687 protein-coding genes, 7 tRNA genes and 4 pseudogenes are annotated in these 806,376 nt (G+C 66.1%); 361 read left to right on the top strand and 337 right to left on the bottom strand.

Annotated features, from left to right (window positions below; translation table 11 throughout):
* Together KA712_15000 and KA712_15005 are read left to right on the top strand one after the other, a co-directional pair.
* Positions 1–228: hypothetical protein (locus KA712_15000; GenBank protein MCG5054270.1), on the top strand; the 228-nt coding region annotated here is incomplete at its 5' end.
* A gap of 66 nt (positions 229–294) precedes the next feature.
* Positions 295–2,100, top strand: a complete 1,806-nt coding sequence (locus KA712_15005; protein MCG5054271.1) for a DUF1592 domain-containing protein — start codon at positions 295–297, stop codon at positions 2,098–2,100.
* 143 nt (positions 2,101–2,243) lie between these two features.
* Here KA712_15005 and KA712_15010 read toward each other — a convergent pair whose 3' ends face one another.
* The 4 genes from KA712_15010 to KA712_15025 form a co-directional block, all read right to left on the bottom strand.
* Positions 2,244–2,810 (bottom strand): hypothetical protein, encoded by a 567-nt coding sequence (locus KA712_15010; GenBank protein MCG5054272.1) that lies wholly within the window; start codon positions 2,808–2,810, stop codon positions 2,244–2,246.
* Positions 2,807–3,280, bottom strand: coding sequence for a macro domain-containing protein (locus tag KA712_15015; protein MCG5054273.1), 474 nt, complete (start codon positions 3,278–3,280; stop codon positions 2,807–2,809). The genes KA712_15010 and KA712_15015 overlap by 4 nt, the downstream gene beginning before the upstream one ends.
* 16 nt (positions 3,281–3,296) lie before the next feature.
* Complete coding sequence (locus KA712_15020; protein ID MCG5054274.1) at positions 3,297–3,938, bottom strand: DUF4433 domain-containing protein; 642 nt, start codon at positions 3,936–3,938, stop codon at positions 3,297–3,299.
* Between the two features lie 464 nt (positions 3,939–4,402).
* Positions 4,403–4,475 (bottom strand) — tRNA-Ala (locus KA712_15025).
* 206 nt (positions 4,476–4,681) lie between these two features.
* Here KA712_15025 and larB point away from each other — a divergent pair.
* Genes larB through KA712_15045 form a run of 4 tightly spaced genes read left to right on the top strand, consistent with a single transcriptional unit; the run spans position 4,682 to position 9,048 of the window.
* Positions 4,682–5,431 (top strand): nickel pincer cofactor biosynthesis protein LarB, encoded by a 750-nt coding sequence (larB, locus tag KA712_15030; protein MCG5054275.1) that lies wholly within the window; start codon positions 4,682–4,684, stop codon positions 5,429–5,431.
* Positions 5,432–5,480: 49 nt separating this feature from the next.
* Positions 5,481–6,890 (top strand): nickel pincer cofactor biosynthesis protein LarC, encoded by a 1,410-nt coding sequence (gene larC / locus KA712_15035; GenBank protein MCG5054276.1) that lies wholly within the window; start codon positions 5,481–5,483, stop codon positions 6,888–6,890.
* The gene (locus KA712_15040; GenBank protein MCG5054277.1) at positions 6,887–8,743 is read left to right on the top strand and encodes a PAS domain S-box protein; all 1,857 of its coding nucleotides are present in this window, start codon (positions 6,887–6,889) and stop codon (positions 8,741–8,743) included. Before larC ends, KA712_15040 begins: the two co-directional genes overlap by 4 nt.
* Positions 8,740–9,048 (top strand): hypothetical protein, encoded by a 309-nt coding sequence (locus KA712_15045; GenBank protein ID MCG5054278.1) that lies wholly within the window; start codon positions 8,740–8,742, stop codon positions 9,046–9,048. The genes KA712_15040 and KA712_15045 overlap by 4 nt, the downstream gene beginning before the upstream one ends.
* Before the next feature lie 49 nt (positions 9,049–9,097).
* Here KA712_15045 and KA712_15050 read toward each other — a convergent pair whose 3' ends face one another.
* Complete coding sequence (locus KA712_15050; GenBank protein ID MCG5054279.1) at positions 9,098–9,487, bottom strand: hypothetical protein; 390 nt, start codon at positions 9,485–9,487, stop codon at positions 9,098–9,100.
* Positions 9,488–9,713: 226 nt separating this feature from the next.
* Between KA712_15050 and KA712_15055 the strand changes: the two genes are divergently transcribed.
* The 4 genes from KA712_15055 to KA712_15070 are packed head-to-tail and all read left to right on the top strand — an operon-like array spanning position 9,714 to position 15,552.
* Positions 9,714–10,469, top strand: coding sequence for an EI24 domain-containing protein (locus tag KA712_15055; protein ID MCG5054280.1), 756 nt, complete (start codon positions 9,714–9,716; stop codon positions 10,467–10,469).
* Positions 10,470–10,528: 59 nt separating this feature from the next.
* Positions 10,529–13,252, top strand: a complete 2,724-nt coding sequence (locus KA712_15060; GenBank protein ID MCG5054281.1) for a protein kinase — start codon at positions 10,529–10,531, stop codon at positions 13,250–13,252.
* A gap of 48 nt (positions 13,253–13,300) precedes the next feature.
* Entirely contained in the window at positions 13,301–14,800 is a 1,500-nt protein-coding gene (locus KA712_15065) for a glycosyltransferase (protein ID MCG5054282.1), read from the top strand.
* Positions 14,797–15,552, top strand: coding sequence for a class I SAM-dependent methyltransferase (locus KA712_15070; protein MCG5054283.1), 756 nt, complete (start codon positions 14,797–14,799; stop codon positions 15,550–15,552). The genes KA712_15065 and KA712_15070 overlap by 4 nt, the downstream gene beginning before the upstream one ends.
* 4 nt (positions 15,553–15,556) lie before the next feature.
* Here KA712_15070 and KA712_15075 read toward each other — a convergent pair whose 3' ends face one another.
* The 6 genes from KA712_15075 to KA712_15100 all read right to left on the bottom strand — a co-directional run bounded on the left by KA712_15075 (position 15,557) and on the right by KA712_15100 (position 21,475).
* Entirely contained in the window at positions 15,557–16,216 is a 660-nt protein-coding gene (locus tag KA712_15075) for a class I SAM-dependent methyltransferase (GenBank protein ID MCG5054284.1), read from the bottom strand.
* A 6-nt stretch (positions 16,217–16,222) separates the two neighbouring features.
* Positions 16,223–17,266: an alpha/beta hydrolase gene (locus KA712_15080; GenBank protein ID MCG5054285.1), complete on the bottom strand. Its 1,044-nt coding sequence runs from the start codon at positions 17,264–17,266 to the stop codon at positions 16,223–16,225.
* A gap of 77 nt (positions 17,267–17,343) precedes the next feature.
* Positions 17,344–18,318, bottom strand: coding sequence for a hypothetical protein (locus tag KA712_15085; protein MCG5054286.1), 975 nt, complete (start codon positions 18,316–18,318; stop codon positions 17,344–17,346).
* Between the two features lie 28 nt (positions 18,319–18,346).
* Entirely contained in the window at positions 18,347–19,726 is a 1,380-nt protein-coding gene (locus KA712_15090) for a sigma-54 dependent transcriptional regulator (GenBank protein MCG5054287.1), read from the bottom strand.
* Between the two features lie 123 nt (positions 19,727–19,849).
* The gene (locus KA712_15095) at positions 19,850–20,572 is read right to left on the bottom strand and encodes a class I SAM-dependent methyltransferase (protein MCG5054288.1); all 723 of its coding nucleotides are present in this window, start codon (positions 20,570–20,572) and stop codon (positions 19,850–19,852) included.
* Between the two features lie 48 nt (positions 20,573–20,620).
* Positions 20,621–21,475: a ChbG/HpnK family deacetylase gene (locus KA712_15100; protein MCG5054289.1), complete on the bottom strand. Its 855-nt coding sequence runs from the start codon at positions 21,473–21,475 to the stop codon at positions 20,621–20,623.
* A 250-nt stretch (positions 21,476–21,725) separates the two neighbouring features.
* Here KA712_15100 and KA712_15105 point away from each other — a divergent pair, with 250 nt between their 5' ends.
* A complete protein-coding gene (locus KA712_15105) occupies positions 21,726–23,117 on the top strand; it encodes an insulinase family protein (GenBank protein ID MCG5054290.1) in 1,392 nt (463 codons plus the stop codon).
* Positions 23,118–23,132: 15 nt separating this feature from the next.
* On the opposite strand, the gene KA712_15110 is transcribed toward KA712_15105, so the two are convergent.
* From KA712_15110 to KA712_15120, 3 genes are all read right to left on the bottom strand, one after another.
* Positions 23,133–25,226 carry a glycosyltransferase family 39 protein gene (locus KA712_15110; protein MCG5054291.1) on the bottom strand — a complete coding sequence of 698 codons (2,094 nt, stop codon included), beginning with the start codon at positions 25,224–25,226 and terminating at the stop codon, positions 23,133–23,135.
* 133 nt (positions 25,227–25,359) lie between these two features.
* Positions 25,360–25,620, bottom strand: coding sequence for a hypothetical protein (locus tag KA712_15115; GenBank protein MCG5054292.1), 261 nt, complete (start codon positions 25,618–25,620; stop codon positions 25,360–25,362).
* A 69-nt stretch (positions 25,621–25,689) separates the two neighbouring features.
* Positions 25,690–26,499 (bottom strand): succinylglutamate desuccinylase/aspartoacylase family protein, encoded by an 810-nt coding sequence (locus KA712_15120; protein ID MCG5054293.1) that lies wholly within the window; start codon positions 26,497–26,499, stop codon positions 25,690–25,692.
* Positions 26,500–26,707: 208 nt separating this feature from the next.
* Here KA712_15120 and uxaC point away from each other — a divergent pair, with 208 nt between their 5' ends.
* The 8 genes from uxaC to KA712_15160 all read left to right on the top strand — a co-directional run bounded on the left by uxaC (position 26,708) and on the right by KA712_15160 (position 32,543).
* The gene (uxaC, locus tag KA712_15125; GenBank protein ID MCG5054294.1) at positions 26,708–28,153 is read left to right on the top strand and encodes a glucuronate isomerase; all 1,446 of its coding nucleotides are present in this window, start codon (positions 26,708–26,710) and stop codon (positions 28,151–28,153) included.
* 61 nt (positions 28,154–28,214) lie between these two features.
* On the top strand, positions 28,215–28,652 hold the full coding sequence (moaC, locus tag KA712_15130) for a cyclic pyranopterin monophosphate synthase MoaC (protein ID MCG5054295.1): 438 nt from the start codon (positions 28,215–28,217) through the stop codon (positions 28,650–28,652).
* A gap of 36 nt (positions 28,653–28,688) precedes the next feature.
* A complete protein-coding gene (gene trxB, locus KA712_15135; protein ID MCG5054296.1) occupies positions 28,689–29,645 on the top strand; it encodes a thioredoxin-disulfide reductase in 957 nt (318 codons plus the stop codon).
* 341 nt (positions 29,646–29,986) lie between these two features.
* Positions 29,987–30,415, top strand: coding sequence for a cyclic nucleotide-binding domain-containing protein (locus KA712_15140; GenBank protein ID MCG5054297.1), 429 nt, complete (start codon positions 29,987–29,989; stop codon positions 30,413–30,415).
* A gap of 156 nt (positions 30,416–30,571) precedes the next feature.
* The gene (locus KA712_15145) at positions 30,572–30,883 is read left to right on the top strand and encodes an AtpZ/AtpI family protein (protein MCG5054298.1); all 312 of its coding nucleotides are present in this window, start codon (positions 30,572–30,574) and stop codon (positions 30,881–30,883) included.
* A 6-nt stretch (positions 30,884–30,889) separates the two neighbouring features.
* Positions 30,890–31,297, top strand: a complete 408-nt coding sequence (locus tag KA712_15150) for an ATP synthase subunit I (protein ID MCG5054299.1) — start codon at positions 30,890–30,892, stop codon at positions 31,295–31,297.
* A complete protein-coding gene (gene atpB, locus KA712_15155) occupies positions 31,290–32,060 on the top strand; it encodes a F0F1 ATP synthase subunit A (GenBank protein MCG5054300.1) in 771 nt (256 codons plus the stop codon). The genes KA712_15150 and atpB overlap by 8 nt, the downstream gene beginning before the upstream one ends.
* Positions 32,061–32,219: 159 nt before the next feature.
* The gene (locus KA712_15160; GenBank protein MCG5054301.1) at positions 32,220–32,543 is read left to right on the top strand and encodes an ATP synthase F0 subunit C; all 324 of its coding nucleotides are present in this window, start codon (positions 32,220–32,222) and stop codon (positions 32,541–32,543) included.
* Between the two features lie 106 nt (positions 32,544–32,649).
* Here KA712_15160 and KA712_15165 read toward each other — a convergent pair whose 3' ends face one another.
* Entirely contained in the window at positions 32,650–33,690 is a 1,041-nt protein-coding gene (locus tag KA712_15165; protein MCG5054302.1) for a polysaccharide deacetylase family protein, read from the bottom strand.
* Here KA712_15165 and KA712_15170 point away from each other — a divergent pair.
* The 5 genes from KA712_15170 (at position 33,689) to KA712_15190 (ending at position 40,367) form a co-directional block, all read left to right on the top strand.
* Positions 33,689–35,476 carry a PDZ domain-containing protein gene (locus KA712_15170; protein ID MCG5054303.1) on the top strand — a complete coding sequence of 596 codons (1,788 nt, stop codon included), beginning with the start codon at positions 33,689–33,691 and terminating at the stop codon, positions 35,474–35,476. The genes KA712_15165 and KA712_15170 overlap by 2 nt on opposite strands.
* Before the next feature lie 43 nt (positions 35,477–35,519).
* On the top strand, positions 35,520–36,707 hold the full coding sequence (locus KA712_15175; protein ID MCG5054304.1) for a phosphopentomutase: 1,188 nt from the start codon (positions 35,520–35,522) through the stop codon (positions 36,705–36,707).
* Positions 36,708–36,739: 32 nt separating this feature from the next.
* The gene (locus tag KA712_15180; GenBank protein MCG5054305.1) at positions 36,740–38,026 is read left to right on the top strand and encodes a thymidine phosphorylase; all 1,287 of its coding nucleotides are present in this window, start codon (positions 36,740–36,742) and stop codon (positions 38,024–38,026) included.
* Entirely contained in the window at positions 38,023–38,859 is an 837-nt protein-coding gene (locus tag KA712_15185) for a purine-nucleoside phosphorylase (protein MCG5054306.1), read from the top strand. The genes KA712_15180 and KA712_15185 overlap by 4 nt, the downstream gene beginning before the upstream one ends.
* A gap of 191 nt (positions 38,860–39,050) precedes the next feature.
* A complete protein-coding gene (locus KA712_15190; protein MCG5054307.1) occupies positions 39,051–40,367 on the top strand; it encodes an ammonium transporter in 1,317 nt (438 codons plus the stop codon).
* Positions 40,368–40,426: 59 nt separating this feature from the next.
* Here the strand turns inward: KA712_15190 and KA712_15195 are convergent, their stop codons facing one another.
* A complete protein-coding gene (locus tag KA712_15195) occupies positions 40,427–41,242 on the bottom strand; it encodes a cytochrome c (GenBank protein ID MCG5054308.1) in 816 nt (271 codons plus the stop codon).
* A gap of 200 nt (positions 41,243–41,442) precedes the next feature.
* Between KA712_15195 and KA712_15200 the strand changes: the two genes are divergently transcribed.
* The gene (locus tag KA712_15200; protein ID MCG5054309.1) at positions 41,443–41,811 is read left to right on the top strand and encodes a DUF202 domain-containing protein; all 369 of its coding nucleotides are present in this window, start codon (positions 41,443–41,445) and stop codon (positions 41,809–41,811) included.
* 19 nt (positions 41,812–41,830) lie between these two features.
* Here the strand turns inward: KA712_15200 and KA712_15205 are convergent, their stop codons facing one another.
* From KA712_15205 to mfd, 3 genes are read right to left on the bottom strand one after another with little or no spacing between them, the layout of a single operon-like run.
* Positions 41,831–42,484: a TrkA family potassium uptake protein gene (locus KA712_15205; GenBank protein ID MCG5054310.1), complete on the bottom strand. Its 654-nt coding sequence runs from the start codon at positions 42,482–42,484 to the stop codon at positions 41,831–41,833.
* Between the two features lie 34 nt (positions 42,485–42,518).
* Complete coding sequence (locus KA712_15210) at positions 42,519–43,928, bottom strand: potassium transporter Trk (GenBank protein ID MCG5054311.1); 1,410 nt, start codon at positions 43,926–43,928, stop codon at positions 42,519–42,521.
* Positions 43,929–43,944: 16 nt separating this feature from the next.
* Positions 43,945–47,574, bottom strand: coding sequence for a transcription-repair coupling factor (mfd, locus tag KA712_15215; protein MCG5054312.1), 3,630 nt, complete (start codon positions 47,572–47,574; stop codon positions 43,945–43,947).
* Between the two features lie 161 nt (positions 47,575–47,735).
* On the opposite strand from mfd, the gene KA712_15220 reads away from it, so the two are divergent.
* Positions 47,736–48,140 (top strand): IPT/TIG domain-containing protein, encoded by a 405-nt coding sequence (locus KA712_15220; GenBank protein MCG5054313.1) that lies wholly within the window; start codon positions 47,736–47,738, stop codon positions 48,138–48,140.
* 67 nt (positions 48,141–48,207) lie between these two features.
* Here KA712_15220 and KA712_15225 read toward each other — a convergent pair whose 3' ends face one another.
* The 3 genes from KA712_15225 to KA712_15235 all read right to left on the bottom strand — a co-directional run bounded on the left by KA712_15225 (position 48,208) and on the right by KA712_15235 (position 50,979).
* Positions 48,208–49,500, bottom strand: coding sequence for an FHA domain-containing protein (locus KA712_15225; protein MCG5054314.1), 1,293 nt, complete (start codon positions 49,498–49,500; stop codon positions 48,208–48,210).
* 65 nt (positions 49,501–49,565) lie between these two features.
* A complete protein-coding gene (locus tag KA712_15230) occupies positions 49,566–50,546 on the bottom strand; it encodes an FHA domain-containing protein (GenBank protein MCG5054315.1) in 981 nt (326 codons plus the stop codon).
* A 175-nt stretch (positions 50,547–50,721) separates the two neighbouring features.
* Positions 50,722–50,979 carry a zf-HC2 domain-containing protein gene (locus KA712_15235; protein MCG5054316.1) on the bottom strand — a complete coding sequence of 86 codons (258 nt, stop codon included), beginning with the start codon at positions 50,977–50,979 and terminating at the stop codon, positions 50,722–50,724.
* A 215-nt stretch (positions 50,980–51,194) separates the two neighbouring features.
* Here KA712_15235 and KA712_15240 point away from each other — a divergent pair, with 215 nt between their 5' ends.
* Positions 51,195–52,358 carry a FliM/FliN family flagellar motor switch protein gene (locus tag KA712_15240; protein MCG5054317.1) on the top strand — a complete coding sequence of 388 codons (1,164 nt, stop codon included), beginning with the start codon at positions 51,195–51,197 and terminating at the stop codon, positions 52,356–52,358.
* 46 nt (positions 52,359–52,404) lie between these two features.
* Here KA712_15240 and KA712_15245 read toward each other — a convergent pair whose 3' ends face one another.
* Both KA712_15245 and KA712_15250 read right to left on the bottom strand, forming a co-directional pair.
* Positions 52,405–53,760, bottom strand: coding sequence for a hypothetical protein (locus KA712_15245; GenBank protein ID MCG5054318.1), 1,356 nt, complete (start codon positions 53,758–53,760; stop codon positions 52,405–52,407).
* A 102-nt stretch (positions 53,761–53,862) separates the two neighbouring features.
* Positions 53,863–54,066, bottom strand: coding sequence for a TIGR04563 family protein (locus KA712_15250; protein ID MCG5054319.1), 204 nt, complete (start codon positions 54,064–54,066; stop codon positions 53,863–53,865).
* 249 nt (positions 54,067–54,315) lie between these two features.
* Between KA712_15250 and KA712_15255 the strand changes: the two genes are divergently transcribed.
* The 12 genes from KA712_15255 (at position 54,316) to KA712_15310 (ending at position 66,439) form a co-directional block, all read left to right on the top strand.
* On the top strand, positions 54,316–54,693 hold the full coding sequence (locus KA712_15255) for a TraR/DksA family transcriptional regulator (GenBank protein MCG5054320.1): 378 nt from the start codon (positions 54,316–54,318) through the stop codon (positions 54,691–54,693).
* Between the two features lie 94 nt (positions 54,694–54,787).
* Entirely contained in the window at positions 54,788–55,627 is an 840-nt protein-coding gene (locus KA712_15260) for a penicillin-insensitive murein endopeptidase (protein ID MCG5054321.1), read from the top strand.
* Positions 55,628–55,953: 326 nt separating this feature from the next.
* Positions 55,954–56,553, top strand: a complete 600-nt coding sequence (locus KA712_15265; protein ID MCG5054322.1) for a MerR family transcriptional regulator — start codon at positions 55,954–55,956, stop codon at positions 56,551–56,553.
* 38 nt (positions 56,554–56,591) lie between these two features.
* A complete protein-coding gene (locus tag KA712_15270; protein MCG5054323.1) occupies positions 56,592–57,128 on the top strand; it encodes a DNA-binding protein in 537 nt (178 codons plus the stop codon).
* A 139-nt stretch (positions 57,129–57,267) separates the two neighbouring features.
* Positions 57,268–58,686, top strand: coding sequence for a metalloprotease TldD (gene tldD / locus KA712_15275; GenBank protein MCG5054324.1), 1,419 nt, complete (start codon positions 57,268–57,270; stop codon positions 58,684–58,686).
* Entirely contained in the window at positions 58,683–60,077 is a 1,395-nt protein-coding gene (locus tag KA712_15280) for a TldD/PmbA family protein (protein MCG5054325.1), read from the top strand. The genes tldD and KA712_15280 overlap by 4 nt, the downstream gene beginning before the upstream one ends.
* Before the next feature lie 7 nt (positions 60,078–60,084).
* Entirely contained in the window at positions 60,085–60,441 is a 357-nt protein-coding gene (locus KA712_15285) for a hypothetical protein (GenBank protein ID MCG5054326.1), read from the top strand.
* A 59-nt stretch (positions 60,442–60,500) separates the two neighbouring features.
* Positions 60,501–60,992: a MarR family transcriptional regulator gene (locus tag KA712_15290; GenBank protein MCG5054327.1), complete on the top strand. Its 492-nt coding sequence runs from the start codon at positions 60,501–60,503 to the stop codon at positions 60,990–60,992.
* A complete protein-coding gene (gene leuC / locus KA712_15295) occupies positions 60,961–62,376 on the top strand; it encodes a 3-isopropylmalate dehydratase large subunit (GenBank protein ID MCG5054328.1) in 1,416 nt (471 codons plus the stop codon). Before KA712_15290 ends, leuC begins: the two co-directional genes overlap by 32 nt.
* A 16-nt stretch (positions 62,377–62,392) precedes the next feature.
* Positions 62,393–63,007 (top strand): 3-isopropylmalate dehydratase small subunit, encoded by a 615-nt coding sequence (locus KA712_15300; protein ID MCG5054329.1) that lies wholly within the window; start codon positions 62,393–62,395, stop codon positions 63,005–63,007.
* Positions 63,008–63,234: 227 nt separating this feature from the next.
* Positions 63,235–65,517 (top strand): hypothetical protein, encoded by a 2,283-nt coding sequence (locus tag KA712_15305; protein ID MCG5054330.1) that lies wholly within the window; start codon positions 63,235–63,237, stop codon positions 65,515–65,517.
* 19 nt (positions 65,518–65,536) lie between these two features.
* On the top strand, positions 65,537–66,439 hold the full coding sequence (locus tag KA712_15310; GenBank protein MCG5054331.1) for a response regulator: 903 nt from the start codon (positions 65,537–65,539) through the stop codon (positions 66,437–66,439).
* A 24-nt stretch (positions 66,440–66,463) separates the two neighbouring features.
* On the opposite strand, the gene KA712_15315 is transcribed toward KA712_15310, so the two are convergent.
* Together KA712_15315 and KA712_15320 are read right to left on the bottom strand one after the other, a co-directional pair.
* Positions 66,464–67,288: a 3'(2'),5'-bisphosphate nucleotidase CysQ gene (locus KA712_15315; protein MCG5054332.1), complete on the bottom strand. Its 825-nt coding sequence runs from the start codon at positions 67,286–67,288 to the stop codon at positions 66,464–66,466.
* A 36-nt stretch (positions 67,289–67,324) separates the two neighbouring features.
* The gene (locus KA712_15320) at positions 67,325–68,572 is read right to left on the bottom strand and encodes an MFS transporter (protein ID MCG5054333.1); all 1,248 of its coding nucleotides are present in this window, start codon (positions 68,570–68,572) and stop codon (positions 67,325–67,327) included.
* A 46-nt stretch (positions 68,573–68,618) separates the two neighbouring features.
* On the opposite strand from KA712_15320, the gene KA712_15325 reads away from it, so the two are divergent.
* Positions 68,619–69,062: a hypothetical protein gene (locus KA712_15325; GenBank protein MCG5054334.1), complete on the top strand. Its 444-nt coding sequence runs from the start codon at positions 68,619–68,621 to the stop codon at positions 69,060–69,062.
* 57 nt (positions 69,063–69,119) lie between these two features.
* Here the strand turns inward: KA712_15325 and cimA are convergent, their stop codons facing one another.
* Complete coding sequence (gene cimA / locus KA712_15330; GenBank protein MCG5054335.1) at positions 69,120–70,760, bottom strand: citramalate synthase; 1,641 nt, start codon at positions 70,758–70,760, stop codon at positions 69,120–69,122.
* 199 nt (positions 70,761–70,959) lie between these two features.
* Positions 70,960–71,649, bottom strand: a complete 690-nt coding sequence (locus tag KA712_15335; GenBank protein ID MCG5054336.1) for a DsbA family oxidoreductase — start codon at positions 71,647–71,649, stop codon at positions 70,960–70,962.
* 467 nt (positions 71,650–72,116) lie between these two features.
* Between KA712_15335 and KA712_15340 the strand changes: the two genes are divergently transcribed.
* A complete protein-coding gene (locus tag KA712_15340) occupies positions 72,117–72,650 on the top strand; it encodes a CBS domain-containing protein (GenBank protein ID MCG5054337.1) in 534 nt (177 codons plus the stop codon).
* Positions 72,651–72,659: 9 nt separating this feature from the next.
* Here the strand turns inward: KA712_15340 and KA712_15345 are convergent, their stop codons facing one another.
* From KA712_15345 to KA712_15355, 3 genes are read right to left on the bottom strand one after another with little or no spacing between them, the layout of a single operon-like run.
* The gene (locus KA712_15345) at positions 72,660–73,520 is read right to left on the bottom strand and encodes a protein-glutamate O-methyltransferase CheR (GenBank protein ID MCG5054338.1); all 861 of its coding nucleotides are present in this window, start codon (positions 73,518–73,520) and stop codon (positions 72,660–72,662) included.
* Positions 73,505–79,270, bottom strand: coding sequence for a HAMP domain-containing protein (locus KA712_15350; protein MCG5054339.1), 5,766 nt, complete (start codon positions 79,268–79,270; stop codon positions 73,505–73,507). The genes KA712_15345 and KA712_15350 overlap by 16 nt, the downstream gene beginning before the upstream one ends.
* The gene (locus KA712_15355) at positions 79,267–81,093 is read right to left on the bottom strand and encodes a response regulator (GenBank protein MCG5054340.1); all 1,827 of its coding nucleotides are present in this window, start codon (positions 81,091–81,093) and stop codon (positions 79,267–79,269) included. Before KA712_15355 ends, KA712_15350 begins: the two co-directional genes overlap by 4 nt.
* Positions 81,094–81,207: 114 nt before the next feature.
* Here KA712_15355 and KA712_15360 point away from each other — a divergent pair, with 114 nt between their 5' ends.
* Complete coding sequence (locus KA712_15360) at positions 81,208–81,756, top strand: hypothetical protein (protein ID MCG5054341.1); 549 nt, start codon at positions 81,208–81,210, stop codon at positions 81,754–81,756.
* Between the two features lie 6 nt (positions 81,757–81,762).
* Here the strand turns inward: KA712_15360 and KA712_15365 are convergent, their stop codons facing one another.
* Positions 81,763–83,283: a hypothetical protein gene (locus tag KA712_15365; GenBank protein MCG5054342.1), complete on the bottom strand. Its 1,521-nt coding sequence runs from the start codon at positions 83,281–83,283 to the stop codon at positions 81,763–81,765.
* A 181-nt stretch (positions 83,284–83,464) separates the two neighbouring features.
* Between KA712_15365 and accD the strand changes: the two genes are divergently transcribed.
* From accD to KA712_15410, 9 genes are all read left to right on the top strand, one after another.
* Positions 83,465–84,346: an acetyl-CoA carboxylase, carboxyltransferase subunit beta gene (gene accD / locus KA712_15370; protein ID MCG5054343.1), complete on the top strand. Its 882-nt coding sequence runs from the start codon at positions 83,465–83,467 to the stop codon at positions 84,344–84,346.
* 2 nt (positions 84,347–84,348) lie between these two features.
* On the top strand, positions 84,349–85,599 hold the full coding sequence (locus KA712_15375; GenBank protein MCG5054344.1) for a bifunctional folylpolyglutamate synthase/dihydrofolate synthase: 1,251 nt from the start codon (positions 84,349–84,351) through the stop codon (positions 85,597–85,599).
* Positions 85,600–85,728: 129 nt separating this feature from the next.
* The gene (locus tag KA712_15380; GenBank protein ID MCG5054345.1) at positions 85,729–86,628 is read left to right on the top strand and encodes an acyl-CoA desaturase; all 900 of its coding nucleotides are present in this window, start codon (positions 85,729–85,731) and stop codon (positions 86,626–86,628) included.
* A 114-nt stretch (positions 86,629–86,742) separates the two neighbouring features.
* The gene (locus tag KA712_15385; protein ID MCG5054346.1) at positions 86,743–87,666 is read left to right on the top strand and encodes a HAMP domain-containing histidine kinase; all 924 of its coding nucleotides are present in this window, start codon (positions 86,743–86,745) and stop codon (positions 87,664–87,666) included.
* A 23-nt stretch (positions 87,667–87,689) separates the two neighbouring features.
* A complete protein-coding gene (locus tag KA712_15390) occupies positions 87,690–88,412 on the top strand; it encodes a response regulator transcription factor (protein MCG5054347.1) in 723 nt (240 codons plus the stop codon).
* 137 nt (positions 88,413–88,549) lie between these two features.
* On the top strand, positions 88,550–90,532 hold the full coding sequence (locus KA712_15395; protein MCG5054348.1) for a DEAD/DEAH box helicase: 1,983 nt from the start codon (positions 88,550–88,552) through the stop codon (positions 90,530–90,532).
* 89 nt (positions 90,533–90,621) lie between these two features.
* Entirely contained in the window at positions 90,622–91,197 is a 576-nt protein-coding gene (locus KA712_15400) for a hypothetical protein (GenBank protein MCG5054349.1), read from the top strand.
* Between the two features lie 292 nt (positions 91,198–91,489).
* On the top strand, positions 91,490–100,045 hold the full coding sequence (locus KA712_15405) for a carbohydrate-binding protein (protein ID MCG5054350.1): 8,556 nt from the start codon (positions 91,490–91,492) through the stop codon (positions 100,043–100,045).
* 194 nt (positions 100,046–100,239) lie between these two features.
* On the top strand, positions 100,240–101,523 hold the full coding sequence (locus KA712_15410; protein ID MCG5054351.1) for an IS4 family transposase: 1,284 nt from the start codon (positions 100,240–100,242) through the stop codon (positions 101,521–101,523).
* A gap of 72 nt (positions 101,524–101,595) precedes the next feature.
* Here the strand turns inward: KA712_15410 and KA712_15415 are convergent, their stop codons facing one another.
* Both KA712_15415 and KA712_15420 read right to left on the bottom strand, forming a co-directional pair.
* A complete protein-coding gene (locus KA712_15415; protein MCG5054352.1) occupies positions 101,596–101,973 on the bottom strand; it encodes a nuclear transport factor 2 family protein in 378 nt (125 codons plus the stop codon).
* Between the two features lie 57 nt (positions 101,974–102,030).
* Complete coding sequence (locus tag KA712_15420; GenBank protein MCG5054353.1) at positions 102,031–102,861, bottom strand: DUF4437 domain-containing protein; 831 nt, start codon at positions 102,859–102,861, stop codon at positions 102,031–102,033.
* 128 nt (positions 102,862–102,989) lie between these two features.
* On the opposite strand from KA712_15420, the gene KA712_15425 reads away from it, so the two are divergent.
* Positions 102,990–103,862, top strand: coding sequence for a LysR family transcriptional regulator (locus KA712_15425; GenBank protein MCG5054354.1), 873 nt, complete (start codon positions 102,990–102,992; stop codon positions 103,860–103,862).
* Between the two features lie 13 nt (positions 103,863–103,875).
* On the opposite strand, the gene KA712_15430 is transcribed toward KA712_15425, so the two are convergent.
* From KA712_15430 to KA712_15470, 9 genes are all read right to left on the bottom strand, one after another.
* Complete coding sequence (locus KA712_15430) at positions 103,876–107,775, bottom strand: hypothetical protein (protein ID MCG5054355.1); 3,900 nt, start codon at positions 107,773–107,775, stop codon at positions 103,876–103,878.
* Positions 107,776–107,796: 21 nt separating this feature from the next.
* Entirely contained in the window at positions 107,797–108,366 is a 570-nt protein-coding gene (locus tag KA712_15435) for a DUF4878 domain-containing protein (protein ID MCG5054356.1), read from the bottom strand.
* A 187-nt stretch (positions 108,367–108,553) separates the two neighbouring features.
* Entirely contained in the window at positions 108,554–109,630 is a 1,077-nt protein-coding gene (locus KA712_15440; protein ID MCG5054357.1) for a c-type cytochrome, read from the bottom strand.
* An 11-nt stretch (positions 109,631–109,641) separates the two neighbouring features.
* Positions 109,642–110,283 carry a cytochrome c oxidase subunit 3 gene (locus tag KA712_15445; GenBank protein ID MCG5054358.1) on the bottom strand — a complete coding sequence of 214 codons (642 nt, stop codon included), beginning with the start codon at positions 110,281–110,283 and terminating at the stop codon, positions 109,642–109,644.
* Complete coding sequence (locus KA712_15450) at positions 110,280–112,061, bottom strand: cbb3-type cytochrome c oxidase subunit I (GenBank protein MCG5054359.1); 1,782 nt, start codon at positions 112,059–112,061, stop codon at positions 110,280–110,282. The genes KA712_15445 and KA712_15450 overlap by 4 nt, the downstream gene beginning before the upstream one ends.
* A gap of 45 nt (positions 112,062–112,106) precedes the next feature.
* Positions 112,107–112,979: a cytochrome C oxidase subunit II gene (locus KA712_15455; GenBank protein ID MCG5054360.1), complete on the bottom strand. Its 873-nt coding sequence runs from the start codon at positions 112,977–112,979 to the stop codon at positions 112,107–112,109.
* Complete coding sequence (locus KA712_15460) at positions 112,976–113,212, bottom strand: hypothetical protein (protein ID MCG5054361.1); 237 nt, start codon at positions 113,210–113,212, stop codon at positions 112,976–112,978. Before KA712_15460 ends, KA712_15455 begins: the two co-directional genes overlap by 4 nt.
* Positions 113,209–113,508 carry a cytochrome C oxidase subunit IV family protein gene (locus tag KA712_15465; GenBank protein MCG5054362.1) on the bottom strand — a complete coding sequence of 100 codons (300 nt, stop codon included), beginning with the start codon at positions 113,506–113,508 and terminating at the stop codon, positions 113,209–113,211. The genes KA712_15460 and KA712_15465 overlap by 4 nt, the downstream gene beginning before the upstream one ends.
* The gene (locus KA712_15470; protein MCG5054363.1) at positions 113,505–114,185 is read right to left on the bottom strand and encodes a cytochrome c oxidase subunit 3; all 681 of its coding nucleotides are present in this window, start codon (positions 114,183–114,185) and stop codon (positions 113,505–113,507) included. Before KA712_15470 ends, KA712_15465 begins: the two co-directional genes overlap by 4 nt.
* A gap of 220 nt (positions 114,186–114,405) precedes the next feature.
* Here KA712_15470 and KA712_15475 point away from each other — a divergent pair, with 220 nt between their 5' ends.
* From KA712_15475 to KA712_15485, 3 genes are all read left to right on the top strand, one after another.
* A complete protein-coding gene (locus tag KA712_15475; GenBank protein MCG5054364.1) occupies positions 114,406–115,077 on the top strand; it encodes an SCO family protein in 672 nt (223 codons plus the stop codon).
* Between the two features lie 53 nt (positions 115,078–115,130).
* The gene (locus KA712_15480) at positions 115,131–116,630 is read left to right on the top strand and encodes a serine/threonine protein kinase (GenBank protein MCG5054365.1); all 1,500 of its coding nucleotides are present in this window, start codon (positions 115,131–115,133) and stop codon (positions 116,628–116,630) included.
* 229 nt (positions 116,631–116,859) lie between these two features.
* On the top strand, positions 116,860–118,641 hold the full coding sequence (locus KA712_15485; GenBank protein ID MCG5054366.1) for a zinc-ribbon domain-containing protein: 1,782 nt from the start codon (positions 116,860–116,862) through the stop codon (positions 118,639–118,641).
* A gap of 76 nt (positions 118,642–118,717) precedes the next feature.
* Here KA712_15485 and KA712_15490 read toward each other — a convergent pair whose 3' ends face one another.
* Positions 118,718–119,698 (bottom strand): porin family protein, encoded by a 981-nt coding sequence (locus KA712_15490; protein MCG5054367.1) that lies wholly within the window; start codon positions 119,696–119,698, stop codon positions 118,718–118,720.
* A gap of 260 nt (positions 119,699–119,958) precedes the next feature.
* On the opposite strand from KA712_15490, the gene KA712_15495 reads away from it, so the two are divergent.
* The 4 genes from KA712_15495 to KA712_15510 all read left to right on the top strand — a co-directional run bounded on the left by KA712_15495 (position 119,959) and on the right by KA712_15510 (position 126,253).
* Positions 119,959–122,811 carry a TIGR03960 family B12-binding radical SAM protein gene (locus KA712_15495; GenBank protein MCG5054368.1) on the top strand — a complete coding sequence of 951 codons (2,853 nt, stop codon included), beginning with the start codon at positions 119,959–119,961 and terminating at the stop codon, positions 122,809–122,811.
* The gene (locus KA712_15500) at positions 122,808–123,533 is read left to right on the top strand and encodes an ABC transporter ATP-binding protein (GenBank protein ID MCG5054369.1); all 726 of its coding nucleotides are present in this window, start codon (positions 122,808–122,810) and stop codon (positions 123,531–123,533) included. Before KA712_15495 ends, KA712_15500 begins: the two co-directional genes overlap by 4 nt.
* A gap of 14 nt (positions 123,534–123,547) precedes the next feature.
* The gene (locus tag KA712_15505) at positions 123,548–125,653 is read left to right on the top strand and encodes a hypothetical protein (GenBank protein MCG5054370.1); all 2,106 of its coding nucleotides are present in this window, start codon (positions 123,548–123,550) and stop codon (positions 125,651–125,653) included.
* Between the two features lie 111 nt (positions 125,654–125,764).
* Positions 125,765–126,253 carry a hypothetical protein gene (locus KA712_15510; protein ID MCG5054371.1) on the top strand — a complete coding sequence of 163 codons (489 nt, stop codon included), beginning with the start codon at positions 125,765–125,767 and terminating at the stop codon, positions 126,251–126,253.
* 96 nt (positions 126,254–126,349) lie between these two features.
* Here the strand turns inward: KA712_15510 and KA712_15515 are convergent, their stop codons facing one another.
* Together KA712_15515 and KA712_15520 are read right to left on the bottom strand one after the other, a co-directional pair.
* The gene (locus KA712_15515) at positions 126,350–128,065 is read right to left on the bottom strand and encodes an LruC domain-containing protein (protein MCG5054372.1); all 1,716 of its coding nucleotides are present in this window, start codon (positions 128,063–128,065) and stop codon (positions 126,350–126,352) included.
* Positions 128,065–128,544, bottom strand: a complete 480-nt coding sequence (locus KA712_15520) for a hypothetical protein (protein ID MCG5054373.1) — start codon at positions 128,542–128,544, stop codon at positions 128,065–128,067. The genes KA712_15515 and KA712_15520 overlap by 1 nt, the downstream gene beginning before the upstream one ends.
* Before the next feature lie 233 nt (positions 128,545–128,777).
* Between KA712_15520 and KA712_15525 the strand changes: the two genes are divergently transcribed.
* Complete coding sequence (locus tag KA712_15525) at positions 128,778–129,479, top strand: hypothetical protein (GenBank protein MCG5054374.1); 702 nt, start codon at positions 128,778–128,780, stop codon at positions 129,477–129,479.
* Between the two features lie 27 nt (positions 129,480–129,506).
* On the opposite strand, the gene KA712_15530 is transcribed toward KA712_15525, so the two are convergent.
* Entirely contained in the window at positions 129,507–131,936 is a 2,430-nt protein-coding gene (locus KA712_15530) for a response regulator (GenBank protein ID MCG5054375.1), read from the bottom strand.
* A gap of 151 nt (positions 131,937–132,087) precedes the next feature.
* Between KA712_15530 and KA712_15535 the strand changes: the two genes are divergently transcribed.
* From KA712_15535 to KA712_15575, 9 genes are all read left to right on the top strand, one after another.
* The gene (locus KA712_15535) at positions 132,088–132,420 is read left to right on the top strand and encodes an STAS domain-containing protein (protein MCG5054376.1); all 333 of its coding nucleotides are present in this window, start codon (positions 132,088–132,090) and stop codon (positions 132,418–132,420) included.
* Between the two features lie 151 nt (positions 132,421–132,571).
* Positions 132,572–134,266 (top strand): hypothetical protein, encoded by a 1,695-nt coding sequence (locus tag KA712_15540; GenBank protein ID MCG5054377.1) that lies wholly within the window; start codon positions 132,572–132,574, stop codon positions 134,264–134,266.
* Between the two features lie 28 nt (positions 134,267–134,294).
* A complete protein-coding gene (locus KA712_15545) occupies positions 134,295–135,032 on the top strand; it encodes a sugar transferase (GenBank protein ID MCG5054378.1) in 738 nt (245 codons plus the stop codon).
* 34 nt (positions 135,033–135,066) lie between these two features.
* A complete protein-coding gene (locus tag KA712_15550) occupies positions 135,067–135,978 on the top strand; it encodes a hypothetical protein (GenBank protein MCG5054379.1) in 912 nt (303 codons plus the stop codon).
* A gap of 21 nt (positions 135,979–135,999) precedes the next feature.
* The gene (locus KA712_15555) at positions 136,000–136,542 is read left to right on the top strand and encodes a hypothetical protein (protein MCG5054380.1); all 543 of its coding nucleotides are present in this window, start codon (positions 136,000–136,002) and stop codon (positions 136,540–136,542) included.
* The gene (locus KA712_15560) at positions 136,539–137,687 is read left to right on the top strand and encodes a glycosyltransferase family 4 protein (GenBank protein MCG5054381.1); all 1,149 of its coding nucleotides are present in this window, start codon (positions 136,539–136,541) and stop codon (positions 137,685–137,687) included. The genes KA712_15555 and KA712_15560 overlap by 4 nt, the downstream gene beginning before the upstream one ends.
* Positions 137,684–138,691 (top strand): WecB/TagA/CpsF family glycosyltransferase, encoded by a 1,008-nt coding sequence (locus KA712_15565; GenBank protein ID MCG5054382.1) that lies wholly within the window; start codon positions 137,684–137,686, stop codon positions 138,689–138,691. Before KA712_15560 ends, KA712_15565 begins: the two co-directional genes overlap by 4 nt.
* An 83-nt stretch (positions 138,692–138,774) precedes the next feature.
* Complete coding sequence (locus KA712_15570; protein ID MCG5054383.1) at positions 138,775–139,872, top strand: fructose-1,6-bisphosphatase; 1,098 nt, start codon at positions 138,775–138,777, stop codon at positions 139,870–139,872.
* Between the two features lie 1,220 nt (positions 139,873–141,092).
* The gene (locus KA712_15575; protein MCG5054384.1) at positions 141,093–141,227 is read left to right on the top strand and encodes a hypothetical protein; all 135 of its coding nucleotides are present in this window, start codon (positions 141,093–141,095) and stop codon (positions 141,225–141,227) included.
* Between the two features lie 24 nt (positions 141,228–141,251).
* On the opposite strand, the gene KA712_15580 is transcribed toward KA712_15575, so the two are convergent.
* The 3 genes from KA712_15580 to orn (KA712_15590) form a co-directional block, all read right to left on the bottom strand.
* Positions 141,252–142,043: a PIG-L family deacetylase gene (locus tag KA712_15580; protein ID MCG5054385.1), complete on the bottom strand. Its 792-nt coding sequence runs from the start codon at positions 142,041–142,043 to the stop codon at positions 141,252–141,254.
* A gap of 82 nt (positions 142,044–142,125) precedes the next feature.
* Complete coding sequence (locus KA712_15585; protein ID MCG5054386.1) at positions 142,126–143,322, bottom strand: PKD domain-containing protein; 1,197 nt, start codon at positions 143,320–143,322, stop codon at positions 142,126–142,128.
* 68 nt (positions 143,323–143,390) lie between these two features.
* A complete protein-coding gene (gene orn, locus KA712_15590) occupies positions 143,391–143,954 on the bottom strand; it encodes an oligoribonuclease (GenBank protein MCG5054387.1) in 564 nt (187 codons plus the stop codon).
* 203 nt (positions 143,955–144,157) lie between these two features.
* Between orn (KA712_15590) and KA712_15595 the strand changes: the two genes are divergently transcribed.
* From KA712_15595 to KA712_15645, 11 genes and pseudogenes are all read left to right on the top strand, one after another.
* Positions 144,158–145,405 carry a sigma-54 dependent transcriptional regulator gene (locus KA712_15595; protein ID MCG5054388.1) on the top strand — a complete coding sequence of 416 codons (1,248 nt, stop codon included), beginning with the start codon at positions 144,158–144,160 and terminating at the stop codon, positions 145,403–145,405.
* A 151-nt stretch (positions 145,406–145,556) separates the two neighbouring features.
* The gene (locus KA712_15600; GenBank protein ID MCG5054389.1) at positions 145,557–147,029 is read left to right on the top strand and encodes a hypothetical protein; all 1,473 of its coding nucleotides are present in this window, start codon (positions 145,557–145,559) and stop codon (positions 147,027–147,029) included.
* The gene (locus KA712_15605; protein MCG5054390.1) at positions 147,026–148,114 is read left to right on the top strand and encodes a sigma-54 dependent transcriptional regulator; all 1,089 of its coding nucleotides are present in this window, start codon (positions 147,026–147,028) and stop codon (positions 148,112–148,114) included. The genes KA712_15600 and KA712_15605 overlap by 4 nt, the downstream gene beginning before the upstream one ends.
* Before the next feature lie 7 nt (positions 148,115–148,121).
* The gene (gene flgB, locus KA712_15610) at positions 148,122–148,532 is read left to right on the top strand and encodes a flagellar basal body rod protein FlgB (protein ID MCG5054391.1); all 411 of its coding nucleotides are present in this window, start codon (positions 148,122–148,124) and stop codon (positions 148,530–148,532) included.
* A 27-nt stretch (positions 148,533–148,559) separates the two neighbouring features.
* Positions 148,560–148,979: a flagellar basal body rod protein FlgC gene (flgC, locus tag KA712_15615; GenBank protein MCG5054392.1), complete on the top strand. Its 420-nt coding sequence runs from the start codon at positions 148,560–148,562 to the stop codon at positions 148,977–148,979.
* An 8-nt stretch (positions 148,980–148,987) separates the two neighbouring features.
* The gene (gene fliE, locus KA712_15620) at positions 148,988–149,299 is read left to right on the top strand and encodes a flagellar hook-basal body complex protein FliE (protein MCG5054393.1); all 312 of its coding nucleotides are present in this window, start codon (positions 148,988–148,990) and stop codon (positions 149,297–149,299) included.
* Positions 149,300–149,302: 3 nt separating this feature from the next.
* Positions 149,303–150,919 (top strand): flagellar M-ring protein FliF, encoded by a 1,617-nt coding sequence (fliF, locus tag KA712_15625; protein MCG5054394.1) that lies wholly within the window; start codon positions 149,303–149,305, stop codon positions 150,917–150,919.
* Positions 150,906–151,937, top strand: a complete 1,032-nt coding sequence (locus KA712_15630) for a flagellar motor switch protein FliG (protein MCG5054395.1) — start codon at positions 150,906–150,908, stop codon at positions 151,935–151,937. The genes fliF and KA712_15630 overlap by 14 nt, the downstream gene beginning before the upstream one ends.
* 84 nt (positions 151,938–152,021) lie before the next feature.
* Complete coding sequence (locus tag KA712_15635; GenBank protein MCG5054396.1) at positions 152,022–152,867, top strand: flagellar assembly protein FliH; 846 nt, start codon at positions 152,022–152,024, stop codon at positions 152,865–152,867.
* A gap of 8 nt (positions 152,868–152,875) precedes the next feature.
* Positions 152,876–154,202, top strand: a pseudogene (locus KA712_15640) (FliI/YscN family ATPase).
* Positions 154,195–155,139 carry a hypothetical protein gene (locus KA712_15645; protein ID MCG5054397.1) on the top strand — a complete coding sequence of 315 codons (945 nt, stop codon included), beginning with the start codon at positions 154,195–154,197 and terminating at the stop codon, positions 155,137–155,139. The pseudogene KA712_15640 and the gene KA712_15645 overlap by 8 nt, the downstream one beginning before the upstream one ends.
* Before the next feature lie 1,472 nt (positions 155,140–156,611).
* Here the strand turns inward: KA712_15645 and KA712_15650 are convergent.
* On the bottom strand, positions 156,612–157,136 hold the full coding sequence (locus tag KA712_15650; protein MCG5054398.1) for a hypothetical protein: 525 nt from the start codon (positions 157,134–157,136) through the stop codon (positions 156,612–156,614).
* A gap of 27 nt (positions 157,137–157,163) precedes the next feature.
* Here KA712_15650 and KA712_15655 point away from each other — a divergent pair, with 27 nt between their 5' ends.
* The 8 genes from KA712_15655 (at position 157,164) to KA712_15690 (ending at position 165,351) form a co-directional block, all read left to right on the top strand.
* Complete coding sequence (locus KA712_15655) at positions 157,164–158,117, top strand: hypothetical protein (GenBank protein MCG5054399.1); 954 nt, start codon at positions 157,164–157,166, stop codon at positions 158,115–158,117.
* Between the two features lie 76 nt (positions 158,118–158,193).
* Positions 158,194–158,796 carry a hypothetical protein gene (locus tag KA712_15660; protein MCG5054400.1) on the top strand — a complete coding sequence of 201 codons (603 nt, stop codon included), beginning with the start codon at positions 158,194–158,196 and terminating at the stop codon, positions 158,794–158,796.
* Positions 158,797–158,800: 4 nt separating this feature from the next.
* On the top strand, positions 158,801–159,478 hold the full coding sequence (locus KA712_15665) for a flagellar hook assembly protein FlgD (protein MCG5054401.1): 678 nt from the start codon (positions 158,801–158,803) through the stop codon (positions 159,476–159,478).
* Positions 159,475–160,767 carry a flagellar hook protein FlgE gene (locus tag KA712_15670; GenBank protein MCG5054402.1) on the top strand — a complete coding sequence of 431 codons (1,293 nt, stop codon included), beginning with the start codon at positions 159,475–159,477 and terminating at the stop codon, positions 160,765–160,767. Before KA712_15665 ends, KA712_15670 begins: the two co-directional genes overlap by 4 nt.
* Positions 160,768–160,892: 125 nt before the next feature.
* Positions 160,893–161,246: a flagellar FlbD family protein gene (locus tag KA712_15675; GenBank protein ID MCG5054403.1), complete on the top strand. Its 354-nt coding sequence runs from the start codon at positions 160,893–160,895 to the stop codon at positions 161,244–161,246.
* Between the two features lie 9 nt (positions 161,247–161,255).
* Positions 161,256–162,023, top strand: a complete 768-nt coding sequence (locus KA712_15680) for a flagellar motor protein (protein ID MCG5054404.1) — start codon at positions 161,256–161,258, stop codon at positions 162,021–162,023.
* Positions 162,024–162,041: 18 nt separating this feature from the next.
* Complete coding sequence (locus KA712_15685) at positions 162,042–162,824, top strand: OmpA family protein (GenBank protein MCG5054405.1); 783 nt, start codon at positions 162,042–162,044, stop codon at positions 162,822–162,824.
* 280 nt (positions 162,825–163,104) lie between these two features.
* Positions 163,105–165,351: a protein kinase gene (locus KA712_15690; protein MCG5054406.1), complete on the top strand. Its 2,247-nt coding sequence runs from the start codon at positions 163,105–163,107 to the stop codon at positions 165,349–165,351.
* Positions 165,352–165,357: 6 nt separating this feature from the next.
* Here KA712_15690 and KA712_15695 read toward each other — a convergent pair whose 3' ends face one another.
* Positions 165,358–166,362, bottom strand: coding sequence for a PEGA domain-containing protein (locus tag KA712_15695; GenBank protein MCG5054407.1), 1,005 nt, complete (start codon positions 166,360–166,362; stop codon positions 165,358–165,360).
* A gap of 201 nt (positions 166,363–166,563) precedes the next feature.
* Here KA712_15695 and KA712_15700 point away from each other — a divergent pair, with 201 nt between their 5' ends.
* Positions 166,564–168,480 carry a sodium/solute symporter gene (locus KA712_15700; protein MCG5054408.1) on the top strand — a complete coding sequence of 639 codons (1,917 nt, stop codon included), beginning with the start codon at positions 166,564–166,566 and terminating at the stop codon, positions 168,478–168,480.
* 69 nt (positions 168,481–168,549) lie between these two features.
* Here KA712_15700 and KA712_15705 read toward each other — a convergent pair.
* Positions 168,550–168,626 (bottom strand) — tRNA-His (locus KA712_15705).
* A 246-nt stretch (positions 168,627–168,872) separates the two neighbouring features.
* On the opposite strand from KA712_15705, the gene KA712_15710 reads away from it, so the two are divergent.
* Together KA712_15710 and KA712_15715 are read left to right on the top strand one after the other, a co-directional pair.
* Complete coding sequence (locus KA712_15710) at positions 168,873–169,340, top strand: hypothetical protein (GenBank protein ID MCG5054409.1); 468 nt, start codon at positions 168,873–168,875, stop codon at positions 169,338–169,340.
* A 20-nt stretch (positions 169,341–169,360) separates the two neighbouring features.
* Entirely contained in the window at positions 169,361–170,590 is a 1,230-nt protein-coding gene (locus KA712_15715; GenBank protein MCG5054410.1) for an OmpA family protein, read from the top strand.
* A gap of 41 nt (positions 170,591–170,631) precedes the next feature.
* Here KA712_15715 and KA712_15720 read toward each other — a convergent pair whose 3' ends face one another.
* Entirely contained in the window at positions 170,632–171,192 is a 561-nt protein-coding gene (locus KA712_15720; protein MCG5054411.1) for an NUDIX hydrolase, read from the bottom strand.
* A 175-nt stretch (positions 171,193–171,367) separates the two neighbouring features.
* On the opposite strand from KA712_15720, the gene KA712_15725 reads away from it, so the two are divergent.
* Both KA712_15725 and KA712_15730 read left to right on the top strand, forming a co-directional pair.
* Positions 171,368–171,553 (top strand): hypothetical protein, encoded by a 186-nt coding sequence (locus KA712_15725; GenBank protein MCG5054412.1) that lies wholly within the window; start codon positions 171,368–171,370, stop codon positions 171,551–171,553.
* 109 nt (positions 171,554–171,662) lie between these two features.
* Positions 171,663–172,898, top strand: a complete 1,236-nt coding sequence (locus KA712_15730) for a hypothetical protein (protein MCG5054413.1) — start codon at positions 171,663–171,665, stop codon at positions 172,896–172,898.
* 4 nt (positions 172,899–172,902) lie between these two features.
* Here KA712_15730 and KA712_15735 read toward each other — a convergent pair whose 3' ends face one another.
* From KA712_15735 to KA712_15745, 3 genes are all read right to left on the bottom strand, one after another.
* A complete protein-coding gene (locus KA712_15735) occupies positions 172,903–175,179 on the bottom strand; it encodes a hypothetical protein (protein ID MCG5054414.1) in 2,277 nt (758 codons plus the stop codon).
* 67 nt (positions 175,180–175,246) lie between these two features.
* Complete coding sequence (locus KA712_15740; GenBank protein ID MCG5054415.1) at positions 175,247–175,813, bottom strand: TlpA family protein disulfide reductase; 567 nt, start codon at positions 175,811–175,813, stop codon at positions 175,247–175,249.
* Between the two features lies 1 nt (position 175,814).
* Positions 175,815–176,795 (bottom strand): thioredoxin domain-containing protein, encoded by a 981-nt coding sequence (locus tag KA712_15745; protein ID MCG5054416.1) that lies wholly within the window; start codon positions 176,793–176,795, stop codon positions 175,815–175,817.
* Positions 176,796–177,061: 266 nt separating this feature from the next.
* On the opposite strand from KA712_15745, the gene KA712_15750 reads away from it, so the two are divergent.
* The 9 genes from KA712_15750 (at position 177,062) to KA712_15790 (ending at position 186,564) form a co-directional block, all read left to right on the top strand.
* Positions 177,062–177,553 carry a chemotaxis protein CheW gene (locus KA712_15750; GenBank protein MCG5054417.1) on the top strand — a complete coding sequence of 164 codons (492 nt, stop codon included), beginning with the start codon at positions 177,062–177,064 and terminating at the stop codon, positions 177,551–177,553.
* Between the two features lie 35 nt (positions 177,554–177,588).
* The gene (locus KA712_15755; protein ID MCG5054418.1) at positions 177,589–181,155 is read left to right on the top strand and encodes a PAS domain S-box protein; all 3,567 of its coding nucleotides are present in this window, start codon (positions 177,589–177,591) and stop codon (positions 181,153–181,155) included.
* A gap of 19 nt (positions 181,156–181,174) precedes the next feature.
* Positions 181,175–182,215, top strand: a complete 1,041-nt coding sequence (locus KA712_15760) for a chemotaxis response regulator protein-glutamate methylesterase (protein MCG5054419.1) — start codon at positions 181,175–181,177, stop codon at positions 182,213–182,215.
* Positions 182,216–182,286: 71 nt separating this feature from the next.
* Positions 182,287–182,715 (top strand): NADH-quinone oxidoreductase subunit A, encoded by a 429-nt coding sequence (locus KA712_15765; protein ID MCG5054420.1) that lies wholly within the window; start codon positions 182,287–182,289, stop codon positions 182,713–182,715.
* A gap of 1 nt (position 182,716) precedes the next feature.
* The gene (gene nuoB / locus KA712_15770) at positions 182,717–183,250 is read left to right on the top strand and encodes an NADH-quinone oxidoreductase subunit NuoB (GenBank protein MCG5054421.1); all 534 of its coding nucleotides are present in this window, start codon (positions 182,717–182,719) and stop codon (positions 183,248–183,250) included.
* 35 nt (positions 183,251–183,285) lie between these two features.
* Entirely contained in the window at positions 183,286–183,777 is a 492-nt protein-coding gene (locus tag KA712_15775) for an NADH-quinone oxidoreductase subunit C (GenBank protein MCG5054422.1), read from the top strand.
* Complete coding sequence (locus KA712_15780) at positions 183,753–185,006, top strand: NADH-quinone oxidoreductase subunit D (protein ID MCG5054423.1); 1,254 nt, start codon at positions 183,753–183,755, stop codon at positions 185,004–185,006. Before KA712_15775 ends, KA712_15780 begins: the two co-directional genes overlap by 25 nt.
* Positions 185,003–186,112, top strand: coding sequence for an NADH-quinone oxidoreductase subunit H (locus KA712_15785; protein MCG5054424.1), 1,110 nt, complete (start codon positions 185,003–185,005; stop codon positions 186,110–186,112). Before KA712_15780 ends, KA712_15785 begins: the two co-directional genes overlap by 4 nt.
* A complete protein-coding gene (locus KA712_15790; protein MCG5054425.1) occupies positions 186,109–186,564 on the top strand; it encodes a 4Fe-4S dicluster domain-containing protein in 456 nt (151 codons plus the stop codon). Before KA712_15785 ends, KA712_15790 begins: the two co-directional genes overlap by 4 nt.
* 246 nt (positions 186,565–186,810) lie before the next feature.
* On the opposite strand, the gene rodA is transcribed toward KA712_15790, so the two are convergent.
* The 5 genes from rodA to KA712_15815 form a co-directional block, all read right to left on the bottom strand.
* On the bottom strand, positions 186,811–187,911 hold the full coding sequence (gene rodA, locus KA712_15795) for a rod shape-determining protein RodA (protein ID MCG5054426.1): 1,101 nt from the start codon (positions 187,909–187,911) through the stop codon (positions 186,811–186,813).
* Positions 187,912–187,915: 4 nt separating this feature from the next.
* A complete protein-coding gene (gene mrdA / locus KA712_15800; GenBank protein MCG5054427.1) occupies positions 187,916–189,865 on the bottom strand; it encodes a penicillin-binding protein 2 in 1,950 nt (649 codons plus the stop codon).
* Between the two features lie 6 nt (positions 189,866–189,871).
* The gene (mreD, locus tag KA712_15805) at positions 189,872–190,423 is read right to left on the bottom strand and encodes a rod shape-determining protein MreD (GenBank protein MCG5054428.1); all 552 of its coding nucleotides are present in this window, start codon (positions 190,421–190,423) and stop codon (positions 189,872–189,874) included.
* Positions 190,424–190,509: 86 nt separating this feature from the next.
* Positions 190,510–191,406, bottom strand: a complete 897-nt coding sequence (locus KA712_15810) for a rod shape-determining protein MreC (protein MCG5054429.1) — start codon at positions 191,404–191,406, stop codon at positions 190,510–190,512.
* An 86-nt stretch (positions 191,407–191,492) separates the two neighbouring features.
* Entirely contained in the window at positions 191,493–192,527 is a 1,035-nt protein-coding gene (locus KA712_15815) for a rod shape-determining protein (GenBank protein MCG5054430.1), read from the bottom strand.
* A 322-nt stretch (positions 192,528–192,849) separates the two neighbouring features.
* Between KA712_15815 and KA712_15820 the strand changes: the two genes are divergently transcribed.
* The 5 genes from KA712_15820 to KA712_15840 all read left to right on the top strand — a co-directional run bounded on the left by KA712_15820 (position 192,850) and on the right by KA712_15840 (position 204,400).
* Positions 192,850–194,508 (top strand): SurA N-terminal domain-containing protein, encoded by a 1,659-nt coding sequence (locus KA712_15820; protein MCG5054431.1) that lies wholly within the window; start codon positions 192,850–192,852, stop codon positions 194,506–194,508.
* A gap of 3 nt (positions 194,509–194,511) precedes the next feature.
* Positions 194,512–195,141, top strand: a complete 630-nt coding sequence (locus tag KA712_15825; protein MCG5054432.1) for a hypothetical protein — start codon at positions 194,512–194,514, stop codon at positions 195,139–195,141.
* On the top strand, positions 195,138–200,546 hold the full coding sequence (locus tag KA712_15830; GenBank protein MCG5054433.1) for a hypothetical protein: 5,409 nt from the start codon (positions 195,138–195,140) through the stop codon (positions 200,544–200,546). Before KA712_15825 ends, KA712_15830 begins: the two co-directional genes overlap by 4 nt.
* A gap of 147 nt (positions 200,547–200,693) precedes the next feature.
* Positions 200,694–203,753 carry a hypothetical protein gene (locus KA712_15835; GenBank protein ID MCG5054434.1) on the top strand — a complete coding sequence of 1,020 codons (3,060 nt, stop codon included), beginning with the start codon at positions 200,694–200,696 and terminating at the stop codon, positions 203,751–203,753.
* Positions 203,726–204,400 (top strand): response regulator transcription factor, encoded by a 675-nt coding sequence (locus KA712_15840; GenBank protein MCG5054435.1) that lies wholly within the window; start codon positions 203,726–203,728, stop codon positions 204,398–204,400. The genes KA712_15835 and KA712_15840 overlap by 28 nt, the downstream gene beginning before the upstream one ends.
* A gap of 29 nt (positions 204,401–204,429) precedes the next feature.
* Here the strand turns inward: KA712_15840 and KA712_15845 are convergent, their stop codons facing one another.
* Positions 204,430–205,512: a class I fructose-bisphosphate aldolase gene (locus tag KA712_15845; protein MCG5054436.1), complete on the bottom strand. Its 1,083-nt coding sequence runs from the start codon at positions 205,510–205,512 to the stop codon at positions 204,430–204,432.
* Between the two features lie 90 nt (positions 205,513–205,602).
* On the opposite strand from KA712_15845, the gene KA712_15850 reads away from it, so the two are divergent.
* Positions 205,603–206,040 (top strand): hypothetical protein, encoded by a 438-nt coding sequence (locus tag KA712_15850; protein ID MCG5054437.1) that lies wholly within the window; start codon positions 205,603–205,605, stop codon positions 206,038–206,040.
* A 129-nt stretch (positions 206,041–206,169) separates the two neighbouring features.
* Positions 206,170–207,138, top strand: a complete 969-nt coding sequence (locus KA712_15855) for a hypothetical protein (GenBank protein MCG5054438.1) — start codon at positions 206,170–206,172, stop codon at positions 207,136–207,138.
* Between the two features lie 52 nt (positions 207,139–207,190).
* Here the strand turns inward: KA712_15855 and KA712_15860 are convergent, their stop codons facing one another.
* The 4 genes from KA712_15860 to glgC all read right to left on the bottom strand — a co-directional run bounded on the left by KA712_15860 (position 207,191) and on the right by glgC (position 213,869).
* Positions 207,191–207,925, bottom strand: a complete 735-nt coding sequence (locus KA712_15860; GenBank protein MCG5054439.1) for a hypothetical protein — start codon at positions 207,923–207,925, stop codon at positions 207,191–207,193.
* A 111-nt stretch (positions 207,926–208,036) separates the two neighbouring features.
* Positions 208,037–209,614: a DUF1957 domain-containing protein gene (locus KA712_15865; GenBank protein MCG5054440.1), complete on the bottom strand. Its 1,578-nt coding sequence runs from the start codon at positions 209,612–209,614 to the stop codon at positions 208,037–208,039.
* The gene (locus KA712_15870) at positions 209,611–212,538 is read right to left on the bottom strand and encodes a glycogen/starch synthase (protein MCG5054441.1); all 2,928 of its coding nucleotides are present in this window, start codon (positions 212,536–212,538) and stop codon (positions 209,611–209,613) included. Before KA712_15870 ends, KA712_15865 begins: the two co-directional genes overlap by 4 nt.
* 71 nt (positions 212,539–212,609) lie before the next feature.
* Positions 212,610–213,869, bottom strand: coding sequence for a glucose-1-phosphate adenylyltransferase (gene glgC / locus KA712_15875; protein MCG5054442.1), 1,260 nt, complete (start codon positions 213,867–213,869; stop codon positions 212,610–212,612).
* 123 nt (positions 213,870–213,992) lie between these two features.
* Here glgC and glgP point away from each other — a divergent pair, with 123 nt between their 5' ends.
* Positions 213,993–216,146: an alpha-glucan family phosphorylase gene (glgP, locus tag KA712_15880; GenBank protein MCG5054443.1), complete on the top strand. Its 2,154-nt coding sequence runs from the start codon at positions 213,993–213,995 to the stop codon at positions 216,144–216,146.
* 23 nt (positions 216,147–216,169) lie between these two features.
* Here glgP and KA712_15885 read toward each other — a convergent pair whose 3' ends face one another.
* From KA712_15885 to typA, 5 genes are all read right to left on the bottom strand, one after another.
* Positions 216,170–216,706, bottom strand: a complete 537-nt coding sequence (locus KA712_15885; protein MCG5054444.1) for a hypothetical protein — start codon at positions 216,704–216,706, stop codon at positions 216,170–216,172.
* Positions 216,707–216,719: 13 nt separating this feature from the next.
* The gene (gene phoU, locus KA712_15890) at positions 216,720–217,400 is read right to left on the bottom strand and encodes a phosphate signaling complex protein PhoU (protein ID MCG5054445.1); all 681 of its coding nucleotides are present in this window, start codon (positions 217,398–217,400) and stop codon (positions 216,720–216,722) included.
* 83 nt (positions 217,401–217,483) lie between these two features.
* Positions 217,484–219,298: a PAS domain-containing sensor histidine kinase gene (locus tag KA712_15895; protein MCG5054446.1), complete on the bottom strand. Its 1,815-nt coding sequence runs from the start codon at positions 219,296–219,298 to the stop codon at positions 217,484–217,486.
* Between the two features lie 114 nt (positions 219,299–219,412).
* The gene (locus KA712_15900) at positions 219,413–220,405 is read right to left on the bottom strand and encodes a flippase-like domain-containing protein (GenBank protein MCG5054447.1); all 993 of its coding nucleotides are present in this window, start codon (positions 220,403–220,405) and stop codon (positions 219,413–219,415) included.
* Between the two features lie 17 nt (positions 220,406–220,422).
* Positions 220,423–222,258 carry a translational GTPase TypA gene (typA, locus tag KA712_15905; GenBank protein MCG5054448.1) on the bottom strand — a complete coding sequence of 612 codons (1,836 nt, stop codon included), beginning with the start codon at positions 222,256–222,258 and terminating at the stop codon, positions 220,423–220,425.
* A gap of 165 nt (positions 222,259–222,423) precedes the next feature.
* On the opposite strand from typA, the gene KA712_15910 reads away from it, so the two are divergent.
* The 3 genes from KA712_15910 to KA712_15920 are packed head-to-tail and all read left to right on the top strand — an operon-like array spanning position 222,424 to position 225,288.
* The gene (locus KA712_15910) at positions 222,424–223,302 is read left to right on the top strand and encodes a hypothetical protein (GenBank protein MCG5054449.1); all 879 of its coding nucleotides are present in this window, start codon (positions 222,424–222,426) and stop codon (positions 223,300–223,302) included.
* The gene (locus KA712_15915) at positions 223,295–223,957 is read left to right on the top strand and encodes a hypothetical protein (protein ID MCG5054450.1); all 663 of its coding nucleotides are present in this window, start codon (positions 223,295–223,297) and stop codon (positions 223,955–223,957) included. Before KA712_15910 ends, KA712_15915 begins: the two co-directional genes overlap by 8 nt.
* 17 nt (positions 223,958–223,974) lie before the next feature.
* Positions 223,975–225,288, top strand: coding sequence for a FliI/YscN family ATPase (locus tag KA712_15920; protein MCG5054451.1), 1,314 nt, complete (start codon positions 223,975–223,977; stop codon positions 225,286–225,288).
* A gap of 19 nt (positions 225,289–225,307) precedes the next feature.
* Here the strand turns inward: KA712_15920 and KA712_15925 are convergent, their stop codons facing one another.
* From KA712_15925 to KA712_15940, 4 genes are all read right to left on the bottom strand, one after another.
* The gene (locus KA712_15925) at positions 225,308–226,324 is read right to left on the bottom strand and encodes a peptidylprolyl isomerase (protein MCG5054452.1); all 1,017 of its coding nucleotides are present in this window, start codon (positions 226,322–226,324) and stop codon (positions 225,308–225,310) included.
* Positions 226,321–227,322, bottom strand: a complete 1,002-nt coding sequence (locus KA712_15930) for a peptidyl-prolyl cis-trans isomerase (protein MCG5054453.1) — start codon at positions 227,320–227,322, stop codon at positions 226,321–226,323. Before KA712_15930 ends, KA712_15925 begins: the two co-directional genes overlap by 4 nt.
* Positions 227,323–227,482: 160 nt before the next feature.
* Complete coding sequence (locus KA712_15935) at positions 227,483–229,672, bottom strand: bifunctional rhamnulose-1-phosphate aldolase/short-chain dehydrogenase (GenBank protein MCG5054454.1); 2,190 nt, start codon at positions 229,670–229,672, stop codon at positions 227,483–227,485.
* A 49-nt stretch (positions 229,673–229,721) separates the two neighbouring features.
* Complete coding sequence (locus KA712_15940; protein MCG5054455.1) at positions 229,722–230,498, bottom strand: DeoR/GlpR family DNA-binding transcription regulator; 777 nt, start codon at positions 230,496–230,498, stop codon at positions 229,722–229,724.
* A 141-nt stretch (positions 230,499–230,639) separates the two neighbouring features.
* On the opposite strand from KA712_15940, the gene KA712_15945 reads away from it, so the two are divergent.
* The 3 genes from KA712_15945 (at position 230,640) to KA712_15955 (ending at position 234,561) form a co-directional block, all read left to right on the top strand.
* A complete protein-coding gene (locus KA712_15945; protein ID MCG5054456.1) occupies positions 230,640–231,686 on the top strand; it encodes a deoxyguanosinetriphosphate triphosphohydrolase in 1,047 nt (348 codons plus the stop codon).
* 63 nt (positions 231,687–231,749) lie between these two features.
* Complete coding sequence (rhaI, locus tag KA712_15950) at positions 231,750–233,048, top strand: L-rhamnose catabolism isomerase (protein MCG5054457.1); 1,299 nt, start codon at positions 231,750–231,752, stop codon at positions 233,046–233,048.
* Between the two features lie 16 nt (positions 233,049–233,064).
* Positions 233,065–234,561, top strand: a complete 1,497-nt coding sequence (locus tag KA712_15955; protein MCG5054458.1) for a rhamnulokinase — start codon at positions 233,065–233,067, stop codon at positions 234,559–234,561.
* Positions 234,562–234,571: 10 nt separating this feature from the next.
* Here the strand turns inward: KA712_15955 and KA712_15960 are convergent, their stop codons facing one another.
* The 4 genes from KA712_15960 to KA712_15975 all read right to left on the bottom strand — a co-directional run bounded on the left by KA712_15960 (position 234,572) and on the right by KA712_15975 (position 240,249).
* The gene (locus KA712_15960; protein ID MCG5054459.1) at positions 234,572–235,534 is read right to left on the bottom strand and encodes a D-2-hydroxyacid dehydrogenase; all 963 of its coding nucleotides are present in this window, start codon (positions 235,532–235,534) and stop codon (positions 234,572–234,574) included.
* A gap of 49 nt (positions 235,535–235,583) precedes the next feature.
* Positions 235,584–237,500 carry a 4-alpha-glucanotransferase gene (locus tag KA712_15965; protein ID MCG5054460.1) on the bottom strand — a complete coding sequence of 639 codons (1,917 nt, stop codon included), beginning with the start codon at positions 237,498–237,500 and terminating at the stop codon, positions 235,584–235,586.
* Positions 237,501–237,573: 73 nt separating this feature from the next.
* Positions 237,574–239,775, bottom strand: coding sequence for a response regulator (locus tag KA712_15970; GenBank protein MCG5054461.1), 2,202 nt, complete (start codon positions 239,773–239,775; stop codon positions 237,574–237,576).
* Positions 239,776–239,874: 99 nt separating this feature from the next.
* Positions 239,875–240,249, bottom strand: coding sequence for a TraR/DksA family transcriptional regulator (locus tag KA712_15975; protein ID MCG5054462.1), 375 nt, complete (start codon positions 240,247–240,249; stop codon positions 239,875–239,877).
* A gap of 208 nt (positions 240,250–240,457) precedes the next feature.
* Here KA712_15975 and KA712_15980 point away from each other — a divergent pair, with 208 nt between their 5' ends.
* The 4 genes from KA712_15980 (at position 240,458) to KA712_15995 (ending at position 248,378) form a co-directional block, all read left to right on the top strand.
* Positions 240,458–240,919: a hypothetical protein gene (locus KA712_15980; protein ID MCG5054463.1), complete on the top strand. Its 462-nt coding sequence runs from the start codon at positions 240,458–240,460 to the stop codon at positions 240,917–240,919.
* A 96-nt stretch (positions 240,920–241,015) separates the two neighbouring features.
* On the top strand, positions 241,016–245,050 hold the full coding sequence (locus KA712_15985) for an AAA family ATPase (GenBank protein MCG5054464.1): 4,035 nt from the start codon (positions 241,016–241,018) through the stop codon (positions 245,048–245,050).
* Between the two features lie 57 nt (positions 245,051–245,107).
* Positions 245,108–246,634 (top strand): sigma 54-interacting transcriptional regulator, encoded by a 1,527-nt coding sequence (locus tag KA712_15990; protein ID MCG5054465.1) that lies wholly within the window; start codon positions 245,108–245,110, stop codon positions 246,632–246,634.
* Positions 246,635–246,701: 67 nt separating this feature from the next.
* Positions 246,702–248,378: an AMP-binding protein gene (locus tag KA712_15995; protein ID MCG5054466.1), complete on the top strand. Its 1,677-nt coding sequence runs from the start codon at positions 246,702–246,704 to the stop codon at positions 248,376–248,378.
* Here the strand turns inward: KA712_15995 and KA712_16000 are convergent, their stop codons facing one another.
* Positions 248,379–249,410: a tetratricopeptide repeat protein gene (locus KA712_16000; GenBank protein MCG5054467.1), complete on the bottom strand. Its 1,032-nt coding sequence runs from the start codon at positions 249,408–249,410 to the stop codon at positions 248,379–248,381.
* 256 nt (positions 249,411–249,666) lie between these two features.
* Here KA712_16000 and KA712_16005 point away from each other — a divergent pair, with 256 nt between their 5' ends.
* Genes KA712_16005 through KA712_16015 form a run of 3 tightly spaced genes read left to right on the top strand, consistent with a single transcriptional unit; the run spans position 249,667 to position 255,721 of the window.
* A complete protein-coding gene (locus KA712_16005; protein ID MCG5054468.1) occupies positions 249,667–250,866 on the top strand; it encodes an HlyD family secretion protein in 1,200 nt (399 codons plus the stop codon).
* Positions 250,863–253,604, top strand: coding sequence for an ATP-binding cassette domain-containing protein (locus KA712_16010; protein MCG5054469.1), 2,742 nt, complete (start codon positions 250,863–250,865; stop codon positions 253,602–253,604). Before KA712_16005 ends, KA712_16010 begins: the two co-directional genes overlap by 4 nt.
* Entirely contained in the window at positions 253,601–255,721 is a 2,121-nt protein-coding gene (locus tag KA712_16015) for an ABC transporter ATP-binding protein/permease (GenBank protein ID MCG5054470.1), read from the top strand. The genes KA712_16010 and KA712_16015 overlap by 4 nt, the downstream gene beginning before the upstream one ends.
* Before the next feature lie 5 nt (positions 255,722–255,726).
* Here KA712_16015 and KA712_16020 read toward each other — a convergent pair whose 3' ends face one another.
* The 8 genes from KA712_16020 to KA712_16055 form a co-directional block, all read right to left on the bottom strand.
* Positions 255,727–257,682 (bottom strand): ferrous iron transporter B, encoded by a 1,956-nt coding sequence (locus tag KA712_16020; protein MCG5054471.1) that lies wholly within the window; start codon positions 257,680–257,682, stop codon positions 255,727–255,729.
* Complete coding sequence (locus tag KA712_16025) at positions 257,679–257,999, bottom strand: ferrous iron transport protein A (GenBank protein ID MCG5054472.1); 321 nt, start codon at positions 257,997–257,999, stop codon at positions 257,679–257,681. The genes KA712_16020 and KA712_16025 overlap by 4 nt, the downstream gene beginning before the upstream one ends.
* Positions 258,000–258,090: 91 nt before the next feature.
* On the bottom strand, positions 258,091–258,810 hold the full coding sequence (locus KA712_16030; GenBank protein ID MCG5054473.1) for a hypothetical protein: 720 nt from the start codon (positions 258,808–258,810) through the stop codon (positions 258,091–258,093).
* Complete coding sequence (locus tag KA712_16035; GenBank protein MCG5054474.1) at positions 258,807–259,940, bottom strand: glycosyltransferase; 1,134 nt, start codon at positions 259,938–259,940, stop codon at positions 258,807–258,809. Before KA712_16035 ends, KA712_16030 begins: the two co-directional genes overlap by 4 nt.
* Positions 259,941–260,016: 76 nt before the next feature.
* Positions 260,017–260,808 (bottom strand): hypothetical protein, encoded by a 792-nt coding sequence (locus KA712_16040; protein MCG5054475.1) that lies wholly within the window; start codon positions 260,806–260,808, stop codon positions 260,017–260,019.
* Positions 260,809–260,895: 87 nt separating this feature from the next.
* Positions 260,896–261,291, bottom strand: coding sequence for a VOC family protein (locus KA712_16045; protein ID MCG5054476.1), 396 nt, complete (start codon positions 261,289–261,291; stop codon positions 260,896–260,898).
* The gene (locus KA712_16050) at positions 261,288–261,770 is read right to left on the bottom strand and encodes an SRPBCC domain-containing protein (GenBank protein ID MCG5054477.1); all 483 of its coding nucleotides are present in this window, start codon (positions 261,768–261,770) and stop codon (positions 261,288–261,290) included. The genes KA712_16045 and KA712_16050 overlap by 4 nt, the downstream gene beginning before the upstream one ends.
* Positions 261,767–262,108, bottom strand: a complete 342-nt coding sequence (locus KA712_16055) for a metalloregulator ArsR/SmtB family transcription factor (GenBank protein ID MCG5054478.1) — start codon at positions 262,106–262,108, stop codon at positions 261,767–261,769. Before KA712_16055 ends, KA712_16050 begins: the two co-directional genes overlap by 4 nt.
* Before the next feature lie 164 nt (positions 262,109–262,272).
* Here KA712_16055 and KA712_16060 point away from each other — a divergent pair, with 164 nt between their 5' ends.
* Complete coding sequence (locus tag KA712_16060; protein MCG5054479.1) at positions 262,273–262,671, top strand: cytochrome c-type biogenesis protein CcmH; 399 nt, start codon at positions 262,273–262,275, stop codon at positions 262,669–262,671.
* Positions 262,672–262,732: 61 nt separating this feature from the next.
* Here the strand turns inward: KA712_16060 and KA712_16065 are convergent, their stop codons facing one another.
* Positions 262,733–263,029: a BrnA antitoxin family protein gene (locus KA712_16065; protein MCG5054480.1), complete on the bottom strand. Its 297-nt coding sequence runs from the start codon at positions 263,027–263,029 to the stop codon at positions 262,733–262,735.
* Positions 263,030–263,695: 666 nt separating this feature from the next.
* Between KA712_16065 and KA712_16070 the strand changes: the two genes are divergently transcribed.
* The 3 genes from KA712_16070 (at position 263,696) to KA712_16080 (ending at position 265,292) form a co-directional block, all read left to right on the top strand.
* The gene (locus tag KA712_16070; protein MCG5054481.1) at positions 263,696–264,181 is read left to right on the top strand and encodes a nucleotidyltransferase; all 486 of its coding nucleotides are present in this window, start codon (positions 263,696–263,698) and stop codon (positions 264,179–264,181) included.
* Positions 264,182–264,675: 494 nt separating this feature from the next.
* Positions 264,676–264,876: a type II toxin-antitoxin system VapB family antitoxin gene (locus tag KA712_16075; protein ID MCG5054482.1), complete on the top strand. Its 201-nt coding sequence runs from the start codon at positions 264,676–264,678 to the stop codon at positions 264,874–264,876.
* Positions 264,873–265,292 carry a PIN domain-containing protein gene (locus tag KA712_16080; GenBank protein MCG5054483.1) on the top strand — a complete coding sequence of 140 codons (420 nt, stop codon included), beginning with the start codon at positions 264,873–264,875 and terminating at the stop codon, positions 265,290–265,292. The genes KA712_16075 and KA712_16080 overlap by 4 nt, the downstream gene beginning before the upstream one ends.
* 400 nt (positions 265,293–265,692) lie before the next feature.
* Here KA712_16080 and KA712_16085 read toward each other — a convergent pair whose 3' ends face one another.
* Complete coding sequence (locus KA712_16085; GenBank protein MCG5054484.1) at positions 265,693–266,133, bottom strand: NUDIX hydrolase; 441 nt, start codon at positions 266,131–266,133, stop codon at positions 265,693–265,695.
* A gap of 1,576 nt (positions 266,134–267,709) precedes the next feature.
* Here KA712_16085 and KA712_16090 point away from each other — a divergent pair.
* Positions 267,710–269,296 carry a hypothetical protein gene (locus KA712_16090; protein ID MCG5054485.1) on the top strand — a complete coding sequence of 529 codons (1,587 nt, stop codon included), beginning with the start codon at positions 267,710–267,712 and terminating at the stop codon, positions 269,294–269,296.
* A 438-nt stretch (positions 269,297–269,734) separates the two neighbouring features.
* Here the strand turns inward: KA712_16090 and KA712_16095 are convergent, their stop codons facing one another.
* The 19 genes from KA712_16095 to KA712_16185 form a co-directional block, all read right to left on the bottom strand.
* On the bottom strand, positions 269,735–270,376 hold the full coding sequence (locus KA712_16095) for a DJ-1/PfpI family protein (protein MCG5054486.1): 642 nt from the start codon (positions 270,374–270,376) through the stop codon (positions 269,735–269,737).
* Positions 270,377–270,396: 20 nt separating this feature from the next.
* Positions 270,397–270,726, bottom strand: coding sequence for an antibiotic biosynthesis monooxygenase (locus KA712_16100; GenBank protein MCG5054487.1), 330 nt, complete (start codon positions 270,724–270,726; stop codon positions 270,397–270,399).
* A gap of 186 nt (positions 270,727–270,912) precedes the next feature.
* Positions 270,913–271,218, bottom strand: a complete 306-nt coding sequence (locus KA712_16105) for a hypothetical protein (protein MCG5054488.1) — start codon at positions 271,216–271,218, stop codon at positions 270,913–270,915.
* A 2-nt stretch (positions 271,219–271,220) separates the two neighbouring features.
* Positions 271,221–272,021: an AAA family ATPase gene (locus KA712_16110; protein MCG5054489.1), complete on the bottom strand. Its 801-nt coding sequence runs from the start codon at positions 272,019–272,021 to the stop codon at positions 271,221–271,223.
* Positions 272,018–273,379 (bottom strand): DDE-type integrase/transposase/recombinase, encoded by a 1,362-nt coding sequence (locus tag KA712_16115; GenBank protein ID MCG5054490.1) that lies wholly within the window; start codon positions 273,377–273,379, stop codon positions 272,018–272,020. Before KA712_16115 ends, KA712_16110 begins: the two co-directional genes overlap by 4 nt.
* 61 nt (positions 273,380–273,440) lie before the next feature.
* Entirely contained in the window at positions 273,441–273,896 is a 456-nt protein-coding gene (locus KA712_16120; GenBank protein ID MCG5054491.1) for a hypothetical protein, read from the bottom strand.
* Between the two features lie 483 nt (positions 273,897–274,379).
* A complete protein-coding gene (locus KA712_16125; GenBank protein MCG5054492.1) occupies positions 274,380–276,173 on the bottom strand; it encodes a DUF4209 domain-containing protein in 1,794 nt (597 codons plus the stop codon).
* 160 nt (positions 276,174–276,333) lie between these two features.
* The gene (locus tag KA712_16130; protein MCG5054493.1) at positions 276,334–277,179 is read right to left on the bottom strand and encodes a restriction endonuclease; all 846 of its coding nucleotides are present in this window, start codon (positions 277,177–277,179) and stop codon (positions 276,334–276,336) included.
* Positions 277,180–277,685: 506 nt separating this feature from the next.
* Positions 277,686–278,621 carry a hypothetical protein gene (locus KA712_16135; GenBank protein MCG5054494.1) on the bottom strand — a complete coding sequence of 312 codons (936 nt, stop codon included), beginning with the start codon at positions 278,619–278,621 and terminating at the stop codon, positions 277,686–277,688.
* Positions 278,622–278,771: 150 nt separating this feature from the next.
* Positions 278,772–280,055 carry an IS4 family transposase gene (locus tag KA712_16140; GenBank protein MCG5054495.1) on the bottom strand — a complete coding sequence of 428 codons (1,284 nt, stop codon included), beginning with the start codon at positions 280,053–280,055 and terminating at the stop codon, positions 278,772–278,774.
* Positions 280,056–280,323: 268 nt separating this feature from the next.
* A complete protein-coding gene (locus KA712_16145) occupies positions 280,324–281,139 on the bottom strand; it encodes an FRG domain-containing protein (GenBank protein MCG5054496.1) in 816 nt (271 codons plus the stop codon).
* A gap of 164 nt (positions 281,140–281,303) precedes the next feature.
* Entirely contained in the window at positions 281,304–281,588 is a 285-nt protein-coding gene (locus KA712_16150) for a helix-turn-helix domain-containing protein (protein MCG5054497.1), read from the bottom strand.
* A 4-nt stretch (positions 281,589–281,592) separates the two neighbouring features.
* Positions 281,593–281,880 (bottom strand): BrnT family toxin, encoded by a 288-nt coding sequence (locus KA712_16155; protein MCG5054498.1) that lies wholly within the window; start codon positions 281,878–281,880, stop codon positions 281,593–281,595.
* 207 nt (positions 281,881–282,087) lie between these two features.
* Positions 282,088–282,942, bottom strand: coding sequence for an HNH endonuclease (locus KA712_16160; GenBank protein MCG5054499.1), 855 nt, complete (start codon positions 282,940–282,942; stop codon positions 282,088–282,090).
* Between the two features lie 161 nt (positions 282,943–283,103).
* Positions 283,104–283,826 (bottom strand): hypothetical protein, encoded by a 723-nt coding sequence (locus KA712_16165; protein MCG5054500.1) that lies wholly within the window; start codon positions 283,824–283,826, stop codon positions 283,104–283,106.
* Between the two features lie 166 nt (positions 283,827–283,992).
* Complete coding sequence (locus KA712_16170; GenBank protein MCG5054501.1) at positions 283,993–284,268, bottom strand: BrnA antitoxin family protein; 276 nt, start codon at positions 284,266–284,268, stop codon at positions 283,993–283,995.
* The gene (locus KA712_16175; protein MCG5054502.1) at positions 284,265–284,534 is read right to left on the bottom strand and encodes a BrnT family toxin; all 270 of its coding nucleotides are present in this window, start codon (positions 284,532–284,534) and stop codon (positions 284,265–284,267) included. The genes KA712_16170 and KA712_16175 overlap by 4 nt, the downstream gene beginning before the upstream one ends.
* Before the next feature lie 216 nt (positions 284,535–284,750).
* Positions 284,751–285,035 (bottom strand): helix-turn-helix domain-containing protein, encoded by a 285-nt coding sequence (locus KA712_16180; protein MCG5054503.1) that lies wholly within the window; start codon positions 285,033–285,035, stop codon positions 284,751–284,753.
* 4 nt (positions 285,036–285,039) lie between these two features.
* Positions 285,040–285,327 carry a BrnT family toxin gene (locus KA712_16185; GenBank protein ID MCG5054504.1) on the bottom strand — a complete coding sequence of 96 codons (288 nt, stop codon included), beginning with the start codon at positions 285,325–285,327 and terminating at the stop codon, positions 285,040–285,042.
* 756 nt (positions 285,328–286,083) lie between these two features.
* Here KA712_16185 and rsgA point away from each other — a divergent pair.
* Together rsgA and KA712_16195 are read left to right on the top strand one after the other, a co-directional pair.
* Positions 286,084–287,187: a ribosome small subunit-dependent GTPase A gene (rsgA, locus tag KA712_16190; protein ID MCG5054505.1), complete on the top strand. Its 1,104-nt coding sequence runs from the start codon at positions 286,084–286,086 to the stop codon at positions 287,185–287,187.
* A gap of 133 nt (positions 287,188–287,320) precedes the next feature.
* Positions 287,321–287,800, top strand: coding sequence for a GNAT family N-acetyltransferase (locus KA712_16195; protein MCG5054506.1), 480 nt, complete (start codon positions 287,321–287,323; stop codon positions 287,798–287,800).
* Between the two features lie 253 nt (positions 287,801–288,053).
* Here KA712_16195 and KA712_16200 read toward each other — a convergent pair whose 3' ends face one another.
* Positions 288,054–288,509 carry a DUF4440 domain-containing protein gene (locus KA712_16200; GenBank protein MCG5054507.1) on the bottom strand — a complete coding sequence of 152 codons (456 nt, stop codon included), beginning with the start codon at positions 288,507–288,509 and terminating at the stop codon, positions 288,054–288,056.
* 534 nt (positions 288,510–289,043) lie between these two features.
* Here KA712_16200 and KA712_16205 point away from each other — a divergent pair.
* From KA712_16205 to KA712_16230, 6 genes are all read left to right on the top strand, one after another.
* Complete coding sequence (locus tag KA712_16205; protein ID MCG5054508.1) at positions 289,044–291,086, top strand: VIT and VWA domain-containing protein; 2,043 nt, start codon at positions 289,044–289,046, stop codon at positions 291,084–291,086.
* Entirely contained in the window at positions 291,083–291,871 is a 789-nt protein-coding gene (xrtK, locus tag KA712_16210; GenBank protein MCG5054509.1) for an exosortase K, read from the top strand. The genes KA712_16205 and xrtK overlap by 4 nt, the downstream gene beginning before the upstream one ends.
* A gap of 6 nt (positions 291,872–291,877) precedes the next feature.
* The gene (gene creB, locus KA712_16215; GenBank protein MCG5054510.1) at positions 291,878–292,570 is read left to right on the top strand and encodes a two-component system response regulator CreB; all 693 of its coding nucleotides are present in this window, start codon (positions 291,878–291,880) and stop codon (positions 292,568–292,570) included.
* Complete coding sequence (creC, locus tag KA712_16220) at positions 292,567–294,033, top strand: two-component system sensor histidine kinase CreC (protein ID MCG5054511.1); 1,467 nt, start codon at positions 292,567–292,569, stop codon at positions 294,031–294,033. The genes creB and creC overlap by 4 nt, the downstream gene beginning before the upstream one ends.
* Before the next feature lie 60 nt (positions 294,034–294,093).
* Complete coding sequence (locus tag KA712_16225; GenBank protein MCG5054512.1) at positions 294,094–294,675, top strand: methylglyoxal synthase; 582 nt, start codon at positions 294,094–294,096, stop codon at positions 294,673–294,675.
* Positions 294,676–294,760: 85 nt separating this feature from the next.
* Positions 294,761–295,267: a hypothetical protein gene (locus tag KA712_16230; GenBank protein ID MCG5054513.1), complete on the top strand. Its 507-nt coding sequence runs from the start codon at positions 294,761–294,763 to the stop codon at positions 295,265–295,267.
* 62 nt (positions 295,268–295,329) lie between these two features.
* Here KA712_16230 and KA712_16235 read toward each other — a convergent pair whose 3' ends face one another.
* From KA712_16235 to KA712_16245, 3 genes are all read right to left on the bottom strand, one after another.
* Complete coding sequence (locus KA712_16235; GenBank protein MCG5054514.1) at positions 295,330–297,798, bottom strand: tetratricopeptide repeat protein; 2,469 nt, start codon at positions 297,796–297,798, stop codon at positions 295,330–295,332.
* Between the two features lie 10 nt (positions 297,799–297,808).
* A tRNA-Leu gene (locus tag KA712_16240) sits at positions 297,809–297,889 on the bottom strand.
* A 53-nt stretch (positions 297,890–297,942) separates the two neighbouring features.
* The gene (locus KA712_16245; GenBank protein MCG5054515.1) at positions 297,943–299,181 is read right to left on the bottom strand and encodes a hypothetical protein; all 1,239 of its coding nucleotides are present in this window, start codon (positions 299,179–299,181) and stop codon (positions 297,943–297,945) included.
* A gap of 112 nt (positions 299,182–299,293) precedes the next feature.
* Between KA712_16245 and KA712_16250 the strand changes: the two genes are divergently transcribed.
* On the top strand, positions 299,294–300,148 hold the full coding sequence (locus tag KA712_16250; GenBank protein ID MCG5054516.1) for a hypothetical protein: 855 nt from the start codon (positions 299,294–299,296) through the stop codon (positions 300,146–300,148).
* A gap of 3 nt (positions 300,149–300,151) precedes the next feature.
* Here the strand turns inward: KA712_16250 and KA712_16255 are convergent, their stop codons facing one another.
* Positions 300,152–301,195, bottom strand: a complete 1,044-nt coding sequence (locus KA712_16255; protein MCG5054517.1) for a response regulator — start codon at positions 301,193–301,195, stop codon at positions 300,152–300,154.
* Positions 301,196–301,324: 129 nt separating this feature from the next.
* Between KA712_16255 and KA712_16260 the strand changes: the two genes are divergently transcribed.
* From KA712_16260 to KA712_16280, 5 genes are all read left to right on the top strand, one after another.
* Positions 301,325–301,636 (top strand): Hpt domain-containing protein, encoded by a 312-nt coding sequence (locus KA712_16260; GenBank protein ID MCG5054518.1) that lies wholly within the window; start codon positions 301,325–301,327, stop codon positions 301,634–301,636.
* Between the two features lie 174 nt (positions 301,637–301,810).
* Positions 301,811–302,968 carry a hypothetical protein gene (locus KA712_16265; protein MCG5054519.1) on the top strand — a complete coding sequence of 386 codons (1,158 nt, stop codon included), beginning with the start codon at positions 301,811–301,813 and terminating at the stop codon, positions 302,966–302,968.
* Between the two features lie 50 nt (positions 302,969–303,018).
* The gene (locus tag KA712_16270) at positions 303,019–303,474 is read left to right on the top strand and encodes a chemotaxis protein CheX (GenBank protein MCG5054520.1); all 456 of its coding nucleotides are present in this window, start codon (positions 303,019–303,021) and stop codon (positions 303,472–303,474) included.
* Positions 303,475–303,485: 11 nt separating this feature from the next.
* Complete coding sequence (locus tag KA712_16275) at positions 303,486–304,673, top strand: response regulator (protein MCG5054521.1); 1,188 nt, start codon at positions 303,486–303,488, stop codon at positions 304,671–304,673.
* Between the two features lie 8 nt (positions 304,674–304,681).
* Positions 304,682–305,569 carry an HDOD domain-containing protein gene (locus KA712_16280; GenBank protein ID MCG5054522.1) on the top strand — a complete coding sequence of 296 codons (888 nt, stop codon included), beginning with the start codon at positions 304,682–304,684 and terminating at the stop codon, positions 305,567–305,569.
* On the opposite strand, the gene KA712_16285 is transcribed toward KA712_16280, so the two are convergent.
* From KA712_16285 to KA712_16330, 10 genes are read right to left on the bottom strand one after another with little or no spacing between them, the layout of a single operon-like run.
* Positions 305,556–306,008, bottom strand: coding sequence for a chemotaxis protein CheX (locus tag KA712_16285; GenBank protein MCG5054523.1), 453 nt, complete (start codon positions 306,006–306,008; stop codon positions 305,556–305,558). The genes KA712_16280 and KA712_16285 overlap by 14 nt on opposite strands.
* Positions 306,009–306,015: 7 nt before the next feature.
* Positions 306,016–306,846, bottom strand: a complete 831-nt coding sequence (locus KA712_16290) for a protein-glutamate O-methyltransferase CheR (GenBank protein MCG5054524.1) — start codon at positions 306,844–306,846, stop codon at positions 306,016–306,018.
* Entirely contained in the window at positions 306,843–307,964 is a 1,122-nt protein-coding gene (locus KA712_16295; GenBank protein MCG5054525.1) for a chemotaxis response regulator protein-glutamate methylesterase, read from the bottom strand. Before KA712_16295 ends, KA712_16290 begins: the two co-directional genes overlap by 4 nt.
* The gene (locus KA712_16300; GenBank protein ID MCG5054526.1) at positions 307,961–308,341 is read right to left on the bottom strand and encodes a response regulator; all 381 of its coding nucleotides are present in this window, start codon (positions 308,339–308,341) and stop codon (positions 307,961–307,963) included. Before KA712_16300 ends, KA712_16295 begins: the two co-directional genes overlap by 4 nt.
* 15 nt (positions 308,342–308,356) lie before the next feature.
* The gene (locus KA712_16305; protein MCG5054527.1) at positions 308,357–309,514 is read right to left on the bottom strand and encodes a hypothetical protein; all 1,158 of its coding nucleotides are present in this window, start codon (positions 309,512–309,514) and stop codon (positions 308,357–308,359) included.
* A gap of 15 nt (positions 309,515–309,529) precedes the next feature.
* The gene (locus tag KA712_16310; protein ID MCG5054528.1) at positions 309,530–309,955 is read right to left on the bottom strand and encodes a chemotaxis protein CheW; all 426 of its coding nucleotides are present in this window, start codon (positions 309,953–309,955) and stop codon (positions 309,530–309,532) included.
* Between the two features lies 1 nt (position 309,956).
* The gene (locus tag KA712_16315; protein ID MCG5054529.1) at positions 309,957–312,185 is read right to left on the bottom strand and encodes a chemotaxis protein CheA; all 2,229 of its coding nucleotides are present in this window, start codon (positions 312,183–312,185) and stop codon (positions 309,957–309,959) included.
* A gap of 48 nt (positions 312,186–312,233) precedes the next feature.
* Entirely contained in the window at positions 312,234–314,021 is a 1,788-nt protein-coding gene (locus KA712_16320) for a SpoIIE family protein phosphatase (protein ID MCG5054530.1), read from the bottom strand.
* A complete protein-coding gene (locus tag KA712_16325; GenBank protein MCG5054531.1) occupies positions 314,018–314,320 on the bottom strand; it encodes an STAS domain-containing protein in 303 nt (100 codons plus the stop codon). The genes KA712_16320 and KA712_16325 overlap by 4 nt, the downstream gene beginning before the upstream one ends.
* An 11-nt stretch (positions 314,321–314,331) precedes the next feature.
* Entirely contained in the window at positions 314,332–315,264 is a 933-nt protein-coding gene (locus tag KA712_16330; protein ID MCG5054532.1) for a methyl-accepting chemotaxis protein, read from the bottom strand.
* A gap of 189 nt (positions 315,265–315,453) precedes the next feature.
* On the opposite strand from KA712_16330, the gene KA712_16335 reads away from it, so the two are divergent.
* Together KA712_16335 and KA712_16340 are read left to right on the top strand one after the other, a co-directional pair.
* On the top strand, positions 315,454–315,729 hold the full coding sequence (locus KA712_16335) for an STAS domain-containing protein (GenBank protein MCG5054533.1): 276 nt from the start codon (positions 315,454–315,456) through the stop codon (positions 315,727–315,729).
* Between the two features lie 19 nt (positions 315,730–315,748).
* Positions 315,749–316,099, top strand: a complete 351-nt coding sequence (locus tag KA712_16340; GenBank protein ID MCG5054534.1) for a response regulator — start codon at positions 315,749–315,751, stop codon at positions 316,097–316,099.
* An 80-nt stretch (positions 316,100–316,179) separates the two neighbouring features.
* Here KA712_16340 and KA712_16345 read toward each other — a convergent pair whose 3' ends face one another.
* Together KA712_16345 and KA712_16350 are read right to left on the bottom strand one after the other, a co-directional pair.
* Positions 316,180–317,103, bottom strand: a complete 924-nt coding sequence (locus tag KA712_16345; protein MCG5054535.1) for a hypothetical protein — start codon at positions 317,101–317,103, stop codon at positions 316,180–316,182.
* Between the two features lie 10 nt (positions 317,104–317,113).
* On the bottom strand, positions 317,114–317,482 hold the full coding sequence (locus KA712_16350; protein ID MCG5054536.1) for a response regulator: 369 nt from the start codon (positions 317,480–317,482) through the stop codon (positions 317,114–317,116).
* A 207-nt stretch (positions 317,483–317,689) separates the two neighbouring features.
* Between KA712_16350 and KA712_16355 the strand changes: the two genes are divergently transcribed.
* The 3 genes from KA712_16355 to KA712_16365 are packed head-to-tail and all read left to right on the top strand — an operon-like array spanning position 317,690 to position 320,811.
* Entirely contained in the window at positions 317,690–318,208 is a 519-nt protein-coding gene (locus tag KA712_16355) for a chemotaxis protein CheX (protein MCG5054537.1), read from the top strand.
* A gap of 59 nt (positions 318,209–318,267) precedes the next feature.
* Positions 318,268–320,301, top strand: a complete 2,034-nt coding sequence (locus tag KA712_16360) for a chemotaxis protein CheA (GenBank protein MCG5054538.1) — start codon at positions 318,268–318,270, stop codon at positions 320,299–320,301.
* A 12-nt stretch (positions 320,302–320,313) separates the two neighbouring features.
* Complete coding sequence (locus KA712_16365) at positions 320,314–320,811, top strand: chemotaxis protein CheW (GenBank protein ID MCG5054539.1); 498 nt, start codon at positions 320,314–320,316, stop codon at positions 320,809–320,811.
* A 36-nt stretch (positions 320,812–320,847) separates the two neighbouring features.
* Here the strand turns inward: KA712_16365 and KA712_16370 are convergent, their stop codons facing one another.
* Entirely contained in the window at positions 320,848–324,399 is a 3,552-nt protein-coding gene (locus tag KA712_16370; protein ID MCG5054540.1) for a hypothetical protein, read from the bottom strand.
* A gap of 218 nt (positions 324,400–324,617) precedes the next feature.
* On the opposite strand from KA712_16370, the gene KA712_16375 reads away from it, so the two are divergent.
* Positions 324,618–325,064: a thiol reductase thioredoxin gene (locus KA712_16375; GenBank protein ID MCG5054541.1), complete on the top strand. Its 447-nt coding sequence runs from the start codon at positions 324,618–324,620 to the stop codon at positions 325,062–325,064.
* A 24-nt stretch (positions 325,065–325,088) separates the two neighbouring features.
* Here KA712_16375 and purN read toward each other — a convergent pair whose 3' ends face one another.
* The 3 genes from purN to KA712_16390 form a co-directional block, all read right to left on the bottom strand.
* Entirely contained in the window at positions 325,089–325,733 is a 645-nt protein-coding gene (gene purN / locus KA712_16380) for a phosphoribosylglycinamide formyltransferase (protein MCG5054542.1), read from the bottom strand.
* Positions 325,730–326,812 (bottom strand): phosphoribosylformylglycinamidine cyclo-ligase, encoded by a 1,083-nt coding sequence (gene purM, locus KA712_16385; GenBank protein MCG5054543.1) that lies wholly within the window; start codon positions 326,810–326,812, stop codon positions 325,730–325,732. Before purM ends, purN begins: the two co-directional genes overlap by 4 nt.
* A gap of 102 nt (positions 326,813–326,914) precedes the next feature.
* Positions 326,915–327,343 (bottom strand): secondary thiamine-phosphate synthase enzyme YjbQ, encoded by a 429-nt coding sequence (locus tag KA712_16390; GenBank protein MCG5054544.1) that lies wholly within the window; start codon positions 327,341–327,343, stop codon positions 326,915–326,917.
* Between the two features lie 150 nt (positions 327,344–327,493).
* Here KA712_16390 and KA712_16395 point away from each other — a divergent pair, with 150 nt between their 5' ends.
* Positions 327,494–329,020 carry a trypsin-like peptidase domain-containing protein gene (locus KA712_16395; GenBank protein MCG5054545.1) on the top strand — a complete coding sequence of 509 codons (1,527 nt, stop codon included), beginning with the start codon at positions 327,494–327,496 and terminating at the stop codon, positions 329,018–329,020.
* 54 nt (positions 329,021–329,074) lie between these two features.
* Here KA712_16395 and nusB read toward each other — a convergent pair whose 3' ends face one another.
* Genes nusB through nrdR form a run of 6 tightly spaced genes read right to left on the bottom strand, consistent with a single transcriptional unit; the run spans position 329,075 to position 333,643 of the window.
* Positions 329,075–329,530 carry a transcription antitermination factor NusB gene (gene nusB, locus KA712_16400; GenBank protein MCG5054546.1) on the bottom strand — a complete coding sequence of 152 codons (456 nt, stop codon included), beginning with the start codon at positions 329,528–329,530 and terminating at the stop codon, positions 329,075–329,077.
* A gap of 38 nt (positions 329,531–329,568) precedes the next feature.
* Positions 329,569–330,054 carry a 6,7-dimethyl-8-ribityllumazine synthase gene (ribH, locus tag KA712_16405; GenBank protein MCG5054547.1) on the bottom strand — a complete coding sequence of 162 codons (486 nt, stop codon included), beginning with the start codon at positions 330,052–330,054 and terminating at the stop codon, positions 329,569–329,571.
* A 28-nt stretch (positions 330,055–330,082) separates the two neighbouring features.
* Positions 330,083–331,192, bottom strand: coding sequence for a 3,4-dihydroxy-2-butanone-4-phosphate synthase (gene ribB / locus KA712_16410; protein ID MCG5054548.1), 1,110 nt, complete (start codon positions 331,190–331,192; stop codon positions 330,083–330,085).
* 52 nt (positions 331,193–331,244) lie between these two features.
* Positions 331,245–331,895 carry a riboflavin synthase gene (locus KA712_16415; GenBank protein MCG5054549.1) on the bottom strand — a complete coding sequence of 217 codons (651 nt, stop codon included), beginning with the start codon at positions 331,893–331,895 and terminating at the stop codon, positions 331,245–331,247.
* A gap of 54 nt (positions 331,896–331,949) precedes the next feature.
* A complete protein-coding gene (gene ribD, locus KA712_16420) occupies positions 331,950–333,083 on the bottom strand; it encodes a bifunctional diaminohydroxyphosphoribosylaminopyrimidine deaminase/5-amino-6-(5-phosphoribosylamino)uracil reductase RibD (protein MCG5054550.1) in 1,134 nt (377 codons plus the stop codon).
* 44 nt (positions 333,084–333,127) lie between these two features.
* A complete protein-coding gene (gene nrdR, locus KA712_16425) occupies positions 333,128–333,643 on the bottom strand; it encodes a transcriptional regulator NrdR (protein ID MCG5054551.1) in 516 nt (171 codons plus the stop codon).
* 51 nt (positions 333,644–333,694) lie between these two features.
* Here nrdR and thiS point away from each other — a divergent pair.
* From thiS to KA712_16460, 7 genes and pseudogenes are all read left to right on the top strand, one after another.
* Positions 333,695–333,901: pseudogene (gene thiS / locus KA712_16430) on the top strand (sulfur carrier protein ThiS).
* A complete protein-coding gene (locus KA712_16435; protein MCG5054552.1) occupies positions 333,890–334,687 on the top strand; it encodes a thiazole synthase in 798 nt (265 codons plus the stop codon). The pseudogene thiS and the gene KA712_16435 overlap by 12 nt, the downstream one beginning before the upstream one ends.
* Before the next feature lie 7 nt (positions 334,688–334,694).
* Positions 334,695–335,351, top strand: a complete 657-nt coding sequence (gene thiE / locus KA712_16440; GenBank protein MCG5054553.1) for a thiamine phosphate synthase — start codon at positions 334,695–334,697, stop codon at positions 335,349–335,351.
* A gap of 81 nt (positions 335,352–335,432) precedes the next feature.
* On the top strand, positions 335,433–335,885 hold the full coding sequence (locus KA712_16445) for a hypothetical protein (GenBank protein MCG5054554.1): 453 nt from the start codon (positions 335,433–335,435) through the stop codon (positions 335,883–335,885).
* Positions 335,876–336,379: a hypothetical protein gene (locus KA712_16450; protein ID MCG5054555.1), complete on the top strand. Its 504-nt coding sequence runs from the start codon at positions 335,876–335,878 to the stop codon at positions 336,377–336,379. Before KA712_16445 ends, KA712_16450 begins: the two co-directional genes overlap by 10 nt.
* A gap of 82 nt (positions 336,380–336,461) precedes the next feature.
* Entirely contained in the window at positions 336,462–337,079 is a 618-nt protein-coding gene (locus KA712_16455; GenBank protein MCG5054556.1) for an RNA polymerase sigma factor, read from the top strand.
* Entirely contained in the window at positions 337,076–338,122 is a 1,047-nt protein-coding gene (locus tag KA712_16460; GenBank protein ID MCG5054557.1) for a hypothetical protein, read from the top strand. The genes KA712_16455 and KA712_16460 overlap by 4 nt, the downstream gene beginning before the upstream one ends.
* Positions 338,123–338,160: 38 nt before the next feature.
* On the opposite strand, the gene KA712_16465 is transcribed toward KA712_16460, so the two are convergent.
* The 3 genes from KA712_16465 to KA712_16475 are packed head-to-tail and all read right to left on the bottom strand — an operon-like array spanning position 338,161 to position 340,543.
* Positions 338,161–339,249 carry a hypothetical protein gene (locus KA712_16465; protein MCG5054558.1) on the bottom strand — a complete coding sequence of 363 codons (1,089 nt, stop codon included), beginning with the start codon at positions 339,247–339,249 and terminating at the stop codon, positions 338,161–338,163.
* The gene (locus tag KA712_16470; GenBank protein MCG5054559.1) at positions 339,246–340,052 is read right to left on the bottom strand and encodes a tetratricopeptide repeat protein; all 807 of its coding nucleotides are present in this window, start codon (positions 340,050–340,052) and stop codon (positions 339,246–339,248) included. Before KA712_16470 ends, KA712_16465 begins: the two co-directional genes overlap by 4 nt.
* Positions 340,053–340,054: 2 nt before the next feature.
* Positions 340,055–340,543: a sigma-70 family RNA polymerase sigma factor gene (locus KA712_16475; GenBank protein ID MCG5054560.1), complete on the bottom strand. Its 489-nt coding sequence runs from the start codon at positions 340,541–340,543 to the stop codon at positions 340,055–340,057.
* Between KA712_16475 and KA712_16480 the strand changes: the two genes are divergently transcribed.
* Positions 340,542–340,715, top strand: a complete 174-nt coding sequence (locus KA712_16480; protein MCG5054561.1) for a hypothetical protein — start codon at positions 340,542–340,544, stop codon at positions 340,713–340,715. The genes KA712_16475 and KA712_16480 overlap by 2 nt on opposite strands.
* A 190-nt stretch (positions 340,716–340,905) precedes the next feature.
* Here the strand turns inward: KA712_16480 and KA712_16485 are convergent, their stop codons facing one another.
* The 8 genes from KA712_16485 to KA712_16520 form a co-directional block, all read right to left on the bottom strand.
* Entirely contained in the window at positions 340,906–341,916 is a 1,011-nt protein-coding gene (locus tag KA712_16485) for an amidohydrolase family protein (GenBank protein ID MCG5054562.1), read from the bottom strand.
* A gap of 39 nt (positions 341,917–341,955) precedes the next feature.
* On the bottom strand, positions 341,956–342,684 hold the full coding sequence (locus tag KA712_16490; protein ID MCG5054563.1) for a pilus assembly PilX N-terminal domain-containing protein: 729 nt from the start codon (positions 342,682–342,684) through the stop codon (positions 341,956–341,958).
* Positions 342,681–343,394: a hypothetical protein gene (locus KA712_16495; GenBank protein MCG5054564.1), complete on the bottom strand. Its 714-nt coding sequence runs from the start codon at positions 343,392–343,394 to the stop codon at positions 342,681–342,683. Before KA712_16495 ends, KA712_16490 begins: the two co-directional genes overlap by 4 nt.
* A gap of 7 nt (positions 343,395–343,401) precedes the next feature.
* Positions 343,402–344,604 carry a prepilin-type N-terminal cleavage/methylation domain-containing protein gene (locus KA712_16500; GenBank protein ID MCG5054565.1) on the bottom strand — a complete coding sequence of 401 codons (1,203 nt, stop codon included), beginning with the start codon at positions 344,602–344,604 and terminating at the stop codon, positions 343,402–343,404.
* Positions 344,601–345,068 (bottom strand): prepilin-type N-terminal cleavage/methylation domain-containing protein, encoded by a 468-nt coding sequence (locus tag KA712_16505; GenBank protein ID MCG5054566.1) that lies wholly within the window; start codon positions 345,066–345,068, stop codon positions 344,601–344,603. Before KA712_16505 ends, KA712_16500 begins: the two co-directional genes overlap by 4 nt.
* The gene (locus tag KA712_16510) at positions 345,065–345,661 is read right to left on the bottom strand and encodes a prepilin-type N-terminal cleavage/methylation domain-containing protein (GenBank protein MCG5054567.1); all 597 of its coding nucleotides are present in this window, start codon (positions 345,659–345,661) and stop codon (positions 345,065–345,067) included. The genes KA712_16505 and KA712_16510 overlap by 4 nt, the downstream gene beginning before the upstream one ends.
* A gap of 227 nt (positions 345,662–345,888) precedes the next feature.
* Positions 345,889–346,629 (bottom strand): 6-phosphogluconolactonase, encoded by a 741-nt coding sequence (gene pgl, locus KA712_16515; protein MCG5054568.1) that lies wholly within the window; start codon positions 346,627–346,629, stop codon positions 345,889–345,891.
* A 105-nt stretch (positions 346,630–346,734) separates the two neighbouring features.
* On the bottom strand, positions 346,735–347,760 hold the full coding sequence (locus tag KA712_16520) for a threonylcarbamoyl-AMP synthase (protein MCG5054569.1): 1,026 nt from the start codon (positions 347,758–347,760) through the stop codon (positions 346,735–346,737).
* Positions 347,761–347,862: 102 nt separating this feature from the next.
* Between KA712_16520 and KA712_16525 the strand changes: the two genes are divergently transcribed.
* Positions 347,863–349,101, top strand: a complete 1,239-nt coding sequence (locus KA712_16525; GenBank protein ID MCG5054570.1) for an LL-diaminopimelate aminotransferase — start codon at positions 347,863–347,865, stop codon at positions 349,099–349,101.
* Between the two features lie 77 nt (positions 349,102–349,178).
* On the opposite strand, the gene KA712_16530 is transcribed toward KA712_16525, so the two are convergent.
* The 4 genes from KA712_16530 to KA712_16545 form a co-directional block, all read right to left on the bottom strand.
* Positions 349,179–349,376 carry a hypothetical protein gene (locus tag KA712_16530; protein MCG5054571.1) on the bottom strand — a complete coding sequence of 66 codons (198 nt, stop codon included), beginning with the start codon at positions 349,374–349,376 and terminating at the stop codon, positions 349,179–349,181.
* A 153-nt stretch (positions 349,377–349,529) separates the two neighbouring features.
* Positions 349,530–350,888 (bottom strand): DUF1015 domain-containing protein, encoded by a 1,359-nt coding sequence (locus tag KA712_16535; GenBank protein ID MCG5054572.1) that lies wholly within the window; start codon positions 350,886–350,888, stop codon positions 349,530–349,532.
* A gap of 67 nt (positions 350,889–350,955) precedes the next feature.
* Positions 350,956–351,037 (bottom strand) — tRNA-Leu (locus KA712_16540).
* Positions 351,038–351,056: 19 nt separating this feature from the next.
* Positions 351,057–351,305, bottom strand: a complete 249-nt coding sequence (locus KA712_16545; protein ID MCG5054573.1) for a hypothetical protein — start codon at positions 351,303–351,305, stop codon at positions 351,057–351,059.
* On the opposite strand from KA712_16545, the gene KA712_16550 reads away from it, so the two are divergent.
* The gene (locus KA712_16550; GenBank protein MCG5054574.1) at positions 351,304–352,209 is read left to right on the top strand and encodes a hypothetical protein; all 906 of its coding nucleotides are present in this window, start codon (positions 351,304–351,306) and stop codon (positions 352,207–352,209) included. The two genes, KA712_16545 and KA712_16550, sit on opposite strands and share 2 nt — an antisense overlap.
* A gap of 25 nt (positions 352,210–352,234) precedes the next feature.
* Here KA712_16550 and KA712_16555 read toward each other — a convergent pair whose 3' ends face one another.
* Positions 352,235–353,626: an FAD-binding oxidoreductase gene (locus KA712_16555; GenBank protein ID MCG5054575.1), complete on the bottom strand. Its 1,392-nt coding sequence runs from the start codon at positions 353,624–353,626 to the stop codon at positions 352,235–352,237.
* Between the two features lie 58 nt (positions 353,627–353,684).
* On the bottom strand, positions 353,685–354,341 hold the full coding sequence (locus KA712_16560) for a hypothetical protein (protein ID MCG5054576.1): 657 nt from the start codon (positions 354,339–354,341) through the stop codon (positions 353,685–353,687).
* Between the two features lie 264 nt (positions 354,342–354,605).
* On the opposite strand from KA712_16560, the gene KA712_16565 reads away from it, so the two are divergent.
* Together KA712_16565 and KA712_16570 are read left to right on the top strand one after the other, a co-directional pair.
* Complete coding sequence (locus KA712_16565; protein ID MCG5054577.1) at positions 354,606–355,685, top strand: hypothetical protein; 1,080 nt, start codon at positions 354,606–354,608, stop codon at positions 355,683–355,685.
* Positions 355,686–355,795: 110 nt separating this feature from the next.
* Complete coding sequence (locus KA712_16570; GenBank protein ID MCG5054578.1) at positions 355,796–356,986, top strand: hypothetical protein; 1,191 nt, start codon at positions 355,796–355,798, stop codon at positions 356,984–356,986.
* A gap of 7 nt (positions 356,987–356,993) precedes the next feature.
* Here KA712_16570 and KA712_16575 read toward each other — a convergent pair whose 3' ends face one another.
* Positions 356,994–358,403 (bottom strand): hypothetical protein, encoded by a 1,410-nt coding sequence (locus tag KA712_16575; GenBank protein ID MCG5054579.1) that lies wholly within the window; start codon positions 358,401–358,403, stop codon positions 356,994–356,996.
* Positions 358,404–358,713: 310 nt separating this feature from the next.
* Between KA712_16575 and KA712_16580 the strand changes: the two genes are divergently transcribed.
* From KA712_16580 to KA712_16690, 23 genes are all read left to right on the top strand, one after another.
* Positions 358,714–360,420: a CTP synthase gene (locus KA712_16580; protein ID MCG5054580.1), complete on the top strand. Its 1,707-nt coding sequence runs from the start codon at positions 358,714–358,716 to the stop codon at positions 360,418–360,420.
* Positions 360,421–360,688: 268 nt separating this feature from the next.
* Positions 360,689–362,203 (top strand): RNA polymerase factor sigma-54, encoded by a 1,515-nt coding sequence (gene rpoN, locus KA712_16585; protein ID MCG5054581.1) that lies wholly within the window; start codon positions 360,689–360,691, stop codon positions 362,201–362,203.
* 272 nt (positions 362,204–362,475) lie between these two features.
* Positions 362,476–363,153 carry a ribosome-associated translation inhibitor RaiA gene (gene raiA / locus KA712_16590; GenBank protein ID MCG5054582.1) on the top strand — a complete coding sequence of 226 codons (678 nt, stop codon included), beginning with the start codon at positions 362,476–362,478 and terminating at the stop codon, positions 363,151–363,153.
* Positions 363,154–363,229: 76 nt separating this feature from the next.
* On the top strand, positions 363,230–363,691 hold the full coding sequence (locus KA712_16595; GenBank protein ID MCG5054583.1) for a PTS sugar transporter subunit IIA: 462 nt from the start codon (positions 363,230–363,232) through the stop codon (positions 363,689–363,691).
* Positions 363,692–363,920: 229 nt separating this feature from the next.
* Entirely contained in the window at positions 363,921–364,835 is a 915-nt protein-coding gene (gene hprK, locus KA712_16600; protein MCG5054584.1) for an HPr(Ser) kinase/phosphatase, read from the top strand.
* 5 nt (positions 364,836–364,840) lie between these two features.
* Entirely contained in the window at positions 364,841–365,704 is an 864-nt protein-coding gene (gene rapZ, locus KA712_16605; protein ID MCG5054585.1) for an RNase adapter RapZ, read from the top strand.
* 72 nt (positions 365,705–365,776) lie between these two features.
* Complete coding sequence (locus KA712_16610; GenBank protein MCG5054586.1) at positions 365,777–366,229, top strand: PTS sugar transporter subunit IIA; 453 nt, start codon at positions 365,777–365,779, stop codon at positions 366,227–366,229.
* Positions 366,226–366,534, top strand: coding sequence for an HPr family phosphocarrier protein (locus tag KA712_16615; GenBank protein ID MCG5054587.1), 309 nt, complete (start codon positions 366,226–366,228; stop codon positions 366,532–366,534). The genes KA712_16610 and KA712_16615 overlap by 4 nt, the downstream gene beginning before the upstream one ends.
* Before the next feature lies 1 nt (position 366,535).
* Positions 366,536–368,302, top strand: coding sequence for a phosphoenolpyruvate--protein phosphotransferase (gene ptsP / locus KA712_16620; GenBank protein ID MCG5054588.1), 1,767 nt, complete (start codon positions 366,536–366,538; stop codon positions 368,300–368,302).
* A gap of 4 nt (positions 368,303–368,306) precedes the next feature.
* Positions 368,307–369,893, top strand: a complete 1,587-nt coding sequence (locus KA712_16625; GenBank protein ID MCG5054589.1) for a hypothetical protein — start codon at positions 368,307–368,309, stop codon at positions 369,891–369,893.
* On the top strand, positions 369,890–372,232 hold the full coding sequence (locus KA712_16630; protein MCG5054590.1) for a TonB-dependent receptor: 2,343 nt from the start codon (positions 369,890–369,892) through the stop codon (positions 372,230–372,232). The genes KA712_16625 and KA712_16630 overlap by 4 nt, the downstream gene beginning before the upstream one ends.
* 120 nt (positions 372,233–372,352) lie before the next feature.
* Positions 372,353–373,006, top strand: coding sequence for a cytochrome c family protein (locus tag KA712_16635; protein ID MCG5054591.1), 654 nt, complete (start codon positions 372,353–372,355; stop codon positions 373,004–373,006).
* Entirely contained in the window at positions 373,003–376,128 is a 3,126-nt protein-coding gene (locus KA712_16640; protein MCG5054592.1) for a TAT-variant-translocated molybdopterin oxidoreductase, read from the top strand. The genes KA712_16635 and KA712_16640 overlap by 4 nt, the downstream gene beginning before the upstream one ends.
* Positions 376,125–377,531 (top strand): polysulfide reductase NrfD, encoded by a 1,407-nt coding sequence (gene nrfD / locus KA712_16645; protein MCG5054593.1) that lies wholly within the window; start codon positions 376,125–376,127, stop codon positions 377,529–377,531. The genes KA712_16640 and nrfD overlap by 4 nt, the downstream gene beginning before the upstream one ends.
* On the top strand, positions 377,531–378,085 hold the full coding sequence (locus KA712_16650; GenBank protein MCG5054594.1) for a DUF3341 domain-containing protein: 555 nt from the start codon (positions 377,531–377,533) through the stop codon (positions 378,083–378,085). Before nrfD ends, KA712_16650 begins: the two co-directional genes overlap by 1 nt.
* The gene (locus KA712_16655) at positions 378,082–378,696 is read left to right on the top strand and encodes a cytochrome c (protein ID MCG5054595.1); all 615 of its coding nucleotides are present in this window, start codon (positions 378,082–378,084) and stop codon (positions 378,694–378,696) included. Before KA712_16650 ends, KA712_16655 begins: the two co-directional genes overlap by 4 nt.
* A 77-nt stretch (positions 378,697–378,773) precedes the next feature.
* Positions 378,774–379,922, top strand: coding sequence for a hypothetical protein (locus tag KA712_16660; GenBank protein ID MCG5054596.1), 1,149 nt, complete (start codon positions 378,774–378,776; stop codon positions 379,920–379,922).
* Positions 379,919–380,503 (top strand): hypothetical protein, encoded by a 585-nt coding sequence (locus tag KA712_16665; GenBank protein MCG5054597.1) that lies wholly within the window; start codon positions 379,919–379,921, stop codon positions 380,501–380,503. Before KA712_16660 ends, KA712_16665 begins: the two co-directional genes overlap by 4 nt.
* Entirely contained in the window at positions 380,500–381,423 is a 924-nt protein-coding gene (locus tag KA712_16670; GenBank protein MCG5054598.1) for an SCO family protein, read from the top strand. Before KA712_16665 ends, KA712_16670 begins: the two co-directional genes overlap by 4 nt.
* Positions 381,420–382,481, top strand: a complete 1,062-nt coding sequence (gene coxB / locus KA712_16675) for a cytochrome c oxidase subunit II (protein MCG5054599.1) — start codon at positions 381,420–381,422, stop codon at positions 382,479–382,481. Before KA712_16670 ends, coxB begins: the two co-directional genes overlap by 4 nt.
* Positions 382,462–384,129 carry a cytochrome c oxidase subunit I gene (gene ctaD, locus KA712_16680; GenBank protein MCG5054600.1) on the top strand — a complete coding sequence of 556 codons (1,668 nt, stop codon included), beginning with the start codon at positions 382,462–382,464 and terminating at the stop codon, positions 384,127–384,129. The genes coxB and ctaD overlap by 20 nt, the downstream gene beginning before the upstream one ends.
* Positions 384,116–384,766 carry a cytochrome c oxidase subunit 3 family protein gene (locus KA712_16685; protein ID MCG5054601.1) on the top strand — a complete coding sequence of 217 codons (651 nt, stop codon included), beginning with the start codon at positions 384,116–384,118 and terminating at the stop codon, positions 384,764–384,766. The genes ctaD and KA712_16685 overlap by 14 nt, the downstream gene beginning before the upstream one ends.
* Positions 384,767–384,783: 17 nt before the next feature.
* A complete protein-coding gene (locus KA712_16690) occupies positions 384,784–385,176 on the top strand; it encodes a cytochrome C oxidase subunit IV family protein (protein ID MCG5054602.1) in 393 nt (130 codons plus the stop codon).
* Positions 385,177–385,576: 400 nt separating this feature from the next.
* Here the strand turns inward: KA712_16690 and KA712_16695 are convergent, their stop codons facing one another.
* Both KA712_16695 and mce read right to left on the bottom strand, forming a co-directional pair.
* A complete protein-coding gene (locus tag KA712_16695) occupies positions 385,577–387,451 on the bottom strand; it encodes a TIGR04551 family protein (protein ID MCG5054603.1) in 1,875 nt (624 codons plus the stop codon).
* A 74-nt stretch (positions 387,452–387,525) separates the two neighbouring features.
* The gene (gene mce, locus KA712_16700) at positions 387,526–387,951 is read right to left on the bottom strand and encodes a methylmalonyl-CoA epimerase (GenBank protein ID MCG5054604.1); all 426 of its coding nucleotides are present in this window, start codon (positions 387,949–387,951) and stop codon (positions 387,526–387,528) included.
* Between the two features lie 77 nt (positions 387,952–388,028).
* Between mce and nagZ the strand changes: the two genes are divergently transcribed.
* A complete protein-coding gene (gene nagZ, locus KA712_16705; GenBank protein MCG5054605.1) occupies positions 388,029–389,120 on the top strand; it encodes a beta-N-acetylhexosaminidase in 1,092 nt (363 codons plus the stop codon).
* 22 nt (positions 389,121–389,142) lie between these two features.
* Here nagZ and KA712_16710 read toward each other — a convergent pair whose 3' ends face one another.
* From KA712_16710 to KA712_16745, 8 genes are all read right to left on the bottom strand, one after another.
* Positions 389,143–390,177 carry a 2-oxoacid:ferredoxin oxidoreductase subunit beta gene (locus KA712_16710; protein MCG5054606.1) on the bottom strand — a complete coding sequence of 345 codons (1,035 nt, stop codon included), beginning with the start codon at positions 390,175–390,177 and terminating at the stop codon, positions 389,143–389,145.
* A complete protein-coding gene (locus KA712_16715; protein MCG5054607.1) occupies positions 390,177–392,024 on the bottom strand; it encodes a 2-oxoacid:acceptor oxidoreductase subunit alpha in 1,848 nt (615 codons plus the stop codon). Before KA712_16715 ends, KA712_16710 begins: the two co-directional genes overlap by 1 nt.
* Before the next feature lie 79 nt (positions 392,025–392,103).
* A complete protein-coding gene (locus tag KA712_16720; GenBank protein ID MCG5054608.1) occupies positions 392,104–394,260 on the bottom strand; it encodes a BatA domain-containing protein in 2,157 nt (718 codons plus the stop codon).
* A gap of 77 nt (positions 394,261–394,337) precedes the next feature.
* Positions 394,338–395,264: a DUF58 domain-containing protein gene (locus tag KA712_16725; GenBank protein ID MCG5054609.1), complete on the bottom strand. Its 927-nt coding sequence runs from the start codon at positions 395,262–395,264 to the stop codon at positions 394,338–394,340.
* A gap of 39 nt (positions 395,265–395,303) precedes the next feature.
* The gene (locus KA712_16730) at positions 395,304–396,329 is read right to left on the bottom strand and encodes a MoxR family ATPase (GenBank protein MCG5054610.1); all 1,026 of its coding nucleotides are present in this window, start codon (positions 396,327–396,329) and stop codon (positions 395,304–395,306) included.
* Between the two features lie 287 nt (positions 396,330–396,616).
* Positions 396,617–398,260: a hypothetical protein gene (locus KA712_16735; GenBank protein ID MCG5054611.1), complete on the bottom strand. Its 1,644-nt coding sequence runs from the start codon at positions 398,258–398,260 to the stop codon at positions 396,617–396,619.
* The gene (locus KA712_16740) at positions 398,257–399,600 is read right to left on the bottom strand and encodes a hypothetical protein (protein MCG5054612.1); all 1,344 of its coding nucleotides are present in this window, start codon (positions 399,598–399,600) and stop codon (positions 398,257–398,259) included. Before KA712_16740 ends, KA712_16735 begins: the two co-directional genes overlap by 4 nt.
* A gap of 127 nt (positions 399,601–399,727) precedes the next feature.
* Entirely contained in the window at positions 399,728–401,257 is a 1,530-nt protein-coding gene (locus KA712_16745) for a DUF4175 domain-containing protein (GenBank protein MCG5054613.1), read from the bottom strand.
* 211 nt (positions 401,258–401,468) lie between these two features.
* On the opposite strand from KA712_16745, the gene KA712_16750 reads away from it, so the two are divergent.
* The 3 genes from KA712_16750 (at position 401,469) to KA712_16760 (ending at position 406,872) form a co-directional block, all read left to right on the top strand.
* On the top strand, positions 401,469–402,023 hold the full coding sequence (locus KA712_16750; GenBank protein MCG5054614.1) for a sigma-70 family RNA polymerase sigma factor: 555 nt from the start codon (positions 401,469–401,471) through the stop codon (positions 402,021–402,023).
* Between the two features lie 74 nt (positions 402,024–402,097).
* Positions 402,098–404,371, top strand: coding sequence for a transglycosylase domain-containing protein (locus KA712_16755; GenBank protein MCG5054615.1), 2,274 nt, complete (start codon positions 402,098–402,100; stop codon positions 404,369–404,371).
* A gap of 209 nt (positions 404,372–404,580) precedes the next feature.
* On the top strand, positions 404,581–406,872 hold the full coding sequence (locus KA712_16760) for a PBP1A family penicillin-binding protein (GenBank protein ID MCG5054616.1): 2,292 nt from the start codon (positions 404,581–404,583) through the stop codon (positions 406,870–406,872).
* Here KA712_16760 and KA712_16765 read toward each other — a convergent pair.
* The 3 genes from KA712_16765 to KA712_16775 all read right to left on the bottom strand — a co-directional run bounded on the left by KA712_16765 (position 406,862) and on the right by KA712_16775 (position 413,279).
* Positions 406,862–410,500, bottom strand: coding sequence for a hypothetical protein (locus KA712_16765; GenBank protein MCG5054617.1), 3,639 nt, complete (start codon positions 410,498–410,500; stop codon positions 406,862–406,864). The two genes, KA712_16760 and KA712_16765, sit on opposite strands and share 11 nt — an antisense overlap.
* Positions 410,501–410,701: 201 nt before the next feature.
* The gene (locus KA712_16770) at positions 410,702–412,600 is read right to left on the bottom strand and encodes a hypothetical protein (GenBank protein MCG5054618.1); all 1,899 of its coding nucleotides are present in this window, start codon (positions 412,598–412,600) and stop codon (positions 410,702–410,704) included.
* A gap of 4 nt (positions 412,601–412,604) precedes the next feature.
* Positions 412,605–413,279, bottom strand: a complete 675-nt coding sequence (locus tag KA712_16775) for a hypothetical protein (GenBank protein MCG5054619.1) — start codon at positions 413,277–413,279, stop codon at positions 412,605–412,607.
* Positions 413,280–413,542: 263 nt separating this feature from the next.
* Between KA712_16775 and queF the strand changes: the two genes are divergently transcribed.
* The gene (gene queF, locus KA712_16780; GenBank protein MCG5054620.1) at positions 413,543–413,938 is read left to right on the top strand and encodes a preQ(1) synthase; all 396 of its coding nucleotides are present in this window, start codon (positions 413,543–413,545) and stop codon (positions 413,936–413,938) included.
* Positions 413,939–413,983: 45 nt separating this feature from the next.
* Here queF and KA712_16785 read toward each other — a convergent pair whose 3' ends face one another.
* From KA712_16785 to KA712_16805, 5 genes are all read right to left on the bottom strand, one after another.
* Complete coding sequence (locus KA712_16785) at positions 413,984–415,567, bottom strand: HEAT repeat domain-containing protein (protein ID MCG5054621.1); 1,584 nt, start codon at positions 415,565–415,567, stop codon at positions 413,984–413,986.
* A 149-nt stretch (positions 415,568–415,716) separates the two neighbouring features.
* Positions 415,717–416,280, bottom strand: coding sequence for a biopolymer transporter ExbD (locus tag KA712_16790; GenBank protein MCG5054622.1), 564 nt, complete (start codon positions 416,278–416,280; stop codon positions 415,717–415,719).
* A 33-nt stretch (positions 416,281–416,313) separates the two neighbouring features.
* Positions 416,314–416,790: a biopolymer transporter ExbD gene (locus KA712_16795; GenBank protein MCG5054623.1), complete on the bottom strand. Its 477-nt coding sequence runs from the start codon at positions 416,788–416,790 to the stop codon at positions 416,314–416,316.
* A gap of 65 nt (positions 416,791–416,855) precedes the next feature.
* Complete coding sequence (locus tag KA712_16800; protein MCG5054624.1) at positions 416,856–417,503, bottom strand: MotA/TolQ/ExbB proton channel family protein; 648 nt, start codon at positions 417,501–417,503, stop codon at positions 416,856–416,858.
* Between the two features lie 57 nt (positions 417,504–417,560).
* On the bottom strand, positions 417,561–418,202 hold the full coding sequence (locus KA712_16805) for a MotA/TolQ/ExbB proton channel family protein (protein ID MCG5054625.1): 642 nt from the start codon (positions 418,200–418,202) through the stop codon (positions 417,561–417,563).
* 527 nt (positions 418,203–418,729) lie between these two features.
* Here KA712_16805 and KA712_16810 point away from each other — a divergent pair.
* From KA712_16810 to KA712_16820, 3 genes are all read left to right on the top strand, one after another.
* Entirely contained in the window at positions 418,730–419,260 is a 531-nt protein-coding gene (locus KA712_16810; protein MCG5054626.1) for a hypothetical protein, read from the top strand.
* Between the two features lie 177 nt (positions 419,261–419,437).
* A tRNA-Arg gene (locus tag KA712_16815) sits at positions 419,438–419,514 on the top strand.
* 37 nt (positions 419,515–419,551) lie between these two features.
* A tRNA-Lys gene (locus KA712_16820) sits at positions 419,552–419,624 on the top strand.
* Positions 419,625–419,633: 9 nt separating this feature from the next.
* On the opposite strand, the gene KA712_16825 is transcribed toward KA712_16820, so the two are convergent.
* The 8 genes from KA712_16825 to KA712_16860 form a co-directional block, all read right to left on the bottom strand.
* The gene (locus KA712_16825) at positions 419,634–420,908 is read right to left on the bottom strand and encodes a site-specific integrase (GenBank protein MCG5054627.1); all 1,275 of its coding nucleotides are present in this window, start codon (positions 420,906–420,908) and stop codon (positions 419,634–419,636) included.
* Positions 420,909–421,078: 170 nt separating this feature from the next.
* Positions 421,079–421,306, bottom strand: coding sequence for a hypothetical protein (locus KA712_16830; protein ID MCG5054628.1), 228 nt, complete (start codon positions 421,304–421,306; stop codon positions 421,079–421,081).
* The gene (locus KA712_16835) at positions 421,303–421,614 is read right to left on the bottom strand and encodes a hypothetical protein (GenBank protein ID MCG5054629.1); all 312 of its coding nucleotides are present in this window, start codon (positions 421,612–421,614) and stop codon (positions 421,303–421,305) included. The genes KA712_16830 and KA712_16835 overlap by 4 nt, the downstream gene beginning before the upstream one ends.
* 141 nt (positions 421,615–421,755) lie before the next feature.
* Positions 421,756–422,079 (bottom strand): hypothetical protein, encoded by a 324-nt coding sequence (locus KA712_16840; GenBank protein ID MCG5054630.1) that lies wholly within the window; start codon positions 422,077–422,079, stop codon positions 421,756–421,758.
* A 6-nt stretch (positions 422,080–422,085) separates the two neighbouring features.
* Positions 422,086–422,700 carry a hypothetical protein gene (locus KA712_16845; protein ID MCG5054631.1) on the bottom strand — a complete coding sequence of 205 codons (615 nt, stop codon included), beginning with the start codon at positions 422,698–422,700 and terminating at the stop codon, positions 422,086–422,088.
* Positions 422,700–423,005: a hypothetical protein gene (locus KA712_16850; GenBank protein MCG5054632.1), complete on the bottom strand. Its 306-nt coding sequence runs from the start codon at positions 423,003–423,005 to the stop codon at positions 422,700–422,702. Before KA712_16850 ends, KA712_16845 begins: the two co-directional genes overlap by 1 nt.
* Before the next feature lie 159 nt (positions 423,006–423,164).
* On the bottom strand, positions 423,165–423,419 hold the full coding sequence (locus KA712_16855; protein MCG5054633.1) for a hypothetical protein: 255 nt from the start codon (positions 423,417–423,419) through the stop codon (positions 423,165–423,167).
* 524 nt (positions 423,420–423,943) lie between these two features.
* A complete protein-coding gene (locus KA712_16860) occupies positions 423,944–424,159 on the bottom strand; it encodes a helix-turn-helix domain-containing protein (protein ID MCG5054634.1) in 216 nt (71 codons plus the stop codon).
* A gap of 11 nt (positions 424,160–424,170) precedes the next feature.
* Here KA712_16860 and KA712_16865 point away from each other — a divergent pair, with 11 nt between their 5' ends.
* Complete coding sequence (locus KA712_16865; GenBank protein ID MCG5054635.1) at positions 424,171–424,407, top strand: hypothetical protein; 237 nt, start codon at positions 424,171–424,173, stop codon at positions 424,405–424,407.
* Positions 424,408–424,493: 86 nt separating this feature from the next.
* Here the strand turns inward: KA712_16865 and KA712_16870 are convergent, their stop codons facing one another.
* Positions 424,494–425,153 carry a hypothetical protein gene (locus KA712_16870; GenBank protein MCG5054636.1) on the bottom strand — a complete coding sequence of 220 codons (660 nt, stop codon included), beginning with the start codon at positions 425,151–425,153 and terminating at the stop codon, positions 424,494–424,496.
* A 558-nt stretch (positions 425,154–425,711) separates the two neighbouring features.
* Here KA712_16870 and KA712_16875 point away from each other — a divergent pair.
* Positions 425,712–426,974, top strand: a complete 1,263-nt coding sequence (locus KA712_16875; GenBank protein ID MCG5054637.1) for a Gfo/Idh/MocA family oxidoreductase — start codon at positions 425,712–425,714, stop codon at positions 426,972–426,974.
* An 18-nt stretch (positions 426,975–426,992) separates the two neighbouring features.
* A complete protein-coding gene (locus tag KA712_16880) occupies positions 426,993–428,210 on the top strand; it encodes an outer membrane protein assembly factor (GenBank protein MCG5054638.1) in 1,218 nt (405 codons plus the stop codon).
* 10 nt (positions 428,211–428,220) lie between these two features.
* Here KA712_16880 and ubiA read toward each other — a convergent pair whose 3' ends face one another.
* The 8 genes from ubiA to KA712_16920 are packed head-to-tail and all read right to left on the bottom strand — an operon-like array spanning position 428,221 to position 436,606.
* On the bottom strand, positions 428,221–429,138 hold the full coding sequence (gene ubiA, locus KA712_16885) for a putative 4-hydroxybenzoate polyprenyltransferase (protein MCG5054639.1): 918 nt from the start codon (positions 429,136–429,138) through the stop codon (positions 428,221–428,223).
* Positions 429,135–430,376 (bottom strand): amidohydrolase family protein, encoded by a 1,242-nt coding sequence (locus KA712_16890; protein ID MCG5054640.1) that lies wholly within the window; start codon positions 430,374–430,376, stop codon positions 429,135–429,137. Before KA712_16890 ends, ubiA begins: the two co-directional genes overlap by 4 nt.
* Before the next feature lie 12 nt (positions 430,377–430,388).
* Positions 430,389–432,359: a dehypoxanthine futalosine cyclase gene (gene mqnC, locus KA712_16895; GenBank protein ID MCG5054641.1), complete on the bottom strand. Its 1,971-nt coding sequence runs from the start codon at positions 432,357–432,359 to the stop codon at positions 430,389–430,391.
* Positions 432,356–433,507, bottom strand: a complete 1,152-nt coding sequence (gene mqnE / locus KA712_16900; GenBank protein ID MCG5054642.1) for an aminofutalosine synthase MqnE — start codon at positions 433,505–433,507, stop codon at positions 432,356–432,358. The genes mqnC and mqnE overlap by 4 nt, the downstream gene beginning before the upstream one ends.
* Entirely contained in the window at positions 433,504–434,250 is a 747-nt protein-coding gene (locus KA712_16905; protein MCG5054643.1) for a hypothetical protein, read from the bottom strand. The genes mqnE and KA712_16905 overlap by 4 nt, the downstream gene beginning before the upstream one ends.
* The gene (locus KA712_16910) at positions 434,250–434,843 is read right to left on the bottom strand and encodes a UbiX family flavin prenyltransferase (GenBank protein MCG5054644.1); all 594 of its coding nucleotides are present in this window, start codon (positions 434,841–434,843) and stop codon (positions 434,250–434,252) included. Before KA712_16910 ends, KA712_16905 begins: the two co-directional genes overlap by 1 nt.
* Positions 434,843–435,565 carry a ubiquinone/menaquinone biosynthesis methyltransferase gene (locus KA712_16915; GenBank protein ID MCG5054645.1) on the bottom strand — a complete coding sequence of 241 codons (723 nt, stop codon included), beginning with the start codon at positions 435,563–435,565 and terminating at the stop codon, positions 434,843–434,845. Before KA712_16915 ends, KA712_16910 begins: the two co-directional genes overlap by 1 nt.
* Positions 435,566–436,606 carry a polyprenyl synthetase family protein gene (locus KA712_16920; GenBank protein ID MCG5054646.1) on the bottom strand — a complete coding sequence of 347 codons (1,041 nt, stop codon included), beginning with the start codon at positions 436,604–436,606 and terminating at the stop codon, positions 435,566–435,568.
* Positions 436,607–436,905: 299 nt separating this feature from the next.
* Between KA712_16920 and KA712_16925 the strand changes: the two genes are divergently transcribed.
* The 3 genes from KA712_16925 (at position 436,906) to KA712_16935 (ending at position 439,715) form a co-directional block, all read left to right on the top strand.
* On the top strand, positions 436,906–437,214 hold the full coding sequence (locus tag KA712_16925) for a YfhL family 4Fe-4S dicluster ferredoxin (protein ID MCG5054647.1): 309 nt from the start codon (positions 436,906–436,908) through the stop codon (positions 437,212–437,214).
* Positions 437,215–437,269: 55 nt separating this feature from the next.
* Positions 437,270–437,869, top strand: coding sequence for an Rrf2 family transcriptional regulator (locus KA712_16930; GenBank protein ID MCG5054648.1), 600 nt, complete (start codon positions 437,270–437,272; stop codon positions 437,867–437,869).
* A gap of 265 nt (positions 437,870–438,134) precedes the next feature.
* Positions 438,135–439,715 carry a sigma-70 family RNA polymerase sigma factor gene (locus tag KA712_16935; protein MCG5054649.1) on the top strand — a complete coding sequence of 527 codons (1,581 nt, stop codon included), beginning with the start codon at positions 438,135–438,137 and terminating at the stop codon, positions 439,713–439,715.
* 43 nt (positions 439,716–439,758) lie between these two features.
* On the opposite strand, the gene KA712_16940 is transcribed toward KA712_16935, so the two are convergent.
* The 8 genes from KA712_16940 to mdh form a co-directional block, all read right to left on the bottom strand.
* On the bottom strand, positions 439,759–440,376 hold the full coding sequence (locus tag KA712_16940) for a hypothetical protein (GenBank protein MCG5054650.1): 618 nt from the start codon (positions 440,374–440,376) through the stop codon (positions 439,759–439,761).
* An 11-nt stretch (positions 440,377–440,387) separates the two neighbouring features.
* Entirely contained in the window at positions 440,388–441,512 is a 1,125-nt protein-coding gene (rlmN, locus tag KA712_16945) for a 23S rRNA (adenine(2503)-C(2))-methyltransferase RlmN (GenBank protein MCG5054651.1), read from the bottom strand.
* A 70-nt stretch (positions 441,513–441,582) separates the two neighbouring features.
* Positions 441,583–444,243: a hypothetical protein gene (locus KA712_16950; GenBank protein MCG5054652.1), complete on the bottom strand. Its 2,661-nt coding sequence runs from the start codon at positions 444,241–444,243 to the stop codon at positions 441,583–441,585.
* A gap of 26 nt (positions 444,244–444,269) precedes the next feature.
* The gene (locus KA712_16955; protein ID MCG5054653.1) at positions 444,270–446,132 is read right to left on the bottom strand and encodes a formylglycine-generating enzyme family protein; all 1,863 of its coding nucleotides are present in this window, start codon (positions 446,130–446,132) and stop codon (positions 444,270–444,272) included.
* 297 nt (positions 446,133–446,429) lie between these two features.
* Positions 446,430–446,858 carry a nucleoside-diphosphate kinase gene (gene ndk / locus KA712_16960; protein MCG5054654.1) on the bottom strand — a complete coding sequence of 143 codons (429 nt, stop codon included), beginning with the start codon at positions 446,856–446,858 and terminating at the stop codon, positions 446,430–446,432.
* An 18-nt stretch (positions 446,859–446,876) separates the two neighbouring features.
* The gene (gene sucD, locus KA712_16965) at positions 446,877–447,746 is read right to left on the bottom strand and encodes a succinate--CoA ligase subunit alpha (GenBank protein ID MCG5054655.1); all 870 of its coding nucleotides are present in this window, start codon (positions 447,744–447,746) and stop codon (positions 446,877–446,879) included.
* Positions 447,747–447,751: 5 nt separating this feature from the next.
* A complete protein-coding gene (sucC, locus tag KA712_16970; protein ID MCG5054656.1) occupies positions 447,752–448,930 on the bottom strand; it encodes an ADP-forming succinate--CoA ligase subunit beta in 1,179 nt (392 codons plus the stop codon).
* Positions 448,927–449,865, bottom strand: a complete 939-nt coding sequence (gene mdh, locus KA712_16975) for a malate dehydrogenase (protein MCG5054657.1) — start codon at positions 449,863–449,865, stop codon at positions 448,927–448,929. Before mdh ends, sucC begins: the two co-directional genes overlap by 4 nt.
* A gap of 184 nt (positions 449,866–450,049) precedes the next feature.
* On the opposite strand from mdh, the gene KA712_16980 reads away from it, so the two are divergent.
* Positions 450,050–450,691: an exonuclease gene (locus KA712_16980; protein ID MCG5054658.1), complete on the top strand. Its 642-nt coding sequence runs from the start codon at positions 450,050–450,052 to the stop codon at positions 450,689–450,691.
* Positions 450,678–451,718: a nucleotidyltransferase domain-containing protein gene (locus KA712_16985; GenBank protein MCG5054659.1), complete on the top strand. Its 1,041-nt coding sequence runs from the start codon at positions 450,678–450,680 to the stop codon at positions 451,716–451,718. Before KA712_16980 ends, KA712_16985 begins: the two co-directional genes overlap by 14 nt.
* Positions 451,719–452,040: 322 nt before the next feature.
* On the opposite strand, the gene KA712_16990 is transcribed toward KA712_16985, so the two are convergent.
* Together KA712_16990 and KA712_16995 are read right to left on the bottom strand one after the other, a co-directional pair.
* Positions 452,041–452,343, bottom strand: coding sequence for a hypothetical protein (locus KA712_16990; GenBank protein MCG5054660.1), 303 nt, complete (start codon positions 452,341–452,343; stop codon positions 452,041–452,043).
* A 6-nt stretch (positions 452,344–452,349) separates the two neighbouring features.
* Positions 452,350–453,339: an IS630 family transposase gene (locus KA712_16995; protein MCG5054661.1), complete on the bottom strand. Its 990-nt coding sequence runs from the start codon at positions 453,337–453,339 to the stop codon at positions 452,350–452,352.
* Positions 453,340–453,705: 366 nt separating this feature from the next.
* Between KA712_16995 and KA712_17000 the strand changes: the two genes are divergently transcribed.
* From KA712_17000 to KA712_17010, 3 genes are all read left to right on the top strand, one after another.
* Positions 453,706–454,071 (top strand): hypothetical protein, encoded by a 366-nt coding sequence (locus KA712_17000; protein MCG5054662.1) that lies wholly within the window; start codon positions 453,706–453,708, stop codon positions 454,069–454,071.
* 209 nt (positions 454,072–454,280) lie between these two features.
* Positions 454,281–456,365, top strand: coding sequence for a DUF2075 domain-containing protein (locus KA712_17005; GenBank protein MCG5054663.1), 2,085 nt, complete (start codon positions 454,281–454,283; stop codon positions 456,363–456,365).
* 454 nt (positions 456,366–456,819) lie between these two features.
* Complete coding sequence (locus KA712_17010; protein MCG5054664.1) at positions 456,820–457,446, top strand: hypothetical protein; 627 nt, start codon at positions 456,820–456,822, stop codon at positions 457,444–457,446.
* A gap of 327 nt (positions 457,447–457,773) precedes the next feature.
* Here KA712_17010 and KA712_17015 read toward each other — a convergent pair whose 3' ends face one another.
* Entirely contained in the window at positions 457,774–457,977 is a 204-nt protein-coding gene (locus tag KA712_17015; protein MCG5054665.1) for a hypothetical protein, read from the bottom strand.
* A gap of 539 nt (positions 457,978–458,516) precedes the next feature.
* Between KA712_17015 and KA712_17020 the strand changes: the two genes are divergently transcribed.
* Positions 458,517–458,714 carry a DUF4411 family protein gene (locus KA712_17020; GenBank protein MCG5054666.1) on the top strand — a complete coding sequence of 66 codons (198 nt, stop codon included), beginning with the start codon at positions 458,517–458,519 and terminating at the stop codon, positions 458,712–458,714.
* 245 nt (positions 458,715–458,959) lie between these two features.
* Here KA712_17020 and KA712_17025 read toward each other — a convergent pair whose 3' ends face one another.
* The 8 genes and pseudogenes from KA712_17025 to KA712_17060 all read right to left on the bottom strand — a co-directional run bounded on the left by KA712_17025 (position 458,960) and on the right by KA712_17060 (position 466,340).
* On the bottom strand, positions 458,960–459,274 hold the full coding sequence (locus KA712_17025) for a nucleotidyl transferase AbiEii/AbiGii toxin family protein (protein ID MCG5054667.1): 315 nt from the start codon (positions 459,272–459,274) through the stop codon (positions 458,960–458,962).
* Positions 459,271–459,879: an AbiEi antitoxin N-terminal domain-containing protein gene (locus KA712_17030; GenBank protein ID MCG5054668.1), complete on the bottom strand. Its 609-nt coding sequence runs from the start codon at positions 459,877–459,879 to the stop codon at positions 459,271–459,273. The genes KA712_17025 and KA712_17030 overlap by 4 nt, the downstream gene beginning before the upstream one ends.
* 353 nt (positions 459,880–460,232) lie before the next feature.
* Entirely contained in the window at positions 460,233–461,831 is a 1,599-nt protein-coding gene (locus KA712_17035; protein ID MCG5054669.1) for an IS66 family transposase, read from the bottom strand.
* A 154-nt stretch (positions 461,832–461,985) separates the two neighbouring features.
* Positions 461,986–462,351: an IS66 family insertion sequence element accessory protein TnpB gene (tnpB, locus tag KA712_17040; protein ID MCG5054670.1), complete on the bottom strand. Its 366-nt coding sequence runs from the start codon at positions 462,349–462,351 to the stop codon at positions 461,986–461,988.
* A 239-nt stretch (positions 462,352–462,590) separates the two neighbouring features.
* A pseudogene (locus KA712_17045) lies at positions 462,591–463,718 on the bottom strand (IS3 family transposase).
* Positions 463,664–464,116 carry a hypothetical protein gene (locus KA712_17050; protein ID MCG5054671.1) on the bottom strand — a complete coding sequence of 151 codons (453 nt, stop codon included), beginning with the start codon at positions 464,114–464,116 and terminating at the stop codon, positions 463,664–463,666. Before KA712_17050 ends, KA712_17045 begins: the two are co-directional and overlap by 55 nt.
* A 1,070-nt stretch (positions 464,117–465,186) precedes the next feature.
* Positions 465,187–465,462 carry a type II secretion system protein GspG gene (locus KA712_17055; protein MCG5054672.1) on the bottom strand — a complete coding sequence of 92 codons (276 nt, stop codon included), beginning with the start codon at positions 465,460–465,462 and terminating at the stop codon, positions 465,187–465,189.
* Between the two features lie 104 nt (positions 465,463–465,566).
* A complete protein-coding gene (locus KA712_17060; GenBank protein MCG5054673.1) occupies positions 465,567–466,340 on the bottom strand; it encodes a hypothetical protein in 774 nt (257 codons plus the stop codon).
* A gap of 223 nt (positions 466,341–466,563) precedes the next feature.
* Between KA712_17060 and KA712_17065 the strand changes: the two genes are divergently transcribed.
* From KA712_17065 to KA712_17075, 3 genes are all read left to right on the top strand, one after another.
* On the top strand, positions 466,564–466,905 hold the full coding sequence (locus KA712_17065; protein MCG5054674.1) for a DUF2075 domain-containing protein: 342 nt from the start codon (positions 466,564–466,566) through the stop codon (positions 466,903–466,905).
* A gap of 41 nt (positions 466,906–466,946) precedes the next feature.
* Positions 466,947–467,120 carry a hypothetical protein gene (locus KA712_17070; protein ID MCG5054675.1) on the top strand — a complete coding sequence of 58 codons (174 nt, stop codon included), beginning with the start codon at positions 466,947–466,949 and terminating at the stop codon, positions 467,118–467,120.
* Between the two features lie 81 nt (positions 467,121–467,201).
* On the top strand, positions 467,202–467,471 hold the full coding sequence (locus KA712_17075; GenBank protein ID MCG5054676.1) for a DUF2075 domain-containing protein: 270 nt from the start codon (positions 467,202–467,204) through the stop codon (positions 467,469–467,471).
* Positions 467,472–467,713: 242 nt separating this feature from the next.
* On the opposite strand, the gene KA712_17080 is transcribed toward KA712_17075, so the two are convergent.
* The gene (locus tag KA712_17080) at positions 467,714–468,262 is read right to left on the bottom strand and encodes a type IV toxin-antitoxin system AbiEi family antitoxin domain-containing protein (protein MCG5054677.1); all 549 of its coding nucleotides are present in this window, start codon (positions 468,260–468,262) and stop codon (positions 467,714–467,716) included.
* A 591-nt stretch (positions 468,263–468,853) separates the two neighbouring features.
* On the opposite strand from KA712_17080, the gene KA712_17085 reads away from it, so the two are divergent.
* The 6 genes from KA712_17085 to KA712_17110 all read left to right on the top strand — a co-directional run bounded on the left by KA712_17085 (position 468,854) and on the right by KA712_17110 (position 475,114).
* Positions 468,854–469,165: a hypothetical protein gene (locus KA712_17085; GenBank protein MCG5054678.1), complete on the top strand. Its 312-nt coding sequence runs from the start codon at positions 468,854–468,856 to the stop codon at positions 469,163–469,165.
* A 35-nt stretch (positions 469,166–469,200) separates the two neighbouring features.
* Positions 469,201–470,163, top strand: coding sequence for a peptidoglycan-binding protein (locus tag KA712_17090; GenBank protein ID MCG5054679.1), 963 nt, complete (start codon positions 469,201–469,203; stop codon positions 470,161–470,163).
* Between the two features lie 50 nt (positions 470,164–470,213).
* The gene (locus tag KA712_17095) at positions 470,214–470,612 is read left to right on the top strand and encodes a hypothetical protein (protein ID MCG5054680.1); all 399 of its coding nucleotides are present in this window, start codon (positions 470,214–470,216) and stop codon (positions 470,610–470,612) included.
* A gap of 530 nt (positions 470,613–471,142) precedes the next feature.
* The gene (locus tag KA712_17100; GenBank protein ID MCG5054681.1) at positions 471,143–471,709 is read left to right on the top strand and encodes a hypothetical protein; all 567 of its coding nucleotides are present in this window, start codon (positions 471,143–471,145) and stop codon (positions 471,707–471,709) included.
* 129 nt (positions 471,710–471,838) lie between these two features.
* Positions 471,839–472,420: a hypothetical protein gene (locus KA712_17105; protein MCG5054682.1), complete on the top strand. Its 582-nt coding sequence runs from the start codon at positions 471,839–471,841 to the stop codon at positions 472,418–472,420.
* Between the two features lie 246 nt (positions 472,421–472,666).
* Positions 472,667–475,114 (top strand): hypothetical protein, encoded by a 2,448-nt coding sequence (locus KA712_17110; protein ID MCG5054683.1) that lies wholly within the window; start codon positions 472,667–472,669, stop codon positions 475,112–475,114.
* A 217-nt stretch (positions 475,115–475,331) separates the two neighbouring features.
* On the opposite strand, the gene KA712_17115 is transcribed toward KA712_17110, so the two are convergent.
* Together KA712_17115 and KA712_17120 are read right to left on the bottom strand one after the other, a co-directional pair.
* Positions 475,332–475,586 carry a hypothetical protein gene (locus tag KA712_17115; GenBank protein MCG5054684.1) on the bottom strand — a complete coding sequence of 85 codons (255 nt, stop codon included), beginning with the start codon at positions 475,584–475,586 and terminating at the stop codon, positions 475,332–475,334.
* On the bottom strand, positions 475,565–476,965 hold the full coding sequence (locus tag KA712_17120) for a S8/S53 family peptidase (GenBank protein ID MCG5054685.1): 1,401 nt from the start codon (positions 476,963–476,965) through the stop codon (positions 475,565–475,567). The genes KA712_17115 and KA712_17120 overlap by 22 nt, the downstream gene beginning before the upstream one ends.
* A 74-nt stretch (positions 476,966–477,039) precedes the next feature.
* Between KA712_17120 and KA712_17125 the strand changes: the two genes are divergently transcribed.
* From KA712_17125 to KA712_17140, 4 genes are all read left to right on the top strand, one after another.
* A complete protein-coding gene (locus tag KA712_17125) occupies positions 477,040–478,152 on the top strand; it encodes a hypothetical protein (GenBank protein ID MCG5054686.1) in 1,113 nt (370 codons plus the stop codon).
* Between the two features lie 22 nt (positions 478,153–478,174).
* Entirely contained in the window at positions 478,175–478,327 is a 153-nt protein-coding gene (locus KA712_17130; protein ID MCG5054687.1) for a hypothetical protein, read from the top strand.
* 309 nt (positions 478,328–478,636) lie between these two features.
* Positions 478,637–479,869: a radical SAM protein gene (locus KA712_17135; protein MCG5054688.1), complete on the top strand. Its 1,233-nt coding sequence runs from the start codon at positions 478,637–478,639 to the stop codon at positions 479,867–479,869.
* A gap of 122 nt (positions 479,870–479,991) precedes the next feature.
* Positions 479,992–480,363 (top strand): hypothetical protein, encoded by a 372-nt coding sequence (locus KA712_17140; GenBank protein ID MCG5054689.1) that lies wholly within the window; start codon positions 479,992–479,994, stop codon positions 480,361–480,363.
* A 136-nt stretch (positions 480,364–480,499) separates the two neighbouring features.
* On the opposite strand, the gene KA712_17145 is transcribed toward KA712_17140, so the two are convergent.
* The 5 genes from KA712_17145 to KA712_17165 form a co-directional block, all read right to left on the bottom strand.
* Positions 480,500–480,652 (bottom strand): hypothetical protein, encoded by a 153-nt coding sequence (locus KA712_17145; protein MCG5054690.1) that lies wholly within the window; start codon positions 480,650–480,652, stop codon positions 480,500–480,502.
* A gap of 157 nt (positions 480,653–480,809) precedes the next feature.
* Positions 480,810–482,135, bottom strand: a complete 1,326-nt coding sequence (locus KA712_17150) for a dihydroorotase (protein MCG5054691.1) — start codon at positions 482,133–482,135, stop codon at positions 480,810–480,812.
* Positions 482,132–483,304 (bottom strand): lysine N(6)-hydroxylase/L-ornithine N(5)-oxygenase family protein, encoded by a 1,173-nt coding sequence (locus tag KA712_17155; protein MCG5054692.1) that lies wholly within the window; start codon positions 483,302–483,304, stop codon positions 482,132–482,134. Before KA712_17155 ends, KA712_17150 begins: the two co-directional genes overlap by 4 nt.
* A 59-nt stretch (positions 483,305–483,363) precedes the next feature.
* Positions 483,364–484,836, bottom strand: coding sequence for a hypothetical protein (locus KA712_17160; protein MCG5054693.1), 1,473 nt, complete (start codon positions 484,834–484,836; stop codon positions 483,364–483,366).
* Positions 484,837–484,910: 74 nt separating this feature from the next.
* Positions 484,911–486,974, bottom strand: a complete 2,064-nt coding sequence (locus tag KA712_17165; protein ID MCG5054694.1) for a TonB-dependent receptor — start codon at positions 486,972–486,974, stop codon at positions 484,911–484,913.
* 586 nt (positions 486,975–487,560) lie between these two features.
* Here KA712_17165 and KA712_17170 point away from each other — a divergent pair.
* The 6 genes from KA712_17170 (at position 487,561) to KA712_17195 (ending at position 494,889) form a co-directional block, all read left to right on the top strand.
* Complete coding sequence (locus tag KA712_17170) at positions 487,561–488,007, top strand: energy transducer TonB (GenBank protein MCG5054695.1); 447 nt, start codon at positions 487,561–487,563, stop codon at positions 488,005–488,007.
* A gap of 56 nt (positions 488,008–488,063) precedes the next feature.
* Positions 488,064–489,347, top strand: coding sequence for a zinc metallochaperone GTPase ZigA (gene zigA, locus KA712_17175; GenBank protein MCG5054696.1), 1,284 nt, complete (start codon positions 488,064–488,066; stop codon positions 489,345–489,347).
* Positions 489,322–489,993: a DUF1826 domain-containing protein gene (locus tag KA712_17180; GenBank protein ID MCG5054697.1), complete on the top strand. Its 672-nt coding sequence runs from the start codon at positions 489,322–489,324 to the stop codon at positions 489,991–489,993. Before zigA ends, KA712_17180 begins: the two co-directional genes overlap by 26 nt.
* Before the next feature lie 288 nt (positions 489,994–490,281).
* Positions 490,282–491,544: a hypothetical protein gene (locus KA712_17185; protein ID MCG5054698.1), complete on the top strand. Its 1,263-nt coding sequence runs from the start codon at positions 490,282–490,284 to the stop codon at positions 491,542–491,544.
* Between the two features lie 307 nt (positions 491,545–491,851).
* Positions 491,852–492,499 carry a class I SAM-dependent methyltransferase gene (locus KA712_17190; GenBank protein ID MCG5054699.1) on the top strand — a complete coding sequence of 216 codons (648 nt, stop codon included), beginning with the start codon at positions 491,852–491,854 and terminating at the stop codon, positions 492,497–492,499.
* A 152-nt stretch (positions 492,500–492,651) separates the two neighbouring features.
* Positions 492,652–494,889, top strand: a complete 2,238-nt coding sequence (locus KA712_17195) for a DUF3160 domain-containing protein (protein MCG5054700.1) — start codon at positions 492,652–492,654, stop codon at positions 494,887–494,889.
* 56 nt (positions 494,890–494,945) lie between these two features.
* Here the strand turns inward: KA712_17195 and KA712_17200 are convergent, their stop codons facing one another.
* The 3 genes from KA712_17200 to KA712_17210 all read right to left on the bottom strand — a co-directional run bounded on the left by KA712_17200 (position 494,946) and on the right by KA712_17210 (position 496,833).
* Positions 494,946–495,896, bottom strand: coding sequence for an SRPBCC domain-containing protein (locus tag KA712_17200; GenBank protein ID MCG5054701.1), 951 nt, complete (start codon positions 495,894–495,896; stop codon positions 494,946–494,948).
* Positions 495,880–496,296: a metalloregulator ArsR/SmtB family transcription factor gene (locus tag KA712_17205; GenBank protein MCG5054702.1), complete on the bottom strand. Its 417-nt coding sequence runs from the start codon at positions 496,294–496,296 to the stop codon at positions 495,880–495,882. The genes KA712_17200 and KA712_17205 overlap by 17 nt, the downstream gene beginning before the upstream one ends.
* An 84-nt stretch (positions 496,297–496,380) precedes the next feature.
* Positions 496,381–496,833 carry a hypothetical protein gene (locus KA712_17210; GenBank protein MCG5054703.1) on the bottom strand — a complete coding sequence of 151 codons (453 nt, stop codon included), beginning with the start codon at positions 496,831–496,833 and terminating at the stop codon, positions 496,381–496,383.
* A gap of 96 nt (positions 496,834–496,929) precedes the next feature.
* Between KA712_17210 and KA712_17215 the strand changes: the two genes are divergently transcribed.
* From KA712_17215 to KA712_17235, 5 genes are read left to right on the top strand one after another with little or no spacing between them, the layout of a single operon-like run.
* The gene (locus tag KA712_17215; GenBank protein ID MCG5054704.1) at positions 496,930–497,763 is read left to right on the top strand and encodes a sigma-70 family RNA polymerase sigma factor; all 834 of its coding nucleotides are present in this window, start codon (positions 496,930–496,932) and stop codon (positions 497,761–497,763) included.
* A gap of 43 nt (positions 497,764–497,806) precedes the next feature.
* The gene (locus KA712_17220) at positions 497,807–498,205 is read left to right on the top strand and encodes a thioredoxin fold domain-containing protein (GenBank protein MCG5054705.1); all 399 of its coding nucleotides are present in this window, start codon (positions 497,807–497,809) and stop codon (positions 498,203–498,205) included.
* A gap of 44 nt (positions 498,206–498,249) precedes the next feature.
* Positions 498,250–499,434 carry an efflux RND transporter periplasmic adaptor subunit gene (locus tag KA712_17225; GenBank protein ID MCG5054706.1) on the top strand — a complete coding sequence of 395 codons (1,185 nt, stop codon included), beginning with the start codon at positions 498,250–498,252 and terminating at the stop codon, positions 499,432–499,434.
* Entirely contained in the window at positions 499,431–501,842 is a 2,412-nt protein-coding gene (locus tag KA712_17230; GenBank protein MCG5054707.1) for an efflux RND transporter permease subunit, read from the top strand. Before KA712_17225 ends, KA712_17230 begins: the two co-directional genes overlap by 4 nt.
* Positions 501,811–502,650, top strand: a complete 840-nt coding sequence (locus KA712_17235; GenBank protein MCG5054708.1) for an efflux RND transporter permease subunit — start codon at positions 501,811–501,813, stop codon at positions 502,648–502,650. The genes KA712_17230 and KA712_17235 overlap by 32 nt, the downstream gene beginning before the upstream one ends.
* Positions 502,651–502,652: 2 nt before the next feature.
* Here the strand turns inward: KA712_17235 and KA712_17240 are convergent, their stop codons facing one another.
* The 7 genes from KA712_17240 to KA712_17270 all read right to left on the bottom strand — a co-directional run bounded on the left by KA712_17240 (position 502,653) and on the right by KA712_17270 (position 509,826).
* Positions 502,653–503,234 carry a DUF4256 domain-containing protein gene (locus KA712_17240; GenBank protein ID MCG5054709.1) on the bottom strand — a complete coding sequence of 194 codons (582 nt, stop codon included), beginning with the start codon at positions 503,232–503,234 and terminating at the stop codon, positions 502,653–502,655.
* Between the two features lie 13 nt (positions 503,235–503,247).
* A complete protein-coding gene (locus KA712_17245; protein ID MCG5054710.1) occupies positions 503,248–504,501 on the bottom strand; it encodes a mandelate racemase/muconate lactonizing enzyme family protein in 1,254 nt (417 codons plus the stop codon).
* Between the two features lie 54 nt (positions 504,502–504,555).
* Entirely contained in the window at positions 504,556–505,128 is a 573-nt protein-coding gene (locus KA712_17250) for a 2OG-Fe(II) oxygenase family protein (GenBank protein MCG5054711.1), read from the bottom strand.
* 89 nt (positions 505,129–505,217) lie between these two features.
* Positions 505,218–506,861 carry a hypothetical protein gene (locus tag KA712_17255; GenBank protein ID MCG5054712.1) on the bottom strand — a complete coding sequence of 548 codons (1,644 nt, stop codon included), beginning with the start codon at positions 506,859–506,861 and terminating at the stop codon, positions 505,218–505,220.
* A 12-nt stretch (positions 506,862–506,873) separates the two neighbouring features.
* Entirely contained in the window at positions 506,874–508,541 is a 1,668-nt protein-coding gene (locus KA712_17260) for a caspase family protein (GenBank protein ID MCG5054713.1), read from the bottom strand.
* On the bottom strand, positions 508,541–509,317 hold the full coding sequence (locus KA712_17265; GenBank protein MCG5054714.1) for a hypothetical protein: 777 nt from the start codon (positions 509,315–509,317) through the stop codon (positions 508,541–508,543). Before KA712_17265 ends, KA712_17260 begins: the two co-directional genes overlap by 1 nt.
* The gene (locus KA712_17270) at positions 509,314–509,826 is read right to left on the bottom strand and encodes a sigma-70 family RNA polymerase sigma factor (protein MCG5054715.1); all 513 of its coding nucleotides are present in this window, start codon (positions 509,824–509,826) and stop codon (positions 509,314–509,316) included. The genes KA712_17265 and KA712_17270 overlap by 4 nt, the downstream gene beginning before the upstream one ends.
* 194 nt (positions 509,827–510,020) lie before the next feature.
* Here KA712_17270 and KA712_17275 point away from each other — a divergent pair, with 194 nt between their 5' ends.
* Entirely contained in the window at positions 510,021–510,344 is a 324-nt protein-coding gene (locus KA712_17275; protein MCG5054716.1) for an FKBP-type peptidyl-prolyl cis-trans isomerase, read from the top strand.
* Between the two features lie 17 nt (positions 510,345–510,361).
* On the opposite strand, the gene KA712_17280 is transcribed toward KA712_17275, so the two are convergent.
* Genes KA712_17280 through KA712_17290 form a run of 3 tightly spaced genes read right to left on the bottom strand, consistent with a single transcriptional unit; the run spans position 510,362 to position 513,124 of the window.
* Positions 510,362–511,255: a hypothetical protein gene (locus KA712_17280; protein MCG5054717.1), complete on the bottom strand. Its 894-nt coding sequence runs from the start codon at positions 511,253–511,255 to the stop codon at positions 510,362–510,364.
* Positions 511,252–512,109 carry a ferritin-like domain-containing protein gene (locus tag KA712_17285; GenBank protein MCG5054718.1) on the bottom strand — a complete coding sequence of 286 codons (858 nt, stop codon included), beginning with the start codon at positions 512,107–512,109 and terminating at the stop codon, positions 511,252–511,254. Before KA712_17285 ends, KA712_17280 begins: the two co-directional genes overlap by 4 nt.
* Positions 512,093–513,124, bottom strand: coding sequence for a hypothetical protein (locus KA712_17290; GenBank protein MCG5054719.1), 1,032 nt, complete (start codon positions 513,122–513,124; stop codon positions 512,093–512,095). The genes KA712_17285 and KA712_17290 overlap by 17 nt, the downstream gene beginning before the upstream one ends.
* A 71-nt stretch (positions 513,125–513,195) precedes the next feature.
* Between KA712_17290 and KA712_17295 the strand changes: the two genes are divergently transcribed.
* Positions 513,196–513,903 (top strand): hypothetical protein, encoded by a 708-nt coding sequence (locus KA712_17295; GenBank protein MCG5054720.1) that lies wholly within the window; start codon positions 513,196–513,198, stop codon positions 513,901–513,903.
* Positions 513,904–513,981: 78 nt separating this feature from the next.
* A complete protein-coding gene (locus tag KA712_17300) occupies positions 513,982–514,248 on the top strand; it encodes a DUF1905 domain-containing protein (GenBank protein ID MCG5054721.1) in 267 nt (88 codons plus the stop codon).
* A gap of 24 nt (positions 514,249–514,272) precedes the next feature.
* Here KA712_17300 and KA712_17305 read toward each other — a convergent pair whose 3' ends face one another.
* The 3 genes from KA712_17305 to KA712_17315 form a co-directional block, all read right to left on the bottom strand.
* Positions 514,273–516,324: a YgiQ family radical SAM protein gene (locus KA712_17305; protein ID MCG5054722.1), complete on the bottom strand. Its 2,052-nt coding sequence runs from the start codon at positions 516,322–516,324 to the stop codon at positions 514,273–514,275.
* Between the two features lie 204 nt (positions 516,325–516,528).
* Positions 516,529–517,557, bottom strand: coding sequence for a GGDEF domain-containing protein (locus KA712_17310; protein ID MCG5054723.1), 1,029 nt, complete (start codon positions 517,555–517,557; stop codon positions 516,529–516,531).
* Positions 517,558–517,676: 119 nt separating this feature from the next.
* A complete protein-coding gene (locus tag KA712_17315) occupies positions 517,677–518,144 on the bottom strand; it encodes a hypothetical protein (GenBank protein MCG5054724.1) in 468 nt (155 codons plus the stop codon).
* 127 nt (positions 518,145–518,271) lie between these two features.
* Here KA712_17315 and KA712_17320 point away from each other — a divergent pair, with 127 nt between their 5' ends.
* Genes KA712_17320 through pgeF form a run of 3 tightly spaced genes read left to right on the top strand, consistent with a single transcriptional unit; the run spans position 518,272 to position 520,364 of the window.
* Positions 518,272–518,538, top strand: coding sequence for a hypothetical protein (locus KA712_17320; protein MCG5054725.1), 267 nt, complete (start codon positions 518,272–518,274; stop codon positions 518,536–518,538).
* A gap of 25 nt (positions 518,539–518,563) precedes the next feature.
* Positions 518,564–519,559, top strand: coding sequence for an RluA family pseudouridine synthase (locus KA712_17325; protein ID MCG5054726.1), 996 nt, complete (start codon positions 518,564–518,566; stop codon positions 519,557–519,559).
* Between the two features lie 43 nt (positions 519,560–519,602).
* Entirely contained in the window at positions 519,603–520,364 is a 762-nt protein-coding gene (pgeF, locus tag KA712_17330) for a peptidoglycan editing factor PgeF (GenBank protein ID MCG5054727.1), read from the top strand.
* Here pgeF and KA712_17335 read toward each other — a convergent pair whose 3' ends face one another.
* Entirely contained in the window at positions 520,365–520,826 is a 462-nt protein-coding gene (locus KA712_17335) for a septal ring lytic transglycosylase RlpA family protein (protein ID MCG5054728.1), read from the bottom strand.
* Here KA712_17335 and KA712_17340 point away from each other — a divergent pair.
* On the top strand, positions 520,825–521,538 hold the full coding sequence (locus tag KA712_17340) for a DNA mismatch repair protein MutH (GenBank protein MCG5054729.1): 714 nt from the start codon (positions 520,825–520,827) through the stop codon (positions 521,536–521,538). The two genes, KA712_17335 and KA712_17340, sit on opposite strands and share 2 nt — an antisense overlap.
* A gap of 13 nt (positions 521,539–521,551) precedes the next feature.
* Positions 521,552–523,123 carry a TolC family protein gene (locus KA712_17345; protein ID MCG5054730.1) on the top strand — a complete coding sequence of 524 codons (1,572 nt, stop codon included), beginning with the start codon at positions 521,552–521,554 and terminating at the stop codon, positions 523,121–523,123.
* On the opposite strand, the gene KA712_17350 is transcribed toward KA712_17345, so the two are convergent.
* Together KA712_17350 and KA712_17355 are read right to left on the bottom strand one after the other, a co-directional pair.
* On the bottom strand, positions 523,120–524,445 hold the full coding sequence (locus tag KA712_17350) for a PQQ-dependent sugar dehydrogenase (GenBank protein ID MCG5054731.1): 1,326 nt from the start codon (positions 524,443–524,445) through the stop codon (positions 523,120–523,122). The genes KA712_17345 and KA712_17350 overlap by 4 nt on opposite strands.
* A gap of 60 nt (positions 524,446–524,505) precedes the next feature.
* Complete coding sequence (locus tag KA712_17355; GenBank protein MCG5054732.1) at positions 524,506–526,356, bottom strand: hypothetical protein; 1,851 nt, start codon at positions 526,354–526,356, stop codon at positions 524,506–524,508.
* Between the two features lie 110 nt (positions 526,357–526,466).
* Between KA712_17355 and dnaE the strand changes: the two genes are divergently transcribed.
* From dnaE to KA712_17375, 4 genes are all read left to right on the top strand, one after another.
* Positions 526,467–530,051 (top strand): DNA polymerase III subunit alpha, encoded by a 3,585-nt coding sequence (gene dnaE, locus KA712_17360; GenBank protein MCG5054733.1) that lies wholly within the window; start codon positions 526,467–526,469, stop codon positions 530,049–530,051.
* A gap of 8 nt (positions 530,052–530,059) precedes the next feature.
* The gene (locus tag KA712_17365) at positions 530,060–531,109 is read left to right on the top strand and encodes a PEGA domain-containing protein (protein ID MCG5054734.1); all 1,050 of its coding nucleotides are present in this window, start codon (positions 530,060–530,062) and stop codon (positions 531,107–531,109) included.
* A gap of 15 nt (positions 531,110–531,124) precedes the next feature.
* Positions 531,125–531,865 carry a hypothetical protein gene (locus tag KA712_17370; protein ID MCG5054735.1) on the top strand — a complete coding sequence of 247 codons (741 nt, stop codon included), beginning with the start codon at positions 531,125–531,127 and terminating at the stop codon, positions 531,863–531,865.
* Positions 531,866–531,954: 89 nt separating this feature from the next.
* Complete coding sequence (locus tag KA712_17375) at positions 531,955–532,668, top strand: phosphatase PAP2 family protein (protein MCG5054736.1); 714 nt, start codon at positions 531,955–531,957, stop codon at positions 532,666–532,668.
* Here the strand turns inward: KA712_17375 and KA712_17380 are convergent.
* Genes KA712_17380 through KA712_17395 form a run of 4 tightly spaced genes read right to left on the bottom strand, consistent with a single transcriptional unit; the run spans position 532,626 to position 536,709 of the window.
* On the bottom strand, positions 532,626–533,402 hold the full coding sequence (locus KA712_17380; GenBank protein MCG5054737.1) for a DUF882 domain-containing protein: 777 nt from the start codon (positions 533,400–533,402) through the stop codon (positions 532,626–532,628). The two genes, KA712_17375 and KA712_17380, sit on opposite strands and share 43 nt — an antisense overlap.
* Positions 533,403–533,460: 58 nt before the next feature.
* Entirely contained in the window at positions 533,461–534,309 is an 849-nt protein-coding gene (gene larE / locus KA712_17385) for an ATP-dependent sacrificial sulfur transferase LarE (protein ID MCG5054738.1), read from the bottom strand.
* Positions 534,310–534,364: 55 nt separating this feature from the next.
* Positions 534,365–535,549 carry a tRNA 4-thiouridine(8) synthase ThiI gene (gene thiI / locus KA712_17390; GenBank protein ID MCG5054739.1) on the bottom strand — a complete coding sequence of 395 codons (1,185 nt, stop codon included), beginning with the start codon at positions 535,547–535,549 and terminating at the stop codon, positions 534,365–534,367.
* Positions 535,546–536,709, bottom strand: a complete 1,164-nt coding sequence (locus KA712_17395; GenBank protein MCG5054740.1) for a cysteine desulfurase — start codon at positions 536,707–536,709, stop codon at positions 535,546–535,548. Before KA712_17395 ends, thiI begins: the two co-directional genes overlap by 4 nt.
* A 118-nt stretch (positions 536,710–536,827) precedes the next feature.
* Between KA712_17395 and hemW the strand changes: the two genes are divergently transcribed.
* The 7 genes from hemW (at position 536,828) to KA712_17430 (ending at position 544,437) form a co-directional block, all read left to right on the top strand.
* Positions 536,828–538,072: a radical SAM family heme chaperone HemW gene (gene hemW, locus KA712_17400; GenBank protein ID MCG5054741.1), complete on the top strand. Its 1,245-nt coding sequence runs from the start codon at positions 536,828–536,830 to the stop codon at positions 538,070–538,072.
* A gap of 79 nt (positions 538,073–538,151) precedes the next feature.
* Positions 538,152–539,165 (top strand): heat-inducible transcriptional repressor HrcA, encoded by a 1,014-nt coding sequence (gene hrcA, locus KA712_17405; GenBank protein MCG5054742.1) that lies wholly within the window; start codon positions 538,152–538,154, stop codon positions 539,163–539,165.
* A 161-nt stretch (positions 539,166–539,326) separates the two neighbouring features.
* Complete coding sequence (gene grpE / locus KA712_17410) at positions 539,327–539,932, top strand: nucleotide exchange factor GrpE (GenBank protein ID MCG5054743.1); 606 nt, start codon at positions 539,327–539,329, stop codon at positions 539,930–539,932.
* 2 nt (positions 539,933–539,934) lie between these two features.
* Entirely contained in the window at positions 539,935–541,734 is a 1,800-nt protein-coding gene (gene dnaK, locus KA712_17415; protein MCG5054744.1) for a molecular chaperone DnaK, read from the top strand.
* Between the two features lie 11 nt (positions 541,735–541,745).
* Positions 541,746–542,849 carry a molecular chaperone DnaJ gene (dnaJ, locus tag KA712_17420; GenBank protein ID MCG5054745.1) on the top strand — a complete coding sequence of 368 codons (1,104 nt, stop codon included), beginning with the start codon at positions 541,746–541,748 and terminating at the stop codon, positions 542,847–542,849.
* Entirely contained in the window at positions 542,846–543,910 is a 1,065-nt protein-coding gene (locus tag KA712_17425; protein MCG5054746.1) for a site-2 protease family protein, read from the top strand. Before dnaJ ends, KA712_17425 begins: the two co-directional genes overlap by 4 nt.
* 29 nt (positions 543,911–543,939) lie before the next feature.
* Positions 543,940–544,437 (top strand): hypothetical protein, encoded by a 498-nt coding sequence (locus KA712_17430; GenBank protein MCG5054747.1) that lies wholly within the window; start codon positions 543,940–543,942, stop codon positions 544,435–544,437.
* A gap of 31 nt (positions 544,438–544,468) precedes the next feature.
* On the opposite strand, the gene KA712_17435 is transcribed toward KA712_17430, so the two are convergent.
* On the bottom strand, positions 544,469–544,957 hold the full coding sequence (locus KA712_17435) for a hypothetical protein (protein MCG5054748.1): 489 nt from the start codon (positions 544,955–544,957) through the stop codon (positions 544,469–544,471).
* A gap of 85 nt (positions 544,958–545,042) precedes the next feature.
* Here KA712_17435 and KA712_17440 point away from each other — a divergent pair, with 85 nt between their 5' ends.
* Positions 545,043–545,579 carry a TrmH family RNA methyltransferase gene (locus KA712_17440; GenBank protein MCG5054749.1) on the top strand — a complete coding sequence of 179 codons (537 nt, stop codon included), beginning with the start codon at positions 545,043–545,045 and terminating at the stop codon, positions 545,577–545,579.
* Here the strand turns inward: KA712_17440 and rlmD are convergent.
* Together rlmD and KA712_17450 are read right to left on the bottom strand one after the other, a co-directional pair.
* Positions 545,576–546,937 carry a 23S rRNA (uracil(1939)-C(5))-methyltransferase RlmD gene (rlmD, locus tag KA712_17445; GenBank protein ID MCG5054750.1) on the bottom strand — a complete coding sequence of 454 codons (1,362 nt, stop codon included), beginning with the start codon at positions 546,935–546,937 and terminating at the stop codon, positions 545,576–545,578. The genes KA712_17440 and rlmD overlap by 4 nt on opposite strands.
* A complete protein-coding gene (locus KA712_17450; protein ID MCG5054751.1) occupies positions 546,938–548,242 on the bottom strand; it encodes an MFS transporter in 1,305 nt (434 codons plus the stop codon). It lies immediately after the preceding gene.
* 38 nt (positions 548,243–548,280) lie between these two features.
* On the opposite strand from KA712_17450, the gene KA712_17455 reads away from it, so the two are divergent.
* Positions 548,281–549,684, top strand: a complete 1,404-nt coding sequence (locus KA712_17455) for an insulinase family protein (GenBank protein ID MCG5054752.1) — start codon at positions 548,281–548,283, stop codon at positions 549,682–549,684.
* Positions 549,681–552,002 carry an insulinase family protein gene (locus KA712_17460; protein MCG5054753.1) on the top strand — a complete coding sequence of 774 codons (2,322 nt, stop codon included), beginning with the start codon at positions 549,681–549,683 and terminating at the stop codon, positions 552,000–552,002. Before KA712_17455 ends, KA712_17460 begins: the two co-directional genes overlap by 4 nt.
* 79 nt (positions 552,003–552,081) lie before the next feature.
* On the opposite strand, the gene KA712_17465 is transcribed toward KA712_17460, so the two are convergent.
* Together KA712_17465 and KA712_17470 are read right to left on the bottom strand one after the other, a co-directional pair.
* Positions 552,082–552,570 (bottom strand): hypothetical protein, encoded by a 489-nt coding sequence (locus tag KA712_17465; protein ID MCG5054754.1) that lies wholly within the window; start codon positions 552,568–552,570, stop codon positions 552,082–552,084.
* A 28-nt stretch (positions 552,571–552,598) separates the two neighbouring features.
* The gene (locus KA712_17470; protein MCG5054755.1) at positions 552,599–554,314 is read right to left on the bottom strand and encodes a methylmalonyl-CoA mutase; all 1,716 of its coding nucleotides are present in this window, start codon (positions 554,312–554,314) and stop codon (positions 552,599–552,601) included.
* Between the two features lie 35 nt (positions 554,315–554,349).
* Between KA712_17470 and KA712_17475 the strand changes: the two genes are divergently transcribed.
* Positions 554,350–555,003 (top strand): HAD-IA family hydrolase, encoded by a 654-nt coding sequence (locus tag KA712_17475; GenBank protein ID MCG5054756.1) that lies wholly within the window; start codon positions 554,350–554,352, stop codon positions 555,001–555,003.
* 72 nt (positions 555,004–555,075) lie between these two features.
* Here the strand turns inward: KA712_17475 and lon are convergent, their stop codons facing one another.
* The 3 genes from lon to clpB all read right to left on the bottom strand — a co-directional run bounded on the left by lon (position 555,076) and on the right by clpB (position 561,351).
* The gene (gene lon, locus KA712_17480) at positions 555,076–557,442 is read right to left on the bottom strand and encodes an endopeptidase La (GenBank protein MCG5054757.1); all 2,367 of its coding nucleotides are present in this window, start codon (positions 557,440–557,442) and stop codon (positions 555,076–555,078) included.
* Positions 557,443–557,765: 323 nt separating this feature from the next.
* The gene (locus KA712_17485; protein MCG5054758.1) at positions 557,766–558,707 is read right to left on the bottom strand and encodes a J domain-containing protein; all 942 of its coding nucleotides are present in this window, start codon (positions 558,705–558,707) and stop codon (positions 557,766–557,768) included.
* A 55-nt stretch (positions 558,708–558,762) separates the two neighbouring features.
* The gene (gene clpB, locus KA712_17490; protein MCG5054759.1) at positions 558,763–561,351 is read right to left on the bottom strand and encodes an ATP-dependent chaperone ClpB; all 2,589 of its coding nucleotides are present in this window, start codon (positions 561,349–561,351) and stop codon (positions 558,763–558,765) included.
* A 211-nt stretch (positions 561,352–561,562) separates the two neighbouring features.
* Between clpB and dnaX the strand changes: the two genes are divergently transcribed.
* From dnaX to KA712_17515, 5 genes are all read left to right on the top strand, one after another.
* Complete coding sequence (gene dnaX, locus KA712_17495) at positions 561,563–563,356, top strand: DNA polymerase III subunit gamma/tau (protein MCG5054760.1); 1,794 nt, start codon at positions 561,563–561,565, stop codon at positions 563,354–563,356.
* Between the two features lie 64 nt (positions 563,357–563,420).
* Positions 563,421–563,759, top strand: a complete 339-nt coding sequence (locus KA712_17500) for a YbaB/EbfC family nucleoid-associated protein (protein MCG5054761.1) — start codon at positions 563,421–563,423, stop codon at positions 563,757–563,759.
* 1 nt (position 563,760) lies between these two features.
* Positions 563,761–564,357: a recombination mediator RecR gene (gene recR / locus KA712_17505; protein ID MCG5054762.1), complete on the top strand. Its 597-nt coding sequence runs from the start codon at positions 563,761–563,763 to the stop codon at positions 564,355–564,357.
* Between the two features lie 219 nt (positions 564,358–564,576).
* Positions 564,577–565,056 (top strand): roadblock/LC7 domain-containing protein, encoded by a 480-nt coding sequence (locus KA712_17510; protein ID MCG5054763.1) that lies wholly within the window; start codon positions 564,577–564,579, stop codon positions 565,054–565,056.
* 74 nt (positions 565,057–565,130) lie between these two features.
* On the top strand, positions 565,131–565,718 hold the full coding sequence (locus tag KA712_17515; protein ID MCG5054764.1) for a GTPase domain-containing protein: 588 nt from the start codon (positions 565,131–565,133) through the stop codon (positions 565,716–565,718).
* Between the two features lie 44 nt (positions 565,719–565,762).
* Here the strand turns inward: KA712_17515 and KA712_17520 are convergent, their stop codons facing one another.
* A complete protein-coding gene (locus KA712_17520; protein MCG5054765.1) occupies positions 565,763–567,697 on the bottom strand; it encodes a S8 family serine peptidase in 1,935 nt (644 codons plus the stop codon).
* Positions 567,698–568,016: 319 nt separating this feature from the next.
* On the opposite strand from KA712_17520, the gene KA712_17525 reads away from it, so the two are divergent.
* Positions 568,017–569,441, top strand: coding sequence for a tetratricopeptide repeat protein (locus tag KA712_17525; GenBank protein ID MCG5054766.1), 1,425 nt, complete (start codon positions 568,017–568,019; stop codon positions 569,439–569,441).
* 7 nt (positions 569,442–569,448) lie between these two features.
* Here KA712_17525 and KA712_17530 read toward each other — a convergent pair whose 3' ends face one another.
* Positions 569,449–570,033 carry a cob(I)yrinic acid a,c-diamide adenosyltransferase gene (locus KA712_17530; protein MCG5054767.1) on the bottom strand — a complete coding sequence of 195 codons (585 nt, stop codon included), beginning with the start codon at positions 570,031–570,033 and terminating at the stop codon, positions 569,449–569,451.
* 48 nt (positions 570,034–570,081) lie between these two features.
* Between KA712_17530 and KA712_17535 the strand changes: the two genes are divergently transcribed.
* From KA712_17535 to KA712_17545, 3 genes are all read left to right on the top strand, one after another.
* Complete coding sequence (locus KA712_17535; GenBank protein ID MCG5054768.1) at positions 570,082–570,798, top strand: HAD-IA family hydrolase; 717 nt, start codon at positions 570,082–570,084, stop codon at positions 570,796–570,798.
* 168 nt (positions 570,799–570,966) lie between these two features.
* A complete protein-coding gene (gene fusA, locus KA712_17540; protein ID MCG5054769.1) occupies positions 570,967–573,066 on the top strand; it encodes an elongation factor G in 2,100 nt (699 codons plus the stop codon).
* Between the two features lie 177 nt (positions 573,067–573,243).
* Positions 573,244–574,848 carry an energy transducer TonB gene (locus KA712_17545; protein ID MCG5054770.1) on the top strand — a complete coding sequence of 535 codons (1,605 nt, stop codon included), beginning with the start codon at positions 573,244–573,246 and terminating at the stop codon, positions 574,846–574,848.
* A gap of 40 nt (positions 574,849–574,888) precedes the next feature.
* Here the strand turns inward: KA712_17545 and KA712_17550 are convergent, their stop codons facing one another.
* Positions 574,889–575,668 (bottom strand): TatD family hydrolase, encoded by a 780-nt coding sequence (locus KA712_17550; GenBank protein MCG5054771.1) that lies wholly within the window; start codon positions 575,666–575,668, stop codon positions 574,889–574,891.
* A gap of 167 nt (positions 575,669–575,835) precedes the next feature.
* Here KA712_17550 and KA712_17555 point away from each other — a divergent pair, with 167 nt between their 5' ends.
* The 4 genes from KA712_17555 to KA712_17570 all read left to right on the top strand — a co-directional run bounded on the left by KA712_17555 (position 575,836) and on the right by KA712_17570 (position 583,772).
* A complete protein-coding gene (locus tag KA712_17555) occupies positions 575,836–576,498 on the top strand; it encodes an HAD-IB family hydrolase (GenBank protein ID MCG5054772.1) in 663 nt (220 codons plus the stop codon).
* A 63-nt stretch (positions 576,499–576,561) separates the two neighbouring features.
* Positions 576,562–578,181, top strand: a complete 1,620-nt coding sequence (locus KA712_17560; protein MCG5054773.1) for a nickel-dependent lactate racemase — start codon at positions 576,562–576,564, stop codon at positions 578,179–578,181.
* A gap of 6 nt (positions 578,182–578,187) precedes the next feature.
* Positions 578,188–582,765: an AMP-binding protein gene (locus KA712_17565; protein ID MCG5054774.1), complete on the top strand. Its 4,578-nt coding sequence runs from the start codon at positions 578,188–578,190 to the stop codon at positions 582,763–582,765.
* Positions 582,762–583,772: an NAD-dependent epimerase/dehydratase family protein gene (locus KA712_17570; GenBank protein ID MCG5054775.1), complete on the top strand. Its 1,011-nt coding sequence runs from the start codon at positions 582,762–582,764 to the stop codon at positions 583,770–583,772. Before KA712_17565 ends, KA712_17570 begins: the two co-directional genes overlap by 4 nt.
* 76 nt (positions 583,773–583,848) lie before the next feature.
* Here KA712_17570 and KA712_17575 read toward each other — a convergent pair whose 3' ends face one another.
* Positions 583,849–584,835 (bottom strand): diacylglycerol kinase family lipid kinase, encoded by a 987-nt coding sequence (locus tag KA712_17575; GenBank protein ID MCG5054776.1) that lies wholly within the window; start codon positions 584,833–584,835, stop codon positions 583,849–583,851.
* A 172-nt stretch (positions 584,836–585,007) separates the two neighbouring features.
* On the opposite strand from KA712_17575, the gene KA712_17580 reads away from it, so the two are divergent.
* The 5 genes from KA712_17580 (at position 585,008) to KA712_17600 (ending at position 590,649) form a co-directional block, all read left to right on the top strand.
* Complete coding sequence (locus KA712_17580) at positions 585,008–585,496, top strand: hypothetical protein (GenBank protein MCG5054777.1); 489 nt, start codon at positions 585,008–585,010, stop codon at positions 585,494–585,496.
* 62 nt (positions 585,497–585,558) lie between these two features.
* The gene (locus KA712_17585) at positions 585,559–586,404 is read left to right on the top strand and encodes a DMT family transporter (GenBank protein MCG5054778.1); all 846 of its coding nucleotides are present in this window, start codon (positions 585,559–585,561) and stop codon (positions 586,402–586,404) included.
* Positions 586,405–586,421: 17 nt separating this feature from the next.
* On the top strand, positions 586,422–588,101 hold the full coding sequence (ettA, locus tag KA712_17590) for an energy-dependent translational throttle protein EttA (protein MCG5054779.1): 1,680 nt from the start codon (positions 586,422–586,424) through the stop codon (positions 588,099–588,101).
* Between the two features lie 92 nt (positions 588,102–588,193).
* On the top strand, positions 588,194–588,526 hold the full coding sequence (locus tag KA712_17595) for a hypothetical protein (GenBank protein ID MCG5054780.1): 333 nt from the start codon (positions 588,194–588,196) through the stop codon (positions 588,524–588,526).
* Between the two features lie 122 nt (positions 588,527–588,648).
* Positions 588,649–590,649, top strand: a complete 2,001-nt coding sequence (locus tag KA712_17600; GenBank protein MCG5054781.1) for a protein kinase — start codon at positions 588,649–588,651, stop codon at positions 590,647–590,649.
* Between the two features lie 60 nt (positions 590,650–590,709).
* Here the strand turns inward: KA712_17600 and tkt are convergent, their stop codons facing one another.
* From tkt to KA712_17615, 3 genes are read right to left on the bottom strand one after another with little or no spacing between them, the layout of a single operon-like run.
* Positions 590,710–592,704: a transketolase gene (gene tkt, locus KA712_17605; protein MCG5054782.1), complete on the bottom strand. Its 1,995-nt coding sequence runs from the start codon at positions 592,702–592,704 to the stop codon at positions 590,710–590,712.
* 46 nt (positions 592,705–592,750) lie between these two features.
* Positions 592,751–592,912: a hypothetical protein gene (locus tag KA712_17610; GenBank protein MCG5054783.1), complete on the bottom strand. Its 162-nt coding sequence runs from the start codon at positions 592,910–592,912 to the stop codon at positions 592,751–592,753.
* Positions 592,913–592,923: 11 nt separating this feature from the next.
* Positions 592,924–594,024 (bottom strand): FAD:protein FMN transferase, encoded by a 1,101-nt coding sequence (locus KA712_17615; protein MCG5054784.1) that lies wholly within the window; start codon positions 594,022–594,024, stop codon positions 592,924–592,926.
* A gap of 130 nt (positions 594,025–594,154) precedes the next feature.
* Here KA712_17615 and thiO point away from each other — a divergent pair, with 130 nt between their 5' ends.
* Entirely contained in the window at positions 594,155–595,297 is a 1,143-nt protein-coding gene (gene thiO / locus KA712_17620) for a glycine oxidase ThiO (GenBank protein MCG5054785.1), read from the top strand.
* A gap of 4 nt (positions 595,298–595,301) precedes the next feature.
* Here thiO and xylB read toward each other — a convergent pair whose 3' ends face one another.
* Entirely contained in the window at positions 595,302–596,801 is a 1,500-nt protein-coding gene (xylB, locus tag KA712_17625; protein ID MCG5054786.1) for a xylulokinase, read from the bottom strand.
* Positions 596,802–597,056: 255 nt separating this feature from the next.
* On the opposite strand from xylB, the gene KA712_17630 reads away from it, so the two are divergent.
* Entirely contained in the window at positions 597,057–597,827 is a 771-nt protein-coding gene (locus KA712_17630; GenBank protein MCG5054787.1) for a DeoR/GlpR family DNA-binding transcription regulator, read from the top strand.
* On the opposite strand, the gene KA712_17635 is transcribed toward KA712_17630, so the two are convergent.
* Together KA712_17635 and KA712_17640 are read right to left on the bottom strand one after the other, a co-directional pair.
* Positions 597,815–598,855, bottom strand: coding sequence for a UDP-glucose--hexose-1-phosphate uridylyltransferase (locus tag KA712_17635; GenBank protein MCG5054788.1), 1,041 nt, complete (start codon positions 598,853–598,855; stop codon positions 597,815–597,817). The genes KA712_17630 and KA712_17635 overlap by 13 nt on opposite strands.
* Positions 598,852–600,528, bottom strand: coding sequence for a hypothetical protein (locus KA712_17640; protein ID MCG5054789.1), 1,677 nt, complete (start codon positions 600,526–600,528; stop codon positions 598,852–598,854). Before KA712_17640 ends, KA712_17635 begins: the two co-directional genes overlap by 4 nt.
* Positions 600,529–600,711: 183 nt before the next feature.
* Between KA712_17640 and KA712_17645 the strand changes: the two genes are divergently transcribed.
* Entirely contained in the window at positions 600,712–601,449 is a 738-nt protein-coding gene (locus KA712_17645; GenBank protein MCG5054790.1) for a hypothetical protein, read from the top strand.
* 33 nt (positions 601,450–601,482) lie between these two features.
* Here KA712_17645 and KA712_17650 read toward each other — a convergent pair whose 3' ends face one another.
* Positions 601,483–602,415 (bottom strand): hypothetical protein, encoded by a 933-nt coding sequence (locus tag KA712_17650; GenBank protein MCG5054791.1) that lies wholly within the window; start codon positions 602,413–602,415, stop codon positions 601,483–601,485.
* 90 nt (positions 602,416–602,505) lie between these two features.
* On the opposite strand from KA712_17650, the gene KA712_17655 reads away from it, so the two are divergent.
* A complete protein-coding gene (locus KA712_17655) occupies positions 602,506–603,423 on the top strand; it encodes a hypothetical protein (protein ID MCG5054792.1) in 918 nt (305 codons plus the stop codon).
* A 42-nt stretch (positions 603,424–603,465) separates the two neighbouring features.
* A complete protein-coding gene (locus KA712_17660; protein ID MCG5054793.1) occupies positions 603,466–604,368 on the top strand; it encodes a serine O-acetyltransferase in 903 nt (300 codons plus the stop codon).
* A 12-nt stretch (positions 604,369–604,380) separates the two neighbouring features.
* Here the strand turns inward: KA712_17660 and lipA are convergent, their stop codons facing one another.
* Complete coding sequence (lipA, locus tag KA712_17665) at positions 604,381–605,343, bottom strand: lipoyl synthase (GenBank protein ID MCG5054794.1); 963 nt, start codon at positions 605,341–605,343, stop codon at positions 604,381–604,383.
* Positions 605,344–605,464: 121 nt separating this feature from the next.
* Between lipA and KA712_17670 the strand changes: the two genes are divergently transcribed.
* The 3 genes from KA712_17670 to KA712_17680 all read left to right on the top strand — a co-directional run bounded on the left by KA712_17670 (position 605,465) and on the right by KA712_17680 (position 610,824).
* Positions 605,465–607,702: a hypothetical protein gene (locus KA712_17670; GenBank protein ID MCG5054795.1), complete on the top strand. Its 2,238-nt coding sequence runs from the start codon at positions 605,465–605,467 to the stop codon at positions 607,700–607,702.
* 116 nt (positions 607,703–607,818) lie between these two features.
* The gene (locus KA712_17675) at positions 607,819–609,453 is read left to right on the top strand and encodes a peptide chain release factor 3 (GenBank protein MCG5054796.1); all 1,635 of its coding nucleotides are present in this window, start codon (positions 607,819–607,821) and stop codon (positions 609,451–609,453) included.
* An 87-nt stretch (positions 609,454–609,540) separates the two neighbouring features.
* A complete protein-coding gene (locus tag KA712_17680) occupies positions 609,541–610,824 on the top strand; it encodes a lactate racemase domain-containing protein (protein ID MCG5054797.1) in 1,284 nt (427 codons plus the stop codon).
* A 39-nt stretch (positions 610,825–610,863) separates the two neighbouring features.
* On the opposite strand, the gene lexA is transcribed toward KA712_17680, so the two are convergent.
* On the bottom strand, positions 610,864–611,544 hold the full coding sequence (lexA, locus tag KA712_17685; protein ID MCG5054798.1) for a transcriptional repressor LexA: 681 nt from the start codon (positions 611,542–611,544) through the stop codon (positions 610,864–610,866).
* A 221-nt stretch (positions 611,545–611,765) separates the two neighbouring features.
* Here lexA and KA712_17690 point away from each other — a divergent pair, with 221 nt between their 5' ends.
* From KA712_17690 to gspN, 14 genes are all read left to right on the top strand, one after another.
* Positions 611,766–613,649 carry a glycosyltransferase gene (locus KA712_17690; GenBank protein ID MCG5054799.1) on the top strand — a complete coding sequence of 628 codons (1,884 nt, stop codon included), beginning with the start codon at positions 611,766–611,768 and terminating at the stop codon, positions 613,647–613,649.
* 170 nt (positions 613,650–613,819) lie between these two features.
* Entirely contained in the window at positions 613,820–615,277 is a 1,458-nt protein-coding gene (locus tag KA712_17695) for a sigma-54 dependent transcriptional regulator (protein ID MCG5054800.1), read from the top strand.
* A gap of 159 nt (positions 615,278–615,436) precedes the next feature.
* A complete protein-coding gene (locus tag KA712_17700; protein ID MCG5054801.1) occupies positions 615,437–616,375 on the top strand; it encodes a hypothetical protein in 939 nt (312 codons plus the stop codon).
* A gap of 26 nt (positions 616,376–616,401) precedes the next feature.
* Entirely contained in the window at positions 616,402–619,140 is a 2,739-nt protein-coding gene (gene gspD, locus KA712_17705) for a type II secretion system secretin GspD (GenBank protein MCG5054802.1), read from the top strand.
* The gene (gspE, locus tag KA712_17710; GenBank protein MCG5054803.1) at positions 619,067–620,914 is read left to right on the top strand and encodes a type II secretion system ATPase GspE; all 1,848 of its coding nucleotides are present in this window, start codon (positions 619,067–619,069) and stop codon (positions 620,912–620,914) included. The genes gspD and gspE overlap by 74 nt, the downstream gene beginning before the upstream one ends.
* Positions 620,915–620,941: 27 nt before the next feature.
* The gene (gene gspF / locus KA712_17715; GenBank protein MCG5054804.1) at positions 620,942–622,204 is read left to right on the top strand and encodes a type II secretion system inner membrane protein GspF; all 1,263 of its coding nucleotides are present in this window, start codon (positions 620,942–620,944) and stop codon (positions 622,202–622,204) included.
* A gap of 27 nt (positions 622,205–622,231) precedes the next feature.
* Positions 622,232–622,699: a type II secretion system protein GspG gene (locus tag KA712_17720; GenBank protein MCG5054805.1), complete on the top strand. Its 468-nt coding sequence runs from the start codon at positions 622,232–622,234 to the stop codon at positions 622,697–622,699.
* Between the two features lie 31 nt (positions 622,700–622,730).
* The gene (locus KA712_17725; GenBank protein MCG5054806.1) at positions 622,731–623,519 is read left to right on the top strand and encodes a prepilin-type N-terminal cleavage/methylation domain-containing protein; all 789 of its coding nucleotides are present in this window, start codon (positions 622,731–622,733) and stop codon (positions 623,517–623,519) included.
* Positions 623,516–624,250 carry a prepilin-type N-terminal cleavage/methylation domain-containing protein gene (locus tag KA712_17730; GenBank protein MCG5054807.1) on the top strand — a complete coding sequence of 245 codons (735 nt, stop codon included), beginning with the start codon at positions 623,516–623,518 and terminating at the stop codon, positions 624,248–624,250. The genes KA712_17725 and KA712_17730 overlap by 4 nt, the downstream gene beginning before the upstream one ends.
* The gene (locus KA712_17735) at positions 624,247–624,945 is read left to right on the top strand and encodes a prepilin-type N-terminal cleavage/methylation domain-containing protein (protein ID MCG5054808.1); all 699 of its coding nucleotides are present in this window, start codon (positions 624,247–624,249) and stop codon (positions 624,943–624,945) included. The genes KA712_17730 and KA712_17735 overlap by 4 nt, the downstream gene beginning before the upstream one ends.
* A gap of 5 nt (positions 624,946–624,950) precedes the next feature.
* A complete protein-coding gene (locus KA712_17740) occupies positions 624,951–626,312 on the top strand; it encodes a general secretion pathway protein GspK (protein ID MCG5054809.1) in 1,362 nt (453 codons plus the stop codon).
* Positions 626,313–626,340: 28 nt separating this feature from the next.
* Positions 626,341–628,029, top strand: a complete 1,689-nt coding sequence (pilM, locus tag KA712_17745; GenBank protein ID MCG5054810.1) for a pilus assembly protein PilM — start codon at positions 626,341–626,343, stop codon at positions 628,027–628,029.
* Between the two features lie 35 nt (positions 628,030–628,064).
* A complete protein-coding gene (locus KA712_17750; GenBank protein MCG5054811.1) occupies positions 628,065–628,691 on the top strand; it encodes a type II secretion system protein M in 627 nt (208 codons plus the stop codon).
* Positions 628,684–629,688 (top strand): type II secretion system protein GspN, encoded by a 1,005-nt coding sequence (gene gspN, locus KA712_17755; protein MCG5054812.1) that lies wholly within the window; start codon positions 628,684–628,686, stop codon positions 629,686–629,688. Before KA712_17750 ends, gspN begins: the two co-directional genes overlap by 8 nt.
* Before the next feature lie 12 nt (positions 629,689–629,700).
* Here gspN and KA712_17760 read toward each other — a convergent pair whose 3' ends face one another.
* From KA712_17760 to KA712_17775, 4 genes are all read right to left on the bottom strand, one after another.
* Positions 629,701–630,756, bottom strand: coding sequence for a sigma-54 dependent transcriptional regulator (locus KA712_17760; protein MCG5054813.1), 1,056 nt, complete (start codon positions 630,754–630,756; stop codon positions 629,701–629,703).
* 78 nt (positions 630,757–630,834) lie between these two features.
* Positions 630,835–634,182, bottom strand: coding sequence for an SUMF1/EgtB/PvdO family nonheme iron enzyme (locus KA712_17765; protein ID MCG5054814.1), 3,348 nt, complete (start codon positions 634,180–634,182; stop codon positions 630,835–630,837).
* Complete coding sequence (locus tag KA712_17770) at positions 634,182–638,378, bottom strand: hypothetical protein (protein MCG5054815.1); 4,197 nt, start codon at positions 638,376–638,378, stop codon at positions 634,182–634,184. The genes KA712_17765 and KA712_17770 overlap by 1 nt, the downstream gene beginning before the upstream one ends.
* Positions 638,379–638,642: 264 nt before the next feature.
* Positions 638,643–639,290, bottom strand: a complete 648-nt coding sequence (locus KA712_17775; protein ID MCG5054816.1) for a GGDEF domain-containing protein — start codon at positions 639,288–639,290, stop codon at positions 638,643–638,645.
* Between the two features lie 236 nt (positions 639,291–639,526).
* On the opposite strand from KA712_17775, the gene KA712_17780 reads away from it, so the two are divergent.
* Entirely contained in the window at positions 639,527–640,021 is a 495-nt protein-coding gene (locus KA712_17780; protein ID MCG5054817.1) for an FKBP-type peptidyl-prolyl cis-trans isomerase, read from the top strand.
* A 7-nt stretch (positions 640,022–640,028) separates the two neighbouring features.
* On the opposite strand, the gene KA712_17785 is transcribed toward KA712_17780, so the two are convergent.
* Positions 640,029–641,690 carry a glycosyltransferase gene (locus KA712_17785; GenBank protein MCG5054818.1) on the bottom strand — a complete coding sequence of 554 codons (1,662 nt, stop codon included), beginning with the start codon at positions 641,688–641,690 and terminating at the stop codon, positions 640,029–640,031.
* Positions 641,691–641,816: 126 nt separating this feature from the next.
* Between KA712_17785 and KA712_17790 the strand changes: the two genes are divergently transcribed.
* The 5 genes from KA712_17790 to KA712_17810 are packed head-to-tail and all read left to right on the top strand — an operon-like array spanning position 641,817 to position 647,127.
* Positions 641,817–642,482 carry an HAD family phosphatase gene (locus KA712_17790; protein MCG5054819.1) on the top strand — a complete coding sequence of 222 codons (666 nt, stop codon included), beginning with the start codon at positions 641,817–641,819 and terminating at the stop codon, positions 642,480–642,482.
* 16 nt (positions 642,483–642,498) lie between these two features.
* On the top strand, positions 642,499–643,437 hold the full coding sequence (locus KA712_17795; GenBank protein ID MCG5054820.1) for a hydroxymethylglutaryl-CoA lyase: 939 nt from the start codon (positions 642,499–642,501) through the stop codon (positions 643,435–643,437).
* 26 nt (positions 643,438–643,463) lie between these two features.
* Positions 643,464–644,267 carry an enoyl-CoA hydratase/isomerase family protein gene (locus tag KA712_17800; protein ID MCG5054821.1) on the top strand — a complete coding sequence of 268 codons (804 nt, stop codon included), beginning with the start codon at positions 643,464–643,466 and terminating at the stop codon, positions 644,265–644,267.
* 53 nt (positions 644,268–644,320) lie between these two features.
* Positions 644,321–645,847 (top strand): acyl-CoA carboxylase subunit beta, encoded by a 1,527-nt coding sequence (locus KA712_17805; GenBank protein ID MCG5054822.1) that lies wholly within the window; start codon positions 644,321–644,323, stop codon positions 645,845–645,847.
* Between the two features lie 14 nt (positions 645,848–645,861).
* Positions 645,862–647,127 (top strand): molybdopterin molybdotransferase MoeA, encoded by a 1,266-nt coding sequence (locus KA712_17810; protein ID MCG5054823.1) that lies wholly within the window; start codon positions 645,862–645,864, stop codon positions 647,125–647,127.
* A 24-nt stretch (positions 647,128–647,151) separates the two neighbouring features.
* On the opposite strand, the gene KA712_17815 is transcribed toward KA712_17810, so the two are convergent.
* The 4 genes from KA712_17815 to aroC form a co-directional block, all read right to left on the bottom strand.
* Positions 647,152–649,338, bottom strand: coding sequence for a PEGA domain-containing protein (locus tag KA712_17815; protein ID MCG5054824.1), 2,187 nt, complete (start codon positions 649,336–649,338; stop codon positions 647,152–647,154).
* 159 nt (positions 649,339–649,497) lie between these two features.
* Positions 649,498–651,348 (bottom strand): OmpA family protein, encoded by a 1,851-nt coding sequence (locus KA712_17820; protein MCG5054825.1) that lies wholly within the window; start codon positions 651,346–651,348, stop codon positions 649,498–649,500.
* Between the two features lie 36 nt (positions 651,349–651,384).
* Positions 651,385–655,038, bottom strand: a complete 3,654-nt coding sequence (locus tag KA712_17825) for a hypothetical protein (protein ID MCG5054826.1) — start codon at positions 655,036–655,038, stop codon at positions 651,385–651,387.
* Positions 655,039–655,287: 249 nt separating this feature from the next.
* Positions 655,288–656,388: a chorismate synthase gene (aroC, locus tag KA712_17830; GenBank protein ID MCG5054827.1), complete on the bottom strand. Its 1,101-nt coding sequence runs from the start codon at positions 656,386–656,388 to the stop codon at positions 655,288–655,290.
* 117 nt (positions 656,389–656,505) lie between these two features.
* Here aroC and speA point away from each other — a divergent pair, with 117 nt between their 5' ends.
* The 4 genes from speA to KA712_17850 all read left to right on the top strand — a co-directional run bounded on the left by speA (position 656,506) and on the right by KA712_17850 (position 660,963).
* Positions 656,506–658,425: a biosynthetic arginine decarboxylase gene (gene speA / locus KA712_17835; GenBank protein MCG5054828.1), complete on the top strand. Its 1,920-nt coding sequence runs from the start codon at positions 656,506–656,508 to the stop codon at positions 658,423–658,425.
* A gap of 209 nt (positions 658,426–658,634) precedes the next feature.
* Positions 658,635–659,102, top strand: coding sequence for a hypothetical protein (locus tag KA712_17840; GenBank protein ID MCG5054829.1), 468 nt, complete (start codon positions 658,635–658,637; stop codon positions 659,100–659,102).
* A 23-nt stretch (positions 659,103–659,125) separates the two neighbouring features.
* The gene (locus KA712_17845) at positions 659,126–660,265 is read left to right on the top strand and encodes a hypothetical protein (GenBank protein MCG5054830.1); all 1,140 of its coding nucleotides are present in this window, start codon (positions 659,126–659,128) and stop codon (positions 660,263–660,265) included.
* A gap of 305 nt (positions 660,266–660,570) precedes the next feature.
* Positions 660,571–660,963 carry a hypothetical protein gene (locus KA712_17850; GenBank protein MCG5054831.1) on the top strand — a complete coding sequence of 131 codons (393 nt, stop codon included), beginning with the start codon at positions 660,571–660,573 and terminating at the stop codon, positions 660,961–660,963.
* Positions 660,964–661,052: 89 nt separating this feature from the next.
* Here KA712_17850 and KA712_17855 read toward each other — a convergent pair whose 3' ends face one another.
* The 5 genes from KA712_17855 to rpsN form a co-directional block, all read right to left on the bottom strand.
* Positions 661,053–661,235 (bottom strand): hypothetical protein, encoded by a 183-nt coding sequence (locus KA712_17855; GenBank protein ID MCG5054832.1) that lies wholly within the window; start codon positions 661,233–661,235, stop codon positions 661,053–661,055.
* Between the two features lie 86 nt (positions 661,236–661,321).
* Entirely contained in the window at positions 661,322–661,717 is a 396-nt protein-coding gene (locus KA712_17860; protein MCG5054833.1) for a hypothetical protein, read from the bottom strand.
* Positions 661,718–661,796: 79 nt separating this feature from the next.
* Entirely contained in the window at positions 661,797–662,030 is a 234-nt protein-coding gene (gene rpmB, locus KA712_17865; GenBank protein MCG5054834.1) for a 50S ribosomal protein L28, read from the bottom strand.
* Between the two features lie 125 nt (positions 662,031–662,155).
* Positions 662,156–662,734, bottom strand: coding sequence for an oligoribonuclease (gene orn, locus KA712_17870; protein MCG5054835.1), 579 nt, complete (start codon positions 662,732–662,734; stop codon positions 662,156–662,158).
* Positions 662,735–662,897: 163 nt separating this feature from the next.
* Positions 662,898–663,203, bottom strand: coding sequence for a 30S ribosomal protein S14 (rpsN, locus tag KA712_17875; GenBank protein ID MCG5054836.1), 306 nt, complete (start codon positions 663,201–663,203; stop codon positions 662,898–662,900).
* A 213-nt stretch (positions 663,204–663,416) separates the two neighbouring features.
* On the opposite strand from rpsN, the gene KA712_17880 reads away from it, so the two are divergent.
* A complete protein-coding gene (locus KA712_17880; protein MCG5054837.1) occupies positions 663,417–663,929 on the top strand; it encodes a hypothetical protein in 513 nt (170 codons plus the stop codon).
* 3 nt (positions 663,930–663,932) lie between these two features.
* Here the strand turns inward: KA712_17880 and KA712_17885 are convergent, their stop codons facing one another.
* The 5 genes from KA712_17885 to KA712_17905 all read right to left on the bottom strand — a co-directional run bounded on the left by KA712_17885 (position 663,933) and on the right by KA712_17905 (position 672,477).
* Entirely contained in the window at positions 663,933–665,531 is a 1,599-nt protein-coding gene (locus KA712_17885; protein ID MCG5054838.1) for a B12-binding domain-containing radical SAM protein, read from the bottom strand.
* 72 nt (positions 665,532–665,603) lie between these two features.
* Entirely contained in the window at positions 665,604–667,223 is a 1,620-nt protein-coding gene (locus KA712_17890; protein MCG5054839.1) for an insulinase family protein, read from the bottom strand.
* Positions 667,224–667,235: 12 nt separating this feature from the next.
* Positions 667,236–668,675 (bottom strand): insulinase family protein, encoded by a 1,440-nt coding sequence (locus tag KA712_17895; protein MCG5054840.1) that lies wholly within the window; start codon positions 668,673–668,675, stop codon positions 667,236–667,238.
* Positions 668,676–668,680: 5 nt separating this feature from the next.
* Positions 668,681–670,564: an ABC transporter ATP-binding protein/permease gene (locus tag KA712_17900; protein ID MCG5054841.1), complete on the bottom strand. Its 1,884-nt coding sequence runs from the start codon at positions 670,562–670,564 to the stop codon at positions 668,681–668,683.
* Entirely contained in the window at positions 670,561–672,477 is a 1,917-nt protein-coding gene (locus KA712_17905) for an ABC transporter ATP-binding protein/permease (GenBank protein ID MCG5054842.1), read from the bottom strand. The genes KA712_17900 and KA712_17905 overlap by 4 nt, the downstream gene beginning before the upstream one ends.
* A gap of 154 nt (positions 672,478–672,631) precedes the next feature.
* Between KA712_17905 and KA712_17910 the strand changes: the two genes are divergently transcribed.
* On the top strand, positions 672,632–673,501 hold the full coding sequence (locus KA712_17910; GenBank protein MCG5054843.1) for a tetratricopeptide repeat protein: 870 nt from the start codon (positions 672,632–672,634) through the stop codon (positions 673,499–673,501).
* A 1,004-nt stretch (positions 673,502–674,505) separates the two neighbouring features.
* On the opposite strand, the gene KA712_17915 is transcribed toward KA712_17910, so the two are convergent.
* On the bottom strand, positions 674,506–675,378 hold the full coding sequence (locus KA712_17915; protein ID MCG5054844.1) for a decaprenyl-phosphate phosphoribosyltransferase: 873 nt from the start codon (positions 675,376–675,378) through the stop codon (positions 674,506–674,508).
* A 174-nt stretch (positions 675,379–675,552) separates the two neighbouring features.
* Here KA712_17915 and KA712_17920 point away from each other — a divergent pair, with 174 nt between their 5' ends.
* From KA712_17920 to KA712_17935, 4 genes are all read left to right on the top strand, one after another.
* Positions 675,553–676,182, top strand: coding sequence for a sigma-70 family RNA polymerase sigma factor (locus KA712_17920; GenBank protein ID MCG5054845.1), 630 nt, complete (start codon positions 675,553–675,555; stop codon positions 676,180–676,182).
* Between the two features lie 263 nt (positions 676,183–676,445).
* Positions 676,446–680,123 (top strand): DUF3857 domain-containing protein, encoded by a 3,678-nt coding sequence (locus KA712_17925; protein ID MCG5054846.1) that lies wholly within the window; start codon positions 676,446–676,448, stop codon positions 680,121–680,123.
* On the top strand, positions 680,120–683,938 hold the full coding sequence (locus KA712_17930) for a hypothetical protein (GenBank protein MCG5054847.1): 3,819 nt from the start codon (positions 680,120–680,122) through the stop codon (positions 683,936–683,938). Before KA712_17925 ends, KA712_17930 begins: the two co-directional genes overlap by 4 nt.
* 10 nt (positions 683,939–683,948) lie before the next feature.
* Positions 683,949–685,001 (top strand): NAD(P)-dependent glycerol-3-phosphate dehydrogenase, encoded by a 1,053-nt coding sequence (locus KA712_17935; protein ID MCG5054848.1) that lies wholly within the window; start codon positions 683,949–683,951, stop codon positions 684,999–685,001.
* Positions 685,002–685,013: 12 nt separating this feature from the next.
* Here the strand turns inward: KA712_17935 and KA712_17940 are convergent, their stop codons facing one another.
* Positions 685,014–685,877 (bottom strand): tetratricopeptide repeat protein, encoded by an 864-nt coding sequence (locus KA712_17940; protein MCG5054849.1) that lies wholly within the window; start codon positions 685,875–685,877, stop codon positions 685,014–685,016.
* A 55-nt stretch (positions 685,878–685,932) separates the two neighbouring features.
* Between KA712_17940 and aat the strand changes: the two genes are divergently transcribed.
* Positions 685,933–686,637, top strand: a complete 705-nt coding sequence (gene aat, locus KA712_17945; GenBank protein MCG5054850.1) for a leucyl/phenylalanyl-tRNA--protein transferase — start codon at positions 685,933–685,935, stop codon at positions 686,635–686,637.
* A 7-nt stretch (positions 686,638–686,644) separates the two neighbouring features.
* On the opposite strand, the gene KA712_17950 is transcribed toward aat, so the two are convergent.
* From KA712_17950 to KA712_17960, 3 genes are all read right to left on the bottom strand, one after another.
* Positions 686,645–688,489: a DNA mismatch repair protein MutS gene (locus tag KA712_17950; GenBank protein MCG5054851.1), complete on the bottom strand. Its 1,845-nt coding sequence runs from the start codon at positions 688,487–688,489 to the stop codon at positions 686,645–686,647.
* Between the two features lie 22 nt (positions 688,490–688,511).
* On the bottom strand, positions 688,512–689,603 hold the full coding sequence (cyoE, locus tag KA712_17955; GenBank protein MCG5054852.1) for a heme o synthase: 1,092 nt from the start codon (positions 689,601–689,603) through the stop codon (positions 688,512–688,514).
* Between the two features lie 709 nt (positions 689,604–690,312).
* Entirely contained in the window at positions 690,313–691,029 is a 717-nt protein-coding gene (locus KA712_17960) for a carboxypeptidase regulatory-like domain-containing protein (GenBank protein ID MCG5054853.1), read from the bottom strand.
* Between the two features lie 267 nt (positions 691,030–691,296).
* Here KA712_17960 and trpE point away from each other — a divergent pair, with 267 nt between their 5' ends.
* From trpE to KA712_17985, 5 genes are read left to right on the top strand one after another with little or no spacing between them, the layout of a single operon-like run.
* Positions 691,297–692,820 carry an anthranilate synthase component I gene (trpE, locus tag KA712_17965; GenBank protein MCG5054854.1) on the top strand — a complete coding sequence of 508 codons (1,524 nt, stop codon included), beginning with the start codon at positions 691,297–691,299 and terminating at the stop codon, positions 692,818–692,820.
* Between the two features lie 2 nt (positions 692,821–692,822).
* Complete coding sequence (locus KA712_17970; GenBank protein MCG5054855.1) at positions 692,823–693,407, top strand: aminodeoxychorismate/anthranilate synthase component II; 585 nt, start codon at positions 692,823–692,825, stop codon at positions 693,405–693,407.
* An 8-nt stretch (positions 693,408–693,415) separates the two neighbouring features.
* Positions 693,416–694,447 (top strand): anthranilate phosphoribosyltransferase, encoded by a 1,032-nt coding sequence (gene trpD / locus KA712_17975; protein MCG5054856.1) that lies wholly within the window; start codon positions 693,416–693,418, stop codon positions 694,445–694,447.
* A 3-nt stretch (positions 694,448–694,450) separates the two neighbouring features.
* On the top strand, positions 694,451–695,248 hold the full coding sequence (gene trpC / locus KA712_17980) for an indole-3-glycerol phosphate synthase TrpC (protein ID MCG5054857.1): 798 nt from the start codon (positions 694,451–694,453) through the stop codon (positions 695,246–695,248).
* Positions 695,245–695,877, top strand: a complete 633-nt coding sequence (locus KA712_17985; protein ID MCG5054858.1) for a phosphoribosylanthranilate isomerase — start codon at positions 695,245–695,247, stop codon at positions 695,875–695,877. Before trpC ends, KA712_17985 begins: the two co-directional genes overlap by 4 nt.
* A gap of 10 nt (positions 695,878–695,887) precedes the next feature.
* Here KA712_17985 and KA712_17990 read toward each other — a convergent pair whose 3' ends face one another.
* Positions 695,888–696,523, bottom strand: a complete 636-nt coding sequence (locus tag KA712_17990) for a threonylcarbamoyl-AMP synthase (GenBank protein MCG5054859.1) — start codon at positions 696,521–696,523, stop codon at positions 695,888–695,890.
* A gap of 149 nt (positions 696,524–696,672) precedes the next feature.
* On the opposite strand from KA712_17990, the gene KA712_17995 reads away from it, so the two are divergent.
* The 7 genes from KA712_17995 to thyX all read left to right on the top strand — a co-directional run bounded on the left by KA712_17995 (position 696,673) and on the right by thyX (position 705,331).
* Positions 696,673–698,754 (top strand): hypothetical protein, encoded by a 2,082-nt coding sequence (locus KA712_17995; GenBank protein ID MCG5054860.1) that lies wholly within the window; start codon positions 696,673–696,675, stop codon positions 698,752–698,754.
* A 112-nt stretch (positions 698,755–698,866) separates the two neighbouring features.
* Entirely contained in the window at positions 698,867–699,634 is a 768-nt protein-coding gene (gene rplC / locus KA712_18000) for a 50S ribosomal protein L3 (GenBank protein ID MCG5054861.1), read from the top strand.
* A 106-nt stretch (positions 699,635–699,740) separates the two neighbouring features.
* Positions 699,741–700,349 carry an RlmE family RNA methyltransferase gene (locus tag KA712_18005; GenBank protein MCG5054862.1) on the top strand — a complete coding sequence of 203 codons (609 nt, stop codon included), beginning with the start codon at positions 699,741–699,743 and terminating at the stop codon, positions 700,347–700,349.
* 52 nt (positions 700,350–700,401) lie between these two features.
* Positions 700,402–702,282, top strand: a complete 1,881-nt coding sequence (mutL, locus tag KA712_18010; GenBank protein MCG5054863.1) for a DNA mismatch repair endonuclease MutL — start codon at positions 700,402–700,404, stop codon at positions 702,280–702,282.
* Positions 702,279–703,241 carry a tRNA (adenosine(37)-N6)-dimethylallyltransferase MiaA gene (miaA, locus tag KA712_18015; protein ID MCG5054864.1) on the top strand — a complete coding sequence of 321 codons (963 nt, stop codon included), beginning with the start codon at positions 702,279–702,281 and terminating at the stop codon, positions 703,239–703,241. The genes mutL and miaA overlap by 4 nt, the downstream gene beginning before the upstream one ends.
* Before the next feature lie 108 nt (positions 703,242–703,349).
* Positions 703,350–704,342: an acetyl-CoA carboxylase carboxyltransferase subunit alpha gene (locus KA712_18020; protein ID MCG5054865.1), complete on the top strand. Its 993-nt coding sequence runs from the start codon at positions 703,350–703,352 to the stop codon at positions 704,340–704,342.
* Complete coding sequence (thyX, locus tag KA712_18025) at positions 704,342–705,331, top strand: FAD-dependent thymidylate synthase (protein MCG5054866.1); 990 nt, start codon at positions 704,342–704,344, stop codon at positions 705,329–705,331. Before KA712_18020 ends, thyX begins: the two co-directional genes overlap by 1 nt.
* A 56-nt stretch (positions 705,332–705,387) precedes the next feature.
* Here thyX and KA712_18030 read toward each other — a convergent pair whose 3' ends face one another.
* From KA712_18030 to KA712_18055, 6 genes are all read right to left on the bottom strand, one after another.
* A complete protein-coding gene (locus KA712_18030) occupies positions 705,388–705,657 on the bottom strand; it encodes a hypothetical protein (protein MCG5054867.1) in 270 nt (89 codons plus the stop codon).
* Positions 705,658–705,826: 169 nt separating this feature from the next.
* Positions 705,827–706,609, bottom strand: coding sequence for a TatD family hydrolase (locus KA712_18035; GenBank protein ID MCG5054868.1), 783 nt, complete (start codon positions 706,607–706,609; stop codon positions 705,827–705,829).
* A gap of 76 nt (positions 706,610–706,685) precedes the next feature.
* Positions 706,686–707,882, bottom strand: a complete 1,197-nt coding sequence (locus tag KA712_18040; protein ID MCG5054869.1) for a hypothetical protein — start codon at positions 707,880–707,882, stop codon at positions 706,686–706,688.
* A gap of 114 nt (positions 707,883–707,996) precedes the next feature.
* Complete coding sequence (locus tag KA712_18045; GenBank protein MCG5054870.1) at positions 707,997–708,992, bottom strand: glucokinase; 996 nt, start codon at positions 708,990–708,992, stop codon at positions 707,997–707,999.
* 100 nt (positions 708,993–709,092) lie between these two features.
* Positions 709,093–709,563 (bottom strand): ribose 5-phosphate isomerase B, encoded by a 471-nt coding sequence (gene rpiB, locus KA712_18050; GenBank protein MCG5054871.1) that lies wholly within the window; start codon positions 709,561–709,563, stop codon positions 709,093–709,095.
* 148 nt (positions 709,564–709,711) lie between these two features.
* Positions 709,712–710,914 (bottom strand): hypothetical protein, encoded by a 1,203-nt coding sequence (locus KA712_18055; protein ID MCG5054872.1) that lies wholly within the window; start codon positions 710,912–710,914, stop codon positions 709,712–709,714.
* A 143-nt stretch (positions 710,915–711,057) separates the two neighbouring features.
* On the opposite strand from KA712_18055, the gene xth reads away from it, so the two are divergent.
* The 3 genes from xth to KA712_18070 all read left to right on the top strand — a co-directional run bounded on the left by xth (position 711,058) and on the right by KA712_18070 (position 713,699).
* Entirely contained in the window at positions 711,058–711,822 is a 765-nt protein-coding gene (gene xth / locus KA712_18060) for an exodeoxyribonuclease III (protein ID MCG5054873.1), read from the top strand.
* 101 nt (positions 711,823–711,923) lie between these two features.
* On the top strand, positions 711,924–712,139 hold the full coding sequence (infA, locus tag KA712_18065) for a translation initiation factor IF-1 (GenBank protein ID MCG5054874.1): 216 nt from the start codon (positions 711,924–711,926) through the stop codon (positions 712,137–712,139).
* A gap of 84 nt (positions 712,140–712,223) precedes the next feature.
* A complete protein-coding gene (locus tag KA712_18070) occupies positions 712,224–713,699 on the top strand; it encodes a trypsin-like peptidase domain-containing protein (GenBank protein MCG5054875.1) in 1,476 nt (491 codons plus the stop codon).
* Here KA712_18070 and KA712_18075 read toward each other — a convergent pair.
* From KA712_18075 to KA712_18095, 5 genes are read right to left on the bottom strand one after another with little or no spacing between them, the layout of a single operon-like run.
* The gene (locus KA712_18075) at positions 713,696–714,328 is read right to left on the bottom strand and encodes a 3-oxoacid CoA-transferase subunit B (GenBank protein ID MCG5054876.1); all 633 of its coding nucleotides are present in this window, start codon (positions 714,326–714,328) and stop codon (positions 713,696–713,698) included. The genes KA712_18070 and KA712_18075 overlap by 4 nt on opposite strands.
* A 4-nt stretch (positions 714,329–714,332) precedes the next feature.
* Positions 714,333–715,079, bottom strand: a complete 747-nt coding sequence (locus KA712_18080) for a CoA transferase subunit A (protein MCG5054877.1) — start codon at positions 715,077–715,079, stop codon at positions 714,333–714,335.
* 33 nt (positions 715,080–715,112) lie between these two features.
* A complete protein-coding gene (locus KA712_18085; GenBank protein MCG5054878.1) occupies positions 715,113–716,390 on the bottom strand; it encodes an aminotransferase class III-fold pyridoxal phosphate-dependent enzyme in 1,278 nt (425 codons plus the stop codon).
* Positions 716,387–717,682 (bottom strand): aminotransferase class III-fold pyridoxal phosphate-dependent enzyme, encoded by a 1,296-nt coding sequence (locus KA712_18090; protein MCG5054879.1) that lies wholly within the window; start codon positions 717,680–717,682, stop codon positions 716,387–716,389. Before KA712_18090 ends, KA712_18085 begins: the two co-directional genes overlap by 4 nt.
* 26 nt (positions 717,683–717,708) lie before the next feature.
* Positions 717,709–719,277, bottom strand: coding sequence for an aldehyde dehydrogenase family protein (locus tag KA712_18095; GenBank protein MCG5054880.1), 1,569 nt, complete (start codon positions 719,275–719,277; stop codon positions 717,709–717,711).
* Between the two features lie 376 nt (positions 719,278–719,653).
* On the opposite strand from KA712_18095, the gene KA712_18100 reads away from it, so the two are divergent.
* The 5 genes from KA712_18100 (at position 719,654) to asd (ending at position 723,734) form a co-directional block, all read left to right on the top strand.
* A complete protein-coding gene (locus KA712_18100) occupies positions 719,654–719,989 on the top strand; it encodes an HU family DNA-binding protein (protein MCG5054881.1) in 336 nt (111 codons plus the stop codon).
* Positions 719,990–720,079: 90 nt separating this feature from the next.
* Entirely contained in the window at positions 720,080–720,970 is an 891-nt protein-coding gene (locus tag KA712_18105) for a PhnD/SsuA/transferrin family substrate-binding protein (GenBank protein ID MCG5054882.1), read from the top strand.
* Between the two features lie 59 nt (positions 720,971–721,029).
* A complete protein-coding gene (locus KA712_18110; protein MCG5054883.1) occupies positions 721,030–721,359 on the top strand; it encodes an antibiotic biosynthesis monooxygenase in 330 nt (109 codons plus the stop codon).
* A 14-nt stretch (positions 721,360–721,373) separates the two neighbouring features.
* Positions 721,374–722,540 carry an iron-containing alcohol dehydrogenase gene (locus tag KA712_18115; protein ID MCG5054884.1) on the top strand — a complete coding sequence of 389 codons (1,167 nt, stop codon included), beginning with the start codon at positions 721,374–721,376 and terminating at the stop codon, positions 722,538–722,540.
* 81 nt (positions 722,541–722,621) lie between these two features.
* Positions 722,622–723,734: an aspartate-semialdehyde dehydrogenase gene (gene asd / locus KA712_18120; protein ID MCG5054885.1), complete on the top strand. Its 1,113-nt coding sequence runs from the start codon at positions 722,622–722,624 to the stop codon at positions 723,732–723,734.
* An 11-nt stretch (positions 723,735–723,745) separates the two neighbouring features.
* On the opposite strand, the gene KA712_18125 is transcribed toward asd, so the two are convergent.
* From KA712_18125 to KA712_18170, 10 genes are all read right to left on the bottom strand, one after another.
* On the bottom strand, positions 723,746–725,344 hold the full coding sequence (locus tag KA712_18125; GenBank protein ID MCG5054886.1) for a DNA polymerase Y family protein: 1,599 nt from the start codon (positions 725,342–725,344) through the stop codon (positions 723,746–723,748).
* A gap of 63 nt (positions 725,345–725,407) precedes the next feature.
* Complete coding sequence (locus KA712_18130) at positions 725,408–726,115, bottom strand: DNA recombination/repair protein RecA (protein ID MCG5054887.1); 708 nt, start codon at positions 726,113–726,115, stop codon at positions 725,408–725,410.
* Positions 726,116–726,260: 145 nt separating this feature from the next.
* Positions 726,261–726,725, bottom strand: coding sequence for a hypothetical protein (locus KA712_18135; protein MCG5054888.1), 465 nt, complete (start codon positions 726,723–726,725; stop codon positions 726,261–726,263).
* Positions 726,722–727,354 (bottom strand): OmpA family protein, encoded by a 633-nt coding sequence (locus KA712_18140; protein ID MCG5054889.1) that lies wholly within the window; start codon positions 727,352–727,354, stop codon positions 726,722–726,724. Before KA712_18140 ends, KA712_18135 begins: the two co-directional genes overlap by 4 nt.
* Entirely contained in the window at positions 727,351–729,375 is a 2,025-nt protein-coding gene (locus KA712_18145) for a hypothetical protein (GenBank protein MCG5054890.1), read from the bottom strand. The genes KA712_18140 and KA712_18145 overlap by 4 nt, the downstream gene beginning before the upstream one ends.
* Entirely contained in the window at positions 729,372–729,974 is a 603-nt protein-coding gene (locus KA712_18150) for a hypothetical protein (GenBank protein MCG5054891.1), read from the bottom strand. Before KA712_18150 ends, KA712_18145 begins: the two co-directional genes overlap by 4 nt.
* A gap of 103 nt (positions 729,975–730,077) precedes the next feature.
* Complete coding sequence (locus tag KA712_18155; GenBank protein MCG5054892.1) at positions 730,078–731,190, bottom strand: hypothetical protein; 1,113 nt, start codon at positions 731,188–731,190, stop codon at positions 730,078–730,080.
* Entirely contained in the window at positions 731,174–731,560 is a 387-nt protein-coding gene (locus KA712_18160) for a hypothetical protein (protein MCG5054893.1), read from the bottom strand. The genes KA712_18155 and KA712_18160 overlap by 17 nt, the downstream gene beginning before the upstream one ends.
* Before the next feature lie 37 nt (positions 731,561–731,597).
* Positions 731,598–732,029, bottom strand: a complete 432-nt coding sequence (locus KA712_18165) for a hypothetical protein (protein MCG5054894.1) — start codon at positions 732,027–732,029, stop codon at positions 731,598–731,600.
* A gap of 91 nt (positions 732,030–732,120) precedes the next feature.
* The gene (locus KA712_18170) at positions 732,121–733,449 is read right to left on the bottom strand and encodes an inositol-3-phosphate synthase (GenBank protein MCG5054895.1); all 1,329 of its coding nucleotides are present in this window, start codon (positions 733,447–733,449) and stop codon (positions 732,121–732,123) included.
* Positions 733,450–733,896: 447 nt separating this feature from the next.
* On the opposite strand from KA712_18170, the gene rpsB reads away from it, so the two are divergent.
* The 4 genes from rpsB (at position 733,897) to frr (ending at position 737,107) form a co-directional block, all read left to right on the top strand.
* Complete coding sequence (gene rpsB / locus KA712_18175) at positions 733,897–734,769, top strand: 30S ribosomal protein S2 (protein ID MCG5054896.1); 873 nt, start codon at positions 733,897–733,899, stop codon at positions 734,767–734,769.
* Between the two features lie 157 nt (positions 734,770–734,926).
* Positions 734,927–735,586, top strand: coding sequence for a translation elongation factor Ts (gene tsf / locus KA712_18180; GenBank protein ID MCG5054897.1), 660 nt, complete (start codon positions 734,927–734,929; stop codon positions 735,584–735,586).
* A 239-nt stretch (positions 735,587–735,825) separates the two neighbouring features.
* On the top strand, positions 735,826–736,560 hold the full coding sequence (gene pyrH / locus KA712_18185; GenBank protein ID MCG5054898.1) for a UMP kinase: 735 nt from the start codon (positions 735,826–735,828) through the stop codon (positions 736,558–736,560).
* Positions 736,550–737,107, top strand: a complete 558-nt coding sequence (gene frr / locus KA712_18190; GenBank protein ID MCG5054899.1) for a ribosome recycling factor — start codon at positions 736,550–736,552, stop codon at positions 737,105–737,107. Before pyrH ends, frr begins: the two co-directional genes overlap by 11 nt.
* Positions 737,108–737,236: 129 nt before the next feature.
* Here the strand turns inward: frr and KA712_18195 are convergent, their stop codons facing one another.
* Entirely contained in the window at positions 737,237–737,665 is a 429-nt protein-coding gene (locus tag KA712_18195) for a lamin tail domain-containing protein (GenBank protein ID MCG5054900.1), read from the bottom strand.
* A gap of 53 nt (positions 737,666–737,718) precedes the next feature.
* On the opposite strand from KA712_18195, the gene KA712_18200 reads away from it, so the two are divergent.
* A complete protein-coding gene (locus tag KA712_18200; protein ID MCG5054901.1) occupies positions 737,719–738,120 on the top strand; it encodes an acyl-CoA thioesterase in 402 nt (133 codons plus the stop codon).
* 44 nt (positions 738,121–738,164) lie between these two features.
* Positions 738,165–738,452, top strand: a complete 288-nt coding sequence (locus KA712_18205; protein ID MCG5054902.1) for a polyhydroxyalkanoic acid system family protein — start codon at positions 738,165–738,167, stop codon at positions 738,450–738,452.
* Positions 738,453–738,489: 37 nt separating this feature from the next.
* Here KA712_18205 and KA712_18210 read toward each other — a convergent pair whose 3' ends face one another.
* Complete coding sequence (locus KA712_18210; GenBank protein ID MCG5054903.1) at positions 738,490–739,458, bottom strand: hypothetical protein; 969 nt, start codon at positions 739,456–739,458, stop codon at positions 738,490–738,492.
* A gap of 216 nt (positions 739,459–739,674) precedes the next feature.
* Between KA712_18210 and KA712_18215 the strand changes: the two genes are divergently transcribed.
* From KA712_18215 to KA712_18230, 4 genes are all read left to right on the top strand, one after another.
* On the top strand, positions 739,675–741,711 hold the full coding sequence (locus tag KA712_18215; GenBank protein ID MCG5054904.1) for an OmpA family protein: 2,037 nt from the start codon (positions 739,675–739,677) through the stop codon (positions 741,709–741,711).
* 263 nt (positions 741,712–741,974) lie between these two features.
* Entirely contained in the window at positions 741,975–743,822 is a 1,848-nt protein-coding gene (dnaG, locus tag KA712_18220) for a DNA primase (GenBank protein ID MCG5054905.1), read from the top strand.
* 1 nt (position 743,823) lies between these two features.
* On the top strand, positions 743,824–745,710 hold the full coding sequence (gene rpoD, locus KA712_18225) for an RNA polymerase sigma factor RpoD (GenBank protein MCG5054906.1): 1,887 nt from the start codon (positions 743,824–743,826) through the stop codon (positions 745,708–745,710).
* Between the two features lie 417 nt (positions 745,711–746,127).
* A complete protein-coding gene (locus KA712_18230; protein ID MCG5054907.1) occupies positions 746,128–746,319 on the top strand; it encodes a biotin/lipoyl-binding protein in 192 nt (63 codons plus the stop codon).
* 18 nt (positions 746,320–746,337) lie between these two features.
* On the opposite strand, the gene KA712_18235 is transcribed toward KA712_18230, so the two are convergent.
* From KA712_18235 to KA712_18245, 3 genes are read right to left on the bottom strand one after another with little or no spacing between them, the layout of a single operon-like run.
* Complete coding sequence (locus KA712_18235; GenBank protein ID MCG5054908.1) at positions 746,338–747,048, bottom strand: TIGR02266 family protein; 711 nt, start codon at positions 747,046–747,048, stop codon at positions 746,338–746,340.
* Positions 747,045–747,968, bottom strand: coding sequence for a ParB/RepB/Spo0J family partition protein (locus KA712_18240; protein MCG5054909.1), 924 nt, complete (start codon positions 747,966–747,968; stop codon positions 747,045–747,047). Before KA712_18240 ends, KA712_18235 begins: the two co-directional genes overlap by 4 nt.
* The gene (locus KA712_18245) at positions 747,965–748,771 is read right to left on the bottom strand and encodes an AAA family ATPase (protein MCG5054910.1); all 807 of its coding nucleotides are present in this window, start codon (positions 748,769–748,771) and stop codon (positions 747,965–747,967) included. Before KA712_18245 ends, KA712_18240 begins: the two co-directional genes overlap by 4 nt.
* Before the next feature lie 229 nt (positions 748,772–749,000).
* On the opposite strand from KA712_18245, the gene KA712_18250 reads away from it, so the two are divergent.
* Complete coding sequence (locus KA712_18250) at positions 749,001–749,165, top strand: hypothetical protein (GenBank protein MCG5054911.1); 165 nt, start codon at positions 749,001–749,003, stop codon at positions 749,163–749,165.
* A gap of 10 nt (positions 749,166–749,175) precedes the next feature.
* Here the strand turns inward: KA712_18250 and KA712_18255 are convergent, their stop codons facing one another.
* Positions 749,176–750,201: a hypothetical protein gene (locus tag KA712_18255; GenBank protein MCG5054912.1), complete on the bottom strand. Its 1,026-nt coding sequence runs from the start codon at positions 750,199–750,201 to the stop codon at positions 749,176–749,178.
* Between the two features lie 32 nt (positions 750,202–750,233).
* Positions 750,234–750,890: a hypothetical protein gene (locus KA712_18260; GenBank protein ID MCG5054913.1), complete on the bottom strand. Its 657-nt coding sequence runs from the start codon at positions 750,888–750,890 to the stop codon at positions 750,234–750,236.
* A gap of 26 nt (positions 750,891–750,916) precedes the next feature.
* Here KA712_18260 and KA712_18265 point away from each other — a divergent pair, with 26 nt between their 5' ends.
* From KA712_18265 to KA712_18290, 6 genes are all read left to right on the top strand, one after another.
* Positions 750,917–751,744, top strand: coding sequence for an SDR family oxidoreductase (locus tag KA712_18265; GenBank protein ID MCG5054914.1), 828 nt, complete (start codon positions 750,917–750,919; stop codon positions 751,742–751,744).
* Positions 751,745–751,857: 113 nt separating this feature from the next.
* On the top strand, positions 751,858–752,934 hold the full coding sequence (gene serC, locus KA712_18270) for a 3-phosphoserine/phosphohydroxythreonine transaminase (protein ID MCG5054915.1): 1,077 nt from the start codon (positions 751,858–751,860) through the stop codon (positions 752,932–752,934).
* A 111-nt stretch (positions 752,935–753,045) separates the two neighbouring features.
* Complete coding sequence (locus KA712_18275; GenBank protein ID MCG5054916.1) at positions 753,046–754,002, top strand: hydroxyacid dehydrogenase; 957 nt, start codon at positions 753,046–753,048, stop codon at positions 754,000–754,002.
* A gap of 22 nt (positions 754,003–754,024) precedes the next feature.
* Complete coding sequence (gene hisZ / locus KA712_18280) at positions 754,025–755,248, top strand: ATP phosphoribosyltransferase regulatory subunit (GenBank protein MCG5054917.1); 1,224 nt, start codon at positions 754,025–754,027, stop codon at positions 755,246–755,248.
* A gap of 19 nt (positions 755,249–755,267) precedes the next feature.
* Entirely contained in the window at positions 755,268–756,548 is a 1,281-nt protein-coding gene (locus KA712_18285; GenBank protein MCG5054918.1) for an adenylosuccinate synthase, read from the top strand.
* 181 nt (positions 756,549–756,729) lie between these two features.
* Positions 756,730–758,580, top strand: a complete 1,851-nt coding sequence (locus tag KA712_18290; GenBank protein MCG5054919.1) for a zinc-ribbon domain-containing protein — start codon at positions 756,730–756,732, stop codon at positions 758,578–758,580.
* A 40-nt stretch (positions 758,581–758,620) separates the two neighbouring features.
* Here the strand turns inward: KA712_18290 and KA712_18295 are convergent, their stop codons facing one another.
* On the bottom strand, positions 758,621–759,235 hold the full coding sequence (locus tag KA712_18295; GenBank protein MCG5054920.1) for a hypothetical protein: 615 nt from the start codon (positions 759,233–759,235) through the stop codon (positions 758,621–758,623).
* A gap of 171 nt (positions 759,236–759,406) precedes the next feature.
* On the opposite strand from KA712_18295, the gene KA712_18300 reads away from it, so the two are divergent.
* The gene (locus tag KA712_18300; GenBank protein MCG5054921.1) at positions 759,407–759,622 is read left to right on the top strand and encodes an acetyl-CoA carboxylase biotin carboxyl carrier protein subunit; all 216 of its coding nucleotides are present in this window, start codon (positions 759,407–759,409) and stop codon (positions 759,620–759,622) included.
* 68 nt (positions 759,623–759,690) lie between these two features.
* On the opposite strand, the gene KA712_18305 is transcribed toward KA712_18300, so the two are convergent.
* Genes KA712_18305 through KA712_18315 form a run of 3 tightly spaced genes read right to left on the bottom strand, consistent with a single transcriptional unit; the run spans position 759,691 to position 762,168 of the window.
* Entirely contained in the window at positions 759,691–760,281 is a 591-nt protein-coding gene (locus tag KA712_18305; protein MCG5054922.1) for a hypothetical protein, read from the bottom strand.
* 51 nt (positions 760,282–760,332) lie between these two features.
* The gene (locus tag KA712_18310; GenBank protein MCG5054923.1) at positions 760,333–761,388 is read right to left on the bottom strand and encodes a flippase-like domain-containing protein; all 1,056 of its coding nucleotides are present in this window, start codon (positions 761,386–761,388) and stop codon (positions 760,333–760,335) included.
* Positions 761,389–761,448: 60 nt separating this feature from the next.
* A complete protein-coding gene (locus tag KA712_18315; protein ID MCG5054924.1) occupies positions 761,449–762,168 on the bottom strand; it encodes a hypothetical protein in 720 nt (239 codons plus the stop codon).
* A gap of 221 nt (positions 762,169–762,389) precedes the next feature.
* Here KA712_18315 and KA712_18320 point away from each other — a divergent pair, with 221 nt between their 5' ends.
* The 4 genes from KA712_18320 to KA712_18335 all read left to right on the top strand — a co-directional run bounded on the left by KA712_18320 (position 762,390) and on the right by KA712_18335 (position 765,230).
* Entirely contained in the window at positions 762,390–762,890 is a 501-nt protein-coding gene (locus tag KA712_18320; protein ID MCG5054925.1) for a hypothetical protein, read from the top strand.
* A gap of 314 nt (positions 762,891–763,204) precedes the next feature.
* A complete protein-coding gene (locus tag KA712_18325; protein MCG5054926.1) occupies positions 763,205–763,891 on the top strand; it encodes a hypothetical protein in 687 nt (228 codons plus the stop codon).
* An 89-nt stretch (positions 763,892–763,980) separates the two neighbouring features.
* Positions 763,981–764,547 (top strand): orotate phosphoribosyltransferase, encoded by a 567-nt coding sequence (gene pyrE, locus KA712_18330; GenBank protein MCG5054927.1) that lies wholly within the window; start codon positions 763,981–763,983, stop codon positions 764,545–764,547.
* A complete protein-coding gene (locus KA712_18335) occupies positions 764,544–765,230 on the top strand; it encodes a hypothetical protein (protein MCG5054928.1) in 687 nt (228 codons plus the stop codon). Before pyrE ends, KA712_18335 begins: the two co-directional genes overlap by 4 nt.
* 64 nt (positions 765,231–765,294) lie before the next feature.
* On the opposite strand, the gene KA712_18340 is transcribed toward KA712_18335, so the two are convergent.
* Positions 765,295–767,049, bottom strand: a complete 1,755-nt coding sequence (locus KA712_18340) for a hypothetical protein (GenBank protein MCG5054929.1) — start codon at positions 767,047–767,049, stop codon at positions 765,295–765,297.
* A 229-nt stretch (positions 767,050–767,278) separates the two neighbouring features.
* Between KA712_18340 and KA712_18345 the strand changes: the two genes are divergently transcribed.
* Positions 767,279–768,661 carry a glutamate--cysteine ligase gene (locus KA712_18345; protein ID MCG5054930.1) on the top strand — a complete coding sequence of 461 codons (1,383 nt, stop codon included), beginning with the start codon at positions 767,279–767,281 and terminating at the stop codon, positions 768,659–768,661.
* An 86-nt stretch (positions 768,662–768,747) separates the two neighbouring features.
* Here the strand turns inward: KA712_18345 and KA712_18350 are convergent.
* Both KA712_18350 and KA712_18355 read right to left on the bottom strand, forming a co-directional pair.
* Positions 768,748–768,819, bottom strand: a tRNA-Cys gene (locus tag KA712_18350).
* Positions 768,820–768,901: 82 nt separating this feature from the next.
* Positions 768,902–771,331, bottom strand: a complete 2,430-nt coding sequence (locus tag KA712_18355) for a hypothetical protein (protein MCG5054931.1) — start codon at positions 771,329–771,331, stop codon at positions 768,902–768,904.
* A gap of 85 nt (positions 771,332–771,416) precedes the next feature.
* Here KA712_18355 and KA712_18360 point away from each other — a divergent pair, with 85 nt between their 5' ends.
* The gene (locus KA712_18360) at positions 771,417–772,142 is read left to right on the top strand and encodes a glycerophosphodiester phosphodiesterase (GenBank protein MCG5054932.1); all 726 of its coding nucleotides are present in this window, start codon (positions 771,417–771,419) and stop codon (positions 772,140–772,142) included.
* 22 nt (positions 772,143–772,164) lie between these two features.
* Here the strand turns inward: KA712_18360 and KA712_18365 are convergent, their stop codons facing one another.
* Genes KA712_18365 through KA712_18375 form a run of 3 tightly spaced genes read right to left on the bottom strand, consistent with a single transcriptional unit; the run spans position 772,165 to position 776,630 of the window.
* Complete coding sequence (locus tag KA712_18365; protein ID MCG5054933.1) at positions 772,165–773,586, bottom strand: insulinase family protein; 1,422 nt, start codon at positions 773,584–773,586, stop codon at positions 772,165–772,167.
* A complete protein-coding gene (locus KA712_18370) occupies positions 773,583–775,031 on the bottom strand; it encodes an insulinase family protein (protein MCG5054934.1) in 1,449 nt (482 codons plus the stop codon). Before KA712_18370 ends, KA712_18365 begins: the two co-directional genes overlap by 4 nt.
* A 54-nt stretch (positions 775,032–775,085) precedes the next feature.
* The gene (locus KA712_18375; GenBank protein ID MCG5054935.1) at positions 775,086–776,630 is read right to left on the bottom strand and encodes an outer membrane protein transport protein; all 1,545 of its coding nucleotides are present in this window, start codon (positions 776,628–776,630) and stop codon (positions 775,086–775,088) included.
* 118 nt (positions 776,631–776,748) lie between these two features.
* On the opposite strand from KA712_18375, the gene KA712_18380 reads away from it, so the two are divergent.
* The 3 genes from KA712_18380 to KA712_18390 are packed head-to-tail and all read left to right on the top strand — an operon-like array spanning position 776,749 to position 781,510.
* Positions 776,749–778,122: a hypothetical protein gene (locus KA712_18380; protein ID MCG5054936.1), complete on the top strand. Its 1,374-nt coding sequence runs from the start codon at positions 776,749–776,751 to the stop codon at positions 778,120–778,122.
* A gap of 60 nt (positions 778,123–778,182) precedes the next feature.
* Positions 778,183–778,788: an FHA domain-containing protein gene (locus KA712_18385; protein MCG5054937.1), complete on the top strand. Its 606-nt coding sequence runs from the start codon at positions 778,183–778,185 to the stop codon at positions 778,786–778,788.
* A 7-nt stretch (positions 778,789–778,795) separates the two neighbouring features.
* A complete protein-coding gene (locus KA712_18390) occupies positions 778,796–781,510 on the top strand; it encodes a sulfatase-like hydrolase/transferase (protein MCG5054938.1) in 2,715 nt (904 codons plus the stop codon).
* Here KA712_18390 and KA712_18395 read toward each other — a convergent pair.
* Positions 781,500–781,853, bottom strand: coding sequence for a divalent-cation tolerance protein CutA (locus tag KA712_18395; GenBank protein MCG5054939.1), 354 nt, complete (start codon positions 781,851–781,853; stop codon positions 781,500–781,502). The two genes, KA712_18390 and KA712_18395, sit on opposite strands and share 11 nt — an antisense overlap.
* Before the next feature lie 92 nt (positions 781,854–781,945).
* Here KA712_18395 and KA712_18400 point away from each other — a divergent pair, with 92 nt between their 5' ends.
* Complete coding sequence (locus KA712_18400; GenBank protein ID MCG5054940.1) at positions 781,946–783,169, top strand: aspartate kinase; 1,224 nt, start codon at positions 781,946–781,948, stop codon at positions 783,167–783,169.
* Between the two features lie 48 nt (positions 783,170–783,217).
* On the opposite strand, the gene KA712_18405 is transcribed toward KA712_18400, so the two are convergent.
* From KA712_18405 to KA712_18425, 5 genes and pseudogenes are all read right to left on the bottom strand, one after another.
* Positions 783,218–785,938, bottom strand: coding sequence for a phosphoenolpyruvate carboxylase (locus KA712_18405; protein ID MCG5054941.1), 2,721 nt, complete (start codon positions 785,936–785,938; stop codon positions 783,218–783,220).
* Between the two features lie 153 nt (positions 785,939–786,091).
* Positions 786,092–787,189, bottom strand: coding sequence for a DUF4340 domain-containing protein (locus KA712_18410; GenBank protein MCG5054942.1), 1,098 nt, complete (start codon positions 787,187–787,189; stop codon positions 786,092–786,094).
* A complete protein-coding gene (locus KA712_18415; protein MCG5054943.1) occupies positions 787,186–789,147 on the bottom strand; it encodes a GldG family protein in 1,962 nt (653 codons plus the stop codon). The genes KA712_18410 and KA712_18415 overlap by 4 nt, the downstream gene beginning before the upstream one ends.
* A complete protein-coding gene (locus tag KA712_18420; protein MCG5054944.1) occupies positions 789,138–789,863 on the bottom strand; it encodes an ABC transporter permease in 726 nt (241 codons plus the stop codon). Before KA712_18420 ends, KA712_18415 begins: the two co-directional genes overlap by 10 nt.
* Positions 789,860–790,830, bottom strand: a pseudogene (locus KA712_18425) (ABC transporter ATP-binding protein). The gene KA712_18420 and the pseudogene KA712_18425 overlap by 4 nt, the downstream one beginning before the upstream one ends.
* Before the next feature lie 58 nt (positions 790,831–790,888).
* On the opposite strand from KA712_18425, the gene KA712_18430 reads away from it, so the two are divergent.
* On the top strand, positions 790,889–792,076 hold the full coding sequence (locus tag KA712_18430; protein ID MCG5054945.1) for a hypothetical protein: 1,188 nt from the start codon (positions 790,889–790,891) through the stop codon (positions 792,074–792,076).
* A gap of 46 nt (positions 792,077–792,122) precedes the next feature.
* Here KA712_18430 and KA712_18435 read toward each other — a convergent pair whose 3' ends face one another.
* A complete protein-coding gene (locus tag KA712_18435; protein MCG5054946.1) occupies positions 792,123–793,193 on the bottom strand; it encodes a branched-chain amino acid aminotransferase in 1,071 nt (356 codons plus the stop codon).
* Between the two features lie 201 nt (positions 793,194–793,394).
* Here KA712_18435 and KA712_18440 point away from each other — a divergent pair, with 201 nt between their 5' ends.
* Both KA712_18440 and KA712_18445 read left to right on the top strand, forming a co-directional pair.
* The gene (locus KA712_18440) at positions 793,395–794,588 is read left to right on the top strand and encodes a PAS domain-containing protein (protein ID MCG5054947.1); all 1,194 of its coding nucleotides are present in this window, start codon (positions 793,395–793,397) and stop codon (positions 794,586–794,588) included.
* A gap of 75 nt (positions 794,589–794,663) precedes the next feature.
* A complete protein-coding gene (locus tag KA712_18445) occupies positions 794,664–795,746 on the top strand; it encodes a UDP-N-acetylmuramate dehydrogenase (protein ID MCG5054948.1) in 1,083 nt (360 codons plus the stop codon).
* Here KA712_18445 and KA712_18450 read toward each other — a convergent pair.
* From KA712_18450 to KA712_18460, 3 genes are read right to left on the bottom strand one after another with little or no spacing between them, the layout of a single operon-like run.
* On the bottom strand, positions 795,743–797,395 hold the full coding sequence (locus KA712_18450; protein ID MCG5054949.1) for a protein kinase: 1,653 nt from the start codon (positions 797,393–797,395) through the stop codon (positions 795,743–795,745). The two genes, KA712_18445 and KA712_18450, sit on opposite strands and share 4 nt — an antisense overlap.
* Positions 797,392–798,888, bottom strand: a complete 1,497-nt coding sequence (locus KA712_18455) for a FecR family protein (GenBank protein ID MCG5054950.1) — start codon at positions 798,886–798,888, stop codon at positions 797,392–797,394. Before KA712_18455 ends, KA712_18450 begins: the two co-directional genes overlap by 4 nt.
* A gap of 44 nt (positions 798,889–798,932) precedes the next feature.
* The gene (locus KA712_18460) at positions 798,933–800,147 is read right to left on the bottom strand and encodes a carboxypeptidase regulatory-like domain-containing protein (protein MCG5054951.1); all 1,215 of its coding nucleotides are present in this window, start codon (positions 800,145–800,147) and stop codon (positions 798,933–798,935) included.
* 439 nt (positions 800,148–800,586) lie between these two features.
* Here KA712_18460 and KA712_18465 point away from each other — a divergent pair, with 439 nt between their 5' ends.
* Positions 800,587–801,072 carry a MerC domain-containing protein gene (locus KA712_18465; protein ID MCG5054952.1) on the top strand — a complete coding sequence of 162 codons (486 nt, stop codon included), beginning with the start codon at positions 800,587–800,589 and terminating at the stop codon, positions 801,070–801,072.
* A gap of 22 nt (positions 801,073–801,094) precedes the next feature.
* On the opposite strand, the gene KA712_18470 is transcribed toward KA712_18465, so the two are convergent.
* Positions 801,095–802,387 carry an alpha/beta hydrolase gene (locus KA712_18470; GenBank protein MCG5054953.1) on the bottom strand — a complete coding sequence of 431 codons (1,293 nt, stop codon included), beginning with the start codon at positions 802,385–802,387 and terminating at the stop codon, positions 801,095–801,097.
* 147 nt (positions 802,388–802,534) lie between these two features.
* Between KA712_18470 and KA712_18475 the strand changes: the two genes are divergently transcribed.
* Entirely contained in the window at positions 802,535–803,419 is an 885-nt protein-coding gene (locus tag KA712_18475; GenBank protein MCG5054954.1) for an aspartoacylase, read from the top strand.
* Between the two features lie 47 nt (positions 803,420–803,466).
* On the opposite strand, the gene treZ is transcribed toward KA712_18475, so the two are convergent.
* Together treZ and KA712_18485 are read right to left on the bottom strand one after the other, a co-directional pair.
* Positions 803,467–805,359: a malto-oligosyltrehalose trehalohydrolase gene (gene treZ, locus KA712_18480; protein ID MCG5054955.1), complete on the bottom strand. Its 1,893-nt coding sequence runs from the start codon at positions 805,357–805,359 to the stop codon at positions 803,467–803,469.
* Positions 805,356–806,376, bottom strand: a 1,021-nt coding sequence (locus KA712_18485; GenBank protein ID MCG5054956.1) for a malto-oligosyltrehalose synthase, incomplete at its 5' end; no start/stop codon positions are given. The genes treZ and KA712_18485, both read right to left, overlap by 4 nt.

Consider the following 806,376-nt stretch of genomic DNA (forward strand, 5'->3'; position numbering starts at 1 on the left):
ACAGGGCGATTGGTCCAGCTTCCGAGCAGCAAGATCACGAGCGGCGATCCCCGCATGACCCTGGTGACCCCCGGTGATTCCGGCTTCAAGCCGAAGGTGAACCATGACGTGCCGGTGCATTCCGTGGCCGACTTTTTCGTGTCGGTGGCCCGAGCGGTCGGGGCGGACATCACCTCGTTCGGTGACCCCCGCATCAACAAGGGTCCCCTGAACCAGATCTACGGTTGAACGCGTGCGGGGCGGTTCACCCAGGGCTCCCAGGGAAACTCCAAAGAAGGATCCACGATGTACAGGATGGGAATCACAATCGCGGCTTTGTCGGGCCTGGCCGTTTCAGCGTGCACGGGCGCGGTGACGGGCTCTTCGTCGGCAGATCCCGACAGCCCCAGTTCGGACAGCCCCGGGACGGACGATCCGACGAACCCGTCCGCAGGTGGCGGCGGTGCACCGGGGGCCGGGGGGGCAGGGGCGGGGGGCAGTCCCTCCGCAGGCCTTGGCTGTGGGCCGCTGCCGCAGCGGCTGGTACGGCTAAATCCGGTGCAGCTGGAAAACACGCTCGTGGCGCTCAGCTCCAAGGTGAACGGTGTCGCGAGCGCCTTGGCCCCGTTCGCCCCGGCCACCCGCTCGGCGTCAGGCCTGGATCTCACGGTGCCCCACGTGAATGCCCTCTTGACCTCCCTCGGCGGGGTCTCGGCGCAGTTGGTCGCCAACAAGCGCGATGTCTCGGACTGTCTGGATGCGACGTCACCCAATGAAGATTGCGTGCGGGGCGCCATCGAGCGCCTCGTGCGCAAGGCCTTCCGAAGACCGGCTCGCCCCGCCGAGACAGAGGCCTACCTCGGCTTCTATCGGGCCGAAAAGGGGCTCGACGGGCATGCGGTGGCGCTGGAGCAAGTCGCCAATGCCATCCTGCTCTCCCACAACACGCTTTTTCGTTCCGAGTTCGGAGGGGCCCCGCAGGCGAAGGTCGTAGAACTTACACCTTTCGAGAAGGCAGATTTTCTCGCCTTCTCGCTCTCCAACGCGCCCCCGGATGCCGAGCTGCAAGCCGCGGCTGAAAAGGGCGACTTGGACGCGCCCGAGGGCATCTTGCGCGAAAGCCGTCGGTTGATGGCAGGCGTTGCGTCTTCGCGCGCACTGACGCAGTACTTCGATGACCTCGTGGGTGTCGATAGGGTCCTTTCAGCCCCGAAAAACGAGATGTTTTTCCCCCAGTTCAAGACCGAGATCCGCGCGCTCATGCTCGCGGAGTACCGCGCGTTCGTCGAGCACGTGATCTGGAAGGGCGACGGACGGCTCGAGACCTTGCTGACGGCACCCTACACCTTCTTGAACAAGACCCTGGGCGGCTTTTATGGGCTCGGCGGGAGCGATGACGACAACACCTGGAAGCAGGTGAGCGCTGCGGAGCAGGGGCGGGCAGGTTTGCTGACCACCGGCGCCTTTCTGGCCACCTACGGCTTGGATGCGGACACCGACATCATTCGTCGCGGGCTCTTCGTCCGCGAGAAGCTGCTGTGCGATCACCTGCCCTCCGCCCCGGGCGACGTGAACGTCTTCCCGCTGCCTCCGGACGGGGCCAACACCCACCGGGAGCGGCTCGTCGCCCATGCCGCCGAGGAGAAATGCGCGCTCTGTCACCGCATGATGGATCCCATCGGCTTTGCGCTCGAGAACTTCGACTCGACGGGCGTTTACCGCACGATGGATGCGCGGGCAGGAAAGCCCATCGATGCGAGCGGCTACTTGTGGGAGCCGGGAGGGAACGTGGCGTTCACGGGCGCCCGGGAGATGGCAAACGCCGTCGTGAGGCAACCCCGCGCCCACGACTGCTTTGCCCAGCGGGTCGAGGCGTTCGTCTTGGGTCAGGGCTTGGACGAGGCCGGAAGTTGCCAGAGTCGACGAGATCCTTCGTCGAGGCGCTCTCGCAGGAAGGCCTGCGGGAGGGCCTGGCGAAGCGCTTCGCCAACGGCGCCTTCTGGAAGCGCGCCGTCGCGATGTAATCGCAGAGCGGGCGCCGTGCAGGTGCCCGCTGCCTCTACTCGCGCAGACTTGCTTCCTGCGGACGCATATTGTCCGCACGTTGGATTGTGGAGCTAAGCGGGGGGGAACCGCTGACCTCCTGAATGCCATCACCGCGGTGGCGGTGTGAAATCAATAGCTTAGACGATCGTTCCGCGGAGAGGCGAAACGCCAGTATTTTCGTGGGGTTGGGTAGGAACGATTGATTTCGAGCGTGTGTGTCAAGAAAGCCAACCCTGGCCTTGCAGTCGCTCCTGCGCGACCTCGATCTGCGCACGGGTGAACTGCTGCTTTCGCGAGTTCCAGCGTTGGACTGCTCCGACAATGTCGTCGGCGCCCTCAGCGCCCTCAGCCCGGACGACCCAATGGACCGTGGCCAGTAGTTCCATCCCGAATGGCGTCTCGAACCCGTCCAGCAGTGCCGCCACGCGCTCGAAGCGGGCTCTCGTGTCCTGCTGTGCCTCGAGGAGCTTCATTGCGTCGGCGACGGCGCCCGGGACGAGCTCCAACTGCTTGTAGGGATCGTCCCCGCCGTCCCCATATCCGGTCACGTAGTGACCTTCGATGCGGTTTAAAACCTGCCGGAGGTTCTCGGCGTATGGCCCGTAGGGACCCTTCTCGAACTTGAGCCGAAGTTGTTCGCCCGCCTCTTGAGCGAAGTACATCAACTTGTGTAGTTCGAGGAGCGTGACGAATGGGTCCATCAGTCCGCTGAGGTAGCGATTCATGAGCCCAAGGAGGACGGCACGGCCGGGGGTCATGTTCGGAACCTCTTTGCTCTTGCTCATCGAGCTGACGGGGGGGGGCCTGAAGGCTCGTAGATCACCACCTCGACATCCGGGAGTGATTCGAATGCAGCTTCTATTCGTGGTCGAACATCTGACCATCGCAGCCCGCCCAACCCGCAGCCAAGCGGTGGAACCGCGATTGAGCGAATGTTCTTGGCACGGACTTCTTCAACGAGCGCGTTAAGACCGGCGTTAATGTCTTCCATGCGGCTCTTGCCTCGCCAGTGGCGTTTCGTAGGGAAGTTGACGATGTATCTGGGGTTCGTCAGCTGCCCAGTTTCTACCGTGAGCATGGCCCCAGGGCGGACGTCCCCTTGCTTGCACGCCTTGGCGTAGACCTTGAAGTTATCCGGGTAACTCCTCTTGAACTGGGCCGCGATGCCCCTGCCCATGAACCCGACGCAGTTGACCGTGTTCACGAGGGCTTCCACGTCCGCCCTGAGGATGTCTCCTTTGACCGTTCGTCTCATCTGGAGGCTCCTTGCACTAGAAATACCAATCTCGGCGGACAACGACCGGTGGTTGGTGGCCGATGGCTGCTTCGGCCGCGGCCTTTGTCGAAGCGTTGTACACACCGACCTGTGACACGAGTTCCCAGGGGCAGAGTTCCTCCAGTAGAAACTCCGCTTGTTTGGCTTCCTTCACTTCGGGATCGCGAAAATCCTGAGCAGCGATCGCATCCCAGTTCAGAAGACTCAGTTGAGACAGATCGGAGAAGAAGTCGAAGTTGTAAACCGTTGCAGCATTCCGCGGTGTCACAGCCCAGCGTCGGGGCGCTGATTGTGCCCACGCCACCGCTGTCCGCATGTCGATCTCGAGATGAACGATCGGGTCCTGCCCTCCGCGATAGTCGAGCTGGACGTGATTGCCACGATACAGGACGAACAGCATGATCGAACGCGGACACAGATAGAACGGGACACAATCGCCCACCGTAAGGCCGGGATGACAGCGCACCGGCAGAGCACGGCGGCGCGACTTGATGTCGGCGATACCGATGCCAGAGTTGGGGCCTCCCGCCGCGGCCACCGTGGAATCGCAGCGAAGGGCTCCGGCGGCCACAATTCCCTTGAGATTGCTCGCGTGGGTTATGTCATACGCCTTGGGTTGGCTGGGAGGTTCGGTCATGTCGCGGCCCGTCGATCACGCATACCGGCGAGATGATATCTGTAACCTACATACACCGAGGGCGGGCCCCGACCGGTCCCATCTTGAATCGCTTCTGCGCGCCTTCCACCTGAACACGTGTATAGTTTCCTGGGCGGTGTCTCGTCAAGCTCGAAGCTCCGCAAGCTTCCCAGGGATTTTCGAACCGTCAGACGCGGGAGACTCACTTTGCGGTCTGCAGTCTCAACTTCCAGAGTTGGAGGCGCGGCTTGTGTTCGGCATCGGGCAGCGTAATGTGAGCTGATAGGCACCAAGCCAGAGCTACGCCAAAAGGGACGCGGTTGCGGCAGCAAGGCAGAGCCGCACCCTCACAGTGCTCGAAGGAGGCAAACCGCACCGGATCCGCACCGGCACCTGATTCCCCTCCCGGGCCTCACCCGCGGAGGTCAGCCGAAAACGTCACTGATTCCGCGGTGTTGAGTTTGTGGAGCTAAGCGGGATCGAACCGCTGACCTCCTGAATGCCATTCAGGCGCTCTCCCAGCTGAGCTATAGCCCCGTAGATACGGTGAGATTCAGTTTTCAGGCCCGGCGGCCTTTCGGCGACGGGAGCGTTTGTCTACCAGCGCTTTTTTCCGGGGTCAACGGGCAAGCGACGTAAATGTTCTCGAATCCCGAATCGCCTCTCGAAAGCCTCTCCTGCGCGGTGTGGGCCCCTCCGTTTCCGGGGTGTCACCGCGCCGCGGTTTGGTAGTCTCGCGCCCCATGGACCCTCGCCAACTCCGAGACCTTCTCGAACGTGTTCAGGCCGGACAAGTTCCCGTCGACCAAGCCGAGCGCGAGCTTCGTGATCTGCCGTTTCGCTCGCTGGGCTTTGCCCACGCAGACACCCACCGCCACCTCCGTACCGGATTCCCAGAGGTCATTTACGGCCCGGGCAAAACGGCCGAACAGATCGCGCGGCTTTTGCGCGAGTTGGGCGCACGCACCACGGTCATGGCTACGCGCGTTTCGGCAGAGGTGGCCGCTGCCGTATCTCGGGAGGTCCCCGAAGCCCGGTACCTGCCCGTGCCTCGACTGCTGGTTTATGGCGCCGAACCTCCTCGCGACAAGGGGCGTGGCACCGTGGCCGTGCTGACGGCGGGTACGTCGGACATTCCCGTGGCGGAAGAAGCGGCAACGACCTGCGAGCTGGATGGCAACGAAGTGGTGCGCATCTTCGATGTGGGCGTGGCCGGGCTTCACCGCTTGCTTGCCCACCGCGAGACGATCGAGACCTGCGAAGTGGCCGTGGTGGTGGCCGGCATGGATGGCGTTTTGCCCACCGTGACCGCAGGGCTCTTCAACCGTCCCGTGATCGCGGTCCCCACCAGTGTGGGCTACGGCGCGAGCTTCAACGGTGTGGCGGGCCTGCTCACGATGCTGAACGCGTGCGCCGCCGGCGTGGCTGTCGTAAACATCGACAACGGCTTCGGGGGAGGTCGTATGGCGTCTCTTCTGAACCGCAAGCGCTGAGCGCAAGCTTCACCCTCCCTGCGGCTTTTCCGAGAGGCGTCTGCCGGTCATGGCCCGAAATCCCGTCACAGATCTGCGCGGCGCGCACCTTCACTTCGACCCGCATGCCGGCATCGCGGGTGACATGACCGTGGCCGCTCTCGTCGACCTCGGTGTCCCGCGGGACGTGATCACCGGCGCCGTCGAGGCACTGGGCCTCGAGGGGCTCGAAACCCGCTTCGAGGCGCGGAAACGGGGGGCCTTTGTGGCCACCGGTTTCGTGGTGACCTGTCCGTCCGGGGTGAGCCCAGCCAAGGGCAAGCGGAGGGCGCACGCTCACGGTCACGCTCACCCCACGCACCACGCTCACGACGAAGCCCACTCGCACCACGATCACGAAGCGCACGGGCACGACCATGAAGCTCACGCCCACCGCGACTACGCCGAGATTCGCGAACGTCTCCGCAAGGCGCGTCTCGCGCCCGCCACGAGGGACCTGGCGCTCGCGATCTTCGAGCGCATCGCCATCGTGGAAGGGGCCCGGCACGGCGTGCCCGTCGACGAGGTGACGTTTCACGAGGTGGGGGCCTGGGATTCGCTCGCAGACATCGTGGGTGCGGCCGCCGCGCTTTCGTACATCGCACCGGCTTCGGTGAGCAGCGGGCCCGTCGTGCTCGGCACGGGCCAGGTCAAGACGGCACATGGCCTTTTGCCTGTGCCCGCCCCGGCCACGGCGGCCCTGCTGCAGGGCCTACCCGTGCTCAGCGAGGGCAAAGGTGAGCTGACCACACCCACGGGGGCCGCGATTCTGGCGGCGATCGTGGAGCGGTTCGGGCCTGCGCCCCCCATGCAGTTGTTGGCCACGGGCTATGGCGCGGGAACGAAGGAGTTACCCGACCGACCGAACGTGCTGCGTGTCATGGCGGGCAAACCCTTGGGGCAAGGTCTGCCCGACGCCAGCGCTCAGGTTTGGCTGCTGCAAACGAACGTCGACGACATGTCGGGCCAGCTCGTCGCACCGCTCGTCGAAGCCCTCTTCGACGCGGGAGCCGTGGACGCATGGTGTACGCCCATCTTCATGAAAAAGGGCCGCCCCGCCGTGGAGGTCTCGGCCCTGGCGCCGCCCGCCGTGAAGGCCGCGGTCGAGAACGCCTTCTTCGTTCACTCGAGCACGCTCGGCGTGAGGAGCACGCCTTACCACCGGACCGTGCTCGGTCGTGCACACGCCACGGTCGAGACGCGTCTTGGCACCGTGAAGGTCAAGCTGGCGTCACGCGATGGCGAGATTATCGGCGTGAGCCCCGAGTTCGAGGACTGTCGCGCGTTGGCGCGCCGTATCGGCAAGCCGGTGCGTGAGGTGTACGAAGAGGCGGCCGCGTCGGCCCGGGCGCTGCGTACGAACCCGGGCCCTGCGCCCGGCCCTCGAAAGACCGCCGCCGCTCCCCCCGCCAAAAAGGGCCGTCGGAGCCCGCGCCGATGACGAAAAGGCCGGGCAGGGGGCAAGGGTATAAGGGTGAGGGGGCAGGAGACGACGCGCGCGAGTTCGAGTCCGAGGCCACCACACGCACGCGCCGCCAAACCCTGGCCCGGTTTCCGCTGCTGCCTCCCGCCGATGTGCTCAAGAACGTGCTCGAGTTTTCGCGGGCGGTGACGGTGGATCTGGGCGACGGCGATCTTTACCGCATTCTGTTCGACGGGCTGAGGGCGCTGCTTCCGGGGCGTCTCGTGGCCGTTCGTGTCTTGGACCCGAAGACGCACGCTGCGACCCAGGTGCTCGCGGATGCGCCGCTGGTCGACGACGTGCTCGAGATGCTCGCCACCGTGCAGCGGGGCGCGCTCGACCACCAGAACGTGCGCGACAACCTTCCCCGTGACCCGCAGGGGCGCGGCGAGCTGGCCCTCCCTGACTTCATTCGCCTCGTCGACGAACATCCGCTCATCTTCAGGGACGCCGTGGCAGGGTTCACCGTGCCCTTGCTCGCGGGGGGCCAGATGATGGGCGAGGTTCACGTGAACTACCCGGAGATCGTGGAAGGGTCGGGCGCCCAAGGCTGGTTTCCGGTCAAGCCGGATCAAGGCCTGGTGATCCCGATCGCGAACCACATCGCGGTGGTGGGACACACGAGGAGGCTGCTGCGGGAGACCTCGTACCTTCAAGAATACCTCGAGCAGCTCGTCGACCAAGCCAACGCGCTCATCGTCGCCACGGACCTCGAGGGCAAGGTTACGGTGTGGAACCGTGCCTTGCATCGGCTCACGGGGTTTTCGCGATGGGAGGCGATTGGAAAAGATTTGGGCTCCTGGTGGAAGGAGCTGGGAACGCCCCAGCTGCCGCTCGTCATGAGGCAGGCGGCCGCTTCCGGGGACACCGTCACCCGCGAGATGCAGCTTCCCTCGGCGGGCGGCGCCGTCATTCGTGCGGCCTTCAACGTGGTAACGGTGAAAACGGGCGAAATGCCAGCTGCCATCTTGGCGGTGGGCCAAGACGTCACGGCGTTCCGTGCGCTTCAGGGCCAGGTCATACACGCCGAAAAGCTTGCGACGCTCGGTCAGATCGCCGCGGGCGTCGCGCACGAGATCAACAACCCGCTGACGTCGATTCAAGTGTGCGCGGATGCGGTGGGACGCAAGGCGAAGCTGGCGCTCGAGGGTCGGGTGCCGAACGCCTTCGAACCCGCCGACATCGATCGCCTGAAGAAGATCACGGAGGGCGCCGAGCGCATTCGGCGCTTCGCCAAAGATCTCGTCACCTACGCTAGACCGAGCGGCACCGAAAACGAGCCGTTCGACCTGAACGATCTCGTGGCGCATGGACTTTCGTTCTGCGAGCACGTGCTCGACGAGGCAAACGCCACCGTCGAGCGGGATCTTCACCCTGATCTACCCCCGCTCACCGCCATCCGCGATCAGATCCTGCAGGTGGTAATCAACCTCATCACGAACGCGGCCCAGGCTTTGCCCACGGAAGGGGGACAAGTGCGCGTTCGTACCTGGCGTCGGGGAAACGCCGCGGTCGGCGTGGCGATTTCGGACACCGGCAGAGGCATCCGCGAGGCCGACAGACCCCATGTGTTCGAGCCGTTCTTCACCACCAAGCCTGCGGGCCGTGGCACGGGGCTCGGGCTCTCGATCGTACGCAACATCGTGTTTTCACACGGGGGACAAATCACCTTCCAAAGCCGTCAGGGTGGAGGTACAACCTTCGTGGTCACCTTGCCGCTGGCGCGGGAAGTGCCGACCCCTCCCGACGCCGACGCGTCGGATGCCGTGGAGCCGCAAAAGAACGTTCGAGGGCCTCGGCCCTCAAGACATCGAGAGTCGAAACCAGAATGAAACCCGATCAGTTGGTGGCAGCCCTCGAGAGCGCCGCCCTACAGCTAGGCGTGAAGGTGCGCTACGACAGCCTGGGACCCCAGGGGGTGCAAAGTGGGGGGGGCCTGTGCCGGCTGCGGGGCCAGTGGACCGTCATCGTCGACAAAAAAGCCTCGCCGGCAGACAAGGCCAGCGTGCTGGTCGATGCCCTGGCCACCTTCGATGTCGATCCGCTCCAGATTCCTGGCAAGGCCAAGCAGCTGCTGATGGTGCGCCGCCAGAGCATCCTCGGCGGTGCGCCCGGTGCATCGGTCCCCGCCGCCTGAGCGGCCGGGCTGCGGCAGCGCGCAGAGCCGGCGAGGGAGGGTAACCGGCTCACCCGTGCCGGCGGGTGAGCAGGGCCAGCTGCGCGCCGACGAAGGGATCGTTTTCCAAGGCGTTTCGCAGCGCGGTCTCCAATTGCGCGCGCACGGCCTCGGTGGCTCCGGGACCCACGCGGTGCTCCACGACGCGATCGACGAGAGACTCCAGGGCTTGCCGGGTGGTCAGGCGGCCCGTCTTCAAGTCGTTACCCAGTCCCGCCACCAGGTGGGACACGTCCTTGGCCGGGAGGGACGCGTGAGCGGTCTGGTTCGGAAGGGGCGCCCGAGCCTCCTCGTTCTTGACGCTGGGGGAGACACCCGCGGCGTCGTTGGCGCCTTGCGACGCCGGCGCCGATTCGACATTGGTGGGGGGCAGCCCCGTCCCTGGTCCGTTCACCTTCATGTGGTCACCTGCAATCTAGCACAGGGGCTCGCCCGCCCGGCCCGCCGCAGCGGGCGTCTCGTGGGAAGCGAGCGGCTTCGGCGTCATCGGTTCATGAGATTCGCGTGCAATCATTTGGCTCTCTCTTTGGTTTTCGGAGCCTGGCTCGCCGGTGTTGCTCGTTTTTTCCGTCGCGAGGCGATTTTCTCGTCGAGTGCCCCCCCACGGGTGGGGTAATTTGTCCCCGGTGGGACTCGTTCGCGGCCTGTGGGCACCCTTTCGAGGTGCCGCTTTCATCGCGCGGCACGGTTTGTGGGGCTACCTTGCCCTTCCCGTGCTCGCGAACGTCCTCGTGGCGGCTCTGGCGGGCTACCTGGCGTTTTGGGCCACCGACCGTTGGTTTCCCTCGGAGCCCGAAGGCTGGGCCCATGTGGGCAAGCTTGCCTTCGCGGCCTTCCTGACCGTTCCCGCTTTTTTGGCGCTTTACCCTCTGGTTTCCGCCCCGTTCGTGGATCTTCTCTCGGAAAAGACGGAAGTGATCGTCAAGGGGGGGCACCCCTCCGCGGGGTTCTGGGCGGGCGCGGTCCAGGCGGTCATGCATGGCGCGGTGAAGTCCGCGCTCTACCTGTTTGCGATTGGCTTGGCCAACCTTCTCGTTTGGGTAACGGGGGTAGGGGCGGTACTGGCCCTGGCCCTCGGCGGGCTGTTTTTGGCCTTCGACGGCTTCGATTATCCGTTGGCCCGCAGGAAGGTGTCATTCCTAGGCAAATGGCGATACCTTTTTGCGCACCCGGCCATGACTGCGGGATATGCCGTATCCACTTCTTTCGTGTTTTTCGTCCCGTTCGCCTTCGTCATCGCGCCGCCGCTCGCAGCGGTGGGGGCCACGCTGGCGTTCCTCGACGACGCGGCCGATCCGGTGCGGGCGCCCCGACAGGCCAATCCGGTGCCGCATGGCCAGGGGAAGGGCCAACACCTTGACACAATTGAGCAATTTCGTTAAGAGCAGATGTCTATGTCCAGAGCCGGGTTCGCTGGCTCTGCCACCCGCAGGGTATGCCGTTGAATAAGCCCATCCCGTTCGGAAAGTACTACCTCCTCGAGCGGATCAATGTCGGGGGGATGGCAGAGGTCTTCAAGGCCAAGGCATTCGGCGTGGAGGGCTTTGAACGGCTGATCGCGGTCAAGCGCATTCTTCCCAACATCGCGGAGGACGAAGAGTTCATCACGATGTTCATCGATGAAGCGAAGATCGCTGGCCAGCTGCAGCACGCCAACGTGGCGCAGATCTTCGATCTCGGTAAGGTCGACGACAGTTACTTCATCGCCATGGAGTACGTGCACGGCAAAGACCTGCGCGCGATCTTCGACCAGCTTCGCAAGCTGGACATGACCATGCCCATCCCGCAGCTGTGCTACACGCTGATGCAGGTCTGCGAGGGGCTCGATTTCGCCCACAACAAAAAGGACACGAGTGGCCGCGCGTTGAATCTCGTGCACCGCGATGTCTCGCCGCAGAACATTCTGATCGGTTACGAGGGTGAGGTGAAGCTGGTCGACTTCGGCATCGCCAAGGCGGCTGGCAAGGCGTCCAAGACTCAGGCGGGAATCCTCAAGGGCAAGTTCGGGTACATGTCGCCCGAGCAGGTGCGCGGGTTGCCCGTGGACCGACGCAGCGACATTTTCTCGGTGGGGATTTGCCTCTACGAGATGCTCACGGGTGAACGCCTCTTCGTGGGCGAAAGCGACTTTTCCACACTGGAGAAGGTGCGAAACGTGGAAATCGTTCCGCCCACGCGCTTCAACAAGAAGATTCCAGCCGAGCTGGAACGCATCGTCCTCAAGGCGCTCGCCAAGGAGCCGGAGGACCGCTACCAAAACGCCATCGACCTTCACGACGATCTGCAGGCGTTCCTGTATTCGGTGGGCGAACTTTGCTCGCGCAAGGATCTGGCCGGGTGGATGAAGCGCTCGTTCGCCACCGAAATCGAAGAAGACCACGCCAAACTGGAGCAGTACCGGCAACTGTCGCAACCCATGACACAACCCACGTCCGACCTCGGATCACGCGGTTCCCGCTCTCAGGCCAGCGCATCGAAATCTGGGGGCGCGCTCGAATGGGACGACGAAGAGCTGGAAACCGCCATCTTCGATAAGCCCATGCCCGACCACTTCGCGCAGGAAGCCGAGCCTGACCCCGACGACGAAGAGCTCAGTTCGTCTGACATCTTCCTGGCGGAGCCCTCGCGCATCGAGCCGGTCCCGAGCGCGGCGCACAAACCGCGTGCGGCCGGGGTGCCGAAGCCGGAACCGGGGTTCTTCGAGGCCGACGAGAAGACCGTGGCCCAGTCTCCCTCGGAACTGCTGCTCGGCGAGATGGACGAGTCCGAGGAGGTGCGCACGGAGGTGCAGCCTGCCTACCAGCAAGCCGCGCTCATCAGCCAGATGCCGTCGTTGCAGAGGCCTCGCTCGCCGCTGCCGCCGTCGCACGCGGCGCCTTTGCAGCCGGGGAATTCGTTCCTGCCGCCTCCGACAGGGGCGGGCCCCGGGCGCTCGGGGCCGCTCGGCGGGCAGACCCTCATGGGAACCGGCTTTGCCCCTTCGGGGCCGGGTACGTCCGCACCCGCAGGTCTTGGCACCGACCTCTTCGGCCCGGTGGTGCCTTTTCCGCAAACGGGCGCAGAGCCGCTGGCCCAAAATGGATGGGCGCCCGCGGCCCCACTGCCCCCCACTCCCGGACCCGGTCCCGGATACCCTCACCCTTCAGCGGGACTCGCCCAGTACGCGCAACGGCAGGGCGGCCGGAACACCTTGCCGCTCGGCTGGATCGCGGCCACCTTGGTGGTGCTGGCGGTGGGTGCTCTGGCGCTGACTCAGATCAACCGCTCGGGCACTCTCGAGTTGAAAATCATCCCAGAGGATGCCGAGGTCCTCATCGACGACCAAGCCGTCAAGGGGCGTTTCCCCTTGGCCGTGGATCGTGCCCCGGGTGACTACATCGTCTCGGTGAGCGCCCCTGGCTACGACAAGGCGGTGAAGAACATCGAGGTCAAGGCAGGAGAGAAGGCCGTGTTCGAGGTTCAGCTGCGGGCCTCGGCCGATACGGGATTCGAGCTGGTGAGCGAGCCTCCCGATCAGCCCGTGTGGTTGGACGGGCGTCCCCTGACCGCCGGCGAAGATGGGAGCGGCCCCCAGATCCGCACCAACTTCAAGGCTGACCGCGTAGCGCCTGGTCGCCACGTGCTCGAGATCAAGGACGTCGAGGCCTACAAAGATTGGAGCTACGAGTTCGTTCAAGAGCCTGGCCTTGTGCTGAAGATCGCCGCGCGCCTCGAGCCAAAGGACGCCGCACCCGTCAAGCCGGCCGCCGCGGCCGAACCCCCACCCCGGCCACGCCCCGCGGCAGCCGCCCCGCCGGCGAGAGCAGAATCTCCCCCTGCGGCTCAGGTCCCGGCCCTCACCGAGCCTGCCGCGGAGCCTCCGGCCCAGGCGGCCGTGAAGCCGCGTCCGGCACCGCGTGCCGCCGCTGCGGCCGCCGTTGCGGCCCCGGCCGCGGCGGGTGCCACGTGCAAGATTACGGTGGGCGCGAAGCCCTGGGCACGGGTTTTCGTGAATGGGGAGGACACCGGCAAGATCACCCCCCTCGTGGGCTTCGATGTGCCCTGTGGCCGACACAAGCTCAAGTTCGTGAACCCCGATCTCAACATCGAAAAGACCGAGGTCATCACGGTCCGGCCGGATCAGCCCTTCAAGAAGGTGTTCTCGCTGGTCGATGGTGAGCCCTGAGGGGCACGGTCGGCGATCGCTGACGATGGGTGCGCCTCGCGCGACCTCATGAGTCCTCCTGACGAACACACGAGCGGGGCCTCGGCGGCCTCTCTGGCCCCCGAGCGTAAGCCCAAGAGCCGCAGCGACGAGCTCGCGTCCGCCTGGCGTGAGTACTTCCGGAAGCTGGCGCTCGCATCTCCCCGGCATCCCGCGGCGCGGGACCACATGAACCTGGATCTGCGGGAGGCCCTGCGACGCCTCATCCCGCCGGATGCCCGCGTGCTCGAGGTGGGGTGTGGGCGCGGAGACCTGTTGGCCGCCCTTCCGCAAGCCGACCGCACGGGGCTCGATTGCCTAGCCGAGATCCTCGAAGAGGCCCGGGCGCGCCATCCGGAGGTCTGCTTCCAGGAGGGCGACATTCTTTCGGCGCCTGTCGAGCGCCGCTACGATGCGGTGGTCTGCGATCGGCTGTGTCACAGCGTGCTCGACATTCGGTTGCTGCTGCGTCGGATGCACGATTGCCTGAACGAGGATGGGCGGATTTATCTCACTACGTTCAACGTGTTTTGGGAGATCCCGTCGCGCCTGGCCGAGAAGGCCGGGTGGAAGGTGCCTTCGCCTACGGCCAATTGGCTATCCGAGAGCGACTTTCAGACGCTCTTCGATCTCTGCGATCTCGAGGTGGTACGCTTCGAGGACCGCATGATGTCGCCGCTCTTGTTGGGTGGCCTGGGGGCGCTGGCAAACAAGTACCTGGTGAAGGCTCCGGCCTTGTCCCGCACCGCGCTTTACCGCATCTACGTCTTGCGGCCCCGTCAATCCTCGCGCCGAGAGGGACGAGACGCACCTTCGGTATCAGTCGTGGTGCCCGCCCGAAACGAGGCGGGCAACATCGAGGCTGCGGTCGCGCGGACCCCCGTCATGGGCTCGTCGACTGAGCTCATCTTCGTTGAGGGAAACTCGAAAGACGACACCTGGGACACCATCCAAAGGGTGATCGGCCGCTACCAGGGGCCGCTGTCGCTTTCTGCATACAAGCAGACGGGAAAGGGGAAAGGGGACGCCGTTCGGCTGGGCTTTCAAAAGGCCAAGGGTGACATCCTGATGATCCTGGATGCCGATCTGACGGTGCCGCCCGAGGACTTGCCCGTGTTCTACCAAGCAGTCTCCGAGCGCCGTGCCGACTTCGTACAGGGCACGCGCCTCGTGTACCCCATGGACCCAGGTGCGATGCGCTTTTTCAACAAGCTGGGAAACATCGGCTTTTCGGTGCTGTTTTCGTACCTGCTCCAGCAGCCCATCAAGGACACCCTCTGCGGCACGAAAGTGCTCTGGCGCCGCGATTACGAACGGATCGCAGCCAATCGCGCCTACTTCGGTGATTTCGATCCCTTCGGCGATTTCGATCTCATCTTTGGAGCTGCCCGGCTGAACCTGAAGATTGGCGAGATCCCCGTGCGGTACCGAGATCGGGTCTACGGCGAAACCAACATCGAGCGCTGGAAACATGGATGGCTGTTGCTGAAGATGTCGGCGGTGGCCGCCCGCAAAATCAAGTTCGTGTGACCGCGACGGGGCACGTGCAGGCCCGGCGCCGCTTCGACGAACACCGGGCCGCGTTCGCGCGCAACCCGGCGCTGCGCGCCCTTTACGCCGGCTGGTACGCGCGCATCGGAGCGTATCTGCCGGAGCTTGGCGTGGGACCTCGGCTCGAGTTGGGTTCGGGGCCGGGCCTCGCCGCTGCCTACCTGCCGGAGATGTTGCGAAGTGACGTCGTGCGCGCCCCCTGGCACCACATGGTGGCTGCCGCCGAGGCGCTGCCCTTCCGGGAGGGCACGCTGGGCGCCCTCGTTCTCTTCGACGTTCTCCACCATCTTCCTTCGCCGGCGCACTTTTTCGAGGAGGCCACGCGGGTCCTGGCACCGGGGGGGCGCGTGATCGTTTGCGATCCCTACGTGAGTCCGCTGTCGTATCCCGTCTATGCGTGGTTGCACGAGGAGGGGCTCGACTTTGCTCCTGATGCGCTCGAGCCTCGATGGGCAGACGGCAAAGACCCGTTCGCCGGCAATCAGGCCGTGGCCACCAAGCTGTTCTTTCGCGAGTGGCCGCGGTTCGCGGCGCGCTTTCCCTCGTTTTCTCTGGTGGCGCGCCGACGCCTGGCGGGTTTGTCCTACCCGGCCGCAGGCGGATTCGGCCGGGCGCCGCTCCTCCCCCTGGCCTTGTGGAAGGGTCTCCTTCGGCTCGAGGCCCGCTGCCCCGAAGCTGCGTTTCGATGGATGGGGTTTCGGACCCTCGTGGCGCTCGAGCGTCGTCCCTAGGGCCTCACGTCCGCGGCGCCTCGGGGCGGGTCCAGGCGGTGCACTGGTAGAGCGCCGCCTGAACGGGGAGCCGCGGGGGGAAGGCCACGCGGCCCGCGGGCCGAAGCACGCGTGAGAGGGCACGAGCGATCTGCACCGGCGCTGCCACGTGATCCTCGTCGATTCCCGGGTAGCCGATGGCCTCGAAGGCACGGGTCATGAGCCGACTCACCATGGGATAGCCGGTGATCAGGGTGCCCCCAGGGGCCAAGCTCTGAGCCAGCGCGCGGGCGGCCGCATCGCTGTCGCGGATGTGCTCGAGCACGGAAAAACAAACGATCGCGTCGAAGGTGTCCTTGGGGAGTGCTCCCTCTTGCAGCAGATCCGCGGTCCGGAAGCTGGCTTGGCAGCCGGGGGCGACCAGGGCCTCGAGACCCGCGGGCAGGGCGAGATCGGTACCCACGTAGCGGGGGTAGTGTCGGGTGAGCGTGGGCACCAACACCCCGCTGCCTACGCCGACCTCGAGCACGCTGGCGCCGCCCCGGGGAAGCAGATCGAGCCCCATTTGAAGGCGGTGGCGGTAGAGCCAGCCGGTGCTGGCCTTGTAGTAGTAGGGGAGAGGATCTTTCTGGTTGTTGGCCGTCATGCGCGCGCGGGGCGGCAGCTCGAAGCGAACATGGGACATACGCGCTTACCTTAACAGGGTTTTTGGCTGCGCCGGGACACGCGGTGCCCGCCAGGCCTGTGGCACTGGCAGGGGCGTCTGCGACAGCGGCGCCCGCCCGAGCCGCCGATCCAGGAACCCGTCCACGGCGGCCATGACGTCGGGGCGCAGCCAGGCCCCATCACCGTGCCGGGCCCCCGGGATGATCTCGAGCTGCACGTCGTTGCCAGCCGCTCTCAGCGCTTCGGCCAGGCGTTGTGACTGCGCCGCGGGGACGGTGCAATCGTCGCGTCCATGCTGGAGCAAAAAGGGAGGGGCGTGCGGCTTCACGTACGTCAAGGGGCTCGCACGGCGGGCACGCGGGGCACAGCGCCTGACCTCGCAGCCCAAAAGCCGCGACTCGGCCGAGCCCTCACAGGTGTGGCATTTGTGCTGCGGGCAGCGCAGGCCAAAGTCAGCGTCGAATTCGCTAAACGAGCTCGGCCCCCACCAATCGATGACACCGCGGACAGCCGTCGAGACTTTGCGATGTCGATCGTCGGGTCTGTCGAACGCCTTTTCGCCCTCCGTGAGCGCCAGCAGCGCTGCCAAGTGTCCGCCGGCGGAGGCGCCCCAAACCACCACCTTGTCGGGGTCCAGGTCGTAATCATCCGCGTGAGCCCGGAGGTGCCGGAGCGCTGCACGCAGGTCGGCGAGGGGGGCGGGAAAGCGAGCCTCGAAGCTGAGACGGTAGTCGATCGTGGCCACGGCGAAACCGCGGCAGGTCTGCCGGAGGGCGAAGAGCTCCACCGATTGTTTGTTTCCGCCTGCCCAGCCACCACCGTGAACCCACAGCACCCAGGGCACGGGCTGATCGCGGGGGACCAGAGGCAGGTGAACGTCGAGCCGTGTACGAGCGTCGCCCGCGTAGGGAACGTCGCGATGGGAGCGGGATACACAAGCCTCCTGGGCACGCTCGCTGGGAGACGCGGTCAGCGGACGCTCTGGGGCGGGGGGCTCCTGGCAGCCCGAAGCAATGAACAGAGCCACATACGTCGAGGCCAAGGCAAGCAGGCGGGGCTTTGGGGGCATGGATACCGCAGTCGCGTGGAGTGTGTCCGCCTTCTTCACCCTACGCAACGTGAACGTCCTTCGTCCCGCGCACCGGCTCACCATCGGGAGGAACGGGTGGCAGAGTGCGTGGAGGCATCGCGCCCCGTCGAGGCTGCGTCCGCCGGCTCGAACAGCACCTGGGAAAGCGGGCCGTAAGGCTCGAAGCGGCGGCCGACCAGGAGCGAGAAGGCCTCCGGGGCGTAGGGATAGCGGGTGTGCACGAGTCGCTCCAACCGTTGGGCTTGACGTTCGAAGCTGCGGGTATGGTGTTCCCCCATCAGGCGCTGCAGCTTGAGCAAGATGTGCGCCCGGGCCTCGTCGTCGGAGGTGGCGGCGTAAACGCGCTCCAAATGCTTGATCGCCAGCTCGCGCTCTCCGTCTTTGGTGAGCATGCCGGCCACGAGCCCCGGCAGCCAGGAAGGCACTTCGTCGAAGAGCGTCGCCTTGCGCAGGGCCTCGATGCCCTCCTTCTTCCAGCTTCCGATCCGGGGATCGCCAGCCTTGGCCAGGCCGGGGAGCTCGTAGTACAGATTGAACCCCAGCTGGAAGTGTTGCTCCCAATCGTCGGGGAAGGTCTTGAGCCCTCGGCGGAGAAGGTCATTGGCGGCAAGTACGTTCACGAGCTTCGGTTGGCCCGCGCCGTAGCTCAGCATGGCGGCTCCCCGCAGGTACACCGGCTGAAAGTGCGGATCCAGGTCCACGACCGCGTTCAGGTAGCTCGTGAGCCATCGCTGGGCACCTTTGTGTTCGAGCTGGTCACCGAAGTAGATGTTCGTCCGCGCGGCGATGAGGTCAGCGGCAAGTTCGTGGTGTCCCAGGCTGCCGAGCCGCAGGAGCCTCGAAGGGGGAAGATAGTTGACGTCGGCTTCAGGCGGCCAGGCGTCACGCGCCCGCTGCGCCTGGTCGCGTGCGTGGTCGGTCAGCAGCGCCAGCGCCACGAGGCCTGTCCCCGTGGCCAGCGCCCAGATCGCGCGCGCCCCCGCCGGTCGGTGCGGGCGTTGCGGAGACGAGGAAGGACTCGAGGTCGTCATGGGCTCGCGGGCGCCACGGCGGCACCCGTCAAGATGATTCGGCGGATCCGGGCTCGTCTGCAGCCGCTTCCGAACCCGAAATGCCCAGTTTCGAGAGTCGATAACGCAGGGAGCGAAACGTGACGCCCAAGAGGCGTGCGGCTTCGGTGCGGTTGCCCTCGGTTCGCTCCAGCGCCTTGAGAATGAGGCTGCGCTCGAGGTCGGCCACCGTGCGTTCGAGGTCGATGCCTTCGGCGGGCAGCTCGAACCCTGTCCCTTCCGGGGCTGGCGAGGGGGCGCTCGACAGCGGGGGCAGGGTGTCTTTGGTGAGGCGATCGCCTGAAGACAGGGTGACCGCCCGCTCGATCAGGTTCTCCAACTCGCGGACGTTGCCTGGAAAGTTATGTGCCAGGAGGGCCGACAGCGCCTCGGGCTCGATACCCGTGATCGTACGGCCGTGCTCGGCAGCGAACTTGCGGATGAAGTGTTCGGCCAGCAAGGCAACGTCCTCGCGGCGCTCGCGCAGGGGCGGCACGCGGATCTGAATGACGTTCAAGCGGTAGTAGAGATCTTGTCGGAAGGTGCCGTTTTCGATCTCCGCTTCCAAGTCGCGGTTGGTGGCAGCCACGACGCGCACGTCGACCTCGCTTTCGGTGAGGCCACCTACCCGCTTGACGCGCCTTTCCTGCAGGGCGCGCAGGAGCTTCACCTGCATGGCCAAGGGCAGCTCCCCCACCTCGTCGAGCAACAGCGTGCCTCCGGAAGCTGCCTCGAACAGCCCCGGCTTGTCGCTGGTGGCGCCCGTGAACGCACCCTTGACGTGCCCGAAGAGCTCGCTTTCCAGCAGCGTCTCGGGGATCGCGCCGCAGTTGACCGCCACGAAGGGCTTGTCGTTGCGGGCAGACAGCTCGTGCAGCGCGCGCGCGAGCAACTCCTTGCCCGTGCCCGATTCCCCGATCAACAACACGCTCGTGCGTGCGGGGGCGATCTTCTGAATCATGTCGAAAAGCCGCTGCATCGGGGGCGACTTTCCGATCAACCTGTCGAGCTTGTAACGTCCCTTGATCTCGTCGCGAAGGGCGGTGTTCTGGCGGTGGAGCAGGCGCCGCTCGAGGGCCCGTTCGACCACCAGGCCCACTTCCTCCACCTTGAACGGTTTCGTGAGGTAGTCGTAGGCGCCCGCCTTCATTGCGGCGATGGCCGTCTCGGCCGTGGCGAACGCCGTCACCACGATGACTTGGGTGTCAGGGCGCAGTGCCTTCGAGGCGGCCAGCACGTCGAGGCCACTGCGCGCCTCGCCCATGCGCAGGTCGGTGATGACCACGTCGTATTCCTTCGCAGCCAGCGCGGCCTTGGCTTCCTCGCCGCCCGGCGCGGCTTCGACCCGGTGGCCCGCCCGGCGCAGGTAGATGGCCAGGAACTCGCGCATCGAGCGCTCGTCGTCGACGATCAGAATTTCGCCAGTCAGGGATGAATCCACGGGCGGGCCTTTCAGTGTCGGGACGTGGCTTCACGAGAGCCGGAGGGGGTCATGGATTCAACTGCCGCAGGCTCAACCCCGCTTGCGGGCGATGACGATCATGAAGCCGCCCAAGTTGCGGAACAGCGGGACGTCGCAGGCCTTGTGCTCGGCCCATGCGAACAGGCGGCCAAGGGCGTTCACCTTGAACACCGAAGACGTGGGCGTGAAGATCCGGACGCCCCGGGTACCCACGAATTCCAGGTCCGGAGGCAAGTAGCTCTTGGCCTGCTCGAGGGTATCGTAGCGCGTGAAGACGTCGTGATCGGTCGTGTCGCCGTCGATGCGTGCCGGCCCACCCAGCCGTTTGGCCAGGTAGCGCAACGAGTACGGGTTGTAGAACTCGAGCAGCAGGTGGCCGCCCGGGCGCACCAGGCGTGACAGCTCGGCGAGGGCCTCGCGAATGGGAGGCACGTGCGCGAGCACCTTCATGCTGTACACCAGGTCGAACGACGCGTCGGGGAGCGGGACCGCGGTGACTGAGCCTTGCACCACCTTGAGCCCCCGCTGCAGCGCCGTCGCCAACATGCCACGCGACAGGTCCAACCCCACCGCCTTGCGGGCCACGCGGCTCGCGTCACGCAACAACAAACCCGTTCCGCAGCCCGCCTCGAAGACGTCGCGGTTGCGCCCATACCGCTCGATGAGCTCGCCTTCGAGTTCGTCGATCAGGCGGTGGTACCCATGGTGCCGCTCACGTTCGTAGCTGGCCGAAAAACGATCGTAGTAGGCTTGGGTCGAGGCTGGCGAAGTCATGGCGAAGACTCCCCGATTATGCCCGTGCTTTCGCCAATTTGCGAGCGCTCAGAACACGTCGCCGAAGCGGCACAGAGTGATGCCTCGGCGGGCCACGGCCTGCCGGATCTTCGGGTCACACAGGGCTTCGAGCTCGAGGCGTCGTTCGAGAACGCGGTGGCCCGCCAGCGTCAGGCCGTCCTGTGGTGTGGTGCCGGGGTGGCAAATGAGCTCGTGCACCCCGGGGCCCAGACGCCCGAGGATCTCCATGATCCGCATGCGGCCGAGGTTGCCGCTTTCGGCAAAACCCCAGCTCTCGGCCCCGTGGCGGAGCGCGCCCAGTTTCTTGCGGGCCAGGTATCCGAACGCCCCCAAGGCCGCGAGCGGCAGCCCGCGTTGCAGGTCCGCAAACCAGGTCAGGTTCGGGACCTCCATGGAGGAGCGGATGGCGCGAATCCGCAGCTGCGCGGCCATGCGCTCCACGGCTCGCGCAACGGGGGGTAAAAAACCGAGGTGCAGATACGTGTCGAGGTGATCGAGCTGCATCCCGGCAGCCCTTAGCCGCTCGGCCTGGGCCAATAGCTCGGTCTCGAGCTCCGCCTCGGGGAGTTTGCCGCGCAGCCAGCGCAGGGCGAGCTGGGCGGGGGAGTCCGGCAGCTGGCCGGTGCCTTCGATGAGGTGCGGAATGTCGCGAGGGGCGCTCACGGGTGTGCCGCCCACCAGGACCAAGTGGGCGCCGAGCCCCAGCGCGGGCGCGCCTGCGAGTTCGCGGGCGAGCGCTGCGGGGTTGGCAAGGTTGCCCATGATCGATGCGCTCGTCACGATGCCCTCGTGATGCGCCTTCAGAATGCCCTCCGTGACCTCGGGGGTGAGCCCAAGCTCGTCGGCGTTCACGATGAGACGAATGGCTGTGGCGTCGGTCATGCGCCCTCTCCTTATCCCACATCTCGAGGCGAAGCTCACCGGCAGCATGTGCGGGTGCCTGCAATCGGTGTGGTGCCGGGGCTTGCGAAAGCTCTGCCCGCCGGCCAACCTATTTCTTCCGTCAGTCCGATGCCTTCCGCCGTCTATCCCCGCTCCGTGCCCGCGTCGTCTGCCTGCCACGCGCACTGTGCCGACGTGCGGGGAGCTTCTTGGGAACAGCGAACGCGGGGGTAAACGGAGCCGCGCACGCATGCCCAAAAAAAACGCGAAATCCGTCAGCCCCGCTCGTCCCTCGCAGGCCGCGCGTCCCTCTCGCCGCGCGCCCTCCGCTCCGGCCGTGCGCAACGGGGCCGTCGCCGCCGAGCCCTACGAGGTCCGGCGCACGCGGTTACGCAACGGGTTGCGCCTGTGCACCGTCGAGGTGCCCTACCTGCACACGGCCACGGTGGCGCTCTACGTCCGGACGGGCTCGCGGTACGAAACGCCCGAGAAAAACGGCCTCTCGCACTTCCTCGAGCACATGCTCTTCCGCGGCTCGCATCGCTATCCGAGCTCTTTGGCTCTGAACACGGTCATCGAAGAGCTGGGGGGAACGCTGTACGCGGAGACCGGGCGGGACTACGCGGTGTATTCCATTTCGCTCGGCCCCGCGGGGGTGCTCGACGCGCTCGCGATCTTGGGAGACCTCTTCAGCGGTCCCGTGTTCAAGGACATCGAGCTCGAGCGCCAGATGGTCCTCGAGGAGATCCTGGAAGACATGGATCACCGGGGGCGGATGGTGAACGTGCATGATCTGTCGCGCCAGCTCGCCTGGGACAAGCACCCACTTGGCTATTCGATTTTGGGAACGCCCAAAAACGTGCGCCGCTTTTCGACCCGCGACGTGCGCACGCACTTTCGCCGCCATTACGGGGCGAGCAACATGGTGCTCTGCGTGGCAGGGCAAGTCGAGCACGCCCGTGTGGAGCCAGCGGCCAGAAAGGCGTTTACCCGCATCGACCGAGGTACCGCCATCAAGGGAAAACCCGCGCGCCCCGCGCTGGCTGGGCCGCGCTGGCAAACCGTCGCGACCGATGCGGCCCAGTCCCAGATCCAGATGCTCTTCTTCGGCCTGCCGATGGACGATCCGGATCACGCCGCGCAGGCCGCCCTGATGCGGCTCATCGACGACGGGATGGCCACGCCGCTGCACTACCGGATCTGTGATCAGAACGGGCTGGCCTACAGCGTGGGGGCCGAGGTTGATCACTACTACGATACCTCACTCATCGAGTTCGATGCCGCGTGTGCGCCCGGGAAGCTGAGCGCGCTCGTGCAGGAGCTGGTGAACATCATCGACGAGTTCAAGACCAAGCCGGTGGAGCCCGGTGCCCTGGCGCGGGTCAAGCGGCGCTACCGGGAGGACCTCGAAGCCAGCTACGACGACGTGGGCAGCTTGTGCAACTGGTACGGCGGTGCGGAGCTCTTTGCGCGCCCCCGCACGCACGCCGACCGGCTGCGCCAAATGGAGAAGGTCACGGCCGAGCAGGTGCGCCGGGTGGCCCAGCGGGTCTTTCAGGCCGAGCGGCTCACCACCGTGGTCGCCGGTCGGTGGAACGCCACGCAAACACGGAAGACCCGCCAGCTGCTGCGCGGGCTGTGAGCTTCGCGCGCTGGCTCAGAGCTGCGCGGTGGCCAGCAGGAACTTGTTGTTGCGGTCGTGCCGGACCTGCACCGTGGCACGCGCGCCCTCGGGTAGCAGCGCTTTGATGCGGTCGAAGCGCGCGCGTTCGACCACGAAGAACACGCGCTTGCCCCGGTTGCGCCCCAGGTAAGCCTGGAGGTCTTCAGCGTTCCGGTTGCCCAGGAACACCGTGCGCTGCTCGGCAGGGCCTTCGTAGATCTCGTTTTGGGTATAGAAGGTTTCCCCGCGCCAGTACATTTGCCAGGCAATGAGCGGTTCGTCGGGCCCTCTGCGCTCGCGGTAGTACGTGGCCATCAGCTCCTTCTGCGACCAGATCGGGGAGACCTCGACCATGTACACGTCCAGCAGGAAATACGTGAAGATCACCGCAACCGAACACAACGCCACGGCACCGTATCGGCGCACCCGCGGCCAGGCCAACGCCAGCGTGGCGGCACCGATGAGCATCCCAAAGGCCAAGAGCGGTGCGCGGTAGTCGAGCGCGGGCGGCCAGGGCCGACCTCCCGGATCATTGACGTAGTCGTAGGAGAAGAGCCACACGAAGCGCTGCGCGGCGTTCTGGGAGCGTGTCAGATCCCAGGTGACCAGCGCCAGCAACGGAAGCCCCACCATCGGGACCAGCTTGGCGCCCACCAGCCGGCCCCGGTCCCAGATGTCGTCGAGGAAACAAGCGATGGCCAGGGCCAAGCCGGGGAGGGCCGGCAGGATGTAGTGGTGAAACTTCGTCATCGAAGCCGAAACCACCGCATACGCCGACACGAACCAGATCGCGCCGAACCAGAAGATCTGCTGGCGGTAGTTGGGCCGCGCGGTCTCACCCGTGGCGGCTGCGGTCGTCGGGGAGGGGCGCAAGATGACCCAGGCGAGGGCCGAGGGCGCGACCGCCAGCCACGGCAGCACGGCGAAGCCGAGCTCGCGCAGGAAGTACTCGAAGGTGCCCCGGTCACCGTGGCGCCCGAGCACCAAACGCCGCCAGTGGTTGTCCCCGTAAAGCTCGTTCCAGAACCCCTTACCGTAACGAGCGATCATCGCGTGGTGCCAGGGCATTGCCACCACCAGGCACGCCAAGAGCGCGATCCCAAGCCCGTAGAACATCTGCGGGCGAGACAGCCGGCGCCAGTTCCACGTGAACGCAAGGTATGCAAACAACACGATGACGGGAAGGCCCAAGCCCGCAAGCCCCTTGGCCAAGGTGGCGATCGCGGCTAGCACGCCGGCGCTCAGAAGATAGAGGGGCGCGCGGTAACGGATGCGAGCGGCGTAAAAGAGACAGGCCAAGGTGCCGGCCAGGTAGGGAAGCATCAGGACCACGCCTGGCAGCTTGAACGGGCGGCCTCCCATCCGGAAGCGCCAGGTGACGGCAAGGGCGTCGATGACCAGCTGGGGCAGGGCGGTGACGAGGAACAGCGCCACGCCCACGTAGAACGCGGTGTGGTGGGGCCACGACAACCCTCTCCAGCTGCGGCGGGGCAGTTCCTCCGTGGCGTCGTCGAACAGGGCCACCGCGCACAAGGCCAGCGCCAGCGTCATGGGACCCACGAACGGCATGTCGGTCATGGCCTGCCGTGCGATCAGCGAAAACATGGGCATGGTGGCGAGGCTCACTGCCGCCAGCACGCCGGCGCGCCGGCTCACGAAGCGCGACGCCACGAGGTACACGCCGTAAAGCGCGGTCAGGGCCATGAGGCAGAACGGCACCCGCATCGCCCATTCGGTGGCGGACGACAGCGCCAGCTGCCCTGAAGGGGCATGGGCGCCCCCCAAACCTGCCACGGAGAAGGAAAGGCTCATCAGCCAAAACGTAAAGACTGGCTTCGACCAGAAAAACTCGCGGTCGAGCGGGGAGCCAGGCCAGAACAGGCCCACGTAGTCGCCCCGTGCGGTCATCTGGCGGGCCACTTCGCCGTAGTGAGTCTCCCAGGGATCCCAAAGGCCGTAGCTGCCCGCAAAGGGAAGATAAAGGGCGAGGCCGAACAACACGAGGAGAAGCACGGTCTGACGCTCACTCAGCCGGTCGAGCCAGCGGGGAGCGCGCGAGGGGGAAGCGTTCACAGGGGAAGAACTCACGACGGGTCCGGATGAGGGTGAAGCCATGGAATACGAACGGGGGTAAGACCCGCCAAACGGGGGCGGACTCTACCAGCGAAAGTGAAGGGCGGCGGCGAAACAGGCCCCGGCCGGCACGACCCGCCCCGGCCGCTCACGTGCTGCGTCTCCGGAGCCACACTGCCGCAGCCGCCAGCAGGGCCGCACCGGCAAGGCCAGGCAGCCATATCTGGGTGGCCTGTGGGAGAAGATAGACCTCGGGGGCAATGCCGGGCCGGTGACGCCGCCACAGGTCGACCTGCGCGGCGGCGTAGGTCGCCACCACCACGGCCCCCGCGCAGCTGGCGCACAGCCGCGCGAGGCGGGGCGCCCGTGCGGGGGTCCGTGCAGAGTCAGAAGCTTCGCTGTCGTCCATGGCCAAGCGGGCTGCCGCTTCTATAGCGCCGTTCTCGCGCCCCGGCCAAGCCAGGCCGCACGCTTGCCCCTAGAGCCTGCGGGCGGCCAGATCGATGAAGCCTTCGAGCCAGATCATGTTCACGCGGGAACAGGCCGGTGCGGGGGACACGGTGGTGGTCTCCAGGGTTGCGACCCAGGGCGTACCCCGGCGCCAAAAGAGGTCCGTGATCGAACCGTCATGCAGCTCGATGAGCGCCTCGGCGTCGCTGAAGAGGTCATCATCCACCTCGGCGTCGCGCGCCAGGGGCAGCACATCGTCAGACCGGGTCAGCAGCGTGCGGAACGGGTCTCGATCTCCGAAAACGTAGGCGTAGCAACCGGTCTTGGCGAGCCAAGGGTCCTGGTGCAGGTCCAGCATGGCCCGCGGCGTGGGCAGCGCGGCGAGTTGGCGCGCCATCGCTTGCGTCTCGGCCGGCCCCTCGAGGAACGGCCGCCAGCCGAGGCAAGCCGATTGGCCGTGAGGCAGCTGGTCCACCCAGGCCTTCGTTTGCCCCTGCACGACCTCGTACCGCAGGAAGTCGTTGTTCGGGGCTTCCTGGGCCTCGTTGTAGCGGGTGCGGACCTCGAAGCCCGACGGGTTGACGCAGGGGAAGATCGTGAGTCCTACCCGGCAGCGTCGCGCGCGCGCGACCAGGTCGGGCAGGTGGGCGAGCAAAGTAAGGGGGCCGGCTGTCTCGTCGCCGTGGAACCCGGCCGTCACGAGCAGGTCGTGCGCGCCGTCCGTTTGGGCGCGCATCAAGGGGTACGTACGCCCCGCGACCTTCATTTCGTCGACCGTTTCCACCTGAGCGACCGCGCCCCATCGGCGAAACGCTGCGTCGTACTCGGCCCATTTCATTCTTCAACAATGCGCCCTCCCCGGCGTGATGTCCGGTCTCGGGCGCGAAAAAATCCTTCTCCGCGCGGCCGCACGGACCTGCGGTCGCCGTTCGGCAAAGGAGCGCGTCGCTGGACTCTCCGGCGGGCTTTCGGGGCCTGCCCGGTGGGCTCGGGGCGCAGGGTAGGCCACCCTGGCCATTCCGCGGAGCGTTGGTTAGTATCCGCCCGTGACCGCCTCTCACCGCCCCTTTCTCGACGAAGACTTTCTGCTCGAATCCCGCACGGCGCGTTGGCTGTATCACGACGTTGCGAAGCCCCAGCCCATCATCGACTACCACTGTCACTTGCCGCCCGCCGAAGTGGCCAGCAACCACCGGTTTCGAAACCTCTTCGAGATCTGGCTGGCGGGCGACCACTACAAATGGCGAGCCATGCGCTCATGCGGTGTGCCCGAGCGCCTGTGTACGGGGGACGCCAGTGACTGGGACAAGTTCGAGGCGTGGTCGGCCACGGTGCCCCAGACGCTGCGCAACCCGCTTTACCATTGGACCCACCTCGAGCTGCGCGACCCTTTCGGAATTGAAGGCAAGCTGCTTTCGCCCCACACGGCGCGCGAGATCTGGGACGCCTGCAACGCGAAGCTCGAGACCGACGCCTTCCGCACCCAGGGACTGCTGGCGCACTTCAACGTGGTGGCGGTGTGCACCACGGACGATCCCACCGACGATCTGTCGGCGCACAGGCGCCACGGACAGCTGCCGTCGCCCGCGACTCGTCTTTACCCCACGTGGCGGCCCGATCGCGTGCTGGCGGTGGACAAGCCCGCCCTGTGGAACGCGTGGGTCGACAAGCTGGGCGACGTTGCCGGCGTTGCGATTTCATCCTTGGACGATCTGCGCCAGGCCCTCCGTCGCCGGCACGACTATTTCCACACACAGGGCTGTCGCCTCTCGGACCACGGCCTCGAGACCGCTTACGCCGCAGCCTACACCGAAGCAGACCTCGTTCGCGCGTTCGAGGGCGCGCGCGCGGGACGTGCGCCGTCCCCCGAGGACCTCGAGCGCTTCCGCTCGGCCTTGCTCCACGAAATGGCGCTGTGGGACCACGAGCGCGGCTGGGTGCAGCAGTTCCACTTCGGAGCTTTGCGGAACAACAACACGCGCGCCTTCCGCTCGTTGGGCCCCGATACGGGCTTTGATTCGATGGGCGACTGGCCCATTGCCTCTTCGCTGTCACGCTTCCTCGATCGCCTGGACGAAACCAACCAGCTGGCCAAGACCATCCTCTACAACCACAACCCGCGCGACAACGATCTGTTCGCAACGATGATTGGCAACTTTCAGGACGGCTCCGTCCCGGGGAAGATGCAGTTCGGCGCAGCTTGGTGGTTTTTGGACCAGAAGCAGGGCATGGAGGCGCAGCTCGATTCGCTTTCGGCCATGGGCATCCTCTCCCGCTTCGTGGGTATGCTGACGGACTCGCGCAGCTTCCTCTCGTATTCGCGGCACGAGTACTTCCGCCGCATCCTGTGCAACAAGCTGGGGGACGAGGTCGAGCGGGGGTTGTTGCCGTCGGATCGAGGCTTGCTCTCGGCGCTGGTCAAGTCCGTTTGTTTCGACAACGCACGCGACTACTTCGGTTTGCCGCTCGGGCAGGGGCGTGGGCCGTCGTAAGGCTTCGGCTCCGCCCGTCGCGCCCGGCCTGACCCACGTGGACGGGACCGGGCACGCCCATATGGTCAACGTTGGTGACAAACCGGAAACGTTGCGCCGGGCGGTGGCTTCGGCAGCGGTGAAGATGAGCCCCGCGGCGTACGCGGAGGTGGCGGACAACACCAACAAAAAAGGCGACGTCTTGGCGGTGGCGCGTGTGGCGGGCCTTTCCGGGCTCAAACGCACAGCCGAGCTCGTGCCCCTGTGCCACCCCGTGCGTGTGGTGGGATCGAAGGTGGAGCTCTCGCTGGATGCCGCGCTTCCGGGCGTTCGCGTGAGCGCCACCGTGGAGGCTTTCGACCGCACAGGGGTGGAGATGGAGGCCATGATGGCCGCCAGCCTCGCCGCCCTCACGGTCTACGACATGGTCAAGGGCCGCGACCGCGGCGTCGAAGTGCAAGCCTTGCGGCTCGAGGAAAAATCTGGAGGCCGCAGCGGCCTCTGGCGGCGTTCCCCGTAATGGGGAATATTAGTCAACGCAACCAGCTTCAACTCCATGGAAAAAGCCAAAATCGTCATCATCGGGTCCGGGCCGGCAGGGTTTACCGCTGCCATCTACGCGGCGCGCGCCAACCTCGCGCCCATCATGTACGAAGGGGGGGGCGGTTACGTCGAGCCCCTCACCGTGCCCGGTGGCCAGCTGATGATCACGACCGAGGTGGAGAACTACCCTGGTTTTCCCGAGGGTATCGAAGGTCCACACCTCATGGACCTTCTGCGCAAGCAGGCCCTGCGCTTCGGCACGGACGTCCGCACTGCCGACGTGACCGAGGTCGACTTGTCCAAGCGGCCCTTCATCGTCAGCTCCGGCGACGAAAAGATCGAGGCCGAGGCCGTCATCATCGCCACGGGCGCATCGGCCAAATGGCTGGGGATTCCCTCGGAACAGAAGTTTCAGAACCACGGCGTCAGCGCCTGCGCTACCTGTGATGGGGCTTTCTTCAAGGAAAAAGAGCTCATCGTGGTGGGCGGCGGCGATACGGCGATGGAGGAAGCCACCTTCCTCACCCGCTACGCAAGCAAGGTCATGCTGGTGCACCGCCGAGCAGACTTCCGTGCCTCGAAGATCATGGTGGAGCGCGCCCGCAAAAACCCGAAGATCGAATTCCTTACACCCTACGTGGTGGAAGAGATCTTGGGCGAGTTGCCCCGGCCGGGCGTCAAGGCCGTTGTGCTCAAGAACGTGGAAGACGGCTCGACCCGCGAAGTTGCTTGTGGGGGCGTCTTCGTGGCCATCGGGCACCGTCCGAACTCCGACCTTTTCGGCCGCTGGCTCGACACTGACGAAGCGGGCTACCTGAAGGTGAACCCGGGCAGCACGCGCACCAAGATCGAAGGGGTCTTCGCCTGTGGTGATGTGGCCGACAAGGTCTACCGTCAGGCCATTACCGCCGCGGGCACAGGCTGCATGGCCGCCATCGACGCCGAACGCTTTCTCGCTGAGCACGAGTGACGACGCGCCTTCCGCCGGGCGGGAACGGCGGGCATAATCGCCGCGTGAGCAGGCGAATCGACCCACACGCGCACGATCCCTCGGCTCCCGAGGCGGGGGCCGGAGGCCCCTCGCACGACACGAACGACTCCGGCGCGGCAAGCGCGCCGCCCCGCGAGGACGATTTTTCGGAGTTGGACGATGGGATCACCGGCGACGCCGCCGCCTCGGCGCCTGCAGGGGCCGTGCGGAGGGAGCCGCTGCACCTTCCGGCAGCGCCGGCAGGCATCTTCCCTGGGCCCGCCCCCAGCCAGGCCTTCGCGGAGCCCGACGCGCGGGTGCCGCACTTGGCGAAGGTGAACATGTTCTCGGGGCTTACCGCGACCTATCTCAAGCGCATCGCGTCGTTGTGTACCGAGGAGCACCATCCCGAGGGCGCTTTCCTGTTCCGCGAGGGAGAGCCTGGGGACAAGCTGTACATCATCGTCGAGGGGGCTGTGCGCATCGTGCGCCAGGTTTCCGGTATGGGGGAAGAGGCCTTGGCGGTGTTACGGGCCGGTGACTACTTCGGAGAAATGGCTCTCATCGACACCTTTCCGCGCTCTGCCGATGCCTGCGCGCACGAGGCCTGTCGTGTCCTGGTGATGGACAAGCAGAAGCTCGAGGATCTGCTCTTCGTCGACCGGGATCTCGCCTACGATCTGCTCTGGAACTTCGTGCGGACCCTGTCGGGGCGCTTGCGTCAAACGAACGACAAAATGACCTTTCTCGCGGTGACCAACCGATTCTGAGTACCGGCTCGTTCGTCGCCGCGCGCTCGCCCCGCGCCGCGGTGCTCAACGCGTGAACGGTCGAGACGCGGGTTTCCGCACCTTTTCCCCGGTGCACCGTTTTCGGGGCTCCCCCGCAGAATTTGGGGGTCCACGAGCCCTGGGCGTTCACAACCCTTGCGCGACCCCTTGATCTGGGCAGCGGGGCGTGTTACCTCGCAGCCGCCCATCGACCCTGAAGCAAAAAAACTATGGCGACAGGCCGGCAACACCGGTGCTGTCGGAATCGAGATAGCCATCGCCATCGTGATCGGCTACTTCGGGGGCCAATACCTTGACGGACAATTTGGAACCACACCCTGGATCTCCTGGATCGGCTTCGCGGCTGGCGTCGGCGCCGGCATCAAGGCATTGGTTCGGGTCACCCGGCAGTACAACCGCGAGCAGCGCGACGACGCCCCTCCGCCGCCACCCCCTTCTCGTTCGTGACCTTCCATGACCCCGCGCCCGCCAAGCTTCGTGTCGCGCATCGACCGCACCAACCTGGTGCTGGGCGCCGCCGTGACCGCCGTCTGTGGCCTTCTGTGGGGCCTTTCCGGAACGCTGGCGGCGGGCCTTGGGACCGTGCTCGGCGCGTTGAATTTTTGGGCGTTGCACCGGCTTGGCCGGGGCATCGTGAAGCACGCTTTGGCCGGGGAGGTCACGGGCCGGGTCGCCGGGTTGGTGCTGCTCCTCTTCCTCAAAATGGGACTGCTCTTCGGTTGCGTGTGGCTGGCGGTGGTCCGCGGGGGGCTTCCCGTTCTGCCCTTCACCCTGGGAATCTCCGTGTTCGTCGTTTCCGTCCTGGGCGCCAGCTTGGTCCGCGCCCCTCTCGCTCCGGCCGAGGAGGCCTATCATGGGTAATCACAGCACCTGGTTCGACCTGCTTCCAGGGTACGAGACTCTGAAGCACAACCTGCAGATCTACCTCGGACGAGAGTGGACCTGGCAGGTCTTCCAGAGCACCCACTTCGAGATCACCCACGTCATGGGGGGCATCTTGGTGGTGCTCTTGGTGGCGTTTTTCGGCTTGCGTTTCCTCGCTGCGGTCAAGGGCGCCCCTGATGGGGGCCTGCTTCCGCCGAAGCGCTTCGGCCTACGCGCGCTGATGGAGATGCTGGGCGACACCATCTACGGCCTGATGGAGAGCGCCATGGGCCCCAAGGACGCGCCGAAGTACCTGCCCCTCGTGGGCACGCTCTTCGTGTTCATCCTGTTTTCGAATCTGCTCGGCCTCATCCCCGGCCTGCTGCCGCCCACGGACACCATCAAGACCAACCTTGCTCTCGCCGGCTTGGTCTTCGTCATGACACACCTGTACGGCCTCAAGGCCCATGGACTTGCCTACCTCAAGCACTTCCTCGGCCCCGTGTGGTGGCTGTCTTGGCTGATGCTTCCGATCGAGCTCGTCAGCCACGTGGCACGGCCCGTGTCCCTCTCGATGCGTCTCATGGGCAACATCGCCGCGGACCACAAGGTGGGCGTCGTGTTTTTCGGTCTCGTGCCCCTGCTGGTGCCCGTGCCATTTCTCGTGATGGGCGTCTTCGTGTCGTTCGTCCAGGCCGTTGTCTTCTCCTTGCTCTCCACCATCTACATCGCGACGGCGGTGGCCCACGAGGAGCATTGAGGGTCACGACGAGGCCATGCCGCGGCCCCGCGAATCACGCGGTCCCGTCGATGCCTGTTGCGTTTTAAGTCATCTCCGAATAAACAGCCCCCCGCAAGAACCAAGCGTCGCCCGCTACTGTCTGCACACCCCGGAAAATCCCCAAAGAGGAGTCTGCCAATGTCCCGCATGAACAAGCTTTTCATCCCCTTCGCCGCCTTCGTCGTGGCGCTGCTCTCGAGCACCTCTGCGTTCGCCCAGGACGGGGCGGCAGATGGATCCCGCGGCTGGCTCGGCATTGCAGCAGCTTTGGCCATCGGCCTGTCGGCTTTCGGTGGCGCTTTGGCCCAGGGTCGTGCGGCCGCGTCGGCGCTCGACGGCATCGCGCGCAACCCACAGGCTTCCGGCAAGATCTTCGTTCCGATGATCGTGGGCCTGGCACTCATCGAGTCGCTGGTCATCTACGGCCTCATCATCGCGTTCCAGCTCGCCGGCAAGATCTGAACTCAGCCTCCGTCTGCTGTTCGGGCGCCCTCTTTCCACTCTGGGGGCGCCTTTTCGTATTTCAAGGTTTGCGAACGGCTGAACGTGGGGCTCGACGCATCCGTCGTCAGAGGCGGCCGCTCACCTCGGCGGCCACCTCGCGAAGCGGCACGAAGCGTGCCCGGGCGGTTTGGCAGGCTTCCAGGGTGGCGTCGAGGGCATCCAGTTTCCGAACGAGGCTGACCCGCAGATCGGGTTGTTTGTTCACGAGGGCGGAAGCAAGCCCATCGCCGGTGGCGTCGCACAGGTCGATGCCGTGAAGCTCGAAGTTGAAGAAGTCCCGAGACAAGGCGCTTGCCACCAGGGCCCGTCTGAGCACTGCGGGGGCTGTGACAAGGGCGGTGCCGATCACCGGCAGCCTCAAGACGGGCGTGACCGAGACCGGCAACTCGACGAGGTCGAGTTGGCCCCGGGCATAGGGATTCTCCGCCGCCGGGCGATAGGGACGCGTGGGCGCACGTAGCACGCGCGGGCTGCCCAAAATGCTGCCCGACTGCCTCCCGAGCACGCGCATGCCCCCCATGACGAGCGCTTTTGCGGCGTAGTAGGGCACGGAGGGAAACACCGACGAGTCGTAGCGGTACCCGCGTTCGGCCAACAACGTCAACACCGTGCGGGTCACCTCGTAGCCGGGGGCCCGAAAGCCCACGGGGGCCTGCCCGGCGGTCTGCGCGATGACCGCATGGGCCCGGTCGAGCTCGGCAGCGATCTGCGCAGCGGACAAGCGCACGAGGTCGTAGGGATGGGTGTGGCTGTGGCTGGCAAGCTCGTGCCCTTCGGCCGCAAGGCCACGGAGCAGGCTCCGGCCCTCCTCGTCCTCCTCGAGATCCTGACCGACCACGAAGAACGTAGCCTTCACCCCATGCTTGCGGAACAGCGCGCCGAAGCGAGGCAGGCACCGGCGTAACACGGCAAAGCGGGCCCCCTCGGGCACGGGCTCCGCAAGCGCGTGGATCCGGTGGTAGCAGGCGAGGGCGTCGAGATCGACTGAAACGGAAACCGTGACACTCACGCGGGCATGGTAGCAAATCACCAGGGACGGTAAGGTGGTGGCGATGCCTCGAAACGCCGTGACCTCTCGCCGAGCCGATCGCGCCCTCTCTGCCATGTCCTACCAGGTGGCCCTCTCGGCTCCCGCCCGGCATGAGTTGTCCGTGACGATGGAGGTCCCCGCGCTCGACCAGGACACCTGCGTCCTCGCCTTTCCGGTCTGGACGCCAGGAAGCTACATGGTGCGCGATTTCTCCCGCAACGTCTTCGAGTTGGAGGTCACGGATCGGCAGGGCAAGCCCTTGCCGGTCGAGCGTCTCGAGAAGCACCGTTGGCAGGTCAAGACGGGGGGCCGGCCCTTCCGCGTTTGCCACACCGTGTTTGCCTACGATCCCAGTGTCCGGGCGGCCTATCTCGACACCGACCGCGCGGTCCTCAATGGCACGAGCTTGTTCTTCTTCGTCGAGGGCCACGTCGAGCGTCCCTGCACGCTGTCCATCGACGCGCCTGCGGGCTGGACGACCTCCGTGGCGTTGCCTCGCAAAGGAGGCAAGTACCTCGCCGTCTCCTACGACGAGCTCGTGGATTCCCCCTGTGCGGTGGGAAAGCACGAACGGTACGCGTTTCGGGTCAAGGGTGTTCCCTTCGAGATTGCGTGGATGGGAGGCTCGAACGCCGACATGGATCGGGTCGTGGCGGGGGTGAAGAAGATCGTACAAGCCACCGGCACCCTCTTCGGGGGCTTTCCTTTCGAGCGGTATGTCTTTCTCGTGCAGACGCAGCCTCGACGTGGGGGAGGTCTCGAGCACGCCGCCTCGTGCACACTCAACGTGGACGCCATGGGGTTCGGCAGCGAGGCCGGTTACCAGAGCTTCTTCGAGTTGGTGGCCCACGAGTTCTTTCACGCCTGGAACGTCAAGCGCATCCGTGATGTGGTGCTGGGTCCCTTCGACTATGGCAAGGAAAACTACACGCGGCTTCTGTGGTTTCACGAGGGGTTCACCGATTACATGGAAACGCAGCTCGTCCTGCGGGCCGGGCTGCTCTCCCTCGATAAGTTCCTGGACGACACAGCAAAGCAGTGGCGCAGCTACGTCAACAAGCCCGGGAGGAACCGAACGCCGCTCTCTGAGCTTTCGTTCGAGGCCTGGATCAAGCAGTACAAGCCGAGCGAAGTGTTCACGAACCGCGCGATCAGTTACTACGAAAAGGGGCGTTGGGTCGCCTTCGTTTTGGACCTCATGATGCGAGAGCGCACGCGTGGGCGGCAAGGGGTTCCCGAGCTGTTCGTGTGGCTGTGGAACAACATCGCAAAGGCCGGTCGCTCCCTCACGGCCAGCGACATCCTGCACGCCGCGAACGAGGTCGGCGGGGCCGATTACACCAGCGTCTTTGCACGCTACGTGGACGGCACCGATGAGCTGCCGTTCCCGCGGCTCTGCGCGCACGCGGGCTTGTCCGTCGAGGCGAGGGATGCGGCTCGCGAGGAAAAAGATGCCCTGGCCCAGCGGCGCAAGCGGGCCTGGGCCGGGTTCACAATCAGAGGCGGGGCCTCGGGCGATGCGGCCATCGTGCAGAACGTTTTGCCCGACTCGCCGGCGGAGCGTTCGGGGCTGTCCTTTGGCGACCACGTCGTGGCCGTCGCGGGCCACAAGGTCGATGCCACCAACGTCTTCGAGCGCATTGCCGACCACGACGAGGGCGCCCGCGTGAAGCTCACCTTTTTCCGTGACGAATGGCTGCGCGAGGTGGAAGTGAAGCTGGGGCGGAACCCTGACCAGACCTTCAAGCTGTCGATCGATCCGAAGGCGGGTGCGACCGCGCGGGCGGTTCTGCAGGGCTGGCTGGGCCTCGACGCCCAGGCGATGGAGGTGGCCCGGGGCAAACCCGCTCGCCGATCGTGAGCGGTGGCGCCATCGCGCCAGGGAGCGATGCTAGACTTGGATCATGGCCCTCCGTCACCGCCCCAAGCTCGAGCGTGCGATCATCCTCGTGGCCGATGGCGTTGGATGTGGTCAGGCCCGCGACGCGGCCGCCTACGGCGATGCGGGTGCCAATACGCTCGCCAACGTCGCGCGCGCCGTGGGCGGGTTGCAACTGCCCCACTTGCAGACCCTGGGGCTCGGGCACGTGACGAAGGTGCTGGGGGTGCCGCCCGTAGCCGACGCGCAAGGGGCGTACGGCAGCTGTGAGGAGACCTCGGCCGGAAAGGATACGATTACCGGCCACTGGGAGCTGGCCGGTCTCGTCACGGCCGAGCCCCTACCCACCTTCCCCCAGGGCTTCCCGCCAGACCTGCTTGATTCTTTGAAGGCGGCCTCCGGTCGCGGGGTCTTGGGCAACAAAGCCGCCTCGGGCACTGAGATCATCGAGGAGCTCGGCGTGGCCCATCTCGCGTCCGGTGACCTCATCGTTTACACGTCGGCCGATTCGGTTTTGCAGATCGCTGCTCACGAAGCCGTCGTGCCGGTGGAAGAGCTCTACCGGATCTGTGAAGCGGCGCGGGGGCTCGCCGACGCACGAGGCATCGGTCGCGTGATCGCCCGTCCCTTCGTGGGACGTCCGGGGGCGTTTCGGCGCACCTACAGCCGCCGGGATTGGCCCTTGCTGCCTCCCGCCGCCTCGTTGCTCGACCGCGTCTGTGCGGCCGGTCTGCCCGTCGTGGGGGTGGGCAAAATTCACGACATCTTTGCCGGACGGGGCTTGACCGCATCGATTCACACCGAAGGAAACCCCGACGGTATGAATCACACGCTTGCGGCCCTCTCCACGACAGACCGGGGGCTTGTTTTCGTGAACCTCGTCGACTTCGACATGCTCTACGGTCATCGCAACGACGTATCTGGTTTCCGCAACGCGCTCGAGGATTTCGATCGCTGGATGCCTCGTTTCCTGGCGGCGCTTCGTCCCGGAGATCTCGCCTTCATCACGGCCGACCATGGCAACGATCCAACCCGACCGGGAACCGACCACACCCGGGAGCGCGTGCCTCTGTTGGCTTTCGGGCCGGGGTGGCGTACGGGCCCGCTTGGTGTGCGCGAGAGCTTCGCCGACGTGGGGCAGACGATTGCCGAGGGGTTCGGGCTGGATCCGCTTGCGAACGGCCGATCCTTCCTGGATATGATGGTCGGGTGAAATCCTCGTCGCCCCGGCCTGTCCCGCGCTGGATCGCCACCAAGCGCGACGGTCTTGCCCTCGCCCCCGACGTCATCGACGCCTTCGTCGAAGGCGCGGCTGACGGTTCCATACCCGACTATCAGCTGTCGGCCATGCTGATGGCCGTACTATTCCGAGGGCTGACGGAGCCCGAACTCGTACGCTGGACCCAGGCCATGATCGCGTCGGGTGACACTCTGTCCCTCGAGGGCATCGAGGGCTTCAAGATAGACAAACACTCGACGGGCGGCGTCGGTGACAAGCTCTCGTTGTGCCTGGCGCCGGCCGTGGCGGCTTGTGGCGTGCGCGTGCCGATGTTGGCGGGTCGTGCGCTCGGGCATACCGGCGGCACCCTCGACAAGCTCGAAGCGATCGCCGGCTTCCAGGTGGCTCTGTCACCTGCGGCGTTTCGCAAGGCGCTCCGCCAGGCGGGCTGGGTGATCGCAGGGCAGACGCCGAAGCTCGTGCCCGCGGATCGGGTGTTCTACGCACTTCGCGACGCCACCGGCACCGTCGAAAGCGTGCCGCTCATCGCTTCGTCGATTCTCTCGAAAAAGATCGCGGGTGGCGCGGACGCGTTGCTGATGGATGTGAAGGTGGGCAAGGGCGCGTTCATGCCCTCGATGGCGAAGGCCCGTGAGCTTGCGGCGACCATCGTGAAGCTGGGCAACGCCGCGGGTCTCGAGACGCGCGCGGTGCTCACCGACATGGACGATCCCCTCGGGCGCGAGGTGGGCAACGCCAATGAGGTCGCGGAGGCCATCGAAGTGTTGAAGGGCGAAGGGCCCGCTGACACCCGCGCGCTCACGGTGGCCCTGGGAGCGCAGATGCTGCTGCTCGCGCGCACGGTCGCATCCGTTTCGGAGGGCAAACAGGCTGTGGCCAAGGCTCTCGATGACGGAACGGCGTGGGAGCTCTTTCGCAAAGGCGTGGCTGCGCAAGGAGGCGATCTGCGCCAGGTCGACGAGCCTTCCCGCCTTCCCCGGGCGCGCCGAAGCTGGGTGTTCGAGGCTCCCCGTGGGGGGGTGGTGGGTGGCATCGATGCGCGCCGCGTGGGGCTCGCCGCCACCGTGCTCGGTGCCGGGCGCTCGCGCAAGGAAGACGCGGTGGACCCGGGCGTGGGCATCACGTTCCACGTGCGTCGTGGGGCACGGGTCGGGCGCAAAGAACCCCTGTGCACGGTCTGGTACAACGACGCGCGACGCCTGGAGGCGGCACGGGTCGAGCTGGACGCGGCGTTTTCGCTCGACGCCCACGCCCCCGCACCTCGTAGGCTGCTCCGAGGAACCTTGTCATGAAACCGACCTCGACCTATTACGACCGCGTGCGCGGGGCGGCAGAGGCCGTCTCGGAACGCCTCGATGCCGCCCAGGCCGACGTGGCCGTGGTGCTGGGCTCGGGCCTGGCCGGTGCGGCTGCGGTTCTGGAGAACGCGCGCTCCGTCCCTTACGCGTCCTTGCCCGGCTTTCCGGAGACCACCGTGGCGGGGCACCCAGGCCGCCTGGCGTGCGGGCTCGTGGCAGGCCGTAAGGTCCTCTTCTTCTGCGGGCGGGTTCACAGCTACGAAGGTTACCCTTCCTCCGAGGTGGGGTTCGGCGTCCGGCTCTGTGCCACCTTGGGGGTGGGCACCCTCATCGTGACGAACGTGTCGGGCGGCGTCGATCCGGCCTTGAAGGTGGGCGAGATCGTCTCGATTTCCGATCACATCAACCTCACCGGCACCTCTCCTCTCACAGGCCCCAATGACGAGCGCTTCGGACCGCGCTTCGTCGACATGACCGACACCTATACCCCCGAGTTGCGCAAGATCGCGGCCGAGGCGGCTCACGAACTCGGGCTGGGTGTGCTGCGCGAGGCGGTCTACGCCGGCATGGCGGGCCCACAGTACGAGACACCCGCCGAGGTCAGGATGCTACGTTTGCTCGGCGCAGGCCTCGTGGGCATGTCCACCGTGCCGGAGGTGATCGTTGCGCGTCACGCGGGCTTGCGGATCCTGGGACTCTCGCTGGTGGCCAACCCCGCTGCGGGGGTGGAGGCGGCGCCGCTGCGGCACGAGGACGTCACAGACGCTGCCGCAGCGGGCACCAAGAGAATGGGCGCGCTTTTGGCCGGCATCGTACGCCGATTGTGACGCTCCAAGGCGCCCCGCGGATGCAGGGGCCCCGACGGGTCGCCGCGGGGCCGTGATTAACGCGACGCTCGTTTCCTATTTGTTTCGGAAAGTTGCCTGTACGTAAACAAGCCGTTTCTCTTCCGATAAATCAAATAGGTGCCAGACGTAAGGGTTTGTAACTCGATTCCGAGTCTTGTTTCCTTGGCGGCATGGAAACAGCTCTGAAGATCGACACGGGTGACACGGCCTGGATCTTGGTTTCGACGGCGCTGGTGCTTCTCATGACACCTGGCCTCGCGTTCTTCTACGGCGGCATGGTGCGGACGAAGAACGTGCTTTCGACCATCATGCACAGCCTGTTCGCGATGGGCCTCGTGACTCTCGTCTGGGTGACGGTGGGCTACACGTTGGCCTTCGGCTCCGACAAGGGCGGGGTGATCGGCGGGTGGGAGCACCTCTTTTTGGCAGGCGTGGGGCTCGACCCGAAGGAGGGCATGACTATCCCCCATGCGCTCTTCATGGCCTTTCAGATGATGTTTGCCATCATCACGCCCGCGCTCATTTCGGGAGCTTACGCAGAGCGGTTGAAGTTCCGGGCCTACGTGCTGTTTTCCACCCTGTGGCTGCTGCTCGTCTACGCCCCGTCGGCTCACTGGGTGTGGGGCGGTGGGTTCCTCGCCGGCATGGGCGCGCTCGACTTTGCGGGCGGCACGGTGGTTCACATCAACGCCGGGATCTCGGCGCTCGTTTTCGCGATGGTGCTGGGGCCGCGTAAGGGCTTTCCGCGCGACAAGCACATCCCCCACAACTTGACGATGACCGTGCTGGGCACGGGGCTTTTGTGGTTCGGCTGGTTCGGCTTCAATGCGGGCAGCGCACTTGCGGCCAATGGGCTGGCCGCCATCGCTCTCGTCAACACGCACGTTGCGGCCGGAACGGGGGCCGTAGCTTGGACCGTGGTCGAGGCTCTTCGCTTCGGCAAGGCCAACGCGTTCGGGTTTGCCTCGGGTCTCGTGGCCGGGCTCGTCGCGATTACCCCCGCGGCGGGCTACGTGAGCCCCATGGCCTCGGTGATGATTGGCCTTTGTGCAGGTGTGGTTTGCTACGGCGCGGTCATCCTGAAAGAGAAGCTGGGGTACGACGACAGCCTCGACGCCTTCGGCGTGCACGGGGTCGGCGGCATCCTCGGCGCTCTTTTGACGGGCGTCTTTGCGGAGAAGGTCTGGAACGCAGCCGGAAACGACGGACTGCTCGCTGGCAACCCTGGGCTGCTATGGACACAGGCCGTGGCCACCTTCGTTTCCATGGCGTACTCGGCCGTGGCCACGTTCCTCATCGTCAAGCTGGTCGAAAAAACGGTGGGTCTGCGCGTCTCCGAGGAGGTCGAGTACGATGGTCTCGATGTCAACCTGCATGGCGAGCAGGGCTACGCGATGGGGCCCACGGCGCAGGCCCACTCGATTCTCGCTCCGGGCGGAACAGCCTTGGCAGCGGAGGAAGCTGCCGCAGTCCGCGCCGGGTCGTAGACCCCCTTCTCGCGCGCACACGGCGGCGGGCCGGGTTCTCGAGAGCACCGGCCCGCGTCTCATTGGGTTCCGCTGCGGTGGATGGCGTGCAACCAGTTCCACAGCTTGGTGACGTCGGCGTCCTTGATGTGGTTGAGCACGGGCATGGTCCCGTCAACGTATCCGGTGACCTTTTCGTGGAGGCTCGGGATCTCGCCCTCGTTCGTTTGTGCCAGGGGAGGGATGCGCCGGTAGGCGTCCATGTGGCTCAGGAAGTCAGGTCCGCGGGTCGCGCCTTGTCCGCCGATGCCGTGGCAGGCCTGGCAATGCTGCAGATAAAGCTTCCATCCCGCTTTGTTCGGCACACGGCGGGTGGGCTGCGCCAGCTGTGCCTCGAATGCGCGCCAGGTCACGAGACGAATCGAGGCAAGTTGCGTGGGTGAATGCCACAGGATGTAGCGGCCGGCCTTGCGGCCATAGACCACCTTGGGGCAAGTCAGCTCGAACTTCTTGTCAACGGGGTAGGTGCTGCTGAACCGTTCGAGCACGTCTCCGTGGAAAAACGCCACGAAGAGCGCATCGACCTCGGGCCGATCGCTCAACTTGACCGGGATCTGCATGCCATCCGTGTACGCGAAGACCACTGTGTCGACCCGCTTCGGCGTCGCGAGCTGGCCGAGCAGTTTGCGCAGGGGTAGGCCGCGCACGCTGTGCTCCCGGCCGTCTTGCACGTCGAAGACCTTCGTTTGCTCCAGCACGTCCGCGTTGAGGATGACCTCGCGACGGGCGTTCGGGGCACCGACGATCGGGCCCTCCTCGACCACCAAGGGCGCCGCCGCGTCTGCCCAAGCGGGGGGCGCGGCCAGCAGGAACACGCACACAAGGAACTTCTTCATGAGATGTCAGTCAGCAAAGCGTATGCCTCGCGGTAGGCGACTTTTGGCGGGCAGATTCGGTGGAAGCTGCACCCGCCCACGATATTCCCAGCACGATTTGCGCGTACGGTGCCAGCCCGCCAGGCGGGTATGGTATTCGTACGAGGTATGGAGATCGTGGGGCGACCTACCGACGTGATGACCGGGCAAGAGGTGGCTGCATGAGCCAGTCGCCCGATCTTCGCCTGCTGCAGGCCAATGAACGCACGTTCCTTGCCTGGATTCGGACGGGTCTGGCCCTGGTCACGTTCGGGTTCGTCATCTCGCGCCTGGGCTCGTGGCTCGTACCCGGCGTGGCGGCGCCGCCCGAGCCTCGCTATCGCCTGCTGACGGGCGCCGCATTGGGCGGAGCCTTCGTCGTGGTGGGTGTCGCGGTCAACGGCTTGGCCCTGGCCCGGTACGTGTCCGCCCGGCGCGCCCTTTTCCGTGGCGAGGACGGCGACACGCACGCCTGGATGCCGCTCGCGTTCGGCGCGCTCGTGACTCTGCTTGGTCTCTTGATCGGGCTCTTCGTGGTCTGGGGCTTCTGAAGCCGGCGGTGGCCCGGCCCTAGCCCAGCTTGGCGAGCCGCTTGAGGTCCTCGGGCCGGCCCGCGACGAGCAAGGCATCGGAAGGCGTCAGCGGTTTTTGCGGGTCCGGAAGGCCGATGCGGTCTGTGAGCATGTCGTGAACGGCCACCACCTGGATGTGCCTCTGCTGGGTCAGGCGAAGATCGATGAGACTCTTTCCCTCCCAGGAGGCGGGGACCGCCATCTCCTGGATGGCGAATTGGTCGGTGTAGGTGACGTACTGGAGCAGGCTTCCCGTGGTGACCTTGGAGGCCAGGTTCCGTGCCGCCTCTTTCTCGGGGAAAATCGTGTCGCTCGCACCGAGCGCGGTCACGATGCGGGCCTGCTCTTCGGACCTGACCTTGACGTAGATCTCACTGATTCCGAGATCGTGTAGCCCCAAGAGGGCCAAGATGCTGGCGCCGAGATCACCACCTGTCGAGATGATCCCCGCATCTGCATCCGAAGCGCCTGCCGCCTCGAGCACGCCCTTTTTCGTAGCGTCTCCCACGAGCGCCCGCGTGACGAACGGGCCGATGGCGTCCACGGCCTCGGCTTGCTTGTCGAGCACGACCACGTCATGTCCGCTCTCGTAAAGGCGGCGGGCCACCGAGGAGCCGAAGTTTCCAAGACCAATGACTACGAATCGTTTCATCTTCGTTCTTTTCGAGGCGATCGAGTACGGCACTTCAGCCGATCATGATGTCCTCTTGGGCCAGCCGAACGATCGCCCGTGTCCGGCGGGTGCGCAGAATCATGGCTGCGAAGAAGGAAAGCAAGCCCACGCGGCCAATGAACATCAGAAGGATCACGACGACGAGCCCCCAGCTTCGCAAGGCCAGCGTCTCTCCCATCGAAAGGCCCACCGTGGAGAGGGCGCTGACGGACTCGAAGGCGATGGGCAGAAACTGTGCGTGGGTTTCGCGGGCCGAAAGACCACTCGACTGGATCGCGTTAAGGGCAAAGAACGCGGCCGTCAACACGGCGACGTAGAGCAAGCCCACCGAAGCGGCGCGTTCCACCGTGGCGTCGGGAATGCCGCGGGCGTGCATCGCCACTTTCCTTTTTCCCACCAGCCGAGACACCCCCATCGCTACCAAGAGCGCCAGGGTCGTCGTCTTGACGCCTCCTGCCATCGAACCCGGCGAGCCGCCTACCACCATCAGCATGATGGTGAGCGAGGCAGAGTCGATACGCAGCTGGCCGTAGTCCACTGCATTGAAGCCCGCCGTGCGGGGGGTCACGGCCAAAAACCACGCGTTGGCCAGCTTGGAGGGCAGGTCGAAGCGGGCCAACACGCCGTTCCACTCGAAGAACGCAAAGAGGAGGGTGGGGCCCAGCAAGAGCAGGCCCGTGGTCACCAATACGGCCCAGGTGTGGCTCGAAAGCCTCCGCGCTCCCCGGAGCCTGCCTTGTTTCCACCAGGCCAGGAGTTCGGAGAAGGTGAGGTACCCAGTGCTTCCGGCCACGATGATGAGGGACACCACGACGAGCACCCCGGGGTGGTCGTTCATCGGAACCAGTGAGTCAGTGAACGTGGAGAAGCCCGCGTTGCAAAAGGCACTCACCGAATGAAACACGGCGTGCCACAGTGCCTCGTACCAGGGAAAATGTGGCCAAAACAGCGCAAACAGGATGAGAGCCCCGGCCGCCTCGAAGAGAAGAATGAACCGCGTGAGTGCGCCGAGCACCTCGACCACGTCGGAGTTTCCGCTGTGGTGACCGGGATGGGAAAACGCCAACGTCTCCGAACGCAACGACAAGCGCCGCCCGAGCACGCCCACGATGAGCGTGGTGAGCGTGATGAAGCCCAGACCGCCAAGCTGGATGAACAGCAGAATCCACAGCTGCCCCCAAAACGTGAAGTGGGTTGCGGTGTCCACCAGGATGAGCCCCGTCACGCAAACGGCGCTCGTCATCGTGAAGAGGGCGCGTAGCAGGCTGAGCGGCTCCCCGACGTAGAAGGCTTGCACCTGCCACAAGCCCAGCGTGCCCACCCCGATGAGAACGACGAAACTGAACAGGAAGAGGGCCGGTGGCGACAGCCTTCGCCATAGCAAGAGCGGATTGAGCGAGCGGGTTCCAGGAGGCCTGGGCATGTGCGCTGATCCTCGCTCAGCGCCCGGAGGCGTCCTGGCAAGCTTCCACTTCCAGGAGCCGGCTTCGAACGGCCATCAAACGGTCTCGCTTTTCGTCGTCTGCGAAGGCATAGGTCAGCCTCATATCTGGCGTGAGCTTATAGCGGCTACCCTTCGCCTGAACCAGACGCAATACCTTGGCGGGCGATAGTCGGGCGTCGGGCCCCAGGTGGAGGACGAAGCGGGCGGGTCCGAGCTCGAACGACAACGCGCCGATGCGGCGCACCACGAGCTTGTCCGTCATCACCGTTGCCAAAAGCTTCGCCTCGTCAGGCGGTGGACCATAGCGGTCTTCGAGTTCTTCCAACAGGGCCGCGATCTCCGACTCGTCGTTGGCCATCGCGAAGCGCCGGTACAGGTCGAGCCGCTGCCCGGTTTCGGGCACGTAGTCGTCGGGCAAAAACGCCGGCACGTCCACAGACATGTCCGGATCGAGCGGTGGCTTGAGCGGTTCGCCCTTGAGCTCGGCTACGGCTTCTTCCAAAATGCGGGCCCACGTCTCGAAGCCCACGGCTGCCACGGCTCCTGACTGCTTTTCGCCGAGCAGTTCCCCGGCACCCCGGATCTCGAGGTCGAAGGTGGACACCTGGAAGCCTGCGCCGAGCTCGGTGAATCGCTGCAGCACGGCCAGTCGTTGCTTCGCCTCGGCGCTCAGACCCTCGCCGGGAGGGATCACGAGGTAGCAGTACGCCCGCTCGCGGGAGCGGCCGATGCGCCCCCGGAGCTGATAGAGCTGGGCCAGGCCGAAAGCGTCGGCCCGGTTCACGATCATCGTGTTGGCACGCGGGATGTCGAGCCCGGATTCGATGATCGTGGTCGAGCAGAGAATGTCATAGCGGCCGTCGACGAAGTCGATCATTACCCGCTCGAGCTCGGACTCGGGCATCTGGCCGTGCCCCATCGCCACCCGTGCGCCCGGCGCCAAACGGCGAATTTCCGTCACCCATTTTTCGAGGTCCTGCACGCGGTTGTGCACGAAAAACACCTGACCACCTCGCCCCAGCTCCCTTGTGATCGCTTCTGCCAGCAACGCCGGGTCGAAATGACAGACGAAGGTGCGAATGGCCAAGCGATCGGCTGGTGGGGTGGCGATGATGGAGATCTCGCGCAGACCGCCCATGGCCATTTGCAGTGTTCGTGGGATCGGTGTGGCCGTCAGCGTGAGGACGTCGACTTGGGTGCGTAGCTTCCGCAGCCGCTCCTTGTGAGCCACGCCGAAGCGTTGTTCTTCGTCGATGACGATGAGCCCCAGGTTTTTGAAGTGAACGTCTTGGGAGAGCAACCTGTGCGTGCCGATCGCCACATCCAAGCTGCCCGCCGCCAACGTCTGGAGCGTCTTCGTTTGTTCCGCCCGCGTGCGAAAGCGCGACAGCGAGCCCACGGTGACGGGGAAATCTTTGAAGCGCTCGGAAAAGGTGAGGAAATGCTGCTCGGCCAGCACCGTGGTCGGAGCCAAAACGGCTACCTGCTTGCCGGCCAACACGGCGAGCAACGTGGCCCGCAGCGCGACCTCCGTTTTGCCGTACCCCACGTCCCCGCACACCAGGCGATCCATCGGCGAGGGGGTCTGCATATCTTGCAGAACGGCGTCGATCGCCTTGGCCTGGTCAGGTGTCTCCTCGAACGCAAACGACTCCTCGAACTCGCGGAACACGGCATCGGGCGGCGGAAACGCCTCGCCGGGCAGCGCCTTGCGCTGCGCATAGAGCTGCAACAACTCCTCGGCGACTTTGCGAGCCTCGAGCGACACGCGCCGGCGCTTGTCCTGCCAGGTCTTTCCACCCAGCTTGTCCAGCTTCACCGTGGCGTTCGTGGGTCCTCCAGACCCCACGTACCGGCGCAGCGCCGACAGGCGGTAGACGGGCAGGTACACCGTGCCGCCGTCGTACTCGAGGTGCAGGAAGTCTTGTTTGATCCCCCGAAGGTCCAGGGTCTTGAGCCCAAGATAGCGGCCCACCCCATGTTCGTCGTGAACGATGGCATCGCCGAGCGTCAGCGTCCCGAGATCACCCAAGTTCGCCGTGCGACGGGTCTCTGGACGCCGGTGCGCTTTGGGCCCAAAAACGTCTTCTTCGGTGACGACCACCACGCCATCGGCCGGGAGGCGGAAGCCGTGGGAAATGTTGCCCCAGCTGAGATGAACCGGTTTTCCTGGCGCAAGCGCCAGCCACTGCCCCAGGGTGCGGGCCGGTGCCTCACCGCGCTTGGGAAGGTGAACTTCGAGGTCCAGGGCCTGTAAAACGGCGGCCAGGCGCTCGGCATGCCCCCGGCCGGGCGCCACGAGCACCACCCTTTGTCCTGCGCGTTGCCACGATTCCACCCGTCCCTTGAGCGCCGTGCCCAGCTCGGCGTCACCGTGCTCCGTCCGGGCTTGCTGAAGCTCCGCGCGCAAGGTGGTGTTGGGCTCCGAGGCCAGGACGAGCGCCGGCACGCTGCCCTCTTCTTCGCCACGGCTCGTCATCGCAAGGGGCAAGAGGTCGAGGCGGCGGTGCCGCGCCATGGCCGCGTGCGCTTCGGACAGCTCCAAGAAGAACGCCGACGGGTCGAGGGCGATGCGATGCTCCGCCCTGCGGGTTTCGGCGCTGGTGGCGAGGCGAATCAGGTTCCGATGGGCCTCTTCGGAGACGGCCTGAGGGTCCTCCATGACCAACAGGGTGTCGGCGGGCAGGTATTCGAAGAACGAGGCCAAGCGCGCATGGAAGGCTGGCATCAGCGCCTCGATGCCGAAGAAGTCGAGCCCTTGTTCGATCTGCTCGATGAGGACCCGCGTCTTCGACGAGGGCTGATCGACGGCGTCTGCCGCGGCCATGATCGCTTCGCGGGGATTCGCCCCCGGGGAGACCAACGTCTCCTTGACGGGATGCAGGTGAAGCCGCTCGAGCGGTCGCAGGGTACGCTGGGTGACGGGATCGTAGCTACGCAGGGATTCGAGGTCGTCGCCGAAGAACTCGAGCCGGATGGGATGCCGGTAAAGAGGAGGAAAGACGTCGACCACCGCCCCGCGCACGGCAAAGGTCCCGGGATCCTCGACCAGGGGCGCGCGGCCGTAGCCGGCGTGGAGGAGGTCATCAACCAGCGCGTCCCGATCGCAGGCGGTGCCCACGTCCAGCACGCGGCTGCGCAGAGCCAGCACCTCCGGAGGTAGCACCCGACGAAACAGCGCCCCGGCAGACGCGACGAGGGCCGCCGGCGTGAGCCCCGCCATCAGGCGGTAGCTCAACGCCAGCCGGCGCATGATCGTGCGCCGATCCGGTTGCATCTCGGCGTAGGGCGACGCCTCGAGCGCGGGCAGGGTCGCCACCTGGGCGGTCCAGAGGTCCTCCGGCGCGTGGCTGTCGTCGGATTCGGGACCCAGAAAGAACCCGAGCTCGGCGGCCCGCGCCTCGGCGGCGTCTTCGTTCGCGGTCACGTAGAGCAAGGGTGCAGCTCCGCCCGACCACCGCGAGCGCGCCTCGGCGGCCAAGGCTGCGCCCAGGCCTCCTACGGCGCCGACCACCTGCACGTGCCGGCCTGCCGTCGTGGCGGCCTGCGCGAAGGCGGCCAAAAGGTCGCGAACGCGCGCCCCCGGGTTCGGGGCGAGGTCATCGCCGCGTGGATCGAAGCCCATGTGTGGCCCGAGTGCCTGCCAGCGCCTCGCTGTGCTGTCAAGCCGCCCGGGGAAGGTGGAGCCGTGCCGCGAGGGACGTTGACCAAACACCGCAAAGGGGTCTATCGTTTCCAGTCTGTTGGTGCGGAACTCGCCGCGCCCCGCCTTTTTCGGAGGAGATCATGATGCGTGCCCCCCGTCGTTTGTCACTGGCTGTCCTCTCTCTTGCGATGGCGCTGGGTGGCGCCAGCTGCGCGAAGAAGGGCGGTCCCGTCTCGGTGACGCGGGTCGACCCGGAAACCGGCACCACGGGCGGAGGCGATCAGGTCACCATCAAGGGCGCGGGCTTCGAGCCCGGAACCACCACAGCAGATGTGCGCTTCGGTCGAAAGCGCGCCGAAGGGGTGGTCATCGCGTCGACCACCGACATCAACGTGACCACGCCGAGCAGCGAACGTGGTCCTGTCGACGTCACGGTGATTCTCAACGACGGCACGGCGTTCACCATCCCCAACGGCTTCCGTTACGTCGAGCCGCAAGACTCCGCAAAGGTGCGCGAGGCCTACCTCAAGACCGAAGGCAAGTGAGGCCAAGTTCGACCCGCGCAGGGCCGGCTCGACCGGTCCGCGCGGCCTGCGCAGGCCCGCGTGCGCTTTAGCTGCGAAACGAGACCCGGAAGAGCTGCTGGCCCATGAGCAGCAGGCTCCCGGAGGGAATGACGCGCTCACCTTCGATGCGGATGAACGTGCCGTTCGACGAGCCGAGGTCCTGCAGGTACACCATGCCGTCGCGCACGGAGATGCGCGCGTGCGTGGCTGACACGTAACCGTCTTCTGGAAAGAGGATGTCTCCGCGCTCACGGCCAAGCACGATCGACTCCTCGAAGATGGGGAACGCAGGGCCGTCCACGTCGCGTCCCACAATCACGGAGATCCGTCCCCAGTACCCGGGATTCGGGGTGCCGATGACCTCAGTGCCATCCTCGAGCGGCTCAGGTGGAGCGATGACGTCGAAGCGCAGCAGCTCTTGGCCGATCCGGAAGATGCTGCCTGAATCGAGCGCTTCTTCCTCGGCGAGCTTCACGAAGACACCGTTGAGGCTCTTCAGGTCGCGTACCACCAACCCACTCGTCTGAAGCGAGAACTCCGCGTGCCGCGGCGAAAGGTAGGGGTCTGCATCGAAAAGGGAGCCCTGGCCCCGCCCGATGAGATTGTCACCCTCGGAGATCGTATGCTGACCACCTTCCGAACCGTCGGGGCGGATCAGGGTCAAATGCCCTTGCGGCACGCTCTTCGGGGGTGTTGCGATATAGAGGGTCCGCGCGACCGCAGCGGCGGCCGCAGGCTTCGCCTCGGGGCTTGGCCCCGGGTTCGAGGGGGCCCTTAGCCGAAAGCCGCAGCGGCCACAGAACGCGTTCGAGCTTTGGATGGGGGCGCTGCACTTCGGGCAGGCGTGACCCGCTGCGGTCTGGGCATCGTTGCTCGGGGTGACCGCCACCGCCTGGGCCCCCGAAAGCGCCGCAGGCGCCGGCGCAAAAACAGGCTCGGGCCGTGGCGCAGGCGTTTTGGGTTCGGCGGCCGGCAGCGGCGCTACCGCAGGGCTCGGCGTTTGTGCGGCTGGCGAAAACGGCGAGGCGGCTGGCGAGGTGACACCCAGGGGGGAGGCCGAAAGGCTGGTCCCCTTGCCCGTGGGGATCGGCGGCCCCCCTGCCGGCGCGGGAGCCAGGGGGGGCGGCGTGTAGCCGCGGGCGATGGGCGCGCTCAGCGAGGGGCGTCCCCCGCTGACCAAACTGCCTGCCGCGGTTCTCGTGGGTGCCAGCGGGGCAGGGGCGGCCGCCGGCGCTACGGCGGAGGCGCCGGTGCTCCTCGGTGGCAACTTGGCACCGCATCCCAAGCAGAACTTGTAGTGGTCCTGGTTTTCTTTGCTGCAGCTTGGGCAGACGATCACGACATGCTCCCGGGAGCGAACGTTGAGTGAGACCTTATCACATCAAGGGCGAATGAACCTGCCACCTACGATATCTCCACGCGCAGCAGCTGCTGACCGATGAAGACATAGTCACCATGGTGCAGGAGCATCTCGTCGGCAATGCGCGTGAACGTGCCGTTCTTCGAGCCCATGTCGCGCAGAGTGAAGCCCCCTTCCGCGTCGATCGAGAGCTCCGTGTGAATGCCGGAGATGAACGGGTCATCGGGGAAGTTCACGTCGCAATTTTCGCGGCCAATCGTCAACTTGTCTTCGCGCGCTCGATAGATGAGGCCAATGTCACCGCCTCGTAGGCGCTGAATGAGCTTCATTTTCGAGGCGCGGCGGGGGCTTGCGTAGAAGTACGTTCCCTCGGCGTCGGGCTGCGGGCCCATGTCGGGGGCCACCGCTTCTATCTCCAAGAGCTGCTCGCCTACCAGGAACACCGAGCCGGAATCGAGGTGGGTCGGCTGCTTGATCCGCATGAACACCCCATTCACCGATTCTTCGTCCCGCACGAAGAGCTTGTCGTCCTTGTAATAGAAGTTCGCGTGCCGAGGAGACAGCAAGGGATCGTCCGGGAAAAGAATGTCTCCTTCCTCGCGCCCCGCGACGTGTTCCGTGCCGCTCAGCTGGTACGAAACTCCATCGGGGATCTCACCGCGCACCAAGATCAACTTGGCGCGGCCGGGGACCTGCACACCCGAAAAGAACATCGTTTTGCCCCCGGAAGCCATCTGGGGTGCGGGCCCGGCAAGGGCAACGTCGTCCATCCGGTTGCCGCATTGACCGCAAAAACGATCGGCGCCCGGCACTTGGTGAGAGCAGTTGGGACAGATCTTCACTGACATGGGTGACACTCCCCCGTTTCCGCTGGGCTTTGCCGCAGACGAGCTGTTTCCTACGCTTAGACCCTGACGCTCGGCCACGCCGGCCAGGAGCTCCAGAGCCTCTCCGCAGTGGTTGCACGTGGTGACGCCCAGGTCCAACAGGGCATCACACGCGGGGCAAACCAAGCCGATCAACATTCTTTCCCTCGGATTTTCCACCGGAATCGCGGGGTGTCAATAGTGGACGCCGCGGCGCGTTCCGGGCGTAGGGGTCCCCGGCGGGGCGTTTGGCTGTCCTGCCAGCACCCTCCGGGCCTCACGGGCAACCTCGTCGCGAGGGGACGCGACGAAGGCGCGTACAAAGGCGTTGCGCCTACTTGTCGCAGCGAGACCGGAGGAAATTCAACACCGCCGACTTTACGCCGTCGGGCATTTTCACGGCGAAACACTCCCGGGAGACCTCGGAGGTGCGCCGGTACGTCTCGAAGAACGTCACGCATTCAGGGCAAGCCTCCAAGTGGTTTCTGAAATGCGCACTCTCTTCGTCGGGCAAAGCCCCATCCAGGTAATCGAGGGCGTAATCGACGACCTGTCTACAGCCGAGCGACGAGGCAGACTTACAGTGAGACACTTTGAAAAAATATAACCGATTGGCTGCCCGGGAACATAGCCTTGCCGCGCATCGCGTTCCCGCTGCTTTGCGAGGCACCTTCTAGGATTCCAGTACGCCCCGACGGTTTCATCGTCGTCACGGGAAAATCCCCCGGCGGCGAAGGCACAGCGCGGGCCCGTTCGCTTGACTTTTCGGCAGGTCGGGCGGCAAATGCCGGCTAGGCTTTCGTCCAGGTGCAGCAGAGAACGGACCAACACGAGCTGACCCCGGCTGATTTCGAGTCGGAGACCCCGGCGCGGGCGTGGGCTAGCCGGCCCCTGGCGCGTGCGCGGGCGTGCTGGCCGGGAGCGCTGCGTGCGACCTTCCCTGAGTTCGGGGCCCTGTCCGTGAGCCCATGCGGCTTGGCGCTGCTCGAGCGACAGAGCACGGCGGGCATTGGTTCGTGCGAATCTTTCTCGCTGTGGCGGCAAGGGCGCTGCGGCCGCCTCGACATCGACGCTCGCTTCGCCGTGGCCGCGAGCGCGCTTTTGCTGGGCCTTTCCCCCGGCTTTTCGCTGGCCCGGAGGCTGTCGCCGGGTGAGCGGGGCGTGTTCTGTGGACTCATTGCCGCCACCTTGGACCAGGTAGGGGCTCCGCTCGAGGTCGAGGCGGAGGTGCCTGACGCCGTTCCCCTGCGGCTCGACGTTCAGGTCGAGTTCGATCTTCGGCTCACGCCCTCCGCTGGCGCCCCGATCGTGGGCTGGGGACGCGCCTTTTTCCCCTCGAGCTGGACCGAGGGGGCCTCAGTCTGGTGGCCTTCCTTGGCCCGCGTGCCCTTCCCCGTGGCCATCGAGGCGGCGCGATGTCAGGTTGACCGTGAGGCCTGGGCAAGCCTTGCACCTGGTGATGCCCTCGTCTTCGATGGGTATCCCGCGCCGACCTCTACGGCGCCCCAGGAGGTGCGGCTGAGCCTGGGGCCCTTCGAGGCGGCTGCCACGCTCCTCGGTGAGGACTTATCGCTCGCGGGCGGATTTTCGCCTGCGGCGCTTTCCGTGGCGTTCTCGGCGGCAGGATTCATGGGGCCGATTGCCAGTTCCGACCCGACGTGGAAAGGTAGCGCGAGCATGAGCCGCACCGTCGAGATGGGTCCCGCTTCGTCGACTTTGGCAACGCCCGAAACGGCCTCGCCTGCGCTGGCGCAAGCTCTGGCCAGCACACCGGTCGAGGTGGTCGCCGAGCTTGGCCGTTTTGCTCTCACGGGCGCCGAACTGGCTGGTCTCGAAGGCGGTCAGGTGCTGACCCTCGGCGGCGCCTCACGGGGCGAAGTGACGCTGGCGGTGGCGGGTCGGCCCGTGGCCAAAGGAGTGTTGGTGAACGTCGACGGAGCGTTCGGTGTACGTGTGACCGAGCGGCTCTGAGCACGCGCTCCTCACGTCGCCGCGTCTCGAGGTGGCTGCCTTCCTGTCAGGGGAGGGCCACGCTCTGCAGATCGGCTTCTTCCGCCGCTGCGGACCGTAGGCCATCGATGAGCATCGCCGCGCGCTTCCATCCCGGTGCGGTTGCCAACAAGCGGGACTGAAGGGCATTCCACCGAGCTGCGTCCGACTTCATGCTGCTCACGCGGGCCACGGTGGCTTCCAGTGCGGCAGAGGACAGGTCGCGAAAGAAAAAGGCGTTGCCGGTGCGGGAGAGTGCATCCCACTCGACCAGCGTATCGGCGGCGGACGAGCGCTCGGAAAGCAACGGCAGCGCGCCATATCTGAGGGCACGACCCGCCTCACGCCCGGTGACGTCCTGCTCGTCGAGCAACCACCACGCATCGCAAGCCGCCAGCATGAGCCGGTAGTCTTCTTCGGTCGGCTCTTGAAGCAAGGCAATCTTGGTAGGGTGCTCGATGGCAAACACGGCCGCCCTCTCGACGAGCGCCCGGTCTCCCGCGGCAGGCAGGACGACCACCACGTCCCGGCGGCCGATGCCCTCGAGAGCGCCGATCAGCGCCGCGCCCCCGGTCCCTTCGAGACGGGGCCCCGTACCCAACAAAGGAACGCGAGGATCTGCCGTTAGGGACAGCCGCTTGAGCAGCGCCTTGCGGGATTCCAATCGGCCGGCCGGATTGGCTGCATCGAAGGGCGCCGGCAGCGCCGGATCATTCGCCGGATCGAAGGGAGGCTCGTCGGCGCCGAAAGGAACGGCCACGATGGGTTCGTCAGAGGGGCGAACCGACAGATCAGCGGAAGCTTCCAGGTGCTTGGCCGCGCTCCGGGTGGGCGCGATGACCGCCTGAGCCGCCGCGGCTCCGAATGCCGCCAAAGCGGCGTTGTCGCCGGGCGCCAGTCCCACCTGCTTTGCCTGGAGGGCGTCGAAGCGCAGGGAGGACTCACCCTGAGGCAGAACGAAAAGCTTTGCAGCGGCCCCACACCGGGCGAGCGCAACCACCGACGCTTCGTCCCAGCCTACCACCACCTCGGGCTTGAGGAGACCGTCCTGGGTCAGGGAGGCCACGGCCCCCCCGAGATACACGGCCGCTTCGGCGGTGTTGGCCGGCGCAGCCTCGAGGACGAGCAGTTGGGGATCTGAGGCCGAAAATTGACCCTCGAAGAGACCGAATTCCTGGGGCCCTTCAGAGGTTTCCACCCGGGCCTTGCGCAGCCGGCGTGCCAAGCCGGGGATCCGGCCTGCGTCCTCGCTCGTGGCGAGGGTCAAAATCGTCACGCGATGCTTGAGCTCGATGAGCCCCCGCGCGAGACCACGGACACTTTTTGCGGCTTCGCCGCGCCCGAGGGGCGCAACGGAATCAGAGACGAACAGGTATTCGGACATCGGTTATGGTTCGGATAGGAGGGAGCTGCATCATTCCCAGACCGAGCCGACAAAAGCAACGGGGGGTTCGCGATTCCCCGGCGAACCCCCCTGGAGTTGACGTCACTCGTTGGCGCCGCGCTCGTCTTCCTCCCCCGGGAACTCGTTCACCGAGGGGTACTTCATGATCTCTTTTCGCGAGATCTTCCAAGCCTTTTGCACGATCCAGGACAGCGAACGATCTTGTCGCGCTGCTTCCTCCTGGATCTCCTTCAACATCTCTTCAGGGAAGTAGAGACTTTGTTTCCTCTTGTCGGACCCGGCCATAGAGCTCCCCTCAGTATTGATCAACGTATCGTACGCTCGCACACATTTAGTCACCGAATTGACGGGATGTCAAGCCGCTGGCGCGATTGCACATGTTTAGGGTACCCCGCCCCCGAAGGTGCGCGCTAAGATACGTCACCCCAAAATCCAGCTGCACCCTGCCAGGGCCTAGCGACTGGACCGACGAGACACGACCAAGACATCTGCAACTTCGCCCTGGAAGACGGGCGGCGAACGCAAGGGGAGACCATGGAAGGGACGCAGCTCAAGAAGAAAGATCTCAAGAAGTTCCGCGAGATTCTCGAAACGCGGCGCAAAGAGATCCTGAAAACGGCGCAGCGCACGCTCAACGAGGACATGGCCCTCGATGCGGACGACTTGGCGGACGAGATGGATCTGGCGTCCTCGGAGTACCTCCACGCCTTCAACTTTCGACTCCGGGGGCGCGAAAAGCACTACCTGAGCAAAATCGACAAGGCCATCGAGCGCATCGACAACGGAACGTTCGGCATCTGCGAGGAGTGCGGCGAGGCCATTTCGCCCAAACGGCTCGAGGCCCGGTTGGAAACCACCCTTTGCATCCGGTGCAAGGAAGACCAAGAGCGGCAGGAGAAGGCCTACGGCTGATCCGCAGGGTGCCTCCCTCAGGGGAGCCGCCACCGGCCACGCGCGCGCCGCCCCCGGGGCATTCCGCCTTCTAAGGGCCGGGCTCGGTTCGTTCGTGCTGCTGGCGGTCCTTTCGGGGTGGGGGGCTGGGTGTTCGGGGGTGTTCGCCCGACCGGGAACCGTGTCTCTCTCGTTCGGAGGTCACGCCCAAGGAAGCCTTTTGTCGGGTTTCGAGCTGCCGGTCGAAGGCCCCGGTTACGCCGTGCCCGAGGCGTGGCGCCGCCGGAGGGCGCTTTACGCCACCGAGCAGCTGGGCGGGGCGCTGCTTCGGGCGCTTGCCTTGGTCGAACGGCTGCATCCGGGTGCGGTCGCCCCCCTCGGGGACCTGTCTCGCCGAGGGGGAGGCAAAGCGCCTGGCCATGCTTCGCACCGCAGTGGTCGCGACGTGGACATCTTTTTCTACACGGTGGACGGGCAGGGGCGTCCTCTGCCGCCAGGCCGGGCGATGTTGAAATTCGGCCGCACCGGCCGGGCAATCGCCTGGTCACCGGCGCTGGGCGAACGTCGCCCCTCGGGGCCCGTGCCCGAGGCCTACTTCGATGGCGTGCGCACGTGGGCTCTGTTGCGCGCTTTGTTCACAGACCCAGCGATCCAGGTTCAGTGGGTTTTCATGCAAAGGGACCTTGCGCGCGCCGTGCTCGCGCAGGCGAGCCGGGAGGGCGACGCACCCGACCTGCTGGCCCGCGCCGAGGCGCTCCTGCGCCAGCCCGGCGATTCGGCGCCCCACGACGATCACATGCACGTGCGGGTCTACTGTGACCCGGCCGAGCGAACTTTTGGGTGCGCCGACCAGGGGCCGGTGCGCTGGCTGAAGAAACACTGGAAGTATTTGCCCGCCGGAACGGGGCCCCTCGTACCGGAGGTCCCCTTGGCCTCCGCGGCTCCGTTGCGCTGAATCGGCCCGCGCGCCCGGGCCATCGCTCGCGACGCCGAGCCGCCCCGCAGACCTTCGGCCCTCGCCCTGCGCAGGCCCCTTTTCACCGCGGGCGTGGTGGGGAGCCACATGTCCTCGGCGGCGCGGGCGACGGCTGCCTGCTGGCCGCGGGCGCCGCTGCGTCGGTGAGAGGGCCGCGGGCGCCGCTGCGGTGAGAGGGCCGCGGGAGTGGGCCCGGCCGTGTGGGCGGTCGGGCGCATGATCCCACAGGGCGTCACCTGAACAAATATCGCGCTATTTTTCCGTTGAGTCGATTCTATTCAGTGGAGTACATTCAATCTCACCCAATGAAACGATCTCTGCAGATCGAGCTCCAGGAAACGCTGCCGAAACCCGCCGTCGCGCGGGTTTCGCCCGTTCTCGACGAGCCCGAATTGCAGGAGATCGAGCGGACGTGGCCGAACGGGCTTTCGTCCCGGCAGCTGGTGGACGTTTTCGAGTCCCGCGGCGTCCGGTTCTCGGAGGCCACGCTGCGCAAGTACGTTCAGCTTGGTTTGTTGCCGCGGTCCACGCGCATCGGGCGCAAGGGCAAACACAAGGGTTCTTTGGGCATCTATCCGCCGAACGTCGTTCGCCGCGTGAACGTGGTGAAGAAGATGATGGCGGACAACCACACGATCGAAGAGATCCAGCGGGCGTTCGTCCGCTTCAAGGACGAGATCGACGCCGTAGAGATGGGCCTGCGTGCGCTCATCGCCGGCATGGAGCGGGAAGCCCGCGACGCGAACCTGTCGGCCTCCCGCCGGCAGGCGCTCGAAAAAGAGATTCACGAGGCACGGAAAGCGGCGGCCGACCTGGTCCGCCGGATCGCGGACCTCGAGCAGAGATTGTCAATGCCGGAGGAGGACTCTGGCCCTGCTGTCGGGGGCGGGACTGATTTGTTTTGAGCGGTGCCTGACTACCGCTCGAAAAGGTGAACAGCGATATGGGAGAGGTCACGGTGAACGCCAAAACGGGGGATTCCAGAGTGCAGCTCAAGGTTTATACGGAGCCGGACGATGCCACTCCGCAACCGGAGGTGGCACGCTTGCGAAGGAAAGTTCGGCCAGACGACGACGGACGGGTTCGTTCACGAACCATCGCCCGCCGCTACCTGACCAAAGAAGAAAAGATTCTGTCGGAGACTCTCCCCTATCCCGACGAGGTGGAGCGGCCGGCCACGCGGCAAGAGTGCTTGACGATGCCGCGGCCCTGCCCGTTCGTGAGCTGCGCGCACCACCTCTATTTGGATGTCAATCCGGAGAGCGGCGCCATCAAGCTCAACTTCCCCCACCTCGAGGTTTGGGAGATGCCGGAGACCTGCGCGCTCGACGTGGCCGACCGTGGAGGCACCACGTTGGAGGAGGTGGGGGCCATCATGAACCTCACGCGGGAGCGCATTCGTCAGGTGGAGGTGCGCGGGCTCCAGAAGCTGCGTCATCACAAGGACGTCGAGCTGGATCTGCCGCCCGAGCGGCCCTGACCTTCGCACGTGACCGTCCCGTAACGCCGCTATCCGCAGCTTGGGCATGGCCCTGCGCGGAGGCGGCGTCGTTCGTTTCGCGCACCTGGGCGCGCCGGCCGCCTCGAACCTGGCTGGCAGATTAGGCATCATACCCCTCATGGCGATTTCTCCTTTGGACCAGATCGACGCGCAGCTTGCGCAGCGGCTACTCGCGGCCGCGCTGGAAGGCGGCGCCGCGTACGCTGACCTTTACTTCGAGTACGCAGCGGGCGCGCACTTCGGCTTCGAAGACGAGCAGGTCAAGAGCGTGGGCAAGGGGGTCACGCTGGGCCTCGGGGTGCGTGCCCTCAAGGGTGACGCCACCGGGTATGCCTACACGGAAGAGCTCGCTGAAGACCGCATGCTCGAGGCGGCGCGGACGGCCGGGCGCATCGCGGCTTCTGGGGGCGCACCCACCCCCGCGGCCCTCGAAACGCTCTCGACCAGCAACCTCTACAGTGTGGCGGAGGCGCCCTGGGAGCGCAGTGGCGCCGAAAAGGTCGAGTTGCTTCGTCGGGCCGACCGCGCCGCGCGCGCCTACGACCCTCGCATCGTGCGGGTCGAAGTGGGCCTCGGCGAGAGCCTCAAGGATGTTTTGGTGGTCACTTCGGATGGCCGCATGGCCCGCGACTTTCAGCCCATGGTGCGATTTACGGTGGGGGCCGTGGCCGAGGCGGACGGCAAGCGGCAAACGGGGCGCTCAGCCGGGGCCAGCCGCCGCGGAATGGAGCAGTTCTCGCTGGCCGGTGAGAGTCCTGAAGAGCACGGTCGTGAGGCTGCCCGGCTCGCAATCGCCATGCTGAACGCCGAAGAGGCTCCGGCGGGACCCATGGAGGTGGTGCTGGGCCCCGGCGAATCTGGCATTTTGCTGCACGAAGCGGTGGGGCATGGCCTCGAGGCGGACTTCAACCGCAAAAAGACCTCGAACTACACGGACCACGTGGGAAAGCAGGTGGCTTCCTCCTTGTGCACGGTGGTGGACGACGGCACCCTGCAAAACGCACGGGGCTCGATCAACGTGGACGACGAGGGAAACCCTGGACGCCGAAACGTCTTGATAGAGAACGGTATCCTCGTGGGGTACATGCAGGACCGCATCTCGGCGCGCCACTTCGGGACGCAAGCCTCGGGCAATGGGCGGCGGGAGAGCTTTCGCCACGAGCCGCTGCCGCGCATGACGAACACCCTGATGTTGGCGGGGCAGGAGTCTCCCGAGGACATCGTGAAGTCGGTCAAGCGGGGCGTGTACGCGAAGAACTTTTCGGGCGGCCAGGTCAACATCTCGAACGGAGACTTTGTGTTTTCGCTCACCGAAAGCTACCTCATCGAGGACGGCAAACTTACAGCCCCTCTCAAGGGCGTGAACTTGATCGGAAACGGCCCTGAGGTGCTCCGCAAGGTGGTGATGGTCGGAAACGATTTTCAACTTTCGGGCGGCACGTGGACCTGCGGCAAAGATGGGCAAAGCGTCCCCGTGGGCATTGGCAACCCCACGATCAAGATCTCGGAGATCACGGTGGGAGGGACCAAGGCATGAGCTTGCGGGCAGCGAATGACGAGGGCGCCCGGCGGCTTCCCGACCCGCAGGCTTGCCAGCGAGCGGCCGAGCAGATGCTTGGCTATGCGCTCAAAGCGGGGGCGGAGGGGGCGGAGGTGCTGGTGCGGGACGGTGCAGAGCTCGAGGTGCGGTTACGCCTGGGTGAACCCGAACTCATCAAGGAGGCGGGCAGCCGTGCCTTGGGGCTGCGGGTGCTCAAGGACGGCCGCCCGGCGGTGACCTACACCTCGGACTTTTCGGACGCGGGGCTCGAGCGGCTGGCCCGCGAAACGGTCGAACTGGCGGCGCTTGCCGAGCCGGATGTGTTTGCAGCCCTCCCTGCGCCCGAGCTGATGGCCCGCCAGGTGCCGGACCTCGCACTGTGGGACGACGAGGTGCCCCGGTTGACGGTCGAAGACGCGATTGCGTGGACGACACGGGGGGAGGCGGCGGCCCGGGCCTTCGATCCGCGGATCACGAACTCGGATGGCGCTTCGTTGTCTCGGGTCGTGGGGGCCACCGCGTTTGCCTCGTCCGCGGGATTTTCGGGGGGATATCGGGGCAGCTACGTGTCCCTTGTCGTGCAGCCCATCGCAGACGATGAAGGGGGCAAAAAGCGCAACGGCAGTTGGTGGACCGGGGGGCGTTTCGTGGCGAGTCTCGAATCGCCCGAATCGGTGGGCGAAACCGCGGCGCGACGGACCCTGGCGCAGCTCGGGGCGCAGAAGGTGGCAACTTGTCAGGTGCCCGTGATTTTCCCCCCGGAAGCGGGCCGGTCGCTCCTCGGCAAGCTCGCCGGGGTGACCTCGGGGGGGGCGGTCTGGCGGCGCAGCTCGTATTTGGCCGATCGCGAAGGCACCGAGGTGGCGTCCTCGCTGGTCAACATCGCTGACGATCCGCTGATTCCCGGTGCGCCAGGCTCGCGTCCCTTCGATGGCGAGGGCCTTGCTAGCCGCGTGAACGTGCTCGTCGACGGCGGGATCCTGCGCACCTTTCTCTGCGATACGTATGCGGCTCGTAAGCTGAACCGCGTGTCGACGGGCTCGGCGGGGCGGGGCGTGGGTGGCGGGCCGCACGTCTCGACGTCGAACCTCATCATGCGACCAGGCGGCACACCCCGGGAGACGATCGAGCGGGTGCCCGAGGGCTTTTATGTCACGCACCTCATGGGGTTCGGGTTCAGTGGCGTCACGGGCGACTTTTCCCAGGGGGCCTCGGGCTTCTGGGTCAAGAACGGCGAGCGGACGATGCCGGTGAGCGAGGTCACGATCTCGGCGAACTTCGACGACCTGTGGAAGAACGTGGATGCGGTGGCGGACGACCTCGACACACGCTCTTCGACTCAGGTACCCACCTTCCGTGTTTCGCACATGACGGTGGCGGGGCGGTAGAGCGCTCGTGCTCGAGCTGGGCATCGTGAGCGGGGTGCTCCTCATCGGAGCCCTCATCGCGTTGGTTCCTGCGGACCCGCTGCTCTTCTTGGGAGCGAGTGGCATCGTGCTGGGGCTCGTGGGCGGGCTGCCCGCGGCGGCGCTCTATCACGGCAAGCTTTACCTGGCCTTGAAGGCCACGGGGAGCGTGCCCCGCTGGTGGTGGGTATCGCCGGTCAAGTACCACGATCAGATCGACGAGCAGGCCGAGGAGGGCTTTCGGTGGTCCTTCAGAGTAGGTGCGGCAGGCTTCGGGCTGATCGTGCTGGGGTGCGTGATGGCCGCGGCGGCCCTGTGGAAGCTGCAGATCGCTGGCGAGGGCTAGCGCCAGGGCCCTTCCGTTTTCGCTTGCGCATTTGATTAACCCTGGTTAACTATCAACCCGTGGCAAGTAACGGGGACGAGATTCATGCAGCCATCGCGGGGCTGCAGCGCCTGGCGGAGGCGTTCGGGGTGCGGCGGGCGCAGCTGGCGGCTGAGGTGGGGTTGACGGATCACCAGTGGGGGGTTCTCGAGGAGATCGCCACCGAGCATTTCATGCCCAGCATGTTTGCGCGGAGGCGCCACAGTTCGGCCGCTGCGGTGTCGAAGACGTTGAGGCAGTTGCACGAAAAGGGGTTGATCGCGGCGCAGGTCGCAAAGGGGGATGCCCGGCAACGGGCGTACGGGTTGACACCCACGGGGGTGCAGGTCATGAGCCGGCTTCGCAAGAGCCGGCAAAAAGCCATTGCCGACATTTGGGCCGACCTCGACGGCCACGAGCTGAAAACCTTTTCGCGATTCTCCCAACAGTTGGCGGATCGCCTGGAACGTTATGCGGAGCGAATTGGGAACGAGGAACAAAATGGGAAAGACGCTGTACGAAAAAGTGTTTGAACGGCACACGGTGGCCCGGTTGCCTTCGGGGCAATACCAGCTGCTCATGGGGTTGCACCTCATCCACGAGGTCACCTCGCCCCAGGCATTCAGCATGATTGAGGAGCGGGGCCTGAAGGTGCTTTATCCGAATCGCACCTTCGCCACGGTCGACCACATCGTGCCCACCACCAGCCAGCTGCGGCCGTTTTCCGACTCCCTCGCCGAGCAGATGATGGTGCATCTCGAGCGTAACGTGACGAAGCACGGCATCCGGTTCTTTGCGCCCGAGCGTCACGAGCAGGGCATCGTGCACGTGGTGGGACCCGAGCAAGGGCTCACTCAGCCGGGCATGACCATCTGCTGCGGCGATTCTCACACGTCCACGCACGGCGCCTTCGGCGCGATTGCGTTTGGCATCGGCACCTCACAGGTGCGCGACGTGCTGGCCACGCAGACCCTGGCCATGGGCAAGCTGAAGGTGCGCCGGATCGAAGTGAACGGCAAGTTGCGTCCGGGTGTGTATGCCAAGGATGTGGTGCTGTTTCTCATCAACAAGCTGGGCGTCAAAGGGGGCGTAGGCTACGCCTACGAATACGCCGGCGACGTGTTCGACAGCTTCACCATGGACGAGCGGATGACGGTCTGCAACATGGCGATCGAGGGCGGGGCGCGCTGCGGGTATGTGAATCCCGACGAAACCACCTACGCGTATTTGAAGGGGCGGCCGTTCGCTCCCAAGGGCGAAGCCTGGGACAAAGCGGTGGCCGATTGGAGCTCGCTGCGCAGCGATCCCGATGCGGTGTACGACGACGTCGTGACGTTCGATGCCGCCGAGATCGAACCGATGGTGACCTGGGGTATCACTCCGGCGCAGTCGGTGGGAGTCAAGGAAGCCGTGCCGGCGCCCGAGGCCTTTGCGTCCGACGAGCTCGAGACGGTCAGGGAGGCGTACCAATACATGTCGCTCGAGGCGGGGCAGGCGATCGCCGGCACCAAGGTGAACGTGGCGTTCATTGGCTCGTGCACGAACGGTCGCCTCAGCGACTTCGAGGAGGTCGTTCGCCTGCTGCAAAAGGGAAACTTCAAGGTGGCACCGGGGGTGCGGGCGCTCGTCGTCCCGGGCTCACAGAGCGTGCAGGCGGAAATGGTGAAGCGAGGCTACGACAAGCTCTTTACCGAGGCGGGGTTCGAGTTTCGCGAGGCAGGATGCTCGATGTGTCTCGCCATGAACCCGGACAAGTTGAAGGGGCGGGAGGTCTGCGCCTCGTCGTCGAACCGTAACTTCAAGGGACGGCAGGGCTCGCCGACGGGACGAACCTTGCTCATGAGCCCGGCCATGGTGGCGGCGGCCGCCATCAAGGGCGAAGTCACCGACGCCCGGGATTTGTTCGCCATCGCATGACGGGGAGAGATCGAAAATGAACGACGTAAAGCGAGAAAAAGTGAACGGGCGCGGCATTCCCTTGCGCGGCAACGACATCGACACCGATCGCATCATCCCAGCGCGCTTTTTGCGCACGGTGACCTTCGAGGGACTCGGGGACCACGCCTTCGAGGACGACCGCGCCCAGCTGGCAGCTGCGGGAAAGTCGCATGCGTTCGACGAGCCGCGCTTTGCCGAAGGGCAGGTGTTGCTCGTGAACAAAAACTTCGGCTGTGGCTCGTCGCGCGAGCACGCTCCGCAGGCGATCATGCGCTGGGGTCAGGGGATCAAGGTGGTCATCGGCGAGAGCTTCGCGGAGATCTTCTACGGCAACTGCATCGCCCTCGGCGTGCCGTGCCCCACCGTGAGTGAGGAAACGATCGAGACATTGATGGCTGCCGTGGAGGCAGACCCCTCGGTGGTTTTGTCGGTGAACCTGCTCGACAAGACCATCACCTGCGGGACCCGGACCTTCCCGTTCGAGATGCCCGAGGGACCGCGACAGCAGTTCATCGAGGGGCGCTGGGACTCGTCGGCGGAGTTGCTGGCCAACGGCAAGGCGATCGAGGCTACGGCCGCGAAGCTCCCGTACTTCAGCGATTTTGCGTAGCCGGAAGGCGCTAGAAGCCGGACGGGCCGTCGCAGGGGGCGGCCCGTCGTTCTGCGTGCTGGCTCCCTCATGATAGGTGGGGGCTTGTAGGTCTGGGGTTGACGTCCGTGGCTGGCGAAAGATTTCGCCTGGCTCTGCCGAACGTCTAGCTGGCCCTCGAGGGGCCGACCCGCAGATCGCGAACGACTCATGTGCCCTGACGTCCTCGCCCCGAAGGCTCCCGCGAGATGAAGCGCCCAGCCGATCTCCCGGCTCCGGCGGCGGCTATCTGCGAGAGCCGGGCCTACCATCTGGTCGAAGAAGTTCAGTCGCACGGGGTGTTGTTGGCTCTTGAAGAGGGCTCACTCGCGATCTGCCGTGCTCCTGCGAATCTCGAGACCCACTTGGGCGTTCCCGTGCAGGACGTGCTGGGGCGCCCACTCGGTGACTTCGTCAGTCCTGAGAGCCTGACCCGGGTGAAGGACGCCACCCAAGGACGCCACCTGCAACGGCCCTTGATGGGCCTGTTCCGTGTGGAGTGGCGTGCGCCGGGGAGATCTCCCCTGGGGCTCGACGCCATCCTTTACCGCAGCGGCGCGTGGTGGTGCCTCGAGCTCGAATCGCCGTCGATCGGCGCGCAGGATCTTTCGAGCCTTTGGGCGGACCTGGTCAGAGAGCTCGACGAGCTGGCTCATTTCGAGGGTCCCACGGAGACCTTCTCGACGCACGTCTGTGACCGGCTTCGCGCTTTGACAGGCTTCGACCGTGTCTACTTCTGCGAGTTCGACGAAGACGGACATGGCTTCGTCTCGGCGGAGTCACGTAACGGCGAGCTTCCCTCGCTGCTTGCGCACCACTTTCCGAAAACGGATCTACCGCAGCGGGTGCGGGCGCTCTACCTCGAAAATCAAGCACGTTTTCTACCCGATGTGAACGCGCCCGCCGTGCCCCTTTTGACCTGGGAGGGCGCTGCGAGAGGGCCCATGGACCTGCGCCTGTCCATGTGCCGGAAGGTCGCAGACACCCATCTGCAGTACGTGAGAAACATGGGCGTGACTGCCACGGCGTCGTTCTCAGTGGCTCACGACGGGGAGCTCGAGGCCCTGTTCGGTGGGCACGCATCGCACCCCCATTACCTGAGTTACCGGCAGCTCGTGATTTGTAAGCAGCTCGTTGCGGCTTATCGAAGCCGCATCGACTACCTGCGTGTGCGGGATATTCACGACGTCATGACCCGCAACGACGAGCTGATCAAGAGCCTTTCCCGCAGGCTCCTCAACAGCGGAGACCACATCGGTCAGTTCGTGGCGAAGTCACGTGCCGATCTGCTCAGTCTATTTCAGGCAGACGACCTCGTCATCCGGTTGTCCGGCGAGCTCTTCGTTGCGGAGACCTTGACACCCGAGGTCTCCGGCATGCTCGTGGATCGTTTGGTCGCTCTTTGTGACGAGAAGCGCTCGTTTGCCACACGTAGTCTTTCCTTGCTGGATCCGAGCTTCCTCGAGCTACGGGAGGCCGCCAGTGGTGCCCTGGCAATCAGCCTCGACGAAATGGGTAGGAACGCGATCGTGCTGCTCCGGCGGCAGAAGGTTTATCAACAAAGGTGGAGCGGTTCGCCTGACGAGGCGATCGTGTCCGACGACAAGGGCGAGGTGGGCCCCCGTCGTTCGTTTCTGACCTATGTGAAGGACGTGGAAGGCACGTCGCCTTCCTGGACGAACAGGGAGCTCGAGACCGCGGCTCGTCTCAATCATGCATTCAATCAGGTGCTAGCCGTCAACTACCTCATGCGTCTGCGTGAGGCGGCGGAGAAGGCTAACCTGATGAAGAGCGAGTTCATCGCGAACGTCAGTCATGAGCTGCGCTCCCCCATGCACGCGATGCTGGGGCTGGCAGAGCTCCTGCGCGATCGTGGGGAGGGATTTTCGGCGGCAAGGCGGCGGGAGTTCGCGGAGCTCATCCAGGCAAGCGGCAACCGTCTGCTTCGTCTCATCGACGACCTTCTCGACATCGCCAAGTTGGAGACAGGCGCGGCCGAGTTCTGCTTTCGAGCGGGCAACCTCCTCGAGGTTCTGCGCCAAGCGACGACGGAGGTTGCACCTCTGGCTTCGCCGAAAGCCGTCCTGATCGTGGAACGATGCGAGGGCGAGCTGCCGGCGGTGGAGTTCGACGCCGATCGCCTGACGCAGGTTTTCGTCAACCTGCTGGCCAATGCGATCCGGTTTAGCCCGCAGGGCCAGCAGATCGAAGTTCATGTAGCCCCGACGGCGCAAGGGGGGGTGTTGACGGAGGTTCGCGATCGGGGCTTGGGCGTACCCGAAGACGAACTCGAGGAGATCTTCGAGAAGTTCGTCCAAAGCAGCCGAACGAAGAACGGCGCTGGGGGAACCGGCCTAGGCCTCTCGATATGTCGTCAAATCGTCCAGGAAGGACATGGGGGAAAGATCTGGGCTCGTAATAACCAATTCGGGGGTGCCAGCTTCTTCGTGGAGCTTCCCCGCGTACCGCCATTCCAGGCGAAACAACCGTGAACCACAGGAAGAGACAACCGTGAAGCAAACCATCCTTGCGGTGGATGACGAACCCACCAACCTCGTCATCATCGAAGAGTTTCTCTCGGACGAGCCCTACGAGGTCGTCACCGCAAAGTCGGGGAACGAGGCGCTGGACTACCTTCTAGAGGGCAAGCCGGCCGACGTGATCCTCCTGGATCGCATGATGCCGGGCTTGAACGGACTCGAGGTGTTCGAGCGGCTCAAGGCCCACCCACGGATGCGGCACATCCCCGTGGTGATGCAGACGGCCGCGGCCACGCCCTCACAGATCGCTGAAGGCATCGAGGCGGGCGTTTTCTACTATCTGACAAAGCCCTTTGCCCGCAGCGTCTTGGTGCCTTTGGTAAGGCGGGCCCTCCGTGATGCCCAGCACTTGATGGCCATTGCCGAGCGTGCGGAGGGGCTCGAGGAGGCTCTCAAGCAAATCGACTCGTGCACGTTGCGTTTTCAAAGCTTGGCCGAGCTGCAGAGCGTCTCGAAGTTGTTGGCGCAGCTCTTTCCCGATCCGAGCGGTGCGCTGCTGGGCATTCGAGAGATGCTGATGAACGCGCTCGAACATGGCAACCTCGGCATCACTTACGACGAGAAGACCCGGTTCAACGATGAGGGTGTTTGGGAGGCGGAAGTGTTACGCCGGACCCAGGCTCCCGAAAACGCGAAGAAATTCGTGGTGGTCAGCGTGACGAAGACGGCGGAAGAGGTCCAGCTCATCGTGACCGACGAGGGGCCTGGTTTCGCGTGGGAAAGGTACCTCGTGATGGAGCCTTCGCGGGCCACCGACAACCACGGACGCGGGATTGCCATGTCGCGGGCGCTGAGTTTCGACGCGATTGCCTATCAGGCTCCCGGCAATTCGGTGATCTGCCGCAAACGCCTGCGTGCCCGGGCGGGCTCTTGAAGCGCGGAGGGTGCTCGAGGGCTGTCAATCGATGGTCATGTCGGCGATGACCGTGGCGAGCGCTTCGATGACGAGGGGGTGCAGGGGCCCGTTCGAGGCCACGAGGCCCTTGCGGTTCCAGAGTTCCGCCGTCGTGTAGGTAAGGGGATTCCCGAACAGATCCGTGAGCGTACCCCCGGCTGCGCGCAAGATGGCCTGGGGTCCGCACGTGTCCCATAGCTTTGTCCGGGCGCCCGGATAGATGTAAAGGTCGCGCGCATTCTCGGCGATGAGCCCGAGCTTGAGCCCAACGCCCCCGATGTTGAACTCGTCCGCGATCCCGAGGCGGGCGCGAATGGCGTCGATCGCAGGCGTCCTGTGGCTCTTCGAGGCAACGAGGCGCACGTCGCGGAGCGCGTCGAGTTTCGATGTGGCCAGCGGCTGGCGTCGTCCTTGCGTCTCCAGCCAACTCTCGCCTCCGACGACGGCGGCGTAGACCTTGCCCGTGGCCGGCTGGGCCACCACACCCACGGTGGGCACCCCGTCGACGGCGAGGCCGATCATGACGGCGTATCCGTCGTCGCCTCGGATGAAGTCTTTGGTCCCGTCTATGGGGTCGACCATCCACACGCGGCTTCTGCGCAAGCGGCTCCCGTCGTCGGGGACCTCTTCGGATAAAACCGCGTCGTCGGGAAAGGCTTGCCGCAGCTTCGAGACGATGAGATCGCTGGCGCGCCGATCGGCCTCGGTGACGGGCTCGTCGCCGTCTTTGTGGTCGACCTGAAGTGTGCGGCCGGCGTAGGCGCTGACCAGAGTGGCCGCGTCTTTGGCAATGGCCGTGGCGGTTTCGAGCTCTCGTTGGAAGTTCATGGACGCCCACACCCTAGCAGCCTCCGCGGTGCTCGTTCAAATCGGCCGCCGGTGGGCGGCCAGGCTCGCCAGGTCCCGGCCTAGGGCGCCGCGGCCCCAGAGCAGGACCACTCCGGACAGAGACAGGAGCAGGGCGGTGACCAGAACGGGTCCGCGCAGTCCGATCCGATCGGAGGCGATGCCGATGAGCACGGGTGAAAGCACATCGCCCAACGCGTGGATGCAGAAGGTGTTCACGCCGAAGGCCTTCTCGCGGAGGTGAGTTGGTAGGGCGTTGACCATGGCGGCGTTGAGGGGGCCTGTGTTGAGGAAGAGCAAGAACAAGGTTCCAAACAGGCATGGCCAATACACCCAGGGGGCATTGGCCATGACGGCTCCTACGGAGAAGGGCAGTGAGGCCACCAGGGCTAAGCCCGAAAACGCGAAGTGCCCGTCGGGGTGTCGGCGAGACCAGGCATCACCCCAGCGACCTCCAAGGAGCGTGCCCAGGAAGCCCGCGGCCACCACACAGACCCCAAAACCCATCGTGGCTTGGGTCAAGGTCAGGCCGTGCTGCCGCTGGTAGAAGGTGGGCATCCAAACGGCCAGGCCGCCCATGGAGAACGTGTAGATCGTTTGCGCTGCGGTGTTGAACACGAAGCTGCGAAACCTGACGAAGGTCAGAAGGGTCTCGCGCACGGAAGCGGCGGGGGGCGCGACGGTGCCTGCATCCATACGCCCGCGTGGGGGATCGCGGAAAAGCAAAAAGGCGACGGCGAGGACGAGGCCGGGCACCGCTGCGAGGAAAAATGCCGTTCGGTAGCCGTAGCGGGCACCCACGGCGCCGCCGACCTGGTACCCGAGCGCGGTGCCCACCGGAATGGCGACGTAGAAGAAGGACAACGCCCGGCCTCGACGCTCGGGCGGGTAGGAGTCGGAGATCAGGGTGGGAGTGACCACGGCGTAGGTGGCCTCGCCGAATCCCACGAGGGCCCGCGCCACCACCAGCGCGCCGTAGCTTGCCGCCAGGCCGGAGCCCGCGGTGGCGAGGCTGAAGACCAAAGCGCCCAAGCCCGCGAGACGAAAGCGACTATGGCTGGTGGCCAGCCAGCCCGCCAAGGGGCAGACCACCGTGTACACCACCATCAGGCTGCTCTGGAGCGCGCCCCCCTGGGTGTCCGAAAGCGACAGCTCCGCGAGAATGAGGGGCAGCACCGCGGCCGCCAGGAAGCGGTCGAAGTAGTTGAGGACGTTGAGCGCGAAGAGCGCGCGCAGGGTGCCCCGAGGAGACAGGGAAAAGCGCACGGCCCATGGCTACCACGACCCTCGCCGGCAAGGTAGAGTCCCCGGTATGTCATCACTGAACGAGATTTTGACCCGTCCGGGCGTTCGTCCCCTGGTCATCAAGGACTGCGAACGCCTCATCGAAGAAGAAGTTGATTCGAAGGGCCTCGCGGGCCTGCCCATCAAGGCGGCCTACAAGGTGGTGCGGGCCGTGAAGCCAGGCTTCATCCCCGAAGTGATCGAACACCTCTTGGGCGATTTTGCGTCAGCCTTGGATCCCCTTTTCCAGGAGGCCAAGACTGCGAACGCTCCGATCGAGGCGTACCTGAGCGCCCGGGCCGGGCAGGCGGCCGAAGCGCTGCTGGCCATTACGGACGGACGGGCGGGGAAGGCCAAAAACCAGATGGTCAAGACCACCTACGAGAAGCTGCGGCCCTCGGCAAAAAAGCACGTGGAGGCAGCGATCCCGCGCGTGAGCCGCATGGTGGGCAAGCACGCCGCCGAGGGCTGAGCTCGCCACGATCGGGTCCGGGGACCGCGTGGGTCCCCGGAAAACCAAACGACTCTCTTACGAGCGCGCGGCCGGAGGCATCGCCACGGGGGTCACCCCGGCTTCGATGAGGTGGTACTCGAAGGCGTCGATGAGGGCCTCCCACGACGCGTCCACGATGTTCTCGCTCACCCCGACGGTGGAGAACGTGCGCTTCGTATGTCCGCGACCATCGAGTACCACGAAGTCGGTCACCACCCGTACTTTGGCGGCCGTCTCCTGGACCCCACTGACCACACGGACCTTGTAGTCGCGCAAGTGCAGTTCGTCCACCTCGGGGTAGTGGACGCGGAGCGACTTGCGGAGTGCCGAGTCGAGCGCGTGGATGGGGCCATCTCCCTCGGCCACGTTTTCGTCGAGCACGTCGCCAATGCGGATCTTCACGGTCGCCTCGGTCGACGGGGCTTCGCCTGCTTTTTTGTGAACGACGCAGCGGTACGAGCGATGATCCCAGTAGGGCTGGCGTTGACCGAGCTCGCTGCGTACGAGCAGCTCCAAGCAGGCCTCGGCGGACTCGAAGACGTAGCCGACGTTCTCGAGATCTTGCACCCGCCCGAGAACACGCTTCAAGAGGGCCTTGTCGTCCGCAAGCCCGAACTTTTTGCCCACCAGGGCGGCGATGTTGGACTGGCCGGAGAGCTCGCTCACGAGCACCTTGCGCCCATTGCCCACGGACTGCGGATCGATGTGCTCGTAACTACGGGCCAGCCGCGCGATCGCATGCACGTGCATGCCCCCCTTGTGCGCGAAGGCCGAGGCGCCCACGAACGGTTGGTTGGCGATGGGTGACAGGTTGGCCACCTCGTAGACGAAACGGGACACGTCCGTCATGCGGGCCAGGCTTTCGCGGCCGCCCAGGCAGTCGACCCCCATCTTGAGCTGCAGGTTGGCCGCTACCGCGAGCAGGTCCACGTTTCCGCAGCGCTCACCGATGCCATTGATCGTGCCCTGGACCTGAAACGCCCCGTGCCGCACGGCCGCCAGAGTGTTCGCCACGGCCAAGCCGCCGTCGTTGTGACAATGAATCCCCAAAGGAACATCGTTTCCGAGGGCCGCCTTGACCGCCCAGATCGCCTCCGCGATCTGCTCGGGGAGGGCACCACCGTTGGTGTCACAGAGCACAAAACGGGTCGCACCGCCCTGCTTGGCCGCCATCAAGGTTGAAAGCGCGTAGTCGGGATTCGCCCGAAAGCCGTCGAAGAAGTGCTCGGCATCGTAGAACACCTCGGGACCCGCCCCTGCGCAGAAGGTCAGGGACTCCGCGATCATGTCGACGTTTTCTTGCCGCGACACCCGCAGCACTTCGTCGACGTGCAGATCCCAGGTCTTCCCCACGATGGTGACGATGGGCGTTTGCGCGGCGACCAGGGCCTTCATGCCTTCGTCGTCTTCCGCCTTGACGCCTCGCCTGCGGGTCATGCCAAAGGCCGCCACCCGGGCCTTGCCCAGCGACATCGTGCGAAGGGCCTCGAAATAGGCTTCGTCTTTGGGGTTCGAGAGCGGGTATCCCCCCTCGATGACGTCGATGCCGAGCTCGTCCAGGGCCTGCGTGATCTTGATCTTGTCCGCAAGGGAGAAGCTGACGCCCTCGCTTTGGGCGCCATCTCGCAGCGTGGTGTCGTACATCTCGACACGGGGGACGGAACTGGATTGGCTCATCGAACGTGGTCCTCGTGTGAACGATTGAAAAGGAAGAAGACGGAAGACAGGGAACGGAAGGCAAAACGAAAAAGCCCCACCGGGACCGGCGGGGCTTTCGCAGACTCTTGGGACATGCGTGTAACCCTACCGGCAGGCCTCCCGGCCGATAATGATGATTCCGATGCGAATGAGTGGGCTGCACATGACGAAGCTCGACTTATACCCCGGGCGCGCCAGAGACGCAATCGCCGTGCGGGCGCTCGGGCGCGCTCGCGCTTCCGCGTTCGAGCCACTGACGCAAGCGCTCTGCGGGCTGGGCCCCCTCCACGATCAGGGGCTTGCCCTGGGTGTGCAGGAGAAAAAGCGGAACGGCGCAGACGCCGAGCGCGGCGCCCCGCGCCAAATCGGCCTCGACGTCTGCGGCGCCGGCGCCGCTTGCCAGGTCTTCCTGCAGCTGCCGCATGTCGAGGGGGACACCGTGGCGTTCGAGCGCGGCCAACACGTGATCGAGCCGGCCCACGTCGGCGCCCTCCTCGAAGTGGGCGCGGAAGAGCGCCTCGAGAGCTTGGCTTCCCGCTCCGAGCCGCTCGCACACCTTGAGGGCCCGGTGGGCAAGACGCGTATTGGGAGCGCGCTTCATGGCAGCAAAATCGAAGGTGATCCCCTGGGGGCGGCCCATGGCGGCGACGCGCTCGAAGGCGGCCTGCATGGCCCGCTCGCCACCGAATTTAGCCCGGTAGAACGGCAGCGCGTCGACTCCTTCCGCCGGCAGGCCGGGCTGCAGTAGATACGCCCTCCATCGGACGTCCACGATCGCCTGGGAAAAACCTTCCAGCGCCACCGTGAGCCGGCGCTTGCCGATGAAGCAAAAGGGACAGGCGACGTCGGAGAAAACCTCGAGCTGCATTGGCGTATGATGACATGAATCGGTCAGAGTCTCAGAAAACTGAGAGCGGCGCATGCATTCCACGAAAACTCGTGAGCGCTTGGGCGGGAACCTCGCCGGATCGGCAGTGAATCCGTTGGTTTGCGCCCGGAGCATGCCGGCCCGCCGCTTGCTGCAGGCGTTGGGGCCGGCGGACCCTCGCTGACCTTTTGTGCATTGCGGGACGATGTCAGGTTCGCCGCATCGGCGCGGGAACTTCCGCAACGTCAAATACGAATGCTGCTCCTGACGGCGCGTGGGCGCTCTGGTCGCGACCGCACCGGTAGGGTTTCCGTCCGGGTGCGGTCGTTTCGAGCGGTGTTCCGCTCGAGGAACGGGAACGGCCCGGCCGGGTCCGAGGGCGCTGTGCTCCGGCGCCCTCTCGGCCTGTGCGCGGGAGGCTGCCGCTGGCACGCGCCTTGATACCCCTGTGCAAAGAAAGCTGGCACATGGACAAACCCGGAAGCGTCTACATGAGTGAAACGGCCGACACCTTTCCGGTGCCGAACCCCCACCTGGCCGCCGCGGAAGACCTGGATTGGAAGGTATCCGACGTGATGACCTCGCGCGTGCAGGCCGTCGAAGGCGATGCGGATCCAAAGGGGGTGGCGGGCCTCATGCGGGAGGAGAACGTGGGGCTCATTCCGGTGGTCGATGGGGAGCGTCGGGTGATTGGGTGCATCACCGATCGTGATCTCGTGGTGCGAGCGATGGCACCCGAAAGCCGGGGTGATGCCGGAGCGACCGCGATCCGGGACCTCATGACCACGGACGTCGCTTGTGTGACCATGGACCAGCCGCTCGACGACGTGCTGGACATCATGGGCCAACGCCAGATCCGGCGGGTGCCGGTCATCGATGGGGCCCGAAGGCTAGTGGGAATCGTCTCCCTGAGCGACATCGCGCTGCGGGCAGAGCGGGACGAGCGGCTTCAAGACGCCCTCTCTCGCATCTCGCAGGCGGCGGCTTCCTCTTCGGGCTGACGGGGGCCTTCACGGGGTTTCTTTGCGGAACACACGGAGACCCGCCCCAAGCTCCTCGTACGCGCGTGCGCGCGGGTTGCCACGGAGGCTCTCTCTTCGGCCGAGCACCAGGACACCGAAACGGGCAAGGCTCTCGTGAATCAGGTCGAAGACACGGCCCTGCAGGGTGTCGTCGAAATAGATGTTCACGTTTCTGCAGAGAACCAAATGAAACTCGTTGAAGACCTGGTCGGTCGCCAAATTGTGCTGAGAGAAGACGACATTGCGGCGAAGATGCGAGCGCAAGATGGCGTGCGCGTGGTCTGTCAGGTAGTACGTCGAGAAGTCTTCCCGCCCGCCGGCAAGCTGGTAGGCCGCGGTGTAGTCGCGCATCTGAGAGAGGGGGAAGATCCCGCGTCGGGCCTTCTCGAGAACACCGTCGCTGATGTCGGTCGCATAGATGCGACAGCGCTCGTAGAGACCCTCCTCCTCGAGGAGAATCGCGATCGAGTAGAGCTCCTCGCCGCTCGAACAGCCTGCGACCCAGATCCTCAGGAAAGGGTAGGTGCGCAGGTGTGACACCACGCGGTTGCGAAGGGTCAGGTACACTTCGGGGTCACGAAACATGGACGTGGTGTGCACCGCCACGGTCTCGACGAACCTCGCCATCGCGGTGGGATCGTGCAACACCCTGTCGAGCAGCGCGGAGACGCGACCGAGTCCCTCCTGATCCAACGCACGTTTGATGCGCCGTTGGAGGGACGCGCGGGCGTAGTTCCTGAAGTCGTAGCCGTAGCGCCGGTAGATGCCCTCGAGAAGCAGCTCGATCTCGAGCTCACGCTTCGGTGATCCCCCCACCAGGTGCTCCGGGCTGCTCAGCGATAGAGCCATACCCTCAGCAAAGACACGAGCTGGTCGGCGTCGACCGGTTTCGTGACGTAGTCGGAGGCGCCGGCTTGTAAGCACTTTTCGCGATCGCCCCTCATCGCCTTGGCCGTGAGGGCGATGATGGGGAGCTGCCCGTGACGCTCGGACTTTCGGATTTCGGCGGTGGCCTCGTAGCCGTTCATCTCGGGCATCATGATGTCCATGAGAACCAGGTCTATGCCCGGGGTCTCCTCGAGCTTCTGCAGCGCCTCCCTGCCGTTCTCCGCGAAAGAGACCTTCATGTCGTGCTGCTCGAGCAGTGTTGTGATCGCGAACAGGTTGCGGGCGTCATCGTCAACCACCAGCACATGCTTGCCGGCCAGCGCCGGATCCGTCTCGGCCAGCCGGCGCAGGATCTCCCGCTTCGGGGCGGGCAGGCACGCCTCCACACGGTGCAAAAAGAGCGCTGTTTCGTCGAGCAGGCGCTCCGGGGACTTCGCATCTTTGATGATGATGGTGTCTGCCACCCGGCGTAGCTCGAGCTCCTCCGTGCGGCTGAGCTCCTTGCCGGTGTACACCACCACCGGGATGCGGCGTAGACTGGGCGTGTCGCGAATGGCTTTGACCAGCTCGTAGCCCGTCATGTCGGGCAGCTTCAGGTCGATCACCACGCAGTCGAAGGGGTGGGTGCCAAGCATGTCCAGGGCCTCCCCTGCGGTGCCCACCGCCGTGGTCTTCACGTCGCCATTCCCGATCAGCTCGACGAGGCTTTGGCGCTGCTCGGGATCGTCTTCGACGATGAGCAGCTGCTTGACCTGCTTCTCGAGGAACGCCTCCATGTGGGAGAAGACCTCGCCCAGTTCCTCGCTGGAGACGGGCTTCTGTAGCACGGCCAGGGCGCCTTGTTCGAGTCCGCGTCTCTGCGCCTCGGCGCCGCTGATGACGTGAACGGGGATGTGGCGCGTTTGGGGGGTGTGCTTGAGCTGGTCCAGGAGCACCCAGCCGTCGACGTCCGGCAGGCCCAGATCGAGGCTGATCGCGTGGGGTTTCAGCTCGCGGGCCATTTCGAACGCCTGTGCACCCGTGCGCGCCAGGATGGCCTTGAAGCCGTGCTCTCGCGCCTTGTGCATGACGAGGCTAGCAAAGGGCTCGTCGTCTTCGACCACGAGGACGACGCGGTCGCCGGGCTCGATATGCCGCCGGTCGTCGTTGGGTTCGGGGCGGAAGCGCGCATCCGTGGGTTCGGCGGACGGCGCTGTGGGAGCGAGGGGCGGAAGGCGCCCCGGTAAGGCGGGGTCTTCCGGCGCTGGACGCGACGTGCGGGACACGGGGGGGGACAACGGCAGCGTCAGCGTGAAGGTGCTGCCCTTTCCCACCTCGCTTTCGAGGCGGATGGCGCCGCCGATGAGGGCGGCAATTTCACGGCTGATGGCCAGGCCAAGCCCGGTGCCGCCGAAGCGCCGGCTGGTGCTACCGTCGGCTTGTTGGAAAGCCTCGAATACAATCTTGTGCTTGTCCTTGGGGATGCCGATCCCGGTGTCGATGATGCGGAAAGAGAGCCCTGGCCCGCCCGTACCCGCGGGGACGGCCTGAACCTCGAGCTTGACGTGGCCGCTCTCGGTGAACTTGATTGCGTTGGATAGCAAGTTGCGCAGGATCTGCTTGAGGCGCATGTCGTCCGTGTCGAGACCTTCGGGCAAGTTCGGCTCCAGGACGACCTCGAAGCCGAGCTGCTTCTCGGCGGCCATGGGCTCGAAGGTTCGCAGCACATAGTCGCGCAGATCATCGATCGAGACCGGGGTCACCTCGAGCTCGAGGGTTCCAGACTCGACTTTGGCCAGATCGAGGATCTCGTTGATGAGAGAGAGCAGATCGCTGCCTGCTTGGTGAATCGTGCGCGCGAACTCGATCTGCTTGCCGGTCAGGTTCGCGTCACGGTTCTCGGTGAGCTGCCGTGACAGGATGAGTAGGCTGTTGAGCGGGGTGCGCAGTTCATGGGACATGTTGGCAAGGAACTCGGATTTGTAGCGTGATGTGAGGGTCAGCTGCTCGGCTTTCTCCTCCAGCTCTTGGCGGGCAAGCTCGACCTCGCGGTTCTTTCGCTCGACCTCTGACTTTTGCTCGGTGAGCTGACTGGCCTTTTCCTCGAGCTCCTCGTTCGTCTGCTGTAGCTCTTCCTGCTGGGTCTGCAGCTCTTCGGCCATGCTCTGCGATTGACGGAGAAGATCGTCCGTGCGCATGGTGGCCTCGACGGCCGCAACCACGATCCCCAAGCTCTCGACCAGCTGGTCCAGCAGGGCCAACTGGACCGGAGTGAAGGTGTGAAACGACGCGAACTCGAGGGCTCCCTTGATGACACCCTCGAAGACGATTGGCACAACGACCAAACAACGAGGGCTCGCGTCACCCAGGGCGGACGTGATCTTTATGTAGTCGTCCGGTATCTCGGAGACCATGATGCGCCGAAGCTCTCGGGCCGCTTGTCCCACCAGTCCCTCGCCGAGGGCAAAGACGTTCGAAAGTCCTTTGCGCTCCCGGTAGGCGTAGGCAGCGAACAGTCTGAGGCGCAGCGTTTGGTCCTCGCGCTGGGCCAGAAAGAAGGCCCCGTGCTGGGCCTCCACCGCCGGCGCCAGCTCGGAGAGAACCTGATTGGCCAGGGCGGAGAGGTCGCGTTGACCTTGCAGCATCCGGGTAAAGCGCGCCAGGTTCGTCTTCAGCCAATCCTGCTCTTGGTTGGCGTTGGTGGTCTCGGCCAGCGTTCGAATCATCTGGTTGATGTTGTCTTTGAGCTGGGCCACCTCGCCGCGCGCGTCGACCGTGATCGACTGCGTGAGGTCGCCCTTGGTCACTGCGGTTGCAACGTCGCCGATGGCGCGTACCTGTCGGGTGAGATTCCCGGCCAGCTCGTTGACGTTGTTGGTCAAGTCACGCCACACGCCGGCGGCACCCGGCACGTCGGCCTGCCCCCCGAGCTTGCCTTCCACACCCACGTCTCGTGCCACACCGGTGACCTGTTGTGCGAAGACCGACAAGGTATCGATCATTCCATTGATGGTGTCGACGAGCAGAGCGATCTCGCCCTGGGCCTCGAGCACGAGTTTTTGCGTGAGGTCGCCATGCGCCACGGCGGTGACCACGCGGGCGATGCCGCCCACCTGGGCCGTCAGGTTGCGCGCCATCACGTTGACGTTGTCGGTGAGCTCCTTCCAAATTCCTGAGATGCCAGGTACGTTTGCCTGGCCCCCGAGCACGCCGTCTGTCCCCACCTCGCGTGCCACGCGGGAGACCTCGGCTCCGAAGGCGTTGAGCTGGTCGACCATGGTGTTGATCGTGCCCTTGAGCTCGGCCAGCTCGCCCCGCACCTCCACCGTGATCTTGCGTGTGAGATCGCCATTGGCGACGGCGGTCGTGACCTCGGCGATGTCGCGCACCTGGTTCGTGAGGTTACTGGCCATCAGGTTTACGTTGTCGGTGAGCTCTCGCCACACGCCGGACACTCCCCGCACGGCCGCCTGCCCTCCAAGCACGCCCTCCACCCCGACGTCGCTCGCGACCCGCGTGACCTCGTCCGCGAAGCTGCTCAGCTGGTCCACCATCGTGTTGATCGTGTTCTTGAGCTCGAGGATTTCCCCACGGACCTCCACGGTCACTTTGCGGCTCAGGTCACCTTGCGCGATGGCGGTGGCGACCTGGGAGATGTCGCGCACCTGGTTGGTGAGGTTGCTGGCGAGCAGGTTTACGTTGTCGGTGAGTTCTTTCCAGATGCCGCGAACGCCTGCCACCGAGGCTTGCCCGCCCAATCGACCGTCGACGCCCACCTCGCTAGCGACACGGCTGACCTCTGAGGCGAACGAGCCCAGCTGATCGATCATCGAGTTGAAGGTCTTTTTGACCTCGAGGACCTCGCCCCGGGCCTCCACTTCGATCTTTTGGGTGAGGTCGCCCTGGGCAATGGCCGTGGCGGCCTGGGAGATGTTACGCACCTGCTGCGTGAGGTTGTTGGCCATCGAGTTCACGGCATCGGTGAGATGGCGCCAGGTACCCGCGGCGCCGCGGACATCGGCCTGCCCGCCGAGCTTGCCCTCGGTCCCCACCTCCGTGGCGAGGCGGGTGACTTGATCTGCGAACGAGCCCAGCTGGTCGACCATCGTGTTGATCGTGTTCTTGAGCGCGAGCAACTCGCCACGCACCTCGACGGTGATCTTCTTGGTCAGATCGCCGTTGGCCACGGCGGTGGTCACGGCCGCGATGTCGCGCACCTGGTTCGTCAGGTTGCGACCCATCTGGTTCACGTTGTCCGTGATCTCCCGCCACACACCCGAAATCTCGGAGACCTCTGCCTGCACGCCCAGGGTTCCTTCGGTCCCCACGAGCCGTGCCACGCGGGACACCTGAGCGGCGAACCGGTTGAGCTTGTCCACGGTGGTGTTGATGGTATTTTTGAGGGTTTGGATCTCCCCCCGGGCTTCGACGGTGATCTTGTGGCGCAGGTCGCCTCCGGCGATTGCGGTGACGACCTCGGCGATGTTGCGCACCTGCATGGTGAGGTTGTTGGCCATGCCGTTGACGCTTTCAGTGAGCTCCCTCCATACCCCCGAGACGCCGCTCACCGCGGCCTGGCCGCCGAGGACGCCATCGGTTCCGACTTCTCGAGCCACACGGGTGACCTCGGCCGCGAAGGAGCCCAGCCGATCCATCGTGGTGTTGATCGTGTTTTTGAGGTCGAGCAGCTCTCCTTGCACCTCGACCGTGATCTTTTTTGACAGGTCGCCGCGCGCGATCGCGCTCGAGACGTCGGAGATGTTGCGGACCTGGGCCGTCAGGTTGTGGGCCATGGAGTTGACGTTGTCGGTGAGCTCCTGCCAAACGCCGGAGGCGCCGCGCACCCGTGCCTGTCCGCCCAGAATCCCCTCGGTCCCCACCTCGCGGGCCACGCGGGAGACCTCGCTGGCAAAGGCCTCGAGCTGCGCGACCATCGTGTTGATGGTTTTCTTGAGCGCGAGCATTTCGCCCTTGGCTTCGATGCTCACCGTCTTCGACAGATCCCCTTGCAGCACGAGCGTGGTGACTTCGGCGATCTCGCGTACCTGGTCCGAAAGCGTGCTGGCCACGCGGTTGAAGCCGTCGGTGAGTTCCTTCCACGAGCCCGCCGCGCCCTTGACCTGGATCCGTGTGCCAAGACGCCCTTCCGTGGCGATGGCGGTGGCGGCCCTGGCTACCTCGTCCGTGAGCGTCACCATCTGGGCGGAGAGGCCGTTGATCACCTTGGCGTGGCGGAGGAAGTCACCGCAGAGTGGCCCGTCCCGGCCCTCGAGGTCGACCGCCTGAGTGAAGTCTCCACGTCCGAGGGCCGAGACCGAGAGCATCACGTCCTTGAGGTGCATCGTGAGGGCATCGAGCACTTGATTCGTCTCGCTCGCGATCTGGGTCCATCCACCTCGGGCCGAGGGCCGTGGGAGCCTCTTGTGGGTGCGGCCTTCCACCGTGATCTCGCGGCTCAGGGTCTGCAGTTCCTGTCCGTGTGTCTCGAGCTGGGCGGCCAAGTCGTTGACCAGGGCCGCCACCTGGCCCTCCTCACCAGGCTCCCCCTCGGCAAGCCGGGCGGAGAAGTCTCCGCGGTGCAGGGCGCGCAGCGTGGCGATGAGCGCACGGTGGAACGAAGGCGCCGCGCCCAGCGTGGGCGTGCGACCGGCGGTTCGGGCGGCCTTCCCGTGCGATCTTCCGTTCGTGGTTTTGGGGGGCGTACCGTCGGTGGGAGGCGCTTGCGAGCTCATGGAAGCGTGACTTCGTCTTCGGAGGGGAGGAAGGTGGCGATGTCGTCGAGGTCGATGGGCTTGACCAGATACCCGTCGAAACCCGCCGCGTGGGCGGCCTCTCGATCGCTCTGGCGTCCGAAGCCGGTCATCGCGACGAGGCGGGGGAAAGGGCCAAGCGTGCGGCGAATGGTGCGGGCCACTTCGTAGCCATCGACGCGCGGCATGCCGACGTCCACGAACGCGATCTCGGGCTGAAACGTGGCGATGACGTCGATGCCTTCGTCCCCGTCGGAGGCCGCGCGGACGTCGTAGCCCCAGCTGGTGAGCAGGTCGACCAGGGTCTCGCGGATGTCCTCGTTGTCGTCCACCACGACCACCCTGCGGGGCCCGCCGTGGCCTCGGGGCCGCGACGGTGGCGGGGGCACGGGTGCGGCGGGGGCAGGGGCGTGGCAGCCCTCCTCGCTGACCCGCGGCAGGGTGATCGTGAAGGTGCTGCCCTTGCCTGCGCCGTCGCTCGCGGCCGTGACCTGCCCCCCGTGAAGCTCGACCAAACGGCGCACCAGAGTGAGGCCGAGTCCCAGCCCGCCGTGCACGCTCGTGCGCTTTTGCACGAAAATGTCGAACACCGAGGGAAGGAGGTCCGCGTCGATGCCGGAGCCGTTGTCTTCCACCACGACCGTGACCTGGTTGTCCTCGGCGCGCGCCGTGACCCGGATCTGTCCGGCGGGCCGCGTGTACTTGGCGGCATTGTGAAGGAGGTTGGCCACCACCTGTGTGAGGCGAACCGCATCGGCCCGGACGTAGACAGGCCTTGCGGGCACCTCCAGGATCAACGCCTGTTGACGTTCGGTGATCGCCGGGCGGACCGTGGCGATCGCTTGGTCAAGCACGCTCGCCACCTCGAGTGTCTCGGGTTCAAGTTCGATCTTGCCGCAGTTGATGCGCGAGACGTCCAACAGGTCGTCGACCAGCCGGCGCAGATGCCGGACCTGCCGGTTCATTGTCTCGAAGGCACGGGCTTCGGCGGAGCGGCTCTCCACCGTGCCGAGCAAGGTGGGGCGGATGAGCTCGAGCCCCGTCACGATCGGCGCGAGGGGGTTGCGCAATTCGTGCCCCAACATCGCGAGAAATTCGTCCTTGCGCTGGTCGGCCTGCGCCAGCTCCTCGCGCCGCTTGCGCATTGCCGCTTCGGCCCAGAGACGCTTTTCTTCTCCGAGGAGGCGTTCGTGCTCGCGCCGCTGGTGCTCACGGAGCTGTTCGGCCTGCACGCGGATCTCGTCGGCCCGCCGGCGCAGCTCGATGAACACGGACACCTTGGCCCGCAAGACGTCTGGCGTGATCGGCTTGAAGAGGAAGTCGACCGCGCCCATGTTGTAGGCTTCGAGCACCTGGCGATCATCGCGAGAGTAAGCGGTGACGAAAATGATCGGCACGTGGTGCGTGCGCGAACGTGCGCGGATGAGCCGTGCCGTTTCGAAGCCATCGAGGTCGGGCATCAACACGTCCAGCACCACGACGGCGAAATCACGATCCAGGAGGGAGCGAAGCGCTTGTTGCCCGGACGTGGCGCGGACGAAATCAGCCGCCAGCCCGTCGAGCGACGCCTCGAACGCCGCAAGGTTGTTTGGATTGTCGTCGACGAGCAGGATCGCCGAACGGGTCACGTCGAGGAGAGGGGATTCGGGCGCGTACATCCTGAGGGTGCCCGAGCCCGATGCAAACGAAAGGCCATCTGCAAGCCTCGCCTGTGGCCCGGTGACCCCGCGGGGCCGTCGCGGCGGCGTAACGAGCGTCACGAATGGGAAACGGAACGTCCCGTTCATGGGGGCCCGCGCGGCCACGGTGGCATCTTACCTGCACAGGTGTGGGACCCAGGAAAAGGACTCGCGGGTGACGGTTTCGGCGTCCTGAGGTGTTTCGTCTCAGGGAGCTGTCGAACGAACCAGGAGACGAACATGAGGACGTTCCAAAAAAAGTTGAGAACGACGGGGGCCTTGGGTGCCTGTGCTTTGGGGCTAGGGCTGCCTGCGCCCCCGCCCGTGTGCGCCGACTTCGCCGGTGTCTACGTTCAGGGCCAAGGCGCGATGGTGACCCGCGAGAGTGAAACGAACGCCGACCTGGGTTGGCGCGCAGGGGCCCACCTCCTGTTCCTGGAGGCCTACGCCAACCAGCTCTTCGGGGGTCCCGCTGGAACGATCACGCAGGGGGTGATTGGACCGCGCTTCGATCTCGACCTGGGTGGCTGGAACCTGACCCTTCGCGCGGGGGGCGGTCTCATGCGGCAGGGGGGCGGTGACGCGGCGGTGCAGGGCACAGGCCTCGTGGCGCGCGCGGGTGCCACGCTCGAAAGGGAACTCGGTAGGCTCTTTCTGGCCGGGGCCAGCCTGGAGACCGAGGCGTATTCCCTTTCTGAAGGCACCGAATACAGCACCAGCGGGGCCCACTTCGAGGGCAGCGCGGTGCTCCTTTCCCTTCACCTCAAGTTCGAGCTTGGCCTGAGATGAGCCGCGCTAGGCGTCGCCGAGCAACACGGCCCGGCGAACGACGCCCATGCGTTTTCGGACGGCGCCGTTGATGAGGCGGGCCACACCCCAGGCAGAGATGAAGTCGCCTTCGACGCCGAGCCCGGGCAGGTTTTCGGCGTTCGCCACGTGCAGGTTTTTGAAGGGCGTGCGGTGAGGGATGGCCCCGAGGTCGAGCGAGCGGGGCAGGTCCGAGTTCAGCACCGCGGGCATGGGGCGGGCGGGCAGGGGTCCGTAGGTACCCGTCGCCAGGTCGGCGCCTCGAAGCACCTCGGGGGCCAAGCCGTCGTGCGCGCTCGCCACGGCCAACAGGTTCTGTTCCAGGTCGGGCAGCAAACGGCCCACGTGTTCGCGCAAGCGGCTGCGGACCACCGAGAGGTACGCGGGCTCTCGTTGCACGACGGCGGCGGGCACCAAACACTCCACCCACAGGGGCACGTGGCCGTCGTTGCGCAAGGGGGCACCCACCGTCACGGCGATGGCGTTGTCCTCCATCAGGGGCCGCTTCGGGTCAGCGACCGATACGATGCGAGGACCGTCTTTCGGACCGAGGGCCGCCGCCTTGACGAGCAGCACGACACAGTAGCGGTAGCATGCGGGGCGCACGCCCACGGCGTCCTCACGGACACGCCTCGTCGTTTTTTCGTCGAGCAGCGGCAACAGCGTCGAGAGGGGGGCGGCCCACACGAGCTGTTCGAGCCCGACCACCTCGTCGCGGGGCCGGAGCCTCACGGCCGTCACCCGGCCGCGCTTCGAGATGAGTTCGACGGGCGCGGCCTGCTCGCGCACCTCTCCAGAGACGGTGGCGAGCTTTTCGAGGAACGTGCCGCGCAGATCCGCGATGCCACCGGGCATTTGGTGACAGCCCTGGCGCCCGCGCTGGATCGCACGGGCCATGGGCGCCTGCCCAAGATCGCTGGGAGCGAAGCGGCAGCCGAGCGCGGCGGCCGCGGTGAGCGCTGCCCGCAGGGGGTGCTGCTGAGGCAGGGGCGCCAGCAGATCCGTGTCGTTGCGGGGAAGCTGGCCCTGGAAGCGGGCGACCTCACGGCGTTCCCAAAAGCCTGCCGGGGGCAAGGTCAGGTCGGAGCCCAAGATGGGATCGAGCCGGGTGTTGACCAGCGCGAGGTTCGAAAGCGCGGCCTCGAAGGCAGACAGGGCTTCGGGGAAAAGGGCTTCGACCTGCGACAGCACGGGCCCGTCCTTCGGGCCAAGGTCGATCCGCGCCGTGCCCGTGGCCAACTGCAGGCCGGGAAGCTGCGCGGGCGCGCGCCGCCGCACGATGGGCAGCTCGTTCAACTCTCGGAAGACCCGTTCGATGGGCTCGCTGTCTGGAGGTGGCAACAAACCGGGGGTGGCCGGCAAGACATAGGGACCTGCCGTGATGCGTAGGGGGACCTTGTCGTGCCCGAGCAGCAATACTCTCAGGCCCCGCCTTCCCAGGATGGCGGCGGTGATGAGGCCGGCCAGATCCTCGCCGCAGACGACGGCGTCGTAATGATTGGTGGCCATGGCTTCTGCGTCCGCGTCTCGGAAAAGGGGGGACACCAGCGTATCGGGCCGCGGCCGGAATTACCAGGCCCGGGTGCAGGGTCTTCCAGGGGAGTTTGCGTTGCGTTACGGGCGCGTGCCGGGGTGCAGGCAAGGGAAGGCCGTTGACAGAGCAGTCCCGGCAGGGAAAATGCCCGCCACCATGGACGATGACAGCAAAGAGCTGGGCGCCGAAGACGAGGCCGACGCGCTTCCCCCGAAGCGCAGCGTGCCCGCCGGCGTGTTCACGATGTGCAGCGAATGCCGCGAGACCCTGCTCACCGACGATCTTCGCCGCAATCTGAACGTGTGCCCGTCCTGTCAGCATCACATGGCTCTGCCGGTGGCCGACCGCATCGCCTCGCTCTTCGATGCCGGTACCTGGGTGGAACACGACGCGGGCGTGGAGAGCGTGGACCCCCTGGGGTTCAAGGACTCGAAGCGCTACCCCGAGCGGGTGCGGGCGGCCAAGCGCAAGGCGCAGGTGAACGACGCGTTGGTCGCGGGTTCGGGGCTCATCGAAGGGCTTGCCGCAGAGGCGGGCGTGTTCGTTTTCGAGTTCATGGGGGGCTCGATGGGGTCGGTGGTGGGGGAGAAGATCACGCGCGTTTACGAACGGGCACTCGCGCGGCGGGTTCCTGCGTTCATCTTTTCCGCTTCGGGCGGCGCCCGCATGCAGGAAGGCGTGTTGTCGCTCATGCAGATGGCCAAGACGTCGGCGGCGATTGCCAGGTTGCGGGAAGCGGCCGTGCCGGTGTTTTCAGTTTTGCTCAACCCGACCACGGGCGGCGTGGCAGCCAGCTTCGCCATGCTGGGGGATTTCATCGTGGCCGAGCCGAAGGCGCTCATCGGCTTTGCCGGGGCGCGCGTCATTCAGAACACGATTCGCCAGAGCTTGCCTCCGGGCTTCCAGCGTTCGGAGTTCCTCTTGTCCCACGGTTTCGTGGATCTCATCGTCCACCGCCACCAGATGAAATCGACGCTCGCGCGGCTCATGCGCTTCTTGATGCCGCAGCTCGCGGGGCCCGTGGCCGCGGCAAGTTGAAGATGGACGCGCCCGCGCTGGCGTCCGGCTCCTACCTGGCCTTTCTGCACAAGATGGACCGGCTAAGGGGGGCCGGGGTCTTGCTGGGGCTCGATCGCGTGCGCGCGGCGTTGGGGCGGCTCGGCCACCCCGAGCGCGCGCTGACCTTCGTTCAGGTCGCCGGCACCAATGGCAAAGGTTCGACGGCGGCCATGACCGAAGCTGTGCTGCGTGCGGCCGGGGTGCACACGGGCCTGTTCACTTCGCCCCATCTCGTGCGCTTCACCGAACGCATCCAGGTGGGGGGCGTCGAGGTCGACCCTGCGTGCCTCGAGCCGGCCCTGGACCGGGTGTTGGCGACCGGCGTGCCGCTCACCTACTTCGAGGCGGCCACGCTCGTGGCGGTGCTGGTGATGCACGAGGCGGGGGTCGAGGTGGGGGTCATGGAGACGGGGCTCGGCGGGCGGCTCGACGCCGTGACGGCCCTGCCGGCCGTAGCGGCCGCGGTCACCAGCGTGGGCCCCGACCACCTGGAGGTGCTGGGGCCGACGTTGGCGGACGTGGCGCGCGAAAAGGCTGCCGTCGCTCGTTCAGGGCGGCCGCTTTTCGTCCCGACGGCCGTGGCGGCCTCGTTCAAGGAACTCCGGACGGTGGCTGAGGCGGCGGGGGCAAGGTTCGTCACCGTGGAGCCGTCGCCCGAGCAGCCCGCTCTCGCGGGTGGGCACCAACGCCGCAACGCCGCGATCGCCGTGGCGCTGGCCGAAGCCGGTCTTTGGGCCCTGGGGCGTACGCTGCCCGCAAAGGCGGTATCCCAAGGCCTGGCGACCGTGAGCTGGCCGGGCAGGCTGGAGCGTCGGGGGCAGGTGCTGTTCGACTGCGCCCACAACCCGGAAGGCGCGGCCGCCCTATCGCTCGTCCTGGCCGGCTGCCCCGAGCGGCCCCGGGTGTTGGTGGTTTCGATGGTGGCGGGCAAAGACGTGGCCGGGGTGGCTGCGCAGCTCAAAGATCGCTTCGAAGCGGTCGTGTTCACACAATGCAGCAGCGAGCGGGCTCTGGCCGTGGACGCGCTGCGAGCTGCCTTTGGCCCCGTGCCTTGCAGCACGGACGTGGCGGAGCCCGAGGCGGCACTCAATCACGCGCTGCACCTCGCGGGACCCACGGGGTTGGTGGTGGTCGCTGGTTCCACCTTTCTCGTGGGGCCGCTCCGCGCCCACCTGCGGGGCGAGCCGGTGGACCCTTTACCCAGTGCGGATCCCCCGGTCCGATCACCCTGAGCGGAAGCCCACATAGGGCCTGTCGGGGGCAGAAAGCCGGGCACGGGCCCCGATGTAAGTTCCCGGACTGACGAATTTATTACCGACTCCTGACCGACCGCTGACTGTCGCCGGCCTACCCTTATCGACATGGAGCAAGTTCGACCCTCGCGCCCTCGCAGCCGCGTCCCTCTCAGCAGCTTCCCTTTCTTCGCGGTTCATCTTGCCGCGATCGTAGGGGTGTTTTGGCTCGGCTTTTCCTGGTCGGGGCTGGCGCTCGCCGGCGCGCTCTACTTTCCGCGGATGTTCTTCGTCACGGGCGTCTACCACCGGTACTTTTCGCACAAGTCCTACAAGACCTCGCGATGGTTTCAGGCCGTTCTTTCCTTCCTGGGAGGCTTTTCGGCCCAGAAGGGCGCCCTGTGGTGGGCGGCTCGGCATCGCCATCACCACAAGCACTCCGACACTCCCGAGGATTTGCACTCGCCTCGTCAGCAAGGCTTCTACCACGCTCACATGGGGTGGATTTTGGGAGACGAGCTCACCCTGCAGGACCTGCGCAAGGTGCCCGACCTGTCGAAGTACCCTGAGCTCGTGTGGCTGGATCGCACGTACTTCATTCAACCCGTGCTGATGGGCGTGGGGCTTTACCTCTTGGGGGGCCTCCATGCTTTCATCTGGGGCTTCTGTGTCTCGACCGTGCTCTTGTGGCACGGCACGTTCACGATCAACTCCCTGGCCCACGTCATCGGCAAGCGGCGCTTCGAGACCACGGACGACTCGAAGAACCACTGGCTTTTGGCCCTCATCACGATGGGTGAGGGCTGGCACAACAACCACCACCACTACCAAAGCTCCGAGCGTCAGGGCTTTTACTGGTGGGAGATCGACATGTCTCACTACGTCCTCAAGGCGTTGAGCTGGGTGGGTCTGGTGTGGGATCTACGTGAGCCTCCCAAGGCCGTGCTCGACGCGGGTCGGCGCAAGGTGTCCGTGAGTGCACCCGCCGAGGCCCCCGTGCTCGCGCGGGCGTCGCTCGACGCTCGCTGAGCCCAACCGTTCCGAACGAAGCGGAGTCCTCGGGGGCTCCGCTTCGCTTTTCGAAGACCCACGAAATGCGAGCCCGGCGTGGCGTTTCGAGGCAGGCCTGCGTAGCCTGGGCGCGTGAGGTTTCGCAGCCCCGCCAACATTCTTCTGCGTCGCGCCCAGATCATCATGATCCTGGCGGCCCTGGTGCCCACCATCCTGATGACCGCCACGGGCATCATCTTGTTGGTCATGGGGCAGGGCTCGGTGGCGGTGGTGGCGGGCTCCTTGGTGTTGGCGTTCTGCACCTCGTCGCTCACCGGGTTCATCCTGGGGTACGTGTTCGTCGCCCGCGGGGCCTCTTTGGCGCGGGTGCAGACCGACTTTCTCTCGTCGGTGTCTCACGAGCTGCGCACCCCAATCACGTCCATTCGCATGTTCATCGAGACGCTGCGCGATGGCCGGGTGACCGATCCCGGCGAGCGGCAGAAGTGCTTGAACATCGTCGGTCGCGAACTCGAGCGCCTCGATGGCCTCGTCTCCAAGCTGCTCGAGCTTTCGCGGCTCGAGTCGGGGCGCCAGGCCTTCGAGCGGGCCCCCGTCACGGTAGACACCCTCATCCAGGAGGCCTTGGCCGGATTCGAGGCCGTGAAGCTGGGTACGGAGGTGAACCTGCAGGTCAGCGTCGAGCAGGGTCTGGTGGTTCTGGGCGATCGCAGCTCGCTCGGGCAGGTGCTCGTAAACCTGCTCGTGAACGCCTGGAAGTACACGCCGGCCGATAACAAACGCATTTCCATTCGCGCGTTCGCGCAAAAAAAGTGGGTCGTGCTCGAGGTGGAGGACAACGGGGTGGGCATTCCCCCCGACGAGCGGAAGCTCATCTTCGAGACCTTCGAGCGGGGCCGGGCCGCCGTGGTGCAGGGCGCCCAAGGCAGCGGCCTGGGCCTGGCGATCGTGAGGGCGGTGACCCGGGCTCACGGCGGGGACGTGCACCTGGTCAGTGGCACCAGCGGTGCATGTTTTCGCGTGCGATTGCCTCGACAGGCGGGCAAAGAAGCCTAACACTCTCGCACGTTTGAATCGCCATGACGCAAGGTGAACGACAGGGCCAACAGGTCCTCATCGTGGAAGACGACGAGGCCATCGCTACCGGATTGGCCTTGAATTTGACGATCGAGGGCTACCGCCCCGCTACCGTACAGGACGGCGCGGCAGCCCTGGCGCACATCAAATCCGAAAAGCCCGCCCTGGTCGTGCTCGACATCTCGCTGCCTGTGAAGAATGGGCTCGAGGTGCTCCGCGAGCTGCGGACGTCCGGTGACCAGACGGCCGTGGTGGTGCTTTCGGCCCGACAGGACGAGTTCGACAAGGTCGCCGCCTTGCGTTTGGGGGCGGATGACTACGTCACCAAGCCGTTTGCCTTGGCGGAGCTCCTGGCACGCATCGGGGCGGTCCTGCGGCGCGCTCTTCCCCCGGGCGAACGCGACGGCGGCGCGCCTGCCCCGGGCCATGGCTTTGCGTTCGGGGCCGTGGCGGTGGACCTGGACACCCGCGTCGTGACACGAAAAGGCCAGGTGTTGGCGTTCACGCACCTCGAGTTCGAGCTCTTGGCGTACTTTCTGGCGCACCCGGCTCAGGTTGTCTCCCGCGAGCACTTGCTGAGGGACGTATGGGGCCAAAGCCACGCGGGCTCTCCCCGGACGGTGGACAATTTCGTCAAGCAGCTACGGGACAAACTCGAGGACGATCCCGAGGCGCCCCGTCACTTCGTCACCGTAAGGGGCAGCGGTTACCGCTTCGATCCGTGAGCGTTTTTCCGGGAACCGGGCCACAGCGCTTTCGGGCGCCTGCGTAGCAAACACGTAAAGCAGATCCGCAGGGAAAGCGCACCCGGGCGGTTTCTTTCCGTGAATTCGCGCCCAGTGTGCGCTAATACAGGCGACCTTTGAACGATACTACATTCGAGTCGCTTTCGTTGCATCCGCTGCTGGCGACCACGCTCGCACGTCGCGGGTACGTCAATGCCATGCCCGTGCAGGCCGCGGTGTCCGACGCCGCGCATGCGGGCCGGGACCTCCTGGTCTCTTCACAGACGGGCTCGGGCAAGACGCTTGCCTTCGGCTTGGCCATGGCCTCCGAGTTGCTGGCGGGCGCCTCCGCCCTGGCCGAGCGCGGGGGCGTGATCCCGCGCGCTCTGGTGGTGGCACCCACCCGCGAGCTGGCCGTCCAGGTGGCCAACGAGCTCGGGTGGCTGTTTGCCGAAGCCCCGCTGCGGCTGGCTGCGTTCACGGGCGGCACACCCATGGGTGGCGATCTGCGCCGCCTGAGGATGGGGGTCGACCTGGTGGTGGGAACGCCGGGGCGGCTGGTGGATCTGCAGCGCCGCGGCGCCCTCGATCTGTCCCGGATCGCCACGCTGGTGCTCGACGAGGCGGACGAGATGCTCGACATGGGCTTCAAGGAAGACCTCGAGGCCTTGCTCTCTGCGGCGCCCGCCGAGCGGCGGACCTTGCTGTTTTCGGCCACGCTTCCGCGTCCCATCCAGCAGCTGGCCTCCACGTACCAGCGCAACGCCGTTCGCATCGACGTGCGAAGCCCTGGCGCCTCCAAAGCGCACGCGGACATCGACTTCCGGGCCCACCTGGTCAGGGGGCGGGACCGCTTCGCCGCCGTGGTGAACATGCTGCTCGCCAACCCGGACGCCAAGAGCATCGTGTTTTGCCGCACCCGCGAGGGTGTGGGCGACCTCCAGCACAAGTTGGTCGAGCACGGCTTCGCCGCCGTGGCAATGGCGGGCGACCGGGCACAGGGTGAACGAGATCGCGCCTTGGCGGCCTTGCGCTCGGGCAGCGCGCGCATTCTGGTGGCGACCAACGTGGCGGCCCGGGGCATCGACGTGCCCGACGTCGAGCTGGTCATTCACGGAGATCTGCCCGATGGGGCGGAGTCGCTCACCCACCGCAGCGGTCGAACGGGCCGCGCGGGCCGCAAAGGCACGAGCGTTCTGCTGGTGGATCCTGTGCAGCGCCGGCGTGCCGAGCGCTTGCTGGGCGAGCTCGGGGTGAAAGTGACCTGGGCCAAGGTCACCACGGAGACCGAGGCGCGGGCCGCGGCCGAGAAGCGGCTGGGTGACGCGCTCCTGGCGTCGCTCCGCCCCGAAACTGAAGGCACCGAGGGCGAGCCTTTGGACGAGAGCTTCGCCCGCACACCTGCCTTCGACCTTACACCGATGCTGAACCGCCTGACGGCGGAGGTGTCCGCGCAGGATCTGCTCGCGCTTTTGCTGCGCCGGGAGTTGGCGCGGCTCCCGCAAGCGCTGCCGCTCGAAGCCATCGAGGGGGAAGCGCCCCGCGGCCGGGCGCTACGGCCCCCCATGGAGGCGGGCGAGGGGCGAGGCCCTCGGCCCGAGGCGCCCACCCGGCGCCGGGAGCCCCCGCGTGAGCCGCTGCCGCGTGACAAGAGGCCGGACCCCGGCCCCTCCCCCTCCGTGCGGCCCTCATGGCAAGAAGAGCGCGTTCCGGTGGCGCCGCGCGCGGCGGGGCGGGCCGTGATTTTTCGCGTGAACCTTGGTGCCGATACCCAGGCGGCGCCCCGCACGCTCTTGCCGCTCATCTGTCGGCGGGGCGATGTGGACCGCACGCTCGTGGGCAGCATCCGGGTGGGTCCCCAATCGTCCACTTTCGAGATCGCGGCGGAAGCCGCAGTGTCGTTCGCCCGCTCGGCCATGCAGCCGGATCCGCGAGAGCCTCACGTTCGCTTCGAGGCCGCTAGGCCACCAGGCGAGGCGGCTCCCGTACGCCCGCGCCGTTCGCAGTCCGACGAGGCGCCCCGCGGTGGGCCGAGCGCCGCGCCTTCTCCGCGTCGCCCAAGCCGCGAGCAAGGGGGGCAGCGTCCCCTGCGCCGAGCGGCCCGTCCTTACGCGTCCTGAACCGTTGCAGGCGACCCAACCCCGGGCTTGCCAGGTCCGGGCCTCAATCTTCGCGGGCAGCCTGCCGATGTCCGGGGGAGGGGGGCGACATGACGATACGTTCAGAATCCCGGCCGCGGCGCATGTCACGACGTCTGTGGCTCGGCGCCGGAGCGCTCTGCCTGGGTGCGGGCCTCGCGCCCTGGGCGGCGGCGGCCGAGCCCGGCGAGGAGACGGACGACCCGCAAGGCGACGAGGCGGCCCCAGCGAACGAGCCCGGTGGGTACATTGGCGTGGCGCCCGGGTCGACCAACAGAAACCCACTGCCAAAGCCCGACGCCAACCCTCCCAAGCTCGTGTGGACCGGGTTTCAACCGGGTGCGGCGGGGGCCAAGGTGTTTTTGCAGACCACGTCGGCCGTGACCTACGAGCTCAAGGCCAACGGGACGGCGCTGTCGCTCCTGCTGCGCAACTGCCGCATCTTTCTCAAGAACAACGAGCGCGATCTGAACACGCGCTTTTTCGACTCTCCCGTGGCCGGCATCAAGGCGCGGCAGAGGCGGAAGGACATCGAGGTCACGATCGCGCTCAAGGCGCCGGCCACCACGTCTCCCCGTGTAGAAGAGGGGCCCGACGGCACGCAGTTCGTCGTGCTGGAATTTCCGGCGGTCGTTGCCACGAAGTGAGGCCTGGGCCGGGGTCCGAAAGGGGCTCGCGGCCTGAGCTCGTGTGGGCGCCAAGGGCGGAGCGCCTCCGGACTTTGCCGCGGCAGGGCGGGCGGTGAGGGGCGAGGGGTGTTAGAGCTGTCTTGCAGGCCGCCGTGGTCGGCAGAGACACGCGCACTGCATGAGAGAGATCCGCACGACGTTCAGCCTTTCGGCCGCCTGGCACAATGTGAGGGGGCTTTGGAGACATCCCCCGCCCCGAAACGCCCTCTTTGGTGGCCCCCTGCGCGGGCAACCACTCGGTGCAGAGCATTTGGCGGAACGGGCGCGTGCGCTGGCGCGGGAGCAGCGGCTCGCGCCGCCCGGCCCGAGACATCACGCGGTCACGCTCACCGCGCGGCTCGAGGAGACGATTCGCATCCTTCACGCCGCCAAGGCGCGGCTCGAGGCGAACCCCGGCACGGACGTGGGGCCTGCGGGCGAGTGGTTGCTCGACAACTTCCACGTGATCGACGAACAAGCCCGGCACGTGCGCGAGAGCCTCCCCAAGGGCTACTACCGAGAGTTGCCTGTCCTCTCGTCGGGGGCGCTCGTTGGCCACCCCCGGGTCTTCGAGCTTTGCAGCACCCTGATTTCGCATACCGAAGGTCGATTGGACCTGCCCGTTGTCACCCTCTTTTTGAGCGAGTTTCAGAAAGACGAGCTGCTGACACTCGGCGAGTTGTGGGCGATGCCCTCGATGTTGCGCCTGGGTTTGTTCGAGAACGTGCGGCGCATGGCTCTGCGAACGATGAAGCGACTCGATGCCTTGCGAGACGCCGACCTGTGGGTGAGGCGCGTGGAAGCCGCGGGGCGCGAAGGGGCGGCCGCGCTCAATCTTTGCTTGCAGAGCTTTCTCGACCAAAGCCACGCGATGACGCCGGCGTTCGTGTCGCGGTTCCTGCTGCAGCTTCGGCATGCGACCGGGTCCACGGCGTTGATCGCGCGGCTCGAGCAGTGGATGGCCGAGGAGTCGCTGAGCCCCGAAGAGGCCGATGCCCACGCGAATCAACAGCTGGCGCTGACCCAGATGGTGATCGCCAACAGCATCGCGAGTCTTCGCACGGTGTCTGGGATCGATTGGCCTGCGTTCGTCGAGCAGCACAGCGCCTTGGAGGCTGCGTTGCGCGAAGATCCGGCGGGGGCCTATGCGCGCAGTACCTTCGAGACCCGAGACCGCTACCGTCACGTCGTGGAGCGCATCGCCAAGGCCACCTTTCTTGGCGAAGTGCACGTTGCAGACGCTGCGGTGGGCGCGAGCCTGGCCGCTGAAGCTGGCAGCGCCGCGGCCCACGTTGGCTACCACCTCGTGGATGACGGGCTCTCCGCCTTCGAGGCCAAGCTGGGGTACGTTCCGCCTGTACATACGAGGCTCCGCAGGGCCGTCGTGCGCCACCCGAGCCTCGTGCTGGGCTCGGCTGTGGGCCTCGGAACGGCCCTGCTCGTGACCTTGGTGTGCGGGCTTGCAGCGCCTGACGCGCGCGCCATGTGGCTGCTCATCGCTGCTGCGACCTTGGTGCCTTTCAGCGATGTGGCCCTGGCGGTGGCGCATCAGGTGGTTACCGTGTTGCTACCGCCGCATCTTTTGCCGAAGCTGGATCTGCAGAAATACGGCGGCATTCCCGAAGAGCTGCGCACCTTGGTCGTCATCCCCACCTTGTTCGGATCCCTCGAGGCGGTGCGAGAGGCGCTGGAGACGCTCGAAGTTCAGTATCTCGCGAACCGCGAGCAGAACCTGGGTTTCGCGCTTTTGGGAGACTTCACCGACGCAGAAGACGCACACCGCCCCGGCGATGACGCCATCGTCGCGGCCGCGTGCGAGGGTGTGAGAGCCTTGAACGCGCGCTATCGCGAGGGCGGGCGTCCCTTCTACCTGTTTCATCGCCCGCGCTCGTGGAGCCCTGGCGAAGGCTGCTTCATGGGGTGGGAGCGAAAGCGAGGAAAGCTGGCCGATCTGAATGCCCTGCTCGGCACGGGGGACGAGCAGGCGTTCAGCGCCATCGAGGGCGACCGGCCCTGGCTGCGCAAAGTCCGCTACGTGATCACGCTCGACGCGGATACGGTGCTGCCCCCCGAGGCGGCCGCGCGGTTGATTGGCACCATCGCCCATCCCTTGAACCGGGCCGTGTTTGATCCGGAGAGGGGCCGCGTGGTGCGCGGTTATGGCATCCTGCAGCCACGGGTGGTGGTGAACCTGCCCAGCGCCCACGCTTCGCGCTTTTCCCACGTTTACTCCGGGCATCCCGGCGTCGATCCCTACACGACTGCGGTATCCGACCTTTATCAGGACCTCTTCGGAGAAGGGAGCTACACCGGCAAGGGCATCTACGATGTCGATGTCTTCGCGCGGGCGACGCGGGGGCGATTCCCCGAAGGACGCTTGCTGTCTCACGACCTCATCGAGGGCAGCTTTGCCCGGTCGGGTCTCGTCACGGACGTCAACGTGTACGACGATTACCCAAGCCGCTACCTGAGCTTTACACGCAGAAAACACCGCTGGATCCGGGGGGATTGGCAGCTGCTGCGTTGGCTTGGCCCCCGTGTCCCGTCCGCCGAGACGACGGAGCCGAATCCCTTGTCCCTGGTGTCGCGCTGGAAGATCTTCGACAATCTCCGCCGCAGCCTGGTCGACATGGCGTCGTTGGCGTTGATCGCGGCGGGATGGACGGTGCTGCCTGGCGCTCCTTGGACGTGGACGGCGATCGCTCTGACGGCCATCGCAGGCCCCTGGATCATCTCGCTCACGCTGGCCGCTTTGCGACCTCCTTTGGATCGCTCCTGGCGCACCTACTACACGGCGCTGTCGCGTGATGCGGTCAATAGTCTCGTGCAAGTGGGCTGCACGATCGCATTTCTGCCTCATCAGGCCGCCGTGGCGAGCGATGCCATCTTCCGGACGTTGTACCGGGTGGGGCTCTCCAAGCGTCGCTTGTTGCAGTGGGAGACCTCGCAGCAGGTGGAGCGCGCGGGGGCCCGTCCCCTGTGGCGCACGATGTGGTCTGCCCCCGCGTGGGCGCTGGCCCTGGGATGTGCAGGCCTTTCCTTCGCCTTTCTTCGCGGCGGCCCGGCTCACGTCGGCGCCGTGGCGTGGGTGGAGCTGCCGCTTTTGGGGCTTTGGCTCGCGTCGCCAGCGCTTGCGCGGTTCTTGAGCGCTCCCGTCCCCCGTGTGTCGCGGGCGCTTCCCCCCAACGCGAGAGCCGCGTGGGAGCGCTACGCGCTGGTCCACTGGCGGTTCTTCGAAACCTTCGTCACCGAGGACACGCATGGTCTCGCGCCCGACAATTTTCAGGAGACGCCTACGCCCGTCGTGGCGATGCGCACGTCTCCCACGAACATCGGGCTCCAGCTTCTGGCCACCGTGGGTGCGCACGACCTGGGCTTCCTGTCGCTGTCCGGCATGCTCGACAAGCTCGAGCGGGCTTTTGCCAGCATCGGGGCCATGCAGAAGTACAAGGGGCACCTCTACAACTGGTACGACCTGCGCGACCTTCGTGTGCTCGATCCCCCCTATGTCTCGACCGTCGACAGCGGCAACCTGGCAGGCCACCTGATCACGTTGCGGCAGGCATGCCTGGAATTGGTGAAGACCGCGGCGGCGTCGGGCAGCGTCTGGAAGGCGATGGCGACAGCTCTGCGGTTGGCAGCGGAGCCGCCCCTTTCCGCAAGCGCCAAACGTACGGGGTCGCCCGAGCCCCTGAACGAGGCTGACGAGCGGATGTCGCGGGCCCTCGAGCGGGTACACGAAGAACTCGAGGCCGTTCGGGCCTCGCCGCGGCCCGCGTTGGAGAGGTTGAGGGACGCACTACGTGACGCCCTCGTACCGGCTGCTCCTGGGACCGCCGCGCCCATCGGCCACGATCCCGCTTGGATTCGCTGGGCGGTCGACAGGCTCGAGGCCGACCTGCAGGAGCCCAGCAGAGGCGCACAAACGCATCGGCTGCTGTCATTGGCAGAGCGCGCCTACGGCTGGGCGCTGGAGATGGACTTCCGCTTTCTCTACGATGCCCAGAGGAAGCTGTTTGCCATCGGCTTTCACGAAAGGGGGCAGACGCTGGACGCGTCGTTTTACGACCTCCTCGCGTCCGAGTCTCGGCTTGCCAGCTTCGTCGCCGTGGCGAAGGGTGATGCACCTCTTGAACACTGGTTTCGCTTGGGGCGCTCGCTGACTCACGTCCGGGGGGCGACGGCGCTCGTGTCTTGGAGCGGCAGCATGTTCGAGTACCTGATGCCGCCCCTCATCATGGACTCGCTCGAAGGGACGCTGCTTGCAGAGACACAGGCGGCGGCCGTCAAGCGGCAGAGGGCCTACGGGAAGGCCCACGGTGTCCCTTGGGGTGTGAGCGAAAGCGCGTACAACGTGCGTGATCGCCACTTCACGTATCAGTACCGCGCGTTCGGCGTTCCCGACCTTGGACTGAAGCGCGGCTTGGAGCGCGACTTGGTGGTGGCGCCCTATGCCACCGCGATGGCCGCGATGTTCGACCCCGGCAAAGCCCTGGCCAACCTTGAAGACTTGGAGGCGAGGGGCGCGCTGGGACCTTACGGCCTGCGCGATGCCCTGGACTTCACCAGGCCACGCCCCGGCCAGGCCTTTGCGCTGGTTCAAACCTATATGGCTCACCATATCGGCATGGCGTTCGTTGCCCTGGTGAACGTCCTTACGGATCGCAGCTTTCCGCGCCGGTTCCACGCTGATTCCCTGGTGAAGGCCAGCGAGCTCATGCTGCATGAGCGTCTTCCGCGTCGGCTCGTGTTGAGGGACGTGCAGGTTCCCCGTGCGCAAGAGCCGCTCGATGAGCTGGACGACGAGCCGGAGGAGCGCCTCATCGAGGACCTCGACAGCCCCCAACCCCACATCGCGCTTTTGGGGCGCTCACCCTATACCCTCATGATCAGCCATTGCGGCTCCGGCTATAGCCGGTACGAAGACCTCGCGGTCACCCGGTGGCGCGCCGACGGGACCTGCGACGATACCGGGCAATTCATCTACGTCGCGAACGTGACCGAGAACCGGCTGTGGTCCGTGGCGCATCAACCCGTGTGTGCCCCCCCCGACCAGTATCGGGCCGTGTTGGCGAGCGACAGAGTGACCTTTCATCGGGTCGATGGCGACATCGAGACTTCGACCGAGATCGCCACGAGCTCTGAAGATGCTGCAGAGGTTCGGCGGGTGACCCTGAAGAACACGGGGGCCGAGGTTCAGGAGATCGAGCTGACCAGTTACGGAGAGATCGTGTTGGCGAAGCCAGACGCGGACAGGGCTCATCCGGCGTTCTCGAACCTGTTCGTGCAAACGGAGTGGCATGGGTGGTGTTCAGCCATAACGGCCACCCGACGGCCTCGCACGCCCACGGACAAACCGTTGTGGTGCGTGCACGTCGTGGATGCGGCCCCCGAGCAGGTCGGAGCCCTGAGTTGCGAAACCGACCGGTCCCGCTTCTTGGGACGCGGCCGCACGACCCGTGCGCCCGTCGCGCTCGCAACGCCAGGTCCCTTGTCGGGCACCACGGGCGCGGTGCTGGATCCCATCTTCGCCTTGCGTGTGCGGGTGCGCGTTGCCCCGGGACGGACGGTGTCGGTGGCGTTCACCACCTTGGTGGCAACGTCACGCGAACGCGCCTTCGAACTTGCGGATCGTCACCGTGATCCTTATGGAGCGCAGCGGGCGCTGGACCTGGCCTGGACGGCCACCCAGGCCGAGTTGCGCGATCTGGGCGTCACGGCGAAAGAGGCCGGTGTATTCCAGGACTTGGCGGCCCATCTGTTTTATGCCACCCCCGACCTGCGGGCTCCCGAAGCGGAGCTGCGGCGCAATCGTGGCTCGCAGGCCGCCTTGTGGTCCCAGGGCATCTCGGGCGATTGGCCGATTCTGCTTGCCCTCATCGACGCTGTCACGGGGCTGCCCACCCTGGCCGAACTGCTCGCGGCGCACAGCTACTGGCGCCGCCACGGCATGACCGTGGATCTGGTGGTCCTCAACACCCAGACCTCGGGGTACCTTCAAGAGCTCGGCGACAGGATCTCGGCGATCCTCTTCAGTGCGGGCGACTCCGAGCTCCTCGACCGCGCAGGAGGTGTTTTCGTGCGCCGCCGCGCCCTGCTGGACGAAGCCGATCTGCTCATGTTGCGTGCAACCGCGCGCGTGCACGTGCACTGTGATGGGCGCGCGTTGAGGCACGTCACCGCACAGGCGGCGGCCGTGGCGGAAGGCCCGCTGAAGGCGACGGTCGAGCCAGACGCCCCGGGCCGTCTGGCCGAGCGCAGTGTTCCAGGGGGCTTGGTCACGCGCCCCGGCAGCCGGGGGCAAAAGCCCACGCCACGAGCCGGACGGAACCAAGCCCGCGCCAAAACGCCCTTGCCACCCGCACCGCAGGACGCGACCGAGGGCGCGCCCGAAAGGGAGGACCGACAAACGTCACTCTTCGACAACGGCATCGGCGCCTTGGAAGACGATGGTCGCTACCGCATCGAGCTTTTGGGGGGGAAGGTGCCGCCGGCGCCGTGGTCCAACGTGGTGGCTGGGCCCCGAGGCGGTTTCGTGGTCAGCGAGAGCGGAGGTGGCTTTTGTTGGGCGGAGAACAGCTACTTCTTCAGGCTCACGCCCTGGCACAACGATCCGGTGGCAGATGTGCCTGGAGAGGTGATCTATGTGCGCGATGATGAGACAGGGCAGCTGTGGAGCGCCACGCCGGCGCCGCTGCAAGGCGAGGCTGCGTTCGTGGTTCACCATGGGGCCGGATTCTCCACCTTCGCGCGGAGCGGAAGCGACGTATCCACGAAGCTGACCCTGGGTTTGGCGGAGGAGGGTGCCGTCAAGGTGTCTCTTTTGGAGGTCCAAAACCATGGCTCGCGGTCACGTCGGCTCACCCTGACATCGTACGTGGAGTGGACGTTGGGCGTGCTTCGCGAGCACACACAACACCAGGTTCAGACCTGGTTCGATGCGGGCTTGGGGGCCGTGCTGGCGACCAACCCCTTCGACCCGCAGTTCGCGGGCTGGGTTGCATTTTCTGCTTCGAGCGAGGTGCCGACGAGCCACAGCGGTGACCGCCGGAGCTTCCTGGGCAGGAATGGGAGCTTGGGTGCCCCGGCCGCCCTCGAGGTGCGGGGGCTCGACGATGTCACAGGCGCTGCACGCGATCCCTGTGCGGCCCTGCAGATGAGCCTGGAGATCCCGGCGGGTCAGACGAAGGAGGTGGTGTTCTTGCTGGGTGCGACGGCCAGCCGATCCACGGCGCGGCAGACCGTGGGCCGCCTTCGTGACCCACAGCAGGCGAGGGCCGCTGTCGAAGAAACGGCGGCGGCTTGGAGGGCCCGACTGTCCGTGATCGAGGTCGAGACCCCCGAGCCCTCCTTCGACGCGATGATGAACCACTGGTTGCTATACCAGGCGCTCTCCTGCCGCATGTGGGCTCGCTCGGCGGTATACCAATCGAGCGGCGCGTTCGGATTTCGTGACCAGCTGCAAGACGCGATGGCGTTGTTGTACGCCGAGCCCGCCTTGGCGCGGGCGCACATTCTTTTGGCCGCGTCTCGACAGTTCGTGGAGGGCGATGTTCAACACTGGTGGCATCCTCAGAGCGGTCGGGGCGTGCGCACACGATTTTCCGACGACATGGCGTGGTTGCCCTACGTTCTCGCGCAGTACATCCGTGTGACCGGCGATGGCGGCATCCTCGACGAGCAAGTGCCGTTTTTGACGATGCGTCTGCTGTCCGAGCACGAACACGAGCTGTATGACTTGCCGACGGTCACGGCCGAGACGGCCACCGTGCACGAGCACGCGTTGCGCGCCTTGCGCCGGGCGTGTACGCGCGGAGACCTCGGCTTGCCGCTCATGGGCATCGGCGATTGGAACGATGGCATGAACCGGGTGGGCGCCGAGGGCCGTGGCCAAAGCGTATGGTTGGCGTGGTTCCTCGCAACGACAGCCCGGGGCTTTGCGCGACACTGCTCGACGAGCGTCGCGGCCGAGCTGCGCGCACAGGCAGATGCCTACGTGGCGGCAGCGGAGTCGAACGCCTGGGATGGTGAGTGGTACAGGCGGGCCTACTTCGATGACGGCACCGCGCTTGGCGCGGCTTCAGGTGAAGAGTGTCGGATCGATTCAATTGCGCAGAGCTGGAGTGTGATCTCGGGCGGCGGGTCGCCGGACCGACAGGCGCGCGCCATGGCCTCCTTGGAACGACATTTGGTCGATGAATCCGCTGGGATCGTTTCGCTCCTGGATCCGCCGTTCGACAAGAGCTTGCACGACCCCGGCTACATCAAGGGGTATCTTCCCGGCGTGCGCGAGAACGGCGCGCAGTACACCCACGCGGCCTTGTGGGCGGTGTTGGCCACGGCCTTGCGGGGCAACGGTGAGCGGGCCTTCGCGCTTTTCCAGATGCTGAACCCTCTGTTACATGCTGAGACGCCAGGCGGTGTAGCCACTTACAAGGTCGAGCCCTACGTGGTGGCGGCTGACGTCTACACGGCGCAAGGCCATCGAGGCCGGGGCGGATGGACCTGGTACACGGGGTCTGCGAGCTGGATGTACCGTATCGGCATCGAGACGCTTTTGGGGTTAATCAAGCGGGGAGATACGCTTTCGTTCTGCCCCCGTGTGCCGCGGGCGTGGCCGGGGTTTCGGCTTCGGTATCGCTTTGGGAAGACCCCCTACGACATCGAGATTCGCTTGTTCCAAGACGGGGTCAGGGCGGCGAAGATGCCGAGCGTGCACCTTGACGGACAGCCGCTTACGGGAATGACCTTGCACCTGGTGGACGATGGGGTTCCTCACAAGGTCGAGGTCGACGTGCCCTCGGGTGCGGAGGCCATGCCTGCCTAGCATCACCGCCCATCCCGATCTCCTCAGGGCTCGGCGGGGGCAGGTCTACCCCTGCACGCCAAAAGCCCCTGAGGCGTTCGTGCGTCAGGGGCTTCGGCTAGGCGCAATGCTGTTCACTTAAGAAACCTCGTAACCATCTGAAAATATTGTGCAATTCGTCTTGACAAGGCCCGAGGCTGCGAGCGCCGGCCTTCATGAGCCTGCTTCGTGGACCTGGCGATCACTTTCGAGCGTTCTTCAAACTGACCAGTGGCTGTGCGGACAAGTTCGACCGGACACGGACATGGAGCGCCCGCAGCGTCTTGATGTGGCTGATGGTCCTGACGATGCCGGACCGAAAGATGAGCTATCGACGGAGCTTGCGGATCGTGGCGTACTACGGGCGCAAGGTGTTCGATTGGGCGAAGGTACCGACGTTGTCGTCCATCAGTGAAGCAAGAAAGAAGGTCTCGATCGAGACATGCCGTGGGTTGCTGCACCAGCTGGTCGAGCGGTGCGAGTCCATCATGCCGACTCCGAAAACCCCGTGGGGGAAACGTCGATTCATCGCGTTCGATGGAACGCGGGTTGTGTTGCCGCGCAGCGCGGATACAGCGAGGAAGATGGCGCGGCCGAAGCGGCCGAATGGGACGTCGGTGCACAATCCACAAGGGTTGGTGGTGATGGCTGCGGATGTGTTTCGCCGTCTTCCGTTGGATTGGTCCCTGACCGGAAAAGGCATCGGCGAGAGGACGTCCATGCAGAAGCTGGTTCACCGATTGCCGTTCAAGGCAGGCGACGTGGCCGTCATGGACAGAGGGTTTCCGAGTCGCCACCTGTTCTCAGCCTTGATTGAACATGGCGTTGACATCATTGCGAGAATGAGCGCATCGAAGGCGACGGCGTGGAAAGAGCTCAAGCCATTCTTGTCTTCAAACAAGAAGACCGCCCAAGTGACACTGACGCTTCCGGGGGCAAAAGGGAACATTGAGCTTCAGGTGCGCGTCGTCGAGCGCGACGCAAAGCCAGGCCGCCCGAGGAAAGGCACGAAGAACGAAAGGATGGTCATCGTGTCCACCTTGAGCGGAAAGGACGGATTCGATCGCAAAGACATCATCAAGCTCTACGCCTCTCGATGGGGAATCGAATCTCTCTTCAAGGAAATGAAGAGCTTCATGCAGACCGAGGACTTCCACAGCAAGAGCGTCCAAGGATGTGAACAGGAACTCATTTCCGCGATGATCTGGATAGCCCTGGCATCGTTCCTTCAAGCAGAAGCGGAGCGTACCCTTGATGGCCGACGCGTCGTTCGCGCAGACTGCCTACGAGCGGCCGGTGATCTGCTCTTTGCGATGCTTTCAGGAAAATCCATCCATGAACAGATGGACGATGACATCGCCGCCCTTCGAATGTTCGCGTACGCCCCACAACAAGACAGGCACTATCCGAGGGAGTGCAAACGTCCCTTCGGTCGCACCATCCAAAGGGGTGGTGCTTAAGTGAACAGCATTGCGGCTAGGCGCGCGTCCGGTGGCGAGCGCCTTTCGTGAACGACGGTGGTATGGGACCCTTCACGAGGGACGCGCCGTCTTCGTGTAGACCTTCGCGACGATGCGCCACCGGCCTCGGACGCGCAGCAGGGTGAGGTGGTCCGTGAAGGCGTGCGCCGCGAAGCGGAACATGACCTTCGCACGCGCCATGTCGTTGACCACCTCGAGGTCTTCCATCGTGGCTTCGTGGGGGGGAATGAGCCCGGCCTCTGCATGTTCGATGAACCTCTCGAGAGGGACGAGCTCGAGCTTCTGGTCAGCGTCGAGCGACTGCAGGTTGCAGCTCGAGTAAAACGCGCGAGCAAGGGCTCCGGGCTCGCCGCGCGCGCCTGCGAAGTAAAGGCGCAGGACCTGCTCGACTTCTTGATGGTCTTTCGATGTGTTCTCGTCGTTGGACATGTGCATTTTCCTTCTCGAGTCGTTCGGGTCTCAGCGTGCGTCGCCCGTGCCTCCGTCTCAGGGGACCGGTACGAAGTCGAAGGCCTGCTCTTGATAGAAGAAGGTCAGACAATCCGACGGGGAGGCGTCGGCACAACGGGTGACGTGTTCGGCGCCTGCGGGCACGAAGTAGTAGGACCCCACGGGCAGCGTCGTCGGCTTAGCCTCGCCCGAAGGAGTTGGGTTTTCGAGGAGGCCGGCCAGAACCACTGCATGATAGGCGGCGGTGTGCAGATGCGGGGGCGTGGCGCCCCCCTTCGTGAGCTTCACGAACGTCCCGTGCCGTCCCGTGGCGCGATCGCCGTAGACCGTTCCGAACTCGGCCACCCCGGGAAGGATGGTCTCGAACTGAACAGACGCTGCGGGGCGGAAGGGCGCCGTGGTGCCGGCCGCAGGGTCGGCGGCGCTGAGGGAGGGGTCAAAGTCGAAAGCCGAGGCTTGATAGAAGAAGGTGAGACAATCCGACGCCGAGTTCGGGGCGCATCGCGTGATGTGCTCGGCGTTGGCGGGCACGTGGTAGTAGGATCCTGGGCCGAGCGGCACCACGCTCGCGCCGTTGCCGGGAATCGGGTTTTCCACGAGGCCCGCCAGCACGACCCCGTCGTAGGCTGCACCGTGCGTGTGGGCGGGGGTGCCTTGCCCCTTTTTCAGCCGGACGAAGGTGCCGTGGGCCCCCGCGCTGCGGTCGCCGTGAACGGTGCCGAACTCCGCGATCTCCGGCAGAATTTCCTGAAAAGCCACGTCCTTGGACTGGACGAAGACCGCCGCCGGATTTTTCTGGACGGCCGATTCGTCAGACGCACAGGCTCCGACGAGCAGGGACAAGATGATTCCAAGTTTCTTCGACATGTTCGTTCCTTTGTTTCGCTGCAAGAGAGCCAACCAGTCTCGAAAAAGAGACTAAGGGCGGTTGGTCGTGAGCGGGATTGGCGAAAAATCGGTGCGCTCTGTGCAAAAATCGCCAGACCTTCGCGATCATGGATTGGGACGATTTCCGCTACTTCCTCGCCGTGGCTCGCCATGGCTCCATCAGCGCGGCCGCCAAAGCCCTGGCGGTGCAGCACTCCACGATGGCCCGCCGGATCAAGGGACTGGAAGAGGCGCTCGGCTGTCGCCTGTTTGACCGCCTGGAGGGCCGCCATGTGGTCACGGCGGCGGGGCGGGACGTGGAGGAATCAGCCGAGCGCATCGAGCGCGAGGTTCTTCTGATGGATAGAAGGGTCCTGGGGCGCGACGCTCAGCTCGGTGGGCCCCTGCGTATCTCTACGGCCGACGCGATGGCCGTGACCTTCCTGATGCCCATTTTCAAGCGCTTCGTGGCGGCGTACCCGCAGCTCGAGGTGACGGTGTCGGCCTCGAACAGCTACGTCGATCTTGCAAAACGCGACGCCGACGTGGTGATCCGGGCCAGCAACGCGCCGGGGCCCGACCTGCATGGGCGCAAAGAGGCCACGCTGGCCTTCGCCGTTTACGGCAGCCGCAGCTATCTCGAGGGGCTAGGCGCGGCGCAACCCTCGTGGGTAATGCCTGCGGGGGGACTGCCTCATCAGGACTGGGTCAGAGCCCACAGGGGCGGCGCGCCCGTTGCGCTCACCGTGGATGAAGCGACGCTGACCCATGCGGCTGTAGCCCAAGGGATCGGTGTGGGGCTCCTACCCTGTTTCATGGGGGATGCCGACTTTTCCCTGCGGCGCTTCATGGACCCCGCGCCCGATACGAACATCGATCTGTGGCTGCTGCTGCATGGCGATCTGAAATCCACCGCCAAGGTACGGGCCTTCGTGAATTTCGTACGGGAGGCCGTGCGAGAGGGGCTGGACCTGCTCGAAGGGCGCAAGCCTGCCCCCTGAGCCACGGGCTGCGCTACCAGATGTGCCCGCCGAAGCCGCGCGCAGGTTCCAGGCGCGCCTTGCGGGGCGCGCGGCCATACCACGCGGCCGTCTGCGTTCGCGGAACGGGTGAGATCTCGAAGGGGATGAACAACACCTTTACGAAGCGGTTGCGCCCGCTGCGCTCGTAGCCAGCCAGACCCAGGAGGACTTCCCACATGGTGTCGCCCGGGCGCTTGACCTCTGACTCCCAGAAGGGAAACACGATGAGGCGCGACGTGCCCTCGTTCGGTCCTTTGCCCGTGCGGTACCAAATGTTGGGGAACACATAGGTGCCCTTCCAGCCCGCGCGCTCGAAGCGCGCGAAGAGCGGGAAGAGCATCTGGCTGCGGCGGCCCTCGCTCTTGTAATCCCAGTAGAGGGGGAAGAGCACCGTCGTGGCCTGTTCGGGTGTGCTGCGGCGGTAAAAGAGCGGGCCCAGAGTGTAGGTGGTCTGCGTGTCCTCCCGGTGATGACGAAGGAACAGCGGCAAAAGGCCCGTGGTACGACTTTGGTGATAGGCGTGGTGGTCGAAGAAGAGAGGGAACAACACGCTGGTGGCCGAGGCGATTCCACGATGCCGCCAGAACAGGCCCAGCCACCCCGAGAGGGAGCGCTCGGGCCTGCTGCGCTGGTAGTGCAGCAGGGGCAAAAAGAAGCGCGTGTTGGTCTCGGTGACCTTGTTCGTGTGGCTGAACCACAGCGGGGCCAATATCGCGAACGAGCTCGTGGGCGTCTGCCGGCGGAAGAAGGGAGGGACGTACCACCAGGTGCTCGTCGCAGACCGGCCTCGTCCAAAAACGGGCGTCACGATGGCCGCGTTCGTGGGTTGCGTGCGGACGTAGAAGAGCGGTAGCAGCGCGGCCGAGAACCACTGCGTGTCCGGATTGCGGCTGTACCACGCGAGCGGGACCACGCCACGGGTGTTCGTGCTGCCGGTGCGGCGGGAGAAGAAGGGCCCCAGCACCGTGGTGGTGCGACGTTGCTGGCTGTCGTCGAAGCGCCAAAACAGGGGGAACAAGACCTGGTGCGCGCGCGCATCGCTACGCCCCGACCACCACAGGGGAAAGCCCACCGTGGTGTGGCCCTGAGCCCAGGTGTTCCGGTAGAAGAAGAGGCCCATCCAGGTGGTGGAGGTTTGCTTCTCGAAGTTGCGCCATCGGTAGCCCACGGGTGTGACGAGCAGGCTGCGCTTTGCGTTCCGCCCGTAAAAGTAGAGCGGTACGAGCCCTTGTGCGTAAGTGCTTTGTCCGCGCGATGCGAACCAGGGTCCGAGCTGGATGGTTCCTCCTTTGGGGCCGGCAGAGCGCCAAAACAGGGGAAAGAGCGTGTCCAGGGCGTAGCCGTCGCTGTCGCGCTGGCGGAAGTACGTGGGGAAGACGTAGGTGCCGGTCTCCTGGACCGGGCCCGAGGCTTCCCTTTTCAGCGTGGCGTAGCGGCCGAAAAACGGAAAGATGAAGCGGGCGTGCGTGGAGGCATCATCGATGGCCACCCAGGGACCCACGACCCGCGTGCGCTGCTGAAGCTGCTTGTTGGTGAAGTCGAACCACAGGGGAAAGGCCCCCGAGGCAGCCACGGTGCGTGACTCGTACCAGAAGTACGGGCCCACGAAGCCGGCCTTGCGCTCGGGCGTGGCTTTGCCCATCGCCACGGGCGTGATGAAGGTTCGGGCGAACGGCGTGCGCTTGTAGTGCACGAGCGGGAAGAGCGTGAAGCTCGTCTCGTTGGCCTTGCCGGGCTGGGCGCCCCGGCGGAAGTAGAGCAGGGGAAACAGGGCATCGGTGCGCTCTTCACCCACGCGGGCGTGATAGTAGGGGCCCACCAGCGTGTGGCTGCTTTTGGCCTCGTGGTCGCGGAAATGCCAGAAGAGCGGCGCCACCACCGTGTGTGCTCCCTTCGGCGAACGGCCCGCGAAGAGAAGCGGAAAGAGCCCCGCCGACCAAGCTTGCGGCCTGCGGCTGTAGAAGGCCGGCCCCAGCACCGTGGTCTTCCGCTGCGTTTTCACATCGTGGAGGTGCCAGAAAAAGGGCAGCGCGACGGCGTAGGAACTCCGGGCCGTCTCGCCCTGCGCGTAGAGCAAGGGGAAGATCACCGTGGTTTTTGCCTCCCCATTGCGAAAGTGGCCGAAGAGGGGGAGCGCCAGGGTGAAGTTTCGGCGAGGCGAGTTGAAGTGCCAGAGCAGGGGAAAGACGATCGCGTGCCGCCTATCGTCTTCCCGTCCGAAGAAGGCCAAGGGAAAGAGCCCCCCCGAGCCGCCACGCGTGCCTTTGTCGCCGTAGTAGGCCAGTACACCTGCACCCACGGCGGTCAGGCTCTCGGTGGGCGACTTGCGGCGGAAAAAGAAGGGAAGTACCGCCGTGGCGGTTGCGTCGTGCACACGATCGCGAAAGTGCCAGATCAGGGGAAAGAGCGTGCTGGTAGAGCCCGTTTCATCCTGGCTCCGATAAAACAGCAGCGTCCACAGGGCGCGGCTGCCCGTCACGCGGTCGACCCGCCTGTAGTAGAACGGGAAGACGAGGTCGAGGTCGCGCTCGGGGGACCGGCGGCTGACGATGGGGGGGACGAGCAGCGTGAACCCGCTCGTGCCTTTGGCCCGGTCCCGGGCGTAGCCGCCGAGCGGGGTGAGGGCGAAGGCGCGTGCGCCTCCGTCGCGTGAGCGCCAAAAGGCGAACGGGAAAAGCAGGCTCCACCGTGCTCTGTCTTCGGCGTCGTACGCCGTGTAGTAGAGCGGCAGGACGGTCGTGAAGCGGCTCTTCGGTCGTTTGAAGTCGAGGAAGGGACCCACCACGGTGCTGTGCCGGTCGGGCCCCGAAAAGTGCCAGGCCAGCGGGAAGAAAACCGTCCCGCTCTTCGTCTCGCTGCGAAAGCTCCAGAGCAAGGGAAAGAGCACGTCGTACTCGTTTTTGCTTTGGTTGCGCCCGAACCAGTAGACCCACAGAAGCGAGCCGCGTTGGTTGGGCCCCGCCCACGAGCTGTAGCCAAGCGGGCCGAGCGTGAGCTTGCGACGGCCCTCGGCGTGTTGGAAGCCAAGGGGCAGCAGCAGCACGTTCGACGATTCGCCTCGGCGCCACGCCCACAGGAGGGGGAATCCCACGGTGGTTGCCCGTGCCTTGCTGCGGAAGCTCCAGACCAGGGGAAAAAAGACATCGGACGCCTCTTGCTGGTAGAGGTCGCGGCGCCAGTAGTAGAGGAAAGCGAAGAGGCCCAGAGACTTCCCTGTCTCGGGGTTCTTGATGGTGAACGAACCCAAAAGCGGCGCGGCCCACCCGAACTTCGTGGAGCCATAGGCCACGGGCCAAACGCCCCACGACGAGGCGTCGGGTTGGCGCGACCAGGTGATGAGCGGTCCGACCCACAAGGCCGTGCTGACCCGTCTGGCCTCGTAGTTCTCGAACCGCCAGTAAAAGGGCGCCAGGATGCGGGTCTTTTCACTGCGGCTGAAGAAGTGCCAGTAGAACGGCGCCACCACGCGGTAGCCGGGGATGCCGGACCGGGCGAAGTAGAGGGGCCAGAAGGCCGTTCGCGGCCCTTCCTTGCGAAAGAGGAGGGCGCGCACGGGGCGCTCGAGCGTTTGGCAGCGGCCGTCCGTGCAGATCGTGCCGTCGGGGCACTCTTCGTCCGTGGCACAGGCGTTCGGCTCCGGGGCGGTGGCGCCTGGGGCGGGCACTGGCGACGGCGACGAGGTCTGCGCCCGCACGTCCGCGTGCGTGGGCGTCTGGAAGGGATTGAAGCGGGGGGCGACCGCACGGTTGAGCGCCCCTTTCAGTCCCGCTGGTCTAGCGTTCGACGCCCACACGGGAGCCGCGATGGCTCCCGAGAGGCGCAAGACGGCGAGAGCGAACGCGAGCGCCAGCGTGGCCGCGGCGGACGAAGAAAACAGACGAAGGCGCGGCATCAGGTGCTTCGGGGCGAGGCTTTATTGCATGGGCATCGGCAACATCTTCCATTCGCCGTTCTCACGGACGAAGCCGATGTCAGCCGTGTGGGAGGCGTCGTCTTTTTTCATCTCCACCTTCAAGGTGGCCGTCTCGCCCTTTTGCGTGGCCCCCTTGACGTTGAAGTTGGCCCCCTTGAGCTCGTCCTTCATCTTCTTGACGTCGTCGCCGGAGCCGCCCATCTGCGAGGCGAGCATGCCCTGGTACATCAACGCGTAGGAGTCGATCACCGTTTCGAGGTCGCCGCTTTCGAGCGCCTTTTGCCAGCGTTGGAACGTCTTTTGAGGTGAGCTCAGCTCGGCCCGCGGGGCAGGCAGCTTGTACTGAATCGATTTCACCTTGTCGCGCGGAAGCTTGAGCGTGTTGCCGCCCGACTTCACGGTGAACACCCCATCGAAGTAGTGAACGATTTCGCCCGAGACCTTCGTCTTGTCGAGCATTTCGATGATCTCGTCGGCGTGGGCCAAGGCCGGAAGACCGGCGAGGCCGAGGGCTAAAACCAGCAGGCAGGGGGCGAGCCGGAGCGGCCGCGAGGCATTTTCATTCGACATCAGATCTCCTTGGCGGGACGGTGCAACACCGAGCACGGCCGGCAACGCCCCCGGGGCAAGCTAATCGGCCTGCGTCGCCGAGTCAACGCGAGCAAAACCGCTTTCTTTTCGCAGGGCCGGGCTTTGAGGTGCACGCGCCACGCGGGGTCCTGGCCCGGGCTTGCCGGAGGCTCCGCACCTGCGGTGGTCAGGGCCTCGAAACGCGGGGACCCGGGTGCTTGGCCCGGGGCTTGGCTTCCTGCCGGGACGCTTCGGAGGTGTTCTCGTCATGGGGCGGGAGGGGGGCCTGGGCCATCAGTTCCTCGCGAAGCGCGATCGCTGCGGGGGTGCCGCGCAGCTCTGTAAGGCTCTTGACGTAGTGGGTCAGCGCCCACAGGCCCTCCTCGCTGACGATCCCCTGCCAACTGGGCATGGCCGCGCCCGCGATGCCGGCGGCGATGGTGCGGTAGAGCCCCTCGAGCTCCGTGCCGTTTTTGACCGGTTGAAACAGAAAGTCGATCGGGAGAATCTGCACCGTGTAGGCGCCTGCGTTGTACTCACTGGCCTTGAGCGACGGGCGGTACATGTCCTCGAGGTCCGCCATCGCAGCGGGAGGCGCGCCGAGATAGCGCTGCGAAAGGGCTACCCTCTCGGCGCGGGTGATGTAGCTCGGGTGGCAGTTCGAGCAGCCAGCCAGCACGTACTTCATGTTGCCTTCGGGGTCGTTCTCGACGCCGGCCAGGTGGTAGATGCGCTTGCCCACCTCGATCGCTTCGGCGCTGCGGCCCCGCCACGGATCGTCTGGCACGTCGATGGGGGATCCGGGCTCCTCCTCGCGCCAGCGCTCTGCAAAGGTCTTGATGTACTGAAGCACGGCGTGGCGCTGCTGCGGGGGAAGGTCCCAGGCCAGCATCGGGGTGCCCGCGAGGCCGTGAACCAGGATGTGGTCGAGCGCTTCGTCGCGCGGCAGCTCACCTACCGGGACCCCTCCGAACTTGAACTGGGCCGGACGGAAGTCGCGGGGAGGAGGGCGCATGCCAGCTGAGGTGGGTCCACGTCCGTCACCCGCTTCGCCATGGCAGGTCTGACAATAAAGCGTGTACACGTCGTGGCCGAGGTTGAGCGTGGCCGCCGAGACCTCTTGGCCGCCGAGCCGCTGGCCTTCGTGAAACTTCGGCGTGTCGAAGAGCTTCGTCTGGCATCCGCTGGCCGTAGCGAACAGGAACAGCATGGCGATGGCCGCGCCGCGCGGGCCGCCGGGAAGACGAAGGGGGACAAAGCGCATCACGATCGGCCTCACAGCACGTAGACCAACAGGTACATGAGGCCCCAGACCACACCCACCATGTGCCAGTAGAGGGTCCAAAGCCGCAAGGGAATGTGCGCAAGAGGCGTGTAGCGCCGTCTCGCCGCTCGCACCGTGAGCCAGCCGAGGGCCAGGACTCCCAGCGCCACATGCAGGGCATGAAACACGGTGAGTCCATAGAACACCGAAGCGTAGGGGCCGGCGTCCGGTGTGAGGCCCAGGTGCCACAGGGACCCCCAGACCCGGGCCTGCAAAAGGAGGAAGATCGCGCCGAGCGCGGCGGCGGCCCCCACGAGGCGCGCCACACCCTTACCTGTGGCGCGGGCCCGCGCGAGCGCTTCGTGCAGCCCGTAGCTCGAAAGCGCAAGCGCCAGGGTGGCCGTGGCGGGCAGGCCGAGCGGGAGATCCGGCATGTCGGTGGGGGGCCAGGGATGTGCCCCGGCACGCACCACCCCGTAGGCGAAGAAGAGCCCGGCGAACAGCATGGCCCACGAGGCCATGAAGATGACCATGCCCAGGAACGCCGTGCCGGCCTGGTGCTGCTGCACGCCGCGCTCGTCCGGCGCCGGCGTGGCGTCGCGCCCCCCGGAAGGCAGGGCCCATGCGCCCGGCGTGTGCTCCCCTGCGTTCACGCCACCCCTCGCGAAGACGCAGCGGCCGCCCCGGCCTCGGGGACAGTTGGCGGGCGGGGAAGAGGTTCGTTCTGAGCCACCCAGTCGCGCCCGAGCAGGGCTCTCACCTCGGGGTTGGCGAACTCGTGAGGCCCTCGCAGCACCTCGGGGACCAGGTCGAAGTTGTGGTGAGGGGGAGGTGACGAGATCGTCCACTCGAGCGTGCCGACGTTCCAGGGATTGGCCTCGGCGTTGGCGGGGGCGAAGACGTTGCGGAAGAAATTGAAGACGAAGAGCAGTTGCGAGACGCCCAGGGCGAACCCGAAGTAGCTGGTCCAGCGGTTGAGGGGGGCCAAGTGCTGGAGGAACGTGTACTGATGAGGGTCCCAGAGCCGGCGCGGTTGGCCCGCGTACCCCACCGCCAGCTGACCCACGAAGAGCAAGGTCATGAACACCGCCGACGTCCAGAAGTGGGCTTTGCCCAGCGGCTCGCTGAGCTTGCGGCCGAACATCTTTGGGAACCAGTGGTGGATCGCCGCGAAGCTCGCCAGAAAGGACGCCGCGCCCATCGTGAGGTGAAAGTGACCCACCACGAACATGGTGTCGTGCAGATAAAGATCGGTGGAAATGGTGGCCAGGTAGATACCCGTCAGTCCGCCGAGCGCGAAAACGAAGATCACGCCGAGCGTAAAGAGCATGGCGGCCGTCAGGCGCACGGAGCCTTTCCAGATCGTGTGGAGCCAATTGAGAAAGAGCAGCTCGGCCGGCGCGCTGATGATCAAGGTCAAGGTCATGAAGGCTTTGCCGAGCAGCGGGTTCATGCCGGTGGTGAACATGTGGTGCCCGTAGACCACGGCGGAGAGCACGGTGATGGCCGTCATGGCGATCACCGAACCCTTGTACCAGTAGGCTGGCTTGCGGGCGTAGAAGGACACCAGATCCGCCACCACGCCCCAGGCGGGCAGGATGAGGATGTAGACCTCGGGATGTCCGAAGATCCAAAAGAGGTGCTGGAACAAAATGGGATCACCCCCGCCCCGCACGGCGGCCGCCCCGGCGATGAAGAACTGTGTGCCGAAAACGCGATCGAGGAAGAGCAACAAGGCCGCGGCGCCGAGCACCGGCACGAAGAGCACGTTGAGGATCGAGGTGAGCCACAGACCCCACACCGTGAGGGGCATGCGCATGTAGCTCATGCCCGGGGCGCGAAAGCGAATCACGGTGGTGACGTAGTTGACGGCACCCATGATGGTGGCCGCACCCGTGACGAAGATCGCCGCCACCACCAACGTCTGCCCGAGGCCGGGCGAGCCGATACGCGTCGAAAGCGGGGGGTAGGTGGTCCAGCCCGCCGAAGCGGATCCCAGCTGCACGAAGAACGACAGCGCGATGAGCGCCATCGAGAGCACGAAGGTCCAAAAAGACGCCATGTTGAGGCGGGGAAAGGCCATGTCCCGCGCGCCGATCATGAGCGGAATCGTGAAGTTCCCCAGAGCACCGATGAGAATCGGCGTGATCGCGAAGAAGATCATGATGAGCCCGTGCATCGTGAACACGGTGTTGTAGGTGGCCGGGGTGACGACGCCGCTCGCGTCGGGGAAGAGGGTGTGCCCGACCCCCGGCACTGCACGGCCCGGGTACGCCCACTGCCAGCGGATGAGCATGGCCAAGAGGCCGCCGAAGAGCAGGAACAACAACCCCGACCACAGGAACTGCTTCGCGATCACCTTGTGATCGGTTGAAAACAGGTACCGGCGAACGAAGGATCGGGGGGCGAGGTGAATGGGCTGAAGATCCATGAAGGTTGACCTGTCTCGACCAGCTGCGGTGGTCGGGTGCGGGCGTCAGTGGTTGCGACGGTCCCAATCCCATCCCCAGTGTGCGCCCTCGTCCAGGGGGTCGTAGGCGCGGGCCGCCAGCTTGGAGGCCTCGTGTAGCCAAGCCTCGTAGGCGTCGGGGGTGAGCACCTTGAGCACGCCACGCATTTTGTAGTGGTTTACGCCGCAGTGCTGGGCGCAGGAGATCTCGAAGTCGCCCGTGTCCTTGGCCTGAAACCAAAGGCGGGTGATCGAGCCGGGCACAGCGTCTTGCTTGGTGCGGAAGTGGGGCAACGAAAAGCTGTGGATGACGTCAGTGGCAGCGAGCTGCACGATCACGGGAGCCCCCGTGGGCACGTGGAGCTCGTTGAAGGTGACGATGTCGTCGGGCGTGTTGAACTGGCCGTCGGCACCGGGGTGGCGTATGTCCCAGGCCCACTGGTGGGCGTTGACCTGGACGCGCACGGCGTTGGGGGCCGCGTTGGCTTTGTCGAAGGCCCAAAACGCGTCGTCGAGATCGGCCATGCCGGACACGAAGAGGTTGCCGTCGACCACGCCGAAGATGAGCACGGACAGCGCAAGCGCCTTGATGACTTGCTGGCGGGCGCTGCCGAGATCGTAAACGGCGCGGTGCTTGGGGCCGTGGAAGAGCGCCGACCAGAGCAGCCAAACGACGGTCACGGCAAACAAGAGCCCCACGAAGACGGTGGTGACTTCGATGAGCCAATCGGTGCGCGCCCCGTGAAGCGAGACGTTGCGGGGCAAGCCCCACCCCGCCTCGGGCTGCGGCGCCGCGGAAGCCCCGGAGCCCAGCAAGGAAAGCCCCAAGCCAAGCCCAAAGTGGGAAAGCCGATGCGGGCGGGTCGTTCCGTGGCGGGACAGGGCGGGCGACCGCTTCATCGGAGCTGCTCCGGGGAGGAAGGGTTCGCCGGCGCAGGGGAGGTGCGCTCCACCTTGCGAATCACCCGAAAGGCCACGACGGCCACGGCATAGGGCAGCGCGATCATCGCGGCGACCAAGGCGAACACCATCGGGGTGTCGGTTTGCCGGCCCGCGCACGCTGGACAGGCCCAACTCAGCTGTGGCAGCCCCAGCGCCACGAAACCGGCGGAAAAGCAGGCAAGCGCTCTCATCGCAGGAACCTCCACGAGGCTTCGGCCATCAGCACGAAGGCGTAGAGGGCCGGGAACACGAAGGGCACCAGCACGGTCAGCCTGAGCGCGCGGGCCTCATGGCCAAGATGCATGTAGGTCATCAAGACGAGGCCTGCCTTCGCCAGCGCCAACAAGACCAGGGCGGAAATCAGCAAAGCGCGGCTCACTGCGGGAACGTAGACCACGCCCACCTCCGCCACCGTCAACAGGGTCAGGAGGAGGAAAACGAGGACGTAGGCTTTGCGGGGGCCCACGCTCGTGAGTCTCGCCGTCAAGGTGCTGCCTCGATCGGTGCAGGGATGAGGTAGACGAAGGTGAAGACCAGAATCCAGACGAGGTCCACGAAGTGCCAGAAGAGCCCCGTGGTCTCGAGCGCGTCGGCGTTCGTGAGGGCGTTGCGCGTCCGCGCGGTCCGAACGAAGGACATTCCCAGGAGCAGCAGGCCCGTGGCCACGTGCAGGCCATGAAACCCCGTAATGACATAAAAGGTGGTGGCTCTGTGGGACTGACTGAAGCGCAGACCGTGAGCCAGCAACCCAGGCCCCCCGATCCCGAAATACTCGTGGTACTGACCGCACAGGAAGAGCCCGCCGCCCAACATGGTGAGGCCGAGATGGAGCAAGGTCTTGCCCCGCTTGCCCTCGCGACATGCGGCAAGCGCCATCACCATCGTGAGGCTGGAACAGATGAGGAGGAAGGTGAGGCCGGCGGTGAAGGTGAGGCCGAAGTCGGGCTCGCCGGCAGGCTGCCAGGTCACGGACGCGGCGCGGAGGATGCCGTACGTCAACAGCAAACCAGCGAAGGAAAAGCCATCTGAAAGCAGGAAAACCCACATGCCCACTTTGAGCGCGCTGGCGCGACCCACGTAAGGATCATCGGGCCACCGGCGGGGACCGTGTGAGAGGGAGCCCTGCCCATCGGGTGCGGGAGATAGCGCCTCGGCGGCTGGCATCGCGACTCGCTGAATTATCAGGTCTGCCTGCGGCTGGCAACCGAGGGGCACGCCGCGCCCGCACTTCCCGGCAACTAGGGCGGGGTGCTTTCGACCCCGGTCACTGCGCGGGGTTTGCCCGCGACCCTCTTGGGACGGCCGGGGCCCCTGCCGCGGCGCTCCTCCGGGGCGCGGTGGTGACGGCGTGTCAGGGCCCTCGGGCTGTGGTAATCAACGAGCGATGGGAGCTTCGGCCATGGCTGGTCAGTTCGGTGCGCGCCTGCAGACGAGGGTGTCGCGGCTGGTGAGCCGGCCCTCGTTCTGGCTCGTGGCGATTCTCTTCGGGCTGTCGTTGCCGGTCTTGAACCAGGTGCTGCGCCCCCCGGCGCCGCCCCTACCCGTGCTGGGGCAGCTGGGCGCCTTCTCGTTCCTGGACCAGGACGGGCGAGCCTACGGTAGCCAGGATCTGCAGGGGCAGGTTTGGGTGGGCAGCTTCATCTTCACCCGATGTCCCACGATCTGCCCGGCCATCACGAAGCAGCTCGGGCACGTTCAAAAGCGCGCCCGCAACCTGAGCCAAGCCTTTCGGATCGTGTCGTTCAGCGTGGATCCCACCCACGACAGCCCCGAGGTGCTCGCAGCCTATGCACACAAACACGGCGTGAACCCTCGCATGTGGCGGTTGCTGACCGGGCCGCTCGACGCCATCCGTTCCACCGTGGAGGGCGGGCTCAAGGTGGCGATGGGCGAGCTTCCCGAAGGCGAGCAGGACTTCGCGAGCTTGTTCCACGGGACGCAGCTCGTGCTGGTCGACGCGGAGCTGCGCATTCGGGGCTACTATGATCCTGCCGAGCCAGAGATCGTGGACCGGTTGCTCCACGACGCCACGATGTTGATCAACCGCGGCCACTGAGCGGCTTCGCACGGGACGAAGCCGCGACACGACGGGAAGAAGGGAACGGGTACGTGCAGCAAGCCACGCCAAAGCAGGACGCGGAGCCAGGGGCTTTGCATGAGGGGGGCTGGGCCTCGTTTCGGGGCAAAACGCTCGGACGTTACACCGTGGTCGAGCATCTCGACTCGGGGGGCATGGCGGAAATCTTTTTGGCTGTCAACGAGGGTGCATCGGAAGGCGCATCACCGGTTCGCAGCGGGGGTGCAGGGTTTCGGAAAGCGCTCGTGCTCAAGCTCCTTCAGTCCCGCTACCACGACAACGCCCAGGTGGTGGAGATGTTCAAGGACGAAGCGCGCATCGGCGCGCGGCTTCACCATCCGAGCATCGTGGACATCTACGATTTCGCCACGGCCGAGGGGCAGCACTTCATCGCGATGGAGCATATCGAGGGGCGGATCCTCACGCAGCTCATCCGCCGGGGGCTCGAGGTGGGGCAGCCTTTGCCGTTGGGCTTGGCCGCGTACATCTGTGCGCAGGTCGCCGAGGGTTTGGCCTACATGTACGAAGGGCGAGACCGCAGTGGCCAACCGCTGTCGGTGGTGCACCGGGACATCTCGCCGACCAATATCATCATCAGTGACCGGGGGCACACCAAGATCATCGACTTCGGGATCGCCACGGATCACGGAGACCGCAAGGAAGACCACGAGGGGACGGCCCGGCAAGTACTCGTACATGTCACCCGAGCAGGTGCAGGGACAGCGGCTCGACGGTCGTTCCGACATCTTCTCTTTGGGCATCATCCTTTACGAGATCACGCTCGGCCGGCGGCTCTACCGGGGCAAGCCCCAGGTCATCATGAAGCGCATCGTGGAGGAGCAGATCCGGCCTCCCACCTTCCTGGACCGAGACTATCCCCCGGCGCTCGAAAAGATCGTCATGAAAGCCCTCGCGAAGCGTCCCCAGGACCGCTACGCCTCGGCCGAGGCGATGGGACGCGACCTCGATGCCTTTTTGGGGTCGCTGCCCGAGCGGATCGGAGAGCGACAGGTGGCCACCTACTTGCGGGCGATCGAGGCGCCCAGCGCCGCCATCTCGGACCGAGGCCGGCGTCGCGCCGCCGCGTTCGTGGGCGAGGACGACGATTACGAAGACGAAGAGCTCGACTTCGACCGGGGCAGCGAAGGCGCGTGGCGGGTGGCAGCCGACGAGACGGCCCGGCCGGCACCTTCACCCCCACCCCCGCGGCCCGTGCCCAAGGCCGCACCGGCCGCGTCCGAAGCGGGCGGGGCCGTGCGGTCCGAGCCTCTGGCCGAGCCCGCCTCGATGGTTCCCGCGGCGGCGCGGCCGGTGGTCCGGGTTGGGGCGGCGGCTCCCAGGCCAGAACCTGTCCCTGCGGCGGGGGCACAAAAGGCAGCGACATCCTCCCGCTTCCCCGTGGTGCCAACGCTGCTCGCCCTGGCGCTGGCGGCGGCAGGTGCCGCCTGGATGTTCGCGAGGTGAGGGGATGTCGGAGGAAAAATGAGCCCTTTTCAGGCTCGACAAGCCTGGGCAGAGGCCGTAGGTCATAAGGGCGATTTGAGGAGGCGAACGTCTCACGTTCGTCCCCAAGGCGCCGATGTTTATTCGCCCGTGACTTATGGGGAGGGGTTGTGAGGGTAGGCAAAGGGACTGGCGACGGTGGGTTCGATGGGACCTTGGCCGACGACGTGCTTTCCATTCGGCCTCACTGCGTCTATAGTATCCGCCTCCGCCCTGACGAAAGCTTTGAAACCCTAGGGAAATTCCCGAGAAGGCTGGATGAAGTTTCTTTGCGAGCGCTGCGGGACCCGTTACTCGATCGCTGACGAGAAGGTCCGGCAGAAGATTTTGAAGATCCGTTGCAAGTCGTGTGACAACGTGATCACGCTGCGCGACACTGCCGTCGAAGCGGGCGAGTCCGCCCCTGCGGCCACGGCTTCCATCTCGCAGGTGGTGACGAGACCGCCCGTGGCGCCCCCGGCCCCCGTACGAACGGGTGTGCCCGCGCTACCCGCCGCACGGCTGGTTGCCGAACCGGTCGAATGGCATCTTGCGGTGGATGGGCAGCAGACGGGACCTTTTTCCCGCTCGCAGCTGGCGTCCAAAGTGGTCACCCAGAGAGCGGACGCCGAGGTGTACATCTGGAAGGACGGCCTCGATGGGTGGAAGGACCCGGAGCAGGTGCCCGAGATTGCGCGCGCCGTGCAGGCCGTGCGGTCCGGGCGCTCCCTGCCACCTCCGCCCCGACCTCCGGCGGCGCCACCTCCGCCCCGTCCCCTTTCGTCATTGGCGAAAGGCGCGGGCCCCTTGCGAAGCGTGTCAGGACGGGGGGGATCGGGCGGTCCCGCCGTGGGCGCGGCCGTCGCGAGTCTCTCCGACCACGTGGCTGGCTTCGACGAGGGTGAAGCTACGCAGGTCCAGCCCCTGTCGGCGGCGCTGGCTGCCGACCTGGCGAGAGGCGACAAGCTGCCTGAGGCCGATGCGGGGAGCGCCGACCTCGAGGATGACAGTGACAAAACCCCGGTGGCGCATCTCTCCTCCGTGTCCTCGGCGGCGGGGCTCGAAAGGGCCAACGGTCTCAATGGGCACGGTGGGCTTCACGGTGCCATGAACGGGCATCACGAGGCCGGCCGTGCCCCGGCCGAGGCTGCGGCTCACGGTCATGCCTCGCCCTTTTTCCCACCGCCGGTCGCCGCCGATGACGCCGACGATGGGGGCCCTGCGGCGCGTGCGCCCGCCCCGGACCAGTCGATGGGTGCCGAGTCGGGCCTGTCGCAGGTCATGGGGCTTGGTGGCCGCGTTTCGCGCAACCCGGCTTTGAAGTACGTCGCCTTGGCGGCCGGTGTTCTCATTCTGGGCGCGGCGGTCGCCCTTGCGTTTTCGGGTGCGGGTGGCGGCGGCGCGGCTGTCACCAAACGGTCGGGTCCCGCCCCGTCCGAGAGTGCGACGAAGCGCTCACCGGAGGAGGCAGAAAAGGCCGCCGCCGAGGAAGCCCAGAAGTGGTTCGCCGAGGGGGAAGGCCAAGGGCAGGAAGCCACCGAGGCGCACAAGGTGGCCCACATCGGCGGGGGGCCCGACCCACGCGCGGTCAAGCGTCCGGCCCCTGGCAGCAAGGCCACGGGTGGGAGCGATCCCACGGCGCCGCCTCCGTTGGCGCCTCCGCCTGCTGGCGCTCAAGAGGGAGCGCCGAACGCACCCGAAGAGCGCAAGGTCGACCTGGGCTTGAGCGAGCGTCGCGCGTTGGTGGCGAAGCGAGCTGCCGCCGCACCTCCCATCGATCAGTCGGCCATCCGCAACGTGGTCACCCGCAAGGAGAACCAGGATGCGGTCAAGCTTTGCTACAACCGCGTCCTGCGCCGCACGGGCAGCCGTACCGGTGGCCGCATCGAGGTCACCGTGACCATCGGGATCTCGGGTCGGGTCAAGGCCGTGGATCTGAAATCGCCCGCGACTCTCGACGCCGTTCACGACTGCTTGAAGACCTCCATCAACCGTTGGCGCTTCCCCGCGGGTGGCGAAGACTACGAGACCGGCTTCACGTTGGTCTTGTCGGGCAGCTGACGCTGCGGGGCCGACCGGGGCCACCGCGGCACCAGCGGCAGCCTCGCGCGGTAAACCCCCGAGGCTGCCCTCCAGCCTACTGGATGACCTGCACCCGGGTGAGGCCCCGGCCCCAGCCAATGCCGAGGGACAACGCCACGGTGGGGGCCCAGGCCGTATCCCGTTCGACAGAGTCGAAGGCGAAGCGGTCGACCAAATAAAAGGGCAAAGAGACATCGAGCTGCGTGAACATGCGGATGGAGCTGGCGCGGAGAAATTCGTAGCCGGCGGTGAGTTCACCCTGGAGGCCGCTGCCCGTGTAGTCGTCGCCCAGATCGCTCACGAGCACCGTGGCGCCCCAGCCCACGCCCGCACCGACGTAGCTCGAGCCGTTGGCGAGGGGGTTGAGGAAGTAGTGACCCATCAGCTTGATCCACGAGCCGGATACGCCGCCGTCCCCATCGCCGTTGCCCTGATCCAGGACGAAGTTCAGGAAAGAAAAATCCACCGCGATTTGGTCGAGCTCGTAGCGGTAGCCGAAGCCGAAGGCCGGCCCTGACGTGGAGCCGGTGCCGAGGCTGGCCCCGTAGCCCAGGCGCGCGTACCAGACCGAGTCGGCCTCGATACGCCGGGGCGCGACCTGGGCGGCCGTGACGTTGTGCCGGGTAACGGCCGGGCTGAGCGGCGAGACGGGGGCCCCCGTGGTCAGGCTGCGCACGAGCTGGTCATAGACGGCGGGCAGCTCTTCCAGGCGGCTTGCCTGTCCTTGGCGGTTCCCGAGCGGTCCCTGTAAAAAGACGTTCACCGACTGGCCAAGGCCTACGTGATACACGCTGTAGCTCTCGGTGCAGTTGGGGCCGAGCGGGGCGCCCAGGTTGCGAAAGGTTTGCTCGAGCATGAGCTCGGCACCCCGACGGTCAGCTTCGGCGAGCGTGTCCTTGCTGGCGTCGATCTGGACGCAGACGTCGGCCTGCACGAGGCCTGGCGCGGAGGTGAGGACCGCAGTGAGAGCGAAGAGGAGTGGGCGGCGGGGGGCGGGGCGTGGGCCACGAACGGAAGCGGGCGTGAGGGACTGCATGGCGGTCGCTATAGCAAGCCGAGGGCCAGAGACAGGCAGGCCCGGACGGCCTCCCGCCATCGTCGGGGCTCGGGCGCGGCCCGGCTCCGTTTCCGCATGATTCAGCGGGAAATGCGCAGGTCGGATGCACAGGGGTTCGGGGTGACCCGCGACCTTCGGCGGGGCGTGGGTGTTCACATCCTGACATTCACGTCAGGGTTCGGACGCCGGGCACGGTCCCTCACCGAGCGGAACGGCCGGCCTTGCTACACTCGAGCCCCATGCCCAGCACCCGCCACCCCTACGCCGACTTCCTGGCCGACGTGGCCAAGCCCACGCGCTACATCGGAGGCGAGTACCACGCGGTGGTGAAGGACCCGGGTACGGTCAAGGCCCGCGTCTGCCTGGCCTTTCCCGACGTCTACGACATCGGCATGTCTCACCTGGGCACGAAGATCCTGTACAGCGTGCTCAACAAACACCCCGACATCGCCTGCGAGCGGGTGTTCGCGCCCTGGGTCGATCTCGAAGCCGAGCTGCGCACGCGCGGGCTGCCGCTCGTCACGTTGGAGTCCACGGAGCCCCTCGCGCGCTTCGACGTCATCGGGTTTTCCCTGCAGTACGAGCTGACCTATACCAACGTGCTCAACATCCTGGATCTTTCGGGGTTGCCGTTGCGGTCGTCCGACCGGGGGGACGAGGCCCCCCTGGTGATCGCGGGCGGCCCCACGGCCACGCACCCTGAACCGCTGGCCCCCTTCATCGATGCGTTTTTCATCGGTGAGGCCGAGGAGAAGCTGCCCGGGCTCTGTTTGGCGTTCGCCGAGCTGCGCGCGGCGGGCGTGCCGCGCCGGGAGCGGTTGGTGCGCTTGGCGGCCGCGTACCCGCTCTATGTGCCCGAGCTTTACACGACGGTGGTCGAACCCGAGGTGGGCTTCGTGGTGGTGGGGCCGCCCGTGGAGGACCGGGTGCCTGCGCGCCCGCGCCGCGTGTGGGTGGACGACATCAACCGCTTTCCTTTTCCCGACGACAGCCCGCTGCCTTACGCCGAGGCCATCTTCGATCGCATGGCCGTGGAGATCGCGCGGGGGTGCACCGAAGGCTGTCGCTTTTGCCAGGCGGGCATGATCTATCGACCCGTGCGCGAGCGCGATCCCGTGCAGGTGCTCGACGCGCTCGTCGAGGGCGTGCGCAAAGGGGGCTATGACGAGACGTCGCTCACGTGCCTGTCGACGGCTGACTATTCGTGTGTGACGCCGCTCGTGAAGGCGGCCATGGCGAAGCTGCGCGACGAGAAGGTGACGCTGTCGGTGTCGTCGCTGCGGGCCTATGGCCTCAACGACGATCTCTTGGGTGAAATGGCCACGATGAAGGCGCAGGGGCTCACGTTTGCGCCCGAGGCCGGTACTCAGCGCATGCGCGACGTGATCACGAAGAACGTGACCGAAGACGACATTACGACCTCTGCCCACCGCGTGTTCGCGCGCGGGTATCAGCGCATGAAGCTTTACTTCATGATCGGCCTGCCCACCGAGCAGGACGAGGACGTGCAGGGCATCATCGAAACCGCGGCGCGGGTGCGGGAGGTGGGCCGCCAGTATCTGCGCGCGGCGCAGGTGACGGCTTCGGTCAGCACGCACGTGCCGAAGCCTCACACCCCGTTTCAGTGGGTGGCCATGGACACCGAGATCGAAACGGCGCGCAAGCAGGCCCTGCTTGCCGAGACGGCCAAGCGCTTGAAGGTGGACCTCAAGGTGCACGAGAATCACCAGTCTCACCTCGAGGGCATCTTCTCGCGCGGCGATCGCCGCGTGGCCGAGGTCCTCGAGGCCGCCTTTCGGTTGGGCTGTCGCTTCGATGGGTGGGAAGACCAGCTACGGCTCGAGCTATGGGACCAGGCGATCGAGGCCTGTATGCAGCGGGATCCGTCGTTGGACGTGGGGCGCTATCTCGGCACCATTCCGGTCACGGCGCGCCTGCCCTGGGATCACATCGACATCGCGTTGGCCCCGGACTTTCTGCTCAAAGAGTACCGAAAAGCCCTCAAGGATCGCCTCTCGCCCCCCTGTGGCAAGCCGTTCGCGCAGCTGCTTCACCACACGAACGTGGCCGCGGCCGAGGGTGGACTCACGAAGGACAAGCTGGTCTGTTACCACTGTGGCGTGGCCTGTGATTTGGGCCAGATGAAGGAGGAGAGACTCTATTTCCTGAGGCGGATGAACGCCTGGACGCCGCCCGCGCTGGCCTCGGCATCGGCGCCTGTGCAAGAGCCGTCGTCTCTCGAGAGCCTGACCCCCGTGAAGAAGGCGTCGCAGCCACCGACCCGTTTTGCGCAGTCACTCACGCAGCACCGCTACCGGGTGCGCTACACGAAGACCGGGAGACTCGTGTATCTGTCGCACCTCGACCTGGTCAGGCACCTGCCTCGCACGTTCCGCAGAGCGGGGCTCGATCTGTTTTACACGGCGGGCTTTCGTCCGCGTCCCGAGATCTCCTTCGGCCCGGCGTTGGGCCTGGGTGTGCCGTCGCTCGGTGAGGTGCTCGACGTGAGCCTCACCGAGCCGGTGCCGCCCCAGGTGGTGAAGCAGCGCTTGGGGCAGGTGAGTCTCGAAGGGGTGACCGTGACGGACGTGGTGGCGCTTTCGGCCTCCGATCGCGGTCTTGGCAAGGTGATCCGGAGGGCGTCTTACGCGTGCGTGGTGCCCACGGCGGCGTGGGTGGACGAGGTCGTGGCGCGCTTTGCGCAGGAGGGCGAGCTTGCCTGTGTGCGCGAAGGCAAACACGGGGTGGGCCGCCGGGTCGACGTGCGGCAGACCTTGCGCGGGGTGAGAGCCGCCGAGGCGGGGACGCGGCAGACGCTGGCCCAGATCCTGGACGGTGACGTGCCCGCGGCGTTCACCTTCGTGGTGGAGACGCGGGCCGAGGGGCACGCGCGGCCGAGCGAGGTGGCCGCGGCCTTGCTGGGCGCCGAGCGCGCGGCGGGGCTCACGCTCGTGCGTTTGGCGCTCATGGGGGAAGGCGCCGCGGGGCAGGACGTGGACGTGCTCGACCTCGCGGCGTTGACCGCGGCGGGGGGCACCGAGCCCGAAGCCGCGGCCCCGGCAGAGGCCGTGATAGAACCCCCCTTGGCGTGATCGAAACCCTCTGCCTGACCAAACGCTACGGCGACAAGATCGCGCTCGACGAGCTCTCGTTGGAGGTCCGCGCGGGGGAGGTCATGGGGTTTTTGGGCCCGAATGGCTCGGGCAAGACCACCACGATCCGCTTGCTCATGGGCCTTCTGCGGCCCACGAGCGGTCAGGCGCGGATCTTGGGCCAGGATTGTCACGCCGATGCGGTGGCGCTCAAGCGGCACGTGGGTTATTTGCCGGATGAGCCGTTCCTTTACCCTTACCTCACCGGGCTCGAGTTTCTCGAGATGGTGGCAGGGCTGCACGGATTTTCGGGCCTCCGCGCGCGCCAAGCGGCGCGTGACTTTGGGGAACGCTTCGTGGGCGCCGAGGTGGGACAGTTGTGTTTGACGTTCTCGCACGGCACGAAAAAACGCGTGGCCTTGGCTGCCGCGCTGATGCACGACCCACGCGTGCTGATCCTCGACGAGCCCACCAATGGTCTCGACCCGGTGGCCGCACGCCAGATGAAGGATCTCGTGGCGTCGTTGGCCCGTGACGGCAAAACGATTTTTTTGTCCACGCACCTCTTGGAGACCGCCGAACGTCTCTGTCACCGCGTGGCGATCATCCGGGCGGGGCGGCTCGTGGTGGTGGACGAGCCGGCCGCGCTCCGGCGGCTGCATGGCGCCGCAGGTGAGACGTCGCTCGAGGACGTGTTCTTGGCGCTGACCGCGCGGACATGAGGAGGGCGGAGGCGGTGTCCCCTTGGCGTGTGGCGGCGCTGCTGGTGCGCTTTCGGTTCCGCCATGGTCTGCACGCGTTTCGCCGGGGCGGGGCCTCGGGCAGCCGCTGGGTGAGCGTGCTCGCGCTCGGACTGCCCCTCGCCTACGTGGGACTTTTCGTCTCGGCCTTCCAGGTCGTGGCGGCACGGGCACCGTTTGCCGTGCAGGCTGCCACGCTGGCGCTCATGGCAGGCGGCCTGGTGCTCGCTAGCTTCGCCGCGAAGGTCACCGGGGGGGACGCAATCCTGGCGGGCACACCGGAAAACGAGTTCTTCTTGTCCCGGCCCGTCGGCTTGCCGACCCTGGTCGTGGCGCGCGCGCTCGCCTCGGCCGTGCTCGACGTCTTTGGGTCCTTGTTCCTGGTGCCCTGGCTTGCGGCGGTGGCCCTGGTCTGGCGTTTGGGCGCGCCAGGGATCCTCGTCGCGGTGGCGCTGTCGTGGGCGATGCAGGTCACGCTCGGGGCCCTGGGGCAGGCCCTGGCGCTCTACGTGGTGGGGGCTTTGCCCCGGGGCAAAAGGCGGCTCGTGCAGACCGCGCTCGGCTTGTTCTCGGCAAGTGCGGTGGCGGCGCTCTGGCTCGTGGCCTCGTTCGTTCTGCGCCAGCCCGAACGCTTCGTCAGCCTCGTCACGCCGTGGGCAGGGTTCGTCAATGCAGGTCCGCTGGGGTGGCTGGTCCTCCCGCTCACCTCCCTGGGGCAAGGCCAGGGCGTGCGTGCGTGCGTGGGGCTCGCGGGCCTTGTGGTTTTCGCCGCCGCCGCAGTGGCCGCCGCGGCTGGCCTTGCGGGCCGGGCCAGCCGCCGGGGGTGGGAGGATGCGGGCCTGCCTGTCTCGCATCCCCTGGCGCGCGACGTGTCCCGGCGCGGTCGCCCGCTGGGCGTGGCCGGCAAGGAGTTGCGTTCGCTCGTTCGCGATCGGACCCGGCTCGTGGCGCTCTTGGCCATGCCCGTGCTGTTCGTGGGGGTTCAGGTGTTCGGTGCGGCGGGAGCCGAGGTCTTTGCCGGCGACCCGAACCGGGTGGCGCTCCTTTCGTACTCGCTGGCTGCGTATCTGGCCACGCTGGGGCCGCTGGCGCACATGCAGGGCGAGCGCCGGGCGTTTTGGATCCTGCGCAGCGTACCGGTTCCCTTGTGGCGCCTCATGGCCGCCAAAGGGGTCGCCTGGAGCCTGTGGGTGGTGGGCGTGGGGGCCCTTTCTTTTTGGGCGACCTGGGCCTTGGCGCCGGTGGCCTCGATCTCGGTGGGTGGGCTCTGCTGGCTCTTTTTGCGTGTGGTCGTGGGCTGCGTGTTGGTGACGATGTTGGCCGTGGGCGTGGGGTGCAACGTCGCGGATCTGTCGCTGGAGGGCAAAAGCGCGCTTTCCCCGGGCGCTGTGTACGTCTTCTTCTTCGTGGCGGGGCTCTTCAACCTGGCCCTGCTGCGCGAAGGTGAAGTGGCGTGGCGTACCCTGGGCCTTTACGTTGCGGCGGTGGCACTCGTGTTCTCGACGGGACTCTCGCGCGCGGCTTTGGCGATGGATCCCGAGCGCACGCGGGTGATCACGCCTGGAGACGGCGCTCTCGCGGCGATTTTGCTCTTCGCCGGAACGCAGCTCGTGACCTTTGCCCCCGTGGGCACCACCCGTGAGCTGCAGCTGGTTCAGGCCGGGTGGGCGGCGCTGCTGGCGCTCGGCATGGGCGCTCATGCCTTCGGGATCTGGAGACAGCGCGGGGCTGTCCGGGGGGAGGCGCCCGGCCTTGTCTCCCGGCTTTTGCGTGGGGCAGGCGCTTTCCTTGTGGGCACGGGGCTGCTTGCCGTTGCCCGGCGCGGTCTTGCCCCGGCTGCGCCCTCGGCTTTGGTCTTCGTGCTGGCCGAAGAGCTTGCCTTCCGGGCGCTGCTGCAGCGGGGTGTGCAAGAGGCCTTCGGGGCGCGCCCAGGGCGCGTCTTTGGTGCGGTCTTCGTGTCGGGCGTCGTGGGCAGCCTCGCGGCCGCCGCGCCTCTTTCGCCCTTCGGGATGGCTGTGCACTTCGTGGCGGCGGGCGTGTACGCCGCCTCGGGAAGTGTCTGGCCCGCGGTGCTCGTGCGGATGACGCTCGTCTTTCAGTGACCCGTGCGTTCGGGGCCAGACCCAGGAGCGGCGTGGTGACCGCCGGAGCCGGACTGTATCCGCCGACCGAAGAGGTGTAAGGTACGGGCCCGCGGGCGTTTTTTACGCCCCATGTTCTTGAAAGGAGCCTTGGAGATGAACATCCCCTTCGTGTCGATTTGCCCTGTACGTCAGATGTCCTTCCGTGTGGTGTCGCGCTTTGCGCTGGGATGGGTGCTGCTGGGGGGCGCGGGGCTCGCGGTTGGTTGCGGTGGGCCTTCGAAGTACTTCGTCACGGGAGCGGGCTCTGCCGCCAGCGCGGACGCGAACATCGAGGTGGAGCGGCTCGAAGGCGGCAACAAAATGGTGCGCCTCGACATCCAGAACTTGCCGCCGCCCGAGCGCGTGGCAGAGGACGCTTCGGTTTATGTCGTGTGGTTCACGGCTGAGGATCAGGCTCCGCTCAAGGCGGGCACACTCTCGTTCGATAGCGACGAACGCACGGGCCGTCTGCAGGCCACGAGCGCTTTTGACGAGTTCGTCGTGCTGGTGACGGCCGAGGAATCCACGGGCGCAGGAAGCCCCTCGAGCCACGTGGTGATTCGCCAGTCGGTGGAGTAACGCGCCGGCGTGGGGCGGTGGCCTGTGAGGCTACCGTGGGCCGCACCCGGGTGACGGGTGCGGCTTTCCTCGAAACATTCATCGAGACGAAGGGCTTCAAGGGCTCGATAGTCCAATGGACCAGGGGCGGCTTCGTACCTGCACGGACACCGGTCCCGAGACGGCGGGCGATGAACCTGTGGCGGGCGTGGCGTACCAAGTCTTGGCTTTCGTACCCTGGCTGGCCCTCCACGTGGAAAATTCAGGAAAGGCCCTCGAGATGGGCACCGCTTCAAGCGGAAAGCGGAAGTCCCAGGGAACGATCATCGCGAAGGGGTGCCCCGCGTCGTCCATGAACGCGGAGACACCCGTCTCGGTGGGGAGCCCGGAAGGCCGGACGTGGAACGCGTTGCGGCCTGCCAAGTGAACGTCGTAGGTCTCGGTACCGTGCTTGATGAGAATGAAGGGGTCGTAAGGCGGAAGGCCCAGGACGGAGCGTGCCACGGGTGACGAGAAGGTCACCTTCACCCGTGCCGAGGCCGGCGCCACCTCGAAGGTGGGGGTCTCCGTGTTCGTATAGGGCGAATCAGGCGCTGCGAGGTCCGTTTTCGTGCTGGCAAATACCTGAGGCAATGTGAGCCAGGTACCTGAAGGTTCGCTGGTGATGAGGGACGACAGCTGCGCCACGTCGACGGCTGGGTGGCTGCCGTCAGATCGGAAACGTTCTACCGTCACCGTGCCCTGAAGTGCGGGATTTTCAAGTGGTACACGAAACCCGAAGCTGTGGTCGAGGCCCGCTCCCCGAGCGATGAGGTGAAACGTTGCCACCACGTCGCGGATCGTACCCTCAGCCGATAGGGCCTCCTCGAAGGAGTACTGAACGACGACGTCGTTGTAGTCCATGTCACCCACGAGAGGGTAGTTGTCCTCAAACACCAGTGTCTGAACGCCTGTCGTGGGCGTGACTTGCACGAAGGCCCGCAGCGGGTCATTGGGGAAGTGATCCTGGAGCCCTTCAACGCCGTCTCCGTCAGGATCGTTGACGTTGGCTACGTAGTTTATCACCTGGGTCTCCGCGATCGCCTCGAGAGGATTGGCGTCCACGATGAAAACGAGATCGTTGAAGTCGTTGTCGGCGCCGCTGGTTCTCCGAAGGTCCTCGAAGCCGACGAGGTAGACGGGTGCATCTCCCACGCCCGTCAGCTTGAGCATGGCGACGTGCCGGGCCAAGTCGGGGCGTCCGGCGGCGACCTCGGGGTTGATGCCATCGACGGTCGTATATGTGCCCTGCCCAGCGGCATTCGTCGCAGGCAACTCGCTGGGGGTGGGAGGGGTGGCTGACCAGCCCCGCACGCTGGACCCGTTCCACCCGTTGGCAACGAGAAAAAATCCGACGTTGTCACCGGGGGCGAAGACCTTGATCTGGCCGTTGCTCGTGCGAAGTGTCATCGCGTCTCCGGTGACCAGGTCCCCACCTCCCCAGCCGAGGTTGGGGTCGGCAAAGGAGGCATTCGGGAAGATGAGTCCGCGTTCACGGATGCGGATGGCGGAGCCCGTTTCGTCATACGTGAACCATCCCAAGGAATTGCGGTAACCAGCCCCCTCGTGAACGAAGGTGACCCTGATGGTTGCGGGCGCCGTCACCTTTGCGTTCGGGCTGTAGGCCGTAGAGAGGAAAGACTGCCCCACGGCGCTGCTTTCGGGAAGTATGCGACCTATCGCACTCGTCACGTTTGCGGGGACCGCCTGGTACTCTCCGCTCGGACTGACGGCGGCTGCAGACCACGACGCCAGCGCGAGCGGAATGATCAAGGCCAAAGATCGACGAGTCATCAGCGGACCTCCGTGGACGTGAACTCCGCCACCAGCGCTTCGAGAGCGGCGCCCTCGACCGAGACCCAGCTGGAAGGTGCGAAGGGGCCGTACGCTGCGCGGCGGCGCTCCTCGTCGTAGGGGCCGAGAAAGCCAGCGCGATGGAGAACTACCTCATACGTGCGAGGCGCGTCCGCGCTCGTCGCAAAGCGTCCCCTCGCGTCCCCAACGTCATTGGTTACGCCTTGCCACAGCAGCGCTCCGGGCTGATTGGGTTCCGAGCGCTGCTCCCTGACGAAGACGGAAACGCCCTTCAGCTTGACGCCCTGGGAGACGACGCTCACGTTGACCTCCTGGTCTTCGACCAGCTGCCAACTGGCGCTCGATGGGCCGGCGTCACCGGCGTCGGTGCCCGCATCCACGAGCCCGTCTGGCTCACCCTCTACTTCTGGCCTCGCGCAGGCCGCGTAGGCGAGCATCATGATCACCCCGATCGACATGTGCCTGTTCATGCCGAACCACTTGAGCAAAGGCTGGGCCAGGGACCTGTGTGCTTGGGAGCGGCGCAAGGCCTTCGTTCCTCTCGGCTTGAGACCTTGGTGTCGCATTTCGAGACGCCTGGTTGCGCGCGCGCTCGAGGCCAGCGTGATCTTCCAGCCTCGAGCGACGGCACACCCGTTGCAGCGTCGGTAGTTCGCATGAACGAACGCGTAGGATTCCAAAGAGGTGAGTCATGAGCGTGGGAATGGCTGCCGGCGCCTGCGCACAGACGCTTTGTCGCGCCACGGGTGATGTGGCGATTTGGATCGATGTGGCCATCGACATCATCGAGTTGGTTGGCCGTGGCGAAAGACCGGACGAGGTCATGCGCTGGGCCCGATTTCAGGCGCGCTCACGGGCGGACACGGCCACCATGCTTCTGCTCTCCCGGGGCATGAGAGTGAAGGACATGGAAGCCGCATGGTGGGTGGTGGAGCGCAGCGGTCTTTTGCCCCTCGTGGCCAGCGCCCGGACGACGCGCCTCACCGAAGGTCATGGCAGCCGGACGGACCTTTCGGAGGTGCTCGTGCTGAAGGCTGCCTTCGCCGTGCGCGTGGCCTTTCGGTGGTGTGCTCTGACCGACGAGGGGGTGGGGCCCACGATCGCGCATGCCGTCCTGGAGGGCGAGACCCCCGTCCAGGGTCAGTGGGCCGTGCAGCGGCTGAGAGACCTCCTTGGCCTCGAGTTTCCCGAGCCATCCATTCGGGAGCGGCTGCTCACCGAGGTCGAGGTGGGCGCCTTGCTGGCCGACGACGTCAGGCGCACCGATGGACTTCTTCTCATCGCCAAGGGCAGCGAGCTCACGGAAGATCGGTTGCAAGCTTTGCGGACCTTGGGAGGGCAACGGGTCCGGCAACCCCTCCGCGTGGTGGTGGAGTCCGCCGAGCAAGTCTGACCCCGGGTGGGGAATGAGTCCGTGGCGTCAACCGGCCGTCGCGGTCTTGCTGCGTCTCGTGCGGAGCTCCGCGTGAAGCTCGGCTAAACAGCCCTCGAGAGCCACGAGCCGCTCGTCGATGCCTTCGAGGCTGCCTTTCCGCGCTGAATCCTCCACGACTTGGCAAATCGCCATCAGCTTCGCGGCATTGAGGTTCGACGAGCATCCCCGCAATGCGTGGGCAAGGCGGGAGACGGACACCGCATCCCGGCCCATCGATGCCTGTTTGAGACGCTGTACGTAGAGTGGAGATTCGCTGAAAAAGATGTCCAGGATGTCGTCGAGAAGTTCGTAGGACTCGAGCTGCCGAAGACAGTCCTCGTCGACGATCGCGAGGCCGTTCCACGAGCTATCGACCTGCTTCACGATAGTTCGCGCGCCCCGCGGGCTGCCAATCCCCTCTGACCACCGGTCCACGACCTCAATCAACCGAAAGGGGTCCAGAGGCTTCGTGAGAAAGTCGCTCATGCCCGCGGCTCTGCACATCTCCTCGTCTTCCTGGCGTGCGTATGCGGTGAGGGCGATGATCGGGATGTCTTGCCGCCCATTGCGCAGGGCGCGAATCCTGCGGGATGCCTCGAGCCCATCCATGCCGGGCATTTGGCAGTCCATGAGGACCAGGTCGAACCCCCGGCCCTCGAGCGCGGCCACGGCGGCGGCCCCGTCCGAGACCACGTGGACCTCAGCGTTCGCGCGACGAAGATAGGCCAGGGCGACCTTCTGGTTTGCCACGTTGTCTTCCGCGAGGAGCACGCGAGGCCCCACGCCAGAGCCACGAGCCCGGGAGCCATCGTCCACCGAGAATGTGCGGTCCCGACCGTTGAGCCAGTGCCTGAGCGAGCGCCGCCGAAAGGGGCGTGGCAGGGTGGCCACGGTCCTTGGGAGGGACTCGGTCGCGGTGGCGGGGACGGAGGCTGCCACGGCCACGCGGCGGATCAAGCCTTGTGCGACACAGAAGGCATCGAACGCCTCGACGTCCTCTATGGCGGCGCGCTCGACGATCACCATCTCGCTCCCCTCGGAGGTCAAGGCAAGCAGATTCGCTTCACTCAGGAGTGCGGGGGGACTGAAAAGGGTGGCGTCGAGTCCGTGGTCTCGCAACTCCGCTACGAAGCTTTTCAGCTCGTCTCGCGCGGCGGCGACGAAGCAGACCTTTCGCGCGACATGCGGGGCCCAGGGGTCAGGGTGCGCCGCCTCCGTGGGCAAGACAACCGCTATAGAGAACGTTGTGCCTTGCCCCGGTTCGCTGGTGAACGAGACCTTGCCCTCCATCAAGTCGAGAAGACGTTTGCAGATGACCAAACCCAGGCCTGTGCCTCCGAACCGCTTGTTGGTGGCGTTGTCTCCTTGAGAGAACGGCTGGAACAGAAGCGACTGAACGCTGGGAGGGATGCCGATTCCCGTGTCTTCGACCCGTATCGAGAGCGAAAAGTCGCTATCGTTCGCGGGCTCTCCCGAAACGATACAGCTCACCCGCCCCTGTGGGGTGAACTTCACGGCGTTGCCCACGAGGTTCAAGAGGATCTGGCGAATCCTTGCGGCGTCTCCTACGAGCAAGCGGGGTACCGCCGGATCGAGACGAACGACGAGATCGAGACCGCGCTCGGCGGTCATCATGCTGACCTGCTCGACGACGTCGTCCAGCACCGATTCCATCGCGAAGGGGCGAGGAGAGAGTTCGAGCTTTTCGGCCTCGATGCGCGAGAAATCGAGCAGGTCGGAGATGAGAGCCAAGAGCATCTCGCCCGAACGCTTGACAGTCTCGGCAAACTCCCGCTGGGTCTCGGAGAGCCGGGAGTCGAGGAGCAGCGACGTCATGCCCAACACGGCATTGAGGGGCGTGCGGATTTCGTGCGACATGTTGGCAAGAAAAGCGCTCTTGGCCCTTGTCGCTGCCTCGGCGATCTCTTTCGCCTCCAGCAGCTGCGCGCGTTTCCGCTCGAGGCGCTCTGAGAGAGTGCGTGCCTCGGCGAGAGCCACATTTTGTGCCTGCACGACCAGGAGCAGGTCGACTGCCGGGTCGTGCGTGGCGAAGTCATTCACGGTGAGCCCCAGGCGAGCCAATTCACCGACGGCTGTGAGCCAGGGGCTTGCGAGAAAAACGAGTCGCGAGGTTTCCTCGATCCAAATCGCTTGCCCCCGAAAACGCACGTAGGGCTGCTCGGGTTGAGGCATGACGTCGAGCACGAACAGCCGATGAAGATGCTGTTTCAGCGTCTCGAGGGTGAGTTTCGCCGAGATGGGCCGAGCAACACTGAAGACCTCGCCCAGCGAAAGTCCTTGTCCAGCACTCGGGACGAGCTTGAGTAAGCCCTCGCCCACCTGAATGATGCGAAGCGCGCTGTCACAGACGAAGTGGAAGGGAAAAGCCTGCCCGAACTGGGATGCCGGTAGACCTTGAAGGGTGCACGGGTTCATGGGCCAGCAGGTGCCCCGTTTACCGCAAGAGCTGTTCCCACGCCCCCGAGCCACTGCCAGGTCGAAGCGCCCCCTCCCGCGAGCCCGAGTGACGCATCCGCCGCACTTCGACACGATGTGGGCGGTCCACTTTCTGCAGAGAGGTCGAAGCATGGAAAATGTCTCTCCTGCCCGAACCCAGATCGTCAAAGTCGAAGACCGCGAGCTGAATGCGGCTGTGGCCCTCAAGCTGCTCTCGCGCTGCGAGCCCTTGGTTACGGCCCCAAACACCGTGGTCATCGTCGACCTCGGCAACGTTCGGTTCATAGACAGTTTGGCGGTGAGCTGTCTCGTTCGCCTTGCAAAGAAGCTCACGGACTCGTCTCGCTTGTTTCTGGTCGGTCTGTCGCGCTATGCGCGCACCGTGGCAAACGTCACGCATCTCGACGAGGTGGTTGAGATTTGCGAGACCACCGAGCAAGCCGTCTCACGGGCCGCCGCCTGACCGCTCTCCGAGGACGCTTCCCTTGTTCGAGCTCGACAGCGGTGGCCCCACGAGACCGGCTCCTGCCCCGCCGCAGCTGCGGCGTAGGTGGGGGTGGCCGGTCTCACCCCGCCGTGCTCTTCGCACTCTTTGGAAGGCGAGGTGGTTCTGGGTGTTCTGCTTCCTCGCATGTGTGGCGGTTTCCTTGGCGGCCGCCCGATTCCTACCTCGGACGTTTCGCTCGGAGGTGGTCCTGCTTTGGGAGCCGGCTGATGCTGCGGATGTACTGGGGTCTGGTCGGGACCTGCAGACGATCTTGGGTACGCTCAAGCTTCCGGAGAATCTCGGCGCCATCCGCGAAGCATTGGCAATCGAAAGTACGCTTGACGCCCTTGCCCACAAGATCGAGGTGCGACCCGACAAAAGTTCGAATGTCGTGGTGTTGTGGGCGCATGAGGAGTCAGCCGAAGCAGCCCGGATCTTGGCCACGCAAACCGTCAAGGTCTTTTTGGAGAGCCGACGCGAGATGGAGGTGAAGCGCTCCGAAGAAGCGGTTGCATCGCAAAAGGAGGCCCTTTCGAAGGCCGGTCGTGATCTGATGGAGGCTCAGGCGGCCTACGACGGTTTTCGACTGTCGCACGGCGTCTGGGATCTCGAAGCTGAGCGGGACGCAGCCGTCAAAGAGGTCTCCGCCTTCAGAAGCGATGCCTACCGGAGCCTGGTGACGGCGGAGGCACATCAGACGAAGCAGGGCCTCATGGGAGCGGCTCTCAAAACGGAGCCATCCCAAGTGATCGTGAGTGAGACCGAGTCGCGAGAAACGCTACGAAGGCTTGCTGCGCTCCGGACGGACCTCGCCGCCAAAACAGCGGCACTCACCCCTGACCATCCGATTGTCAGGGGATTGGAGGCGGCCGTTCGAGAACTTGAGTCCAAAGGTGAGGGAGAGGTGATTCGGCCCGAGCGTGTACTCGGAATGAACCAGCAGCGCGAGGCGCTTCGCTCGGGGCTGACGCTGGCCGAGGTCGAACGAAGGGTGTCTGAGCGCCAGGCCGCCGCGTTTGAGGTTCTCGAGAAACGTGCGACCGAGCGACTCGAGCGTTTGGCGACACTCGAAGGTCGCGCGGCGCAACTCCAGTCCCAGCTCGCGGCCGCCAAACAGCGGGTGATCGAGCTCGAGGGAACCTTGGCCGTTGCGAAAGCCGAGAGCCTACAGCCGCAGGTCGGGTTTCGTATCGTCTCTGCGCCGAGCTTGCCAATCTACCCGAACCGCTCTTATCGCAGGCCCGCTGCACTCGTTCTACCGTTCGCGCTGCTGGGCTTTGTATTTGCGATGGCTGTCGTCCGGTTCTTTCTTCGTCTTTGGCCCGCGACGCCTGAGGAGGTGGCTTTTTGGGGGGGAGCACCCGTCGTGGCAGCGGCGGGCTGGCCCCGTGAACCGGGCGATCTCGAGGACTTGAGCGCGCAGCTTTTGGGCGGGCTCAGCGAAGGCGGCGGGTCGACTGCTGTGGTGGCTGCGTGTGAAGAGGATCAATCTACGGTTCGCACCCTGGTGTCTCACTTGGAGACCCGCCTCGTCTCAGCGCGAGACGGTCAAAGCGAACGCGTACGACTGGCCGTCGTCGATGGCGAGCCGCAGGCGAAGAAGGTACGTCGTCTCACCCGGGCGGCCGCCCGGGTTCTTGTGGTACTGCGTGGCGGGGCGCTCTCGCCATGGGATCTCTTTCGCCTCCGAAGCCAACTCGGAAACCCGGGGCGGATGGCGTTCGTGGTCATCGATCTTGGTCCAGAGTTTGCTGATGAACCTGAGCAGGTCGGTGAGGCGGGGCCCTATTGGGCCGCCTACAGCCCAGGCCTATCGCAGTGAACCGGTCGTGTCGCCGAAGGAGTCATCCATGAACGCACATCGCGCAGAAAACCGCTCTCGCAAGCTGGACAGAATGCCACCCGCGTTGCGAGGAGGTCTTCCTCGGTGGTTGGCGCGCGCGCGCCGATGGCGGCGCCTCGTGTCCCTCCGCTTCGTGGGTCTTGGGCCGTTCGTTCGACGAACCTGCGATATCGTGGTGACTGGAGTGGCGCTGCTGATGCTTGCGCCCCTGTTTGCGGCCACGGTGGTGGCGGTGCGGTTCTCGAGTCGTGGGCCCGCGTTCTTTTCGCAAGAGCGCCTGGGGCGCGGTGGCAGACCCTTCAAGCTCTGGAAGTTTCGCACGATGATCTGTGGTGCCGACAAGTTGAAGTCGGCTTTGGCCGTGGCTCAACAAGGCGTGACTGACGGGGTGCGATTCAAGATTCGGCGAGACCCCCGTGTGACGCCTGTGGGACGCATTTTGCGACGATTCAGCATCGACGAGCTGCCTCAGCTTTGGAACGTGTTCAGGGGAGACATGACCCTGCTGGGCCCGCGTCCGCCCGTCTGGCGCGAGGTGGCTCTCTACTCTCCTCGAGCGTTGCGGCGACTCGAAGCCAAGCCCGGACTGACGTGCCTTTGGCAGGTGGGTGGGCGCAGCGACCTCAGTTTCGAGCAGCAGGTCGAACTCGATCTTCAATACATCGACAGGACGACGGTCACAGAGGAGCTGACGATCCTGGGTAAGACGGTACCGGCCGTTCTCACCGGTCGTGGCGCCTACTGAGCTCCGTGTTTCCCCGAGGTGAAAGGGTCGCATCATGCTGTGCCTCATTCGACGGAACCCGAAGTCGCAGGGCTGTGGGGCATTCCCTGTCGCAGGTCGTTCGTTGCTACGACGGCAGCTTCAGTCTCTGCGGGCCCATGGCATCGAGCAGATCGCGGTCGAGCTGCACGAGGATGGCTCCGGGGAGCACGCGCGACGCATGCTTGCTGACGAGCCCGCCCTGGCCCGGGATGCGCGGGTTGTGACGGGGGCTGACGAGATGTCGTCTCGGGACATGGTAGAGGCGGCCGGGATAGCGCTGCCACACCATTTTCTGGTGATCCGGGAAGCGACCCTCATGGGGTTCGACCCCGCCTGGCTCTTCCGGATGGCGATTCCAGGTGAATCGGTTGAGGGCGAGGTGTCTTCGCTGTCTTGGTGGTTTGACCCCCTTGCGTTGACGAGGGTTTGGTTGCTCAGCCGCGAGGACACGGAGCCGGTGCGCTCGATGGTTCCCGGATGGGCGCTCGAGATCACGTCCGCGGGGGCCGCGTTGCGGGCGGGTGGGGCGGCGCTCGACGGGCGCTTGCTTGCGGAGGCGGTGGGGGCGTCATCCGCCGTGGTCGTGCACGGGGCGCACTGGGGCGCAGGCGTGTGGGTCGCCAAGGGGGCGAAAATTGACCCGCGCGCGCACGTCGTGGGTCCCGTTTTCGTAGGCCCGCAAGCGGTGGTTTTGGAGGGGGCCTCCGTGGGACCTTTCGTCGATCTGGGCGCGGGCTGTCTCGTCGAGCCCGGGGCGAAGGTGCGCGACGCCATCGTGGAGCCCAACACGATCATCGGCGAAGGCTTGTCCGTCACGGGGTGTGTGGCTTCGCCGCGAGGAATGCGCGGACTTTCTGGGGAGGGGCCGTTCATTGACCTGCGCGACCCATTGCTGCTGGGAGAGCGTAGGGTCGTGCTGCCCTAGGAAGCTTCGTAGGTGAACCCGATGAGAGATCTCGTATCGAAGTGGGAGCGCTTCGTCGATCATGCAGCACGCTTTGGGGAAGACGTGCGTAGGGTCAGGGCGGGCGCGAAGCGCCGCGGCACTGGCTTGGCCCTGGTGTCGGACCCTTCCCTCTGGGCTCTCGGGCTCTTGCGTGGGGCGAGTATGCTCAAGGCGGTGTCTGGGCGAGCCTGGGGCCTCCCGGTGCTGCTGAAGGTTGCATTTCACATCGACGTCTGGAGCGATGACATCGGCCCGGGGCTGCGATTGCCGCATCCGTTCGGTATCGTGATCGGCGACGGAGTCAAGTTGGGAGCCAATTGTACCGTCATGCACGGCGTAACCCTGCAAAGGGGGGCCACGCAGATCGATGACGGCGTGGTGTTGGCCAACAACGCCACGGTGTTGGCGGGCGCCCATGTTGGCCAGGGCTCTCTCGTAGGTGCGGCCAGCGTGGTGCGCGGTCAGGTGCCGCCGCGTTCGGTTGTGGCCGGCGCTCCGGCGCGGGTGATCCGGCCGACGCGCCCAGGGGAGGCCGGGGCTTGAGGCTCGCCATCCCGCTTTCGGGAACCGATAGGGGTCGCTCGGGGCTTGGCGCCTGGGTCCACGCCGTGCTTCCCCGCCTGATTGCCGCCCTCGGTGGACCCTCGGACGACCTGCAGGTGATCGGCACGCAAGACGAACTCGATGCCTACGCTCCCTATGCCGCCGGTGCCACACGTATCGTTCTGCCCTCGTGGGCAGGCAAGCCCGCGGTGTCGGCGGCGCTGCATTTGCTCGCGGTAGACAGACTGGCTCGCGCCCGGGGTGCCGAGGTGTTGCTGATGCCGTCAGGGAACCGCAGGTTTGCCTATCGCCCCTGCCTTCCGACCGTCACGGTGGTGCACGACCTTGCGTTCCTCCAGGTGGCTCGAAAGTTCGGATGGCTGCGGGACGTTTGGGTGTCCCGCGTGCTTCCGGCGGCTCTCGAGGCGCAGACTCAGCTCGTGGCAATAAGTCAAAGCACCCGTCGTGATCTGAGCAAGGTGCTCCGGACGCCTCGGGATGTTTTGGTGGTCCCGAACGGCGTGGAGGCCGAGCGCTTTGCGGATGGTGTCGAGCTTTCCGCGCGCGTCGTCGAGGTCCGGCGGCGTTATGGGCTGGTGCGACCTTTTTTGATTTACGGCGCCCGCTTGGAGTTGCCGGGGAAGAATCATCTGCGTTTGCTCGACGCTTTCGCGTCGGTGAGCCAACGCCATGGCGTTGATCTCGTGCTCGCGGGCGCCGACTGGGGGGCGGAAGCCGCGGTGCGGGCGGCGGTCACGCGCCTCGGGCTCGAGGGGCGCGTCAAGCTCCTGGGTTTCGTGCCCCGCTCCGATCTCGAGGCCCTCGTCAAGGGGGCCACCGCCTTGGCTTGCGTTGGCCTCTACGAGGGCTTCGGCCTGCCGGCGCTCGAGGCGCTGGCGGCCGGTGTTCCGCCTGTGGTGTCGACGACGGGGGCCCTTCCCGAGGTGGTGGGCCCCTTGGGTGTGTTGTGCGATCCCCACGACGTGTCGTCGATGACCGATGCCTTGGACCGCGTACTTACGGACGAGGGGGTGCAAAGCCGCGCGCGCTTGGACGGCCCGCTCCACGCGGCCACGTTCTCGTGGGACGCGACGGCCGCGGCCCTCGTGCGGGCTTGTCGTGAGGCCATGGGGGCATCATCGTGAACAGGTTACGAGGTCCAGCGGCTCTCAGGGACGTCGTGCGTGGTCGGGCGCCGCTGGTGGGGCCACGGCTCGATCCGGGGGCGCCCGCGGGCTTCGTCTCCCCGATCGAGGCCCGGTGCAACCTGGGGCTCGACTACCAGGATTTGTCGGGTGAGGAGAAGCTGGCCCTCGCGCACCGCAGTGTCACCCGGGACGCCGCTGTCGTACTCAAAGCGCTCGTGTCGCGTGTGGCGGCGAGCCCCGAGCGGGGATCGGTGCGGCGAACGAAGGTGCTCGTGTCGCCCGTCGACAATCTCGACGTGGAGGAGGCCCTCGAGCTGCTGTTCGCTGAGCCGCAGGGGAGGGCGCGTCTGTTTCACTTCGTCCATCCTCATGCCGTCAACGTGGCGTGTCGGGATGCGGCTCTAAGGGATTGCCTGGCGCGGGCGGATGGCGTCTTCGCGGACGGCATTGGTATGCGTTTGGCCGCCAAGCTCCTTCGCACGCCGCTCAAGAACAATCTCAACGGGACGGACATGCTACCGCTCGTCTGTGACCTTGCGGCCTCGAAGAGGGTTCCGCTTTCGCTGGTGGGTGGAGCGCCGGGTGTGGCCGAGGCGTGTGCTGCGCGTCTCGAAGCAAATCACCCTGGCCTCGAGGTCCCGTTGGTTCGTCACGGGTTCATGACGGAGGATGAGACTCGCGCTCTCGTCGATTCGATGAAAGATCTTGGTCGGGTGTTGGTGCTGGTAGGCATGGGGTCGCCGCTCCAGGAGCGCTGGTCGCACGCGAACCTGGCCAGCCTTCCGTCTGTGACGGCGCTCACCGTGGGGGGGCTGTTCGACTTTTTTTCGGGCCGCATGCCACGTGCACCCCAGCTCGTCAGGGATCTCGGTCTAGAGTGGGCGTTCCGGCTTCGGCAGGAGCCCCGTCGGATGGCGAAGCGGTACATCCTGGGTAACCCCTTGTTTCTCGCGCGCGTGATGCGTCAGCGGCTGAGGGACTCCGGTCCGCTCCACGCTTGAGTCGCAGGCGTCTCGTTCCGAGACACCTTCGTCTCGTGTTCGCCACCGGCACCCTGCGGTGCTGCGACGGGGCCCGCCCACTCGTGGCGCGGCGGACATTCACCGGCGTCGTAAGGTTCGGCAGGCTTTTTGCTTTGCTTCCGTGCATGAGCACCTCTGTCGCCCGCCGCGTCGCTGATGCCGTCCCGCAGCCGGAATCGCTCCAGAGCTATCTCGAGCGGTGTCTCCCCGACAACGATCCCCTTGCGAAAGTCATCGGGTCGTTTGCGATGTCGGGAAAGATCATCGAAGCGCGGTTGCGTGGGTTGCCGAGCTCGGACGCCGGCGGATACACGGATCACAGAAACGTGCACGGGGAGGTGGTGCATGCGTTGGATCAACAGGCCGATGAACAGATCTACGCTGGCCTGTTCCATGACAAGCTGGTCTCCGCTTACGCTTCGGAGGAGCGCGAGGGATTGACCGTGGCGACGGGTCCCGTTCGGGGTTCTTTTTTGTTTCTGTGCGATCCGCTCGACGGCTCGTCGAACCTCGACTGTGGGTTGCCCGTAGGCTCCATCTTCTCTGTTTTTCGTTCTGCGGAGGCGCCGCGCGCGGGCCAGCCTTTCGCGTCCGGTAGGGAGCAAGTTGCTGCGGGGTACTTGCTTTACGGGGTTAGCACGTGGCTGGTGTTTTCGGTGGGGCAGGGCGTGCAAGTGTTCGTGCTGGACCCTCGTGGTCGCACTTTCTTTCAAGTGCATGAAGGGCTGCGCATGCCGGACGAAGCGCCCTCGCTCAGCTACAACGCGGGCCATGCGGATGCGTACCCCGCGTCCGTCCAAGCGTTTGTGAATCATGAAAAAACGCGATCTCCGTTCTCCCTCCGCTACATTGGCGCCCTCGTAGCCGATTTTCACCGTGTTCTGTGCAAAGGAGGTTTGTTCCTCTACCCAGGCACCGCCGCGCATCCTCGTGGGAAACTGCGACTCATGTACGAGGCCAACCCCATTGCCTTCCTTGCTGAGCAGGCGGGGGGTGCCGCTAGCGACAATGCTGTTCACTTAAGCACCACCCCTTTGGATGGTGCGACCGAAGGGACGTTTGCACTCCCTCGGATAGTGCCTGTCTTGTTGTGGGGCGTACGCGAACATTCGAAGGGCGGCGATGTCATCGTCCATCTGTTCATGGATGGATTTTCCTGAAAGCATCGCAGAGAGCAGATCACCGGCCGCTCGTAGGCAGTCTGCGCGAACGACGCGTCGGCCATCAAGGGTACGCTCCGCTTCTGCTTGAAGGAACGATGCCAGGGCTATCCAGATCATCGCGGAAATGAGTTCCTGTTCACATCCTTGGACGCTCTTGCTGTGGAAGTCCTCGGTCTGCATGAAGCTCTTCATTTCCTTGAAGAGAGATTCGATTCCCCATCGAGAGGCGTAGAGCTTGATGATGTCTTTGCGATCGAATCCGTCCTTTCCGCTCAAGGTGGACACGATGACCATCCTTTCGTTCTTCGTGCCTTTCCTCGGGCGGCCTGGCTTTGCGTCGCGCTCGACGACGCGCACCTGAAGCTCAATGTTCCCTCTCGCCCCCGGAAGCGTCAGTGTCACTTTCGCGGTCTTCTTGTTTGAAGACAAGAATGGCTTGAGCTCTTTCCACGCCGTCGCCTTCGATGCGCTCATTCTCGCAATGATGTCAACGCCATGTTCAATCAAGGCTGAGAACAGGTGGCGACTCGGAAACCCTCTGTCCATGACGGCCACGTCGCCTGCCTTGAACGGCAATCGGTGAACCAGCTTCTGCATGGACGTCCTCTCGCCGATGCCTTTTCCGGTCAGGGACCAATCCAACGGAAGACGGCGAAACACATCCGCAGCCATCACCACCAACCCTTGTGGATTGTGCACCGACGTCCCATTCGGCCGCTTCGGCCGCGCCATCTTCCTCGCTGTATCCGCGCTGCGCGGCAACACAACCCGCGTTCCATCGAACGCGATGAATCGACGTTTCCCCCACGGGGTTTTCGGAGTCGGCATGATGGACTCGCACCGCTCGACCAGCTGGTGCAGCAACCCACGGCATGTCTCGATCGAGACCTTCTTTCTTGCTTCACTGATGGACGACAACGTCGGTACCTTCGCCCAATCGAACACCTTGCGCCCGTAGTACGCCACGATCCGCAAGCTCCGTCGATAGCTCATCTTTCGGTCCGGCATCGTCAGGACCATCAGCCACATCAAGACGCTGCGGGCGCTCCATGTCCGTGTCCGGTCGAACTTGTCCGCACAGCCACTGGTCAGTTTGAAGAACGCTCGAAAGTGATCGCCAGGTCCACGAAGCAGGCTCATGAAGGCCGGCGCTCGCAGCCTCGGGCCTTGTCAAGATGAATTGCACAATATTTTCAGATGGTTACGAGGTTTCTTAAGTGAACAGCATTGCCGCTAGCGACGGCCGAACGCCGATCCTCGACGTGTTGCCGTCTGGACTGCACGAACGGACCCCGCTGTTCGTTGGTAGCAAGAGGAACGTCGCCGAACTCGTTTCGTTTACGAACCGCTGATGTCGACGCCGCGGCCGACGCGGGTCACCAGGCCGAGCGGCGGAAGAACTCCGTGCCCGTAAAGAAACGCGCGAGGAAGGTTCCGTCGCACACCGTGCGAAGTCCGGCGGCTGCGCCGGACGGGTCGGCGACTTGGGACGCGTGCGCCGCAAGGGCTCGCCTCTTGGCGTCGAGCTGTGAACGCACGTCAACCTTCGCGTTGAGCACGGACAAGGCTTGCGCCCCGAAGCCACGGGCAAGCGAGGTCCGCAGCAAAGCACGCCGCTGTCCGGGGGGCGGCGAGACCCAGGGGGCGTGTCGCCAGAACCACACCGGGTACTCGAACACGTCGAGTCCGGTGCCAGTGCCCCGAAGCGCCGAACGGGCGATCCAGTAAGCAGCGATGTGGTCCGGATGCTCGCCTACGGGCAAGGGTACAAAAAGAGTCTCGGGACGTAGCTCGTCCACGGCCGCGCGAAGGCGCCGCACGGCCAAAGCTTCGTGTTGCCGAAGCGCTCCGTCGGGAAAGTTCCAGGCCTGAACGTCTTCGCTCCTCAGACCTAAACAATGCGCTGCGTTCAAGAGCTCGTTTGCTCGTTGGCGTACGAGTTCGTCGGGGTCTGCATGATTGGGGTGAGAGCCGCGCCCATCCGTGAAGGCAATCACGGAGACCGGATGTCCCTGCGCACGCAGCCGCGCCACCGTGCCCCCGCAGCCCAAAGTCTCGTCGTCGGGGTGGGGGGCCAAGACCAGCGCGCGGCCCGCCGGCTCGATGGGGGCGCAGGTTCTTTCGAGGACGTCGTCGAGGACGCGGACCGCGAGGCTACGAAGGGACATGGGAAATCCGGCCCTGCAAAGGTCAAGCCGCTTCCGCGCCTGCAGCGGAGGGCCGGGCTGCGCCATGATGGCCTGCCCCCCCTCAGGGGAGGACGGGGCTGACGGGCTCGTCGCGGCGACAACGCCCCGAGGCGGCGTCTCCGGTCACGCAGGGGGCACCCCCGCAGTCGCTGGGGATCTTGCAGCTCTTGGGGACGCAGTAGCGATCGTTCGATGTGGCGCCCTCCACCTCGTACGCCAGGGGTCCTTGTCCACCCACGGCTTCGCAGCCGAGCAGGGCGTCTTCGTCGCATCCCTTTCGGTTGGTGCAGGAGGGCACGCAGAGCGCCTCACCGTTGGCAAAACGGGCGCAGGCGAGCCCGGGCGGGCAGGCTTCGTCGTGGCAGTCCAACGAACAGAGCCCTACGCTTCCCAAGTTGGCGCACAGGCCCGTGACACAGCTTGCAGAGTCGAGCGCACCCTGCACGTTGCGGCAGGGGACTCCAGGAGCCAGGGGGTAGCGGGGGAAGCAGCCCCTGACCCACTGGCCTGTGGGGAAGCGGCCCGGCAGGGTGCGGCAGGCGAGCCCCGTCGCGCAGCTGGTGTCGTCGACACACTCCGCGAGGCACAGGGGGCGGCGCCAGGGGGCTTCCGGCGTGGCGGCTCCGCCCAGGGAGAGGTCGCCGCACACGGTGGCTGCGGGGCAGGGGGCGTCGCGGCATCCCTGGCTGCAGAGGCCTCGGAAAAACGGCGCGGGGCACTGAGCGGCGGCGCCGCACACGCAACTGGCTTGGGGCCCGCACTGCACGTCGACGTCGCATGTCGCCCCAAGGGGGTTGGGGCTGACCTCGATGCAGGCTGGTTTCGTGCGCGCCAGGGTGCCCGTGGGACCTCCTGCCACCAGCGTCACGTCGTAGCGGTTCGGGAGGGCGTAGGTGTGCGTGGGCGTGAGCTGTGTCGACGAGGTCTCATCGCCGAACTGCCAAAGGAAGCGCGTCACCGGACCGGCGGTGAGGGGCACGAAGGTCAGGGTGAGCGGCGCCGGACCGCGGCAACAGCCCGCTGCGCCTGCGTCCGCGCTCGCATCCCCCGGCACGCCGGGACAATCGCTCACGGTGAAGTCCACCGAGAAAGCCCCGGAGCCTCCGTCGACGTTGGCGCCACCCTCGCTCCCCAACGCATCCCAGGGCCCGGCGTCCGAGCGCGGGGATCGTTCTTCGCAGGCCCCGAGCAAACCCGCGAGGGCCGAGAGCCCCAGGAGGACGAACGGGACGTGACGGTGCGGGCGGGGGAGGGGCATGTTGCCAGTTGCGGCCGATCTTTGCCGGGTTCGTCTGCCCTGTCTCGGGCTTTCACCCCCGGGGAGCCTCAGCCGACCTTGCGAAACAGGGTACGACGGTAGTGTTGCAGCTCGGCGATGGAATTGCGGATGTCCACCAAGGCGTCGTGCTCGCCTTGTTTGGGCTTGGCATACACCGCGGATTCGCCGTACCAGCGGTTTGCCAAGGCCTTGAGTGAGCTCACGTCGATCAAGCGGTAATGGAGGTAGCGCGCAAGCCCCGGCATGTACTTGTCCAGGAATTTCCGATCCTGCCACACCGTATTGCCGCACAAGGTGGCGGGGTAAGGACACCAGCCGGCCACCCGCTCGAGCAGCCGCTTCTCGGCGTCGCCCGTGTCGAGCTTGCTGGTCTTCAGGCGCTCGAGCAGCCCGTTGCTCTCGTGCATGTTCCGGACGAAGGGGGACATCTTGGCCAGCTGGTCTTCGGGCTGCCAGACGTCGCAGCAGAACTCTTCGAGGGGGTTGAGCTCACCGTCGGTGATGATCACCGCGGCTTGGACGATCACGTGCTGGTCCACGTCGAGCCCCGTCATTTCGAGGTCGATCCAAACCAGGTTGTCCGGGGAGGGGGAGCGCTTGATTCGTTCCATCGTCGTCGTTTCGAGAAGCTTCGGAGCCCCGCAGACTACAGCGCTCGCGCGGGGGCGCCAAGTTCGGAGTGAGTCTGCCCGGCGGCCTCGCTGGCCAGCCGGGCGGGTTTCTGACGCGCCCCCGTCCGCTTTCTGACGGCCGCCCGCCCACGACACGTTTTTGTCTCAAGGCCGAAGGGAGCCCGCCGATGATTTTCCCATCAATGGGAGTTCACGCGGTTTCCGTCGAAGGTACACAAGTCGCCAAGGCCGGTCAGGGTCTGGTGCACGGCCCCGGGTCTCCGCTGGCCGAGGCCCGGCGCTCCTGTGCGCGCATCGCCGTGAGCGACGCGACGGTACTCCTCACCGGCGAGACAGGGACGGGCAAAGAGGTGTTTGCCCGCTTCATTCATGCCAGCAGCCCACGGGCCCCGCGCCCTTTCGTGCCCGTCAACTGCGGCGCCATCCCCGAAAACCTTCTGGAGAGCGAGCTCTTTGGCTACGTCAAAGGGGCCTTCACGGGGGCGGCCACCCCGCGCAAGGGGCGCGTGGCCATGGCTGAAGGAGGCACGCTCTTTCTCGACGAGATCGGTGAGTTGCCGCTGGCGCTGCAGGTGAAGCTGCTGCGGCTGCTGCAAGAGCGCTCGTATGAGCCCGTGGGAAGCTCTGAGTCGGTGAGCGCAAACTTTCGGCTGATCGCCGCCACCAACCGGGACCTTGCCGGCGAGGTCAAGGCGGGGCGCTTCCGCAGTGACCTCTACTACCGCTTGTTCGTGTGCCCGATCCGCCTGCCCGCGCTCCGTGAGAGGGTCGGTGACGTCAAGGTGCTGTTCAGCCACTTCTGGCGGCAGCGGGGTGAGTCGCGCCCGGTCGAGCCCGAGGTGATTCGGCGCCTCGAGACCTATCCCTGGCCGGGCAACGTGCGTGAGCTCGAGAACCTGGTCGAGCGGCTCTCGGTCTGCACCGAAGGGGCCGTGGTGCGCACCACCGATCTTCCTCCCGAGTTCGGTGGAGACGTGGGCGGCCAGGCCTGTTTCCCTCAGAGCCCCTTCGACGATCTCCCTTCGCACGAGATCTTCGTGCCCACCTTGGCCGGGTACGGGTCTACACCGGCTGCGCTTACGCCCCCGCCCGTCGAGGTCACGCCGCCCGTGGCTTTCCGGGCGCCGGTGGCGGTACCCTCTGCCGCAACGCCGGAGCCGCTCGACGACGAGCTTACCCCACCGCCGCTCACCTCGCCGGGAGAGACGCTCGAGGTGGGTGTCTTCGAGCGGCCCAGCTTTCCGCTCGTCAAGCTCACGCTGCCCATCGACCTGCCGACCATGCTGCGTGATCTCGAGAACGCCTATCTCGACGCGGCTCTCGAACAGACGGGGGGCAACAAAAAGGAGGCGGCTCGCCTCTTGGGCATGGGGCGGACGACGTTGGTGGAAAAGCTGCGACGCCGCAGCGCCGAGACGTCACGGTCCTGACGAGCCTTAGCGCTTTGCACGCATAACCCCGGCGCCCGAAAGGTGGCCGGGGTTTTTGCGTGTGCGCCCCCGGACGCCCTGTTCGGGGCGCTCGGCACCTTTTGCCCTGCGCTGGGTCGAATCGGCATGGCAGCTGCATCGAGAGGCGTCCGTGTTGTGGCTCGTCACGTTCCTGGCGCTCTCGCCGCCGCCGGACTCCACGTCTCCGGCGCCTGCCTGGCGTGTGGCCACGGCGGCCACTTCGGAGCGCATCGATATTTCGTTCGTGACGGGGCCCGTGCGGGTCGAGGTGTTGCCGCTCGATCGCCTGATCATCTTGCACACACGGAACAACCCTTCGCGGCTGGCGGCGCGGGTTGCCGCCGCGGCCGGGCAGATTTGCCCCGAGGTGCGCGCCGAAAAGGACAGGGTCGAGCTGCGCTGCCGAACGCCTCAGCTCGATGCCACGTTGAACAGATTCGGCGAGAGACTGGTCCTCGACATCAATGAGCTTCGCGGCTTGCCGTGGCGCTTGGGGCCCGACGGGCCCCCGATCTCGTTCTTCAATCCCGAAGAGCTGGGCCTGGGCGCGGGCTGTCCCGGAGACAACGCGGCGGCACGCGGTGAGTGCGCCCTGAAAGAGGGGCGCTTTCTCGAAGCCGCCAAAGCCTTTCGGGATGCGCTCCTCACGCCGCACCTTTTGTTTGCGCAGGTGAGGCTGGGCGATTTGGCTCTCATCGCCGGCGACCCTCAGACGGCCGTGGGCTGGTACAACCTGGGCAACCGCGTCGGCGTGTACGGGCGGCTGTCGTCGGGCAGGCTGTGCGAGTTCGACCCGGAATGCATCACGTTCGTTCCGTCGCTCGATCCCGATCCCTATTCGATGCCGCCGCTCCTGCGGGACGACCTCGTCTTGCGTTGGGCCCGGGCGCAGGCCTTCTCGGGAGATCTGCCGCAGGCCGTGAGTATCTTGCGCCGCCGCTTCCAGGCGGTGGACGACGATCGCTTTTGCCAGTTGCCCGCGGGCGTTCTATGCCGCCGCATCTTGCTGACGGCGTTCAAGCAAGTTGCCCTGGAGCAGGGACGCCATGTCCTCGAGACCTATCTTCTGCTTCCTGAGAGCGGGGAGGGGCCCGTGGCGGTGGATCTGTCGCGTGAGGCCGCGGAGATGTCGGCCCGGCTGGGCGCGCCGTCGTTCGGGGCGAATCTGCTCTCGCGCGTGACGGGCATCGTGCCCGAGCCGCGTCTGGCCGAGCATCTTCTACGCGCGGCCGAGCTTTACCTGATGGGCCACGATCCGGTGCGTGCGCGGGTGATCTTGGAGTTCGCCGAGTCACGCGCCCTCGGCAAGGCACTTCAAGAACGTCGCTGGAAGCACGTGCGCAAGTTGGCGATGCGAGGGGAGCCCGCGGCGTCGCCGCCCAAAGACGACAAGCCCGTTGTGCCCATCGAGAGCGCCGCCGAGACTTTGGCGGCCGCGCTGGGACTTTCGGCACGCATCGAAGCGTTTTTGACAGGCAAGGAAGAGGCACCGGCAGCTGCACCGGCACCGGCCGGCGATGGCCCGTCCCCGCCCCCCGCGGCGGCCGGCAGTCCCGAAGACCGGGCCCAACCCAACCCGCAAGAGACAAAGGAAAAGCAATGATGTTTGGCACCTCGAGGGTAGACAGCGCCCCCCGCGCCCCCGTCATGGTCAGCGAAGCGATGCGAACGGTGACCGCGAGCGCCCGCGACGTGGCCGACACCGACACCACGGTGCTGCTCTTGGGAGAGAGCGGAACCGGCAAAGAGGTGGTGGCGCGCTTCATTCACGAGCATTCACCACGCGCGGCGGGGCCCTGGGTGAGCCTGAGCTGCGCGGCCATGCCTCTCGACTTGCTCGAACGGGAGCTCTTCGGGGCCGAGACCTCCGGGCCCGCCGAAGGCGTCTCCGTGGTGCGCGGCTGCTTCGAGCGTGCCCGGGGCGGAACCTTGCTGCTCGACGAAATCTCCGAGCTTCCGCCCCTGCTCCAGAGCAAGCTGCTACGGGCCCTGGAAACGAAGTCCGTGCTGCGCGTCGGCGGGCTCTCGGCGGTCCACGTGGACGTGCGCCTCGTCTCCACCTGTAGCCGTGACCTGCGCTCGGCCGTGGCGGCAGGTGCCTTTCGCGCCGATTTGTACTACCGGCTGTGCGTCTTCCCGATCGTGATTCCCCCGCTGCGCGAACGGCGAGAGGACATCGAGCCCCTGGCCCATCACTTCGTCAACCGTGTGGCGGGCGAACTAGGCCGCCCTGCGCCGGTACTCTCGGCGGCAGCTCTCGCCACTTTGGATGCGCATCACTTCGAGGGGAACGTCAGGGAGCTGCGCAACCTCATCGAGCGGGCGCTCATCCGCTGCCGCCAGACGGTGGTCGAGGCGACCGATCTGTTCTTCGACCCGCGTATGGAGCCGTTCACTCCCGGGCCCGCGGGGGCCAACGAAGCCAACTGGGAATTGCCCGTGGATCTCGCGGAGCTCGAGCGCTTGGCCATCAAGGAAGCGCTTCGCCGTGTGGGGGGCAACAGGACGCACGCCGCGCGCCTTTTGGGCATCAGCTTGCGTACATTGCGGAACAAGCTGCGCGCCTGGCGCGAAAGCGGCGTGCCGGCTTACGCCATGCTCGCCGAAGACAGCGGCGCGCTCTGCCAGGATCGTGACGCGCCCGTGGCACGTTCTTCGCAGAGCAAGGCAGGAGAACGCGCAGCGTGAGGTGCTCATGAGGCTTTTCGACACGACTTTGACCCAGGTAGAGCGCTCGCTCGACGTGCGGCTTTCACGTCAGGGCGTGCTGGCCGGGAACGTGGCGAACGCAGACACACCCGGCTTCAAGCCGAAGGACGTCGATTTCCTTGCGGCCATGAGCCAGGTGATGCGCGAGAGCCAAAGCTTGACGCGCACGAACCCCTTGCACGTGGATGCCTCGGGTCAGCTGGGCGCGGACGCGGCACCGGTCGATAGCTACGTCAAGGAAGTGTCTGGGGGCACGCCTTCGTTCGACGGCAACGAGGTGGATCTCGACACCACGATGTCCAGCATGGCCGAGAACGCCATTCAGTACGGCGCCAACGCGCGCGCCGCCACCGCCAAACTGGCCATTTTGAAGTACGTCGTCAGCGAAGGTTCGTGAGTTTCGTGACGCCCAAGGAGTGATGCCATGGATTTTTTCACCGCGCTTCGGATCAGTGGGTCTGGACTCTCCGTGGAACGCGCCCGCGTGAACTTGGCGTCGTCGAACCTGGCGAACGCCGAGGTCACGCGCACGGCGGCGGGGGGGCCCTATCGGCGGCTGGATCCCGTCATCGAGTCGGTGCCCTTCGACGATTACCTCTCGGGCGGGGCAGGCCCTTCCGCCGTGCGGGTGGCGCAGGTGGTGACGGACCAAACACCGGGCCGCCAGGTCTACAGCCCCGGACACCCGGACGCCGACGCGCAGGGGTTCGTGACGTTTCCCAACGTGAACCCCATCCACGAGGTGGTCAACCTCATGTCGGCCTCGCGTGGCTACGAGGCGAACGCCACGGCGGTGGACACGGTCAAGGGCATGGCCCAGCGGGCGCTGGACATCGTGCGCTGAGGGCCGCCATGAACATCGAGAACCGCATTCAATCGCTGACCGTCGAGGGGCCCGAGGCGGCGCGTCCCGAGGGCCTGTCCCGCCCCGGGGCGGCGGGCAAAGGCGAGAGCTTCGGCAACGTGCTCACCAAGGCCGTGGGCGAGCTGGATCGGTTACAGCTCGAGGCCGATCACGAGGTGAAGAAGGTGGCCCTGGGCGAGGGAAACCTTCACGAGATGGCCTTGGCGCTCGAAAAAGCGAACATCTCGATGCGCCTCGCGCTCAAGGTGAAGTCGAAGGTGTTGGACGCGTACCAGCAAGTCATGCGGATGGGTGTTTAGTCCGTGGAACCCCTGCTGAACCAGCTGCGCGAGCTGCCCAAGAGGTTCCTTGCCCTCTCGAACGGGGTGAAGATCGCGCTGCTCGGGGTGGTGGGCCTCCTGGTCACCTCCGTGGTGGTGGCCTCGATTCTGGCCAACGGTGGCACGTACCAGTACGTATTCACCAACCTGACGCCCGAGGACGCGGCCGAGGCGGCGTCGCAGCTCAAGGTTGCAGGGCTGCCGTTCCGGATGGAGGCTGGGGGTACCGCGCTGGCCGTGCCCTCGGCGAAGGTCTACGACGCGCGGCTCCTGTTGGCCGGCTCGGGCCTGCCCCGGGGCGGCGGCGTGGGCTTCGAGATCTTCGACAAGGGCGATCTGGGTGTCTCCGAGTTCACGCAGAAGGTGAACCTGCGCCGCGCGACCGAAGGGGAGCTGGCCCGCACGCTGGGGCGGCTGTCCGCCGTGCGCAGCGCGCGGGTTCACATCACGTTCGCGCAGCACGGCCTTTACCGCGACGAGGACAAAGAGGCTTCGGCCGCTGTGGTGGTGAATCTGCAGCCGGGGCGCACGCTCGGCGAGCGGGAGCTGCAGGGGATGCGGCACCTCGTGAGCTCGGCAGTGCCCGGGCTGCGGGCCGAGGCCGTTACGGTGGTGGATGGTCAGGGCGCCGTGCTGGCGGGCGATGAAGCCCCAGGCGGCAAGGCTTCGGACCAGCAGCGCCAGATGGAGCGTGCGCTCGAGCGGCGCGTGGTGGAGCTGCTCTCGCGCGCGGTGGGCCCGGAGGCCGTGGAAGCGAAGGTCTCCGTGACCCTGGACAGCTCCCAGGTCGAGAGCACGGCCGACAAATACGATCCCGAAGGCAGCGCCGTGCGCAGCGAGCGGGTCACGGCCGAACAGACGGCGCAAGGGGGCCCGAAAGCGGGCGGCGTGGCGGGCGCCGCCGCGAACCAGCCGCTCACGAACGTGGGCGGTGGCGTGGCGGGATCCCAATCGGGCAGCAGCAACCGGGAAGACGAAGTTCGCAACTTCGAAATCTCGAAGGTGACCACCCACACGGTCACGCAGGCACCGCGGGTGCAGCGCCTGTCGGTGGCCGTGTTGCTCGACGGAGTCGACGGCAAGCCCCGTTCGGCCGAGGACGTCGCGCGGCTCGGTGAGCTGGCGAAGAGCGCCGTGGGGTTCGACGCCGCGCGCGGAGATCAGTTCCAGATCAGTAGCACCGTGTTCGCGCAGCCAGGAGGCACCAACGCGGCGGCGGCACCCCACTTCTTTGCCACCCCGGCGGCCCGCTACGGAGGCATGGCCGCGGCGGCCTTGCTGGTGGGTCTCATCGTCGTGGCCTTCGTGCTGCGTCGGAAGAAGGCGCGCGCCGAGGTCGAAAAGGAAGTGGCTTTGCTCAAGCCGGGATCTTCAGTGGCCGAGCTCGAACGCGCCATCGCGGACGCCCAACCTACCGAGGCGCTCGAGGGCATGCCCGAACGCCCGGCCCTTGCGGATCCGAACGTCGTCACCCGCGATCGGGCGCGCGAGCTGGCCATGCAGGATCCCGAGCGCGCCGCGCGCTTGCTGAAGGCCTGGATCCAGACCGACATCGAAGAAAAGGCCAAGGAAGAGGAGGCCAAACGTGCTGCCACCTGACGAAGAAGAGGAGCTCCCGCGAGAGAGGGCGGGACCGCGCACGCGCAAAGCCGCCGCCGTGCTGGTGGGCCTGGGCCCCGAGTTTGCGGCCGAGGTCTTCCGCCACCTGGACGAGGCGACCGTGCGCAAGATCGCGCTTGGCGCGAAGGAACTGCGCCACGACAAGAACGCCGTGCCCGAATCCCTGCGCGAGTTCGTCGACGCGCTCGAGGCCGTGGGGGGCGACGCGGCCGCGGGTGACAACATGCTGCGTGCGGTGGCCACCCAGGTGCTGGGCGCCGAGCGCGCCAGCCGAGCCTTCGATGGGGTGGCAGCGCCGCCCGCCGTGGATGAGGCCTTGGGGCCGATCGCGAACGCCGATCCCGAGGCTTTGGCGATGGTGCTTTCGCGAGAGCAGCCGCAAACCGTGGCGCTCGTCTTGGGCGCGATGGAACGCGAGCGCGCAGGTCAGGTGATGCGGCGGATGCCCGAGGCCAACCGGGGTCCGATCCTCGCCCGCCTGGCCACGCTCGAGTCGGTCTCACCCGAGATCCTCTACGAGGTGGCTCAGGCGCTTGCTCTGGAGCTCCGCGCCTCCGCCGCGGGCGGCATGCGCCAGTTCGATGGCCGGGGAGCTGCCGTGGATCTTCTGCGTCGGGCGCCCGTGGCGCAACAGACCGAGGTCGTTCAGGCGATCGAGGAAAACGATCCCGAACTGGCCGCCGAGCTGCGGTCTCGCCTGTTCACCTTCGAGGATCTCGTCAACTTGTCGGACCGAGACGTTCAGACCTTCTTGCGCGAGGTGGATACCGGGCGCCTGGCCATTGCGCTCAAGGGCTCGGCGGACGCCGTGCGGGAAAAGATCCTCAAGAACATGTCTACCCGTGGCGCCGAGATGCTGCGCGACGAGATCGGGGCCATGGGACCCATGAAGCTTTCGGCGGTGGACGAATCGCAGGGCGAGCTCGTGAAGATCGCCTTCACTCTGGCGGAACAGGGCCGCATCACGATGGTGGGCCCGGCGGACCGCATGGTGTAGCGAGGCTCTGCCGTGGCGGACGAGTCCGATATGCCCCCCGATTCTTCTTCTCCTCATGCGGATCCTGGTCGGCTTCCCGCTTTCATGAAGGCAGCGGGAACGACGAAAGCGGCTCCCACGCTCGCGGTGTTCGCGGAGCTGCCGGCATCCGAGGTGGTGGTGGTGCGCGCCCCGGTGTCGCGCTCGCTGGTGCGGCGCGCGCCGGCCCCGCCCGACGCCGCGCCCTTGGGTCTGGCCGCGCGCGTGGACGAGGCTCCCCCCGCGCCCCTGAACGCCCCAGCGGCCGACCCGCCGGCGGTGTCGGCGCGATCCGTGCCCGTTCTGCCAGACCCCGAGCCTGCTGCGCCTGCCAGCAGTCCCCCGGTGTCGGTGGCCGAGCCGCCGCCGCCGCTCCCTGTCGTTCCGGTGTCGCAGCCCCCCGTGGCGCCCCTTGCCACGTACCCGCCTTTGCATCCACCACCTCCTCCCGCGCCGCCCCCAGTGCCTCAGCCTGCCATCGACTTCGCCGAGCGTCTGGCGGCGGCCATCGCGGCGCTTCGTCTCACGTCGGAGCGTCTGGCTGAACAGGCCCGCTCCGACGCGCTCGAGCTGGCGTTGCTCGTGGCGCGTCGGATGTTGGAAGCCGAGGTCAGCACGAACGTGGAGCGGTTCTTCGGCGTGGTGCGCTCGGTGACCCGCCGTGCAGGTGAGAGCCAGCGTATCGTCGTTCGCCTTCATCCCGACGACGCGCAGAGGGTCGACGCCGCGGGAGGGGCGCGTTCCTTGGCCACCATGGCCGTGGCACAGATCGAGATCGCTCCAGATCCCGAGCTCGAGCCCGGCGATTGCGTGGTGGATGCGGATTTCGGCATGGTCGATGGGCGCCTCACCACACGCTTCGAGGAGATGCGTCGCTTGTTGCAAGAGGCGATGGTGGGGGGCGACGCGTGAGCCGTCAGCTGCTCGATCTCAAGCGCCTGCGGGGAATCGTAAGCGAGGCTGAAACCTTGGTGCGGGCAGGGAGGGTGGTGCACGCCTCGGGCATCACCATCGAGGCCACCTTGCCCCATGTGGCGCTGGGAACGGCTTGCGAAATTCGGGCCCGTGGCGACAAGAGCATCGTGGCCGAGGGTGGTGGGGTTTTCGGGCTCGAAGGCGCTGCTCATGCCCTTCGGGGACATCAGCGGTGTGGGTGAGGGCTGCCCGGTGATTCCGCGGCGCCGTGCGGGTGAGATTCCCGTCGGCGCGGCTTTGCTGGGGCGGGTGGTGAACGCAGCGATGGAGCCCATGGATGGAGGACCGGCGTTGGTGCTTCCTCATCGCGGGTCGCTGCATGCGGCGCCGCCGTCGCCCATGGCCCGTGCGCGGATCGCGAAGCCACTCGTGACGGGTGTGCGGGCGATGGACGGGATCTTGACCTGTGGTGAAGGGCAGCGCGTCGGCATCATGGCGGGGCCCGGGGTGGGCAAGAGCAGCCTGCTCGGCATGTTGGCCCGCAGCGCGAGCGCCGACGTCATCGTAGTGGGGCTCGTGGGGGAACGCGGTCGCGAAGTGCGCGAGTTCGTCGAGCGAGATCTGGGCCCGGGCCTCTCGCGTTCTGTGGTGGTGGTGGCCACCGCGGATGAGCCGCCGCTCGTGCGTGTGCGCGCGGCCATGGCGGCCACCTCGGCTGCCGAACACTTTCGGGCGCAAGGAAAACGCGTTTTGTTGATGCTCGACTCGCTCACCCGCGTGGCCATGGCTCAGCGGGAGATCGGTCTGGCGGCGGGAGAGCCGCCCACGTCACGGGGCTATCCGCCCTCGGTGTTTGCGTTGTTGCCGCGCCTGGTGGAGCGGGCCGGCAACGGGGAAGGGGAGGGCAGCATCACGGCGATGTACACGGTGCTGGTGGAGGGCGACGATCTTTCCGAGCCCGTGGCCGACGCGGCCCGCGCCGCTCTCGATGGGCACGTGGTGCTGTCGCGAAAGTTGGCCAACGGCGGTCATTACCCTGCGATCGATCTGCTCGCCAGCGTGAGCCGCGTGATGAACGACGTGGTGGCGCCCGAACATCGGCAGCTGGCGATGCGCGTGCGCGAGGCTCTGTCCGTGTTCGCCGAATCGCAGGATCTGGTCGAGGTCGGGGCTTACGTGGCGGGCAGCAACCCCAGGCTGGATCGCGCCCTCAAGGTGGTGCCGCGGCTCCAGGCGCTGTTTCGGCAGAGCATGGGTGAGCGTTACAACCTGGTCGACACGCTGTCGCAAATGCGGAGGGCCCTCGATGCGCCGGAGGACGCCCGTGCTTAGGGCCTGGATGATCGCGCTTGGCCTTGGCTTTTGGGCGTCGTTCGCCCAAGCGGCGGAGCCGGGCGCTGCGGCGCACGGGCCCACGCCGCCGAAGGTCGATGCGCCGAAGCCTCCCGCAGCGCCGCACGTGCCGGGTGCACCCGAAAGCGGCAAGGCGCCTGCTACGACCCGAGACGAGGCCCGCAAAGCAGCGGCCCCGGAGGCGCCCGCCAAGGCTGAAAACCCTCCAGGCGCTGCTCACCCCGAGGGTAGCGACGCTCATGCAAAGCCCGAGGGCGAAGGGAAGGTTCCGGCGCCCGCGCCACACGAGGGGGGGCCGGAGACTCCTGGCGATGGCGCGATCAAGGCACGCGCGGACCACGCGTCCTCGCCGCCTCGCAGCCGCAAGCGCCTCCCAAGGCGGAGCCAGCGGGAGCCCACACCGCGCTCGTTGACACTCGACGCGCTCAAGGAGGAGATCGCCAACTCACCGGCCGAAATCGAGAAGAACAATCTGCTCAAAGAGCGCGAGCACATCGGTGAGCTGGCCGGGGCGCTCGATCAGGCTCAGAAGACATTGCGGGAAGACGCCGAGCGTTTGGCCTCGTTTCTCGAAGAGGTCAAGAAGCAGACCCAGGACATCAAGACCTCCCAAGAGCAAGCCCAGAAGGCGGCGGAGGAGGCCGCGGCGCAGGAGAAGGCGGCAGCCGAAGCGGCCCAGGGCAACCCTGGGCCCACGCCGCTCGAGGTTCTCGCCAAGGCGATGCGGGGCATGAAGGCTGCGCAGGCTGCGGCGATCGCCGAGCGGCTGCCCGTCGCCCTGGCGGCCGACGTGTTCGAGCGTATGCCGGCGCGCGATGCCGGCAAAGTGATGGGCCTCATGAATCCCGATGCCGCTGCCGTGTTGGCTGGCGAGATCGCGGCGCGCGACGAGAGTCGCAAAAAAACCAAGAAGTAGGGGCGAGACATGAAGCTGCAGCAAAGCTGGATGTTCGGGCTTGGGAAGGCGCGTGCAGCAGACGGGCAAGAGCCTACTCCTCCGGCTCTGCCTCCCGCGGGCACGCCCTCCTTCGGGGCGCGGCTGGCAAGCGCCCTCGAGGCGCAACGGCCCGGGCGCGCAGGGCCGATTGCACGCGGGGGGGACGACAAGCGATCCCCGCCGTCGACGAAGAGTCTGCCAAAGGTCGATGCCAGCCGGTTGACGCTGGTGCCCGTGGATGCCGCCCACGCCAAAGCGCGTCCGGTCCTGGTGGCGACTTTGGCGCTGCTGCCCTTAACGCCAGAGCGCATGCATGAGCCCCTGGCGATGCGCCCCACGGGCGCGTGGCCTCCACACGCCAAGGCGCCTGCCAGCCCCCCCCTCCCGGACGTGCACGTAGGCCCGGAAACCGTGGGGCTCGCGCTCGAGGCCCGCCCCGAAACGCTTCGCGACGCGACCCTGCCTTTCAGGACGCCGATAGCGGAATCTCTCGCAGGACTCGAGGTCATTGCCTCTGCGCTGGTGCCCGCGGTTCCGTCGCCCGAGGGACCGCCTCCTCCCCGCGAAGCCGAATCGCCCCCCGCAGCGGGAGGGAAAGACCAACCGCCGGCAATGAAGTCCCCGCCGGCACCGCCCGAAGCGGCTTCGGTTGAGCCTTTGGCTGGTTTGCCACATTCGCCTTCTCCTTCGCTGGGAAGTACGCCTTCGTTTTCGTTCACGCCTGCGCCTTCGTCGTCGTTCACGCCTGCACCGCGGCCTGCGACGCCCGAAGCGTTGCCGCCCGCATCCACGCCCCAGGGCATCCCGAACCCGACCTTCATCGGCACCGGCCGATCCCAGAGGGATACGATGCACGTCGAACGTCCGCACGCGCGGGCCGTCCCACTTGCCAGCCCGCAGGCAGCGACGCTGCTCGAACCTGTGGCCACGCCCTCCTTGGCGATCGCCCCTCTCCTTACGAACTCGATTCAATCGGACGCGGGGGCACGTGGGGCCGCACCGGCACTCACCATGAATGGGGCGGCGCCTTCCCTCGTGCCTCCCATGCAGGAAGATACGGATCCTTCTGCCAACGTACTGCTCTCGGCAGAGCCGAAGAGCGTCCCGTTAGTTGAGTGGCCTCAACTTCCGTCTTCGGCGCCGCTATGGCCCCCACCAGTTTTCTCGACGCCTGCAATGCTGCCGCTCGCAGCGCCGCTGGTCGCAGGGACACCACCCTCGGGCCCCGTTTTCCCAACCCGAGCGTCCGGGGCAGCGCCCGTGTTCCCTACGGCCCCAACGCCCGTGGGAGCCTCGGGGCTCACGGTGCTTGCGCCCTCATCGTTCCAGCAAGCGACAGCGCCCGCTGCCGCTGCGCCCTCGTCGTCTGCGCAAGTTGTGCTTTTGGGACCTTCGGTGGTACCTGCGGCCCCACCTGCTGTCGCAGAGGCGCCGCGGGGCGTATCGTATCGTCAAGCAGAGGCGCTGGCTGCGCCGTCTCTCCCGTCGGCATCGAACCCGCCGAACTCGCCCCCAACGGTGGCGGCGCCCGCAGCGTTGCGTGCTGCCCCTCCGGTCGCGGCGCCTGGGCTCGCCGTTTCGCCATCGCTTCCGGAAACGCCGCCCACGGCATCCGTCGCTCCCGATTCCCCGCTGAAGGCGCTTCCGGCAGGTTTGCCTCCCGTTGCACGCGCGTCTGCGACGCCTGGGGGCATACGCTCCCGCGAGGGGGCGTCATCCGGGACGACGGGGTCGGCCCCGCCCCTGGGCGCCCGAGCGGCGTGGTCCGAGTCCACCCCTTCGCTGCCTTGGGCAACGCCACCCGTAGCGATCGCCGAAGCTCTTCCCGAGCGACCGGCGGCGCGTTCGCCCCAAGGGTCCGTGTCGTCGGCTCCGCAGGCGGTGAGTCCCCCGCGCGTCGCTGTGGCAGCGCCGTTGCCCCCTGTGGCGGGGCCGCCGGTCTTGCTGCCAGGGAGCGACGCATCGGTTCCACCCACCGTCGCGCCGGGCCCAGCGGTAGTCGCGTGGCCAACGCCCGCGAACACGTCTGCACCACCCACGCCCGCAATGACGCCGCTATCGCCGTCGCCTGCGCCGCCGCCGCCGCTCGCGACAACGCCGCCGCCCCGGCTCGTGACAACGCCACCAGCGACAACGCCACTACCGACGCCGTTCGTGACGACGCCGCTCGCGACAACGCCGCCGCTCGCGACAACGCCACTACCGACGCCGCTCGCGACAACGCCGCCGCTCGCGACAACGCCACTACCGACGCCGTTCGTGACGACGCCGCTCGCGACAACACCGCCGACGCCGCTCGCGACAACACCGACGACGCCGCCGCCGCTCGCGACACCGCTACCAGCTACAACGCCGCATCCGACGCCGCCACCTACGCCGGCCACAACGCCGCATGCGACGACGACGCCGCCGCCGCTACCTACGCCGGCTGGACCGCCGCATGCGACAATGCCGACCCCGCCGCTTGCGACCACGCCGCTCCCGACAACGCCGGCTCCGCCGCTCGCGACCACGCCACCAACGCCGCTTGCGACAACGCCGCTCCCGACAACGCCGGCCCCGCCGCTCCCGACAACGCCGGCTCCGCCGCTCGCGACCACGCCACCAACGCCGCTTACGACAACGCCGCTCCCGACACCGCCGCTTGCGACAACGCCACCCGCGACACCGCCGCTTGCGACAACGCCACCCGCGACGCCGCCGCATGCGACAACGCCACCCGCGACGCCGCCGCTTGCGACAACGCCGCTCGCGACAACGTCGCCGCCGCCCGTGGCGCCGCAAGCGCCTGCCCGTCCGGAGGCCCCGTCACTGCGGCGCGAAAGGCTCGAGGGCTCCGTCGCCGCGCTATCCAATGCATCCCTCCTACCGGCGCCCGCCTTGGTGTCGTCCGGGCTCGCGGCTCCCGGCCGCGGAGGTCCTCCGGCGTCGCCCCGTCACCCCGGCCCCAAGGCTGAGGTCGAGCCCCAAGCGGGTCCGCTGGCAGCGGGGACCGCGTCTCGGCCGTCGGCCCCCAAAGAAGAAGCCCATCCGGTGGTCGAGTCTGTCCGCACGGCGAACGACCCGACCGGGCAGCGCCGCCCCGGAGATCCCGAACCCGTCAAGGAGGGGCCTGACCTTCGGGGATCCCGCGTCGATGGGCTCCCCCCGGCCGCTCCCGGACCGCAACCCGGCCCTCCGCCCCGAGCCAGCGCCGAGGCACCGAGTCCCGCGGCAGCTCGGCTCGTACCCCCGCCTCCCGAGGGAGCTGCCGCCCCCCAGATCGACATACGACATGACGAAGCGCGGGTCCTCGTCAAGACGGACCACGGAGAGCTTGCGCTTCATCTGCGCGTGAAGGACGGGGTGGCCGACGTCTCCGCCGATGGACAAGCCGCCGCACGTTTGTTCGGGCACGGGCGCGATCTCGAAGCCCAGTTGGCGCGAGAGGGGCTGTCACTCGGACGCTTTCAGGTCGACGTGCATCGTCAGGCCGCCGCGTTCGCAAGCGCTGACGACGATCGGCGGCGCTCGCGTCAGGAGGCTGACGAAGACGACGGCACGCCTCGTGCAGAACCCGGGAGCGAGCGTCCGATTTCTGGCGAGCCCTCTCGTTCGCGCGGAAGCCGCGGTGGGCGCGTTCACATCAAGGCGTAGCACCATGAACGTACAGAACCTCGTCAATGAAACCGCCAGCGCGAACACGCCGTCGACGGCCGATCGCGTGGGTTCCAAGGAGCTTGGAAAAGACCAATTCCTCAAGCTCATGCTGGCCCAGCTGCAGAATCAAGATCCCACGCAGCCGCAAGACAGCCAGGCCTTCGTGGCCCAGCTGGCGCAGTTCTCGTCGGTCGAGCAGCTCGAAAACGCCAACACCCGTCTCGACGACATTTTGATGGCACAGGCCTCGAACTCGCAGATCGCGGCGACGAGCTTCGTCGGCAAACAAGCCTCCTTCGTCTCGGAGTCTCTCACGTTGAATGCCGGACAGCCGGCGCGCACCACCGCACAACTGCAGGGCGAGGCCACCGAGGTCACGGCCAGCATTTACGAGGACGGAAAAGTGGTGCGTACCTTGAAGCTGGGGCCCCAAACCGCCGGGCCGGTGAACGTCACCTGGGATGGCCGCCGGGAGGATGGTTCGCTCGCAGGCGTGGGCACGTACAAGGTGGAGCTCGACGCCAAGAACAAAACGGGCGACCCCGTTGGCGTGAGCATGCGCCAGAGCGGCTCGGTGGACGGGGTTTCGTTCGAGAACGGCGCCCCCGAGCTGCTGATCGACGGTCAACGAGTTTCCATGTCACAGGTGATCGAAATCAACCAAAGGAGTAACCCATGAGCATCCTGTCAGCCCTCAATACAGGTGCCGGCGGCCTGGAGGCGAACGGCCTCGAATTGTCCGTGGTCGGCGATAACATCGCCAACGCGAGCACCGTCGGATTCAAGGCCAGTCGTGCCGTGTTCCAAGACACCTTGGCGCGCACCGTGATCGGCGCTGGTCCTACGCAGGTGGGCCTTGGCACCCGCCTGCAAACCGTGCAGCGCCTTGTCTCACAAGGCACGCTTGCAAACACCAGCCAGCCTACCGATCTGGCCCTACAAGGCGCGGGCTACTTCGTCGTCAAGGGCGAGTACAACGGCATGGACGCGCAGTACTACACCCGCGCGGGGCAGTTCACCGTGGACAAAGACGGGTACATGGTGAACCTGTCGGCTCTGCGCGTGCAGGGCTACACGGCTGATGCCGCCGGTGTCGTGGGCACGTCCCTCGGCGACCTCAAGATCGGCAACGCCACCAGCCCTCCGCTCGCCACGACGACGCTCTCGATGCGCGCCAATCTCGAGGCCAACCCTGCGGCCGTTGCCGCCTTCAGCATCACCGATCCCACGAACACGGCTCACTTCAACACGAGCATGGTCGTTTACGACAGCCTCGGGCAAGAGCACCAGCTCGACGTGTACTTTCGCCACGACGACGCCAACCCGGGCAACTGGGAGTGGTTCGCGCTCACGGACGGCGGCGGGCAAACCGGCGGTACGGCAGGCACGCCCGTGCAGGTCGCCAACGGCACGCTCTCGTTCGGCACCGACGGCGAGCTGGCCACGTTCGCCACCACCGCCCAGAACTTTCAGCCGCTCAACGCCTCGGCGCAGACGCTGACCTTCAACTTCGGCACGCCCACCGCGGCGGCCGGCACCGGGCTCGACGGCATCACCCAGTTCGCCAGCCCGTCGGTGGCCACGTTCCTCAGCCAAGACGGCTACGCCTCGGGTGAACTCTCGAGCCTGACCGTCGACGGCAAGGGGCAGCTGGTGGGCGCCTTCAGCAACGGCCGCTCTCGCGTGATCGGCCAGGTGGCCGTCGCAAACTTCACCTCGGAGGGCAACCTCAACCGGCTGGGAGGCAACCTCTTCCAGCAGACCGAGACCTCGGGCGTCCCCGTGGTGGGAACACCTGGATCCGGCGGGCACGCGTCGATCTCGGCAGGTGTGCTCGAACAGTCGAACGTGGACATGGGCCAGGAGTTCATTCGCCTGATTGCGGCCCAACGTGGTTTTCAGGCCAACGCCAAGACCATCACCACGGCCGATCAGCTCCTCAGCGAGCTCATGACCCTCAAGCGATAACCTGATGGCTAACGGGGCTCCAGGGCTTATCGGCGGGTGAGGGCTGCTCCGATATCCCTGGAGCGTCCGTGGTGCCTTCGTGCGCACCACGGGAACCCGGGAGCACCAACGTGGTGGACCGTCGCATGATCTTCCTGACTCGTCTCGATGGCCGCGAGGTCGTGGTGAACAGCGACCTCATCGTGACCGTCGAATCCACTCCCGACACCATGGTCACCTTGACCACGGGAGATCGCCTGCTGGTGCGCGAATCCGTCGACGGCGTCGTGGAGCGCGCCGTGGCGTTTCGCTACCGCACCCTCCAGGGACCTGGCACGTCGCGCCAGGCAGACGGCGCACGCACCGAGAGGACGCGGCTGCCTACGGCCCCACCGGTGCCGGGCGGACAAGTTTCTGACGGATCTTCCGATGCCAAGCCCTCGAGCCCTCCTTCCGCGCATGGCGTGAGCGGTGCCGGAGGCAACCAAGCGAACTCCTAGGAACAGTGCATGGACATTCTCTCGATAGGCGGCATCGTTCTGGCGCTCGCGTGCATCTTGGGTGGCCAAGCGCTCGAAGGCGGCCACGCCGGGTCGTTGATGCAGCTGACGGCGGCCATCATCGTCATCGGAGGGACCATCGGCGCGGTTGCCGTGGCCTTTCCCATGAAAGACTTCATGCACGGCATAAAGCTGGCCGGCCGCGTGTTCGGTACCCGCAAAGACGACACCGAAGAGATCATCAAGCAGGTGGTCGAGCTCGCGACGATCGCGCGGCGTGACGGTGTGTTGGCGCTCGAACAACAGATCGCAAACCTTCAAGACCCTTTCCTCAAACGCGCGGTGAGCTTCTTGGTCGATGGCGTTGACGCGGCCGTCGCGCGGGAATCCCTCGAAGCGCAGATTTACCACGAGCTCGAGGAAGAGAACTTCGCCGCCAAGGTATGGGAGTCGGCCGGTGGTTTCGCTCCCACGGTGGGCATCTTGGGCGCCGTGCTCGGTCTCATCCACGTCATGGAGAACCTGTCCGATCCGACCAAGCTGGGTCCTGGTATCGCCGTTGCGTTCGTCGCCACGGTGTACGGGGTCGCCTTGGCGAACCTCCTGTTTTTGCCCATGGCCAACAAGGCCAAACGCAAGATCGCTTTGGAGAAGGACCGAAAGGTCTTGATCGCGGAGGGGGTTCTGGCGATTCAGGCCGGCTTGAACCCGCGGGTCCTCGAGGACAAGCTCAATGCCTTCGCGGGTGGCCACGCGAAGTCAGAAACCAAAGAGTAACCGGGTAAAGGGGCACGCTTGGCCAAACGGCAGCATCACGAAGAGCACGAGAACCACGAGCGCTGGCTGGTCTCGTACGCTGACTTCATTACGCTGCTGTTCGCGTTCTTCGTCGTGATGTACGCAACGAGCCGCGTGGATCGCAAAAAGACGATCGACGTGGAAAAATCCATCAAGTTCGCGATGCACTTCAAGGGTACGGGCGGCATCAAGGAGCTTCCCATCTTTCACGGTCCGCCCACGGACAGCACAGTGTTGCATTCTCCCCTGCGCGGCCAGGACAAACCCAAGTTCATCGACGACACGCGGCTTGCCGAGAATCTTCGCAAGCGCTTGCAGCGCAAGCTCGCAAACATCTTGCAAGAGCGCCCGGAGGCGATGAAGTCGGTGATCATTGAAACCGAAGGTCGCCGCATCGTCGTCAAGCTCGGGGCTGCGAGTTTCTTCGATCCGAACCGTGCCGCCATTCGGCCGCAGATGCTGCCCGTGCTGGACGCGATCGCCACGGAGCTCACCGGCCTCAAGCGTCCCATTCGGGTGGGTGGCCATACCGACGATACGGCGGTCACGGCGCGACCCTATAGAGACAACTGGGATTTATCGTCTGCACGGGCGGCTTCGGTCACGAGCTACATCCAGCGGGCCTTCAAATACGACGGGACCCTGCTCTCGGCCGCGGGATACGCAGAGACGCGCCCGGTGGCCAGCAACAAAACCGCCGCGGGCCGCGAGGCGAACCGCAGGGTGGAGATGGTCGTCGAGTTCTCACCGGGGGAGACTCTGCATACCCTCAGCCACTGACCCCGAAGTCCCCACGTGCGAGGAGAGCGTCGCCGCCCCTGCTTCACGCGCGTGCCGCCGACGGCGGAGACGCTCGAACCAGGGCCGCGACCAAGGTGGCTTTTGCGCCTACACGTACGTCGAGAAAACAAGACCCTCTTCGTTCTTCGTCACAGGCAACGCGCACCCCCTCCGGGTATACTCTAGGTCCGTAGCCACACGATCGTGGGGCGCGGTACGTGGGCCCGCGTGCCCGGTTCGGACCGCCGTCGTTGGTTTTTTGAAGGCTTTCCACAGGCGCATGCCCGCTCCCCCCCTCACAAATCCCCCTCGCAACATCACGAGCATCAGGCCGGACACGGACCTGCCGCTCGGCGAGGTGATCCCAGGTTCCCGCTATCGCGTGATCGCCGGTATCGGCAAGGGGGGTATGGGCGCGGTGTACGAGGCCGAACACGTCGACCTGCAAAAGCGCGTGGCGCTGAAGGTGCTCTTGTCGAGCGCCGCGCGCGATCCGAAGCGGGTCGCGGGTTTCCTTCACGAGGCGCGCACGGCGTCTCGGATCGGCAGCCCTCACATCGCCGACGTTACCGACTTCGGTGAGTTGCCGGACGGCCGGGTGTACTTCGTCATGGAGTACCTCGAAGGGCACTCTCTCGGGGACCTGCTGCGACGGGGTGAGGTGTTCGATGCGGCTCGCGCCATCCCCATCCTTCGCCAGGTGGCCAAAGCGCTCGGGGCCACGCACGAAAAGGGTGTGATTCACCTGGACGTCAAACCCGACAACGTGATGCTCGTGCGGGGGAGCCGTCGGGCCGACCTGGTGAAGGTGGTGGACTTCGGCATCGCGGGCTTTCTCGACGACGTGCGCCCGGGTGCCAAGACGATCTGCGGGACGCCCGAATATGTCTCCCCGGAACGCATCACGGCCAAAGGCTACGATCACCGGGCGGACGTCTACGGGCTTGGCGTGCTGGCGTACGAGGTGTTGACCGGATCGGCGCCGTTCCGCGGCGCCGACGCGCTCGAGACGCTTCGCCAGCACGTCGAGCGGGCCGTCGAGCCCATGGCGTCGTGTACGGCCGGCCGGAAGATCCCGGCGGCGCTCGAGGCCGTGGTGTTCCGGATGCTGGCCAAGGCCCCCGACGCGCGGCCCTCGTCGATGGCGGAAGTGGAAGGCCTGCTCTGTGAGGCTCAGATCGCTTCGGGCCTCAAAACGGCCTGGGACGATCTCGAGCTGCCCGCGGTCGATCCGGCGTGGCGGGTAAGGCTTGCCGAGCGGATGCCGTCGCCGGCGTCGCGGAGGCGTCGCCTCATCTTCGGAAGCACGGCCGCGGTGGCGGTGGCGGCCGGGGCGCTGTCGCTTTACCTCGGTGTGATCCGCCAACCCCAGGTGGTCTACGAGCCCGTGCGGGTCGAGGTGACGGGCACGGATGAAGCGCCCGCCGTGGCGGCTCATATCGTGAAGGCCAACCAGGCCGTCAAGCGGCTCCAGTATGTGACGCCTCTTGGGGCTTCGGCGCTGGACTTCATCGAGGGGGCCGAAAGCGAAGCCGCTGCGCTGGGGCGGCGCTCGCCCGGGGCGCGGCTGCTTCGTGAGAACTATGCGGCCGCCTTGCAGGCCATGGGACAGGAACTCGAGCAGGTGGATCTGCCGCACTTGGCGCTGATCAAGTACCGGGACGCCCTGCGCTTTCTTCCCGACGACCCCACCTTGCAGAGCAAGGCGGAGCTTTCCGCCGAGGATCTTGCGGCCTTCGGCAACCGGGTGCTGTGGCAGCAGCACCAAAGCGACTCCGAGGCGCAGCGGCGGATCGCAGCGGACCTCTTCGTGGCGGCGCGCCGCGGGCGGGTTTCGGAGGCGCGCCTCGCGATGAAGGCCCTGGCCAAAGTGGACACCGCAGGCGAAGAAGCCGCGCAGCTGGCCGATGGCCTGAGGCGCCTGGCCGATGCGTCGTGGAAGGAGGGGGCGAAAGAGTCCGCGCGTCCCTTGTATCAAGTGATCGCCGGCCTGGACCCCGCCGACCGGGCGGCCGTGCAGCGCTCGGAGGGGGCGGCGCCCGTGGCCCCCGCGCCGGCCGCAAAGCCCCCTGAACGTACAGGGGCAGCCCCGCGGGGGGCGGCGCCGGCGCCCACGCCGCCAGGCGAACGCGCGGTCAGTTTGACCGAAGCGCCTCGCGATCCCGAGGCAGCCATCGCGTCGACCCGCGCGGGGTATGCGTTCCTGGCAAGCATGCGGCTCGACGCCGCCGAGCAAGCGTTCAGCCAGGCCGTTGCGCTCGACCACACGAACGCGCGGGCGGTCACCGGGCTGGCCGAGGTCTCGTTCGAGAGGGCCCGCTACGAAGACGCCCTTCAGTACGCCCGCCGGGCGGCGCGCCTGGCCCCGAACTCACCCGACGCGCGTCGGGTGATGGGTGACGCCTACTTCAAGCTCCTGCGCTACCGGGACGCGCTCGGCGAATACAGAGCGGCCGCCCAGCTGGCCCCGCACGACGAGGGGATTGCGGGCCGGGTTCGTCAGGCCGAGACCAAGGCCCTCGAGTAGGCCGGCTCAAAAGCGCCCGCGCCAGCCCACACCCGCAGGTGACGCGCTGGCGCTCATCGGCTCCTTGTGGCCGAGGTAGAGCCACAAGCCGCCGACGGTCGTCAACGCGGCTCCGCCGACGGCGAAGCCCAGGGCGTGCCAGGCGGCCTCGTACACCTTCGGGCAGTTTCCGGCGCCGTCTCGGTCCGCGGCGTCGCACGCGACGTCTTGACCATGGAAAGCCGTCATCGCCACCACGCTCGCCGCGAGCGACGCGAGGCCGAGCCCGATTGCCGAATAGCCCGCCGCCTTGAAGGGAAACGCCGAGGGAATGGCCACCATCTGGAGGTCGAGCTCCTGGTCCACGGCGGGGACCACCTCGATCTCGCGCGCCACGGAGCGGTACCCGGGCTTTTCGAGCTCGAGCTTGTGGCGACCTGCCCCCAGGCTCACCTCCTGGGGGGCCGGGCCCTTCACGACCCCGTCGACGACCACGGTGGCAGAGCCCGGGTGCACCCGCACCACCACCCGCCCCGGCTCGTGCAGCAGGCTCTTGAGCTTTTCGGTGAGCGTGGACGCGGCGAGGGACATGCGTTCGCCCGCCTCTGAAAGACCACAGATCTGGCAGCGCTGCTTGTGGGTGCCGCTGCTTCGGCCGGTGGGGCCCGTGACAAGCTCGAGCTCGATGTCATAGGTCTTTCCCTTCTCCTCCACCCGGCCCGCTACCAGGTACGCCACGCCCAGCTTGCTGGCCAATTGCCGGTAGCAGGTGGGGTTCGCGCAGCCCTCCTCACGCGCGGGCCGGGGGCCTCCCACCACCTGTACGTCGGCCCGGGCAAGCCCCTCGGCCAGGCGCTCCCGCAGCAGCTTGCGCGCCTCGGGGGGCAGGTTGCCCTCGAACACCACGTGGGAAATGGCCAGGCGGCTCGCCTCCTCCGCGGCGCTGCCGGTGCGGCTGGCCGCCAGGGCGAGGACGAAGGCGGCAAGCGCCACCGCTTTCGAGACGAGCGCGTTCACAGGCTGCGAGGGCATGCGGGCTACCGCCGAATCCTAAGCTTTGGCATGGCAAACTGCCAACCCGATCGCGCCGGCCCTGGGTGCGCGGTCCATCTCGACCCTTGTCATCCGGACGGGACTACGGTTTCATGCGCCCTCCGCTGCTAGCGGAACACCAGTGCGGCGCGTTGCCAGGAACCGTCGCCGAAGCCACAACTCCGAAGAGAGACCTTAGGAATGCAACTCATCGACCTGTTGATATTCGTCGCGTTCGTCGTGTCGGTGGTGGGGATCGGGCTTTACATGAGCCGGGGCGAGGAGACGCAGAGCGAGCACGGCGCCTCCGACTACTTCCTGGCCGGCCGCGGGCTCACCTGGTGGTTGGTAGGCTTTTCGCTGATCGCGGCGAACATCTCGACCGAGCAGTTCGTCGGCATGAGCGGCAAGGCGGCGGACTGGCTGGGCATGGCCATCGCCTCCTATGAATGGATGGCGGCCGTCACCCTTGTCGTGGTGGCCTTCGTCTTCCTGCCCGCTTTTCTCAAGAGCGGCATCTTCACCATCCCCGAGTTCCTGGAGTACCGCTACAACCCCTTCGCCCGGACCATCATGGCCATCAGCACCATGGTGATCCTGGTCGGCGTGCCCACGGCATCGGTGATCTTCTCCGGCGCCAAGGTGATTAGCGTGTTCTTCCAGGGGCAAGTGGTACTGGGCTTTGACCTCGGCAACATCACGGTGGCTTGTTGGATCATCGGCGTTTTGGCGGCTCTTTACGTGTTCGCAGGGGGGCTCAAGGCCTGCGCCTGGGCCGACCTCATCCAGGGTGCCGCCCTCATCGTGGGTGGGTTCGTGATCTTGTACCTTGCGCTCGACGCGCTCGGCGCCGCCGACCCGCAGGCTTTGCTCACCACCGCCGCGAACCCCGACGCCAAGCTCGAGACCCTCACCCAAAGTGGACCCCTCGGGCGCTTTTGGGAACTCAACCGGGGCGCCTTGCCCGAAGGCAAGCTTCACATGGTTCGTCCCGGCAACGATCCGGAGATCCCCTGGTCGGCGTTGGTGATGGGCCTTTGGATTCCGAACTTCTTTTACTGGGGGCTCAACCAGTACATCACCCAGCGTACGCTGGGCTCGAAGTCCCTGGCCGAAGGGCAGAAGGGCATCATCTTCGCAGCGTTTCTCAAGCTGGTGGTTCCGTTCGTGGTGGTGGTCCCCGGCATGCTGGCCTTCAACCTCTTCGGCAGTGACCTCAAGCAGCAGGCCGACGTCAAAAACGCCCCTGCGCTTGCCTCCTTTCGCAACGGAGACGGGAAGGTCTTCGAGTTCACCGACAGGTTCGCGCAGCTGCAGCCCGCGGTGGCGAGCGAGATGGCCCGCCACAACGCCCGGCTGCTCGGCGCCGTGCCGCCCACGCGCACCGAGCCGGCTGCCCTTGCCCTGGCCAACGAGGCCTTCGTGGGCGCGGCCCGAGACAAGGGCCTGCCGATCTCGGATCGCCTGGTGGGCTATGACTACGACGCCGCCTTTCCCACGTTGCTGCGAAACCTCCTGCGCCCAGGCAGTGGCCTCCTGGGGTTCGTGTTGGCCGCGATCTTCGGCGCCGTGGTCAGCTCGCTCGCCTCGATGCTGAATTCCGCCTCGACGATCTTCGCGATGGACATCTATGGCAAGGTCAAAAAGGACGCGCGACCGGCCGAGCTCGTGAGGGTGGGGAGGATCGGAGTGGTGGTGTTCGTTCTCATCGCCATCGTCATTGCACCTGGCCTCGGCAACCCCCGCTTCGGAGGGATCTTCAGCTTCATTCAGGAGTTCCAGGGCTTCATCTCGCCGGGCATTTTGGCCATCTTCATCTTCGGCTTGTTGGTGCCGAAGGCGCCTCGGATGGTGGGCACGGTCGGCCTGGTGCTCAACCCGGTGCTCTACGGCACCTTGAAGTGGGCCTTGCCCCAGGTCGCCTTCCTCAACCGCATGGCCATCTGCTTCGGCGTGGTCCTGGCGGTGCTGACGGTGATCACCGTCGTGCGCCCGTTGCCAAAGCCGGTCGAGCTCCCCGTGAACCTCGAGATGAACATGACGTCCACGAAGGGCGCGAAGCTCTTTGGCGGGCTCGTGGTGGCGTTGACCGCCGTGCTCTACATGGTGTTCTGGTAAGCCGCGCTGCAGAAACGAACAAGGGCTCCGGCGAACGCGGGAGCCCTCACACCACGCGGGAATCAGAATTGGGGGTGAACGACGGGGATCGAACCCGCAACCCTCGGAATCACAATCCGATGCTCTACCATTGAGCTACGCTCACCACATCTCGACGCTCCGCGTCCATTCCCCGTCTCCACCCGGTCGAGGGGCACTTGTATGCACCGGGTGAATCCGCCCGTCAAGCCGGAACTTGGGCTTTCCTCGCTCAGGATTCTGCGCAGTTACGAAGGGCGGGCCGGGAAGGCCCTTCTTACACTCGGTGCAGCATCTTGGCGCTTGCAGTCGGGCCTTGAAGCTTTTAGGTTCCCCAGCAAGACCCTCCCCTCGGGAGAACCCGGAACCTGCAGATGAAGCGAACCACACTCGCCTGGCTCGGCGCCGCGACCCTCGGGTCGTTGGTGTCCCCGTTTGGCTCCCTCACGCGGACCTGGTGCGGCCCGACCCCCGCGGCGCGGGCCGGAGAGGCTGACGACCTCCAGGTGATGATCGACAGGTCGCGTCGCAACGTGAGCGACCTGCAGCGCATCGACGAGCAGCGCGTGGCCTCCGAGGAACTCGCCGTCTTTTCGACCTGGCTCGACGAGGCGTGGCGCCTCCGGGCGGAAAAGCAGTACGACCGCGTGCGCGAGGTGCTGGACCGGGGCGACGCTCAGGCCGACATGATCCGCGAGGTCATCACCGCCGGGCAGCTTGCGGAGCAGGCGCGCCAAGAGGAATCGGCGTTGGCTTCCACGCGGGCCCGCATCGTCGAGCTGACGCAGACGATCGAGACGCTGAAAAAACGCAAGGCCGCCTTGGAGGCGACCACCCGATGACGCGGGTATCTACTTCGACCTTGCGGGCGCCGTACGGCGTCCTGCCTTCCTGGCAGCGCGCTCTGCCCGCTGTTGCGTCCCTGCTCATCGCCTGGGGCGCTGCGGCCTGCTCCACTCCGCAGAAACCGCCCGAGCTCGTTGCGTTCGAACGCCTGCGGGCCGAGCCCTCGGCGAAGCAGGCCGAGGTGGTGGCCCCGAACGTGATGAAGCGGGCCGACAAGCTGCTCGCAGAGGCGCGCGACCACTGGGAAGACAACGACCTCGACGATGCCCGACACGATTCGCTCTATGGGCAAGCCAAGATCAAGCAAGCGCTTGCGCTGCTCGAACAGGCCCGCGCCCAGGACCGCATCAAAAAGGCGCGGCGCGCTCGCAAGAAGGCCGACGAGGAAGCGGCGGCCCTCGACAAAGAGCTGAGGGACCTCAAAGAGCAGGTGTCCCTACTCGAGCAGCTCAAGAAGCAGTCTTTGGAGCGCGAGGAGCTGATGGCCGAGCTGCAGAAGCAGCGGGAGACCGCGTCGGCGGAAAAGCAGACGCTGTCGCAGCGGCTCCAACAGGAAAAAGAGCGGGCCGAAGCCTCAGACAAGATCATGGCAGCCGAGCTGGCCGTGAAGGAGGCGGAGACCGTCGACGCCAAACGGCTCGCCTCCGGCGCCTACCAGGCGGCCATGGATATGCTGGGCCGGGCTCGCAAAGAGCTCGAGGCGAACCAGCTCGACGCCGCGCGGGTCAGCGCCGACATGGCCCGGCAGCGGGCCGCCGCCGCGGTCGAGGCGGCGCGACCGACCTACGAACACGAGGTGCAGGCAAACGAGCGGCGCGCGCAGGCCGACGCGCTGGCGGGGGACGCCGCGCTCATTCAATCGGTGGAGGTCCGCCGCGAAGCGCGGGGCCAGCTACAACGCCTCGTGGTGCACATCCCCTCGGCGATATTGTTCAAGGGGCGGGGGCACGCCATCGTTCCGGGCAGCGAGGCGGTGCTCGACCGGCTCGCGGACCTGGTGAAAAAGTACGCTGCGTTCCCGGTGCAACTGGTCGGGCATACCGACCGTCAGGGCCGTGAGGATGCCTTGTTGGCAAGGTCGCATGTACGGGCGCAGGCCCTGTACAACGCCCTCGTGGCGCGCGGTGTGTCCGCGAGCCGCCTGGTGGCGAGCGGCCAGGGAGCCGCCGAGCCCGTGGGCGATAACCGCAGCAAGGCGGGGCGGGGGCGCAACAACCGGGTCGAGGTGGTCTTCCTCTATCAGTGAGCCCACCGCCAAGCCTCCTTGGTGGGCGGCCTTGCCGCCATTCAGGTCTTTGGCGTCAGGGCCCTTGCCATGAAGGCGAGGTGAAGGCCCGCGAGCGCCTTCGCTGCAACGAGCCGTCCCTGGCGAGCGGCGTCTTCCAGGAATTTCGGCGCGGTTGCAAGCGGTACGACATGCACGGTGATGTCTTCGCCCGCCACGCCACCGCCTGGGCCCGTGCGGCGCAGACCGGTGGCCAGAAAAAACGAGGCCACCTCGTCCGTCATGCCCGGAGACGTGGGGCAGCCCATGAGGAACTCGATCCGCGCCGCTTCGTACCCTGTCTCTTCGAGCAACTCGCGGGCGGCCGTTTGGGCCAGCGCCTCGGTTTCGTGACCAGGCTCGTCACCTGCAAGCCCTGCAGGCAGTTCGATGGTCGCAGCGTTCACGGGTTTTCGATGCTGCTCCACGAACAGGATCTCGTCGTCATCCGTCAGCGCCACGATGGACACCACGCCCGTGGCGTTTGGGCGTTGGACGAAGCTCCATCCGTCGCGATCGATCAGGCGTAAAAAGCGCGTCTCGGCCACGATCACGTCCCCAGACTTGGCAGTGCGGTTCGGCATGAGCTTTCCCTTATCAGGTTTTGGGGCGCGATGCGCCTTGCGGAATGCCACGGAAATTTCACCTGGCAAAGGGTGAAAACTCAGGTAAGGCACCCAATGTGGACTCCCTTCGCTTTCATTGCCCTTGCCTTGTCCTGGTCCTGCCCCCCGTGCTTCGCCTCGCCGAGGTGACCCGGTGACCTGTCGTTTCGGCATCGTGCCCGATGGCAGCGACGAGCCTTCGGCGGTGTTTCAAGAGCTCGAAGACGCCCTGTCGTGGGCGCTCGCGAAGTTTGGACCCGATCGCTTTTCGATCCGGCGCTGCAGCTTGGCCGAGGTGGCGCAGGACGACGCCTCCGCGCGGCTCTCGTCCGTGAACTAGAGGCCGTGGCGGAATCGAGCCGCCAGCGCCCTTCGGGTACATAATGAGCGGTGTGCACCTTCGTTGCGTGCCGTCGTGCGCTCTCTTCCTGTCGTTAGGGGTCCTTGTCGTGGTGCCTCTGGTTCCCTGTGGAGGCTGTGCTGGGCAGGGGGTCGTGCCCGAGGAGAGTGACCCGGGCGGCGCTGACCCTCACGGGCAGGACGCGGCTCTCGATCAGCTACAGGCCCCCGGGGCTTGTGTGCCGCGACCCGCCTTGCGAGGCTTCGTCCGCCGGCAGGGGGCCGAGTTGACGCTGGATGGCCTTCCGTTTCGGGTCGGGGGCACCAACCTCTACTACTTGCAGCAGCTCTTCGCCTACGCCGAACGCGGCGAGCGAGACGCCGAGGCCACCGCACTCGAGGCGCTCGAGGGTGTGGTGTGCATGGGCCTGCCCATGGTGCGCATCTGGGCCTTCAACGAGGCGCAAGACCGCTCGGCGATCCGAACCGGCCCCGACCGTTTTTCGGAGGTGGGACTGCGTGGGCTCGACCGCGCCGTGGCCGAGGCGAAGGCGCGGGGCATTCGCCTCATCTTGACGCTCACGAACAACTGGCCCGAGTACGGGGGCCTTCCGGCCATGGCGGCCTGGATTGGCCGAAGCAAGGACGACTTTTTCTTCGACCGAAGATTTCAGGCGCTGTGGACGGAGTATGTGGATCTCCTTGCGGAACGCGTGAACGTGTATACGGGCCTTCGCTACCGCGACGAGCCGGCCATCGTGGCCTGGGAACTGGGAAACGAGTTTCGTTGTCCCCGCTGCGCGGGCAGTACGGCGCTGGTCGACACGCTCAACTTCCTGGCTGCGTACGCAAAGGCCGCGTTTCCGAACCATCTCGTGGCTGACGGGGGCGAGGGCTTCGACGACGAGCCGTCTCTGTACCCGGCGCTCACCAACAGCTATCCCGTGTCGGGCAGCCTGGGAGCAAGCTTTCATCGGCTGGCCTCCCTCGAGGCGCTGGACCTCGTGAGTTATCACTTTTACCCGCGCGCCTGGGGCCTCGACCCCAGCTTCGACGCCACGGTGTGGATCGAGCGTCACGAGACGCTCGCGGGGGCGGCTGACAAGGTGGCGTACCTCGGTGAGTACGGCCTCTCGGCGGGGGGAGATTCACCGACGGACGACGTGCGGGCCGCGCTCTATGATCGATGGCTCGAGAGGCTGTTTGCGTCCACGGGAGGCCTCATGGGCTTCTTCTGGCAGCTCCTGCCCCCGGGGCGGAGCAACGGCGATGGACACGGGGTCACGTACCAATCCGATGGCCACACGATTGGGGTCGTGCAGAAGTGGGTGCGCACCACACGGTAGGTGCCTAGAACTCGTAGCCGAGGTAGGTGCTGAACGCGAAGGTCCAGTTGGCGTGATAACGCTGGTCTTGCTCGACGGTCAGCGTTTGCAAGTCGATGTTGGTGACTCTTTGAAGGAAGAAGTAGCGCCTCGTCTCGGCCTGGAAGAACAGGAAGGGAAGCAGCATCAACCGGGCGCCGCCGAACAGCACTTCGTTGTCTCCATCCAACTGCAGGGCGCCCAGTCCCGGCTCGTCACCCGAAGAGAAAACCTCGTAGCTCGCAAACGCCTGCAGGAACTTGCGAAAGGGAAGCTCGGCGCGCACACGAAGCGAGGAGTAGGACAGCTCGTCGATGCGTACGGTCTCGTCCCCGCAGGCGAGGTCACCTTCGCCCTCGGCCTCGCACCCCTGGCCATAGTCGGGGAAACGCAGCCCATCGAAGCCCGGGCGTGAGGGCGAGCCCACGGGCCGCCACATGCGTCCAGCCAGGCTGAGCGTGAGCTTGTCGAGGAAGGCATGGGCAACCTCCACGTAGGCTCCCATCTTGGGGCGCCCGCCGCGGGCGGCTTCGAGGTACTGCCACTTCGTGGGGCTGTAGAGCAAGCCATTCGAGGCCCGATACGTGGCGGGCAGATACTGGTACTGGAAGATGTCGTGGTAGGTGTCGAAGTAGCTCGGCAGGTAGTCCGCGGAAAACACGTTCAGCTCGGCGCGGGCCCTCAACGCCTGGGTGGCCGGCTCGCCATGGGAGTAACGGAACAACGCCCCCAGGGTCACGCCCTCGCCAAAGTCTTTCATTTTCTGGAAGTCGGCGTAGACCTTGAGGTCGTTCTCCTTGCCCCGCACGATCTTGGCTTCCAGGTCCACCCCCAAGATGTCCATCGGGGCGTACGCGGCGCCCAGCATCGTGAGCTGTTCATCTACCTTGACGATGGGCTGATCGAAGGCTGGTGCGAACAGACCCGGCTCGAAGAGCAAGCGCCTTGGTTGGTTCACACCATGGACGAAGGACAAGCCGAGGGAAAGGCTGCGCAGGAATACGCTGTCGGAATAGGGCCGGAAGGGCCGAATGAACAGCATCATCCCGAGCACGTCGGGGCGCACCAGGTCGTTGGCGATGCCCTGAATGCCGATCGCCGCTTTGTTGAAATCGATGGTCGCGCCGAGGCGCGAGGTGTTGAAGTTGATGTTTGCGTTGTAGTCGCGCACCGCCGTGCCGTGCGAGAGCGATTGGTCGAACTGGCGGCTCACGTTCAGATAAAACTCGTGCTCGGCTTCGCCCACGATGAAGTAACGAATGACCTTGGCGAAGTCGGAGGGCTGGTCCCAGTCTTCCTTGCGGAGGGTGCCGATGCCCTCGGTCAGGTTGTCCTTTTGCTCGAGCAGACAGGCGCCCGTGACCGCGGCCACCGTGTCTTGGTCGCCGCCCGTGAGCCGTGCCGTACGACCCTGCTCGATGCAGCCTTCGAAGGGGCCGCGGGTGTCGAGCAGCTTCAGGTTCAAGGGCGCGCCGAGGCCAAGCTTCCAGTGGTAGACCTCGTTGATGATGTCGATCTGGGGTTCGACGGTCACGAAGAAGGTGTTGAGGAGGGTGTTGGCGTCGTTCGGGATCGAGGCCACGCCACCGCCCACACCGATGAAGTTACGCCGGGTGATTGGCCGCAGCACGAAGGATTCGAGCTCGCCCTCGATGAAGAAGGGGCGGGCTGCGGCGCCTACCGGCTCGGGCGTGGGCTCGAGGCTGCGGGCGATGGTGGCCCCGCGGGGGGCGCGCGCAGCGAGGGGCTCGGCGGCGGGTGGCCCCTCAGGCGGCTGCTGAACCGGAGGCGCCGGGCTTTCGGCTTCCTGTCTGCCTCCGAGCCGCAGCAGCCCTTCGGTCACGACGGGGCTCAGCGGGCCGCGCAGGCGAACGCGCGCGAAGGGGTTGCCGGGTGTCGCCGACGGCAGCTGGAGTGGGGGGCTCGCCAGGGGCCTGGCAGCCGGGGACAGCGGCCCGGAGCGCCCAGGCTCTGGCGCGGGGGACGTCACGAGCGGCGGGGCTGATACAGGCGACGGGAGCACGCTCTTTGGAGGCGCCTGTCGTGCGGCGGGAGCCGGAGCCGATGACGCTGGCAGAGCGGGCTCCACCTCGAGGCGCCCGCTCGGTGACACCCGCACCTTCACGGGCCGCATCGACGACGCCGCGGGGGCGACCTCGGCCTGCGCCGCGCGTCCGGGCACCGCCAGCAGCAAGACCGCCGCAAGAGCGGACCAGGACCGACGACGCGAAGAAAGTCTGGTGTTGCGGAGGGCGCGGGCCACGTCGACCCGAGCAGATCGGAAGGTTCAGGCGTTCCCTGAACCGCGTCGAAGACGCCCTGGCCTTCCGTCAGGTCCCGGCGAGCGCGGCCAAGGCGCGCTCGAGGCGGGGGGCGTCCGCGCGTTCAAATCCGGTATTCACTTCGCGCACCAGGCCCTGGCGATCCAGCAGGTAGGAGGTGGGCATCTTGGGCGGCGCCAGGCGTTCAGCCACGACCCCCGCAGGGTCGTGGAAAAATCGCACAGTCCAGGTTTTTCGGGTGCGCAGGAACCGGTGCACGTTGGCCTCGTCCTGGTCGATGGACACGGCCGCAATCACGACCCCCCGGGAGCCCAACCGCTTTGCGATGTCGTCGAGCAGGGGCAGCTCGACCTTGCAGGGCTCGCACCACGAGGCCCACACGTCGAGCAGCACCACGTGCCCGCGAAGCTGGCTCACACGGGTCGTCGAGGTGGTGGTGCCGAGGGCCACGAAGTGTACGTCGGGCAGGGGGCTTCCCACGACCACGCCGCCCACGACCTGCCCTGCCGTGGGCTGAGGGCGCGCGCCTGTCCCAGCGCAGGCCCCCAGCGCCACCGCGACGCTGGCGCTGGTCAGCTGGCGGCGCGTGAACCTCTTGGGGCGAGGGGGCAACATGTCAACGGCCAAGCTCTTCCGTGACCCAATCTCGGAGGCTTTCGATATCTCTTGAATCGGTGAACAACTTGCCGTTGACGTAAAGGGTGGGCGTCGAGCGGAGCCCGTAACCCGCACCCTGCGCTTTATCCGCCTCCACCTTCTTCATGGTTTCCGCGGACTCGAAGTCCTTGCGCCAACGAGCGACATCGAGCCCCACGTCCTTGGCCAGGGTCTCGAGCAGCGCGGGGGTGAGGAAATCCGAGTTTTCCCAGACCTTCTCGCTGTAGGGCCAAAACTTGCCCTGCAGATGCGCGGCCACCGAAGCGGAAGCTGCCAGGCGCGCGTTGGTGTGCTGACCAAGAGGGTAGTGTTTCATCACCACGCGCACGTCGGCAGGAAACTCGTCGACGATCTGTCGCAGCACCGGCTGGATGCGCTTGCAGTGGGGGCACTCGAAGTCCACGAACTCGACGATCGTGACCCGGGCGTTGGTGGCGCCCTTCGCGGGCGCCCCGGTGGTGTCGACCTTCACGACCTCGGGCTTCCGGTACCGTTTTTCGAGCGCCTGCGTAATCTCCGAGTCGGTGAACCCCGCCTCGACCAGGCGGGCCACGTAGCGGGTGGCGTAGAACGACTTGCGACAGCCCGGATCCGTGCGCACGGATTCGATGAGGCTGTGCCCCTTGCCGCAGGCGGAGGGCTCTTTGCCTACGATGCGGAAGAACACCTTGCGCTCAAAGTCGTCCAGCGAAGCCAGGTCGACACCGGGCGGAGGCGCTTCGGCGGCGCCGGCGCTCTTTTCGGCAGGCGTACTTTTTTCCGTGGCAGCGTGGGCCCGGGCGATGCCCTCGTCCGCCGCCTGCGCGGGGCGCACGTCTGGCGCCTGTTTGGTGCAGGCGAACGCCCACGTCGCCCACACCCCGTATACAAGCCCCCGCGCCAACCAACGCAGAGTCAGGCCACTTCCGGCGGTCAGGGAGCCTCGATTCTTCACGTGCATGGAGCGAAGGTATAAAAACGGGCAGCCCCGGCGTCAAACGGAGGCGGCGGAAACCCGCTCTCAGCCCGAAGTTGGGTCTGACTCGTTGCGCTGTTGTGACCATGTGCCGCGACGAAGGTTTTGCACCCGTTTTTCCCGAGAAGCGTCGGGGGGTGCAAGCTCTGCGGCGAGGCATGTGGGGGCGGCGTCGTGGCGAGACCTTCCACCCAAGCGCGGGGGGTGAGCCGCTCAAGCCGCCATGCGGGGCAACCGAACTTGGATTGGCCATGAGCGATCAAGCCACACGAGGCCCCGAAAGCGAGGAGCTCGAACAGCTTCTCACCTTCATCGTCGATGGCGAGGAGTATGGTGTGGACATCCTGGGGGTTCAGGAGATCCGCAGCTGGTCTCACCCCATGCCCATTCCGGGCGCTCCCGCGTTCATCAAGGGCGTGATCAACATCCGGGGCCACATCGTGCCCATCGCCGACCTCAGGGAAAGGCTGGGAATGCCCTCGCTGCCCTACGGCTCGACCACCGTCGTGGTGGTGGTGCGCGTGGCGAGCGGCAACCGCGAGCGCGTGATGGGGCTCATCGTGGACGCCATGAGCGACGTCATGAGCATCCCGCGGAGCGCGCTCAAGCCGCCTCCCGTGTTCGTGGAAGGTGAGCTGACTTTGGCCCGCGGCATCGCGACCATGGGCGACAAGATGATCACGATTCTCGACGTGACACGCATTTTCAGTCTGTCGGACGAAGTGGCCCCGGCCGCAGCGTGACCTCAATGAAACGGCATATCCCAAGGAGCGAAGAGATGAGCGAGAGCAACAGCAAGGGCGGCGTCATGGAACCGGGCGCTCCCGCAAAATCGGATCGGGCGGCCAAGGGCCGCAACAAGGGCGCGGTGAGCGCGGATGCCAACGCCTACACCGAGGCCGTGGTAAGGGCCATCGACAAAGTCCAGGCGATGATCGAGTTCGAGCTCGACGGTACGGTCGTCAAGGCCAACGACAACTTTCTCAAGGCCCTGGGCTACACGCTGGAAGAGATTAAGGGCAAGCACCACCGCATCTTCTGCGATCCCAGGTACGTGGCGAGCCCCGAATACGAAGCGTTCTGGACGCGCCTGCGCCGAGGTGAGCTCGCCGAGGGCGTGTACCGGCGCATCTGCAAGGGTGGCAAGGACATCTGGATCCAGGCAAGCTACAACCCCGTCATCGACACGAGTGGCAAGGTGCTCCGCGTGGTCAAGTTCGCCACCGACGTGACCGAGCGTGAGCGCAACCTCGTGCGCCTTCAAGCGCTCGATTCGGTAACCACGCCCATCATGATGGTCGACCGGGATCTCAGGATCAACTACGTCAACGAGGCCACGCGAAAGCTGCTCGCCCGTCGCGAATCGGACATTCGCAAGGCGTTTCCGCGCTTCGACGCGAAGTCCATCGTGGGCACCTGCATCGACGTGTTTCACAAGCACCCCGAGCACCAGCGGCGCATGCTGGCCGATCCCGCGAACTTGCCGCACACGGCGGACATCAAGGTGGGCGACTGCATCTTCACCATCAAGGTCTCGGCCATCAACGACGCCGCAGGCAGCTACGTGGGCAACACGCTCGAGTGGGAAGACGTCACCGATGTGAGAGACGCCCAAAGGCAGATCGAGGGGCTCATCGAGTCCGCCACGCTGGGACGCCTGGAGCAGCGGATCGACGCCTCGCGCTACGAGGGCTTCATGCAGAAGCTCTCCATGGGCGTCAACAAATTGATGGACACCGTGGTCGTGCCCGTGCGCGAGACGATCCGCGTGGTGCAGAAGCTGGCCACCGGGGATCTCACCGACGTGGTGAGTGGAGAGTTCCAAGGCGAGTTCGCGGAGCTGCGAGATCGCTTGAATACCTCCTTGGCCACGCTGAAGGACATGGTGATCCAGATCAACCAGGCCGCCCACACGATCAACGGCGGCGCGGCCGACGTGGCCGAGGGCAGCGCCAACCTGAACCGGCGCACCCAGGAGCAGTCGTCGGCGCTCGAGGAGACCGCCTCGAGCCTCGAGGAGATGACGGCCACCGTCAAGCAGAACGCCAGCAACGCCACCCAGGCCAACCAGCTGGCCTCGGGCGCGCGGGACGCGGCCGAAAAGGGCGGCCAGGTCGTGGGCGCCGCCGTGGCTGCCATGGGGGCCATCACCGATTCATCCAAGAAGGTTGCGGACATCATCGGCGTCATCGAGCAGATCGCCTTCCAGACCAACATGTTGGCGCTCAACGCGGCGGTTGAGGCCGCGCGGGCAGGGGATCAAGGGCGCGGCTTCGCCGTGGTGGCCGCGGAGGTGCGGAACTTGGCGCAGCGAAGCGCGGCGGCGGCGAAGGAGATCCGCGGCTTGATCCAGGACAGCCAGGAGAAGGTGGAGCAGGGCTCCAAGCTGGTCAACCGGTCGGGTGAGACCCTGCAAGAGATCGTCGCCTCGGTCAAAAAGGTCAGCGACATCATCGGCGAGATCAACGCGGCCAGCGACGAGCAGGCTTCAGGCATCGATCAGATCAACTCGGCGGTGGCCCAGATGGACAAGGGCACGCAGCAAAACGCGGCCATGGTCGAGCAAGCCACGGCAGCCGCCGAGTCGATGCGTGAGCAGGCACGCGGCATGACGGAGCTCATGCAGTTCTTCAAGGTTGAAGAGCGCGCTGCGGGTATGGGCGTGCTGAGCGCCCGGGGGGCGGCCACTCAGGCTGCAAGGGCCTCGGTAGCTCCTCACGGCCGGCCGACAGGGGCGTCCGAGTCTCCTCCACGCAACGGAGCCCCGGCTCCTGGCAAGTCGGCGCCTCCTCACAAGCGGACAAGGGGCGCACGGCCGATGCCGAGTGGAAAGAATTCTGAGCCCAGCGACCAGCCGGGCGCGCATGCTGCCGTGGGGCCGACCGAGTTCCGGTTCACGGACGCAGCCTTCGCGCGGGTGCGCGCCTGGATGAAGGCCGAAGCCGGCATCGACATCGGCGCCGAGAAACGCATGCTGGTCTACGGGCGCCTGGCGCGTCGGCTGCGGACCCTCGGCCTCGATGACTTCGATGCCTACCTCGCGCGCGTCGAGGCGAACGTGGAGGGCGAGTCCGAGGTCTTCTTGAACTCGCTCACCACGAACGTCACGGAGTTTTTCCGGGAGCCGCATCACTTCGAGATGCTCCGAAAGACCTTGTTGCCGTCATTGTGGCAAAAACACGCCCGGGACAGGCGGGTGCGGATCTGGTCGGCGGGCTGCTCCACCGGCGAAGAGCCCTACTCGCTGGCGATGGTGGTGGACGAGTCGTGTCCCGCACGGGAGGGCTGGGACGTGAAGATTCTGGCAACGGACATCGACTCGAACGTTCTGGCGCACGCCAAAGAAGGCGTCTACCCGCTTTCGAAGGTCGAAAAGCTTCCGCCCGAGCGCATCAAGCGGCATTTCCTCCGCGGAGGCGGGGACCTTGCCAAGTTCGTGAAGGTCAAGCCCGACGGTGGCCAGCCTCGTCACCTTCATGCGTCTCAACCTCATGCACAACTGGCCCATGTCGGGCCCCTTCGATGTGGTGATGTGCCGGAACGTGGTGATCTATTTCGACACGGCCACACGCAACCGCCTGATTCGCAGGTACCAAGAGCTGCTCGCGGAAGGGGGGCACCTGTTCCTGGGCCACTCCGAGACCCTCGTGGGCGGGGGCCACGATTTCGAATCGGCGGGACCCACGGTCTACCGCCGCCGCGTGCGGCGGCCGGAGGCTGCGTGACCCAGCTGGCTTCCCCGTCGTCACCGAAACCGCTCCATGGATTCGAGAGGATTCATAGACACTTCGACAAGCTTGCGGACTCGTGGGTGGTGCAGATCCTGCCGGGCGAATACTACGTGACCCCTCACGATGAGATCATCTCCACGGTGCTCGGCTCGTGCATCGCCACCTGCATCCGTGACACCCGCTCGGGCCTGGGAGGCATGAACCACTTCATGCTCCCTCAGGAGCCAGGGCGTGACAAAAAGGGCGAGGCCATGCGCTACGGCTGTTTCGCGATCGAGCGGCTCGTCAACGAATTGCTGAAGAACGGCGCCAAGCGCGGCTACCTCGAGGTCAAGATCTTCGGTGGTGGTCACGTCTTGCCGGGCGCGGCGGGAGACATCGGCCGCGCCAACATCGAGTTCGTGCGGACCTACTGCCGCGACGAGGGCTTGGCCGTGCGGGCCGAAGACGTGGGTGACCGCTGCGCACGTCGCCTTCGTTACCAGCCTGCGACCGGACGGGCCATGGTCAAGCACCTACCCATGTCCGAGGCGCGCTCGGTGGCCGCTCAGGAGGCCGAGCACGCCCGCGGGCTACGCAAGGCCCCGGTGGCTGGGGAAGTGGAACTGTTCTGATACGCCCTCTGGAGGACGCATGATCAAAGTCCTGGTCGTCGATGATTCCGCGTTGGTGCGCAAGCTGCTTACCGCGATCCTCGGCAACGATCCCGAACTCGAAGTGGTCGGCACGGCCGGTGACCCCTACCAGGCCCGTGAGCTCATCAAGCAGCTCCACCCCGACGTCATGACGCTCGACGTGGAGATGCCGCGGATGGACGGGGTCACCTTCTTGCGCAACCTGATGCGCCTGCGGCCCATGCCCGTGTTGATGGTGTCCTCGCTGACGGACGAGGGCGCAGACATCACCTTGGAGGCTCTGGCGTTGGGCGCCGTCGATTTCGTTTCAAAGCCAAAACTGGGCCTCTCCGACGGGCTCGAGGCCATGGCAGACGAGATCGTCGCAAAGGTCAAGATGGCGGCGCGCGCACGCCTGCGCAGCCGGCCCGATGCGCCGGCCATGACGGCGCCCATCATCGACAAAGTGCGGTCCGTGGCGCTGCGGACCACCGAGCGTGTCGTGGCCATCGGGGCCTCGACGGGTGGCACCGAGGCCATAGCCGAGGTGCTGGCCGCGTTTCCTCCGGACGCTCCGGCCACGGTCATCGCTCAGCACATCCCCGAGGGGTTCAGCCGCCGTTTCGCCGAGCGGCTCGACAAGCTTTGCGCCATCGTCGTGCGCGAAGCCAAGGACGGGGATCCCTTGCTCTTGGGGCACGCCTACGTAGCCCCGGGAAACCATCACCTGCGCGTCGTGCGCAGCGGAGCGCGTTACCTTTGCCGGGTCGATCAAGAAGAGCCTGTCAACAGGCATCGCCCCTCGGTTGACGTCCTCTTTCGCTCCGTGGCCCAGCACGTGGGGCCCAACGCGGTGGCGGCTTTGCTGACGGGCATGGGCGCCGATGGTGCCGAGGGACTTGGCGTCATCCGCGCGGCGGGAAGCCCCACGATGGCCCAAGACCGCGAGAGCAGTGTGGTGTGGGGCATGCCTGGTGAAGCGGTCAAGCGGGGGCACGTGGACGAGGTCTTGCCGCTCGAACGCGTTGCGGATCGCTTGCTCGCGCTCGCGCGCCGCTGAGACGCACGGCGTCCGTTGGTGGTTTGACCCGGGCGGCCCTTCGCCCGTATAACGGAAGGGATGGAGGGACCATGTCGAACCCCGCGGACCTCGTCGACGTGACGGCTCTCATCGTGGCCGCGGGTGTGGTGGCCCTCATCAGCGTGGCGCTGGGGGCCGTCCCCTCGCTGCTGGCGGGGCGCTTCGCGGCGGCGGTCGGGCGTCCTGCACCGGCTGCGCAAGGAGAGGCTTTCGAGGGGGGCTCGGAGCCAGCCGGCGAAGCCCATGCGCCGCTCGCCCTGCATCTGCACCCTTTGATGCTGACCTTCCTGGTCTTCGACCTTGCCATCGTGGCTCTGTACCCTTTTGCGTTGTTGCTGGGTCAAGGTCACACGCCGGAGGCCGCCGCCGAAGCGGGGGCTCCGCAAGGCCTTGTGGGGGCGGGCGCCGTTTTTGGGTGTGTGATGCTGGTGGCCTGGCTTCACGTGCGTCGAAGCCGCGCAGCGACGTGGGGCGCATGACATGGAGCCGGTCGTCCACACCAGCCGGCTTGCGTCCGTGGTCGCCTGGGCCCGTCAGCACTCTCTCGACCAGTACCCCTTTCTCAGCGCGTGCTGCGGGATCGAGTTCATGGCCTCGGTGGGCCACGGCTCGGACGCGGCCCGCTTCGGTGTGGCGCTGCCGAAGGCCTCACCGCGACAAGCCGACCTGCTCGTGGTCGTGGGCACGGTGACGGAGCGCCAAGCTCCCGTGGTGCAACGGATCTACGAGCAGATGCCTGCGCCAAAGTGGGTGATCGCCTTCGGCGCCTGCGCGTCGAGCGGGGGACCGTATCAGAACTACGCCGTGGTGCCCGGGGTCGATCAGGTGGTCCCCGTCGATGTCTACGTGCCCGGGTGTCCACCGGGTCCGGAGCAGTTCGGGTGGGCCCTCGCGCAGCTTCGCGCGCAGATCGCGGGCAGTCCCGTCGCGCAGGCGCCCGTGTGTCCCACGCGCCCCTTCGACGTGGACGCCCGCCGTGTGGTGCCCCGGGGGCCAGCGAGGGAGCCCCGGTGACGGCTCACCCCACGTATCCCCCTGACTGGCACGACTTGTCTTCCGCCCTCGCGGACGGCCCCACCGGCCTCAGTTCGGGCGGGACCGATCCTCCCTGGGCGCGTGTGCCCCGGGCCGCGTGGCTCTCGGCGGCGTCGTGGGGATGGGAACGCGGCTGGCGATCGTTCGTCGATCTCACGGTCATCGATCGTCTGAGCCCCGATGGACGGGCTCGGGATGAAGTCCGCTTCGAGCTATGCCTGCTCGTGGGGGCGGCGGGCGTTTCGCAGCGGATATGCCTGCGCACATTCGTGCCGCTGCTCGGCCCCACGGTGTCCAGCGTGGCCTCTTTGTGGCCCGGCGCCGCCTGGTTCGAGCGCGAGGCCTTCGACCTTTACGGAATTCGATTCCTCGCGCACCCCGATCTGCGCCGGATCCTGCTTTATCCGGAGTTCGTGGGTCATCCTCTACGCAAAGACTACCCCAAGGACCGCCGCCAGCCGCTGGTGCGGATCGGGCCGTCGTGTTTTCCACGGGGGCCCGCGTGAACCGCAGCGTTCGCGAGACGGGGAGGCGGACACTGGTTTTGGGCTTACCGCAGGCCTCGGCTGATTCCATGGGCCTCTTCCTCGGGCCCGTGCATCCGGTGCTGCGGGGCTCCACTCGTGTGGTGCTCGAAGTCGAAGGCGAATCGATTCGGGCGGTGGACGTGCAGGTCGGCTTCCTTCATCGAGGCTTCGAGAAGGAGGCCGAGACCGTACCGGTGGACCAGATCTTTTCCCTGGTCGAGAGGATGAGCCCCCTGTCTCCGTTGCTGGCGGCCTTTGGATACGCGCTGGCGCTCGAGCGGTTGTTCGACGTTACGCACCTCGTGCCGGTGCGCGCGCGGTTGCTGCGGGTGATCGTGGCCGAGCTGTCCCGTATGGCCGATCATCTCACGTGCGTGGGCACCACCGCGTTGGCCCTCGGCGCCTCGAACGCTTTCTTCCTGCTGATGGACGCGCGGGCACGCCTGTGGAACCTGCTCGAAGCGATGGCAGGGCCGCGGCTCGGCCCGTCTTATCTGTGCGTGGGCGGCGTGACCCGGGCTCCGACGTCGTCGTGGGTTGCAGACCTGCGTGCGCGCTTGCCCCCGCTGCGGCGCCTCGTGGGACGCGCCGAGCGCATGCTGGGAGGAAACCCCGTGTTTCGCGAGCGTATGGCGGGGGTTGCCGTGATCGACCGTGCGCAGGTGGCGCCCTTCGGACTCTCAGGTCCCGTGGCGCGCGCCAGTGGGGTGGCCGTGGACGTCCGCAAGGACGCGCCCTACGGCGACTACGAGTCGTTCGCGTTCGACGTTCCAGTGGGCAGTGCGGGCGACAATTGGGATCGCTACGCCGTTCGCATGGAGGAGGTGCGGCAGTCGCTGCGCATCGTCGAGCAGGCGGCACGAGAGCTGGGTGCGGGTCCGCTTCGTCACGAAGATGCGCGCTGGAGCCTGCCCCCGAAAGCGGAATGCCCAACGCCCCATGAGCTTAGCCCTGCTCACGAGAGCCTGGTCTTCGACGGCCCGCGGGTGCCGGCGGGGGAGGTCTACCAGCCCCTCGAAGCCGCCAACGGCGAGCTCGGCTTCGGCTTGGTGTCCGACGGCAGCGCGCGGCTCGTCAAGTGCCGCGTGCGCTCGCCGAGCTTCGCCCACGCGGCCATGCTTGCAGAGGTGCTGCCGGGTCACTTCGTCGCCGACGTGGTGCCTGCCTTTGCGTCGTTGAACATCGTGGGAGCCGAATGCGATCGATGAGTCCGCCCTGGCTCTGGCTGGTCGTGGGCCATGCGCTCACCTGCATTCTCATGCTCATCACCGGGGTGGGGCTTGCGTTCGTGCTGGCAGGCCTCGAACGCCGAGAGTCTCCCTTGCTGGTCGGGCAGGGGGCGCTGCTCGGGCACAAGGGAGCCTTGCGGCTGCGCGGTTTGTCGCTGGTCTTCGTGGACGCGCTCAAGCTCTTGTTCAAAGAGGATCTGATTCCGCCTCGCGCGCACCGAGGGCTCTTCGTGCTGGCGCCCGTCTGGTGCCTTGCGGGTGCCGTGCTCATGGGCTCCGTGATCCCGCTAGGGCCTCCGCTGTGCCCGGCCGCGGTCACCGAGGTGCTGGCCGAAGGCACGTGCGCGGCCGCATGGCCTCTTCAGGCGCTTCCGGTACCCGACGGCCTCCTGGTGTTCGCGGCCCTTTCGGTGGCGAGCGCGTTCGGTCTGGCCATGGCGGGCTGGGCCTCGCGCAGCAAGTGGGCCCTGCTCTCGAGCCTGCGGGCCTCGTTTCAAGCCGCGTCCTTCGCGGTGCCGATGGGATTGGGGGTGCTGAGCGTGGCGGTGCTTTTTGGTTCCTTCGATCTGGCGGCGCTCGTCGAGCGGCAGGGCGCCTGGCCGTGGCAGTGGGGGGTGTGGGGCGTTCCGCACGTGATGGCCTTCGTGGTCGTTTGGACCGCGCTCATCCTGGGCACGCCGCGTACTCCCTTGCGTCTCGACGACGGACGCAGCGACGCGATCGGCTGTCTCGTCGAGTATTCGGGCGTGCGGGCTGGTTTGTTCAGGCTCGCCGAGTTGATGCGGGCTGTGTTCGCAAGCGCGCTCGTCGTCACCCTGTTTTTCGGCGGCTGGCGCTTTCCGGGCTTCGAGGGCCTGTCGGCGCGCTGGCCTTCCGGGCTGGTGGTGTTCGTGGGCTTCGCAGTGTTCTGTGTGAAGGTCACCCTGGCCTGCGCCGTGCAACTGCTGGCCCGGGGAAGCGTGGTGAGGCCACGCCCCGACCAGGTGCTGGATCTCGTCTGGCGGCGTCTCGTGCCCTTTGGGGCGTTGACCCTGCTCGTCTCCGGGCTCTGGCGGCTCTTGGGGTGTGCGGAGGGCGGGGCGTGAATCTTCGTCTACCCAGTGTCAAGCGCCCGCCTCCGGGCGGCCTGTTTCGTGACCTCCTGGGGCTGGCGCGGGGCCTGGGGGCCACGGTGGCGCATCTGCTCAAAAAATCTCCAGCCTCGTTATTGCCGGTAGCACCTGCAGGAACCCTCCGCCTCGTCGCGGCGGGACCGGGCCCTCACGCGTGTATCGGGTGCGGATGGTGCGTGGCAGCCTGCCCACCGAAGTGCCTCACCCTGGTGCTGCCGCCCGGGACACCCGAGCCAACGCTCGACCCCTCAGCGCGGCTCGAGCTCGATCAACTCCAGTGCACGAGCTGCGCACGATGTGTCGAGGTTTGTCCCGTGGATGCGTTGGATTTGAAAGGTGAGCTCGCGCGACCCACGAGCTCGCGCGACGCTGCGATTCTCGTGCTTCCCTTGGTTTCGCATCCGGGTTCGTCACGCGACCCTTGACCACCACTCAAACCGCCTCCATCCTAGTTCTAGAACCTTCTGCGCGGTTCGATACCCGGACGAGATTCTTTTCCCTACAAATCGATTGCAGGGGGCCGCCTCTGACCGATGGATGTGCACGCCCGCGACGTCGGGAAGCCCGATGCGGTCAACCTCGTGGTCCCCACCCTACTTGATGTAGGGGCACGGAACTCTCCGAACGGCCGATGCGGAAGGTTTACCTTTTCGAAGCCGTTTGTGTCTACGTCAGTACGCGTAACGGCGCACGGACACGTTCATGACCAGCCCCAAGGAGACCAAGACCGTAAGGATGCTCGACCCTCCGTAACTGACGAGCGGCAAGGTGACGCCGACCACCGGCAAAACGCCCGTGACCATGCCGATGTTCACGGTCACCTGCCAAAACATGATCGCCGCGGCCCCCACGCACACGGCGGCTCCGAAGCGGTCGCGGGCTTCAGAGGCCACGCGCAGCGCGCGCATGATGAGGAACGTGTAGGCTCCGAGCATCACGAGGCATCCCAGAAAGCCCCACTCTTCGGCCCACACGGCAAAGGGGAAATCCGTCCACAGGGCCGGCAGGTTGCGAAGCCGGATCTGGTTGCCCTCGAGGAAGCCCTTTCCGATGAACCGGCCCGAACCCACCGCGTTCATCGCCTGCCGAGGCTGCCAGGCCGTTGCGGGGTCGAGGGCAGGATTGATGAAGGCGAGCACGCGGCTGCGCTGGTAGTCGTGAAGCACGTACTCCCAGATCGGCGCGGCGGCCAGCAAGGCCAGCGCAGCCAAGCCCAGCATCGTCTTGACGCGCAGCCGCGCGGTAATCATGACCGACAGAAAGATGAGTGCGACCATCATGGCCGTCCCCAGGTCGGGTTGCGCCGCGATGAGGAGGAAGGGGACACCCACGATCACCACGGGCATCGCCAGGTGGCGCAGGGTCCGGCCCTCCAGCACGGGCGTATCGTTCAAATACTTGCCGAGGGCGAGGATCACGACCACCTTCATGATCTCCGACGGCTGGAAGTGCGAGGGTCCAAGGTCGAACCAGCGGCGTGCCCCGGCGACCATCTTTCCCGCGAGCAATACGGCCACCAACAGCAGCGCTCCGCCGCCGTAAAGCACGTACGCGTAGCGTGCGATGATCCGGTAGTCGATCGATGCGATCACGAAGAAGAGCACCAAGCCAAGCCCCACCCACGACAGCTGCCGCGCAAACAGCAAGTACTGCTGGTCCTTGACCGAGCCCCACAGGTTCACGAGACCAAGGAAGACCACGACCAAGGTGCCGAGCACCAAGGTCCAGTCGAAACGGAACACCAGCTTGCGCCATGAAAAGACTTTCAACATGAAGTCACGGCACCTTCGCTGAAGGGCCCGCTCGGCCCACGAGTGAGGGCTTGGGGTCGCTCGCCGCCGTTTCGGCGTGCTCACGCTCGGCAACCAGATCCATGTAGCGCTCGGCAATCTGCGAAGCCACGGGCGCCGCCACGTCTCCGCCGTGGCCACCGTGCTCCACGAGGACCGCAAAGGCGATCTTGGGAGCATCGGCAGGGGCGAAGCCTGCGAACCAGGCGTGGTCGAGGCGGGCGTAAAGCGGGGGCAGTTCGCCGGCGCGCCCGCGGCTGGTACCGACCTGTGCGGTTCCTGTCTTTCCCGCCACCAGCACGCGGGGGGAACGGGCACGGTACGCGGTTCCCTTCGGATCGTTCACGACGCCCACCAGCGCCTTGCGAAGCAACGCGAGGGTTTCGGGACGCACAGTGAGTTGGCGACGCACCCGCGGCGGAAACTCTTCGAGCACCTTGCCGTCGGCCGACTCGATGCGCTCGATGATCTGCGGCAGCCACAGGGTGCCATCCTTGGCGATCGCCGCATAGACCAGGGCCATCTGTGTGGGGGTGACGCGGGTGGCTCCCTCGCCGATGGCGGTGTTGAGGGCGTGTCCAATCATGAAGCCTTGTGGCCCCACCGCCTGCGCATTCAATGCGGCCTCACGCTCCCGGTGCCATTGTTCACTCGGCACGAAGCCGGCCTGCTCTCCATTGATGCCAAGCCCAGAAGGCACGCCCAGCCCGAATTCGGTCGCGTGGCGCGCCAACCTATCCATGATGCCCGGGTGCATGCCCAGCTCGTAGAAGTAGACATTGCAGCTTTGAAGCACCGCCTGCATGAGGTTGACCACGCTGTGAGCCTTCGTGCAGTGAAACCGGCGGCGGCCCACCTGGACGAAGCGGTTGCATTTGGTGCGGTCTTCGGTGGTCAGAATGCCGTCTTCGAGCGCCGTCAGCGCTGAAATGACCTTGAACGTCGAGCCCGGATTGAACGTATCGCTCAGCGTGCGATCTCGCAGCGGCCTGAAGGGATCGTTGAACAGCCGTCCGGCCGCCTCGGCGCTGAGGCGTCCCGACATCACGTTCGGATCGAAGCCCGGCCGTGACACCATGGCCAAGATCCGGCCGGTATCGACCTCCACCACCACGGCCGCCGCCGCACGCTGGGCGGCCAGCGCACGCTCGACCAGCTTCTGCACGTCGAGATCGATGGTCAGCACCAGATGTTCACCGGGGACCGAATCCACCTGGGTGGGCCCCTCGACCAAATCTTCGATGCGGATGTCGGCGGGGTCGACCCCGCGCCGGGGCACGACGTATTTGCGAAAGCCCTTGCGGCCTCGCAGGTAGGGCTCCCACTGCTTTTCGATCCCGGTGCGCCCCACGAGATCGCCAGGCCGGTAGCCCTCTTCCTTGAGTGTGCGCACTTCTTCGGCCGAAACCTCGTTGAGGTAACCCAACGTGTGCGCGGCCAGGGGGCCGTGGGGATAGTGACGGCGCGCCTCCGTCATCACGCTCACGCCCCGGCTCTCGAGGGAGGTCTCCAGTTGAGACATCGTCTCGCGGGACACGTCGGTTGCCAGCACGAAGGGGCGATCCAGGCGTTCTGCGACGCGCTCGCGGAAGGTCTCCCAGTCCGGCAGCTCCTCGTCGTGGTCGGCCAGGTAGCCGAGCAGCTGCCGGTACGTGACCTCCTCGAGCCGCGACGGCACCACCTGTACGTTGTACGAGGGGCGGGTGGTGGCAAGCACGCGCCCGCGTCGATCCCGCAGCTCGCCGCGCACGGCCGGAAGGACCTCCGTGCGAATCACGCTGTCCGCGGTGACCCGGTAGAAGGCATCACCTTCGAGCACTTGGAGATAAAACAAGCGCGCGGCCAAGCCTCCGAAGACCAACAAGACGAGCAGCGCAAAGAGGCGTGTGCGCCTGCGAATCTCGGGCAGCTCGGCGTTCTGTCCAGCGATCTCCATTCGCCGTTACCGAGGGGTGGCGGCGTGGCTCAGCGAACGGCGTCGGCGCCGCGCCAGCCCCACGCGCAAGCGGGCGGGATCGAGGCGCCCTTCGAGCTGCCTCAGCATCCACAGCACGGGCGGCGCAAAGAGCCCTGTGAGCAGCGCTTCGAGCGGCGTTTCGCTGATGCCTTCGTAGCCCCCTTCGGGGTTGATCTGGGCCCGCACCACGATCACCAGCGCGCCCGTGAGCAACGAAGCCAGGAAGGCAATGCCGGCGGCGAGCACCACACCCCGCATCACCACACGGGTCGACAACACCCTCCCGAGTTGGCTCATCACCAGGTAAACGAACGCGTGAACGCCGAGCGGCGCGCCGGACACGAGATCGAAGAGATAACCCAGGCCGAAGGAAAGCATGGCGGTGGACGAGAGCGACCAGCGTTCGGAGAACGCTGCGTGCAAAACCACGAGCAGTCCGCAGGCGGGGGTGACGATGTGAACGGGCGCCAGCTCGAGCACGGTCGACTGCAGCAACACGAGCACGAGGGCAACGATGACGATGGCGGCCGGTCTCATGGCATATCCCTCACTGTGGCCTCACGAACGGGGCTTCCGGTCCGGCCTCGAGAACTGGCCTCATCGGTCTGCCTCATAGGTCTGCCTCATCGGTAAAGCGTGATCCCCCGCGCGGGCGGAGCGCTGCGGCGGGCCCCGGCGTCGGGATCGGGAGCCGGGGCGGGGGCCACCACCACGAGCACCTCGGACAAACGGACGAAGTCCACCTCGGGGGTGACCTCGACCTCTTGGTGCAGACCACTGCCCCGCAGCACCTTACTGATGTGGCCCACCGGGAGATCGCGAGGGAAGTTTCCGCCAAGACCACTCGTCAACACGAGATCGCCTTCGCGGACCTCTTCGCCGCGCGCGAGATACTCCACCACGCTGCGGTACCCGTTTTCACCGGAGCGGCCCCGCAAAATGCCGCGGCTCCGCGTGCGCGGAAGGAAGACGTCCAGCGCGAAGCGGGGATCCACCGCCAGCTGAATGTCGGCCGTGTCGCCTGCCACGCGATCGATGCGTCCCACGACGCCCTCGGGTGTAATCACCGGCATCCCACGGGCCAGCGCGCCCTCACCGCGATCCAGAGTGACCCGGGCGACGCGAAAGTAGGGCGACGTGTCGATCGCCACCACGCGCGCGGCCACGGTCTCCGAGGCCACGGCGTTGCGAAGGTCCAGAAGCTTTTGCAGGCGCAGGCTCTCGAGGGCCCCGCGCTTGGCCTCGAGCAGCTCTGCCCGTAGACGGCTGTTGTCACGGCGCAACGTCTCGTTTTCGGCCCGCACGTGCACCAGGTCGACGTAGCGCCCCGCCAGGTTGCCGATGCTACGCCCCACCGACGACAGGGCGCTTTGAATCGGCGACAGCAGATGCAAGATTCCCCGATCCAGCGTGGAGAGCTCGCCAGGATTTTTGGCGCTTTGCCGTAAAAGCACGAGCGCTACGATGAGCGTGGTGGCCACCACGGCCACCTCACGCAGTTTTTGTCGGGTGCCGGTCATCTCGAAAGGGGGGCGTAAGGGGAGCTGCGAAGCGTGCCGCGATGCCGCGGCGAGCTCAGGTCGACGTCAGAACCTCCGCGGGCCCGCTATTGAAGCGAAACTTCCCGCAGCAGATCCAGCTCGTCAAGCGCCTTTCCGGTGCCGAGCACCACGGCGCACTCGGGCGCGTCCGAAACCATCACAGGCAAGCCCGTGGCTTCTCGCAGCAGTTGGTCGAGGTTGCGAAGCTGCGAACCGCCACCCGTCAGCACGATGCCGCGATCCACGATGTCGGCCGCGAGCTCGGGCGGCGTGCGTTCCAGCACTGAACGCACGGCCTCGACGATCGCCGTCACGGGCTCGAACAGGGCCTCGCGGATCTCTTCGCTGGTCACCACCAGGGTCTTGGGGACCCCGGCCACGAGATCGCGGCCTTTGATGTCCATGGACTCCACTTCGGGAAGGGAAGCCGCATTGCCGATCTTCTTTTTGACCAGCTCCGCGGTGCGTTCGCCCACCAGCATGTTGTACTTGCGCTTGATGAAGGCCACGATGGCGTCGTCCATCTTGTCGCCGCCCACGCGAATCGAGCGCGAAGTGACGATGCCGGCCAGCGAGATGACGGCGACCTCCGTGGTGCCGCCACCGATGTCGACGATCATGTTGCCCGAGGGCTCCGTCACGGGCAGTCCGGCGCCGATCGCAGCGGCCATGGGCTCCTCGATCAGATGGACCTCGCGGGCCCCCGCTGCCAGCGCCGAATCGCGCACCGCGCGCTTTTCCACCTCGGTGATCCCGGACGGCACGCCCACCGCGATGCGCGGCTTCACCAGGGTCTGGCGGTTGTGCACGCGGGTAATGAAGTAGCGGAGCATGGCCTCCGTGACCTCGAAGTCCGCGATGACGCCGTCCTTCATGGGCCGAACCGCGGTGATGTTTCCGGGGGTGCGCCCCAGCATCTCCTTGGCGCTGCGGCCAACGGCCAAGACCTTCTTCGTACCGTTGCCGTTTCTCTGGACGGCCACCACCGAAGGCTCGTTCGAAACGATGCCCTTGCCGCGCACGAAGGTGAGCGTGTTGGCGGTGCCCAGATCGATGGCAAGGTCATTCGAGAAGAGCCCGTAGACCCAGTCAAGCAGCATGCGTTTGGTATCCGGCGGAAAGTCTTGCCACCCACCGGTGGGCCACAGGTCCCCCCCTCAGGCAGCGCCCTCCTCTTATCACAGGCACTGGGGGGCGCCAAGGTAAGCCGACGGCAAGCCGAGCGATCGTCGCGTGCCCACGTGCTTTTTCTTTGTAGCCGTCTGCGTCGTCCTTGCCGAAGCCGCCCAAATCGCGGTGCGGGCGGTGTTTCCGGGCGCCCGTCGGCGACCGCCTTCGCATTCCCAAGGGCCCGAGGTGACGAAGGGGGGGAAGGCTGGTAGATTCGCGACCCCCAACCCTTATTCGGAGGCCAAGAACCACATGCTCGAGCAGATGCGGGACCATTCACGGAGCCTGCTCATTTACTTGCTGTTCGGCATCATCATTGCCGTTTTCGTCGTGAGCTTCGGACCGCAGTCGGTCGGCGGGTTCGACTCGTCGGGTGCCTCGGTCGGAGAAGCCGCCGCGATTCGCGGTCACGAGGTGTCGGCCCAAGAGTTCCGTCAGGCGTTCCTGCTGGCGCAAGGTGACCGCTTCGACCCTGAGCAGGCGAAGCTGGCGCGCGTGCGCGAGACGCTCCTCGATCGACTCATCGTGCGGGAGCTGTTTGCGCAAGAAGCGGCCAAGCTGGGTCTGGTGGTAGGCCGCGAGGAGGCCGAGGACTTCATCGCGCAAGGGCAGTTCATGCAGTTCGGCCAGGTGAGGTCCTTCGCAGGTGACAAGGGCTTCGATTACGACGAGTTCACGCGCTTCGTGCGCTACTACGGATTCACGCCCGCAACGTTCATCGAGCTGCAGCAACGGGAACTGCAGGCAGAACGTTTCCGCAAGGTGCTCAAAGAGGGCGTTACGGTGTCGCCTGCCGAGGTGAAGGCAGAGTGGGAGTTCCGCAACACGCAGATCAACCTCGAGTACCTGCGTTTCCCGATTGGCAAGTATCAAGCGCAGGTGGCGCCGTCGGCTGACGAGATCACGGCCTATGCGGCCGCGCACGAAAAAGCCCTCGAGGAAGCGTACGAAAAGGACAAAGCTTTCCGCTTCACCAAGGTCCCGAAGGAGCGCCGGCTCGAGATCGTGCGCGTGGCGCTGCCGGCCGAGGCTAGCGACGCCGACAAGCAGGCGGCCGTCGCGAAGCTCGAACCGGTGGCCAAAGCCGCCGCGCAGGGGCTGGCGGTTGCGGCGAAGAAGCTGGTGGCCGACCCCAAATCGGGCGTGACCTACGAAGCGCCTGCCTGGCGGCGAGAAGGGGCCGCGGGCCTCGGCAGCGAGGTCTCGGCTCAGGTTGCGGCCGCCGCGGAGGGGGCCGTCGTGGGTCCCGTACAGGCGGAGGGCGCCGTGGTGGTGGTCAAGGTGGGCGCGGCCCGTGAGGGGGACCTGGCCTTTGCGGACGTACGAAACGAGCTGGCCGAAGAGGCGATGCGTCGGGATGTGGCGGAGGCCAAGGCAAAGGCTGCCGCGGAGGCCGCGTTGGTCAAGGCGAAGCAAGCCCTGGCGGCCGCGCCCGACAAAACGCTGAAGGACGTGTTCCCGGGCCCGTCGGAGCAACCGGCGCCCGAGCAGGCAGGGGATGCGCCCCGGGCCGAAGAGACGGGGTCCTTCGTGCGCGAAGGCAACAACGTCGAGGGCATCGGGCGCTCGGCCGAACTGGCAAAAGCCGTGTGGGCGCTCACGAAGGAAGCCCCCTTCCAGGGTCCCGCCAAGGTGGCCGGCGCCTACGTCGTGGTGCGACTCAAGGAGCGCCAGGAGCCCGATGCAACCGTCTTCGAGAGCAGCAAGGAAAGCGAGCTCCAGATGGCGGAAGACGTCAAGGCCTACCAGGTGGTCTTCGACTGGTCGTCACGCGCCTGCAAGGCCGCCAAGGACGCCAAGCAGATCAAGGTCAACCCCGAGATCCTGGTGTACCCGGACGGCAAGCCGTCCGCGGTGAAATACGAACCCTGCAGCCCGTCCCCCTTTGGTCTCGGGGGCGTCGGGTTGTAGGCCATGCTGGCCGCGCGCCCCCGGGCGCCGCAAACGAGACCCACCTGGCTGGTTTTGGTTGCGGCCGTCATGTTGATGTCGGCCATCCGCCTCGGGCTCTCGGGACTTTATACCCTTCGGGGAGAAGACGTCTCGGCGCCTGAGGTGCCGGCCTTGGTCGTTTCCGTCGAAGACGCCGCCGCCAAGACGGTGGCGTTGGCCATGGCCAGGGTTTGGCAAGGGTATGGGGGGCTCGTGCGGGGCCACGCGGTGCTGCAGCTTCTGGTGGCGCTCTTCATCTTCTACGTCGTGGCAGCGGTGTTTTCCCTGGACCCGCGGGGCCGGCGTCTGGCTTTGTCGGCGGGATGGACGGGTGTCCTTTATCACCTGGGCAACGCCGTATTCGGGCTCCTGGTGCTGAGGCCCGAGATCATGGCCGTAGCGCCGGGTGTGGTGGCGCAGGTGACTGCGGGCGAAGGCGGCGGCCTCGACGTTTTATTGCCCACGCTCGCAGCCCTCTCTTGGGCATTGCCGGTGGTGACGGCCGCGTTTGGCATTTTGTTTTCGGGGCTGGTCCTGGCGTTCTTCGGGGGCCGGCGGGGGCGGGTGCTTTACGGCCTCGAGCCGGGCGCGCCCGAGGGCAGTTCGGCGTGAACCTCGTGTCTGCGGCCGAAGCGGGCGTGGCGCGCCCCCTGCCGCTCGAGATCCACATCGAAGGGGGGCAGGGCAGCCTGCGTCTCGCGGGCTTCCCCCTGGCCCGGTTCGGGCGACTCGACGAATTGACCATGCAGGTGCCCAACCTGCGCTTCCCGTTCGACCTCACCGGCGGTGCCGGCCGGTTCCGAAACCGGCGCTGTCAGCTCACCGGCGCCACACTTTCGTTCGGCGCCTCCGACCTCGTGTCGTTGATCGCGCACGCTCCCCTGGCGCAGGCCGGAATCGACCGGCCGGTGGTGGAACTCTCCCCCGAGGGGTTCACGTTGCAGGCGCGCGTGACGATGGGCGGGCGGGCGGCCGAGTTGACGGCCGCTGGTTTTTTCCGCGTGCTCGCGCCCCGGCGTTTGCGGGTTGCCTGTGACGACGTGCGCGTGCACGGTTTCCTGCCGCTGCCCGCGCCGCTCGTCGTCACGGCCTTGCTGAAGGCGGTGTGCGACGCGGGCGCCTCCGGATCCGTGGTGGCCCAGGGGCGGGGGCAGATGCAGGGGCCCGTCGAGATCGTCTTCGACCCCCTTGCCCTGGCGTTGTTCCCGGTGTTCGCCCCCCGGGGCTGGCGCTTGCCGGGCGCGCGGGCGGTAGGACTTTTGCCCGTGGGACATGCCCGGGACCGGCTCCTTCTGCGCTTCTCCAGCGCTGCGGGGCCCGGCGGGGGTGAAGACGCCGATGAGTTTACCCTTGGGGGCGCTTCGCCCCGGGTGGGCAGCCGGGCGGCCCACGAAGAGGGGCGCAGTTTGTGTGCGGAGGCGGAAGCGGTGCTGGCCGCGGGTGATGTGCCGGCGGCCCTGGCGCTTTACCGCAGAGCCGCCACGTTGCATGCGAGCAGCTTGTTCGTGTCCACCCGGCTCTTGCAGCTGTCGCTGGCCTCCTCGGCCACGCTGGATGAGGCCGACGAACTGGCGAGCGCGTTGCTCGCCCGCCGCCCCGGTTTTGGGCCTGCCCTGCTGGCGCAGGCCGTCGTTGCAGCCGAACGAGATCGGCCACTCGCCGCCGCAGAGCTTTACGAGCGGCTGGCTGGCACGGGCGAGCCGCTTCCGGGACTCGAAGCCGCCACGGCGCTCACCGCCGCCGCCGAGATGTACCTGCGCGCAGGGCAGCGCGAACGGGCCTTGGGCCTGCTCGAGACCGTGAGGGCCGCGCGACCGGCGCACGCTCACGCGCTCGAGCTGCTCCGTGATCTTTACGCCACCCAACAGCGCTGGAGCGAATGGCTTGGTGTCTTGCGCCGGCGCAGCCTGGACGAGCCCGACGCCCACGCCCGGGCGAAGCTGTCGCTCGAGGCGGGTGAGGTGCTCTCGAGCGCCCTCGGCGACCCCGAGCGTGCCGCGGCCCGCTTTGCCGAGGCCGTGGCGCTCGACGAAGAGCTGGCCGAGGCGTGGGTAGGGCTGGGCCGCAGCCGTCACCAGTTGCGGGCCCACGAGGCCGCCCGCGAGGCCCTCGAGCGGGCTGTCGCCCAGTTTGCCGCGCGGGGGGCGTCCGATGCCGAGGCCCAGGCTCTGGCCGATCTGGCCCTGTGCGAAGAAGATGCGGGTGTGGACGCCGCGGCCGAGGCCCACTGGCGGCGTGCGCTCGGGCTTCGGCCTCGGGAGGTGCCGTGGTTGCGCCGGTGGGCGCGGGTGCTCGCACGGCTCGGCCGCGGGGACGAGGCTGCCGCCTTGCTCGGCGAAGCGAGTGAGGGCGCTGAAGGCAACGAGAGGTTCGACCTCGAGGTGGAGCGCGCGGGCCTGCTCGGGCGGGTGCTGGGCGATACGGCCCGGGGGCGCGTCGTGCTTCAAGAGGTCCTGCGGGAGGCCCCGGCCCATCTGGGCGCGCTCGACGAGCTTGCCGCGCAGGGAGGACCCACAGACCACGCCGACGTGCTGGTGTTCTTCGAGCGGGCTTTACAGCACATCGACGAGCCAGGGTTGTTCGCGGCCGTACTCGCCCGCGCACGCCAGCTCGCCACCGCGGGGGGCGACCCGGGTTTCGTGGGGCGGGCGCTCGCGGCCAGCGTGGGCACCGGCACGGCCGCGGGGGCCCGCGCCGCCGTGGCGTGGACGGCCGAAATTCTGGCTTCGGACGAGGCGGCCTTGGGGGCCGCGACCGACGGGGAAAAGAGGGTGCCGCCGGTCCTCTGGGAGGCGCTCGAGAGCTACCTTGAAAAGGCTTCCCCGGCCCTTGGGCCTCTCGGAGGGGAGTTGGCGCTCGCCCGGGCCCGCCTTGCGGAACGACGAGGGGACACGGCGGCGGCTCGGGCTGCCTACGAGAGCGGACTCGATGGCCCCGCGCCCTTCGAGGTTCATCTGCAGCTTGGCCGGGGCCTTGCGGGTCTGCACGACAGGGCGGGCGCGCCCGCCGCTGCCGGCGCGACTTTGTCCCGTGCCGTGGCGCGTGCAGCCGCCGCGCAGGCGGCGGGGGATGAGGGGCTGCAGCTTGCCGGAATGCTGGTGGCCGCGGCCCGCGCCTTCGCGAGGGCAGGCGACGCTCCGAAGGCCCTGGAGGCTTACGCCGAAGCGGTGTCACGAGATCCCCAGCGCAGCGAGGCCTGGGAGGCGCTCGAGGCGCACCACCGCAGCGTGGGTGATGCCGAGGCGCTGGTGGCGACCCTGCAGGCGCGGGCGCGGGCGGCGCGCTTGATGGAGCGGCGCGACGCGTTCGGGCGTCTCGCCGAGGTGCTCGCGGCGCGCGCCGACCGTCACGAGGAGGCCGACGAGGCGTTCGCCCGGGCGCGCGAGGTCGACCCCGAGTTCGTGCCCGCGTTACGATGGGCGGCGTTCCGCGCGTGGGAGGCGGGCCGTCTCGACGAGGCGGGCGTCTTTTCGGAGCGGCTGCTCGAGGTCGCGCGGCGCCCCGAGGGCCTGGCCGCGGTGGGCGCTCCCACGGCGGCGGACGCGCACCTGCGCCTCGCCCGCTTGCACAGGCTGACGGGCAGCTTGGCGGACGCCGAGGCGCACCTCGCGGCGGCTTTGGCCCTCGAACCCCTGGGCGCCTCGCTGTCCCTGCTCGTGGAGGTCCTCGAGTCGGTCGGCCAGCGTGAGGCGCTCGTGGCGGCGCTCTCGGTGCGTCTTTCGGTCACAGAAGGCGAGGGCGAGGCGCGTCGTTGGCTGGAGGCGGAGCTGGCCCAAGCCCTCGAGCGCTCGGGACGCTCCGAAGAGGCGCTGGCGCTCTACCGGCAGCAGCTGGCGCGCGCCGCGGACGACGTGGACACGCTTCGGCGTGTGGTCGAGCTGTGCCGGCGGGAGTCCCGCTTCGAGGATCTCCTGGCGACCCTCGCGTCCCTTCAGCGCCTGGCGCGCAACGACGTGTGGGCCCGACGCCACCGCCTCGACCCCGAGGTGCTCGAGCTGGAGATTGCCCGGGCTCTGTGGCGTTCAGGGCGCGATCCCGCGCAGGCGGAGCTCAGATTGCGTGCGCTCATCGAGCGGTGTCCCCAGATGAAGGAGGCTGCCGAGACCCTGGGACGCTTGCTGCTCGCACGGGGCGCCTGGGCGCAGGCCGATGTCGTGCTGGAGGAGGCGGGCCTGCTCGACGAGGGCGCGGCGGAGGCGGCCGTGAGCGACGGGCAGGGGGTGGCCACGGGTGATCCGGAGGCGCCTGCCCTGGTCGTCGCGCGGGCCCAGGCCCGCATGGATGGCGAGGCCGGAGACGTGGCCGCCTATGCCATTTTGCAAGGCACACCGCTTGTCGGCCTGCCGCCTGCCGGGTTGGCGCTGAGGGCCGAGCTTGCGCGCGGGATGGGCAACGCCGACGACGTGAGCGCCGTCGTGAGCGAGGCCGCCGCCCGGCTCACCGCCGAGGGTGGGGACGCCCCGCTCACGGCCGCCGACCGGGACGCGTATCTTCGCCTGGCGCGCCTCGACGGGGCCCCGGACGCAGCGTCTTCAGCTGCCGGCGGGCCGCTGTCCCTGCTCGAGCGCCTGGCTGCGCGCGGGCCGCTCGACGAAGGGGCGGCGTTGATGCTTGCCTCGGCCTACGATGGGCTCGCCGAGCTGGGCCTCCACCAGGACAACGTGACGGCTTTGCTCGACGGGGCGCCAGCTCTGCCTGGCCCCTTGCGGGCGCGGCTTTGGGCCCAGCTGGCGGCGCTCGCCGTCCGAGCGTCGGAGCCTCTGGTGGCCGAGGAGCGCTTTGCCCGGGCCCTTGCCGAAGCGGCGCCCCCAAGCGCCCGCGCTGACGTGCTCGTCGCCCGGGCCCGCTTTTTTCTGGACCAAACCGCCATGGAGGCAGCCCTGGCCGACCTCGATCAGGCCCTGGCCGCGGATCCGCACCACGTGGGCGCCCTGGCCACGCTCGGGGACCTTGCGTACCGCATGCAAGACTGGGCGGAGGCGCGCCGGGCCTACGAAGCGCTGGCGGCGAAGCCGGGGCACGACGCGGTGATCGCGCCCGCTGTGCTGGCGTTTCGGCGTGCCGCGCTGGCCGAGACGTTCGGCGAGGAGGCAGAGGCGGAGCGGTGTTATCGACAAGTTCTCTCCCTCGAACCCAGCCACGTGGGGGCGCGAGAGTCCCTGGCGCAGGCGGCGTACCTGCGCGAGGATCCTGCCGAGGTGGTGGCTCTCCTGGGCCCCTGGGTCGAGAGCCTGCCCGCCGAAGACGTGGCGCGGAAGGCCTCCTGGGCGGAACGGCTCGGAGAAAGCCTGCTTGCCCTCGGGGACGCGGCGGCGGCTCGCCCGCCTCTGCTGGAAGCGGTACGCCTCGAGCCCACGCGGCTCTCGGCCCTGCGCAGGCTCACGGAAGCCACGGCGCAGGCCGGAGACGCCGCAGGCGCCGCGGCGTTGTGGAACCGGCTGGCACGGGGGCTGTCCGAGCCTCGCGAACGGGCCCAGGCCCTCTACGAGGAGGGCGAGTTGCGTCGCACGCGTCTTGCGGACGAACAGGGCGCCCTCGATGCCTATCTGCGGGCCGCGGACATGGAGCCTGGGTTCGCACCGGCGCTGGTGCGGCTCGTGCCCTACTACTGGCAGCGCGGGGAGGTGCTGGAGGTGGCGGGCGTCGCTGCGGACCTTCATGCGAGCGCCGAAGGCCAAGCCGCAGCCGCGGAGGCGGGGTTGAGGGCGCGGTTGGCGCTGGCGGCCGCCGCTGCGGGAGATCAGGGGTTGGCCGCCGCGGTGGCCCCCCCGGTATGGCCCTCCGAGGCAGAAGTCTTCGAGGCCCTGAGCGAGCTGGCCGCGTGTGCGCCCGACGAACGTGCCGGCATCTTGCGACTGCAGGCAGCGTGGCGCTTTGTGAGCTGGGTTGCTCCCGAGGTGTTGGGGGAAGCGGTGCGCGCCGAAGCCCGCAAGGCGCTCGCGGACGGGGCCCCTGTCGGCCTCGCCGCTCGCTGGCTGGCCGAGGTGTCGCCCGCCGCGGGCGCGGACGCAACGTGAAGCAGGGCGTCGCGTTGAGGGTCGTCAACTGGACCAGGGCAGCAACATTACGCACCCTGTTCTCTCGAGGGCCCGTGGGCCTCGAGCGGTGCGCTGCAGGCGTGGCCGCAGCCATCCCCTGCCAAAACGGATTATTCTCGACCCCCCATGCGAGGCCTTGACGCCATCGACCCGAAGCCTCCCAGGGGCCGTCGCGGCGCAAGCCGTCGTCCGGCACGACACGGCGGCGCCCTCGCGGCGCTGGCCGCGGGGCTGATGCTGGCGTCACCGGCCACCGTCTTCGCCGACGTGGGGGCCGCGCACGGTCTTGGGCGGCGCGATCTTCAGGGGCAGTGGGAAAACTGGGGGCAGATCCGGGACGTGGCGGTCGGCGGCACGGGGGTGCTCTGGATGGCGACCGATCGGGCCCTCGTGCGCTTCGACGGCGAGCGCTTTCGGCGCTACACGGCGGATGACCACGAAGCCTTCGGTGCAGCGCAACCCACGGCGCTGCTGGCGGGGCGGGACGGCGGCATGTGGGTGGGGCTGTCCTCAGGGCGGCTTCTCAGGACCTCGGTGGCCGAGCGTTTCCGCTTCACGGATGTTCTCCCGGCGCGGGGCGCACCGATCTCGGCTCTCGCGGAGGACGGCCACGGGGGACTGTGGATGGGAACCCCGCGGGGGCTGCGTCGTGTGGGGCCGGCAGGCGCCTCGCTCCCGGCTCCGGCCTTTGCGCATCCCGTGCTCCGCCTGGTGGTGGATCACGAAGACAGGCTCTGGCTGGGGTCGCGCCACGGCCTGTGGACCTACGATGGCCAAACGCTCCGCTCTGTGCGTTCCGAACCCGTTTTGTCGCTGGCCGTGGGGAGCGACGGGGCGGTGTGGGTGGGGCTGCAAAGGGCTTTGTTCAAGGTTCTGCCCGGCGGCGAGGGGGACCATGCGCTCACCTTCGTGCGCGGCTACGTCAGCCAGGCGTTGGCAGCCGAGGGGGACACGGTCTGGGTGGGACGGCACATGGCGGGTCTGCACCGGCTTGGCCCCGACGAACTGGTGCTGGGCGCCAAATCGGGCCTGCCCGACCTCGGAATCTCCGCGCTCACGGCGGACGGCTTGGGGGGCGTTTGGGGGGCTACCAGCTCGGGCACACTCTTTGTCGTCAGGCCGCAAGAGGTGGCCAATCTGGGCGATCCCGAAGGGCTTGGCCGGGGCCCCTCGTTTGCCGTCGCCGAAACGGCCGCAGGGGACCTCTGGTACACGAACCTTGGCGGCGTTCACCGGCTACGTGGCAAGCAGATCGACCACTTCGACCGCGAGAGCCAGGCCAGCCCCTCGCAATGCCCCCGCGGGCTGGCGGCTGCCGATGGCACGGTCTATTTGGCCACCTGCGACCAGGGGGTGCTTGCGTGGGATGGGCACCGCTTCACCCCGCTGCCAGGCAGCCCCCCCAAGATGTACAACGTATGGGCCCGCCAGGGCGGGGGCGTCTTCGCCTCTGATCCCGAAGGCGCCGTGTATGCCCTCGAGGAAGGGCGTTTCGCCCCGGCGCTCGAAGGCTGGACGCCCTGCGGGCAGCGTGTGCGCGCACGCGCGTGTTCCCGTCAGGTGATCTCGTTGCTCGAGCGCAAGGACGGCACCGTGCTCATGGGCACCCGGGGCGAGGGGGTGCTGGTGGTCCGTGCGGGCAAGGTCGAGCGGCAGCTGGCGGCGGCCGAGGGCATGCCTTCTGCCCCCGCACAGGCCCTGCTCGAAGACCCTCATGGCGCCGTTTGGATTGCCACGGCCGGCGCGGGGCTCGCGCGGCTGCTCCACCAGAGCGTCACGCCGGTTTCCCGCGAGGCGACCGGCCTGCCGGCGGAGCTCTACGGCCTGATCGAAGACCGGCGGGGCCGCTTTTGGATGAGCTCCGACCAGGGGGTCTTTCGTGTCGCCCGGAGCGACCTCGAGGACCTGCTGGCGCACAAGCGCAGCCGGGTTTTGCCCCGCCACTTCGGCCAACGGGAAGGTATGTCATCGATTCGCGGGGCGCGGGACTTTTCTCACGCCCTCCTCCTCACCCAGGACGGCGAGGTGGTGGTGCCCACGGTGGGGGGCCTTTCCCTTTTCGACGCCCGCCACCGGCCACCCGACACCAACCTGCCGCGGCCCATCCTGGAACAGGTCTGGGTGGATGGCACGCGCGTGGGTCTCGACGATCCCGGCTCGATCTCGGTTCGGCGCGGTCACGGCAACGTGTCCTTCTCCATCGTCGTTCCCGGGTTGGGTTTCCCGGGCGGCTTCAAGGTGGCCGCCCGTTTCGCCGGACTTACGGATTGGCAGCAACCAGGTCACGATGGTGTGTTCCAGTTCCCCGGTGTGCCCACGGGGCGACACGCCTTGGAGGTGCGGGTGGATCGCGTCTCGACGGGCGAGACGACCACGGACAACCTGCTCTCGCTGCGGCTCTTGGCGATGCACCAGCTTGGGTGGTTTCGGGGGCTCATGGCCGGCGCGCTGGCCTTGGCGCTCATGCTGGGGCTGTGGTTGCGGCAGCGTCAGGCCAGTTCACGCTCCCGTGCGATTTTGGAAGAACGCCGCCGCCTGGCGCAGGATCTCCACGACGCGCTGGCCGTCAGCTTTACCGGCATCGGGTATCAGCTCGACACCCTGGATCAGGTACTGGGGGCCGATGCGCCTGCGTCTGTTCGCAAGTTGCTGAGCGATGCCCGCGCCATGGTGGGCCACTCCCGCCAAGAAGCCCGCCGTTCCGTATGGGACATCCGCTCTCAGGCCCTCGAGCAGCGCTCGTTTGCGGCCGCCTTGCGGGCCATCGCCGACGAGGCCAGCAAGGTGGGCAAGGCCCGTGTGGTCATCGATGTCAACGACCTGACCGTGGAGCCGCCCGAAGCGGTGTCGGCATCGCTGGTGCGCATCGCCCAAGAGGCCATCGTGAACGCCATGGTGCACGGAAAGGCCGAGAACGTGTTCCTGACCGTGCGAAGCCAACCACAGCTCGTGCGTCTGGAGGTCGCCGACGATGGGCAGGGGCTCGACGAAGACCAGGTCGAGGCTGGCATGCACTTTGGCCTTTTAGGCATGCGCGAGCGTGCAGAGACGCAGGGCGGGCAGTTCGCCATCGAGAACCGCCCGGAAGGCGGGGCTCACCTCAGCGTCACTTTGCCGTTGCGAGGCCGATCGGCAAGGTGGAGAAAGTGGTTCTTCCCATGGGCCCATTCAAGGAGAGCGCCGTGACGGAAATGAAGAAGATGAAGGTCATGATCGTCGAGGATCATCTCGTGGCGCGGATGGGGCTTCGTACCCTCATCGACCATCAATCGGACATGCAGGTGGTGGAGGAGGCGCGCAGCGGGTCCGAAGCGGTGGAACGGTACGGCCGCACCAAACCCGACGTGGTCCTGATGGATCTGCGCTTACCCGTGCTCGATGGGATCGCCGCCACGGAGCTCATCGTCAAGGCCGATGCCAGCGCGCGTGTGCTCGTGTTTTCGTCGTTCGATGCCGAGACCGATCTCGTGAGGGCGCACGCGGCCGGGGCCCGCGGCTACGTGCTCAAGAGCGCGGACGCGCAAGACCTGCTGGCCGCGATCCGCGACGTGTTCGAGGGGCGAAAGCATTTCCCTCAAGCGCTCAACGACAGGCTGGATCAAGGCACAGGCCCCGAGCTCAACACACGCGAGCGAGAGCTGTTGCTCTATCTGGTGAAGGGGCTGAACAACCGCGAGATCGCCGAAGTGTCGGATCTGACCCGCGGCACGGTGCGGATCTACCTCACGAGGCTCTTCGCGAAGCTCCAGGTGAGCAACCGCACCGAAGCCGTGACGGCGGCGTTCGAGCGAGGCCTGGTCAAGCCCGAGTGGGCCCAAGCCGGGCGCCGCTGAACGCCCCGCAGGCGCCCTGGGGGCGGTGCTCAGGCCACGGTCACGTCGGGGTTCAGGTACACGTCCTGGATTGCATGTAGCAACGCGGCGCCCTCCTTCATGGGCCGCTGAAAGGCCTTGCGCCCCGAGATGAGTCCCATGCCCCCGGCGCGCTTGTTGATGACGGCGGTGCGGACGGCCTCGGCCAGGTCGCCTGCGCCCTTCGACTCGCCCCCCGAGTTGATGAGGCCCGCGCGTCCCATGTAGCCGTTGACCACCTGGTACCGCGTGAGGTCGATGGGGTGCGGCGTCGTGAGGTCGCTATAGACCTTCGCGTGGGTCTTTCCGAACCCCTTGAGTGAAGGGGCGTTGTAGCCGCCGTTGTTGGTGGGGGCCTTTTGCTTGATGATGTCGGCCTGCAGGGTCACGCCCAGGTGGTCGGCTTGACCCGTGAAGTCGGCGGCCGTGTGGTAGTCGGCGTCTTCGGTCTTGAAGGCCTTGTTACGGGTGTAGCACCACAGCACGGTCACCATACCCAGCTCGTGCGCTTGCGCGAACGCTTCTGCCACCTCCTGCAGCTGGCGGCGTGATTCCGCCGAGCCCCAGTACACCGTGGCGCCCACCGAGATGGCGCCCATGTCCCAGGCGGTCTTCACACGGCCGAACATGGTTTGATCGTAGGTGTTGGGATACGAGAAGAACTCATTGTGGTTCAGCTTCACCATGAAGGGGATCTTGTGGGCGTACTTGCGTGCCACCATGCCGAGCACACCGAAGGTGCTGGCCACGCAGTTACAGCCGCCCTCGATGGCGAGCTTGACGATGTTCTCGGGATCGAACATTTCGGGGTTCGGGGCGAAAGACGCCCCGCCCGAGTGCTCGATGCCTTGGTCCACGGGCAAAATGGACACATAGCCCGTGCCGCCAAGGCGGCCCGTGTTCAGGATGCGCTGAAAGTTGCCGAGCACGGCGGGGCGCCGGTCGGAGTGCGTGAGCACCCGGTCGACGAAGTCACCTCCGGGCAGGTGCAACGTGGTTTTCGGAATCTTGGCTTCGTGGTCGAGCAGCGATCGGGCGTCTTGCCCCAGCAGCTCGACGAGCTCGTTCGTGTCGATGGTCTGGGTCGTCGTCATGGCTCCGAATTTATCACGCAGGCCTTGACGCGGGAGGCTGGGGGGCCTCGACTCAAGCGCCCCCGTGCTCGTGTCGATGTCCCCACCGTCATGCGCGTTCGACCTCGTCTTGCGAAGCAGGTCCTCACGGGGGGGTGCCTGCTCGTTGTGCTCGCCGCTTGCCGGGAACGCGCGGAGTGCCCCGAGGGCATGAGCAAAGTGGTCGCCGCTTCCAAGCCCGCCAAGGAGCTTTGGTGCCGAAGCCCCGACGGGGCGCGGGCGCAGTGGACGGAGTTCCATGCGGATGGAAAAGCGCGCCGTCAGCTCTGCAGCTTCGACGCGGGCGCGGCTCAAGGCTCGTACTTCGCCTGGTACCCCACCGGAAAGGTGTGGATCGAAGGCGTCTACCGCGGGGGCGAGAAGGCGGGCAAGTGGGCGCAATACAGCGAAGAGGGCGCCGTGGTGGCCAAGGGAGAGTACCGCTTCGGCCGTTTCGTCGCGGGGGCTCCCGTGGGGCGCATGGCCCGCTGTGAAGAGCTCGCGCCGTAGCGGCGCCCGCCCTTGAAACCCATCGCATCCCTGAACGGCGTCTGCTCGGCACGTCGCTTGCTCAGTTCCAGCTTTCGATCGTGAAGGCCGTGGGGGCCTTCCGTTGGTGCTTGGGAAGGGGAGAACGACATGGAACGAAGTAACGAAGAAACCGTCACGGCGGCCACACGGGCGGCGGAAGAAGAAGGGGGAACGAGTCACCTCAACTGGCGTTCGATTTTCGGAGGCACCTTTGCCGCGCTGGGTGTCTGGCTGCTGCTCGGGGCCCTGGGCGTGGCGATTGGGCTTTCGGCCGTGAGCCCAGAGGATCCCAGCCTGAAGGGGGTGGCGCTTTGGCTGGGGGTTTGGTCTTTGGTGGTGCCGATCATCGCGATGTTCCTGGGCACCGTGGTGGCTACGCGGGCGTCGGGGGCCGTCGAACGCACGACGGGGCTGCTTTACGGCGTGGTCGTCTGGGGAGTGACCACCTTCATTGCCGCGGTGTTCTCGTACGGCATGGTGAGCTCTGTGGTGAGCCGCACCGTGAACACGGCCACCAGCCTCGTGCAAGGCGTGGGCAGTGCCGCCGCCAGCGCGGTCCAGGGCGCCGGCGCGGGGGGCGAGGGGGTCATGAGTGCTGTCAGCAACTTCCTCAACCTCGATCGCGGCGATCTGGTGGCCGGGCTCAACCAGCGGCTCCAACAGGCCGGCCTGCCTCCGGTTCAGCCGCAGCAAGTGCAGCAAGCGCTGCAGCAGAGCGTAAACACGGCCGTGCGGGAGGGGCGCTTCGACGCCAACCTCTTCGTCAATGCACTGGTCCAAGAAACCGCCCTCAGCCGCCAGGACGTCCAGCAGATCGCCCAGCAGGTCCAACGAGAATGGGATCAGACCGTCGGGTCCGCCTTGAACCAGCTCGAACAGGCCGCCGGCTCTGCTGCGAACGTGGCGCTGGGAGCCGTCGACACCATTGGGAAAACCTTCTGGTGGATCTTCGGTTCCTTGGCACTGGGTTTGGCGGCAGCGCTTGGCGCCGGGGTCTGGGTCTCTGCCAAGCACGGTCACACTGTCGAGCGGCGGCAGCGCGCGCGTCCGCTCCGCGAAGCGCACGCCTCGACCTGACACCGGGGTAGGAAGAACGTGGGGCCCGGGCCGCGCCGGGCCCCACGGGTCGTCAGAACAGATAGCCGAGCTGGGCGCCTACCGTGAGCGCGTCGAAAGGGGTGTTGCCTTCGCCATCGCCCCGCAGCAGGTTCTGTTCCCCCGTGAACCTGTACGTCACGCGGGCGTCGAACGCGAAGTGCTCGTACCCGAAGGTCAGCCCCGCCCCGACCGGGTACGTGGTCAACGTATCGCTGCTGCGAAACATCTCGTCGTCGTACGTGGAGTTCTGAAGCGTGTAATGCGAGAACCCCATCCCGCCGAAAATGAATGGTGCCAGCACGGTGCGCCCAGTCGCCACGGGCAGGTTGAGGCGTATGTTTCCCTCCCCCCCGTGGCTCACCAAGTACGCCGCATCTCCGATGCCCTCTCCAGTCAGGCTGTGGGCGCTACCTACGTAGGCAAGCTCGATGGCCAACACCGAACGTAGCCCGATGGCCGATCGCACGTCCCAGTAGCCCCCAAGCCCGGTCCGATCCCTGAGCCCGCCGTTTGCAAACGAGATCACGCCGCCTCCCAACTGCAGGGTGGCTCCGGGGTTCTGGCTGTACGTGGGATCGACCAGGTCACCCTCCCAGTCGATCAGACCAGGCTCGTAGACCGTCGTACCGTTGGATGCTCTTTCGGGCTCCCGCGCCCCAGCATCGTCACCCAGCGCCCAGGACAGTGCCAGGGCCGCTGCCAGGCCCGTTCCTCCCCACACCCTAGGCGGCTTCCGCGCAAGCGATTTCAATCTCACCCATTCCATGTCCCGCCCTCCTTTTCGAGTTCCGTCGCCAGCTTCGTGGCTAGGGGGCAGAGGGTGCAGACCACGTGCCACGGAGGGGCGTGCGCGCCCGCGAACTCGCTCGGCTCCGGGTTAGAGCCAGGCCGAAACGTCGAGATCGGGAAATAGGGGCGTGCGGGACTCGCGGCCGCTCAACTCGGCCTCGCGAACCTCGTCGGCTTCGATGGCGGTGGCCAGCGCGTTGAACGCGTCCAGGTGTTCGCGGAGGCGGGCGGCACCGTACGCGGGCGCCGTTCCCAGGGTGATGAGGAAGGTCCAGTCCGAGCTTTGCGCCAACAACAGCTCGCGACCGGCTTGCCTCACGGCGCGTCCGCGTAGCCCGTCGGCCTTGAGCCGGGCGAGCCTCTGCATGCGCGCCTCGGCCTGGTGCAAGGCGGGATACACCCAGGTGGTTTCCGGATTCAACCAGACCTTGTGGCTGCTCTCGGCTCCCCACGTGCTGGGCGCGAGGCTCATGGGGGGCATGGTGAGCTCCCCGTCGCGGGCCCGATCCACGACCGTCGTCACGCACGCGGTCTGCACAAAGGTGTCGGACGCCAGGAGGCGCAAGACCTCCTCGAGAAACGCGGGTCCCTCGTACCACCAGTGCCCGAACAGCTCGGCGTCGTAGCAGGCGGTGATCACCGGCGCTTGCCCCCCTGCGTGCGACTGGACCTGCGCGCGCCGCGCGGCCACGAAGGCCCGCGCATCGGCCATCGCCGCAAGGCGCGCGGCTTCGGGGTCGTACAGCGCCTTTTCTCCCAGCGGCACGTCTCGTCCCGTCACCCGGTGCAGCTTGAGGCCCAGGGCCCGGCGGCGCCCATCGGACGGCAGAAAAGGCAGGAGCTCTTCGATCGGGGCTTCGTGGCCGAAGTCGCGGTGGAACTCACGGTAGGCTCCATTTCCGGGGTAGCCCTCGTGAGCGCTCCACACCTGGCGCCCCGTCTCGTGATCGCGAGCAAAGGCGGCCACCCCCGCGGCGGTCTTCACGGGCGCGTAAAGGCCGAAGGGCGAGGGCGGGCGTCCCCTCTCCACAGCGGCGGCGTCCACGAAGAACAGCTCGACCTCGTCTTCGGCCAACCGCTCGTCGAGCCCCAACTCGTACCCGCACTCGGCCAGCCACAGGCCCCGGGGTTTGCGCCCGAAGTTCCGCGCGTGAGCTTGCACGCCCGTGCGCAGCTGGGCCCGTTTGCTGCCCGTTGTGCTCATGAGGGGAAGCAGGCCGTGGGTGGCGTTGCACGCCACGATCTCCACCGCCCCCTCGGCCTGAAGCCTTCGCAAAGGCGCGAGCAGATCGTCCTTGTAGCGGGCGAGAAAGGCCTCGGTCTCCAGACACTGCGCCACCGTTTGGCGGGCGGTCTGCCCTGGCAGAGCGTCACCGTGCCGCTTCGCCTGAGATTCTGCCAGCCGTCGCAGCCGGTCGAGGTAGCGGTGCAGCCGCTTGCGCAGCAGGCTGTCGTCGAGCATCGCAGCCAGCGTGGGCGACAGGGTCAAGGTGATGCCGAAGCGAACGCCCTCTTCGTGTAGCGCCGTGAGGCGGCTCCACACCGGGACGTACGCTTCCGTGATCGCCTCGAAGAGCCAGTCCTCTTCCAGAAAATCTTCGTGCTCGGGGTGCCGGACGTACGGCAGGTGCGCGTGGAGCACCAGACAGAGGGTGCCGCGGCTCACGCGGGCCTCCCCGAAGGATGCACCAGGGTGTCGCTGGAGGCGCGCCGGGCCTGCGTGTCCGAACCGGCCGGGCTGGGCGGGCCGAAGCGCACATCGCGCAAGTCGAGGGGCCGCGGGCCGGGACGCACCGCGGGCGGCGGTGGCAGCACCAGCGCGGCGGAATGCGCGCTCGCCGTGGCGAAGGCCACCTCGGGGAGCGGCCGTTCCGCGAGGACAGGCGCCGTGCGGGGCAGATGCAGCACCTCGGAGGCCCCCGCTTCACCGAAGAGCGTCAGGTTTGGAAGCACCCTCCGCGCGGGGGACACCACGGCCGCGGAGGGCGCGGGCCAAGCGGGCGTACTGCCCGGGGGTGGAGGCGGTACCAACGTCGCCGGGGGACCGGTGGGTGCGGGGCAATCGGGCTCTTCGTTGCGGGGGGCCTGCGCCACCGGGCCGCTTTCGGGGGGAGCAGGCCAGGAGGGTTCCAAGCTGCCTTCGGGCGTCTTTTCCCACTGGGGCGCCTCGGGGAACACGCCTGCCCAGCGCCGGCCTGCCGGATCCGACTCGAACACGCCGACCTCCACGGCCGTCTCCAGCCACGCGGGTGCCTGCGTCTCGGGGGGAGGCGGCGCCTCCATGGGGGTGATCACCGCGTTCGAGAGGGCCAAGATGCGTCCGTCGGCCGCCCGCAAAAAGGCGCGGTAGGCCTGATCGGGCAAGGCGCCCAACCATCGTTCACCCCGGGCATCGAGTTCCGCCGCAGCGGTGAACAGGGCGCCCGAGGGGCGCTCCTCGAGGACCAGCTCCAGGGGGCCGCGGCTTTGAACGTCCCAGTACGCAAAGAGCGCCCGCGCGCCTTGCACCATGAGCCGAAACACGGGCTCTTCGCGGGGTGGGGGCGCCGGGGGCGGTGGCGCGGCGGGTGCCGGAGGGGGCGGCAGGGGGACGTGAGCCCGGCGCGCAGGCGACGCCAGGACCTCGCGGTAAAGCGCATCGTAGGGCCGCGCGGCGTGGCGCCACGACCAGTCCTGGCGTAGGCCCGTTTGCTGAAGATGTTTCCACGCCTTGGCGTCCGCCCACAAGGCCACCGCCCGCTGGACGGCGTCGGCCAGGGCCTGAGACGAAGGCTCGTGAAACACGAACCCGTTGTCCCCGTCGCGCACGGTGTCGCGCAGCCCGCCCACCCCGTGAACGATCGGGATGGCCCCGTAGTGAAGCGCGTAGAGCTGAACCAGGCCGCAGGGCTCGTGGCGCGAAGGCACCATGAGCATGTCGAGCCCGCCGTACAAGCGGCGCGACAGCGCCAGGTCGAACTTGACGAGCGCCCGGAACCCCTCGTCGTGGAACTCGGCCCCCAGGGCGCGGAGCCGCTCTTCGAGCGCGCGCTCCCCCGAGCCCAGCACCACCACCTGCGCGTCCATCGCCAAAAGCTGCGGAAGCGCGTCCAGGATGAGGTCCACACCTTTGTCGTTCACCAGGCGGCCGATGAAACCGATGAGCGGGCGATCGGGCCGGTCCGGCAGGCCGAGCTCGGCGCGCATGGCCTTCGTGCAAGCCGCCCGGCCCTCGAGCTCGGCCGGGGAGAAGTTGGCGGGCAGGTGCTTGTCCGTGGCCGGGTTCCACGACACGTCATCGATGCCGTTGAGAAGGCCGCGCATGTCGCCCCCGCGCGCGCGAATGAGCCCGTCGAGCCCCATGCCCCGGGCGGGGGTACGAAGCTCCTCGGCGTAGGTGGGGCTGACGGTGGTCACCCGGTCGGCGGCGAGAATGGCTGCCTTCAAAGGGATGAAGCGGCCGAAGTGTTCGGCCCACTCGGGGTGCCAGAGCCCGCGCGGCAGGTTGAGTGCGTCCATGAGGCCCGGATCGCTGTCGCCCTGGTACTGCAGATTGTGAATGGTGAAGATCGTGCGCGTGTCCTTGAGCGCTTCACCGTGCGCCCCCGCCATGCGGACCAGGGCCGGCAGCAGCGCCGCGTGCCAGTCGTGGCTGTGGATGATCGCCGGGCGCGGCGTAAGCCGCGTGCCGAGCTCATGCACTGCCAGCTGAAACACGCCGTAGCGAAACGGGTTGTCGGCGAACGCGCCTCGCTCGTCCACGTAAAGCCCCCCGCGATCGAAGAGCGCGGGGCAATCGACGAGGTAGGTGGGCACCCCGCCCGGCGGCTCCAGCAGCTCGCGAATCGACACTTCCACCGTTTCGGCCAGAGGCAGCTCGAAGGTGAAGAGAGGCTCGGAGACCGCCAGCTTGATCTGGCGTTTGTAGTAGGGCAGGCAGACGCGCACGTCCCAGCCCAAGTCTCGCAACACGGAGGGGACCGCGCCCACGACGTCGCCCAGGCCTCCGGTGGAGGCGAGCGGAACGGCCTCCGAGGCCACCCACAACACCGGCCCGGCGTGCTCGGGGGTGATCTCGCGGGGGGCAATCGGGACGGCGGACGTGGGCATGCGGGACCTCGCGGCGGGCGTGGACGCCGGCGGCGAGGCGGCCGGCAGGGTAGGGGCAGCAGCCACCGCGGACATCGCGGAGGCCTTCGAGGAGGAAGCGCTCTTGGCGCGCGGTTTTGCCACAGCGCCGGCTGTCCGGGGCGCCTGCGGGGACGGGGCCGGCTTGGCCTTGGCGCTGGCCTTGGGGGCTTTCGTAACGGCCTTGGCCCTGGAGACTGGCGTGGGTGCTTTCGTGGCGATCTCGACCTTCGAGGCGGCCTTGGCCTTGGGGGCCGGCTTGGGCGCTTTCGTGGCGGGCTTGGTCTTCGCGGTGGCCTTGGCTTTGGCAGCCGGCTTGGGGGTCTGCGCGGTCGTTGCAGGCTTCGTCGCTTGCGTAGGGGCGCCGGCCCTGGACGTGCGACCAGCCGTTCGAGGGCTGCCGACGCTTTCGCCTGGGCGGGGAGGCTGGGCAGCCGCTCCCGAGCTATCGACTTTTCCTTTGGCGTTCGCCCCCTTCTCCATATCAGCCCTATGCGAAACCTGCGGCGTCTATCCCCGTTGCACCCGTCGACCGATGGCTCTCGTTCGAGGGCTCAGCCGTAGTCGCGTAGGCGTGTGGTCAAGGTGTCGCGCGCCTTCGCCACCACGGTCACGCCGCCTTCGCTCACCACGTGGCGCAAGGCATCTCTCGCGAGGTCGTGGCCGATCATGTCCTTCTCGGCGACACGAACGTTTTTGTCCACGATGGCTTTTTGGATGCGGGCACCCTTGCCGATGTACACGTTGTCGAAGATGACCGAGTCTCGCACCTCGGCGCCTTCATCCACGAAGACGTTCCGGCCGAGGACCGAGTCTTTTACGAACCCGCCGGCGATGATGCAGCCACCCGCCACGGTCGATTGCAGCACCTGACCCCGGCGTCCGGTTTCGTCGAACACCATCTTCAGCGGCGGATCCGAATAGCTGGCCGTCATGATGGGCCACTCGAAGCCGTAGAGGTTGAGGGCAGGAACGACGTTCTTCAGATCCACCGAGGCTTCGTAGTAGGCATCGATGGTGCCTACGTCGCGCCAGTAGATGTTTTCGTCGATCGTCTTGGCACCCGGAATCTTGTTCTCGTAAAAATTGTAAGCGTAGGCACGTCCTGTTTCCAGGAACGCCGGAATGACGTCGTGACCGAAGTCGTGGCGCGACTCCCGGCGCGCGTCGGCCAAGAGAGCCTCGGCAAGGATGTCGGGCTGGAAAATGTAGTTACCCATCGAGGCCAGGCACTTCGTCGGATCGCCCGGAATGGTCTTGGGGTTCTCTTTGGGCTTTTCCTCGAAGCCCACGATCCGGCCCTGGGAATCGACCTGCATGATACCGAAGCTCGAGGCCTCTTCCTTCGGCACGGGGATACAAGCCACGGTGGCCAGCGCGTCCCTCTCACGGTGGAAGTCCACCATCTGCCGCACGTTCATCTTGTAGATGTGGTCGGCGCCGAAGACGAGCAGGAGGTCGGGCTTGTAGTCCTCGACCATGTGAAAGTTCTGAAAGACCGAGTCTGCCGTGCCCCGGTACCAGGATTCACCCATGCGCATCTGCGCCGGCACCACGGTCACGAAGTCGGAGTGGCTGTTCCGGGAGCCCCATGCCCGTTGCACGTGCTCGACCAGTGACTGCGCTTTGTACTGGGTCAGCACGTAGAGCGAGCGGACGCCCGAATTCACCATGTTCGATAGTACGAAATCGATGATCCGGTACCGGCCGCCGAAGGGCACTGCCGGTTTCGCGCGATCGCGGGTCAAGGGAAACAGCCGGGAGCCTTTGCCACCGGCCATGATCAAGGCCAGGAGTCTCGGTTGGTGAATCATGAACGAGTAGGATTATAGAGCACCTGCGAAAAAAGGCTGCGAAAGTCCCGGCAGAAAAGACGCTTTCGCCCGGCAAAATTTTCTTATTTCGGATTCTCAGGCTCGTGGTTAACTGCCAGGGTCATGTCCACCGTGAAACCCCTCGAAAATCTAGGCGAACAGATCCGCGAACTAGCCTCCAATTTGTGGTGGTCCTGGAACCCCGAAGCGATCCGTCTCTTCCGAGACCTGGCGCCCGAGGTCTTCCACGACTCGAACCACAGCGCCCTGGCCGTGTACCGGGCGGTGGTCCCCGAGAAGCTGGAGGCGCTGGCCGAAGACGCGGTTCTGCGGGCCCGGATCGACAAGGTTCACCGTGAGTTTCGCGGCTATGTTTCGCCCGACGCCGGCACGTGGGCAGGCACGCAGGCGGCCCCCCTCAAGGTGCGCCCTGTCGCCTACTTTTCGGCAGAGTTCGGCATTCACGAGTCGCTTCCGATTTATAGCGGGGGCCTCGGCATCCTGTCGGGTGACCATATCAAGACGGCGTCCGACCTCGGGCTGTCGCTGGTGGGTGTGGGTCTGTTTTACCGCGAGTCGTATTTCCGGCAGCTCATCGACGAAAACGGTCAGCAACACGCCGAATACGACCGGGCGTCCCTCGAGCGCTTGCCCGCGCGTCCGCTGCACGACCGGAACGGCCAGCCGCTTTGCATCGAGGTGCCCATGGACCACTCCGTCCTGCATGCGCAGGTGTGGCAGGTCGAGGTGGGCCGCAACCGCTTGTTGCTGCTCGACACGGACGTCGAACAAAACACCCCCGAGAACCGTTCGTTGGCGGCCCGTCTTTACTACGGCGACCAGCGCGTCCGCATCCGCCAGGAGCTTCTGCTCGGCGTGGGCGGTGTGCGGGCGCTGCGTGCCGCGGGTGTGCACTTCAGCATCATGCACCTCAACGAAGGGCACAGCGCCTTCGCCACGCTCGAATATACCCGGGTGTTGATGGAGGACACGGGGGCGAGCTTCGCCGACGCCGCTCAAGAGGTGGCTCAATCGACGGTGTTCACCACACATACCCCCGTGGCAGCGGGCCACGATCGCTTCCCCCCAGATCTCGCCGATGCCCACCTCGAGCCGCTGCGCCGTTCGCTCAGCCTCGGGCGCAACGAGTTTTTGGGTCTGGGCCGCATCGACCCGCGTGACGAAGCCGAGCACTTCTGCATGACGGTCTTGGCGTTCAAGATGTCGCGCTGGGCCAATGGTGTGTCAGCCCTTCACGGCCGGGTGACCCGGAAGGCCTGGCAGGTCCTGTGGCCCCATCACCGTGAGGACGAGGTCCCGGTGGGGCACATCACGAACGGCGTTCATCTGCGTACCTGGGTCGCGCCGGCCATGCAGTCGCTGTTTGGACGTTATCTGGGGCGCGATTGGCTCGATCGCATCACCGATCCGACGTGCTGGGCGCGGATCGACGAGGTCGACGACGCCGAGCTCTGGGAGGTTCATCGCATCTTGCGTGCCTCGCTCGTGCGCTTCGTGCGGCGGGAGGTGGGCGATCACCGCAGCCGGGTGGGCCTGGCGAGCGAGCTCACGAAGGCGGCCGAGACCGCCTTCAACCCCGACGCCCTGACGATCGGCTTTGCGCGACGCTTTGCTACCTACAAGCGCGGCAACCTCATCTTCAGCGACCTCGAGCGCATCCTGCGCATTTTGAACGATGCCCAGCGGCCCGTGCAGCTCGTGTTCGCCGGAAAGGCTCACCCGGCCGACAAGCCTGGACAATCCGTGCTGCGCGAGGTGTACCAGGCGTCCTTGCGCCCCGAGCTCCTCGGCAAAGTGGTCTTCGTGGAGGACTACGACGTGAACGTGGCGCGGCACCTCGTCCAGGGCGTGGACGTGTGGCTCAACAACCCCCGCAGGCCCCTCGAAGCCTCGGGAACGAGCGGCCAAAAGGTGCTGCTCAACGGGGGCCTCAATCTGTCCATTCTCGACGGCTGGTGGGCCGAGGCTTGGGACGGAGAAAACGGCTTTGCGATCGGCAATGGCCGCACCCACGTGTCGCAGGAGGAGCAAGACCGGCGGGACGCCTTGTCGCTGTACGAGGTGCTCGAGAACGAGGTGGTGCCTCTGTTCTACGAGCGCGACGCCGCGGGCGTGCCCCGGGGCTGGGTTCGCCGCATGAAGCGGGCCTTCAAGACGATGGGCTGGCGCTTCAACACCGATCGCATGGTGATGGACTACACCCGCCAGTGTTACTTGCCCGCCGCAGCCACCGACACCTGCGTGATGCCGAAGTAGTCTCGAACGGCCCGCGCGAGCCCTCATCCCCCACGTGGGGGCGGGGGCCCCGCGGCACGGCGAGGGGGAAAGAGTGTGGTGGCGAGTTCGTCCGCCGGGACGCCCAGGCGCTGCGCCACCACCTCGATTACGAGCGGGACCAACCTGCCGCGAGGCGGCCTCCGGACCGCGTCCCGGAACTCCGCTGTGAGGGGAATCTCCTGGGGGAGCGGGCGGCCCTGCTTGAGGGCCAGAGCGGCGCCGAGCCAGGTGTGAAACTCCCACATCCACAGCATCCAGGGCAGAGCCGCCCCGCCAGCAAGCGCCTGTCGCACCTCTGTGTGCCTGCGCTCGAGTTCGGAAAGGCGAAGGCGGTCGAGCTCGCGAAGACACCCGGGAAAAGCCGCCGCCAGCGCCTTGAGCGTCGGCTTCACCCCCGCCAGGTCGAAGGGCCTCGTCTCGTCACGGGTGGCCCGCAGGCGCACCAGGCTTAGGTACTTCGTCTCGAGCGCCTCGAGCGCCGCGCGGGGTGGTGAGCTGGCGTCCGTGGCTCCGCCGTCTTGCCCCGTCGGCAGCGTCACGGCGCCCCCGGGCTCACGCGGGCCGGCTGCCCTTGTGGCGAGGGTCTTTGCCCTTGACCGCGAAGATGACCATCTCGGCCAGGTTCGTGGCGTGGTCGCCGATGCGTTCGATGTATTTTGCAATCGACTGAAGCCGCGTGGCGCGGGAGATGTTCTTTGCGTCTTCCATCATGTAAGTGAGCAGCTCGCGGAAGATCTGGTGGTAATAGGCATCCACCGTTTCGTCGCGGTTGATGATGTCTTCGGCCTGCGAATCGTCGCCCGCCACGAAGGCGTCGAGCGCGTCGTGAACCATGCTCATGGCCACTTCGGCCATCTTGGGCAAATCGACGTAGGGCTTGAGCGGCGGCTCCTCGTTCAGCTCGATCACGCGTTCACAGATGTTCACGCCCAAATCCCCGATGCGTTCGAGGTCGGTGACCAGCTTCATCGTGATGGTGATCTGGCGAAGGTCGGAGGCCACCGGCTGACGGCGTGCCAGAATCTGCAGGCAGAGCTGGTCGATCGCGAGCTCGAGGCGGTTCACCTCGCGATCAGCCGCGATCATGCGCTTGGCGAGCTCGCTGTCCCGCGTGAGGAGGGCGTCTATGGCGCTCTTGATGAGCTGTTCCACCTTCGCGCCCATGAGCAAAATGCGCTCACGCAGCCTCTGCAACTCGTCTTCGTACTCGCGGCTCGTATGCCTTCGGTTCACAACCCCTAACTTTAGCCGATGGCAGCAGGGGCCCGGGAAAAATTCGCGTTTCGAGAGCCGCAGCGGGGGTGGGGCGGGAGCCGTCAGCCGAGCGAGTCTTCGGGGTTGGTCGGCGAAGGCATGGCGTCGGTGCGGGCCCGCGGCAAGCGCAGCGTAAACGTCGTGCCTTTGCCCACGACACTCGCCACCGTGGTGGTACCGCCCATGGCCTCCGTGAGGTGCTTGACGATCGAGAGCCCGAGGCCCGTGCCCCCCTTCGAGCGGGAGCGGCCCGGATCGATCCGGTAAAACCGCTCGAAGATGCGGGGCAGGTGCTGCGCCTCGATGCCTTGCCCCGAGTCCTCGACCTCCAGTCGCAAACGGTCCGCCTCCAGCGCCGCGCGAACCGCCACGCGCGAGCCGTCGGGGCAGTATTTGACGGCGTTGTCGATCAGGTTCGATAGCACCGTCTCCAGCGCCCGGCGATCCGTGTGCAAAGGTGGCAGGTTTGCGGGGATGTCGCTCACCAGCGTGATCTTGCGGCGCTCGGCGCGGTCACGGAACAGACCAAAGATCTGGTTCACGATGCGAGTGACCGACAGAGGCTCGATCTGCAGGCGGTACTCACGGGACTCGATACGCGACAGGTCCAGCAGATCTTCCACCAGGGACTGAAGCCGGTCGGCGTTGCGTTCGATGATGTCCACGAAGCGCAAGCCCGCGTGAGAGTCTTGAGCCTCGATGGTCATGGGCAAGGTCTCGGCAGCCGAACGAATCGCCGCCACCGGCGTGCGCAGCTCGTGCGAGACGTTGGCGACGAAGTCGCGGCGCAAAGACTCGAGACGACGGATCTCGGTGACATCGACGAACACCGCCAGATAGCCACCCTCCGTGAAGCGCGTGGCGGTGACCATGAGCCTGCGGGGGCGCAAGCCCTGCACCTCGATCTCTCCCCGTACACGCTCGCCCTCGGACGAGCGGTCGAGCAGGGCGGAAAGCTCGGCGTGCCGGAACACCTCGAGCACGGTGCGCCCGCGCACGTCGAGCGCCGAGGTGTGGCTGTCGGCGGTGGCCAGCCCCGGACGGGGCATGAGGACGTCGCGCAGAGCCGGGTTGATGAGCGTCACGCGCCTTTCGGTGTCCAACACCAAAACGCCTTCCTCCATCCTCTCCAGAATGCGTCCCACCAGGTCGCGCTCGGCCTTGAGGTCGTCGAGTGAGCTCGAGAGGTTGCCGGCCAACAGATCGAGCGCTTGGGCGAGCGGGAGCAGAGGCTCCCCGATGTTCATCGGGCTTCGCACGCGAAGGTCTCCCTTGGCCATGCGGGCCGCGGTGTTCAGGAGTCCCGATACGCCATCGGCGAAGATGCGTGGTCCTGCCCACGCGCCGACGCCCGCGACCCCCAGCAAGATCACGATCGCGATGCCCAGCGATCGCCGTGCCTCGGTCAGCGCTCGTTCTGCGGGAGCGTTGTCGATGGCGGCGCGGACCGCACCCACCACCTGCCCGCTGCGCAGCACCGGCGTGGTGGCCACCACGTACGCTTCTTGACCCGGTACCACGCGGACGCGGGCGAAGGATTCTTCTCCCGCCAGGGCTCGATCCACCTCGGCCGAGTGATGCCGGTCGTCTTCGGGGGGCTGCAGCTCGACGCCCGCCAAACGCCGGCCCGCGGGGCCGAACAGCGTCAGGGCCACTTCGCCCTTCACGCCCGCCAGGGGTTTTTGCCAGGTGAGCTCGCTCCAAGCCGACGTGGGGGTGTCGGCCGCCAGCAGCGCCACAGCCCGCACCGACAGGCGCAGCGCGCGCTCGACGTTGGCCTCGGCCGTGGCACGAATGGTCTTGTCCAGGAAGCGGTTGGCCACCGCCCCTGAGATCAGGATCATGCCCGCGAAGACGAGAAACAGTTTTGTGCGCACGCGCGGTTTCCGGACGAAACAGCCCGGCCGCGACCGGGGATTTTCACCCTTGCCGCGGCAGCGTGACGGAAAGCGCCGCCCAAATCAAGCGACGGTGACGTCACGAATCGCGGTCTAACGCCGAGGCGCGCGCTCGCGGCGGGCAAACGCTGCCAGGGCCCAGAGTCCCACCACCACGGCGAACCAGAGCGTGACGATGCGGGTGAGCACGGTGGCGGCCGCGCCGGTGCCGCGATCGATGCCCGTGCCGAAGCGGACGAGAAGCGCCAGCATTCCTGCCTCGGTGACCCCCAGGCCCCCCGGGAGAAACGATAGTGCGCCCGCAATCGTCATGGCTGCGTAAATGAAGGTGCCCGCCTGCAAACCCAGGTCGGTTCCCGAAAAGCCGTTCACGATCAGCCAAAAGGCGGCGCACTCGAGGGCCCAGGCGCAGGCTGAAAGCAAGGTGGCCCAGAGCAGGGGCGCGGGGCGCAGCAACAGCGCGGCGCTCTCGTAAGCCTCGGTGAGCGAACCCGCCATGCGGCGCAGGCCCGGCACCTTGCCCAGGTAGGCAATGAGCGGCCGCGCCAACGCTTCCACGGACGCGAAGAGCAGCCCCACACCCAAAAGCGCAGCTCCCGCTACCAGGAAACGCCGATCCACCGGAAAGGAAAACGCCCCCACGGCCGCCAAGGCCAACAGGCCCGCCAGGTCGGTCAGACGTTCGACGAGCACGATGGGCGCGGTGCGGGCCACGGGGATCCCGCGCCGCTGGCGCAACAGCACGGACTTGAGCGCCTCTCCCAGCTTGCCTGGCGTGACGGTCAAGGCGAACCCCGAGAGGAACACGAGGGCGCTTTCGCCGCGGGGCACGTGCAGGCCGAGGCGCTTGAGGTAGCCCTCCCACCGCCAGAAGCGCAGGGCGTAGTTGCCGGCCGCCAGCAAGAGCCCGACGCCCGTGGTCCAAAACGCGTAGCGCTCGAGGGCGGCCCCCACTTGCCGGGCATCGGCCCACAGCGCGAAGCCCACGTAGAGGGCCATGCCCACCACCACGCCCGCCACGACCCGGCGAAACAGCGTGCTTCGTGCCGGGGGCGTTGCGAGCGAGGCGTCTGGGACGCTGTCCACCGTGGACGTCCTCGCGGTCAGTCGGCGACGGCGGTCTCGATGCCGCGGCCTTTTTCGACCCGCTTGCGCTCGTTGTGGTCGAGGATGCGCTTGCGCAAACGAATGGCCTTCGGCGTCACCTCGACGAGCTCGTCGTCGTTGATGAACTCGAGCGACTCCTCCAAGGAGAACCTTCGGGGAGGGGCCAGAATCAGCTTCTCATCGGCCGCCGTGGTCCGGATGTTGGTGAGCTTCTTCGCCTTCGAAGGATTCACGATGAGATCGTTGTCCCGGCTGTGAAGGCCCACGATCATGCCGCCGTACACCTTGGTGCCTGCGGAGAAGAAGAGGGTCCCGCGCTCTTGCAACGAGAACAGCGCGTACGCATTCGTCTCTCCCGGATCCTGGGCGATGAGCACGCCGTTCGGACGCGACTTGAGCGAACCGGCGTGCACGCCGTAGTGGCTGAAGTTGGCGTGCAAGAGGCCCGTGCCGCGGGTGAGCGTGAGGAACTGCGAGCGGAAGCCGATGAGCCCGCGAGCAGGAATCACGTACTCGAGGCGCGTGCGCCCCTCACCGGCGGGGTTCATCTCTTTCATGCGTCCGCCCCGGCGGCCCATCTCTTCGATGACCGAGCCCGCGTACGCCTCTTCGAGGTCGATGAGCACGTCCTCGTAGGGCTCGAGCCGCTGGCCGTCTTCCTCTTTGAAGATGACCTGGGGCTGAGAGACCATGAACTCGAAGCCCTCGCGGCGCATCGTCTCGATGAGCACGGAGAGGTGCAGCTCGCCGCGGCCCATGACGTCGAAGGTGTCGGGGGTGGCCGTGTCGGCCACGCGCAAGCCCACGTTCGATTTAAGCTCTTTTTGTAGCCGATCGCGCAGGTTGCGCGAGGTGACGAACTTGCCCTCCGTGCCTGCGAAAGGCCCGTTGTTCACGATGAACTGCATCTTCACCGTGGGCTCTTCGATTTCCAGCAGCGGCAGGACCACCGGGGTCAAGGGATCGGTCAGCGTCTCGCCGACGGTCAGATCCTCCATGCCCGTGATGGCGCAGATGTCGCCCGCGGCCGCTTCGCCCAGCTCGAAGCGCTTGAGCGCCTGATAGCCGAGAAGCTTCGCCACGCGGAACTCTTCCTTCTGGCCGTTGCGGTGGGCACACAGCACCCGATCCCCAGGCTTCACGCGCCCGGCGAGGATGCGTCCGATGCCGACGTAGCCGAGGTAGTCGTCGTAGTCGAGCGTGGTGACCTGCATGCACAAGGGGGCGTTGACGTCCGCCTTGGGAGGTGGGACCTTGTCGACGATGAGGTCGAGCAGGGGCCCGAGGTCCTTGCGCTCGTCGTCGAGGTTCATCACCGCGTAACCCTCGCGTCCTGAGGCGAACACCACGGGGAAGTCGAGCTGCGCGTCGGTGGCGCCCAGGTTGCAAAAAAGATCGAAGGTGGCATCGACGGCCGCATCCGGCCGCGCCCCTGGGCGATCGATCTTGTTCACCACCAGGATGGGCCGCAGACCGAGCGAGAGCGCCTTGCGGGTCACGAAGCGGGTCTGGGGCATGGGGCCGTCGAAAGCGTCCACCAGCAGAAGCACCGAATCGACCATCTTGAGCACACGCTCCACCTCACCGCCGAAGTCGGCGTGCCCGGGGGTGTCCACGATGTTGATACGTGTGCCCTTCCAGGTGATGGCCGTGAACTTCGACAGGATCGTGATGCCACGCTCCCGTTCGAGATCGTTTGAGTCCATCGCGCAGTCGGCGACCACTTCACCCGAGCGGAAGCTGCCGGCCTGGTGAAGGAACCCGTCGACCATCGTCGTTTTGCCGTGGTCGACGTGGGCAATGATGGCGATGTTGCGCACGTCCGAGCGCACGGCGTCGGCGTTGGCGGTGAGAATGTCGGTGGCGTTGTCGGACATGAAGGCGCGCTTAGATACCACACGGGGGATCGAAGCGCTCATGTCGCCTTGGTTTCATCTGCAAACTCTGAGCGTCAGACTTCTGGCGCCGGGAGGCAGGCCGGGCTAGCTTGGGGCTGGATGTCGTCTCGCGTCGAAAGCCCGTCCTCGGCCTTCGAGCAGGGGGTGGTGGAGGCCCTGCGCCGCCTGGGAGGCCCCCTCCCGGCGCGCCTGCGCCTGGACCCTGGCCGTGCGGCGCGCCTCCGGGAGCGGTTGCGGACGGCCCCCGGCCTCGCCCCGGGGGGCGACCTGCGCGGGCCCCAAGTTCCCGCGGGGCTGGCGCACGTTCATCCCTCTTGGCTACGCGACATCCTGGGGCGAGAGCCCTTGCCGTTGGCTGCGGCGCTCCACCGGAGGCTGGGAGCGGCGGGGCTCGTGGGCCTTGGGGGGCCCTGGGAGCAGACCCCGCCGGCGTCTCTGGCTGCCGGGCGCCTCGACGAACTGGCGGCGCTTCTCCTGGGGCCGCTCGCCGACGCCCCACCGCCGCCTTCTGGGGCCCCGCCCGAGCGCGCTACAGAGAGCGGGGATACGCCCCTTACCCGCAACGTGTTGTGGGCGCGTCTGCCAGCCCCCTCGTTGTGGCGAGCGCTGTGCGAGCGCGGCGCCGTGGAGGTGGGGCGCTCGCTCCACAATGCCGAAGCGGTGATGCGGGCCCGGGCCATGGCCACGGTGGGGGCCCCTTGGGCCGAGATCGTCTCTCGCTTTAGCGTGCTGCCGCTCGACGCCGCAGCCCGCGATCGGGCGCGCCTCGCCGTGGCACGGGCCTCGGGCCTGGCGGCCCGCGGCGAGCGTGCGGTGGAGGAGGCCGACCGACCCGCGGCCGAGGTGCGCCTGGCCTTCGTGGGGATCGCGGCGGCGCGCGCGGAGATTGCCACGGCGGGTCCGGCGGTGCTGCGGACCCTGGCCCTTCGCCTGCCCGTCACGGTGGGGCGCTGTCTGCTCGAGGGCGGACTTGCGTGAGGCCGCCGTCCTGGCATTGTGGTCGGTGGTGGCGCACACGGGACGGATCATCAAGAGCACGGGTCAGGTTCTGGGCAGCCGGATGGTGGCCGCTCACCTCGACGCCGAAGCGGTCCGCGCGGCGGCCGCGGACGAGGCCGAGCGCGTCCGCGCCCAAGCTGAGGCTGAACGGGCCGAAGCGCGCCGGGCCGGCTACGACGCGGGCTTCGGGGCGGGCCGTCAAGAAGGCCTGGCTTCGGTGATGGAGATCCTCGCCCGCGCACGGGCCGATGCCGACGCCACACGCACGGCCGCCCAGGACAGCGCCGTGGCGCTCGCCCGCCGGATGGCCGAAAAAATCGTCGGCCAGGCGGTCACGCTGGCCCCGTCCTTCATGGCCGACATGGTGGGGCGGGCCCTGGCGGAGACGCGGGCCCGCGCCGGCACCCTGATCGTTCGGCTGCATCCCCAGGACCTCGATGGCGTGGTGCGGGAGCGTGCGCGGCTTGCGGCCCGCGTGGCGAATGGGGTGGAGGTCAAGCTCTCGGCCGATCCCGGCGTCGATCGCAACGGGTGCATCGTGGATACGCCTCTTGGGCGTCTGGACGCGCGCCTGTCCACCCAGCTCGACGCCCTGGAACGGGCCCTGGTCACCCGTCGGGGAGGCCTCGGGTGAGCGACGACGAATCCGCGCTGCCCGCGGTCGTCGATCTGGCCGAAGCATTTGCCGCGCTCGACGAGGTGAATCCCCTGCGTCTGGCGGGGCGGGTGACCGAGGTGACCGGGCTCGTGGTGCGGGCCACCATCCCCGGCGTGCGGGTGGGCGAGTTGGTCTGCATCGACGACGGCCTGCAGCGGCTGCGCGCCGAGGCGGTCGGTTTTCGAGGCGAGGAGGTCGTGCTGATGCCGCTCGGTCCCGTGGCGGGCATCGGCCCCGAGGCGCTGGTGAGCCCCATGGGCCGGTCCCTGGGACTGCAGGTGGGGGAGGGCTTGCTGGGGCGTGTTCTGGATGGACTGGGGCAGCCCTGCGATGGGCTGGGCCCGGTGGGAGGCCCCCTCGAGACCTGGCCTGTGGACCGGCCGTCGCCGCCGCCACTCTTTCGTCAGCGCATCACGCGCCCGCTGAGCCTGGGGGTGCGTGCGCTCGACGGGCTGCTGACCGTGGGGCAGGGCCAGCGCCTGGGTTTGTTCGCGGGCTCGGGCGTGGGCAAGTCGACCCTGCTCGGGCAGATCGCCCGCCATACGGATGCCGACGTGGCGGTGATCGCGCTCGTCGGAGAGCGGGGGCGGGAGGTACGCGAGTTCCTCGAGGACACCTTGGGGCCCGATGGCCGCGCCCGGGCCGTGGTGGTGTGCGCCACCAGCGACGAGCCTGCGATCGTCCGGCTCAAATGCGCCTTCGTCGCGACCGCCATCGCCGAGTGGTTTCGCGACCGGGGCCAGCGGGTGCTGCTCATGATGGATTCCCTCACGCGCTTCGCACGCGCCCAGCGCGAAGTGGGTCTGGCGGCGGGTGAGCCCCCGGCGCGGCAGGGCTATCCGCCGAGCGTGTTTGCGCTCTTGCCGCGTTTGCTCGAGCGGGCAGGTAACGGCGAGCGCGGATCGATCACCGGCATCTATTCGGTGCTGGTCGCGGGCGGCGATCTCGACGAGCCCATTGCCGACGAGGCGCGGGGTGTGCTCGACGGGCACATCGTGCTGTCGCGGGCCCTGGCCGAGCGTGGCCACTTTCCCGCCATCGATCTGCTGCCTTCCCTCTCCCGCATCATGCCGGCGGTGGCCGACGCGGATCATCTGCGTGCCGCCACCCGCTTGCGAGAGCTCTTGGCGGCGTACGAAGACAAGCGTGACCTCATCGCCCTCGGGGCGTACAAGCGCGGGGCCGATCCGCGGGTCGACGAGGCCCTGACGAAGCTCGAGCGCATCAATCGGTATCTATGCCAGGGCGTCGGCGAGGCCAGTACGCTCGACGAGGCCCGCCGGGGCTTGTTGGCGCTGACGACCTGAGCGCTTGCCTCCCGAGCGCTCAGAGCCGCACGTCGACGAGGGCCTTGCGGCGCAGCTCGGCGAGGAAGCTCTTGGCTTGCTTTTCGTATTCCTTCTGCCGCAGCTGCATGCGGATCTCGTCCTTCATGTCCTCGAAGGGCTTGACGTCCTTGCTGCGTTTGTCGACGAGCTTCATGACGTGGAAGCCGCGTTCGGCCCGGACGGGGCCCTTGATTTCACCGACCTCCATCGTGAACACCGCTTCTTCGATGGCCTTCGGCAAGAGGTCGCGTCCAAAAAAGCCGAGGTCGCCGCCCTCGCTGCGTGTCGCGGGATCTTCCGAGTGCTCCCGGGCGAGCTTGGCGAAGTCCTCACCGGCCTTGGCCCGCTGCACGAGGGATTCGGCCTGCTGGCGCTTTGCGATCGCCATGCCCGTATCGGCGCCTTCGGGGATGGCGATGAAGATGTGGCTGGCGCGGACCTCCGAGGCAGCGCCCCCCTTTTTCACGTTCCGGTCGTAGTAGGCCTGAAGGTCGTGCTCGGAGATCGTGATCTTCGAGCCCACGGCCATATTGAGCACCCGGTAGCGAAGCACCTGCTTCTTGACGTCCTGCCGGTAGGCCGCCATCGACATGCCCTGCGCCAGCAAGGCCTGCTTGAGCTGTTCGTCGCTGAGGCTGTGGTCGTGTTTGATGCCTTCGATCGACTTGTCGACCTCTTCACTCGTCACGTTCAGCTTCAGCTCCCGGGCCTTGGCGTAGATCAGCTGATCGTCGATCAGGCGATCGAGCACTTCGCGGCGCACCGCTTCGGCACGGGCCTGGCGCTGGGCCTTGTCGCTAATGCCTGCGACTTGGGCCAAAAAGGGCGCGGCGCGCTCCTCCACCTCGCTGGCGAGGATGACGTCCTCGTCGACCACGGCGGCGATCCGCTCCACCACGCGGGCCTCGGCCGGTCGCGCGTCCGCCATCACCGCTCCGGCGAGTGCGCCGGCGTAAAGGAAGGCGAGTGAAAGGTTCCTGGTTCGTTCGATGATGCGTAGCATGGTGCGGCTCACGGGTTGGCCCGAGGGGCAAGCTTGGGGGGGCTATTCGATACGGGGACTTGGTCGGCGTGCGCGGGCCGCGCGGGCAATGACGGGGCACCCACGTGCACCGCCGCCAGCTGGTCCTCGAAGATCTCGATCTTGGCCTCGGCTTTGAGCCGCGCCACCCATTCGTCCATGCCCTGGCTTCGCCGCGTGGCGTTCAGCCGTTCGCGGATGAGGGGCGCCACCTCCTCGAAGGGGGGCACGTACGATGCGGAACGCTTCGTGAGGCGGACGATGTAGTGGCCTCGCTCGGTCGGAAGGGGACCGGCCACGTCGCCAGGCGCCTCGAGAGCGAAGAGGGCCTCGATGAAGGGCTGCGGGAAGCGGGAGTCGTCTTTCGTGAGGCGGCCCGTGGCGCCACCCTGACGTTGTGACGCCGTGTCTTCCGAGTAGCTCGATACGAGGTCCGCAAAGCCCGCGACGTCGTCCTTGGCAAGCTTGTGGGCAAGGCCGGCCACCCGCTTGGCCAGGGCGGGGGTTTTGACGAGAATCAGGAGCCCCTCGGCTTCTTCGGGACGGCGTACCTCGTCCGGGAAGGCCTCGTAGTAAGCACGAACCTCTTCGTCAGGCAGGCTCGCTTCGTCGTACTGGGGATCAAACTCTTTTTGTACGAGGCGCGCCACGAGCCACTGTTTGTACATGCGGATGAGGTCGGGGTCTCTGTGATACCCCTTCTTTTCGGCCTCGGCCGCCAAAAGCTCGAAGCGAACCATCTGGTCGAGAAACTCTCGCTTCTTCTCGGGGGCGCTGTAGCGGGCGCGCACGAAGGACTCGCGCCGCTCGAGGTTGTCCTCGACATCGCTCACCGTGATCGAGGTGCGGCCGATGCGCGCGACCACGGGGCTGTCGAGGGATGTGTTTTCCTCTCGTTGGCTTTCCGCTTTCGTCCCGGCGCCCTCGGTTTGGCACGCGGCCACGCACGAGCCAAGCAGCAGGGCGAGGCCTGCGGGCGGGGCGAAGAACATGCTTCGACGCATCGAGCCCAAGATGACACGCGTCCAAAGCCCCGGCAAGGAAAAGCCCTTTGCCGCAGCGGGCTTACGAGGCAGCAGGCGAGGGACGCCGCACAAACGAAAGCCCCGCGCCGGTGACCCGGGGCGGGGCTGGGCTGAACGCGGCGATGGGCTAACGCAAGAAGGCGTCGGTGAGGCCGCCGTCGACGTTGATGACCTGGCCGGTCGTTCGTGGCAGCCGGTTCGACACCAGCAGGAACACGGCTTCGGCTTGATCCTCGGGCGTGATCGGCTGCTTGAGCAGCGTGCGGTCGGCGTAGAACTGGGCCAGCTTGTCGCGCAGGGACTCGGTGGACTCGCTCTCCGCGAAGCTGATGTTGTACTTCGTGAGGGACGAGATCACCCGGTCACGCGGGAACATGGTGCTGCCCTTCACCACGGTGGCGGGGGCCACCGCGTTGACGCGCACCAGAGGCGCCAGCTCGACCGCCAGCTCGCGAATCAGGTGATTCGCAGCCGCCTTCGAGGTGTCGTAGGCCACGGAACCCTTCTTGGCGACCGCCGCGTTCACGGAGGTGGTGGCCACGAAGTTGGCCGGGGTGCCTTGCGCCTTCCAGATGGTGGCGGCTTCGTCGGCGACCACCGCGGGGCCGATGACGTTGATGTCATAGGTGAGGCCCCACTTGTCGTCGGCGATGCGTCCCGCGCGATCCGGCGGCACGAAGATGCCGGCGGTGACCACGACCGTGTCGAGGCCGCCGTACGCCAGCAGCACCTGGTGCAAGGCTGCACGCACGCTCTCGCGGTTGGTGATGTCGGCGGACAGTCCCAGCACGGGCCCCGCCCCCGACACGCCCGTGCCGGCCACGCCGATGCCCACACCATAGACGGCCTCGAGCTCCTTGGCTGTCTCGCGCGCCGCTTCGAGATCCCGGTCCACGCAGGCCACCGTGGCCCCTTCCTTCATGAGGCGAATCGCCACCTGCTTGCCGATGCCGTTGCCGGCGCCGATGACCGCGATCACCTGGCGGGACAGCTCCTGCTCGGGCGGCATACGCCGCAGCTTGGCCTCTTCGAGCGCCCAGTACTCGATGTCGAAGGCCTCCTGCTCGGGCAGGGCGACGTACTCGCTGATCGCTTCGGCACCGCGCATGACCTCGACCGCGCAGTTGTAGAACTCGGCCGTCACGCGGCTTTCGGATTTGGTCTTTCCCCAGCCGATCATGCCCACGCCGGGGATGAGCACCACGGAGGGGTTCGGGTTGCGCATGGCGGGGGAGTCGGGGCGTTTGCAACGCTCGTAGTAGGCCTTGTAGTCCTCGCGGTAGGCCTCGATGCCGGCGCTGAGCTTGGCCTCGAGCGCGGCGACATCTTCTTTGGCCGGATCCCAGGCCACGTAGAGCGGCTTGATCTTCGTGCGCAGGAAGTGGTCCGGGCAGCTGGTGCCGAGCGCCGCCAGACGGGGGGCGTCCACCGAGTTCACGAAGCGCAACATGGTCTCGTCGTCCTGGACGGTGCCGATGAGCCGCTCGCCCTTGTACGTGATCTGGCCGCGGATGGCGGGCAGCACCTTGGCCAGCACCGCCTGGCGCTGGGCCTCGGGCAGGCTCTGGTACTTCTGGCCCCCGAAGGTCTTGTCGCCTTTGTCGCACTTGGCGATGTAAGCGTCCGCCTTCTCGATGAGCAAGATGGTCAGGTCGTAGCAGGCCTTGTCGTCATCGGCCCAGTTGATCACGCCGTGCTGGCCCATGATGGCGCCCTTGGCGTTGGGGTGCTTTTTGCAGATCTCCTGCAGCTCGAGGCCGAGCTCGAAGCCAGGGCGCAGCCAGTTCATGTACGCCAGCTCGCCGCCAAACACCTCCTGCGTGAGCTTTTCGCGATCCTTGCACGCCGCCACCGCGATCACGGAGTTCGGGTGCATGTGATCGACGTGCTTGCGCGGAACGAACGCGTGCAGCGGGGTGTCGATCGAGGCCGCGCGGGGGTTCAGGTTGAAGGTCGAGTGCTTGTACATGTCGACCATCTTGTCCTCGGCCTCGGTCTTCGCGCCGCGGGTGGGAAAGCGGGCGTACAGGTCCTGAAGACCCATGACCTTCTTCTGGTAGAGCGAGGCGAAGCCGTCCTTTTTGGCCGTGCGCAGGTCGCCGCCCGAGCCCTTCACCCAGAGCACCTCGACGTCTTCGTTCGTGATGGGATCTTTCTGGATCAGCTTCGCCGAGGTGTTGCCGCCGCCCGTGTTGGTGATTCGCTGATCCGAGCCGAGCAGGTTCGATCGGTAGACCAGCTTGCCCACGGCGTCCAGTTTGTCGGCCAGGGCCACATCCCATTGCGGGTACGGTTTCGTGTTCTTCGTGTCGCTCACTTGGGGTCTCCTTGTTGGTTCTCGAATCAGCGCCGGGCGGAGCCGTGTTTCATGCGGCCAGCACGGACTTTCGCGGTAGTTTCACGCCCGCCGCAGCCAGGGCGTTGGGCGTGGCGTCGGTAAGAAGGTGCGCAATGGCGGCGAGCGGTAGCAGGAACTCGGGGGCCCGCTGGCCCAGCTTCTCGGCGCCCACGCAGAAGATGGTCTCGGCGGCGGCGTCGGCCACGGCTCTTTGCAGGGCCACCACGTCGCCCACGGAGTTCCACAGGCCTTCGGCGGTGAGGCCTTCGGCGCCGAGAAAGGCCAGGTCGAAGCGCCACGCCTGCGCCGCGCGCAGGGCGTGGCCACCCGCCAAGATGGAGCTGCGGCGGAAGTACTGGCCTCCCAGCAGGTGCACCGCCACGTGGTCGTGATCGGCCAGCAGCTCGGCCGCGGGCAGGTTGTTCGTGACGATCGTGAGCTCACCCGGGGGCTCGGCCGCGAGCGCTTGCGCCAGGGCGTAGCAGGTGGTGCCGCCATCGAGCCACACCACCTGGCCAGGCTCGACCCGCTTGCGTGCGGCCGCCGCCAGTCGCATTTTGGCCTCCGTCCCGTGCTCGAGCCGCTCGCGGAACGAGGGGAAGCGCCGGTTGTACTCGGAGATCGCGCCCCCACGGGTGCGGGTGATGGCCTGCTCCTCGGCCAACGCGGCCAGATCACGCCGCGCCGTCGCCTCGCTGACCTGCAGCCGGGCGCACACCTCTGCCAGCGGCAAGTACTGGTGCTCTCGCAGCATCAGCGCCAGACGCTCGCGGCGGGCTTTGACGACGTGTAGCGGGACCTTCACGGGTTATGAGCGATAGCTTTCATAAATTTATGACGGAAGTCAATCATAAAATGCGCAGACGCTGAGAAAGGCTGCTCCCGCCGAGGGGCGTTCCGTCGAGAAAGTTCCCGCGGGCCCCGCATCTGGTAGCCTCGGCGCCGCATGAACATCCGTGAGGCGTTGGAGGCGGCGGAGGCGCAGGTGCTCTCGCCGTTTGCCGCACTTAGTCGCGACAGCGTGGGGCGGGCGCGCCCGGAAGCTCCGGACGACATGAGGCCGGTGTACCAGCGCGACCGGGACCGCATTCTGCACTGCAAGGCCTTTCGGCGGCTCGGCGGCAAAACGCAGGTGTTCCTGGCTCCCGAGGGGGACCATTACCGCACGCGGCTTACGCACACGCTGGAGGTGGCGCAGATCGCGCGCACGATCACCCGCGCGCTCCGGCTCAACGAAACGCTCACCGAGGCCATCGTGATGGGCCACGATTTGGGCCACACGCCCTTTGGCCATGCGGGTGAGAAGGTCTTGGCCAAGCTGGTGCCGAACGGATTTCACCACGTCAAGCAGTCGCTGCGCGTGGTGGAGGTGCTCGAGCGCGAAGGCCAGGGGCTCAACCTCAGCGCCGAGGTGCGCGATGGCATCCTCAAGCACTCGAAGGGCAAGGGCCACATCTTCTCCGACAACCCGAACCTGCTGGCCATGACCCTCGAAGGCCAGATCGTGCGGGTGAGCGACATCATCGCCTACGTGAACCACGACCTCGACGACGCGGTCCGCGGGCGGGTGCTCGACGTCAAGGACGTGCCCCCGCACATCCTGCAGGTGCTGGGCGGCACCCACAGCCAACGGATCCGATGTCTCGTGCTGGATGTGGTCCAGTCCTCGGACCTCGAGCGCAAACGGCAGATCCGGATGAGCGACCACGTGCTCGATGCTCTCATCGCGCTGCGTGACTTTCTTTACGAGCACGTCTACGAGCGGCCGGAGATTCGTCTGGAGTTCGATCGGGCGCAACGGATCCTGAGCGAGCTGTGGGCGTATTTTCACGCTCACCTCGACGAGTTCCGTGCCAAACACTGGCCGAAGGGCCTCCCCGAAAGCGAAGACCCGTCGCGGGCCATCGCCGACTTCATTACGGGCATGACCGATAGGTACGCGCTGCGGGTCTTCGAGGACGCGTTTTTGCCCCGCCGCTGGGTGGTCATCTGAGCGTGGGGTCGGCTATACTGCGCGGCTTCCGCTCCCCTTAAGGCCACGCACGAGGACACGAACATGGTAGCCCCCTTCGAGATCAGCGACGACTTCATCGCCGAACAGAACAAAAAGCAGCAGAACGAACTCGACCAAGATCTGGGGTTTTTGGGAACCCAGCTGCAGCGGCGCAAGATCGAGATCGAGAAGGTGATTGGCGAGGCGCAGCGCTTTGGCGTGGCGTTGCCGTCCTGGGGCGTGGGCACGGGCGGCACACGCTTCGCCCGCTTCCCCGGCGTGGGCGAGCCCCGCAACATCGACGAGAAGCTCGCCGATTGCGCCACGGTTCAGAAGCTCGGGCGGAGCACTCCCACCGTGTCGCTGCACATTCCCTGGGACAAGCCCAAGGACGCCCAGGCGCTCAAGGCGCAGGCCGCCGCGCTCGGGCTCGGGTTCGACGCCATGAACTCGAACACGTTCCAGGACCAGGCCGACCAAAAGCTGTCGTACAAGTACGGCAGCCTCACGCATCCCGACGCGGCCGTGCGGGCACAGGCGGTGGCCCACAACATCGAGTGCATCGAGCTCGGTGCACAAATCGGCAGCAAGGCCCTGACGGTGTGGATCGGTGACGGTGGCAACTTTCCGGGTCAACAGCACTTCCGTCGCACGCTCGATCGGTACATGGAGAGCCTTGGCCAGATCTACGCTGCACTTCCGGCGGACTGGCGTGTGTTTCTCGAGCACAAGCTGTTCGAGCCGTCGTTCTACAGCACGGTCATCAACGACTGGGGCACGAGCTACATGTGCGCGGAGAAGCTCGGCCCGAAGGCCTTCTGCCTGGTCGACCTTGGCCACCACGCCCCGAACGTGAACATCGAGATGATCGTGGCGCGGCTCATCAGCCTCGGGAAGCTCGCAGGGTTTCACTTCAACGACAGCAAGTACGGCGACGACGATCTCGACTCGGGCTCGATCAAGCCGTTCCAGCTCTTCCTCGTGTTCAACGAGCTGGTCTCGGCCGCGCACGAGAAGGTGCCCGGGTTCAAGCCGGCCTACATGATCGACCAGTCCCACAACGTGACCGATCCCATCGAGTCGCTCATCAGCAGCTCCACGGAGATCGTCCGGGCCTACACGCAGGCTTTGTTGGTCGATCGCGCCGCCCTGTCCGAGGCGCAAGACAAGTGCGACGCCCTCGCAGCGCTCGCCACCTTGAAGAAGGCTTACAACACCGACGTGTCGCCGATCCTGGCCGAGGTTCGTCGTCGCGGGGGGGGCGCCATCGACCCGATGGCCACCTACCGGGCAAGCGGCTATCGCCAACGCAAGGCCGAAGAGCGGCCCGCGTCCGGGCGCAGTGGTTCAGGGATCGTCTGAGCCGGGGCACGACGACGTGAGCCGAACCGACGCGCTTTACATCGCGGTGGATCTGGGCGCCGGCAGCGGGCGCGTGATGCTGGGGGGGCTTCGGCCCTCCGAGCTGCGCCTCGATGAGGTGCGGCGCTTCACGTACCCGATGTCGATGCGTGAGGGGCACCTTCGCTGGCCGTTTGGCCACATCCTCTCGGAGATCCGCAGCGGCCTGGCGGACGCGGCGCGGGCGGCGAAGGCCCTCGGCCGTCCCGTCCAGAGCGTGGGTGTGGACACGTGGGGCGTCGACTACGGCTTACTCGACGGCAGCGGTCGCCTCATCGAGGATCCGATCGCTTACCGCGACGACCGCACGGCCCGAGCGATGGAGGCCGTGCATGGCCGCCTCCCGAAGGCGGAGGTGTTCGCGCGTACAGGCATTCAGTTCCTGGTGTTCAACACGCTTTATCAACTCCACGCGCATCGGGCCCAGGGTTTGCCGGCCGAGGCCCGCACCCTGTTGATGATGGCTGACCTCATCCACCACGACCTTTGTGGCCGCGCGGCGATCGAATTCACGAACGCCAGCACGACCCAGCTCGTGAACGTGCAGACAGGCACGTGGGACCCTGACCTCCTGAGCCTGCTCGGGTTGCCCCCGGGCCTTTTGCCCCCGATCGTCCCCGCGGGCACGGACCTCGGGCCTCTGTTGCCCGACGTGGCGGCCACGACGGGGCTCGAGGGCGTGCGGGTGGTGGCTCCTGCCACGCACGACACGGGCAGCGCCGTGGTGGGTGCGCCGCTCACGCCCGGCTGGGCCTACGTGTCCTCGGGCACCTGGTCGCTGGTGGGCGTCGAGCGGCTCTCTCCGCTCGTGAACCGCGACGTCGAGCGCGAGAACTTCACGAACGAGGGGGGCGCCTTCCAGACGGTGCGCTTCCTCAAAAACGTCATGGGCCTGTGGCTGCTCGAGTCCTGTCGCAAGGAATGGCAAAGCGCCGGGCGCGACGTCGCGTACGGGACGTTGCTCGACGAGGTGGCGAAGCTGCCCACCGGCGCTGACGAGGTGATTTTCCCGGATGACCAGCGCCTCTTCAACCCGACGAGCATGTTGGCCGCCCTTGGCCAGCAGCTCCAGGAGGCGGGCGCACGCTTGCCCGAGAGCCCCGCGCAGGTGACGAAGCTCATCCTCGACTCCCTGGCCCTGCGCTACGCCCAGGTCATCGAGACCATCGAACGCCTCCAGGGCGAGCCGGTGCTGGGCATTCAGATCGTGGGGGGCGGCTCGCAAAACGCCTACCTCAACCAGGCCACGGCCGACGCCTCGGGAAAGCCCGTGCTGGCGGGGCCGGTCGAGGCCACGGCGGGGGGCAACGTGATGGTGCAGGCGATCGCCGCTGGACGCTTCGCCAACCTGGCCGAGGCGCGCGCGCACGTGCGGGGCGCCCTGCCGTTTGCCCGCTTCGAGCCCCATCCCGGCCGTTATGCGGCCGAGGTGCGCGCCCGGTTCCGCGCCCGGCAGGCGCAGGTACCGGGCTGAGCGCGGCCCCTCAGTCCACGCGGTTGCGCCGCTCGCCGCGCAGATAGGCGCGGAGGTTCTCGACCACCTCCTGCCGCAGGCGCGCGCGGGCTTCTTCGGTGCCCCACGCCAGGTGCGGCGTGACCAGCACCCGCGGGGCCCAGGGCGCGTGGCTGTCGAGCAAGGGGTGGTTGGGGGGCGGTGGCTCTTCGGAGAGCACGTCGAGCCCCACACCCCCCAGGCGGCCTTCATCCAGAGCATTCTGCAGCGCCAGCTCGTCCACCAGGCCGCCGCGGCTCGTGTTGATGAGCAGCGCCCCTGGCTTCATGGCGTCGAGGAAGGTCTTGTCCACGAGCCGAAGCGTCGCTGGCGTCAGAGGGCAGTGCAAGCTGACCACATCGGCCTCGGGCAGGGCCTCGAAGAGCGGCACCCGGTCGGAGCGCGCGGGCGCGCCGGGCACGGCCGCTGCCAAAACGCGCATGCCCAGAGCTTCGGCGACGTGGGCGACGGCTTGACCGATGGCCCCTTTGCCCAGCAGCACGAGGGTTTTGCCCGCCCATTCCGGCAGAGGCCGCAGGAAGAAACAAAAATCGGGGCAGCTCGCCCAGGCGCCTCCCTTGACCGCCTGTGCGTGCCCCGCCACGTCCAGGGACAACGACAACATCAAGGCGATCGTCAGCTGCGCCACCGAGGGGGCCGAGTAGCCCGGCACGTTCGTGACGGCAATCCCCAGCCGGCGGGCGGCGGCGAGGTCCACGATGTTGGTGCCCGTGGCGCTGATCCCCACGTAACGCAGGGTCGGGCTGAGCCTTTCCAGGAGCGCGCCGTCGATCACGGCCTTGTTGGTGATCACGACCTCGGCGCCCTGGCAGCGCAGCTCGAGGGCTCGGCCTCCCGTACGCGGGTGGTTGTCGACGGTGCCCAGGGTCGAAAGGCCGGGCCACGCGGAACGCCCCTGGTCCGCCGTGAAGGCATCGAGCAATACGATCTTCATGCCGCGTTCATCGCACACCCGCAAAGCGGCCGCCAGGCCCACCCTCCGCTCACGGGGGAGGCAAGGGGCCTGCGCGTTGCTCGAGCTTCGTCGCCAAAGCCAGGCCCTCGGCCGTGGGCTGTTTGGCCCGCAGGGCGAGCGCCAGCGCGCGGCGCAGATCCAGGGCCTCGCCTCGGGCCGTCCGGGCCTCGTAGACCCCGGCAAAGTCCGGCGGCACCCGCAAGGTCCAGTTGAGAGCGTCCTTCACCCCGGGGCGGTTGTACGTTTCCGTTTGGCCGAGCAGATCGGCGAAGAACACCGAGACGTTGCGGGCAGGGCTTGCAAAGAGTTCGGCGAAGAGGGCGTTGCACAGGGCCCGCGGGTCGCCAAGCAGCTCTTCGGCGAAGGCCGGGCGGGCCCTGTCGTCGGGCACGAGGCGGCGGGCCAGGTGGAGCGCCCGCAGTTCGAGCTTGCGGGTGCCCTGCCAGGCCGGCGCGAGCGCCCACAAAGGGGGCGTGTCGTGGGTGCCCACCATGATCCAGTCGTTCGGCTCGAGCCGCGCGCTGTCGTAGACATCGTGGCTCGTTTCCGGGTTGGCCTTCTGGGTGACACAGAAGCGCCCGAGGGCTCTTTCTCGCATCACGGTCTCGAGGGGAAAGGGCCAGGTGCTCAGAACCTCGCACAGGATGTCGTGGCGGCGCCGCCCCCGCGCCTGTGCCCGCGCAAGTAGGGCGTCGAGCACGACGGCGTAGCGCTTCGTCTGCGCGGGCTCGAGCGCGATCACCCAATCGTCCGCATGGCGGGGGGTGTGGGGATCCGGGTTGAGCTGCTCGGGGCGCACCAGCGAAAAGGGCCCGAGTGCCGGATGATCGGGCACTGCGGGCGACGAGAAGAGGCGGGCCCCTCGTTGAACGGCTTGCGCGGGATCTGCGGTGCCTGCCATGTACACCCAGGGGCAGACGAGGCCGTGAGGGTGGTCGATGCGAAGGCCGTCGAAGTCGGTCAGCAGCTTGTCCACCCGCTCCGTCACGAGGGCGAGCGCCGGTCCGGGGACCGCGGGGTCTCCGTAAAGCCGGGGATCCAGTACGGGATAGCCCCAGGGCTGGCCGTCGGGGTTCGTGCGGCTGGGAGGCGCCCCCATCTCGTAGCCGGGAAGAAAGACCGACCCGTGGGCCCACACATCGCTGTGCGCGTACCCCACCTGGAGGTCTCCAAACAGCCTGAGCCCCGCCAGGTCTCGTCGCAGCTCATCGTGCTGGCGCTGCAGCAGAAACTGCCCGAGGGCGTAGCGCTCGATCGCCGGGGCCTGCGTGGCCAACAAGGCTTGGCGGCGCTGTCGTTTGTCTGCAGACGAGAATGCGTCTTCGCGGTACAGGCTGCGATCCGGCTCGGGCCACCGGCGCCAATCGTCGCTGGCGTGGAGCGCGGACAAAACGGTGAACAGAGCGTCTTTTTCCAGCCAGCCGTCCGTGGCCAGGCGCTCGGTCCGATAGCTTTCGAAGGCGCGGCAGAGCTCGGCGTCCTCCCCGCGACGGTACGTTTCGTACGCCACGTCGAGCAGGCTCTGTGCGCCCTGCCAGGCGCTGGCATAGGCGACGCGGTCGCGGGCCTGGCCTGCGTGATTGACCTGGGCCTCTGCCACCCAGCGGGCCAGGCGTTCGGGCGGCACCAGGGGCCGGGACCCCGAGGTCAGGGGAGACGGCGCCAGGGACATGAGGTTGCGCGAGAACACGGTGCCGTCGTAAGGCGAGGGGTTGACGGCCGAGGTTTGGCCCTGAGGCCCGAAGAGCACCCCGTCGAAGCCGAGCTGCTGTACGAAGCTCAAAAATGCGCGGCCGCCTTCGGAGTAGGGCGAGCCGCGGCCGAGTTCTTCGTGCGGCAAGCTTGGAAAGCTGGCGTCGTGAATTGCCAAAACCAGCCGGTCGATTCCGAGCTGCGCGAGCGCTTCGCGGACGAGGGACCGATCGTAGCTTCGCGGCGGAGACATGCAGCTTTCCCCACCTTACGGCATCGCGCCGCGGGGGCAACTGGCGGCGGCGCGGCGGTTGGGGACCTCGGGCTCAGGCCGTGGGGGCGGCGCCAGCCTCTCCGCCCTGCGGCGGATCCAGCGCTTCGCGAATGCGCCGAAGCAGGGTGTCTGAATCGTAGGGCTTCTCGATCAGGCGGCCCTGGTGCTCCCGCAGAAACTCCTCGGGGAACACCCCGCTCGTGTACCCGCTGGCGAACAACACGGGCAGGGTGGGGCACAGGGTGTGGAGGTGCTGGAACACCGCCCGGCCCGACATCACGGGCATCACGGCATCGAGCAGCGCCAAGTGAATTTCGTTGCCTCTTTGCTCGAAGAGCTGCACGGCTTCCCCGCCGTCTTTGGCCGCGATCACCTGGTAGCCCGCACGCTCGAGCAGGGCGCAGACCACCTGGCGCACCATGTCGTTGTCCTCTGCCACCAAGATCGTCTCGTTCCCGCCCCGCACCAGGCGCTCCACGTGGCCCCCCACGGACAGGGCGGCCCGCTCGACGATGGGCAGGTAGATCTTGAACCGAGAGCCCATGCCGGGCTCGCTGTAGACGTGAATCATCCCGTCGTGCTGTTTGATGATCCCGTAGGCCGTCGAAAGGCCAAGTCCCGAGCCCCGCTCGGGGCCCTTCGTGGTGAAGAAGGGCTCGAAGGCCCGCTCCCGAACCTCCTCCGACATGCCGCTGCCCGTATCGGAAACCGACAGCAGGACGTAACGTCCCGCGCGCGCCCAGGGGTGTGTTTTGACGTAGTTGCCGTTCAGCACGACGTTTTCGGTTTCGATGGTCACGCGCCCGATGTCGTCGATGGCATCGTTGGCGTTGACCACGAGGTTGAGCATCACCTGCTCGATCTGCCCCGGGTCACCGAGCACGGTTCCCAGGGCGTGCCCGGGCACGAAGTCGAGGTCGACCGATTCGTGGATCACCCGTCGCAGCAGCTTCATCAAGTTGCGGATGACATCGTTGAGGTTGATCGGCTGCTTGTGCATCGGCTGCTGCCGGGAAAACGCCAGCAGCTGACGGGTCAGGCCCGCGGCGCGTTCGCCGGCCTTCACGATCGCGCGCAGGTCCTCGGCGGCCGCGGTGGGGTTGGTGTGCAGGGTACGCAGCGCGAGCTCGGCATAGTTGAGGACGGCCACGAGCATGTTGTTGAAGTCGTGCGCCACACCGCCCGCCAGCAGCCCGATGGACTCGAGCCTTTGCGCTTGGCGGAGCTGATTCTCCAGCGTTTGTCGGTGGCGATCGTCCTGGCGCTGTTGGGTGACGTCCTTGAAGATACCCCACAGGCGCACGAGGCTGCCGCGATCCACGACGCCGAAGAGATCCGCCACCAGCTGCCGGGGGCGGCGCTCGGGGCCCGTGGCGAGACTCAGCTCGAGGTCACGCGCGCGGTACCCCCGTTCGACGAGCAAGGGGAACACGCCTTCGAGCCAGCCGAGCAGGCCGGAGTGACTGTCTTGTACGGTTCGTCCCTCGAGTTCCCTGGCGGTGGCGGCCCCCATGAGGCCGACGAACTCGGCGTTGCACTTCGCCACCAACGCACGCTTCGAGAAGCTGGCTGTCTGCGCTTCGGCTTCGAGGTCCACGGGCATGCCCCCGGGGATCTCGAAGCAGCCGATTGCGTCGGCACTGCCCGCGATGAAGGAGCTCAGGCGCTCTTCGGCCTGCCGGGCCTGCGCGAGCAGGCGCTCTCGGTCGAGCAACGCCCCCATCGCCTGGGCGAGCTGTGAAAGGTGGGCGAGTTCGACCCGCGACCAGGTCCCCTCCGACGTGAGCCAATCGAGTCCAAGCGCGCCGAGCGGGGCCCCGCTACCCGGCAAGGGTAGAGTGACGAAGCTTTGGATACACGAGGCCTGCATCGCGGTGCGTTCGGCGGTGGCCTCGATGGGAAGCGCCGCTTCGTTCGGCACCTCGACGACGGCAAGCTCCTTCAAGCGTCCCATGCTCCAGGGGAACGAGCCCAACGGAACGCCCTGCATGCTCGTGCGGATCGAATCGACGCCCGGCACACAGTGGTCGAGCAGGCAGGAGAAGCGCTGGCCGTCCTCCGAAAATACGAGCACGTACCCTCGCTGGGCTCCGGTGCTGGCGATCGCCCACGCCAGCGAGGGTTGCAACGCGGCGTCGAGGGTCTTGGTGTCGGCCGCGAGCAGCCGCGTGACGTGCGCGTGGAGTTCGTCAGTCGTCAGGCGACAAGACGCATCGTGACCTGCTTGGCAGAACGGCCGGGTGGTTTGGGTCATGCGGCGCGACGCCGGATATTAACCCTTTCTGTGGCTCTCCTGTCCACAGATTGGTGAGGCGCCGTGACCAATCTGTGTCTCACGCCGGGCGGTGAGCGTTCAGCGGAAATCGGTGAGGCTGCGCCGTGAGCCTCGCTTCGGAGAGCCATCGCGCTCGTGTTGGCACTCCACGCAGAGATCCACGTAGGGCAGGGCCTCGAGCCGTTTGCCGATGGGGTCTCCGCAATCGACGCACTGGCCGAAATCGTCCGGAGCGTCCCGCAGGCGCACGAGGGCAGCATCGATGCGCTTGAGGATCGTGGCGCGCTCGCGGTTGCGCCGCGACGCGATCACCTGGTTCATCTCTGCCAGGGGGGCTTCGTCGTCGTCCGTTTTGTCGGTGGCAGGCTCGATCGCCAAGTCCCCTTCGGCCACGAGCGCGGCGCGAAGCGCTTCGAGTTTTTCTTTGTGTTGCTGCAAATCGTGAGACGGCATGGTCGGAAGCCCTCGATCCCGGGCAAGGAGCCTCACAGTTTCGCCACAAATCTCTGCGCTGGCAACCCGCGGGGCTCCGCGCATGGTCGTGGTGCACGGGTCACCGCCCCGCCGTTCTCGTCGATGAGACGTTACGTTGAGGGAACGTGCGTTGCGGGTGCGGGCCCGCATCGGGGGCCGTTCGGCCAGGTCCGGGTTGGTACGTGACGTGAAGAGACCCTCGGACGAGATGGCAGAACGCAGCGATGTGCGCCCCGAGGTGTCGACGATGGTGGCGGTGGGCACGGTCACCTTCGCCTCGGTGCGGCTGTGGGCGCGTCTCGAGCGGCCCTCTGACTTGGCGCTGCGTCTCGAGGGGCCCGAGGGCAAACGAGCCGTCTCGCTTCGGCCGTCGTGGGGTGAACAAAACACCTGCGCTTTCACCTACCCGAATGACTTCCCCGGCGAAGCCCCTTTGTGCGCGGGGACGCGTTACCGTTTGCGCGGAGGCACACCCCTTGATCGAGCGCACGGCCGCCGAGGTCCGCGCCGCGTACCATCGCAGGTACCCTTCACGCGTCGCACATGCCCAGCTGGCAGCGCTTGCACGCCTGCGCTGAGTTGCCACCAGCCTTTCGGAACGCCGACGCCCCCGTCCAGCGCGCAGGAGCGTGTAGGTGTCTATCGTTAACCTCACAAGGCTTGTCGACAAAATTGGTACACGGCCTTACTCTTGGTTCATTCGCTTTGGCCCTGGAACGAGGGTCGTGTTAACCCGAACAGCGTCATGGGGCAGTCTGGCCCACCCGATCGCGTCTCCTCCGACGTCCCCGAGGCCGCCACCGTTGCGGGCCCGGTGATGGGCCGTGGCGTGGCGGGCGCCGCCGAGCTGCCCACGGTCGGTGTACGGCTGGGGGGCCGCTACGAAACGCTCGGTCTCGTGGGCGCGGGCGGAGGCGGTGTGGTCTTTCGGGCCCGCGACGCCGCCGATGGCAGCCTGGTCGCCCTCAAGGTCTCCACGCGCCTCGACGGCGGCGCCGCCGACGCCTTCGAGCGGGAGGCGCGGGTGCTGGCGCAGCTCCAACACCCGGCCATCGTCAAGTACCTCGACCACGGCACCACGCCGGAGGGGGCCTACCTGGCCATGGAGCTCTTGGCCGGGGAGACTCTGCGCGAGCGTCTGGCCCATGGCCCCTTGGCACCCGAAGCGGCCTGTCGTCTCGGCGCGCGCATGTTGGATGCGCTCGGGTTCGCCCATGCGCGCGGGGTCGTGCACCGCGACTTCAAGCCCTCGAACGTGTTTTTGCCCGCGGGTCAGCTCGAGCAGGCCAAGCTGCTCGATTTCGGCATCGCCCGGGAGCTGTACGGATGGGCCCGCACGCTCACGGGCCAGGTGATGGGCACACCGCTTTACATGGCGCCCGAACAGGCCACGGGGCGGCGGGACGTGGACGGGCGCGCCGACCTCTTCGCCGTGGGGTGCGTGCTCGTGGAATGCATCACGGGGCGCCCCCTCTTCGCCGGGGTCGGCACGGCGGGCCTCGCGAAGCTGGCCTTGGCCGACGACGTTCTGGCCGATTCCGACTTTCCCCACCTGCCCCCGGCGCTGGGCGACGTGCTCCGCCCCTTGCTGGCCCGCGACCCAGCGCACCGGCCGAGCGATGCGCGCGCGGTGGCCCGACAGCTCGAGAGTCTGGCAGGGGCGCTGCAAACGGTTTCGGCACCTGCGGAGGCCACCGCCCTCGGCAGCCGCGAGGCGCGGTCCATGGTGGTGCTCATGGTGGGCGCCCCCCAGGAAGGGGCTTCATCTTCGACGGCCGAGTCCCTGGTGGCCGACCTCGCCCGCCGCCATCAAGGCCACGTGCAAACCCTGCTCTCGGGGGCGCTGCTCGTCAGCTTCGGCCCGGGGGGCTCGCGTGAGTTGGCCACGCTCGCGGCCCGCGCGGCGCTGGCGCTGCGGCCCCTCGTGATTGGCCGCGCCCTGGCCCTGGCCCTGGGGCGGGCCACGGTGGAGGGGCGCACGGTGGTGAGCGCGGCGATTGACGAGACCACGCGTCTTTTGGCGCCCACCCCGGACGCTGCGGCCGCCTTCGGCAGATCGGGCGTGGTCTACGTGGACAGCCACGCGGCGGCGCTCTTGGCGGACGGCTTCGAGGTCGAGTCGTGCGAGACCGCATTTGGCACCGCCCACGTGCTCCGGGGCGAGCAGGCAGTGCGGGAAGGCCAGCGGTTGCTCCTCGGGCGTGAGGTGCCCTTCGTGGGGCGTGAGCGCGAGCTGGCTTCGCTCGAGGCCCTGGTGCTCGAGTGCTTCGACGACGAACGGGCGCACTCGAGCTTGGTGGTGGCCCCTGCCGGCGGGGGCAAGTCCCGCCTCAAGCGTGCCCTTCGTCAGAGCGTGAGCCGCGCCAACCCGCAGGCCTGGGTTCTGGTGGGGCAGGCCGATCCCCTGGCCGCCGGGGCGCCCTACGGGGTGTTGGCGGCGGCCTTGCGTCGCGCCGCCCAGATCGCGGAGCCTGGCGCCTCGACCGAAAACCAAGGTCGTCTGCGGGCCCTCCTGGCGGAGGTGCTCGCCACGTCCCTGCCCGATGATCGCGAGCGCATCCTGGCCTTCATCGGCGAGATCATGGGCGTGTGGGGCGAAGGCAACGTCCCGTTGCGCCTGCGCTCCGCGCGGCAAGATCCCCGGAGCCTGTCTGACCAAGTCCGCCTGGCTTGGCTGGATCTCCTGGCGGGGGCGCTGGCCCGGGGGCCCGTGTTCTTGGTCCTCGAGGACCTCCACTGGGCCGACGGTCCGTCGTTACAGCTCGCCGAACTTGCCCTGAGGACGCATCGGGATCGTCCCCTGTTCGTGCTTGGCTTCGCGCGCCCCGAGGTCAACGACCGCTTTCCCAACCTGTGGCGGGACGTATCCGACCGTCAAACCTTGCCGCCGTTGCGCCCCCGCGCCTGCCGGGAGCTGGTGCGTGCCGTCCTGCCCGATCTGGCCCCCGAGCGCCTCGAGCTGCTCGTGGCGCGGGCCGATGGCAATCCGTTCTTTCTCGAGGAACTCCTGCGGGTGGAATCCCAGACGGGGGCGGCGGATGAGAGGCTCGTGCCCCCCACGATCCTGGCCGCGCTCCAGACCCGCCTCGACACGGTCGGGGAGGGTGGCAAGCAGGTCTTGCGTGCTGCCAGCGTGTTCGGTGAGCGCTTCTCCCGAGAGGGGGTCGAGGCGTTGCTGCCTCAGGAGGTGCAGCAGGACGTGGAAGCCTGGCTCGACGTGCTGGCCAGCGCGGAGCTGGTGGCGCGGCCTCTGCCCCCCGGCGCGGGGCACGGCGCTGCCTGGCAGTTCCGGCACGCGCTCGTGCGGGATGCGGCTTACGACACCCTGCTCGAGTCTGACAAGCGCGTGGGTCACCGCCTGGCCGCCCGGCACCTGGCGGCAACGGGCGAACGCGAAGGCGCCCTCTTGGCCGCACACTACGAGTTGGCCGGCGATCGCAAGCTGGCCCGCCATCACTACCGCGTGGCTGCAGAGCAGGCCCTGGAAGCGGGCGACGCCGAAGGCGTCAAGGCGCGCTGTGCGCAAGCCCAGAACCTGGGCGCTGCGGGCGAGGAGCTGGGATGGCTGCGCCTCGTGGCGTGCAGGGCCGTGATGTGGCAGGGCGCATGGCCCGTGGGCGAAGAGCTCGCGCGCGAGGCGTACGCGCTTCTGCCGGGCCTCGTGCGCATCGAAGCCCTGACGGAACTCATCATCGCGCTTGGCCAGCAACAAAAAACGGATGAGATGCGGGCACGTTTTCGGGAGCTCATGTCCCTCGAGCCCCAAGGGGCCGATCGGGCAGCCTGGGCCTACGCGGCCCTTCGCAGCGGGGGCCTTTTCGTCGTGCTGCTCGGCGAGCGCACCGAGGTGGTCGAGCTGGTGGCGCGCACGCGGCAGGTGGCGGCGCTCGGGGATCTGCGGCTTTCGGCCATGTGGCACAACGTGCGGTCCCAGGAGGCCTTGATGTCGGGGGCCATGGCGCAGTGTCAGCACGAAGCCGAGGCGGCCTTGGCGGCCTTCGAGACGGCGGGTGACATCCGTGAGGCTTGTGGTGTGCTGAACAATCTGGTGTGCGTTCTCACCGATCTCGGCAAGCTCGAGCGGGCCGAGCGGCGCGCCCTGCGGCTTTTGGCCCTGTCCGAGCGGTTGGGGCTGTATACGGCGTCGGTCGCGCGGGTCAACCTGGCGTGCATCTACCTTGCCCGGGGGGAGGCCGGCCGGGTGGCTGAAACCGTGCGGCAGGCCATGGCCAGCGAGCAGGTGAGCGTGGACCCTCGGGTCCAGGGGTTCTGCCACCTGTTGCTGGCGCAAGCCGCCCTCGCGCAAAACCGCCCCGAGCTCGCCGTGAGCGCCGCCTCCGAAGCGGTGTCGCGGCTGGCGAAGGCGCCGGCGATCTTGTTTACGGCCGAGGCGGCTTTGTCCCGCGCGCTCTTGCAGGTCGGCCAGCGCGCCGAAGCGCGCATCTACGCACAATCTGCGGTCGCGAGCCTCGAGCGCGGTGGGGTGGCCGAACACGCCGAGTTCATGGTGTGGCTGGCGGGCATCGAGGTCGCCCGCGCCGATGGCGACACGCTTTGGGCCCGCACCTTGACGGAAAAGGCTGCAGGCGCGCTCGACCGCAGGCTCATGAATCTGACGGCAGACGAAGATCGAGAGCGCGCGTTGTCAGCCTTACCCGACGTGGCCCTCATCGAGCGCCATGCGCGTGCTTTGGGGGTTGCGTTTCCCCGCGTTCCCCACGTATGGATACCGAGCTTCGACGACCCTTCCGGCGTCTCCACCCTCTTGGGCGACGCGTGACCGTCTCCGCCCGGGGCATTGCCTCGGCGCACGTGCAGAACCCCTGAAGAAGATTCGATGGACCCCCGCTTCCCCCCGCGTCCGCCTGGTGCCCCCGGCGAGGACAACACCGAGGTGCAGTCCCCCACCACGTCGGCCACCCGTATGCCCGTGCTCCTCGTGGTGGGCGACGCAGCTTTGGGCGGGGCGCCCGGCCCGGGGCCGCGTGTTTTGGCCCTCGGGGCTGCGGGGCTGGTTGCCGGTCGAAACATCGAGCCCTCGGGCCAAGAAACGCTCTGGCGCCTCACCCACAGGCGGGCGTCGGGGCGGCATGCCCGGGTTCGTCGCCTCTCGGACGTGTGTCTGCTCGAAGATCTCGGCAGCACCAATGGAACTCTTCGCAACGGGCTTGCCCTCTCGGCGCCCGTGGCGTTGCAGGATGGTGACATCGTGTTCATGGGCGGCCACGCGGCCGTGTTTCGCTGGCTGTCGCTGGAAGAGGAGAGGGCGCTCGCCGAGGCCCGCCGGTCGCCGATGGGGCCCATTGCCACGAGCTCGCCGCTCACGGCCTTGGCCGAGATGAAGCTCAAGCGGATCGCCGCCTCCGAGCACGAGATCCTGCTGGTGGGCGAAACGGGCGTCGGCAAGGAGGTGTACGCCGAGGCCATCCACAAGGCGAGCGGACGCGCGGGACCCCTCGTCCCCGTCAACTGCGCGGCGCTGCCGGGTGAACTCGTCGAAAGCGAGCTCTTCGGCTACGTCCGTGGGGCCCACTCACAAGCCAACCAAACCAAGCGCGGACTCATCGAGGAGGCCGAGGGTGGCACCCTCTTCCTGGACGAGATCGGCGACATGCCCCAGACCGCTCAGGCGAAGCTGCTGCGCTTCCTGCAAAGCCGCGAGATCGTGCCTCTGGGGTCCACGAGGCCGCGCCGGGTGGACGTGCGCGTGCTGGCCGCCACGTCGCGTCCGGGAGGCGGCAATGGCTCACCGGGCCTCCGTGAAGATCTCATTGGCCGCATGGGAGCCGCCGCGTTCACGCTGCCCCCCTTGCGCACGCGGCGCGAGGACCTGGGGGTTCTCATGCACCACTTCACGCGCCAGGCGGCAGGTGGCGTGGCCCCGGCGCTCGACGCGGGCACCTTCCTGGCCTTGTGTCTTTATCCCTGGCCCCGCAACGTCCGGGAGCTGAAGAAGGTCGTGGAGACGGCGGTGCTGTTGGCCGCGGGCGCACCGGAGGTGGGGCTTTTGCATTTGCCCGAAGAGCTCGCGCAGCTCGTCTCGGGCGATGGCATCACGAATCCCACCGACCCCGTCTCCGGGGAGTTCTCGGAGGGCTCGTCGGGCGGGTCGGAGGTCCGTTTTCCCCCTGCCGACAGCGCCCCGACCACGGACGCCACCGGGGCGCAAGCGTTGCCGCCAGACCGGCGGCGTTCGCCCCGGCCGCTGCCCCGGCGTGACGAGCTCGTCGCTTTGCTCACAGCGCACCAGGGGAACGTGTCCGAGGTCGCCCGCGCCCTGGACCGCCACTGGAAGGTCATCAAGCGCGCGCTCGACCGCTATGGGCTCGACGCCGATCGGTTCCGGACCGAAGGGGGGCCTTGAGGCCAAGCGGCGGGATTCACGCCGAATTCAGATGCACGGGTGCCGCATCCCGGTGAATATTGAAGTCATGGACCCTCGCATCTGGCACAAGAGCTACCCGAAGGGCGTTCCGACCGAGATCAACCCGGACAGGTTTCCGTCGATCTGCGCGGCGGTCAGCGAGACCTTCAAGCGCTTCGCGGATCGCCCCTGCTTTTCCAACATGGGTGTCACGATGTCGTTCCGGGACATCGAGCGCGCGAGTGGCCACTTCGCGGCCTTCTTGCGCAAGGATCTCGGCCTCGTGAAGGGCGATCGCATCGGTCTGCAGATGCCCAACGTTTTGCAGTACCCCGTAGCCCTCTTCGGCGCCCTGCGGGCCGGGCTGGTGGTGGTGAACACCAACCCGCTCTACACGCCGCAAGAGATGGAGCACCAGTACCGCGACGCCGGCGTCAAGGCGATCGTGATCCTGGCCAACTTCGCGAGCAAGCTCGAGGGTGTGTTGCCTCGTCTCGCGTCCGGGGGCGCCGCGCCCCGGGTGATCGTCACGGAGCTCGCCGATCTGTTCCCTGCGGTCAAGCGCACGCTCGTCAACGCCGTGGTCAAGCACGTCAAAAAGATGGTGCCGCCCTTCGCGATCCCCGGTGTGCTCTCGTTCCGCGACGCCCTGGCACGGGGTGCATCCCACGGGACTTTGCCCGACGCTGATGTGGGGCCCGACGACCTGGCTTTCCTGCAGTACACGGGCGGCACCACGGGCGTGGCCAAAGGGGCCATGCTCACCCATCGCAACATCTTGGCCAACCTGGAACAGGCCACGGCCTGGATGGCCCCCCGCTTCGTCGAGGGTGAGGAGGTGGTGGTCACGCCGCTGCCGCTTTACCACGTGTTCTCTTTGACGGTGAATTGCCTCCTGTTCATGCGCTACGGCAGCAAGAACATACTGGTGACGAACCCACGCGACTTCCCGGGCTTCGTCAAGCTGCTCCAGACCGAGCGGTTCACGGTGTTGACGGCGGTGAGCACCTTGCTGAACGCGCTCATGAACCAGCCGGGCTTCGAAAAGATCGACTTTTCGGGGGTGAAAGTCACGGTGGCGGGGGCCATGGCCCTTCAGCGGGCCGTGGCGGAGCGCTGGAAGCAAACCACGAAGTCCGCGGTGATCGAGGGCTTTGGCCTCACGGAGGCCTCGCCCGTGGTGTGCTGCAATCCGGTGGATGGCTCCGATCGCATCGGCACGATCGGCCTGCCCTTTCCCAGCACGGACATCAAGCTCGTGAATGACGATGGCGTCGAGGTGGCCGAGGGCCAGCCCGGCGAGCTCGTGATCGCGGGGCCCCAGGTCATGAAGGGTTACTGGAAGCGGGACGACGAGACCCAACGGGTGCTGCGCGAAGGGTGGCTCTACACGGGCGACGTGGCCCAGATGGACGGCGATGGCTTCTTCCGCATCGTCGACCGCAAAAAAGACATGATCCTGGTCTCTGGGTTCAACGTCTACCCGAACGAAGTGGAGGACGTGGTGGCCCGTCACCCCGGCGTGGCCGAGGTGGGGGCGATAGGCGTGCCCGACGAAAAATCGGGGGAGGTGGTGAAGATCGTGGTGGTGAAAAAGAACCCGAGCCTGACCAGCGAGGAGCTCATCGCGTTTTGCCGCGAGCACCTCGCAGGCTACAAGATCCCCAAGGTGGTCGAGTTCCGCAGCGAGCTGCCGAAGACCCCCGTGGGCAAGGTCTTGCGGCGCGCGCTGCGGGATTCCTGATTAGGCCGCCGCGAGGCTCTCGAGGCGCGCCTTGACGGCCTGGGTGTTTGCGTGCCGCGGCCCGAGGGTCTCGGCGAAGATCGCGTGGGCGCGTGTGAGCAACTTGTGGGCCTCTTTCGGGTGGCCGAGGTCGTTCTTCACCACGCCGAGGTTGTGCAGCCCGAACGCCAGCTCGGGGTGTTTGCGGCCGAGGTGCTCTTCCTGGATCGCGATCGCCTGGGTCAGGAGGGTTTCCGCCTCTTGCAGCTTGCCTGTGCGGTAAAGCAGGCCGCCCAGGGTCTCGAGCGTGGCGCCCACCTCGAAACTACGCGGCCCAAGCTGCTTGGTGAACGCGCCGAGAGACGCCTTCAGGAGCTTGGCCGCCTCTTCGTGTTTGCCCCGGGCGTCGAGGATCGCCGCCAGGGCCGTGCGATCGGCCGCCGTGCCCAGGCTCTTCGGGCCGTCGCAGGCCAAGCGCAGCGCCAGCCCGGCAGCCGCATGTTTTTCCGCCCGGGCGAGATCGCCTGCCGCATGGGCCACGCCCCCCATGTTGTGAAGAAGCGTGGCCATGAAGGCGCTACGGGCGCCGTGATGCTTTGCCACCAGCGGGCGCGCTTGTTCATACTGTGCCCGAGACTCGTCGTAGCGGCCCTGATACTTGCGGAGGATGCCGCGCTCGTTCAGCACGTCGGCGTAAATGCCGTCTTTGGGACCAAAGTGCGCGAGCACCGCGGCCTCGGCCTCGTCCAGCCACTTGTCGGCCTTGGGGTAGCGCCCGAGTGCCCGCGCGCCCCCAGCCGCGGTGGTCTTCGCCCAGATCCACGTGCGCAGAGCTTCCGGATCGGGCGCTGCCCCCCGCACGTGTTTGTCGAGTGCGCGGGCCGCCTTGTGGCAGAGCGTCTCCGTGCGCGCGAAGTCTTCGGCCGAGTAGGCGGCCTGGCCCGCCGCCAGGTCGCGGCAAGCGGCTTCGAGCTGGGCCACGGCGCGTGCCGGGGGCAACGCCGCTCGCGCGACACGCTTGGGCGCGGCTTCGCGCGAGGCCTTGCGGCTCACTCGTGTCAGGCCTTTCCGCGGCGCTCGAGGCGGGCTCGTTTTTCGCGCGGTTTTTCGGGTCTTTTTGTTGGCGCCCGTCTTTCGTGCGCCTTTCTTTTTGGCGCCTCGGCTGGATTTCGTCGGGCGCGGGGCGCTTCGCTTCGATGGGCTACGGGAGGTTGTCATGCGTGTCGCCAGGGTGTGCCGGAAGCGGTGGCAATTGCAATCCAGAATTCGACGGCAGCAACTTGGTTCTGCGCTACTCTAGCCGCGCCCGATGCCCCGACGATTCGCCTCCGCCATGGGACCGATCCGGAACGCGCCCTTGTGGTCGGCCACGGCCGGGGCCTTGCTGTTGGCCGCTTGGTTCGCCTGGTTCGTGTTCGCGCGCGTCTCCGTGTACGCCGTGTCGCACAGCGCGCGCCTCGAGGTGCAAAGCGCCCCGCATCCCGTGGACGCGCCCGTGGGGGGGCGTGTGGTGGCCAGCCGGCTCGTGCTCGGCACCGCCGTCCACGAGGGTGAGGTGCTCGTGCAGCTCGACGCCGAGGCTTTTTCCCTCGAGCTCGAGCGTGAGGCCGGACGCGTGGCGCACCTCGAGCCCCAGATTGCGGCCTTACGCAGAGAGATGGCTGAGGACCTCGAAGCCGCACGCGGCGAAGGGCTGGCCGCGGTGGCGGCTCACGAGGAGGCCGAGGCGTTTCGGCGTGCCTCGGAAGCGCTGGCCGCCCTCAAGCGCGAAGAAACGACCCAGCTGGAAGTGTTGCGGCAGCAGCGCATCGTGGCCGAGCTCGAGTCGGCGCGCATGCGATCCGAATCGGAACAGCGCCAGGCCGAGGCCGAGGCCGCACGCACCGGCGTGCGCCGCTTGGGCGGAGAGGTGCTCGTGAGGCGCAGCGACAGGCGGGCGCGCATCGCCCGCGTCGAGCTCGAGATCGCGCAGCTCGAAGCCCTGCGTGTCGAGGCGGAGGGGCGCGTGCGCACCTTGGCCCGCGAGGTCGAGCTGCGCACGATCCGCGCGCCCGTGTCGGGCCGGCTCGGCGACGTCAGCCCCTTGCAGGCCGGGGCCGTGGTGGAGGCGGGCGTACGCCTCGCCGTGGTGGTGCCTGCAGGCGGTCTGCGCGCGGTGGCCTATTTCGAGCCGCGCGCGGCGGTGGGGCGCGTGGCGGCGGGGCAAGAAGGGCGCCTGCGTTTGCTGGGCTTTCCCTGGACGAAATACGGCGCGCTCCAGGCCCGGGTCTCGACCGTGGGCACGGAACCTGCCGGGGGCTTCGTGCGCGTCGAGCTGGCCGTCACCCGGCTGCCCGGCACGATCACCCCCTTCGAGCACGGCTTGCCGGGCTTCGTCGAGGTACGTGTCGAGCGCGCCTCGCCGTGGTCCCTGGTCCTCGATGCAGCGGGACGCTTCGTCACGGGCGTGGACGCGCAAACCCTTCCCGAAGCCGAGGGCCTCGCGCGCCGCGGAGGCGGGGCGCCGTGAGCGGCGCGTCCGCCGCAGAGACCTCGGCGCGCACGCGCCGGGCGAAGCGCCGCTTTTTCGTTCCCGAAGCCATCCAGACCTCGGCGATGGACTGCGGCCCTGCCTGCCTCAAGAGCGTGCTCGAAGGCTACGGGATCGCCGTGAGCTACGGGCGTCTGCGCGAGGCCTGCCACACCACCCTCGACGGCACGGCGGTGTCCGCGCTCGAAGCGGTGCTGGGCGATCTTGGCCTCGAGGCCTACGAGTCGGTGGTGCCGGCCGAGCACCTGTTCATGAGGCGTGCGGATCTGCTGCCCGCGATCGTGGTCACGGCGCTGCCCTCCGGGATCTTGCACTTCATCGTCGCCTGGCGCTGCGTGGGGCCGTACGTGCAGGTGATGGACCCCGCACGCGGTCGGCACTGGATCCACCACAAGGAGCTGATGCGACAGCTGGCCCTCGTCGAGGTGCCTGTGCCCAAAGAGGCCTTCGAGGCCTTCATTCACGACGAGGGTTTGCGTAAGGTCGTGGTCGCCCGTCTCGAGGCCGTGGGATGTGCGCAGGCGGGGCCCCTGTTCGAGGGCGCGCTGGCCGCGGGGTGGGATAGCTTTGCGCGCTTCGAGGGGGCGCTGCGGTTGTGTGAGCGGCTTCGGGATCAGGCGGGCTTTTCCCAAGCGAAGACGGCGAAGGTTCTCGAGGGGCTGCTGCGACACGCGGTGAGCCGCCCCGACGTGATCCCGGAGACCCTGCGCTCGGCCAAACCCGCGCCCGACCAGCCAGGCGCCGCCGACGAGGCGGGTGAGCCTGGCCCGCCCGTGCCCATGGTGAAGATGCGCGGCGCGGTGGCCCTGGCCATCGAAGGCCGCAAGCCCCCGCAGGCCCCGGCGCCGGAGGCGGTTCCGTCCGCGGCCGCGCGGGTGCTCGCAAAGCCCGAAGACAGGGCGGGCTCCGTGCTGTGGCGTCTCCTGCGCGGCGCGGGCGGCCGTGCGCCGGCGTTCTTGATGCTGGCCCTCCTGGTGAGCGCGCTCGGGGGCCTCGTCGAGGCCTTGCTCTTTCGCGCGTTTTTCGATCTCGGCCGGCGCTTGCCGCTCTTCTCTCACCGGGTGGTGGCGGTGGGCCTCGTGGCCTCGTTTGCGCTCGCGCTCCTGCTCATCGAATGGCCCACGGCGCGCGGTTTGGCCGCGCTCGGGCGCCGGCTCGAAGGAGGCCTGCGGCGGGCCTTCCTCGACAAGCTGCCCCGGCTGGAGGACGCGTACTTCCAAAGCCGCCCCGTCTCCGACATGGCCACCCGCGCGCATCAGATTCACCAGCTTCGGGCGCTGCCGTTTTATGCCGGGCAGATCTTCCGCGTGGGCTGCGAGATGGTGGTGACCACGGCGGGCGTCATCTGGCTTCATCCCCGCGGCGCACCGCTGGCCGTGGTGCTGCTCTTTGCGCTCTTGGTGGTGCCGTTGGCCCTGCAAGGCGGCCACGAAGAGCGCGACATGCGCGTGCGCGCCCATACGGGGGCGCTTTCGGTGTTCTACCTGGACGCTCTGCTCGGCTTATCGGCCGTGCGGGCGCATGCAGGTGAGGTCTCGCTGGAGCGCGAACACAGAATCCGTCTCGAGGAGTGGGCCCGGGCCGCGTGGCAGGCCGCACGTTACGGGGTGCGCAGCGAGGCGCTGGTCACGCTCGTGGGGTACGGGCTGGCGCTGTGGCTGCTCTTCGATCACCTCGCGCACACGCAAGGCTCGGGCTGGGCGCTGTTGCTCGTCTACTGGAGCCTCTCGCTGCCCGCCCTCGGTCAAGAGTTCGCGTTTTTGCTGCAGCAGATCCCCAGGCAAAAGAACCTGACGCTGCGGCTTTTGGAGCCGCTCGGCGCCGCGGAGGTGGTGAGGCCCCCCGTACCCCCGGCGCCGCGCGTGGGGCCGGTGGCACTTTCGTTTCGCGATGTCGTCGTCGAAGCGGGCGGACATCAGGTGCTTGCGATCGACGCGCTCGACATCGCGGCCGGCAGCCAGGTGGCGTTGGTCGGCGCCTCGGGCAGCGGCAAGAGCAGCCTGCTTGGCTTGGTGATGGGCTGGCATGAACCCGCGGAGGGGCAGGTGCTGGTGGACGGGCAGCCCACGACCTCGGCGGAGCGCGAGGCCCTGCGCGCCCGCACGGTGTGGGTGGATCCGTCCGTCCAGCTGTGGAACCAATCGCTGCTCGAGAACCTTCGCTACGGCTCGCCGCGGCCCGATGCGCCCGTGGGCGCGGCGATTGAAGACGCCGAGCTCGACGAGGTCTTGGCCCGCTTGCCCACCGGCTTGGAATCGCCCCTGGGTGAAGGCGGCGGCTTGCTCTCGGGGGGTGAAGGGCAGCGGGTGCGGCTCGGGCGCAGCCTGTCACGTCCCGAGGCCCGCCTGGTGCTGCTCGACGAGGCGTTCCGGGGCCTCGAGCGGCCCCGCCGTCAGCGCCTGCTGGCCCGCACCCGCGCCCGGAATCCGCACGCCACGTTTCTCTGCGCCACCCACGACGTGGCCGATGCGCTCGACTTCGACCGCGTGTTGGTGGTGGCGGACGGCCGCATCGCCGAGGAGGGCGCCCCCCGGGCGCTCGCCGCCGATCCCCGCTCGCTGTTCGCGAACTTCTTGTCGGTGGAAGCCAAGCTACAAGACAAGTTCTCGGATCCCACCTGGCGCCGCTGGCAGCTCGTGGACGGACGCGTGGTCGAAGAGGCGCCTGCGGCCCCACCCGCGCCCGATACGAACACCGCCGCGGGGGACGCCGCATGAGGGCCCTGACCCCCGATTCGGCGTGGCCGCGCGCGCGCCTCGGCGAAGCGCTGTCCCGTGTGGACGTGGCGTTGCGGGGAGCGGAAGACAGCCGCGCCCTCGCCAACCCCGCCCCCGATCTGCACGCGGGGCCCTCGCTCGCGCGCTGGCTTTCGGCGGGGGCCCGGCGCCTGGGGCTGGACGTGGACGCGCCCGATCACGCCGCCCGTGGCTTGCCCGATCTGCTTCCCGAACACACCGTGCTGCTGGCGCGCTGGCCCACGCAGGAGGACGAGGATCCGAACGCGTCTCCCTACGTCGTGGTCCTGGGGCCAGTGCACACGGCCGACGTCACGGCCCGCGTGGTGGCGCCCGCCGGTGTGCACGACGTGTCCGTGGCGGCGCTCGAAGAGGCCTTGTTCCAAGGTGACACGCGCGCGCTCGTCGCTGAGCTTGGGCTGCGGCCTGCGGACACCCTCGCCGCCGCGCGGGCGATTCGCGGCACGGTGGGCGGTGGGCTGCGAGCCGAGGGCTTTTTGCTCGAACCCGCGGCCCTTCAGTTTTGGGAGCGTGCCCAGCGCGTGGGGGTGCCCCGGCTCCTCGTGGGTGGGTTCGTGGGCTTTGCGCTGCAAGTGGCGCTCTTCGGGGGCGCGTGGGCCCTCGTGGGCGAAGGGGCTCTCGAGGGGCGGCTCGAGCCCGGCAACCTCATGGCCTTTGGGCTTCTGCTCGCCACCATGGTGGTGGTGCGGGCCCGCGCCAGCGCTGCGCTTGGCCGCGCGGTGATCTTGCTTTCGGGGTTGGCGCGGGAGCGCTTGCTCGAAGGTATCCTCCGCCTCGATGCGGGCTTGATGCGGACCCGGGGAGTGGGCCAGCTGCTGGGTACCGTGCTCGAGGTCGATTCCCTGGAGCTTCTGGCCCGGGCGGGGGGCCCTGCGGTGATCTGGGTGGTGCTGGATCTCGCGCTCGGCGCCACGCTCTGTGCTCTCGGCGCCGGGGGCGCGTTGTCGCTGGCGCTCCTCGGCGTGTGGATGGTCTTCCTTCTTCTCGGGCTACGCCGCCTGCTCAAGCGGCTGCTCGTGTTCACGGACACGCGCTTGAATGTCACCCACGAGCTGGTCGAGGCCATGGTGGGGCACAGGACGCTGGTGGCGCAGGACGCGCAGGCCCGCCACGCAGATCACCTTCGCGCCGGCCTCGAGACCTATCAAGATCGGGCTGCGCGGCTCGACGAAACCACCGCCCGCCTGGTGTCGGTGGTGCCCCGTGGCTTCCTGGTGCTGGGCCTCGTGGCGCTCGTGCCGGCGTTCATGGACCGGGGCTCCGAAGCGGGGGGCCTGGCCCTGGCCATAGGCGGTCTCCTGGTGGTGTGGGGCGCTTTGCGCCGGCTTTCGGAGACGAGCCCCGCGGTGATGGCCGCCTACGTGGCCTGGCGCAATCTCGCGTTCCTCTTCGAGGCGGCCCAACGCGCGCAAGGCAGCTCGGCCGATGTCTTGGCCGCCGCGCCCGACGAAGCCGCCGTGGGGCGGCGGGGTCTGCTGGTGGGCCGCGATCTCGTGTTCCGCTACCCGGGCCGCCCCGAACCCGTGCTCAAGGGCTGTAGCTTCTCCGTCAAGCGAGACGAACGTGTGCTGCTCGAGGGCGGCTCGGGCGGCGGCAAATCCACCTTGGGCAGCATCCTCGCGGGGCTCCGCGTGCCGGACGCCGGGGTGCTGCTGCTGGGCGGCTTCGATCACCACGCGGTGGGCCCCGAGCGCTGGCGGCAGCGTGCCGGCGGCGTGCCTCAGTTTCACGACAACCACGTCTTCGCGGGCTCGTTGCTGTTCAACCTCCTCATGGGCCGGCGCTGGCCCCCGCGGCGGGAGGACATGGAGGCCGCCGAGGCCGTGTGCCGCGAGCTTGGGCTTGGGCCTTTGCTGGATCGCATGCCTGCGGGTCTGGCCCAGACCGTGGGAGATTCGGGGTGGCAGCTCTCACACGGTGAGCGCAGCCGGGTGTTCGTGGCGCGTTCTCTTCTCCAGCGGGTGGACGTGCGGGTGTTCGACGAGTCCCTCGCGGCGCTCGATCCCGAGACCAGCCTGCGGGTGCTGGCGGCGCTTCTCAACCGGCCCGAGGCGTTGATCCTGATCGCGCACCGCTAGGCGGCTCAGCTGAGGCCCAGGGCGCGTGCGCCCTGGAATACGGCGAGGGCCGCAAGGTACGCCACGGCGTAGGTATAGCCCAACACGAAGAGCGGCCACCGCCACGAGCGGGTCTCGCGCCTGAGCGCTGCCACGGTGCTGAGGCACTGGCAGGCGAACACGAAGAACACCATCAAGGAAAGCCCCGTGGCCATGCCATAGGACGGTGTGCCGTCGGGCCCGCGGGCCGCGCGCAGGGCGGCAGGCAGCTCGCCGAGATCCTCGTCGGCGCCTTCGATCCCGAAGATGATCCCCATGGTGCTCACCATCAGCTCGCGCGCGCCGAAGGAGCCGATGAGCCCCACGTTGATGCGCCAGTCGAAGCCGAGCGGCTGCGTGAGGGGCTCGAGCGCTTTGCCGATGCCGGCGGCCAGGCTGCGCGCCATGGTGTCGCGGGCCTGCACCTCGGTGGACGCGGAGGCGCGGGCCCCGTTTGGCTCCGGCGCGAACACGGGCACCGAGAGCAACACCCAGAGCACCGCGGATGCCAGCACGATCACCGTGCCCACTTCGCGCAGGAAGCGCAGGGCGCCTTGCCAGGCCACGCGCACCACCGTGCGCAGCTCGGGCGCGCGGTAAGGCGGCATCTCGATGAGCAGAGGCAAGCCGCGCCGGTGGCGCATCAACGCCTTTCCGATCACGGCAGACGCCACCGCACTGCCCACCAGGCCCATGAGGTAGAGGGAAAGAAAAATGAGGGCCCGCCCGAGCGCGCTTTGCCCCGCAAAAAAGGCCGCGATCAAGAGCGCGTACGCCGGGATGCGGGCCGAGCACGTGGTCAGCGGCAACACCAGCATCGTGCGCAGGCGTTGCCCGGGATCCCGGATGGCCCGCGTGGCGGCGAGCGCCGGCACCGCGCAGGCGTGCCCCATCAAGAGGGGCACGAACGAGCGCCCGCCCAGCCCGAAGAGCTGCAGCAGGCGATCCAGCAGGAAGGCCCCCCGGGACAAGTAGCCCGAGGCTTCGAGGAGCTCGAGCGCGACCGTCAACAGCACGATCTGGGGCAAAAACTGCACGACCGTGCCTGCGCCCGCCAGGATGCCGTCGCGGACGAAGGCGCTCACGAGGTTCTCGCCGAAGAGCGTCAGCACCCCGCGCCCGAGCCACGCCAGCAGATCCCCCACTGCGGCGCTGGCCGGTTCGGCGATGAAGAAGACGCTGGTGAAGAGCGAAGCCATGAGCGCCAAAAACGCGAGCGGGCCGCCGAGGGGGTGCAGCAGCACCCGGTCGAAGGCTTCCGTGCGCCGGTGCAAGGCCAGGCGGTTCAGCGGAGGGAGGTCCGTGGGGGACGCCGAAGGCGCCAGCGCCTGGCGGGCCACGGCGCGGGGGTCGAAGGCGTGCGTCGCCGCGGGGGCGGCCGCGGTGCCAAGCTTCACGAGGGCTTCCGCCACGGTGGCACGTGTTTTGTCGTCGCGGGCGCTGATCCACAAGGCGGGGGCGTTGACCGCCCGGGCGATCGCGTCGACATCCACCGTGCGGCCTTCGCGCTCGAGCACGTCGCGCTGGGTGACGAGCAAAAGCAAGGGCACACCCAGCTGCGAAAGCTCCTGCGTGAACAGAAGGTTCGTGGCCAGGTTGGTGGAATCGAGCACCTGCGCCACGACGTAGGGGGCACCGCTTGCGCGCACGCGCTCGATGTGGGCGCGGGCGATCCCCTCGTCGGAGTCGGGGTCGACGTCGGCCACCAGCGAATAGGTGCCGGGCAGGTCCACGAGGCGCGCGCTTTGGCCCTGGGGCAAGGGCAGATCGGCTTCGAGCACGTCGACGGTGACGCCGGGGTAGTTGCCCACGTGCGCGTGGCCGTGGGTGAGCGTGTTGTAAAGAGAGCTCTTGCCCGCGTTGGGGCGGCCCACCAGGAGCACCGTCAACGGCGCCCCTGCGGCCGGGGGGGCGGCCGGGGGCACATGGCAGGCCGCGGTCACGGCGCGCGGCCTTCGGGTCCCCGCGGGGCCCCCTCGACCCGGATCCCGGCGGCCTGCGCCTCGGCGATGGCGAACTCGGCGCCCACGCCCGTGCGGACGTGCAGGGGGCCTCCGAACACGCCCTTGCGCAACACCATGAGGTCCTCGCCCTGGCACAAGCCCAGGCTTTCGATCCACCGGCGTTCCGTTTCGGGCAGCGTGAAGCCACAGATGCGCACCCACTGGCCAAAAGGCGCGTCGGGCAGGGCGCGCGTGGCCGCTCGAGGGGTCACCGGGGCGTCCGCGGGACTCAGGGGCGATGGCGCGGCGGAGAGCATGGGATTGCGTACAGCGGGACTCGAGTGAAATTGATTATCACTTCGCGCGGGCAATTTCACCGGCCGAGGTGCACTTTCCACGCTGAAGGCCCTACGGCGCGTCGCCCCACTTGGCCTTGTAGAGCCGGGCGGCGTGCTTCCAGTCCTCCGCGCCGAAGCTGCCGCCGCTCGCGTGGGTGACGGCGATGGGCCACGTGCCCACGCGCAGGCCGGCCGCCGTGGCCGCGCGGCAGAAATCGAGGTCGTAGCCGTGAAAGCGAAACCGGGGATCGAAGCGCACGGACGCGGCGCGGAGCGCGTCCACGTTCACCGCCAGGAAGAGGCCGTCGAGCAGGGGGCAGGCCGCGGGGCAGGGGCCGTACAAGGTCACCGAAGGCCTTGCGGGGTCCCCGTGTCCCACGGCCCCCGACAGCTGGCTTGGGTCCTGCCAGCCAAGGGGCGCTTCGTCGCCGTCGAAGCGCAGCGCCCACGACGGCTGCCGAAGGTCCGGGGCCCGGTTGCCCGCCAGGCCCACGACGTCGAAGCGGGTGAAGGCTTCCTCGAGCCGCTGCACGAAGAACCAGTCGTGGAGGTACACATCGTCGTGCACGAAGAGCAAAAACGCTCCGGCGGGTGCTTGGTCCAGGAACTGGTTGTACGCCTCGGACAGCCCCGTGGTGGGGTGGGGAGGGCCGTTGTCGACCAGCAAGCTGATCCGGGGTAGCCAGGCCTGCGGCATCACGGCCAAGCTGCGCGCCAGCAGCGACGAGCTCACGAAGGCTTCGCGGGACAGCCGGCTCACGGCGCAGAGGGTGAGGGCAAAGGGCCTCATGCGGGCCTCGGGGCGCCCGCGCCGCGGGTGGCGGCCGCAAGACGCGAAAACAGGTGCAGGTAAAGCGGAAGGCCTGCATCGTAGCTGCGGTGGCGCGCGACGAACGCCCGCTGCGCGGCCAGGTGCTGGGCGCGTAGCTCTGCATCGTCGAGGAGGGGGACAAGGGCGGCCGCCCACGCTTCGGGGCCTCCCGATACCAGCAGGTTGCATTCTCCCTGGTAGGGGGCGAGATCACTCGCCACGCACAGGGTCCCTGCGGCGGCGTACTGATAGAACTTCACGGCGGAGCGGCAGCGCGAAAAGCGCGTGTCGTGCAGTGGACACACGCCGATGTCCAGGTTCAATGCGGCCAGTGTTTCGGGAAACGCGGCGTAGGGGGTGCTGGGATGATGTTCGTAGCGCACACCCTCGAGGGCATCGGCCAGGTGACCAAAGGCGTCCAGCTGGGGGTTCTCTGCGCGGAGCGCGGGGGCCAGGGCCCGTGCCCGCGCGGCGGTGGCAGCGATGTTGCGATCAAAAAGCCCGTAGAGCACACAATCGACGTCGTGGCGCTGCTGCAAGAGGCGCATTGCGGGAAGAAAGAGCGTCAGATCGTGCATGTGGGTGGGGCCGCCCGAAAACCCCACGCGCACCCGCGTGCCGCCGCCCGCTCTTTGGGGCCAGGCGTTGGGGTCGACGAGGTTCGGCACCACCACGACGTTGCGGGCGTGCGCCTGCATTTCGCGCTTGAGGGTGTCCGTGGTGACCGTGAGCACGTGGGCAAGCGCGCAGAGCTTCCGCATGTGGGGCAGATGCGGCGCGATGGTCTGCTCGAAGTCACCCGCATCGGCGGGGATGAAGTACGGATCGTCGGTGTCACAAACGAGCGCCGTGCCCCGGGACAGCACGTGGCTGAGCAAGGGTTCGAGTGTGGGGGCGGTCTGCGTGTTCATGTCCACGAGGTGTAGAAACACGAGATCGAGCGCCGGCAGCCGGGAAGGGTCGAAGGGCGCTCCGGGCGGCAGCAGCTCTTCGAGCGCGACGGGGGTCACCGCCCCCAGGGCGGCAAGCCGGCGCAAGGGTTCGATCACCCGCAGAGCTTTCGAGGGGTTGTCGGCGATCTGCTGCGAGTAGAGGATCGTGAGGCTCATGCGCGCCGCATCCCGTTTTACCCCGGCTCTTGGGCCGGCGAAAGCGCGACCTGGAAGGCGCCGGCCGCGCGGGCCCTCAGCGCCGGGGATCGGTTTTCAGGCCCACGGGGCGCCTGGGGGCGGGGCGCAGCGCGGCCGGGTCATAAACGACTTGAGCAAAGGGAAACGAGAAGGTCTGTGTGCCCACGGGGACCTTCACCTCCAACGTGCGCACGGCCGGCTCGGGGCGGGCCAGCAAGAGCCCTGAGGCCCCCGCACCCGAAACAAGAGTGGTGCGACGGAAGGCCGCCGCTTGCCAGAACTCGAGCGCGCTTCCGAAGCGCACCTGGCGGTTTTGGTGTTTGAGGGTCTCGAGGTCCCTGTCTGCGGAGATCGCGGCGGTATTGGACGTGCCATAAGACCTTCCGTTCCCGATGTCTCCGACCAGGGAGAAAAAGAGCAGCCCCGTGTTCCAGCTTTGCTCGTTTTCGTGATGTGCCTGTATTTCCGATTGCGCCAACTCGAGCGCCAAGAGGTGCTCTTCGGGGTTCATGAACGCAAGGGGCAGGCCGCAGACGAGGTCGGTCTGTCTGCGCACACAGCGCGTGGCGGTGACCCCTGCTGGGTCAACCAGCAGGGGCTCGCTGCCACGGTTGACCACCTCCAGGCGAAACGCGAGCAGGCCGTCTCGGTTTCCGTCGTAAGCCAGGGCCACCTCCACGTCGTGCGATGCGGCCTTCATCACCGCGCGCCCCTGGGCCCAGTGATCGACGGCAGCAAGCGGCTCCAGGCGATACACGGGGGAGGGGGTGGCGCAGCCGGCGCCCAGAAGGACCAAGGTCAGGGTGGCGGCGTGCGCGCTCTCACACGTTCGTCTTCGTGGCTTCATGGTGATGCCCAGGGAAGACGGCGGAAGTCCTCCGTGCATTCACGTCGTCAGGCGCCGGCTGCAAGAGAGGCTGGAGGCGAGCGACCCCTACGAGGCCGGCTCACCGATCACACAGAACCCGTTGCCGAAGGGGTCGCTGCAGAAGGCGACGGGCCTTGGGCCCTGGGTTCGGAACTCGTTTTCGATGGCGCCGCCTCCGGCCCTGACCTGTGTGAGCACGTCGTCCAAATCGGGGACGTGAAAATCCAGATGCACGGGCGTCCAGTGCCGCTCGTAGCGACGGGTGTCGGCCCCCGCCGAGGAGCTGCGGCTGCCCGCGGCCTTTTCGTGCATGCACACGGTGACGTTGTTGGCGTCCAGGATGGCCATCGTGGGGAAGGGGCGGGCGGTCTCCTCGAAGCCGAAGATCGTTCCGTAAAACGCAAGCCCTTCGGCCAGGCTCGGAACATCGATGCTGACGTGAACCGAGGCTCTGCGGGTCATTGCGCACTTCCCCAGTTCAACGCGGTCTCGAGGCGTGCATAAGACGCTTCCATGCCGTACTCCATGCCGGTGGACAGCATGGCCTTTCGGGTCTCTTCATCGGGAAGGGTCATGCGCATCGTCATGAGGGTGCCCGTACCTTCGGCCGTGAACGTGGTGACGATGTGATTGTCGGGCGTGGGATCGGGCAGGAACATGCGCTCGACGTGCACGATCCGATGTGGGGGCGAAAGCTCCAGGATCTCGCCTGTGAGGTGAAAGCCACCGCCTTGCCCATCCGACCATTCGTAGCGGAGCTTGCCGCCAGGTTTTGCTTCGTTGATACACACGGGCATGGTCCATCCCTCCGGGCCCAGCATCCATTGCTGGATGAGTTCTGGCTCCATGTGTGCCCGATAGACCGCCTCGGGAGGCGCCGCGAACCGCCTCGTGACGACGACCACGCTGTCCCCCTCCGTGACCAATTTCAACATGCTCATGATTCGTTCTTCCTTCCGTGTGGCTTCGCCAAGAGGCGATCGAGTCGTTGGTAGTTCTGCTCGAGGGCACGCCCGAGCATTTTCAGATAGGCATCGAGCTCGCGGAGCCCCCCTTGCGCCAGGCGGCAGGGGCGCTTCGTCCCCTCGACGCGGCGGACGATGAGGCCGGCCTCGGTCAGCACTTTGAGGTGGCGCGAGATCGCAGGCTGCGAGATGGCAAACGGCGCCACCAGCTCGTTGACGGTGGCTTCGCCCTCAGCAAGCCGGGCCAATATCGCGCGTCGGGTGGGATCCGCGAGCGCGGCCAATGTGGCGTCGAGAGAGGCCTGTGCCTGCATGGAGACTACATACTCTGTGAGTTATATAACTGCAAGGTTATATAGATGCCACCGTACGATGCGGGAAGCCCTCCTCGGCTTCTGACGGGTACAGGTTCGCCAAGGCCTGCGACAATCTGTCGCTCGACGTTGTGGGGTGGGGCGGCTATCACCGAGAAAGCCGCATGGAATCGGGTGACGAGAGGCAAGTCGAAAAGGAGCTGCAGCAGAGCCTCATCGCGCCTTGCTGCTTCCGGCAGACGCTGGACGCGCACATTTCGCCGATGGCGGAAGAGCTACGCCAGGAGATTCACCAGAGGTTGAGCGCCGGGCAATCGGCGGATGCCATCCGCCAGGACCTGACGGCCCGCTTCGGCCCGGAGGTGCTGGCCCGACCTCCATCGGGTTCGTTCGGTGGCGGGCTGATGGCGTTCGGCGCCCTGTTGGCGGTTGCACCCGTGGCCTTCATCATCAGGCGGCGGCAACAAAGACGCGCACCTACGGAGGCCCCGCTGGACCGGCGCGAGCCCGAAGACACCCGACTTGCCGATCGCTTGGAGGAGGAGTTGGACGCATTGCCGTGAGGGGGTAGAGAGCCGCGGCGGCGCTCCTAATTGCGGTCCGCCTCAGGGCGTGGGTTATGCGTCATGAAGCCTTCTTGCTCCGCTCACGTGAAATCTGCTGAGACAGGTAGACCTTCATGAGCGACTGGTATGGTACGTCGCGTTTGTTGGCCAACGCCTTGAGCTCCTCGAGCATGGAAACCGGTAGGCGCAAGGATATCGACGCAGTGGTTGGTTTCAGTTCCGGCATCGAAACCTGAACAGCGTTCTCCCAGTCAAAGAATTCGGTCGTGTCATTCTTTGACCAAAACTGCCTTTCGTCGTCTTCGTTCGCGAAGGCGGCCACCTGCTTTTTACTTTTTGCTGCTCGCTTGGTCATAGACCCTCCTTTCTTGCCGGCCTCCCGCCGCCTTGAACGGTGCGCCCCGGAGCCTTGCTGCCGGGCGGCAGTCCCTAACGTAAGCCGGCTCGCATCCTCGGCCTCGCTGCCGGGCGACACCTCATGACGCGCGGGCAAACCGGACGGCCCATCAGAGCAACCGCGTCTGCAAAGGGACAAGATAGGGGCTGGTTGCGAGAAAATGCCAGCCCCGCCATACCCTTACCGTGGGGAATGCGTTGCGTAGCCCCAGTCGCCTTTGTCTATTGGCCGGGCGCGCCAAAGTTGTCAAAGAAGTCACAGCGAATCCTGGCACGGATTGCCGATCCCGAGAATGGTAAAAGCCAAACGATTTTTGATGGTTGTATCGTAACTGGAACGGAAGCGGCCGATCCAGTTTGCCGATCTAATTGGTCGCTGCACATCCCACGATGGCGCGCGCTATGATTGACGGGTTCATGGTCGACCCCAACGACACCTACGCGAGCGCCGCAGTCCTTCGGAAGCATGGGCTGGAGCCCGATCCCGTCATTGAAGCTTATAAGGCACACGTGGATCGGACGCTATTGCGTGAGAACCTGAAGCGCACGCCCGAGGAACGGTGGCGCCGCTTTACGCAAGCTTTGCAGTTAGCTGAAGAGGTACGGCGGGCGGGAGCCAAAGCGCGTGGTCGCTGATTTCGCCGGATTGCTCGGCGCCTTGGCTGCTGAGAGCGTCGAGGCCATCTTAATCGGTGGTCTTGCAGCGCAGGCTCATGGCGCCGCTAGGCTCACTCAGGATGTCGACATGCTCTACCGACGAACGTCGCAGAACATCGATCGACTTGTAGCGGCTCTATCCGACAAGCATCCCTACTTACGCGGCGCCCCGCCTGGGCTTCCTTTTCGTTTTGATGCTGCAACAGTTCATAGAGGTCTCAATTTCACTCTCACCACAGATTTGGGAGACCTGGATCTTCTCGGTGAAATGGCAGGAGGCGGAACCTATGAGCAGGTGCTTGAGCAATCCATGCTCATCTCCGTGTTCGGGTACGACGTACGGGTTCTTTCGTTGTCCGCACTCATTCGTGCGAAGCGCGCCGCTGGGCGTCCCAAAGATTTTGAGGCCATCGCTGAACTTGAAGCTTTGCTGGATGAGATTGAAGATCCGTAACTTGTTAGCGCCGCCGTCACTGCGCCGAGTCTCTTTGGCATCCAACCGGCGGGCGGCAAGTTCGTCAACGAGCTGGCCGTCAGTACCCATGAACATCTCATCGGGGGTCTGGCCACCAAAATGATCACGGGCTTTCTCCCAGGCAGTCATGCCCATTCGGACGGTCTGCCTCGAGACGCAACCGTATTCGCGGTGGATGGTCAACCAGTCGATGGACTCGATTTTCGTTCGGTGCTTTACCTCTTGCGCGGGGAGGCCGGAAAGCGTGTCGTCATTGGGCTCGAGATGCCAGACGGAACGATGACGAGCTTCGATGTCGTAAGGACGAGATTGGGAGCAGGTTGAAAATGCCCCGACGGGCACCAGCCTCCGGTCCGGGGGGCACCGAGGTACCTGGTCGTTGGTGAATGCCCCAGCAGGGGCCCTTGCGGCCCGTCTCAGGGCGCGGTGTTGTCCGCCTTGCTTTCGCTAAGCGCGTGTGTAGAATTCTACACATGGCTACCAACCTTGCCATAGACGACAAACTTCTCGACGAAGCGCTCCGCGTTGGAGGCCAGCGGACGAAGAAGGACACAGTCAATCAGGCGCTGAAGGAATACGTCGAGCGGCGAAAGCAAGCCAGGGTTTTGGAGCTTTTCGGCAAGGTCGAATTTGATCCAAAGTACGACTACAAGCGGCAGCGGCGCCGCTCATGAACGTCGTCGTCGATACGTCGGTATGGTCTCTCGCTCTCCGACGACGAAGAGCATCGAAGACCATCGAAGTCATCGAGCTCTCAGCCCTGGTTCGAGAGGGTCGCGTGGCTGTTCTGGGCTGTGTGAGGCAGGAACTTCTTTCGGGCGTCGCCGACGCGGACCAGTTCGAGACGCTGCGGAGTTACCTCCGTGCCTTCCCCGATGTTGCTCTCGAGTCGGAGGACTACGAGGAAGCCGCTTCGTTTTTCACCCGATGTCGCACCAAGGGCATCCAAGGCTCCAACACCGATTTCCTGATCTGCGCCGTAGCGGCGCGGCGGCAACTCGGCATCCTGACGACCGACGTTGATTTCACTCACTTCGCGAGGGTCCTACCGATTCATCTCCATATCGCCCGGGCGTCGCAGTCTGGCTAGTCAGAATTAAACGACCGACTCACCCTGCCGACTCTGCACGAAACCGATGACTTTTATCGCCCTTCGCAGCGCGGGCACACGAGCAAGTAGATGGCGAACCCCCGGCGTCTCGGCAGCAAAGCTGAGGATGCGAGACGGCTTACGTTAGCCCTGAAGGGACGTCGGACTGAGAGTTGGCAACACTGGAAGTGCACACGTTTTCGAGATCTTTTCGGGGTGACGTCAAAGATGTCGATGACTTCAGCGCGGGCATTGGCGCCGTGGTCATGCAACGCAATGGCAGGGAGCTCGGCCAGGTTCAGCTTGGGGTCCAGGTCGTGCAGCCTAGAGGAGGCGACCATCGACAGGAGGTTTCCCGTGGTCGTCGCTCCCGACAAACAGCCAGGTCTTCTGCTGGCCGCTATTGGTGAGTCATTTCTCCTTCAGCAATTGCTTCCCCGTCGACCTTGGCTACCATCGAGGTTGCCTTGCGAAATATCGTCGAAGTGAGTCCGAGCATTCCAAAATTGTATGTTTCAGCTTCTTCATTAGTGAGCATTTTCACTTCCGCAAGTTCAGAACCGAAGCTCACACTCCCTACGCCATGAGCGAGAAAGGCCACAATCAGTTGATTCGCTTCGGGGAAGACGAAATGCCCTATGAACTCTGCGCCCGCCAGATCCAAGCCTAATTCCTCCTTCAGTTCACGACGAAGGGTCGCCATCGGGTTTTCGTTGCGCTCCACAAAACCTGTAATCATCGAGAACATTCCTGGTGGCCACTTTGCGTTTCGAGCAATTACAAACTGGCTGTTCCACCTGACAACGGCGGCGACTACCGGGATCGGGTTGTCCCAGTGCACAAACCCACATCCAACAGACGAACATGCACGTCGGAACCTCTTATCGATCTCGATTTCAGCGAGCTCAGTTCCACACTTTGGACAGTACTTCATGTGTTGGTACGAAAAAGGTGCCAAGGTCAGCGGCGGTGCCCACCGAGGCACCATGGGCGCATTGTCGTTCGCATTCCGCTGCAATGTCTAGGATCAAAGTGACGCGCGCGGCGCTAGCCTCGGCAACGACCGGAACGATCAGTTAGCCGCCGGCCCGCCAGCAACTGCCGGAGCGGTGTAAGGGGAAGCGCAACTTGGCTTCGAGATGATGGTTTATCAGCAGTCGATCTGAAAGGGGATCGCCGTGAGAGCCGCGATTCCTATCCACCGGCTACGTGATCTCCGGCTGGAAGGACGTGCTTCGTTCGCTCTACAGAGGGTGCAAGAAACACTGGTGGTTCCTGTGCCAACGCCGTCGGTCGCACCGCTCGCGACATCATGGGGGGATTGTTGTCACTGGCCACGTCGTTCCCTTTGAACTTTCAGCGCGAGGACGAGACTGATGAAGTCATGCGTATGGGGTGCGCCGCATGCACCGCGAACGCGTGGAGGCGGGCGTGCGGGTGAGCCGCAAGGTGGTGGTACGTCGCCTCATGCGGGAGAACGGCATTCAGTCCGTGCACACTCCGTCTTTCACAAAGACCACTGACTCTGCCCACGACTTTGGCTTTGCGCCGAACCTGCTCGAGCAGGACTTCCAGGCTTGGGCTCCTGACCGCTTCTGGGTTGGCGACATCACGCACATCTGGCAGCCCTTGACCCGGCCTCATCCACCATACAGACCGAGGGCGGCAAGACGCTGCCGCCGAGTACGGCAAAGTGCTTGCCCCGTGGCAGGTGTCCCAGAGCATGAGCGATGCCGGCAAATTGCTATGAGTCGCCGAATCCTTCGCCAGCCTGAAGAAGGAGCGCCTGCATCACACCGCCTTCGCCACCCGCACCGAGGCCTACGGTGCCGTCCAACCTATGGTGCTTAGACTTCCTGTGGGCACGGACGTCGGCCGTCTCGCATCCTCAGCCTTGCTGCCGGGCCTCCCTGGCCTTCCGCCGCCTTGAACGGTGCGCCCCGGCCGCGCATGACGACCTTCCCGCCCTGGCGGAGCCCACCGGTGATGGGCGTTGCGGGCAGGGGTCACAGTCTCTGCTGCGCAGCCCGAATGGTGAGGTTGCAGGGGACGATTCTGACCGGTCGCGCGTAGCGCCTATCGAGGTTGCCAGAGCTGCATCGGAGCAGCACGACCACCATCCTACGACGATTTCTGGCCGGATCGGCAGGCGTGGTCCGTCCTGGGGATATGGTAACCCCGAGATTCAAGCGTACATGAAGTCTAATCACCACATCATTTCGCGTTAGTAGCGACAGGTAAATATGTGGTCTAGATAGACGACGCAAGGCGTCTGGTCCCATTTTGCGGCAGCGGCCTTCAGAACCACCAGTCGGAGTCTGCAAGCCCAAAGGCGTGCAGCGCGACGAAGCGGCCGCGATGACCGGGATCACGCATTGCCCGAGTGATGGTTTTCAGTTCAACAGGAGTCAACGAAGATGAAACGTTACGGGTATCTGCAAATCGGTTTGGCCGTCTCCGCGATGGCCTTCGCATGCGCCAGCGCAAGCGGTTGCGGCTCTGGAGAGTCGGACGACGATCCCGGGGGCGGTGGGGCAGGAGGCAATGCGGGAGGAGGCGGCCAGGGCGGAGGAGACGACCCGCCCGTCACTGGCGGCAAAGGCGGTTCGACCGATGGCGGCTCTGGCGGTTCGAGCAAAGGCGGCGCAGGCGGCTCGAGCGTAGGCGGTGCGGGCGGTTGGGGTGGCAAAGGCGGCGCGGGTGGCGCAGGTGGCGCAGGCGGCTCTGGTGGTGCGGGTGGTTGGGGTGGCGCGGGTGGCGCAGGCGGCTCGGGTGGTGCGGGCGGCTGGGGTGGCGCAGGCGGCGCAGGCGGCTCGGGTGGTGCGGGCGGCTGGGGTGGCGCAGGCGGCTCGGGTGGTGCGGGCGGTTGGGGTGGCAAAGGCGGCGCAGGCGGCTCGGGTGGTGTGGGCGGCTCGGGTGGTGTGGGCGGCTCGGGCGGTTGGACACAACCTCTTCCGACGATATCGATCACACTGCCCACCCCCGGCAGCGGGCTTCCGGCCGCGACGCCGGTTCAGGTGAAGGTCAACACGGCCGTGGCGTCACCAGGAACAATCTCGCGCGTCGAGGTCCTGGAGGGCACCACCGTGCGAGGCACATCGACCATGGCGCCTTTCACTGTGAACGTCACGGGACTACCCGCGGGCTCGCACACAGTTGTGGCAAAGGCGACGACCAACGCAAACCGTACGGCAAACTCCTCGCCGGTCACGTTCACCCTGTTGGCCGCACCTACCGCAACGCTCACCCGGCCCTTGCCCAACACCAGCATCATTCCAGGCTCGGCGATCACGCTGGAAGCCACAGCGTCTTCACCCGGAGGTACGTTACGAAAGGTCGAGTTCTTTGCTGGCACTCAACTGCTGGGTAGCGACAACACGGCGCCCTACGCGCTGGCGAACGTCGTCCTGACAGCAGGTCCAAAGGTGCTGACCGCGGTGGCAGAGGATGAGATTGGACAAAGAACCACCTCGGCTCCTGTCTCTGTGACGGTTAGCTGGACCCAAGGCGCCTACCTCGAACAAGGAGGTTCGGTCGTCTTCGAGGCGGAGGGATTCGCCAACCAGAATGCCAACGGCGATATCCCCTGGGTCCTCGAGAACACGCCTCCCGTCGGCGAGGGCACGGGCTACATGGTGGCGCGATCGAGCAGCTTCGGCGTGAAGGAAGCCAACGAGCCTTCAGCAGAGCTCAACTACCCCCTGCAGTTCGTTACGCCCGGGACGTACAAGCTCTACGGCCGCAAGCTCTTCCCTGACAACGGTGCGAACTCGGCATTCTACCGGATCGACAACGGCACCCCCGTTCTCATCGAAAGCGCAGCGGGAGGTGACACGGCCTTCAACTGGGTGCTCTTGAGCTCGACGATCAACGTCACCTCCGCAGGGGTCAAGACCTTCACCCTCAAGCGGCGGGAGCCCAATGCGAAGTTCGATCGCTTCGTGATCTCACAAGGCGCTCTGCCCACGGGATCTGGTCCCCCGGTCAGCCCCAAGCAGCCCTGACCTGGTAGGGTGAGCCGCCTGGCTCCCCCCGCCCCGGCTGGCGCCGCCTTGCTCAGGCAAGCAGGTGTCAGACCGGGGCGGTGGCGTTTTCGGCAAGCCACTCCGACCATCCGCACGCGGGCTTCGCCGGTCTGCAGAAACGAGGGTAGATGGCTCGCGGAGGTTCCTTTCTGGGCCTGCCGCGCGCAACGGCGGCGGCGAGGCCATCAAGGCACCACGAGACCGCCAAAGCTCAGAACCATTTCTCTGAGCCGTACGTTCTCCATATGGTGACATCGTTCCCCGAGCGGAATTCTGGGCGCATTCTTTAGGAGAGCCTCCGCGACCGAGTAGAAGGCCTCGCCGCGATCGATGGCCGGTCCTCTCGAAATCTGCCGTGATCGCTCATCGGGTGCGCTTCAATCGTCCTACGTTTGTAGTCCGGCCAACGTGCAAAGTTTAGCTGCGGGGCGAAGCTCCGTCAGGTGTAACGCCCGGTTCGGCGGCCGCGCCGCCATCTCGCCAGTCGTAGTCCATCTGCCGAGCCGTCGCGGCCGCCAAATGCGCGTCGGCAAGGCGGCGGACCACGTGCAGGCTCATGTCGACACCTGCAGAAATTCCGGCGGACGTGACTACGTCGCCCTCCTCAATCCAGCGAGGCCCAGCGGTAACTTTCACCCGCGGGTAGGATTGTCTGAGTTCGTCGATGTCCTCCCAATGCGTCGTGGCTCGCTTCCCGTCCAGGATACCCGCTGCTGCCAGCAAGAACGCACCTGTGCAGACGGAGGCTGTCAGGCGCGCTGCGGTTGCGGTCGCAGCGATCCAGCGGATGACGCTGTCATCGCGTAGCTCCGCTGCCACGTCGCCGCCCGGCACGATCACTACGTCCAGGTGAGGATGTTCACCGAACCAGTGGTGAGGTTGGATCTGGAGCCCACCCCGGGAACGCACAGGCCTCGGCGACTTGGCGATCGTGACGGTCCGAAACGGAACTGCCCCCGCTTTTGCGCGGACCCGCGATGCCGTCGAGAAGACCTCGAAAGGCCCTGCGAAGTCGAGGACCTCGACCTCGTCGAACACAAAGATGCCCACGGTCAACATGACAGCCTTCGGCCAGATCGCTATTTCCCGTACGCCCGCTCCACCTTGGCCACTCGCACCACAAAGTTCTTGTACCATCGCTCCCGGCCAAGTCGCTGCACAAGTTGGTGTTCGCCGTTCGCTTTCCAGTGCTTGATCGCTTCCTCGCTAGCCCAGTACGAAACCGTGATTCCGAGTCCGTCGCTACCGCGGACGCTTTCGATCCCAAGAAAGCCGGGCTGCTGGGATGCCAAAGAGAGCATGGCCTCCGCCATCTCCGCGTATCCATTGTCTCCGTCCGTACGCGCGCTACTGAAGATAACTGCAAAGTACGGGGGTTCAGGTGTCTTAGCTAAAGCGGGTTCCTGCATCGAGCTTCCTCGGTGTTGTCTCTCACGCTATCTCACCTCGAGTTTCTCAGCGAAGATCACCCTGACAGGGGGTTGATTTCTCAGATTGGAGGGTGGGTGCGTGCCGGGTTGGATAAGGGCACAAATGGAGAAGCCCCGGCGCGGTTGAGGCGAAGCCGGGGCTGATTTGGGGATTCTTCTCGGGGTTCAGAAGGGCAGGTCGAGCTGGTCGCAGGCGTTGTCGATGGCCACGTGCCTGTATTCCCTGATCGCGGTGCGCAAGTCGACACAGCGAAAGACAAGGAGGTACGCCGAGCGCGCTTGCGGTGAGAGCGGCTCACCAAAGGCCAGCCCGCCCAGGGTTAGGTCTGGATGCGCTGCGTGTAGCTGTTGGGCAGCAGCTGCGAGCGTGGCGTCCAGGGCGGCAAGGACGCCGATCGCGGGCGCGACACAAAGCTCGTCGAGCCCGGGCTGGATGATGGGACCAGCCTCCAATGGAATCGTAGTGCCCATGGTCACCCGACCTCCGGCAAAGCTGCCTGGACGTGCTCGACAGTCACGGATTTGGCCCGTGCGAGAGCTGCGGCCATGAGGGCGTGGTGAGCAAGGAGGTTCACTTTTCGTGGCAGACCTCCTGTGGCCTGGAAGGTTGCCTCGAGGGCTGCGGGATCAAAGAGCGGCAGCTCGGTCCCCGCGAGGCGAAGCCGGTGAGCAAAGTATCCGGACAGCTCCTCACGGGAAAGACCTGCGAAGTGATAGCGCATGACGATGCGCTGGCTGAGCGCCTCGTAGACAGCCATGCCCAGTCGACGACGCAGCTCAGATTGTCCCACCAGCAGCAGGCAAAGCCGATTCTCTGCGTCCATTTGGTAGTTGGTCAGGAGCCTGAGGTCTTCGAGCACGTCAGGCCTGAGATGATGGGCCTCATCGACGATGAGGATGGGGCGACACCGTGCCTCGGTGGTCAGGCGTGTGACCTCGGTTCGGATCTGCCGATACACGGCGGCACGGTTGCGCTCGGTGGGCAGGCCCATTTCCCAGGCGATGGCTTTGTAGACGTCCATGACGTTGCCGGTCGAGTGGGCGACGTAGACCACCTTGTGTAGCCCCGTGTGCAGTCCCGAGACTACCTTGCGACAGGCAGTGGTCTTCCCGCTGCCGCTGTCGCCCGTGACGAGGCCGATGCCCCTCATCTCGATGAGGTGATTGAGGCGGACCGACAGCTCCTGACTTGCAGATGAGACAAAGAGGTCATCAGGCTCGACCTCCTTGCCGAAGGGATGGCGGTTCAGGCCGAAGTGCTTGCGGTACATCATCGCTCTCCTTGGTCGTGGTGCTCGACGACGTCGAAGTCGCGCAGGCGAAGTCCTTCTGGCGGATTCGGTGCAACGCGGTCGGCACGCAGGACGGAGCGCACCTCGTTGTCGCGTTTGACGAAGCAGTTGGCATACGCATCGACGGGTTTGGCCAGGCCGACTTTGCGCCCCTTGACCCAGAGCTCGACGGGCTTGCCGACCCGGCTCGGGTCGAAGCGCAAAGAGACGGTTTCGCCGACGAGCGAAGCGTCCACCTCATAGACGACGCCCCGCAAGCTGACGGTCCTGTCTTTGTGTACCTTGCGCTTTTCCTCGAAGAGAAAGAGCGCACTGAAGTCTGCGCCGATGTCCGGCAGCCGCACCTCGTCGCAAGCGCGAGCCCAGCGCTCGAGCGGGGTCTCGCCATCAAGGCCTCTGTGAGGGGCCTGGTGGTACTCCCCCTCGACCCAGGTCCAGAGCTTGCGGTTGAGGGCTTCGAGGCTCGCAGTGTCTCCTTCGGCGAGGGTGCCAAGGCATTGCCGGCGCACCTCGCGGTGCCAGCGCTCCTGCTTGCCCTTGCCCTGAGGCTGGTAGGGGCGTGCGTGGATGAGAGTCACGCCCAGCCTGGCACAGACGAGGGACAGATGATGCGACCGATATGCTGCCCCGTTGTCGACGTAAAGCCGCAGGGGAAGTCCACGCCGTCGCAGCGCTTGCTCGAAGACGGGCATGAAACAAGAGACGTTTTCGCCGAGCGCGAAGGCAGCGTACGGGACGACTCGGGTGGCGTCGTCCATGAATGAGATGAGATACGTCTTTTGGCGGCGCTTGCCTCCGATCAGCACGGACGGTCCGTGCATCACGTCGCTCATCCACATCTCCCCCGCCTTCGCGAAGGCGAAGCGACGGCGGTCGTTGCTCGTTGGCGTCTCGGGCTTGCGAGCCATCAAGCCTGCACGAGAGAGCACCCGATGCACCGTGGCTGGCGCCAGCTCCAGGTCCTGTGGTACCTCGCCCGAGGCTCGCACGGCATCGATGACCATGCGCACAGACAGTGCGGGCCTGTCTTCCTTGACCATGCACAGAAGGTCCACGATGGACTGTGGGATCTTGCGTGCCTGCCCCTCGTCACTGCGCGCCTTGGGCATCAGGGCATCGAAGCTGCCGTGGCGATAGGCCTTGAGCCAGTCTCTGATGGTTTCGGCAGCGATACGGCTCCTGCGTGAGCCGGGGATGTCGTAGGTGCGGTCCGCCTTCTTTGCGATTTGCTCGCCCAGGCCTCGCTTGCCTTTGGGCCAGTGCAATAGGTCGGCAATCACACCATAGCGAAAGAGCGCGACGGCTTTGCGTCGCTCGTTGTCGTCGGCTTGGGTGTCCATGTTTTCTCCTCGGCGCCCGTGGTTTTGGCGGTGAGCGCCTATGCCTCGACCACTACAGGCGTTAGGGCGGCGGGTCTGGCCCCGTTTCGTGTTCGCGAGGTGTCCACAGTCTGCTGGCGGCTCGACTGCGGGGGCCGAATCCGACTGGCGCGGGCAAGGCGCCAAGCTGCTTCTCGGATTCGGCTCGTACGTGCCGCAGTACCGGAGTGCCCAGACGCTGGCGGACCTCAGCGAGCGTGGGCTCGCAGTTGCCGAGCAGCGCGGGCGTCGAGGTCACCAGCACCAGCAGGGCCGCCCGGGTGGCGCTGTAGCGGCGGCGCACCCATCGCACCGCCCCGGGCAGTTCGATGTCTGGCCGCAGCCGATCGGCGGCTGCCTCTATCGACGGCGCGGCCTCCACCGCGGTCACCACGGCCTCGACCTCCTCCAGGGAGCCACTGAGCCGAGACGCCAAGCAGTCGGGCAACAGGCTGAAGGTCCGATGTGCCGTCGGGCAGTAGTACCGGGCCACCCGCATCCCAGCTGGCTCCACCCGGGCGTAGGTCCCGAGGCTGCGAAAGCCACATTTGCTACCAGATCCGTGCGCCGGACACCGCTCGAGCCTTGCCTGTTGCCAGCCTTCCTGCTTAACGTATTGCTCGCTGGTCAGTACTGTCGCTTGGCGCAACTGCACGACCGGCCAAGGGCTCGCACGGTTGCCTCCGTGGCGGGCCCAACCTTTTTCTGGGGTCCCAAGGGCGGGCGTTATGCCTGCCGGCCGGTAGCCTCACCCAGATCCCCGTTTCCCGCAAAAAGCCACCTCACCCTTCTTCCGCTTTCCGCCCCCTCATCACCAAAACCACCAGGGACCCAGTGCGGGAATTCCTTCCTGGGGGTTTACGGATTTACGTGAGACCTAACACCCCTCGAGCCCCCTCCGTACTTCTCCCTCTCCCCGTGCCGGTCCGCCGAACGTGATGGAATTAAGCTGCGGGCGCAGCCCGTCAGCTTCAATTCTGGGTTAGGCGCCTTCTTCTCCTGGGGAAGCATCTTTGTTGTCGACGGTGCGGAGCGTTCCAAGCAGTAGGAGTGCATGCAAGATGCGATCGGCGGCAGGCTGGCCGAGCGATGCCGGCCTCAGAAGACCGTGGCAGATGTTGTTTCGGAGATTCCATCCCCGCGCATCCGTAAAGACGATCCGTAAACAGAATGTCACCCGCTCTGTGAGAGTAGCGATAACAGCTTCGTCGCGCAGGATTTCGTCCATGTTGCGGAGGTTGGTGCCCCCAGTCCGTGATCGCTTATAGACGTTGCCACCGACGAGGTGCAGAATCCGCCGCAACCCGGCCTCAATCTCTGGCACGAGGACACACGCAGCGACGTAAGAATCTGATAAAAACAGCGCTTGTAATCCTCTCCAAATGATGGGGAGTCGCTCAGGCAGAAACGCGGGTGACTTGGCAAGGTAGTCGCGCACGGAGTCCGCCGTCAAGGTGTGCTTCTCGGCAACCTTTTCGAGGGTGTAGCGCAGCACTGGAGCTCCGACCTGTAGGTTCTGGCTCATCTGGAAGGCAACCCGACCATCGAGATCATCTTCTACTGAACCGACGGACGCGACAGCCCGACCCTCGTTATCCCGTATTGAAATCTTAAACAGGCTTAGAAGGACAGCCTTCTTTGCTATGTCGAGCACCTGCTGCTCCACCGCCGTCCGATCCATAATGAAGGTGGCAGCTACATTGGTGTAAACTTGTTCTCTGTCCGCATCCAGCAACACAGCAACTTGTGCATCCAGCTCGGCTATGGGAATTGCGATGCGAGTAGAGTACTCCTTCACATCGGTGGTGCTGCGCAGTTCCACCTCCCTCATCAAGAGAGCAACGCGGGCGGCGTCCTCCTTGAGCCCCCTATTACTAAGCAGTTCATGCACCCGATCTAGCCAACCGGAACCCACGAGAGGACTTACGATCTTTGCATATGCCTCCACAACCGCAACGTACTTACGCAGAACGCGCACCTCTTCCTCAACTTGATTCTGGCGGCTGTAGAGCCTCGTCAACCGCTCCATGGCTGCTTCGAGAGCACTTGGATCAGGTGGCGACACGGCAGATAGCCGCTCGAACCTCGTCTCAAGGTCTGCGATCACCTTGCTCTTAAGCCTGTCGTCGATATCACGTCCGCTGGTGTCTACCAGCGCATCAAAGGCGAATCCCCACAGCCCCGGCTGATGGTCAACCCCGATGCGATCCTCCAGCGCAACTAGCTCAACGGCCGCCACCTCTGTGCGGATCTTGTCCTTGATGGAGATGCTGAGATCGAGCGCACGCTTTATGCGAATGATGGTGCACAATCCCTCTTTGAACTTGTTGCCCCGGACGCACTCCAAACTCGCGTCTATTGCAGCGTGGGCCAATCGGATGTTTGGACGCCGTCCTGTCGCCGGCCTCGACAGGTCCCATACAAGATCTGCATAGCGAGCACGCAACACATCGTTTCGCGTCGTCTGTGCGCGATCTGTCCAATACGCGACCACGCCTTCTGTGACAGCCGTGAGTGGTGGAAATTCGCCTGCACTTCCCTCGTTGGTCGTATACGAGAACTGCGGGCCAAAATGGGTGGACCGATCGGCCGGTTCGATTAGCTGCTCCGTGAATGAGAAGGCGATGTATTCTGAGCGAATCTTCTCCTTGTCTGGGTGGTCGTGGTCGCCGATCTCGCGCAGAGCTCCCTCGAATACTGCCGCCACGTCGTGATAGTCGGCCTCGACGTCCTGGCCCTCCACGTCATGCAGCAGTGCTGAAAGCTCGACAGTCATCCGCGTTCTCCAATCGTGCACTGAGTGCGCCTAACGTGTTTGGCGTTAAGCGGCAAAGCCCACTAACGCGCAAGACCCCATTGTCGTCCGCACATCGCTTTCCTGTCTAGGTTCAAGTTAACGGCCAAGGCTTTGTACGTCTTCAACGCCCGGTTATCCGTCAAACGCCCGCAAACCAGGCTTCGTCGACTTTCACTACCTCGACAACTTCCTTGGTTATTCCAAGGCCCAGTTCTTTTAGTTTTTCGCTTAGGTCGTTCCCATCAATCAAATCGATTGGAGGCGCCCCATCGCGAGTTGCTTCACGCACCGCTGCCGGACTGAATGTTCCGGTCGTAATGAAAAGCCCCTTGTCGGCACGGCCAACCATCGCGCCACGAAAGTCGCGGACCTCTCCTGATGACACTGATCCTTTGTATCGCTTGCACTGGAACAAGACATGGAAGCTCATTAGGCCGTTGATCCTCGCGATGCCTCGGCCGTCAATACCGCCGTCACCGGTCTTGCCCGTGACTTCGACCTGAACGAAGCCGGATTCACGAAGGATCCTTTGCACAAGTCGTTCAAAGGCTGCCGGTGCGAGCGATTGGGTAAGTACCTTGAACAGTCGCTGCTTCCATGTCTCTTCCGCCGCTACTTCAGGCGGCGCGGTTTGGGAGACCGGCGATCCTTCATCATCAGTCGCAATCGTGCGAGGAGCATACTTCTTGTCCTGAGAGCGAACCTTCCTAAGAACCTCTTGTGGATCAACTTCCTCGACGGCTCGCCCCTGCGCCGTCAGCGACCAAACACCACGAGCGGAGTTATCGAGATGACCATACTTTTTGAGGTAGGTTCGGGCCCACGCGAGCCGATACCCGACCTCTGTTTGGTTGCTGCCCTCTGGATCGTGCATCTGCGACAGGACTGCTTCTGAAATCTTCTCAATCTCGATGACCCTCTCGTAGATCTCGTCAATCGAGCCAGACCCCCCAAGCGCCCTTAAAGCGCGAAGGAGGGGGTTCATGAGGCGATCAAATGTCGGAAGCTTCGATGTCATTGAGCCTGCTGTACGGATAACGTGCCGGCGTTAACTTGCAAAGCCCACTTCGCGAACGCCAGCAACCCCATAGCGCCTGCACCACGTTGGTGTGTCTATGTTCTCGAAAGCGACGGCGGGCTTTGTCAAGTTCAATGCTAAGTTATACGGTGCCGTGACACGCTGCCCGAAATGCTGTCAAGTACGACTCAGCGTCCGCCGCGTCGTCCGGCTCGAATAATCTCACCAGTTTCATCTAGGATCTCGACACCGAATATACTACCTCTCCCTCCTTCCGAGAATATCCAGACCGTCGCCCCTTCGATCTGCCGACAGTCGACAAAGTCAAGCCACTGTACTCCGTGCTTCGCAGCCTCAGCTGTTGCAATGCCAGTTGCTTCATCCATAGATAGCCGCGTCGCTTTAGGATGGCTTTGTTTTCCCTGGAGTGCTTCCCAAATCAGCCTGAGGATTCGCATGTACATGCGGCGTTCCTAAGGCGAAGGACAGACGCTGGGCGTTCCGTTTTCAAAACGGAGCTCGTAAGCAATTTCCGAAATAACGCCCGTATGAACCAGCGAGCCTAGTTCACGGAGCACACCGTGACCTTTGAACGCAGCATCGAATCCCCCACCCGCCTTTAGGTACACATACCCATTCGCGACCGGAAAACGCAGCCCCGTGAAAAAGTTCCGGAAGCCGATCGCCCCCACTTGGGCAATCGTTTCGGCCAACGCTTCTTCGATATACCTCCATAGGGAGGATTGCAGGTAGGTGGAACTGGTGTCGTTGACGCGATAGTTACGAAAAAGAAGAAGCTTGGGTGTTAGAAACTGGTGAACCTTCTCATGCGGTAAAACAAGGGCCTTTTCAGTCCCCGTACCGCGGGTTGATACAACAATGTCACCCCATTTGGTAGTCCACCCGTTTCCAGCGGGAAGAGATGGATCCTTGGTTATCGTCGGCTTGTACCGGATTCCTTGCGAACGAGGGCCGGTGCTGGCACCACGAAGCGAGCCTCTGTTGACTTTCGGAGCCCGGGCGCCGCGGAACAGGACTGCCAATACAGCCTGGACCCCCAAGATGCTTACCGCCCTTGCCAAATGATCGCCAGCTTTTACCAGGTCGTGTTGCGACACCGCACGGTAAGAGAGCGAAGCGAACTCGTATAAATGCTCGATACCGGAGAAGATGGCCCACCCGACGGACAAGACGCCGACAACAAGCAGGATGATATCGATGATCTCGCCGATACCGAACGCGTGCGAAACTATCCATGCTACCAGTACCCCCGCAACAATCGCGATGGCTTCCGGAGTAAGCAAGCCTCGAAGCTGCTCGGCGGCTTTAGGTCCAACTTTTGGCAGCGCCTGACGGATAGACTCGCTCAAGCGTTGTTCGTAGGACCAACTGGGAATGTGGTGGCTCATGGCAAAAGAGGGCGGTTGAGGTTAAACGTAGGAGCTAGTGCAGACGCGTTGGGGAGCGGGGCAAATAGAATTGGGTGTGTATCCGGATAACGTGTTGGGCTTCAGCTGCGAAGCCCTCCGAAAGGCTCTCATAACCCCAATGCTGTTCACTTAAGCACCACCCCTTTGGATGGTGCGACCGAAGGGACGTTTGCACTCCCTCGGATAGTGCCTGTCTTGTTGTGGGGCGTACGCGAACATTCGAAGGGCGGCGATGTCATCGTCCATCTGTTCATGGATGGATTTTCCTGAAAGCATCGCAGAGAGCAGATCACCGGCCGCTCGTAGGCAGTCTGCGCGAACGACGCGTCGGCCATCAAGGGTACGCTCCGCTTCTGCTTGAAGGAACGATGCCAGGGCTATCCAGATCATCGCGGAAATGAGTTCCTGTTCACATCCTTGGACGCTCTTGCTGTGGAAGTCCTCGGTCTGCATGAAGCTCTTCATTTCCTTGAAGAGAGATTCGATTCCCCATCGAGAGGCGTAGAGCTTGATGATGTCTTTGCGATCGAATCCGTCCTTTCCGCTCAAGGTGGACACGATGACCATCCTTTCGTTCTTCGTGCCTTTCCTCGGGCGGCCTGGCTTTGCGTCGCGCTCGACGACGCGCACCTGAAGCTCAATGTTCCCTCTCGCCCCCGGAAGCGTCAGTGTCACTTTCGCGGTCTTCTTGTTTGAAGACAAGAATGGCTTGAGCTCTTTCCACGCCGTCGCCTTCGATGCGCTCATTCTCGCAATGATGTCAACGCCATGTTCAATCAAGGCTGAGAACAGGTGGCGACTCGGAAACCCTCTGTCCATGACGGCCACGTCGCCTGCCTTGAACGGCAATCGGTGAACCAGCTTCTGCATGGACGTCCTCTCGCCGATGCCTTTTCCGGTCAGGGACCAATCCAACGGAAGACGGCGAAACACATCCGCAGCCATCACCACCAACCCTTGTGGATTGTGCACCGACGTCCCATTCGGCCGCTTCGGCCGCGCCATCTTCCTCGCTGTATCCGCGCTGCGCGGCAACACAACCCGCGTTCCATCGAACGCGATGAATCGACGTTTCCCCCACGGGGTTTTCGGAGTCGGCATGATGGACTCGCACCGCTCGACCAGCTGGTGCAGCAACCCACGGCATGTCTCGATCGAGACCTTCTTTCTTGCTTCACTGATGGACGACAACGTCGGTACCTTCGCCCAATCGAACACCTTGCGCCCGTAGTACGCCACGATCCGCAAGCTCCGTCGATAGCTCATCTTTCGGTCCGGCATCGTCAGGACCATCAGCCACATCAAGACGCTGCGGGCGCTCCATGTCCGTGTCCGGTCGAACTTGTCCGCACAGCCACTGGTCAGTTTGAAGAACGCTCGAAAGTGATCGCCAGGTCCACGAAGCAGGCTCATGAAGGCCGGCGCTCGCAGCCTCGGGCCTTGTCAAGACGAATTGCACAATATTTTCAGATGGTTACGAGGTTTCTTAAGTGAACAGCATTGCTCATAACCCCTCAGGCGTTTCAAGCGCCACAGGTCCATCCTGGTTCTCCACCTGCGCCACTGGGCTTCGTCACCTGCAAGCCCTGGTTGGACGGCTGGCTACGCGATCCGAGTGCGTACGAGGGAAGGGCGAAGCACGCCATTGCGATCAAGCCAAAGGTCGCGCCGTCACCGACCCTCAGCCGCATTGCACGTTCGACGTGTGTCGGGCCGTGATCGTCTCTGCCAGTGATTTTCCATCGACGTAGATGGAGAATGGGCTTACCCCCAGGGCGCGAAGATCTCTGTGCACGAACGGGGCGCAGCCATTCTCAATTTCAATGTAACCCAGCCTCGCCGTCTCTGAACTGTCAAGCACAGCAAGCTGCTCATCGAGGGAAGCTCTGTTCTTCCCGTGGAGAGTGAACATCCCCATTTGCGCGACCAGACGGTCGTTCGTCTGTGCAGGGTAAATGGCCACTGGCCTCTCGTTGTTCACGCTCGCCTCCTGAGAATTGCCTTTTCCATCCATGTCGGCAGGTAGCCAAAGGGCCATATCCTTATCTAGTGGCGAATCGTGCGGCATCCAGATCGCTTCGTCATCGTGAAGAAGCTTATTCATCCAACATGGGTCCAGGACCCAGACGCGATGGTCCTCATCGTTGCCGCCACCCTCCGTGGCAAAGAATAGCGCCACGATGGGGCTGAGGCTCCAGTCGAGAAGACGGTTCGGCAGTCCATGATGTCTTGCAGCGAAGTACCAGTCCCAATCAGCGTTTGAGTCGAGCTGGTCGAATTGCCTCAAGGCTCGACCTCTCGCCCAAAACTCGTTGAAGGCCCGAGCCTCGTGATACTCGCCTTCTTTGAGCCTGTATGCAGAAGGGAGTAGGCGGTGAGTTAGCGCCTTGCTGTGCCCCCTAAACCAGACTTGCTTAGGGCCCCATCGCTTGCTCACCTCCAAAGCGGCTTCGACATAAGTCACAAGTGATGAGACGCGTGCCAATCGTCGTGCCATTCGATTCCTCGCCGTCCGTCCAACGTGTTGGCGTTAACTTGCAAAGCCCACTTCGCGAACGCCCACAGCATCATGGCGCTTGCACCGCGCTGGCGTGTCTAGGTTCTCGAAAGCGCCTGCGGGCTTTGACAAGTTCAACGCTGGGTTGGGCGGCTGCATCGGAATCATGCGGCTGTCTTCACGTTCTCGCGAATGATCCGTGGATGACGAGCCGCGATCCGGAGCAGACCGATTGCAGGGCCCTCCGGATGTCGGCGCCCCTGTTCCCAGTTGCGCAATGTGTGAACGCTGATTCCCATAGCCTCGGCAAACTGCTGTTGAGTCAACCCAACGAAATGCCTTAGAGCGGACACATCCTCGCCAGACTCAATCTTCCCGTCCATCAGCCGCTTACGCAGGCGCGCTGATATTGCCCGTGACAACTGCTCGTCCGTTAGCTCATCAATCATGTTTTCAGCCTCCTTCCTTGTAACTTCGGTACCGGCTCGCTTCGCGCTTGGTTGCCCAGCGTGCGCTGATGATTCGAATCGTGTCGCCATCTCTCTCAGTATAGACGACGACGATAACCCCTCGGATAACTGTGCCTATCGCGATGAATCTGTCCTCGTCCAAAGAGTTCGCGTCATCGAAGATCTCAAGATAATCCTCCCCGCTGGTGAAAAGCGAACTTGCCTCTTCGAACGACACGCCGTGCTTGGAGCGGTTTGACGCGTCCTTCGCTTCATCCCAGGCAAATCGCACTCATGAAGTATAAGCCCACGGCTTACTAAGTCAATGGCATAGCGCGATGTGGTCCGCCCAACGTGAAAAGTTCAGCTGCGGTGCCCAGAGAGGCGCCAAGACCGCATTGTCGCTCGCATCACGTTGCGATGTCTAGGATCAAAGTGACGCCCGCGGCACTGTCAGCTGCAACGATCGGTTGGGCGGCGCTGCTAACGTCGATGCAAATCAGTCGATGGCGAAGGCCTGAGAAATCCAGGTCTCGCGAATCATCTTGTCATGCCTGTACCGGGGAACCTGCGGCAAGGACAGCACCGTCGATATGGGCTGTGAGTGGGGGCCAATCAGGATCCCAGCAGGACAGTTGCGAATGTGGTTCCCGGTGTAGGTTGCGCCATTGTTCGACACCACAATCGAATCCGGACGGATCAAGAGCTCGACACCGTTTCGCAACAGCCTTCCTCTACTTATCACGATGCGATGTGGAGGCTCGAAAACAATGTCAACGAGGATCTTTCTGTGCGCTTCTCGAACGACGAGGTTTTGACCCACCATCTGAATGTCCCAAGGTGAAGTGCTCTGGACCAACTGGTTGTCGTGAATCTGCAAAATCAGTTCGTTGTTTTCGTCGAAGAGATTGAGAAAAAGGCCAATCCGACCCTGGCTGAAACTGAACGCAAGCAAGGGGGTATCATCGATCGAAATAGGCAACAAAATTGACGGATCAGCTGAGAAGGTTGCACCAAAGGAGTTGCCGCCGATCAGCACCTGGCATTCTTTTCCGGAAAAGTGAAAATCGTAGGTTTTTGAGACGCCGGTGCGAAGGTTGTAGGGAGAGCGGTTCGCCTCTTCAACCTGCTCAGCAGGAAGCAGGCCGGTACCCTTCTCGTGGTGATGAAGGCGGCATAGCAATGTAATTTCGTCCGGAGCGTGCCTCTTGACATTTGCCCAGCCGAGAAGATGGTCGTACTCGTAGAGGGGCATACCGCAAACTACACAACCAAATCCGCATCGCTGGCGGACTTCTCTTTGCATGCGCTGAGGAATATTTCGTGAGGAGGGAGATTCTTCGACTTCAGCCATGTTTCCCATCTATTCGTCCGCCCAACGTGCAAAGTTCAGCTGCGAGGCCCACCGATGCCCCAAGACCGCATTGTCGCTCGCGCATCAATGCCATGTCTAGGATCAAAATGACGCTTGCGGCATCGGCAGCTGCAACGATCGGTTAGCCGGCGAATTCTCGATCAAGCCAGGATTCTCACAAACTGCTCCAGGGCGGGAACGCTCAGTGGTGGGATCGGCTTAGAACAGATTGACGGATCTGCGAGCCATCCAACCCTGACCTCGCCCTGCGTCTGGAACTTAGTGCGCTTCGTGTACCATCTGTCATGGAGCCCCATTGCGTGGTCTAAGATCTTGTAGAGCGGGCGCCCCGGAGGTAAGTGGTCAGGACCGTCGATGCTGGGATCGTAGATCACCCTTTTAAACACGGGTCCATCGACGTCCGGCACGCGCGCAAGAAGCGCTTGGTGGATTGAAGCAATCGCAGGTTCTGCCTCGATTTGAACCCACGTATCGTATTCGGGCGGCAATCCTTCGGGAGGAATGCCTGCTGAGATCGAGGCACAGAATACCAACCGCCGGTCATCTACCGTGCGCAGTCGCGACCCAACCGCCGGCGGGTTGCCCCGAGAAATCATCGCTAGCATCGGTGACCCTGTCACCAAATCTTCGGTCACCTCACACACCTCCAAGCCTTCGTGTGGATCAACGATCATTCCGGAATCATCCTTGATCGTTCGATAGTAGAAGAGGCTGCCAATCTTCACGGATCCTTGAACAAACTCAAGGGCCCAGCGCCTTTCCATTTTCTTATAGATGAACTGAGGGATTGGATCCGAAACCAAGCTCGGGTGTTCGGTAGCGCCGGTTGGGACATTGAGGTAGTTGGCTCTGTGCACGCTCATTTGTCCTTGCATCTCCCCCGAGTCGCTATTGCTCAGTCCGGCTAACGTGGTTGGCGTTAAGCTGCAGTGCCCGCCAACGCCTCAGGACCGCATTGTCGCTTGCGTCCCGCCAGCGTGTTTAGGTTCAAGAAGAATGCCCGTGGCACTGTCAGCCTTCAACGCCCGGTTATGCCGCCTTCACCGGTCGCTTCTTGGCTCGCTGGAGCTCCTCCCGCACAACCCGTCTCAGTACCTTCTCGACTGACCCGCTCGCACCAGCCATATGCGAACGTAGGGCTTCATTGATCATCGACTGATAATTGCCACCACCCGCGACGTCTGCTTGCTCTCGAAACCAGTCAAGAATGTCGTCATCAATGCGGATAGTTATCCTGGTTTTTCCCGGAGACTGTGCGACGACAGGCCCACGCTTCGCTTGGCTAAAATCGTAGTTCTTTTTCATTTGTCCACCTCGTATTGTGTTCGCTCGCTTTGGGTGGCCTTTCGAGCTGAGATTAGGCGAAACCGTCCGCCACGTGGCGTCCACGACACCACCAGGATGCGCCCGAGTGAGTCCATCCCCAACGTTACGAATCTCTCTTCTCTGGGGTGGGGGTCGTCCCGAGTTAGGGCGAGCGGATCCTCAAGGACTGCCACCGCATCGGCGAAGTCAACCTTGTGCTTTACAAGGTTGTCGCGGCGTTTCTTGGGGTCCCATTCGAAGGTCACTGCTGTAAGTGTATGCACAGTTGTGCATACGTGCAAGTCCCGTTTGGAGAGTTACTCGCTTGGCGGTCGGCATAACGTGTTGGCGTTAACTTGCAAAGCCCACTTCGCGAACGCCCACAGCATCATGGCGCTTGCACCGCGCTGGCGTGTCTAGGTTCTCGAAAGCGCCTGCGGGCTTTGACAAGTTCAACGCTGGGTTGGGCGGCTGCATCGGAATCATGCGGCTGTCTTCACGTTCTCGCGAATGATCCGTGGATGACGAGCCGCGATCCGGAGCAGACCGATTGCAGGGCCCTCCGGATGTCGGCGCCCCTGTTCCCAGTTGCGCAATGTGTGAACGCTGATTCCCATAGCCTCGGCAAACTGCTGTTGAGTCAACCCAACGAAATGCCTTAGAGCGGACACATCCTCGCCAGACTCAATCTTCCCGTCCATCAGCCGCTTACGCAGGCGCGCTGATATTGCCCGTGACAACTGCTCGTCCGTTAGCTCATCAATCATGTTTTCAGCCTCCTTCCTTGTAACTTCGGTACCGGCTCGCTTCGCGCTTGGTTGCCCAGCGTGCGCTGATGATTCGAATCGTGTCGCCATCTCTCTCAGTATAGACGACGACGATAACCCCTCGGATAACTGGGCCTATCGCGATGAATCTGTCCTCGTCCAAAGAGTTCGCGTCATCGAAGATCTCAAGATAATCCTCCCCGCTGGTGAAAAGCGAACTTGCCTCTTCGAACGACACGCCGTGCTTGGAGCGGTTTGACGCGTCCTTCGCTTCATCCCAGGCAAATCGCACTCATGAAGTATAAGCCCACGGCTTACTAAGTCAATGGCATAGCGCGATGTGGTCCGCCCAACGTGAATTGTACTGGCTCGGTATGATATCTCCCTGCGAGCCAGTCTGGAATAAAGCAAAGCGCCCGCCTCCAAAACTCTGAATCCGTTGAACGTTTCCGTAGGCCACCTGGAATACTCCAGAACCGCAATAAGGTGCAGGCCCCCGGCGGCAGCAGCGGAGCGAACCAGGGCGGCATCGCCCGGTGGGTAGGGGCGTGTGGGACCTTTCCACGCCCCAGTGTTCAGCAGGGCGCGCTCTGCGCGCAGGGGCGCCCCGGCTCGTCCACAACGACGCCGAACCTCGTGCAGGGCGTGTCCGGGGCGGAGGGATCGTAGCCAGCCCCTGCACGTCGGCCTCATGTGGCTCTCCCTGCCGACTGGAAGAGCCGTGCCGCGGCCTTCGCGTTTCCTCTTGCCGTGCCAGGGCCTCCGCGGTATTCGTTTTGTGATGTCACGCCTTCCAGCCCGCTCAGCAGCAGCCGCCGCCCGTTTGGGCCGGGTAGCCTGCGTGCGCGGAAGGTAATCGCGCCTTCGCCGCTCGGCACCCGGCGCTGTCAGGTGGGCCTGTGTCTGGGGCACCGACCTTGGTCGTGTGGCCAGGCCTTGGTCTCGTAATCCGGGCCCTTGCGGCCTCGGCTGCGGAGTGACTCCGCTCGCCACCAGGCTGCCCTCGCGGCGGCCAAACGAGAACGTTTTTCACGAGTACGTGCCCGCGGTGTCGGCGCACGTGACCTTCCAGGGCTTTCCAGTGAATCACTATGGACATCTCGAACCGTTCGGGTTCGACAACTTCTTCTCTGCTCAGTTCGCATCGATCTCCGCTCCTTCGCTTTGCCCGGCCCGGGTTGCCTCGGATGGCAAGGAGACCTTTGAACTGTTGGGTGTGCCCGTGCACACGAGCACGCTTTCGGGGCGGCTCCGCTTCCAGGCGGCGGACGGCGAACGGCCCGTCGTGGGGGATTGGGTTGCGGTCGCGGTAGCGGGCGATCACGCGTTGATTCATCACGTGTTGCCTCGGCGCACCGAGATCGTTCGGCGCGCGGCGGGCAGCCAAGGGCGGCGGCACATCGTGGCCGCCAACGTCGATCACCTCTTCTTCGTGACCTCGGCCACGGGCGACTTCAACGTGCGGCGGATCGAGCGGTATCTCATGTTGGCGTTTGCAAGCCGGGCGCGGCCGGTGTTGGTGCTCAACAAGGCAGACTTGGTAACCGATCCGCAGCCGCTCGTGACGAGCTTGCAGGCCGTGGCTCCGGGGGTCGACGTGCACGCCGTCAGCGCACACGCGGGGCGGGGATTGGGGGCACTTCAGGCCTACCTTGGTTGCGGGCAAACTGTGGCGATGCTGGGCTCTTCGGGGGTGGGCAAGTCGTCTCTCATCAACAGCTTGCTCGGCGAAAGGTGGATGCCCGAGGCGCAGGTGCGTGAGGGCGACGGTAAGGGCCGGCATACCACCACCCACCGGCAGCTCGTGCTCCGGCAGCAGGGCGGCTTGCTGCTCGACAATCCCGGACTGCGTGAGGTGGGGTTGGTGAGGGGGCAGGGCGTTCTGGACGACGTCTTCGTCGATGTGGCCCGGGAGGCCCTCCGCTGCCGCTTTCGTGATTGCCGGCATAGGGGCGAGCCCGGATGTGCCGTGGAGCAGGCGGTCGAAGAGGGGCGGTTGGACCCGGGCCGCTTCGAGAGTCATCGCCGGCTCGAAGACGAGATCGCCAGCGCGACACGTCGGCAAACGGGGGCGCCGGCGAAGCGGCGCTGGAAGTCCGCGCACAAGGCCATGCGGGCGTTCTCGAAGCTGAATCCCAAGCGCGAGAGCTGAAACGGGAAGAGGCGGCGCCCGACTCTGAGCCGAGGCCTCAGGGCCGCGCGCCGCCCATTTTTCCGCCAGGTCTCTGCGATCGCGGATCGAGACGGAAGGAAGGTACCGCCGTCGTGGTAGCCTGCGCTACGGCATGGAGATCATCGAAGCAAACCTCGATCACCCTGAACACGCGGCGGCCATCGTGGCGATGACGGATGTTTACGCCCGGGATGGCATGGGCAGCGGTGCGCCTCTTGCGGCCGACGTGCGCGCGCGGCTCGTACCGGGGCTGCGCGCGCACCCCACAACGCTGGTGTTCCTTGCCTACGATAATGGTCAGCCCATCGGTATCGCCACCTGCTTTCGGGGCTTCTCCACCTTTGCGGCACGCACGCTCATCAACATCCACGACCTGGCGGTGGTCCCCGGGTACAGGGGGCATGGGGTGGGTAAAGCGCTTCTTGCGGCCGTCGCGACGAAGGCCCGCGCCCTCGGCTGCGTCAAGCTGACCCTCGAGGTGCAAGAGAACAACCGCCGGGCGCGCAGGGTCTACGAGGGCGCAGGCTTCGCGCAGGCGGTCTGCGGCGACGAAAACGGCGGCTCGCTGTTCTATACGAAACCGCTGGATTGATCTGCAGGTCCGCCGGAAGGGCCGGGGCGAGAGGGCTTGCAGGGGCGTGAAGGGGCTCCCCTGAGTGGGGAGCCCGTCCGCTCAGGGCACCGTCGAGCAGTTGATCTCGCAGGCGTAGAGCCCGTAGCAAGCATACGTCGTGGGATTGGTCTTCGTGCAGCCTGTTGCCCACGAAGAGCCGTCGTTGGACAACAAGCAAACAGCGGGTCGTAAGGCTCGATCTGCTGTTACCCTTACACGCCCGACAGTCCTGCTAGGGCCTGTCGATGGCGATGAGCCATTGACCCTGCGGGTTTCGCCGTAGCACCACGGAGCTTCGCCCCGACTTATTCACTGGCGTTCCATCAGGCGCCGTTCCCGACAGGGTCCAATCATTCGCGGCAAGGGCTAGGTCACCCGATTCTTGGACCTGGGTGCTCACGAGTTCGAAAATTGGCTTTATCGCAAAAAGCTCTCCAAAGGCAGCACGAAGGCCCTGGTGCCCTTTCACCGTAACAACCGGCTCTGGGCTGAAAACGGCATCGGGCTCGTACAGAGCCACGAGGTTATCAAGGTCACAAGCGCGTACATATTGAGTGAACTTGCGAAGCGTGCTTTCAGGCGTTTCCAAACTTCTCGAAATACCGGTTGTGTCTGCGTCAATCATTGCATTCCCTTCGAAAGTACATTCGTTCTTCTGGTTGAACGGAAAGCCTGAGTGTCTTTCCACTTCTCGATCATGAGCGATCCTTCCTCACGATGTCTCCATTGGTGTGGTTTTCATTCTTCAATCACGCCTCGCGCTCTTTATAGAGCTGAGTCGTATCTCCCTTTGCAGAGGTTTTCGCCGAGTCTGCAGTCGAGGCGGTACCCTAGGGACAACTGCTTTGGAAGAAAGTTCCCAGGAAGCAGCCGTCAAGGCCGATAAAGGCGAGAAAAAGGAGCTGCGGTTACACGAGGATCGACATGCAGGAAAAGCCAGCGGCCAGAACAATCAACATCTATACCGGACAGCTTTGACGCGAATTGACGTGGCGCCTAAGTTTCCTGTGCGCCACGAGGCTGCGCTTGCAACATGCCACGACCGTCACCGATGAGGCCGACCGTGGTGCGATAGCCGGGCCAACTGCGCCCGGCAAAGGCAGGCCCGCGGAGCGGCCGCATGGAAATTTCATGAACTTCACATGCGGCCTTCGCATGGGCTTCATCTGCCGGGCCTACGGTGGGGGTGTTCCCGCAGGTTGGGAACGAAAAGGAGCCTTCCATGCCTTACGTGCCCCGAGACTTTCCAACGCCGTCTCCGCGAATATCCCCGCACTTCCTTGCATCGGCCGCATGTGCCGCATGTGTCCTCCTGGCGCTGCTGAGCGTGCCGGGCCTCGCCCAGGCGGCGCGCGCCGGGGGAGACCAAGCCTCCCGAACGCTGTCACCTTATGTTTTCCTCGAGGGAGCCCTGCCCGAGGATGTCGAAAACTTTCCGCTCGAGGCCACCCGCGTGCAGGCCAACATCTCCGGCGTCATTGCCGAGGTGACGGTCAGCCAGGTGTACCAAAACCGGGGCGCGCACCCGCTCCACGCGCGGTACGTTTTCCCGGGGTCCACCCGGGCCGCGGTCTCCGGTATGCGCTTTCAGATCGGCGATCGCATGGTCACGGCGCGCATCAAAGAGCGCAGTCAGGCGGCAACCGAGTTCGCGGAAGCCAAGGCCGCGGGCAAAAGTGCTTCGCTGCTCGATCAAGAGCGGCCGAATGTGTTCACGATGTCGCTGGCCAACATCATGCCGGGCGATCGGGTCGAGGTCGAGCTGCGCTACAGCGAGCTGTTGGTACCCGAAGAGGGCACCTACCAGTTCGTGTACCCCACCGTGGTGGGGCCGCGCTATGCCGGCAGCCAGGCGTCCCAGGCTGACAGCAGCTGGGTGAAAAGTCCCTATCTTCCCGCCGGGGCGCCGTCGGCCGCGTTGGTCGACATTCAGGTCAACGTGTCCACCGGCATGCCGCTGGCCGCGCTTCGCTCGCCTTCCCATCAACCCGAGATCGCGTGGGATGATCCGTCGCTTGCGCGGGTGTCCTTGCGGGGCGACGCGGGCAACCGCGATTTCATCCTGGACTACCGGCTGGCGGCGGGTGCGGTGGAGGGGGGCTTGCTGCTCTACCAGGGGCAAACGGAGAACTTCTTTCTGTTGACCGTACAGCCTCCGGCCCGCGTGCTGGCGTCAGACATCCCTCCGCGCGAGTACATCTTCGTGCTGGATGTTTCGGGATCCATGGCGGGGTTTCCCCTCGATACGGCGAAGACCCTGATGAAGCGCCTTCTCGCGGGGCTCGGGCCCAAGGATTCCTTCAATGTGATTTTGTTCGCGGGGGGATCCCACGTGCTTGCTCCGCAATCCTTGCCGGCCACGTCGCAGAACGTCTCCAGCGCCCTGGCAACGTTGGACCGCGAGCAGGGTGGGGGGGGCACCGAGCTCGAGGCGGCTTTGCGCACGGCTTTGAAGCTGCCCCGCGGGGCAGAGGTCTCGCGCTCGGTCGTGGTCGTGACGGATGGATACATCGAGGCGGAGCGCAGCGCTTTTGCCCTGATCGCAGAGAATCTGCACGAGACGAATGTGTTCACCTTTGGCATTGGGTCGAGCGTGAACCGCTATTTGATCGAGGGGCTGGCGCGCGCCGGACAGGGTGAGGCGTTCGTGGTCACTGGCCCTGGCGAGGCGGCTGCGGCAGCGGACAGGTTGCGCCGCTACATTGCCACGCCCGTTTTGACGGGGATTCAGATTCGCTACGAGGGCTTCGAGGTCTACGATGTCGAGCCGCAGGTGCAGCCCGATCTCTTCGCCGAGCGTCCGCTCGTGGTCTTCGGGAAATGGCGGGGCGACCGCAAGGGGCGGATCCAGGTGGTGGGGCGCACGGGAAGCGCGACCTTCGACAAGTCGTTCCCCGTCGAGGCGAGTCCGCCGCGTCCGGAACACGGGGCTCTGCCTTTGCTCTGGGCGCGCACGCGCATCGCACGGCTTTCGGACCTCAATTTTCAGGGCGAAGGGGAAAGCAGCGTTCAAGAGGTGACGCGGCTTGGATTGGCCTATTCTCTCTTGACGCCTTACACGTCGTTCATCGCCGTCCTGGAAGCGATACGCAACCCGGGGCTTCCCGCTCGCTCCGTCGACCAGCCTTTGCCGATGCCGGCGGGCGTGTCGGATCTCGCCGTGGGGGGCGGCTACGGTTCGGGGGCAGAGCCGGGCTTGGGGCTGCTGTTGCTCGGCGCCGGTGTGTTGGCCTTTGTCACCCTTCGCCGGCGGAGCGTGGCGTGACGATCGCCGCGGCCGAGGGGGGCTCCCTGTCCGCGGTCCCCTTTCGTGGGGGGGGCGGGGACAGGGTCGGGGCGGCCTGGGCGCGCCATGGGGCGCAGCTGCTCGCGCTGGTCATCGCGTACGCGCTCAAGGCCTTCTACAGCCGCGCCGGTGCCGACGAGCTTCTGTTCGTTTTGGCACCGTCGAGCTGGCTGGCCCGCACGCTCGGCGGGGTCGAACTGGTTCATGAAAGCGGTGCGGGCTTCATTAGCCACGCCGATCGCCTGGTGGTGGGGCCCGCCTGTGCGGGGTTGAACTTTTTCATCATCTGCTTCGTCGTTTTGTCGCTGTCGTTTTCGGCGGCGTTTGCAAGACGCGCAGACGATCGGCGCGCGTGGGGGCGACGCGCGCTGCTCTGGGTGGGGATCAGCTTGGGGATCTCCTTCGCGGCCACGGTGTTCACCAATGGCGTCCGGATCAGCCTCGCCGCGCGCCTTTACCAGGCCGAGATCTACGGTGATCTTTTGACCCGCGAACGGGCGCACCGCTTGCTGGGAACGGTGATCTACTATGCCTCCCTCCTTTGCGTCCTGACGCTGGTGGCGCATCGGCTTTCGGCCCGGGTGCCGCGGCTCATGCCCCTGGCCGGGTATGTAGGCATCCTCGTGCTCGCACCGCTCTTGTGCCGGGCGCATCGTAGCCCTGGGTTCTGGGAACACGGCGTGTGGGTGGCGTCGACGGCGGTGGTCTTGACCACCCTTGGCTGGGCGCTTTCGCGTTTGCGGTGGGGCCGTGGCCGCAGGTAAAGTGGCATGGTGAAGCCGCGCGTTTTGGTGGTGGAGGATGAACCCGCGATCAGCGACACCATCCAGTTTGCTCTGGAAAGTGAAGGTTTTTCCGCCACCCGTGTGGCCACGGCCATGGCGGCGTTGCCGATCCTCGAGGCGGGTCCTGTGGATCTGGTGGTGCTGGACATCGGCTTGCCGGACGTCAACGGCCTCGAGTTGTTGAAGATCATCCGCCGCACGCACACCACGCCCATCATCTTGCTGACGGCGCGTACCTCCGAGCTGGATCGGGTGCTGGGCCTGGAGATGGGCGCGGACGACTACGTGGCGAAGCCCTTCAGCCCGCGCGAACTGACGGCGCGGATCAAGGCCGTGTTGCGCCGCACCCGGCAGCCCGCGGCGGTCGCGAAGGCCCAGCCGGCCCCTGCGCCCTTCACGTTGAATGCTTCGAAGCGCCAGATCACGTTTCAGGGCGTTGCGCTCGAGCTGTCCCGTTACGAATTCGAGATCCTGGCACGCTTCATCGAACGGCCGGGGCACGTGTTTTCGCGCGAGCAGTTGATGAGCCTGGTGTGGGAGCAACCCGAGTCCAGCTTGGATCGCACGGTGGATGTGCACATCAAGAACATCCGCGCCAAGCTGCGGGCCGTGCGGCCCGAGGTCGAGGCGATCGTCACCCACCGAGGCACCGGCTACTCCTTGCGGGACGATCTATGAAACTCGGCACGGTCCTGTTTTTTGCCTTCCTGGGCATCTTTGCGCTTTGTTTTTCGTATCCCATCGCGCAGGTGGCGGGACGCGTGCGAACGGCTTACGTCGAAAGCGCGGAGGAGCCTCTGGTGGATACGGCCAACGTGCTGGCCGCGATCGTGGGGCAAAGCCTGGAGCGTCAGGCGCTGCAGCCCGAAGATCTTCAACGGGTGTTCGATGACGTGCGGGAGCGCAGGGTGGCGGCGCAGATTTATCAGATGCGCAAGGAGACGGTGGACCTCAGCATGTACATCACGGACGCCAGGGGCGTGGTGACCTTCCATGCGGACGATCCCGCGGCCGTGGGCCAGGACTACTCCGACTGGCGGGATGTCTACCGCACGTTACAGGGTGGCTATGGGGCGCGCATTCGGCGCGATCCCAATCATCCGACGGCCCCGGCGGCGCTCATGGTGGCAGCGCCGATCCGGGTGCGCGGCCAGCTTGCGGGCGTACTGACGGTGATCAAGCCCACCGACAACATCGCCAGCTTCGTGCGCGCGACACGCCCTCGCATCATCAAGATTGGCCTTTTGGCCTTGCTGGTCGCTGTGGTGTTGGGGCTGGCCGTGTCCTTGTGGGTGACGCAGCAGGTGCGTCGGTTGACCCGCTACGCAAACGACGTGCGGGCGGGCCTTCGTGTGCCGTTTCCGAAGCTCGCGCGGACCGAGCTTTTGACGATGGGGCGCGCCTTCGAGAAGATGCGCGAGGCGCTCGCAGGCCAGGCTTATGTGGAAAACTACATCACGGCGCTGACCCACGAGATCAAGAGCCCGCTTTCGGCCATCCGGGGTGCGGCCGAGATCCTCGAAGGGGAAGACCTGCCACGGCAAACGCGTGCCCGCTTCCTCGACAATATCCAAACCGAAACGCGGCGGATCCAGGAGCTGGTAGACCGCATGTTGCGGTTGACGGAATTGGAGGCGCGCCGGGCGCTCACGACGCGCGAACGCGTGGACCTGGGAGCGCTCGCGCGCACGACGAGCGAGGTGGTGGTGGGGCAGCTCGAGGCCAAGGGGCTCACGCTCGACCTCGAGATCCCTCGAGATGTCTGCGTCCGCGGAGATCCGATGTTGCTTCACCTGGCGCTCTGCAATCTGTTACAGAACGCGGTCGACTTTAGCCCTCGGGGAGGGCGCATCACGCTGTCCCTGTCCTTGTCCCCGTCTGAAGAACAGCGAGAGGGCGCCGTGTTCGTCACCGTGACCGATCAGGGATCTGGCATTCCCAGTTTTGCCCGCGACCGCGTGTTCGAAAAGTTCTTCTCGCTCGAGCGGCCCGACACAGGAAAAAAGAGCACGGGCCTCGGCTTGAACTTCGTGAAGGAGGTGGCGGAACTGCACGGAGGTGACGTGCAGCTCGACAACATCGAGCCCGCCGGCTTGCGCGCTTGCTTGCGCCTGGCCCCCGACCCGGGTGGGTTTGGGTGATGAAATGTCATGAAACTGACCCACGGTTGGGGGATCGGGCTGTTATCGTCCGTGCAAACGATGATTTCATCCCGACCTCTCCTATTTTCGCCCGACGGTCCAGACACGGTGATCCGGGAGCTCCCCGCGCAAAAGAACATCGCGCTGGTGGCCCACGATCACTGCAAAGAGGCGCTGGTCGAATGGGTCAAGAACCATCGCGGCAAGCTGTCGCGCCATCATCTCGTGGCAACCGGCACTACGGGGCGCCTTTTGGCCCATGCCACAGGCCTTCCCGTGGCCACGCTACAAAGCGGGCCTCTCGGCGGCGATCAACAGATCGGCGCCGCCATCACGGAAGAGCGCGTGCATGCGCTGATCTTCTTCTGGGATCCCCTCGCGGCCCAGCCCCACGATCCTGACGTGAAGGCTCTGTTGAGGTTGGCTGTGGTCTACAACATCCCGGTGGCTTCGAACCGTGCCTCGGCAGACTGTCTCGTGACGTCACCGCTCTTCGGCCAGGCCAGCCGAGAGGAATTGCCCAACTACGCACGCACGCGCCGCGCTCTGCTCGGTCACAACGAGCTACCCGCAACCTCCACCGAGCCGAGCGCCCCCAGTGTTCACCACGACGGCCTCGTCCGGTCCACCCCGGTGGCATGATCGAGCCGCCACGGCGGGCGGGCTGCCTTCCTCCTGTTGCACACTTGTCGCTGCCGGCTTCATGCAGGCGGCCTGTAATGGTTCCATGAGCCGACGAAAATACGCCGCGGGATCGTTGAGCAGGGGCGGAGCCGCTTTGCTGCTGATGTTGGCTGCGGCTCCCGCGCAGGGGCAGGGGCCTGTCAACGATTGCGCGGCGGGCGACTTTCTCGATCGTACGGTGGCGAACGCCGAGCGCTCGCTGACCTGGGGGTTCTCCATTCAAACCAACCCCGAGCGCTGCATGAGGGTGATGGTGGGGCAGCAGGTGCGCTGGGTGGGTAGCTTCGGCGCCCACCCTTTGGACGCCGAAGGAGGCGACCTGCCGAACCCGATCGCGCAGCACGATGAGGGGGTCGTCACGTTCTCGACGCCCGGCACGTTCGGGTACGTCTGCGGCTTTCATCCCGTGATGAGAGGCGCGATCCGGGTCGTGGCACCCGTGCCCGCACCGGTTCCTGCCCTCGGACGCTTTGGCGCGGCGGGTTTGGCGCTTGCGGTATGTGGTGTGGTGGCCTGGCAGGCTCGCAAGCGACGTATGCCAGAGACATGAACGCACCGAATGCCCATGGGCAGGGCCTCGGAGAACCTCCGGGCGTTTGCCTTCGAGATCGCTCAGGGCACGCCGGGCAAGAGGCGCACCCGTACGCGAGGCGCCAGCTGGTATCCCTCGCCGTCGCGGCAAATGACGTCTTCCAGGTCGCGCTTGCGCAGTTCGGTCAGCGCCACGTACAGCCGGTTCGAAGCGGCCTCGGGCCGAATCCTCTCACCCGGCCAGCCGGCCTCGACGAGCGCCAGGCGATCGAGACTCCCCGCCCCCACGGCAAGCCGAAAGTTCACGAGGGTCAGGAGCAAGCGGCCGAGCAAGGGGCGTCGCCTGAGGTCGTGCCATACGCCATCGCCCACGCGGTACGCTTCGGCGCCCGGCTGCAGCACGAGAACGGAAGGCGCGAGGTAGCCCTCTGCGATCCGCAAGGCCAAGCGAAGCTCGTCCTGACTCGCAAGGCGGGGCTCGCTGCGCAGGCGTGCGACGGCCTCGCTGAGAACGCGGGGGAAGCCGGCGGGGTCATGCGCTGCCGGGAGCAGGGCGCGGTACACCCACGCGGCGGGTTCGTAGGGACTTCCTTCCAGCACATCCGTGCGCGCCCGTGGGGGCGCAGGAGAGCCGGACAGGGCCGCGCAGGCCTCTTCGGCCATGCGCACGAGCGCAGCCAGGACCTGGTGACCGGCACGCTCCAAGCGGGGAATGGCCTCGGCATAAAGGGGCAGCGCGGCCTTCAGGTGGCCTTGCTCGAAGGCAAGCCCTGCCAGGTCGCCAAGCGCGATGCCCTCGAAGCGCTGGTGACCCGAGGCTTTGTGCAGGGCGAGGGCGTCTTTCAGGCTTCGCCCCGCCTCGATGAAGCGGCCCTCGGCTTGATCGAGAAGGGCCAGATTGGTTCGGGCTTGCCCCTCGCCGATGACGTCCCCCTGTCTCTGCATCGATCCGATGGCGTCCTCGAACAGCCGTCGCGCGTCTTCGTGCAAACCCACTTCCATGAAGAACGATGCGATCTCCGCCTTGACCGTTCCCGAAAGGGCAAAAGACGCGTGCGCGGGTCCGCACCGCCGTGCGCGCTCGTACGCCTGCCGTGCGGCCACGAGATCGCCGCGGCGGCGGGCGATGAGCGCTTCGACCATCGCCGCTTCGGGGAGCTCGGCGGCCGCAGGGCTCGATGCCAGGGCGTCTAGATACGCGTTTTGCCCTTCGTCGAGTCGATCGAAGACCATGAGGTGGCGCGCGCGCAGGATCGCCAAGCGTACGAGCGCGGGCTCTTCTGGGGCTTGGCCGGCAAATGCTTCGAGCACGCGCGCCACGATCTCGTCAGCGGCATCGATGGACCTGCGGAGCACGAAGAGGCGCGCCAAGGCCTGCGCGAACGCGCACGCCGCCTGGCACTGTCCTTTCTCGAGTGCCCAGGCGAGCACCACGTCGAGGTGCGGTTCGACCCGGGGGATCGACTCCAGGGCCTCTGCGTCGTGTTGGTGGTCCCAGTCTGCGCACCACGAGAGCGCCAAACGAGCAAGCGACTCCCTCACGGCAGGCACGAGGGTCGGATCCGCGTGCAGCTTCGCGTAGGAGCGCACGGGATAGAGCATGGAAAACAGACGCTCGCGAGGCGTTGATACAAGGTGAAGCAGCGACGTGTCGAGCGCCTTCGTCAAGAGCTCGGCCACGTCCTTGATCCTTGGCAACGCAGCCTGGAGGGGTGTGAGCACGGCTTCGGCGTGCGCGAGCGAGAACGGACCTTCGAAGACGCTCAACAGGCACAAAGCCGTGCGTTCGTCCTCGTCGAGGCCCGCGAGCGCGGGACCCACGGCCGAGAAGAGGCTTTCGTGGCGCGGGTCGACGTCCCGGGCCACGGAGCGCAGGTCGTGCGGGTGGCTCAATCGTTCCCGAAGCTCGGCCGGGGTTAGCACGCGTGTGCCTTCGGCGGCGATGACGAGCGCCAAGGGCACTCCGTCCAGCAGGCAGGCGAGGGCCTGGAGGTCTTCGGCGTGGCGCGGGTCCAAAGCGTCGGCGTTGACGAGGGTGGCACGCGCGCGCAAGAGCTGAGCGGCCTCACTGAGTTCGGAGGCGCTGCCCTGCGTGTCCAGGGGCGGCATGTCGATGATCGCTTCGGCTTTGAGGTGCAGCCGAACGCGTGAAGCGACGAGCACGCACACGTTTTGGTTGAGGCAGGGCCTCAGGAGCTCGTGGGCCTCGGTTGCGAAGTCGTCGAAGTGATCCAGCAGCAGGACATTGTTCGGTGGCTGTTCACAAGAGGGCAGGGCCGCCGGGAAGCTGGCCAGAGCTTCACGAACGGCGCGCCGGAGTGCTGCAGAGGTGGGGCTGAGGGCGGCATCGAGGCAGACCACACGACGGCCCGCCATGAGGCCTTGCCAGTGGCCGAGGAATTCGCGCAAAAACCGGCTTTTGCCCATGCCCGGGCCGCCGAGAACCGTCACCAGCGCGGCGTCCGTCAGCAGCGCCGCGAGTCTTTCCCACTCGCGCCGGCGCCCGACGAAGGGGCCGTCACAGGGAGCGGCGATGGGGTCTTCCGTCATGGGCGGCCAGTGCCGGGGGCGGGACTCGAACCCGCAAGCCTTTCGACAAGGGATTTTAAGTCCCCCGCGTATACCATTTCGCCACCCCGGCCAGGCGGCGGATTCTACGGGTTCCGAGCCTGGTTGTCTCGGATTGAAACGCCTTCAGGCGCTCAGGCGAACCAGCACCTTCTCACGGATCCGGCGGCTCTTCGCCAGCTCGCCGATGCGGCTCACATCGCTCTCGGAAAGCCGCGTCCCCTCGGCCATGATCGTGGCCCCGTCGGTGCCCAGGAGGGGCTCTTCCAAGACCATGCCCACCTTCAGCTGCCCGCAATTGACGGCCGCATCGCCTACCCCCTCGGGAGGCGGAGGCGTTTCGATCTCGTCCACGGCCCCCAACATCCGGGGGTCATAGCGGCCCTCGTCCTTCCGGAGGTCTTCCATGATCTCCGCGTGGGTCATCCCGCGCCCCTGCAAGGCCTCGTAGTCCACGGCCAGCTTCAACGCGCGGGCCCCCGCCGCAATGCGCTCGGCGGTGTGTTTGGCCCCGGGAGCGCCCCTGCCGTCGAAGCGCAGCGGGAACTGTTCCAGGATCGCCATCACCTCTTCCCCCCCTGGGAGCCGCTTGACGATTTCATGGGTCGTCGCAGGCGCGGCTTCCACCGCAAGCTTTTCATGGGGCCCGAGCACCTGGTTGCGGTCTAGTTTTTCTCTGACCCCGGGCCCGAGCGAAGCGCGTCCCAGCTCGCGCGAGAGCGCCGCCACCTCGCCGGGCCAGGTGGGGAACGACTGCACCGCTTTGAGGATCTCCTGTACGTGGCGCGCTTGCTTCATGCACCGCCGCGCCATGATGGGATCCATGTGCAACATCAGCCGCACCAGCGCCCAGGCCGCGCCGAAAGCGGCTTCGGGAAGAGGCACCATGCGGCTGTCACGCGGGGGCGGTGGGGGCGGTGGGATGTCCTCGACGGCCGCCGTGGTTTGTGTACGCGCCACTTTGGGCGGGGCTTTGGCGGGCAAGGTGGGGGGGCCCGATTCGGCCGCCACCAGCACGGTGGTCACCAAGTCGCTTGCTGACGTGCTGGCATCCAGGCATGCGAACACGCCCGATGCCGTCTCGAGCGAGGCGTCGCTTACGCCCAACAGGAGGATGGGCACCGCAGCCGCAGCGCCGTGCAGCTTTGCCACGAAGTCAGGTGTGGCCACCGAGCCCATGGCCAAACAGACCGCCAGCCCGCCGCGTGCCATGCGCGCAAGGCCGTCGTCCGGGGTGGCGGCCACCTCGACAGCGGTGGCCGCCCGGAGTTGTTGGGCTGCCTGCACCAAAAGGCGGGTCTCCGCACACACGCACAGGACGACCGGTTTGCCACTTTCGTCCTTCATGACAAAAGAGTTCGTCATGGTTCCCCAAGGCCTTTAGCCCACCGCCCCCCCGCTTCGGTCAGGCCGAGATCTTGGTCGATGACGCAGTGTGGATAATGTCCGTCCCGGTGTTCCGCCGATGATGTGTGTCATGGAAGCAAGGGCGCGGAGCGAGGCCGGCAAGGTACCCGTTTATCTCGGCGACTACCTGATTGAACTCGGCTTCATCACCGCTTCCCAGCTCCGCGAGGCCCTTGCCCTTCAACAGGCGGAGAACCTTCGCCTGGGCGAGTGCGCGGTGTCGCTTGGATTCATGGCGCCGCAGGCCGTTCAACAAGTGACCCTCGCCCAGCGCTCCCAGGATAGCCCGTTTGGTGAAGTGGCCGTGAAGTTGGGGCACCTGACGGCCAAGCAAGTCGCGCGCGCTCTCGATCACCAACGAACGACCCACGTCCGGCTTGGCGAGGCGCTGGTGCGGGTCGGCGCGATCACGCCAAACCTCCTCGCAAGCGTCGTGGCCGATTTCGAAAGTTCCTCCATGCCAAACAGCGCTCCCCCCGTCGTTGGTAGTCTCGCCGTGGCCACAGAAGAGCTCGTCACGTGTGTACAGCGCATGCTCATGCGCGTCGGCCAGATTCGAACGAAGCTGGTGCCCTGGGAGCCGTTGGATCCGGGGCCTTGCCCGCCCTACATCACCACGGGGATCGAATTTACGGGACAGGAGCGCTTGGGATTGTGGTTGTCGCTACCGCCCAGCCTGAGCATTCAGCTGGCGAATGCGTTGCTCCCCGACTTCGGTCCTCCGGAACTCATCGCCCACGACGCGCTCGACGAGCTCGTGAACATGGTGTGCGCGTATGCCGTCAATGCGCTCAAGTCGCGCGGTATCGATGTGCGCAACAGCCCTCCGCGGCGGGCGGTTCCTCTGTTCTCTGGGGCGGCGGGCTTCCTGGTGGTACTGCCGGTTCCCAACGAGCCTCCCGTTGAGGTGCGGGTGATGCGCTAGGGTCTAAACGGCGCTGGCATGCTTTGGCGTCTTGCCAAGCTGCCGCGACAAGCTCTCGACGCGCGCCGAGATGCGGGGCGCGAGGCCGTCAACGGGAATCTCCTCGTGTGGGAGCGACAGATCGACCACGGTTTGGGGCATGTGGGGGGCGACGCAGGTCGACCGCGCCTGGATCAAGACTGAGCCGCCGGCATCGCGAATGGCCACTGTGCCGAGCCCCCCGTCGCGTCCCAGGCCCGTAAGAACCACGGCCAAGGTGAAGCGACCACTACAGGCCGCGAGACTTCTGAAGAGAGGATCTGCCGCCGGCCGCACGTAGTTCTCCGGGGCTGTGCTCAGGAGGCGGATACCCAGGGGGGTGCGGTCCAACACCATGTGGTGGTCGCCGGGGGCCACGATGATCTGGTTTCCGGAAGGTACGAGGCCCGTGCGCCCCAACGACACGGGGACAGAGCATTGGTCACTGAGCCGCTTGACGAGGTCTTCCAGCATCCAGGCGGGCCCGTGTTGGACCACGAAGGCACACACGTTATCGCCCAGGGACAATCGAGGAAGAAGCAAGCCCAGAACCGCGGGACCTCCCGTGCTGCCTGCGATTCCGAGCGAAACGAACGGCACGTGCCGAACGACCGTTGGCGCCGGCGCGTGCGTTGATGTGGGAGTTGGTTGGAGCCGCCGCGCGATGGCGCCACGAACGGCCTCTACCACGGCTTTGGGTGCGGCGGGTTTGCCCAGAAAGTCGTCTGCCCCCGAACCCAGCGCGTGGGAGCGGGCTTCGGGACTGGCCAGCGCCGTGAGCATGATGAGGGCCGGGTGTTCCGGAACCTCTGCACGGACTCTCCGGCAAAGCTCGATGCCGTCCATCTTCGGCATCATCCAGTCGGTCACGAGCACGTCGAAGGACCGGCGGGCCAGAGTGGCCAGGGCCGCCTCTCCGTCTTCAACCCGGACGACCTCCATCCCGGCATTGAGCAGGATGATTTCGAGCAACTTGGCGGAAGCCGGATCGTCTTCCGCAAGCAGGACGGAGGCGGATGCAGCAGGCACATCGCTGGTATCGACATGCCTCCCGCCGTGCTTGAGGGCTCTCGTCAAGGCCCGGGTGGGACCTGTCGATGCAGAGACGGGACGGTGTGCGCGATGCAACCTGCGAAGCCTGACGTAAGCTTGGCGTTCTTGACGAGAACCCTGGACGGCGACGAAGACGGCGCCCGTGAAGTCCTCACGTGCTTTCTTGGAAGTGTGCCCACCTACTGGGCCGCCATAGAAGGTGCTTCCGACGTGCAATCGCTTCGTCGCGCGCTGCACACCCTCAAGGGTAGCCTGCTCGCGCTGGGGGCGTTCGAATTAGCGTCCTACGTTGCCTCTTGCGAAGAGGAGGTCCAAAAAGCGCAGGTCCTCCGACAGGAAACACGTGCGGACCTGCGCGCGCGACTGGACCACGCGGTCTGCGAGGCCGCGTCGTCCGTGCAGACGGCCTCCGGCTAGGCCCCGCGGACGCGCGCGGCACCTTTTGTCCCTCGTTGATGTCAAGGCGCCAGGCCCCTCATGCTCACGGACGGGCGCCCTTCGAGGTCTCGAGGACCCTTTCCGCTTGTAAAGTCGCGCGGCCGCCGTTCCGACACTCGTCATATCGCCTCAAGGCGGTGACAGGCCGATCCGATGAACACAAACGTGAGCATCTCGCGAAAACTTGTAGCGGCGGCGGTGGGGGGAGGGGGTGTACCCACGCTGGCGGGGGGCATCGCTTGTGTGCTTGTGGCCAAGGGCCAAGCCAGTGGGACGGCGCAAGCCGGTGCTGCGGCCCTCGTCATTCTGGGAGGGCTCATCGGGGCGGTCGTCCTGGTCTTCGGCGTGGCCTACACGCTTCGCCAAGTGCAGGGGCTTAAAGACGCGGTCCAAGACCTGTCGTCGGCTCCCAAGAACCTGAAGAGGCGCGTCTCCTCCGAGTTCTCGGACGAGGTAGGCACGGCGGTCGAGAGCCTCAACGATTTCATGGGCCAAGTACAGTCGGTGGTGGGCGCGATCGGTACCGGACTTTCCTCCCTCGACGACATCTCGGAACGCATCCGTACTGCCAGTGAAGTCCTGGCCCGGAACGCAGGCTCCGTGTCTGATTCCGCTCAAACGGCGTCGGCCTCGGCCTCCCAGATGCGCGGCAACGTTCAAACAGCCGCCGAGGGCACCTCGCAGCTCGAGGCCAGCATTCGTGAAGTCGCTCGTAGTGCGGCCCGGGCCTCCACCATCGTTCACCACGCCACGGCCGTGACGAAAGAGGCCGCCGCCACGATCTCGAAGCTGGGCAAAAGCGGACAGGAGATCGGTGTCATCATGGCCGCGATCAACGAGATCACGGAACAAACAAACCTTTTGGCTCTCAACGCCACCATCGAGGCGGCGCGTGCGGGTGAGGCGGGCAAAGGCTTCGCCGTGGTGGCATCGGAAGTCAAGGAACTCGCGCGGCAGACCGCCGAATCGACCGAAGACATTGCCCGTCGGGTCGCGTCCATGCAGGACAGCGTGAACGCCGCCGTGTCGGCCATCGAACGCATCGAGCGGGTCATCGGCGAGGTGAGCGACGCCTCGACGTCGATCGCGGCTGCTGTCGAACAGCAGTCTGCAGCCACCGCCGACATCGGTCGCAACGTGTCGCAACTGGCCGATGCCGCCAGCTTGATAGCCAACGAAATCGAAGGATTCGCGTCCGTGGCCGTACAGGTTGCAGACGGTAGCCAGTCGGCCAATGCAGCCGCCCAGTCGCTGGCGTCGATCTCCTCGGACCTCAAAACGGCGGTTTCGACCTTCCAGAAGGCAGCCTGAATGCGCAGCGGAAGTAGCCCCAAGTCGTTCGCGCCGTTCGAGGAAATCCCATGAGCCCACCGCTCAGCGTCTCGTCTCTCGACGAGAGAAAACTCGTGTCGCTGGTCTCAGAGGTCACAAGCTCGATTTGTGGCGTGGCCTTCTCCCTGGCAAGTCACGTCGACCCAGCGCCGTGGCTGATCGCCACGCTGCCGATCTCGGGCGGACGGCCCATCACGGTGGGGCTCGTCAGCGACGAGGCGGGCTGTCGCGCCCTGGCCTCCGGGATGCTGCAGTGCCCACCGGCCACTCTCGACAGGGCCCTCATCGAAGATACCATTCGAGAGATCCTGAACATGGTCGCTGGCCAGGTGAAGACCGCTATGAGTCTCGACCAGGCCCTAGGATTACCGCGCATCATCTCGGCAGACAAGCTCGACGACCGATTGCGTGTGCCCGACAAGCGCGTGGGGATGGCTTCCGGTGCGCTTGCTTTGACTCTCATGATCGCCAGTGGAACGTACTGAAGGAAGAACTCATGCCGTGTATCCTGACCGTTGATGACAGCCGCGCCATCCGCATGATCGTCTCGAGGGTGGTCGCGGAGATGGGCTTCGAGGTCGATGAAGCCGAAGACGGACTGCAGGGGCTAAATCGCCTCGAAGAGATGGAATACGCCATGGTCGTACTGGACGTGACCATGCCGAACCTTGATGGTCCCGGGATGTTGGCAAAAATGCGCGAGCAGGGGAACACGACGCCCGTTCTCATGCTGACCTCGGAATCGAAGAGATCCATCATCGCCGAGGTGATGAAGCTCAAAATCGAGGACTACATCCTCAAGCCGTTCAAGAACGACGAGCTCAAGACCAAAATCATCCGTGTGCTCAAGCAAAAAGATCCTGGGATCTTGTCGCAGCTGACGAGTGCCCAGTCGTCTGCAAGTCACGGCGTGTCGGCTTCGGAGCAGGAGGCGATGGGTGTCTCTTCGACACCCCCCGAGGCAGGGGCGCGGCAGTTCGGTGACATCCTGGTCATCGATGACATGGAGAACGTGCCCAAAAAGCTGAGGACTCTGATTCCTCCCCACTACTCCGTGTCTTCGGCACTCAACGGGCAAGCAGGCCTCAAACTCTGTCGCGAAAAGACGTTTCGCCTCATTCTCGTTGATCGAGAGCTGCCCGACGTCCAAGGTTCAGCCCTGCTCAAGCAGGTGAGGGTGCTCCAGCCTGGTACGGCCTGCTTTGCCATGGCCCTCAAAAGCTCGAACAACCTGGCCCAAGAGGTCAAGGACGAGGGCTTCGACGACCTTTTGCCGAAACCCTTCACGGCCGAGGCCGTTGAAGAAATGCTGGGGAGGTTCTTCGATGGGCAGGATCTGGTCGCGCGTGAAGAAAACGTGCTGACGGTCGCTGGCTTTGCCGGTAAGGAAGACAGGATTGACCGCTACTTCCTGCGGGTGCGGCGCCTGGTCAAGGACTCCATACCCGAAATCGCCGAGGCTTGCTTCGAAACTGTAATTCTGGACACGAACAAGATGCCACAGGACGTAACCCGAGGCATGCAGGTGATTGGAGAACTGATAGAACAATCGAAAAAGGTCGGCCTTTCCGTTTGCATCGTCTGCTCCGCCGAGCTCGCAAAAAGTTTGCGTGCCTTCGAGGAGACAGCGGGGGTCCCCATCTTTCAGACGCTCGCGGAAGCGCGAGCTAGCACGGAGGCCTGACGGTCGCCATGTCGCAAGCACAGCCTGCTGAATCAGGGACGGCTGCCCGCGTAGCCGCTCAACTCGAACAGATCGCTCTTGCCCGCATCGAGCAAGACCGGCTTGCGCTTCCGGCGCTTCCTGCCGTTGCGACGAAGTGTCTCGAGCTTCTGAGAAAGAACGACTTTAGCTCAAAAAAGGTGACGGATCTCATCGAAACGGACCCCATCTTGGCCGTGAGGATCCTACGCACAGCCAATAGCGCAGCGTTCGGCGCCCGGCAACCGATCACCAACATACACCACGCGGTCACCCATCTGGGTGCGAACAAGCTCAAGACTGTGATGATGGAGGCCGCCGCCCGCCCCATCCTCGAATCGCGTGATAGCCGTATCGCGGATGCCACGCGAGGTCTGTGGGAGCACTCAGTGGCCGTTGCGCTGCTGTCTCGCGATCTGGCCGTCGTGGTGGGTGTTGCGGAGCCCGAGGACGCGTACCTTGCAGGACTTCTGCATGACGTTGGCAAGCCCGTGCTGGCCATGCTGCTCCTCGAGGCGGAAAACATGATGGCCAGCCGATCGAGCAAGGAGTGGATCGATTCAACCGTGTGGGTCGAGACCTTGCAGCGCAGCCACCGCAATGTCGGTGTGGCCGTTGCGAAAAAGTGGGCCGTACCCGAGGCGGCCGTCAAAGCCATTGCGGACTGTGGCGACTACGACTCTGGCGAACGAAACTCTGTCGCCAACCTGGTTCGATTCGCCAATGCCGTGGCAAAAAAGATGGGTCTATACGTGGGAAAGACCGACACGGACGATACGGAGACACTCATCATGATTGGGCGGTCGCTCCTCAACATCGAGGATGACCAGCTGGCGCGTTTGGCGACCGGGCTTGCCGATCGGGTCAGAAGTCGCTGAGTTGGCGACGAAGGACGGCGGCCGTGATGCTGCCGTCCTCGATGGGGATGGTGACGAGCGCAAGCGGTCCCATCGCAGCGTAGATCCCAGACTCCCCGGGATTTGGGACATCCGGGATCGATAGGTTGAGGGTCTCGCCCAGCGCAGATTTGAGGTTTCCAGCGATCATGTTGGCGAGCTCGTTGGTAGCGTCTTGAGCATCGGCATCACTGACCTCATCCGCGACGGAGCCGAACATGGAACTCGCCACGCGACGTGCCAGGAGAGGCGAGCACCGGATAGCCACATCTCCCGAGAAGGTTCCGTCCAGATGGACCCGGCTCCGCAGGCAGGCACCCGAAGGCACTGCCGCCGACGGCTCTCCGGCCGTGAGGCCGAACGAGCTGCAAATGAGGGCCACAACGTCGATGAGATGGGTCTCGATAGCGTTTGGATTCATGGCAGGATCACTTCTCGCTCTGATGGTGTCGGAAAACTGTGCTTCGGCCGACTTGCACCCCTGTGAGTGAGTCTGTGACGCCGATGAGGGATTCGGAGGAACCCAGGAACACGCTGCCGTCTCTTCGGAGTTGTCGCGCGAGCCTATCTACGATTGACTTTCGGGTTTCAGGGCTGAAGTAGATGAGGACGTTGCGAATGAAGATGACGTCGAACATTGGGAATGAAGGCCACGCCTCGACGAGGTTGAGGTGCCGCCAGTCGATGGCCGAGCGAAAGTTACTCTTGATGCGCCACTGGGCACCTTCCCGTTGGAAGTGCTTCACGAGCAGGACCGCAGGCAGACCGCGCCCTGCTTCGAGCTGATTGAAGAGGCCCTCGCGCGCCCGTTCAAGTACAGGGGTTGAGATGTCTGTCGCCGTGATCTGAAAGCGCCAATCCGATAGCCCACCGAAATGCTCGTGCAACATCATGGCGATGCTGTAGGGTTCCTGGCCGGTCGAGCAGGCGGCGCACCAGATGTTGATGCGCTTTTCGCTGCGACGCTTCTCCATGAGCTCGGGAAGGATCTGCGTGCGAAGCGTCTCGAAGGGATGAAGGTCGCGGAAAAAGCTCGTCTCGTTCGTGGTCATGGCTTCCACGAGGGAGCGCGCCTCGTTGCCTTCGGGCGAAAGGCGAGACCGTCTGACCAGCTCTGCCATGTCTTCGATGCCCAACTGGCGGGCGATGGGGCCCAACCGGGAGTCCGCGAGGTAGCTTTGGCGTTCGTCGAGCACGATCCCGGTTCTCTTGCGAACGAGCTCGCGGACGAAGTCGAAGTCCGTGCGCAGGAGGCTCATGGCCGTGGCTCCCCGGTGGCCGCTTGCGTGCGGGCCGGCGCGCTGTTCACCGCACGGATCAGCTCGGGTGCGATGTGCTCGAGGGGCAGGATGCGCGAGGCAAGGCCTGCGCGCACGACGGAGCCCGGCATGCCCCACACGGCCGAACTCTTCTCGTCCTGGACCCACACGGAGCCGCCCGTGGCCACCAGGGCGTCCGCGCCCCTGGTTCCGTCCGAACCGAGTCCCGTCATGATGACCGCCAGCACGCCGGCGCCGAGGCTGCGGGCCGCCGTGCGGAGCAGGGGATCCACCGAGGGTCGACATCCGTTTTCAGGTGGGCTCTGATCGAGATGCAGCCTGTGACCCACGTGGGGGTCAGACGACAGGGTGACGTGATGGTCGCCGGGTGCCAGGTAAACCTGACCGTTTTTCAGTGTCTCGGCGTGTTGGGCTTCTCGAACGGGCATGTTGCTTCGCGCCTCGAGCCGCGCGGCCAACATGCGGGTGAACGCTGCAGGCATGTGCTGCACGATCACGACGGGGACCGGATACCCCGCTGGCAGCGCCGGGATCACCTGAGAAAGAGCGGTGGGGCCGCCCGTGGAGACGCCTATCACCACGAGCTGCACCTGCGTGGGAACGTACCGACGCAGGATGGGAAGACCGGCCGGCGTGAAGGGCCGGGGCGACTCGCCCGTGGGACCGTCGCCAAGAGCTGCGGCCCGCGACGACAGGGCGATGATCTTGGGCATGAGAACATCTTTGATGATCGCCTGCACGCCCGACTTGGGCGAGGACGGCGTCAACGCCGTGGGCTTGCATACATAGTCAGTGGCACCCAGCGTGAGGGCGTCGAGTGTGGCGCGGGCGCCGCGCTCGCTCAGCGTCGAAAAGACGATGACTGGCGTCCGGACTCCGCGTCGCCTCAGCTCGCGAAGGAAACCGAAGCCATCCATCACGGGCATTTCGAGATCGAGGATTATGATGTTGGCAGGAAAAGACGTAAGACGCTGTAGGGCTTGTGCGCCGTCTACGGCAGTCGCCACCTCCAAGATGGCAGGCTCGGTGTTCAGTTCGTCGGTGAGGACCCGCCTTACCACCGCAGAGTCGTCGACGACCAAGATGCGGAGGCTCATGAAGCGGCGTCCACGATGCCCATGAGAGCGAGCTTCTCGCGAAAAGCCTCGCGGCAGAAGGGCTTGATGAGGTACTCGTCTGCTCCCGCGTCGAGAGCGGCGAGAATGTTTGCGGCCTCTCCCTCGGTGGTGACCATCATCATTCGTACACGGCGGTGAGCGGGGTTCTCTCGCACCTGCTTGAGAAACTCGTACCCGTTCATCTCGGGCATGTTCCAATCGACCAGGGCGAGATCGAGTGGCAAAGAATCCTGGAAAACAGTCAAGGCTTCCTTGCCATTGCCTGCCTCGGCTACCACCAGGATGCCAAGCTTTTCGAGGAAATCTCGAAGCATCTTTCGCATGGCGCGGGAGTCGTCAATGACCATGGCACGCATCACAGACTCCTTTCTTCAGTACGCGAACTGGGACAGGACGTTTTTAAGTGAGTCGGCGAGCCGTGTAAGCTCGTCGGCCGCCCGGCGGGTATCTGCAGCACCGGAAGAGGTGCTCCGCGCTGCCGCTGCGACACCAGCGATGTTGCTGGTGATTTCACGGGTGCCGCGGGCGCCTTCGCCCAGGGTGCGGGCGATCTCGGAGGCGATGCTGCGCTGCTCTTCGAGCGCCGCGCTGATGAGGCTTTGCATCTCGTTGACACCGCCAATCACTTCCTTGATGTCCCCGATGGCTTGCACCGCAGATTGGGTGTCGCCGCGAATGGCTTCGATCTTCTTGGCGATGTCGGCCGTAGCCCGCGCTGTTTCGTTGGCGAGCTCTTTGACTTCGTTGGCGACGACGGCGAAGCCGCGGCCGGCCTCGCCTGCGCGTGCGGCCTCGATGGTGGCGTTGAGGGCAAGCAGGTTTGTCTGCTCTGCGATGCTGTTGATGATGCGAACGATTTTTCCAATGTCCGCGCTCGAGTCGCCGAGGCGCTGGATGGCCCCGCTGGCGCTCTCGACCGCACGCACCGCCTGCTGAGACGCACCGGAGGCGCGCGAGCTGTTGTCTGAGACCTCCTGGACGGCCGCCTTCATCTGGTCGGTGGCTGCCGCGACGGCAGAGACATTTTGAAACACCTGCTCCGAGGCGGCGCTCACCACGTTGGCCTGCGCCGCCGTCTCCTCTGCGTTGGCGCTCATGTGCTCGCTCACGAGGCGAAGCGTGTCGGCAGCTTCGATCAAGGTGTCACTTTGGCCCCTCACGCTCAGGAGGGTCGAGCGCAGGGTTTCGACGGTCTGGTTGATGGAGTGGGAGAGATCAAGAAGGTCTGTTTCGTCTTTGGGTGTAAGGCGCGCGGTCAGATCGTGTTCGGCAACCGCGTCGAGGACTCTTTGGGCTTCCTGCAGCGGCAGCGAGAATGTGCGGACGACGTCACCCGAGACGAGGCGCAAGACGAGGAGGAAGATAGTCCCCGCTGCGGCGACCACAGCCAAGCTTGCCAGGCTGCTGCTCGAGCCAAAGGCTCGGTACGCAGCGTGCGCAACGAGGGCTTGAACCACGATGCCTATCGTCGCGAGCAACATGATGCGACGGACGCCCCTGCGAACCCCGCCAGTATTTCTGAATTCCATGCGCGTTGACTCCAGTCAGTACGAGGCGACGTCCATCGCCCGATCAGCGTCGAGGACCAACAGGAGACGTTTGTCCAGCTTGTAAGCGCCCTTGAGCAAGCGGCGCCCTTCTCCCTGCAGGGTTTCGGGGATGGGTTCGAATTCCTCTGCCGGAACCTCAATCACATCGGCCACTCGGTCCACCGAAAAGCTGACGAGGCCATCCGGCTGTCGCAGGAGGACGTTGAAGGCTTTCCTCCCGGCAGGCATGGGGGAAAACCCGAACCGCGAACGCAAATCGAGGACGGGTACGATCTGTCCCCGCAGGTTCATGAGCCCTCGCACGGTCGGCGGCGCCAGCGGGACCTCGGTCAGGGGGTGATGCCTCAAGACCTCCTGGACGCGCAAGGCGTCGACCGCGAGGAAGTAGTTCTCGAGATAGAAGGTGCAAAGTGGTTCCATCTTATCCTGTGGGCCTCAGAGCTTGCGGGACGGGGCCAAGGACCGTCTCCAGGAGGTACTCGATGTCGATGACTTCGGCGATCCGCTGCTGAATCACCAGCGTTCCCGCCACGCCGGGTCGAACCCCTGTGGCTTGAAGGCATGAAGGCCCCTCGACGATGTCCAGGATGTCGGCAACCTCGACGCCGACGTAGGCCTCACTGCGCTCGAAGACGATGACGTTGGCTTCGTCCGACGAGGCGGCCGCAGGCAGATCCGTGTTGCGGGGACGGGTGCGCCGTTCGACCACGATCTGCTCGAGCGGAACGACTGGCATGATGGCGTCTCGGTACTGGATCGCTTCGTGCGCTCCTGAACTCTCGAAGGTCTGCTTGGGGATGATCTCGAGACGTGTGACTTTTTCGAGCGGAACCGCCATGCGGCCGTCGTCGGGGCCCCGAAAGAGAAGATAGGTCGTCCGCGCCTGCGCGGCGTTCATGAGATCGGAAAGCCGTGGCAGGGCCGTGCGCTCGCGGAGCTCAGAGACCACGTGTGATTTTTGTGCGAGTCCCAGGGTGTCCAGGATCAGGGCGACCCGTCCGTCGCCCAGGATCGTAGCTCCCGCGAAGAGTCCCACCTCCTTGACCTGGCGGGGCAGAGGCTTGACGACGATCTCTTGTTGGCCCGTGACGTTCTGGACGACCAGACCGAACTGCCGTCCGCTGGCTTGCAGGACGACGATGTAGAATGATTGACCGGTCTCGGCGGGGCGGCCGAGCTGTTCGTCAAAGATGACGAGGGGCAGCAGTTTTCCCCTTAGCCGGTAAACGGGTGCACCGTGAATGTATTCGATGAGCTGTTCGTTGCGTCCTTCCTCGACCCGAACGAGCTCGAGGAGGTTCACCTGAGGGATGGCGAAGCGGTCGGCGCTGGAGGTGACGATGAGGGCCGGCACGATGGCCAGCGTGAGGGGTATCCGCAGACGGAAGGTCGTGCCCTGGCCAGGGCGCGTTTCAACCTCGACGGTTCCGCCGATGTTCTCGACGTTGGTCTTCACCACGTCCATGCCCACACCGCGCCCAGAGACGTTCGTGACTTCCGAGGCGGTTGAGAATCCAGGCAAAAAGATGAGCCCGGTGAGGTCAGACTCTGAAAAATTTGCCACCTGCTCCGGCGTTACGAGCCCTCGCGTAAGAGCCTTTTCCTTGACGCGGTCGAGGGGAATGCCGCTGCCGTCATCGGTGATCTCGATGTTGACCTGGCCGCCCTGGTGAAAGGCCCGGACCAGGATCTTCCCTTCGGGGTGTTTGCCACGAGCTTGGCGTACGTCAGGGGCCTCGATCCCGTGGTCGACGGCGTTGCGCAGAAGGTGGGTCAGAGGGTCCTTGATCGCCTCGATGAGGGTCTTGTCGAGCTCTGTATGTTTTCCGTCCAGCTCCACCCGTACCAGCTTGCGGCAGGCGCGCGAGAGGTCTCGCACCATCCGCGGGAACTTGCTGAAGACGTGATCGACCGGTTGCATGCGCATGCGCATGATGCCCTCCTGGAGGGCCATGGTGATGAGGTTCAACCGTTGGGCCGCGGCAGCCAAGGTGGGGTCCGAGTGTGTCGGGGGCAGCTGCAGAATTTGGTTTCGTGTGAGCACCAGCTCGCCGGCGAAGTCCATCAAGTGGTCGATGAGCGCCACATCCACGCGGACGGTTTCGTTGCCATGGTGGCTCTCGTGATGGGCGGGTGCTGGCTCTGCCGCCGCTGGAGGCTCGGCCGCGCTGACGGGCGTTTCGGGAGGCGGCGGCGGCGGGGGCGCAGGCGCGGGCGCGCTGGCGGCGGGTTTGGGCGAGGGCGCAGGGGCTGGTCGAGGCGCGGGAGCCGCTCCGCCCGTGGAGAGCACCTTGAGGCGCTCGGTGAGCTCGGTGTAGTCACCGTCTCCGTCGGTTCCGCCCACCTCGATCTCACCCAACATGTTGCGGATCGCATCCACCATCGCAAGCAGGGCGCTGATCTTGTCGTCGTCGATGGCGAGCTCGCCATCGCGAACACGTGAAAGCAAGCTTTCGCCGCCGTGGGTGAGCGCTTCGAGTTTCGAGAATCCCAGGAACCCAGACGTGCCCTTGATGGTGTGGGCTGAGCGAAAGATCCGCGCGACCAGCTCACGGTCATTGGGAGTCTCTTCGAGGGTCACCAAGTCGCGATCGAGGCGATCGAGGCCCTCCCGGCTCTCGACCAAGAACTCTGCTAAGACCTCTTCCATTCCTTCGATCATGTGAGCCCAGAAGCTGTTGCTAGAGAATCGGCTGCGTCAGCGGAGGTCTTGAGGTGAGACCACCGGCCAGGTTCCCGAGTGGTAGGGCTGGGCCTTGCGGTGGGGCGGGGGAAGCACCGTCAGCTCGAGAAACGTAAGGTCGTCGGAGCGACGCTGCGAGCCCCGAAACGCGGCCAGCTCGTCTTGAAGCCGGGCCAGGATGTGGTCCCCGGGCCCCGACCGAGCGAGGGAAGCCTCCAGTCTCTCTTGGCCGAACAGCTCACCGCGCGCGTCGCTTTGCTCGGTGATGCCATCGGAATAAAGAAAGACGCGATCGCCCTCCCGCACCGCCAAGGTGCCCACCTCGAACCCGAGCTTCGACGACGAAACCACACCGAAGGGCAAGCAGGGGCGGCTCCAGCGCCGAAGCCCACCCCGGGCAGCGTCGAGGACAAGGATCGGGGGCGTGCCCGCGGTAAAGAGGCGAAGGTTTTGCCAGGTGCCGTCGAGTTCCACGACGGCGGCGGCACAGAAAAAGGCCGTGGGCATGAGGTCGTGAAGGCGGTCGTTCATCGTCGCCAGGGACTCGGGGAGTCCCACGCCTTTGCGGGCGGTCGCAAAAAAGGTTGATGCCAGCGGAATGGTGCCCATCGCGGCGGCAAGGCCATGCCCGGCGAAGTCGGCGACGAGGGCGCGCAGGCCGCCGTCAGGGAGTTGGTGCACGAGAATGACGTCGCCGCAAAACGTTTCGAGGGGTGCTAGCAAGTAGTGCACCGCAGGGTGCTCCAGATGCCCCTGCTCGAGGATGCGGCTAACCACCCTCAACGCCACTTCCTGTTCTTGCTTGGCTGCCAGGCTGAGCATGAGCAGGTCATCCCGCTGCCGGGTGAGCGCGGCGTTGGTCGTGATGACGCCGGGAGGGGCAGGTGAAGAGGCCCGGGGCACGTCCTGGGTCGCCCCCGCCCCCCCGTGACGAACCCGCGCCACAGCGATGTTTCCCAGGCCCTCGAAGTGCAATTCGTCGAAGGCAAGCGCGCGCGCCAACGCCAAGCCTCTGCCGTTCGGAGCCAAATGATCGATTCCTGGCGCATTCCAGAAGCTTTGGTGGTCGAAGCCCCGGCCCTCGTCGACGATGGTGATCACCGTCTCGGCCGGTCCAACGCTCCAAAAGAGTTGGACGCGTTTGTCACGATGTTCTGGCTGCGCGAGTCGCCGTTCGATCTCCTCCCACCACGCCACGCCTTGAAGGAGCATCTCGCACTTTTGCCGCCCGTCGATCCCCAGCGTTCCGTGTTCGATGGCGTTCAGCAGGAGTTCTTCGAGCCCAAGCTGTTGACGCTCGGGTCTGGGGCAGTGCGCGGCCAAGTTCCGCGCAAGCGCGTGCGCCTCACGGGGCGTTCGAATCGCGAACCGCGCTTCGCGCAGGGCGCCGGAAGACAGCGACAGGTCTTCAACGCGGCCGCGCACCCGGGCCCGTGCGGCGCCAGCAACCAGGACGGCAAGATCCTCCGGCGTCAGGGGTTCTCGAATCCACGAGGTCATGCCCAGCCGGCGCAGGAGGGGCTCGAGGCAAGGGGCCTCCGCATCGAGGATGGCCACGACGGCCAGCGCGTGACCGCCCACCGCGCGGGCTTCCAGGAGGCGACGAACCAGAGCGATCGGGGCGCCGCCACGCAGGACCACGCAGGCGGCGGCCGGCGGCGGCGCAACGGGCTCCGCTTCGTCTTGTACGACGAGCGCCACATCCGCCTCCGCGAGGGCCGCGTGCCAGGCGGGCTCGGGCGGTCTTCCGCTCCACGCCACCTGGTGAGGGCCGCCTTGATGACCCACGGCGTGCAAGCTCACGTCAAGCGCAGCAGCTGGCCAAAGTTGGCGATCTGCAGGACGTCGCGAGGTTGGCCCCGGCTGTTGGCCACCTCGACGCGTGCCGGATCGCCTTCTGCTTTGTCGCGGAGCAGGAGCAGCATGCCCAGCGCAGCGCTGTCCATGTACGAAGCCTGGCCAAGATCCACACGGTACTTGGCGCCTGCGAATCCCAGGGCGAACGCCCGGCGGAAGTCGTTGTGGCAGGTAAAGTCGAAGCGCCCCGTCACCACGACGGTCACTTCGTTCTTTTGCTCGTCAAAGCTGACCTCGACAGGCATGAATTTCCCTTTCAGAAGAGTTCGACGTCGCCGCGCTTCATGCTGGTCTGGGCGACCGCCCCGGGCTTCGCGATACAGTCGAGCTCCCGGGCGATGTCCTGAAGGTGCTTGAAGGTCTCACCGGATTCGTCCGCGGCGGCTGCCAGCGCACGGTGGGTGAGGGACCCCAGGGTATTCACCTTCTCCGTGATGCTATCGATGAGCTGAGTCAACATATCCTCGAACTGCAGGGAGCGGGTGGCGTCCGAGATGAGGTTCGACACCCTGCTGAGCGTGCTCTCGAGGACCTCGTTGACTTCATCGAGCCGCCTGACGATGTCGAACAGGCCCGTGCGAGACTCGATGGCGGTGTTCATGTCGTGGGACGCCAGGTCGGTGGCGCTCTTGCGGATACGGCCCAAGCAGCCGAGTGATTCGGTGACCTCGTGCCGAATGTGCGCGCTCAAGGTGGCAGAAGCGGTAGCGAGCCGTTTGATTTCGTCGGCAACGACCTTGAAGGTCGCCCCCGCCTCCCCAGCCCTCTGTGTTTCGATGCGCGCGTTGAAGGCGATGAACCGCGACTCCCGCGCGAGCTGGTCGATGCCGGAGGTGTCGCGGGCAATGCCGTCGACGTGCTCGGAGAGCACCATGACGTGCTCGATGATTTGCATGCTGATGCCGCTCACGCGAACCACTTGGTCCACGAACTCCGTCAGCAGCTTGGTCGTGGTTCCCGCGAGCCCCACGCCGTTTTTGAGCGCGTTGTCCTTGAGAGCACTCGAGACCGACTCGAGCAACGAGCGCTGGGTCGCCACCACGCTCTCGAGCCCTTTGAAGCTCACGAGGAGGTGCCCGACCGCGTCGCGAACGACGGCTCTGGCTCGTCCCAGGTCCCCTTTGAGCCCGTCCAGGACGAGATCCAAGCTGTGCCTCAGACCTGTGACCGCTATTGTCTTGCTCTCCACTCTCGAGCCTCGGCGTGGGCCATCGGCAGCCCTCCTCGCCGGGTTTAGGTCACGGGCTGAATAAGCGCACTTTGCACCCGCCGAGCGAGCAGGTAGAGCGCTTTGGTGCATCGAAGGCGGTTACCGTTCAAGGCGCGCGACGAATCAACCGATTCGCCTGGCATGGCTACGCTAGAAGGTCTTGCCGCTGTGAGGTTACGCCTCCCTGCCGAGCTCACCATTTCGTGCGCTAACGACACCCTTGCGCGCCTGCAGGACGTGAGCGACGAGGCGCGTGCTCTCGTGCTCGACGCAGCGGATGTGGTTCGCGTGGACACGGCGGGACTTCAGCTTCTCGTGGCCTCGCGCCGCGCGAGTCTGGAGGCAAGGTGCGAGTGGACCCTGGCGAATCCCGCCGGGATCTTGGTGGACAATGCAAGGCGTCTGGGTCTAGGGAACGCCTTGGGATTCGGTCGCGAGGAATAGGGAACAAATGGCAAGGATCATGACGATCGACGACTCCGTGTCGATGCGCAAGTTGGTAAGCGCCACCCTCGTGGCCGCGGGTCACGAGGTGGTCGAAGCGAGCAATGGGACGGAGGCGCTGAACCTGGCCAAAAACGGCCTCATTCAGCTCTTCATCAGCGATGTCAACATGCCCATCATGGACGGCCTGACCTTCGTTCGGAACGTCAGGGCCATCGGCGCCTACAAGTTCACGCCGGTGCTGATGTTGACGACAGAGATGGACCCCGAGAAAAAGCGCTCTGCCAAGGAGGCGGGGGCCACGGGGTGGCTGGTGAAACCCTTCGACCCCGAACAGCTCCTGGCCACGGTCCGCAAAGTCCTCGACTGAAAGGCCCCGGCTCCGCCCTCGGGGCTGCTCCTTGGGCAGCGGCTCCGAAGGCGGTCCTTCCGTCCCCTCCTGCGCCTGTCTCAGAACAGGAAGACTTCGCCGGCGTTCGAGTTTTCGACGGGCTTGTCTCCGCCGATCTCGACGTGCATGGCGGGCGATATGTGGGTCTCGACGTCGAGCCCCATCAGGCGACAGAGGGCAATCACCCCTTCGCGGGCGCGGTTGTCGAGCCGCATCAGGCCCTGAGCCACGGCATCCTGGAACTGCAGATGCGACAGCGCCTCATGTGATGCGTGCATGATGTCGTTCATGGCGGTGTCGCTGGTCGCGAGCGCCACGGCCACGTCCTCTTGCTGGCCGCGCGAAGCCGCCTCGAGGTCCGCCATGCCATCTTGTAAACCTTTCGAGAATTCTTCGGAGCTTCGGCTCATGCTCTCGACGCCTGCGACCATCTTGGGCAAGAGCGTCTGGACGGTGTGGGCCAGACCCTGGATGGTTCCGTTCAACTGGGCGATGGCCTGACTCAGGTTCTTCATGTCCGTGGCGATGACCGAGAAGCCTTGCGCGCTCTCTGCCAGCCGCGCCGCTTCGATACGGGCGTTGAGGGCCAAGATGTTGGCCCTGCGGGTGAGGCCCTGAACGCTGGCCGCGGCGTCGGCAATGCCCGCGGCGCTCTGGGCGGTTTGTGTGGCAATTTCTCGTTGCTCGGCGATGCGTGACGCCATGTCGCTCGCAAACCCCGCCGCGCGACGCAGCTGGGTTGCGATGGCGCGGCCCATGGGCGAGGCGCTGTCGTTCGCGCCCTGCCGCAGCACGTTTCGCAGCGCCTCGAGCTGGCGGGAGGCGATCTTGACGATGCGGTTGACGCTCTCGCCGGCGGCCATGACCTCCCGCTCGGTCATGCCCACCACCTCTCCGATGCGCTCGGTGAGGGAAGATCGCAGCGCCAGGCCGATGGCTACGGCCTGCTCTCCGATCGTTTTGGCCTCGGAATCGACGACCATTGGCGGAGAATCAAGCGGCGAGGAGTTTCTTCACGGCGGCCACCAGGAGATCGGCCTTGAAGGGTTTCACGATCCAGCCCTTGGCACCGGCCTTCTTCGCGCGCTCGATGAGGGCAGGTTGCCCCTCGCTCGTCAGCACGATGATGGGAAGTGCAGAGTTGGCGGGTTCCTTCTTTACGACCTCGATCATCTCGAGGCCGTTCATCCTCGGCATGTTGACGTCACAGATCACGAGCCCGATGGCTTTGTCGGCGCTGATCTTGCTGACGCCCTCTGTGCCGTCTCCGGCTTCCACGACGTCATAACCGGCCTGGCTCAACGCCATGCCCACTTGCTGCCGTACGCTGGGTGAATCATCTACGACCAAGACGCGTTTCATGTCGACTTTTCCTCCTCGGGTGCAGTCTGGGAATCGAACTGTGTGCGGAGATCATCGGTGTGTCGTTGGTGGGCTTGAATCCGGCGCGTCGTTTCGTTGTGACTCAAGGGATTGTCACCATCCCCCGATTCCTCGAAATCGCGAGGCGTCTCGAGTCAGGCTGCGGTGGGAGCCGCATGCCATTGGTGGGCAATTGAAGGAGAAGCAATGGACGTAGAGCAGCGTGTTCGGGAACTGATGAGTTCGTTGACGACTGATGCGTGCGTGAAGTTGTTCCAGGACTATCACGTGACGGTGTCTCCGGACGGTTTAGGAGGCTCACAGGCCGATGGCATGTTGTACTGCGGCATCGTTGGCTTCACGGGCAACGGGATTCGGGGGAGCTTGGTGCTCTCGGCGTCCCAGGGCCCGCTCGAGGGGTCAAACCCAGTCAGGGCGGCTTCCCAGCGTGACTGGACGGCAGAGTTGTCGAACCAGCTCGCAGGCCGTGTGAAAAACCAGTTGCTTCCCTACCAGGTGGACATAGCCATCAGCACGCCGGTCGTGCTACGCGGCGAGCACATCTTTTTGGAGGCCCGTTCCGGCTTGCAACCGCTCGTCTTCGACGCCCCGGGGGGCAGCATCACGGTGTGGATCGATGTCGAGCTGATTGAAGGCTTCGAGATCTGCTTCGAGCGTGACGAGAGCCAAGCGGCCGTCAGTGAGGGGGAGGCGCTTCTCTTTTGAGCCTACGGGAGCCGTGAAAGGCGAGTGTCCGTAAGGGGGCGAGAGAGACGAGGTCGAGTATGAGTCCCACGATTTCTGATTTGCAGAGGCAGCTTCTGGGAACCTTCCTCGAAGAGAGCCACGAGGGCCTGGCGCGGCTCGAGGAGGGCCTACTGGGCCTCGACGCCTCGGGACCGGACGCGGTGATGGTGAACGACATCTTCCGCGCGGCGCACTCCCTCAAGGGAGCGGCGGGCACCTTCGGGTTCCCGTCGATCACGGCCCTCGCGCACGAGATGGAGACGGTGCTCGACGGTGTGCGGAGCGGGCGCCGGGCGGTGACGCCGCCTCTGACGGCGCTGCTCTTGCGCGGCGTCGATGCGCTCAGACACTTGTTTGAGGACATCGGCCGAGGGGGAACGGCCGATGGTGAGCCCTTCAAGCCCGTGTTGGAGGCCCTGAAGACGGCAGCCCGCGAGGTGACGCCACAAAGCTCCGCCCCGACGCTCGCGCCGCCGCCTCCGGCGCCGCAGGCCGTGCCCTCGGCGGCCGCTTTTCGGATCCACTTTCGTCCCCACGCAGGCTTGCTCTCCGGGGGCAACGAGCCTCTGCGGCTGTTCAGGGAGTTGGCGGAGTTGGGGAGCCTCGCGGTCACTGCCGATACGTCCGGCGTTCCGGATCTCGCGTCCCTCGAGCCGGAGATTTGCCATCTGGCGTGGACGCTCGAACTCAGAGGCTCTGTGAGCCAGGCGCAGATCCTCGAGGTTTTCTCCTGGGTCGAGGATGAGTGCGAGCTTGGCGTCGAGCCGATCGAGGCCGAGCCCCCGCGCCCGCCGGAAAGCGCGGCCGCACCCCCACCGGTTGCGGCGGGACACCCGGGACCTGAACGGGGAAGCCCGACGAGCGACGATCAACTCAACTCGATTCGCGTCTCGATCAACAAGGTTGACCAGCTCATGAACATGGTGGGCGAGCTGGTGATCACGCAGTCGATGCTGGGAGAGCTGGATGACGAGGGGCCCATCGATCCGGGGCGTATGGCGCGCATCCGCGAGGGGCTTTCGCAGCTGGCGCGCAACACCCGCGCCCTGCAGGACAGCGTGATGCGGCTGCGAAGCCTTCCGGTGAGCATCTTGTTCGCACGCTTCCCGCGCCTCGTTCACGATACGTCGCGCGCGCTCGAGAAGAAGGTCGAGCTGAAGCTGTCGGGTCAGAGCACCGAGGTGGACAAGACCGTCCTCGAAAAGCTCTCCGACCCGCTGGTGCATCTGGTCCGCAACGCTTTGGACCATGGGCTCGAAGGCGCGGCCGAGCGCATGGCGGCCGGCAAGCCTGCTGCGGGGGTCATCGAACTCAAGGCGTACCACCGTGGGGGCGACATCATCATCGAGGTGCAGGACGACGGGCGGGGGCTCTCGCGTGATCGGATCCTCGCCAAGGCGAGGAAGCTTGGCATGATGGGCGATGACGTCGAGCCCGATGACAACGCCGTATTCGAGTTGATCTTCGCGCCCGGGTTCTCCACGGCTTCGACCATCACCGATCTTTCGGGGCGAGGCGTCGGCATGGACGTCGTGCGCAGAAACATTCGTGCCCTCGGTGGCGATGTATCGGTATCGTCTCGGCCGGGCGAGGGCACCCGCGTGGCTCTCCGGGTGCCGCTTACGCTTGCCATCATCGACGGGCAGCTCGTGCGGATGGGAGAGTACTCCTACGTCGTGCCGCTCCTCTCGATCGTCGAGTCGATTCAGCTCGATCCCAAGACGTTCAGCAAAGTCGAAGGGCGGCTGCCCGTCTACCGTCTTCGGGACCAGATCGTGCCGGTGGTCGATCTGGCCCGGCTGCTGCGGGTGCCCACGACAGTCAATGACCCCCTCGAGAAATTGATGGTCGTGGTCGAGTCGGACGGTGAGTTGGTGGGGCTCTTGGTGGAAGAGCTGCTCGCCCAGCAGCAGGTGGTGGTGAAGAGCCTGGAAACGAACTTCGAGCGGGTCGAGGGGCTCTCCGGGGCAACGGTGTTGGGGGATGGACGCATCGCCTTCATCCTCGACGTGGTGGGCCTGGGCCGCATGGCGCGCGCAAAGGCCGCGCGTTACGAAAAGATCGCAGCATGAGGAGGCTGGTACATGTCTGGTTCCGTTGAAGCGTACCGAAGCGTGAGTGGGCATGGCCCCGTGAGCGACGAGACGCAGATTCTGACGTTCATCGTGAACGGTGAGGAGTTTGGGGTCGACATCCTGCGGGTCCAGGAGATCCGGGGCTGGTCCGTGCCCATGCCTTTCCCGCAGGCACCCGCGTTCGTCAAGGGCCTCATCAACATCCGGGGCGACGTGGTGCCCATCGCAGACCTGCGCGAGCGGCTGGGCTTGCCCTCACAACCGCATGGCCAGACCACCGTCATCGTGATCCTGCGGGTGAAGCAAGCGGGTGAGGAGCGCATGCTGGGCGTGATCGTCGACGCCATGTCCGATGTGACCAACATCCCCGCCACGTCCATTCGCGCCGTGCCCACGCTGCAATCCGGTGAGCAGGCCCTGGCGCGCGGCATTGCCGTGCTGGACGAAAAAATGATCACACTGCTCGACGTGGACGCCATCCTGGGCGGCGCCAAGCTGGCCGCCTGAGCCGCCGCCTTCTTCTGGCAAACGATCTGAGGGCGCTCACGCCCCGGCGGCGAGCCGCTCCGTCTCGCCGAGCTGTTCCTGCCTGTCTTCGTGGATGGGATCGGCGCCGATCGTGCCTTGCAGATCCTCCAAATACTGAGGAGACGAAACCCGGGTCAGCTCGCGTTCCGCCCGCACCAGGCGCGCCCGAATGCCGAGACGGTCGGCCTCGTCGCGATGCCCGGGCTTTGCCAGGAAGGCGCGCAGGTTCACCACGTGACGAGACCAGAGGCTGGCGTCGCGCTGCTGTTTGATCTGCAGGCGCCTCTGATACCAATCACTTGCCAGCAAGGCCTCGCGGGTAAAGAGCGCCCGCAGCTCGGGGTGCGCGGCGTCCTTGCCTTCGTAGTGTCCGTGCGCCATCAAGTGCAAAACGGCGGCAAGGGGAGGGCAGGCGTCGTCGATGCTGCCGTCCTCGAAGTAAGCCAAGGCTGCCCGCCGTTGTGCCTCTGTAATGTTGTTGACGCCATCGGCGAACACGGCTGGGTCTTGCAGCTCTGGCCGCAAGATTTCATCGGTGAAAACCGCGCGCGGGTTATCAAAAACGCGGCCCAAATAGGTGCGGACGAAGCGGCTGGTGATGCGGTATCCCAGGCGGCTCGCGAGCACCTTTTGCCCGCCGTGGTCGAAGTCCTCGAGCTTCTCCAGATGTCCCTCGGCGATGAGGAACGCCGGGTTGCGTTCGGCGGGCGTCAACCGGCACCACAGCTCGGGGATGAGCAGGCTGATGTCGTGGTCGAAGCGAAAGTCGGGCCCGACCCAGCCCGCGGCGGTGGAGAAGCCCGCGTAGCCCGTGAGCAACATCGACACCAGGGAGTTATTGAGATCGGCGGTAGCGCAGATCGCATTGAATGGCCCCTTGGTCAAAGCGCCCTCCGAGCCGGCACCGGTGGTGCTTGGTGACTTGCCCGTGACCGAGCACACGTAGTCCATGAAGAGCTCGGGCAGCTCCTGATAGTGGATGGGGTTGAACACGCACAGGGGGCGAATGCCCTTTTCGGGCGGGTTGTTGCGCCGTCCCGAAAGCACGCTCGTCACGGGGAAGGACACGGCACGGTCAGGGGGGACGCGACGCACCAGGCGCGTGCTCACCTCGGCCAGGTAGCGATCCCGGGGCCGCGACACGTCGGGACGCACCTGCAAGTACCGCGGGTTCTTGCTGGGTTTGCCGTCCACGATGCGCGGCCGCGCCGAACACAAGGTGTAGTCTTGCCCTGCGTCCAAGGAGCTTTGCAGGTGGTCCTGCATGGGCTTCGTAAAGGCATCGAACAGGGCCACATCCTCCACGATCTCCTGCACCTCGGCGCGATCGAGCGGCTGGAAATTCGAGGCGAAAACACCCGCCTCGGACATGTCAATCTCCGTCTGCTTGTCGAAACCGGGGTGAATCGCCTCGTCGGGACGCTGAAACAGGCGGAATTCGCAGTTTTGGGCCAGCTTCAAGCTGGGGTGATCTTTGTAGAAGGCCGGCAGGTCCAAAAGCACCTCGGTGGGCACCACCACGGACGCGGTGATGTCGTCCTCCATCTGCACCTTGTCCGCGGGCATGAAGTCCTGCCGAAGCTTGAACGTACGCCAGGCGCCATCAGGCGAGAGGCCCACCCGGAGGTAACTGCCCACCAGCCTACGGCCGTCGTACTTGAGCTCGTGCCCCCACGACCCGTTGACGATGTCGACGGTGAAGCGCTTGCGCCAGTCATCTCCCCAGCTGGCGTTGTAAAACCGCTTGATCACGTACACCAGCGCCCGGACGTGGTTCGGGATGCTCCTCAACCACGTGTTGTACTCGGGCGTGTAATCGAACTCGTTGGGCGTGAGGAGCTTGATGACGGAACCCAGCGAACGGGCGGGCGACAACACGGGGCGGCTGCTGCCATCTGCCGACACCCTCTTCGGGTCGCGCCCCGGCAGCCAGCGCTCGGCATAAGAGTGCTTGAAGATCTCGTCGACCAGCTCCAGGTCTTTTTCGACGTCGCTGACGTAGATGGGCCCGTAGAGCACCGAATCCAGGATGCTCTTGCTGATCTCCGATTTGCCGCCGCCCGAGACGGTGCATGGCTTGTGGCAGAACACACCCTCGGCCACGGCGCCCACCAGGCGCCAGCTGGGCGCGGCGGGGTGCTTTTCCAGCCGGACCTTGTAGCCGCTTGGGTGCACGTAGACGTGGCCCGGCATCAGGCGAAGCGTTTGCTCTTCGCCTCCCTTCGTCCAGCGCGCCGCCTGCGTGGTCACGTCCATTTGAACGTCTTCGGGCACGTAGTGAATCGTGGGGTAGGCCTTGTCGGTGGCGTAGCCCGTGTCATGCACTGTGATGGCGTCTCCCAGCAGAGCTTGAACCTCTGCGAACGTATGCCCGCCGTCGTAGTAGCGCGGATCGGGCGTGAACTTGTCGCCCAGGTTGTACGACGAAAACGCGAGGGCCCCCCCGGCGTGCTCTTCCTCGGCCAGGCCGAAAAGGTTAGCGGCGAAGCCGATCTGGGTCTTCACCTCCTTTTTGCAGTAACCGAAGTAGTTGTCGGCGAGGATCGTGACCATCACCCCGCTTGGGTCGCGCGCCGTGACCTTGAACGGCTTTCCACCGTTATAGAGTTCGTCTGCGCCGGTTTCGCCGTCGCGCCAGAACATGCCCTCGCGCTTTTGGCGGGGGCTGGCGTCGCGCTCGTGGGGAAGTCCGAGCTCACGCTTTTTTAGCTGCGTGAGGTGCGGGGCCAGGATCACGCAGCCTGTGTGACCCGTCCAGTGGTCCACGTCGAGGGCTGCGTCGTTCTCCGGAAGGAACGGATCGCCGGCGTTACCGAAGATGCTTTCGACGAAGTCGAGGTTCGACACCAGACCGCCGGGCACGAAGAAGCGGATCTCCATGCGCTTTTCCGGGGTACGTCCGGGAACTTCGGGGCACACCAGCGGGCGGAGCAACAAAGACACCATGGTCTCCACGGGCTCGTCCCAGGCTGCCGAAAAGGGCACCCGCTTGAGGCTTGCAGGCGCGTCGAACGCCGCCCGGAGCATGCGCGCGTAGGCGAGCAGGGGCACGGCGATCTTGTCGGCGGGCACGGGCAGCCCCACATCGGCCACGTGAAACACGCCCTTCGTGGTGCGGCGATCGTTGACGGGGTTGTGAATCACGCCGTTGGCGGTGCGGTAGCTTGTGACGTAGTCGTTTTCCCACAGCGTTTTGCCCATCGGAAAAGCGAGCTCTCGAGCCAGACCCCAGCGATCGAGAATGAAAGAACCCGGCGCGAGGTGAACGTGTTCCGGGCGTCCGAGGGGGGCCAAGAGCCGGTCAAGGAAGTCTTGGATGCGCCGATCGGCAGGGTTGAGATGCTCACTCAGCAGCCGGCTTTGCTCCCGGTAGCGGGCAAAAAGGTCGCGCCCGAGCTCCATCACGTGCTCGTCGTCGCCGTTGGGGGGCAGCCGGTGTCCGAGCGCCGCCAGCTTGAGCAGAATCAGCTGCCGCAGGCGCTTGTGGCCCTCCGCCGCTGAGCTGCCCGCAGGCTGTCCGGCAAATGTCCCCTCTTTGGTGAGTCCAATGCGTCGTTCCGTATCCATGCGCGCCTACAGAGTAACGCAAACCCCAGCGGGGGCGGAACCCTTCGGGTGTTCCGCGATAAAAGAAATCATCACCTTGAAACGCGGACGAAACCGTGGCGTCACCGGAGCGTTTTGGCGGGGCAAACGAAGCACGCCAGACGCAAAATACGCGCGAACGGCGCATCGTTTTGCCCTCCGTAACATCCTAGTTTCGACGGAATGCAATGGAGGCCGTGATGAGTTATGCGCTCACCCGAACCTGTTCCTCTTGTGGGCAGCGAAACCGTGTACCCGCCGCGCGTTTGGCAGACGAGGGCCGTTGTGGTGCTTGCAAGGCCCCGCTTCCGCCGCTCGCCGAGCCCGTCGACCTGCAAAGTGTGACCGCCTTCGATGACCTCGTCCGCGAGGCCCGGGTGCCCGTCTTGGTGGATTTTTGGGCGGCCTGGTGTGGTCCTTGCCGGGCGGCGGCGCCCGAGCTCGTTGCGCTGGCCCAGCAGAGGGCCGGACGGGCCGTGATCGCGAAGGTGAACACGGAAGAGCTGCCCGCATTGGCAGCTCGCTACGGGGTCCAGGCCATCCCGAACTTCGTGGTGTTCTCGCGGGGGCGGCTCGTCCGCCAGCAGGCCGGCTTTCCGGGTCGTCGCGGGTTAGAAAGCTTGTTGGACCAGGCCGAAGCTGCCTGAGAGTTGCCTGAGGCGAGGAGGCGCCTACAGGCTGCTCAGGGCCGCATCCGAGGCGGCGCGGGGTGCATCGTCGATCTGCACGCGCCGGCCCTCACGGCGCACCCTGCCTTCGGCATGCGCCCGCACCACAGCGGGAAGCAGCGCGTGTTCTTGTCGCAAGATGCGTTGCTGCAGGGTCTCGGCCGTGTCGTCGGGTAGCACGGGCACCACCGCCTGCGCCACGATGGGGCCGCTGTCTACGCCGGCGTCGACGAAGTGCACGGTGCAACCGGCGAACTTCACGCCTGCCTCGAAGGCTTGCTTTTGCGCGTGCAGCCCCGGGAAGGCGGGAAGCAGCGCGGGATGCACGTTCAACACGCCGTCAGGAAAAGCGTCCAGGAAGGCGGGGGTCAAAAGTCTCATGAAGCCGGCCAGCACCACGCACGAGACATCGAAGTCCCGCAGCTTTTCCAACAGCGCCGTGTCGAATGCGCCGCGATCGGGAAACGCGCCGTGAGGCAGCACGAAGGTGGGAACCCCCGCGGCCTCTGCCCGCGCCAAAGCGCCGCAGCCTGCCACGTTCACCCCCACCACGGTAACCCGGGCAGGAGCAAGCCGGCCTTGGGCCTGGGCGTCGAGCAGCGCTTGCAGGTTCGTGCCGCCTCCCGAGGCGAGCACCGCCACGTTCATTCCAGGAACTCCACCTCGGCACCCGGCGACGCGGCCGAGGCCACGCGGCCCACGCGGAAAACCGTTTCGCCCTGCGCGCGCAGCAGGGTGGCCGCTTCGTCGGCCCGGGCTTCCGGCACGGCCACGATCATGCCCAGCCCCATGTTGAAGGTGCGCCGCATCTCCTCCTCGCTCACGTTGCCCAAGCGGGCCGCGTGCTGCATCAAGGGTGGCACGACCCAGCTGCCGCGCTGGAGCTCGAGCTTGAGGGCTGCGCCCTCGGGCAGCATGCGGCCGGGATTTTCCACCAAGCCGCCGCCGGTGATGTGCGCGGCGCCCTTGAGCCACCCCGTCGCGTAAAGCGCGCGCATCGACTTGACGTAAATCCGCGTCGGGGCGAGCAAGGCCTCACCAAGCGGCACCGCCACGCCCTCGAGCTGCGCGTCCAGGGGCAGCTGGGCGTGCTCCAGAAAAATGCGGCGCACGAGCGAGTAGCCGTTCGAGTGAAAGCCCGAGGAGGCCAAGCCCAAGAGCACGTCCCCCGGGACGAGGTGCTGACCGTCCACCCGTCCGTCGCGTTCCACCACGCCCACACAGAAGCCCGCCAGGTCGTATTCGCCCTTTTGGTAAAAACCGGGCAGCTCGGCCGTCTCACCGCCCACGAGCGCGCAGCCGGCCTGCAAACAGCCTTCGGCGATGCCGGCCACCACCCGCTCGGCCACATGCACCTCGAGCTTGCCCACGGCGAAGTAGTCGAGGAAAAACAGCGGCTCGGCGCCCGTGACCACCAGATCGTTGACGTTCATGGCCACGAGGTCGATCCCCACCGTGTCGTGTATCCCCAGGGTGAACGCGAGCTTGAGCTTCGTGCCCACGCCGTCGGTGCACGACACCAGCACAGGGTCGCGGTAGCCGGCCGGCAAGGCGCACAAGCCCGCGAAGCCCCCAAGCCCCGTCAGCACCTCGGGGCGCCGCGTGCGGGCCACGTGGGCCTTGATCTGGTCGACGACCGCATTGCCGGCGTCGATGTCGACACCGGCGTCGCGGTAGGTGAGGCCCGCGGGGGCGGAGGGCTTGCCAGAGGACGGGGGGCTAGACATGGAGGGCTCTGATTATTACTCCCGGCCCCGCTTGGCAACCGCTGCGTGCCAGCGGGGTTCAGATTCCCGGCGCGGGGGGGAAAAGACGCATTGCGTACGTGGTCAGGCTGCCGTGCCCCAGGCGCTGGCCATCACGGTGCGTCCCGTCGCGTGGTCGCGGTGCTCACCGAGGTAAATGCCCTGCCAGGTCCCCAGGGCCAGCTGGCCGTTGCGCACGGGGAGCAGCAGCGAGGGGCCGAAGAGCGCGGCCTTGATGTGAGCCGGCATGTCGTCAGAGCCCTCGAGGGTGTGCTCGTAGTAGGGCGCGTTCTCAGGGGCGACCACGTTGGCCCAGCGTTCGAGATCACCGCGCACGTCCGGGTCGGCGTTCTCGTTGACCAGGAGCGACGCCGACGTGTGTTGGATGAAGAGGTGCAAAACCCCCGCGGCAAGCCCCTCGAGGCTTGGGCCCTGGCTCAAGATCTCGCGGGTCACGAGGTGGAAGCCCCGGGCGCGGGGCTGAAGGCGTACGATGCCTTGAACGAAGACCATGGACGCTTGGTTTGACCCGCAGAGGGGGCCGTGTAAAGGGGCGTGCAGGGGCGCTCCGTAAATCGGGTCGGCTGGGAAGAAACGCAGCGCCGGAGAGGTTCATCTGAGGAACGACGAGGCGCCCGCCATCGAGGGCAACGGAAGGACACCATGACGAATTTCGCTCCGCACTTTTCGGCAAACCGGGGCCGTAGGACTCTGATGACGGCCGTGCTTTTGGCCGCCTTGACCGCAGGGGGGCGCACCTCGGGGCTCGTGCAGGTGCCCGAGGCGCATGCACAAACGGACAGCGCCGTGACCCCCAAGATGCAGGCCCCGCCGGAGGCGCGCGCGTTGTCGCGGGCGTTTGCCGGCACCGCCAAGGCGCTTGGCCCCAGCGTCGTGCGGATCGACGTCGAGGCAAAATCCCCGAAGCAGCGGCCCCAGGCGCGGCGAGACCTGCCCGACGATGTGCCCGACATCTTTCGCCACTTTTTCGAGTTTGGGGGCGGCGGGGGCGGCATGCCCTCTCCGGGGCCTGTTCACGGGACGGGCTCGGGCGTGGTCATCGACACGAAGGGACACATCCTCACGAACAGTCACGTGGTCAAGGGCGCGGACGACGTGAAGGTCACCTTCGCCGACGGGCGTGACTTCGAGGGCGAGGTGGTGGGACGCGACGAAGAAACCGATGTGGCCGTGGTGCGCCTCCAAAAAACGCCGACGGCGCTCGTGGCGGCGCGCCTGGGTGACTCCGACAAACTGGAGGTGGGCGAGTTCGTGCTGGCCGTGGGCAGCCCGCTCGGCATGGACCAAACGGTCACGGCCGGCATCGTCAGCAGCAAGGGCAAAACGAACGGCCGGATGCGCATGTCAGGCAACCGCGTGCGCCAGTACATCCAAACGGACGCCATGATCAACCCGGGTAACTCGGGAGGCCCGCTGTCGAACCTCGACGGCGAGGTCATCGGCATCAACACGCTCATCAACACCGGCCCTGGCGGTGCCTACGGGTTCGCGATTCCCATCAACCAAGCCAAACGCGTGGCGCAGGCGCTGATCAAGGACGGCAAAATGCGGTACGCCTTTTTGGGCGTGTCGATCGTGGATCTCGAGCGGCTGCCGAATGAGGCGCGCGCCAAGCTGGGCAAAAACTTGCCCGAACGCGCCGCCGTCGTGGAAAAGGTCACGCCGAATGGTCCCGCCGAAAAAGCGGGGGTGCGGCCCCAGGATGTGGTCACGAAGATCGACGACCAGGCCATCGAGAGCGCTTCCGATGTGGTGGCCTACATCTCGGATCAGCCCATCGGTAGCCAGGTAAAGCTGACGTACGTGCGAGAGGGGCGCCCAAACACGGTCAAGGTCACGTTGGCAGAGCTCAGCCAAGACGAGCAAACCGTGGCCTCGGTGGGCGATGGCCGCATCGGCCTGGCCCTGCAGTCCCTCACGCCTGAGATCGCCCAGGGGCTCGGGCTTCCCGCCGAGACCAAGGGTGCGGTCATCACGGAGGTGGCGCCGGGCAGCCGCGCTGAGCGCGCCGGGCTCGCGCCCGAAGACGTCATCCTGAAAATCAACCGCAAGCCGGTCAGCGACTCCGAAGCCGCCGTTCAGGTGCTCAAAGAAAACCCCAAGGGCCGACAGCTTCTGCAGGTGCGTCGGGGCAATGCCACACGCTTCGTGACGATTCCGCCAGCCTGACGGGCTGGCCCGCGTGAGGGACGCCTGCGGGGGTGTATCCCTCGCGCGGGACCCTCAGCGGGTCGTGCGGGGAAACTGGCGCAGCGCCGAGTCGAGGATGCCGTTGACGAACGCGGCCGCTTCGCCGCTTCCGAAGCGCTTGGCCAGCTCGATAGCCTCGTTCAGCACGACCTGGGGGGGCACGTCGGGCTCGAAACGCAGCTCGTAGAAGGCCAGGCGAAGCACACAGCGGTCGACGCGGGTCATGCGCTCCACCCGCCAATTGCGGGAGACGCGCTGAAGGCCTTCGTCGAGCACAGCCCGTTGCTGGCTGACCCCGGACACGACGCGTGCGACGAAAGAGCGATCCAGCGATTCACCGGGACGGCTCGGCCCGTCCTCTTCGCCGGCGCTGGCGAGCTCGGAGAAATAAAGCGCAAGCGCGTCATCGGCCGCCAACTCGGGGTTGGCGTCCAGCTTGAACAAGATCTGAAGTGCGATCTCGCGTGCGCGTCGGCGAATGCCTGCCATGGAGTGAGCTCGGGCCGAGGTACGAAAAGGCGGGTTTTCTACTGGGAGAATGCCGTTGCGTAAAGCTGTGCCATCTCGGCCGCGACCAGCGCGGCGTCGTAACCGCGGTTGCCTGCTTTGCTGCCAGCCCGTTCGATGGCTTGTTCCATCGTCTCGCAGGCCACGATGCCGTTGCCCACGGCCACCTTGCCCTCGGCGGCGATGGCTGCCACCGCCGCCGTGGCTTGGCCTACCACCAAGTCGAAGTGGGGCGTGGCACCGCGAATCACCACGCCCAGGCAGACGATGGCATCAAAGCGACCGCTGTCGGCGGCCCGGCGGGCCAGGCCTGCGATTTCGAACGCGCCTGGGCACCGGTAAAGTTCGATGTCGGCCTCGCGGGCGCCCGTGCGCAGAAGGCCATCGATGGCCCCCTCGACGAGCTTGTCGACCATGAAGTCGTTGAAGCGGGAGGCGATGAGGGCGAAGCGCTTGCCCGCCGCGGAGATCTGGCCAGCGTGTGTCTTGACGTTATGGTGGGGCATGAAAGGGCAGGGGAGTGAGGTTCGGGATTCAGGCGCCGTGGTCGCGCAACGAAACGACGGAGGCGGGGCCCCGGCTGGGCACACACGCGAGAACTTGCATACCAAACCCATCGAGCCCTGCGATGCGGCGGGGGTTGTTCGTGAGCAAGCGGATCTTCGTGATGCCGAGGTGCGCGAGCACCTGCGCACCCAACCCGAAATCCCGCAGCGGCGCCTCGGGCATGGCCTCGTCGCGGGGCAGGGGCGAGGGGGGAAGCGTCAGGGGCACGTCGCGCAACAGCGCGGCGGGCGAACCGCCAATCACGTACAGAAAAACGCCTGCCCCTTCTTCTTCGATCATGCGAAGCCAGGTGCTGGGGGCGTGCTCCGTGGCGTTGGGAACCGTGCCGAAAACATCGCGCAGCACCGACGCCACCTGCACCCGCACGAGCGTGGGCTGATCGGCAGCGGGGGCTCCCAGAACGAGGGCCAGGTATTCGGTGTCGTCCACGTCGGTGCGGTAGCGCACAGCGCGCCAGGCGCCGCTGCGACGGCCCTCGCCCGGAGGCAAAACCGCTTCACCCACGGGCCTCACCAGCAGCTCCTGGGCCAGCCGGTACTGGATGAGATCGGCGATGCGCACGATCCCCAGGTGGTGTTTTTCGGCGAAGGCTTCGAGGTCTGGCACACGGGCCATCTCTCCGTCCTCGCGCATGATCTCGCAAATCACGCCCGACTCGCCGCGCCCCGCGAGCCGCGCCAGATCGATCGCCGCCTCCGTATGTCCCGACCGCACCAACACGCCGCCCCGGCGGGCGCGCAGCGGAAACACGTGGCCCGGGGCCACGAGGTCCTCGCCTTTGGTCTTGGGATCCACGGCCACCCGAATGGTGTGAGCACGTTCTGGAGCCGAAATGCCGGTGGTCACACCGTCTTTGGCGTCGATGCTGACCGTGAACGCCGTGCTTCGCTGTGAGCGGTTGTTTTGGGTCATCATGGGCAGCCCCAGCTGGTCCACCCTGTCCTCGGTCATGGCCAGGCAGATGAGCCCCCGCCCGTGTGTGGCCATGAAATTGATGGCCTCGGAGGTGACGAGGTCCGCGGCCATGGTGAGGTCGCCTTCGTTCTCTCGATCTTCGTCGTCCACCACGATGACCATGCGGCCCGCGCGGATCTGCTCGAGCGCTTCGGGAATGCTGAGAATCTGTTCGCTAGCCACGCTTCGGTCTCCGTCTCCGCACGGCGGCGTGGTGTTCGAGTACGCGCAGCACGTGCTTGGCCATGAGGTCCGTCTCGATATTGACACGGTCGCCGGCGTGGCGCTCGCCAAGTGTGGTCACGGACAAAGTGTGGGGGATCAGCACCACCTGAAAGCGGTTTTCATCGACCCAATTGACTGTCAGGCTCACGCCGTCCACGGTCACCGAACCTTTGGGTGCGAGGGCCGGGGCTTGGGCGGCGGGCACCTCGATCACCAGCTCGCGCGCGTCGCCGAGCGTCTGCGCCCGGACGACGTGGCCCACGTCGTCGACGTGTCCCGAGACCAAATGCCCCCCCAGCGAGTCACCCATCCTCAAGGCGCGTTCCAGGTGCACGCGGCTGCCTACGGTGAGGCCACCCAGGGTGGTCCGCGCCAGGGTCTCGGGGCCGAGGTCCGCCTCGAAGCAGGTGCCTGCGCGTTCGTTCCGTTCGGCCTCGGCCTTGGCCGTGAGGGTCAGGCACACCCCGTTGACGGCCACGCTGGCGCCGAGCGCGAGTGCGCCGAGATCCAAGGTGGTGAACACCTCCAGATGCGCGACGTCGGCGTGGGGCTGCGACAGCGCCACGACTTCGCCCAGGCTTTCGACGATGCCGGTGAACACGGGGCCCTGAATGTAGGCGCCCGGTCGGCAGGGCGCAAACGGCAAACGTGCCCCTCATCGCGAAGTTTCAGCGGTGCGGCCGGGGTGGGCCACGCGTCCGGTCACGAGCAGATCGGGCCCCAGGCGGCGCACAGCCAGGAAGCCGAGCGGCAAGGTGGCCGCGAGGCCGCGCCCGCGACCCGTCGTCACCGTCACGCCACCCCCGGCAAGACGTGGCGCCACGAACGCAGCCACGTCGTCCACGTAGCTTTGGCTGATGAAAGCGGAGAGCACGTGCTGGCCGCCTTCGACCAGCAAGGATTGAACCCCTCGCGCGGCAAGCAGCGCCAGCACCGGCGCCAGCGTGCGCAGGCCCCGGCGTCGCGGCAAGAGCACCACCTCGGCGCCTGCCCGCTCGAGGGCGCGGCGCCGGCGCAGAAGCCCCGCTTCGTCCGCGTTCGTGGGCGCAAGCCCCAGCACCAGCGGCGGCGGCGCGTCGGGTGTGGGCGCGAACAGGCGCGCCCGGGGGGACACCCGCAGCTGGCTGTCCAGCACCACCCTCAGCAGGCTGCGGCTGCCGCCACGAGGCAGCCGGCGCGTGCGCACGGTCAGCTGGGGATCGTCCGCCTGCACCGTGCCTCGCCCCACGAGGATGGCGTGGTGAAGCGCCCGCATCTGGTGAACGAAGGTCTGGGCCTTCGGCCCCGTTACGGCGCGGCTCGACGGGTTGGGCGCAAGATCGCCGATGATCCCGTCGAGCGTGCTCGCGTACTTGAGCGTGATGAGGGGTCTGCCCTCGCTCACCCAGCAAAAGAACGCGCGGTTGAGCTCCTGGCATTCCTCCTCTCGACACCCAACATCCACGGTCACGCCGGCGGCGCGCAGCTGACGGGTGCCCTTGCCATCGACCTTGGGGTTCGCGTCGGGGCAGCCCACCACCACCCGGCGCACACCCGCCGCCAGGATGGCCTCGGTACAGGGGCCCGTGCGGCCGGTGTGGCAGCAGGGCTCGAGCGTCACGTAGAGCGTGGCGCCGCGTGCTGCGGCGCCCGCTTTGGTCAGGGCTTCGGCCTCCGCGTGGGGTTGTCCGGCGCGGTGGTGGAAGCCCGTGGCGACCACCTTGCCCGCCCGTACCACCACGGCGCCCACCGCGGGGTTCGGGCGCGTGCGCCCCAGCGCCCGGCGCGCTTCCCTGAGGGCCAGCTGCATGAACGCATCGTCGGCGGCGGCGCTTGCGGCCACGGGTGGGGCTCTCAGCGCGCGCCCGCCGCTTCAGGCGGTGGCGGTGGGGGCAGATCGGCGGAATGCTCGGCTTTGCGGGCCTGCATGAGGCGCTGCACCTCGTTCATCAGCTCTCCCAGGTCTTTGAAGGAGAGATAAACCGAGGCGAAACGCAGGTAGGCCACTTCGTCGAGGCGGCGCAGGGCCGACAGCACGGCGTCACCGATCTTCGAGGCCACCACTTCTTTTTCGCCCAGGTCTTGAAGCGCGCGTTCGATTTCGTCGATCGCCTTGTCTTGCGCTTCGATCGAGACGGGACGTTTTTCACAGGCCTTTCTCACGCCCGCCAGAACCTTCGCCCGGTCGTAAGGCTCGCGGCGGCCGTCCTTCTTGACGATGAGCGGCATCTCCTGCTCGATGCGTTCGTAGGTCGTGAAGCGGCGGTTGCACGTGCCACATTCGCGGCGCCGACGGATCACCTGGTCGCCATCACTGGGTCGGGTGTCCACCACGCGGTCTTCGAGCGCGGAGCAAAACGGGCAACGCATCGGGGGATCCCCCGCAAGGTACTCGGTTCGTGCGCTATGTTCTAGCCCCCAATGAGCGAACTACGCATCACCGTGAATGGAGCCCCCCAGTCTGCCCCCACGGGAACCACCGTGGCCGACCTGCTCACCACGCTGGGCATCGATCCTGTGCGGGTGGCGGTCGAGCGCAACGAAGACGTGGTCCCCCGAAGCAGCTGGGCGCAAGCGGCGCTCGCCGAAGGTGACCGGGTCGAGATCGTGGCCTTCGTGGGCGGTGGCAGCGGCGCCGACGCCGATGAGGATCCTCTCGTGATCGGGGGCCGCACGTTCCGTTCGCGGCTGCTCGTGGGCACGGGCAAATACGCTTCTCTCGAGGAGACGCGGCAGGCCCTCGTGCTCTCGGGTGCCGAGATCGTCACGGTGGCGCTTCGGCGCGTGGACCTGACCCCGGGCAAACCCAACGTGCTCGACGCCATCGATCGCACGCGCATGACGATCCTGCCCAATACGGCAGGTTGCTACACGGCGGAAGATGCAATTCGCGTCTGCCGGTTGGCCAAGGAGCTGGGCGTGGGCGACATGGTCAAGCTCGAGGTCATCGGAGATCCCGATACGCTCTTTCCCGATGGGGACGCCACGCTGCAGGCCGCGAAGGTGCTGGTGAAGGAGGGGTTCATCGTTTTGCCTTACTGCATGGATGACCCCATCTTGGCGCGCAAGCTCGAGGACGCGGGCTGCGCGGCCGTGATGCCGCTTGCCGCCCCGATTGGCTCGGGGCTGGGGATCCGAAACCCCTACAATCTACGGATCATTCAGGAGCGGGCCCGGGTGCCCGTCATCGTGGACGCAGGCGTGGGTACGGCGTCGGATGCGGCGGTGGCGATGGAGCTTGGCTGCGACGGTGTCCTCATGAACACGGCCATCGCGGGGGCGCAAAAGCCGCTGCTCATGGCCGAGGCCATGCGCGATGCCGTGATCGCGGGCCGCAAGGCGTATCGGGCGGGGCGCATCCCGCGCAAGCTCTACGCTTCGGCGTCCTCGCCGCTCGACGGCGTGATCGCCTGATCTCTTCGTGCGCGCGCCTCACCTTTACCTCATCACCGATCGCCACGCGGCCGCCGGCCGACCGCTTCCCTCCGTGGTGGAAGCGGCGTTGGCCGGGGCGTTGCGGGTTCCCCCGCCCCCGGGGGGCTGGCACCTGGCCGTGCAGCTGCGGGACAAGGACCTCGGGGGGGCGGCGCTTTACGCCCTCGCCTCGGACTTGCGTCGGGTCACGGCTGCGGCGGGGGCGGCGCTCTTCGTCAACGGCCGGCTGGACGTGGCGTTGGCGGTGGGCGCCGACGGCGTGCATCTCGGGGCCGGGGCGCTCGACGCCAAAACCGTGCGTCGTCTGGCGCCGGACCTGCGCGTGGGGATGTCCACCCACGCACCAGACGAGGTCCGGGCGGCCGCCGCCGCAGGGGCAGACTTCGTGGTGTTCGGCCCCGTTTTCGAGACGCCGAGCAAGCAGGGGATCCTGCTGCCGCGGGGAGCCGAAGCCCTGGCCGCAGCGGCCGCGGGCGGCGTGCCCGTGCTGGCGCTGGGCGGGCTCGACGTGACGAACGCGGGCGCATGCCTCGCCGCGGGTGCCGAGGGACTGGCAGTGATCCGCGCGGTCCTGGGCGCGCCCGATCCCGCGCAGGCCACCGCGGCTCTCCTTGCGGTGCTGTGGGATCGTCGCCGCCCCTGACGAAGGGCTCGCGCGAGGGGATCGGCCGATTCCTGAGATCCTTTGTCGCGCCCGTGCGTTCGACCCCCCAGGAGGTCGAAGATGAACAGCGAACGTCGTGTGGCAATCCGGTTGGCCCTGATGGTTTTGGGGGGCGTGGCCGCCTGTGCGGCGCCGCAGAGCAGGGTCGCGGCGGCCGCGCTGCGCGCTCAGGCGGGGCCTTACGAACTGGAGGTGCTCGTGGACGGCCAGCCGGCCTCCACGTATTCCCACCGGGCAGAGACGTACCTTCTGGGGCTCGAGGGGCAGCGCTACGTGCTGCGGGTGCACAACCGCTCGGCCCGCCGGGTGGAGGCCGTGGTGTCGGTGGACGGACCGATGTCATCGATGGGCAAACCGGCCACCCGCGCAAACGGGGCTATCTGGTGCCGGCCTGGGGCTGGGTGGACATCGACGGCTGGCGTCTCAGCGCGCAGCACGTGGCCGCCTTCCGCTTCGCCCCCGTGGGAGCCTCTTACGCAGGCCTCACGGGGAGGGCTCGCAACGTGGGGGTGATTGGCGTGGCCGTGTTTCCCGAGCGAGCGCCGCTGCCTCGGCCCGAGCTCCCTGCCGTGCCGTTTCGCCGTTTCCGCCCCTGGGAGGAATCACCCCGAGGGGGCCTGGGCAGCCGCGAAGCCGAAGCGCCTTCGCCCGCGAGTCCCCACGACGCGTCTGCCATGGATGCGGCCAAGGCCGAGGCGTCCGCCGACGAGGGCGGCTCCTTGCGCAAACGGGGCTCGGCAGCCGAGCGGCCCGGCCTTGGCACCGCGTTTGGTGAGCACGTGAACTCGGACGTGCACGAGGTGACGTTCGTGAGGGCGCATCCCAGCCGCCCCGCCGTGCTGCTGGGCGCGCGCTACGACGATCGCGAGGGCCTCTTGGCTCTCGGCATCGACGTCGACGGCCGGGCAGCGTGGTCCGACGCCGAGCTGCGCCGGACCGCCGAGCCCTTTCCCTCCGGCGCGGCTCGTGGGTTTGCGCGCCCCCCCCGCGGATGGAACGGGGACTGAGCGTCCTTCGGTGGGCGACGAGGGCGGCCTTTGCGGGTCGCCCTTTCGCTGCAGAAGCAATTGCGCGACCATAGCGACGGGGATGACGGACGAGGCCCTCATGATGGCGTTCAGAAGTGGTGACGCGCGCGCGTTCGCCACGCTCGTCGAGCGGCACGAAACACGCCTTTGGAACTACCTGCGCCGCTTCGTGGGCGACGCCGCCACTGCCGAGGATCTTCTTCAAGACGTGTTCATGAGGGTGCTGGACCACGCCGCAGACTGGACACCCGCCGCCAAGGTGACCACCTGGATGTTCACGATTGCCCGCAACCTGTGCACCGATCACGCCCGCCGGGCCGTGCACCGCAAGGCCTCCTCCCTCGACGCACCGGCGGCGCGGGCTTCGGAAGACGACTCGGGCCCCCTGTTGGTCGAACGCGTGGCCGGGCGTGACCTCGGCGGAGAACACCAGGCCCAGATGGCCGAAATGCTCGTTGAGCTCGACGCCGCGCTGGCTGCGTTGCCCGACGAGCAGCGGGAGGTGTTTCTCATGCGCGAAGTGATGGACCTTTCGTTTGCCGAGATCGCGCAGGCGGTGGGGGCCTCAGAGCCCACCGTCAAAAGCCGCATGCGCTACGCCCTCGAGCGGCTGCGGGGCGCGCTGGCGGCCTTCCGCGATTCGTCCACCCACGCCGCGGTGGGGGAGGCCAAGGCATGAGCCCCCGCGACGAAGAAACCTTCCAGGCCGAGGTCGTTGACTACCTCGACGGTGCGCTCGACGGGCAGGCCCGCACCGCGTTCGAGGCGTCCTTGCGCGCCCACCCGGCGTGGGCGGCCGAGGTCGAGGCCCTGGGCCGCACCTGGCTAAGGAGCCGGGACATCTTGCGGGCCGCGACCGTGTCCCCTCCGGCGCGGGTGCGGGCGCACGTGCTCGCCGCAGCGGAAAAGCAGGCGGCTGCGTGGCGTGAAGCCGGCCCGGCGGCACAGCGGACGTCCGGGGGCGCCTGGGCGCTCGGGCTTCGGCTGCGGCGTTGGTTCGGGGGGCGTTCGTTGTGGGCCCCGGCCTTGGTGGCTGCCACGGCGATCGGCGTTTACGCCTTCACCCAGCCGAGCCTCGAGCGCACGAGCGTCCGAGCGGTGCTCGAAGACGAAGCCCCCCGGCAGGAAGAGGAGGCCTCGGCGCGCCACGAGGCGCCCCCGCTTCCGGCGGCCCCGGTGCCCTCGGAGAAGGGGCACGATGCGCCGGCCGCCGCACCCGCTCAGCTGCCCATTGCGGGGAGCCGCGGTGCTCCGGCTGCACCCGCCCCGGCACCGGCGGTCCGGAAGAAGGCCTCCCCTGCACCGCGGGCCTCTGCCCGCGGCATCCTTGGCTTCGCCCCCTCCGCCAAAAGCCTGGAGGAGAGCGCCGCGCCTGTGGCCGCGCCCTCGGGCTACGCGGCCGCTCCTGCCCGCGCCGACGAAGCCCAAGCCGTGCAGCCGCGTGTGCGCCCAGGCTACGCGGCGGCGCCTGCCCGCGCCGACGAAACCCAAGCCGAGGAGGCTGAAGGCCAGGAGACACGGGCTGCCGTTGCCAGGCACGATCCGCTCGCCTCCCTCGGCCGCGCTCAACTTCTGGAGCGGGCGCGAACCGCCGAGGAGGAAGGCCGCTTCGTCCGCGCCGCCGAAAGCTACCGCGCGCTCTTGCGCCGCTTCCCCGAGGACGCCGAGGCCCCCGTTTGGCGGCGCGCCCTGGCCGATGCCGAGGCCCGGGCGGCGCGCTGAGGGCCCACTCGTTGGGGCCTATTCGCGCGCGGGCCTCTTCAGGGCCAGCCGATGGCCAGCCCCACCCAGCCGCCGGGCTGGCCCGCGCGCACCCGAAACGCCGAAGGACGTCCATCCGACGAGGAGTAAAACAGCAACGTCTCCGGCATGACATCCAGGGACAGGCCCAAGGTGCCGGACAGCCACGGCGAGATCGCCACCTCGGCTCGGGCCTCCCCCCGCAGGGCCGGGCGCAGGGTGAACCCTGACGCGGCACCTGCAGGGGCCACGGACGGTTCGCGGGGCTGGCCTCGCATCCAGGCCGCGCCTCCGGCCGCGGTGAACAGCAGATTGAGCGCGCCGTACCGCCACACCGAAAGGCCCAAACCCGCCCGCACGTCCCACAGCTCCACGTCCCAGGTCTGCGTTCCGCCTTCCTCCGGGCCGGAAAATGCCAGTGGATGAAAGAGCGAGGCCCACAGCGTGACGTCACCGGGGCGGCTGCCTCCGGGCGAGGCCAGGCGCAGCTCGGGCCCATGAGCGGCGCCGCCGGCGCTGGCCGCGGCCCGGAACGCGTAGTCGATCTCCACGCCCAACCGCGCGGGTCTGGTGCGGGGCGCGGGTTGGGAGCCCCGCCGGGGAAGCAGCGCCCCGGCGGTCACCGCAGCGGGCGCGGGCGGCTCGGGGGCGGCGGGCGTGAGCGCACGCGTGACCTCGGCCACGTCGAGGGCCGGCTGCTCGAGATCGGCAAGGGCCTCGAAGGTGGGCGCGAGGATCTGGGCCACGTGCTCCGCAGTGATCGCCGTTCTTTCGTGCCTCGGCACCCGGCGCACGTGGAACCGCACGGCCGAGGCGTCACGAAAATAGAGGATCACGGCACTGGCGGACCTCAAGTCCATCCACACTTTCGGACGCGCGGGTTCGTCCGGAGCGGCCGCAGAGGACTTGCGAAAATCCGTTGCGTCCAACGTGGGCTGGCTCTGCCAGTGAACGGCGAGCGGCTCGTGCGTGAGCGCCGCAGTCAGCTCGCCTCGCAGGTCGTCAAGGGGGGCGGGCGACACCACCACGATGTCCACGTCGGGTGTCGCGGCGGCCGGGCGGGGACACGCCACGACCACCATCGTGAACACGAGGGTGCGCCAGCTCATGGGGTGCCCGTCGTTCTTGGTAAGTAGGGGGAGCGAGGGTAAGCGCGTGCCAGGTCGTCGAAGGCGCGTCGGGCCTCCTCGCTGCGCTGGAGGGCGTTGAGCACCTCGGCCCGGCCCGCCAGGGCCTCTTCGTGCAAGGGGCCCGAGGGCGCGTTGGCAAGATAGCCCTCGAACGCGGCGAGGGCGCGCGGGTAGTCCCCCAGCTTCTGATGAAGGCGTGCGGCCGCGATGCGCGACACGGCGGCCTCAGGGCTCTCGGGGTGCTGCTCGAAAACGGCCTCGAAGCGCGCGGCGGCCAGGGCGTCCCACCCCATAGCGCGGGCCCGCCGGGCCTCGTCGAAGAGGCGCACGGCCTCGGGTGTTGCGGGTTCCCCCACCGGCGCAGTGGTCGCCGTGGGGGAACTCGGGCGGGTCTGCGGCCCCGTCGGGGCGCTCGGTGCCGCGGCGGGGCGCTGGGGGGCCTCGGGCACGGCCGCCGGAGGCACGGGTTGGCTGGCCTGCTGCGCCGCGGAAGATGCGGCGGAAGGGCGCGTGGCGGCCCACCACCGCTTCAGCGTGGGCACGGACAGGGCCGCCCCGGCGGCGCCCACGAAGAGGCCCACGCCGGCAAGGGCTGTGGCGGTTCGCCACCAAGGCACCCGGCGTCGTTCGGAGGGGCGCGTCCGGGCAAGCGCGGCGCGCGCCGCCTTCGCCACAAGAATCTCGTCGTGGGGCTGCTCGGGGTGGCCGGGATGAGCCTCCGCGACGAGACGGAGCAACGCTTCGTCGGGAGCTTCGGAGCCCATCGGGGGTGAGCGGCGCATCGTCATGCTCCTGCCACCCACTCGTCGATGGGCGTCGACGAAAAAACCAACGTTCGCCGCAAGCGCCCCAGGGCCAGCCGCAGCCGAGAGCGGGCCGTTTCGAGGGGAATGTTCAACGTCGCGGCCACTTCGGGCAAGGTCATGTCGGCCACGGCATGCATGATGAGCACCTCAGCCTGGGCCCGGGGCAAGCGGTCCATCGCGGTCCGCACCACGGCGTGTCGCTGTTTCGCGAGGAGGCTATCGGCGGGCGAGGGGCCCGCATCCGCCAACGCCTCGACCTCCATCGCAGGCTCGCGCCGGCTGAACCAGGAGCGCTGGCGGCGCCGGTGAGCCATGCACGTGAGCACGGCCACACGGCAGGCGAAGTGTCGGGTCCCTGCATCGTGACGGAAGCGCGGCAGCGCCTTGATGAAGGCCATCATTGCGTCTTGCAAGAGATCCTCGGCCTCTGTCGGGTCCGAGATCATTTTTCGAATGACCCTCAGCATGGAAGGACCGGTTTCGGCCAGCAGCTGGTGGGCGCTCTCGTCGTCGCCCGCCCGCACCGCCTGCACCAATGGCCATAGCGGGTCTGACCCGCTTTCACTTGCGGGTACGCCTTCCGGAGCCGAAGACCCTGCGCTGGTCGCCATCTATCGTGAAAAGGCCCTAAATCCGTGACGCTCTGGTCGCCACATGTGCGTCCTGGTCGACGCCACACACTTCGACGAGCGTCGTGTCGTCGAGTGTGGTTCATACACGGCAGACCCTGCAATCCAAACAGCATTTTCTCGTGAACGGTGGCGATGACCTCTCTCTGGTGTCTCTTCGGCGGCCAATGGGTCAATCACGGGGGGACAAACCGGTTCGGTCAGCTCGAGCCATGTGGGGGCACGTCGGATTCGTCGCTCACCCCCAGAACCTGGAGTTGCGATGGGGCGGGGTCCCAGGAGGCCTCGACGGTGCCCCGGGGCGCTTCGCCCAGGAGCCTCGCGGGATGCCAGGACGCCGAGGCCACGGCGTCGCCCAGCTCCACGCCGGCGAAGCGCGTGAGCAAGCTCACGGCACGATCCATCGTGAGCGCCGAGCCGGCCAGGCGGCCCGTGGCCTGGTCGAGGGCTCGCCCGTCTTCGGTCAGGCGCACCGCGATCTCTCCCAAAGTGAAGGCCCCCGGACTCTGGCCGGCGGCTGCCATGGCATCGGTCACCAGCACCGTGCGGGCGGGCGTCTTCGCGCGCACGATCACCTTGACCGTGTCGGGATCCAGGTGATGGCCATCCACGATCAAGCTGGCGAGCAGCTCGTCCCGCGCCAGCTGCTGCCAGATGACGTTGTCCCACCGGGGGACGTGCCGGGGGGTGGCGTTTCCCAGGTGGGTGGTGAGCCGCGCGCCGGCGGCGACCGCCGCCCGGAGGATCGCCCCGTCCGCCGCCGAATGTCCGATCGCCACGGCCACGTTCCGGTTCACCAGGTGTTCGATGAGCGCGAGCGCGCCCGGCATTTCGGGGGCCAGGGTCACGAGGCGGATCCGTCCCCCGGCCGCGTCTTGCCGGCGCTCGAAGTCGTCCACGCTCGGCGGCACCACGAAGGCGGCAGGATGGGCGCCACGGGGGCCGTCTTCTGGGTTGATGTAGGGCCCCTCGAGGTGAAGCCCCGCCACCGCGGCCTGCCGGGTGTCGCGCCAGGGGGCGGCGCAGGCCGCGAAATGCGCGGGGGCGCTCGTGATGAGCGTGGGCAAAAAACGCGTGACGCCCGTTGCGCGCAGGGCCGACGACACGTGCGCGATCGCGGCCTCCGAAACCCCGGGCGCGTTGAAGTCCACACCGGCGAAGCCGTTGACCTGCAGATCGAAAAAACCGGGAAAACGCAGCGTGTGAGCCACGCGCAAGCGTATCGCCCGCGCGCCAACCGCGGCAAGCCCTCAGTTCACCACGATCCCGCTCAGCGTCGAGTTGTTCTCGTCGCAAGCATTCTTTCCCGAGTTGCAGAGTTCCGGAGGCGTGATGCTGTTGGCGGTGCCCGCCGGCCACTCGGCCGGGGTGGGTCCCAGCACCACTTCGACCACCACGTTCGTTCGCCCGTCGGCCGCCGTGCCCTGCGCCCGCACCACCACCGTGTTGTTCGTATCCAGCCCGAAGTTGCCCTGGCGCAGGTCTGCGTCGTCATTGCGAATCCACACCGTGTACGTGCCCATGGTGGCCGCCGTGGGGGCTGCAATGGTCCCGGCCCCGCGCCCAAAGGTGGGGGGCGGGTAGGCCACGTTGATGAGCGGCACCCCGGCGGCGTCCACCAAAACGGCGCCTACGCCGTTCGGCCGGCCCGTGGTGTTGTCCACCGCCGTGGGCACATCGTCGTTGCCGGCGTTGGTACCGCTCAGGAGCAGGGGCAGGTCGGGCGCCACGGGATCGTTGAGCAGCGCCCGTGCCCGCTCGATGCCTGCCTCGGCCACGTAAAGCGCGTTGCTCCGCAAGCTCACATTCGCGCTCATCTGCAAGTTGCCCCCCGTGAGCCACAGCGCGGTCATGCCCATTCCCATGAGCGTGATCAGCACCAGCATCACCACGATCAGCACGGCTCCCCCGTCGCGTCCACGCCGCGGCCGGGGCGGCGCGCCCCGCCAGGCCTGCGGGAACGAAGGCGCGCGGTTCATTGCACCACGATTCCGTACTGGGTCGAGTTGTTGTCATCGCAGGCATTTTTTCCCGCGTTGCACAGCACGGGGGGCGGCGGGCCTCCTGCGCCCGGCACGTTGGCGGCGGCCGGGGACGGGCCCAAACTCACCTCCAACACCACCGACGTACGTCCATCTTGCGCCACCCCGCGCGAGCGCACCACCACCGCGCTATTGCCATCGATGGTGAACTGACCTTGCCGCAGCTCGGCCGCGTCGTTGCGGATCCATACGGTGTAAGTGCCCATCAATGTAGCCGTGGGGGCGTCCATCGTGCCCGGCGTGCGTGCGAAGCTGGCGGGCGGGTAGGGCACGTTTACCAGCGGCGCTCCTGGAACCAGCGCGGGGTCGGGCCGATCGATCAAGACCGCCCCGATGCCGTTGGCGGTGCCCGTGACAAGGTCGATGGCTGTGGGCACGCTGTCCGCGGGGTGGGCCGAGCCCGCCAGCAGCACGGGAAGGTTCGGCGGTGTGGTCCCGTTGAGCAGCTCCCGCGCCCGCTCGATGCCCGCTTCGGCCACGTAGAGCGCGTTGGCGCGCAGGTTCACGTTCGAGCCCACCTGGAGGTTGCCGCTCGTCAGCCACAACGCCGTCATGCCGAGGCCCATGAGCCCGAGCAGGATCAGCATCACCACCATCAGAACGGCGCCTGATTCGCGGTGGCGGTGGGGGCGTGCAGGCAAGCGCATCGTGCGTTCAGTTCCTCGGGTACACGGTGGTGCTGATCGTGCGGTGGCGAAACAGATCGGGTGGCCCCGCAACGCCATCTTCGACCGCAGGCTTGCGGTTCGTTCCCGCCAAGAAGTGCTCGCGCATCGTCTGATCTTCCGCGTCGGAGCGCGCGATGAGTGTCACGCGCAGGGCCTGGGGGCGGTTGCAACCGGTCACGGGGGGCACGTCGCCGGCCACGTTGAACACCCACTCGTCTGCGGCGCTCGGGCCCTCGGACAGCACGCCGTCCGCTGCGCTGCCGGGCCCGCCCGCACCCATGAGATCACAGGCATAGGCCACCTGGAGATCCTCGATGCCCTCGGCCAGCACCTGGGGGCCGAGGTTCGTATCCAGGCGGGTCATCTGCAGCACGGGCTGCGGCCCCGTGGTGTCGATGGAAAACCGCACCCAGTTGAGCTGGCCGAAGTTGCGGATGCCACTGTTGGCGGCGTCGTAGGCGAAGGGCACCAGGGGCGCCACGTTGGTGCTGGGGTTCCACGAGGACGCCGTGCCGTCGGTGTCGAGCAGGTTCGTCGCCGCATTGATGGCCTCGATCTGCAGCAGCGTGCAGCCGCGATCGAAGTTGCCCGAAGCCGGGATGGCCGTGTTGTCGATGAGGACGATGAACTCGTTCGGTCGAAACACGCTGGTCAGCCCCGGGGCCGTCTGGACCGGTGTGGTCGGGCTGCCCACCGGTATCGTGGCGCCGAGGCGCGCGTCCGTGAAGTTGCCGGAGGTTCCCACGCCGTAGGCCACCACGATCGCGTCGGGCGCCCCATTCGCGCCGTTTTGGATCCACAGCGGGGCAATCCGCGCCGCGCCGGCTCCGTAGAGGGTGTTGGCGGCGGTCAGGGTGTTCGTGAGGAAGGCCCGCAGCCCCGTGGCGGGAGGCGTGTTGCCGGGACCCGTCACGGGCGGCGGATCGCCATTGTCGACGCCGGCACCGTCAGGGTCGGGGCGTACGCAGCCCACCATGCCCGTGCCGGCCCCTCGCAGGTTGCGCGTGACGGTCTCCATCGCGGCCCACAGGTTCTGCTGAACGTTCAGCAGTTTCGTCTGTGTCTCGTACACCTGCTTTTGCCCGGCGAAGAACATGAACGTCGAGCTCGCCACGAGCCCCGCGATGACCATGGTGATCATCAGCTCGACCAGGGTCACCCCGCGGTCCCCCGGACGCCTCCCCCTCACCATTCTTTCCTCCGCTCGACGTCGAGCCGCACCTGCTTCGGTGTGCCGCTGTCCAGGTTGTAAGAGATGGTCACCGAGATGTTGTAGGGCGCGGCGGGGCCCGTGTTGGCCACGCGCCACTGGCGAGCCCAGCGGTTCGTGGGCGATTGAGGCGCCACGTCGCCGTTGACATCGAGATACTCGATCGCGCTCCAGTTGCCCGTGGCGATCGGCCCCAGCATGTCGATGACAGGGGGACCCCGCCGTGTGATGCGCGCGCTGAACTCCTCGATCGTCTGCGAGGCGAGACGCATCGCCACCTGCCCATCGTTGGCGTTTTGGGTGGCCGACAGCACCGTCTGCTGGATGGCCAACGTGCCCATGAGTCCAATCATCGCCACGAGCATCGCAACCATCACCTCGAGCAGGGTGAATCCGCCTGTGGCGGGTGTGAGCCGCCCCTTGAAAGCTCGAGCTTGGCTCACCATCGCTCCCTCAAGCGAACGAAGCCGGTGAGGGCCGTCACCTCCACCCGGGCGTTGCGGTAGGGATGTTGCCCCGGCAGATCGTTGTCGCGGATCCAGACGAAGGCGGGCGCCCACTGCGCGGCCCCGATCACCTGCACGCCCCCCAGGGTGGTGAACTGGAGCTCCACGGGCACTGCGGTGTTCAACACGGGCCCGCCCGGTGGTGTATTGACCGTCGTCACGTTCCACACACGAATACCCCCCTTCGTGTTCGACACCCGCAGCGCCGGGTCGGCCGCGAGAGGGAGGATGGGGGGATCGCCCACCGCCAGCCCCGGCCGGGCCACGCGGTACTCGACCCGATCGTTATAGACGTATGCGTGCACCGGCAGCCGCTCCACCACCGCTTGATTTCGCGCGCGCTGAAAGTCGCGCGCCAGCGAGGCCGAAAAGGCACGCATTTCGCCCTCTTCGCGGTCTCCTGTCATGAGCGGCATGGCCACGCTGGCCAGGATCCCGATGATCACCACCGTGACCATGAGCTCGGTCAGCGTAAAGCCGCTGTCGTGAGCGCGTCGCCTGCGAAGGCGCGTCGTTTGGACGAAAACCATGCCCGGACCCCACCATTGCAAGTCGGCAGCCACACAGGCGACTTAAGGTTTATCGTGACTTGGGCTGCGAGGGCCTGCCGGCGCAGCCCTCCCTCTGACGTTTTTGGGCACTCGCCCGTGCGTGGGTACGCAAAACGGTTCAGGGCGAATCCCTGCGACGTGTAGGCGCACGCAGTCCTATCAAGCACGAGCACCCGCGGCCGCGACCACGGCCCGGGGGGCGCAGATCAGAGCTTCCGCGAGATCGCGGCCCCGGCGTCGTGGTCCAGGTACCAGGTCATGCTGCCCACGCGGGGGCTGATGCGGGCTGCGGGGTAGCGCTCGCGCCCCGGCACCCGCCCGATGATCGTGGCCAGCATGTCGGCCTTGTTGGCCCCGGTCACCACGAAGGCCACGTGGGAGGCGGCGTTCAGCAGGTCGTACGTGAACGACACGCGGCGCTGTCCGGTTTTCGGGTGGAACGCCACGCCGCAAAGTTCGTTTTCGTCGTCCAGCTCTTGGTCGGGAAAGAGCGAGGCCGTATGGCCATCGTCGCCCATGCCGAGCAGGATCCAATCGAAGCGGGGCAAGCCGTCGCGGGGCGTGGGAACCACCGCGCGTATCTCCTCAGCGTACCGGGTGGCCTCGGCGCCGGGGGTGTTCTCTCCCCGGATGCGGTGGACCTGAGCCCCGTCGACCGGCACGTGGTCGAGCATGGCCTCGCGCACCATGCGGTAGTTGCTGTCGGTGGCGTCCGGCGGCACACAGCGTTCGTCACCCCAGAAAAAATCCAGGCTGGCCCAGGGCACTTCGCTTGTGAGGTCCGGGCTCGCCAGGTGCTGGTAGAGCAGCCGGGGGGTGGTGCCCCCCGAAAGTGCCACAGCAAAACGTCGCTTCGCTGCTGCGGCCAAACGCGCCGCCTCGGTCAAGTCGTGGGCGACCCGCTTTGCCACGGTGCCTGCGTCCTTCGAGATGACGATGTTCTCCATGGAAAAAGTGGCGGTAGTCTCCCACGACGCCAATCTTTTTGCACGTTTCCTTCACCCCTCCTGTGGACGTGCCCCGTCTGGCGGCTCAGCGGCGTGCGCGACGGCTCAGGGGTGGGATTTACCGTCCGGGCTGCGGGGGCCAGCCGCTTTGCGCAGACGGTCGGCCACCGCCAACCCCAAACCCCGTTCGGCGGGCAGCGCCCCCAGCACCACGTGACAGCCCTGGCGATCCACCTCGCGAAGGGCCTCGTAGAGCCGACGCGCTGCCGCTTCGGGCTCGCGCGGAAAGGCAATGGGCACGACGCCGGGAGGCCAGTCGGCTTCCGGGCTCCCGGTCAGCACGGCCACGGACAGCCCGGCGGCGGCCAGCGTGGCCGCCTCGGCGGGCAGCTCGGCCTCGGGCACGAGACGCACCTGCGCGTCGGGGGCGTAGTGCGAGGGTAGCTGGCCCGGCGCGCGCACCTCGGTGTGGCGCGCCTCTCCCCGCACGGCCACCCTTTGGCCCAGCGCTTCGGACAGCGCCTCGACCGCCACGCCTCCCGGGCGAAGCACCGCCGCCACGCCAGACCCTGAGTCGTACTGTGAGACGTCGACGATGGTCGACTCCACGCCCACATGGCAGGGGCCCCCATCGAGGATGAGGTCGACCGCGTCGCCGAGACCCTCCGCGACATGGGCCGCGGTGGTGGGGCTGACCGCACCAAACCGGTTGGCCGAGGGCGCTGCGACCCCGCCGCCGAAGGCCTGCAGCACCGCCAACGCCACGGGATGCGCAGGCACCCGCAATGCCACCGTGGGCAATCCCCCTGTGACCGCAAGGGAGACGTCCCGGCCGCGGGCGACGATCAAGGTGAGGGGTCCAGGCCAAAAGTGCGCCGCCAACGTCTCGGCAGCGGGCGACCAGGCGCCCGCCCAGGCCAGCGCCGCCTCTGCGTCCGCCACATGCACGATGAGGGGGTGGTCTTGAGGCCGGCCCTTGGCCGCGAAGATGCGTGCCACCGCTTCGTCGTCGCGTGCGTTCGCCGCGAGACCGTAGACGGTTTCGGTGGGCAGGGCCACGAGACCCCCGGCCCGAAGGCACGCGGCGGCGCGTGCGAGGTTCGCGGGCGTGGGCGGCAGAATACGGCTCATGGCAGGGGCCTACTGTGACGTTCAACGGGGCGGAAGTCGAGCGTGCCGCTCAGCGTTCGGAGGCTCCCGAAGCGACAAGGGGATCTGCTATGGTGCGCCGCCATGGCACGGATCAACGAGAACTACCGCAAGCTCTCCGCAGGTTACCTCTTCCCCGAAATTGGTCGGCGCGTGAAGGCCTTTTCGCAAGCCCACCCCGACGCCCGCATCATCCGGTTGGGCATCGGCGACGTCACCGAGCCCTTGGCTCCTGCTGTCATCGAGGCGATGACCCGCGCCGTGGCCGAGATGGGGGAGCGCAGCACGTTCAAGGGTTACGGCCCCGAACAAGGTTATGACTTTCTCATCGACGCCATTCGCCAACAGGACTACGCGTCACGGGGCGTCGAGATCGCCGCCGACGAGGTCTTCGTCTCGGACGGCAGCAAGTGCGACAGCGCCAACATCCAGGAGATCTTCGATCTGAACTCCCGCATTGCGGTCACCGATCCAGTCTACCCGGTCTACGTCGACTCGAACGTCATGGCGGGGCGCACCGGCGCGAACGACGGCAAGGGCCGCTACGAGGGCCTCGTGTATCTGCCCGCAACCGAGGCCAACGGCTTCGTTCCGGCGCCGCCCGAAGGGGACCAGAAGATCGATCTCGTCTATCTGTGCTCGCCCAACAACCCCACCGGCGCGGTGGCCACCCGCGCGGATCTTTCCCGCTGGGTCGCGTGGGCCAATGCCACGGGCGCGGTCATCGTCTTCGACGCAGCTTACGAGGCGTTCATCCGCGACCCGGCCCTGCCGCGCTCCATCTACGAGATCCCGGGCGCCAAGACCTGCGCGCTCGAAATGCGCAGCTTCTCGAAGCGTGCAGGGTTTACCGGTGTGCGATGTGCGTTCACGATCGTGCCGAAGGAGCTCATGGGCACCACCGCTGCCGGCGAGAAGGTCTCGTTCAACGCTCTGTGGTCACGCCGACACACCACCAAGTTCAATGGGGCGTCGTACATCGTCCAGCGGGGCGCTGCGGCCGCCTACGGCGGCGAAGGCCTCACGCAAACCCAAGCGCAAGTCGACTTCTACATGGACAACGCCCGGCTGTTGCGGGACGGCCTCACCCAGGCGGGCTTCACCGTCTTCGGCGGAGAGCATGCACCGTACATCTGGATGCGCACACGGAACCAGATGCCCTCCTGGGACTTCTTCAACACGCTGCTCGAAAAGGCCCACGTGGTGGGAACTCCCGGCTCGGGCTTTGGCGCGGCGGGAGAGGGTTACTTCCGCCTTTCGGCCTTCAACACCCGAGACAACGTGCTCGAGGCGCTCGCGCGGATCCAACGCGCCTTTGCTTGACCTCTGGCGGCGGCGCATCCTTCACCCGTCTCGCATCCTCATCCGAGGCGGGCGAGACGGGCGCCTACCGACGCCGCTCAGGCTTCTTGAAGCCCGAGACGCAGGCGCCAGCGCTGCACTTCCGGCATCACCGCCGCGTGCTCTTTTGGATCCCGTGCCGCCAACGCACCCAGGCGTGTCAGCAGGGCACTCGCTTCGTCCAAATCACCCCCAAACGCGAAACGCCGCAACTCGTGCCGGATGCGGACAAGCTCCCGAAGTTCACGATAATCCATACAACCTCCTGTTGATCGAACCGACATCTTTAGGATGCCAGCGTCTGATTTCCGCTGCGTTTCCTGACGGAAAATTCCTGCCCTCTCGAAGCCGCGCCTGGCACGTGCGGTGATCAGGGAACGCCGTCGTACGCTGCGAGGGTTCCACTGCACTCAGGGTCTGATTTTCCGCGCTTCCATGTAGAAGCGCTTCTCCTCCGCGTCTCCCATGCTGAAAGCCTTGCGAGGCAAGGCCCCCTCGCACATGACGGTTCTGAAGAGATCCTGCTTCACGAGGGGAGGCAAGAAGAACCCCGCGTGACCTGGGGATGCGCCGAGCGTTCGCACCACGGCTTCACCGTGCACGTAGTCGATGCTCACGCCGCTGCGTTCCTCCAGGTACGCGTCGAGGAAGGCCTGCAAGGTGCCCACGGCCAGGGTGTGCGGCGGCGTCCGGAAGGCGAGCAGCGCGTATCCTTGTGCCGTCACGCAGGTGATGAGCGTTTCCCCGCTTCGAGCCTGGCGCGTCCGCTTCACCAGCTCGGGGCCGCCGGTGGTCCGGCTGTAGCCGGGATCCTTGTTCCGAAAGTACGCGTCCATGGTCGCGAGGAAGGTGTTCGGATCAATCCCGAAGAGCACCCGGTGAATGGGCTCGAAGACAAGGCCCGCGTCGTGCACGTTCACGAGCTCCACCAGGGCATGGCGGGCGGGGTGGGCGCCCACGGAAGCGGCATCGCGTCCCGCCTTCACGTCCTCCCAGATGGCTTTGGCCGTGGCCAGCGAGTGGTTGCCATCACCCACGGCATAGAGGAACACCCCCTGCTCGCGGGTGCCGTACTTCGCCTGCATCTGCTCCAGCGTACCCAGGCGGGCGAGCCGCGCGGCGAGTCCGTCGAGCGCCTCGGGCAATGAGAGGTGATGGCCCCTGAGGTGCCCCCCGCCCTCCATGAGCTCAAAATCGTAGCGTGGGGGCAGTCCCTGCTGGGCCACCTCCGCGAAGAGAGGCTCGATCACCGTGCGCTGGGGGTCGTCGATCAGCACCATGATGTGCGGCAGCTCGAGGAGGGCATGCCGACGGATCTGCATGCGCGGCGGCAAACGTTCCAAGATGGTGCCCTCGGTCGCACGGATCAGGCTGGCAGCGCCGGGACGAAAGTCGTAGCGCTCGAGGTCCATCGCCACCACGAGGCCCCGTCGCACGCGCGCGCCGTGGGTTGTCCGTTCAACCAGCATGACCCCGGGCGCCTCCTCCACCAGGACACCGTCGGCGAGGTAGGCGGCCATGGTGGCGTTGATTCGTCCGATGCGGTCGCCGACGTCGGGCGCGGCCAAGTCCACCTCCGGCAGGATCAGGCCGAGGGTCGAGGGTTTACCGGCACAGGCCTCGGCCACGCGCTGCCAATACTCGGGCTGCGAGGTGTACTGGTCACAGGCCACCACGGCCCAGGTGCCAAGCGGCACGTCTTCCCGGGGCAGCAGCAGCGAGGGAACCTGAAGGGCTACGGCCGCGAGCGCACCGGTGTCGAAGGGCATGACCTTCAGTGCTATCACCAGGCCCGGTCCGAAGGAACCCCCGCGGGGCAGGCCCAGACGACGTTCGTGCGAGGAGAGGGACTCGAACCCTCACGTCTTTCGACACTGGAACCTAAATCCAGCGCGTATACCAATTTCGCCATCCTCGCGGCGTTTGATTCCAGAGGGTTACGACAGTTTGGGCCGTTTGTCTATCCGGGGCGGCGGTGTTTGCGGACCCAGGCCGCCAAAGGCGAGGAGCAGGCTGAGGTGCCCTGGCAGGGAGGCGAACACGCTGTCCCAGAGCAGGCTCGTACCCCGGGCCCTGGGAGGGGGCGCGTGACGCGACGCTGGCAGTCGTGGTATGGCCGAGGCCATGAGCCAGGGAACGAGACGAAGCTTGTGGGTGGTGATGAGCCTGATGGGGAGCGTGAGCATGTCGTTTCTGGCGTGCGATGACGAAACTGAGCGTCAGGTGTCGACCGTTGTCGACGCTGCCTCGGGCGGGTTCGACGCGCTCACACCTGACGCGCCTGCAGATGCCGCCGCTGACGCCTTTTGCGTTGCTCGCGGAGATCTCTCGGACGGCGGCGGGACCCTGCAAAGCCGGGTGCTCTACACCAACGACTTCGAGACGCCCAACGTACCCCTCGTGGTGAATTGCCCTCATGCCCTCGATGCGCGGGGCATCAACTTCCTTTACGGGACGCCCGCGTTTCAGTTCAACCAGGTGAACACCGTGGAGGGTGTGTTGCTCGATGACCCGTCGAAGCTCTACAAGAATCCCACGGGCAAGGGCGGCCGCTTCGCGCTCGGCATGCTGTCGTCCGTTCAAGACGACAAGCTTTCACTGACGTTCGAGGTCACGGGCAAGCCGTTTCTCAACGTCGGTCTCGACCTTTCGTCGATCGACGTTCAAGGGTGCGGGGGCCCGTTTGGCGTCACTCGCCCCGTGATGAAAGTTTCACTTCACGAGACGATCGGCACGATTCACAGCTTTTCGGCGCCAGGCAAGCTCTTGGCCGAAGGCACCATCGAGGGCGATTCTTCAGCCGATCCTTGGACCTTTGCGTGGACGTACGGCGTGGTTAGTTTGGATGCAAGCCAGGCGACCACCGCCCGCGTTTCGGTTGTCTTCGACCTTACGCAAAGCGGATATGCCGCTTTCGACAACCTGTCCATCGTCGCCTCGTCACAAGCGGGCATCGTCGACCGCAACAATGACGGCGTTGCGGATGACATTCCCTTGTGCGCCACGACGACACAGGTCTGTGAGTGGAACCCAACCACGATGGCCTTCGACATGAACTGTCGGTTCGTGGATGCCGGCGCCGGCGAGTGAAGGCGGGCCCCAAACCGCGCCTCTCTCAAAGCACCTTTCCCGGGTTCATCAGCCCCAGAGGATCGAGCGCTCCTTTCACGCGGCGCATGACGTCCACCACGGCCGCGCTTTTGTAGCGTGCAAGCTCTGCACGCTTGAGGGCGCCCACGCCGTGTTCGGCGCTGAAGCTGCCGCCGTGAGCCACCACGAGATCGTGCACCAGCGTGAACAGATCCGCGTCGCTGACAGTTGCGCTGCCCTTGAGCACGTTCACGTGCAAGCTGCCATCGCCCAGGTGGCCGAAGAGCACCACACGCGTGCCCGGGAAGCGTGCAGGCACCGCCTCTGCGGCCGCCGCGACGAACGCCGGCATGCGCCCGAGCGTGACGCTCACGTCGTGCTTGACGCTCGGCCCCTCGCGTCGCTCGCACTCGGTGATCTCCTCACGCAACCGCCAAAACTGCCGCGCCTGCCCTTCGTTTTGAGCCACCGCCGCATCCATCACCCGCCCCGCTTCGGCCGCTTCACCCAGCGAGCCGGTGAGCGCCGCTTCCGCGCGGGCGCCCTTACCCCCCAAAGACAGCTCCACCAGCGCGTAGAGCGGCGCCCGGGTGGCGAAGGGGCGGCGCACCTCGGGAAGGTGCTTGCTCACGAGCGCCAGCGCTTCCTCGCTCGCGATCTCGAAGCTGGTCACCACGTCGCCCCAGTCGTCCTGAAGCTGTCGCAACAGGGCGATCGCCGCTGGCAGGTCAGGGAGTGCCACCCAGGCGGTGCCCACGTCGCGCGGGCGGGGAAACAGCTTCACCGTCGCGGCCGTCACCACCCCCAGCGTGCCCTCGGCACCGATGAAGAGCTGCTTGAGGTCGTAGCCCGTGTTGTTCTTGCGCAGCCCCGAAAGCTCCGAAAGCACCGTGCCGTCAGCCAGCACCACCTCGAGCCCCAGCACCAGGTCACGGGTGTTGCCGTAACGAAGCACGGCCGTGCCCCCCGCGTTCGTGGATACAAGCCCGCCCACCTGGCTCGAACCTTCGGCCGCCAGGCTCAGCGGGAACAGGCGGTCCTGGGCCCGGGCGGTTTCTCGCAGAGCGGAAAGCACGCACCCGGCTTCCACGGTGGCCGTGTTGTTCTGTCCGTCCAGCTCGCGGATGCGGTTGAGCCGTTCGAGGCTGAGGACCATCTGTCGCCCGGTTGCGTCCGGCGTGGCGCCCCCACACAGGCCCGTGTTGCCCCCCTGAGGCACCACGGCCACCCTGTGGACCGTGCACAAGCGCAGCACGCCCGCCACGTGGTCCACCGAGGCTGGCCGGGCGACGCACAGGGCCTGACCCCGCAGCTTCCCGCGCCAGTCGCTCTCGTATCGAGCCCCGTCGTCTCCCTGCAGCACACCCGTCTCACCGAGCAACGCACGCAGGGCCTCCCCAAAGGTGTCCTTGGCCACGGCAGGCAGTCAAGCAGATGCGCTGCCTGGCCCGCAAGCCTGGGCGCGAAGCTCAGCGTCAGCGTTGAGCCAAGCCAGGCGCGGCCCCCGTGCCTGAAAGGGGGTCGTCTCCCGGGCGGGTGAAGCCTCGGAGGATGGCTTTGGTCTCGTGCAGGCCCACCATGTCCATGGCCGAAAACTCGATCCGCACGGGACCCACCGCCGGGGCATAGGCTGTTCGCGTGCGCCGATCGGGATTCTCGCGCAGCTCCTCAACCACGACGCATCCCGCAAAGGGGCCGGCAGGCGTATCGACGGTCTGGTCCCAGCCTACGACCTTGGCGTGCCCGCCGGCGACGGGCCACGCGGCTTCGGGACCCAGGGGCGCGCGCAACAGGTAATCGCCGCCGCCCTGGCCGTCAGGCCGAATGATGCCGTCGGGACGCAGCTCGTAGGGCACCACCTGTTGACCGCCCGTGACGGTGGCTCGATCGCCTTCGCGAGATGTGACCGCATAAATGGCCAAGATTGCTTCGCCGTCTTGCTCGACGTCGTAGGCCCACTTCCACCCCGGCTCGAGCGGGAAGTAGGCGCGGGCATCGCTCGGGGGGCCTTCGCGTTTAGCGGGCGACGAGGCCGCAGGGGACGCGCAGTCCGCCAAGGCCAACGCCAACGCACAAACCATCAGGCCCGAAGTGAGACACGGGGCGAGAAGGGGTGTGCGAGTCGAGGACATGAGCATGCGAACACCTGGTGTGGGGGCAGAACCGGGGTGGCCCATCGGTTCCGCCACACCTGACCGCCGTCTATCGAGCCCGGAAAGAGTGACTCACCCCGGCGCGCGCCGCCACACACGACGAAAATCTTTGGGCTCCAGGCATCCAACCCTCGAAATTCTGAGTGTCGGGACCTGGTCGAGGGGCCGCAAACGGGGCAGGACAAGGTGCGTCGGTGCTGGTCCGCCGTTTGCTTAAGATTTGATAGAGTAGAGACTCGCCCCGTGTTCATCGCCACCACATGCGCCTCGCCTTTGCCGTTGCCGACGCCGGCCGGGCCGTGGGCGTCCTGGAAGCGAAAAGCGGCCCGGTGGGGGGCTTCGTGCCTCGTCCTCGGGCTTCTGCTCGTTTCGGGCCGACCCGCGCGGGCAGGGACCCCGGAAGGGGTGTTGTGGTTGGCCCAAAGCGGAGCTTTGCCTGCACCGCGTGACGATCGCGACGGGGCCGCGCTCCGGCAGAGATTGGAGCAAGTGAACGGCGAGGTACGGGCGCTCAAGCAGGGGCCACGGTCGGTGGCCAACGATTTTCGCCTGCGCCAGCGGATGGCGGATGCCGAAGCGCTGGGACGCCGGCTCACCGAAGCCGAGGCCGCGCAGCGCCTGCGCGCGGGGGGCGCTTCGGTGGCAAGCCCGTCTCCGGCGCCCTCGCCGCAGGCCTTGCCGACCGATGGCCCCGCCGAACTCCAGGCGAAGGCAGATATTTTGCTCGACCAGGCGCAGAAGCTGACGGCCGAAGCCGATCGTCTCGACAGGCAGGTCGTGCGCGACAAAACGCGGGCCACGCTGCGGGCCCGCGCGCGGCACCTCGAGCAAGATCCCTTCATCGGCTTCGAGGCCTCGCGGCGCTCGATCGTGTTTTCGCGGTCTCAGTCGACACGTGACGAGGCCAGCCGAGGCGCGCCCGAGCCGGGAGAGGGGCAGCCGGGGGTCTCCGACGACGACGGGAACACTTCTGCCGAGGCGGCTCCTCCGCCGGCACTCGAGACCTCCTCGGAGGGGGCGGGGGCGCCCGTGGCCTCTCCGCCTCCGAGCGCTTCATCTCCGCCCGCCGGGGCTCCCCCCGCGTCGTCGCCCCCGTCAGGCGCTCCCCCTGCGTCCACCCCTCCGGATGTCGCGAGCGGTGGTGGCGTGACGCTTTCGAGCCGGGCCTTCCTGGATGCGGGCACCTTGGCCGAGGTCGAGCGGCTTCGTGCGTCCGGGGATCCGAAAGCGCGAGACAAGGCCGCCGCCGCTCTTTCCGAAGCGCTGCGGAAGCAAGCCCAGGCGCTGCGCGCGCGCGCCGAAGCGCTGCGTGCGGGTCCCTGAGCCCCGCACGGCGATAGGCCCTGAGGGGGCCGTTTCGCAGGGGCAAGTGACGTGGCGCTTGATGTTAGTATCGCGGCGGTTTGCGCTTCTTCTTGGCTCGATTCCGCCTGATGAATCCTTGCTCGCCTGCGCGCAGGGCCCCGCCGCCGCGGGTGAGGGCCTGGTGCGCGGTCTCGGTTCTGGCCCTGGGCGTGGGGGGCCCTTCGGTCGCGGCAGCCGCGAACCTCAACGTGCGGGGCGAGCTGGGGGGTGAATACGATTCGAACCCGGGGCGTGTGGATGAGGTGCCCGGCAACGACAACCCTTCGCCGACCCCCTCACCCGGGGCAAGGGGACAGCTGGGGCTCGAGGGCGCGAGCGCCCTGGGAAGCGCCGGCGTCCTCGCCGGGGCGGTTCGCGTGGCGGGTCGGGCCTATGCCGAGCCCGACGCCCAGCGGGAGAGGGTGGCCGTGCTGCAGGGCAACTTGTCGCTGTCCCAGCGACTGAGCCGGCGCAACCGCCTCCAGGCGAGCATGGGGTACTACGACGCCTTTCAGGCCGAGGGACGGGCTGCGCGGGACTTTCGTTCGTTTGCGCCCACGTTGCTCGTGGCGCGAGACACCTCCTGGGGGCGCTTGGGCCTCGGGGGCGGGTACCGCCATTTCGTCTACAAGCCTTCCAACCTGCTGACTTTCGGTGGGCCAACCGCCAGCGCCAGCTACCGATATGGGTGGGGGCCAAGCCAGGCGAACCTCCTGGCCGAGGGCGAAAGAGACGAAGACGCCCCCGACTGGGATGTGGCGCTGTTTGCCCAGTACGAGCAGCGCCGCTTCGAGGGCCCCCGCTGCGTGGCCGGTCAAATCTGTCCTCCCCCGGGGAATGCGCCCGGCCGGGTGGACGAGTTCACGTCGATGGGGGTTGCTCTCACCCGCACCAGCAGCTTCCTTTTGGGGGCGGGAGCTTCGGTGCAGATCAACGCCAGCAACAGCTACGGCGATGGGCTCGTGCGGGGGCTCGGCCACCTGGAAGGCACGTTTCTGCTTCCCTGGGACCTTTCGCTTTCAGGGCGGGCCGAGCTGGTGTGGACCCGGTTCACGGACGCCGTGTCCTTGCGACGCGATCCCATTTCGGGCCTGCCCGTGGCAAGCATCGAAGACGAGAGCCGGAGCACGCTGCGGGTCGAGGTGCTGCGCCCGTTGAGCGCGCTCGTCGACGTGTCAGCGCGTTGGATCGGCTACACGAACGAATTTGGCGGCGGCACCGCGCGGTACCGCCGCCAAACGTTCTTGATCCAACTTGGCGTTTCGCTCGACGCCCTGTGAGCCCGGCTCAGTCGAGCCGGTAGCCCACGCTCACCACGCCGCCCATGTAGCGGTCGGTGGCGCCGCCAGCGCGGTTCGTGTCACCGGCATCGGAGTTCATCGTGATGCCAAAGGAGCGGGCCACGAACGCTGCGCGCACGTCGAGGCCGTCCAGCAAGAAGCGGAGCGGGACGAGGAGGCCCAAGCTGCCTTCGGTGGCGCCGGCCGTCGCGTTGGGAAAGGCATCCTTGAAGGTGCCCACGTCCAAAACGAGGTCGTAGCCGTAGGTGCCGAAGAGGGACACGGCGCCCAGGTCGTAGGCCACGCCGAGCACCGCGCGCACCATGCTGTAGTCCGCGTCTGGGACGTTCGACGCGACGTCGTTGACCTCTCGTTCCAGCTTGAAGGTCTGTTTCGCATAGGCCGCGAGCAGGTTTACTTCCAGGCTGCCGAAGGTTAGCTTGCCCTTGGGACCCCCAAAAAAGGTCATCGCCGTGGTGGCAAAGGTCGTGTTGCCCTTGGCCGAAGACAGGCCGATCGTGTAGTCACCGCCGACCGCCAGGCCGAGGTAGGGCAGGAAAAAGTACTCGACGTTGAGCGCCACAGCAGGCGCGACGGGGTTGGTCTTGTACTCCTCTTGGTCGCCCGCCACCTTTTCGTTGTACGTGAACTGCCGCTGGTAGAAGTACACGCCTGCCGAGGCGTCGAGCCCCTTGCGGCCTCCTAGGAACCCCGTGGTCGAGGAGGCCGAGGGTTCGTCGGACGCTTGGGCCGAGGTTTCTTCTTCCTCTGCTTCTGGCTCGCCTGCGTCGGCCGCCTCGTCTTCGCCCTCGTCGTCCTCCTCCTCGTCTTGGCCCTCCGCGTCGCTCTCACTGTCAGCCGGCTCGGCCGCCTTGCGGGAGGGTTTGCTCGACTCCTTGCGCGTCTCCCGGGAGGGTTTCGCTTCGGCCACCACCGCGGCGCCCTTGCCCGACGAGCCGAGGAGTTCGGCGAGTGCCCCTCCCAGCTGCCGGTCGAGCGTGGCCGCGAGCTGCCGCGGGTTTTTGCCGCGGAACACCTTCTGTCCGACCTTCTTCCCTTCGCTGTCCTTCACCACCAAGGTGGCCACGGGACGCCGGCCCTTGACGGAGCCACTGATGAAGTTCGTGGCCCCGAGCTGTTTGGCCACGGCGCCGTAGGCATCCGCCGCTTGCATCAGGCCAAGGTCGGCCTCGGTGGAGGCCAGCTTCTTGTCCGAGACCACGTCGGCCCCGAGTCCCTTGGCCGCCTTCCTGACCTGCTCCCGAAACTTCGTGGCTCCGGGGCCCTGAAACTGCTCGAGCACGACTTTGGCGTCGCCCGCGCGCGCGGGAGGGGAGGCGAGCAAGCCCATCACCAACGAGGCTAGAAACGAACCGATAACGACGGAGCCCTCGAGGGCTCGGGAAGCGCGGTGCATGGTCGAGAACTCCTTGCGCAGAATCGTCCGACGAGGTGTCGTCAGCATCGGATGAGCTGCCGGTTAGGTAAAGCGGCGGGCAAACTCGACATTTTTATCGGAGCTCGGGTGTCGAGTCAAGGCGCGTCGAAGGCGCCTGCCACGTGACCGCGCGCCCTTCGCGGTCGCGCGCGGGGCCCCCTTTGCCTTTCGCAGCGGTTGACTTATAGAGTGTCCGGCCGACAGAATGAGGTCCCGAGTCGATGAGCCACAGTTACGAAACTCGGGCCTTGCGAATCTGCGCCCTGGGAGTTAAGGGAGGCGGGTACACATGACGCCCCCGAACTCCACGCGACGCGGTCCCGCGCGAAAGACCAAATTCATCTTCGTGACCGGGGGCGTGGTGTCGTCGCTGGGTAAGGGGTTGGCCGCCGCTTCGGTCGGCTCGTTGCTCGAGACCCGCGGCCTCAAGCTCACCATCCAGAAACTGGATCCCTACCTGAACGTGGATCCGGGCACGATGAACCCGATGCAGCACGGCGAGGTCTTCGTCACGGATGATGGCGCCGAGACCGATCTCGATTTGGGGCACTACGAGCGCTTCATCAACCAGCGCATGTCGCGGCTCAACAGCGTCACGTCGGGCCAGATCTACCAAACGGTGATTCACAAGGAGCGCAACGGGGAGTATCTCGGCGGCACCGTGCAGGTGATCCCCCACGTGACGGACGAGATCAAGCAGCGCATCCTGGCCTGCGCCGAGGGCAATGATGTACTCATCGTCGAGGTTGGGGGAACCGTGGGCGACATCGAATCACTGCCCTTCCTCGAGGCCATCCGGCAGCTCAAGTTCGAGCTGGGGCCGCAAAATGCGATCTCCGTGCACGTCACCTTGGTTCCGTACATCAGCGCAGCCGGTGAGCTCAAGACGAAGCCCACCCAGCACTCGGTCATGAAGATGCGCGAGATCGGGATTCAGCCCGATATTCTGCTTTGCCGGTCGGAGCAAATGATCGACGCGGGCATGAAGCGAAAGATCGCGCTGTTCACGAACGTTGCACCTGATGCCGTGTTCTCGGCCAACGATGTCTCGAACATCTACGAGGTGCCCATCCGGCTCCACGAAGAAGGCGTGGACGACAAGATTGCCGAGATGCTCAACATCTGGTCACGCGCGCCTCAGCTCACGGGCTGGGAGCAGGTGGTGACCCGGATGCGCAACGAGCGTGACGAGGTGGTGATCGCCTTCGTGGGCAAGTACATCGAGCTCGTCGAATCGTACAAGAGCCTCAACGAAGCCTTCACCCACGCGGGCATCGACAACGGCTGCAAGGTGACGCTGCGTTACGTGGACGCCGAAGAGATCGAGGCCGAAGGCCCGGAGCCCCACCTTGGCACGGCCCACGGCATCTTGGTGGCCCCTGGGTTCGGCACCCGGGGCACGGAGGGCAAGATTCGGGCGGCCCAGTACGCCCGGGAAAACGGCGTTCCCTACTTCGGAATCTGCCTGGGCCTTCAAATCGCCGTCATCGAGTTTGCGCGTAACGTGGCGGGTTTGGGAGGAGCGAATTCTACCGAGTTCGACGGCAAAACGAAGTTCCCGGTCATCGACCTGCTGCCCGAGCAAAAGGTGGTCACCGCCAAGGGCGCCACCATGCGCCTCGGCGCCTATCCTTGTGTGCTCAAGCCGGGTACCCGGGCCGCAAAGGCCTATGAAAGTACCGAGATCTCGGAACGCCACCGCCACCGGTACGAAGTCAACAACACTTTCCGAGAGCCGCTCGAGGCCAAGGGCTTGGTGGTTTCGGGGACCTCGCCGGACGGGCGCCTCGTAGAAATGATCGAACTGGTTGATCACCCCTACTTCGTGGCCTGCCAATTTCACCCTGAGTTCAAGTCGCGGCCCCAGTCCCCCCATCCGCTCTTCAGGTCTTTCGTGGCGGCCATCCTCGGTCGCGAGCGCAACCGGATCCGCGCCGGTAAATCCCCGGGCGGCAGCGGCGACGCTGAACGCGCCCCGGCACAGCCCTCCGCCTGAGGTGGGCAGGGGGCAGGGGCCCTGGGAGCCCAAAATCCCGATCGTTCGCCGCGCGAGCGTTCGGCGGAGCACCTGTGCGCTTAGACTTCTTTGGCGCTTGGGGCCCGAAAACACTCCGCCTTTCCCGCTTGCGCTGCGCTGTGCCTTGATTCCTAGAGGCCTAGCAATACATGTACCAGAGGGATATTCAAGCCTTTCCGTAGTCGAAACGGGATGTTAGCTTTAGGTTTCCCCTGGCGATTCAGGGCGTAGTTGGAGTGCAACGGCGATGTCGATGGAGATCAAGCAACAGCTCAAGCTGTCCCAGCAGCTTGTCATGACCCCCCAGCTGCAGCAGGCCATCAAGCTGCTGCAGTTGTCACGCGCCGAACTGGTGGACATGGTTCGCGAGGAACTGCTCGAGAATCCCGTGCTCGAAGACCAGGTCGATACCTCCGCCGAGCAGGCGAAGTCGAATGCCCCCGAAGAGGCGATGAGCAGCGAGCAGGCCTCGGAAATGGCTGTCGAGCGCGTGGGCGAGACGGAGCTGCCCATGCAAACCCCGCTCGAGCGGCAAGACGCCACGTCGGAGGTACAGCCGGATGGCACCTCGAAGGAAGCGGTCGACGACTTCGATTGGGAAGGCTATCTGGCGAGCGAAGCCGCGAGCGCTCCGATGCCGGGCAACCGCCCCGTCAACTCCGAGGACATGCCGTCCCTGGAGGCGAACCTCACGCGTGGCACGAGCCTCTTCGATCACCTCGAGTGGCAGCTCAAGCTCTCGAAGAAATTCGATGCCGACGAGGAGGCCCTGGCGCTGCTCATCATCGGCAACCTGACGGCGGACGGCTACCTGGACGCGCCTCTCGACGAGATCGCCGAAGAAGCCGAGGTTCCGCTCGAAACGGCCGAGGCCGTCTTGGCGAAGGTTCAGGAGTTCGACCCTCCGGGTGTGGCGGCGCGCGACCTCAAGGAGTGCCTCCTCATCCAGGCCCGTCATCTGGGCGCCGACGACGACGTGGTGGTTGCGATCATCACGAAACATCTAGGAAACCTGGAGAAGCAGAACTACGCGGCGATCGCGAAGGACCTCAACGAAACGGTGGAGGAGATCTACGAGGCCGCCAAGGTGGTCAAGGGGCTCGACCCGAAGCCCGGCCGCGGTTACAGCGCGGAAGAGCCCACGTACATCACCCCCGACGTCTACGTGCACAAGGTGGGCGACCAGTACTTCGTCGTTGCCAACGATGACGGTCTGCCCAAGCTGAAAATTTCCGAGTACTACCGGTCGGCCCTGCAGGACGGCAACAAGGCCAAGGAATACATCCAGGAGCGCCTGCGCAGCGCCCAGTGGTTGATCCGGTCCATTCAGCAACGCCAACGGACCATCGTGCGTGTGGCGGAGTCGATCCTGAAGTTTCAGCGTGAGTTCTTCGAGAAGGGGGCGGCCTTTCTGCGCCCGCTCATCTTGCGGGACGTGGCCGAGGACATCGGCATGCACGAGTCCACGGTGTCCCGGGTGACCACCAACAAGTACATCCACACGCCTCAAGGCATCTTCGAGCTGAAGTACTTCTTCAATTCGGGCATCGCCCGCTCCGACGGGGACGACTTGGCCTCTGAAGCGGTCAAGCTGAAGATCAAGCAGATCGTGGGCTCCGAAGATCCCAAGTCCCCTTACTCCGACCAGAAGATCGTCGAGATCTTGGCCCAGCAGGGGATCGAGATCGCGCGGCGGACGGTGGCGAAGTACCGCGAACAGCTGCGCATCTTCCCCAGCAGCCGGCGCAAAGTCCTGTTCTAGTCATCCCTGTCGAGTCAGGGTCATGCAAACCCAAAGGGATCTGCCGGCGCCGCCGCGGAAGGCTCCTAATCCACAGGGCCAGAATCTGGCGTTACCCCTCACAATTCTTCTGGAAAAAAAACAGCCACGGGAGTAAACACCGACCCGCCCGCACCTCGTGAGGGGGCCGGGTTTCCGTCGTTCACACTCGTCCTCCGTCCTCGTCGTTCGTCCTCGATCAGCTGGCTCGCCCAGCGGGGGCGAACCCGCCGCGGGCGCCCTAGGGAGCGTTCATGCAGGTCACCACCACCTTCCGTCACATGGAATCGTCGCAACCGGTGAAGGCGTATGCGCTCGAACGGCTGGCGAAGGTGAAAAAGTACTTCACGCGGGAGCTTCTTTCGGCGCACGCCGTCTTCCAGGTGGAGAACAACCACCAGTACACGGCCGAACTCCAAATCACCCTGCCCAACGGGCTGGTGGTCCAGGCGCGCGAGACCACCGAGGACATGTACTCGTCGATCGATCTGGCTGGTGCCCGCCTCGAACGGCAGATCCGGCGGTGGAAGGATCGCATCCGTGACCACAAGCCCCATGGGGGCCCGAGCTTTGCGATCAAGAACCGTATTTTCTCGCCCGAGAGCGTGCTGTCGCCGCGGCCGGCGTCCGTGAAAGCGGCCAAGGGCAAAGCCGTCAAGCCAGCCAAGGCGGTCAAGGGCCGGGCCAAGAGCGCCGCGCCTGTGGCGCCCGCGGCTCCGCCCATTAACGTGGTGCGTGAGGAGACGTTTACGGTGCGGGCCCTCCGCGTGGACGACGCCGTCATGCAGCTGAGTCTTCTCGAGACCGACTTCCTGGTCTTCTCCGATGTCGACTCGGGTTTGATTTCGGTGGTCTACCGTCGTAAAGACGGCAACTACGGCTTAATCGACACAGGGGCGAAAGTTTCAGCGGAGTCTGCCGAAAACCCGTGAGGGAACTTCGGGGGTCGCCATGCGTGAAGTCCAGGCCGTCAATACCTCTTCACCAACCCAGCACAAGAAGATCTGCATGAAGGTCACCGACTTTCTTCGACCCGAGCTCGTGATCGCCCACCTTGGGGCGACGTCGAAGCATCAGGTTCTCGACGAGATGTCAGAGCACGTGGCGAAGTCCCAAGGTGGGATCGACGCCGAGAAGCTGCGGAAGGTCCTCGAAGAGCGTGAGCTCTTGGCCTCTACGGCGATTGGCGACGGCATCGCCATTCCCCACGGCAAACTCGACGCCGTGCCGCAGCTCCTGGGCCTGCTCGGACGTTCGCAATCCGGCCTCGAGTTCGATTCGATCGACGGGAAGCCCACGCACCTGGTCTTCATGCTCGTAGCCCCCACGAACTCGGCGGGTACGCATCTCAAGGCCCTTGCCCGTCTTTCGCGTCTGTTCCGCGACGCCATGTTTCGGCAGCGCCTGATCGAGGCCCCGGATGCGGCCGCGATGTACGACGTGATCTGCGAGGAAGACGCCAAGTACTAGGGCCCGCAGCGGGGCGCGGGGGGCGGGGCCCTGACAGGGGGGCGTCTCCTGCCACGAGGGGGCTGGAGCGACGAGAGCGGCATGTTAGAGTCGCGAGGGTCGAGGTGACCCTTGGGGCGACGCTCCGGGGGGCCCCATCCACCGCTTGGGAGCTCGCGTGAAGATACCGCCTGGCCGTAACCCTCTGCTGACCGTTCGAGCCTTGTTGAGCGAGGCCGCTAGCCTACGCATGGTGCTGCTGGCAGGCGAGGGGGGCCTCAACCGACCCATTACCGTCAGCCGTATCCAGAAGCCGGGCTTGGCCCTCTCGGGCTTCGTGCGGCAGGTTCACCCCGAACGGGTTCAGGTGCTGGGCGGCACCGAGATCTCGTACCTCGCGAGTCTGCCGGAGCAGGAAGCCCGCCACGGCATCGAAACGCTCATGGCGCTCGAGCCTGCCTGCTGCGTGGTCACGAAGGGCCTGGACGTGCCGCCGGATCTGCTCCGTGCGGCCGAGCATCGCAACATCGCGGTGCTGCGCACGCCGCTCGTGTCGTCGGTGGCGATCGAGACCCTGCAGACCTTCCTCGAGGCGCAGCTCGCGCCCTCGGTCAGCCTGCACGGGGTGCTGCTGGATGTGCTCGGCGTCGGTGTGTTGCTTCTGGGCAAGAGCTCCGTGGGCAAGAGCGAAACCGCGCTCGAGCTCATCATGAAGGGCCACCGCTTGGTGGCGGATGACCTCGTCGAGATACGCCGCACGGGACAGGACCAGCTGATCGGCTGGCCCTCGGAGCTCATCAAGCACCACATGGAGATCCGAGGCCTTGGCATCATCAACATCAAGGACCTCTTCGGCGTGGCGGCGGTGCGGGACGAGAAGAAGCTCGAGCTGGTGATCGAGCTGCTCGACTGGAAAGAGGCGGACACCCATGACCGGCTGGGACTCGAGGAAATGGTGTTCCCCATCCTCGATGTTCCCGTACCGCTCTTGCGCCTGCCCGTGAGCCCTGGCCGAAACGTGAGTGCGCTCGTCGAGGTGGCGGCCCGCAATCGCCTGCTCCAGGTGCAGGGGCATCACTCGGCGCGCGAGTTTCAAGAGAAGCTGGACCGGGCCATGGCGGTGGCCGTGGCCGGTAAACATCACTTTCGTGACCCCGTCGAGTGAATCACATGAAAGTCGTTCTGGTCACAGGTGTCTCGGGGGCGGGAAAGACCACGGCAGTCCACGCGCTCGAGGATCTGGACTTTTACTGTGTCGACAACCTTCCGATGCCGCTCGTGCAGCGGTTCGTCGAGCTGCTCTCGGGACGGGCCGACGTCAAGCGCGCGGCCCTGGTGACCGACGCACGCAGTGGTGAGTTCCTCGCGGGCGCCTCGGGGGTGCTGTCGCAGTTGCGCCATGCGGGTCACGACGTGGAGGTGCTCTTTCTCGACGCTCCGGACGTCGTGTTGCTGAGGCGTTTTTCGGAGACCCGGCGCCGGCACCCCTTGTCGGGCACTGACATCCGGGCGGGCTTGCAGGAAGAGCGCCGCCGGCTCGAAGAGCTGCGCCAGGAGGCCACGTCGGTCATCGATACCGGCACGCTCACGGTTCACATGTTGCGGGCGCTGGTGCTCGAGCACTACAGCGAGAGCGATGGGCGCCTGGCGCTCTCCTTTCTCTCCTTCGGGTTCAAACACGGTCTACCGGTCGAGGCCGACATCGTGCTGGACGTGCGATTCCTTCCGAACCCCTTTTTCGTCGAGGCGCTGTCGGCCTTGAGTGGCCAGGACGAAGACGTCCGGCGCTTCGTCTTGGAACGCGACGAGGCGAAGATCTTCCTGGATCGCACCAAGGCGCTCCTGGCTGTCTGCTTGCGGGGATTCATCCGCGAAGGAAAGTCGTACGCCACCGTGGCCATCGGGTGCACCGGCGGGCGCCACAGATCGGTGGCCATGGTGGAGGAACTCTGCCGGCATTTTTCGCGGGAGGGGGGCGAGGTGGAAGGGCTGGGGGCGGTCACGGTTCGCCACCGCGACATGAGCAAGAGCTGAGCCCCGGCAAGGGGCGGCACGGTGTGCGCGTCCGGGTCCTTTCGGCAGGGGCAATGGTGTACAATTGGCCCGATGGCGAACGCCGCAAACAAACCGAGGGTGGGGGTGGTGGTGGTGACGCATGAAGGGGCCGCCGACGCGCTCGTGTCGGCCGCGCGGGCGCTGCTTGGGAATTTACCCGGCGTCGCGGCGGTTCCCTGCGCCATGGGTGACGAGTTTCCAACCCTGGTCGAAAAGATCGCGCGGGGCTGCCAGCTGGTCGAGGAGGGGGCAGGGGTGGTGATCTTGGTGGACCTCCACGGCTCTTCGCCGTTTCACGCGGCCATGTCCCTCCTGGACGGTACGCGAGACGCCGAAGTGCTCTGTGGCGTGAACCTGCCCATGTTGATCAAGGTAGGCACCTTCGACCGCATCCGGCACTCCCCGGGCGGCATCGCCGAAGCGCTCCGCGACTGTGGCCGGCGCTCGATCCGCTTGGGCACCGAGCTGACGGGTCGGATCTCCTTGAGCGAGCGCTTGCCATGAACGACCAGGGGACGACAGCGGGACCCGGCGCCCTGCGCCGCAAGGCAAAGATTCGCAACAAACTGGGCATGCACGCCCGCGCAGCCGTCAAGTTCGTCCAGCTTGCTGCCCGCTTCGAGAGCGAGATCTTCGTCGAGAAAGAGGGCGAGCAAGTCAATGGCAAAAGCATCATGGGTCTTCTGACTCTGGTGGCTGCCCACGGCATGGAGATCGAGATCTTGGCCGAAGGCGCGGATGCGTCCGAGGCCGTGGACCAACTCTTTGCGCTGGTGGATTCGGGCTTCGGGGAAGGGGTGGCCGACTAAGATGCAGCGCCTTTCCGGAGTGGCGGCCGCACCGGGCGTGGCCATGGGACCTGCGCACCTGTTCGGGTGGCGCATCGACGTTCACGAGCGCCACATCCACGAGAGTGACATACCCGCCGAGTTGGATCGGCTCGCGCAGGCTCTCGAGACGTCGGACGCCCAGCTTGCTCGTATTCAGGCTCAGATCGCAGCGCAGGAGGGCGACGACCACCAAGACTACCAGATCCTCGAGGCGCATCGCCTCATGTTGAAGGACGCCCACCTGGTGGGAGAGGCGCGCCGTTCGATAGAACACGACGCAAGCGGAGCCGAGTGGGCCGTGCGCATGGCCCTCGACAGGATTCGGGCGGTGTTCGATCGCATCGAAGACCCATACTTCCGCGAACGACGCAGCGACATCGACGCCGTGGGTGAGCGCCTGCTGCGCAACCTGCTCGAGCTGCTCGATCCCGGGCAGAAGGAGTATCCGGCGGGGGCCATCGTTTACGGACACGACCTCTCGCCCGCGGACGTCACCCAGCTCGGGCGCAAGAGCGTGGGGGGCTTTTTCACCGAAGCGGGTGGCAAGACCTCGCATTCGGCGGTCGTGGCACGGGCGCTCGGGTTGCCTCTTGTGGTTGGCGTGCACGACATCGGGGTGAATGTTCGTGCGGGCATGAGGGTGGTTGTGGACGGCACCCGCGGCGAGGTGATCGTTGACCCCGACCTAGCCACGTTGCAGCTTTACGAGGCACGGGCGGCCCGCGAACACGCCCGCACCGCCTACCTGCAGACCCTGCGCGCGGAGCCGTCCGTCACGGCTTGCGGCGTGCGCGTGCACCTGGCGGCCAACGTCGAGCTCCTGGAAGAGGTTCCCGCCTCGGTCGAGCGGGGCGCGGAGTCCATCGGTCTTTTTCGGACCGAGTTCCTCTACATCGAACGTCCTGACATTCCCAGCGAACAAGAACAGTTCGAGCACGCGGTGGCGGCGATCAAGATGCTGGGGGGACGGCAGACCACCTTCCGTACCTTGGATCTGGGGGGCGACAAGATGAGCGCTTCGGTGCGTATCCCGGCGGGCGCCAACCCTGCCCTGGGGCTACGATCGGTGCGCTTTTCCCTCTGGCAGCGCGGCCTCTTCAAGGACCAGTTGCGGGCCATGTACCGTGCGGGTGCCGTGGGGCCGGTGCGCATCTTGTTTCCCCTCATCTCCGGAGTGTCTGAACTCCGCGAGGTCAAGGCCGTTTGTGAAGAGGTTCGCCACGATCTCGAGCGCGAGGGTATCGCGTACAACCCCAACATCCCCCTCGGCGTGATGGTCGAGACGCCTAGCGCTGCGTGGACCGCCGACCTTCTGGCGCGCGAGTGCGACTTCCTGACCATAGGCACGAACGACCTCATCCAGTATTCGCTGGCGGCCGACCGCCAAGATGAGCATGTCGCCTATCTTTACCAGCCCCTTCACCCGGCGATCCTGCGCGCCATTCGGCAGGTCGTGGATGGCGCCCGCGCCGCGGGGAAGCCCGTGGCGATGTGCGGGGACATGGCGGGTGATCCGTCTCTCACCTGGGTGCTGCTGGGCATGGGGCTTCGGGACTTGTCGATGGCTCCCCAGCAGATCCCTCTGCTCAAGTCGATTGTGCGCAGCACGCGTCTGTCCGAGGCGGAGGCGTTGGTGCGGAGCCTGGAAAAGCTGCCCACGGCGCGCGAGGTGGAGCAGGTGGTTCACGCGCTCATGCAGGACAGGTTCCCCGATCTGGCCGAGGCTGAGGGCGCACCGCTGACGTGACCTGATGCTCTCTCCTCCGTCGATGCTGGGCCGCCGGTCGCTTCGGTTGTGGGCGCTGGGCCTCTGGGCAGCCGCCTTGGGGGCCTGCCTGCCCGAGCCGTTGCCGATTGCAGGCAAGCAGCTCTTCGCAGGCCGCGGCATCGAAGGCCCCTCCTTCATCGAGGTCGAGGGGAAAACACACGTGCTCTTCGAGACCCGACGAGCGTCATCAACCCCATCGCGGGCGGGACTCCTGGACCTGTGGACCGTGCCGCTCGATGGATCGTCGCCCGCGTTTCGGTTTTTTGCGGGCCGCATGGACAACACGCGTCGCATTGGGCTCAACACGGATCCACCGGAGTTCTGGGTGGCCGCGAACGAGCGGAAGACCGTGGTGGGCAATCGCTCCCTCGCGATCGCCGATTGGTTCCGCGTGGACGTGAAGGGCCGCGTTCGGGATGCGGTGAAGGGCGCGATCGACCTCGATCCCATCGGAGATCGCCTTCGGTTTTCGCGTCCGCTTCCCGATGGCAGCGGGGTGGGCACGCATTTGCGGGCCGCCGACGGGACGGAACGCGTGTTGGACGATGTGTCCGGCGGTCTTTGGTTCGCGGGGTCGGGTTTTTACTACGTAGGGGGCCCCGCGCTCACCTTGTTTTGGGTACCGAGCTTCACGTCCCCGCCCGAGCCCTTGCGCAGTGGCGTGACCCGCGTGGAATTTGCGGGAGGCAGCCGGGCCCTGTTGCTGGTGCCCGAAAACGGTAAGCCCGTGACGGTGCTCTTCGACCTCGCCCGTCGCACGGAGCGTCGTCTGCCCGGCGACGGGGGCCCCGTATGGTTGGGCTTTTCCGGAAGCGTCTGGCGCTACCTGGACAGCCGCAAGGGAGAGGTGCCGGCGCGGTTTCACGAATACGATCTCGACACGAACACCCATCAAGTGCGCGACCTGCCCCTCGAGATGGTCGACATCACCCGCTTCATCCCCCGCCCGAACAGCACGCAGACGCTGCTGTTCGATAGCGCCGGCACGCTCGCGCTCGAGGATCCGAATGCCACGCCTCGCTACCGGGTGCTGTCCCTTCGCGCGCCTGCGCCTCGCTACTCGGGAGACGGCCGTTTTCTCATCTTCGTCAACCCCGAAACCCAGGTGCCCCAGCCCGAGGGTCCGCTCTTCGTGCAGGACGCCGATTTTGCCTTGGAGCCCCGGCAGGTCTCGCCCCCCGGCACATCGCTCACGCTGAACAGCTTTTTTACGCTCGAGCGGCCCGAGCCGGCCACGCTGGTGTTCTGGGCGCGGTTTGGCAGCGCCGCCAGCGACCTTTACTTTGCGCCGCTCGATGGGCCCGGGGTCGAACGGGTGGCCGAAGCGATCCGGGACGTGGACGTGAGCCGAAGCCGTGTGATCGGCATCGTGAGAACCTCGCTGCAAGATCTGGTGGGGGATCTGGTTCTCAAGCGGCTCGAGGACGGCAGTGAGCTCGTGCTCGGAAGCAGCGTGGATAGCTATATCACGACGACCACAGCGGGTGTGCTCAAGCTCGTGTACGTGCTGCGCACCCGCAAAACGACCGACGTCGAAGGGCTTTGGGTGACGGAGACGGCCGCCCCGTGAAGCGTCCGGCGGGATTGTGCGTCGCCCTGGTCACACTGGGCGGCCTTGCGTTACCGGCTCGCGCGGCTCTCGCCCAGGCCGATGCCGGGGTGGACACGGGCTTCTTCGAACCGTCGGTGCCGCAGGCCGGGGCAGGGGACGCGGGGGCAGGGGACGCGGGGGCCGTCGCGGCCGCCGCTCCGGTTGCGCCAAGCGAGACGGCACCGCCGCTCGTCCCGCAAGGGCAACTGGCAGTGGAGCCTCTCGTGGAGATTCGGGGGCGGGTGCTGGCCAAGGGTACACGAGAGCCTCTCGTGGCCGCCGCCGTGACCTGGGGCCTGGAGGTGGTCGCCGAGACCGATGAGGCCGGACGTTTTTCGGTGAAGTTGCCGCCCGGACGGCATCGGCTGCAGGTTCAGCAGCCCGGGTACGAGCCGCTCGACGTGAGGGTGGCTGCCGTTGCCGGACGCCCCATGGCGGAGAAGGACGAGGCCGTGGTGCGGCTGATGCCGCGCATGACGGGACAGCGGTACCAGACCGTGGTGGTACCGCCCGCGGTGGAAGGGGCCCGAACGAGCTTGCGCGAGGAGGAACTCACCCGAACCCCAGGGACACTAGGGGATCCCCTTCGGGTGATCGAGGCGTTGCCCGGGGTGTCGCAGGTGGTGTGGCCGGCGGCGCTCTACAACGTGCGCGGCGCGAACCCGGGCAACACGGGCTTCTTCCTGGATGGGGTGCGCCTTCCAGGATTCTATCACTTCGCGCTTGGACCTTCGGTCATACATCCCTACTTCATCGAGCAGGTCGATTTTTACCCCGGTGGCTATCCCGCCAAGTACGGCCGTTACGTCTCGGGCATGGTGCACGCGAAGACGAAGTCACCGAAGGTCGACCGCCCCTCGGGCTCCGTGGACGTTCGCTTGCTCGACGCGGGCGGCATCGTGGTGACGCCCTTCAACGGCAAGCGCGGCACCGTTGCGGTTGCGGGGCGCGTCTCGTACACGGGCCTCTTACTCTCGGCGCTGTCTCCCGACTACACGTTCAACTACTGGGACTACCAAGCGCGGGTGGAACACCCCCTCGGACCGGGGCGTTTCACGCTGTTTGCGTTTGGTTCGGGTGACCACCTGGGACGCAAAGACCGGACGCAAGAAGACCTCTTCGCCGACATCAACACGCACCGGCTGAACCTGCGGTGGGTGGGGACCCTGGGTGAGGGGCGCCTGGAGGTGTCCACGCTCGTGGGGCGGGACAGTTCGTCCACCTTCATTCCCGAACTCAACAACCTGCCCGTGGCGGTCACCTCCCTGTTGAGCGCGAGCCGCCTCGGCTACGAACGCCGGCTGGGCGGGGGGCTCAGCTTCGAGGCGGGTGGTGACGTCGAGGTCCAATCGTTTGCACCCGAGCGGGTGGCGACGGCGCTGCCCGAACAGGATCTGCTGGCCGATCGCACGGCGGTGCTTGCGGGGAGCTATCTGACCTTCGTTTATCGGCCTACCGACGGACTGGTGCTCTCGCCCGGGCTGCGCTACGACCTCTTGGCCCAAGAGCGGATCACCCGCTGGGAGCCCGGGCCGCGTCTCACGGCGCGCCTACGCGTGGCAAAGGACACCTGGCTCAAGGCCACGGGGGGACGCTTCGTGCAGCTGCCCAGCCTCCCGGTGAGTGTGCCCGGCTTCGAAAACTTCGGCCTGTCCTCGATTGGAACTCAGACCTCGCTGCAGGGCTCGCTGGGCGTCGAGACGCGCCTGCCTGCCGGGTTCAACCTGGACCTGACTGGCTTCTATCAGCGCCTTCGCGTCAGCGACTTGGCGAGCATTTTTACCTACGAGGTGCAAACCCGGATTCTCGAACTGCGCGACGGCCGCAGCTACGGGGCCGAGGTCATGCTTCGTCGGGACCTGAGTGAGCCTCTTCATGGTTGGCTGTCTTACACTTTGTCCAAGAGTGAACGTGTCTTCCCACCCCTGAACGTGGTGGCCCCGTCCGACTGGGACCAGCGACACATCCTCAACCTCGTGGTCTCGTACCGGCTGGGGAAGGGCTACCAGGTAGGAGGGCGCTTTCACTACAACACCGGACGCCCGTATCCCATCTTCGACCAGAGCACGCTGGTATCCTCCACCAGCCGGGGCCGGCCCCCAATCGTTTACGGGAAGCTGCCCGATTTTTACCAGCTGGACTTTCGCTTCGACAAGCGCTGGGTGTTCGACACATACACGCTCGATTTTTACCTCGAGCTCATCAACACCACGCTCACCCGCCAGGTCTTCGACCTCAAGCTGCGCTCCGATGGATCGCTCGACGAGCGAGGCTTCCGCATCGCTTTACCCTCACTTGGCCTTCACGCCGAGTGGTGAGACGAGGCGGATCCGGAATTCCCGCCGAGTTCCGGTGATGTACGGAGAACTGCGCAGAATTTTCATCACCGATAATCCTTGACCAAGGATCCTGGAAGGGACTATATCCCGGCCTGCGAAATGGCACTTTTATTTCGCCCGAAACACAATCACCTGGCGCGACTTAGCCTGATCCTTACGGCATCGGCAGTGGTGGGCGGCATTGGCGGCATACTCGTTTATGTCCGCACCCCCATTGCTCGAGGCATGCAAGACCCGGTCGAGCAGCCAATCCAATTCGACCACCGGCACCACGTGCGCGATGTGGGCATCGATTGCCGCTACTGTCATCAAACGGTAGAGAAGTCGGCCCATGCAGGCATCCCGCCCACGGAGCTGTGTTTGAACTGCCACTCGCAGGTCTGGAACGGCAGCCCCATGCTGCTCAAAGTCCGCGAGAGCTTCATGAAGGACGAACCCATCGCGTGGACCAAGGTGAACGACGTCCCTGACTTCGTTTACTTCAACCACTCGATCCACGTCGCCAAGGGCGTGGGCTGCGTGACTTGTCACGGACGGGTAGACCTCATGCCGGCCGTTCAAAAAGACAAGCCGCTCACCATGGGCTGGTGTCTCGAGTGCCACCGTAATCCGGGTCCGAACCTCCGTCCGGTGGAAGAGATCACCAACATGGAGTGGACGCGGCCGGAGGGCGACGCCGAGCTCACGCCTGAGGCTCTGGTCAAGCGTAACGACGTTCACACCCGCGATAGCTGCACCACGTGTCACCGATGAGCGCCAAAACTCGCATACCCCACGTACACGGCGACGAAGCTTCTGCCGCGGCGGTCTCCGCCAAACCGGCATCCAAGCTAGCGCTTCCCATCCTTGGACGGTCCGCGGGCGCCGGAAGCGGAGCGAAGTTGTGGCGCGGCCACGACGAGCTCAGCAACCCCGGCGCTGCGGCTCAACAGGCCCGCCAGGAGTTCCCCGACGGCACCGATACGCTCACAGACGACGTGTCACGTCGGGGCTTCGTGCAGCTTTTGGGAACCGGCTTGGCCCTGACCACGACGGCCTGCTACCGCCCCCGGCAAAAGATCGTTCCGTACGTGCACCGCCCGCCGGAGGTGACGCCCGGAAACCCGCTGCACTTTGCGAGCACCATCGACCACGACGGCTACGGCTTCGGTGTCCTGGTGGAGAGCCACGAAGGGCGGCCGACCAAGCTCGAAGGAAACCCCGAGCACCCGGACAGCCTCGGTGCTGCCACCGCCATCGATCAAGCCCGATTGGTGGGTCTCTATGATACCGACCGCGCGAAGACGGGGCGCTTGAAGGGAGCTCACGCGACCTGGAAAGACGTCTCTGCTTTCATCAAGACCCGGGTGGACTCAGCGGCTAGCACCCAGGGTGCGGGCGTCCGGTTCCTCGTGGGACCGAGCACGTCTCCGCTGATCGGCGACCTCCGGACGCGGATTCTGGAAAAACTGCCCCAGGCCAAGTTTGTCTCCTACTCCTCGCTCGCGGACGACGGCCCCGTGGAGGGCGCGCGCCTGGCATTCGGCCGCCACTTGGAGCCCCGGCATGACCTCACCAACGCCAAGGTGATCGCCGCACTCGACTCCGACTTCCTCGAGGATGGTCCTGAACGCGTACGGCTGAACCGCCAGTTCGCCAAAAACCGCGAACCCGGAGAGGCGATGAACCGTCTCTACGTGGCAGAGCCTACATTCACCGTGACGGGGATGATGGCCGACCACCGCCTCCGCTTGCGCGGTGCCGACGTCGTGGCTTTGGCCCAGGCTCTGGCCGCGGAACTGTCCAAGACGCTCGGACGGGACGTCCTGGACGGTCTTGCCGACCTTCCCTTGGCCCGGGCGGGCGTCACGGTCGACGCCAAATGGGTCTCTGTGCTCGCCAAGGATCTGGCGCGGAACCGGGGTCGGTCGCTGGTCGTGGTGGGGCGCCGTCAGCCTGCGTTAGTCCATGCGCTGGCTCACGCCATGAACTACGCGCTTGGCAACGTAGGGACCACCGTCACATTCGTCGAGCCCCTGCGGCACGACGCCCTTTCGGGGCTCGAGCCTCTTCGGGGCCTGGCCGAAGACATCGCCGCCGGCAAAGTCGAAACGCTGTTCATCAGCGCTTGGAATCCCGTCTACGGCGCTCCCAGTGACTTCAAGCTCGACCGGCTGCTGCAGCGGGTGCCAAACACCATCTACCTCGGCCTCTCCGATGACGAGACGGCCAAAGTATGTGGGTCCCTCGTACCGGCGGCTCACTTCCTCGAGAGCTGGGGTGACCTGAGGGCCATGGACGGCACCGTATCCCTGGTTCAGCCTCTCATCGAGCCGCTCTTCAACGGCGTCACGGAAGCAGATTTCCTGGCGGCCGCCTTGGAAGAGGGCGAAGTGGGCACGCACGATCTTCTCAAGAGCCTCTGGCAGAGGAAGGCGGCCGAGGGCTCGTTGTTGGGTACTCTCGGCTTCGAGCTGCAGTGGGAACACTGGTTGGGCCAGGGCATGATTGCCGGAACTTCGAACCTGCAAATGGCCACAGTCTCGCTCGACACCGCGGGCCTCGCGGATGCCCTTCGGGCGCTCGTGCCCGGGATGGCGAAGGAAGCGGGTCTCGAGCTCGCTTTCCAGTTGGACCCCACCATCGAAGATGGCCGCTATGCGAACAATCCCTGGCTCCAGGAGTTGCCGCACCCGGTCACCAAGATAACCTGGGACAACGCCGTGATGCTCTCCCACGCCACCGCTCAACGATTGGGGCTCAAGACGAGCGACATCGTAGAGCTCAAGCTGGGGGATAAAAGCGTCACCGGAGCCGTGTACGTACAGCCCGGGCAGGCAGACGAATCAATCACCGTACAGCTTGGCTATGGTCGCAAGGCGGCGGGCTCGGTTGGAAACGGTGTAGGTTTCGACGCGGGCCTCCTCCGGGAAAGCGCCAACCCCTGGTTTGCGACGGGCGCCCAGCTCGTTAAGGCAGGGAAGGGCTACGAGTTCGGCATCACCCAGGAGCACTGGCGGATGGAGAACCGGGATCCGGCCATCGCCACCACGCTGGCCGAGGTCGAATCTCATCACTCGGCCTTCCACGAGAAGATCCATCACCTCCGAGGCGAGTTGCCGCAGATCCACAAAAAGTGGGACTACGGTAACCAGACTTACAAGTGGGGTATGACCATCGACCTGTCGAAGTGCACGGGTTGTGGCGCCTGCATCACGGCTTGTCAGGCGGAGAACAACATCCCCGTGGTTGGCAGGGAGAACGTACATATCGGTCGCGAGATGCACTGGATCCGCATCGACCGCTACTACGAAACCAACGCCGGCTACACGGACGACATCTACAAGGACATGGCCGAACCCAAGGTCATCACGCAGCCAGTGGCTTGCCAGCACTGTGAAACGGCACCTTGTGAGTACGTTTGCCCCGTCAACGCCACCGTCCACAGCGACGAGGGCTTGAACGAGATGGTGTACAACCGCTGCATCGGGACGCGCTACTGCTCGAACAACTGCCCGTACAAGGCGCGTCGTTTCAACTTCCTGGACTGGCACGGCGAGCCGCCGGAGGTAAAAAAGATGGGGCGCAACCCGGACGTAACGGTTCGCAGCCGAGGCGTCATGGAGAAGTGCACCTACTGCGTTCAGCGCATAGAGCGCGCTCGCATCGACTCCCGGGTCGAAGGCAGAACGATTGCCGACGGCGAGGTGAAGACTGCCTGCCAGCAGACCTGCCCCGCTGGTGCCATCGTGTTCGGGTCCCTCAATGACCCCAACTCGGCCGTGTCGAAGGCACAGGCTGACGATCGTCGCTACGACCTGCTTCACGAGTTGAACACAAGACCGCGAACCGTTTATCTGGCTCGTGTGCGCAACCCCAATCCGGAGCTCGCGTGACCGTGTTGTCCGGCTACAAGGACCCGATCGACCCGCGCCCCTTCATCGAAGGGGAGCAAACCGACCGCTCACTCAATGACAGCCTCCTGCACCACGTGTTGCGGGGCGCTGGCAAAGGGTGGTGGACACTCTTCTCAATCGCGCTGGCACTGCTCAGCGTCCTGGGCGTTTCGCTCGGTTGGACGCTGTACAAGGGCATTGGCGCCTGGGGCAACAACCAGCCGGTAGGCTGGGGCTTCGGCATCATCAACTTCGTGTGGTGGATCGGTATCGGCCACGCGGGGACCTTGATTTCGGCCATTCTGTTGCTGTTCCAGCAGCGCTGGCGGACGTCGATCAACCGGTTCGCCGAGGCGATGACGCTGTTCGCGGTCATGTGTGCCTTGATCTTCCCGCTGTTTCACACGGGTCGTCCTTGGTACGCAGGCTACTTCTTGCTGCCGTACCCAAGCATCAATGCGATCTGGCCGCAGTTCAAGAGCCCCCTGATGTGGGACGTGTTCGCCGTCTCGACATACTTCACGATCTCCCTCCTGTTCTGGTTCCTGGGCCTGGTGCCCGACCTCGCGTCACTGCGTGACTCGGCCAAGAACAAAACCAAACGCTTCATCTACGGGTTGTTCGCCCTGGGCTGGCGAGGGTCAGGTCGACACTGGGCCGAATACAAGTGGGCCTACCTCCTGCTCGCGGGTCTATCGACCCCACTCGTGCTCTCGGTTCACTCGATCGTGTCGTTCGACTTCGCGGTCTCCGTGATTCCGGGCTGGCACACGACCATCTTCCCCCCTTACTTCGTTGCTGGCGCCATCTTCTCGGGCTTTGCAATGGTGGTTACCTGGCTCGTGCCAGCGCGCCACTATCTCGGGCTGAAGCACGTCGTCACGATGAGGCACCTCGAGAACATGAACAAAGTCATCTTGGCCACGGGCCTCATGGTGACTTACGGCTACGCGATGGAGCACTTCGTGGCTTGGTACTCGGGCAGCGAGTACGAGTTTGCGATGTTCTACAACACCCGCGAACGTGGGCCATTCTCAGGCGTCTACTGGCTGATGGTGTTCTGTAACTGCGTGGCACCCCAGTTTTACTGGTTCAAGAGCCTCCGCACGAACCTCAAAGTCATGTGGGTGATCTCGATCTTCGTGAACATCGGCATGTGGTGTGAGCGCTTCATCATCGTGGTGACCTCTCTTCACCAGGACTTCCTGCCGGGCTCCTGGGGCGACTTCGCCCCGACCATCACCGACTTGGGCATCTACATAGGAACGATTGGGCTTTTCTCCACTCTGTTCCTCCTGTTCATGAAGTTCATCCCGGCGGTTGCGCTGACAGAGGTCAAAGAGCTTCGGCACGAACTCGAGCACGAAGCGCACCTCGACGCATCCGGTAAGGGGGCACACTGATGAGCCACAGCGATTTTATTCCCCGCCGTTTCGTGCTGGCCGAGTTTGCCAGTGCGGAGGCCCTGCTCGAGGGCACGAAGTCGATGCGTGAGAAAGGTTTCAAGCGCCTCGACACCCACACGCCCTATCCCGTCCACGGCATAGAAGAGGCCCTGGGCCTTGGCAGACCGAAAATCCCCACGATCGTTCTGTGTGGCGCGATCTTCGGTATGTGTTTGGCCTATTCGATGATGTTCTATATGAACCACGTGGATTGGCCTATCAACGTGGCCGGCCGGCCCACCCACGCTCCCCCGGCCTTCGTGCCCATCACCTTTGAGCTCGCTGTTTTGCTCGGCGGATGCTCTTCGTTCTTTGGTGTCATGGCTCTCATGCGCTTGCCCAAGCCCTATCACCCGGTGTTCCAGTCAGAGCGCTTCTGTGAGCGGGCCAGCATCGACGGTTTCTTCATGTCCCTCGAGCTCGATGCAAGTGGCGATGCTCAAGCTGCGCAGGACGCGGCAAGGAGCCTCGGCGCCAACCATGTCGAGTTCATCGAGGAGGTGGAGCGATGAACCGGTCCCCCTTTATCGGGGCCCTCGGTGCCGTGGCTCTCGGAAGCAGCCTGTCTGGTTGCCTCAACGAGGACCTCTTCAATCCGATGGCTGACAAGCAGCCCAAGTTTTCGCCTTACAAGCAGACCGACCTTTACAAGGACGGACTCACGATGCGTACGCCACCGGCAGGTACCGTGCCTCGCCAAAGGCTCACGCTGCAGCCCGCGGTGACCACGGGCCGCGTGACGACGCCCGAAGGCGAAAAATACGTGACCAGCATTCCAGTTCAGGTCGACGAGAAGCTGATGCTTGAAGGCCGAAAGCGCTACGACATCACCTGCGGGACCTGCCATGGGCCGCTCGGAGACGGAGATAGCCCGGTGGCCCATCAGATGGCTCTCAAGCCTCCGCCTTCCTTGCACGACTTTGCCGATCGGCCCCCGGGCTACATCTTCGAGGTAGCCAGCGAGGGGCACGGTTTGATGGCGGCCTACAAGGCCGAGTTGACGGTGCGTGAGCGCTGGGCCGTGGTGGCGTACGTGAGGGCTTTGCAGCTGGCGCACGTTGGCACCCTCGACGAAGTACCAACCGAGAGACGCGCGTCTCTCGTCAAGGAGGCAGGGCAGTGAGCTCGCACGATACTGCGGCCCTTTCGGCCGAAAAAGTTTCCGCTTCTCTGAGCAAGTTTCAGGGCGGTGCGGGGTGGATGAAGGCCGGAGCCTCCGTGGGTGTCGCCTGCACGGTTGCGACCGTCGCGGCCATGTTTTCGGGATCCAAGGCTGCGCAGTTCGGGTACCTGCTGGGGTTCTCTTACTGGGCTGGCATTGGGCTGACGTCGCTCCTGTTGCTGATGATCTTCCACGCGTTCCGCGCAAAGTGGATGACCGTCCTGCGTCGGCCCCTCGAGACCATGGCGACCACCGTCGTCATCTTCTTGGTGCTCTTCCTCCCGCTGGCCTTCGTGCTCAAGGGCGTTTTTCCGTGGGTCGAGCCCACTGTGGAGAAGTTCGGCGAACACGGACTCCACCTGGTCCACAACAAACACGGCTACCTGAACACCAGCTTCTTCGTGGTGCGGGGCATCCTCTACTTCGTCATTGCCGGCGTGATTTCCCAGCTCTTGTTTGGCTGGTCCACCCGCCAGGACGCCACGGGTGACGTCGCGCTGACGGGGAAGGCCCGCAAGCTTGGTACGGGCGCCATTCCGCTCATGGCCTTCGTGCTGACGTTTGCCGCCTTCGACTGGTTGATGAGCCTCGACCCGCTCTGGTTCTCGACCATCTTCGGCGTGTACTACTTCGCGGGCAGCATGCTCTGCACCTTCGCCATCCTGATCCTCCTCAGCGCCAAGGCGCGAGGTAAGGACCAGTTTGGAGCCTACGTGACCCCCGAGCACCTCCATAACCTGGGCAAGCTGCTCTTCGCCTTCACTGCCTTTTGGGGGTATATCGCCTTCTCCCAGATGATGCTCATCTGGATGGCCGGGCTCCCGGAGGAAACGCCGTTCTACATCCTACGCATGAAGGCGCCGTGGATCGGAATAGGCTTGTTCCTGGTGCTGGGGCACTTTCTCTTGCCCTTCTTCATCCTACTGTCTCGCTCGCGCAAGCGAAGTCCAAGTCGTCTCGCGCCGATGGCAGCTTGGGCTCTCATCGTCCACTTCGTGGATCTCTACTGGCTGATCTTCCCCAACCTGAGTGAAGAGCAGGCCACGATTCACTGGTCCCTGTTCACGGCCTTCTTCGGTGTGGGTGGCCTCGCTGTGGCGTTCGCCATTTGGCGCATTCGCGGCCACTACACCGTGCCCGTCAAGGATCCGTTCCTGAACGTTTCGTTGAGGTACCGGCAACCATGAGTGACTCTCGAAATCCTACCGTGCATCACGAGCCCACCGTGGAAGACGCCTCTGCGGGCGTCAACACGAAGCTCATTCTCTCGGTTGGCATCACATCGCTGGTCGTATTCGGGCTTTCAGCCGTGGTGGCTTATCTCATCTTGTCGCACGACGAGAAGCAGATGGCTGCCGAAGGAATGCCGAATCCAACTCCCCTGCTCGGCCAGAAGGAAATTGGCATCGTCGACTTCGTCGAATACGACGGAGACGATCGTTTGCCGACCTGGAAGGCGCAGGTTGCCAAACGGCTGTCGGGATACAGCTGGGCAGACCGCGCGCAGGGACGCGTACAGCTGCCCATCGACGTAGGGATGCGGAAAGCGATCGCAGAAGCGAATGCAGGTGTCGCCGTAGGCCAGGCCAACGCCGCCGTGCCTCATGAACCGTCTGTGCCACGCCTCACGATCCAGCAGGTGATGGCGAACCCCGAACTGATACCGCCGCCCGCCAAGGCCACTCCGGAAGCTCCGGGCGGTGCTGCGCCTGTCGTGACTCCCTCAGCCAAGCCGACGCCCGCGCCTCAGGGAGGACTCACTCAGTGACGGCCCTGGCGACACATAGACGCCTCCGGGCGTTCGCTCGCCCTCTGCTCTCTGCCCTCCTGGCTGTGGTTGGGATCTCGTTCCCGGTTGCCGTGTTTGCCAGCGGCTACAACGGCCACTACCGCTCGGTGCCCGTGATCGGGGGGGGAGAGGGTAACGTCAAGTCGCAGGACATCGAGCCCATCGAAAACCTGGGGCAGACCGTGCCGCCCGACCTTTCCTTCTTGGACGGGAACGGCAAACCGGTTCGGATTGGGGACCTCCTGGGTCACGGAAAACCGATTCTGGTTACGCTCGGCTACTTCCGATGTCCGATGCTCTGCAACCTTGTTCACGAGGGATTGGGCAAGGGTCTGAAGAAGGCGGGCCTATCGCTGGGGCGGGACTTTTTGGGACTCGCTGTGAGCATCGACCCGAGCGACGACCCCAAGTCTGCGAACACCAACCAGGGCCGCCTTTTGCGTCACCTGGGAGAATCTCGAACCTCTGATTGGCCCTTCGTCCTCACGCCCAAGGGTGAGACAGCGCCGGACGGCAGCTCTGGGCCGGCTCGGAAGTTGGCCGATAGCGTCGGCTTCCGTTACATCTACGATGAGGAGTCGAAGCAATTTGCGCATGCGGCGGTGGCGTTCGTGCTCACGCCGGAAGGGAAGATCTCCCGCTATCTCTACGGCGTCGACTTCGAGCCACGCGACCTCAGGTTCGCGCTGGTGGAGGCGAGCGGGGGCCGGGTGGGGACGACGCTCGATCGCGTGCTGCTGTCCTGCTTCAAATACGACCCAATGACCCATAAATATACCCCCTTTGCCTTCGGATTCGTCCGGATCGGCGCCTTCCTGAGCTTCGCCGCGTTGGCGAGCTTGCTGGCCGTTCTGTGGCGGAGAGAGCTTCAGCTGCGCCGCCAGCGGAGGACCGCATGATCGAGTTTTTCAATGAGCTGATGCGGCGCCTGCTGTGGCTGCCGGAACAGGCATCCACGTTCGCGACCCGCGTCGATACCCTGCACTACGTGGTCATCTTGATCACCTTCATCGCCTCGTTCGGCGTGGGGGCGGTTGCGGTGTACTTCTTCTTCAGGTTCAGAGAGAAGAAGGCCATGGCTTCGACCCCCGTGGTCGAGCCAAGCGGGAAGTTCGAGGCAGTGGTGATATCGATACCGCTGCTCATTTTCCTGGCATGGGCCTTCGTGGGCTATCGAGACTTCGTCTGGCTGCAGACGGCGCCTCCGAACACAATGGACGTATACGTCGTGGGTAAAAAGTGGATGTGGCACTTTGCGCATCCCGACGGCCCGAACGAGAACGCCGTGCTGCACGTTCCGGCGAACCGGCCCGTGCGTCTGCTCATGACGAGCCGAGACGTCATCCACTCGTTCTTCGTGCCCGAGTTCCGCGTTAAACAGGACGTGGTTCCGGGGCGATACAGTGAGACCTGGTTCGAGGCGAAGAAGCCGGGCCGATACAACATCTTCTGTACGGAGTACTGCGGAACCTGGCACTCGCAGATGATCGGCGAGGTGGTCGTTCTCGAACCTTCGGCTTACGACGCCTGGCTCGACCGGCAGCGCGTGGGGCTCGAGGATCGGCAGGACGCCAGCAGCTCGGAGGGCTCGAGCACGGAGTTCCGCGGCGACCTCATCTCGTACGGACATCGCGTTGCGGCGGCTCAAGGCTGCTTCAAGTGTCACACGATCGACGGCACTCAACACATCGGACCGACCTGGGTCGACCTCTACAAGAGGAAAACGGAACTCGCCAACGGGGAAACCCTGGTGGCTGACGAGGGGTACCTCACGGAATCGATGATGGATCCCTACCGGAAGATGGTGAAGGGGTACGCGGAGGTCATGCCCTCATACCGCGGCAAGCTCTCGGCTCCCGAGACTGCGGCCCTGGTTGAATACATCAAGTCTCTTCGGTCTGATCGGCTGGAGAACCTGAAGGCTAAGGAGCCTGCTTATGGCCCACTCGAACGCTAATCACGCTGTCGCCGAGGAAGCTCCCGGCGAGGAACTCAAACTGCCCGCGGTCTCCTTCTGGAACGCGGACCTCGGAATCAAGTCCTGGCTCTTGAGCCTGGACCACAAACGCATCGGCATCATGTACATGGTGCTGACCCTGGTGGGCTTCCTGCTGGGTGGCATTTTGGCCATGGCCCTGCGCATCGAGCACCTGACGCCCGATGAGACCATCATGGGCCCGAACACCTACAACCGGGTGTTCACCTTGCACGGCGTGGTCATGATCTTCCTTTTCATGATTCCCGCCATACCCGCCATCTTCGGCAACTTCTTCCTGCCGCTGATGTTGGGCGCAAAGGACGTGGCGTTCCCGCGCCTGAACCTGATGTCCATCTATGTCTACGGCGCTGGCGCTTTGCTCATGGTCTGGAGCATGGTGGCAGGTGGCGTGGACTCGGGGTGGACCTTTTACGCTCCGTACAGCCTCAGTACGCCGGCCTCGCTGGCCCCGGCACTGTTCGGCGTCTTCATCATCGGGTTCTCCTCGATCCTGACGGGACTCAACTTCATCGTCACCATCCACACCATGCGCCCTAAGGGGATGACTTGGATGCGGATGCCGCTCTTCGTGTGGGGAACGTACGCGACCAGCATCATCCAGGTGCTGGCGACCCCCGTGGTGGGCCTGACCGCAGTGCTCACGGCGATCGAGCGCCTCTTCGGCTTCGGTTTCTTCGACCCGAGCAAGGGCGGCGACCCGGTTCTATTCCAGCACCTGTTCTGGTTCTACAGCCACCCCGCGGTCTACATCATGGTGCTGCCCGGCATGGGTGTCATCAGTGAGGTCGTCTCGGTCTTCTCGCGCAAGAACGTGTTCGGCTACAAGATGGTCGCTTACTCGTCCCTGGGAATCGCCTTCGTGGGCTTCTTCGCCTGGGGTCACCACATGTTCGTGACGGGGCAGTCGAAGTTTGACGCCGGTGCGTTCGCCATCATCTCGATGCTGGTGGGTGTGTTTACCGCGATCAAGGTATTCAACTGGGTGGGTACGATGTACCGCGGCTCGATCGCTGTGCGGGCGCCCTTCGTCTACGTGTGTGGCTTCCTGTTCTTCGTCGTCTTCGGTGGCATGACGGGGGTCGCAATCTCGTCGGTGTCTCTCGACGTGCACTGGCACGATACCTACTTCGTGGTCGCGCACTTCCACTTCATCATGGTGGGCGCGACGCTGATGGGCTTCTTGGCCGCGCTGCACTACTGGTTCCCGAAGATGTTCGGCCGCATGTATCACGAAGGCTGGGCGATGCTCTCCGCGGGCCTCATCATCCTCGGCTTCAACGCCTCCTTCATCCCGCAGTTTCTGTTGGGAAACATGGGGCAGCCACGTCGCTACTACATGTACTCGCCCGAGGCACAGGGGCTGAACGTGGCTTCCACGGCAGGGTCGAGCCTTCTGGCGTTCGGCTTCCTGCTGATCCTGATCTACCTGGTCTACGCCATCAAGTACGGCAAGGTGGCCGGCGATAACCCTTGGGGTGCTTCTGGCCTCGAGTGGAAGACGCCTTCTCCGCCACCCAAGCACAACTTCGACTCGACCCCTGTCGTGGACGAGGATCCTTACACGTACCGCCAGAAAGGCGAGGAGGTGGAGCATGTCGTCGTCTGAGGCACACTCCCACAATCCGTATCTCGCGCATCACTTCGAGACCATCGAACAACAGAGCTACGCTGCCCGGCTGGGCATGTGGCTCTTCCTGGCCACGGAAGTCCTGCTCTTCGGCGGGCTTTTCCTGGGCTACACGGTATACCGCTGGCTTTACCCGGAGACCTACCAGGCTTGCGCTGATCTTCTCAGCATCCCGATGGGCGCCACCAACACCGTGGTGCTCATCACGAGCAGCTTCACGGCGGCGCTGGGTTACCACGCGATCAAGGTGGACCAGGTCAAGAAGGGCGTGGCTCTTCTGTGGGTGACGATCGTGCTGGCGGGGGCGTTCCTCGTCATCAAGTACTTCGAGTACGCCCACAAGTTCCACGAGGGGACGCTGCCCGGCAAATGGTACACGTTCGAGGGGCTTCAGGCTCCGGGAGCGAACATCTTCTTCGCTGTGTACTTCCTGGCGACGGGCCTCCACGGCTTCCACGTCGTGGTGGGCATGACGATTCTCGCAATCCTGGCCGTGCGTGCGCAGCAGGGGCGTTACCATGCGAAGAATTACGTCGGCGTGGAGTTGGGTGTTCTCTACTGGCACCTCGTCGACCTGGTGTGGATTTTCCTTTTCCCGCTGCTTTACCTCATCTGAAGGCGGAGTGACGTAACGTGTCCAACGCGAATCAAACGGCTCAACACGCAGGTCATGACGACCACGGCATTGGCGGCTACGTCAAGGTGTTCGTGGCGCTGTTGGTCTTGACGGGGGTGACGGTGTGGACGGCCAAGATGGATTTCGGGGCCTTCAACATCGTGGTGGCGATGGTGGTGGCCACGATCAAGGCCACCCTGGTGGTGCTCTTCTTCATGCACCTGTGGGACGAAGGCCCGGTGAACCGGCTCATCTTCGTCGTGTCGATTCTCTTTGTGGGGGTCATGATGGCATTTACTTTCGGGGACCTCATGTTCCGAAACACGGGAATGCTTCCTAACGGCGGACCGCAGAAGCCGGGAACGGTCATCATCAAGAGCGCAGCAGGCGAGGGTTCAGCTCACCACTGAACGGTCGCACTGACTACGGCGTGGTTACGGGCTTCCCCTGACCGGCGCTCAAAAAGGCCCCAAGGCGCTGCCAAGGGGCCTTTTCTGCGTTCGATGGTCTGCCGTAAGGGCCAACAAACGAACGCGGGTCGCTGGAACCTCTCCGGATACCACGAAGGAATGAGAGGCACGAGAACGAGGCACAGTCGGTGAAGGGACACTGGGGAGCCCGAGAGAAGGGGAAAGGGGCTGTCCGCGACCGAGCGGACGGGTATGTGAGCTGCCTTCTGATGAGTCGCTCAGGGAAGGCACCCATCCGTTGGCAGCTCCAGGGTCCCAGCCACCCTTGGCCGCGGTGTCCCCGGGCAAGGCCCAAAGGCTTGTGAATAGGGGCGCGTTCATCCGCGCCCCTACGTCGCGATTAGAATTGAATGCCGAGGAACCCGCGTATCACTTGTGCACTGGAGGCATCCTCCAGGGTGCCGCGGGGCCAGGGTTGGTCATTCTCATTGGACGGTCGGTTCAAAGCCGCAAACGGCCAGAGCACGGCCCACGTAAGCCCTGCGAAAAAACGATCGGCGGGGTTCCGGTAGGTCAGGCCCACGTTCATCTCCAGGCCCAGGTTCCGTGCGTCGCCCGGTGTTCCCAAACGAACGGCCGCCGCGCTGTAGATGACCGAGGCAGTGAGTCCGAGTTGCCTTTGTTCGGCGATCGTGAGCCAGTAGGCAATCTGGGGCTTGACGTAGATGGCGTTCGTCACGGTCCCGAAAATGCGGCGGAACAGGATCTGGTCGACGTGGTAGTCGGGGGAGAAATGGAAGTTGGTGAGGTTGTTGTCCCCCGCCTGTTGCTGGACCTGACGCCATCGGTAGTTAAGATAAGTATTGTTGCCGTTCCCCAGCTGGGGTTCAGCGCGGTCGCCGCTGGCGCCACCCGTTTCGAGGCCCAGGTAGAGGGCGTTTTTGAAGAGCGCCAGGTCGCTGGCGAACACCCATCCCAGTTGTTGGATGGAGAGCGAGCGATTGTCGACGTTCAGGTCCCCGGGGTTTCCGATCTTGCCCAGCATGGCGTCAGCCTCGAACTCTACGGTCAACGCGCGCCAGCCCAGCTTGAACCAGACGCTGGGGATGAAGACGTACGCGTTTACGTTTTGTACGTAGACCTCCGGCCGCGACAGTTCGCCGGGGCTAAAGGCCTGCCCATCGGTGGGCGTCTCGGGGTTGGCTGCCGTGTCGGTTTCGAGCGGGCGGCTGGCGCCGCTGTTGTTGCGGTACACGAGCTGGGCCGCGTAGTTGAGCGCCAGCTCGCCGCGGGCGGCTTTGAAGCGGAAGCGTTCGGGGTCGTCGCGGCGGGAAAGAGCCGCCATGAGCTGAAACACGTCGTCTTTTTGGGAGAGGTCGAAGGGCGTACCGAAGGGATCTTGCACGCCGAGGGTGCTCATGTTGGACGTGTGGCCCTGAGCGCCGTAGTCCCAGGCCACGGCCACTTCGTGTCCCCACAGCATCGACAGCGCCATGACGCGATCGACGGTGGTACCGATGTCACAGTCGAGACAGTTTCCGTTGTTGAACATCAACCCCCGCCCAAAGTGCCAGGGCATACGGCCGAAACGGATGCTGCCGAATTCGCTGTCAATCTCTCCCCAGGCCCGCTTGGCCTGCACGCTCGAACCCCAGCCGTTGCGGCCCACGTCGGGCGGGTATTGCGTGTTGTACAGAACGGGGAGGGGTGCGGCGCCCGTGCCCTGAGCCAGCCGATTCGTCTGCACCAGAGAATCGGGGGTGGAGCCGGCGATGGTGTTGTCGAGCACGTCGATCTGCGCCATCACGCGGACCTGATCGCTTACGTTGACCGTGGGTTCGAGACGAAGCCGCAGGTTCGCGGAACCCAAGGTCTTCGTGCCGCACTTGCCGGCCACGAGGCCGCACTCGAGCGGCGTCGGGAAGGGCGGGGTACCATCGGGCTCTGCTTGCCCGTCAGGCACGACATATCCCTGGCCGAGGTGCAGCTGATGCAACCAATCCGTGCGGAAGCGGAAGTAGCCATCCAACTCGACGAGCTGGGTGCGGCGGCGTTCCGCTTCGAGCATCGGCGCCAGGGGCGCGAGCTCGTCGTCGTCGCGGTCCGCATCAGGGGCAGCCTCGGCCGGACCTTCGGGGCGCCCGTCGTCGCCCCCACCCCCGGTACCGGGGCGATGGCCCTGTGGCATGCCCGGCATCATGCCCGGGCCACCGTACTGGGCCAGCGCCTCCCCGGCGGAAAGGGCGGCCACGGCAAACCCGAGCGCGAACCTCACGGGCAAAGCACCGAAAGCGCGGCCCGCAAAAGGCATCCGGCGAGGGCGGGCCGGTGTGGGGGAATCCGAAAACGTCACGATGAGGTGTCTCCTGAGTCGCATTGGCAAAGCTCGAACAAAACCCCGCCTGTCGCGCGGGGGTGAAGAAAGGCCACGAGGTGACCGTGGGCGCCCACACGGGGGCGTTCGTCGATGAGGGCCACGCCGGCGGCCTTGAGGTGAACCAGGGTGTCAGCCAGGTTTTCCACCTCGAGGGAGACGTGGTGAAGTCCGGGGCCGCGGCGATCGAGAAAGCGGCCGAGCGAGGCGTTTCCGGCAGGGGCGATGAGTTCGATCGCGGTCTCGCCCTCCTCGCTGTGCAGGAAGCACGTGTCAGTCTCCTGCTCGGCCACGTGCTCGTCGGAGCTTGCCCGCAGGCCGAGAAGCGCAAGCGCGGTGCGGCCTTCGGCGAGCTGCGGAACGGCGATGGAGACGTGGTTGATCCGCTTGACTTTGATCATGGCGGCGAGGGCCGGAAGGTGTGCGGACCTTAGCACGCAGACCCGCAGGCGGCGCAGGATGACATATGATGGAGCCCGTGACTACGCACGGCGTTCGCGGCCTCTGCGGCCAGTTGTTTTCCGTGGGCTTCGAGGGCACGACACCCCCGGCGTCGCTCATGGCGCGCGTGGCGGCTCGAGAGGTGGGCGCGGTGATGCTCTTCCGCCCGAACGTGGTCTCGCCCGAGCAGGTGGCGGCCCTGGTGGGGCGCTTGCGGCGTGGGGTCAAGGAAGGGCCCCCGTTGGTGGTATCGGTGGACCAGGAGGGGGGGCGGGTGCAACGCCTCCGCGCGCCGCTCACCGAATGGCCCCCGATGCAGGTGGTCGGGGCCGAGCCCGATCGGGCGCGCATCGAGACGCTCGGACGGTTCGTGGGGGAAGAGCTCGCGGCGCTGGGCATCGGCTGGAACCTGGCCCCTGTGCTCGACGTGCATACGAATCCCCAAAACCCCGTCATCGGCGACCGCGCCTTCGCGACGACGCCCGAGGGTGTGATCGAGGCCGCGCTGGCGTTCTGGCGGGGCCTGCGCAAAGCGGGGGTGGCCGGGTGTGGCAAGCACTTCCCGGGTCACGGGGACACGGATGTCGATTCACACCTGGATCTGCCCGTGGTCACGCACGACGAGGCGCGCCTGCGTGCCGTCGAGCTTTTCCCCTTCGCCGCCGCGATAGCCGCCGGGTGCGAAGCGCTGATGACGGCACACGTGGTGTACCCAGCCTTCGATGCCGAGCGTCCGGCCACCTTGTCGAAGCGCATTGCCACCGACCTGTTACGGCGCGAACTCGGGTTTACGGGGCTTCTGGTCTCCGATGATCTGCAGATGAAGGCCGTGGCCGATCGTTTCGGTACGGAGGAGTTGATCGTGGAGTCCTTGAACGCCGGCGTGGACCACTTTCTCATGCGCGGCCCCGAGTCCCGGCAGGTGGAGGCCTACGAGGCTCTGGTGCGTGCGGCTGAGGCTTCGAGCCAGGTGCGCGCGCGTGTGGAGGAGGCGGCGGGGCGCGTGCAGGTGTTCAAACGAACTGTATCTGTCGATCTGCCCCTGCCGGGCGCGTTGCTGCCGTCCGTCGTGGGTACGCCCGCCCACAAGGCCCTGGCCGGCGCCTTCGCCAAACGGGCCGAGGGCTGAGCCCCCGGGCCGTGCGAAGCGTCTAGGCCACGGTCCAGGAGCCCGCGTCGATGAGCTGCTGGAGGGACTTTTTGTTGCCCTGCGAAGCGGCTTCGACCTGCTCGTTCATCATCACGTCGTAGCTCGGGCGGTCCACGGCGCGGAACACGCCGACGGGAACCGGGAAGGCGGGGTGCTTGAGGCGGCTCACCACGAGCGAGACCATTTCGTTGGTTTCGTCGTGCCGAAGCAGTTTGTCTTCGCCTTCCGTGGTGACGTCCACGATGCGCGGGGTGAGGCTGCCGTCGAGCGCGATGCCCCGGCCCCCGTTTGGACCGAAGCGCAAAGGTTTGCCGTGCTCGAGCACGAGTTCGTTGTCTTCCTTCTGAGACTTGTCCGTGAGGAAATCGAAGGCGGCGTCGTTGAAGATCGGGCAGTTCTGGTAGATCTCGACGAAGGCCGAGCCTTTGTGCGCAGCGGCCCGCTTTAGCGTGGCCTCGATGTGCTTGACGTTCGTGTCCACGGTGCGGGCCACGAACGTAGCGCCAGCGCCCAGGGCCACACTGACCGGATCGAGCGGATAGTCCACCGAGCCGAGCGGGGTCGATTTTGCCTTCTTGCCAAGCGGCGACGTGGGGCTGTATTGGCCCTTGGTCAAGCCGTAGATCTGGTTGTTGAACAAAAGAATCTTCACGTCGACGTTGCGTCGCAGGACGTGGAGCAGGTGATTGCCGCCGATGGAAAGTCCATCGCCGTCGCCTGTGACCAGCCACACGCTCAGGTCCGGGCGCACGGCCTTGATCCCGGTGGCCACGGCGGGCGCACGCCCGTGGATGCTGTGGATGCCGTACGTGTTCATGTAGTACGGGAACCGGCTCGAGCAGCCGATGCCGCTCACGAAGACGAAATTCTCTTTCGGGATGCCCAGGGTGGGCATGAGCTTCTGCACCTGGGCCAAGATCGAGTAATCACCGCACCCCGGGCACCAACGCACGTCCTGGTCGGACGTGAAGTCCTGCTTGGTCTGGCCCGCGGGATCGGTATGCTCGACGACGGGGTAGGCGCTTTGCGTGGGCATTAGTTCGTTTCCAGGAGCTGGATGATGGCCTTGGCGATGTCGTTCTCGCGGAACGGCAGGCCCTGGATCTTCGTGTGACTATGGATCGTGGTCTCGGGGAAGCGCGCGCGCAAGATCATCGCGAGCTGCCCGAGGTTGAGCTCGGGAACCATGACGCGCCTGAAGCGCTTCATGATGTGCTCGAGGTCCTTCGGCAGCGGATTGATGTGCTGCAGCTGCACGTGCCCGATCTTCAAGTTACGGGCGGCGACCTTGTGAATGCCGCCGGAGATCGAACCGTAGGTCGAGCCCCAGCCGAGCACCAGAAGGTCGCCTTCCTGGGCGCCTTCGACCACGGTGGGCGGCAGGCTGTCTGCCACCCGGGCGACCTTTTCGGCACGCAGGCGGCACATGGCCTCGTGGTTGGCGCCATCGTAGCTGATGTTCCCGGTGCCGTTGTCCTTCTCGAGGCCACCCACACGGTGCTCGAGGCCGGGGGTCCCTGGGATCGCCCAGGGGCGGGCGAGGCTGGCGTCCCGCAGGTAGGGTTTGAAGCCTTCGGTGTCCGTCCGGAAGGAGACGGGAAAGCGCGGCATCGCGTCGATGTTGGGTACGGGCCAGGGTTCGGCGCCGTTGGCGAGATAGCCGTCGGTGAGCAGGACCACGGGCGTCATGTACGTGACAGCGATGCGGGCCGCTTCGATGGCGGCGTGGAAGCAGTCGCCCGGTGTGCGGGCGGCGAGCACGGGCAAGGGGGATTCACCGTTGCGCCCGAACATGGCCTGCATGAGGTCGGCTTGCTCCGTTTTCGTGGGCATGCCCGTGGAGGGCCCTGCCCGTTGCACGTTGATCACCACCATGGGCAGCTCGGTCATGACGGCGAGGCCCATGGCCTCGGCCTTGAGCGCCATGCCAGGGCCGCTGGTGGTGGTGGCTGCCAGCGCGCCCGCGTAGGCCGCGCCCAGACAGGCACAGACCGCGGCGATCTCGTCTTCGGCCTGGAACGTGCGCACGCCGAGGGCCTTCATGTTCGAGAGCATGTGGAGCACGTCGCTCGCGGGCGTGATGGGGTACGACCCCAGAAAGAGGTTCAACCCCGAAAGTTCGGAGCCGGCCATGAGGCCGAGCGCGAGCGCTTCGTTGCCCGAGATGTTGCGGTATTTGCCCGGGGTGATCGCCGCTTTGCGCACCTCGTAGGCGTGATCGAACATCTCGGTGGTCTCGCCGTAGTTGTAGCCGGCCCGTAGTGCTGCGAGGTTGGCTTGACCCAGGACTTTGTCGCCAAACTTGCGCTCGATCCATTGCACGGTGGCGTCCATGCTGCGGCTGTACAGCCAGTAGATCAGGCCGAGCGCGAAGAAGTTTTTGCACCGGGTGGCTGCGCGGTGGTCGAGCTTGAACGCGCGCACGGAGGCCAAGGTAAGCGCCGTGACGTCGACCTTGAACAGGCGGTAGGCCGAGACCACGGCCGTGTCGAGGGGGTTCTCTCTATATCCCGCACGTTCCAGATTCTTGGCGTTGAACGCCTCGCTGTTGGCGATGAGAATGCCCCCCTCTTTCAGATCCTTCAAATTGCGCGCGAGGGCGGCGGGGTTCATCGCCACGAGCACGTCGAGCAGGTCACCGGCGGTGAACACTGGGTTGCTCGAGAAGTTGATCTGAAATCCGGATACGCCCGCGAGGCTTCCGGCGGGTGCGCGGATCTCGGCCGGAAAATCTGGCAGCGTGGCCAGGTCGTTGCCGGCGAGGGCCGTGGTGGACGTAAATTGCGTTCCCACGAGCTGCATGCCGTCGCCCGAATCGCCAGCGAAGCGAATGGCGACGGACTCGACCTGCTCGGGGGCTTTGCCGGGGGAGGATGTGCCCATGGGGGGTAGGAAAGCGCGTTCTTAGCGCAAGCGTGTTTACGCCGCAACAACGCTGGCGAAACGTCGGCTCGCGAGGACTTCAGGGGCTCGGGGGCGAAAGGTGTGCCGGGCCGCGGCGGCGAAACGTCACGAGTGACTCGGCCGCAAGCAGCAAGATGATCGCCATGGCCAATGCATGCCACAGCGGCACCTTGTGCAGAGGCCGCGCGCCCTCGCTCTCCGCCGCCCCGCCCGTGAGCGGTTTGGGGTCTCGCCGGGTGGGATTCGATTCAGCCGTGTCGAGGTTCACCACGAAGATACGGTTGGGGTCTTCGAGCCGGGCCTCGTCGGCCCCGGTCCCCACACGCACGTGGTAGACGCCCGGCTGCAGGGTTTCGGTGAAGCGCACGCTCCGTCCGCTTGGCTGGTTGCGTCGGTGAGCGACCCACGTGCTGCCGTTCGGCTTTCTCACCTCGAGTGACTCTTCGGCGCCCTGATAGCTGAGCGTCTGGGCTTGCCCCACCAGCAGATCGGCGCCGTTCACCCCTTCGGGTGCGCCGGCCAGACGGCGTGTGGCCTCGATCATGAGGGGCAAAAACCCAGGCCGAATGGCGAGGTCGGCCCACTCCCGGTCGATCGTGGTGGCCAGCAGCATGACCCGTCCGGGAGGACCGCGGCGGCTGCCTGCGGGCACCACGCGCTCGACGAGAGCTGGGGCGCCGCTTTCGAAACGGAGGACCACGTGGCGGTTGTCGTCGGGCACGGGTTCGAGCAGCGTGTATTTGTAGAACCGCGCGGACGCGAGGCCGTCCTCGCCTGTCGTGAATTGCGCCAACAGGGGGTGCCGGCGGTCGAGGGGCGCAAGGCGTTCGGCGGGGCGGTTGTCGACGAGCTCCCCCGCGGGGGCCTGGTCCTGAGTGGCCGCGGTGCGGATGAGGCCCACGGGCTGCGGTAGAAGCCCCCCGAGGCGGCTGTTCCACACGTCGGCGTTGACGTGGGCTCCCGTCGAAAAGAACACACCGCCGCCCTTGCTGACGAAGCTTGCCAAACGTTGCGCCAGGGCCTCCGAAGGCTCGCCCACGTTGGCCACGAAGACCACGCCAAAGTTCGCCAGATCCAGCTCGGCGGCTTCGTCTGGCAGCACACTGGTGACCGAGACGCCCGCGCCCGCGCTTTGCAGCGCGCTTTCCAGGAAAAAGCCCTCGTCCTCGTTGCGCACGGTGCGGGCGTCGCCGTTGATGAACAAAACCCGCAGCGCTTGCAGCATGGCCAAGGAGGCGTAGCGGCGATCGTCGAGCGGGAAGTCGTCTTCCTCGACGCTCACCTCCACCTCGTGCAGTCCCGAAGCCGCTTCCCCGAGCGTGTGCACGAAGCGCTTGCGGACCTGGCCGCCGGCAGGCAATTCGGCCGTGCCCTTGGCCACCACGGTTCCGTCCAGCTTCAGGGTGAGGTTGATGGTCTCTGCGGTTTCGTGCCCCCAGTCGGCCACGGTTGCGGTGATCGCGACGGCGGTGGGGCCCCCTTCGGCCAGGGGTTCGGCCTCGAGGTCCACCACAGCCCGGTTCTTCCAAGATGCGCCCTTGGTCACGTCCAAAACGGCAAGCTCGGGCGCCCCTTCGCCACCGTGCAACGCGCCTTCGCCCCAACCTGCTGCCTGAGCGTCCGTGAGCACGTAAATGCGGCGTTCTTCATGCGAGGCGCTGGTCAGGATGGTGGCCGCGCGCCGGACGGCGCCCGAGAAGTCCGCCACGCGGGCCGTGGGTTTCGCCTGCTCGAGGGCCTCGCTCACGCGCGACTTCTCCATCGTGAGCTCGGCGATGGGGGCGTGATTGCCTTCCGAGGCCAGCACCACGGCCAAAGCGGAGCCCGTGGTCATCTGGCGGGTGATGGCCAGGGCGCGATCCCGAGCCAGCGCGAAGGGCGTGCTGCGGCCCACCCGCCGCTGCATCGACGCCGAGTCGTCGAGGACCAAGACCGCGCTTTGAGGCGCCAGCGCGAGCGCGGGGGCGTCGGTGGCTCGTTCAACGAAGGGACGCGCGAACACGAGCGGCAAGGCGGCGGCGACCCCCGTGCGTAGGATGAGGAGCAAGAGCTCACGCAACCGGTGGCGGGCGCGCACGCGCCGCTCGGCCGCCATCAAGAGCTCCATGGCGGCAAACGGCTGAGGACGCGGCGGTCGACGGCCGAGGCGGTGGATGAGGTAAGGCACCACGGCGGCGACGAGGCCCAGAAGCAAGGAAGGCGCGAGCAGTCCCATGACGTCTTCTTCGCCTCACCGCAACAGGGTGGCCGGGGTGCGCATGCGCTTCATCGCAGGCTCCAGGTGTGCCATTGTCAACCTTTGCGGCGCCGCCCACCGATGAAGGTTCGCAGCACCTGGGCGGGCGCCTCCTGCGTGGTGACCAGGCGGTACTCGATGCCTGCTTGAAGACAAGTTTGTCGCCAGCGTGCACGAAACGCTTCCGACTCGCGGCGAAAGGAGGCGCCGAGCTCGTTGGCGTCCACTACCACGTTGCGCGTGTCGCCGGGCTCCATCGCCAAAAACTGCGTGAGGTCATCGAAAGGCAGATCGATTTCGTCGGGGTCGAGCACGTGGAACAAGACCACGTCATGTCCGCGCAACGCCAGCTGGGCGAGTGCTTCGGCCGCCGGGCCCACGGCTGACTCGCGGGTGCGGGGGGCCGTCTCGCGGGCCTCGGCGTCGAGCAGATCGGAGAACACCACCACCAAGCTACGCCTTTGCGCGAGATCGGCGACACGCTCGAGCGCACTGGCGAGCTGGGTCTCGCCTGCGGGCGTAACGTCCTCGAGCACGCCCAAAAGTTCTCGCACGTGGCCGCCCCGGCTGCTGGGCGGCAGGTAGCGGCGCAGGTGCCCGTCGTACACCATGAGCCCGGCGGGGTCGCCCTGGCGCGCGGTGAGGTAGGCGAGGGCGGCCGCCAGGTACCCTGCGTACGTGAGCTTCGACACGGGGCCCCGGCCGTAGCCCATCGAAGCCGAGGCGTCGAGCACCAGCAGGGTGCGCATCTCCGTCTCGTCTTCGTACTGCTTGACGTAGTAGCGATCCTGGCGCGCGACGACCTTCCAGTCGATGCGGCGGATCTCGTCTCCGGGGCTGTACTCCTTGTGCTCGGCGAACTCGATCGCCGCGCCCAGATTCGGATTGTGGTGAAGCCCTGCGAAGGCGCCCTCCACGATCACCCGGGCCCGCAGCGTCATCGACGACAGCCGCGCCAGTTCACCGGGATCAAGAGCGTTCACGCCCGCCATGGGAACGGGTTCGCTTCGGCCGTGCGTGCCTCATGCAGGCCGCACGACCTCCAGGAGCTGCCTGACCAGCTCGCCCGCCGTCATGCCATCGGCTTGGGCGTGGAAGTTGGGCACGAGCCGGTGAACCAGCACGGGCGTGGCCATCGCCCTCACGTCGTCGACCGAAGCCGCGTAGCGACCGTGAAGCACTGCCCGGGCCTTGGCTGCAAGGACCAAGTTCTGCGACGCCCGAGGCCCCGCGCCCCAAGACACGTAGCGAGACACGAAGGGAGGCGTGCCCTGCGAGCCGGGACGTGTGGCGCGGCTGAGCGCCACCGCGTGGCGCAGGACGTGGTCGGCGACAGGCACCCGCAACACCAGCTCTTGCAGCTCGATGATGTGCGCGGGAGACAGCAGTTTGGGCAGCGGCAACCGGCGCACGCCCGAAAGCTGCCCGGCGATGAGCACCTCCTCCTCTTCGGAGGGGTAACTCACGTCCACCTGGAACATGAACCGGTCGAGCTGGGCTTCGGGAAGGCTGTAGGTGCCCTCCTGCTCGATGGGGTTTTGCGTGGCGAAGACCAAAAACGGATCGGGCAGGTCGTACGTGGTGCCACCGGCCGACACGCGCCGCTCCTGCATCGCTTGCAACAGGGCGGCCTGGGTCTTGGGAGGGGTGCGGTTGATCTCGTCGGCCAAGATCACGTTCGCGAAGACAGGGCCCTTGAGGAAGCGGAACACGCGGCGCCCTGTGGTGCGGTCTTCCTCGAGCACATCGGAACCCGTGATGTCCGAAGGCATCAGATCGGGGGTGAACTGGATGCGGCCGAACGACAGGTCGAGCACCTCGGCCAGGGTCTGGATGAGGAGGGTCTTTGCGAGCCCCGGCACACCCACGAACAGGCAGTGACCCCGTGCGAACAAGGCGATGAGGAGATGATCGATCACGTCCTCTTGGCCCACGATGCGCTTGCCGATCTCCTGGAACAGGCGGCGTCGGCTTTCGGCGAGGTGGCGGGCCGCTTCCACGTCCGTAACGGCCCCGGGGCCGCCCGACGTGGGTGTGGCACGGCGCAGGGGGGGGACGGGCGTCCGTGGGGCGATGGCGGGCACGCCCCCCGGCACGACCGGACGGGCGAGCACGCCCCCTGTGGGGGGCCCTACGGGAGCGGCACCCGGCCCCGGCGGGCTCGTTCCAGGAGAAACTGCCACCGGCGAAGGGCCAATGGCTTTGTCAGCGTCCGACACGGGGTCGAGGATGCCACGCCGGGCTAGGCCCCGCAAAGCCGCGGGGCGCCCTCGCGCGCTTTCTTGCCGAATCCGTCACGACCTTTTGGTCGGTTCGGCTCTGCCGTCGGCTAGGGTCAGGGCGCCGGGCGCTTGGCGCCCATGTCGTTGCAGGCGCTTCCGGCGCGGTCGCGGCGCGCGGTCCACAGCTCGTCGCCGGTGGCCAGCTTGCCGTAGGCCGCAGCGAGGGCACAGTGCAGCTCGGGGTCGAACGGGTTGTTGGCGAGCGAGGCTTCGAGCGCCAGGCGCGCGGCCTCTGCGTCACCCTTTTTCAGCAGGGCCTGTCCAGCGATGAGATGAGGCCAGGGCAGTTCAGGGTAGAGCTTGCGGAGCTCTCCCAGCGCCTCGAGGGCCTTGTCCGGTTCGTTCAACGCGAGGTAGGTGCGGCCAAGCTTCACGGGAAAGAGCCAATGGCCGGGGCCTGCCAGCTTCGCGCCGCGGTCGTATTCCAGGGCCGCCGCGCGCGGCCGGTCGCGCAGCAAAAGCATGTTGCCAAGGCGCAGGTAGCGTTCCGCGCGATCCTTGCCGAGCTCGCCGAGGTCACCGAGCGCTTCGTCCTCGGACGGGGCCCGCTTGGCGGCAAGCGCGGCCTTCGTCCGAAAACTTCGGGTGACCGGGTCGAGATGGGGATAGGTCTTGAAGTTGCGGCTCTTCATGTAGGCCCGCCACCTCTTGTCGAATTTCGCCCAAGGCAACCCCAAGGCGTTGGCCACGGCGTCACGGGCGTCGGTGCCCCGGCCCACCGCCTCCACCGCGTTGCGGACGGCGGGCATGCCGCCTTCGTCGAACAGAAAGGCCACGGCTGTCGCGACCTCCGCAAAGGCCAGCGCGGCGTCTTCCGCGCGTGGCAACTTGGCCATCGACGGATGCATCGCCTCGAAGGTGATGAGTTTGTTGCTGGCCAGGGCCTTCGCCAAGAGGTGCTCGCTGCTGGGAGCCAGCGCCTCGCCGGGTGCGCGGCGCCAGCGGCTTTCGAGGAACTTGGCCAGTCCCTCTTGCAGCCACACGGGCGCCTGGTCGCGGGTGAGCGATGACACCGCGTAGTGCACGAGCTCGTGCGAGAGCGTGTCCATCCAGGGGTACCCGAAGCGCAGGGCGCGCGGGCTCGTCACCATGAGGCGTGCCCACTTGCAAAGTGCGATCGTGCCGGTGCGCTCCACCTCGGCTTCGGAAAGCGGTGACACCGCCGCGAGATCTGCCGCACCCCTGTAGATGTCGACCGTCACCGGATGGACGGGGACGAAACCCAGATCGGTCTCGAGCTGGGCGGCGGCGCTTTCGAGCGTCTCGAGCGCGTAGGCAGCGATCAGCTCGTCCTCGGGGGGAAAGCGCAGGCGGAAGTGCTTCGAGCGCTTCTCCAGGTGCCCGTCCACAGCGTCCCGCGCGGCTTTCGCCAGGGCGTACAGGCCCTCCAGGTTACGGTTTTCGGGGTGTGCCGTTCGGGCAGAGTGTAGCTTGCTCGTGGCGGCGTCGTAGTCGCCTTTGAGGAAGCTTTGATAGCCTTGCAGGTACGACACCTCGGCGGCCCCGGGCAAGGTGGTGGCCAGGGCGGCGAGGGCCTGATCGGCCTCGGCGAACTGCCAGGCATCGTAGAGCGCCTCGATGTGCGCGCCCGCGGCCGAGAGCAGAGGCGGCGCTGGGGGCCCGGGCAGGGTGGATTGCAAGGGCGCGGGCGCCGACGCCCCCCACAGGGCCGCCAAGGTGAGCGCTACCAAGATCATTTCACCAGCTCCTCGTAGTAGCGACGAACGGCGTCACGGAAGGGCTCCGGCCCCTTTTCCTTCATCGCTTCCATCAGCTCTTGGCGCCACGCTTTCGGGGCCTTCGAATCGTCGGCGCCCGGGATGCGGACCGGCTCTTGGCTGCGCGAGCCGCGGGCCATCTTTTCGCCTTTGAGCCCGTCTCGAAGCTGGGCCAACCGGTCCGCCGCGGCTTTTTCGTTCGCTTCCGCCTCCGCGGCGTTGCCCCTTTGCAGATCGCCGAGGGCCTTCTGCATCTGGCCAGCCACGTCCTCGAGTCCCTTCGCGGCGTCAGAGAGACCCGGGGTGCCGCCCCCCTCTTGTGCCTCGGCGGCCAAGGCGCGCGTTCGTTCGGCGATGGCCCTCTGGCGCTCTCCCATTTGTTCGGCGCGTTGTCGCTGTGCGGGCGAGGCCACCTGACCGCCGGCTGGCGTGAGCTGTGCGAGCTCGTTCGTGATCTCTTGCGCTAGCTGCTGGGCCCCGGTCATGCGCTCGGCAAAGCGGGCGATGGTGCCCCCGGGCTGCTCCTTCGCGGCCCGGGCCTGGGCCTGACGGGCCAACGGATTCAGCGCCTGGCTCAGATCGTCCATCTCCTTGTGGGCCTGCACCACGTCCTCCTGCGAGAGCAGTTGTTTGGCGCTCGTGGCTCTCGCCTGGGCCTGGGCCTGGTTCTCGGCGGCTTGCTCGCCGAGCCGCCGGGGCACGGGCTGGCGAAGCTCGCTTCGCAGCCGTTCGAGTTTGTCGTTCAGGGCTTGCATGCGCGCGGCAACTTCCTTGCGCTGCCGATCCTGCATCGCCTGTTGCAGCTCCTTGGCCAACTCGCCCGTATCTGCCGCGAGCTGCCGCTCGTCGCCCTCGAGCTCGGCCATCTTCTTCGTGAGCTCGGCCTGCGCACGGCTTTCCTTCGGGAAGCGATCCCCGGTGAAGTCGTCGGCGTTCTGTGAAAGCATCTGCTTGAGCGACTGGAGCGTATCTCCAAGCTCTGCGAGCGCCTGCGACAGCGACGCGGAGTCGCCCTTGTCGAGCAAGTCCTGCATGGTCTGCGCCTTGCTCATCGCCTCGCTCATGTCCGGCATGTTTTGCCACTCCGTGCCCACCTCGTTGCGGGCCTTGACGGCCTCGATCTTCTGGGCCATCTCCGCCATGCGGCGCTGGAGCGCCTGAATCTCTCGTTGTAGCTGCTCGCTTAGCGCCTCGTCTTTGGTGTTCTGGTAGCGTTCCAGTAGGTCTGCCAGACGCTCGTAGGCCTGCGTGAGCTGCTCGCCGAGCCCCGCCAGGTCTTCGAGCCGCTGGCGTCCGATGAGGTCGTCGAGCACCAACACCACGTCCTCCAGCGTGGCGACGTGGTCGGGGGCGAGCCGCCGCAGGGGACCCAGATCCAGGGACTCTCCGCGGCCTTGGTCGACCTGGGGGCGGAGCTTCTGGAGCGCGGCGCTTTCGTGACGGAGTTCACGGTTGAGCCGGTCGGCGATCTTCGAGAGCGCTTCGAGCAGGCCTTCGCTGGCCCCCCCCCTCGCGGCGCTGCTCGTCGACGAGCCCTGCGAGCAGCGCCACCTGGGCGGTTTCGTCTTCGTGCGCGGTTTGGAAGGCTTGCCATTCTTGCAAAGGACTGCGCGACTTGACCTCTGAGCGGCTGCCGTCCGTCGCCTCCAGCCGATCGGCCAGGACGCCGATGAGGCGCTCGAGCACATAGCGTTGAGATTCGAGGCTCTCGTCGGAGCTCTCGCGGGGGTGTTCGAGCACGAGGAAGAGCGTGCGTGACGAGCCCACCTTCGGGCCCGACACGGTGTCGGTGTCGTGGGCGTCGATCCGGTAGGCGATTTGCACCCCGGGTACCAGAGCCTCGGAGGAGGGGTCCCAGGTGGTCGTGCCCTGGGCCTGCCGGCTGCCGGCGCCGTCTTGGAGCGTGATGCGCTTTTCGGGTCCTCCTCCCACCCGGTAAACGAGTTCCACGAGCCCAAGGCCGTAATCGTCCGTCGCGGCGAAGCCCACTTCGATGGGGCGAGGTGCAGGCAGTTCGAGCCGATCGGCGGGAGCCTTGATGTCCACGGTGGGCGGTTGATCGGCCGCGGCCTCGACCCGGTGGCCGAGCCGCTCGCGCACGGGCCGACCGAGCAGAGGCGCCAGCCAGACACGGTAGCGGTCGGCTTCGGCCACCACGAACGACGCCCGGAGATGTCCATCCACGATCGCGACCTCGAGAGGCCCGCGTTCGCCGTTTTCCCCGAAGAACAACAAGGCCCGACGCGCGTCGCGCAGGGGGCGCATGTCGAGATCGATGCGGGTGCCACGCAACCCCTGGACGTCGCCCGTGGCGCCTTCGACCGTGCGTGGCGGCAGGCCCGTATACGCGGGGTAGTGGTAGGTGAGCACGAGGTCGCCGACCAGGGGCTCGTCCGACACCGCAGCCCCCTCGTAGAGGGTAGGGGTACGGGTGAGCAGACCCAGGCCGTGGAGGAGCCCCTCGGGCGAAAGCCAAATCCCCACCGCCAGAACGAGGGCTGCCCCCGCCGCGAGCCCCATGGCGCGTTGCGCCGGACGAAACGAGACGACCTGCCGGAGGTCGAGGTGCGCCACCGCCCCGGCGACCTGGTCTCGAAAGGCCTTCACGAGCGCTTGGGACGCGGGGGCCTCCCCGGGAGACACCAGCCCCTCGAGCTGCACCGCCGAGAGCAGATCGCTCGCCAAAGGTGGGTGTCGAACCCCCACGAGCCGCGCGATCGCGGTGTCAGATTTCAACCGCCTCCAGGGCCGGAAGACCCCGAAAAACGCCGCCCCCAGTGTGACTGCCAGCAACACCCCTGTGGTGACGGTGGGCCAGTACGCCGCCGGGCCGATGCGGTGAGCGGCCCAGGCCAGGCCCAAGAGCACGAAGACGAGGAGCGCCGCCGCGAGGGCGAAAACGCGCAGCGCTGCAGCAGCGCGGGCGCGCACGCGGGCGCGGGCAAGAAATTCTCCAGTTCCGTCGCGGGTCGGCATGAGCGGCCCGGGAAATATACGCGCCTTTTCGTGACCCGGCCGCCGGGGCTCCCGTCACGGGTCTTACATGGTGCCCCCGTAGGTGCGGGGGACGACCCAAACCTCGGCATGCCGCCTGCAAATCCCCTTCGCCATGATGTCGAATCACACAACTTCGCATAGTGTTTCTAACTGTTCGATTCCTGACAGCAGCCCCGCCGACACGCTGATCGTGCGCGCCCAGAAGGGCGACAACAAGGCGCTCGAACGGCTGCTCTGTGAGGCCCGGCCCCGCGCGCTCGCCGTGGCGATGAAGGTGCTGCGCAACCCGAGCGACGCCGAGGATGCGGTTCAGGACGCCATGACGAAGGTCTGGCGGTATCTGCCGCGCTTCGAGGGGCGTGCTTCGTTTTTTACCTGGATCCACCGCATCGTCATGAACAGCAGCCTGGATCTCTTGCGCCGGGAGAAGGTGCGCAGCGAGGTGCGCGAAGAAAACGAGGACGGGGAACCGATTGCCTCCTACGAACCTTCTCACGAGGAGACGCCGGAAGTACTGCTCGCGACGAAGCAAACGAACCACAAAGTGCGGACGGCGATGAAAGTGCTCTCGCCGGTGCATGCCCAAGCCCTGTCGCTGCGCGAGTTCGAGGAGTACAGCTACGATGAGATCGCCGAGAAAGCCGGCTGTCCCATCGGCACGGTGATGAGCCGCTTGCACCATGCGCGCCGTCGGCTGGCCGAAGAGCTCTGCGGGGACGCGCTGCCTTTGGCCCAGGCCGCCTGAAACACCCTTCGTCATCTTTCGTCGTCGAGGTGCATTGCCTGCCGGGCCGCGCTCGCGCATACAATCACCAGACCGTGAGCGCTTCGCACCGCGCAGAGACCCCGAAGCCGAAGGCGACCCTCCCGTCGCTGGCGAAACAGCACTGGAAGCCCGGCGCCTTGGCGCTGCTCGTGCTTGCCGCCCTGGCCGCCTACCCTGCCGTGGGCGGGATCATCGCGACGCGTGTGCTGGCCGCCAAAGTGAAGGCGCGCCTGGATCTGCCCCTGTCGGTGGCGCGTGCCCGCGCGGGCGTGACCGCCCTGACGTTCCAGGGACTGACCCTGGGCACGGCGCCTGGTCCCACGATCACCGTCGCCAAGGTGGTCGTGCCGCTCGGCGCTCTGTGGGGTCAAGGCACGATCGAGATCGAAGCGCCCGAGCTGAAGGCGCGGTCGCTTGCCGAGCTGCGCGCCTTGAGCCGCAAGCGAAGCGCACCCGTCGAAGCGTTGGGCCCCACCGCTTCCAGGGACACGAAGCTGACCGCGCTCACCGTCCATCGGGGGAGGATCCACATCGGGCGCGACGACTGGACCCGGTTCGCCGCCGAGCGCATCGAAGCCGAGATCATCGCCGGCGCCCAGGCCCGGGTAGAGCTGGCCAACGTGGCGGGGGACCTGTCGGGCCTCGTGCCCGGACTCGGGCGGGGGGCAGGGGGCTTCGGGGCCGAGGCTCTCGAGCTCCGGGTGGCCCTTGCAGGCCTACGCCCCAAGGGCATGCCCTCGGTTTCGATTGAAGACGGCTACCTGCAGGCGCTGCCCACGCTCGGCTTGAGCGGCATCTCGGGTGAGGTGAAGCCCGTGCGCTCCGGGGCGCGCGAGGTCTCGCTGGCTTTTCACGGGAGCTACGGAGGCTCGCGGGAGCGCCTGTGGAACGCGGTTGGCCACGTGGTGGTGGGCCCGTCCCTCGAAAGCTCGTCGGGTCAGCTGGCTTTGCGCGCGGAGCGCTTCACCCTCGACAAGATCGAGGACATTTTGCCGCCGTCGGTGCGCGCCCCGGCCCGCACGAGCGTGGATGGGGCGCTCAAGCTTGCGCTCGATCAGGGGGCGGTTGCCGTGGAAGGCCGCCTCGACATCGCCCACCTCGACATCTTCCACCCGGCGCTGGCGCCGGATCCCGTGGAGGATCTCTCGCTCGCCCTCAAGTTGGAAACGAGGCTCGATACGAAGACCCGAACGCTCGACCTGCAGTTGGTCGAAGGGCAGCTTGCGGACCTCGTGGGACGCCTTGCGGGGCGTATCGAATTGGCTCCCGGTCAGGTCAGTTTTCCCGATGGACACTCGTGGCCCTGGGTGCCCAAGCTGTCCTTCACGCTCGACGTGCCCAAGATCCCCTGTGGGAAATTGCTCGGCAGCTTTCCGAAAGCGCTGGTGCCTCGGCTTCAAGGGTTTTCTCTGCAGGGTTCGTTCGAGGCGCATCTGTCCACTCACGTCGACTATGCAGACCTCGAGACGGTTGCGCTTGATGGCAGCGTGGGCATCGGGGGCTGCCGCGTGGCGGAGGTGCCGCCCGAGGTGGCCGATCTGACCGACCCCGACATGCCCATCACTCAGGTGGTCACCGTGCCGCCCGCGTGGGATGAAAAGGGCGATGAGCCCCAGGAGCTCATGTTCGTGGTGGGGGCGGACAGTGGTGATTTCGTTCCTTACCAGGAGGTGTCTCCGCATCTCGTCAGCGCGTTTCTCACCACCGAAGATGCCTCGTTTTTCAAGCACCAGGGCTTCGCGACCCGCGAGTTTCGGACGGCGCTGAAGCGCAATCTTGCGAATGGGCGCTTTCGGCAGGGCGCCTCCTCCATCACCATGCAGATGGTGAAAAACCTGTTGCTGAGCCAGGAAAAGACGCTGTCGCGGAAGCTCCAGGAGCTCTTTCTGGTCTGGCACCTCGAGCAGGTTCTCAGCAAAGAGCGCATCCTCGAGCTTTATCTGAACGCGATCGAATTTGGGCCCAGGCTCTTCGGCATCGGGCCAGCGGCCCGACACTATTTCGGGAAATCGGCAGCCGAGCTCACCCCCCTCGAGGCGGCTTACTTCTCGTCGATCTTGCCAAGCCCGAAGCGCCGGTATGTGCACTACTGTCGGGGCGCACTGTCGGCATCTGCAGACCGCCACGTCCGCCGCATTTTGCACCGGATGCACGAGCGGGGGAGAATCAGCAACGAAGAGCTCGAGGCGTTCGCCGTGGCGCCGCTCGTCTTCGACACGAGCGCGAGGGCCATGACCGAGCGACAGTGTCTCGATTGGGTCACGCGCATCACGGCCGACCCGAAGCGGGGCGCCGAGGCCCTGGACGACCTCGACGCCGCCGAGTAGCCCCGGCGCCGCGCCGTGGGGCCCGTCGAGATTTTCGGCCTCCGTTGCAGGGCTGCTAGACTGCGCGAAAAATGGCAAAAGACGAGTTCTTGAGCGTGGATACCTCGGATCGAGACCCACGCCGAAAGGGGGGCGGCAAGGGGGCCCGCCCTTCGCCCCGCAAGGCGAGCAAAGGGCGGAAGCGCCGCAGCCGGGGGGGGCTTCGCTGGATGAAGCGCCTCGTCCTCATGGGGCTTGCCATGTGTCTCGTGGCAGGCGCCGCGGGCGTGGGCTTGTTCGTCTACTACACGCGGGACCTGCCTTCGTTGTCGGCGGTGCGAGATTTTCAGCCCAAGCAGATGCTGCGCGTTATGGATCGTCACGGCAAGGTGATCGGCGAGATCGGCGACGAGCGGCGCACGGTGGTGCCCTTTGGCCAGATCCCGAAGCACCTCGTGCAGGCCGTGGTGGCCGCCGAGGACGCCAGCTTTTTCGAGAACCCGGGTCTCGACCTCAAAGGCATCGCCCGGGCCTTTTACGAGAACATCGTTCGTGGCCGTGCGGCGCAAGGCGGCTCGACGATCACGCAGCAGGTGGTCAAGCGCCTGTTGCTGACGCCCGAACGCACCATCGCCCGCAAGGTCAAGGAGCTGGTGCTGGCGTACCGGCTGACGAACCGGCTCAGCAAAAACGAGATCATGGAGATCTACCTGAACCAGATCTATTACGGTCACGGGCGTTACGGCTGCGAGGAAGCGGCGCGGTTCTTCTTCGGCAAACCGGTGCACGCGATCGGCGAGGCCGAGTCGGCTCTGTTGGCGGGGCTGCCCCAAAGCCCCGAACGCTTGAGTCCGCTCAAGCACCCCGAGGCTGCCAAGACCCGCCAACGCTACGTGCTGGGCCGCATGGCGGAGCTTGGGTTTTTGCCGCAGGCTCAGGCCGAGGCGATCGCCAAGGCGCCCATCAAGGTCGTGAAAAGCCGCACGACGGCCGTGGAAGCCCCCGAAGCGATGAGCGTGGTTCACAGGGTCGCTGCGGAGCGGATGGGCGAGGCCTTCGCCACGCAAGGAGGCCAGGTGGAGACCACGCTCGACCTCGAGATGCAGCTGTGGACGCGCCAGGCGCTCGAGCGCGGTCTGCAGGCGCTCGATGCGCGTCAGGGTTACGACAAACCTTTACGCCGCCTGCAAGGAAGAGCGGTGGCGAAGTTCGTCGCGCAAACGGCGGCAGATTTGGGCAAGACGGACGAGGCCAGGCGGCGGACGTTGGAGACGGGCCGCATCGTCGAGGCGGTGGTGGCCTCCGTGCACAAGGGGGCCTCCAACGTGTCTCCACATCTGCTTGTCGATGCGGGCGGCGTGAGCCTGCGCGTGCCGCTGACCGGGGACGATCGCTACGCACCGGGTAAACCCGCTCTGATCGAACGCTTCGCGGTGGGCGACGTGGTGCGGGTGGCCGTGGATGGGCCCGCGGAGGCCCCCGACGGCCCCTTGTCCGCGCACCTCGAGCTAGGGCCCCAGGCCGCGATGGTCGTTTTGGACGTTGCCACGGGGGAGATTCGCGCGCTCGTCGGTGGTTATGGGTTTCGCTCCGGAGCGTTCGACCGAAGCCAGCAAGCGCGCCGGCAGCCCGGCTCGGCCTTCAAACCGTTCGTGTACGCCACGGCCATCGCTTCGCGCCGGTTCACCGCAGCTTCGGTGGTGAACGACGCCCCCGAGGTTTACGATCTCTGGAAGCCGAAGAACTACGAGCGCGAGTCTTTCCGTGGACCCGTGCGGCTGCGCGTGGCCCTCACGCATTCGATCAACACGGTGGCCATTCGTTTGCTGTCCGAGGTGGGGGTTCCGGCGCTGCGAGAGCTTGCGACTCAGGTGGGCATCACGTCACCCCTCACCGAGGACATGGGGCTTTCGTTGGCGCTGGGCTCGTTGACGGTGTCGCCCCTCGAATTGGCCCAGGCCTACCTGCCCTTCTTCAACGGCGGCCAGCGTGTGACGAGCCGGCTCGTGACGAAGGTGGCCGACGTCGAAGAGTCCCTGGCTCCGCCTTCTCCCGCCCTCGGCCCCGATGTGGCCTTCGTGGTGCTGTCGATGATGAAGAGCGTGGTGCAAGACGGGACGGCCCGCGGTGCCTTGAGCCTGGGCCGCCCGGCAGCGGGCAAGACGGGCACCTCGAACGATCAGCGGGACGCGTGGTTCGTGGGCGGGACCGCCGACCTCCTGGCCGCCGTATGGGTAGGGTTCGACGACATGAAGCGCCTGGGACGCGGTGAGACGGGGGGGGGGGCGGCCCTCCCGATCTGGGTCGACTTCATGACGAAAGCGAGTGCGGGCCAGCCCGTGCGCGACTTCGCGCAGCCCCCCTCCGTCGAGGTGCAGACCATCGATCCTCAGACGGGGCTGCTTGCCGCGCCAGGGGCCGAAGGCCTCGAAGAGGTTTTTCTGTCGGGCACGGCCCCGCTCGAGACGGCGCCGGCCGAGGGTGAAGATCGCTCGGCCGACGAGTTGTTGCTCAACCCTTGAGGCCGTTCGCGCCGCCGGAGGGCAAGGCCAGGTGAGCGTAGGCGTCGCTCGTGGCCCACACGACCAAGTCGCGCAAGGATTCGAGGGACGAGGCGCCGGTCGCCATCTGCGGCTCGCGCGCCGCCACGCCAAGCGCCGTGGGCAGGTCGCCGCAGATGAGGAACCCCACGCGGTTCAATGTGAGCGCGACCCCGCGCCACCACGGCGCCACGTCGGTGTCGGGGGGCAGGGCTGCGGCCGCGGCCCGGAGCCCCTCGCGTGCGGTCGGCTCGAGATTGCGGGTGAAGTGCTGCGCGTACTCGTCTACGGCGGGCTCCTGGTCACTCGGCAACTTCACCGGTACGCCCGCGAAGCGTGCCGCCGCGAACAAGATCGCGCGCAGCTCGTTGGGGCTCGATACGACGTTTGGCCAGGTGAGGCGGAACTCGGGCCTTAGCCGTGCGAGCAAGCGGGTGGCCATGAACGCGAAGGCCCGATCGCTGCGCGGCTCGAAGAAGGGGCGGCCAAGGATCAAGGTCCATGAAGGGCTGCGGCCCGCGCGGATGACGATGAGATCGGCGAGGCCGTCGAAGGTCTCGTGAATCGCCACCGGAGGAAGCGCAACTCCGAGAACAGCGGCCAGGTGCTGCAGGCGCAGCAGGTAAGGGTGGGAGGCAAGCACCTCCTCAGCACCCCGGGGCCATCGCGCGGGAAGGCCCCACGCCTTGGCGGGCTGTGCGTGAGCCAGGGCCACGACCTCCGCGGCATGCGCGAACAGAGACGACAGCGGCAAGGAGACGTCGGGGTGGAGTAAAGGCTCGGCCCAGGCGCTCGCGCGCAGGATGGCCCCGGGGGGCGCGAACGGGCGGGCGCTCGCCTGGGCGGCCTGAAGCTCCTCCTGGGGCGCGGCCTGACCGAGCGCCACCAGCGCGCCCACGGCGTTGGCGTGGCGCTCGCTTGCACCCGTTTGCTGGAACAAGCGGGCGAGGGCCCGCAAGGGACGTTGCATCTCCGGGGCCGAACGCGCCTCCGCCAAGAGCTCCCTGTGCACGCCGATCGCCCGGAGCAGGCCTTCGGGCCCCGCGCGTTCATGCGCCTCGGCCAAGGCCTCCCGGGTGCTCACCTCACCGTCGAGCTTGGCCAACACCTCGAGCGCCACGACGGCCGATTTCGGGTTGCCGAGCGGCCCCTCGTAAAGGCGCGCCAGAGCCCGCCACGCGGCGCTTTCGCGGGTCTGGTCGCCACCGGCCCGGCTGATGCGCGCAAGCCGCCTGCGCAGGTGGCGTTCGAGCCCTCGAGCGTCCCGCTGGGCGGTCAGCAGCTTCTCGATGCGCCGCTCGGTCGCGAGGTCGTCAGGCCACGCATCGAGAGTGGCCTCGAAGGCGGCGAGGGCCGCTGCCAGATCTTTGCGTTCGTGCTGCTCGATCTTGCCTACGGCCAAAAGATACTTGGCCTTCGTCACGCCTGTCGCTTCCTGGGCCAACTCCTGCAGCGCCGCGAGCGCTCCGTCCCAGTTCCGCCGAGAGGTGTGATGGTCGAGCAGGGCGTGTAGCAGCGCGTGGGCATGGGGAAGGTGTGCCCGGGCGTGCTCGAGCACGGTCAAGGCACCTTCGGGATCGTGGGCTTCGTCACGCAGCCAGCGCATGATGCCGAGCGCGTGGTCCACCTTGTCACCCTCGTCGGAGGTGTGGTCGAAGGCCAGCCAGCGCCACGCGACGGCGTCGGCGAGCTGGCCGGTTGCATGGTAGGCCTGCGAGACCCCCGCGAGCGCCGGCAGATGGTGCGGCGCCAGCCCCAGCGCCGCCTGGAAAGCGCCGAGCGCGGCCTCGGGGTGTCCGGTGGCCAGGTAGGCCTGCCCGAGCGCCACCTGGGTCTCGAGCCGTTCGGATGGTGACAACTTCGTCTCGGCTGCCATGTGCCGCGCCAAAGCTGCAGCCTGCGCGGCGCGACCGGCTTCCAAGAGCGCCCGGATCCAACACAGGCGCCAGCCGACCCCCGACGCCGCGACCGCGTCCACCTGGTCGAAGCCCGCAAGGGCCGCGCCGAGCTCGCCCAGGTGGAAATTCGCCTCGGCCACCCCGGCCAGCAGGCGCCCGCGGCTGGGCTTCGCGCCGAGCGCTTCCTCTCCGATGAACTTCACCTCGGCCCACGCCCCGCGAGCCGCCGCCTCGTCCATGTGAAGCGCTGCGACCACTTCGTTCCCCGGGTCGAGTTGCCACAGCCGGGCCTCGACCTGCTGCGCCCGAGAGGCATCGTGCAAGTGCTCGCGCAGCAGGCCGGCCGCTTCGGTGAAGCAAGTGAGCTTTTCGTCGAGATCGTCCGTCAGCTCCGCCAGTTCCCACAGCGATGTGGCGAGCGCCTCGAGGTCGCCGCGGCTGCGCTGCACGCCCATGAGCCCCCGCCGCGCGTTCAAGTGCCCCGGCTCGTGGGTGAGCGCTTCCACGTAGGCCGCCCGGGCCGCGTCGATCTGCCCCAGGCGGTTTTGCAGAACGCGTCCGGTCTCGAAGGCCAGGCGTCCGCGCAGGTGGCTGTCTTGCGTGATCCCGGCGTGTCGCCGGCAATTGTCCACGAACTGGCTCCAGCAACCGCGCGCACCGTAGACTTGGCCAAGTTCTTCGTAAAGCGCTTCGCACCCAGGGTCTCGGGTCCGGGCCTGCTCGAGCACCGCCGTGGCCTCGTCGAGCCGACCAAGCGCGTGCCATTTTGTCGCCAGGCGGAGCGCCAGCTGCGTGTGCTCACTCACCGACTGGGCTGCTTGCAGCCGCCTTCCGAGCACCCGGGTCGCCAGGACCTCGCGCCCGCTCTCGCCGGCGAGCCTTTCGAGGCGGGCCCACACCGACGTGCGTCCGGGGTCGAGGGCCAGGGCCTTCTCGCAGGCGGCCACGGCTTGCTCACCGTCGTGCAGGCGCTCCTCGTAAAGGGCGGCCAGCTCGGCCCAGACGCTCGCCGCCGCTGCGCGCTGCCCGACATCGCCCTGGGGTTCGAGGGCCTCGTCCTGCTGCCAAAGGGCCAACCGGCGGTTGAGGGTGCGCGCGAGATCCCCCCAGCGGCTGAGGTGGCGCTCGGCCTCTTCCAGCTCACCCAGCGCGAACTCGTCGCGGGGCGCACACGCGAGCGCGCTTTGGGCCGCTTTCGCGCTGGTTTCCCATGCGCCCCGGGCTCGGTGCCAACGCGCCAGCGCCGTCCACGCGGCCGCGGCGGCCTGGCTACTCGGGGCGGCGGCCGCGGCCGCGCGAAACGTCTCGGGCAGCTCGTCCCCGCGCCCAAGCTCGAAGGCGAGCCGCTCGAGCTCGCCCAGCTTCTCGTGGGACGCCGCCGCCTTGACCGCCGCCTGTTGGGTCAGGTACGCGCCTTCGAGGTCCCTGAGCTCGCGCTCGAAGACTTGCGAGGCGCGTTCGAGTCGGGCCGCCCGCGTGACGGGATCGCTGGTGGCATCTGCCTGTCCCAGCAACCAATCGACGAGCTCCGGCCAACTCCGCTGACGCTCGTAGAGCCCTTCCAGGTCCACGTCGTCGGCCGCCACCTCCTGAGTGGCCGGCTTTTGACTCCGCGGACCTTCGTCGGACTCGGGCTGAGCGTCGAGCTCCGCGGTCAGATCGACCACATCATCGAGCAGAGCGTCTTGGGGCTTGAATGGACTTTCGGGCATGGGCGGTTGCGCGGGGGCCTCGTCGAGGCGAAGGGATGCCTCGGGGTCGCATCGACTTCCCTTCGAGGGCGAAATCTATCGCCAGCCCTAGCGCACATGCCACAAATAAGTGGGGCCTGTGGATGGACTTTCGGGCGGGGGGCCGCCCGTGTAAACGAGGTCCTCAGGCGCTGTTTCGGACCTGCAACGATTGCGTATTCGTCACGTTTTCACGGGCGTTGCGCGAATGGCAGCTTTGCCGTCTTTCACGTAGACGGCGAAGCGCGCGCCCGTGCAATCGTACTTGGACATGATCGTGGCTCGGTTTTCCCGGAGCCGCTCCGTAAACTTTTCGAGCGTCAAGCCGCGGGTGGATTCCCCCGTTTGGCTACGCAGTGCCACGTACTCGGCGAAGACCTCCCGGAAGTGGGCGGCGTCGGTGTCGCCCTCGGCGCCGCTGGTGCCGTTCATTTCGGAGGTGGGTTGATCGTCCGTTTTGTTCTGGGGAAAAGCGCCCGCCGACAGGCCTCCTGTGACGGGCATCGGCGCCGTGGGCGTGGGCGTGGCCTCGTCCGTGGGGCTGGACGAGGGGGCGTAAGGCGGCACCATGGGAACTGATGGGGACGACGTGGAGGCCAGCGGCGCCATGGGGGCACCTGGTGGCCGGGGCGGACCCGGCAACGGCGGCGAGCTCGGGCGGCCCGCGGGCAACGCGCCCGGGAGGGGACCCGTGGGCATGGCCATCGCCGGGGTGATGGTCGGCCCGAAGCTGACGGGCGTGGTCGAAAGGCCCGGGAAGCCCACCGGGGTGGGCGCGGGCCCCTGAAAGCTGACGGGCGTCGGCGCAGGTCCAAAGCCTCCGGGTGTCGTCTGAGGCCCGAAGCCACCCGGGGTGCTGCCGAGTGGGGGCAAGGGCGGCAGATCTACCGAGCGGTTGGCCCTATCGTTGAGAAGCGTCGACAGGTCTTTTCGTCCATCGGGCCTGCCTTCGGCGCTCGGGTCACCGTGGACGAACCGCTCGAGGGCGGCGTTGACATCACGTGCGATGGCTCCGAAGCGTCCGGGGTGCCGGCTGTCGTCCAGTTTTTGCAGTTCGCCCCGCGCCAGCCTTTGCATGTCCCCGCGGAGCACGTGCAGAGGCCTTTCCATCTCTCGCCGCTGCAGGAAGAGCCCCAAGCCAATGAGCAGCACCACCCCCGCTCCGAGCCGCAGCCAGGGGAAGACCGCCCAGCCCAGATCTTCTTTGGTCGTGCTGGCCAGAAGCTCGAGCGGGCCACTCGTTTGGGCCTGCTTCACCATCAGCACGTAATACGCATCGAGCGCTGCGGCCTGTCCTGTGAAGGGCGCCGCCACGGCCAGCAACTCGTCGCGCCCGTGGGGCAGAGTGAACGCCTTCGTCCGGTGGGCGCTCTTGATGTCGCTGCGGTGCTCGGCCACCCGCCCCGCGAGAGACCCCAGGGCACCCTCGGGCACCGTCGAGCTCAGCACCTGTCCGTTCAGCAACACTGCCACGTCGACGCCCAAATTCTTCTTCCACAACTCCACCATGCGATCGCCGGTGTCGAGCCCTACGTAAATCGCTCCCACGATCTTGTCGCGCGTCTTCGACAGCACGGGAGCCGCCGCCACCCGGGTCAACTTGCCTTCAGCGCCCCAGACGTCGTCGGACATGTAGCCGCGGAGGGCATCGGCCATGACCTCGAGCCCGCCCATCGGTTGCGCCCCCTTGTCGTTTTCGCCTTCGCCGATGCGCCCGACGAGCCGCCCGTTGCCGTCCACGGCGCCCAGGACGCGGATGCCTCGCCCGTCGATGTCGGGCACGAGCGAGCCCAAGCGCCCCTTGACCGTCTCGTTCAAGGCGTCTGTCTCTCCGACGTTCCGGGTGGCGTTCTCCAGTGTCTCCGTCAGCACGGCATCCCTACCGAGCTTCGCGATCTGCGTGATCCACCGGATGGCGTCGTTTTTGAGCTGCTGCTCGGCTGCGTACTGTGCGCGGTCCAAGCTTTGTGCTTCGGCGCTCGCCAGTTGTCGCGAGGCCGAACGCGGCGCCACCAGGGCCACCGTAATCGCCACGCTGGCCACCAGCGCCACGAGAATGAACCAGATCTTGCTCAAAAACATGGGGCTACTCGGGGTCGGCGGGGGTGGCGGAAGCAACGTCGATCTGCAGCGCCTTCATGCTGGCTTGCACGTCGACGGGCTGTTCGTACACGAGCTGACCACGGGCCCACACCTTGAGCGTGGCGCGGCCTGCGGGAACGTCGGAGATCTTGAAGTTGCCCTTCGGGTCGCAGGGCAGGGCGAAGGGGTTGTCGACCACGAACACCCAGATGCCCACGTGAGGGTACTGCGCACTTCGGATCTCGTAGGCACCCGCCACGGGGAACTTCTGGCGTCTCAGCGTCCCCGGGGCCAGCCGCTCGAGGGGCATCAACGCCTCTTGCCCAGGGACCGACAGATCGTGCGGCACTTTGTCGTTGTTCCGGATCTCGACCACCGAGCCCACACCCACGATCAACGTGTGCTTGTTCGGTGCGAAGCCTTCGATGTCCACGCTGAAGGTCTTCGCCGCCGGCGCCTCGCCTTTGAGACCGGTGAGCAACACCACCGGCGGCTCTGCGTTCGGGACCGCGGTCACGGGCACCGAGCCGTTCTCCACGCGCCAGTAGCCGGGGAAGCGCCGCGCGTTCTCGAACGTGTCCGAGAGCGTGACGCGCCCCCGGACCGTTTCGGCGTTCGCGAAGCGGGAACAAAAGCAGGACCACGCCAACACCGGGGCGGCCACAACCAACGCGGACAAGAACCGATTGCGCATCGAGGGTGCCGGGCGAAAAACGTCAGAGAGCTTCGGACGTTAGCCCGCCTCGTTTTTACCTGTGTTCGGCTTTCGTAGCAACAGCGTGTCCACGGTCCGGTTACGTTCCCGCGCCAAAGCCGGTGGCCAGGGGCTCCGGAAGGCGGGCATTCTCGAGGAGGCAGCGCTATTCTCGGCGCGTGTCCAAGCCAAAAAAGCCCAAGTCTCATCCCGAGCCGGAGCCGGCACCCTTGCCGGAACCGAAGTCCATGCGTTCCCCCTCACGTGAGCTCGAAACGTTTCCGAATCCAAATCCAGACCGGGACTACACCATCTCGTTCGAGACCGACGAATTCACCTGCCTGTGTCCCAAGACCGGGCAGCCGGACTTCGCCACCATCCGGGTGGAGTACGTTCCCGACCGCCAGTGTGTCGAACTGAAATCCTGGAAGCTTTACCTGTGGTGGTATCGCGACCAGGGTGGCTTTCACGAGGCCGTGACCAACAAGATCCTGGACGACCTGGTCGCGGCCACCCGCCCGCGCTGGGCCCGCATCGAAGGCGACTTCAACGTTCGAGGGGGGATCCACACGGTGGTGGTGGCTTCCTACGACGCGGAAGACGACGCGCCCCGGGACGACAAGCGCAAGCCGAAGCACCGCTAGCGGGCGCGTGGCGGGCCCCAGGCGTTTTGCCGGGGCCCGTCGCCGTCACTTCCTGTTTTCGATGAGAGCCAGGGTCACCTGGCTTTCGCCCAACTGCTGAACCGCCCCGGGCAAACGAACGGCGCTGCGATCGGCTTCGATCTGTTCCTCGAGCTTGGTCGTGCACTCCTTGCAGGGTGCTTGTGCAAGCCGGGCCAACGCCAGCAGCATCGCGTGATGGGCCACGAAGTGGTCCTGTTGCAGGGTCTTGACCGGCTTGAGGGCCGCAAGCAGGAGGGGAATGCCTTTGGAAGCGTCGCCCGACAACCCGATGGCGATCGCCGCCTTCTCCGCACGCGCCGGCGAAGGATCGGACAGCGCTTTGCCGTAACACGCAAGGTCGGCGTCGCACTCTCGTGCCACTTGCATGCGATCGAGCGCCTCGCCGAAGACGCCTTGCGCTTCGGTTTCCTTCTCGAACAGCTCCTTGAAGGCGTCGTATTGATCTTTGCCCGCAAGCCGCGCGAAATCGACGGCAGCCGAGGCCCGTAGATTCGACGCTTTCTCTCCGTCGATGGTGACGTAGCCGCTCTTCGCCACCTCGAAGAGCGCCGGTACGGCCCGGGTGGCGCCCGCCATGAAGAGCCCACTCGAGGCGGCTGCGCGCAACTGCCAGTCCCGTTTGCCGTCCCTCAGCACGTCCAGGAGGGCGTCGACCGCCTTCGGTGTGCCGATCTTGCCGAGGCTAAGGAGGGCCTCGGCGTGTTCGGGGCCGGCCTTGGGCCGCTCGAGGATGGCGAGCAGGGCCGAGACGGACTGCTCGGCGCGAAGATCTCCCAGCACCCACGCGGCCTTCCAGGGCACGACGCCCGGCGAGTACTCGTCGAACTTGAGCGCCTTGGCCATCTTGTTGACGTCTTCGTTCTTCCCCGTCAGCAGCGCCACGAGGGGCGCCACGGACGGCGCGCCGATGCGCACCAACGCCAGGCGGCACTCTTGAAAAACGTTGCTACCCCGGCCCGTCATGAAGAGTCCCTGCAAGAGGGCGGGTATCGCGGCGGGGTCCTTGATCTCGGCCAGTGCCAGGGCCGCAGTCTTGTTGAGGAGGAAGTCCTGCTCGTCGGCGGACGTGGTGAGCACCTTGGTGAGCGAGGGCGTCGCCGCGGGATCGCCGATGTGGGCCAGCGCCTTGATGGCCGCAAGCCGCACCTGATTCGCGCGAGACTTGATCGGCAGCGTCTTGTCCACGGCCTTGGCGAGTGCCGCAGTGGCGCTCTTGGCCTTCATGTCGCCCAGAAAGCCCGCTGCCACGAGAGCGTTCTCGAAGTCGTCCGAATCGTACGCGAGCTGGGCCACGAACAGGTCCTCGGTCGAGGAATCCTGAAGGCGCGCGATGGCGCGGAGGTGGTTCGGGTCCTTCGTCTCCTCGAACAGGGCGCGCAGCTGGGGCAGGGCGACACGCGCCTTTTCCGGCTCCATGCGGGCCAGATTGTCCAGGGCCTCCTTGCGGGTGCGCAGGCTGTCGAGCTTCTTCGCCCAGGTTTTCGGGTCGTTCGGATCGTCACAACCCGTCGTGCCGAGGTTGCCCAACAGCAGGACCAGGAACAGGGCCGGCCGGCCCCAGCGATGCACCTTCGTGATCATGCCCATGGAAACGCGCTCCTCCGCTCGAATGCGAACACCCTCACCTCGCACGCGGCGAGACGAGGGTGCTCTCGTGGTTCAACCGGTCAATCGAGAGTCCGACTTGGCTAGGTGGCCCGGCATCACCGAGAGCGCCAAGGACGGAGCTGCCGTACTTACTCCGGAAGGGCCGCTGCGGCCTGGCTCTTGGGATTCACGGCGAAGTTGAGGTTCTGATAACCCGCGACCGCTGCCGTGTAGAGGATCTTTTTGAGGGCCTTGAATTCCACGGCCTTGTCGGCCTGGAGGATCACGATCCCGGGAAAGTCCTCGTTGGGGTGGGTCAACTTGTAGTTGTTCTTCAGCGTGACCAAACGGTCGTGCAGCTCGGTAATCTTGGCATCGCCCGTGGCCGAGTCGCGCAGCAGCTCTTCGCCCGTGGCAACCTGCTGGCCGTCGAGCATGACCACGTCCTGGGTGACGCCCACCACCGGCGCGCGTTCCAGGTCGCGCCAGTTTTGGGCATCGGGCAGAACGAGGTTCTTCTGCACGAACATGATCTCCCCCGTGGCCGAGAAGGACATGAGCAAGAAAATGACCAGCATGGTCATCATGTCGATGTAGGCCACCAGGTTCAGGGCTTCCGAGACCGACTTGCGTCCGCCGTGCGAAAGTTTGGTGCTGACGGTCTCGAGCTTGATCGACCGATACAGTTGGGAATGTGGAGCATGAATGGGCATGTGACGTTCCTTCTCGCGTTGCCGCTTATGCCCTCACAGGCCGCCGCCCGAACTGCTGTCGATCAGCGAGATGTCCGGGTAGCGTGCCGACAAGGCCGCATCCATGGTCTTCACCAGGATGTCGAACTTGATGGAGTCTTCAGAGGCGACCTGGATGTCGTTCTTGTCGGGGTGCGCTTCTTTGAGCCGCTTGAGCTCGGTCAGAAGGTCCTCGTAGGCGTAGTCGTCACCCTTTTTCTGGATGCGCTTCGAGTTCTCGTCCTCCACCACGTTGTAGCCCTCTTGGTCGACCATGACCATGATTTTGGTCTTGATCTCGCTTGGGTCTACCTGGCCAGCTGCACTCTGCGACTTCTGCTGAACTTCCAGCCGCGCCAGCTGCGTCCACACCGCCGTGATGAGGAGGAACGAGACCATACATGTGAGCAGGTCGATGTAGGGCACCAGGTTGAGGTCGGCCGAAACCGACTTCTTCCCGCTTTTACCCCCCGTATCTACAGAAACGCTCATGGTCTAACTCCGCGTTGGAGGGGGAAGGTCGTGGCCCGCCCCCTACGTTGCTGCTCGGGAGGGATTTAGCCCTGGGCCTGGTGGTGGGCGGCGGCGTCGCGGCCAGCCACAGCGAGGTTGAGCGCTTCCACGCTGCCTTGGTTGATGCCGTCGAGAATGACCTGCGTTTTTCCGTTGAGCCAGGCGAAGGTGGCCAGGCCCAGGATACCGGTGAAGAGACCGAAGGCCGTGCAGTTCATGGCCTCCGAGATACCGCGGGAGAGCATCGTCGCCTTCAGGCTGGGGTCCACACCTGCCACGGATGCGAACGATTTGATGAGACCCGAAATCGTTCCCAGGAGGCCGGCCAGCGTGGCAAGGTTGCCCAGCATCGCCAGGTAGCCGGTGCGCTTCTCCACCGCGGGCAACTGGCGAAGGGCTTCTTCGTCCATGGCCTGCTGGATGTCGTGTTCGGTCCCTCCGGCGCGGCGCAGGCCCGCGGCGATGATTTTCGTGAGGGGCGTGCGCTGCTGCTCGCAGGTGCTGACGGCGCCGCGCACGTTGCCCTGGACGATTTGGGCCTTGATGGTGCCCATGAGCTTGTTCACGTCCACCTTGGAGCGGGAAAGCACCATCACGCGGTCCACGCAAATGGCCACGATCATGATGAGCATGATCAAGATCGGGTACATGCCCCAGCCGCCCTCTTCGAACATATCAAGGATGAATCGCATCGCTTCTGTCTCCTTACGAACGAACTTGCTGAAAATGCCTGTGCGGACCCGACGTGCTCAACCGCGTGCAGCGGCTTTGGCGCTCGCCAGCATGTTGGCCACGTTCTTCCTGACCTCGGCGATGTCGTCGAGGATGTTTTGGGTCTTGCCGTTGAGCCATGCGTAGGTAGCGAGACCCACGATGCCCGTGAACAACCCGAAAGCGGTGCAGTTCATCGCCTCCGAAATGCCCTTCGAGAGCAAGGTGGCCTTTTGTGACGGGTCCACACCGGCCACGCCTGCGAACGACTTGATGAGGCCCGAAATGGTTCCCAACAAACCTGCCAAGGTGGCGAGGTTGCCCAGCATCGCCAGGTACCCCGTACGCTTCTCGATGAGGGGAAGCTCGCGCAGCCCGGCTTCGTCCATGGCAGACGCGATCTCTTCGTCGGACCGATTGGCGCGCATCAGACCCGCCTGAACGATGCGGGTCATGGGCGTGGCGTTGCCCGAGCAGACCTTGATGGCACCCTGGATGTTCGACTGGGAGATCTGCTGGCGCAGGAGGGAGACCAGCTTCTCCTTGTCGATGACGGCCTTGCGCAGGTATACGGCGCGTTCGACCACGATCGAGACCGTGAGCGTCAGCATTGCGAGGATTGGCCACATACCCCATCCACCCTCGTGGAAGGCATCGGCCAATAGCTTGAGAAAGGTCATCGGCTCCTCCTGTCGGAAATTCGGCTTCTAGAAGAACGGCTCAAAAAAACTCGAGGCCCACGCCGTCCGGTCACTGCCCTTCGGCTTCGGGGGTGCCGGCAAGCGGCAACCAAACGAAGGCGGGGGCACCGGGGGGGGCTCGGCGAACGGCAATCGAAATACGGCAATCGACGGGTCCAGCGCGCGTGGGTCTACGGAGTTGTGGGCTCGAAGGGCCTACGCGAACGGTGCGAAGGAAAAGCTAATCGCTAGGTAAGGACCGTAGAAGCACTTTGAATGCCATAGATTTTGCCGTCGTGTAAAGGCAAGAAACACGTGTCGACGTGGCGAAATGCCACACCCCGTGGCAAACGGTCTCGACCCGGGGGATGTAGTCCCCGGCTTGAGGGGGCGAGTCCTCAGCTCCAACAGCGCAGCAAGGCCTACATCGGTGCCTTGGTGCGCCACCTGCGCGGCCCGAGAGAGGGGCGGTGTGCGTGGCCTGCGGGTTGTGAAGAGGGCGCGCGGGCGGTACGTTCAGTGCGTTCATGCGTTCCACTCGCCTCGTCGACATCGTCGTGTTCGTGGTGGTGGCGGTCGCCATCCTGTTGCCGAGACCCGATGTCACCGTCAAGCGCGGCCTGGATCTCACCGAGGCCCAGCGCACGGAGCTTGCCCTGCTGCAGGCGGAGCTGTCTCGCGCTCCGGGATCGGTCGAGCCCACCTTGCGCCTCTCCAGCTTGCTGCTGGCCGGGGGGCAACCGGAATGGGCCTTGGCGGCGCTGACCCCGGCGCAGGAGAAGGCACCTTCCGATCACAGGCTTTACGTCCGCGAGAGCCTCGCGTGGGCGGAGCGATTCGAAGGGCAAGCCGCCCATCGTGCGGCGCAGCGTGCCTTGGCCCTGTGCGAGAGTGGCTCGAGCGAGCCCTGCACCGAGCCCGATCGCGTGCGCCTGCAGATGATCGCCTCGACTCTCGAACGGGTGAAGGACCTCGATATGCGAGACAACCCGAATGCGGCGAAAGAGCGCATTTTGGAGGCCCTCCGCCCGGGGCACGTGCCTCGCCACACACCCTGAAAAAGCGAATCGCTCGGGATCGAAAAAATCTCGCGAAACCCGCTTGACAGGGGGCCTCAGGATCCGCCACATTCCCCGCCTACCGACGGGGCGGGCGGCGGAAAAACTCAATCTTATTCGTGGCGAACCCCTCACCCTCCTGGGGGACTCGCAACGTACCGGACTCGGCAACTTTATGCGCCTGTAGCTCAATTGGATAGAGCATCGGCCTTCGAAGCCGAGGGCTGGGGGTTCGATTCCCTCCGGGCGCACCACACGGACGAAGCTTAACGATCGCAAAACTGAAGATTCGGGCGCGTAGCTCAACTGGTAGAGCAGCGGACTCTTAATCCGTTGGTTCGGGGTTCGATTCCCTGCGCGCCCACTCTCGCAACTACCCGGAATTCTTGGACAATTCACCCTGACGCAGCGTTTTCGCGGGGTCCGATTCACTCGAAGGTGTGTCGCTTCTGTGTCGCTTGTGCACGGTGCCGGCATCTTCGACGGACGCCAAGTGAGCGCGCTCGAGCCCCAGGGTCATCCGTCGATTCGCCTCGGTCACCAGGTGCTCTGTGGCCAGGTGGGCGTAGACCGAAGCGGTTAGGTTGGCGCTGGAGTGGCCCAAGGTCTTCTGAAGGTCCAGGAGGCTTCCGCCAGCCATCACCCACAACGACGCGAACCCATGCCGAAGGTCGTGGACCGTCATCCGCTGAAGCCCCAGGGCTTCGCAGGCTCGTTCCAGGAGCGTGTTCAGGTGCCAGGCGTCGCGTGGCAAGGGCTTGCCGGTGTCCGGGTGAGGGAACACCAGATCGCCGGGCTTGGTCTTGCGGCTGGTGGCCAGGTGCTCTTCGAGGATGGTCGCCAGCTCGGACGTCATCGGGACAACGCGGCCCTTGCCAGACTTGGGCAGCGCGTCGAACGAGCGACGGATCGTCACCACCCTGCGGGATGGGTCGACGTCGCCCCACTGAAGCCCAGCGGCTTCGCCTCTGCGGGCCCCAGTGAGCATCAAGAACCCCGCGATGGGGTACCACCCGGGCGCCGTTTGCCTGAGGTAGGCCAGGAGCTTGGCCGCTTCGTGGGGGGTCTCAAGCGGCGGGCGCAGCTTGGCCGGGCGCTCGGCGAGCATGTACGAGCCGCGTCGGAAGCGAGCGATGGGGCTCGTTTGGAGATACCCAGCGGACACCGCGAAGTTCAGGACGCTTCGCAAGAGCGCCAACACCCTGTTGACCGTCGGGGCGGCGCGACCCTTCGAGAGCCACTCGCGGAAGTCCACGATGCGCCCGTGGGTGAGCTCGTTCACGGCCAGGCGCTCGCCGAAGTGCTGGACCACCAGCCCCCAGCGCTGAACGTTGTCCTCGTGAGAGCGCAGCTTGGGCTTCGAGTGTGTGCGTAACCACTCGCGGCCGACATCGGCCAGGGTCGTTTCGCCGGCCCGGTGGGCATCGAGCAGGCCAGACTCAGCCGCAACGCGGACCTTGGCCAAGAACGCCTGGGCTTCGGTCTTCGTCCTGAACCCGCGCCGCCCGCGGCGGCGTCCGCCCTCGACCCAGCGAACCGTAAAGCTGGGCGCAGTGGGCGTGCCGGTCGAAACGACCGAGCCAAAGTCTCGTTTCGAAGCCCTGCGCTTTCGCGGCGCGCGGCGTGGCGTGGTATTGTCGTCGGGCATTGGTCGTTCGGTGGGTCGCCGCCCCGGCACGCGTAAAGCTTCGATCCCTCCGCGCGTGCCGGGGCATCTCTTTCGCCCATCGTGAACGAAGCCCGAACCGCTGTCACGTTCGAGGCGCTTTGACGCGGTCAGTAATATTCGGACATCATGTCCGGAAATTACCGGGTGCGTCAATTGAGGCGAGCTTGGCCGGCCAACGCTTCGACCAAATCGTGGTAAGCCGCGGTGAAGCGTGCTTCGTGGCAATCGACGCCAGTCACCAGGGCGTGGCCCCCGAGCTCAAGCCATGCGTTCAGCGTGTCGTCCGAAAGGCCAGCGAAGAAGCGCGCGGTGCCCTCGTGCCGGTGCTCGGCGAAGAGCCCCAGGAACAACACAGCCCGGCCGTGGTCGAAGCTCACGGCTCCCCCTCGGTGCCGCCGGGCAGCGCTGGCACTTCGGCAACGTCGATGGCTTCGTCGGGCTCGCCCCGTCGCTGGCGGGCAAGGGCCAGGAGCTCGGTCAGGCGTGAAGTGAGGCGTTCGGTGGTCTTGTTTTGCAAGGAATCGAGCAACCTGTTTGCTTGCGTCGTGTCCAGCTCGGCATCGAGGGCCAACGGCTGAATCGGCTTCCCGACGGCGTAGAACAGGATCAGTTCCAGGGCCTTCAGTTGCTCACGTGGCGAGGGCGGGGCGCCATGGCCAGCCGGTAAGCCGTTTGCGAACCTCACGAGCGCGTCGATAGCATCGGGCGCCGCCCCTCGAAGCGAGTTTGCAAGTTCATCGCGCCAACGCGGCCGGCCGGCCGGGTTTGGGCTCGGCATGCCCTTCGTCCAGCGGTTGGTCGGCTTCGGAGCGTCAGGCATGGCCGCTCACATGAAAAGGCTTGCTTGCTTCGGCGGCTCGGGAGGTGCCACGAGCTTCGGGGTCCGTCGTTCGCGGCGCTTGGCCGGCGGGGCCACGAACGGCACAGCGGTGGCCCATGTCTGCCGGTCGTGTCCAAGGCGTTTTTGAAGCTCCAAGACTCGAAGCAACGTCCGCACCTCGCTGGGAAACCCCTGCAAAATGCCGCGAACGGTGGCCGGGCTCGTTCGCAGACGAAGCGCGGTCTTCGCGAGGCCGCACACCGCCACGTGCTCGGCGAGAAACGCCCGAAGCTTGCTCGTCGGCGCAACCCCCCTTGAACGTAACTGCATGGCAAATCACGATGCCACCTCGCAGGCCGAGGCGAGCTTTTGAACCCCATCAGCGAGCGCATCGAGCGCCACTTGCGGCGTGAGGCGGCCAGCCAAGGCATCGCGAATCGTGACTTGCGAAACGCCGCTTGCGGTCGCCAGCTGGGCAGGCGTCCACTTTCGAGCGGCTTCGATAAGCTCGGGCGGCGCAAACCCGGATGCGCGTGCAACGCTCTGGCTTGGCCCAGGAAGCGCGTCCTCGGTCGCTGGCTGCCCAGGGTCGTCCAAAGGTGCTTTCGAAGCGCGTGGCGCAGCGGCGGCCCGTTTGGCGAGGTGTTTGGTTCGTGCCGCTCGCCACTTGCGGCGTTGGGCTTCGAGCTCGGTGGGCGTCAGCTCATGGGCCAACTTGCGACGTCGCTTAGGCGGCTTCGGCTCGGGCTCGGCCGACGATGCGAGCGGCTCGATGGGGTGCGACTTGATAATTACAAACGCTTTCCGGCGAGGCCTTCGAGGCTTCGTTGGTGCGGGCGCTTCGGCCACCGGCGGGGCCACGACGGGCACCGAAGCGCTCGCAGAGGCCACTGAGGCTTCGAGCCTCTCAAGCAAATCGGCGAGGGCGCGAAGTTCATTGGGTCGAAGCATCACAACCCCCGAAAGAGCCTGTCGAAGTTCGCGGAAAGTGTCTCGGCGGCGGCATCGACGCGCCGCTGATGCTCGGCACGCTGGCGGTTGGCTTCGCGCAATTCGGCTTCGCGCTGGGCAGCCTCATCGGCAAGACGTTCAGCCCGGGGCCGTGGGCGCCGTGGCGACGCGGGCGCTTCACCGGGCGGCGGCCCACCGGCGAAAGCATGCGAAACGCAGGCCTCGAAGTGCCGTCGGCGCGCCAGCTCGTAGCGTTCCAAAGCGCGGGCGTATTCGACTTCGACGTGGTCAGTTTCGTTCGGCATCGGTCGGTCCTTTCGTGGTGGCCAAAGTTCACAAGTAACAAGCGACAAGCGAACTGTTTCGGGCGTGCTCTGAATCCAGTTTCAACGCGCGCCGAAGCAACGCCCAAAGGCGGCGAAGCCTGGAACCGCGGCGGCGTCTCACGAACGTGGCGACGGCGTTCATCGCCCACCTCGCGAAAACCCGTCTGCCGCCGCCTGACGCTTGCGGTCGAACTCGGGCTGGAACGACGCTGCGTTGGCGGCGATGCGCCGGGCAAGCTCGCGGGTCGCCCGTTCCTCGGCATCGTCCGGGGCTGCCGGTGCCGGTGTCGTCGGGGGCTGTGCCTTGGCCCGCGCCGCGAACCACTCGGCCTCGACCCGCTCGTCGAACGCCGCGGCGCGAGCGGCCTCGTCGTCCTGCGGCGCCGGCGTCACTGCGGCGTGTATGCCGGTGTCGGTGTCCCGGTGCGTCGGGGTAGTACTATGACCAGTAGCGTTACTCTGAATAGTACCGTATTCGATGATATCTGAGGCGGACCCATATCGGTCCCCATGTGGGGGGCCAGATGGGTACCCACTTGGGGACCCAGATGGGTACCCATCGCCTATGTCCTTGTTTTCATTGGACTTGGGCGTCCAACGGCGCGCTGCGCCCGACCGTCCGCCGTCACGCTGTGCTCGATACTTCGCCTCAACCGCCGTATCGTAGCCGAGCACGGCGAGATCATCGCCCGACCAGGCCGCGAGGCCCGAGGAGACGAGGCGATCGGCTTGCGAGCGGTTGATTCCCGGCCCCCGTAGCCAGGCCCGTGGCGCCCACCGGCGAGCCCCGGACAGTACCCCGCCGGTTTCCTGTTCGCCGCAGTGCACAGCGAGCCGAAGCCACGTGGCGACGTCTGCGTCGCTGGCGGCAGCCATGGCAGGCGAGCGATACCAGCTGTGATCGATTGGGGTGAATCTCATCGGGCGCCCCCGGTCTCGGGCTGGGCGCCGGCAGTGCTGCGAGACTCGACCCATCGGCTCAGCACGGTCTCGGCAACCAACACGCGCCTTCCGATGCGCACGGCATCGATTTCGCCCCGTCGAACGGCCTGATACCACCAGGACCTCGACACGTTCGTGAGGCGCGCCACTTCGTCGAGCGGCAGCAACCGGGGCAGTGTGGCGGGTGTCATCGCGGACCTCCATGCGGCGCCAACTCGTCGAGGCGCTGCCCGGCTACCGCGACGATGTTTCGGACGCAGCCGAGACCCGCCATGAGGCGCGCGATTGTCGACCGCGACACGCTCAGGAGCTCGGCGGCGCGTGGTTCACCCTCGCGCTGGACCAGGCCGCGCAACACCTCGCGGTGCCTCGGCGAGAGCGGGACCCCCTTGGCGGCGAATGGCCCGCCGGCTCGGGAGATTCGTTCGTTTGGGTTTGACATGCCCAAACGATGCCGTGGCCCGCGCGCCCCGTGGCCGAGTTCGGACAATTCGGATTTGTCCGAACTTTTGGTACCAATGCGGTTTACCTCTTGACTTGTTTCGCTTCGCCGTCAAACAGCCCCTTCGCCCGTCGCTGGCTCATGCCCATCGCCGCCAAGGCACGGCGAACGTATTCCTCGCCGTCGTAGGCGCTGGCGTCCCGGTCCCGCCACAAGAGCCGCTCGAAGGCGGACGCCACGGCCAACGTGAACGCATGCCGCTCGGCGGGCTCATCGAGCACGGACACCTTGGTCCCATCGGCGGCAAGCTGGGCTCGCAGGCATGGGCAGCGGTCGAGCACTTCGCCCACGAAGGACGCAGCAAGCTCGTGCTCTGTGGCTGGCGAGCGCAACCGGGCCTCGAGGGCGTTCACCAGCGCGGCAAGCTCCACGGGCCGCTCGCTCGCTCTGCCAGCGCTTGGCGCCACCCGGGCCGCAACTTCGAGGCGCTTGAGCGTGGCGGCGTCGCCGTCGCGAAGTGCTTGCACGAGGCCCGCGAGCACCGATGCCACTTGCCGGCTTTCGTGGCCCTCTGGGCGAAACTGCGCTTCGTGGTCGAAGCTCACCCACGCTTCGGCAAGCAGCCCCTTGGCGTCTTCGAGGGCTTCATCGCCGCCCCACAACGCAAGCGGCTTGCCGTCATCCTCGACTTCGCCAAGCTCGACCAACCCGGCCTTGAGCTCGGCTCGTGGGTCGTAGCCCATCGGTGTGCACTCTCTTGCACCCCGGGAAAAGAATCACCGGGTGGCCCGCCGGAGTGCAGACGGCAGGCCCCGTGCGGCTCATGACTTCCGCGCGGTCCCGGTGCCGCTCAAGCTATTCGCCTTCGTTGCGATCAACAAGCTGCCCTGTGGGATTCACGAGCTTCAGTAATAAACGGACATCATGTCCGGAAATTACCGACCGCGTCAAAGTGGGCTCACCGGGAGGTGCTCGGTGGGCCTTCGGGAGGCCCGTGTGTCGCTTGGGGTGTGTCGCTTGTGTGTCGCTTCGGAGTGATAATCGGTGCGATTGATGCGATGTATGCACGAAAAAGTGCAATGAAAACGCACCCATGCAATTGGTGATAACCGGGGGAAAAGACTCTTAATCCGTTGGTTCGGGGTTCGATTCCCTGCGCGCCCACTTTCTGTCGGACCGGTTCCCGGTTACTCCCTTCGACGAAGCGGGGCCTACACGAAACGGCCGCCCCGCACGCGGAGGGGCTAAGGGCCTGTCGTCGGGCGAAGCCGAGCGGCACGCGTCTTGAAGACGCTTTCACTATGAAGCCGCGGCTGGAGGATGAGGGGGAGGGCCAAGTCAGAGGGGCCGCTCGCGTGACACAGGTGAAGGGGCGCCCGAGGCCGGCACAGCGGGCAGGCCGGGCCGCCCCGGGGCGCGCGCCTGATCCCCCGCGGCAGTCGGCGGCGCGGCGCTACATGCAGCGGCCGCTGCGCTGGGCCGTGGTGGGTATGGGGCACTTCGCCCAGACCCACGTTCTGCCCGCGTTTCGCGCCCGGGGTGCCGGTGAGTTGCGCTTCATCGTGACCGAAGATCCCACGAAGGCGCGCGCCCTCAGCCGGGCGTACGACACCGAGGCGATCGACTACGACCATCTCGAAAGCATGCTCAGGTCCGACGAGGTCGACGTGGTCTACGTGACCGTGCCGAACCACCGCCACCGTGAGCTCACGGTGCGAGCGCTGCGGGCGGGCAAACACGTGCTGTGCGAAAAGCCCATGGCCGTGTCCGTGAGGGAGTGTCGGGAGATGGCGCAGGCCGCGGAGGAAGCCGGTGTGAAGTTGATGATCGGCTACCGCCTGCACTTCGAGAAGGCCAATCTGGCCGCCGTCGACCTGATACGAGCCGGTCGCCTGGGTGAGCCGCGCTTTTTCAGCTCGGCGTTCTCGTTTCAGGTGGAGCCTGACAACGTGCGGACCCTGCCCACACACGAGGGAGGTGGTGTGCTCTACGATGTGGGCGTCTACTGCATCAACGCGGCTCGCTCGCTCTTTGGCGAGGAGCCTGTGTGCGCGACCGCGGTGTCCGCCAGCCGCCCGGGGGACGGCCGCTTCGAGGACAATCCCGAGCAAGTCTCGGCCGTGCTCGAGTTTCCCGAGGGCAAGCTCGCGAGCTTCGTCGTGTCTTTCGGCGCCGCCAGCGTGAACTTCTATACGGTGGCAGGCACCGAGGGGTCTCTGTCTCTCGAGCCCGCGTATAGCCTGGCCTCGCCCATGCACCTGGTGATGACCACGCGCAAGGGACGCAACGTCAACCGCCGCATCGACAAACACGATCAGGTCGCGGCCGAGCTCGTGTACTTCAACGAGTGCATTCGTGATGACGTGGAGCCCGAGCCCTCGGCAGAGGAGGGCATCGCGGACGTGGCCATCGTGGAAGCGATCTTGCGTTCGGCTCGCGAGGGGCGCCCGATCCCCCTCGGCCTGTCGCCTCGCAAGCACCCCACGGGGGCGCAGGCGCGGCAAAGGCGTGCCCCTGCCAAAACCCCGAAGGTGGTGAGCGCCTCCGGGCCAGGTTCATCGTAGGTCGCGACGGGCGGGGCGGTGTCTCGGTGTCACGTGGCGGTGGGCGTCCTTGCCAGGGCCACTCTGGCGGGGCTGATCTGCCTTGCGGGCGTTCCGGCCGCGGCGAAGACGACCGAATTTGGGGCGGTGCCGCTCGTGGGCGGTGACAGCGACAATGGGTTCGGCTTTGGGGGCATCGCCAGTGTGGCGGCGCCCGACCCGCAGCGCCCGCCTTATCGCTGGAGCCTGGAGGCGGGCGGATTCATCACCTTCGACACACGGGATGACCGCCCGGCGAGCCCCTACCAGGATCTCTACCTGCGCTGGGTGGCGCCCCGGCTCGGGGGCGGCAGGCTGTGGGCCGAGGCCCGGGGCTCGTGGACCCGCGAAAACGCGCTCGACTACTACGGCATCGGCAACGCCAGCGTGCGGCCCGCCGACAGCGATTCCGATCGAGATGCCTATGCGCGCCGCCATCCGGAGGTGTATCTGAGGGTGCGGCTGCGGCTTTGGGGCCCGTGGGCGCTGGCACTTGGCCAAACCTTCGCCCACAACGGGCTGGCCATTCCTTCGCGCAGCTTCGTCGCCCGGGACCTGAGGGCACCGCCCGAAGGTTTTGCGGCCGCCTTCCGCACGGTGGGGGACCACGGGGTGGCGCGCAGCGAAGGCGGCGTGGTCTTCGACACGCGCGACACCGAACTTTCGCCCACGAAGGGCCAGTTTCACGTGCTCAGGGCACGGGTCAGCCCCCGCCTGGGAGAGGCGCTGCCTTACGGCTACCAGCAACTCAATCTGACCCTGCGCGGGTACCGTGCGCTGGGCGCGCCCACGCGGGTGTTGGCCGGCCGCCTGGTGGGCGATGTGTTGTTCGGGGATGCGCCGTTTTACGAGCTGACCCGCTTCGACGATACCAACGCCGTGGGAGGGCCCAAGGGCGTGCGCGGGGTGCCCGCGCAGCGGTTCTACGGCAAGGTGAAGCTGTTCTCGAACCTCGAGCTGCGTGCGCTGCTGCTGCGTTTTCGCCTCGCGGGCAAGGCGTTTTCGCTCGGCAGTGTGACGTTCTTCGATGTGGGGCGGGTGTGGTCGGATCTTTCGCCCAGCCGCGCGCTGGACGGCACGGGGCTGGGGCTTCACTACGGTCTCGGCGCGGGTCTGCGCCTCACGCAGGGAAGCACCTTTGTCGTGCGGGCCGATCTCGCCTGGTCGCCCGACGCGCGCCCGCTGGGGGCCTACGTGAGTGCAGGGCAGGTGTTTTGAGGCGGACGGGTCAAAGCCACAGGTCCGTCAGCGTGGCCACCAAAAAGGCGACCGACACGTACCCGTTCAGGTTGAAAAACGCCATGTCGAGCCGGGACAGATCCGAGGGGCGCAGGATGCTGTGCTCCCACACGAGGATGCCCGCGATCACGGCGAGGCCTGCGAAGTAGATGGCCTGCAGGCCGCCCGAAAGCCCCGTGAACACGAGCGCAACGAGCGTCACCCCGTGCAGCCCGCCCGAGATCCACAGCGCGCCTTTCACGCCGAAGCGCACCGGGATCGAGCGCAGCTGGGCGCTTTCATCGAAGCCCCGATCGGCCAGGGCGTAAAGGATGTCGAAGCCTCCGATCCAGGTGGTGACCGCCAGCATCAGCCACAGGGCGGGCGCGGCCAGGCCCCCCGTGACGGCGATCCAGGCGCCTGCGGGTCCGGCCGCGATCGCAAAGCCCAGCACGAGGTGGCAAAGCCAGGTGAAGCGCTTGGTGTAGGAGTAGCCCAGCACCAAGCCCAGGGCCACCGGGCTTAGCGCCAGGCACAGGGGTCCCAGGTAGGCCGACACGGCGATGAAGATCGCGCTCGAGAGCAGCACGAGGGCCACGGCCGTACGGAGAGGAACGAGGCCGCGGGGGATCTCACGGTTCGCCGTACGTGGGTTGCGGGCGTCGAAGTGCCGATCGACGATGCGGTTCCAGCCCATAGCGGCGGTGCGGGCGGCGGCCATCGCCACCACGATCGCACCCAATCGAGGCCAGGTGAGCGCGTGGGTGCGCGAGGCCATCGCCGCCGCGGCCAAGGCAAAGGGCAGGGCGAAGACGGTGTGGCTGAACTTGATCATGCGCCCGAAGGTCCTCACCTGGGCGAGGACGCCGCGAGGCGGGGTGACAGGATCGGGCAGGGAGAGGCTAGGGGGGGCGGAGGTCGGCTTCATGTCATCCATTCCACAGAGGTCGGCGCGCCCTGGACGAGGGTGCGGAGCAAAGCTTCGGCGTGGGGCGCTTCGACGGGCACCGCGAGCACCCCCGGGCGTTGGCCAGGCGTAAGCGAGCCCAACCAGGGCCTTTCGAGGGCGATGGCGCCCCCGTGGGTGGCGGCTTCGAGCCACAGGTGGGGCGGCAGCGCGGGAAAGGCACCGGCCAGGGCCTTCATTTCGTCCCAGAGGGAGAGCGAGGCCACCGACGCCAGGCTGTCGGTGCCGAGCGCCAGGGTCAGCCCGGCATCGACCATCGCGGGCACGGGTGGTGCGCGGCCGCTGATGTGTTGGTTCGAGCGCAGGCAGAGCACCACGGGCGCGGCGGCGGCGCGCGCCCTGACGATCTCCGGCTCGCCCGCCAGACACATGTGCACGAGCAAGGGCGCCGGGGGGCCCGCGAAGGCGCCGAGCCGCTCGAGGTAGGGGCCCGGGCCCATGCCGGGGGTGCGGCTGCCGGGCGGCACACCCAGGCGCGCGAGCACGGGCGCCCAGGCCCCGACGCCCGTCTCGAGCAGCGCGAGCTCGTCGGTGTCCTCGGCGAGGTGGATCGTGGTGCGTTGCCCGGCCGCCTGCGCGGCCGCGAACAGCCGCGCCAGCAGCGCGGGGCCACCCGAGTAGGGCGCGTGGGGGGCCTGCACGTAGCGGAACCGCAGCGGCCAGTGGCCCGCCCGCACGAGCGCTTCTTGCTCGGCCCGCAAGGCCTCGAGGCCCGCGCCGCTTCCGTCGTCGCGGGAGCCCAGGATCTCGTGAAAAAAACTGCCTTCCAGGGGGACCTGCCCGAGCGCCTCGACGCATCCAAGACCGTTGCCCACGTCCCCAAGCGCGATCGTTCCCGCCCGATGCGCAGACGCAGCGGCCCTGTGAGCCGCGGCCAGGCGCGCGGCGTCGGCCACGTCGCCGGCCGCCCGCTGCAGGCGCCCCACCCAGGGCACGAGGCCCTCGCCCCCGGGCACGCCGCCTGCGAGCGCCGAAAGTTCGAGGTGGGTGTGCGCGTTCACCAGGGCGGGCAAGAGGGTGCCGTGCACGTGCCGCTGCCGCGCGGGCCCTGCCTGTTTTGCGAGGACCTCGGCGGGCCCCACGGCCACGATGCTTCCCTCGGCGTCCAGCCACACGGCGCCCTCACGCAAGGGCGGAGCCGTGATGGGCACCACCCAGGAGGCGCTCACCAGTTGGCCCGTGCGGCCCTCGTGCGCCATCTTTTCCGCTCCTCAGCGCTGCGACGAGGGCAAAAGCTCGTAGCGCATGTTTCGGCGGCGCGGGAGAAAGCCCGCCTCGCGCACGTAGCGTTCGATGTCCTGCGCCGAGAGCTTGAACACCGCGCCGGCTTGCGACACCACGTTTTCCTCGATCATCGCGCTGCCGAAGTCGTTGCCGCCGAAGCGCAGCGCCACCTGGCCCACCTCGGGACCCATCGTGGGCCACGAGACCTGCAAACTGGGAAAGTTGTCGAGGTAAAGCCGCGACAGCGCGAACACCCGCAAGTAACGCATGGCCGTGGTGTCGTCCTTGAGCTTGAGGCGGGTGCCTTCGGCCTGGAAGGGCCAGCAGATGTACGCGGTAAAACCGCCCGTTTCGTCCTGCAGCGCCCGCAGATGTTCGAGGTGGTTGAAGATGTGCTGCGGGGTCTCGCCAAAGCCGAACACCAACGTGCCCGTGGTGCGCAGCCCGAGCGCGTGCGCCTGGCGCATGACCTCGAGCCAGGTCTCCGTCGAGCACTTGAGCGGCGAGATGCGCTCGCGGATCTCGTCGTCGAGGATCTCGGCGCCGCCGCCCGGAATGGAATCGAGGCCGGCGTCCACGAGCCGTTCGATCACGGCCCGCAGCGACAGGTTTTCGAGCTCGGCGATGTAACGGATCTCCTCGGGCGACAGCCCATGGATCGCCAGAGGAAAGTTGGCCTTCATCCAGCGGAAGAGATCCTCGTAGTACGCAAGCGGTAGATCGGGGTTCAAGCCCCCCTGCAGCAGGATCTGAACACCGCCGAGATCGACCGTTTCCTTGAGCTTCTGCGCCAGCACGTCCTTGGGCAAGGTGTAGCCGTCGGCGCGGCCCGGTGGGCGGTAGAAGTTGCAGAACTTGCACCGGGTCACGCACACGTTCGTGTAGTTGACGTTCCGATCGATGATGTACGTCACCACGCCATCGCCGTGCAGGGACTTGCGGCGCAGGTCGGCGGCCGCGCCGAGATCCAGCGTGGGGGCTTCGGCATAGAGCCGAAGCGCGTCCTCGTACCCCAAGCGCTGGCCCGCGGCGGCGTCCGTGAGAAGGGCATCAATCGATTTGTTCGGGTGGTCCACGCCCGTGCGGGGCACGGGCAAAGGCGCAGCCGTGCGGACCGTGGTGATGGGGCGCTCGGGGCGGCCATCGTCGAAGAAACGCAACGGTGGTTTGCGGGGCAAAAGGCCTGCCGCGTGAGCCCGCGTGAAAAACGCCGTGGCGCCCGAAAGTTCTTCGGCCCCGAGCTGGTAGCGGATGTTGCGGGTGAGATAGGCCTCGCAGGCCTCGGGAGAAAGATGCGAGTTTTCGGCCCAGCCGCGGGCGATCTCGGCCCGGTGTTCGAGCCCCTGACGAAGGCTCTCCTTGAGCAGCGCCACCGCTTCACCCTCCACCGCGCCCGGCCGCCCGGCCCACACGGCGTAGACGAAGGGCAGGCCCACCCAGCGCGTCCATTCGGTGCCGAGATCGTAGACGTAGGGGAAGCGCTCGGCGGCTGCGAACGCGGGGTCACCGATCATCAGTGCGCCCCGGCGGCCCTGCACGCTGTCCACCAAGGTCTCGTGTGCGGTGAGCGCGAAGCCCGGGGAGAGCCCGCGCTCGTGGGACAGCAGCTTGACCAGCGTCGCCGACGTCCGCGACGCGCTGTCGGTGCCGATGAACTCCATCTCTTCCCATGGCACTTCGCCGACCAACAACACCGTGCGCACGGGGCCCTTGCCCGCCACCGCCACGCCCGGCACCACGCGCAGCTCACCCTCGATGGTCGCGAGCGAGGCGGTGGGCAGCAGCGCCAGATCCACCTCGCCGTGCGCGAGCCTGTCGGCGCAGCGCGAGGGCAGATCGTAGGTGAGCTCGAAGCGTTCGCCCATCCGGCCCAGGCCCCGCTCGAGCGCGTACGTGATGGGCCGCGCGTTCAGAAACGAAACGGCGGCCAGGCGCAGCTTGCGGTCAGGCGCGCTCATGGCACCACCTCCAGCGCGCGGCGGCTCACGTTGCGGCGGAAGGGCTTTTGCGGGACCAGGGCGTCGCCTTCGGCGATCACGTTGTAGAGCGTGTCGCGCTCGACAGGGGTGCGCCCGGCGTTGACGATGAGGCGCACGATCTCGTCGGGGGCCAGGGTCTGCGGCGTCTCCGCACCGGCCATGTGATAGATCTTTTCCTCTTGCACGGTGCCATCGAGATCATCGGCACCGAACCAAAGCGCCGTTTGCGCCGTCTTCACCCCCAGCATCACCCAGTACGCCTTGAGGTGCGGGATGTTGTCCAGAAGCAACCGGGCCACCGCGTACGTGCGCAGGTCTTCGATGCCCGTGGGCGCAGGCAGCTTCATGAGGGCGTTGTTGTCGGGGTGGAAGGCCAGGGGGATGAAGGTCTGAAAGCCGCCTGTTTCGTCTTGCAGGGCGCGCAGCGCGAGCATGTGGTCCACACGTTCTTCCAGGGTCTCGATGTGCCCGTAGAGCATCGTGCAGTTCGATCGCATGCCCATCTGGTGGGCCGTGCGGTGTACGGCCAGCCATTCTTCGGCGTTGCACTTGTCGTCGCACACCTTCTTGCGCACCCGCGGGGCAAAGATCTCGGCGCCGCCGCCCGGCAGGGAATCGAGACCGGCGGCCCGCAGCTGCTCCAGCACCTCCTTTACGGAGAGTCCGTAGCGCTGGTGGTAGTAGTGCACTTCCACCGCCGTAAAGGCCTTGAGATGGATGTCCGGCTTGATGCGCTTGAGACCCGCGAGGAGGTCCGTGTAGTAGGAAAACGGCAGGCCCGGGTGAAGGCCATTGACGATATGGATCTCCGTCACGGGCTCGCCCACGTCCACGCGCCTTTGCAGACGGCCGAGGGCTTCTTCGAGCGAAAGGGTCTGCGCCTGGGGGCTGCCCTCCTCGAGCCGCGCGAACGAGCAGAACCGGCAGCTGGCCACACAGACGTTCGTGGCGTTGATGTGGAAGTTCCGGTTGAAGTACGTGCGCGCGCCGTGCATCCGCTCCCGGACCTCATTGGCCAGGGCGCCGAGCTCCATCAGGTTGGCGTGATCGAAGAGCGCGACACCGTCCTCGAAGGACAGAGGCTCGCCGTCTTTGACTTTGTCGCGAATGCGGGAAAACGTGCTCATGGGGTCACCTCTTCGAGCCGGCCGCCTGCCAGGCGTTCCACCGGCTGGAGCTGCGCGCCTGCAATGAAAACCACGACCTCCTTGCGGGTCATGGCGGGGTTGTTGGCGTTGGCGCCCAGGCGCAGGGCGCGTTCCGAAACGATGGGGCCATAAAGCCCGTTGGCCCCGAAGCCGAGCGCCATCTGCGCCAGCCGGTGGCCGAGGCGCGCGAAGTCGGCCACCACGGCCGTGCCCGCGAAGCGAACGCCGCAGGCGGCGAAGTGGGCCAGGGTATCGAGGCCCATGGGCTCGCCCGTGGGCGTGGGGATCACCGCTTCCACGGGGGTACCACGCTCACGGCAGGCGTGGAGGAACGCTTCCACGGCGTTCAGGCGCTCCTCGCGCGTGGCGGGGGCTTCACCGGCTTCGTAGGGCACCCGCAGCTGACCCCGCATCCCCAGCGCGAGCGCCGCGCTCATGGTGGGCAGGGACGCGCCCACGAACACCTGCGCGCCCGCGGCCCAGGCCGCATCGAGCCCGCCCAGCGCCGGCAGGTCGCTTTCTTCGACCACGCTGTCGGCGGCATCCTTCGGGCCCTGCCACGTGCCCGTACCAAGCAGACGGCGGCTGCGGGCGAAGACGCATCGATTGCCGCCCAGGCGCTGGCGAAGCTCGTTGGCCGTGCGGGCCTGTGCGAACAGATCCGCGGGTGGCATGTCGGCGCACGGGACGGTTGGGGGCGAGACGCTGTCGTGGGTGTGCATCAGACCAGGGTTCCTTCCGGGCCCTCGCCCCACCGGGGCATCAGGCGGTTGTCGAGGCCCAGGTGATCCAGCACCCGGGCGTTCACGGTGTCGACCAGGGCCTCGACCCCGCGGGGCTGGCTGTAGAACGAAGGGCTCGCGGGCAACACCACGGCGCCCGCGCGCGTGACGGCCGCCATGTTCTCGATGTGCAGCAGCGACAAGGGGGTCTCGCGGAACACGAGCACCAGCTTGCGTCGCTCCTTGAGCATCACGTCCGCCGCCCGGCCCACGAGGTCGTCCGAGATGCCGTGAGCGATGCGCGCGAGGCCACCCGCTGAACACGGCACCACCACCATGGCGTGCCAGCCCGCCGAGCCCGAGGCGAACGGGGCCGAAAAGTCCGAACGTTCGTAGCGACGAAACGGCAGGTCCGGGGGGCCACCCAGCTCGTGCTTCCACACCTGCTCACCGGCGCGCGAGAAGCAGACACCCACCTCCAGGGGCTCGCCCGCGTCCCGAAGCGCAGCCAGGCTGAGCAGCAGGCGTTGTGCGTAGATCGCGCCCGAGGCGCCGCCCACGGCCACCACGATTTTGCGGGGGCCCGGGCGCATCATTGCGCCACCACCAGCGACGCCACGCCGGCCGGAAACAGCTCCCGCCCCGTCACGGAGGCAAAGCCCGCGGCCTCGAGCTCGCCTTGTACCTCGCGGCGGCTGGCGAAGGCCGCGATGGAGTCCGGCAGGTACCGATAAGCGTCGCGGTCACCCGTCACCGCCCACCCGACCAGGGGCAGGATGTGCTTGTTGTACAAACGGTCGAAGAAAAAGCGCGGGCGCTCGGGGCGGAAGAACTCCAGCACCACGAGGCGGGCACCGGGCTTGAGCACGCGCCGCAGCTCCGCAAAGGCCTGCGGGCGGTTCACGAGGTTCCGTACGCAAAACGCGCTGAACGCCCCATCGAAGACCTGCGCCCGGTAGGGCAGGTGGTGCCCGTCCGCCCCGTGTGGGGCCACGCAGGCTGGGGCTGGCACCTTGCCCACGCCCACCCGCAGCATCTGCTGGGCAAAGTCGGCGGCCGCCACCCGCGCACCGGGCGCGCGGCGTGCGATCTCGATCGAGCCGTCCAGCGTGCCCGCGCCGAGGTCCAGCAGGCAGGGCGCGGCGCCCGCGGTCTCGAGAAGCGGCAGGAGCGCTTGCTTGCGCCAGCGCTTGTCCACCCCGGCGGACATCACCCGGTTGGCGGCATCGTAACGGCCCGCGATCCGATCGAACATACCGCGCACGTCGGTGCGCGCGGCCAACGAGGGTGGGGGAGGGGCGCTCGCGGCGGGCATTCAGACCACCCGCTCCACGGAGAGCCAGGCCAACGCCGAGAGGGCCTGCCGATAGGGGCTGTCGGGCAAAGCGCCGAGAGCCGCCTGTGCTTGCTCCACCAGCCGGTGGGCGTGGCGCCGCGCGGCTTCGACGCCTCCGCAGCGCTGCACCAGCCTCAGCACCTCGGCCGTGGCGGGCGCGGCCATACCCGTGTCCGTCATGTGCCGGGCCAGCGCCTGCTGTACGGCGGGGTCGAGCTCGGCGGCCAACAAGACCGGCAAGGTCAGTTTGCCCTCGGCCAGGTCGTGGCCCACCGACTTGCCGGCCGTGGCTTCGTCCACCGCGCAGTCGAGGATGTCGTCGGCGATTTGGAAGGCGCGGCCCACCATGCGCCCGTAGGTCGTCATGGCTTCGAGGGGCCCTGGGTCCAGTGCGTCACCAACGCGTGCGCACCATGAGATGAGCGAGCCCGTCTTGCGGTCGATGACGTCCATGTATCCCGAAACCGTAACGTCCACCCGTCCCGCACGTTCCAACTGCGAAACCTCACCCTCCGCCATCTCCGTGACTGTCGCGGCCAGGGACTGGACGACCGGCAGGTGACCGGTGGCGCTGACCAACGCCAGAGCCCGGGCCAGGCAGAAGTCGCCCACCAGAACGACGACGCCGTTGCCGAACACCATGCGGGCGGCCGGGCGTCCGCGGCGGACACGCCCGTCGTCCACGACGTCGTCGTGAAAGAGCGTGGCGCTGTGAATCAACTCGGCGGCTACGCCCACTGCGATGCCCAACTCGACCGGGGCATGAGCGGCGCGGGCAGCGAGCACCGCCAGCAAGGGTCGGAGCCGCTTTCCGCCCGCCGCCAGCAGATGCTCCCCCACCTTTGGGATCGGCCCTACCTGGCTTTCCATCGCCGCGGACAGACGCTCGTCCACGTGTTTCATTTCTTCGGCCACCAGGGCCAAACCTCGCTCGAGGGCAGCGGACGTGCTCATACCCGCGGCCATCGGGGGCGCCGAAGGGGAGGCGGGTTGAACGTTGACGCGGGCGGTTTCGCTCATGAATCACCGGGTTGCAAAGCGTTTCGATGCTGCTCCGTCAGCGCCTTGCGGGGGAAATATTCAAAAAAAAATGAACGCCGGCAACCGCAAAGGGTGCGCCTTTCGGCCACACGGAGGGCCGATACCGGCCCGACCAGGAGCAAACCCCTCTGTGGTAGCGTGTGGGGTCGATTCACCTTGACACTTTGGCGGGGACGATACAGTACTTTTGCGTCCGTGTTTGACGGCTCACGGCAAGGCAGGTGCCTACACCTCCGCGCTGGGGTCGTCTCGGCGGCAAGGGTCTCGGGAGAGGTTCCATGGCCACGTACATCACAGAGGAATGCATCAACTGCGGCGCCTGCGAGCCCGAATGCCCGAACGAGGCAATCAGCGAAGGCGACTCGATTTACGTGATCGACCCGAACCTGTGCACCGAATGCGTGGGCTTTCACGACCACGAGGCCTGCCAGGCCGTATGCCCGGTCGAATGCTGTCTGCCCGATCCCAATCACGCCGAAGCCGAAGCGGAGTTGCTGGCGCGCGCTCGTGCGCTGCACCCCGGACAAGCCTTTCCCGATCTCGACGTGCTGCCCGCCAGCCTGTCGCGGTTCAGAAAGCTCGGCTAGCGATGCCTCCTGGCGACCTGGGCGCCGCCCCCGGCATCTACGGGAGGCGAAGCCCATGAAGCTCACCTCTCAGGAAGAGTACGGCCTGCGCTGCTTGCTGCAGATCGCTTCGGCCCCTGCGTGTTTCCTCACGATCCCCGAGGTGGCGCGCCGGGAGGCTTTGTCCACAGCGTACGTGGCGAAACTCATGCGCATCTTGCGCAGGGCGGGCTTCGTGCGGAGCGTGCGTGGGCAAAAGGGTGGCTTCGAGTTGGCGGTGGCCCCGATGCAGATCAACGTGGGCGCGGTTCTCGACGCTCTCGGGGGCCGGCTGTATTCGCCGGCGTTCTGCGAAGCCCATGCCGGCGAGCGCTGCGTCTGCGTGCACAGCGTGGACTGTTCCTTACGATCGCTTTGGACCAACGTGGACGCGGCGATTCAGGGCGTGCTCAACCGCACACAGCTCGGTCATCTGATTCGGGTGGGAGGCGCGGGGGCAAGTGGTCCGGGCTGCGGACTCTTGGACGCTCGGCGGGATCGGGGTGGGCCTGAGGAGAAGAAGCTGGTCAGTGGATTGCAAGCGGGTTCGGCGGGTCACGTCGCGGAGGCTCTTTGTCTTCGCGTCCACGGCCAAGACGACGCGAACAATCAGACGCAGCAAGAAAGCGAGGCTTGAGGGAATGGAACGCAGTCAAGGCGGGTTGCGGGGGAGGTTCCCAAAGCTGGGTTCGGCAAAAAGGTTGCATAGCGGGGCGCGGAGAAGGTTGCAAACGCGCCGCGCTTCGGATAATCCGGTCGCGCTCGAAAGGCGTCGTCCGAACAACGTAGGGCCGGATGGCGGCCAGGTGGGGTCAGGGCGGGGGGGCACCGGAGGGCGCTGAAGCGCCTCGAGGGGTTCCGGGCGGTCAACATCGAGACATCAAAGTGGACTTGGGCAAGACATGAGACTGGTTAGAGTCAAAAAGAAGGTGAAGGCTCCGGTGCCAACGGCACCCGTGGCTCCGGCCGCGGACGTGCAGGAAGACGAGGCATCGGATTTCGACAATGACAGCGACGAAGCCACAGAAGACTTCGACGCCAGCGCCGATGCCGAGGTGGAGGAGCGCGTCGCCGCGCCCGCGAAGGCCACCAAGAAGGCGAAGGCCTCGAAGTCGACCAGCAGCGACGGCGATCGCGATCAAAGCCTGTTCCGTCGCTACCTGCGCGACGTGAACGGCCTCGACGTGATGGCGCCGGAGCAAGAGTTCGCGATGGCGCGTCGGATCGAGTCGCTCAAGCTCGAGCTGTGGAACGTGATCCTCGGACACGGCCCTGCGGGAGCTCTCATCGTCGAATCGATCGAGCGCCTGATGGAGAACAAGTTCGAGGACTGGGAAGGCTACCGCAAGCTCCTGGTCAAAGAGCTCGCCACGGCTGCCAAGGCCAAGCCGGCTTCGCGGGCCAAGGATCCAGGCCCGCTCGCCAAGGTGGCCAAAGCCGCCAAGGCCGCAGCCAAGGCCTCGGGCGCCAAGAGCCCCAGGGCCTCGAGCCACGACGAGGGCCCCGTGCGCTCACCCGCGCTCGAGAAGCGTCTCGACTTCTACGTGGACGCTGCCGGCACCGCCGATCCGGAAGGAACGGCCGTGGAGGCGATCGTCGACTATCTGTCCTCGTTGCCCCCGTCTCGCACCACCGGGATCCAGGGCTTCGACGCCTACATGTCGAGCCTGCGCCGGGCGCGCTCCTCCCTGCGGACCGCCAAGAACGACTTCGTCAGTGCCAACCTCAGGTTGGTGGTGGCCGTGGCCGCCCGCTACAGCCGCGAGCTCCTCACGTTCGAGGATCTGGTGCAGGAGGGCAACATCGGCCTGATGAAGGCGGTGGACCGTTTCGACTACCGGAAGGGTTTCCGTTTCTCCACGTACGCCTCGTGGTGGATCCGCCATGCCATCGGGCGCGCACTTGCCGACAAGGCGCGGCTCGTGCGGTTGCCGGTGCACGTGCTGGATGCGCAACAGAAGGTGGAGAAGACCCGCCGGGCCCTCACCGCGCAGCTGGGTCGCAAGCCCACGCCGGCCGAGATCGCCAAGGAGACGGGCCTCGATCAAGAAGAGGTGGAGCGCATCAACGCCCTGCCATCTTCGAGCCCACTGTCTCTCGACGAGCCGTTCTCGGACGAAGACGACGACCGTTCGCGCATGGACACCCTTGCCGATCCCGAACCCGGGCCCGAGCCGGTGGATCGTCTCGCGCAGACGGAGACGGAAAAGGCGATGATCAGCCTGATGGCTCAGCTCAAGCCCGTCGAGGTGGATATCCTGCGCAAGCGCTTCGGCCTTCACGATGGCCGCGAGCGGACGCTGCAGGAGATCGGCGACGAGCACCGGCTCTCGCGCGAGCGCATCCGTCAGGTGCAAGATCGTGCGCTCAACAAGCTGCGAGGCGCCTTGAACCAGTACCTCGCCACGGGCAACGCCGCGAGCACACCCGCTGCCGCCCCGGCACGCGGTCAGGCTTCGGCCCAGGCCCGCGGCCAACTCTGAGCCGCCCTGGCGTCACGAAAGACCGTCGCAACGCGCGTGGATGTCACGCGCGGGGCGGCGGTCGCTTCGTTGCGGGGCTCTCGTCGCGCGGCTCGGCCGCCGGCTGAGGCTGACGGGAGCGGAACACCTCGCGAAACCTGCCGATGTCCAGTGACAGCTCGCCCAGCAACATGTCGAGCAGTGTCTCACCCACCTGGCACACGGCCTGAAGCTGGGTGAGCCGCTCGAGGGCGAAGGCGGCCTCTTTGCGTTCGGCGCCGCTGGCTTGTCTCCGCGCCGCCCGGGCGTGGCGACAGGCGCGATCGACGTAGCCCACCGCCGCGTGGATCTCCTTGCGCTCGCGCTCGTTGAGCACGCTCGAGATCATGTGCCAGAAGTCGGTTTCGGCCTCGTAGTGATCCTGGCGCGAGCCCGGGGGGCGCAGCTTCTTTACCACCCCCCAGCGCACGAGCGCCGCCAGGGTCATCGAAGCGTTCCCGGCCGAGATGTGCAGGCGCTTCTGCACGTCCAGCCGGGAAAGGGGCTCGGGGGCCAGGTAAAGCAGGCCAAACGCACGACCCATCGTGCGGGTGAAGCCCCAAAAGGCGGCAATGCGCCCACAGGTTTCGATCCCCAGGCTGCGGGCCTGTGCGAGATCGCTTTCGTCCACCGGCCCCGCCATGACGTTGGAACTTAAGGGGTGGCCCGTGTGCGCAGCGCCTGGGCCAGCGACACGTCCACGTCTTTGCGGGGCGCGGGGGCCCGGGCTGCCAGCTGGCCGCAGGCTGCGTCGATGTCGTCGCCCCGGGGCATGCGAATGTACACCTGAATGCCCCGGGCGCGGAGGCGCCCCTGGAACGACAACACGCGTTCGGTGCTGGGGCGCTGGAACTGCGGACCGTTGAAAGGGTTCCAGGGGATGAGATTCACCATGCTGGGCAGGCCGCTCACCAGGCGCACCAGACGGTCGGCGTCCGCGTCGGCGTCGTTGACGCCCGCCAGCAGCACGTACTCGAAGGTGATCTTGCGCCCGTGACCCAGGGGAAAGCGCTTCACCGCGGCCATCAGCGTGGCGATCGGCCACTTGCGGTTGATCGGCATGATCTGGTCCCGCACCTCGTCCGACGAGGCATTGAGGGAGATGGCCAGGTTGGGCACGTGTTCGAGCGCGGCCAATTTCTCGATGCCGGTGACCAGGCCCGACGTGCTGATGGTGATCCGACGGGGCGAAAACGCCGCACCCCAGGGGTGGCAGAGCAGCTCGAAGGCGCGCTTGACGTTGTCGAAGTTGTGCAGCGGTTCACCCATGCCCATGAACACGATGTTCGTGGGGCGGCGGCCCGCCAGCTCCGTGGCCCAGTAGACCTGCGAGACGATCTCGCCGGCGCTGAGGTTGCGGCCAAAGCCCAGTGTGGCCGTGGCGCAGAACTTACAGTCGATGGCGCACCCCACTTGCGAGGAAATGCAGAGGGTGAGTCGGTCCCGCTCCTGGTTGTCGTCAGGGATCAGCACGGCCTCGATGGAACGGCCGTCGTGGGTCGAGAAGGCAAACTTACGGGTGCCATCGCGCGCGCTCTGCTCGACGGCCAGCCCCAAAGCGGACGGGGCGGCCTCGGCCGCCAAGATCTCGCGCAGGGCGGCGGGCACGTTGCAGGGGGCGTTGAGGTCCCGCACGGCGCCCACGCCACCAGCCCCCGGGCCGTGCAGCCACCGAAACACCTGTTCGGCCCTGTAGGGCGGGTGTCCGGCGGCCACGACCCGGGGCTTGAGCTCGGCGGGGGTGAGGTCTCTGAGATCCACGGCGCCCAGTTGTAGCATGCGCCTTCCTTCGGTTCCGCTTCACCCGCACGCGGGCGGGCGCGCCGGGGCGGCCCCAAGGGCGCACAGCCTAGCGGCGCCGTCGCCGCAGCCGGAAAGCGCCCCCCAGCGCCAGCAGCACGAGAGCTCCGGCGCCCGTGGGGGCGTCGCCGCCGTGGCCAAGCGCGCAGGAACAGCCGCCCCCCTCCGTGCGCACCGTGCGGGTCACGCGGGTGTCGGGGCAGTCGCTGCGGGGGAGGCACTGCGGGATGCCATCGGCCGTGAGCGTGCACGCAAAACAGCCGTTGCTGGGGCAGGTGACCGTCTTGCAGGGATCGTCCTTGCATTGGCCTGTGAGGGGCACGCAGGCCTGCCCCGGGCATACCCTGAGAAGACAGGCGTTCGCCTGGCACTGGCCGGTGGCCGGATCGCAGACCTGACCGCTGGCGCAGGCGATGCCACTGCAGGCGTCCGCTTCACAGGAGCCCTTCACGCACCGCTGGCCTCCCGGGCAGGCCGTGGCGCAGTTGTCGATGCACTGGCCCTCCTGGCAGTACTGGTTAGCCGCGCAGGCCACGCCCGCGCAGGGATCCGCCGCGCACGCGCCGGCGAGACAGAGCTGACCCGGCTGGCAGAGGCTGGGCACCGTGCGGCAGTCGTTGCACACGCCGTTGACGCAGCGGGCGGGGGCCTGGCAGACCACACCCTGGCAAGGATCTTCGCAGGCGCCCGAGCCCGGGTTGCAGCGGAAGCCGGGCATGCAGGTGACGTCGCGGCACTTGGTGGAAAGGCACACCTCGACCGCGGCATCGTCCACCGAGCGCCGCCCCTCGTTGCACGCGAAGCCCGGTGGGCACGGGAACTCGCCGCTGCTGCACGGCAACTCGCACTTGGCGGGCACGAGATCGACCACGGGATCCTTCTTCACGCAGATGCGTCCGTTCGGGCAGATTATCTCACCGTCATCGGTGAGGCCATCGCAGTCGTTGTCTTTGCCGTCGCAGGTCTCGTCCCGCGGGGGCACGCAGCCCTGGCACGAAAGCCCCAAGGCGCCCGCACACACCTGCTTGCCCTTGCGGCACTCGCCCGTGCTGAGCTGCTCGAGGGTGAAGGGTTCACAGGCGCAGTCGGCGCCGCCCAGGCCTTCATCGGTCTGGCCGTTGCAGTCGTTGTCCTTGCCGTCGCAAAGCTCGGGCATGGGGGTGTTGACCTGCACGCACACCAGCGCGCCCCCGCGGCAGGCAAACGCGCCCGCCTTGCATTCACCCACGGCCACACCGCAGGGCTCGCCTTCCCCGGGCAGCGTCGTTTGCCCCTCGGGCGGTTCGTCAACCATGCCGTCGCAGTCGTCGTCCACGTTGTTGCAAAGCTCGGGGGTGCCGGCCACCGGAGGGGCGTCGCACACCGTGCCCAGGCCGTTCGGCGCGCACACCTTGGTGCCGGCACGGAAGCAGGCGCCCCGGCCGCCGTTGTTGCAGGCGGCGCCAAGGTCGAAGCCCTCGTCGATCTGGCCGTTGCAGTTGTTGTCTTTCCCGTCGCAGATCTCGCTTGCCGGACCCTGGCAGCCGTTGCAGGCGAGGGCGCCCGCCGTACATGCGGTGACACCCAGCCGGCACATGCCCTTGCCGTCCTGCTCGGGGGTGACGAGCCCGTTGCAGGTGCAGCTTTCGCCCGCCCCGGGCAGGGGGGCTTCGTCGACGAGGCCATCGCAGTCGTCGTCGACGCCGTTGCAGATCTCCGCGGGGGGCACGGTCTGCGCGATGATGCCCACGAGCTCGCGCTTGATCTCGTCGCTGTTGGTGAAGTCGACGCCGATGGCCTTCGTGGTGCCGCCACTGGCGGCGATGGCATCCAGGGGGTTGCTGGCGCCCCCCAGCAGGCTTCTGTCCGTGAGGACGTAAACGGGCACCTGTGAGTTTTGGAAGAGTGTGCTGGCCTGGGTGCGCGGGTTGAAGGGGGAAAGCTCCGCTTCGTCGCACTTCTCGATGCCGTCGGTCACCAGGATCACCAGGTTCTTGCGGCACTGGCCCTTCGGGTCCACGAAGGCCGCGCCGTTTTTCCGGCGCACATAGTTGTCGTAGTAGAGTCGGGCGTAAAAGAGTGAACGGCCAAGCGGCGTGGCGAAACCCAGCTCGGGGTTGTTGCCCTTGCCCGTACCGCCGGCCCGGATCTCCGGATCCGTGATCACCCCACCCGAAGCCGCTTCGGTCAGGTTGATCCATCGCAGGAGCTCGGCCACGTTGCCGTCGGCCGGATCGTAATCGCCAGGGGCCGGTTTGCCCGTGTTGGCTTTGTTGGTCACGGGAACCACGATGGCCTCGCGGTAGGCGCTATCGAACCAGGCGCCGTATTCGGTCTGGTTGCTGTTGTGGGTAGTGAGCTGGCAGCCGACGCGGGTGCTGTTGTCGTTGAAGTAGCGGCCGCGGGGACATACGGGGCTGCTGTTCGGCGCTTCCTTTTGCGGGTAGCGCATGAGCCCGAAGTTCGCCTCATCGGTGCCCACCTGCGCAAGCGTCTCGCGGAGGGCCTGTTTGAGCAGAAAAATGCGCCTGTTGGTGCCCTGGCCCCCGCAGAGCGGAGAGCCATCGAGGCGGTTGAGGGTGTTCCACTCGTCGTTGTCCGCCATCGACCCCGACGTGTCGAAGACGATGAGGATGTTGGGCTTGAGCGCCTGTGCGTGCGCAGGGCTGGCGGTGGCCAGCGCCGCAGCGCCTGCTGCCAGGACGACCCACGAGCGTTTCACGAAAGCCATGGCGGGTTCCTCGAGGTTGCGAAGGGTCACAGCACACCGTCCTTGCAGCAGCGAAAGCCCACCGAGGGCAGCCGCACGGCGATGTCGGGGCAGGGAGCTTGTGGGCTGCACGCCTGGCCGTTCGGGCAGCTGCCGTTTTTGCATTCGGCGGGCCCGGGGGCGGGGGTGTTGCCATCGCAACGAAGCCCCGGGGCCACCCGCCGCATGGCGGTGCAGGGCTCGGACGTGCACGAGGGATCCGGCTGCAAGTAGCTGGTGTTGTTGTAGGCGCCCCCCCGCAGCTCGAACCCCAGCGGGGTGGCCGTGGGCAAGGTGGTGAGCACCCACTCCTTGAGGTTGCCGCTCATGTCGAAGAGATCGTCGGTGACGGCCGGGTCACCCTGGTCCGACAGGCACATGACCGCGTTGCCCACGGGCAGGGGGGCCGGCGTGGCCTGGAAGTCCGCCCCGTTGCACTTGGCGCCGTCGTAGAGGTTTCCGTAGGGGAAGGCGCTGTTGCCGCCGCCGTTGCAGGCGTCCAGCCATTCCTCTTTCGTGCACAACCGCCAGCCCGCGCCGATCGTCTGGCAGGCCGCTTGCGCTTCTTCCTTGGTGACGTTGCCCCAGGGCTGTCGGCCCTTGACGCTGCAGGGACGCCTGTTCGAGACCATACCCGGTGTGGTGGTGTTGGCGTCGTGCCGCGAGGCCTCGTAGGCGAACATGGTGACGGTCCGGCCCGCAGGGCTGAGCACCACCAGCCTGTCGTCGCTGGTTTTGTCCATGGCCGAGAGCAGCTCGTCGGTTTTGCCATCGCAATCGTTGTCGAAGCCGTCGCAGGTCTCGGCCCCGGGGGCGCCTGGTGGGGTGTCGCATTCGGTGCCGGTTTTGTCCGCCTTGCAGCGCAGCCGGCCTTGCCGCACGCACTCGCCGAACACCTTTTGCCCCTGGGCATCCGTGTCGGCCACACAGGCGGCCCCCACGCGGAAGCCTTCATCGACGAGCCCATCGCAGTCGTTGTCCAGGCCATCACAGCCCTTGGCCATGTCTTCGCCGCTTTCCTGGTAAAGCGAAGCCGGGTAGGGGCACGACCAGGTGGTCACCACCACGTTGGCCATGGCTGCGTCCTTTCCGATGATTACGGGGCCACACACCGGCGTCACGCCGGCGCAGACGCCCATGCCCCGGCAGGTGATGGTGGGCGTGACCCCATCATCGATCAGGCCGTTGCAATCGTTGTCGACGCCGTCGCAGAGTTCAACGCCGCCGTTGGTCTTCTGGCATTCGCAGCCGGCTTTGGTGGGGTCGCTGTCGCTGAAGCCGGGCTGGCAATCGGTTTGTTTGCACACGCCCTGATCGCACCGTGCGAGGGCGAACGGGAAGCTGCACAGGCGGTTGCAGGCGCCGCAGTGCTTGAGGTCGGCGTCGAGGTCGAAGCCTTCGTCGGTTTTGCCGTCGCAGTCGTTGTCGAGGCCATCGCAGGCGGCTTCGGGTTTGTCGCCGGCCGTGTCGCGCTCCGCACCGACCAGGATGCACTCGCAGCCGTTGGTGGCCCCGTTGTCGATGTCGATGGCGCCGGTCACGCAGGAATAGCCACAGGTGCCGGCCTGGCAGGTGGTGAGCGCGTTCGGGCGGTCCTGGCACACGTTGTTGCACGAGCCACACGATTCGGTGCGGGTCAGCACCTCGGCCGCGACGTCATCGATGGTGCCGTTGCAGTCGTCGTCGATGCCGTTGCACAGCTCGGTCGTGGGCGTGCACGCGTCCATGCGGGGGGGCGCGGTGTCCAGCTTGGGTGCCGCATCGAGCTTCGGGGCGTTGGCATCGGCGGGCGTGGGCCCGGCGTCTTGCTCACCCGGCGGCGATCCGATGGTGATCGGCAGCTCACGCTCTGCGCAACCAGGGAGGCACATGAGTGTGGGGGCCATCAGGAAAACGAGAAGAGCTCTCTTTAAGTTCGGCATCGGCGAAAGGGTTCCTCATTCACACGGAGCGAAGGGGCCGCGCGCACCCGAACGGCTTGGGGCGTCTCAGCAAGGGCATCATAGGGAAACGGCCCGGAAAACCACAGAGGTTTGTGGGCAGCTCCTGCCGAGGTCCGGGGGCAGCGCGGCGACGTTCGAAAGCAAAAACGGCGCCGACCGTGGGGTCAGGCGCCGCCTGTGCGAGCCAAGTCTCAATGGCTCTATCTTGGTGGGCCGAAGGCTGGCTCAGCCCTGCAGGCCCAGGTCCGATCCACGGAAGAACCAGCCGAGCTCGAACTGGGCGGTATCGGGCCCGTCGCTGCCGTGAACGGCGTTGCGTTCGATGTTCGTGCCGAACTTGTGACGAATGGTTCCTTCCGGTGCCTTGGCGGCGTCGGTGGGGCCCATCAGCTGCCGGTAGCGGGCGATGGCGTCCTCACCCTCGAGGGCCATCAGCACACAGGGGCCGGAGGTCATGAAGCCGATGAGGTCCTTGAAGAAGGGCCGCGCCTTGTGCACTGCGTAGAAGCCTTCGGCTTCGTGCACTGACATCCGGGTCATGCGCAGGCTCAGAAGTTTGAAGCCTGCGCCTTCGACCATGGACAGGATGCCGCCCGTGGAGCCGCTTGCGACGGCGTCGGGTTTGATGATTCCAAAAGTGCGTTCGATTGCCATGAACGAGGGACTCCGATTCTAGAACAGCGACGCGACGGTTGTGCCGAGCTCGGCGGGGGTGGCGGCCACCTTGATGCCGGCTTCCTGCATGGCGGCGATCTTGTCGCCCGCGCCGCCCTTGCCGCCACTGATGATGGCGCCGGCGTGGCCCATGCGGCGTCCGGGAGGGGCGGTGACACCGGCGATGAAGCCGGCGACGGGCTTGGACATGTGATCCTTGACGAAGCGGGCGGCCTGCTCCTCGGAGGAGCCCCCGATCTCGCCAATCATCAGCACGGCCTTGGTGTCGGGATCGGCCTCGAAGAGCTGGAGGGCTTCGATGAAGTCCATGCCCTTGACGGGGTCACCGCCGATGCCGATGCAGGTGGTTTGCCCGAGGCCGAGCTGCGTGAGCTGGTGGGCGGCTTCGTAGGTCAGCGTGCCCGAGCGGCTGACCACACCCACCTTGCCGGGGGTGTGGATGTAGCCGGGCATGATGCCGATCTTGCACTGGCCGGGCGTGATCACGCCGGGGCAGTTCGGGCCCACGAGGCGCGTTTTGGGGAAGGCGTCGAGCGCGCGCTTGGTCTTCACCATGTCGAGCGTGGGGATGCCTTCGGTGATGCACACCACCAGCTCGATGCCGGCAAACGCGGCTTCCACGATGGCGTCGGCGGCGCCGGGCGGGGGCACATAGATGACGGACGCGTTGGCGCCCGTTTTGGCCACGGCTTCGGCCACGGTGTCGAAGACGGGGAAGCCTTCGTGGACGAGGCCGCCTTTGCCCGGGGTCACACCGCCCACGACCTGGGTGCCGTATTCACGCATTTGCTTGGCGTGAAAGGTGCCGGCCGACCCGGTGAGGCCCTGAACGATGAGCTTGGTGTTCTTGCTGACGAGAACGGACATGACGTTTAAGCCTTTCCTGCGAGGGCAACGATCTTCTTGGCCCCGTCGGCCATGTCGTCGGCGGCGGTGAGGGCCAGGCCGGACTCGGACAGGATCTTCTTGCCGAGCGCGACGTTGGTGCCTTCGAGGCGCACGACCAGGGGCACTTTCAGGCCCACGTCCTTCACGGCGGCGATGACGCCTTCCGCGATGGTGTCGCACTTCATGATGCCACCGAAGATGTTGACGAAGATGCCTTTGACGGCGGGGTCGGCGGTGATGATCTTGAAGGCCGCGGTGACCTTTTCCTTCGTGGCGCCGCCGCCCACATCGAGGAAGTTGGCGGGCTCGCCGCCGTAGTGCTTGATGGTGTCCATGGTGGCCATGGCCAGGCCGGCGCCGTTGACCATGCAGCCGATGGTGCCATCGAGCTTGATGTACGAAAGATCGTACTTCTTGGCCTCGATCTCCTGGGGCTCTTCCTCGTCGAGGTCGCGCAGGGTCTCGAGATCCTTGTGGCGGTAAAGGGCGTTGTCGTCGAAGTTGATCTTGCAGTCGAGGGCAACGACCTTGTCGTCCTTGGTGAGAACGAGGGGGTTGATCTCGAAGAGGCTGGCGTCTTCGGCGATGAAGGCCTGGTACACCTTCAAGAGGAACGCGGTGGCGTTCTTGGCGGCGTCGCCCTTGAGCTCGAGGCCGTAGGCCAGGTTGCGGGCCTGAAAGCCGGTGAGGCCGAGGGTGGGGTCGACGTACTCTTTCAGGATCTTCTCGGGGGTGTTGGCGGCGACCTCCTCGATGTCCATGCCGCCTTCGGAGGAGGCCATCACCACGACCTTGCCGGACTCGCGGTCGACCAGCAGGCCGACGTAAAGCTCGCGGGCGATGGCGGCGCCCTGCTCGACGAGCAGGCGGTTCACCTTTTGGCCGGCGGGGCTGGTTTGGTGGGTGATGAGGTTCATGCCGAGGATCTTGCCGGCGGCGTCAGTGGCGGCGTCGGCGCCTTTGACGACCTTGACGCCTCCGCCTTTGCCGCGTCCGCCAGCGTGGATCTGGGCCTTGACGACCACGACCTCGTTGCCGGTGTCAGCGATGATCTTCTGGGCGGCCGCGGTGGCTTCGGCCACGGAGAAGGCGGGGATGCCCTGGGGCACGGGCACGCCGTACTTCCGCAGGATGTCTTTGGCTTGGTACTCGTGGATTTTCATAGCTTGCTCGAGGCGGTGATGAGTTCGCGGACGGCGTCGGCGCTCTTGGCGAGCATGGCCTTTTCTTCGTCGTTGAGTTCGATGGTGACGACCTTTTCGATGCCCTGGCCACCGATGATGACGGGCACGCCCATGTAGAGGTCGCTGTAGCCGTATTCGCCGGTGAGGTAGGCGGCGGCGGGCAGCAGGCGCTTTTCGTCGCGCAGGAAGGCTTCGGCCATCTGGATGGCGGCGGAGGCGGGGGCGTAGAAGGCGCTGGTGCCCATGAGGCCGACGATCTCGCCGCCGCCTTTGCGGGTGCGGTCGACGATGGCGTCCAGCTTGTCCTTGGCGATGAACTGGGATACGGGCACGCCGTAGATGGTGCAGTTGCTGGTGACGGGCACCATGGTGTCGCCGTGGCCGCCGAGGACCATGGCGCGCACGTCCTTGACGGACACGCCGGCTTCGCGGGCGAGGAAGAGCTGGAAGCGGCCGGAGTCGAGCACGCCGGCCATGCCGATCACGCGCTCGCGGGGAAGGCCGGAGACCTTCTTCAGCTCGTAGACCATCGCGTCAAGCGGGTTCGAGATGCAGATCACGAAGGCTTCGGGGCAGTTTTCCTTGATCCCCTGGGCAACGCTGCGGATGATCTTGAGGTTGATGCCGAGCAGGTCGTCGCGGCTCATGCCGGGCTTGCGGGGCACGCCGGCGGTGATGATGACGACGTCGGATCCTTTGAGATCGGCCCAGTTGGAGGTGCCCCGGATCGCCGCGTCATAGCCGAGGATGGCGCCGTTCTGCTCGAGGTCGAGGGCTTTGCCCTTGGCCACCCCTTCTTTATCGGGGATGTCGAACAGCCAGACGTCGCCGAGTTCCTTACGGGCCGCGAGGGCCGCGAGTTCTCCGCCGATGTTGCCGGCACCAATGAGAGCGATTTTCTTGCGAGCGGGCACTGAGACCTCCTGGATTTGCGCGTCCTTGTCTAGCGTCCAGGGGGAAAAATGCCAATAGCAAAGTGCGGCGGAGGGGGGGAGGGGGGCTGCCTACATCGGGCAGGCGGGCCCGGGACCCCTCCGCAGGGGCGAACAAGTTGAACGGCGGCTTGCTGGTCGTTACCATCCGTGCCAAGCCATCATGATGACCGCACGCGCTCACGGCCGGGCAGAAGCGAAGGTGAAGAGCGCTGGTCTGCAACCAGTACCCGACGTTTACATATCGACGGACATCGAGACGGACGGGCCCATCCCCGGGCCGTTTTCGATGTTGTCGTTTGCCTTCGTCGAGATTGGAACCTTCGATGGGGCGCGCCTCTGCCGACCGCAGACGCCGCGCACCTTCTATCGGGAGCTGCGGCCCATTTCTGATCGCTTCGAGAACGAGGCGTTGGCGGTAAACGGGCTGGACCGTGGCAGGCTGCTCCGTGAGGGAACGGATCCTTCCACCGCGATGGAGGAGGCGCGCCACTTCGTCTCCGAACTGGCCGGGGGAGGAACTCCTGTTTTGGTGGCGTATCCGCTCTCGTTCGATTGGAGCTTCCTCTACTGGTACTTCGTGAGTTTTGGGGGCAGGTCGCCGTTCAACCATTCCCGGTGCTTCGACTTGAAGACGGCCGTGGCTGTAAAGGGGCGGCGCACGATCCTACGCGCGGGGCGGGATCAGCTGCCGGCTTCGCTGCAGAGTCGGATGAGTCACACGCACCACGCGTTGGACGATGCGATGGAGCAGGCCGATATTTTCGCACGCGTTTTCGATTGGGACGGTGCAGATGACGACGAATGACGAGTTCTTCACCGAACGAGCGAAGAATACGGCCGCGAGGGTGGCGGAGTGGTCGGCGGCATTCGAGGAGGAGCTTGGGGTCGACGGCAGGTCGGCGTTGTCCGACGGATGTGTGTACGCGGTGGGGTCTGCCGGAAGGGGCGAGCTTGGTGGGTCAAGTGACCTCGATGTCTTCATTGTGACGAACGGCGAACCATCCCGAGTGAATGAAGCGCTCGTGCAGGCCCCGCTCATAAGGATGATGCGGCGTTTCAAGTTGCCGCCCCCCTCTAACGACGCCACTTTCTTGAGACTGCATGGCGCCTCAGAGTTGGAGCACCGCCTCGGCGCCGTGAATGACGACTCGCCTCAGAACACGTTCACGGCAAGAATGCTCTTGCTTCTCGAGAGCAGGCCCTTTTACGGCCAGGAGGCCTATAAAGCCTTGCTCCGACGGGTTGTTCAAGCGTATTGGCGAAACGAACAAGCTCACGCGGATCATTACCTCCCCATGGTGCTGGTCAATGACATCGTTCGTTACTGGCGGGTCGTCCTGCTCAATTACGAAGCCAAGTTCGCCAGCAAAGAGCGTGAAGCCAAGACGTCAGGGGAGCTGGAGCAGGTGCGGCTGGCCAAGTGGCTGGCGAGCTACAAGCTCAGATTCGCCCGCTGCATGACGTGTTACTCGATGATCATCGTGCTGCTTTGGCAAACGAGAGAACAAGAGGGCAAGCTCCCTCACGTAAGTCAAGACATGATGCTCGAGCTGATCGGCCTGACACCCGTGCAGCGACTACAAGCCGTTCTGGCGGAAGCGACGGGCGCTGGTGCGGGTGGTGTTGTCACTCTCGTGGATGAATTGCTCGCGCTGTATGCCGGCTATCTCGCGTCGCGCACGATGCGGGATGACGAGTTGAAGGGCAAATTGCGCGACCGCTCGAACGGACCGTCTTTGTTCGAACGCGCAGACACGTTCGGCGACAAGATGGCGCAATTGGTGCAGGAGCTGGGAAGGTCATCGCGATTGATCCGATATGTGGTGGTCTGACGCAATGACTGAGAGCTTCTGGCGCCACATGAAGCTCCGCGTTGTCGGCGCACTTTTCACGCTTCTGCTCGTGGCGAATGGCGGCTGCATAAAGGCGGCGCCATCGGCTCCTGTCGATGTGGCCCCGCCAGCGCTTCCACCTACCGCCGCTGTTGTGCCTGCGGATGGTTTCCAAGATACTGCACCTCCGTCGGACTCTGTCCCGGCACACCCCATCTTCAACTCATGCGTGCTTCATGCGGGGGACGCGTCTGTTCGTCGCCGACAGCCATTGTTGCCAGACGGCAGCCTTGGCCCAGAGACCACGCTAGTTCAACGGATCCTAAATTCGTTCCGGGTTTGAGATCGTCCAGGGGAACTGGGAGACGACAATTTCGAGAAGGGCGTCGAGTTGTCCTCTGAAGAGCGTGGACTCCCAGCGCCCACGGTGGTCAGCAAAGTCGAGTCGCCACAGATGAACTGTATCGCGGCGAACCCTGAAGTGATTGAGGGGCTCGGAGTGCGGACCAGACTCCACGATGACGGCCGTTCCCCGCTTTCTTGCGCGCAGGCCATCGAATCCCCGCTTTGCGAGAAAGTCGAGGATCTGGTCGGGATGGTGGTCTTGGGCTTGAGGCGCAGGCATGTCGCGTCAGGCAGCACGGGCCTGACGCTTGGGATTCTGCCGGCTATCGCACCGCCATGTCCACCGGAAGGGATGCTTCTCGTGCCCATTCCAGTGCCGGATGAACTTGAGGACTTGCGCCCGCTGATCCTTCAAGGAGGCAAAGCTGCCGTATCGCAGAATGCGGCGGTGCAGTATCGAGAACCAGATCTCTACTTGGTTCATCCAGGAGGCGTGCTTGGGCGTGTAGATGAACCGGAAGCGGCCCCCGTGCTGACGGTTGAATCGGGTCCACCGCTTGTCGCGGCCGTCGTAGTGGATATTGAGATTGTCCCAGACGACGTAGATTCGGCCCCGGGGGTGTTCCCGCGCGACCTGCTTGAGGAAGTCCAACAGTGCGTCGGCGCTTCGATGTGGGACGACCGATGCGACGACATTGCCGTCACTGATATCGAAGGCAGCGAGAAGCGACTGGGTTCCGTGACGTTTGTACTCGAACTCAAACCGCACCGAAGCGTCTGTCGGGCTCAAGTGGGTAGGATGAAGTCTTTGCAACGCCTGCAAAGGCTTCTCGTCGATGCAGAGCACGACGCCGTCGTTGGGCGGGTTCAGATACAACTGGCAGATCTTCTTTGCCTTCGCAGAGAAGGCAGGATCTGGGCTGTGCAGCCACTGCTTTACGTTGTGAGGGCGCAGCTCGGCGAACCGCAGAATGCGACCGACTTCGCTGATGCTGATCTGCACGCCCGTGCGCCTCTTCAGTTCGTCGGCCAAAGCGCCATAGGACCAAACATCGCGAAACTTCGTCCTTTTCTCGTCGATACGCTCGCAGGCTATGCGCACGAGCTCGCAACGGACGTGGAGCGCAATGCGGGCGGGGCGCCCAGCGCGCGGCCGGTCATCGAGACAGCCAAGTGTCTGCTCGGCAGCGAACCGCGCTTTCCATTTCCGAACGCACCGATCCGAGCACCCGAGCCGCCGTCCAATTTCGGGAGCGCTGACGCCACGCCGGGCCATCAAGAGCATTCGACACCGCTGTGCGACGGCGTTCGGGACCCTTGGTCTCTTGACCATCACTCGCAACTGACGGTGGACAGCTCGAGAAATCTTGAACTCTTCGGGCGCAGGGCCGCGGGCCATACTCTGAAGATCAACCCCGGCCCGCTTTTATTCCCAAACCCGGAACGAATTTCCGGCACGTTGAACTAGCGTCGTGTTCTTTCAGCGCTGAATGCATCCAGGTGAAGCGGAGAGTCACGCCGTGCGACGGCTTCGTCAGCATGAACTGCCACCATGAAAGCTGCGTTTGTTCTTTCGATCCGATGGCCCCGAAGGATGCGGCTACTTCCTTCTCGTTTCAAGCTGACGAAGCCTGTGCGTCCGGTGAGGTTGCTGAGCGCCTGTTTCGTCGTTGGTGTCTATCAGGAAGCGAAAAAGGAAGGTGGCCTTCACGTCAGGGGGCGGCTTCGTGGAAACTCCGAGGAGGAAGCGCTTCGGCCACATCACACGGCCATCGTGGAGGCCGCGCTTGGCGACGGCCGGCTAAGAACCCTTGAGCAGCATGTGAAGCCGCTCGGCAAGAAGGTGCAGAGCCCCATCATCTATTGGCGTTCGGCGAAGATCCCACCTTGGACGTTTCCCGAGACGATTCGTGACAACGCCGACCGCCGCACGCCCGCCATGGTCACCGAGGAAGTGGAGGTGCTCGTGACGGGAAGCATTTGGGCATACCGGCCGCGGGCGAAGTAGGGGGCGTGGTCCTCCTCGCGATGAGACCGCTAGACTTGACCTAATCCTTAAAGCCAATCTGCCGGTAGATCAAATCCGGACCGGCCTTTGCGAGGTAAGAACCGTGGGCGGTACAACGGTGTCATTGGAATGGCATCCACGCCGCAGCGGCCCCGAGTAGAGTCGAAGAGGTTCGCTTTGCCGAGTTCCCATCTCTTCCTATGGTCACCATGCCCCCATCCCCCGCTTGGTTCTCCAGCACCCGCGCCACCTTCGTCGGCGCCGCCACTGAATCCGTGGTCGCCCAGCTCGCCTCGGGCGCCACGCGCGAAGGCTGGCTCGTAGAGCCCGAGCAGCACGACGAGTGGACCTCCAGCGTTGAAGCCCTCAAGCACGAGCTTGCGGCCGACGCCTGGCCCGCCGAGGGCCAGCAGGGTGGGGCGGCAAAGGCCGAGACCGTCGACACGCTGAGGGCGGCGTTGGCCCAAGCCGGCCTCGAGAGCTTTCGCCATGTGATTCTCGAGTACAACATGCGGCGCCGCGGTCTGCGTGTGGATTGCGTGCTGCTGGGGGAGGGCATCATCGCCGTGATCGAGTTCAAGCGCAGCCGCCCCAGCGCCGCCGATCGCGACCAGGTGATGAACTACGCTGTGAACCTGTGCGAGTTCCACGCCGAGACCCAGCGCGCGCTGGACCAAGGCGCCATCCTGGTGCCCATCGTCGTGGCCACCCAGCAAGACACGCCGCTGCGCCTCGGCCAAGCGTTTCACGCCGCCCCGTGGAGCCGGGTGCTACAAGCGCCCCTCGAGGGCAGCGCCCGTGACCTTGCCCAAGCCTTGCGCCACGCCCTCGCGCTGCGGCCCAGTTCGGCCACCCCCGTGACCATCGACCGCGACACCTGGCTCGCTGCAAAGTTCTCGCCCTCATCAACCATCCTCGACGCCGCCATCTCGCTCTACGGCGCCCACGATGTTTCCGCCATCTCCGAACACGCCGCCCCCATCGAGGTGCTGGAGGCCTGTGCTACCGAAGCCATGGCCCAGATCGAAGACGCCCTGCAAACCGGCCAGCGGCGCATCGTGTTCGTCTCGGGCGCGCCCGGCGCAGGCAAGACCCTTGTGGGGCTCAAGCTGGCCTTCAGCGCCCAGCTTCGCGAGCAGTCTGTGTTCGTCACCGGCAACGCCCCCCTCGTCGATGTGCTTTGCCACGCCCTGCAGGGCTCGTACAAGCGGGCCTCGCGTCGCGCTGGCATCAGCGGCTATGCCAAGGAGCAGGCCCGGCACGTGCTGGGCAACGCCACCTTCAAGATCGTCAAAGCCCACAACTACCTGGGCGACCGCGGCCGTCACCTCGACACCGCCCAAGAGCGCGTGGTCATCTTCGACGAAGCCCAGCGCACCTACGAGAAGGGCCGCACCGTGCTTCGTCAGCGCCTGGCCAACCACGAAGCCGACCTGATCCTCGAAAGCCTGGAACAATCGTTTCCTGGCGGCACCGTCGTGGTCGCCTTGCTGGGACACAACCAAGCCATCAACAGCGGCGAACGTGGCGCCGTGGCCTGGTTGGAAGCCGCCGCCCGTCGCCACTGGCAGTTCGCCATAGGCGAAGAAACTCTGGCCCTCACCGAACTGGCCTCCCACAGCCACCACGGAACCCATGCCCTTCGGCGCTCCTTGCAGCGCGGGCACCTGGCCCATTCTCTGCGCTACTACCGCAACGCCAGCGTCGAGAGGTGGGCCCACGCCGTGCTCGAAAACCAACCCACCACCGCCCGCAAGATTGCCGCCGAGCTCGATGCCCATGGCCACACCGTGTATCTGACCCGCTCGCTGGCCCACGCCAAACGATGGGCCCAAGAACGGCGTGTGGGCGCCGAACGCGCCGGCGTCATCGCCTCGGCCCAGGGCCGGCGCCTATCCGCCGTGGGCATCCACGTGCAGTACAAGCCCGACATCTCCGACTGGATGCTCACACCCAGTGGCGACGTGCGGTCCTCGAACATGCTCGAGACCGCCCAGAACCAGTACCAGATCCAGGGGTTGGAACTGGACCACACCATCGTTTGCTGGGACCTGGACCTCCGCCGCAGCCCCCAGGGCTGGCAAGCGTTCAAGATGCAAGGCACCACCTGGAAATGCGACAAAGCCCAAGACATCGCCCGCAACGGCTACCTGGTGCTGCTGACCCGCGCCCGCAAGGGCATGATCCTGGTTGTACCCGAAGGCGACGAGGGCGATCCCACGAGACCGCCCGGGGCGTACGGCGAGCTGGCGGCCTACCTGCGGGCTTGCGGGGCGGAGGAGGGCGGGCCATAGGCCCGTGCCGACGTCATCCCCAGTTGCCGCCGTCGATCGAGGACGGCGCGGCGTGATGGTTCTGGGCGGGAGACCTTCGGGTGCGATCACCAGCAACTTCCAGGCGACCCCAGCCGATATACTGGGTAAAGAAGGACCATGGCTGACGCCCTCGAGACATTCAACGCGCCCCCCGCCGGTGCCAAAGTTCCGACGGCGCGAGAGCTACGGGCTGCTGCAGCTCGAATGTACATGGAGCCGAGGAGCCATCGTGTACAGCTGATGAACCACATAGGTGAGCCCCTCGGAATTCCAGCGGGGGGCTGGATTAGTGGGGATTAGTGGTCAATCCCGCTTGATGCAGAACGGGGATGTGCGTGTGGTTTGGTTGCTGCGCCAGCTGTCCCGGTCTTCGACGGCGGAGGCAGCGTCCAGAAACCTCGCGCGGGCTGTGCAATTCGTAAACGCTGAGGTTATGTTAACCCTGATCACAGCCTCACGTGAATCGAGTTCGTCGATAGCCGCGACGTCTGACGAGCCAGTCAATACTTTCGCTCAAGGTGGCCTCGACTTTCTTGGGGGGGAGTATCACAGCCTAGGCCTTCCGCGCTCCGTCACAGCTTCCTGGGAATCACGGGCGCGCATACGAAATGCCGAGTCCGGGAACTTCATACAGCCCGCGAATATTCCGGCGAAGGATCAGGTGCTCGCGTACGCGGCGCAGATGAACGCCTCGTTCGACAGGAACTTTCTCAAATTCTTGAGAGCGATCTTGGGCGCTGCCGCGGGCGACGCTGTGACCAAGACGTCACGCGCTGCCCTTCTGGTTTGGAAAGCTTTCGCGTTTCTTTCCCCTGCCGGAAAAGCATATGACCCCAAAAAAGGTCTCGACTCGCAGCTTAACATGCGGTTCGGAATCAGGACCTGCCTGGAGTACCTTCATGCGAAGGTGGATCAAGCTCTGCCTCTAGACCTCCTCCTTTCGCATCAGCCCTTGAACCGCAGCGAAAGGATCCAGATCGCGAAGGCAAGAGTCGCGGAAGCTCTCTTCTTGGAGCGCGCACTTTCCACGACGCGCGACCTTCTGGAGCCATCCGTTTGAGGGCGTAGCATGATCGCTCGAATCGTGTGTGTGGCAACCCTCTTGGCGATCTCAGCCGCCCCGCGCAAGCCAGACGGGAACTGGGAAAGACTATTCGAGTTGCCAGAAGGCCAAGCTTGGCTCGAAACCGTTTGGGCGGACGGAAAATATGGCTGGGTGGCGGGAGGACGGGACGTCATCATTTTCAACCGCGCAAAAGAAACGGACGAGGTGAGCGTTTCTGCTATCCCAGGGCTTGCCGTCACCGCTCTCGGCGCCACATCGAGAGGCGTTTATGGAGTGGGATCTCACGGTGCTATCTGGAGGATTGACCGCGACCGGGCGCACCTAGAGCATCAGGAGCGGCCCACCGAAAAGAGGAGGTTGCGAGACCCTGACCAGCTCCTTCAGGTGGGTGACGCGGTCGTCGCAGGTAAGGCGGGCGTGCTTGCCGTGGGTACGCGTGCTCTCTTCAGCTCGAGGCTTGGCGAGTGGGCGGCTGTCGCTGGCCCCACAGGCGGGCAGCTGGTAGAGGATCGGCTGTTCGGCCATTGGTTCTCCCGCCCCAAGGGGTGCGACTCCATCACGTGGCTCGTGTCCGCACGTTCTCACCGCGAGGGCGTGCTGGTTTGTGGGGACCGGCGGGTCTTTGGGGTAAGGGATCAGGATGTGAAGCCGCTTCCACCTCTTCCAAAGGGATGCGCAGAGGTCTGGCATGCCGCAGGCGGCGCCACATGGGGTACGACCATTCTGTGTGGCGGTAAAGGCTTGGTCTGGAAGCAAGATGGTCCTGCGGCTTGGTCGCAGGTGCCCGCGCCTGCGAACCTCGACAATATCGCGGCCACCGAAAGCTGCATCTTCGCGGTGTCCAGAAGAAGCTTGTGGCGGCGCTGTGAGGTAAAGGTGTCGGCGGCGCCAGAGTCTGGGCCTGAAAGTCCCGTCGTTCAGCCTCCCAAGCTGGCGGCGCCAGAGCCACGTCCCACCCGCGATGCGCGCGGATGTTCCACTCGCCTCTAGCAACGATGGGTCCTTGACCCGATGCCCCTTCAGCCAGATGCCGTGTCGGCGGTGCCCTTGCGAGTGCCGCTGCCATGAAGAAGGCCCCCGTCTACGCCTTGGTCTTAGATGTCTTCATCGATGCTAAGAACGCCTACTACGCGTTCTATATCTGTCCCGACTTCTGGGGCTGGACTGTGGAGGCCCAACAGCACGACCGACTGCGCAGCATCGATCGCAGCGAGGCCGAGCTTCACGCAGGCAGCCCAAGAATGACCTCGTCGTGTGGGTAAAGCAGGCAGTCCCTGCTGGCTTCTTTTGCGGTACCCAGGCAAAGCACATGCTCGAGGCGTACGCAGAGATTTCCCTCTCGGGCCAACGCAGCACGCAGTATCTCGATTGCGCGAAGGCGAGGTTCGCCACCGAGGCCGACGGGTGGTTCGTCGCGTATTCCTTTAACACGCTTCGGAGCTTGCCGCGAAGCTCGACCTTCGCTCGAAGGGGGCTCTGTCGCACCGCCGTCTATTCAAGCGGCGGGTTATCGGAGGAGGCAACCCTCCGGAAAACAGCTTCGGCGAATACCGGCGTGAGTGCGACCGGGATGGTTGTCGCCAGCGAAGGCGAGGTCCAGGTCGCGGGTCGCTCGATGTGGCTTGCCCGTCCAGAGCGTGAACAGTGCCGCGCCCTTCAGCACGAACCGCTGCGCGTGCCGCGACGATGCGAGGCGGAACAGCAGGCGCTCGTTCGCGTAGCGCGTGAGCACGAGCTGAAAGTCCTTGCCCCGCTCCCGGGACAAGCGCGCGAGGCGTGCGCGCACCGACGCGCCGATGTCCTTGGGTGGGCTCTTCGTCACGCGAGCGCCTCGAGGTACGGCCGCATGAACGAATAGATGCGATCGGCGCGGGCGGCTTCGACGAGCGCATCGATGCTGCCCTTGTGCTTTCGCAGGTAGTCCTTGAGCGCCGCGAGCGCGACCTCGAGCCCGACGTGACGGCGGAAGCGAAAGCAGTCGGCGACGGTTTTCGCGGGGGTCGTGAGCTGCACCTTTACACCGTCGATGACGCGCGTCTCGACACCATGCTCCAGGGCCTTCTCGCTCGCGCGGACGACCTCGAGCGCCGGTGCGGTGACCTTGGGCATGCGTGCGTGCCGGTCGATGAGCACCCAGACAGCGTGTGGGACCTCAGTCGTCATGCCGTGGGCCTGCAGCGCACTGAGCAGGCAGATGACCGCGTGCGGGACGCGCTTGCTCACCTCGGCAAGCGAGCTCTGCTCGGTCACCGGCGCGTCGGCGAGCCGGTAGAGCCCGCGGTCGATCTGCTCGAGCAGGCCGCGGTCGCAGAGCCGCTTGAGGTAGGCCCGCGGGATGGCGGCGGCGTCGAGGTCCCGAGCGCGCACCGGCCCCTTTCGAGCGAGCCGGAGGAGGGTCGTGGTCTTGTTCGCGGCGCCGGGTGGCATGATACGGAACGTCGTTCTCGAATATCGCGGGCAGACGATTCGTATCACACCATGCCGCCGCCTTCAAGCTTTTGCCCCCGCGCCTGCCCGTAAGGCTGGAATGGGCGGTGCGGCAAGAACCGCTGGAGATCCTTCGTGACCTGAGGCTGGATAGGCGAGGATGGCGAACGATGAGAATTGGGCGGCGATATTTGTTGGGTGCTCTGTAAGCCCGTTACGCCCAGCCTGATGGTGAGCGAGGGACCGGACGGGTAGCCTCCATGGGGACGATCTGGGCGCGGGTCGCGTAGGGTCAGGGGCGACAACTCGGCCCCGAAACGGAGCCGCGAGGCTCGACAGAGGCCCAGGCCGGCTCAGCTGGCAGTGCGGGACTGTGCCGCCCAGGCGTCCGGGGTCAGCTCGCTGAGTCGGCGTACCGGCCAGCCGTTGCGGATCTTTCCGAGTACGTCGATGAGGTACGCGCGAGTGTCGATGCCCAGGTTCCGGCAGGACAAGATCAGCGTGTACACCGCCGCGAGTCGCTCGCCGCCTTTGACCGATCCAGTGAACAGATAGTTGCGGCGACCAACCGCGGGCCGCCGGATCTCGCGCTCGGTCTTGCCGTTGTCGATCTCGAAGTGACCATCAGAGAAGCATCGTTCGACGAAGACCTTCTGAGCAATGGCGTAGCGAACCGCCTTGGCAAACTTCGACGTCTTGCCAACGGCATCGCCGTAGCTCTCGATCTCCTTGTAAAGCTGCTCGAGAATGGGCAAGGACTTTTCGCGTCGGAGACAGAGGCGTTGGTCTGGCGACATGTCCTGCGCTTTTGCAGAGGCTTCGACCTCGTAGAGCGCCTTGATCAACGCCACTGGCCGCGCAGCACGTTTGTCGTTCATCTCGAACGCCTCGTAAAAGCGGCGTCTCACGTGCATCATGCAGCCCAAGCGCCTGTCGTGTGGGATCAGAGGTCCTTCTCCACGTTCGGGATGCTCTATGATGGCGCTGTAGCCTTTGTAGTCGTCCACCTGGATGAAGCCCGTCGCCGCGCCGATCCACGGCGCGATCTCCTCGTGGCTCCATGTCTCAGTGAACCGGAAACCAGTCAGTGGACCTGTGTTCGTGATGCACCAAAGATGCCCGCGCGACTTTTGGTCACCCTTCTTGTTGCCGAGGACCATGAGCCCGGTGTCGTCCATCGCGACCACGTGGTCGTCGAGAATCTTTCCGACGGTTGCGTCGGCGATCGCGAGCAGAAGATCCGCAGCGAAGGCCCAGTAACGCAGGAGGGTATCGTAGGAAACCGGCCAGCCAAGGCGTTTGAAGCGATCGGCCTGCCGATTGATGGGCAGCGCATCTTCACCCTTGCCGTCGAGGAGCGCGGCGAGGAAGGAATTGCCGACTCGGACATCAGTGTTCATGTTTTCACGAGCAGCGGTAGCGATGTCACCCTGACAAGCTCGGCAGGCAAGTTTTTCCCGGCGCTCGACGTGAACCACGAGCTTCTCCGGCACGTGCTCCACCGTCTCGTGCTCCACAGGCGCGATCGGCGTCATGGGCTTGCCACAGCACTTGCACTGCCGCTCCTCCTCCGCAACGGGAATCTCCTTCACGATGCGCTCGAGACTGGGCGGCAGTGGCGTTCGTCCCTTGTGCGTTGGCCTTTTTCGCTTACCCTTTGAAGTTCCCTCGGCTCCCTGGATTTCATCGCAAGCGGGATCTTCGACAGCAGGAAGCTCTGGGTCATTCTTCGCATCTTCGGCGGGTACGCCGAGCGCGAGGCTCAACTGCTCCAAGTCGTCAGGCGTAAGCTTTTCGCTACGCCGTCCGTACAACAGGCGCACAAGATGTTTGATGTGCACCGCCTTCGTCCGCGCGTCTTCCTCGGCAGCATCACATCGGTTTGCCATCTCAGCGTTCTGCTTCGCCATGTCGGCGTTCTGCTTCGCCATATCCATGGCCAAGTCCGCCAACCCAGCAACGTCCTTCGCCTCCGCGAGCGACTTGATGAATGCGACGAAGTCTCTGTTGGATGCCGTGGACATGAAAGAGGCGGTGGACTGCAAAGCCAGCAGTACCACCGCCGATCGACGTTGCAAGCATTTTCAGCTTGCCTGTGCGCATTCTTCAGTCTGTTGTCTTCTTCTCTCTCCGATAGCGCCTCCGCCGCTTGATCTTGTCGGCGTCGACGCCCTCAAGAAGCATCGCCATCTCGGCGTTGTCGAGCTCGAGGTGACCTCCGGGATCCTCATCGAACACGTCCCGGAATGTTCCCGCTTCGAGGCGCTTCATCACCAGCCAGTACCCACTGCCGTCCCAAAACAGCATCCTGACCTGCGTGCGTCGCTTGTTGAAAAACGCAAACAGATCGCCGGACATCGATCCCCCCGGATCAAAGCCCTCCACCATCGCGGCGAGGCCGTCGAAGCTTCGACGCAGGTCCGCAGGCTTCGTGGCGATGAACATCCGCCGCGGCATCTTCGTCAACCACATCGCGACAAAGCTCGCAACGCAAGAACGAGGGTGGTTTCGTCGGTTCCCCCATCGACGACCACAGTGAGACCACTGGGGCGGAACGTGTCAACGATTTAGAGACAGAAGGTTTTGGAAATATGTGTAGCGCCGCTGCAGCACGGCTCTGGCAATCTGCCCACAACCGCACAGCGTCGCTGGTCATGTGAGGACCTACGACCGCTGTGCACATGTGGACAGAGCCAGAGCCGCACCTCCGCTCATGGCTGGCTCGGAGCCTCGGCGCCGGGTAGCACGATGACAGGCGGTCCTGATGGAGGTGGCGGTGTCCAGAAGACAGCGGCCTGCTCGTCATCCAGGCGAAGCACGGTGTCAGCTGTTTGAGGAGCAGCATCAATGGGGTTGAGTTCGACGCGCACAGGGGGACGCAAAGCGATGGGGCGCCCCTTCACAAAGCGTTCTGGGTTGCGGGCAAATGCATCGTCCAGCGCTTGCTGACGACGCATGAGGATGTCCTCGACCTGGCCCTTGAACACCTGCTCCGGCGTGTAGAGGGCCAAGCCATCGTGATGGTGCTTTTCGTTGTACCAACCAAAGAATGCGCCTGCCCAACGGCGCGCGTGGTGGACGTCCTTGAAGCGTCCCGGGTAGTCGGGCTGATACTTGACCGTGTGGAAAAGTGATTCAGAGAAGGCGTTGTCATTCGACACCCTCGGGCGCGAGTACGTTCGCTCGACGCCCAACGTACCCAACAGCTCGGCGAACCCATGGCTGGTCATCGGAGCGCCCCGGTCTTGATGCACCGTAAGCGTCTTGGGCTCTATACCGTAGCGTCCGATCGCCTCGCGGAATAGCTGCTGCGCCAGTGCGCTGTTCTCCCGCTCCGAAATCATCCATGCCACCACGTAGCGGCTGTACATGTCGAGAATCACGTACAAGTTCAAGAATGTTCCCCTCACGAAAGTCGCGAGTTTCGAGACATCCCAGCTCCACACTTGGTTCGGTGCGGTTGCCGTCAAGCGCGGCACTGCATGGCGCTGAGGAGTCCGGTGATTCCGCCGGTCCTTGATGGGGGCTCGCTCTGCAAGCACGCGATACATCGTCCGTAGTGAGCAAAGATAAATCCCAGCTGAAAGCAGCTTCCCATAGACCTCGCGTGGTGGCTGATCCACGTTCTCGTCCGAATCCAACACGCTCAGGATGTTCTGCCGCTCTTCATCGGGAATCCGTCTGTGCGCCTTCCGCGGCCCGCGCTTCCTCTGCGGACCTGCTTTGGGATACAAGTGTCGGTAAGCTGTCGCGCGGCTCAGCCCTACTGCGTCGCATGCCGCAGTCATCGAGACCTCCGGCGGGCGCTGTTGGACGAGCTCAAGGAGCTGTCCTGTGCTTCTTCGATCCTCGGCAGCGCTATCCCGAGAATCTCGTGCGCTTTTCCCGAAAGCTCCAACAGCGCCTCCGAGATGCGAAGCTTGTCTTCCAGCTTTGCATTGCGCTTCTCCAGCTCGGAGATCCGCCGATCCTTTGCGTCCCTGATCGGCTTACGCCCGACCTTCTTTCCTTTCAGACCCTTGGCCCCCTCCGCCTCGAGGCGCAGCCGCCAGCTCGCAAGCTGCGACGCGTAGATGCCTTCCTTCCGCAGTAGCTTCCCCACGTCACCGCGCTCGGTGCATGCGTCGGCTTCTCTCAAGATCCGGAGCTTCTCCCCCGCGCTGAACTTTCGCCGCTGCGGCCCGTCGTTCTCCGGCAGCGCGATCACTTCGTTGTCGATGCTTACTGGTTTTGGCACTTCTTCTTGACCACTCTCGCCCCACAATGTACTTCAGTTCTTGTCAATCTGGCGTCTCGGGTATTGTTGCCACGGGGGGGGCCCGGACCAAGACCTCGCCGTTCTTAATCGTGGTCGTCGTCGTGGTCGCCAGCCGAACCGGGCGGAAGTCATCACCCTTCCTCGCGGGTGGCTTCTCCGCACCCAGGGTCCGCTGCCACACGAACAGCGAGGCCCGTCCAATGCCCTTGCTGGCTGCAAACTGCGCCGCCGGCAGCCCGGATGCTCTCCATTCCCGCAGGAGCATCGCCTTTGTTTCCGGGCTGCGCCGGCCAGCCTGATTCTTCTTACGCCGAGACTTTGAGTGGGTCATCCGCGGCCGTTACCGCCCCACAGATCAGACCGAAACCCTGCTCGGCGTAACGGGCTTACGGTGCTCTGGCGATCGGTGCCGTGGCCTTCGGAGGCTATGCCCTTGTCGTCCTTCGTACCTACAGTGAAGCTCACGACGTCGCCCGGGGATCGTACGAGTATCGCCTTTGTTGTTTTTGACGGCGAGTTCATCACGGAACTTTCCACGCCTGGCGCCGTTGACGAACCACTCTTCTCCTGGCGCGACGCCGATGGCCTGAAACCAACAGTGCAGCGGCTACGGTTCCAAAGTCTCGGAGCTCCATCTGACGTGCAAGAGGCGCTTCAGGAGTTCTTCGAGAGTCGCGGTTTCAGGTTTGCCTCGAACGAGCAGGGCTGCGACTGGTGGACAAACGACGACGGGGAAATCTGCGTGACCGGCACCACGATGGCTGGTGACAGCACATCAACCATCGACGTCACGCATGTCATCCTCGAGTATCAGCACTCCGAACCGGCGGTTCCAGCGTCGTGTCTCAGATTGCGCGGCATGTGGCGACGCACGCGCGGGCAGGGTGCAATCCCACAGGTTCTTGATCGTCGAACTCGAACGCCTCACGAGGGCCGAAAAAACAACCTGCGTACCCGCCGGACGCGCGTGCCGGTTTCGGACCTCCGGTGTACCGGGAGACAACCTGCGGATCCCTCTTCTCCTCTTCTCCGCCAAGGCCTCGTGACGGTTAGCGTCGGTGCGGATCTTGTGTGGGGTATACGTCGTCTTCTGTTCCAACCACGCCATCCGGCCCTCGTGAGAAGGCAATGATTTGCCCGTCTCCATCGGGACAGAGGATGAGATAGTGATTCCGCCACGGGTCTAGGTGGGTCGGGAGAAGGTACTTTTTGGAGATCAAGATCGCCACGTCCTGCGGGCAGACCTTCTCGTCGAGGCGATACCAGCCAGCGGCGCTTTCAACGATTGAAGCACCCAGACGGGCCTTGTTGATCTTTGAAGTCAAGCTGTCATCAAAGCGACCAAGACCCCGGGCGAGCAAGAATGCGCACGTTGCCAGAATCCCGAGAAGAACGAAAAGGGCCCATGTCTTCCGCCCCATCCTGCCACCTAGAGGATACAATTGAACCCTGCAAGATCCTTACATAGGGCACGATACGGATCGGTGAAACGCTTCACTCGTGTGAACTGATCGGGAATCGAATTTTCCAGAATGACGCGATCACAGAATTCCTTAAGCTTACCAGCGATGGGTGTTTTTGTTTCCACCTGCCGTTGTCCAAATAGACCCTTGTTCTGGTATCCGAATACGCGCTTACCCATTTCCCGGTCGTAGGTCTTTGGTATAGCCCGAAGCATATCCCAGAACACGAGCCCGGGCGGCTTTCCGTCCTTCGGCTTTCGCATAGAAGCTATAGCGAGATCCTCTGTAGTAGACCAGAAGACAGACGCGCGATGCCCAACATATTCCCCAAGCGCCTCGTGGACGATCCTTTCGGCGTCGTTGGCAGTTGTGTTGTCCGCGAGCCTTGCTGTTCGATAATGGTTTTCGCCAATGCGCAAGATCGCTTTGACTGCGGGAGCCGACTTCTTCAGGGAGATGTAGGCGTGAGTTGCCTCATGGTAGATGGTTTGGATGCCGATGCCCTCCCCCTTTGGAAGGTTCGGAGACATGTCCTTTATGGATTCCAGAGTCTCGTCACTTAGACTCAACCTTCCTCGAAACGGCGGGAAGAGCGGTTGGAACATGTCACTGCCGTCTTTTCCACTCGCGGATAGAACTGTGTGCGCCTGAACTGCTTCCAGGAACAACGTTGGCAGCCCGTAGTTCTTTGCGGTACGGATAAACTTGCTCAACGAAAAGTCGCTTCTGAACAAGGCCATGGTGGTGCTCCAGAGTCGGTCCGAGCTTCTTCCCGACAGGGTTGAGGTAGACTAACGCACGCTTTCTTACAATGCCTGCCCGAAGAGTGTCTATCGCGGCGGTTTGCACCCCCTCGTCTACCATCCTCGACGCCGCCATCTCGCTCTACGGCGCCCACGATGTTTCCGCCATCTCCGAACACGCCTCCCCATCGAGGTGCTGGAGGCCTGTGCTACTGAAGCCATGGCCCAGATCGAAGACGCCCTGCAAACCGGCCAGCGGCGCATCGTGTTCGTTTCGGGCGCGCCCGGCGCAGGCAAAACCCTGGTGGGGCTCAAGCTGGCCTTCAGCGCCCAGCTTCGCGAGCAGGCCGTGTTCGTCACCGGCAACGCTCCCCTTGTCGATGTGCTTTGCCACGCTCTGCAGGGCTCGTACAAACGGGCCTCTCGTCGCGCTGGTATCAGCGGCTATGCCAAGGAGCAGGCCCGGCACGTGCGGGCAACTCCACTTTCACGATCGTCAGAGCGCACAACTACCTGGGCGACCGCGGCTGCCATCTCGACACCGCCCAAGAGCGCGGCGTAGTCTTCGATGAGGCCGAGCGCACGTATGAGAAGGGCCGCACCGTGCTTCGTCAGCGCCTGGCCAACCACGAAGCCGACCTGATCCTCGAAAGCCTGGAACAATCGTTTCCTGGCGGCACCGTCGTGGTTGCCTTGCTGGGCCACAACCAAGCCATCAACAGCGGCGAACGTGGCGCCGTGGCCTGTTTGGAAGCCGCCGCCCGTCGCCACTGGTAGTTCGCCATAGGCGAAGAAACCCTTGCCCTCCCCGAGCTGGCTTCCCACAGCCACCACGGAACCCATGCCCTTCGGCGCTCCTTGCAGCGCGGACACCTGGCCCACTCCCTGCGCTACTACCGCAACGCCAGCATTGAGAGGAGGGCGCACGCCGTTCTCGAGGACCAGCCCGACACCGCCCGCCAGATCGCAGCCGAGCTCGATGCCCACGGCAACACCGTTTACCTGACCCGCTCGCTGGCCCACGCCAAACAGTGGGCCCAACAACGACGCCTGGTCGCCGAACGCGCCGGCATGATCGCCTCGGCCCAGGGCCGGCGCCTACCCGCCGTCGGCATTCATGTCCAATAGACCGCCCGGGGCGTACGACGAAGTGGCGGCGTACCTACGGGCTTGCGGGCGGAGGAGGGCGGGCCATTGGCCCGTGCCGACGTCATCCCCGGTTGACGACCTCGCAAATCATCACGGAGTCGTCTCCCGCCTGACCGCCCCCGTGGCGTCCGCACCACCCGCGGGAGGCGAACTCCGGTCCTCGCGAGCAGGCGCGCGAGGCGTGCGCACCGGTGCGCCGATGTCCTTGGGTGGGCTCTTCGTCACGCGAGCGCCTCGAGGTACGGCCGCATGAACGAATAGATGCGATCGGCGCGGGCGGCTTCGACGAGCGCATCGATGCTGCCCTTGTGCTTTCGTAGGTAGTCCTTGAGCGCGGCGAGCGCGACCTCGAGCCCGACGTGACGGCGGAATCGAAAGCAGTCGGCGACGGTTTTCGCGGGCGTCGTGAGCAGCACCTTCACACCGTCGATGACGCGCGTCTCGACACCATGCTCCAGGGCCTTCTCGCTCGCGCGGACGACCTCGAGCGCCGGTGCGGTGACCTTGGGCATGCGTGCGTGCCGGTCGATGAGCACCCAGACAGCGTGTGGGACCTCAGTCGTCATGCCGTGGGCCTGCAGCGCACTGAGCAGGCAGATGACCGCGTGCGGGACGCGCTTGCTCACCTCGGCAAGCGAGCTCTGCTCGGTCACCGGCGCGTCGGCGAGCCGGTAGAGCCCGCGGTCGATCTGCTCGAGCAGGCCGCGGTCGCAGAGCCGCTTGAGGTAGGCCCGCGGGATGGCGGCGGCGTCGAGGTCCCGAGCGCGCACCGGCCCCTTTCGAGCGAGGCGGAGGAGGGTCGTGGTCTTGTTCGCGGCGCCAGGTGGCATGATACGGAACGTCGTGCTCGAATATCGCGGACAGACGATTCGTATCACACTTTGCCGCCGCCTTCAAGCTTTCGCCCCCCGCGTCTGCCCGTTAGGCTGGAATGGGCGGTGCGACAAGGCCCAGGCAGCTGGCTATTGGGTCTTCGTCACTCCTGCCAGCGGAATCCAAATCGCACGCGACCAGGTCCGGGGTCAGCTTCATCTGCCACCTGCCCTTCGCCGGTTCCGTTGTCCGCTGCCGCGGTGCACTGTTCGGGGCGTCCACGGTGCACTTCTCGCCCTGCACAAGGAGGCTGAGCCCCCGCTCGAGCGTCATGGGCGGTCATCGCCAGAGCGGTACATGGCGATGGATTTCTCGTCGCCCGCCTCGAGAGTGATGGCTTCGCTGAACGTGGGCTCGACTCGGTTGCCGGTCGTATACGCGGCGCAGCATGAAGAATCGCCGCCTTCCCAGCCAACGCTCGGGGCCGCTTCGGCAATAGGAAGCGGTTAACCATGATCGACTTGGCAGAACGACCCCGAACTGAAGGCTTGGCGCGCAATCTCCCCTGGACACGCCAGGTCGCGGAGGCGCTGGTTCGGAACACCCTCGAGGCTGACGATCTCGCGCAGGATGCGCTCATCGTGGCGGCACGTATGGCGCCTCCCGAGGAGGGCACGCTGCGACCGTGGCTTCGCGGGGTTCTGCGGAACCTGGCTCGCATGCGGCATCGCAGCGCTCGACGGCGGTCCATCATCGAAGCACAGGCGGGGGTGGGGACCGGCTGCATCGCACGTCTCGCTTATTTGGCTTGTCGCGCGACGCCGACATGGCTAGTCTCGCTGACGTGGAACTGCGCATGAGGGTGCTCCGGCGAGGTGCGAGAGGAGAAGACGTCTTGCTGTGGCAATTCTTCCTCACACGCTTGAGGGCACGGCCGGATGCGAAGTTTTCGACGGCTGCCCTCGTGCTTGACGGCATCTTCGGCAAGGAGACCCGTCGGGCGACAGTCGCATTCCAGCTCCGTTTCAATCTGAGACCGGATGGCGTCGTGGGTCCGAAGACGTACGGGGCTGCCCGGGAGCTTGGGTTTGGTAAGGACCGGGTCGAGGGCCACCTCGCTCCGTTCTTGGGACCATTCGCAAACCCGATCGGTTCTTCGCCTCCGCCTATGCTCGCAAGCCCGGAGGGGGCTGCTGCGCCGGCTCCGGCTCCGGGAAGTAAGAACACGCGGGGCGTGTCATGGAGGCGATTGCGGGCGGAGTCTTGGACGACTCTGCCAGGGGTCATGAAGGGCCTCACCGGTTCTAATTCGGTGTTTCAGCTCCTGCGAGATGGTGCGGGCGACTACATTTATGACGAGTACTCGGTGGTGGTTGAAGTCATGCCGGCGGACAAGACGGCAGAGCAGTTCCTGGCGGATATGGCGATGGACCTTAATGGAACGATCAACAATCCAGACTTCGACACGATCAACGTGTTCAGGCGACGTAGGAAGGGCTCTCCGGAAGTGGGAGAAATCATCGACATCGACATCCTGGGCCCCGAGAACGGGTCCGTCATGCTGGTGGAGAGGGCACCCGACCATTTCGTTTTCCAAACCGTCGACTGCGAGCCGTACGGATCGCATCCTGAAAACGGCTCTCGGGAGTTTGGATTTGAGCGGCTGGGTGGTGGTCGCTTCCGCTTCTATACTCGCGGGGTGAGCCGGCCTGGAAATTTCATCACTCGACTGGCTGGCGCCATTCCTCAACGGAAGGGCTGGACGAATTTGATGCTCGGGATCGCCGCAGGAATCAACAGGCTTGGCGGACGTTCCCCCGGTCAGGTGCGGATTGCGAAGGAGAACCGGCCCGAATGACGCCAACTGGGGACGCCGGTGTTGATGTCCGGTCCCGTTGGGGGGGGGCGATGCTCGGCGTTCTCGTCGGAGCTGGGATCGCGGCCAACGGGTTCCTTCATGCGTACGACACGAGTTCTTGGGCGCCGGCCTCCCTGCTGTCCCTGGTCTCGGCCAGCGCAGCGTTCCTGCTGTTCCGCAAGGGCCTGGTGCGCTTCGGTAGCGACCGCGATGGTGCCTCGGTCACCGCTGCGTGGGCCACAATTTCTTGGCATGCGGTTCCATTGTCGCAGGTCCCTTACCTTGGGTTCTTCTTGATTCCGCCAGAAATACTGGCCGCCACGGTCATCGCACGGAAGAAGCAGCGGAAGCTGGGTTTTGGGATGCTTCTGATTCTATCCGCTATTGTCCGCATGGGATCCATTGCGTGTGGGTACGCCCTGCGCGCGCTCTGGCGTCTCGCTCCTTAGGAGCCAGGCCTACTTGGGGCCTCTCACCTCCGCTCCGGAGAGACGGTCTCGGCGCTGTGTGAGGAGTACAGGATTCAGCCGAGCGTGTTCTACCAACGGCAGAAGGCTGCCTTGGAGAACCTGGGAGCCGCGATCGAACCGTCGGGTGATGAGACCGCGTCTCGGCCATCTACGCATGCGGCAGGGAATCGCTGGTGCCAGCGGCCTCCGTCGAGGCCCTGCAGCGCGCGTGGGGGGCTGGGTTCGCGGCCCAGGACGAACTGGGACGGCTGATGCTGATCACCGTGCACGGTGGGGGCCGCCCAAACGGACCGTGGGTCCGAGCAAAGCTCCGAGCAAAGCTCGACGCCCGGAATCGAAAACGCGGGCTGGGCGCCCCGGGAGCGCATCGAGTCAGCCATCCTGGAGTTGCCGCGGCACGTGGCGCACCTTGCCGGAGATCGCCAAGGCCGACCAGGGCCTACCGAAAAAAACACCATCCCTTGTCACGCAACCCGCGCCTGCCTCGTCATGAGGGGGAGGTGGCAGACATGTGGAAGCGATTCGCGTTGCGCAAAATCGAGGCGTTCGAGCGGCAGTTTGGGTACGATGCCCGGTACATGAAGGAGCTCTTGAAGACGAGCCCCTCGGCGTTTCTGAAGCTCTCCCGCCTCCAGGCGATTTCGGCCTTCCGGCGGGGCGTGCCCCTCGAAGCCTGGTACGCCGCCAAACTCGTGGGCGCCCTTGCCGAGGATTGCGGCCCCTGCGCTCAACTCGTGGTCGACATGGCGCGGACGCATGGGGTGCCCCTCGAGGGACTGAAGGCCGTGGCTGAGGGCAGGGAATCCGACATGGCAGACGAAGTCAGGCTGGCGTTTCGCTACGCCCGCGCGGCCGTGTCCCGTGAACCCACCGATGAGTTGCGCTTCGAGGTCGTGCAGCGGTGGGGGCCCGAAGGGCATGTGTCCCTGGCGCTCGCTTTGTTCTCGGGTCGGGTGTATCCCATTTTGAAGTACGCTCTCGGTCATGGGCAAAGCTGCTCGCGCCTTCGCTTCGACGACGCAAGCCGCACGGTGGTGGTTCACGCTCATGCAGAGCCGCGGGCGCGCATGTCATGATCACGAAAGCCCTCGACGAAGCCCTGGCATCCGCGTTCGAGCATCATCGCCCGTCGCTGATGGGACTGGCCTATCGCCTATTGGGATCGACATGACGTCTCCTACGCCCTGCTCCTGACCCTGGACCGGTTGACACCCACCGAACGAGCCGCGTTTCTGCTTCACGACGTGTTCGATCTATCATTTTCGGAAGTGGCGGAGGCCATCTCGCAGGAAGAGGCGACCTGTCGCCAACTCGCCGCGCGTGCACGCCAGCGTCTGCTGGCACTCGGGCCCCGCTTCACTCCGCCACCCGGGGACGCGAAACGCCTGGTCGAGAGCTTTTTGTACGCCGTCGCCACAGGCGATCTGGGCAGCGTCAAGAGTCTGCTGTCGGAGGATGCCGTGATGTACTCGGACGGCGGCGGCAAGGTGCAAGCCGCTTTGAAGCCCGTCGAGGGGGCCGATCGCATCAGCCGCTTCTTCGTTGGCATTCGTGCCAAGTACCCATCGGTTAGGGTTGCCTTCCGTGCCGTGTGGGTCAACGGCCTGCCAGGCATCGTGCTTTACCGTGAAGGCGAGCTGGACCAAGTCCTGGCGTTCCAGTTCGATCCCACCGGGGCGATCGAGGCGATCTACGTCACCCGGAATCCCGAAAAGCTCGCGCACACCTCGCTTCGCCCTGGCGGAGCCCCGATCGACGCTCGCGGTCCCGCACCGCTGTCGAAGTAGGGCGCGAAACTACAGGCACCCATAGGCCTGCTCCACACGCTCCCCTCGGCTGAGCCTCGTCGTTCCTCCTGGCCCTGCGCTCTGCCCTGAAGATTCTCATGCGACTTTCCGCGAAACGGTCGTCTCAGTGAGCAGAGAGACTGCGTGCCCATGACGAATGCAAGGGAAGTGAGCGAGTTGGCGACGAGGAGACAGCCCCATGGCAAAGTGATACGGACTGCGGCGAAACCCGCGGCGTACCTACTGATGGCAGCCGCGATGGCCGCCACGGCCGCTTGCAACGGAGCGACGGGGGGCGTTCTCGATGATCCCCATACCCACGGCGCGATCGACAACATCAACGCCACTCAGCAAGGCCGGCGCTCCGGGGGCCTTGAGCTCCACACGGGCGCGCTGACCAGCCTGGGTGATGGCGCCTTTTTTGTGGCTCCCATCCCGGGCGTCGTGAGGCCGCTCGGCCAAGATACGTTCCGCATCGAAGCCTCCGGCGGGCCCTCCGTGATCGGTTTCGAGCTCCGGTCCCAGGACTTCGCGCTCTCGGGCGTGGGCGACGGCCGATTCGTGGACGACGGCACGGGGGCCGATCGCGTTGCGGGAGATCGTGTCTTCACGCTGGGACCGCTCGCGTACGGGGGAGCAATGAACCAAGCCTCCTTGTACGGGAACCCGCACAGCCCGATGGGGATGAATTTTGCCGAAGTCGGTCCGCTGACGGTTCGCTATGCGGATGGCTCTACGAGTGAATCGCTCTTGGATGTTCAAGTTGGACTTCTCGGGAGCGACGTCGAGTTGGTACGCCCGGTGCAGCTTGGCACGCAGCTGCAGACCTCGCCCCACTTCATCAACGTAAAGACGGCGGCCGGAAGCGAGATTCAATCCTCCTTGCGGCAATTCGGCGGGCAGGTGGAGCTCGTCACCGAGGCCATCTACGAGCACTTCCCCGACGTCTTCGACTATTTTCAACTCGTTTCGACGTACAGGGTAGAGCTCTTGCCACAGCTCTCGGGCTCGAACTTCACCGCCGGCCTTTTCATACGGGTCGGCGTCGACTTTGATGGCACCGGCCTTTGGCGGTTCAACTCTGCCGCGGCGTATGGCAGCGCCGGACGGCTCAAGGGACTCAGTCACCTGGACGCCTGGAGCCGCGGGGTCACTGCGCAAAACTCCCTGCACGAAATCTTGCATCAGTGGGCCGCATACGTGTCCGGTCCACTGATAGAGTCAGGAGGCCACTATGTGCCTCGCAGCAGCGTGGGTTCTCTCGTGGGCGGCTTCCGCTGGCTCGACAACGGCGATGGGACGTTTACCCGCGACTCCACGGTGGGACGCAACGGCGCCTACGAGGCTTCGCCTTTGGACAAGTACCTGGCCGGCTGGATTGGTCCAGAATCGGTGCCGCCGATGAGGGTGTCAAGCAGCGCGCTCCCGGTGAGCGAAGCGCTGATTCGGCAAGAGGACATCGCCGCGACCGTGACGATCGATGACATCATCGCCGCGCATGGGCCGCGCATACCGGGTCCCGCCCAGGCGCAACGCCACTTCGGTGTCGGGTTCGTGGCCGAGACCGCCGACCGCTTCATGACAGACGTGGAAATGACCTTTTACGACCGGCTCGCCATGCACTGGGGAATGGCGCCGACATCGTCTTCCCCCCCTCTGGCGGAGCAGCGCGCATGGGTGCCTGCGGCCGGGTTCTTTGGCGAAGGCACGACGTGGACGACACAACTTCCCCCTCCGATCGCACGGGGAGACGTGTTCCAAGAAACGAACGGTCTCGTGGTTTTCGAGGCAGAATCGGAAGCCGCCACGGCGACGAAGGGTACAAACGGAGCTGCCTGGAAGCTTGACACCACCCTCGCAGGATTTTCGGGCCCGGGCTACATGACGACAGATCCTGCCGTCACAGGGCTTGGCACTGCGTCGGCGGAGTCTCTGACCTACAAAGTCGCGATATCGAGCCCGGGTGACTACTTCCTGTGGGCCCGTCGCCAAAGTCAGGGCGGCGGCTCCAACTCGATGTGGGTCGAAATCGATGGGGTGCGCGCGGGCAACGAATTCGACAACGGCTACCGCAGCCCGACCTTCACCTGGCACAAGCATCCGGTTGCCGTGCCGCTCACGGCTGGTGAGCACTACGTAACGATTCGCCGACGTGAATCCGGCTACGCCGTCGACCGCCTGCTGCTTTCGAACGCTCCCTCGTACGCGCCGACCGGAACAGGCCCGGCCTCGAGCCCCACCGTCGAATCGAAACCACTCGAGGTATCCATGGTGAGGGTCGTGACGGGCAAGAGCTATCAAGCGATAGCTGGCGGGGTCGCGCCCAATCAAGCCATGTACATCGATCGGGCGTTTGGACTCGGCATCAGCGCGGATGATCCGCTGGTGGGTGCGACGCTCCTGAGGACTGCCAACAGCGACAAGCTCTCGACCAGCAACGCCCACCTGTCGTTCGTCGTCAACAAGCGGGCTTCGGTCATCATCGCGATGGACGCGCGCCTCTCGCCGCCAATCTGGCTCGACACCTTCGAGGCCATGGGGCGTGCCATCAGTGGCGGGAGTGCAGGAACCCTCAACCTCTACCGCCGCACGTATCCAGCGGGTCAGGTCGTGCTGGGCGGCAATGCCGGCGTGAGTGCCGGTAGCATGTACTTCGTCATGCTCGAGGAAGCACCCGTTCCCGACAGCCCCTAGAAGGCCCAAAGACACATCTGACGGTCGCCCCAAGGTGCGTGAGCGTGCTCGTGCGCTTCACCTGAATGTTCACGATGTCGCAAACGCTTCGGCACGACACCGTGATTCAAGTGGTCATGGCTACGTTGACGAAGGCTCTCGTCTGAGTCAGTTTTCGACCATGTTGCGTGGGCTGCTCGAGAGGTGGTTCGGTCGGCAGACCGTCTCGACAAGGCTGTCAATTCTTGAAGCCATAGCCATCGCACGGGCGGCTGTCCCAGAGGCCGAGCGTGATCTTCTTGAGACAGCCACTCCCTGCGTGGTGGACCAAAGAACGGTCTGGGTGGTCTCCCAGGCGGCGATAGGACACGTCCTGGTCGTCCAGATCGATGACGAGACCGGAAACGTCTCGAGCGCGAGGCGCGTAGGCGTTCGCTGACGCCGTTCCGCGGTCCGAGCCCCCCAGCGCCGTCACCGCCGTTGCCGCGCCCAACGAAGAGGTCGCACGATCCGATGCAGCTGCTCTTGAGATACGGCGGGTGCGCGAGCAGGCGGGTCAGCGCTCGTTTTGAGGGCAAGCGGCGACGGCCGCCCCGGCAAGTAGAGCAACTCTTCGGGGAACTCGGGTCTTGGGATGCTGTTGTTGGGCCGGCGAAGGGCGTGTAAACGGCGAAGCGCTTCGGCGCCATCGAACGGTTCGTGCGGCATGATCTTCGAGAGCAAACGCACGACCAGCGGGGCCGCGAAGCTGGTTCCGAATTGTGGCATCCACCAATCTCCGGGAACCGGAGCGGCAACCGCCTCCCCGGGGGCGAAAACATCCACGCAGGGTCCAAAGTTGGTGAAGTCGCTTTTTTGGCCCGTGGGCCCGTAGCTTCCCACCAGCGAGAACAGAGGACGGGCACCGCGACAGTCGAAGCCATCGCCGGAGTCCATGAGGTAGGCACCCTCGTTGCCGGCCGCCCGGATCACCAGCGCCCGGGGCGTTGGCAGGTAGGCGTCCGCATCAGCGGTCAGGTCGCTCAGGGCCGCAAAATACGGGCGAAGCTCGAGCGCTTTTTTGCAACCCACCGCGGTCAGGAGCTGCTCGAACCCATAACGCGACAGAGGACCAAAACTTTGGTTCACGAGATCGACCCGGTGGTCGATCATGGCCTGTACCAAAGCGCGCTCGCTCTGGCCCCGGGGTTGGATGGTGGCGGCACGACGAATCTCGGGATCGGTGAGGAGCGCCGTCGCCAGGTCAATCTCTGATTGCTCCGGGCACCCCAGCGAAGAGGCAATTTCGCCGATGTCGGCGAACCGACGATTCACGAGCACCAACCTCACCGATGCATTGTCGTGCGCGATGATGCCTGCCGTGCTGGTGCCGTGAAAAGCGCCATCGGCCAGCCGCTCGTCGGCGATCGCGAGGAGGGGATCCTCCGTGATGTCCACGTCGGTCCGCACCTTCCTGTTCCATGCGCTCCGTTGCGCTTCCTGGTCCGCCAGGGGCGACCCGATCGCGTCGAGTCCCGGGGACAAACGGCAGCTCTCGTCCGGTACCATGAGGGCCTTCAGGATGGCCGCCTTGAGATCCTCGCGTCCTTCACCCCCGCCACCATCGACGGAAGCGCCGCCATCGCTGGCGCCGGCGTCTGGACTCGAGGCGGACGCATCTGGGTTGGCCTGACCGGCAAAGGGATCTGGGAAGCCGGAGGCCTCTGCCTGCTCGACGCAGGAGAGGGTGTAGCCGGCAACCGTCTTCCCTTGAAACGCCGGCAGTTGCGGGTCGATGCCCTGGTCCACCACCAGCACCGTGAGGGCGCCGGGGCTGCCGGCCACGTTTTCATCGTCGCCACATCCCGCCCAAAGAGCGAGCCATGGGAGCATCCGCATCAGCGTTCGGGCGTTGCGCATCCTTGCTTCGCAAGATAGCGCTTCTGTGCTAAGGCGGTAGTGTCGTTATGCAAAAGTATCTCTGCGCCCTGCTGCTGGCTCTGGCCTCCGTCACGTGTGGCGGTGGGTCCGATGATGGCCCCTACGGCAAGAAGGTCGCCGTCGAGCCCGCGGTGTGCGCGGGCGGGTGGCAGTCCGTCCAGGTCTTGCCCCAAAGTGGGGTCGCTTCGATCTACGAGATGGCATGGCTCTCCGATCATCTCCATTACTTCCGGCCGAACACCGTCTTTCCCTTTGGAACCACGCTCGTGACGATCGCCAGCGATCGTACGATCACGTCCGTTCCTGCGATCGACGGTTACCCTTTCACGAACGATGGCCAAAAGCTGGCGACCTTCCGTGGGCTCGATGATGGCACCCGCCAGCTTTGGACGAAATCGGTCGACGCGCAGGACTGGACACTGGAAACGACGTTTGCGTTCGCGGGTGTGACGGCATCGGCATATCCCTTTCAGACTCTCCTGACGGCAGAGGCAATCTATGCCGGCGTCCCTACGGAAGACGCTTACCTGATCTCCCGATTCGATCGCGCCACCGGCGCTGAACAGCGATTGGCGGCCGTGCGGTTCCCGGGCTTCGGGCCGGACGGCGTCTCCACCGACTACTTCGGACGAGTGGCATTGTGGACCGATTGGCTTTTCTTCGACGGGGCTTCCGGGTCAGGTACCACGTTCTCTCTTCCCCTCACGGGCGGCGAGCCCGTGTTCATGTTGCGTGCCTCCGGCAACTCGTTCGGTCCCTTGGCGATGTCGTCTTCGGGCCAGGTGCTCTTCCAGGTGCGGGACTCGGAAAGGACCAGTTTCCTCGCTGTTGCACCCGTGGGCACGCCCGGACCACCGGTGCGATGGGGCACCGACTTGCCCAGAGAACTTTTCACCACCGCGGCCTTCGACGACGGAAAGGGCGGGTGGGTGTTGACCGGAATCGAGCGTCTGGCGGACGGCGCCGAGCATACCACCGTATTCACGGTCGACGCGGCGGGGCGTTCACGCCGCATCGCCTGCGACCCGGAGGTGGGCCGAAGCGCATCGAAAGGTGTGCTTTCGCCGCAGGGCCTTTACCTGGCGCCTCTCCAGCTCGACCCCATCCACAACGAGACCGTCTTTGTGCCGCTGCCCTGAGTCTGAAGACATACCTTCCACGTTGCCGTTGGCTTTTGACCTCGACGGTGACGGCGACCACGACGTCGTGCTGGGGCACGCGCGCTCCCTCTCGGGCGTGCCGCGTGCGTTTCGCCCCACCTGGGCCGCAAAGCTCGAGGAGAGCCCCACCGTCCTGTGGCTCGAGAACCATTGAACGGTTGGTTGCCGTTGCGCTGCCGCAGGGTCCCGCAGGGGCGGACTGGACGTCGTCACGTGCGAGACGCCAGGTCCGCCAACATGGCGTCGCAACGGATTCGACGCCTGGAAGCAGACCACACGAAACGGCCGTGTCGTAAATCTGAGGCCGGAGTCTCGGTTTTCTGAGGAGTTTAGGGGCTGAGAACGCAGGACACCCTCGTCACATCGAGGGGTTAGCGCCACCGCTCGGTGCGGCGCGAAAGTTGCTACCGTGTGCGCCTGCGCTCCCCGACACCCCGGTGATCCGCAAGCCCCAGTGTTCACCATGATGACGCCCCCGCGCCGTTTGCCCATCGCGCCCCACGCTTCACCCGGAGCCCGGCATTTGCCGTTGCTGGCCGAAGCGCGGGCGCTCGATCGCGAGACGAGGCCCATCTACGCGGTCTGGGAGATCACGCTTCGCTGTGATCTGGCCTGCCGGCATTGCGGGTCGCGCGCGGGCCACGAGCGCCCCGATGAGCTCGACACCCAGGGCTGCCTGGACCTCGTGGCGCAGATGGCGGCGCTGGGCGTGATGGAGGTGACGCTCATTGGCGGTGAAGCGTACCTCCGGCCCGACTGGCTCGAGATCGTGAGCGCCGTCAGGGCCGCGGGCATGACGTGTGGCATGACCACCGGCGGCCGTAGCTTCGACGAAGCGCGCGCGCAAGCGGCCGCCAAGGCCGGGCTGCAATCGGTGAGTGTGTCGATTGATGGCCTGGAAGCCACCCATGATCGCTTGCGGGGCGTGAGCGGTTCTCACCGTGCGGCGATCGCCGCGCTTGCCCGGGTGCGCGAGGCGGGCATGGCGGCGTCCGTGAACACCCAAATCAACCGCTTGTCCCTGCCCGAGCTTCCCCAGATCCTGGAAAGCGTGATCGCCGCAGGTGCAAAGGCCTGGCAACTTCAGCTCACGGTGGCGATGGGGCGAGGCGCTGACGATCCGGACCTCCTCCTTCAACCCTACGAGCTGCTCGCGCTGTTTCCCGTGCTCGCCGCCTGCAAGCGGCGCTGCGACGAAGCCGGTGTTCGCCTTTTCCCCGGCAACAACATCGGATACTTCGGACCTTACGAGACGGTGCTCCGCGGGGCCTACCCCAAGGGGCACGCCGCTTCTTGTGGGGCGGGCTGTGGCACCTTGGGCATCGAAGCCAATGGCGCCATCAAGGGCTGCCCGTCGCTGCATTCCGAGCCCTGGACCGGGGGCAACATTCGCGACCACAGCCTGCGCGACATCTGGGAACGCTCGGCGCGCTTGCGCTACATCCGGGATCGGACCGTGGACGACCTCTGGGGCTTTTGCCGGACCTGCTATTACGCCGACGATTGCCGTGCAGGTTGCACCTGGACCAGCACGAGCCTCCTCGGACGTCCCGGGAACAACCCCCTGTGCCATCACCGCGCGCTCGAGCACCAGAAGTTGGGCCAGCGAGAGCGCCTCGTTCAGATAGAGTCTGCCCCCGGTCAGCCCTTCGACCACGGCCGCTTCGAAATCATTGTGGAGACCCTTGACCCATGAACCACGTCCTCATCGCTTGCTCTTCCTGCCAACGTCACATGCGCAACACCGAAGCGCACTGTCCTTTTTGCGGCCAGATAGCGACGGTCGGCGCCCCTCGCAGCCCCGCGCCCACGAGGCGCATGAGCCGTGCCGCCCTGGTGGCGCTGGGGGCCACGCTGGCGATGGGCTCGGCCAGCTGCGACGATGATGAGGAGTCTTCACAAGACGGCGGCAGCGACGTTGTCGACGCCGGGAACACAGGTGGTATGGCGGGTGCCACGGGGGGTGCGGGGGGAAGCCGCAGCGGCGGGCAGGGGGGAGGCACCGGGGGCGCTGGAGGCCAGGCGACGGGCGGTGCCGGTGGCAGTGTGGGTGGCGCCGGTGGCGGTGTGGGAACCACGGGGGGCAGTACCGGGGGCACGGGGGGCAGTGCGGGCGGCACGGGGGGGAACCCGGGGACGGGCGGAAACGTGCTCCTGCCTCTTTACGGGGCACCCCCGAACGCTCCGTAGTGCGCACGGCGTGGCCGCGCCGATTCGCGACGCGGCCCTGGGATGTGCGCTGCGCACGTCCAGAAAAACTGCACCTGCGCACGAAAGCGGCCGAGGGCGCGTCAGCAAAGACGCGCGCTTTGTCGCCAGGGTCGCCTCAGGCCGTGAGAAGGCCTTCCACGGTGGAAGCGAAATGCGCGGCGCTCGCCGCGTCCACGAAGATCTCGTTGCGCGCGTGGGGATGACGTTCGTAGAAGCGCTCGAGGGCGCGTAGATGGCGCTCGGTGGGGCCACCCCAGCTCACCTGCATGGGGATTGACGACTATGGTCGACAATGCCGTGATTGTCTATCATGGGCGACGGTGTGACGTATCATCTCGAAATTACGAAAGTATTTTTGGCGAAGAGGCGACGGAGCCGCCCGGGGTCACGGAGGGTCACCTCTCATCGGGCGGTGAGCCGGACCTTCAGCGAAACGACACGATCCGTCCAGAAGGGGCGCCAAGAAGCTCACCGTCTTGCATCACCAGGCGGCCCGATACGATCGTCGCCACCGGCCAGCCCGTGACTGTCATGCCGTCAAAAGGTGTGAAGCCGCAGCGAGACGCCATCTGTGCGTTTTCGATGCGCCTGCGGGCGCCCAGATCGACGAGGGTGAGATCCGCATCGTGACCAGGCGCCAGGACCCCCTTCGTCGTGGCCCCGTAAAGACGGGCGGGACCCGCGCACACGAGCTCCACCAGGCGTTCGAGCGAGAGCCGTCCCGCCGCCACGTGGTCGAGCATGAGAGCAAGCAGGGTCTGAACCCCCGGCATGCCCGAAGGGCTGTCGGGGTAGGGACGTTGTTTCTCTTGCCAGGTGTGTGGGGCGTGATCGGAGCCAATGGCGTCGACCAGGCCAGACGTCACTGCGTGCCAGAGCGCCTGCCGATGGCGATCCTCGCGAAGGGGAGGGTTCATTTGCGCCAAGGTGCCAAGTCGCTCGTAGCATTCCGGTGCGCTCAGCGTCAGGTGTTGGGGCGTGACCTCGACGGTCGCGAGGTCGCGGTGCGCTTGCAGGAGCGAAATCTCTTCGGCCGTGGTCACGTGAAGGATGTGCAGAGGCCGCGCGGCCCTGCGGGCCACGGTCAAGGCCCGCTGGGTGGCCCGCAGAGCCGATTCTTCATCGCGCCACAGCGGGTGCATGGACACGTGAGCGTTGCTTTGCCGCACCAGGTGCGCCCGCTCGCGCAATCTGGGTTCATCCTCTGCGTGTACGGCCACGCGGCGTCGGCCCGATCGCAGCACGTCCTGCAGTGTTTGGTCATCGGGCACCAAAAGGCTTCCCGTCGAGCTTCCCATGAACACCTTGACCCCCACACACCCTGGCAGCGTCTCGAGGGCACCCAGGGTGTGAGCGTTCTCGGAGGCCGCACCGATGAAGAAGCCGATGTTGACATGAACCCGCCCGCAGCTGCGCGCGACCTTGTCCGTGAAGGCGTGGGCGTCGAGTGTGGCGGGCTGGGTGTTCGGCATCTCGAACACCGTCGTCACACCGCCGAGAGCCGCCGCCGCGGTGCCGGTGGTGAGATCTTCCTTGTGTGAAAGTCCCGGTTCTCGAAAGTGCACCTGCGAGTCGATGACCCCGGGAAGCACGTAAAGGTTGCGAGCGTCGACGACCTGCCGGGCTTTCACGGAACCCAGCGCGCCCACGGCACTGATGCGGCCCGCTTGAGCGGCGACGTCGGCTTTGCTGCGACCGGAAGGGGAGACACAAGTCCCCCCGCGGATGAGAAGGTCCACGGCTTCGCTCATGCCGCCTCTGCACGCACGATGCGTTCTCCCGCGGCACGGGCGCCCACGAGGTTGCGGGCGGTGGGTCCAAGCTCCAGTTCCGCGAGCGCGCCCGTGACGTGAAGCCGGCTGTGCCAGCGCAGCTGTGGGTCGACCACGGGATACCCGCAGGGCGCACAAGGAAGGTTCGCCGTTTTCACGAGCTGCTCGACGAGGGCGCTGCCGGGGCGTTCGGGGCGAAACCCCGTGGCCAGGATGACGTGGTCGGTGGTGTGACTGAATGTGTCGGCCTTGAGCACGAGGCCCGTGGGTCCCTCGAGGTGCGCCGCTTGCACCTCTCCACGTCGCCACAGGATTCGGCCCTCCTTCATTCCAGTGCGTAGGGCCTTGAGAACGTCGGTGGGCATCGAGCCCCTGTGCCGCGCCTCCCTGATCAATCGACGCCGCTCGGCGAGATCAGGCTCTTTGCTGAAGCGAGACATGAACTTGGGGCCGATCCAGCCCGGGTCGCTGTCGAACTGATGCTCACGGAGGTCGTGGCGCGAGATGAGCGTAACGGGTGTGTGGCCCTCTCGTGCGAGGCGCATCGCGGTTTGTGCGGCCGTGATACCCCCGCCCACCACCGTGACCCGAAGCGCAGCCCCGGGGCCGGGTAGGGGATACGGGTCGCCGAAGACGTGAACGACCCGGCTAGGAGCCTGCTTCGCGAGCTGTAGCGCCCATGCGGGCCAGGCGGGCTGCTCGCAGGCAGAGAGGGCCAACACGGCCTTGCGCGCCCGCAGGGAACCAACGGTGGTGTGCACTTCCACCTCGTCGGCGCGAAGGTCGATGGCCTGCGCCCGGGCCACGACGTGGCAACTGGCCAGGTGCGCTCCGGCGATCACGGCCTCGCAGTGGCGGTTGAAGAGCTGCAAGGTGGGGCGTTCGTAGGGACCCAACAAGAGCTCTGCGCGGCGGCGACGGCCCACGTGGTTGCGCAGCGAGAAAGGCGAGATGTCGAGGTGATGTACGGCGGGCGAACGCAGGTGACGCATGCCCGTCCTCTCCGTGTTCGTCGTCCACCTTCGAAGCAGACGGGGTTCCGGGTCCACGATGCGCAGCTGAGAGGCCGGGATCCCCAGCTGAGAACGCAGGCGCGTGGCAATGTGAACGCCGTGGGGGCCGCCGCCGACGACGATCCAGTCGATCATGGGTACATATATATTGCCGGATGCATATGCAATCAAGATGCGACTTTAGAGATCCGCATTCACGATTCGCATCGTGCACGACCGGCCCGTGGCGCCCGCCGTCGCGCGCGGCGGAAGCCCCGGTGTCCGCGCCGCACCGCGAGCCATGTCCCCGTGGCAGCCAGCGCACCCCCTCCCACGCAGGCACCCACGATGACCGCCTGCCACAGCGCACGACGGGTGTAGAGCGCAGGAAGGTCGAAGCTGTGGAGCCCGTTGTAGAGCCAGCGCTCGAGACGCTTGCGCCGGCCCCAGCTGCTGACGTGCTGTCCCGTCCGTAAATCAAAGTATGACCAAGTGTCGGCAGGATCGGTGAACGTCACCCGCGCGACAGGCAAGGCGAGGTGCGGCTCGTCGTGGCGAGTGCGATGATAGGCGTCGGGCGCTGCGAGCAGGCTCACCCGTCCGGCGCGGAGGACTCGGCTCTGCAGCACCTCGTCGATCGCGAAATGACGTCGCGCAGTGCGTGTGTCGCCCTCCACGGCAGAGACGACGAGGCTGTCGCCCGAGCTTGACTCACATAGAAAGTAGGGTTGGCCTCCCACTCCCACGAGCCTCAGGCCCGCTACGGTCAGCTCTCGTCGACACGCCGTCAAAGCGCGCTCGGGCGGAAGGGTGGCTCGCGCCCAGGGGATGTGCTCGGCCTCCTCAAGAAGGCGAACGAGGGCCTCCGGGCGCGGCTCTTGACTCCACGAAAACGGATGCAACGAGAGCAAGCCGCTGGTCACGAACGTGAAGGAGAGCATTCCGAATGCCAGGCCCAGAAGATGGTGCCAACGAAAGAGGGTCTTGCGATAGGGAAGGGATGAGGCGCGTCCACCGCGACCCAGATACGGGTTCCACGGGCGCCAGAGCCAAATGCCCTGCAACAACCCCGAGACACAAACGATCATGCCCGCACCCGCCAACCACATCACGACGTGCCGCCAGAGTCCGCGGAGGCGAACCAGACACGCAGGGTAGATCCAGTGGGGAATGGCGCCAGCCCACGCCCAGGTGCGTGAGGGCCACGTCGTGCGCTGAACCACCTCCCCCGAACGTGTGGACACGTAGACGTGGGTGCGCAAGCCGTCGTTGAAGGTGAGACGGACCAGGGGGAAATGTGGGCGTAAGCGGGGGGCAAGCGTCCACTGATCGGGTGTTTCGAGAACGCTTTGGGCTTCGAGGCGGGCTGGTTCCTCGCGCCAAGCGTTCGCCTGCTCGGCAGCCCAGGGAGCCAGGGGATCGAGTGGGTCCATGCGCAGACCTGAACGCGCGTCGTGCAAGCGAGACCCATGCGCTCCCTCGACCACCCAGGCGAAGCGCCCTTCGATGCCTACCAGGCGCGCCGGTCCCCTCGCCGAGGCGGTCCCTAAAGGCAAGTCGGCCAAGGGCGGAAGGTCCCTCGAAAGCGAGAGGAGCGAACTGCGGGCGAGCTGCTCGGCCCTGCTGACCTCGGGATAACCGCGGAAGGTCATCACGATGCCGGATGCAAACCAGAGCAGGAACAGCACGCAGAAGGCGCTGCCCGTTGTGCGGTGTGCGCGCCTCAGACTGCGTGCGCCGAAGCGACCGAGACTGGACGTCATTAGAAGTGGAGCTGGAGCTGCAGGGACACGACGCGAGGGGGCCCGGGGGTAATCTGCCGATCGTAGATGGTGGCCACGAAGTACCGACCGCTGCTCGTGAGGATGTTCTGATCAAAGAGGTTGCGTACATTGAGTTGAACCCGCGCGGGGCCGCGTTCGTAGAACAACGTTGCGTCTGCGATGAAGAAACGGGGCATACGCACGTCGTTGTCGCGGCTCGTGTAGGCGTCGCCGCCCAGCCGGCCGCCCAGGCCCGCCCCGAATCCGAGACGGGTTCGGTACGTGCCCCAGAAGGTGGCCGTATGCTTCGGAACGTCGGGCAAGCGTTTATCCGCGTAGTTCGTCCCCTCGGATTCATAGCGGACGAAGCGCGCGTCTGTGTACGCATACCCGCCCAATACCTTGAACCTGCCCATGTGGAAAGCGAGATCCAGCTCGGCCCCGCGCGAGCGCGCATGACCGGCTTGATCGAATGTGGGCTCGCCCGTCGCGACAGTGGGCGGACGCACCACCACGAGGTTGCTCTTGCTGATCTGGAAAACGGCCAGATTCAAGCTGAGAAGACCTCGCCAGGGCTCGACACGCAGCCCCAGCTCTGCCTGACGACCCACTTCGGGCTTTACGTTGCCCGGGGTTGTGGGCAACGTGGACGGCAAGGCAGCCTTGACGCTCGTGTTGAACGAGCCGTAGGCTGAGAGCCACTCCGAAGGCAGATACACCAGCCCCACCCTGTACGAAGGTGCAAAAAGGTCGTCCTCCCGCGGCTCGCCCCGCAGCATGCGTTCGCCCGTCGCGGGGTCCAGTGTGTCCCTCCGTGCGTATCGCGAAAAGGCATCCAGCCGGGCTCCCAGGGCCAGCCGCCAGTGATCGTGCAGGCGGGCCTGGTCCGAAAGGAACACTCCGTGCATCACCCGCCGATCCAAACCCTCGCGCAGGTAGGCGAAATCGGGTGCCCCCTGGGTCTCCCTCGCTGTCAGCAAGTCCACTGGGGTCAGCTGGCCGAACCCCGAAGCGGATCGATTGCGAAAGAAGTTGAAGTCGTAGCCTCCCACCAGGGTGTGCTCGACCAAGGCCTGGCCTTGCCACCGCAGCTCGAGCTGATTGCCCATCATGGGGCGCATGTGATGGTTGAACCCGAAGGTCTCGCGCACGACTTGCCCTGGGTTCTCGGCGGCCACGGAAAGCGTCTCCGTGCTGAAGTAGGGCTCGCGCACTGATGAGATCGAGAAGCGCTCATGAAAGCTGAACGTGGGGCTGACCCGATACGAATAGGAAAGTTGGGCACGCAGATCCTCGTAGTTCAGGGCGTCGAAGGGGCTGTTGTAGCGATTGCTTACGTTCACCCCGCGGGAGAGCCCTCCCCCGGACACGGGAACGCCGGCGTCGGTGTTGAAGAAGCTCTTGAGAAACACGAGGCGCGCCGTGAAGCGGTGTGCATCTGCAGGCTGAAAATCAAGAGCAGCCGTGGCGCCTGCGTGCCGTTGCTCGAGCCCGCGGAAGTCTTCGCTGGAGCTGGTTTGCAGATCCAGCCGGTACAGTAGTTTCGACCCCAGCTGCGTAGCAACGGGTCCCGTGGCGCCGAGCCAGGCCAGCCGCTGATCGTAGTTTCCCATGCCGATGCCGGCCTGATAGCTCGCCAAAGCAGAGGGCTGCTTGCGGATGATGTTGATGACCCCGCCAAGCGCACTGACGCCGTAGAGAACGGATGCGGGGCCCTTGAGAACCTCGATACGGTCCAACCCTGCCATGGCCCCGATGGGTGCTTCCCCTCCCACCACAGGATGGCGCTCGTCCCGGAAGCCATCCTGCAGAATGAGAAAATCTGTACCACCGAAGCCCCGGATCGTGAGGTGATCGAATCCCCCGTAACGCAACGAGGGATTCACCCCCGCCACGTTCGACAATGCGTCCACAAATGTGGTCTGCCCCCGCTCCTGCACCGTTTGAGCGCTGACGTCGTTGATCGTTGCAGCAACCTCGCGCTTGGGAATGGGCATTCGGGTGGCCGTGGTCGGCGGCACCTCTTCCTCGATGATCATCGTCTCGGATTCGTCGAGAGGCATGCTTTGCGCCCATACATGGGTAGACGAAACGAGGAGTATGGTGGACAGAGACAACGTTGTTTTTCGCATGGCGCCCCGATCTGCATCGAAGTGGCCCCTGTCGTCAATATAAATTGCAATAGCGATGCAAAAACACAGTGAGTGCATGCTTTAATTGATTGCGCTTTTGGGGGCTGTCGACTAGGGTTCACGAGCGCCGGGCGGGAGGGGTGGGTCAGCCGAGGCTCGTGAAAAGTCCGCGGCGGGGTGCAAGGGCCCGAACCCGGTGCGTTTTTCTTCTTTCGCACCCATGGCACCTCTTGCGCGTGCGCCCGTCTTTGCCAACGTCCTCCGGGCTCGGTCTGAAGCCTGGACGCCGCGGTGGCGGCGGCTTCTCATCTGGTGGGTGGTGATGGCTCTGCATGGCGGTGGGTTGTGGCTCGTGACGCTTCCCCGCGGCCCACGCGACGGTGATGAGAAGCCCCGCGTGAGGGTTTCTCTCTTCCTTCCTCGTCCACATGCGATTGCACAGGGGCAGTCCCCTCCGGTGCGCCAGGGCCGCCGCATCCCGAGAACCCGTTCACGTCCCACCGTGCTTCCCCGGGCCATGGAAACGCTGGTTCCGACCGATGCGGTGGCCTCCGCATCCGAAACAGAGCCCTCCTCGCCTCCGGGGGAGCCCCAGGGGGTAGGCAGCGAGGAGGCACCAGGTGGCCTCGAGTGTGGGGGGGGAGCGGAGCCGTCCGGGCCGCCGCTCGCGCCACCTCCCGACGTGGTTCCCGCATCCGTACTTGCAAAGCAGTGCGTGCGATGCACGCCCCCCAGCCTTCCTGCACACCACCGCCGTCCTGGTGTGGCGGTGTCGCTGGTGGTGCGGATGTGCTTGGACGAGACAGGGCGCCCGGTTCACGTGAGTCTCGTCGAGGGGCTTGCGCGTGATGCCAACGAGGCCGTGCTGTCGACCGTTCGCACGTGGCTCTACCGCCCCTACATGAGCCCACGCGGGCCGGCCCCCGTGTGCACCCGTTTGCGTTTTGTCTTCGTGGGTCGGTAGGGTGCTTATGCATAGTAGTTGCAAATGATATGGGGCGCGTGTAAAGAATGGCGCTGATGTCGCGCAAGCTCCCCGTCACGGTGCTCAGTGGGTTCCTGGGCGCAGGAAAAACCACCCTGTTGAATCGTGTCTTGTCGAACCGCCAGGGACGAAAGGTGGCGGTGATCGTCAACGACATGAGCGAGGTCAACATCGACGCGGATTTGGTGGCCCTGGGCAGTGCGAAGCTCGATCGCACGCAGGAGAAGCTGGTCGAGCTTTCGAACGGATGTATCTGTTGCACCCTGCGGGAAGATCTGTTGGCGGAAGTGACCCAGCTGGCACGGGAGGGGCGCTTCGATTACCTGCTCATCGAATCAACGGGTATCTCCGAGCCGATGCCCGTGGCTGCGACGTTTTCTTTTCGAGACGAAGAGGGATTCAGCCTGTCGGACGTTGCCCGGCTCGACACGATGGTGACCGTGGTCGATGGTGTCAACTTCCTGCGCGAGTATGCGTCGGGTGATGACCTGCGGGCTCGCGGATTGGCCGCGGGACCGGACGATGGCCGCGTTTTGGTCAACCTGCTCGTCGAACAGGTGGAGTTTGCGAACGTGATCGTCATCTCGAAGACAGATCTCGTGCCCCCTCGAGACCGGGAGCGCCTTGCGGGGATCCTTGCCCACCTCAATCCCGAGGCACGGATCGTGAGCGCCCTTCACGGCAATGTGCCGCTCGAGAGTCTCCTCGATACGGCCCTTTTCGATGAGACGAAGGCGGCGGGAGCAGCGGGGTGGGCGAAAGAACTGGCGGGGATCCATACCCCCGAGTCGATGGCCTATGGCATCAGCAGCTTCGTCTACCGCGCCCGAAGGCCCTTCCACCCGGAGCGGCTTCACGCTCACTTCGGTGACGAATGGCCTGGCGTGCTGCGTTCGAAGGGATTCTTTTGGCTCGCCACCCGCATGGGGGAGGTGGGATCCTGGTCACAGGCTGGGGCCGCCTGCCAAACCGGTCGCGCCGGATTTTGGTGGGCCTCCATGCCTCGCAGCACCTGGCCCGAGGATGCGGCAACACTGCGGCGTATTCGCGAAAGCTGGAGCGTGCCTTTTGGCGATCGGAGGCAGGAACTCGTGCTCATCGGCATGGGCATGGACGAAGTCGAACTGCGGCAGCGCTTCGACGCCTGCTTGCTCACGGACTCCGAGTTGACTGCGGGGCCCGAGGCCTGGGGCCAGCTCTCCGATCCATTTATCCCCTGGGGTGAGTCGCCCTCGGATGGCGATGGGCCCCCCATGAGCCCCGCACGGGAAACCCGCACTCAAGGAGACCTCCGTGAACCTGTCCTCCCACGCGTTTAGCCCCGAGACAACGAAACAGGAAACCGCCGACGTCGTGACAGTCGACGAGACGGCGGCGTTGGTGAAGATCTTCGACGAAGGCTGTCGCATTGTCGTGCTGCGACGGCCCCTGCTTGCTTCACTGCAGGCTGATGCTGCGAAGCTCGCGGCAGAGCCCCGCTTGAAAATTGTGGCTACGACGAACGCGGATGGCTCGGGTCTCAAGGGACTCCATCCCCTCTTGGACGAAACGCGAGCGCTTCGCGAAGACATTCAGTTCTGGGTAGAGGTGCTGAGTGAACTCACGGGGGCGCGCGAGATGGGGGTGCGCTTGGCACGGCTCGATCAGGCGATGTGCCCGCGTTTTCACACGGATAGGGTGACCGTGCGTTTGGTCTGCACCTACGCGGGACCCGCAACCGAGTACCTGACCGAGCGGGACGTGGAAAGGACGCGGTTGGCCTGTCACGTGCGGAGCCCTGACGCTGAAGGCGCAGGCGTGGTGCGCGAGGGAGGCGCGGTGCGTGCGGCGACGTGCGGCGACATCGTGTTGCTCAAGGGGGAGCTGTGGCCCGATCGGCCGGCCCTTGGCGCCGTCCATCGTTCGCCTCGTGTCGAGCCAGGACAAGGCCGCCTGGTCATGACCCTGGATCCGCTGGCCCCGTAGCGGGGCGCCCCCCCCTGCTCGAAGCCAAACCTGCGAGCCAGTCGTGGCTCTCGATGAGCATGTCCCCATGACGGTGCTTTGGGCGTTTGTCGCATCGATTTCGCGAGAAGTCTTCGAGTCGCAACGTCGTCGCGTGAGTGTGGCGCTGCACCCCTTGACGGCCACTGTCGATCGTTCAACCTTGCGGCTCCCTTACGGAGTTAACGGGACGTTGCCGCAAGCAAAGCGGTTCTCGAGCAGTCTGCGGCGGCGGGGTTCATCGACAACGAACACGGAGAGGACGAGAACATGTTCAAGGTTTCGAGCACGGCATATGCAGTCTTGGGGGCAGCCCTCACACTGACGGCAGCAGCGGGCACCGCAGCCGCCGACACGGTGTGGAAGGAAGTGGAGAGCCCCGCATACAACCCGGGGGGAGACCTCGGCACGTTCCAGCCGCGGAGCGATGCGACCGCATCGGGCAATCAGTTCATCGAAGCGCAGACGAACGCGATCGCGGCGCCATTGCCGTTTTCGGCGGCTTACGAGTTCACGGTCAACGCGGCGGGCAGCTACAAGGTGTGGGGCCGCGTGCAGGCGCCGACCAACGCCGCGAACTCGCTCTGGGTGCGCATGGACGGGGTCGCGTGGGTGCGCTGGATGGACATCAGCCTCGGGGCCGAATGGCACTGGGATTTCGTGCACGACAACATCAACGGCCAAAAGCCCGCCGTCGCGTTTGCGCTGAGCCAGGGAACGCACGTGTTCGAGGTTTCGTCGCGTGAGGCCAACACGAAGCTCGACCTGTTGGTGTTCACCGACGACGCCGCCTTCTCGCCCACGGCGGCCGTCTCCCCGGCCGAAGGCCCGCAGGCGCTGGGCGTGATCGACGGCCGGTGGGATGCAAACCAGCTCTTCTGGACCCTCGCGCGCGGAGCCACTTCGTATCGCGTGGAACGCCGCGCGGGCTCGGGTGGTCCCTTCTCGGTGGTAGGAACGGCGACGGACTTCACGTTCGTTGACTTTGCCCCGGCGTACCAGGTGTATTGCTATCGCGTGGTTTCGTTGCGCAACGGCGTGGCCGGCGGCACCTCGAACGAGACGTGTTGGCAAGCGGGAGAGCCCGCGTATCAAGTCATCAATGTGGACAACGGCGAGATCTCTGCCCCTCTCTACTTCGACGACAGCACGGAGACCCTGCTCGTAGAACCCGGCAACAACAGCATCGACGCGCCGCCGGCCACGGGACGGGCCCGCTACGACTTCACCGTGTCGACGGCGGCAACCTACAAATTCTGGGCCATCGTGGTGGCGCCTTCCGCCGCCGATGATTCGTTCTGGGTGCGCATCGACGATGGAACCTGGTTCAAGTGGAACAACATCCGTCCGCAGGAACCCTACAACTGGGACGACATCAACAACTCGGACACGGGGGGGCAGCCCGTGCTGCTGCCCTTGACGGCGGGTAGCCACAGCATCGAGTTCGCGTACCGCGAGGACGGCGCCGGCCTGCGCCGCCTGCTCGTCACATCCAACATCGCGAGCGCCGCCCCTCAAGGCGTCTTCGACTGAGCCGCGCGGTGCCACACGTCGTGCTCCGGAGCCGCTCGGCGACGGAGCACGCGGCGTGGCTTGCGTGACGGGAGCTTACGCGCAGAGGGCCAAGGCGGGTAGAGCCGCCCGCGGCTGCTACGCTCGTCAGGGCATGAACGCGGCTCGTTGGTCTCGGACCCTTTGTTTGTTTTGTGGGCTCGCCGCAGGGGCATGTCGAACCCCGCTGGCGCCTGCGCCCGAACGGCCAGCCGGCGACGCGCCCCCCGCCGAGTCGGTGTCACCGCCGGATGCGGAGCCCGCACCCGGACCGGCAGCGCCCGCGCCAATGCCGGGAGCCGCGGATCCCAAGGTCAACGAAAAGTTCCTCGACCCCGGCTTGAACGCAGAGGAGTGGGTGAAGCGCTTCGAGGGCGAGTCCCGAGAGGTCTTCGCGCAACGGGCGTCGATCGTGAAGGCCAGTGGCGTGGGACCCGGGCAGGTCGTGGCAGACGTGGGCGCCGGTACGGGGCTGTTCACGTTTTTGTTCGCCGATGCGGTGGGCCCGAAGGGCCGGGTTTATGCCGTGGACGTGTCCCCGGTTTTCGTGCGGCGCTTGCGCCAGCACGCCAAGAGCCGGAGCCCGCGCAACGTGGTGGTGATCCAGGGCGCGTCCCGCTCGCCGGAGCTGCCCGAGGGCTCCGTGGATCGCGTGTTCATCTGCGACACCTATCACCACTTCGAGCATCCCGGGGAGATGTTGGCAGGCATCGCGCGGGCGTTGCGCCCGGGCGGTGAGGTGGTCGTGGTGGACTTTCGCAGAGAGCCCGGCAAGAGCTCGGCCTGGACGCTCGAGCACGTGCGGGCGGGAGAAGAGGTGGTCAAGGCCGAGTTCGAGGCCGCAGGCCTTTCGTTCGCGCGCTCCGCCGACTTTCTGCAGGAGAACTACCTTCTGGTGTTCAAGAAGGCAACGGACCGAAAAGCACCAGTGCCCTGACCCAGGTGCCCCACGGCCGGCGGGGACGGACCAGGAGAATTCACGTCGCCAGGGTCGCATGATCTCAGAATTTTGAGAGCTGAGAGCCTGCCAACTCTTGGTTTGCCATGCCCCGCAGGACGGCGCGTCCTTTGCAACGGCTGACGCGCATGATGCGTATCGCGTACACATGGCTTGGTACGACGGCGGTGGCCACCGCTCTTTCTCTCTCGGGTTGCGGGGGCTCCTCCAGCCCACCCCCCGGGGGAACCACCCCGCTCGGGCCAGGGTCTCCCGTCGCACCTGCTTCGTCGGCGGCGGAGACGGCCGAGCGACAAGCCGTGAACCAGGCGCTCTCGGAGGTCAAGTCCCTGACCCCCGCCGCCTTCGCGGCCCGCTATCCCGTGCCGGCCTGGGCGCCGCTTTCGTACGACCCCGCGGCAGCCACGAACTTCGACCTCATCCAGGCCTCGGCCCTGAAGCTCAACGCGGCTGAAACGCAGGCCCTGAAGACCAAGGGCTTCGTCATCACGGACCGCTACCACTTTCCAAGCTTCGCCTACGGCTACGCCGCGATCTATGGAGAAGATCTGCCAGTGTTCGTCAGCGCCGATTCGATCATGTACGCGGTCCACCGCTCGTACGACGATTTGCTCAAGGCCATCGAAACGGACGCCCTCGTTCCCGATATGCAAGCGCTGCTCGCGGGGATGCGCAGTCAGCTGGGCTCGGGGGCTCTCGCGGACCTGGGCGGAGCCGCCGCGGCCGACGCGGATCTCTATTTGGCTTTGGCGGCAAGCCTGCTCGAGGAGACCGGCACCGCGGCCCCCGTGGCGGGTGCAAAGGCTGCGGAGATCGCCAAGCTGGTCGGAAAAGCCCGCGCGGCGGCCGGCGCGGAGAGCCTTGCGCTCTTCGGGGCCCAGCGTCTCATCGACTTCTCTCAGTTCAAGCCCCGCGGGCACTACACCGACACCCCTTCACTGACCCGCTACTTCCAGGCCATGATGTGGCTTGGCCGCATCGACTTTCGCATCATCGAGACCCAGGCCGATGGCTCGCAGGTGTTCCGACGTCCCCAGTTCATGGCTGCGTACGGCCTGCTGGCCCTGCTGACGCCGGAAGCCCGGACCCGCTTTTCGCGCATCGATCGGACCATCGGCGCGTTCGTGGGTGAATCGGACAACATGACCGTTTCCCAGTTCGACGCCTTGTTGACGGCGTTAGGTACGACCACACCAGGGGCCGTCAGCGCTCTAACGGATCAGGCCATCGTGAGCGCGGTGGTCACGGGCGACTTTGGGCGGCAACGCATCTCGAGCCACTACATGGTGAACGGCCTCGGCCAAGGCACGCTGCCGCTGTCGCGCACCTTCCTGTTGTTGGGCCAAAGGTACGTTCTCGACTCGCACGTGTTCAGCAACGTGGTGTACGACCGCGTTCAGCAGGGCAAGGTTACGCGCATGATGCCCGACCCTCTGGACGCCGCCTTTGCGGCCCTGGGGAACAACCAGGCGGCAGCCTTGCTGAAGCCCACCCTGGAAAGCTACGGGTACGCGCCGGACCTGGCGGCCATGCGTGAGCTGGCAGACGCGCACGGCAGCGGGTACTGGAACGAAAACCTCTACAACGCCTGGCTTTTTGCCCTGCGGGCGCTGTCACCGGACGCAACCACCTTCGACAAGCTGCCCTCGGTGGCCAAAACAGAGGCGTGGGGCCGGCGCCTGCTGAACACGCAGCTCGCGTCGTGGGCCGAACTGCGCCACGACACGATCCTCTACGCGAAGCAGTCGTACACGGGGGGCATCGCTTGTGAGTTTCCCGATGCCTTCGTGGACCCTTACCCGGCCTTCTACGCGGCCGTGGCGAGCTACGCGGCGAAGGGGCAAGCGGTGGTGGCGGCGCTCGACACGACGGGGGCGCCCACGCTTGCGGCCGCCGGGACCTACTTTGCCCGCCTCCAGCAAATCATGGGCATGCTGCAGGAGATGGCTGAGTTTCAGCGAGACGGCGTGCCCTTCACTGACACGCACATGCAGTTCATCAACGAAGCGGTTCAGATTCAGAATGTCTGTGGGGGCGGCTTCGTGGAGAAGGGGTGGTACAAGGAGCTTTTCTTCGGCGATCCGCTCGAGTACAAGCCCACCATCGCCGATGTGCATACGCAGCCCACGGACGAGGGGGGCAATGAAGTGGGGCGTATTCTGCACGTGGGCACAGGCATGGCGCGCCTCATGGTGACCTCGGTCGAGACCTGCCAGGGGCCCCGCGCGTACGCAGGCCTCGTGTCGAGCTACTTCGAGCGGATCACAGAGCAATGGGTGCGCCTTGACGACGAAGCGTGGAAACAGGAGCTCGCCAAGACGCCCCCGCCCGCCGAGGTCCCCTGGATGGACGACCTGGTGGCAAAGTAGGGCAAAGGCGCGCCGCCCCCGCGGAGGAGGACCGGCGCGCCCACCGTCACGGGCTCTCAGGCCGGTCGTGTCGTTGCCAACCGCCGTTCGAGCTCGTCGAACGAGCCGGTCCATCCCTGGGTCATGCCCGCCTTGCCCTGATGGAAGGAGGTGCGTTCCACCTCGGTGGCAGCGCCCTTGACCTCCGTGAAGAGCGTGACGCGCGTTTGGTGTGGGGCCTCCTCCGTCAGGGTGACGGTGATCGACAAGCTGGCCGGCCAGGTTTCGGCGAACGGGGGGCGGCAAGGCTGCTCGTGCTCGTCGCAGAAGGTCTGTGAATAGACGATGCGATGGGGCCTCACGAGCTCCTGGTGATGGGACTGGACGTGCAAGCTCATGCCGCCGGGGCCGTCCATGCGAAAGAACGACGTGCCGCCAGGCGAGATGTTGGCCCGTAGGTAAGTCATGGTGAATCCGGTGGGCGGTAGCCAGTGAACGATGTGCGCCGGGTTCGTCCACATCTCGAAAATGGTCTCGGGGGCTGCGTCGAAGCTGCGGTTGATGACGAAGCGATCGGTGGGCGCAAGGTACTCGGCCAGCCGATCCCAGGTGGCCTCGCCTCCGGCTTTTTTGATGAACACCTTCGCTTCCTCCGCGGCTTGCGCCGAGGGCAGCGTCATCGTCATGTCCATCGTGGTTTTGCCTTCGGACTCGGAGAAGGTCACCGTGACCCGGAAGAGCGGGGGCTTGTCTTCGTACCCACCGTGGTCGTAGACCAAGCGGGCGTATTCCACGACCTCCAGGAACTTCGTGTGGTTCGGGTAGTCGACCCCGTCGGGGCCATGCATCGTGTAGAGCCACGAGCCGCCCGTGCGCACGTCCTTGTGCCGGGTCGTGAGCGTGAAGCCCCGCGGCCCCCACCACTGCGCCACCTGGGCGGGATCCGTCCAGGCCTCCCAGACCCTTTTGACGGGAGCGTCGTAGACGCGTTCGATGTGCAGCTCGTTCGGTTTACGGCTTTTTGCCATGTGTCTTTCCTTTTTTGCCCTTGTTGCCGTTCTTGCCCTTCTTGGTGGGCTTGGCTGCCGCGGGGGACTCCCCGGCACTTACGTTCGTTTGACGTTTCAAGTACGCCTCGAGCCGATCGAAGCGCTGTTCCCAGATTTGCCTGTACGCATCGACCCAGCTGGCCACCTCGGCCAGCGGCTTCGGCTCGAGCCGACAGGGACGAAATTGGGCGTCCCGGGTGCGGGTGATGAGGCCCGCCGTCTCGAGCACCTTCAGGTGTTTGGTGATGGCAGGCGCCGAGATGGAAAACGGCTTCGCAAGGTCCTTCACGGTGGCCTCGCCCTGTGCAAGGTGGGCAAGAATCGCCCGCCGTGTGGGATCGGCAAGCGCGGAGAAGGTGAGCGTGAGCGTGTCCTCCATGGGGAGGGACTATGCCGATCGGTTAATTAACCGTCAAGTAAAATACGGGAGCAACAGGCCTGTACCCGGCAGGGCGGCCTGACGTCACAGAGGCAGCATGCCGCCGAGCACGAGGGCCGCGCGTGCCGTCCACGCCAGCGTGCGCAGCCAGTTGCTGCGCACGAGCGTGCGGATCTGCGGGGCATCGAAGCCTCGTGCGAGACGCCGGTGCAGGGGCACCTGCCAGGCCGCGGTCGAGAGCCACACGAGGGCGAGCAAGCCCAAGGCCACCCTCGCCGTGAGGGGCGAAACGCCGGCCGGTGGCACGATCACCAGCAGCACCGCGGTGGCCAGCTCGGCGAGCATGAGGGGCGCCACGATCCAGGTGGTGCGCGTTTGGTGGTGGGCTTCGTAGCGAGCGAACGCGTCTTCGCCCACGAACGCGAAGAGCGGATAATGCACGAGCTGCACGAACCAGATGAGACCCGTCATCGCCAAGGTGGCGGCGGCGTGCACGAGCATGACGAAGTCCATGAGGGTGAGGATGCCAACGGGCACGGGCGCTGTCAGGCACACGGGAGATCGCTTGCGCAGGCCCGCTCTTTGGGGGCGCGAGGCTTGAAATCAGGGGCGTCTTTGGGTATTGGGTCGACCATGCCCGATGTGACCGAGCCCGCCAGCGACGAAGCCTTGCTCGATGCGGCGCGCGCGGGGGACAGCGAGGCTCTCGAACGGCTGCTCGAGCGGCATCAGGCGCAGGTTTATCGCTTTGGCATGACCATGTGCCGAAGTCCCGAAGACGCCAAGGATGTCTTGCAGGACACGCTCATCGCCGTGGCCCGGGGCGTGCGCGACTTCCGTGGGAGCTCGTCGCTGTCCACCTGGCTCTACACCATCGCACGCAGCTTTTGCATCAAGAAGCGCCGCCGCAGCAAGTTTGCGCCCGAGCTCGAGCGCACGGCCGACGTCTCGGACTTGGGCGCGTTCGCCACGGATCCGGGCGCGGGGCCCGACGAGCTCCTGGTGAGCAAGCAGGTGCGCTTGGCGCTGGAAGAGGCCATCGGGGCCCTGGCGCCCGCGTACCGCGAGGTGCTGCTCTTGCGGGACGCCGAGGGGCTGACGGCGCCCGAGGTGGCAGAGGTGCTGGGGCTCAGCGTGGCGGCGGTCAAGACCCGCCTTCACCGGGCCCGCGCCGAGGTGAGGGCGCAGGTGGGACCGAAGCTGGGGATCACCTCCCTGCCGCCGGGACCGGCGTGCCCGGACGTGGTGGCGCTGTTCTCGCGCTTTTTGGAGGACGAGATCAGCCCATCGACCTGTACCGACATGCAGCGGCACCTCCAAGGCTGCGCACGCTGCAGCGCGCTTTGTGATTCGCTCAAACAAACACTGGCCCTGTGCCGCACGTCCCCCGCCGAGGCCCAGGTGCCCGCCGAGGTGCAGGCTTCTGTGAAGACCGCTTTGCGCGACTACTTGCGCGTCGGGCGCTGAATCCTTTGCGGCCGGCGTGGCTCCCACCTGCAGGAGGCCGAACATGGCGACACTGCAAGTGACCGAGTCGAATTTCGCGGAAACCGTCAAGGAAGGGATTGTGCTTTTGGACTTCTGGGCCAGTTGGTGTGGCCCGTGCCGCGCGTTTGCGCCCGTGTTCGAGGCGGCCTCCCAGCGCCACGCCGACGTGGTGTTCGGAAAGGTGGACACCGAGGCCGAGCCGGGCCTGGCCGCGGGCTTCCAGGTCCAGGCGATCCCCACCATCGCCGTGCTGCGAGAGGGCATCCTCTTGGCATCCGTGCCCGGCATGCTGCCCGCGCCGCGGCTCGACGAGCTCATCGGCAAGGTCCGGGCGGTCGACATGGACGACGTGCGCGCCAAGCTCGCCGCTGCGGAGAACGCCGCACAGGCGGACACGCAGCCTGCGGCCGTCGCGCCATGAACCCTTTTTGCGTCGTTTGGCTCTTGGCCGGCAGGAGATTCATCGTGCCACGTTCTTCGTTTGCCCCGTCTATCCTTGTGCTTGCGTCTGTCGGTTTCGCCGCAGGCCTCTTCGGCCTGCCCGGCTGTGCCGAGCGGGCGCGTTCCCACCCGGCCGAGCCTGCGGCCCCGGCGATGCCCGTGGCCGTATCGGCAGCGGCCCGTGCGCCGGTGGAGCGAGGCTACGAGGCCAGTGGCACCGTCCGGGGGCGCAACACGGCCGTTCTCACCAGCCGGATCATGGCGAACCTGCGCGAGGTGAAGGTGAAGGGGGGCGATCCGGTGAAGGCGGGCCAGATTCTGGCCGTGCTCGACGACACCGAAGCCCGTGCAGCCGTGCGGCGGGCGGAGGCCGAGCTGGCGGCGGCCCAGGAGGCCCGTGCGGAGGCCGAACAGGCCGTGCGGGCGAGCGAGGCGACCATGCGCGTGGCCCGCACCAACCACGAGCGCATGCAGCAGCTGCTGTCGGCGGGCGCCGCCACCCAGCAAACCTATGACGACGCCGAGGCGCGGGACCAGACCACCAGCGCGAGCCACGCGCTGGCCCTGGCGCGGGTGCGAGGCGCCACCGCCCGGATCGACGAAGTGCGGGCCGCGCTCGAAGGGGCGCAGGCGAGCTTGGGCTATACCCGCATCGTGGCCCCCTTCTCGGGGCGCGTGATCGATCGTCGGGTGGATCCCGGCACCCAGGCCGCGCCCGGCATCCCTTTGCTGGTCATCGAACAAGAGGGGGCGCTGCGCGTGGAAGCCGCCGTGGACGAGTCGCAGGCGGGACACCTCGAGGTGGGGCAAACGGCCCACGTAAGCCTGGAGGCGCTCGGGCACGACGTGCAAGGGCGCATCACCGAGGTGGTGCCCGCCGTGGATCCGGCCTCACGCGCGTTCGTCATCAAGGTCGAGTTGCCGCCCGCGCTCGAAGCCAAGCTTCGCCCTGGCATGTTCGCCCGCGTACGCTTTCCGGTGGGGGCCGATGAGCGGCTCATGGTGCCGGCCGGCGCGGTCACGCTGTCGGGCGATCTCGAGCGCCTCTTCGTGGTGCAGGGTGAGCGCGCCGACTTGCGGCTCGTGACCTTGGGGCAAAGGCAAGGGGGAGCGGTCGAAGTGCTCTCGGGGCTGGATCCGGGAGAGCTCGTCATCACCAACCCACCTGCCGATCTGCGCGACGGCGCCCGCGTGGCGGTGCAGCGATGAACGGCGCACCGGAAGATCTGGGCATGGCCGGGCGGCTGGCGCAGGCATTCATTCACTCGAAGCTGACGCCGCTCCTGTTGATCGCCTCCGTGGGCGTGGGTGCCCTGGCCCTGGTCGAGCTGCCCCGCGAGGAAGAGCCTCAGATCGTGGTGCCCATGGTCGACGTGTTCGTCGGCATGCCGGGCGCGTCGGCCAAAGAGGTGGAAGAGCGGGTGACGGCCCCCATGGAGCGTCTGCTCTGGGAGATCCCCGGTGTGGAGTACGTCTATTCCACCTCGGGCCCGGGACAGAGCCTGGCCATCGTGCGCTTCTTGGTAGGCGAGGATGAAGAGCGCAGCTTGGTGCGCCTTCAGGACAAGCTGTCTGCCCATGGCGACATCATCCCGCCGGGCGCCTCGCGGCCCCTCATCAAGCCCCGCTCGATCGACGACGTGCCTGTCTTGGGCGTGACACTGTGGAGCCGCACGCACGACGGACACGAGCTGCGCCGGCTGGCCGCCGAGGTCCAGGCCTCGATCAAGCAAGTGCGCGACGTGAGCGAAGTGACCCTGATCGGAGGCGAGCGCCGTCAGGTGCGGGTCACACTGGATCCCGTGCGTTTGTCTGCGCGCGGGGTGGACCCCCTGCGCGTGGCCGCCGCGCTGCAGGCAGCGAATTCCCGGCTGCCCGCGGGCACCTTGTCGCGCGACAACCGGGAGATCTTGCTCGAGAGCGGCGGTGTGTTGCGGACCGTGGACGACGTGGAGCGCGTGGTGGTGGGTGCCTGGGAAGGGCGCCCCGTTTTCCTGGCCGATGTGGCCCACGTGCGGCTCGGGCCCGAGGAAGCGGGCAGCTACGTGAGCTTTGCGGCAGGCGCCGCCGCCGAGGGACAGACGGCCGCCGCCGGCGATGGGGCGTGGCCGGCGGTGACGATCTCGGTGGCCAAGCGCAAGGGCGTCAACGCGGTCGGTTTGGTTGCGGCGGTGATGCAGAAGATTCGCGCGCTCGAGGGCACCGTGATCCCCAAAGACGTGACGGTCACCGTGACGCGGGACTATGGCGAGACGGCCGAAGAGAAGAGCAACGAGCTGCTCCTTCACATGGGCATCGCCGTCCTGAGCGTGGCCTTGCTCATTGGGTTGACCCTGGGGCGGCGCGAGGCGGGCATCGTGATGCTGGCGATCCCCGCCACGCTGGCTCTGACGCTGGCCGTGTTCTACCTCTATGGCTACACGCTCAACCGCATCACGCTCTTTGCGCTCATCTTCTCGATCGGGATTTTGGTCGATGACGCCATCGTGGTGGTGGAGAACATCGCGCGCCACCGGCAACTGCCCGAAAACCGCGGGGCCAGCCTGGCCCAGGTGGCCGTGCGTGCCGTGGCCGAGGTGGGCAACCCCACGATCCTGGCCACCATGACCGTGGTGGGCGCGATTTTGCCCATGGCGTTCGTAGGGGGGCTGATGGGCCCCTACATGCGTCCCATCCCCGTGGGCGCCACGGCGGCCATGGTGTTTTCTCTGATCGTGGCCTTTGTGGTAACCCCCTGGGCCACCGTGCGTTTGCTCAGCAAGCCGGGAGCAGGGGCCCACCACGAAGAGGGGCACGTGCGGGCCTCCGAGCGGCTCTACCGCCGCTTGATGGCGGGTCTATTGGGCCACGCCCGCTGGCGCTATCTCTTCCTCGGCAGCGTGGTGGTGCTGCTTTTGGGTTCGATGGCGCTGGTGGGTGTGGGGTGGGTGAAGGTGAAGATGTTGCCCTTCGACAACAAAAGCGAGCTTCAGGTGATGATCGACCTGCCCGAGGGCAGCACGCTCGAACAGACCGCGCGCGTGGCCCGGGCGCTGTCGACGGAAATCGGCCGGCAGCCCGAGGTGCGCGACATCGAAAGCTACGTGGGCACGTCGGGGCCCTTCAACTTCAACGGGCTCGTGCGGCACTATTACCTGCGTCAGGGCGCGAACGTGGCTGACCTGCAGGTGAACCTGGTGGGCAAGGGCGAGCGGGACGCCCAGAGTCACGCCGTGGCCAAGCGTTTGCGCGAGGTCATGACGCCCATCGCACAGCGTTTTGGCGCCCGCATCAAGGTGGCCGAGGTGCCCCCGGGGCCCCCCGTGCTGCAGACCCTGGTGGCCGAAGTGTACGGCCCCGACCCCGCGCGGCGGGTGGAGATCGCCGGGCAGATCCGCGCGCTCTTCGAGAGCACCCCGGGCGTGGTGGATGTGGACTGGTATGTCGAGGATGACAGGCCCAAGCTGCGCCTGGCGGTCGATGAAGAAAAGGCCGCGCTGGCCGGTGTGCGCGTGGACGAACTGGTCCGGGTGGTCAGCATGGCCACCGCGGGCGAGACCGTGGGCCTTTTGCACCGGGAGAGCGCGCGGGGAGGACATCCCCATCGTGCTGCGCGCGGATCGGGCCACGCGTTCTGACCTCGCGCGGCTGCAGAGCCTGCGCGTGGCGGGCGCGGGGGGACGGCTGGTGTCGGTGGGCGAGCTGGTCAGAGTTGAGGACGTGCCCGCTGAAAAGAACATCTATCACAAGAACCTGATGCCCGTGGTGTACGTCACGGCCGATGTGGCCGGCAGCATCGAAAGCCCCGTCTACGCCATCTTGAAGCTCGGACCGAAGCTGGACGCCCTCGCGTTGCCCGAGGGGTACCAGCTGGTGCAGCACACGGCCGAGCAACCCTTCTCGACCGAGCGCTACGCCATGAAGTGGGACGGCGAGTGGCACATCACGTACGAGGTGTTCCGTGATCTGGGGCTTGCCTTCGCAGCGGTGCTGGTGCTGATCTACGTGCTGGTCGTGGCGTGGTTTCAATCCTTCGGCACGCCGCTCATCATCATGTCGGTCATCCCGATTTCGCTCGTGGGCATCCTGCCCGCGCACGGTCTCATGGGCGCCTTTTTCACGGCCACATCGATGATCGGGTTCATCGCGGGCGCGGGCATCGTGGTGCGCAACTCGATCATTTTGGTCGACTTCATCGAGCTGCGACGGCGCGAGGGCATGCCGCTCGAGGAGGCGGTGATCGATGCGGGTGCGGTGCGTTTTCGCCCGATGGTGCTCACGGCGGCGGCGGTGGTGGTGGGGGCCGCCGTGATCCTGTTCGACCCCATCTTTCAGGGGCTGGCGATCTCGCTCATGGCGGGCGAGCTTGCCTCGTTGTTCCTGTCGCGCATGACCGTTCCCATCGTTTACTTCATCGCGCATGCGCGACGGTCACGCACGTCGTAGGCTCACACCCGCAGGACGCCGCGGAACCCCCGGGCGGCGTAGTACGATTCTGCCCCATTGTGGTAGATGAACACCTGGCCATAGCGATAGTCACCGAAAATCGCGCCGCCGCGCTTTCGGATCTCGGGGGGCGTGGCCAACCAGCTCGAAGTCTTCTCATCGAAAGGACCGCTCCTTTGTAGATCACGGTAATCGGCCTCGGTGAGCAGCTCGATGCCCAGATCGGCCGCCAGGCCGAGAGCGCTGTGCTTGGGTTTGTGTTCCTTGCGTGACGCGAGCGCCTCGGGGTCGTAGCACACACTGCGACGCCCCTTGGGGCTCTCGGCGGCGCAATCCATGAAGAGGTAAGGGGCAGAGCCCTTGGGGCAGCCGACCACGTCGGGTTCGCCGCCCGTGCTCTCCATCGCATGCAAGGCCGCGAGGGCCTTGGGCTTGGCCTCGAGCCGGCGCTGCACGTCGTCCCACACGAGGCCTTCGTGCCGCGCCATGTGCTTCGAGAAGCGGGCTTTCAGCGTGGCGAGCAGCTCGGCGCTTTCCTTGTCGGTGAGGGGCTTGGGCGACGGGGATGACGGGGTTTTGGGCATCGTGGGCAGGAATCTACAACGGGATCGCCCGGGCGAGCCGCTCGGGGGGAAGCTGCCAGCCGAAGCCGGGGGCGGTGGGGATGTCCAGGTGGCCCTGGGTGACGCGGAGCTCGGGTGCGTACCACGGCGCCCGTTCCACGAGAGACAAGTGAAATTCCTGAAAGGGTCCGAGGTTGGGTGTGAACGCCGCGAAATGAAGCGTGTACATGAGCGTGCTTGCCTGGGGGCAATGCGGGCTGACCGGCAGCTTGGCCTCGCGAGCCAACTGGGCCACCCTCTGTGTGCGCAGCAGGCCGCCGTTGTAGCTGAGGTCTGGCTGAAGCATGTCGAGCACGCGTTCGCGCACGATATCGGTGAATCGGTAGTAGCTGTGGTCCTGTTCCCCGCCCGCCACGGTGATCTTCCTCAGCTTCCGGGTCACCTGTTTCGTGGCAGCATAGTCCTCGAAAGGGCAGGGCTCTTCGTAGATGGCCACGCCGTGGGACTCCAGCCTTCGGCCCACTTCCACGGCCTTGGTGACATCGAAGGAGCCATTGGCGTCTGCGTAATAGGTCAGGCTGTCCCCGAGCCGTTGCGGCATGAGCGCGATGAGGCGCTCCGTGCGCGCCGGAGCGGCGTCGATGTTTCCGCTCATGCGGCCGCCCACCTTGTATTTGAGGGCTTGGGCTCCTGTGGCGTCGAGGGCCTGCGCGAAGAGGTCCACCTCTTGCTCGGGCGTCGTCTCGCGTGACGTGCTGGAAAGGTACATGGGCACGCGGGTCCTGAGGGGCACATCAGCGAACAGCGACCAGACCGGTTTGTCGGCCAAGCGGCCAAGTAGGTCGAGCAGGGCAAACTCCGCCCAGCTCACGCAGCACGAAAGGGGCACCCCCACCAGCTTGTAGTTGCGTTCGTGAAGAAAGACGCCTTCGACGAGCGCCGCGAGCGCGCGGGCGTCTTTCCCGATGAAGAAAGGCGCCACCCGCTGCTTGAACATCTCGTGCAGGTAGCTTGCGTGCTGGTTGGTGACGGCAAAGCCCGTCTCTTTACCCTTGGCCGTCGCGCGCACGAGGTGGTCGTCCCCCACTCGCATCATGTCCAGCGCCTCGATGATGACGGGGTGACTGACGCAGGTTTCGAGCCGCGGGGGTGGGTTGAAGGGGCAGGCCTGCACGTCGGCCGGGCGGCCGCCCCACACGGGCAGGGAGAACAGGCCCGCGCTGCCGCGCAGGAAGGCGCGCCGGTTGCCGTGGGCGACCTGTTTGGCGAAGGAGGGAGAAGGTCTCATGGCGGCGGGCGACGTTCGCAGAGAAAAAAGATTACGCGGGGAACGGCGGGGGGCTCACTCCTCGGGCGGCGTCAGCCGCGCGTTGAACGAGATGACCACCCGATCTTCCTGGCCCCTGTAGGGAAGGGCGCTGTGGCGGACGTAGCCGGGAAACAAGAGCAGCTGCCCCTCGCGGGGTTCGATGTCCGCCACGTCGTTCGGGGCGAAGGGATGGGTGCTGTAGAAGCGATTGATCCCGTTCGGCGGCTCGACCGTGCACTCGCGGCACTGCAGGTAGTAGATGCCGCACACCCCATGCCGGGCAAAGTCGATGTGGCAGTGGGTGTCGTGATACCCCCCGTCATTCGTGATGTGACACCAGCTTTCGGGGAAGGCCACATCTTGCTGGAAGATGTTGCAGATGACGGTGCCGCAGAACTGCATGAGCCCCTGCGCTTCGGGATGCGCAAACAGGTCGGGCGCGCTTTCGTAGAGGCCCTGTTTGGCTCGAGCGGCAATCTGCCACGAGCGCCCCTCGGCTTTGAGACGGTAACAGAGGTCCACCAAGGCCGCCTTGTCTGCCTGGGCTTCGGGGTAGTCGACCAGATGGAAGCGTGTGGGCCACAGGGCGCTTTCTCTCACCTGCATGCGCCCATTCTGCCTCAAATTGGCGCGTTACTGCACCTCCATCCAGCCCAACATCCGGAAGATCCCGGCGCCGATGTTGGATGGGTTCGTCACTCGGGGGAAGGTGAAGCCGGGGTGCAGCCCTTGTTGGCGACCAGGAGAAAGTCTGGCGGGCCGTCGGCGCTTTCGGGCGCTGGCATGTCTTGCAGGGGGGCAAGGTCCTTGGGGCGTCCGTAAATGAGCTGAAGCTCGCTCGTGGTGCCGAGCTCCGTGCCCTTGAAGGCGTTTACGAACAGGGCACTTCCTTCGTACGCGCGGATGACCAGCGCGTCGTAGGCCTGTCGGGTCCAAGGGCAGCCGGTGCCCGCCATGTTTTGCCCGAAGCTCGCGAGGTCAAGCGTGACGAACAGGTCTTCGTCGAGGGGCTCAGGCAACCTCACGTCCGCCGAGAGCCACGGAATGCCTTCGTTGACGATGTAGGCCGAGTCGTACAAAAAAGCTTCGGCCTTTCCATGAACCGTCAGGCGTCGGCCGTTGCCGAAGTCGACGAAGAAGAAGCTGAACCCGTGGTCGGGGCGCAGCAGCGGATCGCCGTCGACGAAGCCATCAGGCCCGAGCCCGAACACCTGGGCCCGCACCAAGCGCGCCCCGGGGGATAACCGGTGCACGGTGCGGCGGGCTTGCACGAAGGCTTGTTGCAGGGTGAGGCCCGTACGTGGAACGACCAGGGTCTCCTCGGGAACCCGGGGCCAACTCACGTCGTAGAGCGACGAACCCTTGCAGAGGTTGTTCCAATCGAGCCGCCCGTAACGGACCGAGAACGTCACGGCGGTGGTGGCCTCGTCCACCAGCTCGAAGCCCAGTACGGCGCTGTCGTCGGGTGCGCACACCACCCGGGCCAGATGGTGCCTCCGGCCGTCGAGGCGCTCGGGGTTGAGGATGCCGGCGCTGCAGGCGGCGGGGCCGAAACCCGAGGCTGCGAACGCCTCATGCCCCGAGAGCACCACGAAGCGGTCCGAGGAGGCCAAGAGGTTCGTGGGAAAACCGAAGCGGGAGAGCAGATCGTTGGGCTGTGCCTCGCCCCGCAGCAGCAAGGTGGCCACGTCGAAACACGCGGGCCAGGGGGTCCGCGACAGCCAATGCAACCGACGCAGGGCCGAGGGGGTACGTGCACAGCTGGCGAGGCTCTGGAGAGAGGCCTCGTCCGTGGGTAGCGGGACGGACGCGGCCACCACGGGCAACTCGGCCCAGCGCGTGGCGAGCTGGGCCAAGGGCGCTTGCACCAAGGGTCCGGACACGAGGCTGACGAACGCCAGCTCGCGCTCGAGAGGCCACACGGCCGGAGGCGGCACCTCGTCGTTTTCGTCGAAGGCCAGGCGAAACGCAGGGGCCTCCGCGTCGAGGCGCGCGGCCAGGGCTGCGGGGCAGGGCGGGGGCACGGGCGCGGGGGTCCGATCGTGCAGCAGAAAGTCGAGTCGCGAGGGAAAGCCGGCCGCGGCCACTTGCGCCACTTCGTGCAGGGCTTCGTTGCCCGTCGTGAGCAAGCCTCCGGCAGGCGCGAGGGGCTGCGCGCTCTTGAGCCACAGGAGGTTCACCGATACGGTCTCGTTCGGCAATACGGTCCGGGACATCGAGGAGACGCTCGACTTGACCACCAGCGCGGGCTCGCCGCGGTAATCGCCCGCAACGAAGGCATCGCCGCAGCCGGAGCCCAGCAGCATACCCAGCATCGCAAGAGGCCAAGACCACGTCATCAGGAACCTTGCTCAGAAGTGTGTACCAAGACCGAGCGCGAGGGCAGGGCGAATGGCCACCTGTCGGTCACGCGCCTGGGCGACCGACGCCTGGTCGAACGAGGCAACCATCAATTCGAGCTCGGCCGCGGCAAACCAACGTCCTGCGATGCGGAGCTGCGCAAGTGCGGTGGGACCAAAGACGGGGGAGATCCTTTGTCGCGAAGGCGCAAGGCCGAGCGGGTCGTCGGAGAAGGTTTGCACCCCGATCACGGCGCCGGCGCGGAACCCCAGGGCCAGCGCGACCTCGCCGACGTCCCACGATTTTCTCCCGCCCGCTCGGATGACGTATTCATCGAGCTGCTGACCCACGGGCGCCGCCGTGCCGTTGCTCGCCGGGGCCGCGGGGATGAACTCGCTACGGTGCACGCCGAGCGCGAGGTCCACGCTCATGTCGCGGAGATCGGCGGCGAGCGTGAACTGCGCACCGCCGCCGCCGCCGAGCGAGAGCACGGGCGCCATGTAGCGCCCAAAGAGCGCGGCGCTGAACGCCACGGATGCGGGACCGCCTTTTCGCACGAGCTCTGCGAATTGCACCCGTCGCAGCGCCGAAGCCGTAAGCGCCGTTTCCTGAGCGGTCGTCAACGACACGGTGCCCTCGAAGAGGGCCGAGGCGGTGCGCAGCTTCACGAGGTAGCGGCCTGGCGGCATGCGCACCCGCGCGTTCTCGCGGGCCGGGTGAAATTCCATGCGAACCGTTCCGGAACCGTCGGGCGCCAAAAACAAATAACGTCCCCGCGTTTCGAGGCGCGCCGAGGCCGCCTGCGTCCACGATGCCGGTCGGGTGACGAGCAGGTCCACCCGTCCCTTGAGCGCATATTCGTAGGTGGGATGTTGAACGCCGCTGCGGGAGGCCATCGTGTCGGACACGGTGCGTTCGGCGGTGTAGCGATAGGCCTCGCTCAGGCTCACGAAGCCGTCGTCGTTGTTGTCCGCGGCGCCTTGCAGAGCAGCCAACAAGTGATGTGTGAAGAAGGACGCCTTGAGGTCGTCTGACTCCTGGGCGTCTTCGCTCTCCGTGGCCGACGAAAGCACCGCGAAGCCTTCGGGCGACGGCTCTCCGTCGAAGGGAAGGGACGCAAGACCCAGGGGCCTCACCCCTTTGACCCGCGTGGCCCGTCCCGAGCGGCACGCGTCGAGCACCATCACGCGAAGGTCGGCGGACGAGCTCAAGATGGTCTCGCGCAGCTCGTCCCACGTCACCTGGTCCGACCCCAGCTGGATGCCGTTGGGGTCTGCATGGCCTGAAAAGAAGAACAACAGCACGGAGCTGTCGCGACGGTCTCGTTCGGCGCGGATGCGGCCGTTCAGGTGGCGAAGCGCGTCTCGCAGGCGCTGGGGGTCAGGCTGCTGGAGCACCACGGTGTTTTCTTCCCAGAACCCTCCCGAGGTGACCAGCACGTCTGCCAGGCGCCGGGCGTCGCGGTGGGCGTGTCGCAGGGGCTCCTGGCTCCGGTGTCCTTGGTTGGCTCCGATGACGAGCGCGTAGCGCATCTGGGCGCCCGGTGGGGCGGGAGGAAGGTTGGGTACGTCTGCGGTGACGGGTGCAGCGCTCACCCAGCACCCGAGCGCGAGCAGGAGGGCCCACCCCTGACGGAGGGCCCTTGCCGGGGATGCGCGCAGGTGGCGTGACAGCTGCATCAGGGGCGCAGGGGAATGCTGACGTCCTGGGTGCGACAGGAGGCAGGCTTCGCTGCCGCGTCACATACGGTGAGGCGAAGCTCGACCGGCGTGCCGGGGGTCACCTCGAGGTCCAAGGGCAACCAGGTGGCGCCTTGCACGAGGCCCGAAAAGAGCGTGTCCCAGCGTCCGGTCTCGCGGGCAGCCACGTCGACCTGCCAGCCTCGGCGCGGGTCCGCCGCCACGACGAACTTGAGCACGTCGCCGGCCGCCACGTGGCTGAGGGTCTCGGGGGGCGATGGCGCCTCTTGCCGACGGGAACCCGCGGGTTTGACGGCCACCCAGATCGCGGGTGGGGCCTGCGTGGGGGCCTGGTCGTTTCCGGTCCCCTTGATGCGCGCCTGGTCCGCGGGGCCCGTGGGGGTGTCCCGGGTGCGCAGCACCAGGAGCAGCGACGCGGTAGCGGCCACGGGCAAAAACCAGGAGAAGGCCCGGAGCGCGAGGCGCGTTTTCGCTGCCGCCGGTGGCCTGTGCCGCGGGGCCGTCGCCGCCTCCGCCGCCACGCGGGCGACCAGTTCGCGAACCAGGGGCAGATGGCGGTCGTCCTCGGCGACCCGTCGCTGCTCGTCGAGCTGGTGCCGCACCATGGGCGAGGCGTCCGCCCTGGCCTCGAGGGCCTTGCGCTCGTCTTCGCTACTGGCACCGAGGGCCCACTTGAAGGTGGCCCACTCGGAGGCCGCGGGGACATCGGCGGAAGGGGGCCTGAAGGGATCAGGCGGAGGCACCGGCTTTGTCATCGTCCCGTCTCCAGAATCTTTTGAGCTGATTGGCGGAACGACTCGAGCCGCCGGGTGATTGAGCGTTTGGACGTCCCATAGAGCTCGGCAATCTCTTCGAGCGACATGCCGTCCACGTAGTGGTGCAGCGCCACCTCGGCCTGCGTTGGGTCCACACCGGCCAGCACGAGGCGGATGTCGATGCGCTCGGCTCCTTGATGGGATTGAGGCTCGGCGTTGCGGCCTTCGTGCCAGCGCTTGAGCAGCTCACTTTGACGTTTCCGATCCCTCAGATGATTGATGGCCAGGTTGGTCACGGTCTTGAAGAGGAAAGCGGCTGTGTCCCGTTCGGTTTCTTCGCCCGAGAGACGCCGTTTTAGCCACCTCATGAATGCCTCCTGCGCCACGTCGAGCGCCGCCGCCTCGTCTCGAAGGATGCGAGACGCCCGCCTGTGAACCACGTTGAAGTGGGCCAAATACGCTTCGTCGATCCGCCGGTCTTGCCGCGCCGCTGAGCCATCGTCCGTCATCGTGAAGACACCTCGGGGCCCCTGTCCGGGGCGCTTTTTCGTACGAGGGCGCCGAAAGCGCAACCTTATCTTTCTTTTCGACGGGGTGTCCTCTGCGGCGCGAAGGCCCCGACGAGAAACACCGACATCCTCACCCGCCGGTTCATGCCGAGGTGCGCTTGGCGCTGCAGTCGCTTTCTGGCATGGTGCTCGGCATGTCGCTGCAAACAGAAGACCTGGTCGTGGGCACGGGAACCGAGGCTGCTGCGGGCCACAATGTGGCCGTGCACTACACCGGATGGTTGACCGATGGCACGAAGTTCGACAGCTCCGTGGACCGTGGCCAGCCGTTTTCGTTCACGCTCGGCGCGGGGCGGGTCATCAAGGGCTGGGACCAGGGCGTTGCGGGAATGAAGGTGGGCGGCAAGCGCAAGCTCACGATTCCCCCCGAGCTGGGTTACGGCGAGCGGGGCGCGGCGGGCGTGATTCCTCCGGGCGCCACCTTGGTGTTCGAGGTCGAACTGCTCGGGGTGCGCTGAGCCTGCGCGACGCGGGCTCAAAGGGGCGGTGGTCGTTCCGGAAAGCCCGTGGCGAAGCTCATCGTGTAGCGCGCGTTCACCTCGGACAGCGCGCAAAAGCCCTCGCCGTGTGCGGCGGCGTACCGGTAGGCATCCACCCCGAAGGGGCCGAAGTAGCCGGCCTCCGCGAGGGCCGCCCCCACGGCGTTTGCGGCCTCGGCCAGCGCGTCCGCTTCGCTCGGGCTCAGGTCGGAAGCCTCCGCGGGCCGCACGCTCACGAAGGCCCCTCGCGCGCTCACCTCCTGCACGCAGGGACGACCCAGGCGAAGGTCGCCCGCGGCCGTCAGGAACCCGTGGCGGCTGAACTCCACGAGCGGCCGTACGAGAGGCTCCGCCAGCAACAGGTCGTCGCGCAACGAGGCGACGAGCCAGCGGCGGGCCATTTCGTCCACGGTCCCAAGCAGCCGACACTGGCCCCGGCCCGCGAAGGACAGGGGCCGCTTGAGCAGGTACGCCCCCCCGTCCGCCACCAGGTCGTGAGCCTCTGGCAAGCTGCGAATCAGGCGCTGTCCGTGAAGACCGCGGCCAAGCCCATGAGCAAAGGCCCGATGATTGACCGCGCGAAGAACCTCGACCGGGGGATGCGGTTCGGGGCTCACCCCGGCGGCCCGCAAGGCGCGCAAGGCGCGTGGGGTGGGGCAAAACGCGCGCCCCACGAGACCCGTCGAAGCGGCGCGGCCCGGATCGCTGGGTACGAGCGGCATGCCCGTCTCCGAAAACAGAACGTCATCGGGCCCAAGAAGGCCCATCGCCAGGGCACGGTGGTGCGCAAGCTGAGCGGCGAGGCGCGCGGTGGGCCGTTGGTGCGGCCGCGCCAGCTCGAGCTCGGCGTCCAAATTCAGGACCCAGCCGAAGCGCACCGCCGCGCTCATGGCCTTGGCAAGGAGGGAGCCTCGGGCAGCGGGCGTCCGTGCGGCTCCGCCACGTAGGCGATGAGGGCTTCGATGAAGGCCGGCGGCATGCCCGCCGCCAGGCGCTCGTCGCGGGCCACGCTGCGGCCGCGCATCAGGGCGGGTGACAGCGGAGCCGGCAGCAGCTTCGACCAGGTCTCGAAGTCACAGCCACCCGTCCATGTCGAAAACCAGTGCACCGCAAAGCGCACGTGCGCCCTTTCCTCGGCGCCCACCTGCTCTTGAATCCGTGCGCCCTCCTCGTCACCCACCGCGCGAAAGCGCTCGGCGTAGGTGGGGACCAGATCCAGGTTTCCCCCCTCGAGGCCCATGCCCATCAACGCCACGAAGGCCCGGGCGTCCTGGCAGCTGGGGACGCGTCGCCAAAACCAGTCTCGCACGGGAAAATCACCCAGCCGGTGCCCCAACGCTTCGATGTGGGCGCGGTACATGTTCATGTGCCGGATTTCGTCGTGGCAGATGCGCAGCAGGCCCCGGCGAAACGCAAGAGGGGTGTCTGGAAACGCCAACACGGCCCAGCACATCAGCTCGGCCGCTTGCAGCTCGTGGTGGAAAAAGGCGTGCATGAGCTGCGCGCGCAGGCGTTTGTCGTGCAGGGCTTCGGGCTTGGGCGCTCGGGAGCGGCGGGTCGCGGGGCGCAACACGGCGGGCCGGCCGGGGGCGGCCAACCGCTCGGCCACGGGTGACTCCTGATGGTGAGGGGGCAAAGGCGAGGGCGCCAGCTTGTAGGCGAGGTCGGTGCTTTGCACGTAGGCACGGGCCCAGGACTCGACATCGCGAAAAGGTGTCAGGGACGCCTCAGGGTTCGCGTTCATGCAAAGCTCCCGGTCGCGTCGAGCAAGGGTCATGCGCCCAGGCAGGCTGAAGATCGAGCCCCTCGAGCATGAAGGGCAGCACGGTGGCGCATTTCGTGTGACAGGCGGGGTAGTAGTGCCCGTGGTGACGGTCGCCCGAACGGGGGCTTGGCCCCCACCAAAATTCGGCCATCGCCAGCGGCGTAAGGCCCTGTTCGTACGCAAAAAGCAGGAGCTTCGGCCCTGCGCAGTCTCCGGCCCCGCCCGCAAGCTCCCGGCTGCTGAACAGCTCGCGCAGGCGCTTGCGCACCCCGAGGGCGTTCTGCAGCATGTACGTGTCCTGGACTGCGTGGAGCGCTTCGTTACAACGCGCGCGGCGCTCGGCTTCGAGGCTCCTTCGTTCGGACACGATCGCGGCGAGCTCAGCACGCAGGCGGGCGTCCTCTTGGGCCAAAGTCCGGCGGCGTTCGCGTTGCGTGCGGTCGTCGGCCCGGCTCTCGCGGGCGAGGGCGTCGAGTTCACCCCGGGCACCGGCGCCGTCGCCCAGGGCGGCGCGGGCATGCCCTCGGGCCTGCTTGCGGGCCACGTGGTTGGCCACGAGGGCGTCGAGGGCGCGGCGCCGTTTCGCCGTGAAGGCGTCGAGCGCCCGCCGTGCCTCTGCCTCCTCGCCCTGCTTCACGCGGTCGATCTGGGCAGAGAGCGCCTTGAGCACGCGCACCCGCGGTTCCCACACACGGCGCTTCTCTTCGACGTCCCAGGTCCCGGGCACGAAGGCCGTCACGTCCCACGGGTCAGTGATGAAGCCGGAGTAGGCCTGCAGGTAGCCGATCTGGCCCTGAGCGTCGCGCGCCACCAGCACGCCGAACATCTTGCCGGGCTCTTCGGGCAGGGCCCACGTGCCCTGGGTCAACCGTTCACGCAGGCCCGCCGCCGCGCGCTCGGCCAGGGGATGCGGAGGCAGCCCGAAGGGATCTGGAAACCGAGACGGAAGCTCGTCCAGGCCGGGCTGGGGGCGAAAGGGGGAAAAAAGCGACAACTGGCCGAGCGTAGCAGCCCTCTGGCGCCTTCGGGATGAGGGACCTCTCGCGGGCTGGTGGACAGGGTCCCGTGCGCCCCTCACACTCGCGCGCCATGGTGCGTGCGGCGATCCGGCGGGGCCTGCAAGCCGCCAAAGACAACCTGAGGCCGGGTCTTGCCCTGTGGCTCGTCGCGGTCACCGTCGTCACGCTCTACTACGCGTCACCGCGCGCGCGTACCGCGCTCGATGCGCTCGCGGCCTTCAAGCAGCGTTGGGGCTATGGCTTCGCCGTGATCTCCACGGCGTGCTGGGGGGGGCTCGTGCCTCCTTTGTTGCTGCGCATTTCCATCCGTTCTCCCGAACGCCGCCCTGTGCTCGGGGGGTCGACCGTGGCGTTTCTCACCTTGTTTTGGGGGTACAAGGGCGCCGAAGTGAACCTGCTTTACGAGGCCCTCGCCGAAACGGTGGGCACGGGCACCGACATCACGACGGTGCTGACGAAGGTGGCCATCGATCAGCTGCTCTACGGCCCCCTGTGGGCCGTGCCTTCGTTGGCCGTGGCCTTTCTCTGGAAAGAGCAAGGGTATGCGCTGGGCCGGACGCTTGCGGCGTTGGACCGCCGCTTCTTCGAGACGGTCGCGCTGCCCATGCTGCTTGCGAACTGGGGCGTCTGGATCCCCACCGTGGCGGCGATCTATGCGCTGCCTCTGGGTCTACAGCTCCCGATGCAGAACCTGGCCCTCTGTTTGTGGTCGCTCATGCTCGCGGCCATGACGAGCCGGACGAAGACGACCTGAGCGTCACAGTCGAGTGTGCCCGGCGGCAAGACCCCTGGTCCTGTCGGAGGCCAAGGCCCGCGGGCTATCATGCCGCTCGTGCAGAACGCGTTTCGTACCAAGCTCTTTCGCTACCCGGGGCCGGGGGGGTGGACGTTCGCAGCCGTTCCCAAAAAGCACGCCCCGCCGGTGACCCACGGCTGGGGCCGCACGCCCGTGCGGGCCACGGTGGACGGACAGACCTGGGACACCAGCGTCTGGTGGGACACGAAGACGGGCAAGACTCTGCTGGCCGTTCCCAAGAAGGTGCGGGGGCAAAAAGGCCACGGCGATTCGGTCTGGGTCTCGTTGGCGCCCCGGGAGTGACGCCTCTGCCCTGGGGCGAAGGCGTCAACGTGGCTTGGCCGGGGCCTTGCGTGGCTTGGCGGGGCGTACGTGTTGCGTCTTGAAACGGGTACCCGGGGGGCGCGGCTTCGTCCCCTGGGCCGCCCGGGCCTTCCAACCGTGCAGGGGGGGCTCCGGCGGCACCAAGTGCTGGGGCCCGTCGCCGATGAGATCACTTCGTTTCATCGCGCGCAGGGCCTCGCGGAGCAACGGCCAGTTCTCTTCGGCGTGGTAGCGCAGGAACGCCTTGTGAAGGCGCCGCACCTTCAGCCCGCGGGGCACGGGGACCTCTTCACTCGTGCGGGTCACCTTGCGCAGCGGGTTCTTGCCCGAGTGGTACATGGCCGTGGCGGTGGCCATGGGCGAGGGTAGATAGGCCTGCACCTGGTCGGCCTTGAAGCCGTTGCGCTTGAGCCAAAGCGCCAGATTCAGCATGTCTTCGTCGGTGGTGCCCGGGTGGGCTGCGATGAAGTAGGGAATGAGGTATTGCTTTTTGCCAGCGGCGCGGCTGGCTTCGTCGAAGAGCTGCTTGAATTTTTCGTAGGTGGAGATGCCCGGCTTGAGCATCTTCGACAAGGGGCCGTCCTCCGTGTGCTCCGGGGCGATTTTCAGGTAGCCCCCCACGTGGTGCGTGGCCAGCTCTTTGACATAGGCCGGTGATTCCGCGGCCAGGTCATATCGCACACCCGAGGCCACGAAGATCTTCTTGACGCCCTTGACGGCCCGGGCTTTGCGGTAAAGGCCGATGAGCGCGCTGTGGTCGGTGTTCAGGTTGGGGCAGATCCCGGGCGCGACGCAGGAGGGTCTGCGGCAGGCGGCTTCGATGCGCGGATCCTTGCAAGCCAGGCGGTACATGTTGGCCGTGGGGCCGCCGAGATCGGAGATCACCCCGGTAAATCCGGGGGTCTGGTCGCGTACGCGCTCGATCTCGCGCAACACCGACGCCTCCGAGCGGTTTTGGATGATGCGGCCTTCGTGCTCGGTGATGGAGCAGAAGGTGCAGCCCCCAAAGCAGCCGCGCAGGATGGTGATCGAGTTTTTGATCATGTCGTACGCAGGAAGAGGAGCGTCGCCGTACGACGGATGGGGACGTCGGGCGTAGGGCAGCTCGTACACCGCGTCCATCTCGGGGGTCGTCAACGGTACGGCCGGCGGATTCAGCCACACGTCGCGGTCACCATGCCTCTGCACGAGCGCGCGCGCGTTCCCCGGGTTGGTTTCGAGGTGCAGGATGCGGCTCGCGTGCGCGTAAAGCACGGGATCTGCCACCACGTCCTCGAAGGCGGGCAAACGCACCACGGTGCGGGCCCTGTCTGCCCGCGGGCGAGGGGCGGGCTTGCGCAGGGCAATGAGCCCCGGTGCTGATGCCTGTTGGCGGGTTTCGCTTTCGTCGGCGTAGGGGTTACGTGGAGCTTCGACGGGGCCCGGCGTGTCCACCTGCGTGGAGTCGAGCTCCTCGAACCCCGCGCGGAGGAACCCCTGCGCTTTTGCGAAGGCCGTGCCTCGTACGTCGATCAGCTGCGCTGCGGACTCTCCCGCAGCCAGCCGGTGTGCGATCTCGACGATCTGCCGTTCTCCATTGCCGAACACCAGCAGGTCGGCCTTTGCGTCGAGCAGCACCGAACGGCGTACTTTCTCCGACCAGTAATCGAAGTGGGCGATGCGCCGCAAACTGGCTTCGATGCCTCCCACCACCACGGGTACCCCTTTTTCCGCCTCTTTGCAGCGCTGGGCGTACACGAGCAGCGCGCGGTCCGGACGCTTGCCGCCTTCGCCCTTGGGCGAGTAGGCGTCGTCGTGGCGCAGCCGCTTGTCCGAGGTGTAGCGGTTGACCATCGAGTCCATGTTGCCCGCCGTGACCCCGAACATCACCCGCGGCCGGCCCAACGCCCGAAACGGTGCGGCACTGTGCCAGTCGGGCTGCGCGATGATGCCCACCCGGAATCCATGAGCCTCCAGCAGACGCCCCACGAGCGCCATGCCGAAGGAGGGATGATCCACGTAGGCGTCCCCGGTGACCAGGACCACGTCGCACGCGTCCCATCCGAGCGTCCGCATCTCGTCGGCCGTCGTGGGCAGAAACGGCGCGGGGCGTAGGTCGCGCCGAAACCGCGGCCAGCCGAAAAGGTTCGGGGCGGGGGCGGCGGCTTCGGCACCGCGAAATGGGGCAACGGGAGGCACGGGCTGGGAATAGCACGAGCCTCCTCGTTCGGCCGCGCTCGAACGCGGCGCTTCGGCGATTGCCGCGGGGGCGCGGGCGGTTCAGGGGGCGTTGAGAACCCGGTTCTTTCCGGCCCGTTTGGCTTCGTAGAGCGCGCGGTCCGCGCGGGCGAAGAACTCGGCATCGTCCTGGCCCACGCGCCACTCGGCCACCCCGGCGCTCACGGTCACCTTGAGGGTCTCGAATCCCGGCAGCTTGAGGCGCATGCGGGCCACCAGCTCGCGCCGCCGCTCGGCCGCCTTCACCGCGCCTTCGAGGGGTGTTTCGCGCAGCAAGAAGCAGAACTCTTCCCCTCCGTACCGGAAGACACTGTCCTCCTTGCGCGTGTTGGCGCCCAGCACCCGGGCCACCTCGCGCAGGACATGGTCTCCCGTCCCGTGGCCGTGGGTGTCGTTGAGGCGCTTGAAGTCGTCCACGTCGAAGATGACCAGGGAGAGGGGGCGCCCGTGACGGCGGGCGGCCGCGCATTCAGCCGCGAAGCGCTCGTCGAAGTGCCGCCGGTTGTAGAGGCCCGTCAGCACGTCGCGGAGCGCCGACTGCAGCAGCCGCCGCTGGTACTCCTCCTCGATGGGATCCATGAGCGCGAACTTGATCACCGTCTGCGCGCCCACCCGGATGATCTCGTCAGGCGACAACACATGGCGCTTGATGGGCTTGTTGCCCACGAACGTGCCGTTGCGACTGTCCAGGTCTTCCAGCACGGCGCCTTCGTCGGTGAGGCTGACCTGGGCGTGCCGCCGCGAAACCCCCTCATCGTCGAGCGGGAGGTCACAGCTTTCGAGCCGGCCCATCACGAACGGGGCCTCGGGCCCGAGCGGCAACACGTCGCATTCCAGGGCGCCTGCCAGGACCACCAGCCGGGGCGCCCGCTCGAAGGCGGGCCCGTCGAGGGGCCCCCCGAGCGACGTGGTCTTCTCCACCACGGGCACCGGCGGCAGCAGCGCGTCGAGTCCGCTGTCGTCGAGGGCGGGCAGGGCGCTGTGGGTGTCCGTGAGCGCCGCGCGCGTCGCGCCGAGGTCCGGGGGAGGCTCGTCTGCCGAGACGGTTTCGTGTCGTTGCCGGGCGTTCATTTCGGTTCTCCAGAACCCATGGACCCTGAGCGGAAACATCGGTCGGGGACGTCGCGGGCTTGAGCGCCCCGCGGGGAAGGGTGGAGCCACCTCGGCGCGGCGGGCCCATCCCGCCTGGCTCAGTCCCGTTTGCCCGCCTTGGACTTGGCCTTCGCCTTGCCATCCCCGGGCGCCTCCGAGGCCAGGGCTTCGAGGGCGAGCACCACGGTCTCCTTGACGGGTTTGCAGGCCGTCTCCTGGCACATCACGAACCGGGCCTCGGCTTCGATGCGCTTCGGTCCTACGTCGTGCGGCGTGGCCGTCACGTCGAAGCGCGCACGTTGTTGCGTCGATTCGGCCAGATCGCCGCGCCCCAACTTATCCTTGGGCACAGTGACCCCCGCGGACGGTGAGAGCTTCATGGTGATCGGGGCCTCGGCGTTGAGGTGCCAGCCGTTTTTCCCTTCGATGGTGACCGCCAAGGTGGCGGGTGTTCCCACCTTCGTTTTCCCGGGTGCGGCGGATACGGTGTGGGTGTCTTCCGCATGGGCCGTGGCGGTCAAGAGGCAACCGAACACGAGGGACGAGACGAGACCGGCGTGTTTCATGACGTTGAGGTTTAGCACTTGGACGGGGGGGCGATGGCCGCGATTCAAAGCCGAAACCAAGGGTTCGCCCTGCCGGTCCCCCACAGATGTTGTCGTTCAGGGGCCTCATCAGCTACGCTGCGGGCTCATGGCGCAGATCATCGACGCACCCGACCGGGCCCGCCGCCTGGCACGGGCCATCGCTTCCGACATCACCTTGTACAACGAAGCCAAGATCGCCCAGGGCATCCAGAACGACACACTCTTCGACCTGATTGCGGCCGAAATCGAGGAAGGTCGGGCCCTCTTCAAGTCGCGCGTCACGCCCGAGATGCACGCCATGGGTTTTTACGATCGCGCCATCGTCGACGTGCTCTTGCGCTCGAAGGGCCACATCAAATCCTCCATCTGGTGAGCGCTAAGGTTCGCCTCCCGGCGCGATGGGCCCGTTCGTGAACCCGACCCCGCGCCCTCCGGCGCCCGCGGAAGCAGGGCCCCGACGCTTTCGGGTGGAGTCCCCGCAGCACGGACTCCGGCTCGACGTGGCCCTCGCAGACCTCGTCGGCGGCGACGTTTCGCGGTCGCAGCTCACGCGCCAGATCACCGAAGGCGCGGTCGAAGTGGATGGCGTGCGGTGTCCCACGCCGTCCCGCAAGCTGAAGGCCGGGCAGGTGATCACCTGGGCCCCGCCGGCTCCCCGAGAGGCGGAGCTGGCGCCCGAGGCCATCGCCTTGCGCGTGCTCTTCGAGGACAGCTACCTCGTGGTCCTGGACAAGCCGGCCGGCATGGTGGTGCACCCGGCGCCCGGGCACGAGGGCGGCACGTTGGTGAACGCGCTCCTGGCGCACTGCAAAGATTTGCGCGGGATCGGCGGCGAACTCCGGCCGGGCATCGTGCACCGGCTCGACAAAGACACCTCGGGCGTGATGGTGGTGGCCAAGGACGAGCTGACTCTCACGCGGCTCGGCGCTGCGTTCAAGGCTCACGACATCGAGCGCGTTTACCACGCCATCGGTGTGGGTAAGCCCCCGTCGAACGCGGGCCGGGTGGAGACCCTCCACGGTCGAGATCCACACGACCGGAAGAAGTTTTCGATCAAAGTGAAGCGGGGGCGGGTCGCGGTGACGAACTGGCGCTGGCTCGAGCCGCTCGGGGGGGCGTCGCTGCTCGAGGCCCAGCTCGAGACGGGCCGAACCCATCAAGTGCGGCTCCATTTCGCGGCGCTCGGCTGCCCCTTGCTGGGCGATCCCCTTTACGCTCGGCCCCCCCGCGAGCCCGAGGTTCGCGCGCTGGCGCGCACCCTGGGTCGCCAGGCGCTGCACGCCCGGGTGCTGGGGTTCACGCACCCGCGCACCCAAGCACCGCTTCGCTTCGAGACCGAGCCTCCCGCAGACTTCCAGGCTGCCCTCGCGGGCCTGCGGCAGCTTGCCGGCTGAGCACGCCCGCGGCAAGGCCGCTAAACTGGTCCCCAGGATGTCGCTGCCGCTCTTGGGGTCCCAGGTGATTCCTGCCAATTTTTTTCACGGCTTCACCACCCGCGCCGGCGGGGTGAGCGCGGGGCCCTACGCAAGCCTCAACCTTGGCTACAAATGGGGCGACGACCCCGGCTGCGTGGATGAAAACCGGCAGCGCCTGCGGGCGGCCAGTCGGGCGCGGGCCCTTCACCTCGCCCGTCAGGTGCATGGGGCGGCCGTGGCGACCGTCGAGCCCGGCACCCCGGAAGGTGCGCTTGCGGCGGTTGAGGCCGACGCCGTGGTCGCGCGCGGGGCAGGGCAGGGGGCGGCCGTCATCGTCGCCGATTGCGTTCCCGTGCTGCTCGCCGACCCTGTGACGGGGGCGGTGGGCGCGGTGCACGCAGGCTGGCGCGGCACTGCGGCCAACGTGGTGGGCGCTGCGGTCGGGGCGCTGGCCGCTGCCGGAAGCCGACCCGAAGACCTCCGCGCCGCGATGGGCCCCTCCATCGGCCCCTGCTGCTTCGAGGTGGGCGACGACGTGGTGCAGGCCCTGCGCCGGCTCCCGTGTTTTCATCCGGACCTGATTCGAAGCGGCGTCCGGGGCCGGCCCCATGCCGACCTCTGGCAGACCAACCAACGCTTGCTCGTGGCGGCGGGTCTTCGTCCCCAACACGTCGAGCGCCTCGACGCGTGCACCCACTGCGATCCGCAGCGCTTTTTCTCCTACCGACGCGAGGGGAGCACGACGGGCCAGATGATGGCTTTCATCGTGGCTGCGGCCCCCTGATCAGCGCGGCCCCGGCGCGCTCACCACTTCCACCTCGACCTTCGCCACGCCCACCCGCAGCATGCCCAGGGCCCGCGCCGCTGCGAGTGACAGATCCAGGATGCGGCGTTTGCCGAAGGGGCCACGGTCGTTCACTCGCACTGTGACCGAGGGACCGCGCAGGCGTTCGTCGTCGCCCACGCGCGTGACCTTGACCCAGGTGCCGAGGGGCAAAAAGCGATGGGCCGCCGTCAGCCCCTCGGGACGATAAGGCTGGCCCGAGGCGGTGGGCCGCCCCGCCAAGCGGTTGCTGTAGTAGCTGGCCAGCCCGCGCTGGCGGAGGCCGGGGTTGGCATGAAACCGGCGATCCTCCGGCTCCCGGGTGGGTGTAGCGCCGTGCCCGCACGCGGTGCCCCACAACCCGGCGAGCAGCGCCACGACCGCGGCGAAGCGGCGCCGCGCGGGGTAAGGTGCGGGGCCCATGACCTTGCGTTCCCCACCCCTCACCGAACGGCTGCCCGCTCTCGACGATCCGAGGGTGGTGGCGCTCGTCGCGCACGCACGGTCCCTCGTGGGCGCACGCCTCGCCGACATCGCAGATGGTTTGGGTTTGCCGGTTCCTGTGGGCAACGTGCGCACCAAGGGCTGGTCGGGCCAGATCATAGAGCGGGAATTGGGAGGGACGGAAGAAACGTCCCATGGGCCGGATTTCGAGGCCTTCGGCGTGGAGCTCAAGACCGTCCCCGTGGACGGGGCGGGCAAACCTCTCGAGTCGACGGCCGTGTGTGTGATCGATCCCATCGCGATCGCCGGGGAGTCCTGGGACACGAGCCACGTGCGGCGGAAGCTCTGCCGCGTGTTGTTCGTGGCGTTACGGGTGCCGGGGAGGGGGACCTCGGTGGGCGACCGCGAGGTGGCGGACGTTCGCCTCTGGCAGCCCTCTGCGACGGAGGAGGCCCTTCTACGGGCCGACTTCGAGCTCTTTTCCAGAGACTACTTTCGCGTCGGGCGCGCTGCCGCCCTCACGGGGCACCTGGGGCAGGTCCTGCAGGTTCGCCCCAAAGCGAAGAACGCGCGTGATCAGCGTCGCGCGTACGATGACGAAGGTCGGCCCGTTCGCATCGGAAAATGCGGTTTTTACCTGCGTCCCGCCTTCGTTGGGGCCATCCTGCGCGCACCCCTCGAAACCCCATAGACCCCAAAAGCCCATGTTCGCTCGTCTCCTCCGTTTTTCTCCTTTCCGTACGGGCCCGTTGGCCCCGCTCCTTTTGGCTCTCCTCGTCCTGGCCCCCCCGGGGCTCACCCCGGCTTCGCGGGGCCCGGTATGGGCGGCTCCCGTGGCGCCAGCGCCTTCGGTCCGCACGGTGCCCGTGTCTGTGCGGATGGTCCTCGACGAAGCGGTCAAGGGAAACCTTGATCTGCGGCGCGAAGGCATCAGTCTGCGCTCGGCGCGTGCGCAGGTCGTGGGGGCCCTGGGCCAGTTCGATGTGCTCCTCGACAGCAACCTCACCTACGCAGAAACCATCACCCCCAGCCTCAACGTAAGCGATCTGTCAGGAGGTGTTTCCGACAGCGTTTCGATGGACATCGGGGTTTCGCGCCTGCTCGAGAGCGGCGGCTCCGTGCGCCTCGCGCTCAATGGCAACGTCACCGACTCGACCTCGCAGTTTCTCTGCGGCGTCGGCAACTTCGAGTGTCGCGTCTACGGCACCCGCCTTGGCCTCACGCTCAGCCACCCCATCCTGCGCGGCTACGGCTCTCAGATCGCGCAGGCCACGATCGAGCGCCGCAAGATTCAGGTCAATTTGGCGTTGCTCAACCGGCAGGCCCGCGCCGCCCTGGTGACGCGGGACGTACTCACAGGGTATTGGGAACTGTCCTTCGCCAGCCGTGAGCTCGAGATCCGGCAGTCCGCCGTGGAGCTGGCAAGGCAGCAGCTCGAGGCCACGCGCGCCCAGATCGCGGTGGGCCGCTTGGCCCCCATCGATGCGGCCGCCGTGGAGCGGGCCATCGCTGACCGGACGCGGGAGGTGGTGGGCGCCGAGCAAGCCGTGCTGTTTCGCAGCCTGGATCTCACGCGCCTTTTGGGGCGCGCCGCCGAGCCCACCTTCGATCACCTCGTGGCGGCTGACGCGCCCGACATCACGCCCCACCCGGTCGACGTCCCCGACGAACTGGCGCGCGCCCTGGCCAACAACCCCCAGCTACAGTCGTTGCGGAAAGGTGTGGCGCTCACCGAACTCGATATCAAAGTGGCACAAAACACCTTGCGGCCCCAACTCGACGTCGTGGGGCAGCTCGGCAGTACGGGACGTCGTGCAGGGTTTTTCGACGACGCGCTCTCTCAGACGTTGAACTTCGAGAACGTAGTGTGGTCGGTGGGGCTCAACTTCCAGCTTCCCGTACAGAACCGCGCCGCCAAGGGGCAGGGTGCGCTCGCGCGGCTCGGCAACGAACGCGCCTGGCTCGACGCCGAGGCCCTCGAGGTGGACCTGCGCGACTCGGTCGTGCGGCTCTCCTCGAACGTCGAGGTGGCGGCCCGACGCATCCAGCTCGGGGAACAGGTGGTGGCGTTCGCCAAGCAGAACCTGGAGGCCGAGTTGGCGAGGTTTTCCGTGGGCCGCGCCACGAACAACGACGTCTTGCTGAGACAGCAAGAGCTGAAGGTGGCCGAAAGCCAGCTCCTGCGGTCCCGCGTCGATCTGCTGCTCTTCGAGATCGCGCTCGAGACCGTCACGGGGGACGTGCTCGAGCGCTACGGCCTGGTCTTGCGAAACTAAAGTGCGCCTTGGGGCTCCGCGGGCCGGGGCACCAGCTTGTAGATGGGCCCGTCGTGAGAGACGAGGTACAGCTCGCCCGCTTGGTCTTCTCCGAACGAGGCCAGCCGCGCCAGGCGGGACTCGGGATCCACGACCGCTTTCCAGTCGTGCGAAGCCGTCAGCGCTTGCCCGTTCCACAAGAGGCTCCGCACGAGCCCCGTACAGTAATCGGCGTAGAAGTAGTGCCCGCCGAGCGCGGGCAACGCTTGCCCTCGGTAGACGTAGCCGCCGGTGATCGAACACCCGTCGCTGTGGGGGTACTCGATGATGGGGCTTTGGTACTGACTTGGGTCGCAGGGCTTGCCCTTGAAACAATGGAACCCCTCCATGACGTTCCACCCAAGATTGTAGGGCGCACCAGGGGCCACGAGCTGGGCCGCCGAGAGCAGGTGCACGTACTCGTAAGCGTTTTGGCCCACGTCGCCGATGTACAGGTCGCCGGTGACCCGATCGAAGCTGATGCGCCAGGGGTTGCGCAGGCCGATGGCCACCGTTTGTGGTTCGGGCTTGGCCTGGTCCACATCGATCCGCACCAGCGAGCCAAGCCGCGTGTTTGCGTTTTGGCCATGCCCGTGGGGATCGTCTGCGGCCCCCCCGTCCCCAAAGCCCACGTAGAGCAAGCCGTCCGGCCCGAAGGTGAGATCGCCGGCGTTGTGGTTGCCGTAGGGTTGATCCACCACCAAAAGTGTCCGGGCGTGGTGCGGGTCAGCCTTGTTCGGGTCGCGCTTCGAGACCCGCCGCTCTTCCACGTGGGTGTCACCGCCCTTGGCCGTGTAGTTGATGAAAAACCGGCCATTTTTCGCGAACGCGGGGTGAAACGCGATGCCCAGCAGCCCCTGCTCGCCGTTGTCACGGCCGTTCACGGCCACCTGTTTGCGCAGATCGAGAAAGGGGGCCTCGACCAACGTGCGGCCGCGCAAAAGGCGAATGAGCCCGGGCTTTTGAAGGACGAAGAGGCGCCCCGGCGGCTCGGGTGCAGCCACCAGAGCCGTGGCCTCGTGGGCTTCCTCGGTGACGAGCTCGAGGACAACGCTCTCAGCCACTTCGGGCGGCGGGGGGGTAAGAGAAACCGCCGTCTTTGCGAGCTCGGCGGCACTGGCCGTCTCGGCGGGGCCTTCGATCGGTGTCGCGACGGCCGTGAACGCGTGGGCGCGCGCCTCACCCTGACGCGCCTGCGGAGGCGGGGGCGTGGCGCAGCTGGCCAGCGCCAGCACGGGCGCGACGACCCAGGGCCAACGCGCGGCGCTTGGGAGGGTGAAGGTCTCGAGGAAAGCACGAATCATGATGGCGTGGTGCAGATGCATACACGAGGCCAGCCGTCAGGGCTCGCGCCCTGCCCACATTCACGAGCCCGGAGCCCTGACGCCAATCCAAAGACCCGTGAGGTTGCTCGTGCCCTCGGCACCTCGCGATTCACCGGTCCACAGTCCAGGCCCCCCGCGCTCGAGCTTCAAACTGCCAAGCGCGCGGACGGTGCCGTCGGGGCTGCGGTCGAGCAGCGTGGCCGCGCCCTCCATGAAGAGATCCAGATCGTCCCCGTCGAGCGCCTCGAACCCAGCGGTCAGCCGCGCCGTCAGTCCGCTCAGGCCCTGCATGCAGGCTGCCAGGAGACACCCTTCCGGCTGGCCGAGCTCGGGGCACAGCCGCGCATCGAGGGCCGAGCACCCCTTGCGTTCACCATCGTCGGCGAGGCTTGCCAGGGCGTCGACGAAGGCGCGCTCCTCCTCGGGCCACTCGCCAGCGATCAACGCCCGGAGGGCGAAGGCCCGGCGCGCGGCCGAACCCAGCCGCAGGCCGAAGCCGTGGCGGGACAGCTCGAGCCGTGTCCCCGCTTCGGTGACGGTGGCCCTCCGGAACCGGCTGAAGCGGCCGGGGCGGTCGAAGGCAGCCAGGGGGTAAAATCCGTCTCCCACGGGGAACCCCATGCTGCGCACGATATGGTCGAAGGCCAGCTCCCCGTCCCGCCCGGTGCGATAGAAGACGAGGGACGAGGACAGGCGAATCCGGTCGAAGAGGCCTGCCGCCTTGCGCCCGAGCTCGGCCAAAGCCGCCACGCGCGGCGCGAGCGGCGAGGGGGGCACGGGGAAGAGCGCGCGCACCATCGCCTCGGCGCTCGGCAGGCCGCCTTCGTCCTCGAGGCCGCGACACGCGGGCTTGTCTGGCAGGGCCAGACCGCGCCGTGCCGCCAGTTGAGCCCCGAGGGGGCCTTCGTCAGGGCTGACCTGACAATCGAGCGGGTCATCTCTCGTTGCCGGACCCCCGAGCGCGTCGAGCGTGCAGTCGAGCCAAAGCTGCGCTGGGTCTTGTGGACATCGCGAGAGCCCCGCCCATGCCTCCGCCACGGCGACGGCGCCAGCAGGGGGCGCAGGCGCAAAGGCTAACTCAGAGGCCAGCTCGTAGCGCCCGGTCAGGACCGGCGCGGCCAGGCCCATGGGCACGGGGATGTTCACGAGCGCCGACTGAAGCAACGAAGCGCCGTCGAAGGTCACGCACCCGAACGCGAACAGCGCCCCGGATTGGTCCAGGCCGCGGGCCAGCACGGCGTACTGCCCGCGTCGTGTGAGGGGGGGGAGCCTCCATGTACCGGCGGCGGGAATTCGGGCCACGTACAGGGGGTCTTCCGGTGGCGGGGCATCGGGCCCGAGCTGGTCACAATCGCCCCCCTCGTAGAGGCGCAGCTCGAGAGACGCCGGCGTTTGACCCGGCTGGCTCACGACGAAAGCCTGCGCGTTTGCCGTCGTGACCGGGGCCACGGTCACGGACACGGTGGCTTCGAGGTCGCTTCCGTGCCGAGCACGCAGAAGGAAACGGGCGGCCGCGCCGGCGCGAAGGCGCGCCGAAAAGGTGCCCTGAGTGTCGGTGAGACCCACCGGGGTTTCCAGCAAGGCTCCCCCCGCTCCCGAAGACTCCTCCTCGACGAGCGCGAAGGTCAGGGTGCGGTTGGGGCGTGCCCGCCCCTGCAGGTCGCTCAGTCGAAAGTCCACCTGCGCTGGGGCCCCCGGAGGCAGAGCCAGTGTCTCGGAGGCCGCCACCAGAACGAGGCCGCCTGTCTCCCCGCCGCCGTCGCCCTGGCCACAGGCGGCCGCCCCCAAAAGGAGCGCCATCAGGCCCGCGCACAGCACCCGGTGAGCCGCCCGGGTGACAGAGCCGGAAGGTCCGCGAACGTCGGAAGACCTTTGTCCACAGCGGGTCATGGAAAAAACTTCAAAAATATAGCTCATCTCCGGGGCTTGCGGGGATCGGACTGCCGGGGCAAACGTTCGTTGACCCCCAGCGCCACCGGTGCTACCCAAACGTTCAGCGGATGCCCGAATTCACGCACCTTCACTTGCACACCCAGTACAGCTTGCTCGACGGGGCGATCCGCGTGGACGAGCTGTTCCCGCGGGTGCTCGAGCGGGGCATGAAGTCCGTCGCCATGACGGATCACGGCAACCTCTTCGGGGCCATTCACTTCTACGAAACCGCCAAGGCTCACGGGGTCAAGCCGATCTTCGGCTGCGAGACCTACGTGGCGCCCGATCGCCTCGACAAGACCGAGCGCAAGAGCAACCACCTCATCCTGCTCGCGAAAAACGAGGTGGGTTGGAAGAACCTCTCGTACCTCAACTCGATGGGCTTCCTCGAGGGCTTCTACTTCAACCCGCGCATCGACAAAAAGCTCCTGCGCGAGCACCACGAGGGGCTGATCGGTCTTTCGGCGTGTCTGGGCGGTGAGGTGGCGCAAACCCTCACGCGCAAGGGCCCCGAAGCCGCCGAGACCGTCGCCCGCGAATACGATGACATCTTCGGTCGGGGAAACTTCTTCCTCGAGATGATGCCGAATGGCCTGGAAGAGCAAGAGCAGGTCAATGGCCACCTGGTGGAGATGTCGAAGAAGACCGACATTCCGCTCATCGCCACGAACGATTGTCACTACGTGGACCGCCGGGACGCCCGGCCGCACGAGATCCTGCTCTGCGTTCAACAAAAGCGCACGATCAACGACGAAAAGCGGCTCAAGCACACCTCGGATGCCTACTGGGTGAAGAGCCCCGCCGAGATGGAGTCTTACTTCAAGCACATCCCCGAGGCGCTCGAGAATGCGGCGCGCATCGGGGAGATGTGCAAGGTCGAGTTCGACCTGAAACAAAACCACCTGCCGCGCTACAAGGTGCCCGAGGGCTACGACGCCAACAGCTACGTACGCAAGATCTCCGAGGATGGCCTGAGACAACGCCTCGACGCCGCCGTCAAGTTGGGTCTCAAGATCGACGGCGACCAGTACCTGCAAAGGCTCGAGCTCGAGCTGGGTGTCATCGAGAAGATGGGGTTCTCCGGGTACTTCCTCATCGTGTGGGATTTCATCAACTACGCCAAACAGCATGGAATTCCCGTGGGCCCGGGGCGTGGCTCGGGGGCCGGATCGCTCGTGGCCTACTGCATGCGTATCACCGACATCGATCCGCTGCAGCACAAGCTGCTCTTCGAGCGCTTCTTGAACCCCGAGCGCATCTCGATGCCCGACTTCGACGTCGACTTCTGCATGAACCGGCGAGACGAGGTGATCGGCTACGTCGCCGACAAGTACGGCAAAAACAACGTCGGCCAGATCGTGACCATGCACCAACTCAAGGCGCGCAGCTGCATCCGCGACGTGGCGCGCGCCATGGGCCTGCCGCCCTCGGAGGGAAACAAGGTGGCCGCGTTGGTCCCCGAGCCCATCCAGGGGAAGAGCCCCCCCATCGCCAAGGCCATCGAACAAGAGCCGCGTCTCAAAGAGCTCTACGATGGTGACTTCCGCGAGCTTTTGGAGACGGCGAAAGTGCTCGAGGGCCTCAATCGCCACGCGGGCAAGCACGCGGCCGGCGTGGTGATCGGTGAGCTGCCCTTGTGGCAATACGTGCCCTGCTTCAAGCCGGCGGGCGAAGAGGGCATCGTCACCCAGTTCAACATGACCGACGTGGAGAAAGTCGGTCTCATCAAGTTCGACTTTCTCGGCCTCAAGACGCTCACGGTGATCCAAACGGCCGTGGACTTGGCCAACAGGCACCGCGGGACCGTGGGCGAGGCGCCTCTCGACATGGCGGCCTTGCCCCTCGACGACGTCGAGGTTTACAAGATGATCTCGGCGGCCGACGTCACGGGCGTGTTCCAGCTCGAAAGTTCGGGCTTCCGCGAGCTGCTCAAAAAGCTCAAGCCCGACTGCTTCGAGGACATCGTGGCCGCGGGCGCGCTTTACCGTCCGGGCCCTCTCGAGGGCGGCATGGTCGATGACTTCATCGAGCGCAAGCATGGGCGCAAGGTCGTCGAGTACATGCACCCCTGCCTCGAGCCCATCCTCAAGGACACCTACGGGGTCATCGTCTATCAAGAACAGGTGATGCAGATCGCCTCGGCCATGGCCGGCTACAGCCTGGGGGGCGCCGATCTGCTTCGGCGTGCCATGGGCAAAAAGAAGGCCGAGGTCATGGAGAAGGAAAAGGCCAAGTTCCTTCAGGGCGCCGAGACGAAAGAGGTCGATCACAAGATCGCGGAGGCAGTGTTCGACCTCATGGCCAAGTTCGCGGGCTACGGCTTCAACCGCAGCCACTCGGCGGCGTACGGCCTGCTCACGTACCAGACGGCTTACCTCAAGCGCTACTACCCGGTCGAGTTCTTTGCGGCGCTCATGTCGTGCGACAAAGACTCGACCGAGTCCGTCGTGAAGTTCATCGCCGAGGCCCGGGAACAGGGGATCGCCGTCGAGCGGCCCGATGTCAACGAGTCAGAGGCCGACTTCACGGTGGTGCCTGCGGGCCCCGCTGCGGCCGAGGTTCCCAGCGATCGAGCCAACGGCCAGGGCAAGGCGCCCCCACGCAAGCGCGGGGTGGGCGTTGATGGATCGCGGGCCATTCGCTTCGGGCTTGGCGCCGTCAAGGGGGTGGGGTCTGGCGCGGTCGAGTCCGTCCTGGCCGCGCGCAAACAAGGTGGAGCGTTTCTCTCGGTCTTCGACTTTTGCAATCGAGCCGACATGCGCAAGGTCAACCGGAAGGTGCTCGAGCAGCTGCTCAAGTCTGGCGCTTTCGACGGCGTGGCCGAAAAAAACGGGGTCAGCCGCGGCCGCCTCTTCCATGCGCTCGGCCCGGCGATCGATCGCGCGTCCTCGGCGCAAAAAGAACGCGAGAGCGGCCAAACCAACCTCCTGGCGTTACTCGGCGGGGGCGGGAAGGGGGCGGCAGAGCCCGTCGACGACACCTACGTCGACGGTGACGAGTGGGCGCCCGCCGAGGTGCTGGCCCACGAAAAGGAAAGTTTGGGTTTTTACATCAGCGGCCATCCGCTCGATCGCTTCGCGGGCGAGGTGCGCCGCTTCGCCAACGCCACCACGGCCAACTGCATGAGCCGCGGCCCGCGCGCCGAGGTGACCCTGGCGGGGGTCGTGAACGACTATCAGGAGCGCCAGGCCAAGAGCGGCAACGGAAAATACGCCTTCTTCAAGCTCGAGGACCCCTTCGGTCAGGTCGAGTTCTCGGTGAGCGCGATGAAGATCAACGATTTTCGCGACGTGCTCGCGGCGGGCGAGCCGGTGTTGGTCCGGGGGACGGTCGAGGCGTCGTTCGGTGACGAAACCGTTCGCGAGCGGCTCCGGTTTCTCGACGCCAAGCTCTTGTCGATGGTGCGGTCCGAAAATAGCCGGCTCATGGAGATCCGGGTCAACGTCGACACCGTGCGCGAGGAAGACTTGAGCACGCTCGAGCGCCTGCTGCGCCAGCACGAGGGGCCCTGCAAGACCAGGCTTCTGCTCGAGATCCCCCAACGCAGCCAAACCGTCATCGAATTGCCCGACGAGTACCGGGTGGCTGTCGAAGAAGATTTGCTGAACCGCATCGAACAGCTTTTCGGACCCCACACCGCTGTTCTAAGATGAGGGGTAAGATGTTTCGCGTACTGTGTTCCACGGCCCTACGGGTGGCGGTCTGGTTGGGGTTCGTCTGGGGCGGCCTGGTCGCCAGCAATGACGCATGGGCTCAAGGCACGCCTCACCGGCGCACGGTGGTGCTGCGTTTCGACTTCGAGGGCTCGGTCAACGAGGTCAGCCGGGACCAACTGGTCCGCCGGTTGTTCGAGGGTCTGGCTTCCGCCTCCTTCGAGGTGTTTTCGGCTGACGAAACCGTCGCGAGGCTTTACGAGAGCTCGCCGCAGCTCAAGGCCTGTGAGGACGCAGCCTGCTTCAGGCAGATCGCAGCCACCCTTGGGGCCCACTTCCTCGTCATCGGCAAGGTCGAGGCCAAACGGCGCGACTACGCTATCAACTTGCGGCTCGTCTACGGCCGCACGGGCGAGGTGCTGGCGAGTGCCTCCGAGCGTTGCGACGTCTGCGGTATCCAGGAAGCCGGGGACACCGTGAACGTGGCCGCCGCGGCTTTGCGTGCAGGGCTCGATAAGGTCGAGGCCCCCGCCCAGGTCACTTTCGAGACGTCTCCCTCCGGGGCGCTCGTCGAAGTCGACGGCAAGCCGCTCGGGTTCACGCCGCTTTCCCACGAGATCAGCGCAGGGGTACACGAGATCGTGATCACGAAACCCGGCTACGTGCCCGCGACCCGCACGATCGAGATTCAGCCCGGCTCCACTCAAATCGTTACGCTCGGCCTCACGGCACAGCCAGGTCCGTTCAGCTCGGGCGCCTGGCGGGCGGCCGGGTGGATCTCCCTCGGCGCCGGGATCCTCGCCATCGCAGGGGGCGCCTACTTGTCGTCGCTCCAGGGCGACCCGACGGATTGCGACGCCATGGGAATGAACTGCCTTGAAAAGTTCGAGAACCGCCTGGTCTCAGGTCTGCTGATTGGCGGCGGAGCTGCCATGGTCTCGGTCGGAGGCTTCGTGCTCTTCGTGGCTCCCTCCGTCGCGCGCAGCAGCGTGTCCGCAAGCGGCGCAGCCCACCAACGATCAAGCTCCTGGCAGCTTGTCCTCCGGGGCCAGTTCTGAGCTAGTCTTGACGACATGAGTGCCTCGATGTCATCCGCGCCTGCCGCTCCCCCCCAGGCAGCCTCGCAGGTCGCGCGCGGGGCGCCGCTTCCCCTGGCCACGCTGATTGCCGTCGCGCTCGGCGCGGCCGGGCTCGGCTTTGCCATGTTCGTCTACGCCGTCCCGCACCGAAAAGCCGTTCGCGAGTTGAAGGTGGCCCGGGGCGTTTTGATGCAGGCCCGGGCGGACGCCGCAGGGCGGGAGCGTGAGATCGTGCAGCTGCGCCACGACCTTGGCGTGGCCCAGCAGGCCGCGGGCGACGCGCTTTCCCGTGTCCGTTCGGAGACCACCGTGCTGCGTTCCCAGCTGCAGGAGCAAATGAGCTCGGCACCCGCCGGGGCCGTCAACGTCGAAGTCGAGGCCCGGGGCGTGTCCGTTCAACTTGCTGATGACTTCCTCTTCGTGGCAGGCGGCGACAAACTTTCCGCTGAAGGCCTCTCCAGCTTGCGCGTCATGGGGCACGCGATAGGGCGGGGCGCGGCGCGGGTGCTCGTGACGGCGCCCATGGGCCGGGCTGGTGTACCGGATGAGCTCTCCGATACCTACACGCGGGTGGAGGAGCTGGCTGCCGCACGGGTAAAAGCCGTTGTGAAAGCCCTCGAACAGGCGGGTGTTCCCGAAGGTGTCGTCTGGGGTGTCAGCGTGGGCGGACCCCAGCGCGCCTCGAACGGAACGAAGGACGCTCTCGTGAATATCGAGATTTCACCGGGCGTCTGATACCGTTCGCCTTCTCCTCGTCGGCTTCGTTCCCGGCCCACGCGCCCCGCGCGGCGCCCGGAGCGTTGCGTCCTCCCGCCAGGCTTTCCATGAAACTCGATCTCCCCGCGATCGGGGCTGCGCCTCCGCGCTCGTCCTCTCGCACTGGTACGCTCTCCCCCTCGGTGGGGCTCATGCTGGCCTCAGCCCTTGCGCTCGCCACAGCGATTTTGGGTGGATTCGGAGCCGTCGGCGTTTGGAACGCGCGCCGGGCCGCATCCGGGTTTCCTTTCCGCTCCCTGGCCACCTCCTGGGATCACGCGATTCCTACGGTTTCCGGGTGGGTCTGGGTGTACGTCACGTACTTCCCGTCCTTGTTGCTCCCCTTCGCGTTTCGGCGCTTCCGTCGCGAGCAGAGCGTGTTTCTGCGCGTGTGTGCGGGATACGTGCTCCAGCTCGTCGTCTGCTTGCCGCTCTTCGCGCTGCCGTACCGCATCTGGCACAGGCCCACGGCGGCCGTTGGACTTTCGGACTGGATGTTGGCCACCATCCATCGCATCGATCCTGGATTCAACGTCTTCCCCAGCATGCACGTGAGCTTCGTCAGCTACCTGGCCTGCGTGGGCACCCACCTCTGCGGCGCGCGCGTGGGGGCCGCCTTGTGGGGCTTCTGTGCCCTCATCATGGCGAGCACCCTCTTCACGAAGCAGCACTATCTCGTCGACCTGCCCACCGGGCTCTTGGTCGGTGTGGCGATCTTCGCTCTGGTCTTCTGGAGCGGCTACTCACCCTTCCAGAAGCGAACGGGACCGGTATCGCAGTGAACGAAGCGGGAGTGAGGGTAATATCCCACCCCGCCGAGGCGAAGCCCGCGCACGAAGCGCCACAGGTCGCGCGTGCTCACGCCGCGCAGGCGAAAGTCCACGGCGCGGCCCTCGCAGTGCTGGCTGCTCCGGGCCACCTCGCGGCCCTTTTTGCGTAGTGACAGGTTGTACTTTGCAGACCTGTATCCCGAGATCACCTCCACGCGCGGCGCCCGAAAGGCGATTGCCGCCCGGGTCACCGCCGAGAGCAGCGCAGCGTCCACGTCGGTCTGCTGGTTCGTGTAGTGGTCTCTCAGCAGCTCTGCGAAGGCTTCGTACATGGGGCGCCCGGGCAGCACGGCCACGGCCTCTTTCAGGCGCACGCTGAAGAGGGTGGTGAGCGGCACCACGCGGGTACCGGCGGGCGGTAAGGGCGCTGCGAAGGGATCTGCGCGCCGGGACGGTGAGGGAGCGGCGCGCGGGTGTGTGCGGGCGGCTGCGAGCTCGGCGTCGGTGAGCCGGACGTTGGGCCGTGCGGCCTTCTCCGCGAGCCAGGCGGCCTTTTTCGACAGCAGGCGGGAGTCGGGCCTTCGGGGCAGGAACGCATGCAGCAGGGGGACAGTTGAAAGCGCCGAAGCGTCCCCCAGGCCCCCGCCCTGCGCAGGCTCCACCTGGCAGGTCGTGCCAAACTCGGGCGCGCCATCGCGGGGCAGGCCAACCATGAGCCATGCCGCCAGCACCGCCGTCAGAGTCATGCCCCTAGCTTACCAAGACGGCCCGGCGGCGGAAGTTCCGCGCGGTGGCCGCCCGCCTTTACGCGTCCTGGGCCGGGGGGGAAGGCCGGCGGCGCAGGCCCACGAGCTGATTCAGAGAGCCCGAGGCGAACCCCGCCAGATCCAGTGCCACAAAGGTGAAGCCTTGTCGCTTGCCCAGTGCCACGATCGCCTCCCGGGTGCCCGCCGCCAGGGCGCGGGGCATGTCGCCGGGCTCGAGCTCGACCCGGGCCACCTCGCCGTGGTAGCGCACGCGCAGCTGACGAAACCCCAACGCCCGCAGCCCGTCCTCGAAGCCGTCCACCTGCCGAAGGCGATCTTCGGTGATGGAGGTGCCGTAGGGGAAGCGGGACGACAAACATGCCAGCTGCGGCTTGTCCCAGGTGCGAAGTCCCAAGGCTTGAGAGAGCGCGCGCACCTCGGGCTTTGTGAGGCCCGCCTCCACCATGGGGTGAAACGCCCCCCGTTCGTTGGCCGCCGACAACCCGGGCCGGTGGTCCCCGAGATCGTCCACGTTCGTGCCCAGCAAGACGGCCCGAAAACCGCGCGCGTCGGCCAGGGGCCGCGCGAGATCCATGAGCTCGGCCTTGCAGTGATAGCATCGGTCTACCGGATTTTCGGCGAAGCCAGGCCGCTCGAGCTCGTTCGACGCCATGACCACGTGGGCCGCGCCCATCTCTTGGGCCAGGGCGACTGCGTCCGCCTTTTCACTTTCGGCCATGGTCACCGAAACGGCGGTCAAGGCCACGCAGTGTTCGCCAAGGACGTCGTGCGCCACCTTCAACAGCAGGGCCGAATCGACGCCCCCCGAAAAACAAACCACCGCAGATTCGCAGCGGGCAATGGCCTGCCGAAGGGCTTCGTATTTCGAGGACAGTGCGGGCGTCATGCAGAACTCCAGATCAGGCGATGGTTTTAGCAGGCCCCGCGGGGTCGGGGAGCGGTCACAGCGTCATGCGTGTGGCGGCGTCCGCGGCCTCGTCGGCCAGCGCGTCCAGGTCCAGTTTGGCTTCGCTCTTCTCGGCGTCCTTGACCCGCGCGCCCGTCGCCGGGTTCGGCGGCACGAACAGGGCGCAACAATCGTCGTAGGGCAGGGTGCTAAGGTCGAAGGTGCCGATCCGCTTCGCAAGAGCGATGGTCTCCACCTTGTCGTACGTCAGCAAGGGCCGCAGCACCACGCGACGCGCGGCCGCTTCGATGGTGGTCAGGTTGGTGATCGTTTGGCTCGCCACCTGAGACAGGGTCTCGCCCGTCACGAGCCCGTCGGCATGGATGCGGTCGGCCACACGATCGGCGATGCGCATCATCATGCGCCGGTAGAGCACCACCGCCATGTCGGCGCGGCCCGCCTCCCGGAGCTTCTTCTGCACGTCGGTGAAGGGCACCACCCACACGGCCGACATCGCGTCCCAGCCCCTGAGGACCCGCGCGAGGGACATCACCTTGTCCAGGGTCTTTTCGCCCACGAACGGTGGCGAATGGAAGTAGATCCCTTCGAGGGCCAGACCGCGCTTGGCCGCAAGATAGGCCGCCACGGGAGAGTCGATTCCCCCCGAAAGCAGCAAAAGTGCCTTGCCCGCCGTGGCCACGGGCAGTCCCCCTGGGCACGCACGGCTCTCGGCGAACACGAACACGCCCCCGGGGCTGATCTCTACCCCCACCGTGAAGGCGGGGGCCTTGACGTCCACGGGGATCCCCGTCGCCGCGGCGATGCGGTTACCTACCGCGCAGCTCACATCGTAGGAGCGGTGGGGGAAGCGCTTGTTCGACCTTCGGGTCTGGACCTTGAAGCTTCGTCGGAGCGCGGGCTCGGCCGTCACCACGGCGTTGGCCACCTGAAGGCCTGTCTCCGCGATCGCCTCGAGGTCCGCAGGGGGGCACGCCACGGGCGAGATCGATACCAGGCCGAACACCTTGCGCAGCCGGGCCTCCACGTCAGCGAAGAAGGCGGGGCTGGTGCGCACCACGAGGCGTCCGTGGGGGCTTTGCACCGTGGCCTCCGTTCCGGCGAGTGCGCGCCGGATGTTCCGCTCGAGTTGCCGCTCGAAGCGCGAGCGGTTGCCGGCCTTGAGAAAGAGCTCGCCATAACGAGCCAGCAACGTGGTGTATTCGACCTGGGAATCCGTCAACGCGATCTCCTGCGGGGGGCCATGAGGCGCATGAAGCGAAGGTCGTCAAGCGCCCCGACGAGAGCGCCGATGGCCTCGTGCACGTCGCTCTCCTTCGAAAGACGCGAAAAAGAAAAGCGCAGCACGGCGTCGCGCTCGGGAATGCCCAGCAACGCCAGCGTGGGGCTTTGCCCCCGGCGCTTCGAGGCACAGGCGGAGCCGGCCGATGCGTAGACCCCGCGGCCCTCGAGCGCGTGGAGCAAGGGCTCGGCCGGCAGGTCAGCGATCCGAAGGCTGCTGACGTGGGGAGCCCGGGGTGAGTCGGGCGGAACCGTCGGGCGGGCGCGCGGCACGTCGCGCGCCACCTCCCGCTCGAAGGTGTCGCGCAGATGGGCCACGCGCTCTCGGGTCTCGGCGAGGTCCTGTGTCAACAGGCGCACGGCGGTCGCAAAGCCCGCACAGCCAGGCAGGTTCTCCGTGCCGGAACGCAGCCCGGTCTCTTGCCCGCCCCCCTCCCACAGTGGCGCCAGGCGGTGCTCCGGATGCACCCACAGGGCGCCCACCCCCTTCGGCGCGTGCAGCTTGTGCCCCGAGACGGCCACCGTGCTTGCGCCGAGCGCGCCCACGTCGAGGCGCAGAAACGGAGCTCCTTGCACGGCATCCACGTGCAGGGCCACCGGGTGCGGCAGCGCCCGCAGACCTCGCGCCACGGCCTCCACGGGCTGGCGCGTGCCGAGCTCGTTGTTGACCCACATCATGGCCACCAAGGCCGTCTCGGAGGTGACCGCTTCCAGGACTCGTTCGGCGGGCACCACGCCGTCGCTCGAGGGGGACACCCGCACCACCTCGAAGCCCTCCGCCTCGAGGCGCTCCAGGTTGCGCAGCACGGAGGGGTGTTCGATGCCGGTACACACGATGTGCCGCTTACGCTGCGCGCGGGCGCTTCCCAGAAGGCCGAGGGCGTTGGCTTCGGTCCCCCCACTCGTGAACACCAGGTCCCGCGCCCGCGCCCGCAACCAGGCCGCAACCGCCTCCCGTGAAGCCTCGAGGGCGCGGGCCGCGGCCGCGCCCAGACCGTGGGCGGCGCTGGGGTTCGCGGGGTGCGCGCCCGCCGCATCGGACAGCGCGCGCAACGCGTCCGGATGCACCGGCGTGGAGGCAGCGTTGTCCAGGTAGACCATGGGGCCGCTTATGTACCACCAGGCCCCTGAAAATGCCCGGAAAACGGGCTGGCCGCACCGCCGCGCCGGGGGCGGCTTGGTACACTGCCGCGTTTTGAGCGACCGCCCCGAAGACCTCATGCCTTGGCCCCCGAAGCCCTCTGCGGGGCCCGACCCTTCGGAGGGAGCGCTTGCACCGGGGCGCCCCCTGGGGGTCTACGTGCACGTCCCGTTCTGCAGTGCCCGCTGCCCGTACTGTGATTTCGCCATCGACGTGCGGCGGCAGATCCCTCACGAGAGGTACGCCGAGGCCGTCATCCGCGAACTCGAGGCCAAAGCTTCCTGGTTTCAGGCCGCAGACGCGGGCCCCCTGGTGTCGCTCTACTTCGGCGGGGGCACACCGGCGTTGTGGGCGCCCGAGGCCATCGCGCGTGTCGTGAAGGCCGTGGCGCGGGCGTTCGGGCTCTCCGACCAGGCAGTCCAGGCCCTGGAAGTCACCATCGAGGCCAACCCGGGCGAGATCGACGCTTCGGGCCTGGCCGCTTTGCGTCGTGCGGGGGCGAACCGCGTGTCTTTCGGGATCCAGGCCTTCGATGGCGAACTCCTGAATGCACTCGGACGGACCCACTCCGTGGCCCAAGCCCGAGAGGTGGTGGGCTTGGCGCGGCGTGCGGGCTTTGCCCGGGTGGCGTGCGATTTGATGTTCGGGGTGCCTCACCAAACTCCTGCGCTGTGGGCCGAGAGCCTGACCCAGATGGTGGCGCTCGGGCCCGATCACGTCTCCTGCTACGCCTTGACGGTCGAGCCTTTCACCCCGTTCGGGCACCGAGAAAAACGAGGAGAGCTGCGCCGTCCGGATGACGATCAGGTGGCCGACCTCTTCGAGCAAGCCCAGGAGGCGCTCGCGGGGGCCGGTTACCGCCACTACGAGGTCTCGAGCTACGCCCGCCCGGGGGCCGAAGCCGTGCACAACACGCTTTACTGGACCCAGGGCGCCTATCTCGGCCTCGGCTGTGCGGCGGCGTCGTTCCGGCCTCTCGCGGCCGGAGGGGGATTCCGCTTCATCAACCCGCGGGCCACGGAGACCTATCTGCGGGCCGCGGCGTCGATGAACGGCAGGGTGGCCCCTGCCAAGGGGGAGTGGCGACCGCCTGAAGCCCTGGAAGAAGAGGCCGTGTGGCTCGCCCTACGGACCGCCCAGGGGCTCGATCGGAGGCTGCACGCTCTGCGCTTCGGGAGTGATCCCCTGGAATCGCCCGCTCGGGCCCAGGTGGCGGCGGGCCTGGTCTCCGCCGGCTGGCTGACGGTGACCGACCTCGTGGTGGCGCCCACCGCCCGCGGGTTGATGTTCGCCGACGAACTGGCCACCCGTCTTTGGGGGTAAGCCCGCCCAGGGCGGACCGCCGCGCACGAGCCCTTGGCCATGACCTTGGTTTTGCAGTAAACCATGAGATGTGAACGACTTGGGAAACCGTGCGAAGAAAGTGCTGCACGCGGTCGTCACCGAGTATCTTGGCTCGGGCGAGGCGGTCGGGTCCAAGACGATCACCCGCCGCTACAATTTCGACGTATCGCCAGCCACGGTCCGCAGCGTCATGGGCGAACTCGAAGAGCTGGGCCTGCTTCGCCACCCTCACGCCTCGGCGGGCCGCGTGCCAACCGAACGAGGGCTTCGGTACTACGTGGACTCGCTCTTGAGGGTCCGTGGCCTCTCGGGCGCCGAAAAAGAAGGCATCCAGAATCACTTCGTGGGCGCCTCGGACGTGGGCGACGTGGTCGAGCGCGCCCGCGACGTGCTGAGGGAGATGTCTCATCTGACGGTCGTGGTGCAGGCGCCGCGCATCGACAGCGACACCATCAGCCACCTCGAGTTCGTCAAGCTCAGGGAGGACCAGCTTCTTGCGGTCATCGCCACGAGCGCGGGGAACGTGCAGAACAAGGCCGTGCAGATTGATTTTTCGCTTGAATCGGGCGAGCTCGAGCGCATCAACAACTACCTGCGCGAGCTCGTCGCGGGCCGAACGCTGGCCGAGATCCGCGCCCGCGTGGCCGCCGAGCTGGAAGACGAGCGTACCCGCCACGACCAGGTCAAGGCGCGGGCGCTCGGTCTGGCGTCGGTGGCAGTGCCCGAGCATCACCGCGCGAGCCTCATCGTCGATGGGCAATCGAACATTCTCTCGGTGGCCGAGAGCGTCGACGGCGCGCGGACGCTGCTACGAGCCCTCGAGGAAAAAGAGTTCATCCTCAAGCTCCTGGACCGCACCTTACAGGCGCCTGGCATCTGCGTGTTCATCGGGGCCGAGGCCAACCTTGCCGATCTCACGGATGTCTCCGTGGTCACGGCTCCTTATGGCGAAGAGAACCGGCCCGTGGGCACCATCGGCGTGATCGGCCCGAGCCGCATCAACTACGCGAAAGTGATTTCGCTGGTTGACTTCACCGCAGATGTGATTACGAAGGCCCTGCCGAAACTGTAGGCCCACTCCTGGGCGGACGGGCTCTGCTTGCTCGGGCACCCTGTGGCCGTGGGCAGGGGAGCTGTTCATAATCCAGGGCTTGGGTAAGATAGCCACTCGCGGGTGTCGCGGCCGGTGCCGTGCCCCCCAGAGCGCCACATGCGTGGCCACAAGGAACTTGGATGACCGACAACGACACGATGCCCTCTTCTGAAGCCGAAACGTCCCCCGAACCCGAGTCCGCGCAGGGGGGTGAACCTCGAGAGGCGGCCGAGACGGCCCCGGCCTCACTCGAAGCCAGGTTGGCTCAGGCTGAACGCGAGCGGGACGATAACCGTGAGCGCATGCTGCGCATTGCGGCCGAATTCGAGAACTGGAAGAGGCGCGCCCGTCGCGACCAGGACGACGCCCAGTTCAAAGCCAAAGAGCAGGTGCTCAAGGACATTCTCGAAGTGGCAGACAACCTCGAGCGCGCCTTGTCTTCCATGGGAGAGTCCACTGACGCCAAAGCGGTGCGGGACGGTGTCAGTTTGGTGCTGCGGCTTTTTCAACAAAAGTTGGAACGGCACGAGGTCAGGCCGATCGAGGCCAAGGGCAAGCCCTTCGATCCCCGTGTGCACGAGGCCGTGGCCAGCGTGCCCTCGGCCGACGTGCCCGTGGGCGCCGTACTGGAAGAGTTGGTGAAAGGCTACAACCTGGGTGAGCGGCTGCTGCGTCCCGCCTCCGTGGTGGTGGCTCTGGCGCCGCCGGCTGCCACGCCGGCGAGCGGCTCCCAAGGGGACGCCTGAGCTTGTCGCGGATCATCGGGATCGACCTCGGCACCACGAACTCGTGTGTCGCGGTGATGGACGGGCTCGAGCCGCTCGTCATTCCCAACGCCGAGGGGGCACGCACAACCCCCTCCGTGGTGGGGTTCGTCGACGATCCAGAGCCCCTCGTTGGACAAATTGCCAAGCGGCAGGCGGTGACGAACCCCGAGCGTACCGTCTATGCCGTCAAGCGGCTCATGGGGCGCAAGCTCGACGATCCGAGCGTAGAGCGGCATGCATCGACCTGTGTATACCGGGTGACCGCATCCGACAACGGTGACGCCTGGGTGGAGGTGAACGCAAGGAAACATTCGCCCCCCGAGATCTCGGCGCTCGTACTGTCAAAGATGCGAAGGGTGGCCGAAGACTACCTGGGCGAGGAGGTCACCGACGCCGTGATCACCGTGCCCGCGTACTTCGACGACAACCAGCGGCAAGCCACGAAGGATGCGGGCCGGATCGCGGGCCTTCAGGTCCTGCGGATCCTCAACGAGCCCACGGCGGCCGCGCTTGCCTACGGTCGCACGTCGCTCGAGCCCAACAAGAAGATCGCCGTGTACGACCTGGGAGGTGGCACCTTCGACATCTCCTTGCTTCATCTGCACGAAGGGCTCTACCAGGTCAAGGCGACGAATGGTGACGGGTTCCTGGGTGGAGAGGACTTCGACACGCGCATCGTCGAGCACCTGCTCAAGCTCTTTGGCGACGAACACGGCATCGACCTCTCCCGAGACAGGATGGCGTTGCAGCGCTTGCGCGAAGCCGCCGAGCGCGCCAAACAAGAGCTATCGTCGGCCCTCGAAACAGAGATCAATTTGCCCTTCATCGCGGCCGGCCACGACGGGCCCAAACACCTGATCACCACACTCACGCAGGGAAAGCTGGAGTCGCTCACCGAAGCCCTGATCGAGCGCACGTTCCCTCCGTGTCAGGCGGCGCTCAAGGACGCAGGTTGGAGCCTGTCGGATGTCGACGAAGTGATCTTGGTGGGTGGGCAAACCCGCATGCCGCGGGTGCAGGCGCGCGTGGCAGAGTTCTTCGGCCGAAAACCGTCCCGGGGTGTGAACCCCGATGAGGTGGTCGCCGTGGGGGCCGCGCTTCAGGGCGCCGTGCTCTCGGGTGACAAAGACGACGTCATCCTGCTCGACGTCACGCCCCTTTCCCTCGGCGTCGAAACCGCAGGGGGCGTGTTCACTCCGCTCATCCCGCGCAACACCACGATTCCCCACCGCCGCGCTCAGATCTTCACCACGGCGGTCGACAACCAATCCTACGTCAACGTGCACGTCCTCCAAGGCGAACGCCACATGGCCAGCGATAACCGCAGTCTGGCCCACTTCCAGTTGGCCGGCATCCCTCCGGCACCTCGAGGGGCGCCCCAGATCGAGGTCTCTTTCGAGATCGACTCGAACGGCATCGTCGGCGTTTCGGCCAAAAACGTGGGCACGGGCAAGGAACAAAAGGTCATCGTACGGCCCACGAGCGGCCTGTCCGACGAGGACATCCAGCGCATCGTGGCCGAGGCCGAGCAGAACCGCGACGCCGATCGCCGCAACAAGGACCTTGCCGACGTCCGCAACGCCGCCGAGACCCTGATTTACGGAACGGAAGCGGCGCTCCGTGAGTTCGGCGCCCAAATGGACGCGGCCGTGCGCGGGGACGTCGAGGCCAAGATCCGCGCTTGCCGCACCACGGTCGAGGCGAACGACCTCGGCGCTGCACGCGAGGCCCTGTCCGCGCTCGAACAGGCGGCCCAGCGGCTGTTCGAGGCGCTACAATAGCGCCTGCACGCATGCCGGCCCCCGCCAGACGCGACTACTACGAGATTTTGCAGATCGAGCGCCACGCGTCCGACGTGGACGTCAAGGCCGCCTACCGCCGTTTGGCGCTTCGCTATCACCCTGACCGCAACCCGGGCGACGCACGCGCCGAGGAGGCGTTCAAGGAGATCTCGGAGGCGTACGCCGTGCTTTCGGACGCGGATCGCCGCGCCCGCTTCGATCGCTTTGGCCAGGCGGCACCCGATCTGCCGTTCGGACCCGGCGCCGATCTGTCGGCGGCCACGGACTTCTTCGAGGCGATCTTCGGAGATTTGTTCGGCCTCGATCGCAAAAAGAAGGCGGGCCAGGACCTGCGCTACACGCTCGAGCTTTCCTTCGAGGAGGCCGCGCTGGGGTGCACGAAGACCATTCGCTTCGAGGCTCCCGAGGATTGTCCGAGCTGTGCCGGCAGCGGGGCCGAAGGGGGCGCTGCTAACCTGGTGCGCTGTGGTGCGTGCGAAGGCCAGGGCGTGGTGCGACAGAAGGGTGTGCTGTTTTCCACGAAGCGTCCGTGCACGACCTGCGGGGGCGAGGGTGAGGTGCCGCGCACCAAGTGTCGTGCTTGTCTCGGGGCGGGCCTCATCGAGCGTCCCCGGGCTTTCGAGGTGCGGGTGCCCCCGGGCACCAGCGACGGCAGCGCGCAGCGGTTGCCGGGGCAGGGCGCCCCGGGTCGCCGTGGGGGCGCATCTGGGGATTTGAACGTCCTCGTTCGGATCAAACCCCATCCGTTTCTTCGGGAAGAAGACGGAGTGGTGATTTGCGACGTGCCCGTCAGCCTGGCAGACGCGGCCCTCGGCGCCGAGATCGATGTGCCCGTGCTCGATGGGGCCGTCCGTATGAAGGTCCCCCCGGCCACGCAGTCGGGCGCGGTGTTCCGCCTTCGGGGCCGTGGCATCGCCCGCGGGGGCGGGCCCGCAGGCGATCTCCACGTACGCCTGCAGGTGGAGACGCCCGTCAGCCTGACCGACGAGCAGCGCGAGGCGCTCGAGACGCTGCGCCGCACCTCGAGCCCGGCGCACGAGCCGCGCCGCCAGGCGTTCACCGAGGCCTTCCGCCAGCGTGAGGCCGGCCGTTGAGCGCGTCCGTCCCCGTTTCCGCGAGGCCCACCGGGCTCGTCAATGGATTTTTGTTCCTGGCGACGGTGCTCACCACCACAGCCACCGGAGCTCTGCACGTCCACGCGGACGGACGGATCGCGCCCATCGCCGACGGCCTGCCGTTTTCGGTGCCTCTCCTCGCGATCCTGCTCTGTCACGAGTTTGGCCATTACTTCGCGGCCCGCCGTCACGGTGTGCCCGCCTCTCTGCCGTACTTCGTACCGTTGCCGCCTTGGTTCGGGTTTCTCGGCACCATGGGAGCCGTCATTCGCATGCCTGAATCTCCCGCGGATCGTCGCAAGCTCTTCGACATCGCGGTGGCAGGGCCCCTCGCGGGACTCGTGGTGGCGATTCCGGTGCTGATCTATGGCCTTTCGAAGTCGCCCGTGTTGCCCATGAGCCCCTTGGCGCTCCAGGAAGGCAACTCGTTGCTGTACCTCGGCCTCAAATACCTGCAGACGGGGCGGTGGCTTCCCGACGGTGTCTACGACGTCCAATTGCATCCCACGGCCTTTGCGGGCTGGGCGGGTCTCTTGCTCACCATGCTGAACCTTTTGCCCTTCGGACAACTGGACGGGGGACATGCGATGGTGGCGCGCTTCGGAAACACGTACCCGGGCTTGTCAGTGCGACTCCACAAGCTGATGCTGGTGTTTGCCGTGGGCGCGTTTGCGTTCACCTACGTCGTGACGTCTCGGGCGATTGCGGCAGGCGGGATGCCCACGGACGGTCAGGGCACGCCGCTTCTCTCGCCAGGCGAACTGGCCTTGTCGGCAGGGATGTTCTGGGTGCTCTGGTTCGCCGTGGTGCGCCTGCTGCGGCGCTTGGGCGGAGGGGTCGAACACCCACCCGTGGAATCCGTGCCGCTCGGCCGTGTGCGCAAGGCGGTGTTCGTCCTGGTGAGCTTGCTGTTCGTGAGCATCTTCATGCCCATCCCCGTGCGGGTGTCCGTCGGCCCTCCGGTCGTCGGCCCGGGGCCTGCTTCGGCGAAGGTGCTCGGCTCGCAGGCGTCGCCACCGCCCACGTCCCCCAAGCCCTGAGTGCCCTTGCGCCTCTCAAGACATGCGCGGTGTCTGTCGATGACGCCGACAGAGCCATGGCAGAGGAAGCGCGCGCGTTGGCGCCCGACGAACGCTGCCCCAAGTGCAGCCACCGCAAGGCCAGCGCGTCCCAGGAAGCCTGCGCGCGCTGCGGCCTCGCTTTCGCCTTGTGGGACCCCGCCAGCACACCCCGGCTCGTTCCGCTCGACGACCGGGCCGAAGCTCTGTGGAAGGACGCTGTTTCGGCGTGGGACAACCCGACTGCCCACGACGCCTTTCTCAAACACTGCTCGATGGCGGGCCTGCTTCCGGCCGCCGGGCGGCGCTACCGCGAGAAGCTCGACGCCCACCCGCACGACCTGGTCGCCGCCCAGATGCAAAAGCGGGTGTTGGCCATGGCCACGGCGCTCTTGGGGGCGCCCACGCAAAAGCCCTCTGCGCCGTTCACCCGCAGTGCGGGATTCTGGCTGATCCTGCTCTCCGCGCTCTTTTTGGGCATCATCGGCGCCTTGATGTTCAAGCGGTAGCTGGCGCGAGACCGCACGCCCTCGCGGTCCGCTAGGCCGCCGCAAGGGCAGGCGTGCGCAACCACCCGCGTGCCCGCACCTCCGTCTCGTCTTGCCGGGCGTTCGCGTTCGCCGAGAAGGCATCCCAGAGCCCCTCCCAGTCCGGAGGCAACGAGAACGAGAGCACGGCGAAGGGAGTATGCGCAGGCGCAACCTCGAGCATGAATTCGGCAGGAGCCTGCCGCGCTCCGGACGTCAGCACCCCGCGCAGGCGGTGGCCGAGAGTGCCGCTGCGCTTGACGTCGGTGGACTCGAACTGGAAGAGCAGGCCGTTGGTGTTGACGGCGGTCGAGGTTGCTGCTTTGGGGCTGGTCACGTCCACCAGCAGCTGAACCGCCCGGTCGTCCCTCAAGCCCTCCATGACGAGCGGAACCCACTGCTCGAAGGTACCGGAGAGCATGACGCTGCCTCCTGCGACGGAGAGCCGGATGGCCTGACGCGGGGCTTGGGCGAGGGGCGCCGTGCGGTTGGATTTTTGCACGTTCATGACGACTAACGGAACCACGTGCCCGACGCCGTCAAGTCACCTTCCTGGCGGCGCCAGGTGGTCTGCTATAACCGGCCGCGTGAAAATGGCCCCTTTCGAGCTGCCGCTCGACGAGATCCGCCAGAGCTTGAACACGCTCCGGCGCCCCCTGCGCGTGGCCGTGTTGCGCTCGAAGAACCCCTTTAACGTGGGCTCGATCATCCGTGTGGCGCATTCGTTTCTCGCCCAGGAGATCCTGCTCGTGGGGGACGAGCCCTTCTACAAGAAGGCGGCGATGGGCATGGACCGTTACGAGAACCTCGTCTACCTGCCCGATGAAGACGCCCTCGTGACATGGGCCCGCGAACGGCGTCTGCCGCTCGTGGGCTTCGAGCGCGAGGCGGCGACGGCGGACCTGTGGACCTCGCCCCTTCCCGAGTCGTGCGTTTTGCTTTTCGGGAGCGAAAGTGACGGCCTGTCCGAGGGGTTGCTGGCCGCCTGTGATCACGTGGTGGCGATTCCCATGGCCGGCATCAACAACTCGTTTCCCATCACTGTGGCCGCGGGCATCGGCATGGCCGAGTGGACGCGCCGACACTACGGGCCTCGCAGTGGCGAGGGCGCTGCGTCTGACTAAACGCGCTCGAGGCAGACCAGCGTCTCGACGTGAGGCGTGTGGGGCAGCATGTCGAACGGCGTGGCGCGCGTGATGCGGTACCCCTGCTGCGAAAGCCACGCGAGGTCCCGGGCGAGCGTCTCGGGCAGGCAGCTGAGGTAGGCGATGCCGCGGGGCTCGGCAGCGGTCACGGCCTCCATCACCTCGGGCGCGCAGCCCGCCCGGGGGGGATTGAGCACCACGAGATCGGGCTGCCCCACGCGGGCACGCAGACCGTCACCCGCGTCGGCGGCCAGGAAGGTGAGCCGCGCGCGGCCGGTGTGTTCGCTTCGCCGCGCGTCCTCGACGGCGCTGCTGCGAATTTCGACACAGAAGGCGTCTTCGAGACAGGGCAGCTGCGCCGCCAGCACACGCGCGATCGTCCCCACGCCCGCGTAGACATCCCACACGCGTCGGACGTCACCAACCTTCCGCGCGAACGCCGCGATGGCGAGATACGCGGCCGCGGCCACGTGTCGGTTCACCTGAAAGAACGCGCGCGAGGACAGGTGGACCCGCGCGCCTGCGATCTCGTCCGCCACGAACGCTTCACCCTCCAGGGTGAACTCCTCCGCGCCGAAGATGACATCTCCGTCGGTACCGTTCACGTTGGCGACCACACCTGCGATCTCGGGCTGCGCCATCCGGAGCGCGGCAGCCAGCCCGCGCGCAGCGGCGCTCTCGGCGCGGGCGCGGGTGCGAAACACCAACGTGACGAGTACCTGTCCTACCCCGCTGGCGCGAAGGACGACGTGACGCAGTTCCGCGTGCAGGGAAGGTTGTGACGTGATCGACGCGGCGATTTGGTTCACAGTCTTCGCGAGGGGAGGCTCTACCAGGGTGCAGGCCGTCAGGTCCACCACGTCGTGGCTGCGAGGGGCGTAGCCCCCGAGCACGACCCCTCGTGAACTGGCCTGGACCACGTACTTCGCCTGGTTGCGGTACGCCACCGCGGCCGGGGACGCCTCGCAGGCGGCAAGAAGGTTCGTGGGCAGGCCGCGCGCCGCGAACGCCTCCGCCACCAACGTGTGCTTCCAGGCGCGCTGCTCCGCGAGCGCCAGGTGTTGCCAGACGCATCCTCCGCAGGTGCCGAACGCGGGGCAGCTGGGCGGCACCTCGTGAGGGCTCGGCAGCAGTGTCTCGAGAACGCGCCCCCAGGCCCTGGTGCGGCCGTTCGCGCGGTGGGGTGAGATGTGTTCGATGCGCGCGCGTAGCCTCTGTCCGGGCAAGGTACCCAAGACGAGAACCTCGTAGTCCCCGTAGGGAGCCAGGCCCGCGCCGCCCGCCTCGAGCCGAACGCAAGCAAGCTCCACCTCTTGCCCCTTCCGCAGATCGATCATTCAGCGCGCTCGTCTCAAGGTCGGCAACAAGAGCCCCAAAAAGCCCGGCAGCGCCCCCAAAAGGCCCAGCCAGAGAAAGAGCGTGCGCGGCTCGTACCACTCCGTCAAAAAGCCCACCACGGGATTCGAGATGGCGGTCATGCCGAACACCGTGACATTGATGAGGGCGAAGGCCCGGCCGTGCAGGCGGGACGGCACGACTCTCTGCACGAGCACCGTGCGCGGAATGATGATGAGCGGAATCACGAGGCCGTGAACGAACTGGGCGGCTTGAACGTGCCCCAGCGTCTTGCAGAACGCAAAGGGAACGAACGTGAGCCCGTCGAGCAGGATGCCGATCGAGAGGGTGAGCCCTTTGGGCATTCTGCGTCCCAAGGACCACAGGAGCATGCTGGCCGTGGCCATACCGAGGAAGAAAAACTTCAAGGTGCTCCCGTAAGCCGCCAAGTCGAGGCCAAGCGATTCGTAGACCAACACGGGCACGCCCACGTGCGCGAGGCCCATGATCACGAGGTTGTTCAGCGTGCCGATGAAGACGAGGGCGCCGATGGGTGGCAGGCGCATCACGTCCCGGGCGCCAGAGAAGGCCCCACGCACCACCCGGTGCAGAGGCGGAAGTGCGGGTTCGGCGCCGATGGTGGGCCCCGCGCAATCGGCTCCCTTGCGTGTCCCGGCAGCGCGGGGGAGGGCCGCGATGCAGGCGGCAGAGAACAAGAACGTCGCGGCATCCACGGTGAGCAGGTGAACGTTGCCGAGGCGAGGGGCGATGAGCGACGCGATATACGGTCCAAGTACGAAGGCCGTGTACTCGGCCAGCTGGAACGCCGAGATGGCCCGCGTGAGATGGCGGGTAGGCGTGAACTCGGGTAACAGGGCCTTGATGGCAGGATTAAAGAGCGTGGTGCCCGCCGCCAAAGCAAACACCGCCAGACCGAGCGAAGCGCCGCCCAAGCGTCCCGTGGCGTGCAAAAGAGGGATGCATCCCACGGCCACCGCGCGGAGCAGATCGGCCCACAGCATCACGCGGCGGCGATCGTAGCGGTCGACGAGCGCGCCTGCGAAGAGGCCGAACAGAATCGCCGGGGCATACTTGAGGCCCGATAGGAGCCCCGCTGCGCTCTTCGACCCGGTGACGTCGATGGCGATGAAGACGATCGCCGTCAAGAACAGCGCATCACCCAGGTGCGAGACCCCTTGGCCGAGCCAGAGCAAGCCGAAGGCGCGGCGCCACGATGGCCGGCTCACTGAATCGGCGTACGCCTCGGTCGAGGCCGAGCCGGGCTGAGGGGCGCTGGGTTCACTCACCTTTCTCGTCGCGCCTCGTATGTCATAGTTGGCCGCGCATGTCCCCCTCGTTTTGCCGTGCACGGCGCGCATACGGTCTGCACTTTGCCTTCATCGCGCTGCTGCCGGGCGTTCTGGTGGCGTCCGCCGCCGCGGCGCCCGATGGTCCCACGGAGAGCGCCCCTCGTGGCGCGCGCCCCCTGGGGCTCGACACATGGACGCTCGACAATGGGCTGAAGGTGGTGTTCGTGGCGCGGCAAGGGGCCCCCTTGACGAGTGTGCACATTGTCTACCATGTCGGATCGCGAGACGAAAAAGCAGGCACGCGGGGCATCACACGCGTGGTACGCGAGCTGATGTTGCAAGGCTCACCGCGGGTGCGGCCCGGAGGCCATTCCTACCTCATCGCGCGGGTCGGAGGGCGGCTGTCATCGCACGGAGACGAAAACGTCACGAGCTTCACCAACACCGTGCCCACGCCCTACGTCGAGCTGGCGCTCGCACTCGAAGCCGAGCGGATGCGAGGCCTGTTCTTCACGGACGAGACGGTCGCAGAGCTGCGTCAGGCGGCGCTGCGGGCGCGACAGCGGCAGGTAGAGACCAGCCCTCTCGGCAAGGCGCTGGAGTTGTTGCGGGGGAGCTTGTTCGGTGAGCACCCCTACGCGCAAAGTGGCACCGGGCACATCGCCGATCTGCGCCGGCTGTCGCGGGCTGACTGCGAGGCGTTTTTGTCGCGCCACTTCGTGCCTGCGAACGCGACCCTCGTTCTTGCGGGCGCGGGCGATGCCGAGGAGTGGAGGCGCCTCGTCGACCGGCACTTCGGGGGCTTGCGTGCCGGAACGCTGCCCAAGCACCCGCCCGCGCCAGCCGCCCACGTGGGGCAGGGCCCCCGCCGGGTAAATCTTCCCCTCGAGCTTCCCATGGTGGCCGTGGGGGCGCCGCTGCCCGCCCTCGGCTCGCGCGACCGGGCGGCGCTCATTGTGGCCGCCGAGGTCCTGGGGGGAGGCTCTGCAGGTCGCCTGCAGACGCGTCTCGTGGGGCCACAGGCGCCTGCGGTGGCGGCGGGCGGCGCCTCGTCGCTCTACGAGGATGCGGGCATGCTCGTACTCTTCGCGGTCCACGAGCGTACGCGTCCGCAGGAGGAAGTGCGCCGCGCGCTCCTCGACGAGGTGGCTTCGCTGCGAGACAGGCCCGTTCCGGCCCCCGAGCTGGCGGAAGCCCGGCTGCGGGCCGCCACGGCTGTGGCCGCCCGGCTCTCCACCGCGAGTGGTCTGGCCGCGCAGGTGGGGCGGGCTGCGGTGGTCGAGGGCGACCCGGAGTTGGCGCTGTCGGAGCCCGAGGCGCTTTTGAACGTTTCGGCCACGGACGTAGGGCGTGTGGCGAACGCTTTCTTGAAGGAAGATCGGCTGTCGGTGCTCCTGATGATGCCCGAGGCGCTCGGCCCGCAGGAGCGTGTCCCATGAGCCGGCGTTTTCTCCACGGCACGGGAGCTCCTTGGCAGCTGCCCGGCGGTGTCATCCTCGGGGTCTGCGGGCTCGTCTCGTGCGCTGTCTCTCCCGTGGCGCCCCCGCCGGCCACCCGTGGTGCTTCCCCAACGACCGGCGACGCGACAGCCCCGCGCGCCAGCCGGCCCATCGAGCCTCTGGCGCCGCTCGGGCCCATCAGCCCGGTGGCCCCGGTCGAAGCCCGGCCTGATCCGTGGTCTGCGCGCAAGGATCTCATCTCGGTTCCCTCGGATCCCAGCCCCGCCCAGTGGTCGTGGCCGGAGCAGACACGTTTTGCGCTGGCCAACGGGCTTTCGGGGCAGGTTCTTCGCAAACGTGATGTGAGCGTGGTGGCCGTCGCCCTCCGCGTGCCCGCGGGAGAGGCGAACGCCCCTGTGGCCGCCAAGGGCGCTGCGGCGCTTCTCGCCGGATGGCTCCGGGCCGGGAGCGGCGCGGGCCAGCGGCCTTTGGAGCTCCGGGTCGAGGAACTTGGGGCGACCGTATCGATGGAGGCCGATCGCTCCGGCCTGACGCTCTCCTGCCAAGCGATGGTGTCGGTCTGGCCGGGCTGCCTGTCCCTTCTTTCCGACCTTGCCCGCGCTCCGGCTTTGGCTCCTGAAGCGCTTCGCCTCGTGCGCGCCCAACGGGTGGCCGCCTTGCGGGCGGAGCTGGCGTCTCCAGCGGGCCGCGCACGCAGCTTGCTCGACAACCTCCTGTGGGGTGACGAGCATCCCGTGGGCACACCCGTCACACCGGAGGACGTCGAGCGGACGCCGGAGGCCGCGATCCGGACCTTCTGGTCGACCTGGTTCGTGCCAAATCTTGCCGAGCTCGTGGTGAGCGGCAACGTAGACCCTGTCGACGTGCAGCGCGCTGCAGACAGGGCCTTCGGGGCGTGGCGCCGGGGGCGGGGGCCAACCCGCAAACGGGCCGGGCCCTTGCCCGAAAAACGTCTGCGCATCGTGCTCGTCGATCTGCCCTCGGCCCCAACGTCCACCATCGTTTTTGGTCAGGCGCTGGGGAGGGCTACACCCCGGCAAATGGCTGCGCTCTCGGCGTTGGCCTTCGTCTACGGCGGTAGCGGCATGGGCTCACGCCTGGCCCTCGACGTGTCCACCCGCGGGCTCATCACGGCCGGAGGGGCCACGGTCGACGAGGAGTTGCAGTCCGCGTTGTTGCGGGGGCAAGTGGAAGCGCCCGTCGACCGCACCTGGGACGCCCTCCTGGCATCGGCTGAGCAGCTCGCCAGCCTTCGGGCGCAAGGGCTGACGCCGCTCGAGCTCACGGAAGCCAAGGCGCGCTCATCCGCCATCGATCCCTTCCGGCTCGAGTCCGCTGCAGGCCTTGCGGAGGCTGCCGCGAGGTCGAGCCTTGGTGCGGGGGGCGGACTTTCTGACTTTGAGGTCTTGGCAAACGCCACGGCGTCGCTCACGCATGCCGAGGTGGTCAAGGAGGCGCAGCGCTTCGACCCCGAGCGGCTTGCCGTCGTCATCGTGGGGCCCGCCACGCGCATCGCGCCCCAGCTCCAAACGGCCAAAGTGCGCTTCGAACTCGTGGGGCCGAACGATCCCCTGAGCGCAGGCGAGCGCGCCCGCCGGCGCGCGCTGATGGCGGCTCCCGCCGATGACGCTCGCACTGCGACTGCGCGGGCGCTCGTGATCCGGGCTTTGGCCGCTCAGGGTGGGGCCCCCGCATGGCGCGCGATCGAGACGTTGAAGGTCGTCAAACAAGGTGAGCGTCTTGGTGCCGGGTCCGCGGCGTCACTGACGAGCATCACCTCCTATCGCCGACCTGGCCACGTACGTGTGGAACAGAGCGCGCGCAGCGGCGACCAGGTCGCACGTGGGGGATTCGTCATGACACCCGACCGTGTGTTGGCGCTCGACGACCAGGGGAAACCGGCACCGCTGCCCGAAGACAACGCTGCCCGTTTGCGCGCGGCTGTCTTCGAGGACGTGACCTTCCTTCTGCTCAATCTCCTGGACACAAAGCCCGCGCTCCCGATGCAGCCGACGGAGCCGCTGAGAGACGGAGGACTCGAGCTGCCTGGCCTGTTGGTGCGGGTGCCCTCGGGCCAGTGGCTACGGCTCTACTTCGATCCCAAGACGAACCTGCTTGCCCGCATTCGCACGGCCGAAGGGGACGTGAACGAACAACGCCTCGGCGACTGGCGTGCCGTCAACGGGGGCCCGCTGAAGCTTCCGTTCCTGCAGAGCTCCGCGGGCGGCGGTGCTTCAGTGGCCAAGGTGATCGACGTGCAAGTCAACCCGACCTTCGCTCCCGATCTGTTCCCCTGACACCTGCGAACCCCAAGCCGCCGCAAGGTCTTGGGGTTCGGTCCCTGCGAGCCGCCCTGTGGCTGCAGGCTTCCCGGCCCTAGGTCTCGTCGGGCGGACGGTCCGACAGGGGAACGTTCGCTACGGGCTTGTGGCGAGACAAGTTTGGAATCTCTTTGGCCACGGCCAACACCCGTGGCCCCGACGGGAACACCACGTCGATCTTGCCCGACGACGCGTTTGCCACGATGCCCTCGCCGAAATTGGGATGCACGATCCGTTCGCCGGGGATGTACAAGTCACGGGCCGAGTAGGGACGGGGAGGGCGCGTGGGATCGAAAGGAGGGGGCACCGGAATCGTTGGCACTGCGCTTCGCACCGTCTTGCGGCGCAGTGAGCCCCGCGCGCCATCGGCTTCGCGGGCTGCGGCGGCCGCCTGGGCACCTTTGCGGTAGTTGTGCTGGCTTCCGCACAGCTTGCACACCACCTTCGCGATGCGGTCTCCCACCTTCGCCATGACGACGTGCCAGGTGTCTCCGCAACGGGTACAGGTGTCTTCGATGTCTTGGCCGGTGGCCGGGTTTCCCATGAGCGTCTCCCTGCTTTAGCGGCTCGAGTTACAGGTGTCCAGGATCTTTGTACGTGCCGAAGCCGTTGCGAAACACATCGCAGACCTCGCCGAGGGTCGCGCCGGATCGCGTGGCCGCGAGCACCGCATCCATGATGTTGTGCGCGCCTTCGCAAGCGCGGCGCACGTCGTCAAGTCCACGTGTCACCGCGGCCTGCGAGCGGCGGGCGCGGAACGCGTGGAGCCGCTCGAGCTGGGACTGCTCGGGTCCCTCGTCGATCTTCAGCGTTGGGGGGCTGATCTCGGGGCCCCGGTGTTGGTATTTGTTCACGCCCACCACGATCTGCTCTCCGCACTCGACTTTCCGTTGATGGTCGTAAGCCGCGTTCGCTATTTCTCTTTGGGGGTAGCCCGCTTCGATCGCGTTGGCCATTCCCCCCATCCCATCGATGCGATCCAGGTACGTCTGAGCTGCGGCTTCGATCTCGTCGGTGAGGCTCTCCACAAAGTAACTGCCGCCCAGGGGATCCACCACGTTCGAGACACCGGACTCGTCGGCGATGATCTGCTGGGTGCGCAGTGCCAGGGTGGCCGCGTCTTCCGTGGGCAAGGCGTACGTCTCGTCGTAGCTGTTGGTATGCAGGCTCTGGGTGCCCCCGAGCACGGCGGCCAGAGCCTGCAAGGTCACGCGCACGGTGTTGTTGAGGGGCTGCTGCGCGGTGAGGCTGGCCCCGGCCGTTTGGCTATGTGCCCGCAGCCGCAGCGAACGGGGATCGCGGGCGCCGAAGCGTTCGCGCATGATTCGCGCCCACATGCGCCGGGCAGCCCGCAACTTCGCGATCTCCTCGAAAAAGTCGTTGTGAATGTCCCAAAAGAAGGATAGCCGCGGCGCAAAGTCATCAACCTCGAGTCCGGCCGCACGGCCGATCTCGACGTAGCCAATTCCATTGGCCAGGGTGAATGCCAGCTCCTGAACGGCCGTCGCGCCCGCTTCGCGGATGTGGTAACCGCTGATGCTGATGCTGTTCCACTTGGGCATGTGGCGCGTGCAGTACACCAGCATGTCACCCACGATGCGAAGATGGGGCCGCAAAGGACAAATCCACTCCTTCTGCGCGATGAACTCCTTGAACATGTCGTTCTGGATCGTGCCCTGCAGCTGCGAGGGCGAGAGGCCCCGCGCTTCGGCCACCGCGACGTAGAACGCCAGAGCCACGACGGCCGAGGCGTTGATCGTCATCGACGTGCTCACTTTGTCGAGCGGAATGTCGGCGAAGAGACGGTCCATGTCCTCGAGGGTGGCCACGGCAACGCCTTCACGGCCCACCTCGCCCCGGCTCAGCGGATGGTCGGGGTCGAAGCCCATCAGGGTGGGCATGTCGAACGCGGTCGAAAGACCCGTCTGACCCTGCGAGAGCAGGTACCTGAACCGCTGGTTCGTGTCCTCGGGTGTTCCGAAGCCCGAGAACATGCGCATTGTCCAGGGCTTGCCCCGAAACATGGTTTCGTGCGGCCCCCTCGTGAAGGGATAGGCTCCAGGCTGTCCCAGGCGGGCAGCTTCCTCTGCGGGCGCCGGACGATCGGCCGGCCCGTAAACCGTCTTGCAGGGCAGCCCCGACAGGGTGTGCCGTTCCTGAACGATCGTGGCGGGCCCCTGCTCCGCGGGTGCTGGCCCTGTCGCCTCGGGGGGAGCCTGGGCCTTGTCCTCCATGCGAAACTCCAGATTACGCCCACTGCGCGCGGGGAACAAGCCAGGCCTTTGCATTGACGTGGCCCCCTGGGCTGCGGTATCTCGGCCCCATGTCGCTCGATCTCGTCGTTTTCGACCTTGACGGCACTTTGGTGGATTCCCTTCCCGACATTGCATCGGCGCTCAACGGAGCCCTGGAGGATCAAGGGCTCGCCCGGCTCACCCAGGACGTGGTCGGCACGCTGGTGGGAGACGGCATTCTGGCCCTGGCCACCCGCGCCCTGGCTCAACAAAACGCGCCCTCTCCCGTCACGGCCGAAGAGCTCGCGCGCGCCGTATGGAACCGCTACGTCCAGCACCCCTGCGTGGACACCCGTCCCTACGACGAGATCCTCGATACGCTGGCCAGCCTTCGTGCCGAAAACGTTCCCCTGGCGGTGCTCACGAACAAGCCCGGCGACATCGCCAGGCTCCTGCTCGGCTCCCTGGGGATGGACGCCCTCTTCTTGGAGATTGTGGGTGATGGCGATGGTTTTCCGAGAAAGCCCGATCCTGGCGCGCTCGTGCACCTCATGGCACGGGTCGGGGCGAAACCCGAACGAACGCTCATGGTGGGAGACGGCCTTCCCGACATGGCTGTTGCGCGGGCCGCGGGGTGTATCGCCGTTGCTGCCCTGTGGGGTTACACGCCCCGCGCCCTGTTGCTGGAACGACAGCCCGACAACGCCTTGCTTTCACCCTCGCAGCTCTTGAACCTTCCCTGAGAGGTCGCAAACGCGAACGGAGCCGCCAGCAACGCTGAGCGGCTCCGTATCGTTGTGCAGGAGGGGGAAACCTCAGGCGCGCGCGGTCGATTCAGTTGGGACCGGGTTTTCCGCGGGAACCACCACGGGAACGGGCTCGAGAGCGGCGTCGAGGACCTCGGCGATCTTCGACACGAACGTGAGCTCGACATCCCGCTTCACCGTGTCGGGGATGTCCATCATGTCCTTCTTGTTCCGCTCGGGCAGAAGCACCCGCTTGATGCCGGCACGGTGAGCGGCCAACACCTTCTCTTTGACACCCCCAATCGGCAGCACGTTGCCTCGGAGTGTGATCTCTCCCGTCATCGCCACGTCGCCGCGTACCCGCCGCCCCGTGAACAAAGACACCATCGCGGTGATCATCGCCACGCCTGCCGACGGCCCATCCTTCGAGACGCCTCCTGCCGGTACGTGCACGTGCAGGTCGGTTTTGTCGAAGTCCACGTTGATCTGGAAGTCGTCGAGGTGCGACCGCACGTAGGACAGCGCCGCGCGCACCGATTCCTTCATCACGTCACCCAGCTGACCGGTGAGGATCAGGTTGCCCTTGCCGGGCATCTGCGAGGCTTCGATGAAGAGAATGTCCCCACCCGTGGGCATCCACGCCAGGCCGGTGCAAACGCCCGGCACCTCGGTGCGTTCCGCGACCTCGGAGTAATACTTTTGCGGGCCCAGGATCTCCGCCACCCGCGCGGGGGTGATCACCGGGTCGTAGGCCTCGCTCTCGGCCACCTTCACGGCGATGCCGCGGATGACGTTTGCGATCTCGCGCTCGAGGTTACGTACACCGGCTTCGCGCGTGTACTGCTCGATCACGGTTTGTACGCCGTCGTCAGTGAAGTTCACCTGCTCAGTCGTAAGCCCATGCTCCTCGAGCTGTTTTTGCACCAGATGGCGCCGCGAGATCTGCATCTTCTCCTCGGCCGTATACCCGGGGATCTCCAGCACCTCCATGCGGTCGAGCAGGGCAGGGGGAATCGTCTCGAGCATGTTCGCCGTGGCGATGAAGATGACGTTCGACAGGTCGAAGGTGACCTCGAGGTAGTGGTCGGAGAAGCTGTTGTTCTGTTCCGGATCCAAAACCTCGAGCAAGGCGGCGGAAGGATCACCCCGGAAGTCCGAGCCCAGCTTGTCAATCTCGTCGAGCACGAACACGGGGTTCTTGGTCCCAACTTTGCGCATGCCCTGGATCACGCGACCTGGCAGGGCGCCGATGTACGTACGGCGGTGCCCGCGAATCTCGGCCTCGTCCCGAACGCCACCCAAAGACACGCGAATGAACTCGCGGCCGAGGGACTTCGCGATCGAGCGGCCGAGCGAGGTCTTACCCACGCCAGGAGGACCGGCCAGGCACAGAATGGGGCCCTTTTTGCCGGGCGCCAGCTTACGAACGGCCAGATACTCGAGAATGCGCTTTTTGACCTTCTGGAGGTCGTAGTGGTCCGAGTCCAGGATCTGGCGCGCCTGCTCGAGGTCGAGGGTATCCGAGGTCTGCTTGGCCCACGGCAGCTCCACCAGCCACTCGAGGTACGTGCGCTGCACCGTGTACTCTGCCGATGATTGGGCCATTTGGCGCAGGCGATCCAGCTGCTTGCGGGCCACCTTGACCACGTCCTCCGGCATCTCGGCCGCCTTGATCTTCTCCTCGAAGAGGTCGAGGTCGGAGGCGTCGTCGCCCTCGCCAAGCTCGTCCTGGATGGCCTTGAGCTTCTGCCGCAGCACAGCCTCGCGCTGGTGCTTCGAGAACTCTTCGCGCACCTGGCTGTCGATCTTTTGCTTGACCTTGATGAGCTCCACCTTGCGCTGGAGCAACACCAACAGATGCCGCAGCCGTTCGGCCACGTTCGTCTCTACGAGGAGCGAGGCTCGCTCCTCGGCGGTGAGATCCACCGTGGCGGCCGTGATGTCGCCGAGCCGTGCGGGGTCTTTGCTCTGATCGAGGATCTGGGCTGCCTCATCTGGGATGTCGGGCGAGATGGAAATGAGCTGCTTGGCGACGTCGTAGACAGCCATGCCGAGCCCGTCGATCTCGATGGCGTTCTCGCGCTGCTCGGGCGCCGGCTCGTAAGTGGCCGTCAGGTAGGGCTTGTCCTGCGAGAAGCTCGTGATGCGCCGTCGGTCGATGCCACGAAGCACGGCCGTGATGCGGCTTTCGGCGGCCTTGACCACCCGAACGATTTCGCCCTCGACGCAGATGGGAAACAAATCCTCTCCGGCCGGCTCTTCCACGTCGGCATCCTTCTGAGTGCCTACGAGCAAGCGCGCCCCTTTGCCAGGCAGGCTTTCGATGAGCTTGAGTGAGCTCGAGCGCCCGATCTCGACAGGCATCACGGCGCCCGGGAAGAGAACGAGATTCCTCAGAGAGAGCAGCGGCAGCGTCTTGGTCTCGGACGTCGTCATGTAAAGGTGCCTCGAAAGTTGGCCGAATCAGGCCGGTTTCAGAGTTATTGTGAACTTAGGAAACCCTCCTGGAAACCGCAAGGATTACTTCCTATTGTAAGCGCCTTGCCCAGGGGTTCGCCATGTCCGTGTTTCGCTTCGCGCGCGGAGCCGTCATGGGCCCACAGCTTCAGTTCGGCGCTTTGGGACGCTTCGTTTAGAAGCCGGCGGGGCCTGCGAGGTTTCCCTTTGCTCGGCAGGGTGCCCTGAGGGGCCGCGGGTTCCCCACCCGTGACGCCTGCGTCCCCAGGTTCCGCGCTTCCGAGCGCCGTCGGAGGACCCCTTCAGAACGGCCGAACCTTATCGGCCTGCGTTCGTTTGGCGAGTTCCTGGACCAGCCGCACGGATTCCTCGTCGTCGGGGGCAAGTCTCGGGACCACGATCTCGATCCGACACAGCTGGTCGCCGCGAGACCCGTCGGGACGTGCCATACCCTTCCCACGAAGGCGCAGCTTTCGGCCGCTCGAGGTACCAGGGGGGATGCTCAACCACACGTGACCATCGATCGTGGGGACCTGAACCTTGGCACCCAGGATCGCCTCACTGAGGCTAACGGGCAGGTCGAGTTCGAGGTCCGTATCGCTGCGGCGCAGGTGGGGGTGGGGCTCTATCTCGATCTCGAGGTAGAGGTCACCCGCGGGGCTGCGCTCGCCAGGACCCACGCCCCCCTGGCCGGTCACCCGCAAACGGCCACCGCTTTCCACCCCGGCAGGAACCTGCACCTCCACGGTCTTCCCGCTCCCGGTTTTGACTTTCCTGCGCGTGCCGTTCGCCGCCTCCTCGAGGGAGATACGCAACGTGCCCTGCATGTCGGGGCCGCGGCTGGGGCCTCGTCCGCCACCCGAAAAGCCCCCACGTCCCCCGAACAGGTTTGCAAAGATGTCCCCGAGATCGCCACCCACGTCCTGCGAGACCCGGAATCCGCCGCCCCCGCCCCCGCGCCCGCCCATCCCCCCGAAGATTTGGGCGAACAGGTCTGGGTCGAACCCCTGCGGCATACCATCGGTGCCCATCGGCGCCCGCCGAAGGCGGTCGTATTCGGCGCGCTTTTTGGTGTCACCCAGCACCTCGTAAGCCTGGGAGACGTCCTTGAACCGCTCGGTCTTGCTTTTGTCGCCGCCGGTCGCGTCGGGGTGGAACTCCTTGGCCAGCTTGCGGTAAGCCTTTTTGATGTCGGCCTCGCTTGCCGTCTCGGACACCCCGAGTGCTTTGTAAAGATCCTTCATGGCGGTGGGAAAAGTCAGTAGTGGGGGAAGATCAGAAAAGTCGAAGAAGAATAGGTCAGTTTGGGGATGAGCGCCGGAAGGTGAGCCCGTCGCCCTCCACCTCCACCAGAATCGTGTCACCCGGGTGGAAGTCGCCCGCAATGATCCGTTTGGCGAGCGGGTCTTGAATGTACCGCATGATGACACGCTTGAGAGGCCGAGCGCCGTAAGTTGGGTCGTAGCCCTTGTCGGCGAGCAGGGTGCGTGCCTCTTCGCTCAGCTCCAGCCCGAGCTCGCGCTCCTTGAGAAGCACGCGGAACCTGTCCACCTGGATGTTTACGATGTGGTCCAGGTCTTGGCGTTCGAGCTGCCCGAAGGTGACGATGTCGTCGATACGGTTCAAAAACTCGGGCCGGAACGTGCGCCGGAGCTCACCCAAAACGCGCTCGTGAATCTCGTCGGGCTCGCCCCCTGCGGCGATGAGGTGACTGCCCACGTTCGAGGTCATGATGACGACGGTATTGCGAAAGTCTACCGTTCGCCCCTGGCCATCCGTCAGCCGACCGTCGTCCAGGACCTGGAGCAGGATGTTGAAGACATCCGGGTGCGCCTTCTCGATCTCGTCGAAGAGCACGACGGAGTAGGGGCGCCGCCGGACGGCTTCGGTGAGCTGCCCACCCTCGTCGTACCCCACGTAGCCGGGAGGGGCGCCCACGAGTCGCGAAACCGCGTGTTTTTCCATGTACTCGGACATGTCAATCCGGATCATGTGAGTTTCGTCGTCGAAGAGAAACGCCGCCAAGCTGCGGGCGAGCTCGGTCTTGCCGACCCCGGTCGGGCCCAAAAAGATGAACGAGCCGATGGGGCGGTTTGGATCTTGAAGCCCCGCGCGCGAGCGCCGAACGGCGTTGGCGATGACCTCCACCGCGCGGTGTTGTCCAATGACCCTGCGGTGCAGGCGTTCCTCCATGTGCACGAGCCGCTGCTGCTCGCCTTCGAGCATCTTGTCCACCGGAACGCCCGTCCACTTCGACACCACGGCGGCAACGTCTTCCTCGGTCACCTCTTCTCGCAGGTAGCCGCCGTCCTTTTGTGCCGCTTTCAAGTCCTCGGTGAGCGTGACGAGCCGCCGCTCGAGCTCCGGAATGCGCCCGAAGCGCAGCTCGGCAGCTCGGTTGAGATCGCCCTGCCGTTGCGCGACCTCGGACTGGCTGCGAGACGACTCGAGCTCCTCCTGCGCTTTACGAAGCTGAACGATCAAGTCCTTTTCTCGCTGCCAGCGTGCCTTCATGGCCGCTGCGCGCTCGCGCAGGTCGGCAATCTCTACTTCCACGGCGTCGAGCCGCTTGCGGGACGCGTCGTCCTTCTCTTTGGTCAACGCGGACTGCTCGATGGCCAACGAGGTGAGGCGGCGCTCGACTTGGTCGATGGGCTCGGGAAGCGAGTCGATCTGGATCTTGAGCCGGCTCGCCGCCTCGTCGATGAGGTCGATCGCCTTGTCGGGCAACTGCCGCCCCGTGATGTAGCGGGTGGAAAGCTTGACCGCCGCCACCAAGGCCGCATCGCGGATGCGAATGCCATGGTGCACCTCGTATCGTTCCTTGAGCCCGCGCATGATGGCTACCGCGTCTTCTTCGGAGGGCTCGCCCACGAACACGGGCTGAAAACGCCGCTCCAGGGCTTTGTCCTTTTCGATGTGCTTGCGGTACTCGTCGAGGGTGGTTGCCCCCACGCAGCGAAGCTCGCCCCGGGCCAGCGCTGGTTTGAGCATGTTGGCCGCGTCCACGGCCCCTTCCGCGCCGCCCGCACCTACCAAGGTGTGGAGCTCGTCGATGAACAAAATGACCTGGCCCTCGGCGGCCGCGATCTCCTTGAGAACGGCTTTGAGCCGGTCCTCGAACTCGCCCCGGTACTTCGTGCCGGCGATGAGAGCACCGAGGTCCAATGCCAAAATGCGCTTGTCCTTGAGCGACTCGGGCACGTCGCCCCCCGCGATCCGCTGGGCGATGCCCTCCACGATGGCCGTTTTGCCCACGCCGGGTTCGCCGATGAGGACCGGGTTGTTTTTGGTTCGGCGCGACAGCACCTGCATCGAGCGGCGTACCTCCTCGTCGCGGCCAATCACGGGGTCGAGTTTGTTGCCGCGGGCGAGCTCCGTGAGATCCCGTGTGTACTTCGCCAGTGACTGGTAACGCCCTTCCGCCTCCGGGTCCGTGACCCGCTGAGAGCCTCGAACCTCGGCCAGGGCCTTGAGTAGCGTTTCGTGCGTTACGCCCGCGGCTTTGAGCACCCTCGAGGCGGCGCCGAGATCCTTGGCAACCAACGCCAAGAGCAGGTGTTCACTCGAAACGTACTCGTCCTTGAAGGCCTTCGACTGTTGGGTCGCTTCATCGACCAGGTCCTTGAAGCGCCGGCCGAAGTAGATGTCGCTCGTCGCACCCTGAACCTGGGGCAGATCGTCGAGAGCGCTCTTCAGGCTCGTCTCCACGCGGTCGGGATCGGCGCCGAGCTTCCCGAGCAAGGCCCGGGCGACACCCTCCTCCTGCGTGAGCAGCGCCGACAGGACGTGCTCCGGAGTCAGTTCCTGGTGGGAACGCTGCTCAGCCAAGTCGTGAGCAGCTTTCAGGGCCTCTTGCGCTTTGATGGTGAGTTTATCGAGCCTCATGACAGATGTGATGTAAACACCGTGTGCTCTGCGTAAAGGTCGCGCCCCAAAAGGGTGCAGAAGAGAGCGGAAGCAGGCGATGCGCGTCACCTGCGGATGACGCGTTGTGATTTGCGGCTGGGCGCAACGCCGGGCTGCACGCGCGACGCGGGGAGCGTGGCGTGCGACGGGATGGACGCGCACACACCGTTGCGGTTAGATTCCGGCTCCCATGTCCTATCTGGTTCTTGCGCGAAAGTACCGCCCGCGGCGGTTCTCCGATCTCGTCGGCCAGGAGCACGTGGCACAGACCCTCACCAACGCCATCGCGCTCGAGCGTGTGCACCACGCCTTTTTGTTCACGGGCGCCCGCGGCGTGGGGAAAACCAGCTCGGCCCGCATCTTGGCCATGGCGCTGTCCTGTGAAAAGGGGCCCACGCCCGACCCCTGCGGCGCCTGTGACATGTGCCGTGAGATCGCCGCGGGCCAATCGGTCGACGTGCTGGAAATCGATGGCGCGTCGAACACCGGTGTGGACGACGTCCGCACCTTGCGCGAGGGCGTGAAGTACGCCCCCGCCCGGGCGCGCAAAAAGGTGTACATCATCGACGAGGTTCACATGCTGTCCACGAGCGCGTTCAACGCGCTCCTCAAGACGCTCGAAGAGCCGCCTTCCCACGTGGTGTTCATCCTGGCCACGACGGAGGTCCATAAAATCCCCGCCACGATCATGTCCCGGGTGCAGCGCTACGACTTCAAGCTGGTCCCCACGGGCCGTCTGGTGGAGCACCTCACGGGCATTCTCGAGGCGGAGGGCGTGGCCCACGACGCGGACGGGTTGCGGGTGGTGGCTCGCCAGGCCGGAGGGTCCGTGCGAGACGCGCTGTCGCTGCTGGACCAGGTCATTGCGTTCGTGGGAGACGAGGCGATCACCGCGGTGCGGGCGGCGTCCGTTTTGGGACTTGCCGACAACCGGCTGCTCTTCACCCTGGGTGCGGCGGTGCTGTCCCGGGACGTGGCGGCGGCGTTGCGAGCGCTGGGCGCCTCCCTCGATCGCGGGGTCGATCTCACCCAGCTCGCGCGTAGCTTTTTGACCTTCATCCACGACCTCGAAATGGTTGCGCTGCTCCCGGCGCCGTCGGACGTGGTGGATCTCACCCTCGAGGAGATCACGGAGGCGAAGGGCTTGGCCGAGCAGGCAGGGCCCGGGCTGCTGCAGGTCCTCTTCGATCGCTGGGCGCGCGCGGTCGAGGAAGCCGGACGCTCGCCGGCTCCCCGGCTCGTCTGTGAAATGGCGCTGGTCGATCTCTGCTTGGCCGAGCCGCTTTTGCCGCTGGGAGATCTGCTGGGCCGGCTCGAGGCGCTCGAGGGGCGTCTTTCCTCGGGAGGACCCGGGGGAGCAGGCCCCTCCTCCGGGGGGAGGCCAACGCCCTCCGAGGGCCCCCGCTCGGTCCCGGCATCCCGTGCCCCAGCGTCCCGCCCCGTTGCGGGAGCCCCGACGCTCGCCGCGCCTCCTGCCAGTGTCACCTGGGCGTCCCCCCAGAACGATGTTCCTGCGACCCCGGAGGAGCTTGCCGCAACGCCCCCCCAGGCCGCTTCGCCCGCACGCGCGGCTGCGGCGCAGGTCCGGGGCGGCATCGTGAACCTCGGCGCCTTTTGGCGCGAGGTGAAAGAGACGGTCCAACGCCAGAGCCCCCTGCTCGCCGCGGCACTAGAACACGCCGGGTTGGGCGCGTGTTCCGATGCCCACATCACGGCCCTCCTTCCGGACAAGTTTCAGTGTGACCAGCTCGAGCGGCATCGCGCGAAGGTGGAGTTGGTCATGCAAGAGATCGCAGGGTTTCCGGTGCGCCTCGAGGTCAAGCAAGGGGGAGAGCGGGCCGCCGTGCTGCCCTCGACGATTCAGGCCGAAGCGAGTGCGCTCGATGTCGATCGCCGTCGTCGTGAGGACGAGGCGCGCAAACACCCCATGATTCAGAAGGCGCAGGATGTATTTGGCGCCAAAGTGACGGGCATCAAGACGTGACGAACGCCGGTTGCGGCGCGCCTTCGACGTGCCGGGGCGGTATACCAATCCCAAGAGCACACCCATGAGCGGATTCGACCTAAAAAATTTGTTTGAGACGGCCCAAAAGGTTCAGTCGGAGATTGCCCGTGTCAAAGACGAGCTCGGCGCAAAAACCGTGGAGGGCGAGGCGGGCGGCGGCTTGGTTCGGTGCGTGGCGAACGGCAAGGGCGAGGTGGTGTCGGTGCACATCGATCCCTCCGTCATCAACGCGCTGGAGCCTCGCCTGCTCGAAGACCTGGTGGCTGGCGCGGTCAACCTTGCCCTCGACAAGGTCAAGGAGCTTGCCCAGTCCGAAATGGCACGCGCCGCGGGCGGCTTGCCGTTGCCGCCGGGTTTTTTCGGAGGCGGGGGCGGAGCCTGAGATGGCCGCTGCGGGCCCCATTGCCAAGCTGGTTCAGCACCTCGCGAAGCTTCCGGGCATCGGGGAAAAAACCGCCACGAGGTTGGCTTTCCACATCCTGCGTTCCGAGGCGGAGGACGCGAAGGCCCTGTCCGAGGCCATCGCTGACGTAAAGCTTCGCGTTCGGCAGTGCTCTCAGTGCTGGGATTTCACGGAGGCTGACCCTTGCGCCCTCTGCAGCGACAAGCGGCGTGATCCGTCCCTGGTTTGTACCGTGGCGCAACCACAGGACGTGGTCGCCATCGAACGCGCCGGCGGGTACCGGGGCCTCTATCACGTTCTCCACGGGGTCCTGGCCCCCTTGGATGGGATTGGTCCCGACGACCTGCGGATCGCGGAGCTCATTCACCGCTGCTCTGACGACAAGATAAAAGAAGTAATCGTCGCTACGAATCCGAGTGTGGAGGGCGAGACCACGGCCGTTTACCTCGCCAAGCTGCTCAAGCCCCTCGGCATTCGCACCACGCGCATCGCCACGGGCGTGCCCATGGGCGGCGAGCTCGAGTACGCCGATCGCTTTACGTTGGCCCGGGCGCTCGATGGACGCCGCGAAATCTGAACGCCTGGCGGCGGGGCCATCCGGCCCAGGGCCCCTTCGGGACCTCAACTTGGGGCTCCGTTCCGCCGATCCGAACAGCGCGGCTTGGGACCCGAACGGCCGTTCCTCAAAGTTGTCGAATGGTTCTGCAACCTTGATGCTGGGCGCCGCCGGTGATATCAGTGGACACAGGCCGGTTCCGGCCGCCTGTTCTCAACCCAGCCAAAGCGACGGAGATTCATGAGCTCGCCCAACGTAATGTTCCCCGAGGAGCAACAGGCGATTAACAACGTCTGTGCCAGGCTCCACAGGGACGCCAACGCGAAAGCCGTTCTGCTCATCGGGCGGGATGGGCAGCCGGTGGCCGAGGCCGGCGACGTGGCCGAACTGGACGTCACGTCCCTGTCATCTCTCACCGCGGGCAACGTGGCTGCCACGGGTGGAATCTCCCAGATCCTTCGCGAGAAGGACTTCACGAGCCAGTTTCACGAGGGCGAACGCACGCACGTGCACATCACCCTCGTGAGCAACCGGGCGATCTTGGTGGTGCTCTTCGACGAGCGCTCGTCCCTCGGGCTCGTACGCCTGCGGGTGCGTAAAGCGTCCGAGGAGATGGGGCGCCTGTTCGAGCAAGCCTCCGCGCGGGCTCAGAACGCTGGGGCCCCGTCGATCCTCAGCGAGATCACGGACAGCGACATCGACAACCTTTTCAACGACTAGGCTGGGACTGGGGTGCCACCATTGCGAGCTGCAATCGGAGCTTCGGACCGCCGAATGGAAGCTGAAGGACGTCGATGAGTTTCATCAACTATTCCTCCCGTGAGATCAACTGCAAGCTGGTCTACTACGGACCGGGTCTCTGCGGGAAAACCACGAACCTCCAGTACATCTACGCCAAGACGGCGCCTGATGCGAAGGGCAAGATGATCTCGCTCGCCACCGAGACCGAGCGAACCCTATTTTTCGACTTCTTGCCGCTGTCGCTGGGTGAGATTCGCGGGTTCAAGACCCGGTTCCACCTTTACACCGTTCCCGGTCAGGTGTTTTACGACGCCAGCCGCAAGCTGATTCTCAAGGGCGTGGATGGCGTCGTGTTCGTCGCTGACTCCCAGATCGAGCGGATGGAGGCCAACATCGAGTCGATGGAGAACCTGCGCACGAACCTCACGGAGCAGGGCTACAACCTCGACAAGATCCCGTACGTCGTCCAGTACAACAAGCGTGACCTGCCGAATGCGGCGCCGCTCGAGGAGCTTCGGGAGCTGCTGAACCCTCAACGGATGCCCGAGTTCGAGGCAGCCGCGGTGTCGGGGCAGGGGGTCTTCGATACACTCAAGGCGGTTGCCAAGGCCGTGCTCACGGAGCTCAAGCGCGGCGGTTGAGCCGCGCTTGTCCCGCGCCACCTCGTGCTCGGAGTCCGCTCCGCTCAGTCCTCGAGCAGCGTGAGCAACGCCATCACGGAGGCGATGGCCGCGTTCACGAGCAGGAAGATCTGGTCGAAGCTGTCGGGAACCCAGGTGACGTCAACCAGGCCGCTCACGGCCAGGGTGAAGAGCAGCCCCGCCGTGCCGAGGGCAAAGCCCGCAAGGGCAGGGCGCCACATTTTAATCCCATAGCCGAGCGCAATGGCCAGCACGGGCAATGCGGCGCTCATCAGCAGGGGGTTGCCATGTCCTGAGCGGCCCAGAACCGCACCGAGCCATGTCGAAAGCCCGAGGGGCAGGCCCGAGGTAAGGGGGGCAAGAACGGCCGGCGTTGCCAACCCCAGGAAGCCCAGCACCCCGGGCAGCACGAAGAGTCCGGAGGATCCCAGGACCAGGCCGGCGACCAGCTTCAAGCGTCCCCCGCGGGCGAGCCGGTGACGACGCCTCAGAGAGCCGGTCACCGCCAGCGCCAAAGTGGCGCCCAGGGCAAGCGCCCCGCCTTCCCGTCCCGCGCGGGCGCGGGCAAGCGCTGCGTCAGCGTCCACGATGCCTGCACCGTAGTGGTCGTCGATGCGTTGGCCCTGGGTGGCCTTGCCGGCTTGGGACTTCGGCACCCGCGCCGTCGTCAGCAGCAACGTTTCCACCGCGTCGGGTTGGGTGATGCCGGCGCCCACCAGCAAGGCAGCCACCCCGGCCACGTGCGGTGAGGCCATCGACGTGCCCATGAACCAAAGGTAATCCTGCTTGTGGGTCTGGCCTGGCACTACCGTGTTCTGCAATACACCGTCAGGTTGGCCGTCGCCGTTCTGATCCACGCGCACGTTTCCCCCCGGCGCCGCGAGATCGATGGTTTTGCCCCAGTTCGAGTAGAACGTGGCGTTCTCGTCGAACTGCGTCGCGGCGACAGCCACCACGTCGGCGTAGCGCCCGGGGTAGCTGACGCGGCCGCGGCCATCGTTGCCCGCCGCCGCCACCACGATCACGCCTTTGCTGCGCGCGTACTTCACGGCGTTATGGATCGCGTTGACGGGAAAGGGCCCGCCAAGGCTCATGTTGACGACGTTGGCGCCGTGGTCAGCCGCCCACCGGATGGCTTGCGCGATGGCCGCCATCGAGCCGGAGCCCCGTGCGGAGAGCACCTTGAGCGGCATGAGGCTTGCCTTGAACGCGACACCCGCCACGCCGATCCCGTTGTGGGTGGATTGAGCGATCGTGCCCGCGACATGGGTGCCGTGTCCGTGGTCATCCTGGGCGTCGGGTTTGTCGTCGACGAAGTTGTAGCCGGGAACGAAGGTGGTGTTCGCCAGATCGCCCACGCGGCTGATGCCCGTGTCTATGACGGCCACCACGACGCCTTGCCCCTGTCCCTGTTTCCAGGCCTTTTGCGCGCCGATCTGCGCGAGGTGCCACTGGTAACGAAAGCAGGGATCGTCAGGGAAGCCCGGGCGCGCGGCCTTGCCCGCGGGCTCTCCGCAGGCCTGAAGGCCGGGAGGCGCCAAGTGATGGAGCCCTCTGTCCCCGTCCTGACCCAGGGCAGCCTGATAACCAGGCAGGGTGGCCGACACGTCGAAATCGACGGATTCCACGGTGGGATCGGCCTCGAGCACATCCAGGGCGGCAAGGAGCGCGGGCGTGCTGCCGAATCGGACGCGAAAGAGCTTGTCATCCTGCGACAAGCGACTGACGGGCTCCTCCACGTAGGCGTTCGTTGCCAGCTGTTCGTCCGTCACGTCGTCACGAAAGTCCACGACCAGCGTGCGAGGACTTTCCGAGAGCCCCTCGAGCCAGGCCGCCCTGGCTTCGTTGCGGTCGATGCGCTGGGCCTCCTGCTGTGAAGGCACTTCGTTGCGCCAGGTCCAGGCCACGAGGGCCAAAGTGGCGCCAAACAGCCACCACGAGCTTGGGCGCAGGTGTTTCCTTACGTGTGACATCCCCATGGGCCTCGACCCTCCTCTTCGTCAGTATAGGGCAACCACTCGCCTCCGGCTGCCTGGGCGACCCGATTCCCCAGGGTCGCGGAGTTGACCGTCTCGTTGTGCTCGGCGTAAGTTTCTGGGTTCAAAGGCTGCGCCCTTGGACCGCTCGCCGGCGGGTCGCGGTTTGCGCCGTTTTCCTTACATCGTACATTTCGCCACACGGAGTTCCTGTTTGATGAAGTCAAAGTCGCCCCGCCGCCTCGCCGGCCGCCTTCGGAGTGTCGCTTGTCTGTGCGCGGTGGCCCTTGGAAGTCCGGTATGGCTGAATGCGCACCGGGCGATGGCACAGAGTGAAGAGGCCATCTCGAAGGTCAAGGATCTGAACCAAAAGGCGCTCGCCGCCTACGAAAACCTGGATTTGGACGAGGCCCGCAAGCTTTTGACCGACGCTCTGGAGATCTGCGCGCGGGAAGGCATGAACGAGCACCCCTGGAAGGCGCGCAGCCACGTTCACCTCGGGGCCATCTTGGTGGGCGGCTTTCAGCAGAACGATCTGGCCGCAAAACAGTTTCAGCGGGCTTTCGAGATTCAGCCGGGCATCACTTTGACGCCCGCCCTGCGCAACCCCGAGACCGTTGCCGTCTTCGAGCAAGCGAAAGCCAGCATGGACAAGGACGCAGCCGCTGCTTCCCAGGGCCGGCCTTCCGAGGCCCCTTCCCCCGGACCGACGGGTGACGTGAGCGGCATTTTTCACGAACCCGTCGCCTCGGCGCCCGTGGGCGCCGAGGTCGAGGTGCGGGCGCGTGTGGGCCCCGGCATCTCGTTCAAGCGTCTCGTGTTGGCGTACCGCCCGGAAGGCGTTTCGACGTTCCTGGCACGTGACATGGTGCTCGGGGCAGATGCGTGGTTCGCGGCGCGCATTCCGGAGCCCGCCACGCAAGGGGGGCTCGTTCAGTACTACATCGAGGCCCGCGACGAGGCAGGTCAGGCCGTCGCCAACAACGGGTCCGAAGCCGAGCCCCACGTGGTGGCGCTGGGAGACGCAGCCCTCGGGGCGCTCGGGGCGGCCGAGGACGACGAGTTGCCGACGGAGACGGAGACACCAAGCGGGGACGATCGCACGGGCTTCGTGTTCGGGGCCAGCGTGGGCACGGGCTTCGGGTACGTGTCGGGCACGCCCGAGGTGAACACCCGGACCACCGACGACGAAGCGATCTCGTTTTCGGGGGTTGCGCCCGCGAAGGTGGGACACCTCAACCTGGAAGCGGGTTATGCGCTGCGACCGGGGTTCATCCTGTCGGCCATGGTCCGCCTCCAAAAGGTGAGCGGCCCCACGGTGGCGTACGGAGTGGGTCAGGGGACGGACGGAAAGCCGAAAGCTCTGGAGTACGCGCCAGCCACCGGCGCCTTTGCCGCGTTTGGCAAGGCTACGTGGCTCTTGGGCAGCCCGGGCACCCTGCGACCTTACGTGTCCGTGTTGGGAGGCGCGGGCGAACTGAGGCACGTCGTGGACATTGGTTCACAGCGGAGCGACTGCGGTCCTCTGCCGCGCGGCTACGACCCCGATAACCCCGAATCTCCCAGGCCCGATGACGCTTGTATCGACACTGTCAAATCGGGTCCGGTGTTCGCCGGCGGCAGTGCGGGGGTGATCGTGAAGGTGGCAGATGCTTTGGGCCTGACCGCGGGCATCAACGCGCTTGTGGGGCTTCCCAATGTAGCGTTGCACGCCGACCTGAACCTCGGCCTTCTCCTGCTGATGTGAGGCGGCTTCAGGTGTGCTCGGGCTCCCACAGGGGCTCGGGCTCACCATAAAGACGGCTCGCATGACGGCTCATGACGAAGAGGGCATCGGACAGACGGTTGAGGTAGGGCACCGTTTGCTCGCCAACGGGTTGCTCCTCGGCCAATCGTACGGCGAGGCGCTCGGCGCGGCGGCATACGGTGCGGGCCAAATGAAGGTAGGACGCCACCCAGCCTCCGCCGGGAAGAATGAAGCTACGTAGCTCGGGAAGCGTCTCGTTCCATGCGTCGAGATCCGCTTCGAGGCGAGTCACGTGACGGGCTTCGATCACGGGCTGCTTGGGGTGCCGGTCTGCGGGCAGGGTGGCGAGGTCGCTGCCGAGATTGAAAAGCTCGTTCTGAATGCGTTTGATCACTTCGGCAAGCGCGGGGGCGCCGTCGGGAGCCCCCGCTGATTGCAGCGCCGTGCGAGCCAGCCCGAGCACGGCCGAAAGCTCGTCGACCGTGCCGTAGCACTCGATGCGAATCGAGTCTTTCCGAACCTTTTGTCCTCCCACGAGGCGCGTGTGGCCTTTGTCTCCGGCCTTGGTATAGATGCGGTTGAGGCGAACCATTTGCAGCAAGCTAGCACGGCGGACCGCCCGGCCGATGGCCCGCCCAACGTGACCCTTCCTCGCCGCGTGGACGCCGTGTTGATCGACGTCGGGTTCACGCTCTCGGTGTACGACCCTGAGCGGATCGCCGCGGTGGTGCATGCCTTGGGCGTCGAGGTGGATCCCCAACGCATCGAGGCCACCCAACCGGCCTTGCGTCATGCGCTCAGCCACTCGTCCTGGGCGTTTTCCCCCCGAGGCGAGGGGGCCTCCCGTGGACAGGCCTTCTTCGCCCATCTTCTCACGCTCGCCGGGGCCGCTGCGGAGGCCGGAGCTCTGGACGCCGCGGCGGAACGGCTCTGGCAGACGCACCTGGCCGATAACCTTTGGAGCCGACCTTTGCCCGGGGCTCATGAAGCGCTCGCGCTGCTGCGGGACGCGGGCCTTCGGCTGGCCGTGATCTCGAACGCCGAGGGAACCATCGATGCACTTTTGCATCGAATGGACATGCGGCGGCACTTCGAGGCGGTGTTCGACTCCACGGTCGTCGGAGTGGCGAAGCCCGACGCCCGCATTTTTCAGATGGCGCTTTCGGCTTTGCAGGTCGCAGGTGAAAGCGCCGTGATGGTGGGTGACTCGCTCAAGGCCGACGTGGAGGGGGCGCAGGGGGCGGGTGTGGCGGCGGCCCTGCTGGATCCCCACGACCACCACCCCGGGGCGCAGGTCCCCCGCTTCGCCGACCTCCTGGCGTTTGCACGCGCTCTGGTTCAGGGCGCGATGCAGTAGAAACGAACCTTTACCTTGCGGCGGGGGCCCGAACCTGCTTTAAACTACCGCGCCTTTTTGGCGGGGTGCAGGAGGGGGCGTCGGCGGTCCCGAGAACGGGGTTCGCGCCGGCCACTTGAGGTCTGAAGCCCGCAGACAACGTCCATTCATCGAGGAAGCTACCAGGTCATGCCGTCCATCGAAAACGTCCGAAACATCGGTATTTCTGCCCACATCGACTCGGGCAAAACCACGCTGTCAGAGCGAATTTTGTTCTACACGGGCAAGATCCACAAGATCAGCGAAGTCCGTGGAAAGGACGGCGTCGGCGCCAAGATGGACTCGATGGATCTCGAGCGCGAAAAGGGCATCACGATCCAGTCGGCCGCCACCTACTGCGAGTGGAAGGGCCTGAACATCAACCTCATCGATACCCCCGGGCACGTGGACTTCACGGTCGAGGTCGAGCGCGCCCTGCGCGTGCTCGATGGCGCTGTCCTGGTGCTTTGCGGCGTGGCCGGTGTGCAGTCGCAGTCCTACACGGTGGACCGCCAGATGCGTCGCTACAACGTGCCGCGGCTCGCGTTCGTGAACAAGCTCGACCGCGCCGGCGCGAGCGGCGCCCGCGTTGCCGCCCAGCTCAAAGAGAAGCTGGGGCACCATACGGTGGTCATGCAGATGCAGATCGGCTTCGAGGACCGCCTCGAGGGTGTGGTGGACCTCGTCAAGATGAAGGCCGTCTACTTCCACGGCGACAACGGGGAAGACATCGAGGAAGTGGACATTCCGGCCGACCTGCTCGACGAGGCGAAGGAGTGGCGCAACAAGATGATCGAGACGATCGCCGAGGTGGACGACACCATCGCCGAGAAGTTCTTGGTCGAAGAAGAGCCCACCCTCGACGAGCTGAAGGCGGCCGTCCGACGCGTGACGATCGGGCTCAAGGCGACGCCTGTGTTCATGGGCTCGGCCTACAAGAACAAGGGCGTTCAGCTTTTGCTCGACGGCGTGCTCGACTATCTTCCCAATCCGTCGCAGGTCAATAACTTCGGCCTCGACCAAAATGCCGGCGAGGAGAAGATCAAGCTCGAGTCGACCCCTGACAAGGCCCTCGTGGGCCTTGCATTCAAGCTCGAGGACGGTCGCTACGGTCAGCTGACCTACATGCGCATTTACCAGGGCAAGCTCTCGAAGGGCGAGTTCATCTACAACTGCTCATCGGGCAACAAGAAGATCAAGGTGCCGCGTCTCGTCCGGATGCACTCCAACGAGATGAACGACATCGAGTCGGCGAGTGCCGGTGACATCGTGGCGCTCTTTGGTGTCGAGTGTGCCTCGGGCGACACCTTCACCGATGGTGCGGTCAACGTGACCATGACCTCCATGCACGTGCCCGACGCGGTCATCTCGCTCGCGGTCACGCCGAAGGACAAGGGCACGGTTGCGAACTTCTCGAAGGCGCTCAACCGCTTCACGAAGGAAGACCCCACGTTCCGCGTCCACCGTGACGAGGAATCGGGCGAGACCATCATCAGCGGGATGGGCGAGCTCCACCTCGAGATCTACATCGAGCGCATGAAGCGCGAGTACGCCTGCGAGGTCATCTCGGGCAAGCCCCAGGTGGCTTACCGCGAGACGATCAAGCGCCGGGCCGATTACAACTACACCCACAAGAAGCAGACGGGTGGTTCGGGCCAGTACGGTCGTGTGGCAGGCTACATCGAGCCGCTCGTCTCGGAGAGCGGCGAAACTTATGAATTCGCCGACGAAATCGTGGGCGGTGTCATTCCTCGCGAATTCATCCCTGCGGTGGACAAGGGCTTCAAGGAGGCCGTCTCCAAGGGCCCCCTCATCGGCTTCCCGATCGTGGACGTGCGCTGCATCCTGAACGACGGTCAGTACCACCCCGTCGACTCGTCGGAAATTGCGTTCCGGACGGCGGCCATCATGGGCTTCCGCGAGGCGTACATGAAGGCAGAGCCCACCATCCTCGAGCCCATCATGCTGGTCGAGGTCACCTTCCCGGAGGAGTTCCAGGGCAACGTGCTCGGTCAGATCAACCAGCGCCGTGGACAAATCGTTTCCACCGACAAAGAAGAGGGCTTCGTGCGGGCCCAGGCCGAGGTGCCCTTGAACGACATGTTCGGCTACTCCACGGATCTGCGATCCGGCACCCAGGGCAAGGGCGAGTTCTCGATGGAGTTCAAGAAGTACTCCGAGGTGCCCAAGCAGGCCCGTGACGCGATGATCGCGGCCTTCAAGGCCAAGCGCGAGAAGGAAAACAAGTAAGCGCTACGAAGGCTTACCGGTCTGGCATCTTGCCGGACGACACGGCTCGGGCCCGAAGGGGTGCCGGGCCGTCATTGTTTTGACGATGCTCTTGCCTGGGACCCGGGCGGCCGACCTGAGCGTCCGCACAGGTGTTCGCCTAAGGTTCGTTGCCCGGGCTGCCGAATTTGCCTGGTGATGCACTCTCGACCGCTATGGAAGGACTTCATCACGGGCGTGCTGTTGGGGGGAAGCCTCCTCAGCTTCGGCGCTGCCCGCGCCGCGGACGAACCAAAGCCTCTCGACCCTCGAGACGTTCTGCGTAGCTCCTTGGTCGAACGGTGTGAGAAGCGCTGGACGAACAACTTCGTGCCCATGGCGAAGGCGCAGCTGCCTGCCGACGATCCCGTCAACGACGAGAGCCGCGCCGTGGTCTTGGACGTGAGCGTCGACCGCAAGGGCAAGCTGGTGCGTGTGGACGTTTTGCGGCCCTCCGGTGCGACAGGGCTCGATGAGGCCGCGCGAGACATCGTCGGGGACATGGGGGTTTTCCCCCGTCCCGACGAATCGCTTCTGTCCGATGACGGCCACCTTCACGTGTCATGGTCGTTCGCCCGCAAGGACGGGCGCTGTGACGACGTGCAGGTCGAGGACGTTCACCTGCCGCCCGAGCAGGCGGTGGCGAGCCTGCTTGCGCAGGGCCGCGATCAGCGCGCGCTCGAGCGCCTGGCCGAGGCGGTCGCGGTTGGTCACGACAAGGCTGTGACCCTGTTTGCGCGCCAATGGCTCAAGCGCGCTCGGAGCGATCGCAAGCTTGGCTTCGAAGCCACGGGGGCCTTGGCCTCCTCCGGCGATCGAGAGGCGACTCTTGCCTTGGTGTCCCTGGCCGCAGCGGGCAAGTTGCCGCCGGCGTTCTTGCCGGCCCTGGCGCGTGCGGGGCAGGCGGTGTGCCCGATGGCCCAGAAGGCGCTGGCCGACAAGAACCCGGAGGCCCGCAAAGCCGCCCTCTCGGCGCTGGGACTGCACTTCGACAAGGCATGTCTTGGGTCCGTCGTGGCGCTGGCCGTCAGCACGTCCACGCCCGTGGACGAGCGGACGGCGGCCCTGCGGGCCTTGGCTGCCGCTGACGCCGAGGACGCGCGGGCGGCGGCCAAGAAGGCCATGGACGATCCGCAACCCAAAATTCGCGCGGCCGCAATTCGCTCCTGGGCTCAAGCCGACATGGGCCGGCGGGCCCTGTTTGGCCTTACGCCCCTTCTCAAGGATCCCCAGATGGCCATCCGGGCGGCTGCGGCAGCCGGGATCGTGCGGTCATCAGGCGACAAGGGCATCGAGCAGCTCTATTTGCTCTACAAGGAAAAGGACCCGCAGATCTTCGAGGCGGTCGCGGAGGAGCTGGGGCAGCTCGCCACGGAGGCTTCGGCCGACATGCTCAAGAAGCTGCTGCGCAAGGATGACCCGCGCATCCGCCGGGCGGCGGCCGCCGCGCTGGCCCGTCGCGGGGATCGGCACGCCCTCGCGGCACAAACCGTTCTGGCGTCCGAGAGCGACGTCAGCCTGAGGGTGCTCGGGGGGCAGGCGCTGAACGGCGCTGAGGCTCAAGGTGCCGCGGCGGCGCTCACCGAGGTCGCGAGCGCGCGCTGGGCCTATGGGCTTTTGGTGGAGGCTGGCCAGCGCAGCACCGCAGGTCACATTCTGATCGGGCACTTCGCCGCCGTGTCGGACGCGGCCCGGATCGATTGGCTGGGCACCTGGCTACGCGCGGGGGAGCCCCCGTCCAACGTGGCTTCGTCGCGGCCCTGAGCGCCTCGCATGAGCGCGGGCCTTGGCGGTCGGGCAGCGGTCAGGGCAAACGAAGAATACGGCGGGTGTTGAGGCTGGTTTGCGCCGCAACCTGTTCACGGGTTTCGCCTCGGGCAGCCGCCAAGGCCGCGACCACTTCCGGAAGGCGAGCTGGTTCGTTGCGCTGGCCCCGGGCGCTTTGCGGCGCTTGGTCCGGCGCATCGGTCTCGACCAACAGCGCGTCCCGCGGCACGCGGGCCGCGGCGGCCAGGGGCTTGCGGGCGCCTGTCCAGGTGACGGGGCCCGCGAACGATAGCGCGAAGCCGAGATCGAGGTAGCGGCAAACGAGTTCTGCCGACCCGCTGAAGCTGTGGGCGATGCCTCCGACCTCGGCGGCCCTTTCATCTGCGAGAATCCGGAGCGCCGCCTCGTGGGCCCGAAACACATGCAGCACCAGGGGCAAGGCGAGCTCACGTGCGGCGCGGATCTGGGCCCGGAACACGGTCTCTTGTTCCTCACGTTGACCCGTGGGGCCGTCGAGTCCGCATTCGCCGATGGCCACCGGCCGGGAGCCGGCTCGTCCCAGGACCGAGGCGAGCCGTGGAACGAGTGCACGTTCATCGGCCGTCAGCTCGGGCACCACCTGAGGATGGATACCCAGGGAGACGTGCACGCGTACCGCAGAGGCAATCTCTGCCGTCGCCCAAAGGCGGGAGAAGCGGGAGGGGCGCACGCCGGCCAGGAGGAGATCAGTGACTCCGGCGCGCGCGGCCCGCGTGAGGACCGCGTCCCGGTCGGGGTCGAAGCGTTCGTCATCGAGGTGGCAGTGACTGTCGAACATGTCCAGCGCAGGGGAGGATCGTTCCCGAGAGCCTGACAAAGGGGCCGCCCGCATGCGAGTTTCGACCTCAGCAAGACGCAATGCGTTTCCGTGAGGCGCGGGGGGCCTGCAGGAATACAGGAAGGTGCACACGTTTCGCGCACTTGTGATATACGCAGCCTTCCACAATGGCCGCGGCCGCGTTTTACGATCTGGACGGCACCTTGGTGCGCACCAACTTGGTGCATGCATTCGCGCACACGGCGCGGAACCAACAGGGACTCGTGCGTAGTTTGACGCGCAGCGCCTCGTTGGCCGTTTCCGTGCCGTTCTTCATGGCCGCCGACTTTTACAGCCGGCGCTTCTTCAACGATCTCTTCTTTCGCCGCTACAAGGGCGAATCGGAAGACCGCTTGCGGTACCTTTCGGAGGAACTGTTCGAGAACGTCCTTCGCAAGTCGATCTTTCCCGGGGCTTACGAGCTCATCGAGAAGTCGAAGAGCCTGGGTTTGCGCCAGGTGCTGGTGACCGGGGCGCTCGACTTCACGGTGACCCCCCTCATCCGCCACTTGGGCTTTGATGACTGCGTGTGTAACCACCTCGAGTTCGTCGACGGCTTGGCAACGGGCCGCCTCAAGCCCCCCGTGATCGCGGCGGCCACGAAGGCCAGCTGGATGCGCACCTATGCCGAACGCGAGGGGCTCAATCTTTCTGACTGCTACGCCTACACCGACAGCATGAGCGATCTGCCCATGCTCTCGGTCGTGGGCCACCCTGCGGCCGTCAACCCCGACTTTCGGCTGCGCAACACCGCTTTGCAACACGATTGGCCGGTGCTGGACCTGCGCTGACGCGCGGCACCTCTTCGCCAGACCCAAACCCTCCCGTACGCCCGCCTTCAGGACAAGTCGCTCATGAGCAAGCTCAAACCCGTCCGGGGTCCCATTCCCCGCCAGAAAGAGGACGACCAGGTCGTTTACATCGACAGCAACTCTGCCCCGCGCATCGTGTTTTCGGGGGAGGATCTGCTGCTGGAAGATTTGCCCATCGGCACCCGGGTCATCTACCCCAAGCCTCCCATCGAGGGCCTCGCCAACCCGGGGGCGGCGATCCGTTACGCGCTCAATCACCCCCTGGGCCAAGATCCCCTGTACGCGCAGCTGGCGCCGGGGATGAAGGTGACCATCGCGGTGGACGACATCAGTTTGCCCTTGCCGCCCATGGTTACGCCGGACATCCGCCAGACCATCATCGAGATCCTGCTCGAGCAGCTCGACGCCAACGGCGTCGACGACGTGCACATCGTGGTCGCCAACTCACTTCACCGGCGCATGACGGCCGCCGAGATGAAGCGGATGGTGGGCAAGAGGATCTTCGACGCCTTTTACCCCGACCGCTACTACAACCACGATGCGGAAGACCCCGAGGGCATGGTTCACCTCGGCAAGACCGACCACGACGAAGTGGTGAACCTCAACCGTCGGGCCGTGGAGAGCGATCTGCTCATCTACGTGAACATCAACCTGGTGCCCATGGATGGTGGCCACAAGTCGGTCACCGTGGGCCTGTGCGATTACGAGAGCCTGCGGGCGCACCACGAGCCGCACACCATTCGCCAGTCGGACAGCTACATGGACCCGAAAAAGTCCATGCTGTCGCGCAAAGTGGATCGCATGGGCGCGATCGTGGACGCCACGATGAAGGTGTTCCACATCGAAACGGCGCTGAACAACCGTATGTTCGGCAGCCCGATGTCCTTCCTATCCAAGAACGAGGACGAGTTTTCGGAAGTGGACCGGATGAAGTTCGAGGCCACGCGTTGGGCCCTGTCCAAGATGCCTCGCGCGGCCAAACGTAAGCTGTTTCACAACGTTCCGGCGCAGTACCAGCTCATCGCCTGCTACGCGGGTGAGACGCAGGCGGTTCACCAGAAAATCCTGGAGAAAAACTGGGAGCAGTACAGCGTGAACGTGCGGGGGCAAAGCGACATCGTCATTTGTGGCGTGCCCTTCATCTCTCCTTACAACGTGAATTCGATCCTGAATCCCCTGTTGGTTCAGGTGATGGGGCTTGGCTATTTCCACAACTTCTACCGTGGAAAGCCTCTGCTGCGTCCGGGCGGCGCCCTGATCCTCTGCCACCCTTGCTACGACGAGTTCGATCACGTTCAGCACCCGAGCTACATCGAGTTCTTCAACCGGCTGCTCCCGGAGACGCGGGATGCCGAGAAGCTTCGGCACAAATACGAAGAGGAATTCGCACGCAACCCGAGCTACATCGAGATGTACCGGCGGGGCAATGCGTACCACGGTGCGCATCCCTTCTTCATGTGGTACTGGGGCGAGAACGGGAGGCGGCACGTGGGTAAGGTCATCGTGGCGGGCGCCGAGAATGCCCACGTCCCGGCCATGTTGGGTTGGGATCGGGCGGAGTCTCTCACGGAGGCGATCTCGGTGGCCCGAGGCTTCGTGGGTCCGGGTGCCTCCATCAGCATGATGCACCATCCGCCCATCGTGATGACGGACGTGGAGTAAACGCCCATGAGCACCAGCGGAACCAAACACGGCAAGCGGCTCCCGGCCGCGGGGCCCCACCAGCACGGCCTGCCCCCCACGACGGTTGCCCTCAAGGGCGAGCGGCTCTCCATGCGTGAGATCTACCGCGGGCGGAACATGTTCATCATGGGGTCCACGGGCTTCGTGGGGAAGGTGGCGTTGGGCTTGCTCCTCGACCGCTGCCCCGACATCGGGCGGGTTTACGTGATGGTTCGGCGGGGCACGGGCACGGACAGTGAGACACGCTTCTGGAACAGCGTGGTGCCTTCTCCGGTATTCAACCCGCTTCGCGAGAAGTACGGGGGCCCGGAGGGCCTGGCCGCGTTTCTCAAGGAGAAGGTCCGGGTGGTCGATGGCGACATCACCGAACCCAATTTGGGCATGACGGAGGAGCAGGCGGCGGCTGTCGCCGGCGACATCGATGTGGTGCTGAACTCGTCCGGTCGGGTCACCTTCAACCCGCCGGTGGAGTCCGCCCTGCGAACGAACGTTCAGGGCACCAAGAACGTGATCGCCTTCGTCAAGCGCATGAAGCGCCCGGCGCTGGTTCACGTCTCGACTTGTTTCGTGGCAGGCAATCGCTCCGGCGAGGTGTGGGAGAGCGAGGAGCTCGACGGATACTTTCCAAACCGGAAGGAGATGTCGGGAACGAAGTTCTCCGTCGAGCAGGAGATTGCCGACAACGAGCGCATCGCCGAGGAAGTGCGCGCTCAGGCGAACGACGCCCAGGTGCTGGCGCGGCTACGCAAACAGGCGCGGGAACGCTTGCTCGAGCAGGGGCGTGATCCGGACGACGAGGGCACGCTGCGCCTGGCCGTGGCCCGAGAACGCAAGGATTGGATCCGCAACGAGCTGACCCGCAGGGGGATGGAGCGCGCTGCGGAGTGGGGTTGGCCCAACATTTACACCTACACGAAGAGCATGGGTGACCAGCTCGTGGCTCGAGAGACAGGCATTTTTCGTTCGATCGTGAGGCCCGCGATCGTCGAGAGCGCGGTCTCGTACCCGTTTCCAGGATGGAACGAGGGGTTCACGACCTCGGCACCACTCGTGTATCTTGCGCTCAAGGGCAATCATCTGGTGCCCACGTCGAAGAAGCTGATTCTCGACATGGTCCCGGTGGATCACATCGCCGCAGGCATGCTGATGGTCGCGGCGCAGGCCTGCGTCGAGCAGCCCGCCATCGTTCATCAGCTGGCCGCAGGGGACATGAACCCCTCGTACATCGACCGGGTGGCCACGCTGACGGGGCTCTACAAGCGCAAGCGCTTGCAAGACAAAGACGTTGGCAACAAGTTCATGAACCAGCTCCTGGCACGCATGGAGATGCGGGGCGTGGCGTACGAGGAGTACAGAAAGTGGTCGTTCCCCCAGGCCCGCAAGTTGGTGGGCAAGGTGGCCGACACGCTCGACAAGGTCCGGCCAGCCTGGGGTGGTCAACGCTTCGGGCAGCTCGTCGACCGTATAAAGAAGGGTGTGGACGAGGTCATGCGGGTCACCGGCGAAGCCGAGACCAACATCGATCTCTTTTTGCCGTTTACGCGGGATAATCAGTACGTCTTTCGCTGCGACAACATCCGCGCCATCCGTGACCGGATGCCCGAGGAGGACCGCAAGCTCCTGCCCTGGGAGCCCGAGAGCCTCGACTGGTACGACTACTTCATGAACATTCACTTCCCCGGCCTGGCGAAGTGGGTTTTGCCAGAACTCGACGAGACCTTCGCGCCTCCGCGAAAGCAGGTCTATGCGTACTCGAACTTGCTCGAGCTCTTCGACACCTCGACCAAGCTGAACGGCACGCGCGTGGCCATGCGCATGGACCGGGGCGAGCGAGAAGAGGTTTACACCTACGAAAACCTTCAGGAGTTGGCGGGGCGCGCGGGGGCCTTCCTGGTAGGCCAGGACGTCAAAGCGGGCGATCGTGTCATCTTGTTCGCCAAGAACGCGCCCGCCTGGAGCATGTCGTATTTCGGCATTCTCAAGGCGGGAGGGACAGCGGTGCCGGTGGCCCCCGAATCGAGCGTGGAGGAGCTGGTGAACATCGCGCGCGCCTCCGGGGCCGTGGGGCTCGTGGGGGGAGACGATCTGCTCGACAAGCGCGCGAAGTTGCCTGCGGCGCTGTCGTCTGCGGGCCTACCCACCAAGGTGTGGAGCGCGAGCGAGGTGTTCGCCTTGACGTCGCTCGAGCTCGAGGAGCAGCGCAAAGCGGCGTTCCCGAAGCTGTCGAACGCGGACGCCGTGGCGTCGTTGATCTTCACCTCGGGTACGACGGGCAAGCCGAAGGGGGTCATGCTGACCCATCGAAACCTCACCTTCATGGTTTCTGAGCTGCTCAAGGTGTTCGAGTTCGGCGTGCACGACGGCATGCTGTCTGTGCTTCCGCTTCATCACACCTTCGAGTTCGCGACGGGGCTCCTGGTGCCCCTGTCTCGCGGCGCGCAGGTGAGTTACCTGGCGGAGCTCACGGGCGAATCCATCTCGCGCGTGATGAAGCGCGGCCACGTTACCGCCATCGTGGGTGTGCCGGCTTTGTGGGACTTGCTCCGGCGGCGGGTGCTCTCGCGCTTTTCGGACAAGTCTCCGCTCTTGGGCAAGGCCGTGGAGGCGCTCGTCAAGACCAACTTCGAGTTGCGTGCGCGTCTCGGGATCAACCTGGGCGTACTCATGTTTGCGCCGGTTCACGAGGGCTTCGGCGGCCGCATCCGCTACCTCATCAGCGGGGGCTCGGCGCTGCCGGCCGAGGTGCTCAAGGGATTTTACGGCCTGGGTTTTGATTTTTTCGAGGGCTATGGGCTCACGGAGACGTCGCCTGTGCTGACGGTGACCACACCCAAGGGCAAGCCCTTGCCGGGCTCTGTGGGCAAGCCGCTGGCGGGCGTCGAGGTGAAGATCGCCGAGCCCGACGCGTCGGGTGTGGGTGAGGTGCTCGCCCGCGGCCGCAATGTGATGGCGGGGTACTGGAACGACGCGGAGGCCACGGGCGCGGTGCTGCGCGACGGCTGGTTCCACACCGGGGACCTCGGCCGCTTCGACGAAAGCGGAAACCTTTACCTGGTGGGACGGTCGAAAGACATCATCGTCGACGCCAACGGCAAGAACGTTTACCCCGACGAACTCGAGGAGCTTTACTGCGAGTTCCCGCTCATCAAGGAGCTATCGGTGGTGGGGGTTCCTGACGGCGCCGGCGAGCACGTGGCCTGCGCGGTCGTGCCCGACTTCGACAAGGAGCCGGGGCTCACTCCCTCAGAGGTGCGGTCGCAGATCCAGGAGCACTTCCGGGCCGTGTCGCAGACGCTGCCGTTTTGGAAGCGGATCAAGACGCTCGAGTTCTGGGAGGGCGATTTGCCCCGGACCGCCAAGCGCAGCATCAAGCGCCGCGAGGTTGCGGCCGAGCTGCGCAAGCGTTTCGAGTCCCAGCACGCGGGGACCGAAGGCCCATCGAAGGGAAAGAGCGAAGCCTCTGGCACCCAGTGGTTCCTGGACGTGGTGGCGCGGGTCACAGGCAAGCCGCGCGACGACGTGCACATGGGCACGCGTGTGGACCACCTGGGGTTCGACAGCCTCATGTATTCCGAGCTGGCTTCGGCTCTTGAAGGCGAGGGGGTCGTGCTTCCTCCTGACACCGACTTTACTGGCGCGCCCGACGTCTCGGGCCTGTTCCGCATCGTGAACGACAGCCGGGTGGCGGGCAGCCTGCAGAAGGTGGGGGGCCGCAACAAGGAGAGGCCCGTGCACAAGGATGGGGAGATCCCCGTACCTGCACCCCTCGCCACGTGGGGAAAGAAGGGGCTGGGGCTTGGCCAAAAGTTGTTCTACGAACGGGTTTTGGATCCCACGATCACGGGGACGGCCCACATCCCGCACAACGAGCCGTTCATCGTGGCGGCGAACCATCAATCACATCTGGACATGGGCCTCATCAAAGTGGCCCTGGGCGAAGCGGGCGAGAAGCTGGCGTCGCTGGCCGCGGCCGATTACTTCTTTTCCGACAAGTGGCGCCGCGCCTACTTCGAGAACTTCACCAACCTCGTGCCCATGGAGCGCTCAGGCTCCGTGCGCCAGTCGCTCGAGCGCGCCGAACAGGTGCTGCGGCGAGGGCGAAGTATGGTGATCTTCCCCGAGGGCACCCGCTCGACGACCGGTCAGATGCGCGACTTTCTCCCAAGCGTGGGGTATCTCGCCGAAAGGGCGAACGTGGGGATCTTGCCTGCCTACGTGAGCGGGACGTTCGATGCTTTGCCCAAGGGCACATCGGTGCCTCGCAAGCGCAAGGTGGGCGTGGCCTTCGGGCCCTTCCTCTCGCGCGACTTCCTGGGTGAGCTCTGCGAGGGATTGGCACCGCAAGACGGATGGAAGCTGGCGGCCGCGCTCGTACAGCGGATCGTGGAAGGCTTGCGCGACGGACGACCGGTGCGCTTTTCCGCCGCGTCCGCAAGGGCCGCGTGGGACGGAGAGCGCTTGGGTGACCTTGGCAAGAGTCTGCCGGTCCAGACCTCACCCGTCACGCCCCCGGCTGCGGCCCCCACACGACACAAGAAACACACGTCGACGGTCGAATCATGAAGACGCTGGTCACTGGTGCCACGGGATTCCTCGGATCCCACCTGATGGAACGCCTTGCCGCCGAGGGCGCGGCGGCTGAGTTGCGTGTGCTCGTGCGCAAGCCCACGGCACGCCTGACCGCCTTGGGCGTCGAGTGTGTGCAGGGTTCGGTCACGGATGCCGAGGACGTGGCACGGGCGCTCGAAGGCGTCAAAAACGTCTATCACCTGGCGGGATTCGTCTCGCGCAAGGCCGAAGATGCGCACGAGATGTACAAGGTCCACGTGGAAGGCACGCGCCTTTTGTGTCGGGCAGCCGCTGAACGAGGTGTGGCCCGGGTGGTGATGGCCTCGACGAGTGGCACGGTTGCCGTGTCGCGCAGCGAGGGGGAGATGCCCGACGAGGCCTGCTCGGCACCCATCGACATCATGGGGCGCTGGGCCTACTACGCCAGCAAGCTCTACCAAGAAGAGGCCGCCAAACGGGCGTGCCGTGACAAGGTGGAGCTCGTCACGGTGAACCCGAGTTTGCTGCTGGGCCCCGGTGACGAACGGCTGTCGTCCACCCGGGATGTATTGTCCTTTCTGGCGCAGGAGATACCGGTGGCGCCCGGAGGGGGGCTCAACTTCGTCGACGTGCGCGATGTCGCTGCCGTGTTGCCCGTGGCCATGCAGAAGGGTGAGCCGGGTGAGCGCTATTTGTTGGGGGGCTACAACTGGACCTTCCGCGAGTTCTTTGGACGCCTCGAGCGCCTGACCAAGGTGCGCGGGCCCCTCGTGCAGGGCCGCGGCCGCTGGCCTTACTTCGCCTCTCAGCTGCAGTCCGCCGTGTACAAGGCGCTCGGGCGCACGCCGCCTGTCGAGCCTTCGAGCGTCGAGATGGGAGAGTACTTCTGGTACTTCGATTCGGCGAAGGCCCGCCGTGCGTTCGATTTTGAGCCCCGCGAGGCGCAGGCGACGCTCTTCGATACGGTCACATATCTGCGCGAGCACTTCCTGGGCGGTCACGGGGCCCTGCGCGCATCCTGAGCGCAACGGGCGCTCCTCAGGGGGACCCGGTTTCCGTCCCCCTGACCCCCTACGAGGGCCCTCCTCGAGCGGGCTCCTAGAGAACCAGGTTCAGCGCGCCCGGCAGGATCTCCCAGGTGGCGGGGAGGAAGCCGGGGGTTTCTCCATCCACCTCCAGGCGTATCTGTCCGTCCGGAGCGAGGGGGGTCACGTGGATCCGGCGCGCCGTGGCGTGTTCGATTTGGTCAATCGACAGGTGCGTTCCGGCGTACAGGCGGTGGATGCGGGTGGCGATGGTGCCGACACCCAGATCTCCCACCAGTACCACCTGGAAGTGTCCGCTGTCGAGCTGGGCCTCGGGGCAGATCTTCATGCCGCCGCCGAAGTAGCGGCCGTTGCCCACGGCACCCAGCAAGCACGTGCGACGCCGCGGCTCCCCTTCGTCGAGTGTCACCTCGACCTCCACGTTGTCGTGCCCGAGCAGGGTGCGTACCGTCGCGCCCAAGAACGCGGCACGCGGGCCCAAGCGTTTGCTCGAGCGGTTGGCTCGGTTGGCCACGGCTGCCGAGAAGCCGAAGGATGACACGTTCAGGAAGTGACACGTATGGTCGAGGCCATCGTCGCCCTTGTACCGTACGCGGCCCACATCGATTCTGCGGCGTGTTCCCTCCCGAATGCGTCGGGCGGCTTCACAGAGGTCCTCCGCGCCGTCGATCGTTCGGCGAAAGTCGCCTCCTGTGCCGCGGGGAATGAGCGCGAACGCAGTTTCCTCGGGTGCACCCGCGTCCATGAGGCCGTTGACCACTTCGTTGAGCGTACCGTCGCCTCCCACCGCGATGACGAGCCGTCTGCCTGCCCGCGCAGCGTCGGAGGCGAGGGTGCGCGCGTGGTGCGCGCGCTCGGTCATGCGGGCCTCGAAGGGGCCAAGGCCCTCGGCGATGGCGCGGGCCGCCCGTGCCCAGGCCGCCTCGCTGAGGCCGCCTCCGGAGCGCGGGTTCACGATGAGCAGCGGGGCCGCGGGGTCCGACGCCGGGCGTGCGGGCGACGGAGGGGCGAGGAGCGTTCCTGGGGAGTGAGCCGACATGAAGGAGCTTGCTGGAAGAGAGGCGGGTGCCGGTCGTACAGGTCCGGACCGGAGACGCGCCGCGGACCTTATCACTTTTTCGCGTGCCGCCCACGCCCCCGTCGGAGCGCATCATGGCATCGCGGCGCGGCGGCTCAAGCGATCCTGTGAATCGAACGATGGATCGTCCCGCATGACCAACGTGGAGGCGTTGCTCACCGTCGAGTCCGGCAAGGTCCCAGATGGTGTCCAGGTGTTTAGCGAGAACAACCCAGATGCGGGGCGCATGAGAGCCTGGTTGTTCCTCAGCGCCTTTTTGGCCCTCGTGGCCACCGTGATGGGTGTGGAAGGGGGCGAGCCGCTTGGCGTGATGGCGATCGTGGTCTTCGCCGCCATGGCGGCCGTGGCGGCCATTCCAGTGACGCTCGACGAGCCTCGCAAGCCCCGTGTGTTGCTCCTGTGCGACAAAGGGCTCATCGTTCGCGAGCACTGGGGTTTGCGCAATTGGCGCTACGACGAACTGTTGCGGGCCTCGGTGCTCTTCGTCGACGGCGAACAGCAACTCTGTCTGGAGGACCGCCAGGGCGAATTGCACCTTGTCGACCATTTGAACTTCGCCGGCGGAGCACGACTGCGGATCTTGCTGGAGGCGCGTATACGCGCCGCGAGCGCACGCCCCTGAAATCCTCTCCGAAGCGAATCTGATACAACCCCTGCGTGCTACCTGGGATCGCTTTTGCGCTGTTGACCAGCCTCAGCTGGGCTGTGGCGAATGTTTTCATTCAAAGGAGCGGTCAGCGCATGGGAGCGCCCCGCGCCCTTTTTTGGGCGCTCCTGGTGGGCATGGTGGCTTCCCTCGGAGCGTCTGTCTGTCTCGACACCCGCACCCAGCCGTTTTCGGCAGGCACTCTCTGGCTGCTGGTGGCAGCGGGGGCGATGGGGCTCCTCGGCTATGCAGGGATGTTCGTGGCGTTCGAGAAGGCCGATCTGACGGTTTCGGTGCCCGTGGTCTCGAGCTGGTCGCTACTGGCGGGGGCGTTCTCGATCTTGGTGCTCGGGGAGCGTCCGGGGCCGAACCTTTATGTCGGCGCCGCCCTCGTTTGTGCGGGCGTGATCGTCGTCGCCATCGCCTCGACGCGTGCTCAAGCCTCTCAGGACAGCGCCGGGCGCAGGCGGGGGCTCTTCGCCGTGGCGGCTGCGGCGGCAGGTTCTTTGGGCTTCGGGGTCATGATTCCCCTTTTTGGGTTCGTCTCGCCCGCGCTCGGGCCCTTCGCGGCGTCGGCGGCGGTGTATGGGCTGTGCCTGGTTCTGGGAGCCCCGGTGGCGCGGGCCCTCCGGGTGTCGTTGGCGCCGCCTCCGCGAGGGACCTGGCACATGGTGGTGGTCACGGGCCTGGCCGAAACCGTGGGCTTCGTCTCCGTGGCCCTCGGGCGCCGCTTCGCGCCTCTCACCGTGGTCGCACCCGTGGCGTCCTTGGCGGCCACCTTCACCGTGGTCTACGCGTGGGTGGTTCTACGCCAGCGTCAGAATATGTGGGCGGCCGTGGGCGCTGCCCTCGTGTGCGCGGGGGTTGTGGTGCTCGCCCTATAGGCTAACATCCGCGACGCATGGGACCTCAGTACATCTACACGATGCAGAAGCTGGGCCGGGTTCACCCGCCCAACAAACAAGTCCTCAAGGACATCTATCTGTCGTTCTTTCCGGGCGCAAAGATCGGTGTGCTCGGGTCCAACGGCGCGGGCAAATCGACCTTGCTGCGGATCATGGCAGGCGAGGACAAGGGCTTCATCGGTGAGGCCCGGCCCGCGGACGGGATCAAGATCGGCTACCTGCCTCAAGAGCCAAGGCTGGACCCGAATAAATCGGTGCTGGGCAACGTGGAAGACGGCGTTGCGCCCGTAAAGAACTTGCTCAAGCGCTTCGACGAGGTAAACGCGAAGTTCGCTGAGGAGATGACGCCCGAGCAGATGGACAAGCTGCTGGAAGAGCAGGGCAAGCTTCAAGATGCGATTGATGCGGCCAACGCGTGGGAGCTGGATCGCACGCTCGAGATCGCCATGGACGCCCTGCGCTTGCCCCCGGCGGACGCGGACGTGACGAAGCTGTCGGGCGGCGAGCGACGCCGTGTGGCCCTCTGCAAGATCTTGCTCGAGCGGCCCGACATGTTGTTGCTGGACGAGCCCACGAACCATCTCGACGCGGAAAGCGTGGCCTGGCTCGAGCACCACCTGCACGAGTTTCCCGGCACGATCGTCGCCGTGACCCACGATCGTTACTTCCTCGACAACGTCGCGGGCTGGATTCTCGAGCTGGATCGCGGCGAAGGCATCCCGTGGCAGGGGAACTACTCGTCATGGCTCGATCAGAAGCGCAAGCGCCTGGAGCAGGAGGAAAAGCAAGAATCCGCCCGCCAGCGCACGCTCGCACGTGAGCTCGAGTGGGTGCAGGCCTCGCCTCGGGCTCGTCAGGCCAAGAGCAAGGCCCGGCTCGGGGCTTACGAGAAGCTCCTGGCGCAAGAAAGTGACAAGCGTGACGAGGCCATCGAGATCAACATCCCTCCCGGGCCCCGCCTGGGTGAGGTGGTGGTAAAAGCCGAGGCACTGCGCAAAGGCTACGGCGACCGGCTGCTCATAGAAAACCTCACCTTCAACTTGCCCCGGGGTGGCATCGTGGGCGTCATTGGTCCCAACGGCGCGGGCAAGACCACGCTGTTCCGCATGTTGACGGGCGAAGAGAAGCCCGACGGGGGGAGCCTGATCGTTGGTGAGACGGTCAAGCTGGCTTACGTCGATCAATCCCGAGACTCGCTCAAAGGTGACGCCACGGTGTTCGACGAGATCGCGCAGGGGGCCGACTACCTCGAAATCGGTAAACGGCAGGTGCAAACGCGCGCGTATGTGGCCGGCTTCGGCTTCAAGGGCGGCGATCAGCAAAAGCGGGTCAAAGACCTTTCGGGCGGTGAGCGCAACCGTGTGAACCTGGCCAAGTTGCTCCGCAGCGGGGGCAACGTGCTGCTGCTCGACGAACCCACGAACGACCTCGACGTGGACACGCTGCGCGCTCTCGAAGACGCGCTGCTCGAGTTCGCAGGTTGCGTCGTGGTGATCAGCCACGACCGTTGGTTCCTGGATCGCATCGCCACCCACATGTTGGCGTTCGAGGGGGATAGCCAGGCGGTCTGGTTCGAGGGGAATTATCAGGACTACGAGGCCGATCGCAGGCGGCGACTGGGTGCCGAGGCGGCTCAGCCGCACCGAATCAAATACAAAAAGCTCACCCACGGGTGAGTGCGTCGGCGCCTCCCGCCCGCCGGGCCCGTCCCCCCTGCGGGCCCGCGTGGCGGCTTTCCTTGCGCCCCCGGGCCTTGTAGGATGGCGTCATGATCTCGCAGGAAGAGCTCGAATTCGCGATCCACCGCTTCAAGCTGAGGAGTTCCGGTGGGGACGATTTTGCCCGTGCGGAGTCGACCGCGGAGGGGGTGGCCGTGGTTCCGCCCGCCAGTCCCGCTCTCGCCGTACCCTACCAGCCGGACGAGCGCACGACGGTCGCGCCCGAGGGCTACTACGAAGCGGCCTTGGCCGATTCCGAGGTCGAGGCGGAGGTCGAAGCGGAGGTCGAGGCAGAGGGTGTTCCTCAGTACGTGGCGTCGATGAGTGACTCCTCCCTGATCGAGCTCGACGAAGAAGCCCTGACCGGCCACGAGCCCGGCTAAAGCGCCTCTGGCTCCTTTGGGCTACGGTGAAGGGGGGCCTCGAGTCCGGCGAGTACATTCGTACGGATCGGCCTCTCGGCTTTAAAGATCACGTTTCCCGAAGCCGATAGACCCCTTGGGGAATGAGCGGCAGTACCGGTGGATCCGAAGCCATCAGCGCAGAGATGAAGCCGGATACGGTGACCATCGGGTCACGCGTGGGCCATTACCGCATTTTGGCCCCGCTGGGTGAAGGTGGTATGGGAGAGGTGTTCTTGGCGGAGCACGAGGTCATTGGGCGCAAGGCAGCCATCAAGGTGCTTCAGCCGATGGTGGCCAAGGACGAAGAGGCCGTCTCGCGTTTCTTCATGGAAGCCCGCGCAGTGAATCAGATTCGGCACCCCAACATCGTCGAGGTGACCGACTTTGGAACCGAGGCGGGAGTGCCCTTCATCGTGATGGAGTACCTCGAGGGCGAGACGTTGTCGTCGCGCCTCAACCGGCAGGGGCGGTTCGAGCAGCTGGCTGCGGTGCACGTCATTCGCCAGGTGGCATCGGCGCTCGGCGCGGCCCACGAAAGGGGCTTGGTGCATCGGGACCTGAAGCCCGGAAACATCATGCTGCTGAACCATCCGGACTACCCCGACTTTGTGAAGGTCCTGGACTTTGGCATTGCCAAGTTGACGTCGGGGGCAGACGTGAACGTGGGCCATCATACCCGGGTGGGTGTGCCCATCGGGACCCCCGCGTACATGTCGCCCGAGCAGTGTTTGGGTGAGCCCGACGTAGATCAGCGCAGCGACGTGTACTCCATGGGTGTGGTGCTCTACGGCATGCTCACGGGAAAACTGCCGTTTCGAGATGGGCCGCTGGGCCAGGTGATTTTGGCGCACGTCCAGGAGCGCCCCCGGCCCCCCGTGGAACTGAACCCGGCGATCTGGCCCACACTCAGCCAGCTGGTCATGCGGACGCTCGAAAAACGGCGCGACGAGCGGTTCCAAACGATGAAAGAGTTTCGCGACGCCGTCGACGAGCTCTTGGGCCCTCGGCGAACCAGCACCTCCCCGGGCGGGGTGCCCATCTTGACCTTCCCTGCCGAGCCCGAAGCGGGGCCACCCCCCTTTTCCCCGGGCCCGCCCACGCCTCCCCGGCAGGAGCCCGATCCGTTGACGCCGCCTGGCCTTGGGGCCAATGCCTTTCCCGACGAGGCCACGCGGCCGATTTCCGACCCCAGTCCGACCGCTGTACGGGCCACCTCGCCCTCGAAAGAGGACACGCTCTTCGAGCGGCTGCGCGACATCGTCTACGAGCGGCTCGAAGCGGACAAGTTCTCGCTGCCTCGCCTGACCCCGGTGACCGAACAATGTCTCGAGAACCTTCGCCTGCCGGGGTTCGCGTTTGGCAATGCGGCGGGTTTGGTCTCTGGTGATTCCCTTCTGGCTCGCAAGATTGTGCGCCTCGCCAACAGCGTCGCCTTCTCGTCGGTGGCGCCCGCCATCACGCTCGAGCAGTCGATTGGCCGGCTGGGCGCCGAGGGCCTCCACAAAGCCCTCGTGGAGTTTTCGGCAAAGCCCGTCTACATGTCGAGGTACGAGAGGGTCCGCGACGCGTTTCGACGCCCCTGGTACCATGCGCTCGCCGTGGCGATGATCGCGGAGCGGCTCGCCGAGGCCATCGACGTGCGCGGCATGGCCACCCAGCTTTACCTCGCCAGCATCCTTCACGATCTCGGCAAGCCCGTGGTGGGGGGCTTTCTCATCTCCGTGGAAGACCAAACGGCGGGGCTGCGCGGGCGACGGTGGATGACCGAGGAGCTCTGGCTGCGGGTCATCGCGGCCACGTGCCGGCGGGTGACCGTGGCGGTGGCGCGCTCGTGGCGGCTTCCCGAGGGGGTCGCCAGCTTGCTCGAGACCCTCGGCAACAAGCCCATGCAGGACGAACGCGCCGCCGGGGTGATCCTCCGGCTGTCGTTGGCGTTCGCCGGCCGTGAGGGCTTTTATCTCCGGCAGGCTGACCTGTTTAACAACGCCCAGGAGATCGAAGAGGGCAAGGCGCTGCTGAACCTGGACGATCGTATGGAGCAAAAGGTGCTGCACCAAGTTCGGGAGCGGGTGGCGCTCTTGGCCAAGGTGCGCGGGGGCTGAGTCCCCTGCGAGGCGCCGGTCCGTATCGAACGCGGCGCCTCGAGAGCACTCAACGGGCGATCAGAGCAGGGACTTGACGCGCGCAGCTACCGTGTCCGACGTGAGCCCGAGCTCCTTGTAGACGATGGGAGCCGGCGCCGAGGCGCCGAAGCGGTCCACGCCCACGACGGCTTCCCGACGGCCCACCCAACGCTCCCAGCCGAACGTGGCGCCTGCTTCGACAGCCACGCGGACAGTCACGGAGGGAGGCAAGACATCGTTGCGGTAGGCCGCATCCTGCCGGTCGAAGGCTTCCCAGCAGGGCAGAGAAACGACCCGCGCAGCGATGCCTTCGGCGGCGAGTTTGTCCTGAGCCTCGAGCGCCAGGCCGAGCTCGGTGCCGGTCCCGATGATGATGGCCTGAGGCTTTCCGCCTTTCGCCTCCGAGACCACGTAGCCGCCTCGAAGAACACCTTCGGCCGAACCGTACTTCGCCGGGTCGAGCGTGACCATCGCCTGGCGAGACAGCACGAGCGCCGTGGGGCCCTCGGTGCGCTGGAGCGCCAAGCGCCAGGCCTGGGCCGCTTCGTTGGCGTCACCGGGGCGCACCACGAACATGTTCGGCATACACCGCAGCGAGGCCAGCTGCTCGACGGGCTGGTGGGTGGGGCCGTCCTCGCCCAAACCGATGGAGTCGTGGGTGAACACGAACACCACGGGCAGGTGGCTGAGGGCCGCCAGGCGCAGGGCGGGGCGCTCGTAGTCGGCGAAGGAGAAGAACGTGGCCGTGAAGGTGCGCAAGCCACCGTGGTAGGCGATGCCGTTGGCGATCGCGCCCATGGCGTGTTCGCGCACGCCGTAGTGAATGTTGCGGCCCTGTCCGGTCTGTCCCTCGAAGCTGCCCCCATCTTTCAGGGTCGTGTTCGTCGAGCCGGAAAGGTCGGCATCGCCGCCCACGAGGAAGGGAATGCGCGCCGCAACGCCGCTGAGCGCCTTGCCCGCGGACTGTCGCGTGGCGAGCTTTTCGCCGGGCGCAAAGGTGGGAAGTCCCGCTTCCCAGCCGTCAGGCAGTTTTCCGGCCTGTGCGTCGGCCCACTCGGCGGCCAGCTCCGGATGTGCCGTCGCCCAGGCGTTGAAGGCCTTGAGCCACGCCGCTTCGGAGGCGGCGCCTCGATCCACGGCGCTGCGCAGGTGGGTGATGGCCTCGGGCGGCTCGTGAAAATCGAGGTTTGGATCGAAGCCCAGGGTTTGCTTCGTGGCCTTGACGCCGTCGGGCCCAAGCGGGGAGCCATGCGCGCCCGATGTGCCAGCCTTCGGCGAGCCGAACCCGATGGTGGTGTTGATGACGATGATCGAGGGGCGCGTGGTGTCCGCCTTGGCCTCGGTGATCGCACGATCCAGAGCGTCGAGATCGCGATCGCCATCGGCGACGTGCAGCACCTGCCAGCCGTAAGACTCGTAGCGGCGCGCGACGTCCTCGGTGAAGGTCATCGACGTGGGACCATCGAGCGAGATCTTGTTGTCGTCGTAAAGGTAGATGAGCTTGCCCAGCTTCAAGTGGCCAGCGAGCGAGGCCGCCTCGGCGCTGATCCCTTCCATGAGATCGCCGTCGGAGACGAGCGCGTAGGTGTAGTGGTCGACGATGGTGTGGCCAGGCTTGTTGTAGCGCCCCGCCAAAAAGCGTTCGGCCATGGCCATACCAACGGCGTTGGCGCTTCCCTGCCCGAGGGGGCCCGTCGTGGCTTCGACGCCGGGACACATGAAGGTCTCCGGGTGGCCGGGGGTCTTCGAGTTCCACTGACGGAAGGCCTTGAGGTCGTCGAGGGAGACGTCATAGCCGGTCACGTGAAGCAGCGAGTAGAGCAGCATCGATCCGTGCCCTGCCGAAAGGACGAAGCGATCGCGATCGGGCCACTTCGGATTGCGGGGGTTGTGCTTCAGGTGCTTTTGCCAGAGCACGTACGCCATCGGGGCCGCGCCCAGCGGAAGTCCGGGGTGGCCGGAGTTCGCCTTTTGTACGGCATCGATGGAAAGGGTGCGAATGGTATTGATAGCGAGCTGCGCGATCGGGTCCATGGGGGAGTCGCTATCATGGGGGCGCCCGAAATGCCAGGGGGCCGGTTCACGGGCGGGGGGGCGGGGCGGCCTGTAAGGGGGGCGGGGGCGAAGGCTTCGGGCGGCTGCCCTCCCGCGCGGCGAAGATGAAGGTCGCGACGAACGCCACGAAGAAGAGGGCGAAAATGACGAGGAGGCGCTTGAGGGACGGATCGAGTTTGCGTGGCATGGGGTCCCCCCTCAGGGGCCATCTGTCGGGTCTTTGATTTTCGTGAGCTTGCCTCGAAGCCCGGTGGAAACGTGAACCTGGTTGTGGGCGTCCACGATGACGCCTTCCACCTGGGGCGTCTCCTCGATGATACGCAGGGCCTTGTCGGGGCCGAGGATGAGGAGAGCCGTGTCGAGTAGGTCCGCCATGAACGCGCTGGCCGCGAGGATTGTCACCGACCGAATGTCCGTCGAAGGAAACCCCGTGCGGGCGTCGAGGATGTGGTGGTAGCGCTTGCCGTCCTGAAGAACGAAGCGCTCGTAGTCGCCCGAAGTGTTGAAGGCCTGATTTTCGAGGTCGATCCGGAAAATGATCTGCCCGTGAGGGCCGCGGGGGTCCTGAATGCCCACGCGCCAGGGCCGGCTGCCACGCCGGCCTCCTGCGTAGAGGTCACCGCCGGCCTGCACGATGAAGTTTTCGATGCCGGCCTTGCGGAGCGCGGCCACGGCGCCCTCGACGGCGTAGCCCTTGGCCACGCCCCCGAGGGTGATGCGCATACCGGGGCGTCGCAACATGACGGTGCGCGCCGCTTCGTCGAGCACGACGTCCTGGTAGCCGACGAGAGCGAGGCGCGCTTCGACCTCGGCCGGTGGGGGCAGGCTTCCGTCGTTGTCCTCGTCGAATTTCCAAAGGCCCTTGAAGGCGCCGACGGTGATGTCGAAGGCGCCTTCGGTGAGGCGCGAGACCCAGAGGCTCTGCTTGATCACCTCGAAGGTCTCGGAAGAGACCGGTACGGCGGCGAGGCCTGCGTTGGCGTTGATCCGCGAGACCTCGGAGCTGTCCCGCCACGTGGTCATCAGGCCTTCGAGCCGCACCAGCTCGTCCAGCGCGGCGTCGATGGCTTGGCGGGCGCGCGCTTCGTCGTGAAAGTAGACCTTCACGTCGCAGAGGGTGCCCATGCACGTCCGCTGGCCCTCGATCACCTGCGACACAGGGGGAGACGCCTCCGGCTTCGTCGCGCGCTTGCGCTCACAGGAGGAGGCAACGAGGGTCATTGCCCCCAACGCAACGAGCACGAGGCTGCGGGCCCCGCGAAGGCGCGAACGAGAGCTGAGGGCAAGCGGGCAGGGCATGTCGAGCACAGGCAGGGGCGATCGCAGCGGGACACAGGGTGACCGCCGAGGCGCCTGCGGGTTTTAGTACCTGGCGCGGAGGCTGTCACGGACGGGGGCCATCGGGCGGCGGCTCGCTATACTGCGCCGGATGTCGTTTCGACCTCCGAGTGATATCGCGATCGTGGGCGGCGGGGTCATGGGTTGCGTGGTGGCCTTGCGCCTGGCGGGGCGCGGGTTCCGCGTGACCGTGGTGGAGCGGGGGGTGCCCGGCGCCGAGGCGTCGAGTGCGGCCGCCGGCATCCTCGGGCCTCAGTGGGAGGCCGAAGGGCCCGGGCCGCTCCTGGACCTCGGCCTCGTGAGCCGGGCGATGTACCCGGAGTTTTCCCGAGAGCTGCAAGAGCTCACCGGCATGGACATCGGCTACAAACGCTGCGGGGTCATCGAGCTCGCCCTGGATCCCGAGGGCGAAGAGGCGTTGGCGGATCGTCAGCGTTGGCAAAGCCGGCAAGGGCTTCGTGCCGAGTTCCTCGGGGGGGCCGGCGTCAGAGCGCTCGAACCGGAGCTTGGCCCGGCGGTCCGGGCGGGGCTCTACATGCCCGACGAGGCGGCGGTCAACCCCCGGACGCTTGCGCGGGCTTTGTCGCAGGCGGCAGCCGCAGCGGGCGTGAGGTTCGTGCAAGGCCACTACGTGCGCCGGGTCGACATTGCGGCGGGCCGCGTGCAGGGGCTTTCGCTCGACGGCGAGGCCATCGTCGCGGACGCGGTGGTGGTGGCGGCGGGGAGCTGGTCGTCCCTCGTCGAAGGTGGTCAGGTGCCGGCGCCCGTGGTGCGGCCCGCGCGGGGACAGGCGTTGAGCGTGCAGATGCGGCCGCCCCTGTTTCGGCACGTGTTGGCGCCCTACCGCCGTGGTTATCTCGTGCCCCGCGACGACGGCATGGCCGTCGTGGGAAGCACGCTCGAGATGGTGGGTTACCGGAAGGAGGTGACGGTCGAGGGGCTGTCCTTCATCCTGCAGACCGCCGAGAGTGTTCTGCCAGGCCTTGGCCCCCTGCCCATCACCGAAACCTGGTCCAACTTCCGGCCCTTCACCGCCGACCACCTGCCGGTGTTGGGGGCCACCGAGGTGGAGGGCTTGTTCCTCGCCACGGGGCACCACCGGTACGGCATCCTGCTCACGCCCGTCACCGGCCAGCTGCTCGCCGCGCAGATCGCAGGCGACGCACCTGCCGTGGACCCTACGCCCTTTTCCGTGTCGCGCTTCGGCCCCGTCGAGACCGTGCGCTCCGCTTGAGCGCTCAGACGTGGTCCTTCAGGGCCGGGTACAGCGCCCGGAAGCGCGCGTAGGGGGCGTCGTAAGACCGATGCGCCTTGCGGTTGGGCTTTTCGGGGGGCAAGCGGGTGAGGGTCTTGCGACAGGCGGTGCCGAGGTTCGGGTAGAGGCCGGCGCACACGGCTGCCAGAAGCGCCGCACCGAAGGCGGGCCCCTCGTCCCGGTTCACTTGCACGACCGGCAGGCCAAACACGTCGGCCTGAAGCTGCCTGAGGAAGGGGCTCTTGGCTCCCCCTCCCGTCAGGAGCAGGCGGGCGATCGGCAGCTCCAGGTCCTGCAGGAGGGAGACGGAATCGCGCAGGCCGAAGGCGATGCCTTCGAGCACGGCCCGCGCCAGGTGGGCCCGGTCGTGCGCGAGGGAAAGCCCCACGAAGGCGCCGCGGGCGGCCGCATCGCGGTGCGGGGTGCGCTCGCCCTGCAAATAGGGAAGGAACGTGAGCCCGGCCGCGCCGATGGGCACACCGGCCGCTTCTTCGTTGAGCTGAAGCTCGGGGCTCTTTCCGGTGGTCTTGCGATGAAGGTCGCGCGCCATCTGGTCTCGGAACCACGCGAAGGCGCCGCCAGCGGTCAACATGACGCCCATGACGTACCAGGTGTCGGGCACCGCGTGACAAAAGGTGTGGACTCGCAGCGCGGGGTCGACCAGCGGCAGCGGGGTGGGTGCCAAAACGGTCCCCGATGTGCCCCAGCTTGCAACGGCAACGCCCGGCTCGATCGCACCCACGCCCAGGGCGCCGCAGGCGTTGTCGGCCCCGCCGCCCGCCACCACGAGGCCCTCGGGGAGGCCCGTTTGCCGGGCTGCCTCGCGCGTCACGGTGCCGCTCGGTTCGGTGGAGCCCACCACATCGACGGTGAGTGCGCGCGACAGGCCCACGGCGTCCAGCACCTCCCGGCTCCAGGTGCGCTTGACCGTGTCGAACATCAACGTGGCCGAAGCATCCGAAGGATCCGTGGCCAGGGTTCCCGTGAGGCGAAAGCGGATGTAGTCCTTGGCAAGTACCACTTTGGCCAGGCGGCGAAACGCGGCGGGCTCGTGCCGGCGCAACCACAAAATCTTGGGCAAGGTGAATCCCTCGAGCGCCGGGTTGCAGGCGGTCTTGCGGAGGCGCTGTGCGCCGACTGCCGTGGTGATGTCCGCGCATTCGGCGCTCGTGCGACCATCACACCACAGCAAAGCGGGGCGAATCACGAGGCCTTGGGCGTCCAAAAAGACTGCCGAGTGCATCTGGCCCGAAAGTCCCACCGCGCCGAGCTGAGACCGAGAAACCTGTGCCGTCCCGAGAGCCCTGCGAACGGCCTTTCGCGTTGCAGTCCACCAGTCCTCGGGGTTCTGCTCGGCCCAACCGGGCTGCGGGGTCGAGAGCCGAAGGGGCTGGGTTGCCTCTCCCCGCACCCGGCCGGTCTCGTCGACCACGATGACCTTTACCCCGCTCGTGCCGACATCGATTCCTACGACGTGCTGCATGACAGGCTCTGTGTAACGCGTTCCCGACTGCAAGGGAAGTTACTGCCGAAAATCAGGTAATTCGAGCGGCCGTGCCAGGTGGGGTGTGACGCAGCCCCCACGAGCTTGGTCCCGAAGAGAGCTCTGTGTTAAGGCAGCGCTCGACTGACGAGCCGTTCTTCCGAACAAACGCGGCCCGCCACGTGCCTGCGACCCCCAAAGACCCGAGACACACCTTTGCGAACTCCCGACCCGCTTCCGGAGGACCCCCCGAAAATGCTCATCGAAGAGAGGCGCCGTCGGTTGCTGGACGCCGTGAACGCCCGTGGCTCCTTGAGCGTGGCCGAAGCCGAGCGAACCCTTCAGGTGAGCCGCATGACGGTGCATCGGGACCTGGACGTGCTCGCGGCCCAGGGCCTGGTGCGGAAGGTGCACGGCGGCGTGGTGGCGCTTTCGCAGCGGGGGACCGATCTCTTCGACGCGCGGGCTCAACCCTTCGAGGACCGCCTGGCGATCGGGCGTGAGGCCAAGCGCACCATCGCGGCGCACGTTGCACGGCTCATCGAGAAGGCCAACACCCTGCTGCTCGACTCGAGCACCACGGTGTTCCAGCTGCACGAGCACCTGGGGGCGGAGCGGGGGCACGAAACGTATATCGTGACAGGCAGTTTGCCCCTGTTCTCGGAGCTCGCGCGCAAACCGGGCGGGCTTCGCGTGGCGTTGCATGGGGGCGAGCCCCACGTGCGGACCGGCTCCCTGGTGGGGCCGCTGGCCATCAACAGCCTGGCCGAGGCGCGCTTCGATTTCGTGGTGCTTTCCTGCCTGGGCGTCGTGCCCGAAGAGGGGAGTGTCTTCGTATCGAGCTCGGACGAGGTGCAGCTCAAGCTGGCCTACACGAAGCACGCCCGCCGCAGTGTTTTGGCGGTGGACACGTCGAAGTTCGGCCAATCGGGCGCCCACAAGCTGGGGGAGCTCTCGCGTTTCGATTTCATCGTCACCGAACGAGGCGCGTTCACGCAGGCCGAATTCGCGGCTCAGAAGAGGTAGTGCACTTCCGACATGTCCCGGATGCGGGCGGCGGCTTGCTCGGCGGTGAGATCGCGCTGCGGATCGGCGGTCATTTCGTAGCCCACCTGGAACTTCTTGACGGACGCCGAGCGCACGAGGGGCGGGTAGTACTCGGCGTGAAGCCGCCAGGACCCGTGATCCTCACCGTCGGTGGGCGCGCCATAAAAGCCCATGCTGTACGGAAACGAGCAGGAAAACAGGTTGTCGTACCGCACACACACCCGTCGCATGAGATCCGCCAGCCCGTCGCGTTCCTCGTTGGTGAGGGAAGGCAGGTCGGGGACGCGCCTCCGCGCGATCAAGGTCACCTCGAAGGGCCACACGGCCCAAAACGGCACGAGCGCGGTGAAATGCTCGTTTTCGCAAATGATGCGCTCGCCGAGGGCGCGTTCGCGCTCCAGGTAATCGCCGAGCAGGTCGTTGCCGAACTTGGCGAGATAGGCCCTTTGCGTGTCCCGCTTCTTGCGGGGCTTTTCGGGGATGTGTTCGGAGGCCCAGACCTGGCAGTGCGGGTGCGGGTTGCTGCAGCCCATGATCGCGCCCTTGTTCTCGAACACCTGCACGTAGCGAATGAAGTCCTTTGCGCCAAGGTCCTGCACCTCGTGGGCCCAGGTGTCGATCACCGCCCTCACGGCCGATGTCTCCATGCGCGGAATCGTCAGGTCGTGGCGGGGCGAAAAGCAGATCACGCGGCACACGCCGCGCTGGCTTTCTACCTGGAAAAGAGCGTCGTTCGCGAAGGCGATGGATTCGCCTTCGGGCATGAGCGCTGCGAAGTCGTTCGTGAACGCGAAGGTCTCTGCAAACGGGGGGTTCACCTCGCCGTTGGCGCGGGTGTTGCCGGGGCAGAGGTAACAGGTGGGGTCGTAGGCGGGCCGATCGTCTTTTTGGGGCTCGTCCACTTGCCCCTGCCAGGGACGCTTCAAGCGGTGCGGCGAACACAAGACCCACTCTGCGAGCAGGGGGTTATAGCGGCGATGGGGACCTTCGGGAAGTTTCGTGCTCATCGAGAAGCCGCGTTTATATCGTTTTCGGCTGCCCTCGGCCACGTCTCACGGCTTCGTTTGTACCCTGGCTCGCCCCGTGGGCGGCGCCGCCACAGCGTGTATCTGCTGGCGGTGCGCGTACTGAAAACCTGCAGAGGCTGGTAATGTTGCTGGGCGTAGGCTCGCAGCGCGGGGAGGCTGCCCAATCCCCCGCTGTCCCCGATCAGGAGCAGCGTATGGGGCTCTGCTTCGAGAAGCGCGAAGACTTCGTCGAGCCTGAGGTTGCCGGCGCGGAACCGCTGCACGTTCGTGTCGACGACGTCGCCGGGGATCCGAACACCGGCGGCAAAGGCCACGGCGGGCGCCACGGTGGAATCGCCGAGGAGCAGGGTCCTGGGGTTGCGGGCGGCTTCGGCTTTCACCGCGCTCACCAGCTGCGGTTGCACGTCGAGCCACCGGCTGCGCTGCCACAGGTACTGCGTGAGGGCGTGGGCCTCGCGACCGGGGACACGGACGCCGCTCTGCCAGAACGCGGCGCGAACGAGCGCGTTCAACGGGCCAAGGCCTGGGGCATCCTGCCAGCCGTAGGTTTGCGCGTAGGTGGCCAGCTGCTCCGACCTTCGCGGCGAGACCCAGGTGCGCAGGGGCTCTCGCAGGGGACCCAGCAGGGCGAGCGCCGCGAGAAGCGGCCCGAGCGCCTGCCGCAGCGGCCATCGCGCCCCGGGGCGCCGCCGCAGAGGCCACCAGGACAGAAGCGACTCCGCCACCCGTGCGGAGCCCCAACCGGCTAGAAGCGCCAACGGTAGGAATGCCGGCTGAAAATAAAACGGGAACACCCGGGGCCGGGTGGCCATGGCGGCGAAGGTCACCCCTGCCGAAAGCCCCGCGAGAGCGGCCAGGGCACGAGAGCCTCCGGAGCGGGCCAGCTCGGCCGCGGCCCCTGCGACGGCCAGCGCGAAGAGCGTCCAGTTGTCGAAGAGCACGAAGCCGAGTTGCCGCGCGCCCTCGCCAGGCGTTCCCACCTTGTCGAGATGAAACCCGTAGACCTGCTGCCAGAAGGCCGAGCCCACGAGGCCCCAGGCCAGAAGATGCACCGCCGTGTAGAGGCCCCCGGCCGCCGTGGCAGTCCGCAGGAGGGACTGGCGCCCCCGCAGGCCCGCCGCCAGGACCAACGTCGCCGCCGCCGGCGCCGCCTGGAGCAGGGTCAAGGGGGCACACGCAACGGCAAGGCCCGCCGCCATGGGGCGACCGCAGGTGAGCAGCCAGGCTCCGAGCGCCAGCCAGCCGGTGGCCTGGCAAATCCCGGTGTCGGTGGCCGAAGCCTTCAGGAAGCTCTCGGAAAAGAGCAGGCTCGTGGTCGCCCACACGGCGGCCCCGGCGCGCACGCAGGCCCGAACGTCGGGCAGGGTTCGCCACGTGATGCCGAAGGCGGCCATGCCCGAGGCCGCGGCGCCAAGACACGTGGGCAGCCGCGCCAGCAGCTCTGAGGGCCCGAAGAGCCAAAACACGAGCGTCGTGGGAAGCAGGTGGAAGGGCGGGTGCGCGTGGAAAAAGTCTCGGTAAGGCCACGTTCCTTGGGACAAGCGCCAGGCGCCATAGAAGTAGATGCCTTCGTCCGCCGGATGCGGCAAGAGCGCGAAGGCCTGCATGACGAAGAAGGCCGCAAGCGCGAGCCCCAAGAGCCCGAGGCCCACGAAGCGCGCGCGCCCCTGAGGCGCGCCTGCGTCAGCCGCTGGTCCGGGCGCGTCTCTTGGGAGCCTCTCAGCGTGGGCGCGTGTTGCTATTTGAGCCATCATCTTCGCCAGCTGGCGCGTTGACGTGGGGTCTTCATGGCCAAGGTCTCGCGATTCGGTCACGATCTATCGAGAAGGTCAACGATGCCGGACCGGCGAAGCGTCAAAGTACAGTCCTTCCCCGGAGGCTTCCGCCGTCTGTGGCCTGGTCCTCCCTTTCGTTTGCCTGCCGGACGCGACACCAGCCTGGTACGAGAGGTGCTGTCCCACGGCGGAACGCGCTTGCGGCGCGCCGCGGAGGTCTTCGCCTCCTTTGAGCACCTCATGGCCCTGGCGGAGTCCGGCTGGCTCGGTCCACCCCGCGCTTCGGCCCGCGTCTCCATGGCAGAGTCTCGCGAACGGCTCTGCGCGATCGCCGCGCGGTCCCGCGGTCCCGCCTCCCTTGCCGAGTTTCGTCCTGGTGAGCCCGTGCTGGTCACCGGGCGGGTGCAGAGTCTCGACGCTGCGGCGCCGTCCCGAACGCTGTTCTGGCATTGGGAGCCCTGGGCCTACAACGCCGAGGAGTTCTTCGCCGAAGAAGATCCGTGGCCGTTGCCGAAGGAACCGCGCTACGTCGAGACAGCCTACGACTTTTTGCTCATCGACGAAAACGCCCGCTCCGCCGTTCGGGTGTGCGTGGCCGGCGCGCACTTGGTGGCTGCGGCGCGGCTCCTGGCGGGCACCCGCATCGGCGTGCTCGGTTTCCTCGACGAGGAGGTGAGCCCGGAGGGCGAGCGGGCCAGCGTTCGCGAGGTCCCGATGCGCCACGTTCTCCGATCGGGAGGCAGCCTGCCCTTGCTCGTGCTGGGTAAGCGAGAACCCCTCCCGGCGCCTTTGGCCTGAAGCGGGCCCCAAGCCGGGGCCCGGGGCGTGCGGTCATCGCGCCTCGCAATGCACGCTGACGGTGAACCCTTCGTAAAGGTAGGCGCGGCGGAGGGTGCCGCGCTCGCCACAGACCCGCGTGTCACCTTCGGGGAGCAGGCAGAGCTCGCGCGTGCCCGCGCGAGTGCGTACCGATACCCGCCGCTGGGGCGGGATCTCGCCGAGCGGATAGCCATCGATCGAGAGCTTCGTCGCCCGGGGGCAGCGGGCATTGTCGATGGTGATCCAGATCGCCGGGGCTGCCCCGGTGGTTGTCGGCGGTGCCCCCGGTTTCGCGCGCAACTTGTTCGACGCAGACGCAGACGAAGCGGAGGGCAGGGGCGCGTCGAGCTCGAAGGCTTCCGGGTCGGCCGCGTCTCCTTCGGGGCTCGCCGAGGGACCCATCAGGGTTTTGGTCGCGCAGCCCGCGTACCTAAGCTCCGTGGCGAGCTGGTCGTGAAACGCCACGCGCATCTCGCGGTAGTCGCGCACGAGATCGCCGTAGCGCGAGGCGGCCTGTTTTGCCTTGAGCCGGTAGTCGGGGGTGAGCGCAATTCCGTCTCCGAGAGACTCGGCGCGCGCGATGTCTCGGTAAAGCTCGCGCAGCTTCTGGCCCAGCCTCAGGTACTGGTTACCCGCGAGGTAGGAGCGTCGAAAAAGCTCTGCCACGTGGGGCGGACAGGACGGCGCAGGGCCTTGCCGCTCCGGGAGCTTGCCGAGGGTCTCGTGGATGGAGGTGGCAAAGGCGTCGCGCACGCGTTCCATTTCAGCACGCAGCCCAAGGAATTCGTCGATCGAGCGCCGGAGGGCCAGGGCGTCCGGGAAGACGGGGTCGACCCGCGGGGGCGTGGCGGTCTCGAACGTCTCGACCCGAGCCGCAGGCGCGGCATCGGCCGCGGTCAGGCTCGCCGACGCGGCCAGGAGCTGAAGACACCCAAAAACGTTCATCGACTGCTTTCGGGAAAAAGTATGGCCCTGCGCCGGCAGCATGCCAAAAAGCGGGATACGCTCTGTCTTTCGTCTTTGCCGAGCCTTCTCATGTCCCGACCCGCATCTGCTCCGATCGTCCTGCCGCACACGGTGTTTTTGACCCCTCGCTCGCTGCCGCGGCCGGACATGTTGCCCGGGCGGGTGGCGGTGCTCGACGTCGCGTTCGCTGCGGAAGGGGCAGGTTCGTCTTTTGAAGGGGTGACGCTGCCCTTCATTCGCGGGCTGGGCAAGCGCCTCGCGGCCTGGGTCGACCACCACGACCACGAACGTCACGTGGAGTTCGCCGCCGATCCGCGCTTCGTTCTGTCCACGAAGGCCGAACATGGGGCGTGTCCCGAAATGGTCACGCCCGAGGTGGTCGAAGCGGCCGGCAAAGTGGATACGCTGGCGATGCATCTCGACCTCGATGGCATCTACTCGGGCGCGAAGTGGGTGCTGCGCGGTGAAGAGCCCTACCCGGGCGCCGATGCGGACGCGCGGGCGGTGGACACCCGGCGCGGCGAGCCCAGCCATCGCGCCAACCGTATCGATCGCGCCTTGCGAGCGCGCTTTCGCGACACCGAACTCAAGGTCACGGTCCTGCGCTACTTGTCTTCACGTGCGGATGACGCCAACGCTTGGGCCCAGATCGAGGCGGCCGCCCGCCAGATCGATCCGCTTCTCGACGAAGCACGCCGCATCGCCGAAGGCTTTCGGGTCGAAGACGGGATTGCGTACGTGCGCTTCGACATGCAGCGCCCTTTCGACAAGACCGAGCTTCTGTTGCTCGGCCAGCAGCGGGCGCCCATCTCCGTCGTCCATACCTCGGGCACGATCAGCGTCGCCGCCGACTTCGAGTCCGGCTTCGACTTCGTTCAGATGTTCGACATGGGCGGCGGCATGCCCACCAGGGTCTCCGTGTCCGAAGCGCGCCTGCCCGAGGTGATGCGCAAACTTGCGGCCGCCGTGGCGACGCGCAAATCATAGGTTTGGTCGCGCGCTGCGCGCCGGAAAGACCGGGACGTCGACATGGCCATACAAAGGAGAACTGCGCCGAAACAGCCTTACCTGAGGCTGGCCGATCGCATCTTGAAGGCGCAGGACAAATCGGACCAATCGAACAGAGACGGGCAACGGTTCGGCACGCTCCCCTCGCCAGCGGACATCGGTGACCTCATCGACGACCTGCTCGCGGTCCTGTTTCCGGGCTGGGGACGCACGGGGATCGCGTTCGGGACCGAGGACGACCGTCTGCGTGAACATATCGCCGCCGTGCTCGTCAGCCTCGAACGGCGGGCGGAGGACGCCGTGTTTCTGGGGTTACGACGGCGCTGCGCGATCCGGGAGAGTGAAGAGACCTGCCGTGCCCGCGCCCACGAGGTCACCCAGCGCTTCCTGGCTTCCCTGCCCGAGGTCCGCCGCCTTCTGGTGGGCGACATCGACGCCGCCTACCGCGCCGATCCGGCGGCCACGGGCACGGACGAGATCGTTTCGTGCTACCCGGGGCTCTACGCCATCGCGGTTTACCGTGCGGCGCACAGTCTCTTGGGCCAGGGGGCCCCCATCGTGCCCCGGATGATGACCGAACACGCCCACGCCCGCACCGGCATCGACATTCATCCCGGGGCGCGCATCGGACCTGCGTTCTTCATCGATCACGGCACGGGGATCGTGGTGGGGGAGACCTCGCTCATTGGTGCCAACGTGAGGATCTACCAGGGGGTGACGCTGGGGGCGTTGTCGGTGAAGGACCGGCAGGTGGAGGCCCCTGGCCGCAAACGCCACCCCACGATCGAGGACGACGTGGTCATCTACGCAAACGCCACCATCCTGGGCGGCACGACCGTCATTGGGCGCGGCGCCGTCGTCGGGGGCAACGCCTGGATCACGTATTCGGTGCCCCCCGGTGTGCGGGTGGGCGTGGGCATGTAACGCGGAGCCTGTTCAGGCCTGTTGTTGCCGCAACGCGAGCACGATGTCGCGTTGGCCATCGGCATGGTAGCTGCTGCGCACGAGCGGGCCTGCCTCCACGTGGGGGAATCCCATGTCCAGGGCGTCCTGGCGGAGCTCGCCGAATTCCTCGGGTGTGACGTAGCGGGCGAGCGGCAGGTGCTGCTTGGAGGGCCGGAGGTACTGACCCAGAGTGAGGATGTCCACACCGATGTCCCTGACTTCGCGCAGGACCTGGCGGACCTCGTCGAGCTCTTCGCCCAGGCCCAGCATGAGGCCCGTCTTCGTGACGGCGCCGCGACGCTTGGCGTGTCCCAGGATCGCGTAGGAGCGCGCGTAGCTCGCCTGTACGCGCACCAGGCGCGACAGACGGGGAACCGTCTCGAGGTTGTGCGCGAAGACGTCGGGCCCGGCCGCGAGCACCACGTCGACGGCCCCCGTGTCGCCCTTGAAGTCGCCCGTGAGAACCTCGAGGACCATCTCGGGCGAGGCCCGCTTGACCGCCGTGATGGTGGCCGCCCAGTGCGCCGCGCCCCCATCCTTGAGGTCATCGCGATCCACACAGGTAATCACCGTGTGGCGGAGGCCCAGCTCGGCCAGCATGGTGGCCACGTTGTCCGGCTCGGCGGGGTCGGGTGGTGCGGGGCGGCCCGACGGCACATCACAGAATTGACAGGAGCGCGTGCAGATGCCGCCCAGGATCATGATCGTGAGGCTCTTGCGGTTCCAGCACTCACCGATGTTGGGACACGAAGCGCTTTGGCACACCGTGTGAAGCCCCAGCTCTTTGACGCGATCGCGTAGGTCGAAGTAGTTGTCGCCCTTCGGCATCTTCATACGGATCCACGCCGGGTGGCGCGGGCCTCGGGCCTCAGGTTCGGCGGGCAGGTCGAAGCCGTCGAGCACGCGCAGGCGGCGGGGATGCACTTTCGGCTGAACTTTGGCGATGTCGGACATGGGCAGAGGTAACTCTAGCAGCCACGGCGGCGCTCGGGTCGCTCTGTCGCGGGCGGGGTGGGGCCGGGCGCCGGCGCCGAACTTGTTGCCAGGCGCAAGGAAAAGCGCTTTGAATGCGCCCATGTCAACGACCCGTCTGCCCGCGCTCGCCTTCAGCGTGGGCCCCGCTTCCTCCGCCACGGCCGAGCCCGCGCGCCTCGTGGCCGCCGAGGTGCCGGGCGCCGTTCAGCTCGATTGGGCCCGGGCCGAGGGGTGGCCCGCATATTGGAAAGCCGACAACGCACGGGCGTATGCCTTCATGGAAGACCTTTTTTGGGTCTACCGAGCGCGCTTGCCCGAAGGGACGCCCGGCCCGGGCCGGGTCCGCGTTCTGGTGCTCGAGGGCGTCGACTATCGCTGTGAGGTGCGGATCGGCGGGCAGACGAGGGCCGCCCAGGAGGGCATGTTCACGCGCATCGAGGTCGACGTCACGCGCGACGCGGGGGCCTGGCTCGAGGTGCGGGTCTGGCCGGCGCCCAAGGCCCCCGGCGCCCATCGTCCCCGGGCCGAAGCGGCGCGCTCCTGCAAGCCCGCCGTCAGCTACGGCTGGGACTGGCACCCCCGCCTGATTCCCCTGGGGATCTGGGATGAAGCGTATGTAGAAGAGCGTTGCCGCGTTCATCTCGAGCGGGTGCAGCTGACGTACGTGCTGCACGAGGCGCTCACGGCGGCCGAGCTGCGCCTGGCCACGACGCTGGCCGAGGCCCCTTCACCGGGCACCCGCCTCTGCTGGGAGCTACGGGATCCCGAGGGGCGCATCGTCTTGGCGGAGGAAACCGAGGCGTCCTCTGCGTTTTCGTTGACAGGGACCGTCGAGGCGCCCCGCCTGTGGTGGCCGAACGGGCAGGGTGAGGCCGTGCTCTACACGAGCGAAGTGACCCTGCGGGACGCCGAGGGCACAACGCTCGATCGCCGCAGCCGCCGCATGGGCTTTCGGCGCGTGCGGCTCGTGATGAACGACGGCAGCTGGGAGGAGCCCCGCGCCTTCCCGAAATCCCGGAGCGCGCCTCCCATCACCCTCGAGGTGAACGGCCGCAGGATCTTCGCCAAGGGCAGCAACTGGGTGAACCCGGAGATCTTTCCCGGGCTCATCACGGACGCGATCTACCGGCCGCTCATCGATCTGGCGAAACGGTCTCACTTCAACATCCTGCGGGTCTGGGGGGGCGGTATCGTCAACAAGCCGGCCTTCTTCGAGCAGTGCGACGAGGCGGGCCTGATGGTGTGGCAAGAGTTCCCCTTGGCCTGCAACGACTACATCGACGATCCCCACTACCTGGCGATCTTGGACCAGGAGTCCCGCTCGATCATCGAGCGGTTGCGCGAGCACCCCTCCTTGTGCCTGTGGTGCGGGGGCAACGAGCTATTCAACGTGTGGTCGGGGATGACGGATCAACACAAAGCGCTGCGCTTACTGAACCGCAACTGCTTCGACCTGGATCCGGAGATCCCTTTTCTGCCCACGTCGCCGGTGATGGGGATGGGGCACGGCGACTATCGCTTTCGCGATGAAAATGGACGCGAAGTGTTCCAGATGTTCACTGAAGCGCGCCACACGGCCTACACCGAGTTTGGGTGCCCGGGGCCTTCCGATGCCGACTACATCGCCAGCTTCGTGCCACCGGAGGAGCTGTTTCCGCCGCGGCCGGGCACGAGTTGGGAGCACCATCACGCCTTCGGCGCGTGGAGCGTGGCGGCCGAGTCGTGGCTGTTTCCCTCGTTGATCCAGGAATACTTCGGCACCTGCGACACCCTGGAGGCGCTCGTGGCCTGGGGTCAGCTGATGCAGGCAGAGGGGTACAAGACGCTCTTCGAGGAAGCGCGCCGGCAAAAGCCCCACGCGTCGATGGCGCTCAACTGGTGCTTCAACGAGCCTTGGCCCTCGGCCGCGAACAACAGCCTCGTCAACTGGCCCGCGCGACCAAAGCCCGCCTTGCAGGCCGTGGCGGCGTCCTGCCGCCCCGCACTGGCCAGCGCCCGTATCCCGCAGTTTTCGTGGATCGCCGACGATCTTTTCAAGGCCGAGCTGTGGCTCCTGAACGACAGCCCGACGCCCCTGCCGCCAGGGCTCATGCGTTGCTTTCTGCGGCACGAGGGATCCTTGGTGCCCCTTTTGTCATGGGAGTTTCCCGAGGTGCCGGCAAACCAGAACCTCGCGGGGCCCGTGGCGCGCGCGCTGTTGCCACCGCTTGCGGTCCAGACCTTCGAGTTGGTGCTGCAGGTGCAAGGGCGGCCCGCGCTGGACTCGGTCTACAGCCTGTGTTTCCGCCCCCACGTCAAACGGGATCGCGTGCGTGTGGGCTTCGTGAACAACGCCTGAGTGGCCCCTGCGCGGTCGGCCGCCCACAGGGGGGGCAGGTTTGATGGCTTGACGCCCGCGCTTCGAGTAGGGTATGCGCGCCCGGCGCCGGTAGTCACCGGGCCCCGGATACCCCCATGGACAGCCGTTTTGATTCAGAGGTGAAGCGTCGCCGGACCTTCGCCATCATTTCGCACCCGGACGCCGGGAAGACCACGCTCACGGAAAAGCTTCTGCTCTACGGCGGGGTGATTCAGCTGGCCGGGGCCGTGAAAGCCAAGCGGGGCCGCAGCGCCGCGGTGAGCGACTGGATGGAGATGGAGCGGGAGCGCGGCATCTCCATCACCACGAGCGTGCTGCAGTTTCCCTACCGGGGGCTCAAGGTCAACCTGCTGGACACGCCGGGCCACGCTGACTTCAGCGAGGACACGTACCGCACGCTGCACGCGGTGGACGGCGCCGTGATGTTGCTCGACTGCGCCAAGGGCGTCGAGGCGCAGACCCGCAAGCTCTTCCGGGTCTGTCGTCAGCGCAGCATCCCCATTTTTACCTTCGTCAACAAGATGGACCGGCCCGGGCGAGATCCCTTCGATCTCGTGGGTGAGGTGGAGAACGTGCTTGGCATCGGCGTGTATCCCATCACCTGGCCGGTGTTCTCACACGGCGTGTTTCGGGGTGTCTACCACCGCCTTGCCAAGAAGGTCTTTGTCTTCGACCAGGAGCTTGCGCGGTCGAGCGCAACCCTCGGGGCGGCGATCGCCGAGGTGGACGTGGCAGGGATCGACGATCCCATGCTCACGGAGGCGCTGGGGGACGAGGGCCATGCGCGCCTGCGTGAGGAGACGGAGCTGCTCGAGGCGGCCGGAGATGCCTTCGATCAGGAGCGCTTCTTCGCGGGTGAGGTGTCACCCATGTTCTTCGGCAGCGCCATCAACAACTTCGGCCTCGAGGCCTTCCTCGACAGCTTCTGCGAAATGATGCCGCCGCCGGGGCCTCGCAAGGCGCTCGAAGGCGTTGTCGACGCGAGCGACAACCGCTTCTCCGCCTTCGTCTTCAAGGTGCAGGCCAACATGGATCGGGCCCACCGCGATCGCGTGGCCTTCATCCGGATCTGCTCCGGGAAGTTCGAGCGGGGCATGAAGGTCAAGCGGGACAAGTCCGCCCGCGACGTGCGCCTGGCGACGCCCATGAACTTTTTGGCGCAAGACCGCTCGATCGTGGAAGAAGCGTTCGCAGGAGATGTGATCGGCATTCACGAGTCCGGGTCTTTCGAAATTGGCGACACGATCTCCGAGGGCGGCGACATTCACTACGAAGACATTCCGAGCTTCGCTCCGGAACACTTCGCGCGCCTGTTATTGGTGGATCCGATGCGTCGCAAGCCCTTCGCCAAGGGCATCGAACAGTTGGCGCAAGAGGGAACCATCCAGCTTTACCGGGCACCCGGGGGACGGGCGGGGGACGTGGTGGTGGGCGCCGTGGGCCAGCTGCAGCTCGAGGTGGTTCGCTACCGTTTGAAGGTCGAGTACGAGGTCGACGTGCGGATCGACACGGTGCCCTACACCTGTTGCCGGTGGGTGGTGCGGGCCGATGGAGCCCCGGTGGACCTGGACGCCCTCGACCGCGCCCGGATCGGCCTCGTGGTCGAGGACGTCAAAGGGCGCGCCGTGGTGCTCTTCGCCAGCGAATGGCAGATGAACGCCGCCACCCGCGAACACCCTGTGTACGTCTTCACCGAGACCGCCCGCGGGGGCGCGGTCAAACGCGACTGAGAGGCGCGGGAGGTGCCGGGTCGTGCGCGCGGAAATGGCTCTGCGCGGGCGTGACGGCTTCGTCGTTTTTGAGCTAACATCCGGCGCGTGTCGCCCCCCTCCGTTTCCTCTCTCGAGGCTGCGGCGCAAGAAGACCTTGCGCCGGCTGCCGTCCTGGAACTTCTGAGCCGCACCTTCTCCCCTGCCGACTACCGCGGCCGCCGGGTTCTGGTGATTGTGCCTGATGCCACCCGCAGCGGTCCCATCGACCGGGTGTTCAAGGCGCTGCACACGGTGATCGCCCCCGCCACGCAGGCCTTCGACGTGTTGGTAGCTCTGGGCACGCATCAAGCCATGCCGGAGGAGGCCATTTGCCAGCGGCTGGGGATCTCGCCCGCCGAGCGCGCGGGCGCCTTCGCGAAGGTCGGCTTATACAACCACGCGTGGGACGATCCGGAGGCGTTGCGCCAGGTGGGGACCCTGACTTCCGCGGAGGTCGAGGCCCTGTCCGAGGGACGCTTCGCCATGGACGTGCCCGTGGAGGTGAACAAGCGGCTCTTCGATTACGACGAGACGATCATCATCGGGCCCGTGTTCCCTCATGAAGTGGTGGGGTTTTCGGGCGGCAACAAGTACCTGTTTCCCGGCGTGGGGGGCGCACGCATTCTGAACTTCTTCCACTGGCTGGGCGCCGTGGTGACCAACCCGAAGATCATCGGGGTCGCCCATACGCCGGTGCGCCAGGTGGTAGACCGCGCCGGCGCCATGGTCACCGTGGCCAAGCGCTGCCTGGCGCTGGTGGTCGAAGGGCCGCGTCTGGCAGGCCTTTACGTGGGAAGCCCGGAAGATGCCTGGCGGGCCGCCACCCGCCTCTCGGAGCGCCTGCACATCACGTACAAGGACAAGCCCTTCCACACGATCTTGTCGTGTGTTCCTGCCATGTACGACGACTTGTGGACGGGCGGCAAGGGCATGTACAAGCTCGAGCCCGTGCTGGCCGATGGTGGAGAACTCATCATCTACGGTCCCCACATCTCCGAGGTCTCCGTGACCCACGGCAAAACGATGCTGGACATCGGCTACCACTGTCGCGACTACTTCCTCGCGCAGTGGGACAAGTTCAAACATCACCCCTGGGGCGTGCTGGCCCACTCGACGCACGTGCGGGGCGGGGGTGTGTTCGAGGGCGGCGTGGAGCGCTGTCGAGCCAAGGTAACCCTGGCCACGTCGATCCCGCCTGAGGTGTGCGCGCGGATCAACATGGGCTACCGAGATCCAGCCACGATCGACAAGGCCTCCTTCGCGAACCGCGAACACGAGGGCGTCTTGCTGGTGCCGAAGGCGGGCGAGACCCTCTTCAAGTTGCGGCAGCCTCCACCCTGGGCTGCTTGAGGCACGCCCCGGGAGGGCCCTGCGTCAGTTCATCTCGTTTCAGTTCATTTTTCGATAAACGCCGACGACCACGCCGATGATGTTGACGCTGCGGAAGTCTTTGCGGCGGACATAGATGGGCTTCATGCCCGAGTTCGCGGGCTGGAAGCGAATCTGGTCGCCCTCGGGGTAGTACCGCTTGACCGTGGCTTCGTCTCCGATCATCGCCACGACGATCTCGCCCGGCTCTGCGCGCAGCTGCTTGCGGACGAAGACGAAGTCTCCGTCGAGGATGCCGTCCTCGATCATGGACTCACCCGTGACCCTCAAGGCAAACACCTCGCGGTTTTCGCCGATGAAAAAACGGTCGACCTTGACGCTGCCCTCGGTGTTCTCGACAGCCAGCAGGGGCTGACCTGCCGCTACGCGACCGATGATCGGAACCTCGACCAGATGCGAAGGCTCGGGGCGGGGAGGCAGAGCAGCCGACGCCGCGGCCACGGGCCTGAGCGCGCGCGACTTCAGATCCTCGCGCTGAAGGTAGCCCTTCTTTTCGAGCGCGCGCAGGTGGTCGTTGACGCCGTTCGTGGAACGTATCCCGAAATGGCTGCCGATCTCGCGCAGCGTGGGGGGATAGCCCCGGCTGTCAATCGATTCTTGGATGAACGCCAAGATCTCGCGCTGCCTATCTGTCAGCGCGTCGCGCTCGTCTTCGTCACGAACCAATCTGAGCTCACCCATGTTCTGGTCTCCTTCGCGGCCACCCAACTCGGTCCGCTGCATCCCAGCGTCGAATGACCTGGCGCGGACGGGATCCCCTGCCTTAAACCAATGCGAACTGAACAAACGTATGGTACGGAACGGATGTCTGGTGTCAAGTTTTTCGATGCAGGTCGTCGGCGTAAAGGCCGGTTCGGGGGACAGGCTTTGGCGCTCGCACCGTTTCCCTTTAGTCTGGGCGGGTGTCGGTCGCGACCGGGCGCACGCAGGGCGAGGGTGACGGCGTCGAGCCGCTGCTGGTGGTGTACGTCGAATCCCCGAACCGAGGCGGGCAGGGCGATTCAGTCTACCGGGTCGTCCAACCTAGCCGCGCGCTGGCCGAGGTTCCCGGCGTCCGCGTGGTCACGGGGTCGTGGCTCAGCCCCGCGCTGCACGCGCTCTTGCCGCTCGCCGACGTGGTGGTGTTGGCCGATGTGGTCGAGGCCGATCTCTTGCCCCTCGTGCGCCAGCGCCAGGCGGCCGGGCTGGCGACAATCTACGAGATCAACGACGACTTTCAGGCCCCGCAGCCCTGGAACCCCACAGCGTATTTGGCTCAAAACCCGCTCACGCGCAGCCTGTCTTCGCTGCTTGCGGCCCGTTCTGACGGGGTGCAGTTTTCGACGCCTCATCTGCGAGACCGTTTCGGCTTTCTCAACCCGCGGGGCGCGGTGTTCGTGAACCAGCTCTGGGACGTGCCGGCGCGCGCACCGAAGCCCCCGGGCCTGCGCCTCGGTTGGGGAGGCTCTCTCGGGCACATGGAAGATTTTCGGTCGGTGGTGCCGGCGGTGAAGGCCTGCCTCGAGGCGCACCCCGCGCTTTCGTTCCACGTCATGGGCGCCGAGGTGTTCCGCGAGCTCTGCGGGGCTTTGCCGGCCGGCCGCTGGACGTACCAGCCGGGCGGCTCCCTCGCCGCGTACCTGGCCTTCGTGGACAGTCTGCACATCGGGCTCTGTCCCCTCGAGGACACGGACTTCAACCGCGGACGCTCGGACGTGAAGTTCCTCGAGTACGCGTCGCGCGGCGTGGTGACGCTGGCCGCCGATCGGGAGCCCTACCGGCACAGCCTGGTGCCCGAGCGGACAGGCTTCGTTTACCGCGACGTGCATGAACTGCCGTGCCTCGTGGCGCGTCTGGTGGCCGCGCCAGATCGACGTCAGGAGGTGGCCGTCGCTGCCTACGCCTACGTCACGGCTTCGCGCCGGGAGCGCCCTGCGGCCGCGGGCCGGTTGGCCTTCTGGCGCAGCTGCCTGGCGGGCACCCAGGACCGCGCTGCGGGGACACGAAAGGCGCGGCATCGGCGGGCCGAAGCCGCGCTCGCAACGCTGGCGCAGCCCTTCGGTGACGTCCCCGTCTTTTTACCCCCGGCGGGCGCTTTGGAAACCGCGCTTCTCGAGGGCCTGGCGCTGCTGCGCGACGGGCGAACGAAGCCGGCGCAGGCAGGGTTCGCGGCCGCGACGCGGCTTGCGCCCTCGTTCTACGTGCCCTGGCTTTATCTCGGGCGCGCGGAGTCCGACGAAACACGGGCGCGGGCAGCGCTTGCGCAGGCGCGGACGCTCGCGCCCTTCTCGGTGGCGGCCTGGATGGTCGAGGCGGATCGCGAGGCGGCCGCGGCCGAAGGGCAGGGGGACCGGCTCGTTCACGCGCTTCGGGAGGCCGATCGCCTCGCGCCCGAGCTGGGGGTGCCCGCGGCCCGCCTGGCGGAGCTGGCCGGGGCGGCGGGGGCGCTCGACGAGGCTTTGGCCCTCGAGAGACGGGCGCTCGCAGCCAACCCCTACTATGCGCCGCCCCACGCGCGGCGCGCGCTGCGCGCCCTCGACGGGCACAACGTACCCGCGGAGGTGGAGGCGGCCCTCGAGCGCTGCGCCCGGGCGGACGAACGCTTCTGGATGACCCGGTTCGCCCAGGGGCGGCTCGCTCTGGCCCGTGGCGACGTGAGCGGCGCGCGCGTGCATCTCGAAGCCGCTTTGAGGCAGGCGCCGGATCGGCGGCCCGTCTGGGCGCAGCTGGCGCGCGTGGCGGCGATCGAGGGGCGGCTCGACGACGCCAGGGACTGGCTCGCGAAAGCCAAAGCCCAGGGTTCCTGAGGGGGTGGGTCTGGCTTTCGAAGCGGCTGCCAAATTGTCAGCGCTGCAGATTCGGCATTCGTTCCGTGCCAAAATGACATTCGCCCCGGCGCTCGCATGCCCCAGCACAGAAAAATCAGGCACTTCAGAGGGCCTCGCCGGTTGGCCTCTGCCTTGAACAGGAACTGCTCATGACTGACTCGTCGTCTTCTCCCCCCGACGCCACGCGCCCCGCCATCTTGGTGGTGGACGACGAACCCGGGATTGTCGACTCGCTCCGCAAGGTGTTCGAGCGGGAGTCCCTGCGTGTGGTCACGGCCCGAAACGGAGCGGAGGCGTTGGAAGTGCTGCGCCGCGAGGCCGTGGCCGTCATGCTGACCGACCTCATGATGCCCGGCATGTCAGGGCTCGATCTCTTGCGGGCCTGCCGCCAGCTGTCGCCGGAGACTGAGACGGTGCTGATGACGGCTTATGGGACCGTCGAAAACGCCGTCGAAGCCATGAAGGATGGGGCCTACGACTTCGTCACGAAGCCCATCAAGCGCGCACACATCACGCGGGCCGTGGCCAAGGCGCTCGAAAAGCAGTCGCTCGTGCGAGAAAATCGCTCCTTGCGGGAGCAGCTCGCGGCTCACAAGCGCTTCGAGGCGGTGGGCCAGTCGCTGACCTGGCGACGAACCCTCGAGACGGTCGCGCAGGCCGCGCCCTCGGTGGCAACGGTGTTGTTGTTGGGCGAATCGGGAACGGGCAAGGAGCTCCTGGCCCGGGCCATTCATCAAGGCTCGGCGCGGGCGGCCGGCCCCTTCGTCCCGGTCAACTGCGCGGCGCTGCCCGAATCGATTCTGGAGGCCGAGCTCTTCGGCTACGAGCGGGGGGCCTTCACGGGGGCCGTCCAGCGTCAGGAGGGCCGCTTCGCCCAGGCCCATGGGGGCACATTGTTCCTGGACGAGATCGGAGAGATTCCCGTTCACGTTCAGGTCAAACTGCTGCGCGTGTTGCAGGAAGGGGAGGTCGAGCGGTTGGGCGGCAAGTCCATCAAAGTGGACCTCCGGCTGGTGGCAGCCACCAACCAGGACCTGCGCCAGGCGGTCAAGGAGGGCCGGTTCCGCGAGGATCTCTACTACCGGTTGAACGTGATCCAGATCCGGCTGCCGCCGCTGCGCGATCGGCGGGATGATGTGCCCTTGTTGGCCGAGCACTTTTTGCGGCTGTTCTGCGCGCGCAACGGGCGTCATCTGTCGGGGTTTACGCCGGAGGCCTTGCAGGCCCTCGAGCGCTACGACTGGCCCGGCAACGTGCGCGAGCTGGAGAACGCCATGGAGCGGGCGGTGGTGTTGTGTCGGGGGCAGCAGGTGGGGGTGGACGACCTGCCCCCCGAGGTGCGAACCGGCACGGGGGTTGTGTCGGATGGCAGAACGCTGTCCTTCGCGGTGGGCACGCCGCTCGGCGAGATCGAACGGCGGGTGATTCACGCAACGTTGGCGCACTGTGGCGGCGACAAACGCCTGTGCGCCCAGCTTCTGGGCATCGCCACGCGCACCATCTACCGGCGCCTGGAAGAGGAGCGGGATGACCGTTCGGATCGAGACAGCGCGGCCGAGGACACCTATGCCGCAGCCGCCGTCGCGATCCACGACCGGATCGCCTGAGGCCCCGACGCCGGGGCCCTGTGGCGATTTGGCGAGACGGCCGGGCGTGCGTGCCAATTTGGCAGGCGGGGTCTGCGGGTAACCAGGTAACCAGCTGAAATTACGAAGAGTTTCGGAGCCGTAGCGGTGGCCTCGGTCTTGCTGCGTAAGTGAGACGAAGTGGAATCGCTTCTCCGAAAATACCTGTGGGTTCTGGACCTGGCGACCGCCGGCGTGTGTGCCTTGTTCCTGGCGCGGGCAACGGCCAGCCTCGCCGAGTCGCAAATGATCGGGAACATGCCTTCCCGCACCGCGGGGGGGGCTTCGTTTTCGAGCAAGCCCGCCGTGGCCTACGACAAGGACCAAAAGGACATCCTCGACCGGAACGTTTTCTGCTCGGACTGCCCGCCCTTCAATCCCCCCGCGCCCGTGGAGGCTGCCGAGCCCGGGGCCGAAGCGGGCGAGGCCGAGCCCGAGCGCACCACGCTGCCCTTGGCGGTGATGGCGATCATGTACGCGCCGCCGCCCATGGGCATCAAGTACTCGGTGGCGGTCTTGAAGGACACCGAACACCTGACCGTGGGCGCCTACGCCACCGGCGAGCTCATCCGAGAAGCCAAGATCATCGGCATCGATGAAACTCGCATTCACCTCGACAACCGGGGTAAGCGCGAGTTTTTGGACTTGCTGGCGGCTCCGGAGGAACCCGCACCCGTGGCGGCGGCTCCCGTCGCGCCGCGCGCAGCACCCGGAGACGAGCTCTCCAAAGAGCTCGCCCAAGGGCTCAAGAAGACCGGCGAGAACTCGTTCGAGCTGCAGCGAAGCACGCTCGATTCGGTGCTGGGCAACATGAGCCTGCTGTCGCGGTCCGCGCGCATCGTTCCCGAGATCCGGGACGGCAAGCCCGGAGGATTCCGCCTGTACGCCGTGCGTCCCGAGGGGCCCTTTGCGCTCATCGGCATGCAAAACGGCGACGTGCTTTACGCCATCAACGGACTCGAGATGACCAGTCCCGAAAAGGCGCTGGAGGTCTATTCCAAGCTCAAGTCCGCGCGCCACCTGTCCGTGAGCCTCGAACGCAACGGTCAGAAGATCACGAAGGAATACACGATCCGATGAAGCCCCCGAGCCTAACCCGAGTTTGCATGGTGAGCTATTTGACGGTCGCCACCGTCTTTTCGCCGACGCTGGCATTCGCGCAGACAGAGCCCACCGCAGAGGCCAACGACGCCGCGGCCCCGCGGGTCGAGCGTGGCAAAAAGGGCGCTCGTGCTCCCCTGGCGCAGGTGGTGCGCAAGCTGCGCCGGGCCCCGCCGACCAAGGCGCCGCCCGCTGCGGAGGCCGCACCGGCTCCGGTCGTGGCAGGGGCTCCTCCTGCGCCCGCTCCCGCTCCCGCACCGACGCCGGCCGTGCCCGCGGGGGCCGAGACGCTTGGCGGCGCGGACGTCGTTCAGCTGCCGGGCGAAAAAGAGTTCAACTCATGCAAGAAGCTGCCTAACCGCCGCATCGTCAGGCTCAACCTCAAGCCCGACACCGAGCTGGGCGAGCTGGTGTCCTGGATCTCGACGATCACGTGCACGCAGTTCTTGATCCCCGGCACCACCAACATCGCGGGCAAGAAGGTCACGATTCTCGCGCCCCAGCTCATCACGCCCAGCGAGGCCTACCGGCTGTTCCTGGCGGCGCTCGAGTCGGTGGGGCTCACCGTGGAGCCCACGGATCGGTTCTTGCGCATCGTCGAGACGAACCGGGCGCGGTTCACGGACCTGCCGCTCTACGAGCCGGGGCAACCCGTCCCGGATGACCGTCGCTACGTGACGAGCATGGTGCGTCTCAAACACCTCGACGCCGCCGACGTCACGCAAAACGTGCTCCAGCGGATCAAGGGTGAGCAGGGCGACATCGTCGCGTACCAGGGCGACACCCTCATCATCACGGACCAGGGGGTGCTCATCAAAAAGATGATGAAGGTGCTCGAAGCGCTCGACAAGCCGCATGGCACCGATGAGCGCATCTGGATGGTGCGCATACGCAACACGTCGGCCGTGGAGATGGCGTCTCGCCTTTCCGAGATCTTCAACATCGACTTCGTGGGCCAGGGCACCTTCAACCGCGCGGGCCCGAAGGCGGCGCCCGCACCGAAGCCGCCGGCCCCTGCGGCCAAGCCCAAGGGCCCCACTGCGGGGGTTCTGCCCGATTTGCAGGACCAAATGACCATTACCCGCCTGATTCCGGTGGATCGCACGAATCAGCTCATCGTGGTGGCGCGGCCGCTGGCCTACGAGTGGCTCAAGGTCATGATCGACCGGCTGGATGTGCCCATCGAACGCGAGGGTGATGGGCGGGTGCACATGTACTACTGCAAATACGCGAACTGCGACGAACTTGCGGTCACGTTGGGAGCCCTCACGGGCGTTCCCGTCTCGATCCAGGCCGCGGGGCGCACCACCGGCGGCCAGCGCGCCACGCCGCCGCCCGCAGCCCCGCGTACCACCAATCAGCAGGGTCAGTCACAAGAGCTTCAGCTCTTCGACGGCGAGGTGCGCATCAACTTCGACCGTCCCACCAACGCCTTGGTGATCCTCTCGACGCTCAAGGATTTTCAGGTGCTGCGCAAGATGATCGAAAAGCTCGATTCTCCGCGCAAGCAGGTCTTCATCGAGGCCCTCATCATGGAGGTGCTGCTCGACAAGACCCGTCAGCTGGGGGCGGCGTTCCACGGAGGCGTTCCCACGAACGTGGGAGGGGGTGAGGATAGCTTGCTGATCGGCGGTTTCCGCGCGGCTTCCACGTTGCAGCCCCTCGGGCTGCTGGCCTCGGGCCTCGGGGGCCTTGGGGCGGGCTTGTTCGGGCCCCCCTTGGACCCTCAGCAGGTACGGATCTTCGGCGGCAGTGCCGACATTCCCTCGTTCGGTGTGTTTCTGCAGGCTCTGCAGAGCAACAACGACGTGAACGTGCTGTCGAACCCTTACATCATCATCACGAACAACGACGAGGGTGAGCTGTCGGTTGGTCAGCAGTTGCCCTTCCCGGGCAGCACGTTCGGCGCGGGCTTGCCCGCCGGCGGCGGCGCTGCGGGCGGCCTGCTCGGCGGGTTTGGTCTTGGCGTGCCCGTGAACCGCACCAAGGTGGCGCTGTCCTTGAAGCTGGTGCCGTCGGTGAACGAGCACAACATGATCCGCATGGAGGTTGAACAGAAGATCGAGGACATCCTGTCGGAGAACTTCAACAACCTGGGCCCGGCCACGTCCTTGCGTGAGGCCAAGACCACCGTGGTGACCCGAGACCAGCAAACGGTGCTCATTGGCGGCTTGATGTCGGACCGCACCAGCGAGGCGGTGACGAAGGTTCCGATCCTGGGCGACATCCCCATCCTGGGTTTCTTCTTCCGCAACACCACCAAGCGCAAACAGAAGAGCAACATCATCATCGCGCTCACGCCCTACGTGATCTCCGAGCCGAACGACCTGCGTCGCATCGCCGAAAAGAAGATGCGCGAGCGGCGCGAGTTCATCGAGCGCTACACGGCCTTTCAGGATACGGCCGCGCTCGAATCGGACATCGACTACAGCAAAAAGCGCGGCATGCTCGAGGAGATCAACCGCGGCGTGCGCGAGATCGAGTCCGAGGAGGCCGAGATGCGGGAGATTCGCCGGCGCGACGACCAGGACCGCGAGACGCCGATCGAGCCGCCCATGGCGGTCAGGTGGGCTACGCCGGATGATCCGCGTAGCGCCCGGCGCGCAGGAGCAGACGGTGTGCCGGCTCCCGTGAGCCCGGGGGTGCAAGAGCAGATGCAGGAGGGGGGGGATGCGCCTTCCGCGCCGGAAGGTCCCCCGCCCGAGGCTGAGCCTCCGCCCCCGGCGGGCGACGGCGCGGAATGACCGAGACCCGGACGAGGATCACGACGTGCGACAACGACTGATAGGCGAGATTCTGGTGGCAGCGGGCAAGGCCAAGCCCGTCCAGATCACCCAGGCACTCGAGACCCAGGAGACCGAAGGGGGGCGCCTGGGTGAGCTGCTCGTGCGTCAAAAATCCGTGGAGGAGGCTGACGTTCTGAGGGCGCTCGGCGAGCAGCTGAGTTTGCCTCACTGGGACAAAATACCCGTCGAGCAGATCGACGTGTCGCTGGCCACCAAGCTCCCGATCGGCTTTCTCCGGCAACACAAGCTGCTTCCGGTAAAGGTGGAGGGCGGCGTGGTGCAAGTGGTGATGGGGGATCCGCTCGACGTGTGGGCGCTCGACGACGTGCGCAGCCTGCTAGGCCAAGACGTGGCTCCCGTGGTGGTGGCGCCGATGCGCGTCGTGGACGCGATCAACCACGTCTACGGTCAAAACCAGGAGACGGGCAACCTGGGCGACGGCGAGGACGACATGGAAGGGGAGGGCGAGGAGCTCGTCGACATCCTCGACATCAACGACGAAGCGCCGATCATTCGCTGGGTCAACTCTTTGCTGTTCAGCGCGGTCAAGCAGCGGGCCAGCGACATTCACATCGAGCCAGGCGAAAAAGAGGTGGTGGTGCGCTACCGCATCGACGGCGTCCTCCACGAGGTGCGCCGGGCGGCCAAGCAGTTCATTCCCTCGATCATCTCCCGTGTGAAGATCATGGCCGGGCTGAACATTGCCGAAAAGCGGCTGCCGCAGGACGGCCGCATCAGGCGCCGCATCGCCGGCAAAGACATCGACATGCGTGTGGCCACGGCGCCCACCGTGCGCGGCGGGGAGCGCATCACGATCCGTCTGCTCGATCGAGAGAACGTGCTGCACGACCTGGCCGACATTGGCTTCGGCCACGACCACCTGCACACGATCAACGAGCTCATCAACCGGCCTCACGGCATCATCCTGGTCACGGGACCCACGGGCTCGGGTAAGACCACCACGCTCTACGCGTGTTTGGCGAAGATCAATTCACCCGACTTGAACATCCTGACGGTGGAAGATCCGGTCGAGTACCAGCTCGATGGCATCAGCCAAGTGGCGGTGAACGAAAAGATCGACCTGACCTTCTCCGCCGGTTTGCGCTCGTTTCTTCGTCACGATCCCGACGTGATCATGGTCGGCGAAATCCGCGACCTGGCGACCGCAGAAATCGCCATCCAGGCGTCCCTGACGGGTCACTTGGTGCTCTCGACCATCCACACCAACGACGCGGCAGGCGGTATCACGCGTCTCGTTGACTTGGGTGTGCAGCCCTTCCTCGTGGCGTCGTCGTTGGTTGCCTTGCTGGCGCAGCGGCTCGTGCGGCGTCTCTGCATGGACTGCCGCGAGCCCTACGTGCCGGCCGCGGAAGATCTGCAGAGTGTGGGCATCGACCCGGTAGAGTTCTCGGCGGGGCGCGCGAAGACCATTCGCTTCAAAGGCGAGCCGGCCGCCCCCCCTGTCGGCCACCTCTTTCGCGCCCGTGAGGGCGGATGCACCACCTGTCTCGGCGCTGGCTACCGGGGCCGGACGGCCATCTACGAGCTGCTGCTTCTCGACGAGTCGGTGCGGCAGATGACAATCAAGAACACCGACGCCCAAAACATCAAGAAATACGCCCAGAAGAGCCTGGCAATGCGCAGCCTACGCGATGACGGGGGGCAAAAGGTCCTGGCGGGCATGACTTCGGTCGCGGAGGTGTTGATGATTACCGCGGAGGACGCGCAGTAGGCCGCTTGCTGCGTCGAGAAGCGCACGATGCCACTTTTCGCCTACAAAGGGATTGCCGCTGGAGGCAAGAACGTCTCGGGAACGCGGGAAGCCGACGGACCCAAGAGCCTGCGCCAGCTGCTCAAGCGCGAGTCGGTGTTCATCACCGAGATGCGCGAGGTGCGCTCGGGAGACAAGAGCAACCGCAAGGCGGCTGGTGGCTCGGCGAAGGACAGCGCCCTCAATAAAGAGGTCGACTTCAAGGCGATGTTCGAGCGCATCCGTCCTCAGGATGTGTCGATCTTCACCCGCCAGTTGTCGACGCTGTTGCGCGCGGGCATTCCTCTCGCCGAAGGTCTCGCGGCGTTGGCGGAGCAATCCGATAACAAGAAGTTTCAAATGGTTTTGGCGGGGCTGCGCCAAAAGGTGAACGAGGGCGAGGCCTTGGCCAAGGCGCTCGAGGCCCACCCTCGCGTGTTCCCGGACCTTTACGTGAACATGGTTCGCTCCGGCGAAGCGGCCGGCAACCTCGATGTGGTTCTGCTGCGCCTCTCCGACTTCATGGACACTCAGACCGCTTTGCGCGGGAAGGTCTCCGGGGCCATGACTTACCCGATCATCATGATGATCATCGGGGCCCTCGTCATGGGCGTCCTGATGATCTTCGTGGTGCCGCAGATCACCGAGATCTTCGAAGATTCACAGCAGGCTTTGCCTCTCAACACTCAGATCCTCATCTTCGTTTCGCGCCTTGCGGGCAACTGGTGGTTCATCCTGACACCGCTTGCAGGCGTGGTGGTGTGGTTGCTGCGCCGCTGGGCTGCCGGGCCGGCGGGACGCCAAAAGGTCGACCGCTGGAAGCTGAAGCTCCCCGTTGTGGGACCGCTCGTGCGTTACCTCGCGGTGGCGCGCTTCGCACGCACCTTGGCCACGATGTTGGCCTCGGGTGTTCCCGTGCTGACAGCCCTGGAAATCGTGCGTCGCGTGCTCAACAATGTGGTGCTGGAGAAGGTGGTCGAGGAGGCCCGAGACGCGATTCGTGAGGGTGAATCGGTGGCCGCGCCGCTCAAGCGCTCCGGCCAGTTTCCTTCGATGATGTGCCACATGGTGGCGGTGGGTGAACGTTCGGGTGAGCTCGAGACCATGCTCGAGCACGTGGCGGATGCTTACGAACGCGACGTGGAAGCCAAGGTGGCCCGGCTGACGGCCCTGTTGTCTCCGCTGATGATCGTCGTCATGGCCGTGGGCGTGGGGTTCGTGGTGTTTTCGATTATCCAGCCCATCCTTCAGATTCAACAGTTCGTCCAATAAACGAGACTTGCCCAAAGGAGTGCGAGAATGTCCCAGCCAGAACAGCGATCCGACATCCCAAACGAAGGTGCGAGCGGCTTTGCGCCCGGCGTCGTACGCGCCCTCGGGACGCGCGTGCGCCGTGGCGACGCCGGCATGACCCTGCTCGAGGTGCTGATCGTGTTGGCGCTCATCAGCTTGATCGCCGGCACCATCGGCGTGGCCGTGTTCAACAACTTCAAAAAGGGCCAGATCAAAGCCGCCAAGCTGAACGTGAAGGAGGTCTCCGGCGCCGTTCAGCAGTACATGATTGACAACAACTCCGAGTGCCCGCCCACCATCGACGATCTGGTCAGTCAGAAGTACTTGAAGAAGAACAACATCAAGGATCCCTGGGGAAAGCCGTTCACGATCAAGTGCCCCGGTGATCAGGATCCTGACGGCATCGATGTGATGTCTTCGGGTCCCGACAAGCAGGAAGGCTCCGAGGACGACATCGTCTCTTGGAAGCTCTGAGCCCGGCGTGCGCGACGGATAGAGTTGCTCGATGACCGCACGGCGCCGGGCCCCGAACGCGGGGTTCACCCTGCTCGAGGTCTTGGTGGTGATGGCACTGCTGGGGCTCTTGGTGGGCACCACCGTGCGGGGAATCCGCTCGCTGGCCCGGAGCGATATCAAGAGCGCGGCGTCACGGCTCTCGGGAGCCATGCGCTACCTCTTCGATCGCGCCTCCACCACGGGCAAGGTGCATCGGCTCGTGCTGGACTTCGCGGAGCACAAGTACTGGGCGGAAGTGTCGGACGACCGCTACTTTCTGCCGCGAGAGAGGGAGACGCCCGAAAGTCGCATCGTGGCGTGGAAGGAAGAGCAGGAGGAGGCCGAACGACGCGCCGAAGGGCGCGCGCGGGGAGGGCGCGCCGATGAGGAATCCGGGGGTCAGGGTACGGGCCTGGGCGTCGGGTTTGGTAGTGGCTTCGGCAGCGCCAACAGCTACGACGTGGAAAAGTACCTGCCCAAGCCTTTCAAGCGCAAGCAGGCGCGGTTTCAGTCGTTCAAGGAGACGGCGATCAAGCCCGTTACTCTCAAGAACGCCAAGCTCTTCAGTGTCTACACCCCGCGCCTTTCGGAACCTATCCAGGAAGGTAAGGGGTACGTCTATTTTTTTCCCCTGGGCTACGCCGAGGCGGCCATGGTCTACCTGACGGACGAAGACCAAGAGGTCACCTATTCTCTGGTGGTCCACCCGCTCACCGGCCGCGTGAAGATCTACAACCAGTACGTGGAGCCACCGCTCGAGACCCAGGTGGACGATGCGGGTGAGGTGGTCGACCCATGAGGCCGCGGCGGACCCGTCGGCAATGCCGCCGTCACCGGTGCCCGGCTTCGGGTGGCTTTTCCTTGCTCGAGGTCATGGTGGCCTTGGCCATCTTGGCAGGGGCGCTGATCATCCTTCTGCGGATCGTCACCGGCAACGTTCAGAACACGAACAAGGCCAAGCTGATGACGGTGGCTACCTTCCTCGCCCGGGCGAAGATCGTGGAGATCGAGGACCGCGTGCTCATCGAGGGCTTCATCGACTTCGACGACGAGCGCAAGGGCGACTTCGCGAACGAGGGCTACCCGGAGATCGCCTGGGACTCGATTGTGGAACGGGTGCGTCTGCCGCTCGACCTGGCCCAGCAGACGCAGCAGGCCGCGGCGGATACCAGCCAGAGTGCCACCGACCTCAACAATCAAAACCCGCTGCAATTCATGGCGGGTTTCATGGGTGGCTTCATGAGCACTCTCATCGAGCCCATTCGGCTGGGCCTCGAGGAGTCGGTGCGCAGGGTCACGGTGAGGGTGTACTGGCAGGAGCTAGGCAAGCCGCAGCAGAGCTTCGAGGTGGTGACGTTCCTGACCGATCCCTCGAAGCTGGATCAAGCGCTGACGGGTGGGGCCATGTCGGCAGCGGGCGCGCCGGGGGCGCCGGGGGCTGCGGGCGCCACGAACCCCGGCCAGCCGCCGGGCCAACAGACGCCGCTGCCCAACTTGCCGGTCCCCGGCGCTCTCGGAGGCAAAAAGTGAGCGGGTCTCGCGCTCGCCGCAGCCAAGCAGGCTTCACGCTCCTCGAGGTGATGCTGGCCATGACCATCTTGATGTTCATCTCGGTGACCATCTGGGGCATGTTCAGCCGCACCTACGACACCAAGCGCCGCTTGGAGGTGGCACAGGAGCGCATTCACGTCGCCCGCGTGGCGCTCATGCGCATCACACGGGAGCTGGAGATGGCGTACCTCTCGAACCACGAGAATTCTCTCATCCAGGACCGCCGTACGTTGTTCGTTGCCACCTCGAAGGGGGACGTCGACGAGCTGCGGTTTTCATGGTTCGGAAAGCAGCGGTTGCGTGCCGACCTGGCCGAGGGCGACACGGCCCTGGTGATGTACTTCGCCGAGCGCGATCCCGAAGACCCAAGCGTCACCAACCTGATGCGCCGGGAGACGCGACGCCTGCAGGCCGCCGACGCCCGCACGGTGAAGGCCGACACATACATCCTGTGCCCCCACGTAAGCCGGCTGAAGTTCAGCTTCTACGACGCACGCCTACGGGAGTGGCGAGACGCCTGGAGCACGATCGGGGGCGAACAGCTCGACTATTTGCCCACCCACGTGCGGGTGGCGCTGACGGTGCTCGACGAGCGGAACCGCGAGGTGACGTACCTCAGCGCTGCGCGGCTACAAATGACGGAAAAAGTGCAGCACATTCCCCTCCTGCGGTGACCTCGATGAAGCGAACGTGCAACAGGATCAGGACCGCGCTCGTCGAACGGCACCGCGCGCGCCACCGGCGTGATCGCGAAAGCGGCGTGGCGTTGCTCATGACGATCGCCTCATTGACCTTGCTCATCGCCTTGGTCACCGAGTTCACCTACGACACCACCATCCAGCTGGCCCAGGCGGCGAACGCCCGCGACGAGGTGCGGGCTCACTACATGGCGCGTTCGGCCGTGAACCTCTCCCGCATGCTCATCAAGGTTCAGACGCGGTTCATCGATCCCATCATGGGCAACGCCCAGAAGATGCTAGGCAACAGCCTGGGTCCTGGGATGGGGCTGTCCCTCCGCATCACCGACTACGCCGGTCCCATCATGAGCTTTTTCGGCGGCTCGAAGGAGGAAGCGGCGGGGCTTGGTGGACTCATCGGGATTGACGTCACCCAGGCCAAGGGGCTGGGATCGGCGCACGGCACACTCGACGCCGAGATTTCGACAGAGGACGGCAAGATCGATCTCAATTGCGGTAGCGGCATGTCCTGGAACGCGCAGAGCCAGGCGATCCTCTACCAGCAGCTTTTGGGGCTGATGTACTCGCCCCGCTACAACCCGCTCTTCGAGTTTCCGAACGCCCAGGGTCAGATCGTCGAACGCACCGAGGTGGCCACGGCCCTCATCGACTGGGCCGACGGGGACGAGCAGCGGTTTTCGCCGCTTGGGAGCTCCGGTTCGGAGGACTATCGCTACAACGCTGGCCGAGATCCTTACCGCTCCCACGACAACAGCTACGACACGGTCGAGGAGGCCGCGCAGGTGTACGGCATGAGCGCCGATTTGGTTGAGGCCTTCATGCCGTATCTCACGGTGTACGCGAACAGCGATGGTAGTCGGCAGTGCAAGGTCAATCTGCGTTCGATCAAGGGCGACTGCACGCCACTCCTGGTTGGGCTCATTCGGGCGGCCATGTTGAGCGACCCCACGAAGCCGCCCTCTGACCCGTCCGTGCTGGACGACCGCATGATTTACCCTTTGGCCAGCATCCTGTGTGAACGGGGCAGTGTTCTCGGCTTCGACAGCCTCGAGACCATCGTGTCCGTGCTCAGCAACCCGGCCGGGTCGATCTCGCGGGAGGATCCGCGCTACCAGATGATGCAGCAGCTGCGTGGCATCAACGTTTCTAAGGAAGATCTGGCCAAGGTGGCCTACGTGGGCACGCCCCGTGTGTATCGGATCGTGGCGAAGGGCGAAGTGGGCAAGGTCAAAAAGAAGATCACGGCCATCCTCGATACCAGCCGAGATCTGTTCAATCCCGTAACCCAGAACGTCATGGCGGAACGAGCCGCCGGCGTGTTTCAGTATTGGCGCGAAGAATGAAAGCCGAAGTTAAGCACCAGGAGTCGTCATGGCGCATCTGATCACAGGCATCGATCTGGGCAGTCACGCCGTCAAGTTCGTCTGCATCGAGGCGGGATTCCGCAAGGCCAGGGTTCGCGCGGCCTTCGAACAACTCGTCGAGCCGGGCGAGTCCGCGTTGGCCGAGCGTCAGGCCGCCGCGCTAACGAAAGGCCTTGCCAAGGTACCGGGCGAGCTGATGGCATACGCCGCGCTCGACGGTGACCGGCTGGCGGTGCGGCGTCTTCAGTTTCCCATTGCTGACGTCCGCAAGGTCGAATCGGCCATCCCGTTCGAGCTCGAGGGTGAGATCGCTCAGCCGCTCGAGAGCGTGGTGTTCGATTTCGAGCTTTTGCCCCCCGGAAGCTCGCCGGAAGAGGCGACACGGGTCCTGGCCGTGGCGGCGGGGCAGGAGGACGTGGGGGCGGCCCTCGAGCGCTTCAAGGCCGCTGGGGTGGAGCCCCGAAGCTTGTACGCGGCCCCGCTGATTTATCGCTTCCTCGAACCGGCCCCCTCCGTGGTGGCGGCAGAGGATATGGCGGCCGCTGCGGCCGCGCGCGAAGACACGCTGGTTGCTCAGCTGCCCACGCCCGACGTGGTGGCCGCCGCCGAAGCGGAAGCGGACACAATTTCGTCTGGCGGGCCCCCTCTGCGCCTGCTGCTGGACATGGGCGCCGCCCGCACGAACCTCGTGGTTCTCGAAGCCGGGCGCCCGGTGTTCTCGCGCACCGTGCTGCGCGGAGGAAACCACCTGACCTTGGCGTTGGCTGAGGCTTTCGGGGCCTCTTTCGAGCAGGCCGAAGCAGCCAAGTGCACCCGGGGTGCCGTGGCCCATGCGGGTTTCGTGGCCGCCGACGCCGTGGAGGCACGCATGGCGGAGGTGCTGCGCGCGTCCTTGGCCCCGCTGCTGCGCGACGTGCGGCAGACGCTGGCCAGCTATCACGGGCTTTACCACCGGAGGGTGGAGCGGCTCTCCGTCGTGGGGGGCTGTTCGGCGCTGAGGGGGCTTGCCGCCGGGCTTGCCGAGGCTCTCGACATGAAGCTCGTCGGCCTTGAAACGGATCGCTCGGGGTTCCCGGCCGAGGCCGACGAGTTGCCCCTGGCGCCCCCCTTCGCTCTTGCCGAGGCCATTGCGTGGGCGGGGGTGCGCGGCGCGCGCGTCACCGACCTGCGCAAGGGCCCCTTCGTGTACCGCGCAAGCTTCTCCGTGGTCCGCCAGAAGGCCTGGCACCTGGCTGCGCTCGCGGCAGCCGTGGTGATGGCGGTCGTGGTGGACGGCGCGATGGCCTACACCCGGCTTCATCAGGAAAACGAAAAGCTCGAATCGGAGCTTGCGCAGGCAACCCGCGAACTGTTTGGGGCGCCCGATGGCGATGCGGCGAGCGTGGCGCGCTTGCTCAAGCGCGGGTTCCGCGAAGAGATGCCTCCCATACCCGCGTTGACGGCCTACGACATCTTGAATGAGGTCTCGCGGCGCCTGCCTTCGAAGGAGAAGATCAAGCTGGACCTGCTGCAGCTGGATATTCGCCCGAAGAAGATCTTCTTGAAGGGAACCATCGATTCGGTCGCCTCGGTCGACGAGATGGTGGGAGCGCTCAAGGAGATCGACTGCTTCGAGGAGATCACCAAGGGTGCGATCACCGAGGTGTCCGGGGGCGAAAAGCAGTTCACTCTTAACGTGAAGTCCACGTGTCCGTGAGCGCCGCAGGACGCGTAAATCGAAGGAAATGAAGTATGGCAAAGCTGGGTGACATCAAGACCAAACTCGCGCGTCCCCTCGCGGCGGTAGCCGGTGAGTGGGATCGCATGGCGCCGCGAGAGCGACGGCTCGTTGCGGCCCTGGGTGCTGCGGTGGTTCTCATGGTCATGTTCGTGGGCGGGTTCATGTTCTTTTCGAGCCTCGGCGACGTCGAGACGCGGAACGAAGAGATCCGTGACGCCCTCAAGGCCATCGCCCGCAACCGCAACGAGTATCTGGAAGCCAAGGGTCAGATGCGGGCGTTGGAGGTGCGCATCGGCAGCATTCCGCCCCAGCTCGCAACCGATCTCGAGGCTGCTGCCCGCGAGGTGGGCATTCAGATCCCCGAGACCAACGAGCGACCTGCCGCTGCCGTGGGAAAGCGCTACATGGAGCACAACGTGGACGTCACGCTCCGCCAGGTGGACCTGCAACAGCTCGCGCGCTTTCTGCACAAGCTCGAGACGGGGCAACACATGATTTATGTGACCCGCCTCGACGTGCGCCGGCGGTTTGCCGAAAAAGACAAGCTCGATGTGAAGCTCACGGCGTCAGGGATCGAGCGCGTACAAGCCCAGCCCAACAAACGGAAGCTGGCGGGAGGACGTCCGGAAGATGTTTGACCTCAAGCGTTTCAATCTCGCACGGCTCATCAGCCGTAGCGGCACGGTGGGCCTGATGGTGGCGTTCGGGGCCGTGGTCTACGCCGTCGCGCTGGTCGTGGTGTTTCCCTACGAGCGGGTGGGCGAGTTCGCGGAGGCAACCGCCAGCACGTTGGGCTACGACGTGGAGATCGGGGAAACGGGCCCTACTTTCGGGGTGGGCGTCAAGCTCGACGAGATTCGTGTGCGCACACGGCCTCGCGCCGGTAGCAAACCCGTGAGCTTTCTCATCGAGACCGCCCGCGTGACCACCTCGCCGCTCAAGAACCTGACCGGCGGTCTCGCCTACGATTTCGAGGCCGAGGTCTTTGGTGGGCAGCTGGCGGTCTCTGTCGAGGCGGACAGCAAGCAAGGGGAGGGCAAGGTCAACGTGCAGGGACTCGACTTGGCCCAGTTGCCGGGCATCAAGGAGTCGTTCGGGATTCCTTTGGCGGGCAAGGTCAGTGCCGACGTGGCGCTGGTGCTGCCGAAGCTGAAGGCAGCCGAGGCGGACGGCACCGTGCAGATCCAGTGCGCTGGCTGTTCGGCGGGGGACGGCAAGGCCAAGCTGAGGGTGGATAGCAATCCGCTCCTGGCGGAGGGGCTCACCATCCCGCGCTTGAGGCTTGGCGATCTCGAGGGACGGATTGTGTTCGAGAAGGGGACCGGCCGCATCGAAGGCATGCACGCCAAGAGCCCCGACGCCGAGATCGACGTGGAAGGCACGGTACGCCTGGCCGATCCCGCAGATCTGTCCCAGCTCGATCTCTACGTGACGTTCAAGCTCAGCGACAAGCTGGTCAAGAGTGACGACAAGTTCCAACTGCTCCTCCAGCTCGCCGAAATGCAAGGCAAGCGCCCCGATGGCTTTTACGGTTTTCGGATCCAGGGCTCTCCTCGCCATCTGCGTGACCCGCAGTGGTCGAAGACCTCTCCTTTTCCCCCGCGCAGCCGTACCCCCAAGCCCAACGCGGGCTGAACAGGGCGGGCGTCAATCACCGAGGGCTGCGCCCTCGCGCTTCATGGTGCGCAGGCGCTCGTGCAGACTGCTCCGCGAGATCCCGAGCGCCCGCGCGGCCTTCACACGGTTCCCGTGGCACTGCCGTAGCTGGTAGACGATCAAAGCCCGCTCGACCTCGGCCACCGTCTTTCCCTTCACGTCGAGCCAGTGTTCAGGCAGGCGCGGGGCGGGTGCAGGTTCATCGGCGGCGTAGCCGGCCGGGGCGGGGAAAAGCTGCGTGTCACAGCCAGCGAGCTCATCGGCGACGGCGTCCCAGGCCAGCCGTGGCCCTCGGAGGGCCGCGACGCGCGCCGCGAAATGCTTCAGCTCCCGGACGTTGCCTGGCCACGGGTGGCGGCACATCAGGTGCCAGACCTCGGGGGGAGGCTCACCAGCAGGGGCCTCTGCTCCCCAGAAGGAGGTCAGCAAGGGCCCGAAATCCTCCGGGCGTTCCCGCAGGGGCGGAAGCGTCAACGTGGCGCCTGCCAGGCGGTGATAGAGATCCAATCGAAAACGCCCTTCATGGGCCTCCCGACGCAGATCCCGGTTCGATGCCGCCACCAGCCGGACGTCCACGGGTAAAGGCCGCCTCCCGCCCACGCGCACGACCACGGACTCTTCGAGCGCGCGGAGCAGCTTGGGCTGCAGATCGAGGGGCAATTCGCCAACCTCGTCGAGGAAGAGGGTGCCGCCGTGGGCGGCCTGGAACCACCCCGCCTGGGCATCTCGGGCCCCCGTGAACGCCCCACGCTCATGCCCGAAGAGCTCGCTCTCGATGAGCTCGCGAGGCAGCGCCGCGCAGTTGACCACCACCCAGGGCCCATGGACGCGGGGGCTGGCCTCGTGAACGAAGCGCGCCAGACTCTCTTTGCCCGTTCCACTTTCGCCGCTGACCAACACCGGCAGGGGGCTCTGCGCGAGCTTGCGCGCCCGGCTCACGAGCGCCGTGAGCGAGGGCGCATTCACCAGCAGGTCTGCCGCCGTGCACGCGCGTGGGTGGGTGGGTGGAAGAGGTGGGGGGACTTCCGCAACGCCAAGCGAGGTCATGTCCCTCTATCGGGTCACCTGCGCCAAAGTTGTCGAAAAAAGGGAGTCCTGAGCCCACCCCTTGGTTTTCCGTCGTCCCTACTGGCAGCGCCCGTTGCTGCAACTCGTTCCCCCGCCGCAGGCGTTGCCACACTGGCCGCAGTGGCTTCCATGGGTAGCCAGGTTCACGCAGGCGCCTCCGCACTCGGCCTGCCCGGGGGGGCACAGGGAGCAGCAGCGGAACCCCGTGGCGGGGTGCTTGTAGTTTTCGGGGACCGCGACCGCGCTGAAGTTGCAGCGAAGCGCCGAGAGGCCGCTGTAGTGGTCGCTGGTGGAGTCTCCCCCGCGCAAGGTGTAGATGCGTCGGCCGTCGCCCAGCGTACCCGCGCAGTCCTCGGTCCACTCCGATACGTTGCCGCTCATGTCGAAGGCGCCTTGCTCGCCGGGGGCGGTATCGAGGTCGGCGGTCTTGCAGGCCCCTTTGGCTCCTGTGGGCAGCGTCTGGGCGTCCGCGGGCGAGGCCCATGACTCGAGCCCGTTGCAGGCCGCAGGCTGGTAAACGTTGCCGTAGGGGTAAAGCTCGGCGCCCGTGCGATCGTAAGCGCAGGCAAAGCCCCACTCATCCGTGGCGACGCTGGCGGTGGCGCAGCTGGTGCGGTTGGTACGGCAAAGGCGCATGCCGGCTGTGGCACAGGCGGCTTGCGCCTCGACGAAGGTCACCGAAGTCCAGGACAAGACTCCCGGCTTCGAGCACGCGCGCGCAGAGGCCGCACCGGGGTCGGCTGCGAGAGCGTCGGGGCGGCTCGCTTCGTGCTGGTACATGAAATACGGTGTCGTCGCCGCGGCCACGTACACGACGTCATCGCGGACCCCTCGACAGGGAAGGCCGCCGCACGTGATGAGTCCGGGGGGATTGTCCCAGGCCTCGTCGGTGAGGCCGTCGCAGTCGTTGTCCTCGTCGTCGCAGCGCTCGTCGCTGGGCAGGGGAGCCGGAGCGCCGAAGCGGCACGAGGCCGGTTGCGTCTTGTCGGCGGGATCGCAGGCGCGCGTGCCGGTCCGTCGGCAAGATCCCACGCCGTCATCGCTGCACGTGGCGCCCAGGGTGGGCTCGAACTCGTCGGTGGCGCCGTCGCAGTCGTTGTCCTTGCCATCGCACCACGTCTCTTGGTCAAGAACCTCGCTAGCCGCCGTGAGTTGAACATCGGGGCCGTAGCTGCAGAGCCAGTCCGGGGCTTGTCCGGCGCCCGGGCTGCGACACTCGGGCTTGGCGCCCCCCGGTACACTGCCACACGCCCCAAGGCTCAAACAGAAGTTGCCGGGGCGAAGCAGGTCGGGATCGGCCTCGTCGGTTTTCCTGTCACAGTCGTTGTCCTTGCCGTCGCAGACCTCCGGGCCGGTGGGGGTGCAGCTATACTCGCAGCCGTTGCTGGGGTCCCCATCCTGATTCACCCAGCCGTTTTGGCAGGGCCCCAACGTGCAGCTGCTCGCCTGGCACAGCGCCACTGCGTTGGTGAATGTGCAGCGCGTGCCACAGGCGCCGCACGTCCGCGGGTCGTTCGCCTTGTCGAACCCATTGTCGATGGTCCCGTCGCAGTCGTTGTCGATGTCGTCACACAGCTCGGCTCGCGGTGTTTGGTGGTTTTGGCAGACCCGTTGGCCCCCGAGGCAACTGTAGGTGCCTAGCTTGCAAAGCCCGCGGCAGGTCCCCGCGACGGGGTCGCATCCCACCGTGGCGTCGGGGTAGCACGCCTTCGCCAGCTGAGGGTCGCTTTCGTCGATGCTTCCGTCGCAGTCGTTGTCCTTGCCGTCACAAACTTCCACACCGCCGTTGCTGGGGCTGCACGCGTACTCGCAGCCGTCGGCCTCGCTTCCGTTCACGTTTGCGTAGCCGGCCAGGCACGAGCCCATGGCGCACGAGCTGCTGGCGCACGTGGACCCTGCGTTCGCAAACTGGCAGCGGCGGCCACACTGCCCGCAGTTGTTTGCGTCGGAGGTCTTGTCGATGCCCTCGTCCGTCAGGCCGTCGCAGTCGTTGTCTACGCCGTCACACACCTCGGCGCCGCTGGCGACACAGAAGTACTCGCACCCGGTGCCTGGCAGGCCGTCGAGGTTGTAGAAGTTGGCGTTGCAGCTCCCCAGCGCGCAGGCACCCGCCTGACACAGGGGGACCGCATTGGCGAAGGCACAGACCTGTCCGCACTGGCCGCAGTTGCGCGGATCGGAGGTCTTGTCGATCCCTTCGTCTGTCAGGCCATCGCAGTCGTCGTCGGCGCCGTTACACACGTCTTGGCCGCGGAACGTGCACGCGTACTCACAGCCGTCTGCTGGCGAGACGTTCAGATTCACGAACCCGGGCGAGCAGACCTCGATCTGGCACACGCCTGCCGAACACCTTGGCACGGCGTTTTCGAAGCCACAGCGCGTGCAGTTGCCGCAGTAGCGGATATCGCTTTGTTTATCGAACCCTTCGTCGGTCAGCCCATCGCAGTTGTTGTCGCGTCCGTCACACACCTCGATGCCGGGCTCCTGCGCTCCCAAGCAGACGAGCCGGCCCGAGGTGCAGGTGATCACGCCCCTTGTACAAATGCCCACGCTCTGGACCTCGGGGCCACAGGCGGCGCCTGCGTCGACGGGATCGTTGTCGATGCCGCCGTCGCAATCGTTGTCGACGCCATCGCAGACCTCGACGCCGCCGTTCGAGGGAACACAATCGTACTCGCAGCCATCCTCGGTCCGCTGGTTACGATCGATCCGCCCCGGTTCGCAGGCGCCCATGCTGCAAATCCCGCCCGCACACGAGGCTGCCGCGTTCGGAAAGTCACACACCTTCCCGCAGCCTCCACAGTTGGCGAGATCGGTGGCAAAGGCGAAGCCCTCGTCGACCTGGCCATCGCAGTCGTTGTCGGCGCCATCACACAGTTCGGCGCCATCATTGCTCTTGAGACACTCGCAGCCGTTTTCGGCCGTCCCATCCGAGTCGAACCAGCCGGGCAGGCATTCGCTCACGCCGCAGGTCCCTTGGGTGCACGCGGGTAGGGCGCGGCTCACCACGCAAACCCGCCCGCACGCCCCACAGTTGCCCGGGTCATTGGCGAGGTCGAAGCCATTGTCCACGACGCCATCGCAGTCGTCGTCGATCCCGTTGCAGGTCTCGGGGGCGATCTCGCACACGCGGCCATCGGGCTGCAAGACGGCCCCGTCGGGCAGCGCTGGCAGGCCGTCGGGGCGCCCGCCGTTGTTCGCACCCCCACCACTTGCGTCGGTGAAGAAGACGTTGCCGAAGCCGTCCGGGTTGTCGAAGCCCGGACGCGCCGCTGCGTCGGAGTTGAGCTCGAAGCTGCGCAGTTCGCAGCCTGCCAGGTTTCCGACAAGCAGTGCCAGAACGACGAGGCCAGTCACGGGGGCGGCGGGAGCCCGGGCCGGGCAGAGTTTCGTTGCGGTCGACATCAGAGACGCTCCTTGCGTGTAAAGGCCTCGCGCCGCGTACGGCGCCGCATGCCGAGCACGCTCGCGGCGCCCACGAGCCACAGCAACGCCGCACCCGAGCCTCCCTCGGCTTCGTTCACACCTCCGACCCGGCAGGTGCAGGTGGCAAGGCCGCCTCCCGATGTTGCGATCTTTTCGTTTTGGGGACGCGCCAGATTGGGGGGAGCGTTTGGAGGCAAAACACACTGGGGGAACCCGTCAGGCGTGAGATCGCATTGTGTGCCGCCCGGGCAACGCAGGTCCAGGCAGGGATCCGGCTGGCAGGCGTTCAGGATCTTCACACAACGTAGGCCCGGCATGCACTGGAGGAGCAGGCAGCCGTTGGCTTGGCACGCCCCGGTCGTGGGGTTGCAGAACTCCCCATTGGCGCAGACCACGCCCGCGCACGCGTCCGGTACGCAGGTGCCTTCGCGGCAGCTCTTTCCCGCCGGGCAGACGACACCGAAACAATCGCGCACGCAGCGGCCTGCACGGCAGTAAGCGTCGTCTCCGCACGCCACGCCATCGCACTTGTCGACCTCGCAGCTGTGCACACGGCAGACTTGGCCCGTCGGGCAGCCCGTGGTTTGGCAGTCGAAACACAGGCCGTTGAAGCAGCGGAACTCGGGCGCGCAGGAGACACCCAGACACCGGTCCACGCAGTTGCCCGTGGCATCACAAACGCTACCCGGCGGACACCGTACGTTGGCGCAGCGGTTGTTCACGCAGAATCCCTCCTTGCAGATGCGGTCGGCCGTGCACGAGAACTCGTCGTCGCTGCATGGAGGTGCACATTCACCCTCGATGCACTGGAAGGGGACGGGGCACTCGGCCATGTCATCGGCCATGCCGTCGCAGTCGTTGTCTTTGCCGTCGCAGATCTCGGGGGTGGGGCCCGTACCTTCGCGGCACTGCCACCCCCACAGGCCGTTTTGCCCCTTGGCGCAGGCGTATTTGCCGGCGCGGCACTCGCCTTTGATGGCAGAGCCTGCGGCCAGTCCGGGCGGCACGCACTCGGGGCCCGGGGGCGTCAGGTCTTCGTCGACGCTGCCGTCGCAGTCGTTGTCGAGACCGTCACATATCTCCGGGGTGGGGTCTTTGCCGGTGCACGCGATCCTGCCTTCGGTACACGTCGTGATGCCCGCCACGCACTCACCCACATCGCTGCCGCAAGGCAGACCCACGCCGGGAAGGGGTTTGTCCGTGTCTTCCGTATCGACCTTGTCGTCGCAGTCGTTGTCGCGGCCATCACAGATCTCGTCGGCGATATCTGGCGCTTGCACCGAGCAGGTGGTGCCGTCACCCCGGCCGTTGCAGATCTTCGTTCCGACGGCGAAGCACTTGCCGGGAGCCGCGTTGTCGCACACGGTGCCCACGTCGAAGATCTCGTCGGTGCGGCCGTTGCAGTCGTTGTCCCGGCCGTCGCAGATCTCGGTCACGGGGGTCACGGGATTGACGCAACCGAGGGTGGCGCCGTTGCCCTGCGCTTGGCAGATGCGGGCTCCAAAGCGACACTCGCCCTCACAGGCGTTCAGGCTCACGTCGCAGCCGCTCGCACCAGCCGGAAAACAGCGGGTGCCGAGCTCTGGATCGGCTTCATCCGTGAAACCATCGCAGTTGTTGTCTTTGCCGTCGCACAGCTCGGGCCGAGGGGCGGTGGCACCCACGCAGCGGATCATCCCCGTCACGCAGAACAAGGCGCCCGGGCGGCACTCCCCCACGTCGAACCCGCACGCTTGGCCCGAACCCGGAACGGTACAGGCTTTGCCCAGGTTTCCGAGACAACCCTCGTCGCAGTCGATGCAGCCATCGCAGTCGTCGTCGAGGGCGTTACACACCTCGAGCGTGGGCAGAACTCCGCCTTCGCAAAAGGGCTGACCGGCCACGCACTTCCACACGCCTGCGCGACAGATGCCCACATTCGCACTGCAAGGCGTGGGAGTCTTGAAGATATCCTCGCTGAGGCCGTCGTCGATGAGGCCGTTGCAGTCGTTGTCGCGGTTGTCGCAGATCTCGGGTGTGGGGCCCTTGCCCTGGACGCAGACGAGCGTGCTGCCCTGGCACTGGTACTGGCCGGGCTCACAATCCCCCCGCGCTTCGCCGCAGGGGCCCAGAGGCCCGTCGATGACACCGTCGCAGTCGTTGTCCTTGCCATCGCAGATCTCCTCGGTCGGGCCAAGTCCCCCCGCACAGACCACGCGGCCCGCTTCACAGGCGAAGACGCCCGGGCGGCATGCGCCCACACCCGAGGTGCCTGGGCCGCACGCCTGGCCGAGCCCGAAGCCTTCATCCACCTGACCATCGCAGTCGTTGTCGAGTCCGTCGCACGGCAGCTCGGGCGAGGGCAGCGTGGCGCCGGTGCAGGCCCCGAAGGTTCCCGCCGTGCACGTCCGGACGCCGGGCTGGCACACCCCCAGGCAGGTCCACTGGCCGGTGCCGGCGCTGAACGCGCATCCCACGGGCGCCGTCGGGAAACAGCTTTCCCCGAACCCATCGGTGATGCCGTCGCAATCGTTGTCCTGGTTGTCGCACACTTCGGCGCTGGGACCCGTGGCCCCGACGCATCCGGTGGCCCCGTTGTCGCATCTGGTGAGCCCCGCCTTGCACGCCCCGATGTCGAGACCGCAGGCCACCTGGGAAATTCCCTCGTCGATCTGTCCGTTGCAGTTGTCGTCCTTGCCGTTGCAGATCTCCGGCTTGAGCGCACAGGCGCAGTTGAGGCCCTCGTCTATCTGGCCGTCGCAGTCGTCGTCCGCGCAGTCTTCTGTGGCGAGGCCTGCCGGGCAGCCCGGCGCGGCCCCGCAGACCTCCGTGACCGGCGCGCCTGGGGTGAGGGCGCTGCCTGAACACACGAGCCCCGCAGGATCGGTGCAGCGAACCCCGGTACCGTCGGGGCTGCACGCGAGGGCACCCGTGCGTTTGCAGCGACCGACCCCCACGGTGCAAGGCCGCCCCTTTTGCGTGAACACGCTGTCTTCGTCGTCGCAGGTACCATCGCAATCACAGGTGGGGGTGGGGATCGACGCCGTAACGATGTCTCCCAACCGTGCGGTCAGCTGGGCGCGATCGTTGGCGAGCAAGGCGGCGGAGGTCCCTCCCGCCGCTGCGATCGTGTTGAGGGTGCTGTCGTTGACGGCAAACCCGATGACGTAGGTCTTCACGCCCGCCGCGAGAAGCGCGGCCGCTGCTGCCGAGGCCCCTGCGGCGCGATCTTCCGTGTTGGCGCCGCTGGCGCGCACGTCGCAGTTTTCGACGCCGTCCGTGATCAGGATGACGTTGTACGAACGGCAGGCCGCCTTGGCATCGCGCGCACCCGAGGTGGAGCTGAGCAGCCCGGCGCCCGCCCCCACGGAGGTCTTGGACGCATCGGTGAGCCAGTGCAGGGCCGCCGCGAGAGAGCCGGCCAAGGGCGTGGCCCCGTTCGCCCGGAGCTCTCGGTTGCCCCCGGTCGGGAAGGTCTCGACGCCATCGAGCCACGACAAAAGGCTGTCGTAGTTGCTGCCCCCGCTCGGAAAGCCCACGACCACGTCGGCACCGTCGCAGGTGGGGTACACGCAGTCTGTGGACGTGGGGCACTCGAGGCCCTTGGTGTAGATGTCACGAGGATCCGGCGTTGCGATGCCAGGTTTGCGGTTCGTGCAGCAGGTGCCGCTCGTGACACCGCATTCGGCGTAGCAGAGTGAATCGGCGCGGCCGGGCCAGCCACTGTTGCACCCCCATCCGCGGTTGACGGCGCAGAAGGTGTCCGTTCCAGGCACGTCCGTGGGATCGATGCAGCCATAGTTCGTGGGATCCGGCAGGCCCGCGCAGTCATCGTTGATCCCATCGCCGTTGACATCTTTGCCGACCGTGCAGCGCTGGTTGATGTCGGAGGCCTTGTACCGGGCCAGCGCGAACTCGGCCACGCCGAAGGCTGAGATCGTATCGTTCAGAGCCTGTTTGGCTTGGTAGAGGCGGCTGCCGTCGAAAGCCGCATAGCCGTCGACGTTGCAGCCCGGATGGCGGGCAGAGCCATCCCCACGGGTTTCGGTTCCCCCGGGGGTCAGGCTCATCGAGCCCGACGTATCCACGATGATGAGAAACCTCGGCTTGGTCCCTGCAGCCTCTGCGGGCACGGCCAACGCGATCGCCACCGCGTACCCTACGAATGCCACCGCACGCACTAACCGTATTTTCATGCCCCGCACCTGAAGCTAAATCGTCGTACCGAACGCCCGCGAAGGTCTTGGTGCCACATCGGCACAAGTTCCGCGCCGAAGGCCGTCCCTGCGGCGGCAGCATATCGAACGAGGCTTTCCTATGTAAACGGAATCCCGGGCCTTTGTGGGCAATCGGGGCGTTCCGTTCCAGGTAGGGAGCGGGCGTGGAATGGCGCGCGCAGGTGGGCCCACAACTCCTGACAGGCACCCACGGAGCACCGGTCAGGCGAGCCCTACGCGGGCTCAGGGGGCACAGACGGCCAGCGGGCGTCCTGCCTTTTGTCGGCGCTTGTCCGCGTACATGGCGGCGTCGGCGGCGCGCAGCAGCGCCTCCGGATCGGGCCCGCCGTCCGGGCAGGTGGCCGTGCCGAGGCTCATGCCCACGGCCCGCGTGTGTCGCTCGTTCTCCGCCGCCAAGGCCTCTCGCAACCGTGCCTGCACCGCGTGGGCTTGCAGGGGTGAGCAGTCCGGCAGCAAGATGCCGAACTCGTCGCCGCCCAGCCGGCAGACCAGGTCGTGGGCCCGCGTGGCCGATTGCAAGAAGCGCGACACCCAGCGGAGGAGGGCGTCGCCCGCCGCGTGCCCGTCGTTGTCGTTGACGAGCTTGAGATCGTTGACGTCGACCAAGAGGATGCTGAAGCGATAGTCGAGCTTCCGTCGTCCGCGCGAGATCTCCTCGGCCAGCCGTTCGTCGAAGTAGCGGCGGTTCCAGAGACCTGTCAGGGGGTCACGGTAGGCCAGCTTGCGAAAGGCCCTGAGCTGCGCCAGCTCTTCGCGCAACGCCCGGTTCTCTGCGATGAGTCCGTCGAGCGCAGTCTGCAATTCACCCAGCGGCGAAGGCGGGGTGGACAGGGACGGGTATTCGGGAGAGGTTTCGGCCAGAGCTTTCATGGGCGTGTCCGGTTGGGGTTGCTTTTCCGTAACAGCAAGCTGTGTGCCACCCGTAACACCTCACGTGTTTTCGGGGCCTTAGGGGCGGCACGCGCCACCCGTGTCAGATCCCTGCCTGGGGGATTGCGTCAGCTCTGACTATCGAGCCAGGGATCTGACGGGCAAAAATGGCCGGGTGCTAGGCGCTTTTTGCCGATGAATTGGCTCGGCAGGCGTGAGGCTCTAAAATCCTCGCCATGAAGATCGAGCCTGGAACCGTGGTGAACCTCAGCTTCGACCTTTGCGACGAGCGAGGTGAGATCATCGAGGCCTCGGATATCTCGGGGGCGATATCCTTCATCCACGGGCGGGGGGCGATCATTCCGGGGCTCGATCGGCGGCTCGCCGGCCTCGGGGTCGGCGACGAGCGTGACTTTACCTTCCCGCCCGAGGAGGCCTTCGGCAGGCTCGAGGCCGCGCCGAAGAAAACCGTTGCACGCAACGAATTCCCGGCAGAGGCGCCGCTCGTCGTGGGAGCCGAGTTCGAGGCGGGCCTGCCGGGCGGACAAAAAGTGAAGCTGGTCGTGGACGCCATCGAAGCTGCTCACGTAACCGTGCGCATGGTTCACCCGCTGGCGGGCCAAACCGTCAGCATGAGCGTGAAGGTGTTGGGCGTCCGTACAGCCACCGCGCATGAACGCGAGACGGGCAAAGTGGCCCTGCGTCCGCCCCCGCCACCCCAGGGGATTTGAGAGCGCATCAGGCAAGGTTCGCGCGCGCGAGCATCTGGACGAGTCGCCCTGAAATCGTGTGCCGCTGCAAGACGGCGTCGCGGCCGCGCGCGGCAAATGCCGCCGCCCGATCCGGGTGTGCCAGGTAGTGCCGGGTCTTGTCGTGAAGCTCGTCGAAGCTGCCGTGGGTCTCGATTTCGGTGCCCACCTCGAACACTTCGGCCAGCGCGTCCGACCGTTCGGCGAGCACGAAGCCGCCGCAGGCGGCAATGTCGAATACCCTCATGGTCACGATGTCTGCTTGGTAGATGCGCCCCACATCGACATTCACGGCGCTGGCGTTGTAGATCTTCGTGACGTCCAGGTTGTGGGCGGCGCTGCCGCGGTAGTGGGCCTGGTGTCCCGGGCAGAGCCGGTCCATGGCGCTCCAGCCCGCGTCTCCCCACACCCACATTCCCAGGTCTCCCAGGCCCGCGACGAAGCGCAGCCGCTTTTCGGCCGCAGAAATCTCCGCCACGGCCTGAGCTGCGGCCCCTCCGGAGGCGCTTGCCAGACCGGGATGGATGTCGTCGAGCGCAGTCGGCGCGAGCAACGTGTTCAGGTCCTGCCGTTGCCGGGCGAGCGCGCGCTCGAGCCAGGCACGGGCCTGCTCGGCGCCGACCTCGGGCCCCCCCACCTTCTGCGCGACAGCGAGGAAGCTGCGCTCGAAGCGGGGGATCTCGAGCGCGATGCTCGATCCCACGTACGTCGGCCGGCCCCCCCCGTAGCGGAGCCGCTCTTCGGGATCGAGTGGCAAGGGAGCCCGGCGCACCGGGTTTGCGGCCAAAGGCAAGTACGCCACGTTCGAGAACCCCGCCCCACGAAACAGGGGCACGTGGGCCTTTCGGTACGTGAACACGTGCGCGCTGTCGGTGCAGAGGCGCGCCGGGGGCAGGGCGCTGGTACTGGGATCCACCTCCCAGCACACGAGGGGCAGGCCCAGCTCGTGACAGAACTCCACCAGGCCTTCCGTGTAATTGATCGCGGCGAGCACGCGAGGGCGGGCCTCCCTCACGGCCAGGGCAAGCTCCTCTTGCGAGAGGCCTTGGAGGTCGAGGGTGTAGACGCGATAGCCGGACTCCCAGAGCGCCTCCGCGACGTCGTCGACGAAGAGCCCGCCTCGCGCGACGAAAGCCAGGGGCAACGCGGGATCGGCCGCGAGCAGGCGGCGCTCGTGATGGTAAAGCTGGCCGAGCACCGGGTGCATGACCGTGTCGCAGCTCGCAAGCGCCGTACGCGCCGCGAGCAGGTCCGTTCCCATGAGCAGGCGCAGCTTGCCGTGCAGAAGAGCGTCACTGAAATCGGCGGCACCCAACAGCAGGCGCAGGAGCCAAGGATCACGATCCCAGGCGTACACCACGCGTTCTGGATCTTGCGCGAGCAAATCGGCCACCAGAAGGGGATCTCCCAAGCCCAGCACCGCGAGAGGGCTCGAACCCGCGCAGGGGTCGAGCGCCCGGGCGCGCGCTTCGTCACCCAAACTGAGCGGGAACCATCGGTCTCCCCGGTGGTAGTGCCAGCTGCCTTCCTCAGCCCGGCCCACATGGTCTCCACTCACGGGCCAGCTGATGCGGTTGACCAAGGCGGGGGCCACCTGGGACAGGGCACGGAGGTTCGCGTACAGGTGAGCGCCAGGGCAGGCCAGGTCCATTGGGACCGTAGTGTGGCGGATTCTTTGGCGGCCCGCACCTCGGATACGGGCCGCCCTCGCCAGGAGCTCTGCACGAAACCGGAACGTTTCGTGTGAGATACGCCGTGACGTGTATACTGTCGCGTCATGGCCCTGCAAGCCGTACTGTTCGACCTCGATGGCACCCTCATCGATTCCGAGCGCGACAACATCGAGTCCGTGGCGATGGCGATGCGCCGCCTGGGCAAGGAACTCTCCGGGGCCGAGCGCGACTTCATCATCGGGCACTCCTGGCGCGACATCTACGATCTGCTGGTCCGAAACCACGGCCTGACCCTGCCCATGAGTGAGCTCATCACGATCGCCGTGGACGAGAAACAAAGTCTCATCCGGGAACATGGCTTTCACGTGCTGCCCGGCGCCTGCGCGCTGGTCGAACGGTTGGCCGGGGCGGGCGTGCCCTTGGCGATCGCATCCGGGTCGAGCCGACGCGAGGTGTTCGAGGCCATCGAGGGCATAGGCCTTCGGCCCCACTTTCGGGTCTTGCTCGGGGCCGAGGATTACGCGCCTGGGAAACCCGATCCGGCGCCGTATCTGGCGGCCATGAAGGGTCTGGGCGTCGAGGCACGCGGATGTGTGGTGATCGAAGATGCTCTTCCGGGCGTGCGGTCCGGCAAGGCGGCTGGGGCCGCGGTGGTGGGCGTCGAGGCCGGCAACTTCGCGGGCTACGATCTGTCCGAGGCCCATGTCGTGGTGAGGACGCTGGAAGACGTGACCGACGCGCTCTTCGACCAGGTGCTGGCCCTGCGCTAAAATCAAGGAAGGCGCCATGCTCGAGCGACTTCCCCAGACCGTCACGATCTACGAGGTCGGACCGCGTGACGGTCTGCAAAACGAGTCGCGCCTCATCCCAACCGACAGCAAGATCCAGCTGATTGACGCGCTCTCCGATACAGGCCTTCGCGCCATCGAGATCACCAGCTTCGTGAACCCGCGGTGGATTCCGCAGCTGGCCGATGCGCTCGAGGTGGCGCGGCGGATCAAGCGCGTCCCGGGGGTGGCGTATTCCGCTTTGGTCCCCAACCTCAAGGGCCTCGAATCCGCGCTCAGCGCGCACATGCCCGAGATAGCCGTTTTTCTTTCGGCGTCCGAGACGCACAACAAGAAGAACGTCAACAAGTCCATCGCCGAGACGCTCGAGGCCTTTCGGGAAACGATTCCCCCTGCGCTGGATCAAGGGCTCAAGGTGCGGGCCTACGTGTCCACGGTGTACGGCTGTCCCTACGAAGGGGCGGTCGATCCCGCGCGTGCGGTGCAGCTTTGCCGCGACCTGCGGGCGCTGGGCTGTTACCAGATCTCTCTCGGAGACACGATCGGCGTGGCCAACCCCCGCCAGGTGCGTGAGGTGCTTGCGCGGGTGCTGGAGGAACATCCCCAGGAGGCCGTGGCCGTGCACTTTCACGACACCCGCGGTACGGCGTTGGCCAACATCCTGATGGCGGTCGAGATGGGCATCACCACGGTGGATTCAGCCTTGGGGGGCCTCGGCGGGTGCCCGTACGCGCCAGGGGCCTCGGGCAATGTGGCCACGGAGGACGTGGTGTACATGCTCGAGGGCATGGGCGTGGCCACGGGTGTGGATCTAGATGCGCTCGTGGCCTGCTCCGAGCTGGCCACGTCTCTCGTGGGGCACGATGTGCCCTCGAAGTACTACCGTGCCGCCATGGGCGCGCGGCAGCGCGCTGTGCGCAAAGAGGCGCCCCCCTGAGGGCGCGTACCCCTCACTGGTGCCTTATGGAAGACGAAGCCTCTCCCAGTCTGGAACGTCCCGTCACCGTACAGGTCGACGGGCACGTGGCCTTCATCACCTTTGACCGGCCACAGGCCCGCAACGCCCTGTCTCGTGCCCTCGTGCACGCGGGGCAAGCGGCGCTGCGAAGCCTCGAGGACAACGACGAGGTGCGGTGCCTCGTGCTGACGGGCGCGGGCGACAAGGCCTTTTGTTCCGGGGCGGACCTCAAGGAGCGGCTGCAGATGTCGCTGCCCGAGACGCGGGTGTTCCTCGACGACTTGAACGCCTTTTGCAACGCCCTGGCCGCGTTCCGCGCCCCCACGATCGCAGCCCTCAATGGCGTCGCGTTCGGAGGCGGCCTCGAGCTGGCGCTGGCCTGCGACCTGCGGCTGGCCGCAGATACGGCCGTGATGGGCTTGCCCGAGGTCAAGCTGGGCATCATCCCCGGGGCCGGCGGCACCCAGCGTCTGGCTCGGGTCTGCGGGGTGGGGCTTGCCAAAGCCCTCGTGCTCACGGGGCGCAAGATCGACGCCGGGGAAGCGCTTCGCGTGGGCTTGGTGTCGGCCGTGGTCCCCGCAGCCGGTCTTCGGGACGAAGCCTGTGCCTGGGCCCGCGAGATCGTCGCCGCCGGGCCCTTGGCCGTGGCGCAAGCGAAGCGGGCCATCGACGAGGGCTTTGCCTTGCCCCTCGACGAGGCCCTGGCCGTGGAGCGTGCTTGCTATGAGCGCCTTCTCGGCAGCGCCGATCGGGAGGAAGGTCTTTTGGCATTCGCCGAAAAGCGCCCGCCCCGTTTTTCAGGCCGTTGAGGGGCCTGCGCTTGCGAGGCGTGTTCAGGTTTGGATGATAGGATGAAGGGTGCATGAGCACCCGAGACGCCATCACCAAAGCCGCCGCCGACATCTTGAAGGGCGGGGCGCCCAAGTACCACGAGGCCAATGCGGCCAAGGGAAAAAAATTCTGCCGCGCGCGCATCGCGGTTCTGTGTGACGAAGGCTCGTTCGTCGAAGATGGTTTGTTTGCGAACGCCACCGCCGGCGACCTGCCCGCCGACGGCGTGGTCACGGGCGTGGGCAAGATTCATGGCCGCCCCGTCGCCCTCATGGCGAACGACTCCACGGTCAAGGCGGGCTCGTGGGGGGCCCGCACGGTAGAGAAGATCCTGCGCATCCAGGAGACCGCCGGGCGGCTGCGCATTCCCTTGCTCTACCTCGTCGATTCGGCGGGGGCCCGCATCACCGATCAGCTCGACATGTTCCCTGGGCGCAGGCACGCGGGGCGCATCTTCCGCAACCAGGTCAAACTTTCGGGAAGCATCCCGCAGATCTGCTTGCTCTTTGGCCCCTCCGCTGCCGGCGGCGCTTACATTCCTGCCTTTTGCGACGTCGTGTTCATGGTCGACGGCAACGCTTCGATGTACCTGGGCTCCCCCCGGATGGCCGAAATGGTCATCGGCGAGAAGGTGACCCTCGAGGACATGGGCGGTGCCCGTATGCACTGCTCCGTCTCGGGCTGCGGCGACCTGCTCGCGGCCAACGAAGACGAGTGCCTGGCCGCCGCGCGGGCCTACCTGGCCTACATGCCCGACCATGGCGACGGGCGCGTGCCGAACGTGACGCCGTCGGCTCCCGCTTCGGACAAGCGGATCGACGAGCTCTTGCCCGAGAAGGAAAACCAGGCCTTCGACATGTACGCCCTCATCGACAGCCTCGTCGACGCGGGCAGCTTCTTCGAGGTCAAAAAGCTCTTTGCACGCGAGCTCATCACCGGCTTTGCGCGCATGGGAGGCCGCACCGTGGGCGTGGTGGCGAACCAGCCAAAGTGGAAGGGGGGCGTGCTCTTCGTCGATTCGGCCGACAAAGCTGCACGCTTCGTTTGGCTGTGCGACGCCTTCAACATTCCGCTGCTCTTCCTGGCAGACGTGCCTGGCTTCATGATCGGAAAGGCGGTCGAGCGGCAGGGGATCATTCGCCATGGAGCGAAGATGATCTCGGCGATCGCCGATGCCACGGTCCCCAAGCTGAGCGTGATCGTACGGAAAGCCTACGGCGCGGGGCTTTACGCCATGTGTGGGCCCGCCTTCGACGCGGACGCCACGATCGCGCTGCCCCAGGCCATGATCGCCGTGATGGGGGCGGAGGCCGCGGTGAACGCCGTTTACGCCAACAAGATCGCCGAAAAGCCCGAGGGTGAGCGCCAGGCCTTCGTGGACGAGCTGCGCATCCAGTACCGGGCCGACATCGATGTGCTCAAGCTGGCTTCGGAGCTGCACGTGGACGCCATCGTTCCCGGAGACGAGCTGCGTAGCGAGCTCATCCGCCGCTTCGAGCTCACCGCCACCAAACAAGACTGTGGCTACCGGCGCCGCCGGCCCGTGCTGCCCGTGTGACGCGCGGGGCGACCATGTCACGGCTACATCCCATCAGGGCTGCCGAGGCCCGGGAGCGCCTCTTGGCCGCGAGTCTCCGGACGCCCGTGGTCCGGCTGCCTCTCGAGGAAGCCCTGGGCCGGCGGCTGAGTGTACCCGTAGTGGCAGGGCGCGCCGTGCCTGCCTTGCCTCGCGCCGCCATGGACGGGTTCGCGGTGCGCAGCGCTGACCTTGCGACGGCGTCGTCGAACCAACCGGCAGGCTTGTCGTGCGTGGCCACGGTGAAGGCGGGGGCCGTGCCAAGCGTGACCCTTTTGCCTGGTGAGGCCGTGCGCATTCCCACCGGCGGTTGCGTGCCCTTGGGCGCTGATGCCGTGGTACCCCTCGAGAGCACGCAGGGGGACGGGGCCGAGCCCACGCGGGTGTGGGTTCGTGAGCCGGTGCCCGCCGGGAAAAACGTGGTGCCCGCCGGGCTCGACTTTTCGCCTGGGGAGGCGCTGTTCGCACCCGGTCGGCTGCTGCGCGAAGCCGAGCTGGCGGCTCTCGCGGCTTTGGGCAAAACGGAGGTCGAGGTACATACGGCCCCTCGCGTGCGGGTGCTTTCGAGCGGCGCCGAGGTGCGCCCGCCGGGTGCTGACCTCGGTCCTGCCGAGGTGGCGGATAGCAACCAGCTTTGGTTGTGGGCCCGCAGCCGGACCCTGGGCGCCGAGGCACGCCAGGGGGGCATCGTACCTGACGAACCCCGGGCCCTGCAGGAGGCGCTTGCTGCCGCCGTGGCCACATCCGACATGGTCCTGATCTCTGCGGGAACCTCCGTGGGCGAACACGACTTCACATCGACGGCCCTCGGCGCCTTGCCGGGCGCGCGGCTTCTCTTTCACGGGGTGCGCATGCGTCCTGGAAAACCCACGCTGGCGGCCCTCGTGGAGCGCCCGGAGGGCGCCTGCCTGGTCGTGGGGTTGCCGGGCTTTCCGGGCTCGGCCGCCGTGGCCTTCGACGTGCTGGTGGCCCCCGCATTGGCCTTCATGCAGGGCGCCCCTAAAGGGCCCGTGTGGGGCAGTGGATTTTCGGCCACGCTTGCAGCGGCCTACACCTCGGCGGTTGGCCGCGAAGACTATCTGCGGGTCCGCGTGGTGGCCGGCTCCGAAGGTCTAGGCGGCTCTGTTGTCGTGGCCTCGGTGGCCAAAGGCCCCTCGCTGGTGAGCGGCCTTCTGCACACCCAGGGCTACGTGGTGGTGGAAGAGGAGCGGGAGCGGCTCGACGAGGGGGAGCGCGTGTGGGTGGTGACGCCGCCCGGCTGAGCGACGTCACCCGTTGCGTCCCGCTCAGAGCTTGAGTGTGGCGCCCATGAGCGCGTACACGAGCTGATCGCTCTTGAACATCACGCTGTTGACGTCGTCGCGGAACGCAAGACGGCCCTCGAACTGCCCCGGAAGGAAGTCGACCATGGCGAACGCCGAGACGTAGCGATCGATGGCAACCTCCAAGGAGCCCCCGAGGAAGAAGCGGTGACCCGAAAAGCGGTTGTCCCGGGGGTTTTCGTTGTCACGCTGGAAGGAGCGTACCATCGTCCAGTTCACACAGGCGTCGCGAGGGGTCACATCCCGCCGGTTGATGTCCGTGCTCGAGGGGCAGAGCCTGTCGCTGTAGAACTGGTAGTGCGCGTGCATGCTGAAGTTCACGCGGTTGGCGAACGACAGCGTGGCCACGGGCCCCACCTCGAACGAAAACGTGTTGCGCCCGTTGAACCCGGGACCGCCGCCGATCGCCGCCCGGGCCCCCGCCGAAAACGGCCCTGCCTCGAGCAGCTGCGCCCGGCCGTGCAGGTTGAACTCGAAGAGCTGGAAGTACGTCTTCATCTCGACGCCCGCGTCGATCTTCAAGAAGTCTTTCTGAAACGCAGAGACCAGCAAGCGTCCCACGAGCAGGTAGGGGTACCCCGTGCCCACGTCTGCGGCGAATCCACCCTTGGGCAAGGCCTTGGCGCCGAAGGTCGAGGCGGCCATCTTCGAGGTGTACACCTCTTCCCGGCTTGGCCCCACGCGCACCCGTTCGAGATCGGAGGAGACGATCCGCTCCTTGCCGCCTTCCACCTTGATGGTCTGGCGGTGATCGATGTAGCCGGGCAAACGCATCATGATCTGATGCTCCCCGGCGCTCACCTGGTCACGTGCGTTCGGCGTCACGCCGGCAATTGGCTCGCCGTCGATGAAGACCTGGGCGCCGGGCGGCGCCGAGAGGAACTTGAGCCGCGACACGGCCTGCAGCTCGGCTACCAGGTTGAGGGGCTTGCCTTCCTCGAGGACCACCTCGCGCTTGAAGTCCACGAAGCCCGGCTTGCGCACCACCACCACGTGTTTGCCGGGCTCGAGGTCTTTGCGCTCCACGGGTGCCATGCCCAAGCTGGCCCCGTTGAGAAACACCTCGGCGTTGGGTTCGGCCGACTTGATGGAAAGAACGGCGCGCACGATGCCCTCGGGGTTGGGTTCGAGCTTGAGCCGCACCAGCATCTGCTCACCTGGCGTGAGCTTGATGACCTCTTCGGCGTTGAGAAATCCTCTCTTTCGGCCTTCCACGACGTGTTGGCCTGCCGGCACGGCGAGCTCGAGCGGCACCTGTCCGGCGGGGCGGCCATCGAGATACACATCAACGCCCTCGGTGCTCGCCAGCACCTTCACGGTCCCCGTCGGGCCCACGGGCGCTGCGCCCGTGACCTTCGTTTGCTTGCCCTCTTCGACCTTGACGACCTGGCGGAAGGGCTCTGCCCCCTCACGCCGAAGCTCCACCACGTGGTCGCCCGGGCTGATACCGGTGAGCAGGGTAGGGGCCATGTCCTTGCGTTCGCCGTCGAGCCAGACCTCCCCCCCTTCGGCCATCACCATGATCGACCCCGTTCCGCTCGCATCGCGCTTCAAGGTGAAGTCGCGCGTGCGCAGCTCGCCTTCGCGCAGCTCGAACCACTCGCTCACGGGCAGATACCCGCCCTTCTTCACCTCGACCAGGCGCCGGCCGGCGTTGACCTCGAAGACGTTGGGAAGCGTGCCCCGCGTGACGCCGTCGATGAACACCTCGGCCCCTGTGGCGCTGCCATCGCCAGCCGCCCGTAGATCGAGCTGTCCTGCCTCCGGGGCGCGCTCCAAGGTGAAGACCACCTTCTCGTTCCGGCGCACGTTCATCTCTCGTTCGAGCTGCTTGAACCCTTTTTGCTCGATGATGACCTTCACCAGGCCACGGGGCACGGTCAGTGTCAGCGGCGTGTAGCCCGCCACACCGTAGGCCTTGGGGTCCGCGGGTTGATTGGGCAGCACCACGTCCCAGAACACGGTCGCCTGCTGGGGCGAACTGTCGAGCGCCAGGCGCTGCTTGCGGCCCTTGGTGCGAGGGCGGGGCTTTGGTCCCGCGGTCTGCGCCTGGGCGACGCCGGGGCCCCGCTCGAGCGGACCAGAATTGAAAGAGGGATGACCTACGAGGGCGCAGAGGAAAGCGCCCAGAGCACATGCGAATCTAGACATGACGGGCGCCAGGGTATCACAAGTTCCCCCCGACGGCCGTGGGCGTTACCGCCTTGCCTGCCGGGGCGAGAGGGCCCCAACGGCGGTGCACGGCGCCGCGTACGCCCCACGAGACGGAGCCCCTCTCCCCACGAGCAGGGGCCCGTCTGCACAGGCGGCTCAGTTCGTCTCGACCTCGAGAGCGCCGTCCTTCTCCAGGATGATGAACTGCACCCGTCGGTTGGTCTGGCGCCCGGCCTCGGTTTTGTTCGTGTCGATGGGCTTGTCCTCTCCGAATCCCTCCGCCACGAAGCGGCCCGGGTCGAGACCCTGGCCCACGAACCACTGCACCACGGACTCCGCGCGCGCCTGGGACAGCTTGCGGTTGTACGACGCCGAGCCGCGGCTGTCGGTGTGGCCCTCCACGCGAAGCTTCGTGAGCTCGGGATGCTGCTTGAGCACACGAGCCACGGCCGCGAGCAGCGGGTCGCTCTCGGGGCGAATGCTCGCTTTGTTGTAGTCGAATTCGACCCGCTCCAAGATCTTGATCTCCTTGTCCATAAGCTCGACCTTGGGGCAGCCATTCTTCGCCGGATCCGGGTCGGGATCCCCTGCGGTGTCGGGGCAGGCGTCTTGTGGATCGATGATCAAGTCGCCGTCGCGGTCGGGCGGGCAGCCGTGCTTCTTGGGGTTGTCGTTGGGGGTACCCGGCTCGAGGCGGCACGCGTCCTCGGGGTCCACGATGCCGTCGCCGTCGCTATCGGGGGGCGGCGGACAGCCGTGCTTTTTGGGATCGGTGTTGGGATCACCTGGGTCGAAGGGACACGCATCCTCGTGGTCGACGATGCCATCGCCGTCGCTGTCGCGCGGGGGCGGGCAGCCGTGCTGCCGCGGGTCGGTGTTGGGTTCGCCAGCCACACGCGGGCAGGCATCCTGCCGGTCGACGATGTCGTCGCCGTCCGTGTCCGGGCAGCCGTTGGTGGCGGGCTCGGCGCGGCGCGGACCCGGATCGGCCGGGCAGGCGTCCTCCGCGTCCACGATGCCATCCTGATCGCGGTCGGGTGGGGCACGTCGCTCGAAAACGGGAAAATAGGAGAGCGACGCCAACAGGCGGTACTGGGGACTGCCGAGCGCTCGGTTGATGCCAGGGCCTCCACCGACGCCGAAGCGAAAGGCGTTCCCCACGCGCACGTGTGCGGTCAGCAAAGCCTCGAGCGGCGTGGCCTCGCTGTCGAAGGCGGCGCCGTCAGACACCACCGTGCTGCCGTGAAGCTCCGGCCCCACCACCACGCGTCCCTCGGCCACCCGGGCCCCTGCGGCCACGCCGAAGGTGACCTCGTTGCCGAAGGGCTGGTCTGCGAAGTCCGTCTGAAGGAAGCGGCCATCGAACCCCACACGGGCTGCGTAGGTCAATGCGCCCACGTCACCGGCGGCCTGGAGCCGAGGCACCAGCCGGACCTTGCCGTCGCTGGCGTAGGCGTCGCGGCTTCCCGTCGGCAGGTGCACCTGCACGCCCGCGGCGAGGGTGAAGGGATCACCGTACCGGCCAAACAGGCGCACGTCCGCACCCAGGCGCAGGTCACCCACCGCCGCCCCCGTGTTCGCCGCGAACACCTGGTTTCGCAGCGAGCCGCTGGTTCCTTCGTTGACCAGCAGCAGGGGAAGGTTGGCGCCCAGACGAAACCGGTCGCGCAAGATGACCGTGCCACCCACGTGCAGGTAGAACTGGTCGGAGACCGGCGCTTCCAGTTCGTTTCCACTCGGGTCGTAAATGACGAGCGGCTTGCGCGCGTAGTCGCCAATCACGCCGAGCGTGTAGCGTCCGTTGCCTTGAAGATCGAGCGAGTCGACCGAGAACCAGTCGCTGCCGTGTTCGGCAGGACTCAAGCGGTTGAGAGAGAAGCCGTCCACCGGGGTCTGCGCCTGTGCCCCGGCAGGCGTGGCCAGCGCCAACCCGGCAAGGGCAGCGGAAAGGACGATGCGGCCGCGCGAGGCGCGCCGCCCGCCGAGAGCGGCAAACGATGAGGTCATGGGTCTATGTCTCGTCTGGTTGAAAGGTGTTGGAAGTCAGCCGCGGCGGCGCCTCACCCAAAGCCACGCCCCGAGCGCGAGGCCCAGCAGGGCGGCCGAGCCCGAAGGCGAACCGCCCGAGGGGCCGAAGGCGCAGTTACATCCGCCCCCCGAAACGAAGCCATCCCGCACCCCGGGAACGTCGTCGGCCGGGTTGTTCGGATCCCGCTCCCCCACGTCCACCACGCCGTTGCGGTTTGCGTCCTCGAGACCATCCGGTACGGTACCGCGGTCGGTGTCAGCGTTTTGCGGGTCGGTCTTCGTGGCGCCCGCGTCTGCATCGGGGATACAGGCAAGCTTCACCACATCCGTCCCCGGGCCCATGCAATCGCGGCCCGCTTCTGTGCCGTCGAAGAGCCCGTCGCCGTCGCTGTCCGGGTCCCTGATGTTGGGAAGGCCGTCGCCGTCGAGGTCGAGCCCCGGGTTGAGTTCGGCGCCATCGGGCAGGCCATCGTCGTCCGTATCGGCATCATTGGGATCGCCGCCAAGCGGGGGCTCCGCGGCGTCCGGCAGGCCGTCGCCGTCGGTGTCCGGGGCCATGGGCTGGTCGTCGGCGGGGTTGTTGGGATTGCGTTCTTGAGGGTCGATGAGACCGTTCCGATTGCCGTCCTCCACGCCATCGGACACACCGCCTGCGTCCGTGTCCGGCAGGAGGGGGCTGGTGGTGGTCGTTGGGTCCGCATCGGCCACGCAGCTGGCCTTGGTGAGGTCGGTCGCGGGGTTGGCACAGTTCTTCCCCTGCTCTGTGCCGTCGAAGAGCCCGTCACCGTCGCTGTCTGGGTCGAGAACGTTGAGCTTGCCATCCCCATCGGTGTCGTCGCCGGGGTTGGCCTCCGCCCCGTCGATGACGCCATCGTCGTCCGAGTCGGCGTCGTTGGGGTTCGACCCCAGCGTGCCTTCCTGTCCGTCCGACAAGCCATCACCGTCGGCGTCGGGGGCGGTGTTGTCGTCGGCCGGATTGTTGGGGTCCGTTTCCCCTGCGTCGATGCGTCCGTTGAGGTTGCCGTCTTCGGCGCCGTCGGACTTGCCGCCGGCATCGGTGTCGCGGGCGACGGGGCTCGTGGTGGTGGTGGGGTCGGCGTCGGGCACGCAGCGCTTGACCGCCACGTTGGTCGCGGGGTTGGTGCAGTTTTGCCCCTGCTCGGTGCCGTCGAAGAGCCCGTCGTCGTCGCTGTCGGGATCGAGCACGTTGATCAATCCATCCCCATCCGTATCGACGCTGGGATTGGCTTCTGCGCCGTCGATCACCCCGTCGTCATCCGTATCGGCGTCCATGGGGTTCGAGCCGAGGCTCGTCTCTGCGCCGTCTGTGAGGCCGTCGCCGTCCGTGTCCGCCAGAGCGTTGTCGTCGGCGGGGTTGTTGGGATCCGTTTCTCCCGCGTCGATGCGCCCGTTGCGGTTGGCGTCTTCTGCGCCGTCGGCCTTGCCACCGGCATCGGTATCCTTTTTCACGGGATCGGTGGTGGTGGCGCCGCCGTCGGCGTCGGGCACACAGAACCCGGCTGCCACGTTGGTGGCGGGGTTGTTGCAATCCTTGCCAAGCTCGGTCCCGTCGAGGATGCCGTCATCGTCGCTGTCGGGATCGAGGGCGTTGATGACCCCGTCGCCGTCACTGTCTGTGCCGAACGCAGGCTCTTGCCCGTCGATCACACCATCATCGTCGCTGTCGGCGTCGTTGGGGTTCGTGCCAAGCCCGTCTTCGACGGGATCGGGCAGGCCGTCGTTGTCGGTGTCGGTCCCGCTGCTCCCCACGTCGTCGGCGGGGTTGTTGGGATCAGTTTCGGCGGCATCGATCCGGCCGTTCTGGTTGCGGTCTTCTTGACCGTCGGGCACGCTCCCGTCATCGGTGTCGCGGTCGATCGGGCTCGTCGTGGTCGCGGGATCCGCGTCGGGTACGCAGTTTCCGGCCGCGACGTTCGTGGCTGGGTTACTGCAGTCCTTGCCGGCTTCGGTGCCATCGCGCAGGCCATCAGCATCGCTATCAGGGTCCCGCGCGTTGATGACGCCATCCATGTCCGAGTCCTGGTCGTAGCGGGGTTCGGCACCGTCGCTCAGCCCGTCGTCGTCCGTATCGGCATCGTTGGGATCGGTGCCGATGGTCGTCTCCAGTTTGTCGGAGAGGCCATCTCCGTCGGTATCGATGGGGTCCACGGGCGTGTCGGTGGGTCCACCGGTCACAGGTGCGTTCGAGGTCACCGTGATGACGGCGCTGCCCGCCGTCTGCGAGATCGTGAGGCCCTCGAAGGTGACCTTTGCCTGGTTGGAGACGACCGTGTCCCTGTCGAGGTTGGGATCAATCGTCACTCTGAATCTCACCGAGGTGCTCTGGCCCGGAGCCAGCGCGCCGCCCGCACTGGCGCTGGCGCCCTGGCCGAGCCGCACGGCGATTTGTCGGCCCTGCGCATCGTAGTCTCCCGTGTCATCCCCGGCGGCGTCCGTGAGGGCACCCGCCGCTGCGCCGCCGGGCGACCCTGTGACGAGGGTCAGGCTGCCGGGAACGTAGTTCGTGTTGGCCGGAATGGGATCCGTCAAGACCACCTTCACGGCGCCGTCTTGGGCCGACGCCTCGTTTTGTACGACCACGGTGTACTCGAGCACGTCACCCGGTCGCGTCTCGCCGCCGTTGACGTCCACGAACGACTTCGTCGCGACGATCTTCGGGGCATAAAGTGTGGTCTGAAAGCCCATGAGCACGGCGAAGTTCGTCTCGCTCGATACGCCGGAGAAGGTTGCCTTGGCGCTGGTGGCGCCGTTGAGCAGGAGCGCGCTCACGTTGTAGGTGTCGATGTCCGTCCCGAGCGTGTTCGGAAAGGCCGGCGTGCGGCCCGTGACCGACACCCCATCGTTCGAGATGGTCGAGTTGCCGAAGTCATTCACGGGGTTGAGAGCGTTGACCAGAGGCTGGCCATTGAATGCCACCTGGTCGCCCTTGCCGGCATCGCCATCGAGGGCGATGAAGGTCATTTGCGCGTCCACGGGGCCCATGAGCGGCGTGAGGAAATCCGTGAAGTTCACGTCGATGGCCGTGCCCCCCCCGTAGGTTTGGTAGCCGTCGTAGATCGAGACGTGGCGAAAGGGCAGGGCAGGGTCGCGGTTCACCACGACCAACGACCATCCTCCGAGGTGGTCGTCGCTGCCGGCAAAGGTCACCACGTTGCCCACCTGGTAGGCCCCGGGACCGCTCGCCTTGACGATGTTGGTGACGTCGGCGAAGGCCAGGTAGGGAACACCTGCCACCAGCCACGCGGCCGTGACGCTGGCATAGGCGCCACCCGGCGGTTGAAGTTTCACGGTGTTGCGTCCGGCGGCATCCACCGTGCGCGTCGCGTCTTCAGGGTCGGTGGAGCCCCACCAGTAAAGACCCGCCCATTCGATCTGCCCATTGAAGGCCAGCGTGGCCGCGCTCGAGTTGAAGGTGCTGGCGTCGCTGTCGACGTCGATGAAGGCCGTGGTGAGCGTGTCGTTGTCAAGGGTGGGGGCCCCCGCTCCGGTCTCGACGGCGTTGCAATCGGCGGCGCTGTTGCGGGTGCGATCGCAGGTGACCACCGAGTTGCCAACGGTCAGTAGCCGGCCGGGCAGGTTGGCCGTGAAGACCTTTTGCACGGGGCGCATCTGCGCCGCTGCCGGGCTCGCCAGTCCCAGAGCTCCCAAGACGGTCAGCAAGGGCCAAAACCGCCCCGCCCTTCGTTCCCGTGCGTCGCAGAGGTGTTTCGATCGCTCGCTTACAAATAAAATCGATGACATACGCATGGACCAGACCGGTGTCGTAGGTTGAGTCTTTCGCGCGGCATCACGCGGAAGCGGGCGCATTTTATAGGTGAAAGCGCCCTACCTGACCACAGGAATGGGGGGGGTGTATGTTGATTTTTTGACGAACCAGCCGGGATGAGGGCACGGGGGTCAGGGTGCGACGGCACCCGGTCCGCCACACTGGCCCCGCTGGCGCAGGTAGTGGTCCGCCAGGACCAGCGCCATCATGGCCTCGACGATCGGGACAGCGCGGGGCAGCACGCAGGGATCATGACGTCCCCGGGGTTCGAGCACGGTGCTGTCTCCCCGCTCGTCGACCGTCTCCTGGGAGCGGAGGATGGTGGCCGTGGGTTTGAAGCCCGTGCGGATGAAGATGTCCTCCCCGTTCGAGATGCCCCCCTGGATTCCACCCGAACGGTTGCTCCGGGTGCGCACCCGTGCACCTTCACTATAGAAGGAATCGTTGTGGGCACTCCCGGCCAGGTAGGTCCCCGCAAAGCCGCTGCCGCTCTCGAAGGCTTTGCAGGCGGGCAGGGACAACATGGCCTTGGCCAGATCCGCCTCCAGCTTGTCGAAAATTGGCTCTCCCAGGCCGGCCGGTACCCCACGAGCGACGGCTTCGACGACGCCCCCCAGGGAATCGCCGGCCTTTCGGGCCGTATCGATCCGCGTGATCATCTGCTCGGCCACCTCCGTCTGGGGACAGCGCACGATGTTGGCCTCGATGGCGTCTCGGGTTACCGAGGCGGGCTCGATGGCCGCTTCGATGTCGGCCACCCGCTGCACCCAGGCCAAGATCTCAATCCCCAGGTCCTGAGCAAGCAACTTGCGGGCGATGGCACCCGCCGCCACACGGCCAATCGTCTCCCGGGCGCTCGAGCGGCCGCCCCCCTTCCAGGAGCGGATGCCGTATTTGGCCTGGTAGGTGAAGTCGGCGTGGGAGGGCCGGAACTTCGTGGCCATTTCCTGGTAATCCCCGCTACGGGCGTCGGTGTTTCTCACCACCAAGGCGATTGGTGTGCCCGTGCTGAGGCCGTTTTCGACGCCCGAGAGAATCTCGACCTGGTCGGATTCGCGCCTTTGCGTGACGATCCGGCTTTGGCCAGGCCGCCGACGGTCGAGCTCGGTCTGGATCTCCTCGGCCGAGACGGGCAGGCGGGGCGGACAGCCATCCACGACCACCCCGACGGCGGGCCCGTGAGACTCACCGAAGGTGCTGATCCGGAACAAGCGGCCGAAGCTGGAGGACACGCGGCCAGCGTAGCAGCGGGCTGCAAGGGCGCCAAGCCACGCAGGGGTCGGCCGAGGTCGGTAAGTTGCGCAGATTTCTCTAGCGAGACGGGAAATTTTTTCTTCACTGTACCGCCCATGGCGATCGCAAACGGCATGCCTCGAAAGTGGTCCACCGCGGACTCGGCAGAGCTGTATGGTGTCCACAACTGGGGACACGGGTATTTTTCCATCAACGCTCGCGGCCACGTGGTCGCACACCCGAACGGACCGGAAGCGGGCAGCATCGACCTGAAAGAGCTGGTCGATGAAGTGGCCCGCCGGGGTATCGGGCTTCCGCTCCTGGTGCGGTTTTCGGACGTTCTCAAGAGCCGGGTCGTGGAGCTCCACGAAACGTTCAAGAGAGCCATCGTCGAATTCGAGTTCAAGGGCGGCTACCGCGGCGTTTACCCCATCAAGGTGAACCAGCACCGCTACGTGGTCGAAGAGATCATCGAGTTCGGCCGCCCGTATCATTACGGGCTCGAAGCAGGCTCCAAGCCAGAGCTTCTGGCCGTTATGGCGATGCTGGACGATGAAGAAGCACTCATCGTCTGCAACGGGTACAAGGACGAGGAGTACATCGAGACGGCCCTCATGGCCCAGAAGCTGGGCCGCAAGGTCATCATCGTCGTCGAGAAGTTCTCGGAGCTCGACCTCATCACCACGATGGCCGCGCGCATGAACCTGCGGCCCACCATCGGGATCCGGGTGAAGCTGGCCACGAAGGGGTCAGGGCGCTGGGAGGCCTCGGGGGGTGACCGTTCGAAGTTCGGTCTTTCCACCCGTGAGGTGGTCAAGGCGGTCGAGTACCTGAAGAACGCCGACATGCTGGACTCGCTCGAGCTCATGCACTTCCACCTGGGAAGCCAGATCTCGGCGATCCGGGCCGTGAAGAACGCTCTGAGGGAGGCGGGCCGCTTCTACACCGAGGTGGTCAAGATGGGAGCTCCCCTTGGCTACTTCGATGCGGGCGGTGGTTTGGGCGTCGACTACGACGGCTCACAGACGAACTTCGCTTCGTCGATGAACTACACGATGCAGGAGTATGCGAACGACATCGTGTTTGCGCTCGGCGAAGCGTGCGATGCGGCCCAGGTGCCTCATCCCACCATCGTGACGGAGTCGGGGCGTGCGGTCACGGCGCACCACTCGATGTTGGTCTTCGACGTGCTGGGCGTGGGCGAATTTCAGTCGGGCGCGGTGCCCGATTCTTTGCCGGATACGGCTCACCGCGTGGTGCGGAACCTGTTCGAGACCTACAAGGAGATCTCGCGGAAGAACCTGCGCGAGCTTTACCACGACGCCACGGAATACAAGGAAGAGGTTCTGACCCTCTTCAACCTGGGAAATTTGTCGCTCGAAGAGCGCGTGATCGCCGAGGACATCTTCTGGGCCACCTGCCAAAAGGTGCTCAAGCTGCTCCGCGAGATGCGGGACGTGCCCGAGGAGTTCGACGGCATGGAACGCGGGCTTTCGGATACCTATTTCTGTAACTTTTCGATGTTTCAGAGCCTCCCGGACGTCTGGGCGATCGACCAACTCTTCCCGATCATGCCGATCCACCGGCTGGAAGAAGAGCCCACACGGCGGGCGGTGCTGGCCGACATCACTTGCGATTCCGACGGGAAAATCGATCGCTTCATCGACAAGCGCGACGTGAAGGACGTGCTCGAACTTCACCACCCGAGCGACAAGGACTACTACCTGGGTGCGTTCCTGGTCGGGGCTTACCAGGAGATCCTGGGCGATCTGCACAACCTGTTCGGCGACACGAACACGGTGCACGTTTCGTTGGCCCCCGGGGGCGGCTACCACATCGAACACGTCGTGGCCGGCGACACCGTCACGGACGTGCTCAACTACGTGAGCTATAACCGCGCTGAGCTGGTCGCGCGCGTGCGCAGGTATGCCGAGCTGGCCGTGCGCGCGGGGCGCATGTCGCTGGAAGATACCCGGGCCATGTTGCGCCTCTACGAAGAGGGCCTCTCGGGCTACACCTACCTCGAACGGGCCTGATAGCGACGCAAATAGGGCATTTGCAGGGCGGTGTCGACGTCGGGTTGGCGGGGAAGCCTTGCGCGCGAGCGAAGTGTTTTGCCCGTAGGGTGCATCCAAGTGCCCCGCCATTGCCTTGCGACGAGGCTCGGGTGTCCAAGCGTCGAGCGGAGGCCCGGGCGGTTCTTTGCTTCTTGCGATACGAAAATTGTGATTAATTGGACCACAACGTGACACTCAAGTACCTACCAAGACTCTTGGGGATGGGGCTGCTGCTCGGGGCCTGCGGCTCGGCCGGGGATGACCGACCCGCAGACTGGGCGTACATCGCCCCAGCGATCCTGATTCCGAACTGCGCCACCTCGAGCTGCCACAGCGAATCGGCGGCGGTGTCCGGCATGGACATGTCGACGGAGGAGAAGGCCTATATCAGCCTCACGGGGCTGGGTATCAGGACCGAGCGCTGTATCGAGGACGAGGGCGACGTCGACTGCACCTCGTCGCCAGGAGCCGGGGACCCCATCAAGCCGCGGCCCTTGGTCACCCCGGGCAATCCGAGCCAGTCTCGCATCGTCAACATGATGAGGGCGATCGGTGCGGAGCGCATGCCTCCCGATCGGCCCTTGGCCGAGGCTGACATCGCGTTGATCGAAGAGTGGATCTCGAAAGGGGCCAAGCGCTCCACGGGGGGCAACTGATGCGCGCCGCAATGAGAGTGCTCTTGGCGGTGGCGTCAGTCTCGGCGGCGCTGGCCGTGGGCGCGCCCCAGGCCCAGGCCTACCCGCAATGGCAGTTCACCACGGGCACGACCCGCTGCAACCAGTGTCACTTCGCTCCGGCCGGGGGCGGATTGCTCCGGGGATACGGCCGGGACGCGGCGGGGGAAGAGCTCTCCACCTTCGAGGGCAACGGGGAGTTCCTGCACGGGCTCTTCGAGCTGCCTGAATGGCTTGCGCTAGGGGGCGATTTCCGCCTGGCGGCCACCTCGCACGACGTCGGCGGACCGGACTCACCCAGCCAGGCGGTTTTCCCGATGCAGGCGGACCTCTACGCTCGCATCGCGCTCGGCGAAGCGTTTTCGGTTCAGGCAACGGGAGGCATGCGGGGACAGTTGCGCAGCGACTCGGACGAGGTGGCGAGGGGACGCTACGAGCCGGTCAATGACCACCGCTTCGTGTCGCGTGAGCACTTCGTCATGTGGCAGCCTTCGGCACAGGGCTGGTACGCCCGGGCGGGGCGCTTTTATGCCCCCTTTGGTCTTCGGCTCGCCGAGCACATCACCTACGTGCGGAGAGACCTCGGCTTCAACCTCCTGCAGGAAAGCTACAACCTCTCGGGCGGCTACATCGACAACACCTGGGAGCTTCACATGACGGCGTTTGGGCCCGATTGGGTCCAGCGTCTGGGAGCGCGGGAGACCGGGGCGGCGGTGTACGCCGAACGGCGTCTCTTCGAGGAAACGGCCTCGGTCGCTTTGCAGGGCAAGTTCGCCACCGTCGACGGCACGAGTAGCTTCATCGGCGGTACCGTGCTTCGGTACTTCCTCGAGCCTCTGCGAACGATGTTCCTGGCCGAGGCCAACATCATGAATCAGCAGTTCGGGGGCGGCATCGCGCAGAACCAATTCGTGGGCGCGGCGGGGCTGGCGTTTTTGCCCTGGAACAGCGTGATGCTGACCGTGCTCGGGGAGCGAAGGCAGACTGCGCTTCAGGTCAAGGAGTCGGCCACGGACGCCCTCACGGGACTCGTGAACTGGTTCCCGTACCCGCACTTCGAGCTCCAGCTCGTGGGGCGTCTGCAAAAGCCCGTGGGCATCGAAACCGCCAAAACTCTCCTCCTTCAGGTGCACTACTACCTATGAAAACGCGAAGCCAACATCGAGTTTTAGGTGGGCTGCTTCTTGCGGGCCTTGGCCTCGGGGCGTGTGGCAGCCCGCCCACGGCTCCCCGCAACCCCACCTGGGAAGCCGACGTTTACCCAATCCTGCAAGGACAGTGCTTGCATTGCCACGGGAGGGACTCCAAGCCCGGCGGCGAATTTAGGTTCGACTTCTTCGATACGAGCAAGTGCGGTGAAGGCCTTCCTGCCGTTAGTGGGACGGCGAGTGGATATGCGAGCCTTATCGGCCTGGATGTCGAGCCGCAGGCCGGTGGCAATCGCCCCCGGATGCCACCGATCCCCGCCTCCCTGCTCGAGGACTGGCAGGTCGAGACGATCCAGCGCTGGAGCAAACGAATCGCAGACGGGAACGTGGAGGAAGCGCGCGGCGAGCGCAAGAACAACCGCAACCCCCGGATCCGCATCACCTCGAAGCTCCCGGCAAGGGTCGGCAACAGCCTCCGGGTCTCGTTCGTGGTGGAAGACAGCGATGGCGATCCGGTGATTGGTCATCTCAAGCTCGGAGAGGCCAAGGCCGACATCACGGGCGCAGGCGCAGGCACAGTGAGTCTTGAGAACATCACAGGCAATGCCGGGGATGAATTGACCTTCACCGCCGAGCTCTGCGATGGCTGGGCCCGGGTGACCCGAGGAAACCTCGGCAAGGTCGAAAAGGAGTAGCCCTCTTCGCGGGCTTCGAAAACGAAAAAACGCGCGGTCACCAAAGACCGCGCGTTTCGTTTATGGGGAGCTTCGTTCGGACGCTTCGCCTAGAGGGCAGCGCCCAGTCCCGAAGAGGCGGAGAAGGTGCGTGCAAGCTCGGACACCATCGAGAGCAGGCCAGCGAGGCTTGCAGCGATGAGCCCCGAGCGGCGTCGCCGTCGGCGGCGGGCGGCCCCTCCGGTGAGCGAGGCAGATACGGTCAAAAGACCTGAGGCAGTTTGGGGCTTCATGGGCGCGTACTATGCGACTACATGACCCACATGGCAACCGCCAAATGAGGGCGTCGAAGATGTCACGCTCCCGCAGCGCGAGGCGTTCAGCTCTTGCGCGGACGGCCCCGGGGGCGGTTCGGCTTGAGAGCACCCTCGATGATCGCCTGGATCTGCTCGAGGGCCTGGCGGTGAAGCTCCGCCTGCTGCACGAGCTCCATCAGGCGACCGATGTCCCCCTCGCCAGGGGAAGTCGCCCCGCTTTTGGGAGGCCTGCCCCTGCGGGCGCGCCCGGGAGATGCACTCCCCTGGGGGCGCAACGCAACGCGACCTGGGGCCACGCGCCGACCGGGTTTTCCCCCCCGCCGCTGCAGCCCAAGGGCTTTCTTGGCACGCCCGTACACGATGGGCAACACGCTCAAACCCCGCTTCTCAGCCATGGCCTTCAGGTCCCCGAAGGCCATGCGCGGGTTCTTCTCGAGCTGGGCCACGGCAAAAGCCATGCTAGGACTGGACGCCTTTTTTGCCATCAGGCGGACCTCCCGGCCCAAAAGGGGGGAAACGAGGTGAGGAACGTAGAAACTAGAGCCTACCGTCTGCGCGCATCTCGGCGATCACAGGCTCGATGCCGCGCTTGGTGATCTCACGGATGGCCGTGGTGCTGACACGCAGGCGCACCCAACGGTTTTCGCTGGGAACCCAGAAACGCTTCCACTGCAGGTTGGGAAGCCAACGCCGGCGGGACTTCCGGTTGGAGTGAGAGACTTTGTTGCCGGTGGCCGGCTTCTTTCCCGTAACTTGGCAAACGCGAGACATCGTAAATTCCTGTGTGCGAAAAGGAGCCGAGAGACTAAGGCCTGCTGCGCGTGGGCGCAAGCCCCAAAAACCTCGGAAATTGCGTAAGTTTGGGTCTTTTCTGGTAAAAAAGGGTGCTTGTCCCTTCAGGACTTGGGCTGAAGGGGACCTGGCAGATGGTCCAGATCGACGCGGAAGGCCGAGTGGCAGTAGTGTCGCATCTCTTGTATGCCTGCCTTCACGTCTTCCATGGCTCGGTGGGTCTGCTGAGGGTGCGGGTACCGGGCATTGGGGTACCATGCGTCCACGAGCACGCTGAAGGTGGAAACGTCCACGCGCAAGAAGTGAAGGTGCTGCTCGATGCGTTGCATGTACTTCACCAGGAACTTCCAGTCGTTGTGGATGGAGCGCCCGCAGAGCAATCCCTGTCCGGGGCCGCAGTGCTGCGCGATCTCGCGGAGCACATCACGTTCCACCACCCTGAGGTCCAGTCCCTTCGTGCGGACGTCGTCGACCAAGCCGTTGTGGGTGTGAATCTCGCGGACCTTCGCGCTCATGCGCGCCAGGACGTCGTCAGGTTGAAACACCACTCGCTCGATCGAGGCCAGCGGCTTGAGGTCAGGGCCGGTCACCACCACGGCGATCTCCAGGATCGCGTCGTAGTCGGGATTGAGCCCCGTCATCTCCATGTCGAGCCACACGAAACGTGGTTCGCCAGACATCATGAGGCTCTCGCTCCCGAGGGGAAGCCTGTGGTATGCCCAGGGCCCACAAAAGCATTGGGGCGGCAGAGCTTCTGCCGCCCACCCGAGATTCGACCGTGCTGGAAATGCCCCATGGCCAATCGATCAAGGCGCGACAGCGTGAACCGTCAGCGCCTTGCCGGGACTACCAGCTGCTCTTGATGACGCCGGGGATGTCGCCGCGCAGACCGAAGTCGCGCAGGGCGATACGAGACATGCGGAACTTGCGGAGAAAGCCGCGCGGACGGCCCGTGACCTCGCAGCGGTTGCGGAAACGCACCTTGGTGCTGTTTCGCGGCAGGCTCTGCAGCTTGCGGTTGGCCTTGTCCTTGTCCTCGGCCGAGGCCGTGGGGGAGGCAATGATCTCTTTGAGTTTTTGCCGCGTGGGCGCGTATTTCGTCGCAAGCTTCTTGCGCTTACCGTTCGTGATCAATTTCGCGAGAGTCGCCATTCAATTCTCCGGGGTTGCGATCACTACCACTTGTGCATCCGTTACGCAACCACTGATAAACACTCGAGACCAGCGCGAAGCCAGACCAGTGCCCGCAATCGCAGCAGCCCGCCAGGCACGGTGCGGACGTATCCGGCCGGGGCCGCCCTTTTGCGTGCGCGGGCGCACGGCGGCAAGGCGGCAAGAGCCCAAGGCACGTGATATTAGAGACTTATGCCTTGGCCCGCCTCTGGTCTCTACCGTACGACGACGGCGCTTCCTGGTCACGAGGTGGCCGTCCCGGCCGAGGTCTTGGTGTACGTGGGGCGCCGCCAGGGGCAGCGTTTCGTGGTGCGTCCGCACGACAATCGGAACAACCGCTGGTTCTGGCACGATCCTGTCGTTCCTCTCACGAACGAAGCGTGGGCCCGGTCTCTCATCGAGCTGCCGCTCGAAGGGTTTTACACCCTTCCCGAGGAGATCTCGTTTTCAGGGGGCGGCCGCTGGCTCGAAAACGCCATTGTCCAGCTTGGCTACAACGACCAGGGGCGTCCCATCATCTTCGTCGCGGAGCTTCACGAAGGCAGTCCGCAAAACGCTCTGCACTTTAGTGACCGCGGCATGCTGATCGACGACGCTTTGATGCGGCGGCTGGTCTGGGCTCCCATTTTGCCAATGGGACCGAACGGTGAGGAACTCGACGACGAGGGCGAAGACGCCGACGCGACCTCGGGGCTCGTGAACTGACGGTCAGTCAGGGACGAGCGTGGAGGAGCGCCCTTCGCCCGGCGCCAGAGACGCAGGCAGGACCCTCAGCGAAGGCAGAGGCTCGGGCCGCAGGGCTTCGGGCTCCGGAACGTGGGCGAGTGCGCGCTTCCAATGGCCGAAGCTGCCTCCGCCCCGGGCCGCCTCCATCGCCGCGTGCCCGGCCGCGAATCCGCCCTGAGCGAGGCGGTACTCGACCCAGGCCCACCGCACCGACGTCGAGCGAATGTCCACCTGACCTTTGACGCCGGCCCTGAGGCGGGCGAGTTTGGCCTCGATGCTGGCCATGTCCTCGAAAGGGTGACGGTCGAGGGGCGTGTTGCGCTTGGCCACGAAAGGCGCAATTCCGAAGGCCACCTTCGGCGCCTCGCGGGCCAGCTCCTTGGCGAAACCCACCAGTTCGTCGACGTCGTCCATCGTTTCCCCCGGCAACCCCAGCATCATGTAGAGCTTGAGCAGGCGAAGCCCGTGTTTGCGCGTGAGGGCGGCCGCACGCAGCAGGTGCCGTGCGTGCGTCTTGCGAGCAATGGCGTCGCGCATGCGCTCCGAAGCTCCGTCCGAAGCCGTGGTCAACGTGCGATAGCCACCCGCCTTGAGTAAGCCCACGATCTCGTCGGTCAGGCGATCGGCACGCAGACTCGAGATGCCCACGCCCCGGCCCTGGGCAACCAGCGCAGAGAGGATTTTGGGCAAGCCGGGATGGTCTGTGACGGCCGCCCCCACAAGGCCCACCCGCTTGGCGTCTTCAGGGATCAGCGACAGGACTTTTTCGGGAGTCACGAGGCGCATCCCCCCATTCGTGCTCCGTCGCATGACGCAGTAGGTGCAGCCCCGGTGACAGCCTCGCTCGGGTTCGATGAGAAACATGTCGGCCAGCTCGGTGTGCGGGGTACGAATCTGCGAATGAGCGGGCAGACGCTCGTCGGGTACTTTGGCCACGGGAGGTGGCAGTTCCCCGTGAACGGACGGCACATAGAAGCCCGGAACCTTCGCCAAGGTCTGCAAGAGCGCGCCACGGTCGGAGGTGTCGAGCACCGTTTGCATGAGCACGCCCACCAAGTCCTCGGCCTCTCCCATGATCATCAGGTCGGCAAAGGGCCCGGCGGGAACGGGGTTCGAGAACGTCAGGGGCCCCCCCACCACGACGAGGGGGTGCCTGTGAGGGTCGTCGGCACGGTCGCGTGCCAGGGGAGGGATGCCGGCCAGGTCGAGGCAGTCCACGAGGCCCGCCAATTCCAGCTCGTACGCCAGTGAGAACGCCACCACCGGGAAATCGCCCACGGGCCTCGCTGATTCGTACGTGCACAGAGGCTCGCGGGCCTGCTTCGCCGCGGGAACGTCCTCGGGGAGAAACGCGCGTTCGGCGCTGATCTCGGGCAGGGCATTCAGCTCTCGGTAGATCGTCTGGAATCCCAAGGACGACATACCGACGTGGTAGGGGCTCGGGTAAACGAGGGCCACGGGCAGGGAGGCCTGCTTCGTGATCGTGCCGATCTCGTCGGCCAGTCGCTGGGCGCGGATGTCTCGAAAAGAGGTCAAGGGTGCGGCAAGTGTACGGGCCTCGAAGGCCCTCTGCACCTGCATCCGCTCGGCGGCCCGCAAGGATCCCCGGGCGGCGCGGTGCAGCCGACCGCCCGGGGGCCTTGAGGCAAGAGGTTACTCGGGCGCCTTTGGACCCTCGTCCACGCGGTTTCCGTCCGCATCCCGGAGCTCGACGGGGGCAATCTTGCCCAGGGATTCGGCGTTCGACGCGCGGTCACCCACGACCACGATGGCCAGGTGCTCTGGCAGAAGGTACTTGCGAGCCATGTCACGCACGTCCTTGACCGAGACCGCCGCGACCTTCTTTTGGTAGCTCTCGAACTCGTCGCGCGGCAAGTCGTAGACATAAAGGCCCGCCATCTGGCTTGCCAGCTGCTTCATGGTCGCGAAGGAGGCCGGGAATGCCTTGACCAGCGCGTCCTTGGCTTCCTGAAGCTCGGGCGCCGGGACGTCTTCGCTTCGGATGCGTGTGATCTCGCTCAGGATCTCTTGAACGGCGGGCGCTGTCTTGTCGGCGACGAACTCCCCAGAAACCACCCAGGGGCCTGGCACCTTGTGCGTGGCGAAGCGAGAATAAACGCCATACGTCCAGCCCTTTTGCTCGCGCAGGTTCAGTGACAGCCGGCGAAAACTGCCGCCAAGAATTTCGTTCATGACCCGCGCCTTGTAGTAGTCGGGATGCTTGCGCGGCAGGGCGGGCAGCCCTACGCGCAACGAAGACTGCGGCGCCGACGCTTTATCGACCAGGAACACCTTCGTCTTTTCCGGCTCTTTCACCGCAGGCACGGGACGGGGCTTTTTCGCCCCGCCTTTCCAGGTCCCGAGCAGCGGCCCGATCACGGCCTTGACCTGCGCCTCGGTCATGTTGCCCGCCACCACCAGCGTTGCGTTCTCGGGCTTGAACTGAGCTTCGTGGAAGGCCCGGAGCTCGGCGGCCGAGAGCTTCGGCAAAGTCGCCTCGGTGCCGTCCTGCGGCCAGCCCAGGGGGTGTTGGTCACCGTACACGGCTTGCCCGAAGGCCACGGCTGCCAGGGCAGTAGGGGAGTCCTTCCGGCGCTTGAGCGCAGCCATGCGGTTCTCGCGCACGCGCTCCAATTCACCTTCCGAAAAGGCGGGATTGAGCAGCACGTCCGCCCAGACCGGCAAGGCGCGGTCCATGACCTCGGTGAGGCCCGACACCGAAACGGCGCTGTAATCCCAGTCTGCCCCGGTCGACAGCGAAGCGCCGAGTTGCTCGATTGCCCCCGAGATCTCCAGAGCGCTCCGGGTTTTGGTGCCTTCGTCGAGCATGTCCGCCGCAAGGTCGGCAAGCCCCGCCTTGCCCACGGGATCGGCCAGGCTTCCGGTGCGGACCACCAACTGCACGAACACCAGCGGCAGCTTGTCGTCGCTGGCCAGGATGACGGGCAGCCCGTTGGCCAATTTGAAGCGCTGGACTTTCGGGACCTCGAACTTGGGATCAGGCTCGGGGGTGGGGCGTTCCGCGCGGAACTCCGCATCGGGGGTGATGCGCTCGGGGAGGGTCGGCACGACCGTGGGCTGGGGCGTCCGGGTCGGGGTGGGCGACTCTGTCGTGGGTGGCAAGGCCGCCACGGAGGCTTCGGCGCTCGCTGAGGGCGAGTTCGCCGTCCCGCTGCTGGCGCAGCCGCCCAGGAGCAGCGTGAGCGGCATGCCCGCGAGGAACAGCCGGAAGACGCCGTTCGGCATGATGCGATCGAATTCTGAGTTGCGCATGGTTCGAGTTCCTTACTTCTTCACGCGCCCCATGATCGGGGCCTGCTCGTTGGGCGTCACGGTGACGGTGAGGCGGCGGTCTTTACGCAACATGCTGCGCGCGAAGGCCTGAACCGACGCCGGGGTGACAGCCTCGTAGCGGGCGAGGTCACGGGCGATGAACCCAGGATCACCCGTGAAATATTTGTACTGTGCCAGCAAGGCGGCGCGGCCTGCCACCTGTTCCAGGCCCTGAAAGAAGTTGGTCTTGATCTTGTTCTTGACCCGCTCGAGTTCCTGGCCCGTGATTGGTTCGGACGCCAGCTTCGCAAGCTCTTCGTCGATGACGGGCACGAGCTGCTCGATGGTCTTGCCGGGTAGCGGCGTCGCCGTGATCTCGAACAGCCCTGCGTTCATCAAGGACCACTGGTACGCATCCACGCGCTGAGCCAGCTTGAGATCGTAAACGAGTCGCTTGTAAAGCCGCGACGTCTTGCCGTCGGAGAGCAAGGCGGCAATCACGTCCATCTCCGCATCTCCGGGTTGGTACATCGCGGGCGAATGCCAGGCGAGGAACACGGCGGGAAGGTTCACCTTCGCCTCCATTTCCACTTTGCGAGGACCCTCCAGCGCCACCGGTGCCGGCTTGGAACGTACGATGGGCGGGCCTGCGGGGATGGGCCCGAAGTACTTTTCCACGAGCGCCTTGGCCTCGCCTGCATCGAACGCCCCTGCGACCACCAGGATCGCGTTGTTCGGCGCGTAGTAGCGATTGAAGAAGGCTTTGATATCCGACACGGAGGCCCGGCCGAGGTCCTCCATGCTACCGATCACTTCATGGAGATAGGGGTGCGAAGGTGGGAACAGGTACTCGAGCTGCGTCTGCATCACCAGACCCATGGGTTGATTCTCCACGCGCTGACGGCGCTCGTTCTTGACGACCTCTCGCTGGTTGTCGAGGGTCTCCTGAAACGAAGGGCGCTGCAGCAGAAAGCCCATACGCGACGACTCGAGCCACAATGCCAGCTCGAGCCGGTTCGCCGGGAGGGTTTCGTAGTAGTTGGTGCGGTCGAAGCTGGTGGTGCCGTTGACGTTCGAGGCGCCCGCCTCCTGCAAGTACTTGAAGTGGGCGTCTTCCGGAACGTGCTTCGTGCCCTGGAACATGATGTGCTCGAAGAGGTGAGCGAAGCCCGTCTTGCCCGGCTCCTCGTCCTTCGAGCCGACTTTGTACCAAAGCTCGGTGTGGACGGTCGGCACGGAGGCGTCATGATGCAAGATCACCTCGAGCCCGTTGTCGAGGGTGTACGACTCGAAAGGGATGTCGGGTGTGGAGGCTGTCTTGTGCGACGTCGCCTGACCTGGCGGGGTGGCTGCGGCGAGGGGAGGGCTCTCGGCCGCCGCTCCCCCGAGGGCCAAAGCGCCCATGAGGGCGATCCAGCGCGCTTTGGTGTGAATGTGTGGCTGTCGACTCATGCGCGTCATCCTGACGTGGGCGTAGCGGCAAGTAAAGGGCCCTGCCCAGAGGGATCGGGCTCAGGGCGCTGACGTTGCGTCTGCAACCGATGAAGACGCGCGAATAGTCCCTCCCGCGCCAACAATTCAGACGGAGTGCCCTGTTCGACGATGCGGCCCTCGTCGAGCACCACGATGCGATCGGCGTTTGCGATCGTCGAGAGGCGATGGGCGATGACGATCGCCGTGCGCCCGCGCATGGCCGCGGTCGTGCCCGCATCGATGAGGCGTTCCGTTTCGGGATCCACGTTGGCGGTGGCTTCGTCGAGCACGAGCACCTCCGGGTCGCGGCAGAGGGCCCTGGCAAGGGCGAGCAGCTGACGTTCACCGGCAGAATAATTGGCACCACGCGGAGCCACGGGCGCCAGGAGCCCTTCGGGCCGTCGCCGCACGAGCTCGCTGGCTCCGGCGCGCACAAGCGCTTCGGCGATGCGCTTGGGCTCGGTCTGTCCAAGGCCCACCGCATGCTCCAGGGTCCCGGAGAAGAGGTATGGCTCTTGGCCGATGACCACGACACGCCGGCGTAGTTCCTGAGCTGGAATCTGACACAGAGGGAGGCCATCGAGGAGGATGTCGCCGGCACTCGGTTCGTAAAGGCGTGCGAGCAGCTTCACGAGCGTCGATTTTCCGGAGCCGCTTGGCCCCACGACAGCCAGGACCTTGCCACGAGGAACGGCCAGATCGATCCTTTGCAGGACGGGCTGTCCCTCGCGGTATCCGAAGGTCACGTTGCGAAACACCACTTGATCGCCCGACGCTGCAGAGATCCTCTGCCCTTGAGGGCGACCTGCGGGGACGGGGGCATCCTTGGCTTGGATGTCCGTGAGTTCGAAGACCCGCTCCGCGGCCGCCATGGCCTGCTGGAGCACGGTGTACTTGGTCGAGAGATCCCGAATCGGTGCGAAGAACTTCTGAAGGTACTCGATGAACGCCACGAGAACACCGAAGGTCAGCGTTCCGGCCACGATCTGGGCGCCCCCGTACCAAAGCAAAGCCGCGATGGCGAAGGAGCCCACGGCTTCTACGATGGCGTAGAGGGCGGCGTCCGAGGTGATCGCCCGGGCGTTCGCGCGCCGGTAGTCGTGATTGAGTTCGTCGAAGCGGGCGGCCACCCAGCGCTCGCGCGTGAAGGCCTGCACGATGCGTACACCGGACAGGTGCTCCTGCAAGAATGTGTTGAGATTGGCAAGCCGTGTGCGGATGTCTCGAAACGCCTCGCGGACGATCCTCCGGAACACGAACGCGATGCCGAAGAGCAGGGGAGCGCTGGCCAATGAGATGAGGGCCAGCTTGGCGTTCAGCGCGAAAATGGCGGCCAGGATGAATGCGAGCTTCACGAAATCAGCGACCAGGCTGACGAGTCCGGACGCGAACATTTCGCTGAGGGACTCGATGTCGCTGGTCATGCGGGTCATGAGCCGCCCCACAGGCGTGGTCTCGAAAAACGACTGGGGCAGGCTCAACACGTGCTGGTAGACCTTGTCCCGCAGGTCCGCCATGGCCCGTTGACCTACGTACTGCACGACGTAGGTTTGCAGGAAGAGCAGCGTGTATTGGCCCGCCAGCGCTGCCAAGTAAAACGCTCCCAGACGATCCAAACCCTGGAGTCGTCCCACCGTGATGTGCTCGTCTATGGCTCGCTTGAGAAGGTAGGGCTGTGCCAGCTCGCAGGCAGCTGCCGCGGGCAACACGACCAAGGCCGCCGCGAGCCAGAGCTTGTAGGGCCAAACGAAGGCGAAGATGCGCGCCAGCAGGTGTCGGTCCAGTGCCTTGCCGATCAGCGGCTCGGTGCTCGGCGATGCGGCGGCGGCTCCGGCGCGCCCCTCCGGTCGGGCGGCGGGTGGCTTCATATCGCCACATCCAGTCCCGGTGGCTCGGCTTGCTCGCGGTAAAGCGCGGCATAGACACCCCCCGCCGCAATCAGCTCGTCGTGGCGTCCGCGCTCGACGAGACGCCCTTCATCCAGCACCAGGATCTGCCCAGCCGTTTCCACGGCGGCCACCCGATGCGAGATGATGACGGCCGTACGGGCTCCCAGATGACGTTGAAGTCGGCGCAGGATCGTTTGCTCGGTTTGTGCGTCGACCGAGGATAGTGAATCGTCGAGTATGAGAAGCGGGCTTCGTGCGTACAGCGCCCGCGCCAACGCCACCCGTTGCCGCTGGCCTCCCGACAGCGTGATGCCGCGCTCCCCCACGAGCGTGTCGATGCCGTCGGGCAGCTCTTTGAGGTCCCGCATCAGCCCTGCATCTTCAGCGGCCTGGCGGATGGCGCGCCGAGCCTCGTCGCCGTGCGCATCGAACAGGCGCGGCTGACCTTCCTCGGAGCGGTCACCGAAGGCGATGTTGTCGGCGATGCTTGCCGAAAACAGAAACGAATCCTGCGGGGCGTACGCGATCTGCCTCCGCAACGCCCCGAGGGGCAGGGTGGTGGCGTCGAGCTCCCCCAGGAACAAGGAGCCGGGAGGGACCTCGGCCAACCGCAGCAGCGCGTCGACGAGCGTGCTCTTGCCGCAGCCCGTCCGTCCCACGATCGCCGTGGTGGTGCCGGGCTCGAGCGTGAACGACACGTCGTGGAGCACCCGGCGGCCGTCGATCTCCACCGACAGCCGGCGGACCTCGAGCCGAGCCTGGCGCAGGTCGGCAATGGCCTCAGGAATGTCGCCCTCTGACCTGGTCTCCGCGGGCGGCGTGGCGAACACGTCACGAACGCGCCCCCATCCCGCAAGGCCGCGCTGCCACAGCGAGAGCACCCAGCCGAGCGCCATGGTGGGCCAGGCCAGGTAAGCGAAGTACGCGTTGAAAGCCACCAGCCCGCCCACCGTCATGCGCCCCGCGATGACCTCCCGACCTCCCAGCCAAACCACGATCAGGGTCCCGAGACCTCCGGCGATGGCGAACTGTGGCCCCAAAAAACCCCGGGTGCGGACCAGGTCGAGCGACCTGCGCAGGTACCCGTTGCTGGCGGCGGCAAAGCGGCGATGGCGATCCGCTTCGAGCGTATAGCCTCGCAACGTGGCCACGCCCGCCAGGTCCTCCTGCAGGTGATTGGCGAGCTCACCCATCTGCGCCTGAAGGGCCCGGCTTTGCTGATGGATGCGCCGGCTTGCGAACTCGGCCGAAGCCACCACGAGTGGTAGGGGCAAGAGGGCAAACAACGTGAGCCGCGGTGACAGTGAGGCCATGAGCCAAAGTCCGGTGGCGTACACGATCGTGGTGTTCATGACGTTGAGCACGCCTGGGCCGAAGAGCATGCGCACGGCGGAGAGGTCGTTGGTGAGGCGCGACATCAGCTCGCCCGTGGGGTGGGTTCGGTGGAACGAGAGCGGCAGTGACATCACGTGGCGAAAGAGGTCGCCGCGCAGCACGAATTCGACTTCCCGTCCGGCGTTGAACACCAGCACCCGTGAAACGGTACGTATGACGGCTTGTGCGGCGGCAAGTCCCAAGATTGCCAGGGCGTATTGGCCGACCTGGGTCATGGCGCTCGCCTCGTTGTGCCGCAGAACATCGATCGACTGTTTGAGCAGCCACGGAATCAACAGCCCCAGGGCATTCGTGGCGAGCAGCGCCCCTGCTCCCGCCAGGAAGCGCTTCGCCTGTAAGCGGCCATAACCTCGAAGCGTTGGAGCTCTCGGGACGGACCCGCTCTTCGCGTCGGAGGTCTTGGGCCCGGCGTGTGCGGTCATCAAGCGGTGCACTGCCACGACCTGCACGTTGTCGCAACAGCGCCACCCCAGCTGCGCCGCTTCTGCACTCTGCACCGAGAGGGGACGATGTGGGACAAGTCCCGGAATTGACTGGTCCTTTGACCCAATTTTCGCGCTCGGGTAGTGTAAGGCCGCACTGCGTTCTCGCGTCGAACGTCAGCTGCGTGGAGAAAGCGCCGATGCCTAGATGGAAAAAGGGAAAGACGAGATGACAATCCGCAAGGTCCTACGTCGTGTGGTGCTGGGGGTGCTGCTGGGCGCGATCGTATCGGTAGGCACCGCCTCGGCTCAAACGGCTGAGCAGAAAAGAGCCGCAAAGGAACACTTCGAGAAAGCGCGGCGGCTTTACGACGTGGGGAGATACCAAGACGCGATCGAGGAGTACCAAAAGGCCTATCTCAACGTCGAAGACCCGGTGTTCTTGTACAACATCGCCCAGGCCTACCGGCTCAACGAGCAAGCGGAGGAAGCGATTCGCTTCTACAAGAATTACCTTCGCCGCGCCCCCGACGCGCCGAACCGAGCCGACGTCGAGGACAAGATCGCCGACCTTCAAAGGGAACTCGAAGCTCGCGAAAGGACCATCACTCCCCCTCCACCGGCCGAGCCCGTGGTGCCAGCGTCGCCGCCCCCGGTGGTCACGCAGGCGCCGCCTACCTTCGAGCCGCCTCCGCCGCGCGTTGCTCCTCCCACGGAGCCGGTATCTGCCACGCCGGTCGAATCCGTTGCTCCCGACAGGTGGCGCACGACGGGCATCATTCTGGCAGGGGCTGGAGGCGTTCTTCTGGTGACGTCCGTCGTGACCGGAAGCATGGCGAACAAGGCGGCCAAGGACGTGGAAAAGCAGCTCGTCTTCGACCCCGATGTGGAAAGCCGGGGCAAAGCTCTCGATGGCGTCGCGGTCGTCACGGGTCTTTTGGGCGTGGTGGCCGGGGTGAGTGGTGCGGTCTTACTGTTCAGCAGCCGCTCGGCCCCTGCCGAAGCCGCAGCCCCAAGCGCGTCGGCGCCGCCCCGCCTTGCCCTGACCCCCGTCGTCGGCCGCACCTTCACGGGCGCCGAGGCCACGATACGTTTTTGAACGAAGCGAGGAGCTTATGATGCGCGCGCAGAGTTTCGCACAGTGGATGGCCGCGGGCGCCCTGGTCGCCGCAACCTTTGTGGCCTGTTACAACCCCGAGATCCCCGACGGGCAGATCGCCTGCAATACGCAGGGCGGAAAGCAGTGCCCCGATGGATTCGAGTGTGAGCCGAAGACGCTGCGATGCGCAACGTCCGGCAGCATCCCAGGGGTGGGGGGGAGCCCAGGGGTGGGTGGGAGCCCAGGGGTGGGTGGGAGCCCAGGGATGGGGGGAAGCCCAGGGGTGGGGGGAAGCCCAGGGATGTGTGTCGGGCCGTTGCCCATGTGCCAGTCCTCCGGTGCAGCAGGCGTCTGCGATCCTGTATGCCAGTCTGGGTGTGCGTGTAATCAGCGGTGCACGGTGGTCAATACTCAAGTCGCGTGCATCGAATCACCGAGCAACGCACTGAAGGCAGTTGGCGATTCGTGCGGGGGTGACGGGCCCACCGCGCTTTTCGATGACTGCCGGCCAGGGACCCTTTGTTTGCCTGAAGTCTTCCCAGCATGTGGCCGTCACTGCTTCCGGTTCTGCAAGGCCGACGGCGATTGTCCGGACAAGGCTGCCTGCATCCCACTCGAGCCAAACACCGCCAAGGTGTGTGATGCGCCGCCAGGAAACTGTAGTCCGGTCTTCGGCGAGGGTAACTGCAACCGGGCGGACCGCCCCTTTCCTGCATTCGGGTGCTTGATCTCAGGGCCAGATAGGCCGAATGAGGCTGTTTGTGATTGCGCTGGATTGATCGACGAAGGACAGCCCTGCGAGCTGGTTCGGGACTGCAAGCCCGGGCTCGCCTGCATGCTTGATTCCTCTGGGAAAGCCACCTGTTTGAAGGTCTGCCCCCTTCGCCAGGAAGCGATCTCCAAGCTCATCTGTGGTGCCGGGCGTCAGTGTGTTGCCTACGCCAACTCCGTGCGCTGGGGAACCTGCCAGTAGTCGTGGAGGGGGCGAGTCCGCCCCCTCGATTTCAGCTCCAATAGAGGATGAGCGCCACGGCCGCGACGTAGAGGAGAAGGTTGGCGAGGAATGGGCGATCGCGCAGCATGGAATCGGTCGGGCTATCGGCGTCGGTTCTGCTGAACGTCAGACCGTAAAAACGAACGATGCCAAAAACCACGAACGGGACCGTCAGGGCGAGCCCTCGGGTCTGGAAGAGCCCTACGGCGTGTTCCGATTGCGTGTACGCGCCGTAGGTGACCACCGTCGCGAGCGCCAGCGCTGCCATCAGGATACGCAGCACCCCGGGGTGATAGCGCTCGAGGACCTCGCGGCTTTTGCCCACGCCATCCTCCAGCAGACGTAGCTCATGGGCCCGCTTTCCGAAGCCCAGCAACGACGACAGGAGGAGGGTGCACACCAGAAGCCAGGGCGAAGCCGGCACCGAGATGGCCGTGGCACCTGCAGCGACCCTCAACAAAAACCCCAGGCTGATGCAACCTACGTCCAAGAAAGGAACCCGTTTGAGCCAAAACGTGTACGCGAGGTTCAGGCCGAAGTAGCAAGCTGCCACCACGGCCAGGGCCGGGGATAGCAGAAAGGCGCCCAGCAGCGCGGCTACCGTGAAAGCTGCCGTGCCCGCCCGGGCGGCGGGAAGTGGCAACGTCCCGGCGGCGATGGGACGGCGCCGCTTGACGGGGTGCGCGCGGTCCTTCTCCACGTCGACGATGTCGTTGAGAAGATAAACGGCGCTCGAGAGCACGCAGAAGCTGGCGACGGCGCCGAGAGCGCGCAAGGCCGCAGCCAGGTCGTAAATGCGCAGGGAGAACACCAGGGGTGCCGCCACGAATGCGTTCTTGACCCACTGGTGGGGGCGGGCCGCCTTGAGGAGAGGGAAGAGCATGAAAAAGGCGCGCAGTTTACTCCGAAGCCGGTCTGCGCCAAGCCTTTCCTCGAGCGGGCGAGCTCCCTCTTCCGAAGGCGAGGGCCTGCCGTTTTGCGTCCCAGGGCGAAAGCGAGCCGACGGCTTGTGGCGGGTGCGCCGTGGTGTAGAGTCTTGGTAAGCTCCCTGGTAGACGTGCTCGATACCGAATCTCCGCAAGCCGCAGACGGCGGTCCGCCCGACGACGAGTTGGTCGAAAAGGCCAAGACCGGTGATTTTTCTGCCTTCGAAACCCTCGTGCAGCGCCACCAAGAGCGGGTGTACCGCCTGGCTCTGCGCATGACGGGGGGGGAGTCTGACGCGCAAGAGGTGGTTCAAGACGCGTTGCTCTCCGCCTGGCGCAACCTTGCCAAGTTCGAGGGCAAAGCCCAATTTGGCAGCTGGCTTTACCGCATCGCCGCGAACGCTGCGCTCATGCTCTTGCGGTCCCGGCGCCGTCACCCCCAGGTATCGATGGAGGACATCAAGCTCGACGGCGCTGACGAACCGGGGCCTAATGGCTTCGGTAGCGGCGCCGGCGATGACTGGTCGAAGCGTCCCGACGACCAGCTTCAGTCTACCGAGCTCCGAAGTGCCATCCAGAGCGCTGTCGACGAGCTGCCGGAGGCGTCGCGTGCCGTGTTCCTCGTGCGCGACGTCGAGGGGCTTTCCACGGAAGAGACAGCCGAAATGCTCGGTTTGTCCGTGCCTGCCGTCAAGACGCGCCTCCATCGGGCGCGGCTGGCCCTGCGCGAGGCCATCACGCGTTATTTCGAGGCGCGGTGACTTCGGGTTCGGTCTTGACGCGCCCCCCGCTGCCCCTGCCGAACAACCCAGCCGCCTCCGCCGCAAAGATAGCAGGGGGAGAACGTGGTGCTCGTGGGTCGTGGCTACCGACGCTGCAGCGTTTGGCCCTCTGCCTCGGCGTTCTATCGTGCGTGGCGACGAATGCAGCACGTGCAGACGACGGGAGACCTGCGGCTCCGTCTGGGACCGCCTTTTCGTCCGACGACGGCAATCCTTATTGGGTTCGCTACCACCAGGCGCTCGTGGACATTTCGGCAAGCGACCCCGGCGCCGAAGCCATCGGCCCGCTGCTCGAGCTCGTGGGGCTTTACGATAGCCTGCCCGACCGCCCCGTCATTGACGCTGTCGCAGAGGTCGCCCGGACCGCCTTCGAGCCCCGCCGCGGCGACCCCCTGGTCGGGGCTTGGGCGGCCTTTCATCTGGCGCGATGGGAAGACGAGCGGGGTCGAACCGACGAGGCTCGTCGGCTGCGCGAGCGCCTTGGTCTGATCGAAGATTTCTGGGTCCTTGGGCCCTTCGAGGCTCAAGGTCGATCGACCCTGGAGTCGCCGCTTGCCCCCGAGCGGGAGCCGCTCAGCGTCCTCGCCACCGTCCCGTTCGAGGGAAAGTTTCAGAGCGTCTCCTGGCGCAAGGTGCGGAGTATGTCTCGTGCAGGCGTGGTCTTGGTGGGGGCTGCGGTGGCGCCCGACGACCAGGCTGCGGCGTTTCTTGCGGTCTACGTTCGGAGTGCCCGGAAACAAGCGGCGGCGTTGCGCCTCGGTAGCTCCGGCCCGGTGAAGGCGTGGCTCAACGGGCGGGCCGTCCTGACCCGCGAGGTCGAGCGGCCTGCGCGACTCGACCAGGACGCCGCCCCCGTGCAGCTCGAGCGCGGCGAAAACCTGCTGGTGCTCAAGACGGTGAACCTGGACGGCGCGTGGCGCTTGTTGGTGCGCCTAACGGATCCGCAAGGGCTTCCCTTGTCAGGCGTGACCGCCACCCTCGAGGGTAAGCGGTCAGCGCCCTTGGGTCCCGCGGGCCCCGCGACGCGCACCGTCCGAGATCTCGGTCCTGAGCTAGAAGCGCGCTGGACGCGGGCCCTGGCCGCCGGAAAGACCGAGAAAGCCCGGCAACTTGCGTTGTCTCTCGCTCGCTTCTGGGCACACGCAAGCCCTTTCGATCAGGAAGAGAAACCAGGCGAGAGGGTCCTTCGCGCCACCTTGGAAAAGGGGGATGCTTTCGCGTTGTGGCGGTTGCTGGGTGAGATCGCCGCCGAAGACAACGATCGCCTTGCGGCGTTGGAAAAAGCGCTCTCGCTCGACCCGCCTGCCGTCGAGCGATGCCTCGTGCTTTGCGAGCTCGGCGACCTGGCTCAGGCAGCCCGGCGGCCGGTGCGTGCACTGTCTTTGCGCCAGCAGGCGATCGCGACCGAAGATGCGGCGGGAAGCGGGCGTTGTTGGCCCGCGCACTTGGCGCTTGCCGAGGAGGCTCGGGCGGCCGGCATGCCGGCCTGGGCATGGCAACGCCTCGAAGCTCTTCCGGCCGCGCTGGAGGAGCTGCCCCCCGTGCAGAAACGCCAGATTCAGGTCGCGTTGGCCTTGGGTCAGGTCGAAAGGGCGCGCGGAACGGCTGCGGCCCTGGCCAAAAGAAGGCAAACGGATTCCGACTTGGCCGATACCCTCCTTGATGGGGCCCGTGCTGCACGTGACACTGACACCCTGCTTCGCCTCACGGAGAGCCTGGCAAAGCGGCGCCCCGATCTTTCGTTTTGGACGCAGGACTGGGCCGAGGCCCTCGAGGGGGCTGGGCGGCTCGATGAGGCAACGCGCGTGTTGTCGGACGCCGTCGAGGCTGTCCCGGGGGCCGCCGACCTGCACGAGGCGCTGGGCCGCTTGCACGCCCGGAGGGGCCGTTCGTCCGAGGCGGTTCGGGCGATGGAGCAAGCGCTTTCCTTGCGTCCACAGAATCCCACTTTGCGGAAATACAGAGAGTCCCTGACTCGGGACGACGACGGGCGCGCCGACGAAGCCGCAGCCGACCTGGCTCGGCGCTATGCCCTCGATCCCACCGCCCTCGTCAGCGAAGCCCTGGCGCCCCCTCTGCCCGCCGCCCCGGAAGATGCCGCACGGGTGCTGCTGGACCGGCGGGTGGTCAACGTGCACGAGAATGGACTTTCGGAAGTGTTTGCGCAGCGGCTCGTCCACGTGCTGACCGAGCCTGGCGCCCGGCAAAACGAGACGTTCTACATTCGCTACACGCCTGGGTCCCAGGAGGTGGAGGTCCGCCAAGCGCGCGTCTACCGGCGCAACCCGAGCGGCGTGCTCGAGATCTCGTCGGCCACGGGGCGCGAGGATCGCGACCTGTCAGAGCCTTGGTACTCGCTTTACTACGACAACCGTGCCGAGGTGGTGACCTTCGAGGGCCTGCACCCCGGCGATGTGCTCGAGATCCAGTACACCGTGGCCGACGTGGCGGCTCGCAACGAAATGTCAGGCTATTTTGGCGATTTTCAGTTCGTGGCGGAGACCGTGCCCACGAACCTTTGGCAGTACGTGCTGGTGGGGCCAAGCCGAAAGACATTCTTTTTTCACACGCCCACGCTGCCTGGGTTCTCGCGAGACCAGGTCGAGCGGGGGGGGCGACGTGAGTACCGGTTCGAGGCCCGTCCCGTGGCCAAGGTGATCCCTGAGCCTTCGATGCCGGGGTGGGCCGAGGTGGCGCCCTACCTCCACGTGAGCACCTATGAAACCTGGGATCAGGTCGGTCGGTGGTACTGGAACTTGGTTGCCGAGCAGCTCGTTCCCGACGCCAACGTGAAGCGACTCGCCGAAACCGCGGTCGCCGGGGCCAAGACACTCGAGGACAAGGTGCGCGCCGTCCACGAGGCTGTCATCCGAGGAACGCGCTACGTGGGGCTCGAGTTCGGGATCCACGGCTACAAGCCTTACCGGGTGTCGCAGATCCTCTCCCGCCGCTTCGGGGACTGCAAAGACAAGGCTTCTTTGATGGTCTCGATGCTGAAAGTGGTCGGTGTCGAAGCCGAGTTGGTCCTGCTGCGCACCCGGCGCGGGGGTGCTGTGGAAGCGGCGCCGGCTTCGCTGGCCGTATTCGATCACGCGATCGTGTATGTGCCCGCCCTCGATCTTTACCTCGATGGTACGGCCGAGTTCTCCGGCATGAAGGAGCTTCCTCATCAGGACCAGGGAACCATGGCGTTGCGGGTGAGCTCAACGGGGCAAACGCTGGTGCAAACGCCTGTCTTGCCTTCGCGGGACAATCAGGCGCGCCGCACCTGGAGCGTGGCGCTCGGCGCTGACGGAGCTGCCAAGGTGGAGGAGACGGTGATGGTGCGGGGACAGGCGGCGCCGGAGTGGCGTCAGCACTACCAGACGGCCGGAGAGCGTCTCGATAAGTACGGCAAAATTTGGAACGCCCGGTTCCCAGGCGCCGTCGTTTCTGCGCTTGCCATCACGGGCACCGAAGCTCCCAGCGAACCGGTCGCCGTGAGCGCCACGATCGACGTGCCCCATCTGGCCGTGGCTCAGGGGCCTGCGCTGCTGCTGCCCCTTGCCTCGCGAACGCCCGAGTACCTGCGCGCCTACGCGAGGCTGTCTCACCGCCGCATGGACCTCGTGCTCTCGTATCCCTGGCAGCACGAGGAGACCTTGGTGTTCGACCTGCCCCCGGGGTTCGAGGTTGCGCGTCTGCCGAAGGACCTCGAGATCGAAGCGCCGTTCGGACGTTTTCGGCTGGCGATCGTTCGCGACGCTGAGCTCGGTAGCCGGCTCACGGTGGAAAGCCGCCTCGACATGGTAGAGTACCGGTTCTCGTCCGCGCAGTACGGAGCTTTCAGGCAGTTTCTGGGCGCGGCCGAGGCCGCTTTGCGTGACCACGTTCGGCTCGAACCTGTGCAGCGGCCGACTGTGGGGGTGTCGGGACAATGAAGGCAGCCTCCTCGTTCGTGAGGCAGGGGACGCCTGGCTTTCGTCGTGGCCTTGCCCGAGGCGTTTCGTCAGGTGTGTTCGGGGCGTTTCTGGCGGCGGCAGTGGGGTGGGGGTGTGCCACCTCGGGAGCGCAGCAACGCGGTGCCGAGGGCAGCCCTCTGTCTCAGGAAGGCTGGGCGCACGCGATCGCGGGAGATGCCGAACGTGCACGGCGAGACTTCACGGCTGCGCTTGCCGCCGCGCCCGAAGATCCCTTTGCGCGCTACGGGCGGCTGGCCTTGGCGTTCGAGCATGGCGACACGGAGGCCGCGCTCGACGACCTCCAGCTTCTGCTGGCCGACGCTGATCGAAAGGACGCGGGCCCGTGGACACGCTGGCTGGCCAACGCGGCGGCGGTCTGGCTCGACGTGCTCATGTTCGAGACCTCCGCGTGGCAAGCCCGTTGGGCCGAGCTGATGGCGATCCCGGGGGAGCGGCTCCCGTGGCCCGTGCGCCTCGAATGGCTCCAGGCCCTGGACGACACCGCACGCCGGATGGGGCAGCCCGAGCGTCTCGTCGAGGTGGCGCAGCGGGCTCACTGCCCGCGGACAGCCGTGCAGCAGGGCTCTGCAGGCCGCCGGCCCGTGCTAGACCTCCGCGTGCCGCTCGGCCAAGGGACCCGCACGCAGAGTGAAGGGCCCGTTCAGGTCTCGGGGTGCCGAGTCCAGGTGCCGTCCCGCGATGGGTTGCCCGGCGTCGTGCTCATCCGCTCCGAGCTCGAACTACCCGAAGGCGGCGCCTACGATGTGGTGCTCGACTACCGAGGCCTCGCAGCGCTGCGCGTGGACGAAGGGCCCTACCACGCTCACGGGTCAACCGACGCCTGGGGACCGCATCACTCGGCGATGCGGGTCACGCTTGCGCCCGGGCGGCACACACTCGAGCTGCGGCTTTCGACCTACGGGGGTGGTGCAGAGTACTGGTTGGCGGCCTTTCATGCCGATGCCGAGGCCATCGTCCCCAAGACATCCCCGGAGCCCTTGCCTCTCCACGAACCGGCTGCGGTGGCTTTGGGAGCGCTGACGCGGGTGCAGGTCGCGCGGCTCGAGGGTCGGTGGCACGAGGGCCTGCGCGCCTTCGAGACACTGCGGGGCCTGCGCACCTTCGCTTTGGGCCTGGTCGAGTCAGGGCGCTTCGCCTTGGCTGATCCCACGGCCCCGGACAACGTGACCCGGGATCGGGCGCGGAGTGCTTTCCGGTTGGCGATCGAGAGGGATCCGGCGGCCGTGCGCGCGCGCCTGGCGCTGTCCTCGCTCGAGAGCCTCGAGGGGCGAACCCGCGAGGCGACCCTTCAAGCTCAGGCCGCCCGGAAACAGGCGCCGCGCTTCTGGCCCGCCGCCCTGGCCGCACACGAGGCCTTCAGCGTAGATGGCCTCGAGCACCAGGCTGATGAAGCCCTCGATGCGGCGCTGGCGATCGTGGGCATCGCAAGCGCGGGCCAGCCTCCCCGCGTGTGGGGATGTCCCGTGCTCGAGGCGGCTTTTCGGCGCGCGCGACAACGTGATCACCTTGGCTCTTTGGATTCTTGGCTCGACCTACTAAATCGGTGTGACGCCCGAGACCTCGGGCGTGCGGCCCAGGCGCTCGACCGTGGTATGCCCGCGCTTGCCGCGCAGCTGTATGCGGCGGCAGGCGCCGTGTCGGCGGCGCCTCACTGGCAGACGCTCGACCACGCGCAGGCGCTGGCCGCTGCGGGGCAGACGCGCTCCGCCATGGCCCTCGTCGAAGCCGAAGCGCGGGTGTGGGCGCGTGACCCCTCCTTCGTTCTGCGTCTCGCGAACCTGCACACCCAGCAGGGTGACGAGGCCAGGGCGCGTGCCGTGCTGACGGACGCCTTGCAACGTTTCCCCGGCGCGACCGACGTGCGCCAGGCAGCGCGGGCCTTAGGGGTGCCGCTTCCCATCGATGGCGAACGCGTGGACGGCCTCGGGGTGATTCGCCGCTTCCTGAATTCGGACCGGCGTTACGACGCGCCTGCCGTGTTCGTCCTCGACCGCCTGGCCGAGCGGGTCTTCCCTGACGGCACGCGCATGCTGCTCACCCACGGGATCGTTCGGGTGCAGTCGAAGGAAGCCCTCGACCGCTGGGGCGAAGTCAATGTGCCCGCAGGCGCCGAGGTCCTGACCCTGCGCACGGTCAAGGCCGACCTGACGGTACGGGAGCCCGAAGACATCTTCGGCAAAGAGAGCGTTTCGGCCCCCGAACTCGAGCCGGGCGACTTCGTCGAGTGGGAAACACTCGAGACCGTCGAACCGTCTGCTGCGTTTGCCCCGGGCTTTTTGGGCCAGCGTTTTTACTTCCAGTCGAACGAAGCGCCGCTCGACCTGAGCGAGTACCTGGTGGTGCTTCCGACGACCGCGGAGGTCTCCTTCGATCGCCGCGCCCAGGCTCCAGCTCCCCTCGAAGAGCGACGGGGCGACGGCCTTCGGACGTTGTATTTCGTCGCGCGGCAGGTTCCCCAGGTCTTCCCGGAACGGGCAGCCGACAATGCACTGCAGTGGATTCCGTCCGTTCGCCTTGCGAGCCAAGTGGACGCCCACACTTGGGCGGCGTTCGTGGCTGAACGCCTGTCGACCATCGCACGACCGTCGCCGCAGGTCGAAGACGTGGCGGCCGAGGTCCTCGCGGAGGCCGGAGGCCCGAGCGCCGGGCAAGCGGATCGCGCCGCCGCCCTCGTGGCGTGGACCACAAAAAAGATCGAGGCCGAGGGCACGGCCGATGAACCCGCGACGTTTGCGCTGGCCCGGGGCCGCGGCAACCGCCTGGCGGTGGCTCTGGCGCTGGGGCGGGCGCTGGGCGTCCGAGCCGAGCCGGTCATGGTTCGCCCCTTGTCCGTGGCCGCACACGACGATGTGTCGTCGCCCGAGGAGGTCATGTCGTTTTCGGAGGTCATCCTGTACTTCCCCGAGCTTCCCTCGGCGTCTGGCCAGCCCGGCGTTTTCGTCGACCTTCGCTTGCGGCATGCACCCTTTGGCTACGTGCCACCCGGACTCGATGGGGCGCGCGCCCTGAATCTCGATGGTGTGCCGCGCTTCACCTCGAGCTTGGTCTCGGACCGCCGGGAGGTGGACCTGCGCCTCGCGGTCGCGCTCGACGGGGGCGCTACGTTAAAGGTCAGTGAGCACCTGGTGGGTAGCCCTGCCATCGAGTGGGCTGAGGCGCTCGAGCAGATCGGCGCCGACGAAGACAAGCGTCAACGCCGCTTCGAGGATGCCTATTTGGCTCATCAGTTCCCGGGAGCCGAGCTTCAGATGGTCTCGTTCGACGTGCGCGACGGGGAGGTCCACTTGACCTACGAGGCGAAACTGGAACGGTTGGCCTCTGTGTCATCGCGAGGCATGACCGTCGAGCCGCGCTTTTTCGTCTCACAACCTGGGCGTCGCTTCGCAACCGAACCCACGCGTGCCACAACTCTGCTGGTCGGGCCCGACGTACCCCTGGTCCTGAATGCAACGGTCATCTGGCCCGCAGGGTTTCGCGTGATTGATGCCGGGGAAGGCGTGGCGGTCGAGCCCCTGGGGCCTCATGGCCCGCGCTTCGTCGAACGCCGGACGGTGTCCCCGGGTCAAGCGGGCAGCCCCGCCCAAGTGGTCATTCATCGAGAGTCGCGCGTGCCCCTCCTCCGCGTTTCGTCTTCGTCTTACGCGAAACTGAGCGCTTCGTTGCGCAAAGTCGATGCGGCTGAGCAATCTGTCATCCGCGTGGTGGCTCCCGACGCCGTGAGCGGCGGACCGGCACGGCCCGTGGTCACTGCAGGAGACGCGCATGCCAAGTGAGCAAACATCCATGGGCGCTCTCGACACCTTGGAGGAACCAAAGCGCGTGGTGGTCCTGGGCGCGGGCTCGTGGGGCACGGCTTTGGCGTGCCTGCTCGTCGAGCGCGGTCATGAGGTCACGCTGTGGGGCCGCGATCCTGCGGCTGTCCAGGTGATGCAGGAGGCGCGGGAAAACAGACGGTATCTGCCCGGCGTGACGTTACCGGAGGCCTTGCGGCTGTCGTCTTCTCTCCCAGGCCTCGTCGAGGGAACAGACGCCTGCGTGGTGGCTTTGCCTTCGATGCACATGCGGGAAGTGCTCACAGCCCTGTCGACCGATTTTTCGGGTGTCGTGATCTGCGCCTCGAAGGGTCTCGAGCGTGGGTCCTTGCTCACGATGGATGCGCTCATCGCCACCGTGTGGCCTCGCAGCCACCCGGTGTTGCTGTCCGGGCCCACGTTCGCTTTGGAAGTGGCCCACCGCAAGCCGGCCGCGGCCGTGGCCGCCGCTCATGAGCTCGGCGCCCGTGAATTCGCACAGCAGCTGTTCAACTGTCCCCGCTTTCGGGTCTACGCCAGCGAGGATGTCGTGGGCGTGGCGCTTGGGGGAGCGCTCAAGAACGTCATCGCCCTGGCCGCGGGCTGCTCAGACGGGCTTGGTTACGGCAACAACGCGCGGGCCGCTCTCATCACCCGAGGGCTTGCCGAGATCGGCCGCTTGGCCGAATGCCTTGGTGGCAACCCGCTCACCTTGGCGGGGCTCGCGGGCCTCGGGGACCTGGTGCTCACCTGCACCGGGGATCTTTCGCGCAACCGGACGGTGGGCATGGCGCTGGGGCGAGGAGAGCCCCTCGGCAAAGTGGCGGCCCGGTTGGGGCAGGTGGCCGAGGGGGTGGAGACCGCCAGCACGGCGGCCGAGCTGGCCGCGCGCCTGGGTGTGGAACTTCCCATCACCAACGAGGTGGCAGCGGTGCTGCAAGGGCAGCGCACCCCGGCCGAGGCGGTCGCCCGCCTATTGGCACGCGAAATTGGCATCGAGCTCGGTGGTCGCAGCTCTGTGGGGGAGCGAGAACGATCCCGGTAGCGCGTCTCCGTGTCAGGAGACGATTTGCAGCTGCCTGCGATACTCCCGCACGAGATCGGGTTCGGCGGGGGGTTCATCGAGGTGGTCGAAGAGCGCAAGGATCGCTTTGCGAGCCGCACCGTCGGCATAGCCCGGGTTGCGCGAGACGCTCTCTAGCAACGCGTCGAGCGCGGCTTTCACGTCTCTTTGGGTGAGATAGGCGGCGGCGAGGGACAGTCGGGCCTCGTGGTCCCGGGGGTTTTCGGCGACGGCCGCCCGTGCGCCCGTGACGCCGCCGGACGGGACCTTCTCGAGGAGCGTTGCGAGAGCACAGAGCGCGTCGACGCGCCCAAACTCGGCCGCCGCAGGGTGGATCCGTTCGGCAAGCTCACGAATTTCGCTGGGCGAACCGCCGGTGCGGACCAGCGTATGCGCCAGGTGGAACGCGGCTGTGTTGGCCACGTCGGGATCGTCGAGCAAAGGGCGCAAGAGCTCCTGGGCGGCCGCAGGATCGCCCGCTCCCAGTTTGGCCAGCGCCGCCCGCAAGAGTTCCTGCGCCGGTGAGGGGACGAGACGCCTGATGAAGTCGGCAATGGCAGGCGCCGGCAGGGCGCCCACGAACTCGTCGACTTGTACGCCGTCACGGAACGCCTTGACCGCCGGGATGCCTTGAATCCCAAAGGCGGCCGAGAGCCTGGGGTGCTCATCCGTGTTGACCTTGACCAAAACCACGCGCCCCTGGGCCGCCTCCACCTCCCGTTCGAGCAGCGGGCCGAGCACGCGGCACGGACCACACCAGGGGGCCCAGAAGTCCACCAACACCGGCACTTGCTTCGAGCGCTCGATGACCTCGGTTTGGAATTCGGCGTCTCCGACGTCCTTGACCAAGTTCGTCATGCAATCATCTTGGCGCCCAGCGCGAGCTCTCGCAAGCTCGGGTATCATCAGCGCGGTGCCTGTGTTCGGGCTGACGGACGACCCCGGATTGTTCCCTGACCCCCAGCATGCCGAGTCTGACGGCCTGCTGGCGGTGGGCGGCGACCTTTCGCCTGCGCGGTTGATCAACGCCTATGCAGCGGGGATCTTCCCGTGGTTCGAGGAAGGCCAGCCGATCTTGTGGTGGTCACCCGACCCCCGCATGGTGCTCACCCCGGCCTCCTTGCACGTGCCCCGCTCCTTGGCCAAGGCCATGCGTGCGCACGCGTTCGAGGTGCACTTCGACAAGGCGTTCGAGCGCGTGATGGATCGCTGCGCAGCGAAGCGTCGCCCCGGCCAAAGGGGAACCTGGATCACCGCGGACATGAAGCGAGCGTACCAGCGCCTGCACGAGCTTGGTATTGCGCACTCGAGTGAGGCCTATCTCGACGGCAAGCTAGTGGGGGGGCTCTACGGGGTGAGCCTCGGGGGGGCGTTCTTCGGAGAGTCCATGTTCGCCGACGTGCCCGATGCGTCCAAGGTGGCCTTCGTGATGCTCGTACGGCAACTCGAGGCCTGGGGCATCGATCTCGTCGACTGCCAGGTGACCACCGCGCATCTGGCACGCTTCGGAGCCCGCGAGGTGCCCCGCGGTGACTTTCTCGCACAGCTCACCCAGGCGTTGGGCAAGAAGACCCGACAGGGCCGCTGGGACCGCGAGCTCTCGGCAGCGGCGTCCTGAGACCCGCCTAGACGTCGAGACCCACGGCGCGCATCAAGGCCAGCGCGTTGCTCTTCTGAACTACGCCCGTGCGCAACGTGTAGTCGAAGTGCATGTGGCCGTCGTCCAGGCGATCTTGAAAGTGAACGTTGACCACCTCAGGGCCGAGGGTCTCGGGTAGCCGCGTGAGGGCCAGATCGTGCGTGGTGACCAGCCCCAACGTGTTGTGAGTCATGAGAGCCTTGACGACACCCGCCGCGCCCGCCCGTCGGTCTTCCGAGTTGGTACCGGCGAAGATCTCGTCGAGCAAAAAGAGCACGGGACGCGGTCCGTTGGCCGCCGCGAGGGCCACGACTTGGCGCACGCGCAACAGCTCGGCGAAGAACCGTGAGCGCCCCTCCTGGAGTGAATCGGAGACGCGGATCGAGGCTCCGATGTCGAAGGGGCAGAGCCGCACGTCTTGTCCACACACCACGGAGCCCGCTTGCGCCAAGACGGCGTTCAGTCCGATCGTCCGCAGGTAGGTGCTTTTGCCCGACATGTTCGAGCCGCTCACCATCAGCAGGCGAATCGACTGACCCGGATCGCCGATGTCTTTGCCGCCGGTCTTGTGCCCGAGTCGCGCGGGGTTGCTCACCCGTTTGGCCCCCGGCAGCAGCGGATGCCCCAGAACCCGCGCCGTGAAGCGAAGCTCACCCGGCTCGATCACGGGGTTCTCGAAGGTGGGATTCTCGAAGGCAAAGCCCGCCACACTGCAGAGCGCCTCGAGCTCCGCCACCACGTCGATCCACACCGTCACGGTGTGCCCGTGCGTGCGCCGCCAGCTCTCGATCGTGAGCGCCCAGAGCGGGGCCCAGTAAAGTGGCCAGAGCAACGGAATCAAGAGTTGGTTGCGGTACGCATCGAAAAATCCCACGCGTCGCGACAGTCGAGCGATGAGGCGGGAGGGGCGCTCGGATCGCGTCCCGAGGCGCTTGCGCATGTGAAGAAGCCGTGGCGCGTCGAAGGGCGTCTGCTCGAGCAACTCGAGGAGCGCACCCATGACCTGCAGTTCCGAGAGGCGATGGTTCACCTCGCGGGCAACCTGCAGCACGGCGTCGAGGAGCGCGCGCATCACGAAAAGGTCGACGACGAGGATCGCCAGCAGCGCCCACCCCGACAGGCGCCCTGTGAAAGCCAAGGGCGCAATCACGGCAAAGGCGGTCGCCAGAACGAGGGCCAGCGCGACCAAAAGGGCCGTGTGTCCTCGCGACCAGGGCAGGGGGGGCGCCTCTGCCCATCGACGCAGCGCTTCGGGCTGTGTCTGCGCACGTACGTCAGCGCCCACGACGGCTAGCTTTTCCCTGAGCTCGACCTTCGGCGCCAGCTCGGCCACGGCGGCTTGGCGATCGCGAATCTCCTGGGGACTCGCGGGGGAGAGGAGCCAATCGGCAAGCCGCCGTTGTCCGGGCGCCGTACGGGCTTCGTTGAGGCGCTCGAAAAGACTTCCGCGGCCAAAGACGTCCAGGTCGCTCGCGTAGGGGTGTTCGGGGTCGAAAAAAGTATCTCCTGTATCGCCCCGCCCCGCCCACTCGTCACCCAGCCGCGCCAGTCCGCGCTCGAAAAAGGCAATGCCGCGGGCGACCCGGGCCCGGCGCTCCGCGAGCCGGCTTTCGTAGACCCACAGAGCGGCAAACGCTACGGTGGGCAGCAACGCCCAGCGTGCCGAGATGTCGTGGTTCTTGTAGGCATAAACGAGCACGGCCACCAGGGCCACCGCCAGCCCGAGGCGTGCGCGCACGCTCAGACGGTCCCGGGAGAGCAAGCGCGATAGGTCGGCCTGGCGGGCGGCAAGGCCCTCCTGGTAGGCGTTCATTGGCACCGCGTGCGACACCAGGACTCCGGGACGCGAAGGCTCAGAGCAGGTGATCCACGGCCAACGCCGTGAAGAGCAACATGAGATACAGGATGGACGCACCGAAGAGGGAGCGGCCCCATCGCGCGGCCCCTGCACCCTCGCGATTGGCAAGTCGATAGCCCGCCGCGGTCCACGCCACGAAGCCAGCGCCCAGAAGGGCAGCCGCGCTGGTGTACAGCCATCCCGACACGCCAAGCGGTCGCAAGGCCAAGCTGACGAGCACCATGGCTACGGCGCACGCCAGGGCCCAGGCACGTGTTTGCCGCATGCCTTGTTCTGCGGGCATCACCTTGAAGCCAGCGCGGCTGTACTCTTCGGCCCGGAACACGGAGATCGCGAGGAAGTGCGGGATCTGCCACAAGAAGAGGATCCCGAACAACACCAAGCCCGGGGCATCCATCCGCCCCGTGGCGGTGGTCCAGCCCATGAGGGGGGGCAATGCACCGGGTACCGCCCCCACGAACAAGGCCACTGAAGACTTCTGCTTGAGCGGCGTGTACAGGAAGACGTAGCTCGCAAAGGCCACGAATCCCAAAATGCAAGTGAGCGCGTTGCCGCCCAGGAGCATCAGGGGCAGCGACGTGCAGAGCAGGGCGGTTCCCGTGGCCACCGCCGCGTCCGCAGACAAGCGGCCCTGAGGCAAGGGGCGGTTGCGGGTACGCTTCATGCGTCCGTCGATGTCGCGCTCGAGGTACATGTTGAGCGCGTTGGCGGCGCCGACGATGAGCAAGGTGCCGAGCAGAGCCACCAGACCCTTCCAGGTCTCCTGCGACTGGGGCGCGAGCCACAGGCCGCCACCGAACGTAGCGATCACCATCGCGGAGATGCGAGGCTTGGTGAGCGCGACGATCTCCCTGCCGAGCGCCCGGAGGCTCACGTTCGCTCCGCTGCGTGCCGGGGCGCTGCCGAGGTAAAGGCCCCAGTGCGTGGCCAAGAGCGCTACGCCAAGGCCGATGTGGGCCTGCACGGACGTGAGAGGCAAGGCTTCAGCCACGCTCTGGGCGCCCACGAGGGCCTGAGCCAGGACCAGGAGCACGACCGCTCCCGCCAAGCCACGGAGCCCGGGACGTTCCCGCGTCGCGGCCACCATGGCCAGCGCTGAGCCTGCCACGAGGCAGACCGCGGCCAGAGAGCCCACCCGGTGCAGGTCGTGGACGAGACCCGTGGCCTGCTCGCTCCCGAAAACGACGCCGCCCGTGGCAGCCGCAAAGCGCACGAGCGCCCCCAGCACCATCTGGAAGACCATCGCCACGCCGGCCACGAGCACCCAGCGGCGGACCCCGGGGTTGACGGGCGCGCGGTCCTGGACGACGGACCGGGGCGACGTGCCCACGGCCACGTAGAGCAGACTCAGGAAAAACGCGACGCCCGCGCCGTTTTGGAGAGGCACGAGCTCCCGCGGGACGCGGAACTCCATGGCCGCCCAGCCCGCGCTGGCGAAGGCGAGAACGGCCGCCGCCCAGGCCGCCCGTGCCAGGGCGGGTCGGGCGTCCCGGATCCGTGTCAGATAAGCCGCGACGAAGAGGGTCATACCAGCGGCCGTAGCGCCGGCAATCTGCCCCGGCAGACCCGCGAGAAGGGTGTTGCCCAGCCCTGCGGTCTGGGTGCCGGGCTGCGCGAGAACGACGAGGAGCCCGAAGGCCGCCACCGCCGCTGCGACAGCCGCCAGGTGCAACACGACGGACGGTCGTTCGGGCGACCGCCCCGGAATGAGGGACGAGTTGGGGTTCAAACTGTCGAGCTCCGCATGCCGGGGTCGCCGGCGAATCTAGCTGCCAGCTTGGAGACCAGGTCAGGGGTTATTTCGCGACCACTTCCAGGTTCAAGGCCGCCGGCTTGCCGGCTTTTACCTCAACGTCTGCGGTTTGGGCACCGTATTTTTCGTGCCAGTACTCGATTGTGTACTTTCCCGGTGCCAGACCGTCGATCGTGAAGCTGCCGTCATCGCCGGTCACGGCGTAAAAGGGATTGTCTACCACCACGACCCAGCCGGTCATCCAGGGGTGAACGTCGCACTTGAACTTCACCACGTCGCCCGATTTGGCGAACTTCTTCTTGAGCGGCGGGAAGCCCTGAGGCTGCGCCTGGTTGAAGAGTGTGGCGGGGCCCTTGTACGTGTGGACGTTATGCAGCGTTTGGTCGCTATTCTTGATGAGCACTTGTTGGCCGGCTACGGCGACCGCCACGCGGGGCTCGTAAACGCAGCCGGATTGGTCGAGCACCACATCGCCGGACGCCGCAGGGGCAGCGCCTTCGAGACCCTTGACGACATGCACCACCACGTTCTTGAGACCGCCCTTCGGGCCCACCACGACCGATGTGTCCTTGGCCGTGTGCTTGGCACAAAAAGGGTCGGACTTCATGTTGAGGTCCTCCGGCTTGGGAGGGGAACCCTTGAGCTTTACGGTCCCTTTGAGAGATGCCGTCTCGGCGGCCGAGGCCACGTCGGCTCCCACGGGTCCGAGTGCGATAGCGCTACCAAGAAGGGAGGCCAGGGCGAGATGTCTTCGGGTCATGGGGACTCCTCGTGGGGAAAAAGCTCTCGTGATTGCGCGTGCTTACCAAGGTGGTCGGGGGCCGTCAACCGCGAGAGGGACTTGCGGTCCCAGCAGGGGCCGTAGGGAGAGGACGGGTGAGCGCGAGCGCACATTCACCGTGGTGGGATGCCGCAGACTCGGCCACAGGCCCGGGTCCGGTTGCTGTTGTCACGGAAGGGACGGGGCGCGGCGCGCGGGGAGGGGGTTACGTTCGGCGGTGTTGCAGGTTAGGTTCTCGCCCCACCCATGTCCCCCCCCACTCCCCACAAGCCAAGCCGAACGCAGTTCGTCGAGCTGGCGTCGAAGGGTAAGCTGGGCTTCGTGTTCCGCGAGATTCTCGCCGACGCCGAAACGCCCGTCTCCGTCTACGCCAAGCTGGGCCGCGGTCCGTATTCTTTTTTGCTCGAGAGCGTCGAGGGCGGTGAAAAGTGGGCGGCCTACAGCTTCGTGGGCGTCAAACCGCGCCAGGTGCTGAGGGCCAGTCAGGGCCAGGTCGAGATTCTTTCTCCCGGTCCGGACGGGACCTTCGCCGTGGAGCGGCGTCTCTCCGTGCCGAACCCCGTAGCCTTCGTGGACGAGACGCTGGCGGCGCTCGCGCCCGTGGTGCCGGAAGGTCTGCCCCGCTTCGTGGGCGGGGCGGTGGGTTTTCTCGCCTACGACGCCGTGCGGTGGTTCGAACGCCTGCCTACCAAGGCGCCGGACGAGCTGGGCGTGCCCGACATGTGCTTTGCGCTCACGGACACGGTCATCGTGTTCGACAACCTACGCGGCACCGTCAAGGTGGTGGCCTCCGCCGACCTCACGGGTGAGCCTGGCAAAGCCTGGGACGACGCCTGTGCGCGCATCGACGCGATCATCGAGAACCTCGCGCGTTCGTCCCTCGCGCCGCCGCCGCTCGATTTGGGCTTCGATGAAACGGCCGCCGTCCTGCCGCAGTCGCGCACGGGCCAAGCCGGCTACGAGGACGCGGTTCGCAAGGTGCACGAGTACATCAAGGCAGGTGACGCCTTCCAGGTGGTGCTCTCGCAGCGCTTCGAGGTGCCCCGCGGTCACGTGGATCCCTTCGACGTCTATCGCATTCTGCGCGTGACGAACCCTTCGCCGTACATGTTCCACCTGGAATTCCCCGAGGTTCAGGTGACTGGCGCCTCTCCCGAGGCCCTCGTGCGGCTCGATGGCCGGCGGGTGGAGGTGCGACCGATCGCGGGCACGCGGCCGCGCGGCAAAACGCACGAGGAGGACCTCGTCCTCGAAGCCGAGCTGGTGGCGGACCCCAAAGAGCGGGCCGAGCACGTGATGCTCATCGACCTCGGACGCAACGATGTAGGACGGGTCGCCGAACGCGGCACGGTGAAGGTGGACGAGGTGATGGTCGTCGAACGGTACAGCCACGTGATGCACATCGTGTCCAACGTTTCAGGCACCCTGGCCGAGGGGCGCCGCCCTGCGGACGTCATCGCTTCCGCGTTTCCGGCGGGCACGCTCTCGGGGGCGCCGAAGATTCGCGCGATGGAGATCATCGAGGAACTCGAGCCCTCGCGTCGCGGCGTCTACGGCGGCGCCGTGGGCTACCTCTCGTATCAGGGCAACGTCGACCTGGCGATCGCCATTCGCACCCTGGTCACCAAAGGGGACACCATCTACATTCAAGCCGGGGCGGGGCTCGTGGCCGACAGTCAGCCGTCCGCGGAGCATGCCGAATGTGAAAACAAGGCGCGCGCCGTCCTCGTCGCCATCGAACGCGCCCGTCAGGCGCGCGGGGGGAACTAGCCGTGCTGCTCGTCATCGACAACTACGATTCGTTTACCTACAACCTCGTGCAGTACCTCGCCGAGCTAGGTGAGGACGTTCGGGTGGTGCGCAACGACGAGATCGCCGTGGACGCGATTGGTGGCCTTGCCCCCTCCCGGATCGTGCTTTCGCCGGGCCCTTGCACGCCGAACGAAGCTGGCATTACCCTGGACGTCATCAAGGCGTACGCGGGTCGTATTCCCATCCTGGGAGTCTGCCTGGGTCATCAGGCGATAGGGCAGGCCTTCGGGGGCGACGTGATCCGCGCCAAAGAGGTCGTGCACGGCAAGACGTCGCGCATCTTTCACGACGACAAGGGCGTGTTCGCGGGACTGCCGAACCCTTTCGAGGCCACCCGTTACCACTCGCTCGTGGTCAAGAAGGCTACGCTTCCCGACTGTCTCGAGATCACGGCGAAGACCTGGGACGAGGAAATCATGGGTCTGCGCCACAAGACCCTTGCCGTTGAGGGCGTGCAGTTTCACCCCGAATCGTTTCTCACGACTGTGGGCAAGCAGCTCCTGGCGAACTTCCTTGGCAAGTCTGTCACGAAGGGGGCAGCGTGAGCGGCCCATTGCAGGTCAAGGACGCGCTGGCCAAGGTCGTTTGCGGCCAGAACCTCGACGCCGCGCAGATGGCCCACGTGGTGGGCCTGTTCATGGACGGGGAGGCCACGCCCGGGCAGATCGGCGCTTTTCTGACCGCCCTGCGCATGAAGGGCGAAACGGTGGACGAGGTCGTTGGGGCCGCGCAGGCGATGCGGGAGCGGATGGTGCGGGTCGCCTTCGATGCCCCCGTGGTGTTGGATACCTGCGGGACGGGCGGCGACGGTTCGGGCACCGTGAACGTCTCGACCCTCGCGACGCTGCTGGTGGCAGCCTGCGGCGTTCCCGTGGCCAAACACGGCAACCGGGCGCTTTCGTCGCGGTCTGGCTCTCACGACGTGCTCGAAGCCCTCGGCGTCAACCCCGCGCCCAGCAAAGCCGAAGCCGAGCTGTGTCTACGCGAAGCCGGTGTAGCCTTTTTGTTTGCGCCGCTCTTCCACGGGGCGACCAAGGCCGTCGCGCAGGTCCGGCGAGAGCTGGGCTTCCGCACTGTGTTCAACGTCCTGGGTCCGCTCACGAATCCGGCGGGGGCGCGGTTTCACCTCAACGGGGTCTTCGCAGCCGATCGGGTGAGCTTCCTGGCTGAAGCCCACCGCAAGCTGGGCGCGGTGCGCGCCCTCGTGGTCCACGGGCACGGTGGGCTTGACGAGATCGCCACGGCGGGAGCCACGCAGGTGGCGGAGCTCCGGGAGGGTGTCGTTTCGACCTACGAGCTGCGTCCTGCCGATTTCGGCCTTGCCGAGCACGACCCGAGCGGGCTCGCGGGGGGGACGCCCGAGGTCAATGCCGCTCTGCTACTCGAGACCCTGCAGGGCAAACCCGGCGCGATCCGCGCGGCCGCGGTCATGACGGCGGGTGCGGCCTTGTACGTCGGCGGAGGGGCGACGTCGTTGACAGAGGGGGCACAATGCGCCGCTGAGGCCCTCGACGGGGGTCGCGCACTCGGGGTGTTGACAAGGCTGCGCGCCCTCGTACCTCACGTCCCAACGGGAGCCAAGTAAGCCATGGCCAGTTCTGGCAGCCAGATCCTCGACGACATCCTGGCGCGCACACGTGCCGACCTGGAGCTCAGGCGGGCGTCCGTGTCGCTCGAAAGCCTCCACCAGCGTGCCGCCTCGAGATCCCCTGCCCGCAGCCTGGCAAAGGCCCTGCGGAAGCCAGGGCGTGTCACGTGCATTTCGGAAGTGAAGCGCCGCTCGCCGTCTGCCGGCTGGATTCGCGAAAACGCCGACGCCGTGGCGATCGCACAGGCCTATGAGGCTGCCGGCGCAGCCGCCATTTCCGTGCTCACGGACGGCCCCTTCTTCGGCGGCACATTGGACGACTTGTCGCGGGTCAAGGCGGCGGTGGGCCTGCCGATACTCCGAAAGGACTTCATCGTGGATCCGTTTCAGGTCATCGAAGCACGGGCCGCGGGGGCCGATGCCATTTTGCTGATTGTTGCAGCGCTCTCGGATGACTCGATGCGCGGCCTGCTTTTGTTGGCGGAAGCACAGGGGATGGACGTGCTCGTCGAAGCCCACGACGAAGAGGAAGTCGTCCGGGCGCTGGCCGTGGGTGCCGAGATCGTGGGCATCAATCACCGGGACCTACGCACCTTCACAATGGACATGGATTTGGCGCTGCGCATGCGTCCCCGGGTGCCCGCCGAACGCATCATCGTGGCAGAGTCGGGCCTCAAAACGCCGGCCGACGTGGCGCGCATGAAGGCAGGGGAAATCGACGCGATCCTCGTCGGTGAAGGACTGATGCGGCAGCCGGATCCGGGCGCCGCGCTGAAGGAACTGCTGGCGGCGGCATGAGTTTCATCATCAAGGTCTGTGGTGTCACCCGGCCCGAGGACGCCGAGGTAGCCGTGGCCGAAAAGGTTGATGCCATCGGGCTCAACTTCTGGCGCGGCTCAAAGCGCTACGTCGACGACGATCGCGCCCGTGAGATCTTGTCTGTGCTACCGCCCAACGTCCTCAAGGTGGGGGTCTTCGTCAACGCGCACCCTCTCGTGGTGGAAGAGACTTCGGCCGACCTCAAGCTGGATCGCATTCAGCTGCACGGCGACGAGCGGGTGGGTGATTGGGCTCACATCGGCAGCCGGAAGCTGATCCGCGCCTTGCGCGTGATCGACGAGGCCTCTTTGAAAGAGGGGCTCGGCTGGGATGCGGGACTCTATATCTGCGACGCCTACGCCGACGGCTACGGCGGCTCGGGCAAACCGGCACCCTGGGACCTCATTGCCGAACGGGCGCCGCGGCCCTTCCTCTTGGCAGGGGGACTCACACCGGAAAACGTCGTGGCAGGGATGGAGGCCACGCGGCCGAACGGCGTCGACGTCGCCAGTGGCGTGGAGAGTGAACCCGGCATCAAGGATCACGGCCGCCTGCGGGCGTTCATCCGCACAGCACGGCAAGCCTCGCGCACGTTGGGGTTACGCTGAGCGCTGCGGCTCAGGTCATGATCACACGGCTCGCCGGGCCGCGGCCTTCCCTGAGGATCTGCACCCAGTCGTCGACCAGGCTCACCACGGTCGAGGGCGGACCTGACAACGGACCCGCATCCAGAATGAGATCAAGCTCGTTACCAAACTCGGCGTTGATGTCGGCGGCGGTGGTCAGCACCTGGCCATCGCGGGCCTTCGCCGTGGCCGTGAGGATGGGGCGTCCCAGACGCCACAAAATCTTCTCGCACAGCGGATAGTCGGGGATGCGCACGCCAATCGTGTTGCGCTCGGGGTTCAAGTACGGATTGGGGACGCGGGGCGACGCACCGAGCTCGACGCAGTAGGGCCCCGGGAAGATACGCGTGAGCACACGGTAGCTGTTGCCGGTGATCTTCGCCCAGCGAGCCACTTCACCCAAGTCGGGCAACAAGAAGGTGAGAGGTCGCCTCACGGCATCGATGCCGCGCATGGCGTGAATGCGGTCCACAGCTTCGGCGCAATCGAGCGCACAACCAATCCCGTACAGCGTATCGGTCGGCAGCGCGATCACGCCGCCGCCCTCGAGAACCTTCACGGTCTGCGCGATCGCCGCTTCCCCCGGGTCCGAGGGTGCCACCTCCAAAACAGACGCCACGATGCTCATGAGACCTTCGTATCCCCCAGTCCTTCGTTCCAACCGGCGCGCTCTTTACCCCTTGAGCTCCGGCCTGGCAAGGGCTCGAAAGACCCGGCACGTGAATGGCACTTCTTTGCTTGAGAATGCCCTTGTCCCGTGTTGAATTTGCAGCCTCCGTGAAGCGTCTGGCCGCGTTTGCTCGTATGCTCCTGGGCCTCGGCGCGTGTGCGAGTCTATCGGCTCACGCGTGGGCCGAGGCCCAGGTCCCCGCTGCCCGCGTTCACGTACGCATCGATGGACCCGTGGCGTTCGTGTCCGTCGAACGCGAGCTTGCCGTGGGCGTGTACCGGCCCAAAGCCGGGGCTCGTGTTTCTGTCTTCGACTTCGCCTTGCCCGAGGGGGCTTCGGGGCTCACCGTCGAACTCGGTACGCCCGAGGCCCGTGTGGCTCCGTGGCCGGCTCTGACGTCGCCCCCTGTCGTTCCCCCACTCGCACGGCAGGCTCCCCGAGACGCTTCGGCCGCAGTTCGCGTGGCCTTCGAGGGGCTTCGCGAGAGCGAGCATGTGACGGTTCGTTACGCATTTTCCCTGCCGCTTGCCTGTGAGGAGGGGGCTTGGACTCTTCGTATGCCGGGCGCTGTAGACCTGGCGCCGGCAGCGGCGACCGTTTCGCTCGACGTGGCGTTGCCCTCGGCGCTACGGCTTGCGAGCTGGCAGTTCGCGGGACGAGACTTGCCTGTGCCTGGGTCCGCACGCCGCCGCCTCCAGGCGACGGCGGAGGCCAGCGCGCACGCGTCGTGGGCCTTGTCCTTCGTGTTGCGTGACCCCCGCACGCCGGCGGCCTCTGCCATGGCTGTTCGCTTTCGAGCGCCCGCCTCGCGCGCGGTGGGCGCGCAAGGGTTCGTGGCCACCTGTCGCGGGCAGGGCCTTCCGCAGGGCCGCCCTCCCGGCGCCGTGCTCGCGCTGGTCGATGGCTCTCGCAGCGTGGGTGTCGCGGGGCTTTCCCTCGAACGGGAGTTCGTCACGGCGTTCATGGAGGCCTTGCCTGCGGGGGTGCCCTGGAACGCCCTGCTCTTCGCGCAGCGATCCACGCCCGTGTTCCCCGTGTTCCGCCTGCCCACGCGGGAGTCGCTGGCCCAATTTGCGGGGGCCCTCGAACCCAGCCGCCTCGCCAATGGCACCGACTGGCGGGGGGCCGTGGCGGCCGCCACGCAGGCCCTCGGTGCCCCTGGGGCTCCGCCCACGTCGTGCGCGGAGCCGCCGTGGCTGCTCGTGGTGGGCGATGCTTCGCTGCCGGACGGGCTGCGGCCCGAGGCAGGGGTTGCTGCAGGCGGACCCGCGAGGGAAAGGTGCCTCCGCGTGGCCGCGGTGGTTCTGCGCCCCGAGGGCGACGAGGCGCCACACCCCCTCGGGAGCGCGGCCTACAGGGCCCTTCCCGAGGCCTTCGGGGGGCTTTACCGTTCCCTACGGCCTCCCGGCGTCAATGCGGCTGCGACGCGGCTGGCGAAGGAGATGTCGGGGGCGGAAGGGGACTGGTTTGGCTTGGCCTGGAACCCGGGCGGTGTCGAGGGCCCGCCGCATCTGTCTCCGGGTGCCGGTACCGCACGGCTCTGGCCCCGGCAACGCCCGTGGCCCCGGCAGGTCGTATACCGCAGCGAAGGCCACCTCGGCCGCGTGCCGCTTCGGACGCTGCCGGATCCGATTGCCTGGCCCGTATCGAACGGGCTTGCTGTGGCGACGGTCCTCGGGTTTGACGACGGAAGGGGGGGGCGCTCGTGGGTGTGGCGGCTGCCGCCTGCGGACGCGGAGGGAGCGCCGGTGGGAGACCTCGAGCGCTCCGTCGTTCACAATGCGCTGTCGCTCGCCTACCTGCCGCGGGCTCGGGCCTGCTACCTCAACCGCAGAGCCAACGCGCCGGGGGCCCGGTCACTTACGGGGCGCGTTCGTCTTGCGCTCGACCTCGAGCGTGGGGAGATGTTGGGGGCGCGGGTGCTGGCGTCGACCTTGGGGCACCCCGAAATCGAGGCCTGCCTGACTCAGGCCGCCTACGCTCTCACCATCCCCAGGCCCGTGGGGCGCGACGCCCCCACGCTGGCGATCCTGAACCTCGTCTTTCGGCCGACGACCGAGGTCCCGGAGGGTGGGGTGGCCCCAGACGCGTCGGCTTTCGACCAGGACATCGAACTGCTCCTCGAGCCGCTCCGCCGCCGCGGCGAGCTGGACCTCGACGCCCAGGGAGGGGAAAATCGGTCGAAATGACCCCAAGTCCGCCCCCAGGGCGGGTTTTCGGCGCTTGACGCCTGGAAGACGCAAGACTATAACTTGCCGCCCTTACGGCACTTTCGCATTCGTCCCCGGAGATTTCTGATCCATGTCGCTGAAGATGGGCCTGCTAGGCCGCAAAGTTGGAATGACCCAGGTGTTCTGGGAGGACGGCACCACGCTTGGCTGCACCGTTCTCGAGCTCGGCCCCTGCTTGGTCACCGATGTCCGCAACCAGGACAAGCACGGCTATTCTGCCGTGCAAATCGGCTTGGGCCAAAAGGCCGACCGTCACCTGACCCGCCCCGACCAGGGCCAGCTCAAGGCGATTGCGGCCAAGGCCGGCGAGGGCGTGGAGGTCGAGGGCCTGCCGAAGAAGCTTCGTGAAGTTCGCCTCGAGGCCACCGACGCTGCCAAGTACAGCGTGGGCAGCGTGCTCGGTGCCAAAGACGTGTTCAAGGCCGGCGACGTCGTCGACGTAACGGCGACGAGCAAGGGCAAGGGCTACCAGGGCGTCATGAAGCGCCACCACATGGCTGGCTTCCGCGCCACCCACGGCACGCACGAGTTCTTCCGCCACGGCGGTTCGATTGGCTGCCGCTTGACTCCGGGCCGCGTGCACAAGGGCAAGCGCATGTCGGGCCGCATGGGCAACGAAGTGTGCACCACGTCGAACCTCGTGATCGTGCGCGTGCTCGAAGAGCAAAACGTGGTCATCGTCAAGGGCTCGGTTCCGGGCCCCGCCAACGGTCTGGTGCTGGTCAAGGGCAGCGCCAAGAACGTCAAGCGCGAAGCCGTGAAGGGCCCGGTCAAGGAGACCGAGTCGAAGAACCCGATGAAGGCCTCCAAGAAGGGCGCTCCCGCAAAGAAGAAGTAAGCTCTTCCGCGCTCGCCGGGCCAACATGCTGGCCCCACCAAAGCCCGCCTCGTCGCGGGCTTTGGTGTTTTCGGTGGGCGCCCTCTCTTCGTAGGAATGTTCCTTCGTGTCGCGCTTGAAAGACCGTTCGTCTCGCCACGACGCCTTCTTCAGGAAGGCGCGCGAGCAGGGTTTTGCCGCCCGTGCGGTCTTCAAGCTGGAGGACATCGACAAAAAGCTTGGGCTGCTGCGTGCCGGTGACCGTGTGCTGGACCTCGGCTGCCGACCGGGCTCGTGGTTGCAGTACGCTGGACAGCGGGTGGGGGCACACGGAAAGCTCGTAGGTATCGACCGGCTGCCGATGCCCAGCGAGATCCCCAACGCACGCATCGTCATTGCGGATCTCTACGAGATCACCGACGAGGTGCTGGTGGGCGATCTCGGGGCGTTCGACGTGGTGCTCTCCGACATGGCCCCCGACACCACGGGAATCAAGTCCACCGATCAGGCCCGCTCGGCCGCGCTCGTCGAAGAAGCGCTCAACCGCGCGTCACGCTTGCTCGCGCCCGGCGGCGCCTTCGTGGCCAAGATATTCCAGGGGCCCGACGTGGAGCTGCTGCGGAAACGCATGCAAACCTTTTTCGCCACGGTCAAGCTGGTCAAGCCCGAAGCCTCCCGCAAGATCAGCACCGAGGTGTACCTGGCGGGGAAGGGCTTCGCGCCCGCTTCCACATGACCAGACTGCTTTCGCACGCGTCTTCTGCCTCTATCTGGTAACGTCCGCCCCGATGACGGTTGCCCCATCCAGCCGCCCTCGCATCATCAAGCTGCCACCCACGCTGGTCGATCAGATCGCTGCGGGCGAGGTGGTGGAGCGGGCCGCCTCCGTCGTCAAAGAGCTCTGCGAAAACAGCCTCGACGCCGGAGCGCGCCGGATCGATGTGGAGATCGAGGGGGGCGGGCGCAGCTTGATCCGTGTGGTGGACGATGGCTGCGGTCTGTCGCCCGACGAGGCCCGCCTGGCTCTCGAGCGCCATGCCACCTCGAAGATCAGCCGCGCCGAAGATCTCTGGGGCGTGGAGACCTTCGGGTTTCGGGGGGAAGCCTTGCCTTCGATCGCGTCCGTTTCCAGGCTTCGGCTTGGCAGCCGGCCGGTCGACGCTGACGAAGGGTTCGTGCTGCGCATCGAGGCGGGCGTTGAGACCGAAGCGCGCGCCGCAGGCATGCCTACGGGCACCCAAATCGAGGTGCGCGACCTCTTCTTCAACACGCCGGCTCGGCTCAAATTTCAGAAAACCGAGAGTACCGAAGCAGGGAACGTATCCGAGTCCTTGCTGCGCCTGGCTCTGGCCAATCCCGATGTTCACTTTCGGTTGCGTACCAACGGGCGCGTAGCTCTGGACTTACCCCCTCACCGTGACCTCGCAGAGCGCGTTCGAGCGGCTCTTGCCCGTCGGGGCGCCGGTGTCTTGCACGAGGCTGTGGGCGACGAAAATGGGGTATGCGTTCACGCCTTCCTGGGGGGCCCGGAATGCGCATCGACGACGGCGCGCAACACCTTTCTCTTCGTGGGGCGTCGCTTCGTGCGGGACCGCTCGTTGCTCCAGGCCGTGTGCATGGGCTACGGCGAGCTCCTCGAACGGGGGCGCTACCCCTTGGCGGTGTTGTTCGTGGACGTGCCCGGTGAAGACCTCGACGTCAACGTGCACCCGCAGAAGCTGGAGGTGCGTTTCGCCAACCCGCAGCCTGTGTATGGAGCTGTTCGGCATGTCATCGGCGCGTCCTTGGCGCGGGCGCCGTTTCTCGAGCTCGAGAGCCGAAAAGCCCACTCCCTGGCACCAGGAAGGGGGGGCAAGGGAGCCCTGCCCATGGCCCGGGAGGGCAGCTACGACGGGCGGGCTGCCGCTGAACGAAGCCGCATGTCCGCGGGCAGCCGGGCGGCCGATCCCGTAGACCTCGACCGTTTGTTTCATCCTCGTTCGGCAGAAGGCCCGCTCGAGGCCCCTCAGCCGGCAAAGGCGGTGCTCCCGACGCAAGCCCAGCTGCCGGTGGTATCCGCGCCCCCGCCCCCCTCCGGCGTTGCGGGGCTTGCGAGCCTGCGCTACCTGGGAACGCTTGCGCGGACGTATTTGCTGCTCGAGACGGAGGAGGGAGGTCTGTGCCTCGTCGACCAGCACGCGGCTCACGAGAGGGTGCTCTTCCAAAAACTGCGGACGGCATGCGAGGCCCGCGACGTGCCGAGACAGCGCCTGCTTTTTCCGATTCCCATCGAGCTCGACGAGGCCCGGCTGGCAACCGTGGGTGAGGCCCAGGACACGCTCCAGACTCTGGGGTTCGAGCTCGAGGCGTTTGGCCTCAAGACGGCCCTGGTGCGCGCGGTTCCCGAGCTGCTCGCCCACGTCGACCCGAAACCCATGCTCCGCGACGTGCTCGACCGTTTGGCGGAAGGAGAAGCCCCCACGCTGGCGCCCGCCGAGCTCGAGCGGGTGCTTTCCACTTTGGCGTGCCACAGCGCCACGCGTGCCGGCGATGTGCTCGATCCGCCCCGCGTGGCAGGCCTCCTGGCCGAGCTCGACGCCGTGGATTGGCGCTCTCACTGCCCACACGGGCGTCCCGTTCTCGTGCGGTTACCGCTCGCGGAACTCGAGCGCCGCTTCGGCCGAACATGAGCACCGGCCCCAACGCTTTCCCGGACCCCGTGCCCCGCGTGGTGGCGATCGTGGGACCGACGGCCTCGGGCAAGAGCGATCTCGGCATGGCCCTCGCAAAGGCCTGGCCCGAAGGCGCGGAGATCGTTTGTTGTGACTCGATGCAGGTCTACACCGGCTTGGATATCGGCACGGGAAAACCCACAACCGATGACCGGACGAGCATTCCTCACCACCTGCTCGACGTGGCGCGGCCCGACGAAGCGTTTCACGCGGGGGCGTGGGCGCGGTGTGCGGGGCAGGTCATCGCCGGCATCACCGCGCGGGGACGGCTGCCAGTGATCGTGGGCGGCACGGGGCTTTACTTCCGGGCCCTCACCCGGGGCCTCTTCGAGGCGCCGCCGCCCGATGCGGGTATCCGGTCCCGTCACCAAGCCGAAGCCGCCCGGGGGGGCGTACCGGCGTTGCACGCCCGCTTGGCGGGCATCGATCCTGACGCGGCGGCAAAGATCGCTCCGAACGATCTCGTCCGGACGAGCCGCGCCCTCGAGGTGTGGGAGCAGACGGGCCGCCCCATTACGGCGCTGTGGCGAGAGGCTGCCGCCGTTCCGCCCTTGCGTTGTTTTCGGGTGGTTTATGACAAGCCTTCCGATGAGCTCCGGGGGCTCATCGATCGTCGGGTCGACACCATGATGGCGATGGGCTTTCTCGACGAGGTACGCGGGCTCTGGGCCCAGGGATTCCGCGAGGCCCGGGCGCTCGGGGGCCTTGGCTACAAACAGCTGGGGGAGCACCTGGCGGGAGCCTGTGACCTGTCCTCTGCCATCGCCGAAACCAAACGCGTCACGGTGGCCTACGCCCGCCGGCAGCGCACGTGGTTTCGCCAGGAGCCAGGATTGCGCGTGACGGCATCACCGCCGCTTGCCGACATCATGACCCAGATCCGGGCTTTCTTCGAAGGGTGTGACGACCCGCTCTGAGCCCCTTCGCCCGGGCGACGCCCGTTGCGCGCCGGAATCCCACGACGGGACTTGTCATCCGGCCCGAAGCGCCCCAGTATTCCCCCTTCTTTCCCGCGGAAACCGTGTATGGAGACAAAGACCGAAAAGCCGGCCGACAGCCCCACGCTCGAGTTCGAGCGCCCCATCGTGGAGCTGGAAAAGCGCATCGACGAACTGCAACAGCTCACCGGGGGGTCGGTAGATCTCCAGAAGGAGATACGCGCCCTGCAAAAGCGGGTCGAAGCCCTTCAGAGGAAGATCTTCGACGATCTCAGCCCCTGGCAGCGTGTCCTGCTCTCCCGGCACCCCCACCGGCCGTACACGCTCGACTACATCAGTCGTATGTTCACGGAGTTCACCGAGCTGCATGGCGACCGGCGTTTCGCTGACGATCCCGCCATCGTGGGGGGCTTTGCCTTTCTCGACGGAGAGCCCGTGCTGATACTGGGGCACCAAAAGGGGCGCACGACCAAAGAGAACGTGAAGCGTAACTTCGGCATGCCGAAGCCAGAGGGTTATCGCAAAGCGCTTCGTTTGATGGAGCTGGCAGGTCGCTTCGGGCGCCCGATCATTTGCTTCGTGGACACATCGGGGGCCTATCCTGGACTCGACGCGGAGGAGCGTGGCCAGGCCGAGGCCATCGCCAAGAACCTCGAGGTCATGGCCGGCCTTCCGGTGCCCATCCTCTGTGCGGTCATCGGCGAAGGAGGCTCGGGGGGCGCGCTCGCCCTGGGCGTGGCCGATCGTATCTTCATGCTCGAGAACTCGGTGTACTCCGTCATTTCGCCGGAGGGCTGCGCTTCCATCCTGTGGCGCGACGATACACAGAAGAGCCTTGCGGCCGAGGTCATGAAGATCACGGCGGCCGATCTCAAACGTCTTGGCATCATCGATGAGGTCGTGGCGGAATCGCGGGGCGGTGCCCACCGTGACTGGGACGTGACGTCCGACAACCTCAAGGCGGTCTTCGCGAAGCATCTCGCCGAGCTGAAGAAGCTGAACCCACAGCAGCTGCGAGACGAGCGCTACCGCAAGTTTCGCCAAATGGGCCAATTCGTAGAGACCACGGAAAAAGTCTGATGAGCAAGCGACCCTCGAGTCCCGGTGCGGAAGAGATCCTGGGCCAATACTTTCCGGTTCTGGACCACGGCTTCGTGTCGCTGGTGGATTACATGGGCACCGATGAGGATATCGAGCGTGCGGCGCGCGTGAGCTACGGCTACGGGACGCGCAAGCAGAACCTCACGCGCGGGCTCATTCGCTACCTACGGCGGCACAAGCACACCACGCCCAGCGAGATGGTGGAGCTCAAGTTCCATTGCTGCATGCCTATCTTCATCGCGCGGCAGTGGATTCGCCACCGGACGGCCAACGTCAACGAATACTCCGGCCGTTACAGCCTGGTGCCCCTGTTGTTTTACTCACCCGAAGCCGAGCAGCTTCAGACGCAGAGCCGCAGCAACAATCAGGGTCGCAGCGGGCGTCCGGTCGACCCGTCGATGTTCGATGAGGCTGCGAGGCGCTGGGGGCAGATACGGGCACAGGCGGCCGACACGTACGAGTGGTTGACGGAGAACGACGTGGCTCGCGAGCTGGCCCGCATCGACCTGCCTCTGTCCACGTACACCCAATGGTACTGGAAGATTGACCTACACAACCTGCTGCATTTTCTCACCCTGCGGGTGGACGAGCACGCGCAGTGGGAGATTCAGCAGTTTGGCCGCGTGATGGCGGGCATGCTCAAGCGGGTGGCTCCTCTCTCGTACGAGGCCTGGATCGACTACGACGTGTGCGGCAGTCACGTCTCCCGCATGGAGCTCGACGTCCTCCGACGGCTGGTGCACGGTGATGGGGAAGGCGTTGCTGCGCGGGAAGGCGCCTTGAGCAAGGACGAGCTGGCAGGGGCAGGGCTGTCACCCCGCGAGATTGCAGAGTTCCTCGCCAAGTTGGCTCCCAAGCGCGTACCAGACTTCGAGCTCGACCTCACGAAGGCCAAGCCGGGCGAGGTGTTCGCCGAGCGCTTCGCCCAGGCGGTACCGAAGGGTGACCGCGTCCCTCAAGACGGCTGATCCCAGCCCGCCTGCTCAGCCCACCGGAGCCGGACCTCACAGGCCCTGCCCGAGCGCTACGTCTCCTCTTTCGGGGGCGTGGGCGTGACCGAGGGCACACGGTACATGCCCGTGCGGCGTGGCGACAGCATGCGCGGCAGCTCCGAGAGGGCCTTGTCCAAGGTGATGGGTTCTTCGCCGAGCTCTGCCTCGAAGTCGATCAAGTCGCCATCGGAGTGGGCGCGCAGGCGCTTCGCGTAGTCGATGGCGCGTCGGATCGATTGCTCGGATACGCCCGCATCGAAGCTCTCTCCATTGTTCCCCTTGCCGCCAGAATCCCTAGACATGCTGTTCGTGTCCCGAAGCCCATAGAGGTTGCACGTGTCGACGAGCCGCGGGAGAAACACCACACCCCAAGTCCTCTGCCCGCCTCCGACGCCTGCCCACGGCTAGCCGCCTCACACGTTTCTCCCAGCGTGTGGCCGAAGTATGGTGAAGCAACGCGGGCGAATCAATTCAATTCGCGGGCAGGCCGAAAAGGCGGCGAGCATTCTCGGTCGTGGCCCGCGCGGTGGTCTCTAGATCCAGCTGCTTCAAGTTCGCCAGGCACTTGAGGGTCTCCACTACGTAAGCGGGCTCGTTACGCTTTCCCCGATACGGTATGGGCGCAAGATACGGGGCGTCGGTCTCGATCACGATACGATCGAGCGGCGTAAAGCGGGCGGCCTCGCGGATGGGTTCGGCATTCTTGAAGGTCAAGATGCCCGAAAACGAAATCATCTGGCCAAGGTCGAGATAGGCACGTGCGTCGTCACGTTCACCCGTGAAGCAGTGAATCACACCGGGATGGCCGCGGCCTGCCTCGGTGAGGATCTGTTTTGCGTCCTCGTGCGCGTCACGGATGTGCGAAATGACGGGTCGCTGCAACCGGCGGGCGAGCTCGAGAAAGCGGCGGTAGGCGTCGCGTTGAACGGCGCGGGGCGATTGATCGTAGTGATAATCGAGCCCCGTTTCCCCGATGCCCACGACGCGAGCCGCCTTCCCGAGGCCCTCGAGCTCAGCCCAATCCGCCTCGGTCATGCTAGCTGCGTCGTGAGGGTGTACGCCCACGACGGCCCAAACATCCGCTTCCGCCGCGGCCAGCGCCACGGCTGCCCGGGCGGATCGGGTGTCGTTGCCAGCACCGATGCAGACGAAGGCGTTCACTCCGGCCCGTCGGGCGCGATCCAGCACCTCCGGCAGCTCACCGGCGTAATCCTCGAAGTCGAGATGGCAGTGGGTATCGATGACGGGAAGCACGAAGCGAAAATAGCACTCCCGCCGGCCCCGATCTGCTCACCCTGAGTTCGGCCCTTGCGTTTGCGGCCGCGTACCTCTAAGCCGCGTTTTCGGGCTGCTCGTCGGACACGAGTTGGAAGACACCCGGGGGCTGTTCGATCACGAACAACGCCAACCCAAGACGGCGCAGCAAACGATCTGCGGACAGCCCAAGGGATTGGGCGAGGTTTTGGGCTTGGCGCGCGTCGATCCGGGGGCCACTCAGGCGGAAAAGATCGATCAAGCTTTTGTCTTCCTCCGAAAGCAGGAGGGGCTCCGGATCGGCCAGGCGCACGTGACCCGTGTCGTCCACACGGAAGCGAGGCACCTGTCGGCACAGCGCCTCGAGGACCGACAGCGGAGGCACGAAAGCCGAGGGGCGCCGCTGAAACACCGCGCGCGCCAAGGTGGCCAACGAAATAGGCGCCGAGACCGTGAGCACCTTCTCGATGCTGCGGACCAACCGGGCGTCATCACTCTCGAACCAGAACCATCCGGTGGCAGGCACGAGCCAGCGGAAGCTTGGGCGCGCGCTCACCACGGTTTTCACGAAGTCGAGTCGGTCCGTGCCCGCTTGCTCGGCCAGGTGTCCGAGCCTCGCGAGCCCCCATGAGACCACCGTGCGTACGGCCAGTCCGTAAACCCTCTGTGTAAGTGCCAGATCTGCTCCCGGCACGGCCAGACAGACGTCGCCTCGTCTCAAGATCGAGTACGGGATGGGCGCTTCCACGAAGCGGCTCGCGCGTTCAATCTGAGCGAGCGATATCTCGCCCCGCGCGACCCCGTGGGCGCGCAACGCCTCCAGGATCATTTGCTCTGATGCCGGCGCCATTTGCCCGATGAGTTCAATGGCGCGTTCGAGCAAGGGGGTCGGCGGTCTTGGCCACAGGCGGGGTCGTGCCACCAGGAAGGGGGCAAGCTCGTCTTCGAGCAGCGTCGGCTGCTCGGGGGGTTGGCTGGCCGCTTGCCGCAACCGAACCGCCGTGGCCACTGCGTCTTGGAGTGACCGCAGACCGAACCCCGGAATCGCCAGCAAGCGTCCCACGGTCCAGGCGCCCTCGAGGGGCTCGTGGAGCACGGCTCGTTCCAGCGCGTCGCGCACCTTGGGGGGCAAAGGAATGTCCCTCAGGATCTCCGCCGGCGACGGGGCAGGGCGCATCAGGAAGTCGGCCGGCGGTCGACGGAGGGTCGACGCCGGCATCGACCTGGACAGCGATGCGAGCACCACCGCCGTCGTCGCAAGCGCTGCAGACATGCCCTCCAACTTAGAAGGCGTATGTCTCCGATAGGTTTCCTCGGAGCTAAAACCCCGTAAACCAGTGTCGTTGCGCGCCTTTGCGTGCGAAGCGGGGGTAAGGCGGCGACCGAATCAGAGTCGCGCGGCCACTGAAGCGGCGCCCAGAAGGCCCACTGCCGGGTGGGTGACGATGAAGCATGGGGTCTTCGCCACCAACGGCTGAAAGCGTCCCTTGGCCTCGAAGGCCTGGCGGAAAACACCGTTCGTCATCACCGGAATGATGCGCGGTCCGATGCCCCCAGCGATGTAGACCCCGCCCGTGGCCAAAAAGGTCAACGCCAGGTTGCCCGCAAGTCCGCCGAGGACTGAACAGAAAAGATTGATCGCCATGACGCAAATCGGATCCTTGCCGTCCATGGCCTGACGCGCGATCACCGCTGCGGGATCCTCCACCACCATCTGGCCTTTCGTTTCGTCGGCCACCAAGGGGCGCAGCGCGGGCTCGCTGGTGAGGAAACCAAAAATGTCCGAAAGCCCCTGTGTGGAGAGCACGCGTTCGTAGGAAACGCGCCCGTAGCGCCCGGCCATATAGGTCATCAGTCCCGTTTCGAGGGCGGACCGGGGCGTGAAGTCCACGTGGCCACCCTCGGAGGCGATGACCTGGTACCGGTTGTCGGCGGGAGACCAGAACAGGAAGCCTTCACCAAGGCCCGTGCCCGCACCCATCACCACGATGGGGCCCGTGGGGTTGCGTTCACCTCCACCGACCGGACAAAGGTTTTCGGGCCCGATCACCGTAACTCCCAAGGCAGCTGCCTGAAAGTCATTGAGCAAGGCCACTTTCTCGATCTTGGTCTTCGCCTCGATCTTTCGGCCGTCGACGAACCAGGGCAGGTTCGTCACCCGGCACGTGTTGTTGTCCACGGGGCCTGGCACGCCAAAACAGGCGCGTCGCGGCTGGGCGTCGGGGCCAAGCGCCTTTCGCACGTCGTGAAGGAACTTTTCAACCACGGCGTCGAGAGAGGCGTGGTCTGCCGAGGGGTAGGCCCGCTCGAAGAAGATCTCGTTGTCGCGCAACAAGGCGAGGCGGCTGGTGGTGCCGCCGATGTCTCCGGCCAGAACGGTCACGTGAGGCTCCTTTATCGGGTCGTGGGGTGGTCGCTCAACCGCCCCTTGGCCGTCTACGATAACCCGTTCCGGGACATCGCGCGCGGCCACGAGCGCCAGGTCAGGGCTCGCTCGCTTTTCCGGCAGCTTCGGCCTGCTCGAGCGCCGTGATCTTCGCCACGCGGTCTTGGTGTCGTCCGCCCTGGAAGGGCGTCTCCAGAAACACGTCGAGGGCAGCCAAGGCGGTGTCGGGGGCCAGCAGGCGCTCGCCCAGGCACAGCACGTTGGCGTCGTTGTGGGACCGTGAGAGGCGGGCCGCTTCGATCGAGAACGCATCGGCGGCACGGACGCCGTGAACTTTGTTGGCGGCGATCGCCATACCGATCCCAGAGCCGCAGGCCAGCACGCCCAAGGTGCCAGGGTTGTCCCTCACGGCGCGACCGACGGGGGCGGCGTAATCGGGATAGTCGCTACGGTCGAAGGTGGGGGGCCCCAAGTCGACGATCTCTACGCTTGCCTTGCTGCGCAGATGCATCAACACCTTCTGCCTCAAGTGGAAACCGGCGTGGTCGCTTGCAACGAAGATCTTCACGACGTGGGGCACAATGGCAGGAAGAGGATAGCCTGGCAAGTCCCGGCCGCTCTCTCGGCGAACGCAGCCTACCGAGCACAAACAAAGACCGCCCAGCCGGATTCCTCCGGTCTGGGCGGTGCCTCACGATTGACCTAAAAAGGGAAGTTTAGATCTTGTCGAGCGTGGTGACGATGAACTTGTCGATCTTGAACCCAAGCTCCCGGCGCTCGATGCGCACGGAGACCGTGCCAGCCTCGCTCACGGTGAACGAAGAACCCGAACGCACCCAGTCCCATTCACCGTGTTTGTTGTGGTACACGGTGCCAAGCTTTTGGCCTTCTACGCTCAAGAAGAGCGAGTTGCTGTTTTTGTCCTGCGCGTAGCTGTTCAAGAACACCCAGTAGGTACCGGGCTTCGAGAGGTACACGTCATAGAGCGCGACGGCACCCTTGCCCTCGGCAACGCTTGCAGGCGCCCCCGAGCCCGTGACCTCGATGATGGTCCCGTTCTTGTTCCACTGAGCCTTGTCGCCGTTCTTGAAGAAGTCGCCGCTTTCGGCTTCGACGCGCGCCTCGTGGGGATCGACGACGGGGGTACGCCCGCGCATGACCGTGGGTGGCGGAGGCGTGACCGGGGTACGCCCGCGCATGACGGTGGGTGGCGGAGGCGTGACCGGTGTGCGCCCGCGCATGACTGTCGGGGGTTCGACGGGCGTTCGCGCTCTGGTTACCTCGCCCCGCACTACGGTCAACTGGTCGACAAAGTCCCCCGCGCGTCCCGTAAATCCAGCGAAGTAGCCGCTCTGGAAGGTGGCCGTCATGGAGCTTCCCGTCGCGGTACCCGCCTGGACGCAGCGGTTCTTCGACGTGCAAATGGTCAACTGGTTGACGACCCAGTCGGCCCGGGCGCTAACGGAGGACACCACCTCGTCGGCGTCGAGCAAAAGCCACGCGGTGTTGTCACCGCCGGAGCCCCCAGCCTTGCCCGTTCTGACCCGACTCGTGAAGTCGCTGTTCCAGTGGTAGACCTCGATCGAGTCGATGTAGAGGCCGTACCGGATCGCAATGCCCGCAAAAGCCGACCCGTCCTTGGTAAGCGAAAACGGGGAACCACCCGATCCGCCAATGGTTTCGCCGCTGGAAAGCAAGCCCTGCGTAACCAGCTCGAGCCCATCTTGGGATGAGGTATCGAGAACGTTGTCACCCTGGAGCGGCGCGTCGCCCTTGACGAGCTCGTAGCCGTCGGGGATGGGATCAGAGATGGGTGCGAGGGAGTAGGCCTCGACCTCAGGTCCACCGCAGCCAGCCCACAGGGGGGCGAGCAGGAGGCCACCAAGGGCCGCGTACGTCGTCATGCGTTGTTGTTTCATGGTCGTTCCTTATGACAGAAGTTCGACGAATCTCCTAGCATGGCTATAGCGTTTTGTGGACAAAAGTTGCGTCAAATGACGCTCGTGCTCGTTGCGCCTCAAGTTGAACGGGGGCGGGGCGTGGTGTATCTCCGCGCGTCGCCATGATGATCGCTTCTTGGAACGTGAACTCGGTGCGCGCGCGCCTGGATCGGGTCATCGGGTGGGTGCACGCGCGCCGGCCTGACGTGCTGTGCCTTCAGGAGACCAAAACCAACGACGAGGAATTCCCCGCGGACGCGTTCAGGGACTTGGGCTACCGGTGCACGCTATACGGGCAGCGCACCTATAACGGCGTGGCGCTCCTCTCGAAGCTTCCCGTGACGGAGGTGGTGCGAGGGTTCGGCGACGACGATCCCGCTTGCCGCTTCATCGCAGGACGCGTGGGAGGGGTGCTCGTGGCCAGCGTCTACGTGCCCAATGGCCAGGCGGTGGGCAGCGACAAGTTCGCCTACAAGCTCGCGTGGCTCGGCCGCTGGCGCGCGTGGCTCGATGCTCACGCGAACAGAGGCGACCTCATGGCCTTTTGTGGCGACTACAACATTGCCCCGGATGACCGGGACGTTCACGATCCGGAAGCCTGGAAGGACCAGGTGCTTTGCCACCCTGCCGAACGAGACGGCCTGGCGCGTATCGTCGACTTTGGGTTAGAAGATGTCTTCCGGCGCCTGCACCCGGAGCCAGGGCTTTACTCGTGGTGGGACTACCGGCAGCTGGCGTTCCCGAAGAACCGCGGATTGCGCATCGATTACGTGCTTGCCTCGGCGCGTCTCGCCGCCTCCTGCACGAGCGCTTTCATCGACCGGGAAGCCCGCAAAGGCAAGTTGCCGTCCGATCACGCACCTGTCGTCACCGAGTTCGCGCTGTGACAATCGGAGCGTCCGCAGGGTCCAAGGGCGCGAAAGCCCGACCCCTTCTGACACCAGGTGTTGACCCGGACCTTCCCAAGCAGTACTTTTCCACCCCCTAAATGGCCCGCGAAGAGCATATCGAGTTCCAAGGACGCGTGATCGAAGTTTTGCCCGCGGGCAGTTTCCGAGTGGAACTGGAGACCGGGCACCAGGTGCTAGCGCATCTTGGTGGCAAGCTTCGTAAACACCGTATTCGTGTCGTTTTGGGTGACAAGGTCACCGTGGCACTGACCCCCTACGACCCCACACGGGGGATCATCGTTTACCGCGGCTGAGGGTGGCCGCGAGCGGGAAACCCTATCGGGGGCGGCAACGGGAGGGCGGGTTGCGGATGTGCCAAGTACGAGAAGGCTCTGAGGGTGTTCGGTAAGTTTGCGAACGCCGCCGTGTGGATAGGCCTGGTCGCCGGGGCGTTCTTCGCTGGCCGTGCCACCGCCGAGTCCGAAAAAACCTCCGCTCCGGGCAGCGGTGTGGTTACGCCGCGTCCCGTTGCGGCGCCTGAACTCGAGCCTCCGGGGGCCGTGACCCCGAGTGAAGCTCCAAACCCCGCCGAACTGCAAGCCTCCGTGGCACCGCTCGTGGCGCGGGTGAAGCAGTCGGTGGTGGCGATACAGACCTCCAAGGTGATCCGCCGGGTGGTGCGGGAGGACCCCTTCACCCAATTTCTGCGCGAGCGCTTCGGCGGCGGGGACGCTCCTCCCGAACGCCGAGAGACCCAGCGCAGCTTGGGATCGGGGTTTCTCATCGACAAAGAGGGCACCGTACTCACCAACAACCACGTCGTGGCCGGCGCGGACGAGGTGATCGTGATCCTCGACGACGAGCGCAGCTTTCCGGCCAAGGTTCTGGGCGCCGATCCCTTCACGGACGTGGCCGTGGTGAAAATCGCCGAGCCGCCTGCGGATCTCCGCCCGGCACGTCTCGGCAACTCCGAAAAGGTGGCCGTGGGCGATTACGTCCTGGCGATCGGAAACCCGCTCGGCCTGGGGCAAACCGTGACCATGGGCATCGTCAGCGCGAAGAACCGGTCTCTCGGGACGAAGCTCGGGGACATCGAGCCCCGGTACCAGGATTTCATCCAGACCGACGCGGCGATCAACCAAGGCAACTCGGGAGGGCCGCTCTTCAATTTTCGCGGCGAGGTCATTGGCGTCAACTCGGCCATCTTGAATCCCGCTGTGGCAATGAACGTTGGTTTCGCCATTCCCATCAATTTGGCCCAAAACGTCGCCACCCAGCTCCAGGCTTCCGGGCGGGTGGCCCGAGGATATCTCGGCGTTTCGTCAATCGATCTCACGCCCGACCTGGCGCGCCAGTACAACCTCGACCAGACCTCGGGCGCCCTCGTGACGTCCGTGGTGGAGAGCTCGGCAGCGGCCCGTGCCGGTATTCGGCAGAACGACGTCATCGTCGAGATCGGTGATAAGTCGATCGACCGCCGGAACCAGTTGGCTCAGGCGATCGCGCAGATCGAACCAGGCAAGACGGTGAAAATCGTGTTCCTGCGCGGAGGGCAGCGCTTCGAGACCGAGGCGGTTCTGGAGGAGAAAGCCTCGGGCGAGGAGGTACTGGGCATGCGCGTCGTGCCGCTTTCGCCCGAGGAAGCCAAGCCTCTCGGCATTCGCCCGGGTCAGGGCGTGCGCGTGGTCGACGTGGACGCCAGTGCCTTTACCAGCGGCGAGCTACGCCGGGACGACCTCATCCTCGCCGTGGACCGCACGCCCGTGACGGTCCCGCTGCTCAAGCGGCTCGAGCAGGTGTTGCTGCGAGGGGGCTGGGGCCGCTTGATCGTTCAGCGGGGCAACCGCCAGTTCGTACTTACGCTGACGGGCTAGCCAAAGCGCACCGGTGCACCCGTGGAAGCGACGATGGCCGCGTCCGAAACGAATGGGGCACGTTCGACGCAAATGAAGTGATCGCCTGCAGGATCGAAGACGCCGAGGTCGGTGATGACCCTGTCCACGCAGGCGAGCGCCGTGACGGGAAGCGAGAGCGTCTGTACCAGCTTGGCAGCACCCTCCTTGGCCACGTGTGTTTGGAGAACCACCACGCGTCGGGCCCCCGCGGCCAGATCCATGGCGCCTCCCATGCCCGTGACCATCTTGCCCGGCACCGCCCAGTTCGCGAGATCGCCCGCCACACTCACTTCCAGTCCGCCCAGAATCGCAAGGTGTACGTGGCCGCCTCGGATCATCGCGAAGGACAGCGCGGAATCGAAGACGCTGCCGCCGGGCTCGATGGTGACCGTTTGCTTACCGGCGTTGATCACCTGGGGATCGAGCTCGTCCTCGTAGGGGAAGGGGCCCATCCCCAAAATGCCGTTCTCCGAGTGAAGCGTGACACGCACGCCGGGAGGCACGAAGTTGGCCACCAACGTGGGCATGCCAATCCCCAAGTTGACCACCTGGCCATCGCGCAGTTCAGCTGCGGCTCTGCGCACCATGTCGTCTCGTGACCAGCTCATGGCTTCACCTTTCTTGCGGGGGCGTCCTTGGCCGGGTGGTGCGGTGTTCGATCACGTTTTTGTGGGCGGTCGCCTCGAAGATACGGTGTACGAAGAGGCCCGGAAGGTGGATGTCGTCAGGGTCGAGTTCGCCCCGGCCCACCAGGCGATCCACCTCGACCACGGTGACCGTGGCCGCCATGGCTACGAGTGGGTTGAAGTTCCGGGACGTTCGGTAAAATCGTAAGTTCCCATCGGGATCGCCCAGAGCGGCGCGTACGATCGCGAAGTCGGCACGTAGGGGGCGCTCGAATACGTGGAGACGCCCGTCGAACTCCCGTACCTCCTTGCCCTCGGCCACGATGGTGCCAACCCCCGTGGGCGTGTAGAAGCCCCCGAGGCCTGCGCCGCCGGCGCGGATGCGTTCGGCGAGCGTGCCTTGCGGGTTCAGCTCTACCTTGATCGTTCCCGTGAGGTACTGAGCTTCCAGGTCTGGGTTGCCGCCGATGAAGCTACAGATGACGTGGCTGACTTGCTGCTGCTGGAGCAACACGGCCAGCCCCTGGCCCTGGTTCCCGCAGTTGTTGCTGATGATGGTCAGACCCTTGACTTGCCTTCGTGCGATTTCGGCAATGCAATGTTCGGCGTTGCCGCACAACCCGAATCCTCCCGCCATGACCCGCATGCCGTCGGACAGCCCCTCGAGCGCTTCGCGCGCGGAGGCCACGAGCTTACCCGAGCCTGCCTTCGTTAGGTGTTGACCTGCACTCATCGCATGCTCCCTTCGCGCTGTCACGACTGGCTGTTACCCCCAGATTTGATCCAGGGCGCTGCCCAGATGCGCGAGCCCCTCCTCGAGCTCTTCTTCGGAAATGACGAGGGGTGGAGCGAGGAAGACGAGGTTGTCGCGCTTGAGCACGTGAAGGTGTTTCTGCCGAAGCCCTGCGGCCAACTGCTGCATGCGGGCCGGGTGGGCGGGCCTGTCGCTGCCGGGCTCCCGCAGCTCGATTGCCCAGAGAAGGCCCAAGCCGCGTACCTCGTGAACGAACGCGCGCGCGCGTGCCCAGGTGAGCAGGCGCTGCGAGAGCCACGCTCCGAGTTGCTCCGCTCGGGCAATGAGGGATTCTTCCTTGTAGGCGTCGATCGCGGCCACGATCGCCGCGCAGGTGAGCGGATGCGCGTAGCTGGTGAGGCCACAGCGCAAGGGGATTTGGTCGAAATGCCGTGCGATGCGCGGGCTTACCACCACGGCGCCGCCGGGCGCATAACCGGCGGTGAGTCCTTTGCCACAAACCAAGAGATCGGGGGACGTGTGGTCGTGGTCTACCGCGAACCATCGCCCCGTCCTGCCGAAGCCGGATAACACTTCGTCAGCGATGAAGAGAACCCCGTGGCGATCGCAGATGCGGCGAATGTTCTGATAGTACCCTGCGGGTGGGGGCTCCACGCCGTTGGCGCCCACCACGCCCTCGAGCAATACGGCAGCAATGTCGTCCGGCCCTTGCGCCTCAATGAGCTCTTCGAGACCGCCGGCCCCCGGCCCTACAAGGTAGGGATCATCCCAGGGAACGCCCACGGAAACCCCGACCTCGAACCCCAGGCGTCGGGGATCGCCTGATAGGGCGAGCATGCCGAGCGTGGCGCCGTGGTAACTGCGCGTACGGTGGATGATCTTCTTGCGACCGGTGACCTGCAGAGCGATCTTGACGGCGTTCTCATTGGCTTCGGCGCCCGAGAGGCAGATGAACACCTTGCCATCGGCCAAACCAGGGGGCGCGATCGCGAGCAGCTTTTCGGCGGCAGCGAGTTTGTCGGGGAAAACCGAGGCGGGGCTTACCACCAGGGCCCGCTCGGCGGCCGCCACGAGGGCCTGGCGCATGCCGGGATGTCCCTGCCCCAGGTTGGCGTTCCACACCATGCTGCCGAGGTCGAGCCAGCGGGCTCCATCGGCTGTCTCGAAGCGGGCGCCGCGCCCACCGGTAATGCTGAGGGGGACGGCTTCGTTCTGGGCGCTCCAGGTAAACAACGCCCGCCCGTTCTGCGCGGGCGCTGAGGAGACGGAGGGGGAGGGGGGTGTTTTCATGAGGCGTCGGTCGTCACGGCCGTGAAGATGCTGGCGGCCTCTTCTGCCTGCGGCTCCGTGATCACGAGGGGAGGAGAAAGCCTTATGGCCTTGTCGCCGCATTCCAAGACGAGAAGACCGCGCCGAAAGCAAGCCTGCGCCACGCGGGCGGCCTCGGCTGCCGAGTTGAACTCGACGCCGATCATCAAGCCGAGTCCGCGCACCTCTTCCACCTGCGGTTGGCCCATGAGCTTTTCGGTGAGCCGGGCCTTGAGTACCTGTCCCACACGCTCTGACGATGCGACCAACGTGCTCTCGAGAAGGTCCAACGTGGCGAGCGCCGAGGCGATACACACAGGGTTGCCGCCACAGGTGCTGCCATGGCTTCCGGCCGGCCAGGTCATCACACGCTTGCGAGCCAACAAGGCACCGAGCGGCATGCCCGAGGCGAGTCCCTTTGCCAAGGTGAAGATGTCGGGCACCACGCCAAAATGCTCGGCCGCCAGCATACGCCCCGTGCGTCCCATCCCCGACTGCACCTCATCGAAAACCAGCAGGATCCCGTGCGTGTCGCACAGGGCTCGTAGCTTCTCGAGAAAGCTCGGGTTGGGCACCACGTACCCGCCTTCGCCCAATACGGGTTCAACGACGATGGCGGCCACGTCGTCGGGGCTCACCGTGCGCTTGAAGAGTTCTTTCTCGATGAACGTGGCGTCACCGTAGGGCGCGTGAAAAACGCCGGGCAGAAGGGGGCCGAAGTGGCGGCGGTACTTCGACTTGCTGGCGGTGAGGGAGAGCGATCCGTAGGAGCGCCCATGGAAGCCCCCGCGGAACGCGATGAAGTTGGGGCGGCCCGTGTGGTGGCGGGCCAGCTTCATCGCGGCTTCGACGGCCTCGGTTCCGGAGTTCGTGAGAAAGGTCTGCCAGCCGGACGCCTGTCCTGTCGCGGCTTTCTCGAAGCCGTCGGCGATCCCTCCCAGGCGCGCGGCGAGCTCTCCGTAGCCCGGGTAAAAGAAGTCGGTGCCGCAGATGTGAATCAGCGTGCGGGCCTGGCGTGCGATGGCATCCGCCACCGTGGGATGACAGTGCCCGGTAGAGGCCGCGGCCACCCCGGCCTGCGCATCGAGGAACACATTGCCGTCGACGTCCTCCACCATGCAGCCTGAGGCGCGGGCGACCATCAACGGGTAGACGTGGATGAGTGAGGGCGAAAGGAAGGCCCTTGCTTCGGCGATGCGCGCGGCAGCTGCTGGGCCGGGGGGCGGCGTGACGATCTTGACGGGCGATGCAGCCAAAGTCTGGAGTTCTGACATGGGTTTTTTGCTCCGGTTCGAGGAAGCTAGTCCACCACGGTGCGACTCTGCTCGCGTGCGTAACAGCCAAGTGAGTACAAGCCACCGATGTTTCTTCCCGTCGACCCACTCCCTTTCCACCCCCCGAAGGGTTGAACGCCCGGCCAGGCGCCCGTGGTGGCTCCGGCGGCGCGGTTCAGGTACACAACGCCGGCTTCGATCTCGTCGACAAAGCGATCGAGCTCCTCCTGCCTGCGGCTGAAGCACCCCGCGGTAAGACCCAGCTTCGTGTCGTTGGCAAAACGCAGGGCCTCATCGAGGTCGCGCACCTTGCGGAGGTGCAACATGGGCACGAAGAGCTCGTCCTTCACCAGCGGGTGATCTTCGGGAAGACCCGTGAGCAGGGTGGGGCGTGCGAACAATCCAGCGCCGAAAGTCCCTTCGGTCAAGCGCGCCCCTCCTTCGAGCACGGCGCCTGCGCTTCGTGCAGTCTGAGCGTAGCGCTCGTAGTCTGCCAGGCTGCCTTCGGTGGCCAAGGGCCCAAGGAAGACCTCGCGTTCAACCGGATTGCCTATGTCGCTGCCGTTGACTTTGGCCCGCAGAGCGTCGATGAAGTCGTCGGCGATGGCCTCGTGGACGTAGACCCGGGAGCATGCGCTGCACTTGTGCCCGTTCATGCCGAAAGCAGCGCGGTAAACTCCCAGGACGGCGCGTTCGAGATCGGCGCTTTGCATGACGATGGCCGGGTTCTTCCCGCCCATCTCGACGATGCAGGGACGCGGAAAATCGGGAGCGAATCCCTTGTAGAGCTGGTGGAAGCCCACGTCGTACGATCCGGTGAACGTGACGCCTCCTACCCGTGCGTCGTTGAGCAAAGCTTCGCCGAATACGCGTCCGCTGCCGGTGAGCACGTTCACTACGCCTTCGGGGAAGCCTGCCTCGAGGAACAAATCCATCAGCGCGGCGCCTGTGATCGGTGATTCGGACGAAGGCTTCGTGACCACGGTGTTGCCCATCAACAACGCTGCCGCGGCGGGTGCCCCCAGCAAGGCGTAGGGAAAGTTCCAAGGCGAGATGACAGCCCACACGCCGTAAGGTCGCAGCACGCTCGTGTTCGTGTCAGAGACGCTCAGTCTGCCCATGGGTCGTACGAAGCCCTCGGCTTCCGTCATGCGGTCCACGTAGTATTCGATGAGATCGGCCGTTTCTTCCACCTCGCCAAGAGCCTCCGCGCGGTTCTTTCCCATCTCGACGATCATCAACGCCGCAAGAAAATAGCGCCGCTGCCGAATCAAGTTCGCCACGTCGCGAAGCCTCGACGCTCGTTCATGCCAGGGCGTGCGGCGCCACCCGGGGTATGCTCGATGTGCTGCTTCGATGGCGTCGTTCGCATCCGATCGGCTGGCGCTGGCGGCGTGACCCACGATGACGTTGCGATCGATGGGGCTGATGCTGGTGGTGGTGTTGCGCGTGGATCGTGTTTTTCCCGCGATCGAGAGCGACGTGGTTCGGCCGAGCATGCCTTGCACGTCGGCGAAGGCCCGCGTGAACGCGGCGCGGGCTTCGTCGTCATCAGCCGACAGCGTGACGTAAGTGACCTTAGACTCGCTGCCCATGTATTCAGCGTATGCCCAGGGGAGCGCAGCGGCAAGTCGACACACACGCGAAACGCTACGGCGAATTCGACGGCGGCCGGCAACGTCCGCGTGCACGGGTCGGATCCGCCGTAGGTCCTGGCCTCGGCGCAGCGTGCATCGTGTGCGATACGGGCACACCAAAATCGCTGCGCACCGCCGCGGTTTGCGGACGCCTGATAACGTGACGTTTCGCACGGCACTGTGGACAAAACAGAGCCAAACCAGCCCACGGAAACCAGAGGATCTGCGCGCTTGGCAACATCGCACGCGAAGCGTCTTTTGGCCGTTGACACCCAGGGAGCGTCTACCTATTCTCAGCGCCCTCGCGGACGTCCCGGGGGGATTAATCAGAGCAATGACTAAGGCAGAGCTCATAGAGAGGGTGGCAGCGCGGAAGGACCTTCCCCGCGGGTTGACCAAGAAGGCCTTGGCCCAGCTGGTGGATGCCGTGTTTCTGGAGATGGGCGACTACTTCATCCGAGCCCGCATTGGCAAGTCACCGCCTCGCTTTACCTACCCGGGTTTTGGGACCTTCACGAAGCGCAAGAAGAACGCGCGTACGGTGCGAAATCCTCAGACGGGTGAGCCCATCGTGATCCCCACGCAGGCAACGGTGTCGTTCACCCCCAGCCAGGACCTTAAGTCACTCATGAACGAACTCGGCCAACCTCGCCGAGCTCGGCAGCGCTGAGGCCACGCGGATCCCCGCCTGTCCCAGATATGGCTTCGGGAGGCGCTCTCGTTCTGGCGCAAGGTCGTGCAGGGACTAAACTGCAGCCTGATGGTCCTCTCGCAGCGCCCTCCCTTCGTGTATTTTCGACGACGGCTCCGGCGTGTTCTCGTCGGAGCGAGCCTTGCGGTGCTCCTCGCCCCCGCGTTGGCTTGGGCGAAGCCCTTGGGCTTTGCCGTCATCGATCCTGAGCTCGAGCGTGGGGGAGCCGCATCGTCCTCGCAGATCGACGCGCTGATGCGCCGAATGGAGTCGGCAGCGGGCCTTCCCGCGGGAACCTTGCGGGGGCAGGGCTTCAACTCCTTCGAGTCGGCCGAGGCTCAGCTCGCCAAGGGACAGGTCGCGTTTGCCCTGGCACCAGCGTACGCTTTTGCGAAACTTTGGAAGCGCGGCGGCGTTCAGGTCATGGGTTATGCGGGAGGGCTCGATCCGAAAGCGAAGACGTACAAGCTCGTCGCGCGCTCAGCCGATCCGGTCGGCCCCGCGATCCATCAGCACCCTGGCTTGCGCCTGGCGACGAAGGAGCGGGATCTCCAGTGGCTCAACGTGGTGTTCGACGGATTGTTGAACCCGACGAGGCATTTTCGCGAGATCGTGCAGACCCAGTCCGAGGCAGAGGCGCTCGACGCCGTGGAGGCCGGCAAGGCCGATGTCGCCTTGGTCTGGGCGGAGCATCTCTCTCGGCACAAAGCGCAGGTGGGGACCAATCGTCCGCTACGGATTGCGTACACGTCGGGGGAGTTTCCGCCGCCTGCATTGCTCACCTTGCGGGGGCGTGCCCCGGGTAAGTTGGTCAAGGCCCTCACAAAGGCACTACCAGAGGTGTGCAAAGGACAGGACCACATCGACGTTTGCGCTGACCTGGGCTTTTTCTCCCTGGTCGTCGGCCCTCACGAACTGCATCCGCACGCGGCGTATAAATACGACAAGTACAAGATGTAGCGGCCCGGAGGTCACGGGGGCCCGCGCGCGGGCGCCTCGGATTCTGTAAACTCCGCGCCATGGTGCAGAGCTCAACCCAAGGACTGTTCATCGTCCACGTATTCGTTCACGTTCTCCCGGAGCACGTGGCGGCTTTTCAGCAGGCGACGCGCGTCAACGCGGAGGCCAGCGTGAAGGAACCCGGGATCGCCCGCTTCGACGTGCTCGCCGATCGTGACGATCCAACGCGCTTCGTACTGGTGGAAGTGTACCGCGATGCCGCAGCCCCTGCGGCCCACAAGGACACTGCGCACTATCAGGTGTGGCGCGATACGGTCGCGCCGATGATGGCTTCACCCCGACACAGCCAGCGGTTCACCAACCTTTATCCCGGCGACGACGGCTTCTGACAAGGCCACCTGCGATGTCGAACGTCGAGCCGCTGCCTTCCTTTGAGTTTGCCTGCGCCGCTCGGGTGGTGTTCGGTGCGGGCTCCCTGGCCCGTTTGCCCTCACTCGTGACGGGCTTGGGCGCATCGTCCGTGCTCGTGGTCACAGGCCGGAGCACGGCACGGGCTGAGCCGTCGCTCGCCGCCTTACGGTCGGCAGGCCTGGCCGTGGACACGTTCTCGGTGCGGGGCGAGCCCACCGTGGAAACCGTTCGAGCGGGGGTGCTTGCCGGCCAGGGCTGTAGCGCCGTGGTCGCCCTGGGAGGCGGCAGCGCGATCGACGCGGCCAAAGCCATCGCGATCCTCCTCACCAATCGCGGCGATCCTCTCGACTACATCGAGGTCGTCGGCCGGGGGTTGCCTTTGACCCAGCCGTCGGTGCCCGTCGTGGCGGTGCCCACGACGGCGGGCACAGGGTCGGAGGTCACGCGCAACGCCGTCTTGGGGGTCCCGGAAGCCAAAGTCAAAGCCAGCATCCGGTCGCCCTTCATGCTGCCTGCCGTGGCCCTCGTGGATCCAGACCTCCTCGAAGGGGTGCCTCCCCAGGTGGTGAGGGCGAGTGGCCTCGACGCCCTGGCACAAAACATCGAACCGTTTTTGTCGGCCGCCGCCAACCCCCTCACCGACGCCCTGGCGCGGGAGGGCATTCGCCGCTCGGCCCGTTCGTTGAGACGCGCCTATTTCAGCCAAGGCGAGGCCTCCACGCGCGACGACCTCGCCTTGGCGAGTCTGCTCGGCGGCCTCTGTCTGGCCAACTCTGGGCTGGGGGTCGTACACGGCTTCGCGGCGCCACTCGGGGGCATGTTCGATGCGCCTCATGGTGCCGTCTGCGCCGCGTTGCTCGCTGCCAGCCTGGAGGTGAACCACCGGGCCCTGCAGCAACGCGCACCCGAACACCCGAGCCTGTCGCGGCTGGCCGAGCTAGGCGCGCTGCTCGGGGGTAAGCCGGATGCGCAGGCCGCCGTAGCCTGGGTGAAGGCTTTGTGCACCGAGCTCGACGTCCCGGGGCTCGGGGCGTACGGCCTGCGACCAGACGACCTTTCCGCTGTGGTCGAAAAGGGGCGCAACGCGAGCAGCATGAAGAAAAACCCGATTGTGCTGACAGACGCCGAGCTCACGGAGATCCTCGAACGTTCTTTGTGAGGCTCTCCTGGCAGGTTTTGCCGCGCTTGCCCGCTGTTTTCCATTTCTCACCCTGAAGGCGCTCGTGCTAAAGAGCCGCGCATGTCCAAGCACGTAGGCATCGTTGGATGGCGCGGCATGGTGGGTTCCGTTCTGCTCGACCGCATGATCGAAGAGCGGGATTTCGACCACGTCGAGGCACATTTCTTCTCCACGTCGCAGGCCGGTCAACCCGGTCCCCTCGTGGGGCAGAAAGCCACGGGCTCGCTGCAAGACGCCACCCAGGTGGCGGCGCTCGCCAAGATGGACGTCATCATCAGCTGCCAGGGCGGCGACTACACGAAAGAGATGCACCCCGCGTTGCGGAAGTCGGGGTGGAAGGGCTACTGGATCGATGCGGCCAGCACGCTGCGCATGGACCCGGGGGCCGTGATCGTGCTCGATCCGGTCAACGAAAGCGTCATGCGAAAGGCGATTGCCGCTGGGGTCAAGGATCTCATTGGTGGAAACTGCACGGTGAGTCTCATGCTCATGGCCACGGCCGAGCTGTTCCGGCAGGGCTGGGTTCAGTGGGTGAACGCCTCGACCTACCAGGCGGCTTCGGGCGCAGGCGCCAAGAACATGCGTGAGTTGGTCGCGCAGATGCGCTCCATCGGTCACGCAGCGTCCGACTTGGTGGACGATCCGGCCGCCTCGGCCTTGGCCTTGGACAAGCGCGTAATGGAGACCCTGCACGGGGAGACCTTCCCAAAGAAGGAGTTTGGTGCACCGCTTGCGGCGAGCCTCATCCCATACATCGACCGGGCGGTTGACGACGGTCAGACTCGGGAGGAGTGGAAGGGCATGGTCGAGGCCAACAAGATCCTCGGCACGAACCCGGCCATTCCGGTGGATGGCGTTTGTGTGCGGGTGGGCGCCATGCGGTCGCACAGCCAGGCGCTGACGATCAAGCTGACCAAAGACGTTCCTCTCGACGAGGTGAACGACGCGCTCGCGCGTAGCAATGCGTGGGTCCGCGTCGTCCCCAACACAAAGGAAGACACGCTGCGGAGCCTCAGCCCAGCGGCGGTCAGTGGTACCCTGGACGTGGCGATCGGACGCGTCCGGAAGATGAAGATGGGCAACGACTTCGTGTCGGCCTTCACGGTGGGTGATCAACTCCTGTGGGGCGCGGCCGAGCCTCTGCGCCGCACCCTGCGCATGCTCATCGACTGACCGTCGATGGTTCAATCGTAGTACCCATCTACGAACCAGTGGCCGGTTTGCCGATCCTGGTGGAGCCGGTAAAGTGCGCCATCCGAGGCATGGACGTCCCAGTAGTCCCGGCTCCAGCCCTCGTCTTTCCACCAGGCCCCCGCCGCGCGGTAGGGGCCTGCCGCTACCAGAACGCGTGCGCTCAGCTGGGGCCCCCGGATGGCGGTGGGGCCGTCACGGCCCATCAAGATCTCCACGGGGTGGGGGGGACGGTAGCGGCGCATGCCAAGACAGGGCGTCGTGGCTGCGTGGTCACGGGCTTTTCCGGCGGCCCCGTGGCTTACCTGCGGCTCTTTGAGGGGGGGGCCCTGTCCTTGCCACTTCACCACGTGGCAGAGCTCTTCCTTGTAGCTATCGGCGGCAGCCGGGGCGCCCACGTTCTCGGGGCCCACCAGCGCGGCCAGGCGGGCCAGGGTGGCCGCCATACGTTCGGGTGCGGGGCCCGCAGGACGTAGAAAATCGAGCTGAACGGGGCGTACGCAGGCGGGTCGCGCCAGAAGGTCGGCCCCTACCACGGGCGAAAGGGGGGGGCGTCGGGCGATGTCGAGGCGCAGGAGTTGGAGCAAGGTTTGTGGGTCCCGGGTAGGCGCCCCCAAGTCCACGTCGCGTACGTCGAAGCCCCTCGGCTCCAGACGCAAGCGCACCGTCACGCCGCTACAAGCCAAATTTCGGCAGGCCAGGCGCGTGAGCACCCGATCGACGAGGCCCCGCAGCACGAATGCCAGCGGCTCGAGGGTCTCGATGGCAAAGTCGAAAGAGCTGCCCTCTTCCACGGCGTCGGGCGGTAAACGGGGCGTGAAGGGTTCGTCGTCGCGACCCGAAGCCAATCGGTGGAGCCGGGCGCCGACGTCTCCCAGGCGCAAAGCCACCTGGTCGAGGGGCAGCGCCGCCAGGTCACCCAACCGACGCAAGCCCCATGTGTGCAGCCGTTCGAGCAGCTCGTCACGCTGTCGTGTAGCGGACGCGTCGGTGGTGTCTTCATCTCCCGTGGGCCACAGGGCTGCAAGTCCCGTCTCGAGTGGCAGGGGCGCCAAGAACGCAGCGGCAGCCGTCGCCCTGTCAGGCACCATCACGTGATCGCCCGTGGTGGCACGGCTGGCCACACGGGCCAGGCCCGGGCTGCCCGCCACGGCCACCCGAACGGAAAGACCCAGGTGCGCTGCCCGCCCCGCCACCGCGCGCATGATCTCGCTTTCCCCCCCAGGGTGCAGCTGCATCAGATCACCGACCTCGAAGAACACGCGGCCGGGTTCGCTTTGCACACGGGGGGCGAAGCTGAACCCCACGTCTGCCAACGCGGCTTGTGCGGCTTGCGTGTCGGCTTCGCTACGCACCTGCACCTCGAGCCGTGCTTCCGTATGAGCACTGCCCACGGCGCGTGCCTGGTGCACGGTGATCCCCTTGCGAATGCCCGTCTGTGCCGCTGCGGCGGTCATCCCCACCACGCGGGCTCGTTCACCGGGGCCGGCGGCCAAAACGATGGCTTGCTGCCGTTGCTGCAGCCACTCGGGCGACCGACGCAGCAACGCCTGCAAGGCGATCTGGGGGGCATAGACACAGGCGATGCGCATGACGTGGGTCCCTGCAAATCAGGCGAGTGGCCCCTCTGATGAGCAGGGCCCCGTGAGCCTGTCTCATGCCGCCACCTGGTGCGGAGGGTGGCGTGGCCACGCAAGGGGCAGGGGCCTGAAGGTGTTGGCAGGATCCAGACCCGCTCCCTGGACGGCCCGCTCGAGGTGAAGCCGCGTGTGCACCTCGAGCAGAAGGGGGGAGGCTTCGGGATGTGCTCGAAACACCGGTCTGCCCGGATCGAGCCTCAGTCCGACACGGGCCTGCAGCCCCTGTGGGCGAAACGGGCTGCTGAGCACGACGGCCGTACGTTGGACGGTGGCCGTGCGCTTGAGCCGCTGCCAGGCGGCCGTGGGCACCCGTACGGGGAGATCCCCGAAATCGATTGCCAGCAACCCAAACCCTCCCGCCGAGAGCACCAGATCGGCCGCAGGGAGTGCCTGGCTATCGTGGCAACGCACCCACAACAGACGCTCGAGCGGCACACCCAGCGTTTGTGCCCAGCGTGGATCCAGGCCTCCGCCCACATCGATCAGGGCGGCCGCCTCCCCCGCCGCAAGAGCCTGGGCTATCGCCAAACATAGCAACGTGGTTCGGCCGCTCCCCCGAGGCCCTGCCAGCTCACTCAACGCCCCCCGAGGCCATCCGCCTCCCAAAACGTCATCCACCGCCGCCATGCCCGTGCCCAGCTTTCCTCCCGATTCCGCTTCTCGTCGCTCCAAGACCCGCGCCGGGACCAAGTGCGCGGCGAGGGCCGAAGACCAAGTTGCCATGAAGCTCATGGTAACTGTTCATTTGTTCAGGTCAAGCCTGGCGCGCAGGCATTCTTCCAGGGCTTCGAGATCATTGACGAAGCCGTCGCCCCCGGCCTCGCTCTCCGCACGTGGAGCGCACGCAGGTGCGCAGCGATCCGAGGCGCTACGGTTCGCGCAGCGTTTTGGGACGGCCCCCGCGGGCCATCTGGCGCAGGGCGCGTAACCGGTCGAGATCCTGATCGGTACGGCCCGCGAGCTCCCGCCAGATCTGCAGCAGTGTGGCCAGATCGGAGAGCCGGGCGCCTGTGAGTGCGTCGACGGGGAGATCGCGTTCGAGGTAGGCCATATCTGTCTCGGGGATCACGGCCACGCTTTCCAGGGCCGCGATCCCATCCGCGAAGGCACGGGTCTGGCCGCTGCCAAAGACGGCCTCGGAAAGGTGAGCCCCGAGCGCCTGAGACAACGCGTGATGGGCGCGCAGGTACGTCGTGGGGCCCGGCCGCTCGACAAAGGCTTCGACGCTCGGCAGACAAGCCTCACGCCCCGGGGGCGGGAGCAGCCGAAGGACCTTCACCGCATGAGCATGCAGGCGGCAGGCGAGTCGATCCTGGGCCAGCCCCGGGTTCATCGCGACGCTACGGTGGTGATGGGAACCAGCAAAACCTCGATGCGGCGGTTCAGACGGCGGCCCGCATCGTCGGCGTTCGACGCGCGCGGATGGTGCTCGCCGAAGCCTGCCGCCACCACACGATCGGCGGGCACCCCCGCCGCCATCAGCACCCGCGTGACGGCGAGCGCCCGGGCGGTGGAGAGATCCCAGTTGCTGGCAAATCGCCCCGGGCGAATGGGCTTGTCATCGGTGTGGCCTCCGATGAGGGCCATCTGGTTCGGCTCGGCCTCGAGCAGGCGGGCGAGGGCCTCACCCATCTGCTGCATCAACTGCTCGCCTTCGGGGCGCAGAGCGTCCGCCCCGGAATCGAAGAGCACCTCACCCTGCAGGATCACCTTGTCGCCTTCGATGTCCACCACCCCCCGTGGGGCCAGCGCCCGCAGCCGGCGCTCGATGCGGGCCTTCTCTTCCTTGAGGTGAGTGAGTGCCGCATCGGCGGCGCGGAGGCGGCTGACCAAGCGATGTTGCGCCACGAGTGCGATCAACATCAGCAGCACCACCGCCGCCAACACCAGGGTAACCGCATCGACGAAGGGCGGCCAAACGTTGACGGGGAACAGGCGGCGGCGCGACAGGCCGGCTCTCACGAGCGTGCCTCCTGGATCTCCGATGCCTCTGGCTCGCGCGACAGCCGCACCAGGCTGGCCAGCCGTTCGAGCCCATCGCCCACACGTTCGAGTTCCGCCAGCACCATGGCCGAGCCGTGGGTGGCGTCGCTCTGGGCGGCCAGCAGCGCCACCTCGTGGGTCATGCGTTCGAGTTCCGTGGTCAGCGCTGCGAGCCGGGGTCCGAGCGGAGCCAGGGTGCCGTCGAAGGCCTTGGCCGCGTCCACTAGGCGCTCGGCGGCTTGATTGAGCCGCTCGCCGCTCTTCACCGTCGTTTCGCCGAGTCCAGCGACCACCTGCGCGGTGGCGTCGGCCAGGGCCTCGGCGTGCTGGCGGGCGGTCTGCGCCAGGCTTTCCATCGCCTCTCGACCACTCTCTGAGAGGCGGGAGGCCGCCTGGGTCAGGCTCTCGCCGTGAGCTGTGGCGGCGTCCGCCAAGGCTGCGACCGCCTGCGCCTCGCTGCGGGCTACCTGCGCGGCCGCCTCCGCCAGGAAAGCGCCTTGCTTCGTCGCCAGTCCGGTCAAGGTCTCCACGACCTGCCGTTCACTGTGCGCCACCTGCGCGGCCGTCTCGTGGAGGGCCTCGGTTTGGCGTGAGGCGGCCTCGGCCAAAGCTTGTACGGCGCGCTCTTCACTGCGCGCCACTTGCGTGACCGCTCGTGCCAGCGCTTCGCTGACATGAGTCGTGGTCTGAGCCAGGATCTCAGCGTGCGCGTGCGCGGCCCGTGCCAAGGCCTCCGAGGTCTCGGCCGAGGCGCCCTGCGCAACCTCGGAGATCCGTGTGGCCATGGCTGCCATCGCCTCCACGTTCGAGGCAAGGGCTTGCTGCACGTCCTGGCGCCCGGCGGCCTCCCGGGCGAAGAGGGGAGACAAGGTCGCACCGAGGGCCGCCGTGGAGGCCTCCACGGCATGCGCCGTTTCCACCATCACAGTGGCAGCCGTCTCTCCCAGGGTCTTCGCCACAGCCTGCTTCTGGCTTTCGAGACGCTCCGTGAGACGTGTGACGGCTTGGGTCATCTGCAGGAGCTGCTGTTGTGTGGCCTCGCTCAGCCGGTCGCTGACCTGTGCCGCCAGCGCGCTCACGCTGGTCTCGATCCCCGCGGCCGTCTTCGCCAGAGTGGCCGCGCTGCTCTCGCCGTAGGTGCTCACGGCGCGGCTGGTGGTTTCTGCGGCCCCTCCCAGCTTGGCCGCAAGCTCGACGAAACGTTGTTCCTGCGTGCGGTTCAGGGTCAGCGTGGCTTCACTCAGGGACTCAGCGACCGCCTTGGCGATCTGGGTCTCCATGTGCGTGAGCGCGGCCACCGTGCGCTCGGCGGCATCTTCGGTACGGGGCCAAAGCGCCGGAACCAGGTGGTGATGGGTCAGGTCTTCCAGGGTGGCAAGCGCCTGCTCCTCGTGCAGCACCAGATCGCCCTGCGCCAGCGAGAGCGCCAACGTCACCACGATGGCCACCAAGCTGGCACCGAAGGTCACATGCAGGCCCGCCAACGGCGCAGCCAGGAGACTCAGGGTGTGGTTTGCGCTTTCCTCGGACAAAAGAGGCGCCACTTTGCCCAGGGTCTCCATGAGGCCGGCGAACGTACCCACGAGGCCCACGAGAACGGTGGTGGCGACCAGATAGCGCCCAAGGTACGCGCGGCTGGCTTCCTGTGCCGCCGTGGCTTCGGCCAGGGCCCCGAGGTCCGGCCGAGCTCCCGCCGCCTTGATCGCCTCGAGCCGGGCGCGCCGGCCCTCGAGCAGGCTTCCACCGGGCGGGGAGGCTGCGAGCTGGACGAGCTCCTCGTGAATGCGCCGGCGGGCGAACGCCAGGCTCGCCATGCCCACTACGGTGATGATGCCCAAGGTGGCCACGGCCAAAACACCCAAGACCAACCCGGCTCGAAGATAGGTGGTCCAGGCCAGCCCGGAGGCCACGAGCCCAACAGCCGCGAGTAGCCCTGACAGCCCCCAACGCACACGGCTGAGCGACAGCTGGGCCGCCCATCGGACCACGCGACGTTTCATGCCCACCTCCGCGCAAGTTCAGCCAGGGCAGGGCCCACGTCGAGGAAGGGGCGGCCGCCCGGCAGCAGGAGCTCGTCTGAGCCTGTTTCGGACGTGCCCGGCTCGCCCTCCACCTGACGGGTACGCACCCGGATCAGCGCAGGCAGGCGGCTCTCGAGCAGGGTCACCACGGCCAGGGCGGTCCGCAGGGCCCACAGGGCCTCGGTGGCCAGGGCCACGACGTCAGGGGTTCCCTTGCGGACCGCCCGACGGAGTTCGTCGCGCGCTTGCAACAGTGCGTCGCGGGTCTCCTCGTCGATGAGTGCCATGGATCCTGTGCGTTCCCAGGCCCGGGTCGCCAGGGAGAGCGCCTGGGGAAGCCGCGCGTCCACCTGGGACGCCATGCGGACGAGCAGCTCACGAACCTGACGGCGGATCGCTTCGGGCGTTGGCCCGAACGGAAGCTCCGCCTCGGGCTCGGCCACCACGCGCCCCCGCCATGGACCCTCGCTGCGACGGGGCAGAGGGGGCAGTGCGGGCGTGCGGGCGGGTGTTCCCGGCAGGGCGGTCACCATGCGTAGTAGATCGAGGAGCGGTCGGGTGCGAATGAGGGCACGCACGTTAGGGGTGAAGGTTCCGCCCTGTCAACCCGTTGTGGGCGTGAAAGGAATAACGGAGCAGTTACCCGGCTTTGTCGGCCCGCCAGCGGGAGCCCGAGACGCCTCAAGGGACGCAGGCGCCGAATACGTTGTAATCGGGGTTGGTCAACCTTTCGCAGGTTCTGCCCTGCGCGCAGGTTCCCGGGGCGTTGAGCCGGCAGAGGGGACGACAGCTGGAAACGCCTCCCATCGTGATGCAAGCCAGCCCCGGGAGACACGAGCTGCTGTCGGTGCACGGGGCGCCATCACCCTTGGTTCGCTCGGGCGCCACGCAGTCGCAGTCGGTCACCTCTCCGGGGTACACGAAGCAACGGAGGCCCGTTGCGCAGCCCACCTTTGCCTCGCCAAGGGGATCGCAAGGCTGGGAACAGATCCGAACGCCCGTCGGGCGGGGGGGATCCGCACAGATGATCTCCGTAAAGCAACTGCCCCCCGTGGGGCAGTCGAGGTCCATGTCGCAAAAACGGCGGCATACACGAACGCCACAGGTGTCCGAAAAGCACTGTGAACCGGGGGCGCACTCTCCGGAGCTGCAGAGCTCACCGGGCTGCTTGGCGCCGGCCGCCACACACTGCGACGCCGGGTCCCCGTTGGTCTTGCACGAGACGCCACACGTGGCGTTCGTCCCACAGGCGTTGGCCGAAGCCGGCGTGCACGTGAGGTCTGGAAAGACGTTGGTGGCATCGGGGCTTGCCCCGTCGGCCGCGCCCGCGTCGGTTTCGGCGGGCGGCAACTTGCCCTTTTCGACGAGGACCGTCGTGAAGGCCTCGCGGCCAGGCGCGATCTTCACGATGCCTTCGCCGTATCCCAGCACGGTCCCGCTGCCATCGAGTGCCGCAGCCCCAAGGACAGCGTTTCCCGTGAGGGCATCGGAGAAGCTGACCGACAGCGTGACCTCACGGGTGGGCAGGAGGTCGAAGGTTGGTGAGGGCCGCGAGGCGTAGGTCAGGGTATCGGAGAGCAGGCCCGTGCTGAGCTCCAGGCGCACCGCCGCGACACCGGGGATGGTCTGACCGGCCGCAGGCAGCAGCCTGACCACCACGAAGGATTTTCCCTCCGTACAGGCCGACAGGAAGCCCAAAAGCAGCGAGAACGCCAGCACGAGGCCGCCGAGCCGCCTTGCTGGTGCTCCGCGACGACGCGAAGCGCCGAGTGCCACTTCAGTTGCGGAACGCACGCATGTCTCCCAGGTCGGTTGCAGGTGCAGACTCGGAGCCTCCCGCCACGAGCACGATGGCCACGGTGGTGACCACCACGCCCGCCACGGCCCCCCAGAACCACCACGTTTTCACGACGGAGCGGTCACCCTCGTTTGCAGGACGGTCAAGGCTGACACCGGGCTCGGGTGGCCGCGGGGACAGGTCCAGTGGCTTTGGGTCAGGCGCGCCGTGGGGCGTGGCTTCCTGCCCAGGAACGACGACTTGCAACGGAGCCAGCGCGCCGGTCTCCGCAGCGGCGGGGGGCTCGACAGACGGTGCGGCGAAAACGGGCGCCCCTAGGGTCACGAGACCCAGGCACAAGGCGCCCCACAAGAACACTTGACGCATGATTCACCTCGACGCCCGCCCCCGGGGGCCGAGCGCTTTACTCTTGGACGCGCTCCCACGTGGCCGATTCAAGGTTCCACACGAAATTGTCCTTGTTGAAGGTCAATTTCACCTCGCTCTCGGCGCGACTTCCGTCGGGTTGGTAGTTCACGAAGATGCCCTCGTAGGCGTTCTCCGTGCCCTCGACGGGGCGCAGCTTGAACATCTCGAGGTTGGCCGGCAGCCCGACGAGCTGGGACAGGATCTTTCCTTCGTCCACCAGGACGCCTACCACACCGCCGCTTTGCACCTTGAACTGCACCACGCGGGAATCCATTCGGCCCGAAATGACGACCAGCTTGTACTTGGCGCCGTCGAGTTCCTCCCTCGGCAGTGGCACCGCAGGGGCACTCGCGCAAGCGGCGACGAAGCTTGCGCAGAGGGAAAAGGCAGCCAGGACCCGAAACGCTCGTTGTGCGATGTTCTGCATGTTTTCCCCCTACACCGGTAAGGCAACCGGGGTCAAGAGGGACGCGCTGCGCGATTCCCTCCGACCCCGGTCCGTCCGGCGTGGCCGGCGCCTAGTCGTAGTACTCGTTCCCGAGGTGGGTAATGAGATCTTCACCGCGGAGGTGCCGAAGCGTGTTCTTCAGCTTCATGAGCTGGATGAAGATGTCGTGCTCGGGGTAGAGCCCCTCGGGCGTTTGCGGCGACTTCCAATAGAAGGAGAGCCACTCCTGGATCCCCTTCATCCCCGAACGATGCGCCAGATCGAGGAAGAGGGCCAGATCGAGGACCACCGGTGCTGCGAGGATCGAGTCGCGGCAGAGGAAGTTCACCTTGATCTGCATCTGGTACCCCATCCATCCGAAGATGTCGATGTTGTCCCAGCCTTCCTTGTTGTCGCCGCGCGGAGGGTAGTAGTTGATGCGAACGACGTGGTCCAGCTTGCCGTAAAGATCCGGGTAGAGGTGCGGCTGCAGGATGTAGTCGAGCACGCCCGTCTTCGAGACCTCTTTGCTCTTGAACGACTCGGGGTCGTCCAGCACTTCACCGTCTCGGTTGCCGAGGATGTTGGTGGAGTACCACCCCTCGACCCCCAGCAGGCGGGCCTTGAAGCCCGGAGCCAGGAGGGTCTTTAGGAAGGTCTGGCCGGTCTTGAAGTCCTTGCCCGTAATCGGAAGCCCCTTTTCCTTGGCCAGTTCGACCAGGGCGGGGGTGTCCAAGGTCAGGTTGGGCGAGCCATTGGCGTAAGGAACGCCCGACTTGAGCGCCGCGTAAGCGTAGATCTGGGAGGGCGCGATCTCGGGATCGCTCTCGGCCAGACCCTTCTCAAAGGTAGCCAAGGTGCGGTGGCAAGCTGCGGGCTCGCGGTAGACCTCGGTCGAGCCACACCACACCATGACCAAACGGTCGCATCCGTTGGTCTTTCGGAAGGTCTCGATGTCGGCGATCACCTGCGCGGCAAGATCGGCCTTTGACGTGCCGGTCTTCATGTGGGTCGCCGTCAGGCGCTTGACGTACTCCTGCTCGAACACCGCAGGCATGGGCTTGATCTCCGAGAGGAAGTCCTTGACCTGCCCCAGATGTTCTTTGTTGAGCACACCCGCGTGCGCTGCAGCTTCGTAGGCATTGTCGGGGAAAAGATCCCAGCCACCGAACACCAAGTCGTCGAGAGAGGCCAAGGGAACGAAGTCCTTGATGGCGGGCGTCCGGTTGTCGGTGCGCTTGCCCAGCCGAATCGTTCCCATCTGAGTCAGTGAGCCAATTGGCTTCGCCAAGCCTCGTCGCGTGGCTTCCACGCCTGCCATGAAGGTCGTGGCAACGGCCCCCATGCCCGGCATCAGGATACCCAGCTTGCCTTTGGCGGGGCGGATGTCGACTGGAGCTGCAGAATTCGTCAGCGGCATTTCTTTTCCTTGTTCCTTCGTTCTCAATGACTCGTCGATGTCGAAGGTGTTGAAGATTCAACACGTCGAGCTTACGCCCGGGCCTTATAGCAAAATTCGAGCCAAGTGGCTGCTTCTGGGCACCTCCGGCGCCTTACCGATGCCGAGGGGGAGTTATCGGTTTCAGGGATGAGGGTAAGTTCTCGCGAAAATGTCGCCTCCGCGCGTCCGCGGAGGGGCCCTCGGGGTCCCGCAGGAGCTTGGCGCAGAGCGCGCAGAAGCGCTTGGCAGACAAGGGAAATGTGGTAAAAAGCTGACCCTTCAAACACCACACGTCGGGCGAGGCCATCGGGCGTGCCGGGTTTTCACCCGGTTCCGCATGGCCAATGACCCCGACGGAGGCACAACGCGAAAGGCAGAACGATGGAAACGACTGAGAACACCGCCGGTGGAGCCGCGCCGAATCCGATGGCTTCGATCGACAACCCGATTACGCTGCGCGAGCTGATGGAAGCCGGCGTTCACTTTGGTCACCAGACACGCCGCTGGAACCCGAAGATGAAGCCCTACATCTTCGGTGCCCGCAACGGCATCCACATCGTGGACCTTCAGTATTCGGTCAAGGCGTTCCGCCGCGCCTTCACCTTCCTGGTGAACACCGTGGCTTCCGGCAAGCCGGTACTCTTCGTGGGCACGAAGAAGCAAGCACAAGACATCATCCGGGAGCAGGCCCAGCGCTGTGGCCAGTTCTACGTCACGAACCGTTGGTTGGGTGGAACCCTCACCAACTTCCAAACGGTGAAGGGCTCGATCGAGCGCCTCAGGTCTATCGATAAGATGGCCACCGACGGAACCTTCGAGCGCATCACGAAGAAGGAGACCATTCAGCTCACGCGCGAAAAAGAGAAGCTCGAGCGTGCTCTGGGTGGCATCAAGGACATGGGCGATTTGCCCGGCGCGGTTTTCATCGTGGACGTCGTGCGGGAGCACATCGCCGTGGACGAGGCGCGCAAGCTGGAGATTCCGCTCGTGGGCGTGGTCGACACGAACTGCGACCCCGACGTCATCGACTACGCCATCCCTGGCAACGACGACGCCATTCGCTCGATCAAGCTGTTCGCCACGAAGGTCGCCGACGCGTGCATGTTGGGGCAAAAGCTGGCCCGCGAGCGCGCCGTGCGTGCTCAAACGGTACAGCCCTCCGACGACGGCCAGACGATCCGCGTGTCTTCGGGTGGCGAAGGTCCAAAGGTGGAGATCGTGTCCCGCCGCCGTACCGACTTGCCGGCTCCCGAAGCGGCTGCGTCCCCCGAGGGCGACGGCTCGGGCGGCACCGAGTAATCTCGCGCGCGCACGGTCCCGCGGCACCTCCTGCCCGCGGGGCTCGAGCGCCTGTCCTGCGGAGCCCCGGGGCGTTCGATACGAGCGCCCCGGCGGTGAACCGCTCGCATCAGATCCCCATTTCGATTCCCGATAGATCTCTGAAGGGAGAATTCCCATGGCCGAAGTTACCGCATCGATGATCAAGGACCTGCGTGAGCGCACCGGCGCCGGCATGTCGGACTGCAAAAAGGCACTCGTGGAGTGCGACGCCGACATGGAAAAAGCGATCGACTACCTGCGCCGCAAGGGCATCGCCAGCGCGGCAAAGAAAGCCGGGCGCATCGCCTCCGAAGGGGGCGCGTTCACCTATCTACACGGAAGCCGCATCGGCGTTCTTCTCGAGGTGAACTGCGAAACCGACTTCGTAGGTCGCGGCGACGATTTCCAAAACTTCGGCCGCGAGGTCTGCATGCAGATCGCTGCCATGCACCCGAGCTACGTGAGTCCCGAAGATGTGCCGGCCGAGGCGCTCGAGCGCGAGAAGGCCGTCCGAACCGAGGCGGCCAAGACCAGCGGCAAGCCCGAAGCGGTGTGGGCCAAGATCGTCGAGGGCCAGATCCAAAAGTGGTACAAGGACATCTGCTTGCTCGAGCAGGTTTGGGTCAAGGATCCCGATGGAAAGAAGACCATTCGTGATCTCCAAACCGAGCTGACTGCCAAGACGGGCGAGAACTGCCGCGTGCGCCGCTTCGTGCGCTTCGAGGTGGGAGAGGGCCTGGAGAAGCGGTCGGACGACTTCGTCGAAGAAGTCAAGCGTCAGGCCGGTCAGGCCTGAGTCGCTCCCAAAAGGGACAGGGCAAGCAGCCAGGACCAGCAGCCAGGACCAGCCAAGGAACGCACGCGGTGGGTAACGAAACGGATCTCGAAGGTTCATCGAACGTCGACCCATCGTCGGAGCCGAAGCTTCCGAAGCGGGGCCTGCCGCGCTTGCCCGATCCCGACCACAGAGGCCCACCTCTGGTCAAGGGCGTCAAATACCGTCGTGTCCTGCTGAAGCTTTCGGGCGAGGCCCTGATGGGCAACACCGGATACGGCATCGACCCCGAAATTCTTGGCCAGATGGCAGACGAGGTGATCGACGTCCACAGCTTGGGCGTCGAGGTCGCTCTGGTCATCGGAGGCGGCAACATCTTCCGCGGTGTCGCTGCCAGCTCGGTGGGCATGGACCGCGCCCACGCCGACTACATGGGCATGCTGGCCACGGTCATCAACTCGTTGGCGCTGCAGGACGCGCTCGAGCAAAGAGGCCTGAAGACACGGGTCATGAGCGCCCTCGAGATGGAGCGGGTCGCAGAGCCCTACATTCGCCGGCGTGCCATTCGGCACCTGGAGAAGGGGCGTCTCGTGATCTTTGCGGCAGGGACAGGCAATCCGTACTTCTCGACGGATACGGCGGCGGCTCTGCGTGCGATGGAAATCGGCGCGCAGATCGTCATGAAGGCAACGAGGGTCGACGGGGTCTACGACAAAGACCCGAAGAAGCACGCTGACGCTCGCATGTTTCAACGGCTGACTTATCTCGAGGTGTTGAACCGCAACCTCGCCGTGATGGACTCGACGGCCATCTCTCTTTGCCGGGACAACAATTTGCCGATCCTGGTGTTCAACATGACCAAGCCCGGGAACATTCGACGCGCCGTTCTGGGCGAGCCCCTGGGTACGAAAGTGGTGGAGGAACGCGCCAACATGGGTTCCGAAACCACCCCTGAGCCAACCACGGGAGAGGAGTCAAAAGACGATGATCAATGACGTTGTCAAGGAGCTGGAAGGTTCGCTGCACAAGGGGATCGAAAGTCTCAAGAAAGAGTTGACCAAGGTCCGTACGGGCCGCGCCAACACCGCCATCCTCGACGGGGTGAAGGTCGACTACTACGGAACGCCCACCCCCCTCAACCAGGTGGCGTCGATGACCGTGCCCGATGCACGCCTCATCACGATCAAGCCCTGGGAGAAGTCGCTGATCCCGGAAATCGAGAAGTCGATCCGCGCGGCGCAGCTGGGGCTGAACCCGAACTCGGACGGTGAAGTCGTGCGCGTGCCCATGCCGCCGCTCACTGAGGAACGCCGCAAGGACCTCGTGAAAGTCGTCCGCAAGATGGGCGAGGAGGCCAAGGTAGCCCTGCGAGGAGCGCGTCGCGACTCGAACGAGATGCTCAAGGAAGCTCTGAAGGACAAAGCCATCAGCGAAGACGACGAGAAGGCCGGACTCAAGCGCGTTCAGGACGCCACGGACAAGCACGTCGCGCTCGTCGATGAAATCCTGGCGAAAAAAGAAGCGGAGATCATGGAAATCTGAGCCCAGCGCCGGGAGCCGGCCTGCCTTTACACGACCGGGCTGGCGCCCAGGTCGTTTGTAGGGGCCGAGTTGACTCCGGGCCCTCGCAAGGAGGGGGAGCCCCGAGGTGGGCTCCCGATGGGCGTCGCGTTACAGCGCCGGTTCGGGAGCGCCGCCATCGGTTACGGCTGCGGTGACGCCGTCGAGCGCTGCGGCCGCATAGGTGACCTTGGCAACGTCGACCTGGTTCAAGGTCCATCGGATCGTGGTGCCGTCTCCCGCCAAAAGAGGTACGGGGCTAAAGAGATAGTAGGTCTTGAGGCCGGGCCGTTCGGGGGGCGTGCCCTGAGATTTCTTCCCCGGCGAGCCGCTGAGAATCAAAATCTTCTCGCCTGGCTGCAGCACGAACCCAGGATCGATCTGGCCAAGGACGGAGCCGCGTTTTCCTCGAGGCGCCACGATGACGTTCAGGCCGGCTGTGTTCACCGGGCTGCTGCCGTGGTTGGCCAAAACGAACCATTCTTCGTTGACCTTTTTCCGTTCCGAGGTGGCGTGGACTTCTTCGAAGACGAGGGGCATGGAACCTGTCTATAGTCCATAAGGCTGGCTGGACTCAACAGTCTGACGACACCATGGTTACCACGAGCCTCCGAATCCTCTACGCGGACACCGATCAGATGGGGGTGGTGTATCACGGCAACTACCTCCGTTTTTTCGAGCAGGGGCGGGCGGAATTCTTGCGGGACGCCGGAGAGCCCTACGCCGAGGCCGAGCGCGTCTACGGCATGCGCCTCCCGGTGGTGGAGGCGCTCGTAACCTACAAGGCACCCGCTCACTACGATGAGATCGTTTCGATCCATACCCGTTTGGTCGCCCTCGGGCGCGCGTCGTTGCGTTTCGCCTACGAGGTGACCCGGGGCGAAACGGTGCTGGCCCTCGGACACACGGCCCATGCGTGCGTCGACATGCAGGGCAAGGTACAAAAGCTCCCCACGTCGTTTGCGCAGCGGCTATCTTGCTGTTTCGAGGCGTGACCCCACGCGCCGCGACTGAACTTCGACCGAGCAGAAAGTGAGCCATGCCCAAGTTCAACGTCGAGATCCCGCATAGCCTGGACCCTGCCGAAGCCAAAACGCGGCTCGAGCGGGCGCAGAGCAAACTCGAAGACGAGTACGGCGCCAAATGTGCCTGGACCGGCAACGACGTGATGACAGTGACCCGCAAAGGGCTCGATGCCTCCGTGAGGATCGGAGCCGACCGTTTGTTCGTCGACGTGTCCATCGGCTTACTGCTGACCCCGATGATGGGTCCCATTCGCGACGGCATCACCGCCCGTCTGACGAAGCTCGTGAACGAGGCGGCCTGAGCCCCCGCCGGCTTCGGATACACCGGCTCGGGGGGCTTCAATTCCCGTTTTTACGGGTCAGCCGGCGCAGCCTTGCGACGGCCTCTTGCAACTCGACCGAGGTACATCCGGGACGCCCGCTCACCACCACGAACGCCGGAGGGCGCGTGCCTTCGGCATCCTGACCAAGTGGTTCGTCGAGGGGCGCCGGGCCAAGCCCGGGGAGGAGATCGTCCATGAGCCCCACGGCGTCCGTAGCCACCACGATAGGCGCCCGCTTGGCCTCTTCGCCCCTCTCCGGCGAGAGCAGCCCCAGGGTCTCGAGCACGCGGAGGCGGGCTGGGGCGTAGGCTCTCACGAGCAGTGCCCCCGAGAATTCCTCGAGCAGTTGGTCCCGCTCGCGGGGGCTCGGGAAGTGCCAGGGAGTTCCGCCATGCGAGATCGCAAGGACGGCTTGTCGCCGGTCGGCCACCTGGGCCAAGCGTTCGAGAGCAAAACGGCCCGCGTCGAGCAAGCGCTCCGCTCTGTCCGTCCGCTCCTGTCGCGCGGAGCGCAGCAGGGCGCGCGCCGCGGGATGGGCATGGCCCTCCGGATCGAAACGTCTCTCCGCGTAGGCCCGGGCAAAGAGAGGCCAGGGCGCCTTCAGTGCAAGCGGGATGGCGTCGAGTAAGGCCCAGGCCGCGCCTGCGGAGCCCGCCACGGCGAGGACTTCGTCAGCCGAACGGATGGCGGCGAGACGTTCCTCGGCGTCGTCGGGTGACGCCCAGTGAGGCAAGCGCTTTCCCTGTCCGAGCGGCCCCTGCGCCTGCGGCAACTCGAGGCCGGAAAGAGGCAGGCCCTCGGCGGCCAACGCACTCACCCACGCGGTGAGCGCTTCCCCCGCAGGGCCGGCGTGAAGAAACCCGCCGTCGGCGCCCGCTTGGGCCAGAAGCCGGGCCCAGGATGCAGGGGCCCCAGCGCTCGAGCGGACCAGGTTCGTACTGCCGAGAATGCGGCTTTCCGAGGAGGAGAGGGGCGAGGCGGGCATTGCGATGAGTCCTTGGCGGTCGAAGGGTCGACGGTCCGCTCCGGATCTCGGTGCGCGGCCGTGAGCGGGAGCATATCCGATGGTTCCGCGGCGACGCCCGTTCACACTTTCCCGCGACCAGCGCAAATCACCGCTTTCATGGAGGTTCTTGCCATGCGATAAAAGCGCCCGGAGGCTTTTCGGCCGGTCGTGGATGCGTGGTCCGGGATCGCCGCCGTGAGGCCGCCACGGCCCCCGGGCCCCTTCGCCATTCCGGAGACTCACATGCCAGGTTTTTCTTCGCGTTCCGCCTGTCGCCTTTCCACCCTGCTGGCCTCTCTCGGGGCTTCCCTTTGTGGGGCTTTCCTTTGGGCGGCGGCGTTCGAGGTGAAATCCGCCCACGCCCAGGACCTGGCCACCGCTCCGGTGGACTTGCAGGTCTTCCGGCCGGCGGTCGACAGCAAGGGCTTTACCACCCTGAACGCCTCCCAGATCCTCGCCCCGGGAGACTTCTCCTTCGGGCTGGTGATGACGTGGGCCCGGCAGCCGCTTTTTTTCGAGGGTTCCGGCGAGCGCACCTTCAAGGTCCAAAACCTCGTGACGCCCACGTTGCTCGGAGCGGTGGGTATCTTCAGCCAGAACCAAGTGGGCCTTCAGCTGGGCTTGACCCTGCCGCTTGGCATCATGTCGGGCCGGGCCACGCCCATCGACCCAAGAGACCCTGAGACAGCCAACGACGACGAGCAGTTCAAGTTCGACGGCCAGGGGCTCGGCGATTTGGGCATCCACCCGAAGCTGCGCCTCTCGAACGCCAGTCGCAACAAAGTGGGCCTGGCCGTGATCCCGACGGTGATCGTTCCCACAGGAAACAAAGATCGGTTCCTCGGCGAGGGCCAACTCATCCTCCAACCCACGGTGGCGGTCGACACCGAATTCGGAAAAGCAGGCCGCTTTCGCATCGGGATCAACGCTGGGGCCCGCATCCGGACGAAGGAAAACGCGGTCTTCGTCGACAACCCCGCCACCTTCTCGCATCAGGTCATGGGGATGAACGAGAACACCGGCCACGGCATTCGTCTACGCAACGAGCTCTTGGGTGGCTTGGGCATGTCGTTCGCCGTGGTTCCCGAGCAGTTCGACATCGTGGGCGAGGTGTATGGCCAGTATGGCCTCAACGCGAAAAAGCTCGAGGGCACCGACGAAAAGACCCTTCCGCCCCTCGCTGAGGCCGTGGCGGGGATCAAGCTGTACATGGCACGCAATTCGTTCTTCGAGGCGGGGGCGGGCTGGGGCTTCCTCAAGTCCTACGGCGCCGCCGAACGAGGCCGCATCTACGTCGGGTTCATCTTCGAGCCCTCGATCGGCGACCGGGATCGGGATGGCTACAAGGACGACGTCGACCAATGTCCCGACGATCCCGAAGATTTCGACGACTTCGAGGACCTCGACGGCTGCCCAGACCCTGACAACGACCAGGATGGCATTCTGGACGACGACGATTCTTGCCCGAACGATCCTGAGACCCGCAACGGCTACAAGGACGAGGATGGCTGTCCTGACGACCTCAACAGCGACCGGGACGGGGATGGCATTCCCGACGACGACGACCAGTGCCCTGACGATCCCGAGGACAAGGATGGCTTCGAGGACGAGGACGGCTGCCCCGAACCCGATAACGATCGCGACGGCATCCTGGACGTTGACGATCTCTGTCCCAATGACCCCGAAGACAAGGATGGCTTCGAGGATGTCGACGGTTGCCCCGACCCGGACAACGATCACGACAGAATCCTGGACAAGGATGACCACTGTCCGAACGAGCCCGAAACCTACAACGGAACGGATGACGACGACGGCTGCCCGGACAAGGGCAAGGTCATCGTACGCAAGGGCAAACTGGAGATTCTCGACAAGATCTATTTCGAGACCGACAGCGACGTGATCAAGTCGATCTCCTTCCCGCTCATCGATGCCATTGCCGCCACGATGAACGGCAACCCCCAGATCGAGCTCATCGAGATCCAGGGGCATGCAGACGAGCGGGGGGCAGACGACCATAACCTCGACCTGACCGAACGCCGGGCCGCTTCGGTGAAGCGGGCTCTCGAAGAGCGAAACGTGGACGGACTTCGCCTCTCCTCGCACGGTTACGGCGAGACGAAGCCCATTTGCCGGGAACACAACGAGGGCTGCTGGAGCCAGAACCGGCGGGTGGAGTTCGTCATTCTCAAGCGCTCCGACGAGTACCGGTTGCAGGGGACCGAGGGGCAGTAGAGGGGACGTCTGAGCCGAGAGCCGCCCTCCCGGGGGCGGCTCGCTGCGTCTGTAAGCTCGTTCACGAAGAGGGCATCCGGAGTTGGAGGCCCACCGGTGGACCCGGAGCGCTCAGGTGCGGGTTGCTGGTAGGACTTGGTGGGAGCGACACCCCCAAATCTAGCCAGAAACCCTTTAATTTCAGGTGGGAACCTTGACGGAGAAGGCTTCTCAGCTAGAAATCGCGAGCGTCAGCGGCGCGGGTTCCGGCAGTGCCAAAGGTCTTGTCTCAGCTCCCCAGGGAGAAAATTGACGAGGTCAGGGACCGGACCAACATTTCGGAGGTCATCGGGCGGCATGTCGAGCTCAAGCGTGCGGGAACGGGCAGCTGGATGGGGTTGTGCCCTTTCCACGCCGAAAAGTCCCCGTCGTTTCATGTCAACGAGCAGCGTCAGTACTTCTACTGCTTCGGGTGCGGGGCCAAAGGCGACGTGTTCACGTTTCTGCAACAGGTAGAACACCAGTCGTTCCCGGAGGTCTTGCGCGATCTCGCCCAGAGCGCCGGCGTCGAGCTTCCCGAAGACCGAATGTCTCCCTCCGAGCGCCGGGCTTTGGCGGAAGCGGAGACAGAGCGGAGCCGCATGTTCCGCGTGGTCGAGCTGGCCGTCGCTTTCTTCGAGACCCAGCTACAGACGCCCGAGGCTGCCCCGGCGCGGGCGTACCTTCAAAGTCGAGGCCTCTCGCCCGAAACCGCCGCACGCTTCCGGGTGGGGTTTGCGCCCGGGCGCTGGAACGCGCTCACGGAGCATTTGATGCAGGCTCATGTGCCCGTCGAAGTGGCGGAGCGCCTGGGACTCCTCGGGCGTAACGAGCGGGGCACTTACGACTTTTTCCGTGATCGGGTCATGCTCCCCGTGCTCGACAGACAGAAGCGGCCGGTGGGGTTTTCGTCGCGGCTGATGGACCCGGAAGCGAAGGAGCGAAAGTATGTGAACTCGCCCGATTCGCCGCTCTTCCACAAAAAGGAGCAGCTCTACGGGCTTCACGCCGCCCTCGAAGGCATGCGGAAAACCGAAACCGCCGTACTGGTGGAAGGAAACTTCGATGTGATGTCCCTGCACGACGCAGGCATTACCAACGCCGTAGCCCCCATGGGCACGGCGCTCACGGCGGAGCAGGTGCAGATCGTGGGGAGGGTGGCCCGCAAGGTGGTCGTCGTGTTCGACGGCGACACCGCGGGTGAGCGCGCCGCGCGCCGGGCGTTGCCCCTGTTCCTCGAAGCGGACGTGGACGGGCGGGTGGCGCGGATGCCCGTTGGGATCGATCCGGACGACTTCATTCGGAGCCAGGGCAAAGAGGTAGGGGCCAAGGCCTTCGCCCGGCTGGTCGACAACGCCCGGCCCATGGTGGAGCAGTTCATCGACACCGTCGCCCTGGAAGCCGACAAATCTGTGCCAGGTCGGGTGGCGGCTCTCGAAGGGGCGGCCGAGGTGCTGGCGAAGGTGAAAAACCCGACGGCGCGCGAACTCTACGCAGGTCGATTGGCCGCAGCCCTCGAGGTGGACCCCTACCAGGTGGCGCGGGCGCTGCGTGGGGCCGTGCAAGCCGGTCGCCGTTCCGGCGCACGGCCGGAAGCGGCCGGGGCACCTCAGGCGATCCCCGCCCGCAAGCCGCCCCGCAAGGCTTCACCCCTCGAACTCGAGATCCTGGCCCTGCTGGTCAACCGCCCCGATCTGGCCGTCTCTGCGGCCGCCGAGCGGGCAGTGACTCTGTTTACCGACGCCGGCGTTCAGGCCTACGCCCGCCGGGCTCTCGACAGCGTAAGGGCGGAGGGCCGCTTGGATGTGCCTGCCTGGCTGGACGCGGGGGACGAGGAGATCCGTGACGCAGTGGCCAAGATCGTGACGGAAGGCGTGCGCTACCGCTCCATGGAGCGGGCTGACCACGCACTCTCCGAAATGTTGGTCAAGCTTGAACTCGTGCACCTCGACGCCGAAGTCGCTATGGTTGCACGTCAACTCGAGGCCGCCCTGTCGCGGGGCGACGAGACCACGGGCCAATCTTTGACCCTGAAGCAGTTCGAACTCATCCGAAAAAAGCAATCGCTCCAAGAGGCTCACCTACGGCACTGAGATGACCATGATCGACATGCTCGACGACGACGCAGACGATATGACCGACGACGCTGGCGACGCGGACCTGGCGGCGGCTGCTGCCAGCAAGCCGGGGCGAAAAAAGCGCACGGGGCCGGAGGGGGCCGACGGGGATGTGGAGCGAAAGAAGCGCGAACTCATCACGATGGGCAAGGCGAAGGGCTACCTCACCTACGAGGAAGTCAACGACCACATGCCGGAAAGCATCGTCTCCTCGGACCAGATCGATGACTGGTTGAGCGCCCTCGGCGGAGAGGGGATCGAGATCGTCGAGAACTCGTCGTCCTCGATGAAGGTGGGGGATCGCGGCCTCTCCGAAGAAGAAAACGAGTCCGACGGCGAAGCCCGAGAAGAAGCCGAGGAGGACGAAGAGTACTCGAAGAGCAACGACCCGGTACGCATGTACCTTCGGAAGATGGGCTCGGTGTCTCTGCTCACCCGCGAGGGCGAGGTGGAGATCGCCAAGCGCATCGAGGACGGCGAGCGCCGGGTCCTGCAGGTCGTGTTGAACTCCCCCGTTGCGATCAACGAGATCATCGACCTCGCGGAGAAGCTCCGCAAGCAGAAGATCAGAGTCAAAGAGGTCGTGAAGGACGCTGATGAAGAGTCCGAAGACTTCGACGAGCAGTTTCACATCGAGCGTGTCTGCAAGGTCATCGACAAGGTCAAGCGCCACCAGCGGGAGATTGAAAAGCTCTTCGAGAAGGATGCCGACGGCAAACCGCCGACCGACGCGGTCAAGAAAAAGCTCAAAGGGCAGGTCGACAAGCACAAGCAGGAGATGTTCGAGGCTTTGCACGACCTGCGCCTGAACAAAAAGCAGATCGACCGCATCGTCAGCGTGCTCAAGAGCTACGTAGGTCGTATCGAGACGGCGAACCGCGAGGTGGGCGAGTGCGAGAGGCGCTCGGGCATGCCCCTCAGGGATCTCAAAAAGACCCTCAAAGAGCAGCGCACGTCCGATGTGCGCAAGAAGGCCGTGGCCAAAAAGCTGGGCCTCCGTGCGGAAGAGCTCGAGGACATGGCGCGCGTCATCATGAACGCGCAGAAGAAGGTCAAGACGGTCGAAGAGGAGACCGGCCTTCAGGAAGACGTCCTACGCGACACTGTCCGCGAGATCGAAGACGGTGAGCGGCAAGCCGAGCTGGCCAAGGCCGAGCTCGTCGAGGCCAACCTCCGTTTGGTGGTCTCCATCGCCAAGAAGTACACAAACCGCGGCTTGCAGTTCCTGGACCTCATCCAGGAAGGCAACATCGGCCTCATGAAAGCGGTGGACAAGTTCGAGTACAAGCGCGGCTACAAGTTTTCGACTTATGCCACGTGGTGGATTCGCCAAGCCATCACCCGCGCCATCGCCGATCAGGCCCGCACCATACGTATTCCGGTGCACATGATCGAGACCATCAACAAGCTCATCCGCACGAGCCGCTACCTCGTGCAAGAGCTTGGCCGCGAGCCCACGCCGGAAGAGATTGCGGACAAGATGGAGCTTCCGATCGACAAGGTTCGGAAAGTCCTCAAGATCGCGAAAGAGCCGATCTCTCTCGAGACCCCAATCGGAGAAGAAGAAGACTCGCACCTCGGCGACTTCATCGAGGACAAGAGCGTCATTTCTCCTTCCGACGCGGTCATCTCGATGAACCTGGCGGAGCAAACCCGACGCGTCCTTGCCACGCTGACCCCACGCGAGGAGAAGGTACTTCGGATGCGATTCGGTATCGGAGAAAAGAGCGACCACACCTTGGAAGAGGTGGGCCAGGACTTCGAGGTGACGCGGGAGCGCATACGGCAGATCGAGGCCAAGGCGCTGCGAAAGCTTCGTCATCCCTCGCGGAGCAAGCGGCTCAAGAGCTTCATGGAGGGCTGAGGTCCCTTCGCCCGAGTCCGCGGCTCCCGGGCCGTGTGCGCGGCGCGAGGCGGAAGACGGCCTGGACTTCGCGCGGAGACGAGGGTGCAGCGACGCTTCACGATCACGGTAGCCGGCGAGTCCTACGTCGTGGGGGTGCAGACCGCTGGCGAGACGGCCTTCGAGGTCACGGTGGGGCAGGCACCACCCGTTCGGGTGGAGCGCAGGGCGCGGGGACCAGGCCACAGTGCCTGGCACTGGTACGAGGAGCTCCAACCGGTCTGCGCCCGCGTGAGCGGCACGGGGGCCGATCTGCAGGTTGGCTTACGAGGCTTGGCGGTGGTCGCGCAGGTGGCAGACGGGCGAAAGTCGCTCCTCGCGAGTTTGGGCCTGGGGGAGGCGAGGGGATCCACGGGGCCCCTCGAGATCCGCACCCAGATGCCTGGGCGCGTGGTCAAGGTCCTCGTCAGCCCAGGCATGGTCGTCAGCCAGGGCCAGCCGCTGGTGGTGGTGGAGGCCATGAAGATGGAGAACGAGCTCAAGGCGCCCCGGGAGGCCCGCGTGACCCAGGTTGCGGTGACGGAGGGAGCTGCGGTGGAGGCAGGCGCTCGACTCCTCGTTCTCGAGTGACGAGGGCGACGCGGTGCCCTAGGCCGAAACAGATTCGGGACGCGTCAGCGCCGCGATGACGGACGCGCGCAACTCCGAAAATGACGGAGGGTTGTCGAGCGACGCGAGGGCTCCCAGGCTATTGCCTCGCCGCCGGCTCGCGGTCGAGTGCCCGAGTGCGATGAGCGGCACGGGGCGCTGCCCGTCACGGATGCGTCCAACGACGTCCTCGCCCTCGATCCAGTCCAAGTTCACGAGCGCCAAGTCGAAGAGGGCGTCGTCCTGCGGGTAGTAGGCGTCGTCCACATCCACCACCTTGCAGGCCACGATGGCGGCCATGTGACGCTTGAGCACGGCGCGTGCACGATCTTGTCCGGGTCCAAGCGCCAAGAGGACCTTCAGGCCGGAGAACTTCGACGCCATGTCGTCGATTAGCACGCCGTAGCTCTCCTCCGGCGTCTCCACCGAAATGCCCATGCCCGGCGGCTCACCCGGGGATGCTTGGTTGGGCCCTCGCACCCACGCAACCACCCCCGAAAGCTCGATGGTCTGCTCCTTTGGGGTGAGCAGCTTGAGATCGATACGGTCTCCCTGAGGGAGGGGGGTTTCCGTTTCGATGAAGAGTCCTCCGTGGGATAGATTCACCGAGTAAGAGACGAGAAAGGCGCCTGCCGAGCGATACCGGATCTCCAGCGCCACCCGGATGCGTTCGCTACGACGTGCGTGTTGCTTTTCGTCAGGTTGGGTCATGAGGGCAGGATGCGCCCGAGGATGCGATCCAACTCATCGAGAGAGTGATAGAAAATCTCAAGGTGCCCCGTGCCAGGACCACTTTCCACCACCCGCACCCGGGTGGCCAAAGACCGCTGGAGCCGCTCGGTCAAGTCTCGGGCCGCGGCCGATTGGCGGGCCGGGGCCACGGGGGGCGGTACCACCACGGGCCTGTCGGAGCCTGTGCGTGCCTTCTTGACCAGGGCCTCGACGGCCCGTACCGACAAGTTGCGGGCTACCGTTTGGCGTGCCAGCTGTTCCATGGCGGGTGGCGAATCCAAGCCAAGCAAGGCGCGGGCATGGCCCATGGAAAGTCGGTTGTCCACCACCATGGCCTGCACTTTGTCGGGCAGCTTGAGCAGGCGTAGCGCGTTCGCCACCGTACTGCGGTCTTTGCCCACCCGCCCACCCAGGGCGTCTTGCGTGTAGCCGAACTCGCTGATTAGCCGATCCAGGCCGCGCGCCTCTTCGATCGGGTTCAGATCTTCGCGCTGCAGATTCTCGACCAAGGCCGCCTCGGCGGCCTCGGTGTCAGAGAGATCCCGGACGACCACAGGCACTTCGTGAAGACCCGCCCGCCCTGCGGCCCGCCAGCGCCGCTCGCCGGCCACGATCTCGAACCCGCCTTCGGGTCTAGGACGGGCAAGCAGCGGCTGGATGATGCCCTGGGCGCGGATCGAGGCGGCAAGTTCGTCGAGCCGCTCATCGTCGAACGTCTTTCTTGGTTGGGTACGGCCGGGGTGAAGGTTTTCGATAGGCACCAAGCGCAATCCCTCCCGGGCGGCCTCGGGGCTCGCGGGAGCGGATGCTCCCAAGGTCTCTTCCCTCGTTGTGGCGCCGGCCTGCGGGATCAAGGCGGCCAGGCCTCGCCCTAAAGCCTTGCGCTTTCCAGGGTTCATGCGGAGCGCTCCTCGACGGCAGCGGCATGGGCCTCGCGTCTGTCGTACCGCCCCAGGAACTCGCGGGCTGCCTCGAGGTAGCTCTTGGCCCCCTTCGAGGCGACGTCGTAGAGCAAGATGGGTTTTCCGAACGAGGGCGCCTCCGAAAGCCGAACATTGCGGGGAATCGTGGACTCGTAAACGACGCCACCAAAATGGCGCCGCACCTCTTCCGTCACCTGCTCGGTGAGGTTTTGGCGTGTATCCACCATGCACAGGAGGATGCCTTCGATCGCGAGTCCCGGGTTGAGGGCTCGGCCCACCAGGTCGATCGTATTTTTCAGGTCGGAAAGACCCTCGAGGGCGTAGTACTCGCACTGGAGTGGCACCAGGACGCCGTCCGCGGCGCATAGGGCGTTGAGCGTGAGCAGGCCGAGGGAGGGGGGGGTGTCGATGAAGACGTAGTCGTAGCGGCTGGCCAGCTGGCGTAAGGGCTTCCGCAGCCGCTGCTCTCGGCCCTCACTGCCAACCAGTTCGATCTCGGCGCCCGAGAGATTTTGGTTGGCGGGCAGCAACTCCAAGAACGAAAGCTCGGTCTTCAGCACGACGTCCTCGATGGCGGCGTCGCCCAGCAGCACGTCGTAAACACTCGTTTGCACGGCGTTTTTCGGATGGCCGAGACCGGACGTGGCGTTGCCCTGCGGATCCATGTCCACGAGCAGAACCCGTTTTTCGGCCGCCGCCAAGGATGCAGCCAAGTTCACGGCGGAGGTCGTTTTACCGACCCCCCCTTTTTGATTCGCGACGGCGATGACCCGACCCATGTTGGGGCGAACGGTCCTAACACTTTCCAGACCCCTTCATCAACAAATCCAACTGCGAATCGCCCGAGGTCGCGAAACACAACCCCCAAGCGCCTCGCCGAGGCGCCAAAGTGCTCGAAAAAGTTGACGGATCCTTGGGCTTGTATACCTTGTATTACATGTAGTCTTAAGTCTCACTCTCGTCGGACAGACGGAGAGGGACTGCCACCCGCCACAGGAGACGCACGCCATGCGAAATCACGAGATGGGAATGTTCGATAGCTTCGAGGACTTCGAGCGCTCAGAGCTGCGACAGCTCGAAGCCGCCTACCTCGACGAAATGACCGACGCCTTTTTCGAGGATGAAGTCTCGGACAGCCTCAAGGCCGTCGCGAGCTGGGACGTGGACGACTAGCCCTGCGCGCTCAGAAGGCTTGAGTCGGAACGTTCGGGCGGGCACGCCGCAACACCTGCTGTCCGACCCCGAAGCTGAGTACCAAATCGCCTTCTCGTGCTTCGCCCTCGTAGCTATCGAGCTGCCTCTGGCCGTCATCGCAGGGGCCGCCCTCGAGCACCTCGAAGGTTTGCTCGCTGATGACGAAGCGCGGTCCCGAGACAACGCCTCGAACTTCGTAGCGGGTCACGCTCCGGAAATCGAGGGCGTTGTTGCACCGATAGAGGCGTCCATCGGTGGAGCGCTGTTCGACGAAGCGATCGTAGAAGCCTACCAGCTCCCTGCCCTCCTGGACGAGGTGCCACTCTTCTCTCTCCCGTTTTGCGTCGCCGTTGGGCAAAGCCGCTTGTTGCTCCCAAACCCAGTGGCCGTGGAGCTCGGCGGGGCCGGACAGAGTGGCGTGGTGAGGTCCGACCAACGACAGGCTCGTCAGGGCCGGTACCCGCTCCGTAGCCCGGGGATCGAGAGGCGTTGCTGCCGCTGTCTGTCGCCGCACCAAGCGCCTCAAGGGACCTCGCGCCGTCGAGACCAACGCGTCGCCGTCGAGACGGCCCTCGAACGCGGAGCGATCGCGGGGCGGGGGCTGGCAGGGGCCGTCCACATGAGGTGCCTTGTCTTCACGGAGCTCGAGATGATCACCGCGCCGACGACCGACCACCTCGCTCGTGAGCCAGGCCGTTAGTTTCGTTCGGCCGCTGCAAAGATAGGGACGTCCGTCGCCCGATGTCAGGGTGATTTCGACGAAGAGCACGCCCCGGACTTGTTCGCCATTCTGCTGCAGGCGCCAGGTATGCCGTTCCACCTGCCGATCGGGCGTACCCCGTTCGGTGCTGGTGAGCGCCTGCTCGAAGCTTCCTTCCCAGGTGCCGGAGACGTCGCCCACAGGCGGAACCTGCCTGACCGTGCCCGGCCGTTGGTGCCCGCAGGCACTCAAGAGCAGGAGGGGCACTACGAGGCGCCCGAGCGGCGAGTTGGCGGAACGTCCCGGATGAAGCATGAGGGTGTCAGCCTGTCACGAGGCCCGTTGGCTCAAGGGTTGTTCGCCTGTGTCGCGGCCTCGCGGCGACGGGCCTCCGCCTCCTCGAGCGGACGGTACTTCAAGAGAAGCCGGTCGAGCTCGGCGTGAACCTCCGGGTCAGACTCGTACCTGTACACGGTGTGCACCTTGTCCATGAGCACATCGTTATTGCGGTCCATCGCCTCCACCGCCCGGAGAGCCGCGAGCCGCACACGCTTGTCGGAGTCCGGCAACAACACGGAGACGGTGTAATGAGCGACGGGGCCCCCCTCGTTGCGCAGCCGCTCGATGAGCGCCAGCTTTCGTTCGGGGTCTGTTTCCGTTTGCAGCGTGAGTTCGAGCCGGTCGCGAGGAATCTTGGCGACGGACTCTGTCGCGCTTGCTTCCCGGGGGGCCTCCGCAGCGGGGGCGGTCGGGCTCGCGACGCGTGCCGGGGCCGGGGGGGCGAGCGAGGGGGGGGCAATGGGCTCGCGGGGTGCGTCGGGCTCTGGCTCCGGCGCCAAAGCTTCGAGGGGAGGAGGCTCGACCGCGGGGCGAGGGCGGGGGGACACCTGCCGCATTACCAGGAAGAGCCCTGTACCCGCCGTCACCAACGTCAAAGCGACCGCGATCTTCACCAGGGGTGAGGACGGTCGCGTATCCGAACCTCGAGCAGGGGCAGATGGCATTTCCTGTCTCTTTGCTTACTGTTTGTTTGCCTATTTCATCCCTTCGGCAGGTGGACGAGGATCCTGAGCGAGAAGGTCCCGAGACGGCGGGAACGCAGGCGCGTAGACTGCGGCGCGTGGAAGCGCCTGTCTCCCCGGAACGTCCTACGGCTCTGATCGTGGGTGTGCGCACCCTTGGACACACTCTGGCCCTGCACTTCGCCGAACGAGGTTTTCGCGTGCTCTGTGCGGCGCGCACACGACAGACGGTCGAGGACGCGGCGGCGGCGGTGACCGCGGCGGGCGGCCTGGGGGTTCCCCTGGTCTGCGACTTGACGCGTCCCGAAACCCTGAAGGCAGCCCTCGATGCGGAGCCTGCCATCGACCTTTGCATTGCTGCCCAGACGGCGGGGGGCCGCTTCGGAGCCCGTCCGTTGGTCGAGATGGAAGACGAGGACCTGCAGCGGGGGGTCGACAGCTATTTGCGCGGTACGTGGAACCTCCTCCGCGCCGTGGGGCCTCGCATGCTGGCGCGCGGGCAGGGCACCTTCCTTCAGATTGGCACCTCGTCCGGGGTGAGGACGAAGGCAGGCTACGCCGCGTTGGCCGCCGTTCAGCACGGGCTGCGGGCGCTGGTTCAGGTCGCGGCCCGCGAGTGGCGCGAAGGCGGCGTCCACGTGGCCTACCTTCCGATCGATGGTGCGATCGCCAGCGAAAAGACGACAGCGTGGGTCGCCCGGAACGGGGAAGACCGAGCGATTCCGGCCCAGGCCATCGCCGAAGCCTGCGCGTACCTACACGGCCAGCCGCGGCGGGGCTGGACCCACGAATTGTTGCTGCGCCCCCCGGGCTCGGATTGGACGGCCCCCACCTGAGCGGAATGCTCCAGATGGCCGAAACGGCGGACAAAAAACCAATCTGGAAGCCTCGCGAAGCGCGGAACTTGGATTATGTTACGGGCACCTTCGTATTTGGAAAGTGACCCTTCATGACCAAGCGCCTCTACAACTTCTCTGCCGGTCCCGCCATGTTGCCCACCGAGGTTCTGGAGGCCTCGGCCAAAGCCCTGCTCGACTACGAAGGCAAGGGCGTGGGCATTGCCGAGGTCAGCCACCGGGGTAAGGAATTCGATGGGGTCTTGGACGAGGCCATCGCGCGGTGCAAGTCGCTGCTCGCGGTCCCCGATTCACACGACATCCTCTTCCTTCAGGGCGGCGCCACCCAGATGTTCAACGTGGTGCCGATGAACATCCTGCACGGGACGGCCGAGTATGTGGTGAGCGGTCAATGGTCGAGCAAGGCCGCCAAAACGGCTCAGGCCGCCTACGGGGACAAGATCAAGGTCATCGCATCCAGCGCGAAGACGGAGTTCGACCGCCCGCCGGTTTTCTCCGCATCCCCAGACGCTTCCTATCTACACGTCTGCTCGAACGAGACCGTGCACGGACATCGGCTCGTGGCCTGGCCCGAACACCCGAACCTGGTGGTGGATGCCAGCTCGGAGATGATGGCGAGGCCCCACCCGATCGCGGGGACGGCTCTGGTCTACGCCGGCGCTCAAAAGAACCTGGGTCCGTCAGGCGTGGTTCTGATGATCGTTCGCAAAGATCTCTACAGCCGCATTCCCGCGTCCACGCCGGAGATCTTCAATCTGCAGGTGCTGGCCGAAAACAAGAGCTGCCTCAACACGCCGCCGACGTTTGGCATCTACGTGCTCCTAGAGACCTTCCGCTGGATGGAACGACAGGGTGGGCTGTCGGCCATCGAGGCCCGCAATGCGGAGAAGGCGAGGCTGCTCTACGAAGCCATCGATGGCTCTGAGGGCTTCTTCAAGGGAACCGTTGCCGACGTGGCTGCCCGCAGCCACATGAACGTCACCTTCCGCCTCCCCTCCGAAGAACTCACGGACAAGTTCATCAAGGCCTGCGCGGCGAAGGGTATGGTGGCGCTCAAGGGGTACCGCTCGGTGGGCGGCATCCGGGCTTCGATATATAACGCGATGCCGGTCGAGGGCTGCCAGGCTCTGGCTGACGAAATGAGGGTCTTCGCCGCGGCGAACCGCTAGGCGCTCGACGCGGGGCTGCGCGAACCTTTCGGATTGGCCTGGCGGGCAAGCTGTACTAGAACTCCGCCCCTTCACCCTCCCGATTCACTTCGATCAAAGGACTACAGCAAGATGTCGCAGGAACCGTTCCGGGTGCTCGTTGCGGACGACATGGCCGCCGACGCGGTCACCATCATGCGCAACGCCGGCCTCGCGGTCGACGTGATCACGGGGCAAAGCGCCGAGCAGCTCACGGCGATTGTGGGCAATTACCACGGCTTGGCCGTGCGGTCGGCCTCGAAGGTCACGGCGCCGATTCTGGAAGCGGCCCACAAGCTCAAGATCGTGGGGCGTGCGGGCGTGGGTGTCGACAACATCGACGTCGCGGCTGCGACGAAGAAGGGTGTTCAGGTCATCAACACGCCCGCGGGCAACGCCATCGCCGCCGGCGAGCTGGCCTTGGCCTACGTCTTCGCCCTCGCTCGCAAGTTGCCCCAGTCCACCGCCAGCATGAAGGCTGGCAAGTGGGACAAAAAAGCGTTCATGGGCGTGGAGATCACGGGCAAGACGCTCGGCGTAGTGGGCTTTGGCAACATCGGCCGTCAGGTGGGGGAGCGTGCGGTTGGCCTCCAGATGAAGGTGCTGGCGTACGATCCTTACCTTCCGTCGGGTGCAACCCCTCCGGCAGGGGTCGAGTACGCACGCCTCGAGGATGTCATCGCACGCGCTGACTTCATCACGCTTCACCTTCCGCTGACCCCGGAGACGAAGGGGCTTTTCGGGCGGGAAAACCTACTCAAGATGAAGAAGAATGCCTATCTCATCAACTGCGCCCGCGGTGGCATCGTCGATGAGACCGCCCTCTACGAGGTCATGAAAGGCGGGCACCTGGCTGGCGCAGCCCTCGATGTGTTCGAGGAGGAGCCCTGTGGCCCGTTGCCTCTCTTCGGGCTGGACAACGTGCTGGCCTCGCCCCACACCGGCGCTTCCACGAAGGAGGCGCAGGTGAAAGTGGCTGTGGAGTTGGCCGAGGTGTTCGTGGCCTTCTTGCTCGAAGGCAAGATCCGCAACGCGGTGAACAAGCTCTGAGGGCGTCAGCTCCCCTACGCCCATGGTCGAAACATCCTCTCTCCGTCTCCCCGCCGGGATTCGTGACTTTGCGCCCGGCGCGGCGGCGGCGCGGCGGCAAATCGCGGAAGCTTTCATCGGCGTGTTCGAGCGCTGGGGCTACGCACAGGTCATCACGCCAGCCTTCGAGTACGAGGCGGTATTGGCGCGAGGGCTCGGCAGCGATGGGCGGGCCTCGGCACTGCGTTTCGTCGAGCCGAGCTCCGGGCAGGTGCTGGCCCTTCGGCCCGACATCACGCCCCAGGTGGCGCGCCTCATGGCCACCCGCTTCCGCGAGGAAACAGGTCCGATTCGTCTTTGCTACGAGGGACCCGTGTTTCGCTACGACGCGACCTCGCGAGCTCAGAAGGAGCTGATTCAGGCAGGCGTGGAACTCGCCGGTTTGGCGGGGGCGGATGGCGACGTCGAGGTCATCTCCGTGGCCCTCGATGCCCTGGCGGCGGCGGGGCTTTCCGACGTGACGATCGACCTCGCACACCCGGGGCTGGCAAGGGCGGTGATTGACGGTGTGCGCCTACCCGAGCCCCTCGTGGCCGTTTTTCGTGAGCGGGTGGCCAAACGTGACCGTGCCGGGGTCACAGGACTTCTGGAACAGGCCTCGGGACCCAAGGCCATGGTGGCCTTCGCCCAGCTGTTGCCGACCCTCTCCGGCGACGCTTCGATTTTGGACGACGCTTTCGAGCGTGCCCCGGGCGTCGAGGTTCGCCGGGCGTTGGCCGATCTGCGTGAGGTGGTCGAGCGCCTCGCTGACCGGGGGATTCGTGGCGGCAACGTGCATGTGGACCTGGGCGAGATCCGGGGCTTCGACTACTACACGGGCGTTCGTTTCCAGGGCTTCGTGCATGGGGCGGCGGATGCCGTGTTGGCGGGTGGGCGCTACGACGCCCTCATGGGTCGCTACGGCCGGCCACGTGCCGCCGTGGGCTTCGCCATCGACGTCGAGGCGACCGCAGGCGCGCTCGAGCACCTTCAGGAGAGGACACGGGGCGCCGCGACGAACGGATTTCGCCGTGGCGAAGGAGGCTGCCTGGTGGTAGGTGAGGCCGGTCTTGCCGAACGGGAAGCGCTTCGCCTCCGCGCGGAGGGGCGGCGTGCCGCCGTGGCCGGACCCATGGGCCTCGACGACGCGCGAGCGTACGCGCGCCGGTGGGGCTACAGTGAGATGCTTTTGGTAGGGGCCAAGCTGAAGACCCTGCCCGTCGATTGAGAACGGAAAAGAAGAAACAATGCCTGTAGCTGTCGTTGTCGGCGCCCAGTGGGGCGACGAAGGGAAGGGCAAGGTCGTCGACCTGCTGACTGAGAAAGCGGATGTGGTGGCTCGCTGGGGCGGGGGTGCCAACGCGGGTCACACGATTGTCGTGAACGGGCGGCAGTACATCACGCACCTCATGCCCTCGGGTGTGCTTCGTCCCCAGGTGACTTGCGTGGTGGGCGAAGGCATGGTGATCGACCCCAAGGTCATGGTGGAGGAGATCCGCACGTTTCGGACCCATGGGCTGCTGGCCGATGCCTCGAAGCTCGTGATCTCGCGCCGGGCCCACCTCACCTTGCCCCAGCACAAGCTGCTCGACGCCGTACGTGAGCTGGGGCCCGCGGCGGTCGGCTCCACGAAGCGGGGCATCGGTCCTACGTACGAGAGCAAGGCTGCGCGCACGGGTCTGCGCATCGACGACTTGTTCCGTCCCGATCGTTTCCGCAAGCGTCTGCAGGACAACCTGAACTTGATGGCGCCTCTCCTGTCGTCGGTGAAGTCAGATGTGCCGGCGCTCGAAGAGATCACGCGGGAGTACCTCGCTCTCGGTGAAGAACTGGCGCCCTACGTCGGCGATGCCTCGCGGTTTCTCCACGACCAGATCTGCGCGGGCAAGAACGTGTTGCTCGAGGGCGCGCAGGGCGTTCTGTTGGACATCGACCACGGCACCTACCCCTATGTCACGTCGTCGTCGACGACGGCCGGCGGCGCGTGCGCGGCCCTCGGCATCGGTCCCACGAAGATCGATAGCGTGATGGGCATCGTGAAGGCCTACGCCACCCGGGTGGGCCTCGGGCCCTTTCCGACAGAACTCACCGAAGCGACGGGGGCCAAGATCCGTGAGGCGGGTGCCGAGTTCGGGTCGACCACCGGGCGGCCCCGCCGCTGCGGCTGGCTCGACCTTCCAGCGCTGCGGCTCGCCATACGCCTTTCGGGTATCGAAAGCCTGGCGGTCACGAAGCTGGACGTGCTGTCGGGCATGCCGACCGTAAAGTTGTGCACAGCCTACAAGCTTCGCGGGCAGATGCTGGACGAGATGCCTGCGGACCCGGACGACTTGGCCGAGGTCGAGCCGGTTCTGGAAGAACTCCCCGGGTGGGAGCACACGCGCATCGACGGCGGGCTTGCAAGCCTCCCCCAGGCGGCGAGAAACTATCTCGATCGCATGAGCGCTCTCACGGGCCTTCCCTTGTCCCTCGTTTCGGTGGGGCCAGGACGAGAACAGACGACCGTTTCGGGTCACCCCTTTGCGTGACCAGCTTGGTTCGGTGCGGTTCGCGCGAGCTCGAGCCGCCCCGATCGCTTAACATGAGGAACTTCAACGCCTTGCTTGTCCCGGCCGGTCGTGGCGGGTTCGTCTTGATGACTTGCCACGGGGGCAGGGGATCGTTATTGTGGCCGAAAGCGGTTCGTGCCGCTAACTGCATGAGGGCTCAATGAAAATCGTCTGCGAAGCCTGCGCTGCGAAGTACTCCATTTCTGACGACAAGGTCCGCGGGAAAGTCTTCAAGATACGCTGCAAGAAGTGCAGCCACATCATCGTGGTGCGCGGCAACGCCGAAGACGGGGGCGTGTCCGAATCAGCTCCGGCCGAGTCGGTGGCCGAAGCTCCTGCCTTGGCGACGGCGGCACTGGGAGCAGAGGGCACCTGGTACGTCGTGGTAGAGGGTGAGCAAGTGGGCCCGCTCACAGAAGGCGACGTGGCAGGCCGGATCGTCCGGGGTGAGCTCTCCTCCGAGACTTTCGGGTGGCGGGAAGGCATGGCCGACTGGGTCCAGCTTTCAGCCATCGCCGAGTTCGCGTCCGTTTTGGCGTCCGCGCCCGCGCCTTCGGGCTCCGTCGATTCCGACAGCCCCTTTGCCCCTCAGCCCACGGCCGTGTACCCGCCAGGCACCGCCGAGAGCATGTTCGGCGCAGACCACCGGGCCACGCCTGGGCCGAGTTTGAACGGCAGCCATGGGCGCTCGGAGGCTACCGAGGTGTTCGGATCTCCCGTCGCGATGGCCCAGCCCACCGCCGGTGATGACTTGTTTGCGCCACAAAGCGCCAACGATCCTTTCGCTTCAGCCCCGCAGCACAAGGCGGCGCCCGCGGCCTCTGTTTCGTCTCACGGGGGGGGAGGGGGCTTTTTCAACGTGCCTTCTGCCGCGTCCATGAGCGCGCCCTCCGGGGGCGGTGCGGGCCTTACCGCACAGCGCTCCGAAAACTCGGTGTTGTTCTCGCTCTCCAACCTCGAAGCGCTTGCCGCACCCGGACCCGCACCGGTGGGCAGCTATAGCCGAGGACCTGCGCCGGCGGCCTCTTCGACGTCGTCCGCGCCCGTCACGGAAGGCTCGGGTCTCATCGACATCCGTTCGATGGCGGCGATGACTTTGGGCAAACAGCCGAGCGAAGCGCCTTCTACCGCTTTTGGCGGCGGCTTCGGGGCGCCCCCTTCAGCGCCCGAGTTACCGACCTTCGCCGCTGCGCCGATCTCGCCGATGTCTCCGATGCTGGTGCCCCTACGGGCCCAAGCGGGCGTTCCCAAGTACGTGTGGGCGCTCGTTGGCGCTGTGGTCTTGGCGCTGGGGGGGTTGAGCTACGCCGTGTTCACGCGTCCACCGCCTGTGGTGGCTCCTCCCGCCGAGTCGGTTGCGATGGACCCTCCCGCGGTGAACGTTCCGCCTCCGGTTCCCCCCACCACGCCGCCTCCGCCGCCGGAAACTCCGCCCGCCGCGAAAGCCGCCGAAGAGCCCTTACCCCCCCGAGACGTGCCGGTCGCAGCCGCTCCCGTCGAAAAGACCGAACGAAAACGCACGAGCGGCGGCTCGAAGGGTTCTTCGGGGAGCTCCGGTGGAGGGGCGAGCGCCAAGGCAGAGCCAGAGCCGAAGGCTGCGGTGCCCGAGGCCGCACCGAAACCGGAGCCGGCAGCCGCCCCCAAAAAAGGGTCCCTGGACGATCTGCTCGCCGGCGCGATTGGCACGCCGAAGAAAGCAGCGCCAACACCCGCTGCGGCGCCACCCGAACCAGAGCCCGCGCGGAAGCTGGGCCCCCTTGGCAAGTCCGACATCGTGAAGGGCATGATGGGCGTGATGCCGAAGACCAAGGCCTGCTACGACCAGTACAAAGTGCCGGGTACGGCCTCGGTCACCGTCAAGGTGGGGTCGAGTGGCCGTGTCGACGCTGCCGACGTCACGGGCAAGTTCGCCGGAACCCCAACGGGTGACTGTGTGGAGAAAGCTGTCAAAACAGCAAAATTCCCGCCGTCGGATGGACTGACGTTCCCGTATCCCATTCCTCTCCGCTGAGGAGGGGCTCCGGCCCTTCCGCATGCGTCGCGGGGCCTCTTTAGGGCTTGGCTCCGCGGCGCCAGCGTCGACGAGAGAGAATCCAAGCTCCAAAAGCCATTCCCGCGGCGAGCAGAACGGAAAACACAGCTCTCGGCGCCGTGGGGGCCACCGTCTCGCGAGTGTTCGTTCGGTCGAGCCGGAAGCTCGCGACGAAGCGCGTAGGGCCGTTTGTCTTGAAGCTGCGGTCTTGGCCGCCTCCCTGCGGTCCGCGGCTCTCCGTCAGGCGCCAGCCATCTCCCAGGGCCGCGGTGATCTCCGTCTCTCCGAGCCGCGAGGGTGGCGTTTTGGGGATGAGCGTCACCGCCAAGCGCGACGGCGGCTGCGTCAGGATGTCCCGAGCCTCCACGACGACCGCGTCGGCCTCGACGGCATTTTTTCCCCCGAGGTCCAGTGCTACCGTCGGCGTGAACGGGCGGGGCTCTCCGTTGACCTCGAGCTCGAGCCAGTCGGCGGCCAGGGCCGTGAGCTCGCGTCGCAAGACCTCCAGCTCTTCAGGGGACAATCGCCCGTTGCCGTCGGCGTCGGCCTGCCTGCGGAGGTCCATGCCGGGAAGCTCGCCGAAGAGCAGCGCCACCGAAACCTCGACCCGGTCTCCGTGTGCAGCCAGGGTCACGTAGCGGTTCGTAAGGCCGGGTTGGCTTTCTGGATGGGCAATCGCTCGCGACGTTGCGCCCGACAAGGTCGAGGCCACCCATAGGCCCAACGCCACCCTCCAAGACCGTCGGCTCCAGGAAAGATGCGTGGACTTGACCCTGCGCCCCAAGGCCCCTACGCTGGGCCAAGCATGGCCACCCGCATCGAAGCACACATCGCTGGCACGGTTTGGAAGATCGAAGTGAAGGTGGGGGATGCCGTGTCCCCGGGCCAGGTGGTGGTGATCCTCGAGTCCATGAAAATGGAGATGCCCGTGGAGGCGGCCTCCGCCGGAACGGTTTCGGCCGTGCTCGTTCAGGAGGGGCAGGCAGTGGAAGAGGGGCAAGCCGTGGTCGAGCTCGCCTGATCGTTTCCGCGTGTTCGGCCCGGTCCCGTGCCGCGGCGCTCGGTCCATCGTTTTCACCGAGCCTCTCGTTAGTCCTGGAGCCTTGGAAGCTCGCGGGTTGGAAGGCGAGGTAGGCCGTCGGCGCCCCGAACCGGAGCGTTCGGAGATATGTCTTTTCGCTCCCTGTCTTCGCGATCCCGAGCGTCCCTGTCGCGCGGCTCCCCTTTCGGGCGGGCGTTGCGGTCGCGGCCTTCGTCGGCGGGCTCCTCGTCGCGTTCATTGCCCTCCTTGCGGGGCCGGCCAGGAGGGGGCGCAGGCGATCCGATGTCGTCTTTGGCTTTCTTCATCAGCCGGTCGAGAAGTACGGCCTCGACGTGGCGGGGCAAATCTGGAACGGTCATTACCACCCGCGAGGCTGAACGTCCCGACGACTCCCGAAAGGGAACGAGCTCGACAGAGGCTTTGTAGACCTTCGTCTCGTCGACGTACTCGAAGAGCACATAGCCGGCGTCCTTGTCCTTCTCGAGCACCGGGAAGCGCTGGTCCACTCGCAAGAACCGGATCACGGTCGACCAAAGCTGGGCGGGGGCGTAGGGGAAATCGGCCGAGGAGCGGGCCCAAGCGGGCTGGGCCCCCCCCATCAAAAGGATTAGCCAGACCAGGTGCTTGAGAACCGTCATAGTTTCATAGGCTTAGGGACAAGGCTTCAACAAAGGCGTGAAGTCTTGAGTTTACGCCCCTGCCACCTCGGCGGCAGCTTTCGACTCGAGGACCATTTGCCGGAGGGAGCCGCGGCTGCCTACGAAGCGCAGGCTGAGGAGTCCTATCCCGAGGTACCAGGCCACCTGGATGGCGTGCACCACGATGGCGTAGGCACCGCCTTGGGCCGTGGCCAGCTCATTCGGAAGAAAGGCGGCGAGGACCGCCACGATGCCCACCTGGAACTGCCCCACCAGCCCGGGGGCGTTGGGCAACGAGATGACGACCCCTGTGAAGGCCATCATGGCGTAGGCGGCCGTCAAGGACACGGGAAGCCCCATGCCCCGCGCGAGCAGCCACATACCCAGGCCGTTGAAGGCCCAGTAGCCGAGCGACTGAATCAGGAAGGGGACGAGGTGCCGGGGCTCGTGAAGCGCGCGAAACCCCTGGATCAGTGCGTCCAGCTTGTCGGCGATCTTGTGTGCCAGCCGGGGCGCCAGGCGGGGCAGCAGCGACAGACGCAACGACCATCTCACCGTGAGGGCCGGCCACTTCAAGGCCAAGGCCAGGAACATCGTGGCGGACAGAAAGACCACGAGTGACAGCCAAGCAAAGGACTCGAGCGAAGCGCCACCCAGCACGCTGATGGGCTGGCGGAAGGCAGACATCTCGAGAAGGTAGGAGCCGAAGAGGATTACGGAGACGAAGAGGCCGTCCACGACGCGCTCCACAGCGACGGTGCCGAGGGCGGCGCTCATCCGACAGCGACCGTCGCGCACCAAATAGTAGGGGCGCACGAATTCGCCCAACCGAAAGGGCAGCGCGAGAATCGCCATGAACCCCACCGACGAGATGGGCAGGAGCCTTGGCAACGGTACCGTCACGCCGATCGGCCGCAGAAGGTAATCCCAACGGGCCGCGCGCAGCGCGTGGGTGGGGACCAGGGTGAGCCCGTAGACGAGCACCGGCCAGGCCGACAGGGCCCGCAGATGAGTCCACACGGCGTCCCAGTGCATGTTTCTGACGACCAGGTACGAACACACCGCTCCGACGAGCAGAGAGATGAGGATCTTCAGGAGCGATTTCATTGCGGGGAGATCTCGGCAGGGGGGCCGAGCCACGGTGACCAAGGCGGGCCCGGCGAGCCTTCAAGGGAGGTCGCCGGCCAGAATACGGCGAGGGTTCTCGGCGAGCAATCGGTTCGCGGCCGCGTCGCCCAATCGCTTTCGAATCCAGGCCAGGCCTCCCGCCGCATGTCGTGCATCCGCCACCGTGTGCATGTCGGTGGCCACCCCGTGAGCGAGCCCTTCCTCCACCAGCCGGCGTGCCACCCGCTTTTCCGTCCATCCATTGTTTCCCTCGAGCGCCGCCAGGTCGACCAGCAGCGCCGCAGAGCGCCCGAGCCGTTCGGCGCAAGAGAGGTCGCTGCGCACGGACCGGTACCGCTCCGGGTGCGCCATCACAGGCAGGAGTCCTCCGACCCGCACCTGAAAGAGCACGTCCTCTATCCGAGGCGGCATGAGCCGAGGCTCCACCTCGAAGAGGAACGCCTTGGCCCCCGGGTACAGCGGAACGGTGCCGTCCGCGAGACGATCGTGGAAGACGCCGTCCCAGAAATTCTCGGCTGCCACCCCGAAAGTAAGGTGAGGGTGTAGGGACGACAGCGGCTCTAGAAGGGCCGCCGTGGCCTCGGCGATCTGTGTTGCGCTGGGCAAATACATGCCCGCCCGCTGATGGGGCGTGGCAATCAGCTGCGCAAACCCCATGTCGACCGCCGCCTTGATCATCCCGAGCGAAGTGGCGACGTCGGTCGACCCGTCGTCGACGGCAGGCAAGTAGTGGGCGTGGAGGTCGATGAAGTTCGACATCAAGGAGAGGTGCACAGCTACCATAGCGCGGCCGCGAGGGTTCGTAAGGCGCTCGCGCTGAGACCGAAACGGCTCGTAGGGGCCGCCTGGTGAATCGAGCCCCCAGGGCGGCAGCCCCGCCGCACGGGCCTTTTGCTGCCCGAACCCGTGTTTTCGAGCACTTCGGAGCGCACCGGCGAGGAGAGCTGGTTGGTGCGCCAGTTGCATGACCGGCGAGCCACATGAGCTCATCAGCAGACTTTCCGTCCAAGTACGCCCTCCCGAAGTTCTCAACACCTGCGTCCCAGGACCGGAAACTCAAGCGTATGTTGGCCATCGGCTCGGGTGTGGCCGTGCTATGGGCAGGAGCTCTGGGTGGGGTCTTGCTCAAGCGAAACGCCGACGAGCACGCCGCCCGCGAGGCGGCTCGACAGCAAGCGTCCCGAACCGATGCTCCCCTGGCTGCTTCGACGGATGGCGCTCCCCCTGTGAACGCCCAGGCGGAGCCTCTTCCCCCGCCCGTCGCGGAGGGGCGCGGTACCAAGCCGGAAACTGCGAGCGCTGACACGGACGGAGCCAAGCGCAGCCGCGCGAGCAAATCCCGCCACGATCGCCGCCGCCAAGCGCGGCGGCAGGCTCCGAGCCGCGCAAGCAAGTACGCGGCACGAACCCCCACGGTCTCGAAGAGCCCGACGCGCCTGAAGGACAACCAGCTGGACGCGCTGCTCAAGCAGTTCAAGTAACCCGCCGGCTCAGTCCGAGGCTGGGGACTTTGTGCCCCACGTCCTGGGGTTCAGACTCCCCAGGGCTTGAAGACTGCGCCAAAGGGCGCGCTCGGTCTCACGCAGCCGAGGGCGCTGAGAAGTCATCAGACTTTCTTCTCTTTTTCGCTGCGTGACTGCTATTCTTTTCAAGTGGGGCGCGGTGCGGGTCAAGCCCGTGCGCCGCACGCGCGCCGGCCAAGCCTGAACGCCCCAGAGGAGACGAAGTCCCGATGCCCCAGCAGGAAAAACGCACTGAGAATTCTGTCCTCTTCTCGCTGCAGGAGCTGCAGCGCATGGAGGAGCAGCGCGTTGAGCAGGAGCGAGCTTCCGTCCGCGCACGTGAGGACGCCGAGCGACGGGCCCGTGAGGACGCCGAGCGGCGGGTACGCGAGGAGGAGGAGCGGCGTGTGCGGGAAGCCGAGGAGGCTCGTCGCAGGGAGGAAGACAAACGACTGGCGGCAGAGCGCGAGGAGCGCATCCGCGTCGAAGAGGCCGAGCGCCGTGCCCGCGTGGAAGCCGAAACGCGCCTGCGCGAAGAGCAGATGCGGCTCGAGGCCCAGGCCAAACAACAGCACAAGTCCAACGTGGGTGTCATCGTAGGCATCGTGGCCGCTTTGGTCGCGGTAGGCGGCATCGTGTTTTATATTTACAGCGGCAACGTCCAGGAGCAGCGCGAAGCCCTGATGCGAGAGCAGCAGAAAAACGTGCAAGAGCTCGATGCCAAGCTCAAGGAGCAGGAAGCGCGCATGGCGGCGCTGATCGCGGAAAAGCAACGCGAGATTGACGCAGCCAAGAGCGAGGCGGACAGAGCGCGTCTGCGGGCCGAACAAAAGAGCCTGCAGGAGCAGCAGGAGCGGGTGAAGGCCTCGCGAGGAAGCAGCAGTCGGACCGCGGCCAAGGAAGAACGAGCCGTCGAACGCCTTCCAGCGTTCACGGGTCAGAAGAAGCGGGTGAGCGACAACCCGCTCGAAGGCCTCTAGGGGAGCGGTGGGAGGCGCACCGGCTCCCCTCCTGCGGGAATCGTGCTGCTGACGTTCCCTTCGTTACCGACATGCTGTAAAACGCGTCCATGTCGAACGACGATCTTGGCCGCCGTCACTGGACACGGCTCCTCGCACTGCTCAAGGAACTCTCTTACGAGGAGCGCGAGGTCACCCTGGCGTCGGGCCAAACGAGCAATTTCTACATCGACTGCAAGCAGACCGTGCTGGGAGCGGAGGGCCATTTTCTCGTTGGCACTCTGTTCAACATGCTTCTCGCGGAGAAGTTGCCGCAGGTGGAGGCCATCGGTGGCCTCACGATGGGAGCTGACCCCATCGCTTCGGCAATCTCGACGCTGAGCTTCGTCATGGCAAGGCCGTTGCGGGCGTTCTACGTGCGCAAGGAGCCGAAGGGTCACGGAACCGCCCAGTGGATCGAAGGCACCAAGGGCCTACGTCCGGGTCAGAAGGTGGCGATCGTGGAAGACGTGGTGACGACGGGTGGCTCGGCGCTCAAGGCGGTCGAACGGGCGCGGGGCTTTGGCTTGCAGGTCGAGGCGATTTTGGGACTGGTGGATCGGGAAGAGGGCGGGCGTGAAGTCCTGGAGAAAGAGGCTCCCTTGTTCACGTTGTTCGCCAAGCGGGACTTCCGATGATCCAGGCCGCAGGGCGGATCGCACGCCGGGACGTCTTGCGGAGAGCAGGGGCAGGGATCACGGCGCTTCCGTTGGCCGCCCTCGGTGCCGCGGGCTGCCAGTCGGGGCGGCCACCTCTGGTGGATTTTGCGGAGGGACCTCGAAACTTCCTGGCCAGTGACTACGAATCCGTATTCAGCCGGTGGACCCGCCACGCGCGCCTCGTCTCAGCCAACGAAGGAAACATCATCGAGGCATGGGCCACCCTCAAAAGTTGGGAATTTCGGGAGGCCTACCTCGAGAGGTACGCCCAGGCCTACGCTCTGTCTCCCGACGATCGATCGAGCCTGTGGCAGAGCGAGCTTGCGAAGCTAAGAGGCGTCTACGACTTTCATCTCACGGTGCAGACCACTGATTTTCAGTGGAACGACTTGCATGAACGAGACTCTCCATGGCGCGTCATCTTGGTGGATGGGACCGGAGACGAGCTTCACCCCGACGAGATCAATCGGTTGAGGCTTCCCGTCCCTTACGAGCAGGTGTTCTTTCCGCATCGCACGGCGTTTACGAAAGCCTATGCCGTCCGCTTCGCGCGGCCCGCAGGTGATGACACTGCCCGTTTCGGGGGCGAGGCCACGGGTGAACTTACGTTGCGCATCACGGGCCCTCTCGGCAGGGTGGAGATGGCCTGGCACGCTCGCTAGCACGGCCGCGAAGCGGTTTTTGCGATCGACCGTTGCGATCCAGACCTATCGGCGTGGAGAACTTTTAGTCGAGATCGTCGAAGCTGTCGGGGCCTTCGGACTTGTAGAGATCTGCCTCGCGGGCAAAAAAGTCTCTCTCGAGCTGATCGAAGTCGCCCGCCCTCGGCTTTGTGGCGCTCGCATGGCTGACGGACTTGCCCACTGTACGCGCGGCATGTGGCGCCACGTGAACCTCAGGTGCCGGTGTGGGCGACAGGGGAGACTCGAGCTCGGCCACGAGAGCCGGATCCAGTTCGATCGAGCCCGTCGGGCGACCAGTACCCTGGGGGCGCTCGACGGTTCGAACCTCCATCGAGCCCGTGCTGCGCGTCTCCGATCCCGAAGGCGCACCATGCGAGGTGGCGGCGAACTCGAAGGCTCCGCTGGGCCCGAGGGGCGTATCCCCGTCCACGTCGCCCATTCCCGGCGCTGTTTTTTCTAGGGGCCTTGCGGCAGACGGCACGAAGGCGTCGGGTGCAGGGTCGAGCAACTCACTCGGGATGTCGATCACCATGGAAGGGCGAGGCTTGACTGCCTTGTCCTCCACTGTGCTGCGGGCCACGAGCTCTCCCGTGGCTGCACGGGGTGGGACGCCGGTCGTGGTGGACGGCGGTGCCGTGGCGTTGATGTCCGCGGGCAAGGCCTCGGCGGGCGCCTCCGTCGCAGTAGCGGCAGGGAGGGGACCTGTACTGCCGCCGCGTGGACTTGGCGCGGGGATCGGCTCGTCGTGCGTCACGGGTGAGGGCGAGCGCTGGTCGTTCGCGGGCTCATCCGCGGTGTCGAGGCGCTCGCGGGCCTCGTCTCCGCGCAGCCACGCTTCCATCAACGGGCTGGCCGCCGCGGTCGAAACGCTGGGCTTCGGTTCGACGCCCGGCTTGCGCTGAATGGTGCCCGTGTCGACGAAGCGGGAAATGATCCGGAGGGTATCGAAGACGCGGAAGGGACTTTCGTCCAACACATCCGCGACGGTGCGCTGCCCGTCGAACAGCCTGAGTACGGGGGCAACCTCGGCTTGAAGGTCGGGCCGATCGGTGCCGCCCGACAATTCGTACACGGTGTGGGCGGAGCCGAGCGTCCGGGCTGTATGTGTAAAGTCCCGCAGGAAGCGCTCGGCGTCGTCGAGAAGGTCGGCGGCCTTTTTGTTGAGTTGGCTGCGTGCCGTCACCGCCCTGAAGCGCACCTCCAGAGCCGCTTCTTCCCACAAAAGCATCTGGTTGAGGGCAGGCGCTCCCGTGATGGTTCCCACCTGTGCCGTCCGCAGTTCGCCCTTGGCGAAGCGCAACTCGCCCTTGCGGTTCGCCCGTTCGACTTGCACGACGGCCGAGGTCTTCAAGGTGGCGAAAGCGCGGATGAGGAAGAACAAGCCGTACTCTGAGAGGGCGCCCTGAACCAGGGGATCCTTGCCGTCGTCTTCTCGCCGGGCCGCCCGCATGCGGGTTATCGTGATAACGTCCCGCAGGTAGGCCGGCAGGGGCAAAAAGTCCACGGGGTTGTGGGGCCCAAGGGCGCGTTTCTGCTCTTCGGTGCCGAGCGCGACCACGGGCACCTTCAGCGCCGACAAACCCTCGGCGAGCCCTTCGATGATAAAGCGGCTTGCTTGCGCCCCTTGGCGCAGGGCGACCACGACAGCATCAGGGTGGGCGGAGGCCGCAGCCGCCAAGCCGGCGTCGACGGTGCTGACCGTGCTGACACGGCAGCCGTCTCGTTCGAAGCCGAAAGCAACGGTTCGGAGACCTTTCGGGTCGCTATCGATCACAAGTACGTGCGCGAGACGGGCCATTTTACTCAGTGCGGCTTGAGCGGCCAAGTATAGGCCAATCGACTGGGATCGCACGGGAAAGTTGTGTGTAGACATACGAGAAAGAATTGGTTTGACCCGTGCGAAGGCTGGCCAGGGTGACGCAGGAATCGCGCATGGCGGGCGACCGAATGCGACTTGGGTCATCAAACCCCTGTACCCGGACGAATGACCGGCGCGGCACCGAAACTTTTCACACCGACCCGACGCAATGCTGATACAACCCTCTGCCCCCGTCGTGAACAACCTGGCTTCGACGCCCGTAACCTCGTTCCTTCAGCTGGTGCGCTACTTCGAGCAGCAAACCACGCCGAGGGAGCGGTGGCGCATAGGCCTGGAACACGAGAAGGTCGGCGTTCGCGCCTCGGGAGAGCCGGTTCCGTTCGATGGGCCTACCGGTTTGTGGGCTTTGTTGTCCCGCTTCGAGCGTTTGGGGTTCTCGGCCGACAGGGAGGGAGACCACCCCGTGGCGCTGTGGCGCGGCGACGACAAGCTTTCGCTCGAGCCTGGCGGTCAGTTCGAGCTGTCGGCCGGTGCGACCGAGTCGGTGAGCGGGTCTGCGGCTTTGCTGCGAAGCCACCTGATGGAGCTGAAAAGCCTGGCAGAGGGGTTGGACATCCACTTCATCGCAGGCGGGTTTCGCCCGTTCGGCCGCCTCGACGAGGTGCCCTGGCATCCCAAACACCGCTACGCCATCATGCGAGAATTCCTGCCAAACCAGGGGCGCGAAGGCCGGCTTGCCTGGGAGATGATGAAGCGGACCGCCACGATGCAGTTCAACTTCGACTTCTCGAGCGAGGCCGACGCCGTGGAGCGGATGCGGACGGGCTTCGCCGTATCCTCCATCGTGACGGCACTCGGTGCGGCCTCCCCGATCGTGGACGGGCAACCGAGCGGGTTCAAGAGCTACCGCGCGGCCGTCTGGCTCGAGACCGACGAGAACCGGTCGGGTTTGTTGCCTTTTGCTTTCGGTCCCGAGATGTCCTTTTCGCGGTATGCCGAGTGGGCCCTCGACGTGCCCATGTTTTTCGTCGTACGGGAGGACGCCTACGTCACCTTCCCCGAGGCCATGAGCTTTCGCCGTTTGTGGCAGGAAGGGTTCGAGCACGAGGGCGTTCGCCATCACGCCACGATGGCTGACTGGGAACTTCACCTTTCGACCCTGTTCCCGGAAGTGCGTCTCAAAAAGACAGTCGAGATGCGGGGGGCCGATGCAGGTCCCTTGCCGGTGGGCTTGGGTCTTGCGGCCCTTTGGCGGGGCCTGGTCGACGAACCGGGTGCCCGCCAGGCAGCCTGGGAGTTGGTCGAGCATGCAACGGGGGACGAACGCCAAGCGACGCGGCGGGATGTGCCACGTTTGGGCCTCGAGGCCCGGCTCGGACGGCACAAGCTTGCAGATTTGGCGCGGCCCCTGCTGGAGATCGCCCGCGAGGGCCTGCTACGGATCCCGTTCGGAGCCGAGGACGCGGCTCTGCTCGACCCCATTGCCGCGTTGGCGGAGGAGGGGCGTTGTCCGGCGGACCAGATGCTCGACGAATACCATGCGGCGGGCGGCGACCCCGCCAAGCTGATTCGCGTCTGGGAACACCCCTGAACCGGGGGTTCCCCTGCGGGTCCGCTCGGTGATGACCGCGTCCGAGGGGGAGGCAGGGCCCCTGCGCGTCGTGCTGGGATTGTTCGAGGTGCCGCCCGGATTCGAACCGGGGTATGAGGGTTTTGCAGACCCTTGCCTTACCACTTGGCCACGGCACCCTACACTGAGGGGAGCCAGTGTTTACCACACGATTCGGCGCTCGTCACCAGGGCCTGTCGTCTCGTGGGAAACAGTTGTTTGTCAGATCGTCTCCGCCGCCTGTTCGGAGGACTTGGGGGTACTGCGCGCCCCTTGGCGCAAATACTGTGACGCCATTTCGTACTCGAAGAACGAGACCATGTTGGTCTCGAGCACCCGAGACCACAGGGCGTGGGCGTCGTCCTCGCGGCCTTGCGCCAGGCGCGCCATGGCTTCGTAGAAGTAGATTTCGGCCCTCCTTCCAGGGGTCGTGGCCCTGGGAAGCAGGTCTTCGAATGTGACCTCGCCGATGGCGAAGCGCGACAACTCGCGGTACCAGGTGGCCGAGCGGGTGGGACGTAGGTTGACCCTGCGGCGTGCGACGAACTGAAGATAGGCCTGCGCCGAGGGCTCGGGCGCGTTTCTGCTGCGGCGGCTCAGGTCCTGGATCCACAGGGATGCGTATACCTTGACGTACTCGGAGATGGCCTCGCCGGAGTGAGAGAGCGCGCTGCGAAAGATGCTGACGGCGGCGTCGAGTTCACCGCGTTGAACCAGGAACGCCAGGGCGTCGCTGTAGGTTTGGTCCCTGGTCTGATCGAACTCCACGGCTTCGGAGAACTTTTGAAGCGCTTCCTCCCTGCGTCCCATGAGGTAATAAAGCCGGCCTACCTCCAAGGTGGCCTCGGCGGCGGGGCCGCGCCTGCGGTTCCGCATGTGATCGACCATCAGACGCTCCCAACCCAGGAGTGCCGTTCGGTACGCTTTTTGGGCATCGTCATCTCGACCGGTCAGCTCGAGCGCCTGGCCGAGGGCGCGGGCCAGCTTGGAGTGAGTCTCCACGTAGCCGATCGTTTCTGCCGGAGGGTCTTCGGGCTGGTGTCGCTCGAGAGCATCTCGCAACAGCCGTACCGCCTGCGTGTTGTCGCCCTTCTTCGTGAGCAGATTGCCGAGCTGCAAGGTGACGTCGGCGCCGGCGTCCACGCCCTCCACCGCGCGCGCGAGAATGGGTTGCGCCTTTTCGGGCTGTCCGGCGTCCACGTAGTTGCGGGCCAGCTCGACCTCGACGGGAGTGTCGGAGAGCCACTCGGCATCGTCACCGAAGTGTCGTCGCGCATCGGCCATGCGCTGGCGTAGCGCTTCGGCGTGTCTTTGGGCGGGGCGAACGTCTTCCGGGTCCATGCGCACGCGAAAGAGCCCGAACTGTAGCTCGACCATCTCCTTGATGAGGGCCTCGCGCTCTGCGCGGGGGGCGTTGGCCTCGGCCATGATGGGCTCGACCTCTTCCAGGAGCTTGAGTGACAAGAGCGGGGCGCTCGTAAGGCGGGCCACGCGAGACTGCAGTACGAGCAGGTCGGCGCTGCGGGGATGAAAGCGTAGGGCCATCTCGAGCACACGGAACGCGGCCCAGGCATCGACCCGATCCGTCGACGTACCGCCCAGCAGGGGCAGCTTGGGCAAAAATCGCCGAGACAAGGCCGCAAAGGCCTCTGCCGTAGGCTTCGTGTTCCGTGCCACGGCATCGACGAGTCGCCGCAGATCGGGGTTGTCGCCCGGTTTGCCTCGCAGGCCCTCGAGAGCCTGGCTCGCGCCTTCGAGGTCTGAAGCACGCAGGTAGATCTGTGCAAGGCTTGGGGCGAGCGTCGCGACCGTATCGGCTTCCTCGAGCATTTCCTCGCCGAACATGCCGGCATGAACGCCTCCCCCGAGGGGACGCCTGAGTCTGCCAGTGAGCTGCTGGTAGCGTGTGGCCACCGTTTCGGCGAGCCTGCGAGTGAGGTTTGGGGTTGGCCAACTCCAGGCCGTCGACTCCAGGATGCGCCGCGGGGACGGGGGCGCATCGAGCTGCGCGTTGCCGGCCGCGATTTGCTTGCCGTCTTCAGCCCAAGCCAAGACCTCGTCCAACTGGGCCGCCCAGCGGCTGTTCTTGGGCTCGAGCTTGGCAAGAACGGCCAAGGACAGGGCTGATTCTGCTTCGGCACCGCGGGCGCCGAATACGGTTGCGACGAGCTCGGCCGCGTGGTGCAAACGAGCGCGATCCGATGCCGGCAGCTCGAGTTCCCCCGCGAGCTCGACAGGATGAAACAGCCCGAGCGCGTCCTGGAAGGACGACAGGGCTTGCTGGTCGTACTCGGCGTTGACCAGGCCCTCGGCGTCGCCTTTGAGATCCTCGGCGCGCAGCTTTTCGATGGGTCCGAGCAGGTACTCGACGAGCCGCGAACGCAAGGCTTTCCGCTGGGGAGCGTAAACGGGCAGCGCCTGAAAGACCAAACGCGCCTCCAGAAAGTCCTCTTCGGCCTGGGGTGTTGCGATGGCCTCGGCCTGCATGGCGTACCGTTGAGCCACCGTGGAAAGGGGGGGCTTCGGGGCCTCTGGGTAGTGAGCACACGCGGTCAGTGCGACCACCAAGCCGGCACCCACGCTCTGCAACATCCGCCAGATCCGCACGCTTCGCAGGGGCCCACGTGCCGCACCCGACCGACTCGTCTTCATGCGGGCAGTCTACCAGCGAAACCGAGGCGCGGGGGCTGGCGGGAAGCGCGAGGGCGAGGGAAGCTGTGCGCCGGGGAGGCTCGCCATGAAATCGCAGGGTCCCAAAATCATCGCTCACCGGGGCGCGAGTGCGTGCGCACCCGAAAACAGCCTGGAGGCCTTCGAACGGGCCCGGCAGGACGGAGCCGACGGGGTGGAGCTGGACGTAAGGTTATGTGGCAGCGGCGAGCTGGTGGTCTTCCACGACGAAGACCTACGACGCCTCGGAAAGCGTGCCCAGCGGCTCGACGAACTTTCCTTCGAGGAGCTGCGAAACGTGCAGCTCGCGTCGGGCGTTCGCATCCCCACCCTTCGTGAAGTGTTCGAGGTGTGTGGACCCGACATGTTGGTCAATGTGGAGATCAAGACCGATCATCTCTGGCGTCCAGGGTTTTCCCGTCTCATCGAGGCCGTGGCCCAGGGGTTGAGGGATGTGCCGGAGCCCGCGCGGGTGCTCGTCTCGTCCTTCAATCCGCTGGCGCTGGTGGCCTCGCGCCGTCGCATGCCGGCCTTGATGCATGGCCTCTTGTTCGAGAAGGGAGGGCCGATGTGGGCGCGGGGAGCGCCGCTCGTTCCCTGGCTCTCCGTGCAAGCCGTTCATCCACAGAACGAACTCTGCACCGCTCACGAGGTGGCGCGGTGGAAGGGAGCGGGCTACGCCGTGAACGTCTGGACCGTAGACGATCCGCGGCGCATCCACGAATTGGCCGCCCTGGGGGTGGACGGGATCATCACCAACGATCCCTTGCGGGCACGACAGACGCTCGGCTGAGGACTTTGATGTCCGACGTCGCTCAGAAAGCGGTGTAGGGGGTGACGTCGACGGCGTTGCGGGCTACGCCGGCCGCTTCGAGCAAAGGCATGAGCTTCGCTTCGGTGGCCACCAGCGTGATCGCGAGGTCATGCGGATGCACATGGGTCGACAGGGCTCGTCTCACGTCCTCGGGGCTGGTCGATTCGACCCGAGCGGAAAACCCGTCCACCCAATCGCGAGGCAGGCCCTGCCTCTCCGCGGCGATGCGGCGCCACAAACGGGCGTCGGGCCCGTCGAGGTCGGAGGCGTAGGAGCCCGCCAGGAAGGTCTTGAAGAATCCGATGGTCTCGTCCTTCAAGGGGGTTTTCACGAGTTCGTCGTAAAGGCGCAGGACCAGCTTGAGCGTGTCCACTGCGTGGTCGACCCCCGTGAAGACCCAGCCGCGAATCATCCCGGAATCTCGGTAGGGTATGGCGTTCATGTAGGCGCCGTAGGCCCACCCGCGCTGCGTGCGGACCTCGTTCATGAGTGTGGCGTTCATGGCTTGTCCCCCGAACGCGGTCAGCCCAATCAGCAGAGGGACGTAGTCGGGATGGGTAGGGGGCAAACCGAGATGACCGAACATCAGCTGAACCTGCTGTCGGTCAGGCTTGTCCACGAGCTGAAGGCGCCAGCCCTGGGGAGGCCAAGTCCGCGGCATCCCGGACCCCAAACTCCGACCCACGGGCAGCTTGCCGAACCGAGCCGCGAGGGCGGACGCGAACGCCTCCGGGGTCACGGCGCCTGCGGCCCCGAAGATGAGGTTGCTTCCCGAGAACTGCTCCCGGAAGTGTCTCTGGGCCCGAGTACGTGAGATGCGTGCGACGCTCGCTTCGCCGCCCTCCGCGGGCTGGCCGTACGGGTGGCGTCCGAAGAGACGTTTCGCGAAGTTGCGCGCGCAGAGGCTGCGGTCGTCGTTGTGGCTCTCGGCGATCTGGGCCACGAGCTCGCGCTTGGTGCGCTCGAACTCCCCTTTGGCGAACTGAGGACGAAGCACCACGTCGGCGAGCAGGTCCAGGAAGGGCTCCAAGTTCTTCGACAGCACCCGTCCCACGAAGCGGGTGGACTCGGTGTCCACCAGGGCATCCAGGGACGCGCCGAGGTCGTCGAGCGCGTCGTCGAGTTGGGTCCTATCCCTTGTGCCCGCGCCCCGACGCGCCCCCTCGGCGGCCAGGTTCGACAGCCCTTCGAGGCGCTCGGGATCCGAGGCTGCGCCGCCGGCTGCGGCCACCACTACGGTGACGATCGGCAAGGCGTGGTTCTCCTCGACGAGCACGAGAGAGCCAGACGGGCCGGGAACGAAGGCCGGAAGTGATCCTTCGGACGAGGCAGGGGCGGGGGGGACAGTTTGAGACATGATGTGGGATGACGGCGTTGCGAGGTGCCAGGACGCGGACAGAAGGAGAACGAGGGCGTTCATCATGGGGTGGCGGAGGTATCGGGGGCGTGCCGCGGGTCTTCGTCGGCATCATCATTGGCTGCGGGGACGGCCACGGCCACGACGCGAGGCCGCTTGCGCAGGTACTCGTGAGCCACCCTCTGGATGTCCGCGGCCGTCACGCCTCCATAGGCTTCGGCCCGTGTCATGAGGTTTCGGTAACTACCCGTGGCCACCTCGAAGAGTCCCAGCTGCTCCGCGCGCCCCTCGCTGCTGGCAAGTCCGCTCCAAAAATCCATGGCGAGGCGGTTCTTGGCTCGTTCGAGCTCCGGAGGCGAAACTGGGGTCGCGGCCAGGTCTTCGATGAGGGCTTCGATGCGTGCTTCGGCCTGGGCGGCGGCTTTTCCCGGTCGCATCTGAACCCAAAAGACGAGAAGGTTCGATGCCCGGGTGGCATGGGCCTGGCATTCGGCCGACGAAGCTAGCTCACCCTCGACCACCAGCGCCCGGTTTAGCCGAGAGCCCGGGCCACCGCTGAGAAGCGCCTCCATGACCTCGAAGGCCGGGCGGTCCGGATGCCCCATCGACGGGGCGCCGACGGCCAGGGCGAGGCGGTCGGCGGGAACGGGCCACGGGATGGTCTTGCGGGCTTTGACCACCGGACCTTGCTCTTTCACCTCGGGCCGCGGCGGAACCTCGACGGACGTGAGCCGCCCGTAGTGAACCGCAACGGTATCGAGCGCCATGGCTTCGTCGAACTTGCCCGCGATGACCAACACGGCGTTGTTTGGCCCGTAGTGCCGCCGATAGAATGCATGCACAGCTGCCTGGGGCACCTTCTTGATGTGCTCCATGTGCCCGATCACGGGCCAACGGTACGGGTGCTCTCGGAAGGACGCCCCGAGCACGAGCTCATCGAGGGTACCGTCGACGTTGTCCTCCGTGGTGGCCAGCCGCTCTTCGATCACCACCTGCCGCTCCGTTTCGATCTGCTCGGGACGCAGGGCCAAATGCTGCATGCGATCGGCTTCGAGCGACGCAGCGAGCGCCAGGGCTTTGGACGGGATGATGTTGACGTACGCCGTGAAGTCGACGTCGGTCATGGCGTTCGAGGAACCGCCGGCGGCCTCCATGCGGCGATCGAAATCACCTTCCTCGGCGCCTTCCGTCTGGGTGAACATCAGGTGCTCGAACAAGTGCGCGAGGCCTGTTTCCCCTTGGGCTTCGTTTTCGTCGCTCGAACCCACGCGAAACCACGTGGTGTACGCCACGGCGCGCGCGTTTTCGTCAGGTGCCAGGACGACCTCGAGGCCGTTCGGGAAGCGCCATTTCGAAAGGCGAAGCGCCCCGAGGTTGGCTTCGTCGATGCGGAGGGGTGTGAAGTCGGTTGTCATGGTCTGGTTCGAGGAGCCTGCGCGAGCCCCGGCCGGGACGCGCGTGGCCGAGCAGGCCGCTGACGCCAAGAGCGTCAGCGCAACGAGGCTGCGCATGCGGATGGCATACCACCTGGCAACCCGTTGCCGCCAGGAAGAGACATATGTCCGTCAGAAGCGGGCCAAAAGACTCAGGCTCAAACTATGGCGAGACAGCCGGTAACGCCCGGCCGCCGTGGGGCGAGCCCGCCCGCCCCGGTAGGCGGTGCATGCCGCCGTGGCCAGGTCGTAGCCGCTGTCGACACAGCTGACGGCGTCGCCAGGCGCGAACGCCGAGGAGGAGACATCTTGGGTGGGAACGATGGCCAACGCGTAGCCCGCGCGCAGGAGGACTCTACCGATGCGCAGCTCTGCCATGGCGTGGGGCTCGAAGGTGAGTCCATCGACCGCGATGGGGGTGATGTGGTCGCGGGGCACCGCGCTCGTGGCGACCCGCACTCCCATGCCCACGCGGCCCCAGGGGCCGAACCTTCGCATGCCGCGAACCCGCAGATCGATGCGATCGCGAAAGCCACGGTCCAAAACGATGCGGCTGCGGACGCCGGCGTCACCAAACCCTGAGCCCGCCGGGCCCGCCAGGGTGAGCACCAGGCGATCGTGAGCGGAGAACGTTTGGTAACGGGCGATGCCGGTGAACGACCAGCGCTCGTGTTCCTTCCAGGTGACGCCCAGCATGTAGGCATCGGGCAGACGGTAGCTGAGTTCGCCATCGATACACGGGGCCGTGTCGACGGGCGGGCAGGGTGAGCTGGCTGTGGCGCCGCTGCCGCGGGTGATTCGCCCCCTCTCCACGTCGAGGCGGACGCCGTCACCGTCGTTTCCGAGGGCCCGGCTGGCGTAACCGACACCGATGGACAGAGGCCCACGCAGATAGTGCAGGCCCGCGCCCAAGGTGAACGCTGGTGAGGTGGCAAAGGGCGACTGGCCCGCATTGATTTCGTAGCGGGTGGTGGCAGCCGGGTTCTCGAACCCACACGGCAGGCCGCCGCAGCTGGCGGTAATGCCAGGTGAGCCCTGGTTGATGGCGGTGTCTTCGTCGAACGTGAACCGGCCCGCGGGGAAGAGGAAACCGGGGGCAAGACCCACGTGCAGGTGCTTACCCATGCGCACGGCCAGGGCGGGGACGAGGGCGAAGTTTCGGAGATCGAGTTCGATGCCGTGATAGCGCGTGGGCGGGTTGCCATCGGCGCCCGGGCTGTAACGGACGTGTTCGAACGACGGCCAGTACGCAGCAACGGCGAGAGTGAAGCGCCCGAGTACGTTGGCGCCGATCCCGAGGAACCCGCCGGGGCCGGGTGACCAGGGTTTGGGCCAGGTCGTCTCGTTGCCGAGCGCTTCGGGGAAGCTGACGCCCGGCCCCGGACGACCGCTGGTGGGGTCGATGGGAGCGCGCTGTACGGTCGTACGGGTGGATCGGACCATCCCCGAAAGGTGCAGCTCCGTGCCGGTGAGCAAAGAAAGGGCGGCCGGATTCCAGTAGACGGAGGTGAGGTCACCCGTGGTCGGGCCCGCGAATCCCACACCGCCCACGAACGGTTCGTCGAGAGGGGTGCCGGTGGCGCGGGGTGAGTCCGCAGTGACCAGAAGCAATCCCAGGGCGAAGGCAAGGCCGCGCGCGAGCTGATGTCGGGAGCAGAGCGTGACGGGCGTGCGCAAACCGTTGCCACGATAGACGACGACGGTCGGGGCAGCAACGGTCTGTCCGTCGGGCGGAATGTGGGAAAGCCAGACTGCGACTTGCTCCGTCTCCCCCGGCTTGGTTAAGCTGGTTTCCGTGACCAAAGCGAGCGTCTCTTCAATCGCCGGCTGCTCGTGGATGCGGTCGACCGCAGCCGGTAGCCGGCGTGCTCCTCGGTGTCTGCGTCTTCGCGGGAGCCTGTGGCTGCTGTGGGCCGTGGGCGCGACGGTGATGTTGCCCGCCTGTGAGAAGGTGACGTCTGAGAGTATCGAGCGCTGGAAAGGCACGGTGAAGGGCCCGGACAAACTCGAGGATGCGTTCGAGGACGCCTCCCTCGCGCCCGCCCTTCGGGCCGAAGCGGCCGCAGCGCTCGTGTCCTTGGGTCGAAGCGAGGTGGTCAATCAGCATGTGGCTGCGCTTTCCCCCGAGGCGCGCGCACCCCTGGTCTCAGCCCTCGTGGCTCGCCATCTCGAGACGCTCGGCCGTGGAGAGCAGGGGCAACCCACGCAGGACGCCCGCGACGCCCTGTTTGGCTTGCGCGACCTGGCCCGCGAGACCGAGCGCCAGGCTATCGATCGCGCCCTGCTGACAGTCGTGGAGGCCCAGCTCCAAAAACCGGGCCAACTCGGGGCCAGCGCCAGCTTGAACAAGATCGTCGAGGCGCTGGGGGCTTCGGCGGCGCCCGTGCTGGTGAGCCTGATGGGGAAACCCGCTGCGCCCCATGCGGAGATCGCGGACCTGCTGACGAAGGTGGGCTCGGAAGACCACCGCGCGCAGGCGTCCGAGGCCTTGGTGGCCCTGGCGCCGAAGCTGTCGCCGGAAAGCGGAGATCTGTGGAGGGCCCTTGGCCTGCTGGGGGGGCCTGCCGCTCTGGCGTACCTCAAGAGGCAGGTCGACGGGGCCCCTTGGCAAAGGGCCCAGCAGGCCGCGCGGGCCTTGCAGCTGCGGCCTCAGCCCTCGCTGGGTGCGTTTGCGCTCGAGCGTGCCGACGATCCGAAAATGCACGGAAACGTGCGAGAGGAGATGTTCGGCCTGGCCGAGATTTGTTGCGGTCGGGGCACGGAGCCTGGCCTCCTGGCGCTCCTCCGGCGCACCCCGAACCCACTGGCGCGTTACCGAGCGTATGAGGCGCTCTTGCACGTAGCGGGCCCCGAGGGCATCGGGCCTGGGCTCGAGGCCTTCCCCGAAAAGGCGAGCTACGAGGCTGATGACTTGACTGAATTTTTGGTAAAGGACACGGCACGATTGGGCGCGGCGGCGCACGGGACCGTGGTGGATTTGTTGAACGCTCACAATGTGCTCAAACGCTGGGTGGGGGTGCTCGTGCTCGAGCAGATCGGAAGTGCCGAGGACGTGCCTCGGCTCGAAGGCCTTGCCCGGGACAAGGGGCGCTTGAAGGGCCTTCCTTCCGGCCGCAGCGTGGGCGAGGAGGCGAGCCGCGTCGCAAGGCACTTGGCCAAGGGGGCGTAGCTGAGCCACAATGCAAGGCCATTCTCCGCACCCCTCGGCGCAAGACCCCCGTTCCCCATCATGACCATCGATCTGAACAAAAAAACCCTCCGCCACTTCTACTGCCGCGATGCAATGTGGCAGTGTTTCGAGCGCATGTCGGAGGACTTCGATCGAGGCATCGACGACCTCATCAACGAGGCCATGCGCTACTTCGCGCGCGAAAAGGGGTACCTGGCCTCCCCGAACGACCCACCCGGCCTGCCGACTCCGCCCCCGCGGCTTCCGTCGGTGCCGCCCGCTCCGCCGCAGCGTCGGCCCAACCTGCCGACGCCGCCGCCCGCGCAGAGCCGAGCCCCCGTCACCCCGCCTCCTCCGCCGGCCGCGCGATCGACCGATGTTCCCGCCCCGCCGCTCTATCTCATCTTCGACAACCGCAAGTACCTCGTCGACAAGGAGCAGTTCATCATCGGTCGGGGTGCCAAAAGCTCGGATCTTCCCATCCGCGACGGCAACATCTCTCGCAAGCACGCCGCGGTCATCCGCCGCAGCGGGGCCTACTACATCAAGGACCTCGGTTCGACCAACGGCATCGACTTCGAGGGCAACCGGGTGGACAACCGCCGAATCGAAGAGGGCGACGTGTACTACCTCTGCGATTACGAGCTGAAGTTCACGTACAAATAAGCGTTCGTTGCCGAAGGCTTCGCAGAAGGAAACGGCTCTCGGGCGGGCCGTGGCGGCCGGTCTGACAGGCGGCATGGTCGCAGGAGCAGCGGATGCTGCGCTGGCCGTATGGCGCCTCGGGGACCAGCTCTTCGGGTGGCGAAAGGCGCAGCTGGTCTGTGTCGGTGTCGCCTTGGGCGCCGCCCTCGGCTTGGCGCTGGGGGGCCTCGGCTGGGCCCTGGCACGTGCCAGCGGCCGCCTCGGGGCAGCAAGCCGGTGGAGGCAAGGCGTCTGGCCCGCGCTCTTGGCCGCACCCGTCGTGTGGAGAGCTGCTTTTTCGCTGTTCTCGGGACCCAAGGCTTCCCAGATTCCGGGCCACGAAGTCTTGTCCTGGGGGCTAGCGCTGCTCGGCGTGGCCGTGTGCGGGCTTTCGGGCGTTTGGGTGAGCGTGACGGTCGTCGAAGGCGCGCGTTTGGGCCGCGTCCGGATCCTGGCAGGCGCGTGCTGGGGCGCCCTCGGTGTGGTGGCGACGGCCAACGCGTTCGTGCTGCCAAGACTCTATCCCTGGTTTCACGAGACGCTCGCTGCAACGGCCCTCGCCTTGGCCGTTTTGGGGGCCTGGCTGTCCCTGGCGCGATCGCCGCGCGTGAGGCATACGGTGGTTGCGTCGCTGGTGGCGGCGTCCCTGTGTGCTGCCGTCGCCCAGCAAGCGCTCGCAAACCGGCGGCAGGTGCGCTTCGCGCTCTTCGACAAGACCGCAGCCCTGGGGGTCTACGCCCGCTTTGTTCCTCTGCCGAGCGCCCGTCGGGTCTCGTTGACGAAAACGCGGCGCGATGGGGGCAATGCCCCCGCGGCGCCGGTGGGTGAGGGGCCCAAGCGTCCCGGTGCCGACGTCATCCTGGTCACGGTCGACGCCCTTCGGCCCGACCACGTCGGTGCCTACGGTTACGCGCGACCCACCACCCCGGCGCTCGACGCCCTGGCACGAACCAGCACCCGCTTCGTCCGTGCGTACACCCAGGCGCCACACACGTCGTTCGCCACCACGTCGATGCTCACCGGCAAGTACTACCCCACCTTGCTGCGGCTCAAGCAAGGTGACGAAGGCGAGCCCATCACCACCATCGTTCGGCGCTATGGTTGGAAGACGGCCGCGTTTTATCCGCCGGCGGTGTTTTTCGTGGGAGGAGACAAGCTTGCCGCCTTCAGAGACAGCGGTTTTCAGTTCGAGTACCTCAAAGTCGAGTTCCTCGATGCCGAGGCCCGCATCGATCAGATCGCGTCGTACTTCGAGACGGTCAAGCCCGAGCGCGCCTTCCTCTGGGTCCACTTCTTCGAGCCGCACGAACCCTACGAACGGCATGAAGGGCACGATTTCGGGCCCAACGATCGGGATCGCTACGACAGCGAAGTGGCCTATACGGACGCGGCCATTGCACGCCTCCTTGCCTACCTCGAGGCGCGGCGCCCCAACGCCATCGTCATCGTCTCGGCGGATCACGGTGAAGAGTTCGACGAACACGGCGGGCGTTATCACGGCAGCACGCTTTATGAGGAGCAGGTCCGTGTTCCCTTGATCATTCATGTCCCCGGGCTGCCTGCCCGCATCGTGGAGGGCCAAGCGGAGTTGGTCGATCTCGCGCCCACGATCTTGTCGTTGTTGGACATTCCCTTGCCCGCGCGGATGCGAGGAACGGACCTGGGGCCATGGCTTGCAGGAGCCTCGGACGAGGCGATGCCACCAGCCTTTGCGGAGGTCGAAGACAAACGCATGGTGGTGCATCGAGGCGACAAGCTCATCTGCGGGGGACAAGCGGGGGCGTGTCAGCTCTTCGATTTGAAGAACGATCCCACGGAACGCCAGAATCTGATCGACGAGGCGCCCGAGCGAGCGCAGGCACTGACCCGCTTGCTCGACGAGTGGCTCGACGCCCAAGGCCAGCTCGAGGCCCTCGAAGCCCCTGCGGAGTCGGGCCAGCTGCCACGTGCGCTCGCGCGGGGACGGCTAGGGGATGCGGAGGCGGCTCCGGGGCTGCTGGCGCTGGTGAGCGCGCCCGGGCCCGCGCCTCTGCGCGAGGAGGCGGCTCGGCTCCTCGTGAGCTTGCCTCCGCAAACGGAGCTCGCCGGGGCGCTATCACAAGCCGTCCCGACGCTCGAGGCAGACGTCCCGGGGCTCGCGACCTGGGTGGCGGTGGCGGCTTTCGCCGCTGGTAGCCCCTCGGACGCCGTGCAGGCGAGGGTGCGGCAGGCGCTCGCCCTGCCACACGCGGAGGTCCCTGCGGGGACAGGGCCGGCAGACCCTGAGGCTCCCTCGATGGACTTGCCCCTCGCGGCGGCGCTGGCCTTGGCCGAGACGGGCGCAAGCGACGGTGCTCCGACGCTACGGCGAGCCCTGGAACGGTGTGACGGTGGCGCGCTTTGCCGGCGCGTGGTGCGTGCTGTGGCCCGCTTGCAAGACCCAGGCGCGGTGCCCGCACTTCACGCGGCCCTGGAGCACGTGAACGTCAGGCTGGAGGTCGTGAAGGCCCTGGGGTCCATGCAAGATCTCCGTTCGGTGCCCGTGCTGGTCCAGGCGCTACGCTTCGACGAGCGGGTGCCGGTGAGGGCCGAAGCCGCCCGCGCTCTGGGGCGCATGGGTGTACCCGCGGCGCGGCGTGCACTGTCTCGAGCGGCGCGCCGGGAGCGCGAGCGGGTCGTGGCTGATGCGATCGCGGGAGCGCTCCGGGGCGACCTCAACCGGTAACGTCCAGCAGCCAGCGTCGGTACGGGCCGCTCACGGCCTCGGGCTCCAGCACGAGAAACTCGGGCACGTCGTAGGGATGGAGGGTCGCGAGGCGCGTGTGGAGCTCACCGAGCCGTTCGCGCCGGACCTTGAGGAGACACAGCACCTCGTCGTCCTCGCAGATCTCGTCCTTCCAGGCGTAGATCGAAAGTACCCCCGGGACCAGATTGGCGCACGCGGCCAGACGCTCCGAGACGAGCACCCGCGTCAGCTCTCGAGCCACCTCCAACGAGGGCAGCGTGGTCAACACCACGGCGAGGCCGTCGGCGCTCTCGACGGCGGTAGGGGGCTGCGTCCTATCCATGACGGAGCGAAAGCGTAGCCAGCCGCTCCCCGAGGAGGCAAGCCCTCACGACCGTTGACGTTGGGCACGGGGCGAGATACAACCCGCGCCCGGTGCTGATCGTTCAAAAATACGGCGGAACCTCGATGGGCTCCGTGGAACGAATCCAAAATGTCGCCCGTCGCTGTTTGGCCGCGCAACGGCAAGGCCACCGCGTGGCGGTGGTGGTGTCGGCGATGTCGGGCGAGACCAACCGGCTTTTGGGGTTGGCCCGTCAGATATCGGAAGATCCGAACGAGCGCGAACTTGACGTCATTGCGTCCACGGGAGAGCAGGTCTCGGTAGGCCTCTTGGCCCTGGCCATTCAGGCCCAAGGGGGCAAGGCCAAGTCCCTCCTGGGCCACCAGGTCCGTGTGCGGACGGACAGCGCGTACTCTCGCGCCCGGATCCGCACCATCGACGTTCAGGCCATCGTGCACGCGATGGACGAGGATGAAATCGTCGTGGTGGCGGGCTTCCAGGGCGTCGACGACAACGGGAACATCACCACGCTGGGCCGTGGGGGCTCGGACACCTCGGCGGTGGCCGTCGCGGCCGCGCTCAAGGCGGACGTGTGCGAGATTTACACGGACGTCGACGGGGTCTACACAGCCGACCCGAACGTGGTATCGAACGCCCGCAAGGTCGCCCGCATCAGCTACGAAGAGATGCTGGAGCTGGCCTCGCTCGGCGCGAAGGTCTTGCAGATTCGCTCGGTCGAGTTCGGGATGAAGTACGCCGTGCCCATTCACGTCCGTTCGAGCTTCAACGACAACGAAGGAACCTGGGTCGTGCCTGAAGAGAAAGCCATGGAAGACGTCCTGGTCTCGGGCGTCACTGCCACGCGAGACGAGGCAAAGATCACCCTGCTCGGCATTCAAGACACCACGGGCATTCACGCCCGGGTGTTCAAGCCGCTAGCTGACGCGGGCATCGTGGTGGACGTGATCGTCCAGGCCCTCAGCGCCGAGGGCCACACGAACCTCACCTTCACGTTGCCAAACGGTGACCTCAAGCGGGCACGCGACCTGCTGGTCAAAAACTGCGCCGATCTTGTGACGGCCGACAGAGTCCTTACCGAGAGCAACCTGTCCAAGGTGTCAATCGTCGGTGTGGGTATGCGCTCCCACGCGGGCGTGGCCGCCAAGATGTTCGAGCTGCTCGGGCAGGAGAACATCCGGATCCAGCTCATCTCGACCTCGGAGATCAAGATCTCCTGTGTCATCGACGCCAAGTACAGCGAGCTGGCCGTGCGCGTTTTGCACGACGGGTTCAAGCTCGCCGTAGCGGCGTCCTGAGGAACCATCGCGGGCGCGCGAGGTCAGGGCCCCGCGCGCCGGCTCGTTTCAGCCTGCGTTTCTGAGACCTGCGGCCACACCCACGAGCGAGGACATGAGCGCTCGTTCCAGAGCGGGACGCGTGGGGCTCTCGGGCGGCGTGTCCCGGTAGCGGCGCAGCAGCTCCACTTGCACCCGGCCGATCGGGTCGACGTAGGGATTCCGCAGGTCGATTTGGCGCGCCAGCGTGGGATGCTGGCCCAAGAGGGGACCTTGGAAGGTCTCTTCGAGCAGCTGACATGCCTCGAAAAAGGCCTGTTCCAGCCGTGGAAAAAAGCGGTCCGCGAGCTCGGGCTCCACCAGGCTGAGGTAGGCGCGGGTAACCTGAAGGTCCGCCTTGCCGAGCGCCGTCGCCGCGCTGTCGAGGGTGCTCGCGAAGAACGGCCACGCGGCAAACATCTCGCGCCGCAGGGCAAGGGGAAGACTGCGAAGTCCTTCGGCGAGGCCATAGAAGGAAGGTACGGGCAAGCGTACCTGCGTCCAGGACATGACCCAGGGGATGGCGCGTAGATCGCGGAGCTCCCGCACCCGGCCCGAGCGGTAAACGGGCCTGGAGGCGATCTTGAGTGCTCCGATCTCGCGAATGGGCGTGAACTGCTCGTAGAAGGCGAAGAACCCCGGGGTGGCAAGCAGCTCCCGGTAGGCCTGGGTCGACAACTGCGAAGCGCTCGTGAGCCGCTGTCGCCAGTCATCGGGAACCTCTCCGTGCTCGCCCCGGGCGTCGCGTGCGGCGGCGCGGGTGAGGTGAAACAGGAGCTGCTCGAGGTGCCGGTGCGCGAACTCGGGGTGGCTGTAGCGATCCGCCAGCGCCTCGCCCTGTTCGGTCAGACGCATGCGGTAGCCCACCGTGCCCGGCGGCAAGCTAGCAAGCGCACGGCCTGCGCTGCCCCCACCGCGGGCCGTGGACGTACCGCGGCCGTGAAAGAACCACACCGGCACGCCGAAGCTCTTCCCCACCGCCGTGATGGCTTCCTGCGCCCGGTAAAGCGCCCAATTGGCCGCGAGAAAGCCCGCGTCCTTGTTGGAATCGGAGTAGCCGATCATCACCTCCAGCCCGCTGCGCCCGCGGACGTGGGCGGCAAAGATGGGCTGGCCGAGCAAACGACGAACGGTTTCGGGTGCGTTTTCGAGATCGGCAAGCGTCTCGAAGAGAGGTACCACGTCGAAAGGAAGGGCTTCACCCGGGCGGTACAGGCCCACCTCGCGCGCAAGCACCAAGACCTCGAGCATGTCCGCAGCGGATCGGGTCATGCTGACCACGTAGGCACCGCGGGCCTTCCACGCCGCAAGCGCTCCCAACGCCACGGCCAGCGTGCGGCTTTGGGGGCTGTACCCCACGGGTGCGAGCGGGCGGGCGCTCGCCAGCTCTTGGGCCAGCAGCGCTTCGCGGACCTCGGGCGTGAACGAGGCGTAATCGCTGGTCAGTCCCGCCGCCTGGAAGAGCTCAGCGACGGCCTCGCCATGCGCCCTCGACTCTTCACGCAGATCGAGAGCGACGAGATCGAGCCCGAAGGCCTCGGCCCGCACCTCCATGGGGCGCACCAGCAGCTCGCGGGCCGGCGAGAGCGACAGGGCGTCGAGGGTGTCGCCGAGCAGCTCCAGATCAGCGAGAAGCGCGGGGGCAGTTTTATAGCCCTCCTCGCGCCCTTCCGAAAGCGCGTCGAGGCGACGGGTGATCGCGCGACAGAGGCCGCGTAGCGGTTCGTCGGGAAAGAACGTTTCGGGAGGCAGGCCTGCCACCACCGCTTGCAGCCTGGCCAACACCTCCGAGGGGAAGGTCAGCCTTTCCGTGGACACGGACAAATCGCGCACCAGCCCCTCGAGGGCGGCTGCGTAGCCCCGGACGGCCTCGCGCCGGGCGAAGGCCTGGGCCCACGAGGTGACTTCGGGCAGCACATTGGGGTTTCCGTCCCGATCGCCGCCTATCCAGCTGCGGAACACCACAGGGGGAGGCAGATTGGCCTTCCGCCCGTAGTGCGCCTCGAGCGCGGCTTCGAGGCCACGCACCAGACGGGGCAGGGTGAACCACAGCACCTGCGGTAGGTAGTGCAGGCTGCCGCGCACTTCGTCTTCCACGGTGGGCCGGGCGTGTCGCATGTCGCGCGTGCCCCACAAGAGACCCACCCGCGCATCGATCTCCGAAAGGTCGGCCCGCTCCAAGGCTCGTTCCACGGACTCGAGATGTTGTCGTACCGAACGGCGGCGGGTCTCCGTGGGGTGAGCCGTGAAGGTGAGGTGCAGCTTGACCGAGGAGAGCAACGAGACGGCCTCCTCGAAGCTGAGCCCCTGGGTTTTGAGATCGCCCACGAGCGCCATCAGCGACTCTCGGCGGGGACTCTCTGCGCTGCTGTTGGCCTCGCGGGAGGCGTTCACACGGGCGCGGTGACGTTCCTCGGCCAGGTTCACCAGGTGGAAGTAGAGCGTGAACGCCAGCACCAGGCCCTCAGCATCCTCGACCGGGAGGCCCGCGAGACGCGCACGGAGGGCATCGGCTTCGTGCTGTGCATCCTCACCCGAGCTGGACGTTTGCCGCAGATTCTTGACGGCGGCGCGCACCTCGTCCGCGAGGCGAAACAGCGATTCGCCCGAAAGCGCCGCGATTTGTCGGGTCAGCGCGCGCGCCAGCAGGTTCACCTCCTGGCGCAGGGGAGCGGGTGCGGCAGCGAACATGACGTCAGCCGCAGATTCAGAAGGCGATGATGATGAGAGGAACGACTTCGGCTCTGTCATGGGAATTCCGGGGCAGACGGGCCCGCAAGAAGTCCTGACGCGTTCTTCCGGGTTTGACAAGACCTGTCTCGAACGAGAGGTCCCGTGCTTCGGATGTGTTTCCAACTCAAAGGCCAGCGGGCGAGGGGGGCGCCTGCGGGCCCGGCGGGCCTCTCAGCTGCCGCCGAAGAGGCTCTCGCCCTCGGCCACCAAGGCCTGAGCGTCCACGGCGAGGGTCATCCAGCCTGCGCTGTACTCGCTGCGGGCCAACACCTCACCGGTTGGCGTGCTGCCTTCAGACCCAGCGCTCGAGGCCCCCACACGAGCCAGGTCGAGGTGCCCCAACGGTTTGCCGCGGTAAAAGTACTCTACGCGAACGACCACCGTGGGCTCGCCGCTTGCGGGCTTTTCGTCCTTTCCCAACACATCCGCAGGAAACAAAGCAAACACCCGGTCGTGCCAGTTTCCCGCCGTTTGATCCGGCTTGTCGGGGGTCTCCGCAGGGAGCAGATCACCACCCGGACGGTTCTCGAAGCGGCGGAACTGGAACTCCTTCTTTTTGCCATTCGCCGTGATCACCAGCTTGTCGATGTCCTGCAGCGCGAAGGCGTGGAGCTTTCGCTCTACTAGATTCGATCGTGCCGCCTGAAAATCCGTGAGGATCTGGCGGGCCACGATGTACACCTGTCCGTCTTCCACGTCGCGCACGTAGGGCTCCGTGCCGCCGGGCGGTGGAGGCGCCAGGTCGAAGGTCTTCGTGATGCCCTTGTAGGTGACCGTCACCCGCTTTTTGGGTTCGGCCAGGCCCAGATCCTTGAGCTTGTCGGCATCGAGTACACCCAGCGCACGGGAGGCCTTGAGGGGCGCAAAGAGCGTCCAGAGCTTGTCGGCGCCGTCGTTGCCCCTGACCGTCCGCTCGGGAATGGCCGTTTGAACCACGGGGTGTCCGGAGGGAAGGTCGACGCTTGCGCCGCCGCGACCCGCAAGGCGCACCCAGACGGCACGCCCATCGTCCAGCGTCGTGCTGCTGAGCTCGACCCAGTCGCGCACCTTGATCTCGGGTGGCGGCGTCGCGGTCTTGTCGTCTGGCGCTTTGCTGGGCGCCACGCGATCGAGTTCCTCATAGCGAACCGTTTGCAGCTCACTCTTCGTGATGTCGAGCACGTAGGCCTGACCGCTCTCCAAAGACGGTTCGCGTTGCCAGGTCAGGTAGGCGGCCACGAGGCCGGCCAGGGCCAATAGGCCTTGGATGGTGGCGGCACGACGGGTCACTGGGGCTTCTCCTGGTTGTCACCCGAGACGGGCGATTGCGTGGTGGCTTCGGTCTTCGGGACCGTCCTGGTCGCTGGTTTGGGTTCGAGCGGTTTGCGGAGACGCGCTCTTCGGCCGCGGCGGGTGAAAGCGAGGCCGAAGGCGACGACGAATGCCGGGGCCAAGACCACGGAGCCGTAGAACCAGGCCAAGTCTTGCTTGCGGGTGTGGACGATGGCGACGTCCTCCTCGTTGTTGATCCGACCGGCCGTTCGCTCTTCACCGCCCAACCAACGTACGGCGTCGAGGAACAGGGCCGCGTTGCCCTGGTTGCGCACGGCGACGTCGGTAAGGGCGTCGGAATCGGCCAGCACCACCACACGCCCCTCTTCTTCCGGAAGCACCGCGCTCGCCGTCCGCTTGGTGACGACGGCGGTCAGCTCGTAGGCCTTGCGCACTTCGGTTCCGCTGTCGAACTCGAAGTTTCCGTCGACGTCGTTCCACGTCTTGTTGTCGGCGTGGATGGTAAACCGTCGGTTCGTTAGCCCCCCCGGGCTCTCCGAGATGTTGTCGAGGTGTCCCGAGGTGGGAAACACCACGGGCAGACGCTTTCCGTAGCGGGACAACGTGGTGACCGACGCGTGCGAGGAAAAGTTCGCCGTGATCACGTTCACGCGATCGGAGGTTTGGAAGGTGCGCGTGGCGAAGATCTGGTCATGAGCCAGGGTCGCGGGCGTGAACTTGAGCCCCAGCGGGTCGAGCAGATTCTCGAAGCCCATGCCGGACTCGGGATCGAGGGCCAAGAGCAACCGCCCTTTGCGGTCGACGTACCGCTCGATCGCGGTGGCCTCTTCGGGAAGGAAGGCTTCCTTGGGGCCCACGACCAGCACGATGGTGGCATCGGCGGGCACGCCCGACGCCAACCCTTCAGCCATGCCGAGATCCCGCACCTCGTACCCCTGGTCCATCAACAAGCCCCGGATGAGGCCAATCGTGGCCCGGCGATCCGTGTCGCCGATCGTGCTGGGTGAACGCTCCCCGTGGCCCTGTGTGATATAGGCGATGCGCGGCGGCCGCGTTACCCCAAGGAGGCGTTTGTTCACCTCTTCGTCGAGGCGGCGGAGCTGGTCGCGTCCGCGTTCGAGCTCGAGCGGCACGGCGATCTGCTCGCGCACCTTGTCGCGGCCGATGACGATGATGCCGTTGCCGCTGACCCCGAGTTCCCTTGCTTTTGCGGGGTTTAGGGCCTGATCGTGAGTCTCGACGCTCAGCAGGTTCGACTTCGCCTTCAGGTCCTCGAAGTAGCTTTCCACCTCCTCGTGAACGTCGTTGGCAGGGGGGAAGAAGAGGTAAACCTGGACGGGTTTATCGAGGGCGCCCACGATGGCGAGAGTGCTCTCCGCCGCTTTGGCGACGCGAAAGTAGGAGAGGTCCTTCTTGATGTCACGCTCCGACGCGACGTAGGCGAAGGAAAACACGAACACCAAAGCGAAGCCGATGCCCAGACCCGATGTCATGGCGGCCCGCACGCGCGCGAGGTCGCGAACGGGGGCCCTGGCCATGCCCGCCAAAGACAGCTCCACGAACACGACCGGCAAGGTGCCAAGCACCATGCACGCGGGCCACAAGGTGCCGAACACGGCGGCGAGGCGGGGCCAGGTCTTTGCGAGAGTATGACCCGTCAGGTGGAAGTAGACGTCGGAGGAGAGGAAAAACGCGAAGAGGGCGAGCGTGCCCAGCCCGTAGAGGGCCAACAGGGCCCGTTCGGGGCCACGCTCGGCGGCGGGGCGTCGACGGCTAACGGCGAGCTGCCAGGCCACCGCCGCCCCGACCAACACCACGCCAAAGACGGTGGCGCCCGTCGAAGCGCCTCCGCTCACGAGAATCCTCTGCCCCACGAAGACCGTGAGGAGCCCCAGCCCGTACACGAGGGAGGGCAGCGGCGTGGCCGCATGGTTCGTCTTCGAAGTTAGCGCCATCGTCGAGCCTCCAAAACGCGCGTGGCCGCAAAGAGCGCGAAATAAATCACCGCGAAGTAATAGACCACGTCACGCAAATGAATGACCCCCTTGGCGAACGGGGTGAAGTGTTTGTGGAAAAGCGCGATGGAAACGAAGAATTCGTTGAAGGGACGCTCCGTAACCCTGGCCAAGATCCAGGCCACCAACATGATGGCCACCAATACCGTGGAGATGATCACGGCCATGACCTGATTCTTGCCCAACGCCGACCCGAAGGTTCCGATCGCCAGCGTGGTGCCACTCAGCAGCATCAGGCCCAGGTACCCCGCAACGAGGTGTCCGAACGAGATCTTCCCGTTGACCAGGATCATCAACGGCAGGTAGAGCGTGCCCAAAATCAGCAGCCACAGGAAGGCGAGAGCACCGAGGTACTTGCCCAGGATGATGTCGCGGTCACGCACGGGCGATGACGCAAGCAAAACGATGGTCCCCGTTTGCTTCTCCTCCGCCACGAGCCGCATCGAAAGGGCGACGCTACAGATCATGCTAGCCCCGCTGGAGTAAAAGAAGAAGCCGTACAAGACCTCCGCAGAGCGGCGTTCGCCGTCGCCCATGGCGAAGGCGTGAAAGAGGATGCCCACGGAGAGCAGGTACACCCCGGCGATCACGTAGCCGCTCATCGCGCGGAAATACGCGCCGAGTTCCCTCAGCGCCACCAGTTTCACATTGTTCATGATGCCACGTCTCCCGTCGTACGGCCGTCCGCGGGGGTGTTGCGGTCAGCCGTCAGCTCGAGGAACACCGATTCGAGCCGCGAGGACGCGCGCCCCATCTGCAAGAGGTCGAGCCCGCCTCCCACGATGGCGCGAGCCAGGTCCGCGCGCAGGTCGAGAGGAGCGCTCACGCGGAACGTGACTTCGGTGCCGACCTCCGCAAGCTTCTGCACCTTCGTGACCTTGTGAACCTGCTCGAGGATCTGAGCGGCGCGCGGCAGAGTCACCGCGCACCGTAATCTCCGATTCGCCTGCGCGCTCCATGAGGTTCGCCAAATCGTTTTCCGAGCCCTGCGCAACGATCTCGCCTTGCTGAATCACCAACAGGGCGGTCGCAAGTCTGGCTGATCTCGGCCAAAAAGTGGCTGGAGATGAGCAGGGTGTGTTCCCCGCGGAGCGCCTTGATGAGGTTCCGCATTTCGACGATCTGAACGGGATCTAGCCCGCTCGTGGGTTCGTCGAGAATCAACAGGGAGGGCCGATGCACGAGGGCCTGAGCCAACCCGACGCGCTGACGATAACCGTGCGACAGCGCGCTGATGAGTTCGTCGTGCACCTCCTGCAGGGCGGTTTTTTCTTCGGCCTCGGCCACCCGCTTCGGGGCCTCGGAGGCAGAGATCCCCCGGAGCTGGGCCGCGAACGACAAATAGCGGCCCACCGTCATTTCGTTGTAGAGAGGCGGCGTATCCGGCAGGAAACCGATTCGACCTCGCACCTCGTGGGCGTCGTCGATGGCGCTCCGGCCGTCGACCGTAACGCGACCCGATGTTGGCAACAGCACGCAGCTCAAAATCTTCAACGTGGTGCTCTTGCCAGCCCCGTTGAGACCCAGAAATCCCACGACCTCACCGGTTTCGATGTCGAAATCGAGGTCGCGAATCGCAGCGTGCTCCCCGTAATACTTCGTCAATCCGCGGACTTGAATCATGGGAAAGCCGTGACCTTATAACCTAGAATGGCGCCAGGCTCTATACTCCTGTTGCACCTTGTGGTTTGCCCAACCAAGCCGCTGCCTCGTTTATTCCCGCCGGGACCTCCAGACGCGCGGGGAATCCGTCTTTTCGAAGCGTGCGGGGGCTGTGGTGTGCCTGGCCGCCCTCGCGGTCACGTCGGCCTGCGGCGCCGATGGCGACCGGTCCCTCGGCACGCAGCAGGCTGACGCCACTCGCATCGCCCCCCCCGACTTCGGGAGCAGGGCCCCCGAGGTCTGCGGCCGCGCCACCCAGCCGCTGTCCTTTGCGCCGAAGGCGGTCGATATGCTCTTGCTCTTCGATCGCTCGGGGTCGATGTCCCAGGCCTTCGGGAACAGCTCCCGCATCGAGGTGGAGAGCCAGTTGCTCGAGGAGTGGCTTTGGGCCTACCACGACCGCATTCGCTTCGGCTTTCAGTCGTTCCCCAGGCCCGGCGGGTGCGGCCAGCCCTCTGTCTGCTGCGTGGATGAGCCCCAGGTGGCTCCGGCCTCGTTCACGGCAGCCGCCGTGGCGGCGGCGATCGAAGCTGCCTCGCCGGTGGACGGGAACACACCTACCGCGCAGGCGTTGTCGACGGCGGGGAGTTTCTTCGCGGCCCGGCCGCCCGCGGGGGCCGAGCGATATGTTCTGCTTTCGACCGATGGGCAACCGAGCTGCTTGGTTACGGGCGTGTTGGGGCAGGAGGTGATCCGGTCGGGGCAGCGCTTGGAAGGTCCGTGTGTCGACGCTCTCGCGGCGGTTCGCGGTCTGCGGGCGCTAGGCATAAAGGTGATCGTGCTGGGAATTGGGACCGACCTCGAGCTGGGCATCCAGGGGGCGCCGAGTTGCCTCGAGGACCTGGCGCGCGCCGGGGGTGCAGCCCGAGAGGCGGCAGACGGAGGCCCCTCGTTCTATTCGGCAAGGACCCCGCGCGAACTCGAGTTGGCGTTGCAGCGGATCTTCGGGGCGTTGGTCCAACCCTCGTGCACGATGGCGATCAGCCAGGAGGCCCCGGACCCCAACAATGTTTCGTTGTTCTTCGACATGTCCGAGGTCCCCTTCGATGCCAACCGTACGGACGGCTGGAACTGGCTCGAGGGCAACGCGGGGCGTGTGCTCGAGGTCTACGGGGCTCCCTGCCGGCGCCTCGAGCGACTTCAGGTGGCCGGCGTTGAGATTCGTTACGGCTGTGCGCCCTGCGAGACGCCAGGCTCGTGCCGTTGAGACGACGACCCGGCGCGTGGTCCGAACGCTCGCAGGGACGCCCGGCCTACAGCACCGTGATCCAGTTGTCGGGATCCGGGGTGCGCCCGTATTGAATGTCGGTAATCGCCTTGAAGAGGCGCTGTGACAGCTCTCCCGGCTTGCCGTCGCTCACGGCGAACCGCTGGTCCTTCCAGCCAAGCTCGCCCACCGGCGAGATCACGGCGCCCGTACCGCAGCCGAAGACTTCGACCAGCTGCCCTTTGCGTTGGGCCGCCAGCAGTTCCTCGACGGTGATCCGGCGTTCGTTCACGGCCAGGCCCCATTGGCGCAGCAGGTGGATGACGCTGGCCCGGGTGACACCCGAAAGGATGGTGCCCGTGAGCGCGGGGGTGGCCACCTCGTCTCCGATACGGACGAAGAGGTTCATGGTACCCACCTCTTCGAGCGCCGTGTGTTCGATGGCGTCGGTCCAAAGCACCTGGGAGAAGCCGGCTGCTTTGGCGTCCTCGGCGGCTTTCAAACTCGCGACGTAGTTGGCCGCCGCCTTGACCGCTCCCAGGCCCCCCGGCGCCGCCCGCACGTAGTGGTCTTCGATCCGGATGCTGACCGGGCCGAATCCTTCCGCGTAATAGGCCCCCACGGGAGAGGTGATGATGAAGAACAAGTACTCCTTCGCGGGTCGCACGCCCAAAAAGGGTTCGCTGGCCACGATCGTGGGCCGGATGTAGAGGGCGGTGCCGGGAGACGACGGGATCCAGTCTTCGTCGGCGCGCACGAGGGCCTTGACGGCCTCCGCCACCAGGGCGGGCTCGATCCGCGGCATGTTCAGACGTTCAGCACCTTCACAAAGACGCGCGCTGTGGCGATCGAGCCGGAAGATGCGAATTTTGCCGTCGTCGCCTCGGTACGCCTTGATACCGTCGAAGAGGGCTTGCCCGTAGTGGAGGCCGGCGGCAGCGGGATCGAAGGCCAGCGGCCCGTAGGGGACGATCCGCCCGTCGTGCCATCCCTTCCCCTCGTGATAGTCGAGTTGCAGCATGTGGTCCGCGAAGACGGTGCCGAACTTCAACGCGGCGTCGGGTTTGCGCGCGCGAGGCGTGGTGGTGCGTTGAACGGGAAAGCTGACGGACGACATGCGACTCCTCTGGGATCAGAAAGGGAAGGGCGAGTTTAACGCATTGTCGCGCAGGCGGGGAGCGAGCGCCTCGGTTTTTGGGCGTTCTTTCCCCTCGTCTCGGTTCGCGTTTCGGTGGCGGGGCGCCCCCGCAACCGACGAGCCGCACGCGCCCAGCAGCTACGGTGCGGTGGTGCATCTGCCGATACCTGCAACGACCGTATGAGCCGGCTCGACGTCCCCTCCGAACTCACGCGGACCCTCGCGCGACGGCTCGTGGCGTTTCTGCACGCCGACGACGACGAGGCGTCGTGGGCCACCCGGGCCCTCATCTGCCTGGGCGTGTGCGCCTACGTGGCTTGGCACCCCCTGGCGCGCGTCATGATGCCCCAGGGCGACGATCCCTTCGTCGAGCGCGCCGTCGTCGGCATGGTGTGCTTGACCCTGGTGGCCTTGTCGTTCTGGGCGCCGCTGCGGCGGCAGCTGGACCTCTTCGTGGCCGGCTCCATCTACCTCGGAACCTTCCACCATCTTTGGCTTACGACGCGCAACCAGTTGAGCCCCGCCTACCTTCTGGCGCACTTCGTCCTGCTGGGGGCGCTGGGGCCCCTCCTGGTCTCGCTGCGCGCCACGGCGTTGTACGGCCTCGTGGTCACGGCTGCGTCCGGAGTGGTCGCCCTCGACGGGGGCTTCGACCGGGCCCTGCGGCTCGAACTCGTCGTGGGCACGCTGGCGCTGATGGCCGTGACCACGGCCGGGGCGTGGCGGGCGAACAAGCTGGCCCTGTCGGGGCGGCGGCAGCTCGAGAGGGTGGGCCTCTTCTTCAAAAACCTGGTCGACGTGCTCCCCGACCCCGTCTTCGCGCGCGCCGCGGACGGGGGCTGGCACCTCACCAACGACGCCTTCGATCGCAGTCTCCATGGAGGCCAGTCGGAGGAGGGCGCGGCCTCGACGTTTACGGCGCCCGAGGTCGTGGCGGCCCTGGAGCGCTTCGAGGCGTTGGCGATGGCAACCGAGCGTCCGAGCGAGCGTGACGTTGCGTTCACGGGGCTCGATGGGGAACATCGGGTGGTTTCGCTGAAAGTGGCTGCGCCTCGGCTACGCACCGGAGACCGGATCGTCGTGGGTTTGCTCCGCGACGTCACGGCCAGCCGCCGCATGGAGGCGTCGCTCAAGGCCAAGGTCGAAGAACTCGAAAGAGCCCGCACGGAGGTGCGGCGCCTCAAGGGGCTCCTTCCCATCTGCATGCACTGCGGGAACATTCGGGGCGAAGACGGGGCCTGGAAGCCCTTCGAACGGTACGTCAAGGAGCACACCGAGGCTCAGGTCAGCCACGGGCTTTGTGACCACTGCCTCGACGCACGCTACCCCTTGGGGGCCCAGGGCAAAGGCCAGGTGCCCCCCGGGTCGGCCTGAGGCGATCGGGGCCTCCGCGTTCCAGGCGCCCGATACCGGGCACCCGGCGCTGGCGTGCTGTACGCTGTGGCGGCTTTGTTTGCGCCCCCACCAGCCCTTCCGCTCGTACAAGGCGTTTCCTTGGCTCCGCTCACCACCTTGAGACTCGGCGGCCCGGCTGACGTCTTCCTCCGTGCGACCACCGACGCGGCCCTTGCGCGTGGGCTAGACTGGGCGCGAAACGCAGGGCTTCCCGTGCTCGTCTTCGGGGGGGGCTCGAATCTGGTGATTGGCGACGAGGGCTTCGGCGGGTTGGCCTTGCAGGTGGCCACCCGGGGCATCGCGAGCCGCACGACGGCCGAGGGCATCGAGGTCAGCGCCGCCGCGGGGGAACCCTGGGATGCCTTCGTCGACTTCGTGACGACGGAGGGATGGGCAGGGCTCGAATGCCTGGCGGGGATCCCGGGCCTCGTGGGCGCCACGCCCGTGCAGAACGTAGGTGCCTACGGCCAAGAGGTTGCCGAGACCCTCCTGCGGGTGCGTGTGCTCGATCGCGAGACCCTGGCGGTACGCTGGTTGGACGCGCGCGCGCTGGACTTTGCGTACCGTGACAGCCTTCTGCGGCGGGAACCCACCCGTTTCGTGGTGCTCGAGGTCGTGTTCGGTCTGCGCCCTGGGGGCTTGCCGAGCCTCCGCTACGCCGAGCTTGCGCGCGCGCTTGCGGACGAGCCTCTGCCCAGCCTGGCCCGTGTCCGGCAGACCGTGGTGGCGCTTCGGCGTAAAAAATCCATGGTGCTCGATGCGAAGGATCCGAACACGCAGAGCGCGGGGTCGTTCTTCGTCAATCCCGTGGTAGACGCGGCCACTGCGGATGCCGTGAGGCAGAAGGCCGTGGCTGTCGGATTGGTGCCCGCACCGGATCAGGTGCCGTCGTGGCCCCTCGAAGGGGGGCGGGTGAAACTGGCTGCGGGCTGGCTGATCGAGCGGGCCGGGTTTGCGCGCGGGGAACGTTGGGGCGCCGTGGGACTGTCTTCAGCGCACGCGCTCGCGCTGGTGCACCACGGGGGAGGCACGACCCGCGCGCTCGTGGCGCTTGCGCGCCGGATCCAGCAGGGCGTGGAGGAACGGTTCGGCGTTCGTCTCGAGCCAGAGCCCATCTTCATAAACGTCGGGTTCTAACGCTCGTCCGCAGCTTGGCGGGCCCGCAGCGGAATGCGAAAGGCCAGGGGGGCGCTTTGCACACCGAAGTTCGTGGTTCGGGCGATCCCGAGCAGGCAGGTGCCAAGCGGGGTGTCCGTGAGGTTTTCGGGCACCACGGTGGCAGAGGCCACACGCCCCTCGGCCGAAACGTTGAACGCCACGGCGATCTCGGGCGCCCCCTCGACGAGGGCGGCATGCGTCTGGAAACAGCGTTCGATCTTGCCCTGCTGCTTGCGGAACGCGCTCGTGAGCGCCCTGGGGTTCGGGGTCGTTGGCCTCTGCACCCCGCTCCGCTTGCGCTCGGAGGCGCCCTTTTCGGGCTGGTCCAGCGAGGGCGAGGGTAAAGCCCGTTCCTCCTCCGGCGGTGCTTCGGCTGGGACCGGAGCGGGGAGCTCCGGCGCTTTTTCTATGACCACGAACGAGGCCGGGGCCTGTGTGCGCGCGGACGGCCGCGAGAGGAAGCCGAAGGCCCCTGCCGCCACCACTAGCCCGAGGGTCAGTCCCGCCAGGGTCATCACGGCGACCTTGCGAGGCGGGGTCTCCGGAGACGGGGAGGAAGGCGTGGGCGTTGGCAGACCCGTTTCGTTCGTGTCGACCAGCGCGCGCAGCTCTTGGGTGTTGGGCGCTCGCCAAGCGGCGTCGAGCGTCGGGAGCGGCTCGCTGCCCATCACGCCCGGCATATCCCCCAAGAAGTCCCGCTGAATGTCCGCTACCAAGCGTGCCTGGGCGGCCTCGTCGCCCTGGCGGCGGCACCTCCGCAGGGCCTCCGCAAACTCGGCGGCCGAGCGGTAACGTTGTGAGGGCTCCTTGGCAAGCGCGCGGGCAAGCACGGGATCCAGCTCACGCCGAAGGTCCGTGCGGACGAGTGACACCGGGCTGGGCTCCATTTCGGCGATCCGCTTGACCGTCTGCATGGAGGTTTCTCCCTCGAAGGGATTGAAGCCCGCCAGGATCTTGTACAGCACGACGCCGGCGGCGAACACGTCGCTTTGCACCGAGGCAGGCGCGCCCCGGAAGATCTCCGGAGCGGTGTACGCGGCCTTCCCCTTGAATTCACCCTCGCGCGTGCGGTACTCGCCGGCGTCGTCCGAGAAGCGCGCGATGCCGAAATCGAGCAGCTTCACGTGACCGTCGGTGTCGAGCAGCACGTTGCCAGGTGAGACGTCTCTGTGCACGATGCCCAGGGCGTGGCCATCGGGGCGCACGAAGGTATGGGCGTGGTGAAGGGCGTCGAGGACCTTGATGAGCACTTGGAGGGCCACGTCGCCGGTGAAGAGGCCGCCGGTCTCGCGCAGGAAGCGGTGCCACAGGCCGAGGTCGTAGCCCTTCACGAACTCGAGCACCATCACGTACGCCCCGTCTTCCTCTCCGAAGTCCAGGATGTTGACGATGCCGGGGTGCTGAAGCTCCGAAAGGATGCGCGCCTCACGCACGAAGAGACCCGCCATGCGCGGGTTCTCGACGAGATGGGGCAGGATGCGCTTGATGACCACGGGGCGTGAAAAGCCGGCTGCCCCTTCGGTGCGGCCCAGATACAGCACACCCATGCCGCCGTGGGCCAGCACGCGCACCACCCGGTAGCGGCTCAGCACCGCACGGCCGAGCATGGGGTCCACGAGAGCTTTCACCTCGGCCTCCCGGCCGGGCGGCGCAGGTAGTAGTGAACGCCGCGCTCGCGATGCTCGAACCGAATCGCGATCGCGCGCCATGGTGGTCCCAAGGTTACGGTGCCCGAAAAACGATGTTGCGGGTCGAGCGCCAGAGGCTCACCCCTCGACGAGACCTGCCAACCGGGCAGCGCGATCCCCTCCACCTCCACGGGCTGCCCGGCCTTGAAGCGCCGATCGCGGGGCGCACGCACGACGGCCGTGGGCGCGGCGTTGTCGAAGCGAATCGTGAGGGCCGTCTCCGCTGAACGCGCGGCCCCCTCACCGGCGACCGCGAAGACCAGCGCAAAGGTGCCTTCGGGCAACGTAGCGGGCTTGAATACATACGCGGGCCGCGGGGTGGGGAGGGTTTTTGCGAGGCGCTCCCCGGTGAGCTGCAGCTCGTAACGTTCAGCGCTGGGAGCGTCTGGCCATGTGACCCGAACCTCGGGCAAGTGGTTTTGGTACAGGATGGTGTAGCGGCGCCCGTCGGTATCGAGCTGGGTGGCGGGCGGGAGCCGGGGCAATTCGGACGTGCCCGGATCGCGAAGCACTTGGATGTTTCCCTGGGCAACAGGCCGCCCCTGGCTCCCGCAGACCACGGCGTATCGATGGGTCCCTGGGCCCATCACCGCCAAGGCGGACCCAGGCTCGCTGAGGCTGGGATCGGAAAGGCGGCGGGGGCCGAGGCGCAGGCGCCCGCCTTCAGGGCACAAGTGGCCGAAGGACACCTTCACGGCAGAAGGCGGCGCCGGATCGTGCACGACGAACGAACCTCCTGCTTCGACCTCGAAATCCGCCGTGGAACGCACCAGCAGACTGCCGCCCGGCACCACGACGACGGTATCACCGCCGGGCCGTTCCACGCCGCCCCCACCCGCCACGGGGAGCTCGGCAGGCGCTGGGACCGGTTCGGGTTCGGGGGCAAGGATCGCTGGTGGCGGTGGCTCTAGCTCGGCGGCTTGAAGGTCCACGGTGATCTTCTGCCCCGCCGTGGCCGTGACGTTCGTGACGGTGCCTTCGTGCTGGAACCGCGCGAGGCCCACCACGACCTCGTAGTGCGTCTTTGATCCCACGCTGCGAATCACCACCTGCGAGCCTGCCTCGATGAGGGCGAGCCCCACGGCCGAACGCAGGCGTGATCCGGCGTGCGCCTCGAACAAGACCTCGCCCAGCTCCACGTGCAAGGTGCGCTCTTCGGGCCGGCCAGGCAAAAAGCGAAGCCGCGTGTGCGGCCGCACCGTCAATACGGAGCCGTCGGCCAAGCTCAACCGAGCCTGACCATCCGCGTCCGACTTGATCCCGTCTCCCATGCGGAAGGTGGCGCCCGGCGCCGCGGCCTGCCAATCGCTTCGGGCGCGGTCGAAGTCTCGGGTGACGTGGCCGCTCATGGTGTGCAGGCGCGCGAGGACGGTCTCGTCGCTGCAACCGCGGCATCCGAGCGGCACCGTCAACGCGAGGACCAACACGACCACGCCCCGGCATCTCGCAAGCCCCGAGGTTTCGGCCGGCCGGTGCCTCACCGCCTCCCCCGTACGCGTCGCAAGTCCGCGTTCAGGATAGTGACGCCGTTTTCTTCGATCCTGACCTCGCGGCGCTGCGGTCGATACCCCAAAGCCGTGATTTCGACCTGGTAGACGCCGGGGGGAACGTCGAGCGCGAAGGCGCCGTCCGCGTCTGTTTTGGCCTCGCTCCCGAGCGGCGCGACCACCACCGTGGCACGCAACCCTTGGCCCTTGAAGGAGCGGATGAGCCCACGTAGCTGCCCTGCGGGCACTGGGGGCGGATCCGCTGCCTCCTCGTTGGGAGCGAAAGGCGGTTCTGGCGCAGCAGAGACGGGCCGCTCGGGCCCCGCAGGCGCTTCGCCTGGAGGCGAGGGCGTCCGCGCAGGAGCGGGCGCGGCCCCGAAGTCGAACGCCAAGCCGACGCGTCCCGCCACCCGTGGCTCGACCGGGATGAGAGGGTCTTCGGGGGCTAGCCCTGGGCGGCGGCTGGGGGACACCTCCACCAACGCGAAGATCTGCCAGGCCCGGCCCAAGGTGCGGCGCACGCCGGCCCCGAAACGCATCGGAGACTGGGCCAGCGAGGGCGCCCCTCCTCCCCACAGCAGGTCCGCCGACGCTTCCAGGAGCAGGTCCGTGTCGCCCACGCGACGCGACAGCCCAACGCCCAACAGGGCCGCGTTGAAGTCCGCGAGCCCGAGGGCCAAGCGGTCCCCGGGCCGGGTGCGCGTCAGGTCAGGTTTGGCTTCGGCGCTGCGGTCCAGCCGGAGCCCGGCCATTCCCGCGAAAGTCCATGCCCCCACGAAGCGGGCGGCGAGCGCCCGGGCGCTGAAGACGCTGGCGCCCAGGGACAATGAGGGCGCTTGTTCTCCCGGCACGCGAAGGGCAAGCTCGCCGCCGAGTGCGCCGTCGTATCGGGCGCGTCCGTAGCGCAGAGCCAGGCGCGGCTCACCCACGTAGCTGCTATCCGGCCCCTGGGAGTCTCGGGGGTGCCTGTCCATTCTTCCCGCCAGACGCAGCGAGAGCTCCAGGCCGCGAAGGGGCGCGTGGGCCACGGCCACTGAGCCCGTGAGCCGGTGGTGCGCGCCGTCATCGGTGGGCTGCGCTTCAGTGAATCCGTATCCGGAGGTGGCCGACACCGCCCAGGTTCCAGGCCGCGAGAGCCCCGGCAGGCCAAGCCGCATCAAGCCCGGCTGGGCCGAATCCGTGTACCCTGGTCCTGTGCGGGGCACGGTCGTTTCCGCGTCGCCGCGCCCGTCGGTCGCTTCGCCCGCCTGTACCACGGCGCTGGTGGAAAAGAGGCTCCAAAGCCCCAGGGCTGCTCGGGGACCGCGCCGAGAGCCGCGGCCTCCTGGCCTCTTTTCACAACCCTTCTCGCACATGACGTCGCCCGAGCGTCACCTCGGTTGCCTCTGCACCTTTCGTCAGTTCGCGCCAAATCTTGAAGCGCCCGCCGCCTGGCCATCTGGGTTGTTTTCCTTGGCGGATCCGGTCATGGGCGGTTCGTGCGCAAGCTTCGAGCCCAGGAAGAGGGGGCCGTGACGCATCCTCGTGGCCAACCCGAACATCCAAGCTCTCGATGAGTAGGTCAGGAAGGCGGAGGTTCCCCTTGAGGATCGCGGGGCGGGGTTGTAAATGACCTCACCCCGCGGAAGACATGTGAGCCTGACCATGGCGGATGCCAACACCAGCCGGACCGCAGCCGGCCCGGACGCGCCCCTCGGCAAGGTCCGGGGACACCGTCACGAAGTTCGCCGCCGCGAGGGCTGGATGGCGCGCCTCGGTGCAGGCTTGAGTCTAGCCTGTGCCGTTCATTGTGCGCTTACGCCGCTGTTGGTGGGCATTCTCCCCTTGCTCGGATTGAGCTTCCTCTCCGAAGAGCGCACGGAGGCCTGGTTGGTGGGCGCTGTCGTGGTGCTTGCCACGGGCAGTGCCCTGTGGGGGTTCAAGAGGCACGGCGCCCTGCGAGCCGTCATGGCGTTCGCGGGGGCGGTGGGCCTCTTGCTGATGGGCAGATGGTTGGGCGATGAGCACCCCTTGGGTGTGCCGCTCACGATCGCTGGGGGCCTCGCCATCGCCGGCGCCCACTGGCTGAGCGCACGTTTGTGCCGGACGTGCCCGAATCATCAGGCCGAAGCGCACGGCCACGCGCACTGAACGCTCTGCCTCCTAAGGGCCCTCAGGGTGCCGCCAACCGCAGCGTGAGGTCTGCGCCGCGTGCGGTCGGCAAATCCAACCACAGGGCGCCGCGTCCTCCCTCCGGTCGCGTCGCACTGACCGCGTCCCGAAGCGAGGTCTTTCCCGTCTTCACGTCACTGTCCGTGGTCGACAGCACGGTGACTTCCGCCCGGTAGCGTCCCGGGACCGGGCCCTGCTTCGGGTCGACCTCGAAGTGGCCTTCCTTCCCTGCGGAAATGTAGGCCGCCACGAGGGGAGCCTTGGGGTCCTCAGGGTGAAACGTGACCCATCCGTGGGCGAGAGGGATCCCGCCCACGAACACCCGCCCGCGGAGTGCCTGCCGACGGCCTTCCGTGAACAGGCCCGAGCGCCGCATCCACTGGATCGCCAAAGTACGCCAAACACCAAGGTCGGGATCCCCGGCGGCAACTCCAGTGCCGTGAGGTCCGAATGCGAAGATATGCAGCTCGGCAGACACGCCGATCGCAAGAAGTCGCTCGTAAAACCGGACGCTGTGCAGCGGACTCAGGTGGTCTTCATGGGTCGTCACCGTGAAGGTGGGGGGCGTCGTCTCGTCCACGAAGCGCTCGGTCGAACGGCCGTAGGCCTGGGATTCGCCGAATGCGTGCGAGATCGCCGGGTAGACCAAGAGCAAAAAATCCGGGCGAGAGCTTTGCCGATCGATTGGGTCCGCTGCGGCGGGATCCGCCGCCTCGGGGTCTGTGGCGACGGCCGAGGCCAGGTTGCCCCCGGCCGAAAAGCCCATCATCCCGATCCGGCCGGGCGAGATTCCGTACTGCCGGGCGTGGGCGCGCACCCACCGCAGCGCGCGCTGGCCGTCTGCGATCGAGGTCTCTGCGTCGTACACCGGCTGCTTGCGGTAGCGCAGCACGAAGGCCGCCATGCCTTCGCGGTTGAGCCACCGGGCGGCTTGCACACCCTCGTGATCCGCGGCCAAAACCCAGTAGCCGCCTCCCGGATTCACGACCACCGCAGCGCCATTGGCTCGGTCGGGCCTGGGCAGGTATACCGTGAGCGTGGGCACGTCGGTGAGCGCATCTCCTTCCGCACCTGGCGCGGGGCCTTTCCACAGCGGGAAGGTTTTTTCGTGGTCTGAAGAGAGGGCCGCGGGTAGGGTGGTCTGTCGTGGCCCGGGGGTGTTTGCACAGGCGGAGACGAGCCAGGCGGTGCCCGTCACCAGGGCCGCAAGGGTGGAACGGAGTTTCCTCGTGCCAGAGACGGTCTGGATGCGAGGCGGGAAGCGGGGGCAAGATGCAGCGAAGGGCAGGAGCATGAAGACGACTTCGCTTCGCTTATCGCACGGCCGCCCGACCTACTCCAACCCCACACAGGCGCTTAGGAGCCGTTCGCAGGGCCGTGAATGTGGACGGGATCACCTCGGGCTCCTGCGCTTTTTCCAACACGAAAGGAGTCAGCGATCATGAAGGTGCGCACGGTGGCCCTGGTAGGGGGGACGCACGGGAACGAGTTTACGGGGGCCTATCTCGTCAAAAAGTGGCAGGCAGACCCGTCGAGGTTGCAGCGTCCGGGGCTCAGCCTCGAGCTCGTGCTGGCGAACCCCAAGGCCTTTGCCGCCTGCCGTCGTTACGTCGACGAGGATCTGAACCGCTGCTTCTCGCACGCCCGTCTCGCCCAGCCGAACCCCGCAAGCTACGAGTCCATGCTCGCTCAGCACATCAACCGGCAGCTCGGACCGAAGGGCAACGCGCGGGTGGACTTCATCATCGACATGCACTCGGCCACGAGCCCGATGGGAACGAACCTGGTGTTCACGCATCTCGACGGGTTTCACCTGCGTCTAGCGGCTTACGTGAAACAGAGGTTTCCCGAGACCGTCGTCACCTCCGAGGACGAGTTGGTGGAAGATCAGTACTTCCTGAACTCGATCGCCCAGGGCAACGTGCTCGTGGAAATGGGGCCGGTTCCGCAGGGCTGCTTGCGCGCCGATCTTCTGGATCGGACCGAACGGGTGGTCATGACCGTGCTCGACTTCCTCGCGGATCCCGGTCGCGCCACGGACTTGCCGTCGACGCTCGAGGTGTTCCACTACACCAAAGCCTTGTACTTACCCACGGACGCGGACGGCAACATCAATGCGATGGTGCATCCCCGTTTGTTGGACCAGGCCTATCCGGTGCTCGAGCCCGGCGCTCCCGTGTTCGTTGGCTTCGATGGCCGGGAGATTCCCTTCGACGGCCCCGAACCCGTGATGGCCGGCTTCGTCAACGAGGCGGCCTACTACGACAAGAAGATGGCGATGTATTTGATGCGGCAGGAGACCGTTCGGGTGCCAGATACCATGTGAGGGCGTGCACGCTTTCGGAGCCCGCCGGGCAGCGACCACCAGGCTGCTCACCGCCCAGGGCCAAGGACCACCGCCGACCACGGAGACAGCTGCACGATGCGGTCGAGACTGGGGCCCATGACGGGTCGAGCTTCTCGCGACATGCCTTCACCGCCGTAAATGGGCTCGTCGCTCGCAAGCAAGACCACCGCGGGATCGTTGGGGGCGAGCAGCGGTACGGAGACCTGCACCGCAGAGAAGTTTGCGAGGATGGCCACCCACTCGTCGCAAACCAGGTTGCGCCGGAGCACGCTCAGCCAACGGGTGGTCTCGTCACTTTCGACATGAATCGCTTGCTGCTCGCCGCTCTTGATCAGGGCGTGCTTTTCCCGCAAGGCCATCAGGTCTTTGAAGAGAGCCAAAGTCGGCGCATGCGCCGGGTGATGAAGCTTCTCCCAGTCGAGCCTGCAGGCCTCGAAGGTCTCGGGTTGCGTGGGGTCGGCGAAGTCCTGATCGAAGCCGAAGAAGTCAAACTCGTCCTTGCGCCCCTTTCGCACGGCCTCGCTGAGTTGCGGATCGCCGTGACTGACGAAGTAGGCAAAGGGGCGGGTCTCTCCGTACTCTTGACCCATGAAGAGCATGGGAAGGTTCGGCCCCGTCAAGAGCAGCGTGGCCGCGAGTCGTTCTCGTTCGGGGCCAAGGCGGGTCGACATACGGGCACCCTGTGACCCGTTCGCGATTTGGTCGTGATTCTGGCTGTAGACCACGAATTTGTGCCCAGGCCGCTCTGCGGCGCTGTTGCCATGGCGTCGACGACGGTGAGGGGCGTAGCGGCCGTTGTAGACGAAGGCCTCCCGGAAGGCATGAGCCAGGTCGGCGATGCGCCCGAAATCCTCGAAATACCCTTGCCGAGGGCCACCGAGGCTGGTCCACAGCGCGTGGTGAAAATCGTCGCTCCATTGGGCGTCGATCGCGTACCCGCCCTCGGCTTTGGACGCGATGATGCGCACGTCGTTGAGGTCGCTCTCGGCGATGAGAAAAAGGGGCCGGCCCTGAAAACGCGCCTGCGAGGTGCAGACGTCCGACAGCTCGCTAAGAATGTGGCGTGCCGAAAAGTCGAAGATCCCGTGTATGGCATCCAGGCGGAGGGCATCGATGTGGTACTCGCAAAGCCACATACGCGCATTGTCGAGAAAAAAGCGACGCACGGGATCGCTGTCGGGGCCATCGAAGTTGAGCGCCGCGCCCCAGGGGGTTAGGTACTTCGAGGTGAAGTACGGACCGTAGACACCGAGGTAGTTGCCCTCGGGACCGAGGTGGTTGTAGACGACGTCCATCACGCAGGCGAGCCCCTGCTCGTGGCAGGCGTTCACGAGCCGCTTGAGACCCTCGGGGCCTCCATACGAGTTTTGCGGCGCAAACAGATATGCCCCGTCGTAACCCCAATTTCGGGTCCCCGGGAATTGCGCCACGGGCATGAGTTCGACCGCCGTTACGCCCAGGTCGTGCAGGTACGAGAGCTTGCCGATCGCGGCGTCGAAGGTGCCTTCGGGCGTGAAGGTGCCCACATGCAGCTCGTAGATGACGTAGTCATCGAGACGAACGCCGCGAAAATCGCGATCCGACCAGGCAAAAGCGCGGGGGTCCACCACACGGCTCGGGCCGTGCACCCCGTCGGGCTGAAAGCGCGAGACGGGGTCGGGATGGGGCTCGCCGTCGTCGAGTACAAACCGATAGTCCGTGCCAGCGCCCGCGTCCGCCACCGTGGCGCTCCAGTACCCCAGGGGCTCCGGACTCATCGGAATGCGCTCGTTTGGCTGTGTCAGCACGACGAAGGCCCGCTGCGCGTGGGGCGCCCACACCCGAAAGGTGGTTCCGGAGGGGCCGGGGGTGGCGCCCAGCTCGAGCTCGAACGGGATACTGGCGTTGCGCTGGGGCTGCGAATCTGGGACCTGGTTCATCGTGCTTCCTCCCTGATGTTTTGGGTGTCCCCATCGGATTCCAGGAGCGCCACGGGCAGTGAGGCCAGGACCTGGGAGAGCGGCAGGGTGCCTTCGCTCGAGACGGTCAAGGTCTCGTTCGTCAGGATGTTCCGCCAAGGACGCGGCGAACCGTTGGGTGGAAAGGTGAGCACCGTGTTCCCCCACGCGGACCCGAGCGGCTGACGAAAGTTGGCTCCGAAGCGGGTCCAGAACCGGCCCACCACGGTGAGGACGGCTTTGCCCTCGACCACGCGCGCGAAGGCAATGACCTGATCGGCGCGAGCGCCCGAGACCGCGAGGGGCACGTAGAGTCCCCGTGTGAACACCTGAGGGAGTCTTTTCCTGAGAGCCAGTGCGCGGTGCAAGACCCAGAGTTTGACGTGTCCGTCGTGCGGGCGACGAACCAGGCGCACCACGGCCTGCGTTGGAGACGCCTCGAACCGCTTGTTCAGCGACGCAAGCGCACGGCGACGTTGCCCGTAGTCGACCAGGCGCCGGTTGTCGGGATCGACCAGGCTCAAGTCCCAAAACTCGGTTCCCTGATAGATGTCCGGAACGCCGGGCGAGGTGACCTTGAGCAGGGTCTGAACGAGCCCGTTCCAGTAGCCCGCCCACTGGGGCTTGCGCACGAAGCGCTCGAGGTCAGTGAGAAAGTCCGCATTGCGTGCAGGGTCCAGTGCCGCGGCAACGAAGGCCTTCACGGCCTGGTCGTGAGCTTCGTTCGGGGAGATCCAGCTGGTGTGTTGCTTGGCCTCCTTCAGGGCCTTCTCCATGTAGCCGCTGATGCGCGCGACATAATCGGGAGCGGAGGGTAGGCCACCTATCGGCCAGGTGCCGACGAGGGTTTGGTAAAACAGGTATTCCTCGTGTCGGCTCGGGGCGCGCCCGCCCGGCAACGCGGAGGCGAAGCGCTCGTTGAGGGCGTACCAGCGTTCCACGGTGCGGCGCCAGGCGCCCGGCATCTCCGAGAGCACGGCGATCCTCAGCCGGGTGTCC

The organism is Myxococcales bacterium (assembly GCA_022184915.1).
Classification (GTDB): domain Bacteria; phylum Myxococcota_A; class Polyangia; order Fen-1088; family Fen-1088; genus JAGTJU01.

Bases quoted from the DNA above. Each gene is read 5' to 3' on its own strand.
- KA712_15185 (MCG5054306.1), top strand. From the start codon at position 38,023: ATGAAACCGACCTCGACCTATTACGACCGCGTGCGCGGGGCGGCAGAG.
- KA712_15255 (MCG5054320.1), top strand. From the start codon at position 54,316: ATGGAAGGGACGCAGCTCAAGAAGAAAGATCTCAAGAAGTTCCGCGAG.
- KA712_15210 (MCG5054311.1), bottom strand. From the start codon at position 43,928: ATGCCCAGGCCTCCTGGAACCCGCTCGCTCAATCCGCTCTTGCTATGG.
- mce (MCG5054604.1), bottom strand. From the start codon at position 387,951: ATGATCAAAGTCAAGCGGATCAACCACGTCTCCATCGCCGTTCCGCAG.
- KA712_18315 (MCG5054924.1), bottom strand. From the start codon at position 762,168: ATGTCGAACTTCATCGACCTCCACGCCCACTACTTGCCTGCCGTCGAC.
- KA712_16095 (MCG5054486.1), bottom strand. From the start codon at position 270,376: ATGTTGACCGTGGGCATCTTTGTGTTCGACGAGGTCGAGGTCCTCGAC.
- KA712_18395 (MCG5054939.1), bottom strand. From the start codon at position 781,853: ATGGATAGGACGCAGCCCCCTACCGCCGTCGAGAGCGCCGACGGCCTC.
- KA712_15220 (MCG5054313.1), top strand. From the start codon at position 47,736: ATGATGCGTGCCCCCCGTCGTTTGTCACTGGCTGTCCTCTCTCTTGCG.
- KA712_16270 (MCG5054520.1), top strand. From the start codon at position 303,019: ATGAGCCCACCGCTCAGCGTCTCGTCTCTCGACGAGAGAAAACTCGTG.
- KA712_15820 (MCG5054431.1), top strand. From the start codon at position 192,850: ATGCTCGAGCAGATGCGGGACCATTCACGGAGCCTGCTCATTTACTTG.
- KA712_17545 (MCG5054770.1), top strand. From the start codon at position 573,244: ATGCACTCTCGACCGCTATGGAAGGACTTCATCACGGGCGTGCTGTTG.
- KA712_16030 (MCG5054473.1), bottom strand. From the start codon at position 258,810: ATGAGGCCCTTTGCCCTCACCCTCTGCGCCGTGAGCCGGCTGTCCCGC.
- KA712_15515 (MCG5054372.1), bottom strand. From the start codon at position 128,065: ATGACTCGTCGATCTTTGGCCTTGATCATTCCGCTCGCGCTGGCGTCG.
- KA712_16230 (MCG5054513.1), top strand. From the start codon at position 294,761: ATGAGCCGACGAAAATACGCCGCGGGATCGTTGAGCAGGGGCGGAGCC.
- KA712_16090 (MCG5054485.1), top strand. From the start codon at position 267,710: ATGAAACGTTACGGGTATCTGCAAATCGGTTTGGCCGTCTCCGCGATG.
- KA712_16825 (MCG5054627.1), bottom strand. From the start codon at position 420,908: ATGCCCGACGACAATACCACGCCACGCCGCGCGCCGCGAAAGCGCAGG.
- rapZ (MCG5054585.1), top strand. From the start codon at position 364,841: ATGAAAGTCGTTCTGGTCACAGGTGTCTCGGGGGCGGGAAAGACCACG.
- KA712_17805 (MCG5054822.1), top strand. From the start codon at position 644,321: ATGAGCACCCGAGACGCCATCACCAAAGCCGCCGCCGACATCTTGAAG.
- KA712_16720 (MCG5054608.1), bottom strand. From the start codon at position 394,260: ATGGGACTGCTCGCGCCTTCCTTGCTTCTGGGCCTCGTCGCCGCCGTG.
- KA712_18310 (MCG5054923.1), bottom strand. From the start codon at position 761,388: ATGAAATCGCTCCTGAAGATCCTCATCTCTCTGCTCGTCGGAGCGGTG.
- KA712_15280 (MCG5054325.1), top strand. From the start codon at position 58,683: ATGAGCTTGCGGGCAGCGAATGACGAGGGCGCCCGGCGGCTTCCCGAC.
- KA712_16390 (MCG5054544.1), bottom strand. From the start codon at position 327,343: ATGGTCTTCGTTCAAGGCATCGTACGCCTTCAGCCCCGCGCCCGGGGC.
- KA712_15525 (MCG5054374.1), top strand. From the start codon at position 128,778: ATGAGCGTGGGAATGGCTGCCGGCGCCTGCGCACAGACGCTTTGTCGC.
- KA712_15665 (MCG5054401.1), top strand. From the start codon at position 158,801: ATGAACGTACAGAACCTCGTCAATGAAACCGCCAGCGCGAACACGCCG.
- purM (MCG5054543.1), bottom strand. From the start codon at position 326,812: ATGTCTAGCCCCCCGTCCTCTGGCAAGCCCTCCGCCCCCGCGGGCCTC.
- KA712_16005 (MCG5054468.1), top strand. From the start codon at position 249,667: ATGCCCCGACGATTCGCCTCCGCCATGGGACCGATCCGGAACGCGCCC.
- KA712_15140 (MCG5054297.1), top strand. From the start codon at position 29,987: ATGTTCTCGGGGCTTACCGCGACCTATCTCAAGCGCATCGCGTCGTTG.
- grpE (MCG5054743.1), top strand. From the start codon at position 539,327: ATGACCGACAACGACACGATGCCCTCTTCTGAAGCCGAAACGTCCCCC.
- ribB (MCG5054548.1), bottom strand. From the start codon at position 331,192: ATGGTCATCGTGGTGGACGACGAAGATCGAGAGAACGAAGGCGACCTC.
- KA712_16625 (MCG5054589.1), top strand. From the start codon at position 368,307: ATGCTCTCTCCTCCGTCGATGCTGGGCCGCCGGTCGCTTCGGTTGTGG.
- KA712_17305 (MCG5054722.1), bottom strand. From the start codon at position 516,324: ATGCGGACGCTCGGATGGGACGCGTGCGACGTGGTCCTGGTCACCGGG.
- KA712_18075 (MCG5054876.1), bottom strand. From the start codon at position 714,328: ATGAGCTGGTCACGAGACGACATGGTGCGCAGAGCCGCAGCTGAACTG.
- KA712_17220 (MCG5054705.1), top strand. From the start codon at position 497,807: ATGGCGACACTGCAAGTGACCGAGTCGAATTTCGCGGAAACCGTCAAG.
- recR (MCG5054762.1), top strand. From the start codon at position 563,761: ATGGCCGCTGCGGGCCCCATTGCCAAGCTGGTTCAGCACCTCGCGAAG.
- speA (MCG5054828.1), top strand. From the start codon at position 656,506: ATGGCGATCGCAAACGGCATGCCTCGAAAGTGGTCCACCGCGGACTCG.
- KA712_16470 (MCG5054559.1), bottom strand. From the start codon at position 340,052: ATGCGCCGCTCACCCCCGATGGGCTCCGAAGCTCCCGACGAAGCGTTG.
- KA712_17615 (MCG5054784.1), bottom strand. From the start codon at position 594,024: ATGCCCTGCCCGCTTGCCCTCAGCTCTCGTTCGCGCCTTCGCGGGGCC.
- treZ (MCG5054955.1), bottom strand. From the start codon at position 805,359: ATGAACCAGGTCCCAGATTCGCAGCCCCAGCGCAACGCCAGTATCCCG.
- KA712_17230 (MCG5054707.1), top strand. From the start codon at position 499,431: ATGAACGGCGCACCGGAAGATCTGGGCATGGCCGGGCGGCTGGCGCAG.
- KA712_17125 (MCG5054686.1), top strand. From the start codon at position 477,040: ATGCAAAAGTATCTCTGCGCCCTGCTGCTGGCTCTGGCCTCCGTCACG.
- KA712_15300 (MCG5054329.1), top strand. From the start codon at position 62,393: ATGAACGACGTAAAGCGAGAAAAAGTGAACGGGCGCGGCATTCCCTTG.
- KA712_15085 (MCG5054286.1), bottom strand. From the start codon at position 18,318: ATGACGACCTCGAGTCCTTCCTCGTCTCCGCAACGCCCGCACCGACCG.
- KA712_17660 (MCG5054793.1), top strand. From the start codon at position 603,466: ATGGCCATACAAAGGAGAACTGCGCCGAAACAGCCTTACCTGAGGCTG.
- rpoN (MCG5054581.1), top strand. From the start codon at position 360,689: ATGTCGATGGAGATCAAGCAACAGCTCAAGCTGTCCCAGCAGCTTGTC.
- KA712_16080 (MCG5054483.1), top strand. From the start codon at position 264,873: ATGAACGTCGTCGTCGATACGTCGGTATGGTCTCTCGCTCTCCGACGA.
- KA712_16915 (MCG5054645.1), bottom strand. From the start codon at position 435,565: ATGCCCGCCGCGAGCGCCCCTCCCCCACCCTCGTTGGCCGCGCGCACC.
- KA712_15415 (MCG5054352.1), bottom strand. From the start codon at position 101,973: ATGTCCAACGACGAGAACACATCGAAAGACCATCAAGAAGTCGAGCAG.
- KA712_17005 (MCG5054663.1), top strand. From the start codon at position 454,281: ATGCCCCCATCCCCCGCTTGGTTCTCCAGCACCCGCGCCACCTTCGTC.
- leuC (MCG5054328.1), top strand. From the start codon at position 60,961: ATGGGAAAGACGCTGTACGAAAAAGTGTTTGAACGGCACACGGTGGCC.
- KA712_17120 (MCG5054685.1), bottom strand. From the start codon at position 476,965: ATGCTCCCATGGCTCGCTCTTTGGGCGGGATGTGGCGACGATGAAAAC.
- KA712_15870 (MCG5054441.1), bottom strand. From the start codon at position 212,538: ATGGAGAAGGGGGCGAACGCCAAAGGAAAAGTCGATAGCTCGGGAGCG.
- KA712_17370 (MCG5054735.1), top strand. From the start codon at position 531,125: ATGAGTGCCTCGATGTCATCCGCGCCTGCCGCTCCCCCCCAGGCAGCC.
- KA712_17015 (MCG5054665.1), bottom strand. From the start codon at position 457,977: ATGGCCGAACAGCCGATCCTCTACCAGCTGCCCGCCTGTGGGGCCAGC.
- KA712_17595 (MCG5054780.1), top strand. From the start codon at position 588,194: ATGATCTCGCAGGAAGAGCTCGAATTCGCGATCCACCGCTTCAAGCTG.
- mrdA (MCG5054427.1), bottom strand. From the start codon at position 189,865: ATGGAGATCGCTGGACAGAACGCCGAGCTGCCCGAGATTCGCAGGCGC.
- KA712_15270 (MCG5054323.1), top strand. From the start codon at position 56,592: ATGGGAGAGGTCACGGTGAACGCCAAAACGGGGGATTCCAGAGTGCAG.
- KA712_18290 (MCG5054919.1), top strand. From the start codon at position 756,730: ATGAAAATCGTCTGCGAAGCCTGCGCTGCGAAGTACTCCATTTCTGAC.
- KA712_17890 (MCG5054839.1), bottom strand. From the start codon at position 667,223: ATGCGCAACTCAGAATTCGATCGCATCATGCCGAACGGCGTCTTCCGG.
- KA712_15555 (MCG5054380.1), top strand. From the start codon at position 136,000: ATGAGAGATCTCGTATCGAAGTGGGAGCGCTTCGTCGATCATGCAGCA.
- KA712_15745 (MCG5054416.1), bottom strand. From the start codon at position 176,795: ATGCACGTGAAGAATCGAGGCTCCCTGACCGCCGGAAGTGGCCTGACT.
- KA712_18125 (MCG5054886.1), bottom strand. From the start codon at position 725,344: ATGCGCATCGCCTGTGTCTATGCCCCCCAGATCGCCTTGCAGGCGTTG.
- KA712_17510 (MCG5054763.1), top strand. From the start codon at position 564,577: ATGAGCTCGCCCAACGTAATGTTCCCCGAGGAGCAACAGGCGATTAAC.
- KA712_18130 (MCG5054887.1), bottom strand. From the start codon at position 726,115: ATGGCAACTTGGTCTTCGGCCCTCGCCGCGCACTTGGTCCCGGCGCGG.
- KA712_17380 (MCG5054737.1), bottom strand. From the start codon at position 533,402: ATGACTCTGACGGCGGTGCTGGCGGCATGGCTCATGGTTGGCCTGCCC.
- KA712_17030 (MCG5054668.1), bottom strand. From the start codon at position 459,879: ATGCCACCCGGCGCCGCGAACAAGACCACGACCCTCCTCCGGCTCGCT.
- KA712_16305 (MCG5054527.1), bottom strand. From the start codon at position 309,514: ATGGAATTCAGAAATACTGGCGGGGTTCGCAGGGGCGTCCGTCGCATC.
- glgC (MCG5054442.1), bottom strand. From the start codon at position 213,869: ATGATTCACCAACCGAGACTCCTGGCCTTGATCATGGCCGGTGGCAAA.
- KA712_15230 (MCG5054315.1), bottom strand. From the start codon at position 50,546: ATGTTGATCGGCTTGGTTTGCCCCGCGTGTGATGCCCTGTTGGACCTG.
- KA712_16395 (MCG5054545.1), top strand. From the start codon at position 327,494: ATGACGAATTTCGCTCCGCACTTTTCGGCAAACCGGGGCCGTAGGACT.
- KA712_16745 (MCG5054613.1), bottom strand. From the start codon at position 401,257: ATGCCGACCCGCGACGGAACTGGAGAATTTCTTGCCCGCGCCCGCGTG.
- cimA (MCG5054335.1), bottom strand. From the start codon at position 70,760: ATGAGCCAATCCAGTTCCGTCCCCCGTGTCGAGATGTACGACACCACG.
- lipA (MCG5054794.1), bottom strand. From the start codon at position 605,343: ATGTCCGACATCGCCAAAGTTCAGCCGAAAGTGCATCCCCGCCGCCTG.
- KA712_15105 (MCG5054290.1), top strand. From the start codon at position 21,726: ATGCCCAAAAAAAACGCGAAATCCGTCAGCCCCGCTCGTCCCTCGCAG.
- KA712_15750 (MCG5054417.1), top strand. From the start codon at position 177,062: ATGAGCGATCAAGCCACACGAGGCCCCGAAAGCGAGGAGCTCGAACAG.
- KA712_17760 (MCG5054813.1), bottom strand. From the start codon at position 630,756: ATGACCTCGCTTGGCGTTGCGGAAGTCCCCCCACCTCTTCCACCCACC.
- KA712_15585 (MCG5054386.1), bottom strand. From the start codon at position 143,322: ATGCCCCTCCCCCGCCCGCACCGTCACGTCCCGTTCGTCCTCCTGGGG.
- KA712_17930 (MCG5054847.1), top strand. From the start codon at position 680,120: ATGAAGGCAGCCTCCTCGTTCGTGAGGCAGGGGACGCCTGGCTTTCGT.
- KA712_17345 (MCG5054730.1), top strand. From the start codon at position 521,552: ATGTTCGCTCGTCTCCTCCGTTTTTCTCCTTTCCGTACGGGCCCGTTG.
- KA712_17190 (MCG5054699.1), top strand. From the start codon at position 491,852: ATGCCGGGAGCCGCGGATCCCAAGGTCAACGAAAAGTTCCTCGACCCC.
- KA712_16150 (MCG5054497.1), bottom strand. From the start codon at position 281,588: ATGATTGATGAGCTAACGGACGAGCAGTTGTCACGGGCAATATCAGCG.
- KA712_17185 (MCG5054698.1), top strand. From the start codon at position 490,282: ATGTTCAAGGTTTCGAGCACGGCATATGCAGTCTTGGGGGCAGCCCTC.
- KA712_16795 (MCG5054623.1), bottom strand. From the start codon at position 416,790: ATGAGCGTTTCTGTAGATACGGGGGGTAAAAGCGGGAAGAAGTCGGTT.
- KA712_15740 (MCG5054415.1), bottom strand. From the start codon at position 175,813: ATGTTGCCCCCTCGCCCCAAGAGGTTCACGCGCCGCCAGCTGACCAGC.
- KA712_16115 (MCG5054490.1), bottom strand. From the start codon at position 273,379: ATGGACACCCAAGCCGACGACAACGAGCGACGCAAAGCCGTCGCGCTC.
- KA712_18440 (MCG5054947.1), top strand. From the start codon at position 793,395: ATGAGCCGGCTCGACGTCCCCTCCGAACTCACGCGGACCCTCGCGCGA.
- KA712_18195 (MCG5054900.1), bottom strand. From the start codon at position 737,665: ATGCCCCTCGTCTTCGAAGAAGTCCACGCCACCTCGGAACGGAAAAAG.
- KA712_17460 (MCG5054753.1), top strand. From the start codon at position 549,681: ATGAGCCGGCGTTTTCTCCACGGCACGGGAGCTCCTTGGCAGCTGCCC.
- KA712_18235 (MCG5054908.1), bottom strand. From the start codon at position 747,048: ATGACCCAACCTGACGAAAAGCAACACGCACGTCGTAGCGAACGCATC.
- KA712_17245 (MCG5054710.1), bottom strand. From the start codon at position 504,501: ATGAGACCTTCTCCCTCCTTCGCCAAACAGGTCGCCCACGGCAACCGG.
- rhaI (MCG5054457.1), top strand. From the start codon at position 231,750: ATGGTAGCCCCCTTCGAGATCAGCGACGACTTCATCGCCGAACAGAAC.
- KA712_17335 (MCG5054728.1), bottom strand. From the start codon at position 520,826: ATGGGCCCCGCACCTTACCCCGCGCGGCGCCGCTTCGCCGCGGTCGTG.
- KA712_18135 (MCG5054888.1), bottom strand. From the start codon at position 726,725: ATGAACCCGGGGCTGGCCCAGGATCGACTCGCCTGCCGCCTGCATGCT.
- hprK (MCG5054584.1), top strand. From the start codon at position 363,921: ATGGTGCTGCTGGCAGGCGAGGGGGGCCTCAACCGACCCATTACCGTC.
- KA712_15375 (MCG5054344.1), top strand. From the start codon at position 84,349: ATGGACGCGCCCGCGCTGGCGTCCGGCTCCTACCTGGCCTTTCTGCAC.
- KA712_16950 (MCG5054652.1), bottom strand. From the start codon at position 444,243: ATGGCTTTCGTGAAACGCTCGTGGGTCGTCCTGGCAGCAGGCGCTGCG.
- KA712_18230 (MCG5054907.1), top strand. From the start codon at position 746,128: ATGCCTGGGCGCGTGGTCAAGGTCCTCGTCAGCCCAGGCATGGTCGTC.
- mfd (MCG5054312.1), bottom strand. From the start codon at position 47,574: ATGGGCTTCGATCCACGCGGCGATGACCTCGCCCCGAACCCGGGGGCG.
- KA712_16735 (MCG5054611.1), bottom strand. From the start codon at position 398,260: ATGATCTTGGTAGCGCTCACCTTGGCGGCCCTGTGGGGGGCGTCGGCG.
- KA712_15420 (MCG5054353.1), bottom strand. From the start codon at position 102,861: ATGTCGAAGAAACTTGGAATCATCTTGTCCCTGCTCGTCGGAGCCTGT.
- KA712_15595 (MCG5054388.1), top strand. From the start codon at position 144,158: ATGGGAGTTCACGCGGTTTCCGTCGAAGGTACACAAGTCGCCAAGGCC.
- KA712_18370 (MCG5054934.1), bottom strand. From the start codon at position 775,031: ATGCGCAGCCTCGTTGCGCTGACGCTCTTGGCGTCAGCGGCCTGCTCG.
- KA712_16760 (MCG5054616.1), top strand. From the start codon at position 404,581: ATGAAGCGCCTCGTCCTCATGGGGCTTGCCATGTGTCTCGTGGCAGGC.
- KA712_18110 (MCG5054883.1), top strand. From the start codon at position 721,030: ATGGTGCAGAGCTCAACCCAAGGACTGTTCATCGTCCACGTATTCGTT.
- KA712_16475 (MCG5054560.1), bottom strand. From the start codon at position 340,543: ATGCTGAGGGTCATTCGAAAAATGATCTCGGACCCGACAGAGGCCGAG.
- KA712_16560 (MCG5054576.1), bottom strand. From the start codon at position 354,341: ATGTCCTCGACTCGCACACCCCTTCTCGCCCCGTGTCTCACTTCGGGC.
- KA712_16490 (MCG5054563.1), bottom strand. From the start codon at position 342,684: ATGAACCGCGCGCCTTCGTTCCCGCAGGCCTGGCGGGGCGCGCCGCCC.
- mutL (MCG5054863.1), top strand. From the start codon at position 700,402: ATGACGGTTGCCCCATCCAGCCGCCCTCGCATCATCAAGCTGCCACCC.
- KA712_17990 (MCG5054859.1), bottom strand. From the start codon at position 696,523: ATGAGCATCGTGGCGTCTGTTTTGGAGGTGGCACCCTCGGACCCGGGG.
- tsf (MCG5054897.1), top strand. From the start codon at position 734,927: ATGGCCGAAGTTACCGCATCGATGATCAAGGACCTGCGTGAGCGCACC.
- KA712_18435 (MCG5054946.1), bottom strand. From the start codon at position 793,193: ATGTCGTCCGTCAGCTTTCCCGTTCAACGCACCACCACGCCTCGCGCG.
- miaA (MCG5054864.1), top strand. From the start codon at position 702,279: ATGAGCACCGGCCCCAACGCTTTCCCGGACCCCGTGCCCCGCGTGGTG.
- KA712_16525 (MCG5054570.1), top strand. From the start codon at position 347,863: ATGGCACGGATCAACGAGAACTACCGCAAGCTCTCCGCAGGTTACCTC.
- KA712_17095 (MCG5054680.1), top strand. From the start codon at position 470,214: ATGCTCGGCGTTCTCGTCGGAGCTGGGATCGCGGCCAACGGGTTCCTT.
- KA712_17145 (MCG5054690.1), bottom strand. From the start codon at position 480,652: ATGCAGGTGAGCTGGGGTGGCCCCACCGAGCGCCATCTACGCGCCCTC.
- KA712_18200 (MCG5054901.1), top strand. From the start codon at position 737,719: ATGGTTACCACGAGCCTCCGAATCCTCTACGCGGACACCGATCAGATG.
- KA712_16245 (MCG5054515.1), bottom strand. From the start codon at position 299,181: ATGACGAACTCTTTTGTCATGAAGGACGAAAGTGGCAAACCGGTCGTC.
- sucC (MCG5054656.1), bottom strand. From the start codon at position 448,930: ATGAAAATCCACGAGTACCAAGCCAAAGACATCCTGCGGAAGTACGGC.
- KA712_17275 (MCG5054716.1), top strand. From the start codon at position 510,021: ATGTCGCTGCAAACAGAAGACCTGGTCGTGGGCACGGGAACCGAGGCT.
- KA712_17110 (MCG5054683.1), top strand. From the start codon at position 472,667: ATGGCAGCCGCGATGGCCGCCACGGCCGCTTGCAACGGAGCGACGGGG.
- KA712_15970 (MCG5054461.1), bottom strand. From the start codon at position 239,775: ATGACCCAAACCACCCGGCCGTTCTGCCAAGCAGGTCACGATGCGTCT.
- KA712_16290 (MCG5054524.1), bottom strand. From the start codon at position 306,846: ATGAGCCTCCTGCGCACGGACTTCGACTTCGTCCGCGAGCTCGTTCGC.
- ndk (MCG5054654.1), bottom strand. From the start codon at position 446,858: ATGGCAATCGAACGCACTTTTGGAATCATCAAACCCGACGCCGTCGCA.
- flgC (MCG5054392.1), top strand. From the start codon at position 148,560: ATGGATTTTTTCACCGCGCTTCGGATCAGTGGGTCTGGACTCTCCGTG.
- KA712_16785 (MCG5054621.1), bottom strand. From the start codon at position 415,567: ATGGGCATGATCACGAAGGTGCATCGCTGGGGCCGGCCGGCCCTGTTC.
- KA712_17240 (MCG5054709.1), bottom strand. From the start codon at position 503,234: ATGCCCAAAACCCCGTCATCCCCGTCGCCCAAGCCCCTCACCGACAAG.
- KA712_15380 (MCG5054345.1), top strand. From the start codon at position 85,729: ATGGAGCAAGTTCGACCCTCGCGCCCTCGCAGCCGCGTCCCTCTCAGC.
- larE (MCG5054738.1), bottom strand. From the start codon at position 534,309: ATGACGCCCGCACTGTCCTCGAAATACGAAGCCCTTCGGCAGGCCATT.
- KA712_16890 (MCG5054640.1), bottom strand. From the start codon at position 430,376: ATGGCGCACGAGGGCCGCACGGGCCAACTGGTGAGCGCCTCCTGGGTG.
- KA712_16910 (MCG5054644.1), bottom strand. From the start codon at position 434,843: ATGCGCCCGGGCCCCCGCAAAATCGTGGTGGCCGTGGGCGGCGCCTCG.
- KA712_17170 (MCG5054695.1), top strand. From the start codon at position 487,561: ATGGAAACGCTGGTTCCGACCGATGCGGTGGCCTCCGCATCCGAAACA.
- KA712_17165 (MCG5054694.1), bottom strand. From the start codon at position 486,974: ATGCCTCTCGACGAATCCGAGACGATGATCATCGAGGAAGAGGTGCCG.
- KA712_17650 (MCG5054791.1), bottom strand. From the start codon at position 602,415: ATGAACGTTTTTGGGTGTCTTCAGCTCCTGGCCGCGTCGGCGAGCCTG.
- KA712_15340 (MCG5054337.1), top strand. From the start codon at position 72,117: ATGGACAAACCCGGAAGCGTCTACATGAGTGAAACGGCCGACACCTTT.
- KA712_17150 (MCG5054691.1), bottom strand. From the start codon at position 482,135: ATGAGCGAAGCCGTGGACCTTCTCATCCGCGGGGGGACTTGTGTCTCC.
- ubiA (MCG5054639.1), bottom strand. From the start codon at position 429,138: ATGAAGCCGACCTCCGCCCCCCCTAGCCTCTCCCTGCCCGATCCTGTC.
- KA712_15020 (MCG5054274.1), bottom strand. From the start codon at position 3,938: ATGACCGAACCTCCCAGCCAACCCAAGGCGTATGACATAACCCACGCG.
- KA712_16225 (MCG5054512.1), top strand. From the start codon at position 294,094: ATGATTTCATCCCGACCTCTCCTATTTTCGCCCGACGGTCCAGACACG.
- KA712_17560 (MCG5054773.1), top strand. From the start codon at position 576,562: ATGAGCAAGCTCAAACCCGTCCGGGGTCCCATTCCCCGCCAGAAAGAG.
- KA712_18085 (MCG5054878.1), bottom strand. From the start codon at position 716,390: ATGAAAACACCCCCCTCCCCCTCCGTCTCCTCAGCGCCCGCGCAGAAC.
- KA712_18205 (MCG5054902.1), top strand. From the start codon at position 738,165: ATGCCCAAGTTCAACGTCGAGATCCCGCATAGCCTGGACCCTGCCGAA.
- KA712_15410 (MCG5054351.1), top strand. From the start codon at position 100,240: ATGAGCCTGCTTCGTGGACCTGGCGATCACTTTCGAGCGTTCTTCAAA.
- KA712_16805 (MCG5054625.1), bottom strand. From the start codon at position 418,202: ATGACCTTTCTCAAGCTATTGGCCGATGCCTTCCACGAGGGTGGATGG.
- KA712_16280 (MCG5054522.1), top strand. From the start codon at position 304,682: ATGTCGCAAGCACAGCCTGCTGAATCAGGGACGGCTGCCCGCGTAGCC.
- KA712_16140 (MCG5054495.1), bottom strand. From the start codon at position 280,055: ATGAGCCTGCTTCGTGGACCTGGCGATCACTTTCGAGCGTTCTTCAAA.
- KA712_17850 (MCG5054831.1), top strand. From the start codon at position 660,571: ATGCCACCGATCCCCGCCTCCCTGCTCGAGGACTGGCAGGTCGAGACG.
- KA712_18325 (MCG5054926.1), top strand. From the start codon at position 763,205: ATGGAGGAGCAGCGCGTTGAGCAGGAGCGAGCTTCCGTCCGCGCACGT.
- infA (MCG5054874.1), top strand. From the start codon at position 711,924: ATGGCCCGCGAAGAGCATATCGAGTTCCAAGGACGCGTGATCGAAGTT.
- KA712_16870 (MCG5054636.1), bottom strand. From the start codon at position 425,153: ATGGGCTACGACCCACGAGCCGAGCTCAAGGCCGGGTTGGTCGAGCTT.
- rodA (MCG5054426.1), bottom strand. From the start codon at position 187,911: ATGTTGAAAGTCTTTTCATGGCGCAAGCTGGTGTTCCGTTTCGACTGG.
- KA712_17395 (MCG5054740.1), bottom strand. From the start codon at position 536,709: ATGGTCTACCTGGACAACGCTGCCTCCACGCCGGTGCATCCGGACGCG.
- KA712_15760 (MCG5054419.1), top strand. From the start codon at position 181,175: ATGATCAAAGTCCTGGTCGTCGATGATTCCGCGTTGGTGCGCAAGCTG.
- rlmD (MCG5054750.1), bottom strand. From the start codon at position 546,937: ATGATCGATCTGCGGAAGGGGCAAGAGGTGGAGCTTGCTTGCGTTCGG.
- KA712_18160 (MCG5054893.1), bottom strand. From the start codon at position 731,560: ATGCGTCAAGTGTTCTTGTGGGGCGCCTTGTGCCTGGGTCTCGTGACC.
- KA712_16170 (MCG5054501.1), bottom strand. From the start codon at position 284,268: ATGAAAAAGAACTACGATTTTAGCCAAGCGAAGCGTGGGCCTGTCGTC.
- KA712_16575 (MCG5054579.1), bottom strand. From the start codon at position 358,403: ATGCACCGCGCTTCCCGAGCCCTCGAGGGCTCCGTCGTTATCGGTTCG.
- KA712_15160 (MCG5054301.1), top strand. From the start codon at position 32,220: ATGTCCCGCATGAACAAGCTTTTCATCCCCTTCGCCGCCTTCGTCGTG.
- KA712_15175 (MCG5054304.1), top strand. From the start codon at position 35,520: ATGGCCCTCCGTCACCGCCCCAAGCTCGAGCGTGCGATCATCCTCGTG.
- KA712_15350 (MCG5054339.1), bottom strand. From the start codon at position 79,270: ATGAGCTCGCAAGCGCCTCCCACCGACGGTACGCCCCCCAAAACCACG.
- ptsP (MCG5054588.1), top strand. From the start codon at position 366,536: ATGCAGCGCCTTTCCGGAGTGGCGGCCGCACCGGGCGTGGCCATGGGA.
- KA712_16640 (MCG5054592.1), top strand. From the start codon at position 373,003: ATGAGCGCCAAAACTCGCATACCCCACGTACACGGCGACGAAGCTTCT.
- rplC (MCG5054861.1), top strand. From the start codon at position 698,867: ATGTCGCTGAAGATGGGCCTGCTAGGCCGCAAAGTTGGAATGACCCAG.
- trpE (MCG5054854.1), top strand. From the start codon at position 691,297: ATGTCCCCCCCCACTCCCCACAAGCCAAGCCGAACGCAGTTCGTCGAG.
- KA712_16310 (MCG5054528.1), bottom strand. From the start codon at position 309,955: ATGGAACCACTTTGCACCTTCTATCTCGAGAACTACTTCCTCGCGGTC.
- KA712_15815 (MCG5054430.1), bottom strand. From the start codon at position 192,527: ATGCTGCTTGACTGGGTCTACGGGCTCTTCTCGAATGACCTTGCCATC.
- KA712_17555 (MCG5054772.1), top strand. From the start codon at position 575,836: ATGGCCGCGGCCGCGTTTTACGATCTGGACGGCACCTTGGTGCGCACC.
- KA712_16510 (MCG5054567.1), bottom strand. From the start codon at position 345,661: ATGGTTTTCGTCCAAACGACGCGCCTTCGCAGGCGACGCGCTCACGAC.
- KA712_16325 (MCG5054531.1), bottom strand. From the start codon at position 314,320: ATGCCTGTCGAGGTCAGCTTTGACGAGCAAAAGAACGAAGTGACCGTC.
- KA712_15440 (MCG5054357.1), bottom strand. From the start codon at position 109,630: ATGCGCTTTGTCCCCCTTCGTCTTCCCGGCGGCCCGCGCGGCGCGGCC.
- KA712_17010 (MCG5054664.1), top strand. From the start codon at position 456,820: ATGTTAACCCTGATCACAGCCTCACGTGAATCGAGTTCGTCGATAGCC.
- KA712_15065 (MCG5054282.1), top strand. From the start codon at position 13,301: ATGAGTCCTCCTGACGAACACACGAGCGGGGCCTCGGCGGCCTCTCTG.
- tldD (MCG5054324.1), top strand. From the start codon at position 57,268: ATGGCGATTTCTCCTTTGGACCAGATCGACGCGCAGCTTGCGCAGCGG.
- ribH (MCG5054547.1), bottom strand. From the start codon at position 330,054: ATGCCCCACCATAACGTCAAGACACACGCTGGCCAGATCTCCGCGGCG.
- KA712_16105 (MCG5054488.1), bottom strand. From the start codon at position 271,218: ATGGGCACTACGATTCCATTGGAGGCTGGTCCCATCATCCAGCCCGGG.
- KA712_15510 (MCG5054371.1), top strand. From the start codon at position 125,765: ATGTTCTTGAAAGGAGCCTTGGAGATGAACATCCCCTTCGTGTCGATT.
- KA712_15095 (MCG5054288.1), bottom strand. From the start codon at position 20,572: ATGACTTCGCCAGCCTCGACCCAAGCCTACTACGATCGTTTTTCGGCC.
- nusB (MCG5054546.1), bottom strand. From the start codon at position 329,530: ATGGCAGGCATTCGCCGACGCGCACGCGAGATCGCACTTCAGATCTTG.
- KA712_17940 (MCG5054849.1), bottom strand. From the start codon at position 685,877: ATGACGAACTTGGTCAAGGACGTCGGAGACGCCGAATTCCAAACCGAG.
- KA712_17580 (MCG5054777.1), top strand. From the start codon at position 585,008: ATGACCAACGTGGAGGCGTTGCTCACCGTCGAGTCCGGCAAGGTCCCA.
- KA712_18145 (MCG5054890.1), bottom strand. From the start codon at position 729,375: ATGAAACGTCGCGTGGTCCGATGGGCGGCCCAGCTGTCGCTCAGCCGT.
- KA712_16665 (MCG5054597.1), top strand. From the start codon at position 379,919: ATGAGTGACTCTCGAAATCCTACCGTGCATCACGAGCCCACCGTGGAA.
- KA712_16135 (MCG5054494.1), bottom strand. From the start codon at position 278,621: ATGAGCCACCACATTCCCAGTTGGTCCTACGAACAACGCTTGAGCGAG.
- KA712_16455 (MCG5054556.1), top strand. From the start codon at position 336,462: ATGACGGACGAGGCCCTCATGATGGCGTTCAGAAGTGGTGACGCGCGC.
- larB (MCG5054275.1), top strand. From the start codon at position 4,682: ATGGACCCTCGCCAACTCCGAGACCTTCTCGAACGTGTTCAGGCCGGA.
- KA712_15910 (MCG5054449.1), top strand. From the start codon at position 222,424: ATGTCGTCTCGCGTCGAAAGCCCGTCCTCGGCCTTCGAGCAGGGGGTG.
- KA712_16075 (MCG5054482.1), top strand. From the start codon at position 264,676: ATGGCTACCAACCTTGCCATAGACGACAAACTTCTCGACGAAGCGCTC.
- dnaE (MCG5054733.1), top strand. From the start codon at position 526,467: ATGCCCGAATTCACGCACCTTCACTTGCACACCCAGTACAGCTTGCTC.
- KA712_16160 (MCG5054499.1), bottom strand. From the start codon at position 282,942: ATGGCTGAAGTCGAAGAATCTCCCTCCTCACGAAATATTCCTCAGCGC.
- rpoD (MCG5054906.1), top strand. From the start codon at position 743,824: ATGACCATGATCGACATGCTCGACGACGACGCAGACGATATGACCGAC.
- KA712_16040 (MCG5054475.1), bottom strand. From the start codon at position 260,808: ATGAAGCCACGAAGACGAACGTGTGAGAGCGCGCACGCCGCCACCCTG.
- KA712_15985 (MCG5054464.1), top strand. From the start codon at position 241,016: ATGGGGCAGTCTGGCCCACCCGATCGCGTCTCCTCCGACGTCCCCGAG.
- KA712_16350 (MCG5054536.1), bottom strand. From the start codon at position 317,482: ATGAAACGCGTCTTGGTCGTAGATGATTCACCCAGCGTACGGCAGCAA.
- KA712_15700 (MCG5054408.1), top strand. From the start codon at position 166,564: ATGCAACTCATCGACCTGTTGATATTCGTCGCGTTCGTCGTGTCGGTG.
- KA712_18335 (MCG5054928.1), top strand. From the start codon at position 764,544: ATGATCCAGGCCGCAGGGCGGATCGCACGCCGGGACGTCTTGCGGAGA.
- KA712_15090 (MCG5054287.1), bottom strand. From the start codon at position 19,726: ATGCGCGAGTTCCTGGCCATCTACCTGCGCCGGGCGGGCCACCGGGTC.
- orn (MCG5054387.1), bottom strand. From the start codon at position 143,954: ATGGAACGAATCAAGCGCTCCCCCTCCCCGGACAACCTGGTTTGGATC.
- KA712_15010 (MCG5054272.1), bottom strand. From the start codon at position 2,810: ATGAGCAAGAGCAAAGAGGTTCCGAACATGACCCCCGGCCGTGCCGTC.
- KA712_18365 (MCG5054933.1), bottom strand. From the start codon at position 773,586: ATGATGAACGCCCTCGTTCTCCTTCTGTCCGCGTCCTGGCACCTCGCA.
- KA712_16935 (MCG5054649.1), top strand. From the start codon at position 438,135: ATGAGACTGGTTAGAGTCAAAAAGAAGGTGAAGGCTCCGGTGCCAACG.
- dnaX (MCG5054760.1), top strand. From the start codon at position 561,563: ATGTCCTATCTGGTTCTTGCGCGAAAGTACCGCCCGCGGCGGTTCTCC.
- fliE (MCG5054393.1), top strand. From the start codon at position 148,988: ATGAACATCGAGAACCGCATTCAATCGCTGACCGTCGAGGGGCCCGAG.
- KA712_16480 (MCG5054561.1), top strand. From the start codon at position 340,542: ATGGAAGGACCGGTTTCGGCCAGCAGCTGGTGGGCGCTCTCGTCGTCG.
- ctaD (MCG5054600.1), top strand. From the start codon at position 382,462: ATGGCCCACTCGAACGCTAATCACGCTGTCGCCGAGGAAGCTCCCGGC.
- KA712_17265 (MCG5054714.1), bottom strand. From the start codon at position 509,317: ATGACAAAGCCGGTGCCTCCGCCTGATCCCTTCAGGCCCCCTTCCGCC.
- KA712_17675 (MCG5054796.1), top strand. From the start codon at position 607,819: ATGGACAGCCGTTTTGATTCAGAGGTGAAGCGTCGCCGGACCTTCGCC.
- KA712_17065 (MCG5054674.1), top strand. From the start codon at position 466,564: ATGGCCCAGATCGAAGACGCCCTGCAAACCGGCCAGCGGCGCATCGTG.
- trpC (MCG5054857.1), top strand. From the start codon at position 694,451: ATGGCCAGTTCTGGCAGCCAGATCCTCGACGACATCCTGGCGCGCACA.
- KA712_18360 (MCG5054932.1), top strand. From the start codon at position 771,417: ATGAAATCGCAGGGTCCCAAAATCATCGCTCACCGGGGCGCGAGTGCG.
- KA712_18240 (MCG5054909.1), bottom strand. From the start codon at position 747,968: ATGAACCCTGGAAAGCGCAAGGCTTTAGGGCGAGGCCTGGCCGCCTTG.
- KA712_16035 (MCG5054474.1), bottom strand. From the start codon at position 259,940: ATGAGCCTCACGATCCTCTACTCGCAGCAGATCGCCGACAACCCCTCG.
- trxB (MCG5054296.1), top strand. From the start codon at position 28,689: ATGGAAAAAGCCAAAATCGTCATCATCGGGTCCGGGCCGGCAGGGTTT.
- KA712_16550 (MCG5054574.1), top strand. From the start codon at position 351,304: ATGTCGTTTCTGGCGTGCGATGACGAAACTGAGCGTCAGGTGTCGACC.
- KA712_16125 (MCG5054492.1), bottom strand. From the start codon at position 276,173: ATGACTGTCGAGCTTTCAGCACTGCTGCATGACGTGGAGGGCCAGGAC.
- KA712_16860 (MCG5054634.1), bottom strand. From the start codon at position 424,159: ATGACACCCGCCACACTGCCCCGGTTGCTGCCGCTCGACGAAGTGGCG.
- KA712_16165 (MCG5054500.1), bottom strand. From the start codon at position 283,826: ATGAGCGTGCACAGAGCCAACTACCTCAATGTCCCAACCGGCGCTACC.
- KA712_18275 (MCG5054916.1), top strand. From the start codon at position 753,046: ATGTCGCAGGAACCGTTCCGGGTGCTCGTTGCGGACGACATGGCCGCC.
- thyX (MCG5054866.1), top strand. From the start codon at position 704,342: ATGAGCAAGCGACCCTCGAGTCCCGGTGCGGAAGAGATCCTGGGCCAA.
- KA712_18475 (MCG5054954.1), top strand. From the start codon at position 802,535: ATGAAGGTGCGCACGGTGGCCCTGGTAGGGGGGACGCACGGGAACGAG.
- KA712_15195 (MCG5054308.1), bottom strand. From the start codon at position 41,242: ATGAAGAAGTTCCTTGTGTGCGTGTTCCTGCTGGCCGCGCCCCCCGCT.
- KA712_17775 (MCG5054816.1), bottom strand. From the start codon at position 639,290: ATGAAAGCTCTGGCCGAAACCTCTCCCGAATACCCGTCCCTGTCCACC.
- KA712_17250 (MCG5054711.1), bottom strand. From the start codon at position 505,128: ATGCAGGTGAGAGAAAGCGCCCTGTGGCCCACACGCTTCCATCTGGTC.
- KA712_15450 (MCG5054359.1), bottom strand. From the start codon at position 112,061: ATGGATCTTCAGCCCATTCACCTCGCCCCCCGATCCTTCGTTCGCCGG.
- KA712_15990 (MCG5054465.1), top strand. From the start codon at position 245,108: ATGGACCCCCGCTTCCCCCCGCGTCCGCCTGGTGCCCCCGGCGAGGAC.
- raiA (MCG5054582.1), top strand. From the start codon at position 362,476: ATGCAGGTCACCACCACCTTCCGTCACATGGAATCGTCGCAACCGGTG.
- KA712_16025 (MCG5054472.1), bottom strand. From the start codon at position 257,999: ATGCTCTCCGCCGCGCCATCGCCCCTGAGTCCCGCGGACGCCCCGGTG.
- KA712_16845 (MCG5054631.1), bottom strand. From the start codon at position 422,700: ATGCTTCGACCCAATGAACTTCGCGCCCTCGCCGATTTGCTTGAGAGG.
- KA712_16180 (MCG5054503.1), bottom strand. From the start codon at position 285,035: ATGATTGATGAGCTAACGGACGAGCAGTTGTCACGGGCAATATCAGCG.
- pyrE (MCG5054927.1), top strand. From the start codon at position 763,981: ATGTCGAACGACGATCTTGGCCGCCGTCACTGGACACGGCTCCTCGCA.
- KA712_15315 (MCG5054332.1), bottom strand. From the start codon at position 67,288: ATGAACTTCCAACGAGAGCTCGAAACCGCCACGGCCATTGCCAAAGAC.
- KA712_17795 (MCG5054820.1), top strand. From the start codon at position 642,499: ATGCTCGAGCGACTTCCCCAGACCGTCACGATCTACGAGGTCGGACCG.
- KA712_15425 (MCG5054354.1), top strand. From the start codon at position 102,990: ATGGATTGGGACGATTTCCGCTACTTCCTCGCCGTGGCTCGCCATGGC.
- KA712_15825 (MCG5054432.1), top strand. From the start codon at position 194,512: ATGCTGGCCGCGCGCCCCCGGGCGCCGCAAACGAGACCCACCTGGCTG.
- KA712_17270 (MCG5054715.1), bottom strand. From the start codon at position 509,826: ATGACGGACGATGGCTCAGCGGCGCGGCAAGACCGGCGGATCGACGAA.
- ettA (MCG5054779.1), top strand. From the start codon at position 586,422: ATGGGACCTCAGTACATCTACACGATGCAGAAGCTGGGCCGGGTTCAC.
- KA712_15455 (MCG5054360.1), bottom strand. From the start codon at position 112,979: ATGAAGCGGTCGCCCGCCCTGTCCCGCCACGGAACGACCCGCCCGCAT.
- KA712_15675 (MCG5054403.1), top strand. From the start codon at position 160,893: ATGATCTTCCTGACTCGTCTCGATGGCCGCGAGGTCGTGGTGAACAGC.
- KA712_16015 (MCG5054470.1), top strand. From the start codon at position 253,601: ATGAGGGCCCTGACCCCCGATTCGGCGTGGCCGCGCGCGCGCCTCGGC.
- KA712_17855 (MCG5054832.1), bottom strand. From the start codon at position 661,235: ATGAAGCCCCAAACTGCCTCAGGTCTTTTGACCGTATCTGCCTCGCTC.
- KA712_16530 (MCG5054571.1), bottom strand. From the start codon at position 349,376: ATGGATTATCGTGAACTTCGGGAGCTTGTCCGCATCCGGCACGAGTTG.
- KA712_17155 (MCG5054692.1), bottom strand. From the start codon at position 483,304: ATGATCGACTGGATCGTCGTCGGCGGCGGCCCCCACGGCGTTCACATT.
- pyrH (MCG5054898.1), top strand. From the start codon at position 735,826: ATGGGCAACACCGGATACGGCATCGACCCCGAAATTCTTGGCCAGATG.
- KA712_15345 (MCG5054338.1), bottom strand. From the start codon at position 73,520: ATGGCTCTATCGCTGAGCAGCCCGGAGCACCTGGTGGGGGGATCACCG.
- KA712_17530 (MCG5054767.1), bottom strand. From the start codon at position 570,033: ATGGTTCGCCTCAACCGCATCTATACCAAGGCCGGAGACAAAGGCCAC.
- KA712_15050 (MCG5054279.1), bottom strand. From the start codon at position 9,487: ATGAAGGTGAACGGACCAGGGACGGGGCTGCCCCCCACCAATGTCGAA.
- KA712_15580 (MCG5054385.1), bottom strand. From the start codon at position 142,043: ATGTCCCTTCGTAGCCTCGCGGTCCGCGTCCTCGACGACGTCCTCGAA.
- KA712_17790 (MCG5054819.1), top strand. From the start codon at position 641,817: ATGGCCCTGCAAGCCGTACTGTTCGACCTCGATGGCACCCTCATCGAT.
- KA712_16955 (MCG5054653.1), bottom strand. From the start codon at position 446,132: ATGTGCCTCCCTGGTTGCGCAGAGCGTGAGCTGCCGATCACCATCGGA.
- KA712_15115 (MCG5054292.1), bottom strand. From the start codon at position 25,620: ATGGACGACAGCGAAGCTTCTGACTCTGCACGGACCCCCGCACGGGCG.
- KA712_16205 (MCG5054508.1), top strand. From the start codon at position 289,044: ATGCCTTACGTGCCCCGAGACTTTCCAACGCCGTCTCCGCGAATATCC.
- KA712_15755 (MCG5054418.1), top strand. From the start codon at position 177,589: ATGAGCGAGAGCAACAGCAAGGGCGGCGTCATGGAACCGGGCGCTCCC.
- KA712_18260 (MCG5054913.1), bottom strand. From the start codon at position 750,890: ATGCCATCTGCCCCTGCTCGAGGTTCGGATACGCGACCGTCCTCACCC.
- KA712_17100 (MCG5054681.1), top strand. From the start codon at position 471,143: ATGTGGAAGCGATTCGCGTTGCGCAAAATCGAGGCGTTCGAGCGGCAG.
- KA712_17475 (MCG5054756.1), top strand. From the start codon at position 554,350: ATGTCGCTCGATCTCGTCGTTTTCGACCTTGACGGCACTTTGGTGGAT.
- KA712_15960 (MCG5054459.1), bottom strand. From the start codon at position 235,534: ATGAAGATCGTATTGCTCGATGCCTTCACGGCGGACCAGGGGCGTTCC.
- KA712_15835 (MCG5054434.1), top strand. From the start codon at position 200,694: ATGCGAGGCCTTGACGCCATCGACCCGAAGCCTCCCAGGGGCCGTCGC.
- KA712_16065 (MCG5054480.1), bottom strand. From the start codon at position 263,029: ATGACCAAGCGAGCAGCAAAAAGTAAAAAGCAGGTGGCCGCCTTCGCG.
- KA712_15605 (MCG5054390.1), top strand. From the start codon at position 147,026: ATGATGTTTGGCACCTCGAGGGTAGACAGCGCCCCCCGCGCCCCCGTC.
- KA712_17195 (MCG5054700.1), top strand. From the start codon at position 492,652: ATGCGTATCGCGTACACATGGCTTGGTACGACGGCGGTGGCCACCGCT.
- KA712_17820 (MCG5054825.1), bottom strand. From the start codon at position 651,348: ATGACCTCATCGTTTGCCGCTCTCGGCGGGCGGCGCGCCTCGCGCGGC.
- KA712_17320 (MCG5054725.1), top strand. From the start codon at position 518,272: ATGGCGCAGATCATCGACGCACCCGACCGGGCCCGCCGCCTGGCACGG.
- KA712_15850 (MCG5054437.1), top strand. From the start codon at position 205,603: ATGCGCGTTCGACCTCGTCTTGCGAAGCAGGTCCTCACGGGGGGGTGC.
- KA712_16195 (MCG5054506.1), top strand. From the start codon at position 287,321: ATGGAGATCATCGAAGCAAACCTCGATCACCCTGAACACGCGGCGGCC.
- fusA (MCG5054769.1), top strand. From the start codon at position 570,967: ATGCCGTCCATCGAAAACGTCCGAAACATCGGTATTTCTGCCCACATC.
- KA712_16275 (MCG5054521.1), top strand. From the start codon at position 303,486: ATGCCGTGTATCCTGACCGTTGATGACAGCCGCGCCATCCGCATGATC.
- KA712_16865 (MCG5054635.1), top strand. From the start codon at position 424,171: ATGCGGCGCCAACTCGTCGAGGCGCTGCCCGGCTACCGCGACGATGTT.
- KA712_15975 (MCG5054462.1), bottom strand. From the start codon at position 240,249: ATGCCGTCTCACGATTTGCAGCAACACAAAGAAAAACTCGAAGCGCTT.
- KA712_17315 (MCG5054724.1), bottom strand. From the start codon at position 518,144: ATGAAACACGCCGGTCTCGTCTCGTCCCTCGTGTTCGGTTGCCTCTTG.
- KA712_16925 (MCG5054647.1), top strand. From the start codon at position 436,906: ATGGCCACGTACATCACAGAGGAATGCATCAACTGCGGCGCCTGCGAG.
- KA712_16920 (MCG5054646.1), bottom strand. From the start codon at position 436,606: ATGAGCGAAACCGCCCGCGTCAACGTTCAACCCGCCTCCCCTTCGGCG.
- KA712_16130 (MCG5054493.1), bottom strand. From the start codon at position 277,179: ATGAACCCCCTCCTTCGCGCTTTAAGGGCGCTTGGGGGGTCTGGCTCG.
- KA712_17260 (MCG5054713.1), bottom strand. From the start codon at position 508,541: ATGCAGCTGTCACGCCACCTGCGCGCATCCCCGGCAAGGGCCCTCCGT.
- KA712_15190 (MCG5054307.1), top strand. From the start codon at position 39,051: ATGGAAACAGCTCTGAAGATCGACACGGGTGACACGGCCTGGATCTTG.
- KA712_18340 (MCG5054929.1), bottom strand. From the start codon at position 767,049: ATGGCCCGTCTCGCGCACGTACTTGTGATCGATAGCGACCCGAAAGGT.
- KA712_18020 (MCG5054865.1), top strand. From the start codon at position 703,350: ATGGAGACAAAGACCGAAAAGCCGGCCGACAGCCCCACGCTCGAGTTC.
- KA712_17655 (MCG5054792.1), top strand. From the start codon at position 602,506: ATGTCCCGACCCGCATCTGCTCCGATCGTCCTGCCGCACACGGTGTTT.
- KA712_15670 (MCG5054402.1), top strand. From the start codon at position 159,475: ATGAGCATCCTGTCAGCCCTCAATACAGGTGCCGGCGGCCTGGAGGCG.
- KA712_15520 (MCG5054373.1), bottom strand. From the start codon at position 128,544: ATGTCGATCGGGGTGATCATGATGCTCGCCTACGCGGCCTGCGCGAGG.
- KA712_16110 (MCG5054489.1), bottom strand. From the start codon at position 272,021: ATGATGTACCGCAAGCACTTCGGCCTGAACCGCCATCCCTTCGGCAAG.
- ribD (MCG5054550.1), bottom strand. From the start codon at position 333,083: ATGCAGCTGGCCCTCAGGGAAGCGCGCCGGGCGCTGGGGCGCACGCGC.
- glgP (MCG5054443.1), top strand. From the start codon at position 213,993: ATGTCCACCGTGAAACCCCTCGAAAATCTAGGCGAACAGATCCGCGAA.
- KA712_17255 (MCG5054712.1), bottom strand. From the start codon at position 506,861: ATGACGTGGTCTTGGCCTCTTGCGATGCTGGGTATGCTGCTGGGCTCC.
- KA712_15040 (MCG5054277.1), top strand. From the start codon at position 6,887: ATGACGAAAAGGCCGGGCAGGGGGCAAGGGTATAAGGGTGAGGGGGCA.
- rpsB (MCG5054896.1), top strand. From the start codon at position 733,897: ATGGCTTCGATCGACAACCCGATTACGCTGCGCGAGCTGATGGAAGCC.
- KA712_16715 (MCG5054607.1), bottom strand. From the start codon at position 392,024: ATGGGCACATCCTCCCCCGGCAAAGCCCCCGAGCAGGTCGAGTCCGTC.
- KA712_15680 (MCG5054404.1), top strand. From the start codon at position 161,256: ATGGACATTCTCTCGATAGGCGGCATCGTTCTGGCGCTCGCGTGCATC.
- KA712_17960 (MCG5054853.1), bottom strand. From the start codon at position 691,029: ATGACCCGAAGACATCTCGCCCTGGCCTCCCTTCTTGGTAGCGCTATC.
- KA712_16545 (MCG5054573.1), bottom strand. From the start codon at position 351,305: ATGCTCACGCTCCCCATCAGGCTCATCACCACCCACAAGCTTCGTCTC.
- KA712_16535 (MCG5054572.1), bottom strand. From the start codon at position 350,888: ATGCCCTTCGACACCGGTGCGCTCGCGGCCGTAGCCCTTCAGGTTCCC.
- KA712_18080 (MCG5054877.1), bottom strand. From the start codon at position 715,079: ATGAGTGCAGGTCAACACCTAACGAAGGCAGGCTCGGGTAAGCTCGTG.
- KA712_16145 (MCG5054496.1), bottom strand. From the start codon at position 281,139: ATGGCACGACGATTGGCACGCGTCTCATCACTTGTGACTTATGTCGAA.
- KA712_16045 (MCG5054476.1), bottom strand. From the start codon at position 261,291: ATGACCCGCAGAGCCTCGGTTCACGTCAGCATCGATGTTCCGAGCCTG.
- KA712_15430 (MCG5054355.1), bottom strand. From the start codon at position 107,775: ATGCCGCGCCTTCGTCTGTTTTCTTCGTCCGCCGCGGCCACGCTGGCG.
- KA712_18165 (MCG5054894.1), bottom strand. From the start codon at position 732,029: ATGCAGAACATCGCACAACGAGCGTTTCGGGTCCTGGCTGCCTTTTCC.
- KA712_17375 (MCG5054736.1), top strand. From the start codon at position 531,955: ATGAAACTCGATCTCCCCGCGATCGGGGCTGCGCCTCCGCGCTCGTCC.
- KA712_17765 (MCG5054814.1), bottom strand. From the start codon at position 634,182: ATGTCGACCGCAACGAAACTCTGCCCGGCCCGGGCTCCCGCCGCCCCC.
- KA712_16810 (MCG5054626.1), top strand. From the start codon at position 418,730: ATGCGTTCCACTCGCCTCGTCGACATCGTCGTGTTCGTGGTGGTGGCG.
- KA712_16285 (MCG5054523.1), bottom strand. From the start codon at position 306,008: ATGAATCCAAACGCTATCGAGACCCATCTCATCGACGTTGTGGCCCTC.
- KA712_15475 (MCG5054364.1), top strand. From the start codon at position 114,406: ATGGGAGCTTCGGCCATGGCTGGTCAGTTCGGTGCGCGCCTGCAGACG.
- KA712_15470 (MCG5054363.1), bottom strand. From the start codon at position 114,185: ATGCCAGCCGCCGAGGCGCTATCTCCCGCACCCGATGGGCAGGGCTCC.
- cyoE (MCG5054852.1), bottom strand. From the start codon at position 689,603: ATGGTGGCCGCGACGCGGGAACGTCCCGGGCTCCGTGGCTTGGCGGGA.
- KA712_16120 (MCG5054491.1), bottom strand. From the start codon at position 273,896: ATGCGGGTGGCCCGGTACTACTGCCCGACGGCACATCGGACCTTCAGC.
- KA712_17860 (MCG5054833.1), bottom strand. From the start codon at position 661,717: ATGGCTTTTGCCGTGGCCCAGCTCGAGAAGAACCCGCGCATGGCCTTC.
- KA712_15765 (MCG5054420.1), top strand. From the start codon at position 182,287: ATGTCGAACCCCGCGGACCTCGTCGACGTGACGGCTCTCATCGTGGCC.
- tkt (MCG5054782.1), bottom strand. From the start codon at position 592,704: ATGGACCCGATCGCGCAGCTCGCTATCAATACCATTCGCACCCTTTCC.
- KA712_17780 (MCG5054817.1), top strand. From the start codon at position 639,527: ATGAAGATCGAGCCTGGAACCGTGGTGAACCTCAGCTTCGACCTTTGC.
- KA712_18095 (MCG5054880.1), bottom strand. From the start codon at position 719,277: ATGGGCAGCGAGTCTAAGGTCACTTACGTCACGCTGTCGGCTGATGAC.
- nuoB (MCG5054421.1), top strand. From the start codon at position 182,717: ATGGAGCCGGTCGTCCACACCAGCCGGCTTGCGTCCGTGGTCGCCTGG.
- KA712_18105 (MCG5054882.1), top strand. From the start codon at position 720,080: ATGGTCCTCTCGCAGCGCCCTCCCTTCGTGTATTTTCGACGACGGCTC.
- KA712_18245 (MCG5054910.1), bottom strand. From the start codon at position 748,771: ATGGGTCGGGTCATCGCCGTCGCGAATCAAAAAGGGGGGGTCGGTAAA.
- KA712_16055 (MCG5054478.1), bottom strand. From the start codon at position 262,108: ATGCAGGCACAGGCCTCTCTCGACGCCACATTGGCCGCGCTCGCGGAT.
- gspD (MCG5054802.1), top strand. From the start codon at position 616,402: ATGGTGAGCTATTTGACGGTCGCCACCGTCTTTTCGCCGACGCTGGCA.
- KA712_15305 (MCG5054330.1), top strand. From the start codon at position 63,235: ATGAAGCGCCCAGCCGATCTCCCGGCTCCGGCGGCGGCTATCTGCGAG.
- KA712_17915 (MCG5054844.1), bottom strand. From the start codon at position 675,378: ATGCTCTTCCCTCTCCTCAAGGCGGCCCGCCCCCACCAGTGGGTCAAG.
- KA712_15100 (MCG5054289.1), bottom strand. From the start codon at position 21,475: ATGACCGACGCCACAGCCATTCGTCTCATCGTGAACGCCGACGAGCTT.
- KA712_16995 (MCG5054661.1), bottom strand. From the start codon at position 453,339: ATGGCCCGGCGTGGCGTCAGCGCTCCCGAAATTGGACGGCGGCTCGGG.
- KA712_17800 (MCG5054821.1), top strand. From the start codon at position 643,464: ATGGAAGACGAAGCCTCTCCCAGTCTGGAACGTCCCGTCACCGTACAG.
- KA712_16800 (MCG5054624.1), bottom strand. From the start codon at position 417,503: ATGCGATTCATCCTTGATATGTTCGAAGAGGGCGGCTGGGGCATGTAC.
- KA712_16940 (MCG5054650.1), bottom strand. From the start codon at position 440,376: ATGGCGGGGCCGGTGGACGAAAGCGATCTCGCACAGGCCCGCAGCCTG.
- pilM (MCG5054810.1), top strand. From the start codon at position 626,341: ATGGCGCATCTGATCACAGGCATCGATCTGGGCAGTCACGCCGTCAAG.
- KA712_16315 (MCG5054529.1), bottom strand. From the start codon at position 312,185: ATGGAAGAGGTCTTAGCAGAGTTCTTGGTCGAGAGCCGGGAGGGCCTC.
- KA712_15005 (MCG5054271.1), top strand. From the start codon at position 295: ATGGGAATCACAATCGCGGCTTTGTCGGGCCTGGCCGTTTCAGCGTGC.
- KA712_18100 (MCG5054881.1), top strand. From the start codon at position 719,654: ATGACTAAGGCAGAGCTCATAGAGAGGGTGGCAGCGCGGAAGGACCTT.
- KA712_17670 (MCG5054795.1), top strand. From the start codon at position 605,465: ATGTCAACGACCCGTCTGCCCGCGCTCGCCTTCAGCGTGGGCCCCGCT.
- KA712_18320 (MCG5054925.1), top strand. From the start codon at position 762,390: ATGAGCTCATCAGCAGACTTTCCGTCCAAGTACGCCCTCCCGAAGTTC.
- KA712_15840 (MCG5054435.1), top strand. From the start codon at position 203,726: ATGGGCCCATTCAAGGAGAGCGCCGTGACGGAAATGAAGAAGATGAAG.
- KA712_17355 (MCG5054732.1), bottom strand. From the start codon at position 526,356: ATGACCCGCTGTGGACAAAGGTCTTCCGACGTTCGCGGACCTTCCGGC.
- KA712_17600 (MCG5054781.1), top strand. From the start codon at position 588,649: ATGAGCGGCAGTACCGGTGGATCCGAAGCCATCAGCGCAGAGATGAAG.
- asd (MCG5054885.1), top strand. From the start codon at position 722,622: ATGTCCAAGCACGTAGGCATCGTTGGATGGCGCGGCATGGTGGGTTCC.
- KA712_16495 (MCG5054564.1), bottom strand. From the start codon at position 343,394: ATGCGCTTGCCTGCACGCCCCCACCGCCACCGCGAATCAGGCGCCGTT.
- KA712_17520 (MCG5054765.1), bottom strand. From the start codon at position 567,697: ATGGGGATGTCACACGTAAGGAAACACCTGCGCCCAAGCTCGTGGTGG.
- KA712_15855 (MCG5054438.1), top strand. From the start codon at position 206,170: ATGGAACGAAGTAACGAAGAAACCGTCACGGCGGCCACACGGGCGGCG.
- KA712_16685 (MCG5054601.1), top strand. From the start codon at position 384,116: ATGTCGTCGTCTGAGGCACACTCCCACAATCCGTATCTCGCGCATCAC.
- KA712_16465 (MCG5054558.1), bottom strand. From the start codon at position 339,249: ATGAGCTGGCGCACCCTCGTGTTCACGATGGTGGTCGTGGCGTGTCCC.
- KA712_17200 (MCG5054701.1), bottom strand. From the start codon at position 495,896: ATGGCAAAAAGCCGTAAACCGAACGAGCTGCACATCGAACGCGTCTAC.
- atpB (MCG5054300.1), top strand. From the start codon at position 31,290: ATGGGTAATCACAGCACCTGGTTCGACCTGCTTCCAGGGTACGAGACT.
- KA712_15490 (MCG5054367.1), bottom strand. From the start codon at position 119,698: ATGCAGTCCCTCACGCCCGCTTCCGTTCGTGGCCCACGCCCCGCCCCC.
- rpsN (MCG5054836.1), bottom strand. From the start codon at position 663,203: ATGGCGACTCTCGCGAAATTGATCACGAACGGTAAGCGCAAGAAGCTT.
- KA712_15460 (MCG5054361.1), bottom strand. From the start codon at position 113,212: ATGAGAGCGCTTGCCTGCTTTTCCGCCGGTTTCGTGGCGCTGGGGCTG.
- KA712_17500 (MCG5054761.1), top strand. From the start codon at position 563,421: ATGAGCGGATTCGACCTAAAAAATTTGTTTGAGACGGCCCAAAAGGTT.
- KA712_17720 (MCG5054805.1), top strand. From the start codon at position 622,232: ATGTCCCAGCCAGAACAGCGATCCGACATCCCAAACGAAGGTGCGAGC.
- KA712_18300 (MCG5054921.1), top strand. From the start codon at position 759,407: ATGGCCACCCGCATCGAAGCACACATCGCTGGCACGGTTTGGAAGATC.
- KA712_17885 (MCG5054838.1), bottom strand. From the start codon at position 665,531: ATGCAGGTGCAGAGGGCCTTCGAGGCCCGTACACTTGCCGCACCCTTG.
- KA712_15250 (MCG5054319.1), bottom strand. From the start codon at position 54,066: ATGGCCGGGTCCGACAAGAGGAAACAAAGTCTCTACTTCCCTGAAGAG.
- KA712_17900 (MCG5054841.1), bottom strand. From the start codon at position 670,564: ATGAAGCCACCCGCCGCCCGACCGGAGGGGCGCGCCGGAGCCGCCGCC.
- KA712_15045 (MCG5054278.1), top strand. From the start codon at position 8,740: ATGAAACCCGATCAGTTGGTGGCAGCCCTCGAGAGCGCCGCCCTACAG.
- KA712_15400 (MCG5054349.1), top strand. From the start codon at position 90,622: ATGACGATACGTTCAGAATCCCGGCCGCGGCGCATGTCACGACGTCTG.
- KA712_16300 (MCG5054526.1), bottom strand. From the start codon at position 308,341: ATGCGTGCCATGGTCATTGACGACTCCCGCGCCATGCGAAAGATGCTT.
- KA712_17465 (MCG5054754.1), bottom strand. From the start codon at position 552,570: ATGGGAAACCCGGCCACCGGCCAAGACATCGAAGACACCTGTACCCGT.
- KA712_18470 (MCG5054953.1), bottom strand. From the start codon at position 802,387: ATGCTCCTGCCCTTCGCTGCATCTTGCCCCCGCTTCCCGCCTCGCATC.
- gspF (MCG5054804.1), top strand. From the start codon at position 620,942: ATGCCACTTTTCGCCTACAAAGGGATTGCCGCTGGAGGCAAGAACGTC.
- KA712_15720 (MCG5054411.1), bottom strand. From the start codon at position 171,192: ATGCCGAACCGCACTGCCAAGTCTGGGGACGTGATCGTGGCCGAGACG.
- KA712_16875 (MCG5054637.1), top strand. From the start codon at position 425,712: ATGAAGCCGCGGCTGGAGGATGAGGGGGAGGGCCAAGTCAGAGGGGCC.
- KA712_17285 (MCG5054718.1), bottom strand. From the start codon at position 512,109: ATGAACGCGAACCCTGAGGCGTCCCTGACACCTTTTCGCGATGTCGAG.
- KA712_17140 (MCG5054689.1), top strand. From the start codon at position 479,992: ATGAGCCGTGCCGCCCTGGTGGCGCTGGGGGCCACGCTGGCGATGGGC.
- clpB (MCG5054759.1), bottom strand. From the start codon at position 561,351: ATGAGGCTCGATAAACTCACCATCAAAGCGCAAGAGGCCCTGAAAGCT.
- KA712_16235 (MCG5054514.1), bottom strand. From the start codon at position 297,798: ATGACGGAAGACCCCATCGCCGCTCCCTGTGACGGCCCCTTCGTCGGG.
- KA712_16340 (MCG5054534.1), top strand. From the start codon at position 315,749: ATGACGATCGACGACTCCGTGTCGATGCGCAAGTTGGTAAGCGCCACC.
- KA712_16660 (MCG5054596.1), top strand. From the start codon at position 378,774: ATGAAGGCCGGAGCCTCCGTGGGTGTCGCCTGCACGGTTGCGACCGTC.
- KA712_17895 (MCG5054840.1), bottom strand. From the start codon at position 668,675: ATGAGTCGACAGCCACACATTCACACCAAAGCGCGCTGGATCGCCCTC.
- KA712_16100 (MCG5054487.1), bottom strand. From the start codon at position 270,726: ATGCAGGAACCCGCTTTAGCTAAGACACCTGAACCCCCGTACTTTGCA.
- xth (MCG5054873.1), top strand. From the start codon at position 711,058: ATGATGATCGCTTCTTGGAACGTGAACTCGGTGCGCGCGCGCCTGGAT.
- KA712_17020 (MCG5054666.1), top strand. From the start codon at position 458,517: ATGAAGAAGGCCCCCGTCTACGCCTTGGTCTTAGATGTCTTCATCGAT.
- hisZ (MCG5054917.1), top strand. From the start codon at position 754,025: ATGGTCGAAACATCCTCTCTCCGTCTCCCCGCCGGGATTCGTGACTTT.
- moaC (MCG5054295.1), top strand. From the start codon at position 28,215: ATGGTCAACGTTGGTGACAAACCGGAAACGTTGCGCCGGGCGGTGGCT.
- KA712_16980 (MCG5054658.1), top strand. From the start codon at position 450,050: ATGACCGCACGCGCTCACGGCCGGGCAGAAGCGAAGGTGAAGAGCGCT.
- orn (MCG5054835.1), bottom strand. From the start codon at position 662,734: ATGATGTCTGGCGAACCACGTTTCGTGTGGCTCGACATGGAGATGACG.
- KA712_15325 (MCG5054334.1), top strand. From the start codon at position 68,619: ATGTCATCACTGAACGAGATTTTGACCCGTCCGGGCGTTCGTCCCCTG.
- KA712_17525 (MCG5054766.1), top strand. From the start codon at position 568,017: ATGGCACAGAGTGAAGAGGCCATCTCGAAGGTCAAGGATCTGAACCAA.
- KA712_17750 (MCG5054811.1), top strand. From the start codon at position 628,065: ATGGCAAAGCTGGGTGACATCAAGACCAAACTCGCGCGTCCCCTCGCG.
- KA712_15205 (MCG5054310.1), bottom strand. From the start codon at position 42,484: ATGAAACGATTCGTAGTCATTGGTCTTGGAAACTTCGGCTCCTCGGTG.
- KA712_16765 (MCG5054617.1), bottom strand. From the start codon at position 410,500: ATGCCCGAAAGTCCATTCAAGCCCCAAGACGCTCTGCTCGATGATGTG.
- KA712_15945 (MCG5054456.1), top strand. From the start codon at position 230,640: ATGAACATCCGTGAGGCGTTGGAGGCGGCGGAGGCGCAGGTGCTCTCG.
- KA712_17645 (MCG5054790.1), top strand. From the start codon at position 600,712: ATGCCGGACCGGCGAAGCGTCAAAGTACAGTCCTTCCCCGGAGGCTTC.
- KA712_17455 (MCG5054752.1), top strand. From the start codon at position 548,281: ATGTCCCCCTCGTTTTGCCGTGCACGGCGCGCATACGGTCTGCACTTT.
- KA712_17570 (MCG5054775.1), top strand. From the start codon at position 582,762: ATGAAGACGCTGGTCACTGGTGCCACGGGATTCCTCGGATCCCACCTG.
- KA712_16610 (MCG5054586.1), top strand. From the start codon at position 365,777: ATGGCGAACGCCGCAAACAAACCGAGGGTGGGGGTGGTGGTGGTGACG.
- KA712_17325 (MCG5054726.1), top strand. From the start codon at position 518,564: ATGGGCCCGTTCGTGAACCCGACCCCGCGCCCTCCGGCGCCCGCGGAA.
- KA712_15150 (MCG5054299.1), top strand. From the start codon at position 30,890: ATGACCCCGCGCCCGCCAAGCTTCGTGTCGCGCATCGACCGCACCAAC.
- lon (MCG5054757.1), bottom strand. From the start codon at position 557,442: ATGACGACGTCCGAGACCAAGACGCTGCCGCTGCTCTCTCTGAGGAAT.
- KA712_18420 (MCG5054944.1), bottom strand. From the start codon at position 789,863: ATGAACAATGTGAAACTGGTGGCGCTGAGGGAACTCGGCGCGTATTTC.
- KA712_18210 (MCG5054903.1), bottom strand. From the start codon at position 739,458: ATGCCCGCCTCGCCCCTCTCCTCCTCGGAAAGCCGCATTCTCGGCAGT.
- zigA (MCG5054696.1), top strand. From the start codon at position 488,064: ATGTCGCGCAAGCTCCCCGTCACGGTGCTCAGTGGGTTCCTGGGCGCA.
- KA712_16365 (MCG5054539.1), top strand. From the start codon at position 320,314: ATGTCTGGTTCCGTTGAAGCGTACCGAAGCGTGAGTGGGCATGGCCCC.
- sucD (MCG5054655.1), bottom strand. From the start codon at position 447,746: ATGTCCGTTCTCGTCAGCAAGAACACCAAGCTCATCGTTCAGGGCCTC.
- queF (MCG5054620.1), top strand. From the start codon at position 413,543: ATGCGTTCCCCCTCACGTGAGCTCGAAACGTTTCCGAATCCAAATCCA.
- KA712_17060 (MCG5054673.1), bottom strand. From the start codon at position 466,340: ATGGCCTTGTTCAGAAGCGACTTTTCGTTGAGCAAGTTTATCCGTACC.
- hemW (MCG5054741.1), top strand. From the start codon at position 536,828: ATGCCTTGGCCCCCGAAGCCCTCTGCGGGGCCCGACCCTTCGGAGGGA.
- KA712_15695 (MCG5054407.1), bottom strand. From the start codon at position 166,362: ATGCCCTCGCAGCCTGTGAACGCGCTCGTCTCGAAAGCGGTGGCGCTT.
- KA712_17470 (MCG5054755.1), bottom strand. From the start codon at position 554,314: ATGCAAAGGCCTGGCTTGTTCCCCGCGCGCAGTGGGCGTAATCTGGAG.
- KA712_15390 (MCG5054347.1), top strand. From the start codon at position 87,690: ATGACGCAAGGTGAACGACAGGGCCAACAGGTCCTCATCGTGGAAGAC.
- KA712_16445 (MCG5054554.1), top strand. From the start codon at position 335,433: ATGAACAGCGAACGTCGTGTGGCAATCCGGTTGGCCCTGATGGTTTTG.
- KA712_15550 (MCG5054379.1), top strand. From the start codon at position 135,067: ATGCTGTGCCTCATTCGACGGAACCCGAAGTCGCAGGGCTGTGGGGCA.
- flgB (MCG5054391.1), top strand. From the start codon at position 148,122: ATGAGGCTTTTCGACACGACTTTGACCCAGGTAGAGCGCTCGCTCGAC.
- KA712_15785 (MCG5054424.1), top strand. From the start codon at position 185,003: ATGAGTCCGCCCTGGCTCTGGCTGGTCGTGGGCCATGCGCTCACCTGC.
- KA712_17610 (MCG5054783.1), bottom strand. From the start codon at position 592,912: ATGCCACGCAAACTCGATCCGTCCCTCAAGCGCCTCCTCGTCATTTTC.
- KA712_17740 (MCG5054809.1), top strand. From the start codon at position 624,951: ATGAAGCGAACGTGCAACAGGATCAGGACCGCGCTCGTCGAACGGCAC.
- KA712_16615 (MCG5054587.1), top strand. From the start codon at position 366,226: ATGAACGACCAGGGGACGACAGCGGGACCCGGCGCCCTGCGCCGCAAG.
- frr (MCG5054899.1), top strand. From the start codon at position 736,550: ATGATCAATGACGTTGTCAAGGAGCTGGAAGGTTCGCTGCACAAGGGG.
- KA712_16850 (MCG5054632.1), bottom strand. From the start codon at position 423,005: ATGCCGAACGAAACTGACCACGTCGAAGTCGAATACGCCCGCGCTTTG.
- KA712_16345 (MCG5054535.1), bottom strand. From the start codon at position 317,103: ATGGTCGTCGATTCCGAGGCCAAAACGATCGGAGAGCAGGCCGTAGCC.
- KA712_16265 (MCG5054519.1), top strand. From the start codon at position 301,811: ATGAACACAAACGTGAGCATCTCGCGAAAACTTGTAGCGGCGGCGGTG.
- KA712_15360 (MCG5054341.1), top strand. From the start codon at position 81,208: ATGAGGACGTTCCAAAAAAAGTTGAGAACGACGGGGGCCTTGGGTGCC.
- KA712_17365 (MCG5054734.1), top strand. From the start codon at position 530,060: ATGTTTCGCGTACTGTGTTCCACGGCCCTACGGGTGGCGGTCTGGTTG.
- KA712_15335 (MCG5054336.1), bottom strand. From the start codon at position 71,649: ATGCAGCTCGAGGTTTTCTCCGACGTCGCCTGTCCCTTTTGCTTCATC.
- KA712_17635 (MCG5054788.1), bottom strand. From the start codon at position 598,855: ATGAGCACGAAACTTCCCGAAGGTCCCCATCGCCGCTATAACCCCCTG.
- KA712_15120 (MCG5054293.1), bottom strand. From the start codon at position 26,499: ATGAAATGGGCCGAGTACGACGCAGCGTTTCGCCGATGGGGCGCGGTC.
- KA712_15015 (MCG5054273.1), bottom strand. From the start codon at position 3,280: ATGAGACGAACGGTCAAAGGAGACATCCTCAGGGCGGACGTGGAAGCC.
- mqnE (MCG5054642.1), bottom strand. From the start codon at position 433,507: ATGAGCACGTTTTCCCGCATTCGCGACAAAGTCAAAGACGGCGAGCCT.
- KA712_15075 (MCG5054284.1), bottom strand. From the start codon at position 16,216: ATGTCCCATGTTCGCTTCGAGCTGCCGCCCCGCGCGCGCATGACGGCC.
- KA712_16460 (MCG5054557.1), top strand. From the start codon at position 337,076: ATGAGCCCCCGCGACGAAGAAACCTTCCAGGCCGAGGTCGTTGACTAC.
- KA712_15860 (MCG5054439.1), bottom strand. From the start codon at position 207,925: ATGGAATGGGTGAGATTGAAATCGCTTGCGCGGAAGCCGCCTAGGGTG.
- creB (MCG5054510.1), top strand. From the start codon at position 291,878: ATGGTGAAGCCGCGCGTTTTGGTGGTGGAGGATGAACCCGCGATCAGC.
- KA712_16370 (MCG5054540.1), bottom strand. From the start codon at position 324,399: ATGGATACGGAACGACGCATTGGACTCACCAAAGAGGGGACATTTGCC.
- KA712_17785 (MCG5054818.1), bottom strand. From the start codon at position 641,690: ATGGACCTGGCCTGCCCTGGCGCTCACCTGTACGCGAACCTCCGTGCC.
- mqnC (MCG5054641.1), bottom strand. From the start codon at position 432,359: ATGAGCGCGCCTGACCGCAAGCTGCGCCTGGCCGCCGTTTCGTTTCTG.
- coxB (MCG5054599.1), top strand. From the start codon at position 381,420: ATGATCGAGTTTTTCAATGAGCTGATGCGGCGCCTGCTGTGGCTGCCG.
- KA712_16710 (MCG5054606.1), bottom strand. From the start codon at position 390,177: ATGCCCACGCAAAGCGCCTACCCCGTCGTCGAGCATACCGATCCCGCG.
- KA712_17910 (MCG5054843.1), top strand. From the start codon at position 672,632: ATGACAATCCGCAAGGTCCTACGTCGTGTGGTGCTGGGGGTGCTGCTG.
- KA712_15545 (MCG5054378.1), top strand. From the start codon at position 134,295: ATGAACGCACATCGCGCAGAAAACCGCTCTCGCAAGCTGGACAGAATG.
- thiO (MCG5054785.1), top strand. From the start codon at position 594,155: ATGTCGTTTCGACCTCCGAGTGATATCGCGATCGTGGGCGGCGGGGTC.
- KA712_15265 (MCG5054322.1), top strand. From the start codon at position 55,954: ATGAAACGATCTCTGCAGATCGAGCTCCAGGAAACGCTGCCGAAACCC.
- KA712_17880 (MCG5054837.1), top strand. From the start codon at position 663,417: ATGCCTTGGCCCGCCTCTGGTCTCTACCGTACGACGACGGCGCTTCCT.
- KA712_15200 (MCG5054309.1), top strand. From the start codon at position 41,443: ATGAGCCAGTCGCCCGATCTTCGCCTGCTGCAGGCCAATGAACGCACG.
- KA712_17810 (MCG5054823.1), top strand. From the start codon at position 645,862: ATGTCACGGCTACATCCCATCAGGGCTGCCGAGGCCCGGGAGCGCCTC.
- KA712_17205 (MCG5054702.1), bottom strand. From the start codon at position 496,296: ATGGAGGACACGCTCACGCTCACCTTCTCCGCGCTTGCCGATCCCACA.
- KA712_16930 (MCG5054648.1), top strand. From the start codon at position 437,270: ATGAAGCTCACCTCTCAGGAAGAGTACGGCCTGCGCTGCTTGCTGCAG.
- pgl (MCG5054568.1), bottom strand. From the start codon at position 346,629: ATGGAGAACATCGTCATCTCGAAGGACGCAGGCACCGTGGCAAAGCGG.
- rpmB (MCG5054834.1), bottom strand. From the start codon at position 662,030: ATGTCTCGCGTTTGCCAAGTTACGGGAAAGAAGCCGGCCACCGGCAAC.
- KA712_16580 (MCG5054580.1), top strand. From the start codon at position 358,714: ATGACGCCCCCGAACTCCACGCGACGCGGTCCCGCGCGAAAGACCAAA.
- KA712_15495 (MCG5054368.1), top strand. From the start codon at position 119,959: ATGCCCAGCACCCGCCACCCCTACGCCGACTTCCTGGCCGACGTGGCC.
- KA712_16375 (MCG5054541.1), top strand. From the start codon at position 324,618: ATGAGTTATGCGCTCACCCGAACCTGTTCCTCTTGTGGGCAGCGAAAC.
- KA712_16655 (MCG5054595.1), top strand. From the start codon at position 378,082: ATGAACCGGTCCCCCTTTATCGGGGCCCTCGGTGCCGTGGCTCTCGGA.
- KA712_16360 (MCG5054538.1), top strand. From the start codon at position 318,268: ATGAGTCCCACGATTTCTGATTTGCAGAGGCAGCTTCTGGGAACCTTC.
- KA712_18355 (MCG5054931.1), bottom strand. From the start codon at position 771,331: ATGAAGACGAGTCGGTCGGGTGCGGCACGTGGGCCCCTGCGAAGCGTG.
- KA712_16990 (MCG5054660.1), bottom strand. From the start codon at position 452,343: ATGCCTGCGCCTCAAGCCCAAGACCACCATCCCGACCAGATCCTCGAC.
- accD (MCG5054343.1), top strand. From the start codon at position 83,465: ATGGACGATGACAGCAAAGAGCTGGGCGCCGAAGACGAGGCCGACGCG.
- serC (MCG5054915.1), top strand. From the start codon at position 751,858: ATGACCAAGCGCCTCTACAACTTCTCTGCCGGTCCCGCCATGTTGCCC.
- KA712_15435 (MCG5054356.1), bottom strand. From the start codon at position 108,366: ATGTCGAATGAAAATGCCTCGCGGCCGCTCCGGCTCGCCCCCTGCCTG.
- KA712_17730 (MCG5054807.1), top strand. From the start codon at position 623,516: ATGAGGCCGCGGCGGACCCGTCGGCAATGCCGCCGTCACCGGTGCCCG.
- KA712_15995 (MCG5054466.1), top strand. From the start codon at position 246,702: ATGGACCCTCGCATCTGGCACAAGAGCTACCCGAAGGGCGTTCCGACC.
- KA712_16570 (MCG5054578.1), top strand. From the start codon at position 355,796: ATGAATCCTTGCTCGCCTGCGCGCAGGGCCCCGCCGCCGCGGGTGAGG.
- KA712_17630 (MCG5054787.1), top strand. From the start codon at position 597,057: ATGCTCATCGAAGAGAGGCGCCGTCGGTTGCTGGACGCCGTGAACGCC.
- mreD (MCG5054428.1), bottom strand. From the start codon at position 190,423: ATGAGACCGGCCGCCATCGTCATCGTTGCCCTCGTGCTCGTGTTGCTG.
- KA712_16650 (MCG5054594.1), top strand. From the start codon at position 377,531: ATGAGCCACAGCGATTTTATTCCCCGCCGTTTCGTGCTGGCCGAGTTT.
- KA712_16355 (MCG5054537.1), top strand. From the start codon at position 317,690: ATGGACGTAGAGCAGCGTGTTCGGGAACTGATGAGTTCGTTGACGACT.
- KA712_17550 (MCG5054771.1), bottom strand. From the start codon at position 575,668: ATGTTCGACAGTCACTGCCACCTCGATGACGAACGCTTCGACCCCGAC.
- KA712_15080 (MCG5054285.1), bottom strand. From the start codon at position 17,266: ATGCCCCCAAAGCCCCGCCTGCTTGCCTTGGCCTCGACGTATGTGGCT.
- lexA (MCG5054798.1), bottom strand. From the start codon at position 611,544: ATGGGTGAGCTCAGATTGGTTCGTGACGAAGACGAGCGCGACGCGCTG.
- purN (MCG5054542.1), bottom strand. From the start codon at position 325,733: ATGAACGTGGCGGTGCTCGCCTCGGGAGGCGGCACGAACCTGCAAGCG.
- KA712_17280 (MCG5054717.1), bottom strand. From the start codon at position 511,255: ATGAGCGCGGCGGTGCGCTTCGGCTGGGTCCTGAATTTGGACGCCGAG.
- KA712_16595 (MCG5054583.1), top strand. From the start codon at position 363,230: ATGAAGGTCACCGACTTTCTTCGACCCGAGCTCGTGATCGCCCACCTT.
- rlmN (MCG5054651.1), bottom strand. From the start codon at position 441,512: ATGCTACAACTGGGCGCCGTGGATCTCAGAGACCTCACCCCCGCCGAG.
- KA712_15530 (MCG5054375.1), bottom strand. From the start codon at position 131,936: ATGAACCCGTGCACCCTTCAAGGTCTACCGGCATCCCAGTTCGGGCAG.
- gspN (MCG5054812.1), top strand. From the start codon at position 628,684: ATGTTTGACCTCAAGCGTTTCAATCTCGCACGGCTCATCAGCCGTAGC.
- gspE (MCG5054803.1), top strand. From the start codon at position 619,067: ATGCGCCTTCCGCGCCGGAAGGTCCCCCGCCCGAGGCTGAGCCTCCGC.
- KA712_17985 (MCG5054858.1), top strand. From the start codon at position 695,245: ATGAGTTTCATCATCAAGGTCTGTGGTGTCACCCGGCCCGAGGACGCC.
- KA712_18030 (MCG5054867.1), bottom strand. From the start codon at position 705,657: ATGTCTAGGGATTCTGGCGGCAAGGGGAACAATGGAGAGAGCTTCGAT.
- KA712_18465 (MCG5054952.1), top strand. From the start codon at position 800,587: ATGGCGGATGCCAACACCAGCCGGACCGCAGCCGGCCCGGACGCGCCC.
- KA712_18345 (MCG5054930.1), top strand. From the start codon at position 767,279: ATGCTGATACAACCCTCTGCCCCCGTCGTGAACAACCTGGCTTCGACG.
- KA712_17485 (MCG5054758.1), bottom strand. From the start codon at position 558,707: ATGAAGGATCTTTACAAAGCACTCGGGGTGTCCGAGACGGCAAGCGAG.
- creC (MCG5054511.1), top strand. From the start codon at position 292,567: ATGAAACTCGGCACGGTCCTGTTTTTTGCCTTCCTGGGCATCTTTGCG.
- KA712_18385 (MCG5054937.1), top strand. From the start codon at position 778,183: ATGACCATCGATCTGAACAAAAAAACCCTCCGCCACTTCTACTGCCGC.
- KA712_15165 (MCG5054302.1), bottom strand. From the start codon at position 33,690: ATGGCAGAGAGGGCGCGATCGGCTCGGCGAGAGGTCACGGCGTTTCGA.
- KA712_17310 (MCG5054723.1), bottom strand. From the start codon at position 517,557: ATGAACGCCCGGCAACGACACGAAACCGTCTCGGCAGACGAGCCTCCC.
- KA712_18415 (MCG5054943.1), bottom strand. From the start codon at position 789,147: ATGGCGCTAACTTCGAAGACGAACCATGCGGCCACGCCGCTGCCCTCC.
- KA712_18405 (MCG5054941.1), bottom strand. From the start codon at position 785,938: ATGACAGAGCCGAAGTCGTTCCTCTCATCATCATCGCCTTCTGAATCT.
- KA712_17815 (MCG5054824.1), bottom strand. From the start codon at position 649,338: ATGTCTAGATTCGCATGTGCTCTGGGCGCTTTCCTCTGCGCCCTCGTA.
- KA712_16520 (MCG5054569.1), bottom strand. From the start codon at position 347,760: ATGAGCCGTATTCTGCCGCCCACGCCCGCGAACCTCGCACGCGCCGCC.
- KA712_15635 (MCG5054396.1), top strand. From the start codon at position 152,022: ATGAAGGCAGCGGGAACGACGAAAGCGGCTCCCACGCTCGCGGTGTTC.
- larC (MCG5054276.1), top strand. From the start codon at position 5,481: ATGGCCCGAAATCCCGTCACAGATCTGCGCGGCGCGCACCTTCACTTC.
- KA712_18250 (MCG5054911.1), top strand. From the start codon at position 749,001: ATGCGAAATCACGAGATGGGAATGTTCGATAGCTTCGAGGACTTCGAG.
- KA712_16770 (MCG5054618.1), bottom strand. From the start codon at position 412,600: ATGTTTTTGAGCAAGATCTGGTTCATTCTCGTGGCGCTGGTGGCCAGC.
- KA712_15810 (MCG5054429.1), bottom strand. From the start codon at position 191,406: ATGACCGGCACCCGACAAAAACTGCGTGAGGTGGCCGTGGTGGCCACC.
- KA712_17340 (MCG5054729.1), top strand. From the start codon at position 520,825: ATGACCTTGCGTTCCCCACCCCTCACCGAACGGCTGCCCGCTCTCGAC.
- KA712_16790 (MCG5054622.1), bottom strand. From the start codon at position 416,280: ATGCCCATTCATGCTCCACATTCCCAACTGTATCGGTCGATCAAGCTC.
- xylB (MCG5054786.1), bottom strand. From the start codon at position 596,801: ATGCAGCACGTCGTAGGAATCGATGTCGGCACGAGCGGGGTAAAGGTC.
- tnpB (MCG5054670.1), bottom strand. From the start codon at position 462,351: ATGTGGTTGACGAAGATGCCGCGGCGGATGTTCATCGCCACGAAGCCT.
- KA712_15535 (MCG5054376.1), top strand. From the start codon at position 132,088: ATGGAAAATGTCTCTCCTGCCCGAACCCAGATCGTCAAAGTCGAAGAC.
- KA712_16050 (MCG5054477.1), bottom strand. From the start codon at position 261,770: ATGAGCATGTTGAAATTGGTCACGGAGGGGGACAGCGTGGTCGTCGTC.
- KA712_17565 (MCG5054774.1), top strand. From the start codon at position 578,188: ATGAGCACCAGCGGAACCAAACACGGCAAGCGGCTCCCGGCCGCGGGG.
- KA712_17725 (MCG5054806.1), top strand. From the start codon at position 622,731: ATGACCGCACGGCGCCGGGCCCCGAACGCGGGGTTCACCCTGCTCGAG.
- KA712_17515 (MCG5054764.1), top strand. From the start codon at position 565,131: ATGAGTTTCATCAACTATTCCTCCCGTGAGATCAACTGCAAGCTGGTC.
- KA712_16840 (MCG5054630.1), bottom strand. From the start codon at position 422,079: ATGCAGTTACGTTCAAGGGGGGTTGCGCCGACGAGCAAGCTTCGGGCG.
- KA712_17575 (MCG5054776.1), bottom strand. From the start codon at position 584,835: ATGTCGGCTCACTCCCCAGGAACGCTCCTCGCCCCTCCGTCGCCCGCA.
- KA712_15930 (MCG5054453.1), bottom strand. From the start codon at position 227,322: ATGTTCTTCGCCCCGCCCGCAGGCCTCGCCCTGCTGCTTGGCTCGTGC.
- KA712_17935 (MCG5054848.1), top strand. From the start codon at position 683,949: ATGGGCGCTCTCGACACCTTGGAGGAACCAAAGCGCGTGGTGGTCCTG.
- KA712_18255 (MCG5054912.1), bottom strand. From the start codon at position 750,201: ATGCTTCATCCGGGACGTTCCGCCAACTCGCCGCTCGGGCGCCTCGTA.
- KA712_15845 (MCG5054436.1), bottom strand. From the start codon at position 205,512: ATGACGACGACCCAGACCATCGACACGAACGAGCTCGTCGAGCTGCTG.
- KA712_18040 (MCG5054869.1), bottom strand. From the start codon at position 707,882: ATGTCTGCAGCGCTTGCGACGACGGCGGTGGTGCTCGCATCGCTGTCC.
- KA712_17770 (MCG5054815.1), bottom strand. From the start codon at position 638,378: ATGAAAATACGGTTAGTGCGTGCGGTGGCATTCGTAGGGTACGCGGTG.
- KA712_16250 (MCG5054516.1), top strand. From the start codon at position 299,294: ATGGAAGCAAGGGCGCGGAGCGAGGCCGGCAAGGTACCCGTTTATCTC.
- KA712_17350 (MCG5054731.1), bottom strand. From the start codon at position 524,445: ATGATTCGTGCTTTCCTCGAGACCTTCACCCTCCCAAGCGCCGCGCGT.
- dnaJ (MCG5054745.1), top strand. From the start codon at position 541,746: ATGCCGGCCCCCGCCAGACGCGACTACTACGAGATTTTGCAGATCGAG.
- KA712_15365 (MCG5054342.1), bottom strand. From the start codon at position 83,283: ATGGCCACCAATCATTACGACGCCGTCGTCTGCGGCGAGGATCTGGCC.
- KA712_15245 (MCG5054318.1), bottom strand. From the start codon at position 53,760: ATGTCCGAATACCTGTTCGTCTCTGATTCCGTTGCGCCCCTCGGGCGC.
- KA712_15170 (MCG5054303.1), top strand. From the start codon at position 33,689: ATGTCCTACCAGGTGGCCCTCTCGGCTCCCGCCCGGCATGAGTTGTCC.
- KA712_17215 (MCG5054704.1), top strand. From the start codon at position 496,930: ATGCCCGATGTGACCGAGCCCGCCAGCGACGAAGCCTTGCTCGATGCG.
- KA712_18305 (MCG5054922.1), bottom strand. From the start codon at position 760,281: ATGACGGTTCTCAAGCACCTGGTCTGGCTAATCCTTTTGATGGGGGGG.
- KA712_15965 (MCG5054460.1), bottom strand. From the start codon at position 237,500: ATGTCTCCGCCGCGAAGCTACGATCGGTCCCTCGTCCGCGAAGCGCTC.
- KA712_16905 (MCG5054643.1), bottom strand. From the start codon at position 434,250: ATGCACACCCACGACAGCGTCTCGCCCCCAACCGTCCCGTGCGCCGAC.
- KA712_17135 (MCG5054688.1), top strand. From the start codon at position 478,637: ATGATGACGCCCCCGCGCCGTTTGCCCATCGCGCCCCACGCTTCACCC.
- KA712_18055 (MCG5054872.1), bottom strand. From the start codon at position 710,914: ATGAAACAACAACGCATGACGACGTACGCGGCCCTTGGTGGCCTCCTG.
- KA712_18170 (MCG5054895.1), bottom strand. From the start codon at position 733,449: ATGCCGCTGACGAATTCTGCAGCTCCAGTCGACATCCGCCCCGCCAAA.
- KA712_18115 (MCG5054884.1), top strand. From the start codon at position 721,374: ATGTCGAACGTCGAGCCGCTGCCTTCCTTTGAGTTTGCCTGCGCCGCT.
- KA712_16985 (MCG5054659.1), top strand. From the start codon at position 450,678: ATGACGACGAATGACGAGTTCTTCACCGAACGAGCGAAGAATACGGCC.
- KA712_18285 (MCG5054918.1), top strand. From the start codon at position 755,268: ATGCCTGTAGCTGTCGTTGTCGGCGCCCAGTGGGGCGACGAAGGGAAG.
- KA712_15710 (MCG5054409.1), top strand. From the start codon at position 168,873: ATGAAGCGAACCACACTCGCCTGGCTCGGCGCCGCGACCCTCGGGTCG.
- KA712_15485 (MCG5054366.1), top strand. From the start codon at position 116,860: ATGAAGTTTCTTTGCGAGCGCTGCGGGACCCGTTACTCGATCGCTGAC.
- KA712_16635 (MCG5054591.1), top strand. From the start codon at position 372,353: ATGGCACTTTTATTTCGCCCGAAACACAATCACCTGGCGCGACTTAGC.
- KA712_16060 (MCG5054479.1), top strand. From the start codon at position 262,273: ATGGAATCGGGTGACGAGAGGCAAGTCGAAAAGGAGCTGCAGCAGAGC.
- KA712_15690 (MCG5054406.1), top strand. From the start codon at position 163,105: ATGCCCGCTCCCCCCCTCACAAATCCCCCTCGCAACATCACGAGCATC.
- KA712_16295 (MCG5054525.1), bottom strand. From the start codon at position 307,964: ATGAGCCTCCGCATCTTGGTCGTCGACGACTCTGCGGTGGTAAGGCGG.
- KA712_17695 (MCG5054800.1), top strand. From the start codon at position 613,820: ATGACTGACTCGTCGTCTTCTCCCCCCGACGCCACGCGCCCCGCCATC.
- KA712_18090 (MCG5054879.1), bottom strand. From the start codon at position 717,682: ATGTCAGAACTCCAGACTTTGGCTGCATCGCCCGTCAAGATCGTCACG.
- nrdR (MCG5054551.1), bottom strand. From the start codon at position 333,643: ATGCGTTGCCCGTTTTGCTCCGCGCTCGAAGACCGCGTGGTGGACACC.